The 662934-nt window shown below is 37.5% G+C and carries 585 protein-coding genes, 34 tRNA genes, 18 rRNA genes, 2 other RNA genes, 6 pseudogenes, 6 riboswitches and 4 other annotated features; of the genes and pseudogenes, 370 read left to right on the top strand and 275 right to left on the bottom strand.

The features are described 5' to 3' along the window. Positions 1 to 136 precede the first annotated feature (136 nt). Positions 137 to 793, top strand: a complete 657-nt coding sequence (locus ACMGGO_RS23785; protein WP_420282308.1) for a hypothetical protein — start codon at positions 137 to 139, stop codon at positions 791 to 793. A gap of 36 nt (positions 794 to 829) precedes the next feature. Here the strand turns inward: ACMGGO_RS23785 and ACMGGO_RS23780 are convergent, their stop codons facing one another. Beyond that, positions 830 to 1504 carry a KinB-signaling pathway activation protein gene (locus tag ACMGGO_RS23780; RefSeq protein WP_112116879.1) on the bottom strand — a complete coding sequence of 225 codons (675 nt, stop codon included), beginning with the start codon at positions 1502 to 1504 and terminating at the stop codon, positions 830 to 832. Positions 1505 to 1655: 151 nt separating this feature from the next. On the opposite strand from ACMGGO_RS23780, the gene gerD reads away from it, so the two are divergent. After that, complete coding sequence (gene gerD, locus ACMGGO_RS23775) at positions 1656 to 2264, top strand: spore germination lipoprotein GerD (RefSeq protein WP_004233763.1); 609 nt, start codon at positions 1656 to 1658, stop codon at positions 2262 to 2264. Between the two features lie 55 nt (positions 2265 to 2319). Here the strand turns inward: gerD and ACMGGO_RS23770 are convergent, their stop codons facing one another. From ACMGGO_RS23770 to ACMGGO_RS23760, 3 genes and pseudogenes are all read right to left on the bottom strand, one after another. After that, positions 2320 to 3375: a P-loop NTPase gene (locus tag ACMGGO_RS23770; protein ID WP_004233758.1), complete on the bottom strand. Its 1056-nt coding sequence runs from the start codon at positions 3373 to 3375 to the stop codon at positions 2320 to 2322. 72 nt (positions 3376 to 3447) lie between these two features. After that, a complete protein-coding gene (locus tag ACMGGO_RS23765) occupies positions 3448 to 4161 on the bottom strand; it encodes an N-acetylmuramoyl-L-alanine amidase (RefSeq protein ID WP_420282307.1) in 714 nt (237 codons plus the stop codon). 127 nt (positions 4162 to 4288) lie between these two features. After that, positions 4289 to 5116, bottom strand: a pseudogene (locus ACMGGO_RS23760) (DUF4822 domain-containing protein); the annotation flags it as partial. A gap of 585 nt (positions 5117 to 5701) precedes the next feature. On the opposite strand from ACMGGO_RS23760, the gene ACMGGO_RS23755 reads away from it, so the two are divergent. After that, on the top strand, positions 5702 to 6307 hold the full coding sequence (locus ACMGGO_RS23755) for an ankyrin repeat domain-containing protein (RefSeq protein WP_048395581.1): 606 nt from the start codon (positions 5702 to 5704) through the stop codon (positions 6305 to 6307). Between the two features lie 247 nt (positions 6308 to 6554). On the opposite strand, the gene ACMGGO_RS23750 is transcribed toward ACMGGO_RS23755, so the two are convergent. From ACMGGO_RS23750 to ACMGGO_RS23390, 73 genes and pseudogenes are all read right to left on the bottom strand, one after another. Further along, on the bottom strand, positions 6555 to 9611 hold the full coding sequence (locus tag ACMGGO_RS23750; protein ID WP_420282306.1) for an ATP-binding protein: 3057 nt from the start codon (positions 9609 to 9611) through the stop codon (positions 6555 to 6557). 238 nt (positions 9612 to 9849) lie between these two features. Beyond that, positions 9850 to 10242 carry a 30S ribosomal protein S9 gene (rpsI, locus tag ACMGGO_RS23745; protein WP_004233744.1) on the bottom strand — a complete coding sequence of 131 codons (393 nt, stop codon included), beginning with the start codon at positions 10240 to 10242 and terminating at the stop codon, positions 9850 to 9852. 25 nt (positions 10243 to 10267) lie between these two features. Then, complete coding sequence (gene rplM, locus ACMGGO_RS23740; RefSeq protein WP_004233742.1) at positions 10268 to 10705, bottom strand: 50S ribosomal protein L13; 438 nt, start codon at positions 10703 to 10705, stop codon at positions 10268 to 10270. A 178-nt stretch (positions 10706 to 10883) separates the two neighbouring features. Then, positions 10884 to 11624: a tRNA pseudouridine(38-40) synthase TruA gene (gene truA / locus ACMGGO_RS23735; protein ID WP_420282305.1), complete on the bottom strand. Its 741-nt coding sequence runs from the start codon at positions 11622 to 11624 to the stop codon at positions 10884 to 10886. A 13-nt stretch (positions 11625 to 11637) separates the two neighbouring features. Beyond that, on the bottom strand, positions 11638 to 12435 hold the full coding sequence (locus ACMGGO_RS23730) for an energy-coupling factor transporter transmembrane component T family protein (protein WP_420282304.1): 798 nt from the start codon (positions 12433 to 12435) through the stop codon (positions 11638 to 11640). Continuing rightward, entirely contained in the window at positions 12432 to 13304 is an 873-nt protein-coding gene (locus tag ACMGGO_RS23725) for an energy-coupling factor ABC transporter ATP-binding protein (RefSeq protein WP_420282303.1), read from the bottom strand. Before ACMGGO_RS23725 ends, ACMGGO_RS23730 begins: the two co-directional genes overlap by 4 nt. Further along, on the bottom strand, positions 13280 to 14125 hold the full coding sequence (locus ACMGGO_RS23720; RefSeq protein ID WP_115673256.1) for an energy-coupling factor ABC transporter ATP-binding protein: 846 nt from the start codon (positions 14123 to 14125) through the stop codon (positions 13280 to 13282). The genes ACMGGO_RS23725 and ACMGGO_RS23720 overlap by 25 nt, the downstream gene beginning before the upstream one ends. Before the next feature lie 426 nt (positions 14126 to 14551). Further along, positions 14552 to 14932: a 50S ribosomal protein L17 gene (gene rplQ / locus ACMGGO_RS23715; RefSeq protein WP_008181938.1), complete on the bottom strand. Its 381-nt coding sequence runs from the start codon at positions 14930 to 14932 to the stop codon at positions 14552 to 14554. A gap of 57 nt (positions 14933 to 14989) precedes the next feature. Next, positions 14990 to 15934, bottom strand: a complete 945-nt coding sequence (locus ACMGGO_RS23710; protein ID WP_004233733.1) for a DNA-directed RNA polymerase subunit alpha — start codon at positions 15932 to 15934, stop codon at positions 14990 to 14992. Between the two features lie 139 nt (positions 15935 to 16073). Beyond that, a complete protein-coding gene (gene rpsK / locus ACMGGO_RS23705; RefSeq protein WP_004233731.1) occupies positions 16074 to 16463 on the bottom strand; it encodes a 30S ribosomal protein S11 in 390 nt (129 codons plus the stop codon). Positions 16464 to 16488: 25 nt separating this feature from the next. Beyond that, complete coding sequence (gene rpsM, locus ACMGGO_RS23700; protein ID WP_004233729.1) at positions 16489 to 16854, bottom strand: 30S ribosomal protein S13; 366 nt, start codon at positions 16852 to 16854, stop codon at positions 16489 to 16491. Positions 16855 to 16878: 24 nt separating this feature from the next. Continuing rightward, positions 16879 to 16992 (bottom strand): 50S ribosomal protein L36, encoded by a 114-nt coding sequence (gene rpmJ / locus ACMGGO_RS23695; RefSeq protein ID WP_000868344.1) that lies wholly within the window; start codon positions 16990 to 16992, stop codon positions 16879 to 16881. A 37-nt stretch (positions 16993 to 17029) separates the two neighbouring features. Next, positions 17030 to 17248: a translation initiation factor IF-1 gene (gene infA / locus ACMGGO_RS23690; RefSeq protein WP_004233690.1), complete on the bottom strand. Its 219-nt coding sequence runs from the start codon at positions 17246 to 17248 to the stop codon at positions 17030 to 17032. An 86-nt stretch (positions 17249 to 17334) separates the two neighbouring features. Beyond that, positions 17335 to 17412: pseudogene (locus ACMGGO_RS23685) on the bottom strand (type I methionyl aminopeptidase); the annotation flags it as partial. Positions 17413 to 17661: 249 nt separating this feature from the next. Continuing rightward, positions 17662 to 18315, bottom strand: coding sequence for an adenylate kinase (locus tag ACMGGO_RS23680; protein WP_004233689.1), 654 nt, complete (start codon positions 18313 to 18315; stop codon positions 17662 to 17664). A gap of 70 nt (positions 18316 to 18385) precedes the next feature. Next, the gene (secY, locus tag ACMGGO_RS23675) at positions 18386 to 19681 is read right to left on the bottom strand and encodes a preprotein translocase subunit SecY (protein WP_004233672.1); all 1296 of its coding nucleotides are present in this window, start codon (positions 19679 to 19681) and stop codon (positions 18386 to 18388) included. Then, the gene (rplO, locus tag ACMGGO_RS23670; RefSeq protein ID WP_004233670.1) at positions 19681 to 20121 is read right to left on the bottom strand and encodes a 50S ribosomal protein L15; all 441 of its coding nucleotides are present in this window, start codon (positions 20119 to 20121) and stop codon (positions 19681 to 19683) included. The genes secY and rplO overlap by 1 nt, the downstream gene beginning before the upstream one ends. A 34-nt stretch (positions 20122 to 20155) precedes the next feature. Beyond that, positions 20156 to 20338, bottom strand: coding sequence for a 50S ribosomal protein L30 (gene rpmD, locus ACMGGO_RS23665; protein WP_004233668.1), 183 nt, complete (start codon positions 20336 to 20338; stop codon positions 20156 to 20158). A gap of 13 nt (positions 20339 to 20351) precedes the next feature. Continuing rightward, a complete protein-coding gene (rpsE, locus tag ACMGGO_RS23660) occupies positions 20352 to 20855 on the bottom strand; it encodes a 30S ribosomal protein S5 (RefSeq protein ID WP_004233664.1) in 504 nt (167 codons plus the stop codon). Positions 20856 to 20876: 21 nt separating this feature from the next. Next, positions 20877 to 21236, bottom strand: coding sequence for a 50S ribosomal protein L18 (rplR, locus tag ACMGGO_RS23655; protein ID WP_004233662.1), 360 nt, complete (start codon positions 21234 to 21236; stop codon positions 20877 to 20879). A 32-nt stretch (positions 21237 to 21268) separates the two neighbouring features. Further along, positions 21269 to 21808 carry a 50S ribosomal protein L6 gene (gene rplF / locus ACMGGO_RS23650; RefSeq protein ID WP_004233660.1) on the bottom strand — a complete coding sequence of 180 codons (540 nt, stop codon included), beginning with the start codon at positions 21806 to 21808 and terminating at the stop codon, positions 21269 to 21271. A gap of 30 nt (positions 21809 to 21838) precedes the next feature. Continuing rightward, entirely contained in the window at positions 21839 to 22237 is a 399-nt protein-coding gene (gene rpsH / locus ACMGGO_RS23645; RefSeq protein WP_004233658.1) for a 30S ribosomal protein S8, read from the bottom strand. A 29-nt stretch (positions 22238 to 22266) separates the two neighbouring features. Further along, positions 22267 to 22452: a type Z 30S ribosomal protein S14 gene (locus ACMGGO_RS23640; RefSeq protein WP_004233656.1), complete on the bottom strand. Its 186-nt coding sequence runs from the start codon at positions 22450 to 22452 to the stop codon at positions 22267 to 22269. A 21-nt stretch (positions 22453 to 22473) separates the two neighbouring features. Then, positions 22474 to 23013: a 50S ribosomal protein L5 gene (gene rplE / locus ACMGGO_RS23635; protein ID WP_004233654.1), complete on the bottom strand. Its 540-nt coding sequence runs from the start codon at positions 23011 to 23013 to the stop codon at positions 22474 to 22476. A gap of 28 nt (positions 23014 to 23041) precedes the next feature. Next, a complete protein-coding gene (gene rplX / locus ACMGGO_RS23630) occupies positions 23042 to 23350 on the bottom strand; it encodes a 50S ribosomal protein L24 (protein ID WP_004233652.1) in 309 nt (102 codons plus the stop codon). A 35-nt stretch (positions 23351 to 23385) separates the two neighbouring features. Beyond that, positions 23386 to 23754, bottom strand: a complete 369-nt coding sequence (gene rplN / locus ACMGGO_RS23625) for a 50S ribosomal protein L14 (protein ID WP_004233650.1) — start codon at positions 23752 to 23754, stop codon at positions 23386 to 23388. 43 nt (positions 23755 to 23797) lie between these two features. Further along, positions 23798 to 24061, bottom strand: coding sequence for a 30S ribosomal protein S17 (gene rpsQ, locus ACMGGO_RS23620; protein ID WP_004233648.1), 264 nt, complete (start codon positions 24059 to 24061; stop codon positions 23798 to 23800). 18 nt (positions 24062 to 24079) lie between these two features. Next, the gene (rpmC, locus tag ACMGGO_RS23615; RefSeq protein ID WP_004233646.1) at positions 24080 to 24280 is read right to left on the bottom strand and encodes a 50S ribosomal protein L29; all 201 of its coding nucleotides are present in this window, start codon (positions 24278 to 24280) and stop codon (positions 24080 to 24082) included. Beyond that, positions 24270 to 24704, bottom strand: coding sequence for a 50S ribosomal protein L16 (rplP, locus tag ACMGGO_RS23610; protein WP_004233644.1), 435 nt, complete (start codon positions 24702 to 24704; stop codon positions 24270 to 24272). The genes rpmC and rplP overlap by 11 nt, the downstream gene beginning before the upstream one ends. Before the next feature lies 1 nt (position 24705). After that, on the bottom strand, positions 24706 to 25359 hold the full coding sequence (gene rpsC, locus ACMGGO_RS23605; RefSeq protein WP_004233642.1) for a 30S ribosomal protein S3: 654 nt from the start codon (positions 25357 to 25359) through the stop codon (positions 24706 to 24708). A gap of 3 nt (positions 25360 to 25362) precedes the next feature. Next, on the bottom strand, positions 25363 to 25707 hold the full coding sequence (rplV, locus tag ACMGGO_RS23600) for a 50S ribosomal protein L22 (RefSeq protein WP_004233639.1): 345 nt from the start codon (positions 25705 to 25707) through the stop codon (positions 25363 to 25365). Positions 25708 to 25729: 22 nt separating this feature from the next. Further along, a complete protein-coding gene (gene rpsS, locus ACMGGO_RS23595) occupies positions 25730 to 26008 on the bottom strand; it encodes a 30S ribosomal protein S19 (RefSeq protein ID WP_004233637.1) in 279 nt (92 codons plus the stop codon). Positions 26009 to 26068: 60 nt separating this feature from the next. Then, positions 26069 to 26899, bottom strand: coding sequence for a 50S ribosomal protein L2 (gene rplB, locus ACMGGO_RS23590; RefSeq protein WP_009373990.1), 831 nt, complete (start codon positions 26897 to 26899; stop codon positions 26069 to 26071). A 47-nt stretch (positions 26900 to 26946) separates the two neighbouring features. After that, positions 26947 to 27231 carry a 50S ribosomal protein L23 gene (gene rplW, locus ACMGGO_RS23585; protein ID WP_004233628.1) on the bottom strand — a complete coding sequence of 95 codons (285 nt, stop codon included), beginning with the start codon at positions 27229 to 27231 and terminating at the stop codon, positions 26947 to 26949. Continuing rightward, the gene (gene rplD, locus ACMGGO_RS23580) at positions 27231 to 27854 is read right to left on the bottom strand and encodes a 50S ribosomal protein L4 (protein WP_004233626.1); all 624 of its coding nucleotides are present in this window, start codon (positions 27852 to 27854) and stop codon (positions 27231 to 27233) included. Before rplD ends, rplW begins: the two co-directional genes overlap by 1 nt. A 26-nt stretch (positions 27855 to 27880) precedes the next feature. Then, positions 27881 to 28510, bottom strand: coding sequence for a 50S ribosomal protein L3 (gene rplC / locus ACMGGO_RS23575; RefSeq protein WP_004233625.1), 630 nt, complete (start codon positions 28508 to 28510; stop codon positions 27881 to 27883). Between the two features lie 45 nt (positions 28511 to 28555). Beyond that, positions 28556 to 28864 (bottom strand): 30S ribosomal protein S10, encoded by a 309-nt coding sequence (gene rpsJ, locus ACMGGO_RS23570; RefSeq protein ID WP_004233624.1) that lies wholly within the window; start codon positions 28862 to 28864, stop codon positions 28556 to 28558. Between the two features lie 357 nt (positions 28865 to 29221). Further along, complete coding sequence (locus ACMGGO_RS23565) at positions 29222 to 30532, bottom strand: Na+/H+ antiporter family protein (protein ID WP_420282302.1); 1311 nt, start codon at positions 30530 to 30532, stop codon at positions 29222 to 29224. 160 nt (positions 30533 to 30692) lie between these two features. After that, complete coding sequence (locus tag ACMGGO_RS23560) at positions 30693 to 32672, bottom strand: FtsX-like permease family protein (RefSeq protein ID WP_066038309.1); 1980 nt, start codon at positions 32670 to 32672, stop codon at positions 30693 to 30695. Further along, positions 32662 to 33423: an ABC transporter ATP-binding protein gene (locus ACMGGO_RS23555; protein WP_048395566.1), complete on the bottom strand. Its 762-nt coding sequence runs from the start codon at positions 33421 to 33423 to the stop codon at positions 32662 to 32664. Before ACMGGO_RS23555 ends, ACMGGO_RS23560 begins: the two co-directional genes overlap by 11 nt. Before the next feature lie 96 nt (positions 33424 to 33519). Continuing rightward, positions 33520 to 34536, bottom strand: a complete 1017-nt coding sequence (locus ACMGGO_RS23550; RefSeq protein WP_420282301.1) for a sensor histidine kinase — start codon at positions 34534 to 34536, stop codon at positions 33520 to 33522. Positions 34537 to 34551: 15 nt separating this feature from the next. Next, positions 34552 to 35232 carry a response regulator transcription factor gene (locus tag ACMGGO_RS23545; RefSeq protein ID WP_081010943.1) on the bottom strand — a complete coding sequence of 227 codons (681 nt, stop codon included), beginning with the start codon at positions 35230 to 35232 and terminating at the stop codon, positions 34552 to 34554. 158 nt (positions 35233 to 35390) lie between these two features. Further along, positions 35391 to 36578: an elongation factor Tu gene (tuf, locus tag ACMGGO_RS23540; RefSeq protein WP_004233614.1), complete on the bottom strand. Its 1188-nt coding sequence runs from the start codon at positions 36576 to 36578 to the stop codon at positions 35391 to 35393. A gap of 136 nt (positions 36579 to 36714) precedes the next feature. After that, entirely contained in the window at positions 36715 to 38793 is a 2079-nt protein-coding gene (gene fusA, locus ACMGGO_RS23535) for an elongation factor G (protein WP_048395562.1), read from the bottom strand. Between the two features lie 42 nt (positions 38794 to 38835). Then, a complete protein-coding gene (rpsG, locus tag ACMGGO_RS23530; protein WP_004233610.1) occupies positions 38836 to 39306 on the bottom strand; it encodes a 30S ribosomal protein S7 in 471 nt (156 codons plus the stop codon). A 44-nt stretch (positions 39307 to 39350) separates the two neighbouring features. Further along, the gene (gene rpsL, locus ACMGGO_RS23525; RefSeq protein WP_004233609.1) at positions 39351 to 39770 is read right to left on the bottom strand and encodes a 30S ribosomal protein S12; all 420 of its coding nucleotides are present in this window, start codon (positions 39768 to 39770) and stop codon (positions 39351 to 39353) included. A 99-nt stretch (positions 39771 to 39869) separates the two neighbouring features. Next, entirely contained in the window at positions 39870 to 40118 is a 249-nt protein-coding gene (locus ACMGGO_RS23520) for a ribosomal L7Ae/L30e/S12e/Gadd45 family protein (protein WP_004233607.1), read from the bottom strand. A gap of 138 nt (positions 40119 to 40256) precedes the next feature. Next, a complete protein-coding gene (rpoC, locus tag ACMGGO_RS23515) occupies positions 40257 to 43940 on the bottom strand; it encodes a DNA-directed RNA polymerase subunit beta' (RefSeq protein WP_048395560.1) in 3684 nt (1227 codons plus the stop codon). A gap of 202 nt (positions 43941 to 44142) precedes the next feature. Beyond that, positions 44143 to 47718, bottom strand: a complete 3576-nt coding sequence (gene rpoB / locus ACMGGO_RS23510; RefSeq protein ID WP_175400790.1) for a DNA-directed RNA polymerase subunit beta — start codon at positions 47716 to 47718, stop codon at positions 44143 to 44145. Between the two features lie 242 nt (positions 47719 to 47960). Further along, on the bottom strand, positions 47961 to 48563 hold the full coding sequence (locus tag ACMGGO_RS23505; RefSeq protein WP_036077767.1) for a class I SAM-dependent methyltransferase: 603 nt from the start codon (positions 48561 to 48563) through the stop codon (positions 47961 to 47963). Positions 48564 to 48639: 76 nt separating this feature from the next. Beyond that, positions 48640 to 48999, bottom strand: coding sequence for a 50S ribosomal protein L7/L12 (gene rplL, locus ACMGGO_RS23500; RefSeq protein WP_004233598.1), 360 nt, complete (start codon positions 48997 to 48999; stop codon positions 48640 to 48642). 72 nt (positions 49000 to 49071) lie between these two features. Then, positions 49072 to 49572, bottom strand: coding sequence for a 50S ribosomal protein L10 (gene rplJ / locus ACMGGO_RS23495; RefSeq protein WP_004233596.1), 501 nt, complete (start codon positions 49570 to 49572; stop codon positions 49072 to 49074). 32 nt (positions 49573 to 49604) lie between these two features. Further along, positions 49605 to 49750 (bottom strand) — a sequence feature (ribosomal protein L10 leader region). Between the two features lie 53 nt (positions 49751 to 49803). Then, positions 49804 to 50502, bottom strand: coding sequence for a 50S ribosomal protein L1 (gene rplA / locus ACMGGO_RS23490; protein ID WP_004233594.1), 699 nt, complete (start codon positions 50500 to 50502; stop codon positions 49804 to 49806). A 116-nt stretch (positions 50503 to 50618) separates the two neighbouring features. After that, positions 50619 to 51044 (bottom strand): 50S ribosomal protein L11, encoded by a 426-nt coding sequence (rplK, locus tag ACMGGO_RS23485; RefSeq protein WP_004233593.1) that lies wholly within the window; start codon positions 51042 to 51044, stop codon positions 50619 to 50621. Positions 51045 to 51273: 229 nt separating this feature from the next. Then, positions 51274 to 51807 carry a transcription termination/antitermination protein NusG gene (nusG, locus tag ACMGGO_RS23480; protein WP_048395557.1) on the bottom strand — a complete coding sequence of 178 codons (534 nt, stop codon included), beginning with the start codon at positions 51805 to 51807 and terminating at the stop codon, positions 51274 to 51276. A 358-nt stretch (positions 51808 to 52165) separates the two neighbouring features. Beyond that, positions 52166 to 52351 (bottom strand): preprotein translocase subunit SecE, encoded by a 186-nt coding sequence (gene secE, locus ACMGGO_RS23475; RefSeq protein WP_004233589.1) that lies wholly within the window; start codon positions 52349 to 52351, stop codon positions 52166 to 52168. Positions 52352 to 52399: 48 nt separating this feature from the next. Further along, complete coding sequence (gene rpmG / locus ACMGGO_RS23470) at positions 52400 to 52546, bottom strand: 50S ribosomal protein L33 (RefSeq protein ID WP_004233588.1); 147 nt, start codon at positions 52544 to 52546, stop codon at positions 52400 to 52402. Positions 52547 to 52623: 77 nt separating this feature from the next. After that, positions 52624 to 53271 carry an RNA polymerase sporulation sigma factor SigH gene (gene sigH / locus ACMGGO_RS23465; protein WP_004233587.1) on the bottom strand — a complete coding sequence of 216 codons (648 nt, stop codon included), beginning with the start codon at positions 53269 to 53271 and terminating at the stop codon, positions 52624 to 52626. Positions 53272 to 53339: 68 nt separating this feature from the next. After that, complete coding sequence (locus tag ACMGGO_RS23460; protein ID WP_054548958.1) at positions 53340 to 53852, bottom strand: NYN domain-containing protein; 513 nt, start codon at positions 53850 to 53852, stop codon at positions 53340 to 53342. A gap of 2 nt (positions 53853 to 53854) precedes the next feature. Further along, a complete protein-coding gene (rlmB, locus tag ACMGGO_RS23455; protein WP_259950969.1) occupies positions 53855 to 54607 on the bottom strand; it encodes a 23S rRNA (guanosine(2251)-2'-O)-methyltransferase RlmB in 753 nt (250 codons plus the stop codon). After that, the gene (locus ACMGGO_RS23450) at positions 54607 to 55047 is read right to left on the bottom strand and encodes a Mini-ribonuclease 3 (protein WP_175400791.1); all 441 of its coding nucleotides are present in this window, start codon (positions 55045 to 55047) and stop codon (positions 54607 to 54609) included. The genes rlmB and ACMGGO_RS23450 overlap by 1 nt, the downstream gene beginning before the upstream one ends. After that, entirely contained in the window at positions 55032 to 56432 is a 1401-nt protein-coding gene (gene cysS / locus ACMGGO_RS23445) for a cysteine--tRNA ligase (protein WP_048395551.1), read from the bottom strand. Before cysS ends, ACMGGO_RS23450 begins: the two co-directional genes overlap by 16 nt. Before the next feature lie 61 nt (positions 56433 to 56493). Beyond that, positions 56494 to 56712 (bottom strand) — a binding site (T-box leader). 50 nt (positions 56713 to 56762) lie between these two features. Next, positions 56763 to 58223 (bottom strand): glutamate--tRNA ligase, encoded by a 1461-nt coding sequence (gltX, locus tag ACMGGO_RS23440; protein WP_066038313.1) that lies wholly within the window; start codon positions 58221 to 58223, stop codon positions 56763 to 56765. Positions 58224 to 58313: 90 nt separating this feature from the next. Next, the gene (gene ispF / locus ACMGGO_RS23435; RefSeq protein WP_048395542.1) at positions 58314 to 58790 is read right to left on the bottom strand and encodes a 2-C-methyl-D-erythritol 2,4-cyclodiphosphate synthase; all 477 of its coding nucleotides are present in this window, start codon (positions 58788 to 58790) and stop codon (positions 58314 to 58316) included. A gap of 141 nt (positions 58791 to 58931) precedes the next feature. Next, the gene (epsC, locus tag ACMGGO_RS23430) at positions 58932 to 59873 is read right to left on the bottom strand and encodes a serine O-acetyltransferase EpsC (RefSeq protein WP_004233580.1); all 942 of its coding nucleotides are present in this window, start codon (positions 59871 to 59873) and stop codon (positions 58932 to 58934) included. Positions 59874 to 60187: 314 nt separating this feature from the next. Then, complete coding sequence (gene ispD / locus ACMGGO_RS23425; protein WP_048395541.1) at positions 60188 to 60883, bottom strand: 2-C-methyl-D-erythritol 4-phosphate cytidylyltransferase; 696 nt, start codon at positions 60881 to 60883, stop codon at positions 60188 to 60190. Positions 60884 to 60894: 11 nt separating this feature from the next. After that, positions 60895 to 61980 carry a PIN/TRAM domain-containing protein gene (locus ACMGGO_RS23420; protein WP_066038315.1) on the bottom strand — a complete coding sequence of 362 codons (1086 nt, stop codon included), beginning with the start codon at positions 61978 to 61980 and terminating at the stop codon, positions 60895 to 60897. 282 nt (positions 61981 to 62262) lie between these two features. Continuing rightward, entirely contained in the window at positions 62263 to 63639 is a 1377-nt protein-coding gene (gene radA, locus ACMGGO_RS23415; RefSeq protein ID WP_004233577.1) for a DNA repair protein RadA, read from the bottom strand. A gap of 91 nt (positions 63640 to 63730) precedes the next feature. Further along, positions 63731 to 66175: an ATP-dependent Clp protease ATP-binding subunit gene (locus ACMGGO_RS23410; protein WP_048395540.1), complete on the bottom strand. Its 2445-nt coding sequence runs from the start codon at positions 66173 to 66175 to the stop codon at positions 63731 to 63733. Then, entirely contained in the window at positions 66165 to 67274 is a 1110-nt protein-coding gene (locus ACMGGO_RS23405) for a protein arginine kinase (RefSeq protein ID WP_048395539.1), read from the bottom strand. The genes ACMGGO_RS23410 and ACMGGO_RS23405 overlap by 11 nt, the downstream gene beginning before the upstream one ends. Continuing rightward, positions 67271 to 67813 (bottom strand): UvrB/UvrC motif-containing protein, encoded by a 543-nt coding sequence (locus tag ACMGGO_RS23400; RefSeq protein WP_004233574.1) that lies wholly within the window; start codon positions 67811 to 67813, stop codon positions 67271 to 67273. Before ACMGGO_RS23400 ends, ACMGGO_RS23405 begins: the two co-directional genes overlap by 4 nt. A 13-nt stretch (positions 67814 to 67826) precedes the next feature. Next, positions 67827 to 68297, bottom strand: a complete 471-nt coding sequence (locus tag ACMGGO_RS23395) for a CtsR family transcriptional regulator (RefSeq protein ID WP_004233573.1) — start codon at positions 68295 to 68297, stop codon at positions 67827 to 67829. 267 nt (positions 68298 to 68564) lie between these two features. Continuing rightward, complete coding sequence (locus ACMGGO_RS23390; protein WP_048395538.1) at positions 68565 to 68870, bottom strand: DUF4870 domain-containing protein; 306 nt, start codon at positions 68868 to 68870, stop codon at positions 68565 to 68567. Positions 68871 to 68995: 125 nt separating this feature from the next. On the opposite strand from ACMGGO_RS23390, the gene ACMGGO_RS23385 reads away from it, so the two are divergent. After that, positions 68996 to 69679, top strand: coding sequence for a class I SAM-dependent methyltransferase (locus ACMGGO_RS23385; RefSeq protein WP_054548954.1), 684 nt, complete (start codon positions 68996 to 68998; stop codon positions 69677 to 69679). A 33-nt stretch (positions 69680 to 69712) separates the two neighbouring features. Next, complete coding sequence (gene corA, locus ACMGGO_RS23380; protein ID WP_259420053.1) at positions 69713 to 70675, top strand: magnesium/cobalt transporter CorA; 963 nt, start codon at positions 69713 to 69715, stop codon at positions 70673 to 70675. Positions 70676 to 70719: 44 nt separating this feature from the next. On the opposite strand, the gene ACMGGO_RS23375 is transcribed toward corA, so the two are convergent. After that, positions 70720 to 70929 carry a hypothetical protein gene (locus tag ACMGGO_RS23375; protein ID WP_066038316.1) on the bottom strand — a complete coding sequence of 70 codons (210 nt, stop codon included), beginning with the start codon at positions 70927 to 70929 and terminating at the stop codon, positions 70720 to 70722. Between the two features lie 270 nt (positions 70930 to 71199). Between ACMGGO_RS23375 and ACMGGO_RS23370 the strand changes: the two are divergent. Beyond that, positions 71200 to 71760 (top strand): annotated as a pseudogene (locus tag ACMGGO_RS23370) (protoglobin domain-containing protein); the annotation flags it as partial. Continuing rightward, positions 71743 to 72525: a methyl-accepting chemotaxis protein gene (locus tag ACMGGO_RS23365; protein WP_231595752.1), complete on the top strand. Its 783-nt coding sequence runs from the start codon at positions 71743 to 71745 to the stop codon at positions 72523 to 72525. The pseudogene ACMGGO_RS23370 and the gene ACMGGO_RS23365, both read left to right, overlap by 18 nt. A gap of 37 nt (positions 72526 to 72562) precedes the next feature. Here the strand turns inward: ACMGGO_RS23365 and ACMGGO_RS23360 are convergent, their stop codons facing one another. The 3 genes from ACMGGO_RS23360 to ACMGGO_RS23350 all read right to left on the bottom strand — a co-directional run bounded on the left by ACMGGO_RS23360 (position 72563) and on the right by ACMGGO_RS23350 (position 75551). Beyond that, positions 72563 to 73042 (bottom strand): acyl-CoA thioesterase, encoded by a 480-nt coding sequence (locus ACMGGO_RS23360; RefSeq protein WP_004233566.1) that lies wholly within the window; start codon positions 73040 to 73042, stop codon positions 72563 to 72565. A 69-nt stretch (positions 73043 to 73111) separates the two neighbouring features. Further along, positions 73112 to 74539 carry an aldehyde dehydrogenase family protein gene (locus tag ACMGGO_RS23355; protein ID WP_259420052.1) on the bottom strand — a complete coding sequence of 476 codons (1428 nt, stop codon included), beginning with the start codon at positions 74537 to 74539 and terminating at the stop codon, positions 73112 to 73114. Positions 74540 to 74582: 43 nt separating this feature from the next. Further along, positions 74583 to 75551 carry a DUF4003 domain-containing protein gene (locus tag ACMGGO_RS23350; RefSeq protein WP_259420051.1) on the bottom strand — a complete coding sequence of 323 codons (969 nt, stop codon included), beginning with the start codon at positions 75549 to 75551 and terminating at the stop codon, positions 74583 to 74585. 159 nt (positions 75552 to 75710) lie between these two features. Between ACMGGO_RS23350 and ACMGGO_RS23345 the strand changes: the two genes are divergently transcribed. Then, entirely contained in the window at positions 75711 to 75836 is a 126-nt protein-coding gene (locus ACMGGO_RS23345) for a hypothetical protein (protein ID WP_255409636.1), read from the top strand. Between the two features lie 152 nt (positions 75837 to 75988). Here the strand turns inward: ACMGGO_RS23345 and ACMGGO_RS23340 are convergent, their stop codons facing one another. Both ACMGGO_RS23340 and adh read right to left on the bottom strand, forming a co-directional pair. After that, positions 75989 to 76348 (bottom strand): DUF779 domain-containing protein, encoded by a 360-nt coding sequence (locus ACMGGO_RS23340; protein ID WP_048395522.1) that lies wholly within the window; start codon positions 76346 to 76348, stop codon positions 75989 to 75991. Between the two features lie 21 nt (positions 76349 to 76369). Then, on the bottom strand, positions 76370 to 77890 hold the full coding sequence (gene adh / locus ACMGGO_RS23335) for an aldehyde dehydrogenase (RefSeq protein ID WP_004233561.1): 1521 nt from the start codon (positions 77888 to 77890) through the stop codon (positions 76370 to 76372). Positions 77891 to 78131: 241 nt separating this feature from the next. Between adh and rluF the strand changes: the two genes are divergently transcribed. Together rluF and ACMGGO_RS23325 are read left to right on the top strand one after the other, a co-directional pair. Further along, complete coding sequence (rluF, locus tag ACMGGO_RS23330; RefSeq protein ID WP_326141069.1) at positions 78132 to 78833, top strand: 23S rRNA pseudouridine(2604) synthase RluF; 702 nt, start codon at positions 78132 to 78134, stop codon at positions 78831 to 78833. 27 nt (positions 78834 to 78860) lie between these two features. Further along, positions 78861 to 79580, top strand: a complete 720-nt coding sequence (locus ACMGGO_RS23325; protein ID WP_054548949.1) for a DUF6904 family protein — start codon at positions 78861 to 78863, stop codon at positions 79578 to 79580. Positions 79581 to 79621: 41 nt separating this feature from the next. Here the strand turns inward: ACMGGO_RS23325 and ACMGGO_RS23320 are convergent, their stop codons facing one another. The 12 genes from ACMGGO_RS23320 to ACMGGO_RS23265 all read right to left on the bottom strand — a co-directional run bounded on the left by ACMGGO_RS23320 (position 79622) and on the right by ACMGGO_RS23265 (position 91531). After that, entirely contained in the window at positions 79622 to 80119 is a 498-nt protein-coding gene (locus ACMGGO_RS23320) for a cupin domain-containing protein (protein ID WP_054548948.1), read from the bottom strand. Between the two features lie 115 nt (positions 80120 to 80234). Further along, positions 80235 to 80942, bottom strand: coding sequence for an ABC transporter ATP-binding protein (locus ACMGGO_RS23315; protein WP_048395515.1), 708 nt, complete (start codon positions 80940 to 80942; stop codon positions 80235 to 80237). Continuing rightward, a complete protein-coding gene (locus ACMGGO_RS23310; protein WP_048395513.1) occupies positions 80942 to 81721 on the bottom strand; it encodes an ABC transporter ATP-binding protein in 780 nt (259 codons plus the stop codon). Before ACMGGO_RS23310 ends, ACMGGO_RS23315 begins: the two co-directional genes overlap by 1 nt. Continuing rightward, on the bottom strand, positions 81721 to 82656 hold the full coding sequence (locus ACMGGO_RS23305; protein WP_420282300.1) for a branched-chain amino acid ABC transporter permease: 936 nt from the start codon (positions 82654 to 82656) through the stop codon (positions 81721 to 81723). The genes ACMGGO_RS23310 and ACMGGO_RS23305 overlap by 1 nt, the downstream gene beginning before the upstream one ends. A gap of 12 nt (positions 82657 to 82668) precedes the next feature. After that, positions 82669 to 83544 (bottom strand): branched-chain amino acid ABC transporter permease, encoded by an 876-nt coding sequence (locus ACMGGO_RS23300; RefSeq protein ID WP_016992164.1) that lies wholly within the window; start codon positions 83542 to 83544, stop codon positions 82669 to 82671. Positions 83545 to 83690: 146 nt separating this feature from the next. Further along, entirely contained in the window at positions 83691 to 84911 is a 1221-nt protein-coding gene (locus ACMGGO_RS23295) for an ABC transporter substrate-binding protein (protein WP_016992165.1), read from the bottom strand. Positions 84912 to 85314: 403 nt separating this feature from the next. Beyond that, the gene (locus ACMGGO_RS23290) at positions 85315 to 85917 is read right to left on the bottom strand and encodes a hypothetical protein (protein ID WP_054548946.1); all 603 of its coding nucleotides are present in this window, start codon (positions 85915 to 85917) and stop codon (positions 85315 to 85317) included. 87 nt (positions 85918 to 86004) lie between these two features. Beyond that, positions 86005 to 87789: a CotH kinase family protein gene (locus ACMGGO_RS23285; RefSeq protein ID WP_420282299.1), complete on the bottom strand. Its 1785-nt coding sequence runs from the start codon at positions 87787 to 87789 to the stop codon at positions 86005 to 86007. A 42-nt stretch (positions 87790 to 87831) separates the two neighbouring features. Then, positions 87832 to 88515 carry a DUF4956 domain-containing protein gene (locus ACMGGO_RS23280; RefSeq protein WP_103119008.1) on the bottom strand — a complete coding sequence of 228 codons (684 nt, stop codon included), beginning with the start codon at positions 88513 to 88515 and terminating at the stop codon, positions 87832 to 87834. 19 nt (positions 88516 to 88534) lie between these two features. Continuing rightward, on the bottom strand, positions 88535 to 89236 hold the full coding sequence (locus tag ACMGGO_RS23275) for a polyphosphate polymerase domain-containing protein (protein WP_305193858.1): 702 nt from the start codon (positions 89234 to 89236) through the stop codon (positions 88535 to 88537). 209 nt (positions 89237 to 89445) lie between these two features. Further along, positions 89446 to 90861: an ATP-binding protein gene (locus ACMGGO_RS23270; protein ID WP_420282298.1), complete on the bottom strand. Its 1416-nt coding sequence runs from the start codon at positions 90859 to 90861 to the stop codon at positions 89446 to 89448. Next, positions 90845 to 91531 carry a response regulator transcription factor gene (locus tag ACMGGO_RS23265; protein WP_279493475.1) on the bottom strand — a complete coding sequence of 229 codons (687 nt, stop codon included), beginning with the start codon at positions 91529 to 91531 and terminating at the stop codon, positions 90845 to 90847. Before ACMGGO_RS23265 ends, ACMGGO_RS23270 begins: the two co-directional genes overlap by 17 nt. A 219-nt stretch (positions 91532 to 91750) precedes the next feature. On the opposite strand from ACMGGO_RS23265, the gene ACMGGO_RS23260 reads away from it, so the two are divergent. Continuing rightward, positions 91751 to 92083, top strand: coding sequence for a heme oxygenase (locus ACMGGO_RS23260; RefSeq protein ID WP_048395499.1), 333 nt, complete (start codon positions 91751 to 91753; stop codon positions 92081 to 92083). Between the two features lie 111 nt (positions 92084 to 92194). Here the strand turns inward: ACMGGO_RS23260 and ACMGGO_RS23255 are convergent, their stop codons facing one another. Continuing rightward, positions 92195 to 93214, bottom strand: a complete 1020-nt coding sequence (locus ACMGGO_RS23255) for a YeiH family protein (RefSeq protein WP_305193816.1) — start codon at positions 93212 to 93214, stop codon at positions 92195 to 92197. A gap of 113 nt (positions 93215 to 93327) precedes the next feature. Here ACMGGO_RS23255 and ACMGGO_RS23250 point away from each other — a divergent pair, with 113 nt between their 5' ends. Then, complete coding sequence (locus ACMGGO_RS23250; RefSeq protein ID WP_054548523.1) at positions 93328 to 94209, top strand: LysR family transcriptional regulator; 882 nt, start codon at positions 93328 to 93330, stop codon at positions 94207 to 94209. Between the two features lie 17 nt (positions 94210 to 94226). On the opposite strand, the gene ACMGGO_RS23245 is transcribed toward ACMGGO_RS23250, so the two are convergent. Next, positions 94227 to 95144, bottom strand: a complete 918-nt coding sequence (locus ACMGGO_RS23245) for a LysR family transcriptional regulator (protein ID WP_066038322.1) — start codon at positions 95142 to 95144, stop codon at positions 94227 to 94229. Between the two features lie 122 nt (positions 95145 to 95266). Between ACMGGO_RS23245 and ACMGGO_RS23240 the strand changes: the two genes are divergently transcribed. After that, the gene (locus ACMGGO_RS23240; protein WP_054548521.1) at positions 95267 to 96457 is read left to right on the top strand and encodes a coenzyme F420-0:L-glutamate ligase; all 1191 of its coding nucleotides are present in this window, start codon (positions 95267 to 95269) and stop codon (positions 96455 to 96457) included. 185 nt (positions 96458 to 96642) lie between these two features. Here the strand turns inward: ACMGGO_RS23240 and ACMGGO_RS23235 are convergent, their stop codons facing one another. Both ACMGGO_RS23235 and ACMGGO_RS23230 read right to left on the bottom strand, forming a co-directional pair. After that, complete coding sequence (locus ACMGGO_RS23235; protein WP_420282297.1) at positions 96643 to 97281, bottom strand: RNA ligase family protein; 639 nt, start codon at positions 97279 to 97281, stop codon at positions 96643 to 96645. A gap of 24 nt (positions 97282 to 97305) precedes the next feature. Beyond that, positions 97306 to 98262, bottom strand: coding sequence for an AAA family ATPase (locus ACMGGO_RS23230; protein ID WP_054548519.1), 957 nt, complete (start codon positions 98260 to 98262; stop codon positions 97306 to 97308). A 437-nt stretch (positions 98263 to 98699) separates the two neighbouring features. On the opposite strand from ACMGGO_RS23230, the gene helD (ACMGGO_RS23225) reads away from it, so the two are divergent. Next, a complete protein-coding gene (gene helD, locus ACMGGO_RS23225; RefSeq protein WP_259420045.1) occupies positions 98700 to 101003 on the top strand; it encodes an RNA polymerase recycling motor HelD in 2304 nt (767 codons plus the stop codon). Positions 101004 to 101054: 51 nt separating this feature from the next. On the opposite strand, the gene ACMGGO_RS23220 is transcribed toward helD (ACMGGO_RS23225), so the two are convergent. From ACMGGO_RS23220 to ACMGGO_RS23200, 5 genes are all read right to left on the bottom strand, one after another. Further along, a complete protein-coding gene (locus ACMGGO_RS23220; RefSeq protein ID WP_048395482.1) occupies positions 101055 to 101810 on the bottom strand; it encodes an amino acid ABC transporter ATP-binding protein in 756 nt (251 codons plus the stop codon). Between the two features lie 13 nt (positions 101811 to 101823). Continuing rightward, the gene (locus ACMGGO_RS23215; protein ID WP_004233514.1) at positions 101824 to 102525 is read right to left on the bottom strand and encodes an amino acid ABC transporter permease; all 702 of its coding nucleotides are present in this window, start codon (positions 102523 to 102525) and stop codon (positions 101824 to 101826) included. Positions 102526 to 102537: 12 nt separating this feature from the next. Next, entirely contained in the window at positions 102538 to 103245 is a 708-nt protein-coding gene (locus ACMGGO_RS23210) for an amino acid ABC transporter permease (RefSeq protein WP_259420044.1), read from the bottom strand. An 82-nt stretch (positions 103246 to 103327) separates the two neighbouring features. After that, the gene (locus ACMGGO_RS23205; RefSeq protein WP_048395478.1) at positions 103328 to 104191 is read right to left on the bottom strand and encodes a transporter substrate-binding domain-containing protein; all 864 of its coding nucleotides are present in this window, start codon (positions 104189 to 104191) and stop codon (positions 103328 to 103330) included. A gap of 3 nt (positions 104192 to 104194) precedes the next feature. Further along, positions 104195 to 105394, bottom strand: coding sequence for an acyl-CoA dehydrogenase family protein (locus ACMGGO_RS23200; RefSeq protein ID WP_420282296.1), 1200 nt, complete (start codon positions 105392 to 105394; stop codon positions 104195 to 104197). A gap of 282 nt (positions 105395 to 105676) precedes the next feature. On the opposite strand from ACMGGO_RS23200, the gene ACMGGO_RS23195 reads away from it, so the two are divergent. Then, positions 105677 to 106423 carry a hypothetical protein gene (locus ACMGGO_RS23195; RefSeq protein ID WP_048395475.1) on the top strand — a complete coding sequence of 249 codons (747 nt, stop codon included), beginning with the start codon at positions 105677 to 105679 and terminating at the stop codon, positions 106421 to 106423. Positions 106424 to 106509: 86 nt separating this feature from the next. On the opposite strand, the gene ACMGGO_RS23190 is transcribed toward ACMGGO_RS23195, so the two are convergent. Then, a complete protein-coding gene (locus ACMGGO_RS23190; RefSeq protein ID WP_048395473.1) occupies positions 106510 to 106890 on the bottom strand; it encodes a VOC family protein in 381 nt (126 codons plus the stop codon). 225 nt (positions 106891 to 107115) lie between these two features. Between ACMGGO_RS23190 and ACMGGO_RS23185 the strand changes: the two genes are divergently transcribed. Then, positions 107116 to 109065, top strand: a complete 1950-nt coding sequence (locus tag ACMGGO_RS23185) for a methyl-accepting chemotaxis protein (protein WP_420282295.1) — start codon at positions 107116 to 107118, stop codon at positions 109063 to 109065. A 279-nt stretch (positions 109066 to 109344) separates the two neighbouring features. After that, positions 109345 to 111294: a methyl-accepting chemotaxis protein gene (locus ACMGGO_RS23180; RefSeq protein WP_420282294.1), complete on the top strand. Its 1950-nt coding sequence runs from the start codon at positions 109345 to 109347 to the stop codon at positions 111292 to 111294. Between the two features lie 61 nt (positions 111295 to 111355). On the opposite strand, the gene ACMGGO_RS23175 is transcribed toward ACMGGO_RS23180, so the two are convergent. Continuing rightward, positions 111356 to 111775 (bottom strand): VOC family protein, encoded by a 420-nt coding sequence (locus tag ACMGGO_RS23175; protein WP_016992246.1) that lies wholly within the window; start codon positions 111773 to 111775, stop codon positions 111356 to 111358. 235 nt (positions 111776 to 112010) lie between these two features. Between ACMGGO_RS23175 and guaC the strand changes: the two genes are divergently transcribed. Both guaC and ACMGGO_RS23165 read left to right on the top strand, forming a co-directional pair. Beyond that, positions 112011 to 112994, top strand: a complete 984-nt coding sequence (guaC, locus tag ACMGGO_RS23170) for a GMP reductase (protein ID WP_103119016.1) — start codon at positions 112011 to 112013, stop codon at positions 112992 to 112994. A 195-nt stretch (positions 112995 to 113189) separates the two neighbouring features. Further along, positions 113190 to 114920 (top strand): methyl-accepting chemotaxis protein, encoded by a 1731-nt coding sequence (locus tag ACMGGO_RS23165; protein ID WP_420282293.1) that lies wholly within the window; start codon positions 113190 to 113192, stop codon positions 114918 to 114920. A 55-nt stretch (positions 114921 to 114975) separates the two neighbouring features. On the opposite strand, the gene ACMGGO_RS23160 is transcribed toward ACMGGO_RS23165, so the two are convergent. Further along, a complete protein-coding gene (locus ACMGGO_RS23160; protein ID WP_016992248.1) occupies positions 114976 to 115200 on the bottom strand; it encodes a hypothetical protein in 225 nt (74 codons plus the stop codon). 206 nt (positions 115201 to 115406) lie between these two features. Between ACMGGO_RS23160 and psiE the strand changes: the two genes are divergently transcribed. Continuing rightward, positions 115407 to 115859 (top strand): phosphate-starvation-inducible protein PsiE, encoded by a 453-nt coding sequence (psiE, locus tag ACMGGO_RS23155; RefSeq protein ID WP_420282292.1) that lies wholly within the window; start codon positions 115407 to 115409, stop codon positions 115857 to 115859. A 17-nt stretch (positions 115860 to 115876) separates the two neighbouring features. Here psiE and ACMGGO_RS23150 read toward each other — a convergent pair whose 3' ends face one another. After that, a complete protein-coding gene (locus ACMGGO_RS23150; protein WP_420282291.1) occupies positions 115877 to 117133 on the bottom strand; it encodes a GNAT family N-acetyltransferase in 1257 nt (418 codons plus the stop codon). Positions 117134 to 117263: 130 nt separating this feature from the next. Between ACMGGO_RS23150 and ACMGGO_RS23145 the strand changes: the two genes are divergently transcribed. Next, the gene (locus ACMGGO_RS23145) at positions 117264 to 118271 is read left to right on the top strand and encodes an HAAS signaling domain-containing protein (protein WP_374805792.1); all 1008 of its coding nucleotides are present in this window, start codon (positions 117264 to 117266) and stop codon (positions 118269 to 118271) included. A gap of 151 nt (positions 118272 to 118422) precedes the next feature. Continuing rightward, positions 118423 to 119571, top strand: coding sequence for a SpoIIE family protein phosphatase (locus tag ACMGGO_RS23140; protein WP_374805791.1), 1149 nt, complete (start codon positions 118423 to 118425; stop codon positions 119569 to 119571). Between the two features lie 39 nt (positions 119572 to 119610). Here ACMGGO_RS23140 and ACMGGO_RS23135 read toward each other — a convergent pair whose 3' ends face one another. Then, complete coding sequence (locus ACMGGO_RS23135; protein ID WP_420282290.1) at positions 119611 to 120468, bottom strand: CheR family methyltransferase; 858 nt, start codon at positions 120466 to 120468, stop codon at positions 119611 to 119613. Between the two features lie 5 nt (positions 120469 to 120473). Further along, positions 120474 to 123215 (bottom strand): ATP-binding protein, encoded by a 2742-nt coding sequence (locus ACMGGO_RS23130; RefSeq protein ID WP_403020801.1) that lies wholly within the window; start codon positions 123213 to 123215, stop codon positions 120474 to 120476. 184 nt (positions 123216 to 123399) lie between these two features. Here ACMGGO_RS23130 and ACMGGO_RS23125 point away from each other — a divergent pair, with 184 nt between their 5' ends. The 7 genes from ACMGGO_RS23125 (at position 123400) to ACMGGO_RS23095 (ending at position 128506) form a co-directional block, all read left to right on the top strand. Further along, the gene (locus tag ACMGGO_RS23125) at positions 123400 to 124590 is read left to right on the top strand and encodes a M14 family metallopeptidase (RefSeq protein WP_112116916.1); all 1191 of its coding nucleotides are present in this window, start codon (positions 123400 to 123402) and stop codon (positions 124588 to 124590) included. Between the two features lie 180 nt (positions 124591 to 124770). Beyond that, positions 124771 to 125100, top strand: a complete 330-nt coding sequence (locus tag ACMGGO_RS23120; RefSeq protein WP_004233468.1) for a PadR family transcriptional regulator — start codon at positions 124771 to 124773, stop codon at positions 125098 to 125100. Continuing rightward, complete coding sequence (locus ACMGGO_RS23115) at positions 125097 to 125504, top strand: permease prefix domain 1-containing protein (RefSeq protein ID WP_048395459.1); 408 nt, start codon at positions 125097 to 125099, stop codon at positions 125502 to 125504. Before ACMGGO_RS23120 ends, ACMGGO_RS23115 begins: the two co-directional genes overlap by 4 nt. Positions 125505 to 125506: 2 nt before the next feature. Next, positions 125507 to 126163 (top strand): hypothetical protein, encoded by a 657-nt coding sequence (locus ACMGGO_RS23110; protein WP_054548504.1) that lies wholly within the window; start codon positions 125507 to 125509, stop codon positions 126161 to 126163. 12 nt (positions 126164 to 126175) lie between these two features. Next, the gene (locus ACMGGO_RS23105; RefSeq protein WP_420282289.1) at positions 126176 to 127207 is read left to right on the top strand and encodes an alpha/beta fold hydrolase; all 1032 of its coding nucleotides are present in this window, start codon (positions 126176 to 126178) and stop codon (positions 127205 to 127207) included. A gap of 87 nt (positions 127208 to 127294) precedes the next feature. Further along, positions 127295 to 127702 carry a MarR family transcriptional regulator gene (locus ACMGGO_RS23100; protein WP_054548503.1) on the top strand — a complete coding sequence of 136 codons (408 nt, stop codon included), beginning with the start codon at positions 127295 to 127297 and terminating at the stop codon, positions 127700 to 127702. 144 nt (positions 127703 to 127846) lie between these two features. After that, complete coding sequence (locus ACMGGO_RS23095; RefSeq protein ID WP_048395305.1) at positions 127847 to 128506, top strand: hypothetical protein; 660 nt, start codon at positions 127847 to 127849, stop codon at positions 128504 to 128506. A gap of 402 nt (positions 128507 to 128908) precedes the next feature. On the opposite strand, the gene ACMGGO_RS23090 is transcribed toward ACMGGO_RS23095, so the two are convergent. The 6 genes from ACMGGO_RS23090 to ACMGGO_RS23065 all read right to left on the bottom strand — a co-directional run bounded on the left by ACMGGO_RS23090 (position 128909) and on the right by ACMGGO_RS23065 (position 134733). Then, positions 128909 to 129988, bottom strand: coding sequence for an ankyrin repeat domain-containing protein (locus ACMGGO_RS23090; RefSeq protein ID WP_420282288.1), 1080 nt, complete (start codon positions 129986 to 129988; stop codon positions 128909 to 128911). Positions 129989 to 130235: 247 nt separating this feature from the next. After that, a complete protein-coding gene (locus ACMGGO_RS23085) occupies positions 130236 to 131717 on the bottom strand; it encodes a malate:quinone oxidoreductase (protein ID WP_004233452.1) in 1482 nt (493 codons plus the stop codon). A gap of 389 nt (positions 131718 to 132106) precedes the next feature. Continuing rightward, entirely contained in the window at positions 132107 to 132874 is a 768-nt protein-coding gene (locus tag ACMGGO_RS23080) for a nucleotidyltransferase domain-containing protein (RefSeq protein WP_115673238.1), read from the bottom strand. A gap of 95 nt (positions 132875 to 132969) precedes the next feature. Beyond that, positions 132970 to 133905, bottom strand: a complete 936-nt coding sequence (locus ACMGGO_RS23075; RefSeq protein ID WP_048395297.1) for a hypothetical protein — start codon at positions 133903 to 133905, stop codon at positions 132970 to 132972. Then, the gene (locus tag ACMGGO_RS23070) at positions 133902 to 134459 is read right to left on the bottom strand and encodes an RNA polymerase sigma factor (protein WP_054548847.1); all 558 of its coding nucleotides are present in this window, start codon (positions 134457 to 134459) and stop codon (positions 133902 to 133904) included. Before ACMGGO_RS23070 ends, ACMGGO_RS23075 begins: the two co-directional genes overlap by 4 nt. A gap of 124 nt (positions 134460 to 134583) precedes the next feature. After that, on the bottom strand, positions 134584 to 134733 hold the full coding sequence (locus tag ACMGGO_RS23065) for a hypothetical protein (RefSeq protein ID WP_231595739.1): 150 nt from the start codon (positions 134731 to 134733) through the stop codon (positions 134584 to 134586). A gap of 155 nt (positions 134734 to 134888) precedes the next feature. Between ACMGGO_RS23065 and ACMGGO_RS23060 the strand changes: the two genes are divergently transcribed. Then, positions 134889 to 135380, top strand: coding sequence for a hypothetical protein (locus tag ACMGGO_RS23060; protein ID WP_103119024.1), 492 nt, complete (start codon positions 134889 to 134891; stop codon positions 135378 to 135380). Positions 135381 to 135448: 68 nt separating this feature from the next. Here the strand turns inward: ACMGGO_RS23060 and ACMGGO_RS23055 are convergent, their stop codons facing one another. Both ACMGGO_RS23055 and ACMGGO_RS23050 read right to left on the bottom strand, forming a co-directional pair. Beyond that, on the bottom strand, positions 135449 to 135721 hold the full coding sequence (locus ACMGGO_RS23055; RefSeq protein WP_004233441.1) for a hypothetical protein: 273 nt from the start codon (positions 135719 to 135721) through the stop codon (positions 135449 to 135451). A 175-nt stretch (positions 135722 to 135896) separates the two neighbouring features. Continuing rightward, positions 135897 to 136103 carry a hypothetical protein gene (locus ACMGGO_RS23050; protein WP_374805785.1) on the bottom strand — a complete coding sequence of 69 codons (207 nt, stop codon included), beginning with the start codon at positions 136101 to 136103 and terminating at the stop codon, positions 135897 to 135899. A gap of 237 nt (positions 136104 to 136340) precedes the next feature. Here ACMGGO_RS23050 and ACMGGO_RS23045 point away from each other — a divergent pair, with 237 nt between their 5' ends. The 4 genes from ACMGGO_RS23045 to gnd are packed head-to-tail and all read left to right on the top strand — an operon-like array spanning position 136341 to position 141395. Next, on the top strand, positions 136341 to 137072 hold the full coding sequence (locus ACMGGO_RS23045) for a GntR family transcriptional regulator (protein WP_048395289.1): 732 nt from the start codon (positions 136341 to 136343) through the stop codon (positions 137070 to 137072). After that, complete coding sequence (gene gntK, locus ACMGGO_RS23040) at positions 137065 to 138606, top strand: gluconokinase (RefSeq protein WP_374805784.1); 1542 nt, start codon at positions 137065 to 137067, stop codon at positions 138604 to 138606. The genes ACMGGO_RS23045 and gntK overlap by 8 nt, the downstream gene beginning before the upstream one ends. Before the next feature lie 15 nt (positions 138607 to 138621). After that, on the top strand, positions 138622 to 139968 hold the full coding sequence (locus tag ACMGGO_RS23035; protein WP_103119026.1) for a GntP family permease: 1347 nt from the start codon (positions 138622 to 138624) through the stop codon (positions 139966 to 139968). A gap of 26 nt (positions 139969 to 139994) precedes the next feature. After that, positions 139995 to 141395, top strand: a complete 1401-nt coding sequence (gnd, locus tag ACMGGO_RS23030; protein WP_103119027.1) for a decarboxylating NADP(+)-dependent phosphogluconate dehydrogenase — start codon at positions 139995 to 139997, stop codon at positions 141393 to 141395. Positions 141396 to 141448: 53 nt separating this feature from the next. Here gnd and ACMGGO_RS23025 read toward each other — a convergent pair whose 3' ends face one another. Then, the gene (locus tag ACMGGO_RS23025) at positions 141449 to 142993 is read right to left on the bottom strand and encodes a histidine kinase N-terminal 7TM domain-containing protein (RefSeq protein WP_103119028.1); all 1545 of its coding nucleotides are present in this window, start codon (positions 142991 to 142993) and stop codon (positions 141449 to 141451) included. 95 nt (positions 142994 to 143088) lie between these two features. On the opposite strand from ACMGGO_RS23025, the gene ACMGGO_RS23020 reads away from it, so the two are divergent. Further along, positions 143089 to 143421: a BRCT domain-containing protein gene (locus ACMGGO_RS23020; protein WP_103119029.1), complete on the top strand. Its 333-nt coding sequence runs from the start codon at positions 143089 to 143091 to the stop codon at positions 143419 to 143421. Between the two features lie 44 nt (positions 143422 to 143465). On the opposite strand, the gene ACMGGO_RS23015 is transcribed toward ACMGGO_RS23020, so the two are convergent. From ACMGGO_RS23015 to ACMGGO_RS22995, 5 genes are all read right to left on the bottom strand, one after another. Further along, entirely contained in the window at positions 143466 to 144554 is a 1089-nt protein-coding gene (locus ACMGGO_RS23015; protein WP_420282287.1) for a DUF4179 domain-containing protein, read from the bottom strand. Next, positions 144551 to 145105 carry a sigma-70 family RNA polymerase sigma factor gene (locus ACMGGO_RS23010; protein ID WP_103119031.1) on the bottom strand — a complete coding sequence of 185 codons (555 nt, stop codon included), beginning with the start codon at positions 145103 to 145105 and terminating at the stop codon, positions 144551 to 144553. Before ACMGGO_RS23010 ends, ACMGGO_RS23015 begins: the two co-directional genes overlap by 4 nt. Before the next feature lie 193 nt (positions 145106 to 145298). Further along, entirely contained in the window at positions 145299 to 145973 is a 675-nt protein-coding gene (locus ACMGGO_RS23005; protein WP_103119032.1) for a peptidylprolyl isomerase, read from the bottom strand. Positions 145974 to 146128: 155 nt separating this feature from the next. Next, complete coding sequence (locus ACMGGO_RS23000; protein ID WP_420282286.1) at positions 146129 to 147997, bottom strand: leucine-rich repeat domain-containing protein; 1869 nt, start codon at positions 147995 to 147997, stop codon at positions 146129 to 146131. A 160-nt stretch (positions 147998 to 148157) separates the two neighbouring features. Then, entirely contained in the window at positions 148158 to 149168 is a 1011-nt protein-coding gene (locus ACMGGO_RS22995; protein WP_420282285.1) for a GNAT family N-acetyltransferase, read from the bottom strand. A gap of 226 nt (positions 149169 to 149394) precedes the next feature. Here ACMGGO_RS22995 and ACMGGO_RS22990 point away from each other — a divergent pair, with 226 nt between their 5' ends. After that, complete coding sequence (locus ACMGGO_RS22990; RefSeq protein ID WP_257962082.1) at positions 149395 to 150378, top strand: tRNA dihydrouridine synthase; 984 nt, start codon at positions 149395 to 149397, stop codon at positions 150376 to 150378. Positions 150379 to 150416: 38 nt separating this feature from the next. On the opposite strand, the gene ACMGGO_RS22985 is transcribed toward ACMGGO_RS22990, so the two are convergent. Continuing rightward, positions 150417 to 151664: a TerD family protein gene (locus ACMGGO_RS22985; protein WP_103119035.1), complete on the bottom strand. Its 1248-nt coding sequence runs from the start codon at positions 151662 to 151664 to the stop codon at positions 150417 to 150419. Positions 151665 to 151908: 244 nt separating this feature from the next. On the opposite strand from ACMGGO_RS22985, the gene ACMGGO_RS22980 reads away from it, so the two are divergent. Beyond that, positions 151909 to 153099 carry an MFS transporter gene (locus tag ACMGGO_RS22980; RefSeq protein ID WP_420282284.1) on the top strand — a complete coding sequence of 397 codons (1191 nt, stop codon included), beginning with the start codon at positions 151909 to 151911 and terminating at the stop codon, positions 153097 to 153099. Between the two features lie 116 nt (positions 153100 to 153215). Here the strand turns inward: ACMGGO_RS22980 and ACMGGO_RS22975 are convergent, their stop codons facing one another. The 5 genes from ACMGGO_RS22975 to queF all read right to left on the bottom strand — a co-directional run bounded on the left by ACMGGO_RS22975 (position 153216) and on the right by queF (position 156256). After that, positions 153216 to 153755, bottom strand: a complete 540-nt coding sequence (locus tag ACMGGO_RS22975) for a VUT family protein (protein ID WP_112116933.1) — start codon at positions 153753 to 153755, stop codon at positions 153216 to 153218. Positions 153756 to 153796: 41 nt separating this feature from the next. Continuing rightward, the gene (queE, locus tag ACMGGO_RS22970) at positions 153797 to 154525 is read right to left on the bottom strand and encodes a 7-carboxy-7-deazaguanine synthase QueE (protein ID WP_420282283.1); all 729 of its coding nucleotides are present in this window, start codon (positions 154523 to 154525) and stop codon (positions 153797 to 153799) included. Continuing rightward, positions 154518 to 154988: a 6-carboxytetrahydropterin synthase QueD gene (gene queD / locus ACMGGO_RS22965; protein WP_374805778.1), complete on the bottom strand. Its 471-nt coding sequence runs from the start codon at positions 154986 to 154988 to the stop codon at positions 154518 to 154520. Before queD ends, queE begins: the two co-directional genes overlap by 8 nt. A gap of 3 nt (positions 154989 to 154991) precedes the next feature. Then, positions 154992 to 155651 (bottom strand): 7-cyano-7-deazaguanine synthase QueC, encoded by a 660-nt coding sequence (queC, locus tag ACMGGO_RS22960; RefSeq protein ID WP_054548829.1) that lies wholly within the window; start codon positions 155649 to 155651, stop codon positions 154992 to 154994. A gap of 104 nt (positions 155652 to 155755) precedes the next feature. Next, positions 155756 to 156256 (bottom strand): preQ(1) synthase, encoded by a 501-nt coding sequence (gene queF / locus ACMGGO_RS22955; RefSeq protein WP_004233404.1) that lies wholly within the window; start codon positions 156254 to 156256, stop codon positions 155756 to 155758. 125 nt (positions 156257 to 156381) lie between these two features. After that, positions 156382 to 156428: riboswitch (PreQ1 riboswitch) on the bottom strand. A gap of 309 nt (positions 156429 to 156737) precedes the next feature. On the opposite strand from queF, the gene ACMGGO_RS22950 reads away from it, so the two are divergent. After that, on the top strand, positions 156738 to 160487 hold the full coding sequence (locus ACMGGO_RS22950; protein ID WP_420282282.1) for a S8 family serine peptidase: 3750 nt from the start codon (positions 156738 to 156740) through the stop codon (positions 160485 to 160487). 199 nt (positions 160488 to 160686) lie between these two features. Here the strand turns inward: ACMGGO_RS22950 and ACMGGO_RS22945 are convergent, their stop codons facing one another. The 12 genes from ACMGGO_RS22945 to ACMGGO_RS22890 all read right to left on the bottom strand — a co-directional run bounded on the left by ACMGGO_RS22945 (position 160687) and on the right by ACMGGO_RS22890 (position 172777). After that, positions 160687 to 161415 (bottom strand): amino acid ABC transporter ATP-binding protein, encoded by a 729-nt coding sequence (locus tag ACMGGO_RS22945; protein WP_167444822.1) that lies wholly within the window; start codon positions 161413 to 161415, stop codon positions 160687 to 160689. A 27-nt stretch (positions 161416 to 161442) separates the two neighbouring features. Continuing rightward, positions 161443 to 162108, bottom strand: a complete 666-nt coding sequence (locus tag ACMGGO_RS22940; RefSeq protein WP_004233396.1) for an amino acid ABC transporter permease — start codon at positions 162106 to 162108, stop codon at positions 161443 to 161445. Positions 162109 to 162139: 31 nt separating this feature from the next. Further along, entirely contained in the window at positions 162140 to 162922 is a 783-nt protein-coding gene (locus tag ACMGGO_RS22935; RefSeq protein WP_004233393.1) for a transporter substrate-binding domain-containing protein, read from the bottom strand. A gap of 232 nt (positions 162923 to 163154) precedes the next feature. After that, complete coding sequence (gene rlmH, locus ACMGGO_RS22930) at positions 163155 to 163634, bottom strand: 23S rRNA (pseudouridine(1915)-N(3))-methyltransferase RlmH (RefSeq protein WP_279493514.1); 480 nt, start codon at positions 163632 to 163634, stop codon at positions 163155 to 163157. Positions 163635 to 163724: 90 nt separating this feature from the next. Further along, positions 163725 to 163889, bottom strand: coding sequence for a CxxH/CxxC protein (locus ACMGGO_RS22925; protein ID WP_004233391.1), 165 nt, complete (start codon positions 163887 to 163889; stop codon positions 163725 to 163727). Between the two features lie 245 nt (positions 163890 to 164134). Then, positions 164135 to 165430, bottom strand: coding sequence for a S1C family serine protease (locus tag ACMGGO_RS22920; RefSeq protein WP_288583357.1), 1296 nt, complete (start codon positions 165428 to 165430; stop codon positions 164135 to 164137). 166 nt (positions 165431 to 165596) lie between these two features. After that, the gene (locus tag ACMGGO_RS22915) at positions 165597 to 166385 is read right to left on the bottom strand and encodes an MBL fold metallo-hydrolase (protein WP_048395252.1); all 789 of its coding nucleotides are present in this window, start codon (positions 166383 to 166385) and stop codon (positions 165597 to 165599) included. Further along, positions 166385 to 167209 (bottom strand): two-component system regulatory protein YycI, encoded by an 825-nt coding sequence (locus ACMGGO_RS22910; RefSeq protein WP_112116937.1) that lies wholly within the window; start codon positions 167207 to 167209, stop codon positions 166385 to 166387. The genes ACMGGO_RS22915 and ACMGGO_RS22910 overlap by 1 nt, the downstream gene beginning before the upstream one ends. Further along, positions 167196 to 168521, bottom strand: a complete 1326-nt coding sequence (locus ACMGGO_RS22905; RefSeq protein WP_054548820.1) for a YycH family regulatory protein — start codon at positions 168519 to 168521, stop codon at positions 167196 to 167198. The genes ACMGGO_RS22910 and ACMGGO_RS22905 overlap by 14 nt, the downstream gene beginning before the upstream one ends. After that, positions 168518 to 170383: a cell wall metabolism sensor histidine kinase WalK gene (gene walK, locus ACMGGO_RS22900; RefSeq protein ID WP_048395245.1), complete on the bottom strand. Its 1866-nt coding sequence runs from the start codon at positions 170381 to 170383 to the stop codon at positions 168518 to 168520. Before walK ends, ACMGGO_RS22905 begins: the two co-directional genes overlap by 4 nt. A 5-nt stretch (positions 170384 to 170388) precedes the next feature. Further along, on the bottom strand, positions 170389 to 171102 hold the full coding sequence (yycF, locus tag ACMGGO_RS22895; RefSeq protein ID WP_036077923.1) for a response regulator YycF: 714 nt from the start codon (positions 171100 to 171102) through the stop codon (positions 170389 to 170391). A gap of 214 nt (positions 171103 to 171316) precedes the next feature. Next, positions 171317 to 172777 carry a peptidoglycan DD-metalloendopeptidase family protein gene (locus tag ACMGGO_RS22890; protein WP_048395242.1) on the bottom strand — a complete coding sequence of 487 codons (1461 nt, stop codon included), beginning with the start codon at positions 172775 to 172777 and terminating at the stop codon, positions 171317 to 171319. 323 nt (positions 172778 to 173100) lie between these two features. Between ACMGGO_RS22890 and ACMGGO_RS22885 the strand changes: the two genes are divergently transcribed. Then, positions 173101 to 174018, top strand: a complete 918-nt coding sequence (locus tag ACMGGO_RS22885; RefSeq protein ID WP_048395239.1) for a YitT family protein — start codon at positions 173101 to 173103, stop codon at positions 174016 to 174018. Between the two features lie 44 nt (positions 174019 to 174062). Here the strand turns inward: ACMGGO_RS22885 and ACMGGO_RS22880 are convergent, their stop codons facing one another. The 8 genes from ACMGGO_RS22880 to rpsF all read right to left on the bottom strand — a co-directional run bounded on the left by ACMGGO_RS22880 (position 174063) and on the right by rpsF (position 181957). Beyond that, positions 174063 to 175352 carry an adenylosuccinate synthase gene (locus ACMGGO_RS22880; RefSeq protein ID WP_004233375.1) on the bottom strand — a complete coding sequence of 430 codons (1290 nt, stop codon included), beginning with the start codon at positions 175350 to 175352 and terminating at the stop codon, positions 174063 to 174065. Between the two features lie 244 nt (positions 175353 to 175596). After that, positions 175597 to 176958: a replicative DNA helicase gene (gene dnaB, locus ACMGGO_RS22875; RefSeq protein WP_004233370.1), complete on the bottom strand. Its 1362-nt coding sequence runs from the start codon at positions 176956 to 176958 to the stop codon at positions 175597 to 175599. Positions 176959 to 176971: 13 nt separating this feature from the next. Then, positions 176972 to 177418, bottom strand: a complete 447-nt coding sequence (rplI, locus tag ACMGGO_RS22870; protein WP_004233368.1) for a 50S ribosomal protein L9 — start codon at positions 177416 to 177418, stop codon at positions 176972 to 176974. Next, complete coding sequence (locus ACMGGO_RS22865; RefSeq protein ID WP_374805755.1) at positions 177418 to 179388, bottom strand: DHH family phosphoesterase; 1971 nt, start codon at positions 179386 to 179388, stop codon at positions 177418 to 177420. Before ACMGGO_RS22865 ends, rplI begins: the two co-directional genes overlap by 1 nt. Positions 179389 to 179401: 13 nt before the next feature. Next, positions 179402 to 180343: a YybS family protein gene (locus ACMGGO_RS22860; protein ID WP_066038355.1), complete on the bottom strand. Its 942-nt coding sequence runs from the start codon at positions 180341 to 180343 to the stop codon at positions 179402 to 179404. Between the two features lie 250 nt (positions 180344 to 180593). Beyond that, positions 180594 to 180830 (bottom strand): 30S ribosomal protein S18, encoded by a 237-nt coding sequence (rpsR, locus tag ACMGGO_RS22855; protein ID WP_004233359.1) that lies wholly within the window; start codon positions 180828 to 180830, stop codon positions 180594 to 180596. A 229-nt stretch (positions 180831 to 181059) separates the two neighbouring features. Further along, positions 181060 to 181626 carry a single-stranded DNA-binding protein gene (gene ssb / locus ACMGGO_RS22850; RefSeq protein WP_048395233.1) on the bottom strand — a complete coding sequence of 189 codons (567 nt, stop codon included), beginning with the start codon at positions 181624 to 181626 and terminating at the stop codon, positions 181060 to 181062. Positions 181627 to 181669: 43 nt separating this feature from the next. Further along, a complete protein-coding gene (rpsF, locus tag ACMGGO_RS22845; protein ID WP_016992320.1) occupies positions 181670 to 181957 on the bottom strand; it encodes a 30S ribosomal protein S6 in 288 nt (95 codons plus the stop codon). Between the two features lie 176 nt (positions 181958 to 182133). On the opposite strand from rpsF, the gene ACMGGO_RS22840 reads away from it, so the two are divergent. Next, positions 182134 to 182703 carry a DUF3267 domain-containing protein gene (locus ACMGGO_RS22840; RefSeq protein ID WP_420282281.1) on the top strand — a complete coding sequence of 190 codons (570 nt, stop codon included), beginning with the start codon at positions 182134 to 182136 and terminating at the stop codon, positions 182701 to 182703. Positions 182704 to 182770: 67 nt separating this feature from the next. Here the strand turns inward: ACMGGO_RS22840 and ACMGGO_RS22835 are convergent, their stop codons facing one another. The 4 genes from ACMGGO_RS22835 to ACMGGO_RS22820 form a co-directional block, all read right to left on the bottom strand. Next, on the bottom strand, positions 182771 to 183811 hold the full coding sequence (locus ACMGGO_RS22835) for an acyl-CoA dehydrogenase (RefSeq protein WP_374805754.1): 1041 nt from the start codon (positions 183809 to 183811) through the stop codon (positions 182771 to 182773). Positions 183812 to 183896: 85 nt separating this feature from the next. Continuing rightward, on the bottom strand, positions 183897 to 184997 hold the full coding sequence (gene ychF, locus ACMGGO_RS22830) for a redox-regulated ATPase YchF (RefSeq protein WP_016994923.1): 1101 nt from the start codon (positions 184995 to 184997) through the stop codon (positions 183897 to 183899). Positions 184998 to 185094: 97 nt separating this feature from the next. Next, positions 185095 to 185295, bottom strand: coding sequence for a DUF951 domain-containing protein (locus ACMGGO_RS22825; RefSeq protein ID WP_048395226.1), 201 nt, complete (start codon positions 185293 to 185295; stop codon positions 185095 to 185097). Position 185296: 1 nt separating this feature from the next. Continuing rightward, positions 185297 to 186169, bottom strand: coding sequence for a mechanosensitive ion channel family protein (locus ACMGGO_RS22820; RefSeq protein WP_054548813.1), 873 nt, complete (start codon positions 186167 to 186169; stop codon positions 185297 to 185299). A gap of 91 nt (positions 186170 to 186260) precedes the next feature. On the opposite strand from ACMGGO_RS22820, the gene yyaC reads away from it, so the two are divergent. After that, complete coding sequence (yyaC, locus tag ACMGGO_RS22815) at positions 186261 to 186893, top strand: spore protease YyaC (RefSeq protein ID WP_048395222.1); 633 nt, start codon at positions 186261 to 186263, stop codon at positions 186891 to 186893. On the opposite strand, the gene ACMGGO_RS22810 is transcribed toward yyaC, so the two are convergent. From ACMGGO_RS22810 to rpmH, 11 genes are all read right to left on the bottom strand, one after another. Beyond that, complete coding sequence (locus ACMGGO_RS22810; RefSeq protein ID WP_048395220.1) at positions 186813 to 187526, bottom strand: DUF554 domain-containing protein; 714 nt, start codon at positions 187524 to 187526, stop codon at positions 186813 to 186815. The two genes, yyaC and ACMGGO_RS22810, sit on opposite strands and share 81 nt — an antisense overlap. A gap of 78 nt (positions 187527 to 187604) precedes the next feature. Then, positions 187605 to 188453: a ParB/RepB/Spo0J family partition protein gene (locus ACMGGO_RS22805; protein ID WP_048395218.1), complete on the bottom strand. Its 849-nt coding sequence runs from the start codon at positions 188451 to 188453 to the stop codon at positions 187605 to 187607. After that, positions 188446 to 189207, bottom strand: coding sequence for a ParA family protein (locus ACMGGO_RS22800; RefSeq protein WP_048395216.1), 762 nt, complete (start codon positions 189205 to 189207; stop codon positions 188446 to 188448). Before ACMGGO_RS22800 ends, ACMGGO_RS22805 begins: the two co-directional genes overlap by 8 nt. A 223-nt stretch (positions 189208 to 189430) precedes the next feature. Next, positions 189431 to 190330, bottom strand: coding sequence for a nucleoid occlusion protein (noc, locus tag ACMGGO_RS22795; protein ID WP_004233323.1), 900 nt, complete (start codon positions 190328 to 190330; stop codon positions 189431 to 189433). A 179-nt stretch (positions 190331 to 190509) separates the two neighbouring features. After that, positions 190510 to 191226, bottom strand: a complete 717-nt coding sequence (gene rsmG, locus ACMGGO_RS22790) for a 16S rRNA (guanine(527)-N(7))-methyltransferase RsmG (protein ID WP_066038358.1) — start codon at positions 191224 to 191226, stop codon at positions 190510 to 190512. A gap of 115 nt (positions 191227 to 191341) precedes the next feature. Next, the gene (mnmG, locus tag ACMGGO_RS22785; protein WP_048395211.1) at positions 191342 to 193234 is read right to left on the bottom strand and encodes a tRNA uridine-5-carboxymethylaminomethyl(34) synthesis enzyme MnmG; all 1893 of its coding nucleotides are present in this window, start codon (positions 193232 to 193234) and stop codon (positions 191342 to 191344) included. 27 nt (positions 193235 to 193261) lie between these two features. Beyond that, positions 193262 to 194647: a tRNA uridine-5-carboxymethylaminomethyl(34) synthesis GTPase MnmE gene (gene mnmE, locus ACMGGO_RS22780; RefSeq protein WP_374805753.1), complete on the bottom strand. Its 1386-nt coding sequence runs from the start codon at positions 194645 to 194647 to the stop codon at positions 193262 to 193264. A 249-nt stretch (positions 194648 to 194896) separates the two neighbouring features. Next, positions 194897 to 195694, bottom strand: coding sequence for an RNA-binding cell elongation regulator Jag/EloR (gene jag / locus ACMGGO_RS22775; RefSeq protein WP_048395207.1), 798 nt, complete (start codon positions 195692 to 195694; stop codon positions 194897 to 194899). After that, positions 195691 to 196461: a membrane protein insertase YidC gene (gene yidC, locus ACMGGO_RS22770; protein WP_025115704.1), complete on the bottom strand. Its 771-nt coding sequence runs from the start codon at positions 196459 to 196461 to the stop codon at positions 195691 to 195693. The genes jag and yidC overlap by 4 nt, the downstream gene beginning before the upstream one ends. A gap of 373 nt (positions 196462 to 196834) precedes the next feature. Next, positions 196835 to 197179, bottom strand: coding sequence for a ribonuclease P protein component (rnpA, locus tag ACMGGO_RS22765; protein WP_048395204.1), 345 nt, complete (start codon positions 197177 to 197179; stop codon positions 196835 to 196837). Positions 197180 to 197279: 100 nt separating this feature from the next. Further along, positions 197280 to 197414 carry a 50S ribosomal protein L34 gene (gene rpmH, locus ACMGGO_RS22760; protein ID WP_004233310.1) on the bottom strand — a complete coding sequence of 45 codons (135 nt, stop codon included), beginning with the start codon at positions 197412 to 197414 and terminating at the stop codon, positions 197280 to 197282. 591 nt (positions 197415 to 198005) lie between these two features. Between rpmH and dnaA the strand changes: the two genes are divergently transcribed. From dnaA to asnB, 20 genes and pseudogenes are all read left to right on the top strand, one after another. Then, on the top strand, positions 198006 to 199355 hold the full coding sequence (gene dnaA / locus ACMGGO_RS22755) for a chromosomal replication initiator protein DnaA (RefSeq protein ID WP_004233307.1): 1350 nt from the start codon (positions 198006 to 198008) through the stop codon (positions 199353 to 199355). Positions 199356 to 199524: 169 nt separating this feature from the next. Next, positions 199525 to 200661, top strand: coding sequence for a DNA polymerase III subunit beta (gene dnaN / locus ACMGGO_RS22750; RefSeq protein ID WP_004233305.1), 1137 nt, complete (start codon positions 199525 to 199527; stop codon positions 200659 to 200661). Positions 200662 to 200774: 113 nt separating this feature from the next. Beyond that, complete coding sequence (gene yaaA / locus ACMGGO_RS22745; RefSeq protein WP_004233303.1) at positions 200775 to 200999, top strand: S4 domain-containing protein YaaA; 225 nt, start codon at positions 200775 to 200777, stop codon at positions 200997 to 200999. 3 nt (positions 201000 to 201002) lie between these two features. Then, entirely contained in the window at positions 201003 to 202118 is a 1116-nt protein-coding gene (recF, locus tag ACMGGO_RS22740; protein WP_048395200.1) for a DNA replication/repair protein RecF, read from the top strand. Between the two features lie 93 nt (positions 202119 to 202211). Further along, positions 202212 to 204146, top strand: a complete 1935-nt coding sequence (gyrB, locus tag ACMGGO_RS22735; protein ID WP_048395198.1) for a DNA topoisomerase (ATP-hydrolyzing) subunit B — start codon at positions 202212 to 202214, stop codon at positions 204144 to 204146. Between the two features lie 25 nt (positions 204147 to 204171). Continuing rightward, positions 204172 to 206637, top strand: coding sequence for a DNA gyrase subunit A (gene gyrA, locus ACMGGO_RS22730; protein WP_420282280.1), 2466 nt, complete (start codon positions 204172 to 204174; stop codon positions 206635 to 206637). A 141-nt stretch (positions 206638 to 206778) separates the two neighbouring features. Beyond that, positions 206779 to 207861 carry an HD-GYP domain-containing protein gene (locus ACMGGO_RS22725; RefSeq protein WP_054548809.1) on the top strand — a complete coding sequence of 361 codons (1083 nt, stop codon included), beginning with the start codon at positions 206779 to 206781 and terminating at the stop codon, positions 207859 to 207861. A gap of 391 nt (positions 207862 to 208252) precedes the next feature. Continuing rightward, positions 208253 to 209804: ribosomal RNA gene (locus ACMGGO_RS22720) — 16S ribosomal RNA — on the top strand. Positions 209805 to 209898: 94 nt separating this feature from the next. Continuing rightward, positions 209899 to 209975, top strand: a tRNA-Ile gene (locus ACMGGO_RS22715). A 12-nt stretch (positions 209976 to 209987) separates the two neighbouring features. After that, positions 209988 to 210063, top strand: a tRNA-Ala gene (locus ACMGGO_RS22710). A gap of 90 nt (positions 210064 to 210153) precedes the next feature. Then, a 23S ribosomal RNA gene (locus ACMGGO_RS22705) occupies positions 210154 to 213081 on the top strand. A 192-nt stretch (positions 213082 to 213273) separates the two neighbouring features. Then, positions 213274 to 213389 (top strand): 5S ribosomal RNA (rrf, locus tag ACMGGO_RS22700). The 16S, 23S and 5S rRNA genes sit together here with 2 tRNA genes alongside, the layout of an rRNA operon. 124 nt (positions 213390 to 213513) lie before the next feature. Continuing rightward, positions 213514 to 213612 (top strand): annotated as a pseudogene (locus ACMGGO_RS22695) (IS200/IS605 family transposase); the annotation flags it as partial. Positions 213613 to 214210: 598 nt separating this feature from the next. After that, positions 214211 to 215104 (top strand): patatin-like phospholipase family protein, encoded by an 894-nt coding sequence (locus ACMGGO_RS22690; RefSeq protein WP_054548459.1) that lies wholly within the window; start codon positions 214211 to 214213, stop codon positions 215102 to 215104. 301 nt (positions 215105 to 215405) lie between these two features. Then, positions 215406 to 216957, top strand: a 16S ribosomal RNA gene (locus tag ACMGGO_RS22685). A gap of 181 nt (positions 216958 to 217138) precedes the next feature. Continuing rightward, positions 217139 to 220066, top strand: a 23S ribosomal RNA gene (locus tag ACMGGO_RS22680). A gap of 70 nt (positions 220067 to 220136) precedes the next feature. Beyond that, a 5S ribosomal RNA gene (rrf, locus tag ACMGGO_RS22675) occupies positions 220137 to 220252 on the top strand. Between the two features lie 272 nt (positions 220253 to 220524). Beyond that, positions 220525 to 221988: an IMP dehydrogenase gene (guaB, locus tag ACMGGO_RS22670; RefSeq protein WP_004233999.1), complete on the top strand. Its 1464-nt coding sequence runs from the start codon at positions 220525 to 220527 to the stop codon at positions 221986 to 221988. A gap of 141 nt (positions 221989 to 222129) precedes the next feature. Continuing rightward, positions 222130 to 223461, top strand: a complete 1332-nt coding sequence (locus tag ACMGGO_RS22665) for a D-alanyl-D-alanine carboxypeptidase family protein (RefSeq protein WP_281217521.1) — start codon at positions 222130 to 222132, stop codon at positions 223459 to 223461. 99 nt (positions 223462 to 223560) lie between these two features. Further along, positions 223561 to 225399, top strand: a complete 1839-nt coding sequence (asnB, locus tag ACMGGO_RS22660; protein WP_066037873.1) for an asparagine synthase (glutamine-hydrolyzing) — start codon at positions 223561 to 223563, stop codon at positions 225397 to 225399. 15 nt (positions 225400 to 225414) lie between these two features. Here asnB and ACMGGO_RS22655 read toward each other — a convergent pair whose 3' ends face one another. Next, positions 225415 to 226833: a PLP-dependent aminotransferase family protein gene (locus tag ACMGGO_RS22655; protein ID WP_083225388.1), complete on the bottom strand. Its 1419-nt coding sequence runs from the start codon at positions 226831 to 226833 to the stop codon at positions 225415 to 225417. A 102-nt stretch (positions 226834 to 226935) separates the two neighbouring features. On the opposite strand from ACMGGO_RS22655, the gene pdxS reads away from it, so the two are divergent. The 6 genes from pdxS (at position 226936) to ACMGGO_RS22625 (ending at position 234518) form a co-directional block, all read left to right on the top strand. After that, entirely contained in the window at positions 226936 to 227820 is an 885-nt protein-coding gene (gene pdxS / locus ACMGGO_RS22650) for a pyridoxal 5'-phosphate synthase lyase subunit PdxS (protein WP_420282279.1), read from the top strand. A 1-nt stretch (position 227821) separates the two neighbouring features. After that, positions 227822 to 228385 (top strand): pyridoxal 5'-phosphate synthase glutaminase subunit PdxT, encoded by a 564-nt coding sequence (gene pdxT / locus ACMGGO_RS22645; protein ID WP_420282278.1) that lies wholly within the window; start codon positions 227822 to 227824, stop codon positions 228383 to 228385. Positions 228386 to 228434: 49 nt separating this feature from the next. Beyond that, positions 228435 to 228654, top strand: a binding site (T-box leader). 75 nt (positions 228655 to 228729) lie between these two features. Then, on the top strand, positions 228730 to 230010 hold the full coding sequence (gene serS, locus ACMGGO_RS22640) for a serine--tRNA ligase (protein ID WP_066037876.1): 1281 nt from the start codon (positions 228730 to 228732) through the stop codon (positions 230008 to 230010). Positions 230011 to 230151: 141 nt separating this feature from the next. Next, positions 230152 to 231486, top strand: coding sequence for a sigma 54-interacting transcriptional regulator (locus ACMGGO_RS22635; protein WP_054548498.1), 1335 nt, complete (start codon positions 230152 to 230154; stop codon positions 231484 to 231486). Positions 231487 to 231594: 108 nt separating this feature from the next. Next, positions 231595 to 232926, top strand: coding sequence for a branched-chain amino acid transport system II carrier protein (gene brnQ, locus ACMGGO_RS22630; RefSeq protein ID WP_054548497.1), 1332 nt, complete (start codon positions 231595 to 231597; stop codon positions 232924 to 232926). Beyond that, the gene (locus ACMGGO_RS22625; protein ID WP_420282277.1) at positions 232923 to 234518 is read left to right on the top strand and encodes an amidohydrolase; all 1596 of its coding nucleotides are present in this window, start codon (positions 232923 to 232925) and stop codon (positions 234516 to 234518) included. Before brnQ ends, ACMGGO_RS22625 begins: the two co-directional genes overlap by 4 nt. 95 nt (positions 234519 to 234613) lie before the next feature. On the opposite strand, the gene tadA is transcribed toward ACMGGO_RS22625, so the two are convergent. Further along, the gene (tadA, locus tag ACMGGO_RS22620; RefSeq protein ID WP_081010911.1) at positions 234614 to 235129 is read right to left on the bottom strand and encodes a tRNA adenosine(34) deaminase TadA; all 516 of its coding nucleotides are present in this window, start codon (positions 235127 to 235129) and stop codon (positions 234614 to 234616) included. 223 nt (positions 235130 to 235352) lie between these two features. Here tadA and ACMGGO_RS22615 point away from each other — a divergent pair, with 223 nt between their 5' ends. The 10 genes from ACMGGO_RS22615 to ACMGGO_RS22570 all read left to right on the top strand — a co-directional run bounded on the left by ACMGGO_RS22615 (position 235353) and on the right by ACMGGO_RS22570 (position 243669). Then, entirely contained in the window at positions 235353 to 235688 is a 336-nt protein-coding gene (locus ACMGGO_RS22615) for an ArsR/SmtB family transcription factor (RefSeq protein WP_004233978.1), read from the top strand. Positions 235689 to 235708: 20 nt separating this feature from the next. Then, a complete protein-coding gene (locus ACMGGO_RS22610; protein ID WP_066037878.1) occupies positions 235709 to 236662 on the top strand; it encodes a cation diffusion facilitator family transporter in 954 nt (317 codons plus the stop codon). A gap of 66 nt (positions 236663 to 236728) precedes the next feature. Next, positions 236729 to 237061 carry a metal-sensing transcriptional repressor gene (locus ACMGGO_RS22605; RefSeq protein ID WP_048390994.1) on the top strand — a complete coding sequence of 111 codons (333 nt, stop codon included), beginning with the start codon at positions 236729 to 236731 and terminating at the stop codon, positions 237059 to 237061. Between the two features lie 31 nt (positions 237062 to 237092). Next, on the top strand, positions 237093 to 237299 hold the full coding sequence (copZ, locus tag ACMGGO_RS22600; protein ID WP_036121975.1) for a copper chaperone CopZ: 207 nt from the start codon (positions 237093 to 237095) through the stop codon (positions 237297 to 237299). A gap of 81 nt (positions 237300 to 237380) precedes the next feature. Continuing rightward, positions 237381 to 239792 (top strand): heavy metal translocating P-type ATPase, encoded by a 2412-nt coding sequence (locus ACMGGO_RS22595; protein WP_420282276.1) that lies wholly within the window; start codon positions 237381 to 237383, stop codon positions 239790 to 239792. A 198-nt stretch (positions 239793 to 239990) separates the two neighbouring features. Beyond that, complete coding sequence (locus ACMGGO_RS22590; RefSeq protein WP_004233969.1) at positions 239991 to 240626, top strand: deoxynucleoside kinase; 636 nt, start codon at positions 239991 to 239993, stop codon at positions 240624 to 240626. Beyond that, the gene (locus ACMGGO_RS22585) at positions 240626 to 241294 is read left to right on the top strand and encodes a deoxynucleoside kinase (RefSeq protein ID WP_004233968.1); all 669 of its coding nucleotides are present in this window, start codon (positions 240626 to 240628) and stop codon (positions 241292 to 241294) included. The genes ACMGGO_RS22590 and ACMGGO_RS22585 overlap by 1 nt, the downstream gene beginning before the upstream one ends. Positions 241295 to 241371: 77 nt before the next feature. Beyond that, the gene (locus tag ACMGGO_RS22580; protein ID WP_369580771.1) at positions 241372 to 241911 is read left to right on the top strand and encodes a TIGR00730 family Rossman fold protein; all 540 of its coding nucleotides are present in this window, start codon (positions 241372 to 241374) and stop codon (positions 241909 to 241911) included. Positions 241912 to 242040: 129 nt separating this feature from the next. Beyond that, positions 242041 to 242949, top strand: coding sequence for a PAS domain-containing methyl-accepting chemotaxis protein (locus ACMGGO_RS22575; protein ID WP_016995248.1), 909 nt, complete (start codon positions 242041 to 242043; stop codon positions 242947 to 242949). A gap of 99 nt (positions 242950 to 243048) precedes the next feature. Beyond that, positions 243049 to 243669, top strand: a complete 621-nt coding sequence (locus tag ACMGGO_RS22570; protein WP_328025348.1) for an RraA family protein — start codon at positions 243049 to 243051, stop codon at positions 243667 to 243669. 45 nt (positions 243670 to 243714) lie between these two features. Here the strand turns inward: ACMGGO_RS22570 and ACMGGO_RS22565 are convergent, their stop codons facing one another. The 4 genes from ACMGGO_RS22565 to ACMGGO_RS22550 all read right to left on the bottom strand — a co-directional run bounded on the left by ACMGGO_RS22565 (position 243715) and on the right by ACMGGO_RS22550 (position 247439). Continuing rightward, the gene (locus ACMGGO_RS22565; RefSeq protein WP_016995246.1) at positions 243715 to 244989 is read right to left on the bottom strand and encodes a cation:dicarboxylate symporter family transporter; all 1275 of its coding nucleotides are present in this window, start codon (positions 244987 to 244989) and stop codon (positions 243715 to 243717) included. 92 nt (positions 244990 to 245081) lie between these two features. Continuing rightward, entirely contained in the window at positions 245082 to 245960 is an 879-nt protein-coding gene (locus ACMGGO_RS22560) for a response regulator (protein WP_048391012.1), read from the bottom strand. Continuing rightward, complete coding sequence (locus ACMGGO_RS22555; protein ID WP_053075680.1) at positions 245961 to 247220, bottom strand: sensor histidine kinase; 1260 nt, start codon at positions 247218 to 247220, stop codon at positions 245961 to 245963. 126 nt (positions 247221 to 247346) lie between these two features. After that, a tRNA-Ser gene (locus ACMGGO_RS22550) sits at positions 247347 to 247439 on the bottom strand. 168 nt (positions 247440 to 247607) lie between these two features. Between ACMGGO_RS22550 and ffs the strand changes: the two genes are divergently transcribed. From ffs to rsmI, 20 genes are all read left to right on the top strand, one after another. Further along, positions 247608 to 247875: signal recognition particle sRNA large type (gene ffs / locus ACMGGO_RS22545), an RNA gene on the top strand. 141 nt (positions 247876 to 248016) lie between these two features. After that, positions 248017 to 249801, top strand: a complete 1785-nt coding sequence (gene dnaX, locus ACMGGO_RS22540; protein WP_259951279.1) for a DNA polymerase III subunit gamma/tau — start codon at positions 248017 to 248019, stop codon at positions 249799 to 249801. A gap of 20 nt (positions 249802 to 249821) precedes the next feature. Continuing rightward, complete coding sequence (locus tag ACMGGO_RS22535; RefSeq protein WP_004233957.1) at positions 249822 to 250136, top strand: YbaB/EbfC family nucleoid-associated protein; 315 nt, start codon at positions 249822 to 249824, stop codon at positions 250134 to 250136. 11 nt (positions 250137 to 250147) lie between these two features. Further along, entirely contained in the window at positions 250148 to 250744 is a 597-nt protein-coding gene (gene recR / locus ACMGGO_RS22530) for a recombination mediator RecR (RefSeq protein WP_048391017.1), read from the top strand. 13 nt (positions 250745 to 250757) lie between these two features. Continuing rightward, positions 250758 to 250973: a YaaL family protein gene (locus ACMGGO_RS22525; RefSeq protein WP_328025346.1), complete on the top strand. Its 216-nt coding sequence runs from the start codon at positions 250758 to 250760 to the stop codon at positions 250971 to 250973. A gap of 75 nt (positions 250974 to 251048) precedes the next feature. Continuing rightward, positions 251049 to 251321 carry a pro-sigmaK processing inhibitor BofA family protein gene (locus tag ACMGGO_RS22520; protein WP_048391019.1) on the top strand — a complete coding sequence of 91 codons (273 nt, stop codon included), beginning with the start codon at positions 251049 to 251051 and terminating at the stop codon, positions 251319 to 251321. A 278-nt stretch (positions 251322 to 251599) separates the two neighbouring features. Continuing rightward, positions 251600 to 253151 (top strand): 16S ribosomal RNA (locus ACMGGO_RS22515). Between the two features lie 182 nt (positions 253152 to 253333). After that, positions 253334 to 256261 (top strand): 23S ribosomal RNA (locus ACMGGO_RS22510). A 190-nt stretch (positions 256262 to 256451) separates the two neighbouring features. Then, positions 256452 to 256567 (top strand): 5S ribosomal RNA (gene rrf / locus ACMGGO_RS22505). Positions 256568 to 256671: 104 nt separating this feature from the next. Next, complete coding sequence (locus tag ACMGGO_RS22500) at positions 256672 to 257109, top strand: SRPBCC family protein (protein ID WP_054548601.1); 438 nt, start codon at positions 256672 to 256674, stop codon at positions 257107 to 257109. 269 nt (positions 257110 to 257378) lie between these two features. Beyond that, a complete protein-coding gene (locus ACMGGO_RS22495; protein WP_054548600.1) occupies positions 257379 to 258812 on the top strand; it encodes an aminotransferase class I/II-fold pyridoxal phosphate-dependent enzyme in 1434 nt (477 codons plus the stop codon). A 17-nt stretch (positions 258813 to 258829) separates the two neighbouring features. Beyond that, positions 258830 to 259459, top strand: a complete 630-nt coding sequence (gene tmk, locus ACMGGO_RS22490) for a dTMP kinase (protein ID WP_066038154.1) — start codon at positions 258830 to 258832, stop codon at positions 259457 to 259459. Between the two features lie 277 nt (positions 259460 to 259736). Then, complete coding sequence (locus ACMGGO_RS22485; protein WP_004229230.1) at positions 259737 to 260066, top strand: cyclic-di-AMP receptor; 330 nt, start codon at positions 259737 to 259739, stop codon at positions 260064 to 260066. Positions 260067 to 260175: 109 nt separating this feature from the next. Continuing rightward, positions 260176 to 260616 (top strand): YaaR family protein, encoded by a 441-nt coding sequence (locus tag ACMGGO_RS22480; RefSeq protein WP_004229228.1) that lies wholly within the window; start codon positions 260176 to 260178, stop codon positions 260614 to 260616. Between the two features lie 143 nt (positions 260617 to 260759). Continuing rightward, the gene (gene holB, locus ACMGGO_RS22475) at positions 260760 to 261764 is read left to right on the top strand and encodes a DNA polymerase III subunit delta' (protein ID WP_048395429.1); all 1005 of its coding nucleotides are present in this window, start codon (positions 260760 to 260762) and stop codon (positions 261762 to 261764) included. Then, a complete protein-coding gene (locus ACMGGO_RS22470; protein ID WP_048395431.1) occupies positions 261757 to 262572 on the top strand; it encodes a PSP1 domain-containing protein in 816 nt (271 codons plus the stop codon). Before holB ends, ACMGGO_RS22470 begins: the two co-directional genes overlap by 8 nt. Before the next feature lie 27 nt (positions 262573 to 262599). Continuing rightward, positions 262600 to 262956 (top strand): DNA replication initiation control protein YabA, encoded by a 357-nt coding sequence (yabA, locus tag ACMGGO_RS22465; protein ID WP_004229222.1) that lies wholly within the window; start codon positions 262600 to 262602, stop codon positions 262954 to 262956. A 63-nt stretch (positions 262957 to 263019) separates the two neighbouring features. Further along, on the top strand, positions 263020 to 263769 hold the full coding sequence (locus tag ACMGGO_RS22460) for a tRNA1(Val) (adenine(37)-N6)-methyltransferase (RefSeq protein ID WP_054548597.1): 750 nt from the start codon (positions 263020 to 263022) through the stop codon (positions 263767 to 263769). Continuing rightward, positions 263753 to 264016, top strand: coding sequence for a GIY-YIG nuclease family protein (locus ACMGGO_RS22455; protein ID WP_004229219.1), 264 nt, complete (start codon positions 263753 to 263755; stop codon positions 264014 to 264016). Before ACMGGO_RS22460 ends, ACMGGO_RS22455 begins: the two co-directional genes overlap by 17 nt. After that, complete coding sequence (gene rsmI, locus ACMGGO_RS22450; RefSeq protein ID WP_048395435.1) at positions 264013 to 264888, top strand: 16S rRNA (cytidine(1402)-2'-O)-methyltransferase; 876 nt, start codon at positions 264013 to 264015, stop codon at positions 264886 to 264888. Before ACMGGO_RS22455 ends, rsmI begins: the two co-directional genes overlap by 4 nt. Positions 264889 to 265121: 233 nt before the next feature. Here the strand turns inward: rsmI and ACMGGO_RS22445 are convergent, their stop codons facing one another. Further along, a complete protein-coding gene (locus ACMGGO_RS22445) occupies positions 265122 to 265400 on the bottom strand; it encodes an AbrB/MazE/SpoVT family DNA-binding domain-containing protein (protein WP_004229214.1) in 279 nt (92 codons plus the stop codon). Between the two features lie 334 nt (positions 265401 to 265734). On the opposite strand from ACMGGO_RS22445, the gene metG reads away from it, so the two are divergent. From metG to ACMGGO_RS22320, 25 genes are all read left to right on the top strand, one after another. After that, entirely contained in the window at positions 265735 to 267726 is a 1992-nt protein-coding gene (metG, locus tag ACMGGO_RS22440; protein WP_374806339.1) for a methionine--tRNA ligase, read from the top strand. 253 nt (positions 267727 to 267979) lie between these two features. Beyond that, positions 267980 to 268750 carry a TatD family hydrolase gene (locus ACMGGO_RS22435; protein ID WP_048395439.1) on the top strand — a complete coding sequence of 257 codons (771 nt, stop codon included), beginning with the start codon at positions 267980 to 267982 and terminating at the stop codon, positions 268748 to 268750. 135 nt (positions 268751 to 268885) lie between these two features. Further along, complete coding sequence (locus ACMGGO_RS22430; protein ID WP_048395441.1) at positions 268886 to 270097, top strand: G5 and 3D domain-containing protein; 1212 nt, start codon at positions 268886 to 268888, stop codon at positions 270095 to 270097. 220 nt (positions 270098 to 270317) lie between these two features. Beyond that, positions 270318 to 270884, top strand: a complete 567-nt coding sequence (gene rnmV, locus ACMGGO_RS22425) for a ribonuclease M5 (protein ID WP_048395443.1) — start codon at positions 270318 to 270320, stop codon at positions 270882 to 270884. After that, positions 270877 to 271758 carry a 16S rRNA (adenine(1518)-N(6)/adenine(1519)-N(6))-dimethyltransferase RsmA gene (gene rsmA / locus ACMGGO_RS22420; RefSeq protein WP_048395444.1) on the top strand — a complete coding sequence of 294 codons (882 nt, stop codon included), beginning with the start codon at positions 270877 to 270879 and terminating at the stop codon, positions 271756 to 271758. Before rnmV ends, rsmA begins: the two co-directional genes overlap by 8 nt. A 157-nt stretch (positions 271759 to 271915) precedes the next feature. After that, a complete protein-coding gene (gene veg, locus ACMGGO_RS22415) occupies positions 271916 to 272176 on the top strand; it encodes a biofilm formation stimulator Veg (protein ID WP_004229199.1) in 261 nt (86 codons plus the stop codon). Between the two features lie 113 nt (positions 272177 to 272289). Next, on the top strand, positions 272290 to 272469 hold the full coding sequence (locus ACMGGO_RS22410; protein WP_004229193.1) for a small, acid-soluble spore protein, alpha/beta type: 180 nt from the start codon (positions 272290 to 272292) through the stop codon (positions 272467 to 272469). Between the two features lie 220 nt (positions 272470 to 272689). Next, complete coding sequence (gene ispE / locus ACMGGO_RS22405) at positions 272690 to 273556, top strand: 4-(cytidine 5'-diphospho)-2-C-methyl-D-erythritol kinase (protein ID WP_048395447.1); 867 nt, start codon at positions 272690 to 272692, stop codon at positions 273554 to 273556. A 56-nt stretch (positions 273557 to 273612) separates the two neighbouring features. Further along, positions 273613 to 274446 carry a pur operon repressor gene (gene purR, locus ACMGGO_RS22400; protein ID WP_004229190.1) on the top strand — a complete coding sequence of 278 codons (834 nt, stop codon included), beginning with the start codon at positions 273613 to 273615 and terminating at the stop codon, positions 274444 to 274446. Then, entirely contained in the window at positions 274443 to 274817 is a 375-nt protein-coding gene (locus ACMGGO_RS22395) for a RidA family protein (RefSeq protein ID WP_004229189.1), read from the top strand. The genes purR and ACMGGO_RS22395 overlap by 4 nt, the downstream gene beginning before the upstream one ends. A gap of 220 nt (positions 274818 to 275037) precedes the next feature. After that, positions 275038 to 275340: a septation regulator SpoVG gene (spoVG, locus tag ACMGGO_RS22390; RefSeq protein WP_048395448.1), complete on the top strand. Its 303-nt coding sequence runs from the start codon at positions 275038 to 275040 to the stop codon at positions 275338 to 275340. A gap of 261 nt (positions 275341 to 275601) precedes the next feature. Further along, on the top strand, positions 275602 to 276972 hold the full coding sequence (gene glmU, locus ACMGGO_RS22385) for a bifunctional UDP-N-acetylglucosamine diphosphorylase/glucosamine-1-phosphate N-acetyltransferase GlmU (RefSeq protein ID WP_103117249.1): 1371 nt from the start codon (positions 275602 to 275604) through the stop codon (positions 276970 to 276972). A 24-nt stretch (positions 276973 to 276996) separates the two neighbouring features. Then, positions 276997 to 277956: a ribose-phosphate diphosphokinase gene (locus tag ACMGGO_RS22380; protein WP_004229183.1), complete on the top strand. Its 960-nt coding sequence runs from the start codon at positions 276997 to 276999 to the stop codon at positions 277954 to 277956. Between the two features lie 253 nt (positions 277957 to 278209). After that, the gene (locus tag ACMGGO_RS22375; RefSeq protein ID WP_066038161.1) at positions 278210 to 278806 is read left to right on the top strand and encodes a 50S ribosomal protein L25/general stress protein Ctc; all 597 of its coding nucleotides are present in this window, start codon (positions 278210 to 278212) and stop codon (positions 278804 to 278806) included. A 146-nt stretch (positions 278807 to 278952) separates the two neighbouring features. Further along, positions 278953 to 279519 (top strand): aminoacyl-tRNA hydrolase, encoded by a 567-nt coding sequence (pth, locus tag ACMGGO_RS22370; RefSeq protein WP_016993791.1) that lies wholly within the window; start codon positions 278953 to 278955, stop codon positions 279517 to 279519. A 241-nt stretch (positions 279520 to 279760) separates the two neighbouring features. Further along, complete coding sequence (locus ACMGGO_RS22365; RefSeq protein ID WP_016993788.1) at positions 279761 to 279988, top strand: anti-sigma-F factor Fin; 228 nt, start codon at positions 279761 to 279763, stop codon at positions 279986 to 279988. A gap of 140 nt (positions 279989 to 280128) precedes the next feature. Further along, positions 280129 to 283641, top strand: a complete 3513-nt coding sequence (gene mfd / locus ACMGGO_RS22360) for a transcription-repair coupling factor (RefSeq protein ID WP_420282275.1) — start codon at positions 280129 to 280131, stop codon at positions 283639 to 283641. A gap of 314 nt (positions 283642 to 283955) precedes the next feature. After that, entirely contained in the window at positions 283956 to 284492 is a 537-nt protein-coding gene (gene spoVT / locus ACMGGO_RS22355; protein ID WP_004229174.1) for a stage V sporulation protein T, read from the top strand. A 158-nt stretch (positions 284493 to 284650) separates the two neighbouring features. Next, positions 284651 to 286273, top strand: coding sequence for a putative polysaccharide biosynthesis protein (locus ACMGGO_RS22350; RefSeq protein WP_066038163.1), 1623 nt, complete (start codon positions 284651 to 284653; stop codon positions 286271 to 286273). Positions 286274 to 286281: 8 nt separating this feature from the next. Next, the gene (mazG, locus tag ACMGGO_RS22345; RefSeq protein ID WP_066038164.1) at positions 286282 to 287742 is read left to right on the top strand and encodes a nucleoside triphosphate pyrophosphohydrolase; all 1461 of its coding nucleotides are present in this window, start codon (positions 286282 to 286284) and stop codon (positions 287740 to 287742) included. Between the two features lie 4 nt (positions 287743 to 287746). Next, the gene (locus ACMGGO_RS22340) at positions 287747 to 288037 is read left to right on the top strand and encodes an RNA-binding S4 domain-containing protein (RefSeq protein ID WP_048395337.1); all 291 of its coding nucleotides are present in this window, start codon (positions 287747 to 287749) and stop codon (positions 288035 to 288037) included. 147 nt (positions 288038 to 288184) lie between these two features. After that, positions 288185 to 288484, top strand: coding sequence for a sporulation protein YabP (gene yabP, locus ACMGGO_RS22335; RefSeq protein WP_004229167.1), 300 nt, complete (start codon positions 288185 to 288187; stop codon positions 288482 to 288484). Next, on the top strand, positions 288481 to 288972 hold the full coding sequence (gene yabQ / locus ACMGGO_RS22330) for a spore cortex biosynthesis protein YabQ (RefSeq protein WP_048395335.1): 492 nt from the start codon (positions 288481 to 288483) through the stop codon (positions 288970 to 288972). Before yabP ends, yabQ begins: the two co-directional genes overlap by 4 nt. Positions 288973 to 288989: 17 nt before the next feature. Beyond that, positions 288990 to 289394: an FtsB family cell division protein gene (locus tag ACMGGO_RS22325; RefSeq protein ID WP_048395333.1), complete on the top strand. Its 405-nt coding sequence runs from the start codon at positions 288990 to 288992 to the stop codon at positions 289392 to 289394. Positions 289395 to 289528: 134 nt separating this feature from the next. Then, positions 289529 to 289966 (top strand): S1 domain-containing RNA-binding protein, encoded by a 438-nt coding sequence (locus tag ACMGGO_RS22320; protein WP_048395331.1) that lies wholly within the window; start codon positions 289529 to 289531, stop codon positions 289964 to 289966. Positions 289967 to 290052: 86 nt separating this feature from the next. Here ACMGGO_RS22320 and ACMGGO_RS22315 read toward each other — a convergent pair whose 3' ends face one another. The 4 genes from ACMGGO_RS22315 to ACMGGO_RS22300 all read right to left on the bottom strand — a co-directional run bounded on the left by ACMGGO_RS22315 (position 290053) and on the right by ACMGGO_RS22300 (position 290708). After that, the gene (locus ACMGGO_RS22315; RefSeq protein WP_048395329.1) at positions 290053 to 290304 is read right to left on the bottom strand and encodes a hypothetical protein; all 252 of its coding nucleotides are present in this window, start codon (positions 290302 to 290304) and stop codon (positions 290053 to 290055) included. A 165-nt stretch (positions 290305 to 290469) separates the two neighbouring features. After that, positions 290470 to 290541, bottom strand: a tRNA-Glu gene (locus ACMGGO_RS22310). 4 nt (positions 290542 to 290545) lie between these two features. Beyond that, a tRNA-Met gene (locus tag ACMGGO_RS22305) sits at positions 290546 to 290622 on the bottom strand. Between the two features lie 11 nt (positions 290623 to 290633). Next, positions 290634 to 290708 (bottom strand) — tRNA-Gly (locus tag ACMGGO_RS22300). A gap of 418 nt (positions 290709 to 291126) precedes the next feature. Between ACMGGO_RS22300 and ACMGGO_RS22295 the strand changes: the two genes are divergently transcribed. From ACMGGO_RS22295 to rrf (ACMGGO_RS22125), 35 genes are all read left to right on the top strand, one after another. Beyond that, positions 291127 to 293520, top strand: a complete 2394-nt coding sequence (locus tag ACMGGO_RS22295) for a SpoIIE family protein phosphatase (RefSeq protein ID WP_420282274.1) — start codon at positions 291127 to 291129, stop codon at positions 293518 to 293520. A 29-nt stretch (positions 293521 to 293549) separates the two neighbouring features. Beyond that, positions 293550 to 294956, top strand: a complete 1407-nt coding sequence (tilS, locus tag ACMGGO_RS22290; RefSeq protein ID WP_374806343.1) for a tRNA lysidine(34) synthetase TilS — start codon at positions 293550 to 293552, stop codon at positions 294954 to 294956. Positions 294957 to 295023: 67 nt separating this feature from the next. After that, the gene (gene hpt / locus ACMGGO_RS22285) at positions 295024 to 295566 is read left to right on the top strand and encodes a hypoxanthine phosphoribosyltransferase (RefSeq protein ID WP_004229145.1); all 543 of its coding nucleotides are present in this window, start codon (positions 295024 to 295026) and stop codon (positions 295564 to 295566) included. Positions 295567 to 295847: 281 nt separating this feature from the next. Then, complete coding sequence (ftsH, locus tag ACMGGO_RS22280; protein ID WP_048395325.1) at positions 295848 to 297875, top strand: ATP-dependent zinc metalloprotease FtsH; 2028 nt, start codon at positions 295848 to 295850, stop codon at positions 297873 to 297875. A 153-nt stretch (positions 297876 to 298028) separates the two neighbouring features. Then, positions 298029 to 298862, top strand: coding sequence for an aldo/keto reductase (locus ACMGGO_RS22275; RefSeq protein WP_311198651.1), 834 nt, complete (start codon positions 298029 to 298031; stop codon positions 298860 to 298862). 251 nt (positions 298863 to 299113) lie between these two features. After that, a complete protein-coding gene (locus ACMGGO_RS22270) occupies positions 299114 to 299881 on the top strand; it encodes a type III pantothenate kinase (RefSeq protein WP_048395343.1) in 768 nt (255 codons plus the stop codon). A gap of 21 nt (positions 299882 to 299902) precedes the next feature. Further along, positions 299903 to 300784, top strand: a complete 882-nt coding sequence (hslO, locus tag ACMGGO_RS22265) for an Hsp33 family molecular chaperone HslO (protein ID WP_009373570.1) — start codon at positions 299903 to 299905, stop codon at positions 300782 to 300784. Further along, on the top strand, positions 300768 to 301739 hold the full coding sequence (locus tag ACMGGO_RS22260; RefSeq protein WP_305193893.1) for a peptidyl-prolyl cis-trans isomerase: 972 nt from the start codon (positions 300768 to 300770) through the stop codon (positions 301737 to 301739). The genes hslO and ACMGGO_RS22260 overlap by 17 nt, the downstream gene beginning before the upstream one ends. Positions 301740 to 301985: 246 nt before the next feature. Then, positions 301986 to 302915, top strand: coding sequence for a cysteine synthase A (gene cysK, locus ACMGGO_RS22255; RefSeq protein WP_004229133.1), 930 nt, complete (start codon positions 301986 to 301988; stop codon positions 302913 to 302915). 149 nt (positions 302916 to 303064) lie between these two features. Further along, complete coding sequence (gene pabB, locus ACMGGO_RS22250) at positions 303065 to 304474, top strand: aminodeoxychorismate synthase, component I (protein WP_374806344.1); 1410 nt, start codon at positions 303065 to 303067, stop codon at positions 304472 to 304474. Continuing rightward, positions 304471 to 305052: an aminodeoxychorismate/anthranilate synthase component II gene (gene pabA / locus ACMGGO_RS22245; protein WP_048395320.1), complete on the top strand. Its 582-nt coding sequence runs from the start codon at positions 304471 to 304473 to the stop codon at positions 305050 to 305052. Before pabB ends, pabA begins: the two co-directional genes overlap by 4 nt. Beyond that, the gene (gene pabC, locus ACMGGO_RS22240; RefSeq protein WP_054548587.1) at positions 305053 to 305892 is read left to right on the top strand and encodes an aminodeoxychorismate lyase; all 840 of its coding nucleotides are present in this window, start codon (positions 305053 to 305055) and stop codon (positions 305890 to 305892) included. Between the two features lie 13 nt (positions 305893 to 305905). Further along, complete coding sequence (gene folP / locus ACMGGO_RS22235) at positions 305906 to 306760, top strand: dihydropteroate synthase (protein ID WP_004229126.1); 855 nt, start codon at positions 305906 to 305908, stop codon at positions 306758 to 306760. Beyond that, entirely contained in the window at positions 306760 to 307125 is a 366-nt protein-coding gene (gene folB, locus ACMGGO_RS22230) for a dihydroneopterin aldolase (protein ID WP_004229125.1), read from the top strand. Before folP ends, folB begins: the two co-directional genes overlap by 1 nt. After that, complete coding sequence (folK, locus tag ACMGGO_RS22225) at positions 307125 to 307637, top strand: 2-amino-4-hydroxy-6-hydroxymethyldihydropteridine diphosphokinase (RefSeq protein ID WP_054548584.1); 513 nt, start codon at positions 307125 to 307127, stop codon at positions 307635 to 307637. The genes folB and folK overlap by 1 nt, the downstream gene beginning before the upstream one ends. Before the next feature lie 87 nt (positions 307638 to 307724). Next, positions 307725 to 308765 carry a tRNA dihydrouridine synthase DusB gene (gene dusB / locus ACMGGO_RS22220; RefSeq protein WP_420282273.1) on the top strand — a complete coding sequence of 347 codons (1041 nt, stop codon included), beginning with the start codon at positions 307725 to 307727 and terminating at the stop codon, positions 308763 to 308765. A gap of 179 nt (positions 308766 to 308944) precedes the next feature. Then, the gene (gene lysS, locus ACMGGO_RS22215) at positions 308945 to 310447 is read left to right on the top strand and encodes a lysine--tRNA ligase (protein WP_175400778.1); all 1503 of its coding nucleotides are present in this window, start codon (positions 308945 to 308947) and stop codon (positions 310445 to 310447) included. 211 nt (positions 310448 to 310658) lie between these two features. Next, positions 310659 to 310940, top strand: a complete 282-nt coding sequence (locus ACMGGO_RS22210) for a hypothetical protein (protein WP_048395308.1) — start codon at positions 310659 to 310661, stop codon at positions 310938 to 310940. 692 nt (positions 310941 to 311632) lie between these two features. Beyond that, positions 311633 to 313184, top strand: a 16S ribosomal RNA gene (locus ACMGGO_RS22205). 181 nt (positions 313185 to 313365) lie between these two features. After that, positions 313366 to 316293: ribosomal RNA gene (locus ACMGGO_RS22200) — 23S ribosomal RNA — on the top strand. Between the two features lie 116 nt (positions 316294 to 316409). After that, positions 316410 to 316525 (top strand): 5S ribosomal RNA (gene rrf, locus ACMGGO_RS22195). A 10-nt stretch (positions 316526 to 316535) separates the two neighbouring features. Next, positions 316536 to 316611, top strand: a tRNA-Val gene (locus ACMGGO_RS22190). Positions 316612 to 316614: 3 nt separating this feature from the next. Further along, positions 316615 to 316690, top strand: a tRNA-Thr gene (locus ACMGGO_RS22185). A gap of 7 nt (positions 316691 to 316697) precedes the next feature. Further along, positions 316698 to 316773 (top strand) — tRNA-Lys (locus ACMGGO_RS22180). Positions 316774 to 316790: 17 nt separating this feature from the next. Next, positions 316791 to 316875, top strand: a tRNA-Leu gene (locus ACMGGO_RS22175). 37 nt (positions 316876 to 316912) lie between these two features. Further along, positions 316913 to 316987 (top strand) — tRNA-Gly (locus tag ACMGGO_RS22170). Between the two features lie 5 nt (positions 316988 to 316992). Further along, positions 316993 to 317081: transfer RNA gene (locus ACMGGO_RS22165), tRNA-Leu, on the top strand. Positions 317082 to 317089: 8 nt separating this feature from the next. After that, positions 317090 to 317166 (top strand) — tRNA-Arg (locus ACMGGO_RS22160). 9 nt (positions 317167 to 317175) lie between these two features. After that, positions 317176 to 317252, top strand: a tRNA-Pro gene (locus ACMGGO_RS22155). Positions 317253 to 317272: 20 nt separating this feature from the next. Next, positions 317273 to 317348: transfer RNA gene (locus ACMGGO_RS22150), tRNA-Ala, on the top strand. Between the two features lie 139 nt (positions 317349 to 317487). Continuing rightward, positions 317488 to 319039, top strand: a 16S ribosomal RNA gene (locus tag ACMGGO_RS22145). Between the two features lie 94 nt (positions 319040 to 319133). Next, positions 319134 to 319210 (top strand) — tRNA-Ile (locus ACMGGO_RS22140). A 12-nt stretch (positions 319211 to 319222) separates the two neighbouring features. After that, positions 319223 to 319298 (top strand) — tRNA-Ala (locus tag ACMGGO_RS22135). A 90-nt stretch (positions 319299 to 319388) separates the two neighbouring features. Next, positions 319389 to 322316: ribosomal RNA gene (locus ACMGGO_RS22130) — 23S ribosomal RNA — on the top strand. Positions 322317 to 322386: 70 nt separating this feature from the next. Continuing rightward, positions 322387 to 322502 (top strand): 5S ribosomal RNA (gene rrf, locus ACMGGO_RS22125). A gap of 101 nt (positions 322503 to 322603) precedes the next feature. Here the strand turns inward: rrf (ACMGGO_RS22125) and ACMGGO_RS22120 are convergent. Further along, on the bottom strand, positions 322604 to 323275 hold the full coding sequence (locus ACMGGO_RS22120) for a LytTR family DNA-binding domain-containing protein (RefSeq protein WP_420282272.1): 672 nt from the start codon (positions 323273 to 323275) through the stop codon (positions 322604 to 322606). A 214-nt stretch (positions 323276 to 323489) separates the two neighbouring features. Between ACMGGO_RS22120 and aceA the strand changes: the two genes are divergently transcribed. Beyond that, a complete protein-coding gene (gene aceA, locus ACMGGO_RS22115; RefSeq protein ID WP_420282271.1) occupies positions 323490 to 324773 on the top strand; it encodes an isocitrate lyase in 1284 nt (427 codons plus the stop codon). 112 nt (positions 324774 to 324885) lie between these two features. Then, the gene (gene aceB / locus ACMGGO_RS22110) at positions 324886 to 326484 is read left to right on the top strand and encodes a malate synthase A (RefSeq protein ID WP_420282334.1); all 1599 of its coding nucleotides are present in this window, start codon (positions 324886 to 324888) and stop codon (positions 326482 to 326484) included. Between the two features lie 274 nt (positions 326485 to 326758). Here the strand turns inward: aceB and ACMGGO_RS22105 are convergent. Beyond that, positions 326759 to 327422 (bottom strand): annotated as a pseudogene (locus ACMGGO_RS22105) (O-methyltransferase). Positions 327423 to 327551: 129 nt separating this feature from the next. Here ACMGGO_RS22105 and ACMGGO_RS22100 point away from each other — a divergent pair. The 6 genes from ACMGGO_RS22100 to ACMGGO_RS22075 all read left to right on the top strand — a co-directional run bounded on the left by ACMGGO_RS22100 (position 327552) and on the right by ACMGGO_RS22075 (position 332611). Continuing rightward, a complete protein-coding gene (locus ACMGGO_RS22100; protein WP_054548490.1) occupies positions 327552 to 328445 on the top strand; it encodes a LysR family transcriptional regulator in 894 nt (297 codons plus the stop codon). Between the two features lie 72 nt (positions 328446 to 328517). After that, a complete protein-coding gene (locus tag ACMGGO_RS22095) occupies positions 328518 to 328913 on the top strand; it encodes a GntR family transcriptional regulator (RefSeq protein WP_048395924.1) in 396 nt (131 codons plus the stop codon). Positions 328914 to 328917: 4 nt separating this feature from the next. Beyond that, on the top strand, positions 328918 to 330015 hold the full coding sequence (locus ACMGGO_RS22090) for a DUF1648 domain-containing protein (protein ID WP_066038442.1): 1098 nt from the start codon (positions 328918 to 328920) through the stop codon (positions 330013 to 330015). Positions 330016 to 330088: 73 nt separating this feature from the next. Further along, on the top strand, positions 330089 to 330760 hold the full coding sequence (locus ACMGGO_RS22085) for a response regulator transcription factor (RefSeq protein ID WP_048395929.1): 672 nt from the start codon (positions 330089 to 330091) through the stop codon (positions 330758 to 330760). Continuing rightward, complete coding sequence (locus tag ACMGGO_RS22080; protein ID WP_066038443.1) at positions 330757 to 332130, top strand: HAMP domain-containing sensor histidine kinase; 1374 nt, start codon at positions 330757 to 330759, stop codon at positions 332128 to 332130. The genes ACMGGO_RS22085 and ACMGGO_RS22080 overlap by 4 nt, the downstream gene beginning before the upstream one ends. Positions 332131 to 332203: 73 nt before the next feature. Beyond that, entirely contained in the window at positions 332204 to 332611 is a 408-nt protein-coding gene (locus ACMGGO_RS22075; protein ID WP_048395933.1) for a hypothetical protein, read from the top strand. Between the two features lie 44 nt (positions 332612 to 332655). Here ACMGGO_RS22075 and ACMGGO_RS22070 read toward each other — a convergent pair whose 3' ends face one another. Beyond that, positions 332656 to 334572, bottom strand: coding sequence for an SEL1-like repeat protein (locus ACMGGO_RS22070; RefSeq protein ID WP_066038444.1), 1917 nt, complete (start codon positions 334570 to 334572; stop codon positions 332656 to 332658). Between the two features lie 238 nt (positions 334573 to 334810). On the opposite strand from ACMGGO_RS22070, the gene ACMGGO_RS22065 reads away from it, so the two are divergent. From ACMGGO_RS22065 to ACMGGO_RS22050, 4 genes are all read left to right on the top strand, one after another. Continuing rightward, the gene (locus ACMGGO_RS22065; protein WP_257962181.1) at positions 334811 to 335524 is read left to right on the top strand and encodes a glycosyltransferase family 2 protein; all 714 of its coding nucleotides are present in this window, start codon (positions 334811 to 334813) and stop codon (positions 335522 to 335524) included. 84 nt (positions 335525 to 335608) lie between these two features. Further along, positions 335609 to 335869, top strand: a complete 261-nt coding sequence (locus tag ACMGGO_RS22060; protein ID WP_004233098.1) for a metal-sensitive transcriptional regulator — start codon at positions 335609 to 335611, stop codon at positions 335867 to 335869. A gap of 253 nt (positions 335870 to 336122) precedes the next feature. Then, positions 336123 to 337259, top strand: a complete 1137-nt coding sequence (locus tag ACMGGO_RS22055; protein ID WP_420282270.1) for a transglutaminase domain-containing protein — start codon at positions 336123 to 336125, stop codon at positions 337257 to 337259. 99 nt (positions 337260 to 337358) lie between these two features. Then, positions 337359 to 338654 (top strand): transglutaminase domain-containing protein, encoded by a 1296-nt coding sequence (locus ACMGGO_RS22050; RefSeq protein WP_054548559.1) that lies wholly within the window; start codon positions 337359 to 337361, stop codon positions 338652 to 338654. A gap of 21 nt (positions 338655 to 338675) precedes the next feature. Here ACMGGO_RS22050 and ACMGGO_RS22045 read toward each other — a convergent pair whose 3' ends face one another. The 7 genes from ACMGGO_RS22045 to ACMGGO_RS22015 all read right to left on the bottom strand — a co-directional run bounded on the left by ACMGGO_RS22045 (position 338676) and on the right by ACMGGO_RS22015 (position 346837). Next, positions 338676 to 339623: an N-acetylglucosamine kinase gene (locus ACMGGO_RS22045; protein WP_054548558.1), complete on the bottom strand. Its 948-nt coding sequence runs from the start codon at positions 339621 to 339623 to the stop codon at positions 338676 to 338678. Beyond that, a complete protein-coding gene (gene argH / locus ACMGGO_RS22040) occupies positions 339620 to 341134 on the bottom strand; it encodes an argininosuccinate lyase (protein ID WP_054548557.1) in 1515 nt (504 codons plus the stop codon). Before argH ends, ACMGGO_RS22045 begins: the two co-directional genes overlap by 4 nt. 27 nt (positions 341135 to 341161) lie before the next feature. After that, a complete protein-coding gene (locus ACMGGO_RS22035) occupies positions 341162 to 342868 on the bottom strand; it encodes an ABC transporter permease (protein ID WP_115673079.1) in 1707 nt (568 codons plus the stop codon). Between the two features lie 12 nt (positions 342869 to 342880). Then, a complete protein-coding gene (locus tag ACMGGO_RS22030; RefSeq protein ID WP_066038451.1) occupies positions 342881 to 343951 on the bottom strand; it encodes an ABC transporter ATP-binding protein in 1071 nt (356 codons plus the stop codon). 83 nt (positions 343952 to 344034) lie between these two features. Further along, positions 344035 to 345141, bottom strand: a complete 1107-nt coding sequence (locus ACMGGO_RS22025; protein WP_112117038.1) for an extracellular solute-binding protein — start codon at positions 345139 to 345141, stop codon at positions 344035 to 344037. Between the two features lie 199 nt (positions 345142 to 345340). Beyond that, complete coding sequence (locus ACMGGO_RS22020; protein ID WP_048395789.1) at positions 345341 to 346255, bottom strand: EamA family transporter; 915 nt, start codon at positions 346253 to 346255, stop codon at positions 345341 to 345343. Between the two features lie 18 nt (positions 346256 to 346273). After that, on the bottom strand, positions 346274 to 346837 hold the full coding sequence (locus tag ACMGGO_RS22015; RefSeq protein ID WP_066038452.1) for a GNAT family N-acetyltransferase: 564 nt from the start codon (positions 346835 to 346837) through the stop codon (positions 346274 to 346276). Positions 346838 to 346993: 156 nt separating this feature from the next. On the opposite strand from ACMGGO_RS22015, the gene ACMGGO_RS22010 reads away from it, so the two are divergent. From ACMGGO_RS22010 to ACMGGO_RS21990, 5 genes are all read left to right on the top strand, one after another. After that, positions 346994 to 347941, top strand: a complete 948-nt coding sequence (locus ACMGGO_RS22010; protein ID WP_054548551.1) for a carbohydrate kinase family protein — start codon at positions 346994 to 346996, stop codon at positions 347939 to 347941. A 21-nt stretch (positions 347942 to 347962) separates the two neighbouring features. Further along, positions 347963 to 348394, top strand: a complete 432-nt coding sequence (locus tag ACMGGO_RS22005) for a protein-tyrosine phosphatase family protein (protein WP_420282269.1) — start codon at positions 347963 to 347965, stop codon at positions 348392 to 348394. Positions 348395 to 348512: 118 nt separating this feature from the next. After that, entirely contained in the window at positions 348513 to 348716 is a 204-nt protein-coding gene (locus tag ACMGGO_RS22000; RefSeq protein ID WP_081010918.1) for a PLDc N-terminal domain-containing protein, read from the top strand. After that, positions 348713 to 349597: an ATP-binding cassette domain-containing protein gene (locus tag ACMGGO_RS21995; protein WP_420282268.1), complete on the top strand. Its 885-nt coding sequence runs from the start codon at positions 348713 to 348715 to the stop codon at positions 349595 to 349597. The genes ACMGGO_RS22000 and ACMGGO_RS21995 overlap by 4 nt, the downstream gene beginning before the upstream one ends. Then, positions 349594 to 350376: an ABC transporter permease gene (locus ACMGGO_RS21990; RefSeq protein ID WP_066038454.1), complete on the top strand. Its 783-nt coding sequence runs from the start codon at positions 349594 to 349596 to the stop codon at positions 350374 to 350376. Before ACMGGO_RS21995 ends, ACMGGO_RS21990 begins: the two co-directional genes overlap by 4 nt. A 39-nt stretch (positions 350377 to 350415) precedes the next feature. Here the strand turns inward: ACMGGO_RS21990 and ACMGGO_RS21985 are convergent, their stop codons facing one another. Beyond that, positions 350416 to 351069, bottom strand: a complete 654-nt coding sequence (locus ACMGGO_RS21985; RefSeq protein ID WP_374806309.1) for a GAP family protein — start codon at positions 351067 to 351069, stop codon at positions 350416 to 350418. Beyond that, positions 351066 to 351836: a MerR family transcriptional regulator gene (locus ACMGGO_RS21980; protein WP_420282267.1), complete on the bottom strand. Its 771-nt coding sequence runs from the start codon at positions 351834 to 351836 to the stop codon at positions 351066 to 351068. The genes ACMGGO_RS21985 and ACMGGO_RS21980 overlap by 4 nt, the downstream gene beginning before the upstream one ends. A 175-nt stretch (positions 351837 to 352011) precedes the next feature. Here ACMGGO_RS21980 and ACMGGO_RS21975 point away from each other — a divergent pair, with 175 nt between their 5' ends. Beyond that, positions 352012 to 352716: a CBS domain-containing protein gene (locus ACMGGO_RS21975; RefSeq protein ID WP_048395772.1), complete on the top strand. Its 705-nt coding sequence runs from the start codon at positions 352012 to 352014 to the stop codon at positions 352714 to 352716. A 25-nt stretch (positions 352717 to 352741) separates the two neighbouring features. Here the strand turns inward: ACMGGO_RS21975 and ACMGGO_RS21970 are convergent, their stop codons facing one another. Continuing rightward, positions 352742 to 353461, bottom strand: a complete 720-nt coding sequence (locus ACMGGO_RS21970) for a DUF421 domain-containing protein (protein WP_082148191.1) — start codon at positions 353459 to 353461, stop codon at positions 352742 to 352744. 102 nt (positions 353462 to 353563) lie between these two features. On the opposite strand from ACMGGO_RS21970, the gene ACMGGO_RS21965 reads away from it, so the two are divergent. Then, positions 353564 to 354769, top strand: a complete 1206-nt coding sequence (locus tag ACMGGO_RS21965) for an MFS transporter (protein WP_048395769.1) — start codon at positions 353564 to 353566, stop codon at positions 354767 to 354769. Between the two features lie 28 nt (positions 354770 to 354797). Here ACMGGO_RS21965 and ACMGGO_RS21960 read toward each other — a convergent pair whose 3' ends face one another. Next, positions 354798 to 355484: a histidine kinase gene (locus ACMGGO_RS21960; RefSeq protein ID WP_036075307.1), complete on the bottom strand. Its 687-nt coding sequence runs from the start codon at positions 355482 to 355484 to the stop codon at positions 354798 to 354800. A gap of 564 nt (positions 355485 to 356048) precedes the next feature. On the opposite strand from ACMGGO_RS21960, the gene ACMGGO_RS21955 reads away from it, so the two are divergent. Genes ACMGGO_RS21955 through ACMGGO_RS21925 form a run of 7 tightly spaced genes read left to right on the top strand, consistent with a single transcriptional unit; the run spans position 356049 to position 361824 of the window. Then, positions 356049 to 358460, top strand: coding sequence for a Na+/H+ antiporter subunit A (locus ACMGGO_RS21955; protein WP_257962172.1), 2412 nt, complete (start codon positions 356049 to 356051; stop codon positions 358458 to 358460). Next, a complete protein-coding gene (locus tag ACMGGO_RS21950) occupies positions 358450 to 358872 on the top strand; it encodes a Na(+)/H(+) antiporter subunit B (RefSeq protein ID WP_004233141.1) in 423 nt (140 codons plus the stop codon). Before ACMGGO_RS21955 ends, ACMGGO_RS21950 begins: the two co-directional genes overlap by 11 nt. Positions 358873 to 358875: 3 nt before the next feature. Further along, positions 358876 to 359214: a Na(+)/H(+) antiporter subunit C gene (locus ACMGGO_RS21945; protein WP_004233143.1), complete on the top strand. Its 339-nt coding sequence runs from the start codon at positions 358876 to 358878 to the stop codon at positions 359212 to 359214. Beyond that, positions 359207 to 360712 (top strand): Na+/H+ antiporter subunit D, encoded by a 1506-nt coding sequence (locus tag ACMGGO_RS21940; protein ID WP_048395766.1) that lies wholly within the window; start codon positions 359207 to 359209, stop codon positions 360710 to 360712. Before ACMGGO_RS21945 ends, ACMGGO_RS21940 begins: the two co-directional genes overlap by 8 nt. Beyond that, positions 360712 to 361194, top strand: coding sequence for a Na+/H+ antiporter subunit E (locus ACMGGO_RS21935; protein ID WP_048395764.1), 483 nt, complete (start codon positions 360712 to 360714; stop codon positions 361192 to 361194). The genes ACMGGO_RS21940 and ACMGGO_RS21935 overlap by 1 nt, the downstream gene beginning before the upstream one ends. Then, positions 361194 to 361478: a Na(+)/H(+) antiporter subunit F1 gene (locus tag ACMGGO_RS21930; RefSeq protein WP_004233151.1), complete on the top strand. Its 285-nt coding sequence runs from the start codon at positions 361194 to 361196 to the stop codon at positions 361476 to 361478. Before ACMGGO_RS21935 ends, ACMGGO_RS21930 begins: the two co-directional genes overlap by 1 nt. Continuing rightward, positions 361456 to 361824, top strand: coding sequence for a Na+/H+ antiporter subunit G (locus tag ACMGGO_RS21925; protein WP_048395761.1), 369 nt, complete (start codon positions 361456 to 361458; stop codon positions 361822 to 361824). Before ACMGGO_RS21930 ends, ACMGGO_RS21925 begins: the two co-directional genes overlap by 23 nt. Positions 361825 to 362053: 229 nt before the next feature. Here ACMGGO_RS21925 and ACMGGO_RS21920 read toward each other — a convergent pair whose 3' ends face one another. Further along, positions 362054 to 362776: a DNA-binding response regulator gene (locus ACMGGO_RS21920; RefSeq protein WP_231595762.1), complete on the bottom strand. Its 723-nt coding sequence runs from the start codon at positions 362774 to 362776 to the stop codon at positions 362054 to 362056. A 5-nt stretch (positions 362777 to 362781) separates the two neighbouring features. Then, the gene (locus ACMGGO_RS21915) at positions 362782 to 365790 is read right to left on the bottom strand and encodes an ATP-binding protein (RefSeq protein WP_420282266.1); all 3009 of its coding nucleotides are present in this window, start codon (positions 365788 to 365790) and stop codon (positions 362782 to 362784) included. Positions 365791 to 366212: 422 nt separating this feature from the next. Here ACMGGO_RS21915 and ACMGGO_RS21910 point away from each other — a divergent pair, with 422 nt between their 5' ends. From ACMGGO_RS21910 to ACMGGO_RS21900, 3 genes are all read left to right on the top strand, one after another. Beyond that, on the top strand, positions 366213 to 367007 hold the full coding sequence (locus tag ACMGGO_RS21910; protein ID WP_420282265.1) for a transporter substrate-binding domain-containing protein: 795 nt from the start codon (positions 366213 to 366215) through the stop codon (positions 367005 to 367007). A gap of 133 nt (positions 367008 to 367140) precedes the next feature. Continuing rightward, positions 367141 to 367800: an amino acid ABC transporter permease gene (locus ACMGGO_RS21905; protein ID WP_036075291.1), complete on the top strand. Its 660-nt coding sequence runs from the start codon at positions 367141 to 367143 to the stop codon at positions 367798 to 367800. Then, on the top strand, positions 367793 to 368515 hold the full coding sequence (locus ACMGGO_RS21900; RefSeq protein WP_054548544.1) for an amino acid ABC transporter ATP-binding protein: 723 nt from the start codon (positions 367793 to 367795) through the stop codon (positions 368513 to 368515). Before ACMGGO_RS21905 ends, ACMGGO_RS21900 begins: the two co-directional genes overlap by 8 nt. Positions 368516 to 368566: 51 nt before the next feature. On the opposite strand, the gene ACMGGO_RS21895 is transcribed toward ACMGGO_RS21900, so the two are convergent. Further along, positions 368567 to 369610: a saccharopine dehydrogenase NADP-binding domain-containing protein gene (locus ACMGGO_RS21895; RefSeq protein ID WP_416141264.1), complete on the bottom strand. Its 1044-nt coding sequence runs from the start codon at positions 369608 to 369610 to the stop codon at positions 368567 to 368569. Then, positions 369607 to 370311 carry a class I SAM-dependent methyltransferase gene (locus tag ACMGGO_RS21890; RefSeq protein ID WP_420282264.1) on the bottom strand — a complete coding sequence of 235 codons (705 nt, stop codon included), beginning with the start codon at positions 370309 to 370311 and terminating at the stop codon, positions 369607 to 369609. Before ACMGGO_RS21890 ends, ACMGGO_RS21895 begins: the two co-directional genes overlap by 4 nt. Positions 370312 to 370926: 615 nt before the next feature. Here ACMGGO_RS21890 and ACMGGO_RS21885 point away from each other — a divergent pair. From ACMGGO_RS21885 to ACMGGO_RS21850, 8 genes are all read left to right on the top strand, one after another. After that, positions 370927 to 371979 (top strand): helix-turn-helix transcriptional regulator, encoded by a 1053-nt coding sequence (locus ACMGGO_RS21885; RefSeq protein WP_420282263.1) that lies wholly within the window; start codon positions 370927 to 370929, stop codon positions 371977 to 371979. Between the two features lie 281 nt (positions 371980 to 372260). Continuing rightward, complete coding sequence (locus ACMGGO_RS21880) at positions 372261 to 373409, top strand: hypothetical protein (RefSeq protein WP_048390798.1); 1149 nt, start codon at positions 372261 to 372263, stop codon at positions 373407 to 373409. Position 373410: 1 nt separating this feature from the next. Continuing rightward, complete coding sequence (locus ACMGGO_RS21875; protein ID WP_048390796.1) at positions 373411 to 373806, top strand: hypothetical protein; 396 nt, start codon at positions 373411 to 373413, stop codon at positions 373804 to 373806. Between the two features lie 29 nt (positions 373807 to 373835). After that, complete coding sequence (locus ACMGGO_RS21870; RefSeq protein ID WP_048390794.1) at positions 373836 to 374342, top strand: GNAT family N-acetyltransferase; 507 nt, start codon at positions 373836 to 373838, stop codon at positions 374340 to 374342. 18 nt (positions 374343 to 374360) lie between these two features. Next, a complete protein-coding gene (locus ACMGGO_RS21865; protein WP_048390792.1) occupies positions 374361 to 374987 on the top strand; it encodes a phage tail protein in 627 nt (208 codons plus the stop codon). A gap of 20 nt (positions 374988 to 375007) precedes the next feature. After that, positions 375008 to 379432, top strand: coding sequence for an InlB B-repeat-containing protein (locus tag ACMGGO_RS21860; protein WP_420282262.1), 4425 nt, complete (start codon positions 375008 to 375010; stop codon positions 379430 to 379432). Between the two features lie 208 nt (positions 379433 to 379640). After that, positions 379641 to 381359 (top strand): RTX toxin, encoded by a 1719-nt coding sequence (locus ACMGGO_RS21855; protein ID WP_420282261.1) that lies wholly within the window; start codon positions 379641 to 379643, stop codon positions 381357 to 381359. A 22-nt stretch (positions 381360 to 381381) separates the two neighbouring features. Then, on the top strand, positions 381382 to 383853 hold the full coding sequence (locus ACMGGO_RS21850; protein WP_420282260.1) for an S-layer homology domain-containing protein: 2472 nt from the start codon (positions 381382 to 381384) through the stop codon (positions 383851 to 383853). A 49-nt stretch (positions 383854 to 383902) separates the two neighbouring features. On the opposite strand, the gene ACMGGO_RS21845 is transcribed toward ACMGGO_RS21850, so the two are convergent. Beyond that, entirely contained in the window at positions 383903 to 384610 is a 708-nt protein-coding gene (locus ACMGGO_RS21845) for a response regulator transcription factor (RefSeq protein WP_328025730.1), read from the bottom strand. 517 nt (positions 384611 to 385127) lie between these two features. Here ACMGGO_RS21845 and ACMGGO_RS21840 point away from each other — a divergent pair. After that, a complete protein-coding gene (locus ACMGGO_RS21840; RefSeq protein ID WP_048390788.1) occupies positions 385128 to 385943 on the top strand; it encodes a metallophosphoesterase in 816 nt (271 codons plus the stop codon). Between the two features lie 14 nt (positions 385944 to 385957). Here ACMGGO_RS21840 and tatC read toward each other — a convergent pair whose 3' ends face one another. Genes tatC through ACMGGO_RS21820 form a run of 4 tightly spaced genes read right to left on the bottom strand, consistent with a single transcriptional unit; the run spans position 385958 to position 389522 of the window. Further along, entirely contained in the window at positions 385958 to 386803 is an 846-nt protein-coding gene (gene tatC, locus ACMGGO_RS21835) for a twin-arginine translocase subunit TatC (protein WP_048390786.1), read from the bottom strand. 11 nt (positions 386804 to 386814) lie between these two features. Continuing rightward, positions 386815 to 387018: a twin-arginine translocase TatA/TatE family subunit gene (gene tatA / locus ACMGGO_RS21830; protein WP_048390784.1), complete on the bottom strand. Its 204-nt coding sequence runs from the start codon at positions 387016 to 387018 to the stop codon at positions 386815 to 386817. A 28-nt stretch (positions 387019 to 387046) separates the two neighbouring features. Further along, complete coding sequence (locus tag ACMGGO_RS21825) at positions 387047 to 388759, bottom strand: GMC family oxidoreductase (RefSeq protein ID WP_004233912.1); 1713 nt, start codon at positions 388757 to 388759, stop codon at positions 387047 to 387049. A gap of 13 nt (positions 388760 to 388772) precedes the next feature. Further along, positions 388773 to 389522, bottom strand: coding sequence for a gluconate 2-dehydrogenase subunit 3 family protein (locus tag ACMGGO_RS21820; protein ID WP_054548901.1), 750 nt, complete (start codon positions 389520 to 389522; stop codon positions 388773 to 388775). Between the two features lie 329 nt (positions 389523 to 389851). Between ACMGGO_RS21820 and ACMGGO_RS21815 the strand changes: the two genes are divergently transcribed. After that, positions 389852 to 391849, top strand: a complete 1998-nt coding sequence (locus ACMGGO_RS21815) for a methyl-accepting chemotaxis protein (protein ID WP_305210640.1) — start codon at positions 389852 to 389854, stop codon at positions 391847 to 391849. Between the two features lie 580 nt (positions 391850 to 392429). Here the strand turns inward: ACMGGO_RS21815 and ACMGGO_RS21810 are convergent. Then, positions 392430 to 393605, bottom strand: a complete 1176-nt coding sequence (locus ACMGGO_RS21810; protein ID WP_420282259.1) for an alanyl-tRNA editing protein — start codon at positions 393603 to 393605, stop codon at positions 392430 to 392432. 155 nt (positions 393606 to 393760) lie between these two features. On the opposite strand from ACMGGO_RS21810, the gene ACMGGO_RS21805 reads away from it, so the two are divergent. From ACMGGO_RS21805 to ACMGGO_RS21775, 7 genes are all read left to right on the top strand, one after another. Beyond that, complete coding sequence (locus tag ACMGGO_RS21805; protein WP_036075918.1) at positions 393761 to 394048, top strand: DUF6509 family protein; 288 nt, start codon at positions 393761 to 393763, stop codon at positions 394046 to 394048. 149 nt (positions 394049 to 394197) lie between these two features. Then, positions 394198 to 395343 carry a VanZ family protein gene (locus ACMGGO_RS21800; RefSeq protein WP_420282258.1) on the top strand — a complete coding sequence of 382 codons (1146 nt, stop codon included), beginning with the start codon at positions 394198 to 394200 and terminating at the stop codon, positions 395341 to 395343. Between the two features lie 13 nt (positions 395344 to 395356). Beyond that, entirely contained in the window at positions 395357 to 396691 is a 1335-nt protein-coding gene (locus tag ACMGGO_RS21795) for an FAD-dependent oxidoreductase (protein WP_066038051.1), read from the top strand. Between the two features lie 14 nt (positions 396692 to 396705). Then, positions 396706 to 397182 carry a glutathione peroxidase gene (locus ACMGGO_RS21790; RefSeq protein ID WP_048390772.1) on the top strand — a complete coding sequence of 159 codons (477 nt, stop codon included), beginning with the start codon at positions 396706 to 396708 and terminating at the stop codon, positions 397180 to 397182. A 151-nt stretch (positions 397183 to 397333) separates the two neighbouring features. Continuing rightward, positions 397334 to 398101 carry an ABC transporter ATP-binding protein gene (locus ACMGGO_RS21785; RefSeq protein WP_374806322.1) on the top strand — a complete coding sequence of 256 codons (768 nt, stop codon included), beginning with the start codon at positions 397334 to 397336 and terminating at the stop codon, positions 398099 to 398101. Next, positions 398088 to 399956 (top strand): FtsX-like permease family protein, encoded by a 1869-nt coding sequence (locus ACMGGO_RS21780; RefSeq protein WP_420282257.1) that lies wholly within the window; start codon positions 398088 to 398090, stop codon positions 399954 to 399956. Before ACMGGO_RS21785 ends, ACMGGO_RS21780 begins: the two co-directional genes overlap by 14 nt. Before the next feature lies 1 nt (position 399957). Continuing rightward, complete coding sequence (locus ACMGGO_RS21775; RefSeq protein ID WP_288584142.1) at positions 399958 to 400317, top strand: YxeA family protein; 360 nt, start codon at positions 399958 to 399960, stop codon at positions 400315 to 400317. 105 nt (positions 400318 to 400422) lie between these two features. Here the strand turns inward: ACMGGO_RS21775 and ACMGGO_RS21770 are convergent, their stop codons facing one another. Then, the gene (locus ACMGGO_RS21770) at positions 400423 to 401808 is read right to left on the bottom strand and encodes a sensor histidine kinase (protein ID WP_420282256.1); all 1386 of its coding nucleotides are present in this window, start codon (positions 401806 to 401808) and stop codon (positions 400423 to 400425) included. After that, positions 401805 to 402527 carry a response regulator transcription factor gene (locus ACMGGO_RS21765; RefSeq protein ID WP_259951273.1) on the bottom strand — a complete coding sequence of 241 codons (723 nt, stop codon included), beginning with the start codon at positions 402525 to 402527 and terminating at the stop codon, positions 401805 to 401807. Before ACMGGO_RS21765 ends, ACMGGO_RS21770 begins: the two co-directional genes overlap by 4 nt. A 215-nt stretch (positions 402528 to 402742) precedes the next feature. Here ACMGGO_RS21765 and ACMGGO_RS21760 point away from each other — a divergent pair, with 215 nt between their 5' ends. The 4 genes from ACMGGO_RS21760 (at position 402743) to ACMGGO_RS21745 (ending at position 407227) form a co-directional block, all read left to right on the top strand. After that, the gene (locus ACMGGO_RS21760) at positions 402743 to 403357 is read left to right on the top strand and encodes a PH domain-containing protein (protein WP_048390761.1); all 615 of its coding nucleotides are present in this window, start codon (positions 402743 to 402745) and stop codon (positions 403355 to 403357) included. An 84-nt stretch (positions 403358 to 403441) separates the two neighbouring features. Beyond that, positions 403442 to 404800, top strand: a complete 1359-nt coding sequence (locus tag ACMGGO_RS21755) for an acetamidase/formamidase family protein (RefSeq protein WP_054548908.1) — start codon at positions 403442 to 403444, stop codon at positions 404798 to 404800. A gap of 198 nt (positions 404801 to 404998) precedes the next feature. Then, positions 404999 to 405553, top strand: coding sequence for an HPP family protein (locus tag ACMGGO_RS21750; protein ID WP_048390759.1), 555 nt, complete (start codon positions 404999 to 405001; stop codon positions 405551 to 405553). Positions 405554 to 405751: 198 nt separating this feature from the next. Beyond that, the gene (locus tag ACMGGO_RS21745; RefSeq protein WP_288584141.1) at positions 405752 to 407227 is read left to right on the top strand and encodes a hypothetical protein; all 1476 of its coding nucleotides are present in this window, start codon (positions 405752 to 405754) and stop codon (positions 407225 to 407227) included. Between the two features lie 39 nt (positions 407228 to 407266). Here ACMGGO_RS21745 and ACMGGO_RS21740 read toward each other — a convergent pair whose 3' ends face one another. Beyond that, positions 407267 to 408451 carry a CaiB/BaiF CoA transferase family protein gene (locus tag ACMGGO_RS21740; RefSeq protein WP_048390754.1) on the bottom strand — a complete coding sequence of 395 codons (1185 nt, stop codon included), beginning with the start codon at positions 408449 to 408451 and terminating at the stop codon, positions 407267 to 407269. Positions 408452 to 408957: 506 nt separating this feature from the next. On the opposite strand from ACMGGO_RS21740, the gene ACMGGO_RS21735 reads away from it, so the two are divergent. After that, the gene (locus ACMGGO_RS21735; RefSeq protein WP_288584140.1) at positions 408958 to 410526 is read left to right on the top strand and encodes a sensor domain-containing diguanylate cyclase; all 1569 of its coding nucleotides are present in this window, start codon (positions 408958 to 408960) and stop codon (positions 410524 to 410526) included. Positions 410527 to 410880: 354 nt separating this feature from the next. Here the strand turns inward: ACMGGO_RS21735 and ACMGGO_RS21730 are convergent, their stop codons facing one another. Then, on the bottom strand, positions 410881 to 411237 hold the full coding sequence (locus ACMGGO_RS21730) for a winged helix-turn-helix transcriptional regulator (RefSeq protein WP_048390751.1): 357 nt from the start codon (positions 411235 to 411237) through the stop codon (positions 410881 to 410883). 125 nt (positions 411238 to 411362) lie between these two features. Here ACMGGO_RS21730 and ACMGGO_RS21725 point away from each other — a divergent pair, with 125 nt between their 5' ends. From ACMGGO_RS21725 to ACMGGO_RS21705, 5 genes are all read left to right on the top strand, one after another. Beyond that, positions 411363 to 411989 (top strand): nitroreductase family protein, encoded by a 627-nt coding sequence (locus ACMGGO_RS21725; RefSeq protein WP_048390749.1) that lies wholly within the window; start codon positions 411363 to 411365, stop codon positions 411987 to 411989. Positions 411990 to 412297: 308 nt separating this feature from the next. After that, positions 412298 to 416653 (top strand): S-layer homology domain-containing protein, encoded by a 4356-nt coding sequence (locus tag ACMGGO_RS21720; RefSeq protein ID WP_420282255.1) that lies wholly within the window; start codon positions 412298 to 412300, stop codon positions 416651 to 416653. Positions 416654 to 417985: 1332 nt separating this feature from the next. Next, positions 417986 to 418900 (top strand): ABC transporter ATP-binding protein, encoded by a 915-nt coding sequence (locus ACMGGO_RS21715; RefSeq protein WP_279493647.1) that lies wholly within the window; start codon positions 417986 to 417988, stop codon positions 418898 to 418900. Next, the gene (locus ACMGGO_RS21710) at positions 418893 to 419627 is read left to right on the top strand and encodes a hypothetical protein (RefSeq protein ID WP_279493649.1); all 735 of its coding nucleotides are present in this window, start codon (positions 418893 to 418895) and stop codon (positions 419625 to 419627) included. The genes ACMGGO_RS21715 and ACMGGO_RS21710 overlap by 8 nt, the downstream gene beginning before the upstream one ends. Positions 419628 to 419639: 12 nt before the next feature. Then, entirely contained in the window at positions 419640 to 420374 is a 735-nt protein-coding gene (locus ACMGGO_RS21705; protein ID WP_202342733.1) for a hypothetical protein, read from the top strand. Positions 420375 to 420381: 7 nt separating this feature from the next. Here ACMGGO_RS21705 and ACMGGO_RS21700 read toward each other — a convergent pair whose 3' ends face one another. Together ACMGGO_RS21700 and ACMGGO_RS21695 are read right to left on the bottom strand one after the other, a co-directional pair. Next, the gene (locus ACMGGO_RS21700; protein WP_279493652.1) at positions 420382 to 421407 is read right to left on the bottom strand and encodes a sensor histidine kinase; all 1026 of its coding nucleotides are present in this window, start codon (positions 421405 to 421407) and stop codon (positions 420382 to 420384) included. Next, entirely contained in the window at positions 421404 to 422066 is a 663-nt protein-coding gene (locus ACMGGO_RS21695) for a response regulator transcription factor (RefSeq protein ID WP_420282254.1), read from the bottom strand. Before ACMGGO_RS21695 ends, ACMGGO_RS21700 begins: the two co-directional genes overlap by 4 nt. A gap of 199 nt (positions 422067 to 422265) precedes the next feature. Between ACMGGO_RS21695 and ACMGGO_RS21690 the strand changes: the two genes are divergently transcribed. Both ACMGGO_RS21690 and ACMGGO_RS21685 read left to right on the top strand, forming a co-directional pair. Continuing rightward, positions 422266 to 423033, top strand: coding sequence for an ABC transporter ATP-binding protein (locus ACMGGO_RS21690; protein ID WP_009373595.1), 768 nt, complete (start codon positions 422266 to 422268; stop codon positions 423031 to 423033). After that, complete coding sequence (locus ACMGGO_RS21685; protein WP_279493654.1) at positions 423020 to 425020, top strand: ABC transporter permease; 2001 nt, start codon at positions 423020 to 423022, stop codon at positions 425018 to 425020. Before ACMGGO_RS21690 ends, ACMGGO_RS21685 begins: the two co-directional genes overlap by 14 nt. Positions 425021 to 425461: 441 nt before the next feature. On the opposite strand, the gene ACMGGO_RS21680 is transcribed toward ACMGGO_RS21685, so the two are convergent. The 5 genes from ACMGGO_RS21680 to ACMGGO_RS21660 all read right to left on the bottom strand — a co-directional run bounded on the left by ACMGGO_RS21680 (position 425462) and on the right by ACMGGO_RS21660 (position 431208). Next, on the bottom strand, positions 425462 to 426262 hold the full coding sequence (locus ACMGGO_RS21680; protein ID WP_420282253.1) for an alpha/beta hydrolase: 801 nt from the start codon (positions 426260 to 426262) through the stop codon (positions 425462 to 425464). Beyond that, the gene (locus tag ACMGGO_RS21675; RefSeq protein ID WP_279493659.1) at positions 426259 to 427257 is read right to left on the bottom strand and encodes an ABC transporter substrate-binding protein; all 999 of its coding nucleotides are present in this window, start codon (positions 427255 to 427257) and stop codon (positions 426259 to 426261) included. The genes ACMGGO_RS21680 and ACMGGO_RS21675 overlap by 4 nt, the downstream gene beginning before the upstream one ends. A 45-nt stretch (positions 427258 to 427302) precedes the next feature. Further along, positions 427303 to 428487 carry a helix-turn-helix domain-containing protein gene (locus ACMGGO_RS21670; protein ID WP_279493660.1) on the bottom strand — a complete coding sequence of 395 codons (1185 nt, stop codon included), beginning with the start codon at positions 428485 to 428487 and terminating at the stop codon, positions 427303 to 427305. A gap of 32 nt (positions 428488 to 428519) precedes the next feature. Further along, positions 428520 to 430154, bottom strand: coding sequence for an AraC family transcriptional regulator (locus ACMGGO_RS21665; protein WP_420282252.1), 1635 nt, complete (start codon positions 430152 to 430154; stop codon positions 428520 to 428522). A 97-nt stretch (positions 430155 to 430251) separates the two neighbouring features. Next, positions 430252 to 431208: an ABC transporter substrate-binding protein gene (locus ACMGGO_RS21660; RefSeq protein ID WP_279493663.1), complete on the bottom strand. Its 957-nt coding sequence runs from the start codon at positions 431206 to 431208 to the stop codon at positions 430252 to 430254. Positions 431209 to 431536: 328 nt separating this feature from the next. On the opposite strand from ACMGGO_RS21660, the gene ACMGGO_RS21655 reads away from it, so the two are divergent. Beyond that, positions 431537 to 431719, top strand: coding sequence for a hypothetical protein (locus ACMGGO_RS21655; RefSeq protein WP_279493664.1), 183 nt, complete (start codon positions 431537 to 431539; stop codon positions 431717 to 431719). Between the two features lie 190 nt (positions 431720 to 431909). Further along, entirely contained in the window at positions 431910 to 432155 is a 246-nt protein-coding gene (locus ACMGGO_RS21650; protein WP_279493665.1) for a helix-turn-helix domain-containing protein, read from the top strand. Between the two features lie 38 nt (positions 432156 to 432193). On the opposite strand, the gene ACMGGO_RS21645 is transcribed toward ACMGGO_RS21650, so the two are convergent. Beyond that, positions 432194 to 433150, bottom strand: coding sequence for an ABC transporter substrate-binding protein (locus tag ACMGGO_RS21645; protein ID WP_420282251.1), 957 nt, complete (start codon positions 433148 to 433150; stop codon positions 432194 to 432196). Between the two features lie 99 nt (positions 433151 to 433249). Between ACMGGO_RS21645 and ACMGGO_RS21640 the strand changes: the two genes are divergently transcribed. The 3 genes from ACMGGO_RS21640 (at position 433250) to ACMGGO_RS21630 (ending at position 437963) form a co-directional block, all read left to right on the top strand. Then, a complete protein-coding gene (locus ACMGGO_RS21640; RefSeq protein ID WP_420282250.1) occupies positions 433250 to 434815 on the top strand; it encodes an ABC transporter substrate-binding protein in 1566 nt (521 codons plus the stop codon). Between the two features lie 101 nt (positions 434816 to 434916). After that, positions 434917 to 435861: an ABC transporter substrate-binding protein gene (locus ACMGGO_RS21635; protein ID WP_066038067.1), complete on the top strand. Its 945-nt coding sequence runs from the start codon at positions 434917 to 434919 to the stop codon at positions 435859 to 435861. 179 nt (positions 435862 to 436040) lie between these two features. Beyond that, positions 436041 to 437963: an ABC transporter substrate-binding protein gene (locus ACMGGO_RS21630; RefSeq protein WP_420282249.1), complete on the top strand. Its 1923-nt coding sequence runs from the start codon at positions 436041 to 436043 to the stop codon at positions 437961 to 437963. A 185-nt stretch (positions 437964 to 438148) separates the two neighbouring features. Here the strand turns inward: ACMGGO_RS21630 and ACMGGO_RS21625 are convergent, their stop codons facing one another. Both ACMGGO_RS21625 and ACMGGO_RS21620 read right to left on the bottom strand, forming a co-directional pair. Then, positions 438149 to 439426, bottom strand: coding sequence for a hypothetical protein (locus ACMGGO_RS21625; protein WP_420282248.1), 1278 nt, complete (start codon positions 439424 to 439426; stop codon positions 438149 to 438151). A 589-nt stretch (positions 439427 to 440015) separates the two neighbouring features. Continuing rightward, positions 440016 to 441665, bottom strand: coding sequence for an S-layer protein (locus tag ACMGGO_RS21620; protein WP_420282247.1), 1650 nt, complete (start codon positions 441663 to 441665; stop codon positions 440016 to 440018). A 254-nt stretch (positions 441666 to 441919) separates the two neighbouring features. On the opposite strand from ACMGGO_RS21620, the gene ACMGGO_RS21615 reads away from it, so the two are divergent. The 3 genes from ACMGGO_RS21615 to thiC all read left to right on the top strand — a co-directional run bounded on the left by ACMGGO_RS21615 (position 441920) and on the right by thiC (position 447153). Further along, on the top strand, positions 441920 to 444019 hold the full coding sequence (locus ACMGGO_RS21615; RefSeq protein WP_416141287.1) for a methyl-accepting chemotaxis protein: 2100 nt from the start codon (positions 441920 to 441922) through the stop codon (positions 444017 to 444019). A 110-nt stretch (positions 444020 to 444129) separates the two neighbouring features. Beyond that, a complete protein-coding gene (locus ACMGGO_RS21610; protein ID WP_054548934.1) occupies positions 444130 to 445059 on the top strand; it encodes an AEC family transporter in 930 nt (309 codons plus the stop codon). Positions 445060 to 445119: 60 nt separating this feature from the next. Continuing rightward, a riboswitch (TPP riboswitch) is annotated at positions 445120 to 445234 on the top strand. Between the two features lie 140 nt (positions 445235 to 445374). After that, positions 445375 to 447153: a phosphomethylpyrimidine synthase ThiC gene (thiC, locus tag ACMGGO_RS21605; protein ID WP_420282246.1), complete on the top strand. Its 1779-nt coding sequence runs from the start codon at positions 445375 to 445377 to the stop codon at positions 447151 to 447153. 123 nt (positions 447154 to 447276) lie between these two features. On the opposite strand, the gene ACMGGO_RS21600 is transcribed toward thiC, so the two are convergent. Continuing rightward, positions 447277 to 448782, bottom strand: coding sequence for a catalase (locus tag ACMGGO_RS21600; RefSeq protein ID WP_048390717.1), 1506 nt, complete (start codon positions 448780 to 448782; stop codon positions 447277 to 447279). Positions 448783 to 449078: 296 nt separating this feature from the next. Then, entirely contained in the window at positions 449079 to 450533 is a 1455-nt protein-coding gene (locus ACMGGO_RS21595) for a helix-turn-helix transcriptional regulator (RefSeq protein WP_279493676.1), read from the bottom strand. Between the two features lie 281 nt (positions 450534 to 450814). Here ACMGGO_RS21595 and hutH point away from each other — a divergent pair, with 281 nt between their 5' ends. The 31 genes from hutH to ACMGGO_RS21440 all read left to right on the top strand — a co-directional run bounded on the left by hutH (position 450815) and on the right by ACMGGO_RS21440 (position 471850). Further along, positions 450815 to 452329, top strand: coding sequence for a histidine ammonia-lyase (gene hutH, locus ACMGGO_RS21590; RefSeq protein WP_048390715.1), 1515 nt, complete (start codon positions 450815 to 450817; stop codon positions 452327 to 452329). Between the two features lie 167 nt (positions 452330 to 452496). Then, entirely contained in the window at positions 452497 to 454167 is a 1671-nt protein-coding gene (gene hutU, locus ACMGGO_RS21585) for a urocanate hydratase (protein WP_004233805.1), read from the top strand. Then, positions 454164 to 455441, top strand: a complete 1278-nt coding sequence (hutI, locus tag ACMGGO_RS21580; protein ID WP_054548937.1) for an imidazolonepropionase — start codon at positions 454164 to 454166, stop codon at positions 455439 to 455441. Before hutU ends, hutI begins: the two co-directional genes overlap by 4 nt. A 152-nt stretch (positions 455442 to 455593) precedes the next feature. After that, positions 455594 to 456394: an NUDIX domain-containing protein gene (locus tag ACMGGO_RS21575; RefSeq protein ID WP_048390712.1), complete on the top strand. Its 801-nt coding sequence runs from the start codon at positions 455594 to 455596 to the stop codon at positions 456392 to 456394. An 80-nt stretch (positions 456395 to 456474) separates the two neighbouring features. Then, entirely contained in the window at positions 456475 to 457029 is a 555-nt protein-coding gene (locus ACMGGO_RS21570) for a cysteine hydrolase family protein (protein ID WP_054548938.1), read from the top strand. Between the two features lie 19 nt (positions 457030 to 457048). Beyond that, positions 457049 to 458506, top strand: coding sequence for a nicotinate phosphoribosyltransferase (locus tag ACMGGO_RS21565; RefSeq protein ID WP_054548939.1), 1458 nt, complete (start codon positions 457049 to 457051; stop codon positions 458504 to 458506). 25 nt (positions 458507 to 458531) lie between these two features. Beyond that, complete coding sequence (gene nadD, locus ACMGGO_RS21560) at positions 458532 to 459146, top strand: nicotinate-nucleotide adenylyltransferase (RefSeq protein ID WP_048390705.1); 615 nt, start codon at positions 458532 to 458534, stop codon at positions 459144 to 459146. A gap of 169 nt (positions 459147 to 459315) precedes the next feature. Further along, positions 459316 to 461169, top strand: a complete 1854-nt coding sequence (locus tag ACMGGO_RS21555) for an SLC13 family permease (protein ID WP_115673041.1) — start codon at positions 459316 to 459318, stop codon at positions 461167 to 461169. A gap of 277 nt (positions 461170 to 461446) precedes the next feature. Next, positions 461447 to 462796, top strand: coding sequence for an IS1182 family transposase (locus tag ACMGGO_RS21550; protein WP_420281576.1), 1350 nt, complete (start codon positions 461447 to 461449; stop codon positions 462794 to 462796). A gap of 518 nt (positions 462797 to 463314) precedes the next feature. Continuing rightward, positions 463315 to 464866, top strand: a 16S ribosomal RNA gene (locus ACMGGO_RS21545). A gap of 181 nt (positions 464867 to 465047) precedes the next feature. Further along, positions 465048 to 467975 (top strand): 23S ribosomal RNA (locus ACMGGO_RS21540). A gap of 67 nt (positions 467976 to 468042) precedes the next feature. Then, positions 468043 to 468158 (top strand): 5S ribosomal RNA (gene rrf, locus ACMGGO_RS21535). Positions 468159 to 468169: 11 nt separating this feature from the next. Beyond that, positions 468170 to 468245: transfer RNA gene (locus ACMGGO_RS21530), tRNA-Val, on the top strand. Positions 468246 to 468249: 4 nt separating this feature from the next. Beyond that, positions 468250 to 468325, top strand: a tRNA-Asp gene (locus ACMGGO_RS21525). 8 nt (positions 468326 to 468333) lie between these two features. After that, positions 468334 to 468409: transfer RNA gene (locus ACMGGO_RS21520), tRNA-Thr, on the top strand. A gap of 7 nt (positions 468410 to 468416) precedes the next feature. After that, positions 468417 to 468500, top strand: a tRNA-Tyr gene (locus ACMGGO_RS21515). Between the two features lie 4 nt (positions 468501 to 468504). After that, a tRNA-Trp gene (locus tag ACMGGO_RS21510) sits at positions 468505 to 468578 on the top strand. A gap of 48 nt (positions 468579 to 468626) precedes the next feature. After that, positions 468627 to 468702: transfer RNA gene (locus tag ACMGGO_RS21505), tRNA-His, on the top strand. 9 nt (positions 468703 to 468711) lie between these two features. Next, positions 468712 to 468786 (top strand) — tRNA-Gln (locus ACMGGO_RS21500). A 13-nt stretch (positions 468787 to 468799) separates the two neighbouring features. Beyond that, positions 468800 to 468872, top strand: a tRNA-Lys gene (locus tag ACMGGO_RS21495). 18 nt (positions 468873 to 468890) lie between these two features. After that, positions 468891 to 468967, top strand: a tRNA-Arg gene (locus tag ACMGGO_RS21490). A gap of 15 nt (positions 468968 to 468982) precedes the next feature. Continuing rightward, positions 468983 to 469059 (top strand) — tRNA-Pro (locus ACMGGO_RS21485). Positions 469060 to 469074: 15 nt separating this feature from the next. Further along, positions 469075 to 469150 (top strand) — tRNA-Ala (locus ACMGGO_RS21480). A gap of 13 nt (positions 469151 to 469163) precedes the next feature. Then, positions 469164 to 469256, top strand: a tRNA-Ser gene (locus tag ACMGGO_RS21475). A 6-nt stretch (positions 469257 to 469262) separates the two neighbouring features. Then, positions 469263 to 469338: transfer RNA gene (locus ACMGGO_RS21470), tRNA-Phe, on the top strand. A 5-nt stretch (positions 469339 to 469343) separates the two neighbouring features. Next, positions 469344 to 469417 (top strand) — tRNA-Gly (locus ACMGGO_RS21465). Positions 469418 to 469421: 4 nt separating this feature from the next. Further along, positions 469422 to 469495, top strand: a tRNA-Ile gene (locus ACMGGO_RS21460). A 6-nt stretch (positions 469496 to 469501) separates the two neighbouring features. Further along, positions 469502 to 469578: transfer RNA gene (locus tag ACMGGO_RS21455), tRNA-Asn, on the top strand. 1 nt (position 469579) lies between these two features. Next, positions 469580 to 469651 (top strand) — tRNA-Glu (locus ACMGGO_RS21450). Positions 469652 to 470221: 570 nt separating this feature from the next. Then, a complete protein-coding gene (locus ACMGGO_RS21445; protein ID WP_054548679.1) occupies positions 470222 to 471268 on the top strand; it encodes a nitric oxide synthase oxygenase in 1047 nt (348 codons plus the stop codon). Positions 471269 to 471319: 51 nt separating this feature from the next. After that, positions 471320 to 471850, top strand: coding sequence for a hypothetical protein (locus ACMGGO_RS21440; protein ID WP_054548680.1), 531 nt, complete (start codon positions 471320 to 471322; stop codon positions 471848 to 471850). 67 nt (positions 471851 to 471917) lie between these two features. On the opposite strand, the gene ACMGGO_RS21435 is transcribed toward ACMGGO_RS21440, so the two are convergent. Then, positions 471918 to 473126 (bottom strand): CynX/NimT family MFS transporter, encoded by a 1209-nt coding sequence (locus ACMGGO_RS21435; protein WP_048391934.1) that lies wholly within the window; start codon positions 473124 to 473126, stop codon positions 471918 to 471920. Between the two features lie 178 nt (positions 473127 to 473304). Then, positions 473305 to 473481: riboswitch (Lysine riboswitch) on the top strand. A gap of 81 nt (positions 473482 to 473562) precedes the next feature. On the opposite strand from ACMGGO_RS21435, the gene ACMGGO_RS21430 reads away from it, so the two are divergent. From ACMGGO_RS21430 to ACMGGO_RS21410, 5 genes are all read left to right on the top strand, one after another. Further along, complete coding sequence (locus ACMGGO_RS21430; RefSeq protein WP_420282245.1) at positions 473563 to 475026, top strand: amino acid permease; 1464 nt, start codon at positions 473563 to 473565, stop codon at positions 475024 to 475026. A 150-nt stretch (positions 475027 to 475176) separates the two neighbouring features. Then, the gene (locus ACMGGO_RS21425) at positions 475177 to 475869 is read left to right on the top strand and encodes a response regulator transcription factor (RefSeq protein WP_048391932.1); all 693 of its coding nucleotides are present in this window, start codon (positions 475177 to 475179) and stop codon (positions 475867 to 475869) included. Between the two features lie 6 nt (positions 475870 to 475875). Continuing rightward, positions 475876 to 476811, top strand: a complete 936-nt coding sequence (locus tag ACMGGO_RS21420; protein ID WP_420282244.1) for a sensor histidine kinase — start codon at positions 475876 to 475878, stop codon at positions 476809 to 476811. Between the two features lie 130 nt (positions 476812 to 476941). Further along, entirely contained in the window at positions 476942 to 477865 is a 924-nt protein-coding gene (locus tag ACMGGO_RS21415) for an ABC transporter ATP-binding protein (protein ID WP_103117310.1), read from the top strand. Further along, a complete protein-coding gene (locus tag ACMGGO_RS21410; protein ID WP_048391929.1) occupies positions 477858 to 478547 on the top strand; it encodes an ABC transporter permease in 690 nt (229 codons plus the stop codon). Before ACMGGO_RS21415 ends, ACMGGO_RS21410 begins: the two co-directional genes overlap by 8 nt. Positions 478548 to 478594: 47 nt before the next feature. Here ACMGGO_RS21410 and ACMGGO_RS21405 read toward each other — a convergent pair whose 3' ends face one another. After that, complete coding sequence (locus tag ACMGGO_RS21405; RefSeq protein WP_420282243.1) at positions 478595 to 479860, bottom strand: Nramp family divalent metal transporter; 1266 nt, start codon at positions 479858 to 479860, stop codon at positions 478595 to 478597. Between the two features lie 147 nt (positions 479861 to 480007). On the opposite strand from ACMGGO_RS21405, the gene ACMGGO_RS21400 reads away from it, so the two are divergent. The 13 genes from ACMGGO_RS21400 (at position 480008) to ACMGGO_RS21340 (ending at position 500752) form a co-directional block, all read left to right on the top strand. Continuing rightward, positions 480008 to 482626 carry a LuxR C-terminal-related transcriptional regulator gene (locus ACMGGO_RS21400; protein WP_420282242.1) on the top strand — a complete coding sequence of 873 codons (2619 nt, stop codon included), beginning with the start codon at positions 480008 to 480010 and terminating at the stop codon, positions 482624 to 482626. 28 nt (positions 482627 to 482654) lie between these two features. Beyond that, positions 482655 to 485168, top strand: a complete 2514-nt coding sequence (locus tag ACMGGO_RS21395) for a LuxR C-terminal-related transcriptional regulator (protein ID WP_420282241.1) — start codon at positions 482655 to 482657, stop codon at positions 485166 to 485168. A 194-nt stretch (positions 485169 to 485362) separates the two neighbouring features. Beyond that, complete coding sequence (locus ACMGGO_RS21390; protein WP_420282240.1) at positions 485363 to 488401, top strand: InlB B-repeat-containing protein; 3039 nt, start codon at positions 485363 to 485365, stop codon at positions 488399 to 488401. Between the two features lie 150 nt (positions 488402 to 488551). Beyond that, positions 488552 to 491569, top strand: a complete 3018-nt coding sequence (locus tag ACMGGO_RS21385; RefSeq protein ID WP_420282239.1) for a leucine-rich repeat protein — start codon at positions 488552 to 488554, stop codon at positions 491567 to 491569. Positions 491570 to 491694: 125 nt separating this feature from the next. Continuing rightward, the gene (locus ACMGGO_RS21380) at positions 491695 to 491928 is read left to right on the top strand and encodes a hypothetical protein (protein ID WP_420282238.1); all 234 of its coding nucleotides are present in this window, start codon (positions 491695 to 491697) and stop codon (positions 491926 to 491928) included. A 144-nt stretch (positions 491929 to 492072) separates the two neighbouring features. Beyond that, positions 492073 to 492768 (top strand): response regulator transcription factor, encoded by a 696-nt coding sequence (locus tag ACMGGO_RS21375; protein ID WP_420282237.1) that lies wholly within the window; start codon positions 492073 to 492075, stop codon positions 492766 to 492768. Continuing rightward, entirely contained in the window at positions 492758 to 494053 is a 1296-nt protein-coding gene (locus ACMGGO_RS21370) for a HAMP domain-containing sensor histidine kinase (protein ID WP_066038372.1), read from the top strand. Before ACMGGO_RS21375 ends, ACMGGO_RS21370 begins: the two co-directional genes overlap by 11 nt. Further along, positions 494050 to 494721, top strand: a complete 672-nt coding sequence (locus tag ACMGGO_RS21365; protein ID WP_066038373.1) for a PepSY domain-containing protein — start codon at positions 494050 to 494052, stop codon at positions 494719 to 494721. The genes ACMGGO_RS21370 and ACMGGO_RS21365 overlap by 4 nt, the downstream gene beginning before the upstream one ends. Positions 494722 to 494811: 90 nt before the next feature. Next, on the top strand, positions 494812 to 495336 hold the full coding sequence (locus ACMGGO_RS21360; protein ID WP_054548692.1) for a PepSY domain-containing protein: 525 nt from the start codon (positions 494812 to 494814) through the stop codon (positions 495334 to 495336). Between the two features lie 213 nt (positions 495337 to 495549). Next, positions 495550 to 495699: riboswitch (cyclic di-AMP (ydaO/yuaA leader) on the top strand. A 118-nt stretch (positions 495700 to 495817) separates the two neighbouring features. Further along, positions 495818 to 497641: an APC family permease gene (locus ACMGGO_RS21355; protein WP_066038374.1), complete on the top strand. Its 1824-nt coding sequence runs from the start codon at positions 495818 to 495820 to the stop codon at positions 497639 to 497641. A 164-nt stretch (positions 497642 to 497805) separates the two neighbouring features. Beyond that, a riboswitch (purine riboswitch) is annotated at positions 497806 to 497907 on the top strand. 134 nt (positions 497908 to 498041) lie between these two features. Continuing rightward, entirely contained in the window at positions 498042 to 498626 is a 585-nt protein-coding gene (locus tag ACMGGO_RS21350) for a xanthine phosphoribosyltransferase (RefSeq protein ID WP_048391917.1), read from the top strand. Continuing rightward, entirely contained in the window at positions 498626 to 499924 is a 1299-nt protein-coding gene (locus ACMGGO_RS21345; protein WP_315059169.1) for a nucleobase:cation symporter-2 family protein, read from the top strand. Before ACMGGO_RS21350 ends, ACMGGO_RS21345 begins: the two co-directional genes overlap by 1 nt. A gap of 306 nt (positions 499925 to 500230) precedes the next feature. Further along, complete coding sequence (locus ACMGGO_RS21340; RefSeq protein ID WP_048391915.1) at positions 500231 to 500752, top strand: DUF2179 domain-containing protein; 522 nt, start codon at positions 500231 to 500233, stop codon at positions 500750 to 500752. A 43-nt stretch (positions 500753 to 500795) separates the two neighbouring features. On the opposite strand, the gene ACMGGO_RS21335 is transcribed toward ACMGGO_RS21340, so the two are convergent. Further along, positions 500796 to 502082, bottom strand: coding sequence for a DUF2252 domain-containing protein (locus ACMGGO_RS21335; RefSeq protein WP_342557296.1), 1287 nt, complete (start codon positions 502080 to 502082; stop codon positions 500796 to 500798). A gap of 181 nt (positions 502083 to 502263) precedes the next feature. Between ACMGGO_RS21335 and ACMGGO_RS21330 the strand changes: the two genes are divergently transcribed. Then, positions 502264 to 502833, top strand: a complete 570-nt coding sequence (locus tag ACMGGO_RS21330; RefSeq protein WP_048391911.1) for a YitT family protein — start codon at positions 502264 to 502266, stop codon at positions 502831 to 502833. A 33-nt stretch (positions 502834 to 502866) separates the two neighbouring features. On the opposite strand, the gene ACMGGO_RS21325 is transcribed toward ACMGGO_RS21330, so the two are convergent. The 4 genes from ACMGGO_RS21325 to ACMGGO_RS21310 form a co-directional block, all read right to left on the bottom strand. Next, a complete protein-coding gene (locus tag ACMGGO_RS21325) occupies positions 502867 to 503763 on the bottom strand; it encodes a DMT family transporter (RefSeq protein ID WP_048391909.1) in 897 nt (298 codons plus the stop codon). A gap of 103 nt (positions 503764 to 503866) precedes the next feature. After that, positions 503867 to 505027, bottom strand: coding sequence for a PucR family transcriptional regulator ligand-binding domain-containing protein (locus ACMGGO_RS21320; protein WP_420282236.1), 1161 nt, complete (start codon positions 505025 to 505027; stop codon positions 503867 to 503869). 161 nt (positions 505028 to 505188) lie between these two features. Beyond that, positions 505189 to 506607, bottom strand: a complete 1419-nt coding sequence (locus ACMGGO_RS21315) for an amidase (protein WP_328023642.1) — start codon at positions 506605 to 506607, stop codon at positions 505189 to 505191. Further along, the gene (locus ACMGGO_RS21310) at positions 506597 to 506782 is read right to left on the bottom strand and encodes a hypothetical protein (protein ID WP_009373346.1); all 186 of its coding nucleotides are present in this window, start codon (positions 506780 to 506782) and stop codon (positions 506597 to 506599) included. The genes ACMGGO_RS21315 and ACMGGO_RS21310 overlap by 11 nt, the downstream gene beginning before the upstream one ends. A gap of 295 nt (positions 506783 to 507077) precedes the next feature. Between ACMGGO_RS21310 and ACMGGO_RS21305 the strand changes: the two genes are divergently transcribed. From ACMGGO_RS21305 to ACMGGO_RS21290, 4 genes are all read left to right on the top strand, one after another. Next, positions 507078 to 507959 carry an EAL domain-containing protein gene (locus ACMGGO_RS21305; protein ID WP_048391903.1) on the top strand — a complete coding sequence of 294 codons (882 nt, stop codon included), beginning with the start codon at positions 507078 to 507080 and terminating at the stop codon, positions 507957 to 507959. Next, a complete protein-coding gene (locus tag ACMGGO_RS21300; RefSeq protein ID WP_420282235.1) occupies positions 507937 to 508887 on the top strand; it encodes a GGDEF domain-containing protein in 951 nt (316 codons plus the stop codon). Before ACMGGO_RS21305 ends, ACMGGO_RS21300 begins: the two co-directional genes overlap by 23 nt. Before the next feature lie 88 nt (positions 508888 to 508975). Then, positions 508976 to 509419, top strand: a complete 444-nt coding sequence (locus ACMGGO_RS21295) for a hypothetical protein (RefSeq protein ID WP_036075393.1) — start codon at positions 508976 to 508978, stop codon at positions 509417 to 509419. 295 nt (positions 509420 to 509714) lie between these two features. Continuing rightward, positions 509715 to 511109, top strand: coding sequence for an L-cystine transporter (locus ACMGGO_RS21290; RefSeq protein WP_004227708.1), 1395 nt, complete (start codon positions 509715 to 509717; stop codon positions 511107 to 511109). Between the two features lie 47 nt (positions 511110 to 511156). Here the strand turns inward: ACMGGO_RS21290 and ACMGGO_RS21285 are convergent, their stop codons facing one another. The 3 genes from ACMGGO_RS21285 to ACMGGO_RS21275 all read right to left on the bottom strand — a co-directional run bounded on the left by ACMGGO_RS21285 (position 511157) and on the right by ACMGGO_RS21275 (position 513479). Continuing rightward, the gene (locus ACMGGO_RS21285; protein WP_112117099.1) at positions 511157 to 511471 is read right to left on the bottom strand and encodes a hypothetical protein; all 315 of its coding nucleotides are present in this window, start codon (positions 511469 to 511471) and stop codon (positions 511157 to 511159) included. A 100-nt stretch (positions 511472 to 511571) separates the two neighbouring features. Continuing rightward, positions 511572 to 512111, bottom strand: coding sequence for an SLOG family protein (locus tag ACMGGO_RS21280; protein ID WP_369700611.1), 540 nt, complete (start codon positions 512109 to 512111; stop codon positions 511572 to 511574). 222 nt (positions 512112 to 512333) lie between these two features. Then, positions 512334 to 513479: a DUF418 domain-containing protein gene (locus ACMGGO_RS21275; protein ID WP_103117325.1), complete on the bottom strand. Its 1146-nt coding sequence runs from the start codon at positions 513477 to 513479 to the stop codon at positions 512334 to 512336. Positions 513480 to 513582: 103 nt separating this feature from the next. On the opposite strand from ACMGGO_RS21275, the gene ACMGGO_RS21270 reads away from it, so the two are divergent. Together ACMGGO_RS21270 and ACMGGO_RS21265 are read left to right on the top strand one after the other, a co-directional pair. Next, a complete protein-coding gene (locus ACMGGO_RS21270) occupies positions 513583 to 514284 on the top strand; it encodes a response regulator transcription factor (protein WP_048391893.1) in 702 nt (233 codons plus the stop codon). Beyond that, positions 514281 to 515924, top strand: a complete 1644-nt coding sequence (locus ACMGGO_RS21265; RefSeq protein ID WP_048391891.1) for a sensor histidine kinase — start codon at positions 514281 to 514283, stop codon at positions 515922 to 515924. The genes ACMGGO_RS21270 and ACMGGO_RS21265 overlap by 4 nt, the downstream gene beginning before the upstream one ends. A 106-nt stretch (positions 515925 to 516030) precedes the next feature. Here ACMGGO_RS21265 and ACMGGO_RS21260 read toward each other — a convergent pair whose 3' ends face one another. Beyond that, a complete protein-coding gene (locus tag ACMGGO_RS21260; protein ID WP_048391889.1) occupies positions 516031 to 516942 on the bottom strand; it encodes a TetR/AcrR family transcriptional regulator in 912 nt (303 codons plus the stop codon). A 157-nt stretch (positions 516943 to 517099) separates the two neighbouring features. Here ACMGGO_RS21260 and ACMGGO_RS21255 point away from each other — a divergent pair, with 157 nt between their 5' ends. From ACMGGO_RS21255 to ACMGGO_RS21200, 12 genes are all read left to right on the top strand, one after another. Next, positions 517100 to 518614, top strand: coding sequence for a DHA2 family efflux MFS transporter permease subunit (locus tag ACMGGO_RS21255; protein ID WP_066038386.1), 1515 nt, complete (start codon positions 517100 to 517102; stop codon positions 518612 to 518614). Between the two features lie 159 nt (positions 518615 to 518773). Then, positions 518774 to 519793, top strand: coding sequence for a serine hydrolase domain-containing protein (locus tag ACMGGO_RS21250; protein WP_048391885.1), 1020 nt, complete (start codon positions 518774 to 518776; stop codon positions 519791 to 519793). Positions 519794 to 519810: 17 nt separating this feature from the next. Then, the gene (locus ACMGGO_RS21245; protein ID WP_257962285.1) at positions 519811 to 521103 is read left to right on the top strand and encodes an ABC transporter substrate-binding protein; all 1293 of its coding nucleotides are present in this window, start codon (positions 519811 to 519813) and stop codon (positions 521101 to 521103) included. Positions 521104 to 521179: 76 nt separating this feature from the next. After that, on the top strand, positions 521180 to 522127 hold the full coding sequence (locus ACMGGO_RS21240; protein ID WP_259951202.1) for a carbohydrate ABC transporter permease: 948 nt from the start codon (positions 521180 to 521182) through the stop codon (positions 522125 to 522127). A 12-nt stretch (positions 522128 to 522139) separates the two neighbouring features. Continuing rightward, complete coding sequence (locus ACMGGO_RS21235) at positions 522140 to 522967, top strand: carbohydrate ABC transporter permease (protein ID WP_066038438.1); 828 nt, start codon at positions 522140 to 522142, stop codon at positions 522965 to 522967. Then, positions 522954 to 523952, top strand: coding sequence for an N-acetylglucosamine kinase (locus ACMGGO_RS21230; RefSeq protein WP_259951203.1), 999 nt, complete (start codon positions 522954 to 522956; stop codon positions 523950 to 523952). Before ACMGGO_RS21235 ends, ACMGGO_RS21230 begins: the two co-directional genes overlap by 14 nt. A 20-nt stretch (positions 523953 to 523972) precedes the next feature. After that, entirely contained in the window at positions 523973 to 524878 is a 906-nt protein-coding gene (murQ, locus tag ACMGGO_RS21225; RefSeq protein WP_048391877.1) for an N-acetylmuramic acid 6-phosphate etherase, read from the top strand. Positions 524879 to 524929: 51 nt separating this feature from the next. After that, complete coding sequence (locus ACMGGO_RS21220; RefSeq protein WP_175400798.1) at positions 524930 to 525817, top strand: MurR/RpiR family transcriptional regulator; 888 nt, start codon at positions 524930 to 524932, stop codon at positions 525815 to 525817. 310 nt (positions 525818 to 526127) lie between these two features. Then, a complete protein-coding gene (locus ACMGGO_RS21215) occupies positions 526128 to 526634 on the top strand; it encodes a phage tail protein (protein WP_048391873.1) in 507 nt (168 codons plus the stop codon). A gap of 12 nt (positions 526635 to 526646) precedes the next feature. Beyond that, positions 526647 to 527147, top strand: coding sequence for a phage tail protein (locus ACMGGO_RS21210; RefSeq protein ID WP_066038389.1), 501 nt, complete (start codon positions 526647 to 526649; stop codon positions 527145 to 527147). Between the two features lie 19 nt (positions 527148 to 527166). After that, a complete protein-coding gene (locus ACMGGO_RS21205) occupies positions 527167 to 527691 on the top strand; it encodes a phage tail protein (protein WP_066038390.1) in 525 nt (174 codons plus the stop codon). Positions 527692 to 527736: 45 nt separating this feature from the next. Then, positions 527737 to 532683: an S-layer homology domain-containing protein gene (locus tag ACMGGO_RS21200; protein WP_279493724.1), complete on the top strand. Its 4947-nt coding sequence runs from the start codon at positions 527737 to 527739 to the stop codon at positions 532681 to 532683. A gap of 183 nt (positions 532684 to 532866) precedes the next feature. Here the strand turns inward: ACMGGO_RS21200 and ACMGGO_RS21195 are convergent, their stop codons facing one another. From ACMGGO_RS21195 to ACMGGO_RS21185, 3 genes are all read right to left on the bottom strand, one after another. Further along, a complete protein-coding gene (locus ACMGGO_RS21195) occupies positions 532867 to 533949 on the bottom strand; it encodes an ABC transporter ATP-binding protein (protein ID WP_066038392.1) in 1083 nt (360 codons plus the stop codon). Between the two features lie 106 nt (positions 533950 to 534055). Beyond that, positions 534056 to 534919: a PucR family transcriptional regulator gene (locus ACMGGO_RS21190; protein ID WP_313870995.1), complete on the bottom strand. Its 864-nt coding sequence runs from the start codon at positions 534917 to 534919 to the stop codon at positions 534056 to 534058. 136 nt (positions 534920 to 535055) lie between these two features. After that, positions 535056 to 537242, bottom strand: a complete 2187-nt coding sequence (locus tag ACMGGO_RS21185; protein ID WP_416141306.1) for an MMPL family transporter — start codon at positions 537240 to 537242, stop codon at positions 535056 to 535058. 124 nt (positions 537243 to 537366) lie between these two features. Here ACMGGO_RS21185 and ACMGGO_RS21180 point away from each other — a divergent pair, with 124 nt between their 5' ends. From ACMGGO_RS21180 to ACMGGO_RS21155, 6 genes are all read left to right on the top strand, one after another. Then, positions 537367 to 537987: a TetR/AcrR family transcriptional regulator gene (locus ACMGGO_RS21180; protein ID WP_048391860.1), complete on the top strand. Its 621-nt coding sequence runs from the start codon at positions 537367 to 537369 to the stop codon at positions 537985 to 537987. Between the two features lie 183 nt (positions 537988 to 538170). Next, the gene (locus ACMGGO_RS21175; protein WP_048391859.1) at positions 538171 to 538467 is read left to right on the top strand and encodes a cupin domain-containing protein; all 297 of its coding nucleotides are present in this window, start codon (positions 538171 to 538173) and stop codon (positions 538465 to 538467) included. 317 nt (positions 538468 to 538784) lie between these two features. Then, entirely contained in the window at positions 538785 to 538916 is a 132-nt protein-coding gene (locus ACMGGO_RS21170; protein WP_255349861.1) for a hypothetical protein, read from the top strand. A gap of 83 nt (positions 538917 to 538999) precedes the next feature. Then, the gene (locus tag ACMGGO_RS21165; protein WP_004227758.1) at positions 539000 to 539428 is read left to right on the top strand and encodes a DUF1641 domain-containing protein; all 429 of its coding nucleotides are present in this window, start codon (positions 539000 to 539002) and stop codon (positions 539426 to 539428) included. Positions 539429 to 539473: 45 nt separating this feature from the next. Continuing rightward, positions 539474 to 540658, top strand: a complete 1185-nt coding sequence (locus ACMGGO_RS21160; RefSeq protein ID WP_004227760.1) for an NAD(P)/FAD-dependent oxidoreductase — start codon at positions 539474 to 539476, stop codon at positions 540656 to 540658. A gap of 132 nt (positions 540659 to 540790) precedes the next feature. Next, positions 540791 to 541750, top strand: a complete 960-nt coding sequence (locus ACMGGO_RS21155) for a methyl-accepting chemotaxis protein (protein ID WP_387256041.1) — start codon at positions 540791 to 540793, stop codon at positions 541748 to 541750. Between the two features lie 95 nt (positions 541751 to 541845). Here the strand turns inward: ACMGGO_RS21155 and ACMGGO_RS21150 are convergent, their stop codons facing one another. Beyond that, positions 541846 to 543342, bottom strand: coding sequence for an alanine/glycine:cation symporter family protein (locus ACMGGO_RS21150; protein WP_387256039.1), 1497 nt, complete (start codon positions 543340 to 543342; stop codon positions 541846 to 541848). A 100-nt stretch (positions 543343 to 543442) separates the two neighbouring features. Further along, positions 543443 to 545047, bottom strand: coding sequence for a M20/M25/M40 family metallo-hydrolase (locus tag ACMGGO_RS21145; protein WP_279493733.1), 1605 nt, complete (start codon positions 545045 to 545047; stop codon positions 543443 to 543445). A 436-nt stretch (positions 545048 to 545483) separates the two neighbouring features. On the opposite strand from ACMGGO_RS21145, the gene ACMGGO_RS21140 reads away from it, so the two are divergent. Next, positions 545484 to 546212 (top strand): IclR family transcriptional regulator, encoded by a 729-nt coding sequence (locus ACMGGO_RS21140; protein WP_387256037.1) that lies wholly within the window; start codon positions 545484 to 545486, stop codon positions 546210 to 546212. Between the two features lie 80 nt (positions 546213 to 546292). Here the strand turns inward: ACMGGO_RS21140 and ACMGGO_RS21135 are convergent, their stop codons facing one another. Next, positions 546293 to 547537: an MFS transporter gene (locus tag ACMGGO_RS21135; RefSeq protein WP_387256035.1), complete on the bottom strand. Its 1245-nt coding sequence runs from the start codon at positions 547535 to 547537 to the stop codon at positions 546293 to 546295. Between the two features lie 66 nt (positions 547538 to 547603). Next, positions 547604 to 547868: a binding site (T-box leader), on the bottom strand. Between the two features lie 50 nt (positions 547869 to 547918). Next, the gene (locus ACMGGO_RS21130; RefSeq protein WP_387256033.1) at positions 547919 to 548461 is read right to left on the bottom strand and encodes a hypothetical protein; all 543 of its coding nucleotides are present in this window, start codon (positions 548459 to 548461) and stop codon (positions 547919 to 547921) included. 145 nt (positions 548462 to 548606) lie between these two features. Here ACMGGO_RS21130 and ACMGGO_RS21125 point away from each other — a divergent pair, with 145 nt between their 5' ends. Further along, a complete protein-coding gene (locus ACMGGO_RS21125) occupies positions 548607 to 549575 on the top strand; it encodes a quinone oxidoreductase family protein (RefSeq protein ID WP_387256031.1) in 969 nt (322 codons plus the stop codon). Between the two features lie 47 nt (positions 549576 to 549622). Here the strand turns inward: ACMGGO_RS21125 and ACMGGO_RS21120 are convergent, their stop codons facing one another. Together ACMGGO_RS21120 and ACMGGO_RS21115 are read right to left on the bottom strand one after the other, a co-directional pair. Continuing rightward, positions 549623 to 550429, bottom strand: a complete 807-nt coding sequence (locus ACMGGO_RS21120) for an EcsC family protein (RefSeq protein WP_009373716.1) — start codon at positions 550427 to 550429, stop codon at positions 549623 to 549625. Positions 550430 to 550534: 105 nt separating this feature from the next. Beyond that, positions 550535 to 551896 carry a PLP-dependent aminotransferase family protein gene (locus ACMGGO_RS21115; RefSeq protein WP_420282333.1) on the bottom strand — a complete coding sequence of 454 codons (1362 nt, stop codon included), beginning with the start codon at positions 551894 to 551896 and terminating at the stop codon, positions 550535 to 550537. 98 nt (positions 551897 to 551994) lie between these two features. On the opposite strand from ACMGGO_RS21115, the gene ACMGGO_RS21110 reads away from it, so the two are divergent. Both ACMGGO_RS21110 and ldmS read left to right on the top strand, forming a co-directional pair. Next, entirely contained in the window at positions 551995 to 552582 is a 588-nt protein-coding gene (locus tag ACMGGO_RS21110) for a GNAT family N-acetyltransferase (RefSeq protein ID WP_009373719.1), read from the top strand. A 115-nt stretch (positions 552583 to 552697) separates the two neighbouring features. Next, complete coding sequence (ldmS, locus tag ACMGGO_RS21105; RefSeq protein WP_048393186.1) at positions 552698 to 553870, top strand: L-aspartate--L-methionine ligase LdmS; 1173 nt, start codon at positions 552698 to 552700, stop codon at positions 553868 to 553870. Here ldmS and ACMGGO_RS21100 read toward each other — a convergent pair. The 4 genes from ACMGGO_RS21100 to ACMGGO_RS21085 all read right to left on the bottom strand — a co-directional run bounded on the left by ACMGGO_RS21100 (position 553867) and on the right by ACMGGO_RS21085 (position 557111). Further along, positions 553867 to 554574, bottom strand: coding sequence for an ABC transporter permease (locus ACMGGO_RS21100; protein WP_048393188.1), 708 nt, complete (start codon positions 554572 to 554574; stop codon positions 553867 to 553869). The two genes, ldmS and ACMGGO_RS21100, sit on opposite strands and share 4 nt — an antisense overlap. Then, the gene (locus tag ACMGGO_RS21095; RefSeq protein ID WP_269897440.1) at positions 554571 to 555419 is read right to left on the bottom strand and encodes an ABC transporter ATP-binding protein; all 849 of its coding nucleotides are present in this window, start codon (positions 555417 to 555419) and stop codon (positions 554571 to 554573) included. Before ACMGGO_RS21095 ends, ACMGGO_RS21100 begins: the two co-directional genes overlap by 4 nt. A 145-nt stretch (positions 555420 to 555564) precedes the next feature. Then, a complete protein-coding gene (locus ACMGGO_RS21090) occupies positions 555565 to 556521 on the bottom strand; it encodes a LytTR family transcriptional regulator DNA-binding domain-containing protein (protein ID WP_066038407.1) in 957 nt (318 codons plus the stop codon). Between the two features lie 11 nt (positions 556522 to 556532). Beyond that, positions 556533 to 557111, bottom strand: coding sequence for a dienelactone hydrolase family protein (locus ACMGGO_RS21085; protein WP_115673880.1), 579 nt, complete (start codon positions 557109 to 557111; stop codon positions 556533 to 556535). Between the two features lie 355 nt (positions 557112 to 557466). Between ACMGGO_RS21085 and ACMGGO_RS21080 the strand changes: the two genes are divergently transcribed. The 3 genes from ACMGGO_RS21080 (at position 557467) to ACMGGO_RS21070 (ending at position 561248) form a co-directional block, all read left to right on the top strand. Beyond that, a complete protein-coding gene (locus tag ACMGGO_RS21080; RefSeq protein ID WP_326141403.1) occupies positions 557467 to 558516 on the top strand; it encodes an NAD(P)/FAD-dependent oxidoreductase in 1050 nt (349 codons plus the stop codon). A 420-nt stretch (positions 558517 to 558936) separates the two neighbouring features. Further along, complete coding sequence (locus ACMGGO_RS21075) at positions 558937 to 560451, top strand: DEAD/DEAH box helicase (RefSeq protein ID WP_420282234.1); 1515 nt, start codon at positions 558937 to 558939, stop codon at positions 560449 to 560451. A gap of 17 nt (positions 560452 to 560468) precedes the next feature. Beyond that, on the top strand, positions 560469 to 561248 hold the full coding sequence (locus ACMGGO_RS21070; RefSeq protein WP_048393200.1) for a YqhG family protein: 780 nt from the start codon (positions 560469 to 560471) through the stop codon (positions 561246 to 561248). Positions 561249 to 561288: 40 nt separating this feature from the next. Here the strand turns inward: ACMGGO_RS21070 and ACMGGO_RS21065 are convergent, their stop codons facing one another. Further along, positions 561289 to 561609 carry an ArsR/SmtB family transcription factor gene (locus tag ACMGGO_RS21065; RefSeq protein WP_048393202.1) on the bottom strand — a complete coding sequence of 107 codons (321 nt, stop codon included), beginning with the start codon at positions 561607 to 561609 and terminating at the stop codon, positions 561289 to 561291. Beyond that, positions 561609 to 562031, bottom strand: a complete 423-nt coding sequence (locus tag ACMGGO_RS21060; protein ID WP_326141404.1) for an SRPBCC domain-containing protein — start codon at positions 562029 to 562031, stop codon at positions 561609 to 561611. Before ACMGGO_RS21060 ends, ACMGGO_RS21065 begins: the two co-directional genes overlap by 1 nt. Before the next feature lie 192 nt (positions 562032 to 562223). Here ACMGGO_RS21060 and ACMGGO_RS21055 point away from each other — a divergent pair, with 192 nt between their 5' ends. Further along, complete coding sequence (locus tag ACMGGO_RS21055; RefSeq protein ID WP_066038411.1) at positions 562224 to 562862, top strand: LysE family translocator; 639 nt, start codon at positions 562224 to 562226, stop codon at positions 562860 to 562862. A gap of 275 nt (positions 562863 to 563137) precedes the next feature. Here ACMGGO_RS21055 and ACMGGO_RS21050 read toward each other — a convergent pair whose 3' ends face one another. Continuing rightward, positions 563138 to 563821 carry a hypothetical protein gene (locus ACMGGO_RS21050; RefSeq protein WP_054549044.1) on the bottom strand — a complete coding sequence of 228 codons (684 nt, stop codon included), beginning with the start codon at positions 563819 to 563821 and terminating at the stop codon, positions 563138 to 563140. 241 nt (positions 563822 to 564062) lie between these two features. On the opposite strand from ACMGGO_RS21050, the gene ACMGGO_RS21045 reads away from it, so the two are divergent. From ACMGGO_RS21045 to ytxJ, 5 genes are all read left to right on the top strand, one after another. Then, the gene (locus ACMGGO_RS21045; RefSeq protein ID WP_416141313.1) at positions 564063 to 564971 is read left to right on the top strand and encodes a LysR family transcriptional regulator; all 909 of its coding nucleotides are present in this window, start codon (positions 564063 to 564065) and stop codon (positions 564969 to 564971) included. Between the two features lie 83 nt (positions 564972 to 565054). Further along, on the top strand, positions 565055 to 565762 hold the full coding sequence (locus tag ACMGGO_RS21040) for a CoA transferase subunit A (protein WP_004229828.1): 708 nt from the start codon (positions 565055 to 565057) through the stop codon (positions 565760 to 565762). Beyond that, positions 565759 to 566400, top strand: a complete 642-nt coding sequence (locus ACMGGO_RS21035; protein WP_269897438.1) for a 3-oxoacid CoA-transferase subunit B — start codon at positions 565759 to 565761, stop codon at positions 566398 to 566400. Before ACMGGO_RS21040 ends, ACMGGO_RS21035 begins: the two co-directional genes overlap by 4 nt. 70 nt (positions 566401 to 566470) lie before the next feature. Next, positions 566471 to 566884, top strand: coding sequence for a VOC family protein (locus tag ACMGGO_RS21030; protein WP_054549048.1), 414 nt, complete (start codon positions 566471 to 566473; stop codon positions 566882 to 566884). A gap of 96 nt (positions 566885 to 566980) precedes the next feature. Beyond that, entirely contained in the window at positions 566981 to 567325 is a 345-nt protein-coding gene (gene ytxJ, locus ACMGGO_RS21025) for a bacillithiol system redox-active protein YtxJ (protein WP_066038413.1), read from the top strand. 22 nt (positions 567326 to 567347) lie between these two features. Here the strand turns inward: ytxJ and ACMGGO_RS21020 are convergent, their stop codons facing one another. Next, a complete protein-coding gene (locus ACMGGO_RS21020; protein ID WP_232735603.1) occupies positions 567348 to 567812 on the bottom strand; it encodes a hypothetical protein in 465 nt (154 codons plus the stop codon). 178 nt (positions 567813 to 567990) lie between these two features. Then, positions 567991 to 568183, bottom strand: a non-coding RNA gene (ssrS, locus tag ACMGGO_RS21015) — 6S RNA. 247 nt (positions 568184 to 568430) lie between these two features. On the opposite strand from ssrS, the gene ACMGGO_RS21010 reads away from it, so the two are divergent. Continuing rightward, entirely contained in the window at positions 568431 to 568769 is a 339-nt protein-coding gene (locus tag ACMGGO_RS21010; protein ID WP_048393229.1) for a zinc ribbon domain-containing protein YjdM, read from the top strand. 52 nt (positions 568770 to 568821) lie between these two features. On the opposite strand, the gene ACMGGO_RS21005 is transcribed toward ACMGGO_RS21010, so the two are convergent. Then, positions 568822 to 569334 carry a zf-HC2 domain-containing protein gene (locus ACMGGO_RS21005; protein WP_420282233.1) on the bottom strand — a complete coding sequence of 171 codons (513 nt, stop codon included), beginning with the start codon at positions 569332 to 569334 and terminating at the stop codon, positions 568822 to 568824. A 103-nt stretch (positions 569335 to 569437) separates the two neighbouring features. Further along, positions 569438 to 570076, bottom strand: a complete 639-nt coding sequence (locus ACMGGO_RS21000; protein ID WP_081010946.1) for a YfbR-like 5'-deoxynucleotidase — start codon at positions 570074 to 570076, stop codon at positions 569438 to 569440. Positions 570077 to 570247: 171 nt separating this feature from the next. Here ACMGGO_RS21000 and ACMGGO_RS20995 point away from each other — a divergent pair, with 171 nt between their 5' ends. Beyond that, positions 570248 to 570688 carry a hypothetical protein gene (locus ACMGGO_RS20995; RefSeq protein ID WP_048393233.1) on the top strand — a complete coding sequence of 147 codons (441 nt, stop codon included), beginning with the start codon at positions 570248 to 570250 and terminating at the stop codon, positions 570686 to 570688. 377 nt (positions 570689 to 571065) lie between these two features. Here ACMGGO_RS20995 and ACMGGO_RS20990 read toward each other — a convergent pair whose 3' ends face one another. The 5 genes and pseudogenes from ACMGGO_RS20990 to ACMGGO_RS20970 all read right to left on the bottom strand — a co-directional run bounded on the left by ACMGGO_RS20990 (position 571066) and on the right by ACMGGO_RS20970 (position 578416). Further along, on the bottom strand, positions 571066 to 572907 hold the full coding sequence (locus ACMGGO_RS20990) for an FtsX-like permease family protein (protein ID WP_420282232.1): 1842 nt from the start codon (positions 572905 to 572907) through the stop codon (positions 571066 to 571068). After that, a pseudogene (locus ACMGGO_RS20985) lies at positions 572897 to 573658 on the bottom strand (ABC transporter ATP-binding protein). The gene ACMGGO_RS20990 and the pseudogene ACMGGO_RS20985 overlap by 11 nt, the downstream one beginning before the upstream one ends. 103 nt (positions 573659 to 573761) lie before the next feature. Beyond that, on the bottom strand, positions 573762 to 574748 hold the full coding sequence (locus tag ACMGGO_RS20980) for a sensor histidine kinase (RefSeq protein ID WP_103117355.1): 987 nt from the start codon (positions 574746 to 574748) through the stop codon (positions 573762 to 573764). Next, positions 574745 to 575434, bottom strand: coding sequence for a response regulator transcription factor (locus tag ACMGGO_RS20975; protein ID WP_066038418.1), 690 nt, complete (start codon positions 575432 to 575434; stop codon positions 574745 to 574747). Before ACMGGO_RS20975 ends, ACMGGO_RS20980 begins: the two co-directional genes overlap by 4 nt. Positions 575435 to 575554: 120 nt before the next feature. Next, positions 575555 to 578416 (bottom strand): ATP-binding protein, encoded by a 2862-nt coding sequence (locus tag ACMGGO_RS20970; RefSeq protein WP_420282231.1) that lies wholly within the window; start codon positions 578414 to 578416, stop codon positions 575555 to 575557. Between the two features lie 456 nt (positions 578417 to 578872). Here ACMGGO_RS20970 and ACMGGO_RS20965 point away from each other — a divergent pair, with 456 nt between their 5' ends. Continuing rightward, entirely contained in the window at positions 578873 to 579889 is a 1017-nt protein-coding gene (locus tag ACMGGO_RS20965) for a GGDEF domain-containing protein (protein WP_103117357.1), read from the top strand. A 44-nt stretch (positions 579890 to 579933) separates the two neighbouring features. Here the strand turns inward: ACMGGO_RS20965 and ACMGGO_RS20960 are convergent, their stop codons facing one another. Both ACMGGO_RS20960 and ACMGGO_RS20955 read right to left on the bottom strand, forming a co-directional pair. After that, positions 579934 to 581103 carry a response regulator gene (locus ACMGGO_RS20960; RefSeq protein ID WP_420282230.1) on the bottom strand — a complete coding sequence of 390 codons (1170 nt, stop codon included), beginning with the start codon at positions 581101 to 581103 and terminating at the stop codon, positions 579934 to 579936. A gap of 36 nt (positions 581104 to 581139) precedes the next feature. Next, positions 581140 to 581325, bottom strand: coding sequence for a putative motility protein (locus ACMGGO_RS20955; protein WP_004229797.1), 186 nt, complete (start codon positions 581323 to 581325; stop codon positions 581140 to 581142). A gap of 296 nt (positions 581326 to 581621) precedes the next feature. On the opposite strand from ACMGGO_RS20955, the gene ACMGGO_RS20950 reads away from it, so the two are divergent. The 8 genes from ACMGGO_RS20950 to nhaC all read left to right on the top strand — a co-directional run bounded on the left by ACMGGO_RS20950 (position 581622) and on the right by nhaC (position 590485). Beyond that, the gene (locus ACMGGO_RS20950) at positions 581622 to 582386 is read left to right on the top strand and encodes a 3D domain-containing protein (protein WP_103117358.1); all 765 of its coding nucleotides are present in this window, start codon (positions 581622 to 581624) and stop codon (positions 582384 to 582386) included. A 161-nt stretch (positions 582387 to 582547) separates the two neighbouring features. Continuing rightward, a complete protein-coding gene (locus ACMGGO_RS20945; protein WP_054549059.1) occupies positions 582548 to 583099 on the top strand; it encodes a superoxide dismutase family protein in 552 nt (183 codons plus the stop codon). Between the two features lie 290 nt (positions 583100 to 583389). Continuing rightward, a complete protein-coding gene (locus ACMGGO_RS20940; RefSeq protein WP_369579488.1) occupies positions 583390 to 584394 on the top strand; it encodes a TAXI family TRAP transporter solute-binding subunit in 1005 nt (334 codons plus the stop codon). A 125-nt stretch (positions 584395 to 584519) separates the two neighbouring features. Beyond that, entirely contained in the window at positions 584520 to 585035 is a 516-nt protein-coding gene (locus ACMGGO_RS20935) for a DUF1850 domain-containing protein (protein WP_420282229.1), read from the top strand. Beyond that, complete coding sequence (locus tag ACMGGO_RS20930; RefSeq protein WP_420282228.1) at positions 585032 to 587074, top strand: TRAP transporter permease; 2043 nt, start codon at positions 585032 to 585034, stop codon at positions 587072 to 587074. Before ACMGGO_RS20935 ends, ACMGGO_RS20930 begins: the two co-directional genes overlap by 4 nt. Before the next feature lie 227 nt (positions 587075 to 587301). Next, on the top strand, positions 587302 to 587445 hold the full coding sequence (locus tag ACMGGO_RS20925; protein ID WP_312124664.1) for a hypothetical protein: 144 nt from the start codon (positions 587302 to 587304) through the stop codon (positions 587443 to 587445). Between the two features lie 204 nt (positions 587446 to 587649). Continuing rightward, positions 587650 to 588759 (top strand): amidohydrolase, encoded by a 1110-nt coding sequence (locus ACMGGO_RS20920; protein WP_420282227.1) that lies wholly within the window; start codon positions 587650 to 587652, stop codon positions 588757 to 588759. A gap of 277 nt (positions 588760 to 589036) precedes the next feature. After that, complete coding sequence (gene nhaC, locus ACMGGO_RS20915) at positions 589037 to 590485, top strand: Na+/H+ antiporter NhaC (protein ID WP_048393453.1); 1449 nt, start codon at positions 589037 to 589039, stop codon at positions 590483 to 590485. A gap of 55 nt (positions 590486 to 590540) precedes the next feature. On the opposite strand, the gene ACMGGO_RS20910 is transcribed toward nhaC, so the two are convergent. Then, complete coding sequence (locus ACMGGO_RS20910; protein WP_048393260.1) at positions 590541 to 591782, bottom strand: hypothetical protein; 1242 nt, start codon at positions 591780 to 591782, stop codon at positions 590541 to 590543. An 80-nt stretch (positions 591783 to 591862) separates the two neighbouring features. Between ACMGGO_RS20910 and ACMGGO_RS20905 the strand changes: the two genes are divergently transcribed. Next, positions 591863 to 592975 (top strand): dipeptide epimerase, encoded by a 1113-nt coding sequence (locus tag ACMGGO_RS20905; RefSeq protein WP_312124662.1) that lies wholly within the window; start codon positions 591863 to 591865, stop codon positions 592973 to 592975. 11 nt (positions 592976 to 592986) lie between these two features. Further along, complete coding sequence (locus ACMGGO_RS20900) at positions 592987 to 593670, top strand: hypothetical protein (RefSeq protein ID WP_004229769.1); 684 nt, start codon at positions 592987 to 592989, stop codon at positions 593668 to 593670. 63 nt (positions 593671 to 593733) lie between these two features. Here ACMGGO_RS20900 and ACMGGO_RS20895 read toward each other — a convergent pair whose 3' ends face one another. Further along, entirely contained in the window at positions 593734 to 594444 is a 711-nt protein-coding gene (locus ACMGGO_RS20895; protein WP_066038427.1) for a Fe-S oxidoreductase, read from the bottom strand. A 119-nt stretch (positions 594445 to 594563) separates the two neighbouring features. Here ACMGGO_RS20895 and ACMGGO_RS20890 point away from each other — a divergent pair, with 119 nt between their 5' ends. After that, complete coding sequence (locus ACMGGO_RS20890; RefSeq protein ID WP_066038428.1) at positions 594564 to 594995, top strand: DUF4395 domain-containing protein; 432 nt, start codon at positions 594564 to 594566, stop codon at positions 594993 to 594995. Between the two features lie 260 nt (positions 594996 to 595255). Here ACMGGO_RS20890 and ACMGGO_RS20885 read toward each other — a convergent pair whose 3' ends face one another. The 3 genes from ACMGGO_RS20885 to ACMGGO_RS20875 form a co-directional block, all read right to left on the bottom strand. Then, positions 595256 to 596218 carry a multidrug resistance efflux transporter family protein gene (locus tag ACMGGO_RS20885; protein WP_048393266.1) on the bottom strand — a complete coding sequence of 321 codons (963 nt, stop codon included), beginning with the start codon at positions 596216 to 596218 and terminating at the stop codon, positions 595256 to 595258. 176 nt (positions 596219 to 596394) lie between these two features. Continuing rightward, positions 596395 to 597624 carry a peptidase T gene (gene pepT / locus ACMGGO_RS20880; RefSeq protein ID WP_420282226.1) on the bottom strand — a complete coding sequence of 410 codons (1230 nt, stop codon included), beginning with the start codon at positions 597622 to 597624 and terminating at the stop codon, positions 596395 to 596397. Positions 597625 to 597714: 90 nt separating this feature from the next. Next, the gene (locus ACMGGO_RS20875) at positions 597715 to 598365 is read right to left on the bottom strand and encodes a lysoplasmalogenase (protein ID WP_420282225.1); all 651 of its coding nucleotides are present in this window, start codon (positions 598363 to 598365) and stop codon (positions 597715 to 597717) included. Positions 598366 to 598497: 132 nt separating this feature from the next. On the opposite strand from ACMGGO_RS20875, the gene ACMGGO_RS20870 reads away from it, so the two are divergent. Then, complete coding sequence (locus ACMGGO_RS20870) at positions 598498 to 600177, top strand: tripartite tricarboxylate transporter TctB family protein (RefSeq protein ID WP_112117199.1); 1680 nt, start codon at positions 598498 to 598500, stop codon at positions 600175 to 600177. Between the two features lie 41 nt (positions 600178 to 600218). Here ACMGGO_RS20870 and ACMGGO_RS20865 read toward each other — a convergent pair whose 3' ends face one another. Together ACMGGO_RS20865 and chrR are read right to left on the bottom strand one after the other, a co-directional pair. Next, positions 600219 to 600644, bottom strand: coding sequence for a hypothetical protein (locus ACMGGO_RS20865; protein WP_054549068.1), 426 nt, complete (start codon positions 600642 to 600644; stop codon positions 600219 to 600221). Positions 600645 to 600848: 204 nt separating this feature from the next. Beyond that, positions 600849 to 601580, bottom strand: a complete 732-nt coding sequence (gene chrR, locus ACMGGO_RS20860) for a class II chromate reductase ChrR (protein WP_420282224.1) — start codon at positions 601578 to 601580, stop codon at positions 600849 to 600851. A 368-nt stretch (positions 601581 to 601948) separates the two neighbouring features. On the opposite strand from chrR, the gene ACMGGO_RS20855 reads away from it, so the two are divergent. After that, on the top strand, positions 601949 to 603472 hold the full coding sequence (locus ACMGGO_RS20855; RefSeq protein ID WP_048393275.1) for a succinate CoA transferase: 1524 nt from the start codon (positions 601949 to 601951) through the stop codon (positions 603470 to 603472). Positions 603473 to 603545: 73 nt separating this feature from the next. Here ACMGGO_RS20855 and ACMGGO_RS20850 read toward each other — a convergent pair whose 3' ends face one another. Then, complete coding sequence (locus tag ACMGGO_RS20850) at positions 603546 to 605027, bottom strand: DASS family sodium-coupled anion symporter (RefSeq protein ID WP_048393276.1); 1482 nt, start codon at positions 605025 to 605027, stop codon at positions 603546 to 603548. A 194-nt stretch (positions 605028 to 605221) separates the two neighbouring features. After that, positions 605222 to 605854: a glycerol-3-phosphate acyltransferase gene (locus ACMGGO_RS20845; protein WP_112117201.1), complete on the bottom strand. Its 633-nt coding sequence runs from the start codon at positions 605852 to 605854 to the stop codon at positions 605222 to 605224. Between the two features lie 155 nt (positions 605855 to 606009). Next, positions 606010 to 606123: riboswitch (SAM riboswitch) on the top strand. Between the two features lie 116 nt (positions 606124 to 606239). Between ACMGGO_RS20845 and ACMGGO_RS20840 the strand changes: the two genes are divergently transcribed. The 3 genes from ACMGGO_RS20840 (at position 606240) to ACMGGO_RS20830 (ending at position 609707) form a co-directional block, all read left to right on the top strand. Next, positions 606240 to 607541, top strand: a complete 1302-nt coding sequence (locus ACMGGO_RS20840) for an O-acetylhomoserine aminocarboxypropyltransferase/cysteine synthase family protein (protein WP_420282223.1) — start codon at positions 606240 to 606242, stop codon at positions 607539 to 607541. A 332-nt stretch (positions 607542 to 607873) separates the two neighbouring features. Further along, complete coding sequence (locus tag ACMGGO_RS20835; RefSeq protein ID WP_420282222.1) at positions 607874 to 608257, top strand: hypothetical protein; 384 nt, start codon at positions 607874 to 607876, stop codon at positions 608255 to 608257. A 463-nt stretch (positions 608258 to 608720) separates the two neighbouring features. Continuing rightward, entirely contained in the window at positions 608721 to 609707 is a 987-nt protein-coding gene (locus ACMGGO_RS20830; RefSeq protein WP_054549071.1) for a homoserine dehydrogenase, read from the top strand. 59 nt (positions 609708 to 609766) lie between these two features. On the opposite strand, the gene ACMGGO_RS20825 is transcribed toward ACMGGO_RS20830, so the two are convergent. Continuing rightward, positions 609767 to 609997, bottom strand: coding sequence for a hypothetical protein (locus ACMGGO_RS20825; protein WP_004229745.1), 231 nt, complete (start codon positions 609995 to 609997; stop codon positions 609767 to 609769). 155 nt (positions 609998 to 610152) lie between these two features. On the opposite strand from ACMGGO_RS20825, the gene ACMGGO_RS20820 reads away from it, so the two are divergent. The 4 genes from ACMGGO_RS20820 to ACMGGO_RS20805 all read left to right on the top strand — a co-directional run bounded on the left by ACMGGO_RS20820 (position 610153) and on the right by ACMGGO_RS20805 (position 614106). Continuing rightward, positions 610153 to 610977 (top strand): DMT family transporter, encoded by an 825-nt coding sequence (locus tag ACMGGO_RS20820; protein WP_420282221.1) that lies wholly within the window; start codon positions 610153 to 610155, stop codon positions 610975 to 610977. A 76-nt stretch (positions 610978 to 611053) separates the two neighbouring features. Next, the gene (locus ACMGGO_RS20815) at positions 611054 to 611746 is read left to right on the top strand and encodes a response regulator transcription factor (protein ID WP_048393287.1); all 693 of its coding nucleotides are present in this window, start codon (positions 611054 to 611056) and stop codon (positions 611744 to 611746) included. Beyond that, positions 611724 to 611879 carry a hypothetical protein gene (locus tag ACMGGO_RS20810; protein WP_155483369.1) on the top strand — a complete coding sequence of 52 codons (156 nt, stop codon included), beginning with the start codon at positions 611724 to 611726 and terminating at the stop codon, positions 611877 to 611879. Before ACMGGO_RS20815 ends, ACMGGO_RS20810 begins: the two co-directional genes overlap by 23 nt. 16 nt (positions 611880 to 611895) lie before the next feature. Continuing rightward, positions 611896 to 614106, top strand: a complete 2211-nt coding sequence (locus ACMGGO_RS20805) for a sensor histidine kinase (RefSeq protein WP_054549073.1) — start codon at positions 611896 to 611898, stop codon at positions 614104 to 614106. Between the two features lie 36 nt (positions 614107 to 614142). On the opposite strand, the gene ACMGGO_RS20800 is transcribed toward ACMGGO_RS20805, so the two are convergent. Then, on the bottom strand, positions 614143 to 615291 hold the full coding sequence (locus tag ACMGGO_RS20800) for an acyl-CoA dehydrogenase family protein (RefSeq protein WP_048393289.1): 1149 nt from the start codon (positions 615289 to 615291) through the stop codon (positions 614143 to 614145). A 508-nt stretch (positions 615292 to 615799) separates the two neighbouring features. Here ACMGGO_RS20800 and ACMGGO_RS20795 point away from each other — a divergent pair. From ACMGGO_RS20795 to ACMGGO_RS20780, 4 genes are all read left to right on the top strand, one after another. After that, positions 615800 to 616666, top strand: coding sequence for a metallophosphoesterase (locus tag ACMGGO_RS20795; RefSeq protein ID WP_420282332.1), 867 nt, complete (start codon positions 615800 to 615802; stop codon positions 616664 to 616666). A gap of 104 nt (positions 616667 to 616770) precedes the next feature. Next, entirely contained in the window at positions 616771 to 617607 is an 837-nt protein-coding gene (locus ACMGGO_RS20790; protein WP_175400802.1) for an undecaprenyl-diphosphate phosphatase, read from the top strand. A gap of 295 nt (positions 617608 to 617902) precedes the next feature. After that, positions 617903 to 619195: a globin-coupled sensor protein gene (locus tag ACMGGO_RS20785; RefSeq protein ID WP_048393294.1), complete on the top strand. Its 1293-nt coding sequence runs from the start codon at positions 617903 to 617905 to the stop codon at positions 619193 to 619195. A 215-nt stretch (positions 619196 to 619410) separates the two neighbouring features. Next, positions 619411 to 620373: a 2-hydroxyacid dehydrogenase gene (locus tag ACMGGO_RS20780; protein ID WP_004229713.1), complete on the top strand. Its 963-nt coding sequence runs from the start codon at positions 619411 to 619413 to the stop codon at positions 620371 to 620373. A 38-nt stretch (positions 620374 to 620411) separates the two neighbouring features. Here ACMGGO_RS20780 and ACMGGO_RS20775 read toward each other — a convergent pair whose 3' ends face one another. Next, positions 620412 to 621212: a TIGR00266 family protein gene (locus ACMGGO_RS20775; protein ID WP_004229711.1), complete on the bottom strand. Its 801-nt coding sequence runs from the start codon at positions 621210 to 621212 to the stop codon at positions 620412 to 620414. A 579-nt stretch (positions 621213 to 621791) separates the two neighbouring features. Between ACMGGO_RS20775 and ACMGGO_RS20770 the strand changes: the two genes are divergently transcribed. From ACMGGO_RS20770 to ACMGGO_RS20745, 6 genes are all read left to right on the top strand, one after another. Then, a complete protein-coding gene (locus ACMGGO_RS20770) occupies positions 621792 to 623270 on the top strand; it encodes an aldehyde dehydrogenase family protein (protein WP_004229708.1) in 1479 nt (492 codons plus the stop codon). Positions 623271 to 623296: 26 nt separating this feature from the next. After that, entirely contained in the window at positions 623297 to 624469 is a 1173-nt protein-coding gene (locus ACMGGO_RS20765) for a saccharopine dehydrogenase family protein (protein WP_048393296.1), read from the top strand. A gap of 9 nt (positions 624470 to 624478) precedes the next feature. Further along, complete coding sequence (locus ACMGGO_RS20760; protein WP_048393298.1) at positions 624479 to 625672, top strand: acyl-CoA dehydrogenase family protein; 1194 nt, start codon at positions 624479 to 624481, stop codon at positions 625670 to 625672. A gap of 127 nt (positions 625673 to 625799) precedes the next feature. Next, positions 625800 to 627899, top strand: coding sequence for a beta-propeller domain-containing protein (locus tag ACMGGO_RS20755; protein WP_420282220.1), 2100 nt, complete (start codon positions 625800 to 625802; stop codon positions 627897 to 627899). Positions 627900 to 628189: 290 nt separating this feature from the next. Beyond that, positions 628190 to 628696 carry a helix-turn-helix domain-containing protein gene (locus ACMGGO_RS20750; protein ID WP_066038258.1) on the top strand — a complete coding sequence of 169 codons (507 nt, stop codon included), beginning with the start codon at positions 628190 to 628192 and terminating at the stop codon, positions 628694 to 628696. Beyond that, on the top strand, positions 628693 to 629535 hold the full coding sequence (locus ACMGGO_RS20745; RefSeq protein WP_066038259.1) for an IS3 family transposase: 843 nt from the start codon (positions 628693 to 628695) through the stop codon (positions 629533 to 629535). The genes ACMGGO_RS20750 and ACMGGO_RS20745 overlap by 4 nt, the downstream gene beginning before the upstream one ends. A 223-nt stretch (positions 629536 to 629758) precedes the next feature. On the opposite strand, the gene ACMGGO_RS20740 is transcribed toward ACMGGO_RS20745, so the two are convergent. Next, entirely contained in the window at positions 629759 to 631168 is a 1410-nt protein-coding gene (locus ACMGGO_RS20740; RefSeq protein WP_420282219.1) for a polysaccharide deacetylase family protein, read from the bottom strand. 338 nt (positions 631169 to 631506) lie between these two features. Between ACMGGO_RS20740 and ACMGGO_RS20735 the strand changes: the two genes are divergently transcribed. Together ACMGGO_RS20735 and ACMGGO_RS20730 are read left to right on the top strand one after the other, a co-directional pair. Beyond that, the gene (locus ACMGGO_RS20735; RefSeq protein ID WP_288583040.1) at positions 631507 to 632259 is read left to right on the top strand and encodes a threonine/serine exporter family protein; all 753 of its coding nucleotides are present in this window, start codon (positions 631507 to 631509) and stop codon (positions 632257 to 632259) included. 12 nt (positions 632260 to 632271) lie between these two features. Continuing rightward, the gene (locus ACMGGO_RS20730) at positions 632272 to 632748 is read left to right on the top strand and encodes a threonine/serine exporter family protein (protein WP_081010948.1); all 477 of its coding nucleotides are present in this window, start codon (positions 632272 to 632274) and stop codon (positions 632746 to 632748) included. Positions 632749 to 632794: 46 nt separating this feature from the next. Here the strand turns inward: ACMGGO_RS20730 and ACMGGO_RS20725 are convergent, their stop codons facing one another. Continuing rightward, on the bottom strand, positions 632795 to 634816 hold the full coding sequence (locus ACMGGO_RS20725) for an EAL domain-containing protein (protein WP_054549078.1): 2022 nt from the start codon (positions 634814 to 634816) through the stop codon (positions 632795 to 632797). Positions 634817 to 635002: 186 nt separating this feature from the next. Between ACMGGO_RS20725 and ACMGGO_RS20720 the strand changes: the two genes are divergently transcribed. From ACMGGO_RS20720 to ACMGGO_RS20705, 4 genes are all read left to right on the top strand, one after another. After that, positions 635003 to 635899, top strand: a complete 897-nt coding sequence (locus ACMGGO_RS20720) for a DMT family transporter (protein WP_259949294.1) — start codon at positions 635003 to 635005, stop codon at positions 635897 to 635899. Between the two features lie 66 nt (positions 635900 to 635965). Then, entirely contained in the window at positions 635966 to 637687 is a 1722-nt protein-coding gene (locus tag ACMGGO_RS20715; protein ID WP_048393307.1) for an ABC transporter ATP-binding protein, read from the top strand. Continuing rightward, on the top strand, positions 637687 to 639519 hold the full coding sequence (locus ACMGGO_RS20710; protein ID WP_066038238.1) for an ABC transporter ATP-binding protein: 1833 nt from the start codon (positions 637687 to 637689) through the stop codon (positions 639517 to 639519). Before ACMGGO_RS20715 ends, ACMGGO_RS20710 begins: the two co-directional genes overlap by 1 nt. A gap of 346 nt (positions 639520 to 639865) precedes the next feature. Continuing rightward, positions 639866 to 640735, top strand: coding sequence for a GNAT family N-acetyltransferase (locus ACMGGO_RS20705; RefSeq protein WP_233436290.1), 870 nt, complete (start codon positions 639866 to 639868; stop codon positions 640733 to 640735). 266 nt (positions 640736 to 641001) lie between these two features. On the opposite strand, the gene helD (ACMGGO_RS20700) is transcribed toward ACMGGO_RS20705, so the two are convergent. Beyond that, entirely contained in the window at positions 641002 to 643227 is a 2226-nt protein-coding gene (gene helD, locus ACMGGO_RS20700) for an RNA polymerase recycling motor HelD (RefSeq protein WP_259949296.1), read from the bottom strand. A gap of 157 nt (positions 643228 to 643384) precedes the next feature. On the opposite strand from helD (ACMGGO_RS20700), the gene ACMGGO_RS20695 reads away from it, so the two are divergent. After that, positions 643385 to 644101, top strand: a complete 717-nt coding sequence (locus ACMGGO_RS20695) for a glycerophosphodiester phosphodiesterase (RefSeq protein ID WP_115674303.1) — start codon at positions 643385 to 643387, stop codon at positions 644099 to 644101. Between the two features lie 91 nt (positions 644102 to 644192). Here the strand turns inward: ACMGGO_RS20695 and ACMGGO_RS20690 are convergent, their stop codons facing one another. Further along, positions 644193 to 645215 (bottom strand): DUF2804 domain-containing protein, encoded by a 1023-nt coding sequence (locus tag ACMGGO_RS20690; protein WP_054549082.1) that lies wholly within the window; start codon positions 645213 to 645215, stop codon positions 644193 to 644195. 182 nt (positions 645216 to 645397) lie between these two features. Here ACMGGO_RS20690 and ACMGGO_RS20685 point away from each other — a divergent pair, with 182 nt between their 5' ends. Beyond that, the gene (locus ACMGGO_RS20685) at positions 645398 to 645892 is read left to right on the top strand and encodes an amidase domain-containing protein (RefSeq protein ID WP_004229655.1); all 495 of its coding nucleotides are present in this window, start codon (positions 645398 to 645400) and stop codon (positions 645890 to 645892) included. A 97-nt stretch (positions 645893 to 645989) separates the two neighbouring features. Next, positions 645990 to 646562 (top strand): nitroreductase family protein, encoded by a 573-nt coding sequence (locus ACMGGO_RS20680; RefSeq protein ID WP_048393315.1) that lies wholly within the window; start codon positions 645990 to 645992, stop codon positions 646560 to 646562. A gap of 57 nt (positions 646563 to 646619) precedes the next feature. Here ACMGGO_RS20680 and ACMGGO_RS20675 read toward each other — a convergent pair whose 3' ends face one another. The 3 genes from ACMGGO_RS20675 to ACMGGO_RS20665 form a co-directional block, all read right to left on the bottom strand. Beyond that, positions 646620 to 648002: a dipeptidase gene (locus tag ACMGGO_RS20675; RefSeq protein WP_420282218.1), complete on the bottom strand. Its 1383-nt coding sequence runs from the start codon at positions 648000 to 648002 to the stop codon at positions 646620 to 646622. Positions 648003 to 648096: 94 nt separating this feature from the next. Further along, positions 648097 to 649305, bottom strand: coding sequence for a tyrosine-type recombinase/integrase (locus tag ACMGGO_RS20670; RefSeq protein WP_420282217.1), 1209 nt, complete (start codon positions 649303 to 649305; stop codon positions 648097 to 648099). A gap of 48 nt (positions 649306 to 649353) precedes the next feature. Then, a complete protein-coding gene (locus ACMGGO_RS20665; protein ID WP_313150274.1) occupies positions 649354 to 649935 on the bottom strand; it encodes a helix-turn-helix transcriptional regulator in 582 nt (193 codons plus the stop codon). 168 nt (positions 649936 to 650103) lie between these two features. Here ACMGGO_RS20665 and ACMGGO_RS20660 point away from each other — a divergent pair, with 168 nt between their 5' ends. The 15 genes from ACMGGO_RS20660 (at position 650104) to ACMGGO_RS20590 (ending at position 658643) form a co-directional block, all read left to right on the top strand. Next, complete coding sequence (locus tag ACMGGO_RS20660; protein WP_236690786.1) at positions 650104 to 650328, top strand: helix-turn-helix transcriptional regulator; 225 nt, start codon at positions 650104 to 650106, stop codon at positions 650326 to 650328. Positions 650329 to 650330: 2 nt separating this feature from the next. Continuing rightward, the gene (locus ACMGGO_RS20655; RefSeq protein WP_313150273.1) at positions 650331 to 650600 is read left to right on the top strand and encodes a hypothetical protein; all 270 of its coding nucleotides are present in this window, start codon (positions 650331 to 650333) and stop codon (positions 650598 to 650600) included. A 77-nt stretch (positions 650601 to 650677) separates the two neighbouring features. After that, positions 650678 to 651076, top strand: coding sequence for a hypothetical protein (locus ACMGGO_RS20650; protein ID WP_420282216.1), 399 nt, complete (start codon positions 650678 to 650680; stop codon positions 651074 to 651076). 55 nt (positions 651077 to 651131) lie between these two features. Then, on the top strand, positions 651132 to 651524 hold the full coding sequence (locus ACMGGO_RS20645; protein WP_420282215.1) for a hypothetical protein: 393 nt from the start codon (positions 651132 to 651134) through the stop codon (positions 651522 to 651524). Next, a complete protein-coding gene (locus ACMGGO_RS20640; protein ID WP_420282214.1) occupies positions 651497 to 652036 on the top strand; it encodes a hypothetical protein in 540 nt (179 codons plus the stop codon). Before ACMGGO_RS20645 ends, ACMGGO_RS20640 begins: the two co-directional genes overlap by 28 nt. 39 nt (positions 652037 to 652075) lie before the next feature. Continuing rightward, on the top strand, positions 652076 to 652465 hold the full coding sequence (locus ACMGGO_RS20635; RefSeq protein WP_420282213.1) for a hypothetical protein: 390 nt from the start codon (positions 652076 to 652078) through the stop codon (positions 652463 to 652465). Positions 652466 to 652481: 16 nt separating this feature from the next. Beyond that, the gene (locus tag ACMGGO_RS20630; protein ID WP_420282212.1) at positions 652482 to 652997 is read left to right on the top strand and encodes a hypothetical protein; all 516 of its coding nucleotides are present in this window, start codon (positions 652482 to 652484) and stop codon (positions 652995 to 652997) included. Between the two features lie 49 nt (positions 652998 to 653046). Continuing rightward, positions 653047 to 653184 carry a Com family DNA-binding transcriptional regulator gene (locus ACMGGO_RS20625; protein WP_140423013.1) on the top strand — a complete coding sequence of 46 codons (138 nt, stop codon included), beginning with the start codon at positions 653047 to 653049 and terminating at the stop codon, positions 653182 to 653184. 306 nt (positions 653185 to 653490) lie between these two features. Further along, a complete protein-coding gene (locus ACMGGO_RS20620; protein WP_420282211.1) occupies positions 653491 to 654099 on the top strand; it encodes a hypothetical protein in 609 nt (202 codons plus the stop codon). A gap of 105 nt (positions 654100 to 654204) precedes the next feature. Beyond that, positions 654205 to 654519, top strand: a complete 315-nt coding sequence (locus ACMGGO_RS20615; RefSeq protein WP_420282210.1) for a hypothetical protein — start codon at positions 654205 to 654207, stop codon at positions 654517 to 654519. Positions 654520 to 654530: 11 nt separating this feature from the next. Then, on the top strand, positions 654531 to 655172 hold the full coding sequence (locus tag ACMGGO_RS20610) for a hypothetical protein (protein WP_420282209.1): 642 nt from the start codon (positions 654531 to 654533) through the stop codon (positions 655170 to 655172). A gap of 244 nt (positions 655173 to 655416) precedes the next feature. Continuing rightward, a complete protein-coding gene (locus ACMGGO_RS20605; protein ID WP_420282208.1) occupies positions 655417 to 655671 on the top strand; it encodes a hypothetical protein in 255 nt (84 codons plus the stop codon). Between the two features lie 113 nt (positions 655672 to 655784). Beyond that, positions 655785 to 656393 carry a DUF2971 domain-containing protein gene (locus ACMGGO_RS20600; RefSeq protein WP_420282207.1) on the top strand — a complete coding sequence of 203 codons (609 nt, stop codon included), beginning with the start codon at positions 655785 to 655787 and terminating at the stop codon, positions 656391 to 656393. Between the two features lie 144 nt (positions 656394 to 656537). Beyond that, positions 656538 to 657353, top strand: coding sequence for a hypothetical protein (locus tag ACMGGO_RS20595; protein ID WP_420282206.1), 816 nt, complete (start codon positions 656538 to 656540; stop codon positions 657351 to 657353). Positions 657354 to 657677: 324 nt separating this feature from the next. Continuing rightward, on the top strand, positions 657678 to 658643 hold the full coding sequence (locus tag ACMGGO_RS20590; protein ID WP_420282205.1) for a hypothetical protein: 966 nt from the start codon (positions 657678 to 657680) through the stop codon (positions 658641 to 658643). A gap of 295 nt (positions 658644 to 658938) precedes the next feature. Here ACMGGO_RS20590 and ACMGGO_RS20585 read toward each other — a convergent pair whose 3' ends face one another. Beyond that, positions 658939 to 659154: a helix-turn-helix domain-containing protein gene (locus ACMGGO_RS20585; protein ID WP_049664439.1), complete on the bottom strand. Its 216-nt coding sequence runs from the start codon at positions 659152 to 659154 to the stop codon at positions 658939 to 658941. A gap of 443 nt (positions 659155 to 659597) precedes the next feature. On the opposite strand from ACMGGO_RS20585, the gene ACMGGO_RS20580 reads away from it, so the two are divergent. The 3 genes from ACMGGO_RS20580 to ACMGGO_RS20570 all read left to right on the top strand — a co-directional run bounded on the left by ACMGGO_RS20580 (position 659598) and on the right by ACMGGO_RS20570 (position 661631). Beyond that, positions 659598 to 660386, top strand: coding sequence for a helix-turn-helix domain-containing protein (locus ACMGGO_RS20580; RefSeq protein ID WP_420282204.1), 789 nt, complete (start codon positions 659598 to 659600; stop codon positions 660384 to 660386). 123 nt (positions 660387 to 660509) lie between these two features. Continuing rightward, positions 660510 to 660827 carry a hypothetical protein gene (locus ACMGGO_RS20575; protein WP_420282203.1) on the top strand — a complete coding sequence of 106 codons (318 nt, stop codon included), beginning with the start codon at positions 660510 to 660512 and terminating at the stop codon, positions 660825 to 660827. Positions 660828 to 661055: 228 nt separating this feature from the next. After that, complete coding sequence (locus tag ACMGGO_RS20570; RefSeq protein WP_420282202.1) at positions 661056 to 661631, top strand: sce7726 family protein; 576 nt, start codon at positions 661056 to 661058, stop codon at positions 661629 to 661631. Here the strand turns inward: ACMGGO_RS20570 and ACMGGO_RS20565 are convergent. Further along, entirely contained in the window at positions 661606 to 662703 is a 1098-nt protein-coding gene (locus ACMGGO_RS20565; RefSeq protein WP_420282201.1) for a beta family protein, read from the bottom strand. The two genes, ACMGGO_RS20570 and ACMGGO_RS20565, sit on opposite strands and share 26 nt — an antisense overlap. Positions 662704 to 662934 lie beyond the last annotated feature (231 nt).

The raw sequence follows: 662934 nt of genomic DNA, 5'->3' as shown, positions 1-662934 counted from the left end.
GTTTCTTTATTTCGTTGTCACCTCTTGGCGACTTATACATAATAACATCGATTATTCATGAAAGTCAACACTAAATCATAAGTTTTTTTAAAGAGATTCATTTTTTATTTTAAATTTTAGAAACGAGGTTATCATTATGGTCCGTAAAACGTTGATTTCGCTGCTTTTAATTGTAATGCTCTTTGCCTTTTTAAAGCCTATAAATTCAACGATGATTTCTGTATTTAATATTGCGAATGCACCAGTAGTGGTCACAAAAGGACATTATGGCACATCTCTTATTGTAGAGATCTCTTTCTCTGATGACTCTCTATTAGAATGGCTCCAAACGTTGAAAGAGCCTTATCCACTTCTACTTTTAGATGCTGGTTGGATAAAACGGTCACCCGATCATTTAAAAATTATCCAACAACGAAAATTGCCTACAGGATTACTTGGGCCGGATGATTCAGTAGAAGAACCCGTTGACATTGCACTCATCCAAAAGGATATTGATACTTACGAAAAATATTTAAAAGAAAAACCTTTATGGTTTGCTACCCGAAATCATCAATATTCACAGGATTTACAGAAAGCCTTATTCCAACAACAAATGAATTTACTATCTCCTTCGCTTATTTGGCAAGGTGAAAAAACTCCGAAATTACAAAAAGGTGATTTTGTCTTTTTCCCGCTCCATCAAAATAATCAAATATCCTTTAAAGAGCTTAACACTCTCATACAACAGCATAAGTTTATGTCGATTGAAGAAAATATATTTGGTTATAAGGTTCAAACTAAAAAAGCGCCATAAAAAAATTGCCTCCAATACAGCGAGGCAATTTTTTCCTTATGCGTTTTTAGCCTGTTCACGACGAGCTTGGCGACGTGCTTCTAATTTTTGACGATCTTCATCAGATTTTGCATTATATTTAGGTAATACTAATAATTGATACGCATTAACCGCCAATAATGGGAATAATAAAAGCGCAACATACTCATTAATATTTTCATCGCGACCCATCAAGGCAATTGTCCATTCCAACGTTGTAATGACAATCATAAAGAATAGTGCCGAAATCATTACATGTTTTTTCCCTGTTAATTTTACTTTTTGAACAGCTGTTGCTATTGCCCCAAAAATGAGGACAATTAATAGTCCTACATAGAACAACCAGCTTTGCCCATCCTTCACACCAGGAATAAAGCGGAAGAAAATTATATCGAAAATCGTTATGGCAATTAATAATAGCTGTACCCAATTCCATAATGTCAGTGTTCTAAAAATATTAACACCTACCTGATGAAGTGTTAAATAAGCAAAAAAGCCAGCTTGCGCTATAACACTCATTGTAAACCCTAAGAAAACCATCCATAAAAGTCCAGCGAAAAACTCACCCCATTGACCGTTTGCTATGTATGGTTGGAAGAATTCCCAGCGAATAAATAAACTAAAAACTCCGTTGACTCCACCACCAACGAGCATTGCAAAGAAGAAAAACTTTGCCCAATTTCGTATCGTCACAACTAAAAGTCCCCCAATTTCTCAATATATCTGTCCTTATTTTATCAATGCCTTGTTAAAAAAGCTATTTCTCATCCTAACCAATACATAAAGTCCTGAGAAATGTGAACAATAATTGAAAGAGTCTATCTAGAGAAAGGACTGATTGTCGATGCGAAAATTCACCTTATTACTGATTCTAATGCTTTTTCTTTCTGCCTGTTCACAAGATAAAACCTCTACCATGTCCTATGATGAAATAAAAAAAATCATGATTGACTCTTTACAAACAGAGGATGGTAAAAAGGCATTGCGACAGCTTTTAGAAGAGCCGAGTTTCCGTGAGCTCTTGATTTTAGAGCATGATGAAGTGAAAAAAGCTACCGAGGAAACTTTACTTTCCAAGGAAGCAGAAGACTTTTGGAAAAAAACCTTTGAAGATCCAAAGTTTAAAGAAACTGTTGCGAAAAGTATGCAAAAACAGCAACAGGATATTATGAAGAACTTAATAAAAGATCCGACTTTCCAAAAGGATATGGAGGCATTTTTCGGGCAACCCGATATGCAAAAGCAGTTGGAGACTATCCTTAAATCATCCAATATGCGCAAGCAAATGGAGGAAGTTGTAAAGGAAACGATCGAAAGCCCTTTAATGCAATCTAAATGGCAGGAACTTATTAAGAAAAGTGGCGAAACAGGTTCATCAGGAAGTGGCGATAAGAAAGAAGCGAGTGGCGATAGTGGTGGCGGATCGGATAAGGGACAAAAAAGTACCGAGTAACCTTGGTAATGTAAAAACGGATTTCCCCATAAAACTGGTGGAAATCCGTTTTTTATTATTTATTTAATTTATCGATGATTTTCGTCGCGATGTCTAAATAAATTTGTCCTGTTGTATGTTTTTCAGCGTATACAGAAGGAGCAAAATCTTCATCTGTCCAATCTGGTTGCCCAAGCGGGATTTGTCCAAGCAACTCTGTACGTAGTTCGTCAGCTAGCTTTGGTCCTCCTCCTTGCCCAAAAACAAATTCTCGGTCACCTGATTTAGATTCAAACCAAGCCATGTTTTCGATAACTCCTAAAATTTCATGGTCTGTTTGAAGCGCCATTGCCCCTGCACGAGCTGCAACAAATGCTGCTGTTGGGTGTGGAGTTGTTACAACAATTTCTTTTGATGATGGCAACATTTGATGGATATCTAATGCAACGTCACCTGTGCCAGGAGGTAAATCTAATAATAGATAATCTAATTCACCCCACTCAACATCACGGAAGAATTGATCTAATACTTTACCAAGCATTGGTCCGCGCCATACGATCGGTGCGTTATTTTCTACAAAGAAGCCCATTGAAATCATTTTTACCCCAAAGCGATCTACTGGGAAAATACGATTATCGACTACCTTAGGCATATCCGTTACACCCATCATATCAGGTACACTAAATCCATAAATATCTGCGTCAATTAAGCCGACTTTCTTTCCTAGACGAGCTAAAGCAACAGCTAAGTTTACTGATACTGTCGATTTACCAACTCCACCTTTACCAGAAGCAATTGAAATTACTTGGACTGTGCTTAATGGAGATAAAATATCTTGTGCTTCCGACTCTGTTGCTGTACCACGGAAGCTTTGCAATTTTTCTGTTGATAGTTCTTCAAAACGAATACCAACAGTGTTTACACCTGCTTCTTTCAACACCTCAACAACTTTCATTTGTAGTTGTAATTGTTCCGGTGTATTCAGTTTAGCAATGGCAATTTTTACACTGACATGATTTTTTTCTTCTTTTATTGCTACGTTCGTAATACCATCTGTTTCTGCAAGCGATTTATGTAAAAATGGATCTTGTAGTTGTCCCAGTATTTCTCGTACTTGTTGTTCAGTAATCACGACGAACACTCCCCTTATATTGTCTCAATATTAGTATATCATAATGATTTGATTTACGTTGTAGATGTTGCTCTACTCAATTTTGGCTAATAAATAGTCTTCTATACCTTCAACTATGGCATCTGCCATTTTTTCTTGATAGTTTTTGTCCACTAATAATGCTCGTTCCTCATCATTACTAATAAAACCAGTCTCCACTAAAGCTGCAGGTACTTCCGCTTTCTTCAATAAATAGATTTGCTTAATAGACAATGCTTCACGTTCTGTATTTTTTAAATTAGTGCGAATGGATTGTTGAATACTCTTGGCAAGAATCTCTCCATCAGCATGTCCTTCCTTATGGTAAAATACCTGTGCGCCACGCCATTTTGTTTCAGGAATGGCATTTGCATGAATAGTTATAAATACATCAGGCTTTTCCTTTTCCACGATATCCTTTCTTAGGAAGATATCTTGCTTTTTCCGTTCTCTCATTGTTCCATATTTTTCTGATGGCGCATGCTCATCGATTACATCACCATTTTTTGTTCGTGTCATTATAACCGTTGCGCCTTTTTTCTTTAATTGCTTCTCTACATGCTGAGCAATTGCAAGTGTAATATCCTTTTCAATCACTTCGCCCTTTGAAGCTCCTCCGTCCTCACCACCATGCCCTGCATCAATGACAATTTTTATGCCACCAAGTGGGTCCGGTAAGAAGAAGTTACGGTCCGAAGCATTTGTTTCATATGCCACGACCACTATACTCATAAGCATAATTACTCCTAGTGCAAGCCAGCGCTTCACCCATATACACCACCCTTTTACATTTAGTGTACGAAATTAGTGGATGAACTATGCCAGAAAGTAAAAAAAACTCCCAAGTCACAAACTTGAGAGTTTTAATTTCTTCTATATTAAGGGAGGAAGAATTTTATTGGTTTGTAAAAGTAGGTTTGAATTCACCTGTATATGGCTCATGCTCTACAAATACAGTTATATCATTGCCATCTTTGTCTTTACCTGTTCGTTTATACGTGAACTTCTTATCGTTGATTTCTGTAATTTCAAGAGCTACACCATACTTATTATCACCGACAGAAACATGCGCTCTTATTTTATTATCATGAATGACATTAAAGTAACCATAGTCTCCACGACTTTCACCTGTTTCAGGATTAAAGAACTCATATTTATTTGTATTTGCATCATACTTTGCAATGCTAATGAAATTTGAATTGAATTCTGTTACATCATTACCCGCTTCATCTAACACAACTGTTCCATGCCATAGTGTATCAGCGAGAATTTTATCTCCGTCAACGTCTGTAACAATTTCACCTGTAGAAGCATCTAACGTTTTATCGGAATCAGTAAATGCCAGTTCTTTTTCTTTATATGGAATATGTTCCACGAATATTTCTACATCATTGCCCGCAGCATCTTTACCCATTCTCTTATAAGTAAAGATACTATCGTTTAGCTCAGTGATCTCGACAACTGCTTGGTAGTTTTTTGATTCGGAAATTAATATTCTTTGTTTCCCATCATTTGTGATAAAGAATGTCCCTTTATCCTCACGGCTTTTACCTGTAGCCGCGTCAAAGAATTCATAATGACCTGTCTGGGCATCATATTTTGCTAAGCCAATGAAGTTTGCGTTCTCCGCCGTTAAATCATTGTGATCTTGATCATAAACCTTTGTACCTTGCCAATTTGTACCACTTAGAACATTAGCCATTTCTTGTCCCTTTGTTAATTGCTCTTTGGCAGTATTTTCTGTTACAGTACTTTCTGTTTTAACTTCATCACTACTTGTCTTATTGCCTTTTGCAGGCTCCTTATCTTGACATGCTGCCAGTAATGCAATAGCAGCAACAGATACTATTAATATTTTTTTCATACCTACTTACCTCCATCGGTTAGTTTATATTTTGAGTTACATCAAACCCATAATGACAATTTTTAAAAATGAAAGGTTTGTTGTACCTTCTAAAAACTATATTAAAGTGGAATGTTAAACTCCCCCTAAATAATTTCTAAAAAAAACATAAACTTATACGAAAATATTTTTAATATATATTAAATCTGTACACTAATAGTGAGGTTTATGTAAAAAACTATTTATTTTTTTCTACATATACTTAATTTATGGGTGATCGACATTTCTCACAAACGAGTACTTCAACATTATTTATTATAGGAAAAAGCTAAGCCTAGCATATCTTTTTAATATTACTCGTATAATTCGCAACATGTTACCATATTTTTATAAACGGAAAAGTAGGCTACAGTGATATACCATTAGTCATTTGGCTGTTTTAACCAAAGAAAAGAGGGTGGAAAAATGAATGATCAATTAATACTTTCAGCAGCGAACGGTGATATTGATAAAGTATTAGCACTTCTGCAAAAAGGCATCAATATTAATACAACGGATCAGAATGGAAGAACCCCTGTCTTAGCTGCCACTTATAATAACCAGGTGGATACTGTGAAGGTGCTCATTCAACATGGTGCTGATATTAATATTAGAGATAATAACCTTGAGAACGTACTTTTACATGCAGGGGCATCAGGCTATTTAGAAATCGTTAAACTTGCCATATCTGCAGGGGCAGATACAAAGCTAACTAATCGCTTTGGTGGAATTGCCATCATCCCTGCATCCGAACGTGGACATGTTGAGGTGGTCCGAGAGCTACTTAATCACTCGGACATTCATGTCAATCACATTAATAATTTGCATTGGACAGCTCTATTGGAGGCAGTCATATTAGGCAATGGTGGGGAGAAACATCAAGAAATTGTGCAATTATTGGTGGATCATGGTGCTGATATAACTATTGGAGATCAAGATGGTGTCACACCATTGCAGCATGCAAAAAAACTAGGCTTTTATGAGATTGAGCAAATTTTAAAAGAAGCTGTACCCGAACGAAATAACAGTTAACACTATAGGAGATATGATCATATACTTTTCTAGATGGCCTCACTTCGGAATTAGCTTACCTGTTGCATCAATTTCACCTGCAATTTCAAAAGAAATAACGTTAAGCAATCTTTGGGTTACTTCACAGATTGCCTTTTATGATGGAATGACAAAAAGACTCTTTCCTCGAAAGTAGAAAGAGTCTTTTTGTCAGCCTCTGACTCAGTAAAGACCAAATCATCTTTAAACGGTACGCCATTTGTAAAGGTTACGAATTCTCTTCTGGCAATAGAATAATAACAGTAGTTCCTATACCTTCTTCACTATATATACGAAAACTGGCATTTCTCATAAGCTTAAATTTTTTCAAAGGATTCGTAAATCCAATACGTGAGTTTTCTTCATTTACTAATCGTTGCAACTTTTCTTCTGAGATACCGACCCCATTATCATAAATTTTAATACGTATCAATTGACCTTCTCGTTGCACACTCACCTCAATAGTACCACCTTCTTTTTTCTTCGAAATCCCGTGAAAAACTGCATTTTCAACTATAGGCTGAATTGATAATGCTGGAATCAAAGATTGAATGGACTCATCAATATCATACGCAACTATAAGACGATCACCAAAGCGCATTTTTTCAATATAGAGATATGCTTTTACAAGATCTATTTCATCTTCTATTGAAACCATGCTGTTACGATAATGGACATTTAGCTTGGCACGGAAATAGGTGGCTAAACTGTATAACGCCTCTCGTGTATTCTCTATATTTGTATAGCTTAAGCCGATAATAGTGTTAAGTGTATTGTAGACAAAATGAGGAGTTACTTGCGCATATAAATAATTCATTTCATCTTCAATCGCATCAATGGAAGATTGTCGAACTGCTAGTAATGATTGAATACGCACTAGTAATTCATCCATCGCAATCGGTTTTTGCAGATAATCATTTGCCCCAACTTGTAAAGATAACACTAAATCCGAATGCTGCATAATTGCTGTTAAAACTATAATCGGTAATTCCAACATATCGTATTGCTTTCGTACTTGTTTGCATAATTCATAGCCTGACATACCATTCATCATTAAATCTACTAACATACAATCTACTTTATGTTTCTTTATATAATCCATCGCATCAAACCCATTATCTACTCCAATAACGGTATAGCCTTTTTGAATTAATGCGTCCACTAGTACTTTTATATTCACATGATCATCATCAACAATGAGTATGGCTTTGTCATTACCTTTATGCAGTAATGGTAAATCTAGCTGTAGTATAGTATTATCTGCTCGATTGCCTATCTGTTGTTGTGTTTCAATATCTAGTTTTTCGAGTGTGGCAAGTGGCACCGTAAAAGTAAAAATTGTTCCAACACCTAATGTACTTGTTACATGAATTTCCCCATTTAACTGTTCTACTATATTTTTTGAGATACTTAATCCTAACCCAAGTCCCCCACTTTTTTTACCTTTCTTTACTTGATAAAAGGAATTAAAAATTCGATCTAAGTCTTGTGATGGTATACCAATTCCAGTATCGCTTACTTGTATTTCCATATAATCATTACGTACACTAGCTAAGACTGTAATTTGCCCATTTTTTGTATGTTGCAGAGCATTATAGAGTAAATTATAAAGCACTTGTTTCAATCGTAATTCATCTGTATACATATGGGGTAAATTAGAATCTACTGCACTCATTAACCTTATGGATGTATCACTCGACATTAAACTACGAATTTCCTCAATTACTTCATCAATTACGCTTATCGGAACAACACGAGGGATAACACGAACTTCTCCGGTCATATGATTCGAAGAAATCAATAAATCCTCTACTAAATAACCTAAACGTTGCGCGACATTATGTATTAAAATGACATTTTCTTGTTGCTCACGCTTTAAAGGTCCTTGTATACCTTCCATTAATGATTTGGATATATTTAAAATACCATTTAAAGGCGTACGTAATTCATGAGACGTTTTCAATAAAAACTCATCCTTCATTTGATTATGCATCAAAAGCTCTTCCGATAACGCTTGAACTTCCTTAAAAGAAGTATTTGCTCGGAAGCTAAGCAGAGATGCAAAACTATAGAGTGTAAAAATAAACAATAATTGTTCACTATAAACCATAGGTATATCAAAAATGTAATACATTACCATTAAAAAAGTATAACAAGTAAGAGATACTAAAAGAATTAGAATATAACGTGAGCCATCTACACCTTTCATAAGCACACGTAATAGCACAAACACATTATAAAGCCCAACTGGAATAAAAATTACTGCAAAGATTATTTGGGAAAGAACTAGATTTTCTATTGGTATAATCATACTATTTTTTGTCATCGGGTTGTAAATCCCATAGATAAAAAAAAGTAAACCTAACAAAATACTAATAATATAAATCGCTTTTTTCCTCATAAACTCCGGATACAAATAATAGAGAAATAATGCTAAACAAACATCAACAAGTGGTAAAATCCCTAATTGTAAACGTACTTGTTCATTTATAGTTAAATGTGGAAAAATAGGGAAAAATATTTTTTCATTTGTAAACGACATGTACAGTCCGAATAATATAGTGAATAACCCCAAAAACAATTCTTCTTTACGCTTCCGATTTTGACTATACGATATAATATAAATTGCACCGAATACAATATAACCAATACATACAAACGATTCTGCTAAAATTTTCATGCTAAAATCTCTTTGAATAGCTTCCTTTGTTCCAAACTCAATAGGAAAAGTAATACCAGCTTTTGGATAATTATAATTCCCCACATGAATTACTATATCAAGCATTAGATTCTCACTTGGTGCAAACACCGTATATTTATCATCATTTTCGAACTTAAAGTCCTTTAAGGTTTCACTCGGATTCCCCTTACTACCTACATCTTTTCCATTTATGAATACACGGTTAGATTGACGAATTGAACGAATGTATAATCCATATTCCCCTTCAACTGGTACATTTATCTTAACATGATACGTTCCTACAGTAGGCCCTTCCTCATTTGGTTCTACAAAGCTATTCCAAGTAGCTGGCACCTCAATTGGTATTTTCTCGCTCTCGTACGCGTCGAATGAATCGCTTGATGCTATTAAGATATTTGGATAGAAAGACCATTCTCCATCTAGTTTTAAAATAGTCTTTTCTTGTAGTTCTTTTTCTTCAATCGTAACGATCCCATTCAGCGCAATCGGCTGACTACTACTAACAAAATACTCTCCATTGCCAATAAAGTATACGATAATAAATAGCATGATAATGGCCAAAGTAATGCTAATATTTTTTTTCACTATCACCCCTCCCCTACTTGAACACAATTATATATAACATCAAACTATCAGTTAGTTAGAATGAAATCCATTATTCAATATGACTTTCACCTGTATTTCATTAGTCCTCTTAGGCATCCTATCATAGGGCTGTTAAACAAATTCTGAACAAATCATATTGTTTTTGTTATCGACGTAAAAAAAAGCTCCTCTCAGGTAAACCTGAGAAGAGCTTGAAATCGTTGATATAACAACGATATTAACGTTTTGAGAACTGAGGTGCACGACGAGCGCCGCGTAGACCTGGTTTTTTACGTTCTTTCATGCGTGAATCACGAGTAAGTAATCCAGCTGATTTTAATGCAGCACGGAAATCTGGGTCTACTTGAAGTAGAGCACGAGCGATACCGTGACGAACAGCACCAGCTTGACCAGTGTATCCACCACCGTTAACGTTTACGTGGATATCATAGCTTCCTGTAGTTTCAGTAGCTACTAATGGTTGTTTAATTACTTCGCGTAATGCAGCGAATGGTACGTATTCTTCGATTTCACGTTTGTTGATAACAATTTTACCTGTACCTGGTACTAAACGTACGCGAGCTACAGAGCTTTTACGGCGACCAGTGCCGATGTATTGAACTTGTGCCAAAGTAATATCCTCCTCTTAATTTATATTATCCGCGAAGCTCGTATGCTTCTGGTTTTTGTGCAGCATGTGGATGCTCTGTTCCAGTGTAAACATTAAGTTTAGTGAACATTTTGCGACCTAAAGAGTTTTTAGGAAGCATTCCTTTAACTGCTAATTCGATCATTCTTGTTGGGTACTTATCTAGCATTTCACCAGCAGTACGTGTTTTTAAACCACCCGCAAATTGAGTGTGGTGACGGTATAATTTACCCTCTAATTTGTTACCAGTTAAATGGATTTTGTCAGCGTTGATGATGATTACGTGATCACCTGTGTCAACGTTTGGTGTGAATGTTGGTTTATGTTTACCACGTAAGATTGCAGCTACTTCAGAAGCTAAACGTCCAAGAGTTTGGCCTTCTGCATCAACTACTAACCATTTACGGTCTACTTCGTGACCTTTAGCCATGAATGTTGTACGCATGTATATATCCTCCTAATCGATTCGATTACCGTTATTTTTCATTAGACTACACTATAAGTTTCGGGGCTTATTTGTGGTGGTAATGAAAATACCATCTGTTATCATATAATGAATGACTTTTAAAGTCAAGCAATTTCATTAAACACCTGGTGAAGTTGTTCAGAATTGTAGAACGCCACTAATAGAACACTTTTTCTAAGTATAGCCCTTGTGGTGGAGCGGTTTTCCCCGCCTTATCACGATTACCTGAAGCAACTACATGGGACACATTGTCAATCTTACGTCGACCTATCCCAACCTCCCAAAGAGTACCTGCAATAATACGTACCATATTATATAAGAAGCCATTCCCTTCAATCACCATATGTAGCTCTTCACCATGCCATTCAAATTGTAACAATGTTACTGTGCGTACTTTATCTTTCACGCTTGTATTCGCCGCGCAAAAACAAGAAAAGTCATGTGTACCAATAATAGCCTTAGCTGCCTCTTGCATCGCCTCTACGTTAGGTTTGACCCCATTTGTCTCCACAGTATAATATCTGCGGAATGGACTTTGGATAGGCTCACAAGACCAAATATAGCGATATCTTTTTCCAGCCACATCGTAACGCGCATGAAAGTCATGTGCCACTTCCTCAACCGATAATACACGAATATCTCTTGGCAGTTGCACATTCAAAGCCTTACTATATTTTTCTGCTGAAATGGCAAGTGGTGTGTCGAAATGCAATGTTTGCCCTGTCGCATGTACTTTAGCATCTGTACGACCACTTGCGGTTACCTTAACCTGTACTCCCTTATGCATAATAGCTAGAACACGCTCAAGCTCAGCCTGCACTGTGCGTTCACCTGGCTGCACCTGATAGCCCGAAAAAAGTGTGCCATCATAGCTTATAATTACTTTTAATCGTCGCATATAGCCTACTCCTTTAACTTCTATAGAAGAATAGCAATACGCCTATTGCTACTAATAACACAATCGCAAATGTGTCCCCCATATCCCATTTTAACCTACGGTACCTAGTGCGTCCTTCACCACCACGATAGCCTCTTACTTCCATCGCTGTTGCTAAATCCTCAGCCCGTTTAAATGCACTGACAAAGAGAGGCACAAGCAATGGTACTACTGCCTTTATACGGTCCTTAATTGGCCCAGATGATAAATCAGAGCCTCTTGCCATTTGTGCCTTCATAATTTTATCCGTCTCATCCATTAAGGTTGGAATAAAGCGTAATGAGATGGACATCATTAAAGCCAATTCATGTACGGGTACTTTTATTGCTTTTAAGGGATTCAGTAGAACCTCGATACCATCTGTAATGGAAATCGGTGATGTAGTTAACGTTAAGATTGACGTCATAAATACTAATACTAGAAAACGAGTTGAGATAAATATTCCCCGCCTAATCCCTTCGTCATAAATTGTAATGAATTTTGATTCAAACACAGGGACGCCTTCCTTCGTCATGAAAATATGGAGAAGGAATGTGAAGGCCATCAAAAAGAGTACTGGTTTGAGTCCATTTATTAAAAAATATAGACGAATGCGCGAAACTAATACAATCAGTAGCGTGAATGCGAGTAACAGAGCATATGTCACGGTATTATTGGCTAAAAACACAATTATAATAAAGGCGAACACAAAGATCAGCTTTGACCGCGGATCAAGCTTGTGTACAGGTGAATCACCAGGTAAGAAGCGACCAAAGATCATTTTTTCCATCATGACTCTGCACGCTCCTCTCTAAGTGCTTGAGCAATTTCAGCAGCAAGCTCTTCCTCTGTTAAGCAAACCTTAGACAAGGAATGCCCCATCATGTGCTCAATCTTTTGCTGAAAGCGGACAATACGTGGTGGCTCTAAACGGAATTTCTTTAATGTTGCAACATCTTTAAAAATATCTCGTGGTGATCCACTTAAGACATTCTTTCCTTCATGCATGATCACAATATTATCTGCATATCGAGCGGCATCCTCCATGCTATGGGTTACTAGAATGGTTGTAAGATGACGTTCTTGATGGAGCTGATAAAACATATCCATAATTTCCTTTTGACCTCGTGGATCAAGACCTGCTGTTGGCTCATCTAAGACAATAACCTCAGGGTCCATCGCCAAAACACCTGCAATCGCTACTCGACGCATTTGACCACCTGATAAATCAAACGGTGATTTATCCAAAACGTTATCTGGCAAACCGACTAAGCAGACAAGTTCTCTTGCACGAGCCTCAGCCTCCTCCTCCGATATACCAAAGTTCATTGGGCCAAACATAATGTCCTTCAACACGGTTTCTTCAAATAGTTGATGCTCTGGAAATTGAAAGACAATGCCGACCTTTTGTCTTACAGCTTTTAAATCCTTTGCTTTTTTCCCAGCTACAATAAGACGATCCCCTATATGTACTTCTCCTGAAGTAGGTCTTAGAAGCGCGTTAAAATGCTGCAAAATCGTTGATTTCCCAGAACCGGTATGGCCAATTATCGCTTGATAAGTATGAGATGGAATGTCAAAATCCACATCGAATAATGCCCGTTTTTCAAAGGGCGTTCCTTGTGCATAGGCATAGCTTACTTGTTGAAGTTTGATGTCCATAAATCATTCACCAACTCTTCTTCTGTCATATGTTGCCCCATTAATGGAACACCTTCCTTTTGCAATAGCTTTGATAACTTCAAGGCAAATGGCAAATCTAGCCCAAATTCAACTAGCTTGTCCCCAAGTGCAAAGATTTCAGCAGGTGTACCTTCTGCAAACTTCTTACCATCATTCATAAAAAGAACACGATCCGCTAACATTGCCTCTTCTAAATCATGGGTAATAGATAAAACTGTTAATCCTGTTTCTGCACGTAATGTTTGAACCGTTTGTAACACCTCTGCACGCCCCTGAGGATCTAACATGGATGTAGCCTCATCTAAAATTAAAAGCTTCGGCTTTAATGCAAGTGCCCCAGCAATGGCTACACGCTGTTTTTGTCCACCAGATAAATGATGTGGCTCATGGTCTAAAAACTGACTCATTTTTACCTGTTCGAGTGCCGCATGTACACGTTTTACCATTTCTTCAAAGGGGATACCGTTGTTTTCCAAGGCAAATGCTACATCATCCTGTACCGTTGCTCCAACGAATTGATTGTCAGGGTTTTGAAAGACCATTCCCATTAAAGAGCGAGATTCCCAAAGATTTTCTTCATTCAAGGGTTCTCGCAATATTCGTACATCTCCCTGTTGAGGAAACAATAAACCATTCATCAGCTTGGCAATAGTGGACTTACCAGAACCATTATGTCCTACTATAGCAATCCACTCACCTTCTTCCACAGCAAAGCTAACATTTTCAACAGCATTACGACTATTTGGATTTTCTGGTGTATATGAAAAAGTTACATTATTTAAAGATAAAATTTCAGGCATATCTAGAACTCCTCTCCCTACGCTCAGCTCTACTAATTAACTTACACTTTTTTATGTATGAATTCTACTACAATCCGTATGTCGATAAAAGAAAAATACTACAATAACAACTCAAATTGATATTGGTTTAATAAATAACAAAATAACACCCATATATTAAAAAAAGCACCACAAATTGGCGCCATCTAATCTAATAAAAAAGCGCGCACCTCATTCGATAGAAATGCGCTAGTCGTTACATTTACAAGAAATATGGGTGCTCAAGCCCTTATTTCTCCTGAATGAGGTGCGGAGAGCTAAACGAGACGCCACACTAATAAGTGTCCGCTCATCATAACGCTCAGCTTAATTATTTGTCGTATAAATCATTTATAAAGAAAGAGGGTGGTGATTCCCACCCTCTTCACCACAAGTTTTCTCTTATGATTAAACTAGTTCAATCACAACAACAGGTGCACCGTCGCCACGACGAGGACCTACTTTAAGAATACGAGTGTAACCACCTTGACGCTCAGCATAACGTGGTGCAACATCATCAAATAACTTTTGAAGTGCAAATGATGTTGATTCGTTACCTTCTGCATCAGTCGTTGTTACTAGTTCACGACGGATAAATGCAGCAGCTTGACGGCGTGCATGTAAATCTCCGCGTTTACCTAAAGTAATCATTTTTTCAACAGCTTTACGTACTTCTTTAGCGCGAGCCTCAGTAGTTTCGATACGCTCGTTGATGATTAAATCAGTAGCTAAGTCACGTAACATCGCTTTACGTTGAGAACTTGTACGACCAAGTTTTCTGTAACCCATGGATGTTTCCCTCCTTTATAGAAAAAAATCTGATCTTGTTAGTTGTGTTTAAATCGCTTAGTCTTCTTTGCGTAATCCTAAACCAAGCTCTTCTAACTTCGCTTTTACTTCTTCTAATGACTTGCGTCCAAGGTTACGAACTTTCATCATGTCGTCTTCTGATTTATTCGCAAGTTCTAGTACTGTATTAATACCAGCGCGTTTTAAACAGTTATAAGAACGAACAGAAAGATCAAGCTCTTCGATAGTCATCTCTAAAACTTTTTCTTTTTGATCTTCTTCTTTTTCGACCATGATTTCAGCAGTTTGTGCCTCATCTGTCATGCCAACGAAGATGTTAAGATGCTCGGTTAAAATTTTTGCTCCGAGCGAAATCGCCTCTTTCGGACCGATGCTGCCATCTGTCCACACATCAAGAGAAAGTTTGTCGTAGTCAGAAGACTGACCAACACGAGTATTTTCCACTTGGAAATTGACGCGTGATACTGGAGTGTAAATAGAGTCGATCGGGATCACGCCGATAGGAAGATCCTCACGTTTGTTTTGATCAGCAGGAGTGTAACCACGGCCGCGTTGTGCATACATACGCATACGTAAATGACCGTTTTTAGCGATTGTTGCAATATATAGATCTGGGTTTAAAATTTCTACGTCACTGTCATGTGTAATGTCAGCAGCCGTAACTGTACCATCGCCTTTAACATCAATCTCAATAACTTTTTCTTCGTCAGAGTAGATTTTAAGAGCTAGTTTTTTCACGTTCAAAATGATTGAAGCTACATCTTCTACTACGCCTTCTACAGTTGAGAATTCGTGAAGAACACCATCAATTTGAATTGAAGTGACAGCAGCTCCTGGTAATGAAGACAGAAGGATACGACGTAAAGAATTACCCAAAGTGTTTCCATATCCGCGTTCAAGCGGTTCTACAACAAACTTTCCATATTTGGAATCTTCGCTGATCTCCACCGTTTCAATCTTTGGTTTTTCAATTTCGATCATTTTATTTACCCTCCTTCAAAACATCGAATGTATAGGTTCTTTCCATCATAGATTCGATCGTCAATGACGTATCGTTTATTATCTGCACAAGACAGTCTGTACAAAAAATGATGTTCTCATACAATATGAGACGCACCCATTACACGCGACGACGTTTTGGCGGACGGCAACCATTATGAGGAACTGGAGTAACGTCTTTAATAGCAGTTACTTCTAAACCAGCAGCTTGAAGTGCACGAATAGCAGCTTCACGACCAGCACCAGGACCTTTAACAGTTACTTCCAACGTTTTCAGACCATGTTCAAGGGATGTTTTAGCAGCAGTTTCTGCAGCCATTTGAGCAGCGAATGGTGTAGATTTACGTGAACCACGGAAACCAAGAGCACCAGCACTTGACCAAGATACAGCGTTACCTTGCATATCTGTAATCGTTACGATTGTATTGTTAAATGTAGAACGAATGTGTGCGATACCAGATTCGATATTCTTTTTCACACGACGTTTACGAGTTTGTTGTTTACGAGCCATGTTAAGAAGGAACCTCCTTTACCAATTATTTTTTCTTGTTCGCAACTGTTTTACGAGGACCTTTACGCGTACGCGCATTGTTCTTCGTATTTTGACCACGAACAGGTAAGCCACGACGGTGACGGATACCACGGAATGAACCGATTTCCATCAGACGTTTAATATTTAATGAAGTTTCGCGACGTAAGTCACCTTCAAGTTTGTATGAATCTAATTGTTCACGGATTTTGTTTAACTCATCTTCAGTTAAGTCGCGTACGCGTGTATCTTCTGAAATACCTGCATCAGCTAGTACTTTCTGAGCTGTAGTTTTACCAATACCGAAAATGTACGTTAATGAAATTACCACGCGTTTGTCGCGAGGAATATCAACACCAGCAATACGTGCCATGTACGTTGTGCACCTCCTTTAGAATTAACCTTGTTTTTGTTTATGTTTAGGATTTTCACAGATTACCATTACTTTACCGCGTCGGCGAATTACTTTACATTTTTCGCAGATCGGTTTCACAGATGGTCTCACTTTCATCTAACCTAACCTCCTTAGTAGTCCGGAGCGCAAAAGATTATTTAAAACGGTATGTGATACGACCGCGAGTTAAATCATAAGGAGATAACTCAATAGTAACCTTATCTCCAGGTAGAATACGGATAAAGTGCATACGAATCTTACCAGATACGTGTGCTAGAATCACATGTCCATTTTCTAATTCTACCTTAAACATCGCGTTTGGCAAAGTCTCAACAACTGTCCCTTCGACTTCAATTACATCATCTTTCGCCATCTACTCTGTCTCCTCTCTATATGCAAATTAAAGTTCTCATCGTTACATCAAACGGATATCTGCTGCAACTTTAGAAGCAACCTCGTTTCAACATATGTTTGGATTGTATGAGAGATGTTTGAAAGACGCTCGTCTGGTTTCGCTTCACACAATCCACGGAATATACAGAACCAGTAAGGGCACTGAATCTCCCATGTTTACACGAATACCGGAATGTCTTGGATGAGATATTCATACCCGTTACACAGATGCTTCCACGAAACCCATTATACTCCTCCAAAAGGTATGTTGCACTTTTAAGAAGAAATATATACCGGGCACAATATGCTTTTGCAACTCTCAAAAAAATTATGTTTCGTTGTTGCTCCCGCATGCCTCCCGCGGAAGCAGTACTCTGCGCCCGGAGCCGGGTATCAGCTGCGGCTGCTCTGTAATAGAGCATCAAGATCAGCAAACACTTTGTTAATATCTTGCTGTCCATCTATATTAGTTAACACGCCTTTAGCTTGATAGAAATCAAGTAGAGGTTGTGCTTGTTTCATATTTACTTCCAGACGGTTCGCAACCGTTTCAGGATTATCATCTGCACGTGTATAAAGCTCGCCACCATCTTTATCACATTTCCCTTCCTCAGCAGGAGGATTGAAAATTAAATGATAGGATGTACCACAAGTTTTACAAATACGTCTACCTGAAAGACGAGCAATTAACTCATCCTTTTCAACTTGAATGTTTAATGTATGCTCAATAGCTTTACCTAGGTCAGCAAGAATGCTATCTAAGGCTTCAGCTTGAGGAACAGTACGTGGGAAACCATCTAATAAGAATCCTTTTTCACAATCAGGTTTAGCCAGTCGCTCACGAACAATACCAATCGTTACTTCATCAGGTACAAGTGCACCTTGATCCATAAACGACTTAGCTTGTAAGCCTAGTTCAGTACCTTCTTTAATTGCAGCACGGAACATATCGCCTGTAGAAATATGAGGAATTGCGTACTTCTCAACAATTTTATCTGCCTGCGTACCTTTACCAGCACCTGGCAGACCCATTAAAACGATATTCATTAGGAAATATTCCTCCCACAAAAGGTTTGCTGATTAAAGGAAACGATGGAACGTTCCCTAAAAACCAACATTATTTCATAAAGCCTTTGTAGTGACGTTTAACAAGTTGAGATTCTAGCTGCTTCATCGTTTCGAGCGCTACGCCGACTACGATAATAATACTAGTACCACCGATCTGCACTGAGGCAGGTAGATTCATAAAGTTTATGAATATAACCGGCATTACTGAAATAACAGTTAAGAAAATCGCGCCGACAAATGTCAGACGATATAACACGCTTGTTAAATACGTTTGAGTGTTTTCACCAGGACGAATACCTGGAATATAAGCACCTTGCTTTTTCAAGTTATCTGCCACATTTTCTGGATTCACTTGTACGAATGCATAGAAATATGTGAATGCGATGATTAATGCCACATAAATAATCATTCCAACAGGTTTTGTATGATCAAACGTGTTATTAATGAAAGTAGTAACATTATTTTCACCGAAGAACGGAACTAACGTACGAGGTGTCATCAGAAACGCTGAAGCAAAGATTACAGGAATAACCCCTGCAGCATTTACTTTTAACGGTAAATGAGTTTGTTGACCACCAGTTTGTTGATTTCGCCCAGTAACTCGTTTTGCATATTGAATTGGAATTTTACGTAGTGCTTGTTGCACGTAGATAACTCCAATAACAACCGCAAGCAAGATTAAAACAAGTAGACCAAGGATAATTAGGTTGATAAATAGCTTATCACCCGCACCCTCTATTTGTTGTGCATAGATTTGGTTGATACCTGTAGGTAATGCCGCAACGATACCTGCGAAGATTACAACAGAAATACCATTACCAACGCCATGCGCAGTAATTTGATCAGCAAGCCATACTAGGAATGCTGTACCCGCTGTTAATACAATAGAGATTATAACATATGTTAAAACTCCTTCTTCCTTAATCAATGACCCGCCATACATTCTATTAAAACCAAATGACATCGCGAATGATTGAATAAAAGCAAGAATAATAGTAAAGTAGCGTGTAAATTGCGCAAGTTTACGTCTTCCGACTTCACCTTGCTTTGCCCACTCAGCAAACTTCGGTACTACGTCCATTTGCAATAACTGAACAATAATTGAGGCTGTGATGTAAGGCATAATCCCCATTGCAAAGATGGAGAAGTTCTTTAAAGCACCACCGCCAAAAGTATTCAGGAAACCAACGAGGTTAAACTCATCAGTTGCCTTTAATACATTAGCGTCAACGTTAGGTACTGGAATGAAAGTTCCAATACGAAAAACGATTAACATTAAAAGTGTGAAAATGATTTTATTTCTTATATCTCGAACACGCATAAAGTTAGAGATTGTCTGAAACATTAAATCACCTCAGTAGTTCCGCCGGCATTCTCGATTGCTTCTTTCGCTGAAGCTGAGAATTTATGAGCTTTGACAGTAAGCTTTTTATTAAGAGTTCCGTTGCCTAGAACTTTAATTCCAGCTTTTTCATTGCTCACTAGACCAGTTTCAAGTAATAATGCAGCAGTTACCTCTGCACCGTCTTCGAAACGGTTTAAAGCATCAAGGTTAACGATCGCGTATTCTTTACGGTTAATGTTCGTAAAGCCACGTTTTGGTAAACGACGGAATAATGGGTTCTGACCGCCTTCAAAGCCTGGGCGTACACCGCCACCAGAACGAGCGTTTTGACCTTTATGACCTTTACCTGCTGTTTTACCGTTACCAGAACCGATACCACGACCAACGCGGTTGCGTTGCTTACGAGAACCTTCTGCTGGTTTTAACTCATGCAGTTTCATAGTGGGTGGCACCTCCTTGTTCAATAATTGGAAATTAAATTTCTTTTACAGTAACTAAGTGAGCTACTTTATCAAGCATACCGCGAGTAGCTGCGTTATCAGCTTTCTCTACAGTTTGGTGTAATTTACGTAAACCTAAAGCTTCAACAGTTTTGCGTTGTGCAGGTTTAGTACCAATCACAGATTTAGTAAGGGTGATTTCTAATTTGTTAGCCATTATCTTTCCCCCCTTATCCTAATAGTTCTTCCACTGATTTACCACGTAATTTAGCTACGTCCTCTACGCGTTTTAATTCAGTTAAACCTTGAATTGTTGCACGCACCATGTTGATTGGTGTGTTAGATCCAAGTGATTTTGAAAGAATATCAGTAATACCAGCAAGTTCTAGTACAGCACGTACTGGACCACCAGCGATAACCCCTGTACCAGGAGCAGCAGGTTTGATTAGGATTTCTCCTGCACCAAAGCGACCTTGCACTAAGTGTGGAGTTGTTCCACCTACGCGTGGCACTTCGATTAAGTTTTTCTTCGCATCTTCAACAGCTTTGCGGATAGCATCTGGCACCTCTTGAGCTTTACCAGTACCGAAACCTACATGACCGTTTCTATCGCCAACTACAACTAATGCTGTGAAGCGGAAGCGACGTCCACCTTTAACAACTTTAGCAACGCGGTTAATAGTAACTACGCGTTCTTCAAGTTCTCCAAGTTTGTTTGCGTCAATACGACTCATGAAATGTGTCCCTCCTTCTTATTAAAATTCTAAACCGTTCTCACGTGCAGCTTCAGCTAAAGCTTTAACACGTCCATGATATAAGTAACCACCACGGTCAAATACTACAGCAGTAATATTTTTTTCCGCAGCGCGTTTTGCGATTGTTTCACCGACTTTAGTTGCTGCGTCAACATTGCTACCAGCACCTTCGAAACCATTTTCTTGAGAAGATGCGCTAACAATTGTTACGCCTGCTACGTCATCGATAAGTTGCGCGTAAATGTTCTTGTTAGAACGGAATACGTTTAAGCGTGGACGCTGAGCAGTACCCGAAATTTTAGAACGAACGCGAGCATGACGTTTTTTACGAACCTGATTTTTATCTTGTTTCGTAATCACAAGGGTCACTCCTTTCTAATGCTTAAGCTGCATTATTTACCTGTTTTACCTTCTTTACGACGAACATATTCGCCTTCATAACGAATACCTTTACCTTTATAAGGCTCTGGTGGACGAACGTCACGGATGTTAGATGCAAGAGCACCAACGCGTTCTTTGCTGATACCTTTAACGATGATCTTTGTGTTTGAAGGAACTTCAATTTGTAGACCATCTTCAGGTGTGAACTCTACTGGATGAGAGTAACCTACGTTAAGTACAAGTTTATTACCTTGTAATTGCGCACGGTAACCAACACCGATAAGTTCTAAAGCTTTTTCGAAACCTGCAGAAACACCAGTAACCATGTTCGCAAGAAGCGCACGAGTAGTACCGTGGTTTGTGCGGTGTTCTTTTGAATCAGAAGGACGTACTACAGTGATTACGTTACCCTCTTGCTCAATTTTCATATCTTGGTGGAAAGAACGAACAAGTTCGCCTTTAGGACCTTTAACAGTAACAGTGTTGTTTGCATCAACAGTAACAGTTACGTTAGCAGGTACCTCGATAATTTTTTTACCTACACGAGACATTTAGCTGCACCTCCATTCATTTATTGCTAATTACCAAACGTATGCTAGAATTTCTCCGCCAACTTGTTTAGCGCGAGCTTCTTTATCTGTTAATAAACCTTGTGAAGTTGACACTAAAGCGATACCTAGACCGTTCAATACTTTAGGTACTTCATTTGTTTTAGCATATACACGTAAACCAGGTTTAGAAATACGTTTTAAGCCAGTGATAACGCGCTCGTTATCTTTTCCATATTTTAAGAAAATACGGATGATACCTTGTTTGTTGTCTTCCACGTATTCTACGTCACGTACGAAACCTTCACGCTTTAAAATTTCAGCGATTTCTTTTTTCACGTTGGAAGCTGGTACTTCTAACTTCTCGTGACGAACCATGTTCGCATTACGAATGCGAGTAAGCATATCTGCAATCGGATCAGTCATTGTCATTACATTTACCTCCTTCCCAAATTAGGGGATTACCAGCTGGCTTTTTTCACGCCAGGAATTTGTCCCTTATATGCAAGTTCTCGGAAACAAATACGGCAAAGTTTGAATTTGCGATATACTGAATGTGGACGACCACAGCGTTCACAACGTGTATACTCTTGCACTTTAAACTTTTGCTTACGTTGTTGTTTAACGATCATAGATTTTTTAGCCACGTTTTCGCCCTCCTTGTTTGATTACTTTTGGAACGGCATACCGAATTGTGTCAATAACTCGCGAGCTTCTTCGTCAGAGTTCGCTGTCGTTACGATCACGATGTCCATACCGCGTACTTTTGAAACTTTATCGTAATCGATTTCTGGGAAAATTAATTGTTCTTTAACACCTAGTGTGTAGTTACCGCGACCATCGAATGCTTTTTTAGAAACACCACGGAAGTCACGTACACGAGGTAGTGAGATAGAAATTAATTTGTCCAAGAATTCATACATACGCTCACCGCGTAATGTAACTTTAGCACCGATAGGCATACCTTCACGAAGACGGAAACCTGCGATCGATTTTTTAGCTTTAGTTACTACTGGTTTTTGACCAGTGATAATTGTTAATTCTTCAACAGCTGCATCTAACGCTTTAGAGTTTTGAACTGCATCACCAACACCCATGTTGATAACGATTTTCTCAACTTTCGGTAGTTGCATAACTGATTTATATCCAAATTTGCTCATAAGAGCTGGAGAAACTTCATTTAAATATTTTTCTTTTAGGCGGCTCATGTGTGTACCTCCCTTCTATTTATACTAATTAGTCGATTACTGCACCTGATTTTTTTGCTACACGAACTTTTTTACCGTTTTCGATTTTATAACCTACACGAGTCGGCTCGCCAGATTTAGGATCGATTAGCATTACGTTCGAAACGTGAATTGCAGCCTCTTGGCTAACAATACCACCTTGTGGATTCAATTGGTTAGGTTTAACGTGTTTTTTCACGATGTTCACACCTTCAACAAGAACGCGATCTTGTTTTGGGAAAGCAGCAAGGATTACGCCTTCTTTGCCTTTATCCTTACCAGTGATTACCTTAACCTTGTCACCTTTTTTTACATGCATGCTGTCGCACCTCCTTGATTGGCACTGTCATGAAATTAAAGAACTTCTGGAGCTAGAGAAACGATTTTCATGAAGTTGCTGTCACGTAGTTCACGTGCAACAGGTCCGAAAATACGAGTTCCGCGTGGTGATTTATCATCACGAATAATTACACAAGCATTTTCATCAAATTTGATGTACGTGCCGTCTTTACGACGAACGCCTGATTTAGTACGAACGATAACAGCTTTAACAACGTCACCCTTCTTGACAACGCCACCTGGTGTTGCTTTCTTAACTGTACAAACAACGATATCACCGATGTTAGCAGTTTTACGGCCAGAGCCACCAAGCACTTTAATTGTAAGAACTTCACGTGCACCTGAGTTGTCAGCAACTTTCATACGACTTTCTTGTTGGATCACTTAGGTTACCTCCCTTCGGAAATTGGTTGTTCCGAAATAGTTATTAAATAATAACCGCTTTTTCTACAACTTCTACTAGACGGAAACGTTTAGTAGCTGATAGCGGGCGAGTTTCCATGATACGTACGATATCACCGATTTTCGCTGTGTTTAACTCATCATGAGCTTTAAACTTTTTAGAGTATTTTACACGCTTACCATAAAGCTTGTGCTTTTTGTAAGTTTCAACTAAAACAGTAACAGTTTTGTCCATTTTATCTGAAACAACGCGGCCCGTGTAAACTTTGCGTTGATTGCGCTCAGTCATACTTGAAAACCTCCTTTATCAGTTATTTGCACTGATTTCTCTTTCACGAATAACAGTTTTCATACGCGCGATTGCTTTACGCACTTCACGAATACGAGCTGTGTTTTCTAATTGACCAGTCGCCAATTGGAAGCGAAGGTTGAAAAGCTCTTCTTTCAGTGATTTCACTTTTAATTCTATTTCAGAAGTAGCAAGGTCACGGATTTCATTAGCTTTCATTAGATTCACCACCAGTTTCTTGACGTTTTACGATCTTACATTTAACAGGAAGTTTGTGTGATGCTAAACGAAGTGCTTCACGTGCAACTTCTTCAGATACGCCAGCAATTTCGAACATTACTTTTCCTGGTTTAACTACTGCTACCCAACCTTCAGGAGAACCTTTACCAGAACCCATGCGGACTTCTAGAGGTTTTTTAGTGTAAGGTTTATGTGGGAAGATTTTAATCCAAACTTTACCGCCACGTTTCATGTAACGAGTCATCGCGATACGAGCAGATTCGATTTGACGGTTAGTAATCCAGCTAGCAGTTTGAGCTTGTAAGCCCCATTCGCCGAAAGTTACTTCTTTACCGCCTTTCGCTTCGCCACGCATGTTGCCGCGGTGTTCACGACGGTATTTAACGCGTTTAGGCAATAACATATTATTTGCCTCCTTCCACAGATTTCTTCGTAGGAAGAACTTCACCACGGTAGATCCATACTTTAACGCCTAATTTACCGTAAGTAGTATCAGCTTCTGCGTGTGCATAATCGATGTCAGCACGTAGAGTATGAAGTGGAACAGTTCCTTCACTATAGTGTTCAGCACGCGCGATATCAGCGCCACCTAAACGACCAGATACTTGTGTTTTAATTCCTTTTGCACCAGCGCGGATTGTGCGTTGGATCGCTTGCTTTTGCGCACGACGGAATGATACACGATTTTCTAATTGACGAGCGATGTTTTCAGCTACTAGACGAGCGTCAAGATCTGCACGTTTGATTTCAATGATGTTGATGTGTACACGTTTACCAGTTAAATCGCTAAGGTATTTACGAAGATTTTCAACTTCAGTACCACCTTTACCGATTACCATACCTGGTTTCGCAGTGTGAATTGTAATGTTTACACGGTTTGCAGCACGTTCGATTTCTACTTTAGAAACTGAAGCGTCTTTAAGAGCCGTTTCAATATATTTACGCACTTTGATGTCTTCGTGAAGTAGAGTTGCATAGTCTTTTTCAGCGTACCATTTTGACTCCCAGTCACGAATAATACCAACGCGTAGTCCTATTGGATGTACTTTTTGACCCACGGATTAACCCTCCTTCTTCTCAGATACCACTAGAGTAATGTGGCTTGTGCGTTTGTTAATTGCGCTTGCACGTCCTTGTGCACGTGGACGGAAACGTTTTAAAGTTGGACCTTCGTCAACGAATACTTCAGAAACTACTAAAGAGTTGATGTCAAGATCGTAGTTGTGCTCAGCGTTAGCAACTGCAGATTTTAATACTTTCTCAACGACTGGAGACGCCGCTTTTGGAGTATGACGTAAAATTGCAACTGCTTCACCAACTTGCTTACCTCGGATTAAGTCTACAACTAGACGTACTTTGCGAGGAGCAATGCGTACTGTACGAGCGATAGCTTTAGCTTGTGTCATTAGGATTTACCTCCTCTCAAAATTAGCGTCTTGTTTTCTTGTCGTCTGCACCGTGACCTTTATAAGTACGTGTCGGTGCGAACTCACCAAGTTTATGGCCTACCATATCTTCTGTTACGTATACAGGAACATGTTTACGTCCATCATATACAGCAATCGTTAAACCGATGAAGTTCGGGAAGATTGTAGAACGGCGTGACCAAGTTTTGATAACTTGTTTTTTCTCAGAAGCCTCTTGCGCTTCCACTTTTTTCATTAAGTGGTCATCGACAAAAGGTCCTTTTTTCAAGCTGCGACCCATGTAGGAACCTCCCTCCGTGATTCCACCACGGCTCTCACATAGAACCGTAGTTTAACCACTTTATTTTTTACGACTACGGATGATAAATTTATCCGATTTGTTTTTCTTCTTGCGAGTTTTGTAACCAAGTGCTGGTTTACCCCAAGGAGTCATTGGTGATTTACGTCCGATTGGAGAACGTCCTTCACCACCACCGTGTGGGTGATCGTTAGGGTTCATTACAGAACCACGAACTTCTGGGCGTTTACCTAACCAACGGCTACGACCTGCTTTACCGATGTGTACAAGTTCGTGTTGTTCGTTACCAACTTGACCGATTGTAGCGCGGCAAGTAGCTAAAACTAAACGTACTTCACCAGATTGTAAACGAACGATAACGTACTTATCTTCACGACCAAGTACTTGCGCAGAAGTACCAGCTGAACGTACTAATTGTCCGCCTTTACCAGGTTTTAACTCGATGTTATGGATTGTAGTACCCATTGGAATGTTTGCTAATGGTAAAGTGTTACCTACTTTAATATCAGCATCTGGACCAGAAACGATTGTTTGACCAACCTCTAGACCTTTTGGTGCTAAGATGTAAGCTTTTGCTCCATCAGCGTAGTTGATTAATGCGATATTCGCAGAACGGTTTGGATCATATTCAATAGTAGCAACTTTTGCCGGAATGCCATCTTTAACACGTTTGAAATCGATAACACGGTATTGCTTCTTATGACCACCACCATGATGACGAACAGTGATTTTACCTTGGTTGTTACGACCAGCTTTGCGTTTAGTTGGTTCAAGCAATGATTTCTCAGGCTTGTTAGTTGTAATTTCCGCAAAGTCTAATGACGTCATGTTACGACGACCATTAGAGGTAGGTTTATACTTTTTAATCGCCATTGTGTTTTCCCTCCTTCTTGAGTGTTCAAATCATAAATCCGTTAGGATTACATTTCGAATAATTCAATTTCTTTGCTATCAGCAGTTAGTTTAACGATCGCTTTACGACGTTTGTTAGTGTAACCACCGTAACGGCCTACGCGTTTGAATTTACCTTTGTAGTTAAGAACGTTTACTTTCTCAACTTTTACGCCAAAGATTTCTTCTACAGCGTCTTTTACTTGAGTTTTGTTAGCGCGAGTGTCTACTTCGAAAGTATACTTTTTCTCTGCCATAAGTTCTGAAGAACGCTCAGTAATGACCGGACGTTTTAAAATATCACGTGCTTCCATTATCCAAGCACCTCCTCAACTTTTTCTACTGCAGACTTAGTGAATACAACTTTATCATGACCTAATAGATCAAGAACGTTGATTCCGTTTGCAGTTAAAACTGTTACACCTGGGATGTTACGAGCAGATAATGCTACGTTTTCATCTAGGTCAGCAGTTACGAATAAAGATTTTTTCTCTAAAGAAAGATCTTTAAGGATTTTTGTGAATTCTTTTGTTTTTGGTGCTGCTAGAGTTAGAGCATCAAGAACTAAGAAGTTTTGTTCTACTACTTTAGCTGATAAAGCAGATTTAAGAGCTAAACGACGAACTTTTTTAGGTAATTTATAAGAATAGCTACGTGGAGTAGGACCGAATACGATACCACCGCCGCGCCATTGTGGAGAACGGATAGAACCTTGACGAGCACGACCAGTTCCTTTTTGACGCCATGGTTTACGACCACCACCAGCAACTTCAGAACGGTTTTTAACCTTGTGATTACCTTGACGAAGAGAAGCGCGTTGAGCAACTACTGCGTCGAATAATACTGCTTCATTTGGCTCGATTCCGAAGATCGCATCGTTTAATTCGATTTCACCAACTGAAGCACCTGTTTGACTAAGTACAGATACTTTTGTCATTCCTGTTTCCTCCTTTCCTTAAGTGATTACTTAGCTTTAATTGCAGTTTTTACTGTAACTAGAGCTTTTTTAGAACCAGGAACATTACCTTTAACAAGTAGTAAGTTACGATCTGTGTCAACTTTCACGATTTCTAAGTTTTGGATTGTAACTACATTGCCACCCATTTGACCAGGTAATTTCTTTTGTTTGAATACGCGGTTCGGAGCAACTGGACCCATTGAACCAGGACGACGGTGGTAACGAGAACCGTGGGCCATAGGACCACGAGATTGTCCGTGGCGTTTGATAACACCTTGGAAACCTTTACCTTTAGTAACTCCTGTTACATCGATTACATCGCCTTCTGCGAAAATTTCTACTTTGACTTCTTGACCAACTTCGTATTCTTCCACGTTCACGTTGCGGAATTCACGAATGAAGCGCTTAGGAGCAGTGTTCGCTTTTGCTACGTGACCTTGTTCTGGTTTGTTAGAAAGCTTAACGCGCTTGTCTTCGAAACCAACTTGAATTGCTTCGTAGCCGTCTGTTTCAACAGTTTTCTTTTGAAGAACTACGTTTGGAGTAGCTTCGATAACTGTTACCGGGATTAAATCGCCGTTTTCAGCGAAAACTTGTGTCATACCAATTTTTCTACCTAAGATTCCTTTAGCCATTTGTCACACCTCCTGTAAGTTTTAAAAGTTATATTGTTTTTACCATTAAAGTTTGATTTCGATATCAACGCCAGATGGTAAATCAAGTTTCATTAACGCGTCAACAGTTTGTGGTGTTGGGTTAACGATATCGATCAGACGTTTATGCGTACGCATTTCGAATTGTTCACGAGAATCTTTGTACTTGTGAACCGCACGAAGAATTGTGTACACAGACTTCTCAGTTGGAAGTGGAATCGGACCTGATACACTTGCACCTGAACGTTTTGCAGTTTCCACAATTTTCTCAGCAGATTGATCTAAAATACGGTGATCATACGCTTTTAAACGAATACGAATCTTTTGTTTTGCCATTATTTTCCCTCCTTCTCGCCTATTTTCTAGACATTCTCCACGAAAATTTTCCCACACACCGCCATGGCAAAGCGGCCGGGTGTGTCGGCAACCTCTCGCTTCATCGCAGTCAAAGACCAACATTCAACATTATATACAATAAAAAAAGAATAAGCAAGTCTTTTCGCTAAATTCTTTTAAATGTTGCAGATATTCTTAGTACTACTATTTCTTCGCTTTATTAAGCCGTTTATTAGTATATAAAATTTCTATACATATTGCAACACTTAAGGTTGTCATATCAACATTTTCGCACATTTCAAATAACTCAAAAAAGAAAAAAGTAGTTTCTATATAATTATAGAAACTACCTCCTTATTATAGAAAGAACACACAAGCAATCCAACCAAACAGGATTAGTGGTATGTTAATGAAAATAAACGTAGGAACACAGGTATCCCAAATATGATGATGCTGGCCATCAACATTAAGGCCTGCTGTTGGCCCTAATGTAGAATCGGATGCTGGAGAACCTGCGTCTCCTAAAGCACCAGCTGTACCGATTAAGCATAATATCGCTAAAGGACTCATATCTAAACCTTGTGCTAGCGGAACAAATAGTGTCGCGATTATAGGCACTGTAGCGAAGGACGAACCAATCCCCATCGTCACAACTAATCCTATGACTAACATGATGAAGACAGCAAGACTTCTATTTCCTTCTAATACAGTGAGTGAATCTGTAATTAAGCTGTCCACATCACCTGTTGCATTGATTACCGCCGCAAAACCATTTGCCGCAATCATAACAAAGCCAATAAAGGCCATCATCTTCATTCCTTCAGAAAGAATATCATCTGCTTCTCTCCATTTAAGAGCACCTGTAAAATACATAATCATAATACCTGCAAACGAGCCTACAATCATTGAGTCTGTTAACACTTGAGCGCATAGTGATATTACTAGTGCCAGAGCTGTAGAAAACATAATGAATTTGCTGACGTTTACATTTAAAGATTCCGTCTCCACTTCACTATGCTTATAATGTCTTGGTTTGCGGTATACAGCGAAGGCAATTATCAATCCGATTAGCATTCCTAATACGGGAATACCCATTGCTGCAGGGACATCACGTGAAGAAACAGCCATTCCTGCCTCTGACACTTGTGTAGCAACGATATCTTGAAAGATTGCTCCAAAACCAGCAGGTACAAAACTATAAGTACCAATTAAGCCTACTGCAATCAACGTTGCAATTATACGTCGATCGACTTCTAGCATATTTAAAATCTTTAAAATAGGAGGTATTAATAATGGAATGAAGGCAATATGAATAGGAATAACATTTTGAGATAAAATAGACATCACAAAAATAAGGAAGAAAATTAATACCTTCACAAGTCCTTTTCTATTACTTTCACCCTTTAATATTTTTAACATCCCGGCTATCATTAATTCGGGTATTCCTGTTTTGGCAATGGCGATTGCAAAACCACCAAGTAAGCCATAACTTAATGCAATGGTTGCTCCTGCTCCTAATCCCTCTGTAAATGATTGGACTGTTGACTCAATTCCCATCCCACTAGTTAGACCACCTACAAATGCTCCTAGAACTAACGAGAGAACTACATTGATGCGAAGCAAGCTTAATATTAACATAACGGCAACAGCCGCAATTACTGCATTCATTGTTACACTCTACTTTCATACACTAAATTACTAACATGTTAAACTTTATTATTCTGATAATTGAAAGTCAAGGTTTTTTGTAACTTCTATATTTTTTGCACTAAAAAAACAGTGTCAATGATAACCACCACACTGTTTCCGAGTTTCCCCTTATTTAATATTACAACGACTGACGTACAACCTTTTTATAGTAGCCTACCGATAGAATAGCAAAAATCGTATATAAAGCTATATAACAGCACATTGCAATCCACAAGGGAGCTGTTAACTCTGTCCCAAATAAAAACCATCCTGACTTAACAGCAAAGTAGCTATGCAATAACCCAATAACTAGTGGAACACCGAAATTAAAGGCCTGTTTCATATAAATACCCTTCATGATATCTTTTTCAGCAAAACCAATCTTTCGTAGGATTGTATAGGAATCACGTTCTTCCTCCGCCTCAGACATTTGTTTAAAGTATAGAATACTACCTGTGGTCATTAAAAACGCTAACCCTAAAAACGCTGTTGTAAAGATGGTAAGACCCAATGATTCAATATTGTCTTTACGTTTTCCTTCATAGGATGATTGTGTATATTGCTTTGTCTTCCCTTTATCATCTACAGCCGTAATAATACCTGCATTTGATTGAATATATAATTTTTCTGCTGTTGCAATATCTTCGTTAGATTTTAAAGTAATTGTTGTTTGATGATGCCAAGGATAAAGAGCTGCCTGTGTAGTTAAACTTTTAAACATATCATCTGTCACAACAAAGATAGGTCCACCACCCCCAGCCGTTACAATACCACTTATCACGCTTTTATCGTGGATATCAACGACATGAAAAGTTTCTTCAAGTTCTCCTGCAGATACTACTAAATCATGATCTTTCTCTAACGGGAACATTTCAGCCATATAACCACCATAGTTTGTCAAGATAACCTCATTCCCTGAAAGCTTAGCCTCAGGAACACTCTGCTGGTAATCTGAAAGCGGAATGGTATAAATTGTGCCTTCCATTGTATATAAAGGGTTATCCTGCTGTTTTTTAGACATCAATTGACCTACAGCAGCGGTTACTCCCTGAAGACGGTAGTCAATTTTATCATAAGCAATATTATTTTCCTCTAACTTCTCTAAAAATTCCTCCCCTTGCTCTTCAAGCAATATGAAATCACCAGGTACTTGGCTATATGCAGATGCTTCCGAGGAGTAGTAGGCGATATAGGAAAGAGTCGTCACGCCTAGAGAAACGCCTGTTAACACGGTGATTAGCGTTAATGACTTTGCATTGCTCTTCATGCGATGCATGATGGGCGTTAATGCTAATACATCCTTTATGGATAAATGCCCTTTTTTCTTTAGGCGAATAGTATTCATAATAAATGCTACAGAGAAACGAAAAACAAGGAATGTTCCACCAATTGTAGTAGCTAAAATAATTATCATATTGATAAATAAATTACCAGCAGATTCGATATCGAACAACTTTGTCGATGCATAGTAGCCATAAACAATCAGTATAAGACCCAAAAAGCCAATAACCATCTGGAACGCACTAAAGCGTCTCACACGCTCATCTGCTTGTTTTGCTGCACTAAATAATGATAACAATGACACATGATGAATCATCCAAGCCATCTGTATAAGAACGATGATCAATAAGATAGTAAATACAATCATCGACTGCAGTAAAGCTTGTGTACTAAAAGTCATGGTTACGAGAGCTTCTTTTTCAAGCACACGAAGCAAAATCATTGCAAACACACGAGAGCTAAAGAAGCCTGCCAACATACCTATAATAACGGCTCCAACAAATAAGAGAATGTTTTCAACCGCTAATAAACGCACGATTAGCCCCTTAGTCATGCCGATCAGTTGATACAAACCTATTTCCTTACTACGACGCTTCATAAATAAATGGTTTGCATACAGAACGAAGAATAAAACGATAAAATAAAGAATATAAGTTGCTGCCTTAAATCCGGCCGTAGCTGTTCCACTCATTTGAACAGCAGCCCACACCTCCGTATTATTTTGCAAGGTGACAAACGAAAAGTATAAGGTAACACTAAAAATAAGTGCAAAGAAATATAGATAGTAGTGCTTCATATTTTTCTTCATACTTCGAAGTACTAACTTACTAAGACTCATACCCGTCACCGCCTAGCACACTTTGTGTATGCATGATTTCTTTGAAAAAGGCCTGCCTTGTTTTATCGCCCTTATAAAGTTCACTATAGATAAGGCCATCCTTTAGAAATAACACACGTGTACAGAAACTTGCAGCTACAGCATCGTGTGTAACCATCATAATTGTCGCTTCTTTTGTTTCATTTATATTTTGTAGATTTTGAAGCAGGGCTGTAGCTGATTTAGAATCTAGTGCACCAGTGGGCTCGTCTGCAAATACCAATGACGGATTGGTAATAAGTGCACGTGCAGCAGAGGTACGCTGTTTTTGTCCACCTGATATTTCGTTGGGGTATTTATTTAAAATTTCCGTGATTCCCAACAAAGAAGTGAGTTCCTTCACTCGACTTTCGGCAACAGCTTTTGGTAACTTACTGATGGCTAACGGTAGAAGAATATTTTCTTTTACTGTCAAGGTATCTAATAAATTATAGTCTTGAAATATAAATCCCAGCTGCTCTCTTCGGAAGTTTGCTAAAGCCTTTTCTTTCATACCACGTAAACTATGACCGTTTATCTCAATAACACCTTCTGTCGCAAAGTCAATTGAGCATAAGACATTTAAAAGCGTTGTTTTACCAGAGCCAGAAGGTCCCATAATACCTACAAATTCTCCTCTATTCACTTCTACATCAATACCCTTTAATACTTCCTGAGCCGTTGATTTTTTTCCATACACTTTCTTTATTTTACGTCCTATTAAAACTGTCACTTCATAACGCCCCTTTCTATAGTTCAAGTGTACCCTGTCAAACCTAATCATTCGTGCGTTTTACATGACAATATAAAAAGGTAGGTGACATTTTCGTCATCTACCTGTTAGTTTCGCATATTCATTTTGTAAGGGGAAACGTAGTGTAAATAGCGAGCCTTCACCAACTTTAGATTGAACATTAATACGAATACCAATTTTATGGGCTACATTAGATGCTAAATAGAGACCCATACCTGTAGATTGAGAGGATTCCCTTCCCGCTGTTCCTGTATAAGATTTTTGAAAAATCCTAGGTAAATCGTCTAAAGGTATACCCCTACCTATATCTTTAATATGTAGTAATGTTGCACCTGTAGAATCATGTTCTGTAAAGATTGTTATCTCAGAATTTACTGGGCTATACTTGATGGCATTCGAAAGAATTTGTCGAATAATAAAAGTTAGCCACTTGCCATCTGTCATAACCATCTCTGTCAGTTCACCAATTTCAAAGCCAATGCCTTTTTCAAGACACCAAGCTTGCATAGCTCGGATTTCTTTATAAATAATGGGCTTCAGTTCAATCTCATTTAAATAATTATCTTTTTCAATAGCGTATAATCTTGTTTGATGCAGTTGTTGATCAACCAAAAGATGTAGTCTTAGCCATTCATTCTCTAATTTTCGACGTAGCTGTAAATCCTCAATATGTTCAAACATTAAATTAATGGCAGTTAAAGGTGCTTTTACTTCATGGACCCAAGCTAATAGTTCATCAGAATGTTCTTGTATCTGCACTTTGGCTTGATTTAACTCTAAATTCTTTTCAAAAAATGCATCCTCCATTTTTCGAAAGTATACTTCTTGAAAAGGAGATAAAGCTAAACTATTTCTATGTGCATCATCAAGGTGGCTATCCATATTTCCCAGGAAATCTTTTAATTTCCCAACTTCGATGACATAGCGACACCAAAAAAAGAGTATAAAACATACAAGTAAACTAACGTTTACATACCAAATAGAAACCCCATTTAAACCAACATCTAAAGAAAACAGCACATTTAGAATTATCAGAGTAAAAATAAAAAATCCTATCCAAGCAAAGCGTTCTCTAATAAATAATAATAACAATTCCCCTCACATCCCTCAGCATACTGCCATATAACCAAGTCCCTTTTTTGTTAGTATTACCTCATGTAAACCAATATCCTCTAGCTTTGTACGTAACCGATTAACGTTTACAGACAAAGTATTATCGTTTACGAAACGTTCGTCATCCCATAGTTTTCTCATTAGCTCGTCTCTTGAAACGATATGATTAGCCTGCTCCACTAATATTCTTAAAATAAAAAGTTCATTTTTTGTTAAAGAAGCAATGGTACCATTATACATAATTTCACTTCTCGCATAATCAATTATGGCATCGTTAAAACGTGTAACATCCATTTTTTCTTCAACGTAATCATAGGTTCTACGTAAAATAGCCTGTGCTTTTGCGAGTAAAACTTCCATATGAAAAGGCTTTTGAATAAAATCATCAGCCCCCATTTGCATAGCCATCACCATATCCATCGGGTGATCTCGGGAAGAAAGAAAAAGGATTGGCACTTTGGATAAATGACGAATTTCACGACACCAATGAAAGCCGTCATAGGCAGGCAATTGAATATCAATTAGCACGAGATGGGGCTTCTCCTCTATAAAGTCATCCATCACCTTCTGAAAATTTTTAGGTCCAACCACGTTTAGTGACCACTGCTCAAAACGTTCTTGAATCATGCTAAAAATAGAAGGATCATCTTCAATCAGCAAAATTTTCATGTCCATACTCAGTTCCCCTTTCCCTTTAATTATTTACGCTAGAGGACATGCTTGTGGTTATGTACACATACACTAATTAAAACTCTAATTTTTCTTTATTTTAACACAAAAAACCAATCTGTAGGCGTCCCTACAGATTGGTTTGGAATTAGCAAGAGCTAAAATTATTTTTGGATAGAAGCAACTACGCCAGCGCCTACAGTACGGCCACCCTCACGGATAGAGAATTTAGTACCTTCTTCAAGAGCGATTGGAGCGATAAGTTCAACTGTCATTTCGATGTTATCACCAGGCATTACCATTTCAACGCCTTCTGGTAAGTTACAGATACCTGTTACGTCAGTTGTACGGAAGTAGAACTGAGGACGGTAGTTAGAGAAGAATGGAGTATGACGGCCACCCTCTTCTTTTGATAAAACGTAAACTTCAGCTTTGAAGTTAGTGTGTGGAGTAATTGAACCTGGTTTAGCTAATACTTGACCACGTTGGATTTCTTCACGAGCAACACCACGTAGTAAAGCACCGATGTTGTCACCAGCTTCAGCATAGTCTAATAATTTACGGAACATTTCTACACCAGTTACAGTAGTAGATTTAGCTTCTTCAGCGATACCGATGATTTCAACTACGTCACCAACTTTAACTTGACCACGTTCAACACGGCCAGTTGCAACTGTACCACGACCAGTAATAGAGAATACGTCCTCTACTGGCATCATGAATGGTTTGTCAGTTTGACGTTCTGGAGTTGGGATGTAAGAATCTACAGCGTCCATTAATTCAACGATTTTTTCTTCCCATTCTGGTTCACCTTCAAGAGCTTTAAGAGCAGAACCTTTGATTACAGGAATATCGTCACCTGGGAAGTCATATTCAGATAGTAGGTCACGGATTTCCATTTCTACTAATTCTAATAATTCTTCGTCGTCAACCATATCACATTTGTTCATGAATACTACTAAGTATGGAACACCTACTTGACGAGATAAAAGGATGTGTTCACGAGTTTGTGGCATTGGGCCGTCAGCAGCAGATACTACTAAGATACCGCCGTCCATTTGAGCAGCACCAGTGATCATGTTTTTAACATAGTCAGCGTGTCCTGGGCAGTCAACGTGTGCATAGTGACGAGTTTCAGTTTCGTATTCTACGTGAGAAGTATTGATTGTGATACCACGTTCTTTTTCTTCTGGAGCGTTATCGATATCAGCGTAAGATTTAGCTGTACCACCCATTTTTTTAGAAAGAACTGTAGCGATTGCAGCAGTTAAAGTAGTTTTACCATGGTCAACGTGTCCGATTGTACCAATGTTAGCATGCGTTTTAGAACGGTCAAATTTTTCTTTAGCCATTAGAGATTGCCTCCTCAAAATTGTATGTTTTAGATTTAAAATTTATAGAATGAATGCTGATAGAGAACGGGCCCATCCCCTATCCTGCAATCATAGCTTACAAATTAGTTATACTTTATGCAAGATGAAATTTCAATTATTCACCTTTATTTTTTTTGATGATATCTTCAGAGATTGATTTTGGTACTTCTTCATAATGATCGAATACCATTGAGAATACACCACGACCTTGCGTTGCAGAACGTAAAGTTGTTGCATATCCAAACATTTCTGAAAGTGGAACCATCGCACGAACAACTTGAGCGTTACCGCGAGCTTCCATACCTTCTACGCGACCACGGCGAGAAGTGATGTTACCCATGATATCACCAAGATATTCTTCAGGAATTACAACTTCAACTTTCATCATAGGCTCTAAAAGAACTGGACTACATTTTGATGCAGCAGCTTTAAGTGCCATTGATGCAGCGATTTTAAATGCCATTTCGTTTGAGTCAACATCATGGTATGAACCATCGAATAATTTCGCTTTGATGTCGATTAATGGGTAACCAGCGATTACACCGCGGTCAAGCGAGTCACGAAGACCTGCTTCTACAGCTGGAATATATTCACGTGGTACTACACCACCAACGATAGCATTTTCGAATTCAAAGCCTTTACCCTCTTCATTTGGAGAGAACTCGATCCATACGTCACCGTATTGACCACGACCACCTGATTGACGAGTGAATTTACCTTGAACTTGAGCAGAGCCACGGAATGTTTCACGGTAAGATACCATTGGAGCACCTACGTTAGCTTCTACTTTAAATTCACGGCGCATACGATCAACTAAGATATCAAGGTGAAGCTCACCCATACCTGAGATAATTGTTTGACCAGTTTCTTGGTCTGTATGTGCACGGAATGTTGGATCTTCTTCTTGTAGTTTTTGTAAAGCTTGACCCATTTTATCTTGGTCAGCTTTTGATTTTGGTTCTACAGAAAGAGAGATAACTGGTTCTGGGAACTCCATAGACTCAAGGATAACAAGGTTTTTCTCTTCACAAAGAGTGTCACCAGTTGTTGTATCTTTAAGACCTACAGCAGCTGCGATATCACCAGCAAATACTTTTGAAATCTCTTCACGGCTGTTAGCGTGCATTTGTAGGATACGACCTACACGTTCACGTTTACCTTTTGAAGAGTTTTGTACGTATGAACCTGATTCAAGAACACCAGAGTACACACGGAAGAACGTTAATTTACCTACGAATGGGTCAGTCATAACTTTAAATGCTAAAGCTGAGAATGGCGCTTCGTCTGATGATGGACGTTCAGTTTCATCACCATCTGGAGTTGTACCTTTAATAGCTGGTACATCAACTGGTGATGGTAAGTAATCGATAACTGCGTCAAGCATTTTACGAACACCTTTGTGTTTGAATGCTGTACCACAGATTACTGGGTAGAATTCTACAGCGATTGTCGCTTTACGGATAGCCGCTTTAAGCTCTTCTTTTGTAATTTCTTCACCAGCAAAGTATTTTTCCATGATTTCTTCGTTAACTTCAGCGATTGCTTCGATTAACTTCTCACGGTATTCTTCAGCTTGCGCTTGGAATTCTTCAGGAATTGGTTGACCTTCACGTAATGCTGTACCTTCTTCGTTATCGTAGTAAGTTACATCCATTTCAACTAGGTCAATAATTGCTTTGAACTCATCTTCCGCACCAATTGGTAATTGGATTGGATGAGCATTTGCTTGTAAACGCTCGTGTAAAGTACCTACAGAATATAGGAAGTCTGCACCCATTTTATCCATTTTGTTAATGAATACGATACGTGGTACACCGTAAGTTGTAGCTTGACGCCATACAGTTTCTGTTTGAGGTTCAACACCAGATTGAGCATCAAGTACAGTTACTGCGCCGTCAAGTACACGTAAAGAACGTTCTACTTCTACAGTGAAGTCTACGTGTCCAGGAGTATCGATGATGTTTACGCGGTTGCCTTTCCATTGAGCTGTTGTCGCAGCAGAAGTGATTGTGATACCACGTTCTTGCTCTTGCTCCATCCAGTCCATTTGAGAAGCGCCTTCATGAGTTTCACCGATTTTGTGAATCTTACCTGTGTAATAAAGGATACGCTCAGTTGTTGTTGTTTTACCAGCATCAATGTGAGCCATGATCCCAATATTACGAGTATTCTCTAGTGAGAATTCGCGTTTCATTAGGTATTTCTCCTTCCATATTGGGCTTATGCTATGTTTAGATTACCAACGGTAGTGAGCGAATGCTTTGTTCGCTTCTGCCATTTTGTGCATATCTTCACGTTTCTTAACTGATGCACCAGTGTTGTTAGAAGCATCAAGGATTTCGTTAGCTAAACGCTCTTCCATAGTTTTTTCACCACGAAGACGAGAATAGTTAACTAGGTAACGAAGACCTAAAGTTGTACGACGTTCTGGGCGTACTTCAACTGGTACTTGGTAGTTAGAACCACCAACACGGCGAGCACGTACTTCAAGAACTGGCATTACGTTATTTAGAGCAGCTTCGAATACTTCGATTGGATCTTGACCAGAACGTTCTTTAACTAGTTCGAACGCACCGTATAAAATCTTTTGAGAAGTACCTCTTTTACCATCAATCATCATTTTATTGATTAAACGAGTTACTAGTTTTGAATTATAAATTGGATCTGGTAACACGTCACGTTTGGAAACAGGACCTTTACGAGGCATGTGTTTTCCTCCTTTCATTGAGTAAATATATAGTGGGATTTAAATTATTTTTTTTCTTTAGGGCGTTTTGTACCGTATAAAGAACGTGATTGCATACGACCGTTTACACCAGCAGTATCAAGAGCACCACGAACGATATGGTAACGAACACCCGGTAAGTCTTTTACACGACCGCCACGGATAAGAACAACACTGTGCTCTTGTAAGTTGTGGCCTTCACCAGGAATGTACGCTGTAACCTCGATTTGGTTAGTTAAACGTACACGAGCGTATTTACGTAACGCTGAGTTTGGTTTTTTAGGCGTCATTGTACCTACACGAGTACAAACACCACGTTTTTGTGGAGATTTAACATCAGTTAAAGATTTTTTAAATGAGTTATATCCTTTGTTTAACGCTGGTGAATTTGATTTCGTGATTTTAGATTTACGAGGCTTACGTACCAATTGGTTAATTGTAGGCATCGATTTTTCCTCCCTTCATTCCTTCTTTTTTTAATACCACACATCCAGGTGGTTCATTTTTTGGGTAAAAACAAAGTCTTTGTGCATTCTACACAAAAACTACTCTACAGTAATCGCAACTACCGCAGCTCCAACATGGATTCCACAGGCTTTGCCCAGTTCCTTTTTGGACTCAACAAGAATAACTGGTATACCGATTTCTCTCGCGAAAGATATGGCCGAATCGGTTACCCAATTGTCTGCATCAAGTGCCACAAAAAGTTCTTTCACTGAACCAGCTCGCATTGCTTTTACTGCTTGCTTTGTACCTATGATTGTTTGACTAGCCCTTACTTTATCATAAGACATTTACATATCCTCCGAAGTACAGACAGTTAACTATCAACCTTCAATATATTATCATTACTCATTTACACTGTCAACTAATATCTTGAAAAAGTCCGAAGAGATGATGAAAATATGCATCTCTTCGGCCTAATTTAATGTTTATTCAGCAGAAACGACTTCTGTGTCAAGCTCATCTTTTTCGATGCGGATTTGACGATAACGTTGCATACCAGTACCTGCAGGAACAAGTTTACCGATAATTACGTTCTCTTTTAATCCAAGAAGTTCGTCACGTTTACCCTTAATTGCTGCATCTGTTAACACACGTGTTGTTTCTTGGAACGATGCTGCAGATAAGAATGATTCTGTTTCAAGAGAAGCTTTTGTAATACCAAGGATAACAGGGCGACAAGTTGCAGGGTTTTTGCCATTCATAACAGCGTCTACGTTTGCCTCTGAGAATTGGTGGATATCTAGTAATGAGCCAGGTAGTAATTCTGTATCTCCAGCTTCAATTACACGCACTTTACGAAGCATTTGGCGAACCATTACCTCAATGTGTTTATCCCCAATTTCTACCCCTTGCATACGGTATACTTTTTGAACTTCTTTTAATAAATATTCTTGAACAGTTGAAACGTCTTTGACTTTTAGCAATTGTTTTGGATCGATAGAACCTTCTGTTAAAACTTGACCACGTTCTACATTATCACCTTCGATAACTTTCAAACGTGCGTTATAAGGTGCTTGATACTTACGAGTTTCTACGTCACCTTGAATTGTAATTTCTTTTAAGCCTTCACGAATTTCTGTGATATCTGAAACCGTACCAGCAATTTCTGAAATAACAGATTGACCTTTTGGATTACGTGCTTCAAAGATCTCTTGGATACGTGGAAGACCTTGTGTAATATCATCACCGGCAACCCCACCTGTATGGAATGTACGCATTGTTAACTGTGTACCTGGTTCACCGATTGATTGAGCCGCAATAATACCAACTGCTTCCCCAACTTCAACCTTCTCACCTGTCGCCAAGTTCATGCCGTAACATTTTTTACAAACGCCGTGTTTTGTATTACATGTAAATGCTGAACGGATTGTCACTTCTTCAATACCAGCCTCAATAATTGCACGAGCGATATCTTGGTCGATTAAACCGTCTTTTGCAAGAATTACTTCACCAGTTTCAGGGTGGAAGATTGTTTTCTTCGTATGACGACCAACAATACGTTCATCTAGAGCTTCAATTAACTCTGTGCCTTCCATTAGTGCACCAATCGTTAAGCCACGGTCAGTACCACAGTCATCTTCACGAACGATAACATCTTGTGCAACGTCAACAAGACGACGCGTTAAGTAACCTGAATCGGCAGTTTTTAGGGCTGTATCGGCAAGACCTTTACGAGCACCGTGAGTTGAGATGAAGTACTCTAATACTGTTAAACCTTCACGGAATGAAGATTTGATTGGAAGTTCGATAATACGACCAGCCGGGTTGGCCATCAGACCACGCATACCAGCTAGCTGAGTAAAGTTAGATGCATTACCACGGGCACCTGAATCAGACATCATGAAAATTGGGTTTGTTTTCTCAAGTGACTTCATCAGCTTCGCTTGAATTTCATCTTTTGCAGCACTCCAGCTTGAAATAACGCGATCATAACGCTCATCCTCAGTAATGAAACCACGACGGAATTGCGCTTGAACTTTATCTACTTTCTCTTGAGCTTCTGCTAAAATTTCACCTTTATCAGGTAATACCACGATATCAGATACACCTACAGTAATACCTGCACGTGTTGAATATTTGAAACCTAGGTTTTTCATACGGTCAAGCATTTTAGATGTTTCCGTAATGTGGAAACGTTTAAATACTTCAGCAATGATATTTCCTAAGAATTTCTTACGGAATGGGTTTACAACAGGTACTGATGCAAAGTATTTACGCAATACAGCTGTACGTTGTGCATCAATTTTCCCTTTTTCATCTAAATTATTATAAGCACTATCTGATTCAAGCTCTTTAAGTGTTTCTTCATCAATTGTTAACTTAGCAAAGTATTTTTCTGGTGTTACTTGCTCTAAGTTGAAATCAGTTGGCTCATTAATATAAGGGAATGATTCCGGTAAGATTTCATTAAAGATTACTTTACCGACAGTTGTTAATAAGAACATATTATTTTGTTCTTCAGTGAATGTCGGATTATTTAATGAACTTGCTTTAATTGCGATACGTGTATGCAAGTGTACATGACCTGTATCATAGGCAATTAAAACTTCATTTGGACCATAGAAAACAGTACCTTCACCACGTGCGCCTTCACGTTCAAGTGTTAAGTAGTAGTTTCCTAATACCATATCTTGAGAAGGTGTTACAACAGGTTTACCGTCTTTTGGATTCAGGATGTTTTGTGCAGCAAGCATTAGAAGACGAGCTTCAGCTTGAGCTTCAGCTGATAATGGTACGTGAACCGCCATTTGGTCACCATCGAAGTCAGCATTATAGGCTGTACATACTAATGGGTGAAGACGAATAGCACGACCTTCAACTAGTGTTGGTTCAAATGCTTGAATTCCAAGACGGTGAAGCGTTGGTGCACGGTTTAGTAATACTGGATGCTCACGGATAACATCTTCTAAAACGTCCCATACGTCGTTATTTAAACGTTCGATTTTACGTTTAGCAGATTTAATGTTATGAGCAAGACCACGCTCTACTAATTCTTTCATAACGAATGGCTTGAATAATTCGATAGCCATTTCTTTTGGTAAGCCACATTGGTACATTTTTAAGTTTGGACCTACTACGATAACCGAACGACCAGAGTAGTCAACACGTTTACCAAGTAGATTTTGACGGAAACGACCTTGTTTACCTTTCAACATATGTGAAAGTGATTTTAACGGGCGGTTACCAGGACCTGTTACAGGACGTCCACGACGACCATTATCGATTAATGCATCAACAGCTTCTTGTAACATTCGTTTTTCATTTTGTACGATGATGCTCGGAGCACCTAAATCTAATAAACGTTTTAAACGGTTATTACGATTAATTACACGACGGTATAAATCGTTTAAATCTGAAGTCGCGAAACGACCACCATCTAATTGCACCATTGGACGAAGCTCTGGTGGAATAACAGGTAGTACATCTAGAATCATCCATTCAGGTGAGTTTCCTGAGTTACGGAAAGATTCAACAACTTCTAGACGTTTAATGGCACGAGTACGTCTTTGACCTTGAGCAGATTTTAACTCCTCTTTTAAAGATTGCGTTTCATCTTCTAGGTCGATTTTACCTAATAATTTTTTGATTGCTTCTGCACCCATTGATGCTTCGAATGTATTACCGAATTTTTCACGGTATGCACGATACTCTTTTTCAGATAGTAATTGTTTACTTTCTAAATTAGTAGCACCTGCATCGATCACAACGTATGAAGCGAAATAGATAACTTCTTCAAGAGCACGAGGTGACATATCTAAAATTAGACCCATACGGCTAGGAATACCTTTGAAGTACCAGATATGAGAAACTGGTGCTGCTAATTCGATATGTCCCATACGTTCACGACGAACTTTAGCACGTGTTACTTCAACGCCACAACGATCACAAACTACACCTTTATAGCGTACACGTTTATATTTCCCACAGTGACACTCCCAGTCCTTAGTTGGACCAAAAATACGCTCACAGAATAAACCATCTTTTTCTGGTTTTAGTGTACGGTAGTTAATTGTTTCAGGTTTTTTAACCTCTCCATATGACCAAGAACGAATCTTGTCAGGTGATGCTAAACCAATTTTCATATATTCAAATTCATTAACGTCTATCAAGGAGCCTACCTCCCTCTAGTATAGGTCTTTATAAAGACTCTTTTACGCAGCTCGATAATCGTTTGCAAAGATTGCCTCTTTGGCAAAGGATTAGAAATAGAATGATTTATTAAAAGAAAAAGCCAGGCAGGGCGTTAAATCCTGCCCGGCTAATTTGAAAAATAAGTTTGACCATATTCACATTTGTGAATTTGGTTTTCCATTATTCAAAAGACTCTACTGGCTCTTCTTCTGTATCTGGCTGTGGTGCAATGTTAAGTGCATCAGCTGGCTGAAGATCGTCTTCTTCGTCTAAATCGCGAAGCTCTACTTCTTCATCATTAACTGTTAACATCTTAACATCCATACCAAGAGATTGAAGTTCTTTAATCAATACTTTGAATGACTCAGGAACACCTGGCTCTGGTACACTTTCACCTTTAACGATGGCTTCATATGTTTTCACACGACCAACAACGTCATCAGATTTAACCGTTAAGATTTCTTGAAGTGTATACGCAGCACCATAAGCTTCAAGTGCCCATACCTCCATTTCACCAAAACGTTGTCCACCAAATTGCGCTTTACCACCAAGTGGTTGTTGCGTAACAAGTGAGTAAGGACCAGTTGAACGTGCATGAAGTTTATCATCAACCATGTGAGCAAGTTTGATCATATACATGATACCTACTGATACACGGTTATCGAATGGTTCACCAGAACGTCCATCATACAGGATTGTTTTACCGTCACGGTTCATCCCAGCTTCTTCCATTGTTTCCCAAACGTCTTCTTCATTAGCACCATCAAATACTGGTGTTGCCATGTGAACGCCTAGATAACGAGAAGCCATACCTAAGTGTAACTCTAAAACTTGTCCGATATTCATACGGGAAGGTACACCAAGTGGATTTAACATGATATCAACAGGCGTGCCATCTGGCATGAATGGCATATCTTCTTCTGGTAAGATACGAGAGATAACCCCTTTGTTACCATGACGTCCGGCCATTTTGTCCCCAACACGAATTTTACGTTTTTGAACAATATAAGCACGAACTAATTGGTTAACACCTGGTGGTAATTCATCGCCATCTTCACGGTTAAATACTTTAACATCAAGAATGATACCGCCAGCACCGTGTGGTACACGTAATGAAGTATCACGAACCTCACGAGCCTTTTCACCGAAGATTGCATGTAATAAACGCTCTTCAGCAGTTAATTCTGTAACCCCTTTAGGCGTTACTTTCCCAACAAGAATATCACCGTCACGTACTTCCGCACCAATACGGATAATACCACGTTCGTCTAGGTTACGAAGTGCATCTTCTCCGACGTTTGGAATATCACGAGTGATTTCTTCTGGTCCAAGCTTTGTATCACGAGATTCTGATTCATATTCTTCGATATGAACAGATGTATAGACATCGTCTTTTACAAGACGCTCACTCATAATAACAGCATCCTCATAGTTAAAGCCGTTCCAAGTCATGAATGCAACCAGTACGTTACGTCCAAGAGCTAGTTCGCCTTTTTCCATTGATGGACCATCTGCTAAAATGTCACGAGGTTTCACACGTTCGCCTACTTTTACAAGTGGACGTTGGTTATATGAAGTACCTTGGTTAGAACGAATGAACTTCTGTAATTTATATTTTGTTAAATCGCCTTTAACCTCTTTGCCGTCTACAACTTCAATGCGGCGTACATGGATAGAGCGAGCTTCAACGTGCTCAACAATACCATCATACTTCGCTACTACAGCTGCACCTGAATCACGCGCATCAACATGTTCCATACCAGTACCAACGAATGGTGCTTCTGGGTTAAGTAGTGGAACTGCTTGACGTTGCATGTTGGCACCCATAAGTGCACGGTTCGAGTCATCGTTTTCTAAGAACGGTATACATGCAGTCGCTGCAGAGACAACTTGTTTAGGAGATACATCCATGTAGTCCATTTGCGCTTTATTGAATACCGTGTTATCACCACGGAAACGACCTACTACTTCATCATTTACAAAAGTACCATCTGGATTTAACGGTGAATTTGCTTGTGCTACATAGTAGTTATCTTCTTCATCAGCTGTTAAATAATCAATTTGCTCCGTTACTCGACCTGTTTCGTGGTCAATACGACGATAAGGTGTTTCAATGAAGCCAAATTTATTTACTTTGGCAAATGAAGATAATGAGTTGATTAACCCAATGTTTGGACCCTCTGGTGTTTCGATCGGACACATACGACCATAGTGAGAGTAGTGAACGTCACGTACTTCGAAGCCAGCACGCTCACGCGTTAAACCACCAGGACCTAATGCAGATAGACGACGTTTATGCGTTAACTCTGCTAATGGGTTTGTTTGGTCCATGAATTGTGATAATTGAGAGCTTCCGAAGAACTCTTTAATGGACGCAATCACTGGACGGATATTGATTAATTGTTGTGGTACGATCGCAGCTGTGTCATTAATTGACATACGCTCACGTACTACACGTTCCATACGAGACAAACCGATACGGAATTGGTTTTGTAGTAACTCACCAACAGAACGTAGGCGACGGTTACCTAAATGGTCAATATCATCTGTTGCACCTACTTGGTAAAGTAAGTTAAAGAAATAGCTTACTGAAGATAAAACATCAGCAGGTGTAATATTCTTCACTTCTTCATCAATGTACGCATTACCAATGATATTAATTTCTTTTTGAGCTTCATCCTTTGGAGCATAAATCTTAATAGATTGGATGGTTACATCATCTTCAAGCACTCCACCGACTTGTGATAAAGTGCGGTAACCAATACCTTTTGATGAATCTTCTAGGTAAGGTAGAATTTTATCTAAAGTACGACGATCTAGTACTGTACCTTTTTCTACTAAAATTTCGCCTGTTTCTGGATCTACAAGCGTTTCAGCAATCGTTTGGTTGAATAAACGATTTTTAATGTGAAGCTTTTTATTCATTTTGTAGCGACCAACATTCGCTAAATCATAACGTTTAGCATCGAAGAAACGAGAGTATAATAAACTCTTCGCACTTTCTACTGTTGGTGGCTCACCTGGACGTAAACGTTCGTAGATTTCTAAAAGCGCTTTTTCTGTACTTTCAGAGTTATCTTTTTCTAACGTATTACGTAGATACTCGTTATCACCGATAATATCGATAATTTCTTGATCTGAACCGAAACCTAATGCACGTAGTAACACTGTTACTGGTAGCTTACGAGTACGATCAATTCGCACATAAACTACGTCTTTCGCATCAGTTTCATACTCTAACCAAGCACCACGGTTTGGAATAACTGTAGCTCCAAAGCCTTTTTTACCGTTTTTATCAGTTTTATCATGGAAATACACACTTGGTGAACGAACTAATTGTGAAACGATAACACGTTCAGCACCGTTGATAATGAACGTACCTGTTTCTGTCATTAACGGGAAATCACCCATGAAGACATCTTGTTCTTTCACTTCGTCTGTTTCTTTGTTGTAAAGACGTACTTTCACACGTAATGGAGCTGCGTAAGTAACATCTCGCTCTTTACACTCATCAACATCATATTTAGGCTCACCTAATGAATAATCGATGAATTCTAATGAAAGATTACCTGTAAAGTCCTCGATCGGCGAAATGTCACGGAACATTTCACGTAAACCTTCTTCAAGGAACCACTCGTAAGACGCCGTTTGAATCTCAATCAGATTTGGAAGCTCAAGCACCTCTTTAATACGCGCAAAGCTTCTACGCTGGCGGTGTTGTCCGTACTGAACTAGTTGACCTGTCAACTCATTCACCCCTCAATAAAGCGATATTAGGTCTTTGCAAAATCATACAAATAGTGTATGATTTCGAAAGACAAAAAGAAAACGAGTCTTCAAAAAGATCTCATTTTCGGTTAACTAAACTTATCTTGGCAAGTATACCCATATTAAAACAATTCTATACAAAAAGGGCATACGACCTCAAAATAATATTTTTGCATTGTATCATATTATCATAGCCGATTTGTCAAGTCAATAAATTATACATATTTCATTTATTTTTTTGCGCGTACTATCCAGTACCCTTTTTTCTTTTCTACTACATCGACTTCTGAAAACTTTTCTTCTAAGTAACTTACTGTCGATGGCGCTCCTTGTTTCTTCTGAATGACTACCCAGAGTTCACCCGAAGACACTAGCCGATCGTAAGCTCCATCGTAAAAGCGGAAAATCGTTTCCTTCCCCGCACGAATTGGTGGATTCGTTAAGATAGCTGCTGCATCTACATCTTTATCAACCATCGATAGGCCGTCACTCACAAATATTCGCACATTTTGAACACCGTTCACTTGCGCATTTTTTTGCGAAAGCGCAACTGCACGTTCATTAATATCCATCATAAAAACGGTACGGTCTGGATTAGTTTTGGCAATCGATAACCCTATCGGCCCGTATCCACAACCTACATCAAAAATCGCACCATCAATATCAGGCATTTGAAAAGCGTCTATTAAAACACGGGATCCAAAATCTACTTCGCTTTTACTAAATACACCTGCATCCGTTTCGAATGAAAACGTATGCCCTAGTAACTTGAATGTCCAGTGACGTGGTTTACTTTCAGTTTGAGGCTTACTTGTATAATAGTGATCTGACATTTTCACGCCTCCTCAGAATGAAGAAAAAAGCTCGCCAAAATGACGAGCTTTCCTTTTGTTAAAAAGTAACGCGAGATTACTTAACTTCTACAGATGCGCCAACTTCTTCAAGTTTAGCTTTGATTTCTTCAGCTTCATCTTTAGAAACGCCTTCTTTAAGAGCTTTAGGAGCGTTATCTACTACTTCTTTAGCTTCTTTAAGACCTAAACCAGTGATTTCACGAACCACTTTGATTACTTTGATTTTTTCTGCACCAGCAGATGCTAATACTACGTCAAATTCTGTTTTTTCTTCAGCTGCAGCAGCACCACCAGCAACTACTGCTACTGGAGCAGCAGCTGTTACACCGAATTCTTCTTCGATAGCTTTTACTAAATCGTTTAATTCAAGAACTGTCATAGCTTTGATAGCTTCTAAGATTTGCTCTTTATTCATTATAATTTCCTCCTAATTGGATAATGTTTTATTTTTTGCGATCAGGCCGCAGAAGTATTAGTGCGTACTAAATTACGCGCCTTGTTCTTCTTTTTGTTCTGCAACAGCTTTTGTTGCAAGTGCGAAGTTACGCACTGGAGCTTGAAGTACAGATAAAAGCATAGAAAGTAGACCTTCGCGTGATGGAAGTTCTGCAAGTGCTTTAACATCTTCAACAGAAGAAATAGTACCTTCAATAATACCAGCTTTAATTTCTAAAGCTTCGTTTTTCTTAGCGAACTCGTTGATGATTTTAGCAGGCGCTACAACATCTTCATTTGAGAACGCAATTGCGTTAGGACCAACTAATACGTCGTTGATTCCTTCAAGGCCAGCAGCTTCAGCAGCACGACGAGTTAAAGTGTTTTTGTAAACTTTGAACTCAACGCCAGCTTCACGAAGTTGTTTACGAAGCTCTGTTACTTGTGCAACATTAAGACCACGGTAATCCACAACTACTACAGAAGCAGCGCCTTGGAATTTTTCAGTAATCTCTTGAACTTGTACTTGTTTGTTTTCGATTGCTTTGCTCACGATGACACCTCCTATTAGAATGGGTCATTTATACCGACAAAAGAAAAGCCTCCGAGTCAAATAGACACAGAGGCTGAAAGTCATCATCTTTAAATAAGAATCTGAATTCCGATGTCCTCGGTAGGAACATTAAGTGACAAGTCACTCCTACTGTCTACGGTACAAATGGATAATTCACAACAGCAACTATAGTATCACGTATAGCCACTATCGTCAATACATATATATAAATTATTTTACTACTACGTTAGAAGCGTCAATTTTAACCGCTGGACCCATTGTAGTTGTAACATTTACAGATTTCATGTAAGTACCTTTAGCTGCAGCAGGTTTTGCTTTTTGAACTACATCAAAAACAGCTAAGAAGTTTTCTACTAATTTTTCTGCTGAGAAAGAAACTTTACCGATAGGAGCGTGGATAATACCAGCTTTATCAGCACGGTATTCTACTTTACCAGCTTTGATTTCTTCGATAGCTTTTGTTACATCAAAAGTAACTGTACCAGTTTTAGGGTTTGGCATTAAACCTTTAGGCCCTAATACACGACCAAGTTTACCAACTTCACCCATCATGTCAGGAGTTGCTACGATTACATCGAAGTCAAACCAACCTTGTTGGATTTTTTGGATGTATTCTGCATCGCCTACATAGTCAGCACCAGCTGCTTCAGCTTCTTTAAGTTTTTCACCTTTTGCAAATACTAATACGCGTTGAGTTTTACCAGTACCGTTTGGTAGTACTACTGCACCACGGATTTGTTGGTCGTTCTTACGAGTATCAATACCTAAGCGGAAAGCAACTTCTACAGTAGCGTCGAAGTTTACTGTGCTAGTTTTTTGAGCAAGTTCGATTGCTTCTTGTGCAGTGTAAAGTGCGTTACGATCAATTAATTTTGCTGCATCTTGCAGTTTTTTACCTTTTTTAGCCATTATATATTTCCTCCTTGATTGTGGTTATAGCGGATTTTACCTCCCACGAATAAAGGTTGCGTGTTCACAAAGAAACTTCGCAACCTTCCAAAAAACAAAACATCAAGTAAATGGGATTAGTCTTCGATAACAATACCCATGCTTCGTGCAGTACCTTCAACCATTAACATAGCAGCTTCTACTGAAGCAGCGTTAAGGTCTGGCATTTTAGTTTCAGCGATTTCGCGAACTTTATCACGTTTAACCGTTGCCACTTTTTTACGGTTTGGTTCACCAGATCCAGATTGGATACCAGCTGCTACTTTAAGTAGAACTGCTGCAGGTGGAGTTTTTGTAATGAAAGTGAAAGAACGATCCTCGAATACTGAAATTTCAACTGGGATAATAAGACCAGCTTGATCAGCAGTACGCGCATTAAATTCTTTACAGAATCCCATGATGTTCACACCCGCTTGACCTAATGCAGGACCAACCGGTGGAGCTGGGTTAGCTTTACCAGCAGGGATTTGAAGTTTAACAACTTTAATAACTTTTTTAGCCACGAGACACACCTCCTTAAGTCCGTGATGTGGTAATTGGGTTGCCCCTCCCACTCAATATCTGTCTGTCAGCTAAGTGCCGATAACATTAAAATTATCATTACAGACGTCAAACAAAAGTATGACAGTCTGACCTATGAAATGATACCACTTTTAATTTTTTTAAGCAAGTAGTAATTAACAAAATCTGCGAAACATCTACCAATTAGCATGTAATGTTCTAATGTTAGAACTATAATTTTTGAACTTGTTCGAAATCTAGCTCCATAATCGTTTCGCGACCAAACATATCAACCGTCACTTTAATTTTACCTTTTTCTGTGTCAATTTCTTCAACACGTCCTTGGAAATGAGCAAACGGCCCTTCTAATACTTCTACTGCTTCACCAACAGAAATGTCCACTTCTACAACTTTATCAGTCATACCCATTTGTTGTAGTAAACGATCTGCTTCTTCAGGTAATAACGGTGTTGGTTTTGCTCCTCCACCAGATGAACCGATAAAGCCCGTAACACCAGGCGTATTTCGAACTACATACCAAGAATCATCTGTCATGATTAACTCTACTAACACATAACCAGGGAAAACTTTACGCATCATTGTACGTTTTTTTCCATCTTTCATTTCTGTTTCTTCATGCTCAGGAACAATCACACGGAAGATTTTATCTTGCATTCCCATTGTTTCTACACGTTTCTCTAGGTTTGCTTTTACACGGTTTTCATACCCTGAATACGTATGAACAACATACCAATTTTTCTCCATAACTACTAGGACTCCTCGTCCGTCCCTCCCTTACAAATAAAAGTGAAAATGAATCGCGATACGCTCAATGCATTTTTACTCTTTTCACAAACATCTCATTAGAAAAATATAGCTTTCGCTAATTACTTGCGAAAGCTCGATGATATATACCGAAACTAGCATAGTCATCTATCGCTACTATCATACTCTCCTAGTAGTATTTATCATAATGAGGAGATTTTACTGCTTTGCGCTTCACTTCACCCATCCCACCGATCCCATTAGATGGGGTTTTCTGCTGAATGAATGAAGATAAAACAAACGAAAAAACCCGTTATTGCAATGGACGGGCTATTTCAAAAATATGCTATTTACTAAATTATAAATCTAAGTACCAGCGGAATAATGATGAAATACCTAAGTCAACTAACACAAAAAATAAAGCCATAATGACAACAGTTGAAATTACAACGACTGTATATTTCGTCAGTTCTTTACTTTTCGGCCAGCTTGTTTTGCGCATTTCTGACATTACATCGCTGAAAAAGCTTTTGATCTTGCCCATTCTAGCTTAACCTCCGAATCAATCAAATCTGTCTATTTACATATCATTTTATAGCGTTTGTTTATGCATTGTATGTTCATTGCAATGCGAGCAAAATTTCTTTAATTCGAGACGTACAGTTGAACCTTCTTTAGCTGGGAACGTGTAATTTCTCGAACCACATTTCTCACAATTTAGCACGACTTTTTTTGCCATATAATCACCTTTTTCGGCACTTTGTCTTTTTAAGACTAACACCTATATTTGTCAATGTCAATAAAGGCCTAAATGGGCTAAGACATTTCCTCAAGGACTAAATGACGTTCTAATTTACGTTTTACCCGCTGCAATGCATTATCGATAGATTTCACATGACGATTTAATTTGGCGGAAATTTCATGATAAGACTGGCCGTCTAGATATAAGGCTAAAACTTGTAGCTCTAATTCACTTAAAATCTCACTCATCTTTTCTTCTAAATATCCAAACTCTTCTCTATGAATCATCAATTCTTCTGGATCATCCATAATAGCACCCGTTAGTACATCCATAAGCGTTCGGTCTGACTCTTCGTCGAATATAGGCTTGTCCAAAGAGATATAGGAATTTAGAGGTATATGCTTTTGCCTAGTTGCTGTTTTAATAGCTGTGATAATCTGTCTTGTAATACATAACTCTGCAAAAGCTCTGAATGATGCAAGCTTATCTCCTTTAAAATCACGAATCGCTTTATATAAGCCTATCATGCCCTCTTGTACAATGTCTTCCTTATCTGCTCCGATTAAAAAATAGGATCTTGCCTTCGCTCTTACTAACAAACGGTATTTTGTAATTAAATAATCCAACGCATCTGTATTACCTTGATGCACCATTTCAATAAGCTCTTCATCATTGAATCGTTCAAAATCTTGTGTCACTTGTACAATGCTATTTTTAAACATGGTATCACCTCAGCCACAACAGATAATTAGAAACAGTATAACGGAATTGGAAAATATGCGTCAATCAATCATTTCAAGCCTCGTCGCCATTTTTCAAAGGCGAGCGCAACATCTGGCTTTAATTCTATACGAGAAGGCGGCTTACTTTCTTGCTTCCGCTTCACATCATGAGTAATTTTATGTTGAATAATACTTGTATCAATTTCTAGCTCTCTAGCCGATTTCCTTAAGGCACCATTCCCAAATATAACACTTTGCTCTGCCATATCTGAAGTTGCTACATGAATTTGTACATTTCTAGCCTTTAATTCATGTGTCATTTTTTCAATACGTTCATCTGCTGTTTCATTTTTTCGTGTATAAATGACTTCTACATCATTTTCTATATAAGATTGCTCTACTCCTGGTACAAGATGGGCGTCAAAAACAATAATTACGCGCCAACCCATTGCTGCTTTATATTCAGCCATGAGTTCTATCAACCTTCTTCGCGCATCCTCAAAATTCGTATCACGCAATGGCCGCAGCTCTTTCCAAGATCCAATCATATTATAGCCATCAACAAGCAAAATGTTTTTCATTGTTATTCAATCGCTTCTTGACGTTTACGATACACTTCGTACATTAATAAAGCCGCTGCTACTGATGCGTTCAGTGATGTGACATGCCCAACCATCGGTAAGTGATATAAAAAATCGCATTTTTCTTTTAATAAACGCCCCATCCCTTTGCCCTCACTACCGATAATGATGGCTAATGGTAATGTTGCATCCATTTTTCGATAATCTGCAGATCCCTTTGCATCTGTCCCTGCAATCCATACACCGCGTTCTTTTAATTCATCTATAGTTTGAGCAAGATTGTTTACACGTACAACTGGAACGTGTTCAATCGCTCCTGTAGATGCCTTTGCCACTACTGCTGTTAGACTCACTGATCGGCGCTTAGGAATAATAATACCATGTGCTCCTATAGCATCAGCCGTTCTCATAATAGACCCTAGATTATGAGGATCCTCTAACTCATCTAAGATTAAGAAAAAAGGATCTTCCTGTTTATTAGCTGCGGCTGCAAATAAATCTTCTATTTCAGCATACTTATAAGCGGCAACAGAAGCAACGATACCTTGATGATTAGCACTTGATAATTGATCAACTTTCTTTTTTGGGACAAATTGAACTATGACACCACGTTCACGGGCTAAATCTAGCAGTTCATTGACGCCAGATTTTTTTACTCCTTCTGCAATCCATACTTTATTCATCTCGCGGCCTGAACGAAGTGCTTCTAACACTGGGTTTTTACCGGCAATAATTTCACCATTCTGTTCTGCCATTATTTAGACACTCCTTTTGATTCCTCGATTATTTGAATAGCATATGCAATGATTTCGTAGACGCGTTCTAGTTCATTCAATAAATATAAACTACCAAGCACCGCCTCAAAGCCTGAGCTATTACGATAGGTTTGGACATCCGTATTTTTTGGTACAGAGCCGGATTTGGCATTGCGTCCACGGCGGAACACAGCCAATTCCTCCTCTGTTAAATAATTTTCATCCATCATGCGATGAACGATCATCGATTGCGCTTTTGCTGAGACGTAGCGAGTTGCCTCTCGATGTAGTGTGTTTGGTTTAACACGACCAGAGCGTAGCAAATATTCTCGGACCTTTTGTTCCAATACGGCATCACCCATATAGGCTAACGCCAGCGCTTTTAATTGTTTAACATCTTCATTGCGAAGTTTATCCAACTTAATTACCCTCGTTTCCATCTAGTTCCTTGTCGTGTATCTTCTAAAATGATACCTTGGGCTTGCAAATGGTCACGGATCTCATCAGAGCGAGCAAAATCACGATTTTTACGTGCCTCGACGCGCTCTTGTAGTAATGCTTCAATTTCTTCGTCTAATAGTTCTTCTTCTTTTGCAAATTCAATACCTAAGACGTCACCTAGTACTTCAAAGGTTTCAATAAAGGTTTCTAATACCTTCTTGCAAGTATTGGCTTCATTTAAGTAAATATTAGCAATACGAGCTACTTCAAATAATACAGAAATAGCGTTGGCTGTATTAAAATCATCATCCATTGCCTCTTCAAAATGCGCTTTCTGTTCCGCAATTTTGTTCAGCCATTCTTCTGAATGATCACCTAAGCTTACAGTAGTCGTAAGGCGATGCTTCACATTGTTGTATGCTGTACGAATGCGCTCTAAACCTGACGCAGCAGCTTCTACTAGGTCCTTCGCAAAGTTAATTGGATGACGATAATGGACAGATAGCATGAAGAAACGCAATATCTGCGGGTCAATTTGTTTACGGATATCATTCACAAGAATAAAATTCCCAAGAGATTTGGACATCTTTTCATTATCAATATTAATATACCCGTTATGCATCCAATAACGCGCAAATGTTTTATCATTGTGTGCCTCTGATTGAGCAATTTCATTTTCGTGGTGAGGGAAAGTTAAATCCTGCCCACCAGCATGAATATCAATAGTATCTCCTAAATGTTCACGAGCCATTACAGAACACTCAATATGCCACCCTGGACGGCCATCTCCCCATGGGCTTTCCCAGAATATCTCACCTGGCTTAGCAGCTTTCCATAAAGCAAAATCTAGCGCATCATCTTTTTTCTCGCCCGCTTCAATACGAGCACCGATTTTTAAATCGTCAACTGATTGGTGTGATAATTTACCGTAGCCATCAAATTTACGAGTACGGTAATACACATCTCCTGCAGACTCATAAGCGTAGCCCTTTTCAATTAGCACTTGAATAAATTGAATGATATCGTCCATATGCTCTGTCACACGTGGATGAACATCTGCCTTTTTGCATCCCAGTGCTGTAACATCTTCAAAATAGGCTGCAATAAAACGCTCTGTTAATTCGTGTACTTCTTCACCAAGCTCATTTGCTGCTTTAATAATTTTATCGTCTACATCCGTAAAATTGGAAACAAACTTTACATCATAGCCTTTATACTGAAAATAACGACGTACTGTATCATAAACAATTACAGGACGTGAATTCCCAATATGGATATAGTTATAAACCGTAGGACCGCAGACATACATTTTTACCTTGCCCTCTTCTAGCGGTACAAAGGTTTCCTTTTGTCGTGTTAATGAGTTAAAAATTTGAATACCCATTGTATTTCACTCTCCTTTTCTGTTGAATAAAAAAAGCGCCTCTATCACTCCTAAAAGGAATGACAGAGACGCTCGATTTGCGTGGTTCCACTCTGATTGAAGACAAAAGGTCTTCCACTTTGGACATCCATTAACGGGGATGACTCGATAAAGCCTACTCTCGTTCAGCTTTATGCTCAAAGGTGCATTTCAGTTTTGCCTAGGCTCAGACCACTTTCAGCCGATGATGGTCCTCTCTTAAGAGCATGCGCCACTTACTTCTCCTTATCAACGCTTTTTCAATGTAAATACATTTTACAACGAAAGAATGAATTGTCAATAAATTTATCTTTATTGTGCAAATTTTTCTACACGGTCAATTGCTTTCTCTTTACCAATTAAACAAATGGCGTTCGGCAACTCTGGTCCATGTGTTTCACCTGTTGTCACAACACGGATTGGCATGAACAGATTTTTACCTTTATGACCAGTTGTCTTTTGTACAGCTTTAATCGCAGCTTTTACCGCATCTGGTGTAAACTCTTCTAGCTCTTCCAATTGTGCTTTAAATGCCGCCATTACTTCAGGTACTTGCTCTCCTGCTAAAACCTCTTTTGCTTCTTCATCATATTCAATATGGTCGTTAAAGAATAGGCTAGATAATTCGACAATTTCTGCACCAAAGCTCATTTGGTCATGATAAAGTGCGATTAAATCCGTCGCCCAAGCATGTTGCTCTGCAGTAAGCTCTTCAGGTAATAAGCCTGCTTTTTGTAGATGTGGTAAAGATAAAGCTACAACTTCTTCCAAAGACAACTTTTTAATATATTGATTATTCATCCATGTTAGCTTTTGTTTATCGAACATAGATGGTGATTTTGAAAGACGTTTTTCATCAAAAATTTTGATAAATTCTTCTTTTGAGAAAATCTCTTCTTCTCCCTCTGGAGACCAACCAAGTAGCGCAAAGAAGTTAAACATCGCTTCAGGAAGATAACCTAAATCTTTATATTGCGTAACAAATTGAATAATCGATTCATCACGCTTAGATAGTTTTTTACGGTTTTCGTTAATAATTAATGTCATATGTCCAAAGCGTGGATATTCCCAACCAAATGCATCAAAAATCATCATTTGCTTTGGTGTATTCGATAAATGCTCCTCACCGCGGAAAACGTGAGAGATTTCCATAAAGTGATCATCTAAAACAACTGCATAGTTATATGTTGGAATACCATTTGCTTTTACAAGTACCCAATCACCAATATCTTTAGACTCAAAGGTAACTTGTCCACGAACTAAATCTTCAAATTCGTATGTTACATTTTCAGGTACACGCATACGGATTGTGTATGGCTCACCTGCCGCTTCTTTAGCAGCGATTTCATCTGCTGATAAGTGGCGACATGTACCATCATAAGTAGGAGCAGCTACACCTCTTGCTTTTTGTTCTTCACGAGATGCTTCAAGCTTTTCAGAAGAACAGAAACACTTGTAGGCTACACCTTGTTCTAATAGTTTTTCAGCGTGCTCTTTATAAATATCAAGACGTTCCATTTGACGATAAGGCGCATAAGGTCCACCAATATCAATGGACTCATCATATTCAATACCTAACCATTTTAGGTTATCTAGCTGAGATGCTTCTCCGCCCTCTACATTACGTTCAATATCCGTATCTTCAATACGTACAATGAATTTACCGTTATGATGTTTTGCATATAAATAATTGAATAATGCTGTACGCGCTCCACCGATATGTAAATAACCTGTTGGAGATGGCGCGTAACGAACGCGAACTTCTTTCGTCATAATTAAAAGCCTCCTAAATTTTCGATCAAAAATTGACTTTGTTCATTTTACCACTCTGTTACAGGAAATAAAAGCGGGGTTCATCCACATTTATTTCTTGATCAATAGAATTGTTGCCATTGTCGCAATACCTTCCTCGCGACCTGTAAAACCTAATCGTTCAGTTGTAGTTGCTTTAACATTTACCTGTGAAGGCTCTGCGTGTAATAATTCAGCGATACGTTGTTGCATCTGTCCAATATAGGGGGCCATTTTAGGACGCTGTGCCATAATGGTACAATCGACATTACCTAGAGAATAACCCTTATCCTCAACAATCTTCCAAATGTACTCTAATAATTTTGCTGAGTCCGCGTCCTTAAATGCAGGGTCTGTATCTGGAAAATGACGGCCAATATCCCCTTCTCCAATTGCTCCTAGAGCCGCATCTGTGACAGTGTGTAAGAGAACATCCGCATCTGAATGTCCTACTAGTCCTTTTTCATGCGGAATGGTAATGCCACCAATAATTAATGGACGACCTTCTTCAAATGCATGTACGTCAAAACCTTGTCCAATTCGAAACATATTCATCTTCCTTTAATTAATATTTAACATTATCATATCAAAATTTGCCCTAGGTTGTTTGAAAAGCGCTTTAATAATTATCCTCCTATAGCAGTAATGGGCAGTTTAGAAAGCTACACTCTCTAGACTGCCCCACATTCTTTAAATATGATACTCTATATTTTTCATTTGACTGTTGCTAATATTCGGAGATGGCTGTGAATTATAAACACGTGAATAAGGGGGAACAGAGTGTGTTAGCCAAATATTACTTCCTAAAACGGAATCGTGCCCAATCGTCGTCTCGCCCCCTAAGATAGTAGCACCAGCATAAATGACAACATTGTCGGCAATATTCGGATGACGTTTAATGCCCTTAATTGGATTACCATTTTCATCTAATGGGAAGCTTAGTGCACCTAATGTTACACCTTGATAAATTTTTACATTCTTACCGATAGTACAAGTTTCACCGATAACTACACCTGTTCCGTGGTCAATAAAGAATGATTCTCCTATTGTAGCCCCTGGATGAATATCGATACCCGTTAATCGGTGCGCATATTCTGACATAATTCGAGGCACAATTTGTACACCCATTTCGTATAACTCATGTGCGATGCGGTGAATATAAACAGCCACAATAGATGGATAGCTTAGCAAAATTTCCTCTGTGGAAAGAGCTGCTGGGTCACCATTATATGCCGCTTGAATATCTGTTTGTAGCACTTGGCGAATGGCAGGAAATCGATTAATCAAATTCATAACAATTTTGTCTGCTTGTTCACGGCAATACTTCTCGCAATTGGCAGGATCACTATCCTCCATATTATAAAATAATACTTTTTCGATAATATCCCGCAAATCTAATGCTGTTTCACGCAGCTTATTACTGCAAACTACGTTCACCCTTGTTTCATCAATAGGTCTTGTCATATAAATGCCAGGAAACAGCACCTCATGGAAATTATCTATTATTTTTATAACCCGATCTCGTCCATCAAAGCCTATTGAGTTGTCAACGTCGATGTACTGTTTATTTATACTAGTTAATGAACCTGTAATTTCTGGAACCTTTTGATTTAACCAATCATTTAATGACACAATAAACACCCCTCACATCTTTTCATCTATTCTATTACCTTATTAATCATATATCCACTATTTCATTTTACACGTAAAACGATCACACATGGATAAAATCCACTTTATTTGAGCATTCCAACTTTTTATTCTCTTCTACGCCTTCGTTTCTAATTCGACTAGCAGTTATGTCATTATTATCATACATATATGGATGAACAGATTACGAAGCAATAAGGCATTCTGACCATATAATTTTTCCCAAACAAAACAAATAAAAAAGACTATCCATCCTTAACAAACTACGAATGAATAGCCTCTATATATAATATTTCTTAATGATTGAATGATCCACGCTTACGCAAAATTGCCTCACCAAATACTAAGTCTTCTTGTGTTGTCATTTTTACATTTTCATAACTACTTTCTACGATGTGTACCTGATGTCCGAGACGCTCCATTAGCATTGCCTCATCTGTCCCAAGAAAACCTACTTTTTCAGCTACGTCCTCCGCTTCCATAATTAATTCAAAACGGAATGCTTGTGGAGTTTGCACCATCCAAAGGCTTTCTCGATCAACCGTTTCCTCTATAATGCCATTCATTGATACTTTTTTCATCGTATCTTTCGCACGAACCCCTGCAATTGCTGCACCATGATGATGCGCGTTCTGTACAAGCTTTGCAATGATATCATGCGTAATAAACGGGCGTGCTGCGTCATGGACAAGCACAATATCTACCTGTTGCATCTCTTTCATGCAAGAATGAACCGAATGCTGTCGCTCAGCACCCCCATCAGGTAAACCCTTCACTTTGGTAATCCTATAGTCCTCTAGCATTTTTTGAATAAATCCACGCTCTTCTGGTTTTACAGCGAGCCAAATACCTGTGCAAGCGGGATCTTGTTGAAACACTTCTAGCGTGTGTACCAGAATAGGTTTCTCTAAAAGCTTTAAAAATAATTTATTTTGCCCTGCACCCATACGCTTCCCACTTCCGGCAGCAGGTAGAACCACTTCATATTGCATTTCCCCACATCCTAATCGTCCTTCGGCTTAGCAAATATCATACGACCTGCTGATGTTTGCAGCACACTAGTAACTGTAACTGTAATTGCCTGTCCGATGTAACTACGACCACCTTCAACCACTATCATCGTACCATCATCTAAATAGGCAACTCCTTGGTTATGCTCTTTGCCATCCTTTATAACCACAACCTGCATATCTTCACCTGGTATAACTACAGGTTTCACTGCATTCGCTAAATCATTGATATTTAACACTTTTACATGATGGAGCTCACAGACTTTATTCAGGTTAAAATCATTGGTAACGATGCATGTATCATTGCCCATTTTTTTTGCAAGACGGACAAGCTTTAAATCTACCTCTTGTACATCTTCAAAATCCTCGTCTGTAATTTCAACTTTTGTCTTACGTTCATCTTGTAATTTTTTTAAAATATCTAAACCACGCCGACCTCTTGTGCGCTTTAAGGTATCAGAAGAATCAGCTATATGCTGAAGCTCTGTGAGCACAAATTGAGGTACAACTAATATACCCTCAATGAAGCCTGTTTCAGAAATATCAGCAATACGACCATCAATAATTACACTTGTATCTAGCAGTTTGTAGCTTCCACGAACCTCTTGAGCTTCAGCACCTTCAGCAGCTTTTTTCTTCGTATTGGTACTACGTAATGTAAAAAGCTGTATGAGCTCATCTCTTTTTCTAAAACCTAGACGGAACCCTAAATACCCTAATACAAATGACAGGATAATTGGAAATACTTCCGAAATAATAGGGAATGGTACACTATCAATGGCAAAGCCTAAAAAGTAAGCGACAATCAACCCAATTATTAAACCAAACGTACCAAATAATAAATCTCCGATAGGAACCTTAAACAGAACTTCTTCCATCCAGCTAATGAGCCTTACAAAGTAATCGGAAAATGCAAAAGATAGTGTAAACAGTAAAAGTGCGCCTAGAGCTACTGATACATAAGGATTATCTAGCCAAGGATTAGATGATAAATGAAGCAATTCGTATAATGGCGGTAAGAAAACAAGGCCCAATGCTCCTCCAATCAGTAAAAACGCAATTTGAACAAATTTTTTCACAAGCTGTCACCTCCTAATTGTTAGTTAAGATTATACATAGTTTACGGTAGAAAATCTTTCATGAGCTCAGTCAAAATCTCATTATTTTTGATGTTGTGAAACAAGGATAAGATAGTTAGACAAAATTTTACAAACTTCTATTTTGTTCGTACTAGATGAAATCCTTTATTCATTCATCAGCTATTATTTAGGACGTTTATTCTTTTATATGAGTTTCCGATATTAGCATTAAAAGTGAAGGAAAATGCATGTCAGAATAATATCCAACATGCACAACCTCCTTTATAACTCTCTAAAGCATGCATTTAGTGCATCTTTTATCGTTTCTACACCAACAATTTCAATTCCCTGCGGAAATTCCCAACCACCAATATTTGAAGAAGGAATGAAAGCTCTTTTAAATCCAAGCTTCGCCGCTTCAATGACTCGCTGTTCTATACGTGATACCCGACGGACCTCACCTGTCAGTCCGACCTCACCAATAAAGCAATCCGTTGCACGCACTGCCTGATCCTTAAAACTAGATACAATGCTTGTCAACACCGCTAAATCTATTGCTGGCTCATCCAGCTTGACACCACCAGCAACTTTAATATATGCATCCTGAGCTTGTAGCATGAGACCCATACGCTTTTCTAGTACAGCCATTAGCAATTGTACTCGATTTTGATCGACACCTGTGGCCATACGTTTAGGATAGTTAAAGCTTGTAGGCGTAACTAAGGATTGAATTTCAACAAGAATTGGCCTTGTCCCCTCCATTGAGGCTACAATAGTTGACCCTGCCGCACCTTGTGAACGCTCCTGTAAAAATAACTCAGAAGGGTTTAGAACTTCCTTTAACCCACCTTGAAGCATTTCAAATATAGCAATTTCATTTGTAGATCCGAAGCGGTTTTTTTGGCTTCGTAAAATACGATGATTATGATGTCTTTCCCCTTCAAAGTATAGTACAGTATCCACCATATGCTCTAAAATACGTGGCCCAGCAATTTGCCCCTCTTTTGTGACATGCCCTACTAGAAAAATAGCAATGCCTTTTGTTTTAGCGATTCGCATCAGCTCGGCTGTACATTCACGAACCTGTGAGACACTACCTGGGGCGCTTGTTACTTCTGGATGAAAAACCGTTTGTATGGAATCGACAATGACAAATTTAGGTTGTACTTCATCAATGGTTTGGTTTAAAAACTCTAGGTTTGTTTCGGAGTATATGTAGAGCTCTTGAGAAATCACTCCTAAACGCTCTGCTCGTAATTTCGTTTGACGAATAGATTCCTCTCCAGAAATATAAAGTACGCGATGCCCTTTATTCGAGAGTAATGCGGAAACCTGTAATAGTAATGTTGATTTCCCTATTCCAGGATCACCCCCAATTAATACTAGAGAACCAGGTACAATGCCACCGCCTAATACACGATTGAGTTCGCCCATTTCTGTTGCTACGCGCGATTCTTCAGTAGCTTCCACTTGGATAATCGGGATTGCCTTTTGAGTAACTGTAGCAGAATGTTGAAATGCTCCACGTGGGCCTTTTGCAACCATTTCTACTTCTTCCACCATTTTATTCCATTCACCACACCCAGGGCATCTTCCCATCCATTTAGCAGATTCATAGCCACAGCCTGAACATACAAATTTCGTTTTTTTCTTTGCCAAATTGCTTTCACCTCGAATATTTGTTCTTATCCTTAATTGTACAGAAAAAAAGACAGCTTGGCACTTAAAGCCTTACTGTCTTTCCTTGAAATTATTTAGAGATGGATACTCCCTCTTTTTTCTTTACAACAAACTCATCGTTTACGTAATCAATGACAACCTGATTACCCTTTTCTACATTACCCTTTAGTAATTCTTCTGATAATCGATCCTCTACTTGTTTTTGTAATGCACGACGTAGTGGACGAGCACCATATTGAGGGTCATAGCCTTCTTCAGCAATTTTTTCAAGTGCTGCATCAGTCAGCTCTAACGAAATGTCTTGCTCTTGCAAGCGTTTTGTTAAAGCATTGCCCATCATCGCAATGATTTCTTTTAAGTGCTCTTTTTCTAATGCGTGGAAGACAATCATTTCATCGATACGGTTTAAGAATTCTGGACGGAATGCTTTTTTCAATTCTTCTAACATCGTACCCTTCATGTCTTTATGCTTAGACTCTGCACCACCTACATTGAAACCAAGGTTCTTTTGGTATTTTAATGCATCCGCACCAACGTTTGAAGTCATAATGACCACTGTATTGCGGAAGTCTACTACACGTCCCTTAGAGTCTGTTAAACGACCATCTTCAAGCACTTGCAATAGAATATTGAATACATCAGGGTGTGCCTTTTCAATTTCATCTAATAAAACGACTGAATATGGCTTACGGCGAACTTTCTCTGTCAGTTGGCCACCATCATCGAAGCCTACATAGCCCGGAGGTGAACCTACTAAACGAGAAGTCGAATGTTTCTCCATGTACTCGGACATGTCAACACGAATCATCGCATCCTCATCGCCAAACATTACCTCAGCAAGTGCTCTTGCAAGCTCTGTTTTACCAACGCCTGTAGGTCCTAAGAAGATAAATGAGCCAATTGGTCGTTTTGGATCTTTTAAGCCTGCTCTTGCACGACGTATGGCACGAGAAATCGCTTCTACTGCTTCTCCTTGCCCTACTACACGTTTGTGTAACTCTTCTTCAAGCTGTAATAACTTCGAAGATTCTTCAGAAGCAATTTTAGCTACTGGGATTCCTGTCCACATTGATACAACTGCTGCTACATCATCCACAGTCACTTTAGATTCGGCTTTACCTTGCTCTTCTTTCCAATTTTTTCGAGTAGCTTCAATTTCATCCTTCAGCTTTTGCTCTGTATCTCTTAGCGCTGCTGCCTTTTCAAATTCTTGACCTGATACGGCTGCATTTTTTTCAGAACGAACATTTTCAAGCTTATCCTCAAGCGCCTTTAAGTTTGGTGGTACTGCGAATGAGCGTAAGCGTACTTTAGAACCTGCTTCATCGATTAAGTCAATCGCTTTATCTGGTAAGAATCGATCAGAAATATATCTATCACTCATTTTTGCCGCTGCTTCAATGGCTTCATCTGTAATTTTCACACGGTGATGCGCTTCATAACGATCGCGTAAGCCTTGAATAATTAGAATAGCCTCTTCCACTGTCGGCTCATCCACTTGGATTGGTTGGAAACGACGCTCTAAGGCCGCATCCTTTTCAATGTACTTGCGGTACTCATCAAGTGTTGTGGCACCAATACATTGAAGCTCCCCACGTGCTAAAGATGGTTTTAAGATATTTGATGCATCAATCGCACCTTCAGCACCACCCGCACCAATTAATGTATGCAATTCGTCAATAAATAAAATGATGTTGCCTGCTTGGCGAATTTCATCCATCACTTTTTTCAAACGATCTTCAAATTCTCCACGATATTTTGTACCTGCAACAACTGTCCCCATATCTAGTGTCATTACACGTTTGTCACGAAGGATTTCTGGCACTTCGTTATTAATAATTTGCTGTGCCAATCCTTCAGCAATCGCTGTTTTACCAACACCTGGCTCACCAATCAATACAGGGTTATTTTTCGTACGACGCGATAAAACTTCAATAACTCGTGTAATTTCCTTGCTTCGGCCAATAACAGGGTCTAAAGTACCTTCACGTGCAATTTGTGTTAAATCACGTGCTAGACTATCTAATGTTGGTGTATTGGCAGCTTGAGCTGCTTGTTGACCAGATTGTGCATTATCATTATTACCTAATAGCAATAATACTTGCTGGCGAGCTTTATTTAAACCGACTCCCGCATTGTTTAAAACGCGAGCTGCCACGCCCTCACCCTCACGTATAAGCGCCAATAATAGATGCTCTGTACCGATATAGGAGTGACCTAGTTTACGTGACTCATCAACAGATAATTCAATTACTTTTTTAGCTCTTGGTGTATAATGAACGATTGGACCGACATCTTCTTTGCCCTTACCAACTAATTCTTCAATGCCAGCTTCAATCATTTGAGGACTAATATCAATGGCTTCTAACGCTTTCGCAGCAATACCGCCGCCTTCACGTATAAGCCCTAATAGAATATGCTCTGTACCGATAGATTCGTGCTTCCAACGAATAGCCTCTTCCTGAGCAAGCTGTAATACTTTTTGCGCGCGTTGTGTAAAACGATTAAACATCATATAAATCCTCTCCTTTTTCCCCATTTATAGGCTTATTCGCATGTTCTTGAGATAATGTCTCACGAAGCATCTCCGCTCGTACACGATCCCGCTCAGCAGGTGGTAATGCCTCACCTGCATAGTGCTGTAAAAAACCTGGTTGCATACTAACAACACATTCATTTAAGGTCGTTGTTTGTATACCATCAATCAATTGTAAATCTACTCCTAAACGAACATTAGATAGGCAAGTAGCAGCTTCCTCACTTGTTAAAATTCTTGCATGTGTAAGGGTACCTAAAGCTCGATATACGCGATCTTCTAGCGCAAGCTCTGCCTTTTCCATTAATTTACCTCTTGCATGCCGCTCTTTTTGAATAATCTTTTCAGCGACGCTTTGTATATCTGCTAAAATATCTTCCTCTGTCTTCCCAAGTGTAATTTGGTTAGACACTTGATAAACATTCCCTAAATTTTCGCTTCCTTCACCATATATACCTCTTACAGTCATTCCTAAGCGTGTCATGGCATTTATAATTTGATTCATTTGCCCAGTTAATGTAAGAGCGGGTAAATGCATCATGACGGATGCTCGTAGACCCGTACCAATATTCGTTGGACAGCTTGTTAAATAACCAAAAGTATCTCGAAAAGCATACGGTAATACTTTCTCTAGGATACGATCAATCTTATTTGCTTGTTCATAAGCACTTTGAAGTTGAAAACTTGCTGTCATACATTGAATGCGTAAATGATCCTCTTCATTCACCATAATGCTAACGGATTCGTCTTCAGAGAGTAGTATAGAGCCCACTTGCTCTTTTTTAGCCAGTTGCGGGCTAATCAAATGCTTTTCTACAAGAATTTGACGCTGTAAAGGGGTTAAATCCTTTATAGCAAAATAAGCATAATCATTTTGAAGAGTTGGGCTATCGCTGACAGCATGTGTAACGGCCTGTTCCACTTGCAGTGCCTCATTTTCTGAAAACGCTAATGGAAAACGATAGCCATCTAAATTTCGTGCAAGGCGGATCCGTGTACTAATGACGATATCTGAGTAATCATCTTTGATATGCATCCAAGTTGGTGTCGCACGCTCTAAAAATGATTCAATCATCATGTCACATCACCACCTTCAAATTGTAGATGCTTCTCTAGCTCTTTAACTTCATCACGTAGCTTCGCCGCTTCTTCAAACTGTTCTTCATCTACGGCGGATTTCATACGCTTGCGGATATCTTCTATTTGCTTTTTAATAACATACACATTACTGCGAGCACCAGGCATTTTTCCAATGTGTTGTGGACCTGCCTGAATACGATTAAAAAGCTTTGGCAAATGATCTCCAAATGTGTCATAACAGCTTGGGCACCCGAATTTTCCTTCTTTTAAAAATTGCTTATACGAAAATCCACATTGTGGGCATGTTTGCTGTTGTGGTTGTACCTGTTGTTTTTCCCCCACCTTTTGCCATGTAGGAGAGCCAAACCAGTTAGACAATAACTGTTGAATAGATACTGGCTCTTGTTTAAACTCTGCATGAAATGGATGGAATTGTGAGGCGCAGACGTCACAATAATGATGCTCTACTTTTTGCCCACTTTGAACTTGTGTTACTGTAACTGTCGCATTACGTTGTTTACAATGTTCGCATATCATTTCCATCACCTCACTATTTTTGTTGTTCATATTTTATTGTTGTCAGCATTGCTCGCAATATTTTTGATCGAATGACATCTCTTAATGGGAGATGCAAGTCGATCGTGGAGCGATCAATTGCTGCTAACATTAATTTCGCTTCTCGCTTGGAAATTACCTGCTCATCAATGAGTCGATAAACCAAATCTTCTGCCATTGTTTGTGATGCCCCACCTTCAATTTGCCTGAGAACATCGTCGATTAGATCAATCTGTGAATTCGCACGGACACGTAAAATTCGAATGTATCCACCACCACCACGTTTGCTCTCAACAAGGTAACCCCGCTCGGCAGTAAATCTTGTATTAATAACATAATTTATTTGTGATGGTACACATTGAAATTTATCAGCGATTTCACTACGTTTAATTTCAATATGCCCTTCCCCACCTAATTCAAGCACTTGCTTTAAGTAACCCTCTATGATGTCTGATATATTACGCATTTTAGGAACACACCTCGCTTGCTTCACTGACTTTGACTATCTTTGACTTTCTTTGAGTATATTATACAAAACGCTTGAAAAAAATTGCAATGATTTCGCCCATAGAAAAGTGGAAAGTCTAGAAAAAGGCTTTTTAAGAGCCGAAAAGAGCCCTTTTTCGATTATTTGTTTACGGTTTAATAATTTCCTTATACACCTAATGTACCCTTATTCGTCATAGAAAAAACGCAAGCATATGCAACTAGCATATACTTGCGTCTATGAAAATTATACCCAGCGACCAACAATTGGATAACGCCAAGGTTCATCAGACAATGCTTTTACGATACCGATGATCGGTACCACAAATACCATAATGCCGAAAATGATTAAAAATGGTAAGCCAATAAGGACAAAGCTTAAACCAACAGAGATAGCAATTAAAACACCCATGACAATTTGGAATAGCAGTGCTTGAATAGAAATTGCCTTTACTTCCTCATCCGAACTAATTAAAAAGAAAATAATGGGCACTAACCATGGCGCAAAAAATGCACTTGCGTGTATGATTACTTTAGACCATTTAGTCTCCATATATATCAACCCTTTCTTTGAACTTTATTCTATGTTTTATGTACTACTATTTACGGAACTATACCCGCAATAGTTTCACATTAAGAAAGATTTTTTAAAATTTTTTTGAAAGGCTGTGAGGAGCGTTGGAATTTAACAACACATTAGCAAATGAATATGAAAAGGGTATTCGCCGTACATTGCCTAGTTATGATGCCATGCTACGTTTAATACAAACTTTTTATCATTCTAGGCTATCAGAAAATGCTAACATGCTAGTCGTGGGAGCAGGAAGTGGCAATGAAATTATACAGCTTGCAGAAGGAAGACCTCACTGGTCATTCACTGGCATTGATCCATCAGAATCCATGCTTACTATAGCTAAAGAGCGTTTACTCACTCTTCCTAATGATATGTCATTCCATCAGGCTACAATACTTGATGCTTCGCTGCCCTCTACTCAGTATGATGCGGCAAGTTGTGTTCTCGTCTTGCATTTTATTCATGATTATAAAGAAAAGCTCGAAACAATAACAGAAATAGCAAGACATTTGAAACCTGGAGCACCATTTGTCCTTGTTTCAAAATATGGTCAGCTAGGCTCTTTAGAAACAGAACTACAATTTGATTTATGGCGTTCTTATTGGCTACAGCATACTAGACTTTCTTTATCCGATGTAGCAGAGATGGAAAAATCCATTCGTTCCCTTTCTTTTATGAGTGAAGAAGAAATTTTAATACTTTTACAAAGTGCGGGTTTTACTAAACCTTCTAGATTTTTTGCCACTACTTTGTTCGGTGGTTGGGTATGCTTTAAAGAGGAGCGCTAACTATTTTGTAGTAAATAATTTGAGGTGAAAACCGTGATAAGCACCATTGGCATTACAAAGCAACAACAATTGTTAAAGGATTTTCCATTAGAAGAGATACATCAGCAAGAATTTGAATGGTATTGGGTTGATTTTAATTGTCCTACAGCCGAGGAGGAATCATTGTTGGATACATTTTTCCACTTTCACCCTCTCGCTATTGAAGATTGCTTAATGAGGTTGCAGCGTCCTAAGCTCGATTTTTATGATGATTTTCATTTCTTTGTCATTCATCGGGTAAACGAAGAGACGTTAGCTGCGGAGGAGGTTAATATTTTTGCCTCCAATAAATTCATCATAACCTTCCATAAAAATTCTGTCCCTGAGATAGAGAAGGTGCAAAAGATGCTGGAAAACCAACCGAAGAATTGGGAGCGAGGTACTGTATACCTAACGTATCAAACTATCGATAAAATTGTTGACAGTTATTTTCCACTCGTTTATAAAATTGAAGATCATCTAAATGCTTTAGAAGGTGAACTTACATACCAAAGTAATGTAAATGCCATGAAAATTGTCTTCGAGTTCCGTAGTGACTTGCTTGACTTAAGACGTACTATTTTACCAATGCGTGATCTCTTATATCGCATTCTCAATTCTTACCGTTTCTCACTAAAAAAATCGGAGAGAGCTTATTTTGGAGATATCTACGACCATCTACTTAAGCTAACAGAGATGGTTGAATCTAATCGAGAGCTTACAGCAGACATGCGGGATAGTTATATGGCTATGAGTTCTAGCAGAATGAATGGCATTATGATGACTTTAACAATTGTATCAACTATCTTTATACCACTTACCTTCATTGCTGGTGTGTATGGGATGAATTTCGATAACATGCCTGAGCTACATGGGCAATACAGCTATTTTATTGTACTTGGGATTATGATAATTATCGTTATCTTTATGTTGGCTGTCTTTAAACATAAAGGCTGGTTTAAACTGTTTAAACCATAAAAAGACTGCTCGTTTTAATGAAAACGAGCAGTTTTTTTAATCTATTAATACGGTCCTCTGTCATCAATCTTATTATCACCCTGCTGTGGAAATAAAAAGTAGGCTAATACCCCTGATCCCAAAGCTGCACATATGGTAATTAATAATTGCTCAATATCTGGTACCTCAGCATGATAGTTTCGTAGCATATAAACAGAACCAATGGCAACAATCACCATGACAGGAATAACAAATTTAAAACGTTTTTTCTCCATACCACCCCTCCTTCCATTTTTTATTTTCGTACGATTTTTAGATTGCTAAACAGTTCGTATTTTACAGGTTTCCTATTTTAAATTCAAATTTACATCGCTTCACCATTTGGACTAACAATAAAGTAAAAAAATAAAGAAATATCCAATTTTTTAACCAAATATTCAGCAAATAATAGTAAAATAGATTTAATCCCATTTATTTATTAAATATACAAACCTAACAAATTTCAAAAGTGCTTATTTACTTACAATTTATTATGGATATTAAGAATGGAGCAAATAATAATGAGTTGGTTTTCAAAAAATAGTAGTTCTAGCTACGCAATTACATTAACACCTGAAAATTTTAAGAGCGGTGTACAGTTAGATGTATTGAACCACCCCAATCTTCAAAAACAATTACAACTTTTAAATTTAACACTTGAGGATTTAGCTATCATTAAGCAGCTACAGCCTTTAGCTAAAGACTTAATTCCTGAAATGGTGGAGAAATTTTATGCAGCCATTAGTTTGAGCCAAGATTTACTTGATATTATTAATAGAACATCACATATTGATCGTTTGAAAATCACGTTACATAAACATTTAAGTGACATTTTTGAAAGTCATATTAATGATGCCTACATTGCTGAGCGAAAAGCCATTGCTGAGGCTCACGTTCGAATTGGCTTGCAGTCAAAGTGGTATATTGCCTCATTCCAGTCACTCACTACTACTTTTGCAAACTTTGTGAACGAGGTGGATATTTCTAAAACAGATGCTATTCGTGCTATAAACGCTTTTTGTAAAATCATTAATTTTGAGCAACAACTCGTGATTGAGGCATATGAAAAAGAGGAAGAACGTATTCGCTCAGCAGCAGATGCAACAAAAAATTCCCTTGTAACGACGATCCAAAGTACTGCAGAAGAGCTTAATGCCATTAGTGAAGAAACAGCCGCATCATTATTAGTGATTTCCTCACAAACAGATGATATTGCTGTAGCAACCAAGCAAGGATTGAACTTCGTAGCAGATACACAAGAAAAATCAAGACGAGGCCAACAGCAATTGAAAGAACAAAATGATTTAATCCAAGTTATTTTGCAAAGTGTCAATGGTCTTGAGGTAACGATGAACCAACTACGTACCTCTTCTCAAAAAATTTCTGAAATCGTTGGGCTAGTTACAGGCATTGCTGATCAAACCAATTTATTAGCATTAAATGCTTCTATTGAGGCTGCACGAGCTGGAGAACATGGGAAAGGTTTTGCAGTAGTGGCTGAGGAAGTTCGTAAACTTGCGGAGGAAACAAAAAATGCCGTCCAAAATGTTTCTCACCTTATTAAGGAAACAGAAAGTAATATTACGACTATGGCTAATTCAGTTACTAATGTTGATCAAAAAATTCAACATAGTGTCAATACACAAGAAAGTTTATCCAAGTCATTTAATGATATTGCTGATGCAGTTTCTGGCATTCAGCAGCAATACGTAAATACATCGAGAGATATTTCAGCTATATCTAATTTAATCACTGAATTATCGCAAGGTGCTACACTAGTCTCTTCTTCTTCCGACTCGCTCATTAATGTTGTCAATGAACTAAATATGTAAAATAAAAAAGGGAACTCATTTGGAGTTCCCTTTTTCCTTAATGCGGCAATGCACGTTTTTGTTTACGGTGCTCTCGTCTTGCTGGCCCAGTTTCAAATAAACGCTTCTCTTCATCTGTTTCAGGATAGATTGAGGGAACTGGTACGGGTTTCCCTTCCTCATTTACTGCAACCATCGTGACAAATGATTCTGTCGTTAATTTTTCCTCGCCAGTCTCAATATTGCGAGAAACAACGCGAACATAAACCTCCATTGAAGAACGTCCTGTAGACGAAACAATACTCTCGATTTCAAGAATATCTCCTACATGTGCAGCGGATAAAAAATCAACCGAGTCAATAGAAGCTGTCACTACAAGGCCTTTCGCATGTTTCATTGCTGTAATAGCAGCAATTTCATCAATATAAGCTAACACTCTTCCACCGAAAATAGAATTGTGATTATTTGTGTCTGGGGGTAATACGAGACGCGATTGAACCGTACGTGATTGGCTCATGGGTACAGCGTTGTTTGGCATAATTCTTGCAACTTCCCTTCTCATGTTGTTCTTTCGTCATCGTATCGCAGAAAAAGAGCTGATGCAAATTTAGAACGATTTTTTCATCGAAATAAATTTCATATCAGTCATTTCTTCTATAGCCCACTTAATTCCTTCACGTCCATAACCACTCATCTTTACTCCACCATATGGCATGTTATCTACTCGGAATGTCGGAATATCATTAATAATGACAGCACCAGCCTGTAATTCATCTGCTGCATATAAAGCATCTGACAATATATTCGTGTAAATACCTGCATTTAGGCCAAGGTCCGACTCATTTACAAGTCGAATTGCGTCGTCTAATGTTTCATATGAAACAATTGAGACGATTGGTGCGAATGTTTCCTGACAAACAATTTTCATATCAGCTGACACATTCTTCATAACTGTTGGCGTTAAAGTACGTTCAGTAAATACGCCTCCAGTTGCAATCATAGCCCCCTGTTCTTGTGCCTCCTCAATCCATTCCCTAATACGTTCCACTTCATTTGGATTTATCATGGCACTAACATCTGTTGTCTTCTCTAATGGATCTCCTACTATAAGCTTTTCTGTTTCTGCAACAAATGCTTTAGTAAATTCATCAATAATGGAGGAATGCACATATATACGTTGTAACGAAATGCATACTTGTCCAGCAAAGTTAAAAGCCCCGCTTACACAACGACTGATAATTTTATTTATTGGCGTAGATGGTTCGACAATTACTGCAGCATTAGAACCCAGCTCTAAAGTTACTTTACGTAAGCCTACTTTTTCTTTAATCTTCAAACCAACCTTACCACTACCAGTAAAGGTTACTTTTTTGACATATGGATGTGTGACAAGCGTATCACTAAGCTCACCCCCACTTCCTGTCACAATTTGTAATGCCCCATCGGGTAATCCTGCATCTCGGAAAATTTCTGCCATAACGATAGCACTTAGTGGCGTTTGTGTTGCTGGCTTTAATACAACTGTATTGCCCACTGCAAACGCTGGGCCTAACTTGTGTGCCACTAAATTGAACGGAAAATTAAATGGCGTAATGGCTGATATTACACCTAAAGGTTCTCTTTTTGTCCAGCCAATTCGATCTCCTGCTCCAGGGGCTGCATCCATTGGAACAGTCTCACCTTTTGCCTGTTTAGCTCCTTCAGCTGCAAATTGATAGGTTGCGATTGTACGGTCAATTTCAGCTAAACCTGCAACAATAGGTTTTCCAGCCTCTAAGGCTAAAATCTCTGCAAGTTCTTCTTTTCTTTGTCGCATTATATCAACAACTTTATATAATATTTCGGCACGTTCGTAGGCTGTTGTCTTTTTAAACGATTGGAATGCCTGCTGCGCACCTTCGATAGCTTTTTCTACATCTTGAATAGATGCTTTAGCTACATGAGCAATAACCTCACCGCTATATGGAGAAGCTAGCTCATAGCTTTCCTCTGCATCATGCCACTGACCATTAATCCAAAGTTTTGTATCCTTCATCCTTCAAATGCACCTCCAAATAATCATGTTCTTCTTTATTCTATCACGAAGAACTTGAACTAGACGCAATGGCAGCTGCACTAACCGCTGCAATCATTGCTGCTTGCTGTGCTTGGATTAATAGCTCAATAGAAGACATAATGGTCATGGACAAAGACTTTTGTACCTTTGCCATATCATAAATAGCAAATTGTACAGCCATAAAGAGCACAAATTCACGATGCCATTTTAATAACTTCATGTCTTTTAATTCATGGTATAAATCAATCAACCCTTGAAGTTGTGCTTTATCCAGGTTAAGTATGGCTAAAAAGCCAAGTAAAGGATAATGCATAGCCTTGACTTTAACGTTTTGCTTTTTGAGCCCATCACGAAGGGTTACAACATCGGGTACTAGCTGACCATCAAATTTGGGTGATAAAAATGTTAATACCTGTGAAAGCCATTGGAGTTCATTGCCAGCATTAAAATTAGATGTTCTTAGTTCTTTATAGTATCGATTCATGGTATCCGCGCGCAATTCAACATCATCAGATGGACTGCTTAATAATATGACATAAGGAATGTCCTCATATGAGGTTAAAAATGGATGATGTTTACGAATAGCATCAAATAAGACTCTTGCCGCCTGTGCATGCGTCTTTTTATCCTGTTCATCTTCCGTCAAGAATTGTGCTCCAATATAGCTAAAATTGCCGCTTCTGAATTTCGCTTCCTTTAAGATGCTCACATTTGTAAGTAAATTCTTCACTGCCTTTTCTGCATCATCTTGCTCCATGAGGTTGGCAGCAATACTATATCCAACGGTTGTCCGTAAAGGAGACAGCCATGAAGATTGCTTCTTCATCTCTTGTAAAACATTTTTATACTTCGTTGCATCAAAAGTTTTTCCTGAGGCTACAAATGTACTAGCAATAGCTAATACAATTTTACGGTCCACCGTCCAGCCTGCAGCCTTTGATACCTCCTCTACTGTATTGGCAAATTCATTTTCAATCATCACATAATCCATATTTATCACACTCCTTTACCCGTTTTACGTAACATAATGTGAGAAAGATTCACCCTCTTTGTAACAATTAACATAAAAAGTAAACATAATTTAATGTATGTTACTTACTTTATTTGATTTAATAGAAAATATTAACAACCTATAAAGGAGGTATGGCCGATGTTAGCAAAAACCACAAAGAAACTATTATTTACCATGACCTTAAAGGATCGATTAAATCTATTCCTTTTCCTAAAAAATTCATCCAATAATATCGCTTTACATACTCTTTTCCATAAAAATTAATATCAAAACACTTGAACGACCAAAATCAATATTCATCATTCCTATAAGAAAAGAGTCATGTGTCCTAAAGCCTCCCTTTCCATACAATAACTTTTCTACTTCCAGATAAAAAAACAGCGGCAGAAAAACTTTGCCGCTGTACAGATAACTTGTTAAATTAACCCTAGCTCTTGCAGTTCTTCAGAGTTGAAGGCTCTTGACCTTGTTAGGAAACGTTTTCCTTCTACGCCCTCGAGTGAAAACATGCCGCCTCTGCCGTCCACCACATCCAATATGATTTGTGTATGCTTCCAGTAATCATATTGATTTTTGTGCATATAGAAAGGGGCACCACCCACTACACCAAGGCACACATCCTGATCTCCTATTAGCAAATCCCCTTCTGGATAACACATTGGTGAGGAGCCATCACAGCATCCGCCTGATTGATGAAACATAACGGGCCCATGTTTCTCTTTTAATAGATCGATTAGTGCTAGCGCTTCTTCCGTAGCTAATACACGTTCAACCACGCTAATGCACCTCCCTACGAATTAGAAGAAACCAAGTTTGTTTTCGCTATAGCTAACTAATAAGTTTTTCGTTTGTTGGTAATGCGCTAACATCATTTTATGATTTTCACGACCAACACCCGACATTTTGTAGCCACCGAATGCAGCATGTGCAGGATATGCGTGGTAACAGTTTGTCCAAACACGACCAGCTTGAATTTCACGACCGAAGCGATATGCCGTATTTATATCTCTCGTCCAAACACCTGATCCTAAACCATATAATGTATCATTCGCAATTTCCAATGCTTCCTCTTTCGTTTTAAATGTCGTGACAGCAACTACTGGTCCAAAAATTTCTTCTTGGAATATACGCATTTTATTATGTCCTTTGAAAACAGTTGGTTTAATGTAGTAGCCATTTTCGAAGCCTTCACCTACATTATTTTTGTCTCCTCCAATTAGACATTCTGCACCTTCTTGCTTACCAATATCTAAATAAGAAAGAATTTTTTCCATTTGCTCACTAGATGCCTGTGCACCCATCATTGTGTTTGGATCAAGTGGGTTGCCAACTTTAATGGCTTCTACTCGCTGTAATACGCGCTCCATAAATTTATCGTAAATTGATTCCTGAATCAGTGCACGGGAAGGACAAGTACATACTTCCCCTTGATTTAGAGCGAATAGCACAAAGCCTTCAACAGCTTTATCTAAAAAGGCATCATCTTTATCCATAATATCTTCAAAGAAAATGTTTGGCGACTTACCACCCAGTTCTAATGTTACTGGAATAAGGTTTTGAGAAGCATATTGCATAATTAAACGCCCTGTTGTTGTCTCACCTGTAAAGGCAATCTTACCAATGCGTGGATTTGATGCAAGCGGTTTCCCTGCTTCTAAGCCAAATCCATTCACAACATTAATGACACCTGGTGGTAGTAAATCTTCTATTAATTCTAAAAGCACCATAATAGATGCTGGTGTTTGTTCTGCAGGTTTTAATACGACACAGTTTCCAGCTGCAAGTGCTGGCGCAAGCTTCCATACAGCCATTAATAACGGGAAGTTCCAAGGTATAATTTGGCCAACTACGCCAATTGGCTCGTGGAAATGATAAGCAACTGTATCGTTATCTATTTGGCTTACTGAGCCCTCTTGAGCACGTAATACCCCAGCAAAATAACGAAAATGATCAATTGCAAGAGGGATGTCTGCATTTAATGTTTCGCGTACCGCTTTACCGTTATCCCATGTTTCAGCAACGGCTAGCTTTTCTAAATTTTGCTCGATACGGTCCGCAATTTTAAGTAAAATGTTTGCGCGTTCTGTTGGTGATGTTTTACCCCATGCATCCTTAGCAGCATGTGCCGCATCTAATGCATGTTCAATATCCTCAGCTGTGGAACGTGCTATTTGTGTAAAAACTTGTCCAGTAACAGGAGTAACGTTATCAAAGTATTGACCCTTCACTGGGGGTGTCCATTCGCCACCGATATAATTATCATATTTCTCTTTGAATTGAACTACCGATCCTTCAGTGTTTGGAAATGCATAAACCATTTTACTTCTCCCCTTTACACAATTTAATGAGAACTATCTACAAAAAACGTTATTTTATATCGGAATAACAATATTTTCATAGAAACCCTCTCACCTAATATATTGTCAGAAACATAAAATAATTTCAACTTTTTCAAAAACTTTTCCAACTAATTTATTTTTGCTAGAAAAGCTTCTAGCATTCACTGTATGTGCGACGTTAAGGTATACTTAAAAATAATATAAAATATAGGAGAACAATATGCGTATTAATAAATATTTAAGTGAAACAGGCATCATATCTCGTCGTGGTGCTGATAAATGGATAGCAGAAGGAAAGGTAACAATTAACGGAGAACTGGCAACAGTTGGTAGTCAAGTTGAAACAGGAGACATTGTTTGCGTGAATGGAAAAGAGGTAAAGAAAGAACAACAGCTTGTTTACATTGCTCTAAATAAACCTGTCGGCATTACAAGTACGACAGAGCGTCATATAAAAGGCAATGTTGTTGATTTTGTCAATCATCCTCTACGTATTTTTCATATCGGGCGTCTTGATAAGGAATCAGAGGGGCTATTATTATTAACGAATGATGGTGATATCGTCAATAAAATTCTACGTGCTGAAAATCATCATGAAAAAGAATACATTGTTCAAGTTGATAAGCCTATAACTGCGCAATTCATCCAAAAAATGGGTGCAGGTGTCGATATTTTAGATACAACAACCTTACCATGCCATGTGGAAAAGATTTCAGATAAAGTATTTAAAATCATTTTAGAGCAAGGCTTAAACCGCCAAATTCGCCGAATGTGCTCAGCACTAGGGTATTCCGTTAAGCGTCTACAACGCATTCGTATTATGAATATTAAGCTTGGTAATTTAAAGGTAGGGCAATGGCGTGATTTAACGGAGAAGGAACGAACAGAACTATTCAAACTACTCAATTACACACCAAAATAGATACATCCAAAGGGAGGGACGAGGACTATGATATCCATTCAAAGCACAGAACAACTAACAGGGGTACGAATTAGCGCGGATTATTGGGATTTAGATGAACTAATTAATGCTATTTATAAAGTAACTGGTGACGAAAATAAATACTATGATTATCAGGGTCCTCGACTACGTATTTTAAGCGTTTGCTATAAACTAAGACATGCTATGCTTGGTGAGCATCACCTAGAGTTTGTTAGTAATGGACTTAATAAGAGTGTTCTAACACAACATGAACTCATCTTTCCAAATAAGAATGTCTATTTTTCAACAGAAATTCTTTGGCCAGAAATTATCTTTAGTGCAATCGCATTAAATGATTTTATTGAACTGCACCAAAAATTAAACAATGCTTCTATATGGAATCATGAGATAGCTATTATTCGTAAATTTCAAGCGGCTATTGCTGAATGTTTAGAGCAGGAGGTAAGTGACGAAGATTATGTTGTGTTTTTAAGAATGTTACATGCTAAAAACCCCTTAACTTTCCGTTTTGCAACACAATACGTGGATGTTTTAAATCTAGAATATATTGAATTAAGTAAAGAGGAACGTCAGGCACATTTAGCTGCATTTGCTGTGCGATTAATGGTAGAGGACCATGAATATGTAGCATTAAAATCCCACCTGATGGAAGCAGCTATGGCAACGAAACAAGCATTACATGATATTCAAATTCAACTTAATTATCCTGAAGAAATACTGTGGTGAACGAATCATGCCGTCTCAAAATAATTGAGACGGCTGTTTTTCTATTCAATTGTTTTGTAGGCCATTTTATAAATAACTTCCTTGTGCTGAGGATAATCTACTAAAAGCTCTTCCTGTGTGAACAATTCAAAGTCCTCAAAGTCAAAGCCTGGCGCCACCATACATCCGACTAAACTAAACGTCTCAGATTCCTCCACCGACGAGCCGAAAATTGTATGCTTTGGCACTGCAAGCTGAGGGACTTCCCCCGCTTCTATATTCAAGCCAAGCTTCTTCGCTTCATATGTCCCATCTGGGAAAATCATATGAACTGTTAGTGGGCTTCCAGCGTGATAATACCATAGCTCGTCCGATTGTAGACGATGTAAATGTGAAATATCCTGTGAGCGCAGAAGGAAATATATACTAGTATAAATCGGTCTCTGTACATCTCTCACTGCTATATCGTCCGATGCACGGAACGATGAAATGTAATAGCCCCCTTCAGGATGTTCGGCTAACTTTAAATGTTCAATAAAATATTGTGCTGAATACTTCAAAAAGCATCACTCCTTTTTTCAACCTTACCAAAAAGTAAAGTGGAAATGCTACCTCTGATTTTCTTTCAACATACAAGCCAAAAAGGACATCTCAACGTGAGATGTCCTACCATTTTTATAATCCGCCTAAATAAGCTGCCTTTACTTGCTCACTCTCTTGTAGCTCTTTTGCTGAACCAGATAAAACAATACGCCCTGTTTCAAGTACATATGCACGGTTAGCGACAGATAATGCCATATTAGCATTTTGCTCTACAAGTAATACGGTTGTTCCTTCTTTATTAACCTGCTCAATAATATTGAAGATATTTTTCACCATCAACGGTGCAAGACCCATCGAAGGTTCATCCATTAATAACAGTTTTGGTTTTGCCATTAAGGCGCGCCCCATCGCCAGCATCTGCTGTTCCCCACCAGACAATGTACCTGACTGCTGTTTTCGGCGCTCTAATAATCGTGGAAATAACTCGAAAACATGATCCATATCTTTCTTAATACCTGCTTTATCATTACGCAGATACGCACCAAGCTCTAAGTTTTCCTCAACTGACATATTGGCAAAAACACGGCGTCCTTCTGGAACGTGAGAAATCCCTGATTTAACAATAGTCTGTGCCGCTTTCCCAGCTATCGAAAAGCCTTCGTATTCGATAATGCCACCTTTTGGCTTTAATAAACCTGACAATGTCTTTAAGAGCGTACTTTTTCCAGCACCATTTGCACCGATTAACGTTACAATTTCACCCTCGTTTACTTCTAAAGAGAGGCCCTTTAATGCTTGGATATTGCCATAAAAAACATCGATATTTTGTACTTTTAGCATTAGCCGATAACCTCCTCTCCAAGGTATGCTTCTATTACCTTTGGATTGTTGCGAATTTCTTCTGGTGTCCCGTCAGCGATTAATTGTCCGTGATCAAGTACGTAAATGCGCTCACAAATACCCATAACTAAGCTCATATCATGCTCAATCAGCAATATTGTTAAACCGAACTCTTTACGAATAAATGCAATTAGCTCCATTAAATCGTGAGTTTCTTGTGGGTTCATCCCTGCTGCTGGTTCATCCAATAGAAGCAGTTTGGGATTTGCTGCTAACGCACGAGCAATCTCTAAACGACGTTGCATCCCGTATGGCAAATTCTTAGCTAGCTCATCTTTATAGACATCTAAGCCAAAGATTTTTAAGAACTCAATGGACTGTTGCTCCATTTCGGCCTCACCTTTGAAATGCGTAGGTAAACGAAAAATAGAAGCCCACATAGAATGCTTTGCAAGTGAATGATTGGCTACCTTTACATTGTCAAGAACAGATAGCTCTTTAAATAATCGAATATTTTGGAACGTACGGCTGATCCCTTTCTGTGTAACCTGATAGGGAGCAAGTCCATTCAATTTCAGACCATTAAAAGTAATTGTACCTTCCGTAGGTGTATATACCCCTGTTAACATATTAAAGCTAGTTGTTTTTCCAGCTCCGTTTGGCCCAATAAGTCCTACCAACTCGCCTTGGTTAAGGTACATATTAACACCCTGTACTGCCTTTAAACCACCGAATTGAATACCCATATTTTCAACATTGATAAGAAGGTTTCCAGTCATTATTTCGTACCTCCCTTTTTACCAAACTTAAATAATTGTGTTATCTCTTTCGTTCCCATTAAGCCTGTTGGACGATAAAGCATCACGATAATTAATACTAAACTGTAAATAATCATACGCGTTTCTGGGAAGTTTGCTAGATAAGTAGACACGACTGTTAGGAAAATCGCAGCAATCACTGAACCAGAAAGACTTCCTAAACCACCAAGTACAACGTAAATTAAAATATCAAATGATTTTAAGAAACCGAATGTTGTCGGTTGAATAATGTAAAAGTTATGTGCAAAAATGGCTCCTGCTAGACCTGCGAAGAAAGACCCAATCGCAAATGCAACAACTTTATAGTAAGTTGTGTTAATACCCATCGCATCTGCTGCTATTTCATCTTCTCGAATGGAAATACACGCACGCCCATGACGAGAATTTGTAAAGTTTGAGATAACTAGAATCGTTAACACTACGCCAAAGAATGCGTATGTCCAGTTCGATAAATATTTAACCTGCATCCCTGCTGCGCCACCAACATAATCCGTATTTAAAAAGATAATACGAATGATCTCTGCAAATCCAAGTGTAGCAATCGCTAAGTAATCCCCTTTTAAACGAAGCGTTGGAATCCCTACGATTAAACCAGCAATTGCTGCTGCAGCAGCCCCTAATAAGATGGCCAATGGGAATGGTAACATTAACTTTGTTGTAATAATAGCGGATACATATGCTCCAACTGCAAGGAACCCAGCATGCCCAATTGAAAACTGTCCAGTAACACCAATAACAATATGCAAGCTGACAGCCAACATGATGTTAATACACATTGTGATCAACATATTTTTATAGTACAAATCAATTACTTCTGTTGTAATCAACAATTGTACAACTGCATAGATGACTAGCGCTATTACGGCATAGCCCCAGAAAACTTTAGACTTTTTCATAAAACCGCTCACCTACACTTTCTCACGGGCGTTTTTACCAAAGATACCCGATGGTCTGAAGATTAAGATTAAAATTAAAATAACGAATGCCGCTGCATCACGCCATAACGAGAAGCCAAGTGCACTTACTAAGGACTCTACAACACCTAGTAACATACCACCAACCATAGCGCCAGGGATGATACCAATACCACCAAGAACAGCTGCGATAAATGCTTTAACCCCAGGAATAACCCCCATTAACGGGTCAATTTTTGTATAATAAACCCCAAAGATAACACCTGCTGCACCAGCTAAAGCTGAACCAATCGCAAACGTTGCAGAGATTGTATTGTCAACGTTAATACCCATTAAGCGAGCTGCATCTGCATCGTGGGAAACGGCACGCATCGCTTTACCGATTTTTGTTTTATGTACGATGAATTGTAAAAGAATCATCAGTACAACTGCGACTGATAAAATTAAGATGGAAGTACTGCTGATTTGAACGCCAAAAATATCTAATGATTTGTTTTTGAAAACTTCAGGATATGCTGCTGGTTGTGCACCTCTGAAGAAAATTGTTGTATATTCAATTAATAGCGATACACCTATCGCTGTAATTAAAGCTGCGATACGTGTCGCATTTCGTAAACGTTTATAGGCAATACGTTCAATTAATACACCAAAAATTGCACAAACTAACATCGCCAATAATAATGCTGGGAAGAAACCAAGCTCCCATTTAGCAATAGCGTAAAAGCCAATAAATGACCCAATCATGAAGACATCACCATGAGCAAAGTTAATCAGCTTGATAATACCGTATACCATCGTATACCCTAACGCTATTAACGCGTAGATACTTCCAAGTGAAATACCGTTCACAAGTTGCTGTATCCATTCCATGCGCATTCACTCCTTTAAATTTTCTGAAAATTGAAAAATAAGTACATAGATCGATACTAAAAGTTATGTTTTGCTCTACGATTCTAGTTATCTAACACACAAAAAAGGAAGGCGTGTTTACCCGCCTCCCCCTTGCTTACAAAACATTAAGGATTAACTTTAGAGTTGAACACTTGTTTACCGTCTTTAAATTCAAGAACTGTTGCTGTTTTAATTGGGTTATGATTTTCGTCAACTGAGAAAGTACCTGTTACTAAAGAAAGATCTTTTGTTGCAGCTAATTCATTTTTAATTGCTTCCCCATCTGTAGAGCCTGCACGTTTAATTGCATCAGCAATGTAGTAAATTGTGTCATAACCAAGTGCGTTGAATGCGTCAGGCGCTTTGTCACCATTTGCCGCTTTAAATGCCTTTACGAAATCTTGAATTTTTTGATCTGGGTCTTCAGCAGAATAGTGGTTTGTGATGAATGTGTTATTCAATGCATCCGCGCCAGCTAATTCAATTAAAGTTGGAGAATCCCAACCATCAGCACCCATCAGAGGTACATCAATGCCCATTTCGCGTGCTTGTTTAACAATCAAACCTACTTCTTCATAATATCCAGGGATAAAGATAAAGTCTGGATTTGCCGCTTTAATATTTGTTAATTGTGTACGGAAATCTGTATCCTTCGCTACATAAGCTTCCTCTTTTACAACTTTTCCGCCACTCTTCGTAATCGTTTCTTTAAAGGATTTTGCTAAACCTTTTGCATAGTCTGATGCATTATCTGCAAAAATAGCTACATTTTTCGCATCTAGCTCACCTGAAGCAAAATTAGCTGCTACAATCCCCTGGAATGGGTCAATAAAGCATGTACGGAAAGCATATTCATTAACACTGCCATCCTCATTTACCGTGATATTCGGTGCTGTACCAGAACCCGTAACAATAGGAATTTTATTATCATTTGCAATTTGAACAGTAGCTACTGTATTACCTGAAGTTGCAGGTGCTAGCATTGCTACTACTTTATCCTGCGTTGCTAGTTTAATAGCAGCTGAAGTTGCTTCAGAGTTCTCTGATTTATTATCTACTTTAATAAGTTCAATTTTCTTACCATCAATACCGCCAGCATCATTAATTTCTTTTACAGCCAGTTCTGCACCTAGCCCAATAGAGGAACCATAAGATGCTACATTCCCTGAAAGCTCTAAGTTGGCACCGATTTTAATTGTATCGCCATCAGATGAACCTCCGCCTGATGATGAGCCTCCGCCAGAACTTGAATCGTCTCCGTTACCGCAACCAGCAAGAACACCAGCAAGTAATGAAGATGCTACTAAAAGTGAACCGAACTTCTTAAGCTTTTTGCTCTCTCTCATAATTAAATTCCCCCTGAAAATTTCTCAAATATTAGATATTTCTGATAATTATAAACAATTAAATTCATTTACTCAATAGCCAAAATAATTATTTATAACTATCTAAAAACAAAAGAAAATATTATTCATATAAGCCTTTTTCATTGTAAAACATTCTTTATATTTAGTCTAGAGTGATTTTTCAGTATAATTAGTTATTTATGAATTATCTTTTAATTCAAACTATAGACTAGTACAAAACTATCAGATGAAATTGTTTTTTCAACATAAAGTCTGCTTGATTTATAGAATATCTTCCTCTATTACAATTATTTCCCTGAAAATAATCAAAAGAATACGAATAACTAATTGCTAATATCTGTACTGCTAACAAGAAAAAGCTTAGAGTGGGTTTCCCCATACTCTAAGCTTTTTTTAATTCAAAGACACAAAGGCGCTCATTAATATTTGTTTCATTTTCTAAATGCACTTCATGAAGCAACTCAAATGGTGTTCCATGATGTAAAAATTGTAAATAATCGTAAGGCGGATAATATAAAATTATATGAATATCTCGCATTCGCTGCTCATAGGATTTCCAAATATTGTGAATGACTGTGCGGAAAATATGGATTGAAAAAGGATTAAAAAAGAAAAACACATTATCACGTGACTTTATTTCATATGATTCGGCTATTGTATGAATAAACTTAATAGGGGCATGTGCTCTCATTTTTTGAAGATAACTACGTTTATTTTCTTCAGCCTCCGTATAAAACCCTGCATCCATTTCTATCCCAATGGTTGGTATATGGAACTTATGGTGCACATAAATAGGAACTCGCCCTTTCCCGCACCCCATATCAATAAATACTGGATTGTCAGGCATCTGATACGCAGCGAATAATTGCTCCAATCCTCTGTAGGGTGTTGGCTCATAACGATGATAGTGTGCAAGCTTAGGAAAGCCATATTGCTCTCCCACCGTGTTTATATGCAAATGTTTATCAAATTGCTGTTCATTCATATGAAAGGACTCCTCAGAAAAGAATGCTTTATTTTAACACGATAAAAAGCAAAAACCATACCCAAAGATATTGGATATGGTTATTTTCTAACGACCTCTACGTTTAAATTTAACAACAAAGAGAAGTGCAAGAAGGAGTAGCACTAGGCATGTAATGGCTGTAAACATTGTATTTTTATCAATAACAGGCTCGTGATTCGCAGCTTCACTATTCGCACTAGGCATTCCCATTGGGGCTCCATTTCCATCAGGAGGTTGCATTTGTTCTCCATTTTGTCCATTTCTCGGACCCTCGCCCTCTCTATTAAAAGGTGGGCTCTTTGATGGATCAAAGTCCTCTGGTAGCTGACTTGGATCAAAATCATCTGGCATCCAATCCATTTCACCATTTTCACTTGGTATTGGCATACCCATATTGCCCTGAGAAGACGTAGATGCTTCCACAACAAGCTCCCCAGACAGTTGCTTTAATATAGATTCTGAGCGCTGTTTGGCAAATTCCGGCAAGCTATTTTCACCTTCAACTGCTTCTAAAAACTGCTCCGTAGTAGAGAATTTGGTTGGATCCGCCTCCACATAAGTAGTTAATAAGACAGCTAACTTTTTAGTAATGGATTGCACATACTCTTCTGTTAAATAAGTTGTCGCTAGTTCTTCTAAATAACCTTCATATTTGTCACGATATTCATCATTCGAAAGCAATGCCTTCAAGAGTGGCCGCTCCTCTAATGTTGTGCCAGAAACAGGTGTTGTCACACTAAAATTAATAGCACTATCATTTATTAGATTGCCCGACATGCCCATTCCCATGTCAACGCCGCCACCTCGTTGTTGCTGCATACCCCCATCGCCAGTTTGATCGGGTTGTCCATTGTTTTGTGCCACTGGTTTTTCCATATTAGTAGTAACGTCAGCTTGATTTTCACCGTTTCCTCCTGCTATTCTACCGCCTCCAGCCCCAAAGCCACCAAAGGACATGTTGTAATCCCAAGGAATAATAGAAAACACACCGTTCTGTTCATATAAATAATAGTTATGTTTCATATTCCCTTGATAACTATCTAAATTCACAAGTGCTGTGTTGACGGCAAAATAACGTAACATTTCATCCACATCGATATACTTTTCTATGTCTCCACCATTATTAATTGCGTCTAGCATTTCAACTAATTTGGATTGATTAATATTACCTTCATTTGTTTTTAATCCGATACCTGTATAGTCTTCGATATCGTCGCTTATATATTTTAAATCGCTGCCTGTCCCATCTGGCTTAAATAAAAAACCATCATTAGAGCCGTAATTATTAGCCAGGAATGTCTCATCCACAGCTTCTACCCCTAAGAACAAACCACGCTCCTCACCATTCACTGTGACATACATATAGGAGTGTGCTGGTGTTGGTAAACCCATTTGCTCCATCAGTTCATAGGAGATATACTCTCTCATTAATGTAGAGTCACTATAATTATTGTTTAAATTAAATTTTTTTAAGCCATACAAGCTTTGTGTATCATCATAATAATCAAAATCGATTTTTAAGCTATAGCGATCTGAGTCACTATTGACAACCGATCGTAATGATAGATTGCCCTTTGTACGAATAGCAACATTCTCAACTTTCTTGCCGTTTACTGTAATATCTGCTTGTTTTAATTCTTCAGCAGAAGCATTTTCGAGCATGTCAGCCCAATCTTCCTCAGCAATTTCAATATCAACTGTTGTTACTTTATTTTTATTAAATACTATATTCTCATAGGAGAACTCAGAATTTTTCGTTTCAATGCCTACATTCGGAAGTACAGCATATATCACGACAAAGAGAAGGAGTAAAATCACCATGCATAGATAGACAATTCGTGTTTTAATCATAGCCGTCACCTCTCATCGTAGTTCTATTTGTTAATGAGGTCATTACGCTGTGAAATTCCCATCATAGCTCAGCATAATGGCTGATTTTACACCAGCTACCTTTGTTAGTTCTTCCATCAATTTTGCATCATTTTGTTTTACACGAATTTCATAAGTTGTTTCGATTTCATTCTGTTGCATAATGGATTTCGATTTGAGAGCGAATTTTTTTGTTTGCGCAGCAATAATTCGCTCAATTTCAGCATTAGCCAATTCCTCTTCAAACTTTACAATTAGTAAATACGGATTTTCTACCGTTATTTTATTAACGAATATTAGCAATACAAGTCCGATTAAAATAGCACCAATAATCACTAATGGAATAAAGCCAGCACCACATAAAATACCTGAAACAATTGCCCAGAAAATATAGACTAAATCCATGGGATCCTTAATAGGTGTACGGAAACGTACAATAGATAAGGCACCAACCATACCAAGTGACAGCAGAACATTTGAACTGATTCCCATAATCACTAGTGCTGTTGCCATTGTCATTATAAGTAGTGAGATATTGAATGAATGTGAGTAAATGACTCCATTAAAGGTCTTCTTATAAACAGCATAAATGAAAAGCCCAATAAAAAACGCTACTACTAAACCAATAATTGAATCGATTAATGAAAACGAGGTTGTTTTTTCTAAAAAGTTGGATTTAAAAATATCACTAAATTTAATTGTATCCATTGTTCATTCTCCTTTATTATTAGCCGTACATACGACTAAGTTGATATTTTGAATAGGCCTCAGCACGAGTATCCACTGACTGTAGTAAATATTTGATGATGTCTGGTAGATATTCATCGTACTTTACCTCTAAAATAACAAGATTAGGCTCCAGCACATCGACCATAGGCAAGTTTTGATTAAACATATCCGTGTTGCGTAGACTCGATTGCACCTTACTATCAAATGTCACACGCACATTGCCAAACGGATAGATATAGGCTTCTCTCTCGTAATCCACTACCGTAGTAGGTCGCAACTGGTTGTAATTCATCTCATGATATAAATCTAGAATTAGCGCTCGGTCATCATTCTTCATCCAGGCTATCTCGCCAATACGTAGTTTTTCATACTCAGCTTGAGATATTGAACATTTTGTTTTAAAGGTCACATTGTTACGCTTACTCTTCCGCTCAAGATTAATAACATTATTAGACTTGCCGTATATGCGTACTCGATATTTATCTCGATTAATAAAGCCTTCTTTTTTCTCATTTAACACTTTATTGGCAAAATTATCGAAGTACGTACTACGAATTAAATATTTACCGTCTAAGCCAGCATGATGATCACGCTGCATAACATGCTGAAGCTTGGCTTTTAATAATGCATAATCTGGATAGGAGATCGCTTGCTTTATTTCTTGGCGACCATTTGGATTAAATGAAGTAACTATTGGCATTTCATCACTCTCCCTACTTGTATTAGTGTCAGACTGACTAACCTTTAATGCTGCTCGTCCCTTTGTTCATTTCCCGTCTACATCGTTTACTATAAAGGGCTTTTGTGTCAGGCAGATGTCAGCTTTACAAATTCTTCAACTCTCTTTTACAAAACAAAGCAGATTTCTGGGAGACGGATTAAACCAACACTAAGAAGGCTACTACGCTCTTATAGCGTAGTAGCCTTTTGCAATACTAATTCAAAATGTGTTCCAGAGGGATTGCTTTCAATTAATCGCAAATCGCCCCCAACAGATTGGGCCATCATTTTACTAAGTGGTAATCCTAAACCCAAGCCGCGAACAGTATATTTTTTATTTTCCCCTCTATAAAAGCGCTCAAAAATAAATGACTGATCCTCTAGAGGGATTCCATGTCCTGTGTCCTTCACCATCACTGACAGAGCCTCGCCATGATCTATCAACCTCAAGGTTATTGTTCCTTTGTCCATCGCCTGTTTAGCATTGGTTAATAGGTTTGTAATGATCTGTTGGATACGAACAATATCTATCTGTACAAGCACAGGTTTTTCCAACAAATGTAAATGAACTTTTACATGTTCATCTTCCTGCATGACTTCCCACTGTGCCACCGCCTCTCGCAGTAGCTGATTAACATCTACTGACTCTATCTGCACAGGAACAGCATCGACAGCAAAATGGTTAAAGGCAAGTAAGTCACCAACCATTGTTTTCATTTTTGTCGTTTCGACCATAGCCATTTCAATGAATTCCATAGCATCCTGTCCCGTTACAACACCATCTCTTACAGCCTGTAATAAACCACTTATAGAGGTGACAGGTGTTTTCAATTCATGGGTGACACCTGCTAGTAATTCCGTTCGAGTTTTCTCCAGCTGTTCTAATTTATTTGCCATATTTTTAAAGGAGGAAACAAGCTCATAGATTTCCTTTTCCTTACTATATTGAGGCAAATCAATTGCATAATTGCCTTCCTGTACATGCTTGGCAGCCTCAGCTACTTGTTTAATGGGATGGGCCAAACGCTTTGACAGAAAGTAAATAGCGATCCAGCCTAATAATGCTAATGCTCCAATTAATATGGCAAGCTGTCCATATGCTTGGTTAACTCTTGTTAAATTCCCCTTCTTCTCCATCACCAGGGCCCAGCCCAATAACTCATGATTATTTTCTATCTTTCTTTTCACTACATATTCAGGTTCAAGTCCATCCTTTATTTCCTTAGTACCTTCTTTTCCATCTAACAAGCCAGCAACATTTTTAGCACTACCAGGTGGTACAGGACGGTTGCTAGTCAGTATATTTCCCTCTGTATCTACAACATACAAAATCGGATCGATCTCTTTCATATTAAAACGCTGACGATCCCCTATGAAACCTGGAATACCATTTATAGGTCCATTATTAGGATTTGTTGTATCCGTTAAACGATAGACCGTCTCGTCTGCTAAAAACTCCATTAATTCTAATCGATTTTCAAATGTTGTATGTCGAATCCACACTGCTGAGATTAAAGATATAATAGCTAAGCCTATAAAAAGTGTCAGTAAATATCGGCTCGTCCAATATTGAAGTAAGGATATTCGCTTATTTTTTTTGAACACTTAGCTGATACCCCAATCCACGTAGTGTCTTTATTTCTCCTTCCGCTTCATCCCATTCTTTTAAAGCCTTCCTTAGCCTCTTTATAGCTAAATCTACAGCACGATCACTACCCTCATACTCCCATCCCCAAACTTGATCTATAAGCTGATCCCGGGTAAATGTTTGATTAGGGTGGTCAGCTAAAAACATGAGCACTGATAAATCTCTTGGCGTTAATACAATCTCTTCTCCACCCAAAAGCACTTTATGCGCTTTACAATCAATCACTAGAGACCCATACTGCTTACCAGTAGCTGAATCAGAACTACCTACAGCACGTCTTAAAACAGCCCTCACTCTTGCAACAACTTCATCTGCGATAAAAGGCTTGGCAATATAATCATCTGCCCCATGATCAAACCCCTCTAGACGGTAATTAACCTCACCTAATGCTGTTAACATGATAACTGGGCAAGTACTTCGTTCTCTTATTTCTTTTAAAATGGACCAACCATTTTTTTCTGGTAACATAATATCTAGCAACACTAGATCTGGCTGTGTTTCACGAAACATGACCAAGGCTTGACCACCATTGAAACATTGTGTCACACTATAACCGACTTTTTGTAAATACACCTTTAAAACCTGGCTTATTGGATATTCGTCCTCTATTACTAGAATGTTTGCCAAAGTCAATCACCTCGCTACTAGTTCACTCTTATATTCATTATAGCACTGGATTATGTCAGTTAAATGTCAGCCTATCCATTACCCATAAACTAATAGCACAGATTATATAGAGGACATCTATTGACAATGTCTTCCTCAGCCACTTATCATTGAGTGCGAATGATAATCAATGATAATTCATTCAAAAACCTAGTAAATGAAATTAAGGGGGGTAAAAGCATGATTATTGTAACTAATCGTATTCAAGTAAAACCCGGTTTTGCTGCGAGAATGGCACCAAATTTTACAAAGCCAGGTCCTCTGCAACAGTTTGAAGGCTTTCATAAAGTAGAGGTATTAATTTCAACTGATGATCCTACTTATGATGAAATGAGTGTTAATATGTATTGGGAATCTAAGGAGCATTTCCAAGCATGGCGTAATAGCGATGCATTTGCTGCAGCCCATCAACGCCCAAATTCGGGCTCTGAGGGAGAAAAGGCTGACAGTCCAATTATCGGCAGCAAAATAGTGGTGGCGGAATTAGCTTCTTCTATTGAAGCCTTAAATTAATAAACGACGATTAAATTACTTATACATTATCTTCTGATTCTATCTAAAAAGCCCTGCATGTTGAACGATCATGTAGGGTCTTTTTTCTTGGTATAAGAAACATTGATTAAATCAATATAAAAGAATGACTAGTATATAGCCCAGCACGGATAGACAAACCGAGCCAATTAAACCTGCAATAAATGCCTTTACACCTAGCTCCTTAAATGTTTTCATCTCAACATTTAGCCCTAAACCAGCCATTGCCATCGCAATTAAGATATAAGCAATATCTACTAATGCTTGCGATACATTCGCCGGTATAATCCCTAAAGAGTTGATAGCACTCATCGCTAAAAATCCTAAAATAAACCACGGTATGATGGATAAAGAAAAGGCTTTTTTCTCTTCACTTTTGTCCATTCTTCGATAGAAAATACCAATAACAATTGCTACAGGTACGAGTAGGGCCACTCGTGTTAATTTCACGATGACGGCTATATCAATTGCTTCATTTCCACCAGCAGATGCAGCTGCAATTACATGCGCAATTTCATGTAATGTCCCCCCTGCGAAAATACCATACGCAGTAGGTGTTAAATCGATGATGGAATAAAGTACCGTATAAATAAGTGTAAAAATAGTCCCCAATAACGCAACAATCGCTGCCCCTACCGCCGTTTCCTTTTCATTTGCTTTAATTTGAGGTGCAATTGCCACTACTGCAGCAGCTCCGCAAATGGCAGTCCCGCAAGCCGTTAATATCCCTAGCTTTTGATCGACTTTAAATATTTTTGTTAGGCCGTACACAACAATTAAGGCAAATAGCAGATTAATGACTGCAATTAAAAAAACGTTAGCACCCGCATGATAAATATCTGCCAAATTTAAGCGCATACCCAATAAAATAATACCAAAGCGTAATAGCTTCTTGCTGGAAAATGAAATACCTACTTGCCAAGAATCTTGTACTTTAAATGTTGCTCGCCAGGTCATCCCTAATATAATGGCAATAACCAACTGTCCCAATATTGAAAGGAAAGGAAATGTGGCAATATATTTCGCTACTAAAGCAATAAGAAGCGTTAACAATATCCCCTTCAAGAAATTTGGATTAAGAGTAGATTTTAATTTAAGCTGTCTATTAACCATGATGTTCACTTCTTTCTCCCTTGTTGATTATTACTTTAATAAAGAGTGCACTATTAGTAAAATACATATATATAATTATTATTATTAATATTTCTAATAATAGGGGTGAAGATATGCAATTGGATGCTTTAAAAACATTTATCACACTGGTTGAGGTCAATAATTTTACAAAGACCTCTGAAATACTTCATATTTCACAACCAAGTGTTAGCTTACACATTAAGAATCTAGAGCAAGAATTACAAACAACCTTATTTATTCGTTCCCCAAAATCGGTGCAAATTACACCAACTGGTGAAATTCTTTATAAACGAGCAAAGCAAATCATGGCGATAGCTGAAGCTGCAAAAGAAGATATCGCTGCCTATCATCAAGAGGTACAAGGTACGCTAGTCATTGGGGCAAGCTTTACAATTGGCGAATATATATTACCTCCAATTATTGCAAGCTTACAGCAACAATTCCCACAACTTGAACTTCAAATTATTATTGGCAATACAAAAGAAATCATTCAATATACAAAATTACTGCAAGTCGATATAGGTCTAATTGAAGGACAGGCTCATGATAATGAACTAGTCATTAAGCCATTTATGCAAGATGAGTTATTTATTGTTAGCGACAGTAAACATCCTCTTACAAAGCAACAACCTCTGACTGCTGATAAACTCCAGCAGCAAAGCTGGGTTGCGCGTGAAGAAGGCTCTGGAACACGTTATTATCTGGATCATTTATTCAGAGCAAATGGTTTACAGATTCATTCGCTTTTGACTATTAGCAGTAATCAGGGCGTGAAGGAGAGTGTAATGCAGGGACTTGGTCTTTCTTTATTGTCTGCCTGTGTGATAGAACGTGAATTAAAAAATGGAGATATGACTATTCTGCGCCTTGAAGGACAGCACTTTATGCGAACATTTTCTTATCTTTGCTCACCTACCATGAAAAATAAGCGCAATGTCGACATACTGATTGATATCTTAATAAAAAAAGCATAGCGATTCTTTTCTCGTCGCTAAGCTCTTTTTATGGTTCTTCTCGTATTAAAATGTTTACTTTCAATGATTTCAACAAATTTCATTGCTGCTCTAGAAAGAGGTACTGACTTCAAATAACACATACCAATACTTCTCGTAGGAATACTTTCCCTTAAAGTTAATTCATAAAGAAGTCCACGTTGAAGATAGTCCTTTGAAAATTCCTTTGTTACACATGCAATGCCAAGGTTACTACGCGCAAATTCGAGTACTAAATCATGTGAGCCTAGCTCAAACTCTGGCTCTATGTGAACGCCTCTTGCAAAAAGATAATCTTCCACATACTTCCTTGAATTCGATTTTTTCTCTAGAAAGATAAGTGGAAATTTTAAAAGGTCCTCATAGTTTAAACTTTTAGATGAAAGTGTTTTATATTTTTCCCCACAGACAAAAATATCCTGAATATCTGTACATACCGTTAACTGTAATGTTGAATCTTCAATTGGAAAATTACAAAACCCTATATCTACTTCACCCGATTTAATAAAATTACAAATTTCAGAGGTTGTGCCATTTAGCATTTGCAATTTAATATTCGGATACATTGTATGGAATGCTTCTAAATAAGGCATTAAAAAGAAGCGTGAGATCGTATCACCTACACCTATTTTTAATTGCCCTGTTGTTAAATTTTTGAATTCAAGTAACTTTTCTTCACCAGCATCTAAAAGCCCTAAAGCAGAATTAGTATATTCAAAAAGTAGGCTACCCTCTGTTGTTAATGTCACACCTTTAGGAGTTCGATTAAAAAGACGTGTGCCAAGTTCATTTTCTAATTGCATCATTGCCTGACTTACAGCTGGCTGTGTCATATATAAATCTTTTGCCGCACTAGAAAAGCTATTATTTTTTGCTACAACACTAAAAACACGATATAAATCTAATTTCCCTATCATATAAGCACCTCTTATAGCTATTATATGAACTATTAATTTTACTTATATCATTAACGAGCCTTATAGTAAAATCATATGGTTTTTATATCACTTTACGCTAGATAGAATGAGGAGAGATTAAATTGGAACGTGTAATCGGTACAGTTGTAAGAGGTCTTCGTGGTCCTATTATTAATGAAGGCGATAATATTGAACAAATTGTTGTAGATACAGTGTTAAATGCTGCACATATTGAAGGATATACAATAGAGGATCGTGATATTGTGACAGTAACTGAATCTGTCGTGGCACGTGCACAAGGAAACTATGCTACAATTGATGATATTGCCATAGATGTAGCGGCTAAGTTTGGAGATGATACGGTAGGCGTTATTTTCCCCATCTTAAGTCGAAACCGCTTCGCCAATTGTTTACGAGGCATCGCTAAAGGTGTAAAAAAGGTAGTATTAATGCTAAGCTACCCATCTGATGAAGTGGGTAATCACCTTGTAGATATTGATGAGCTCGATGTAAAAGGCATTAACCCATGGACGGATACACTCAATGAGGTTGAATTCCGCGAGCATTTTGGCTATAAAAAACACACATTTACTGGTGTAGATTATATTGAATACTATAAAGAGTTAATCGAAGCAGAAGGGGCTACGTGTGAGGTCATCTTCTCAAATAATCCAAAAACAATTTTAAATTACACAAAGAGTATCTTAACATGTGATATTCATTCACGCTTCCGCACAAAACGTATTCTAACAGCGAACGGTGCAGAAAAAGTTTACAGCCTTGATAATATTTTAGCTGAATCAATTAATGGCTCTGGTTTCAATGCTGAGTATGGTCTACTTGGCTCGAACAAAGCAACAGAGGATAGTGTTAAATTATTCCCACATACTTGCCAACCGATTGTTGATGGAATCCAAGCAAAAATTAAAGAAGCTACAGGAAAAACAGTAGAAGTTATGATTTATGGTGACGGCGCATTCAAAGATCCTGTGGGTAAAATTTGGGAGCTTGCAGATCCTGTTGTATCCCCAGCATTCACCGCTGGATTACATGGAACACCGAACGAGGTTAAATTAAAATATTTAGCGGACAATGATTTTGCAGACCTTCGAGGCGAAGAACTAAAGGCTGCTATTTCTGAATACATCCAAAATAAAGATGAAGATTTAACAGGTCAAATGGCTGCACAAGGAACAACACCGCGTCGTTTAACAGACCTTATCGGTTCCCTATCTGACCTTACATCTGGTTCGGGTGACAAAGGAACACCAATGATTTACATTCAAGGCTACTTCGATAATTACACTAAATAAACAAACAAAAATGAACTCTCGTCCTAATGAAGAGAGTTCATTTTTTTATGGCGAGGATAACAGGAATCGAACCCGTACTCCCATTGGAAAGGGATATGCACTCCTTGCACCTACCTCGTAATAGATGATTATTGAATGCTTGCTATAGTATTACATTGTGCTCAGTCCCTTCTCTTCTTAATTGGTTAGGATTTTAATTTATTTGGAATAATTTCTTCTTGTAGCCAATGCTCACTTGTTTGAACATGTTGCGGTCTCACAAATTTCCCTAAATTATAGCGGAAATCTTCGTAATGGAATGAGCTAGTATTTCTAATGACATACCCCTCTTGTTCCCCTTCAAAGAATGATTTTCCATTGAATGTACGTTTTATCTGTTCTTCGTCAAAAATCCCTCGGTATAAAACGGGCACTGTTTCTATACCTAACTCTGCTGCAAAGGCCACGGTTTCATCCCAGCTCAAACAAATATTTTCTTCATTCCAAATGCTAAACAAATAGAAATAGCTTGTTAATCCTTGATAATAAATAGAATGCTTGGCATAAACATTTTCACCACATAAGCGCCAGTCCTTTGGAATCCGATATGCAAAATTCGCGTGAAATGTTTTTACCCAATGTCTAGAAGGATGGTTGGCTGAATGAATACTTCTAGCATGCATATAGTCTCTGTAAAGCGTTGTACCTTCTCCATCTAACTTTTCAGTGACAACAACCTCCTTTCCAATAAAATGATTCACATTTCTAGCAACTTTATCATCATCGGTATAACCCCTGCTCCATGGTAAATGAAAACTTCTTGGGTACTTCATTAATTTCGTCATATTTTCACCTTCCTTTCCTAAAGTTTACTTGGCAAATTGATCTGCCTCACGGAAAAAATAAAGCCTTGTTAATAAATCACCATCTAATAAATGATAAATTTGGCTTCCACCTCTATCTCCCCCATACTGGATTAACATATGAAATTGCACTAAATGAACAACCTTTAATACAAATTCCTTTTCAAAGCCCAACTCTAATAGAAAATGGCAAACCAGTTGAGCCGAGACATTTTCATGCCCAAAATAACCATAACGCTGTTGCAAAGGTTTATATTTTTTACAAGCTGGTTTACCGACATCATGAAACAATGCAGCTATTTGTAGAGCTAGTTTATCGCTTTCTAAGTAGTACTCATTGATATACGCGTACACAAAATACGTATGCTGACATAGTAAAAATTGATGGAATGGGTTTTCTTGATCGAATTGATAAATTTCTTTGAAAAGTGGGACTGCTTGAAGTGTTTGAAAAAGCTCTTCATAGGTGGGGTGGCCTTGTATGAGTGAAACAAATTGTTGTCGAGAAAGATCATAGGGACTTGATTCATGAATAATATGCAATTCATTAAACCCTTCTCCTACTGTCGGGAACTCTAAATGCTTTCTCATTTTTTCCATCACGATTAATGGTACATGTCTTTTCCTTTGCTGGTTTCTAGCTACACAGATTGAATAAGGTGTATCAAAGTAATAACATACCTTCTGCACATTACTTGGTATTTTACGAAGTGCAAACATCCTGCGCTCTCGTTCAATATTGGTTGCATCCACAATGACAGAAAACCCTTTTGCCACTAAGTCATTAAGACGTTCATATAATGTACGAAAGACTATACGTGATTTTTGCCTTGTTGAATCCCCAAATAACTCCTGACGTATAGCGTCGCTTGATAGGACAATTGCATTTTCATTTTTAGCTAACTGTTTCACAAATGTACTTTTCCCACTACCAGGCAACCCCACTGTAAAGATTACCTTCATTCTTTTCACCTCCCTTCAAGTTTCTTTATCGTATGGCATGCCACATTCTTTAGTGTCTCAATAGCATTTCATCCATTATTTTTAATAACAATTTATGATAATCAGTCATAATATGAAGCAATATTACATATAAAAAAGACGGCTCCACCTTTTTGTAGAGCTGTCTCTGTTTATCAATATCTTATTACCTTACACATTTATTGTATCATAAATTTACAATAATTTCTAGACTATACTTCTTTCCGAAGTAGATGTATGATAAATTTCCTGCTTCAATCCCCCCATATCATCTGCATTTGGATACTTTCACTATATTCAAATTTGTGGTTGGACAAACAGTTAAAAAAGCAGCACAATTACCCTCTTCTCACCATCTATTGAGGTGAGGGTTACTGTCAAAGGAAGCAAATAACTATGGAGAGGAATGTGAGTAAACGTTGGAAAATCAAAAAGAATGGCTAGAAGAAAAGCATCACCTTGAGGATTCTTTAAACATTATTGTTCATAAAATAAAAGAGTTAGAGCATAAAGAAAAAGGTTTTAAAGAAAATGCTGTTGCCTTAAAGAAATCCTTTTGGAACGATGTGAGAGTCAATCTAGATACCGCTGAGGATGTAGACGAAACCTTTTTTGCAATTAAGCAGCAGGCAGAGCTTTTATCTGACTCAGAGCTAGCACAGGAACGTGCAATTCGTAATGTAAAGGTATATGAACGTTTACAACAGTCACCCTATTTTGCTCGTATTGACTTTGTACAAGATGGTCAACAAGACCCTTTAAAAATTTATATTGGTGTAGCCACATTATTGGATGAACAGGATGAAAATATCATCATTTTTGATTGGCGAGCGCCTATATCAAGTATGTATTATGATTACACACCTGGTGATGCATCCTACGAAACATTAGGTGAAGAAATTCATGGAGAAATGCTGTTAAAACGGCAATTTATTATTAAAAATGGTCAACTACAATCCATGTTTAATACGGGCCTTACAATTGGTGATGACCTACTGCTCGATATCCTTGCGCAAAATGCAAATGAGCATATTCGTAGTATTGTTGCGACAATCCAAGCAGAGCAAAATAAAATTATTCGCCATGTAAATTCACGCTATCTTATTGTTGAAGGTGTGGCAGGTAGTGGCAAAACAGCTGTAGCCTTACAGCGGGTAGCTTATCTACTTTATCGTTATCGTGATGAAATGACTGCCGATCAAATTCTGCTAATTACACCTAACCAACTTTTTAATCAATATGTTCATTCTGTCTTACCTGATTTAGGGGAAGACAATATGCAGCAGTTAACGTTTATAGAATATGCTGAAAAACGATTAGGTAAACAGTTTCAATTAGAGTATCCTTATGAGCAGCTTGAAGAACTGTTAACAGAAAAGGATGATGCTCAGTATCAAACAAAATTAAGCATCATTTCTTTTAAAGCGAGTCTCGCTTATAAACATTTAATCGATCAATATGCGAGTTATTTATCCGATAAAGGCTTGTTATTTAAAAATATCGTTTTTCGTGGAGAACGGATTATTACTGCACAGGAAATTACCGAATACTTCTATTCTTTCCCTTCTACTATGTCGATACCAGATCGCCTACAATTAGTAAAAGAATGGTTATTGCAGCAACTAACGAAATTGGAAAAGGCTGAGCGTACAAAGGAATGGGTAGAAGAAGCTACTGAGCTATTAGATAAAGAAGATTACTCCAAATCTTATAGTGAACTTTTATATGAGGGTCGCTATACTGAAAACTCATTTGACGATTTTGATCAAGAACGCTATAAATTAGCGAGACAAATTGTCAAAAAACACTTTAAACCATTACGTAACTCTGTGAACAAGTTAAAGTTTGTCCATATGTTGGGTACATATCGACAGCTCTTTGATTTGAATAGTTCTATTAACAGGGATTTACAACACCTTATGCCAGACAATTGGGAGGACATTTGTCTACAAACACTCCCTAATTTAGCAAAGCGTTTGATTGCCTATGAGGATACTGCACCATTTTTATATTTACAGGACAAAATTGAAGGACAACAGACCAATAGGATGATCCGTCATGTGTTAATAGATGAAGCACAGGATTATTCGCCATTTCAACTTACTGTATTACAGCAGTTATTTCCAAAAGCACGTATGACCATTTTAGGTGATGGCCACCAAACGATTCATCCACATACCTTTAATAATCCTTCTCTACTCGACACTCAATTATATGGTGAGCAGGCAGAAAAAATGATATTAACCAAAAGCTATCGTTCGACAAAGCAAATCATACAACTCACTGCCAAAATATTGAATGATGGTAGTGAAGTAGAAGCATTTAACCGAAATGGCCCTGAACCATCGATTACTATTGTGCCAAATGAATTGGAATTAATGGATCAAATTATTCAAAATATCGACCATTTATCTATTGAATTCGAAACAATTGCTGTCATCTGTAAAACCGCAGCCGAATGCTCTGCCGTTTATAAGCAATTAAACAATCGAGTAGATATTCAATTAATCAACCATAATTCAAAGCAGTTTAAGAAGGGTATTTTATTACTTCCAGCTTACATGGCGAAAGGGATCGAATTTGATGCGGTAATCATCTATAATGCATCTGCTGCTAATTACTCAAGAGAAAGCGAACGGTACTATTTCTATACGGCGTGTACAAGAGCTATGCATGAGCTGCACATTTATTCTATTAACAAATTAACGTATTTCCTTCAATAATAGGTAACAGGAGAATCTGTAAATAACAGATTCTCCTGTTCTCTTGCTGTTTTATATATAGAACGTATAGTCTTCTGGAATAACACGTTTTAAAAATTTCTTCGTTCGCTCCTCTTTTGGGCTGACGAAAATATCATGAGGGCTACCTTCCTCTACAACCACTCCTCCATCCATGAAAATTACGCGATTGGCAACATCTTTGGCAAAGCCCATTTCGTGTGTTACTACAAGCATTGTTGTACCCTCCGCCGCAATATTTTTCATGACCTGTAGAACCTCACCTACCAATTCAGGGTCAAGTGCGGACGTTGGTTCATCAAATAAAATAATATCAGGATTCAAAGCTACTGCTCGTGCAATACCAACACGTTGCTGTTGACCTCCTGACAACTGACTTGGATAGGCATCATATTTGTCTGATAAACCTACTTTATCAAGTGCCTTTTTACCAATTTCCACAGCCTGTGCTTTAGGAATTTTACGTCCAATGATTAATCCTTCCGTTACATTTTCTAATGCTGTTTTATTAGTAAATAGATTATAGTTTTGAAAGACAAATGCGACACGCTGGCGAATTGCATGCACGTCTTTTTTCTTTACATGTTGAAAATCAACCTGAATATCTCCAAATGTCGCATGGCCTTGATCAGCCTTCTCTAAAAAATTGATACAACGCAATAATGTTGTTTTTCCTGAACCACTGGGACCTAAAATAACAACAACGTCCCCTTTATCAATGGCTAAATCAACACCCTTTAAGATTTCATTGCCACCAAATGATTTATGAATATTTTTAATTTCTAACATGCTAATTCACCCCTTAGACATTTGCCATTTTGTATTTGCTTAAATATTTCTCATAACGCTTAAACAAGTATTCAACCGTACTACATAAAATTAAGTACACAATAAAGATATCCAAATAGGCCTCTACATAATTGTAGCCAACGTTTGCCGCTACTTTTGCCTTCAGTGTAATTTCAGGAAGCGACATTGCGTAGCCTAGCGATGTAGCTTTAATAAGATTAACTGTAGCTGTGCAAATATTCGGCAATGCCACTACTAATGCCTGTGGAATGATGATGCGAGTATATGCTTGGAATGTTGACAAACCTACTGAGTGTGCAGCCTCTAGTTGCCCCTTTTCAATGGTACTTAACGCCGATCGAAAGACCTCAATCAAAATGGCTGTTGAGCTGAATGCAAATACAATAAACGCATACCAAATTGGATTGATTTTATAAATATCATACGCAATATGATATTTTTCAAAAATAATTTTTAACATTAAAGGTATACTGCTATAGATAATAAAAATTTGTATAATAATCGGCGTTCCTCGAACAAAAGAAACATAAATCTTCGCGAGGTGATGAATAACTGGAATTTTATTGATCCTAGTTAGTGCTAACAAAAAACCTAGTGGCAAAGCTATCACCAAAGCAACAACTGTGACTAGGAGCGCTATAGGAACACCAGACAAAGCTACGAAAAATGTTTCAAGTAAAAATTGATAATTCACCCTCACGCCTCCTTAAGTTGTTTCTAGGGTCTTCTTACCCTTGCCAAATACCTTTTCTAATATAGTAAATATTTTCTCTATAATAATAGATAACACCCAATAGATAATAGCCAATGCAATATAAATTTCTAAGGCATGAGCATTGATGTTACTTGCAATAATTAGATTTGCCTTACCTACAATATCAATTAGACCAATTGTATAAGCGAGTGCACCTTCCTGTAATAGAGCAATCATGCCATTGCCAAAGTTCGGTAAAGCGACGACCAGCGCCTGCGGAAAAATAATTCGACGGTAGGCTTGGAATGGTGTTAACCCGACACTAACGGCTGCTTCAAACTGCCCTTTTGGAATGGCTAAGTAGGCAGACCGTATCACCTCAGACATTATTGCCGTGAATTGTAAGGTGAATGTTACGACAACAAATATGGCCGTTTCAATTGAATGGAGATTAAGACCAACATTTTCCGCTAATGCTGGGACACCATAGTAGACAAGAAATAACAAAACAATGGAGGGTGTACAACGCATAATCGTTGTATACAGATTGGCGAATTTAATTAGCCACTTGACTGAAGATAGCTTAGCAGCCGCCAGCAATAAGCCGAATAGGGTACCTAAGATAATGGAGGACCCTGCAACTAAGAACGTGATTTTTAAAAATGGCAATAACACTGGGATTGCGTTCCAAATGTAGGTTGCGTCAAAATATTTATCCATTTCCTCACCAACTTTTGTTTTTATGAATAAAGACTGCTGAGCATTACTGACTCAACAGCCTTACTATTCGTTCCGTTTTAAACTAACGATTTACGTTTTCCAGTACTTCAAATAAATCACGGCCATAGAATTTTGTACTTAATTCATTTGTTTTCTTTTGTTCTTTAACCTGTGCTATTGCTTTATCATAAGCGTCAGCAAATTCCTGCTCTTTTTTATTGAACAGTGGCCATGTTTTTATAACAGCAAATTCGTTATAGACAACGTCATCTTTTAGGTTATAATATGGTCCATCTTCTGCAAGTACTTGTTGTTTAAATGGGCCTTCAATCATGACACCACCATCAACACGGCCCTCATTTACCCACTGCACTACATCGACAGTAAAGGCGTCACCGGCCTCAAGTTTTACTTTATTATCTGGATTTGCCGTATTATACTCATCGATAATTGTATATTGAGCATTATTTGCAGCAATTGGTGCTAAAGAATAGCCCTTTTTCGCAAAATCTGCTAATGTTTTCACGCCTTCATCCTCTTTACGCAAAACTAAACCTGCGCTACTTAAACCTAAGAATTCCTTCGGGAAAATAAATTTCTCTGTTCGTTCCTGAGTAAAGAATGCGTTTTTAACCCCTACTTGATATTTCCCTTGCTCCACACCAATTAATAAATCATCACTTGTTGTACCTACATACTCAAATTGATAGTCAGGTAGCAATTCATCTACTAATTTCATTACTTCTACATCATAACCAGTTGGATTTCCATTATCGTCAATGTAACTAATAGGCTTTGACGCTTGATCGTAGGCTACTTTTACTGTACGTACCTTTTCACCATCACCAGAATCTTTATCTGCAGACTCTCCTGAATTACAACCTGCTAATAATGCTATAGAGGCCAAACCAATTGCAGCAAATTGAAAAATCTTATTCTTCTTCATATGTCATTTCTCCTTATTGTTCACATGATTTAATGATTGATTTTCATATAATTTCTGCTGTTCAATAGCGGCAGTCGCTAATTTAATTATCGTCATATCATCCATCGGTGGATTATGAAGCCCTGCACGAACATTGCGGTAAAAACGCTGTAATGGATTGGATAGTTGTAAGCTTTTCGCCCCTACTACACGCATCGCTTTATCGACTATATCTATTGCCATGTTTGTTACTGTGTGTTTAGCAACAGCCATTTCATTTGTTATTAGTCCACGTCTAGCAGGATCATCGTAAGCCTCAGCCACTCCGTATAAGACAAAACGTGCTTGATGGAGCTTTAATTCAATATCCCCTAAAAGCTGTTGTACGTTTGGCAACGTACTAATTGGCGCATTCAGGCTATTCGGTTGATGGTGATTAGCAAAATGAATAGCATAATCACGGGCTGCTTGTGCAATACCTAAGTAAGTTGCTGGGATATGGAGTATCCAGCCATTTATTTTGCCACCACTCGGATGACTTGGTAACTCTACTAAATACTCTGTTGCAACAAGCACATCCTTTAACACAAGGTCGTGGCTGCTTGTGCCTCGCATTGCAGACATCTCCCAATTCTCCTCAATGGATAGACCTGCTGCATCCTTATGAATGAGGAAGAAGCCAACTTGCTGCTTTTCTTCAATCCAAGCGGAGGTAAGGAAATAATCGAGCACTGGAGATGCAGTCGTAAAAATCTTGCGCCCATTTATTAGCCAGCCACCTTTAGTAGAAATGGCATTTGTCCCTGGCCGCCCTCCTCGCGTTGGGCTACCTGTTGCCGCCTCACTAACAGCTCTATTAATCATGGCCCCTTTCTTTATTTCTTCAGAAAAAGCTATTAATAGATCATCAGTCCATAGTTTAGTTTCATAAATTTCACCAACAACACCTAATGTCCATCCAAGGGAAAGAGAGGCATTTTCGTCATAGCTTGCTAGCGTCTCTTGTACAAGCACCATATCATAAACAGATAACCCTTCTCCGCCATATTGTTTCGGTAAAGTAAGTTGAGGATAGCCAATTTGTAAAAGTAATCGATGAGCTTCGAACGGAAAACGAGATTGCTCATCTACCTCAACAGCCTCTGCCTTGATTGGCTCAGCTATAGCAGCTAGTTGATCTAGCCAATATCGTTGTCGCTCTGTCTTTACAAATAAATTCTTCAAATGAATCTCCTTCTTCCTAATATATATAAATCGTATAAATTTACTAAGGATTGATAATGAAAAAAAATCTCTTGCTACATGAATGTAGTGAGATACTATTTGGTACTGAATTTTCTGATTCGTTGACACTTATAATACTTTTCGCATTAGAAAATGTCAATGGGTGAAATTCAAGTTTTTTTGTAAGTTTAATATGTATTACAAAGTTTCAACTTTTACCTTTGATTTATGCACCAAGCTTTTCTTACAACATATGCTAAGACTAATGAAAGAGGTGCATATATGACCAATAATTTAAATTCGCCACTAAACGGTGGAATCATAACCCATTCGGCTCCACAAGTTATTCAAACTAAGTTTGGAGATATTAACGGGGATGGTTTTTTTGAAACCATTTTTTTAATGGGCACTAAACAGCCTGATAGTCCTTTCTGGAGAAATCTAACACTGTCTATTTTTTATGGTCAAACAAGACAAATGGAGCAACTTCCATTGAAACAAAATATGGGCTATAATCCGACTATTTTCTTGGGCGATTTTACTGGTAATCATATTGAGGATATTCTGGTTGTGTCTGATACAGGAGGTAGCGGCGGAATTGTAAATGGTGAGATTTTTTCCTCCATCAACAATCAAGTTCGTTCCATCTTTGATGCAGAGTCTTTTAATAATAAACTTAAATATAAGGTCAATTATGTAGATCATTATAAGGCTGTTGTTCAGAGTTTTAATCCTGCTATTAAATACACAATTGATTTACAGTATAAAGGAACCGACTACTTAGCTGAAATTTATAATCCAGATGGCACCTTGAAGCAACCGATTGAAGGCTGGGTAGATCCTTTTGGAGGACTATATCCTGTTGATTACGACCGAGATGGAACGTATGAAATTTTAGGATATCAAGAAATTGCAGGTAGATATCATGCTGATGGATTAGGCTATGTAGAAAATATTTTAAAATGGAATGGCCATGAATTTGTAATAGATCGGCAAACGGTTGGTATTTTTGGTGAGGATTTATCATAGACGACAAATCTAGCTATTAAATAATCTAAAACAGGAATCTGCTCATTTTTACTTAACTCTAACAAAAAACAAGCAGATTCCGTTATTTATTTTTTCTTTTCAACCAAGGCAAAGTAGTTATTTTCAGGGTCAGCAAAGTTAAAAACCCTACCCATTGGCATCATGACTAGATCTCCTACTTTTACGCCCTTTGCCTGAAAATCTTGGTACATCTCTTCAATTTTATCAGCGTAAAACATAATAGAAGGTGTTCCTAAATTTAGATCAGGTTGCATTTTAGCAATAATTTCTTTGTTATGAAGCACAAAGGATGTTTGAGCTTCCTTAGTTGGTGCAATTTCAATCCAGCGCATGCCTGCTTCTTCCTGTTCAGAAATGACCACAAACCCCACTTTTTCTGTCCAAAACTTAACAATTGCATCTTGATCATTAACATATAACATTACTTGTCCTATTTGATGAATCATGACTTCATTCCCTCCTCTTTTGAGCATTAGTATACATCAAAAAGCAGCTTTATATAGCTTCTAACGCCATCAATTTAAGGAAATTTCAAACAATTGATAATGATATACATTACTAAGAAATAATTAATTCAAAGTACTTAACTTTTATTTTATTTCTGATAGAATGAGTATTATTTACCTTTAAGGGAAAAGTATAGAATAAAATATTATGTGAGGATAATACAATTGAAACAACTAAGTTTAAGAAAAAAGCTTATTTTTTCGTTTTTAGCCATGCTTCTCATCCCAACACTCTTGATTGGAATAGTATCTTACCAAAGTGCTGAACAGCAAATTTCAGAGGAGCAACGCGCAAGTGCGACTGAAAGTGTACGCATTCTAAATTCCAATATTACAAACATGATTGAACCTAAATTGAAAGATGTACAATATTTTTCACAGAAATTTAGTGAAACTTACTTTCAAGATGAGAGCATTTTAGAACTGAAGTCATTATTAAGTGAATATGTCAACATGCACCCTGAAGTAGATCTGATATATATTGGAACTGCTGAAGGCAAACTGTTTGATCAGCCTGTTCAAGAGTATCCTGATGGCTTCGACCCTCGGACAAGACCTTGGTATAAGCAGGCTTTAGCTAATAATGGAAAGACCTCAATTACTGCACCATATGTTACACAATCTACAGGTGACATTGTCATCACAATTACTCAGGCATTACCGGATGGTTCTGGCGTATTAGGATTAGATCTAAATATTTCTACATTAAGTGACATTACGAATAATATTCGTATTGGAGAAACGGGCTTCGCTTCTCTTTTAGATAACAATAAAATTTACATTGCTCAGCCAGATAAAGAAAGTGGTACAGAGGCAACGGAAAGCTACATAACAAAAATTTATGAGCAGGAAAGCGGTACTATCATTGAAAAAGACCGTCACTTACAATTTGTTACGAATGAGTTAACGGGTTGGAAAGTAATTGGTACAATGTTTACTGCGGAAGCTGCAAAAGCTGCAGCATCCACATTGAATATAAATTTAATTATCATTATTGTTTCCATTCTCGTTGGCGTTATTTTCATGCTCTTTATGATAAAGTCTATTGTTAACCCAATTAATCAATTGAAGCAAAGCGCATTAAAAATTAGTGACGGTAATTTAACGGAGTTTATTGAAATCCATTCTAAAGATGAAATAGGTCAGCTTGGAGAAGCCTTTATCTCTATGAAGGTGAGCTTAAAAAAATTAATTCGAAATGTTGATCAAAGCTCACAACATGTCCAAACAGCCGCTCAAAATTTATCTGCTAATGCAGAACAAAACATCGCTGCTTCAGAGCAAGTTGCCGATGCCATGCACCAAATGGCAATTAGTACAGAAAAACAAACAACAGGTATTGATCAGAATGCCATTTCAGTTGAAGAAATTGCTAAAGGCGTTGTTGAAGTGGCAGACAGTTCCATGCAGGTTTCTGACCTCTCTAGCCATGCTATCCAATTGGCAGAAGAAGGTGGACAATCTGTCAAACAAACTGTACATCAAATGAATTCTATCCATAATTCTGTAACACAATCAGATACAATGATTAAAGCACTCTATGACCGCACGAAAGAGATCGGCTCCATTTTAGAAATGATTAGTGCTATTTCAGATCAAACAAATTTACTAGCACTAAATGCTGCTATAGAAGCAGCTAGAGCAGGAGAACATGGCAAAGGCTTCGCAGTAGTGGCGGATGAAGTACGCAAATTAGCAGAGCAATCACATCAGTCAGCAGAGCAAATTTCCGCGCTCATTACTACTATTCAGCAGGATACGGCAAAATCTGTAGAGACAATGGTCAAAGCGTCGACAGATGTTCAAGAAGGCTTACAATTGACAGAAGAAACAAGTAGAAAATTCGAGAGCATTATTGAAAGTCTTCGGAACATCGCGCCGAAAATGGAGGATATTTCAGCATCTGCTCAAGAAATGTCTGCCGTTGTAGAAGAAGTGTCAGCGACCGCTATTGAACTTTCCGATCACGCAAAATTAAATGCTGCTGCTACAGAAGAAGTTGCCGCTTCCACGGAACAAACTTTATCTTCTATGCAAGATATGGCTTCGTCTGCCAAAACCCTACTTGATATGGCGGATGAATTGCAGGGTTATGTCAATCGTTTTAAATATTAATTATTTAACTGCTAGATCTGAGTTCAAGAAAGTATTGAACTCAGATTTTTTCTATTCCAAAAAGATAGGAAATTACAAAATAAGATATTTTTCTACAAATAGTAGCGTTACATAACTTTATTTTCCAGATTTTTCAGAAAATTGTGTTGATTATTATTCATTTTCCTCTTAGAATCAGATTAAACATTTGAACGACTTAGGAGACTACTAGTGTAATAAAACCAATCACGTAGTTAATTCTATTACACTTCAATAATGTCGTTTAAGGAGGAATACTATATGAAACGAATTAGTTTAAGAAAGAAACTCATCTTTGCATTTTTAGTCATACTTCTCATTCCCGCACTTTTAATCGGGTATACCTCCTTTAAAAGTACCAAAAATCAAATACTAGAAGAGCAGCAAGCAAGCGCCAAGGAAAGTGTGCGTATGCTTAATAGTAATATTACCAATACAATTGCTCCTAGAGTTCATGATATCGAATATTTTGCCAAGAAAATAAATCAGTCTTATTTACAAGATGATAAAAAAGCTGAATTAAAAGGTCTTTTTCAGGAATATGTAAATACACACCCTGAAGTAGAACTAGTATATATAGGGACTGCTGATGGGCGAATGATTGATGAACCTGTCCATGACTATGCAAGTGATTATGATCCTCGGAAACGTCCTTGGTATATAGAAGCCATTGATAATAAAGGACATGTATCCATCACTTCTCCATATATCTCGAAATCAACAAATAACATCGTTGTGACAGTTATGCAAGCTCTTCCTGATGATTCTGGCGTAATTGCCTTAGATTTAAATATCTCTCTTCTAAGTGCACTGACAGATCAAACACGTATTGGAGAAACGGGCTTTGCCTCTCTGTTAGATAATAATAAGTTATATATTGCTCAAAAAGATAAGGAAAGCGGCACAGAGGCAACGGAAGATTATGTTTCAAAAATTTACGAAAAGCAGGAAGGTATTATTACTGAAGGTGACCGTCATTTACGCTTTGAAACAAATGAAATCACAGGCTGGAAGATAATTGGTACAATGTTCATTGCAGAGGCTACTAACGCTGCTACCTCAACCTTTACTATTACATTACTTATTATTGGTATTTCTATTATTGTTGGTATTATCTTTATGCTCTCAATGATTAAATCTATTGTTAACCCAATTAAACAACTACAGCAAAGTGCTCTTAAAATTAGTGAAGGTGATTTGACAGAGTTTATTGATATTCATACCAAAGATGAAATAGGACAGCTTGCTGAAGCATTTGTCTCAATGAAAGTTAGCTTAAAAAGACTGATCCGCAATGTTGATCAAAGCTCACAACATGTTCAAACCTCGGCACAAGGTCTTTCAGCGAATGCTGAGCAAAATATCGCTGCATCTGAGCAAGTGACAGAGGCTATGCAACAGGTAGCGATTAGTACGGAAAAACAAACAACAGGAATCGATCAAAATGCTGTTTCTATTGAGGAAATTGCAAAAGGTGTTGTAGAGGTAGCAGATAGTGCCCTACAAGTTTCAGACCTATCCAGTCAGGCCATCCAATTAGCGGAAGAAGGTAGTCAATCTGTTGAGCACACTGTTAATCAAATGGTATCCATTCATGATTCAGTGGCTCAATCCGATACGATGATTAAATCCCTATTTGATCGTACAAAAGAAATTGGCTCCATTATAGAAATTATTAGCGCTATTTCAGACCAAACAAACCTTCTTGCTCTTAATGCTGCTATTGAAGCAGCACGAGCAGGTGAACACGGTAAAGGCTTTGCAGTTGTAGCAGATGAAGTACGTAAATTAGCGGAGCAATCTCATCAATCAGCAGAGCAAATTTCTACTCTGATTACTGGCATACAACAAGATACAGCTAAATCTGTACAAACGATGACGAAAGCTTCTGCAGACGTTCAAGAAGGTTTACAGCTATCCGAGGATACGAAAAAGAAATTTATAAGTATCGTTGGAAGTCTTCGAGAAATTGCTCCTAAAATGGAGGATATATCAGCTTCAGCACAAGAAATGTCTGCCGTTGTAGAGGAGGTATCCGCTACTGCTATTGAACTGTCAGATCATGCAAAACTAAACGCAGCTGCATCTGAAGAGGTTGCCGCTTCAACGGAACAAACATTATCTTCCATGCAGGAAATCGCCTCTTCTGCTAAAACATTGCTTGATATGGCAGATGAATTACAAGGCTATGTAGATCGTTTTAATTACTAAATAAGAAAGCACGATGATACTTGGTTTAGCCCTATCATCGTGCTTTTATCTTGTTATTTAATTATTCATTTACCTCATGGCTAAATTGCCATTCAACGCCAAATTTGTCTGTAAGTGAGCCGTAACATTTGCTCCAAAATGTTTCTTGAAGCTCCATTCTCACGTTACCACCTTCTTTAAGCTTATCAAATGCTTGACGCATTTGCTCTTCATCATCGGATACAACAGCTAATGTGACATTATTCCCTGTGGAAAATGGCATGCCTGGAAATGTATCTGAGAACATAATTCTACTACCGAATACAATAAGTCGTGTATGCATGACAAGATCTTTTGCTTCTTCTGGTAATGGATAGTCTGGATTTTGTGGTGTCTCTCCAAACGTCATAATTTCAGCCTTGTCCGTATTAAAAACGTCTTCGTAAAACGCAACTGCCTCTCGACAATTTCCATTAAAATTCAAATAAACCTCTACTGCCATTTTCAACACTCCTTTGTCATTTTTTAAAACAATTCTATTGTACATGGATTATAAAACATAACACAAATTATAACTAGAATATTTCATCTTCAAAGTAAGTTGTCTCCTTTCTTTTTAAATTTTTTATTTATTTTCACAAAAGCTTTGACATTTACTCAAAAATCATGTAAATTACCAAATGGCGAACAATTTAAATTAAATCTTAAAAAATATTCGTATTTTAGGAGTGTATATAATGGATAACGTATTTGACTATGAGGATATTCAACTAATTCCCGCAAAATGTATTGTAGAAAGTCGTTCAGAATGTGATACTTCTGTTACTTTAGGTGGTCACACTTTTAAACTTCCAGTAGTACCTGCAAATATGCAAACAATTATCGATGAAAATCTTGCAAAGAAACTTGCTGAAAACGGTTACTTTTACATCATGCACCGTTTCCAACCAGAAACTCGTCGAAACTTTATTCTAGAAATGCAAGGAAATGGCTTAATTGCTTCTATTAGCGTTGGTGTAAAAGAAGAGGAATATACATTTATTGAAGAATTAGCAGCTACTAATTTGGTACCTGATTTTATTACAATTGATATTGCACATGGTCATTCAAATGCTGTTATTCGTATGATTCAGCATATTAAAAAGCATTTACCAAAAAGCTTTGTTATCGCAGGTAATGTAGGAACACCTGAAGCGGTGCGTGAGCTTGAGAATGCTGGCGCAGATGCAACAAAAGTTGGGATTGGACCAGGTAAAGTATGTATTACTAAAATCAAAACAGGTTTTGGTACTGGCGGCTGGCAACTAGCTGCACTACGTTGGTGTGCAAAGGCTGCTACAAAACCAATTATTGCTGATGGTGGCATTCGTACACATGGAGATATCGCTAAATCTGTACGTTTTGGTGCTTCAATGGTAATGATCGGTTCATTATTCGCTGGTCACGAAGAGTCACCTGGTGAAACAATCGAAATCGAGGGTAGAACAGTGAAGGAATACTTCGGCTCTGCTTCTGAATTCCAAAAAGGTGAACGTAAAAACGTCGAAGGTAAGAAAATGTACGTTGAACATAAAGGTAGCATCAAAGATACATTAATCGAGATGCAACAAGATTTACAGTCATCTATTTCATATGCTGGTGGCACAAAGCTAGAGGCTATTCGCAATGTTGATTATGTAATTGTAAAGAACTCTATTTTCAATGGAGATAAAGTGTATTAATCGATGTAAACCTGCTATATTAAGCTTCAACATCACCCCAATTAAGAGCTGTTTTTTACTCTTGATTGGGGTGATTTTTTTGGACCTATTTCACTTAAAATACCGTATTTATTTTCAGAATTTTCTATTTTATTAAAAAATTATATATTATAATAGAACTATATTGAAGGAATGAAGGAACGGGGGTTGTATCTTATGAAGTCAGTACGTAATAAACTTGTTAGTCTTGCTATTATAGTTATTCTACTATCAACAGGACTAGTTGGAACCGTCAATTATATGGTGGTGAAAGGAGAACTCGATCAGGTAGGTCGAGATAGTCTTAAAAATGGCACACTTGGCATACTTGAACTAATTGCACAGTTAGATACTCAAGTTCAAAATGGGAAATTAACGCTAGAAGAAGCTCAGGAAAGTGCTAGAACACAGATCGTTGGTAATAAAATTGAAGATAACAAAAGATCCATTGATAATCCTGTTAAATATGGAGATAATTTTTATTTCTATGCTTTCCAAGATAGTGGTATGGTTGAAACTCATCCATCCCTAGAAGGACAAAATATTTCAGATTTACAAACAGAGGATGGGCGCTATTTTGTACGAGAAATGATTGAAGCAGCAAATGCTGGAGGAGGATATGTACGTTATGATTGGGCCCTTCCCTCAAATCCTGAAATCGTTGCGCCTAAGATAACTTATGTAGAAAAGGACAAGCATTGGGGCTGGATTATAGCAGCTGGTACATACGAAATGGACTTTAATGCAGGTACGAATAATGTTTTATACTACACACTAGGCATGACCATCCTTGCAACGATTATTGGTGTATCACTCTTCTGGTTCTTCTCTGGACGAATGACAACCTATATACGAAAAATTATGGTCATTACATCTGATATTGCTAAAGGCAAGCTAACTGGTGATGACATACCTGTTACTACAGAAGATGAACTAGGTATACTAGCTAGTAACGTGAATAATATGAAACATAGCTTACACGAAATGGTCAACAATACAAAGGATAGTGCGTCCCAAATGCGCGTTTCTTCAGAAATGCTGAGTGCTATTACTGAGGAGACGACTGCTTCTGCTGATGAAATTCATCAAGCCATCAATGATATATCTAAGGGAGCTGTAGTACAAGCTGAGGAAGCAGAAATGGCCATTAGTAAAGTAGAAACACTGTCCTCACTTATCTCAAATGCTACAGATAAATATAGTGAGATTACAGAAAATATGAATATCATTAATCAATCACAAGAAAACGGTAGACAAAAAGTAGATGTATTACTTCAAAATTCAAGTGAGTTTACGCAAGTGATTGAGGAATTAAGAACAACTTTCTCAAGTTTGACAAGCCAAATGAAAGAAATTCATCAAGTCGTACAAACAATTACATCCATTTCTGAACAAACAAATCTATTAGCGCTAAATGCAAGTATTGAAGCAGCCCGTGCAGGTGAACATGGCAAAGGGTTTGCTGTCGTAGCTGAGGAAGTCCGTCATTTATCTGAGGATACGAATGAAGCTACTAATCGGGTTAGAAACCTATTACAGCGTATTGAGGTCGATACCGCTAATTCAGATTCAAAAATGATACACACGCTCCAACTGTCACAAAATCAGGCCATGTCGATTACGGAAGTAAAGGGAGCCTTTACTTTTCTAGCAGACTCCATTCATGGCATTACAAAGCACCTTGTTTCTTTAGACAAAGGAATGAATGACATGGCGCAAAATCGAATAGTCGTGATGAACGCCATCAATGAAATAGCAAGTGTCGCTACACAATCTGCCGCAGCTACCGAACAAATTAACGCTTCTATTGACGAACAAAAGTCAGCAGTGACATCTATCATGCACTCCTCTATGGAGCTTCATACAGAGGCAGAGCGCATGTACGACTTGGTAGAACGCTTTACATGATAAAATACTATATAAAAAAGAATGCTACGCATATCCGTAGCATTCCTCTTTTACATTATAGTTTGTTAATTACTGCGTGGATTGTTTCCTTAAGCTCTGCATCGTGATCTGCAAGATCTACAAGGTTCCCTAGACGTTCACGTAATACAGGACGCTCAATTACTAGCTTTTCATCAAGTACTTGTACCAGTAGCTCGATAATAAGTCGATCACGAACATTTAACGCTTCTTCTAAACGTTCTGGTGTAATTTTCGCATCAGTTTTTGCAGATTTTGCCATTTCAAAAACCCCTTTTATATTTTATATTCATGCACATCTATTTTAGCATACCACTAAATTATTTTGAAAACTTTCTTTCATTAAAATATACCAAAACTTTACAAAATACTAAGAAAAGATTTACGACAAATTGTTATATTTATATCATAATACACTACTACTCGACCATATGATGATGTATTTACAAAACCGATTGGAGGAATTGGATGAATCAAAAAAATACGACTTATTTACAGCTCATTAAAGCTGTGCCAAAATCTCTACAGCTCTTTCTCAATGTTTGCCTTGTACTATTAGCACTGATTCTCTGTTTTTTATTATTTAAGGAGCTAATTGAATTTCTTAAAATATTACTATTCGCTAAGGAAGATGGTGATTATAAACTATTCCTTGCCAATATTCTTATTTTCTTTTTATATTTCGAATTCATCACAATGATCATTAAATATTTTAAGGAGGATTACCATTTTCCACTTCGCTATTTTATCTATATAGGTATCACAGCAATGATTCGACTAATTATTGTGGAGCATGATCATCCTCTAAATACGTTAATTTATTCATTAATTATCCTCATACTAATCATAAGCTACTTTATTATTAATATAACGCCACTTGAAAGGCCAACACGTTCTTCCATTCTCATCAAAAATGATTAAAAGCCCTCACGCCCATTCTAAAATGCAGATATACATGTGGGCTTTTCAAACACATAGAAGAATTGCTGTAAAGCCTGTGAATACTGATTATCACTAATCTGTATTCGACTCAGCATAAATAGCTCTTGGACCGTTACTACGCCCATTACTAGTGATGAAAGCTCAGCTACATCTATCGTTACTTCAACATCATAGCTATCACTTTCTAGCATTTTAATTGTACCGTTAACAGCCTCAACAATAAGTTGCTGATTATTTTTTGCCAGTAACGAATCCATAACATTCAATTTAAAGGTCAAAGTGACACCGTTAAAATTGCGTGTTAGTAGCTCATCAAAAAAGCCCTTCACATTAATTATACGGTACATTAGACCAATTCCTGACACGGCACTTGCGTGATAGACACTTGGAATTAAATGATTTGTGCCATTTCTAACATCCTCTAAAAAGAAATGGACATTTTCTTCTTGTGTATTCCATTCGATTCGGTTTACTTGATCTGCTTGACTGTTTAAAAATGTACTAAGCTCTAGCAAAGCCTCCGGAGTTTCATAGATCCACTCCTTAATGACCAAATTATTTAGCATAAAATTACTATCGCTTTGTTTATTAAAAGAAAAGGCAATATAGCCCTGAACTGTACCTTCCTGTTCCATTGCAATCACATAGTTATCTGGATTATTAAAAATAAAAGATAGTTCCGATTGTGTTTTAAGAAACATCCCATGTTTTTTTGCTACTACCCTGTTGTAGCAATCTACTAGCTGTTGTTGATCTTCAACTGTCAAATATTTAAGGTGCTTTTTGGTTGGTCCTTTCGGGAAGTTTGAAGGCTCTACCAAGTATTGATAGATTTTCGGTCCATAGCCAAAACCCATTTTTTTATAAAAATCTGGTCTAAACGGATACAAGGCCACAAAATGGATATTTTTTTCTAAAAAGATGTTAAAGAAATGTTGGATTAATTCTTTTGCAGCCTTCTCTTTTTTATGTAATAAATCAACTGCAACAAGTCCTACCCCACCAATTGGTAGCATTTTAGAGAACAGATTCATTTGAAAGTCATGTAGTCGCATACCACCAATGAGTTTGTCCTTTTCCCAAAGTCCGTAATAATGAAGAGATTCATCATTGCTCTGATTTTGCATAAAGAGCTTTTTCAGCTGTTCTTTTGTTATTTGTGTTCCATTCAATCTTCCTGGATACGCTCCTACAACGATATTCACAAAGGCTACAAAATCTTGCTCTTTTAATAATTTCTCTACAACCCTCATCATGTCCCCTCCATTTTCAAATTGTTGCATGTTGTTCACGAATTTTTCATATTAATTTTTATACCCCATAATAACATATATTACCACGACCAATTAATGAGTACTGAAAATGATTAAAGGAGGAAAATGTATGACTTTAATTGATTCATATATTCACGAAGTGACTAAAAGGCTACATAAAAATAAACGTGAGATAATCAAGGTTGAACTAAAGGCTACTATTGAGGATATGTTGCCAGAGCAATATACAGAATCTGAGGTGAAGGAAGTAATTAGGAAGCTTGGAAGCCCTTCAGAAGTTGCTGCACGCTATCAGGATACTCCCCACTTTTTAATTGGTCCAAAGAATTTTGAACAATATACAAGAACCATCAAGCTAATTATTCCTTGGGCAATTCTTATTACGATCATTGTTCAAATAACAGAGAAGATGGTTCTCTATTCTGGAGAAGAAGCACTTCTCACAACCATTATTACAGCATTTGTAGGGATGATTGTTGCAATTATTGCTGTGTTATTTCACGTTTTGTTTTGGGTTACGGTTATTTTTATCATTAAGGACCGTTCTAGGGCTGAAAGGTTTTCGATGCCTTTTCTGAGAGATACCAAGCCATGGTCACCTGATGATTTAGTACAGATTAAAAGGATTCCCAAAGATAAAATTATTCCTATAAGTGATACGATTTTTAGCCTTTTAGGAATACTTATTTTTTCTTTTGTTTACTGGAATGCCTATCGTCTTTTAGGTATTTATACAACAAATGACAACGGCAGCTTGAAATTTGTTATGCCTATCTTTAATCAAAATATTTTACAATCGTTTATTCCCATGGTCTTACTATGTATTATCCTAAGTCTCACTTTAACCTTATTAAAATGGCGTGCAGGACAGTGGACAATGCCTATTGCCATCACTAATGCACTACTTCAAAGTGTAGGAACGATTGTGTTTATTTTAATAGCGATACACCAAGATTTTATTCACAGCGCCTCTATCCCTTATATTGCGGCTATTACAGAAACAACCTCAGCTAAAGTTGCCTTCACTATTGATAAAATCCTACTTGTCAGTATGATTATTGCTGTTTTAGCAAATGTATTTGATATCTACCAAGGATTTAAAAAAGCGAAAATATAACGCCCTTCTTCTTCATATACCTAGTAAACCATACATTCAAATCGCCAAAATACCTTTATTCTCTGATGTTTTGTATAATGATAAAGTTGAAAGTATTTTATATATGTGAAAAATAATCTGCACAATTCAATCAGAGTAAGGGGAAAGTACTATGACCATTCTTCTAGTAGATGACAATCAAGTCAATTTATTTGTCATTGAGAAAATACTAAAAAATGCAGGTTATGATAACTGTGTTTCTCTTTCATCTGCTTATGAGCTATTTGATTATTTACAATTAGATTCACCCAATCCGACAGGAAATTCAGTAGATTTAATTTTGTTAGATATTATGATGCCGGAAGTAGATGGTATTGAGGCCTGCAAACGCATTAAGCAAAATGAGAGATTAAAAGATATTCAAATCATTTTTGTTACAGCACTCGAGGATAAAAACAAACTGGCAGAAGCCCTAGACATTGGTGGTGTAGATTATATTACTAAACCAATTAATAAAACAGAGTTGCTTGCCAGAATGCGTGTTGCCTTACGTTTAAAGGCAGAATTAGACTGGCACACACAGCATGAAAAGAAAATACAATATGAACTAGATTTAGCAACCCATGTACAAAGGAGTCTTCTTAGCCCACCGTTAAATGAGAAGGACATCCGTATTGAAGTTTCTTATTTACCATCCTCTAATTTGGCAGGAGATATGTATTATTGGTACAAAATAGACGATCATCGTTATGCCATTATATTATTGGATATGATGGGTCACGGTATATCGGCAGCGTTGGTTTGTATGTTCATCTCCTCTGTTCTAAGAGAGGCGGTTAAGCAATTGGTAGAACCTGAGCTTGTCATCCAAGAACTGAATCGTTATATGACGCTATTACAAGATGGGAAAGAGAATAATCTTTATTATTTTACAGCGATTTATTTAATCATTGATACAGAGCAAAAAACAGTCGAGTACATAAATGCTGGCCATCCTCCTGGATATGCACTAATCGATGAAAAAACATGTATTCCATTAGATCAGGGTAGCTGTGCAGTCGGTTTCTTCGATGAAATAAAAGTGAAAAAGCAATATATTCAATATGAGCATGACATTCAAATCGTGTTATTTACAGACGGTGTATTAGAGGCAATGGGACCCTGTGAATTAGAATCAGAAAAGCATTTGCAAACGCTAACATCCTCAAAGTGGGATTATTCACAATGCCTAATCGATAACCTTTTGCCTAAGGATAAACAAGAGAATCAGCCTGATGACATGTGTGTTTTAATGATTCAAGCTAGCACTAATACTATATAAAAAAGCAGAGGCTATCCGTTAAAGATAGCCTCTTACTCATTAATACATTTTTTGATAAATTCTTTCGTTTCCAGAAATCTCCTTATACTTTGAAATAACCTCTTCAAATCGCAATGTTTCTTTATCCCCTAAGCATAAAAAACCTTTGTCACTTAGACTTTCATAAAATAATTGATGTACCTGGCTCTGAAGCTTAGGTGAAAAATAAATAAGAACATTTCTGCACAGAACAACATGAAATTCATTAAATGAATGATCTGTTACTAAATTATGTTGAGCAAAAATAATATTTTTCAATAATGTTGGATGAAAGTAAGCATATTGATAATCTGTTTGATAGTATTCTGAAAAAGCATGGGCACCTCCAGCAAGCATATAGTTTTTTGTATATGCCTGCATTTTATGAATTGGAAAGGCCCCCTTCTTAGCTTTTTCTAATACTTGCTCGTTCATATCTGTTGCATAAATTACAGATCTCTCTATTAGCCCCTCTTCTTGAAGCAAGATAGCCATAGAATATACTTCTTCACCTGTTGCACAGCCTGCATGCCAAATACGGATTTCTGGATATTCTCGTAAAACAGGGATGACCGTTTCACGAAAGGCCTTAAAAAAGCTTGGGTTGCGGAACATCTCTGTTACATTTATCGAAAAATCGTTTAATATCTGCTCTAAAAATTCTTTATCATGAATGACCTTTTCTTGTACACGTGAAATCGTTGGGATGTTATTTATCGCCATCCTATTGTAGATTCTGCGTGAAATGGATGAACGATTATATTGCCGAAAATCATAACCCGATAAACGATAAATAGCTTCTAGTAACAAATCAATTTCTAAATTTGTATGCTTATTTAATTGTATATTTTGCTCCAAAGGCTGAAATTGTTGTTCCATGTTAATTAACTCCCCTTAGAAACTAACCATACTCTTAAAACTGATATTAATTGATCTAAATTTAATGGCTTACTAATATAATCAGATGCACCTGCCTGCAATGATTTATCACGGTCATTTTTCATCGCTTTAGCAGTCAATGCAATGATTGGCAAATCGATACGTTTCATTTGCTGACGAATAATAGTCATTGCTTCATAGCCATCCATATTAGGCATCATTATATCCATCAGAACAAGATCGATATCTGGATTAGCCTGCAAGACCTCTAAACATTCTAGTCCATCTTTGGCAACTAGAATATGCATGCCTCTTTTTTCTAATGCCGTTTTCAACGCATAAATATTACGGTTATCATCATCAACTATTAAAATATTTTTCCCTTGAAACACCTCAACCTCATGTTGAAGGGCTTCTTCCATTGCTACTGGCTGCTCTTTGATTTGTTCCTCTTCCACCGTCGTCACTGCCACTTCGTTCATGGCAAGCTTTTGGCAATGCTCCTCTTCAATTCCATTTGGTAGACTCGGAATCGTTAACGTAAAGCTACTACCTTGTCCTTCAGTACTTTGTAATGTAATCCATCCACCAAGTAATTTTGCAAATTCCTTACAAATAGAAAGACCAAGACCCGTTCCACCATATTTTCGGACCGTAGCTCCATCTGCTTGTTGGAATGATTCAAAAATCAGCTGGTGTTTGTCTTTTGGAATACCTATTCCTGTATCTGAAACAGTAATTTCTAACCAATCCGTACTTATATCCTGCATATTGTTTGTTAGTTGTTGTGGTGTAAGCTGGTTAATGTCTAATGTGACAGATCCCTGCTCAGTAAATTTAAAGGCATTCGATAATAAATTCTTTAAGATTTGCTGGAATCTCTTCTCATCCGTATAGAATACATCCACTACATGATCCGCCTTTGAAATATGGAATGCTAAGTTTTTCTTCCTCGCAACTGGTGCAAAGGTATGTTCAATTTGTACAGGTACTTCGCTCATATTCACTTCATTAAAAATAATATCAAGCTTCCCGGCCTCCACTTTAGATAAATCTAATATGTCATTGATTAGAGCTAGCAAGTCCTCTCCTGAAGAATGAATAACTTTAGCAAACTCTGCTTCCTCGTCTGTTAGGTTGTGTTGGCTATTTTCTGCTAGCATTTCAGATAATATTAATATGCTGTTTAAAGGTGTTCTTAATTCATGTGACATATTCGCTAAAAATTCGGATTTGTAATTAGAGTTAAGGATAAGCTGCTCTGCACTTTCTTCTAATTCCTTCTTCGCTTTCTCTAGCTCTCTTGATTTGGACTCTGCCTCTTTCGTGCGTTCCTCAAGCTGCTCATTAATCATAGTCAGCTCTTCTGTCTGCATTTGTAATTCCTCTGATTGTGTTTGAAGCTCCTCTGATTGGACCTGTAATTCCTCTGTCATTGCTCTAGATTCATTCAATAAACGTACAATTTCCATACGCCCTAAAACACTATTAACTGTTAGTCCAAAGGTTTCAGTAACCTGTCTCACTAATTCTTGCTGTAACTTACTGAATTTAGCCATTGTTGCTATTTCAACAACCGCTATAACTTCATTTTCAAAAATGACAGGAATCAATAAAATATTTTGTGGTCTAATTTCACCTAATCCCGTTTTGATTAAACGATAGTCTCTCGGAATATTATCATAGAATAGCACTCTCTTTTCTAATGCACATTGACCGATTAACCCTTGTCCTATTTTGAAACTCTCCATACCAACACAATCATCCGTGTCAGCAAAAGCAGCCTTTTTCACAAACTGTACTTGATTCTCTGTTACTTCTCGAACATAAAATGCGCCAAGGGATGCTTGGGTTTTCTGTGCTACTTCTGATAGGAAGGTCTCCGCTAATTTTGAAATTGCTGAAATACCTTGATAATTTGTCACGATTTCAGCTACATTGCTTTGTAGCCATTCCCTCTTTTCGACGGACTCTAAAAGCGTATTCGTTGCATTAGCAAGTTCATTCACTTCATCGTTTGTATTCACATGGATTCTTCTTGTAAAATCACCTTTTGTAGCTGCTATTTCTTGAATTGTTTGTGTAACTTCCGTTATCGTTTTTACAATTGAACGGGAAATGCCACTAGCGATAGCAATAGCTATTGTAGAAACTAAAATTAAGATCCCAAATAGAGCACTAGTTAATTTACTATTTTGCTTATCTAACTGACTTGCCTTTGCCTGTGTATAAGCATTTTCAGTGGCACGGAATGAATCGAATAATTTGCGCATTTTTTCCATATCCTGACGACCATTATCCACTTTAAAAAAATCATTTAATGCTTCTATATTATTATCCTTTTTATATTGAATAGTTGGTTCGCCTGACGTTGCAACCCAATGTTCAATTGTTTCCTCTATCTCTTTAAGTTTGTCCTGCTGAGCTGGTTTATCTTTCATTTGTTGATAGAGTTCATTAAAATCTATTTTCCAATTTTCAGCTGCATTATCATAGGGTTCCAGATAACTCTGCTTACCCGTAATGATGAAAGCCCGTTGACTTGATTCCATATCCAATATATATTTTTCAATTTCATTGGTTAAAGTTAGAACATTGGAATCGTACTTAATAATAAAATTTCTTTCCTTCTGCAAAGATGTAATTTGATTATTTAATATGACAACCGTCGCAAGTAGGCAAAGAATGATTACGATATAACCTAATGAAATCTTTGAGCGTATACCCAATTTTAATCTATTTAACATTTGGTTTTCCTACCTTTACCTTTCTTTTACTTTAGTATGATTACTAGTATACATGTAAAAACAACTCATTTTCTCCTATTTTAGATTCATCATAAAGAAATTTTGCTGATTTTGTATCAATAAGTCTCTGTATTTTTCATATACATTTTATATTGAACCATTTCTAATTAAGGAGAGAAAACATGTGGATATTATCGTAAGACCAGGAGATTCACTTTGGCATTTCAGTGAGGTATTTAAAATTCCTCTTCAACTCATTTTAGATTCTAATGAAAATATAAATCCCCAATTTTTAAGAGTTGGACAACGGGTTCGTATTCCTGGTTTTGTGACCAACAACTATCAAATTAAACAAGGAGACTCTTTTTGGCAGATTGCCCAGAGCCGAAACCTCCCCCTAGTCGCCCTATTGCTTGTTAATCCTGATCTCAATCCAAATCGATTACAAATCGGTCAAATGATCCGCATACCCCAACGTATCACATGGCGTTTAGTTGAAGGTAAGCAAACTTACACGTATACCCATATGATAAATGATCTCAGAAAGCTCCTTGATGCATATCCTTTTCTTCATAGCTCAAACATTGGCAGTTCCGTTTTAGGGAAGGAGCTACCTGAGCTGTCGATTGGCCATGGTGCAAAACGTGTACACTATAATGGCTCCTTCCATGCAAACGAATGGATTACTACACCTATTATTCTAACATTTTTAAATGACTATTTGCTCGCCCTCACCAATCAAAGTAGTATTCGTGGAATTTCTCCATTTTCTCTTTATCAGCAAACATTCCTTTCTATCGTTCCTATGGTAAATCCTGATGGCGTAGATTTAGTAATACAAGGCCCACCAAATGATGAAGCATTAAGAAATCAACTAATTGCATGGAATAATGATAACGCTGATTTTTCTGGCTGGAAAGCAAATATTCATGGGATTGATTTGAATGACCAATTCCCTGCCAAATGGGAGCTTGAAAGTGCCCGTAATCCAAAAACACCAGGGCCAAGAGATTATGGTGGTGAAAGACCACTATCTGAACCTGAAGCCATTGCAATGGCTGATTTGACCAAGCAACGTGATTTTTCAAGAGTATTAGCCTTTCATACACAGGGACGTGTCATATATTGGGGTTTTGAAAATCTAGAGCCCCCAGAATCAGAGGTGCTTGTAAATGAATTTAGTAGAGTAAGTGGCTATGAGCCCGTTCAATCTGCTGGAAGCTATGCTGGTTATAAAGATTGGTTTATTCAAGATTGGCGTAGACCAGGCTTCACTGTTGAATTAGGAAGTGGTACAAATCCTTTACCAATCAGCCAGTTTGATGACATTTACGAGGAGTCTTTAGGGATTTTCCTTGCTGCATTGTATATGTAAAAAGAGTACTCGAACTCCATTCGCTATGAAATAGTCCTTTTGGGCTTTTCAGCGAATGGGTTTTTTTATTGAAAATCTCATCATCATTGTAAAAAAAGGGGAATAAATTACTTTGACAGACAGAGTAATGTTTGCTACTATTACTCTGACAGATAGAGCAATAAAAAAAGTAGGTGACTTATGGTTCGCAGTGATATTATCCGAGGACATTTGGATTCGATTATTTTACGGTTAATTTCAGAAAAAGACCGTTATGGCTACGAAATTTCTCAGGAAATAAGTCTCCGTACAAACAATCGGTTTCAAATCAAGGAAGCAACTTTGTATGCAGTTTTTCAACGTCTCGAAAAAAAAGAAATTATTGAAGCCTATTATGGAGATGTCTCACATGGAGGCAAAAGAAAGTATTACCGTATTACATCATTAGGTAAGGCCTATTTAAATGAGCTAGTGAAAGAATGGTCGGAAGTAAAGGAAATAATCGATTTATTTATGGAGGGCTTAGAATGAAAAGAATAAAAAACCATATTGATGAGCTTTTTAAAGACATTCCTCGAACTAACGAAACGGAAATGGTTAAACAAGAAATCATTGAAAATCTTGAAGAAAAAGTATTTTATTTGATGGACCAAGGTAAAGAACAAGAGGATGCCATTAATAAAGCCATTGTAGAATTTGGAGATATCGAAGACTTAAAGCAAGAGTTAGGTGTTAAAGAACCAGCAAAGAAAAACATGGCTAAATTAAACTTAGAATTTTCAATTTGGGGTAGTGGCTTAATCATTGCATTTTTTATTTTTATTAATCTTTATTACACACCACATACTATTTGGGCAATCTATCCGATTTTCGCCATTCTTTGGTGGCCTTTATCGATGTACTTTGTGTGGTCTCGTAAGAAATGGGGTGAATAAACATGAGGAACTTTATTAACTTTTCTATAGCGGGGAGCTTGATGACAATGATTTTTTTAGGGGTTGTTAATTATACGACATCTCCTCAAACAATGTGGTTTGTATATCCATGCTTATTGCTACTGTTTTGGCCTATTACGTTATTCTTTATGGCTAAAAAATTGTATAAACAATACTCAATTGTTTGTAGTGCCTTAATTATTACATTTCTAATAGTTGAAAATTATATTTACGCACCAGATCATTTATGGTTTATCTATGCGATTTATCCAATTATCTGGTGGCCAATCCTCATGTACTTAGATGAAAAGGCAAAAACGTTAAAAACAGCTCTAATTGGATGTGCTTCTACCATCATCTATTACTCTATATTGAATATGATTGTATCTCCTCAATACCCTTGGGCAATTTATCCTGCTTTTTTAGTGATATGGTGGCCTCTAGCTTTATATCACGCGCAACGAAAAACCTTTGTAGCATTCTCCGTTACAGCTACGATACTAATTAGTATCTTTTTCATTACAGTAAATGTTGTTTCTTCACCAAGCGTTATATGGGCGATTTACCCTATTTTTGTGACACTTTGGTGGCCTCTGAGTATGTATTTTTATGTGTATAAAAGAAAAATGTATCATGCTAGCTTTATGAAACGCATGTAAAGTAGGTATTGTATGAAAAGGATTAAAAAGTTCATTAAATATCTTGTCTTGATTATGACCTCCTTACTATTATTAGCACTTGTATTTCCAACATGGACATCATCTATAGAGGACATGAACAGCATCAGTACGCTAGAACAGGTAGAAATTAACGGCAGTGACCATGAAATCATGATACGGGGCCATAACAAAAATAATCCTGTCATCATCTTTGTCCATGGCGGACCAGGTCGCTCTGAAATACCCTACGCTAAAAAATATCAAGATTTATTGGAAACCGAATTTACAGTGGTAAATTATGATCAAAGGGCTAGTGGGAAGTCTTATCATTTTTTTGAGGACTACTCAAATCTTTCATCTGATTTGCTTGTGGAGGATTTACTAGCACTGACTGACTATATTGCTAATCATCTAGATAAAGAAAAAATTATCTTAATTGGTCATTCCTACGGTACCTATATTGCCACACAAGCAGCTGCTAAAGCTCCTGATAAATATGAGGCCTATGTAGGGATTGGTCAAATGAGTAATACCGTTGAAAGTGAGATGGACAGTTTACACTTTACGATCAAACAGGCTCAGCTTAAGAGTAACACAGAGGAAGTTGCACATTTACAGAGGTTAATGGAGGAAATTAGTAGTGGTAAAACATTTACGCCTCGTCATTTAGTGAGCAAATACGGTGGCGCTACAAGACTTATTACTAACCCTGATGGAAATATGTTAGGGATGCTTTTTAGTACCGAATATAATTTGTTAGATATTATTCGCTATAGCAAGGGGATATCCCTATCGCAAGAAGTCTTAGTAAACGAAGTCTTGCAGTCCCCACTTCCTGCGAAAGTCAATTCACTGACTCTTCCCTTCTATTTTGTAATGGGGGATTATGATTATCAAACATCATCGAATAGCGCTAAAAAGTACTTCGACCAAATTATCGCGAAGAAAAAGGAATTCATAGCATATGAACAATCTGCTCACTACCCCCAGTTCGAAGAAAAAGAGAGATTTTTCGAATGGATGCGTACGACTTTTAAAAAATAAATATTTCTTAAAGTAATTCTACACTTGGTAGCATTTATTTAATTGCTATATAATTTAATTATTAAATATTTTAGCGGACGTGATTATATGCCAGAAAATCTAAACAATGTAGAAATTATTATGAAAGAAATGCTGGAAATACAGCAGAAGTCGAAAATGTTTGTAGATCTTTTATCTGAAGGAGAGGCGTTATCACAAAACCAATTAATATTACTCCTACAGCTAAAAATAAATAATGGGATGAAGGCAACAGAAATTGCTGAATTCTTTAGTGTAACACCCGGAGCTGTAACTTCCATGTGCGATAAACTGGAAAAACTCGAACTCATACAAAGAATTAGAGAAAATAATGATCGACGTGTGGTCAAAATGGCTTTAACCAATATTGGTGACATGAAGGTTCAAGAAATCTTTTTAAAGTTTTCTCAGGATAAACTCATAGACATGGCCAACATCTTACGCGAAGTAAACCAATTAATGAATAAAATTTTTTAGGATTTCAACAAATTGAAATCCTTTTTTTATTGTTTAATTTAAGCAGTGCTTTTGTTCTTGACAAATGGAAGTAGCATATAATTTAATTAATATATATTTTAATAATTAAAATATATATTAATTAAATTATAATGAGGTGACTTTATGTTTCAAAAACTCCGTACCCTTACACAAACGAATGGCACCGTTAAACATTTGGATGCTGATTATGAACAATTAAACATTCGAGGCGCTGTATCGTTACAACAAGAAGTACACTTAATAAAAGTGTCCACTCATGGTCATAGCTCCTTCTATTATCCAGTTACAGCGCAGATATTTAATAGTACTGGCTCGTGTAAGTTAAAGGATTATTGCCAAATCGGAGAACTTACAAATGCCGGGAATATTAAAATACGTAATGGTTTTATCCAAAAAATCAATAGTTCTGGAAAGCTAATGGTTGAAGAGAAATTACAGAGCGAGCAATTTGATGCCATTGGAATAGTCAAGGCTGCGGAAATAATCGCTCATCACTTTCATTTGAAGTTATCGGGAGAAAGCGGAATTGACAGGTTAAGGGCTGAAAATGTGGTAATAGAAAAGGATAGGATAACCCTTCTTCCGTTATTTAAAAAAATATTACGCTGTCACACAATTAGTGGAAAACACCTACAATTATCTAATACGAATGCAGAGTTTGTGGAAGGGGAAGTCGTCCATGTTGGGGAAAATAGTGTGATTGGGACACTTTACTATACGGATGATTATTCGATAGCTTCGAGTTCAAAGGTGCACCACATTATACGGAGGGAAAAAGAATGATCCTTCTAAAAATGCTAAAGACTTTTTTTTGCTCATTAGCTTTAGTAGTTTTATCTGTACTTTATGTTGGATTACTTTTAAGCGCTGGCTTATCCATCCTCGCTGGTTTTTTACGAACATTCGGAGTGGATCAAATTAAAATGGGCCTTTGGTATGGCGTAGAACTTCCTGTTATGTTCAGCATCCCCTTCGCCCTGTTAATAGCCCTACTGTTGTTCTTTTGTGCCATATATATTAAACGTTCTATTGTTTTTTGTTTGTCAACTCTTCGTATATAGAGCAATAAAAAGTAAGCATATTTCTTAGAAAGAATATGCTTACTCTCATCGACTTTTAAGTTGAATAGCAGGGAGGCTTATTTAATCAGTTGATTCACATTTTTATTGGTAGCTTAAAACATTGCTATAGTTCTCCTTCAAGGAAACGGATAAGGTATATTTCAGGTCTACCAATAAATTCTTTAAAACTACATAAATTAGCATACTCCTCATGCTCCACATCATAGCACCCTATACGGCCTTCTCCTTTTGGGTTCCAGACTATTTGCAAATCAGAATAATTGTCGATATTTGCGGAAAGAAGGAGGAGCTCTCTATGACCTAGTTTCATCTCAATTGTATCAGTTAGTTTGAAAAAATCGATAAAGTGAATGTCATAATCATTTGGTGCAAGCTCAAGATGCAGTCGATCTCCTGTCAGAAAATTAATCAATTCATCTGGTAACTTGTATTTTTTCAATGTCTCTTTTTTGTTTTCAATAGTATGGAGTTCTATTGGTTCTAGAGCCTTTAAGTAATTTGCTAGTTCCATATTTTTCATACGTACAGCAATTGTATAAGCTCTCTCACCATCTTTCTCCGCTAAAGTGATGTTTGCACCTCGTTCAATCAAATAGTTCACCATAGCTATATTTCCCATTCTTGTTGCAACTGTTAATGGTGTTGCTTCATAGGGATAGACCATATCAGGCTTTTGATAATTAATATCTACTCCTTGATCAAGTAAATAAGTGACTGTTTTTTTATCAAAATTCGACACAGCCTGACGCAATACAGGACCTCCATGCTGCTTTATATCAAGCCCAAGTTCATGAATAAGAGGGATATTTCTTTTATTGCCATAGTAGGCCTGAGAATAGGCTCCAGATCTCACTTGGTTATAGCCATCTAATTTTGCTCCTTGTTCAACAAGGTAACGTACTATATTTTCTTTACAATATCGAACAGCTCTTAAAAAAGAAGGATTTTTTTCCACATTTAAATTAACCCCATATCCAACTAATAATTTTACTACATCCAATCTTTGTGCAATCAACGCTAAATCCAATGGGCTTAATGATGTATGCTGACTTAAACATATCTCTTCTTCAATATTCCAGCCTTTATCCCTCGCAACTCGCAAAGCTGTAATATCGCCAGTATAGATATACATTGCAAGCTCTGGTAGTTCTGAAAATGTTCCAATATCCTGTAGCTTAATCATCTATAGATTGGCTCCCTTCTTATTGTATATACAAAGTATAGGAAACTACCATCTATATCACAATGGGACATAGAGCTATAGTGTCATAAAATACAGGGCAAGATTTATAGCAAATTTGATGGTTCTTTTATTAAAAAGAAGGCAATTGGATTTAAAATTTCCCAGGAAAGAATTTATTCAAATAAAAAAGAGCTCTCAATCAGAATAGATTGAGAGCTCTTTCTTAAACGCTTACCATGACTTATTTTTATTTTAAGCCAAGTGCTTTATCTGTTGTTGCATTTATTTCTTTTAAAAGCTCAGGGTTTTCTGCTAATGATAGACCATAAGATGGAATCATTTCTTTAATTTTTGGTTCCCACTCCTTGATATGTTGAGGGAAACATTTATTAAGAACTTCAAGCATAACATGTACAGCCGTAGATGCACCTGGTGAAGCTCCTAGTAAAGCTGCAATCGAGCCATCAGAAGCACTTACAACTTCTGTACCGAATTGAAGTGTTCCTTTACCGCCAGCTTCTGTATCTTTAATAACTTGTACACGTTGTCCAGCTACGATAATATCCCAATCATCACTTTTTGCATTTGGAATGAACTCACGTAACTCTTCCATACGTTGTTCTTTTGAAAGCATAAGCTGTTGGATTAAATACTTTGTTAAGCCCATCTCTTTCACGCCCGCAGCTAATAAAGTTGTGATATTATGCGGTTTTACAGAAGCAAATAAATCCATATTTGAACCTGTTTTTAAGAACTTAGGAGAGAAACCTGCGAATGGTCCAAATAGTAATGATTTCTTGTTATCAATATAACGTGTGTCAAGATGCGGAACCGACATTGGTGGAGCACCAACTTTTGCTTTTCCGTATACTTTTGCATGATGTTGTTCAGCTATTTCTGGATTATTACATGCTAAGAATAGACCGCTAATTGGGAATCCACCAATATGTTTCCCTTCAGGAATACCTGATTTTTGTAGTAATTCTAAGCTTCCTCCACCAGCTCCAAGGAAGACAAATTTTGCTGAATGATATTCCATTTTACAGCCATCTAAATCGTGCACACGTACTTCCCATGTACCATCACTAGCTTGTTTTAAACTTTCAACACTATGATTATAGTTAACATCTACATCTTTTGCTTTTAAGTGATCAATTAACATACGTGTTAAAGCACCAAAGTTAACATCTGTACCAGTGTCAATTTTTGTTGCAGCAATGTCTTCACCAGCAGGACGATTTTCCATAATAAGTGGAATCCATTTTTTTAGTGTTTCAGGGTCATTAGAAAATTCCATTCCTTCAAATAAAGGATTTTTTGTCATCGTTTCATGACGTTTCTTTAGAAACTCAACATTTTCTTTCCCTTGTACTAAACTCATATGTGGTAAAGGCATAATGAAGTCTTGTGGATTATTGATCAGCTTATTGTTTACAAGATACGACCAAAACTGTCTTGAAACATGGAACTGTTCATTAACATTAATCGCTTTTTTGATATCGATTGATCCGTCTTTTTTCTCTGATGTGTAGTTCAGCTCACATAATGCAGCATGTCCAGTTCCCGCATTGTTTAATTCGTGAGAACTTTCCTCGCCTGCTTTTTCAAGCTTTTCAAACACTGTAATTTTCCAATCTGGTGCTAATTCTTTGAGTAATGTTCCCAAAGTTGCACTCATGATTCCGGCACCAATTAAGATAACATCTGATTTAATTTGTCTGTTACTCATTTTTACCTTCCTTATATGTTAAGATTTGCAGAAAGGATGTAAGCACTCCCACTTTAGAAGTACTGTAGCCATGGAGCAACCTCGGAGCACACCATTTCTGTATCAATTATTACCTTATTGCAGTTTATCACAATTAGTTCAAGAATAAAATATCAACTATTTATATGAGAGTTATCAGCTTTTTTCGAGCCTTTCCAATCATAATTCAAGCAAAAAAATCACTTTTTGTTCTAGATAAAAATTGAATTATTTAAGCTTATTGGAATAATCGGCCTAAAAATGGTTGACATTTTCATAAAAAATAGGTTCTTTTTATTATTATATCTGTATAATAACATATAAATATGGAGCTCGTCTTGTATCTGAACTAACTTTCCTTTCCCCAAAGATTAACTTTCGATTGGGCTTTTTATATGCCAGCCATCTATATGAAAACCGCCCATTTGTATGAACACATACCTTACTACTGTTTCATATAACGCCATCATCTTTTCAACATTGTCCTCATGCATTGCTCTCATAAAAATTTCTCTAAAGTCCTCATCTGGAAATGCTGACTTACTATATTTTTGCAGGTAAATTGGATCTTCAAGATAGGAATAGATTTGATAAAAGGGTATCGTTTCTAGATTTAAAAATTGACAGTACACCAAAAATAAATTGGCTAATGAGTTATGGTAGGTAAAGGAAAAGTCCATTCTATCCTGCTCATAACAATCCTTTAAATTATCTAGTGCATCCCATAGTTCATATTTTTTTATTTCTAAGACCGTTTTATTCATTGTGTTATATTTTTCTTCGAGCCATTCCTCTGCCTCAAATTTCAAGTCTTTTATTATTCCAGTATAATCAAATAAAATTCTACCTGTTTTAAATTGGACCATCGACATGGTTCTTCTTTTTTTAAAATCATCTTGGAAATACCCACGAATTTGACTTGGTGGATTCGCAAAGTATTCAATTAAAAAACCATCAATAACACGATTCCCTCTTTCCCTCCACCCCACATTATCCGCCAAAATAATATGAACATCGATATCAGAGCGCTTAGAGGGATTTCCAGTAATATAGCTCCCACATATGAGCGCTCCTACAACTTCCTCTTTATCTTGCCATTCTTTCAGGAACGTTTCTAAGGCTATTTTCCATTTTGCCATTGATATCATTCACTCCCTTTTTAATTGATTTATTTCTACGATACTATTGAAAAAACAGAAAACCTTTAAATACGTTTTCTGTTTTTATCTGCTTCTTATTTAATTTCTTTAACAGTTAATTTCTTTTGGCTAACTTCATAAGTGACTACCACGTTTTTAATAATCGCCGTATCATCATAGGAGAGACTAGCTTCAAATTCTATTGTAGCATCTCCCTTCCATCTAAGATGATCCACATAGCTATAGTTTTCATGATCTGTTCGAATCCAAGTATCTAACCCTTGCTCAGCACCATATTTAACCCTTGAAGATTCTACTAACTCCGGGCTTACCATTCGCTCTTCCACATTGATGACTTCAACAAATTCACTTTTATTAGAGTTCGTGACAATAGCAATTAATTTCTGATCAGGTGAAGGAATTATCTCTTTAATATACATTGATGGACTGGAGAAGCTAGAATATGCCTCTAGCACATCATCTTTTATACGCCAAAGAACATTTTGGCTTCCGTAATCTGAATAATTATTGAATAAAGTAAAGAAGACGCTCCCATCTGCTAATTTATATACCTGCTGACTTTTAAAGCTTCCCGATAAAATATCGACAGCAAAAATAGCCGAATTTGCAATTTTTTTGTTATCACTTTGTATAAATGGCTGAATAGCCTTTAACGCCTTATTTCTCAACTTTTCATCATTATAGCTCTCTACTAGTCTATTTATTGCAATATAGATATACTCCTCTTTGTCACTATCTAGAGCTTTTAGAAATTTATCTGCATCATATTTTGTAGCTGGCATTAGTTCCATATCCTCTGCTGATAAATAACGAATATAAAGCTCATTATTTTGATGTTTATAGTAAGCTGCTGCTATTGTGGCAGTAGAAACTGAGCTTACGATCATCATACTTATTACCACTGCGAGCCATTTTTTAGAAAAACTTTTCTTCTTTACTTCATAGTTGGCGGCTTCAATTAATTCTTCCTCTATAAATCCAATTTCACGATATAACTCCTCTTTTTTCATATATATAATCCCTCGCTTTCCAAATAAAATCTTAGTTTATTACGTGTCCTAAATAAGTTGGACTTAACTTTACTACTACTCATTTGAAAGTGTAAGGAAATATCTTTTATAGAATAGGAGTACCAATATCGTTGAATAAATATATTTCTAGATTGTTCATCTAAGGTATATAAAAATTGGCTAATGTATTGAGCAAGTTCACCCGCTTCATAGGATGTTTCTACCGTATGAGAAGAAGCTAGACATTCTTCCAGCTCTGTGAGAATGACCTCAAACTCATTGTTTCTCTTTTTGGCTGTATTATAGCTATGCTTATCAAGTGCAATATTACGTATGATTCTCCCTAAAAAAATAGATAGTTTTCTTGGTATCTGTGGAGGGATTGTGTTCCATGCAGCTAGGTAGGCATCATTCTCACATTCTTCAACATCCCTCAAATTTGCCAAGATTCTTCTTGCTATTACTCTACAATATGCTCCATATTTTTTCCTTGTTTCCAAAATAGCCTGCTGTGAGCGTTGTATGTATAAAGCAACTATTTTTTCATCGTCCATTTGCATTTTCTCCTTTTATGTACTCTTACTTATAAAGTAGATAATCCAAACAATTGGTTGCATGTTGTGGCAAAAATTCTGGTAATGAAAAAACCGCACTCTTTTAGGTACGGTTCTCCACATTTCAAAATAAATTAGATAAAAATGTTTGTATTGATGTAGGTAATAGCTGAAAGAATAATCCCTCATATTTAATATCCAGTATACCAGCGACAACAATAACAACGAAAATTAACAATAGAAAGATTTTCTTATTTTTAGAAATCCAATTCAATAGATGCCACTCCTCTGTCCTAATAGTAAGCATGTTTAGTATAAGTTGATTGCTATCAAATAGCATCCTATTCATTGTCTGTCACCTAATTTTACAATGCTACATAAATTAAAATGATACGCTAAAAATGAGAAATATGTAAGAAGGGAATGGGTATGGTCAATTTTAAATCTTTTCGGGGTGTTATCACTCAAATCAGTGATTTTTCTGTTGGGCAAAACGGAGATAAGAACGGTTGTTATAAAATAATGACCTTAGAAGATGGTGCTGGTGGGGTCGTCAATTTTATTATTTCTCCCTCCACCTATTTTGTTAATCGTGAAATTGTCACTACTGGTGAATGGGTAACAGGATATTATGATGGAGATGCACCTGTACCGATGATTTACCCGCCACAATACCGTGCTTTAATTATTGTAAAAGAAAGCAATTATCATAATGTAAAGGTAGATTTCTTTAATCAACAATTACTGAGTAGTGATGGACAATTACAATTAAACCTTTCTTCTACTACGATTATTTCACTTAAAAATGGGCAGCCTTTTACCAATAGTCCTGCCAATCGAAACCTCATTGTTGTTTATGGTCCTACCACTAGGAGTATTCCTGCTCAAACCACTCCCTATGAAATCATTGTTTGGTGTTAATTTAATCACATTTAAACAACGGCTTAAACCTCACTACGTGAATTTAAGCCGTTGTATATTGTTATTTTTTATTCAGTATCATTTTTCATTTCATGTAATTGTTGTTTAATCTGCTCTAGATATTCTTTATTTTGCTGAACCGTATCCAAATGCTCACCATATTGTTCTGCATTGAAACGTGCATTTTCAGCATGCTTAATCTGATTAAATGCATGTTCTATTGCTATTTCCTCTGGATGTGATTTTGCATGCTTTAATAGACGATCCGCCTTTTGCACAGAGTTACTAAACAATGTGCTAGGATGATCCTGCTTCCAACTTGTATCGGAGTGCTTAGCCAATGTATATATCTTCCCTTCTTAAAAATGTTTTCATTGTTCTAGATGTAGTATTATGAAATGCTCTGATAATATGTATGGAAGAAAATAAACACAATATTTCCCAGGCTATACTCAAAGAACTAAGGCACATGCCTTAGTCCTCCTCTCAATGTCATGAATAGTTGTCAAATATAAATTAGTGCCATGCAGTCCTCTCACTGACTGGTTGCTTGATATCTGTTTTTCCTTGTGTTTCAGCAAAGTTATTGATTTGTGCTGAAGCTGAATCAAGCTCAAATTCAGCACCAAACTCCTCACGATGAAGTGTCTGACGCTGTTGATTTGTTTTATTTGCACTTTTCGTACCATTTGATTTGTTACAGTTTGTATCCATATTTGACATAACCATCCTTCATCGATTATTTGAAAAGCTTTAAAACCTTATATATGGTTTACGAACTTTTCATTCTAAAGTTTGTCCAAGGAGGAAAAAAGAATGTGCATTAATTATTTTTTTTAGCTAAGTATAGAGTTGAGGATTTTTCAATTTTTGATTGTTAGTAAGTCGCTTGCAATCTTATTTTCTTTCTGACTATAATACTTGTATACAAGTATACTCAAAATCAAAAAGGGTGATATTATGAGCGAATATAATGATTATTTATATCCACAAAAATGGCTTTCTAAGGCTTCTACAGGTGATCGTGTAGCATATGAACTTAGAATGCGTATTATTTCAGGTTTAATTGAAAGCGGTACCATTCTTTCAGAAAACAAACTGGCAGCTGATTTTGAAGTAAGCCGTTCACCCATTCGTGAAGCCTTAAGAATATTAGCTTCTGAAAATATCATTCGATTAGAGAAAATGGGTGCTGTTGTCATTGGTTTATCTGAAAAAGAGATTGAAGAAATTTATGATGTTCGATTGCTGATTGAAACATTTGTGTTTGAACGTCTCATAAAAATGGATACAACTAGCTTAGCACTAGAACTTAGCAAAACATTAGAAATGATGAAAGTTGCCATTAAGTATAACGATGCAGACGAATTTTCTTATCAGGATGTTATGTTCCATGAGACAATTATTCGTTCCATCGGACATTCCTATATCACCATGATTTGGAATAATTTAAAGCCAGTAATGGAAGGCTTGATTTTACTATCTATGCGCATGCGCTTTAAAGAGAAATATGAGGATTTTACTCGTATTGTGAAAAATCATGAGCTCTATATTGACGCTATTAGAGCCAAAGATCGAGAGCTTATGATTAAATCCTTACATGAAAATTTTGATGATGTTCAAGGCAAAGTAGAAGATTTATGGCGGTCACAGCAAATGCTATCTAAAGGGGTTGAGCCACAAAATGACTAACTATATGTTAGGTGTTGATATAGGGACTACTAGCACTAAGGCCGTATTATTTAGTCAACATGGGAAGGTTATTCAACAAGAAAATATTGGGTATCCATTATATACACCGGATATTTCGACAGCAGAACAAAATCCAGAAGAAATCTTTCAAGCTGTACTACAAGCCATTACCAACATTATGAAAGTCCATTCTGATAAACCATTACTATTTGTTTCCTTTAGTAGTGCTATGCATAGTGTGATCGCTATGGACGAAAATGATCAACCGTTAACACCTGTCATCACTTGGGCGGATAATCGTAGTGAAGCATGGGCACATAAAATTAAAACTGACTGGAATGGCCATGAAATTTATAAAAGAACAGGTACACCTATTCATCCAATGTCACCACTAAGCAAAATTACTTGGCTTGTGCATGAACATCCTGAAATCGCGCGCAAAACGAAGAAATATATCGGTATTAAAGAATACATTTTTAAAAAGTTTTTTGATCAATATGTCGTCGATTATTCATTAGCTTCGTGTATGGGTATGATGAATCTCCATACATTAGATTGGGACGAAGATGCTTTAGCTGTTGCAGGTATTGCGAAAGCACAATTATCCACACTCGTACCAACAACTCAACTATTTTTAAATTGCAATGACCTTTTAGCTAAACAAATTGGTATTGACCCACAAACACCTTTTGTCATTGGTGCAAGTGATGGCGTGCTCTCTAATCTAGGTGTAAACGCCATTCGAGAAGGCGAAATTGCTGTCACTATTGGGACAAGCGGTGCTATCCGTACCATAATTGATAGGCCCAAAACAGATGTAAAGGGTAGAATTTTTTGCTATGCACTAACAGAAAACCATTGGGTCATTGGTGGACCCGTAAACAATGGTGGTATGGTATTACGCTGGATTCGCGATGAGTTTGCCTCTTCTGAGATTGAAACAGCTAAAAGACTAGGTATTGATCCATATGAAGTGTTAACGAAAATTGCTGAACGTGTTAGACCTGGTGCTGATGGGCTGCTATTCCATCCCTATCTATCAGGTGAACGTGCGCCTTTATGGAATCCAGATGTCCGTGGTTCATTTTTTGGTTTAACTATGTCTCATAAAAAGGAACATATGATACGAGCTGCCCTCGAAGGGGTTATCTACAATTTATATACTGTCTATTTAGCATTACTGGAATGTATGGAAAGCCCTGTCACTCGTATTCAAGCAACAGGCGGGTTTTCACGCTCTGAGATTTGGAGACAAATGATGGCGGATATTTTTGAATCCGAAGTGGTAGTACCTGAAAGCTATGAAAGCTCCTGTCTAGGCGCTTGTATTTTAGGCTTATATGCTACAGGAAAAATTGATTCCTTTGACGTTGTCGCTGATATGGTTGGTGACACTTATAAACATACGCCAATCGAAGAAGCAGCCAAAGAATATAGACAGCTACTCCCAATTTTCATTCGTTTATCTAGAGTTTTAGCAGACGACTATACGTCAATTGCTCAGTATCAAAGGAGCTTAATTAAGCCCGACTAAAGAGGAGGAGAATACATGCCATTAGTTATTGTAGGTATTGGTATTATTGCGCTGTTAATTTTAATAATGGGCTTTAAATTAAATACGTTTATTTCATTAATCATTGTTTCATTCGGTGTTGCTTTAGCTCTTGGGATGCCTTTGGATATTATCGTAAAAACGATTGAAGCAGGGTTAGGTGGAACATTAGGTCACTTGGCACTAATATTTGGTCTTGGAGCGATGCTAGGAAAATTAATTGCCGATTCTGGCGGTGCACAGCGTATTGCCATGACCCTTGTGAATAAATTTGGAGAAAAGAACATTCAATGGGCAGTTGTAGCAGCATCCTTTATTATCGGTATCGCTCTTTTCTTTGAAGTAGGTCTTGTGCTATTAATCCCAATTGTCTTTGCTATTTCAAGACAATTAAAGGTTTCTATTTTATATTTAGGAATTCCAATGACCGCAGCCTTATCTGTCACACATGGATTTTTGCCACCACATCCTGGACCAACTGTTATTGCTGGCGAATTTGGGGCAAATATTGGTGAGGTGTTGCTTTATGGCTTTATCATCGCCATTCCGACTGTTATTTTAGCTGGACCATTATTTACAAAATTAGCGAAAAGGTTAGTGCCTGAATCATTCAACAAAACTGGAAATATTGCCTCTCTAGGTGAACAAAAAACATTTGAACTAGAGGACACACCGAGTTTTGGAATAAGTGTTTTTACTGCACTATTACCCGTTATTTTAATGTCCATTGCTACTATTATTACACTGTTACAAAAAACAATTGGCTTTGAAGATAATGGCTTCTTAGCAGGTATCCGCTTCATCGGTGAAGCTGGTACATCCATGTTAATTTCCTTATTAGTTGCCGTCTATACAATGGGTATCGCAAGGGAAATTCCTATTAAGCAAGTAATGGAGTCATGTACAACAGCAATATCCCATATCGGTATGATGCTCTTAATTATTGGGGGCGGTGGTGCCTTCAAACAAGTTTTAATTGATGGTGGTGTCGGTGATTATGTAGCTGAACTCTTCCATGGAACTACCTTATCGCCAATTTTACTAGCATGGATTATTGCGGCTATTTTACGCATTTCATTAGGGTCAGCTACGGTTGCTGCTTTAACAACAGCTGGTTTAGTCATTCCAATGTTAGGTCAAAGTGATGTAAACCTTGCCTTGGTCGTGTTGGCAACAGGTGCAGGAAGCTTAATTGCTTCACATGTTAATGATGCAGGTTTCTGGATGTTTAAAGAATATTTTGGATTGAGCATGAAGGAAACATTCGCTACTTGGACCTTGCTAGAAACAATTGTATCTGTAGCTGGTTTAGGGTTTATTTTATTACTTAGTTTATTTGTTTAAAAAATATTTAAAAAGGAGCAAGTACAATGTTAAATACAATTGGCGTTATTGGATTAGGTGTTATGGGCAGTAATATCGCTTTAAACATGGCTAATAAGGGCGAGCAAGTAGCCGTTTATAATTACACACGAGATTTAACCGACAAACTTCTACAAAAAGTTGAAGGACAAGCGCTTACTCCTTACTATGAAATAGAAGAGTTTGTACAAGCTTTAGAAAAACCAAGAAAGATTTTTTTGATGGTGACAGCTGGGAATGCTATTGATTCAGTTATTCAATCAGTAGTGCCTTTCCTTGAAAAGGGCGATGTCATTATGGATGGCGGCAACTCTCATTATAAAGATACAGAGCGTAGATACGATGAACTTAAAGCTTTAGAAATCGGGTATTTAGGGATTGGTATTTCTGGTGGTGAAGTAGGAGCATTGACAGGACCATCTATTATGCCTGGTGGTGATCAAGAGGTCTATAACAAAGTAGCACCTATACTGACAAAGATTGCAGCACAAGTGAATGATACACCATGCTGTACGTATATTGGTCCCAAGGGCGCAGGTCACTTCGTCAAAATGGTACACAATGGAATCGAGTATGCAGATATGCAACTCATTGCGGAGGCCTATACGTTTTTAAGAAAAAATATAGGATTATCCGTTGAGGAAATTGCTACTATCTTTGAAACATGGAATCAGGGCGAATTGAAAAGCTATTTAATCGAAATAACAGCTGAAATCTTAAGGAAAAAAGATGAGATAACAGGATTACCACTGATTGATATGATACTTGATAAAGCTGGTCAAAAAGGTACTGGGAAATGGACAAGCCTGCAATCTATAGACAATGGTATTCCTACATCAATTATTACGGAGGCCTTATTCGCTCGCTATATTTCATCATTAAAAGAGGAACGAATTCAAGCAGAGGCAATACTATCTGGACCAAATTATAAACAACAAAATCTAGATAAAGATGTCTGGATTGAATACGTCCGCCAAGCGCTATATATGGGGAAAATATGTGCTTATGCGCAAGGATTTACACAATATAAAATGACATCAGAGCTTTATGAATGGCGTTTACCATTAAAAGATATTGCATTAATTTTCCGTAGTGGTTGTATTATTCGAGCAGAATTTTTAAATGTTATTAGTGAAGCCTATCAAAAGCAACCTTCTCTAAATAATTTATTAATTGATCCGTACTTTGCAGAAAAGACGATGGACTATCAAAATGGATTAAGAAAAATAGTTTGTGAAGGCATCCAAGCAGGAAACGCGTTCCCTTGCTTGAGTGCTTCTCTCACATATTACGATAGTTATCGAACAGGTTCATCTAATGCTAATATGTTACAGGCACAACGTGATTATTTCGGTGCGCATACGTATGAACGAATTGATGCACAAGGTGTTTTCCATACAAATTGGTAAGTAAAAAGCTAAAATATACATCATTGCCTCAATGATTGTATATTTTAGCTTTTTTATTCTAGAAAAACATGTACTCGATTACGGCCTGCTTGTTTTGCCGCATACAGTGCTTTGTCCGCACTGTTTAAAAGCTGATACAGTGTCTCTTGTCCCTTTGTGCCTTCTGCTACACCACAGCTTATAGTAGCACGAATTGCTCCCTCAGTAGTCATAAGTGGCTGGGATTCTACGCTATTACAGAGCAAATTAGCTAATGCTTGCCCCTCTAATAATGTAGAGTCCTTGAGTGCAAGAACAAATTCCTCACCGCCATACCGTGCAAACAGTTCTCCTTTTTTCAACACACTCTGACAAACCTTTACGACATGAACTAGTAATTGATCACCGATAGCATGCCCATACGTATCATTGACGTTTTTAAAATGATCGATGTCCATTAAAATGACAGTAAAAGCTGAGGATGATTCTCTTGCCTCGCTGTAAGCCTGATTACATTGTTGAAAAAAAGCTCGACGATTATAAATTTGTGTAAGTTCATCGTAAAAAGCGAGTTGCTCTAACTGTCTTTGTAGCTCCTTCAACTCTGTTATATCAGTGAAAATAAGTAATAACCCCTTACCATGATTAACATGTTGCAGCTCTGTAACACGCACTTGATAAGTATGATCAGAAAGCACCATCTCGATGTCTTGCGTATTCACCACTGCCTCCAATGTAAATGGTATCGGTTGTCCAGTTACTTCAAGCCATGTTTTCCTAATATCCCTACCAATCATGGATCTGGTTAGCTGAGGAAATACCTTGCTGCAGGCTTGGTTAAACTCTATTAATCGAGCAGATTCATCTAAGACAATAACCCCATCATTGATACTATGAAATATTGCATCCTTGGCAACAGGCATCACCCTAAATAACCGTGAGGAATTAATAGACCATAAATATAAAAATGAAGAAGCCCATAATACCATAGGAACAGGATCAACTCCTTGAGGTGTTAAGCCCAATAAATAGATGAATGCTGTTATCATAGGAATAAGTTGACCACACATTAAGGCAATTAATTGTTGCCGGTAGGCCTTAGTAGTCTCTTTCCAATGGATTAATACTAATAAGAAGGATACGAACATACAGCCAAAAGTAAATATGCCATGAATGATATACCATATGCCAATTTCCTGATGAACATAAGGTGCCCCTAATATAGGATCTATTTCAAATACTCTATAATGAAAATGGTGTATATCATTTGTAGCAACCATGACTAAGCTAATAAATGGAATGGCAAGAAGAGCCATTATCTTTTTCCTTGTCAGATGAAAGCCTAGGTATTGCATGATAAACAATAATCCGAGAGGCGTTGAAAAAGCCATACCTACATATTGGATGGCCGTCCAAACCTTTATGGCACTTAATGTTGTAGCGATTAAACCAAAAGCAGAGGCAAAACAATATACCGCAATTAATGCGGTATAACTAATAAACAATTGAGCAATTTTTGTATAATTGTAGCGTTTTAGAAATACGTATAAACATAAATACAAATTTAGTACACCTGATGTGCAGCTAAGAGTAATGAAAGCAGTCAATTGCGAATTCATGTCTATGTACCTCTTTATATTTTTAATTTTAATGTAGCATACATATAAAATTTTGTGGATTTATTTATCGATTAATTTTTTAAGGAGTAACGAATATGATTAATAAGGATAACTCAGAAATCATTTTCTTTTCTGATCCAGTTGAAAATCTAACCCACCCCTTTTATAAGAAACAAATTGTATTCACAGGCGCCCTTTCTACCATGACACGATCCGAAGCCTTCAAACAAGTAAAAGCCTATGGAGGGTATTTACAGGGAGCTGTTACACAACATACTGATTTCGTTGTGCTTGGTAATAAACGTAGGGGTATAAGCGCCAAGCAGCATAAAGCTGAGCAACTAATCCGTGAGGGGCAAGACATTCAAATATTAATAGAAGATGATTTTTTATGGCTTATTTCAATCCCAAAGAAAGATGATAAGTAAAAAGAGTATGTAAGGTTGTTCTTCTTACATACTCTTTTAATTTTTTACTTTATCGGAACAGCAATAGGCTTTAATGTATATGGCTCTTTTATCGGTTCTAATGCCCCTGTACTATCCTTAATTTTGTATACACCTACTACAGGGGTGATCATAATCGAGGTAGCTTGTTCATCAAATTTATTTGCAACAATACGAGGGAAATTTCCACGCCCTTGAAAATCTGTACTATGACTAGTTCCTCTAAAATGAATGACATTATAATCATTCCCTAAATCATCTGTCACAATATAGTCAATGAGAACTCCTCGCCAAGCTTCATTTTCTTTTTCCACCAAGACTTCTTCGGAAAGATAAAATGTTGTAGCGATAGGTGTTTTGGTTATTTTAAAAGCTTCAATTTTTATACCTTCCCCTTCTGTTTTCATACTATCTTTTTCCACCTTTATTGTTTCACTTTCAAGCTTCTCTAAAGTAAATTCAAATGCCCAGTCTCCTGCTACTGACTTATTTACATTATTTAAATCAACAATTTGATTTCCTTGAAAATTAATGTGAACTTCCTCGGGCTTAGAGCCTCTAATGAGTTCAAAAATATACAATACTGCATACTCATTGCTGTTTATTTTTTGAACCAAATAATTTGTTGAATAGCCACCATATCGATACCTATTACCAAATTCCTCAGCAGTTAGTTCACGATTGTCACCATATAAAACTGGCCTTTCTCCTAAATCCTTTTCACTTTTTATAGTGTAAGCAATAGTAATATTTTCACCATCATATACAGCATCTGTAACAGTGACTTCAACTCCATTACTTTCTTGGCTCACTCCGACACTTGTAGAATACTGATCATAATTGTTAAATACATACCTTTCATCATCAATAAACAATCCGAATACACTTCCAATAAATGGTAAATTTGCAGCAAATGTAGGAAACGAATAACCAATTGTCATACTGGATGCAATAAAAAAAGTAGCTGCAACAATAAAATTTTTAATGAAATGCCTTTTCTTTTTAACTATCAAGACATTTCTTTTCACTCTCTCTTTTTCAAGTGAGCTCACTTCCATCGGCTCTATATTTATATCAAGATTTAAATCATTAAATTGTTTATATAGCTTTTTCATGTCATACTTCCCCCCAAACGAATTTGCTGTAATCGTTTTTTCCCACGATATAATCGATTATCAATAGCGGCTTTTGTTAAACCACAATGAGTAGCAATTTCTTCGTTTTTCATATTTAAAAAGTATTTCATCGTAAAAATATCCCGGTCTAACTGCTCTAATTGCGTCATCATGATGAGCACTTCCTCTGTTGTTGTCTTGATTAAGTATTCCTCTTCAGCCGATATTGCGGCTTCACCTGTTTCATTTAGCTCATAAAAATATGGCGTTTTAGACAACCTTCTTTGTTTCGATATGGCTTTAAACTTTGCTATCGTGCAAATCCATCTTCTAAAATCCTCTTTATCGCCTCTAAATTGTTTAGCATTTTCATAAGCCCCTAGAAATGTATCACTAATACATTCCTCTATTATTTGAGGATCATTATAGGATTTTAGAGCATTATAAATAATCGCTTTGATAATCCCCATATATTCCTCAATGACATATTGAAGTGCTTCTTCTCGTTTTTTCTTAAGATGTTTTATAAAATTTTCATCTGTTACCCTCATGCAAACACCCTTTCTTCCATAAACATAAAGGATCCTTTATATAAAACATCGCTCAATCTTAAATTTCTTCTCATATTACTCAAAAATATTTATAATTTCAATTTTTTAACAAATATAAAAGGCTAAATCTCAATTGATTTAGCCTTTTTAATATTTATAGTATAGATTTTAACCAATAGCATTGGGACGAAAACTATTTGTTTACCTTAGGTGCTGGATAATCAAAGCCCTTTGTATCCACCTCTACCTTTTTCATCTGCTGATCTTCTAGTGGTTTATTTGTAGCATCTCGCTCTGCTCCAACAATGGCATCAACTGTTTCCATACCTGCAATCACCTTGCCAAAAGCAGCATATTTTCCATCAAGATGTGATGCTTCCTTTACCATAATGAAAAATTGTGAGCCTGCTGAGTTTGGATCATCTGAACGAGCCATCGAAATAACACCACGTTCATGCTTCATATTATTTTCAAATCCATTTGAGGTAAACTCACCATCAATCGAATAATCAGATCCTCCAGTACCATTCCCTTTAGGATCTCCACCCTGAATCATAAAATCAGGAATAACCCGATGGAAAATAAGACCATCATAGAATCCATCTTTTACTAAAGCAATAAAGTTAGCTACTGTATTTGGTGCTACAGTAGGCTCCAATTCAATAACAATTTTTTCATCATTGCTCATCGTAATCGTCACAATTGGATTTTCCTTCACTTTTGACGCATAATCCATTGTTTCTTGTGTTTCTTTAGCTGTTTTTCCCTCAGTTTTCTCACTATCCTTAGCTGTACCACAGCCTGTCAAAACAACAATAATGGCTAGCAGAGATAGCATAAAGAACAAACCTTTATTACGTACGAACATATCCTTTTCAACTCCTCTTGTTAAGCATCAATTCATTATAAAACTATCCAAACTGTAGGACAAATCCAAGAGAGACAATGACAGAATATTCCTGTCATTGTCTCTTTTTATTTCTACTATATTAATTTCGTAGGTTGCTATTAATTCACATTATTTCAATAAATCATAATTCCCTTGTCTAATACAGATTGATTTTGTACCTGATTCCCTAAAATATATAGTTTTTTTAAGTTGGGCAAATTCACTAAGGGTTCTACATTCGAAATAGCATTATTTTCTAAATGAAGCACCTCTATTTGTTGCCAATTTCCCAAGAAATTTAACGATTGTAGTGAACTATCTTGTAAAGTGAATGAACGTAAATTTGTAAAGCCAGCAAAGTAAGGCATGATCTTATCTACTTCTTGCACCCATTCCCCATTACCAATTTGAATGGAAACATCATTTAAAGTTAAATGCTCCAGCACGTTGTTCGTAAATGGCTTGCTATTCACCTGAAAATTACATTCATTACAGATTAACATTTTTACATGCTGCAAATTGAATAAGTCATTGGTTTCATAAAAGAGGGTCTCATTTAAATTGATTGTTTGCAAATGAGGTAGGTCATTTAATGAACGAATACCTGTAAGAATTCCATACTCCATGACTGTAAGCTGTTCTAGCTGTGGGTATTTCAGTAGTTCTGCACCATTCAATTGCGAATCCGATCCACTTATAGAAACCGTCAAATCTCTTAAAGCGGGTGCTTCTAGCTGTGGTAAAAATGAACTCTTCAGCTCTGCTTTTTTCAAATGGGGCGCTACAATCGATGAAATATCACCATGATAGCCAGTTAACGATAACTCCGTCAATGACGTTAGACTGTTAACCATATCCAACAATTTCACTTGACCAGGAGAAGCTAAACGTAGCTTTGTTAAAGATGACATATTTCTAAGTCTATCTAAATTGATGATATTCATGTTTTCAAGATCTAAAGATTGTAGTTTAGGCATATTTTGTATAAAATCAAGTGTTTTTAAATTTCTTACTGAGGTAAGTTTTAATTCTTGTAATTGAGTCAATGAGTATAGTGGGCTAAAATCTGTAGCTTCACTAATGTCTATTGCTAACGATTCTAGATTAGTTAGTGTAGACAGCCACTTTAAATCATTAATTGATTTTAAGGAAAGTGATTTCAGCGATAATTTATTTAGAATCTGAAAATCTGTCACCTCTTCAGCCACATAAGATAGTTCTAGAGATTGAAGATTGGGGAACTCTAATAATAAAGCAAGTTCATCATTACTTCTAATTTGGATAGAGAGCTCTTTAACATTAGACTTATCACTAAAATATCCTGCGATTTTACTAAATGATTCATTAAAACTACCTGTATAACTTTTTAAGTTTTCAAGATGTTGGAAGCTTACTTTTTCACTTTGTGATATTTCATAATCATTCATGAGCTTTAAAACCGTTAATCCAGTAAAGGCCTCAAAGTCCTTTTGTTCAATTTTTTGCGTATTTAATAATTTATCCATAATGATATAAGTAGAAATTTTAGCTTCCTTATTTGTAAAAGGATCTTCTAGACTATAATCAAAATGCCATTGATCGTCAGAATAGTAGGCAGCCAAATATCGAATACTTGCAATCTCTTCTTTTGCTGGCATCGTCCCACCTTTATCAAAAATATCTTTTAAAAAGAACAGTAGAACTTCACTTTCAGGCATTGTTCGAACGGATAGTTCTTCACGGTTTCCATCCTCTGTTTGATTACTACTTAAAAGAAAATACCCAAGGAATACACACATCATGACAATTGGTATCATAAAGAGCAGCTTTAAATTTGTTTTTGGACGGGATGGTGTATGAGGAGAAGCTGTTCCATAATAATTATTAATCGTTTGATCAACATAATAAATTTTATTCTCTTTCAACATGATTTCCGTATCACAAAAAGGACATTTGAATGTTTGCTCTTCTTTATATTCAATTTTCCCATTACAATTTGGACAATTTAATTTAATAAATTCCACTGGCAGCCCCCCAGCACTATTTTTCCATTAAGCTTAGTTGTCTAAAAAATAAATGTCAATATTTACGAAGTATAGGCAAGCAATCTAAAACTAAATTTTAAGTGTCTAGCCAGCTGTTTGAATTCTTCATAACAGCAGAATTTAATAAATCTAACTAAATTTACAATAATCCTATACTTGGGTTATTAAAGTTTGCCCAGGCTATATCACTGTTAATGTACCTAACCATTCTATAGGCTACTGGCTTAAAACCGCACTTTGGCCAAAATGCCGATGCAGCAAGATTAGTTATTCTCCAATCTGTAATGATATTCTCATAGCCCGCCTCTTTCATCCTTCTACAGCCTTCATCCATCAACTTTTTTCCCACACCTCTTCCCATTTGTGAAGAGTAAGTACCTGCAATCGTTAGCTCTATTGCATGCTCAGGTGTCATCAAATCTGAATGTATAGGATAATATTTTTGAAATCCTAATTCCTGCCCATCCTTTACTGCAACGAAACATGTATCATCATTCTCCTCTACTATACTTTTATATGAGTCTTTTATGCTCATGACAACCTCAGGGAATACAGGCTCAAATGTAGGTGCGGAATTTTGATACGATTGAATGATCCTAGACATTTTCCCCATCATTTCACTATCCATTTTATTTGCAACCCTAATCTCTGCATTACATGTATTTTCAAATGGTTTATAATCCCCAATGTTCATGACCCCATGTACTTGTTGTATAGAAAAGCTTAATCGTTGGTAGGCATCATAGTAAGCCTGATTTCCAAGAGGGATGATCGTGTAATGCATAAAGCAACCTTGCTCTAGCCATACCACTGAAATCTCTGCATATAATTTTCTAATAAGCTCAGCGGATTGATCCTTTCTGATTGCCAACCCTTCATATGGTACCCATACATGTCTGCCTCTTAGAGAGTCATTCTTGATGACTCCGATTAAATATCCTACTAGGTCATCTTTAATAAATGCTCCAATCCCCTTAATAGTATTATGAGCAAATAAGTTTTCAAGCATATTTGTTATATGTTCAGCATGAAGACAGCTGTTGTTTAGAAATGGATATACTTCACCCTCAAGGCTCTGTCTATTTTCGAGTAATTCAGCCATTGTGGGTACATCATTCACATCGATTGTTTTATATTTATATTTTCCCACTTCAACTCTCCCCCCCTAAATTTCTACATTATATTACATATTATATCATTATAGATAATACAGGATTTTGCTGGATATTTTTAATTACTTTCTAATCTAAGAGAGCCAAAGTCTAATTACAATGATGCATTTCTATCCTTAAGCTAAGCCAATTAACTATGTAGAAATAAAATAAATATGATATCTTTTTGCAAGGTAGTATTTTGGAAAGAGAGGATTTTTAGCAATGAATCAAAAAAATTTCTGGCTTGATTTACCACGGCCATTCTTCATTTTAGCTCCAATGGAGGATGTGACAGATGTTGTATTTCGTCATGTCATTCAGGAAGCAGGGAGACCCGATGTATATTTTACGGAATTCACCAATACGACGAGCTATTGTCATCCAGATGGGTTAGATAATGTACGTAACCGCTTAGCTTTCACAGAAGATGAACAGCCTATTGTTGCACATATTTGGGGAGACAACCCTGAACATTTTCGTCAAATGAGTATTGGTATGAAGGAATTAGGCTTTAAGGGAATTGATATTAATATGGGTTGCCCAGTTGATAATGTAGCAGAAAGAGGTAAAGGAGCTGGATTAATTCTTCATCCTGACCTAGCCGCAGATATTATTCAAGCAGCCAAAGCAGGAGGCTTACCCGTCAGTGTCAAAACAAGACTTGGCTTTACGGATGTAGCAGAATGGCGTGAGTGGCTTACACATATTTTAAAACAGGATATCGCCAATCTTTCTATTCATCTCCGTACAAGGGAAGAGATGAGCAAGGTCGCTGCACATTGGGAATTAATTGGAGATATCAAAAAACTACGTGATGAAGTTGCTCCCCACACATTACTGACGATCAACGGTGATATTCCTGATCGTTTAACAGGTCTAAAACTAGTTGAGCAATACGGTATCGATGGTGTAATGATTGGGCGCGGGGTGTTTTCAAACCCATTTGCCTTTGAAAAGGAACCTAAAGAGCATAGTGCCAAAGAATACCTTAATTTACTATACTTACACCTTAACCTTCATGACCACTATTCCAAGGAATTCGAAACACGTTCATTTAAAGCATTACAACGTTTCTTTAAAATATATGTACGTGGCTTCAAAGGGGCTAGTCAATTGAGAGTTCAATTACTGGGTGCACATTCTACGGATGAAGTCCGTGAATTACTAGCTACGTATATTGCCCACGAACTAAAGGAGAAAAAATAAGAGGAGATTGGCTTCGCCACTCTCCTTTTTATTTGCTTTTACTTGTAATCATTTATTGGGCCTTTATCCATTAGAACTTCTACCATATTAGAAGAGCCCATCTTCAGCTTAGGTCTACGTTCAGAATTTGGTTCACTATAAAGCTCTAATGGGCTGATAATCACACCATCTGGAGTATTATGAAGTATTCCAGGCACACAGGAATAAATTCTATCATTATTATTAGCATTTTTAGCAAAAATAGTAACGGAGGTTCCATTATGATTATCTATACTCATAGACACCTTATATCTGTAGAATGAGCCTGTGCCATTTGATTGGGCGGAATAAACCACAGGAACAACAGCTAAAACATTATTATTTAATCTCAATTTGATTACTTCAGTTTTTGTTGAACCAGCATCTCTCCCAACATCCCCCATGTGTTCGACTACCCCGTTGTGAAAACTCCTAAGTGGGGGTGTATTTTTCGCCCCAAACATAGCTACATCGATCTGCTGACCATCCTTTGTATAGACTAAAGCATATATATCGTAGTCAGTACCAGTTTGCCATGATACCGTAGCAGTAATTTCAGGCGTTTTATCAATGATAACTGGCTTTTGACCTTTGGTGAGACTGACATTCCCCTTTACCTTTTCAAGATTTATCTGTGATAACATGTTTTGTCTATTTGTACTTTCTGGAACATTTAATGATTGATCAGGTTCTATCAGCATTTGTTTTTTTATAGTTGTTGATTCAGAAAGCTTGTTTTGTTCTTCAGGTTCAACCTCAACACCGTAATTTTCACATAACCCCTCTAACCCAGAATCAAATCCCTGCCAAATAGATCTCACCTTTGTCTGACTATTTCTTAGATATAATTCTAATACTACGATTCCATTTTCATTTGCAAAATTAGCTGGTGCTAAATTGATAATATTGTTATCAGTACGTATTTCTGCCTTTAAATTTTTCACATTTGAAAAACCTCGGCTATTATCTTCTGTAAGTGTTATAGCTATTTTAGTAATACCTTCAGGGATTTTACTCATGTCGAAATTCATTTTATGTATTTTTATATTCCCTACATTCTCAGGTGGTATCAGGGTAGCTGCACCAGATAAGCTAGTTGGTTGATTATAAAATATAATGCCGCTATCTCCTTGTACCTTGTTTACATCCGTTAAAAGGAATGCAGTTAACGAAATATCGATCGAATTAGACATTTCGTAGCTAATAGTAACACTACCTTTTTGGGAACTTATAACTGTATTTGCTCCCATCTGAAGGAATTGAATCATGTGAATCCCCCTTATCCCCTTATTATGTATAGATATCAAATTGATAAAATTGTAAAGTTAATCTTCCAATTAAAAAATTCGAGTAATATTTACAAAATCCTTCTTTAGAGGAAGAAAGTTGGAAACAAACACTGATATTTACAGGAAACCAATCTAATTTCTCACAAATGCATTTTATGATATGATGTTTAAATTGTGTGTCTACTAAGTAGCACAGTTACATTCTTCAAAGAAAGAGGTATTTATGCATCATACACAGTTATCCAAGCGACATTGGTTACTTATCTTAACACTTGCATTATTAACATTTGTTCTTGGGACAAGCGAATTTGTTATTGTCGGGATCTTAACTGATATTTCTTCAAGCCTTCATATGACAAATGCAAAAGCAGGCACACTCGTTTCTGCGTTCGCTATCACATTTGCCATCGCTACACCACTCGTGATGTCAGCAACAAGCCATTTTCCAAAGCGTAAATGGATGTTGTTTTTGATAGGTTCCTTCATTGCCTTAAATGCTCTGTGTGTAATTTCAACGAGCTATATTATGCTCCTTATACTTCGGGTTATGACCGCGATTGTAACAGGTGTATTGATCTCTCTAGCCATGATTGTTGCAAGCGAAACCATGCCGATTAATAAACGCGGCCTTGCTATATCATTTGTTTTCGGTGGTTTTACACTGGCCAATGTAGTTGGAGTACCCATTGGAATTGTAATCGCTGAATGGTACGGCTGGAATGCCACTTTTATGTTAACCACTCTTCTCGGAGGGTTGGCGTTTGCGGCATCTTTTTTTGTCTTACCTACTCGACTCAGCCAAGTACGAAGCTCAATACGGGATCAATTTTCTATAATGATTCAGCCTCGAATTTTAATTGCCTTTTTCATTCCTGCTCTCGGGTTTGGTGCAACCTATGCAGTCTTTACGTACCTTGTTCCTATTTTAAAGGGAATGGGTGCACCAAATAATTCTATAAGTTTAATCTTATTCGGCTACGGCTTTCTTTCGATTTTCAGCAACATTCTTGCCGGTAAAATTGCCACTCACAATGCCATCGGCCGACTTCGGTTTGTCTTTCTCGCACAAGCTATTGTATTGACAAGCTTATTTTGGACAACAAACCATTTTATTTTAGGATTAGCGAACATCGGACTAATGTCACTAATGGCCATCCTCTTAACAACATCTACTCAACTTTATTTAATAGATTTGGCCGAAATTTATAAACCAGATGCTAAAGGACTCGCTGCTTCTCTTATGCCCGTGGCAAGTAACGTAGGCATCGCTTTTGGGTCTGCATTAGGCGGCATTGTATATCATCAAGGAAATTTGATGAATGTCACATGGGTCGGTGGTATAGTTGCCGTCAGTGCAAGTCTACTAACTTTCTTTAGTTATCATTTAGACCTTAAACAAAAGAAAACAGCATAAAAAATGCAAGAGGTACCTTTGAAAGAATATAAATCAAACAGACCCATTCGAATAAAGCGAATGGGCCTGTTTTTAAAAAGCTTACTTGTGATCCGTATCTTCATAATAAGGAATAATTATTCTGGAATAATATATTTTTCTTTCATTGGCCCTACTTTATTTAAAATAATTGCGCCAATCATTTGTATAATCGTCTTCACAATAATTTGCCCCAAAATGGCGGCAGGTACCGCTTCCCATGGCAATATATTGGCACCAAGTGGACTTAAGCCGATTACTACGAAAATTGCAGAATCTAGAAATCCTCCAACAAGACCACTGTAGAACACACGCCAAGCCATTGGTAATTTTAATCGAGTATAAATTTCAGTATCAGCCGTTTCAGCGACAACAAATGATAGTGCTGAGGCTACCACAATTAAAAGTGTATCACCTAGTAGGAATGACACCACAGCTGATAAAATTAAAGCTGTAATAATAAATAAATACGTCTTTTTTCTACCATATTTATTTTGTACTAGATCCCGAAAAATAAAGGTTGCCCCAATTAAAAGCGTTCCCATTGGGACAATAAACATACCAAAATGGAAAGGTGCAAATGCTGCCGTTACCACATTAGCAATAACAATAGATAATAAATAAAATAATATTCTCAAACTATTACTCCTCAAGTAAATTTAATTTTTGTAAGAGCACCCTACACGCCTCTTTTATTTCCCCAAACAAGGGCATGTAACTGTGGTAGTACTTTAACATCTCTTAAATCCTCATCCTTCATTACTCTATCAATCAGTGCACGATATTTATCCAATAAATGCATCATTAATTGTGAATTATCAGTTGCCGTGAGATTATCATTACCGACTTGAAGATAAAAAGGAATCATGGGATATCGATGGTGAATTTGTTTAGCATAATCGTAATCCTCTTGATTAAAAACGACTATTTTGAGGGATACATGGTGATTGCTGTTCCGATCTTTAAGTTTTTCGAAGATATAAGAGAGCACCGAGTAGTCTGTGGTCATTCCAGAACTAGGTGGCTTTGGTGAAATTGTCAGTTCATCAATCTCATACATCCACTTTTGCCACCTACTCCCCTGTGTTTCTACACCGATTTTTATGTCATTTTCTTTTAAAATGGCAATAAGCTCTGCTAAATTCGGATTGAGTGCAGGATTGCCGCCTGAAATTGTGACAAATGAAAAACCATTGCCCCCTAAACGCTTCAACTCAGACCAAATCTCTTCCGCTGTCATTTGGACAATAAGGTGCTTTCCACTGCCATCCCACGTAAACGATGAATCGCACCAAGAACAGGAATAATCGCAGCCCGCAGTTCTTACAAACATTGTCTTCTGGCCAACGACCATACCCTCTCCTTGAATCGTTGGCCCAAAAATCTCGATAACAGGTACTTTACTCAACTTCCATCCACTCCCGTCTAGCTTCTGCATAGCTTGTTGGAGTCTCATAAAGCCTGATAAACTCTACACGCACACCGTTATATCCTTCATCAAGCAAAGCCTCAGTCAACTTTTCGTAAATCCAAACAACAATGTTCTCTGCCGTCGTATTCATGGATGGAAGCGTTTCATTTAAATAACGGTGATCCAAATGAATCTCTATTTTATGTTTCCATATTTCTTTTATATCGCCGAAATCAATCATCAAACCACGTTCATCTGTGTAGCCACTCAGTCCTAATATAGCTCGATAGGTATGCCCATGTAGATTTTTACATTTCCCTTCATAATGATGTAGATGGTGGGCAGCATCGAAGGTAAATTCTTTGCTTATGAGAACACGCTTTGCATGATATTTCAATTGATTTCTTTGAATATCCACATCAATTCTCTGGAGTCTCTCAACGATTTTAAAATCTGACATGCCTTAAGACTCCTTCCTATAACTTAAATACTCATCAAGCCCTTTATTTCGCAATTTACATGCTGGGCATTCACCACATCCATCTGCTATAACACCGTTATAGCAAGTCAACGTTCTTTGTCGTACAAACTCAAGTGCCCCAAGCTGATCAGCTAATTCCCATGTTTGTGCCTTATTCAGCCACATCAAGGGTGTATCAATCACAAAGGAATCATCCATCGATAAATTTAACGTTACATTTAAGGATTTAATAAAGACATCTCGGCAATCCGGATATCCACTAAAATCAGTTTCACAAACACCTGTTACAATATGCTTTGCCCCTACTTGGCTCGCTAAAACGCCCGCAAATGAAAGAAAAAGGAGATTGCGGCCAGGCACAAAAGTCGATGGGAGCTCACCATTTTCTCCGTCCTTCACCTTTATGTCTTGTCGTGTCAATGCATTCGGAGCAAGTTGATTCAGGAGAGACATATCAAGTATGTGATGCTTGATACCAAGCTCCTCTGTTATCACCTTCGCACAGTCAATTTCAAGACGGTGCCTTTGACCATAATCGAAAGTTACTGCCTCAATCTCTTCAAAGCGTTCTTTTGCCCAGAACAAACAAGTTGTACTGTCCTGACCTCCACTAAATACTACAATTGCTTTTTCCTTTTTCATCTATATAGACTCCCTTATATCGAAAAAACAGCACTCTAAGAAAAAGTGCTGCTTTCTTCTTAGTTTTTTTAAGAGGGTAGCTAAAAACCTCTGTCTTGCTTCATTTATCGATTATCAATTTTTTCTGGGTTAAGATCGTGGTTCATTAAACGATAATTGGCGATTTCTTCGTATTTAGTTCCTGGCTTCCCATAGTTACACCATGGATCAATCGAGATACCCCCACGTGGAGTAAATTTCCCCCAAACCTCTATATATCTTGGATCAAGTAATGCAATTAAATCATTCATAATGATATTAACGCAATCTTCATGGAAATCGCCGTGATTTCTAAAACTGAATAAATACAACTTTAGAGATTTACTTTCAACAATTTTTTTATCTGGGATATATGAAATGTACATCGTTGCAAAATCCGGCTGATTTGTAAGCGGACATAAACTAGTAAACTCTGGACAATTAAACTTAACAAAATAATCTCGATTAGCATGAAGATTATCCACTGCCTCTAATACCTCAGGTGCATAATCATAGGAATACTTTGTACCTTGATTACCTAATAGGGTCAAATCCTTTAATCCTTCTTCATGACTTCTGCCAGACATAAAAAAACCTCCTTGTAAAATGTTTCCCAACACTTTTCAAGAGAGGTATCACCAATCATTCTATTTAAAACATAAGTAAACAGATAAAAAAAGCCACGTCCGATATGGACATGGCATATTGTCATGTTTCCATAGTTTTTTATAGAGGGTATCAGCTATGAACCTCTCCCGTTCTAGTTCGGGCATTCTTTTCTTCAATATCGTACAAAAAATAATACAGGACGTCAAATAGATTTTTTATAAAACTCTTAAATGATAAAAAGTATGAATTACTGTAAGTCAATACTCATTTGAAAGTTCTACTTTTTTATTAAATTACTATGAAAATAGAATTAATTTATTTTTGACAAAGTAATACTAATTATCAATATTTTGAGATTTTTCAATATTACGATATTCGAATTATCTCACCTGTGATAAATTGGAAATATCACACTAAACTGAAAAGTGTGATAATTAAGAGTGGAGGGAGAAATGAGATTTGAAAAAGTTTAAGTTTACGAAGTTTTTAAGTAGTATGATAGCTTTCGTTATGGTGCTTTTTCTATTGGTTCCATTATCGAGTGCTAATGCTGAAGATTCGAAACCATTCAAGCAGGATAGCCAAAGTGAAAGTATACTTCAATTAAAGGCGGCTATCGCTGAACAGCTAAGCTTGTCTAAAGATGGTCCAACTCTTCACGAAAGCTTACAAAATGTATCAGGCAATCAAGAAGTTGCAGTCATCGTACATTTATCTGAAAAGCCTGTGGCACTAGAGCAAGGAATGAGCCAATTGAAAGGCCAAAAGTTCTCTAATGCGCGAGCAAATGAAGTTCGATCAAATGTAAAATCTCAACAAGCACAAGTTAAGAAAGAATTAGCTACTAAAAATGTTCAAATGACTCAAGGCTACACATTTGATACTGTTTTAAACGGTTTTGCAGCAACTGTGAAAGCAAATGATCTCCCAAAGCTGCTTTCAATAGAAGGAATAACATTAATTGAACCTGATGCAATTGTTTACGCATCTGAAGATAATACAATGAAATCATCAGAACTGATTAAGGAAGATCAATTAGAGGCTCAAATGAATACAAGTATTTCTTTCCTCGGCATCGAACAGCTTTGGAATGAAGGAATTGAAGGACAAGGTATAAAGGTAGCAGTATTAGATACTGGTATTGACACAGATCACCCTGAGTTCGCCGGAATTTACAAGGGTGGGAAAAACTTCATTCCAAATTCATCAACTTACACAAAGCCTCGGGCAGATGACGATGCATCGGAAACCTTGCCTTCTGAGCGTCCTGCTGGAACACCTGAATTTAATGAAAAGGGAAGCTCGTTCTATACTTCTCACGGTACCCATGTTGCTGGAACTATTGCAGCAATTGGAGCTAACAATTTCGGCATTAAAGGAATTGCTCCAAAAGTAGACCTTTATGCTTACCGTGTTCTTGGTGCATATGGAAGTGGGGCTACATCTGGTATTGTTAAAGCAATTGAAACGGCTGTAACAGAAAAAATGGACATAATCAACCTTTCTCTTGGTGGGGGGGCTAACTCTGAAACGGACGCAGGTTCATTTGCTATTAATAATGCAATGATGGCTGGAACAATCGGAGTAATTGCAACAGGGAACTCCGGCCCAAATCGAGGAACAATGGGCACGCCTGCAACCGCTCGTTTAGGAATTGCTGTGGGTAACACAACAAATCCAGAAACAATGTATAACGGTGAAGTGAATGTTACAGTTGGTGACTACAACTTAACAAAACAGCTCCCATTAATGGGAACAACTTTTGGAAGGGATTTAGCAACACAGCTTCAAGGAGAATTTGACCTAGTTGCTATTCCTGGAAACGGAGAAGTAAAAGACTATGAGGGAATCGATGTAGAAGGTAAAGTGGCATTAATCTCTCGTGGCAGTATCGCATTTGTTGATAAAATTGCGAATGCAAAGGCAAATGGAGCAGTCGCCACAATTATTCATAACTTTGCTGGTGGAACAAATGCACCTAATATTTCAGGTACATTCCTGGGTGATTCTTTTGCTTTTCTACCAACATTTGATATGTCCCAAACGGATGGCAATGCAATTCGTGCTGCATTAGCCGGTGGAACTGGAAAAGTTAGCTTTAGTCAATTTACTTCCACAAAGACACTGGGAGATGAAGTAAACGATTCAAGTTCCCGTGGCCCATCTACGCCAAACTTTGATATTAAACCAGATGTAAGTGCACCTGGAACAAACATTATGTCAACGATTCCAATGTATAAAAAGGACTTCCCTAATGCAGATTATGCAGAGGCATATGATCGTAAAACAGGAACTTCTATGGCAACACCGCATATTACAGGTATTGTTGCATTACTTAAACAAGCAAATCCTGATTGGAATGCGTTCGACATAAAAGTGGCGCTTTCTAATACAGCAAAGGTTTTAGATAAAACAAAATACGATGTATTCTCTCAAGGTGCAGGTCGTGTAAATGCTTATGCTGCAGCACATCCAGAAATTCTTGCCTATGCATTGGATAGTGCAATTTTAGATGGAACAGGAGCTGTTTCAGAAAACTTAAAAGGGACAGTTACTTTTGGTCCACAATCACTTAAAGACCAGGATATTTCCGTAACGAAACAAGTTTTAGTAAAAGATATAAAGGGGAACGGCGGTAATTATAATGTATCAATTGATGTGACAAAATCATTTGGTGATGCAACTGTTACAGTCGACCAGCCAACATTTAATTTAGTTGGTGAGCAAGTGTTAAATCTTACATTAACGGCTTCACAAGCTACAGCTCCAAACGGCTCGGAAATACTGGGGTATATTCACATCAGCGGTGGTGCTACAGAAATTTCATTGCCATTCGCAGCTGACTTTGGAAGCGAGGCAGTAACTGAAATTAAAGATTTAAAGATTACAGAAACAGACCTCTCCTTTAATGGAGATGGCGTGAAAGATTCAGCTGTACTTTCATTTACATTAACTGGCGATGTAACAACTAACTATATCGAGCTATGGGATATTATGAATCCTCAAGGTGGAGAATATGGTGATGGCTACATCGGTTATCTACATGCAGGTACTGCGCTAGGAAAAGGCTCTTATACGCTGAATATCGCTGGGCAATACAAACCATGGGGAACAGAACCTGCCACAGCAATTCCAGATGGTCTCTATACTATTGACTTTACTGGTCTTGCGGCATCAGGGGTAGTTTCCGATTATGTTGGACCAATTATCGTGAAAACGACTAAACCAGAAATTACTGGTTCAGTAGCTGAAGGTGTCGCTACAGGAAAGGTAACAGATAAGTATATCGACTACAATGAAGAGTTATATTTATATGGTTTAAACTACAATTTAAATGATAAATTAAAAGCTTCCTATATTGCGACTGTGAATGGCGAAATACAAGCGCCAGTTCCTTTTGAATTAAATCAAGACGGTAGCTTCACATTCCCAGTAACAACAGAAACTAATGCTGTATCAGTAAAAATTGAAGACGCTGCAGGGAATGTTGGTGAAGCACTAATATTTGAAAAAGATGTAGTTGAACCAAAAGTAACACTTTCTGTCAATCCAACTGAGCTAGACCTAACAGCTGGGGAATCTGCACAACTTACGGTAACAGAGACATCTACTCCTCCAGAAGGTGAAGCAACAGAGGAAGATGTAACTTCAAAAGCAACTTATGTTGTGGGAGATGAAAATGTTGCAACAATAGCAAATGGATTAGTAACTGCTGTAGGTGAGGGCACGACTACGATTACTATTTCATATGGTGATCATGAAGTTATGGTAAATGTTACAGTTAAAGCACCTGTTGTAGAAACACCAATCGTAACACTAGAAATTGATCAAGCTCAGGTTGAAACTAGAATAGGTAAAGAGGTTATGGTTAAGATTACTGAAGTAACTACTTTTGAGGGTAGAACAACAGAAAAAGATGTTACTACGCTTGCAACCTACGAAGTAGCAAATGATAAAATAGCTACTGTAAAAGCAGGAGCTGTAAAAGGTAAAGGTCAAGGTACTACGACAATTACAGCAACGTATGGTGACCACACATTAACATTTGATGTATTGGTTGAAAAGCCGGGCAATGGCAATGGCAATGGCAATGGCAATGGCAATGGTAATGGTAACGGCAATGGTAATGGTAATGGTAACGGCAATGGTAACGGCAATGGTAACGGCAATGGTAATGGTAATAATGAAGTTACCGAAGTTGAGTTATAATTAAATAAGTACAGTTCCAGCAAAAAGAGAAATTGCGCTTTGCAATTTCTCCTTTTGCTATTTAAATTTCACTTACTCATGATAAGGTTGGCTGTAACGAGTCTATGTGCAGTTTTTCTGTACATGCTTTATCTAGTAATCGAATATTTAATGCAAAACCATAAGAGATCCTAACATTACCGTTCAGAACCTTTTAGTTTTATTTAAGCATTGTTGCAGTTAAAAATTCTCGTGTTCTCTCCTCTTTTGGATGATTGAAAAATTGTTCAGGTGTGCCGCGTTCAATAATTCTCCCATCATGCATATAGACAATCCAATCAGCTACCTCTTTTGCGAATCCCATTTCATGGGTTACAACAACCATAGTCATTCCTTCTTCAGCCAAATCTTTCATGGTTGTTAAAACCTCTCCCACAAGCTCAGGATCGAGTGCCGATGTTGGCTCATCGAAAAGCATAATGTCTGGTTCCATCGCAAGTGCTCTAGCAATCGCCACCCGTTGCTTTTGCCCCCCTGATAGTTTACTAGGATAGACATCCGACTTATCCTCCAAACCTACTTTTTTCAGTAATTGTTTTGCTTTTATGATAGCTTTTTCTTTGTCTACACCCTTTACCATAACAGGTGCTTCAATAATATTTTCTAAAACCGTTTTATGTGGGAATAAGTTGAAATTTTGAAACACCATCCCAACCTTTTCTCTAATCTTGTTAAGATCATCTGTCCGTGGATTGACTTCATTTCCCTCAATTATAATATTGCCATTATCTTTTCTTTCTAAAAAGTTCAAGCAGCGAAGGAGGGTGCTTTTCCCTGACCCACTAGATCCTATTAGACAAACAACATCGCTCTCGTAGACTGTCATGTCGATATTTTTCAATACATGTAAGTCTCCAAACGATTTATTCAATTGACTTATTTTAATCATTTCCTTAGTGTCCAATTTTTTCAGCTCCTATCTGTCGCTTACTGCTAATTTTAATTCAGTTCGGTTCACTACAAATGTCATCAACGCTACCAGCAATAAATAGTAGACTGCTACAATGAGTAAGTAGGTCATTTCATCGAAATTATTCGACCCAAGTGTTGTCGCCACATTAAACAGCTCATTCATGGAGATAAATGCGGCTAACGAAGAATCTTTTAAACTGATGATAAATTGATTGCCTAAAGGCGGCAATGCTCTACGGAATGCCTGTGGGAGAATAATCCTTCTTAATGTCAGTGTCTTTGTCATTCCCAAAGAGCGTCCTGCTTCAAATTGGCCATTATCGACTGACTGAATTGCTCCACGAAGGATTTCAGAAATATAAGCTCCATTATGTAGCGCTAGAGCAAGGGAAGCAGCCCAAAAATCAGGAAGAAGGAAAATCCCGCTAATTCCGAAGTAGAGGATAAATATTTGAACAATCAGTGGTGTTCCTCGAACCAAATAGACATATATATCTGAAATAAGTTCTAAAATTTTTATATTAGAAATTTTTAATAAGGCAAAGACTAGTCCGATGATGATTCCCAGTAAGATAGAAACCACCGTCAGCTCTAATGTTAAAAGCATAGCTTTAAAGAATACACCTTTTGTTTCCATTAGTATTTGAAAAAAATGCGAAAAACTTGGCAAAGTACTACTTCCTTTCTTTTATAGCATTGGTTTATTCTGATTTTTTGGTAATGTCCTCACCAAAATATTTGATACTGATTTGAGTCAATGTTCCATTTTCCCGAAGTTGTTCCAAAGATTCATTTACTCGCTTCAATAGCTTTGGATTATCCTGAGGCAACACAATCGCTTGTTCACTGCGATTAATTAATTGCTGTCCTTTAATCTTAAAACCTTCCTTTTCAGCAGTTTTTCCTGTAACAAAATCTGTAATTACTGCATCATGACGCCCACTACTCAACGCCTTTAATGCCGTAATATCGCTGTCATATGTTTTGATGTTGTCTGTATACTTGGAAGCTGTATCGGCATATGTTGATCCTTTTGCAACAGCTACTTCCTTTCCCTCTAAATCTTCAACAGTCCTAATTTTACTATCCGGTCTGGTGAAAATTTTCGGCCCTGAATAATAATAGGGGGTAGAGAAAGAAACATGTTTACTCCGCTGCGGGTTAATCGTGTGACTTGCAACGGCTGCATCCGCTCTTCCCGTTTTCACCCCTTCAACAATCCCTTTGAACTTGATTCGTTTCTGAACCGGCTCAAGGCCCATTTCCTTTGCAATCGCTTCACCAACCTCAATATCAAAGCCCGACATTGTAAGATCGTCATTTATATAACTAAATGGCTTAAATTCACCAGAAGTAGCAAAAACAAATTGATTTTTATTGATCAGTTCAGATCCATCTTCAAGCTTCTGCTTCTCTCCACAACCAGACAACATGCAGGCTACGATTGTACTTAAGACCAATAAAAACTTTTTATTCAACAACATGTTGGCTATAACTCCTTTCTCTTTCGATTATTCCTACAATCCTTTCTTGCTATATAACTTGCTTATGATAGTTAATACCCAATCCACTCCCAATAAAACAAAAAAGTATCAGGCACTTTTAATAGTGCCTGATACTTTTTCTACAAATTTCGAATTATATAATTATCTTTCAAGTCTTCTCTTTCCTCTAAAAATGTAGCTTTTTAGATGTATAGAACTAAGAAAACCGCACTTACTTATGATACGGTTCACCCTTCATAATCCTAAAACTACGATAAATCTGTTCCACTAGCACAAGCTTCATGAGCTGGTGAGGAAGTGTCATCTTACCAAAAGATTGCTGCTCATCTGCACGCTTTAACACATCTTCATGTAGACCGAGGGAGCCGCCGATGACGAAGGCGATTTTGCTTTTGCCGTAGGTCATGAGGGATTCGATGTCGGCAGCCATTTGTTCGGAGGTTTTCATTTTGCCGTTGATGGCTAGAGCAATTACATAGGCATCCGGATTGATTTTCGTTAGGATGCGTTCGCCCTCTTTTTTCTTGACGATATCTATTTCAGCTTCACTTAGTTGTTCAGGTGCCTTTTCGTCTGGCACTTCAACCAAATCCATTTTTGCATAGCCGCCAAGACGTTTTACGTACTCATCGATCCCCATTTTTAAGTACTTTTCTTTTAGTTTGCCGACTGATACAATCGTTATATTCACACGTTATCCACCTTTACAATTCATTTACAAACAAATTATCCACAAAAGTTATCAACATATCCACAAGCACTCTCTATATATTGTGTAAAGTTATTTACTTGATACAATATATTCTGCTGCCTGTTCACAGTAGCTACACTTTGTGGATAACTTTTTATCCTCTTCGATTTTATCCATAATTGGGAACACTTTTTGCTCTGCTACAAACATGTCTAAAGCGTGATCTATATGGCTTTCACAGCTGTACTTTTCCATTTTTTGATGTCTCCTTATTTTCCGAAATTTCCACAAACTTATTCACAAATCAGTCTATGTTATCCACAATCTATTGTAACAAAGTAATAGCATGTATGGAAGAAGTGCCTTTTACTCCCGATTTACTGTGCGGAATTAGTATTCGCAATTTTCTAGTTATCCACAATATTTCATAAAAGTATTTTCTCCATCCTCATAAAAAAAGCGATGGAGATTGATTAGATCTCCATCGCTTTTCATATTCTTTACAATGTATTACCGTTTGTTAATGTTAGTGATAGCTCGACTAATTTACCTTGACGGTACACTTTTAATGTTAGCTTATCACCAATTTTTTTGTCATTATATAAATGTTTGCGTAAATCAATAGTTGTTTCAATTTTTTGACCATCCATCTCTACAATAACATCGTATTGTTGAACCCCTGCTTTTGAGGCTGGTGAGTTATTCATGACATCTGTTACAACAACGCCTGTTGTCACCTCTGCAGGTAATTTTAATGTTTGTTGTTGATAGAATGATGGCACATCTGTTAAATCTGCAAGTGAAACTCCCATTGTTGGACGTTTCATTTCTCCATTTTTCTCTAGTTCCTCGATAATTGGAATAGCTGAATTAATTGGAATAGAGAACCCTAAACCTTCAACTGAGGATTCAGCAATTTTCATGGAGTTAATTCCTACTAATTCTCCAGCTAAGTTCACAAGTGCTCCACCACTATTCCCTGGGTTAATCGCAGCATCTGTTTGCAATACTTCTTGTTGCCAATCTTCTGTGCCATCACCATTTAAGTCTACTGGTACAGAACGGTCTTTACCTGAAACAACACCAGTTGTCACAGAACCATAGAAGTCTAAACCAAGTGGGTTACCAATGGCAATCACTGTTTCACCTTGTTTTAATACATCCGAATTCCCGAATGTCGCAACTGTTTTAACATTTTTAGAGTTAATAGAAATAACTGCAAGGTCCGTCCAAACATCGTGACCCACTAATTGTGCAGGTTCTTTTGTTCCGTCTGGCATTGTGACCTCTAACTGCTTTGCCCCTTCAATAACATGGTTATTTGTGATGATAAAGGCTTTGTCACCTTCAATTTTATAAACGACACCTGAACCGCTTCCTGCTTCTTTTGTTGTCGTTGATGGTGGGCTCCAAAAACCTCCGCTTGTGACTTCTTGAATATTTGTGATACCAACAACTGCTTGTGAGGCTTTATCAACTGCAGTTGTCACATCTGTCGTTACTTCTGTAGCTACCTGATTAATTGTTGTGTTATTTTTTCCTGTATTACTTGTTGTTGTTCCAGGCATTTGATTGACAAGTCCCGGTAGCATAAGCCACACAAGTAAGGCACCTATAATGACACCGACCAGACCACTAAAGAAATAGCCGCCTTTACCTCCTCCACCTTTCTTTTTCATGCGCTTAGTCTGTATTTCTTGCTCCTCGCGCTCTAGTCTTTCTTGAAGAGGTGATTTCGGTACTTCATCATTTTTAAGGAAATCACTGTTTTTATCATCATCTTGGAAATAGCTCATGTTCGTCATCCTTTCCTTTGAGTGCTATCTAATTAGTTGTTACCCTAATCTTACGATTCAAACATTAAAATCAGATGAAAAACAAATAAAATAGGCATAAAAAAAGCTGCTCAATGCATTTTTTTATGCATTGAACAGCTTCAAATTTTATCTAAATAGCCTATGATTAAACCGTCACCAATTTTGTTGGTTCTTCTGCATCCGTATCAAATAGATGAACATGCTCACCAACAAGGATGCCACAAGATTGTAAGGTTTGTGCGACACTCATACGTGCTAGCTCTTTCATATTATTATCTTTACTTAAATGTGAAAGATAAATATTGGTCGTCTTATCAAATACAACCTCACTCATTGCAATTGCTGCATCCTCATTAGACACATGTCCTACATCACTTAAAATACGACGTTTAATAGACCAAGGATAGCGTCCCATTTGTAGCATATTGACATCATGATTACTTTCAAAGACAAAAGAATCAGCGCCTCGAATAATTCCTTTCATACGATCACTGACATAGCCTGTATCTGTAATAATAACAAGCTTGCGATCATTTTCATGAAAAGTATAGAACATTGGATCTGCTGCATCGTGTGAAACAGCAAAGGATTCAACAGCTAAAGAACCAAAATGCTTCACTGTATCCATTTCAAATTCAAAACGTTGCTCTACAGGAATGTCCCCAATAAGCCCATCCATTGCCTGCCACGTTTTGGCGTTTGCGTAAATTGGTACATTATATTTCCGTGCCAGTACACCAATTCCTTTAATATGATCACTATGCTCATGTGTAACAAAGATACCACTGAGCTGCTTCATATTACGGTCGATTTTTGTAAATAACTGCTCCATCTTTTTCCCACTAAGACCCGCATCAACGATAAAAGCATGATCGTCATTCTCTACATAAATCGAATTCCCTGTACTGCCACTTGCTAAAACACTAAATCGCATTATTCAACTCCCCAGTCTTCTTCTTCGCTCTCTTGCTTGTCCTCCTGGATTTCGATGACTTTACCTTCTACTGCATTCACAAAGTACTCTTCTTTTGTCCCATCAGATAATTTCACTTGAACTTCCCATGTTGGCACCAATACCTGAGTACGTGTTAATTTAACAAGCGTTGAGTAACCTAGTTTCATTTGTGTAATGCGAGAATCAGGCTTGAGCGGTCCCTTTGCATACAAAGTTTGAATAATTTGAAGTGGTGGAATAACTGTTTCCTGCTGTTCCATTTCTTCAATATTATCAATCATTGTTTGCTCATACATTGTTACTTCGTTATTAGCATTCCATTTTATTTTTAATGAACCACTATAATAGAACATTCGATTGTTTGTCTTTTGGAAAAAAATTGCGACTCGTTCTTCGCGGTCTATTTTCCATAAAGCATAAGATGCACCTTCAATGACGTTTGCTAGGACAAAATCTGTAAAGCTTGTGTCATCACTTACATTACGTAATTTAACAGGCCTCATAAAAATAACACGAGCCTTTGTATTATTATCATCCTTAAATTTAACTTGCTGGTTACTATTACTAAATTCGGCTGGTGTGAATTTATGCACTTGAGCTGTCATATACGAAGCAGATTCAATATTATTTGGTAATGTGCCATACGTAATATTATCATCCTTTAAACGAGCTTCTATTGTTCTTTCACCTGGTACCTCAATATCTTTTGCTTCATTATAGCGATTGACATAAAGTGAATACAAGAAGATGTTCAGTATTAAAAAAACGAATATAAAAATAGATTTTGTTCTATTCCAATCCATTTTTAACACCTCCTAATACTTCAGGAGTCAGTTTAGTCCATGTACCATTACGAATAACAAACCAACAAGGTTCAAATATAAATATATTCTGTTCTTGATTTTGTGTTAAATAATAGCCTAAGACGATTTCATCGATATCAGACAGAGGAATACTGTTAGCGCTTTTTAATCTCTCTGCGATCTCCGCACCTGATGCTAACTCTTTGATTTCTTTCTCCAATGATATATCCATATCCAATGAGAAGTATGGACGCTTATAATGGAAAATTCGACTATCTCCCCAAATCGTTGTCATTCGTGTAATGACATGATTGCTATAGACAGGGAAACCTTGCAAATACATTTGATAATCTATTTGATTTTTATTGGTATTGGATGAAGCATAGCGGAAATCTGCCGTAAATCCTCCATGCTCATTAATAAATTCAAAGCTATCCTTTAAAAGCTTGGATGGCTCGACTCTAATACTACTTTCTGCAGCAGGATAAACATAGTTTAATGATTTAAGATTTGTTTCTAAGGTCATTAACGACATACCATCTGTATATTTTTCAGAGGATGCACTTTCCACATTCCGCTGCACAATATTTGGATCTGGGAATAATACATTTTTAAATAGTTCTGGCGTAATATCCTCAATAAAATACGTATATTTTACAGATTCAATATTACTGTTCGCCAAATAAAGAGATGTATAGCCTTCTCTTTCTACTTCTTTAAAAACCTCATATTTTTTGGCAGGTTCTATGACTTCCTGTATAAATTGATTCATGTTTGGCACACTGACATGTGAGCGGAATAATGATTGGTTATTACCACTAATGTAATACAACATCAATTCTTTGCTATTGTAATTACTCCAATCTATAATCATACGATTGAACGTTGTTTCTGGTAATTCCTTATCAGTGAACTGAAAGGTTGTGTTAAAAGCGGAAAATGGAATCTCTCCTGTAAAAAATATTGTCATTCGATGATCTGCGCCAATAATTTGATTCACATAGTTTGCAGAAAGATTATTGTTTACAGGAACCAAATCTAAAACATTCCAGCCTTTAAATACTTTCATCATATCTTTCATAGCTGCATTAGAAACTGTGCCTGTAAACTCTTCTTCAGAACGGAAAATAGCCTTGTATGGTCGAATAATATCCTCCATATCCTTTTGCGGCTTAATTAAAATTTCCTCTCCCTCTGTTTTTTCAATATATTTATAATCAGGTGTATAGGTCCAAATTAAAAAAGTTAAAATCACACTCAGCATAACAAGTAGAAATAAAACAACAGATTTAACTGGCTCTATATATTTCATTCCCACTCACCTGCCTCACCAAATTCATCTGCATCATATGGTAATGTGAAGAAAATTGTTGTACCCTGTCCTTCTTCACTTTCAGCCCAAATCTTACCGCCGTGTGCTTCAATCATTTCCCGCGCAATAGCTAGTCCCAAGCCTGTTCCTCCCATAGAACGAGCGCGTGCACGATCCACACGATAGAAGCGATCAAAAATACGGCCAACATTTTCTTTAGGAATACCCATGCCATCATCTGAAATCATGACTTTCAACATGTCATCCTGTCCCGTAAAGCCAAAGCGAATATTTCCACCATCTGGAGAATATTTAATAGCATTGGAAATGATATTATCAATAACTTGTGTGATTTTATCCGTATCAATTTCTACATAAAAGGAGGTTTCAGGGAATAATCGTTCAAAATGTACCTTGTCAGACTTAGACATTTCAAATCGGTCTATAATGCGGTTAAAGAATGAATTAAATAAGACAATATCTTTATTCAACTCGTAATCTGAACTATCCATTCTTGATAACTGCAGTAAATCATTTACTAGACGAATCATACGCTCTGTTTCGGTTTGTGTCACATTTAAAAACGTAGGAGCAATATTTTCATCTTTCCATGCACCATCTGCAAGTGCCTCTAAATAACTACGCATTGTTGTTAATGGCGTTCTTAACTCATGTGATACATTCGATACGAATTCCCGACGATCCATTTCAATCTTTTCTTGCTCTGTTATATCGTGCAAAACAGTAATCAGACCATTAATAAAGCCTGTTTCTTTTTGAATAACAGAGAAATTAGCACGAAGTATATAGGGAGCATCTGCTGTACTGAAGTTTAAATTCACGGCATCATTCATATGAATTAAGTCTTCAAAACTATATTCCTGATCAATCCCCAATACAGAGGCGATAGGACGCCCTAATGTAATATCTCTTGAAATATGCAGTAATTCCAATGCAGGGTCATTGATGAGAATAATACGTCCCTTACGATCTGTTGCAATTACACCATCTGTCATATTACTCAGAACTGAATCTAGCTTTCGACGTTCAGCTTCTGTGGTCGATTGTGCTTCCTGCAAACGGTTGGTTAGATGATTAAAGGTGATGGCTAGTTGGCCGATTTCATCTGTACCATATACACGTACCTTTCGAGAATAGTTCCCCTTCGCCATTGCCTGAGCCTGCTTTCGCATATCAGCAATAGGCTGTGTAATCGTTCTTGCCACAAGAATACCTAAGAAGATGGTAATGACCAAGGACATTGCCGTACCACCAAGGAAAATCTGATTAATATCATTCATTTGTTCAAAAACTGATTCAATATTGGCTTCAATATAGAGTACACCAATGATTTCATCATCTGGTCCTGCACCCGCACGAATGGGATTCGCTAAAACCCACACACGATTTCTCGTCTTATTGTCCAGCTTAATAATATCAAACAGTGTTTCGGCAGAGATCGCTCGACGTACAAGATCAGTATTAGAGCGCTGACCTATTAAATTCTGGTTTTCAAGCTCAGATGTTGCAAGTATTCTTTGTCTATCGTCAATGACACGAATTTCTAAAATATCACCATTTGAAACATCCCTTAAACCAGTAGAAAACTCCATAACAATTGACTTTAGGCTCTCCTCTAGTTTAGGCATGCTTTCATCGCGTTCCTTTAAAATTTCCTCACGAAGACTATATTGCATCAAGTCAACTCGCTGAAAAATGGAATCTTGGAAGTTGCTCTTCAAATTTCTTTCTAATTCACGAGCGAAATAGATACCGATAATTTGTAAAGCAAGCAATATTAATAAAATATAAATCAGCACTAGTTTGACATGAATGGATTTAAAGAAGCTCACTTTCTGCATTCCTATTACTCCTGTTCAGGATTTCGTAAATAATAACCTACACCACGTCGTGTGACAATCCAAGCGGGATGACTAGGATTATCCTCAATTTTTTCACGTAAACGGCGAATTGTTACATCAACAGTTCGTACATCACCAAAGTAATCATAGCCCCATACTGTTTGTAGGAGGTGCTCCCGTGTCATTACTTGTCCAATATGTTTCCCTAAATAATGAAGTAACTCAAATTCTCGATGTGTCAATTCAATTGCTTCATCACGCTTCATTACTAAATAAGCATCTGGTTGAATAACAAGCGAACCTACGACAATCTCATTCGACTCCTCCTCAGCCTCTTCTGCTGCTGGAGCGACTACTTGTAAACGGCGCATATTGGCCTTTACACGTGCAATCAGCTCTCTTGTACTAAATGGCTTTGTGACATAATCATCTGCACCCATCTCTAATCCTAATACTTTATCAATTTCAGAGCCTTTAGCTGTTAGCATAATAATCGGAAAATCATATTTTTTACGTACTTCTCTACAAACTTCCATCCCATCACGCTTTGGCAGCATAATATCTAAAAGCATTAAATCTGGTTGCTCTTCCTCTACTTTCTTTAATGCCTCATCACCATCATAAGCACAAATAACTTTATAGCCTTCTTTTATTAAATTAAATTGCAAAATATCTGCGATTGGTTTCTCATCATCAACAACTAAAATTGTTTTATTCATACATACTCTCCCTTTCGCTTCTTATCTATTCTTAAACAATGTGTATTTGTAAATTCACTACTCTTAACTCTATCATGCTTTCGGATTCTATGCATTAATCGATATTCAATCCCTCTAATACTGTGACAAAAAGCGATGTAATTCAACAATTATTTCTCGGGAAATAATAGAAAAAGACAGTCCATTATTCGGACTGCCTTCTATTCAACATGTTTTATCGGCCTACATAAGATAACGGATTTTCTAATGAACCGTTCTTTTCAACTTCAAAGTGCAAATGTGTACCTGTCGAATTTCCAGTGGAACCCATAATACCAATCACAGAACCTTTTTCCACTACTTGTCCGACTTCAACATTAATTGAAGATAAATGTCCATAAAGTGTTGTAAAACCATTATTGTGATTAATAACAATACGATTACCATAGGTGCCAGAAGTGCCAGCAGCAACAACTACACCATTATCAGCAGCTAAAATATTATAGTTACTTGGTCGAGCGATATCAATACCACGATGGAAGGCTCCCCAACGTTCACCCATACCACTTGAAATATAGCCCCCGACTGCTGGCCATGCAAATTCTCCAGTTCCACGTGAAGAAATAACCTTTGTACCAACTACTTCAATTTCATCTACTGGCTGTTGAAGTATTTTTTCCTCTAAGGCAACTTTTGATGTCTGTGTACCATTTTCAGATGTTAATGCATAAGTTGTTTCTTTTTTTCCATTAACACCTTCTTGCTTGATGACCTTTTCACCTTTATACATTGTAGGATCTTCTTCAATTACTTTTTTAAACGGAATGACTTCCGCTACTTTCTTTTCCTTTTTTACTTCAAGTGTCACAAATGGCTTTGCCACAGTAACATTTAATTCTTGTCCAATTTGTAAAACTGTATCTACTGTGATATCCGGATTTAGAGCTAGTAGTTCACTTGTTGTTAAATTATGTTTTTTAGCAACTGACCCTAACACGTCTCCTGATTCAATTTTATATGTTTCTTGCTCAAGATAGCCTGTCATTAAAAACTTCACGGCTTGCTCAGGTGATAATATATCAGTGGGTGTCACTTTTTGTGATAACCCTGAAACTCCTTGTTTAAAGGAAACATTTAGAAGTCTAGCCTCACCATCTTTTAATTCTGGTAGATTATTGCTAGCTTGGCGTTTTGATAAGTTATCTAATTCTTGCTGAGAAACATATTGTAGCTTTAACATTTGAACAGTTTTCTCATAAGCTTCCGTATTCTTTAGTGATACTACTGGTTTATGATTTACTAATAATGTAAAGGCATCTGATTTGGCCACTAAAGATTGCTTAAGCTTTGATAATGTTTCTGTATCTTTTGTTTCATTTGTAAATACTTGTTCTGGGATTATTTTAACAGCTGAGCTAGCATCAATGGATAAACCTTTGAATTGCTGACTTGCCACTTTTTCTTTTGATGCAATTATTTCTTGAATTGCTTTCTCATCAGATACTGCACCAATATATTCATTCCCCACATAGACGTGGTAAATTTTATTTAAGTTTTCTTTGTTATATTCCTTAGCAAATCCCATGTTAATCGTTAGGCTTGTCATTAAAACTACAATGATTGAAGCCTTTTTAAAAGAAGAAAAATTGTAGGTGAATCTATTGTTTTCTTCTTTTCTTTTCCAAAACGAATTCATCAATAAAGCCCCTTCCAACTTTACCCTACTGTAGGATGATTTACCCACAAGGATTTTTTGCACCCCTATAATGTACCATAAAGAAAATGACGTTTGAACGATTTCACTCTTTTGTAATGTAAATGTATTATTTATCTACTTATTGTTACATAGAATATATTTTATATAGTTTATAAATACTGTAATTTTATTCATATATTGGTTCTTAAAATTCAATTTAACTATCTTTTGTATACTATTCTCAAATTTTTTCAAGTGAATTTTGACTTAATACTTTTTACTTTTTTAATATTCCGATAAAATATATATAGAAGGTACACTATTTGATTGGAGCGATTAAATTGAGTGATTCACAAACCTCTGAGATCACAACAAAAGTGTTGAGACCTCAGAAAAATAGCATGCGTAAAGTTTTTGCAAGAATTATTATGGTTTCGCTAGGCGCGATTATAATGGCATTGGGCTTGGAACTGTTTTTAGTACCCAACCACATTATGGATGGTGGCATCGTAGGTGTTTCCATTATCACATCTCATTTATTAAAATTACCCCTTGGTATTTTCATCTTCATTTTAAACTTACCTTTTATTTTTTTAGGCTATAAACAAATTGGTAAAACCTTTGCATTGTCCACAGGTCTAGGTATTACCGTACTCTCATTTTCAACACTCGCCTTACATAATATCCATCCATTTACGGAAGACACATTATTGGCAACAGTCTTTGGAGGAATGATTTTAGGAGTTGGTGTCGGAATTGTCATTCGTTATGGAGGTTCATTGGATGGAACTGAAATATTAGCTATTTTAGCTAATAGCAAAACACCTTTTTCAGTTGGAGAAATCATCATGTTCTTCAATATCATTATTTTTACGGTGGCAGGATTTATTTTTAATTGGGAGCAAGCCATGTACTCCATCATTGCATACTATATTGCTTATAAAATGATTGATATTGTTATTCAAGGATTGGAAGAATCTAAATCGGTTTATATCATAAGTGATGACATTGATGAAATTGGACAAACGATTATGGATCGACTTGGTCGTGGTGTTACTTTCCTTCACGGAGAGGGAGCTTATACGGGGAATGACAAGAAAGTCATATTTACCGTTATTACTCGTTTAGAAGAATCTAAATTGAAAACAATCGTCGCTGAAATAGATGACAATGCTTTTCTAGCCATCGGTAATATCGCTGAGGTAAAAGGTGGTCGCTTTAAGAAGAAAGATATTCACTAAAAGAGGGCATGCCACATTTGGCACGCCCTTTTCATTTTATTTTATTATGCTTCCCAAACGTCCACTAACACGTTTGTTTGCTCACGTGCAGGTCCAACAGAGAAAGTAGCAATTTGAATGCCCGTTAGTTCGCTGATACGCTCCACATAGCGGCGTGCATTTTCAGGTAGCTCTTCTAAAGTTCTGCAGCTTGTTACATCCTCTGACCAGCCTGGAAGCTCTTCATAAATCGGCTCACATTGTTCAATAATATGAAGGTTTGCTGGATACTCTGTGATTGTTTCACCTTTATAGTTATAGGCTGTACAAATTTTTACTGTTTCTAAGCCCGATAAAACATCGATAGAGTTAAGAGCAAGATGAGTAATGCCACTTACACGGCGTGAGTGACGAACAACGACTGTGTCGAACCAGCCTACACGACGTGGACGACCTGTTGTTGTACCATATTCGCGACCAACCTCACGAATTTGTTGACCTACTTCATCGAACAACTCCGTTGGGAATGGCCCATCTCCTACTCGAGATGTATAGGCCTTAGATACACCAATAACGCTTGTTACGCGTGATGGCCCAACACCTGCACCAATTGCTACTCCCCCAGCAACAGGATTTGAAGATGTTACATATGGATACGTACCTTGATCGACATCAAGTAAAATTCCTTGTGCACCTTCGAATAGCACTTTACCGCCCTCATCAAGGACATCGTTCAAAATTTTAGACGTGTCCGTAACATACTTAGCAATTTCTTGTCCGTAACCATAGTATTCCTCGAAAATTTCTTCGAATGTTACGCCTTCAACTTCATAGAATTTCTCAAATAACTTATTTTTAATGGCTAAATTATGACGTAGTTTTTCCTCAAAGATTTCCTTATCAAGTAAGTCAGCCATACGGATCCCAATACGTGCTACTTTATCTTGATAACAAGGTCCAATACCTTTACAAGTTGTGCCGATTTTATTGTCTCCACGACTTTCTTCATCCGCAATATCTTGTTTAATATGATAAGGCAAAATCACATGTGCACGATTAGAAATACGTAGATTATCTGTATTAATACCACGCTCTTGTAAACCTTTAAGCTCTGTTACTAATGATTTTGGATTCACAACTAATCCATTACCAATTACTGAAGTTTTATCTTTATAGAAGATCCCTGATGGAATTAAATGTAATTTATAAGTTTCACCATCAATTTTAATGGTATGTCCTGCATTATCTCCACCGGCAAAACGAGCGATGGCATCGGCTTTGTGCGAAAGGAAATCTGTAATTTTACCTTTTCCTTCGTCTCCCCACTGTGTTCCTACAACTACTACTGATGTCATAATCAGCACCTCCGTTAGATACCTTTGTATCTCAATTTTCAAGCCTCAATTATTGTAACAATGATAGAAACAACTCGTCAATAAAAAATAGCGAAAAAACACGAACATAAAATCAAAAAATCTGATTCAACGTTCGTGTTTAATAACAGAATGGTATGAATATTATCGAACATTCAGATTAATTTAATCTAAGGGTAATATTTCATTACTAATAGGCAACTTATCTGAATGACGAGTAACTTGACTAATCACGTGGCGGTGGAGGTGGCATTTGTGACCAATCCACATTAATGAATTTATTGAATTCTTTTTTAAAGGCCAATGTAACAGTTCCTGTTGGACCATTACGTTGTTTCGCAATGATAATTTCGATCATATTTTTATTCTCAGATTCTTTATCGTAATAATCATCACGGTATAAAAATGCAACAATATCAGCATCTTGCTCAATACTCCCCGATTCACGTAAGTCACTCATCATTGGCCGTTTATCTTGTCGTTGCTCAACACCACGAGATAACTGTGATAACGCAATAACAGGTACCTTTAATTCACGGGCTAATCCCTTTAAGGAACGGGAAATCTCTGATACCTCTTGCTGACGGTTTTCTCCTGGCTTGCCGCTCCCCTGAATCAACTGTAAATAATCAATTAAGATCATTCCTAGTCCATTCTCCTGAGCTAAACGACGACATTTTGCACGGATTTCATTGATACGTACACCTGGAGTATCATCAATAAAAATCCCTGAATTCGATAAACTACCCATTGCCATAGTTAGTTTACCCCAATCTTCTGTAGTTAAAGCACCTGTACGTAAAACTTGTGCATCTATATTTCCTTCTGCACAAAGCATACGCATGACCAGTTGCTCTGCACCCATCTCTAAAGAAAAGATTGCAACATTTTCACGAGCTTGTACAGCAACACTTTGCGCAACATTCAATGCAAAGGCTGTTTTCCCTACAGATGGACGTGCAGCAACAATGATTAAATCATTGCGTTGAAAGCCTGCAGTAATGTTATCTAAATCACGGAAACCAGTCGGGATACCTGTTACTTCTCCCTTTTGTGATTGCAGTTGCTCAATATTATCGAAAGTTTCCACTAGCACATCTTTAACATGCTTAAAGTCACCTGCATTCTTTCGATTGGCAACCTCCATCATTTTCTTCTCTGCCTCGCCTAATAATGCCTCTACTTCGTCTTCACGCGTATAGCCGTCCTCGACAATTTTCGTAGCCACTCGAATCAATCGACGTAAGAGGGCCTTTTCCTCAACGATTTTGGCATAATGAGCGACATTGGCAGCTGTAGGGACAGCATTGGCGAGCTCTAGTAAATAAGAAAGCCCGCCAACGTCCTCAATCTCTTTTTTAGCTGATAATTCTTCTGTAACTGTTACAACATCTATCGCTTTTCCTTGATCACTCAAGCGCAACATCGTTTCGAAAATTTTCTTATGGGCATTTAAATAAAAATCATCTGCCAATAAAATTTCTGATGCTGTTATTAATGCCTGTGGCTCAAGGAAAATAGCACCGATAACCGATTGTTCCGCCTCCCGGTTATGCGGTGGAACGCGGTCCATCATCGGTTCACTCATGGATTGTCGCTCCTTATTCTTCCGTTACATGGACTTTTAACGTTGCTGATACTTCATGATGTAGTTTTACAGGAACATTTGTAAAGCCAAGTGAACGAATCCCATCAGGTAAAGTCATTTTACGTTTGTCAATTTTAATGCCGTGCACTTTTTGTAATGCATCAGCAATTTGCTTTGTAGATACTGAGCCAAATAAGCGGCCACCATCTCCTGATTTTGCTTTTAGCTCAACTGTTAGTGCTTCTACTTTTTCCTTTAATGCTTGTGCTTCAGCTAATTCGGCAGCAGCATTTTTGGCCTCTAATTTCTTTTGCCCCTCTATTTGGCTTAAAGCTTGCGCATTTGCTTCCGCTGCATAGCCATTCTTGATTAAGAAATTTTGTGCATAGCCATCAGCTACGTTTTTAATTTCACCTTTTTTTCCTTTTCCTTTAACGTCTTTTAAAAATACTACTTTCATTAGTCAGAACTCCCTTCAAAGACCTCATTTATGGCCTCTTCTAAATGTTTTTTCACACCATCGATGGATTTAGCATCTATTTGGCAGGCAGCATTCGTTAAATGTCCACCGCCGCCAAGCCTCTCCATAATTAGCTGTACATTGACCTCGCCAAGTGATCGTGCACTTATACCAATTTTGCCATCTGCCCGATGTGCAATGACAAAGGATGCACTAACATCCTTCATCGTTAGTAAAATATCGGCTGTTTGCGCAATTAAGACAGAGTCATACACTTTTGATTCCTCACCTACAGCAACAGCTACTCCTGGTTTTACGAACCTAACTGTTTGCACAATTTTGGAGCGCTCTATATATGTGTCCACGTCCTCCTTCAAGAGACGTTGGACCAATACTGTATCGGCACCATTTGTTCGTAAGTAAGAAGCTGCTTCAAATGTACGTGCTCCTGTTCGAAGTGTAAAGCTTTTGGTATCAACGATAATACCCGCTAGTAATGCAGTAGCTTCTAGCATATTAATTTTTGCACGCTTCGGCTGATATTCTAGTAACTCTGTCACTAGCTCTGCTGTGGATGACGCATATGGCTCCATATAAACGAGTGTAGGATTTTCAATAAAGTCCTCACTTCGACGATGATGGTCGATTACAACCACCTTTTCAGCTAATTTCAATAGGTGTGCATCAATTACTAAATTCGGCTTATGTGTATCAACAATAACGAGCAACGATTTCTCAGTCATTTTACCAGCGGCTTCCTCTGGTGTAAGGAAATTTTCATAGAAATCTGATTTACTCTCTATTTCATTCATTAATCGTGTAACGCTACCATTTAATTCATCAAAATTGATAATGACATAGCCCTTTACATCATTCATTTGTGCCATTTTACGTACACCTACAGAAGCACCAATGGAGTCCATGTCAGGATTTTTATGTCCCATAACAAACACTTGGTCACTGTCTTGAATTAAATCGCGTAATGCATGTGAAATAACGCGCGCTCTAACACGTGTACGTTTTTCGACTGGATTTGTTTTTCCACCATAGAATTTAAGTTTTCCAGTAGGTTGCTTTATTGCCACTTGGTCTCCACCCCGTCCTAATACAAGATCAAGACTGGATTGTGCCAACTCACCAAGCTCCACTAATGAGGATGATCCAGCTCCTACACCAATACTTAATGTTAATGATAAATTCTTTTGAGCTGTTTTTTCTCGAATGGTATCTAATATAGCAAATTTTTTCTTTTCTAGCTCCGTTAAAATGGATTCATTTAAGACTGCTAAGAAACGATCTGATGATATTCGTTTGACAAATACACCATGCTCTGCAGCCCATTCATTGACAATTGAAGTAACCATTGTGTTGGTTAAACTACGTGGTTGATCGTCCATGGCTTGCGTGATTTCATCGTAATTATCGACAAACAATATAGCGATTACTGTACGGTCTGCATAGTATTGCTTTTCAATGGCAATCTGTTCAGTTATATCAAAGAAATACAGTAGTCGTTCCTCTTTTTTATAATAAACACGATATTTCCGATCACGTAGTGTAATCGTCGCCTCATTAGTCTCCTCGGTCTTCATTAATACATAGATGTCATCAGATATATTTACAATACCTTCTCCAACTAATGATTCCATATTTAAAATGCCTTGCATATATGGATTAGACCATTCGATTTCATACTGCTCATTAACCAGCAGTATCCCAATTGGCATTTCAAGCAGTGCCTCTTCCCCCACTTTTTTCATACGGAAGGAGATAGATTCAATGTGCTTTTCTGTTTCCTCAAAAGCTATCTTCTCTACTTTCCATGTGTAGGCCATCAGTAAAACAAAACCTACACCATAACCGATGCCTATCCCGATATTCCAAATACATAGAAGCACGAACGTCACAGTTCCAAATATGGAAAGAACAAAAAGCGGATAGCGAATTGGTCGTTTTCTAAATGTCCCCATTACAATCAGCCCCTTATTCTTTAGTCTTCCCCTTTACAAGTGAACGCACGTCAAAACCTAAATCAACAATACCGAGTAAGATCATAAAGGATGATAATGGAATTGCTAATAAAGTTGCTACCCATTTAACTCCATTTGGCATCCCCTTTTTAGAGATAAAATAATGGATAAAAGATATTCCTTGTAAAATCAGTAACAACCATAAAATATAAGAAACATTTAATACAATAATATCTAGCGTAGAGCCAGCCTCAGGACGCATGAATAAATTAATACATAAAACAATCATGTAATACCATAAAATAGAGCGTGGTAATCTCATATTTTGGAATGGAGCAAATTTTGGAACATCTACCCCTAGTCGTTTTAGAGCTGGTAAATTGACTGTAATGATAATAAATGCAGCAAAAAATGCTGAGATTGTTATCGTTGCAGGCATAGTCAGTTCAATTGTTTTAAACATTGCCTCAAGCTGCTCTGGATTAATGGCTACTTGGCCTGTTACATTCTTCGCAAATTCATTAGATTGCTCATAATTTTTACGTGCCATCTCTAAACTCATGCTTATGAAGTCAATCCCTGAAAGCTTTACATAAGCAACATAAACAATTGCCATCGAAAGGAGATTAGCAATCCCCGTTGACATAAATAAATAAAGCTTACTCTTCTTCAAATAAATGGCGTTACCCATAACGACACCTACTAGCCCTAAAATAAAGGCAAATGGCAGCATGGATATTCCACTCGTTATAGTGGTTAGGATACAGCCTACTATTGCTACGAGTATTGATGTGGAACGCTTGTAATTTGCGCTATACCAAGCAATCGGTAGTGGAGCGAATAATAAAGCTACTATAAAGATGAATGGTACATATGCAGAAATTAGCATTAAGATTGTAAAAAGTGCAACCATCATTGAGCCTTGTACAAGCGCTTTTGTTTGATTATTCGGCATTGAAAACCTTCCTTTTTTTCAGTCAAACTTACTACCCTTTATTGTACCATTTTTTCATAGTATTGAACAAAAATCACTTAGATCACTATGTACATTGTCATTATTTTTTCAATTTTAATTCGAACTTTTACCTAACTAGTTGATAATTTTCCTTTTAACCATAACAAAAAACCAGCATACCCGATACGAATATCGTAATATGCTGGTAGTTAAAATTGATGTAAGGTCAGTTACCTTAACGTCATCAATCTTATTTATCTTCTGCTACGAATGGAAGTAATCCCATGATACGAGATACTTTAATAGCTGAAGTTAATTTACGTTGGTACTTTGCACTTGTGCCAGTTACGCGACGTGGTAAAATTTTACCGCGCTCAGAGATGAATTTTTTTAATAAATCTACATCTTTGTAGTCGATGTGCGTAATATTGTTTGAAGTGAAGTAGCAAACTTTACGGCGTTTGCGGCCTCCGCGACGTGGTGCCATAGTATGTCCCCTCCTTATTAGATTATTGAATTTAAAGATTATACAGTTATTTTAAATATAAAGTAGTAATTCTACATATAGCAATAGATTATACACTATATTTAAACACTGCAAATAATCTTTAAATTTTGGATGAATACCATTTCCAAGATTACACAGTGTAAACATATCAAAAGCTATATTAAATAAGGGCTTTTGAAGTTTTTGCTGTTTACACACTATTCACTTTTTAAAATGGAAGATCATCCTCAGATACTTCTATTGGCCCTTTGCTATTCGCAAATGGATCCTCATCTACACGTGTATAATTTGGCTGATTCATAGGTGGTTGATTTTGCTGATACGAATCGCCGCCATAGGAACCCTGCCCTGGCATAGCGCCACCAAACTGTTGTTGTGGTTGACCACCGCCATATGACGGTTGGTTATTACCGTAAGTTTGTCCACCATATTGAGGAGCAGGAGCACCGCTACCATTACGGGGTTCTAAAAACTGTACGCTATCCGCCACGACATCTGTTGTGTATACTCGCTTACCATCTTGTCCTTCATAACTGCCTGTCTGGATACGACCTTCTACCCCAATTAAACTTCCTTTTCGCATGAAGTTCGCTAGGTTTTCAGCCTGTTTACGCCAAGCAACACAGCTAATGAAATCAGCTTCGCGTTCACCTTGTTGATTTGAGAATGCACGGTTTACAGCTACTGTAAATCTTGTAGACGCAACTCCATTCGGTGTATAACGTAGCTCAGGATCTTTTGTTAGTCTTCCAACTAATACGACACGGTTAATCATCAGAATACAACCTCCTTTTCAGCGTTTTGTAAAAAATTAATTATTAAGCTTCTTCGCGAACTGCAATGTGGCGAATGATGTCTTCGCTGATGTTAGCAAGACGTGTATACTCGTTGATTGCATCTGAAGTAGCGTTTACTTTTACGATTTGGTAGTAACCTTCGCGGAAGTCTTGAATTTCATAAGCTAAGCGGCGTTTGCCCCACTCTTTTGATTCGATGACTTCTGCACCGTTAGAAGTTAACATTTCGTTGAAACGTTCAACTAAAGCTTTCTTCGCTTCGTCTTCAATGTTCGGACGTACGATGTACATTAATTCGTATTTTCTCATCTGTTTACACCTCCTTATGGACTTAGGCTCTCCTAATTAAGGGAGCAAGGAGCAAGTAATTAATTATTACTCACATCAATGAATTGTAACATATAGGTACATGTCTTTCAAGTCACAAACTAATAATTCGTTATATAATGGCAGTATATTTCATTATCTATGAAAGGAGTGCCTTCATGTTAACCAACGATAAGGATCCTATCGTTATCGAATTAGATTTAAAGAAGTTAATGATCGACAATTTTGTGATTACAAGTGGTCTTGTCATATTATTTATTGCCATTCAATATATTTGCTTTAAAGATTTCCATTTTTCTTTTTGGAAGATGATTGGTGGCACAGCACTATTTGTTGTGCTGTATATAATTTTTATTATCCTACACGAGGCTTTTCATTTAATTGGCTTTATGATTTTTGGCAGAGTTCCCTTTAAAGCTTTAAAATATGGCATAAATTTAGAGCAAGGTATTGCCTATGCAACTACTGAGCAACCTCTCCCCAACCATGCTATGAAAAAAGCTTTATTACTGCCATTCTGGACGACTGGAGTACTTCCAACCATTGTTGGGTTTTATCTTAACAGTACTGTTTTAATATTGATAGGGGCGGTGTTAATAGCTGGAGCTGTAGGCGATTTTGCCATGTATAAAGAGCTACGCAAATATCCACGTAATGCTATCGTACAGGATGATCCTAAATTACCAAAGCTGTATGTTTATCTATTGCGGGAAAAGGATCATCATTAAAATAAGACTACATAATTAAATAGAATCTGTAGATTAGAAATGAACAACTACAGATTCTATTTATACTTTAAGGAGTTAAAAATCCATGCTGGGCTGCTGTATATAAATTTCTCCAAATACGGTTAATCGTAGATGTTTCTGTAATAGCATCCATACCGAGACAGCGTATTAAATTATTCGCTATCTCTAAGCAGGCAGCAGCTATATCCTTAGCCAATTGAGTAAATTGTGATAATTCCTCTTCCGTTAATTGTTCACCTTTTTGATGCTGTTGCCAAAAGACAGATAATGTTGCATAAAACTGTTCCTCGCATTGCTTGAAACGTTTATGCTGCTGCATCCATAAAAATTGGAAGGCTCCAATTCGCTCAGTTCTGCTTCCATCATGATTTCGTTGCTTCATTAAAGCAAAAGCTTCTTCTAAAAAATTCTCTGTCATCCCAAGACAAACGCCTAAAAAGGAAGCCTCTGCAAAAGTGGTAAATGGAAAGCTATGTACTGAATTGCCATAATCATTTCTGATGACCCCTAATTGAAAAGTAGCTTCCTGTGGTACCCAAACATTGTTTACACGGATTGTATGACTAGCTGTTGCCTTTAAACCCATTGCAGACCAATCATTCAAAATTTCTACATCATGTGGATTTACTGAGCAGCTAATAATTTTTTCGGTTTTGATACCATCTTCTTCAATTAAACAATTCATCGTAAATGTTGATGCATAATTAGAACCACTACAATACTTCCATTGCCCTGTTACATAATAGCCTCCAATTGTTTTTATAGCTATCCCTGTTGGATATCCACTACCTGCTATAACTGCTTCTTTAGGAGAATAGATTTTTTCACAAATTTCCTTACTGAATGTTGGAATAAATACGTTTCCACCTGTACCAATAGTAATGAGCCATCCAAAATTGCCATCAAGTGCAGACATCTGTTGAAATATCTTTACACCTTCTACTAAATTTAAATCCATACCACCTAATTCTCTTGGAGTGAACAATTTGAATAATCGTTGTTCATAAATATAATCTAAGACATCTTGTGGTAGCATCCCCAGTTGCTCAAACTCTAAACCACGTTCCTTAATTTGCACAGGATTCATTCATAAGTCGCCTCCATACATTAAAAATTCTGATAACTACGCAATCGAAAAAGGGCAACCATTTTAGATTGCCCTTGTAAGTTTTTTATACATTAAAGCGGAATAACATAATATCGCCATCTTGTACTTCATATTCTTTACCTTCAAGACGTACTTTACCAGCTTCCTTAGCCGCTGCTTGCGAACCTGCCTCAAGAAGATCATCATATGCCACTGTTTCTGCACGAATAAAGCCGCGTTCAAAGTCAGTATGAATAATACCTGCACATTGAGGTGCCTTCATTCCTTTACGGAACGTCCAGGCACGTACCTCTTGTACACCTGCAGTGAAGTAAGTAGCTAGTCCTAATAAGTCATAAGAAGTACGAATTAGTTGATCTAAACCAGATTCTTTAATTCCTAATTCTTCTAAGAACATAGCTTTTTCTTCATCATCTAACTCAGAAATTTCTTCTTCGATTTTTGCACAAATAGTAATGACCTGTGCACCTTCAGCGGATGCATACTCACGTACTTTTTTCACATACTCGTTGTTGTCTGCATCTGCTACTTCATCTTCTGAAACGTTTGCTACATAAAGCATTGGTTTAATTGTTAGCAGATGAAGACCTTTAATTACCTTTAATTCATCATCTGATAGCTCAGCTGCTCTAGCTGGTTTACCGTTTTCTAGTTGCTCTTTAATTTTTAGAAGCACTGGCTCTTCTATCATAGCCTCTTTATCTTTTTGTTTCGCCATTTTGCTAACTCGTTGTAAACGTTTATCCACAGATTCTAAGTCAGCTAGTGCAAGCTCTAGATTAATAACTTCAATATCGTCAATTGGATCTACTGCACCAGAAACGTGAGTAATGTTTTCGTCTACAAAACAACGTACTACCTGACAAATTGCGTCTACTTCACGAATATGAGCTAGGAACTTATTTCCTAATCCTTCACCCTTGGAAGCACCTTTAACAATTCCAGCGATATCTGTAAATTCAAATGCAGTTGGCACAGTTTTTTTCGGTACCACTAATTCTGTTAATTTATCTAAACGTGCATCAGGTACTTCAACTATACCAACGTTTGGATCGATCGTTGCGAATGGATAGTTTGCAGCCAATGCGCCCGCTTTTGTTATTGCGTTAAATAATGTTGATTTTCCAACGTTAGGTAAACCAACGATTCCAGCTGTTAATGCCATGGATGGACACAACCTTTCTATACTCAGTTCAAATTTTCTCTCATATAACCCTATCTATTATATTGATTCACCCAGAAAAAGTCTAATATGCCTGATGTTACGACTCCTCCGCAGAAAATAAAACCTTTTTCATTTTTTTCTCAAATTCACGACGTGGAATCATGACACTATGCTGACATCCTTCGCATTTGATACGTACATCCGCCCCCATACGAATAATTTTCCATTTATTAGTACCGCATGGATGTTGTTTTTTCATTTCAACAATATCGTTTAAACCAAATTTTTTTGCCTCCATCTTACACACTTCTCCCCTCATCTTTGCCATAGAACATCATTTTTGGATAGGCCATTGGTATATTATTTTCTTCAAAGAGTTTCGTAATATCGCGGCGTATGGTACGTGCTACTCCATATTGTTGCTGCGGTAATGTTTCAGCAGCTATACGAATGGTTACTTCTGTCCCTTTCACATTTTGCACACCTAGAAATACCGGAGCTGCAATTAATTCTTTATGCATCTTAGGCAATGTCTCTAAATACTTATTAATAACCCCTTCTGCTTTCTCAAAATCAGCATCCGTGGCCATTTGTAAATCTATAAAAATTTTGGAGTTGTTAACAGAATAATTGACGACTTCGCCTATGGCACCATTGGGAATGATGAACTGTTCACCAGTAGCACCATTAATTTTTGTTGTACGTAAGCCAATTTCTACAACTGTACCTTCTGCAGCATTTATTTTTATATAATCGCCTACACCAAACTGGTCTTCAAAAATAATAAAGAATCCAGTAATAACATCCTTTACTAAGCTTTGAGCACCAAAACCTATTGCTAAACCAACAATTCCTGCACCCGCTAATAAACCTGCTACCTTTATATTTAAGGAAGAAAGTATACCAATGATTGCAGAGAAATAAACGACATAGGAAATCACGCTTTGTAATAATCTTGAAATTGTTCGTTGGCGTCGCTCTGAGTGGCTCAATGGTGAACGCATACGGATTAAAAACACCTTTTTAATAAATTTTTTACCTAATCTTACAGCGATCCACGATACTAATAGAATGAGCAAAATTTCTATAGATGCATCAATAACCTTTTCCCAAAGATCCTCAGATGTGAGCTTGTCCCAGTATTTTTCCATTAACTTTTTATTCTTTTCCATCATTACCACCTCTTGAATAACTTGCTAAAAATTTGCGTATACTGCATAAAAATTGAGCACTTCTAAAAATAAAAAGAAAGTGAGTTTTTTTATGAATACTATACCAAATTTGTTACTACCTTATTCCCTTCATCATGAGAGTAAAAATGCTGTTTGGCAATTAAGTACATTATTTTTAGAACATATACCGTTTCATCATGAAAGACTAATTTTTTGTTGTATTGGCAGTGACCGATGTACGGGTGATACACTTGGTCCATTAACTGGTAGCTTTTTAAAAAAATCTGTTAGCTTTCCTTATGAAATTGTAGGTTCCTTAGAAGACCCTTTACATGCTCTAAACCTAGATTCTACAATGCAACAGCTACACAATCATACTACAAAACCATTCATTATTGCGATTGATGCCTGTCTCGGCAGTGAGCAAAATGTTGGTCATATTTCAGTTCAAAGTGGACCCATTTTCCCTGGAAAAGCTGTAAAAAAAGAATTACCCCCAATTGGAGACATTTCCGTGAAAGGAATCGTCAATATTGGAGGCTTTATGGAAATGCTTGTTTTACAAAATACCAGACTTCATATTTCTTATGCAATGGCTGAAAAGCTTTCAAGAGCATTATTACTGGCTGCTCATCGTTATTCACTAAAAAATGTAGAAGATAGCCACCATAATACCAACAATGACGATACCTGGAAGCAAGTTAGCAGCTTTGATCTTAGCTAAGCCTGCAATGTTTAACCCTATTGCCATAATCATAACCCCGCCAACAGCTGTCATTTCTGTAATGAACATTTGTAGTGCGGCATCAGGGATAAAGGAACTTATAACACCTGCAAAAAGAGCTATTAATCCTTGATAAACAAAGACAGGTACAGCGGATAGCATTACACCTATACCTAATGTCGAGGCTAGAATAATGGATGTAAATCCATCTATTAATCCTTTAGTAATGAGTACATTATGATCATTACGAAGACCACTATCAAGAGCACCTATAACAGCCATTGATCCTACAACAAAAATTAGTGAGGCAGTTACAAAGCCCTCTGCTATGCTAATTTGATTTTGGTCATCCCGTTTTGTACGAAATAAACTCTCTACCCATTTACCTAGACGATTCATTTGTTTATCTAAATCTAACCACTCACCTATTACTGTACCTACCACTAAACTTACTACCAATATAATAAAATTATCACTTTCAAAGCCCATTTTTATCCCTAATAATGTGACGGCTAAACCAATAATAGAAAGAACCGTAGATTTCATAGATTCAGGAAGATTTTTAAAAATGCGCCCTACTAATGCTCCTACTATAATTAACACAGCATTTATTAATGCCCCTAGTAATACCACACTTAAGCCTTCTTTCTCTCTAAAAAATAGAGAGCGCCTATTTGCTTGGCGCTCTGATTAAGTTATAGAAATATTATTTTATTCTTCCTGTATGTTTAATATTTCCAATATTCGTTCTAAATCATCTTCAGAATAAAATTCAATTTCTATTTTCCCTTTATTGCTTGTTTTCTTTATTTGAACATTTGTTCCAAAGTAGTCTCGTAATTGTGACTCCTTTGCAGTTACAAAGATATCTTTTTTCTTAGGAGGGATTGTTTCACGTGAAACTTCTTCATTTAAGTTTTGCACTAATAATTCAACTTGACGTACGTTCAATCCTAGATTTATTACCTTATTAGCCACTTCTGATATTCTTCTTTTATTTTTTAAGCCGAGTAATGCTCGTCCCTGCCCCATCGATAGAGTTCCATCATTCATCAATTTACGTACATCTTCTGGTAATGCCAGTAGCCGAACGTGATTGGCAATATGTGGTCTACTTTTTCCTAATCGCTTCGATAACTCTTCCTGAGTTAAATGTAAGTTTTCCATTAAACTCTGATAGGCTTCTGCTTCTTCAATAACAGTTAAATCCTCACGTTGGAGGTTTTCTAAAATAGCAAGCTCCATCATTTGTGCATCTGATAGCTCTTTTATAATGACAGGAATAACCTCGAGGCCAGCTAATAGACAAGCTCTATAACGACGCTCTCCCGCAACAATTTCAAACTTGCGTGCTTTTTTACGCACAGCAATTGGCTGTAAAATTCCATGTTCTTTAATAGAATCAGCTAATTCTTGTAAACTTTCTTCATCGAAAATTTTACGTGGCTGAAATGGGTTCGCAACAATTAAATCTAATTGGATTTCTTCCACTTGACCACTGTGTTCTAAAGACTCTCCTGGAAATAATGCCCCAATACCCTTTCCTAGACCTTTAGCCATTTTTAATCACTTCCCTCGCCATCTCTAAATAAACTTCTGCACCTCTAGATTTTGCATCATAAGTGATGATTGGTTGACCATGACTTGGTGCCTCACTTAATCGCACATTACGGGGGATTATTGTTTTATATACTTTATCTTGGAAATATTTTTTCACTTCCTCAATAACTTGTAAGCCTAAGTTTGTGCGTGCATCTAGCATTGTTAATAAAACGCCATCGATATAAAGCTGTTGATTCAAATGCTTTTGAACGAGGCGAACTGTTGATAGTAATTGACTTAACCCTTCCAATGCATAATATTCACATTGTACAGGAATAATAAGCGCATCTGAAGCTGTTAACGCATTGATTGTTAAAAGCCCTAAAGATGGTGGACAGTCAATAATTATATAATCGAAATCCTCTTTCACATTTTGTAAAGCATGTTTTAAACGTACTTCTCTGGAAATAGTCGAAACCAATTCAATTTCTGCACCTGCAAGTGAGATAGTTGCTGGCACGATAGATAAATTTTCAACATTTGTTTTTTGAATGACATTTTGAACATCTTCATCATCAATGAGCACATCATAAATACAACCCTGTATTTCTCCTTTATTAATACCAAGTCCACTTGTTGTATTCCCCTGCGGATCAGTATCAATTAAAAGTACTTTCTTACCTAAGTATGCTAGGCAAGCGCTCAAATTGACCGAAGTTGTTGTTTTACCTACGCCACCCTTTTGATTGGCGATTGCTATAATTCTACCCATTTAAAAGCACCTGCTTTCATCTATCAAAGTTTACTTTGACAAATCATTTGTAAAATCACTATTTAATCCGCTATCTAACTTTCATTCTATCAAAAAATTTGAAGAGAGTTGTATAAAATATTAAGAATAAATACAAAAAAGGAGATATCTCTATTAATCTTCTGAGATATCTCCCCTGTACAGTGATAAATTTGATCATAAATTATTTTTCTAAAATAATTTATTACACTTTTTTCTTTTTAGGAATCTTCACTGTAATTTGATAGTATTCTTCTGTATCTTCTTCTTCAGTTTTCACCGTAATCCCACTTTTCGTTACCATCGTTAAAGACTGTTTGATGGTATTCAAAGCAATACGTACATCTTTACTTATAGCTTTACGTTTCGGTTTAGCTTTCTTTGGAATTGATTCTTCCTGCTCATCAGCTACAGGATGTAATATAGCCTGGATTTGCTCCTCTAACTGTCGCACATTCCAATCATTTTCAATTGCTAGCTGCAAAATTTCTAGTTGCAATGGTTGATCTTTAATAGCAATTAATGCACGTGCATGTCGTTCAGATATTTTTCGCTTCAAAATAGCTTGCTGTACTTCATCTGGCAGCCTTAATAAACGTAATTTGTTGGCTACAGTGGATTGTCCTTTTCCAAGTCTTTGGGCAAGAGCTTCCTGTGTTAGCTCATGAAGCTCTAATAATTTTTGATAGGCTACCGCTTCTTCAATAGCAGTTAACTCCTCACGCTGCAAGTTCTCTATTAACGCAATAGATGCTGTTTCCTTATCAGTTAAATTACGTACAATAGCAGGGACTTCTGTCCATTGTAGCTTTTTCATCGCTCGATAACGACGCTCACCAGCGATAATTTCATATTGATTGTCTGATGTTTTACGTACAACAATTGGCTGAATCACACCATGTGTATGAATGGTTCTTGATAATTCTTCAATTTTTTCATCATCAAAAATAGTACGTGGCTGAAAACGGTTAGGTACAATTTGATCAATAGGCAACTTTATGACTTCTTCCGCTGCATGAACCGCCTCTGCTTGTTCTACTTCATTTTTCACAATAGGCTCTGTTTTACTTCCGCCTCCAAAAAAACGTGAAAAAGGACTTTTCATCCAAGTGGCACCACCTTTAAGTAACTATCTTGCTCTGTGTCATTCTATTATTATTTATTATATTTCTTTAAATGTATATAGTTCATAGATGTCTTTTGCGTGAACCATCCATAACTAGTATGTATGCTCAAAATAGAAAAAATATTTTCCACTTTGAGAAGTTTCACATGAAACACTAATTATTGAATCGGTGTTTTATTTGGTACACCTGGCTTACGCGGATATTTTTTCGGTGTTCCTTTTATTTTATCAAATATATATAAAATGCGTTCACTTTCTTCAACAGGTAGCTTGAAAGAAAATTCCTCTCTCAGTTTAACACCCAATGTTGTTAAAGCTTTTTTAGCATCCTTTAGTTCTTCTGCCCCAGCTGCGGCTTTTAAAGCAACAAAATATCCATCTTGTTTCGCTAAAGGTACACATAACTCTGCTAGAACGGATAAACGAGCTACAGCTCGTGCTGTTACCACATCAAATTGTTCGCGGTATTTTAAATTTTGGCCAAACTCTTCCGCTCGAGCATGTACAAAATGCATATTCTCTAATTGTAACTCATCACTTAAATGATTTAAAAAGGTAATTCTTTTATTTAAGGAGTCGACAATTGTAACTTGTAAATGTGGGAAACAGATTTTAATTGGGATACTTGGGAAACCAGCTCCTGCCCCAACATCACAAACAGTTATGACTTTTGAAAAATCAAAGTAAAATGAAGGACTAATCGAATCGAAGAAATGCTTTAAATACACGCCTTCTAAATCTGTAATGGCAGTTAAATTCATCTTTTCATTCCACTCAACAAGTAATTCAAAATACTTTTTAAATTGAGCAATCTGTATATCAGAAAGTTCGATACCTTTCTCTTTCAGAGCTTCAATAAATTGTTGTTCGTTCATGTAAAGTCTCCTTTGTTGATCTAGCTATACAACTCCAACTAATAGTATAGCTTTAAAAATAGGAAGCGGGCACAATGGTATGCCCGCCTCTTATTCACTTTACTGTTGTTGATGATCAGCTGCTTACTTTCGCAATTTTACCTTGTTCAATATAAACAAGCAGAATTGAAATATCAGCTGGATTAACACCAGAAATACGAGAGGCTTGCGCAATAGATAGAGGTGTAACTTGTTTTAATTTTTGACGCGCTTCTGTTGCTAAACCTGAAATAGCATCGTAATCAATATTCTCAGGAATTTTTTTATTTTCCATTTTGTGTAGTTTCTCTACCTGTTGCAATGCTTTTTCGATATAGCCTTCATATTTAAGCTGGATTTCAATTTGTTCTTTCACTTCATCCGCCAATTCGATTTCTGCCGGAATTAAAGAAGAGATTAACTCATAATGCATTTCAGGACGTTTTAATAAGTCTGCACCACGTATACCGTCTTTTAATTCACTACCACCAACAGAACGAATAACAGATTGTGTCGCTTCATTTGGCTTAATAATGACTTCACGAAGACGTGCAATTTCATTTTCAATCAGCTCTTTTTTCTCATTGAAACTAGCATATCTTTCTTGTGGAATCATCCCCATATTGTAAGCTAACTCTACTAATCGTAGATCTGCATTATCATGACGTAATAGTAAACGATATTCTGCACGAGATGTTAATAAACGATATGGCTCATTTGTTCCTTTTGTCACTAGGTCATCGATCAAAACGCCAATATAAGCATCCGAACGGCTCAAAATTAATTCGTCTTTACCTAGTACATTAGCAGCAGCATTCATGCCCGCCATTAAGCCTTGCGCGGCAGCTTCTTCATAGCCAGATGTGCCGTTGATTTGACCCGCTGTATATAAGCCTTTAATACGTTTTGTTTCTAAAGTTGGCCATAGTTGTGTTGGCACAATTGAATCGTATTCAATAGCATAACCAGCGCGCATCATTTCCGCATTCTCTAAGCCAGGTATAGATTTTAGTAAACGTGTTTGAACATGCTCTGGTAGGCTTGTTGACAAACCTTGAACATAAACCTCACGTGTATTGCGGCCTTCTGGCTCTAAGAAGATTTGGTGTCTTGGCTTATCATTAAAACGTACAACTTTATCTTCAATAGATGGGCAATAACGTGGACCTGTCCCTTTAATCATCCCTGAATACATCGGTGAAAGATGTAAATTTGCTTCAATAATTTCATGAGTTTCAGGGCTTGTATATGTTAACCAGCAAGGTAGCTGATCCATGATGAATTCAGTCGTTTCAAAACTAAATGCACGTGGAACATCATCACCTGGTTGAATCTCTGTTTTGTCATAATCTATTGTTCGATTATTCACACGTGGTGGTGTACCTGTTTTAAATCGAACTAGATCAAAACCTAGCTCTTTTAAATTATCAGCTAAGCGAATTGACGGTTGTTGGTTATTAGGACCACTTGAATACTTAATATCACCAATAATGATTTCACCACGTAGGAAAGTACCTGTTGTCACGACAACTGTTTTAGCACGATAAACGGCACCAATTTGTGTAATGACTCCTTTTACTTCCCCATCCTCAATAATCAACTCTTCAACCATCCCTTGATGGATTGTTAAGTTTGGTGTTTCTTCTAATACTCGTTTCATTTCTTGCTGATACAAAACTTTGTCCGCTTGTGCGCGCAATGCACGTACAGCTGGGCCTTTCCCTGTATTCAACATTCGCATTTGAATATGCGTTTTATCTATCACTTTCCCCATGACGCCTCCTAAAGCGTCAATCTCACGTACGACAATTCCTTTGGCAGGACCACCAATAGATGGATTACATGGCATAAATGCAATCATATCTAAATTGATTGTTAGCATTAATGTGTTAGCACCCATTTTAGCTGCGGCATGTGCAGCTTCTGAACCTGCATGACCAGCACCAATCACAATCACATCAAACGTGCCTGCCTCATATTTTGTTGGCATGCTCGTACCTTCCTTTCTTTCTGAAAATTATTTTCCTAAACAGAACTGAGAAAATAGTTGATTGATGAGGCTTTCTTGAACAGTATCACCAATGATTTCGCCAAGTATTTCCCATGTTCTTGTTACATCAATTTGTACCATATCAACTGGTACACCATCCTGTGCAGCTGCTATTGCATCTTCTACCGTTGCTTGTGCTTGGTGTAGAAGGGCAATATGTCTTGCGTTTGAAACATATGTTAAATCGCCCGCTTCGATTTGTCCCTCAAAGAATAGTGCAGCAATGGCTTCTTCTAGCTCTGTAATACCTTCCTCTTGTAGCAGAGAAGTTGTTACAATGCGATGCTCACCAGCTAATTCCTTGACACGAGCCAAATCAATTTTTTGCGGTAAATCTGTTTTATTGACAATAACGATGTAATCCATCTCTTCAATTGTTTCGAATAGACGCTCATCCTCAGCAGTTAATTCATCTGCATAGTTTAATACAAACAGAATTAAATCAGCTCCACGAAGAGCTTCCCGTGAGCGTTCTACTCCAATTCGTTCAACAATATCTTCTGTTTCCCGAATACCCGCTGTATCCACTAAACGAAGTGGAACACCTCGGACATTGACGTACTCCTCTATAATATCACGAGTAGTCCCTGCAATATCTGTCACTATGGCCTTATTTTCTTGTACTAAGCTATTTAATAGTGAAGATTTCCCTACATTCGGACGACCTAAAATAACTGTTGATAATCCCTCACGTAAAATTTTTCCTTGAGAAGATGTTTGCAAAAGTTTTATAATTTCATTTTTTACCCATGTACATTTCTCTACTAATACAGGTACAGTCATTTCTTCTACATCATCATACTCTGGATAATCTATATTAACCTCTACTTGGGCTAATGTCTCTAGTAAAGCTTGGCGCAAATCACCAATAAGTCTCGATAATTTTCCATCCATTTGACCCAGAGCCACATTCATCGCACGATCTGTTTTAGCTCTTATCAAATCCATTACTGCTTCAGCCTGTGATAAATCAATACGTCCGTTTAAAAAGGCACGTTTTGTGAATTCACCTGGCTCAGCTAACCTTGCTCCATTTGTTAAAGCAAGTTGCAACACGCGTTTGACTGAAACTAATCCACCATGACAGTTTATTTCAACTACATCCTCACGTGTGAATGTTTTTGGCCCACGCATCAGCGATAGCATTACTTCCTCTACTACCTCATTAGTTTTAGGATCGACTAAATGTCCATAATGAATAGTGTGCGAATCTTTGGTTGTTAAACTTTTTCCCCCGGGTGATTTGAATATTTTGTCTGCAATCGTCACAGCCTCGTCTCCACTTAAACGAACGATGGCTATGGCACCTTCACCCATCGGTGTGGATATCGCAGCAATTGTATCGAACTCCATTTAATGACCTCCTCAACGTTATCCACATGTGGATAATCAAAACCGACCAATACTTACTAACACCTTAGACTAACATATTTTCAGCAAAATCTAAAGTAAGGATCATTTCCAAATGTGGATAAAATCAATTTTTCGCTAATCATATTTTCGACAAAATTTGCTACGTTTCATTAAAAAAGGTCATTTTATCTAAAAGATAAAATGACCTTTCAAAATATATTGTCTGTATGATTATGTGAAACAGTCTAATTATTTTTTTACTGGTTCTATTACTAAATAACGATTAGGCTCCGTACCTTCTGAATACGTTTCAAGATCTAGGCGGTTTGCTAATTGATTATGAATTATCTTTCGTTCGTAAGACGGCATTGGTTCAAATGCCACACGTTGATTTAAGCGTAATGCCTTATCCGCCATTCGATCCGCAAGTAATTCTAAAGCTACTTGTCGACGCTCGCGATAGTTTTCTACATCTAGTTTCACCATTAAGAACTGCTTTGCGCTTTTATTTAATACGAGTTGTGTTAATTGCTGTAAGGAATTTAATGTTTGACCTCGTTTCCCTATAAGCAGGGCAGCTTTCTCACTTTTTAGTTGAAATAATACATATTTCCCTTCGCGTGTCGTAGCAATCTCAAGATCATGAATAGCCAATTGTTCAGCGATACTACTTAAATAAGCCTTTGCCTCTTCAATTGGATTTGCTGAGTCATCCTCATCTTGTTCTTTAACGACTTGTTGAACTTCTTCCATTTCACTTGGTTGTTCAGAAACTTGTGAACTTAGTGTTTCAACATCATCTACTTCTATTGGTTCATATAATTGAGTTACTACCTGCAATTGCGCATTGTCGCTTTCAATTGTCGGAACCTGAACTTCTTTTACTGTTACACGTACCTCTGCAGAACGTGCACCAAAACCTAAAAATCCTTTTTTACCTTCTTGTAAAACTTCAACATCTACTTGTTCACGGGTTTTGCCAAGTTTCTGTAACGCCAATGAGATCGCTTCTTGTGTTGTTGCGCCTATTTGCGTAAGTTGTTTCACTTTTTAGCCCCTCCATTTTGAGCAGGTTGTGTTTTATCTTTATTCCAAGGTTTATAAATGTACAAGTTTTGGAAAATCGAAATAATGTTTCCGATTACCCAGTATAATGATAATGCGGCTGGTAAGGCCATACCAAAACCAATAATCATGAATGGCATAATATACATCATAATTTTCATTTGAGGATTATCCATTGCTGGTCCTGTACGTAACACGATAAACTGCATTAAGCCAGCTGTAATAGCTAATGCAGGTGCAGGATCTGCTAGCGGGAAGATAAAGAAATTCCCTAAATCAAATGTTGATGTTGCATTCATACGGCTAATTGCATGATAGAAACCAATTAAGATTGGCATTTGAATGATTACTGGTAAGCATCCTGCAAGTGGATTTACTCCAGATTCACTCATTAACTTCATCATTTCTTGCTGATATTGTTGTTGTGTCTGAGCATCCTTAGAAGCATACTTCTTTTGCAGTTCCTTCAATTTTGGTTGAATTTCTTGCATCTTTTTAGAACTCTTTGTTTGTTTGATCATCAATGGTAAAATTGCTAAACGAATAATAATCGTTACGGCAATGATCCCCCATGCATACGTACCTAGCAGATCAGCAAAGTATTTTATTGCTGATACCAACGGCCAAACAATGAATTCATTCCAGAAGCCTGTGCTATCTTTGGAAATTGGTTCATTGAATTCTGTACAACCAGAAAGTAGTAAGGCTACCGATACTAGTGACAAAATTACCCAATGTTGTTTTTTCAACCTTCTTCCCCCTACAATTACTATTCACTTTTTCTTATTCTATATGGTTCTTTTTGTACCGACAGTTTCCTATCACATAATCGGTTTAACGTCAGTAGCCTTATCTTTATTTCAGTCCACTTTTGAGAGTCCTCGATGAAGATAAAGTTATCAGTTATTTTATCATGCCTATAACATTCACTCTACTAAATATTCTAACTACACATACTTATTCCTAGGATAAGTTGTGAATTTTACATATTTTTAAGCGAAAACTCTCGACACAAATACCCCCGTGTGTATAATTCTCTTACATATAATTTTATGCAAAATCACATATTATTTATTCTATTGCTAACAGTACAGGCGTAATTTCACCACTTGGTTGCATACATTACACTTTTTTCATTACCTTTGCGATTCGTAGTACATGCTGCAAACTTTGTTTCACTTCATGAAAATCCATAGTGGCCGCCGGATGTCTGGCGATAATAACATAATCCATATTCGGCTTTAGCTCATCTTTTAATTCATGAATACTTTGTCGAATATAGCGTTTTACTTGGTTGCGTGTTACCGCATTCCCAAGCTTCTTACTAACTGATAAACCTACACGAAATTCCGTTTGTCCCTCTTTTACTAAAAAATAAACAACAAACTGACGATTAGCGAAAGATTTACCTTTTTTAAACACCTTTTGAAAATCATCATTCTTCTTCACTCGTTGGCGTTTTTTCATTTCTTTCACCTGCTATTAGATAATATCTTTTGATCCTCATTTCTAGGTTTACCAAAAATAAAGAAAAAAAAGACCACTGATGTGGCTCAGTGGACTTATTTTATGCTGATAAAACTTTTCTTCCTTTACGACGACGAGCAGCAAGAACTTTGCGACCGTTTTTCGTGCTCATACGTGCGCGGAAACCGTGTACTTTGCTGTGCTTACGTTTTTTTGGTTGGTAAGTACGTTTCATTTATATAGACACCTCCTGATATGAGTTGAATTTTTCAACATACAGACTCGAATATTATATAAAGTATCTAGTTATTTTGTCAATGAATTTCACAAATTTCTTTTAATCCGTCGAACTATCTATTTATTCTATTCTCAATTTTCTAGTGTTTGGATCTCTACTAGAAATATTTTTTTCTACATAAACATAAAAATATTTATCCACAGAGTACTTGTTTTTTTTACACAGAGTTGTGTATAGTATTTTTTGCATTATTTTTTATCCACAACAATTATCTACAGGTTTCTCACATAAGCAGTGCTTGTGGACAACTATAAAGTGCATAACTGCAAGCTATGTGGATAAGTTTCACAAACTATTGAAATAGCTTTGTTTTTCTGATACGATTACTGTGCTTCACTTTGTTGAAAACTAAAACGAACATTTTAATTATCCACAACTGTTAATATGCTGTGGATAATTTTCATCACAGCCTTTGGTTAACTTTTATCCACAACTTGTGATTATGTGGACGAGTTATAAAATGAACGTATTTACAATTCTATAAATGCGATTTTTTTTGTATTGAACACTGTAAAGGAGATTAGTAGCTTGGAACATTTAGAAGAACTATGGAACAATGTCCTGGCTCAAGTTGAACAAAAAATTTCTAAACCAAGCTTCGAAACGTGGCTAAAGTCTACGAAGTTACTATCTTACAATGGTAGTGGGTCCACTGTGACAATTGCTGCGCCAAATTCGTTTGCTCGAGACTGGCTTGAAAATCATTATATTCATTTGATTACAGGTATATTAACGGAGCTAACAGGCGAAGACTTGCTTATTAAATTTGTTGTTCAAAAAAACCAGGATTCGGACGATTTTGATTTGCCAGCGCCGATTATCCAAGCAAAAAATAATGAACATCATGATATTTCACCAGGTATGTTAAACCCGAAATATACTTTTGACACGTTTGTTATTGGCTCTGGTAACCGCTTTGCACATGCAGCTTCGCTAGCTGTAGCTGAAGCACCTGCTAAAGCATACAATCCATTCTTTATTTATGGGGGAGTAGGGCTAGGTAAAACGCACTTAATGCACGCTATTGGTCATTATGTATTAGAGCATAATCCAAATGCTAAAGTAGTGTACTTATCATCCGAGAAATTTACAAATGAATTTATTAACTCAATTCGTGATAACAAAGCACTTGATTTTCGCAATAAGTACCGCAACGTGGATGTACTGCTAATTGATGATATTCAATTCCTTGCTGGAAAAGAATCAACTCAAGAAGAATTTTTCCACACTTTTAATACTTTACATGAAGAATCCAAACAAATTGTTATATCAAGTGACCGACCTCCTAAGGAGATCCCAACTTTAGAAGATCGGCTCCGTTCACGTTTCGAGTGGGGGTTAATAACAGATATTGCGCCACCCGATTTGGAAACTCGTATCGCTATTTTGCGTAAAAAAGCAAAAGCAGACGGTCTAGAGGTACCAAATGAAGTAATGCTTTATATTGCGAACCAGATTGACTCCAATATTAGGGAGCTTGAAGGTGCGCTTATTCGCGTCGTTGCCTACTCATCTCTTGTAAACAAAGATATTACAGCGACATTAGCTGCCGAGGCATTGAAGGATATCATTCCAAATTCAAAACCGCGAACAGTGACAATATTAGACATTCAAAATGCAGTAGGGGAACATTTTAGTATACGTTTGGAAGATTTCGCTGCTAAAAAACGTACTAAATTAATTGCTTTTCCACGTCAAATCGCTATGTACTTATCGCGCGAGTTGACAGATTTTTCGCTGCCCAAAATTGGCGAAGAATTTGGTGGCCGCGATCATACGACTGTCATCCATGCGCACGAAAAAATATCTTCTATGTTGAAAAATGACGTTCAACTTCAACAAGATGTTAAACAAATTCGTAGTATGCTAGGCAAGTAATTGCTGTGGACAAACTAACTATTTAAACACAAACTTATACACAGTCTATCTACATGTGGATAGACTGATTTTATTCATAAAAATATACTTATCCACAAATCCACAGGGCCTATTACTATATCTTTTTATTTTATATAAATAAATAATATAAATATGTGAGGGAAAACGAATGAAATTTGATATTTTACGTGACCGTTTATTAGAAGGTTTAAATGATGTCATGAAAGCAGTAAGTTCAAAAACAACTATTCCGATTTTAACTGGTATTAAAATTGACGTAACAGAGGAAGGGATCCGCTTAACTGGTAGTGATGCTGATATAACTATTCAAACATTTATTCCAGTAGAAGAAGATGGACAACAAATTATTCACATTACAGAAACAGGTTCAATTGTTGTACAAGCACGTATGTTTAATGAAATCGTACGTAAATTACCAACAAACGATGTTGAAATTCAAGTAACACCAGGTTTCCAAACGCATATTCGTTCAGGGAAATCGGAATTCCATTTAATTGGCTCAGATGCAGCAGAGTATCCTTTATTACCAGAGCTTACAGAAGATCAAAAATTTACTATTCCTGCTGATCTCTTAAAAACAATTATCCGTGAAACAGTATTCGCTGTTGCCACTTCAGAAAGTAGACCCGTGTTGACAGGTGTAAACTGGCAGATCAAAAATGAAACATTAATCTGTGTTGCAACAGATAGTCATCGTTTGGCAAGACGTAAAGTGCAACTCGAAAATTTACCAGAAGTTGAACATAGTGTAGTAATTCCAGGGAAAAGTTTGAATGAATTAAATAAAGTACTTGAAGATTCTACAAATCTTGTCCAAATCGTTATTACAAGTCAGCAAGTATTATTTAAAACTGGTGATGTATTATTCTTCTCTCGCTTACTGGAAGGAAATTATCCTGACACAACTCGTTTAATTCCTGAAGAGTATCAAACAAATGTAACAATTAATGGTAAATCTTTATTACAAGCTATTGACCGTGCATCACTTGTTGCACGAGGAGATCGTAATAATGTTGTCCGTTTTGAAATTTTAGATAACCAAGCAGTTGAGGTTTCTTCTAATTCTCCTGAAATCGGTAAAGTACAAGAAGAAATTCCTGTGGAAGCATTAGAAGGGGAAGGTTTGAAAATCTCATTCAGTGCAAAATATATGATGGAAGCATTAAAAGCAATAGATGGACAAGACGTAGTTATTCAATTTACTGGGGCAATGAGACCGTTTATTTTACGTTCCGTTCATGATGATGCTATTTTACAATTAATTTTACCTGTACGAACTTACTAAAGAATATAAGATCTGTTAAGATAGTCGCTCATTGTGACTATCTTTTTTTACTTATGGCGTAATTTTAGGTATGATAGAGAGATAGACAGTCTGTATTCGGAGGGGAACACACTATGCAGGACATTAAAATTGATGAGGAGTTCATCACGTTAGGGCAACTTTTAAAAATTACTGATGCCATTAGTTCAGGTGGAATGGCCAAGTGGTTTTTACAAGAACATGCTGTATATGTAAACGGAGAAGTAGACGATCGTCGAGGTCGTAAATTACGTAACGGAGATATTGTAAATATTCCTGGATGTGGTCGTTTTCAAATTATAGGACCAACTGGACAATAAATTATGTATATTGAGCAAATAAAACTTACAAATTACCGTAACTATGATGCCTTAGCTTTAAACTTCTCTCCAAAAATTAATGTTTTCATTGGTGAAAATGCACAAGGAAAAACAAATGTTATGGAGTCCATCTATGTTTTAGCAATGGCTAAGTCCCATCGAACAACGAACGATAAAGAATTGATACGTTGGGATTCAGACTATGGTAAAATAGAAGGGGCCGTTAAAAAAAGGCATGGTATTTTACCGATCGAACTTACGATTACAAAGAAAGGTAAAAAGGGCAAGATAAATCATATAGAGCAAAGTCGCCTTAGTCATTATATTGGTCAAATGAATGTCGTTATGTTTGCGCCAGAGGATTTGAACGTTGTAAAGGGAAGTCCGCAAATACGTCGGCGTTTTATTGATATGGAGATTGGGCAAATTTCGCCTGTCTATTTACATGATTTATTAACCTTTCAAAAAGTTTTAAAACAACGTAACCATTTTTTAAAAATGAACCAAGGCAAGTCCATGCCAAATGATGTGATGTATGAGGTCTACAATGAACAATATATTCACGCTGCTACCCAAATTATTCGTAAAAGATTTCAATTTATGGATTTATTGCAAGAGTGGGCGGAACCCATACACGCAGGTATATCGCAAGGTAAGGAAACACTGGTTATAAAATATCGTACGGTAGCTGGTATTGAAAAAGAACACTCTACTAGTGAAATTGAAAATACTTTACATCAAAAATTAATTGAAGCGAGAGAACGTGAATTTGATAGAGGCGTGACATTAGTTGGTCCACACCGAGATGATTTACAATTTTTAGTGAATGGCTATGATGTTCAAACTTATGGTTCACAAGGACAGCAGCGTACTACTGCATTGTCTTTAAAGCTTGCTGAAATTGAATTAATTAAACAAGAAACAAATGAAACACCCATACTACTTTTAGATGATGTTTTATCGGAACTCGATGATTATCGCCAATCGCATTTATTAAATACCATTCAGGGTGAAGTCCAAACCTTTGTTACAACCACAAGTGTGGAAGGAATTCATCATGAAACGATGGAACAGGCTCAACTGTTCCACGTGAAACAAGGTGCGATTGAAAGAAGTTAGCCAGGGTAGTTTTTTAGATTACAAAAAGAATGGTAATAGTCAGCTCGGTTGACTGTTCATTCATTTACACACAATGATGTTATGAAGGAGTAGATGAAAGCCGTGGCTATAGAGAACGAAGGTTTACAAAACCAAGCTTATGAGGCCGATCAGATACAGGTATTAGAAGGTTTAGAAGCAGTACGTAAAAGACCAGGGATGTATATCGGTTCAACTAGCTCTAAAGGGCTTCACCATTTAGTATGGGAAATTGTTGATAATAGTATCGATGAAGCACTTGCAGGATTTTGTACAGATATCAAAGTAACAATTGAAAAAGAAAACTGGATTCGTGTAGAAGATAACGGTCGTGGTATTCCAGTTAGTATTCAAGAAAAAATGGGTAAGCCTGCTGTTGAAGTTATTATGACTGTTTTACATGCTGGTGGTAAATTTGGCGGTGGAGGCTATAAAGTTTCTGGTGGTCTTCATGGAGTTGGAGCATCAGTAGTAAATGCACTTTCTGTTGAAACAATTGTTCAAGTACATCGTGAAGGTCATATCCATGAAATAAAATTTGAACGTGGAAAAACAGTTCAAGAGTTAATGGTTATCGGTGACACCGATCATAATGGTACAACAACGCGTTTTAAAGCTGACCCAGAAATATTTAAAGAAACTACTGTTTATGAATATGATATTTTAGCTCATCGTATTAGAGAATTGGCTTATTTAAATCGTGGTATTAAGATTACGATTGCTGATGAGCGTGAAGAAGAGATTCGCTCAACAACATACCACTATGAAGGTGGTATTCGCTCTTATGTTGAGCATTTAAATCAATCTAAAGAGCCAATCCATGATCCAATTGATGTTCTTGGAGAGAAGGATGGCATCACAGTAGAAATTGCTATGCAATATAATGCTGGATTCTCTTCTAATATTTTTTCATTTGCTAATAACATTAATACGTATGAGGGCGGTACACATGAGTCAGGGTTTAAAACAGCCCTTACACGCGTTATTAATGACTATGCACGAAAAAGTGGATTACTAAAAGAATCTGACGCTAATCTTACAGGTGAGGATGTACGAGAAGGGTTAACAGCTATAGTTTCAGTTAAACACCCAGATCCGCAATTTGAAGGACAAACAAAAACAAAGTTAGGGAATTCAGAAGTAAGTCAAATTACCAATTCTTTGTTCTCAGATGGCTTTGAGCGTTTTATGTTAGAAAATCCAACGGTTGCACGAAAGATTGTGGAAAAAGGATTAATGGCAGCCCGTGCTCGTGTAGCTGCGAAAAAAGCACGTGAGTTTACTCGTCGTAAAAATGCCCTCGAAGTATCTAGCTTACCGGGTAAATTAGCTGACTGTTCTTCTACTAACCCAGCTGATTGTGAAATTTATATTGTTGAGGGTGATTCTGCCGGCGGTTCGGCTAAATCTGGACGTGATCGACACTTCCAAGCAATTTTACCTTTACGTGGTAAAATCCTTAACGTTGAGAAAGCTCGTCTAGATAAAATTTTATCGAATGCGGAAATCCGTGCGATGATAACAGCATTCGGTACTGGTATTGGTGAGGAGTTTAATTTAGAGAAAGCTCGTTATCATAAAATCATTATCATGACAGATGCCGATGTCGATGGGGCACATATTCGTACATTACTTTTAACATTCTTCTTCCGTTTCCTTCGACCACTTATAGAAGCAGGCTATATTTATATTGCACAGCCACCACTTTATCAAGTGAAACAAGGTAAACATATTGAGTATTGCTATGATGAAGAGACATTAAAAGAAATTTTAGAACGGCTACCAAAAATGCCAAAGCCAAATGTGCAGCGTTATAAAGGTCTTGGAGAAATGAACGCTGAGCAGCTTTGGGAAACAACAATGGATCCTGAGTACCGCACATTATTACAAGTAGAATTAGATGATGCAATTAAAGCAAACCAAGCATTTGAACGTTTAATGGGCGATGAAGTTGAACCTCGTCGTCAATTTATCGAGGAAAATGCCGTATACGCTAATTTAGATATCTAATTTTTCTTGAGAGGAGGTCTACACTTTGTCAGAACAAGAACGCTCCGGTGTTAAAGGAGTTAATATAACAGAAGAAATTGAAACATCCTTTCTTGATTATGCAATGAGTGTAATTGTATCACGTGCATTACCTGATGTACGTGATGGATTAAAACCAGTTCATCGTCGTATTTTATATGGGATGCAAGAATTAGGTAATACAGCAGATAAAGCCTACAAAAAGTCAGCACGTATCGTTGGGGATGTAATGGGTAAGTACCATCCACATGGTGACTCTTCCATCTATGATGCAATGGTACGTATGGCACAAGATTTTAGCTATCGCTACATGCTTGTTGATGGTCACGGAAACTTCGGTTCTGTTGATGGTGATGGCGCAGCAGCCATGCGTTATACAGAATCACGTATGTCTAAAATAGCAATGGAAATGCTCCGTGATATTAATAAAGATACAATTGACTATACAGATAACTATGATGGATCAGAAAAAGAACCAATAGTTTTACCAAGTCGCTATCCAAATCTTTTAGTCAACGGTGCTGCAGGGATTGCTGTAGGTATGGCAACAAATATTCCTCCGCATCAATTGGGCGAAACAATTGATGCTGTTATAGCACTTTCTGAAAATCCGGCCATTACGACTGAAGAGCTGATGGAAATCATTCCTGGCCCTGATTTTCCTACTGGTGGATTAATTTTAGGACGTAGTGGTATTCGTAGAGCCTATGAAACTGGTCGAGGTTCCATTATCATCCGTGCGAAAGTGGAAATTGAGCAAAAGGCAAATGGTAAGGAAACTATTCTTATTCATGAATTGCCTTACCAAGTGAATAAGGCTAAGCTTATTGAAAAAATTGCAGAGCTTGTACGTGATAAAAAAATAGATGGAATCACAAATTTACGTGATGAATCAGACCGTCGTGGTATGCGTGTAGTGATTGAAGTTCGTAAAGATGCAAATGCTAATGTTGTACTAAATAATTTATATAAACAAACAGCTATGCAATCTAGCTTTGGTATCAATATGCTATCTTTAGTAAATGGTCAGCCTAAAGTATTAGGCTTAAAAGAAATGCTATACCATTATTTAGAACACCAAAAAGTAATTATTCGTCGTCGTACAGAGTTTGATCTTCGAAAAGCTGAAGACCGCGCTCACATTTTAGAGGGCTTACGAATCGCACTCGATCATATTGATGAAATAATCGCTATTATACGTGGTTCACGTAGTGGTGAAGAAGCAAAACCTCAATTAATGGAACGCTTTAGCTTATCGGAGCGTCAGGCTCAAGCTATTTTAGATATGCGCCTCGTTCGATTAAGTGGCTTAGAACGTGAAAAAATTGAAGCAGAATATCAAGAGCTTCAAGTTCTTATAGCTGAATTAAAGGCAATATTAGCAGATGAAGAGAAAATTGTAGATATTATTCGTAATGAAATCTTAGAGTTGAAAGAACGTTTTAATGATACGCGCCGTACTGAGATTACATCAGGTGGAATTGAAATGATTGAGGATGAGGATTTAATTCCTGTTGAAAACTCAGTTGTTACTTTAACACATAATGGCTATATCAAGCGTTTAGCTGCGAATACATATCGTAGTCAAAAGCGTGGTGGTCGTGGTGTACAAGGAATGGGTACAAATGAAGACGACTTTGTAGAGCATCTAATGAATACTTCTACCCACGATACAATTTTATTCTTCACGTCTAAAGGTAAAGTATTTAGAGCAAAAGGATATGAAATTCCTGAGTTCGGTCGTACTGCTAAAGGGTTACCAATCGTAAACTTGCTTAATATAGAAAAAGGCGAGAAAGTAACAGCTATGATTCGTGTTGCGTCGTTTGATGAAGATGCTTACTTTATCTTTACCACAAAAACAGGTATTACAAAACGTACCCCTGTATCACAATTTGCTAACATCCGAACAAATGGTTTAATCGCAATCAGCTTGAGAGAAGACGACGATCTTATTTCGGTACGTCTTACAGATGGAGAGAAACAAGTGATTATTGGTACTCGCGATGGTATGCTCGTTCGTTTCCAAGAAGACGACATTCGATCTATGGGCCGTACAGCTGGTGGTGTTCGAGGCATTAAGCTACGTGATGGTGATGAAGTAGTTGGCATGGAGATTGTTGAACCAGGGCAAGAAATATTAGTAGTAACTGAAAAAGGTTACGGTAAACGTACTTCTGAAGAGGACTATCGTTTACAAAGTCGTGGTGGAGTAGGACTGAAAACTATTCAGATTACAGATAAGAATGGTCCAATGGTGGCTGTAAAAACCGTCGATGGTTCTGAGGATTTAATGCTTATAACTATTAATGGTATGCTTATCCGTATGGATGTAAATGATATTTCATTAATTGGGCGCAGTACGCAAGGTGTACGTTTAATTCGACTAGGAGATGACGAATTGGTTGCAACTGTCGCTAAAGTGGAAAAAGCAGAAGAGTCTTTTGAAGACGAAGAGGAAGTCGAAGAATAATATAATCCGATGACGACATTATTGAATGTCGTCATCGGTTTTTTTACGTAAATAATGAAAAATAAGTAATTATTTTGAATTCCATGATAAAATGATAATACCTTATTTTGAAGCAAGAAATAGTGGAGAGGTGTTCATTCTGTGGAAACTATACATGTTCCAATTTCAGAGCTAGGTGTTGGCAAGGTAATTTCTGAAGATATATTTGCTAATACACAGTATCCGATTATTTTCAAAGATACAATGATTTCTTATGTACACTTGCAAGTTTTTCATGCATTTAATATTTTCACCGTCCCCGTTTATAAAAGTGAAAATGATATGCGTGTAGAAAAGAATGAAAGTGATGTCGAAGTTATAATAGAAGAACTTCCGACTTTTAGGAAAATCTATAATCATTCTGTTGAACAGTTTAAAAAAGAATTTAAAAACTGGGAAGCGGGCGCCAAGGTAGATATTGCAAAGGCCAGAACAATTATTTTACCTTTAGTAGAGATGGTACTAGAAGATCGTACTATTATTTTTGATTTAAATGAGTATTCAAATCCAAAAGACTACCTGTATCATCATTGTGTAGCAACTGGTCTGATTGCCTCAGTTATTGCTCAAAAACTTGGTTATGATAGAGGAACCACTATTCAAGTAGCCATCGGTGGTTTATTGGCTGATTGTGGTATGGCTAAAGTACATCCTCGTATAAGGGATAAGAAGACACCATTAACAGAGCAAGAATATGATGAGATTTATAAACACCCGATTTATAGCCATAATATGGTGAAAGATTTGACCATATTAAAAGAAACGATGAAAGAAGCAATCTTCCAACATCATGAACGTTTAAATGGTAGTGGATATCCGAAGAACGAAAAGATCGCCAATATTTCTATATTTGCACAAATCATTGCTGTTGCAGATGTTTTTCATGCTATGACATGTGAACGAGTATATAGAACGAAACAATCTTCATTTAAAGTAATTGAAATGATTAATGAATCTGAGTTTGGTAAATTTGATATTAAAGTAGTGCGTGCATTAATTGATATTGTTGCAGATCTTCCGATAGGTACAATTGTAGAGCTTTCTAATTTAGAACGTGGGGAAGTAATGTTTGTAAATAAATTTGCCCCAACACGACCACTTATTAAATTAATTCATTCAGGGGAAATTTTTGATTTAGGGAAAAATCGCAGTTTTTATATTTCACGTATCATAACTAATTTATAGATAGACGGGCAAACTATATTATGTGGTTTGCCTTTTTTTACTAGGTAAGAGATGTACTCTACGCAAGTGCTAATATAATTTTTTCTTAACAAACACTTCGCAATAATAGTAATCAATTAAATAGTGAGCATTTTAACCATAATTGTTTTTTGAAACATTTATATATTGTATTAAAATATTTTTGGAGAAACTGTTGACTTTGTTTTGGAATCTTGATATTATAAATGAGTCGCCAAGAGGTGACAACGAAATAAACAAAATGAACCTTGAAAACTGAACAAGCAAAACGTAATCAATAAAGTTTTAAATAGCTAGTTTTGCTAGTGAACGAAACACAATTTTGGACATCAAACATGATGCCAGCAAAACAATTTGAGCTAATCAAATTTCTTTTATGGAGAGTTTGATCCTGGCTCAGGACGAACGCTGGCGGCGTGCCTAATACATGCAAGTCGAGCGAACAGAAAAGGAGCTTGCTCCTTTGACGTTAGCGGCGGACGGGTGAGTAACACGTGGGCAACCTACCCTATAGTTTGGGATAACTCCGGGAAACCGGGGCTAATACCGAATAATCTCTTTTGCTTCATGGCAAGAGACTGAAAGACGGTTTCGGCTGTCGCTATAGGATGGGCCCGCGGCGCATTAGCTAGTTGGTGAGGTAACGGCTCACCAAGGCGACGATGCGTAGCCGACCTGAGAGGGTGATCGGCCACACTGGGACTGAGACACGGCCCAGACTCCTACGGGAGGCAGCAGTAGGGAATCTTCCACAATGGGCGAAAGCCTGATGGAGCAACGCCGCGTGAGTGAAGAAGGTTTTCGGATCGTAAAACTCTGTTGTAAGGGAAGAACAAGTACAGTAGTAACTGGCTGTACCTTGACGGTACCTTATTAGAAAGCCACGGCTAACTACGTGCCAGCAGCCGCGGTAATACGTAGGTGGCAAGCGTTGTCCGGAATTATTGGGCGTAAAGCGCGCGCAGGCGGTCCTTTAAGTCTGATGTGAAAGCCCACGGCTCAACCGTGGAGGGTCATTGGAAACTGGGGGACTTGAGTGCAGAAGAGGAAAGTGGAATTCCAAGTGTAGCGGTGAAATGCGTAGAGATTTGGAGGAACACCAGTGGCGAAGGCGACTTTCTGGTCTGTAACTGACGCTGAGGCGCGAAAGCGTGGGGAGCAAACAGGATTAGATACCCTGGTAGTCCACGCCGTAAACGATGAGTGCTAAGTGTTAGGGGGTTTCCGCCCCTTAGTGCTGCAGCTAACGCATTAAGCACTCCGCCTGGGGAGTACGGTCGCAAGACTGAAACTCAAAGGAATTGACGGGGGCCCGCACAAGCGGTGGAGCATGTGGTTTAATTCGAAGCAACGCGAAGAACCTTACCAGGTCTTGACATCCCGTTGACCACTGTAGAGATATAGTTTCCCCTTCGGGGGCAACGGTGACAGGTGGTGCATGGTTGTCGTCAGCTCGTGTCGTGAGATGTTGGGTTAAGTCCCGCAACGAGCGCAACCCTTGATCTTAGTTGCCATCATTTAGTTGGGCACTCTAAGGTGACTGCCGGTGACAAACCGGAGGAAGGTGGGGATGACGTCAAATCATCATGCCCCTTATGACCTGGGCTACACACGTGCTACAATGGACGATACAAACGGTTGCCAACTCGCGAGAGGGAGCTAATCCGATAAAGTCGTTCTCAGTTCGGATTGTAGGCTGCAACTCGCCTACATGAAGCCGGAATCGCTAGTAATCGCGGATCAGCATGCCGCGGTGAATACGTTCCCGGGCCTTGTACACACCGCCCGTCACACCACGAGAGTTTGTAACACCCGAAGTCGGTGAGGTAACCTTTTGGAGCCAGCCGCCGAAGGTGGGATAGATGATTGGGGTGAAGTCGTAACAAGGTAGCCGTATCGGAAGGTGCGGCTGGATCACCTCCTTTCTAAGGATTATTTCGGAATACAAACCTTGGGTTTGTAAGATTACGTTTTGCGTTCAGTTTTGAAGGTTTATGAAATTTAATAAAACTTCCAAGAGGGCCTATAGCTCAGCTGGTTAGAGCGCACGCCTGATAAGCGTGAGGTCGATGGTTCGAGTCCATTTAGGCCCACCATATATACCTCTTGGGGCCTTAGCTCAGCTGGGAGAGCGCCTGCCTTGCACGCAGGAGGTCAGCGGTTCGATCCCGCTAGGCTCCACCATTTTTTTGTTCTTTGAAAACTGGATAAAACGACATTGAAATTGTAACAAACACATTTATTTTTTTAAGTTTTTTATAGGCTTAATAACTTGGTTAAGTTATTAAGGGCGCACGGCGAATGCCTTGGCACTAGGAGCCGAAGAAGGACGGCACTAACACCGATATGCTTCGGGGAGCTGTAAGTGAGCTTTGATCCGGAGATTTCCGAATGGGGGAACCCACTACGTTTAATCGCGTAGTATCTTGACGTGAATACATAGCGTCTTGAAGGCAGACCCAGGGAACTGAAACATCTAAGTACCTGGAGGAAGAGAAAGAAAAATCGATTCCCTGAGTAGCGGCGAGCGAAACGGGAAGAGCCCAAACCAAGAGGCTTGCCTCTTGGGGTTGTAGGACACTCTATACGGAGTTACAAAAGAGCGAGTTAGATGAAGCGACTTGGAAAGGTCCGCCAGAGCAGGTAAAAGCCCTGTAGTCGAAAGTTCGTTCTCTCCTGAGTGGATCCTGAGTACGGCGGAACACGTGAAATTCCGTCGGAATCCGGGAGGACCATCTCCCAAGGCTAAATACTACCTAGTGACCGATAGTGAACCAGTACCGTGAGGGAAAGGTGAAAAGCACCCCGGAAGGGGAGTGAAAGAGATCCTGAAACCGTGTGCCTACAAGTAGTTAGAGCCCGTTAATGGGTGATAGCGTGCCTTTTGTAGAATGAACCGGCGAGTTACGATTACGTGCAAGGTTAAGCTTTAGAAGGCGGAGCCGCAGCGAAAGCGAGTCTGAATAGGGCGAAATAGTACGTGGTCGTAGACCCGAAACCAGGTGATCTACCCATGTCCAGGGTGAAGGTGAGGTAACACTTACTGGAGGCCCGAACCCACGCACGTTGAAAAGTGCGGGGATGAGGTGTGGGTAGCGGAGAAATTCCAATCGAACTTGGAGATAGCTGGTTCTCTCCGAAATAGCTTTAGGGCTAGCCTCGTGATGAGAATACTGGAGGTAGAGCACTGTTTGGACTAGGGGGCCATCCCGGTTTACCGAATTCAGACAAACTCCGAATGCCAGATATTTATACACGGGAGTCAGACTGCGAGTGATAAGATCCGTAGTCAAAAGGGAAACAGCCCAGACCACCAGCTAAGGTCCCAAAGTAATCGTTAAGTGGAAAAGGATGTGGCGTTGCACAGACAACCAGGATGTTGGCTTAGAAGCAGCCATCATTTAAAGAGTGCGTAATAGCTCACTGGTCGAGTGACGCTGCGCCGAAAATGTATCGGGGCTAAACGATTCACCGAAGCTGTGGATTGACATCTACGATGTCAGTGGTAGGAGAGCGTTCTAAGTGCGTTGAAGTCAGATCGGAAGGACTGGTGGAGCGCTTAGAAGTGAGAATGCCGGTATGAGTAGCGAAAGACGGGTGAGAATCCCGTCCACCGTATGACTAAGGTTTCCTGAGGAAGGCTCGTCCGCTCAGGGTTAGTCGGGACCTAAGCCGAGGCCGATAGGCGTAGGCGATGGACAACAGGTTGATATTCCTGTACCACCTCCTCACCGTTTGAGAAATGGGGGGACGCAGTAGGATAGGGTAAGCGCGCCGTTGGTTGTGCGCGTCCAAGCAGTAAGGCGTGTGTGTAGGCAAATCCGCACACTGTAACGTTGAGCTGTGATGGCGAGTCCGTATGGACGAAGTTCCTGATTTCACACTGCCAAGAAAAGCCTCTATCGAGGTGAGAGGTGCCCGTACCGCAAACCGACACAGGTAGTCGAGGAGAGAATCCTAAGGTGTGCGAGAGAACTCTCGTTAAGGAACTCGGCAAAATGACCCCGTAACTTCGGGAGAAGGGGTGCTCTTGAGCGTGCAAGCGCATGAGAGCCGCAGTGAATAGGCCCAGGCGACTGTTTAGCAAAAACACAGGTCTCTGCAAAACCGTAAGGTGACGTATAGGGGCTGACGCCTGCCCGGTGCTGGAAGGTTAAGAGGAGTGGTTAGCGCAAGCGAAGCTGCGAATTGAAGCCCCAGTAAACGGCGGCCGTAACTATAACGGTCCTAAGGTAGCGAAATTCCTTGTCGGGTAAGTTCCGACCCGCACGAAAGGCGTAACGATCTGGGCACTGTCTCAACGAGAGACTCGGTGAAATTATAGTACCTGTGAAGATGCAGGTTACCCGCGACAGGACGGAAAGACCCCGTGGAGCTTTACTGTAGCCTGATATTGAATTTTGGTACAACTTGTACAGGATAGGTAGGAGCCAGAGATCTCGGAGCGCCAGCTTCGAAGGAGGCGTCGGTGGGATACTACCCTGGTTGTATTGAAATTCTAACCCATGCCCCTTAGCGGGGCAGGAGACAGTGTCAGGCGGACAGTTTGACTGGGGCGGTCGCCTCCTAAAAGGTAACGGAGGCGCCCAAAGGTTCCCTCAGAATGGTTGGAAATCATTCGTAGAGTGTAAAGGCACAAGGGAGCTTGACTGCGAGACCTACAAGTCGAGCAGGGTCGAAAGACGGGCTTAGTGATCCGGTGGTTCCGCATGGAAGGGCCATCGCTCAACGGATAAAAGCTACCCCGGGGATAACAGGCTTATCTCCCCCAAGAGTCCACATCGACGGGGAGGTTTGGCACCTCGATGTCGGCTCATCGCATCCTGGGGCTGTAGTCGGTCCCAAGGGTTGGGCTGTTCGCCCATTAAAGCGGTACGCGAGCTGGGTTCAGAACGTCGTGAGACAGTTCGGTCCCTATCCGTCGTGGGCGTAGGAAATTTGAGAGGAGCTGTCCTTAGTACGAGAGGACCGGGATGGACACACCGCTGGTGTACCAGTTGTCTTGCCAAAGGCATCGCTGGGTAGCTATGTGTGGACGGGATAAGTGCTGAAAGCATCTAAGCATGAAGCCCCCCTCAAGATGAGATTTCCCATTACGCAAGTAAGTAAGATCCCTCAAAGACGATGAGGTAGATAGGTTCGAGGTGGAAGTGTGGTGACACATGGAGCTGACGAATACTAATCGATCGAGGACTTAACCAAAAAAGTTTGAAACATTCAATGCGCCGTTTATCCAGTTTTGAAAGAATAAATCTTTCAACAAAAAAAGAGAGCTTCAAGACACAAGTAGTACAAGGAAGCAAACGAGTGATTGAAGAAGCGTACTTCTGTACGTGACTGATTGAACGAGAGCAGCTGACGCAGTAATACGCCGTGTATTGGAGGTCGCATAAGTCTAGTGATGATGGCAAAGAGGTCACACCCGTTCCCATACCGAACACGGAAGTTAAGCTCTTTAGCGCCGATGGTAGTTGGGGGCTTCCCCCTGTGAGAGTAGGACGTCGCTAGGCAACAAAACAGTCAGTGCACAGCTGACTGTTTTTTTATTGTATATTTAAAAAACCCCTTGCTATGTGAGGGGTTCCAAAGAGCTTCTAGCTATGGACAAGAAAAAAAACAGCCGAGCAATCAGGTATGTTGGTGAGTATTCGAGCAAAAATAATTGTTTCATCTTTTGTGGTTTATTTGAAAGGGAAGAGTAGCTTAATGATATTCGATCGGCATGCCAACCTGAATACAAATATGGACCAGAACCCCAGTGTTTCACGCGAGAGCAAACCACCAGTCTAACTGGTGGTTCTGATTCATTGTAATCTTAGCGAGATATAGAAGGGGTTAGTAAGCTATTAACTAAGTCGGCTAAAATTTTCAAGCCTTCAGTGAAAGAATAAAATTAGAAGTTATGAAAACCTCAGCATTTGTGGATAGTTAAACATTCTGTAACTTTTTTTAAAATTAAATAATATCAATCACCATCAGTACGTTCTTATAAGACATAGTTAATATAGATAAGGGCTGTGATTTAAATTAAATATTGTTGGGGGCTTAGGCCCTTTATTTTTGTTGTTAAAAATATGTTCTACACTAAAAATTCCCGGAACTAAAATTATTGTTGAAACTACTTTAGCATTTAAGTAGCTCTTTACATTTCTTAGAATAACGATATTTCGCCGCATATTCTTATATGATACTGTAATCGAATTTTAGCTAGACACTTGGTTAAAGTTTGCTGCTATGTACATAAGTATCGTCAATAAAGTAGAAAATTTAGTTCTATTCGTCATTCTTCATCCTTATACTATAAAGATTACATCAAAAAGGAGAGGAAATTTTGTGGATTGATGGCGTGTTTTCTGGTGGCGGTTTGAAGGGCTTTGCATTAGTAGGGGCATATCAAGTACTAGAAGCTGAACATTTTCGATTTAAACGTGTAGCTGGTACAAGTGCGGGTGCCATTTTAGCCGCCTTTATTGCGGCAGGATATAGTGGAAAAGAGATAGAAATTATGCTAGAAGAGTTAGATGTTCCTTCATTACTTGATCCAAGAAGAACAATTTTACCTTTTCCTTTTATGAAATGGGTAAATGTTTATAATCATTTAGGTCTCTATAAAGGAAAGGCGTTAGAAAAATGGTTTTTCCAAAAGCTAGCTGCAAAAGGAGTATATACTTTTGGTGATCTGCCTAAAGATTCACTTAAATTAGTAGCTTCAGATTTAACGAATGGTAGAATGATTGTTTTACCAGACGATTTGCATAAATATCAAATTGAAGCAAAGAATTTTTCAGTAGCTTGTGCGTTACGCATGAGTTGTGGTATACCTTTTTTCTTTGAACCAGTTACATTAAAGACTGGGAAGGGTGAATCGGTTATAGTGGATGGTGGTGTTTTAAGTAATTTTCCACTATGGATATTCGATGATAAAGAAGGTCGGAAAGTACGTCCGATTTTAGGTCTGAAACTGAGTAGAAGAAGAGAAGAACAATGTCCTCAAGAAATTAAGAATGGTCTAAATTTATTTGAGGCACTATTTTCAACTATGAAAGATGCACATGATGAAAGGTATATATCAAGACGACACGAAAGAGACATTATTTTTATTCCTGTAGAAGATTATAGTGCAACCCAATTTGATTTAAATGAAGAAACAAAAGAAACTCTATTAGATATAGGAAGAAACCGTACAATTCAATTTTTACGAAATTGGCCAAGATTGAGGTTGTAATTTTTTAAAAAAATAATTATAAAACTATTGACCAATGACAAATAGGGTGTTATTATATAAAAGTTGCTGTTGAGATATGCAGCTACTAAAATATAAAATAAAATAACTGTTTGACATTAAATATAAAACATGTTATTATATAAAAGTTAACTCTTACAGAAGAGTAAACAAAATGAACCTTGAAAACTGAACAAGCAAAACGTAATCAATAAAGTTTTAAGTAGCTAGTTTTGCTAGTGAACGAAACACAATTTTGGACATCAAACATGATGCCAGCAAAATTTGAGCTAATCAAATTTCTTTTATGGAGAGTTTGATCCTGGCTCAGGACGAACGCTGGCGGCGTGCCTAATACATGCAAGTCGAGCGAACAGAAAAGGAGCTTGCTCCTTTGACGTTAGCGGCGGACGGGTGAGTAACACGTGGGCAACCTACCCTATAGTTTGGGATAACTCCGGGAAACCGGGGCTAATACCGAATAATCTCTTTTGCTTCATGGTAAAAGACTGAAAGACGGTTTCGGCTGTCGCTATAGGATGGGCCCGCGGCGCATTAGCTAGTTGGTGAGGTAACGGCTCACCAAGGCGACGATGCGTAGCCGACCTGAGAGGGTGATCGGCCACACTGGGACTGAGACACGGCCCAGACTCCTACGGGAGGCAGCAGTAGGGAATCTTCCACAATGGGCGAAAGCCTGATGGAGCAACGCCGCGTGAGTGAAGAAGGTTTTCGGATCGTAAAACTCTGTTGTAAGGGAAGAACAAGTACAGTAGTAACTGGCTGTACCTTGACGGTACCTTATTAGAAAGCCACGGCTAACTACGTGCCAGCAGCCGCGGTAATACGTAGGTGGCAAGCGTTGTCCGGAATTATTGGGCGTAAAGCGCGCGCAGGCGGTCCTTTAAGTCTGATGTGAAAGCCCACGGCTCAACCGTGGAGGGTCATTGGAAACTGGGGGACTTGAGTGCAGAAGAGGAAAGTGGAATTCCAAGTGTAGCGGTGAAATGCGTAGAGATTTGGAGGAACACCAGTGGCGAAGGCGACTTTCTGGTCTGTAACTGACGCTGAGGCGCGAAAGCGTGGGGAGCAAACAGGATTAGATACCCTGGTAGTCCACGCCGTAAACGATGAGTGCTAAGTGTTAGGGGGTTTCCGCCCCTTAGTGCTGCAGCTAACGCATTAAGCACTCCGCCTGGGGAGTACGGTCGCAAGACTGAAACTCAAAGGAATTGACGGGGGCCCGCACAAGCGGTGGAGCATGTGGTTTAATTCGAAGCAACGCGAAGAACCTTACCAGGTCTTGACATCCCGTTGACCACTGTAGAGATATAGTTTCCCCTTCGGGGGCAACGGTGACAGGTGGTGCATGGTTGTCGTCAGCTCGTGTCGTGAGATGTTGGGTTAAGTCCCGCAACGAGCGCAACCCTTGATCTTAGTTGCCATCATTTAGTTGGGCACTCTAAGGTGACTGCCGGTGACAAACCGGAGGAAGGTGGGGATGACGTCAAATCATCATGCCCCTTATGACCTGGGCTACACACGTGCTACAATGGACGATACAAACGGTTGCCAACTCGCGAGAGGGAGCTAATCCGATAAAGTCGTTCTCAGTTCGGATTGTAGGCTGCAACTCGCCTACATGAAGCCGGAATCGCTAGTAATCGCGGATCAGCATGCCGCGGTGAATACGTTCCCGGGCCTTGTACACACCGCCCGTCACACCACGAGAGTTTGTAACACCCGAAGTCGGTGAGGTAACCTTTTGGAGCCAGCCGCCGAAGGTGGGATAGATGATTGGGGTGAAGTCGTAACAAGGTAGCCGTATCGGAAGGTGCGGCTGGATCACCTCCTTTCTAAGGATTATTTCGGAATACAAACCTTGGGTTTGTAAGATTACGTTTTGCGTTCAGTTTTGAAGGTTCATTCTTCTGAATGAAACACTTCAAAACTTGTTCTTTGAAAACTGGATAAAACGACATTGAAATTGTAACAAACACATTTATTTTTTAAGTTTTTTTATAGGCTTAATAACTTGGTTAAGTTATTAAGGGCGCACGGCGAATGCCTTGGCACTAGGAGCCGAAGAAGGACGGCACTAACACCGATATGCTTCGGGGAGCTGTAAGTGAGCTTTGATCCGGAGATTTCCGAATGGGGGAACCCACTACGTTTAATCGCGTAGTATCTTGACGTGAATACATAGCGTCTTGAAGGCAGACCCAGGGAACTGAAACATCTAAGTACCTGGAGGAAGAGAAAGAAAAATCGATTCCCTGAGTAGCGGCGAGCGAAACGGGAAGAGCCCAAACCAAGAGGCTTGCCTCTTGGGGTTGTAGGACACTCTATACGGAGTTACAAAAGAGCGAGTTAGATGAAGCGACTTGGAAAGGTCCGCCAGAGCAGGTAAAAGCCCTGTAGTCGAAAGTTCGTTCTCTCCTGAGTGGATCCTGAGTACGGCGGAACACGTGAAATTCCGTCGGAATCCGGGAGGACCATCTCCCAAGGCTAAATACTACCTAGTGACCGATAGTGAACCAGTACCGTGAGGGAAAGGTGAAAAGCACCCCGGAAGGGGAGTGAAAGAGATCCTGAAACCGTGTGCCTACAAGTAGTTAGAGCCCGTTAATGGGTGATAGCGTGCCTTTTGTAGAATGAACCGGCGAGTTACGATTACGTGCGAGGTTAAGCTTTAGAAGGCGGAGCCGCAGCGAAAGCGAGTCTGAATAGGGCGAAATAGTACGTGGTCGTAGACCCGAAACCAGGTGATCTACCCATGTCCAGGGTGAAGGTGAGGTAACACTTACTGGAGGCCCGAACCCACGCACGTTGAAAAGTGCGGGGATGAGGTGTGGGTAGCGGAGAAATTCCAATCGAACTTGGAGATAGCTGGTTCTCTCCGAAATAGCTTTAGGGCTAGCCTCGTGATGAGAATACTGGAGGTAGAGCACTGTTTGGACTAGGGGGCCATCCCGGTTTACCGAATTTAGACAAACTCCGAATGCCAGATATTTATACACGGGAGTCAGACTGCGAGTGATAAGATCCGTAGTCAAAAGGGAAACAGCCCAGACCACCAGCTAAGGTCCCAAAGTAATCGTTAAGTGGAAAAGGATGTGGCGTTGCACAGACAACCAGGATGTTGGCTTAGAAGCAGCCATCATTTAAAGAGTGCGTAATAGCTCACTGGTCGAGTGACGCTGCGCCGAAAATGTATCGGGGCTAAACGATTCACCGAAGCTGTGGATTGACATCTACGATGTCAGTGGTAGGAGAGCGTTCTAAGTGCGTTGAAGTCAGATCGGAAGGACTGGTGGAGCGCTTAGAAGTGAGAATGCCGGTATGAGTAGCGAAAGACGGGTGAGAATCCCGTCCACCGTATGACTAAGGTTTCCTGAGGAAGGCTCGTCCGCTCAGGGTTAGTCGGGACCTAAGCCGAGGCCGATAGGCGTAGGCGATGGACAACAGGTTGATATTCCTGTACCACCTCCTCACCGTTTGAGAAATGGGGGGACGCAGTAGGATAGGGTAAGCGCGCCGTTGGTTGTGCGCGTCCAAGCAGTAAGGCGTGTGTGTAGGCAAATCCGCACACTGTAACGTTGAGCTGTGATGGCGAGTCCGTATGGACGAAGTTCCTGATTTCACACTGCCAAGAAAAGCCTCTATCGAGGTGAGAGGTGCCCGTACCGCAAACCGACACAGGTAGTCGAGGAGAGAATCCTAAGGTGTGCGAGAGAACTCTCGTTAAGGAACTCGGCAAAATGACCCCGTAACTTCGGGAGAAGGGGTGCTCTTGAGCGTGCAAGCGCATGAGAGCCGCAGTGAATAGGCCCAGGCGACTGTTTAGCAAAAACACAGGTCTCTGCAAAACCGTAAGGTGACGTATAGGGGCTGACGCCTGCCCGGTGCTGGAAGGTTAAGAGGAGTGGTTAGCGCAAGCGAAGCTGCGAATTGAAGCCCCAGTAAACGGCGGCCGTAACTATAACGGTCCTAAGGTAGCGAAATTCCTTGTCGGGTAAGTTCCGACCCGCACGAAAGGCGTAACGATCTGGGCACTGTCTCAACGAGAGACTCGGTGAAATTATAGTACCTGTGAAGATGCAGGTTACCCGCGACAGGACGGAAAGACCCCGTGGAGCTTTACTGTAGCCTGATATTGAATTTTGGTACAACTTGTACAGGATAGGTAGGAGCCAGAGATCTCGGAGCGCCAGCTTCGAAGGAGGCGTCGGTGGGATACTACCCTGGTTGTATTGAAATTCTAACCCATGCCCCTTAGCGGGGCAGGAGACAGTGTCAGGCGGACAGTTTGACTGGGGCGGTCGCCTCCTAAAAGGTAACGGAGGCGCCCAAAGGTTCCCTCAGAATGGTTGGAAATCATTCGTAGAGTGTAAAGGCACAAGGGAGCTTGACTGCGAGACCTACAAGTCGAGCAGGGTCGAAAGACGGGCTTAGTGATCCGGTGGTTCCGCATGGAAGGGCCATCGCTCAACGGATAAAAGCTACCCCGGGGATAACAGGCTTATCTCCCCCAAGAGTCCACATCGACGGGGAGGTTTGGCACCTCGATGTCGGCTCATCGCATCCTGGGGCTGTAGTCGGTCCCAAGGGTTGGGCTGTTCGCCCATTAAAGCGGTACGCGAGCTGGGTTCAGAACGTCGTGAGACAGTTCGGTCCCTATCCGTCGTGGGCGTAGGAAATTTGAGAGGAGCTGTCCTTAGTACGAGAGGACCGGGATGGACACACCGCTGGTGTACCAGTTGTCTTGCCAAAGGCATCGCTGGGTAGCTATGTGTGGACGGGATAAGTGCTGAAAGCATCTAAGCATGAAGCCCCCCTCAAGATGAGATTTCCCATTACGCAAGTAAGTAAGATCCCTCAAAGACGATGAGGTAGATAGGTTCGAGGTGGAAGTGTGGTGACACATGGAGCTGACGAATACTAATCGATCGAGGACTTAACCAAAAAAGTTTGAAACATTCAATGCGCCGTTTATCCAGTTTTGAAAGAGCAAATCTTTCAATTAAATACAAAGTCTAGTGATGATGGCAAAGAGGTCACACCCGTTCCCATACCGAACACGGAAGTTAAGCTCTTTAGCGCCGATGGTAGTTGGGGGCTTCCCCCTGTGAGAGTAGGACGTCGCTAGGCAAACAAAACAGTCAGCTGTATGCTGGCTGTTTTTTTACTTTCTTTTTTGATAACTTTTAACTCTACTAAAGAGATTGTTCAAATGTGTTTTTTGAATTTAAAAAATGCAAATAAATGCCTCGAAAATGTAGTTAATTATTTGTATTGTTTATCTTAATTGTTATTTGTTAAAAATCTGAATTGTCTTTCTTTTATAAGTTCCTTGACAGTAGCAGTCCACGTTGTTAATCTTACAATTAATATTCTTTTAACTATAGGAGGAAGTTACGAAAATGTGGGAGACTAAATTTGCCAAAGAAGGTTTAACTTTTGATGATGTATTATTAGTACCAGCTCATTCCGAAGTACTACCGAAAGATGTTGATTTATCTGTTCAATTAACACCAAAGATTAAATTAAACATCCCAATGGTCAGCGCAGGTATGGATACAGTTACAGAGTCTAAAATGGCGATTGCTATGGCACGTCAAGGCGGTATCGGTATTATCCATAAAAACATGGGGATTGATGAGCAAGCTGAACAAGTAGAAAAAGTAAAACGTTCTGAAAATGGTGTTATTACAAACCCATTCTTCTTAACTCCGACACATCAAGTTTTCGATGCTGAGCATCTAATGGGTAAATACCGAATCTCTGGTGTTCCTATTGTTGATAGTATGGAAAATCAAAAGCTAGTAGGGATTATTACAAACCGTGATTTACGTTTTATCTCTGACTACTCTTTAAAAATTGAAGATGTAATGACGAAAGAAGATTTGATTACAGCACCAGTGGGAACGACTTTAGAGGATGCTGAAAAAATTCTTCAACAATATAAAATCGAAAAGCTTCCAATTGTAGATGAAGAAGGTAGATTAACTGGACTTATTACAATTAAGGATATCGAGAAAGTGATTGAATTCCCGAATGCTGCGAAAGATACACATGGCCGTTTATTAGTAGGCGCGGCAGTTGGTGTATCAAAAGATACGATGGTACGTATTGAGAAGCTTGTTGAAGCACAAGTTGACATTGTTGTAATCGATACGGCCCATGGTCATTCAGAAGGCGTATTACAAACAATTCGCTCAATCCGTGAGACTTACCCTGAGCTAGAAATCATCGCTGGTAATGTTGCTACTGGAGAAGGCGCACGTGCATTATTTGAAGCAGGAGCAGATGTTGTTAAAGTAGGTATCGGTCCTGGTTCTATTTGTACTACACGTGTTGTAGCAGGTGTAGGTGTACCACAAATTACAGCAGTATATGATTGTGCTACAGTAGCTCGTGAGCTAGGTAAAACAATAATTGCTGATGGTGGTATTAAATACTCTGGTGATATCGTAAAAGCTTTAGCAGCTGGAGGCAACGTTGTAATGCTTGGTTCTCTTCTAGCAGGTACATCTGAATCTCCTGGAGAAACAGAAATTTTCCAAGGCCGTCGCTTTAAAGTTTATCGTGGTATGGGTTCTATCGGCGCAATGGAAAAAGGTTCTAAAGATCGTTACTTCCAAGAGGATGCAAAAAAATTAGTACCTGAAGGTATTGAAGGCCGTCTTCCTTATAAAGGACCTTTAGCTGATACAATCTACCAACTGATTGGTGGTATTCGCGCTGGTATGGGTTATTGTGGAGCTCCACATCTGGAGCACCTACGCGAGAATGCACAATTTGTTAGAATGACAGGTGCTGGTCTTCGTGAATCACATCCACATGATGTACAGATTACAAAAGAATCACCAAACTATTCCATGTAATATATTACTTGCAACTTTTATGCTTTCGCATCGTCTACAAAGATGGCGCGAGAGCATTTTTTTATGGTAGAGAGTCAACACGTTTGTTGTTATCTATGATAAAATGTCGAGGACAAGATTATTTTTTGGAGGGCTTTAAAGGTGAAAAAGAAAATGAACACCGTATTACGCTTACTCCTAATTCCTGTTTTATTATTTAGTATTTTTGCAGGTATTCCTGCAAAGGCAAATGCGGAAACAGATTTAGGATTAACAGTGGATGCTGCGATTTTAATTGATGCAGATTCAGGGAAAATTTTATTTGAACAAAATGCAGATACTTCACTAGGTATTGCAAGTATGACAAAGATGATGACTGAATACCTGTTATTGGACGCGATTGATGCAGGGAAAGTTAAATGGGATCAAGAATATCACGTAACAGATTATACGTATCGTATGTCTCAAAATCGTGCATTAAGTAATGTACCTTTACGTAGAGATGGCTCTTATACGATTCGTGAGTTATATGAGGCAATGGCAATCTATTCAGCAAATGCAGCAACCGTAGCTATTGCTGAAACGATCGCAGGTTCTGAAACTGAATTTTTAAAGTTAATGAATAAAAAAGCAGAAGAACTTGGTTTAGAGGGCTATAAATTTGTCAACTCTACTGGTCTTAATAATGCTGATTTATTTGGTATGCATCCATCAGGCACAGGCCCAGAAGATGAGAATGTGATGCCTGCAAAATCTGTAGCAAAATTAGCATATCATTTATTAAAAGATCACCCAAAGGTATTAGAAACATCTAAAATTGCAAAAAAGACATTCCGTGAAGGAACAGAAGATGCAATTAAAATGTCTAACTGGAACTTTATGTTACCGGGATTAGTGTATGAATATCAAGGTGTAGATGGATTAAAGACAGGTACAACAAACTTTGCAGGTCACTGCTTCACAGGTACTGCAGAGCGCAACGGTACTCGTTTGATTGCAGTTGTAATGAAAGCTGTTGATGCAAATGGACAAGGGTCCTATGAAGCTCGCTTTGATGCCACAGCGAAATTATTTAACTACGGCTTTTCACAATTCTCAAAGCAAGAAATTTTACCAGGGAACTATACATTCAAAGATCACAAAACAGTTAAAGTGACAAAAGGTAAAGAAGACAAAGTATCGATTGCAGTAAAAGAACCAATTTCATTTATGATTAAGTCTTCTGATAAAGACTTATATAAACCTACATTGGTTTTAGATAAAAAGAGTTTAGAGGCAGACGTTAAAAAAGACACTGTTGTAGGAAAGGTCGTTATTGAACGCACAGAAGGCACAGATTACGGCTTTATTGATGGCAAGGATATTTCATCCGATGTTGTCACAACAGAGGCTGTAGAGCGTGCTAGCGGTATCTCATTGTTCTTCCAAGGTGTAGGTAACTTCTTCGGTAATTTATGGGGAGGCATTACAGACTTTGTTGGTGGATTGTTTTAATATTTAAATACGAGCACATGAATGCACTTAAGCATTCATGTGCTTTTTCACATTTTTACACGCTATAGCATACGCTAATAGGCGAAAGGATGTGGCTAAATGTGTGGCATTACAGGCTGGGCTAGTTTTCAAAAGGACTTAAGAACAAGTGACACAATATTAAAATCGATGACGCAAACATTAAATAAGAGAGGGCCAGATGATGAAAATATTTGGTGTAGTGAGCATATTGCATTTGGCCATCGACGGTTGGCTGTTATTGATTTAATCGGTGGCAAACAGCCAATGAAAAAAATCCATGATGGTTTGAACTATGTCATTACATATAATGGCGAACTTTATAATACAGAGGAGCTACGTAAGGAACTTCAAAAAAGAGGGCACAGCTTTACAACACAATCGGATACTGAAGTACTATTAACTGCCTATATTGAATGGAAAGAGCAGTGTGTAGAATTTCTAAATGGTATTTTTGCCTTCGGTATTTGGGATGAGCAAACACAGTCTTTATTTTTGTGTCGAGACCGACTAGGCGTAAAACCCTTGTATTATACAGAGCAACAAGAAGGTGTACTTTTTGCATCTGAGGTGAAGGCTCTGCTAGCACACCCTACGGTTCAAGCATGTGTAAATGTTGAAGGGTTGGCAAGTATGATGGCTGTAGGACCTTCTAGAGCGCCAGGTAAAACCCTTTTTCAAAATATTGAAGAATTACGACCTGGCTATGCTATGCGATTCTCTAGAGAAGAAGGTTTAAGAAAGTGGCCGTATTGGCAACTACAAAGCCGTAGACATGAAGAAACATTAGGAGAAACAATTGAACATGTTGGTTTTTTGTTAACGGATGCTATAGAACGTCAGCTAGTTTCGGATGTACCCATTTGTACGTTTCTTTCAGGAGGACTAGATTCCAGTATTATTACAGGCATTGCAGCAAATAGATTCCAACAGCAAAACCATCAATTGCATACGTATTCTATTGATTATGAAGATAATGAGCGCTTCTTTAACCCACATTCTTTCCAGACCTCCACGGATACGTACTGGATTCAAAAAATGACAGAAACTTTCAAGACAGCTCACCACGCAGAGGAAATCACTCAGCAACAGTTAATTGATTTATTAGTGGAATCGGTCATTGTTCGTGATTCCCCAGGTATGGCAGATGTAGATTCTTCGTTATTATGGTTTTGTCGTGAAATAAAAAGGGAATTTACTGTAGCGCTATCAGGAGAGTGTGCAGATGAAATTTTTGGTGGTTATCCATGGTTTAAAGATAGGACTACTGGTTTCCCTTGGATCCGTTCATTGTCTGAAAGAAGTGCATTACTCCAAGAGAAGTGGAACAAAAAATTAAAAATTGAAGCCTATGCACAACAACTATATACACAAACAATAGCTGAAGTTCCTTTGCTAGATGGAGAAGGTCTAGCAGAGGCAAAGCATCGTGAAATGTCCTACTTAAATATGCTATGGTTTATGCAAACATTATTAGAGCGGAAGGATCGTATGAGTATGGGGGCAAGTTTAGAGGTACGTGTCCCTTTTGCAGATCATCGGCTTGTAGAATATGCCTGGAATATTCCGTGGGAAATGAAGAATTTAGATGGAATAGAAAAAGGATTACTTCGAAAATCAATGTCACATCTATTGCCGAATGAAGTGTTATATCGTAAAAAAAATCCTTATCCAAAAACATATCATCCTATCTATACAGCAGGAGTGCAAAAATGGTTGAAGGAAATTCTACATGATAAAAATTCAATTTTGCATGAACTATTTGAACGACAAAAGCTTGCGGAGTTAATTGAATCGGGAGGTAGCTCTTTTAAGGTTCCGTGGTATGGGCAATTAATGGCAGGTCCTCAGCTTTTAGCTTATCTAGGGCAAATTCATACTTGGTTTGAGCATTATCAAATTCAATTAATTGAGACTTAATTTAAAACGACCCATCTACGTAGATGGGTCATTTTTTTGTATACTCCAGCAATCCATCAACTGCTCAATGGATGATTCGATTGCTTGTACGGGAATCCCTCCAAAACCTAATAAAAATTGAGCTTGTGAAGATTCATAATGATCTAGTCTATAGGCTGATAATGGATAAATACCGATTTCTGCTTGAGAGGCGAGCTGTTGTAATTGTTTTTCTGAAAATGTGTGTTGAACCTCTAATAAAATATGCATACCCGCTTGTTCACCAGTAATGTTAATGGATGATGAATATTTTTCTAAAATAGAAGTTAGTTTATCATGTTTTTTACGATAAATTTTACGCATACGATTGAGATGCTTTGCAAAATGCCCATCACCCATAAAATTTGCTACAATATGCTGATCAAAACGAGGCACCGTTGATGAATAATAATTAAAGACATCGTTATAAGTAGCAAGTAGTTTAGGTGGAAGTACAAAATAAGCTACTCGCAAGGATGGCATTAAAGATTTAGTAAAAGTACTCATGTAAATAACTTTATCGTTTCGATCTAATGCATGTAGGGCAGGAATTGGTTTTCCAGCATAACGAAATTCCGAATCATAATCATCCTCAATAATATAACGAGAGGTGCTTTGTGCCGCCCAATTTAAAGCTTGTGCTCGTCTTGTAGCAGATAATACAGCCCCAGTTGGGAATTGATGTGAGGGTGTAATATACACAACATTAGCATTTGTTTCTTCAAGATCATGAATAATTATGCCCTCTTCATCAACTGCAATTGGATAAACTTTTCGTTTATGCTGCGAAAACATTCGATGGACGGCAGGGTATCCTGGGTTTTCTAATGCAAAGCTGGTGTCCTCACTAAAAAGACGGAGAATCATAGGGAGGAGCTGCTCCGTCCCTGAACCAATAACAATTTGTTCAGGGTGGCATACAACACCACGGGATTGATATAAATAATTAGCAATCTCTGTGCGTAAAGACAGTTCACCTTGTGGTTCCCCTGTTAATAATAGCTCCTTTGAGGTATCGTCAAAAAGCTCTTTTGCATACTTTCTCCATGTTTGAAATGGAAAAGCATCGATATCAATAGATCCTGGATTAAAATCGATTTTGTAAGACTTTTTCTTAGGATGTTCATTAATGGACGCCACAGTATCTTGTTGAATGTAGGGCAGTTCATCTATTTCTTCTACAAAATAGCCAATACGTGATTTGGACATAATATAGCCTTCAGCTAAAAGCTGAGCATAGGCAATTTCAATTGTTGTTTGGGAAATGTTTAAAAAATCAGCTAATTTTCTTTTTGAAGGCAGTTTTTCTCCTACAGTTATTTTTTTAGAAATAATAGCTTCTTTAATACCGTTATAAAGCTGATCATAAAGCGGTTTATCACTATCTCTTTCAAGCTGGAATAAAAGCATATCCATGATCTGGAACCTCCTGACCCTATAAATATTTTAAAAACTGGATATTTTGATATGGTCAATTTCTATTATACTAAACTTCATCATAAAGGTGGAGGTTAGAAAATGAAACAAACAGGTACAGAGCTAGTAAAGCGTGGAATGGCAGAAATGCAAAAAGGCGGCGTCATTATGGATGTCATTAATGCAGAGCAAGCAAAAATTGCAGAAGCTGCAGGTGCTGTAGCAGTTATGGCATTAGAAAGAGTACCTTCAGATATTCGGAAAGCAGGTGGCGTTGCACGCATGGCTGATCCTCGTATTGTTGAGGAAGTGATGGGGGCAGTAACTATTCCTGTGATGGCCAAAGCACGTATTGGTCATATTGTTGAAGCACGTGTCTTAGAAGCAATGGGTGTTGATTATATTGATGAAAGTGAAGTTTTAACACCAGCAGATGAAGAGTACCATTTATTAAAAAGTGAATACACAGTACCGTTTGTGTGTGGCTGTCGCGATTTAGGGGAAGCAGCCCGTCGTATCGGGGAAGGTGCCTCGATGTTACGAACTAAAGGTGAACCAGGTACAGGGAATATTGTGGAGGCCGTTCGCCATATTCGTAAAGTAAATGCACAGGTTCGTAAAGTCGTAGGAATGACAGAGGATGAATTAATGACAGAGGCGAAATTACTAGGAGCTCCTTTCGAGTTATTAAGAGAAATTAAACGTATTGGTCGTTTACCAGTAGTAAACTTCGCAGCAGGAGGAGTGGCAACGCCTGCTGATGTAGCCTTAATGATGGAACTTGGAGCTGATGGCGTTTTCGTTGGTTCAGGTATTTTTAAATCTGAGAACCCTGAAAAATTTGCACGTGCCATTGTAGAGGCGACTACTCATTATAAAGACTATAAGCTTATTGCGGAAATATCAAAAGAGCTCGGAGTGCCCATGAAGGGGATTGATATTGCACAGCTTGGACACAACGAGCGTATGCAAGAGCGAGGTTGGTAGCATGAAGCGAATTGGTGTATTAGCATTACAAGGAGCAGTTCGTGAGCATATACAAATGTTAGAAGCTCTTGGTTGTGAAGCAATTCAAGTAAAACAAAGAAAGGATTTAGGAAACCTAGATGGACTTGTGTTACCAGGTGGAGAAAGCACAACAATGAGAAAATTGCTGGATCGATTTGATCTGCTAGAGCCAATTCGTGGACTTGCACAGCAAGGATTACCGATGCTTGGTACATGTGCGGGATTAATTTTATTAGCCAAGGATCTAATTGAAGATGAACCACATTTGGCTGTGATGGACGTGACTGTAGCAAGAAACTCATATGGACGTCAGGTGGATAGCTTCGAAGTACAACTAGATATTCCTAAAGTAGGTGTAGGGATTCCAGCAGTATTTATTCGTGCACCTCATATTGAAGCGGTAGGTAAAGGTGTTGAAATTCTTGCACAACATGAAGGGAAAATAATCTTGGCACAAGATGGCCATTTATTGGGTTGTTCGTTTCATCCCGAATTAACAGAGGATACACGAATTCTTAAATATTTTGTAACCTCTATGGTATGACTTGCAAAATTTGTTTTCATATAGTACAGTATGGTTAAATTTTAAATAACTGAACACGATGATGGGAAGTAGTAGCAAGCACGTTTTTTTTAGAGAGTCAGCGGTTGGTGGAAGCTGATAAAAGCACTTGTGAATCCGTCCTGGAGTTGCACAGTCGAAGTGAATGAAGTAGGCTGTAGCCGGCTGAAATGCCGTTATGAAATAAGTGGATTAGGCAGAAATATGTCTAGTCAATTAGGGTGGCAACGCGGGTAGCTCTCGTCCCTTTTTAGGGATGAGGGCTTTTTTGTGTTCATTTCGCTGCAACGATTTTCCATCATGAAGAAACTATTGGAGGTATGAAGATGTTAGATATTAAACGCGTCCGTGAGAATTTCACGGAAATTAAAGAGATGTTATTAACACGTAATGAAGACTTGGGAAACTTAGATGACTTTGAAGACTTAGATGCAAAACGTCGTGAATTGATTGCCAAAACAGAAGAATTAAAAGCAGAACGCAATAAAGTGTCTGAACAAATCTCAGTTATGAAACGCAACAAAGAAAATGCTGATGAAGTCATTGCTCGTATGCGTCAGGTTGGCGATGAAATTAAAGAATTAGATGTACAATTAAATAATGTTGAAGAACGCTTTAAAGATATGATGATGCGTTTACCAAACATCCCACATGAATCTGTACCAGTAGGCACAACAGAGGACGACAATGTTGAAGAATATACGTGGGGTGAAATTCCGACATTTGATTTTGATATTAAAGCACACTGGGACCTTGCTACGGATTTAAAAATTGTAGACTTTGAACGTGGCGCGAAAGTAACAGGTAGCCGTTTCTTATTCTATCGTGGTCTTGGTGCTCGTTTAGAACGAGCATTAATGACATTCATGATGGATTTACATGCAGAGGAGCATGGTTACGAGGAAATGCTACCACCTGTCATTGTTAATCGAGATAGCCTAACAGGTACAGGGCAACTTCCGAAATTTGAGGAAGATGTATTCAAATTAGAGGAAACAGATTATTTTATGATTCCAACTGCAGAAGTACCAGTAACGAACTTCTATCGAGATGAGATTTTACCGGCTGAAGCTTTACCACAAGGCTTTGCAGCGTATAGTGCTTGCTTCCGTTCAGAAGCGGGATCTGCAGGTCGTGATACACGTGGTTTAATTCGTCAACACCAGTTCAATAAAGTAGAATTAGTACGTTTTGTAAAACCAGAGGAGTCATACGAACAATTAGAGCTATTAACAAGTCATGCAGAAAAAGTATTACAATTACTAGGCTTACCATATCGTAAGTTAAAAATGTGTACAGCTGATTTAGGTTTTACTGCAGCGAAAAAATATGATTTAGAAGTTTGGATTCCTGCACAAAACATGTACCGTGAAATTTCTTCTTGCTCTAACTTTGAGGATTTCCAGGCACGACGAGCAAATATCCGCTTCCGTCGTGAGCCAAATGCAAAACCAGAATATGTGCATACATTAAACGGCTCAGGTCTTGCCATTGGCCGTACAGTTGCTGCTCTTCTAGAAAACTACCAACAAGCTGATGGCAGCGTAGTAATTCCTGAAGTTTTAAGACCTTATATGGGCGGTAAAGAAATAATCGCACCAAAATAAACGACAGATAAAGCTATTTTAGACAATTCCTTTATGGATGTTCTAAAATAGCTTTTTTGTGTTGCTAAAATTGAAATCTCTCATAATTTTTGAAAATTCGTTATAATGGGTAATATTCATGGGGACAAGGGGGAGAAATTCATGGAATTGCAACAATTTGCACAGGCTTTCAGTGAATTTGATAATGTTTTAATTACAGATGATAAAGGCTGTGCAATCTTTTATGATTTAGCAGATTTAAATATATTATTGGAAATCGGCTTAACACCAGATGAATTTTTTCACAGCACAGTGACTGATAATTATCAAAATTTATCACCTGAGACAAGTACTGTTTTTCAAGTCATACAAACAGGGCAGCCAGTTTTATACTATGAACAACAACTGACAACATTGAACGGTTTTAGTTATTTATCACTGAGTTCGACCTATCCCATTATGGAGCATGGAAAAGCCATTGGTGCCATTGAATTTTCAAAACATTTTTATGAAACTAAGCAAATTAAATACTTAGACAATTTCCTGGGACATAAATTATATCGAGATAATCATACAACCTATCGTTTAGAGGATTACATTACAACAAACGCCGAAATGAAAACTCAACTTGAAAAGGCACGTCGTAGTGCTCAAAAAAGTGCACCAGTTTTACTAACTGGGGAAACTGGAACTGGGAAAGATATAATCGCACAAGGCATACACAATGAAAGTGAACGCTATACAAAGCCGTTTATTACTTTGAACTGCTCAACATTAACAGAGGATAATATATTTACTCAGCTATACGGCTCGGACAATGAAGCAAAAAGTGGAAAGTTACAGGAGGCTAATGGAGGGACGCTACTCATTGACCACCTTAATTTATTGGATATATCTTTGCAGGCGAAACTTTTACATGCGGTAGATATAAAAGTGTTAAATGGTGAGCCCTTGGATATACGGTATATTACTACTGTCAATGAAGATGTGGACAAACTATTAGCTGAAAAAAGGCTACGCGAGGACTTATTTTATCGCTTAAATGTTCTTCAAATTGATTTGCCACCGCTAAGATTAAGGAAGGAAGATATTCCACTTATCCTTGATTTTTATATACAATTTTACAATGAACATACACTACAGAAAAATGTAAGCTATTGTAATGAAGTAATTCAGTTATTTTATGCCTATCATTGGCCGGGGAATGTGCGTGAACTAAAAAATGCCCTTGAATCGGCATATAATAATTTGCTTGGGGATGAAATACTTGTTGAACATGTTCCAGAGAGGATTAAAAAAAATGTTCAACATTCAACTCAATCGATCATGCAAAACAACCAATCTGGACATTTACGAGATTTAACGGAAGCCTACGAGCGTCTAATTATAGCGGAAAAGTTGCGTGAAACTGATGGACGATTAGCGGAAACAGCTAGACGTTTAGGTATATCTCGTCAATTACTAAAATATAAGTGTTTAAAATATGAATTGTTGTAAAAAAAATTTTACAAAAAGGGGATAAAAATTTATCTCCTTTTTTCGTGTTATTAAATTTTTTATTATTTAGATAAATCTTCTGTAAACGATTATAAAGGGGTTGAGGATATGTCTAAAGTTGTGCAGCATACGATAATCGTGGGGCTAGCCTTATTTGCTATATTTTTTGGTGCTGGGAATTTAATATTTCCGCCTTCCATAGGAAATAGTGCAGGGGAATCATGGATCTCCGCTCTGATGGGCTTTAGCTTAACGGGTGTTATTTTACCTGTGCTTGCGGTGTATGCAATTTATAATACTGGGGGAACTGTGGAAGCGCTCACAAGACCAATCGGAAATTGGTTTTATAAAGCCTTTAATACGGTCATGATGGTTTGTATTGGGATGGTTGTCACAATACCGAGGATGTCAGCGACAACTCATGAATTAGGAGTATCACAAATTATTCCGAACGTACCTTTAATTGTGTCAGTATTAGCATTTTTCGCGATTTGCTTTTACTTTGCGATGGACCAATCAAATGTGATCGATAAGATTGGAAAATGGTTGACGCCTGTTCTTGTTCTTATACTTATTATCCTCATTGGTAAAGGGGTATTAGACCCAATAGGAGCGGCAATTAATACAGGAGCAGAAAGGGTTTTTGCCAACTCCATAATAGCAGCCTATCAAACAGGAGATGTGGGAACAGGTATTCTTTGTGCGCCAATCTTTTTAGCAGCAATAGTGGGCTATGGCTATAAAGGGAAACAATCTAAAAAGGTCGCGCTTGGTGGAATGGCTATTGCTGCAATAGGGTTAATTGCAGTATATGGTGGCCTGCTCTATTTAGGGGCTACAAGTAGTGGCATCATCACAAATCCTGGCAGTGATACAGAACTATTAGCGGGCATTGCCTTTAGTGTCATTGGTAATTTGGGTAAAGCGTTACTAGCTATATGTGTTGTTTTTGCCTGCTTAACATCAGCGATTGGTGTCATGGTCATATCCTCACAGTTTTTAAATGAACTAACAAAAGAGAAGCTTGGCTATAGAACGTGGGTCTTTATTATGTGTGTAGTAGGCGCAACTATTGGCTCCTTAGGTGTAGGTGCCATCGTCGAAATTACATTGCCGATTTTCTTGGTAATTTATCCAGTCATTATTGTACTTGTGCTACTGGGAGCCTTTGATCGTTTTGTCCCAAATGCAGGAGCCTATAAAGGAACTGTGCTATTTGCATTTCTAGTAAGCGTCGTTGAAACATTTGCTAGCTATGAAATTACGATACCTGGTGTGACACAGTTGGTCATGCATTTACCATTGCAGTCTAGTGGATTTGCTTGGATTATGCCATCTATTGTTGGCTTTATTATCGGTACTATTTTGCATAAGGTGCTGAAAGCAGAAGATCCTGAAAAATCTACTTTTGGTATAGAAGAAATAGGAGTTGAAAAATGATGCAAATTATTTGTAACGCAAAGATATATACAGCAGATACTATTCAGCCATCTGCAACTGCTATGGTAATCGAAGGAAGAAAGATACTTTGGATTGGACAACAGGAAGATTTACCCCCCTATCAGGGAGAAATAATAGATTTACAAGGAAAGGTCATTATTCCTGGGATTATTGACGCTCATATGCATCCGATTATGTTAGCGGATGTTATGGAACAAGTGGCTTGTTTACCTCCATATATTTATTCTATTGAGGATATAATTAATGCATTAGCAAACTATGATGCAAGTCAGCGGGGATGGCTATTAGGCTGGGGCTATGATGAAGGGAAACTAAAGGAAAAAAGAGCGCCTTTAAAAGAGGACTTAGACCGTGCCTCTACAGAGTTACCTGTCATTGTTATGCGTACATGTGGTCATATTATATCGGTTAATAGTAAAGCATTAGCAATCGCAGGTATTACGAAGGATACGCTTGATCCACAGGGTGGACAAATCGATCGGGATGAAAATGGAGAACCTACAGGCGTACTGCGTGAAAATGCACGTAATCTAGTACTACAGCATTTACCTACACCATCTGAAGAAGAGATTGTCAAAAGGCTTCTAAAGCTATCACAAACTTTGGCATCCTATGGTGTAACAAGTATTACAGAATTAATGGCCACGGTAGCACCAATTGATTATTTAGGCCTGTATCGTAAAGCCCGAGAAAAAGGTTTTAAGCAACGCGTAGCAGTTTATTATATCTGGGAAGATATTCAACGATATGAGCTGTTGACAGCAAATACTATTGATCGTTCTGCAGGAGCCTATATCGGAGGCATTAAGCTATTTTCGGATGGCAGTGTTTCAGGCCGTACAGCACTTGTTTCTGAGCCACTTTTGGGAAGTGATGAAAAAGGCATAGCGATGACTTCGAAAGAGGAGCTGCTAGCGGCTGCTGCGGTAGCAAAAGAATATGGTATTCAATTAGTGGTTCATGCAATGGGGGACAGAGCCATTGATCTAATTGTCGACACATTTTATGAGGAAAAGGCTTGGTTAACAGATGCACCGTCTGTTCGTATTGAGCATGCAGCCATGCCATCTAAAAGTGCCTTGCAAAAAGCTGCTGAATGGGGGATAGGCTTTGTGCCACAACCCATCTTCTTATTTTGTGAAATTGAGAGTTATTTAGAGAATCTAGGGCTAGAAAAAACACAGACATTATATGGTGTACAAACATTTCTCAAGAGGGGGATTGCGACAGCGCTCTCTTCAGATGCGCCTGCTACATCATGGGCAGAAGCGGCTAATCCCTTTGTTACGATACAAGCAGCTGTTACACGAACAGCCTATGATGGAACAGATTTAGGTACCGCAGAAAAAATCTCTGTAGAGGAGGCATTACAGCTATACACAGCTGATGCCAAGACGATGATTCGTATGGAGAACGTTGGTCAGTTAAAAGAGGGCTATGAAGCTAATTTTGTTGTACTAACAGACGATTTGCTGACGCTTTCACATAACCAGCTTATGCATGTAAAACCATTCGCTACATATATCGAAGGAGAATGTGTTTTTACACAATCCACTATTCAAGCTCAATAAATTAGTTATGAAGATGGTCGCTGCTACGACATATTTCATATATATCGCCATTCCCTTAAATATTAAAGAAGGTGTCTCATTAGGAGGCACCTTCTTTAAAGACCATTTACATCGTTGGAAGCTAATCGTGCTTTTTTCTCAGCTTTTTTACGGTCTCGTAATGCCTTAAAAAAGTCTGTTAAAATTTGACCACATTCCTCGGCTAAAATCCCTTCTGTTACATCACATTCATGATTAAAGCGTTCATCATTTAATAAATGGTAAAGAGAATCTACACAGCCAGCTTTTTGATCTCTTGCCCCATAAACAACTCGGGGTACACGTGATTGGAGAATGGCTCCTGCACACATTGGACAAGGCTCCAATGTAACATAAAGAGTAGTATCCTCCAGTCGCCAACTCCCTATTTTTTTGCAGGCTTCTTGAATCACTAACAGCTCCGCATGTGTTGTTGCATTTTGCGTTGTTTCTCTTAAATTATGCGCACGTGCAATGATTTTTCCTTCATAAACAAGTACTGCACCAATTGGTACTTCCCCAAGTAATGCAGCCTGTTGAGCTTCCTCTAATGCTTGTTTCATAAATAAACGATCTGCGTCAAAAATATCCACTCATATCTCTCCTTAACAGTAGTGTAGCGTGCTGAATTGGTAATTGCTACTTTTAACTTCTTTTCGGATGTTATATTCATCTAAAATCATTGCAGCCATGCGTAAGCGATTGATATGTAATATGTCGAAGCATAAATACTTGTTGACATTCCTTATATATCCATATATATTTATATATGAACACATGGTCATATATAAATATTGAAGAATGGGGTAAACTTCTATGGATGAAAAATTAAACAGTTCAGAAATGCAAAAAAATATTGATCAGCATTTAGATGAAGAGACATTATTTGTAGTATCTCAGACTTTTAAAGCCTTGAGTGATCCAACACGAATTCGTATTTTAAACTTACTTTGTTCAGATGAACATTCTGTTAATGATATTGCAGAAATTTTAGATTTAGGCCAATCAACCGTTTCCCACCAATTACGCTTTCTTAAAAATTTAAGATTGGTGAAATTTAGGAGAGAAGGAACAACCATATATTATTCTAAGGACGATGATCACATTATGAATTTATTGAAGCAGGCTATTGAGCATGCGGCTCATAACTAAAATGAAATGGGGGAATAACAATGGGACATCAACACGACCATGGCCATGATCATACACATGGTGCAAATAAAAAGGTATTATTACTGTCGTTTATTATTATTACAGGGTATATGGTAGTGGAAGCCATTGGTGGCTTTTTAACAAATAGTTTGGCTCTTTTATCAGATGCAGGGCATATGTTAAGCGACTCTATCTCTTTAGGCATAGCAATGTTAGCTTTTATGTTTGGGGAAAAAGCTGCAAGCTATAGTAAGACATACGGCTATAAACGATTTGAGATTCTAGCTGCAGTATTGAATGGCATTACATTAATAGGAATCGCATTATTTATTTTCTATGAAGCAATTGAACGATTTACAAACCCACCAGAAGTAGCTACAACTGGAATGCTTATAATTAGTATAATTGGTTTGTTCGTAAACATTTTAGTTGCCTGGATTATGATGCGTGGAAGTGATACAAAGGATAATTTAAATATGCGCGGAGCATTTTTACATGTACTAAGTGATATGCTAGGGTCTGTAGGAGCTATTGTTGCGGCACTATTAATTATGTTTTTTGGCTGGGGCTGGGCAGATCCTCTTGCAAGCGTTATTGTTGCATTATTGGTCGTACGAAGTGGCTACCATGTCACAAAAGCCTCCATTCATGTCTTAATGGAGGGGACACCTTCAAATGTAGATGTTCAGGAGATTATTCAGTTAATAGAGCAGACTGATGGAATAGAAAGTATCCACGATTTACACATCTGGACAATTACTAGTGGAACGAATGCATTATCCTGTCATGCGGTTGTAAATGATCAATTGAAAATAGCTGAGAGTGAGCATATCTTGCGGAAAATTGAACATAATCTTCAACATAAGGACATTAAGCATGTATCAATTCAATTAGAAACATCCTTACATCGACATGATAATTCTATTTTATGTAAATTAGAAAATGACCATGAACATCATCACGATGAAAAATAAAATTTTTTATGACTTGCATACCCTTCTTGGGTATAGTATGATAATTACAAATAGGAGGTGTAGTGAATGGAGGAGACAGTAAAAGAAGAAGCTTGTCATACAGAGGAAGCTACGTCTTGCCGAAAAAGTCATCACCCTGAGCGTGTGAAAAAGGATTTAACAACTCGCTTAAATCGAATTGAAGGTCAGATTCGAGGTATTAAGGGAATGATTGATAAAGACGTTTACTGTGATGATATTATTACGCAACTATCTGCTACACAATCTGCATTAAATAGTGTGGCAAAAATATTATTAGAAGGTCATTTAAAGGGCTGTGTTGTGGATCGTCTATCAGAGGGCGATGAAGCAGTATTAGATGAGTTAGTAATAACGATTCAAAAGTTAATGAAAAAATAGATTGAAAACATACAAAAGGAGAGATTTTATTATGCAAAACGTAACATTAAACGTACAAGGAATGTCATGTGGTCATTGTGTAAACGCGGTTGAAAAAAACGTTGGTGCTTTAGCTGGTGTTGAACAAGTAAAAGTAAATTTAGCAGAAGGTTTAGTTGATGTTGCATTTGACGATGCACAAGTATCACTTGATCAAATTAAAGAGACAATTGATGATCAAGGCTATGAAGTAAAATAAAATTTGTAGAGTGCTTCTGTGGCACTCTCTTATTTTCAAAAATATATACCCCTAGTTGGTATAAGGAGAGGTGAAAGGTAAATGAGTTCTGATCATAAGGAAGCTAATTTGCAAATTACAGGGATGACATGTGCGGCCTGTGCCACTCGAATAGAAAAAGGGTTAAATAAAATGGATGGTGTAGAACATGCAACAGTAAATTTAGCACTTGAAAAATCATCTATTAAATATGACCCAACTAAACTAAGTGAAGCAGATTTTGAAAAGAAAATAGAAGCACTTGGCTATGGTGTTGTTAAACAAAAAGCTGAACTTGATATTACAGGTATGACATGTGCAGCCTGTGCGACTCGCATTGAAAAAGGGTTAAATAAACTAAGTGGTATTTCCTCTGCTAATGTCAACTTAGCACTGGAAAAAGCGATGATTGAGTTTAATCCTTCGGAAGTATCCATCGCAGATATCATTACAAAAGTTGAGAAGCTAGGCTATGGGGCACATCAAAAGGCAGATGAGCGGGAAACAGTGGATCATCGTGAAAAAGCTATCAAACAGCAACAACATAAATTTATTTTATCGGCAATACTTTCTTTACCACTGCTTTGGACGATGGTTGGTCATTTTTCCTTTACGTCATTTTTATATGTTCCAGAATTTCTAATGAATCCATGGGTCCAAATGGTATTGGCTACGCCAGTGCAATTTATTATTGGTAAACAATTTTATGTAGGGGCATATAAAGCATTACGCAATGGTAGTGCAAATATGGATGTGCTTGTTGTGATGGGGACATCAGCGGCCTATTTCTATAGTGTCTATCAAGCGATTGTAACGATAGGATCACATCATGGTCCACATCTTTATTTTGAAACGAGTGCTGTATTAATTACACTTATTTTATTAGGTAAATTATTTGAGGCAAAGGCAAAAGGACGCTCATCTGAAGCCATAAAAAAACTAATGGGACTTCAGGCAAAGACAGCAATCGTTGTACGTGACGGTATAGAAAAGGAGGTCCCATTAGAAGAAGTTATCATTGGCGATGTTATTTTAGTGAAACCAGGTGAAAAAATTCCTGTAGATGGTGAGGTAATAGAGGGGACAACAGCTGTTGATGAATCGATGCTAACAGGAGAAAGTCTACCAGTTGATAAAAAGCAAGGTGATCTATTATTTGGCTCAACTATTAACAAAAATGGTTTTATTAAAATGACTGCAACAAAGGTTGGACGTGATACAGCATTAGCACAAATTATTAAAGTGGTCGAAGATGCTCAAGGATCGAAAGCACCTATTCAACGTTTAGCAGATCAGATTTCAGGGATTTTCGTACCTATTGTTGTTGGCATAGCCATTGTAACCTTTTTAATTTGGATTATTTGGGTCCGTCCAGGGGAATTTACACCTGCTTTAGAGGTATTAATCGCAGTTCTTGTCATTGCTTGTCCATGTGCACTTGGGTTAGCAACACCAACTTCAATAATGGCAGGCTCTGGACGTGCAGCTGAGTTTGGTATTTTATTTAAAGGTGGAGAACATTTAGAGCAAACACAAGGCATAGATACAGTTGTTGTAGATAAAACAGGAACAGTGACACATGGTAAACCTGAGCTTACAGATGTTCTGTTAGCGCCAGAGCAAGATGAAGCACGTTTTTTATCCTTAATCGGGGCAGCAGAGAAGCAGTCAGAGCATCCACTAGCAGAAGCCATTGTTCAAGGCATAGAAAAACGCGGCATAGCTTTAGGTGACGTTCAGTTCTTTGAAGCAATACCGGGTTATGGTGTGCAGGCAAATGTCTCAGGTCAAGGTGTTATCATTGGCACACGTAAATTAATGCAACAATATGATATTCGTATTAATGATATTTTACCAACAATGGAGCAACTAGAACGAAATGGTAAGACAGCCATGTTAGCAGCCATCAATGGGCAATATGCAGGTTTAGTAGCTGTGGCTGATACCGTGAAAGATACATCAAAAGAAGCTATTCGTCGTTTACAGGATATGGGTATTACGGTCATCATGATGACTGGTGATAACGAGCGTACTGCTCAAGCAATTGGAACAGAGGTAGGCGTGAATCATGTTATTGCAGAAGTCTTACCAGAAGGTAAAGCTGATGAAGTGAAAAAACTTCAAGCTCAAGGTAAAAAAGTAGCGATGGTTGGTGATGGTATTAATGACGCACCTGCCTTAGCAACAGCGAATATTGGGATGGCAATTGGTACAGGGACAGATGTGGCAATGGAAGCTGCAGATATTACGCTTATTCGTGGAGATTTAAATAGTATCGCGGATGCCATTCTAATGAGTAGAAAAACAATGCGTAATATTAAACAAAATCTATTTTGGGCATTTGCTTATAATACATTAGGTATTCCAATTGCTGCACTCGGTCTGCTTGCTCCATGGGTAGCAGGCGCAGCGATGGCCTTTAGTTCAGTTTCGGTCGTATTAAATGCACTTCGTTTACAACGAGTGAAATTATAAATAAGTATAAAGGCATCGGGAAGTAGATTCTCGATGTCTTTTTTCTATGTCATCATGAGAAGAATATCCCAGGTAAATTTACTAGAACAATAGGTTGATTCTGTTTTTCATTTTCCTACTATGATAAAATGAAAGGTACTGATTCATTTTATGTAGGACACAATGATCGAATCCATAGAACAAAAGGAGGAGCTTCTGGTGACGGTTCCATTTGTTACGGTAGAAGGTCCGATTGGTGTTGGTAAAACCTCTTTATCGAAAGAGATAGCAGCGACATTTAATTACCATCTATTAAAAGAAATTGTAGACGAAAACCCTTTTTTAAATAAGTTTTATGAAAACATTGAGGAGTGGAGTTTCCAAACGGAAATGTTCTTCCTCTGTAATCGCTATAAGCAACTAACCGATATTAAAAAATTTCGTTTAGCACATGCCAAACCTGTTGTAGCAGACTATCATATTTTTAAAAATTTAATATTTGCGAAGCGTACATTGGCACCAACTGAATACGAGAAGTATGAAGAGATCTATAGAATTTTAACGAAAGACATGCCTGTTCCAAATGTAGTGGTTTATTTACATGCCAGCGTTGAGACATTAATGAAGCGTATCGCCATGCGAGGGCGAGAGTTTGAAAAGATGATTTCACGTGATTACATGGAGCAGCTTGTGGCTGACTATCATTCTTTTATCGAGCATTTTGAGAGCATGCATCCCGAAATTCCAGTTATCCGATTTAATGGAGATCAACTTGATTTTGTAAAAAATCCCAATGATTTAAATCATGTTTTAAAAATAATTAAAGATACGTTACAACAAAGGAGTTTGCAATAATGAATTTAAGAGAGAAGTACGATATTCCACCACAAACGGTTATTACGATTGCAGGTACTGTTGGGGTAGGAAAATCGACGATGACAAAGGCTTTAGCAGAGGCACTGAACTTTCGTACCTCGTTCGAGAAAGTAGACACAAATCCATACCTTGATAAATTTTATGAGGACTTTGAAAAATGGAGCTTTCATTTACAGGTCTACTTTTTAGCAGAGCGTTTTAAAGAACAGAAGCGTATTTTTGAATATGGTGGAGGATTTGTACAAGATCGTTCTATTTATGAGGATACTGGCATTTTTGCTAAGATGCATTATGATAAAGGAACAATGAGCCCAACAGATTATGAGACTTATACAAATTTGTTTGATGCAATGGTGATGACACCTTATTTCCCACATCCAGATTTGCTTGTCTATCTTGAAGGACCTATTGATGCAGTTATTGGGCGTATTCAAGAGCGAGGACGTACAATGGAGCAACAAACACCGAATGATTATTGGATAGAAATGCATGAACGCTATGAAAATTGGATAAATAATTTTAATTCTTGTCCAGTTCTACGTTTAGATATTAATGATTATGATTTATTAAAAAATCCTGATGCCATTGAATCAATTGTAAGCCGTATCAGTCATATGCTAAAACAAACAAGCCATTTACGAAAATAAAAGTAAAATAAATGACCAAAAAACGTGAGACAATATATAGCCGATTGTTTCACGTTTTTTGAATAGGAGGGATTATTATAAGAATCGCAGTGTATTGCGGATCCGGTTTGGGTAAAAGTCCTATTTATGCAGAGAAAGCTGCTGAGCTTGGTACAGCACTGGCAAAAAACGGTCACGGGGTTGTCTATGGTGGTTCTAAAACAGGCCTAATGGGGAAGGTAGCCGATGCTGTTTTAGCAGCTGGAGGAGAAGTGATTGGTGTGATGCCAACACATTTACAAAAGCGTGAATTGGCCCATGCCTCATTAACAGAAATTCATATTGTAGACTCTATGCATATTCGTAAAGCTAAAATGGCCGAGTTAGCCGATGCTTTTATTGCTCTGCCAGGTGGCGCAGGGACTTTAGATGAATATTTTGAGGTATTTACTTGGGCTCAGATTGGCCTTCATACAAAACCTGTCATTTTATATAATGTCCATGGATTCTATGATGCACTTCTACAGCATTTTAAAACAATGCTAGAGGAAGGCTTTATACGTGCAGAGCAAAAGAAGTTCTTACGTGTAGCGGCTACCTCTGAAGGGATTTTACGTTTATTAAAAAAACATGGATGAACATTCTCCATGTTTTTTATCTTGATGCAGCAGGTACACTAACATCTGCTGCAATTACACTGAGGCATAATTAATGTAATATAAAATTAAATTTTAAGTAAAAAATTAGTAACGGATGGGGTGTTCTTTATGCATAGTGTAGAGGCTCAAGTAACCGATGATTTAGTAGTACAGGCTATTGAACGCAATATAGCTATTATCCGCTTCGATATGGATAGAAGAGTAGCGTATGTCAATGAACTATTTGCTCAAACATTAGGCTATACAGTGCAGGAAATGCTAGGAAAACATCATAAAGACTTTTGTTTGCCAGATTTCGTTAATAGTATGGAGTACGATAAATTTTGGCGTCACCTAACGGCAGGAAACAGCTATCAGGACAAAATAGAAAGAATTGATGCTAGAGGGAATATAATTTGGCTGGAAGCGACATATATGCCTGTCTTCGCAAATAATACAAGAAAAGTAATAGGTGTATCCAAAATAGCTACCAATATCACCGAACGCCAACATGAGATAGTTAGTGTTGCCGACAAGTTGAAGGGCATGTCTAATAAGCTTTACCAGCGTTCAGAGGCGGGCATTCAAAATAGCCAAGATCTACTAGAAACCATTAAAGTGGTTTCAAAGGAATCAAATGAAAATGTAAGTAATCTTGTACAGCTTCAGAAACAAGCAGATTCTATTAAAGGGATTGTCAAAACTATACAAGAAATTGCCTCACAAACTAATTTATTGGCATTAAATGCAGCTATTGAAGCAGCTAGGGCTGGAGAATATGGAAGAGGTTTTGATGTAGTGGCGAAAGAGGTACGTAAGCTTTCTGTAAGAGTTGAACAATCTATTTCAGAAGTGAAGGATAATGTGGAGGGCATTGAGCGAGAAATTGGTCAGGTGACTGATAGTATTACAAAAATAGCAGAAAAAATAGATAAAACAAATGAACAAATTACTGTCACAGCAAATGACTTTAGTGAAATAGCATCTGCTGCTGAAGCCTTAGACGAGCAATCAAAGCAATTTATTGAAATTATTTAATTCTAATAATGACTACTATTTTCGAGATATATTGAAATAGGATATATTTTTTATTTACAATACTAGTGTAAGTCATTAATCATAATAGGGGTGTTATGTATGACAAAAGTGGAAGTAAGCTTTCAGCATTTACCAACAACAGCTATTTCAGATGCAACTGGTGGGCATACCAATGTGCGAAGTGATATTAAGCCGTTAGCAGACCATTTTAAAGTTGCTGGGCGAGCTGTAACTGTACGTTTACCAGATGGTGAAAATGGGGCAGTTTTGGAAGCGATTAGGGCTGCAAATGAAGGGGATATTTTAGTAATTGATGCAAAAGGAAATACAAACCGAGCTGTTGCTGGAGATTTTGTGATCTCCTTAGCAAAAGGGATAGGTGTACAAGGTTTTGTTGTGGATGGTGTAATCCGTGATATTGCAGCAATTCGCGAATTAAATTTCCCTGTATTTTCGTTGGGCACTACTGTAGCAGCAGGCAATAAAAACGGCGGTGGTCAAGTAAATGTACCGATCGCCATTGGAGGAGTTACGGTTCATCCTGGTGATTATATTATTGGGGATGTGGATGGTGTAATTGTTGTGCCACAGCAAGATGCTGAAAAAATCGTTCTAGCGGCAGAGGCTAAGCTTGAAAAAGATGAAAAACGCGCTCAAGAAGCACATGCCAATGGAAAAGAATCAATTATCGCTTATTTAGATAAAGTGTTAGCAAAATAAAAAAACCCTCACGATGCCATCCAACATCGTGAGGATTTTTTTAAATTACGCTAGATTTTCATTATCATTAAAGTAATTTTTCATCTTTTCTCGATCGAAACGGCCTTCCCATTTAGCCATTACTAATGACGCTAATGAGTTACCAATTACGTTAACAACTGTACGTCCCATATCAAGAATACGGTCAATACCAGCAATGAAGGCTAGTCCCTCAAGTGGAATACCTACAGTACCTAAAGTTGCTAGAAGTACTACGAATGATACGCCTGGTACACCTGCAATACCTTTTGATGTAACCATTAATACAAGCATTAACGTAATTTGTTCACCAATGCTTAGGTGAATACCGTACATTTGTGCAATAAATAATGCTGCAATGGCTTGATATAGTGTTGACCCATCTAAGTTAAAGGAGTAACCGGTCGGTATAACAAAAGATACAATATCCTTTGGCGCCCCTAATTTCTCCATTTTCATCATAATACGTGGTAACACAGCTTCAGAACTTGCTGTTGAGAAGGCTAAAATTAGCTCATCTTTTAATACTTTAATCAAATAGAAGATGCTGATTCCTGCGAATTTTGCCACAAGTCCAAGAACGACAAAGATAAAGAATAGCATTGTTGCATAAACAAGAATTGCTAATTTGGCAAGTGGAACCAGTGAAGCAAACCCATATTTGGAAACGGTTACACCAATTAAACCAAATACCCCTAGTGGCGCGAATTTCATTACGAGGTTTGTTACCCAGAACATAGCATCTGCTACCCCTTGGAAGAAGTCTAAGACTGGTTTCCCTCGATCTCCTACTGCAGCAACCCCTAAACCGAAAATAACTGAGAAGAAGATAATTGCTAGCATATTACCTTCAGCCATTGACTGAATAATATTTGTTGGGACAATGCCTACAATGATATCAAATGGTCCCTCATGCTGAACTTCCTCAGTTGTTGATACATACTTCGAAATATCCCCTTGAGATAATTCATTCATGTTAAGACCTGCACCAGGTTGGAAAATGTTTGCGGAAAGTAATCCAACTACGATTGCAACTGTAGTAATAATCTCAAAGTAAATTATAGATTTCCCGCCTAATCGTCCAAGTTGCTTCATATCTCCAGTGCCAGCAACACCAACGATTAATGTCGAAATAATAATCGGTACAACAATCATCTTAATAAGATGTAAAAATATATCCCCTAATGGTTGTAGATATGTCTCAATTTTGGGATTTCCGTAAAAGATACCACCAACAATGATCCCTAAAATCAAACCGATTAAAATCTGAGCGGCTAAACTGACTTTAAATTTCTTTTTCAAATCCTTTGTACCTCCCCTAATATTAAATTTTTAGGACACGCCTTACTTTAATAATACGGAGGACTTATGGAATCCGACAAAATCCGAGAAAATTAATTTACTTTTGTTAAAATGTCTGAATATAACACTTGAATAAACTTCTTAATATTTACCTTTGCTTTACGATTATCGTGATCTTCAATCTGTGTCATGAGCTGACGAATTTCTTTAAAATCAAAGTAGCGAGGGGCATAGTACTCGAATTCTGAGTTTGTGTAATCAACAACCCCTAAATTAGCGAGATTAATCATGGCAGCTAATATTGTACGACGCACACGCTGCTCGATGGCTTTACTCTCTTTTAAAATTTCATCTGGCGTAGCCTTGGTCACAGCTGCAATTTCTTCATAAAGCTCTTTTAATGGAGGAAGGGGAGCAATCTTGTGCTGGTGAGCAAGTAATGTTTCTATAATGGCAATGATATCCTCACTACCAATTTCCCCGACAATCCCCATATCATTCAAAATAGATTGAATATGGTCTCGTGATGTAGCTTTATGAGTCTTTTGTTCACTTAACTCAATATTTGTAAGTGATTGACGTATCACTAATAGTGAATTTTTAAGTCGAAATTGTTCAGTTGTTTTTTTCAAAACATTTTCGACTTCAATACGATTGATTGGTTTATGAATGAAGAAATCAATTCCTTGCTCATATGCTTCGCCAACCATTTCCTTATTCACTACCTGTGAAATCATAATAAATTGTCCCTCGAAACGATTTTGCATAAGTTGTTCTACAGTTGCTATGCCATCAAGCTTAGGCATCAGTAAATCAATAAGCACAAACTCTGGCTGTGTCATTAAAATTTGTGGAATGGCATCCTCACCATTGCGAGCCTCACCAATAACCGTTCCTAACCCGCTATCTTCAATAATTTGCTTTAACATAACACGACTTGCACGATCATCATCTACAATAAAATACCTCATTTAAGTCTCTCCCGTTTGAATAGTTTGCGTAGGAATTATGATTTTAAACGTTGTGTATTGATTGTTTGATTCAACGGTTATTGAGCCTTTTAATTTTTCTACTAGTTCAGCAACATGTGAAAGCCCAATGCCAGTTGCTGCAACACCATCAACATTGAATTTAGTGGTGTATCCAGGTTCAAAAATAACAGAAATATCTGCTTGTGAAATCCCTTGTCCATTATCACATACGGTTATTACAGTATTATCCTCTTGGCGCTCAATAGCAATAGAAATGATCCCTTGCTTTTCAATAGCCTCAACAGCATTGGCTGATAAATTATTTAATAGAGCAAGGAGTGCAATATGATCTTTCGTTTGAAAATCGAAGTCTATACATGTATTAAATTGTATTTCCTTACCAAGTAATTCTGCATATTTCCTATTACCTTCTTCAATATAATGCAATAATTCAGATAATACAAAAGGGCCAAAGCTCTTTTCACCGACAATCTTTGAAATACCAGCATATATCCGTTGAGAATCCTTTTTCACTTCATGGATTTCCTGGGCAATATGAAGTGCTTGTAAACTTTCCGCTCGAAAACCTAGTGTCTTTAACTGACGATATAATTCATAACCACTACCTGTAATTGTTTCAATATGATTCATTGATTTTTTTAAATATAGTGTCTCCACATAGAGATCAGATCCAATATTCAGCATTTCTTGTACCCGTTTTTTTTGTTCAGCTATCAAAATAGAGCTGTAAATCCCTACTACAAAAAAGCTTCGTAATAATGCTACTGCTAATAGGATCAAGAGATCATGGAGAAATAAAAAAGTATATGTTTGGACAAAAAAGCGGAAAATCTGTTCAGCTAAATTACTGATAACTTCACTAAAAGCAACGAGTAAACCAAGTTTTAGTGGTTTTTCTCTGTATTGTTGAATATCTAAAATCTGCAGGCATACTGCAAACAATACATAAAATAAACCAGCTGGTAAATGGTTAAATATACTCTCGGCTATCGGAACATCATGTAATGTCGAATTAATAACCCGAAAAATAGTTGTCACAATACTGGTAGCTACACCGGCTAAAATAATTGGTGTAGGTTTAATTAATGTGCATAAAAAGAAGACAATGGTTCCTAAACCAAAACGGAAAGTTGTATTAGCAAAAGGCATAATTTTAATTTCACTACCTATTGCGGTCATAACAGCAATAATGAAAATCCAAGTAAGGGAAGCACGCGTCATAAGTAATTTCGATTGCAATTCAACAACCTCCCATCATTGATATAATAAAAAATACCACAACCGAGGCGGAAGTGGTATCTAACAAGTAATACATACAATTTGGGCAAAAAAAAACGGCTACATTCGTAGTCGGAAATTTAAAACTGGAGGAGGTAGAGGGATTCGAACCCCCGCGCGGTGTTACCCGCCTGTCGGTTTTCAAGACCGATCCCTTCAGCCAGACTTGGGTATACCTCCATGTTATATTGCTTTACTGTCTTATCGACAAAAATAAATTTATCATAACTAGAAACGAACGTCAAGATAATTTTTGAAAAAATACATAATGTTTAAATCGTCACTTAGAAATAAATAATTTGTGCATTAAGTTGCATTTTATACAAACAGTCAGTATACTAGTTATTGCCGTGCTAGGTGGGAAGGTAGCGGTGTCCTGTAACTCGCAATCCGCTCTAGCGAGACTGAATTCCTTTTTCGAGGCTGTCCGTATTGTTTGGTCTGCCTTTTGCACGTAGTGTTGACGATTGGGTCCTGCGCAATGGATACCCATGAACCATGTCAGGTCCGGAAGGAAGCAGCATTAAGTGGTCTTATTCATGTGCCGCGGGGTTGCCTAATCTGAGCTAACGACAAGAGTAACGCTTATGTGCGGCTGTCAAGGAAAGGTGCACGGCATTAAATTGCCAATTCAAAGCATCCGTCTATTATAGGCGGATGCTTTTTTATTTTAAATTTAGCATCTTCATTTTCTATATAATGCTGCAAATGCTATAATAAAACTATTCAATTAAATGGAGAAGGAGAGAGGAAATCAGTGACGTATCAAGCATTTTACCGTGTGTATCGACCACAATCTTTTCGAGAAATGTCTGGTCAAACACATGTCAAAAGAACGCTACAAAATGCTCTCCTAGCAAATAAAACAACACACGCTTACTTGTTTTCTGGGCCCCGTGGTACAGGGAAAACAAGTACTGCTAAAATCTTTGCGAAGGCCTTGAATTGTGAACATGCACCATCGAAAGAGCCTTGTAATGAATGTGATACATGCATGAGTATTACAGATGGTTCTCATCCAGATGTAATTGAATTTGATGCAGCCTCAAATTCACGTGTTGAAGAGATTAGGGATATCATAGAAAAGGTTCGTTTTGCTCCCGCAAGCAGTAGATATAAGGTGTACATCATAGACGAAGTGCATATGCTTTCTACAAGCGCTTTTAACGCTCTTTTAAAAACGTTGGAAGAACCACCTCCTCATGCTGTGTTTATTTTAGCAACTACAGAGCCTCATAAATTGCCTGCTACGATCATTTCTCGTTGTCAGCGTTTTGATTTTAAACGACTTTCTACTAATGATATTATTGAACGTATGAAGGTTGTTTTGGAAGATATTGACTTGCCATATGAAGAACAAGGTTTAAAGGTGATTGCACAATCAGCCGCAGGGGGAATGCGTGATGCTTTAAGCTTATTGGACCAAGTTGTGTCTTTTAGTGGCGAAAAATTAAAACTTGAGGATACGTTATTAGTTACAGGTTCTATTAGTCAGGATGTTTTTTATGATCTAGCGGAGGCACTTAAAGTAAAAGATGTTGCGCAAATGCTTGCCCTTTTAGAGCAACTTATAGCTGACGGTAAGGACCCTTTGCGGCTCTCAGAGGATTTAATTACATTTTTCCGCGATTTATTATTACTTCAAACAAGTGATGATTTAGCTGAACTTTTAGAGCTTGTATCTCCTGAGGAACGTGTATTCACTTTAGCACACGAATTTGCACCAAATATGCTTTATGGGTATATTGATATACTTGCAAAAACACAGCAAGAGATGCGTTTCTCTCACCATACAAAAATTTATTTAGAGACGGCTTTGCTTAAAATGGTACAGTTTTCAGGAGGTATAGCCCATCAAACGGTGACTACAAATGAAATGGGAGAAAACCCTGATCTCACTCAAAAAATTGTGGCTCTTGAACAGCTGGTTCAGCAACTATCCTTACAACTGCAAACGGGGACTCCTGTGCAAACGCCGACAGCACAAAAAGAGCAACGGCCCCGAGCTAAAAGTCCGAATGGTTATAAAGCACCTACAGGTCGTATTCAGGAAGTGCTGAAAGATGCCACAAAGCAAGATGTGCAACGCATTAAGTCCATTTGGGCGCAAGCCTTAAGTCAAATGCAAAAATCACAATCTGCTCTTTTAGCAGAAGCCGAACCTGTTGCGGCATCTTCAAGTGCTTTTGTGTTAAAATTCAAGTATGATATTCATTGTCAGATGGTTGCCGACAACCAGTCTTTAAAGGCTCACTTTACACAATTAATTGCAGGGCAAACTGGTACAATGTACGAGATGCTATGCATACCAGAAGAATCATGGTTAAAAATGCGTGAAGAGTTTATTCGTGATCATGGTCTGCAGCAAAAGAAATCACAGACTGAATCAGAGCATGGAGAAGAATTATTAGAGCCACCACCGGCAGAAATGCCAGAAGAACCATTTATCGATGATGCCCAACCTCTTGCTTCACAAGATCCACTTGTGACTGAGGCTGAAAAGCTCTTTGGTAAAGATTTTGTTGAAATTATTGAAGATTAAATTTTTAGGAGGAAACATTTATGCGTGGAATGGGAAATATGCAAGGTATGATGAAAAAAATGCAAAAAATGCAAAAGGAAATGATGGAGGCACAAGAAGCTTTAAATGCTGAGCAATTCGAAGGTGTTGCAGGCGGCGGTATGGTGAAAGTAACAGTTTCTGGTCAGCGTGAAGTAGTTTCAGTAAATCTGGATGAATCTGTAGTAGACCCAGAAGACATCGAAATGCTACAAGACCTAATTGTTATTGCAACAAATGAAGCTTTGAAAAAAGTAGAAGAAAAAACAAACTCAACTATGGGTAAATTCACGCAAGGCTTAAACCTTCCATTCTAGGAGGTATTCATATGTACTACCCAGAACCAATATCTAAATTGATCGATAGTTTTATGAAATTGCCAGGTATCGGGCCGAAAACTGCGGCTCGTCTGGCGTTTTTTGTGTTAACAATGAAGGAAGATGATGTATTATCTTTCTCTAAAGCACTGATTGATGCTAAACGAAACTTAAGCTACTGTTCTGTTTGTGGCAATATAACAGATGTAGATCCATGTCACATATGTACAGATAAGCAGCGAGATCATTCTATTATTTGTGTTGTACAAGATACAAAAGATGTGATTGCAATGGAAAAAATGCGTGACTACAACGGTATGTACCATGTACTTCAAGGAGCAATTTCACCAATGGATGGTATTGGTCCAGAAGACATTAATGTTGCTTCTTTGCTAGTGCGCTTGCAAGATGAAAGTGTCCAAGAACTTATTTTAGCTACAAATTCAACAATCGAGGGTGAGGCAACCGCTATGTACATTTCTCGCCTTGTCAAACCGTCTGGCATTCGTACAACCCGTATTGCTCATGGATTGCCAGTAGGTGGAGATCTAGAATATGCAGATGAGGTTACGCTATCAAAGGCAATGGAAGGCCGACGCGAGTTATGAGTGAGGGATTAGTATGTTCTTCCGTAGTAAAGGGAAATTAAAAAAAGAATTCGATGATAAGCTTGTGAATCTGATGAAAGAAACAAAAGAGGATTTACAACAGGCAAAGATAATAGAAGAATTAATGGATGATTATGACCTAGGTGTAATTGCTCAACGCAAAACAGCAGAAAGTATTCATTTCTATTTGTTTAAGGAAGCTAGAATTCGTAAGGTATTAATAAAATAGTTCTCTGTAAAATATTCATAGAAGCAAAACAGGAAACATAAACTTTCATAATTATTTAATTGAGGGGGCAACTATATGTCTGGGTTAGTAATTATGAGTATTTGTATTCCTGTCGGGCTTCTTTTTCTTTATGTAATAATAAGACATGCTAAATTGGGTAAGATCTTAGAAGGATTATCGGTGTTTTGGTTTAGATTTGCATTTGCTTTTCTACTATTATTCGTAATCCATTTAGGTATTGGTTATATAGGATATAATGTGCCAATCAATCTGTTTTCGGTCTTAACAATCGCTGTTTTAGGTATTCCTGGTGTCTTAGGAATAACAGCTTTAATATTTATTTTATAAAAGGCTTGCAATATAAAAAGATTATGGTATAGTTATAAAAGTCGCTAATACAACTGATTGAAACGGAAAATAATTTTAAAATTATTGTTGACACAGTTTGTGGCGCGTGGTATTATATAAGAGTTGCTGCTGAAACAGCGGTGAACGATATGAACCTTGAAAACTGAACAAGCAAAACGTAATCAATAAAGTTTTAAGTAGCTAGTTTTGCTAGTGAACGAAACACAATTTTGGACATCAAACATGATGCCAGCAAAATTTGAGCTAATCAAATTTCTTTTATGGAGAGTTTGATCCTGGCTCAGGACGAACGCTGGCGGCGTGCCTAATACATGCAAGTCGAGCGAACAGAAAAGGAGCTTGCTCCTTTGACGTTAGCGGCGGACGGGTGAGTAACACGTGGGCAACCTACCCTATAGTTTGGGATAACTCCGGGAAACCGGGGCTAATACCGAATAATCTCTTTTGCTTCATGGTAAAAGACTGAAAGACGGTTTCGGCTGTCGCTATAGGATGGGCCCGCGGCGCATTAGCTAGTTGGTGAGGTAACGGCTCACCAAGGCGACGATGCGTAGCCGACCTGAGAGGGTGATCGGCCACACTGGGACTGAGACACGGCCCAGACTCCTACGGGAGGCAGCAGTAGGGAATCTTCCACAATGGGCGAAAGCCTGATGGAGCAACGCCGCGTGAGTGAAGAAGGTTTTCGGATCGTAAAACTCTGTTGTAAGGGAAGAACAAGTACAGTAGTAACTGGCTGTACCTTGACGGTACCTTATTAGAAAGCCACGGCTAACTACGTGCCAGCAGCCGCGGTAATACGTAGGTGGCAAGCGTTGTCCGGAATTATTGGGCGTAAAGCGCGCGCAGGCGGTCCTTTAAGTCTGATGTGAAAGCCCACGGCTCAACCGTGGAGGGTCATTGGAAACTGGGGGACTTGAGTGCAGAAGAGGAAAGTGGAATTCCAAGTGTAGCGGTGAAATGCGTAGAGATTTGGAGGAACACCAGTGGCGAAGGCGACTTTCTGGTCTGTAACTGACGCTGAGGCGCGAAAGCGTGGGGAGCAAACAGGATTAGATACCCTGGTAGTCCACGCCGTAAACGATGAGTGCTAAGTGTTAGGGGGTTTCCGCCCCTTAGTGCTGCAGCTAACGCATTAAGCACTCCGCCTGGGGAGTACGGTCGCAAGACTGAAACTCAAAGGAATTGACGGGGGCCCGCACAAGCGGTGGAGCATGTGGTTTAATTCGAAGCAACGCGAAGAACCTTACCAGGTCTTGACATCCCGTTGACCACTGTAGAGATATAGTTTCCCCTTCGGGGGCAACGGTGACAGGTGGTGCATGGTTGTCGTCAGCTCGTGTCGTGAGATGTTGGGTTAAGTCCCGCAACGAGCGCAACCCTTGATCTTAGTTGCCATCATTTAGTTGGGCACTCTAAGGTGACTGCCGGTGACAAACCGGAGGAAGGTGGGGATGACGTCAAATCATCATGCCCCTTATGACCTGGGCTACACACGTGCTACAATGGACGATACAAACGGTTGCCAACTCGCGAGAGGGAGCTAATCCGATAAAGTCGTTCTCAGTTCGGATTGTAGGCTGCAACTCGCCTACATGAAGCCGGAATCGCTAGTAATCGCGGATCAGCATGCCGCGGTGAATACGTTCCCGGGCCTTGTACACACCGCCCGTCACACCACGAGAGTTTGTAACACCCGAAGTCGGTGAGGTAACCTTTTGGAGCCAGCCGCCGAAGGTGGGATAGATGATTGGGGTGAAGTCGTAACAAGGTAGCCGTATCGGAAGGTGCGGCTGGATCACCTCCTTTCTAAGGATTATTTCGGAATACAAACCTTGGGTTTGTAAGATTACGTTTTGCGTTCAGTTTTGAAGGTTCATTCTATCTGAATGAAACACTTCAAAACTTGTTCTTTGAAAACTGGATAAAACGACATTGAAATTGTAACAAACACATTTATTTTTTTAAGTTTTTTATAGGCTTAATAACTTGGTTAAGTTATTAAGGGCGCACGGCGAATGCCTTGGCACTAGGAGCCGAAGAAGGACGGCACTAACACCGATATGCTTCGGGGAGCTGTAAGTGAGCTTTGATCCGGAGATTTCCGAATGGGGGAACCCACTACGTTTAATCGCGTAGTATCTTGACGTGAATACATAGCGTCTTGAAGGCAGACCCAGGGAACTGAAACATCTAAGTACCTGGAGGAAGAGAAAGAAAAATCGATTCCCTGAGTAGCGGCGAGCGAAACGGGAAGAGCCCAAACCAAGAGGCTTGCCTCTTGGGGTTGTAGGACACTCTATACGGAGTTACAAAAGAGCGAGTTAGATGAAGCGACTTGGAAAGGTCCGCCAGAGCAGGTAAAAGCCCTGTAGTCGAAAGTTCGTTCTCTCCTGAGTGGATCCTGAGTACGGCGGAACACGTGAAATTCCGTCGGAATCCGGGAGGACCATCTCCCAAGGCTAAATACTACCTAGTGACCGATAGTGAACCAGTACCGTGAGGGAAAGGTGAAAAGCACCCCGGAAGGGGAGTGAAAGAGATCCTGAAACCGTGTGCCTACAAGTAGTTAGAGCCCGTTAATGGGTGATAGCGTGCCTTTTGTAGAATGAACCGGCGAGTTACGATTACGTGCAAGGTTAAGCTTTAGAAGGCGGAGCCGCAGCGAAAGCGAGTCTGAATAGGGCGAAATAGTACGTGGTCGTAGACCCGAAACCAGGTGATCTACCCATGTCCAGGGTGAAGGTGAGGTAACACTTACTGGAGGCCCGAACCCACGCACGTTGAAAAGTGCGGGGATGAGGTGTGGGTAGCGGAGAAATTCCAATCGAACTTGGAGATAGCTGGTTCTCTCCGAAATAGCTTTAGGGCTAGCCTCGTGATGAGAATACTGGAGGTAGAGCACTGTTTGGACTAGGGGGCCATCCCGGTTTACCGAATTCAGACAAACTCCGAATGCCAGATATTTATACACGGGAGTCAGACTGCGAGTGATAAGATCCGTAGTCAAAAGGGAAACAGCCCAGACCACCAGCTAAGGTCCCAAAGTAATCGTTAAGTGGAAAAGGATGTGGCGTTGCACAGACAACCAGGATGTTGGCTTAGAAGCAGCCATCATTTAAAGAGTGCGTAATAGCTCACTGGTCGAGTGACGCTGCGCCGAAAATGTATCGGGGCTAAACGATTCACCGAAGCTGTGGATTGACATCTACGATGTCAGTGGTAGGAGAGCGTTCTAAGTGCGTTGAAGTCAGATCGGAAGGACTGGTGGAGCGCTTAGAAGTGAGAATGCCGGTATGAGTAGCGAAAGACGGGTGAGAATCCCGTCCACCGTATGACTAAGGTTTCCTGAGGAAGGCTCGTCCGCTCAGGGTTAGTCGGGACCTAAGCCGAGGCCGATAGGCGTAGGCGATGGACAACAGGTTGATATTCCTGTACCACCTCCTCACCGTTTGAGAAATGGGGGGACGCAGTAGGATAGGGTAAGCGCGCCGTTGGTTGTGCGCGTCCAAGCAGTAAGGCGTGTGTGTAGGCAAATCCGCACACTGTAACGTTGAGCTGTGATGGCGAGTCCGTATGGACGAAGTTCCTGATTTCACACTGCCAAGAAAAGCCTCTATCGAGGTGAGAGGTGCCCGTACCGCAAACCGACACAGGTAGTCGAGGAGAGAATCCTAAGGTGTGCGAGAGAACTCTCGTTAAGGAACTCGGCAAAATGACCCCGTAACTTCGGGAGAAGGGGTGCTCTTGAGCGTGCAAGCGCATGAGAGCCGCAGTGAATAGGCCCAGGCGACTGTTTAGCAAAAACACAGGTCTCTGCAAAACCGTAAGGTGACGTATAGGGGCTGACGCCTGCCCGGTGCTGGAAGGTTAAGAGGAGTGGTTAGCGCAAGCGAAGCTGCGAATTGAAGCCCCAGTAAACGGCGGCCGTAACTATAACGGTCCTAAGGTAGCGAAATTCCTTGTCGGGTAAGTTCCGACCCGCACGAAAGGCGTAACGATCTGGGCACTGTCTCAACGAGAGACTCGGTGAAATTATAGTACCTGTGAAGATGCAGGTTACCCGCGACAGGACGGAAAGACCCCGTGGAGCTTTACTGTAGCCTGATATTGAATTTTGGTACAACTTGTACAGGATAGGTAGGAGCCAGAGATCTCGGAGCGCCAGCTTCGAAGGAGGCGTCGGTGGGATACTACCCTGGTTGTATTGAAATTCTAACCCATGCCCCTTAGCGGGGCAGGAGACAGTGTCAGGCGGACAGTTTGACTGGGGCGGTCGCCTCCTAAAAGGTAACGGAGGCGCCCAAAGGTTCCCTCAGAATGGTTGGAAATCATTCGTAGAGTGTAAAGGCACAAGGGAGCTTGACTGCGAGACCTACAAGTCGAGCAGGGTCGAAAGACGGGCTTAGTGATCCGGTGGTTCCGCATGGAAGGGCCATCGCTCAACGGATAAAAGCTACCCCGGGGATAACAGGCTTATCTCCCCCAAGAGTCCACATCGACGGGGAGGTTTGGCACCTCGATGTCGGCTCATCGCATCCTGGGGCTGTAGTCGGTCCCAAGGGTTGGGCTGTTCGCCCATTAAAGCGGTACGCGAGCTGGGTTCAGAACGTCGTGAGACAGTTCGGTCCCTATCCGTCGTGGGCGTAGGAAATTTGAGAGGAGCTGTCCTTAGTACGAGAGGACCGGGATGGACACACCGCTGGTGTACCAGTTGTCTTGCCAAAGGCATCGCTGGGTAGCTATGTGTGGACGGGATAAGTGCTGAAAGCATCTAAGCATGAAGCCCCCCTCAAGATGAGATTTCCCATTACGCAAGTAAGTAAGATCCCTCAAAGACGATGAGGTAGATAGGTTCGAGGTGGAAGTGTGGTGACACATGGAGCTGACGAATACTAATCGATCGAGGACTTAACCAAAACGTTTGAAACATTCAATATGCCGTTTATCCAGTTTTGAAAGAATAAATCTTTCAACAAAAAAGAGAGCTTCAAGACACAAGTAGTACAAGGAAGCAAACGAGTGATTGAAGGAGCGTACTTTTGTACGTGACTGATTGAACGAGAGCAGCTGACGCAGTAATACGCCGTGTATTGGAGGTCAAATAAGTCTAGTGATGATGGCAAAGAGGTCACACCCGTTCCCATACCGAACACGGAAGTTAAGCTCTTTAGCGCCGATGGTAGTTGGGGGCTTCCCCCTGTGAGAGTAGGACGTCGCTAGGCAAAAAGTAACCACTGAGAAATCAGTGGTTTTTTTGTATGTTTTGAAATCTAGAAAATGTTAAAGTTTAATAGAGTGATCAAAATATTCAAAGGGGTGCAATGGAATGGCAACAGGACAATATAGTAAGGTAATCAATGTACAGAAAAATAAATTAGAGGGTTTTATTCATAATAAAGAACAATGGGCTGTTTTAATACCAGGTTACTTACATCACGAATTACTAAATGAAGACGATATGATCTGGGTCTTCCAAGGAGACTTTGGTATAATTCAGAAAGCTGTTAAAGTAAAACTTAAAGTAAACAAATCAGATGCTCATCAAATACAGTTTGAATTAGAGGGTTTATCTGATCCTATAAATGGTAATGGTTCTTTTGAAATCATACAAAATCAAAATGAATCACCACAACTGACTGGTAATTTAACAATGAAAGCAAGTGGATTTTTAGCAGGAATGATGAATCCAGTATTAGATAATTTTGTACCTCGGCTGATTGAGCAATTAGTGGAAGCAATGGCCATTCAAGCATTACAAGACTAGTTATATGAAAATAAGTGGTGAACCGATTATTACAGATAACAGCAATAATCGGTTTTATTTTAATTAGCAATTCCTACTGCTACAAAAATGATGGTTTAGGTATAGATGACTCTTTTTTTGAGTGAGGCGTCAACGATAATGACATCAAGCTGTGATTAACTTTGATGAAAAGGTTTGTTACTAAATAAAAAGTGGATTACCATGCGGAGGGATAGCTTTTTTCTCTCCTTATAATTTCGTATAATTAAAGGAGAATCTAACGAAAATGGGTGTTTGTTTTGCATAAGAAAAAACCAATTATAGAAGGGTTAGAACGTTTTCGACAGCAACAAAATATTTCTTTTCATGTCCCAGGTCATAAGCATGGTGAACTGTCCCACCTTCCACAAGCATTTAAGGATGTAATGCGTTATGATGTAACTGAGTTATCAGGATTAGATGATCTACATTACCCTGAGGAAATGATATTAGAAGCCGAGAATTTATTGGCAGATACATATGGAGCAACGAAGAGTTTCTTTTTGGTAGGAGGGTCTACTGTTGGAAATTTAGCAATGATTTATGCTACTTGTAACAAAGACGATACCATTATTGTTCAGCGTAATGCACATAAATCAATTTTCCATGCTATTGAACTTGTTGGGGCTAAGCCAATTTTTGTGTCGCCGCTGTGGGATGAACGGACAATGTCGGCGACACATGTAACTTATAGAGATTTAAAAGAAGCCGTAGAAAATTATTCAGAGGCGAAAGCAGTAGTGTTAACATATCCTACTTATTATGGGATGACTTCGAATGAAATACAGCAACAAATTGCTTATTGTCATGAGAAGGGAATACCTGTATTGGTGGATGAAGCACATGGCGCTCATTTTAATGCATGTACGCTATTTCAGCCATCCGCATTGACACTTGGTGCAGACGTTGTTGTTCAATCAGCTCATAAAACTTTACCTGCTATGACGATGGCCTCTTTTATGCATGTTAAGTCGGAATTGATAGAGGCTGACAAAATACATCATTACTTACGCATGTTACAATCTAGTAGTCCATCTTACTTATTATTAGCATCATTAGATGATGCTCGCTATTATGTACAGACATATATGGAGAGTGATGGGGCATATATAATAGAAAAAAAGAATCAATGGGTAGATGCATTACGAGCAATTGGATCATTAGAAGTAATTGAAGTAGATGATCCACTTAAAGTATTGCTACGTGTTAATGGTTATAGTGGCTTTCAATTACAGGAGGCATTAGAGGCAAAGCATGTATATGGGGAACTTGCAGATGCCAATCAGGTTTTATTTGTGTTACCTTTGCTGAAGCAGGGACATACCTACCCATTTGCTGAAATCAGGGTTCGTATAAAAGAGGCCATAACAACGCTATTAAACACAGCTAAAACAGATAGCATAACGGCTTCTCAAACAGCCTATCATTTTGTCCCGATTACTGAGCCTATATATACCTTTAATGAGGTTGCATCATTAAAGAAAGAATGGTTACCATATATGCGTACAATGGGGCGAATTTCAGCGAATATGATCATTCCTTATCCACCTGGTATACCATTATTAGTACCAGGAGAAAGAATAACAGTAGCTAAGTTAAGTCAATTGGAAGAGCTACTAGCAGCAGGTGCAACATTCCAGGGGAATCATCGTTTAGCAGAAAAAAAGATTCAGGTTATTAAATAGTTGGAGGCAATAACAGCATGAATAGCAATTTATTTATTACATTTGAAGGACCAGAGGGAGCAGGAAAAACAACGGTCATTCAAATGATAGCAGAGCGATTAAAAAAAAATAATATTGAAGTTCTAGCAACAAGAGAACCAGGTGGAATTGAGATTGCAGAAAAAATAAGAACGATTATTTTGAATCCTGCACATACTGCTATGGATGAACGAACAGAAGCATTGTTATATGCTGCAGCAAGAAGCCAGCATTATTTTGAGAAAGTACGTCCTGCCTTAGATGCAGGGAAGTTAGTGATATGTGACCGTTTTATCGATTCCTCTTTAGCTTATCAAGGATATGCAAGAGGTATAGGTGTTAATGAGGTGCTTTCTATTAATGAATTTGCTATTGGGAAGAAATTACCTGACGTGACCATACTATTTGATCTTGCTCCAGAGGTTGGCTTAGCGCGTATTCATGCAACTGGCAATCGAGAAGTAAACCGCTTAGATGTTGAAAGCTTGCCGTTTCATCAGAAGGTACGTGAAGGATATTTACAATTAGTAGAGCAGTACCCAGAGCGAATACGTGTAGTCAATGCAGATCAAGATATTAAAAATGTTGTTGAAGATGTATGGTTATTATTATTGGAAGCAATGCAGTAAATGCATGAAGTTGTCTACAACAATGTGATATAATGATACTATCCATTAATTTATCTTCACTAGGAGGGCAACATTTGTCGAAGTACCTATTAGGTCAGACACACCTTCGTGTAAGATACATTATGTGTTTAGGGAACCTTGTAGATGTCTTTTTTAAAACTTTCTTATAGAGTTTTTGTATCAACATGATGATGTTCCTCTAGTTCAACAGATGAACTAAGATTAAGTATAGAATTGAAATCTATCTAGGCGAATTTTATAAAAGGGGTGAGTGCGAATGAAGTTAGTCGTAGCTGTAGTGCAAGATCAGGATAGCAGCCGCTTATCAAATGCTTTAACGAAAAATCAGTTTCGCGCAACTAAATTAGCGAGCACAGGAGGATTTTTACGTTCAGGAAATACGACATTTCTTATAGGAACTGAAGACTCTCTCATACCCAAACTTTTAGATATTATTCGGGATAATTGTCGGGCAAGAGAGCAAATGGTTGCACCCGTTTCTCCGTTAGGAGGAAATGCTGATTCCTATATACCTTACCCTGTGGAGGTAGAGGTGGGAGGAGCTACCGTATTTGTTTTACCGATTGAACAATTCCATCATTTTTAAAAAGTAGCCTCCGAAGCTAAATCATTGATTATTTGTTACTATTAAACATTTTATTTAAAATCGATTATGCGTAGGAGAAATAGATGAAAATTGTGGGGGCGAAACCAGCTTGAAGATTAATCAAGATATACGTGTCGGGTTAAATACAAATCGCAAAGAGCCACTACAAAATAATAATCAAAATAACCGATTTGGAGATATGGTCGTCAAGCAAGGTAATAAGCTGCAAACAGAACAACTCACGCGTTTGTTAGGAGATATATCTACTGCAGGGGACCGAGTAGCTAGATCACGTAATTTACGAGAACTTGCTAGGTTTAAAATGCTTGTTAAACGATTTCTACAAGAGACAGTAGAACATGGTATGGAGTTAAAACAATCACATACCTGGAATCGTTTTGGTGAAGGAAGACGTCTGAAAATCATTGAAACCATTGATACACGTCTTGTCGAGCTTGCACAGGATCTCTTAGACGAAGAAAAAGAAGCAATAGATCTTCTTGATAAAATCGGTGAAATTAAAGGCTTACTAATTAATTTATATATGTAAAACCCGTGTCTCGTTCTCATTTAGGCGCGGGCTTTTTTCAAATGTTGATGTGGCTACTCGCCATAAAGTAAACAACTGTAATCTTTACAAGAGTGCAAGAAAGTATCACCTTTTGTTGTAGAGACAGGAAGGAATTTAAATGTATGGCCAAGAATGTTGAAGAGCTACTCACACTGCAACCAGTCGTAATGAAGCAGCTTCAAACAATATTTGACAAGAATAGATTAGCACATGCATATATTTTTGATGGCGAAAAAGGGACAGGCAAGGCAGATATTATGCACTTTTTTGTCAAATTAATGTTATGTGAGCAACCAAGTGGAAATGTTCCATGTGAAACATGTCGAAATTGCAAACGTGTAGATTCGGGAAATCATCCAAATATTCATCAAATTTATCCAGATGGTCAATTCATAAAAATTGATCAGATGCGAGAACTCATCGGAGAAATGAAAATGGTGGGTGTAGAAGAAGGACGTAAGATTTATGTGCTTCATCATGCAGACCGTCTTAATACAGCCTCTGCAAATATGATACTTAAATTTTTAGAGGAGCCAGAAGGAGAAGTAACTGCCATATTACTAACTGAGCAAATGCAGTCAATTCTTCCAACTATCCGTTCTCGTTGTCAACATATCAAATTTCAAAAAATGCCACGTCATGTTTTGTTGAAGCATTTACAGGAAAATAATATTTCACATTCAATGGCCTCAACAGTAAGCATGATGACAAATGAGCTCGAAACAGCGATATTTTTAGCAAATGATGAGCAGTTTGCACTCGCTCGAAAAACAGTGTTAAAATTAGTAGAGGCCATTCGGCAAAATGTACATGAAGCATTGCTTATTGTGCATGAAGAGTGGTTGCCTCACTTTAAAGAAAAAAGCGAGATGGAGCAAGCATTGGATTTACTACTATTTGCTTACCGTGATATAGTGTCAATAAAAGCTAATCCCGAGGCAGCTTGTACTTATCCAGACATGTTACCACTATTTAAAGAAGTTGCGTTATATTCCACTTATGAAAGATTATCAAATCAGATGGAATCTATTTTACAAGCACGCGCCTCTTTACAGCGTAACATGAATAGGACGTTATTGATGGAGCAGTTAATGCTAAATCTGCAGGAGGGATATACATTTGTATAATGTAGTAGGAGTCCGCTTTAAAAAGGCGGGTAAAATATATTATTTTGATCCGGCATCATTTCTACTAGAGGATAGTCAATATGTTATTGTAGAGACAGCCCGCGGTGTAGAGTATGGAAAAGTAGTTGTCCCTCAAAAAGTTGTGGGTGATAATGATGTTGTATTACCACTAAAACAAGTACTTAGACCAGCAGATGATCGTGATCGTATACAAGTAGAGGAAAATGCAGCGGAATCAAAGCGTGCATTTGAGCTCGCTAGTACTAAAATTATAGAGCATAATTTAGAAATGAAACTTGTAGATGTTGAATATACATTTGATCGTAATAAAATTATTTTTTACTTTACAGCTGAAGGACGAGTTGATTTTAGGGATCTAGTAAAAGATTTAGCCTCGGTTTTTAGAACACGTATTGAACTTCGTCAAATTGGTGTGCGTGATGAAGCCAAGCTTTTAGGTGGTATCGGTCCATGTGGTAGAATGCTTTGTTGTTCCACATTTTTGGGTGATTTTGAGCCCGTTTCGATTAAAATGGCTAAAGATCAAAACCTATCATTAAATCCTTCAAAAATATCTGGCCTTTGTGGACGTTTAATGTGTTGCTTAAAGTATGAAAATGATGAATATGAAGAAGCAAAAGAGGGCATGCCAGATGTTGGTGAGATAACAATGACACCAGATGGCCGTGGGAAAGTAGTAGGGCTAAATGTGCTGGAAAGACTTATTCAAGTATATTTACATGAGCAGGAACGCACAGTTGAGTATACACTAGAAGAACTGCTAGCATGCGAAAAAAATCTTATTTAAGATAGAGAATTTAACGAGGTGGCTTGGGTGAAGGACCGTAATTTCTTAGATACCGTTATGGAGTTCGAACAACAGCTCGAAGCAATGCAGGAGCAATTTGGTGCATTGAAACAATTTGTAGCGTTAATGATGGAAGAGCATAAGGCGCTTGAAACAGAAAATCATCACCTACGTACACGTCTAGAAGAACTACTTTCTAATACAAACTCCGTACAAGCTGCTGAAGTAAAGAAAGAGAGTCCGCTAGATATTGGTGAGGGATATGATAACTTAGCTCGCCTCTACCAAGAGGGCTTCCATGTTTGCCATGTTCATTTTGGAAGTTCACGTAAGGGTGAGGATTGTCTGTTCTGTCTATCATTTTTAAATAAACAAAATGTGTAATAAAAGGCTGATTCCCGCTACGGTGGTGTCAGTCTTTTGTTTTGTAGCGTAGGAGGAGTAAGCATGGAAAAATGGCTAAAAGGTGACGAGCGGTTAGATTATTTGTTGGCTGAGAATTTACGTATTATTCAAAGTCCCTCTGTCTTTTCGTTCTCATTAGATGCAGTATTGCTTTCGAAATTTGTCAGTATTCCTTATCATAAGGGAAAAATCGTTGATTTATGCTCAGGAAATGGTGTGATTCCACTTTTTTTAAGCGCACGTACAAAGGGACAGATAACAGGCGTAGAAATTCAGCCACGTTTATTTGAGATGGCAGAGAGAAGTATCCGTTACAATCAGCTAGAACAGCAAATTCAAATGATTCTTGGAGATGTTAAAGAAATACCAAAACAACTTGGCATTGAAAAGTATGATGTGGTTACCTGTAATCCACCCTATTTTTTAGCACATGAAGCGAGTGATAAAAATCTTAGTGAGCATCATGCCATTGCACGCCATGAATTGTATTTAACATTGGAAGAAGCGATTCAATCCGCAAGTAAATTATTAAAGCAAGGGGGCAAGGCCGCATTTGTTCACCGACCTGGGCGATTATTAGATATTGTGACAGCTATGCGAGCAAATCGCTTAGAGCCTAAACGGATGCAGCTCATTTATCCGAAAGAAGGGAAAGAGGCTAATACATTATTAATAGAAGGAATAAAAGATGGAAAGCCTGATTTAAAAATTCTGCCGCCGTTGTATGTTTATGATGCCAATAATGAATACACGACAGAAGTGAGAGAAATTCTTTATGGAAAAGAGCAATAATCACTACTTTTATGTGTTAGAGTGTGCTGATCAAACTCTTTATGCAGGGTATACAAATAATATAGAAAAACGTGTTGCTGTACATAACGCTGGTAAAGGAGCAAAATATACAAGAGCTAGAGGTCCAGTGAAATGTATTTACAAAGAAATATTCGAGACAAAGCAAGAAGCAATGCGTGCTGAATATGCCTTTAAGCAATTAACAAGAACACAGAAAATTAATTATATAAGGAGGGGTGAATCGTGAAATCACAAAAAAGTACAATACACGATCAGACAGGTTGTTTATATCTGGTAGGAACACCTATTGGTAATTTAGAGGATATGAGTGTGCGTGCACTTCGCATTTTAAAAGAAGCAGATATTATCGCTGCAGAAGATACTAGAAACACCAAAAAGCTTTGTAACTACTTTGAGATTGACACACCACTAATCAGCTACCATGAGCATAATATAGCCGTAGGTGGAGAAAAATTATTAACATTACTACAAGAAGGAAAAACAATTGCATTAGTAAGTGATGCAGGTTTACCTTGTATTTCTGATCCAGGTGCAGATATAGTGGAAAAAGCAATTGCCCAAAACTTTTCTGTTGTACCAGTGCCAGGGCCTAATGCAGCAATTTCAGCATTAATTGCATCTGGGTTATCGCCACAGCCATTTTTCTTTTATGGATTTTTGAATCGCGGAAAAAAGGAACGTCGCCAGCAATTAGAACAATTAAAAAAACGCCAAGAAACGATTTTACTATATGAGGCACCACATCGCTTAAAGGATACATTAAAAGATATGGAAGCTATACTCGGGGAACGTCGTATTGTTTTAGCTCGAGAGCTGACAAAGAAGTTTGAAGAGTTTTTACGAGGTACTTTGTCTGAAGCTGTAGAATGGTCACAAACTGAAGAAATACGAGGAGAGTTTTGTATTGTTCTTGAAGGTAATAGCTGTGTAGAAGAGGAAGATCATGAAGAAGCCTATTGGCAAAACATGTCCATTGTTGAACATGTTGATTTCATTATCAATCAATCGAATGTATCTTCAAAAGAAGCCATTAAAGAAGTAGCTAAGTTAAGGCAAGTGGCAAAGCGAGATGTTTATAATGAATATCATAGTGAATAATAGTAAAGAGTTACCTTATTAGGGTAGCTCTTTATTTTTATTTAGTTAATGACTCGAAACTTAAAAGTTGAAAAGTAATAATTTTGAGACACAATTTTAAATTGATAATAATTGTAAATAATAGTAACCTTAAATAGAAAGGTCTGACATGGACATTATAAGGGGTTAAGAAATTGGTTATATTAATAAACAGAAACACCTAAATCACTGTTTTGATTTAGGTGAGAAACTAATTATTTTTTTAAGTTAGATTGAATTTCTTTAACTAACATTTCTGCGCCTTCTGGACTTAAAATTAATTTGCCTCCAACTAGACGGAAGTTATCATCTGAAACTTCACCAGTAACAGCACATGTCATATTAGGCATATATTTTTTTAAGATGATTTTATCATCATCCACATAGATTTCTAAAGCGTCCTTTTCAGCAATACCTAGCGTACGGCGTAACTCGATAGGAATTACTACACGACCTAACTCATCGACTTTACGAACAATCCCTGTTGATTTCATAATAGATTTCCTCCTAATTTATAAAAGTTATATTGGTATTTCGTCAAATTTCGACATTATTTCTTTGTCTGATAGTTATCATACCAAGTAATGCCATAAACGTCAATTAATTAATGCACTAATATTATGGTTTTTAAAAAAAATTTTTGAGAAGAATGCAGGTATTTTAATTTTTTTAAAAGGTTTTTAATAAATATTTTTGTTAATAGTAAAAAAGGTTCTTATTTAAGTCATTTAATGGATTAAATATATTATTCGACAATTTTCGCGTTTAATAAACTTTCATTGAAACGAATTTCGTACTTCGTTAGAATAGAAAGTATATTGTAAAACAATGGAGGCAGTTCTTGTGAGTGAACAACAAAAAACATTCTATATAACAACACCCATTTACTATCCAAGTGGGAAATTTCATATTGGTACGGCATATACAACAGTAGCATCTGATACTATTGCACGCTATAAACGTTTAAAAGGTTATGATGTACGCTTTTTAACAGGAATGGACGAACATGGCCAAAAAATTCAAGAAAAAGCAGCTGAAGCGGGTAAACATCCTCAAGATTATGTAAATGAAATTGCCGATGCTGCGAAAAAACTTTGGGGTTTAATGGATATTTCTTATGATGACTTTATTCAAACAACGCAGGATCGACATACGAAAGCTGTCGAAAAGATTTTCCAAAAGTTTTTAGATAATGGTGATATCTATAAAGGTGAATATGAAGGCTGGTACTGTACACCGTGTGAATCATTCTTTACTGAGACTCAACTAGTTGACGGGAACTGTCCTGATTGTGGTCGTCCGGTGCATAAGGTTAAAGAAGAATCGTACTTCTTTAATATGAAGAAATATGCAGATCGTTTATTAGCTTATTATGAAGAGAACCTTGAATTCATTGAGCCAGAATCACGAAAAAATGAAATGATTAACAACTTCATTAAACCAGGGCTAGAGGATTTATCGGTATCAAGAACATCCTTCGACTGGGGAATTAAAGTACCAGGAGATCCAAAGCATGTTATTTATGTATGGGTTGATGCATTAACGAATTATATTACAGCCTTAGGTTATCTATCAGAAGATGAATCATTATTCAATAAATATTGGCCAGCAGATGTACATGTAGTTGGCAAGGATATTGTTCGTTTCCACACGATTTATTGGCCAATCTTCTTAATGGCATTAGATTTGCCATTGCCGAAAAAGGTATTTGCTCATGGTTTTATTATGATGAAAGACGGTAAAATGTCTAAATCAAAAGGCAATGTAATTTATCCTGAAATGTTAATCGAGCGTTATGGTCTAGATGCGACACGTTATTTCCTATTACGAGAATTACCATTTGGCTCTGATGGGGTATTTTCACCAGAATCATTTATTGAACGTACAAACTTTGATCTGGCTAATGATTTAGGGAACTTATTAAATCGTACAATTTCAATGATTAATAAATATTTTGAAGGTATTATTCCGACAGAAAATCTTCAACCGACAGAATTTGATGCAGCTTTAAAAGAGCAAGCTGAGTCGGTACGTATTAAATATGAAGAAAGTATGGAAAAAATGCAATTTAGTGTCGTTCTTGCTGACTTATGGACGCTTGTTTCACGCACAAATAAGTATATAGATGAGACACAACCATGGGTGTTAGCAAAGGAAGAGTCAGACAAGCCAAAATTAGGTGCAGTTATGCGAAATTTGGCAGAAAGCTTACACCAAATCGCTGTCATGTTGCAACCATTTATGACAACAACTCCTAAACGTATGATCGATCAGTTAGGATTAGATGACAAATTCTTAGCATGGGATACAATTGCAACATTCGGCAATACTATTCCAGCAAACATTAAAGTGGTAGAAAAAGGGATACCGATTTTCCCACGCTTAGAAAATGAGGTTGAGATTACTTATATTCGTGAGGAAATGCGTGGGTCTGTGAAAACACCACAGGATGAAGAAATTAAAAAGGTAGCAAAAACTGAAGAAAATCCAGAAATTCCTGAAATTACTATTGATGATTTTATGAAAGTTGATTTGCGTGTAGCTACTGTGACTGCATGTGAAACTGTTCCGAAAGCAGATAAATTATTAAAGCTACAAGTTGATCTAGGATATGAGCAACGTCAAGTAGTTTCAGGTATAGCGAAATTTTATACACCAGATGATTTAATAGGTCAAAAAGTGATTGTCGTAGCAAATTTAAAACCAGTAAAATTACGTGGTGAAATATCACAAGGAATGATTTTAGCTGGTGAGAAAGATGGAAATTTAAAATTAGCATCAGTTGATCCTAAACTTGAAAATGGTGCAAAAGTAAAGTAATGAACTTAAGGAAGGCCTGCTGAATATGAATTATTCAGCAGGCTTTTCAAATCTGTTAGAGAAATCGGGATTAAATTATTTTGATATAATTTACGATGCGTGAAAAACTTGGTTTTATGGGCCCGAAGAACTACTTGTGGTAATGTCGATTAAGTGGAATGTCACAATGTCGAATAGTTTGTAATGAAATTGTAATGATCACGAAAAATATGAAATAATAAATTTTAATAAAATCAATGTTAGGAGAATGAAGATGTTTATAGATACACACGTACATTTAAACGCAGATCAGTATGAGGAAGATCTTCAAGAAGTGATTGATAGAGCTCTTGAAGCTAAAGTAGAACGAATGGTAGTTATTGGTTTCGACCGTAAAACCATTGAGAGAACAATGCAATTAATAGAGCAATATGATTTTGTTTACGGTGTCATTGGCTGGCATCCAGTAGACGCTATTGATTGTACTCAACAAGATTTAGAGTGGATTGAGCAATTAGCTTCACATCCAAAAATAGTTGGCATTGGTGAAACGGGATTGGACTACTATTGGGATAAGTCTCCAAAAGACGTTCAACAGGAACTTTTTCGCAAGCAAATTCAATTAGCTCAAAAGATCAATTTACCAATCGTTATTCATAATAGGGATGCAACAGGTGATGTTGTACAAATTTTACGTGAAGAAAATGCTGCATCCGTAGGGGGTGTTATGCACTGCTTTAGTGGAAGTGTAGAAACAGCGCGTGAATGTATAGCAATGAATTTTATGATTAGTCTTGGGGGACCAGTGACATTTAAAAATGCACGTCTACCAAAGGAAGTAGCTACAGAAATAGCTCTTGAGCATTTGATGATTGAAACAGACGCTCCTTATTTAGCTCCACATCCACATCGAGGTAAGCGCAATGAACCCGCTTTCGTGCCTTTAGTTGCTGAGGAAATCGCACGTTTGAAAGGGTTGACAATTGAGGAAATTGCACAAGCAACTACAGCCAATGCGAAAAATTTTTTTGGGATTGACAATTAACTAGCTTAGATGCCTCCAATACAGGGTTTGTGGTTGGCAAAAAACAAGAAGTCAATTTTCAGAGAAATACTTTCGGGTTGACAGTGCCAAAACTAGTCCGTATAATCCAACCTTGTATTAAGGAGGCGTTTTTTCATGTCAAATAATTCCATGAAAAACTTGTTCTTAGGATCATTGAGGAGTAAGCAAACAGTGATAAGAATTATCTCACTTGTCCTGTTTGTGTCTGTAATCTCTTTCGTGCTTTACCAAGGTACGAAAAAATCCGTTAAGCTTGAAGCAAATGGAGAAACAATCGAAGTATCAACACATGCCAAAACTGTAGAACAATTATTACAAAATCAAAATATAGATATAGCAGAGCATGACAAAATTTCACCCTCTCTGAACACCAAAATTGTTAATGGATTAGCAATTACATGGGAACAGGCAAAAGAAGTAACTATTTCAGTTGATGGAAATCAGTCAAAAGTTTGGACAACTGAAACACTTGTGAAGGACATTTTGAAGGAAGCAAATATTAAAGTATCTGAACATGACTCTTTAGCGCAAGGTCTAGATACTGAACTAGGAGCAGAAAACAAAATCGATATTCAAAAAGCGTTTCAAGTAGCGCTTGTCGATGGCGTAAATAAAAGACAAGTATGGTCCACTTCGACTACGGTCGCTAACTTTTTAAAACAACAAGGAATTCAGCTAAATGAATTCGATCGTGTCGAAAATAACCTGGAGAACGTTATTACTCCGGAGAGTAAAATCACAGTAGTTCGCGTAGAAAAGGTTATCGATGTAGTGGAAGACTCTTTAGATTTCGCAGTTGAAAAGAAGCAGGATGCTTCATTGCAAAAGGGGAAACAAAAAGTAGTAGCAACGGGCGAGAAGGGTTCGATTTCTCGTACGTATGAGGTTGTCAAAGAAAACGGTAAGGTTGTGGCAAAAAACCTACAATCTGAGAAAGTTTTAAAAGAGCCGAAGAAACAAGTGGTTGCTGTAGGCACAAAAACAATTGTTGCAAGTGCAGCAACTGTGTCACGTGGTTCAGCAGAGCCTACTAACGGAAAAGAATTTTATGTAACGGCAACAGCATATACACCATATTGCAACGGTTGTACTGGTACATCAGCAACTGGTATAAACCTACGTTCAAATTCTGGCTTGAAGGTGATCGCAGTTGACCCTTCTGTTATTAAGTTAGGATCAAAGGTTTGGGTAGAAGGCTATGGAACTGCTATAGCTGGGGATACTGGTGGGTCAATTAAGGGTAATAAGATTGACATACTTGTACAAACAGATGCCCAAGCACGTAACTGGGGACGTAAGAAAGTGCGCGTTAAAGTATTAAATTAAAAAAATTGTAAAATTAATCAAAATGTTTTTCACAAATGGAGCTTTCCTGTTTTGACTGGCGGGAAGGCTTCTTTATTATTTTTTTAGCAAATGATGTTGTAGGTATGTAGAGAGAAAGTTGAATAAGATAAGCTCATCTGAACCTTGTATTCCTGTACAAATCGTATAGAGCAGTTGTAAAATGGTCAGAAGATAAGGTAGATAGAAAAGAGGAGCCTTTTTGCAAATTAAAGAAATTATTGTTGTTGAAGGAAAAGATGATACGACAGCTATTAAACGTGCTGTACAAGCAGATACTATAGAAACGAATGGATCTGCAATTTCTGAAGAAACGTTAAAGCGAATTCAGCACGCCCAAGAAAAACGTGGAGTTATCGTATTTACTGATCCAGACTATCCAGGACGTCGAATACGCGCCATTATCGAGGAGCGTGTAAAAGGGGTGAAGCATGCCTTTTTACCAAAAGCGAAAACGATCGCTAAAAACGGTAAAGGGTTAGGGATTGAGCATGCTGCTGATGAGGATATACGTGAAGCACTACAACATGTCTATACCCCTACACATGAGTTGCTAAACGAAGCGGTAATTACACTGGAAGATTTAATGACTGCTCGTTTAATTGGACATCCACAATCAAAGCAGCGTCGTGATAGACTAGGGGAAATTTTAAATATAGGTGCTACAAATGGTAAACAACTTCATAAAAGATTGAAAATGTTTCAGATTACAGAGGAGCAATTTGGTGCGGCTATCGCACAGTTAGATCAGGAGGAAAATGATGCATAAGGATATTGCTACACCAATTCGAACACAAGAAATATTAAAAAAGTATGGTTTTTCATTTAAAAAAAGTTTAGGTCAAAACTTCTTAATTGACCCGAACATTTTAAGAAATATAGTGAGTCACGCCAATTTAACTGAGAATAGTGGCGCAATTGAAGTTGGTCCTGGGATTGGGGCATTAACTGAGCATTTGGCGAGAAGCGCTAAAAAGGTAGTTTCCTTTGAAATTGACCAACGTTTATTACCTGTACTAGAAGATACGCTTAGTCCATATAATAATGTGTCTATTATTCACTCTGACATACTTAAGGCAGATGTGGAGAAAGTAATTGCAGATGAGATGCCAGGTATTGATGATATTATGGTTGTAGCAAATTTACCGTATTATGTAACGACCCCAATTTTACTGAAGTTACTCAATGACCGATTACCGATCCGTGGTTTTGTTGTGATGATGCAGAAAGAGGTAGCAGACCGTATAACAGCTAAGCCAGGGACGAAAGAATATGGTTCTTTATCAATTGCAATACAATATTACGTGAAAGCAGATATTGCGATGACAGTGCCAAAAACCGTTTTCATGCCGCAACCTAACGTCGACTCTGCAGTAATTCGCCTTATTAAGCATGAGGAACCACCAGTAAAAGTAATAGATGAGGATTTTTTATTTGTTGTAACGCGTGCTTCATTCGTACAGCGAAGAAAAACAATCTATAATAACCTGCAATCTGGTTTACCTAATGGAAAGGCACAAAAGGATCAAATTTTACAGGCATTAGAGTTAGCAAATATTGAGCCAACTCGCCGTGGAGAAACACTTTCAATTCAAGAGTTTGGGAAATTAGCTGATGCACTGCATCCTGTATTTGCAAAGTAAAAATTTTTGTTAACAATTTTTCGGATATGTAAAAAAATATATATTTTTTTATAAAAAATAAGTTGACAAGATTTATAAGAGGCTGATAAAATATTATATTTTGTTGACATTTTTGGGCCATTAGCTTATACTTGTTATTAGTGAGGTGTAAGCGAAAATGCCAAAAACTTTAGCGGACATTAAAAAGTCGTTGGATTGTCATTTGGGTAAACGTTTGCAATTAAAAGCAAACGGTGGTCGCAAGAAAACGGTTGAGTGTGCAGGGATACTACGTGAGACATATCGCGCCATCTTTGTAGTAGAGCTCGATCAAGAAGACAATACGTGCAAGCGCGTATCGTATAGCTACACAGATATTTTAACTGAAGCAGTAGAGATTACATTTTTAGACGAAGCAAAGGCTGCTGTCGCAAAATAGTTTCTAGTACTTATTTCTATATTTTAGAAACACTCATGTATATTAAAAATACATGAGTGTTTTGCGTTTTCACGGGCATACTAAATTCGTCAGTTGTTAAAGGAGGAGTTTATATGCCTAGAAAAGGTATCATGTCACCTCGTTTAAAAGAAGAGATCGCAAAAGAACTTGGATTTTATGATGTTGTGCAAAAGGAAGGCTGGGGCGGCATAAAAGCTCGTGATGCTGGTAATATGGTCAAACGTGCCATAGAAATGGCAGAACGGGCAAGTAGTGAGCAAGAGCGTAAGTAGACTGTTTTTGCTAAAATAGTCATCTTATAAAGTTTCATTCAGCAGGGATGAAAATCCTTACTGACACAACAAATACAACTGACGAGAGAGAGCCGTTACTCCGAATAGGGTAAACGGTTCTTTTTTTCCATTTTCGTATTCTCAATATGGTAAAATAAAATGAATAATCTTGCGCGAAAAAAAGAACTGTTTATACGTGTAGCTATAAGGAGGAAGAAAGATGCTTTATGTAAAGGCGCCTGCAAAAATTAATTTAACATTAGATGTACTTTATAAAAGACCGGATAATTTTCACGAAGTGGAGATGGTTATGACAACAGTCGATTTAGCTGATCGTATCAGTCTTGAATCTCGAGAAGATGGTGTTATTCAAATAATTTCAACAGATAATTTTGTACCAAATGACCATCGTAATTTTGCTTATCAGGCAGCGCGTCTCATTAAAGATACATATGGCATTAGACAAGGTGTATCCATTACGATTGAAAAGGAAATCCCCATAGCAGCAGGACTCGCAGGAGGTAGTAGTGATGCAGCTGCAACATTAAAAGGGCTAAATGAACTGTGGGATTTAGGTTTATCAATAGATGAATTAGCGGAACTTGGTGCTAAAATTGGTTCGGATGTTTCGTTTTGTGTTTACGGAGGCACGGCACTCGCTACAGGACGAGGCGAAAAAATAAAGGAATTACCAGCTCCACCTAATTGTTGGGTTGTACTAGCTAAGCCTAAAATTGGTGTGTCGACAGCAGAAGTTTATGGGGGTCTTAAGGTTGAAGGACTGCAACACCCCAATACACAGCAGATGATACAAGCTATAGAGACAAAAGATTATGAGCTATTATGTTCTTCATTAGGAAATGTTTTGGAAACTGTAACATTTAAGCTACACCCAGAAGTTGTGATGTTAAAGGAACAAATGAAGCGCTTTGGGGCAGATGCCACGCTAATGAGTGGAAGCGGTCCAACTGTATTTGGGCTAGTGGATAGTGAAGCTCGTGTAAGTCGCATTTATAATGGTTTACGTGGTTTTTGTGAGGAAGTTTATGCAGTACGAATTTTGGGTGAGCGAAATACGCTTGCTTAGAAACGCAAATTTGTGTTAATTTTACCTATAAATATTCGTGTTTAGGAGAGGGTCGCATGAAATGGAAGCGTAGTGAACGACTAGTTGATATGACGTACTACTTACTAGAACATCCACATCAGCTGATCCCGCTAACTTATTTTTCAGAACTATATCAATCTGCTAAGTCATCCATTAGTGAAGATTTAACGATTGTAAAAGAAACATTCGAAGAAAAAGGAATCGGGTTATTGATGACAGTGCCGGGTGCTGCAGGAGGAGTAAAGTATATTCCGAAAATGTCCGAGGCTGAAGTACGTTTAGTGATTCAAGATTTAAAAGCAGAGCTAGAACATTCAGATCGATTGTTACCAGGTGGTTACTTATTTATGACGGACTTGCTTGGAAACCCAGATTTAATTAATCGTGTAGGAAAGGTCTTTGCTTCGGCCTTTGCAGATCAACAAATCGATGTCATAATGACAGTAGCAACTAAAGGGATATCCATCGCTCATGCCATTGCAAGACATTTAAATGTACCAGTGGTTGTTGTGAGAAGAGATAGTAAAGTAACAGAAGGTTCTACAGTAAGCATTAACTATGTATCTGGTTCTTCCAGAAGAATTCAGACAATGGTATTATCAAAAAGAAGCATGAAGAGTGGACAACGTGTATTAATTACTGACGACTTTATGAAGGTCGGCGGTACTATGAATGGCATGAAAAATCTCTTAGAGGAGTTTGACTGTCAGCTAGCAGGCATTGCAGTGCTTGTGGAGGCTGAGCATGCGGACGAAACATTAGTAGATGATTATTATTCACTTGTAAAGCTTCATGAAGTTAATGAAAAAGATCGAACAATTGCATTAAGTGAAGGTAACTATTTTTCTAAAAGGGGACATGACAAATGAAAGTAGTAGCAACAACAAATGCACCAGCAGCAATCGGACCATATTCACAAGGTATTATTGTTAACGGAATGTTTTATAGCTCTGGTCAAATTCCATTAACAGCTACAGGTGATTTAGTGGAAGGCGATATAACTGTACAAACAAATCAAGTATTTGCTAATTTAAAAGCTGTTTTAGCGGAAGCTGGAACTTCTTTAGATAATGTTGTAAAAACAACGGTCTTTATGAAAGATATGAATGACTTTGTAGCGATGAATGAAGTTTATGCAAATCATTTCGGTGATCATAAACCAGCTCGTTCAGCTGTAGAGGTAGCCCGTCTTCCGAAAGATGTAAAAGTAGAAATCGAAGTAATCGCAATCGTAAAATAAATAAAACTTATTAAGCTCACTAAAGAGAATCTTTATTCTTTTTAGTGGGTTTTTTTACGCCGACAAACAATTGTCAAAAATTACGTATATAAGAAAAAATATTATTCTAATAAGTATTCAAATTTTTTAGAAAATTTGATAGACTATGAAAAGGAAAATATTCGGTAATTGAGAATATAATATTTTCATTTAGGCATCCAAGAAGAGAGGTGGTGAGAAAATGGAAGTTACTGATGTGAGATTACGTCGGGTACAGACGGATGGTCGCATGCGTGCGATTGCTTCCATTACACTTGATAATGAGTTTGTTGTTCACGATATTCGTGTCATTGATGGAAATACTGGTTTATTTGTAGCTATGCCTAGTAAACGAACACCAGATGGGGAATTTAGAGATATTGCTCATCCAATTAATTCTGATACTCGAAATAAAATTCAGGAGATCATTTTAAACGAGTATCATAACTCTAGTGAAATAGAGGAAGCTGGTAAAGAAGAAGAATTAGAGGGAATCGGTGTGTAATAAATAGTAAATAACTTACTTTTTAAGGATATGTTACAAACTTACGGTAAAAAAGATAAGAAGAACTCTTCTAGTTGGAAGGGTTCTTTTTATTTTGATAAAAAGATAATATGAGCAATTTCAGGATATACTTCATGACATTCGAGCATAAGGTGCATTGGATTTAGGAATTCATGTTTTTGTCAACTCTACATGCCTTGAAAATAGATGAATTTTGCTATATAGTCATAAGAGAAAATGAGCGTATTGGAGGACTTACAGATGAGCAATATTTTTGCTGTCATTTTGGCTGCAGGTCAAGGTACACGTATGAAGTCCAAATTATATAAAGTGCTCCATCCAGTATGTGGGAAACCAATGGTACAACATGTGGTGGATCATATTCAGACGTTAGATGTGAATCGCATTGTAACGGTTGTCGGACATGGTGCTGAAAAAGTGCAACAACAGCTTGGTGATAAAAGTGAGTATGTGCTGCAGGCTGAACAACTAGGTACAGCGCACGCTGTGCAACAAGCAGAGGCCATTTTAGGTAATGAAGAAGGTACAACATTAGTTGTATGTGGAGATACACCACTAATTCGTCCTGAAACGATGCAAGCTCTATTCGAACATCATCAAGCAAAGAATGCTAAAGCAACTATTTTAACTGCAATTGCTGAAAATCCAACTGGCTATGGCCGTATATTACGTGGCAGTAACGGACAGGTGGAGCAAATTGTTGAACAAAAGGATGCTTCAGCAGAGCAGCAATTAGTAAAAGAAATAAACACAGGCACATATTGCTTTGATAACAAATTATTATTTGAAACATTGAAGCTTGTGAAAAATGATAATGCTCAAGGTGAATATTATTTACCAGATGTCATTGAAATTTTACAAAAGCAAGGTGATATTGTTGAAGCATATGTCACTGATGATTTTGAAGAAACACTAGGTGTTAACGATCGCGTGGCTTTATCACAAGCCGAGACATTAATGCGTACAAGAATCAACGAGAAGCATATGCGGAATGGTGTAACAATTATCCATCCTGAAACAACGCATATTAGTGCAGATGCAGTTATTGGGCGTGATACGGTGATTCAACCTGGCTCAATGATTGAAGGTGCTACTGTGATCGGTGAAGATTGCATTATCGGGCCAAACACTCAAATCATAGATAGCCGCGTTGGTGATCGTACAACTATACATTCTTCAGTTGTCCGTGAAAGCGCTATTGCAGAGGATACTGCTATTGGGCCATTTGCTCATATTCGACCACTTTCAGACATAGGTAGTCATGTCAAAATTGGTAACTTTGTAGAAGTGAAGAAAAGCAAGCTAGATAACGGCTCGAAAGTTTCACATTTAAGTTATATTGGCGATGCTGAGATCGGTAGTAACGTCAATATTGGTTGTGGTTCCATTACAGTAAACTATGATGGAAAAAACAAGTTCAAAACAATTATTGAAGATGATGTATTTGTAGGATGTAATACTAACTTAGTAGCGCCAGTGAAAGTTGGAAAAGGTTCATTTATTGCAGCAGGTTCTACAATTACAAAAGAAGTTCCTGAAGATGCACTTGCCATAGCTCGTGCAAGACAAGAAAACAAACCGAATTATGTAAGCAAATTAAATTCAAAATAATTATCAACTAAACAGGAGGCCATCATGCCGTATCATTATGCAAACTCACAATTAAAAATATTTTCACTTAACTCTAATAATCCATTAGCTCAAGAAATTGCGCAGGAAATGGGCGTAGAATTAGGTAAATCTTCTGTTAAGCACTTCAGTGATGGAGAGATTCAAATTAGCATTGAAGAAAGTATTCGAGGTTGTGATGTGTTTATCGTGCAGTCTACTTCTGCACCTGTAAACGAACATTTAATGGAGCTTTTAATTATGGTAGATGCAGTTAAACGTGCATCTGCTCGTACAGTAAACGTTGTAATGCCTTATTATGGTTATGCACGCCAAGATCGTAAAGCAAAAGCGCGCGAGCCAATTACAGCTAAATTAGTGGCAAACCTACTTGAAACTGCTGGTGCAACACGTGTTATCGTATTAGATTTACACGCACCTCAAATCCAAGGTTTCTTCGATATCCTAATCGACCACTTAATGGCAGTACCATTACTATCTGATTACTTCAAATCTAAAGGTATTCCAGGAGATGAGATCGTTATTGTTTCACCAGATCATGGTGGGGTAACACGTGCTCGTAAAATGGCTGAACGATTAAAAGCACCGATTGCAATTATTGACAAACGTCGTCCGAAACCAAACGTTGCGGAAGTGATGAACATTGTTGGTAATGTTGATGGTAAAGTGGCAATCTTGATTGATGATATTATTGATACAGCAGGTACAATTACAATTGGGGCAGATGCGTTACGTGCTGCTGGTGCAAAAGAAGTTTACGCTTGCTGTTCACACCCTGTATTATCTGGTCCAGCAATTGAACGTATTGAAAACTCTGCTATTAAAGAATTAGTGGTGACAAATACAATTCAGCTTTCAGACGAGAAAAAATCTCCAAAAATTACAGAGCTTTCTGTAGCTAAATTAATGGCGGATGCTATTTCTCGCGTTTATGAAAATAAATCTGTAAGTACTCTATTTGATTAATAAATATTGTAAGTATAAGACCAATCTACTCTTTGAGTAGATTGGTCTTTTTTATATAAATTGGACACTATTTCATCAAGACGAAGAAATAGATGAGTGTTTTATGTGTGAGCCTTCTCACAAAGGGGTATAATAATAATGTGTCTTAATAATATTTACTCTACCTTAAACAAATAGAGCTAAGTATTATCATAGCCTACAACGAATTATTGTTGAGGCGTAAATAATTTTCTTGGAAGGGGAATAAAGAAGTATGAGTACAGTATTAAGTGTTACAAAGCGCGAAACTGGGCATCGTTCAACATTAACCCAACTTAGAAAAGGGGGAGCCATTCCTGCAGTTATTTACGGCTACAAAGTAGATTCAACCCCAATTTCTATTGCTGCAAAAGATTTTAAAAAGTCCATTCAAAAAAATGGGCAAAATAGTGTGTTTTCGCTAGAGTTAGAGGGGAAAAAGGTGAATGCTGTTGTGTCAGAGATTCAGCAATGTTCATTGAAAGATGAAGTAAATCATATTGACTTTTTAGCCATTAATATGGCGGAAGAGCTAGAAGCTGATGTCCCGATTAAATTACTTGGACAGTCAGTTGGTGTGAGTGAGGGCGGTATTTTAATGCAGCCTAACTTAGAATTAAAAGTTAAAGTAAAGCCAACAGAGTTACCCGAATCAATTGATGTGGACATTTCATCGTTGAAAATTGGGGAATCCTTAACAGTAGCAGATATTCGCGATGCTACACCTGTTGAAATTATTAGTGAAGATGATTATATGTTAGTAACCATTGTGGCGCCTGTTTCTGTAGAGGAAGAGACTACAGAAAATGAAGAAGGGCAAGAGTCAGTATAAAAGTAAATACGCTTAAGGCTAATAAGAAGGCTATAGCTTTCTTGTTAGCCTTATTTTTTATGTCTTTTAACAATTGTACAAAATGCTTTCTAGGCATGCTATATGGTAAAATAATGACTATTAGATTTGAAAGAAGAGAGGTACTTATGAAAATTATCGTTGGTTTAGGAAACCCAGGTAAACCTTATGAGCATACAAGACATAATATTGGCTTTGATGTTATTGATGCGTTAGCAGAAAAATGGGGAACACCTTTAACAAATTCAAAATTTAACGGGATGTACACAACTGTACATCGACCAGAAGGAAAGGTTCTACTTGTTAAACCATTAACATATATGAATTTATCAGGGGAATGTGTTGGTCCCCTAATGGACTATTTTGACATAGAGGTAGAAGACTTAATTGTCATTTATGATGACTTGGATTTAGAGACAGGTAAATTACGTCTGCGACAAAAAGGGAGTGCAGGTGGTCATAACGGCATTAAATCATTAATTCAACATTTAGGCACTCAGGAATTTAATCGTATTCGAGTGGGCATTAATCGTCCACCAGCGGGCATGAAGGTAGCAGACTATGTGTTAGCTAAATTTTCGAAGGAAGACCAAGTTCTTATGCAAGACGCCATTGTAAATTCTGTAAACGCTGTTGAAGCATCTCTTTCAAAGCCGTTTCTTGATGTGATGAATCACTTTAACGCAAGCAAATAGATGGAAGTAATAAAATTTCTGTTAAAGTTTTTGGATAATTGGCATGGTGTAAGGTGAGTAATGAACTGTCTTACACTATTATTACAGCTAATATTTGTAGTGAATAGTCTTAGCTACAGGTAAAAATTAATTCTCTAATTTTCAAGTTATTGCAATGAGGATGACAGTGAAAAGTGCATAATCCTTTTTATAAATGTCTATACTTTAAGTAGAAAGTTGCTTAAAGGAGGATGATTTGGAGATGTCAGTTCGCTATCGATGTCGGCATTGTGAAGTAGAAATAGGGACACTACCATTTGATGCAGATGATACAATTCGAAAGCTGCATATTTTCGAATTGGGAGAAGCGGATGATTATGTTGAGAAAGATCAACATGGTCAAACGACTGTGCACTGCATTTGTGAGCAATGTGAGGATTCGCTGAGACAATATCCAGATTATCACGCACTCAATAAATGGATTCAATAATTGGAAGGATGCTTTGACACACTTATGTGTGTTCAAGGCTTTTTCCATTTCATAAAACAGCCATTAATAGAGAAATGTAAAATAACACTAGAATAATAGAAATAAAAATATAGAATTTATGCTGAAAGGAGCTTTTGACTGTGGAGGTTTTACGACAGCTTGTGTCGCAAGATAAACATATTACATCATTTTTAAAGGAAATTCAGAGCGGTCAAACTGCATCACAGCTTATTACAGGTTTAACAGGAAGCGCACGCCCCGTAATGGTCGATGTGTTATTTGAATATGTAAAGAAGCCAATCTATATTATCTCTCCTAATCTATTGCAGGCACAAAAAATGGTTGATGAGCTTGCTGGATTGTTAGGTGAAGAACATGTTCATTATTACCCAGCAGATGAATTTATTGCAGCCGATCTTTCTGTAGCTTCACCAGAACTTCGCGCGGAGCGAATTGCGACGCTTGATTGCTTAGCTAGAGGTGAGAAAGCCATATATGTAATACCTGTGGCTGGTTTACGTAAAATAATGCAGCCTAAGGAACACTGGCTACATTATTTTTTACAAACAGCCGTAGGCGAAGATATTGAAATTGAGATGTGGTTACAAACATTAGTAGAGATGGGCTATGTACGGAATTCAATGGTGACATCACCTGGAGAGTTTGCGTTGCGTGGGGGGATTTTAGATATTTATCCACCTTATTTGGAATCACCTATTCGTATTGAATTATTTGACACAGAGGTTGATTCCATACGAACATTTTCAGCAGATGACCAACGTTCTATTGATAAATTACAAAAAATTCGTATTCTTCCTGCTTCAGAGGTCATTCTTACTAAATCAGAAAGACAGGCATTAGCAGGCCGTTTAGAAGTGGCATTAGCAGCCAGTCTAAAGAAGGTAAAAAAGCAGGAGACAAAGGAACTTCTGTATCAGCATATTCAATATGATATTGAATTGCTACAGCAAGGAAATTTACCTGATTATGTAAACAAATATGGCTCATTATTATACGATAAAACAGCCTTTTTGGGAGATTACTTTGAACAAGATAGTATTGTACTTTTTGACGAGCTTGGACGTATTCAAGAGGTAATGGATGCATGGGAACGTGAAGAAGATGAATGGTTTTTATCTTTAATCGAAGAGGGAAAAATGGTTCATGATGTCAAACCCGCCTTCTCATTAAAAGAAATATTGGCGATGTTGTCACAACAAAAGCTTTCATTTTCATTATTTTCGCGAACATTTGCAGGGATTACGTTTACTAAAACAACTAACTTTTCTTGCAAACCAATGCAGCAATTTCATGGACAAATGTCCTTGCTTCAAAGTGAGGTTGAACGCTGGTTACTTGGCAAATTTACAGTTCTAATCATAGCAAGGGATAAAGAACGAGTAAAAAGGGTTCAGCAAATGCTTGAAGAGTACGATATTCATACGGCGATAGGTGAGCCGACAGAACCTGGTATTTATATTGTAGATGGTGGTTTGTCGAGTGGCTTTGAATTGCCTCTACAGCGTTTAGCAATTGTAACAGAAGACGAGCTCTTTAAACAGCAGGCAAAGAAAAAAGCACGTACACAAAAAATGACTAATGCTGAACGTATTAAAAGTTATACGGAAATTAAGCCAGGTGATTATGTTGTGCATGTTCATCATGGGATTGGTAAATACATCGGTGTAGAGACATTAGAGGTTAATGGTACACATAAGGATTACCTGCATATTCGATATCGTGCAGACGATAAATTATATGTCCCTGTAGAGCAAATAGACTTAATCCAAAAATATGTGGCGTCAGAGGATCGTGAACCAAAGCTACATAAATTAGGTGGAGCAGAGTGGAAAAAGGCGAAAGCGAAGGTATCCTCTGCTGTACAGGATATTGCAGATGATTTAATAAAGCTGTATGCAAAGCGTGAAGCAGAGAAAGGGCATGCTTTTACACCTGATAACGATGACCAACGTAATTTTGAAGCGATGTTCCCTTATGAGGAAACAGAGGATCAGCTACGTTCAATTGTTGAAGTAAAACGAGATATGGAACGTGAACGCCCTATGGATCGTTTAGTCTGTGGCGATGTAGGCTATGGTAAGACAGAGATAGCCATTCGTGCCGCATTTAAGGCTATTCAAGATGGAAAGCAAGTGGCATTCCTTGTCCCTACTACTATCTTGGCTCAGCAACACTATGAGACAATTCGTGAGCGCTTTCAGGATTTCGCCATTAATGTTGGATTGTTATCTCGCTTCCGTTCGAAAAAAGAGCAAACAGCCACATTAAAAGGCTTAAAAGAAGGCCGAGTCGATATAGTTATTGGAACACACCGTATTTTATCTAAAGATTTAATTTTCCAAGACCTTGGTCTGCTAATTGTGGATGAAGAGCAACGTTTTGGTGTGACGCATAAGGAAAAAATTAAGCAGTTAAAGACAAATGTCGATGTCTTAACTTTAACGGCTACACCAATCCCAAGGACTCTTCATATGTCCATGGTAGGGGTCCGAGATTTATCTGTTATTGAAACGCCTCCTGCTAATCGCTTCCCAGTTCAAACATATGTGATGGAGCACAGTGGTGCATTAGTACGAGAAGCTATTGAGAGGGAAATGGCACGTGGCGGACAAGTATTTTATTTATATAATCGGGTTGAGGATATGGCTCGAAGGGTTGAGGAGATTCAAGTACTCGTCCCTGAAGCACGTATAGGCTTTGCTCATGGAAAAATGACTGAGTCAGAGCTAGAATCAGTGATTTTAGCCTTTTTAGAGGGCGATTATGATGTGCTTGTCACGACAACAATTATCGAGACTGGTGTCGATATACCGAATGTAAATACATTAATAGTCCATGATGCTGATCGCATGGGCTTAGCACAGCTCTACCAATTACGCGGGCGCGTTGGACGTTCTAACAGAGTAGCTTATGCATATTTTATGTACCAACGCGACAAAGTTCTGACAGATGTAGCAGAGCAACGTTTACAAGCAATTAAAGAATTTACAGAGCTTGGCTCAGGCTTTAAAATTGCGATGCGAGATTTATCTATTCGAGGTGCAGGAAACTTACTTGGAGCGCAGCAACATGGCTTTATTGATTCAGTTGGCTTTGATTTATATTCACAAATGCTTCAGGATGCCATCGCGGAACGTCAAACAGGCGTGAAAAAAGAAGAAAAGCCAGATATAGAAATTTTGCTGAGTATTGATGCTTATATTCCAGACGCTTACATTCCAGATGGTTATCAAAAGATCCAAATGTATAAACGAATTAAAGCCATGGATCAGGTGGAGGAGTATGACGAAATCATGGAGGAATTAGAGGATCGATTTGGCGATCTTCCAATTGAAACAGAGCGTTTACTTCGAATAGCACGAATGAAAGTTTGGGGCTTAGGTGCGGGAGTAGTATCTGTAAAGGAGAAGCAAAAACTTATTACAATACTATTGTCAGAACAAGGGACGGCAAGTGTCGATGGCAGTAAGATTATTGAAGAATCGATGAAATTCGAGCGTGCTGTTGGTTTTGGTATGGATGGCATGCAGTTAAAATTAACAATAGATGAACGCAAGAGTGGGAAATATCAACCCTTTGATATGTTGGAAGAGCTAATGCAAATTATTGATAAAGCAAAAAAGCAGCCATAGTAGTTAAAAGGCTAATCTTATCTTTTACCATAAAAGATAAGATTAGCCTTTTTCATGTTGCTTCAGTAATCATCATCTCTAACATATTTGCTCACAGGAATAATTGATTTTTTCCAATATTTTTTATGAATTAATTATAGAAACTTATTCCTTGGGTAATCTAATAAAGAGTTGATTGATGTAATACCGTTTTTTGAAAAAAATTGATTGATGGTTGTGAAATCCTTTTTCTTCAGTTTTTGCATAGATTGCTCAAATAAAAACCATACTATCATTGAATTAAAATTTCATTGTAGCGAAAGCGAGGCATTAGAATGAAGGCAACAGGAATTGTTCGTCGTATTGATGATTTAGGGCGTGTAGTTATTCCAAAAGAAATTCGTAGGACGCTACGTATTCGTGAAGGCGACCCGCTTGAAATTTATACGGACCGTGAAGGCGAAGTCATTTTAAAGAAATATTCTCCCATCAATGATTTAGGGGAATTTGCAAGAGAATATGTTGAAACACTTTATGAAACGATGGGCACACCAGCATTTGTCACTGACCGTGATGAAGTAATCGCTGTTGCAGGGATAGGGAAAAAGGAATATATAAATCGTCGCATTACGTCCTTTGCGGAAAGCTTTATGGACGAACGCTCCACAAAAATAGAAAAAATGGAGACAACGATTGAAATTGTCCCTGGACAATATGAGCAAGTAAAATCATATTGTGCGACACCTATTATGGTGAATGGTGACCCAATAGGCTGTATTATCGTCTTGTCTAAAGTACACTTTGTTGGTGAGGTAGAAGTCAAAGTAGTGGAAACAGCTGCAAACTTCTTAGCAAAACAAATGAATAGTTAATGCATGGAAAAGTTATTGCGATGACCTTTAAGGCTGAACAATAACTTTTTTGCGTACATAAGGATGAATCATTATAGGAACAGTAGTGCCACCTTGCACGTCAAACTTTTGAGATATGCTATACTATTGGCATTGTTAAGAAGGAAAGAGGGCAATTTATGTCGCAACGTTTTGGTATGAAAAGCTACATGAAGGGTGCCGCCTTATTGACGATAGCAGCCCTTATTGTAAAAGTTCTTAGTGCCATTTACCGTGTGCCTTTTCAAAATCTAGTAGGTGATGAAGGCTTTTATATCTATCAACAGGTATATCCAGTTATTTCAATCTTCGTTGTTTGGACATCTAGTGGCTTTGCTATAGCCATTTCTAAAATGCTTGCAGACAATGATTGTATTGTTGATACAATAGAACGTGATGAAAGACGTCGCACTATAACACAGGTAGTTTTCAGGTATTTAACGGTATTATCACTACTGTTTTTTGCCATTTTATTTGGAGGTGCTGAAAAGATTGCCCATTTAATGGGAGACATTCAATTAGCACCACTTATTCGTACAGGCTCCTTAGTAGTATTGGTTATGCCGGCGCTGGCTATTTTAAAAGGTAGCTTTCAATCTAGAGCAATTATGGAGCCTATTGCTTATGCCCAAGTACTTGAACAAGCAGTGAGAGTAACTGTCATATTAGCAGGTACCTTTCTTATTATGACAACGACTAAATCTCTTTATGGTGCAGGAAAAATGGCTGTTATCGGTACAGTAATTGGAGAAATTACAGCCTTGCTATTACTTGCTTATATCTCATATAAACGATTTGGTCTACTGCAAGTTAAACAACATCTACAACGTAATCCAAGTTTACCTATCATTAAAGAGGTCACTTGGCTCAGCTTGAGTGTCAGTATGAGTGGTCTACTACTACTTGGCTATCAATTGGTCGATTCATTTACAATCTATTCTTCATTAATTGATAATGGCATGACTCCTACAATTGCAAAGGAAACGAAGGGTATTTATGATCGAGGACAACCGTTAGTTCAACTAGGTGTTGTCATTGCATCCTCATTGTCGTTGGCCATTGTGCCACTTGTCGCCCATTTGTCGAAAAAACAAGCGGGACGTAGTGCAGTACCATTCATACAATTAACATACAAAGCATCCGTCCTGTTCGGCTGGTCTGCTGCACTAGGCTTAATGCTAGTTATGCCTTATTTAAATGAAATGCTTTTTAAAACCAATTCCTTATCGGAAGTATTGATTGTCTATGTATTTCAAATTGTCCCTTTGTCGATTATCCTTACATTTACAGCGATCTTACAAGGCTATGGAAAATTAAAAAAACCAGCTTTATTTCTCATAATTGGTTTTCTAATAAAAATTATATTAAATGTACGTTTAATTGGTGGATTAGGTGTACTAGGAGCTGCCATCGCAAATGATATAGGATTATTATTAACAGCAACCTTGCTGATTATTTATTTAAAAACATTGACTGGCATTCAATTAGCTTCAGGCGCATTTTATAAAAAAGTAGGTATAGCCTCCTTCAGTATGACAATCGTCGTTCTTATATGGTTACAGCTAGTATCGTCCTTGTTAAACCATTTGATGTCTTCACGTATGATAGCCATGGTGGCGGGTTTGACAGCAGTATCTATTGGGGCGTTTGTTATGCTAACAATTATTGCAAAGAAAAGAGTACTAATAGAAAAAGAATGGTATTTACTGCCGTTTGGACGTAGAATGGCTGTTTACCAACTTTGGCTAAATTCAAGGAAGTAGGTGTAATATTGAATACATTAACAATTATTGGTTTAGGTGCAGGTGACTTTAATCAGCTGCAAATGGGTGTTTATAAAAAATTAAAGGCTGCTAAAAAATTATATGTACGAACAGTGGATCATCCGGTTTTAGAGGAATTAGCAGCAGAGGGTGTGGGATTTGAAAGTTTTGACGACGTTTATGAAAAACACGATACATTTCAACCTGTGTATGCAGAAATAGCTGATTCTCTTATAGAAGCTACCGCTGTTGAGGATGTTATGTATGCTGTGCCAGGGCATCCACTAGTTGCAGAGCAAACAGTGCAATTACTTATTGCAGCCGCAAATGAAGGGAAAATTGAGCTAGTCATTGAGGGTGGTCAGAGTTTCTTAGATCCCATTTTTGGTGCGTTAAAAATAGATCCAATTGAAGGCTTTCAATTACTTGATGGTACTAGCTTTTCAATGCATGACATTAACATGCGTCAGCATATCTTGATCGCTCAAGTATACGATACATTCAGTGCATCAGAAGTGAAGCTAACGTTGATGGAGAAATATGATGATGAGTATCCTGTGACAGTTGTGACAGCGGCTGGATCTTCACAGGAACAGATTGTCACAGTGCCACTCTATGAACTCGATCAAAGTGTAGAAGTAAATAATTTAACAACAGTCTATGTACCACCTGTAAAATCACAGGAGGAGTCATTAAGAGATTGGACAACATTCCGTCAAATCATTGCAACGCTGAGAGGTCCAAATGGCTGTCCTTGGGATCAAAAGCAAACACATGAGTCGTTGAAAAAATATTTACTTGAGGAAGCACATGAATACTTGGCTGCGGTCGATGCTGAGGATGATTTTGCTATGATTGAGGAACTTGGTGATGTGTTGTTACAAGTATTTTTGCATGCACAAATTGGAGAAGATCAAGGTTATTTTACACTTGAAGATGTGTTAGCTTCGATTAGTAAAAAAATGATTCGCCGCCATCCGCACGTTTTTGGGGATGTTGCAGTAGAAGATGCAGATGATGTCGTGACTAATTGGGAGGCTATTAAAGCTGAGGAAAAAGAAACTAGCGACAAACCTTTATTAGACGAAGAATATAGAGCATCTTCGGCATTACAGACAGCCTACAATTATCAAAAAAGAGCTGCAAAAGTGGGCTTTGATTGGCCAGATGTGGAGGGAGCATGGGATAAATTTACCGAGGAATGGCAGGAATTTCGCCATGAGGTGACGAAAGGCTCTAATGCGTCCCGTCTTGATGAATTTGGCGATGTATTGTTCACATTAGTAAACTTAGCACGTTTCTATAAATTATCACCAGAAGAAGCCATGCTACATGCAAATGAGAAATTTGCAAGACGTTTCGGCTATGTTGAGCAACAGGTAAAAGCAAGTGGAAAACCATTTTCCGATTTTACATTAGAACAATTAGATGCATTTTGGAATGAAGCAAAGCAACTAGAAAAGGAGTAAGATTATGAGATTAGATAAGTTTTTAAAAGTATCCCGTTTAATAAAACGCCGTACTTTAGCCAAAGAAGTGGCCGATCAAGGACGTATTACAATCAATGAAAAGATTGCAAAAGCAAGTAGTACAGTGAAAGCTGGTGATGAGCTTGCTATCCGTTTTGGTCAAAAAATAGTAACGGCACGTGTAGAAGAAATACGTGATACTGTGAAAAAAGAAGATGCAGCAAAAATGTTTACCATTTTGAAAGAAGAACGACTTGAAAAGATTGAGCCTGAATTTATTGATGATGAGGATTAAAGCTAAATTTATTTTCTAGCCCTCCTATTGTTGTCCCGCCTTTCTTTTTGTAGGTGAAAGTATGATACAACTTAAATAAAGTTGTCATGCTTTGAAGGTTGTCCGCATAAAGTGAACAGAAGCTAGGACGACTAAAGGAGGAAAAAAATGACGCTACATCAAGAAAGTAATCGTTACACAATTCCATCTGGAGAGCATATTTTAACGATTCGTAATCGTAAAAGAATGGACATGACTTCTGTAAAATCAATTGAACGCTTTGATCAGGAAGAGTTTTTCATTAAGACGTCCCAAGGGCACTTGTTAATCCGTGGAGAGGAACTGCATATCGTTCATTTAGATGTTGACAAAGGATTATTGACACTTGAAGGAACTGTAAAAACCTTACAGTACGACGAGGAGGAAAGTGGCTTCTCGAAAGGTTTCCTTCATAAGTTATTTGGATGATTGTCAGTGAACAATTTTATCAATTAATTGTCATGGTTTTGAGCGGTATAGCAGTTGGTTTCATAATTGATAGTATAAGGCTTATTGTTTTTTCAACTCCAAAAAGGTCAAGCCTTCGAAAGTGGATGATGGTTGTTGAGTTAATAACTTGGATTCTACTTGGAGGGTTGACATACTATTTATTATTTTGGCTAAAAGATGGCGCTTGGCGGGCTTACGACCCGCTAGCGCAAATAGCTGGAATTTTTTTGTATCAATCATTTTTTCAAACCTTTTTACGTTTCGTTGCTAGAATTTTGGTGAATATAACATGGAGACCCTTTTGGTTCATTGTGCGTTTCATAATTACGGTTATTCGACAAATTTTGCAATTATTAATAAATATTGTTATGTTTGTTATAAGACCTTTTGTCAAAATTTATTCGTATTTGTCCTACACTTTTTTTAAAAAATTACGATATTTGAAGTATAATAAAAAGCAACAATAATTATCGGAGGTGCGGACATGACTAGACGTCATTCATCAAATGATGAATCCCAAAACTTCACTAAGCTTGATAATGACTATGTCCGTAACACGGATAGAGCTATAAATCGCAAACAACAGGCTCGAAAACGTAAGATGCGTCGTATTGTCTTTTTTGCGATTGTACCAGTCATTATTATTGCTCTTCTCTTAAATGTGCTGTCACATCAGAATGAAACATTAGCAGCAAAAGAGAAATCCAAAGAAGAAGCGAATCGGCATCTCACTGAATTGAAAGAAGAACAAGATACATTAAATCTTAAAATCAAACAATTGCAGGATGATGAATATATCGCAAAGCTATTAAGAAAAGAGTACTACTTATCGGAAAAAGGTGAGATTATTTTCATCATTCCAGATAAGGAAGATAAAAAAGACGACTGAAAAGCTATGTATTGTTGACACTCTTTTATTGTTATATATAATGAAAAGAGAAGCTTATTGCAGTAAAAAGTTTGATTAAATTGATTACATGGCTCAAAAGAGTCGCTTAATTTTTAAGGAGGAGCATTTTTTTTATGTCAATTGAAGTAGGCAGCAAGGTACAAGGTAAAGTAACAGGAATCACAAATTTTGGAGCATTCGTTGAGCTGCCAGATGGCAAAACAGGCTTAGTTCACATTAGTGAAGTTGCTGACAATTATGTAAAAGATATCAATGAGCATCTAAAAGTTGGAGATGAAGTTGAAGTAAAAGTGATGAATGTTGAAGCGGACGGAAAGATTGGTCTTTCAATCCGTAAAGCAAAGCCTCAAGCTGAAAGACCAGAGCGACCAGAGCGTCCAGCACGTCCACGTCGTGATAATCGTTCCAATGATCGCAACGAACGCCACCAGCCAAAAGAAAATTTTGAGCAAAAAATGGCACGCTTCTTAAAAGATAGTGATGAACGTCTAGCAACACTTAAACGTGCTACAGAATCAAAACGCGGAGGTCGCGGAGCTAGAAGAGGGTAGTTTGCTGACTGTTTTAATCGTAGAAAAAGTGTATGAAATAGAGTTGGGAGTGGCTTTTTAAAAAGCTACTCCCTTTTTTAATATACCTATAAAGTAGAAGAAGGTCTCTTTTTCTTTTTTGTGGGTGTTATCGTTTTTTCATCGGTAAGACCAATGGATTCTTTCTTCACAGGATGGATAACCATTTTAACAAGTAAAGCAACACCATATACACTCACAGCTAGTCCACCAAGCAATAAGATTATTTGAACAAAAAACGGTAAGTTTATTAGAATTGAAATAAGAATAATCATTGAGCCACTTCCACAAATTAAAGCAGCTTTTGTTAATGCACTCAAGGGAATTAAACCTCCTAAAAACGTTGTTTTTACTAGTATGCCATACTTTTATATTCTGTCACATAGCTTTACTTGAGCGGACGGATAGAATTTGCAAAGAAGTAGATAGATGGATAAATTAAAAATAGGTATCTCAGAATCTAGTTCTGAGATACCTATTTGAGATGACCCGTACGGGATTCGAACCCGTGTTACCGCCGTGAAAGGGCGGTGTCTTAACCACTTGACCAACGGGCCTATATGGTGGCGGCCGAGGGGATCGAACCCCCGACCTTACGGGTATGAACCGTACGCTCTAGCCAGCTGAGCTAGGCCGCCAAATTTAGAAATGGAGCGGAAGACGAGGTTCGAACTCGCGACCCCCACCTTGGCAAGGTGGTGTTCTACCACTGAACTACTTCCGCATGTCGTTTAAGCAACAAGTTAAATAATACAAGCCAATCGTGCTAGTGTCAAGTAGGTTTGGAAAAATATTTAAAGATATTTTAGGACATTTAACTATAGAAGAATATTTTAGCGGATTTTTTGTTCTTACGTAGAAATATATCCTAGAGAATAGTTGAATCAAACCATTAATAGTACATAAAATCCCTTCAAATTAGGCTTTAAGATGAATAGTAAATAATTATTATATTGATTCAATAATTGAATTTTCCAATATTTCTATTGATCAAAAGCCTTTTACTATAGAAATTGTTGCCAATTCTCGTATTTATGAATAGCTATTAGTCGAAATATTTATATTTTTTTCTGTCAACGTCAGACAATCTTTCCACACATAATTTTTTATAATAACCAAAAGTGCGGAAAGGGGATAGTTAAATGACAAGTATTGAATGGTATAATACAACGAATGTAGATGACCAAAAAATAGGTTTGAAAAAGAAGCAGATCCTAATAGGCTCTCTCTTTTTTTTAACCGCCTTTTTCTTGGCTCAATCTGTTGTATTTGAAGCGGCTGTACCGTTCTCAGTTCCTTTTTGGGCCATTATTCGAACAAAATATAGGGAGTATGCCAAATTCGTATTATTTGGGAGTTTAGTGGGTTGCTTTTTCCTGGGCTTTGGACAAGTCCTAATTCTCGCTTTACAAATTATCCTGTATGAATGTATTATGCGTTTTCGTTACTGGCAACTGCCCCAAAGTATTGCGGTGTCTTTAGCTGTATTACTGGTACAAATAATGTGGCAAGGGGTGATGTATCAAGGCTTACCACCAGTGCTTGTACAATTTTATGTGGGCTGTGAAGCAGCTTTAGCTCTTATTATGACATTGTTTATGCAAGTATTATTTGTTAATTCGTATGAATGGTTTACGACGCATTGGACATATGAAAAGCTAGGTTCAGGATTAGTCGTCTTTGCAGCCATGCTTACTGGAATGCAAACGGTTGTAATAAGCTATTTTTCACTCCCTATTTTTTTACTGCAGCTCTTTATCTGTTTTGGCGCATTGGTTGGAAGTGTTCCTTTAGCAACTGTCATTGGAGCAGTGCTAGGGACGCTTATTGGTGTGGCCAAGCTTTCGTTTACCGGTATGCTTTCGGTGGCTACCTTAACTGGATTATGTGCGGGTATGGGAGCGAAAGGTGGTAGATTTGGCGTTGCTATTGGTAGTATTTTACCTAGTGTATTTTTTTTATTTTATGACGCCACATTGCCCTTGGATAGTGTTTATTTTACCTCAATTGCCATTGGTAGTATTTTATTTCTAACCATTCCAAAGAAATATTCAGATAAGGTAAGGGACAAGCTCTTTCCACAACGAGAAGAGGTTTTACTAGCCCGACAGAATTGGTTAACAGAACATGTAACGTATAAATTAGAGCACTTTCAGCATTTTGTGCAATTCATGAAGGAACTTGTGTTTGATCGCTTTATGACAGCACCAGTTGAAGCGGCAAAGGAAGTAGCACCAATGAATACTTGTTTAAGTTGTTTCCGTTATGATCATTGCTGGGGTGCGCAAAATAATGGTATGGACAAGCTGATGACAGATTGGTTTCATATGAAAGGAGTAGGCAAGGAATCAGCTATTCATCGTGTTGAAGAACAAATACGCTATAAATGTGTGAAATCCACGAAAATCTTTGAGGAATTAGATACAGAACTTTATAGAGAACGAATTAACGGGCAATATTTCCATGGTAAAAAAATGATTGCCCTTCAACTGCGAGATATGAGCAATCATTTAAATCAGTTAATTGCTGAGATGAAGGAAGATACAATTTCTTTTGTAAGTGTTGAGAAGGACATTGTTGAGCGCTTAAAGGAAGCCAATATTGAATGTTTTCAACTTGATGTCTTAAGTAATAAGCCTGGGGCAAGAAAGATTGTTTGTGCCTTAGCACCAGCACGTGTCAACTGGGAGAAAGATACGACATTAGCTGAACGTATGATTTTGCCGATTCTTTATGAAATTTTTGATGAACCTTTTGAAATTGAAAAAGTAGTAGCCTGCGAAATACCATTTCGTCATGTTCAAATTTGCTTTAGATCAGCTATTAGCTTTGAAGTAGAGTATGATATATATAGCATGTCTAAAGATGCAACATTATATTCCGGTGATTCTCATGCCCTTTTCCAATTGCATCCAGGATTATTTGCGATATTGCTGTCTGATGGTATGGGGCAAAGTAAAGAAGCACAACATGAAAGTAGAAAATTGATTCATTTAATGAGAGAGTGTCTAAATTACAATATGAATCCCGAAACTGCGATGCATACGCTCCATTATGTCATGGCATTAAAACAGCAAGATGATATGTATGCAACCCTTGATTTTGCACTTGTCGATTTACAGCATGGAGATTTGTGGTCGTGGAAAGCGGGTGGAATGTCAACCTACATTTTGCGTGGAAAAGAGGTACTGAAAGTAGAAAGTAATGCAGCACCTGTAGGATTCTTATCTATTTCAGCAGTCGAAGCTGAAAAAAGAAAACTGAAGGCAGGTGATGTTATTTTAATGCATTCAGATGGACTGTTCTCAAGTGTAGCTGATTGGGATGAACAGGAGGAAACATTTTTAGCTTTCGCACAGCAGGTAGCAAGTACAAATAAAACGATTCAAGAAAAGCTAACAACCATTATGCAATCATTCCAAGGATATTTTGAAATAGAGGATGATTGTACAGTATTAATGTTAGAGGTGACACATGTTGTACCGGCATGGGCTGTCTTTAGACCAGCTCAGTATTCAATGAGTAAATCATCTTAAACTAAAAACGAAAAGGGGAGGAGAAGCGTTTGTCATTTGAATTAAAGGTCAAAACATTTATAGAAGAAGAGCAATTATTACAGCAAGGCGACCATCTTCTCATCGCCGTTTCGGGTGGGATAGACTCTATGGCTTTACTTCATTACTTTATTCAAACACAGGAGCATTGGAACATTCAGGTGGAAGCCGTACATGTTGATCATATGTTGAGAGGAGAAGCTTCTGCTGAGGATAGGGCTTTTGTTCAAAAATATTGTGACGCTAATGATGTTTACTTACATGCCAAGGAAATTCCAATACCTACAATATTGGCACAGGAAAATGGTAATACACAGTTAATATGTCGTAGGGAAAGGTATCAATTTTTCAAAGAAGTTCTGCATAAAACAAATGCTAATAAGCTTGTAACTGCACATCATGCGGATGACCAACTGGAGTCAGTATTAATGGCCCTTACAAAAAATGCAACAATGAATAGCATGCAGGGCATACGTCCTCAAAGAATTTTTGGAGGAAAATCATTAATTCGTCCGTTTTTAACGGTTACAAAGTCTGAAATAGGGGAATATTTACTTAGAAAAGGTTTAGATTATCGAGAAGATGCTAGCAATTCTAAAGATACCTATGTACGTAATCGTTTTAGACATCATGTGGTGCCTTTATTGGAGGCAGAGAATCCGCGAGTGACTGAACAGGTGACCCATTTCACAAAGCAATTGCAAGAAGACGATACCTTTTTAATGACATTGGCCCAAGATGTATTTTCCCAAATCATCATAAGAAATAATGAAAATACATATCGCATGGAAATTGAGGCATTTCAATTGGTACCACTTGCTTTACAAAGGAGGCTCATTTTAATACTATTAAACTATCTTTACAAAGATTCAAATACGATACAAAGTTATGCCTTATTGACTTCAATTTTAAAGCTTTGTGATACAACAGCAGGGTATGCTGAAATTCACTTACCTGAAGATTTTCTAGCAGTTCGCCGTTATGGAAATTTAACGATTCAGAAAAAGGAGCCGTTAGAAGGCCTAGCTTCTCCTGAGAAACAGGTTATTTCGACTGCTAATGGCTGGACAACACTGACAAATGGTGAGCGCTTACGCGTAGTCAATTTGCATGATTTATCGTCTGAATTGCTGACGGATACTGCACAACTTTTTTATTTTAACGCTAGCAAACTCCACCTACCGTTTTATGTTCGGGCACGCAGGGATGGAGATAGAATGCTGTTAAAAGGAATGGATCAGCCAAAACGCTTATCTCGCCTTTTTATAGATGAAAAGATTCCTTTAAATGAGCGAAATAGCTGGCCGTTACTGATTTCTCAATCTGATGAGGTGGTAGCGGTAATTGGTGTGCGTATGGGAATATTTTTTTCAACCACTCCGCAACCAAACGATGATACAGTGCTCATCGTAGACTAAGGTCTTTGTAAAATATTTCACCGAAATAGGGTGAAGATTTTTTGATACATCACGAGGAGGAATCGATATGTTACAAAACGACATCGAAAAAATTATGATTACAGAAGAACAATTGCAAGAAAGAATTGCAGACTTAGGCGCGCAATTAACAGAGGAATACAAAGATGCATTTCCATTAGCTGTTGGCGTACTTAAAGGGGCAATGCCATTTATGACAGACCTAATGAAACGTTTCGATTCTTTCATCGAACTTGATTTTATGGATGTGTCTAGCTATGGTAATGCTACTGTGTCATCTGGTGAAGTGAAGATTTTAAAGGATTTGAATACAAGCGTTGAGGGACGTGACGTATTAATTATCGAGGACATTATTGATAGTGGTTTAACTTTAAGCTATCTAGTAGATTTATTTAAATATCGCAAAGCAAAGTCCATTAAAATTGTTACATTACTTGATAAACCATCAGGTCGAAAAGTAAATTTATCTGCTGACTATGTTGGTTTCGAAGTGCCAGATGGCTTTGTTGTAGGATATGGCTTAGATTACGCTGAAAAATATCGTAACTTACCTTATATTGGTATTTTAAAGCCTGAGGTATATTCTTTCTAAGAACAAAAGACCAGCTATAAAAAGTAAAGGTCTCCAGCGCAAGTCACGTATTTTTAGTTATGTTTAACATAATTCAAAATCTTGACACAATGTTTAGCTATATCGAGCCCGAGGAACAGGTACAATTACGCTGGGACATATAAAGATGGCCTAAAAACTGTTGTGATAACGGCAATAAGTGAACGAAACATTTTTTAAGTAGGGCTTTTCGTTGTATGATGAAATCATGATATGTTAAGATTTTACTTATAATTTTTCTGTTTGTAATGAGGAGGCTGGAGATGAATCGAATATTTCGATATACCATATTCTATCTACTGATTTTCCTAGTGATTATCGGTATTTTTGGTACTTTCAATGGTGGAAATTCACCAACGAAAGAATTAACTTATCATGAGTTTCAAGAAGCTCTAGATAAGAAAGAAATAACAAGTGCTACAATTCAACCTGATAAATCAGTTTACGTCGTTGAAGGAACACTGAAGGGGTATGAAAAAGGGGAAAGTTTTACTACAAACATCCCTCGTGAAAACCAATCTTTAATGGACCGCATCGATGAGGCTGCTAAGGATAAAAATAGTAATATTAGTTTTTTAGCAGCACCAGAAACAAGTGGATGGATTCAATTCTTTACAGGAATTATTCCTTTCATTATCATCATTTTCTTATTCTTCTTCCTAATGAGTCAATCTCAGGGTGGCGGTAATAAAGTGATGAGCTTTGGTAAAAGTAAAGCTAAACTGTATGATGATCAAAAGAAAAAAGTGCGTTTTACAGATGTAGCAGGTGCTGATGAAGAGAAAGCAGAACTTGTTGAAGTGGTAGAATTCTTAAAAGACCACCGCAAATTCACTGAAATTGGTGCCCGTATTCCAAAGGGTATCTTACTTGTAGGTCCTCCAGGTACAGGTAAAACATTACTTGCACGAGCAGTAGCAGGTGAAGCAGGTGTTCCATTCTTCTCTATCTCAGGTTCTGACTTCGTTGAAATGTTTGTCGGTGTTGGTGCTTCTCGTGTCCGAGATCTATTTGAAAATGCTAAGAAAAATGCTCCATGTATCATCTTTATCGATGAGATTGATGCAGTAGGTCGTCAACGTGGTGCTGGTCTCGGTGGAGGCCATGATGAGCGTGAACAAACATTAAACCAGTTATTAGTTGAAATGGATGGTTTTGGTGCCAATGAAGGGATTATTATCATTGCCGCAACAAACCGCCCGGATATTTTAGATAAAGCATTATTACGTCCAGGTCGTTTTGACCGTCAAATTACAGTAGGTCATCCTGATGTAAAAGGACGTGAGGCAATTCTTAAAGTACATGCACGTAATAAGCCTTTAGCAGATACAGTTGATTTAGCAGCTGTTGCTCAACGTACCCCAGGTTTCTCAGGTGCGGATTTAGAAAATCTACTAAACGAAGCAGCGCTTGTAGCGGCTCGAAAAAGTAAGCGCACTATAAATATGGCAGATATTGATGAAGCATCAGACCGAGTAATCGCTGGTCCTGCAAAAGCCAGTCGCGTATATTCTGCGAAAGAGAAGAAACTGGTATCCTTCCATGAAGCCGGCCACGTAGTCGTTGGTCTTGAGCTAGATGAGGCTGATACAGTACACAAAGTAACAATTGTTCCTCGTGGGCAAGCGGGTGGATATGCGATTATGTTACCGAAGGAAGAGCGCTTCTTTACGACAAAGCAAGAGCTTTTAGATCGTATTGCAGGTCTTCTGGGTGGTCGTGTAGCTGAAGAAATTGTTCTTGGTGAAGTTTCTACTGGAGCACATAACGATTTCCAAAAGGTTACAAGCATTGCCCGTGCTATGGTTACTGAATACGGAATGAGTGAGAATCTTGGAGCTATGCAATTTGGTTCAAGTCAAGGTGGTAATGTATTCCTTGGCCGCGACTTTAATTCTGACCAGAACTATTCTGATTCAATAGCCTATGAAATTGATAAAGAAATGCAAAAAATAATTGATACACAATATGAGCGTACTAAGCGTATCCTTACGGAAAAACGTCACCTGCTTGATTTAATTGCCAATACACTAATGGAAAAAGAAACATTAAATGCACAAGAAATTGAGCATTTACGTGATCACGGTGTGTTACCGGAACCAGAGGCTGCAGAAAAAATTGAGGAGAACACTCCAAAGATTGAAGCAAAGCCTACATTAGATACTATTGGCGAACCAGTTGTTGAAAAAGAGCTACTAAGTAAAGAGTCAAATCCAACAACTTTGGATTTAGCAAAAGAACGTAAAGAACCGAATGATGCACCTAAGGGTATCGATGAAAAACGTGATTAAAAATAGGGAAGACTGTTTACTAGTTCAGTAAGCAGTCTTTTTCTTTGCCTTTTCTTACTAATAAGCATTAGGATAGAGTAGTAAAAAGGACAAGCTGCATGCAACTCTGCCATTTAGAGAGATGTTAGCCAAAAAAGATAGGAGTGTATATGCGTGGGAAATGTTGTATTGAATAATGGTCTTAAAATGCCAATGGTTGGATATGGTGTCTTTCGAGTACCCGAAGGAGATGACCTAGCTGAAGCAGTCAAAACAGCTATAGCAAAAGGCTATCGTAGTATTGATACAGCACAAGTATATCGAAACGAAGAAAGTGTTGGACGAGGAATACGAGCAGCCATTGAAGAAGGCTTGGTAACTCGTGAAGAATTATTTATCACATCAAAAGTTTGGAACGATGGACTTTCCTATGAAGAAACACTTGCGGCATATGACAGCAGTCTAGAAAAAATAGGATTAGACTATTTAGATTTATATTTAGTACATTGGCCTGGAATAGACCAAAATTATATTGAAGTTTATAAAGCACTAGAAAAGATTTATCAAGATGGTCGAGTACGTTCAATTGGTGTTAGTAATTTCCATGTACACCATTTGGAAAGCCTTTTGAAGGAAACGACTGTCGTCCCTGTTATAAATCAAATTGAATTCCATCCGCATTTAATACAGGAGGAAGTACGTGCCTACTGTAAGGATAAGGGCATACAGGTAGAGGCATGGTCTCCGTTGATGAATGGTTCTCTACTGGAAGAGGCATTGATTCAAGAGCTAGCATCTAAATATGGCAAAACGCCTGCACAGATTGTATTACGCTATGATGTGCAACATGATGTTGTCACGATTCCAAAAACGATGACACCTGCACGTATGACTGAAAACCTAGCTGTTTTTGATTTTACGTTAACTGAGCAAGAAATGACACAGTTAGATGCAATGAACGATGGACTACGTTGTGGTCCAGATCCAGAAAAATTTAATTTCAAATGATTGTAAGAGAGGCTACCATATTTAGGGGGCCTCTTTTTAAAGAAGGATGATAACATGTATAGGTATTTATCTCCACCTGTAGTAGAAGGTGATGTACCTAAGACTATCCCTACAGTACAAACAACATCTGCTGAATCAAGATAAAAAGTATGGTATCATTTTCTAAAGTGTTTTATCCTCATTCCAGTTAGAGAGAATATTGTAATATGGGGATTGTGAAAGTTACAATGACGACATGGGAGGTGTCATTCTTGATTTTAGTTTTAGATGCAGGGAATTCCAATATTGTATTAGGTGTCTATGATGACAACGATCAATTAGCCTTCCATTGGCGTATGGTGACGGATCTTCATAAAACAGAAGATGAATATGCCATGCAAGTTCTTTCATTTTTTAATCATGCAGGCATTTCATTTGAACAAATAACAGGCATTATTATATCCTCAGTTGTGCCACCAATTATGTTTTCACTAGAGGCGATGTGCCAGAAGTATTTTCGAAAAAAGCCATTGATAGTAGGGCCAGGTGTGAAAACAGGTTTAAATATTAAATACGAAAATCCTCGTGAGGTTGGGTCTGATCGCATAGTGAATGCCATAGCAGCTCTAGATTTATATAAGGCCCCTTGTATCATAGTTGATTTTGGGACAGCAACAACCTATTGTTATTTGAACGAAAAGGGCGATTACATGGGTGGAGCTATTGCGCCAGGCATAACTATTTCTACAGAGGCTCTTTATACACAGGCTGCAAGATTGCCGCGTATTGAAATCGTTCGACCTACACATATCGTGGGGAAAACGACCGTTTCTGCCATGCAGGCGGGAATTTTTTATGGCTTTGTCGGGCAAGTTGAGGGCATTGTTAATCGTATAAAAGCACAAAGTAAAGAGGAGCCATTAGTTATTGCTACAGGTGGATTAGCAAATCTAATTGCAGGGGAGACACAAATTATAGATGTTGTAGATCCATTTTTAACGTTAAAGGGTTTATATAAGCTCTATAAACGTAACCAATAGGAAATGAGGGACATTCCATTTATGAGTGATTATTTAGTAAGAGGTTTAGGATTTAATGGACAAGTTCGTGTGTTTGCAGCACGTACAACAGCCACAGTAGGAGAAGTGCAACGCCGTCACGATACATGGCCAGTTGTATCAGCAGCTTTAGGTCGTTCAATGACAGCGGCAGTTATGATGGGAGCCATGCTAAAAGGTGAAGAGAAAATCACTATTAAAATTGAGGGCAACGGTCCAATTGGCCCAATGGTAATTGATAGTAATGCACATGGAGAAGTGCGTGGATTTGTGACAAACCCTCATGTACACTTTGATTTAAACGAGCAAGGTAAGCTAGATGTTCGAGCAGGTGTTGGAACAGAAGGTGCTCTTACAATTGTTAAAGACCTTGGTTTAAGAGATATGTTTTCAGGACAAACACCAATTGTTTCAGGCGAAATTGCTGAAGATTTTACTTATTATTTTGCTACATCTGAGCAAGTACCATCATCTGTAGGTTTAGGCGTATTAGTTAATCCAGACAACACTATTCTTGCAGCTGGCGGATTTATACTTCAATTAATGCCAGGTTGTGAGGAAGAAACGATAACTGAAATTGAGCAACACCTTGCTACAATAGAGCCTGTTTCCAAAATGATTGAAAAAGGCTTTACACCAGAGCAAATTTTAGAAGCTGTATTAGGAAATGGACATCTACAAATTTTAGATTCCATGCCAGTTGAATTTAAATGTCAATGTTCAAAAGAGCGGTTTGGTGCGGCAATTTTAGGTCTAGGAACAGCAGAGATTAGAGAAATGATTGATGAGGACGGCGGTGCAGAGGCACAATGTCACTTCTGCTTAGAGACATATAGCTTTTCTAAAGATGAGCTAGAAGGGTTTATCGATGAGCTCAACGCGTAATCGGCGACCTTCAACCAATGTAACACCAAACCAAACTCCTTTATTGCAACGTCGTTTAAAGACAAAGCCTGCTTTAGCTGTCATAGCCGTTTTGTTATTAGGAAATGTATTATGGTTCATTAGTTGGTTGATCCCTAACAAAGGTCAGGAAATTGGTAGCGACGAACAAGTCGCTGCCATTGACGGGGATGTTATCACACGCCAAGAGTGGATGATTGCTATGGAAGAACGATATGGTAAAGAAACACTCCAAAATTTAGTAAATGAAACGGTAATGGAAAAGGCCGCAAAAACATATAAAATTAAAGTTACTGATAAAGAAATTGATCTTGAATTAGCGTTAATGCGATCTGCTCAAGATAAGTATGATACAGCCATGCAAAATCTTTCGGCAGAGCAACTACGCCAAAAGATTCGATCACAGCTTATATTGGATAAGGTACTCACTAAAGATGTAGTGATAGAGGAAGAAAACGTTGAAAAGTATTATGAGGAAAATCAAGGCTTATATAATACAAAAACAAGCTATCGTACGAATTTTATTGAGGTCGATTCAAAAAAAGCTGCTGATGAGGCACTGGGTGAATTAAAAAATGGCTCTGATTTTACAGTGCTGGCACGAGAAATTTCTGTTGATAGTGCTTCAGCGAGTTTAGGAGGGGATATTGGTTTCCTTACAGAAAATCAGGAAAATGTAGACCCTGCAATTATTAATACTGTAAAATCACTAAAGGTAGATGAGGTAAGTAAAGCCTTTAAGTTAGATAATGGTCATTATGGCATTGTTCAAGTACAAGAGATATTAGAAGGACAATCCTTTACATATGACGATGTGAAAGAACATATTGAGCGAGAATTAGCTTTAGAGCAATTACCGCAATCTGTTACGCCAGAAGCATTTTGGTCGGAATTTAATGCTACTTGGTATTATGGAGAGACTAAAAAAGAAAAATAATACATGAAAAGAGTCTGCAGGTTTTGCGGGGTAAAATGAGTGATCAAACTTACAGGCATTCGTAGTGAATTACCCAATAAATGCAGGTTCTTTTTCTTTAGTGAGGATAAGATTTTTCCTTTTCATAGCAATGATAAATATTCTGAAAATATTAGTTTTATTTATTGACAATCGAATGGAAAAATTGATAAAATACAAAATAAGTAAAACCTATAAAAATAGTAGGGATTGGGAGTGGATTAGTAAATGAGTAGATTAGCAAACTCGGTAGCTGAATTAGTTGGTAAAACACCAATTGTAAAATTAAATCATGCAACAAGTGAAAATGAAGGTACTGTGTATGTAAAATTAGAATATTTTAATCCGGGAAGCTCGGTGAAAGACCGTCTAGCTTTAGCTATGATTGAAGCTGCGGAAAAAGACGGGACATTAAAACCTGGTGGTACGATTATTGAGCCGACATCTGGTAATACAGGTATTGGTCTTGCGATGATTGCAGCTGCTAAAGGTTATAAAGCCATTTTAGTTATGCCAGAAACTATGAGCTTAGAGCGTCGTAATTTATTACGTGCTTATGGTGCAGAGCTTGTATTAACACCTGGTCCAGCAGGTATGAAAGGTGCAATTGCTAAAGCAGAAGAACTATCTGAAGAACATGGCTACTTCCTACCACAACAATTTACAAATCCTGCGAACGCGGTAATTCACCGTTTAACAACAGGCCCAGAAATTGTAGAAGCATTTGATGGCCTGACACTCGATGCTTTTGTAGCTGGTGTCGGCACTGGTGGTACAATTACTGGTGCTGGTGCGGTCTTAAAAGAAAAGTATCCAAACATTGAAATCATTGCAGTTGAACCAAAGGATTCACCAGTTCTTTCTGGTGGTCAACCAGGGCCTCATAAAATTCAAGGAATTGGCGCTGGATTTGTACCAGCAGTTTTAGATACAGAAGTCTACTCTTCAGTATTCCCTGTTGAGAATGAGGTTGCTTTTGAAGTAGCACGTAAAGTAGCACGTGAAGAAGGAATCCTATGTGGTATTTCATCTGGTGCTGCAATCTATGCTGCAATTGAAGCGGCAAAACGTTTAGGTAAGGGTTCGAATGTCCTTGCTATTGTGCCTTCTAATGGTGAACGTTATCTATCAACACCTTTATATCAATTTGAAGACTAATTCAATTTTTTTATGTAAGGGCTCCTTTATAAAGGGGCCCTTTTTTAGTGTGAAAACTAGGGCACTATGAAAATTATAAAAACATTCGCTTCTATGTAATAATCAAGTTAAGATGGAATCACATCATATGTTTAAAGGGGAAAAATAACTTGAAAACAATACTTACAAAAACATTAACGATGGATGCAGATTCATTTTTTTATAGCTATAAAAGGCAGACAGAGACGCAGCGAGCGCATGTGTTTTTAGAGAGTGGACGTGGTGGACATTTTTCAATAGCTGCGTGGAATCCATTAGCTACCGCACGATCAGTAGAGGGTGGGCTTTTCGTAAATTGGAGAAATGGCAGACAGGAAGTTTTACAAGGGGAGTCCCTCGACTTACTGGAAGAGCTTGTGGCGGAATATCAGGTTTCTTATAATGCAGAGTTACCTGTTTTTCAGGGAGGGGCTATTGGATTTGTGTCGTATGATTATGCTCGTAAAATCGAGGAGCTTCCTAATACGGCAACAGATGATTTACAAGTGCCTGATATCTATTATTATATCTTTGATTGCTGGGCCGTACATGATGTGAAAACGAATACAGTGACACTTATGAAGTTAGAAGAGAATGAGGTTAACTTGGAAGAATGGGCTAACATCTGGCAGGTTGCTGCACAGGCTGGGTTAGACGCGCGCAAATTTGAGAAAACAACTGCTATAGAAGTTAAGAATGATGAAAATGAGTTGCTTGTTTCATTTGCAGGAGGCGATTTCGAGGCAGCAGTTAAAAAAATCCAAACGTATATCGCACAAGGCGATGTCTTTCAGGTGAATTTATCTGTTCGTCAGTCTAAGAAACTCAATGCAAATGCACTAGATGTCTATGAGGCACTACGAGCTTTTAATCCGTCGCCATATATGGCTTATATTGAAGCACCTGATTTTTCTGTTGTTTCTGGATCGCCAGAGTTACTAGTCAAGCGTCAAGGCAATGAGTTGTCGACGAGACCAATCGCTGGCACTCGACCAAGAGGGAAGTCTGAAGAGGAAGATTTAGCGTTGGCTCAAGAATTAATTGATAATGATAAAGAGCGTGCTGAGCATGTGATGTTAGTGGATTTAGAGCGCAATGATTTAGGTCGTGTATCCACCTATGGAACAGTGGAAGTGGATGAGTTTATGGTCATTGAGCGCTATTCACATGTTATGCATATCGTTTCGAATGTGCGTGGAGAAATAGCAGAAGGTAAAACGAATGCAGATGTTATTCGTGCGATGTTCCCAGGTGGGACAATTACAGGAGCGCCTAAAATCCGCACTATGGAAATTATTGAAGAATTGGAGCCTGTACGACGTGGTTTATATACAGGCTCAATCGGCTGGCTAGGCTTTACAGGTGATATGGAATTTAATATTGTAATCCGTACAGCGTTTGTAAAAGATGGGGTTGCGCATATTCAAGCTGGAGCAGGCATTGTCATTGACTCTGTTCCGGAAAGAGAGTATCAGGAATCATTAAATAAAGCGAAAGCAATGTGGCAGGCAAAGGCAATGGCAGAGGAGCGAGTAATATGATTTTGATGATCGATAACTATGATTCATTTATTTATAACATCGTCCAATATTTGGGTGAATTTGGTCATGACATAGTAGTAAAACGTAATGATGTTATTACAGTAGAAGAAATAGAACAACTTTCGCCAGATATGATTGTTATTTCTCCAGGGCCATGTAGTCCAAATGAGGCGGGGGAAAGCCTGAACATTATTAAATATTTCGCGGGAAATATTCCGATTTTAGGAGTTTGTCTTGGACATCAGGCGCTTGCACAAGTGTTTGGTGGTCATGTCATACAAGCGGAACGTTTAATGCATGGGAAGACATCACCCGTGCTGCATGCTGAAGTGGGTTTGCATAAAGGCATGCCAAATCCATTCCAAGCAACTCGCTATCATTCTCTTATTGTAGAAAAGGAGACATTACCAGCGTGTCTAGAAGTAACAGCTTGGACAGAAGAAGGAGAAATTATGGGTTTACGTCATAAGGAATATCCTATTGAGGGTGTACAATATCATCCGGAATCCATTATGACAGAGCAAGGGAAACAACTTCTTCGTCAATTTATAGAAATGTATATAGAAGGAGTGAAATAGATGCAGTGCTGGATGAACGGAAACTATATGGCGGCCCAGGATCTGAGAATTTCGCCATTTGATCATGGATTTTTATATGGATTAGGATTTTTTGAAACGTTCCGAACATATGGTGGTCAGGTATTTTACTGGGAAGCACATATGGAAAGATTACAGCATGCTTTATCACAATATCACATTCATTTAAACTATCCTGAAAGTGTATTACTTGAGGCTGTGCAACAACTAAATCAACTTGCTGGCGGTCAGGATGGTTACTTCCGTTTAAATGTATCTGCGGGTGAACATAATATTGGATTACAGCCAACAGAATATAGACAACCTAATATCATCATTTTTCGCAAGGAACTTCAAGACACACCGCGTGGTACTGAAAAGTTTGCACAATGGCTTACCATACCACGTAATACACCTGAACAAGCATTTCGTGTTAAATCGCACCATTACGGCAATAACGTGCTTGGTCGCTTTGAAATGCCATCACTGGCTCAACAAGAAGGTTTTTTTTTAACAGAATCAGGCTATGTAGCTGAAGGTGTGACATCAAATATATTTTGGATAAAAAATGATATACTATATACGCCTTCTTTGGAGACAGGTATTTTACCAGGAATTATTCGTGCATGGGTTATAGAAAAGGCTAGTGCGCTAAACCTTGACGTACAGGAAGGCTTTTATACAAAAGAGGATTTACTACAAAGTACGGAATGCTTCATTACCAATTCAGTACAAGAACTTGTGCCTATTAGTAGCTTGGCGAACCAGCGATTTTTAGGCAATAAAGGACCTATTTATTCCATTTTGCATAGCGCATTTGTTCAAGAAGTGGAACGAGGATAGAAGGAGCGTTTACATGCTAGAAAAATATACGAAACCATTAACGATTAATGGTATTACATTAGACTATAGACAAGAAACATTTGTTATGGGGATTCTAAATGTTACACCGGACTCCTTCTCTGATGGAGGAAAGTATAACAATGTGGAGGCTGCAGTTACTCAAGCAAAAAAAATGGTGGCTGAAGGAGCAAAAATTATCGATGTAGGTGGAGAATCTACACGTCCTGGGTACGAACGAATTTCAGATGAAGATGAAATTGCACGCATCGTGCCTGTTATTCGAGCGTTAGCACAAGAAGTAAAGGTCATTATTTCAGTTGATACGTATAAAGCAAGTGTGGCGCGTGCCGCAATTGAAGCCGGCGCACATATCATCAATGATATTTGGGGAGCAAAGGCAGAACCAGAAATTGCTCAGGTTGCTGCAGACTTACATGTTCCAATCATTTTAATGCATAACCGTGAAAATATGGATTATGGTGTTGATTTTTGGACGACTGCAAAGGCAGATTTAGAAAAAAGTATTGCCATTGCACAGCAAGCGGGAGTTCCCGATCATCATATCATCTTAGACCCAGGTATCGGCTTTGCTAAAAATACTGCACAAAATATAGCTATGATGCAACACTTATCGGATTTAGTGGCTATGGGCTATCCCGTATTATTAGCAACATCACGTAAATCAATGATTGGTAATGTCTTGAACTTACCTGTTGAGGAGCGTCTTGAAGGGACAAGCGCCACAGTGGTTTATGGAATTGAAAAGGGTTGTCATATGATAAGAGTTCATGATGTAAAGGAAATGGCGCGGGCAACATATATGACAGATGTATTAGTGGGTAAACGTTTGTTTAAGGAGGAAGCGTGATGGATTATATTCATTTAAAGGACATGCAGTTTTATGGTTATCATGGTGTATTAGCAGCTGAAACCACTCTAGGCCAACGCTTTCGAGCAAATGTTTCGCTTGCAGTAGACATGACAAAAGCCGGTGAAACGGATGATCTTTCTTATACCGTAAATTATGCAGAGGTATATGCGTTATGTCGGGATATTGTAGAGGGTGAACCGTTTAAGCTTATTGAGGCTCTTGTTGTGAAAATAGCAAATGTGATTTTAGCAACCTATCCTGATAAAGTAAAAGGAGTTCGTGTAGAGCTCATTAAACCAGACCCACCTATTCATGGTTATTATAAAGAAGTCTCTGTTGAGGTTACGAGGGGGGATTTCTAATGAAGGATGTCTATTTATCTATCGGAACAAATATGGGGGAGAGATATGAGAATCTTCAGCATGCAGTAGACCTTTTAAAAGAAAAGAAGGAACTAGAGTTGATTCGTGTTTCATCTGTTTTTGAAACAGCTGCTGTAGGTTATACGGATCAGGCCGATTTTTTAAATATAGCTGTTCATCTAAAAACAGCTATATCATCTGTTGAGATGTTAAATATTTGCCAAGAAATCGAACGGGAATTAGGGCGTGTAAGAGAATTCCGCTGGGGCCCAAGAGTTATTGATCTTGACATTTTACTTTACAATCAAGAGAATATTGAAACGGAGAACTTAATTGTTCCTCATCCAAGAATGTACGAGCGAGCGTTCGTCCTAGTACCACTTGTAGAGATCACACCATCACCTTTCGATGAACAGCTACAACAAGCGCATGATCTGTTACAGCAAATGGATTGTGAAAAGGAAGGCGTAATCTTCTGGAACCACTTTAATGAGCCGTCAGCGGTGAATTAAGTATTTGTATAGGAATGAATTATCAGCGTATAGCATTAACGATAGATAGAGAAAATAGGTAAAGCCTATAGAGGAGGAAGAAAAACGTTGAGTCAGTCAACAGAGAAGCCATTTCAAATTGGCGATATTGTCATGGACAACCGAGTAGTATTAGCGCCAATGGCTGGGATTTGTAACTCTGCTTTCCGATTAACGGTTAAGGAGTTTGGGGCAGGTCTCGTATATGCTGAAATGATTAGTGATAAGGGCATTGTCCAAAAAAATGAAAAAACATTAGGTATGCTTTATATCGATGAACGTGAAAATCCTCTTTCACTGCAAATCTTTGGTGGAGATAAAGAAACCTTAGTGGAAGCAGCGAAATATGTGGATGAAAATACGACTGCTGATATTATTGATATCAACATGGGGTGTCCTGTTAATAAAATTATAAAATGTGAAGCGGGAGCACGTTTACTACTTGATCCTAATAAAGTATATGAGATGGTAGCGGCTGTTGTGGATGCTGTTAAAAAGCCTGTTAGCGTAAAAATGCGTATTGGTTGGGATGAAGAACATATCTTTGCGATTGAAAACGCTCAAGCTGTTGAGCGGGCAGGTGCAGCTGCAGTAGCAGTTCATGGTCGTACACGTGTACAAATGTATGAGGGTAAAGCGAACTGGGATTATATTCGTCAAGTAAAGGAAAATGTCAGCATCCCTGTGCTGGGTAACGGTGACGTGGAAACACCCCAAGATGCTAAACGTATGCTGGAAACTACAGGTGTAGATGCAGTAATGATTGGACGTGCTGCTTTAGGTAATCCATGGATGATCTATCGTACGGTTCAATACCTAGCAACTGGTGAATTAAAAGAAGAGCCAAGTGTACGAGAAAAAATGGACGTATGTTTACTACACTTTGAACGACTTCTTCAATTAAAAGGAGAAGGAATTGCAGTACGGGAAATGCGTAAGCATGCATCATGGTATTTAAAAGGAATCCGAGGTAATGGTAAGGCCCGCAATGCTATTAACCAAACAGAAACTGCGGTAGAACTTCGGGTACTATTAAATAGTCTTGTACTGGAGTATGAAGAAAGCGAATCTAAATTGATTGTTCCCGAAGTTAAAGAATTAATGATATAGTTTTTATTATGGGCGTCTCTATAATTTGATAGAGGCGCCTTTTCAGCAGCACCTTTAATTTTTAGAATTATTAATTATTTTGTATTGGATTGAAAATAAATTGAAACAGATGATTACAGCACTAAAATTGTGTACAATAGAAATATTATGGACGTAAACGCGGACAATTTACTTAAGGAGTGAAACAAGTGTCAAATATAGAAGAATTAAATGATCAACTATTGGTGAGACGCCAAAAGATGACAACGATACTAGAAAATGGACAAGACCCATTTGGAAGCCGTTTTGAGCGTACACATTTATCAACAGAAGTACGTGATCAATTTGCAGATCAAACAAAAGAACAGCTTGAGGAAAACCTTCAAGAGGTAATTATTGCGGGCCGTATTATGACGAAACGTGGTAAAGGAAAAGCTGGCTTTGCACATATTCAAGATTTAAATGGTCAAATTCAAATTTATGTTCGTCAAGATCATGTAGGCGAAGAAGCGTATGAATTATTTAAACAAGCTGATTTAGGAGATATCGTGGGTGTGCGTGGTAACGTGTTCCGTACACAAGTAGGAGAACTTTCTGTAAAGGCTGAGGAATTCACATTCCTTACAAAAGCGCTACGTCCTATGCCAGAGAAATTCCACGGCTTACAGGATGTTGAGCAACGTTATCGCCAACGTTATCTAGATTTAATGACAAACGAAGATAGCAAAAAGACATTTATCACGCGTTCGAAAATTATTCGTGCAATCCGAAATTATTTAGATAATGCTGGATACTTAGAAGTAGAAACACCAATGCTTCACACAATTGCAGGTGGCGCAGCAGCTCGTCCATTTATTACGCATCACAATGCCCTTGATATGGAATTATATATGCGAATTGCCATCGAATTGCATTTAAAACGTTTAATAGTTGGTGGTTTAGAGAAAGTTTACGAGATCGGACGTGTGTTCCGTAATGAAGGGATTTCTACACGCCACAACCCTGAATTTACAATGATTGAACTATATGAAGCATATGCTGATTATCAAGATATCATGTCTCTAACTGAAAACCTTATTGCACATGTTGCTCAAGAAGTTCTCGGTACAACTTCTGTTCAATATGGTGAAGATGAAATCAACCTTGCTGTAGGCTGGAAACGAGTTCATATGGTTGACGCTGTAAAAGAGGCAACAGGTGTAGACTTCTGGCAGCCGATGACAAAAGAACAAGCACAAGCACTTGCTAAAGAGCATGGAGTTGAAGTGAAGGATGTTCACGAAGTAGGTCATATTATCAATGAATTCTTCGAACAGAAAGTAGAAGAGACGCTTGTACAGCCTACATTTGTATATGGTCACCCTGTAGAAATCTCACCTCTTGCGAAGAAAAATCCAGAGGACGAGCGTTTTACAGATCGCTTTGAGTTATTTATCGTTCGTCGTGAGCACGCCAATGCCTTCACAGAGTTAAATGACCCTATCGACCAACGCCAACGCTTTGAAGCACAATTAGCAGAAAAAGAAGCAGGTAATGATGAGGCACATGAAATGGACAATGATTTCATTGAAGCATTAGAATACGGTATGCCTCCAACAGGTGGTTTAGGTATAGGTATTGACCGTTTAATTATGCTACTAACAAATTCACCGTCAATTCGTGATGTATTATTGTTCCCAACAATGCGTCATATTACAAAATAAATTACTGCGTAGGCTCTTTATAGAGCTGCTAAAGAGCATTCAATGAATTAAGAGGAGAATTCACAGGATAGGTGAGTTCTCTTCTTTTTGCTCAATGAAAAAAATTAAGTTGTTTAAACGTAGATTATATTTAGGTTATACTTTTATAGTTCTATGTTTTTCAAATCAAATACAATAAGTATAAAAAGAAGTATTTTATTGGGGGCTTATAATGAATTACAAAATTATTAACAAACAAGTATTTGAACAGGCACAATTACGTTCTGTTTCTGATGTTCCATTTACGGAGGAAGAGCTCGAGCATGGTATGAAATTAGTCGTTGCTAAAAAAGACGAGAATCTTACTTTATATTTAGTAGAAATAGATGGCCATAAGAAATTTGATGTTCGTTGGGACGATTCTTCTGAAATCTTTAGTGGCTGGTATTCTGCATGGGATAACTTCTTGTGGTGCTTAAATATAGTTGACCCTCAAGGTAATGAAATAAAATAGGGACTATTAGAAATAAGCAGGCGCTAAAGTACTTCTACTTTAGCGCCTGCTTATTTTCATAATGCAATTTTTAAAAACCTTCTTTGACCTAAACAACTAATTAAATTTGTAGTTTTATTTAGGAAGTAATTTTACACTAAGTTTTATGAGCTATATTTAACTTGAAAAGTAAGTAGTATTTTAATTTAAAATATTGAGATTTAATAGAAAGAGATGTATAGTAAAACAAATAATAAATAAGGAAAGATACTATGATTTACGATTCTCGTAAATACACAAATTTGCTTATTAAAGCAAGTTTGTTAAATTAAATTAGATTTTGTATAAAAAACACTTGCGAAGTTTTTTCTAACGTGATATATTATTACTTGTCGTTAAGACGATGCAATCAACAACATTGAACTTCAAAAACAATTTGAAAAAAAGATGTTGACATGAATAATTGATTATAATATAATTTAAAAGTTGTCTCCGCTGATTTGAAAAAACATTTTAAAAAAGTGTTGACAACGAAGTGAAGAAATGTTATAATTTAAAAGTTGCTGTCGAGAGATGGTTGCTGAATGAACCTTGAAAACTGAACAAGCAAAACGTAATCAATAAAGTTTTAAGTAGCTAGTTTTGCTAGTGAACGAAACATAATTTTGGACATCAAACATGATGCCAGCAAAATTTGAGCTAATCAAATTTCTTTTATGGAGAGTTTGATCCTGGCTCAGGACGAACGCTGGCGGCGTGCCTAATACATGCAAGTCGAGCGAACAGAAAAGGAGCTTGCTCCTTTGACGTTAGCGGCGGACGGGTGAGTAACACGTGGGCAACCTACCCTATAGTTTGGGATAACTCCGGGAAACCGGGGCTAATACCGAATAATCTCTTTTGCTTCATGGTGAAAGACTGAAAGACGGTTTCGGCTGTCGCTATAGGATGGGCCCGCGGCGCATTAGCTAGTTGGTGAGGTAACGGCTCACCAAGGCGACGATGCGTAGCCGACCTGAGAGGGTGATCGGCCACACTGGGACTGAGACACGGCCCAGACTCCTACGGGAGGCAGCAGTAGGGAATCTTCCACAATGGGCGAAAGCCTGATGGAGCAACGCCGCGTGAGTGAAGAAGGTTTTCGGATCGTAAAACTCTGTTGTAAGGGAAGAACAAGTACAGTAGTAACTGGCTGTACCTTGACGGTACCTTATTAGAAAGCCACGGCTAACTACGTGCCAGCAGCCGCGGTAATACGTAGGTGGCAAGCGTTGTCCGGAATTATTGGGCGTAAAGCGCGCGCAGGCGGTCCTTTAAGTCTGATGTGAAAGCCCACGGCTCAACCGTGGAGGGTCATTGGAAACTGGGGGACTTGAGTGCAGAAGAGGAAAGTGGAATTCCAAGTGTAGCGGTGAAATGCGTAGAGATTTGGAGGAACACCAGTGGCGAAGGCGACTTTCTGGTCTGTAACTGACGCTGAGGCGCGAAAGCGTGGGGAGCAAACAGGATTAGATACCCTGGTAGTCCACGCCGTAAACGATGAGTGCTAAGTGTTAGGGGGTTTCCGCCCCTTAGTGCTGCAGCTAACGCATTAAGCACTCCGCCTGGGGAGTACGGTCGCAAGACTGAAACTCAAAGGAATTGACGGGGGCCCGCACAAGCGGTGGAGCATGTGGTTTAATTCGAAGCAACGCGAAGAACCTTACCAGGTCTTGACATCCCGTTGACCACTGTAGAGATATAGTTTCCCCTTCGGGGGCAACGGTGACAGGTGGTGCATGGTTGTCGTCAGCTCGTGTCGTGAGATGTTGGGTTAAGTCCCGCAACGAGCGCAACCCTTGATCTTAGTTGCCATCATTTAGTTGGGCACTCTAAGGTGACTGCCGGTGACAAACCGGAGGAAGGTGGGGATGACGTCAAATCATCATGCCCCTTATGACCTGGGCTACACACGTGCTACAATGGACGATACAAACGGTTGCCAACTCGCGAGAGGGAGCTAATCCGATAAAGTCGTTCTCAGTTCGGATTGTAGGCTGCAACTCGCCTACATGAAGCCGGAATCGCTAGTAATCGCGGATCAGCATGCCGCGGTGAATACGTTCCCGGGCCTTGTACACACCGCCCGTCACACCACGAGAGTTTGTAACACCCGAAGTCGGTGAGGTAACCTTTTGGAGCCAGCCGCCGAAGGTGGGATAGATGATTGGGGTGAAGTCGTAACAAGGTAGCCGTATCGGAAGGTGCGGCTGGATCACCTCCTTTCTAAGGATTATTTCGGAATACAAACCTTGGGTTTGTAAGATTACGTTTTGCGTTCAGTTTTGAAGGTTCATTCTATCTGAATGAAACACTTCAAAACTTGTTCTTTGAAAACTGGATAAAACGACATTGAAATTGTAACAAACACATTTATTTTTTAAGTTTTTTATAGGCTTAATAACTTGGTTAAGTTATTAAGGGCGCACGGCGAATGCCTTGGCACTAGGAGCCGAAGAAGGACGGCACTAACACCGATATGCTTCGGGGAGCTGTAAGTGAGCTTTGATCCGGAGATTTCCGAATGGGGGAACCCACTACGTTTAATCGCGTAGTATCTTGACGTGAATACATAGCGTCTTGAAGGCAGACCCAGGGAACTGAAACATCTAAGTACCTGGAGGAAGAGAAAGAAAAATCGATTCCCTGAGTAGCGGCGAGCGAAACGGGAAGAGCCCAAACCAAGAGGCTTGCCTCTTGGGGTTGTAGGACACTCTATACGGAGTTACAAAAGAGCGAGTTAGATGAAGCGACTTGGAAAGGTCCGCCAGAGCAGGTAAAAGCCCTGTAGTCGAAAGTTCGTTCTCTCCTGAGTGGATCCTGAGTACGGCGGAACACGTGAAATTCCGTCGGAATCCGGGAGGACCATCTCCCAAGGCTAAATACTACCTAGTGACCGATAGTGAACCAGTACCGTGAGGGAAAGGTGAAAAGCACCCCGGAAGGGGAGTGAAAGAGATCCTGAAACCGTGTGCCTACAAGTAGTTAGAGCCCGTTAATGGGTGATAGCGTGCCTTTTGTAGAATGAACCGGCGAGTTACGATTACGTGCAAGGTTAAGCTTTAGAAGGCGGAGCCGCAGCGAAAGCGAGTCTGAATAGGGCGAAATAGTACGTGGTCGTAGACCCGAAACCAGGTGATCTACCCATGTCCAGGGTGAAGGTGAGGTAACACTTACTGGAGGCCCGAACCCACGCACGTTGAAAAGTGCGGGGATGAGGTGTGGGTAGCGGAGAAATTCCAATCGAACTTGGAGATAGCTGGTTCTCTCCGAAATAGCTTTAGGGCTAGCCTCGTGATGAGAATACTGGAGGTAGAGCACTGTTTGGACTAGGGGGCCATCCCGGTTTACCGAATTCAGACAAACTCCGAATGCCAGATATTTATACACGGGAGTCAGACTGCGAGTGATAAGATCCGTAGTCAAAAGGGAAACAGCCCAGACCACCAGCTAAGGTCCCAAAGTAATCGTTAAGTGGAAAAGGATGTGGCGTTGCACAGACAACCAGGATGTTGGCTTAGAAGCAGCCATCATTTAAAGAGTGCGTAATAGCTCACTGGTCGAGTGACGCTGCGCCGAAAATGTATCGGGGCTAAACGATTCACCGAAGCTGTGGATTGACATCTACGATGTCAGTGGTAGGAGAGCGTTCTAAGTGCGTTGAAGTCAGATCGGAAGGACTGGTGGAGCGCTTAGAAGTGAGAATGCCGGTATGAGTAGCGAAAGACGGGTGAGAATCCCGTCCACCGTATGACTAAGGTTTCCTGAGGAAGGCTCGTCCGCTCAGGGTTAGTCGGGACCTAAGCCGAGGCCGATAGGCGTAGGCGATGGACAACAGGTTGATATTCCTGTACCACCTCCTCACCGTTTGAGAAATGGGGGGACGCAGTAGGATAGGGTAAGCGCGCCGTTGGTTGTGCGCGTCCAAGCAGTAAGGCGTGTGTGTAGGCAAATCCGCACACTGTAACGTTGAGCTGTGATGGCGAGTCCGTATGGACGAAGTTCCTGATTTCACACTGCCAAGAAAAGCCTCTATCGAGGTGAGAGGTGCCCGTACCGCAAACCGACACAGGTAGTCGAGGAGAGAATCCTAAGGTGTGCGAGAGAACTCTCGTTAAGGAACTCGGCAAAATGACCCCGTAACTTCGGGAGAAGGGGTGCTCTTGAGCGTGCAAGCGCATGAGAGCCGCAGTGAATAGGCCCAGGCGACTGTTTAGCAAAAACACAGGTCTCTGCAAAACCGTAAGGTGACGTATAGGGGCTGACGCCTGCCCGGTGCTGGAAGGTTAAGAGGAGTGGTTAGCGCAAGCGAAGCTGCGAATTGAAGCCCCAGTAAACGGCGGCCGTAACTATAACGGTCCTAAGGTAGCGAAATTCCTTGTCGGGTAAGTTCCGACCCGCACGAAAGGCGTAACGATCTGGGCACTGTCTCAACGAGAGACTCGGTGAAATTATAGTACCTGTGAAGATGCAGGTTACCCGCGACAGGACGGAAAGACCCCGTGGAGCTTTACTGTAGCCTGATATTGAATTTTGGTACAACTTGTACAGGATAGGTAGGAGCCAGAGATCTCGGAGCGCCAGCTTCGAAGGAGGCGTCGGTGGGATACTACCCTGGTTGTATTGAAATTCTAACCCATGCCCCTTAGCGGGGCAGGAGACAGTGTCAGGCGGACAGTTTGACTGGGGCGGTCGCCTCCTAAAAGGTAACGGAGGCGCCCAAAGGTTCCCTCAGAATGGTTGGAAATCATTCGTAGAGTGTAAAGGCACAAGGGAGCTTGACTGCGAGACCTACAAGTCGAGCAGGGTCGAAAGACGGGCTTAGTGATCCGGTGGTTCCGCATGGAAGGGCCATCGCTCAACGGATAAAAGCTACCCCGGGGATAACAGGCTTATCTCCCCCAAGAGTCCACATCGACGGGGAGGTTTGGCACCTCGATGTCGGCTCATCGCATCCTGGGGCTGTAGTCGGTCCCAAGGGTTGGGCTGTTCGCCCATTAAAGCGGTACGCGAGCTGGGTTCAGAACGTCGTGAGACAGTTCGGTCCCTATCCGTCGTGGGCGTAGGAAATTTGAGAGGAGCTGTCCTTAGTACGAGAGGACCGGGATGGACACACCGCTGGTGTACCAGTTGTCTTGCCAAAGGCATCGCTGGGTAGCTATGTGTGGACGGGATAAGTGCTGAAAGCATCTAAGCATGAAGCCCCCCTCAAGATGAGATTTCCCATTACGCAAGTAAGTAAGATCCCTCAAAGACGATGAGGTAGATAGGTTCGAGGTGGAAGTGTGGTGACACATGGAGCTGACGAATACTAATCGATCGAGGACTTAACCAAAAAAGTTTGAAACATTCAATGTGCCGTTTATCCAGTTTTGAAAGAACAAGTAAGCTTTTAAAAAAAGCTTGCATTTATACTGAAATATGGTATAATAAATCTTGTCTTTTAATAAGTCTAGTGATGATGGCAAAGAGGTCACACCCGTTCCCATACCGAACACGGAAGTTAAGCTCTTTAGCGCCGATGGTAGTTGGGGGCTTCCCCCTGTGAGAGTAGGACGTCGCTAGGCATAATACCCAGGAGGATTAGCTCAGCTGGGAGAGCATCTGCCTTACAAGCAGAGGGTCGGCGGTTCGAGCCCGTCATCCTCCACCATATGCCGGTTTAGCTCAGCAGGTAGAGCAACTGACTTGTAATCAGTAGGTCGTGGGTTCGATTCCTATAGCCGGCACCATTTTTTCGAGCCATTAGCTCAGTTGGTAGAGCATCTGACTTTTAATCAGAGGGTCGAAGGTTCGAGTCCTTCATGGCTCACCATTTATAAATAATAATAAGCGGGTGTGGCGGAATTGGCAGACGCACTAGACTTAGGATCTAGCGCCGCAAGGCGTGGGGGTTCGACTCCCTTCACCCGCACCATTATTTTAATTGCCAGATAAAAAAAGCTTATGCACATGCGGAAGTAGTTCAGTGGTAGAACACCACCTTGCCAAGGTGGGGGTCGCGAGTTCGAACCTCGTCTTCCGCTCCAAATGTGCCGGGGTGGCGGAACTGGCAGACGCACAGGACTTAAAATCCTGCGGTAGGTGACTACCGTACCGGTTCGATTCCGGTCCTCGGCACCATTTTAAATGCGCCCGTAGCTCAATTGGATAGAGCGTCTGACTACGGATCAGAAGGTTATGGGTTCGACTCCTGTCGGGCGCGCCATAAGAACAACGGGAAGTAGCTCAGCTTGGTAGAGCACTTGGTTTGGGACCAAGGGGTCGCAGGTTCGAATCCTGTCTTCCCGACCATTTCCTAAAAATAAAAATATGGGGCCTTAGCTCAGCTGGGAGAGCGCCTGCCTTGCACGCAGGAGGTCAGCGGTTCGATCCCGCTAGGCTCCACCAATTCAATCACATGAACCTTGAAAACTGAACAAGCAAAACGTAATCAATAAAGTTTTAAGTAGCTAGTTTTGCTAGTGAACGAAACATAATTTTGGACATCAAACATGATGCCAGCAAAATTTGAGCTAATCAAATTTCTTTTATGGAGAGTTTGATCCTGGCTCAGGACGAACGCTGGCGGCGTGCCTAATACATGCAAGTCGAGCGAACAGAAAAGGAGCTTGCTCCTTTGACGTTAGCGGCGGACGGGTGAGTAACACGTGGGCAACCTACCCTATAGTTTGGGATAACTCCGGGAAACCGGGGCTAATACCGAATAATCTCTTTTGCTTCATGGTGAAAGACTGAAAGACGGTTTCGGCTGTCGCTATAGGATGGGCCCGCGGCGCATTAGCTAGTTGGTGAGGTAACGGCTCACCAAGGCGACGATGCGTAGCCGACCTGAGAGGGTGATCGGCCACACTGGGACTGAGACACGGCCCAGACTCCTACGGGAGGCAGCAGTAGGGAATCTTCCACAATGGGCGAAAGCCTGATGGAGCAACGCCGCGTGAGTGAAGAAGGTTTTCGGATCGTAAAACTCTGTTGTAAGGGAAGAACAAGTACAGTAGTAACTGGCTGTACCTTGACGGTACCTTATTAGAAAGCCACGGCTAACTACGTGCCAGCAGCCGCGGTAATACGTAGGTGGCAAGCGTTGTCCGGAATTATTGGGCGTAAAGCGCGCGCAGGCGGTCCTTTAAGTCTGATGTGAAAGCCCACGGCTCAACCGTGGAGGGTCATTGGAAACTGGGGGACTTGAGTGCAGAAGAGGAAAGTGGAATTCCAAGTGTAGCGGTGAAATGCGTAGAGATTTGGAGGAACACCAGTGGCGAAGGCGACTTTCTGGTCTGTAACTGACGCTGAGGCGCGAAAGCGTGGGGAGCAAACAGGATTAGATACCCTGGTAGTCCACGCCGTAAACGATGAGTGCTAAGTGTTAGGGGGTTTCCGCCCCTTAGTGCTGCAGCTAACGCATTAAGCACTCCGCCTGGGGAGTACGGTCGCAAGACTGAAACTCAAAGGAATTGACGGGGGCCCGCACAAGCGGTGGAGCATGTGGTTTAATTCGAAGCAACGCGAAGAACCTTACCAGGTCTTGACATCCCGTTGACCACTGTAGAGATATAGTTTCCCCTTCGGGGGCAACGGTGACAGGTGGTGCATGGTTGTCGTCAGCTCGTGTCGTGAGATGTTGGGTTAAGTCCCGCAACGAGCGCAACCCTTGATCTTAGTTGCCATCATTTAGTTGGGCACTCTAAGGTGACTGCCGGTGACAAACCGGAGGAAGGTGGGGATGACGTCAAATCATCATGCCCCTTATGACCTGGGCTACACACGTGCTACAATGGACGATACAAACGGTTGCCAACTCGCGAGAGGGAGCTAATCCGATAAAGTCGTTCTCAGTTCGGATTGTAGGCTGCAACTCGCCTACATGAAGCCGGAATCGCTAGTAATCGCGGATCAGCATGCCGCGGTGAATACGTTCCCGGGCCTTGTACACACCGCCCGTCACACCACGAGAGTTTGTAACACCCGAAGTCGGTGAGGTAACCTTTTGGAGCCAGCCGCCGAAGGTGGGATAGATGATTGGGGTGAAGTCGTAACAAGGTAGCCGTATCGGAAGGTGCGGCTGGATCACCTCCTTTCTAAGGATTATTTCGGAATACAAACCTTGGGTTTGTAAGATTACGTTTTGCGTTCAGTTTTGAAGGTTTATGAAATTTAATAAAACTTCCAAGAGGGCCTATAGCTCAGCTGGTTAGAGCGCACGCCTGATAAGCGTGAGGTCGATGGTTCGAGTCCATTTAGGCCCACCATATATACCTCTTGGGGCCTTAGCTCAGCTGGGAGAGCGCCTGCCTTGCACGCAGGAGGTCAGCGGTTCGATCCCGCTAGGCTCCACCATTTTTTTGTTCTTTGAAAACTGGATAAAACGACATTGAAATTGTAACAAACACATTTATTTTTTAAGTTTTTTTATAGGCTTAATAACTTGGTTAAGTTATTAAGGGCGCACGGCGAATGCCTTGGCACTAGGAGCCGAAGAAGGACGGCACTAACACCGATATGCTTCGGGGAGCTGTAAGTGAGCTTTGATCCGGAGATTTCCGAATGGGGGAACCCACTACGTTTAATCGCGTAGTATCTTGACGTGAATACATAGCGTCTTGAAGGCAGACCCAGGGAACTGAAACATCTAAGTACCTGGAGGAAGAGAAAGAAAAATCGATTCCCTGAGTAGCGGCGAGCGAAACGGGAAGAGCCCAAACCAAGAGGCTTGCCTCTTGGGGTTGTAGGACACTCTATACGGAGTTACAAAAGAGCGAGTTAGATGAAGCGACTTGGAAAGGTCCGCCAGAGCAGGTAAAAGCCCTGTAGTCGAAAGTTCGTTCTCTCCTGAGTGGATCCTGAGTACGGCGGAACACGTGAAATTCCGTCGGAATCCGGGAGGACCATCTCCCAAGGCTAAATACTACCTAGTGACCGATAGTGAACCAGTACCGTGAGGGAAAGGTGAAAAGCACCCCGGAAGGGGAGTGAAAGAGATCCTGAAACCGTGTGCCTACAAGTAGTTAGAGCCCGTTAATGGGTGATAGCGTGCCTTTTGTAGAATGAACCGGCGAGTTACGATTACGTGCAAGGTTAAGCTTTAGAAGGCGGAGCCGCAGCGAAAGCGAGTCTGAATAGGGCGAAATAGTACGTGGTCGTAGACCCGAAACCAGGTGATCTACCCATGTCCAGGGTGAAGGTGAGGTAACACTTACTGGAGGCCCGAACCCACGCACGTTGAAAAGTGCGGGGATGAGGTGTGGGTAGCGGAGAAATTCCAATCGAACTTGGAGATAGCTGGTTCTCTCCGAAATAGCTTTAGGGCTAGCCTCGTGATGAGAATACTGGAGGTAGAGCACTGTTTGGACTAGGGGGCCATCCCGGTTTACCGAATTCAGACAAACTCCGAATGCCAGATATTTATACACGGGAGTCAGACTGCGAGTGATAAGATCCGTAGTCAAAAGGGAAACAGCCCAGACCACCAGCTAAGGTCCCAAAGTAATCGTTAAGTGGAAAAGGATGTGGCGTTGCACAGACAACCAGGATGTTGGCTTAGAAGCAGCCATCATTTAAAGAGTGCGTAATAGCTCACTGGTCGAGTGACGCTGCGCCGAAAATGTATCGGGGCTAAACGATTCACCGAAGCTGTGGATTGACATCTACGATGTCAGTGGTAGGAGAGCGTTCTAAGTGCGTTGAAGTCAGATCGGAAGGACTGGTGGAGCGCTTAGAAGTGAGAATGCCGGTATGAGTAGCGAAAGACGGGTGAGAATCCCGTCCACCGTATGACTAAGGTTTCCTGAGGAAGGCTCGTCCGCTCAGGGTTAGTCGGGACCTAAGCCGAGGCCGATAGGCGTAGGCGATGGACAACAGGTTGATATTCCTGTACCACCTCCTCACCGTTTGAGAAATGGGGGGACGCAGTAGGATAGGGTAAGCGCGCCGTTGGTTGTGCGCGTCCAAGCAGTAAGGCGTGTGTGTAGGCAAATCCGCACACTGTAACGTTGAGCTGTGATGGCGAGTCCGTATGGACGAAGTTCCTGATTTCACACTGCCAAGAAAAGCCTCTATCGAGGTGAGAGGTGCCCGTACCGCAAACCGACACAGGTAGTCGAGGAGAGAATCCTAAGGTGTGCGAGAGAACTCTCGTTAAGGAACTCGGCAAAATGACCCCGTAACTTCGGGAGAAGGGGTGCTCTTGAGCGTGCAAGCGCATGAGAGCCGCAGTGAATAGGCCCAGGCGACTGTTTAGCAAAAACACAGGTCTCTGCAAAACCGTAAGGTGACGTATAGGGGCTGACGCCTGCCCGGTGCTGGAAGGTTAAGAGGAGTGGTTAGCGCAAGCGAAGCTGCGAATTGAAGCCCCAGTAAACGGCGGCCGTAACTATAACGGTCCTAAGGTAGCGAAATTCCTTGTCGGGTAAGTTCCGACCCGCACGAAAGGCGTAACGATCTGGGCACTGTCTCAACGAGAGACTCGGTGAAATTATAGTACCTGTGAAGATGCAGGTTACCCGCGACAGGACGGAAAGACCCCGTGGAGCTTTACTGTAGCCTGATATTGAATTTTGGTACAACTTGTACAGGATAGGTAGGAGCCAGAGATCTCGGAGCGCCAGCTTCGAAGGAGGCGTCGGTGGGATACTACCCTGGTTGTATTGAAATTCTAACCCATGCCCCTTAGCGGGGCAGGAGACAGTGTCAGGCGGACAGTTTGACTGGGGCGGTCGCCTCCTAAAAGGTAACGGAGGCGCCCAAAGGTTCCCTCAGAATGGTTGGAAATCATTCGTAGAGTGTAAAGGCACAAGGGAGCTTGACTGCGAGACCTACAAGTCGAGCAGGGTCGAAAGACGGGCTTAGTGATCCGGTGGTTCCGCATGGAAGGGCCATCGCTCAACGGATAAAAGCTACCCCGGGGATAACAGGCTTATCTCCCCCAAGAGTCCACATCGACGGGGAGGTTTGGCACCTCGATGTCGGCTCATCGCATCCTGGGGCTGTAGTCGGTCCCAAGGGTTGGGCTGTTCGCCCATTAAAGCGGTACGCGAGCTGGGTTCAGAACGTCGTGAGACAGTTCGGTCCCTATCCGTCGTGGGCGTAGGAAATTTGAGAGGAGCTGTCCTTAGTACGAGAGGACCGGGATGGACACACCGCTGGTGTACCAGTTGTCTTGCCAAAGGCATCGCTGGGTAGCTATGTGTGGACGGGATAAGTGCTGAAAGCATCTAAGCATGAAGCCCCCCTCAAGATGAGATTTCCCATTACGCAAGTAAGTAAGATCCCTCAAAGACGATGAGGTAGATAGGTTCGAGGTGGAAGTGTGGTGACACATGGAGCTGACGAATACTAATCGATCGAGGACTTAACCAAAAAAGTTTGAAACATTCAATGAGCCGTTTATCCAGTTTTGAAAGAATAAATCTTTCAATTAAATAAAAAGTCTAGTGATGATGGCAAAGAGGTCACACCCGTTCCCATACCGAACACGGAAGTTAAGCTCTTTAGCGCCGATGGTAGTTGGGGGCTTCCCCCTGTGAGAGTAGGACGTCGCTAGGCAAAAGAAAGATCAGAGAATAAATTCTCTGGTCTTTTTTGTTGTATCAAATTAAGAAGATAGTTTAAAGTAGGCTGTCCCCGGAAAAGGACAGCCGTATATACTAAAACTCAAGAGCACTCCGAAGATCATTTAGATAAGATTGACTTACTGGTAACTCACTTCCATCAGTTAAAGTGACAATAAAATTTGACGTTAAATCACGTGCCATTTTTTTTATGAAATGTATATTTACAATGTAAGATCTATGGATACGAATAAAATATGATGGTAATCGTAATTGAAGTTCTTTAAGTGTAATACTTGTTTTATACTGATCACCCTCTACATAAAACCATGTTTTTTTCTGTAGGCTTTCAATATGAGATATTTTATTAATTGCTACAGGATTCCATTCCTCCTCTTGCTTTCCAGTTAAAAATTGAAATGGTTCTGCTCTTTTTGCTGTAAATGATGACGGTAGGACAATGACGAGAGCAGCATGCTTATTTTGAATGTATATGGGATAACCAATGCCATAATATGGCGTATCGAAAAGGGAATTATCTAAAATAGCATCTGTTTTTTTTTGAGTCTGTAACACTTGGTCGGCAATACTCCCAGGTAATACTTGTTGACCTATCTCTAAATGAATACTTTGGTGACCAGAGTGAAAATAAACATAAGCATTTTCAACAGCAATAGCAATGGATGAATCAGCAGGTATCCAGTCTTTCAACAGAAAAATATATTGTTGTGAAATATCTTTTACGAAAGAATTTAACTCATTGTTCATTGTGAATATCCCCCTTGTTTGTAAACAGTCTTCCAAATTTCATCGTCAAAAAAGGTAGTTTTATCCTTAAAATTGGATCTTTTATCGAAAAATAATGAAAATTCAAATAGTCTGTTATATATTAATTTACAACAAATAAACCTGTTATGGAACAGATAATTAAAAGTTTTTTAACAGAGTATATTGTACACAAAGGGGAAGGTGGAATTTCAATATGTCAACTCGTCAAGAAAGAATCGAAGCTTTAGAAAAACAATGGGCTGAAAACCCACGTTGGGCTGGTATTGAACGCACATATTCAGCAGAAGAAGTTGTTAAATTACAGGGGACAGTAGTAATTGAACAAACACTAGCACAAAAAGGTGCTACTCGACTTTGGAATTCATTACATGAGGAACCGTTTATCAATGCATTGGGGGCATTAACGGGGAATCAGGCAGTACAACAAGTAAAAGCTGGATTAAAGGCTATCTATCTATCAGGCTGGCAAGTAGCTGCTGATGCAAACCTGTCTGGTCAAATGTATCCTGACCAATCATTATATCCAGCTAACTCTGTACCAGCAGTAGTAAAACGAATTAATCAAGCGCTTCAACGTGCAGATCAAATTGATCATGCTGAAGGACGTGTTGATCAATTTGATTGGTTCGCGCCAATTGTAGCAGACGCAGAAGCAGGTTTTGGTGGGCCTCTAAACGTATTCGAGCTTGTAAAAGGTATGATTGAAGCAGGAGCAGCGGGTGTTCACTTAGAAGATCAATTAGCATCTGAAAAGAAATGTGGACACCTTGGAGGTAAAGTATTACTTCCAACACAAAATGCTGTTCGTAACTTAGTAGCTGCACGTTTAGCAACAGATGTAATGGGTGTAGATACAATTTTAATTGCACGTACAGATGCTGATGCTGCTGATATGGTTACATCAGATATTGATCCACGTGATGCAGAGTTCATCACTGGTGAACGCACACCTGAAGGCTTCTTCCGTACAAAAGCTGGAATCAAACAAGCAATTGCTCGTGGTTTAGCTTACGCTCCATATGCAGATTTAATTTGGTGTGAAACTTCTAAACCATCACTTGAAGAAGCTAGAGAATTTGCTGAAGCTATTCATGCTGAGTTCCCAGGTAAAATGCTTGCATACAACTGCTCACCTTCATTCAACTGGAAGGCAAATCTTTCAGAAGAAGAAATCGCAGAGTATCAACGTGAACTTGGTAAGTTGGGTTACAAATTCCAATTCGTTACTTTAGCAGGTTTCCATGCACTTAACCACTCTATGTTTGAGCTTGCTCATGACTATAAAGATAATGGTATGTCTGCATATTCTAAGCTACAGCAGGCAGAATTTGCTTCTGAGTCTAAAGGCTATACAGCTACACGTCACCAACGCGAAGTAGGTACTGGATACTTTGATGAAATCTCTCAAGTTATCTCTGGTGGTACTTCTTCTACAACAGCAATGGCAGGTTCTACTGAAACAGAACAGTTTGTATAAGTCGTAGTTTAAATACGTGTTTTCCTAAATTCATAATCATAGAATAGTCTCCTCCGCTCCTCCTAAAGCGGAGGATGACGAAACTAAAATGGCAAAGGTGGGTAAACAGCTAATGGAACAAGCAACGACAGGTAAGCTTAAAATTGTTGGAGAACAAAATGAGCAAACTAATGAAATTTTGACACCTGAAGCTCTTGAATTAGTTCTTGCTCTGCACGAAAAATTTGATGCTCGTCGCAAGGAGCTGTTGGAGGCTCGACAAGAACGCCAAAAACGACTTGATGCGGGAGAGAAGCTGGATTTCCTACCAGAGACAAAGCATATTCGGGAAGGTGATTGGGTAATCGCACCACTTCCAAACGACTTACAAGATCGCCGTGTTGAAATTACAGGGCCAGTTGATCGGAAAATGGTTATTAATGCGTTAAATTCTGGAGCAAAAATGTTCATGGCATGCTTTGAAGATGCATCTTCTCCGACATGGGAAAATATGATTGGCGGTCAAATTAATATGCGTGATGCTATTAATAAGACGATTGAGTTTACACAAGAATCCAATGGTAAAACATATAAATTAAATGATGAGACAGCAGTGCTGTTAGTTCGTCCACGAGGTCTACACTTGCTTGAGAAGCATGTCCTGGTGGATGGAGAGCCGATTTCTGGCAGTTTCTTTGACTTCGGTTTATATCTATTCCACAATGCCAAAAACGCACTTGCACAAGGTACAGGGCCATATTTCTATCTACCAAAACTTGAAAGTCATTTAGAGGCTCGACTATGGAATGATGTCTTTGTGTTTGCTCAAGATTATATTGGTATTCCACAGGGGACAATAAAAGCTACTGTATTAATCGAAACGATTTTAGCTGCGTTTGAGATGGATGAAATTTTATATGAGCTACGTGAACATTCAGCTGGTTTGAATTGCGGTCGTTGGGATTATATTTTCAGCTATATTAAGCGTCTACGCAATCAAGCTGATGTTATTTTGCCAGACCGTGGGCAAGTAACGATGACAGTACCTTTTATGAAAGCCTATACATCTTTATGTATTCAAACATGTCACAAGCGAAATGCACCAGCAATGGGCGGAATGGCAGCTCAAATTCCAGTTAAAAATGACGATGAGGCCAATGCAGTGGCATTTGCAAAGGTGGCAGAAGATAAACGTCGTGAGGCAACAGAGGGGCATGACGGTACATGGGTAGCACATCCTGGTATGGTTGCAACAGCGATGGAGCAATTTGATGCAATTATGACAACTCCTAACCAAATTCATAAAAAGCGTGAGGATGTACAAGTATCTGCCGAAGATTTAGTAGCTGTACCAGAAGGAACAATAACAATTGAAGGTCTACGTATTAACTGTAGTGTTGGTGTACAATATATTGCTTCATGGCTTCGAGGTAACGGAGCTGCACCAATTAATAACTTGATGGAGGATGCTGCAACAGCAGAAATCTCTCGTACACAAGTATGGCAATGGATCCGTCATCCGAAAGGAATCTTAGATGATGGACGTGGTATTACACTAGCATTTGTTTTAGAAATATTGGAAGAAGAACTTGTGAAAATTAAAGAGGCTGTTGGGGAACAAGCTTATAACAGTGGTCGCTATGAAGAAGCTGCTGAACTGTTTAAATCCTTAATTGAACAAGATGAATTTGCGGAATTCTTGACACTTCCAGGGTATGAAAAATTAGCGTAAAATACAAGTCTACTATCCAACATATCAAACTTTCCTAATAACTATCTAAGGATTGCACTCGAGTACAATCCAGCCTATTCCACTAACATAACGTGACGGGGTCTGTTCCCCCGTTTAGAGAGATGAGCACGATTGAATTAAAAGGGGTCTATAAATAAAAGTTAAGAGATTTTAAGGGGTAAAGATGTCTTACTAGCTTAGATGGGGAGCAGTAAGGCATCTTTTATATAGTACATCCGCGTAACTACTTTTTTAGTTACGCGGTTTTTCTATGCTAATTTACTACGGCTAGTACAAAGCCGTCATACCCTTTGACACCCACTGTTTGTATAGCCGTTGCTTCAATTCTTGGGTTTGCTTTTACTAAATCTATAAATTCTTGTACGCCTCTAACACGTTCATCCTCACTATTTTCATTAGTTACCTCACCATTACGTACAACATTATCTGCAATGATAAGAGCGCCAGATTTTGCTAATTTTAAAGCCCACTTCAAGTAAGCGGGGTTATTAGGTTTATCAGCATCAATAAAGATAAAGTCAAATAATAGTCCAGCGTTTTTTAAGTTTGGTAATGTATCTAGGGCATTTCCTAATGACCTCAACCTTTGGTCCATACCCTGCATTCGCTATATTTTGCTTGGCAACTTTGGCGTACTCTTCATTAATTTCTAATGTCACAACTTTTCCTGCCTGAGGAAGAGCTTGGGCTAAACAAATACTGCTATAGCCTCCAAGTGTGCCGATCTCTAAAATATTTACCGCACTTTTCATTTTTGCGAGTAAATATAATAGTCTCCCTTGAGTAGGAGATACATCAATCTCTGGAATACCTGCAGCTTTATTAGCCTGTAGTGCAGTATTAAGATGTTCGTTTTCTGAAAGGAGCTTAGTCATGAAATAGTCATCTACGTATTGCCAAACATTTAATTCTGTCATTATACAGTCCTCATTTCATTATGCTTTAAAGTGCAAGCTTGCCAATCAAGTGTATGATAGAATGAATCATAATAAAAATATATTATTATTATTAATACATAACTAAAGATTATGAATTGAGGTTAAATCATGAATAGTCATGGCTTAAAATTGTTTTATCAAGTTGCGGTTACAGGCAGTTTTACAAAAGCTGCAGAAATGCTATGCATAAGTCAACCTGCAGTTTCAAGTCAAATCAAACGTTTTGAACATGAAATTGGAGTCCAGCTATTTCAACAACAGGGACGTGGTGTAGTACTTACTGAATTCGGTGTGACACTAGCAGAAAAAGCTCAAAATCTTATTGCTCTTGAGCAACATATTGAAACATTTATAGAAGATTATCGACTTGCAAGAACTGGGAATTTACACATTGTTGCAACTTTCTTACCTGCTAATTTTTTAATTCCTAAATGGGCGGCTACTTTCAAGGCTGCTAATGAACAGGCGAATTTAATGATTACAACAACCAACACAAAGGATGCCTTTGAACAGTTAATAAACTATAAAGCGGATATGGCTATTTACGGTGGGGGAATGTCTGAAAGACCTAAGGAAATAGAGTGGGAGGAATTATATGAGGATGAATTATGGTTTGTAGTATCGCCAAATCATCGCTATGCACATCAATCTATTACATTAGTTGAAATGTTTCAGGAGCCTTTTATTATGAGAGAAGTAGGTAGTTCGATGAGGGAGCATCTTTTCTCATTATGTCAAACATACCAAGTGAGACCACCAAATATCGCACTCCAATTTAATGGTATTCATGAAACCATTCGCTCAGTCATGGCGGGCTATGGTGCAAATTTTATTTCTTCTCTTGCGGTTAGAGAGTATGTAGAGAGTGGGCAATTGGCGAGAGTTTATGTGAAGGATATACATGCCATTAAACATAAAATTGCAATTTGTACAAGGAATAATGAGAAGCAGAATTTACTTGTGCAAAGGTTTATTGAAACCATAAAAAATTCCCCCATTTAAACATTTGAATCTCATGCAAGGTGGAGAGAAATTTGTTATATTAGTTGTATAACAAATGTGGAGCTGATAAACATGTTTATTCAAATAGAATTTCAATCAGACGTACCTATTTATGAGCAGGTAACACGTCAAATTATTGAAGGAATTGCTAGAGGAGAAATGAAGCCAGGTGATACTTTGCCGTCTGTGCGGAGTTTAGCTGCCGATTTAGGTGTTAATATGCATACTGTTAATAAGAGTTATCATGAATTAGAGGCGAAAGGGATTATTACCATTCGGCCAAAATCTGGAGCTATTATAAGTTCAGCAGAGGAGAGAGCTTTATCACCTGAGCAACTACGACAAATCGAAAAGAATTTAAAACCTGTTGTGGCAGAAGGAATGGTGCTCGGTGCAACAGCTGAACAAATTGAGCACATGATGAAAAAAGTATTTGCTGATTTGCAAATTCCAGCAGAGGGAGTGTAGCAAAATGCTACTTGGCGTTTTTATAACCATTTACATCATGACATTAGCTTTGCAAATAGTCGTTCCCTATATTGTAAGAGAGACTATCGTTTTTGGAGTCACAGTGCCTGATCAAATTATTAAGCATCCCATCTTAGCTCAGTTGAAAAAACAGTATGTGCGGTTCGTAGGGGGAACAGGGATAGTTTTTCTAATCATCTTGATTATAAGTTACAATCAATTTGCTCCTTCTGAAGCTATTCAAAGTATTGTTTTATTAAGCTGTTTGTTTAGTATGCTTACAGTAAGTATGGCGTTGTATTGGATAAATCATCAAAAGGTATCGAAGTTGAAAAAACAAGAGCAGTGGGGTGCAAATATTAAACAAGTACGGGCAGTGGATTTAACTGCAAGAAGTCGTGATGAAATGCTTCCTTGGTCTTTTTTTGCTGTACCATTAGGAATATCCGTATTTTTGATCATTTACACATACCTTCATTACGATCTCATGCCAAATGATATAGCAGTACATTGGGGGCCGAGTGGTGAAGCGGATGCATGGAGAAACAAGACCTATTTTACGGCTATTTCACTGCCACTGGTAATGCTAATGATGCAATGTATGATGTGGGGAATTACCGACTCCATTAAACGTTCTGCAATTAAATTAGCTGTAAATCGCAAAGAGGAATCGTTGGAGGATCAGCTAAAAACACGAAAATACATGAGTTGGCAAATACTACTGATAAGTTCTGCATTAACAGCTTTATTAACAATTTTACAATTAAGCAACATCTATCCTTCTATGACAGTAGGCTATAAGCTATTACCAGTATTTATTTTGTTCTTAGTTGTTTTGCTGGGTTCATTACTGATATATGTGGTGAAAAAGTATAAACATAAAGTACGCTATGAAGCAAATATAGATTCCCAGGTAATGGACGTGGATGAGGATCGTTATTGGAAGGGCGGCTTAATTTATATGAATCGACAAGACCCATCCGTTTTTGTGGAGAAACGCTTCGGGGTAGGATGGACCATGAACCTTGCCAATCCTAGAGGCTATATTGTGATTGGTTTACCTTTTCTCTTATTGCTGTTGATTTCTATATTTTCGTTATAAAATAATAGTAATTTGTGATGAAAAAATTCGTTCTATATGATCGGATTTTTTCTTATTAACTGGAGGTGGGCAGATGAAGATCCTTGTTGTCGATGATGACGTTCATATTTTACAGCTAGTCAATATTTATCTTACTAAGGAAGGCTACCAAGTGCTACTTGCTGAAAATGCAAAGCAGGCACTAGCCTTACTCGAAGGGAATCTGCCTGATTTAGCTGTTGTTGATGTGATGATGCCAGGAATGGATGGTTTTACACTAACAGAGTATTTAACTCAAGATTATGATATTCCTGTTTTATTATTAACAGCAAAAGGTGAGCTAGAGGATAAAGAACGTGGCTTTTTAGCAGGATCTGACGATTATGTTGTAAAGCCCTTTGAACCAAAGGAATTATTATTTCGTATAGCTGCAATTTTGAGGAGATTTGATAAAAAAAATCAAGTAACCATTCAAGTAGGTAAACTAGTAATTGACCGACGAAGCTTTGAGGTTGTAATAGGGGAAAATACACTTATATTACCTTTAAAGGAATTTGAATTACTGGCTTTGTTAGCATCACGCCCCCATCAAGTATTTACTCGCAGCTATATTATGGAACAAGTATGGGGCTATGACTATGATGGAGATGAGCAAACGTTAAATACGCATGTGAAGCGGATTCGTGAAAGATTAAACCGATATGACACGGCTGTTGAAATTACAACAGTAAGAGGTGTTGGCTATAAGCTAGAGGAAACAACATGAAAACGTTATATAGTAAATTTGTTGTAACAACAATGCTAGTAATGATTGGAAGCTTATGTATGGGCTTTTTGGTAACGAATACCTATTACCATCAAGTTGTAAAAGAAAAAAATGATGCGAAAAACGTTAGCATAGCACAGGATATTGTGCATTATATTGAGACAGACGAACCAGAAGATTTAAATAGCTATCTGACAACCTTGGGTGAAATCGGCTATCAAATATATGTGACAACTGGTGAGGAGGGGCATTTTTTTGGCGGTCCATATCGTGATAAAACATTGTCAACATCTGTTGTGGAGCATGTTTTAAATGGGGAAACCTATCATGGTATGCGAGATTTTCCTAAAGAAACCTTTGTAACAGGATTTTTTGCTAACGAACTGAATAATACAATTGGTGTGCCATTTACCTATGAAAGCAAGTCCTATGCACTATTCATAAGACCAGATATTCGTTTATTGTTTTCTGAGGTGCATACAATACTCGCAGGATTAATGTTGGTTATGACAGTACTGAGTCTTCTTGCCATGCTACTATTTGCTAAAGCATTAATTCGCCCCATTACGAAGTTAACAGCAGCCACTCAACAGCTAGCACATGAAAAATTTGATACAGTTCTAGATATTGATCGTGCAGATGAAATTGGTCAATTAGCATCAAGCTTTAATAGGATGACCGAGAGATTACAGGAAAATGATCGTACACGGAAGGAATTTATTAGTAATGTATCACATGATTTTCAGTCGCCTTTATTAAATATTCAAGGGTATGTAGATTTACTGAAAAATCCTTCCCTTACTGAACAGGAAAGACAGGAATATGCAGCAATCATAGAGCTAGAAACAAAACGCCTATCTACATTAACCAAACAGTTATTATTATTAACTTCCCTTGACCAATCGACAAGAATTGTAAAACGAGAGTCTTATCGTTTAGATGAACAGTTAAAGGAAACCGTACGAAAGTATCGTTGGCAAATGGAAGAGTCACAGCTTCAAATATCATATAAGCTTGAGCAAATTATTTTTGATGGCGATGCAGGGCTTTTACAAAATGTATGGGATAATTTACTGACAAATGCCATTAAATATAATGTAGAGGGTGGGCAAATACATCTACATTTACAAAAAAGATCTGCCTCACTTGAAATTCTTGTTGAGGACAGTGGGATAGGAATGACTGAGGATCAATTAGCAAAAGCATATGACCGTTTTTATCGCGCCGATGCGTCTAGAACCAAGCAAGGGACAGGGCTAGGCTTAGCGATTGTCAAACAAATTGTTGAGCTACATGGAGGGACCATACAGATGCAAAGTACGATGCATGCGGGCACAAAGGTTTATATCCATCTACCAATTTTGTCATAAGGAGTTCATATAAAGTTCATGTTCACACGATAAACTGCTACTTAGTTGAAACACAACTAGGGGGAGTTATCGTATGGAACAAAAGTGGAGCATACGTCTTATTCGATTAGCGGCAATCTTTGCTTTAATCGGCACATATTTAGGTTCACATATGTCGGGATCAGGTAGCTATGAATATAGACCGATACATGCACATATTTTACTGGTCGGCTGGCTTAGTATGTTTGCCTGGGGTATTTTTTATAGAGCCTTCAAAGTGAAATCACAAAAATTAGTAACCATTCATGGTTGGACAGCTATTGTGGGTGTTCTGGGCTTAACGTTAGGCATGTGGTTTTACAATATAAATCCATTTAATTTTGGTAGCACTTTTACATTAGTCTTCTTTATTGTAGGAGGAACTACACTATTAATTAGCTTTGCTTTATTTATTGTTGTAACATTTATGATTCAACAACAAAAGGATAATAGCAGTCTTTAATAAAACCTACCGTGTCATTCGTGATGCGGTAGGTTTTAAAATATTTATTTAATTTCTTCAAGTGACTTTTTCAGCCATCTTGTCGCCTCTTGATAGTCTTGTGCAACACCATGCCCTTTTTTGTATAGCATACCAAGCTGGAATTGGGCTTTTTGATGTCCTTGATTAGCAGATAGTCGATAAAGCTGGGCTGCCTTTGCAAAGTCCTTTGGTACGCCCTGTCCATGAATGTGCATTTGGGCTAATTGGTATTGTGCTTTCATATGTCCTTGTGACGCAGCCTGTTCAATCCATTTAGCTGCCTCTGTGTAATCCTGCTCTACCCCTTTACCTTTATCAAATATATTGCCTAGTTGATACTGCGCACCTGCATGGCCTTGAATGGCTGCTAGGCGATAACATCTGCGCGCCTCTTCAAGATTTAAGGCTACCCCTAATCCCTGTTCATATAGTAGACCTAATTGATATTCAGCTTGAATATGTGATTGATCAGTTGCTGCTCGCCACCATATCACGGCCTCCTTATAATTTATAGGAACACCATTTCCAGATGTCAGTAATAGGCCAAGCTCATACTGAGCATCTGCATAGCCTTTTTCTGCCGCAGACCTAAAATATGACATTGCTTTGGCTGGATCTTGAAGCTGATATACATATAGACGTCCTAGCTCGAAGCCAGCGCTGATATGGCCATTGTCAGCAGCTAGCAGTAGCCACTTTTCTGCTGACACAAGATTCTGTTCTTTTTCATACAGCAGGCCAAGACAGTATTGAGCATTTAAATGTCCTTTATGTGCCGCTAGCTTGAACCATTTTAAAGCTTCTATATGATCTTCTATCATTCCTTGCCCAGTATTATAGAGCATGGCCAGTTGAAACTCTGCGTTAACATGGTCCTGTAAAGCAGCCATATGAAACCATTTTGCCGCTTCTTCTTGGTTTTGGGGAATACCACGCCCTTTTAGATGCATATAGCCGAGATTGTATTGAGCACTTGCATCTCCAGTTAAGGCAGCCATTTTGAAGTAGGCAACGGCTTTATCATAGCTTTGCTCCACACCCGTGCCATTATGATAAAGGAAGCCTAGATTGTTTTGGGCACTTGTATTACCTTGATTGGCTGCTAAGGTATACCACTTGGCAGCTTCGTTAAAATTTTGAGATAGGCCTAAGCCTTGATTATAGAGTACCCCTAAATTGTATTGAGCGTCAGCATTCCCTAAATCAGCCGCTATTTGGTAATGACGTGCAGCCTCTAGATAATCCTGTATAACGCCTTGGCCTAGATGATAAAGTACACCGAGGCTATAGTGAGCATTTGCGTCATTTTGTGCGGCAGCTCGTTCATACCATATTTTTGCAAGCCTATAGTCTCTTTCTACCCCTCGACCATGATTGTAAAGAGCACCTAAGTTATATTGAGCACTTGCATCTCCGTTCTGGGCAGCTACTTCAAACCATTTGACAGCATGTTCGTAAGCCTCTCGTGACTGCTCATGCTGAAGTATATTTTTATCAAATATAGAAGGAAGTTCTGTGACATGAGAAGACAGGCGGTTCGACTTGAAACTACGATCATAGCGCTTCATAAACCATTCGACAATATCGCTAAGATAGTCTAAAACAATTTTAGCTGCTTTGGCTTCTACAATGTCATTACTAGTATGGCTTGTCATTTTATGAATTAGATTCATCAATAAATAAATCCGACGAGGATGAATTTGAGCCACAAAACTTCGATTATTTAATAGCATTCGAACATTTTTGAGTTTGGGTTCGGTATGCATTTCCAATCGGTAAATCTCATATAAAATTTCCTCTAATACAAGAAGTGACTTCTGTAAGGATTCTGCTGGGGTTGAAATGGCGAGCAAACTAGCATCCTGTAAATTTTTAGCTAATATTGTGAAGGACAGCTGTCTTAATTTTTGACATTGTTCTTCAAGATTTTCATAATGCATGACGAAAGTACTCACCTCTTTCAGTTAATTACCTCGGCGTCGTTGCAAGCAATTTCCTATTCCACCTTTTTACAAAGCGCCTCTTCATCTCTTTGTTCATATATCGGAGAAAAATCGATATTATTGATATGTTTTAATGGGATTCATCAGTTGAATTGTTGCTGTTACATGATACTATTTGATATAAGGGAGATTCGTAGCTACGGAGAACCTGTCAGCCTTTAGGTGGGGGATCGAAATGAAAAATATTGCAGCTATTATACCAGCATATAATCCACAACAATCACTCATTACCTATGTACATCAATTGTTAGCAACAACTATTACACAAATCATCATTGTCAATGATGGGAGTGATCAAAAATATAAAGATATTTTTGAAAACCTAGATAAAATTGAACGCTGCCAAGTACTACAGCATGATTGCAATATCGGTAAGGGTGGCGCACTTAAGACCGCCTTTGCATATATACGAGAACAACAATCGAGGTGCCATGGTATCCTTACAGTTGGGGCCCATGGGCAACATACTTTACAAGATGTGAAGCTTGTTTTAACGATGACAAAGGTGTTTTCTGAAGGGATTGTGCTAGGTGTACGTAACTTTCGTTCAACTGATAGTACATTTCTTTCTTACTGGGGAAATCGTGCAACAAGCTTATTTTTCGAGATACTGTATCATAAGAAATTAATGGATACACAAACAGGTTTACGTTATATTTCCATCAATGAGTTGCCTTGGTTAATGAAAGTAAAAGGTGAACGCTATGATTATGATACAAACATGTTAGTTGCTGCACTTAAAAGAAAGTGTCCAGTTTTCGAAGTTGAAATTGGGCAATTACGTATAAAGAAGAATTCAATAATTCAGTACGATGAAATAACAAACGCTGGTACCATTATTACGAGAATGCTCATAAATTATCTAAAGCCAAGGAATAGTAATGGCTAGGTTTAAATTTAAAATAATGAGCTAGGATAAAGAATAACGATCACTCATTAGAGCGTAGCGAGTATAAGAGAAGGAGCAATGTATATGGAATATTCAGATCAAGTGAAAAATCGTGTGAAACGGATGGAAGGACAGCTACGTGGCATTTTGAAAATGATGGAGGAGGAAAAAGACTGTAAGGCAGTCATTACGCAATTATCAGCAGTACGCTCTGCTGTAGACCGTACAGTTGGGGTTATTGTTAGTACAAACCTATTGGAATGTGTACAGAATGCTGAAGGGGATGGCGAAAAAATGAACGAAGCCATTCAGGAAGCAGTTAATTTAGTGGTGAAAAGTAGATAATTTTCTAAACTCCTGAACAATTACAGAATCTAAATCGAAATAAAACTCACTATTAATTAGGTGAGTTTTATTATTTTGCAAAAAAATAGTTATATTCGCTAATTATATTTTATTATTAGGTATTTTATATTATATAAAATTTAATATATTTTTAGTTAAAAGTCTTAGTTAGTGAACTTGTATGATAGCTTAGTAGGTACATTCTTTGCTATGCTAAATAGTGAAGAAAGAATCAAAGGGAAGGTGATGAGTGATGAAAAAATTATTGTTATGTGGTGCGGCTTTATTGATATTAAGTCCAACTGCAGTCTATGCAAAACAAACAGAAAATACCTCCCAAATTTATCCTATGGTTGCTAACTCAACAGTAGCAAATTGGGATCAATTAACAGAAGAACTTGCAAAGCAAATACAAAACTTTGAGACCGATATAAAAATTACGTATACAGGCAAAATAGGCGACCTCAAAAAAGAAATGATGGACGCACTTGAAAAAGCTAAGCAACAAGCCGTTTATGCAAGTGGACATATAGAAAGTACCATGGTTTCCGCAGATTCTCTAGGGAATGTAACGTATAAAATGAAGTACCTGACAAATCAAACTCAAGAAGTAGCTGTACAAAAAAAGATTAATCTAATATTGAAAAATATTATCAAACCTTCTATGACAGATTTCCAAAAAGTAAAAGCTATTAACGATTATATTGTATCCAATACTATGTACGGGACTAAAACTAAGGCAAGTCCACATAGTGCTTATGCTTTGTTTTTTGAAGGACAGGCTGTATGCCAGGGTTATGCATTGGCAGCACATGCTATGTTAGAGCAGTCTGGGATAGAGACAAAATATGTTGTAGGTTTTGTAAATGGGAATGAGGCACATGCTTGGAATTTAGTAAAGGTTGATGGGAAATGGTATCATTTGGATACAACATGGAACGATCCTTTGCCAAATCGCGTTGGTGCGGCGTCCTATGACTATTTTTTAGTGTCGGACAATCAAATTAGCAAAGATCACACTTGGATTAAAGGAAATTATCCTACTGCTACAAGCACTAAATACAGTTATATGCTTAATGTTCATTTCGCACATCAGTTAAATAATATTGTTTATTTTAGTAATACTGCAGATAACGATAAACTGTATAAGCTTGATATGACTAGTGGTAGCAAGTCAAAGGTATTAGATAAACGTGCGTTGTATATTACAGGGACTAATCAAAACCTATATTATAGTGATTACAGTAACGGTGGGTATTTGACAAAGCTAGATTTAAAAACGTTAAAAGCTGAGGTGCTAGTGAAGCAGCCAGTAACAAATTTAAAGGTTAGTGACAATTATTTAATGTATAATGTCCAGACAAAAGAACATAAACTTAAAATTAATTAAGTCAACAAACAAATATTAACAGGCACAAATGGACCCTTAAGTGAGTTCTTTGTGCTTTTTTTGTATATAATGTAAGGAAGACGGTTGGAGGTGAGGAGTTTGTGGAAGAAATTGGCTATAATTGCCATTATTATTATTTTTATTGATCCTATTTATACGGCTGGTAAGGCTGTTGTTCAGCAGGTGGTCGATTGGACAAATAATGATGAAATAGAAACTATGCTACTTTCAACAAAAGAGAAGATCGTAGATGTTACTGCAAGACTTTCAGATAATGCCTCAATTGAAACAGCCCTACCTATAGAAGATGTCCATGAAGCGGAGGTAGCCCCTACAGCTCCACCTATTCAGAAACCTGAAACAAAGTTAGTCGTGACAAATGCCAAGGAACTGGCTGATGCGATGTATGCGTACTATAATAGCTTTTCACCAAAGTTTGAAATTCAATATAAAGGAAATACACAGCGAATTGAACAAATTGTAGAAGAGGCCTATAACAATGCTATCAAACGCGATGACTATGTTTACGGCCATGTAAGTAAACATTCAATTCGATATGAATATGGGCGAAATAAAGCAACTATTTTTGGAGAACAGAGCTATTTAATGACGCCAGAGCAGGCGGCATATGTAGAGATGAATGTTCAAGAAATTATTGCTAAGATTAGTAAAAAATCTATGACGGATGTAGAAAAGGTACGAGCTGTCAATGACTATATTGTTGCCAATACTTCCTATACAGAACAAACGAATTCTAGCCCACACAGCGCTTATACCGTTCTTGCCGAGCACGGGGGAGTATGTCAGGGCTATGCTTTACTTGCCCACTCTATGCTTCAAAAATTGGGTATTGAAACAAAATATATCGTAGGCTATGTAGGTCAAGAGGGACATGCGTGGAATCTAGTCAAGCTGGATGGACAATGGTATCATCTCGATACGACATGGAATGATCCAGTACCAGATCGTAAGGGCGCAATACGCTACCAATACTTTTTAGTAGATGACCGTACAATGGCGAAGGATCACACGTGGATTGCTGAAGACTATCCAAAAGCAACAAGCACACTGTATAGTTATTATCATGATATAGACTTCCCAGCACAGGTTGGAGACCAATTGTTTTATAGTAATATTGCAGATGACAATAAGTTATATGTACTAGATATGAAAACTGGTAAAACGAAGCGTGTCACAAATTCACGGGCACAATATATCGTTTATTCGGATGGTTGGCTCTACTTTAGTAATTATTCCCGAGGGGCGTATTTAACAAAGATTCGTCCAGATGGTAGTGGAGAAGAGATACTAAATAGGGAGGATTCGAAGGATTTATTTATAAAGGATGGGTATCTCTATTTTACGACGAATGAATTGAAGAGACTGGCACTTTAAAAGCAAGGAAAGGGCAATGACTTATAAACAGTCATATGCCCTTTTTGTTCGTTCAATTAAATAAGTAATAGGCTGATGCTGACAAAGGATAATGTCCACTTGAGGATACATGAAGGTTATTTCCTCTGTAAAGATCTTTAAAATGAGTGGATTATGTTTGATGGCACCACCATTACAATATAGAGTAAATGGTGTATTCTGATAGTTAATTTTTTTCAATACAGCGTTAGCTAGAATAGCTAGTTCGTGGGCAGCTTGTTGAGATATTTCGATGGCACAAGCATCTTCTTGCTCGACTGCCTTTGCCACAAAGGAACCCATCTTGGCCAGTTGTGCATTGGTATAGGAAGGGCGGAAGAGCCATTCAGCGAGCTCTGTAACATCTTGTATACCTAAAGATTGAAAGACGGCTTCCTTTAAGATTGTTGGTTTCCCACGACCATCCTCCATTTTAAATATAGCTCTTACGACTTCCTGCCCTAACCAATACCCACTTCCCTCATCGCCAGCCCGATGTCCCCAACCCCCTACACGTACAATTCGTTGCCCATCAAAGGCATAGGCAATAGCTCCTGTTCCAGCTATGAGTAGTGCACCTGCCTGTCCAGCAGTCACACCTAATAGTGTGGCCTCCGCATCATTTTCAATAATCAGTGTATCGATTTGTAGCTGTGTGGTCTGAAGAGCATTTTGAACAATGGCCACGACGATTGCATGATCCTTCGGAGAATCAATGCCAGCTAAAGCAAAGGTAGCTACAGCGATTTGAGAATTAGGATACTTTTGCAAAAATGTTTCAACATTTGCTAAAAGCTCTTGTAAAATTGCTGTAGCTGATTCAACACCAATGGCTTGATAATTAGAGCCTTTAGCGGATATAGAATATTCAATGTCACCAGATTCAGCATGAACAACTGCACATGCTGTTTTTGTCGCCCCACCATCAATAATTAATAACCATTGCTTCATTGATTCCATTCCTCTAGAAAGGCTGTTAGTTCTTTTTCTGCTTCAATAATGGAACTTTCCTTTAAGCGAATCCATTCATAAAAATCATGGGCATTCAGTTTGGAGCGTTCAAGGGCAGCTTTCATAGTGGCTGGAGCGGGTCCACCTAGTAATGTTCGTACACCAACAAAAGATTCTGGTTTTAATGTCTTATAGAAATCCTCTTCTGAAATAGTTAATTCCTTGCCCGTGATCAATTTCGATTGTGTATTTGCAAGTCCCCATGTAAGACTAGCTAATGATTCCTCTCCATGAGCAAGTAGAACCTTAATACATTTACTAACAATACTATGTGCTTGACGGAAGGAAATGCCCTCTGAACGGACTAATGTATCAGCGAGCTCAGTGACATTCGCAAAGCTATTTTCAGCGCGATTTTTTAACTTCTTCTTATTGACATCCATTGTAACAACAAGCGAACCAAACAACTTATAAATACCAATTAAGCGGTCAATGGCACGCCATAAATAAGGCTGCATATCATCCTCAGTGTCTACGATATCGCCAAAAGGTGTATTATGTACCATCTGTAATACTGTACTTGCATCTCCTACAACCGCAGATAGTAATGAGCGTGTATGTTCTATAGAAACAGGATTACGCTTTTGAGGCATAATAGAGCTTATTTGAACATATGGACTTGCGAGTGTAAACGCATTAAACTCCTGAGTAGCCCATAATAAAAAATCTTGAGAAGTACGGCCAAGATTGAGTGCTGCAAGCTGTACAATACTTGCAGCCTCAGCTATATAATCTGCTCCTGCAACCGCATCCCATGCATTTTCGATAATATCATCAAAGGCTAGTAGATCACGCATACGTTCTCTACTAATATTAAAGCCTGTCGTTGTTAAGGCAGCGGCTCCCATACTGCTACGATTGACGGTTTTATAGACATGCTGCATTCGTTCAAAATCACGCTCTAGCTGATCGATCACGGCCTTTAAATAATGGGCGAAGGTTGTAGGCTGGGCCTGCTGTGTATGTGTGTAGCCAATCATAATGGTATCGATATGTTCCTCTGCAGCAGCGATTAAATCATCACGTAATGTTAGTAACTCGCGCATTAATAGTAATAATTTTTTTCTTAATGTCATTCGATAGATGGCAATACCCATATCATTTCGGCTTCTGCCAATGTGAAGATTTCCAGCAACATCTCCAGCAAGCTCTATTAATTTATTTTCAATGCGGAAAAATAAATCCTCATATTGGGGACTGTAATCCTCTAAACGATAATAATTTAAGTCAATTTTTTTTAGAGCTATCCCAATTTGCTTTGCTTCATCTTTTTTTACAAGTCCTTGTTCTTCTAACATTTTTAAATGAGCAATATTGATTTGTAGCATAATTGTTAAAAAATTTTTCTTTGCCTCATCATAAGCTGGCTGTAAAACGATTTTTCGATAGATGTTAGAAGGGAATATCATCCCATCTTCCAGCTGTGTTTTATTGCGAAAATCTTCAAACATTGTCATGGCCCCCTAATAGATTGGCAGCTAAATGGCTGTACCAGCACTGCCTTTTGATAGTTTTTCAGAAATAATAAGGACAACTAAAATTAAACAAATTTGTAAGACACCATAAGCACAGGCGGTCCCAAATTTAAATGCATATAATTTTTGGAATATCGCTACAGACAATGGAATAGTGGATGTACTGTAAATTAGAATGGATGCAACAAATTCACCAAAGCTTTGCACGAGGGCTAAGAGTGTCCCTGCTAAAATCCCGGTGAATGTTAAAGGCACGACAATACGTCTAAATGTATACCACCAGTTGGCTCCTAAGCCACGTGATGCCTCTTCAATCGATTGATCTAGCTGTACAAGAGAGGCGGATGTTGATCGAAAAACAAGTGGTAAATGTCGAATAAAGTAGGCTAATGGCAAAATCCAAAATGTCCCGATCAATACTTGATTAAAACTAAAGATACTTTCTGTACTAAAAGCAGCAATTAAATTAACAGCAACAACTGTTCCTGGCAAAGCCCAAGGTACCATTATCAAAATATCGAGCAAGGTTTTCCCTTTAAAATTTAAGCGCACCATAGCATAAGCAGCCGCGACACCAAAGATGATATTGCCCAGTGTTGCAATGACACCCATTTGAATGGAGTTCCAAATAGGCCGCCATGTGCGCTCATCGGTAAAAAGGGCAATATAATGATCAATTGTATAGTCGGTCGGGAGAATTTGCGTTTTCCAAGCGCCATCCACAGAAAAAGAGATCAATATCAGCACTAAAATAGGCAGTATCAATATTAATGTGCCAACAAAAGAAGCAATTGTTGCTATAATTTTTACCTTTTTTGAGGATACCTCTGAACGATGAACACTAATTCCCTTACTTAGATTTTGATAATTTCTGCGATTTTGATACCAGCGCATAATGATTAAAAAAGTGATAGATACAAAAGATAATATCATCGACTGTGTTGCAGCCATCTCAAGATTCCCATTTGTACGTGATAAATAAATTTGCATCGTCATAGTACGCTCTACACCAAACATCAAAGGTGCAGTATAAGAAGCCATAGAAATCATAAACACCAATAAGGATGAGGCAACAATAGAAGGTGTGAGCATTGGTAAAATAACCTTTGTCCATACGCGAATACGCCCTGCACCCAGACTAGTAGCTGCCTCTTCAAGAGCAGGATCAAGCCCCTTAATGGCAGCAGAGGCAGTCAAATAGAAGTACGTATACATTGTGAATGTATGAACAACGATGACACCCCATATTCCCTTCAAGGCAAAAGGAACGTGATCCAAACCAAATAGATGCTGAAAAATTCGTGGGAAAATCCCGCTATCACCATATAAAAATGAAAAGGACAAAACACCTACTAGAGGAGGAAGTGCCATTGGAACCAAAACTAAAACAGACAATATCCGTCTCCCAGGGAAATTATAGCGTTCTAGTAAAAAGGCCATTGTTACCCCAACAAGTGCACAGCAAATAACACTGATGAATGAAATATAAATACTGGTCCACAAGGCCTCTAAATTTGCTGGACTAGCTATATCAAAAAATTTCTTATAGTGCAAGAATGCTTCATCGCCAGCAAAGCTTTGGATGAAAGTTTGATAGAAGGGGTAAACCACATAGGCGAATAACACTAAAAATAATGGCGATATTAAAACATAGACAAACCAATTAGCATGAAAAATTCGCGTCCACGTACTTTCAGACTGTTTCTCCATATTGGCTTCCTCCTATTCCCCTAAAAAGTATAGTGAATCTTGTGCCATATGGATTGTAATATCTTCACCGATCTTTTTGATTTGGTCATAAGAATTAATAAGCATTACTTTAAGTGAGAACGCAGTAAAATCTACAATGTAATTAACGCTAATGCCTGTGAATTCAACAAATGTAATTTTTCCTGTTAATGTGTTTTCACCAGTACCAAGTTGAATCGATTCTGGACGAATAGAAATAAATACTTTGTCTCCAATCATATGCGTTAAGGAGGGAGAGCTTTGTTGCTTTCGCCCAGTTAAATTATGTCCATTCACTGTTCGTACTTGTACATTTTCCCCATCAATAGCTTGGATTGAGCATTCAATTAAATTAGTTTCACCAATAAAATTTGCCACAAAACGATCCTTGGGTTGATGATAAATTTCCTGAGGAGTACCAATTTGTTTGATATAGCCATTTTCCATGACCATAATTCGATCCGACATAGACATGGCCTCCATTTGATCGTGAGTAACGTATATCGTTGTGACTCCAAGCTCAGATTGGATTCGTTTGATTTCAATACGTGTTTCCTCACGCAATTTTGCATCTAGATTGGATAGAGGTTCATCAAGCAATAAAATATCTGGCTCTATCACGAGTGCTCTAGCTAAAGCAACACGTTGCTGCTGTCCACCAGATAGCTCATTTATTTTTCTGTTGCCGTAAGCAGCAAGATGCACTTGGCCTCTAATTCGATCAACCTTGTGCTGAATCTCAGCTTTTGAAAATTTTCGAACTTGTAAACCAAATGCAATATTCTCATCAACTGTCATATGGGGGAAAAGGGCATAATTTTGAAATACCATGCCGATATTGCGCTTATTGGGCTGAAGTCGAGTGACATCTCGCTCATCAAAAAGAATTTTGCCTTTAGTAGGGTAATAAAAGCCTGCAAGCATCCTTAAAGTGGTTGTTTTGCCACAGCCGCTAGGACCGAGAAAGGTAAAAAATTCACCAGCTTTTATTTCAAGATTTAAGTCTTTCACGCCATACACTTGACCAAATTGCTTCGAGACATTTTCAATTCTGACACTTCTCAATCATTAGCTCCTCTCTAACAAAGAATCTAGATGATACAGGAAGGTAAAAATTCGCTGTATAAGCCGAATTTTTACCCGTTCTACTATTTACCGCGCCCTTTAATATTGTTATCCCAGTATTCCATCCATTCTGCTTCTTTGTCAGACATTAGCTGCCAATCAATATCAAATGTTTTTAAATCTAATTCCTGATACCATTCTGGCATGGAGGCTTTGTCGATATCAGAACGTGTAGGAATTTGATAGTAATCATTAGCTAATTGTGTTACCATCTCTTTTTCAAATAAAAACTCTACAAATAGTTTTGCATTTTCTAGGTTTTTCGCATTGTTTACAACTGCTACACCGTCTACTAAAATAGGTGCTCCACTTTTAGGATAAATATAATCAAAAGGATAATCTGTCGTATATTTTTTTAACAAAATATCTTGTAGATTCCATAGGGAGACACTGCCTTCTTGACGTGTTAGCTTTAAATACAAGGCATTAGGGTCTTGTGTGTACTCCTTTGTATTGGCATCTAATTGTAGTAACCATTCATAGCCTTTATCTGGTGAATCTGCATCTTGCCGTACAATCATGGAAGAATAAATCGTACGCATTGTGCCTGACGCCAGTACACCTCTGATTAAAATTTGATCCTTCCATTTAGGATCTAATAAGTCATCCCAGTCCTGTGGACCAGTTTCTTTTGTTAGTAAATCACTATTAATCATAATTACTTCTGGTAACAGCATCTCGCCGAACCATCGTCCTTCAACATCTTTGTGTGTGGTATCAATAGCGTCAATAAAGCTCGGCTGCCAAGCATGTAGTAAGTCTTCATTGGCGCCAACAATGAGCGCTGATTGGGTTCCGCCCCACCAAAAATCTGCTTGAGGATTGGCTTTCTCTCCACGAAGACGTTCTAAAATTTGTTGAGCACCCATCGTTAGAAATTCTACTTCAATGTCTGGATATTTTTCATTAAACTGATCGATCACATTTTGCACCATTTCTTCGTCACGTCCAGTGTAAATTACTAGCTTGCCTGAAGGCGACGTTGCTGCTACTTCTGTTTTTTTACCATCCGATGCCTCGTCATTATTTGCTGCATCATTTGTAGAATTTTGCTGATCTTTGCCATTACAAGCAGCTAAAACGAAAAGCATTAACATAAGGAAAAAACCAAGAATATAGGCTTTTTTCATCAACTTCCCCTTTCTTAAAGTAAGTTACTTGCATATTGCAGTATAATACCGAAGGGGGACATTAATGTTAGAATTATTAAAAAATTACATTTGCATTCATCATAACGAAGTGCATAATGGTAAGCAATGGCATTTCATTAAAGTTCAAAAAAACTCCTTAAAAAGGAATCATTCCATTTTTAAGGAGTTTTTTGTCGTTTTATGAATGTGCTTCTAATAAGCTATCCTTTTGTTGACGTTGTGCAACAATGGTTGGCAGCATCATACCAGCAATCACCAGTACAATCCCGATAATTTGTACAGCAGTTAAAGGTTCATGCAAAACAATAACGGAAACAGTAACAGCCACTGGTAATTCAATGGCACTTAAAATAGAAGCAAGCGCACCACCGATTTTAGGGATAGCAATTGAAAATAGATAAATCGGTAAAATGATACCGAAAAGACCTAATGCTAGTCCGTATTTCCACAGGCCTTGCATGAATAGTTTACCGTTCCAAATAACCTCGGGGCTTAGGAAAATACTGATCAAAATAAGGGCTACAGAGGAAACGATTAATACCCTTGATGTGGTAGTCACGCCCTCGACGGGTCGAGAATTAAATTGAATAAAACATGCAAAAGTAACGGCTGCTGTAAAACCGAATAGCCATCCTTGAATAGGAATGTCACTTAAATCTACATTTAATACACCTGCAGCTAGAATCGTTCCTATAAATAAGATAACGATTGAAATTACTTCAGGTCTACTTGGTAATCTTTTATGGAGGGCACAATCAATCAGTAGACCAATCCATGTAAATTGGAATAACATGACTACTGCAAGAGAAGCAGGAAGATACTTTAAAGATTCTCCGTACACGATACCTGTTGTCCCTGTAAAAATTCCCGCGCATATTAAAATAAGTAAGCCCTTCTTGGACGGTCTTGGTAATTTTCTGTCGGTAAAAATAAAGATGGATATTACGAGTAAAAAGCCAATAATATATTGGCTTGATACAGCCTCCGCTGATGTAAAGCCATGCTGCATAGCTACTTTGACAATAGTCGACAAGATCCCGTAACTACTAGATGCAATAACAATCAAAAGAGGGTAAATCAAATTGTTTTTCATATATTAGTTATTCACTTCCTAAAACTGTTTAACCATATGGTGAAAAGGCTCATCAATAATTGACCAAGGCTCCGTAATAACAAATCCTAGTCGTTCATAAAGACGGCGAGCTTCTTCTTTTTGGGTTTCAACATTTAATGATAATTTTGTATAGCCACGCTGCTTTGTCAGCTCTTCAGCAAATTGTAATAGCAATGTTCCGATTCCTTTACCACGTGCAGCTGGTGCAACACAAACTGTATCAATGTAAGCCTCATCTTCATGGGCTTCTTGGTCAATAACAATGGATGGCGCATTCTTTGCTTCAAGCCATTTAACAAGGTTAGCGTCCATGTGAACGGCTTGTTCGCCGTGATAATAAACGAGAATCCCCAAAATCTGTTCATTTTCAGTAGCGACAAAAGTATTTAAATAAGAATGTCGATTGTCTTCTTGGTGAAAAAGAACAGTCAGCTCTTGTATAACAGCCTCCGTTGATTGCTCACCAGTTAAGCGATTAGCAATATCGCCAATGGCGTCGATAATTAAAGGCACAACGGCATGGGCATCTTGTGGTTGCGCTTGTCGAATTGTAATACTCATTTTGATAATCCCTACCTTTCTATAGGCAAGTATAACAAAGATAGGGGATGACTCAAGTTATCCATCCTCTCATAAAGAAATGCCAAAAGTAAAAACCTTTATAGAATGACAATTTTCGTGTTAATCTATAATGACTAGACTTTCAGGAGGACTATCATGACAAAGCAAGAGAAGGATTTTATATTAGTCTATGGAGATGCTTTTATTGACTATATTGCTGATGATGTAACAAACACATCATTTACTAAATATATGGGTGGCGCAACGGTCAATGTTGCAGCGGGTATTAGCCGCATTGGTGCGCCTTCCGCATTAATTACAATTACGGGGGATGACGAGGGCTCGCAATTTGTGCGAGATGGGCTTGCCCAAGAGGGTGTGAAACTGGATTATGCCGTATTTGATCCAGCAAAACGAGTAAGTGGTGTATATGTGCATCTAACAGAAGCATGTGAGCGAATTTTTAAGGATTATGTTGATGAAACACCTGATTTACAAGTTGAACCATCACAGCTAAATGAAGCAGCTTTTAAGCATGCCTCTGCTTTAACGGTGTGTTCAGGCACAATGTTCCATCCAACAGCTCTTGCTACAACACGAGCAGCAGTAGAAATGGCTAAGGACAAGGGTGCGATTATTGCAATGGATGCAAATATTCGTCCTTTACGTTGGAGCAGTGAAGAAATTTGTCGAGATACGATTACATCATTTTTCGAGGATGTCGATATTTTAAAGGTGACGGATGATGAGCTATTCTTCCTGACAGAGACAAGTAGCTTAGAAGAAGGTATCGAGCAATTAAATAGCTATTTAGTGCCTATTATTTTAATTACCGTAGGAGAAAACGGGACTTATGCAGTCCTTAATGGTGAAGTTATCCATGTACCTACTGAGAAAGTAGTGCCTGTGGATACAACAGGTGCGGGAGATGCATTTATGGCAGGTGTCCTACGTGATGTCCATTACAATGGTTTACCTACAACAAAAGAAGAACTAGTGCGTTGTACAAGCTTTGGCAACAAATTAGGAGCTTTTGCCGCAACAAAAGCAGGTGCTTTAACGGCTCTACCATATTATGAGGATATTAAGCATTTACTAAAATAAAACATGTGAGGCGTGGAGAATATGGGGAAAGACTACGATGTTTTAGTAAAGGATCAACTGTTCTTTGGCGGTGCAAAAGATGCAGAGGCTGCATTTACACAAGAATCCGTTGATGTTGTGATAGATGTTCGTGTTCAAGGGCTATCCCCTCAAGACCAGGAGACAGTTTCTTATTCTTATAAACATATGCCTATAGCAGATGAAGATAGTGAGGTAGCATCATCCATCCAACAAGTCGCGCAAGAAGTTGCTATAGCCTTTGAGACAGGGCAGAAAGTATATGTCCACTGTGGAAGTGGTGGTGGACGTGCAGGTGTTGCAGCTACTGCTATATTAATGGAGTTGGGTATGGCTGATTCATTAGAAGCAGCACAGGCAGCTGTCAAAAAAGCTCGTCCAGTGGTGACGATACGCCCTAAAATGGAAGAAGCGCTGCAAAAACTTTATAAATAATTGAGAAGATGTACTAATTAAGGTACATCTTTTTTTATGATGTAAGAGATACTTTGTTCTATACATATTAGAACAAAGTTGTTATAGTTAATGTATAACAACTAATGAGGTGATCTGTATGATGGAGGAATTAGCAAAAGTTCCATGGGCAGTAATAGCACCGCTCATCATCGTTCAAATTATTTTGATGATTGTAGCACTTATTGATTTACGAAAAATTCATGCAACAAACGGCCCTAAAATTCTTTGGGTGTTTATTATTCTTTTTGCTAATCTATTTGGATCAATTGCGTACTTTATAGTGGGGAGAAAGCAGTCATGACAACTTTACTTCAAGTTATAGGTTTGACCAAGCAATTTGCAGAGCACAAAGTTGTAGATGCTATTCATTTTAACTTAGAGGAAAAAACTTCTACGGCTTTAATTGGTCCAAATGGAGCTGGCAAGACAACCACTTTATCTATGTTAACGGGGCTTTTAAGACCGACTGCTGGAAATGTAAAGATGCTAGGTAATGATTTACGTGCGAATATAGGTTTTTTACCCCAATATCCACAATTTCATCCTTGGTTAACTGCGTTAGAGTTTACAGAAATGGCTGCAAAATTGAATGGTGTAGCAGCCAAAAAGGCTAAATTAGAAGCACAAAAAACCTTAGAATTTGTAGGGTTAGGGGACGTCCAACATAAAAAAATAGCCTCTTTTTCAGGTGGAATGAAGCAGCGACTGGGTATTTCCCAAGCAATAGTGCATAAGCCTAAATTACTGCTATTAGACGAACCTGTTTCAGCTTTAGATCCAGTCGGCCGTAGAGAAGTACTTGATTTATTAAAAGGACTACAGCAAGAGACGACTATTTTATACTCAACGCATATTTTAAATGATGCTGAAGAAATGACAGATCAACTATTATTCTTGCAAAATGGAAAACTAGTAGAGCAGGGAACATTACGTGAAGTACGGCAACGTTTTGATGAGCAAAATTATGTCATTGAATTTGGCAGTGAAGAAGAGGCTAAGCTTTTTGCAAATTCCTCTAATCAAGTAATAGGTTGTAATGTGTATATTGAGATCGTGAATGAAGAGCCGACGATGAAAATGTTGCTTCAACGGTTAAGTGAATGTCCTTATACAATTAGAAAGGTAGAGCGACAGACAGCATCTTTGGAAGAAATTTTCATGAAGGTGGCGAAAAAGGCATGAGAGGATTCAATGTACTTCTGCAAAAGGAATTTAGAGAAGCATGGCGGAGTTGGAAGTTTCTATGGATTCCTCTAGTGTTTGCTCTGCTTGGAATGAGTGATCCACTAACAAACTATTATATGATGGATATTTTAAATGCTGTTGGAAATGTTCCAGAGGGCTTTGAAATGTTGATGCCAGAATTAATGCCACTGGATTTAATTCAAGCTTCTATCGGGCAATTTCAAACAATTGGCTTGTTGGTGATGATGGCTTCGTTTGTAGGAGCTGTCAGTAAGGAACGTGCTAATGGTATGGCAACATTACTATATGCTCGACCTATATCATTTGGCGCATATTTTTTGAGTAAATTTGTTGTTATGAGCACCATTTGTTTTGTTAGTATTTTAGCTGGGTTTGGTGCAAGTGTCTATTATACAACTATTCTATATGGAACGTTGGACGTGGGTGCACTGTTAGTAAGCTTTTCTACTTACTATATTTGGTTGCTATTTGTGATAGCTGTTACGTTAATGATGAGTGCCAGCTTTAAAACAGTTATTGCTACAACATGTGCATTTACAGTGATCTTTGTTGGGCAAATTATCGATATGATTATAGGAATCTTTTGGACAATATCACCGTGGAAACTAGCAAGCTACGGAATTGCAAAATTTCGAGGGACAATAGATATGTCAGATTACTGGTGGAGCTTAGTCATTACGCTAGCATTGACAATTATCTGCATCGGCATTGGTATCGTGATGATGAAAAGAAATGCGTCTATGACAAAAATCTGAAGAGAAAACGGTAAAAATGGATTTTTACCGTTTTTTATTTTAAATCATCCTACCATTTATAAGCAAAATCAATCCTACAAAGAACATAATCCAAGAAAGGGTCGAGCTTGTTCTTTGATCAAAAAGCGTTTGAATTTTTCTTAAAGGTTTATTCATAAATCGGCGGAATAATAGATGTAAGCATAGTAGGATGATCCCTGGTGCAATCATTACTAAATTGTATCCTGCCAATAAAGGTAACCATTCATAAAACACTATTTGATTACTCGTTAAAATACCTATTGCCGCGAAATAAGGAAGAGCGGTTGCAATTTCTAAAATAGAAGTTGTGAAACCTAAAGCTACCATAGAGCTGACATGTAAAGATTTTGGTTTAGGGGATCCATTTGCCTTTCTTTTTGGAACTAACCAACTGCCAATAAATAAAATTCCCCCTACCATGGTCATGATTAATCGAGCTGAGTAACTATCTAGCAAATTAGAAATAGGGTTGAATATGACACCTAGACCTAACATTAAAAAAATCCCAGTACTAAAGTAAAACAACCCAACAGTCATTAAATAGGTTAATAAAAGGCGGATCTGCTGTTTTTTAGCCACAAGCAATACATAGACGGATACGCCAATTATAGAAGGACTAAACATGTCTAACAAAGCTAAGGTACCAATCAGTAGCAACATTTCTATGTTCATGATTGTGATTTTCCTAACGCCTGTTTTTTTGTTTCATAAACATGAAAAGCCTGCTCTATAAAATGTAGAAATTCTTCCTCTAAAGGATATAATCCAATTTGTTCAGATTTATAAGTAGATTTTCTTATGGTCCACATCTTCTCTAAAAATTCATCATTTCCGTTATATTCTACCTCGGCTTTTTCCATCATTCGTTTAATAATAAACTGAACGGAATCGGCTTCAGGACTTTCCTTATGAAGCTGCTTTAATTGACCTAATAAACCAATCCACTCTAAAGAATTAGGATCATTTTTATTTAAATTGGGTAATTTTCTAAATAGTTCCATTTCTATGGCTGCAAAAATCTGCTGGCAGAAGGCTTGCTTATTATCTCGTTCTTGATTTGAAAGCTTAATGTACTTTTGGATAAGGGACTCTGTCAACCCACCTTCGATAGACGAAGCATTCTTTAATCCAAGAATAGTGTTCTTCATTTGCTGTAGTTTCTTTTGCTCTTCTGCTACAAAAGCTAACTGATGGTCTAAACTTGCTTCCCAGTTCCATGAATTATTGATAAGCGTCTGAATTTCTTTCAACTTGAAGCCCAATGCCTTTAAAAATACAATCTGTTGTAACGTTTTGAGTTCGTTCTCTCCGTATATCCTATGTCCCCCCTCAGTCTTTGCTATAGGAAGTAACAAGCCGATCTCCTCATAGTAACGTAACGTTCGAACAGAAATGCCAGTTTGTTTTGATACATTGTGAATCGTAATCAAGGTAATCACTCCTCCTCTCTGTTAATGACATTATATAAAATGACGTAACGTCACTTTCAAGAGGGATTGTAAAACTCCTTTCTTGGAATCTCTATAACTTAGGAATATAATGGGTGTGTAACTCGAAATTTGTCAAATAACTCGGAAAATATATAGACTACTATAGAAAGAAGGGACATGAAAAGTGGGAACTGAAAATTCCGATCGTTTCCTGACAGCGTTTAATCGAATAGATCATAGACTGAGAGATATTGTAGGTGCGAAGGATTTTATGCCTTTTTATCGGCTGATTGATCAAGCAAAGAAAAAGGATGTCTTGGTGAAGAAATATGAAGATGATCTCCGCTCATATGCGGACTTACGAAATGCGATTGTGCATCATCGTACATCATTACATTATGTGATTGCAGAGCCACATACTGATGTTGTAGAACGAATTGAATACATAGATGCTACCCTTGCTAAGCCAACGCTTGTGGGGCAAATGTTCCGTAAAAGAGTATTGATTTTTCAAGAAAATGATTCTTTAAAACATGTTTTAAAAGTGATACGTCAGCGCAAATATACACAATTTCCTGTTTATTATAATAAGCAGTTTAAGGGGCTCATCACAACAGTAGGAATCACAAATTGGCTTGCGTCAAAGATGGGTGGTGATCATTTACCGAAAAGAATACCAACACTGCATGATATCTTATTGCATGAGAAAAATAGAGTGAATTACAAATTTGTCAGTAGAACGATATCCATCTATGAGGCTGAGGAAATATTTAAACAAGGAGTCGAAAGAGGGAGACGCTTTGAGGCATTATTAATAACGGAGCATGGTCAACCACATCAAAGATTACTCGGTATTATTACGCCCTTAGATATTGTCAAAATTGATTAACAAAAAAACGAGACTAGACAAGCAATTAAGGGCTTGAATGTCTCGCTTTATCTTTTAAGCTGATGTACAAGGAACCATTTGTTTGGACTTGAGCAAAATAAACTTCTTCTACAGAATGCACATTTTGCTTTTTCAATTTCTTTATTACCCAGTCTTCTGTCAGCTCAAGTTCAACAATATTCTCGGTAATAAGTTGACCATCAGAAATAACTTCTGTAGGAAGGTAGGTAGGTGGTGATACATCGGCTTTAACATCCTGCTTTGTAGCCACTTGTTCAGAGGTTTTTTGTAGCACACTGAGCTTTCCATTCGTTTCTAGTAAAGCATACTCAACGTCCTGTACGGAGAAAATGGCTTGTTCACGTAACATCATTGTAAGCTCATCTAGATGAAGACGGTTTTTTTGTAGTGCTGATTCTAATATAAGACCCTTTTGAATAACAATTGTTGGTTTATCATCAATGAGAACGCGTGCTTTTTTAGATTTAATCGTAATAACGGTCATCAAATACGTTAAAGCACTCCACCAAACGAGAGAAATCAAACCATCTAAAAATGGTGTTTCTTCCTGAGAGGCAATTTCTGAAGCGATCGACCCAAATGTAATACCTGTAATGTAATGGAAAAACGTTAACTGGCCTAATTGTTTTTTACCAAGTAGACGTGCCAGAATTAGTAAGGCAAAAAACGAAAGTGTTGTTCGTAGAATCATTTCCCAAAAGTGAGCATGAATAAAGCTTTCCATGCATATATCAACTCCTTTTACAGCTGTCGAACTATAGCTTGTGCAAAATGGTCGATAGTATGCGACAATCATTTTTAAACAAAATAAGAGTGAGGTGGCAACATGAATAAACAATTAAATGTAACCAATCCAATCTATCCAATAATGATTGCAATCGGTGTTGCTCACCTAATCAATGATACGATGCAAGCTGTTATCCCAGCGATGTTTCCGATATTTAAGAGTGAATTAGGATTGACCTTTACACAAATTGGAATGATTTCTTTTGTATTAAACATATTTGCTTCTGCATTGCAGCCTGCGGTAGGCTTTATTAGTGATAAAAAACCAATGCCTTATGCTTTACCTATCGGTATGATTAGTTCATTTATAGGGATTGCTATTATAGCGTTCACAACGCAGTATTGGATTATTATTATTGCGGTATTATTTATAGGCTTCGGGTCAGCTATTTTTCACCCTGAGGGATCGAGAGTTTCCTTTATGGCAGCTGGATCTAAACGAGGACTTGCGCAGTCAATTTATCAAGTGGGGGGAAATTCAGGGCAAGCACTAGCACCATTAATTAGTGCTTATATCTTTGATATTTTAGGGCAACGTGGGGCTGCGATCATATTAGTAATTGCAACGTTTGGTATCATTTTATTAAGTAAAATTGCTACATGGTATAAAAAACAATTGGAGCAGGAGCGTGCAACTAAGAAAAAGCGTGTACTCGTCTCAACATTGCCTCCATTAACAAAGAAACAAGTAGGAATCGCATTAACATTATTATTTACAATTATTTTTGCACGATCATTTTATACAACAAATATAACAAGTTTTTATGTGTTTTATCTAATGGATCACTATGAGGTCAGCCTTCGACTAGGGCAAATATTAATATTCACCTTCATGGCATTTGGTGTAGTAGGTACCTTTTTCGGAGGTTCTTTATCAGACCGTATTGGTAGGAAAAATGTCATTATCCTTTCTGTAGTTGGCCCTATGCCATTTTGTTTAGCATTGCCATATGTACCATTATGGGCGGCTATGATATTTTTAGTTATTATTGGTACGTTGATTATGATTAGCTTCTCCGTAACGGTGGTCTATGCGCAAGAGTTAGTCCCAACAAAAATTGGCACCATGGCAGGTTTAACAACAGGATTTGCTTTTGGAATGGGCGCAATAGGGGCAATGGTTATCGGCGTTTTAATGGATCATAAAGGCATTGATTTTACAATGATTGTTGTTTCATTATTACCTTTATTATTACTAGTTGCCTTCTTCTTACCGAAAGATAAACCTGCTTCAGCTGCTGTCTAATAAAAAAAACGCGTATCTACGCGTTTTTTTATTGTCTTAATGGAGCTAAAAATTCTGCTGGCAATTTTTCCTGATCAATTACATAGCCCTCTGAAATATGAACTTCATGCATTTTATCGTTGTAAGTAAATTTAAAGATGCCATTGTCAAAATCTGTGCCAATTTCTTTGAAGAATATACCTTCAATCGATACATACTTAGGACATGTAAATGCTACTTTAAAGTTCTCCTGTTCTTTAATTAAGTAAGCACGTACTCCTTTTTCATATGTTTCATTTGCATCATCATCGGTTGGGCGTTGAACAGCTACGATATGAAAATCAACAAAAGGAACTTCCTTTAACAGTACGTTTAAGAACGAACCTTTAGTGATTTCCTCCCAACGGCTTTGTGCGCTTTGCCCTACGATAATTTGTGAAATACTATAATTCTTCGCGACCTCTGCAATAACCTTTTGTATGGGGCGTTTTTCATTATCTTGCAAAATAAATTTTTCAACCTCAAGTTCATCTGATAACTTTTTCCATTGCTCTATATAACTAGATTTCTCTGCGTCAAATGCATCAAGGGGTTGCGAATCGACTGAAAGAATATAGAGTGGGCAATCAAGCATTGTGGCCATCTTATGACCACGACGAATCAAACGTTCGCCATTTAAGCCGTAATAAACACAAACTAATATACTTTCATCCAAACGCCCTTTTACATGCTTCATAAAAAATGTACACCTCTTATCTGTTGGTATTTTGTTAATTTCACTGTTGATTTTGAAAAAATTATCCTAAAACAGCTAAAATCGATGCTGTTACAGTGCATTATGCTCATTTATATTGTATACTTAAAAATGTATAAAAGTTAACGAAAATGTATTGGAAAACCCTTGAAGGATTAAGCTTAAATCGATAATTAGAGATTATTTAATTTATGCATTCTGTGCATCTATGCTAATTTGCTTTCATATGCCACACTATTATGCAGTGAGTTAAATAGATAGTCAAGTGTCTTCATTATGCTGATATTAACTGAGTTGTAACTGTATAAATTATCTGATTTTCCACAAGTTATTTAGGCTTGCATCGGGTTAGAAGTGACTAAATAACTAAAATAACCGTTTTTATAAACAATTAGGCACTTTAATACCCCACCACATTCCATTAATAAATTTCAAGAATACATCTAATATGTTCCTTAGCTTGAACAAATTTCTAAAGTCTTAGCACTTTACATGCCCATCACCACAAAAATTTGCTAGATGATTTAGATAGTAGGAGGTTTTCATTTGGTCACAGTTCTCATTGCGATACTTTTGCCATTTGTTTGTGCTGCTCTAATTCCATTGCTTTACAGGCGACTAAGGCGTGTCACACATCTTGGCTGGTTTGTTTTATCTGTTCCATTCATCTTGTTTCTTTTACTCGCTCGCTATATTCCTCAATTAGCCGAGGGTAAAACCTTTATTCATACATATGAGTGGATTCCCTCTTTTAATATAAATTTCACAACTTACCTAGATGGACTCAGTATGATTTTTGGTCTGCTGATTACAGGTGTAGGTAGTTTAGTCATTTTATATTCTATTTTTTATTTATCAACGAAAGAATCTCTTCATCATTTTTACTGCTATTTATTACTATTCATGGGCGCTATGCTTGGCGTTGTTTTTTCAGATAACCTAATGGTATTATACACATTTTGGGAATTAACAAGTGTGTCATCATTCCTATTAATCGCATTTTGGCATCATAGAAAGGCTTCTCGGGCAGGTGCTAAAAAAGCGATGATGATTACCGTCTTTGGCGGACTCTCAATGCTTGCGGGTTTCTTAATGCTCTATGTAGCTTCTCATACATTTAGTATTCGTGAAATTGTAGCTAATGTAGAGGTTATACGAGATCATACCTTATTTACGCCAGCGCTTATTCTAATTTTACTAGGGGCTTTTACAAAATCTGCACAATTTCCATTCCACATTTGGTTGCCTGATGCTATGGAGGCCCCAACACCTGTTAGTGCTTACTTACATTCCGCAACAATGGTGAAGGCAGGCATTTATTTAGTTGCTCGTTTTTCACCGGTTTTTGGAGGAGAGGCAGTATGGTTCTGGCTAGTTAGTGTTATCGGCCTAGTTACATTATTCTGGGGCTCCTTTAATGCTGTCCGTCAGACGGATTTAAAAGCATTATTAGCCTTTTCAACAGTGAGTCAGCTTGGTTTAATTATGAGTCTCTTTGGTCTTGGGTCTGTTGGTCATTATTATGGCTATGAGGAAAACTCGATTTTTTACACCCAAGCAAGCTTTGCAGCGCTATTTCACCTTGTGAATCATTCGACCTTTAAAGGAGCTTTATTCATGATGGTTGGAATTGTCGATCATGAAGTAGGTACTCGTGATATTCGTCGTTTAGGTGGCTTAATGTCTTTCATGCCTATCACTTTTACAATTGCTGTGATTGGTAGCTTCTCAATGGCAGGACTGCCACCATTTAATGGCTTTTTAAGTAAGGAAATGTTTTTTGCAGCAGTATTGGCTATTCGTGATGTAGAAGCATTCTCTATTGCTGATATAGGGCTGTTTTTCCCTATAGTAGCATGGGTGGCAAGTATCTTTACCTTTGTCTATAGTTTGATTTTAATTAGTCGTACATTTTTGGGTAAACTACAGCCAGAGAAGATTGATAAAAAACCACACGAAGCTCCACTTGGCATGTTAATATCGCCAATTATTTTATGCTTGTTGGTAGTTGGTATCTTTTTCTTCCCTAATATATTAGGTCATTATATTTTAGAGCCTGCAATGGCTAGTATTTATCCAACATTCCCAACTACAAGTGAGTTAACACCACATATTCATGCATGGCATGGCATCAATGCAGAGTTATTGATGACAGTAGGTGTCATTATTATTGGAATTATCTTATTTAAAACATTAAAAAGCTGGAAGCCACTTTATCGTCTATTTTCACAAAAGTATACGTTTAATACGTATTACAATCGAATGATAGAGATGAGTGAAAATGGCTCACAGAAGCTTACAAATAAATATATGACAGGTAATTTAACACATTATTTTGTCTATATATATGTATTTTTTGTTGCACTTATCGCTGGTTATTTTGTTTGGTCAGATGCCATGACCTTTAATTTTGACAAAGATTCCGCTATAGAATCCTACGAGTTAATCCTTGTGTTTGTCATGATCTTTGCTGCTGTTTGGATGATTTTCGCAAAGGGTCGGGTGACAGCCATGTTGCTAAATGGTGTACTAGGCTATTCTATTGCCTTCTTCTTTGTTATTTTCCGTGCACCAGATCTAGCTTTAACACAATTAGTTGTTGAATCAGTCACAACAGCTTTATTCCTTTTATGTTTTAAATATTTGCCAGATTTAATGCCAGAGCTACCACGTAAAAGGGTTCAATGGTCAAAAGCATTGATTTCTATTTTTGTTGGTGCAACCGTAACAATTGTTGGCTTAGCCGTCGTACACTATGATCGCTTTGAACCAGTGGCTACTTACTTCAATGATGCCTATGAATTGGCTGGCGGTTCCAACATCGTTAATACCATACTAGGGGATTTCCGTGCTTTTGATACGATGCTAGAGGTTGTTGTTCTTCTGATTGCTGGCTTAGGGGTCTATGCTCTGACAAAGCTTAAGCCACGAAAGGAGGAAGCAGATCATGAAAATTAATGATGTGATTTTAAGGACCGTCACCAAAGCGGTTGTGTTCATTATTTTAACACTCGGCGTGTATTTATTTTTTGCTGGGCATCATGCTCCTGGTGGTGGCTTTATAGGTGGTCTGGTGTTAGCCTCAGGCATTGTTTTGTTATATCTAGCCTATGATATTGAAACTGTTCATAAAGGGATGCCTTTCGACTTCAAAAAAGTTGCAGCTCTTGGTGTATTGCTAGCAACTGGAACAGCAATAGGTTCGTTGTTTTTTGATGTCCCATTTTTAACACAAGCACATACGTATATAGATGTTCCTATCTTTGGGAAAATGGGCTTTTCAACTGTCACTATTTTTGAAGCAGGTGTGGCTTTAACAGTGGTGGGGGTTGTTGTAACAATTATTTTAAGTATAAGTGAGGATGAGTAGCCAATGGAGTCTTTAATACTTGTTTTAGTAGGTATATTAGTAGCTGTTGCGACGTACTTAATCCTCTCGAAGCAGTTATTGCGTGTTATTTTAGGCACCGCTGTTTTATCTCATGCTGCCCACTTACTGATTTTGACTATGGGAGGTTTAAAAAAAGGGGATGTCCCGTTATTAGGAGAATCAGAGGGACCATATACAGATGCATTACCTCAAGCATTAATATTAACAGCGATTGTGATTAGCTTTGCTGTCACTGCTTTTGTTCTCGTTTTAGGGTATCGCGCGTACAAAACAAATGGTTCAGGGAATTTTGATGAATTGAGAGGTACGCCTGATGAGTAATATGATTGTTTTACCATTAATTGTACCAGTAATTACGGCTATTTTACTGGTGTTTTTAAAAGAGCATGTGACGCTACAACGTATCATCAGCTTATTGACATTGAGCTTTATTATTATCATTAGCGTCATTTTATTAGTAGAGATTCAAGAACAGGGTGTGATGCGCATTGATTTTAGTGGATGGGCACCACCATTTGGAATCTCATTTGTAGCCGATTCATTTGCGACACTATTAGTGTTAGTTGCAAATATTGTAGCCCTCATTTGTATGCTATATGCAATTTTTACAATGGAGCTAAGATATGAAAAAATGTATTTTTATCCATTTACCTTGCTGATGATAGCAGGTGTCAATGGCTCATTTTTGACGGGCGATATTTTTAACTTATTTGTGTGTTTTGAAGTAATGTTGCTCGCTTCCTATGCATTGATTAGCTTAGGTGGCGAAAAAATTCAGCTACGTGAAGCATTGAAATATGTGCTCATCAACATTGTTGCCTCTTGGATTTTCTTAGTGGCACTAGCTTTTCTGTATGGAACGGTAGGCACATTAAATATGGCACATATTTCAGTTCGTGTAATGGAGGCAGGAGCTAATCCTCTTATTACAACAGTAGCGCTTATTTTCTTAATCGTCTTTAGCTTGAAGGCTGGACTTTTATTATTCTTCTGGTTGCCAGGATCTTATAGTGTACCACCAACTGCCATTGCTGCTTTATTTGCTGCTTTATTAACAAAGGTAGGGATGTATGCACTTGTACGTTCCTTTACATTGCTGTTCCCTAACAATCCTGAAGTCACACACACAGCTCTTGGCATCATGGCTGGACTCACAATTATAGCAGGCTGTATCGGTGCACTTTCAGGTCGTGATGTTAGAACAATAGCCTCTTACAATGTACTAATTGGCGTTGGTTTTATAATAATTGGGCTAGCTGTAGGCACAGAGTCAGCCTTACAAGGTGTTATCTACTATTTAATGCACGATATGATAGCTAAGGCTATGTTGTTCTTAGCTGTTGGCATGATGATATATCTCACTGGGGAAACAGTAATTGATAAGATGAGTGGACTTATTCGTAACTACCCCTTTTTTGGATGGTTGTTCTTTATAGCAATGTGTTCACTAGCTGGTATACCCCCACTGAGTGGTTTTTTAGGAAAGGTTTTAATTGGACAAGGTGCGATAGAAGGTGGCCATTTCGTTCTATTAGGTCTAGGGTTTTTCTCTAGTTTAATTGTTTTATATTCATTGTTAAGGATATTTCTTTCTTCCTTTTTCGGCGAAACCATTATTAGCTTAGAGGATGAAAAACCTTTACCTAAACGTATATTGTTGCCATTAACATTACTAGCTGTTTGCACATTTGGGTTAGGTATTGGGGCAGAAAAACTGGCACCATTTGTCACAGATGCAGCTGAAACACTTTATACACCATCTATCTATATCGATGCAGTTTTAGATGGCGAACAATGGCAAGGTGAGGTGAATAAATAATGGCGATGCAGTTTATTTTAAATTTATTTATCGCAACACTTTGGTTACTTCTACAGGATGAAGTGACACCACAATTTTCAACATTTTTAATGGGTTTTGTTGTAGGTATGGGTATTCTATATGCGATGCATCGCTTTTATGGTACTCAATTTTACATGAGGAGAGTCTTTTCCATTATCAAGTTATTATGGCTGTTTAACTGGGAGCTATTTTTATCAAGCTATAGTGTATTAAGACAAATCACTACACCTAAGCTAAATATTACACCGGGTATTTTCACATATAAAACTGTATTAGAGGGTGATTGGGAGATTACAGCTCTTGCCTTACTGTTAACGTTAACACCTGGCTCTGTCGTCATGGAGGTATCGGAAGAGGGAGATGTCTTTTATATTCATGCTATGGACATCGAACAGTCAAAGGATGCTGTTATACGATCAATTGGAAAATTCGAACAAGCAATAATGGAGGTGACACGCTAATGATTAACAATATATTACTTCTTGCACTTGCTTTCTTCAGTATTTCCATTGCGCTGTCGTTATATCGTGTTATCCGTGGTCCGTCAATGCCTGATCGAGCGATAGCTCTCGATACAATTGGTGTTAATTTATTATCGGCTATTGCGATTGTCTCTATTATATTGAAGACTAAAGCATATTTAGAAGCTATTCTTATTTTGGGGATTTTAGCGTTTATCGGAACGATTGCATTTACAAAATATATAGAAAGAGGTGTGATTGTTGAACGTAAATCAAATGATTGAATGGGCAGCAGTTATCCTTATTCTTATAGGTTCCATTGTGAGTGTTATTAGCGCATTTGGGATGATTCGCCTACCAGATGTCTATACACGATCACATGCTGCTACGAAAAGCTCTACATTATCGGTTTTAACCTGTTTGTTAGGAGCGTTTATCTATTTCTGGGTGCATGACGGTTTTGTTAGTGTACGGCTCATTTTAGGTATTCTTTTCGTCTTTGTGACAGCACCCGTTGCAGGGCATTTAATTTGTCGTGCTGCCTATCGTTCTCGCGTTCCATTAGCAAAGGACTCTGGTGAAGATGAATTAAAGTCAAAATTGTTCCCTGAAGAGCATACGATAAAATAGAAGGAGGACTGTTTGCCCTAAAGCAAACAGTCTTTTTAGTGCAAAATAATGAAAATAGTAGAACTGCAAAATTGATGAATAGATTCTTCAAAGAGAGTGGCGAAATCCCTGCACAAAAGATGAGAGAGCACTGGCTTAAGATAGCAAACATTGGACATTTCTTAACATTCAAGTGGATTCTAAATAAGTGAAAGGGAAGTTGATTGGTTAAATCAACTTCCCTTTCAAATTATTCTTGAAAAACTAATTGATACCCAGAGCCTCTTACCATAACGATTTTAGCTGTATGACCTGGAATCGTTTCAAGTTTTTTTCTTAAATTGCTGATATGAACTCGTAAGGCTTGTGTTTGTCCAAAGCTATCCTCGTCCCAAATAAGTCGGTACAGCTCAGCAGCTGGAAAAGCTTGATTGCAATGCTGTGCTAAAAAGAATAAAATTTGGAATTCCTTTGTTGATAAAGTTAATACAGTATCACCAATTGAAACTTTTCCTGAGTGTATATGGAAGTGTAATGTATGAATAATTTTGATTCCTTCATTTACGGAAGTATGTTCAATTGGTTGCATCAACTTTTTATGTTGCCTTCGTTCAAGTAGCCGCTCAATTGTTTTTAAGAGTCGGTTGTGGTCAATGGGCTTTAAAATATAATCTATAGCCTGTACATTAAAGGCCTCTAAAGCATAGTTTTCGTAAGCTGTAACAAAGACAATATCTATATAGCTTGAGACATCTTCTATTTTAGAAGCAAATTCAAGTCCAGTCATTTCAGTCATTTCAATGTCTAAAAACAAAATATCAGGTTTTAGCATATCAATATTTACTAAACCATCTTTTGGATTCTGGAAGGTTCCAATAATCTCAATAGAGCCACTTGCCTTTAGCATGGATTCTAATAAACGAATGGCTAAAATTTCATCATCTATAATAACTGCTTTTAACAAGCTGCTCACATCCTCTATAAAGTAATTATTGGAAATCTTATTTCAACAGTCGTTCCTTTGTTTTCGTGGCTATCAAAATGGATAATAGCGTTGTCGAATTTTTTTAATCTTTTGGAAATATTTAAAATACCAATGCCTTGACTAGCTGTTTTTTCACCATTTTGAATTTGCCTTAAAAGCTCTGAAGATATCCCAATGCCGTTGTCAATCAGTTGGAAAATCACCATATGCTCTTCCTGCCTTATAACTAATAGTAGCTCGCTAACCTCTTTTCTGACTTTCAAACCATGAAGAAGGGCATTCTCTACTAAAGGCTGAAGCAGTAAAGGAGGAATAAGACATTGGATAGGCTCATCCATGCAAATATTAAATTCTAATTGCTCAGGATATCTAGTACGATGAATATTTACATATGCCTCAATAAGACTAAGCTCCTTTTCCAAAGGGACAAGACTGTTGGCATTTTCAAAGGCAAAACTGTTACGTAAAAATGTAGCAAAATCTGTAATCATTGCCCGTGATTTATCTAAGTCTAAATAGCTTAGGGACAGAATGGAATTTAAGACATTATAAATAAAATGCGGTTTTATTTGTGCTTGTAAAAACGCAGTTTCCATTTTCACAGCTGTTTCTGCAGACTCCTTCAATAAAAGAAGATTGCGAACCCTTGTCATTAGCTCGGTAGCATCTAAAGGTTTATGTAAAAAATCATTTGCTCCAGATTGAAAGGCTGCAATCATATCCTCTGGGCGAACCGCCGCAGTCAACATTAGAATAGGTAGCTCTGTAGACGTGTAATGTTGCCTAACCTGTTGACAAATCTCATAGCCAGAAATTGTGGGCATCATTATATCTAAAATTAATAAATCAATACTAGGTTGTTGTGTAAGGTACTCAAAAACATGGTGTCCATTATCAATTGCTATAATGGAATAGTTTTCTTGTGTCAATATATCTATTAGTACCTTTAAATTAACAGCATCGTCATCTACAATAAGAATTTTTTTCTTTCCTGTTTTCTCAACAATATGTGGGAATGTTAGGAAAGGATGCTGGTATGTTTGGATTGGCATTGATGGTAATTCCTCATTTGTCGGCTGACCTTTTCGTAATTTGAATGAAAAGGTAGCGCCTTGTCCGACAATAGAATCAACAAATATTTTCCCACCCTGCCGTTCGACAAGCTCCTTTGTAATATGTAAACCTAATCCACTGCCACCAATTGAATAATTGAATTGTTGGAACGGGTTAAAAATGGTTTTTAAATTTTCTGGTGCTATCCCACACCCAGTATCCTTAACTTCAATCACAAGGAATGACTGTTTCTCATAACAAGTTATATCAATTTTTCCTTCATTTGTATACTTCACTGCGTTATGAATTAAATTATATAAAATTTGGCGAAGACGGTTTTCATCAGCTTGGACAAAGGTTCCCCGTTCTATATGATTATAAATTTTGACATTCTTACTAATCGTGTAGGAAAGCACTTCTACAGTCATATGTGTAATGGCATATAAATCAACAGATGCCATCCGCAATGTTAATTCATTCTCCTTCAGCTTTGAAAAATCAAGTAAATCATTGACTAAATAGGATAGACGTTCTGCAATATTGAAAATAAGTGATACTTTTTCTTTTTGTTCGTCCGCTGAGATAGGTAAACTATTATCCTTCAGCATAGATTGTGAAATGCCTATAATGCCATGTAAGGGCGTTTGGAATTCATGAGATGTTTTAGCGAGAAACTCATCCTTTAATTTATCTACACGTATCAGTGCCTCCGTTAGCTTGCCTTTTTCTAAATAAGAATCTGCAAAACGATGAGAAATATATAGGGAAAGCATTGTCAGGCAAATAAATGGCAACAATGGTGGTAGAGCACTCAGTTCAAGATTAATATTTGTATTTAAAGTAGCAACGATAAAATAAAGCAAAATGGCTAGAGAGCTTAACGTTAAATACATTACTCCAGTAGCACGTTTGTAAATTGCTATAATTTGTACATAGAAGATATAAACAATATTTGCGAATACATACAATGAGTTGATATTCTGAAATAGTGAATTAAAGGATGTTGGAAGCAATGCAACCAGCATTAGAAGGGTACCTATTGCGCAAAACACTTTCACAACTAAACGGTTCATATGTTTTATTAGAGCACGGTAAAAATACAACAATATAAAAAGGCCTACAGCTATACTAGAGATCATTTGCATTTTCTGAAATGGAGCATAGGAAATATTTATAAAGTCTAGTAATAACTTTTCGCCATGAGTAAGGGTGTAAACCCCACTTGCGAAACAAAATATAGAGAAGTAAAGCTGTTCTATACCAAATTTTGAATAAAGATATGAGCCAAAAAAGTAGATAAACATTGTTAAAAAACCTGCTAAGGTAATTAAATCGTAGAATATGGCACCCTCTCGAAGCTTTGCAATACTAGATTGATCCCCCAAAAAAATGGAGCTAATAATTCCTCCTCCTGGTGCATAATCAAAATTGGCTACATGAACAATCAATTCAAGTTCTTTTTTATCAGGCGAAAAATAAGCGGTATATGGGGTATTGTGGGGTATATAGCTGCTATCCTCAGCTGGTTCTCCACTATGTCCAACTCGCTTTCCGTTAATATACAATGCGTTCGACATTCGAATGTTACTCGTTTTAATTCCTAAAATATCTTCGGTATCATCGATTAAAACCTTGAGACGATAAGTCCCACTTTCAAATACAGGTATTTGTTGCCCATCAATTGTATATTTTGTCCAAGCTGAAGGGACATTAACAAGATAGCTTTGATAGGAATCAAAGGCTTCACCGTCCACTAAATGATTCGGGATAAATTCCCACTCCCCATCTAATTTGATAGGCGTATTATCGTGAAATGAATGATGACGTAAATCCATCACACCTTCAATCGCTTTCGGCCCATGCGACTTAGGTTGAGTTAAGAAAAAGGTAATGCCTGCTATCAGCACTGAGCCAATAATAATTGCGAACAATAACGATAATTTTTTCATCGTAAAAATCCCTTTCAAATGATTTATTTGGATTATACAAGATAACTTACGGCATTAATACAAAAATCCTACTAGCGATGAAATCTAAATATTGCGAGCTTAAAGGATGGCGATAATCTCTATCTCTGAACTGTTGAAATTAAGTTGTTTTTATGATGGAGGAATAAATAATGCTAAAACGGAAAATAGTAAAGTTACTTTGTAAAATGAATGAAAACAAAAATAAATTGACTTATCAGAAAATTATGCATATAATATTTAGCTAAAATTTTTTTAGTTTATCTTGATTATTATTTCAAAAGAGTATATCTTAATTAGCAGATAGATTTTTTATTCTTCAACATGAATAAATATCCAATCAACTATATTCGAGAAATGTATTCTCATACACAATAAATTATAAATAAAAGGAGTTACAATTTATGAAGAACAAGTTATTCATCATGATGCTGGTACTAGTAATAGGTGTACTTGCAGCATGTGGCACTAAAGACAATAATGCAAGCGATACAGGTTCTACTACGGATACAGAGGGTAAGCAAGTATTAAAAGTTGGTACATCAGCTGACTATGCGCCATTTGAATATGTGGATGCAGCAAAAGGCGAAGAAATTATTGGATTTGATATTGATCTAATCAAATTAGTTGGAGAAAAAATAGGCGTTGATATGCAAGTGCAAGATATGGACTTTAACAGTTTAGTGCCAGCACTTCAAGCAGGTAAAATTGATGTCGTTATTTCTGGTATGACACCGAATCCAGAGCGTGAAAAAGTGGTAGATTTCTCAGATAAATATAATGAAACAGAGCAAGTAATCCTTGTTAGAAAGGATAGCGGTATTAAAAAAGAAGCTGACTTAGCTGGTAAAAAAATAGGTGTACAAACTGCATCTATTCAGGAAAACTTAGGTAATGAAATTGCGAAAAAGGTTGATGTAACAGTAGAAGGACGTACGCGAATCCCTGAGATTGTGCAAGATATGATGTCTAAACGTTTAGACGCAGGTATTTTAGAGGGTGGCGTTGCGAAAGGCTATTTAAAAACGAATGATCAATTAGAGGCTTTCCCAGTGGAAGAACAGCCTGAAGATTTCAAAGCAATCGCTGTTCCAAAAGGGAGCGATTTAAAAGATAAAATTAATAAAGCTTTAAAAGAGCTAGCTGAAGAAGGCAAAATCAAAGAGTTAGAAGAAAAATGGTTAGAAAAAGTTGAATAATAATTGCGTGCGATAGCTCTACTTTTGGGCTATCGCTTGTGCTTTTCATTATTATCCTTTAAGCCTCTTCTAAATTTGTGTTTGGTACAAAAAACAAAGCTACATCATGATGAAAAAGAAAGGAGGGAGCGCTGTGAATTTAGATTTTACAGCTATCGTTCCCTCTATTCCTTATATTTTAAAAGGGATAGGTGTTACACTTCAAATTGCAATCGGTGCATCCATCATTGGTTTTATCGTAGGTATACTTTTAGCATTATGTAAAATTGGTAAAGTGAATTTTTTACGTTGGTTTGCTGATTTCTATACGTCGATTTTCCGCGGTACACCTCTTGTATTACAATTACTAATTATTTATTATGCAGTACCGCAATTACTAGATATCCAAATTGAGCCTATTCCAACAGCTATTATTGCTTTTGGTTTAAATTCAGGTGCATATATTTCGGAGATTATCCGTGCTGGTATCAATGCAGTTGATAAAGGACAAATGGAAGCTGCACAAGCATTGGGGATTCCATATGCAAAAATGATGAAGGATATTATTATTCCGCAAGCAGTAAAAAATATTTTACCATCCTTAGTAAATGAATTTATTACATTAAATAAAGAAACAGCAGTTGTGACAGTAATCAGTGCATTAGATATTATGCGTCGTGCCTACATTGTAGGAGGTTCGACATACCGTTATCTTGAGCCATTACTTTTTGCAGGGGTAATCTATTACATCATGACGCTTGTTTTAACGTTCCTTGGTAAACGAATCGAGAAAGGAATGAGAAAAAGTGATTAAAATTGAAGATTTACACAAATCTTATGGGCAGAATGAAGTATTAAAGGGTATATCAACTGAAGTTAAAGAAAAAGAAGTAATTGCTATTATTGGACCTTCAGGATCAGGTAAATCGACATTTCTTCGTTGCTTAAATTTATTAGAAACTCCGACAAGTGGGAAGGTAACGATTGCAGGGGATGTCCTGACAGATAAAGGGACAAATATAATGAAAATACGTGAAGAAGTAGGTATGGTATTTCAGCATTTTCATCTTTTCCCTCATAAAACTGTGCTTGAAAATTTAACATATGCGCCAATCAATGTGAAGGGTTTGGATAAGGCTACAGCTATCAACAAAGCAGAAGAGTTACTAAAGAAAGTAGGTCTGTTTGAGAAGCGTCTAGAATATCCAAATCGTTTATCGGGAGGACAAAAGCAACGTGTTGCTATTGCGCGAGCACTTGCCATGGACCCTAAAGTTATATTATTTGATGAGCCTACATCGGCACTTGACCCTGAAATGGTTAAAGAGGTATTGGCTGTTATGAAAAACCTCGCAGATTCTGGGATGACCATGTTGATTGTGACACATGAGATGGGCTTTGCTCGTGAGGTTGCTGATCGTATTCTTTTCCTTGATGGCGGCAAGCTCATTGAGGATGCTCCTCCAGAACAGTTTTTTTCAGCGCCATCAACACAGCGTGCAAAGGATTTTTTAGAGAAGGTTTTATAATAAAACAACAGGCATTTAGCTTCTCCGTTAGATGAGAGCTAAATGCCATTTTTATTGAAGGGACATATCAAATTGAGTCTGAAAGGTGTCTAATGTAAATAATTCCTCAATATGATAGGCTCCTGCTGGATGTTTATTGTTAAGAAACTCGTTAGCTATAAATGCTGCAACTTTCGCTGTTACAAGTGATTCATCGCGATCAAGAAAGTCTAATGTGAAGCTTACTTCTTTGTGATGTTTTGTCCCAATGGCTTCTATTTGTATGCCACACACATCAGAACCAATTTTAATTTTTTGAATAAGTGAAGCGAGCAAGATTTGTATACCGTTAAATTTTAATAGGCAAGCAATTCTACTCTTTTGTAAAAAGGATACAAATTTATTGAGTGGCTCAACATCAAAGCCTAATCTTGTGACGATAGGAATAGAAGGGAAATGCTTTGTTAATGTATGCTGGTCAGAGAAATTAAATTGATACACACTTCGTTTCCCAATCTTTTTAAATTTCACGGTTCTCTTATTAGTAAAATTAGCAACCTTATGATTGTTGTAGCTACTAAAGGGTTTATTTAATTGTTGCAATATCCAAAGAATTGCCGCGGTGCCATGTGTATCGCCTGCCCCAAGTAAGATGGAAATATGCATCTTCTCGAGGGAGGATAATTGCCTTGCAGCATGCATGGCCATTAAGTTGGTCAATCCTGGAGCCATACCAACACTAAAAATGGCTGTAGAATGTTTTTGTACAGCTAGTGAGTGGAGTGCCTCTAACTTTTTAAGGAAGGTATAGCTTGCAGTAATATCGATATAGATAATCCCTTCATTTAAGCAGAGCTGTGCAAATGCAGTATCCTTTTGCTCTAGACACATAATGACCAGTGCTACATTTTCTAATTGCTCTGGATGCACTTTTTCTGACACATCCAATTGAAGAGGTCTTACTAAATTTTTGTGCTGGACACAGAAATCCTTAGCCTTTTCTATATTTCTTCCGGCAATCCATATTCTGTTGGGATAGTTTTGCAACAATAATTTTGCAATTTTCCCTCCCACTTCACCATAGCCTCCGATGATTAAGATATTCCCATTTTTCATATAGTAGTTTCTCCTTTAATAGCGACTAAAGCGTCAATCATATGTGTTTTAAAATAGGGAAGGATTGTTGTAAAGCCAGCCTCTTTCAGTAAATTAATAAGCAATTCAAGATTAATCGGATGGGTTGTGACGCTAAAGGATTGCTCAAAGCGTTGCCAATGATCCTCACCTATTCCGTTATGAAGCATGGAGCTTCGCCAATAACAAAGCTCATGTTTGAACGTTTGTGAAGTTAAATCAGCATTTATCGATGAAATAAATAACACTCCATTTTCTTTTAAGCTATCCGCAATCTTTTGAAGCATTGTTCTCTTTTGATCAAGGCTTTTTATGAAATGCAAAACCAAATGACAACTAACTACATCGAAAACCTCATTTACTCTTAAGGATAGTAGATCCTTCTCAACCCACATAATAGTAGGTCGATGTGGGTGCGATTCAATTTGTTTAGCAGCCAGCTCCAGCATTTCCTTTGAGGAATCGACTGCTGTGAAATGGGCAGAAGGAAATGATTTGCCTAAAGTGAGTAATTCCTGTCCACCTCCAGCACCTACCACTAAAAATTTATTTGCAGGAGTGAAATTCTGAAGTATATTGACCATCATGTCATAAATAAGATCATAGCCTATGATTTTTTGTCGAATGGACTGTTGATAATTGTTGACAGAAGGACTGTCCCAGCTATGTATAGATCTATTCATTAAAATACCTCCAAAGCAATTTATTTTTATACGTTAAAATTTCGAGAGCAATTCCTTCATCTTTAAGCAATCATTCTGATGAAAGGCTGATGACTGTTTAGTGAAGTCACCTAGTATCTGTGTAGGACTATTCCCTAAAAATATCTGGTGGACCACCTTAACTAGGTATGAAAATAGTTTGATGTGCTAGACCTCCTATAAGTTGTAATGGCACTCTTTTTGCATATAGATTAGCTCCCATATTAAGAGGAAGTACCATAAATTGTGCTTGGATTTTTTGTATTTGAGCTAAAAGGGTATCTACTGTTTCCCAGGTAATAAGTTCAATATCCTCTTTTGTTCTGCCAACAGGATGCTTGGAAAAATAGCAGACGAGTTAGGGGCACTAATAGTAGCTTTAATCTGAATTCACACCACCCACAATTGCTTGAGACGATTTCTCTGAGCAGCCACTAATAACGGAAGTAGCTAGCAAGAAAATAAAAAGTAAAAATTTTCTTCAAAATAGTATTCCTACTTGTTGAATTTCTGTACAATTCAATTAAGAATTATTCTCAATTATAAACTTTCGGAAAAAAAGAACTATCCCATATTTCTGGGGGGAGGTAGGTGTTTATGAAGGAAGCACAATATTGGCAACGAAAATCTGACCAATGCTTAAAGCACAGCAAAAATTCGTTTGAATATCGTCAATTGATGATCGAAGCTCTACGAAGACATATAAATTTTGATGCGTATTGCTGTACATTAACGGATGTACATACTCTTTTTTCAGTAGGAGCAGTCACAGAAAAATCAATAGAGGCGATTCATCAGAAGATTATGGAGTTGGAATATACGACAGAAGATGTAAATAAATATGGATTCTTAGTTCAAAGTGGTCAAAACATAGGTAGGTTAAGCGATTCCTCTAGTCGGAGCTTTCGCTATAGAGAAGTTTTAATGCCCAATGGTTTTAGTGATGAAGTAAGAGCTGCATTAATTTATCAAGGACAATGCTATGGTTTTTTAACACTATTCAAAAGAGCTGAAAATGAAAAGCCTTTATTTAAAGAACAAGATGTGGTGCTTATAAAAAGACTGATGCCATTTATGGGTGAATCATTAAAGAAGTTCTATCATTATATTATTGAGGAGAGGATTCCAGCTGTAGAAGGAGAACAAGGCATTGTTATTTTTGATAAAGGGTTAAAAATTCTTTCAAGTAATACCAAAGCTTGTGAATTGCTATCTATTTTAAGAAAGTATGAAAGTTTAGCAGAAACTCAAGTTCCTAAGCCTATTCAAGCTATCTGTGCAAAATTACTTGCTGACAAGTACAATTCAAATACTTCTTTAATAGTACCTATCAAAGATACAGGCTATATTGCTATTCGGGCATCACTTTTGCTGACAAGCCAACAAGAACAGCAAATTGCTTTATTAATAAATGAAGCATCATCAAGAGAAATGCTCAATTTCTTAATAACAGCCTATAATCTTACCCTCAGAGAAAAGGAAGTAGTATTTGAAGTTATTAAAGGGATTCCTACAAAAGAGATTGCTTATAATCTTGATATTTCAATCTACACGGTACAAGATCATTTAAAGGTAATTTTTCAAAAAGTAAATGTCTCAAATCGAAATGAGCTAGTATGGAAGATCTTCTCCCGCTTCCAATTAGATTAAAGGTGGGCTAACAAAAGAAACTGCTATCTTTCTAGCAGTTTCTTTTGTTATTAGCATTTTAATCAGTAGATTTGTATTAGAAGTTAAAAGGTTAAGAAAAATTAACCTAAAAAAGGGAATGAACTCATAGCGGAATCTATGGACCTATAATATAATGAAAAAAAGTTATAAAGAACCAAAAAAATGTAACCTTTAGATTTTTTATTAGGTAATAAGAATTATTTGTTTTACATAAATTAATTTCTGAATATTAAAATATTTTAATTGGAGGTATCACACTTATGGCATGGACATTTAGTTTTAACGTTACAAATGACACAGATCGAGATTTAGAATTGGTGGAATCACAATTGCACTGGGGATACTGGAATACAAATGGTGAAGAGGATAAAGGACCCCAATCAATTAAAGCAGGACAAACAATACAGGCCGTTGGGGTCAAATCTGCCTTTGGTCCGAATGGTTACGAATTTTCTTGTTCATGGAAGGATAATAACAAGAATCATGAAGGAAATATGCAGGAACCATATGGTGTTGTAAGCCTTTATGTTAATGTGCCATATAACAATCCCAATGAAGCAACTTGCAGAGCGAATGGGTATTTTGAAGTGAATGAATGGAAGGGTATTACTCATGATGGACATAACTTTGTTCGAGATATACGGATTTCGAATAAGATGGACAGGATTAGAAAAAAGGAAGTACCTAATAGTTTATATACAGATTGGTCCAAAATAGACACATTAAAGGTTGTTGAGAATGTAGAAACTATTGATCTAAATCAGTATATTCCTAGTGGAGTTAACTTTGAAAAGAAAGCAATATTTAAAACGTCTATATTTAAAATTTCGAAAAAACTTTGGGATGGGGTTAATGATGTAGATTTTGATAGCCTTTATTTGAAAAAGCGTGAAGTGAATGATTATTTTTCTGTTGAGGTTACTTGCATAAGAGCAGATGCTTCAAAAGTTGAAACTGTCACTAGAAGAGGAAAAATAAAAGTAAAAGATGAACAGTTTATATCGACTACAAGTAAAAAAGTAGTAGAAAAGGTTAGCACGATTGAAACCGCACTGAAATTTTCGGAAAAAGCTTCAGTTTCTGAAGAAAAGATAGTGAAGGCGAGTGTTGAGCAAGAATTACAGACGGAATTAAGAGCGAAGTTTAATATATTAAATTCTGTGACCAAAGAACAACAACAAACAGAAAGAAAGTCAATTGATAGAGAATTTGAAGCACCAAACGATAAAGATATGGATGTTGTACCTTGGATTTTTAGTAAAATGATTCTTTTATATCGAACTGATAAAGATAATGTGACAACATTAATCGGAGCATCCGAATGGGATTACGCAATTTTGAACCGTACACATGAATTCGATGTTATGGATAATGCAAAGATAAAAGTAACAACAGGAGGGGAGAATTAAAATGGCAACTTGGACTTTTTCATTAATGATAACAAATGCAACAGATCGTGAATTAGAAGTTTTTCATAAGGAGAGAACTTGGGGTATTTGGAATACAGAGGATATTGAAGGCAAAGAGCCTATGAATGTTCCGCCTAATACAACTATTCAGGCTTTAGGAATTAAGGCTTCAACAGGGCCTAATGGCTATGAATGTTCTTGCTCTTGGCGAGATAAGGTACCGCCAGGTGAAAAATCCTATGGTACTATCTCGTTATCATTAGACGTACCGCAAAAAAGTCAAAATAGAGCTGAATGCTTGGCTGATCATCAATTTCATATAGATAGCTGGGAAAAACTACCGGAAAAAGGGCATAACTTTGTGCGTTCCATCATTGTTACAAACAAGAACTCCTAAGCGCAATTAATATTTGTATGGTGATAAATATGAAACGAATTACATGTGATTTTTCTGACGATTTGATAAATTTTGATGAAATAAGCTTACGTCTCGCTACAAAGGAAGACCAAGCGGTATTATATCGAATATTTGAAGAATCACGAATGGAGTTATCTTTTATAGAGGATGAAAATGTAAGGAAAAGTATTGTACAACAACAATATGAATTAGATAATGTGCAGACTAAGAAGATGTTCCCAAGGGCAGAAAAGATAATTGTTCAATATAAAGGGAAGCCAATCGGGAGATATACCATTGATAAAACAAATATAAACTATCGATTAATTTGGATAGGATTCCTTCATACGTGGAGAAGCAAAGGTATTGGGAAGTATATTATACAATCTATGATGAAGGAAGCAACCCATTATTTGAAGGGCATGGAACTTGAAGTGGCTAAATTTAATATAGCTGCCTATCAGTTATATAAAAAGCTAGGGTTTAAGATTGTAATGGATAAAGAAGCAACATTTGAGATGTACTGGAGAAAATAAACTTAAGGAGAGATATTTATGGAAGCATTTATAGGAGTAATTTTACCTTGGGCAGGAACATACGCTCCAAGAGGATGGTTGTTTTGTAATGGACAACAATTACAAATTAATCAATACCAAGCTTTGTATGCAGTGATTGGATTCCAATACGGAGGGGATGGAAAAACGGTTTTTAATTTGCCAAATCTTAATGGCCGCGTTCCAGTAGGTGCCGATATGGGGGGACAAAGAGATGCAGGAATATCATCTTATTCGAATGGTAGTAAGGGTGGTACAGAGCAGACGACTTTAAGTATAAATAATTTACCAAGACACAATCATCTTTTTAGTAGCGCAGGTGGTATCCTTAAAAACGCTAATGCTACTGTTGCTATTCCCGTTGTAAATAATGATGGTACGACTAATATTCCAGATGATAACAGTACCCTCGGAAAAGGCATTTCTAATGGCAGGGACGCTAATATTTATAGTAAGAATACTTCAAACGGCACTCTAAAGTCCTTTGATGCTCCAGTAACTGGTGATGTATCAATTAGTGGGATAATAGGAGAGACAGGTAGTGGTACTTCATTTGATAATCGCCAACCTTATTTAGCAGTGAACTATATTATTTGTATCGAAGGACTATATCCACCGAGACCTTAGTAATTGAGGGGCGTGTTATGATGAAAATATTTTCTAGGTTAAAGATAGGCATTCTGTGTATTTGTATGATAGTACTAAATCTTTCTTCGATGACAATTGTGGAGGTTCCAAGAGTTTCAGCAACTACCTTTCCATCAAGCGAGGATTTTGAATCTAGTGACGGCGTGGGTACAAATCCCCGTATTATAGGGGATTGGAAATTTGCATTATTAAAAATTGATGGTACTTTGGATGATTCAAATAATAGTAACAATGATATTGACGATTTTTATCCAACTGATAAAAGTTTAGGGATGTCGGGTTACCCTGGTATTGTTACTACAGCTTCTATTAAGTCCATTAAAGGAAATTTCAAGCTAAACTCATTACGATTAGAAAGTGCGGTTAATGAAATTGTAGAACTCAAAATAGAAGGATATAGAGATAATACATTTGTTACCGGAGCTGTAGTTATAAATCAGTACATGCCTTTTGAAAAAATTGATGTCCCATTAACGGGGGAACCATGGCAAAACATCGATGAAATTAGAATTAGTAGAACAGATGGAGTTGCAGATATATTTGTGAGGATTTATCATTTGGATGTAAGTGCATCAGTTACGAGTACAGAAGATTTAATACCTCCAGAAATAAGCAATCCATCTATTAATGTTATGAATATTAGTAATAATAGCGTGACATTAAACTGGCTAAAAGCAACAGATAATATTACTTCTACAGAAGATTTAGAATATCAAATCTATCAATCTACAAGTAACAATATTGATACAGTTAGTCATATAGAGACAAATGGCATTGCTTTAGGAAACTATTCAAAGGATATCGCAACATTTGATATACCTGATTTATTACAAAATACAACCTACTATTTTAACATCATAGTGAAGGATGCAGCAGGAAATAAAACAGCCTATACTATGGTGAATGTAACTACACTTAAAGCGTATTCTGTAAGTTTTAGTGTGGACGGAGGAAGTACAGTCCCAGCACAAACAATAGCTCATGGAGAAAAAGCAACGGAGCCACCTTCACCAACGAAAGCAGGACATACATTTGTCGGCTGGTACACAAGCAGTATGGGAAATACACCATTTAATTTTGATACTGCGATTACAGGAGCCACAACGATTTATGCAAAATGGAATCCTGTGACGCATACAGTGAGCTTTGATGTAGATGGAGGAAGTACAATCCCAGCACAAACAATAGCTCATGGAGAAAAAGCAACGGAGCCACCTTCACCAACGAAAGTAGGACATACATTTGTCGGTTGGTACACAAGCAGTACGGGAAATACACCATTTAATTTTGATACGGCGATTACAGGAGACACAATCGTTTATGCAAAATGGAATCCCTTGACGTATACAGTGAGCTTTGATGTAGACGGAGGAAATACAATCCCAGCACAAACAATAGCTCATGGAGAAAAAACAACGGAGCCACCTTCACCAACGAAAGCAGGACATACATTTGTCGGCTGGTACACAAGCAGTATGGGAAATACACCATTTAATTTTGATACTACGATTACAGGAGACATAACGATTTATGCGAAATGGAGTCCTGTGACGCATACAGTGAGCTTTGATGTAGATGGAGGAAGTACAATCTCAGCACAAACAATAGCTCATGGAGAAAAAGCAACGGAGCCACCTTCACCAACGAAAGCAGGACATACATTTATTGGCTGGTACACAAGCAGTAGTGGGAATACAGCATTTAATTTTGATACTGCAATTACAGGAGACACAATGATTTATGCGAAATGGAATCCCGTGACACATACAGTGAGCTTTGATGTAGATGGGGGAAGTACAGTCCCAGCACAAACAATAGCTCATGGAGAAAAAGCGACGGAGCCACCTCCACCAACGAAAGTGGGACATACATTTGTTGGCTGGTATACAAGCAGTACGGGAAATACACCATTTAATTTTGATACTGTGATTACAGGGGACACAACGATTTATGCAAAATGGAATCCCGTGACACATACAGTGAGCTTTGATGTAGATGGGGGAAGTACAGTCCCAGCACAAACAATAGCTCATGGAGAAAAAGCGACGGAGCCACCTCCACCAACGAAAGCAGGACATACATTTGTTGGCTGGTATACAAGCAGTACGGGAAATACACCATTTAATTTTGATACTGTGATTACAGGGGACACAACGATTTATGCAAAATGGAATCCCGTGACACATACAGTGAGCTTTGATGTAGACGGAGGAAGTATAGTCCCAGCACAAACAATAGCTCATGGAGAAAAAGCAACGGAGCCACCTTCACCAACGAAAGCAGGACATACATTTGTCGGCTGGTACACAAGCAGTAGTGGGAATACAGCGTTTAATTTTGATACTGCAATTACAGGAGACACAATGATTTATGCAAAATGGAATCCCGTGACACATACAGTGAGCTTTGATGTAGATGGGGGAAGTACAGTCCCAGCACAAACAATAGCTCATGGAGAAAAAGCGACGGAGCCACCTCCACCAACGAAAGTGGGACATACATTTATTGGCTGGTATACAAGCAGTACGGGAAATACACCGTTTAATTTTGATACTGTGATTACAGGGGACACAACGATTTATGCAAAATGGAATCCCGTGACACATACAGTGAGCTTTGATGTAGACGGAGGAAGTACAATCCCAGCACAAACAATAGCTCATGGAGAAAAAGCAACGGAGCCACCTCCACCAACGAAAGCAGGACATACATTTGTCGGCTGGTACACAAGCAGTATGGGAAATACAGCATTTAATTTTGATACTACGATTACAGGAGACACAATGATTTATGCGAAATGGAATCCTGTGACTGTGACACATACGGTAAGCTTTGATGTGGCTGGCGGTAGTGCTGTCTCCAATCAGATGGTGGTACATGAAGGAAAAGCAGGTCAGCCAACACCAGCGCCAACGAAAGCTGGCTATACATTTGGGGGCTGGTATACAAGTAATGCCTACACAACACCATATAATTTTAATACTCTTATTACAGCAAACACAGTGATCTATGCAAAATGGATTAGTAATAATACAGGTGGCGGTAATACTGATCCTTCACCAAATCCTGATTCAGGTTCATCAACACCTTCAACCAATGTAGAGGAAATTGTAGTAGATGTAGAATCTGGCAATGGTGATGTAGTTTCAAAAACAACGATAAAACGAGCAAAAAATGTAGATAACACGATGAATGATGATGTCACATTAACAGCAGCAAGCGCAACAGAGACAATTAGGAAATTAAAGGAACAAGGGAATGATAAAGCAAGGATTATCATCCCAGACGAGAAGGATCAAGTAAATCAAGTCAAAGTGTCCATTCCGAAAAATGTGCTGTCAATTTTGCAAATTGGAGCAGTCCATCTCGAAATTGTTACCGATAAGGTTAGAATTGAAGTGCCAAAAACTTCATTGGAAATGTTTAATGAGAATCTATACTTCCGACTCGTTCCTATAAAAGGGCATGATAAACAGCTAGAGATTGAAGAACAAGCCAAAAGGGAAACCGTTGTGCAGCAATTGGTAGAAGGTGGGGTTGTAAAGTTGCTTGGTCGTCCAATGACCATCGAAACCAATATGCAAAGCCTTCCTGTTAAATTAACATTGCCGTTGCCTACAGATTTAACAGATGGCCAACTTGCCAATTTGGCGATCTTTATCGAGCATAGTGATGGCACAAAAGAAGTTGTTCGTGGGAAGATTGTAGAATATCAAAAGGGAATAGGTTTACAGTTTGAGGTGAATAAATTCTCCACCTTCTCCATTCTCTACTTACCAGAGAAGGAAGAAGTGAAGGAGCCAATTACTGAGGGTGTTACCCATCTACCTTACATTCAAGGCTATCCAGATGATACCTTCCGTCCAAATGCTCCTGTTACAAGGGCACAGATGGCAAGTATGTTTGCTCGTCAATTAACAGGTAACGCCATACCGCAAGCAAAGGCAACCTATACAGATACATTCCAACATGATGCTAAAGATGCAATCGAATTTGCGAAGGAAAAGGGTCTGTTTAAAGGGGTTACAGCAACGAACTTTAATCCAAACGGCTTGATTACGCGTGCACAGATGGCTACAGTGGCTGCCCGCTGGATAGAACAGCAATGTGTAGAACGTCCTGATGCCGATTTCTGTCCACCAACCTCACAAAGTCCAGCATTCAAAGATGTGAGCGTCCATCATTGGGCAGTGAAAGCAATTGATACTGTCAATGCAGCGGAAATTATGACAGGAATAACAGCCGATACATTCAATCCAGATGGATTTTTAACACGTGCACAAGCAGTGAAGGTATTAAATCGACTGTTTGAACGTCAAGTTCTTATTGAAGATCAAACACCATTATTTAAAGATGTTCCAAAACACCATTGGGCATTTTATGAGATTCAAGAAGCCGCAGTAAAGCATATTCATGAAAAATAGATAAAAAAATAATATAAGGTTATTCAATATTGCTAGCAATATTGAATAACCTTTTTTTGATAAATAAAGGTTAAGAAAAATTAACTTTTATCATTAATGAATTTTGTAGTTAGGATTTTAGTTCTATTATATAATTTTATGTGAGTTGAAAGTCATAGCAAAAGGGAGAGTAATGTTAATTATTTTACATATATGGGAGGGAACGATTTTGCGTCAAAATACACGTATTAAAAAATGTACTAAGATAATCATTTTGCTAACATTAATCTTTAGTTTTTGTTTTCAAGCACAATTAACTTATGCAACTTCTATTAATCATCCACCTGTTGTGGTAGCTTCAGAAAGAATTCAGAAGCAAACAATGACACTAGATCAAGCAAATATCGTGATTGATGTAAGTAAGCTATTCTATGATGCTGATAATGATTCATTAATATTTAAAGCTATTCCTGATTCTGTGGGGGTAGTAACAGCCGAAGTTAACTCAAATCTATTAACACTAGAGGCCTTATCCCCAGGAAAAACAAGAATAAAAGTTAGTGCTGATGATGGGAAATTAGGGAGAGCTAGTAGTAGTTTTGAGGTAGAAGTCTTGCCCAAGTTGAATAACTTACCTACTGTTGTTCAAATAATAAATGACCAAATAGGACACGTAGGGGGAGCTCCAATATTAATTGATACAAGCAATGTTTTTACTGATGTAGATAACGATAACTTGACATTAGATGTAGATTCAAGTAACAAAACTGTAGCTACAGCACAATTGAATTCACAAATGATAACTATTGTACCGCTGGCTGTGGGGCAAAGTATAATTACTGTACAAGCGGATGATGGTAATGGAGGAATTGTCTCTACAACCTTTAAATTAACAGTTACAATCCCACCTAACCAGCCTCCTGTGGTCGAACAAACAATTACTAACAAAACAGGTACTGTGGGGGATGTACTAACAATAGATGTTAGTAATATTTTTTCAGATCCAAATAATGATGTTCTTACAATAGAAGTAAACTCAAGCAATGAAACTGTGGCTACAGCTCAAATAAGTGGGCAAGTAATAACTATTTTGCCGTTAGCAGTAGGGCTAAGTACAATTACAGTGCAAGCGGATGATGGCAAAGGAGGGAAAGTATCAACTAGCTTTTCAGTTACCATAAACAATCCTACAGTGAATAACTTGCCAGTTGTAGCTCAGACTGTTAGTAATCAACGAGCAACTATTGGTGGTATACCTTGGAGTATTGATGTAGGTAATGTATTTTCAGATGCTGATAACGATTCGTTAACATTAGCTGTAAGCTCTAGTAATAGTGGAGTAGCTACGGCTAGTTTAAATGGTACAACCCTTAACATGACACAAAAAGCAATAGGGACAAGTATTATTACTATCACAGCAGATGATGGCAAAGGAGGGCTAGAATCTACAAGTTTTATATTTACTGTTGATGCTCCAGGCATTTTTATATCTGATTTTGTACAAAGTGGAAACTATAATGATGTCCTAGAAATATATAATCCTACAACGTCTCCTCTATATGGTTATCAATTAGAGATACAGCAATATAATTTAATTTCAATGCAGCATAGTGTTGAAGAATTAGATATATCTTTAGTAAATCCAAATATGAATTTTGTAGTGATTCACCCCTATTTTTATGATTTTATGGATATTACCTTATCATTTTATTACAACGAAGAATTTATTTTTAGAGATGCCTCTAAAATAACGGTGTCAATTACTTTAAAAGACAGTAATGGGAATATTGTTGATATATTGGGAACAAAAGATTCGACAACCGCTATATTGCAAAGTAATGGAGGCTATATTAGAGATAAAAGACTGCAATCAGGTTCTCCAAATTTCAATATTTTAGAGTGGACAATATTACCTAAAGACGACTTTTCTACTATCGGACATTACTAAACTATATTCTAATGAGGAAAGGGTGATTTTTATTCAACAATCTAAAAGAAAAATACTAAACTTAATTATGATATTTACCTTAGTTGCTTGCTTGCTGCCTTTATCATCTGTAGCAGCAAAAAGTGATCTAACTTCATTTAATACTGCCACTAATACGGAAGAAATGAAGTTGGCAATGACTACTGACTGGAGTGTATTACATTATACTGCTAAAGCTAATGAATTATTTCAAAGCTTTAAATTAGCAGACCAAAACTATTTAGCTAATAAGTTAATAGATGAAAGACCACAAAGTGGATATACATCTACAACATTAAGACAAACATACTTAAATGCAGTCAATAATCGTTCTTATCTTATTAATGTTAACAGTACGACAGACTCATTAACACTATGGACAGTTTTCATTGATGATGATCATTTAAATTATAATAACTACAATCTTCTCACTGTTGAAGATCAAGATGAAGTTTGTAAGCAAATTCTACTTGGCCGTCCTAATCAAGGGTATGAGTCTATAGAAACTTTACAATCTGTGTTAGATAGCAAAGTATCCAGTCTGCTTATTCAAAAGGTACAACTGGATAAAGATGCACTTAATATTCAATATGCTCAAGGTGATACCTCAGCAAATGTCACTAAAAACCTTACTTTACCAATTATCGGGGATAATGGAACAACGATTAATTGGATATCTGACAAACCTGAAGTAGTGCAAAATAATGGAAGCATTGTTCGCCCTACTATCTCCACAGGAAATCAAAAGGTAACGTTGACAGCACAAATTTTCATCGGTAATTTTGTAGATACTAAAAGCTTCACCATTGATGTAATTGCATTATCTAAAAGCCATAATGCCTTTTTAAAGGATTTGACTATTTCACAGGGAGCCTTAAATATGGCATTTAATAAAAATACAATGTCATATTCCGCTATTGTTACTTCTAAAGTAGATAGTCTATTTGTAAATCCATTAGCTGAGGATAAAAAAGCTGAAATCACAATAAATGGGAGATCCGTTGCAGAGCCGATCAAGCTTGTAACAGGTGTCAATACAATAAAAATTTTGGTAACGGCTGAAGATGGCAGTCAAAAACTTTATACAATTGTAGTAACAAAGGAGAATTCTTCTACTAATAGTGAAAATACCTCTACCTCAGAATCTTCTCCACCTTCTCCTACAGAGAGTTTTACTGTAAATGTGGAGTCGAGTAATGGAAAAGCCGTTTCTAAAACAACTATTAAGCGATTAGTAGATGTGGATGGATTGGTGAAAGATGAAGTAATTCTTACAGAAGCAAGTGTATTAGAAACTATCAATAAATTAAAAGAAGAAAAATCGGATCAAGCACGTATTGTTATTCCTAATTCGCAGGATAATGTAAAGCAAGTGGACATATCTATACCTAATAATATTGTTACTCTACTAAAAGAAAGTCGTTTAAATTTAGAAATTTCAGCTTATGATGTAAGTGTCAATGTCTCAAATGAATCATTGGCAACATTTAGTGATAATTTATACTTTAGATTAATTCCTTTAAAGGGACAAGCTGAACAATCACAGGTTGAAGAACGTGCAAAAAAAGAGTCAATTGTGCAAGAAATAGCGAATAGTTCATTTAGTAAAGTATTAGGGCAACCCATGAAAATTGAGACTAATATGCAGAATCGACCTGTATTATTAACTCTTCCATTACCTACAGATATTACAGAGGAACAGCTCAATCATCTGGCTATTTATATCGAGCATAGTGATGGCACAAAAGAAGTTGTACGTGGGAAGATTGTAGAATATCAAAAGGGAATAACAGGTTTACAGTTTGAGGTGAATAAGTTCTCCACCTTCTCCATTCTCTACTTACCAGAGAAGGAAGAAGTGAAGGAACCAACTACTGAGGGGGTTACCCATCTACCTTACATTCAAGGCTATCCAGGTGGTACCTTCCGTCCAAATGCTCCTGTTACAAGGGCACAGATGGCAAGTATGTTTGCTCGTCAATTAACAGGTAACGCCATACCGCAAGCAAAGGCAACCTATACAGACACATTCCAACATGATGCTAAAGATGCAATCGAATTTGCGAAGGAAAAGGGTCTGTTTAAAGGGGTTACAGCAACGAACTTTAATCCAAACGGCTTGATTACGCGTGCACAGATGGCTACAGTGGCAGCCCGCTGGATAGAACAGCAATGTGTAGAACGTCCTGATGCAGATTTCTGTCCACCAACCTCACAAAGTGCAGTATTCAAAGATGTGAGTGTCCATCATTGGGCAGGGCAAGCAATTGATACTGTCAATGCAGCGGAAATTATGACAGGAATAACAGCAGATACATTCAATCCAGATGGATTATTAACACGTGCACAAGCCGTGAAGGTATTAAATCGACTGTTTGAACGCCAAGTTCTTATTGAAGATCAAACACCATTATTTAAAGATGTTCCAAAACACCATTGGGCATTTTATGAGATTCAAGAAGCCGCAAAAAAATAACCAAAAAGAGGGTACGCGATTCGTAATGTAATCGCAGTGCCCTTCTTTTTCATGGCTCGAAAAGGAATTTATATCCCGAACCCCTCACTGTTATAATCTTTGCTCTATGGCCAGTAACGGATTCTAGCTTTTTTCGTAAATTACTAATATGAACCTTCAATGCCTGTGTATGCCCGATACTTTCCTCTGCCCAAATAAGCTTATACAGCTCTGAGGGGGGAAAAATTTGTCCTGGTCGTTGTGCTAGAAAGAAAAAAATTTGAAATTCCTTTGTAGATAGGGCTAATGCTGTGTTACCGATATATACTCTTCCAGAATGAACATGAAAGTGAAAATCCTCTATTATATGAGCATCTTCCTCTATATGGTGTACAGTAGCTTTTACTTGAAATTGCTTTCTACGCATGGATATTCTCTTGATTGCCTTCATTAAACGCTCTTTCTCAATAGGCTTTAAAATATAGTCAACAGCCTGTACATTAAAAGCTTCTATTGCAAAACGTTCATATGCAGTGACAAATACAATGTCCATTAAAAAAGGAAGGTCTGCAATCTTACTAGCAAATTCAATACCATTCATTTCGGCCATATCTATATCTAAAAAAAGAATATCAGGTTTGAGTGTAGGGATGTTTGCAATAGCTTCTAGTGGATTTACGAATTTTCCGATAATAGTAACATCGCTATTATCATGTAACGTGGCTTCTAATAAATTGATTGCTAAAATTTCATCATCTACTATGATGGCTTTCAACATTTTTTCACCTCTTATCATCTAAATTTAGAATATTATGTAGCCCAACTGTACTAAATAAATTTTTCGTCATCAGTTTTATACTTGCCTGTAGCAATGGAAGCTGGATTCTGAAATTATTCGATTCTGTAAATTATGTAATTTATTAGTATGTAAAACACATTTATCGTCCAATCTAACTGGATCATTACTTACAATAAAGCAATTTTTTTCTCCTTTAACTGATTTAAGTTTATTAGTATTCTCGCACTTTAGTAAATGAGATGCATTTCCCATATCGTGATGTATTATGAGGGGATAATAAAATATGCCTTTCTACCCATAGTATAGCATGCCAATAGTTAACAAAAAATAGATTAAAGCGTGTATCATAATCTAATGATAAAAATTTTAAGCTAAGTGTATTTTGTGCATTTTGTGTATTTAAAGTGCATATACTTACAATCACTCTGTTTTTTGCTTATAATGAGAAAGTCAGAATTATTTCTGAAAAAAGTAGCCACAAAGTGAGCGATTGCGATTGAAAAAATTATTATATGGTATCTTCTTTGTTGTTTTTATAGTCATTTTTTTGTACGTAAACAATCACTGGCTAGTCGTAAGTAAACATGTGTTTGAATCAGATAGTGTGCCTGACAGCTTTGATGGGCTACGCATTGTACAAGTTTCGGATTTACATGACGCTGTCTTTGGTGACAAGCAACAAAAATTGATTGCTAAGGTAAAGGATACAAAGCCTGATTATATTTTTATCACAGGTGACGTGATCGATAGTAATCGCTATAATTTAAAACAAAGCCTACAAGCAGTGGAAGGACTAGTTAAAATAGCGGATGTTTATTATGTACTAGGAAACCATGAGGTAGCGACGAATAAGGTGAATGAAATTTATGAGGCGCTGTCATCGTTAGGGGTACATATTATGGCCAACGAATCGACCGTGTTAGAGCGCGACGGGGAGCGCTTGGCGATTGTTGGTATTGAGGATCCGTTAATGGGTAGAACAACAGAAGATATGCTGGACATTGCAACGGCCTATTTGCCAGACGATATGTTTAAGTTGTTACTAGCACATAGACCAGAATTATTTAATACGTATGTAAATTATCACATAAATTTAGTATTTTCGGGACATGCGCATGGTGGGCAAGTTCGTATTCCTGGGCTTGGAGGACTTGTGGCACCAGGACAGGGGCTGTTCCCAAAATATACAGCTGGTGTCTACGAAGCAGACGCGACGAAAATGGTAGTTAGTAGAGGGTTGGGTAATAGCACAGTACCATATCGTATTTTTAATCTACCAGAAATTATTGTGATGGATCTAAAGAAAAAATAAGCACTGCGTAAAATTTACGCAGTGCTTTCAATTTGTTTGCGTTCTATACGTTTAACGAGGTAAATACTTATTTCATATAAAATAATCATCGGTATTAATACGAGTAACTGACTTATAAAGTCTGGTGGCGTGATAACAGCGGAGCCTACGCCCATTGCGATATAAGACCAGCCTCGTATTTTTTTCATGGATTCAGCAGTCAGTACACCAATGGCTGATAAGAATAGGGCAACAATCGGTAACTCAAATAATAGACCAAGCGGTACAGTCGTCATGATTAAAAAGTGCATATATTCATTTGCTGATACCATGACATCGAAATTGGTAGCCCCAATGCTTACTAAGAATGTATAGCTAAGTGGGTTAACGACGAAATAGCCAAAAGCTACTCCTACTAAAAATAGAACTAACATGATTGGTGCATAGAGGCCTAAAAATCGACTTTCCTCTTCTTTTAAGCCTGGTTTAATAAAGCTCCAAAGAAAGTGGACGAGGAAAGGCATTGCAAGACCAAAAGCTAAAGTTGTTGAAATCGTCATGTAAAATTTAACTACTTCTAGTGGTCCTAAAATAACGAGTGAGTGACCTCGCGTTATGAATGGAAACCAAATATTAATAGTAGAAAAGACAACAATGAAAAATAAAATAAAAACCGTTAACCCTTTGATAATTTGCTTACGTAAATCACTAAGATGCTCCAATAATGAGGTAACAGGTATCAGGGGTTCATCTGACACATGATCCTCTTCAATTGCTACCGTAGGTATTTCAACTAAAGCCTCCACTGGCTTTGGAGGCTCGGCTTGTGGTTTATCTAGAGGGCTTAAATATTTTCTTTTTCCGTCTTCATATGGATCCATAGGAAACCCTCCTACGAAGCATCAGATTTTTTTTCGACCTTTTTTACGGTATCATCTTCATCATCCATAAGTCCCTTAGTAGACTTTTTAAATTCTGCAAACGTTTTGCCAACTGCTCCACCGATTTCTGGTAATTTTTTTGGGCCAAATACAATTAATACAATCACTAAAATAATGATTAATCCAGGTACTCCAATTGCTCCTAGACCTCCCATAAGTCTTGCCTCCTTTAGAATGATTTTTTTATACTAATGAACCACCTGATTGACTGTATTTGATGACTCCCTCAGCACAACGGTAGGCAAGTGCCCCTAATGTGCCTGTTGGATTATAACCACTATTGTGTGCAAAGTTGCCTGCACTTACTGCGAAAAGGTTATCAACATCCCAGTGCTGTAAGTAATTATTCACAACCCCTTGTTCTGGTGTTAAGCTCATCACCGTACCACCTGTATTATGCGTTGTTTGGTAAGGTACGATATTGTAATCGGTAATTTCCGCGTTAGGGACAATAGTTTTTGCACCCATTTCCTTCATAATGTCAGCTGCACGTGCAGAGATATATTTATGAAGAGCTCGATCCTGATCAGTAAAATTGTATGTTAACTGAGTTAATGGCAGCCCGTAAGCATCCTTATAGGTAGGGTCCAGTGATATATAGTTTTCCTTATGTGGCATAGATGCTCCTTGCGCACCAATCCCAAATGAACGTGTATAGTAATAAATAGATTGCTTTTTAAATTCTGGTCCCCAAGTAGGCGTATCAGGCGGAGTTGGATTTGAGCCGATTGGTCGCGTACCTGTCTGTGTAAGTGCAATATTACCTCCGTGAATAAAATCTAAATCACTATGGTCAAAATTATCCCCATTGTAATCGTCTATACACATGCCTAACGAACCTGCACCCATAAATGTATTGTATTGTTCCTCGAAGAACCCAGCAGCACCAGGCAAAATTTGATAGCAATAGTTTCTGCCAAGTGTTCCTTTGCCAGTAGTAGGGTCATATCTTTCACCAATGTCAGAGACCATTAATAGCTTGGCATTATTAAAGACATAACTAGTTAATACAACAGCATTAGCTGGCTGAATGAATTCTTCTCCCGAAACAGTATCGATATATCTTACACCTGTAGCCTTGTTACCCTGCTTTAAAATTTCAACAACATTGGAATTAAAGCGTAAATCAAAATTCCCTGTCTTCAGGGCTGTAGGGACAACAGTAATTTCTGCGGACGACTTTGCACCATATTCGCATCCAAAGCGTTCACAAAAACCACAATATTGGCAAGCGTTGATTGTTTCGCCATCTGGATTTTTATAAACCTCTGATACATTAGCTGATGGAACCATATAAGGTGTTAGCTTCAGGTTTGTTGCAGCTTTTTCGAATTGTGCAAGCATAGGCGTTTTTTTCATAGGCGGTGTTGGATAGGGATTCGAACGCTTTCCACTAAATTTATTTTTATCATCACCCGAAATACCAGCTGTTTTCTCGAACTTATCGAAATAGGGCTCAAGCTGATCATATGTTAATCCCCAATCCTGAATCAGATAATCTGGTCCAAGCTTATTTGGTCCATAACGTTTATCTGTTAATGTCTTGATTTGAAAATCATAGGGTAAAAATCGATAAGTCATTCCATTCCAATGTGTTCCTGATCCACCCAGACCCTCTCCAAGTAAGAAGGAGCCAAGCTGACGCATTGGTAATGCCTTCATATTTCGATCATTCCGAAAGCTTACGGTCTCTTTAGAAAGATTTTGCATTAAATCATATCGGATGGCATAACGGTATTCGTCATGAACATTTAAATAATCCTCGGTCCCACGCTTTTGACCTCGCTCTAAACCGACTACCTTTAAGCCAGCTTTAGCACATTCAGCAGCGACAATACCGCCAGTCCAACCTACACCAACTGTTACAACGTCTACACTCGGTAATGTTTTAGCCATTTTGTATCCCCCCTTAGTGGTTGCCTAATGGATTAGGCTCAATTTTTTGGAACTTGGCATCTTCTATTTGTGTAATATAAGCCATCTGGTGACCAGGGAAGCCCTTCATACGCCAGCCATCCATATTGCGATTTCCTCCATACATAGGGTCAGAATAAGCTCCCTCTAATGTAGCTGCTCGTAATAATGTAAAGAAGAACGCGGAAGTAACCCCAACCATTTCTATGTCACCTTTTTGGAAGGCAGTTAATATTTCATCCATTTGTTTGCCATCTAAATCGTTAAAGCTTTTCTTATAACGCTTTTGTGCTTCATCCTCCATTTTTTGAATACCCTGTCTAAAAATTTCCGCTCGCGTTAAACGGCTCTGATAGCCTTGAGTTGGGGCACCAACATCAAATGGACCTTGCATATATTCTTTAGAGTTACTTCCATAATTTCCTGCAAGTTGATGATCGATAAAATAGGGAACGTCTAAACCAATAGCTCCTGGTCCCAAATCGTCCTCTGGGAAGATACGTTCCGTGGCCTTTGATAAGATACTAAAATCTTTTTCATTTCTGAAGAACATCTTAGCTTTTGGTGAGCCTGTGGCCTCATTCGTTGTTTCATGACCACCATGCTCTAGGGTAGAAGTACCTTTACCATGGATGTTGTAACCAACTAATCCTCCAATTAAACCACCACCGACTAATGTACCAGCAGCAATACCTGTAGTTTTTAAAAAGTCTCGACGAGAAACATTATTTTTGTCTGAACTCATGGAAATCCTCCCCTCAAAATGTGTTAAACGGATCCTATCTTTAATAATCAGCAAAAAATGTGAATTATAATCAATTTTTGTTGGAAAATGTTTTAATTACCTCTATTAGCATGGTGTACTCTCCTTTTTAATGACAAGAGGGATCTATGAATTGAAAATTTTGTAGAAAATTGTTAGCACTATAAAGGTAGTGTAAATGGTATTATTATACATTTATTAATCATATTGGAAAACTTTTGTTGACTTCTACTTTTAGTGACTTTACTCTGAAGTTATGCAAAAATATGCGGATTGTATAGCTAAAAATGGAAGAAGTGAGAAAAAGAGAAATGTGGTTAAAAGGTATTGGTGGTAAATTAATTGTTGCAATTATAGCTCTTGTATTTGTAACATGTGGCACGCTTGGGCTATCTACTTGGATAAATAGTACAAAAGCTGTGAATGAGCAAGTGGAATCTAATTTGGTATCTAGAGCAGAGGATGTTTCCAAATACATAGAAGAACACTTCCAATTAACACTAGTGGAGGTGGAAGCCATTGCAGAGCAAGAGGCAGTTCGGAGCATGGACTTTGAAAAGCAGAAGCAGTATCTATCGAAACGTCTTGCCAGTAATGAAAATTACTTAGGTTTTGGCATTATCAATGCTAATGGAGTTGCCCATTATCTGGATGATACAACAGCTGATCTAGGGGATCGTGATTACGTAAAAGAAGGTTTTACTGGTAAGTCTGTCATGTCTGACATTACGATTAGTCGTGTAACAGGTGAACCAGTCATTTTAATCGTTTCTCCAATTGACACAGTGACAGGTGAAAAAGCTTTATTATTAGCACGTATTGACGGCTATTACCTATCTAAAATTGTAGAAGGCATTAAGGTTGGAGACAGTGGCTATGCATTTATGTTAGATGCTAACGGAACAATTATTGGACATAATAATCATTCGTATGTGAAGGAGCAATACAATCCAATTAAGGAAGCAGACGAAACAGGTATCAAGACAGGAAGAGCAATGGCTGCTAAAGAAATGATTGCTAATGATAACGGTTATTTTTCTTTTGAAACGGAAGATACAGGAACTAGTCTAATGGGCTATCATACCCTCGATAATGGTTGGAAAATGGGGGTTATCGCATTAGAAGATGAGATGTTTTCAGGGCTTTCTAAGCTTAAGACGAACTTCATTGTCACTACGATCATAGTTTCAATACTTGGGCTATGCATCTCATTTGCCATTTCTCGCTCTGTTAGTAGACCACTTCGACATGTACTTCGCATTAGTGAGGGCTTATCGGAAGGAGACTTTACACAGGAAATTCCAGAAAAATATTTGAAACGTATTGATGAAATGGGAACGATGGCACGTGCATTAGATCGTATGACTGATAATATGCGGGAAATGATAGCCAAAGTGAGTCAAGAAGCAACGGCAGTGAATGAAGCTGCGTGTGATTTAATGGGAGATGTAAATGGAGTAACAAAGCGTTCAAAGCAAATTGCTGGTGCAATAAGTGAAGTAGATCGAGGGGCACAAAGCCAAACTGTGATGGCAGAGGAAAGTGCCTCAGCAATGGAACAAATGGCGATAGGGATACAAAATGTAGCTGAAGTTGCCTCCACAATTGCTTGTAATACAGATTTTATTTCCCAGAAAATTAGTGAAAGCAATCATGCAGTTCAACAATCCGTTTTACGTATGAATGAGATTCAGCAAGGCACAACAGATGAACTATCAATTATACACAAGCTAGAAAAAGAGTCAGAAGAAATTAGCTTAATTTCAAAAATGATTACCGATATCTCCGATCAAACAAATTTATTGGCATTGAATGCCTCTATAGAAGCAGCACGGGCAGGAGATGCTGGTAAAGGCTTTGCCGTTGTAGCAGAAGAAGTTCGCAAGCTATCGGAGCAAACAGCAGAATCAGCTACTAAAATTAATGTGCTTATTGAAAGAGTTCAATCTTATACATTAGAAGTAGTAAAAGCAGCTGAATTTGGTGAAGATAATGTTGAGCGTGGTTTAGCTTCTATTGAGGCAGTGGGAGAACGCTTCGAGGAAATGGTTCAAGCAGTAGGAGAAATAGCAGGTCAAATTGAAGAAATGAATGCTTCAGCTGAACAAATGTCTGCCAATACGGAGGAAGTTTCCGCGTCTATGGAAGAAATGGCAGCTACTGCACATGCGGCAAGTGATTATGTGCATGAGGTAACAGATGCAACAGCGGAACAGTTGAAGACGGTGGCAGTAATGAACAATCAAACTGAAAAACTATCAGAAATGGCAAAACGTTTATATGAAGCCATTCAAAAATTTAAATATTAAATTAGAGAGGAGCTGTCTATTAATGACAGCTCCTCTCAGAGTGTTGAAAAACAAAACCATCCATACAATTTTTGTGAAAGGTCAAAATGGATTACCGCTCCATGCAGAGGATCGTCTGTCTCGCTATCCCACGAAAGTCAGGTATCCATCCACTCCACCTCATAAAAATGTTACCTTTTTAGCGAAGGCTGAATTGAAGGTGTTCACTACTCATTTTATGGAGAGGTGTGGTCAATCATCATTTCTCCCATTGAAAATAAGAGTCTATCCTTTCTCGAATTATACATTTGCTATTTTGTTCACAACGACTGTATGAAAGATAAGGAAAAGCCACTTTTACAGAATGGTTGATTGGAGAGGAGCCAGTGTCACTCCTAGGGGATTTAGCGTCACAGATGAGACCCTGGAGCGAACGTAAGTGAGTGAAGCGACTCATCGGACGCCCCCTGGAAAGGACGCTGGCGGAACGGAAATCAACCCCTCGCCTAGTCAAGAAGTCTTTTTCTGCTAGCGACATTTTCTTTTTTCAACAACATAGTAGGAGCCGTCTTTTAATAACAGCTCCTCTATTATAATGCAACTAAGCGTCTTGCATCACTGCTAGTAATTCTTCTTTCGAAACGGTGCAATCGCCACCGCCTTGTACCATTTGGTCACTTCCGCCACCCTTACCATTAATAAGAGGCAGTGCCTTTTGGGCAACATCCTTCATGCTTTTTGAAACATTATTACCTCTTGCTGCAACGAATTGTAGTTTGCCTTCATTTTCAGACACAAGTAGAGCTATTACATCTTTCTGTTCCGTAACAATCATACGGGCTATTTTTTGTAGCTCTTGCATTGTTCGCTGATTAAAAGCAGCCGTTACGACACCTTCGCTATTAACAAGTGCCTTTGCTTCATACGTGAGTAATTCCTCTTTCGCAGCAGCGAGTGCTTTTTCTGTAGTTTTTTGAGTAGATAAAACTTTTGTAAGTGCTGTGGCAGCATCAATTTCAGGGACACTTAATTGACGAGCAACGTCCGCTAATATTTTTTTTCGCATGCCAAGCTCAGTCAAAACGCGTTGACCACACACAAAAGAAACGCGCACATTGCCCTTCATTTTTTCGGTCCCTAATATTTTGATGGTACTAACTTGCCCTGTGGATGTAGGGTGAGTGCCACCACAACCGTTGTAATCAAAATTAGGGATAATCACAAGTCGAATGTCTCCCGTCACTGCGACCTCTTTACGAAGATTATAGTTGCCCAGCTCTTGCTCTGTAACCCAGATAGTTTGAATGGGGCGGTTCTCTAGAATAATGTCATTGGCTCTTGCTTCTGCCGCTGCAAGCTGTTGCTCAGAAATCGTTTCTATAGCAAGATCAATTGTTACTTGCTCACTGCCTAGATGAAAGCTTACAGTCTGCGCATTAAAAAGCTCTACAAAAGCAGCTGTTAAAATATGTTGCCCAGCATGCTGCTGCATATGATCGAATCGTCTTGGCCAATTTAACTTGCCATGTACCACACCATCTAAAGTCGATAGATCACCTTCAATATAGTGACGAATTTCATCATCCACTTTTTCAACATCTATGACCTCCAACGCATTCAATGTACCTGTATCGTGAGGTTGACCACCACCAGTTGGATAGAAAGCGGTGTTCGATAGTACAACATAATGACGGTCGGATTCGTCAGTTCCTTTACTAATAATAGTTGCATCAAACTCTTGTAACATAACGTCTTGATAATATAATAGCTCTTTCATGAAAAGCCTCCTCGTATGTAGGGAAATTTAGTTCTAAATTAATTCCATTTCATTGTGGCATAATTACTTACAGGTGTATACGAGTTTTCTAGTTGACCCATGCTGAAATTGATTTAATATAGAAAAGAACAGCTAAAGAAAAAGGAGCAAATATAATGGAAATTACACAATTCTCAATGGAAGAGATTTTAGACCCAACAAATATTATTGAAGGTAAGCGTTATGAATTTATTCTGGATGTAGAAATTGATGAAGAGGATGAGCTTTACCACGAAGCTGGCATTGAAATTCGTGTCCTAATTGGTGAAAAAGACGAAGAACCATTTATATTAAATTACTTCATCATGGAAAAGGCTGAAGGTGAATATTTAGACTTTGCATTAGAGGATGATGAACTAGAAGAAATTTTGACATTCTGTAAAGAAGAAATAGCGAAAGCATAGTAAGTAACAGGTAGAGAGTAGATTCTTTACCTGTTTTTTTATTGAATTAAGGATTATGTAAGCTTGATGAAATATACATGTAGTATTGAAGGATTAAACTTAGTTTTAGTGTTCAGAAAATAGGGCAATTTAAAGAGAGAGGTGTTTCTATGTCAACGTACACGCAATCCATTTTTATAGCATTTTTCATAACTATTATTTTATCCTTTGTACTATTTATACCATGGCTGATTTATACGTATCGTAAGTATGGATACTTATCGATGTCCAAAACAATTATCATGTTCTCATTTATTTTTTACTTTTTATCAGCGCTTTGTTTAGTATTACTACCATTTCCGTCTACAAGAGATACTTGCTCACTTCAATCCGCTGACACCGTTCATACTAATTTGCGACTTTTTCAATTTGTTGATGATGTTTTAAAGGATAGTGGCGTTGTTGTCACAAATCCATCTACATGGCTTGCTATCACAAAACAGCAGGCATTTTTTCAAGCCTTCTTTAATTTCTTACTACTAATGCCATTCGGCGTTTACTTGCGATATTTTCTTAAAGAAAGAAGGTACTGGAAACGTGCATTTTTAATTAGCTTTTTGCTAACATTGTTTTATGAGGTCACACAAAGAACAGGCATTTATGGCATCTTTAATTGCGCATACCGAATCTTTGATGTCGATGACTTATTACTAAACAGTGTAGGTGCGCTCCTAGGTTTCTTCTTAGCACCAATTGTTTGGGCATTATTCCCCTCTCATGAAGAGATTGAGGCTAAAGCTGCTGAAATGGAGAAAAATGATATTGTTAAGCCGATTTCTATTTTACTAGCATTGGCCATTGATTTATTTATCGTCCAATCAGTTTGGATGATTATTGGTGTTCTGACAGGGTATAGCGGTACTTTTGAATTCTTAGTGAAAATGGCTCTGTACGTGGTACTCTTTGGGGTGTTACCAAGTATGATGAATGGTGCAACACTCGGTATGAAGGTGATGCGTTTTACAATGTTCAACAAGAATGGCAAAAGTATTGTAAAGCAATCATGGCGTCGTTGTATTGCTATTATCGCTACCTTGTGTTTATCAGAAGCCATTACAACATTAGGTGACATCCAATTAGATATGGATTCACCATTTTATGTTCTACAAATTGTCATTTCTCTACTTGCCGCAATAGCAGGTTTTGCACTTACAATGATAATAGCTATTCATGTGGTACGGGTCATCGTAAGTGGTGGAAAACGACGTTTGTATATCGATCAATATGCAGATTTAATGGCAACAAGGAAAAAATAAGGGGGCTTGTAGAATGAAATACGTCATCATTGGTGGAGATGCTGCAGGTATGTCTGCAGCAATGGAAATCTATCGGAATGTTCCAGGAGCAGAAATAACTACTTTAGAACGTGGTTTTATTTATTCATATGGGCAATGTGGATTGCCTTATGTTGTAGATGGTCGTATTTCATCAACCAAACGTTTAATTGCAAGAGATGTCGAAACTTTTCGAGATAAGTATGGCATTGATGCAAGAGTTGGCTATGAGGTAGAGAATGTAAACATAGAGAAGAAGGTTATTACAGGTACACAAGCAAGTGGTGATAAATTTGAGATTACCTACGATAAACTTCTTATTGCAACGGGGGCTAGTCCAGTCATGCCTGTGAAAAGGGGGAATGAGCTAGATGGTATCCATACGGTAAAAACAATTCCTCAACTGGAAGATTTGATGGCAGATTTAACATCAGAGATTGAGCAGGTAACAATCATAGGTGGTGGCTATATTGGTTTAGAAATGGCTGAAACCATACATGCCTGTGGGAAAAAGGTAAGGCTTATTCAGCGCGGAAGTCATGTGGCCCGTATTTTAGATGAAGAACTTGCTCAGCATGTTCATGAGGAAGCGAAAAAGAACGATGTAGAGCTGTTATTAAATACGAGCGTTGAAGCTTTTGAAGGAAATAAACGAGTGGAACGTGTTATTACAGATAACGGCGTTCTAGAGACGGATTTAGTCATTGTCGCTTCAGGCATAAAACCAAATACACAGTTTTTAAAGAATACTGGGATTGCACTTGCAAAAAATGGAGCAATCATTGTAAATCGCCATTTAGAGACTTCCCTTGAAAATATTTATGCAGCTGGCGATTGTGCAACTCACTTTAATATTGTGAAAGAACGTTTAGATTATATACCTTTAGGAACGACTGCTAATAAGCAAGGTCGTTTAGCAGGTCTCAACATGTCAGGCAAATTTGCTCCGTTTAGAGGAATTGTGGGCACTTCTATTTTAAAATTTTTCAATTTAACTATTGCTACAACAGGTATTAATGAGCGCGATGCTAAAGAGCTTGGTTTTGACTATGAGGCATTTAAATTATCTGCACGCCATATAGCCGGCTATTATCCAGGTGCACAACGTATGTTTATAAAAGTGGTCGTTCGCAAGCGTGATCAATTGTTATTGGGTGCACAAATCGTGGGACCAGCGGGAGTTGATAAGCGTATCGATGTGTTTGCGACAGCATTATATAGTAAAATGACCTTACCTGATTTGCTAGATTTAGATTTGGCCTATGCACCACCATTCAACGGTGTTTGGGACCCTTTGCAGCAGGTGGCAAGAATGAATGGACGTTTATAATAGGAGGTAGAGAGATGAGCATTTATGATATTAATGTAACTTTAGAAGATGGTACTATCTATAGCCTTGAACGTTATAAAGGAAAGCCGATGCTAATTGTTAATACAGCTTCCAAATGTGGCTTTACACCACAATTTGAAGAATTAGAAGGTCTCTATGAAAAATATCAGGAGCAAGGTCTGGTTGTACTTGGTTTTCCATCAAATCAATTTAAACAAGAGCTAGCGTCAGCTGAAGAAGCGGCTTCCCAATGTCGACTAACATATGGAGTGACGTTCCCGATGCATGAGATCGTGAAGGTGAATGGTAAAGAAGCACATCCTATTTTCGATTATCTTACTTCCCATTCCAAAGGATTTTTAGGCAATAGTGTTAAATGGAACTTTACAAAATTCCTTGTAAACCGTAATGGAGAGGTTGTTGGACGATACGCCTCAGCAGATAAGCCAAGTAGCTTTGAGGAAGATATTCAAAAAGTATTAGCACAATAGATTAGAAAAGATTCATGCACAGTTTGTGTATGAATCTTTTTTTGTCTACAAATTTCAAAAAGCAGATGATTTAAGGTTGCTGTAAGCTTGCGACAAATTTGCTGTAAGTTTGAGGTCGTATACTAAAGTCAGAAAGAAGAGGTGAGCGTATATGACGCCATTATTAAAGGTACAAAACGTTGGGAAAAATTACGGCAAAGGCGCAAATACTTTTACAGCGCTATCGAATATATCATTTGAAGTAGAAAAGGGAGAGTTTGTTGGGGTAATGGGTCCTTCTGGGGCTGGAAAATCTACGCTTCTTAATGTATTAGCAACGATTGATACGCCAACAACTGGTGAAATTATTATTGAAGATACTAATTTGGCACGTATGAAGGATGCTGAATTAGCGGATTTTCGTCGAGATAATTTAGGGTTTATTTTCCAGGATTATAACTTGCTCGATTCTTTAACAGTGCGAGAAAATATTGTTTTACCACTAGCGATTGCAAAAATGCCGACAAAGGCTATTAATGCAAGAGTTGATCGAATTGCTGCATTGTTTGGAATTAGTGATTTATTAAACAAATATCCTTATCAAATTTCAGGTGGGCAAAAGCAGCGTACAGCCTCGTCGCGAGCATTAGTGACAGAACCAAAACTAATTTTTGCCGATGAGCCTACAGGTGCGCTAGATTCAAAATCTGCAACCGATTTATTAGAAAGCCTAAGTGATTTAAACCAATCTCAAGCCGCAACGATTATGATGGTTACACATGATGCCTTTGCAGCTAGCTTCTGCCAGCGCATTCTATTTATTCAGGATGGACAGCTATCTAAGGAAATTCAACGTAGGACTCTAACGAGGAAGCAATTTTTCCAAGAGATCTTGCAGGTGCTATCTAGCATCGGGGGTGGAGTAAATGACGTTATTTAGTTTAGCGCGTAAAAATATTCAACGCAATTTATCGAATTACTTTTTATATATTGCCTCAATGGTATTTAGTATCGTTATTTACTTTACGTTTGTGACGCTCAAATATAATGATGATCTTTCAGCCTTAAAGCAATCGTCACAACAAATTAAAGGATTGATGAGTGCCTCGTCAGTCGTACTTCTGTTCTTCATTGTCATCTTTATGGCCTATTCCAACTCGTTTTTTATGAAGAAGCGGAAAAAGGAAGTAGCCCTTTACTCGTTACTAGGTGTACGTAAGCAAAAAATTGGCTTAATGCTCTTTTTTGAAAATTTAGTCATAGGGCTTGTTTCTCTTGTGTTTGGTATCCTTCTAGGTTTCTTTATGTCCCAAGGGCTATTAATGATACTAGTACGCTTAATGGGCTATGAAGTGGTTGGTAGCCTGACATTTTCAATGGAGGCACTAATTAATACAACGGGCATTTTTACACTACTGTTTTTATTCACATCCTTACAAGGTTACCGTGTGATTTATCAATTTAAACTAATTGATTTATTCCATGCAGACAAACAGGGAGAGCAAATTCCACGTGCATCATTAGTAGCTGCTTTACTTGGCACTGTACTTATTGCATTTGGTTATTATACAGCTGCCTCTGATATGTTTACGAGTGAAATATGGAGATTCTTTACGGTATTAGGTACGCCATTAATGGTTATAGGGGTAACAATTGCAGGGACATACCTTCTATTCCATAGTGTGAGTGTCTTTGTATTAACAGCATTAAAGAAAGCAACATCATGGTCCTGGAAGGGTTTAAATTTAATCGGTGTTTCTCAATTATTGTATCGTATTCGAGCTAATGCCAAATCGTTGTCAATCATTGCAATTTTAAGTGCCACTACGATTACAGCAGGTGGCGGTGTCTTCGGTATGTATTATAATGCAGAAGCTTCTGTACGTCAGATGCTGCCAAACACATTTATGTGGAAAGGCGAGACAGTAGAATTTTCACAACAGGATGTCTTATATAATGAAGCACTGGCTGTGAAAAATTTACGTGTGGATAATGAATTCTCATTTTTCGAATATACATTACTTAAGGAATCGGACTATAATCGCTTAGTGAAATTACAAGGCAAGGATAAAGAGCTACACATTGCAGAGGGTTCTACGGTTTTACTGGATGCAGCCTACGATGAACGATTTTCACATAATTTTACAGGTGAGGACTTTAAGCTACAAAACGGAGACTCCTTCCATGTAGAAAAGATGTACACGGAAAGCGTGTTAAACTTTATAGCAGCTGGAACAGTTCTCGTTGTGAATGATCAAGAATATAAAGCTACTGATGCCGATGAGATTATGATGCAGGTTGTTGGATTGGACAATGATTTGAAACAACAGGACGTGTCGAAAGACATTTACCAACAGTTGTCTTCTGAACAACAAGAATCATTTTCTAGTGTACCGCAAAGCTATGAGGATAGTTTAGCAACAGTTGGTGCCCTATTGTTTGTGGGAAGCTTCCTAGGATTGGTCTTTCTAGCGGCAACAGGCAGTATTATCTACTTCAAAATTTTAACGGAAGCCGAAGAAGATCAGGAAAAATATGCTATTTTAAATAAAATTGGTGTAAATAGTAAGCAAATCTTAAAGACAGTAGCAGGACAGGTCGCTGTTATCTTTAGTGCGCCACTTATTGTGGGTATTGCACATAGTGTGTTTGCATTACTAGCATTTTCACAGCTATTTAACATGAATATTACAAAACCAGTCATCTTGTGGATGATTGCTTATTCAGCTATTTACTTTATTTATTATATCTTTACCGTTCGTTCGTTTTATAAAATAGTGAGACAGGGGAATTAATATGAAAAAAGTATTTTTCGGAATAGGTGCATTGTTTATCTTATTCGTAGCAGGGTTAATTGTATTGATGACTGTAGATTTTAACCGATTAAATAAAGATACCTACTATGTTCATATCACGGCTGATGGTGAGGTAGAGGAGTATAAAGCAGATAGTGGTGAAATCTTTAAAATGTATTGGTACGAGCTACCTACTTACGATAAAAATGGGGAAGAGAAAACATTAAAGTTTTCCGCTCATAAAAATTTACGCCAGGATGCTTATTTAAAGCTTTACGTGAAAAAGGAAACAGAAGTTACTTCATTTGATGAAGTGAAATTCCATGAATTACCTACTAAAGTACAGGATCAAATGAAATAGCACAAAGAAGGAGTCTCAAATTTTGAGACTCCTTCTTTTCCACACGAAAGTTCAGTGCAAAGTATTTAGCGTTTAAATTCAACTGGTTAAATTTAGTTTATTTATTTAGTATTCCTTTTGTAGATCAATAATAACGCATGTACCTTTTCCTTTTTCCGAGGTGATGGTCACTGTTCCTCCATGGGCCTCAATGATATCTCTAGCAATAGCTGTACCTAAACCAGTCCCAGCAGTATTGTCCGTATTTGTGCCTCGGTAATAGCGTTCAAAAATATGTTCTAGATCCTCTGGGTCTATCCCCTTGCCATTATCAGAAATTGTAAGAGTATGCTCATCAACAGACACATGGACAGATACATCGGGAGCATTATGAAGCAATGCATTGTGTAAAAAGTTCATGATAGCTCTGCGCATAAAATGTTCATCGATCTGATGCAGACTTTTCTCGGTTGTCGCCTCAAACATAAGATTAGCTTGTTCATATTGTGGTGTATTTAATGTTTCAATCACTATCTCTCGAATAAAAGGCACCATGTTCACTTCATTTAGTGTAAGTGGAAGCTGTTGATGTCTTAAACGCATCGTTAAATTTAAGTCATCCAGTAGATTTTGCATATGCAATGATTGTTTTTCTATAATTTGTGCATACTCCATTTGCTCATTATTTGTTATTTGTGCATCATTCAATAGTTCTGCATAACCTCGAATAGAGGCAAGTGGTGTTTTCATATCGTGTGAGACATTACTAATCCATTCTTCACGCATAATCTCTAGTCTCTTTCGCTCCTGTTCATGGGCTGCCAATTCTCGTGATACTTCATTTAAGTTTTCAAAAACCGGCTTGTAGACACCACCAGGAGACTTAATAGACGTATGATCATGATTCTTTAAATGATGAATGCGATCTATCATCGCATAAAGAGGTTTCGTTAATGTACGACCAAAAAGCCACCCTACTAATGTAGCTACTAACAAGTCCGCAATCACGATGAACAAGCCAAATTTCCCTATAAACTGTAACAGTGATGTGCCAGAAACATGCGTAACAAACCTTGTAACACCGCTACCTTTAATACCGATTAAATAACTAATGGAATCCTTACTGCCAATATACACCGTAGTATCAGAATCGAATTCTTTATATTTATATACTTGAATTAAGTCGATAGGTGCATAGTGCAATGGTGCTTTATCTGGTGCAAAATGAGCATCAATCACTTGACCATTTTCATCAAGCAATTGTATCCACGCATTTCTTTGATGCAATTGTTCGATTCCTTCTGCACGTATGGAAGTTGCTCCATTTTTTATCTCGATATATTTTTGAAATTCCCGCACAAAGTGTTCTTCTTCTGTGGCAGAAACGCCTTCAGAGTCAGTTGCTAGCCGATAAGTAAGGAGTCCCATGAAGATAGCTGTATTGACGAAAATAACAATGATGACGATAGAAAGTACGGAAAGGAGAAAGCGAGCAGTTAATTTCCACTTCATTCTTGTGCCTCTTTTGGCATGACAAACTTATAGCCAAGTCCTTTTACAGTTGTGATATATAGAGGATTAGAGGCATCCTCCTCAATTTTTTCACGCAACCGGCGAATATGCACCATAACAGTGTTATCAGAACCGAAGAAATCCTCTCCCCATACACGTTCAAATAATGTTTCTTTACTTAAGATTCGATTGGGATTGTGCATAAAGCACGCCATTAATCCAATTTCCTTAGCTGTTAACTCCAATAATACGCCATTTTTATGGACTTCAGTTTCATCGGCATTCAACTGAAATGGTCCAATTTGTAGTGCTTTTTCAACAATATTCGTTACGGTATCTTGTGTTTGATAGCCAGCTCTACGTAGTTGCGCCTTCACACGATAGGCTACTTCTTTCGGGCTAAAAGGTTTTGTAATATAATCGTCTCCGCCAATGGCTAGTCCTAAAATTTTATCAATTTCCTCATTTTTAGCAGACATAAAGAGCACAGGGACATGGGATACTTCACGGATACGTCTACATAAATCGTAGCCCTCACCATCGGGAAGCATGACATCTAGAAGTATAATATCGGGTGTTGTTTGTTGAAAGCTTGTCCATGCATCGTGAATGGTACCAGCTGTATAAATTTGTTTGTAGCCCTCTTTTTGTAAGCTTACTTTTAGTAGATTCGCTAAATCTGCCTCATCATCCACTACTAAAATGGTTGGTTCTTGCACTTGTTCACACGACCTTTCGATTTGGAAGAATCTTTACTGACAATTATTATAAATGAAATGTATAGAAAAGAGGAAATGTTGGGTTGTATAGCTTAACCAGTAAATGCTTTTATTCTACAAGAGAAGAAGAACATTTTTTATATAAATCAATACATGGTGAAACCTTTACAGATTCTAAAGCGTAAAAAGAGTATTACAAATTAGGAGGAATGACGATGTTTAAAAAAATAGCAGCAGATGCACTTGGACTTTCAGATATTGGTGTGGTTGTGCCAAGAGAGGACTATGATAAGACAGATGCAGATGATTTTATCTTACATGAAATTGATGAAAAAATTTACTTTTTAATTAAAACGAAGGCAGATGAGTATTGCTTTACAAATCGTGCGATTATTCATGTAGATGGCGAAAGTGCTATGAGCAAGAAACGATTACTGCGACGCTATGACTATTCAATGTATACTGTGACAGAAGTTTTTCTCGAAACAGCAGGAACAATCGACCTTGATGTCGAAATTAAGTTTACAATCGGCAATTCCCCACTATCCATCGACATTCATAAACGCTTTATTGATGACATTAAAGATTTATATAAAGCACTACATGCCATTAGCTATGAACAAAAGAACAATGCTTATAAGCTAGAAGTAGCGGAAAAAAGTTTAAACATAGCATCATCATCACTTGGTCGAATTGGCAATGACAATATATCTCCTGCGTCGTCATTCAAAGAAATTACAAGCTTTGCGAATACTTGGATGATCGATCATAAAGATAAGTATAAAAAAGAAGACTTCTCACATATTTTTGATTTATATATGAACAATTGATAAAAATAGCTCTCTGCAAGTGTAGAGAGCATTTTTAACATATAACGATATACATAAAAATTATTCTAGGAGCGTGATTAGAAAATGACAAACGACATGCATGTGCTAGAAAAAGAAGAGGTAGAAAGTGATGATTTTATACAGCAACCTCAAGCCGCTGAAACATTGTTCGTAAATGAGTTTATTGATGGTATTTTAGATCCATCACAGAAGATGTTAGGGCCGCTTAAGGATGGTGGAACGATTATTGCCAATACAACACCTGGATGTTGGGGACCCATGCTTACTCCTACTATTCGTGGAGGACATGAAGTAACGAAGCCCGTGTTTGTAGAAGGAGCAGAGGTGGGTGACGCCATTGTTATAAAAATTAAATCTATTCAGGTCACATCTCTTGCAACTTCGTCTGGCCATGATGAAGCAATTGTAGATCGATTCATTGGTGATCCGTTTGTTTCTGTAAAATGTCCAGGCTGTGGCAAGCTTCATCCAAGCACAGTTGTAAAAGGAATAGGCCCACATGCAATTCGATGTTCTACATGTGATACAGAAACGGCACCCTTTAAAATGACAAACGGCTATACGATGGCACTCGATCATAAAGGGCAAATGGGTGTAACTGTTGGACGAGAGGGTGCTAGACGAATTGCACTTGATGCTAAAAACTACATGAGAACACCTGAAAATTCTGTACAAAATCCTGTTGTTGCATTGGCTCCAAGCGACTTAGTAGGTGTATTGGCGAGAATGCGACCATTTTTAGGTCAGCTTGGGACAACCCCTTCTAAAGCGATGCCTGATTCACATAATGCAGGTGACTTTGGTTCATTTTTAATTGGAGCACCACATGAATATGCTTTTACTCAAGAAGAATTGGATTTACATCGTACCGATGGACATATGGATATCAGCCGAGTACGAGAAGGTGCGACTATTATTTGTCCAGTCAAGGTACCAGGCGGTGGTGTATATATTGGAGACATGCATGCTATGCAAGGGGACGGCGAGATTGCAGGACATACAACCGATGTAGCGGGTATTGTGCAGCTTCAAGTTAAGGTATTGAAGAAAGTAGCTTTGGAAGGCCCAATTTTACTACCAAATGTAGAAGACTTACCTTATACAGCAAAACCCTTTACCAAGGAAGAAAAACGTCGCGCACGTGAGCTAGCGGAGGAGTTTGGTGTTAAACAGGTAGAGGATGCATTCCCAGTGTCGGTGATTGGTTCTGGTAAAACGTTAAATGAGGCGACTGATAACGCGATTAGTCGAGCTGCGAAGCTATTTGAGATGAGCGAACCAGAGGTTTTAAATAGAGCAACTATCACAGGCTCCATTGAAATCGGACGCCATCCAGGGGTTGTCACAGCCACTTTCCAAGTACCTAAAACTGTATTGAAAAAGGTAAGAATATATAAAACTATTAAAAAACAATATGACTAATAATGATTTCTTGAAAAAGCAAACTTTTAAAAGTTTGCTTTTTTGTATGAGCTACAAGTCAGATAAGTAAATGTTTGTCTGAAATTTGAAGTTTGGATTGAAATCTATTGTTGTGTTGATATAATAGTTAAAGTTTAAAAATGAATAACAGGACCTTATATAAAACAGATGAGTATAGAAGAGAAAAGTTGGTGTCTAATGACAGAAATTATAGGTGTGGAAAACAAAATAGAGAAAAAGAATAGTATAAAACCTTTTATATTAAAAATGAGAGGAGGAGGTCATGCTCCATCTCGAACAAATTTTGCTGATGCCTTTACTGGAGCAATAGGAGGATTAATATGCATTTTTGTGTTGCTATGGTTAACTAACATTACCAATTCACCTTGGTTAATGGCATCATTAGGCGGTAGCTGCGTTCTTGTATTTGTCGTCTGGAATGCACCTTTGTCCCAGCCCCGAAATATAATTGGAGGTCATTTTATTTCGGCATTTATCGGGTTGGCCATGTATTCATTACTAGGCTCCAATATATTGTCTATTAGTCTTGGTGTCGGATTAACTATATTTTTTATGGCCTTTTTAGGTGTCATACATCCTCCAGCAGGCGCCAATCCTATAATTATTATTTTAGGAGGTTATGGTTGGAGTTATTTACTAACCCCTGTATTAATTGGAGCAGTCATAATTGTATTTTTCGGTTTGTTGATCAATAATTTACGAGAAAAAAGAAAATATCCGTTGTTTTGGTAAAGATGATATCCATCTATAAAGTGTGTTCACTTATATAGGTGGTTTTTTATATTGTTAACGTTTTTGCTATGCATACCCATATTTTTTTAGCATATGTTAGTTAAGATTTGTTATATTGAAGAAAGAGTGTAAAAATCATGTATTTGAATGATAGGGGAAGATCTTTGTTGGTAGAAATTGATGGGAGGATCCATTTTTATGCTGTTGGACTGTGATGAGCAATTATTCATGGCTTATAAACAAAAAAGTAAAAAGGGTGCTGAAAATATACTAGCAACTTGGTTGGAAGCAGAGTTAAATCTGCAAGAAGATCCAAAAATACTTGGTACTTCGCTTTCACCCAATCTATTTTTAGTAAACGAAGAAACGGCTAAGAATATTGCCTTTTCCACAGCACGTAAATATTGGGGTCATGTATCAACAGAAATGCAAATATATTTTGACAAATATGGTTTAGATTCAAAATTTGTGAATGAGCGTCTCAGTACTTTTTTCTATACTCAAAAAGGTAAAGATACTTTTTTTGAGCAGCTTTTTGCACAACATACAATAGACTTAGAACGATTAATTTGGTTAGTCTTTGGGAAACGAATGCAAATAGCTATGCCAGTTAATGAGCTACAATCAATTATTTTATATAAATTTCAAGATGAATATTTAGTGCATATGATGTATAAAGAGCATGCATCTTTTTGGCATTGGCTTTTCACAAAAAAAGTTTATTCACTGCTTATCCACAAACCTTTAGAGCAATTCACATTTCTTTATGAAATAATGGGACATTTCGAGCATTCTGTGAGAGAAAATTGTGAACATGTGGATAACTTTGTGAATAACTATAAAGCGATACTGGATAAGTGTATAACTCATGTGGATAAGCATAATGCTAGCTGTTTGGCAAAGAAACAGTTACGTCTTTATCAAATTGTTACTCATTATTGCTTATCAGAAGGTGATTTTAATAGTGTCAAATCGTTTATTACCTCATTTGAAGCGGAATGGCGCTACTCAATGTATGCACTATCAGAGAAGGAAAAAGTGTTGATTGCCTATATTTTATTTCATATAGCAAATAGAGAACAGCAGAGTGAAAAGGTTATACATTATGGTGAATATTTATTAGAGGATGAACGAATAAATAATTATGCCATTGAAATATTACTAGAGTATAAAGAGCTATTACCAAATCGTAAACCAACACCACCTGCCATTATTAAAAATTATCAGTTAAATTATTTAGAAAATTTATATGCCATTCTACTAGAGCATTATGTAAAAATGGCACGTTATGAGGATGGCTTACTTTTATTAAAAGAGCATGTTTTAGCATCGAATAAAAAAATTAATTCTTCATTAGTACAAAAAAACTTTAGTAGTGAACAGCTTATTGCAATTGAAGCATATGTTCAACAGGATATAGCACTTCATGTGAATAACTCTCTACAACATATTGGTTTGTCTGTGGAAGAGTGGCGACGCAATTATCGTCAACCAAATGCACCATACTATGTTGTAGCACAAAGTGCCTCCCTGCATATGTTAAATATTTTAAGAGTTTTGTTTGTAACAGAGCAGTACGAGCTTTTTGAAAAGTTAATGGAGATTTACAAAAAATATCTACTAATAGATGATCATTTTGAAAACCTACGTATGTTTATTAGTGCGTATGTATGAAAAAGGTGTCTAATACATCACAGTATTAGACACCTTTTTTTACTCTAAAACACCTTTTTCCTTCAAAGCCTTGATTTGTTCAGCATTAAAGCCCAGAGATAGTAAAACTTCCTCATTATGCTCGCCTAATTTAGCACCAACATGCTTGTATTCAGGCTGCGTACCATCAAATTTAAACGGAGAGGCAATTTGTTTTTGCATAGTGCCATCGCTTTTGGGTATAGTCACAATCATTTCTCGTGCCTTTAGCTGTGGATGTTCACATGCTTCAGGAAATGTTAGAACTGGCTCTACACAACCTTCAAAATCCTCGTTAAACACTTCAAGCCATTCTTCATATGTCTTGGACAAGAAGGCATCGTGAACAGCCTCTTTAAAACGAATTTGCGTATAGTAGGAGTCATTGAAGGTATTATCGATCAATTCGGGAATATCGAGTGCTTCACATAGCAATTTGCGAAATTGAGGCTCTAAACTACCGACAGAGAAAAAGCGCCCATCCTTTGTTTTGTAAAAATCATAGTAACTGCCTCCATTTAAAATTTCTTGCTCTGGCTGTGGTACACGTCCACCTCCAATAAATGCTGCACCATACATAGCATTAAGTGAAAAGACAGCATCTGTCATACTAATATCGATGAACTGTCCTTCTCCTGTTTTTTCACGATGAAGGGCAGCAGCCAGCACACCTATTGCTGCATGCATTGTCCCTCCAGCTATGTCAGCTAGTTGAACGCCCATGGAAACAGGCTTTTTATCCTTATGGCGGGAATAGTCGAGTAAGCCAGCTAAGGATAGATAGTTATTATCATGTCCTGGTCGATTACTATAAGGCCCTGTTTGTCCGTAGCCAGTAATCGCACAATAAATAACCTTAGGATTTATTTCTTTAAGCGCTTCATAGCCGATGCCAAGTCGCTGCATTACACCAGGTCGAAATCCTTCGATAATAACGTCATACTCCTGTACAAGTGATTTAACAATGTCGATAGCTTCTGGTGATTTTAAATTTAGCGTTATAGATTTTTTTGATCGATTTAAATGTTGATGGATATATGCCTCGTGATCATCGTCATAGGGAGGCATAATTCGCGTTAAATCAACCCGCTTTGAAGATTCAACATGGATGACATCTGCTCCTAAATCAGCAAATATCATTGTCGCCATTGGTCCTGGTAGTAATGCAGAAAAATCGAGAATTTTTAACCCCTTTAAAATACCCAAATCTTCCAACCCCTTTTTGTGTAGGCTACACAACCATCTGGATGATGATGGCGAGTAGCGCTTTTCTCATAATCCCCATTGTGTGAAAAGCGAATTCTATATACTGTATTATTACAGTTTATTATATTTTAATGAGTATTATAACAGATTAAATCTTAACTTGCCTATGCTAATTTTTATTATAAAATAAACGTTTCAACTTTTATATGTCAGAATAACAATAAAAGTAAAAAAATTTAGAATTTAGATTTTCTATCAAATTTCAGATAATTAGCGTCAGCTGTTGCAATTTTTAATCTAAATAACTAAAATGTTGGAATTTTGTTTGCCAGATTCTATATGATACAACCTCGTTTATTGATACAATCCTAGAGGTGTGTTGGATTCTTCTTACACAATTAATACATGTTACTTTTACCTATAGGAGTCTTTGCTTATAATAGGCACTAATTGTTTAAGAATCTCTCAAAATATACATATAAAAAATCATAAATAGGAGGGGAAAAATGAAATCGCACCGATTAAAATTAAAGCATCTTATAATGGGCGTAGCAATGGCAGCATTCTTTTTAACAAGCATAGGTAGTGTTTGGGGCGGCTATAGGATGAACATTGATTCCATTAAGGAAAATACGCTAGAAACGAATAGAGTTTATGCTCAAAAATTGGCCTCAACTGCTGATTCCTATCTACACGAAGCTTTCCAAATATTAGGTTATAGCGCGGATCAGGTGAGAACGAAAATGGATGATGAACAAGTATTGAATCAGGAAACAGAGCGTTTGAGATTGCAAAATCAAATGTTCAATTCGGTGGTTATAACAAATGCAAAGGGACTTGTTTTATCTGTCTCTCCGCCATCTATAGAAATTAAAGGAGAGATTTTAACATCAATTGGCGCTAAAGAGGCATTAGCCAAAAAGACACCAATTATTTCTAAGCCATATGAGGCGATGACAGGGCGGCTCATCATTTTTATATCGCATCCTATTTTCTCGGAGTCCAATGAATATCTAGGAATGATTGCTGGCACTATTTATTTAAAGGAACCTAATGCCTTTAAAACCTTGTTGGGAGAACATTATAGTAAGGATGGTTCTTACGTATATGTAGTTGATTCAGAAGGACGAGTTATCTATCATCAAGATCCAAGTCGTATTAATGACATTGTAACAAAAAATAAAGTCGTTCAAGCTGTTACATCTGGCAAGGATGGTGCCCAACTAATTGAGAATACAAAAGGAGTGAAAATGCTAGCTGGCTATAGTGCAGTGGCATCGACAGGGTGGGGAGTTGTTGCGCAGAAACCTTTAGAAGTAGCATTAGCCCCTTCATTTGATCGTGTACAGGAGGTCATTATAAAATCTGTGCCTCTTATGTTTGTTTCCATTATCATTGTACTTTGGGCTGCAACACGTATTGCGAATCCCTTACAACAATTAGCATCATTAACAGAAGAAAGTTTAGATAAGAAAAATGTAGAAGGTTTAAAATCTGTTAGTGGATGGTACTTTGAAGCCTATTCTTTGAAGAATGCATTGGTTCGAAGTTTATCGTTTCTACATGGACAGGTCTCCTTTTTCAAAGATCAATCTACTGTTGATCCACTGACTGGGATTACGAACCGACGTACAATGGATTCAATGCTTGCTGAATGGTTAGCAAGTAAGGTACCACATGTCATTATTTTGTTAGATTTAGACCACTTTAAAAGTGTGAATGATACATATGGACATGCAGTAGGCGATAAAGTTTTACAATTTTTGGCTAGACAAATGGAATCAGTAGCTCGTGAAGGCGATGTATGTTGCCGTTACGGTGGCGAGGAATTTGTCATACTTCTGCCGAACACGACGATAGAGGAAGCCACACTAGTCGCAGAACAATTACGAAAAACTTTGGCCGATACGGTCAGTCCATGTGGTAGACCAATAACATTATCTGCAGGAATAGCTGCCTATCCAGCAATGGCACATACAACTGAAGCGCTAATTGAAGCGGCTGATGACGCACTTTACCTTGCGAAACAAGAAGGGCGAAATCAGGTAAAAGTTGGAGTCTCAAAAAAGGAATAAAAAAATATAACAAAAGAGCTTACAACCCTAATTTTTGGGGTAATGATTAATGCAAACATCATTTGGGCAAGCTGTATATAAGTCATCAGCCACATGACTTTTAAATTATGTTCAAATGATATGTAACTCGGGCCACATCTCTTGATCGACTTGACAAGACGTAAGGTTATCCCCCTTTCCCTTATGACACCCCAAGTACGACTAGATGTATGCCTATATATCGTCAAAAGCCAAGCGAGCACCGATGCTCCTTGGCTTTTTTACATTTTATGGGATATTCTAACGAAGTGACAAGCTGTGGTTTTGATACGAATTATAGAAAGGTGATTAGTACAAGGAGCCATTAAGGAAAACTTAGCTTTCCTTTTGATGACAACAAATTTGTTGCTCCTTGGCAATTCCCTTTAAACGTGCATAATCATTTCCCCATGTACACATTGTATTTAAAACGGGTATAAATGACTCTCCTAAATCTGTTAAACTATATTCTACTTTTGGTGGTACTTCTTTAAATATTTCTCTCCGAACAAGTCCGTCTCTTTCTAACTGCTTCAATTGATCGGTTAGAACTTTTTGCGTAATTCCGGGTATTAATTCATAAAACTCTTTCGTCCTTACTGATTGTTGACTCAAGAAAAATAGTATTAATCCTTTCCATTTGCCACCTGCAATATCCATAAAAATATTGATTCCTGTATTATAGTTAACCATGTGCTTCCTCTCCTAAATAGGCACAAAAAAGTGGCTATACCACTTTTTTGTGCGTTATTTTCTTATTTATTATTGCTTACTATAATTAGAGGCGCAATACAATAAAAACTTAGGAGTTGTTCATAATGAGTGTAAAAGATATTTTAGAAAAAAGACGTTCAGTTAGACATTATGATTCAAATTATAAAATTAGTTCAGAAACATTGACTGCCTTAGTTGACAGTGCAAGTAAGTCGCCTAACGGAAATAATATTCAAGCAACGCGATACTTAATAATCGAGGATGCGAACTTAAGAAATTTATTACTACCTATAGCTTTTAATCAACAGCAAATAGTAGAAGCTTCAACGTTAATCGTCATGTTGGGCGACTATCAGGCATTTAACAAAGGTAATATTATTAAAATTCATGAGGAGGGGTACCAAGCAGGTTATTTTGATGAATCATTAAGAGACTATCTTGCGAATGCTGCAATAAATTATTATGAAAGTAAGACAAAAGAAGATCTAAAGTTAGAGTTAACTAGAGATGTAAGTCTTGCCTCAATGTCCTTAGTTTTGTTAGCGAATGAAGCTGGTTTTGACACAATTACGATGTCAGGCTACGATTCTAAGAAATTGAAAGAGATCTTAAATATTTCTGATAGGTATCTTGATGTTATGCTGATTGCTATTGGTAAAGGTATAAAAGCAGGTCATAAGACTGTTAGGCATAATGTAAACAAGGTAATTTATAAAAATGAAATAATTTAATGTTTTTAAACTAACCGAACTTTTAAAAGTCCAAAATTAATATCTAATAAAGAGAAGCCAGTTATGAATTTATCTTTAATGGCTTCTTTTTTATGTATTGCAAACTATGAATTTTTAAATATTCAGTGAATGGAAAGCTTATGGACTCGCATAGTAAAGAAATCGTATTTTAGTCTCTAACTCTAGAAGAAATTTACCCTACTATTTTAGATTTATCTATGAAGGTTCACTAGTCTTTGGTCGATATAAAGGATATGAGCAAATGATAGTTGTACGTATCAAAATACATAAACGAAAGGAAGAGTGGAATGGATAAATCTAAAATCCAAAAAGTAAATAAAGCCTTGATTGCAACAGTATTTGCTTCAAGTGGGATTGCTGCAGTAGTATCACCACCAAAAGCAGCAGCGGCTACTTCTCCCTTTACGGATATTAACCAATACTCGGATAATTATAATGAAATATTAAAACTATATTCTCAGGGCGTAATGAGCGGTTTTGCGGATAATACTTTCCGTCCTGATGTCAGTGTAACTCGTGGAGAGGCAGCGAAAATGCTGGCAACTGCGTTAAAATTGGATACAAAAAATATCCAAGATCCTTACTATAAGGATGTTCCAAAGGGCAATCAATATTATAAATACGTAGCGGCATTGCAAAATGCAGGTATTATGTCGGGCTATTCAAATGGCATGTTTATGCCGAATGAAGTGTTGACTAGAGGGGAACTAGCCAAAATGGTTGTAGTTGGATTCCATCTAGAGGTATCCCCTACGTACAATAATATTTTCAAAGATGTGAATAGCAAAACAAACAATGCCATCTATATTCAAACTTTAATCGATTTGAATATTACAAAGGGCACAACTCCTGTTACATTTTCTCCATTTGATCCTGTTACTCGCGGACAGTTTGCTTCGTTTGTAGTGGGTTCACAAGAGAAGAAAAATAATGAAACATCTTACAAAATCACAAATGTGGATGATGACGCAGTTTATATAAATGGCCAGTCATATACAATTCCAGAGAGTCTTGCTCATATTTTTAACGAATATAATGCTCCGGTGTTAAAAGGTGCATTCATTGAGGGGGATTTATCGAGTAAGGGAATTCGCTCCATTTCAAAATTGACCCTTAATGCAAGTGGGACAAGCACACGTTCTCTAGATTTTGATGGAAATTACGGTTCTTTTGGTGCAACGATTGTAGTAAATGGTAATTATATAGAATTCTCGAATATGACGCTGACAGGGACAATGTTTGTCAACGAAACCGTTCGCCCACCATTGCATTTAGGGGCTACTTACAATCAACCATTAGCTCTTGGTCGTGTGGCAAGTAACAATATTTCATTTATTAATTGGTCAAACCCAGATAACAATAAAGGCGATGATTCGTCAAATAACAATTCGAACGATCTTCAAAATTGGACAAAACCAAATACTGAAAATGATAAGCCATTTGTTAACTGGTCTAAAGAAAAAGAGGAAATGAAAAACGTTGAGAAGTACCTAGAATTTTATAACAGCAGTGTTGCTCGACTAGTAGTATCTCAAACAGGTACAAAAATTGAAACAAATACAAAACTACCACGTGTAGACATCATTGGAAATGTGCGTGAGTTTGAAATTCAAGGTGATATTGGTACGTTAAATTTAAATACAGAAACAAAACTTACAATTTATGGTTCAGGGAATATCGATTGGATCAATTACAATAGCTACACAGATCTAGAGCTGTATATTGATGGACGAATTGGCACATTATTTGTTGATAATTCATATGGCAAAATTGATATTGGAGATTATACGTATATTGATAAGGTCATCTTACCTAAGGATGGATCACCAAATAATATCTTCGACGATTTCCTCGATGATAAAGATAATATAGGCAATATTACTGATCCAGATGGCAAACCAATTGATAAAGAGGAAAATGAGAATCAAAATCCTGATGATAAAACAAAACCAATCATTAGTATTACGAATGTAAAAGTCCTAAATGGTAGCGAAATTCAAGCAGATTTCACTTCTGATGAAGTCGGTACGTACTATTATATTGTGCGTGAAAAGGGCGCAGAGGCACCAAATAAAAGTGAAATGGTTAACCGTCTCTCAAATAAGAACGTAGCACATGGAACTGCGGCAGCCATCAAAGGAACAAACTCAATTAAGGTTTCTAATTTAGGTGAGAAAAAAGAATATGTTATCTACATCATGGTTGTGGATGGCTCGAAAAATGCATCGGACATAGTTTCTCAAGAGTTCCAAATGAAAGATGCTTCACCACCAGTAGTGAAATCCCTACAAGTTACGCCATTACATGGAGGAACACGTGCTGAATTTACTTTTACAGCCAGTGAACCAGGAGACTATTACTACTATGTACGTAAGAAAACAACAGCAACTGATCCAACAACGGCTGACATCGTTGCAAAACCAATAGGTTCGGGTAAGGCTGTTGGAGGTAATCTAGGTATTAAGGGAGTTTTATCAGGCTTAGAGGCAGAAGAAATGTACCAGCTCTATGTGGTGATGAAGGATGCATCTGGTAACTATTCGATAGACCCTATCCCAAAAGAGGCCATCGAAGAGTTTACGACAAGTGCACTGGATAATATTCACCCTTATGTTGAACAGACGAAGTTAGAACCAGCGGGAAAATCAAATCAATTTTATTTATATTTAAACGAAGCATTAGATCCCGAAAGTGCACGGAATATAAATAACTATGATTTATCTGGGACCGTTATTGTAAATACAACAGGACAAAATAAAATTAAACCTTCGGCAGTAGATTATAAAGAAGGGGACAAAAGAGTGTTATTAACGATTCCTTCTGAAACAGGTTTTGTTTACGGTGATACATTACGCGTGACTGTTTTACCAAAAGTAAAAGACTTAGCGGATAATGACTTTGAAAATACCAGTACTGTAGATCCAGGCAAACCTGTACGAAATTATGCAGAATATATCCATCAAAAATTTGATATGCCCGTTATAACTATTGAAAATGTAATAAGTAAGCCAGATCAAAATGATAACTTTAGACGCTCTGAAGTTGAGTTTAAACCAAGTAAGGCCGGTACTTATTATTATATGGTGTTGCCTAATACTGTTGACGATAATGGGGAAGTAAAAACGTTTAGACAATATTTAACCGATAAGGGTATTACTGAACGTGATTTTGTTAATGAGTTCGCAAGTGAATCATCGTTAAAATCAGGTTACTTCCAATTAGGCGGAAAGGATATTTATATTGAACGTGGATCGGGTCCAGCTGATTTAGAGGAAGCTACAAAAAAATTCCCAATAACGTTAGCTAAAGATAAACTAAATCCATTTTTAAGCTATTCCGTGTATATGGTCTTAAAGGATCGTGGTGGGGAAATTTCGAAAATTACCTCTGGGGAAATGATTGGTGATACTAGAGCACCTTTAATTAAAAATTTAGTAGTAAAACCTAAAGAAAATGATGATACGACAGCCATGATTTCCTTTGATACTGATGAAACAACGGAGCTTCATTATTGGTTTGTACCGAAGAAAAATACAGATGGTACAACAAATGATTCAGCAAATCTAAAAATTGATACACCTGCTGAACGTAAATTTTTAGAGGATAAATTAAGAATTAGCCCAAGTGTTAAGAAAAGTGGAAAGGGATCATTTCCATTATCTGAAGCAACAGGTGTAACGTTAGAGCCTCATACGGAATACGTGGTATATTTTGGTGCGGAAGATACTTATGGAAATATGACAGTGTACAGATCCAATACCACTTCTGATGGATACGATGAATCAAGCGTAGGGTGGATGAAAGAAGATTTCTATTCCGATGGTACACCACCTAAAATAGCAGTTGGCACGCAACCATGGATTAAGAAAATATCAAAAAATGAGTTTGAGGCAATTGCGCAAAATCCGTTAACTTCAGATTCTATGACATTTAGTGAAGACAGAACATTTGTAGTAACGTTCTCAGAAGCTCTGAATATTACAGATGCTCAATTACTTTCAGCTTTAAATACTAAGCTAGATGGTACAACAGCAACAATTAGTAAGATCGAATGGGAAGACACAGTAAATATTAAAACATGGCAACCACGTAAACTATTAATTCAATTCAATCAAAGTGTTCTAAGTAGCTTTACTCTGGATATGAACAAAGGAACAGTCGTAGTCAAAGACTTTGCTGGATTGACATTCGATAAATCAATAGGAGAATTCAAATACCAAAATATGCCGGGATTTGGTATTGCTGGCGCAGGCTTGATTGGAAACCTAACTAAGAATACAAGCCTTCCTGCGACATCAAATAAAATTCAGGTTGTATATACAGTTAATTCTAGAGTGCATAATCCGAAATACTACTATGTCATGTCAAATACAAATTATGACCTTACATCATCAACAACTATTTTAACAAAGCAGCATATTATTGCAGGTATAGATCCAGAAAATAATCTAGCATTCGATGTTAAAGGTACTAACGTTATGTTAGGAGACTCGTTATTAAATATTAGTTTATGGCCAGACAGTCTAATTGGTACAGCTAATCAGCCAGAGAAGGTATTTATAGAAAATAAATATATCTACATGGTTTTAATGGATGATTACGGAAATATTTCAGATATTTCGAAAGCTACAATTATTAAATAAGTTACTAAACAGCGAGCTTTATTAATTTATTCATAATATCATCTGCTATCCCAAAAGAATTTTAGTCAAATCTACTGTGAATAATTGAAGGCAGAAATGTTGTTCAAAACAACGTTTCTGCTTTTAAATTGGCATAAATAAAGTAAAGTGATCTATTGTACCATCATATTATTTGGAAAAATAAAGGAGATTCTCACTAATTTTTATATATGAATTGAACTATTTATTTATATCTTTAAAGTCATTGGAGAACAGACAGCCTCTATAATTGGCAGTACTGACAAAGAGGTATACATATATGGTGATCATTATTCTAGAGGTGGAGAAATTATTTATAGGGAATTCCAATTAAATGTGCCAGCCTTGGTTCAAAAAGAGGCCCTTGATTCAAAATAATGGGAGTTTCAGTTTCATTTTCAATTGAACGATTGGCAGACTGTGCAGGAGATTTTATTTTTTTATAGAAGATACGGCGCTTGAATTCCCTAAATAAAGTACATTATGGAATGAGATGCCTGCTGTGAAAAATAATAAGGTTACTACTTTAGGTAGTACTACCTCCTACTTTAATGACCCTGTTTCATTAAATAAACACCTTAATTTAGTAGTAGAAGCCTTTAGTAATATAAAAAAATAAATAACATGAATAATTCATAAGCCAAACTACAATCTATCGTATTTTGGCTTTTATTTGAGAATAATTTTTAATTATAATAATAGTAGTAAAGAAGGTAGATAGGAGAAGTTAGGGCATTATGAATGTTGATGTCCATATTTACCTGTGGGATCTTTCTGCTACCGTGCCTGTCCTACAAATCAAGAAATAGCAAAACTCATGATGTAATCTCTTTCAGTTGCAATATAGTTATATACCAATTTATACGAAATTGTGGAACTCCTTACCTACTGTGAAGGAGAGGCAAGGTTAGACTTTAGTTTATCCTGCAAGCAGTAAAGTTATAACAAAGAGGCTGGGACATAACTAACTGGGACCTTCATAAAGCCGTATAATCTCTAAATTAACAAAATATGATAACTAGAAAAACCGAACTATTCCGAAATACTTCGTAAGCGTTTCAGTGGATAGTTCGGTATTTTTGTTGGTTGAAACATTTTTGTCCCACCCTCTTCTTAGCTAGGAATTTAAAATCGAGAAAGACTACTAAATTACAATTTGCTATATCTTTTTTAATGAAGAGTAACCCCTTATAAATGTCATTATTTTACAATAAATACTTATTTTAATAAAATGTAATTATAAACCATTTTTATGAGAGATCAGTAGAATTGTTGCGTGTAATTGATAAGATGCATTACAAGGAGGAAAAAGAAATGAGTAATATTTTAACATTGTCGAATATCACAAAGAGTTATCGAAATAATAAAGTAATTAATAATGTTTCTTTCTCAGTTCCAAAAGGTGAAGTAATAGGCTTAGTTGGACCAAATGGTGCAGGGAAAACAACCCTGATGCGAATAATTATGGGATTAATAACGAAGTTTGAGGGGGAGGTTCGGTTTGATATTGAAAAGCAGCCTTTAAAACATATAAAACGTATTGGAGGACTGATTGAATACCCTAGTTTTTATCCCCATATGAGTGGAATGGATAACCTTATTTATTTTGCAGAGATTTCAGGGGGATATGATAGAGATAATGTTTCATCTGTAATCCATTTATTGGGGATTGAAGGTTTTGTTCATAAGAAGGTAAAAAGGTATTCTTTAGGAATGAAACAGAGGTTAGGAATTGCACAGGCATTAGTTAATAATCCTAAACTATTGATTTTAGATGAACCCACAAATGGCTTAGATCCAGAAGGAGTTGCTGAAATAAGAGAAATATTGGGAAAAATTTCAAAAGAAAGAGGGATATCAATTCTTGTATCCAGCCATATTTTATCAGAAATTGAAGCTGTTTGTGATAAAGTTTTGTTTTTGAAGAAGGGAACAGTAGTAGATTATATTGATTTAAAAACAGAAAAACAGACTGATAGAGAGCTACATGAATTTATCATAGAAACTAAAAAAATAGAAATGGTAAAAAACTATTTAAATGATATACAAAACATACCTTTTATAGAAATAGATCAAGATAAAGTAAAATTTCAATATCTTTATAAAGATTCTGATTCTCTTATAGTAGATTTAGTAAAAAATAAAATTAGTATAAATGCTATTTATCCACTTCGCAAAGATTTAGAAAAGAGATTTTTTGAGTTAATGGGAGGAAATAAGATTGAATAGCACTTTAAGAATATCAATATTAGAGGTTAAACAATTATTCAAAAGATACGGCATTTGGTCAAGTTTATTTATTGCAGTTTTATACACTATTACAATTTATCTAAAAAGGCCCATGTATCCATCCCCTTCGGATTTGGATACATATTACAATTACTTTGGTGATATTTCGTACTATATTATTCTCATTCTGCCTTCTTTTATTATGTCCAGAGAGTTTTCATTAAAAACTTCTAGAATTATATTCACAGGATCTTTATCACGTATAAATATAGTCCTATCAAAATTACTTTCATTGATTTTAATTGGATGTATTGTTGGAACTATTCACCGATTACTAGCCAATTTATTGTGGGTATTGGAACATAATAAATTTACTCTGAATAATCTTACACACGATATTTTTACTAATCTAACAAATTATTTACTTATTTCCTTTTTTGTTTCAAGTTTATCTTTCATCATTGGTTTCATTACGTTCAGTCAAATTGCAACAATAGTTTCCATTATTTCTATGTTTTCATTTGAGAGTATGATTAGAGGTATTATTCTAATAAAATTAGATTATACAACAAAATTAGCTCTTTGGATTAAAGAGAATCCACTGGCTTTGGTTTATAAGGGAATGCAATATAATAATTTATCAATATCAAATAATATTTGTTTAGCATTAACAGGCTTAGTATTATTTTTAATATCTTTAATAATTATTAATAAAAGAGAAATTTAGGAGATTGATAATATGACTGGTATGTTTTCTATAAGCCGAATGGAAATAAAGAAAATATTTGATACATCAACATGCGTTTTTTTAATAATATTATTTATTGCTACAATTATTGATAATGTTCTTTATTATCAGATGAACTTAAGTAAAAGCGTAGAGTTAAGCGGAAATATTGGTATTTCCTTATTTATTATACAAATTTATTTTATTTACTTAGGTAGTAATATGATAGGATCCGAGTTTAGTTTTGGAACTTCGAAAATGGTATTCAGTAGTATGTTCAGTAGAAGTCAAATAATTCATATTAAAAGTGTTTCATTTTTATTTTATACTTCTTTATATGGCATTTTTAATATATTAATTGGATTAACTGTTCAACTTATCATAGGTAAACATTTCTCTAGTATGGAGATCCTAAGTACGCTATTCTCAGTTTGGATTGTATATATAGTTTATTTCGCTTCTATCTTATCAGTAGGAATATTTACAATTTCTATTACGTTTAATCGCGTTTACTCATTAATAACTGGATATGTTCTATATATTTTTTTATATAACATTGGTATACAAATTGTAGAAAGAGATGAAAGTTGGATGAAGACGATTATGGAGAATACACCATTTTACATTGCTTCTGATGGTTTTTCTACTCTATACTACAATATTAATGATATTATTTACTTAAGCTTCTTTTCAGTAGTAATTTATATAATAGGTCTCTATATTATCAAAAAAAGAGATTTGAAATAAATAAACTCTATATATTTTGTTTAGATTCTTGGAATAATCGTAGTTTATCAGGGAAATATATTTTAAATGTAGTGCCAGTATCTTCTTGAGAATCTACACTTATGCGTAACCCTAATTTTTTGCACAAGGTTTCACAAAGGTACAAACCCATACCAGTAGATTTAACATAGTTTCTACCATTGGTTCCCGTGAACCCACGTTTAAAAATTCTCTCAATATCAGATGAAGCTATACCTATACCATTGTCTGATATTAACAATAAAGTACCGTTTTCTACTTTTTTAGCAATAAAGGATAATTTAAGTGGATTATGACGATATTTGATAGCATTATCTATTAATTGCTTTAAAATAAAAATAATCCATTTTGAATCAGATGTGACTTTCAAATCAAGGTTATCCTTATATATACTACCATTGGCACGAATAATACTTAGAGATAATGATTTAATAGCTAAATTTACAGCCTTATCAAGTGTAAATGTTTCTATTCTATAATCTTGAGTTAAAGTACTACTTCTTGCATAGTATAGAGCTTGTTCAACATAACCTTCTATTTTTAATAGTTCTTCTTGAATAAGTATGTTTTCAGGTGTCTTATGGTTACTTAAAATTAACTTTAGTGCAGTGATTGGTGTTTTTATTTCATGCACCCAAAGTTCAATGTAGTCGGTATAATCACGTTGAGAGTTTTTCAAAGAGAACATACAATCATTCATGTATTTTGTTGCTTCATTTAAGATGTTGTAGAAGAATTTCCCTGAAAAAAAAGGGGGTTCCTCTACAATATCTGCGATGTATGTTTTTTCTTTGATTTGTTTTGAAATATTTTTTATTTCATTATAATATTTACTTAATTGATAGTATTTAACTATAATTGGTGTGAAAAAGAAGAATAGAAGAATTAAATCTATTACTATTACTAAACTTCCATTTTCATTATACAAGTAGAGGACACTAGAGATAATTAGCAAAGATAGTAAATGAAAAAGTATTGCTAACTGTTTTTCCTTAAAAAATTCAATTAAACTCATAACTGATAACCCTGTCCTCTCTTCGTTAATAAATATTTTTTTAAACCGATCGATTCCAATTTGCGCCTTAACCTCGATATATTAACATTTAAGGTATTTTCATCAACAAAATCTCCGTTTTGCCAAAGCTCATTCATTATTTCATCTCTAGAAACTACGTTTCCTTTATTCATCATCAATAATCTAAGAATGCATAATTCATTCTTTGTAAGTTCTATTTCTATATTATTATAAATAGCTTTGCTCTTTAATATTTCCAGTGTTAAATCTTTATAAGAAAGGATAGCACTTTTGGAAATTTCGTAAGTTCTCTTTAAAACGGATTGAATATGAGCTAAAAGGATTTGTAAATCATATGGTTTTGTAATAAAGTCATCTGCTCCTATTTGAAGACTTAATAGTTCGTCAAAGGAAGTGTCACGGCTAGTTACTATAATAATGGGCACAGAAGACACTTTCCGAATTTCACGACACACTTGAAAACCGTCTTGAAAAGGAAGGTTAAGATCTAAAATAATTAAATGCGGCATGCTTTGTATAGCATCTTCTACAATTTTTGTGAAATCGTCGCCACTTATGCATTCATACCCATATCTCTCTAGAAAATCAAAAAGTTCCTTTCTGATAATTGGATCATCCTCGATAATGAATATTTTCATTTTTAATCTCCCCTTAATCGAACCAATGAATGGTTTTATTTCCATAATTTATACCTTTTCATTATATTATAGTGCATAGTAAGTAAACTTACAAAACGGTAATATTATGATACAATAATCGATTTTTTGTTAATTCATTAAATGGTAATATTATGGTAGTAAAAGGATAAGTCATCCATAAAAGGAGTGAAATTGGGAAGTGAATACAATATTAAAAGTTGAAAATATTGAAAAGGTGTATGGTAATAAGGGTAATGTAACCCATGCATTAAAAAACATTTCATTTGAAGTGCAAAAAGGCGATTTTATAGCAATTATGGGACCAAGTGGAAGTGGTAAATCGACTTTACTTAATTGTATTTCAACCATTGATACTGCTACTGCTGGTCATGTATTTATAGATGGCGAAGATGTCACAAAATTAAAGGGCCATAAATTATCAAAATTTAGAAGTGAGAAGTTAGGTTTTATATTTCAAGAATATAATTTACTAGATACACTAACTGCTTTTGAAAATGTTTCTTTGGCATTATCTATAATTAATTATCCAGTGAATGAAATTGAACATGAAGTCGATAGAGTTGCAGCCGCTTTGGATATAAAGGAAGTATTGTACAAATACCCATATCAAATGTCAGGAGGACAACAGCAGAGAATTGCGGCAGCGAGAGCCATTGTTACAAGGCCTACATTATTATTAGCCGATGAGCCAACAGGGGCTCTTGATAGTAAATCTGCTAAAATGTTGCTGAAAAATTTAGAAATATTAAATCAGCAACAAGATGCCACAACTTTGATGGTTACTCATGATCCTTATAATGCTAGTTATTGCAGAAGGATTATTTTTCTAAAGGATGGAGAAATTTTTAATGAACTAATACGAGGAAAAGATGATCGTAAAACTTTCTTTAATCGAATAATGGAGGTTGTTGCACTACTAGGAGGAAATATCAATGATGAGTTTTAAATTGATATATAAAAATGTAGGCAGAAGTATTAAAGATTATGCTATTTATTTTCTAACTCTTGTTTTAGGTGTCAGCCTATTTTATGCATTTAATTCAGTATCATCACAACCAGCTTTAAATGATTTAAATTATTCTATGGAGATTTTTGGGGATGCATTAGTTACGTATATTGGACTTTTAACAAGGTTTATTGCAATTGTTTTTGCTTTTCTCATCATATATGCCAATCAATTCATAATGAAGCGAAGAAAAAAAGAAATGGGTATTTATATGACATTAGGGATGAGTAAATGGCGGATATCCTTTATTTTTGTAGGTGAGACCTTTTTGGTAGGGTTATTTGCTTTAATTATAGGCCTTGGGCTAGGATTTTTAATGTCACAAGTTATTTCGATATTAGCTTTAAAAATGTTTGTAGGTGATGCAGTAGGATATAAATTGTTGTTATCAAAAGAAGCTATAAAAGAAACTATTATAAGTTTTTCAATTATTTATATTATAGTAGCACTTTTTAATACTCGTAATATTATGAACATTAAACTTATCGATTTATTAACTGCGAATCGTAAAAATCAAGAGTTAAAGGTCTATAACAAATGGGCGACAAGTAGCCTTTTTTTATTAGCAATTACTTTAATAACTACTGGAATACTATTGTTAATGAAATTAGGACTTGATAAGAATTATTTAACTGTGATAGTCTCGCTTCTTGGTGTTGGTATTATTTTGTTTTATTATACCATTTCCAGTGTGATGGTGTTCTTGGCTAAAAGAAACAAAAAGCTGTATTTTAAAGAACTAAATTCATTTTTGTTTCGACAATTCGGAAGTAAAATGCAAATCAATTTTCTAGTAATAAGTATCTTAAGTGCATTACTGATAGCTTCACTAGTTGTTCTAGGTACAGGATTTAGTGTTACAAGTTCTATGAATAAACAAGTTACCACGGCAACCCCATTTGACTTAACAATTGTAAAACCATATGAGGATAACAAAAATCTTTTAGAAACAGCAAAACAAGATGGCATTCCACTTAAAGAAAATCTTAAAAGTTATGTAGAGATAATGTTGTTTAATGCAGATTTAACTTATGGAGAATTGTTTAAAGAGCAACAAGTAAAACTATCTGATTTAGAACAAGAGATACTTATGTCACAAGTTACTTTAATAACTGAAACAGATTACAATAAAATATTGGAACTATCTGGAGAAGAGGGAATTCAGTTAGGAGAAAATAAATTCATTATTAATGCAAACTATGAACCCTTTAATAAACATATTCAATATTTCTTAAATAAAGAAGGAAAAATAAGAATTGGTGATAAGGAGCTCACTCCTGCAAACAAAAAAATATTTGGCAATATTACTTACTTAACAAATTCAACCAGGGAAAATGATGTAGGAACAGTGGTTGTTCCAGACAATATGAAAAATTATATGAATCCTGATAGTTTCTTATTGAATGGTGTTTTTCCCTCTCAAGAAATAGAGGGCACGGTCTATAAAATAATGAATAATAAATGGGTTGAAAAATCTCTTGATGGAAAGATTTATTATGTAACTAAGAGTGTGATACAAGACACTTACTTTGGCGTATTTGGAGTAATAGCTTTTATTAGCAGTTACTTAGGAATAATTTTAATGATTGTCACGTTATCCATACTAGCATTACAGCAATTAACAGAAACCCAGGATAACAAAGAAAGATACCTGACATTATCGAAAATTGGTGCAGATAAAAAAATGATTAATAGGTTGTTATTTAGACAAATTGGATTTTATTTTATTTCACCTTTAATTATAGCTAGTTTCATATCAATCTTTACTACTAAGGTTGTATTAGAAAAATTAGAACCATTTTTTGAAGTCTCTATCAAACAGAATATGTTTTTAAGCTTTGGTATTATTTTGTTGCTATATGTAATATATTTCATTGCAACTTATCAGAGTGCAAAACAGGTAATTTTAGACAATAGACTTAAATAAAAGGAGTAGATAATATGACTGAATTTCTAATGGGTTTTGGATTATCGGAGGGAATAGTTGAAACTATTAAATGGTGGATCCCGTATTTAAGTTTTATAATGATCATAATAATCGTAACCATTTTATTCAAGGTTATCCGTAAAAAGAAAATAAAGAATGCGAAAAATTAATAAGGTATTTAGTTTAAAAAAGCATTATTCTTGGTTAAATGATCTTAGAACTAACATGACTTGTTCCTCACAATTTTACAATTGACAATTGAAGCAGTTAAAAATAATAGCGTATTCAACTTAAACCCAGAGCGTTTCTGGCCTTATGATCCAATTGCTGTAGAATCACAAGTTGAAGAAATCGCTAGCATGCTTAAGGAACTTTTGGAGAAAGAGAAGTAAATGTTATAAAAATGCCCAAGTGGAATGATTACCACTTGGGTTTTTTCTACTACGTATCCAAAAACCGGGGAAGCCGGCCGAGCAAACAAGGTAGGACACTCACATGGTCCTCCTCATCAAACTTCACATAATTAGTATGAATGTTTTGGTCGCTTAAATGCTTCAGTCGTTCAGCCGCTAGATCAGCTCCCTCTAACATATCTGGCAACTCGTTAGCACCGATTGTGAGTAAGAGATTAATAGCATGCTGACCGTTCCAATCATCAAAACATCTGTCTATTAATTTTAGTACTGCATTGTCAGCCCACCAAACAGAAGGACTGCCAGCTACAATGTGACTGAATAAGTGAGGTTTTGCACATAAAGCATATAGTGTGAAAAGACCGCCTAAGGAATGACCAACAATCGCTTGCTTCTTTTTATTGATAGGCCATTCCTGTGCTATAGCAGGCATAAGCTCATGTTCAATAAAATCTAAGAAATCATTAGCTTTGCCGTTTGGAGGCCAAGGCGTTCCATCTGGACGTGGTGGCAGATGTTCTTTGGTAACAGGTAGTGTAAAATTGAGACAGCGTCGCTCCATATCAAAAGGTTCCTTTGAGGGATAACCGATGCCAATAACAAGAATAGGATCATAGCCTTTTGGTTTACGTGTTTGTAATTTCACTGCCTCTGCAAGTGTTGGAAAAAGGGCGTCCCCATCTAAGGCGTAGATGACAGTATAACCATCTGCTGGTGGTTCATCTGTTGGGCTTGCAATTAAAATGCGATAATCTAGCTGTTGACGAGATGTCATGGCAACTTCAAAGTAGTTTTCTGATGTATAAGGTTTCTTTGTCATTGTTATCATGGCGCTAAAAACTCCAATACATCTTCTATCACTTTTCCTTGAGCATGAATACCGCCATTTAGCCAGTAATCCTCAGATGTCTCAAATACTTGATTGTTTTTGAAGGCTGCTGTACTTTGCCAAATTTTACTGTTCTTCAACTCATTTAAAAATTCATCCCCAAGATTACCATCATTGATTAGGAAAATATAATCGGCATCCAGTTCAGGTAGAATCTCCAATGATACTTCGAAGGCACCATTTTTCACGTAGCTGCTTTGTTCAAATCCTAATTCATGTGTTAAGACATACCCACTAAAATACTCATCCGTCATGAAAAACATACCTTTTGCATTAAAGCGAATTAAAGCAATTTTTTTACCCTCTGTTATAGAGGATAGCTTTGTTTTTGCTACATCTACTTTTTCTTGATAATCCTGTAAGGCTTGCTCAGCCTTGTCTGTTTCATCAAGTAGTTGCCCTAAAACTTTAATAGAGCCTTCTAAATCACTTGCAGCATTATTAAAAACATAGGTTGGTGCGATTTTTGCATATTTTTCATAGGTGCCATTTTCCATATAAAATGAATTGTGCAAAATAATTAAGTCTGGTTTATCTGCTATAATGGCTTCGGCTGATGGGGGACCGCTTGCAAAGCTAATTTCTGGTATACCCTGTAGCTGATCTTGTAAATAAAGCTGTGGCTTAACACCATTAGACCATTGCATAGTAGGCTTGATACCAAGAGCTAGTAATGAATCCTCCATGACAGGTGCAAAAATTTTAGTAGGCTTAGCTGGTAGTGTTACCTCATTACCAACCTCATCTTTTAGTGTTAACGGATAAATACTTTGCTCCTTTGTACTTTCTGAGGATGCCTGCGTTTCTACCTGTTCCACTTTATTGCTTGATTGGGTATTGCAGGCGGAAAGTATGCCGATAGTTAGCAAAAACATCGCTGATAAATAGGCAGATTTTATAATTGTATGACATTGAATAGGACAATTTTGTTTCATTGTTCATCAAAGTCTCCTTCCAGTGATAATCATTCTCAAATGGAATTATAAATCACTGTCTGATACGTTACCATGGACGGGGACAGGAAAAGGATTTGGATTTTTTCCGGTTAGCATAAGTAACATTTCATCTAGCATTCGGTTTATAGCAATAGCTGAGTATTCGAACCAAGGATTCGAAGGTAAAACATAGACATGTCCATTTTTTACAGCACGGAGCTCTTTCCAACGATCAAGGTATTGTAGAGTAAGCCAATAATTTCGGGTTGGTGAATCGGGACAAATGATAAATAGCAAACGGTCAGGGTCTATATTTACTAGCTGATCAAGTGTAATATGCTCATTATATGTTTGTTGGTGAGTATCGACAGAGCGAAGCTGTAAATCTGTATACAGTACATCCTGAATCCCTTTATTACAATACATAAATAATTGATCACCGCATAAACGAAGAACAGCAAACGTATCATTTTCAGCAACTTGATTAATTTCTAATCTCGCCTGTAATACCTTTTGTTCATATGTTTGAATGAAGTGCTCACCTACGCTTTGCTTTTTAACAGCTACAGCTATTTCTCTCAGCTGTGTTCGCCAATCCTTCGCTTGTATAAAGACACTTTTGATGCCAATAGTTTGAAGCCAATTAAGCATGGAGAGGGAGGGTTCCTCTTGAAAAATATGAATATCTGGCTTAGCGGAGGCTAATTTTTTGAAGTTATCCTCTGATTCTGTATCAAATATATTAACATGCACGGGAATTTTCTCTTGATAATGATTGTAATAATAAGGACTCCATTTAGCATTCAGCGGAGCCGCAACTGGTATGATACCAAGCGCTAATAAATTTCCAGTAGCGGAGACGGAAAAAGTAGAAATACGCTGGCGAGCCATCTCACTATAAGCAGAAGGTGAAATCCCAACTTCTTTTTTAAATTTTCGGCTAAAATAAAATTCGTCACTGTAACCTACTTTTCTAGCAATCTCACGAAGTAATAAATCGGTATCACGCAGTAATTGCTTGGCATGTCCGATACGTAGCGCCGTTAAATAATCTGTGGCACTTTGACCGAATGCCTTTTTAAATGCCTCTCCAAAGTAACTGGAACTCAGACCCGAAATGAGTGCTAGATGCTTAATCGTGAGAGGTTGATGATGGTTTTTAGCAATATAATCTCGAATATCCTTTAATGATATTTGAGTTGTCGTATCTGTTATACTTCCCTTTTCCATATAAATGTCACCCCTTATTATAAGTATGAGAATTACTTGGCAGTAACCAATAGTTTTGGTAATGCACCGAGTAACTTCTCTCTTGTAAAGGCATCTCCATAATTCCACTTTGTTGCATCCACTAAATAAGCATGGTTAGTTTGTACAGCAGGGAGTCCTTTCCAAATATCGCTATTAATCAATTCCATCGTAGCCATTTGCGATTCGGGTTTATCAGATAACAACATAAAGATACGGTCACCAGCATACTGAGGTAAGTGATCTATTGGTATTTCTCTATACCCTTCGCCTGCTTGAAGTAGCTTTTTGACTTGTGGGTGAGGTTGAAAACCATCTGGATGAAAAAGAGCAGGGGATAGACCTGTACAGCCCATAATAAAAAGACGTTTGCCATGATCAAAAGTCAAAACAGATGCTGTTTCACCAGGCTCTATCACTGTTTGTAGCTGCTGCCACATAGTATTTTCTTGGATTTTAAAATATTCTAGCCAATCTTCTGCACGCTGTTGTTGGCTAAGCCACTGCCCTAATAAAAGAACGCGTTCCTCCAATGAATCCCAGGAATTTAGGGTAACTGTTGGTGCAATAGAAGATAGTGCTTGATATTGCTGTTCGTCATTATTTGTAAAGATAATTAAATCAGGGTTCAGCTTCGAAGATTTTTCAAGATTGATTGGAAAGGCAACATCTTGAATATAAGGAACATGGTTTTTATAGAAGGATTTACTAATAGAGTTTTTGTTACCACCTATTGGCTGCACATCAAAAATCAACATATCCCCAAACGTTTCTCCATGATAAATAACACGATGCGGTGAACGAGGAATGGCTACCTCGTGTCCTGTCCAATCTTTTACAACAGTTTTTTGTTTATATTGTCGTGCAAACTCTTTTGGAGGTATTCCAATTACCTGTCGGAAGCGGCGATTAAAATAATATTCATCATCAAATCCCACTTGCTGCGAAATATCTTTTAATGGCTCATTTGTTTGTAGTAATAATTCCTTGGCATTTGTAAGACGTAAATCTGTAATATAATCAAGTGGTTTCTTCCCAGTTAAGGTTTGGAAGATCGTACTATATTGCCATTGAGCTATACGAGCGAGTTCCGCTAGCTTTTTCACTGTTAAAGGCTGTTGAAAATAGTTATGTATATAGTCGATAGTTTCTTCAACCGCCTTTGTCATTGTCAACTGGTAGTTCATATGAAGCTGATGTTCAAATAATAAATTTAAGAGTTCATACAAGACTCCTTGTTGTTTAAGAAAATCCAATTTAGGATTTAAATTATACAGATTTTCGCTAAGACGAATTAATCGTGTATACGGATAAATTGTATATTCCACTTCATCAGAAAAAATAGATCCTAGATGTGGGGAAGGGTGCTTATGTTTTAGCTGAAAGGCTGAAAAGGCAATTTTATAGAAACGGTAACCATGATTTATATCCGATAAATCAATCATAGAATGGGGCTGAACAAGAAAAATTTTTCCTTTCGTCACCAAATAGGGTATATCATCAATCGTTAATGTCCCACAGCCATTTGTAAAAAGTATCATCGTATGATGAGAAGTCGAGATAAACGGATAGCTCTGCGAAATACAGTCAATATCTTCTAAATGAAATAGTAAATCATTGTTAATAGAAGCTGATTTATTGTCTTCCATCTGTTCACTTCCTTAGTAAATGAAAATGATTATCAATTAACTGTATTGTATAAAAAGTAAAGAGACATTTCAACAAAGATGAAATGTCTCTTGTTAGTTATTTTTTTAACATAGTAGGTAATTGTGATAACAGCCATTCTCTTGTTGAGGCATCGCTATCACTTTTTTCAATATCAAATGTGTAGACATGACCGTTCTTCACTGCCGGTAGGTTCTTCCAAATTGGACTTTCCATCATTTCTTTTGTCGATTGTTTTGCTTCATCATCGACTGGTGTGAGGATGAAAATTCGATCACCAGCATATTCAGGAAGAAGTTCTGTGGAGATTTCAGCAAAGCCTGTTCCATCATCAAGAATTTTTTGTATGTTGTCGCCAGGCTTAAGCACATTTGAATCGTATAAAACTTGAGAAAGTCCAGCACGTGCCATGACAAATAATCGATCTCCTGGATAATATGTTAAAACCGATGCCGTTTCATCTGGTTTAATGATGTCATCAGCTACAAGCGACTCCCACATTTTATCCGCTTTTTCTGTATAAGCATCCATCCATTGAGTTGCTTCTTCTTTTTTATTAAGTATATCGCCCAGCTCTGTTAAACGTTGGTTTAAGGGCGCAAAAGTATCAAACACGATAGTAGGAGCGATTTTAGAAAGCTGTGAATATGTTTTTTCATCTGAAGTACCAATAATGATAAGATCAGGCTTTAATGACAATGTTTTTTCCACATTAATAGGAAAACCAACGTCCTCCACATCTTTTACGCGATCTTCCCAAGCGTAATTTGTAATCCAAGAGAAGCCAGCACCAACTGTTTTGATATTCAATGCAAGTAAATCACCGAATCCTTCTCCATGATAAACCACTCTCTCAGGATCTACAGGAATTTCAACCTCATGACCTAAATAATCCTTATAAACACGAGTGGTTGATGCTGATGTTGTTGTCTCTTCCTTCTTTGTTTCTTGATTGGTAGAACCACAAGCAGCTAGTATGATACTAACCAGTAATAATAAGCTATAAATGAGCATATGTCGCTTTAATTTTTTCATGTCTCTTCCTCCGTAAATGATAATCATTATCGATATAGGCTAGCATAAATTAGTCAGTGACCTAGAACAATGGATAAAATGAAAAAGGGCCATTAAGGTTTATCCAAAAATCTAACTGTAACCTTAAATTAAAATCCGTTTTACCGTATAAGTATCCTTCCATTGGTGGAGAATGGACTTTTCATTGGACTAAGATTCGTGTAATGAAAGGGGGTTAAAAATAAAAAATTATTGGATGTTTGTCATAACAGGAATGCTATTAATTGTTACAACTACGGGGTTTGGTCGCATGGCATAAGGAGTTATATTGCCGTTTATGCAGGAGGGAATGAATTTCACGACCACTCAATCTGGTTACTTAGGAACAATGCTGTTTTTAGATTATTTACTAATAGTGGGAATTTCTGGAATACTTACAACACACATTAGTGCAAAAAATGTTCTGTTAGCAGGGGGAGCCTGTGTCATTTTAGGGTTAATAGGACTGGTGTTTGTTGCAAATTTCTGGTAGGCTGCCATCACACTGTTCCTTGCAGGTGCTGGTCTATACGCCACTACTATCGATAGCTATTAACCTGTATCCTAAGAAACGAGGTACTGTCATGGGACTGTTAATGAGTGGAGCCGGGATAGGGATGTTTTTATCAGGTTTGATCGTACTTTCTTGCTTATCAACTTCCTGAGTTAGATTGGAGAGGAGCATGGCTAATTTTCGGAGTTTTGACACTAATCGTCGTATTGTTAGCGTTTTGTACAATAAAGCTCCCAAGTTCTATACAGAAAAACAACGTTTGGAGAAGGCATGTTATTTATTACAAAGCGGGACAATGAATGTTATGGAAATAGCGAATGCTGTTGGCTATTTTAATCCGAGTCATTTTGCTGCGGTTTTTAAGGAGAAATATGGGTTGAATCCTCGAGACTTTATCAGATACAGATCACAATAATACCCTTCAGCTTTTAAACAAAGCTGAAGGGATTTTTTTTATTTCACTATGCTATCCATTACATTTTCAATAATTTGGCGATTGGCTATAGCACCTGAATATAACCAGCTCGAACTTGATTCGAATTCATAAACATGATCATTTTTAATGGCAGGTATATTAGCTAGCAGAGGATCGCTTAGCAATTCAGAGCTACCTGCACTATCACTGTTAATAACAAAAAGATAGTCAGCATCTATTTGAACGAATTTTTCTAAAGAAACTTGCGACCAATCACCAGCAGCAGAAGCTGACATCTCTTTCACAAGGCTTGGCGTTTGTAACCCAAGATCCTCATAAAGAACAACACCGCTAGAAGCTGTTTCACTTACCATATAGATTGAATTTTTGATATTCCAGATCACAGTGGCTGAAGGCTTCCCGACTTTGTTGTGAATTTCTTCTTTTGCTTCTTTAGCGAATTGATCATAATCTGCTAGAACTTCCTTTGCCTTATCTGTTTGACCAAAAATTTCGCCCATTTTTAATAGTTTATTGCGCCAATTATTATCCTCCGTTCCCATCACATACGTAGGTGCAATTTTGCTATATTGCTTATATTTTTCACCTTCAGCAATTTCAGGAGAACCGATTACAATTAAATCTGGATTAAAGCTTGTCACAGCTTCATAGGGAAGATCGAATTCAATTGTTGGAATATCCTTTAATGAATCCTGGAGATAGTCTTGGATAGAAGTCCCACCCTTTACGGACCATTGTGCAACGGGCTTTAAACCTAATGCTACAAGGTGATCTTCTAGATAAGGAGCTATGATGCGTTGGGGATTCTTAGGAATGGTCACTTCATGTGCTATTGAATCTGTTAATACTTGATTGGAGTTTTCTTCCTTTGCCTTCTCTATTGTGAAAGAAGATTGAGTTCCGCATGCAGCCAAAAGGATGGAAATAATTAAAATGCCAGTTATAAAGGCATTCTTTTTTATAAATTTTTTCAAAGCTATAAGCCTCCTATTTCAATTGATTTCTATCATTCTATTTCATTATAATGAAAATGATAATCAATATCAATTTGATGTTTAGGAGATAGAACTAAAATGTACAAAGACAATCAGTTACTGTCCCATCTTTTTTATCAACCTATACAAATAGTGAAATTAAATGAAATGTTAAGTGACATAGAAACACAATTCACCTACCCATTTATGGTCATAGTATATGAGGGATATATAGAGTGTACGCTTCAAGGTAGGCACATTAGGCTTAGTTCAAATTCTGTTATGCTTTTAGATAATACTGACGATTTTCATCTTCTAGAAACATGTGAAAGCAGAGGGATCATCATTCAATATCGTGTTTATGGTTACAAAACTGATCGTTTATTGCAAGCTTCTATCTTAATTGAGCAATGCTCCTATCGACTGATGAACTTAGCTAAAGAAGTAGAAAAAGAAGCAAACACTGAGAGCAATAATCCGTTTCGTTTACAAAAATTATTTGGTGAAATGCTAGAAGTGCTATACAGCCTTTTACGTGAAAATAATCAAAAAAAAGAAGGACTATGGATTGATAAAGTACTTCATTATATTCATCTACATTTCCGTGAAGAATTAACAAGAGAGCAGATGGCCAAAAAAGCACAAGTAAGTCCAGAGCATTTTTCTCGTACGTTTCATAAGCACACAGGCTATACATATAGTGAATATATAACATGGCTAAGAATACGAGAATCACAGAAAAGGCTATTGTTTACAATGCCTAAATTAGATGAGCTTGCCGAGGAAGTTGGCTACAATGAAGGAACTTATTTAAGTCGGAAATTTAAAGAAAAAGTAGGTGTATCACCAACAGTCTATTATCAGAAATCGAAGCGTGTCCTTGCACTCAATACCAATCATACAGCATGCTTACTAGCTCTTGGTATTACGCCGGTGTTGGGTGTATACTCTCCATTTCTAGAGGGTATAAAGCCTGTCCCTAATACGCATAAACTGAAAGGCTATGAGTATGATATTGCTTCAAATTATCAGGCAATCACCGCAGCCTGTCCTGATATCATTATTAACTACAGTGGTGGTGACGAAAAACCATTATTACTTTCAGTAGCTCCTATATTCGAGCTACCATGTAGAGAATTAAGCTGGCGAGAGCAATTTGGGTTGATTGCCCATATCGTTGATAGACAAGAAGTATGTAAGAGCTGGCTCCAGCAATATGATGAACAGATAGCTCAGTGTAACGATATTCTTGACCAACAACATGGAGCAAGAGGGACTGCTATTGTTTGGGAAATAGGTAGTCATCAAGCATATTGTTTAAATAGTAGTCACGGAAGAGGGAGTCATATACTGTACGAAGATTTGGGCTTTAGTCGACCAGCTGCGATTGTCACACGAAATATTGAACAAACAGGTTACTTAACAGTAGATATTGAAGATATTGCTTATTTTCAAGCTGATTATATATTCGTCACTGCTCTTCCTACAAAAGATTTTGGAAAAGAGCATCTTTTGAGGGTATTACATTCGGAAAAATGGCAGTCACTTACAGCGGTTCAAAAGAAACAGGTGTACTTTTTGAATCAGTATGAATTATTTTATGGCTATGACCCATTATCTACAGCTATGCAATTACAAAAATTAATGGAAGTATTAACATCATAAATATACAGAGCAACAAATCACTTTCATACATAGACAGTTATTTTACAATCTTCTACAATTAGTGAGAATGATTATCAACTGGTATGTATGGAGGGAAAAAATTGCTGACACAAAATAGAAAATTCATAGCGCCACTATTTCTTTTAATATTACTTCTGTTAACGGCTTGTGGAGAAAAGGAGAAAAATTCTAGTCCGACTACAGTGCAAGATACAAAAGAAGCAGAGGCAAAAACTGTTCAGACGACAAATGGTGAAGTTGTTATTCCGACTAGTCCTCAGCGTATTGTAGCAGAGGAGTATATTGCAAGTTTGCTTGTATTAGATGTAAAACCTGTGGGGGCTCCTGGGTTGGCACTTGAAAACTATTATTTAAAGGATGCATTAAAAGATGTAGAAGAAATCGGTGACTATGGGAAACCGTCGATTGAGAAGATTATCGCGCTCAAACCTGATTTGATTATTACTGGCAATGGGGAAAATTATGATGCTTTAAGTAAAATTGCTCCTACAGTTGTCATTCCCTTTGGTGAATTAAAGGATGCGCACGAAGAACTTACTTATTTCGGTGAGTTGCTTGGCAAAGAGCAAGAAGCTAAGGATTGGCTTACGCAATATGATCAAAAGATTGCCGATGCCAAAGCACAGGTAGATGCGATTATTCCAAAGGATGCAAGCTTCTCTATTATGGAGGACGCAGGCAAAACGTATTATGCATATGGTGATAATTTTGGACGTGGTGGGCAACCAGTCTATCAGGCACTTGGTCGCAAACCACCTGCTAAAGTAGCAGATGAAATGATGGAAAAGCAGTGGGCTGAAATTTCCGAAGAGGTGCTGGCAGATTATGCAGGAGACTACATTATTTTGACTTCAGATGATCGTACAGTTGAAGATTTTAAGAAAGATCCAATATGGGGTAGCTTGCCAGCAGTAAAAAATGATCATCTTTATGTTTGGCCTGAGGAGCGTTCATGGTATTATGACCCAACAGCCGTGTTGGCTCAGGTAGAGGAATTAACAAACTGGCTCACGAATAAAAAATAAGCTAAATAATTGAAAATGCTAGTACAACATACTAAACAAAATTAAATGAAATTCTATAAAATCACTCAGGCATTGGATTGTTTGAGTGATTTTTCTATGCTTATACAGGTTTATATTGAGAATGATTATCAATTATAATAAACTTGTAGGTAGTGAAGAATTGGAAGGAATGATGTAGGATGCTACCAAAAGAGGAGTTTCTATTTCTTTGGAATCACGCAACGATCAAAGTGCTCGATATAAGATATGAGCTATTCAAACCTGAGGAAATCGGAAAATCATATAAATTGCCTGCAAATATGTTTCTTTATGCCACAGGTGGTGGTGCGGAAGTTCAAATCGATTTAATAAACTATACACTAGAGGGCTTTCACCTTATTCACGGTGGAAAGGGCACCACACTACAAATAATGGCTACAGACAAAGGCTTTGAATATTTTTTAATATTTTATCGAGCTTCCATTCCTTTAACCTCAAATAAAATGATAGCAAGGGCGTTACAAACAAATAATCCTTTCAACTATCAATACAGTCTTGTTCCTAACTCGCCTATTACAATGTTTGAAAAAATATATTTTATGTATAAGAAGTGGGAAAATGCCAATAGCCTCAGCAAATTTACTGTTAAATCGCTATTCTATCAATTATTAAATGAAATTTTCATGCAGCTAGATCAGGACAGTGTCGACATTCAAAAACTAAATGTCTCTAGTCAAATTAAAGCCTATCTAGAGCAAAATTATGCACAGCCATTGACCTTAGAATCCATTGCGAAGGCATTGCGCTATAGTCCATCTCATTTATCCATTCAATTCAAGCAACAGTTAGGTTGCAGCCCGATTGAATATTTAATTCAACTACGGATTGAAAAAGCTTCTATTTTGCTTGAGAAGACAAATGCTAGCTTACGCGATATCGCTATGGGTGTGGGCTATAGTGATGTCTATTATTTTAGTAGACTTTTCAAAAAGAGAGTAGGCGTTTCTCCTACAAAATTCCGTCAAAAGCAAAAAGTAAGTGATCTGATAAAAGATAGTCCTTCAATGTCTGAAAGATACTCCATTGTCGATTGGAGCTTCCAAGATTATATTGAGAATGGTTATCAATATAATGAAAGGAAGTATGAACCAATGAATAAAAGAGGATTATCAGCTTTTACAACACTCTTTCTATGTCTGATGCTTTTATTAAGTGCTTGCAGTAGTGGGGCATCAACCAGTACACAGGGCGGGGAAAAACAAGCCTCTACCACTCAAACAGTAAGCGAATCACAAACAAATACTGTCTCTACTATGAAAGGAGACGTAGAAATACCTGTTAACCCTGAGCGAGTAGTGGTGATGTATTATACAGGTGATGTACTAGCATTTGATGTGACACCAGTGGGTTCTTCTAAAATACAAGAGGGAGCAGCATTTGAGGAAGAATTAAAAACAGTTGAAAGTTTAGGTGAATGGTTTGAACCAAATGTCGAGGCAGTAATCCAATTAAAACCTGATGTCATCATTATCCCAAGTAAGAATGAACTTTACGATCAAATGGAGAAAATTGCACCTACTGTCATGATCGATTTCTCAACCTCTCTAGATGAACGTTTAACAAAGATTGGTGAAGTACTAGGGAAAGAGAAAGAAGCAAAAGAGCTTTTAGCTAATTTCTATACAAAAGTAGAGGATAGCCAAGAGAAGTTAGAAGAGGCAGGTATTTCAGATAGAACGGTTAGTATTATGGAAGGCGGCAAAGGAAAAATGTCTGTTGTAACAAGCTATACCTTTGGACGTGGTTCTCAAGCTATTTATGAGTATTTAGGAATAAAAGCACCAGATATTATTCAAAAGAAAATAGATGATAAAAACAACACCAATGAGGCAATCGATGTTTCTTTAGAAGTATTAACAGATTATGCAGGAGATTATGTGTTCCGCTCATCTTATGAAGGAATGGTAGATTTAACAGATCATCCAGTTTGGGCTAATATTCCTGCCATTAAAGAAGGAAGGCTTATCGAAATGGATTTTGGTTTTTGTTACTACAACGACATTTATTCATTGTCAAAACAGCTTGATTTCATTGTGGATCAACTAGTAGCGACAACTAAATAAGTTAAAAAATGGATGGTTTACCCCATAAATGTTTATTGATACATAACATTTATGGAGCGGTTATATTTTTATTTACGATGAGATAAATTTGATTATTTGACTTCGAAGTGCACTTGTAATAATAGAGATTATTTTTCAAAAAGAAAGCACTAAAGAAACCAACATTGTTTCTTTAGTGCTTTAATTTAATTTCTTACGATTTGGAACGTGCCAGGAGTAGTAGTTTGGATAATATGACGATTTCCACTGATGATAAAGTCAGCTGGAACTTGCTTGCCAAAGCCATTTGAGCGATTGAAGGTAGAATTAGCTGGTAAGCCTTCAATTATGATTTCCATATTTGCATCAAAGGTTACTGGTTTTTTATTCAATGTAGCTTGAAGAGTAATTCGGTTTGCCTTTTTTGTTACTTGAATATCCATAACCCCTTCATCTTCATCGATAAGTGTATAAAGTGGAGGAATAATGATGGTCATTTTATCTTCTGTTGTTAGAATATAACGTTCCGTGTCAATTTCTGATGAGGCTACATTAATTTTGGCTTTATAGATATTTTTATTTTTTGTCATAGCTGTAGTTTTCCCTGGGACAGCTGCTACATCAGATAAAACAGGTGTTTTAGGGATGTTATCTTTTGTAGGAAGTGTATGTGTTCCTTGTACAAAATCCACTAAAGTCCATACATTTGGGACGAGTTGCTGCTGAACAGGTGTTAATGCTTCAAAAGAAGTTTTGACTGCCTGCACATCCTGAGCTGTCGATGTTTTTGGTGATAAAGCTGCAATAGCGTTTTCAACTTCTTTAGCTACTGCCTTATCCTTTACAACCAACTGTTCTGCATCAAGTAATTGTTGCTCGATACCTGCAGGTAAAGAAATATTTGAAAACCTACGTAATGCATTAAGCTCTGCTCGAGCATTGGCTACATCTTTATGGAACGAGAGACGAGATGAATTAATCAATTGAATTTTATTGACCACCTTGTCAACAGATGTATTTGGCGTGATATAGGAAGTTAGAATTTTTTGCGCAGATGCACTTACAAAGGTTTTTTGCGCTGCATTCAGGGTATTATACCAATCTTTTGTTTCAGTAACATTTTGATAATAATTAGGGGACGTAGAATCCACAGAATACAATTTCTCTTCAATTTGTGTAGCAAGCTTACGATAAGCAATTCTTGTCTGCTGATGTGCTGACAATGTGGAGTAGTTCGTAACATACTGTTTTTCTGTTTCTGTTAAAGCATTGTAAGCCTTCAAAGCTGCCTCTAAATTTGTTTGGAAGGTAGCAGTTGTATTGTTAATGTTGTTAATTAGTTGTACAACATTTGCCACGTTAGCATTGTAGCTAGCAAGTATGTAGGCTGGCTTTGGTATCTCAGTAGCCGATGCTGGCGCGGTGTAAAGAAGCGAAGGAACCGCCACTAAAGATAGTAAGACAAGTTTCTTATTAGATTTCATAATGTAGAATCCTCCTGTGTTTAATGTTCTTGGTTAATTGAAGGGAATATATACAATATATGGTGTTGATTTAATCTTAACATAGTCTAGAATCTTTTTTGTATTTATTAGTTGAACTTGTGCTGTTTAAAATACCATATGCAAATGTGCTTAATATCTACCATGAAATAAGATTGAAGAGGTTTTTAGATGTATGGTATAGAAGATGTATATTTCTGAATGGTAGAATAATTTAAAATTGCCTATTGTTATAGAGATTTTTGTTATTTTGGAAAAATAATATAAGAAGTTAATAGATTAAAGATGCAGAGGTTGGTTATTTTACTTTAATGAAACTTTACGATCTACTTAATAATTCAGCCGCCGTTGAGGAGCAATATTGGCTGTTAAAAAAGATGCCTCAAGAGCATTTGGCAGTGGAACCGAGTGAGGAGGTGGAGGATTGGTATCGAAGGTGAAGCAAATGAATACAATGTTGCAAATGAATTCATTTAGTTAAAAAAGAATTATTAAATAGTGAAGGGCTCTACAATAGGTAGAGTCCTTCGTTATACTAAAAGAGATTTAGGTGTTGACAACATAGCAAAACCTAATTGCTAATAATTCCTACATTTTGTGCTTTTCTATAAGTTTCTATTGCTTGGTTTAAGGTGTTATACATGTCATTAATTTGATATTGGTACACATTAGGATCATTTAGTATATATTGTGCTTGTTGAACTACAGCCTCAAAGTTACTTCGATCAACAGCTTTTGTCCATCTTATTCCGTTAGTAACATCTACCCCAGTTCCGCTTGTAGAAACTGTTACATTTTGAAGTTCATAATACGCAGCAGTAACACTTGTTTGTAAATTAGCTTTATCCACATAATACCCATTATTTCCGTACTTATTAGCATTCTTATAAGTCCAAATAGCATTGTTTAAATTATTGATGGCATTGGCAATATCCGTTTGAGTGGCATAATAATTATTAACAACTGCTTGGGCAGATGAAACAGCAGATTCTATTGCGTTTCTTTCTGCTTGTGTAGTCCAAGGAGAATTATAAGGTACATTTGACCCGTCCCAAGAAACAGTAACATATTGAACAGAATTAATTAAAGACTGTAGTGAAGCTTTATCGCCATAACCATATTTTGTACCACTCTTCTGAGTAGCTTGGTAGACTGCTAGTGCATTTTTATACTGATTAATGGCATTTTTCACCTGTTCTTGTGAGGCATTTGAATTATTTGCTACAGCTCTCGCACTTGCTACAGCAGAATCAAACACTGTGCGGTCTGCTTGTGTTGTCCATTTGTCCGTATTTAAAATATCATAGCCGTTTACAGATACTTGTACATATGGTGGGGATGCGATTAATGTATTAAGTTCCTTTTTATCAATAACAGGTAGTGTCACGGAGACATTTTTATTGTCTACTTGTACATTGTTTACCAGATGTCCTGAATCTAAAGCTACTTTAGTACCGCCCTTTACAACGATTTGCTCAATTTTACCCTCACCATAAAGGTTGAAATTTTTCGCTACATCAATTGTAAGCTTTTCTATATTAGTCATTGCTTCAAAAGATTCCACTTTACCAACCACATCTACTTTGGCAAGAGTTTGGTCAGAAGATACATTGACTTTAGTACGTCCCAAATTGATGTTTGATGATTTCATATCGATTAAAGTAACATATAGCCAACTTACCTTTTTCGTGACAATTGGTTTTAGTGTAATTGTTTCATCTACTGCTACTTCATCGAGTGTAACGGCTTTTTTTACTCTGTTGGTAATGATAAGCTGACCATCCACACTAACGTTTTGAACTTTTACATAGTCCGCGTTAACAGTGAGGTCTCCAGAGATTTGTGCGTCACCTCCATCAAAATAGACAGATTTTTTGCTTGTACCTGCTTTGTTTAAAATTAATGAGGTAACGTCCGTAATTTGACCATTTTTCACTACAATTGTAGCTCGGGCATTGGTTAATGCTGTTTTATTTGAAGTATCAAATAGGGGCTTTAATGCCGATTGAATTCTAAATGTGCCGTTAGATGTTATTACAGTATCTTTTGTAATGTTTTTGATCGTTACGGATTCACCTATTACTTTTTTTGCTGCTGCTACATGTGTCTCATATGAATTTGATTGAATTTGAGATGATGCGGCATTCGCAGTAGACATTGGTAATACTAGTGTCGCTGTAATAGCCGTGGCCATTAATGTTGATAGCGCTTTATTTTTCATGTAAGTCACTCCAATCATTCTATTTAATAGTTAATATATCATATTCTTCTATAATTTAGAATTCGAAGAGGGTGTTTTACTATGAATCTCAATTCAAATAAGTCATTAGTCCTTTATATTGAAAAATAAATGTTTGGTGAAGTATCGGTATTTTTCTCTATAATTCTGTAAATTTTCTACTTTATTCGCTAAATATTTTATTGTGATACAATCATCCATCCATTATTATTAGTATAAAAGTGGGGGTGTTAGTTATGAAAAAATCAAGAGGAATTGCCTTAAAACTTTCTTCCCTTATAATAGGATTATTTCTCATTTTATTTTTATCCTATACTGTCATAACGGGAATTATTATAAAAAAGCAAAGTGTTGAAGACGCAGAGCATGGAACATTGCAAACTGCTGAATCCTCTGCAGCTATTATGAGTGAAAGATTTAAGAAAGCCAATACGACATTACAAACAACAAAGCGTATCATAGAAAGCATGGAGAAGAATAATACGTTGTCTACCAAGGGTGTCATAGACATAATGGAAAACAATTTAGCTAGCAATAATGACATTCTTGGAGTAGGAGCAATCTTTGAGCAAGATTCTATTATTTTAGAACCAACTGAGGCTGCTTTAGTAGATACTAAAAAACGTTTTATCCCTTATTTAAGTAAGAACGGAAATGATATCTCGACTGCTCTAATCGAAGGTATTGATGATAAGAGTATTTCTGAATGGTATTGGGTACCAAAAGAAGAGAGACGTGCAGTTTTGACAGAGCCCTATGATTATAATGTAAACGGACAATCTGTATTGATGACAACCATTTCGGTGCCATTAATCAATGCTTCCGGAACATTTTTCGGTGTATTGACTGCCGATGTATCAATAGATTTTTTAAATGATTTAACAAAATCGAATGCCCCAGAAGGCGGTTATGCGGCAATTATTACGAATAAAGGTGTGCTAACAGCTAACAGCTTTGGTGATGAGCTAGTTGGGCGCAATATGCAAGAGGATCCTACTTGGACAAGTATTAGTAAGACAATGGAAAATGGTGAACTAACAAGTATGTACGTTGACTCTAATCAACTGAAGGAAAAGGCCTATAATGTTTTTGCTCCAATGATTTTAGAGGGTATTGACGAAACATGGACTGTTCAAGTCGTGTTAGCTGAATCAAAGATTCTAGAAACATATAATCATGTATTTGTATTTACGATTATTGCTTCCATTATTATGGTGGTTTTGATGACAGCTGCAAGTGTGTTATTCATCTATAAACAATTAAAACCACTTAAATTTTTACGTGCATCGATTGAAACTGCAGCCGAAGGGGATTTAACACAAAAGGTAGAAGAGCGATATATTAAGCCTGATGAAATTGGTGCAGTTGCTGTGGCCTATAATAATATGTTAGATAAAACCAATAGTGCGATTCAAACTGTACTAAATTCCACGAGGTTATTGAACCAATCTTCTAATCAGGTAAATGAGGCATTTAATGAGGTAGTTGCTTCTAGTCAGGAGGTTTCCGTAGCTATCAACGAGATTGCACAAGGAGCTTCGAAGCAATCAGAGGATACAGAAGAAACAAATTATCGAATGATGGATTTATCAGATCAGATTGATGCTATTACGGCTCTTTCTAATGAAATGGATGAGCTATCTCATAAAACAGGTGTAACAACGGAAAAAGGATTGCATGAGGTTGAAAGTTTAAGAGAACGTAATATGGAGACCAATCAAATGAATGGGCGTATCCAGCAGCAAATGGAATCATTAGCTTCTAATATTGCCAATATTAATCAGATTATTGCTTCGATTCAAAGCATTACCGAGCAGACTAATCTGCTAGCTTTAAATGCAAGTATTGAGGCTGCACGTGCTGGTGAACATGGTAAAGGATTTGCTGTAGTTGCAGAGGAAGTTAGAAAGCTTGCAGAACAATCTAAGAATGAAACAGAAATTATTAAGAGTACAGTAGAAAGTATTCTTGAAAATTCTCAGCAGACGGTTGCTGTGATTGCATCTAATGCAGATTTAATGCAATCTCAAAATGAGTCCGTACAAAGCACGCAACTAGCATTTAAAGATAGCAGTGACTTGTCGGGTTCAATTGCAAATTCTATTAGTGAATTAATGAATAAACTATCTAGCATGTTAGAGCATAAAAATCAGGCAATCATGGCTATCCAAAGTATTTCGGCTATTTCTGAGCAAACAGCAGCCTCTGCGGAACAAGTAAGTGCTTCTGCAATGGATCAACAAGTAGAATTACAAAAAGTAGCAGAGTCTATTCAAAATATGAACGATATTTCAAACGAGCTACAAGAAGTTGTAAACCGATTTAAGCTTGCTTAAAAAGAAAGGCTGCCTTCAATATAGAGGCAGTCTTCTTTATGGTGAAAGCCGGAGAAATTGACCTAGAAGGAATTCAACACTACTATTAACACTGGAAGGGGGACATTGATATGATGTATCTCGGAATGATTTTCTTTCAAATTGTTGTACCTATTTTAGTGTTACTTTTAATAGGCGCTATACTACAAAAGAAATTTCGCTTTAATTTAAAAGCATTGTCTCAGCTTATTACATATTGCTTTATGCCAGCAGCTGTTTTTGTAAATTTATATGAAACACATGTGGAATTAACTGTACTGGGAGAGGTCGGATTATTTATTGTACTCTTTATCGGTAGTCAAATGATACTCAGTCACTTTATGGCAAAAGGGTTAGGTTTAGCTAGAACAGAGGCTGCTGTCTTTAAAAATAGTGTTGTGCTCATTAACTCGGGTAATTACGGTATTCCAGTGGCTCAAATGATATTTGCCACGCAACCTATTGGAGTAGCCATTCAGGTCATGCTCGTAATCTTTCAAAATATGACTACGTATACATATGGTTTATACAATTTAATTTCTTCTACAAAGTCAGGTATGACAATCATCAAGGATTTCTTTAAAATGCCTATTATTCATGCGCTGATTATAGGTGTCGCTATGAATTATTTTGATATCGGTATACCACAGTTTATCAAAATACCAGTAGAACATGTGGCAGATGGATTTATTGCTGTGGCTCTAATTACTTTAGGTGCGCAATTATCACAACTAGAGATGAAATCAATGTTTAATAAAACCGTCTTTATCAGCTGTTTTACGCGACTAATTATTGGACCATCTGTTGCATTGGCCATTATTTATATATTGGGATTAGATGGAGTCGTCGCACAATCACTCTTTATAGCTAGTGCCTTTCCAACATCCCGCAATAGTTCTAGTCTAGCATTGGAATATGATGTAGAATCAGCAACAGCCGCGCAAGCTGTTTTATTTTCAACCATTGTAAGCTGTATAACTGTAACCATTGTGATCTATTTTGCAGAAGTATTATTTACCTAGTAAGATAAAAAATAACTTCCATCTCTTAGTATTATCTGCTACACTAGCATCAAACTAAATAGTATTAACTAGGGGAGTCTGATGAGTCAGGCTGAGAGGGAAACGCTACGAAGTTTCTTGACCCTTTGGACCTGATCTGGCTCATACCAGCGTGGGAAAGTTAAGAAGCTATTGCAGAGTATGCAATCAATAGACCTTTACATTCGTGGCCGGATCCAAATAATTATTTTGGATTCGGCCTTTATTTTTTGGATTGTTGGGGTGAGCTAGAATCGGTCCTTATATCAAAATAAATTTAAGGGAGAGAAGTAGCTCATGTCAGCAATTAGTGAAAAGAATATTACCATTATTTCCGGCTTTGAAGGAAGCAAAAAAGTATATGTGGAAGGATCACGCCCAGATATTCTAGTACCTATGCGAGAAATTGCATTAAGTCCGACAACAGGCAGTTTTGGAAATGAAGAAAATGCTCCTATTCGAGTATATGATACAAGTGGGCCCTATACAGATCCAGCCTACCAAGTAGATATTACGAAAGGTTTACCTGCCTTACGAAATGCATGGATTCAAGAGCGAGGGGATGTAGAAGCATATGAGGGACGCTCCATTAAACCGGAAGATAATGGCTTTCGTCATGTTGATGACCCGCGTATTCAAGAAAATGTCTTCCCTGAGTTGGCGAGAAAGCCTTTGCGTGCTAAAAAAGGTAAAAATGTGACACAGCTTCACTATGCACGAAAGGGAATTATAACGCCTGAAATGGAGTTTGTAGCGATTCGTGAAAATATGGATCCTGAATTTGTACGTTCAGAAATTGCAGCTGGGCGTGCTATAATGCCTTCTAATATTAATCACCCTGAGGCAGAGCCAATGATTATTGGGCGTAATTTTCATGTAAAGATCAATGCGAATATCGGGAATTCTGCTGTATCTTCTTCCATTGCAGAAGAAGTTGAGAAAATGACCTGGGCAACTCGATGGGGCGCAGATAATATTATGGATTTATCGACTGGTAAACATATTCATACAACTAGAGAATGGATTATTCGAAATGCTGCAGTGCCAGTGGGAACAGTGCCAATTTATCAGGCTTTAGAAAAGGTAAATGGTGTAGCAGAGGATTTAACGTGGGAGGTTTATCGTGATACTCTCATAGAACAAGCCGAGCAGGGTGTAGATTACTTCACCATTCATGCAGGTGTCCTTTTACGCTATGTACCACTAACAGCAAATCGTGTGACAGGTATTGTATCTCGAGGTGGCTCTATAATGGCACAGTGGTGTTTATATCATCATCAAGAGAATTTCCTGTATACACACTTTGAGGAAATCTGTGAAATTATGAAAGCCTATGATGTTGCTTTTTCCTTAGGTGATGGTTTACGCCCAGGCTCAATTGCAGATGCCAATGATGAGGCACAATTTGCAGAGCTTGAAACACTAGGCGAGCTAACACAGATTGCTTGGCAGCATGATGTTCAGGTAATGGTTGAGGGACCAGGTCATGTACCAATGCATCTGATTAAAGAAAACATGGACAAGCAATTAGAGGTTTGTAAGGAAGCGCCCTTCTATACATTAGGACCACTCACAACAGATATTGCTCCAGGTTATGACCACATTACATCAGCCATTGGGGCAGCCATGATTGGCTGGTTTGGTACAGCGATGCTTTGTTATGTGACACCGAAAGAGCATCTTGGTTTACCGAATCGCGAGGACGTTCGTGTGGGCGTTATCACTTATAAAATTGCTGCACATGCTGCTGATTTAGCAAAAGGTCATCCAGGTGCACAACAACGAGACGATGCACTGTCTAAAGCGCGCTTTGAGTTCCGTTGGCGTGATCAATTCAATCTGTCACTAGATCCCGAGCGTGCAGTGGAATATCATGATGAGACACTGCCAGCAGAGGGAGCAAAAACAGCACACTTTTGTTCTATGTGTGGGCCTAAATTCTGTAGCATGAGAATTTCACAGGATATTCGTAATTATGCGAAAGATAAGGATTTGAATACGACTGAAGCGATCCATCAAGGTATGAAAGAAAAGGCTGAGGAGTTTAAAAAAGCAGGCAGTCAAATTTACCAATAATGAAAGAAAAGGCTTATGTCAAAAAAATAGACATAGGCCTTTTCTTAATAAAAAAACTCCATGTGAATAGTGGATTCACATGGAGTAAAAGTTGGATTTGGATATCAATAATAAAGTGGAATATTAAACGTTTGTTGGTTGTTTTACATATGGATTTGTAAGGTCCATACCTTCTAAGGAAAGACCCATCGCTTTAGCGACACCTTCACCATATGCTGGGTCAGCTAGATAGCAGTGAAGGATGTGACGGCGTTTGATGAACTCTTCAACAGAAGCCATATCGTTCGCGGTATTTTCAAATAAGCGTTGCTGCTCTTCCGAAGTCAATAGACGGAATAGTTTACCTGGTTGTTCAAAGTAATTATTATCGTCTTCACGGAAATCATGAATACCTGCATGACCATCAATACGTAATTCAGGCTCTTTATGGTCTAAATTATGCTCCCACTCACCATAGCTATTTGGTTCATAGCTTAATGTCGAACCAAGATTGCCATCAAAGCGCATTGCTCCATCGCGATGGAAAGTACGGAATGGACATTTTGGTGCGTTGACAGGAAGCATATAGTGGTTTACACCAAGACGATAGCGTTGGGCATCGGCATATGCAAAGATACGACCTTGTAACATTTTATCTGGTGAGAAGCTGATGCCAGGAACAATGTTAGATGGTGCGAATGCAGCTTGTTCAACTTCTGCAAAGTAGTTGTCTGGATTTTTGTTTAACTCGAATTCACCTACAGGAATTAATGGGAAGTCTTTTTTATACCATACCTTTGTTAAATCAAATGGGTTGTATGGTAGCTCACGAGCTTGTTCCTCTGTCATTACCTGAATGTACATTTTCCATTTAGGGAAATCGCCTTTTTCAATTGCTTCATATAAATCACGTTGTGAAGATTCGCGGTCTTGACCAATAATCTCATTAGCCTCGGCACCAGTTAAGTTCTTAATGCCTTGCTCTGTACGGAAGTGGAATTTAACCCAAACACGTTCATTATTAGCATTGATAAAGCTATACGTATGAGAACCAAATCCGTGCATATTACGGTAACCAGCTGGAATACCACGGTCAGACATAACAATTGTCACTTGGTGAAGTGCTTCAGGTAATGAAGTCCAGAAATCCCAGTTAGAGTTGGCATTTTTCATATTTGTACGTGGGTCACGTTTTACCACATGGTTTAAATCTGTAAAGTGTAACGGGTCACGGAAGAAGAATACAGGTGTATTGTTCCCTACTAAATCCCAGTTTCCATCTTCTGTATAGAATTTAAGGGCGAAGCCACGAATATCTCGCTCTGCATCTGCTGCACCACGCTCACCCGCTACTGTAGAGAAACGTGCGAACATTTCAGTTTTCTTGCCGATCTCTGAGAAGATTTTCGCTTTAGTATATTGTGAAATATCATGCGTTACAGTAAAAGTACCAAATGCACCTGAGCCCTTTGCGTGCATACGACGTTCTGGAATTACTTCACGGTTGAAATTTGCTAGTTTTTCAACTAACCATACATCCTGAAGTAAAAGAGGGCCACGTGGACCTGCTGACATAGAGTCATGGTTACTTACTACTGGAGCACCACCTGCTGTTGTAAAGCGACGGCTACGATCATTTGCGTTTGTCATATTAGTTTACCTCCTGAAAAAAATGTGAGTCAAACTCTTCGTCTATAACTATAACAAATATAAAATAGAATTGCTAGTACATTATAATAATTATCGTTAAAGAATTTTTATATTTAAGTATAAACTATAAATATATGCGCTAGACATAGGGTTTATACATAGTTTTTAACTTAAATTTATTTTATTTAATCTCAATTTTATAGATAATTGTCATATTAAGATCAAGATAATGACATCATGATAAAATCTTTATTGAAAATAAAATCAACTAATTGAAAATTATTTTAATCAATCTTTTAATTTTTTCTATATCGGTTAGGCGTAATACCAATTTGTTGCTTAAATAATTTTATGAAATAATTTGGGTCATCAAAACCGTTTAAATGAGCGATTTCGCTAATAGCAAAATCTGTTTCTCGCAGCATTTTTGTGGCATGATGAATTCTTACTTGCTGTAAATAGCGCTTAAATGGCAAGCCTTGTTTTCTTGAGAAAATTGTACTTAAATAATTGGGGCTTATTCCAAGCTTATGAGCGACAAAGGGAAGAGACAGTGCGCTATCTTTAAATTGTTGATCAATTATTTCTATAGCTAGTTCAACATAATCAGCTCGTTTCTCTATTCGAGCTTCCCTTGCTAACTCAATTAATGTCTGCGTGAAAGAAATAATCCCATTGAGTATCGTATAAAATATAGGATGCTCAATGATTAAATGAAATAGCTGACGGTAGTGTTGTTCGATAACCGCTTTTTCATGTAATTTATATTTCAGCATAAAGCGTCTAATTTGTGCTAAGACACTCGTCAAATGAATGCGTAAATCGTCTTGCTCATAATATATGCCTTCATTAGAAAGCCGATATAAAAATGTTTTAACGGCCTCTAGGTTTCCATCTTCCAAACTACTTATTAGTAATTGTTGCTCTTCTGGTGTCAGTAAGGGATCAAAGGGCTGAGTTTCATATTGTTTGCTCGCATAAAAAATATGGCCAAAGCCCTCATAAAAACTTTGATGTAGTGCACGCTTTGTTAATGTATACATAGTTTTAATGGTTGTAGGTGTTCCATCATATATGCCGATATTTAAAGAACTATTACTAATCAAACGCCATTCCTTCATAAGTGTACGTACATCTTTTTCCACAATCCTTATATCATTTGTTTGAAAAAGACATACGATTCTATTAGATAGAGGGTAGGTTTTCATATGAAAGTGAATCGGTGTTTGTTGAAGCCAATTGTAAAGCTTATTGAAGGTTTCAGTATGCTCGGGTTCAATCATTGTGAAATGTAATGTTGTCTCAATTGAACTTGATTTATTATCTAAAAATAATTGATTATAAAAGGAATCGTTTGTAGTCTCTTGAGCATCTTCTGTAATCTGTGGTGTGCGAAGAGAAATGGTTGTGAGTTTTTTCTTTAATAGCTCTAAATCAATAGGCTTCACAAAAAGATGAGCCACTTGTAAATCAATTGCCTTCAAAGCATTTTTAAATAATGGCTCAGTTGTCATTGCTAAAATGGCACCAGAAAGCTTTTGCATATCGCGATAAAGAGCTGCTAAGCGATTATTAGGAAATATATCGATATTTAACAGTATGGCATCAGGTTCAAATTGTCTAATGCTATGAGACACCTCTGAAATACTTGTACACATTTCAATAAAAACATCTCCAGGGAAATATGTATGTAAAAACCACTTTATTCCTGCTAGGTCGGTTGGATCGCGATCAATTAATAACAGCTTCATACCATCAGCCCTTCTTAAAATATTCTAGTTTCATATAAAAGTACGGTTATATTAATAAAAATAACATAGTAATCTGAAAAAAGTCTTGTTTTCTCTATTAAAATTCTCTATATTCTGAAAAAGGTAGTTAGTACAATGTAAATAGAGTAATTGATCATCAGCAGAAGCCAACTTTTGTTATGAAAACGCTTAAAAAGTTTGAGACTGATGTTTTCATATTACGAAAATATGAATGAAGATAATTTATTTACATAGCCATATAGGGAATAGGGGGATGTCATGTGAAGTCAATCATCGAGCTTGATGGCAATACATTATCAAGACAACAAATAGAGGAAATCGTGAAGGGGCAAGCAACAGTTGCGCTTGCTACAGAGAGTTTGGAACGTATTCGTTTAAGTAGAGAGCGTATCGAAAAGCGTTTAGCTGAAGGCCAAACAATTTATGGTGTGAATACAGGGTTTGGTAAACTCAGCAATATAAAAATTGAAGAAGAAGACATTGAGCTATTGCAGCTAAATTTATTACGATCAGATGCAACCGGTGTTGGTGAACCATTCCCAACAGATGTTGTACGTGCAATGATGGTGTTACGTGCCAATGCTTTGGCCAGAGGATTTTCTGGCATTCGTGAGGAAACTGTCCAACTATTGTTGAATCTTATTAATAAAGGTGTTCATCCAATTGTTCCGTCACAAGGTTCAGTAGGAGCAAGTGGTGATTTAGCGCCTTTATCACATTTGGCATTAGTGTTAGTGGGAGAAGGAAAGGCTGAGTTTAACGGAGAAATCATGAGTGGTAGTGACGCGCTAAAGCAAGCAGGATTAACCCCTGTTAGACTTCAAGCTAAAGAGGGGCTAGCATTAGTTAACGGTACACAAGCTATGACGGGTATAGGTGTATTAACGGTCAATGAAGCTGAACGAATCGGTCTTGCAGCGGATATGGCTGCTAGCTTAACACTGGAAGCTTTAAAGGGCATTACCTCGGCATTTGATCCAGCACTTTTAGCGGTAAGACCACATCCAGAGTTAGAACTAGTAGGCGGGCGTATTCGTAAGTGGCTCGATGGCAGTAAACGTGTGACAAAGCAGGGTGAAATTCGCATGCAGGATGCTTATTCACTACGTTGTATACCGCAAGTACATGGTGCTTCTTGGCAGTCATTTTTCTACGCACAGGACCGTGTTCAAACAGAAATGAATGCAACAACTGATAATCCAATCGTTTTAGAAAGCGGGGAGGTTTTATCGGGTGGGCATTTCCATGGACAGCCAATAGCTTTGGCAATGGACTTTTTGAAAATAGGTGTATGTGAGTGGGCCAATATTTCAGAACGACGTACAGAACGTATGGTAAACCCTCAACTTAATGAAGGGCTACCACCGTTTCTAGCAACAAACCCTGGGATTGAATGTGGGCTTATGATTGCTCAATATACAGCAGCCTCTATTGTCTCAGAAAATAAAGTTTTAGCACATCCTTCGAGTGTGGATTCTATTCCTACATCAGGTAACCAAGAGGATCATGTAAGTATGGGAACAACTTCGGCACGTCAAGTACGTCAGATTGTTCACAACGCTGCTCGCGTTATAGCTATCGAATTGATTTGTGCATCTCAGGCTATTCATTTAGACAAGGCAGAAGAGCAATTATCTCCTACTACAAGTAAATTCTTAAAGAAAGTGCGTGAATTTTGTCCACCATTACTAGCCGATCAACCAATTGGCGATGAAATTGAAGCATTGGCGAAATATTTACTATCAAGTAATGATTTAGTAAATGAGTATGTGTAAATTGGTTTAAGTTTTGATATGAAAGAGCAAAGGCGTCGCTCGGTTTATACACCGAGTAGCCTCTGCTTTGAAAATATTTATATGTATTTAAGTCTGAATATTCAGTTATTAATAGCTTTAGACAGCAAAATTCACATTTTTTTAATAGGAAAAGGAGCGTGTTTTTAATGGTATTTAAGACAGATATTCGTGCACCACGTGGAAATGAACTAACATGTAAGGGATGGACACAGGAAGCAGCAATGCGTATGTTAATGAACAATCTTGACCCAGAGGTAGCAGAGAATCCAGATGAACTGATTGTTTATGGGGGTATTGGTAAGGCTGCTCGTAACTGGGAAAGCTATGAACAAATCATTGCATCTTTGAAAGAATTAGAGAATGATGAGACTCTATTAATCCAATCTGGAAAGCCAGTAGCTGTATTCCGTACACATGAGCATTCCCCTCGAGTGTTGATTGCCAATTCAAACCTTGTACCAGCATGGGCAAATTGGGATCACTTTTATGAATTAGAAGAAAGAGATTTAATGATGTATGGTCAAATGACTGCTGGGAGTTGGATTTATATTGGTGCTCAAGGAATTTTACAAGGAACTTATCTGTCCTTTGTAGAAGCAGGCAAAAAGGTATTTGGCACTGCTGATTTACGTGGTAAATTCATCCTTACAGGTGGTATGGGCGGTATGAGTGGTGCACAGCCATTAGCAGGGAAAATGGCTGGTGCTGTAATCTTAGTTGTTGAAGTTGAACGTGCTCGCATTGAACGTAAAATCAAAGAAGGTTACTGTGATTATATTGTAGAAACTGTAGATGAAGCAATTGCATTAGTTAATAAATTACGTGACCAAAATGAGCCAGCATCCATTGGCCTTGTTGGTAACTGTGCTGATGTTAATCGTGAGTTGTTGAATCGTGGAATTATTCCAGATTTTGTGACAGACCAAACATCTGCGCATGATCCGATTAATGGTTATGTACCTAATGGCATGACCTTTGAAGAAGCGCTAAAACTTCGCAAAGAGGATGTAAAAACATATGAGCGTAAAGCAAAAGAAACAATGGCAGAGCATGTTCGTACAATGCTAGAGTTCCAAGAGGCAGGCGCAGAAGTATTTGATTATGGGAATAACATTCGTGCCTATGCCAAAGAAATGGGTGTGACAAATGCCTTTGATTTCCCAGGCTTTGTACCAGCGTATATTCGTCCGTTATTCTGTGAAGGAAAGGGCCCATTCCGTTGGGCGGCGCTTTCAGGAAACCCTGAGGATATATATAAAACAGATGCACTGGCAAAAGAGATGTTTGCTGAAGATGAGGGTCTAGTCAATTGGATTGATATGGCACAAAAAATGGTGAAATGGCAAGGGCTACCTGCACGCATTTGCTGGTTGGGTTATGGTGATCGTCATCGTTTTGCATTAAAGGTCAATGAAATGGTTGCAAATGGTGAATTATCAGCACCAATTGTCTTTGGTCGCGATCACTTAGATTCAGGTTCTGTAGCATCACCAAATCGTGAAACAGAAGGAATGCTAGATGGTTCGGATGCGGTATCGGATTGGCCAATTTTAAATGCTCTTGTTAATACTGCGAGTGGTGCAAGCTGGGTAAGCGTACACCATGGTGGTGGTGTAGGAATGGGTTATTCACAGCATGCAGGTCAAGTCTTAGTAGCAGATGGATCAGAGCTTGCCGCTGAAAAAATTGCACGTGTATTAGTTTCAGACCCTGGAATGGGCGTTGCTCGTCATGCTGATGCAGGCTACGATATTGCTATCAATACAGCAAAAAACAAAGGTGTCCATATACCAATGTTAAAGGGTGATGTGAAGTGACCATTCTAATAAAAAATGCAAATGAAGTAATTACCTTGAAAAGTAATGTACAAGGACCACGTACAAAAGAACAAATGCAGGAAATTGCAGTAATAGAATATGGCAGTGTTCTAATTGAAGAAGAGCGTATTGTAGCAGTAGGAGCGTATGAGCAACTAGAAGCTGACTTCCCAGAATTAATAAAGAAGGCAGAAACGATTGATGCTACTGGTAAGATTGTTATGCCTGGCTTAGTGGATTGTCATACACATTTGGTGCATGGTGGAACACGCGAGCAAGAGTTTAATATGAGATTAAATGGTTCTACCTATATGGAAATCATGAATGCAGGCGGTGGCATTCATGCTACAACAAAGCGTACACGAGAAACAAGCTTTGATGAATTATATGAAAAAACGATGCAGCATTTAGATGTATTTTTAAAGCATGGTGTAACAACAGTTGAAGCAAAATCAGGGTATGGCTTGGACTGGGAAACGGAAAAGAAACAGCTAGAGGTCGCAAAAGAATTACAAGCTGCACATCATATTGATGTCATTAGCACGTTTATGGGAGCCCATGCAGTTCCTCGTGATTATAAGGGGCGTGAGGATGAATTTGTGGATGTGGTGGTCAATGAGATGCTGCCAAAAGTAGCAGAACTAGAGTTGGCTGAATTTAATGATGTATTTTGTGAAAAAGGCGTCTTTACACCCGAACAATCCCGACGCATTTTAGAGGCTGGAAAAGCACTAGGCTTAACGCCAAAAATACATGCGGATGAAATCGAACCTTATCAAGGCGCCGAGCTGGCTGCGGAAGTAGAGGCCATTTCTGCGGAGCATTTGTTAGTTGCTTCTGATAAGGGAATTCGAAAAATGGCTGAAGCGGGTACAATTGCTGTATTGCTGCCAGGTACTGCATTCTTTTTACGTGCACCTTTTGCAAGAGGGCGTCTAATGATTGACGAGGGAGTACCTGTGGCGATATCCACAGACTTTAACCCTGGGTCATCCCCAACAATGAGCCTACCCTTCATTATGAATTTAGCTTGCATGCATATGGGTATGACATTGGAGGAAGTATTAACGGCAACAACAATTAATGCAGCATATGCCCTAAATCGAGGCGAGCAAATTGGTTCCCTTGAAGCACATAAAAAAGCTGACGTACTTATCCTTGATGTTGCTAATTACAAGCAACTGCAATATTTCTACGGCATGAATCATACACATACAGTAATCAAAAATGGGCAAGTTGTTGTACAAAACGGAATTCTGCTGAAAGATCAATAATAATAATGGGCATAAATAAGGCGGAGTAGCTTTATTTATGCTTTTTTTATAAATTAGTTGCAAATGCTTTGATGAAAGATTATAATTCTAATAAATAGTAATTAACGAATTACAAATTACATGAACCTTGTAATTATAGAAGGGGTTATACAATGACAAAATTTCGTACCGAAGAAGAAGTGCTTGCTCATTATGATTCTTCAAAATATCAAACACCCGATGGATATACCGCAGATATTGCTATTTTTACAATTACCTCAGAGAAAACAGAGGAAAAAGCACCGCCAAACATGACGCTAAAGATTATGTTAATTAAGCGTGCTACTAGGGATGCTGAAGGAAATCCCAATATTGAAGGAGGAAAATGGGCACTTCCTGGGGGCTTTGTAGATGCAAATCAAAAAGAAACTGCCTTTATCGCAGCAAAGAGAGAATTAAAAGAAGAAACAAATGTAGAAGGTTTACATGTTCAACATTTTGGTGTTTATGATGAGATCGATCGAGATCCACGTGGTTGGATGATTTCAAATGCATTTTATGCCATTGTTCCTGAGACATATATTGAGCAACGTCAAGCGAATGATGATGCAGACGATGTAGAACTGTTTGATATAGAAAGTGTATTTACGCTTCCATTAGCTTTCGATCACCGAAAAATCATTTCCGATGCGTTGCATTTTATTAAAAGGGATATGATTCAGACAACTGTTGCTAAAAACTTTTTACCACAAGAGTTTACATTATCAGAATTGCAACGAGTACTTCTAACAGTTGGAGAAGATCCACGAATCTCTAACGATTCCGTATTCTTTACAAAAGCACCTAAATTACCATTTATCGAAAAAGCATTGGATGAAGAAGGAAAACCGAAGAAAACAAAAAGAAATTCGTTCCGGCCTTCCCAGCTCTATACATTTAATGATTTCGAAATGGTAGAGTCTATCTATCATTAGGAAAGATCCGTCTTTCCTGTTTATTTTAAAGAAAGTAATTTGTAATTTAAGTATTACTAATTAAAGAGTGGAGTGATGAAATGATGAAAAAGCGTGCATTAATTAATATTGATTATACAGTGGATTTCGTTGCGACGGATGGGGCTCTTACTTGCGGAGAGCCTGGGCAATTGCTCGAACGTGCAAATGTTGATTTAACAAAGGAGTTTATTAAGAGGGGGGATTTTACAGTATTTGCGATAGATGTTCATGAAAAGGGAGATATTTATCATCCAGAAACAAAGCTATTCCCACCTCATAATATTCGTCATACAGAAGGTAGAGAGTTATATGGTGCATTAAACTCATTATATGAAGAAAATAAAGACCAAGATTTCGTCTATTACATTGATAAAACGCGTTATTCTGCTTTTGCAGGAACAGATTTAGAATTGAAATTGCGTGAAAGAGGAATTGCTGAGCTGCATTTAATCGGCGTTTGTACAGATATTTGTGTTCTTCATACAGCAGTAGATGCTTATAATAAAGGGTTCGATATCGTCATTCATAAAAATGCTGTCGCCTCCTTTAATGAAGCTGGACATGAGTGGGCGTTAAATCATTTCGAGCATACTCTAGGTGCCACTATTATTTGACATGAATGGAGGGGAAAATATGAAATATGTAGATGATAGTTTCATGTTACACACGGACCTATACCAAATTAATATGGTTCAAACTTATTGGCAAGATGGTGTTCATCAACGTAAAGCTGTTTTCGAATTATATTTTAGAAAGCTTCCATTTGGCAATGGCTATGGAGTTTTCGCTGGATTGAAAAAAGTGATTGAGTTTATTAATAACTTTGGTTTCTCTCAAAGCGATATTCAATATTTACGAGAAGAGGGGAAGTATCCCGAGGAATTTCTTGAATACCTAAAAGAACTTAAATTTACAGGGACAATTAAGGGGATGAGAGAGGGAGAATTGGTCTTTGCAAACGAGCCTATCCTGCGAATTGAAGCACCATTAGCAGAGGCTCAATTAATTGAAACGCCGTTGTTAAATATCGTTAATTACCAAACCCTGATTGCAACAAAAGCTTCACGTATCAAACAAGTGACGGGTGAGGATGTTGTAATGGAATTTGGAACCCGCCGCGCACACGAATTTGATGCTGCTATTTGGGGAACTCGTGCTGCTTATATAGGCGGATTCTCTGCAACAAGCAATGTAAGAGCAGGAAAATTATTCGGTATTCCTGTGTCAGGAACACATGCCCATGCGATGATTCAAACCTATCGAGATGAATATACTGCGTTTAAAAAATACGCAGCAGCCCATAAAGACTGTGTTTTCCTAGTAGATACTTATGACACACTACGTTCTGGTGTTCCGAATGCTATCCGCGTAGCGAAGGAGCTAGGGAATCAAATTAATTTTATTGGTATCCGTTTAGACAGTGGAGATTTAGCCTATCTCTCAAAACAGGCAAGGAAAATGCTAGATGATGCAGGATTTACTGCAACTAAAATTATGGCTTCGAATGATTTGGATGAATATACAATTATGCATTTAAAGTCACAAGGGGCGCAAATTGATGCTTGGGGAATCGGAACTAAGCTGATTACAGCCTATGATCAAGCAGCTCTTGGTGGAGTATACAAATTAGTTGCAATAGAAAACGAAAGTGGAGAACTAGTTGATACCATTAAAATTTCAGCAAATCCTGAGAAAGTGACTACACCTGGACGTAAACGTGTTTACCGTATTATTAATGCAGAGAATGGTCATGCTGAAGGAGATTATATTGCGTTAGATAATGAAAACATACAGCAAGAAGAAAGATTGAAAATGTTCCACCCTATTCATACGTATATTAGTAAATTTGTTACAAATTTTACGGCGAAAGAGTTACATGAAAGTATTATAGAAAATGGAAATATTGTTTATGAGGAGCCAACTATTCAAGAAATACAAAAATATGTACAGGAAAACTTACATTTATTGTGGTGTGAGTATAAACGAACAATGAATCCTGAAGAATATCCTGTCGATTTAAGTCAAGTATGTTGGGACAATAAAATGGCAAGCATACAGGCAATAAAAGAAAAGGTTTCACAACGTATTTAAAAGTAACTGCTAGGAGGTAGAGACGATGGCGAGAATAGGTATTTATGGTTCATCATTTGATCCTATTACCAATGTCCATCTTTGGACAGCAAGCACTGTAGCACATCGGTGTAAGTTAGATAAGGTTATTTTTTTGCCTTGTTCAAATAAACGCAAAGATAAAACCATCAAAACAGCTGATACACATCGTTGGAATATGCTTCAGTTAGCTATTGCTAAGGACGATCGTTTTATCGCAGATTCCTATGAAATGGATCAAGAAGGCTGGAATATCTACACATATGACACTATGAAATACTTTAGAGAGAAGAACCCAGAGGATGAGGTGCATTTTATTATGGGTGCTGATTTACTAGTGGATATTGGTGCGGGTTTATGGAAAAAGGGCGACGCATTAGTAGCGGAGAATAAATTTATTGTAATGGCACGACACGGCATTGATATGCTCTCAACCATTAGTCGTTCTCCGATTTTAAGAAATAATGATGATGGAAGATTTCATCTTATAGATAAAGGGCTAGCGATGGAAATTAGCTCTACCTATATTCGAGAAGAATTCGCAATGGGAGGAGAACCGAGATACCTCTTGCCTACTGCTTGTTACAACTATATTAAAGAACATCATCTTTACCAAAAATAAAATAGTGAAGCTATCATTATAAGTGTGGATGACTACCACACTTATTTTAATTTTGAAAAGATGGTGAATTTTATCATATAGAGCTCAGGGTAAGCTATAATAAAAATAGTAATGAAGTACAATTTTTTGCTGTCAATTTTTAATAATGATTAATGTTAGAAAGGAATTCATGAATGTGCAGCTTACATTAACATTTCTTATTTTAGGAGCAACAATTTTCGCATTTGTGACCAATAAAATACGAGCAGATCTTGTAGCAATTGTGTCACTATTAGCATTTGTCATTATGGATATTTTGACGCCCTCGGAGGCATTAGCTGGTTTTTCAAACTCTGTAGTTTTAATGATTGCAGGGTTATTTGTCGTGGGTGCAGGGATTTTACGTACGGGCCTGGCAGGCATGGCGGGGCAACTCTTACTAAAATGGTCAGGCAATAGTGAGCTGAAGTTATTTGTGCTACTGCTTATTATTGTAGGATCGGTTGGTGCATTTATGAGTAATACGGGTACTGTCGCCTTAATGATGCCAATCGTTGTAAGTATAGCAATAAGTATGAAAGTCAGCCCTTCTAAATTTCTACTACCACTCTCCTATGTAGCAAGTCTTTCTGGTCTGATGACACTGATTGCGTCCCCAACCAATTTAATTGTCAGTCAGTTATTGGTTGATCGAGGCTATAACAAACTTGGCTTTTTTGAAGTAACTCCTATTGGTATCGTGGGGATGATTGCTGGCATTTCCTATTTAGTACTTGTAAGAAATATTTTATTACCAAAGGATCAAAACCGTACACAGACTAATGAAGGCTATAAACTTTCACCGAAAAAAATTATTAAACAATATGATTTAAATAATCGTCTATTTAAAATCTCCGTCCCTGAGGAGTCACCTATTATTGAAACATCGTTAGCGGAATTAAAACTACCAGCTAAGTATATGCTTTGTATGATGAAAATTCATAGGAAATCACAGGAGGGCATTAATTTACTACCGATGACTTATCAAGAAATGGCAGGACCAACTAGTGTCATTCATGCCAAGGATGAGTTATATGTTCAAGGAGAAATAGAGGATATTCGGCGTTTTGTTGAGGATTATCATCTTGAGATGCAAGGATTAGTTGAAGGAGAAGCCGATGAATTGGTATCGAAGCATCTGGGTATTGCAGAGGTATTGCTTACCCCGAATTCGAGCTTTATCAATGAAACGGTTAGTTCCCTTGGGTTCCGGGAAAAATACAATCTAAATATCATTGGTATTAATCGTAAGGGTGGTTACAAGCTTCAGGATATGGTGTCTCACAAATTAAAATTTGGGGACGCAATATTAGTACAGGGAGCATGGGATGAAATTCTTTTGTTAGCAAGAGAAACGCAAGATGTCGTGGTTGTAGGACAGCCGAAAGAACACGCAAGTGTGGCAGCAGCTACAGGCAAAGCTGGAATTGCGGGGATTATTATGTTATTCATGATTATTTTGATGGCATTTGAAGTTTTTCCTGCTGTCATTTCTGTGATGATTGGTGCTGTACTTATGATTTTAACAGGCTGCTTGAGAAACATGGAAGATGCCTATAGCAATATGAATTTTGAAAGTATTGTATTAGTAGCTGCCATGTTACCAATGGCGACAGCGTTAGAAAAAACAGGAGGCATGACCATTTTATCTGATGGTATTATTAATGCTTTAGGTGGTTTCGGACCATACGGTGTACTCATAGGAGTTTATATTTTGACAGCTATTTTCGGTCAATTTATTAGTAATACGGCAACTGCTGTATTGTTTGCACCCATTGCCATGAGTGCAGCCATTGCAATGGAGGTTAGTCCCACAACATTTATGATTGCAGTCGCAGTTGCAGCAAGTATGGCATTTGCTACGCCAATTGCTTCCCCTACGAATGCACTGGTAATGACAGCGGGGGGCTATAAATTTATGGATTTCGTAAGAATAGGGGTTCCGTTACAGCTTGTTATGTTTATTGTGATGATGATAGCCATCCCGTTCTTTTTCCCATTTTAAAAACTCGGTTTCTTTACCGAGTTTCAGACTGTAGACAAACTCAATGAATTTTGAGTTTGCCTACAGTCTTTTTTCTTTTACAATAAAATAAAGTAAAGCCGTTGATTTCCACTACGGGCGGACGCTTTCCGCGGGCGGGGTCGAGCTGCTTCCCTCGCTTCGCTCAGTCCAGGATCTCGACTTTCCCGCTTTTCCCGCAGGAGTCGCCACCCTTCGTTCCAATCAACTTCTACATAAAGAATTATTGATAAAAAGTACACTTTCGAGGTGATCAACCATGATGACGAAAAATCAAATCAATGAACGTGAACAATTAGAAATGCTAACGATTGATCAATTAGTTCCCCAAGATCATTTAGTACGAAAACTAGAGGCGGCTATTGATTTTTCATTTATCTATCCTTTAGTAGAAAACCTCTACTCTGCTAAAGGACGCCCTAGTATTGATCCTGTTGTTCTCTTTAAAATGACGTTTATTCAGTACGTTTTTGGTATACGGTCCATGCGTCAAACCATCAAAGAAATTGAAACGAATATGGCGTATCGTTGGTTTTTAGGGTTTGGCTTCCATACAGAAGTCCCGCATTTCTCTACCTTCGGTAAAAATTATGTCCGTCGCTTTCAAGACACTGATATATTTGAGCAGATATTCTATCGTATATTAAAAGAGATTATGCATCAAGGACTCCTCCATGCAGACCATTTATTTATCGATTCTACGCATGTGAAAGCGAGTGCGAATAAACGAAAGTATGATAAAAAAGTTGTGCGAAAAGAAACACGGGCTTATGAAGAGAAACTTCAATTAGAGTTAAATATTGATCGTGAGGAACACGGAAAAAAGCCCTTTCCCCCGGAGAAGTTTGAAAAGGAAGAATGGAAAGAAATAAAGGAAAGCACGACAGATCCTGAAAGTGGCTATTACGTGAAGGATGAACGTACGAAGCAGTTTGCGTATTCTTTTCATGCAGCGACAGATGAAAAGGGCTTTGTCTTGGGTGCCATTGTAACTCCGGGAAATGTGCACGATAGTCATGTATTACAGCCACTTGTGGAAAAAGTCATTGAAAACGTTCAAAAACCATTAGCTGTTGCGGCAGATGCAGCCTATAAAACACCAGCGATTACGAATTTTTTATTAGAGAATCAAATGTTGCCTGTTCTTCCTTATACACGTCCTAAAACGAAAGATGGATTCTTCCGAAAGCATGAGTATATATATGATGAGCACTATAATTGTTATCTTTGCCCACAAGGGCAGATATTGAAGTATGCAACAACGACGAAAGAAGGATATCGGCAATATAAATCGAATCCTTTGATTTGTGCGAAGTGTCCAAGCCTTTCCCAATGTACAGAAAGTAAGCATCATCAAAAACTCATTCAACGCCATATTTGGGAGTCGTATGTGGAGGAAGCTGAACATTTACGCCATTCCTATGACATCAAACAGATTTATGCAAAGCGCAAAGAAACGATTGAGCGTGTATTTGCGGATGCAAAAGAAAAGCATGGTATGCGATGGACAACCTTAAGAGGTCTAAAAAAATTGTCCATGCAGGCGATGCTTACTTTTGCTGCCATGAATTTAAAGAAACTGGCTACTTGGACGTGGCAGGCAGCTTAAGAAGGTAGCTATGCTCGAAGAGTATGTTGAATTTGGTAGTATATTATCAAATGTTAAAGATAAAATAGGAAGAAAAATGACAAAAGCCCATCGAGAGTGAACCTCTCGATGGCTTTTGTCTACAGTCTGAAACTCGGTTTCTTTACCGAGTTTTTTGTTTTTTTAAAGATCTATTATTTTTTTGTAGGAAATTATGATAAAATTATTTTCTAGTTCATGGTCTAATATTGAACTAGCTTGTGAATAGATTTGTTAGTTATTAATATATGAAGTTTTACTTTGGTAATAAAAAAATAAAGTTTTTTATTAAAAAGTGTTGACCTTTTAAAAATAAGGGTGTAGTATTATACAAGTCGCCAGGGTGACACGCTAAAATAAAGCAAAACATGAACCTTGAAAACTGAACAAGCAAAACGTAATCAATAAAGTTTTAAGTAGCTAGTTTTGCTAGTGAACGAAACACAATTTTGGACATCAAACATGATGCCAGCAAAACAATTTGAGCTAATCAAATTTCTTTTATGGAGAGTTTGATCCTGGCTCAGGACGAACGCTGGCGGCGTGCCTAATACATGCAAGTCGAGCGAACAGAAAAGGAGCTTGCTCCTTTGACGTTAGCGGCGGACGGGTGAGTAACACGTGGGCAACCTACCCTATAGTTTGGGATAACTCCGGGAAACCGGGGCTAATACCGAATAATCTCTTTTGCTTCATGGTGAAAGACTGAAAGACGGTTTCGGCTGTCGCTATAGGATGGGCCCGCGGCGCATTAGCTAGTTGGTGAGGTAACGGCTCACCAAGGCGACGATGCGTAGCCGACCTGAGAGGGTGATCGGCCACACTGGGACTGAGACACGGCCCAGACTCCTACGGGAGGCAGCAGTAGGGAATCTTCCACAATGGGCGAAAGCCTGATGGAGCAACGCCGCGTGAGTGAAGAAGGTTTTCGGATCGTAAAACTCTGTTGTAAGGGAAGAACAAGTACAGTAGTAACTGGCTGTACCTTGACGGTACCTTATTAGAAAGCCACGGCTAACTACGTGCCAGCAGCCGCGGTAATACGTAGGTGGCAAGCGTTGTCCGGAATTATTGGGCGTAAAGCGCGCGCAGGCGGTCCTTTAAGTCTGATGTGAAAGCCCACGGCTCAACCGTGGAGGGTCATTGGAAACTGGGGGACTTGAGTGCAGAAGAGGAAAGTGGAATTCCAAGTGTAGCGGTGAAATGCGTAGAGATTTGGAGGAACACCAGTGGCGAAGGCGACTTTCTGGTCTGTAACTGACGCTGAGGCGCGAAAGCGTGGGGAGCAAACAGGATTAGATACCCTGGTAGTCCACGCCGTAAACGATGAGTGCTAAGTGTTAGGGGGTTTCCGCCCCTTAGTGCTGCAGCTAACGCATTAAGCACTCCGCCTGGGGAGTACGGTCGCAAGACTGAAACTCAAAGGAATTGACGGGGGCCCGCACAAGCGGTGGAGCATGTGGTTTAATTCGAAGCAACGCGAAGAACCTTACCAGGTCTTGACATCCCGTTGACCACTGTAGAGATATAGTTTCCCCTTCGGGGGCAACGGTGACAGGTGGTGCATGGTTGTCGTCAGCTCGTGTCGTGAGATGTTGGGTTAAGTCCCGCAACGAGCGCAACCCTTGATCTTAGTTGCCATCATTTAGTTGGGCACTCTAAGGTGACTGCCGGTGACAAACCGGAGGAAGGTGGGGATGACGTCAAATCATCATGCCCCTTATGACCTGGGCTACACACGTGCTACAATGGACGATACAAACGGTTGCCAACTCGCGAGAGGGAGCTAATCCGATAAAGTCGTTCTCAGTTCGGATTGTAGGCTGCAACTCGCCTACATGAAGCCGGAATCGCTAGTAATCGCGGATCAGCATGCCGCGGTGAATACGTTCCCGGGCCTTGTACACACCGCCCGTCACACCACGAGAGTTTGTAACACCCGAAGTCGGTGAGGTAACCTTTTGGAGCCAGCCGCCGAAGGTGGGATAGATGATTGGGGTGAAGTCGTAACAAGGTAGCCGTATCGGAAGGTGCGGCTGGATCACCTCCTTTCTAAGGATTATTTCGGAATACAAACCTTGGGTTTGTAAGATTACGTTTTGCGTTCAGTTTTGAAGGTTCATTCTATCTGAATGAAACACTTCAAAACTTGTTCTTTGAAAACTGGATAAAACGACATTGAAATTGTAACAAACACATTTATTTTTTAAGTTTTTTATAGGCTTAATAACTTGGTTAAGTTATTAAGGGCGCACGGCGAATGCCTTGGCACTAGGAGCCGAAGAAGGACGGCACTAACACCGATATGCTTCGGGGAGCTGTAAGTGAGCTTTGATCCGGAGATTTCCGAATGGGGGAACCCACTACGTTTAATCGCGTAGTATCTTGACGTGAATACATAGCGTCTTGAAGGCAGACCCAGGGAACTGAAACATCTAAGTACCTGGAGGAAGAGAAAGAAAAATCGATTCCCTGAGTAGCGGCGAGCGAAACGGGAAGAGCCCAAACCAAGAGGCTTGCCTCTTGGGGTTGTAGGACACTCTATACGGAGTTACAAAAGAGCGAGTTAGATGAAGCGACTTGGAAAGGTCCGCCAGAGCAGGTAAAAGCCCTGTAGTCGAAAGTTCGTTCTCTCCTGAGTGGATCCTGAGTACGGCGGAACACGTGAAATTCCGTCGGAATCCGGGAGGACCATCTCCCAAGGCTAAATACTACCTAGTGACCGATAGTGAACCAGTACCGTGAGGGAAAGGTGAAAAGCACCCCGGAAGGGGAGTGAAAGAGATCCTGAAACCGTGTGCCTACAAGTAGTTAGAGCCCGTTAATGGGTGATAGCGTGCCTTTTGTAGAATGAACCGGCGAGTTACGATTACGTGCAAGGTTAAGCTTTAGAAGGCGGAGCCGCAGCGAAAGCGAGTCTGAATAGGGCGAAGTAGTACGTGGTCGTAGACCCGAAACCAGGTGATCTACCCATGTCCAGGGTGAAGGTGAGGTAACACTTACTGGAGGCCCGAACCCACGCACGTTGAAAAGTGCGGGGATGAGGTGTGGGTAGCGGAGAAATTCCAATCGAACTTGGAGATAGCTGGTTCTCTCCGAAATAGCTTTAGGGCTAGCCTCGTGATGAGAATACTGGAGGTAGAGCACTGTTTGGACTAGGGGGCCATCCCGGTTTACCGAATTCAGACAAACTCCGAATGCCAGATATTTATACACGGGAGTCAGACTGCGAGTGATAAGATCCGTAGTCAAAAGGGAAACAGCCCAGACCACCAGCTAAGGTCCCAAAGTAATCGTTAAGTGGAAAAGGATGTGGCGTTGCACAGACAACCAGGATGTTGGCTTAGAAGCAGCCATCATTTAAAGAGTGCGTAATAGCTCACTGGTCGAGTGACGCTGCGCCGAAAATGTATCGGGGCTAAACGATTCACCGAAGCTGTGGATTGACATCTACGATGTCAGTGGTAGGAGAGCGTTCTAAGTGCGTTGAAGTCAGATCGGAAGGACTGGTGGAGCGCTTAGAAGTGAGAATGCCGGTATGAGTAGCGAAAGACGGGTGAGAATCCCGTCCACCGTATGACTAAGGTTTCCTGAGGAAGGCTCGTCCGCTCAGGGTTAGTCGGGACCTAAGCCGAGGCCGATAGGCGTAGGCGATGGACAACAGGTTGATATTCCTGTACCACCTCCTCACCGTTTGAGAAATGGGGGGACGCAGTAGGATAGGGTAAGCGCGCCGTTGGTTGTGCGCGTCCAAGCAGTAAGGCGTGTGTGTAGGCAAATCCGCACACTGTAACGTTGAGCTGTGATGGCGAGTCCGTATGGACGAAGTTCCTGATTTCACACTGCCAAGAAAAGCCTCTATCGAGGTGAGAGGTGCCCGTACCGCAAACCGACACAGGTAGTCGAGGAGAGAATCCTAAGGTGTGCGAGAGAACTCTCGTTAAGGAACTCGGCAAAATGACCCCGTAACTTCGGGAGAAGGGGTGCTCTTGAGCGTGCAAGCGCATGAGAGCCGCAGTGAATAGGCCCAGGCGACTGTTTAGCAAAAACACAGGTCTCTGCAAAACCGTAAGGTGACGTATAGGGGCTGACGCCTGCCCGGTGCTGGAAGGTTAAGAGGAGTGGTTAGCGCAAGCGAAGCTGCGAATTGAAGCCCCAGTAAACGGCGGCCGTAACTATAACGGTCCTAAGGTAGCGAAATTCCTTGTCGGGTAAGTTCCGACCCGCACGAAAGGCGTAACGATCTGGGCACTGTCTCAACGAGAGACTCGGTGAAATTATAGTACCTGTGAAGATGCAGGTTACCCGCGACAGGACGGAAAGACCCCGTGGAGCTTTACTGTAGCCTGATATTGAATTTTGGTACAACTTGTACAGGATAGGTAGGAGCCAGAGATCTCGGAGCGCCAGCTTCGAAGGAGGCGTCGGTGGGATACTACCCTGGTTGTATTGAAATTCTAACCCATGCCCCTTAGCGGGGCAGGAGACAGTGTCAGGCGGACAGTTTGACTGGGGCGGTCGCCTCCTAAAAGGTAACGGAGGCGCCCAAAGGTTCCCTCAGAATGGTTGGAAATCATTCGTAGAGTGTAAAGGCACAAGGGAGCTTGACTGCGAGACCTACAAGTCGAGCAGGGTCGAAAGACGGGCTTAGTGATCCGGTGGTTCCGCATGGAAGGGCCATCGCTCAACGGATAAAAGCTACCCCGGGGATAACAGGCTTATCTCCCCCAAGAGTCCACATCGACGGGGAGGTTTGGCACCTCGATGTCGGCTCATCGCATCCTGGGGCTGTAGTCGGTCCCAAGGGTTGGGCTGTTCGCCCATTAAAGCGGTACGCGAGCTGGGTTCAGAACGTCGTGAGACAGTTCGGTCCCTATCCGTCGTGGGCGTAGGAAATTTGAGAGGAGCTGTCCTTAGTACGAGAGGACCGGGATGGACACACCGCTGGTGTACCAGTTGTCTTGCCAAAGGCATCGCTGGGTAGCTATGTGTGGACGGGATAAGTGCTGAAAGCATCTAAGCATGAAGCCCCCCTCAAGATGAGATTTCCCATTACGCAAGTAAGTAAGATCCCTCAAAGACGATGAGGTAGATAGGTTCGAGGTGGAAGTGTGGTGACACATGGAGCTGACGAATACTAATCGATCGAGGACTTAACCAAAAAAGTTTGAAACTTTCAATGTATCGTTTATCTAGTTTTGAAAGAATAAGTCTTTCAGCTGAATAAGTGAAGTGATGATGGCAAAGAGGTCACACCCGTTCCCATACCGAACACGGAAGTTAAGCTCTTTAGCGCCGATGGTAGTTGGGGGCTTCCCCCTGTGAGAGTAGGACGTCGCTTCGCTTATTTTTTGTGGAGGATTAGCTCAGCTGGGAGAGCACCTGCCTTACAAGCAGGGGGTCGGCGGTTCGAGCCCGTCATCCTCCACCATTTTGGTCCCGTGGTGTAGCGGTTAACATGCCTGCCTGTCACGCAGGAGATCGCCGGTTCGATCCCGGTCGGGACCGCCATTATTATTGCCGGTGTAGCTCAGTTGGTAGAGCAACTGACTTGTAATCAGTAGGTCGTGGGTTCGACTCCTATCGCCGGCACCATTCCCTTGGAGGGGTAGCGAAGTGGCTAAACGCGGCGGACTGTAAATCCGCTCCTTAGGGTTCGGCGGTTCGAATCCGTCCCCCTCCACCATTTTAGGGGCATAGTTCAACGGTAGAATAGAGGTCTCCAAAACCTTTGGTGTGGGTTCGATTCCTACTGCCCCTGCCAGGTATTGAGGTACTCGTTCATAATACAGCTAATATAATCTATATAGTGGCGATTGTGGCGAAGTGGTTAACGCATCGGATTGTGGTTCCGACATTCGTGGGTTCGATTCCCATCAGTCGCCCCATTTTAAAATTGGGGTATAGCCAAGCGGTAAGGCAACGGATTTTGATTCCGTCATGCCTAGGTTCGAATCCTAGTACCCCAGCCATTTTTAATTTCACGAGCCATTAGCTCAGTTGGTAGAGCATCTGACTTTTAATCAGAGGGTCGAAGGTTCGAGTCCTTCATGGCTCATCATTTTTTAATTAACATGCGCCCGTAGCTCAATTGGATAGAGCGTCTGACTACGGATCAGAAGGTTATGGGTTCGACTCCTGTCGGGCGCGCCAATAAAATCATGTTTACGGAATGTAGCTCAGCTTGGTAGAGCACTTGGTTTGGGACCAAGGGGTCGTAGGTTCGAATCCTGTCATTCCGACCATCTTTCATGATAAATGGGGCCTTAGCTCAGCTGGGAGAGCGCCTGCCTTGCACGCAGGAGGTCAGCGGTTCGATCCCGCTAGGCTCCACCATTGTAATATTTTTGGAGGTATACCCAAGTCTGGCTGAAGGGATCGGTCTTGAAAACCGACAGGCGGGTAACACCGCGCGGGGGTTCGAATCCCTCTACCTCCTCCATTTTTCGGGTCAGTAGCTCAGTTGGTAGAGCATTAGATTGAAGCTCTAAGTGTCGGCGGTTCGATTCCGTCCTGACCCACCATTATTGCGGGTGTAGTTTAATGGTAAAACCTCAGCCTTCCAAGCTGATGTCGTGAGTTCGATTCTCATCACCCGCTCCAAAATGGGCCTATAGCTCAGCTGGTTAGAGCGCACGCCTGATAAGCGTGAGGTCGATGGTTCGAGTCCATTTAGGCCCATATTATTCCGAAGTAGCTCAGTTGGTAGTAGCACCTGACTGTTAATCAGGTTGTCGCAGGTTCGAGTCCTGCCTTCGGAGCCACGGCCCGTTGGTCAAGTGGTTAAGACACCGCCCTTTCACGGCGGTAACACGGGTTCGAATCCCGTACGGGTCATCAAGCATGTAGCACAGATGTGTGTTACATGCTTTTTTCTATTCTCCTGTTCTTTAAACGATAAAAGATAATGCAATAGCAGAAAAAGGCCTATTTGCAAGGTGAGGGACTGAATTTAATTCCCCTAGCATCTTACTATGGGCTCCTATAAGCCGTTTCACTTACCACGTACACTTCCATGGTCAATACTTTTGTGAAGGCTGCTTGACTTCTCTAGTATAGCGATACAGGCGAAATCCTGGCCAGAGAATTTGTGAAACTGGTTCTGCTCTATGCGAAAGCGAAGCAACAGCAGCAAGTAAGTAGCCCAGAACGTATAGCTTTTTCACCATTTACAAAAATTCTATTGATTTCTTTGTTCTACACCCCCCTGAAAAAGGCTACATGACTACTGTAGCCTTTTTATAATAATTAATATCTTTCTCCCTTACATTCTCTTACGAAAGAGAGTCTATAGAGTAAATATGAACAAACTATTTCATATATAAAATATGTATGTTTTTTCAATTACTATTTTCATGGTGCTTGTTGTTTTGTTCCTCTAATATGAGGATAAGTGGAGGAATCGATATGAATATACAGGAGATACAGCAATTTTTAAGTCTATATCAGACAGAACAAAATGAATCAGAACTTTGGTTAAAGAATAGATTACAGGCAGTTAAGGATGCAGGTGAATATCACCCAACAACAGAGGAGCTAGTTTTTGGCGCACGTGTGGCATGGCGAAATAGCAATAAGTGTATTGGACGTCTATTTTGGCAGTCACTGCATGTGGTAGATGCACGTGATGTTTTAGATGAAAAGGCTATTTTTCAAAAATTACTAGAACATATTGATTATGCGACAAATCATGGGAAAATCCGTCCAACTATAACAGTGTTTGCTTCAGATAGAGTACGGATTTGGAATCATCAACTAATTCGTTATGCAGGCTATGAAACAGATGCAGGCATTATTGGAGATTCACAGTCCGTTAAATTTACAAAAGTGTGTGAGTCGTTAGGATGGAGAGGTAAAGGAACTGATTTTGATGTACTACCACTCGTTATACAGGTGGATAATCGTGCTCCTCAAATGTTTGTAATTCCTGAAGAAAATATAGTAGAGGTCTCAATCCGTCATCCAGAGTCAAATGATATGGAAAAATTAGGAATGAAGTGGTATGCCGTACCTATTATTTCGAGTATGCGTTTTCAAATGGCTGGAATTGATTTTCAAGCAGCTCCATTTAACGGCTGGTATATGGGAACAGAGATTGGTGCACGAAATTTAGCAGATCATGATCGTTATAATATGTTACCTGCAATTGCAGAGATTTTTAATCTTGATACAACCAAACATGCGTCTCTTTGGCGTGATCGTGCTTTAGTAGAACTTAATATTGCTGTTCTTCACTCATTTAAAGAAGATGGTGTGAGCATTGTTGATCATCATACAGCAGCTCAGCAGTTTAAATTGTTTGAGGAGGCAGAAAAATCAACAGGAAGAGAAGTTACAGGCAACTGGACATGGTTAATCCCACCACTTTCCCCTGCCACAACTCATATATTCCATAAACCCTATGTAAATATTTATCATACACCAAATTATTTTTACCAAAAACCATGCTATTAGTGTAAAGGAATTGTTTACTTTCAATACTTTTGATGAGAGAGGGCGCTTACTATGTTAAATCAGCAAATTCCCAATATCCCATGGAGACAATTGACGACACCTTATGGTAGAGGTACAGCCATTCCTAAGCTGATAGAACAGGAGCAATACACACAACTAGCTGAATTAATTGAACATCAAGGTACACTGTGGCAGGTGACACCATGGGTTTTGCTTGTCCTGCTAAAAAAGCTTACTAGTAAAAAATTAGAGGTTGTCTCCTTACAAGAGGTACAGTTATATTTAGCTGTGGCACATGCTATTACCAAGGATTATCTCGAGCCAGTCAATACTGTTAAAAATATGCAGGAGCTATTAGACGTCAACTATTTGTGGATAGAAAATGAGGATAATGATGAGCAGGAGTGGGAGAAAGAAACGCCAAAGGGCTATGAGGAGCAAGCTTTTGTAGGCTATTACTATTATAGTTATATGCTTTTACAAGAGGCTGTTCCTATTTTTTCTACTATAACAGCTCGTAATAATGAAGCATCAGAATGCCTTGCTGAATTGCTAACATTACTCCAGCAACCCGACAATTAAGTAATGTGTAAACACTATATAGAAATAGAGCAGATGGAGGAATCTAATCCACCTGCTTTATTTAATTTTAATGCACATATTCATCCTTAGAGGCTCTCATTGAGCAAAAGAAGAGTAACATTGCTACAACGACAAAGAGCCATCCCGCAATATTCCAGCCGCCAAATAAATCATGCAAGTAGCCAAAAAGAATAGGACCAATTGCGGCAAATAAATAACCCAAAGATTGTGCAAAGCCTGATAAATCTGCTGCTTCAAATGCAGTACGAGTACGGAGAGTGAAGAACATCATTGCTAGGGCAAATGAAGAACCACCTGCTAACCCTAGAAGAACCATCCACAGTACCCCAAGACTTGTCCATTCCATGACAACCCCAACAAAGCCTACTAAATAGAAGGATGTAAACATCAATACAAGTGGGCGTTGAGAAGTCATTTTACCAGCAATAATAGGCACTGCTAAGGCCATTGGTACTTGTGAGAATTGCATGATTGAAAACATCCAGCCAGCTTTATCAGGTGCTAAACCTTGAGCAATATAGATCTCAGGTATCCAAGCTGCTGTTGTGTAGAATAATAAAGACTGTAAACCCATTGCCCCTGTGACAGCCCAAGTAACAGGTGATTTCCATAAAGGTGTACTGGTCTTCTTAGATGTAGTAACTGGTTCTGGTTTATTTGATTTTAGTTGAGGTATCCAAATTAAGATTGTAATTAGAACGAGTATGAGTGCAATGGAAAGTGCACCTTGCCAGCCTAACGATGAATTAGCTATCGGATAGCTAATACCAGCACCAAGGCCAGCAGTAAAATTCATGGACATGGTGAAAAAGGCCATTAATAAACCCACATGATAGGGAAATTTCAACTTCAATAATCCTGGAATTAGTACATTTCCAAAAGAAATGGCTACGCCAATTAACACAGTACCCAATAGAAGTAATTCTGTAGTACCAAGTGAACGTAGGACAATTCCTAAAGCCAAGAGAAAAGTTGATAAAAATAATGTTAGCTCAAGCCCTAGTTTGCGTGCTACAACGGGTGCAAATGGAGATATAACAGCAAAAGCCAGCAATGGTATCGTTGTTAGAAAGCCTGCCAATACATTAGATATTCCAAGATCTTCACGGATAAAGGATATAATTGGGCCAACAACAGTTAGTGGCATTCGTAATGTAGAGGCTATAAAGATAACTCCAAAGACTAAAAGTAAGGTTGTTCCTTTCCAGCTAATTTTTTTACTTGGAAAACTAGTGGAATGATCATTTGTAGTCAAAATAAAATCCCCCCTAATAATAACCATTCTAATTGAACTACTATAACACTTTATCACACTATTAAAAATAGTAGAAGATTCATAAAATACAGAACATTTATGGTTGTATTGAAATGTCTATGGTCTTATGTTAGTATAATAAACATCATAAATTTAATAATTATATGCCTCATGTTTGTATTGAGGTAGAGGTCGCGATATTTATAAGTATGCTAATTGAAATGACAAGCATTGATGAAATTAGTTGAAAGGAAATATTGCCGAAGTGTGAGGGGACTTGAAAACCTCATGCTGGGGCTGTCTCCGAAAGGAACAGAACTGTCACGTTTGCACAACGTGTTGAGCTATCATGTAGGAAAACTGAGGATTAACGTAGCCATCACAGTGTATATGTGATGGCATTTTTTTGCCTCATAAATAGGAAGGAAGCTATATCGTGAGTGAAATAAAAGTAAATCAGCTCGGACATAAAGCGCCGAAGCTGAAAAAAGAATTAAAAAGCCGTCATATTACAATGATTTCTTTAGGCGGTACAATTGGTACGGGGCTATTTTTAGCCAGTGGAGGTGCAATTGCTCAGGCAGGGCCTGGAGGAGCATTGCTTGCCTATGCTTTAATCGGTATTATGGTGTATTTTTTAATGACAAGCTTAGGGGAAATGGCTGCCTATATGCCATCCTCAGGTTCATTTAGTACGTATGCAACCAAATTTGTAGATCCTGCTTTGGGCTTTGCATTAGGCTGGAACTACTGGTATAACTGGGCAATCACCATTGCTGCCGAAATTGCTGCTGTGTCATTAATTATGAAATATTGGTTCCCAGATAGCTCATCAGCACTTTGGACAGTATTATTTATTGCTGTTGTATTGACATTTAATTTACTATCCGTAAAAAGTTATGGTGAAAGTGAATATTGGTTTGCCATGATTAAAGTAGCAACGGTTATTGTTTTTATTATCATTAGCTTACTAATGATTTTTGGTATTTTAGGTGGGCAGGCTCCTGTAGGTTTCACTAATTTCTTTGTTAGTGATGGGCCATTCCATGGTGGCTTCCTTGCTACATTTGGTATTTTCCTAGCTGCAGGATTTTCATTCCAAGGGACAGAATTACTAGGAATTACAGCTGGTGAAACAGATGATCCTGGTAAAAATATTCCGAAGGCTGTTAAATCTGTATTTTGGCGTATTCTTTTGTTCTATATTTTAGCGATTGGTGCAATTGGGATGTTAATTCCATTTACAGACGAACGTTTATTATCAGAAGATATCGCAGTATCACCGTTTACACTAGTGTTTGACCGCCTAGGTATTGCCTTTGCTGCTTCATTAATGAATGCCATTATTTTAACGGCTATGCTGTCAGCAGGAAATTCAGGACTATATGCATCTTCTCGTATGTTATGGCAATTAGCAGTGGATGGACATGCACCTAAATTTTTTGCAAAGCTAAGTCGTAGAGGTATTCCGATTTATGCACTTATGGCAACATTAGCTGTAGGCTGCTTAGCATTTTTGGCATCCTTCTTTGGCGATGGAGTGGTTTATATCTGGCTATTAAATGCTTCTGGAATGTCTGGCTTTATTGCATGGCTAGGGATTGCGTTTAGTCATTATCGTTTCCGCCGAGCGTTTGATGCACAAGGCTTAGATCCAAAGTTATTACCTTATAAAGCCAAATTATATCCGTTTGGACCATTATTTGCTTTTACAGTTTGTATGATCGTAGTCATTGGACAAAATTACTCAGCCTTTACAGGCGATAAGATTGATTGGTACGGTATCCTTGTTTCGTATATTGGGATTCCATTATTTTTAGCATTATGGTTTGGCTATAAATTAAAGCACAAAACAAAAATGCTTCCACTTGAAGATTGTGATTTAAAAGTTGAAGATTAAATAATAGAGCTGTTCTATAAACCAAAGAGTGATGGTTTATGGAGCAGCTCTTTTTTCAACACTCATAAACAAATCTCTAATGATACATCATAAATATGGTAATGTAATATACATATGGAAATTGGGTTTTGATAGGAGAGGTGCATCAAAGTGCAAAAGCATATTTTACTTGTAGAAGACGATGAAGCCATTCGTGAAATGGTTTCTAATTACTTAACGATGGAAGGTTTCCATGTCACAACAGTGACTAATGGCGAAGAGGCATTACAAAATTGTTTGCAAAAAACCTTTGATTTAGTCATCTTAGATATTATGATTCCTAAATTAAATGGATTGGAAGTATTAAAGATTATTAGAGAGCAGGCAGCACTTCCTATCATTATTATGTCTGCAAAAGACAGTGATGTTGATAAAGCATTGGGCTTAGGGTTAGGGGCAGATGATTATATTGCTAAACCCTTTTCTATGCTAGAATTTTCAGCACGTGTAAAGGCTGTTATCAGAAGAGCTACGAAATACTCTAGTCAAGCTGAACAAAAGCAAGAGGTACTCGAAATTGATAATTTAAAGATAGATATCGTTAATTTCTCAATAACAAAGAGCGGACAAGACATAAAGCTGACATCAAAGGAATTTTCCATTTTAAAATTGTTTGTGACAAATCGTCACAGAGTTTTTACCAAAGAGCAAATTTATCAGACGATATGGAAAGATGCCTATTATGGAGATGAAAATATTATAAATGTACATATCAGAAGACTCCGTGAAAAAATAGAAGATGATCCGTCACATCCTCACTATATTAAAACCCTATGGGGAATCGGCTATAAATTTGAAGGGTAAAAATATATGATATTTCTATTATTATTAATCATTGTATTGCTAATCGGCATTCTTATTTTTCAATGGAAAATCAAGAAGGAACAAGAACGTGCTATCCAATATATTCATCGAAAACTACACGTAATTGTGAATGAACAGACGTATGAAAAGATTCTAGTAACAACTACAAATTCAGAAATTCAACAGTTACTTATTACACTGAATACTTTGCTAGATCAACATCAAAAAATTCAGGCTACACATCGTAAAATGGAAAATTCCATGAAAAAGATGTTGGCCAATATTTCACATGATCTTAAAACGCCTTTAACCGTTGTACTTGGCTATATTGAAATGCTTCAACTTCAAAACGGGATTAGTGACGAGGAACAGCAACGTTTACTTACGGGTGTACATGCTAAAACATTAGAAGTATTAAAAATTATTCATACATTTTTTGACTTGGCAAAATTAGAGGCTGGGGACACAGATTATCCAATCTCTAAAATCAATGTCAGTGAAATATGCCGAAAAAATGTTTTGTCTTTTTACGATTTGGTTACTTCATTGGGATTAGATATTAAAATTGATATCCCTGAAAGCTCCATATATGCACTTGGTAATGAAGAAGCATTAAATAGAGTGCTAAACAATCTACTGTCTAATGCTATTGCATATGGAGCAGATGGCAATGTAATTGGAATTACTATAAGAAACGATGAAGCCAATATTGATATTGATGTGTGGGATTGTGGCAAGGGCATTGATGAATACCATATCGATCGCGTTTTTGAAAGGATGTATACACTTGAGGATTCTCGAAATAAATCTTTCCAAGGTAGCGGTCTGGGACTAACGATTACAAAGCGGCTTGTAGAAATAATGAATGGCTCGATCCGTTTATCGAGTATTCCCTATGAAAAAACTATTTTTACGATTTCGTTAAAGCGAATGATGTATTGAATCCATTATGCTTGTAGAGCTTTAATGCTTTGCAGGCTTTTTTACTTAAGAAATTTGTAAGAATGCAGTAATAAAATAGAGAGTTTCATTTTTTATAATGAAACTAGTCACAATTGAGGGAGAGAATTACATGACATACATTGTAAAAACAAATCAGCTTACGAAAGTGTACGATGGAAAGGAAGTTGTTTCTGCTGTCAATATGAACGTTAAGAAAGGTGAGATTTATGGATTTTTAGGTCCTAATGGTGCGGGTAAAACGACTGTTATGAAGATGCTAACTAATCTTACGAAACCTACAAGTGGGGATGTAGAAATTTTGGGGGCGAAATTGACGGACAAATCCTATGAAATACTAAAAAGAATGGGGACAATTATTGAATATCCTATTTTTTATGAAAAATTAACGGCTAGAGAGACCCTGGAATTACATTGTGAATACATGGGTTATTATGATAAGAAAGAAATTGCACATGTTCTTAATTTAGTAAAGTTATCGAATACAGAGAATAAGCAGGTTAAAGATTTTTCTCTGGGGATGAAGCAAAGATTAGGCATCGCAAGGGCCATTATTACAAAGCCAGAGTTACTTATATTAGACGAACCAATTAATGGATTGGACCCAGTAGGGATAAAGGAGTTAAGAGAGCTTTTCAAGATGCTTTGTAAGGAGTACGGCATAACTATTATTATCTCTAGTCATATTCTAGCTGAAATAGAACAATTGGTCGATACAATAGGTGTTATTAAGAATGGAAGGCTCATCACTGAGGTAGCAATGGATACTATTAATCGTGATCAGGTCAATTATACGGAAGTGATCGTAAGTGATGGGAAAAAGGCAGCGTTTATTATTGAAAGCGAATTAAACATTACGAATTTTAAGCTGATGGATGATAACTCTATACGTATATACGACTCAACAGTATCCCAACAAAGCCTATCGAGAGCATTAATTGAACATGACGTTGAGATTGAAGAGATTAGTAAAAAAACTAGTTCATTAGAGGATTATTTCTTAAAGCTAATCAATGGAGGTGTTGTCCATGCTTAATTTAATGCGTTTAGAAATGAAAAAATTTCATTTAGGTTCATATGTTAAAGGAGCCATTATCGCTAATTTTGTTATTCTTGGTTTTTTGTTTATGATTTTATTTATTTCTAAAGTGGAAGGAGACCCAGGGCTTGAAAATTATGAGGTTGCATTCAGTGTTATTGATTCATTTGTAAGAGCAGTTTTTATGATTTTTGCTTCTACGTTAATAGCTAAGTTAATCATCGGAGAATATAAATTTAAAACCATTACATTAGCCTTTATGTATCCTATAAGTAGAAAGAAATTAATGGTCGCAAAGCTTGCTATTGTCATGCTATTTACTTTCAGTATGATCATTATCTCCAATGCTCTTATTACAACCATTTTTTGTATCATAAGCGATCGATATGAATTAATTCCTGATGTACTATCTAGTTCTTTAATTATCCAGCAAATACCTTCTGTATTGATGAATGCGATTGCTGCCTCAGGTATAGCTTTAATCCCATTGTATTTCGGGATGAGAAAATACTCTATACCGACAACTATTATTTCATCTATTATAATTGTGTCTGTAACTTCGTCAAATTCAGGTAACTTTACTTTAAACGATATAATTATTATTCCAATTACTTTAGCAATCGTGGGTCTTGGTATTGCTTATTTAGCCATTAGAAATATCGAAAAGGTGGATGTTTAATCAAAAAGATACCAGGTGCTCATTACTATAGAGTACCTGGCTTTTTGTTATCCAAAAATTGTTTCCCACAGTAAGTAAATATTTAACGTAACAACAATGACTACGACAAACCAACCTAAAACAGTTGTAATACGGTGATTAACTAGGCTTCCCATAATGTCTCGTTTACTTGTAAACATAACAAGAGGGACAAGTGCAAAGGCAATACCAAATGATAAAACAACTTGACTAAGAACGAGAGCATAGGTAGCATTCACACCAGAGGCAATGATTGCAAGTGGTGGCACCATGGTAATCGCTCTACGTAAATAAAGAGGTATTTTTCTTTGAATGAAGCCCTGCATGACTACATCACCTGCTAAAGTCCCTACAGAGGAGCTAGCAAGCCCTGCAATAAGTAAACCAAGACCAAAGGAAATGGCAGCCATTGGGCCCAGAACATCTTTTAAGCCATTATAGGCAACATCTAAATCTTCAACTACAACGCCTTGGGTATGGAATACTGCTGCGGCAATTATGAGCATGCTCATATTGATGGCACCAGCAATAATCATAGCGATGATAATATCGATAAATTCAAAACGGAAAATACGTTTTTTTTCTGCCTCATTTCGACCAATAATACGACTTTGAGTTAAAGAAGAATGTAAGTAAATAGCATGAGGCATAACGGTTGCACCTAAAATACCTGTTGCTAATAATAGTGAATCTACACCTTCAAAGTGTGGTGTGAACATGCCAATCGCCACATCGCCCCATGCTGGCTGCGCTAAAAATGTTTGGAAGGCAAATGCCAATACAACAATTAAAACCATGCCAGAAATACCTGCTTCAAAGGCTCTAAATCCTCTTCTTTGCAACTCTAAAATAGCGAATGAACCTACTGCTGTAATCAATGCGGCGGGAAGCATTGGGATATTAAAAAGTAAATAAAGCCCTAATGCTGCTCCGATAAATTCCGCGAGGTCTGTGGCAATGATGACCAATTCCGCCTGTATCCATAAAAAGATAGATGTTTTTTTAGAAAAATGCTCGCGTGCTACTTCAGGTAAATTTTTTCCTGTCGCAATCCCAAGCTTGGCAGACAGGGACTGAATTAACACGGCCATTAAATTAGAAAAGGCTATAACCCAAAGTAGCAGGTAGCCGTATTGAGAGCCTGCTGTAATATTTGTAGCAAAATTGCCAGGATCAATATAGGCAACTGCTGCAATGAAAGCAGGTCCTAAAAATGGCAAGAATCTTCGCCAACCTTTTATATCTCCATCTAAAACTGCCTCTGCAGACGATTTTGTGACTCGTTTGTAAACCATATTGTTCCCTCGTTTCAAAAAGTATCGTCAGTGAAATAAAGTTTCCTATAGGAAAATAAGATATTAGTATTCTAACGCTAGGAATAAAAAAAGTGAAGTAGTTTGCTTTATCCTTCTAAAATAAGTATGCTCTTTTGGATGAAGTGAATGAGTAGAAAAATTAAATTGCAGGAAAAATTCGAAATTTATAGAACTAATGAAATGAAGAAGGGAGACAAGGTGATGGATATGGTATGGGTAAAATCAAAAGTAACAATTCCACGTACAGTGCCAAATGTATTAGAGAGGAAGAAATTATTTTCTATTTTATCTAACAATAGAATGAAGAAACTAACCATTATACGGTCAGCCGCAGGATACGGAAAGACGACTCTTTTAAGTCTGTGGTTGAAGCATATTGATGAATCGGTAGCATGGTTTACTATCGATCAGAATGACAATGATCCTGTGAGATTTTTAAAGTACTTAATACATACATTATCTTTTAGCATATTGAATGTAGAACAAAAGTTAAACAATATACTAGATGAAACACCACCTTTTGAAATAATTATAGATACACTGTTAAACGATTTAGATACATATAAAGAAAATATTCATATTGTTTTTGATAATTTTCAAGAAATCCACAACCCTCAAATTCATCAAATTATCAATCGACTTATTGAATATTTACCAGCCAATGTACGGATCTATATAACTACACGAACTAATTTAGAACTTCCACTAGCAAAATGGCGTGTAAAAGGTTGGATACTAGAAGTCGGGACGGGTCAATTATGTTTTGATTTAGAAGAGCTACAATCTTTCTTTAATTCTGTTACTAATGATGAACAGAAGGATGCGCTGAAGCCTTTATTAAAGACTACAGGGGGCTGGATAGCAGGTATCCAACTGATAAAGCTATCAACAGGTGGAATGATAGGTAATCTTAGTAGTGAAGAAATTTTAGCCAAAGCTAGTTCATATATACATGAGTACTTCATGCAAGAAATTCTTTTAATATTACCTCAAGAATTGCAAGATTTTCTAGTAAGAACTTCCATTTTAAACTACTTAGATCCGAGTGTTTGTGGATCCATCACGAACGGATTAGATAGTTTAACTACATTCTCAGAGCTGGAGAAAAATTGTTTGTTTATCGAACAAGTACAAGCTCATCCACCCGTTTATCGTTACCAAACTTTATTTAGGCATGCCCTACAGGTAGAATTTCAAAGGCAATATTCCTATGAAATGATTACCTCTATTTATTACGAAGCAGCCACTAATTTATGCCAAAGAGAAGACTATGTAGCGGCAATTGAGCTTGCTTTAAATGGCGAATTATACAAGCTTGCACATGAATGGATTCAAAAATATTTAGTCGAAATATTTGCCGAGGGACATACTCTATTATTCGGGCAGTGGATACAGAAATTAAGGAATGCTCAGTTTCCAGTAGATATTAATATGCTTGTCTTATATATTACTACTCTGTTTTCAACCCATGAAATTGATCAGGCGAATAAAATCATAGAGGAACTATTATTTAAACAAAATAAATGGAAATGGATGGAGGGTTTTCAGTTCATTGCTGTATCAAAAATCTTTGAAATTATACATGCTTATATAGGTTATATGGAAGATGGAGACATTGAAAAGGCAAAAGTAGGTTTACAAACACGCGTAAATGTAAGAAAGAATAAGTCATCTTTATATCATATTTCTTTAAAATATAATCAATTTGAGCCTAGAATTTTATGTACTTTTGTAGGTGCAAAAGGAAAATTCTTACCAGTAGAAAAAATGGATGAACTGATTCACGTGTTGAATGAAAGTGAAATAAGGGAGCGAAATATTACAGGCGTTACCTATGGATTACTAGCTGAAATTTTGTATGAAATAAATGATTTAGATAGAGCAAGTAAAGAGTTAGAAATCGGTTTACAATATGGTTTACATTTTCAAGATCCAGGATTATTTATACCAATGTACTTATTAAAGGCTCGTATTTATATGACTAAAAAACTATTCGAAGAAGCACATCTGTTATTGCTTGAAGCTATGAAGGAAACCGATAAACCTTATTGGATAGGTATGCTCTATATTATGAAAGCACAATCTTATTTATTGGAAGGAAATATTTCATATGCACAACAGGAATTTTTTAGAGTGACGGATTTTATCAATTATAGAATTGCATCAAAAAATCCATTTTATTTATTAGTTCAAGGTAAAATTCTATATGCTAAAAATCAACTGGAGGAAGCATTGCAAATTGCTATTCGTTTAAAAGAAGGAGCAACTCAGGAAAAGCAAATCGTTACGCTTATTGAAGCGGGCTTGCTAGAAGCCATTTGTCATTTTTCACTTGGTAAAGAGGATTTCGCTTTAACAGTATTACATGATGCTCTTGAACTTGGAGTGTCCTATGGGTATTACCGTACATTTATAGAGGAGGATTCTATCTGGCCATTACTTAATAAATACTGGCGCCTACGTCAGCATAATAAGGGAGATACATTTAAGTCAGTGCCGTTAGCCTATGTAAATAAACTATTACTGAATGACAGCACAGAAGATGAGTTTTTCACTAACTTTACTGCAAGAGAAAAAGATGTTCTGCAATTACTCGCAGAAGGTGCTTCTAATAAGGAGATTGCACAACAATTGCAGCTGACAGAGGGAACAATTCGTATATATTTAACAGGAATTTACAGTAAAATAAGCGTGAAATCTCGCACGAAGGCCATTTTATGGGCAAAAGAATGGCTAGGCTTTTAAAGTTGTTAAAGAGAAAGGAGGTCTACATGTGCCAAATATTTTAGTAGCCTCAAAAACAACAGTCCCTCAAACGGGCAAGCAAATTATTGAGCGAGAACGATTAAATGCCATTCTACTCCAGTCAACAGCAAAACTTATAGTAGTACAAGCGCCAGCAGGGTATGGTAAAACCACTTTGTTAAGTAGTTGGTTTCAGCAACTTGAAACGACAGTTGCATGGTATACGGTGGACCAAACAGACAATGATCCCATTCGTTATTGGAAGTATTTAATTCACGCTATTGGTCATTCCTTGCAGCCTGAAGCTGCCTCACGGATTGATTCTATACTCCATGCTCAACCACAGTTACCATTAGAGTTTTTAGTGGACTCTCTCTTATATGAATTATCGCTATCTACTAAAAAGATTCATATTATGATTGATGATTATCATCATATTCATAATATTGCTATCCATCAAGCGATGACTCGACTAATTGATTTCTTACCTGAAAATTGCTTTATTTATTTGACTAGTAGATCAACTATTTCATTACCTATTGCAAAGTGGAGATTAAACCATTGCTTGCTTGAAATTGGTTTAGAGCAACTTCTTTTTACGTATGAAGAGACAAAAGAATTTTATAAAAATTTAAATAAAAAGCTGGATGTAAAGGTATTTCAAAAGGTTTTTGAGATAACAGAGGGCTGGCCAACAGGGTTGCAATTAACTAATTTAGCGGATTTTCATAATGTAGAAAAAGAGTTAAAAGAAAGTAATTTATATGTGTTCCAATATTTAATGAGTGAGGTTTTTTCCAAACTAGCACCATCCCTCCAAATTTTTCTTCTTTATACTTCACTTTTGGAACAATTAACCGCTGATACCTGTAATGTCCTAACAAACCGTACTGATGCTCACCTAGTCTTATTAGAGCTTGATCAACAAGGATTATTTATTAGCAGAGTAGAAGCAAAAGAACAGGTTTTTCGATATCACAATTTATTTAGAGAAGCATTGCGCCAAGAGTTGAGCAATCGTTTTACTCAGCAGGATATTTTGTATTTATATGAAAAGGCAGCTGTGGCTTTATATAATAATGGAAATTTTTTATCTGCTATAGAGCTTGCTTTAAGCGGCAACGTATTTATGTATGCTGAACAATGGATTCAGGAGCATCTTGTAACATTTCTTTCCTGTGGACATTCAACATCTTATGTAAAATGGATTGATACATTTTTGTCTAATGGCTATGAGGTACACCCAGAGTTGATGGTAATGTATGCATATACACTCGCAGCATTACACAATTTAGAAGATGCTTATCGGACGATCTTAGACCTAGAACAAAAGCATAGGTCTAATCAATGGATGAATAAAAGTGAGTATGCATCTGCTGTCGATGATTTTCTAGGTGTGAAAGCCTATGTCTTTGTCATGAAAAACGGAGATCTTTCTCAAGCTGGGGAATATATTCGACAAAGACTGGAGAGAAATCCAGTCGGGTCCAAATGGGACGCAATATTTATACAATATAATCAATCAGAGCCTATGTTGTTTAGAACAAATATCGGGTCTCGAGGAAAGTTACTTTCAGATGAACAGGCTATGTCTTATTTTGCTAAGTTTAGAACAGGGAAATTTAAAAACTTAAGTATGACGGGCTATAGCTATGGCGTGCGTGCAGAAAAATTATATGAGTGGAACCAATTTGCTGAGCTATCAACAGAATTAGAGGAAGCTATACGTTCTGGACATCAATTTCAAGATGCAGGATTGTTAGTACCGATGTATATTCTTAAAAGTAAAATAGCCGTGTTAGAACAGCAATATATAGTTGCTCAAGGGGTTTTAGATCATGCAATTGAAGCTGTCAATGAACGCCAGTGGATTGATAGTATAAGAGTAATGAAGGCACTTTTATTTTTACGTGAAGACAATGTTGTCCAAGCAGAACAGGAGTTAGCTAAGGTCAAAGTAGGTAAGGATTTTCCATTTTATTTGCTAGTAAAAGCACGTTATTTACTCATGGAAGGACATCTACTAGCAGCGCAGCAATTGATTATAAAGGTGCAATCACAGGCGCAACAACAAGAACAGCTATCTACTCGTATAGAAGCGACAATTTTATTAGCCATATGTTTGGTTGAGCAAGGACAAGCAGATGAGGCGTTAGAAAAATTACACCAAGCCTTGAAATTAGCCGAACCATATCAATATATCAGAACCTTTATAGATGAGCCTCAAACATATGCTTTATTAAAAAAATATGCCGCTATTCGAAAGCAATCTTTTGAAATGGAGTGGAGGGAGGTTTCCATGAGCTACGTTGAGCACTTGCTCCAATGTGTTCAAAAGTATAAGCAAATTTCACCATTGGCGTCCCTTACAACTCGTGAACAGGAAATATTTTTATTATTATCAGAAGGTGCTTCAAATAAAGAAATAGCCGAGCAATTATTTTTATCTGAAGGTACCATACGTGTCTATCTATCGGGGATTTATAGTAAGTTAGGTGTTAAAAATCGAGCGCAGGCAATATTATCAAAACAATCCAAATAAAACAAACCGCTATCAATTTTTTGATAGCGGTTTGTTTATAGTTAGTGAAAAATTAACATTCCTCAATAGTAGAAGTAAATTGATTTTTTTATGATAAAGAAGAGTGTTTTCCTTATATAGAAGCATTATCGAAAGGATTCACAAAGGAAGGGGACTATGTTGAAGCTGAAAATTTACAGAAGGAGAGAGGATGAATGAAGAAAAACATTACCATTATACTTATGGTATTACTGCTCTTTTTCCAATGGGGGCAACCCCTGACCTATGCGAATGAACAAAATGACATAGAAGAAAAAGTTCAAGAAGCAGGTGGAAATGAAGTAGATAATAAGAGTGAAGTTGAAGATCATGAGGAAATAGATAGCAATCGTCATTTAACCAATTTCATTACAAGCGAATTTGAGATACAACCAAATAGCACCGGTGTAACGATTATAAAATATTTAGGCGCGGGGGGACCTGTGATTATTCCTGAAATTATTGGAGGGAAGCCCGTAACAATTATAGGAAATCTCGCGTTTTACGACTCTAAACTAACAGAAATAGTGATTCCTGAAAGTGTAATAACGATAGGTGATTGGGCTTTTGCAGATAATCTGCTGAGCACGGTGGTGATTCCCGATAGTGTGACGGATATAGGACGTTGGACATTCCACAACAATAAATTAACAAGCGTGGCCATTTCAAAAAGCATCACTACCATAGGATATCAAGCATTTTATGGTAATCAGCTAGTACATGTAGATATACCTGATGGTGTTACTGATATAGAGCATCAGGCGTTTTTTGGAAATCGAATAACAACTGTAAATATTCCTGATAGTGTAACAAAAATAGGTACCCGAGCTTTTACAAGCAATCGGATAACTAATATAAAGATTCCAAATAGCGTAACAAGTATAGGAGATGAGGCATTTGCCTATAATCAGTTAATTAATGTGGAACTTCCAAACAGTATATCAAGTATAGGAAATAATGTATTTGAAAGTAATAAGATAACAACTGTAAACATTCCAAATAGTGTTACAAGTATAGGGAAGGGAGCATTTCAAGCTAATTACTTAACAAATATAGAACTTCCAAATAGTCTTCTTAGTATAGGAAATCTGGCATTTTATAATAATCAGTTAAAAAGTATAGTCATTCCTAATAATGTTACAAGTATAGGGGATTGGGCATTTGGACAAAATCGTCTTACATCTATAGAGCTTCCAGATAGTCTTCTTAGTATAGGAAATCTGGCATTTAATGATAATCAATTATCGAATGTTTCTTTCCCAAACAGTTTAACGAGCATTGGGGATAGGGCATTTGAATTTAATCGGTTACAATGGGTTCAATTTAATAGCCCATTAATGATAGGAGCAAATACATTTATCAGCCAAGGTGTTACTTTTGAAGGTTGGTACCAGGATTTATCATGGGTAACACAATGGGATGGAAATGTAACACAGCCATTAAGAATTTATGCCAAGGGAAATGTACAACAGTACACAGTTACATTTGAAACAAATACTGATACCACCATAGAGGTACAGAAAGTACTGGCTGGAGAAAAGGCGGTAGTCCCAGATGCTCCAGTGAAAGCAGGTTTTACATTTGGTGGTTGGTATAAGGATGAAGAATTGAATATACCCTGGAGCTTTGATACAGATGTGATAACAGAGAATATAATCTTGTATGCCAAATGGGAAAAGGTAGCCACGCAATATACGGTGAATTTTGAAACAAATGGAGGAAGTACAGTAGTATCACAGAAGGTAACTGAAGATACCTTGGCAACAAAGCCAGCGGACCCAACAAAAGCTGGCTATGAGTTTGCAGGTTGGTATATGGATCCCGCATTCAGTACACCATGGAATTTTGCAACGGATAAGGTAACCGAAAATACAACCTTGTATGCCAAATGGGAAAAGATAGCCACACAATATACGGTGAATTTTGAAACAAATGGAGGAAGTACAGTAGTATCACAGAAGGTAACGGAAGACACCTTAGCAATAAAGCCAGCAAACCCAATAAAGGCAGGCTATGAATTTGCAGGTTGGTATATGGATCCCGCATTCAATACACCATGGAATTTTGCAACGGATAAGGTAACCGAAAATACAACCTTGTATGCCAAATGGGAAAAGGTAGCCACGCAATATACGTTGGATTTTGAAACAAATGGAGGAAGTACAGTAGTATCACAGAAGGTAACTGAAGACACCTTAGCAATAAAGCCAGCAAACCCAATAAAGGCAGGCTATGAATTTGCAGGTTGGTATATGGATCCCACATTCACCACACCATGGAATTTTACAACGGATAAGATAACCGAAAATACAACCTTGTATGCAAAATGGGAAAACGCCGTCGCACAGTATACGGTGGATTTCGAAACAAATGGAGGAAGTGCAGTAGCATCACAGACGGTAACTAAAGATACCTTAGCAACAAAGCCAGTAAATCCCACAAAGGCTGGCTATATATTTACAGGCTGGTATAAGGATATTAATCTCACAATACCATGGGATTTTTCCAAAGATGTAGTGAAGGCCAATCTTACATTATATGCCCATTGGGTAACAGGCGGTTCAACGGGTGGTGGAGGAAGTATATCTCCGAATCCAGCCCCAATACCGGAGCCTACCATACCTATAAAACCACAGCCTAAACCTGAAGAGCCAACTGATCCACAGCCAACAGAGTCAGCACCCCAACAAGAGTCAGATATCATCTTCTCAGATATTTCTCAAGAACATTGGGCATGGACGATGATTCAGGAGATGGCAAGGCAGGGCATTATTACAGGCTATCAAGACGGCACCTTCAAGCCAAATGCACCAATTCAGCGCCAGCATGTTGCCCTGATGTTAACCAGAGCATTAGAGCTAGAACCGAAAAAAGAGGCGTTTATATTTGAGGATATTCCTGAAAGTCATCTCTATTTTGAGGAAATTAAGCAAGTGCAACAAGCAGGACTGTTTGATGGCATAGATGGAAACTTCCAACCAAAATCTAATATGACACGTTCACAAATGGCCAAAGTATTGGTAGAGGCTTTAAACTTAACTGCCCATAAGAAAGAAACATTTAATGATGTATCTGCAGCTCATTGGGCATACAATTATATTGCTATTCTTGCGTCAAACGGTATCACAATAGGTGATCAAGGTAATTTTAGACCTAATGATGCTGTTACACGGGCAGAATTCGCAATCTTTTTATATAGAGCCCTCTCTCAATAAGAATAAATCCCATCACTGGTGTGATAAGACTACCAATGATGGGATTTTTGTATTTACCTAAAAATAATTAACATTCCTCAATAGTAGGAGTAAATAATTACCTTTAAGATGAAGAAGAATTATTTCATTTTTAAAGAAAGGAGAGACTATATGAAAGCAAAAAGTGTTAGATATGGAATATGGTTTACACTATTTATCTTCATGATGTTAGTGAAAATCCCTTTTACTTTTGCTAATGAAGCTGATTATGATGTGGAAGATAGCCCTGATGGATCGATAACTATAAAGACATACACAGGTACTGGCGGAGACATGGTAATTCCTCATCAAATACAAGGGAAAATCGTAACAGGGATAGACGCTTGGGTGTTTACTAATAAAAATCTGACAAGCCTCACGATACCAGAAACAATAACAACAATTGGTGCTTATGCTTTTTATCAAAATCAGTTAACAAGTGTGACACTGCCAAGTAATCTAACGAACATTAGTGATGGTGTATTTTCCTTAAACCAACTAACAAATGTGATACTTCCAAATAATCTAAGTAGTATCGGAAATTATGCATTTTCTGGAAATTTGCTAGAAAGCGTAGATATACCTAAAAGTGTTATTAGTATAGGAGATCATGCATTTTCAACAAATGATATTGTCAATGTGAAAATTCCAGAGGGTGTAAAAATAATAGGGTCAAATGCATTTGCAAGGAATGATATTGAAAGTTTAGAGATACCAGAAAGTGTGAAAACCATTGGAGATGAAGCCTTTTCAAATAATTACCTAAAGGAAATCATTATATATTCTAAAGATGTTGAAATAGGTGATGATGCTTTTATAGGGCATAGTCCTAACCTTGTTATTTATGCTCCAGAGAATTCTTCTGCAAAAGAGTATGCAGATAGGTTGAATATAAACTTTCAAGGTATAAATTCTCCAGATCCTGTCAATGAAGCGGATTATGAGTGGACAAAAAATAGGGATGGGTCAGTAACGATTAGAGATTACATAGGTACTGATATGGCAATAACCATTCCAAGTCAGCTAGATGGCAGGGTAGTAACAGCAATAGGTAGTGGAGCATTTGGTGAAAAAGGTCTTACGCAGGTAATTATACCAGACAGTGTAACAAGCATTGGAGATGTGGCATTTGCAGAAAATCAATTAACGTATGTGAAACTACCAAATAACCTTAAAAAGATAGGTGAAGGTGTATTCTTTACAAATAAACTTACTGCTATAGAAATACCAGATCAAGTTACTCAAATTGGCTCATATGCATTTTTAGATAATGCACTTGCTACAGTTAAGCTGCCAAATCAACTTAAGACAATTGGGGATTTCGCATTTATGGAGAACCAATTAACAAACATTGAGTTACCAGCAACTTTGGAGACTATAGGAGAATGGGCGTTTTCAGATAATCACATAACCTCTTTAATAATACCTACTAGTGTCGTAAGTATAGGAGCGTATGCATTTGCTACCAATGAACTTTCAAATGTAACGATTCCCTCAAGTATAACAAGTATAGCGGAAAGTGTATTTCTCGATAATCAGCTTACAAGTATAGAGATTCCTAGTAGTGTAACGAATATTGGTAGATGGGCCTTTGGGGAGAATAGACTTAGTAGCATCGAAATTCCTAAAAATGTAATGACTTTAGAGGATAATGCCTTTAATGACAATAATCTTAAACAAGTGAAAATATTATCGGATGCAACGATTCTTTTAGAAGATATTTTTAATGCAAATCCAAGTAATTTAATTATTTATGGTCATGATGCATCGACTGCTCAAGCCTATGCCAATCAAAATAATCACCAGTTCGAGTTACTTACTTATCAAATTATCTATCATGGAAATGGCTCTGAACATGGAAATCCACCAGTAGATATGAATATGTATCCAAGAAATACTCCAGCAACGATCTTAGATAATATAGGATCTTTAGAAAAAACTGGCTATACATTTGATGGTTGGAACAGCACTAACGTGGGAGATGGTATAGATTATACAGTCAATAGCATTGTTGATATTGAAGAATCCAATCTTGCCTTGTATGCGAAATGGAAAGCAAATTCATATGTTGTCACATTTAATACAAATGGGGGGACAGCAATCAATCCTATTACAGTAAATTATAAGGCACTAGTAAGTAAACCAGTAATTCCTATAAAACCAGGGTATACATTTTTAGGCTGGTATAAGGATGCTCAATTCACCACACCATGGAATTTTACAACGGATATGATAACCCAAAATACAACCTTGTATGCAAAATGGGAAAACGTCGTCGCACAGTATACGGTGGATTTCGAAACAAATGGAGGAAGTGCAGTAGCATCACAGAAGGTAACAAAAGATACCTTAGCAACAAATCCAGTAAATCCAACAAAGGCAGGCTATACATTTACAGGCTGGTATAAGGATATTGAACTGACGATACCATGGAATTTTTCTAAAGATGTAGTGAAGGCCAATATTACATTATATGCCCATTGGGTAACAGGCGGTTCAATGGGTGGTGGAGGAAGTATATCCCCGAATCCAGCCCCAATACCGGAGCCTACCATACCTATAAAACCAGAGCCTAAACCTGAAGAGCCAATTGATCCACAGCCTACAGAGTCAGTACCCCAACCAGAGCCAGATATTATCTTCACAGATATTTCTCAACGTCATTGGGCATGGAAGATGATACAGGAGATGGCAAGACAGGGCATTATTACAGGCTATCAAGATGGCACGTTCAAGCCAAATGCACCAATTCAGCGCCAGCATGCTGCTCTGATATTAACAAGAGCATTAGAGCTAGAACCGAAAAAAGATGCGCGAGAATTTAACGATATACCTAAAAGCCATCTCTATTTTGGGGTAATCGATCAGGTGCAACAAGCAGGTCTGTTTGAAGGCATAGATGGGAACTTCCAGCCAACTACTAATATGACACGCGCTCAAATGGCAAAAGTATTAGTTCTTGCCTTTAATTTAACTTCATCGAATAAAGATACGTTCAAGGATGTGCCAAAAACACACTGGGCCCACAACTTTATCGCAATACTTGCAGGAAATGGGATCACAATTGGAGATAATGGCAACTTTAGACCAAATGATCCTGTAACACGTGCGGAGTTTGTAGCATTTTTGTATAGAGCTTTGCATCAATAATTAAAAACCTCACCAATGGCTATCCATAAAGCTTTTGGTGAGATTTTTTTGTTCAAATTATTAACATTACTCAATAGTGCGTAAGGATGTAAATTATTATGCTAATAGAAAAGGAAGTGTTTCTATTGAAAATCGTTCGTCTTACCTTCTTCATATTATTCTTAAGTTTAGCTTTTGTATCGATTAAACTTTCAATTAAAACAGATGAAAGGAATTATGATTGGCGTAATAACTCTGATGGTACAGTGACAATTATTCATTACAATGGTCCTCATATAGAGTTTCCCTTTCCAAGCCGTTTAAATGGCAAAAAAGTTGCTAAAGTAAGTTCAGGAATTTTTGAGAGAAGGGATATTTAGAGCTTTTTACCGAAAGTTTATTAGTTAAAGTCATCCCCTTTGTCAAAAAAAGAAATGTGTGTTGTATTTCTCATCATTTTCTAATTAGACTTTCACCACTTGTATCGTATACGATGAAAAGAAAAGGCGAAGGACGGATTCGACATGACACATCGAATTTTAATTATAGAAGATGAAGAGAATATTGCGAGAGTGCTACAACTGGAGCTTCAATTTGAAGGATATGAGGCAGCGACGGCTCATACAGGAGCAGAAGGCTTACTACAATACCGTGAGCAGCAATGGGATTTAATTTTACTTGATATCATGCTACCTGAGATGAGCGGTATTGATGTGCTAAAGCGTATTCGTGCAACAGAATCTCAAACACCTGTTATCATGCTAACTGCCAAAAGCGAGGTAGAGGATAAGGTAAAGGGCTTGGATTTAGGAGCCAATGATTATGTGACAAAGCCTTTTGAAATTGAGGAGCTACTGGCACGAATTCGCAATGCATTACGGTTTTCACAGAAGGTAAGTCCAAAGCAAATAGCACTTACATTTGGCCATTTATCGATAAACGAGCAAACGAGGGAAGTTGTATATTTTGATAAGGAAATTCAGCTGACACCTCGTGAGTATGATTTGTTGTTCTATTTACTAAAGCATCCTAAACAAGTACTGACAAGGGAGCAAATATTAGAGGCTGTGTGGGGCTATGATTATTATGGGGATACAAATGTTGTGGACGTTTATATACGTTATGTACGACAAAAGCTTGAGGCTGCTAATCCAACACCTCTTATCCAGACAATTCGAGGTGTTGGATATGTGCTAAAGGAACACAGTTATGAGACTTAAAACAAAAATTCATCTACTAACAACATTGCTGATGCTAGTTATTGTAGTGGCAACAAATAGTGGAATTTATTTGTTGTATGAGAAATTTGCCTATGATACGGAATATAATCAGCTCCAGTCACGGGCAAATGATTTAAGCTCTACACTGAGTCAGTTAAATGCACAAACCAACCTACAGCAAGTATTAAGAGCTTATATGCCAACAGATGGTGCTGTTTATATTTATGATGGTGAACGTTTGAAAACAAAGGTTCAAGCTACCCTTGAAATGCAAGAAGTCCCTGCCATTACCTTCACTATGCCTGCCATTTGGATCGACGGAACGGTGGTGGACATAACATTACAGCAATCTATGGAAGAAGTAGAACGGACATTAGATTTGTTAAAGGTCATCTTAGTTGTTGTATCTGTCGTGGCAACGATTCCAATTTTCCTAGCGAGCTTGGTACTTGGGCGACTTATTTTATTACCGCTAGAACGTTTAAATGAGACCATGCGCAAAAGTGCATCTACTGGGAAATATGAAAAAATAGATACTACAGAAAAAGGTGGGGACGAGTTAATAAACATTAACCGCACTTTTAATATAATGATGGAGAAGCTTGAACAACATTATCAAAAGCAACAAGAATTTGTATCAAATGCCTCTCACGAGTTAAAAACTCCTATAACTGTCATTGAAAGTTATGCAAAACTACTCCTAAGAAGGGGTTTTGATAATCGTGAGGTTGCTCAGGAATCCTTACAGGCCATTGCCAATGAATCATCTCGTATGCATGAAATGGTGTTGCAATTGCTAGAGCTAGCTAAAAACAAAGAGCAATTGGACATTCATTTCGAACAACTAGAGCTTGCCCCTTTCTTAAATAAAGTAGCTTCACAAATGGAACAGGCTTATCATCGAACATTTAGAATTGATGCGCAGATACCAAAATTTATTTATAGTGATGAAAAAATATTGAAGCAACTACTTTTTATTTTGCTGGATAATGCTAGGAAATATAGTGAGGATGAAGTACGTATTCAAGCCACTGAAACAACCAACCATGTACGTATTACCATCCAAGATTTTGGTATTGGTATTCCAGTCGAGCATATTCCTCATTTGTTTGAGCGTTTCTATCGTGTAACAGAGGATCGTAATCGTAAAACAGGTGGTTCAGGGCTAGGGCTAGCAATAGCACACGAACTGGCACAACAATTAGGTATAACGATAGATGTGAAAAGTAAGCTAGGGGAAGGCTCAAGCTTTACTTTATGTATACCAAAGGAGGGACAGCAATGAAAAAGTGGATGTTAGTAATTGTTGTTATTATCCTTCTTTGTAGTGGAGTAATTTGGTTTGTTCAACATCGTTATTTTTACGTTCAACCTCTTAGTGAAGCGCAGGCTATTCGGCATATTGAGACTATCTACAATGGTCATGTTACACAGGTTGAAAAACAAGGAAATAACTTTGAAATGCTTTTTACGCGTGACGATGTCAAGTATGCAGCTATACTCGATGTTACGACACAACAGGTGACTGATCTAATCCTGAAAGAAGGACATAGTAAATTACTTTTAACAGAAAAGCAGATCAGACAAATGGTTAAAAAGGAATATGGAGATATAGAAAGCGTTATGCTTACAGACTCCATTTACACTGTACGTGTTGAAAATGAGGAAATTCAAAAGGATTTAACGTTTGATGGTTATACTGGCGAACTACTGGCTGAGAAAAAGGTTGAGCCACAAGAACAACCTATCGAAGAGCCTATTATTACTGAGCAACAGGCCATTCAAATAGCTCTTAAGCAATTAAAGGGTGAAGTGGATTCAGTTGATTTTGAAGAAACCCCAGAGGGTGGTTACTATTTAGTTGAGATTGAAACGCAGGAGGACGAAGCTACATTTCAAATTCATGCTGTTTCAGGAAAAGTACTGTCTGTAACATGGGATGACGATCATTAAATCATTCTCATGAAATTCTAATGTTTCTCTTATAGTTCTATCATCTTCACTTGGTAAGCTAAGTTTAGATAAAACAAAGGAGAGATGAACATGAAAAAAATGATCATGATTCCAGCACTAGTAATTACACTGGGAGTGGGTGCAGCGATTGGCTCGACGACTTTATTATCAGGAAATGCCCAAGAAAAAAAGGTCTTATCCATGCAGGAAATTGAGAAGAAAGCTCTAGCGGTAGTGGATGGTACAGTTGCCAATATCGAGTTTGACCAAAATCAGTTTAGCTCTATTTATGAAGTAGAGGTGTATACAGATACAGAAGAATATGATTTAAAATTTGATGCTTATAGTGGAAAATTGCTCAAGCAGAAAAAGGAACGTCTAGATGACGATGATTGGGATGATCATATTCCTGCTACGACTGCTACAACAAAAATAATTACAAAAGAGCAGGCTATCAAGACAGCCCAAACAAAAGCAAAGGGTAAAGTGACAAAAATTAAGCTTGATGATGGTGTATATGAAATTGAACTGAAAGACGGTCAATATGAATACGAAGTAGATGTGGATGCAGTCTCTGGGAACATTATCGACTTTGAACAAGGCTTTGATGACTAATATAATGAGCTGTCTTGAAGGTAGAATATACCTTTAAGGCAGTTTTTATTGTTTATATTGTGGGTATTGACTAGGTATTCAGGAAATTTTCTTTAAGAAGCGATTATTTATATGTTCAAAAAAAGCCTATGCTTTTACTCAAAAAAGAGAAAAATTTTCTTCTTTACTTTTTCAATTAGCAGGCGTAATATGACATCATTATAAAAGTTTCAAATTTCTAAATCGCTGAAGCAACTAAACGCGGGGGAACCAATTTTGATGGATGGCATAGCCATTCTTGGGGTGAATCTCTTCCTTGTGGAGGAGTAGGGCTACTCAGGCCCGAATCCGACAGCTAACCTCGTAAGCGTTAAGAGCAGAAAAGTGGAGCTTGGCAGACGGATGAGCGTCTACAGGTCTTATTTAGTGATGACTTGTAGGCGTTTTTTGATGTAATTTAGAAAGGCGAAACACATTCTATGAAACTAGAAGGTGTTTATCAATGAAATCCTCATTCAAACGTTATGTAATCGGCAAACCATTAAGATCCGATGCGTTAGGGGAACAAAAGCTCAGTAAAACAAAGGCACTGGCCATATTATCGTCAGATGCATTGTCATCAGTAGCCTATGGACCAGAACAAATTTTAATTGTCCTAATGACGGTAGGTACAATGGCGTTTTGGTATTCTTTACCTATTGCCGCTGGAGTGGTTATTCTACTCGTGGCACTGATTTTATCCTATCGTCAAGTTATCTTCGCCTATCCACATGGGGGAGGCGCCTATGTCGTATCACGAGAAAATTTAGGCGTGAATGCAGGTCTTGTTGCAGGGGGTTCTTTGCTTGTTGATTATATTTTAACGGTAGCAGTAAGTGTGTCGGCCGGGACAGATGCCATTACATCTGCATTTCCAAGTCTTCATGCTTATAATGTACCCATTGCTATTATATTTGTGATTTTCTTAACGATTTTAAACTTGCGAGGTGTAACAGAGTCAGCTTCTATCTTGGCGTACCCAGTTTATATATTTGTAGGCGTTATGCTGTTGCTAATCGGGATTGGGCTCTATAATGTGGCAACTGGACAGGTGCCTGCAGAGCTACATCCAAAGATTGGCACACCAGTGGCAGGGATTAGCCTATTTATTTTATTAAAGGCATTTGCTTCAGGAAGCTCAGCGTTAACAGGAGTAGAGGCTATTTCTAACGCTATACCTAATTTTAGAAATCCTGCCCCGAATAATGCTGCTAAAACGCTTTTAGCAATGGGCGCCATTTTAGCCGTTTTATTCATCGGGATTGTTAGTCTAGCTTATTTTTATGGCGTTGCACCAACAGCAGAAGCAACAGTCGTTTCCCAACTAGCAGAAGCTAGTGTTGGTCGGAATTTTCTTTATTATATTGTACAGGGGACAACGGCAATGATTTTAGTACTTGCCGCAAACACAGGATATTCAGCATTTCCCTTGCTTGCTGTGAATTTATCGAAGGATGGTTTTATTCCACGAATCTTCCAAATTCGTGGGGACCGTCTTGGCTATTCAAATGGTATTTTAATGCTAGGTATTGCAGCCAATTTTTTAATTATACTTTTTGACGGGGCCACAGAGCATTTAATTCCGCTCTATGCAGTAGGCGTATTTATTCCCTTTACATTAGCGCAAACGGGAATGATGAGAAAATGGTGGCGCGAAAAACCTAAAGGCTGGGTAGCAAAATTTACGATCAATACAATTGGGGCTGCTATCTCTTTCATCGTGGCAATGATGTTTTTTGTGACAAAAATGCCTCAAGTATGGCCAGTGTTTATCTTTTTACCAATTATTATTTTTGTATTCCATCGCATTAAGCAACATTATCAAGCTGTTGGAGAACAGTTAAGATTAAATCATGAAGAACTGGCTACTATTGAGGGGAATGTTTTCATTGTGCCAGTAGCTGGTATAACAAAGGTGGTTGAAAACTCCCTACATTATGCCAAATCACTTAAGGTTGATAAAGTGATAGCCTTTTACGTAGCTTTCGATCAAGCAGATGCAAAAGCTTTTGAAGAGAAGTGGAACGCCTGGCAACCTGATGTACGATTAGTTACCTACTATTCACCATATCGCAGCATTACACAGCCATTAATTAAATTTATTGATAAAGTAGAACATCAATGTACGAAGACAGGTCATAAAGTTACAGTTGTTATCCCTCAATTCTTACCGAAAAAAGGGTGGCATCATATGCTACACAACCAATCGAGTCTTCTCATTCGTACATCACTGTTATTTCACAGAAATGTCGTCATTATGACAGTACCGTTCCATTTATCAAAATAATGCTAGCAAGCTAGAAAATAGTCTGTTATAATCAGTACGTTGATTGAAAACACGAACGTTTACAATTAAAAAGTTCCAGAATACCATTAAATTCCGAAAAATCAAACTTTTTTTGGTGAGAGATAGTAGCCCTTACCGAATAAAGTGATAAATTGGTTATTCTGATAGTTTCATACAAATCCACTCATATAATAGCGAGAATAGGGCTCGCAAGTTTCTACCGATTTACCGTAAATGAATCGACTATGGGTAGCAATGCTTTTAGAGAACTTCAATTTAATGATGTTTTCTATTCATTTCGACGTTTTTGCGCTGAATGCTTTGCTCCACTCGTAGCAGAATGGAATCAAAGTATTCAGCGTTTTTTTATAATTTTTTACGAAAGAAGGATATGAAAGAAATGAAGTTATTACAAGACAAAATTATGCAAGAGGGTAAAGTATTATCTTCATCCGTATTAAAGGTTGATTCATTTTTAAACCATCAAATTGATCCGATGCTAATGAAGGAAATTGGTCATGAATTTGCAAATCGTTTCTCTGATCAAGTGATTACAAAGATTTTAACAATAGAATCTTCAGGTATTGCCCCATCCGTGATGTTAGGCTTAGAAATTGGCGCGCCTGTCGTGTTTGCTCGTAAACGTAAATCATTAACTCTTTCAGATAACCTTTATTCTTCAAAGGTACATTCATTCACAAAAAATGAAACAAATGAGATCTCTGTCTCACGTAATTTCTTAAGCGAAGATGACAATATTTTAATCGTAGATGATTTCTTAGCTAATGGTGAGGCTGTCAAAGGCTTACTTGATATTGCTGCACAAGCGGGTGCGAATGTTGTAGGAGTTGGAATTGTTATTGAAAAGGGCTTCCAAGATGGCGGAAAACTATTGCGTGAGCAAGGTGTTCGCGTTGAGTCATTAGCAATTGTAGATTCTCTTGAAGATGGCAAAGTAACATTTGCTACGGAGGCTCGCGCGTAATGAATACCTTTAAATCGACTGCGCTAGCGATTCAACATTTACTTGCAATGTATGCTGGAGCCATCTTAGTGCCACTGATTATCGGTGGGGCAATTGGCTTCGATTCAACACAAATGACATATTTAGTAGCAATTGATATTATGATGTGCGGGATCGCTACACTTTTACAGGTTTATTCAGGTAAATTCATTGGTATTGGCTTACCTGTAGTACTTGGCTGTACATTCACAGCGGTAAGTCCAATTATTGCGATTGGTACAAACCCAGAGCAGGGTATTACGGACATTTATGGTTCTATTATTGCCTCTGGTGTAATTGTAATGATAATTGCGGGCTTCTTCGGCAAGCTTGTGAAATTCTTCCCACCAGTCGTAACAGGGTCAGTTGTTTCAATTATCGGTATTTCCTTATTACCAGTAGCATTAAACAATATGGCAGGTGGACAAGGTGCTGAGGATTTTGCCTCTGCTTCTAATGTAGCCTTAGCCTTTATTACATTGGTTGTCATTTTAGTCGTTTATCGCTTTTCTACGGGCTTTGTTCGTGCCATTTCTATTTTAATAGGATTAGTAGTAGGTACTGTTTTAGGTGCCTTCATGGACAAGGTGGATTTCACCCCAGTTGCAGATGCTAATGTATTTCACATGGTACAACCTTTCTACTTTGGCATGCCAACATTTGATGTAACGGCGATTATTACCATGACACTTGTAGCAATGGTATCTTTAGTAGAATCATCTGGTGTCTATTTTGCGCTAAGTGATATTTGTAATAAAAAAATAGATTCAAAAGATTTGGCTCGTGGCTACCGTTCAGAAGGTCTAGCTTCAGTAATCGGTGGTATTTTCAATGCCTTCCCATACACAACATTCTCACAAAACGTGGGATTAACGCGTATGTCTGGCGTAAAAGACCGTAAAGTCATTTACATCACAGGTGGTTTACTAGTAGCACTTGGCTTCCTACCAAAAATCGCAGCATTAACAACGATTATTCCAACGTCTGTACTAGGTGCGGCAATGCTTGCGATGTTCGGTATGGTGATTACACAAGGTATGGGAATGCTTGTACCTGTTATGAATGAATCAGCGGAAAACGCAATGATTGCAGCGATTGCAGTAAGTTTAGGTGTCGGTGTATCCGTTGTTCCTGGCATTTTTGATGCACTGCCAACAAGCGTTTCAATCTTAACGTCAAATGGTATTGTTTGTGGTTCAGTCACAGCAATTATCCTAAATATTTTATTCAACATGATTGGGCCTAAGCATAAAAAAGACCCGATGCACGGGGAAGTATAAAATGATAATTAAATAATATTCATCTAAATATTTTACATATTTTGATGAAAAGAAAGTGTCACCTACTTTTATCTATTGATTTAGATTTGAGGAGGTGTCACTTTTTTGTTGTTATGGATTGTATGTTTTAAACTATAGATTATGATTTTAGTTAAAATTTGTTCCGTTAAAATAACTTTAGACTGTCATAAGGAATGTTTAAAATTAGACTAAAAGGGAATTTAAAATAGAGTTGTTGAAATCGCATGTAACTCTCTCTTTCAACATATACTTATATAAAACTACTCTCAGAAAGGTCTAGCACAAATGCAAAGTATTGTTTTAATTTTAATCCTACAATTAGTATATGTACCTTTTTTAACATTACGAACAATATTTTTGGTAAAGAATATCACATTCCTTGCAGCGATATTTGGTATGCTGGAGATGTTGGTGTATGTATTTGGCCTTTCACTCGTTTTCAGTGGGAAGCAAAGTATGTTATCTATGGTTGTCTATGCAGTTGGGTTTGGATTAGGTATATTTTTAGGAGCAAAAATAGAACGAAAGCTAGCGATAGGCTATGTTTATACAACCATTAATACGCAAAATAAGAATGAAGAGCTTGTGAAATTTCTTCGCCACGAAGGGTTTGCAGTCACGATTTATATAGGAGAAGGGCGAGATAGTAACCGCTATAAATATGAGATCTTAACGAAGAGGAATCGTGAAGGAGAGCTCTTTCAAATAGTAGAGCAATTTGAGCCGAATGCGTTTATTATCTCGTATGAGCCTAAATCATTTAAGGGCGGCTTTTTACTTGCTCGTATGAAGGCCAAGCAAAAATAATATTCAATATGAGAGGACCTTCGCTAAAAGCGAAGGTCCCTTTTTACATTTTTGTTTCAACCCAGTTTTTGAATAAGTCATAATCTGTATAGACGGTTTCTTTGTAACTCATTGCTTGTAAAATTGTATGTTCTATAAATACATTCCGTTCTTTACCGATTGCTTTTAAAATCTCCTCCTCGCTGTGATAGGTAAAAACATGAGAATAATCGATGTCAGCTCGTGCATGTATTTTAGCGGCAATTTTCCCCATAAGTGATGTTGTTGTAAAGTAATCCTCTACATCCTTATAGTTTTTAGGCTTAATCTTCTTTTTATAAGGAGAACGTTCTCGAATATAAAATTCCTGACCATTCATTGTAATAAAGGCTAAATGTGGATCCTCTAAGTGGTGCATGGCTTTTTGAGTTCCAACTACTCGTGCTCCTTGGTGCTCATAATGAGCCCAAAATAGATCCTGATAGGGAAGAAAGTAGGCAGGAATGGCTGTGCGTACTTCTTTCATTTCTAACACTAAATTTTCAACCCCTGATGCACCCTTTTCATCTTCCACTAAAATATAGTAACGTTTTAAACCGATTGAAGCTGTACCAGATCCATACTTATAAGCTATGTCCCTAATTTTATATGTAGAAAGTGCGTTTGAAATGGCACTGTATTCCTCAGCAGTGACTGGTTGAATTTCTTCATTCCATAAGAAAGCGCGCTCGCCGTCTTCATTGAGATACGTAATATCCTGTAAAAAATGGGATCGTTGGCGTTTCTCAAGCTTTTTCAATAACCTCTTTGCGGGTCCCTTGGTATTGTTCTTTGTGAAAATGAGTGTTAGAGGATCATCCTGTTTACGCTCAAATCGTTTTAGTTGATTGATATAACTATTAAGAAAATGTTGAATAGCCGTTTCTTGGGTTGTCTTATGTAAGCCTTGTTCTTCTAAATAAAGTGCAATACTAATACTCATACGAATAATATCGTATAAATATGAACCGACATAGCCCTCATCGAAATCATTGACATCAAAAACAATGGAGCCAGCTTCATTTTGAAAAGCACCGAAGTTATCCATATGCATGTCACCTTGAATCCAAGTCGGTTTTCTATCAGGAGTATGGAAGATTGAAGCGGATTTTGTCATATCAAAATAAAAGAGATAGGCACTTCCACGGAAAAAGCGAAAAGGACTTTCAAGCATTTTACGGTATTTCTCCAAGCGCTGTACCTCTGTTAAGCGCATTCGTTGACCATCAAACTCTTCAAAGATTGTTTCCAATTGTTCTTGTCTTAAAAAAGTTCTAGTATGTTTAACTTGTTCCAATAAAGCATGCTCCATATCATAATCCCCTTTGTTAATTTAAAATTTATCTGTATATACGGAAATAAATTGAATAAGTTTCGAAGAAATTTAGCAAATGCACTCGATAAAAATGGCTAATCATCTAAGGTTATTTCATAACATGTTCAATAACCTATTTTCATACTATAAGACATGCATAGACACGGAGGGGGGTTGTATGTATTTCTTTACAAAAAGTCTAGTCATTATAATAGGAAGTATTTCATTGTCGTTAGGAATAAACTTATTTTTAACGCCCTATGAAATTTTAGATGGGGGAGTAGTAGGGTTAGCGCTAATTTTACATTATTTATATAAGCTCCAAATTGGTTTAATGATTATTATCATTAGTATTCCAATTTTTATTATTGCGTGGTTTAAATATAAAACCTATTTTTACAATAGTATACATGGCTTACTAACGTCTTCCTTCATTATCGATTTTTTAAAGCCTGTCCGCAATCTTGTGCAAATTGATGCGCTCTATAGTGCCATTCTTGGAGGAATACTTGTAGGCTTTGGTATTGGTCTAATGCTGCGATTTCAGACAAGCACAGGGGGGACTGACTTGATAGCACAATTTATCTGTGATAAAACGGGTATCAATGTTGGGATATTAATATTTTTTATTGATTCCATCGTGATTGTTATAGGCGGCTTCCTCCTATCCACCTCGACCTTGCTATTATCTATAATTACAGTGCTAGTTGTGGGGATTACGACAAGCATTATTACTAGTCGAGTTTAATAAACATAAAAAAAGTTCCAGTATAAACTGAAACTATTTGGGGGTCTGATTATCGAGTGCTTTCATTAGCTTCTTTTTTGGATGTGCGGGTTTCACTTCGGCAATTAGTATAGCTAGTAAAATAAGGACGGCACCAACGACCATACGGCTTGTTAGCATTTCATGCAAAAAGATAACGGATAAAACCATGCCGAAAAAAGATTCCGTTGATAGTATAATCGCAGCCTTTGTGGCAGTTGTATATTGATTGGCCACATTCTGGAAAAGATAAGCTATTGTCGTAGAAAAAATCCCTAAATAAACAAGCGAGTAAATTGCCTCTTTTTCAAGCGACGTAGGAATTTCACCTTGACTAATGACAACGATAACACCTATAAAGGATGCTGTGAGAAACTGAATAATAGTTAGAGCAATGGCATCTTCTTTTTGAACAAAAAGGTTTGTACAAAAGATATCAAAGGCAAAAGCAACAGCACAAGCTAATGATAGGGCATCACCTATATTCATTGTCAATGAGCCTTGTAATGATAAAAAGCCAATGCCCACAATTGCCATTATCGAACCAATGATTTCGTAGCCATCAATACGCCGTTTATAAACGGCATATGCTATTAAAGGAACAATAATGACATTAACTGCGGTTAAAAAGGCATTTTTAGATGGTGTTGTATATTGCAGTCCGACTGTTTGAAGGGCAAACGCTATATACAAAATCGTACCTAATAAAGCTCCCTTCCAAATTACTGATCTCGAAGCCTTTTTTAAGCGGGCGCCAAATAAAACGGTTAATATGATTGAAGCTAATAAAAATCTGCCAGCCATTACTTGATATGCTGTTAAATATTCTAGAGCAATGGCCGTTACAACAAATCCACTACCCCACACGATTGCAGTAACTAATAACATGCCATCAGCTATGTAAGTTTTCATGTGTTCTTCCTCCTAACTTCAATAGAATAGCATAAGAGAGAAGAAAAGAATTTGATTTTATTTCTAAATATTCAGGCGTTTTTTTGTACTTATTCCAAAGCGATTAGTCACTGTTCATTTTGCTATGTAATAAGTACAATTTAACGGCTGCAGCTAGGCGTTCATAAAAAACATAATCATTATCTATGGGTGCTACTAGCTGACGTATTTTAGCCATACGATAGCGAATTGTATTTGGATGACAGAATTGTGCTACAGCAACTTCCTTAATATTTCCTTTTTTAATGATATAAGTTATGGCGGTCTCCATTAAGTCTGGATCAGCCTTATCATCAAGTAAAGGGGCTAAAAAGGAGGTAACATAGTCCATAGCGAATGTTGCATCTTTACGGTATAACTCGATTAATAAACAATCAGACGCGAGATTCTTATAATGACAGCTAGGGAGCATATCGATTTCAGCGAAAATATTGGCAAAAAAAGCTTCGCGTAATGCCATTGGGAATCCAGTCTGGGTATCATTACAACTGCTATAGCCGAAAGTGATTGTATCAGTGGGTATGGTATATAATGCTAGCCATTCATGTAAAACCCTTTCAAATTGGAATTGCTGAGATGGATGTGTCATGATGATAAAAAGACTTTTTTTATAAGAACAAATCATACCCGATTTTAATAGTGGCTCCAACGAGTAAAAGGGCTGCATCCAGTTCGGATGGATTGTGTCACCAGCTCGTAAATTTGCTATAAATACATATTTTTCAAAGGGCTTATTGAGCTGTTGTAAAATGGATTTGATTTGCTCCTGTGTTACATCTTCCTCCACTAACCTTCGTAAAATAGTTTCTATAAAATAGGAATAATCCTGTGTCTTAGCATAAGCCATCGTTTCTAAAATGATTTTTTCAAAAAACTCATCTCCACCAAAGCGCAATATAGGGAAATTATGCTGCTCTGCATACGACAAAACTTCTTCAGGTAATTCCTTAAAAATAACAGGCTTATAAGCTAAAGCACTAGCCCCAAGCTCAATTAGATTTTTAACAGCATTGAATAAATACTCAGGCTTTTGCTTAGCAAATAATAAACTACTTAACACAACACTGTTGGGTGTAAAGATAGTATCTCTGACATGGTGGATGTCAGGTGAAAATTCAAAGTCTAATATTTCTACATTTTGAACAGCTTTATTTAAGCCGTTGTGACCCGCTATAACAGTGAAGTCTTTGGTAATAGGTAGTTGTAAAAATTTCTCTACATTCATGAATGGATCATTGCCTTTCCTGTAGTAAGCTTCTAGCTTCTATTATAAAATTACTTGTTCATAAAAAACCATTACTATGAATGCTAGCAGGTTTCCCCCACAAAAAAATCTGCTCATTCAGTGGTATACCGTGAAGTGAGCAGATTTCTAGTGCTTATCGTTTAGATATTAGCAAAAATATTTGGTTTTCTATTTCTCTGTGGATTTGCTTGCTCAACAGCATAGCCTACATTTAAAATGCGTCCTTCTTTAAAGGCTGGGCCAATAATTTGTAGACCTATTGGTAAGTTTCCTTTAAAGCCACAAGGAACCGAGAGGGCAGGTAAGCCTGTTAAGTTACTAGGGCCTGTAAAGCGGATAATATTATCAATTAAATCTACTTTTTGTCCGTTTAACTCTGCAAAATCATCCCCAATTGTACTAGCTACAACAGGTAGGGTAGGGGAAATGAGCACATCTACCTTATTAAAAATCTCTGTAAACTCCTGCTTGATTTGACGACGTACCTGCTGAGCCTGCAAGTAATCGACTGCAGAAGGCAATTCACCAAGCTCAAATAGCAGACGAATATCGTCACCAAAATCTTGTGGTCTCTTTTGTAAATCTGAATGGTGTATAGCTGCTGCCTCTGAAAGAGACGTCACAAGCTCTGCCCATTCTGCATATTGTAGGGAAGGAATACGCACCACTTCTACTTTAGCGCCTGAATCCACTAAGCTTTGAATACTTGCTCTAACAGCCTTCTCTACATCAGCATCAACATTATTAAAGAAATATTCTTCATTGATACCAATCACTAGATCTTTGATATTGCCAGTAAGCTGCTTCTCATAGTTGTCTACTGGAACATTCACGCAAGTAGGGTCTCGATGATCAAAACCAGCAATGACTTCGAGCAAGCCCGCTGCATCTTTAACTGTCTTTGTCATCGGACCAATATGGTCTAAGCTCCATGCTAGCGGGTAGCAGCCGTATTTACTTACACGACCGTGTGTAGGTTTTAAACCTACAATGCCGCAAGCAGAAGATGGAATTCGAATAGAGCCTGCTGTATCTGTCCCTAGTGAAGCAACACTTGCTCCAGCTGCAACAGCCGCACCAGAGCCTCCACTTGAACCACCAGGAATTTTATCTAAGTCCCATGGGTTACGAACAGGGCCGTAATGAGGGTTGTTATTGGTAATTCCCCATGCATATTCATGCATACTTAATTTCCCAGTGAAAATAACACCAGCATCACGTAGCTTTTCAACCACTGTCGCATCATAATCAGAAACGAAGTCCTTATGAATTTTTGAGGACATCGTTGTTATTTTATCTTTAAAATACAAGTTGTCCTTTAAGGCCATAGGTATCCCATGATACATACCCTTATAATGACCTTGGAGAATCTCCTGTTCAACTTCTTTTGCCCTTGCTAAGGCTTCTTCCCGATAAAAAGCCATATAGGAATTAATTTTAGGCTGACTTTCCTCAGCAAAATCTAAAATAGCTTTCGTTAATTCCACGGGAGATAGCGACTTTGATGCAAGTAAAGGTGCCAACTCTTCAACAGATTTTAAATGTAAATCAGTTGTCAATGTGATCACCTCCAGGAATACTACGTACGGCGATGTCTGCATCATCGATCGCAATACCTTCTAAATTGCTGCGAAGTGACTGCATACCTTCCCAGCGCGTTTTTAATAGTTCAAGGTGTTCAGGTTTCGGTGTAATTCCTTTGTTCTCCAATAATTGTTGAATAGACAAGCTCATTAACAGGATCCTCCCTTGAATAATTTTTATCTAAATAGGTATCCCTATTAAGACCAATACAGTAAAAACACAAAAAAATATAATAGGTAATATAAACCTATTATTACAATCATACACTAATATCATTTTATATCAAATAAATTATTTGTAATAGTTTTAATATTGTGAAATATTAACTAGAAAAGAGTTTTGTTAAAACCTATTGCTGGAACTTGCTCTTTTTACATTCGATTCACAGTCTGTTTACAATCAAAGCGTACAATGAACCATAATAACCAATTGAAGAGGTGCAGGGATGGAGTCTGTAGTGGGACAAAGTATAAAAACAAGTAATATATTTTCTTTTTTTAAATATTTATATGGTCAGCATCAAAGTAGTTCGTTATATATGAAACGTTTAAAGGCATTGAAACAAATTATTCAACATAACGATTTACATACATACTTTCAACCTATTGTAGATTTACAGTCACAGCAAACAATAGGATTTGAAGCCTTAAATCGACCATTACCCTCAACATTATTTAACAGTGTGGACCAGTTTTACGAGTTTGTAGGACAAACAGATTGCGTTTTTTTATTTGAATGTTTTTGTAGAAATCTTTCCTTGAAACGTTTCAAGGAACGTTTACACAAAGACTTGGTGAATAAAAACTTTTTAGTGTTCCTTAATATACATCCGAATGTTTTATTAGATAAAAAATATCACAGTGGCGAAACACTACAATTATTGAAGGAGCTTGGAATCAAACCTCAGCAAGTGGTTTTTGAACTAACTGAGCGAAGTGCAGTAATAGATTTTGTGGAGTTTGAACGTGTATTATCGCATTATCGATCACAGGGCTATCGCATTGCCGTAGATGATGTAGGATCAGGTTATAATAGTTTAAAAACGCTCATCTATTTAAAGCCGGAATTTATTAAGCTAGACCGTTCATTAATTCAATTCATAGACCAAAATAGTGAACAACAGCAGCTCGTCACATTGTTAATGAAATATGCTGAACAAGCCAATACTAAAATCATCGCTGAAGGGATTGAAAGACAAGAAGAGCTTGATTATCTCCATCATATTGGCATTCATTATGCACAGGGATATGCGATAGGAAAGCCTGCAAAGGAAATATATATGGGGAAAATAAGGGTGGGTGACCATGAAGATAGGGGAAGTCATTGAGAAAGTTCCATGTATTGATGAATTTGTGAAAAACAAAGAAGTAGATGTACTTTTTACAAGTAATCCATCGTTGCGTAGCGTTGTTGTTGTGCGTGATGAAAAACCAATTGGACATATTACACGCACACATTTCTATCAAAAAATCGGTACTCGATATGGCTATCATTTATTAATGGAACGTCAAAATCAGCTGATGATAAAGAAAAATCCTTTAATCGTTGATCGTAATACACCAATCACAGAGGTTAGTACATTAGCTATGGCTAGACCTCCAGAGGATTTATATGATGATGTCATTGTCACGAAAAACAATCTTTATTATGGCATGGTTAGTATTCGAGAGTTATTGTTAAAGCTTGTTGATACACAAGTAGCCATTGCAAGTTTCCTGAATCCATTAAGTAGTCTTCCAGGCAATAAATTAATCGATGAAAAATTAGAAGAAGCATTACAGCTATCGCAATATAGTTTAATCTATTTTGATTTAGATCACTTTAAATCCTACAATGACACATATGGCTTTAATAAAGGCGATAAAATTTTACGGTATTTAACAGAAATACTAAAAAGACATATCTGCGGCGTAGAGGATTTTTTAGGACATATTGGTGGAGATGATTTTGTAGCCATTCTACCTTATTACGAGGTAGAAAAGATGTGTCAAAAAATTATTGATGACTTTGATGCCAACATACTTAGTTTTTATGAGTTGGAGGATTTAGCATATGTTCAGGTAGCTAATAGATCTGGAGAACTGGAGCCTTTAACATGTACATCTTTATCTATTGCCGTTATTACGAATGAATATCAGTATTTTGAATCTGTGGAACAATTATCCAATGCGGTAACACATGTAAAAAAGCAGTGTAAAAAAATAGCTGGTAGTTGTTACCTCATTAATAAACAACAAAATTATTTTGTTCATTAGCAAACTATGTTAGATTTGTGGAACTGATATGTAAAATATATGAAAATTTAAATAAAATTGATATATATTTTGGTTACAGGAGGTTTAGATGGATTCAAGAAGACTGCACATTTGGCAACCCGTCACTTGCTTAGAAAGAGCCCAAATCGTTAATGCCACATTGAATTATACAGATCGAGGGCTCTGCTTAACATTAATAGATCGAAACAATACAGAAGTTGATATTATCTATGATAAGATGTCTCCTATTCACGATTATGTTTGGTCTTTTCGCTATACTGGAGAAATCCCACGATCTGATTTAGTAGACATGGTCACTGAAGCCATGACCCAAGAACAATCTAAAAATTCTTCAGCAGAATGGTTTTATAAAATGAGCAATTCAGATTATATAGAATGGTTTGATCAACTCCCGTGGATTGGAAGCAAAGAAATTCCTACCGTAGAACATCATATCTACTGCTATAATGACGGTGTGTTTGACATCATTAGTGACTACGAACCAAGATTTGTAATTAGAAATAATGCTTAAAAGGCTGCCCCTGCACTGTTAAAAACTAACAGTATAGGGGCAGTTACTCATTTGTCACCAAATGTAGTGGCATTGATTAAACTAGCTATACATTTACAAACATTTTTTATGAACTTTTCCATGATTAATCCTTTGCCAGAGGATGATTGTTACGCCATTTTTCGGGGTATAATCCTTAGCAAGAAAGCATTTTGTTATAGGAATTTATTAATCTTAATAAAACATACTTGAATTATAGGGATTATGGGTATATAATTCGATTACATTATTATAAAACATCTTAGGAGGCATTCCATTGTCGAATTTACAAATCATTCTTAACGTAGCAGTGTTACTTGTGTTCGTTGGAATTTTATATGTTATGAATAAAAAGCACGTTAAGTTTTCTAATCGTGTTTTTGCCGGTTTAGGCTTAGGGATTGTACTTGGTCTTGGACTTCATTTTATTTATGGTCTCGATTCTGAAGTATTAGCCAAAACAACATCTTGGTACAATATTATCGGTACTGGGTATGTGAAACTGCTCCAAATGGTAGCAATGCCATTGGTATTTATCTCCATTTTAATTGCATTTACTAAAATGAAGATTGGTAAAAATTTCGGAAAGATGGCAGCACTTATTTTAGCCATTTTAATCGGTACAACAGCCGTTTCGGCAGCTGTAGGTATTCTTTCTGCAACAGTCTTTGATTTAGATGCAACACAAATTTTACAAGGTGACGCAGAAACTGCACGTGGTCAATACCTTGAAGAAAAAACAACGGGCTTAGCAGCTCCTGATTTACCAACACAAATTATTGAGTTATTCCCAGCAAATCCATTCCTTGATTTAACGGGTGCTCGTTCTACTTCAACGATTGCGGTTGTAATTTTCTCAGCATTCCTTGGTTTTGCTTATTTACGTGTGGCACGTAAGGATGAGGGAACAGCAGCTACAATTAAAAAAGGCTTGGATGCCATCTATGCCCTTGTTATGGGTGTTGTAACAATTGTATTACGCTTAACGCCATATGGAATTCTAGCGATTATGGCTCGTACGGTAGCAACATCTGATTTTGGAGCTATCTATAATTTAGGTAAGTTTGTTATTGCTTCTTATGTAGCTCTATTTATTGTTCTAATCGTACACTTATTAATCATTACATTAAGTGGTTTAAATCCATTTACGTATTTGAAAAAATCGGCAGAAACATTATTATTCGCCTTTACATCACGTTCTAGTGCTGGTACTTTACCGATGAATATTAAAACGCAAACAGGTCGTCTTGGAGTATCTGAGGGGATTGCAAACTTCTCAGGCTCATTCGGATTATCAATCGGTCAAAATGGTTGTGCAGGTGTATATCCTGCGATGTTAGCCATTATGATTGCACCGACAGTCGGCATTAATCCACTTGACCCTGTGTTCATTATTACAGTTATTGCAGTAGTAGCAGTTAGCTCATTTGGTGTAGCTGGTGTTGGTGGTGGTGCAACATTTGCAGCTATCCTTGTATTATCAGCACTTGATTTACCAATTGCTCTAGCAGGTGTATTAATCTCTGTTGAGCCTTTAATTGATATGGGTCGTACAGCGTTAAATGTAAGTGGTTCAATGACTGCTGGTGTTACAACAGCGCGTATTACTAAAGAATTAGATACAGAAATGTATAATAATAAAGAATTAGGTGCTCAAGTAGCAGACCTATAAGGTCAAAGAAGCCCCGTTAAAGTTTTAACTTTAACGGGGCTTCAGCTTTATACGATTTTTACATAAAAATCTTTACCGTTGATTAATTCGGATATCTCAATATTATAATTTTGTTTATAGTACTCATAAATATTGTAGGCTAAACCGGAGTGTCCATTCAAATAGGTTCCCTTTTTAATCTCTTTACGTGGATTATGGAAATCAAAATATAAGCGTGAATCATGACTCATTGTATTTAAAATAGCAAGAAATTCTTGTTCTTCAATATGAATTCCCCGTGTATACCGACATTCTCTACGATACGTATCATGTGACACATTTACGGGAGAAGCTTCAAGAATCATTTCAATATGTTTATTCAAATGATGACAGCTCCTTTCAAATTATAGGTAAAAACCATAAGAACAATCAGCTTTTATTACTTCTAGTATATAATTGTCAGAAAATTATATCAATATTTTTCTACCAGTTTTGCTGTTGAATTTCTTCAGCTATTAATTGTAAGTCATAGGCAGTTACTGTTAAAAGATTATAATCATGGGACTCCATATATTTTTCTGCAAGCCGTTTGATATATTTGGGTGAACCCTCATTTTCTTCATCATAAATTAATAAAAGTCCATCTGTATTTTGGATAATAAATTTGTCCTTCTCAATAAATTGCCAAGGAGCTTCATAGGGTTTTTTGGTCACGCTTGTGACAAAATCAGCTTGGGCAATTAATGCTTGATACTTTTCTTTTTTATGATCTTGCCAATTTTTCTCTTGCTCTAAAAAAGGTGTGATCACGGCGTATTTTAAAAGTGGGAATTCTTTTTTTAACATTAAAACAACTTCAGCACTCCAAGTTTCTACGCCCTGCTGACCGCTGATAATAACCCATTCGAGTCCTTCATCAAGCAGTGTACGTAGATGAGCTTCCAGTGCTTTCTTTATGATGACAATACCAGGATGTTTATCATTAAAGATACCAAGCTCATGTGGTTTATAGCCAGTAATCATAATACGCTGTAACAACAAAATACCTCCTAAGCTGTATAGTTGTAATACTAGTATACAGCAAGGAGGCAAATGAAATCGATATTGTCTATGAAAAGGCAAATAGTGTTAAAATTACTGCTACAGCTGCACAAATGCCTAAAAACCACCATGAGTCTGTAAAGTCTTCTTTTGTGTCACTATTCATAAAAAATATTCCTTTCTAATTTGCTTGTTTGAGGGGTTTTATTTTACTTGACCAGTCCAAGACCAATTTGTCCATATTCGTAAAATTGTTTCAAATGGACCACGTTTAAATTTCTTTAAATAGGCAAGGCTGAAAACACATTGCAGGCTATAAACAACAATTCCGAAAAGGATTCCGCCAAAGACCCCTAATTTGCCATATAAGCCAAGGCCATAGCCATAAAAAACAGTTGTACAAATGATGGTTTGTAGTAAATAATTGGTTAGTGATAGTTTGCCAACGCTCTCAAATGCAGGAGCCAGTAGTTGAACGGGACGGGTGTTATAAATGTATGCTGCGAGGCAAACATAGCCAATCGCTAATAACTGGGAGCCGCCCATTAATAAAATAGAAGAAAATGCACTTTTACTTTCTATAAAACTTACACTTTTACATACGAGTCCTATAGGTACAAGGAGAGCACCTAGCTTATACCATTTCATTTCCTTATGCATCTCCACGAAGGCTTGCTTCTTAGCAAGCGCCATCCCAAACAGGAATAGTGGTGCGTAGAACATAGGTGCAAAAATTAATATAATGAAAATAAATGAAGAATCATCCATTCCTGGTACTTCGGCATTAGCTCTAAAATCAAAAATTTCTAAGTAGCTGCCGTTAGCGTAAACATCATCCGCTTGCTCGATGTATGTGTCTATCTCTTTTTGTTCTTTTTTAGACGTTTCCATAGAGCCGTATGTTAACGCCGTAGTTAGTACAAATAGGATACCAGCCCAAATAAATAAAGTTTTTGGTTTACGATTAATAAATGGGATTAAAAATAACATCATACAGCCATAAGAAAATAGAATATCGCCTTCCCACAATAAAATAGAATGTAATAAGCCAAGGGCAATTAATCCTGTTGCACGACGTAAAATAGACCAACGGCTTTTATTCTTTTTTCTGCGGATGGATTCAATTAATTTAATAAGTGAGAAGCCGAATAAAATAGTGAAGATGGGCATAAACGAGCCTTCAATCACAACTTTTACAAAATATAAAGCCCCGTTATCTAAGGTAGAAAGATTTTTTAATTCATCTTTGCCATACATCCCGAATTGGAAGATTAGCAAATTTGCCATTAAGATGCCAAATAAACTAAATCCACGCATTGTATCAATGAAAGTAACACGATTAGTTGTCATTGCGTTTTATCTCCTTAATTGGTTATCTTATACATATAATAAATAGGGAAGCTTATGGTGAAATAATGACTACCTTAAAGTAATCTTAAAAGTAGGTGAGGAAATGCAGGAAGCATCAATTTTAGTGTTAGAGGATGAACGTGCCATTGCTGAAATGATTGAAATCATTTTAAGAAAAGAAGGAATTAACAATATTACCTTATGTAATACAATTGAAGAAGCAAAAGATGAAATGAATACTAAAACATTTGATTTTTATCTATTAGATATCATGCTACCAGATGGAAGTGGGCTGGATATTGCGAATAGTATTCGAGAAAAAAGTGATGCCCCTATTTTTTATTTAACCGCAAAAAGTAGTGATGCAGATAAGCTTCGTGGTTTTATGAATGGTGCAGATGATTATATTACAAAACCATTTAACCCCTTAGAGCTTGTAGCACGAGTAAAGGTGCAGCTAGTCCGTTATATGAAGAAAAAAGGTGTACCAGAAAATCACATATTTACTTGCAGCCGTTTTACATTTGACATTGATGCAGCAGAAATTGAGGTAGACGGTGTAAAGGAAATAATCAGTGGTCGCTTGTTTCATTTATTAAAATATTTATGTGACAATGCAGGGCAAGTGTTATCAAAAGAGCAAATATACGAACGTGTATGGGGTGATTGTTTATTTGATGATAATACAGTGATGGTACATATAAGAAAGCTGCGAGAAAAAATAGAAAAAAATCCTGGAAAGCCAACATGCATTATTACTGTCAGAGGCATTGGCTATAAGCTTGTTGGGGACATTTCTTCATGAAGCCTGCTGGAAAATTAACACTCCGCTTTGTTTCGTATTTCATCATATTCTATCTATTGATCATTTCAGGTTTTATTATGAGTTTGGTGTTTTTTGCTATTTTTATCAATGACCGTGTTGGTGACAACATTCATGTGATGAGCTCCTTTGAAATCGAAGATGATGCAGTTGTAGAGCAAGGGAAGACAGTTAAAATTGCTGATTATTTAGTGAAGAGAGCTGAAGAAAATGTTGGACAGCTTTATTTATTTGATCCAACCATGACGATTGTTGATTATACAGGAGATACATGTGGTCTATGTGGAAAGTCAGATAGTGAAATATTGGCATTGCAGCAACCAGGCATGCATACATGGGAATTGCCGAATTACTACTTATTATTTCTTCCAACTACTCCTGTGCAACCACTTTTTGAGGATGCGCTTGAAAACTGGACAGCGACAGGGGACATTTCAGCTGTAACACAGCAACGTCTAAAAGAAAATAAAGCTAGTGTTGAAATTTATGACGAGCAATGGAATCGAATTGAGGTCATAGGCGAACGTTATGAGAAGCTAAATAAGCCACAATTACTAGAGGAAAAATACGATATTTTCGAGCATGCGGAGCTGAAGCAAAGTACAGCCTTAGCCAACGATAAGACATTTGTTGTAAGAATGCCTAATCCATCGTATAAGCCATTTGAAGAGCCTTTTAATAAGGCAATGGTACTGTTTGTTTCTATCTTCTTTGGGGGACATATTATTTTGCTGTTGGGCGTTATTTTCTTATCTATTAGTATTTCACGTCAATTCGTGCGACCACTTGTCTATGTGATATCGCGCATTGAGCGACTTACCCAATTCGATTACAGTGAGATTAGTGACAAAAAAATCCATCATAAAAAGACAGGTAAGTTGAAAAGAAAATTTAAACTGTTTCAACCAGTAGAAGAGTCACTCAATCACTTATCAGAGCGACTTGATTCAAATGAAAGGCAAATCAAGCATGCAGAGCAATTACGGGAGGAGTGGATAACAGGTTTATCGCATGATTTAAAGACCCCGTTAAGCTCAATTTACGGTTATTCAACGATGCTGGCATCGGAGGATTATGAGTGGACAAAGGATGAGATGCGTATTTTTGCACAGACCATGCAGGAAAAGGCAACCTATATGGATGCACTTATTCAGGATTTGACGTATACGTATCAATTAAAAAATAAAGCCATACAGCTAGATAAAGTGGTACTGCCGCTAGCAACATGGCTACCACAATTTGCAGACGAACAGGTGTGTGTGAAGGTGTATGGTGATGTGTTGTTACAAGCAGATGAGCTTTTACTCAAGCGAATAATGGATAATTTAATTACCAATGCGAAAAAATATACCCCTGAAGGCACGAAGGTAATTGTGGAAGCACAACATACTGGTAAAGAAGTAATGCTTACCATTGCTGATCAAGGACCTGGTATTCCACAGGAGGAGCTCGATAATCTATTCGAACGCTATTATCGAGGTACGAATACAACAGACGATATAACAGGAACAGGGCTAGGACTAGCCATAACGAAGCAGCTCATTGATTTACACAATGGCACAATTAGTGTCCGTTCAGGTAAGGATGGGACAATCTTTGTGCTAAAATTTCAATGTCATTAAGGTGAATCTCTGAGCTTTCTTAAGACTGTACAAAGGTCTGTCATAGAACTTAATTTCATTCAACAGAGTAAAGAGGTATCAAAGTGTTCATTTGATACCTCTTTTTTTATTTATTTTTCGTACATCGTTCAGCGGGCTGTTCAATTTTTACGTAACGCCATAAGTTATTGGCGATGTCACGGGCCTCTGCGATATGTTCTGTGCCGACGAAAGCCTTACGGAAAGGTGTAAGAAGTGATTCGATGATAAAAAGCTTTGGTTTTTCTTTCTGCAATTCTTCTAATAAGAATTGTGCATACTCCAAACCTTCCATTGTTTCGTTACTCGATAATCCCTTTGTAAATCCTTGTAGTTGTTCAATAACCATTCCTTTTGTAACGGTTTTATAGTTCACGACATTTTGAATGGTATTGATCATTTCAACACTTACGATAATCTCTTTTGACTCAAGCATAGTGGGTATAATTACGCTAATATTGCGCAATGCTACACGTACAATAGCTTCTCGATTGATATATTTATAATCGGCAATAAAGACAGCACGTAGAGTGAGGTTAATCATTCCAAGTGTTTGAACAGCACATTCATAGCTAATAGGGCTAATCTCTTCTCCAAAGACTTGTACTAGACGATTGGCGAGCCATTCTAGTTCTTGTAAATGGTAATTAATAATAATTTTTTTTAGTTCTTTATCTCTTGATTGGAAGATGGATTCGAATATCTGTACTAAATTATGTTCACGATTGACATACATGAGAACAGCGACTTGCTGCGTCAATACCTCTAAATCTGTAGGGTCTTTGCCATAAATGAGCTCATGGCGACGATTACTAGCTTCTTCGCGACCTTCATCTAAGATGGCGATTAAGCATTCGTTTTTCGAAGTAAAATGATTATAAAATGTACCTTTAGAGATTTTAGCCGCATTGATGATGTCATTAATTGATGTATCTAGAAAGCCTTTTTCAATAAAAAGTTCACGTGCTGCTGTTATAATTTGTCTTTTTCTTTTGTTCATAACCTCACCTTTTTTATAATATTATACTCTTATTCTACACTTGGAATGCTTTTATATCAACGTTTATAAAAAATATAAACTTATTTGTTGAAAAAAGTAGACTACGAGTATAAAATAAGTTTTATCGTAAAACACAAGAAAGAATTGAGGGATATAAATGAATAGTGAGCAAACAATGAAAAAGCCCCCTTATGGCATGATAGCTATTCTATTTGTGGGTGCTTTTGTTGCTTTTCTAAATAACACATTGTTGAATGTGGCATTACCAACAATCATGAAAGATTTTGGGATCACCTATTCAAAAGTACAATGGTTAGCAACAGGGTATATGCTTGTGAGCGGTATTTTAGTGCCTGCTTCAGCATTCTTTGTGACACGCTTTAAAAATAGACATTTATTTATTACAGCGATGTCTATCTTTACAATTGGTACAATTATGGCAGGTTTCGCTCCTAATTTTGGCGTGCTGCTAGCAGGTCGGATGGTGCAAGCAGCCGGAGCTTCTAGTATGTCACCACTTTTAATGAACGTTATGCTAACAAGCTTCCCGAAAGAAAAGCGTGGGGCAGCAATGGGGATCTTTGGTTTAGTTATGATTATGGCGCCAGCAATTGGTCCTACATTATCAGGGTATATTGTGGAACATCATGATTGGCGTATGCTTTTCCAAATGATTATTCCATTTGCTTTAATTAGTTTATTATTTGGTGTTTGGAAACTAAGAAACGTGATGGAGACACGTGAAGTTCACTTAGATTTCCCTTCAGTACTTTTATCAACAGTTGCATTTGGTGGTATTTTATACGGCTTTAGTACAGCGGGCGACAAAGGTTGGTCAAGTCCATGGGTATATGGCACAATTACGATTGGCTTCATTGCTTTAATTATTTTCGTTGTTAAACAGCTGAAAATGGATGAGCCATTACTGGAACTACGTATCTATAAATATCCAATGTTTGCTTTAGGTTCTGTTATCTCAGTTATTGTCTCTATGGCAATGTTCTCAGGGATGATTTTAACACCAGCATATGTACAGTCTATCCGTGGTATCGAACCATTTGAAGCAGGCTTAATGATGCTTCCAGGAGCACTTGTCATGGGGATTATGTCACCAATCACTGGTAAGCTTTTCGATAAATTTGGTCCACGTGTGTTAGCCATTATTGGATTAACGATTACAACAATCGCAACTTTCGGTTTAACAAAGTTAGAAATTGATTCAAGCTACACATATATCGTATCGATGTATACAATTCGTATGTTCGGTATGTCGATGGTCATGATGCCTATTATGACAAACGGTTTAAATCAACTACCACAAATGATGAATCCACATGGTACAGCGATAAACAATACATTACAGCAGGTATCAGGAGCAATCGGTAGTGCGATCCTTGTAACATTTATGAATAATCGTACAAAAGTTAAAGCGGAAGAATTAATTGCAGAAGCCAAAGCGAATGCTGCACAATCAGGAGCAGCGCCTACAGCAGAGCAAATGCAACAAATGCAAGATCAGATTATGCAAACTGCCTTATTAGATGGTATTACGCATTCCTTCTTAATTGCAGCTGGGATAACAGTGATTGCAGTGGTACTTGCATTCTTCTTGAAACGCGTAAAAGTTGAAAGCGCAGCAGCGTCAATGGATTTAAAAAAACCAACTAAATAATCAAAGTAGCCCTAGCCAGTAAATATTTACTGGCTAGGGCTTTTTTTATTGAGTACACATGAAAAAAAATTTTAGGATTGGTGTTATTTTTCATCATTTTATTTTATATGATAATACTAATTTACAGAAAATTTAGATATTTAATAGTGGGGTGCTTCCTTGGTAGATGCATATATAACTGGCTTAGTGAAAGAACAGAAAATTCCAGGTGCTGTATTAATTGTTCAGCAGCAAGAAAGAAGGCTATTTTCATGCAATTATGGAGCCTATACTGCTGAGGATGGCAGCGAGCAAGCTATTTTAAGTAATACGTTGTTTGATTTAGCCTCCTTAACAAAAGTTGTCGCAACACTCCCAGCTATTTTACTCCTGATGAGTCGAAATCAAGTTTATATAACAGATCCAGTCCAAACCTATTTGCCTGATTTTAATTATCCTCTTATTACAATCCAGCATTTATTGCAGCATTGCTCAGGATTGCCAGCAGATTTAACACCTGTAGTTAAAAGACATCATAAGCGTGACATCCTGCAGGAGGTACTGGCAAGTGATGTAGTATGGCAGCCAAATGAACAAGTGCAATATAGTGATTTAGGTATGATTATTATAGGAAAGGTGATTGAGGAAGTTACTGGCATTTCATTAAAAAGTTTTGTAGAGCAAGAGGTTTTTAAGCCATGGGGCATGCATCATACATGTTTTCAACTGCCTGTGCATACAAGAAGGCTTGCAGCATCTACAGAAATGGTGGCAGGTCAATTTGTACAGGGAATAGTCCATGATGAGAAAGCTTTATTACTAGATGGTATTGCTGGTAGTGCAGGTTTATTTTCATGTGTAGAGGATTTAGCAAAGTATGCGGAAATTTGGTTGGGGATCAAGCAACAAAGTGTAATTCCATATGAATGGTTAGAGCTTGCCTATACGAAAACTTTTAAAACGAGGGGACTTGGGTTTGAAGTATGGGGAGGAGATGAAGCATCATTTTGTTTTGGTAGGAGGTGGAGCAAGGGCTCATTTGGTCATACAGGATTTACAGGCACGAGTATTTGGATGGACCCTGTAAAAAAGGCATTTGTCATTTTACTAACGAATGCTGTGCATTATGGGAGAAATACAAACATGGGAAGGATTAGAGAGAAGCTTCATACGATGATTTATGAAAAATTACTGATATGAAGGGTGGATCTGCTGGTATGAGACAAAAGAGTAAATGGTTATTGTTGCTTCTTTTATTACTCGTTGTGGGTTTAGTAGGCTGTAACACGAACGAGAAAATAACGACCTCAACAACACCTGATAATGAAGAGAAATCGAAAACTGAAGAGGTTTCGCTAACAATAGGGAGTTGGCGCACAGAAGATGTTGCCAAGTATGAAAAAGTGATTGCTTTATTCAATGAACAACATCCTGAAATACATGTTTCATTTAACCCAACTAAAAATACTGAATATAATACAGTCCTCAATACGGCATTACAGGCTGGAGAGGGTCCAGATATTTTTCACTTACGTCCTTATGCAGCTGGATTGAAGCTTGCGGAGGCAGGTTATGTTGAGAAAATAAACGGTTTAAATGGATTGAATGTATTTCCTGAAGAAGCATTACAGGCTTCTCGTGATGACCAAGGGAATCAGTACGGTGTACCAATTAACTTAAGCTCTACACAATTTTTCTATAATAAGAAGATTTTTAAAGATAATAATCTTGAAATTCCTACTACATGGGATGAATTCATAGCATTAAATGACCAATTATTAGAAAAGGGTATTACACCAATTGCAATGGGTACAAAAGAAGGTTGGCTATTATCGTTGCTACACGGTATTGTCGGTCCTGCTGTTTATGAGGGCAATGACTTTTACCAAGCAGTGCTCGCAGGAGAAAAGGATTTTACAGATCCGAAGTTTATTGAATCCATTCAAGTAATGAATGACTTGAAAAAGTATTTTCCTGTCAATTCAGAAGGCTTAGGAATGGATGATATCCGTACTTTGTTTGCACTAGAAGACGCGGCAATGTTTCCGTTAGGTAGCTGGGAAATTCCTGTTGTATTAGAAATGAATCCAGATTTAGATTTAGGTTATTTTCCTATTCCATCTAAAGAGAGTAATACAACAGTGACGACTTGGGTAGATGGCTCATTTGCGATCAATGCTAATTCGAAAAATAAAGAAGCAGCTAAAGTATTTTTAGAATTTTTAACAACTAAGGAGTTTGGCGATTTGTTTGTAAAAGAGTTTTCTATGATCAGCGCTATTCCAGGTATTACCTCTGACGATGCATTGTTAAACGCTATTAGTCATTCGACTGCAAATGAAGCAACGCCATATATGTGGGTAACTAATTTTACTGGTGGGGACCCAACAACAAAGAGCTTGCTTGAAAGTGAGCTACAAGGCATGTATTTAGGTCAAGTAACGCCTGAAGAGGTTGCCACAAAAGTACAGGAAAACGCTAAAACTTGGTTTACGCCATTTCAAAAATAATGAAAGCATCAAGTCAGTAGACCCCTGAAGTGCTATAAGGAGTTTAGGGGTCTTGTTGTTTAAAAGGAGGCTGCTCATGATAAGAGAATATACAGCTCCATCAGTAAGAAGGAGGAAATCGAGAGTAAGGTGGACTATCCATCTTTTCCCTATTCCTGCACTAATAATCTATGGGTTGTTTGTGCTTTATCCGATAATAGCGGCATTATCCTATAGTTTTTTTGAATGGAAAGGGATGGCTCGTGGTGATTTTATCGGTTTCCAAAATTTTGTGACGCTTTTTACGATAGAACCCTATGGCTCCATGTTTTGGAATGCCTTTAAACATAATGTCCTCTATTTTGTTGTGCAAATGATTGTTATGAATGGATTAGCCTTCTTTCTTGCCTTTATTATTTATCAAAAAATTAAAGGTGCAGAGTTTTTTAAGGCTGCTTTCTTTCTACCGCGATTATTATCAGTGATTGTTGTAGGTTTCTTATGGAAGCTCATTCTAAATCCAAATTTTGGTACTTTAAATGTCATTTTGGAGAAATTAGGTCTTGAAACTTTACAAAAGGCTTGGCTTGGTGATCCCAACACGGCGTTAATCGCCATTATTTTAGTCAATTGTTGGTTTGGATTAGGTTTTGGTGTCTTAATTTTTCTTGCTGGCTTTCAAGGGATCCCAAGTGAGTTAGTCGAAGCTGCAAAGTTAGATGGCGCTAAGGGTTTTACTTTATTGCGTACGATTTACTTGCCTTTAATGGTGCCATCAATTATGATCATGGGCATTTTAACATTTATCCAGTCATTTGAAGCATTTGAATTAGTATATGCAATGCAGGGCTCCATGGGAGAGCCGTACTATTCTACAGATACGTTAGCTGTGTTTTTCTATCGTTTAGCATTTGGTAGCTCTACCGCTTCTGGGGCAACAGCTATTGGGTTGGGTTCGGCGTTAGCTACAGTACTATTCTTATTTATATTAGTTTGTACCACGCTATTTTTACGCTTTGCCAATAAAAAGAATGTTCAAATGTAAGGGGTGATTATAGTGAAGCAAGGCGCTATTTGGGTTCGACCATTTTATTATCTTGTGGTGTTTACGGTGGCGACCATTAGTTTATATCCAATTTTGTTAATGATTTTATCTTCATTTAAAAAGAGCGTGGATATCTATAAAAATCCATTGGGTTTACCGACTAGCTTTAGCTTAGATACTTATCGTACATTATTAGCAAAAATTCCATTTACCACATACTTTCTAAACAGTCTAATTGTCAGTATTGTATCTGTGATACTAATAGTGGTTGTTTGTTCACTGGCTGCATTTTATATTGCTCGCTTTAAATTTTCTTGGAATCATGCATTGTTCTTTATTTTTTTATTAGGCATGATGATTCCTATAAAATTGGGGATTGTCCCGCTCTTTATATTAATGCGTGATTTAGGACTGATAAATTCCTTATGGTCTTTAATTTTGATGAACATGGCGACAGGTATTCCATTATCCATGCTGATCTTAACTGGCTTTTTTAAAACAATGCCTTATGAATTAGAGGAAGCAGCCCGTATAGATGGGGCGGGGAACTTAAGAGTTCTTTGGCATGTAATGTTACCGTTAATGAGACCTGCCCTTGGAACAGTGGTTATTATAAATTTTATTGCTTCATGGAATGATTTCTTCTTCCCGCTTATTTTTATTACAGAAAAAATGAAACGGACGATACCTGTTGGAATGATGTCACTTTTTGGTGAGCATTCGGCAGATTGGGGCTCTCTTTTTGCAGGTTTAACATTAGCTTCATTACCAATGATCCTATTATTTTTTATTGCCTCAAAGCAATTTATGGAGGGGCTGACGGCTGGTGCCATTAAATAGGGAATACATTATTGGGGTCGATGGTGGTGGGACGAGAACTCGTGCAGTGATTGGGACAAGAAAAGGGGAAGTGCTGGCTTTTGTTGAAGGAGCTGGAACGAATATAAAATCAACGCCACCTGACGAGGTAAGGCTACATATTATCAAGCTCCTTGCCACGTTACTACAAAAGATAGATGCAACAAATAATGATATTGCTGCGGTGTTCTTATGTGTGGCAGGGGGCGATCGCCAGTTAGATAAAGAACGCTGGGAGCAATGGATTAGCTTCCTTTTCCCTACTAGCTCCTGTAAGATAACCATCACCAATGATGCGGTAGCGGCACTTACTAGCGGCACATATACACAGCAAGGGCTCGTTGTGATAGCAGGAACGGGTTCAATCGTATATGCAGTTGGAAAAAATCATCAAGTTAGTCGTGTTGGAGGATGGGGTTATTTATTAGGAGATGAGGGCAGTGGCTACTATATTGGGCAAGAGGCATTGCGATTGATTACGCGACATTATGATGCTATTGGCGTGAATGAGGATCTGTTTACAGCGACTATTATGGAGCAGCTAGCATTAAAGAATCCTACTGAAATTATTACGCATGTTTATGAGCATCCACAGCCACGTGTACTTATAGCCTCCGTAGCTCGTGTGGTGTTGCGTTTAGCAGAGCAAAATAATGATAGGGCACAAAAAATTATTGAACACGCTGCTCATCATTTAACTCATTTCATCCAAATAATGTTGAAAAAAGAGCCTCAGCTAAAAGGTGACTCTATTGTCCTATGTGGAGGTTTATTCGAAAATTTTTATTTTGTTCAATGCTTTCGAGAAAAATTACAGCTTGCTAAAATACCTAATCGACTAATACAACCAGAGGTGCCACCTGTTATAGGAGCTTTCGTTAATGGACTTCTCAGTGAAGGAATTCCAATCACAGAGGCTTTACAACGAAAGGTAAAAGGAACTTGGATGAGTATCCATGAAAAATAGTGTGGAGGGATTTGATTTCAATGGAACGAATGACAAAACTGACGACTGAAGGCTATCATCCAGATACGACAAATCTAGATTTAATGTCCACTATTGAAATTGTAAAGCTGATGAATGAAGAGGATAAAAAAGTACCATTAGCCATAGCAAAGGTTTTACCTGAAATCGAGCAGGCTGTCACAGCTGTTGTGGATGCACTAAAGAATGGCGGTAGATTATTTTATGTTGGTGCAGGGACAAGTGGGCGAATTGGTTTGCTAGATGCCGTAGAATGTCCACCTACATTTAGTACATCACCAAAGCTTGTGCAGGCAATATTGGCTGGAGGAGCAGATGCAGTAATGATTGCCATAGAAGGTGCAGAAGATGATCTTTCATTAGGAGAGGTTGAACTACAGAAACAACAGCTAACAAACCGAGATGTAGTGATAGGGATTGCAGCAAGCGGTCGAACGCCTTTTGTCAAAGGAGCATTAAATTATGCTCAACAACTAGGGGCAAAAACAATCAGCTTAGTGAGCAACGCTCATTCTATTATTAGTAAGCATGCAGATATTGCAATAGAGGTGATTACAGGACCAGAAATTTTAACAGGTTCTACAAGACTAAAGGCTGCAACAGCTCATAAACAAATATTAAATATGATTACAACGACAACCATGATTAAGCTTGGAAAGGTCTATAAAAATTTAATGGTGGACGTTCATGCTAGTAATTTTAAATTGCGAGAGAGAGCCAAACAAATCGTCTGTGAGGTAACGGGAGTTTCTTATAATCAGGCTGAAAGTGTTCTGGAGCAAAACAATTATCAAGTAAAGCTCGCGATTGTGGTGCTACTGACGAATACAACGATTGAAGAGGCGACGGAATTACTTGCTCAATCAGAAGGGCATGTGCGGAGAGCGGTGTCTCTAAAGAAATATTGATGAAGGAGGTACATGGATAACTTCCTTTTATCTAGAGATGGAGCTGGAAAAATGGAAAAAATAAATGCGGGTTTAATTATGCTTGCTGAAATGTGCGAAAAGCTTCCACTCTCCGAAAAAAAGGTGGCAAGCTATATATTAGCACATCCTACACAGGCTATAAAAATGACAGCAGTTGAACTAGGAGAGGCTAGTCAAACAAGTAGTGCCGCAGTTATTCGGCTGTGTAAATCGTTAAATATTAGTGGTGTTCAAGAGCTGAAATTGCGCATTGCTGGTGATTTACAACATGCTAAAGTTGAAGATCGAGATATTGAGGCGAATGAAGCGCTGCCATCGATTGTAGAGAAGGTAACGACGCAAAGTAGTGAAATTTTGACACAAACAGCTAATTTAATAAATATTGCTGAATTAGAGCGTGCAATAACGGCCTTATCACAAGCTGATAAAATTATATTTTTTGGAGTGGGTGCATCAGGTATAGCAGCAATGGATGCAGATCAAAAATTTTTACGAATCAATAAAAATAGTAGGGCATTTGTGGATTTGCATTTAGGAGCTACAGCCGTTGTCAATACACAGAAGGGGGATGTGGTAGTAGGTATCTCCTTCTCCGGAGAAACGCATGAAGTGGCTAAAATCCTTGAAATAGCTAGCCAAACACCAGCCACTACAATCAGTTTAACGCGCTATGGTAGTTCACTAGTGTCTAGCCTAGCAGACATTTGTTTATATATCTCTCCCAATGTTGAAGCAACTTTTAGAAGTGGTGCCACTTCCTCACGTCTAGCGCAGTTACTTGTCATTGATATTTTATTTATGGGGATAGTGACGAGTGCCTATGAGCAGACAGTGGATTATTTAGATGAAACACGTTCTGTTATTCAGGGGTTGCATAAAAAAGTGGCTAAAAGAAAAAATAAAATAAAAACATATTAGTGTTAGTATGTTCAGACTGTAGACAAAAGCTATCGAGAAGTTTTCTCTCGATAGCTTTTGACATTTTTATTCTCGGAAATAAAAACGAATTCTGGTTTTAGGTATTTAGTTTAATATTTTTATAGATGTAATATCATTACCCACTTTTTTCTTTTAACTCTTTCTTATAAGCAACAATATTGTATTGATATTTTGGATTAAATGGTTGGTGAGTTAGTCCATTTTGGAAAAAACATATTTTTTAACCTAATTTTAACCTTGTTATTGTAATGTGCTAGGTAAAGCAATATTTTGTAAGGAGGTTTTAAGAATGGAACAATATGTCGGAGAAATTCGGTTATTTGCTGGTGATTATGCCCCAGACGGCTGGGCTCTTTGTAATGGTCAACTATTATCTATTTCCGAAAATGAAATACTTTTTTCTTTGATTGGCACAACCTACGGGGGAGATGGTCAATCAACCTTTGCATTACCAAATTTTCAAGGCAGGGTTGTAGTACATCAAGGACAGAATCCAACTACTGGTACTACCTTTGTCAATGGTCAAATGGGAGGGGCGGAAACCGTCACTTTAATCTCTTCACAGCTTCCTGCACATACACATCAGGTAAAAGCTTCTTCTCTTGATGGCACAACCCCTAGTCCAGAAAATGCTGTTTGGGCAAAAAATATACAATATTCGACACAACCACCAAATGGCACAATGAATGCCGCCATTGTTTCAAGTGTGGGAGGAAACGCTTCTCATAACAATGTAATGCCGTTTTTAACAATTAGTTACATTATTGCTCTTTACGGTATGTATCCAACAGAATAGGAGGTATGAAGGATGAGTGAACAATATGTAGGTGAAATACGATTATTTAGCTTTGGGACAGTTCCAAGCGGATGGGCGCGATGTGATGGACAAATATTACAAATTAATACAAACCAAGCGCTGTATTCAATTTTAGGAGCAACTTATGGTGGTAATGGCTCTACGACATTTGCATTACCTGACTTAAGGGGAAGAGTCCCAGTTCATGTAAGCAGTAGTATCACACGTGGACAAAAAGCAGGAGAAGAGGTACATGTATTAACAATTAATGAGATGCCAACTCATACACATATTGTTAATGGTAGTTCAGAAAGTGCTACGTTGAAAGTGGCTACTGGAAATGTATGGGGTACATCTGCTAATAATATTTATTCTGTCAATCAACCAAATACTATTATGAACATGCAAGCATTGTCAACATCAGGAAATTCGCAGTCACATCAAAATATGCAGCCATACAGTGTCGCTAATTACTGCATAGCTTTAGTAGGAATTTATCCATCAAGAAATTAGAAAAAAGGAGGTGGGCAAAGTGTCAGAAGCATATATTGGAGAAATTAGAATATTTGGCGGTAATTTTGCACCAAAAGACTGGGCTTTGTGTGATGGTCAGATAATAAACATTGCCTCGAATAGTGCATTATATGCTATTTTGGGTAACAGATATGGAGGAGATGGTAAAACAACCTTTGCATTACCAAATTTAAATGGTAGAGCAGCTATTCATCAAGGAACAGGTGTAGGTTTAACGCCTAGAATTATAGGGAGTAGTGGTGGTGCCCCCTCTGTAACGCTGTTGGAAAATGAGATGCCTAGTCATAATCATCTAGCAAATTGTAACAATCTTCAAACCACTAATAATGATCCAACGGGTGCAATATGGACAGATCAGCAAGGGAAAGGAACTGTCCCAGTTTATACGTCACAAGTAAATAAACAAATGAATCTAATGACGGTTAATGCTGTTGGAGGAAGTCAACCACATAACAATATGCAGCCATATTTAGGACTGAACTTTATTATTTGTTTATATGGGGAATGGCCTCCTAAGAGTTAACGATTCATTAAATGAAGGGTGTGAAACCAAGAAGGAGAATATAGAATGGGAAAAAAGATATTAACCATAACCCTGTGTTTGGTGTTGGTCGCTTATAGTCAATTGATGGGATTAGGGTTCGTTTCACCTTTAAAGGTGGAGGCGGCTGCTTGCGATTCGCCAGATTTTCCAAGTTGTATACAGGATTTAACTCAAGCTTCGTGGAAAGATGACACAAATAATGGCTTTGTAGTAAGCGGTATTCCTGGTGATAATGGTATTAATTTATTCACATATAGCAATGGATCACAATTTCCAGCTGGTTATTATTTTGATGCAGATGAATATTCACCACCAAAATCAATTAGAATTTCTGCTGGGGAAAGCTTTGCAGGTGGGATCTTCGATTTAAAATCATTAAAAATTAATACGATTAATAAACATCCTGAAAACGATGCATTATCCATAACAATTCAAGGGTATGATGGGGCAGGAAACCCAAAAGGAAATCCTGTAATTTTTAAGACAATTGCAAATCATGAGCCTATTTATGATATTCCTATTAATATAGAAGGAATCAACTCATTTGTCATTACTGCGAGTGTAAATTTTATACCTACTGTACAGGCGGGACTATGGGATTTAACGTTTACCCAATTTACGATTGATATCCCAAATAATAGTCCACCAACAATTACAAATGGTGCTATAACTTCTTCAAATATTACTACCTCAGGCGTACAGTTGGACTGGGCTAAAGCATCTGATGATATAACAGCTCAAGAGGATTTAGAATATCAAGTCTATCAATCTAGTAGTAACAATATTGATACGGTTAGTACCATAGAATTGAATGGGACACCGTTAGGCGGTTATACCAAAGATAGTAACTCCTTTAATGTTACAGGTCTTGCTGCCAATACTACCTATTATTTTAATATCATTGTCAAAGATACCAATGGCAATAAGAGTGCATATTTAATGCAGGAGGTAACAACCCTTGCCTTAAATAAACCACCGACATCCAGTAATGGAAGCATAGATGTAAACGAGGGTCAAGTGTATACATTTACTAGTACTTCTTTTGCTTTTTCAGATGAAGATGCTGGAGATACTTTGCAACAGATTCAAATCTCTACTATCCCAAATAGCGGACAGCTCTTTCTTGATAACAACAATAATCAGCAATTTGATGGTGGGGAAGCTATTACAAATGGTATGACAATTAGTAAGGCTAATTTAGATGCAGGTAATTTAAGATATATTACGGAAAATGGCACATCTTCATCTTTTACATTTAAGGTAAGTGATGGTATCGATTTTAGTACTGACTATACAATGGAGCTAGTCGTCAATGCACGTCCAGCAGTGATAATTATACCAAATGATTCTAGTCCAACAAATAGCAATTCAATTCTTATAACTTTGGTATTCAGTGAGTCAGTGACAGGCTTTATGATTGGGGATATCGAAGTTACAAATGGAAATGTGGCAATTCTGTCAGGGAGTGGTACCACATATACAGCTCTTATATCACCTATTGCTGATGGAGCTGTGAAAATCAAAATTCCTGAAAAGGTAGTTGCAAATAGTGGAGGTGCATTGAATAAAGCATCAAATGAATTACAAATATTCTATGATAGTACACCACCTACTGATATTGAGCTCAATAATACTACTGTACAAGAAAAGAAACCCATTGGTACAACAGTTGGAACATTGGCGGCAGTGGATACAGGAAGCTCACAAACATTCACGTATTCATTACAGTCTGGAGATACAAGCTTCTTTACGATTGATGGGAATGTATTAAAGACAAAGGCAATGTTTGAATTCGATACGAAAAATAGTTATAAGATTACGATAAGAGTAACTGATGAGGCTGGTAATACGTTGGATAAGGAGTTTACAATCCAGATTACTAAAAATCATGCACCATCAGGTTCCATCATTGTTAACGGTGGACAAATCTCGACAAGTTCTATAAATGTTACCTTAAATTTGACGGCAACAGATTTAGAAGGAGAAGCGATAGAAATGCGCTTTTCGAATGATGGTATTACTTGGTCCAGTTGGGAGTCAAAAATATCTACGAAAAGTTGGACTTTATCCCATGGAGAAGGTAGTAAAACAGTTTATATGCAACTAAGGGATACTGCTGGCAATATATCAAATACATTCTCAGATACAATTGTTCTAGATACAACTCCACCAGTCATAACAGGGGTTACAAATAACGGTGTTTATAACACTGATGTAACGATTAGTTTTAATGAAGGAACTGCTACCCTGAATGGAGCAACCTTTTCAAGTGGAACCACAGTAAGTACATCTGGAAATTATACTTTGGTAGCAACAGATAGTGCAGGGAATACCACAACCATTACATTTGTGATTGATAAAGCTCTGCCAAAAGCTGTAGAGGTAGAGATCAAATCGAATAATCTGGATCCTACAAAGGCTAAGGTAGGAGATACGATCACCTTAACAATGAAAACAGATAAAAATATACAAGCACCTATAATTACCATTTCGGGGAAAGCTGCTATTGTAACAGGAGCATCCACAAACTGGCAGGCAACATATGTTATAGATAATGGTGATTTAGAGGGAACAGCACCTTTTACAATTAACTTTAAAGATCTGTTAGGTAATTCGGCAATAGAGGTAACGGACGTAACTGATGGAAGCTATGTCATTGTCGATAGCGTAAAGCCAACAGTAAAAAAGGTGACAATGGCTTCAAATAATGCTAACCCAACAGTTGCTAAGGTAGACGATGTAATCACAATAGACTTTGAGACAAGTGAGGACATTCAATCACCGAATGTATCAATCCTAGGACAAACAGCAAATGTCAATGATAAAGGTGATGGGGATGCTAAAACATGGCAAGCAAGCTATACGTTAAAGTCCATAGACTCAGATGGACCTATCAGTTTTACAATTGATTTTCAAGATATAGCAGGGAATGAGGGCTTACAGGTAACAGAGATTTCATCAGGGACAATTGTGATATTTGATAAAATTTCTCCTGAAATAACAACCTATTTCCCAGCGCATCAGGCAATTAATGTACAGCCTGTAGATAATCTTGTATTAACATTTGATGAAAAGATCTTACCTGTAACTAGTAAAAATATTGTCATAAGAAATGCTACAGATAACCAAATTGTCGAAACAATTGCTGTTACACAAGCAAATGTTTCTATCACTAATGAAACTGTGACAGTAAATCCTACATTGGATTTAGCCCATAACACCACTTACAGCATTCAAATTGACGCAGGTGCATTTACTGATGTAGCAGGTAATGCGTATAAAGGTATTACTAATAATACTTCCTGGAATTTTACGACTAGTGCACTGCAAACATATACGGTTACGTATGACAGTAACGGGTCTGATGGGGGGATAGTACCAACAGATTCAAAGCAGTATAAAAACCAGGACACTATTACAGTACTAGGCAATACGGGTAATTTAATGAAAGCAGGCTATACATTTGTAGGATGGAATACGAAGGCTGATGGAAAAGGTGTTACTTATAAAATTGGGCAAACGATTCAAATGGGGAAAGGGAATTTGATATTGTATGCTTTGTGGTCTAAAAACAATGTACCAGGAGATGGAGGATCATCAACGCCTAGTCCTACACCAACACCTGATCCTGTTGCACCAAGTAATCAGCTAAAGATAAATGTTGTAGATCAAAGTATGCCAGATGATGTGCTCCTCCAAACCGTGTTAACACGTGTATTGAGTAACGGTAGCTTTCAAGATACAGTAAACTTTACAGTTGCAAATGCAAACGAGTTTCTTCGGATATTAGGGAATAAGGAAGATAAAAGATCTCGACTTGTGATCCCTAATATGGAACCTCCAGCAAGTGAAACAAAGGTGATACTTGATAGAGATGCTGCTAAGCGATTAATAGAGGGTAAATCACATTTTAGTATAGCTATGGGAATGGTCAAAATAGATGTTCCTTTTACTTCAATGAATGATTTCAATGAAGACATTTACTTCCGAATTGTACCGATTAAGGATGCATTGCGGCAAAAAGCTATTGAGGATCAGGCTAAACAAGCTGAAATAGTTTTACAACAGGGTAATGGCGCTAATGTAAAACTCGTTGGTCAGCCAATATCTATCGACACAAATCTACAAAACCGTCAAGTAACATTGCTACTACCATTACCAGCGAATCTCACATCAGCTCAACGAGAAGATATGATGGTCTATGTAGAGCATAGTAATGGAACAGTTGAAATAATACGTGGGCGTTTTGCAGAATTTACGAGAGGGCAAACAGGTATAGTCTTTGATGTAGAGCACTTTTCTACATTTTCTCTACTTTATGTAGAACAAGCGCAGGAAGAAGTGCCACCAGAGAAAGAACCAATAGAGGTAGACAGCACATTTGCTTCCTATATTCACGGCTATACAGATGGCACTTTCCGTCCGAATGTAAATGTCACTCGTGCCCAAATGGCAGCAATGTTGGCAAGAAACCTAAGTGACAATCATGTACCAGAAGCGTCTAACCTATTTTATGCAGATACAGCTACTTCATGGGCAAAAAACGATATTGAATATATTCGTACAGAAGGAATTATGCAAGGACGTCATGATCGTTCATTCGGGCCGAATGAAATGATTACTAGAGCCCAAATGGCGGTTATTGCTGTGAGATGGATTGATAAACAATGTGTAGAAGGGGCTACAGATACCTCGTATTGCGAAATAAATACAAGTGGAGAAACATATCGTGATGTGGCGGTCACACATTGGGCAGCAAAAGAAATCAATCGCATAAGTGCGATAGGTATAATGGTTGGCTCAGGCAATGGTGAATTTAGACCTGAAGAAAAACTAACACGTGCACAGGCAGTAAAGGTACTGAATCGAATCTTTAATCGTCCAATACCAACTGAGGACACAGAACAAATCTTCAAGGATATACCTAAAGAGCATTGGGCTTACTTTGAGATTCAAGCCGCGGCAAAATAAGATTAATAGAATAAGCACGCTAGGTGGATAATGCCTAGCGTGCTTTTAATTCGTTTGAAGAAATCAATTAATTTCTTATTTAAATTACCAGATGTAGAAGTTTGAATATAAATTCGATTGCCATCAATGGTATATACAGCTGGCTTTCTCTTCCCGAACTCATGGATTCGAAGCATGCATGCTTTAAAGACGTTCTTCTGTTTGAGGATCAAAGAAATGGATCTTTTCTTCTTTCATAAATAGGAAAACCTTGTCGGATGGATGAAAATTGTTATCAGCCTGTACTCGAGCAATAAAATTCTGATTTACTAAAGAACAATAGAGATAAGTTTCTGCTCCTAGTAATTCTGCAACATCAATCGTTGCAGTGAAAGTGTAAGGGGAAATAACATCTGTCATTTGTAAATCCTCAGGTCGTATACCCATAATAATCTCTTTCCCTAAATAATTTTTTTCCTTTAACAATGGTAAATGCATGGATGGGATAGGGAAGCTTTGCTCGCCTAAAAGGATCTCGGTATCTGTTAGACGACAGTGGAAGAGGTTCATGGATGGTGAACCAATAAAGCCTGCCACAAACATGTTAAGTGGTGTATTATATACTTCTTTAGGTGTCCCAATTTGTTGTATAAGGCCATCCTTCATCACTACCAGACGGGTAGCCATCGTCATAGCCTCTGTTTGGTCATGTGTGACATAGATCGTTGTCGTTTGAATTCGTTGATGGAGCTTCTGGATTTCTGCTCGCATTTGTACACGTAATTTGGCATCCAAATTAGAAAGAGGTTCATCCATTAAAAATACCTTAGCATCTCTGACAATTGCTCTTCCCAGTGCTACACGCTGACGTTGTCCACCAGATAGAGCTTTTGGTTTTCTTTTTAAATAATCCTCTAATCCTAAAATCTTAGCAGCTTCTTTAACACGACGATCTATTTCCTTTTTATCAACCTTTCGTAGCTTTAAGCTAAATGCCATATTATCATAGACTGTCATATGTGGATATAAAGCATAGCTTTGAAATACCATTGCAATGCTACGATCTTTTGATTCCACATCATTCATGAAAACATCGTCAATGTATAGTTCTCCCTTTGATATATCCTCTAAGCCAGCAATCATACGTAAAGTTGTGGTCTTACCACAGCCAGAAGGGCCTACAAACACAATGAATTCTTTATCATGGATATGCAAATTAAAATCAGTTACGGCCTGGATATTTTTATCGTAAATCTTATAGATATGCTCTAACCGTAATTCCGCCATACATACTGCACCCCTTTACAAGTCATATTTTCATTGTAAATGACTTTAGAATAGAGTGATATGGAAAGCTTGCACAGTGTTGAAGGCATAATTTGTGCAGTTGGTCTTAAAGTGATTCTAAGAAAATAATTGCGAGATAAACTTCTAGCCGATGGGAAAATTGCCGAATATCCTTTTGCGTCATTTGTTGAAATTTTTCTAGGCGATTTTGTAAGGTATTACGGTGCATATACATTTTTTTAGAGGCTAATGTAATGTTTCCATCACATTCAATCAATTTCTTAATTGTATGGAGTAATTCTGGCTGAGAAGTGGCTCTTTTTAGGATAGAGGAGATAAAAATTTCTTTCTCTTGATAGGCTAGATGCCGCGTTATATAAGGCACTAAAAGCTCTTGCTGTGTGAGTACATGCTTTGGTGTATAAGTCCAAATGGATGGTAGAAGGTGAACATACCAGTTAAATCGTTCCTTGGTCGTGGTGATGTTGTGTATAATATCAGAAACAAAAATTTTAAAATGAGTCTCTAAGTCTGCCATTATGGGATTAACATAATGAGTCAAATCTAAAAACTCCTCATTGTAGTCGATACATTCGATTATGACAAATAATTGTGGCTGAAGCGATAGCAGAATAATATCCTTCCCAAGTAAAGCTTCGAAGACTGAACGCAATAATGTAGGTGTTGTAAAGTCTTTATCAAAATGAAGAAATAACAAACGATGCATAGGAAGATTAGTTGGAGCAATATCTGTTTTATCTGTAAAATAATCAAGCCAAATCATATCATTGTTATCGTATAAGACAGTGGGGCCTGAGAATATTCGCAATAGCTCATATTCATTTTGTGTCATTGTGTGTATGGGAATTTCGTAAAGCTGATTGTCAAAATTAAATACATAATTTCCATCAGTTTTACCTGAGAAGGGGCTTAATAATGGGAAACGTTGCTTTAATTTTTGAAGATCCATACATGCCACTCCTTATTTAATGTAATAAGGTCAATTTACTATAATTATATGATGAAATGCTTATAGTATTAATATAAAAAAACACGGACATGAGCATGTATGACAATCATACCTAGCTAATGTCCGTGTTATCTATTTAGGCATCTTTTTTAAATAACTTACCTGGCCAGAAAGCATATTTACCTAGTACTGTTGTGATGGCTGGTACAAGTAATGGTCTTACAATAAATGTATCGAGCAATACACCAATGGCTGTCACAACACCAAATTGAACAAGCACTTGAATCGGTAATGTTGCCAGCACCGCAAATGTACCTGCTAGGATGAGTCCAGCAGATGTAATAACGCTTCCTGTTCGGACAACACCTTCTTCTACAGCTGTTAAATGGTCAGTGGTTTTGCGCTTTTTCCAAATCTCTGAAATCATAAAGATATTATAATCCTCTCCGAGAGCAACTAAGAACACAAAAGCATACAATGGAATAGCACCAGAAATTGCCTCGGCCCCCATGATATGATGTAAGATTAACCATCCAGCGCCTAATGCCCCAAAATAAGAAATAATAACAGTCGCTAATAGATAAACAGTTGCTGTAATAGAACGTAAATAGACAAATAATAATAATGCGATTAAGGCAATCATGGTTGGCATGATTACTGTTTCATCTCGCTTAGTTATTTGTTGTGTATCATATTGACTAGCTGTTTCTCCACCAAGCCAAACATGTTTTTCAGCGTTGTTGAGACCTTGTGCCTCTAGTATTTTAATAACCTCTTTTTGTAGTTCAGGAATATGAGCTAATGACTCCTGTGCATAAGGGTTGGCATTGAAATTGAGTTCATACAAGTGTATATTCTTATTTTTTTCGCCAATTTGTACATCTGCCACACTATCAATATAAGAGATAGCTTCAAGTTGTTGCTGGATATTAATATCAGTACCTTCTGTGTCTATTACTAATTGAACAGGTGCTAGTTCTCCAGGCGAAAAATTCTCTTCTATTAATGTAAACCCTTCTCTAGACGGCATATCTTTTGGGAAGGATGAAAGCAAATCAAATGTATATTGAATTCGCGGAACAAATGCCGCCAACCCTCCAAGTAAGATTACAGTTACAGCCATAACGACCCAAGGTTTATGGGTAACAAAATGACCAATTTTATGACTAACCTTATGTGAAGGCTTATGCTGTTTCTTGCCCTTTTTATTGGCCATTTCCTCCGTTCGAGGAGTGAAGGGGAAGAACGCTACTCGCCCAATAAGGACAAGAATTGCTGGTAGGACAACAAGTGCTGCGACTCCCATGACAAGCACACCAAAACTAAATGGTACGGCAAAGCGTTGAAATGCGCCATAATGGGCAAGACTAAGGGTCGCTAAACCTATAACTACTGTTAGGGCACTCATTAAAATAGCACCACCCGATTCTTTAACAGCTAGCTTCATTGCGACCGTCTTATCCTCAACATCAAAGAGTATTTCTCTATATTTTGAAATTAAAAATAAACAATAGTCAGTACCTGCACCAAATAGTAAAACAGTCATAATGGAGACTGCCTGTGAATCTTTATCTATCCATCCCTGTTCAGCAAAAAAACCAAGTGTCGGGCTAATCACACCATAGGCAAGCCCTACAACAATTAAAGGAATAATAGCTAGCAATGGAGAACGATAAATAATAATAAGTAATACTAAAACGAGTAATACAGTTGCGATCAATAGCTTCACATCTGCTTGTGAAAATAAACTGACAGCATCAGTGGCAATTCCCACTGGTCCAGAATAGCGCACATGGAGTGCATCGCTTGATAATTTATCATCTAATTGGACTTGATAGCCTTCCATTATTTTTGTCAGCTTATCTAAACTATCCTGTAGCATATCTGTTGCGACACCTTTTTCAAAAAACACAGGTGTAACAATTGTTGAACCATTTTCGGAAGCGGAAGCCATTAAAGCCTGAGGTGGCATTTGATCAAATGGTGGAACCATTGTTTGATGGGCTAAGGGCTTTGCTTGCAGCTCGTTGTATACACCTTGTATAGCCGAAAAATCATCAGGTGTTAAGCCGTTTTCACGATGCCACACCAACAATAGAGGTGTTCCAGCATCATTAGGAAATTGCTCTGCAATAATGGACGCAGCTTGCTCAGACATTTCGGTATTAGGTAAGTTTTTGCCTGACTCACTTTCTATACTATTGATTTGTGGCCAAGCAAATGAGAATACAACTACTAATAGCACCCAAAAAGCTAGTGCTAATAATCTTCCCTTTTTACTTGCAACCATTGAGCCCCATTGCTCAAGTGGATGTTTTTTCATCAAAAGACCTCCATTTCATGTAAGTGATTTAATTATATATACTAGAAGGTTAATTAATCAATCCATAAATATTAATATGTTATAATATGCGTAAAAAGAATGCTTAATTAAGGAGGCGAACTTGTTGAAACAATCACCGCGTGTTCTCGGGAGACCTCGCCATGATGAAAATGCGAAACCTACAAAAGATATTGTCCTTGAAACGGCCACAAGACTTTTTATTAAAGAGGGCTACAAAAATATTTCAATGGATGATGTAGCAAAGGCTTGTAACGTAACAAAGGCGACTGTCTATTACTACTACCCAACTAAAGGGGATTTATATACATCTGCTTTAATCGCTATGATGGATCGTATCAAGCTATCTATTCTACAAATTTTAGAGCAGCCTAAACCATTTAAAGAACGACTCGAACAGCTCGTTGAGGTTCATTTATCAGCCACTATCGATATTGATATGAAAAATTTTATGAAAGAGGCTACCATTAATTTATCGGAATCGCAGCTGAGACAAGTTCAAGCATCCGAAAATGGTATGTATCAAACAATAGAGCATGCTATGCAAAAAGAGATGGAAAAGGGCACAATTCGAAAAGGAAATGCAAAGTTTTTCGCTCATAACTTTATGGCATTGATGACTGTAGGGTATTTTAAAGATGGGGATGGTAAAACTTTGCTAGGCTCAGTAGATGTGACGGCAAAGGAAGTAACAAATTTCTTCTGGCTTTCTGTTGAAAAACGTTAACACAAAATAGGTTTGTAAAAGGAGTTATCTCATTCATTTGGGATACTTCTTTTTTAGTGATGTAAGTCACAGACAATCAGAGTGATTCTTCATTATAGTGGGGGTGTGGCCTAAAAAGTAGTGGAACATCGTAAATCAAAAGAACCTATAATAGCATAAAAACAGTGTAATGGAGGAATGACAATGACAATTATACCAATCCAAGCAATGCTAGAAGAAAAGACAAAACATATTGGTAAATTAGGGAGTATCGCTGGTGCAGATATTTTGAACATTCAATTGCGTGCAGGTGAAAAAATTCCTGAGCATCGTGCGGACAATGAAGTGCTAATTATTGTTCAATTTGGTGAAGTTCGCTTTATTGTTGAAGGTGTGGAAGAAATTTTAACACAAGATACAATTTTAACTTTAAAACCATCTGAAAAGCACAGCTTAGAAGCAGTTACAGACGTTCGTGTTATTGTCATTAAATTAAAATAAAAAAAGCTCCTATATTCTAAAATCTACTTTGTTAGCCAAGAGGGATACATTTCTATTGACACTAACAAAAAAGATATAGCGTCCTTATTGAATATTACTAGAGAAACCTAAAGCTGTCGTTTATCTGCTTTCCAAAGAGAAGGGGATATAGAGATGACAGGAAAAGGAATTATCAAAAAAAAATTATGATGCGTTGGAAAATTTATTATAGCAAGACAGTTAATAGTTGATGAAATCAATGAATTTTGAAAAGATTGTCGAAATTGTGATATAGCTCATTGAAATAATGTCCAAACAGTCTTATAATGAAGGTTGTAATGTCACCAAGACAAGATAAGGATGGTATTATGATGCGCTTTTTGCGATTTAAAGTAAACATTGTAATAACAAGTCATACGAATCGCTATCCAGCCCTTGTGACTGGTGATTGTGTAAGATATACGCTGTAACGACTGTTAAGTTTTACCTTAATGGTCTTTTTTACATGTAAGCAATAAAAAATAGTACTAGTGATGGCAAAGGAGAGTTCAAAATGTCAGAAACGAATAACCAAACACAGGCTGAACAAGTAACTGTGAGTAAAGAGCAATTAGATGTACTAGATCAATTATTAAAGCCTGAAGTTCAAGAATCACTAACAACTTTAGTTGAGCAATTACCAAAGTTAACTGAAATGATGACATTATTAACGAAATCATATGAGTTTGCTCAAGCTGTTGCAACAGACGAAGTGCTTAAAAACGATACTGTTGGAGCGGTAACAGAAATCGCTGGTCCTGTAGTGGGCTCTGCGAAAAACCTTGCAGCAACTGCAATTGAAGCGAAAGACCGTGCATCTGAAAGCCATGAAGTAATTGGTTTATTCGGTCTTGTGAAAATGTTAAAAGACCCTCAAGTTCAAAATGTTTTCCGTTTTGTTAATGCTTTCTTACAAGTAAGCTCAGAACGCAAAGCCAAATAAGACTCAAGGTAAATTCAATTCGTAAGGACGGAGGATTAATTAATCATGTCAAAAGAAATCGTCATCTTAGGTGCAGGTTACGCTGGCGTTTTAACTGCATTAACAGCACGTAAGTATCTATCAGCTGATGAAGCTAAAATTACTGTAGTAAACCAATTCCCAACACACCAAATTATCACTGAGCTTCACCGTTTAGCTGGTGGTACAATTGCAGAAGGTGCTGTTGCATTACCACTTAAAAAAATCTTTAAAGGTTTAGATATCGACCTACACATTGCGAAAGTATCAAAATTTAATGTAGATACTAAAAAAGTTGATTTAGATAATGGTTATACATTAACTTATGACACACTTGTAGTATCTTTAGGTAGCCAAACTGGATTCTTTGGTATCCCAGGATTAGAAGAAAACTCTATGGTTCTGAAATCAGTAAATGATGCCAATAAAATCAACAAACATATTGAAGACCGCATTAAAGCATATGCACAATCTAAAGATGAAGCAGATGCAACAATCGTTATTGGTGGTGGCGGTTTAACAGGTGTTGAGCTTGTTGGTGAAATCGTGGACAACTTCCCGAAAATCGCTGCAAAACATGGTGTTAATTTTGCTGATCTTAAAATTAAACTTGTTGAAGCTGGTCCGAAAATCTTGCCAGTTCTTCCAGATACACTTATCCAACGCGCTACTGAAAGCTTAACTAAACGTGGCGTAGAATTTATTACAGGTACACCAGTAACAGGTGTTGACGGCAACGTTATTTCTTTAAAAGACCGTGAACCAATTGTTGCAAATACACTTGTTTGGACAGGTGGGGTAGCTCCACTTCCAATCGTAGGCGAATCAGGTCTAGCTGCTGATCGTGGAAAAGCAACTATTAATGAATTCTTACAATCTACGTCTCACGAAGATGTCTTTGTTATTGGTGATGCATCTGTTGCACTACCAGCTGATGGAGGTCGTCCACTATACGCTCCAACAGCACAAGTTGCATGGCAAATGGGTGAATGTGCTGGTTATAATGTATTTGCACAATACAAAAACCAAGACATGAAAGCATTCTCAGCTGTAAACTCTGGCACACTTGCAAGCTTAGGTCGTAAAGATGCTGTTGCTACAATTGGTGCGAGCAACACAGAGCTTAAAGGCCTTCCTGCAACATTAATGAAAGAAGCTTCTAATATTCGTTACTTAACACATATTAAAGCTTTATTTGGTTTAGCCTATTAAAAAACAAAACACTCACTACTATCACGCTATGTCGTTGTTAGTAGTGAGTGTTTGTTTTTTTCTAAAGATGTATATTAATTACTTTAAATCCAGTAAAATAAATACATATTCAATATTCTATTTTCTGAGGTGATGGCTGTGTTAACAATGTTCCAATCAAAAAAAGTAGATATAGAGCAATTTAAGGCTAAAATTGATGAACTGAATGCAAAGCTGGATAAGAAAGATCATGAATTTCAAATTTTTTTAAATGAGTTACATAAGGAAATCATTGAAACTATTGAACAACATAACAAGGTAAATGACCAGCATACTATTTTAGGAGAAATGGTCGCAGATATTGTAGGAGAGTTTAATAAAGTTGAGGATAGCACAATTCACTCCAATAAAATTTCTGAAAATGCCCTAGATAAAGGCAATTTATTAATCTCTTCCTCGGATCAAATGATGACATTATCGGTTGAAAGCAAGCAGGCTGTTCAGGAAGTAGAGCATTTGATTGATGCGTTGGGAGAGCAGTCTCACAAAACGTCTTTAAGCATGAGTAATTTAAGTGAGCGCTCAAAGCAAATAGCTGAAATTGTAAATGTAATTGGAGAAATATCAAATCAAACCAATTTACTAGCTTTGAATGCATCTATTGAGGCAGCAAGAGCAGGGGAGCATGGTAAAGGCTTTTCGGTTGTTGCCGAGGAAGTTCGCAAATTAGCTGAAAATACGAAAACAAGCACAGAAGATATTGCTAATTTAACAAAGAAAATCGAAGAACAAATTGGACTTGCTTACGAGGATAATAAAAATAACATGCAGCTAGTAACGGAAGGCATTGATAAAAGTGCTAAAACATCAGTAAAAATTGATCAATTACTGCACATTATGACAAATGTTCAAACGGGAATAAATGAGCTATTAGCTTCAATTAAAGATCAGAAGCTATCAAACGAAGATGTTATACATAAATTTAATAGGACGACAGCTTTATTTGATGAAACAAATCGCGTTCTAACAAGCCATATTGATGAATCAGAAATTGTAACAAAAAAATTATTAGAGGCAGTTGATCAAGTAAAGCATTTCCCAACTGAAAGATAGAGATTTTAACTTCATTCTATGGAAATTTAAAAAGCAAGAACCCTGCATAGCAGCAACTTTTCAACTTCTTAGTGACTACTACAGGGTTCATTTAATTATTTCAAGTCGCCAACTTTTTCTTTTAATGCGGCTAATTGATCTGGATAGTTTTTTTCAGTTATTTCATTCCACAATTCTGCATCTTTAATACCACATCTTTCGGGAATAAAGACTGGGTCAAGCCCCAACTTCTTTTGCTCTTCATAATCTCTTAATGTAGCTATACCTGGCTTTGTTAATAAAATAATAGCAATTAGGTTTAACCATGCAAGTATACCTACACCAATATCAGCAAGATTCCAAGCAGTTGCTGAGGAACGAATCGTTCCAAAAAAGATAGAGATAACTAGTAGTACTTTTACGACAATAGCAATAGTAGCAAAGTTTTTATTGTTTCTAAATAAGTAAGCAACATTACTTTCCGTGTATACCCCAAAAGCAAGCATAGTAGTTATTGCAAAGAAAAATACTGCGATAGCAACAAAAGGACTTCCTAAACCAGGAATGAATGAGTTAATTGCTTCTTGTGCAAATGCAGTACCTGCTTCAACTCCTGGTAGATTCTCAACCAAAAATCCCCCATTAGGATGGGCAATATTGTAACTGCCTGTGGAGATGATCATAATGGCTGTAGCTGTACAAACAAGTAGTGTATCTACATAGACCGAGAATGCTTGGACAAGCCCTTGTTTAGCAGGATGAGATACTTCTGCGGTACCAGCTGCCTGTGCCCCAGTACCTTGACCTGCTTCATTTGAATAAGCCCCTCTTTTTACTCCCCACATAATTGCTTTTCCAAAAACAGCACCAAATGCAGCATTTAAATTAAAGGCAGAGCTGAAAATTAAAGCAAATATTGCAGGTACTTCTTTTATATTGATTAATAAAATAATGAATGCAAGAAGTATGTAAGCAGTTGCCATAAACGGTACAGCATATTCAGCAACTTTTCCAACCCTTTTAATACCACCAAAAATAGCAAATCCAAATATTGCAGAAACAATAATACCTGTAATTATTGGTGAAATCCCGAAGGCATTTTTTGTTGAATCAGCAATATTAAAGGCTTGAACACCTGAACCAGTGAAACCAGTTGCTATAATTGTAGCGATAGCAAATAATATAGCAAATGGCTTATTTTTTAACCCTTTCTCAATATAGTATGCTGGCCCTCCACGATACTCTCCTGCGATTTCTTGTTTCCAAACCTGGGCTAACGAGGACTCAATATAGGCAGCACCAGCTCCTAAAAAGGCTATGACCCACATCCAAAAGATAGCCCCTGGTCCTCCAAAATAAATTGCAGTAGCTACACCAGCTATATTCCCAATTCCGACACGTCCACCCAATGCCATTGCAAAGCTTTGAAAAGATGAAACGCCATTTGCCGAAGTTTTTCTATTAAATAATTGTTTAATCATATCTTTGAAGAGACGCAGCTGTGGAAACCTCATAATAAGCGAAAAGTAAACGCCAGCTCCTAAGCAAAGATAAACTAATGCGTTACTCCAGATAATCCCTGCTATTTTACCTGTTAAAGCGGCAAAATCCATATAACAACCTCTTTCTATTTTGTACTGTGTCATCTTAGATTATTAGGTAACAATTTAAATGAGAGGATATGAAAGCTATTTTGAATGAAGTTTCTTTTATTTAAAATAAACTTTTAATCAATGTATCAATCATAATAGGCATCTCTTTAAACGCACTATCCACATGCAATCGCTCTGTTTTTTGATGGGCATCCTTACCAAATGGACCGACATTTAAGACAGGACCTTGTAATGCCGCCATCTCTTTGAATGGAATATGATACGTATCGCCCCATACAGGTGTGTTCCGTTCAAATGCTAGCCACTCATTGGATGCATCTGAATAATTGACATAGCTTAAATCACAAATTCCGTTAAAGTAGTGGATCTGCTCCACCTCAATATCAAATGTTTGAGCTGTTTGCTTCATTAATTCAATCGACTGTTTCACTAATGGATGGTTGGATGAATTAATGGCTGGATAGTAAGGTGGTGCATATAACAGAACTGTGGCAGGTGCTAATTCCTGACAGCGAATCATGAGCTGATCCACAATACGAATGGATTTTTCACGATCATCCCATGCAGGATGCTGCTGAACCTGGTGCTTAATCGCTTGTACTTCCTCAGCTCCTAACTTATGGATCGCATGCTCCAATAATGCCTCGTAGCGTAAGACCTTTACCTTGCCCACACCCTGAACATTTTCGCGTGTACAAATGTCCTGATAGTGCGCATTGCAAGCAGCCATTGCCTGTAACGCAACTTCCTCAAAAATAGCCATCACCTCAGCCGCTGTACGTTTTAACAAAAAGACATTGTAAAGTGCCGCCGCACGGTATGGTGTTTGTGTAGAATACTCCATTTTTAAATCTTTTAATTGTAGAGAGACGGGTAATGGTGTGCTTTCGCCTAAATCTGTTTCACTGAAAAGGGGATTCCACTCCATATGCTGTGTCATATAGGAAGCGATAAAGGGAGCCGTCATCCCTTTTAATGGCTCACCAACATGTGTCTCTTTTCCGTAGAACAAAGCAGCAGGCATGATTTTACCAATTGTACCTGAATAAATATATTCATTCGTATCCGAAGGCCCTTGTGAAAACGATGGCTCACTATTTAAAAATAATTTATAGGTTAAGCCATGCTGTCCCCGCAGTCTCACCAGTTCCACAACAGCCGCTCTCATACCAGCAGAGTTGACTTCCTCATCAGGAACCGTAGTTAAAATTAAATTAATCGGCCATTGCTCAAAGCTTGCCTTTTCAATCAACTGCATGTGTAAGGCAAGACCCATTTTCATATCCATTGTGCCGCGTCCAAATAAATAATTCCCAGACGCCAAATCAATGCGAGCTGCCTCTGGTAAATCTTTTAGGTATTTAGGTTCCATTAGCTTTTTCGTTAGTTCTTCTGGAGAAAAGGCTAACGGCTCTAGTTCACCATATTCCTCTGTATGCACGGTATCGAAGTGACTGATTAACACAACGGTTTCAGTTGCGGTTGGATGCTTATAGAAGGCTGTCACTGCATTTCTGCCAAGTCCTGCATCATGTAATTCAATCAAGTCTGGGTGCTTCTCAAAATATGGAAGCGTTAACAATTTATCTTTTAGTCGAAAGGCAAATTTATTTTCACCCTCCGTTAATGTTCGGCTTTCCCAGCTCACAAGTTCACATAATAGGGCACGTAGTTTTTCGGGTGTATCCCACATAAAAGTATTCATGATTTTTTCTCCTTTTATAGAAAAGTTTTTTATTTTCAAGATGATATTAATAGATAATTAGTAGAGAAATACATATTTTTACCGTTATATATTTTTCACTATATGAAATTAAATCTACATAGTGGAATATAAATTCATCGTAAATGCAAAACAACAAATTGTCAATTTTAATTTTTGTGAATACTCGTAATTTTCTGCGCTAATTGAGTGGAACTATGTATATATTTCATGTAGCATCTATTTATATGCATAAAAATTAGTTAAAATAAAATGAAACTACATTTAAAAGCAGGGCTACATGTAAAAAATTGAAGGTACATAAAAATTTGATAATTTGCATGAATTTTAATTTCATAATGATCCTAGTTAAAGCTAAATGGATCTATAAAAACCTTAAGATAGTGATCATATGGGGAAATGAAAGGGAGTAATTGTAATGATTCAATCAATCGAAAGAGCAATGTTAGTTATAAATATACTGGCGAAGCATCCGAAGCGTTTTTTTACTGTGCAAGAAATTTTTAATGAAACAGACTTGCCTACTAGCACAATATACAGATTATTATATACATTAGAAAGTTTTGATTTAGTAGAGAGAAATGAGAATAAAAAAGAATTTCGATTGGGGTATACATGGCTGCAACTTGGCATGAAAATGTATCATGAGACGGATATTAGAGAAAAAGCGCATCCTCTATTAGAAAACCTTGCATATAATGTTCGAGAAACAATCTATTTAAGTATTGCTAAACAGTTTGCATCCATTATTATTGATCGAATTGATAGTCCTAAAAATGTCCGTATTATTGATATGATTGGTGAAAAAATTCCATATCCTATAGGAGCTCCAAATAAAGTATTACTTGCGTTTTCTAAAAGCGATGTACAGCAACAATTTTTCCAACAACTTGAGGAGCCTGAGAAAGAAAAATTGATAGAGAGCCTCAATGATGTAAGAGAAAAAGGCTTTGCCATAAGCGTTGGAGAAAAAACAAAGGGGACAGTATCCATAGCAGCACCTATATTTGATTCAAATAAACAAACAATTGCAGCCATTAGTGCAGAGTGCTTTGAATATGATACAGATGCTGAAAAATTAGAAAGTATAACACAGGAAGTCATTAAAACTGCACAGCAGCTATCCTTTGAATTAGGGTATATATAAGATTGCTTATTACGATAAAAACCATCTGATGTCAGTAATTAGTAGACATTAGATGGTTAATTTTTATATGAAAAGTGAGATTACTGTTGCTTGCTACTTATCAACCTTTTATAATAGTGGCTTTTCGAAGGTTTTATATTTAGCCATAGTAGAATGACAGCTACAAATGCCATCATAAAGGATGCACTAATGACAACTGAGCGTATAGTAATCCATTCAGCGAAAATCCCAAAAATAGTAGTAAAAATAATAATAAAAAGTGCTTCAAAAAATCCATAAATACTTCCTATACGACCCATGCTCTCAGAGGGAATATTATTTTGATAAAATGTATAAAATCCTGTATTCGCAAAGGCAGTTGCAAAGGATAATACAAAGCAACCTATAGCAGCTATAAGAAAGGAAAAGGATGAGGTAAATATTAAATAGCCCAGTGCTGTTACGAGAGACCCCATACCTATTAACCAAGAAGTTGGTATTTTTTCAACAATAACAGAGTTGGTTAACGAGCCAAATAAAACACCTACCCCTGCGATACTGACTAAAATCCCATATTCTCCTTCCGATAAAGCTAATATCTGTGTTGCAAAGGCAGCCTCCAAAGAATCAGTAGCTGTCATCAAGATGATGATAGCACTAAACAACAAATAGACTACCATAACATAGGAATTTTTTAAGCTAAAGCGTATGACCATTTGCCAATCCTGAAGCAATACTCGAAAAAGGGATGCTTTTTCTGTACGATTCATAAATTTTTCAAGGGCTTCAATGTTCGGCATTTTGAACGTTATACAGGCTGATAGAAATAAAGCAATCGCGTTTAAATATATGGCCATATAGGGTGTTCCGACTGTGAACAAGAAACCTGCGATTGCTGGCCCAGTTAGAAATGCACCAGAGTCGAGTAAGCTGCGTAATGCATTAAAACGTTTCCTTTGTTGGACAGGAATTAACTTAGTGATATAAGTCATAGATGTCGGCTGATACATAGAGCTAGCTACTGTAATGAGAAAAACAAGGACATACATCCACAAGAGGCTTGAAAAGCAGGGGAGTATGACAATGAGTATAGATTGAACCAAATTTAGAAAAATCATTAGCTTTTTCTTATTAAAACGATCGATTAGGCTTCCTGACCAAAAATTAGTGAACAAGGAAGAGATCGCTCTTACAATATACAATCCAGAGACAGCCAGAGCAGATTCTGTGAGGTTTAACACAATTAAATTTAAGGCGATAAAATAAATCCATTCGCCAACACTTGAAACACCAATACTACATAATAGGATGGCAGGATAACGCCAGCTTTCTAAAGCTTTTTTCATATAAATTCCTCCTTAAGCAAAGTGACGATTTGCAAAATAAAAAACCCCACCTCCAAGACGATTAGTCTTAGGGACGAGGTTGTAGAATTTATATACTCACGTGGTGCCACCCTAGTTCACTATTATGTCACCATAATAGCCTTTTCAGTACGGCATAGAGCCTATGCTTATACTGTAACTCTATAACGGGAGTTCCCGTCGCACCATCATTCAAACAAAATCCAATGCGCTACTCCGAGGCTTGTTTCAATAATTCGTTCTTACTCGTTTTCAGCAATCCGAGCTCTCTGGGAAGAACAGCCTTATTTACTCTTCTCTTCAATGTATTTTTGCTAGTGTAGCATAGTACACGATTTTGGTAAATAGTACTATAAAATATTACTAATTATTTTGTAGGAAGATTTTTAATTGTGTTATCAGCGATTGGCAGTGCTGTATGGATAAAACAGCATTCAAAGGAATTTCAAGTGAATGATTAAGGTCCTCAAAAACAGCAAGCTGAAGGGTAGCAAGTTGCGCTAGCTTCTGCTGTGAATAATGAGGGTCCGCTGTACCAATTGCCAAAAATGCATGTTTGTCTAATAGATTTGTCATTGTATGTTGAAGAGAAAGTAATGGGGTGAAAAGTACATAACGAGCAGGAATAGAAGGAGTCTGCTGCATATAATAATCGACAATAGGCATAGTACCTAAAGATTTTCCTAGATAAACGACTTCTCTATAAGGCTTTGATTGCAAGCTATTTTCTACAATAGGGTTGGCAACACGATAGACCATTTTTGATATGGCTTGGGAGTCCTGTTCGAATTGCTGTTGCTCAAATGTATAATTGATTTGGACGACATCATAGCCAAGTTCTAACAGTAATGCCGTAGAATAATAAAGTATAGGTTTATCATAGGTATAGCCCGTGCCAGAGAGCATAAAACATACCCTATCGCTATTTCCATCAAAAAAATTGTAGGATATACCATTGTACATGGCGTGCTTAGGTTAGATTTTCATGAATATTCCTCCATCATTTCTATATATAGTATATAATTTTACCATAGCAAGGAGGGAGAAATTTATGAAGGCTATTATTATCAATGAATTTGGTACATCGGATGTTTTAACTTTTATTGATTGTCCAAAACCGACTATTTCTGAGGGTGAAGTCTTAATAAGGACAACCTATACAAGCGTAAATTTTGCAGATATTAAAAATCGCACAGGTAATAAAGCTAAAGCAAATTTTCCGATGGTTCTTGGTTTAGATGTTGCAGGGGTAATTGAAGAAGTTTTTAATGATAGCAGTGGTTTTCAAAAGGGTGACCAAGTTATCGCATTCCCGAAAAACGGTGCTTATGCAGAATTTGTAGTAGCAAAGGAACAACTAGTTTTTAAAATTCCTAGTGGGGTACCAATCGAGAAGGTAGCAGCTGTACCGACTGTTTTATTTTTATCATATATGTTAACACATCAAATAGCGGCCATTGGTCAGCAGGATGCCGTCTTAATTCATGCTGCTTCTGGTGGGGTAGGGACAATGCTTGTCCAAATGGCCAAAAGGCTCGGAGCTAAACAGATTATAGGTACGGTGAGTAATTTAGAAAAAGCCCCAATTGTTTATCAGCTTGGTGCGGATCATGTACTTACATATGATCAATTTAGTACAAATGTCAATGAACTTACAAAGGGTCAGGGTGTTGATATTGTGTACGATTCTATTGCAGGAGCTATCACCGAGGAGAGTTTAACTTGTTTAGCGCCTTATGGCACTCTTGTCCAATTCGGGAATAGTGGAGGAAGAGCAGGAAATATAAAAACAGCAGATTTACACAATAGCTGCCGCAATATAAAAGGATTTAGCTTAGGTACGACAAGAGCTTTGAAGCCAGAACTGTTACAACAGGTGGCGCAGGATATTTTCTCTTTAGTAAACGAAGACAGTTTTCAGGTGCCAATTGCTAAAATATTTGCCTTAGAGGAAATGAAAAAGGCTCATGAATTTATGGAAAGTCGTCAGCATCAAGGAAAAATACTTATTAAAATATAAAGCACAAAAAAGATGACACCCATATTTGGAGTGTCATCTTTTGTCGATCAACAATCTAGTTCAGTAAGTTTTTCATAAATACGTCTTTTACGATAAAGCATAATACCAGTTTCGGCTACATCCTGAATCATGCCTTTATTAGCATAGGCTCCAAAAACCATCCCTGCGATAGGGATCATTTGAAACAACTTTTTCCAGCCTAGCTGATCACGGTATGTGTAAAATACCTCCTGCCATCCTTGAAGCTGAGAAATCATGTTATCTGAAGCCTTTTTTGAGCTATTCATAGTAGAAAGCTCCTGTAAGATTGCTTCTTTACCAACAATATCAGCAGAGGTAAATTGTAGACATTTTACAATAAAAATACGTTCCATTTTATCGTTCGGATCATAGCCATGAATAATTGCTATTTCTTGCAAAGTTTTTAGTGCAGTCCCTAAAATCATTGGAATATCAATAGCTAAAGTAAAGATGCCACCAAAGCCAGTAGAGGCTCCTTGTACAGTAGCAAATTTCACACGTTCATTTTGTAATTTGTCACTGAGGGAGATCATGTCCTCTAAAGGGATCTGACCAATATCAGATATAGTTATAATATGCTGAGTGGAAGAATGGTCACGAATTTTTTGTATCATGGCTTGTTCATTGATTAAATACTTTCCACCGGACTGAATATAATTGCCTAGTTCATCTACCAATAAAGCAATTTTATTTTGGAGAAAGGCAGGTGTCATTTTATCTAATAATTTAAATGGTATTCTCCCTAATTTCTCCCAAAACCATAAATCTTTTTGATCTTTTTCCCACACTTGAATCTCTTGTAAATGCTGCTCTAATAACTCTCGATTCTCCATTATTGTCTTATCCCCTTATGTGTCCATTTAACTTTAAATACGAAAAAAACTATATAAAGTTTCGCTTTATTTAAATGAGATTTCGACAAACTAATGAATCACATGCTATTGCCAAACGGACGCAAGGAGTGCAATTCCTTCATTTATTTGCTGAAGTGTCAGTCCACCATACCCTATAATGATCATGGTTTCATTTGTTCCATTCTGATAGGAGGTAGAGCATGGATAGACTTGAACCCCTACCTCTTGAGCAAGCTGGATCGCTCTACTCTCGGTGAGATGTTGTGGTAGCTTGATGACTATATGAAGTCCGGATTTTTCACCGATTACTTGAAATTCATTTGAAAAATGTGAAGAGATGGCGGTCAATAATGCTTGTTGTTTTTTACGATAGATTGTTCGCATTTTTGCCAAATGCTTATCGAATAGACCTTGTGCAAGAAAGTCTGCTAAGACAAGTTGGTCTACTTTGGAGACAACGGATTTTTGCTCAGAATGAAAAGTCATAAACGGCACTACTAAAGACTTTGGAAGGATCATATAACTAATGCGTAAGGATGGAAGCAATGTTTTCGAAAATGTTCCGAAATAAATGACACGCTGAAGCTGATCCATTTTTGCTAAAGACGGGATTGGTAGCCCCTTATAACGAAATTCGGAATCATAATCATCTTCAATAATAAGCCCCGCGTTCGAGTTAGCCCATTGTAACAATTTCACTCTTCTTTCTATGGTCATAATCATGCCTAATGGAAATTGATGAGCAGGTGTTGTGTATAACATGTGAATTGGTGTTGCAGGGAGTGTAACCCCTGAATAGTCCACAGGAATCGCCTCTGTGGACAATCCACATTGCTGTAAAACGGCACGCACTCTTTTAAATCCTGGCTCCTCTAACCCAACGCGTATCGCAGACCCAAGAAAATGACAAAGAGCCTGAAGCTGGCTTTGTGTACCACTGTATATAAATACCTGTGAAGCATCACAGCTAACCCCACGAGAACGCTCTACATAGCGGGCAATCTCTGTGCGTAAAGTTGTCTCTCCCTCCCAAGGGCTTGTTGATAAGTTGTTACTATTAAAATGCTTTTTTATAAGCTTGTGCCAAGCAGCATAGGGAAAAGCCTCGTTATCCACATGTCCATTTGTAAAATCAAATTGTATATTGTTAGGGATATTGTTACTTGGAACAGATACATGCCGGGGTACTTGCTGTAGCCAATCAAATTCAAAGGGCGCAATAAAATAACCAGAACGCTCTTTACTATAAATATAGCCTTCTGCAAGTAACTGCTCATAGGCTTCCTTTATGGTGTGTACACTCACATTCAATGTTAGGGCGAGAGCTCGTTTAGAAGGCAGTTGTTCATGAGCAAGTAATTTTTTAGTAATAATCTTATGCTTTATTTCTTCATAGATTTGAATGTATTTCGCTAGATTGCCTGTAAATATAATGGAGAGCTCCAGATAATTTCCTCCTCCTCTGGTATGGTTGATTTTTTAGTAATTGGTTATATATATCATATCAATTTTACCGTTAAATAAGTAAAAAGGAGTGAAGTGTAATGGAATTTATAACATTAGAAAATGAAGTGGTTAAACTAAAGCCTTTAGAATTGAGCGATTTACCAGGAATTTTAGAGACAGGAAGTTATCCAGAAATTTGGTCACATATGTCCACAACCATAGAAAAAAAGGAAGATGTGAATAAATTTGTGGAAAACGCATTAAAGGCAAAAAACGAAAAAACAGAATTTCCATTTGTGATTGTGGATAAACAATCAGGGGACATTATCGGGTCTACACGTTTTATGGATATTGATGACAAGCATCAGCGATTAGAAATTGGCTATACATGGCTAACACCCGCATACTGGCGTACAGCTATTAATACTAATTGTAAGTATTTGCTATTACGATACTCTTTTGAGCATCTTCATTTACAACGTGTACAAATAAAAACGGATCATGAAAATATTCGTTCTCAAAAGGCAATTGAGCGAATTGGTGCTACAAAAGAGGGAATATTGCGTAACCATATGATTCGCAAAGATGGGACAACTAGGCACACCGTTATGTATAGCATTACAATAGAAGAATGGCCACAGGTGAAAAAGCATTTAGAAAGTCTATTAGTGCAATTGGGATGTTAATAGGTATAAAAAGGGATTTATATAACCCGTAAAACCCTTTTTTCTTATAAAAAGTGTCAAAAAATAAAGGGGAGGGTAGAGTAGAGTACCGAAAAATTGAAAGAGGGTAATCTACTTGAAACCTAAATACACGTTAAGACAAATTTATGGTGATAATGCTGTGTATACACCAAGAACACCGTATAGCGATAATCCGTGGATGATGGATGATCCTCATAAGCTAGATGCTTTAACCTCAAGAGAAGTTGCTATTGCTGATATCCCCGTGCTAGTACATCGAGCAACACAAACAGAAAAGGCGCAAGAGCTTCATCAATTAGCAGGATTACCATGGGTAGAACAGCCTTATAGTTATGAGACTCAAGAGGAATATCTGGCACAGATCCAAACTTGGTGTAAGGAAGGGAAGACCATTGTATGTCAATATATACACGACCTGGAGCATATGGATCGTCAATGTTATTGGATGGATGCGGAGAAATTTAATGAGTTGAATACAAAAGCTTATATTGATCATTTAATCGATAGTAAATATGTGCCAAGTCGTCTAAATGTGGAGACGTATAGACTTTCAGATGCCATTAAAAATTGGCAGCCCCCTGTAGTATTAAAGCCTGGTGATGATTCGCCAACCTCGGGAGGATATGGCGTTACCATTTGTCATAATAAAGATGAATTGACGGAAGGTTTACGACAATTTCGCATGACAGGAACTGAAAGTATAATTATTGAGGAGCTTTTACAGACAAAGGACAACTATAGCTGTCAATTTGTTTACTCAGAGGAGCTAGGGATTCAATACTTAGGAGCTTCCCAGCAAATTACGGATGATAACGGCATTTACGAAGGGAATATCATTGTAGAGAAAGTACCCGAAAAAGTAATTGAAGTAGGAAAGCATATTATGGAACGTGGCGTTGAGGAAGGCTTTGTAGGTGTGGCAGGCTTTGATTTAATTGTCACGGAAGCTGGTGATGTTCAAGCAATAGACTTAAATTTCCGCCAAAATGGTTCAACCTCAATGCTGATGTTTCATGATGCTTTAGGAAAGCCCATCAATAAATTTAGCTCCTATTCATCACAAAGCCCACAACAGAATGATCATTTCTATCAAACAATTAAGAAATATATAGAAAAGGGTATGTTATTTCCTTTATCTTTCTATGATGGAGATTATTTTGAGGAGTCTGTCCCTTCTAGATTTGTGGGTGTATGGTATGCAGATACGTTAGAGGAAATTGAAAAACGGGAGAAGGAATTATTACCTGAAGAAAAGAATGGTCTTTAATCGACCATTCTTTTTTTATAGATAATTGCTGCGAAAATCCAAGAAAGAAGAGACCATACAATTATCGTAATCATAGGAATAAGAACATCTGCCATAGAATACTTACCTTCTAACGCCTCTGCTAAAAGTAATAACTGTGAGCTTGGTAGCCATTCAGCTAATTTTAAGATTGGGTATGCCGAAGATAGAGCTAAGGCCAGAGGACCAAATGAGAAGATAACCATTACAGGCAACACAATAATAGATGCTTCCATAATAGATTTAGCAAATAAACCACATATTGTACCTAGAGCAATATAAAACACAGCAGAAAGCAATAATGCAATTGCTAAGATAAAAAGGTTTGCAGGTTCGTAGCCAACTAGAAAAATAGCCATTGTTACAGATACAATTGTAACAATTAGAACAAACAGGCTTTTACCAATTAAAATATCTCCAAGTGAGGCAGGGGAGAGCATAAGACTGCGAAGAGTGTTTTTTTCCTTTTCTTCTGCAATTAAACTACATTGTACGTAAGTAGTCACTATGGAAAATGTCATGTTAATTGGTAGAAAATACATGCTAATAGTATTTGCACCTAATTGATTATATAAAAACGCCATTATAAGTGGTAGTAATACCATAGTTGATACGGCATAGTTACGTGAGAATTCCTTATAATCCTTCATCAATATAGCTTGAATACGTGTCATTGAAATATTCATACTAAATCACTCCCTGTTATTTGCATAAAAATGTCACCTAGTGTTGGCTCGTTTGTATAGATACGTGTAACTTGATCGGATTGCATCCATTGAAATAACTTCTCTGCATCTTGAGAACCATTTTCTATAATTTCCTGTTCACCATTTTTAAGCTCTACTGTAATAGTGTCAGAGCCAAATTCTTTTTTTAGATCTTTTGGAGCGCCGATTGCTCGGATTTTCCCTTTATGCAGGAAAGCAACACGATCACAAAGTATTTCTGCTTCGCTCATATCGTGTGTTGTTAAAAAAATTGTTGTACCCATAGCATTTAATTTTCGTAAGCCATTATATATATGTTGTGTATTTACTGGGTCCAAAGCAGAAGTAGGCTCATCTAAAAATAATAATTCGGGCTTGTGCATAATTGCACGAGCAAGTGTAACACGTTGAATCATTCCTTTGGAAAGCTGACTGATCTTTTTCTTACGTTCTGCATATAAATTGACAAAGTCCAAAGCTTCTTTTACAGCAGATTGAGATAGCTGATATAAATTACTATAAAGTATTAAATTTTCTTCAATTGATAGTCTCGTATACAAGCCACTATTATCTGTTAAAATACCAAAACGTTTACGATTTTGACTTTGCTTCATTTCAGATGCATGTTGCCCAAATAATAGAACATTACCTGCCGATTTATCTGTTTGTGCGGTTAATATTTTAATTGTAGTAGTTTTACCAGAACCACTTGGGCCAAGAAAGCCGAATATTTCCCCTTTTTTAATGGTAAAGGAAACATCCTGTAATGCTGTTTCATTATTAAAAATTTTTTTCAAATGTTGCACATCAATCACTGCGTTCATGTGTAACCTCCTGTTTGTTGTTGATGTCTACACTATAAACAACAAGGGTAAGGCTCACAGTAAAAATCATGCGAAAGGCAGAAAAAGAACCTTCAATGGAATTTTATTAAAGGTGACAGGAGTCGATTATTTCCTGGGAAATCTACTAAATTCCGAGTATTTCCTTTAAAGTTGCCAATTTATTTTTCGACAGTGGAACAACTGTCTTTTCTGTACTGTTGAGTGCTAAGCTATAGCTATTGCGTGTCCAAGTAATAATCTCTCGAACCTTTTGTAGGTTCACAATATAAGAACGATGGCTTCTAAAAAAGCCGAATGGTGTCAATTTTTGCTCTAACTCATTTAGCGATAGAGTACATGGATAAGCTTCACCTGCTACATAAATAGATACTTCTCCTTCAACACTTTCAATATAATCAATTTCGGGTGGATTAAATAAAATAATCTTTTCATTTTTCTTTGTTGGGATTTTATCTAGTCGAATTGGTGCATCTTCAAGAGGCTTTGGAGCTTGCTCAAGGCTACCCTCTTTTACGTCTAAAGGATGTAAGTCTGCACCATCTAATCGATGTATAGTTGTACTTGCAACCATTAAGTCTTCTAGATTATTTGATAACAAAATGATAATTTTATGCTCTTTTGCGAGATTTTTTAATAACTGTTGGATAGTTTGCTTTGAAAATTCATCTATATTTTGAAAGGGTTCTTCTAAAATTTGAATAGATGCCGGATGTAGGTACATATTCAATAGTTTTAATCGCTGTTTTTCACTATTAGAAAGCTTACTAATTCTATTGTTTTTTTGTTCAGTAAGTTTAAAAAGCTTCAATATGTTCTCTGTTTCATTAGTTGGGCGGTTAAAAAGCTTTAAAATGAACTGGATATACTCGCGCGCTGTGAGTCGCTCATATAACGAGCTTTCACGAAAAGAAGTATACGTATCATCTCGTTTCATAAACCATTGCATTAATGTATGTATTTTGGAAACATCTGTATAGATGCCTATAATCGTGCCAGGTTGTAGAGAAAGATGGAAGCTTGGATAAATAACATTGCCTGCTTCAATATATGGATCAACCTGAATATCAATATTTTGTTCCACGTTTATTCCTCCTATAGCTTGCTAGCTTGTAAAAAGTATTGAATGTCGTTGAGTGCTTGCGAGTGGCTCAACTGACAGTAGTTTGAGTTAGAGGCATCCATAAAGCCATGTAAGCCTTGAAATTGTTTGATTTGAACATTCGGTATGCTTACAAGAGTATCCTTCAAAGATTGAATATCAAAGCTATCTTCATGGCTAGGTAAAACAACCAAAGTTGGACAAGATGGAATGTTATCAAGGTATTGGCGGATCCGTGAGCCATATACACAAATGACACGGTGTAGGGGGAGTGTAGTTAATCTCCAGGCTAAAGTTGCACCTACACTATATCCAATTAATATTACCTCGTTGTAGTTTTCACAAGCCTCCAATATTTTTGGTGAAAGCAACTCAAGAGGAGCATCAAAGCCAACTGTCTGTAAGAAAAAGTCATAGGCTTGTTTTTCCTGGTCATATGGAAAGGAAAGCCCTTCTGGATAAAGTGAAATAAGGGAAACGGCAGTGTCCTCATCGCTGTATATTTGTATTTGTTCTTCAATAAAATGATTAACTCCATAGATTTCATGTAATATAAAAATTTTTCTTTTCATTGTGCCCTCGATCTTTTTTCCAATAGTGTATCAAAAAGTAAGTAAAACGTATAATCTGCTTTTAGAATGAATAGTGCAAAAGCATAATGATGAAAATTTTTATGGACAAATACATAAATTTATTTTTTTACTAATTACATAAATGAAAATATTAATAAAAGGTGACCACATCTGTTATTAATATCATGATTTGTTATAATTTTATTTGATAATGATTATCATTATCGTATAATGGAGTTAAGGAGGATTTTCCAAAGCAATATTTACATTTAGACATTTACGATTGAGCTGTTATGCAGTATGAGCTAGTCCAATTGTTGAGATAGTAATGACCAAATGAAAGGTGTGTTAGGAATTGTTAGAACAAGAACTGTATGATGTAACCATTATTGGTGGTGGGCCAGCGGGTTTATATTCAAGCTTTTATTGTGGTTTACGTGAAATGAAAACCAAGCTAATTGAATCACAACCACAGCTAGGCGGTAAAATTCATGTTTATCCAGAGAAAATGATTTGGGATGTGGGAGGTGTAACGCCTATATCAGGGGGGCAACTAATTAAACAATTAGTTGAGCAAGCCTTAACCTTTAATCCTTCTATTTATACAAATGAAAAAGTGCAGTCCATTGCTAAAAATGAAGATGGTATATTTGTCATCGCAGCAGAGTCAGGGAATATTCATTATTCCAAAACAGTTATCGTGGCTATTGGTGGTGGCATCCTAAATCCTCAAAAAATTGAAATTGAGGGGGCTGAACGCTTTGAAGTATCTAATTTAAATTACACAATTAAATCCTATGAAAAATTTAAAGATAAGGCAGTAATTATTTCTGGTGGTGGTAACACAGCGGTAGACTGGGCATTAGAATTAACGGAGGTAGCATCCAAGGTCTATTTAACTTATCGAAAAGATACATTGTCTGCACATGAGGCTCAAATTACAGAGCTTGCAAATAGTTCGATCGAATGCCATTTCAATTCTGAAATTACTAAGCTGATTGCAGACGATCAAGCAGGAATGATTAAAGCTATTGCTTTAACAAATCATGAGACTGGGACTGTAACAGAAATTCCTATTGATGAAGTTGTTATTAGTCATGGGTATGTGCGTGATAAAGAATTGTTAGATAATAGTCCATTAGCCATTGAGCGCAAAAATGATTATTTTATCGCTGGTACGATTAATAGTGAATCATCGATCCCAGGCCTTTATGCTGCGGGTGATATTTTGAGCCATGATGGTAAAATTCATTTAATTGCAGCAGCCTTTCATGATGCACTTCATGCAGTGAATAGTGCGAAGAAGTATATTCAACCTGATGCTTCTGAGGGAGGTATTGTTTCTTCACATAATGACATTTTCAAACAACGTAATCGTAAGCTATTACAGGAAAGTTTAAAATAATCAATTTTAGGAGCACTAATATATTGTTGGTGTTCCTTTCTTTTTGTCTTGATGTATATTTTAGAAGAAATACTTCTGATGGACTATCAATATAAAAAAGAAAACATAACGCTGATTATGGAGTATATATAAGAAAATTATACAGAGAATATGATTGTCATGGATATCGCGAAACATTTTAATAAAGAGTCTATCTATTAGAGAAAAAAATGTTCGTCAACTCAAAAAATCTAAAATGTACCTGAGAAACTCTCATTTATCATTAAAGAATTTGCTGAAAAATCTCCAAAACAATTCCGTAAATATATGAATTAACAAATACCTAATGAAAAAATAACTTTCATTAGGTGTTTTTCATCTAGAAATAACATAGCTTTTCCTTTTTTGGACACCCTAAACTAGAAAAAATGACATGGGGTGATGATCATGAAAATAGAAAGGTCGTCCGAGTGGGAAGAGGGCTTTATCGATCGATTAAATCATCTTGAAAAATGGGATAGCTGGACATTGTACAAGATGAACTATGATATTGTGAAAATGAAACTAATTCCTGATTTTACAGGATTGCAGGCTACAAAGTACTTACCTAATTTACAACCTTTGAAACACCAGTTAGAAGCAGCTGAAACAGTTATTGAACGTATGAATGGGAAAGCTATTTTAGCTGATGAGGTGGGGCTAGGTAAAACAATAGAAGCGGGCTTAATCTTAAAGGAATACCTTATTCGAGGTCTTGTGAAAAGAGCATTAATTTTAGCACCTGCTTCTTTAATTAATCAGTGGATTGAAGAGTTAAATATAAAATTTCATATTCCTGCCGTCGCATATAAAAAAAATTGCCCGATAGAGCGCTATGATGTCCTTATTATGAGTATGGATACGGCAAAAAAGAGTCCACATAGAGAGCGCATTTATGAGCAGGATTATGACATGATAATTATTGATGAGGCACATAAATTAAAAAATAATAAAACACAAATTTACGAGTTTGTACAAGGCTTAAAGAAAAAATTCTGCTTATTATTAACTGCCACACCTATTCAAAATGATATCTTTGAATTGTATTATTTAATCTCCTTATTAAAGCCTGGGCATCTTGGTAACTATGATGCCTTCCAATCGGCTTTCTCTGCTAGCAAGCATGATTTAGAACATGATGATTATTTAAAAGAGATGGTTAATCAGGTAATGGTAAGAAATCGTAGGGAAGATACGGGGATTGATTGGACAAATCGTCGTGTTCAAATTGTACCGATTACATTTACGGACGAAGAAAGAGAAGTTTACGAAATGCTTGGCAACCTTCAAAACACAGGGTCATTTTCATTAATTACGTTGCAAAAAGAAATGTGTAGTAGCAAGGAAGCTACGGCATTAACATTAACGAATATGCTAGATGACCATGTACAACCACAAGAAATAGAAGCAATTATTACTAAATTAATGACCTTGGAAGTGAATTCAAAGGCGGAAAAGACTTTGGAAATTGTTAAACAAGCAAATGACAAGGTTATTATTTTTACAGAATATCGTGCTACGCAAATTTATTTGCAATGGTACTTACATTCTAATGGCATATCAAGTGTGCTATTTAATGGCAAGTTTAATAAAAGTAAACGAGATTATATGAAGCACCTATTTAAAGAAAGAGCACAGGTGCTCATCGCTACCGAGGCAGGTGGAGAGGGGATAAATCTTCAATTTTGTCATCATGTAATCAACTATGATCTACCTTGGAATCCAATGAAGCTAGAGCAACGTATTGGTCGTGTCCATCGTTTGGGACAGGAGCATGATGTCCATATTTATAATCTTGCCATTGAACATACAATTGAAGAGAAAATCTTGGAATTGCTTCATACAAAAATTGATGTGTTCGAGAAGGTGGTTGGCGATTTAGATGCCATTTTAACAAACTTTAAAGAATCTGTATAAGGTAGGGAGGTGCAGCTATGTATCCACAGCAAGTTCACCACTATTTAAAGGAATTTTTTATGGAGAATGACTGTGCAATTTTAGGAGAAGAGAATCATTATCTAACCGTTCAATTAACGATAGACATAGATAAAAGAATTATGAATAGGCCATTTTATTGGCAATATGTTGAAGCAACGAATAGCGAACCAAATCCAGCGCAAGTAACCTTTATTACAAATCAAACAGCAATGGCTGGTAATTTATTTGGGGAAGCTATTCATTACGGCTCTCCACGTTTAAATCAGATATTTTTAGCTACAAGGGAACTAGGAGCTTATGTTCAGTTGTTTGAAAAAGTGGATCGTGATATGGGGCAGGTTATTTTAACACCCTGGTTAGGTGTTAACTTTAAAGTTTCGTATTGCTGTGATCGTACAAAAGAAATGCTTTACTCATTTGGCATTAATTTATTGACGGGCGTCATCAAGGAGGGTTTTCATGAAAGGATTTGTTCTTCGGACTTTAACATAGAACCTGAAGAAAATGTATTTCATGTGCAATATATTATTAAGCCTGCCAGAGCACTGGAAAGATTAAAAGCTACAATTGAGTCAATTATTGAGCAGGATGACCATTCCTGGGCAACGGAAGCACAAAAACGATGGCAACGTGATCAACGTGTATTGGATTATTTTTATGAGGATATAGAAGATAAACCAGAGTGTTATGAAATTGAAAGAAAAGCATTAGAGGAGCAATATGAAGCAAAAATTAAAATAGAAGTCATTAATGGGGGATTATTTTATCTCTTTTAAATGAGGAGCTGTCTAACAAAAGGACAGCTCTTTTTCTGCTTTAATGATCTTCAACCATGCTTTGAAGCTGAGCCAATTTATTATCCCAAAATAAATGAAAGTATTGGAGCCAATCTTCAATCTCCTTTAAACGCTCCCTATGCAACGTATAGATTTTTTCACGACCTTTTTTTTGAGCAGAGATTAGCTCCGCCTGTTCCAATATTTTTAAATGCTTTACAACAGCCGTTCGACTAATCGTAAAATGCTCGGAAATATTGGAAATAGGTCTGTCACTTGCTGCAAGGAGCTGTAAAACACTTCTTCTTGTGGGATCAGCAATTGCTTGAAAAACATCATACTTTATGGCTGCTTCAGTCATTAGAATTCAGCAGCCTCTTTTAATTTATGATTAATAATCATTGTCCATCCGTTATCCATATTAGTACGTACGGCTTCAGTAGCAGTGTTTGCTTTAGGAATAATATGTGAAGCTTCCTTCCAGCCACCATGTGTTAAAGTAAATTCAGTATTGCTGCCTACTTCTTTTAACTCAAAAGTTACGAACCAGCCATCTTGATCCCAAGCAAATCGTAGAAAGTGTGGTGCATCTACACGTTCTACTTTACAGGGTGATGGGCCGAACGGTGATTGAATAGTGAATTCGTATCCTTCGATAGGTTGAAAATCATTTGGCATAAACCAAGCAGCTATTTTGTCAGCTGTTGCGACAGTCTCCCAAACTTTTTCGATAGGGGCATTTAATGTAATTGTTTTGACAATATCCTGTAATTTTTCAGTCATGTTCTATTACTCCTTTTTCAACGTTATTTAGTCCACTAGCAGAGGAATCTGTATAAAATATAACCATAGGGTGTTATGAATATATAACACCCTATGGTTATATGTCAACGGAAAAATTTTGTATCTTTCTGTTGGACTTGGCGTATGTTACAATTACTTTTATAATTTTCTGACAGAAAGGGTGGGCGTAATATGGTCAATATATCTGTATTCTTAGTTATGTGCATTTTACTTATTATTTTACCTGGCCCTGATACAGCGATTGCAACAAAAAACACACTGACTGTAAGTAGAAAGGGCGGTTTACAAACAATCATAGGTTCTTGTTGCGGTTTATTAATTCATACTTGTGCGGCTGTTATTGGACTTTCGGCGATTATTGTAAAATCCGCCTATATATTTGCTGTTTTAAAATATGTTGGTGCGGTTTATTTATGTTATTTAGGAATCAAGACCTTGTGGACACTTCGAACAATTCGAACACAATCTCCAGTTGTAGACGATGTAGGAAGTATAGAACACAAATATTCCCACCAATCTTGCTTTAAACAAGGGTTTCTCACAAATGTGACAAATCCAAAGGTCGCCGTATTTTTCCTAACATTTCTCCCTCAATTTGTAGATGGAAATAGTGGAACATTTTTTCCTTTTTTAATAATGGGTCTAATTTACACAGCATTAACAATGCTATGGTTTATCTTCTACGTGTACCTTTTAGATCGAATTAGTGCATTTATGAAAAAGCCATCAACTAAGGCAGTAATTGAAGGATTAACAGGTGCAATATTAATTGCATTTGGCATTAAATTAGCATTAGAAAAAGCTCACTAAAAAATACACACCTTTATAGAGTTATTTTTTACTATAAAGGTGGTGTATTTTTTGTTGGCACTTAATAAGATAAGGTCATTTCTCTTTGAAAAATTTTTATTTAAGTTGGCTTATATTTGTCAGTAGAAGGTTTTTAAGTCTTTCTTGTAAAAATTTTTTCTTTTCTGCACGCTTTTTATAGAGAGAAAAAGATTTTATAACAAATAAAGCTACTAGTATGATGACAATCAATAAAATAAATGAAAATAACATCGTAAAATCCTCTATCCAATTAGTTACATAGAAAGTTCGTTAGTAACAAAAATCTTATTCGTAATAACAAACGTTAATAATATATTTAAAGCAATTAATTTTGGTATGCCTTGTTGCTGAATAATAATGTGAGAAAACTTTAAATTAGCTATACGGTTAGCTAATGTATACTCCTCGGCTCCTGTTACTTGTCTACCATCGGGTGTACACCCTAAAACAAAATGCCCAGCATAAGAATTCTTGAGCACATAGGGATGCATGGATTGATAATGAACTTCCATGATCGTATCTGCTTCAATCATATAATGATGAGTTACTAGGAATTTTTTTAATGCGCCTTTTAGGTCAATGGCAATGGCAGTATCAGCTAGAATTGTCCGGAAATAAACAGGCACGATGTTGGCATGTTTAATATAAGGTTTCACTTCAATGCAAATTTCACCAGAATGTTGTACAAATAGCTGAACAATTGCTTGATGAATTCCATCTGTTAAAGTGACCATGGTATTTCCGAAATGAGCACTTTTAAAGAAAATACTGTCATCAGCAATATAGCCAACAGCAATATGACGATTCTCAATATGTAGCGATTTAGCTTTCACTCCTAAAACTTCCTCACAGTTCTTTAATTCATAAACATGTTGCTGAAATGTAAGACCTAAATAATGCCTATTAACTATTCGATTTTCAAGCAATTGCTTCAACATCTGTTACATCTCCAATCTTTGATAAATTATGACAATATTTATAATTGATTGTAGGTCATATAACTCTCAAAAAACTCTCCAAAAGTCGAAAAGATACGTATAATGGCAGGGGTGAAAATATCTAAATTTTATAGTTCAACACATTGCAAAGGATTAAAAAGAAAGGATGGAGAATTTATTGCTAAAGGGTAGTACTTGTAGATGCTTTTATAACAAATACGAATAAATGGAGAAGATAGTGATGGAATTAAGAGATTTAAAAGCCTTTATGGCTGTTGTTGAGCATAGGAGTTTTACAAAGGCTGCACATGATTCATTTGTATCTCAGCCTTCATTAAGCAAAAGTATCAAAAAATTAGAAGCATCATTACAAGTTGAATTGTTGAACAGATCAACGCGTAATGTAGAACTTACTGATGCAGGTAGTATTGTTTATCATCAAGGACAAAAAATAATGCAGGCTGTCCAAGAACTACATATTTTGCTAGACGATTTATTAAATATTAAGACAGGTGCTATCAAATTAGGGATTCCACCTTTAATTGGAACTTTATTTTTCCCTGAAATCGCTAGGAGATTTCATCAGCTATATCCTGAAGTACATTTAGCGCTTATCGAACGTGGTGCAAAAATGGTAGAAATGCTAGTTGAAAATGGTGATGTTGATATGGGCATCGTTGTATTACCAGTAGACGAAAGGAAGTTTGCTGTTCAATCCTTTATAGAAGACCAGTTTTATGTCTTTATGAATGAATCTCACCCCTATGCACACCAGGAATCCATAGGTTTACAAGATTTAGAAAATGAAACGTTCATTATTTTTGCAGAGGAGTTCACGCTTCACGACTATATAATTAAATCATGTGAAAGTGTTGGCTTTACACCTACAATCGGCTATAAAAGTTCACAGTGGGACTTGATTGTAGAGTTAGTATCCTCCAATTTAGGGGTTACATTGTTACCCCACTCCATTGCAGCTAAGCAAACAAATACCAATGTGAAAATAATTCCATTAAATGATTTTGAAATGCCGTGGCGTTTAGGGATTATTACGAAGAAAAATACCTATCAATCTTATGCATTAAAACAGTTACTTGGAATGATAGGTAGGAATGGGGAAAAAAGATTTATTCCATATAAGAATAAGTAGTATTCTAATTAATTCCTTTACTTGTAAAATAGCAATGATGTAGAATTTTCCTTAATAAACGAGCAATTCAGGGAGGTTTCGAGATGGGGAATGGCAAGGTATGGAGTTCGTTTGAAGAGGCGATTGCGGATATTAAGGATGGAGATACATTAGCTGTAGGTGGCTTCGGGCTATGTGGTATACCCGAAAAATCAATCGCAGCATTAGTGCAACAGGGAACAAAGGATTTAACCGTTGTCAGTAACAACTGTGGTGTAGATGACTGGGGATTGGGTCTACTATTAGCAAACAAGCAAATAAAAAAAATGGTTGCTTCTTATGTAGGAGAAAATAAGATTTTTGAACAACAATTTTTAAGTGGTGAGCTAGAAGTAGAGTTGACACCGCAAGGAACTCTTGCAGAACGTTTGCGTGCAGGTGGAGCGGGAATTCCTGGTTTTTACACAGCTACAGGGGTTGGCACACCAATTGCTGAAGGAAAAGAAGTGAAGGTTTTTGATGGCAAAGAATATATATTGGAAGAAGGTATCGTTGCTGACTTTGCGCTGGTCAAAGCATGGAAAGCCGATAAGCTAGGAAATTTAGTTTACAGAAAAACATCACGCAATTTTAATCCATTAGCTGCTATGTCAGGGAAAATTACAATAGCTGAAGTGGAGGAAATTGTAGAAGTAGGCGAGCTAGATCCTGATCATATTCATACACCAGGGGTTTTTGTACAACGTGTATTATTAGGTGAAAATTATGAGAAGCGTATTGAGCGTTTAACGGTGAAGAAGGGGGAAGCATGATGGATACAAGACAAAAAATTGTTAACCGAGCAGTAAAAGAAATAGCCAACGGTATGAATGTCAATTTAGGCATAGGTATTCCAACACTTGTGGCGAATGCTATCCCAACCGATTATGACGTACTCTTACAATCCGAAAACGGTCTTCTCGGTATTGGTCCTTATCCAGTAGAAGATGCAATAGATCCTGATTTAATCAATGCAGGTAAAGAAACAGTTACGGCAGTTCCAGGGGCATCCTTCTTTGACAGTGCAGAATCATTTGCGATGATTCGAGGTGGACATATTGACCTTGCCATCTTAGGAGGTATGGAGGTATCTGAAACAGGAGACCTTGCTAACTGGATGATTCCGGGGAAAATGGTGAAGGGCATGGGTGGGGCAATGGACCTTGTCGTTGGTGCAAAGAGAGTGATTGTCGTCATGGAGCATGTGAATAAAAATGGTGAATCTAAAATAAAAAAACAATGTGAACTGCCACTAACGGGTAAAGGTGTGGTACATCGATTAATTACAGATTTGGCTGTATTTGATTTTACGAAAGAGGGCATGCAACTGATAGAATTAGCAGATGGTGTTTCTTTAGAGGAAGTAAAAGAGAAAACAGCTGCTTCTTTTAGCGTTGCTCTTATCCAATAACTTCAGACTTAGGAATGTTTCCAGCGTTATGGTCTCATTTTACAATAGTCTAAAAGGGGATTTCATAACAATGGAACAGCAATGGACAAATGAATTAGCAGTCGCACAGGTGCGTGTGGCAAGACCAACCGATCAGCTAAAGGAAGTAGAACGATTTTACTGTGAAGGTGTCGGATTAAAGAAAATTGGTTCGTTTACAGAACATCGTGGCTATAATGGTTTAATGATTGGTCTTCCAGATGCAGGTTATCACTTAGAATTTACTGAGCATAGTGACGGTAGCCCCTGTCCAGCACCAAGTAAGGACAATCTTCTCGTACTTTATATCCCAAACAGAGATACCATTCGTCATATTGCCGAACGTCTTGCGCTCATGGGATATCCCGAAGTTGAGCCTGAAAATCCATATTGGGCTGAGAAAGGGGTAACCATTGAAGACCCTGATGGCTGGCGTCTAGTATTCATGAATACGGAAGGCATTTAAATAGAAAATTTTAAGCACGAGCACGTATGTAGTCTCGTGTTTTTTTGTAACCTAAAATACCCCTTGTAGTATATAATCTGTTTAGGGGGTTACTAAATGCAACGAATAACGACATTAAACAAATGGTGCGAGGTTTTAGAGCAATCGAAGTTCAAACCTTGTCTTGTGTTAAAAATTAGCATGACATGTATAAGTAGTATTTCAGCATTAAAGGAATATAAAGAATTACAAACGGAATTGCCTAAATATCTTGTCATTGTACAAATGGATCGGGTAATTTCAAATGCTATTGCCTGTGATCTTCAAGTGAAGCACGAATCTCCTCAACTAATAATCCTGCAGGGTGGGAAAGGAATTTGGCAAGCAACTCACTACAAAATAAAGCACTCTCTTTTGGAAAACGCTATAGAACAATATGTAAAAAAAGATACTCCACAATAGGCTGTGGGGTATCTTTATGTGATTAATCTTCTAAAGCCTCATCTTCATGATAATTTGTAGCGCTAGATTCGATATCGACCTGTAGATAATTGGCCCAGTCTATTTTGTGAAAATCCTCTTCACTAAAATAAATATTCAAAACCTCAGTCATTGTTTTGTCCCCATCAGGTTCAGTGAGAGGAGCATACCAAGTAATAGCAGGTGTCTTCACATTTTTTAATTTGGACAAATCAGCGAAAATTTTAGTAGAATCCTTTAGCATCTGGCTTTTCGATCCTTCTGTTACATCTGTATCTTGAATGGAAATTGTGACAACACCGTCTTTTGATTCATCCACAGAGAATTCGTTTTTCACAATCGCGCCTACAATATCTTCAACATTCGTATTTTGATCGACTGCCACTTCCTTTGGTTCAGCGCTCTTTCCGCAAGCTACTAACAGTAGTGAAGTAAAAACCAATAGATAAATTATTTTCTTCAATGTCATAACCTCCCTTGTTACTCCATCTATGCGCAAAATGGGAGGGAATTATACAAAATACAAGAAGGTTGTCCTTACTTTTTATGAATGGTTAGGAAGTGATTGAATAAGGAGAAGAGGAGAGTAGGTTGAATATAAAAAAGCACCTTAACCTAAATAGCTAAGGTGCTGTATCAATCATGTATAAAAAGCCGCGTATGCCGTAGTTATTATAGAAAGTTTTAAACCACCACTCCTCAAAGTGGGTGTTCGCAGAAGTTTTCCTGCTTATCCTCATGCACCGTAGTGTGAGGCCCGTCATTCCAACTCCAATAATAAAACTCCCTTTTACAGCTTAAAGGTTAAAACTTAATATTATACGAACAATGCAGCCTTTATGGATATAATAAAGCATGATTGATAAACATGCAAGTAAGATGATAATGGCAAATTAGTCAATGGGCAAGTGTTCCAAATAGCGTTATAAATATCTTGTACTACCTTCAAAAAGGTGCTGATGTTTCATATTTTTTTCACAAATGCGAACGGAAAATACGAACAACCTTTGCTAAATAAGGTCGACTATGTAAAGATAGGAGCATAAAGAGGATTTTCCTAGTAAAAGTATAAAAGGAGGAAGCAAAAATGGCAGCTTATCCAAATTGTCCAAAATGTCATTCAGAATATACATATGAGGATGGAGCAAATTATGTATGTCCAGAATGTGCGCATGAATGGAGTATGGACGCAACTGAACAGGAATCAGATGCACTTATTGTAAAAGATGCAAATGGTAATCTGTTAGCTGACGGCGATTCAGTTACTGTTATTAAGGATTTAAAGGTGAAGGGCAGTTCTTCCACTTTAAAAATTGGGACAAAGGTAAAAAGTATTCGTCTAGTGGAAGGCGATCATAATATCGACTGTAAAATTGATGGCTTTGGTGCCATGAAATTAAAATCAGAATTTGTGAAAAAGGCCTAACAAACAAAATGCACCTCAACTTTGGTAAAAAAGTTCAAAGGTGCTTTTTTGTTTATTGAAAAACCCTACGTAATAGAATGGCAAAAGCTGCGCCAATTAAAGCGAAAATGGTATGTAAAAGTGCGATGTAGCCAGCTCCAATCACAAGCGCCCCTATTTCAGTTAAAGAAAAGATTGTAATATAGAGCTCATTATTAAGATTATTAATGATAGCCCAAACGAATACAGGCAAAGAGCTTATGATAAAAACAATCCAGATATTTTTATAGAAAAGGTAAGAAAGACAGCCGAAAAGAGCATATGAGATGACAAAGCCCTTTTGATTGCCAAGTAAGGACGAGTTAATGGCAAATATAAAGGATAATACAATAAATATGATATGAAAAAAGGATACTGTTCTTTTCATGGGTAAATATGCGTTCTGAGTTGATGAATTGGCTACAAGCTGCTGACATTGCTGACAAGTTGTTAGATGCTGTTCGACAAATTCTATTGTTGATGCTTGAAGCAGTTGTTTTTTATAAAGAGGTATTAAATCTTCTATAATCGAGCATTCCTGTGACAATACTTTCCCTCCATTCAATCTCTCCTCATTATACGACTTTTTACGGAAAATAAAAAAAGCCTTCCGTGAATTTTTCAATCGGAAAACTTGTACATGCACTCTATTAGTTTGATGTTAATACTTCATTTGTTAATGCTTGAATATCGATATGTGTTTTTTCCTTTACTGCGTCCTTTAAAATTTCTGTGCGGAAATAGTGGACGGTCGCTTCAAGTGGAATCGCCAACAGTTTTGAAAGGGCTGATTGATACATATAGACAAATTCTTTGTCAGTATTACCACGCTTTAATTCTGCGAAAGCCTCATAAAACTGGTCGAGTTTATCCGCAAATTCAAGTAGCCGACCCTCTAAAGTCTGATCCTTTCCTTCTTTCATCCGTTCAAAGAAAATAGCCTGAAATTCTTGAGGGATTTCATTGATAATGAACTTTTCCATCATCTTTTCTTCCACATGTGCGAGCATTTGCTTTAACTCTGGGCTAGCATGTTTTACTGGTGTCTTAATGTCACCAATAAACACTTCCGCAAAGTCATGATTGATTGTCTTTTCATATAAAGATTTCCAATCAACTGTTGCACCGTGCATTTCTTCTAACGTTGCGAAAAACATCGCATATTGGGACACTTTCCAAGAATGGGCTGCCACGTTGTGCTCTTCAAATTTGAAGCGACCAGGGCAACGAATAATACGCTCTAAATCATTAAGACTTGTGAAAAATTGATGAATTCCTATAAAAATCACTCCTTTTTGTTCTATAAGTGCATGTTACTATAAACAATACCCTCTTTATACGTTTTTCAAACAATTTAACAATGATTCAGGCTGTGTTTACAAAGGATTCACAATTGCTGATAAAGTAAATTCAGCTGAATGCTATAATGAAGGGGACTGATGAAAAGGGGAGTACACAGTATGTTTTCCATTTATACACTTCTTCTTTATATACATATTTTAAGTGCTATTCTTTCGATTGGGCCTTTGTTCGTTGTGCTAACCATTGTAAAAAAAATGCGCATAGCTTCCATGGATGACATGCCACCATATATAGAAGCCTTTAAGGGGGCCATTACGCTGGTCAAACATTCAGGGCATGTACTAGTAGCCTCTGGTATTTTGTTAATGTGGCATGCGGGCTATCATTGGAATACCTCGTGGATTGTATTAACCTTCCTCGTGATGTTTGCATCGATCGTATTTCTAGCAAGGGCGTTTAAACCGACGTTGCGTACTTTTAACACACCAGCATTTAATCATCTACAATTTGTTTCACTGTTGCATCGTAAAACATGGATGTATATAGTATTATTGCTTATTATGCTATGGCTGATGGTAGCAAAGCCCGTTCTTTGGTAAAAAAGATAATGTCATCTGCAGAAAAAGACCTTTTCACAAGGCGAGAGGTTGATTTGCGTTCCGCCAGCGTTCTTTCCAGGGGGCGTCCGATGAGCCGCTAAATCCCCTAGGAGTGACGCTGGTTCCTCTCCAATCAACCATTCTACAGAAGTGTTTTTTCCTAAGCAGCAGTAGCGATCCAATAGCCCATTATTTGAATAATGGCTTTTATTTTCAATGAGGAGAAGAGATGAATGACGACACTCCTCACTAAAATGAGTAGTTAACACCTTCACTTTATTTGAAAAACTTTGTTAAAAGCTTTTCATAAAGATTCTATTAATTGGTTTGTTTTTCAACACTATAAAAAAATCGCACCCCTTAAGGAGTGCGATTTTTTAGCTTACTAAGCGTTTAAAATAACTTTTTCGAATTAATACATAGCTAATGAGGAAAAGCACAAAGAAACAACAAGAGCTAGCTATGGAAACTTGTAAAAATGCTGTAGAAACCATTGTTTGTATAGCCAAAAGTGTAATTAGCAAGAGTGTAATAGCTATGGTGAATGGTACAAAAATAAGAATCGCCAATTCTTTAGTGATAATGGTAGCTAATTCATTTCTAGAAAGTCCTAACTTACGTATACCAATATACTTTTCCTTCTCTTGTTGTAATGTTGTTTGTAAATAGAAGTACAATATACTCATGGCTGCACTTAAGAAAATTAGACTTAACATGGAGCCGATAAAGAACATGACACTTTTAACAAACATCTCTGTGTTATATAAATCAATTTTGGATGTTACATAACGTTCTCCAGGTAAAGAGGGTAAGTCACTGGTAATAATTTTTGCCAAATCTGTGTGGGCTGTCCAATCTTCCAGTTCATAGATATACGTTTTATAAATAGGGTAGTCAATGGTTTTGTAAATGTCATCAGGTACAATGAAATAACTTTGTTGGAAGCCGGTAGATAGTAGATTTTGCTCATGGGTGCTGGCTAGTTTGAAAGATTTTATATACAGATCGCTGGTATTGTTTGTTGTAGGCGCTACATCTCGACTGCCAGCGACGGCAATAAATTCATCTTTACTTAGTTTGTTGTCCTGATGCTGGATCAGGTTATAATCCGATAACGCCATATAGCCAATGCGTTGATCTTCGTTTGATTTAAATTCAATAAAATACCTCTGAGCTTGAACAGTTGATAAAGTATCTTCAAGATAATCAAGATCAGCCTTTACCATGTTGTCATCAGCTCTTGGATCAGCAATATATTGAAAGCTATATGGATAATTTTCTTCACTAGCCTTTTTTACATTGTAATAAGAGCTAAATAAAATACTTGTACATAGAAAGACACCGCTTAATAGGATAGTAATTAGAAACAGCATATTTGCATGTGATTTCATTTTTGCATTTAAATTGGACGCCAAAAGCATATTTGTTTTTTGAAGATAGGCAGGAGACTTTTCATATATTTTTAAAAACAAACGAAATCCTTGTGTAATAACTAAATAAATCGTACTAAGAATGCTAATAAAAAATAACAGATAATAAAGGACACTTAAAGTGTCTACAATGGAATGCTCGATTTTTAGCAAGTAAGCTAAAGTGGCAGACATCAAAATACTTAGTATTAATAACCCATAATGAGGCTTAATAGATTTCTCGATAACTGTATCGCTTTTTAAAAGTTGGATAGACGCTTCTTTATTAATGAACCTCGTAACAACTATCGATATTACAACAAATAAAATCAGAAATAATCCTATGGTTATGCTGATTGCTTGAAGAGGGATGTACATACCAAATGTTTCTGCCTTTAAAATGACTTTTGCACCCATTAAGAAAAGAGGTGTAATAACAAGGCCGAGAACGATAGCCGCCAGAATAGCTAAAATGCCAATCAACAGATTTTCACGGAAGACCAGCTTACGAATCTGCTTCATGGAAGCCCCAGTAATCATAAATATTCCTAAGGTCTTGGTCTTCTTACGTAAAAATGCTGTGATTGAATAGGTAATGTAAATAAAAGAGAATAAATAAACGAGCATACTAGCTAGCATTAAAGAAATTCCAAGTGTAGAGTTTGGATCTAGGCTTTTCAGATTTGGATGAAAGACGATAACAGAAAATAGAAAGAAAATAATAATAGAAAACATACTACTCAAGAAGTAAGAAACATACGTCCATTTGTCACGTAAAATATTTTGAATCACAATATGATTAAAGCTCATGCTGTCCACCACCTAGAAAAGCAAGCGTGTCCATAATTTCCTGATAAAAATGCTTACGGTTGTTGCCTCGATGTATTTCGTTATATAATTTCCCATCTTTAATAAAAATAATGCGATTGGCAAAGCTTGCTACATAAGGATCATGTGTCACCATGAGAATAGCCGTATCAAGCTCTTGATTAATTGAGGAAAATAAGTTCATGACATCATTGACAGCCTTTGAATCCAAGTTTCCAGTAGGCTCGTCTGCTAACAATAAACTTGGCCCATGTATAACGGCACGAGCGATGGCTACTCGTTGTTTTTGTCCACCTGAAATTTCATAAATACGTTTCGACAATAGTTCCTCGATACCAAGAAATTGAGCGACATCCTTTAAACGTTGAAGCATTTTTGAAGCAGGTATGCTATCTAATGTTAATGGCAATAAAATATTTTCTTTCACTGTTAATGTATGCACAAGATTAAAATCCTGAAATACAAAACCTAGTTCAGAGCGTCTAAATTTGGCGAGCTCCTCATCATTTAATGCGTAAGGATTATGATTGTTTATGAAGATATCGCCAGCGGTAGGACGATCAATAGTGGATACACTATTTAAAAATGTTGTTTTCCCACTACCTGAAGGTCCCATGACAGCTACAAATTCCTGTTGTTATAGCTGAAAATCGATACCGTTTAACGCTTTATAGGTGATCTCACCGATGTATTCCTTGTGCAAATTGGTTACTTGTAGTATTGTGTTACCCAAATTAAAACAACTCCTTTATGCTCATTAGATAACTTTAGTATAGAAAAGGAGCGGCACATAACCTATTTCTCTTGATGACGTGAAGATGACAACTTTGTCATCTTCATTTTTTAAGACTATTTGAAAAATTAATGGAAAAAGTAGTGACATGCTCAGAAGATTGTAAAGTGAAGGGGTGCTCTAGTGTAGTTAAAATCTTTTTCACTAAATATAAGCCTATACCTGTTGCTTCACCACTCGTTCGCCCCTTCATACCTGTATAAAATAAATCAAAGACTCGTGCTATTTCACTAGTAGGGATCGTCTCACCATTATTTTTTATGTGCAAAGCCGTGTTGTCATAATGGATATGAATGGTGCTTGCCATTTCACTATATTTAATGGCGTTATTTAATACTTGATAAAGTACAATTTTTAACCACTTTCGATCTGAATAAATGATTTGGTCTTCAGCAAACGTCAGCTTTGGAAAAACTTCTCTTATGATAAAGAAATCCTTCAAATCATTGATGACTTCTTGCACGAGTCCTTTTAAAATAATAGGTTCAATTTTTAAATCAGCTACTAAATGAGATGTGCGCTCATACGTTAATAACTGATTGAGGGTAAATGTCAATTTATTGCACTCTTTATTGATGGTATACCATTGCTGCAATTCATCAGTGGTCTTGTTGGGTGTAGCTTGAACGATTAATTGAATAACAGATAAAGGTGTCTTCATTTGATGTGCAAAATGTGATAGAACTAGTTGCTTCTCATGTGCTTGTTCTTCCAATCTTTGCTGTTGGGTTAAAAATAAATACTGTATTTGCCTTAGTTTTTCACTATAGTATTGCTCAATAGCTGCACGTGGTTCAAATAAATGAAGATCATCCTGTGTGTTGATATTTTTTTGTAAATGATGATAAAACTTTCTTCTTCGATAATAACGACCAAGCAGCCACAGAATAAATAGAAAGCTGACAAGAAAAATAAAGTAGGCATAGTGTGAGGATAGGTCATCTAATACATGAATTATCCAAGGTAATAGGAGGAAGCTTATGCTATAGAGAATAATGATACTAAGATGATCTCGAAAGAATAGCTTCATTCACTTTCCTCCACTAATTGATATCCAAGACCACGGATCGTTTTAATCTCAAGTTTAGAGTGTACGGCTTCCAATTTTCTACGTAATCGACCAATATTCACAGACAAAGTATTTTCCTCAACAAAGGTTTCATCATCCCAAATAGCACTTAAAAGCTTTTGACGCGGCACTACATTAGGGTAAGCTTCGAATAATAACTTACTAAGCTGCATTTCTTTTAGCGTTAACAGGCTCTCTTTGGCTTTTGTTTGAAGACGAACTGTATCTGGATTTAATGTAGTATTGGCTATAGTTATGGTTGTTGTCTCGGTTAAAGCATATTCACCATAGGTACGCCGAAGTAGTCCATTTACTTTTGCCATGAGGACATCCAATGAAAAGGGCTTTGTGATAAAATCATCGGCACCATTTTCAATTCCATATACTTGATCAATATCATTTACTCTGGCAGAGACAATGATGATGGGACATGTTGAGAGTTGACGGATTTTCCGTGACCAAAAATAGCCATCGTAAGTCGGGAGATTGATATCCATAATGACCAGGTGTGGTTGTATAGTATTAAATTCTTCAATAATGTGTGGAAATTGTTGTACAGTAAAGCATTCAAACTGATACTTAGCTAAATGCTCGACAATCAGTGAAGCTATATTTGCATCGTCTTCTATTATGTATATTTTGTACATACCTATCGATCCTTCCTTTATTCTATATGTATACTGTACCCTCATTTCGAAAAATCTATATGTAATTGGAAACTTGAGAAAAGAGTCACTACAAAAATGGCGTTGTAATGACTCCGATTTTTAATCTTTAGGTATATGGAAAGTAACATTTGTACCTTGGTTTATAGTACTTTGAATTTGTAATTGTTGGCCATAAATTCTTTTAAGTCGTAGATTTGTATTTCTTATTCCTATACCAGAGCTTGTCCCTTTGTAATCTTCTTGCAATTCCTCTAATAGAGTGGGGCTAATTCCCACACCATCATCTATTACGCTAATAGATACATAAGTTGTGAAATCTTTAATACGAATACAAACAGTACCGCCTTCTTCTTTCTTTAATATACCGTGTCGAATGGCATTTTCAACTAACGTTTGTAAAGAAATTGGAGGAATTTCAATTTGTATCGTTTCATCAATATCCCATTCAATCTGAATTAATTCTCCAAATCGCTGCTGTTTAATGTAAAGATACGAACGAACTAAATCGAGCTCATGCTGTAGTGGTACTACTCTTTGAAGATTTCTGACATCGAAGCTGGCATGTAAATATTCACCAAAGTGATGCATTAAATCGATCATTCTATCTGTATCAATAGTACTAAGTGAGGCAATGGTATTAAGTGTATTAAATAAGAAGTGTGGTTGGATTTGAGATTGCAGCCAAGCACTTTCTAAATGTAGACGTTGTTGAATACTATATTTTAAATCAATTAAAGCTCGACTTCTTACTTTTAGCTCTAATGCATTAATAGGTTTTGTTACATAATCATTAGCACCATAGGCAAAGCCTGTATAAACATCTTCAGGGTGCTTTCTTATCGTCAATAATAAGATAGGTAATTCCAGCAATGAGTATTGTTTTCGTATTTTTTGAATTACAGCATAGCCTGAAATATACGGAAGCATTGCATCAACAATTACTAAATCCCATGATTCTTGCTGAATCAGAGCTAGAGCTTTCTCACTGGTTGTAACAGTAGTAATTTCGTATTCAGAGATCGAAAATATACTTTTCATCGTTGCTAAATTCATAGGGTCATCATCAATCATTAAGATCCTGAAATGCTTATCTGACACCATGGATAACTCTTGTTCATTTGTGGATAGCTGAGTTTTAGCTTGTGCATTAAAGGTTGCGTATTCCTTATTTTGTCTACTTTCATCTGCAAGAGGTAATGTAAAATAAACATTCGATCCTTTGTTAGGAATAGATTGTATATTTAACGTACCTCCATGTAATTCAATCAGTTTTTTTGAAATAAGTAGGCCAATACCAATGCCTTCATCATATTCTTGGCCCTGTTCATAGGGCGAATACAAAAGACTTTGTACAAAATTGTCCATGCCTTGTCCAGTATCACGAATGTGGATAATAGCCATATGCTGTTCTTCACGAGCAATAATTTCTATAGAGCCTTCACCTGTATACTTTAGGGCATTATGCAAAATGTTAAATAGGATTTGAATAAGGCGATTTTCGTCGGCTAATACATTTGGGAAACTTGGAGGTACTAAAGATACCATATGTATTTGTTTACCATTTGCAATAAAGCGGAGGATATCGAAAACTCCATAAACAGCACCTTGAAGATTTACACTTTGTGTATGGAGATGTAAATCTCCTTCTTTTAAACGAGTAAAATCCAGTATGTTGTTTAACGTAAAGGACATACTTCTACCTATATCGATAAGGTGTTTAAGATTTTTTTCATCTTCAGTAACAAGTTTGTTATGTGGGTTGTCATAAATGGATTGTCCTAGGGTAATCATCCTATTCATTGGACTCCAAAGTTTTTCTGCATTACTTGTAAGGAATTCATCTTTTAAAGCATCCTCGTGTTGTAGTTTAGTCACTAAGTTTTGAATTTGCTGAGAGTTCTCATGAAAACGTTTGAACCAATAGCTAGAAAAACCAAGCATGATAAATAAATAATCGAATGGATAAACGGGAATATCGAATACGTAAACAGATTTAATGAAACCCCATATAATACCATTTGTGGTGCCGATAGCTGTTAGTGCAATAAAAGCAGAGCTCCTTTTTTGGTTTTCTAAATACTCTCTAAGAGCCAGTACCACTACGTAAAGAAAGGATACTAGATAAAGTACGAAGAAAATATTCTTCGTAGGTATCAGCCATGTCATTGGTAAAACAATCGTGAGTATTGCACTTAAAACATAACAAGCAAAAATCCATTGAAATGTTTTAGTGTTGTGATATTTGACTAAGAGGACTCTCATAAACTGAACAAAGAAAAAGGAGGCTCCTAGAAAAATAATAGAAGAAAGCTTATAGGACCATACATAATTCAGATGCAACCAATCCAGTAGGGAGCGATCAAACGTAATTAATTCATCTGCTAAAGGCAAAAGAAAACCAAATGTGAAAAGTAAAACGATAGATTTTCGATAGATGAACAAATATACAAGTATGCTAAAAAGAGAGAATATGATTAGCATAACTACAATAGTTGAAAGAGATAGCCCTACAATTAATTGATGATGCGTCATCGCTGACGCAGTGCCAAATAAAATCCTTTTATTAATAATAGGACTTGTAGGTGTATCAAAATTAGATACATGAAGTATGAGATTAATTTCAGATTGTGTATTAGTAAAATAAACAGTATAAGGTGCAGCTTGACCTTCATGGTCTTCTGCATTATCTGCTACTTTGCCTGATTTTCCTACTAGCTTTGCATTTATATATAAGGTTGATGCAGTTGAGATAGCAGGTATACGAATGGCATATCGATCATTATCTAAATTGTTTGGTAGCAGAATTTTTAACTGATAAGTGCCATAGGGTTGAGTCGTTCGCTCATTTTTTAACGCAGGAATATTTTGGGTATTATACGTATTGCTATGACTCTCTTTGTTACCCCCCTTATTTTCAGAATTCACAAATTGTCCAGGATAATAGATCCATCCTCCATCCAAGGAAATAACTTCTTCTTCCGATGTAGTCAAATTGTTTATGTGGACCACACCATCTTTGGCACTAGGTTGATGTGTAGAGGGGAGGAAATAGTTTAACCATAATAACCTTAGAAAAGTAAGGACTATAAAAATGGCAATTATAATAAGTAGATGTTGGGTAGAAGCTTTTCTCAACACAGCAATTTTTCCCTCCTAATAATCTCTATCTACCATGCCACGAAATTGGAAAAAAGAAAATATAATGGATAATAAAAGAATGCTTTAAGCCTATATAAATAGAACAATTTGGAGTTAGTAGTACTATCGATTTTTTCCTTTTAAATTGAAGGAGGAAAAAATCATTAGTGTTTAAGTTTTCTTTAAGAGGTTTGACGTATGATGATTGAATAAGTATATCAAAATTTAAACATAGATAAGATTAACGAAAAAACATCTCAATGGGAGAAATGATCTATTGTGGGTAAATTCAAGTTAAAGTTATCGTTTCTTATTATTAGTATGACAACTATTGTTGTCCTCATAACATCTAGTATTAGTATTTGGAGTAGCTATCGTAATTTCAATGAAATTTTGAAGGAACATAAAACAAATATACAAGAAACTTATGTAATGGAAGTCTCGACAATTACGGAAAGCTATTTACAAGATGCTAAGACAGATGACCATTCATTAAAGCTGTATACGCAACAAATGGTTGATACTTTACTTGATGAAAGAATAGTGTCCTTCAATTTGTTTTTTAAAAAAGTCCTAGGCCCAATCATAATAGTTATAGCGACTATAATGGGATTTGCTATTTGGTTTGCTATTAAAATTACACAGCCTCTCAAAGAGCTATCGAAAAGAATTGAAGTAGATGAAGGAGCACAAGGGATTGAGGAAATTGCTGATTGGTATGATGAGGTAAATTTATTGAAAAAGAATATTCAAAATATGATGATCTGTTCGGAAAGTAAAATCAATGACTTAACAGAGCAGTTGAACTTAGATTCATTAACAGGGATTCTTAATCGCAGAAGAATGGATCAAATTTTACACAATTTAATTATTGATAAGGTTCCTCATGCCATTATCTTAATAGATCTAGATGATTTTAAAAGTATAAATGATACATATGGTCATACTGTAGGAGATGAAGTTTTAAAAGCCTTTGCGATTACTATGCAGAGCAGTGTCGGGGAGCAGGGGTTATGCTTTAGATTTGGCGGCGAAGAATTTATGGTCATCTTACCTTCGATGAATATAGAGGATGCAGTCCAATTAGCGGAAAGTCTCCGAATCAAACAAGCTTTACAAGAAACTGTGTGTGGAAGACCTGTGACAATGTCTGCTGGAATTACGGCTTTTACACCAAATGTCCAAAGTCCCAATCAACTGATAGAAATTGCAGATCATGCTTTGTATAAGGCTAAAAAATCTGGAAGAAACTGTTTATGTGTTGTAAGTAATATGAGACAAATGATTGTTAAATAATTAAACTATATAAGCATGCTAGCACTGGACGCTAGCATGTTTTTTCATGTCCTTAGGGGTAAACGCTTGTTTTCATGCTCTTTTTCATGTGCATGTAAGACGTTTTGAAAAAGTTCTGTGGTTTCCTGAGATGGTGACACATTTAATTCTGTTAATAGAAGGCTATTAAAAGAATGGTATATTTTTATAGCTTCTGCGCGATTTCCAATTTCAGTATAATGTTGGATTAATTGTTGCACGATTTTGTCGGAATACGGATTAAACTCTAAAGCAAATAACAATGAACGCTCTCTGTTTTTAAGGTTCTGATTTTTAGAGTAATAAAGTATCAATTCATCAAGTAGTTGACTAAATTGTTTATTCATCAAATTTGCTTTACTAGTAGTCCATGCATAGTCCATTGTTGCCATAAATTCACCATGGTAATTTTGGATGAGTTCCTCAACTCTTTCAATATTTAATCGTCCTGTTTCAGCTTTGGTATTTAAGATATCCTCCAAATCAAAGGCATCACATTGAAAATCGTTTAGTTTCAAAATATAGCAGCCATTTGCATATTCAATGACATCCGTGTAGCCATAAGATGAAAGTGTTGTACGTAAGTAGGAGACAGTAGTATGCAATTGTACTCTGGCTTTTTTTACATCCGTATCACTCCAAAGTGAATCTAAAATGTTATCACGAGGTACGGGCATATGAAGCTGTAAAAATAGAAAGGCAAACAATTCTTTGCTTTTAATTGTTCTCCAATGAATTACTTTTTCATCAAAAGAAACGACAAACTCTCCAAAGCATCTGATTTGAAGCATAGGCTTTTGATGCGTTCGAGTTTTCTCCGATGATAGATTTTTTTGTAATAGCTTTTGTATTCTGTTAATGGTTATCTCTAAACGAGATTTTGAAACTGGCTTTAATAAATAATCAAGTGATTGTACATCAAATGCCTGAACAGCATAGTCTCGATAGGCAGTTACAAAAATGATACAGATATTTTTATCCCATGTTTTTAACAGTTGTGCTACTTCTAATCCGCTCATACCTGGCATTTCAACGTCTAAAAATGCTACTTGAAAGTCTAAGGTAGGTCCTTCTTTCAATACATCCTTTGCAGTAGTAAAAGTTCGAATGACCTCTATGTTATCAAATTCATTTAAATGTTTTTTCATACTAACCAGAGCTAATGGCTCATCGTCCACGATAATTACCCGAATCACATAAGGAACCTCCTTTCGATAAATATGGCTGTATGATCAGATTGAGATATCTATTATGGATCCTTTATATGGGTGAGTAGGAGCTGTTTGTTGTTGAGGTAGTTCTTTCAGTAATTCAATTGCAGTAGTTGTGTTTAAATTAAGAGCATTTTGCATGACACTCATCTGTACTGTTTGTTGGAGTTCCATCAGCTGGGATGACATAAGTGAATTAACTTCCATTTTTATTCCCTCCTTTTCTTTTTTTATCGGCTAAATATAGCAAATATCTAATATAAAAAAGTCCTAAACAGACCTACTAAATTATAGTTTATACGCAATAAATTGATTAAATTACTAAAAAATTAATTGAAATTGTATATTTTTCCGTTTTTATAGTAATAATTCCTAATATCAGGTAGCTAGTCCTGAGTTATTAATTTGCAAACTTATGGTTGCTTACATAATAGAGCTTTTAACTCTAGTGTGCTAGCAACAGATTTGCAACAAATAATAAAATGATGGAGGTATTACTAAACATGAAGAAAAGAGCATTAGCTTTAGCGGTAGTATTGACATTTGGTGTGAGTCTCTATGCTAGTCCTTCCTTTGCTAAGGACAAATCGCCAGGCAATATACTATGGGCACTCCCGCAAATTTATAATTTAACAGTAGGTGAGTTCCAGCAATTAAATGAAAAGGATTCATTATGGTTTTACCCAGAGCAAGACTTAGTGAAAGACACGTCAAAAGCAGAAGAACCATTGGGGGATGAATATGTCATCAAAGGTGGGGATACTTTATTTTCAATAGCTCGTATTAATAATGTAACTGTAGATGATTTGAAGAAATGGAATCACCTTGCGTCAGATTTGATTTTAGCTGGTGAATCGATAGCTATTAAAGCTTCAGCTGCAAAACCAAAACCAAAAACTTCCGGGGGGATTGCAACAGCTACTAAGCCTGCTGCACCTGCCAAAACAAAACCAGCAAGTGCTCCAGCAACTGTCTCTGGTAAAACATTAACAATGCGTGCGACTGCGTATACAGCCTATTGTGAAGGCTGTTCAGGAATTACAGCAAATGGAACAGATATAAGGTCGAATCCTAATTTAAAGGTAATCGCTGTAGATCCACGGGTTATTCCACTCGGTACGAAGGTTTGGGTGGAAGGTTATGGTGAAGCAATCGCTGCTGATACAGGGGGAGCTATTAAAGGAAATAAAATCGATGTATTTATTCCTACTGAAGGACAAGCACTTCAGTGGGGTGTCAAAACAGTAACGGTAAAAATCTTAAATTAATTATGAAAGGGGTTTCTCGAACTTTGGGAAATCCCTTTTACTTTGGTTGAGTTTCCTATTCAAGCTCAAATGAAATAGGAGCCATTATAGAATCGTAAATGATTAATTTTGCATAAGTACTGAAGAAATTGGAAATCATCAGAAAGAGAGGAGGTATTTTTATGAAAAAAATAAGCTTAATGAGTCTTTCTTTACTAATTTTTGTTGCGGGTTGCAGTTTTTTTGATAAGAAAGAGGAGAAAGTAGCTGTCAATGCATCTACCCCTTTAACAGCTACTGCAAAAGTAATTGGTGCAAATAATGAAAGCTATGGCAATGCATATCTTCAAGAGGAAGATAATGGGGTTATGATGACGCTCGCATTAACAGGCTTACCACCAGGCACACATGGTATCCATATTCATGAAGTAGGAAAGTGTGAACCACCTAAATTTGAATCAGCTGGTGCCCACTTTAATCCAACAAACAAGGAACATGGTAAATTAAATCCTAATGGTTATCATTTAGGGGACTTACCAAATTTGGAAATTGGTGAAGATGGCAATGTGGATCTTAACTTTTTAGCTGAGGGGTTAACTTTACAAAAAGATCAACCAAATTCGCTATTAGATAGTGATGGAAGTGCTATTGTCATTCATGAATCAGCGGATGATTATAAAACAGATCCTGCTGGTAATTCAGGAGCTAGAATAGCCTGTGGAGCCATTCAATAGAATAAAATACATGACTGTATCTGTTAGTTTTCAGATGCAGTTTTTTATATTTTATTCATTATTTATACAGTTAGAATAGTTATTTTGTTTTATTAAAAAAAGAAAATATGAGTTTATTATAGATATAAAGGGGGTAATTAAATAAAGCTATAGCTCTGTAAATTAATGGGTGGTAAGTAGTTTTGTATAATTATAAAAGTCTGAATTTACTATAAATATATTGACATTATTATACTAAGTTTGTTAATTTTAAATAGATTCTTAAAAATAACCAAAGGGGGAAGGTTACTATGAAGAAGAAACAATTTAATCTAATAATGCTATTAAGTATCTTTGCGCTTATGATATTAGCTGCATGTGGAACAGGTAGCGGCAGTGGATCAAAGGAAACGAGTGGAGATGACTCTGCATCATCCGATAAACCAGCTTCGGATATTAAGTTTTTAAGCTTACTAACAGGTGGTACGCAAGGTACTTACTATGCACTTGGCGGAACTTTTGCTGATTTAATTACGACAGATACAGGTATTAAAACAACTGCAGAAGTATCTCAGGCATCTGCTGCCAATATGACTGCTTTACAAGAAGGAAAAGGTGAGATTGCATTTGTTCAAACGGATATTGCTTATTATGCTACTGAAGGTAAGATGATGTTTGATGGCAATAAAATTGATACAATTTCAGCTTTGGGTGCGCTTTATCCAGAAACAGTGCAACTTGTTACAACTGAAGCTTCAGGTATTAAAACGTATGCAGATTTAAAAGGTAAAAAAGTATCAGTGGGTGCGCCAGGCTCGGGTACTTACGCAAATGCTGAACAATTACTTGAAATCAATGGATTAACAATGGATGATATCAAGGCACAAAACCTTGATTTTGGTGAATCAACAGATGGTCTTCAATCAGGTCAAATAGATGCTGCATTTATTACAGCAGGTACACCAACAGGTGCTGTTGAAGCGTTAAATGCTACAACGAAAGTAAATATTATCGGTTTAGATGCGGGTAAAGCTGATGAAATAATTGCTAAATACCCTTACTATGCAAAAGACACAGTAAAAGCTGGTACTTATGGTATTGCAAACGATGTGGAGACAGTTTCAGTTCTGGCTATGCTAGCGGTGAAGAAGGATCTTCCGGAAGATGTTGTTTATTCAATGACAAAAGCTATTTATGATAATACAAATAAAATTTCTCACGATAAAGGAAGATTTATTAAGGCAGAAACAGGTTTAGATGGTATTAGTATTGACATTCATCCAGGCGCACAAAAATACTTTGATGAAAAGAAATAGTGTGAATAGTGCTTGAAACTTTCTAAAAAATACGAAGGGGCTCGTTGCATAAAGCTTCGAGTCTCTTTCTTACTTTTAGGATATAGGATTAGGCGAATAGCTTTTAAAGTGGGGGAATAGGTCGAATGCAACAGAGAAAATTCATCATAACAGTCCTATTAAGTATCTGTCTATGTATTATCATATTTCTTCCTCTTCAAAAGGTGTTCACCTTTACAGAGGCGCGTATAGCCCATCCTAAAGTGCACTACATACCCATTTTAGATGAGCAAACCTTTCAAATAAGATACACCCACTCCATACATAAGTCAGATGTATTGGAATCCTATCAATATATAAAAGGTAATCGTATTGAAATGCTTGAAATGGAATATGAAGACTTAGCTATTGGTATGCCAGGCTATGCAGAGGAAAATCAAACACTTATTCAACGGAACGGTAAATATGTTCTCCAATTTAACAATAGTGCCATACTTGATAATTTTACGATCTATATAGGTGATTTAGATTTAGATCTGGTATTCAATTATGCAGAAAGAGAATATGATTTAAAAAAAGATTTACATAGGGGTAAATCCTATTTATTTGAAATTAAGCGTTTGTCGCTTTATGAACAGTGGAAAGGAGTAAGGATGAAATGACAACACAAGAGAAATCAAAGAAAGAAAAAAAAGTAGAAGAATTTGAGCAAATTTCTGCTGAAGAGCAACAAGCCATACTTGAAAAATATGATATAGAATCCAATGTAAGAACTATCTCAGGTGTAATGAAGCATGTTATTTTCTTTGGCCTTTTAGCATTTTCGCTATTTCAACTTTACACAGCTATTTTTGGGCAATTTCCTGCTCAAATTCAACGTACCATCCATTTAGGCTTTGGTTTAACATTAATTTTCTTATTATTCCCCGCAAGAAAAAAAGCACCCAAGCATAAAATCGCCTGGTTCGATTATATTTTAGCATTACTAGCTATTGCAGTAGGTTCATATTGGTCTATGAACTATACAGAACTTGTGAATCGCAATGGCTCCATTACACAGGTAGACTTTATTGTTGGGCTAATAGCTGTTGTACTAGTACTTGAGGCTGCTCGACGTGCTGTAGGGTTGCCTATTACAATTATTGCAATCGCTTTCTTGATTTACGCTTACTATGGCCCGTATTTCCCGGCATTTATGGCACATAGAGGACAGGATTTGGAGAGTATCGTCAACCTTATGTACTTTACAACTGATGGGATATTCGGAACACCAATTAGTGTATCAGCCACATTTATTTTTGTATTTTTACTATTCGGGGCATTTCTTGTGAAAACAGGGGTTGGCCAGTATTTTAACGATCTAGCAGTTGCACTAGCTGGAAAATTAATTGGCGGTCCTGCGAAGGTAGCTGTATTCTCAAGTGCACTTCAAGGTACAATTTCTGGAAGCTCTGTAGCTAACGTAGTAACGTCAGGATCTTATACAATTCCAATGATGAAAAAACTAGGCTATCGAAAAGAGTTTGCTGGTGCAGTGGAAGCAGCTGCATCGACAGGTGGTCAACTTATGCCACCGATTATGGGTGCTGCTGCCTTCCTAATGGTTGAATTTATAGGCCGAGGGATTACGTATTGGGATATAGCAAAAGCGGCAGCTATACCTGCTCTTTTATATTTTACAGGTATTTGGATTATGACACATTTCGAAGCAAAAAGAGTTGGTCTAAAAGGTCTGAGAGACGATCAAATGCCAAATCGTCAAGAGGTATTTAAAAAGATTTACCTTCTATTACCGATTGTGGCGATTATCATATTAATGCTAACGGGTACAGCAGTTATGCATGCTGCATTATATGGAATTATTATTTCGATTGGTGTGGCTATGTTTAATAAAGAAACGCGTCTTAAACCAAAAGATGTGATTGATGCGTTGGTGGAAGGTGCTCGAACTGCATTAGGTGTCGTTGCAGCTACTGCTTGTGCTGGGATTATTGTGGGTGTCGTTGTAAAAACAGGACTAGGTTTAAGTTTAGCAAATAGCTTAGTAGCTTTAGCTGGTGGGAGTATTATTTTGACACTTATTTTTGTCATGATTGCATCGCTTATTCTTGGGATGGGTGCACCAACAACAGCAAACTATGTGATAACATCGACAATTGCTGCACCAGCAATAGTGGCATTACTATCTCCAAATACACCACAAGAATTAGTGCCAGTAGTTGTATTACTATCTGCTCATTTCTTTGTGTTCTATTTTGGTATTATTGCAGATATTACACCACCTGTAGCCCTGGCTGCGTTTGCGGCATCAGGTATTTCTGGTGGTGACCCTATCAAAACGGGTGTAAATTCAGCGAAACTTGCGATTGCGGCATTTATTATACCGTATATGATTGTTTTCTCCCCCGCATTATTAATGATTGATACAACCATTCCGCAAATTTTATGGGTAGTATTTACTGCTATCACGGGAATGGTGGCAATTGGTGCAGGGGTGATCGGCTACTGGTATCGTAAACTTTTCTGGTTTGAAAGAATTATTTTGATTGCGGCAGGACTATTACTAATCTATCCAGAAAAATTCTCGGATTGGGTAGGTTTAGGAATATTTATTGTGATGTTTGTAATTCAATTTCTATCCCATAAAAAAGGAAATCATCCCGATAATATGAATGGCAAAACGGGAGTTTCAGTCTCGTGAATTCTTGGTTTGCATAAAAATCTGCTCATTTAATAACTATTAATGAGCAGATTTTTTTAAAAAGGTAAAAATCGTTTTAGAAATCATAAGAATCAGTGGCATTTTTAATCTAATTTTGTGATAGGTTTTATAGTTATAATGCATAATGTATATAATTTATTGCAATTTACTAAAAATCTATTGTATAATCCTTTTATCAGAAAATTCAATAAATGAGGAGTGGTACGATGGGGAAGTTGTCAAATTCAAAGTTTGAGACGTATTTAATGGATCAAGAATTCGATTTGCGTGAAGAGGAAGAGAAAAATGAGGAGCAAATGGTGAATATTCAATATGAAGAGTATCCAGAAGGGTTTTTTACAAGTTTATAATGAAAATTTGATGGGCTATGTTGAAAGTATACTAACTTTTAGCATAGCTCATTGTATTTTATACCTCTATTGATAAATGGCTTTTTCAGTGCATATGAATGTAATATATGATTTAAATAAGTGAATTAGGTCTGAAGACATATGTACTTTTCTGAAAAAGATTCATGTATAATGGGAAACAAAAATGCGTATAGAGGTGTAGTTATGTCGAAAGCTTTAACAGTAGAAGAAACGATTTATCAATGGTTTGATCATTTTCATCAATATCCCGAAGTAAGTTGGAAAGAGTTTGAGACTACTAAAAAAATTGCTTCCATACTGGATGAATTGCATGTTAGTTATCGTTTATTAGGTGATATACCAGGATTAATAGCTGAAATTGGGACTGGTAATGAAATTGTTGCAGTACGTGCTGATATTGATGCTTTATGGCAGGAAGTTGATGGGAAATGGCAAGCAAATCATTCGTGTGGACATGATGCGAATATCTCAATGGTTCTTGGTGCATTATTACTACTGAAAGATCGCACCTTACAGCATCGTATTCGTTTCATTTTCCAACCTGCTGAAGAACTAGGAAATGGCGCGTGCGCAACGTTTGATAGAGGCGCAGTTGATGGAGTATCACATTTATTTGGTGTTCATTTAAGACCAATAGAAGAATTACCACTTGGCAAAGTTTCGCCAGCGATTCATCATGGTGCTGCTTATTTTTTAGAGGGATCTATTCAGGGTATAGATGCACATGGTGCTAGACCACATCAAGGTAAAAATGCCATAGATGTTATTATGGCCGTGCAACAAATGCTACACAGCATTCATTTATCACCATTTGAACCTCATTCTGCTAAATTAACAAAAATTATTGCAGATGGGGGTAGTACGAATATTATTCCTGGTAATGCTAGTTTCTCAATGGATGTTCGTGCACAACATAATCAACAACTTGAATTGCTGCGCAGTAAAATTGAATCTGGCTTGAAATCAATTCAGCAACAATTTGAAATAGATATGAGTTGGAAGTGGATAGATTTCACACCAGGTGCTGAAGTTTCCCCAACTGCTGCGAACATGGCGAAGAATGCCATCATTGAAGCTTTGGGGGAAGAGCATTTAGCAGATGAAATAACTACACCAGGTAGTGATGATTTCCATTTCTATACAGTTAAAAAACCTGAATTAAAAGCGGCAATGATTGGAATTGGTGCAAATTTAACACCAGGATTACACCACCCTAAAATGACATTTGATCGTAGTGCCTTAATTAATGCTGCGAAAGTACTGGCATGTGTATTGGAAAAAAAGCCTGAATAAAAAAATTTAAAAGCTATATGAAAAAATGTAACTATTTTTTCATATAGCTTTTTTGCATGAACATTTTTAATGATGCATGGATATTCAAGGGTTTGCATTGTTTTTTATTGCTACTTGAAAGCGTTTTATTACGCTAAAATAAAGGGATTTGCTAGGGAAGCATAAATTTTTTGCGTTGACTTTTAATTTTTTGAATATTAAGCTAAAAAACGTAAAAAATTATTTGCGTCTTGAAAAAACCGAAAAGGGATTTGGTGCAAAAAAAGGGGATGGAAAAATGAAAAAGGATATTAATGCGGGCTGGGCACTACTAACTTTTGCAATTATGATTATTACTATGTTGATTACAGTAGTTGTTTTAGAGCAAAGTCCTCACGTACCTCTTCTTGTTGGCACAACTGTAGCAGCAATTGTTGCCAAAATGCATGGATATAAATGGGCAGAAATTGAAGAGATGATGTATAAAGGGATACGTCTGGCATTACCTGCCATTGTTATTATTATTTTAGTAGGTTTGACAATTGGGGCATGGATTGGCGGCGGTGTCGTAGCAACAATGATTTTCTACGGTCTAAAGTTAATTTCTCCAGCGTGGTTCCTTGTGACAATCATGTTGTTATGTTCAATTGTGTCATTAGCTATTGGTAGTTCATGGTCTACAATGGCTACAATTGGTGTCGCGGGTATGGGTATTGGTTTAAGTATGGGTATTCCAGCGGCTATGATTGCTGGTGCTGTTATTTCGGGTTCATACTTTGGAGATAAGATGTCACCATTATCAGATACAACAAATCTAGCAGCAGGATTAACTGGTACAGATCTGTTTGCACATATTAAGCATATGCTTTATACAACGATTCCAGCGTTGATTATTTCACTTGTTGTTTTTGGATTCATGGGTAGAAAATTTGCAGAAGTTTCAATGCAATCTGAAGAAATATTAACAACTTTAAAAGTGATGGAAGAAAGCTTCGTTATTTCTCCTTTACTATTACTTGTTCCTGTGGGGGTTATTGTATTAGTAGCTAAGAAAGTACCAGCAATTCCAGCTTTAATTATAGGGATTGTTTCAGGTTTCTTACTACAGATTTTTGTACAAGGTGGTTCAGCTGCAAGTGCTGTACAAGCATTACAGGCAGGCTTTGAAATCTCAACAGGTAATCACATGGTGGATGATTTATTTAACCGTGGTGGTCTAGACTCGATGATGAATACAGTTTCAATGACGATTGTAGCGATGACATTTGGTGGTATTTTAGAGTATTCAGGAATGTTAAAGGCATTGATGAATGTAATTGTGAAGTTTGCTAAATCTACTGGAAGTCTTATTGCTTCAACGATTGCAGCTTGTGTAACAACCAACGCAACATGTTCTGAGCAATATATCTCAATTGTTGTTCCTTCACGTATGTTCGCGGGTGTCTATCAACAACGTGGTTTACATTCTAAAAACCTCTCTCGTGCATTAGAGGATGGGGGAACATTAACATCTGTTTTCTTCCCTTGGAATACTTGTGGTGTGTTTATTTTAGCTACTTTAGGTGTAAGTGCAATGGAATATGCACCATATGCAATTCTTAACTTTACTGTACCGATTATTTCTATTATCTATGGATATATTGGATTTGCTATTGTTAAATTAACGCCAGAAGAAATAGCAGAAGCTGAGAAGCGTAAAAAGGCGCAAGAAGCTGAAAATACGGATAATTTGGTAATGGTTGACTAAAATAAAAATTCTCGTAGATTCATGTGTATCTACGAGAATTCTTTTATGAGGCAGTTTAGTAAGTTGCAAAATTCAATTGATAAATTTTACGAGGACGTCCTTGTTGATGGGTCATTTCTTCACCAACAATATTTACATAGCCATTATCAACTAATTTTTTAATAATACGCTCTGTAGTACGTCGTGTTACTTGGAGGTATTCAGAAAGATTTTGAGATGTAAATTGAGCTGACTGTCGTTCGTTACTGAAATTGATTATTTTAGAAATATTTAATGGACTTAAACTTGTAAGCTTAGCCATTTGTAAAACATAAGGATCATCGGTTTTTAAAGAAATTTTACCTTCTGTATTAGGGAAAGGCCCTAATAAGTTTTTATGTTCATCAAGAATATAAATCTCAAAAGGTTTAGTAAACGTTAAAGCATGCTGAGCATTTTGTGTGGCCTCCAAAATGGAATAGCCATAGCCAAATGCTAGCTTAAAAGGTTGTTCAACTTGCTGTATGAGCTGCTCTAAGTTTTCCTTTTCGAGAGCATTTTGAAGATGTCCAGCAGTTGTGTATAGCTCAAAGGAATGCGTTGAAATTTGCTTAAAAGTTGAAAAGGTAGCTTTCGCAATTTGACTTAAAACAGTTGATTCAATGGAAGTATTTTTAGGGATTTCTAAGAGACCCACTACAGCCTTGAAAGCTTCTGACTTGGTTAATAGTGATTTTGATTTTGTTTCTTCAAGGCATTGAATAATAGATTTGGTAGCATCTAACATACGCATTGACGGTATTTGAAGTGCTTGTAATTCATCAAATACACTATGAATACTGGTAATGACAAAATCAATACTTTTTGAATTCCACAGGGCGATATGGCGTTTTAAAATATTCTCAGTTGGCTCAGTAATCGAAATATGCTGAACATGTGGCTTTTGACCATGAAATTCTATTTCTGCTAAAACATTATCAACGAATGCAGGATTCATTACATCAATGGATATCCTGTCGATAGCTACAGCATGTTTGGCTACTAATGATAATAATGTTGTAGAAATGGTTGTTTCATCTTGCTTAATATAATTCCAAGGTATTGGAACTTCTGAAAGTAATGATTGAGTGTGTAGATAAGGTAACGTTCCTCCGAATAATATTGCATCACACGGTTTTATTTGCTTCATTAAAGTAGGCGCTTCAGAGGGGTGGCTGTAAAGATAAAATTCTAATTGAATATCGGTTATGTTTTGTGCGATACTAATAATACGTTTCATAAATGCTTTTGAACATATAATCGCTATTTTGGTAGACATGGACATCACTCCTTTTCTATTTTTTTAAACATTTAGCGACGTATTAGCGACAACTTTAACGACAGAGGAGACTGATTACGATGAAAATTAAACAAGTAGAAATTTTTGCTATACATTTACCGCTAATTGATCCATTCATCATTAGTTATGCTACATATGATACAATGCCTTCCATTATTTTAAAAGTAACTACCGATACAGGTGTGGTAGGGTATGGTGAAGCTGTTCCTGATGAACATGTAACAGGTGAATCATGGGAAAGTACATATGCTGTACTAAAACATCAGCTTGTCCCAGCTATTATTGGGGAAAGTCCAATGGCCTTTGAAAAACTACACGATAAAATGAATAAAGTTGTGAAACATGTACCAGCAGCAAAAGCAGCGATCGATATTGCTTGCTTCGATATTGCTGGAAAAGCCTTAGGGGTGCCTGTATACCAACTTTTAGGTGGACGTTATCATGAAAAATTCCCAATTACACATGTACTAAGCATTGGAACACCTGAAGCAATGGCAGAAGAGGCAGCTAATCGAGTAGAAATGGGCTATCGCTCTTTTAAAATGAAGGTAGGTACAGAGGTACTTCGTGATGTAGCCCGTATAAAAGCGGTACGTGAGCGAGTAGGCGAAGACATTGCTATTCGAGTGGATGTAAATCAAGGTTGGGGTAATGCAGCCACTACTTTACAAGGTTTACGTGCTATGAAAGATTTAAATATCGATTGGCTAGAGCAACCTGTCGATAGCGAAGACATTGATGGAATGGTGGAAATTAAATCAAAGTCTGATGTGACATTAATGATTGATGAAGGACTACGAGGCGTACGTGAAATGCGTGAAATTATAGCCAAGCGTGCAGCAGATAAAGTAAATATTAAATTAATGAAGTGTGGTGGCATCTATCCTGCTATGAAGCTTGCTGTTATGGCGGAAATGGCAGGAATTGAATGTCAAGTTGGTTCCATGGTAGAGTCGTCAGTTGGTTCTGCTGCAGGCTTCCATGTAGCATTTTCTAAGAAGATTATGACGAGTGTAGAACTAACGGGTCCATTAAAATTCTCAAAGGATGTTGGGAACTTACATTATGATGTACCATTTATTTGCTTAAATGAAAAACCGGGATTAGGTGTAGATGTAGATGAAGCTGTAATCAAGGAATTATGTAAGTTTTCAACTGTTGTCACAGCCTAAGGAGGCGTAATATGGAAATTATCTATGATGGTATGCTTGGTGAGACACCGTTTTTTGTTATAAAATTAACACTCCAACATTTACAACAAATTGAAGAGCTACAAGTTGAGGTTTATGAAGCTTTAGCAGACCAAAGTATCCTACAACCCTTAAGCACAGAGGAATTTGAGTATATTTTAAATGGTCATGGAATGATGATAGGTGCTTATGTAGGGGAAGAATTAATCGCCTTTCGTGCACTGTTAAACCCGCCAATTGATGAAGAACACCTTGGCTATGATTGTGGGATTGCAGAAAACGAATTTCAACGTGTTTTATATCAGGAAATATCGAATGTTTCACCAAAATATCGAGGTTACGGATTACAGAAAACATTAGCTACAGTAGTGATGGAAAATATCGATTTAGAAAAATACGATTATGTTTGCTCCACTGTAAAGCCATATAATATTCCGAGCTTAAAGGATAAATTCTCGCAAGACCTCGTTATTAAAGGATTAAAAATTAAATATGTAGATAAGCTTCGTTATATTTTTTATAAAGACTTACGACAAGAGATGTCCCCGAATTTTACTGAAAAACAAGTGATATCGATGGGAGACACAACTGCGCAACAGCAACTTTTAAAACAAGGTTTCCTTGGCACGTCTATGTTTGAAGAAAACAACGATTGGTTTGTAGTATACGAAAAATAAAGCACAAAGCCTTACCTTTCACATGAATTTGTGGAGGGTAAGGCTTTTTTTAAAAAGGCTCTATTATTTTTTCATTGGGCAAAAACCACAAGCCATTAAACCAGGGATATCTTTAGAAAAACAGCATGATTTTCTTACAGGAACGTTGACTAAATTAGTCGGGCTAAGACCACCTGTATATTGTGCCCACCAAGATTTATTGGAGAAGCGTGCCCATGTTTTTGGGTCCTCTAAAGCCTCAACATCCTCCATGGCTTGATCGGCTAAGCCAGGATTAGATAATAATATATGATAATGCCATAGCAAATAGCCGAAGAAATTTTCCCAAATGGTAAGGGGGGAGATGGAGGTTACTTTACGAAGCTGTTGGACAATGACATGGCCATCGTAAAGAATTTTCTCAATAACAGCTTGGCGTTCATCTTCCTCAACGTAGCGCCAATCATTTGGATTGGCAAACATGGCAACAGTAAAGCTATTAAATTCCTTTGCAGCATCAAAACGCAATTCAAGTGGCTTACCATCCCATACTTCGTCATAAGCGGCAAGCATATAAAATTGCATAGCAAAAAACATCCCATAACGGCGTGCAAAGTGAGAAATAGCTGCTGTTTCTGTTGCTGCATCTGTTATACCCATCATAAGGTTTAAAAAATCAGGATGGTAAAAGTCTTTATGTATATCAGCTAAAGTAAATAAAGTCCGCTTAGGTTCAGTTGTATAAATACTGTACGAGTTTAATTGTTGAACTTGATCCATTGTTAAAGCTGGCATAGTTATCCTCTTTTCCTTTGAACATCTGTTAACTTCATTATAAAGTAATCATTTTTGCTTCACAAATGGAATATCATGTAGTAAAATACATTAAACATATCAGAAAGGTGGGTTTTAGGGTGTCGCAACTTCTTACAATTCCAAGACCACTTGTTAGACTGAACCAGTGGACTATTCTTCTGAGTGTCATTTTATCATGGTTAACAGGAATTACCTGGATATTAGTAATTCCACTAGCTGCAAATTTACTAGGTATTTTATGCAACTATAACCCGATACTTCGTGTAGGGAAGCTCTTTTTAACAAAGGCTCCATCTACATATATACCAGAGGATGCTCAGCAGCAAAAATTTAATTCAAGTATTGCTAGCCTTTGTTTAGCAGCTGGTTTATTAGGTTATCTGTTACATTGGCAGGTTGTTGGTCATATCTTTACTGGCCTGGTTGCAATTGCATCGGCCATCGCAATAGCAGGCTTTTGTATAGGCTGTTTTTTACATTTTCAGTTGAAGCAATGGCAGTACCGACGCTCATTAAAAAAATCTTTTTGAAAAAGTAAAAAAATTATAAGATTATGATTGACATTTTAATTGATAATGATTATCATTATCGTATAAAGATTATTCCTCGTCTACAATACAGTGTAGAGAGGATGAACTTTAGCTACTTTTCTCCAGAAGTTTGCTAGTTCATGATTACGCTCCTAAAACCCCCCTCATTTTTTGGGAACGTGAAAATCTCAGACGACTTATTCTAAATTTAGAATAGAGTCGTCTTTTTTTTGTAAAAAAACAGCCCATAAAATGGACTGCTAAGAAGTTGTGTTTTGTTGCACAGCATTCTTTTTCCCGATAATCATTGTATAGTAACTATGTAATAGCATACCAACAATGATAACTCCGAGACCTGCAAGTGCAATAGGGCTAGGGAAGGCAATTCCTAATAGTAATACCTCACCTATAATAACGAAAAGAATTTCTGTTGACTGAGTTGCTTCCACAGCAGCTAGCTTGCCTTGATGGTCTCTTACGCGATCCGTTGCTATGAAAAATAAAACTGTTGCTATAACGCCTGAGCTAATTCCAACAAGCAATGATTGAAACATTTGACTTGCTGAGGGAAGTCCTACTGTAAGAACGGCATAAATAGCTATGATGATCCATGCTGGCATTGAAGCAATGGTCATTCCTAACACCCGCTGAAAAGTATCGATTCGGCCCCCACAAACTTCCATCATTTTACGATTGCCGAGAGGATAAGCAAAAGCTGCAACGATGACAGGTAAAATACCAAGCATTAAACTTCTAAACGATACTGATTGTGCATGAGGTATTTGTATAAGCAAAATACCTACTAAAATGACGCATGAAATAAGCAAGGATATGAAAGGTATTTTTTGTCGCACTGTTTTACCAGCAATGATCGATACAAAAAGAGGAGCTAATAATACACCAGCAACGATTGTAAACTGCCATGTACCTGAAACCAACCAACCTGGACCAAAAGCAGCAGCAAATGTTAATGGCGCGTAAAATAAAACAAATCCAACAAAGCTCCAAAGTAGCCATGCTATAGGCTGTGCTTTTATTTCACCAGAAAGCTGTGAAAAGCCCTTACGATAAAAGACAATGATAAGCAAGAAAGGGAGCATAAAAAAATAGCGTAATGATGCACTCCATAGCCAACTACCACCTTGCATTTCCATTGCGTGATTTAAAATAAATGTCACGGCAAAGAAAAGGGAAGCTAAAATACCTAATGCAATTTCTTTCATAAACATCACCTCAATTTGAGTTTATAACCTCAAACCCTTTATGTAATTTGAAAATTCAGTAATTATGGCTGAAAAAATTACGAAGAGAGGAAAAACCCCTCTTCGTAGCTATGAAAATTTTTCATGATTCCTTAGGTAAATGCGTATAGAAATAAGCTCACTCAAAATTAAAACTATTATTTTGCTTGCTGTTCAAAAAGCTGAACGATTTCTATGATAACTTGAGTTGCTTTTTCCATTGTTTCAGCGGATACATATTCGAATTTGCCATGCATGTTTTCGCCACCAGCGAAAATATTTGGTGTCGGTAGGCCCATATAAGATAATTGTGAGCCATCTGTACCGCCACGAATTGGCAGGGTATTCGGTGTAATATCTAATTTTTCCATTGCAGTACGTGCAATGTCAACAATTTCTTTTACAGGCTCAATTTTTTCACCCATATTGTAGTATTGATCTTCAATGGTAATACTCAGTGCATGCTCACCAAATTGTGCTTGAATTTTAGCTGCAGCATCACGCATTAATTGTTTTTTCTCTTCAAACTTTTGGCGATCATGGTCACGCACGATATAAGATAGCTCAGAATGCTCAAGAGCCCCTTTAAAGCTCATTAAATGAATGAAACCTTCATAACCTTCTGTCTTTTCAGGAACTGCGTCAGCAGGCATTTCATTTTGGAAGGCAATAGCCATTGTAATAGCATTCACCATTTTATTTTTTGCTGAACCAGGATGGACGCTAGTGCCTTTTGTAATTACTTTTACGCCAGCGGCATTGAAGCTCTCGAATTGTAGTTCGCCAAGTGGTCCACCATCCATAGTATAGGCATAGTCTGCACCGAAAGCGGCGACATCAAATTTATGTGGTCCACGACCGATTTCTTCATCTGGCGTGAAGGCTACACGGATTTTACCATGCTTAATAGTAGGATTTTTAATGAGGTACTCCATTGCCGTCATAATTTCAGCAATCCCTGCCTTATCATCAGCGCCTAATAAAGTAGTACCATCTGTTGTAATAAGTGTTTGGCCTACATAGTTTTTAAGCTCTGGGAAGTCAGTCGGAGACATAACTAAGTTTTCGTTTAACTGAATATCTCCACCATCATAATTATCTACACGCTGTGGCTTCACATTTGCGCCTGTATAGTCAGTAGCTGTATCAACATGGGCTAAAAAGCCGATAGTTGGTACTTCTTTTTCTGTATTAGCTTCTAATGAGGCAAATAAATAGCCATTTTCATCTAATGTAATGTCTGTTAAACCAATTTCGGCAAGTTCGTCTTTTAAAACATGTAATAAGTCAAATTGCTTTTGTGTAGAAGGAGTTGTTTCGCTTGTGAAGTCTGATTGTGTATCAATTTTTGCATAGCGTATTAATCGCTCAATTACTTGTTCTTTCATAAGTATGGCCTCCTAATGTATATATGTTAAAATTCTTTGTGCTTTTACAAAGCCGATTCCAGGCGCAATTATGTCTTGGCATAATCGATATTATTGTAACACTTTACTTCGGATTTCGGAATATTGAAGGATACTTAAAGCAATAAGTAATTGGGCGCTATAATAAGTCAGCATGATAATTTCATGAGAAAATGCTAGTGGCATGACAAATTTGTTAATAGCTAAATAAGAATCAGATGCAATAAATAATATTGCACCACTTGTTGCCAGAGTAGATCCAGTTTTAATAGCTGTCCATCCCATTGTGAGTATCACAGAAATGTAGGCGATTACTGCAATACCAAGTATGGTTTCACCTGTTTTAAAGACAGATCCCGCAATCCATATAGCCATACTTGCTCCATAGAGTAATAATAGTATTTTAGCCCAAGTTGGTACATGCCGCTCATTTGCAGTAGAGAAAGCAAAAATATAAAAGATATGCCCGATAAGAAAGCTAGTTAGACCGATTAAAAACCACTGCAATGTATAGTCTCCAATCATGCAGAATACAAGCCCAACAATAATCAAAAGTTGGTATTTTTTAATATGTAATGGCTTCTGAATCGCAGCTAATATAATGATGAGCAACATAGGAATCACTTTAAAGATGAGTTTTAAACTTTCAGCAATATGGGAAAAGAGAAAAATATAATAAAGACCCAATAAAATAATGACACTGATTAATAATTTTTTTAACAAATTTTTCAGCTCCTTTCCTTTTGAAATTCAATATTTATGGTAGAATTCCTTTCTGTACAACGTATGTATGAAACTTTTTTAGTATGTAACCGTAAAGTAAGTAGTGAGAAAGAAGAAGAGAGGATGAACCAAATGACTAAGCTACTGATAGCTTCTGCAGTCATTGCATTGATCGCAAGTGTGCTAGTGACGCCGCTTATTACGAAGAAGCGAGAAGATGGACAATCGAAAAAGGTAATAGGATACTTTTTTATTGGAGTCTTTGTACTAGGGTTTTTAGCCACGGGGATTACGTTATATGTAACAAAAATTGATGTGAATTGGCTTGTTTTTTGGCCTGCTATTATTTTATTAACGTTAGTGGGTGCTCTGCTAGCAAGTGGTATCGAAAGGAAAATAAAAGGTGTTTTATTTTTAGCAAGTCTAGGTGTAGCTGTGTATGTTTTATCAGCACCTTTATGGAATGCTAATGAAAAATTTAAGTCATCCGAAATGAAGGAAGAAGTTGAAATAAAACCATTCGATGAGACACAAACACCTGCAAGTGTACCACCGAAATTTGCTCGCAATAAAATGAAAAAGGCTTTCGGTCAAGTGCCAAATACGAGCTACTATGAATTAGGACGCTTACAAATTCAAAAAGTGAAGGGCGAATATGTTTATATCGCACCAGTTGAATTTTCTGGATTCTTTAAATGGATGAACGGTGGTACAACACCTGGTTACTTCATAATGAGTGCTACAGATTCTGCGGATAATCCTAAATTTATAAAAGAGGAAATGAAATATGTACCTTCCGCATATTTAAATGCTAATTTAGAACGTCATATTCGTTTACAACACCCATTCCTTATTTTTTATGGTGACGTACAGCTGGAAGTAGATGATGAAGGAAAGCCATACTATATTCGCTCATATGGGGAATTTATTTCTGCGCGTAATGGCTTTGATGTAAAAGGAATTGTCTTGGTTGATGCGCTGACGGGGAAATCAGAGGTCATTAAACTGGATCAAATACCTGAATTTATTGATGGTGCTGTATCACCAGAGACAGTAAGTTTACAAAACAGTTATTTCGGTAATTATGTACATGGTTTTTGGAATAGTATGTTTGGTAAAAAGGATGTAAAGATTCCTTCTGATGAAGGAACAGAATCGAATGTTAGCCCGATTTTCGATGAGAAGGGTGATATGTATTACTTTACAGATTTTACAAGTCCTAAAGAAGGTGTAGATTCAATGTTAGGCTATTCACTAACAAACGCACGAACAGGGGATGCAACATACTATACAGGGAATCAAGACTCAAGTTATATGGATTCACAAGGTAATTTACAAATAATAGAGAAGAAATTTATTGAGAAAAAGTGGAGTGGCGAAATGCCAGTGTTGTATAACTTTTATGGAGAAGCGAGCTGGCTGACAGCGGTGCTAGATTCCAATGGTTTCTTACAAAACTATTTTATTGTTTCTGCAGCCAATCCTGAAATTTCCGTTTATGCTACTACTCCTAAGGAGGCATTGAAATTATATAAAACAGCCTTAAGTCGAGGAGGAAATACTGTAGATGGTAGCTCAAGTGCTGAGGAAAAACAAATAAGTGGTAAGGTATTACGTGTATATAAAGAACGTCTAGGCGATTTTACAACTGTATCTTTCTTATTAAACAATGGTGAAAATTATTTAGTGAGTGCCGAAACAGAACCTTTAGCAATTTATTTACAGGAGGGTGATGAGGTGATACTCACTTATGGAGATACAGGAGAGCAGTTCCTACCAGTTCGTTCTCTTATAATTAGAGGACTACAATAAAAGAACAAAAGACGATCTTGTTATTACGAAGATCGTCTTTTTTATGTAGCTTGCCCTTGAACATAGGTAAGCATCTTTTCTCTATGGTTCATAAATAGTCTTTTTGCATGATCATTTAGTGTAAAGATTTCTTGTATATACCCCTGTAACAATTTATCTTCATATTCAAAAGCATGGCTTTGAGTGTTTTCTAAAATATAGGATAATAAAAGAGCATGCAAGACAACTACTTCTAAATTCTGTGTATTCGTAACGAATTTTAAATTGAGTATAGTAGTGTGAGAAACGAACTGATTGACATAATCAATGGGTTTTTTATATACATTCAAATCAATATGTGGCTCGAGTCTTTTTCTTAATTGGGTGCATTCATTATTTAAGTCTTCAATTTTTAAGAATAAACCTCTTACACTTCTCTTATGCTGTTGTTCTAAGGTGCGAGCAAGATGTTTATTGATATTGGACATTGATTCTATAACTCCTTTCTTTAATAGGTATCATTTATTAATATGAATGGAATAGCTGGAAAAGGAAAGAGTCTTTTCGTTTAATTTAAGGTTAGATTTATAGAAGTAATTGTGGCAATATCCCTAGATTGAATATATATAGGTAATATTTTTATGTAAAAAATGGAATTATTATCATACGATAGTAACTCCATTCTCGTTAATTTATTTCCAATTAAACCCTTTAGTTGCTAAAAACTCTTTGATATGGGGACGTCGTTGTTCAATTAAAAAATCAGCCATCTGTTTTGTCCAGTTATCAATTTTTCTGTTAGACGAACGGCTGTTATAATATATTTCCATTTCCTCGTTGTAGGCTGGTAAAAGTTCTTCATATTTTTCAACATTGTATTCATTTTCATGTAATACAGCAGATACAGGTAAACGAGGTTTTACCTCATTGCGACGTGCAGGAACGCCGATTGTTAGCCCGAATAATGGGAAAACATGGTCAGGCAGATTAAATAATTCACTGATTTCAGAAGGTTTATTGCGTACACCTCCAATATAGCAAATGCCATAACCCATTGACTCTGCCGCAATAACAAAATTCTGTGCAAACAATGATACATCTGCTACCCCGACAAGGACATTTTCAGCTGAATCAGCTACAATATCCACTCCTTCTAGTTTCCCAGCCATTTGAAGTCGCTTGAAATCTACGCAAAAAACAAATGCCCCACCTGAAGTTTCATATTGACGTGGATTACCAGAGTGTAAGCCTAATTTTTCTTTTTTATCTGCATCTGTTACCCATATTACACTATAGGCTTGCACAAAATGTGATGTTGCAGCCATTTGTGCTGTTCCAATTAAATCTTCAATGATTTCTTTTGAAATCGGTTCTCCATCATAGATGCGTACCGAGGAATGGCTACGTAATAGTTCTTTAACCATTAAAAACTCTCTCCTTTGTGTCTGTTCTATACCTTGAGCATAGCACGCTTTTCTAGCAAAATCGAATAATGAGGAACAAAAAGTTATTTATAAATAATTTATAAATGACGAAATTATCTCGTAAAGTAAAATATTTTATTTGATATAGATTAAATATTCTAAATAGTATAAAATTATAGAAGCGACTGTTTATTTGGTTGTGCTACCAAAAAATTACATGATCTTTATTCACAAATGTTTAGACAGCATTAGCTATTAGGTAATGAAATCCTCCTGGAATAAAGATACATTCGCTGACGGATGTCACAGATTTACTGGAACCAAATATGCAAGTTGAACAAAAATAAAGTGGAATGGAGGAATAGGGAATGGAAGAAAAGTTAGCGAAAAAGCTTCGTCATGAACAATTACGAAGCAAGGTTGTAACAGCGGAAGAAGCAGCTTCTTGGATTAAGGATGGCATGGTATTAGGGATGAGTGGATTCACACGTGCTGGTGATGTAAAGGTTGTACCTCTTGCACTTGTAGAGAAAGCAAAAAAAGAGGATTTTCAAGTAGATGTCTTTACAGGTGCATCACTTGGACCTGAGGTAGACCAATATTTAGCAGAAGCAGGGGTCATACGTAAGCGCGGTCCTTTCCAAGCAGATGCTGGCATTCGTAATAAAATCAATAGCGGTGATATCACATTTGTCGATGCCCATCTTTCCCATAATGCTGAGCTTGTTCGTCAAGGCATTATTGGACCAATTGATTTTGCGATCATAGAAGCGGCTGCTATTACAGAAGAAGGCTTATTAATTCCTACAACTTCAGTTGGTAACTCTCCCATTTTTGTGCAAGAAGCAGACCAAGTCATCATTGAATTAAACGTAGCACAGCTTGATGCATTAGAAGGTATACATGATATTTATGTACCTGCACAACAAGGAAAACGTGATCCAATTCCTTTACAGAATGTCTCTGATCGTCTTGGTATAATTGGAATTCCACTAGATTTAGATAAAGTAAAAGGCATCGTCATTTCGGATATATTAGATGCGCCATCAACGATTGTCCCTGCAGATGAAGAGACAGATGTTATGGCTAATCACTTATTAAATTTCCTACGTGAAGAGATTAAAGTAGGTCGCTTAACAACAAGTTTGCGTCCAATTCAATCTGGGGTAGGTTCAGTAGCAAATGCTGTATTGCTAGGCTTTAAAGACTCTGAGTTTGAGAACTTAGAAGTTTATTCAGAAGTTCTCCAAGATGCAGTATTTGAATTAATGGATGCAGGGAAAGTGAATTTTGCATCTGCTACTTCTATTACCCTTTCTGAGCAAGTAGGAAACCGTGTTTATGGGAATTTTGAAAAATATGCTGATAAATTAGTGTTGCGCCCTCAAGAAATTTCAAATCAGCCTGAAATTATTCGTCGACTCGGATTAATTTCTGTGAATACGGCATTGGAATTAGATATTTACGGCAATGTGAATTCCACACATGTTTCTGGTACAAAGATGATGAATGGTATCGGAGGGTCTGGTGACTTTGCTCGTAATGCACGTTTAGGAATTTTTGTAACAAAGTCTTATGCTAAGGGTGGAGATATTTCGAGTATTGTCCCAATGGTCTCACATGTGGATCATACGGAGCATGATGTTGATGTCATTGTAACTGAACAGGGCGTAGCAGATTTACGAGGACTTGCTCCAAAAGAACGAGTGGGACTTATCATTGATAATTGTGCACATCCTGATTATAGGGAGCAGCTGTGGCAGTACTTTAATGATGCCAATGAGGCAACGGGTGGACATCATACACCACATGACCTAGAAAAAGCACTATCATGGCACGTTAACTATGCGAAAAACGGTACGATGAAGGACCCTGCTTTTACGAAACAATAGTCTTATCTTAAAAGCCTTGAAGAACAGATAGTCTGTTTCTTCAAGGCTTTTACGTTTTAATTTAATGAAAGTTCTATAATAATCCAATCCATTTCCAATAAGTTGCAGAGAACAAAAGTACGAGAAGGAAACCGATAATGGTTAATGGAATTCCAGATTTCAAGAAATCCTTTGTTGTAAAGGAGCCTGTACCATAGGCAAGCATGTTTTGTGGTGCACTAATTGGTAATAGGAAGCCAAAGCTTATGACGAATTGTTGCACAATAACAAAACCAACTTGATCAACATTAGCCGTTAATGTGGAGGCTAAAACGATAAACACAGGTATAAGTGCTGAGGCTAAGCTAGTTGCGCTTGCAAAACCTAAATGAATCAAAATGTTAAATAAAGTTACGAGTGCGATGGTTGCTAGTAAAGGCATAGTATCTAGCCCAAGTGAACCAAAAACTTTATCTGATAACCATGCAGCACCTTGCGTATTTAGTAAAATGGTTCCTAACATAATGCCTACCGCAAAGACGATAATTGTCCCCCATGGAATATGAGGCTCAACTTCCTTCCATGAATACACACCGATTTTAGGCATTAATAGAATCGCGATAGCAATAATTGTGACTGTTGTCGTATCAAATGGATGTAGCTTCCCTTCAGTTGCCCAGAAAAATAGTAAAACTACGGATGTAATGATTAAACGAATTTCAGGAGCCTTTAATGGGCCAAGCTCTGCAAGCTGTTTTTTGATGACCTCTTTACCACCTTCGATATTGCTAGTCTCAGGTTTAATTAAAGCAATCATAATGAAAAATAAAAAGATCGACATAATAATTGAGAAGGGGGCGGCATAAAGTAGCCAAGCACCCCATGAAATATCCACATTAAATTGTTCTTGGATAAAGTTTAAAGCCACCATATTTTGAGCTGCTGCAGTTTTAATACCAATATTCCAAATGGAAACGGCTTGTACCGAAGTAATAACTAATAAGGCAGCAAGCCGACTATCACGTGGTAAACCAAATGCTGCCACCATTCCAAGCAAAATCGGTACTACTGCGCCAGCTCGTGCTGTAGCAGAAGGTACAAAAAATGCGAGGACGATAGAGACTAAAATAGCGCCAAATACGATAGCTTTTGTTTTCGTTCCTACCAGTGAAAGAATCCAAAGTGCAAGTCGTTTATGTAGATTAGTAATTTGCATTGCTGCCGCTAGAAAAAGAGCTGCTGCTACTAAAGCAACGGCAGAATTACTAAAGCCACTTAAAGATAATTTTAATGCGCTAGCTGTTCCTAGCTCTGTAGTTGGATTATCCATTGACGGAGCGAGTCCTAGTAAAACAGTTACTAGTGCAATGATCATGGCCGAGCTCACAGGATATGAAACGGCCTCTGTAACCCAAAGGATGACTGCAAAAGCTAAAATGGCTAAAGCTCGTTGCCCAGCTATAGGTAAATCACCATTGTTAGGTAAAAAGGTAATAATGATTAGTAACGCGAATGCCAAGCCAATCCATAGTGGCTTTAAATTAAGTTTTGTAGCTGCTTGCTTTGGTGAAGACATATTTCTCATCCTTTCTACGATAAAAATGACGATTATTATCCATAACATCGGCCTGTATAATGTTTTATTGAGATAAGAATATGTCTATTTTATTGTAGAAAAAAATCTATGTGAAAATGGTGTTTTTTACAGCAATATGAGTAGATAAAGAGAAAAAATACGGTCACAAAAAATACAAAAATATCCATTAAATATTATTTCTTTTTCTTAAAGGCAGAAGTTACTTTAGGCTCTGTTCCATTGACTAATCGTTTAATATTTTCGAGGTGCAGGATGATGGCTATGCCAAAAAGAAGAAGAGCTATAATGGTTGGGCCAATGCCAGGAATCCATAAATAAGTTGCTGTACAAAACACGAGATAAAATTCTAGAACACCTACAATTAAATAATTTGTTGCAAAGGATAAAATAACAAATAAAATAAGTGCAAATAAACCAATCTTCCAATCAACAGCAAGTAAAATACCAATGATGGAGGCCGTTCCTTTCCCGCCGTTGAAGCCCATGTAGAAGGGGAAATTATGACCTAAAATAACCCCAGCAGCCATAATATAAGTAAGCAGCCAAATTTGTTCTTCTGTTAAATGAATGGCGTCCGCTAGATAAAAATGTGCACCTATAATAGCGACAACGCCTTTGCCTATATCGATGAGGGCTACTAAAACGCCATACTTCCAGCCAAGGGAAAGAGTAGCATTAGAGGCACCAGCATTACCGTGGCCAGCCTTTTTTAAATCAACCCCCGATAAAAATTGAGCCACTTTAGAGCCGTGAATACAGCCTATTAAATAGCCAATCATAAGAAAAATGATCACGGCCTTTACCATAAAAATACTCCTCTCAAAATTTTTTCTAAAATAGTGTATGCGTTCATATTACGTATAAGAGCAGACAGAAGTTTCGGAAAAAATAAAATTTACATGTTGACAGAAAAAAACTCTATGTTTATACTGTGTAACAACGATGGAAATTGAATCTCATACTCTTATCAAGAGCGGCGGAGGGATAGGCCCTATGATGCCCGGCAACCAGTAAGCAATGAGCTTACTAAGGTGCTAATTCCTACAGATTCTTACTTGGATCTGGCAGATAAGGGGAGGAAAACTTGCAACCGCAACCCTCTTCTTAGCTGAAGAGGGTTTTTGTTTTCTACAGAAAAATCCTCCTCATCTCCGGTACCATCGTAAAAAAATAACCATTTGGAGGTACACAATGACAAATTTTAAACCAGAAACATTGCTGTTGCATGGTGGTCAAGAGCCAGACCCAGTGACGGGTTCTCGCACAGTTCCAGTCTATCGCTCAACTGCTTTCGTATTTAAAGACACTGCTCATGCGCAACGTCTTTTTGCCTTAGAGGAAGCAGGGAACATTTACACACGAATTACCAATCCAACAGTTGATGTGTTTGAAAAACGTGTGGCTTTATTGGAAGGTGGAACAGCAGCAGTAGCACTTTCATCTGGTGCAGCAGCTATCGCATTTTCCATTTTAAATCTAGCTGGAGCTGGTGATGAGATAGTAGCAGCTAGTTCTTTATATGGTGGTACGTATAATTTATTTGCTAACACATTACCAAACTATGGTATTAAAACAATTTTTGTAGATGAAACAAACCCAGAGAATTTCAAAGCAGCGATTACTGATAAAACAAAAGCTGTCTTTGCAGAGGTTTATGGTAATCCAAGTTTAAAGGTTTTAGATATTGAAGCAGTAGCTAGAATTGCACATGATAATGGTCTACCATTAATTATTGACAGCACGTTCGCTTCTCCTTACGGTTCTACACCTATTGAATACGGCGCAGATGTTGTAGTTCATTCAGCAACTAAATGGATAGGAGGTCATGGTACAACTTTAGGGGGCGTTGTTGTAGACGCTGGTAAGTTTGATTGGACTAGCGGTCGATTCCCTGGTTTTACTGAACCAGATGCCTCTTACCATGGTCTACGTTATGGAATTGATACAGCTTCTGCTGCCTTTGCTACAAAGCTACGTGTACAACTATTACGTGATTTTGGTCCAACATTAAGTGCTGATGCTGCCTTTAATTTATTGCAAGGGTTAGAAACGCTTCATCTGCGTATCCCTAAACACAATGAAAATGCATTGGCAGTGGCTGAGTATTTACAAAACCACCCATCTGTGGAGTATGTAAATTATAATGGCCTAGAAGATTTTCCGACACATGAGTTAGCAAAAAAATATTTAAGAAATGGCTTCGGTTCAGTGCTTACATTTGGCATAAAGGGTGGACGAGAAGCTGGGCGAAAGCTTATTGATAGCGTGAAATTATTTTCACATGTAGCAAATGTAGGTGATGCAAAGTCATTAATTATTCATCCAGCTTCCACTACTCATCAGCAACTATCAGCAGACGAATTAGTTCAAGCTGGTGTAACCGAGTCGCTCATTCGCTTATCCATCGGTTTAGAGGCAGTAGAGGATATTATTGCTGATTTAGATCAAGCCATTACACAGGCTACAACAACTGAACAAACAGTAGAAGCTTAAAGTTTAAAGAAAATGGTAAGATGTTGTGACGTTAACGTATTTTCTCATTCGATTAGCCTCATTTGGTAATGCGTTAAACGTTGCTACATCAATCTATTACTGCTCCCGTTAATTATCAGAACCTTATAAAAAATAATACCAAGTAATTTTATATGTATTATTGACTTTGTTAAATCCATGTTATATACTAGGAAATAAGTTAACAGTACGAAAATTTTTTTAAAAAAGGTAAATGTTTTCATAAGTGCTCCCCCACTTTTGAATATATAGAAGAGTAGTTGCCTAGCCAGTGATTACTCTTCCCAAAAACTGATGATAAAGGAGTGTTTAAAATGGGTAACATCTATAGTGCGCAAAACATTGTATCCTATCTAATATATGAGCTAAATGAAGGGCATGTATTTGTCAACAATAAATCCATTCAACACCTTCTTACATCAGTCGAAAGAAAATGGCAGGAAGTATTTGGTCATACAGCAATTCAAGAACATGTTTTTACTGAAAAGGACTTTACTGTAAAGGAAGTATTTGAGGCATATGAACAGTACGGTGTGAGCCATATCTCACTTCCTGCGACAGAGTTTTACTTGAAGTATGGTACATTTCAATTAGTGGAACGTACGTATGCAATACCAAATTTTACAGAAGAAGAGATTAGTCTTGTTCAACAAGCTTTAGCACAATATCGTTATCAATTGCTTTCAAAAGCAAGTTAAAACCCCCTCATATTTTTAAGCTCATTCTCTGCTGCTACAGGGAATGAGTTTTTTCTTTAAAGGGATTGTTATGAGTGTCTGAGCATACATATATATAATAGAAGAAAGACATTCATATATTGAAATGTAAATAGTCAATATTTGTTCAAATCTTATAGATTGATTAATAAAACGTATAATAAAGGGAATGAAACCGATTTCTTTTGCACATCTAGAGAAAACAAATGTCCTTCCTAGAAAGATTTTTCTTGTGCAAAGCGTGTATTTGCGTTACAATTTTCTTTAAGTTAAATTTTGAATTATTTGAATTTGTATGTGTCCTAACACATATAGAAATAGCGAAACTCATACAAAGAGAGTTGTTGGCTAAAGACTGCGGTGGGTGTCAAATTGTCATGACACAACCCCATGGAAAATTAGCTTTAATGAAACTGCGGAATGTAAGTTGGAGGGAATAACGAGAATGGCAACTATAAAGGCAGCGATTTTAGGATTTGGAACGGTAGGTCAGGGGATTTACCATATTTTAAATGAAAAACGAGAAGAGCTAAAAAATAAATTAGGTATTGAATTAGAGGTAGCGAAGATTTTAGTGACAGATGCTAGTCGTGAACGTGTCCCAGGCACAGCACATTTAATGACAACAAGTATGGATGAAGTCTTAGCAGAGCCAGGTATGCAGGTAGTGTTTGAAGCAATTGTGAACGAAGAACCTGCATACAGTTATTTAAAGCGAGCGGTGGAACATAAATGTCATGTTATTACTGCCAATAAAGTGATGTTTGCCAAACGAGGTTTGGAGTTGCAGGATCTTGCAAAAGCTAATGGCGTTTTTGTAGGCTATGAGGCTACTACCGCTGGTGGCGTACCTGTTATAAAAACAATGAAAAATATCTTACTTGTAAATGATGTAAGTCGTATACAAGGTGTCTTAAATGGCACATGTAATTATATTTTAACAAAAATGCGTGCACAAGGCTGGTCGTTCGAAACAGCTTTAAAAGAGGCACAAGGCTTAGGTTATGCCGAAGCAGATCCATATAATGATATATCTGGGCAGGATGCATTTAAAAAATTAATGATATTAAGTGCCTTAGCTTTTGGTGAGCAGCCTGACTGGTCAGATGTAGAGGTAATTGGGATCGATAGTATCTCTGCTGAACAAGTTCATGAAGCATGTGAAAAGGGTCTTCGTTACCGCCATGTTGCTGAAGTGGAAAAACTAGCTGACGGTAAGATTATTGCAAAAGTAGGTCCTCAACTAGTTGATAATGAGCATCCACTTTATCCAGTCGATGATGTGTTCAATGCGGTGGCATTAGAGACTAACTATATTGGTACATTAACATTAATCGGTCCTGGAGCAGGGATGTATCCAACAGCAAGTGTCATGGTAGAAGATTATGCTGAAATCATTGGGAAAAGAGCAGGATTTGTTGTGACAATCTAATATAAGCTTTAAAAAAGGCCCGCCATTCAACAATGTTCAATTGTATGAATGGTGGGCTTTTAGTCTTCATCTTTGACGTCTATGTCCTCTGGAATAGGAGTAGCACGCCAAATTTCAATTTCCTCTTTTATACGTTCCAATTGTTTAAAATAAGTGCTGAATTGTCCACTATTGATTAAAATTTGTTGGCCATCGTAAACAGAACGGATGCGTCCTTCGTAAATTAGACGCATTACTTGATCCTCAGGCATACCAAGATCAATAGCTGTCTCTTCAATTGATTTGTACATACGATTCGCTCCTTTTACTGTTTTTATTATAACGTCCATTCATGAGAAAACATACTATTGGAATTAAAAGAAAAGTAAAAATGATAATTGTTTGATTTTGGATAAATATGTATGATTAGTATGGAGAAAGATGTGAAGCGGGGATGAGCTGAAAAATGTTAAATTCATTGTTTGTATTACTAGCAGCTATTCTATGGGGAATGACAGGTACTGCCCAGACATATTTGGATGAAGAGGTATCTCCAATAGCTGTAGCCACGATTCGTTCTGCAATTGGTGGCAGTTTTTTAAGGTGGTCATGGAAATGGACAATTTTAGCTGCGGCTAGTATTGCGTTTTTCCAAGGTCTTTTCTTCTCATCCATTCGTCTAACAGGTATAGCCATTGGAACTGTTGCTACTATTGGTAGTGCACCAGTGTTTTCTGGTGTATTAGAGTGGCTAGTATGGAAAACACGTCCCACAGCAGTATGGGGACTTGCTACATTGATGGCCATTATCGGATGTCTTTTATTGTTTATGAATAATGGAGAGGAGTCTGTTCACGTTGGCGGATTCACATTAGCGCTTTGTGCAGGTTTATCCTTTGCATTTTACACAAACATAAGTAAAAAATTAATGGCACAAGAAGAAGCGTTACCCGCAGTTGCTATGACATTCTCCATTTGCGCTTTGTTTTTACTGCCGTTTTCTATACAAGGTGGATTTTCCTGGTTAGTAAATGCGCACAACTTATGGACAATGTTATTTATGGGGATTATGTGTACAAGCGTAGCGTATTTCCTGTTTTTAAGAGGACTACAAAAAATTAGTTCATCCACAGCTGTAACACTTTCATTAGCAGAACCATTGACTGCTGCAATTCTTGGTGTGTTTTTAATTGGAGAACACTTAAGTATAGTTTCCTGGCTTGGAGTAGCGATGCTTTTAGGTGGCATTGTTGTTTTAACATTGGGTGGGAGAAAAAAGCTAAAACCTTAAGAAATTCTTCATTTTTATAATAGCTGGTTTTTAAGATTTAAAAGATACACTTATATTTGAGAGCGAGGTGTATATCATGACGAAATTAACAGTTCTTGTTACAGATGACGATCAAGATATTCGTGATGGTATTGAAATCTATTTAAAAAATGAAGGCTATCATGTCATTAAAGCAGCAGATGGCTTAGATGCATTAAAAAAGCTAGAGAACAATGAAGTACATTTAATAATTTTAGATATCATGATGCCAAATATGGATGGAATTACAGCAACCTTTAAAATTAGGGAAGAGCGCAATATTCCCATTATCATGCTGAGTGCAAAGGCGGAGGATGGCGATAAGATTCATGGATTATCGGTTGGAGCAGATGATTATGTAACAAAGCCATTTCATCCATTAGAGCTGTTGGCACGTGTAAAATCTCAGCTGCGCCGTTATGTTCAGCTAGGAACGTATAGTGAGGGAGCTACAAAAGTGGAAATAGACGGACTTATTCTTGATGAAGAGGCAAAAGAGGTTGTACTAGAAGGAGAACCAGTTCGACTAACCCCGATAGAATATAAAATTACAGAACTATTAATGAAAAATGCAGGGCGTGTGTTTTCGATTCGTGAAATTTATGAACGTGTTTGGAATGAGGAAGCTTATAATGCTGAAAATATTGTAGCTGTTCACATTCGGAAAATACGTGAGAAAATTGAAGCTGATCCGAAAAATCCACGCTATCTAAAGGTGGTATGGGGCGTTGGCTATAAAATGGAAAAATAAATTAGAGAAGTATATGACTATTGCTGGATTTATTGCAGGTGTTATTGGGCTTATCTATTTTGGAATTTATGCCTATCAAATCGTCGATTCTCGCTCCTCAGAGGTTTTACAATTGTTAGAAAGAATTTTTTAGAGGAGTGTAAAAAGGGATGATAAAAAAATGGAAATCTCTTCTCGTATTAATGTGTTTAATCTGGACAATTTTCGGAGTCTTTACTTTTTATAATGTGGGCTATCAGTATATTGGTAAATCATATTTTGATTCGGAAAATTTCCAACATGAAATCGATAATTTCACGGCAGAACTAGGACCGTTAGTAATTAATGTACCAAATGCAGAAGAATTGAAAAATAAAATTGAGATTACTCAAACTGAAATAGAAGATCATCGTAATTATTATGGTACATTAGGACAGCAAATCGATAATATTAAGGCACAATACGAACAACGTATTCAGGAAGCTATAGATGCCAATGCAACAGAATTAAAGACAAAGCTAGTGTCTGAACGTGATAATAAAATTAAAGATATTACAGCAAATTTTGAAGATGATGAGCATGTAAGAAAAAAGATTCTTGCTGAAAAGGAAGCCCTCATTGATAAATATATTAAAGCAGCAAAAGGTGAATCCAAAAACTTTGGAAAAAACTATGACTATTGGTCTTATGAGTTGACCAATACAGAAACTGGTAAAACGTACCGTGCAGGTGATGTTACCGAAAGTAGTGCCTATAAAATTAAGTATACTGATCGAAAACCGCTATATGCATGGAATATCAGTGAGAATTTAAGAGATATTTTTTACAATACCGAAACATACGTGAATGTAGATGATCTTTACGAAACAGCTGAATATACAGGTGTAATAGCTATTTCAAAAAAAGCAGCTATGTCAGAAGATGTTATACAGGGAGGGTATCAACAATTTCAACAGTTTCAACGCAATCAATATACTCACTACTTTATTTGGCTCACAAGTATTTTAATGGCCGTCTTTGTATGGAGGGGGCGTAAAGACTTATTACAGATAGTTACGAGTATGAAGGAAAAAGATCTTTTAACAAAGTATAAAATCGATGTACAAATTATTCTTTTGTTAATAACGAGCCTTATGTATTTCATTTCAGCCCAGGTTGTTTTTGAATCTATTGAATATAATTCTGTTTATAATTATAATTATGTCCGTTTTATACTCGATATTGGCTTTAAAATACTTGTTTTAATGGTAATTGGTAGTGCTTTCTTCGTGCAATTAATTTGGTTGTATACAAGAGTAAATACTTTGAATAAGCTAGAGGAAAATGTGAAATCGAGCTATTTATGGTCACTTGGGGATTCGTTGACTGACTTATTTATTAATCGTTCGATCGCATTACATTCAATTGTAATGCTAGCCGCAGCCTTCTTTGGAGGTGGTAGCCTTGTTGCTACCATGATAGGAGGCGGAGCTTTTCCAGTCCTTGTACTTGGCATTTGTATGTTTATAGGATTTCCTGCTATGATTGTTTTCCTATCAAGAATGGGTTATTTAAACCGTATTATGAAAGATACGAAGGATATGGCTGAAGGACGTTTAAATCGTGATGTAAAGGTAAAAGGTAAATCTCCGCTTTCAGGTCATGCAGAAAACCTCAATCATTTACGAGAAGGTGTGCGTACGTCCATGCATGAGCAGGCGAAAAGTGAGCGGTTAAAAACAGAGCTGATTACAAATGTGAGTCATGATTTACGTACTCCTTTAACCTCTATAATTACGTATACCGATTTACTGAAGAAGCCAAATATTACAGAGGAAGAACGGAAACAATACATTCATATACTAGATAAAAAGTCTGAACGTTTAAAAGTGCTGATTGAAGACCTTTTTGAAGTATCGAAAATGGCTAGTGGTAATATTGAACTTCACCGCAGTCGAGTAGATTTAACACAGCTTATCCAACAAGCTGTAGGGGAGCATAAAGAGGATTTAACACAGTCACAACTAGATTTACGAATGACCATGCCTCATGATCCAATCTTTGCATATGTGGATGGTCAAAAATGGTGGAGACTTATTGATAATTTAATTGTCAATGTTTTGAAGTATGCGCTAGAGGGAACGCGTGTTTATGTGACATTTAAGCGTACGGCAGATGGCGATGCTGAATTTACGGTGAAAAATGTAGCAAAGTATGAAATTAGTGAAGATGCTGAGGAATTATTTGAACGCTTTAAACGTGCCGATGCCTCACGTCATACAGAGGGCTCAGGGCTTGGATTAGCCATTGCACAATCCATTGTCGATTTACATGGAGCAAGAATGAGCATTGATGTAGATGGCGATTTATTTAAAGTAATCGTTCGAATTCCAGCAGTTTAATGGTAAAAAGGCGGCAAACTTCTGCCGCCTTTTTTATTATAGGCCTAAATTTTTGGCGATAATAACCTTCATGACTTCATTAGTACCAGCATAGATCGACATAACAGGTATATCTCTATATCTTCTAGCAATCTTATATTCCTCCATATAGCCATAGCCACCATGCAATTGCATACATTGCGTAGCAAGGTCACGTGCATTTTCGGTAATCCAGTATTTTGCCATAGAAACTTTTGTCACAACATCATTGCCTGCAATATGCTCTTCAATCAATGATTCTAAAAAGGATTTACCAAGCTCGATTTTAGTAGCCATTTCAGCTATTTTAAATTGTGTATTTTGGAAGTCACCAATTGTTTTGCCAAAAGCCTGACGTGATTTCACATAGTCCAGCGTTAGTGTAAGCATATCCTCAGCGGCTGTTTGTGCGGCAATCGCTACTGCTAATCGCTCTTGCTGCAGTTTTTCCATCATATAATGAAAGCCCTTGCCTTCTTCGCCAAGTAGATTTTGAACAGGCACTCGACAATCTTCAAAATAGAGTTCAGCTGTATCTTGGGCATGCATACCAACTTTTTCGAGCTGTCTTCCTTTTGTAAAGCCAGGTGTGCCCTCTTCAATAACAAGTAGGCTAATACCACGATGTTTTTTATCAGCCTGAGGATTTGTTTTTACTGCGACAACCGCTAAGTTTGTATGGATGCCATTTGTTATAAAGGTTTTTTGACCATTTACAATATAATGGTCCCCATCGCGAATGGCTGACGTTTTGATATTAGCCAAGTCTGAACCTGTGCCAGGCTCCGTCATTGCAATAGCTGTTATATAGTCGCCTGTGACACATTTTGGTAGCCAACGAGATTTTTGTTCGTGTGTCCCATATGCTTCGATATACGGGACAACAATATCATTATGCAGGCCAACCCCGATAAGACTTGAGCCTATACGTTCAAGTTCTTCTTGTATAATGACGCCAAAGCTGAAATCCAAGCCTAGCCCGCCATATTGTTCTTCTACTTGTGGACAAAGATAACCCATATCACCAAGCTTACGCCAAAAAGAAAGCGGAATAAGATGATCCTTTTCCCACTGGGCATAATGCGGTTCAGCTTCTTCAGCTAAAAACTTACGAAAGGTTTTGCGAAATAATTCATGCTCTGTTGTTTCAAATTTATAACGTGTCATTTGAAATAGCACCCCTTTTTCTTCGTAAATACGCGATTTTGCTCGTTCATCTACTATGTTACTGGAAGGAATGCGAAAATGAAAGTAGCGTTTAGTATGTAAATGACGAAAATGTCATCTATATACAGTGAAATGTCATGTAAAACGAGAGTAACGAATGAAATGAAAAGGTAAACTTAAATTTGGACAAGTTCCTACTTTCTTTAGAAGATTATTCAAGTGCTTTAAGCAATATGATTGATAAGTATAATGGTATAATCAATTAAATTATAGAAAGAAAGTAGAGGACTTGGTTATGCCAAAAGTAATCGGCGCTGTTCTTTTAATTAGTATTTATAGTGCTTTGACTTTCTATTTAGGGTGGGGAGTAAAGCAGTGGCTTGTAGCAATGGGGTGGTTTCGTTTTCCAGTATTATTTTGGGTCGTGCTGTATATGGTTGCTTTTAGTATTATAATCGGAAGATTACACGAGTCATTACGTGTGTTTTCTGTAATCAGTAATTATTGGATGTTTATCTTTGAATATGGCTTATTGCTATGTTTAGTTGCACAATTCATTATTTGGCTTACACCTTTTAAAAACGTGCAAATAATAGGTAGTATAGCAGTAGCTATCCTATTCTTGTTAAGTATCATTGGCTCCTATTTAGCCTACTCTCCAGTTGTTCGTCATTTAGAAATAACTGTTGATAAACAAGATAGTGACTTAAACACACTAAGAGCTGTTGTAGCATCTGATTTTCACTTAGGTGTTTTATCCCATAAACGACATTTACAACGTTTTGTCAGCTTAGCTAATGAAGCACAACCAGATATCGTGTTGTTAGCTGGGGATATTGTGGACGATGACCCTAAATGGTTTGTTCAAGAGGGTATGGCAGATGTCATGAAACAATTAACATCTACATATGGAACATATGGTATATTAGGTAACCATGAATATTATGGCAAAAAAATTCCTGAATTTATTAAGGAAATGGAAAATGCCAATGTGAAAATGCTCCTAGATGAAACAATTCTTATAGAAGATGCGTTTATATTAACAGGGCAAGAGGACAGAACGAATAAAGAAAGAAAACCACTTGAGGTGCTAAAGCCTTCTGCTAATTTACCATGGCTTGTAATGAATCATACACCTGACGATTTAAACACGCCTTCCCAAATGGGCGTTGATTTACATATGTCTGGTCATACACACAAGGGACAGCTGTGGCCGAATCAGTATATAACAGCTCGTGTATTTGAACTGGATTATGGTTATAAGTTGAAGGAACAGATGCATACACTTGTTTCATCAGGCTATGGCTTCTGGGGCCCACCGATGCGAATTGGCAGTAGATCAGAGCTTTGGGTAGTAGATATAACATTTAAATAGTATGTGATAATCTAACAATCGGCTTCTTAGGTGAAAAGGCAGTAGTATATAAAAACTTAGTATTTTATAATAAGTGGGTATTTGATTAAAAAAGGTAAGGTGACATGGTGGAAATTATAGAGTTATTAAAAGCATTAATATTAGGCTTTGTCGAGGGTATGACAGAATTTGCACCAGTATCTTCTACGGGACATATGATTATCGTGGATGATATGTGGTTAAAGACTGAGGAGTTTTTAGGGAAATATCCTGCCAACACATTTAAAATTGTTGTACAACTTGGTTCCATATTAGCGGTTATCGTAGTTATGTGGAAACGTATGCTAAGCTTAGTTGGTTTATATAAAATTGAAGGTCAAGCTAAGTCCATAAATGGCCGCTTTAACTTATTGCATGTTATTGTTGGTATGCTACCAGCAGTTGTCTTAGGTTTTGCATTCAAGGATTTTATTGACGACCATCTTTTTAAAGTAGAGCATGTTGTTTATGCACTAGTGGCAGGAGCAATTCTGATGATTGCTGCAGATAAGTTGGCACCGAGAAAACCAAAAGTTGATTCTTTAGATAAGATTTCTTATGGTTTAGCATTTAAGGTAGGACTTGTACAATGCCTATCACTATGGCCAGGTTTTTCTCGTTCAGGTGCAACGATTTCGGGTGGGGTACTATTTGGTATGAGTCACCGTGTTGCAGCCGATTTTACATTCATTATGGCTGTGCCAATCATGGCAGGAGCTAGCCTCGTATCCGTTTTGAAAAACTGGGATACTTTATCAATGGACTATTTTGGCTTTTATGCTGTAGGATTCATTAGTTCGTTCGTCTTTGCATTATTGTCCATTAAGTTTTTCTTAGCGCTTATTTCAAAGGTAAAATTAATGCCTTTTGCCATTTATCGTTTAGTTTTAGCAGCAGTTCTTTGCGTTATCATTTTCATGTAAACAATAAGTCACGCTTCTTCTTCAAGAAGCAGTGGCTTTTTTTGCGTTAAGATTATTGAATCATATATCCATTTTTTTCAATAAATTGATAGAAAATGAGTATAAAGAATCATGTTAAAGCATAAATTGATAGCGAATTATAATAATATTAGACAACATTTACCTACATATTGTTCATTTAGATGTTTTGAGATTATAATTGATACATAAAGTGTCTAATTATTTGTTGTTTTTTTATAAAAAGTAGGAATATAGACTTATTAAGATATATGATTAAATATATGAGGTGGAGAAAATGTTTCAACTTATCAATAGATCTAAGAAAAATACAATTGAAATAAGCAATGAAACAACAATCGGTATTTTTATAGAAGATCCAGACCGTTTACTACAATTAAATCTTGTAGGGTTAAGTGTGCATGATCTTCAGCTGATTAATAGTTTAAAACCATATGTAGAAAGAAATGTAGTAGAAGTGGTAGCGGCATTTTATCATGCAATAGAAAGTGTTCCTGCCTTACAAAAGGTTATTCAATCACATAGCTCCAGCGAACGTTTACGACAGACATTACGTCACCATATTATTGAAATGTTTGAGGGGAGAATAGATGAAGCCTTTTTAGAAAAGCGAAGACGTGTGGCCAAAATGCATGTAAAGATTAATTTATATCCGAAGTGGTATTTAGCTGCTTTTCAAATACTTGAGAAATCACTTCGCAAAATAGTCTATGAACTACGATTACCAAAGGGCGAAGAAGAGAAGTTTTGTGATGCTATCAGTAAAATATGTAATTTTGAACAACAAATCGTTTTAGAAGAATACGATAGTTATGCAAGTATACTAATTGAAACACAACGCAATAATGTTAGGGACCATGTAAAGGATGTTATCGGCGGAATTTCTACACAATTAGAGGTTCAATCACAAACTACAACTGAAACAGTAACAGAACTTGTATATAGCGCAAAGCGTGTCAACGCTTCTTTGAAGGAAAGTATGTATGAAGCAGAATCAATGCAAAAAGTGTCTAGTGAAGGCTATACTAAAATAATATCTATTAATGAGCAAACAGGGAAGATTCATCATAAGACCGTTGAAATGGCAAATATGGTGGAGCAATTAGATGCATCCTCTTCGAAAATAAATGCCGTTGTAGAAATTGTGAAAAGTATTTCTGGGCAAACAAATTTACTTGCGTTAAACTCTGCAATTGAGGCGGCACGTGCTGGTGAGCATGGTAAAGGCTTTGCAGTTGTTGCAAACGAAGTACGCAAGCTTGCGGATCAAACAAAAAGCTCTGTTGAACAGATTGCTGAGTTAATCATGACGTCAAATGGTATCACAACACAAGTTGTACAAGCAATTCAGAACATACAGGAGCTTGTAAATAGTAGTATCGAACGTAATGCTGAATCTCTAAAAGCTTTTGATGCGATTTCGGGTTCTGTAGAAGTTTCGATCTCAAATTTCCAAAAAGTCGATAATCAAGTATCTGAATTAGCTACTATAATTGAATCGATTGGTGAATCTTCGGAAGAATTAGCGAGGGTGGCTAATCGCTTAAATACAACAATAAGAGAGTTTTAAAAGAAATATAGCTATGCATACTATCTATGCATAGTTTTTTAGTATGTGAATTAGGATAAAAGGTCTTATTTTATGGATAAATCAACTAAGAGGCTGATGAATTAGCTAATAGCAAATTTTATAGAAAGAGGAAGATTACAAAACCCTAGAAAATGCTTGTTTTAAGTGTTACGCTATAGGCGAATTAGGGAATTGAGTAGAGGGGTGTTTGGAGCATGAAAAAGAAATTATTTATAACACGTAAGTTTCCTACACATATTGTTGAACTGCTACAGGAGTTTTATGAAATCTCACAATGGGATGAGGAAGAAATTGTGATTCCACGTGAAAAATTGCTCGCAGCTGTCGCTGACTGTGAGGTACTGTGGGTAACGATAGCTGACCAAGTAGATGAAGAATTACTTTCGCATGCACCCAACTTAAAATTAGTGACGAATTTAGCAGTTGGATATAATAATATCGATGTGAAGGCTTTAAAAAAACGAGGCATTATGGCGACAAATACGCCTGGAGTTTTAACTAATACAACTGCGGATTTAGTATTTGGCTTACTGCTTGCAACTGCTCGTAGAATTCCAGAAAGTGAAAGATATTTACGTGAGGGCAAATGGAAAAGCTGGTATCCAATGCAACTGGTTGGCAAGGATGTTTCAGGAGCCACAATTGGCATTATTGGCATGGGGAGAATTGGCCAAGCTGTTGCTAGAAGAGCAAAAGGGTTTGATATGAAAATCTTGTATAATAATCGCAGACGTCGTCATGAAGCAGAAGAAATGTATGGCTTCCAGTATGTTTCGCTGGAGGATCTATTAAAGCAATCTGATTTTGTTGTGATTATGACACCTTATAATAGTGATACGGAAGGACTCATTGGTGCAAAGGAACTTGCTTTGATGAAAGAAGATGCGGTATTAATTAATGCCTCACGTGGTGGAATTATTGATGAGGATGCGCTATACGATGTTCTTAAAAATGGGAAGCTTTGGGCTGCAGGACTAGATGTGTTTGAACAAGAGCCGATTGCGATGGATCATCCCTTATTAACACTTCCAAATGTAGTAGCTCTGCCACATATCGGTAGCGCGTCATTAGAAACGAGAACGGCTATGCTAATGTTAAATGTAAAAGCTTTGACTGCTTATGGACAAGGCAAGGCAATATCCAATCGAATTGATTAAAAAGAGGAGCATATCGGTGAAAGATATGCTCCATTTTTTTATCTATTGAATAAATCGAATAAGCCGCCGATACCGCCTTCACCTTTAGATTGACCGCCTCCACCTTGCGAAATAGGTGCAGCTGCAAAGACACGACTGGCTAAACGGCTAAATGGTAATGATTGTACCCACACTGTTCCAGGACCACGTAATGTAGCAAAGAAGATTCCTTCGCCTCCAAACAGGGCTGTTTTTACGCCTCCAACCATTTCAATATCGTAATCCACATTGGATGTCATTGCTACAAGACATCCTGTATCCACACGTAAAACTTCACCCGGTTGTAATGTTTTTTCATGAATGGCTCCTCCTGCATGAACAAATGCCATGCCGTCACCTTCTAGCTTTTGCATAATGAAGCCTTCACCACCGAAGAAGCCTACTCCAATTTTTTTCTGAAATTCAACGCCAACAGAGACCCCTTTAGCAGCAGCTAAGAATGCATCTTTTTGACAGATAATTTTACCGTTTAATTGGCTTAAATCCATCGGAATAATCTTCCCTGGGTATGGTGATGCGAAATAAACATGCTTCTTACCTGAGCCAACGTTTGTGAATGTTGTCATGAATAAACTCTCACCTGTTATTAGGCGTTTTCCGGCACCTAATAATTTACCCATTAGACCACTTTGTGAGCCACCTCGTGAGCCGTCACCAAAAATAGTTTCCATATGGATCGAATCATCCATCATCATTAACGCTCCTGCTTCTGCAACAACTGTTTCCTGAGGGTCAAGCTCAACTTGCACATATTGCATGTCGTCACCAAATAACTTGTAGTCAATTTCATGATTATTCATAAAGGGATTCCTCCAAAAATAAATTTAATGATATTGTATACGATTATAAGTTACATTGGTTTCAATAGAAAATTAAATATTTTAGAAAAAAAGGGAATTAGTTAGAAAATGTCGAATATAAAAAACTAGAATGTGTATTATTTATTTTCATTTAACTAAGGGTATTGTGAATATACATAACCTTAAGAGGCTTCTAAATTTAGAAGTCATCCTCTATATTGAGGTAAGGAAGTTAAGTGGAAATAAAGCCTCTGGCAGTTGTCACCGATTATTATTGAAATGCTAGTATTACAAGGTGTGGTGTATATTGAAAATTCGGAATTTTGACATATTTTATCTCCGCTCACTCCAAGATTCTTAATGAGACATTTTTTCTTTTGGTGGGGAGCAACTATTGATGTATGGAGATAAAGCCACTGGTAGCTGTCACGAATAGTGAAACGTGTAAGCACATTCCACTGCTCGGACGCAATTATTCCAAGGCGAAATGGATTCTGGTTAAATTCATAGACTTATACCTATGGAATACGACTGGTACAACAGCTGAGGCATCATAGAGTATTTCAGGGGGTGTATGTAGTGGAGATTAAAAACTATATCGGTGGTAAATGGATCACACATTCACATTTACAAAGTATAGCAGTGACGAACCCTGCAAACGGTGAGCAGCTTGCTACCATTCCACGCTCTACTTCGAATGAGGTAGGCGAGGCTGTAGCTGTTGCTAAACAAGCACAAAAGAGCTGGGCACTTATACCAGCACCAAAACGTGCAGATTATTTATATGCCATCGGTCAAAAAATGAAAGAGAAAAAAGAACATTTGGCGACCGTTTTAACAAAAGAAATGGGCAAGGTCATTGAAGAGGCTAGAGGAGAAGTCCAAGAAGGAATTGATATGGCATACTATATGGCTGGTGAAGGACGTAGATTGTTTGGTGAAACAACACCGTCTGAGCTTGCCAATAAATTTGCTATGAGTGTAAGGGCACCTATAGGCGTTGTAGCACTCATTACACCTTGGAATTTCCCTGTTGCTATCGCCACATGGAAGTCATTTCCTGCCATTGTTGCAGGGAATACATTCATTTGGAAACCGTCTAATGAGACTCCAATGATGGCCTATGAAATGGGTAAAATCTTTGAGGAAGTAGGCTTACCAGATGGTGTCGCTAATATCGTATTTGGTACAGGACCTACAGTAGGCACAGCATTAATTGAACATCCTGACGTCAAGGTTATTTCTTTTACAGGTTCTACAACAACGGGCAGTAAAGTAGCTGAGCTTGGCGGGAAGCATTTGAAAAAGGTTTCTTTAGAGATGGGTGGCAAAAATGCTGTTATTGTCATGAATGATGCTGATTTACAGCTAGCTACAGAAGGGATTTTATGGAGCGCATTTGGTACTGCTGGGCAAAGGTGTACAGCATGTAGTCGAGTCATTGTGCATAAAGATGTAAAAGAACAATTAGAGAAACGTCTCTTAGATGAAATGCAAAAGCTCACAATTGGGGATGGTCTAGATGAGGGAGTAAAAATCGGGCCAGTGATTAATAAAGCAGCATTGGAAAAAATTAATCACTATGTACAAATAGGTAAACAAGAGGGTGCTACATTATTAGCAGGTGGCAGGATACTAAATGAACCACCTTATGATAAAGGGTTCTATTATGAGCCAACATTGTTTACAAATGTGAAGCCTGACATGATTATTGCTCAAGAAGAAATCTTTGGTCCAGTCGTATCTCTAATTGAAGTGGCAAGTTTGGAAGAAGCAATTGAAGTAAATAATGGTGTGAAATTTGGCTTATCTAGCTCAATATTCTCCCAAGATGTCAATACAATTTTCCGCGCACAACGTGATTTAGATACAGGTATTGTTTATGTAAATGCTGGCACAACAGGTGCTGAAATCCATTTGCCATTCGGAGGTACTAAAGGGACAGGAAATGGACACCGTGATTCAGGTGTAGCAGCCCTAGATGTATACACAGAGTGGAAGAGTATTTATGTAGACTACAGCGGTAAATTACAAAGAGCACAAATCGATACAGAGTAACAGATCAACGAAAGGGGATGTTCTTGATGAAAGTTGTTGTATTAGGTGCAGGTTTAATGGGGAAAGAGGTAGCTCGTGATTTAATAAAAAACGATAAAGTGGAGCGTGTGTATTTAGGTGATATCGATGTAAAAGTTGCACAGGACTTTGTAGATACGCTAGATACAAATAAGGTAGAAGTGGTAGAGCTACACGCAGAACGTGACGATTCATTAATGAGTGTTATTTCGAAGGGGGATGTTGCCGTCAATGCATTGTTTTATTCGTTCAATGAACGAGTAGCAAGAGCAGCTATTGAGGCAGGCGTCCATTCCGTTGATTTAGGTGGTCATATCGGTGGCGTTACAGAGAAGATATTAGATTTACATGAGGAAGCAAAGGCAAAAGGTGTTACAATCATTCCTGACCTAGGTGTTGCTCCCGGCATGATCAATATTCTAGCGGGCTATGGTGCTTCAAAATTAGACGAAGTAGAATCTATTAAACTATTTGTTGGTGGTATTCCAACTGAGCCAAAGCCTCCGCTTCATTATACACGCGTATTTTCTTTAGATGGCGTTTTCGATCATTATACTGAGCCTTCAAAAACGATTCAGAAGGGCAAGCTTGAAGAAGTTCCATCCCTATCAGGCGTTGAACCTATTTATTTTGATGATTTCGGTGTGCTTGAGGCATTTTATACATCTGGTGGTATCTCCACATTGTATAAGACATTCCCGAATGTCCGCACATTAGAATATAAAACCATCCGTTATAAAGGCCATGCTGAGAAATTTAAACTTTTAGCAGACTTAGGCTTCCTTGATTCTGCGAATAAGGTAGAAGTGGATAATCAAGAAGTGCCTGTTCGTGCAGTCGTACGAGAGGCACTCAAAAAGAAGCTTGAATTGGGCTCAAAACCTGATGCTGTATTGTTACGTGTTATTGTAGCAGGTGAAAAGGCCCAACAGCAGGTGACATATGAATATGAAATGGTTGTACGAAAAGATATGACAATTAATGAAACAGCGATGGCCCGTGCTACGGCAAATACGATTTCAGTTGTTGCTCAGATGATTGGTGCCGGTGCTATTACAGAGCATGGTGTATTCCCGCCTGAAGCAATCGTGCCAGGTGATACGTATATTGAAGAGATGGCTAAACGAGGTGTGGTCATTAAAGAGACATCACATAAGTCTGCTATGATTGTGAAATGGTAGGTGCTGACCATGAACTTTGAAATGTCCACTGAGCAGGAAATGCTAAGAAAAACAGTAAGACAGTTTGTTGATGAAGAAATCATTCCCTATATTGCTAAATGGGATGCTGAAGGTGGCTTTGATGCTAAAATTTGGTCCAGACTTGCTGAGCTTGGCTTAATGGGTGTTTGTGTTCCTGAACAATACGGAGGTAGTGGCATGGATTATAATGCACTTGCTATCGTATGTGAGGAGCTTGAACGGGGAGATACGGCATTTCGCACAGCCGTATCTGTTCATACAGGTTTAAATAGCATGACCTTAATGCAGTGGGGGACTGAAGAGCAGAAGCAGCGATACCTTGTTCCGCAAGCTAAAGGTGTACGGATTGGAGCTTTTGGTCTCACAGAACCAGGGGCTGGGTCTGATGTAGCTGCCATGTCAACAACTGCCGTCCGTGATGGAGATCATTATATCCTCAATGGGCAAAAAACGTGGATCTCCTTATGTGATATTGCAGACCACTTTATCGTATTTGCCTATACAGACAAATCAAAAAAACATCATGGAATTAGTGCGTTTATTGTAGAACGTTCCATGGCTGGCTTTACATCTAAAGCGATAAAAGGAAAATATGGTATTCGTGCTGGTAATACAGGTGAGCTCTTTTTTGAAGATTTACGTGTGCCAATTGAAAACCGACTTGGTGAAGAGGGCGAGGGTTTCAAAATTGCCATGTCTGCGCTAGATAATGGTCGATTTACAGTAGCAGCAGGTGCTGTTGGTTTGATCCAAGCTTGCATAGAGGCTAGTGTGAAATACTGTCATGAACGAGAGACATTTGGTAAACCTATTGGTGAGCATCAGCTTGTCGGACGAATGATTGCTAATATGGAAGCAGGCTATCAAATGAGTCGTCTCCTTGTCTATCGTGTTGGAGAATTGAAAAATAAAGGTGTTCGAAATACTCGAGAGACATCATTGGCAAAATGGCAGTCTTGTGATTTTGCGAATAAGGCTGCGGATGATGCGGTCCAGATTCATGGAGCCTATGGCTATTCAGACGAGTATCCAGTTGCCCGTTATTTAAGAAACTCCAAAGCACCAGTCATTTATGAAGGGACTCGCGAAATTCATACTATTATGCAGGCAGATTATGTATTGGGAAGACGACAAGATAAGCCATTAAAAAATATGTTGCCTAAATGGCCATTTGAAGAATAGACGAGAGGGAAGTGTTTCCCTCTCGTTTTTTATTGTGCCTCAACTTACTTAGAAAATTTCAGAAAAATGTAACTTTCCTCTTTTTTACTAGTCTAATTAATAAACAAGTATATGAAGGAGAGGAAAAATGATGAAAAGTAAATGGTTCGCAATTATGCTGATTATCGTTCTAGCTATCGTGCCTGGAATTTTTACATTGATAGTGAATACAGATGTGACGGCAAAGGCGGCTAGCGCAAGTATGGCAACACAAAACTGGCAAGCATCTTTTTCAGTTGCTTTAAAGAAAAACAAAATAACTGAGGAATATGTCTATATCACTACGGAAAAAGGAAGCAAAGTACCTGCAACAATTGAATTGTTGGAAGATCAAAAAACGATAGTGGTGAAAAAGTTAGCACCAGGTAATTATCAATTGCATGTAAAAAAGGAGGCCTTTGCACAAGGCGGACTGAATGTAGCTTCACAGACAATTCCATTTACAATTATCGAGACATTAACAGCCGTTAAATCGGAGAAAGAGTTACAGCAGTATTTTAAAAAGTTGTTAACAACTCAAAGAGTAGAAATTAGAGAAGAAGAGAGCTTACAAAGTACAGCAAGTGAAGATAAAGCAACAGCTAATAATGAGTCTACAACTAATAATCAAGTAGAGGGGGTAGAAGAGGGTGACATTGTAGTGGTAAAAGATGACTTTATTTACACTGCAAAAGATCAGAGCATTACAGTGGTGAATGCTAAAGATCCTAAGAATTTAAAGATGGCTACAAGTATCAAATTAAAACATTCCCAATATATTTCTAAGCTTGCCCTATATGACAATCTATTAATTGCCATCGGGGATCAATATATTGAAAAAGCAGGCACAGCTATGGTAACAGCCTCAATTTATGATATTTCAAATCCAAGCAATCCAAAGCATGTACGTGATGTTGGGCAAGAAGGCTTCTTGCAGGATATTCGCATAACGAATGACACATTATATTTAATCGGTAATATGTATCCAAATTACTGGATGCTACAAGAAGACAATAAAACCGATTTAAAGCCTAAAACATTTGATAGTATGGCAGGAACAGAGTACCAAAGTCTGCCTTTAGAAAAAATCTCAATCTTACCAAATACGATGGATGGTACCTATAGTTTAATTACAGCTGTCGATTTAAAAAATGGAGCTAAGACAACTGCCAATACGAAAGGGTACTTAGGTGGAAGTAGTGGTCTTTATATGTCAGAGAATGCCCTGTATTTAACGACACCAATGTATGAAAGTAGTATTGATGTTTCATCAGAAAAGCGCGTTATGGATATGATTTGGTTACCGAGGTCAGCCGATACTCAAATTTTCAAGTGGAATGTAGATGGAACGACTTTGAACTTTGTCGGAAGTACGGAAGTAAAGGGAACTGTGTTAAATCAGTATTCAATGGATGAATATAAGGGGAACTTCCGAATCTTTACAACAGAAGGTAATACGTGGAATGAGAAAAGTACTTCCTATAACCATCTCTTTATTTTGGATGAACATTTAAAACCGCTTGGTGCAGTAAAAGATATGGCGCCTGGAGAAAAGATATATTCAGCTAGATTTATGGGAGAAAAAGCATATGTGGTGACATTTAAACAAGTGGATCCACTATTTGTCATTGATGTAGCGAATCCGAAAAAGCCTGCTGTACTAGGGGAATTGAAGATTCCTGGCTTCAGTAATTACCTACATCCATTAGATGATACGCATTTAATTGGTATTGGTTATGATACGGAGCAACGCTATGATTCGTATACGAAACGTAATTTTACTGTGACAACCAATATGAAGATGTCCCTATTCGATGTATCAGACTTCCGAAATCCGAAAGAACAATCAACCGTAAAAATTGGTGGGAAAGGTTCTTCCTCTGAAGTGCAATACAATCCTAAAGCGCTATTCCGCAATAAGGAATACAACTATTTTGGCTTCCCTGTAGTACTGTATGAGGCAGGTAAGGGAGACGAAGTTGTCTATCAAGGTCAAGGTGCTCAAATTTATGAAATTACTGCAGAGAAAGGGATAGTATTGAAAGGAAATATAATCAATCGTAATAATAATGAGTCCTATGAAAATTGGGAGCAAGTTGTACAACGTGTTGTCTATATAGATGATACGCTGTATACAATAGCGCGTAACGAGATAAAAAGCTATCAGTTAAATGACTTCAAGCCTTTAGATACATTAACAATAAAATAATAAGAAAAACAAAACAGTCAATTGAAAGGTATCAAGTAGCCTTCTACTCCAATCCTGTATCTTTAGCAACGGTTTTCAAATATAGTGAAGGTGTTCATTATTCTTTATGAAGAGGTGTTGTCACCCATCATCCTCTGATAATGGGCTATTTGATCGCTATGCTACTATGAAAAAGTAAAGACAATTTGCAGAATGGTTGATTGGAGTGGAGCCAGCGTCACTCCTAGGGAATTTAGTGAACTGCACCCAAAATATTGGACTTAAAAAATCTAATACAGGGGGTGCAGTTAGTGATTTCTGATGAACAAAAGTTAGCCGCAGTTCTAGCTTACATTGAAGAAAAGGAAAGTACGTATCAGATTGCCAATAGATTACAGAGGGATCGACAGTACGTTCGATTATGGATTGAATTATATCGATACCATGGCATTGAAGGAATTATTCGTCCTCAAGGGTTCACGAATTACGAAGATTCTTTTAAAATAAAAGTAATTCAACACCTGATAGAGACGGGCGATTCGCTCCTTCAGACTGCTGCGAAGTTTAATATTCCTTCTCGTGAAACCATTCGGAGATGGAAAAAACAGTGGATGTCCAAGGCTGGAAAGGTGCTCTATCAAATAGAAAAGGAGCACCAATCAATGCCAAAAAAACAACCACCTTCGTCCGATTTAAATGAAAAAACAACGGAAGAGTTAAAAGCGGAAATTGAGTATTTACGGATGGAAAATGCCTATTTAAAAAAGTTGAAAGCCTTAGTTCAAGAAAAGGAAGCATTCAAACCGAAGAAAAAATGAGAGCTGTGTATGAGCTAAGGCTGGAATTTCCACTTCAAGCTCTATTAAAAGTGGCAAAAATCAAGAAAAGTACGTATTATTATCATCTTCAAAAATGGGTAAAACCAGATAAATATCAGGCGATCAAAGAACGAATCCAGACACTTTTTCATCACCATAAGGGGCGTTATGGCTATCGTCGTATTTGTCTTGCCCTCCGAAATGAAGGTTTTTTCATCAACCATAAAACGGTACAACGATTGATGCAAGAATTGGGCTTAAAAGGGACGGTACGCCCTAAAAAATACCGTTCGTATAAAGGGACAGTCGGCTATGTCGCAGAGAATGTCATCCAACGTGATTTTGAAGCCACTGCATCCAATCAGAAATGGGTAACCGATGTCACAGAGTTTAAAATAAACGGTCAAAAAATCTATGTATCGGCTGTATTAGATTTATTCAATCGAGAAATCGTTGGATATGAGGTATCAAAATCACCTAATTTTGAGTTAGTTCAACAGTCTTTTAAAAAGGCGTTTACGTATACAAAGTTATCGAAAAAGAGTGGCTTAATCATTCATTCTGATCAAGGATGGTTATATCAAATACCCCGTTTTAAAGCGTTATTAACAACGCATGAAATCAAGCAAAGTATGTCACGGAAAGGAAATTGTTTAGATAATGCCGTAATAGAAAGCTTTTTTGGTATTCTGAAATCAGAATTTCTGTACACAACTACGTTTAAAAACTATGTAGAATTTACAAAAGCATTAGCAGATTATATTTACTATTACAATCATGAGCGGATTAAAAGAAAACTCAACGGAAAAAGTCCCGTTGAGTATCGAAAAGCTTCGTAAAAAAGTTTATATTTTTGGGGTCAGATCATTAGCGTCACAGATGAGACCCTGGATGAACGTAGGTGAGTGAAGCGGCTCATCGGACGCCCTGGAAAGGACGCTGGCGGAACAGAAGTCAACCTCTCGCCTTGCAAAGTTGCTTTTTCTGCCGTTGACATCATCTTTTTCAACCAAAAAGAAAGTCCAATGAATATGAGAAATTCATTGGACTTTTTGTTAATTACTATTGTCGATATGGCAGTATCTCGGATACAGTCACAAATTCATAGCCCTGCTCTTGTAAATAGGCAAGAACAGCGTCAAGTCCGTCTGCAGTGGATTGATGAATATCATGCATTAAGACAATGGCATTATTGTGTAAATTATTTTTTACGTGTGGCAATAGCTGCTGTGCATTTCGATGTTTCCAATCCAATGTATCAATTGTCCATAGCACAACAGGGATAGGAATCTCGGCATTAATTGTGTCATTAGTTGCACCGTATGGTGGTCTAAAAACTGTGGCATCTTGATTGATTGCCTTCTCAATTTCAGTGGCAGTCGTGTTATATTCTTTCATCACTTGTTCCTGCGTAAGCTTTGTTAAGACAGGGTGGTTCCACGAATGGTTTCCAATTTCATGACCGCGCGCAAGAACATCTTTTACGATGTCAGGATAGTATTGTACACGACTACCGAGCATGAAGAAAGTAGCCTTTGCGTGATACTTATCAAGAATATTTAAAATTTGCTCCGTCACTTTTGGATGTGGTCCATCATCAAATGTTAAAGCAATACGTTTTTTATTCGGATCACCAGTTGGTGGTGGATTAATTGGTTTTACATTTTCCATTGCGATTTGAAATTCGGAGGCTAACAAAGGGTTAATAAGCGAAAGGGGTAGTTTCACTATTGGGGTACCTGCTGCTCCACTAGCAATCTCATATTCATCGAAATAGATTTGTAATGAATCATCAACAATAGCAAAGCGATTGAAGTTAGACCATTTTGGTTCGGTAGCTTTTAATAGTTCATCGTTGAAAAGCTCATCCTTTAATTGGAGGTTTTTTTGCAAATCTTTTCGGACGTTTACAGCCAACGTAGATAAGTTATTCTCATCATTTTGTAAGAGCGTTTGGATTGTAATTTGTTCGCCCGTTTCGTTGTTAATGAAGAATGTTTTTGTGGAGACTTCGTGATTGGCTCCACCTACATATAGCATTTTTGTTAGCACAAAGGAATAGTAATGCTCTCGGTACGGAAAAGTTTCTAGACTAATATTTAATTCACCCATAGCATCTGTATCTTTATTTTTCTTCATCGATGTTAGATAGTTTTCTTTTGAATCCGATATGTATTGTAATACGGCATCATTAAAAACCTCGTTATCTGTTTGTGGGTAATGTATAGCAAATGGTGTTCGTTTGTCATTTGAAACGTCTGTAACAATACGTATGCCTGGAAACGCAGAACTTTCGGTCGATAAATGACTATTCACCGATTCCGTCTCGGATTCTTTTGAAGCACTAATCTTTTGAAACTTAAAGTCATCCTTTGAAAGGATGATAAAAAGTATAATAGTTGTTAAGGTCACAATAAGGCTAAGTAATAAGAAATCAATTATTGGACCGCGTCTTTTTCTGCGTTCCTGCATGGTTTTGGATACGCTCCCCTCTTTTTTTATTTTCTATACAATCAGACGTGCCAGTCATTAAAAAAGTTATACAAATCTAGAATCTTTTTATGTAATTATGTGGAAATTTATTAAGATCGCTTTTTCTTCAAGAATTAGCGAATTAATTGTAGTTGTACTTCTATTTAAGAGGTTGTAAAATACCTACTAAAATAGAAAAAACACATGCGTAATATTAGTGTAACTGTAAAAATAAATTGAAAGATAATCCATTGCTTAAGAAAAAATTTTCAGTTGAGTTTTTATTGGCAGTTCGTTAATATTGGCAAGGAACCTTTTGAAGGAGGCAGATAGCTGCAATGGTCTTACAAGATGCGGATAATGAACTTACGATTGACTGTTTATTGCTTGCAGGACGCATTATGATTGAAAGTGGTGCAGAAACATACCGCGTCGAGGATACGATGCTGCGTATGGCACATTCTCAAAATATGCCAAATGCTCAATGTTATGCCACGCCAACGGGCATCATTTTTTCGTTAGGCAAGACACAGCCAACAAGAATTACATCAATTCCCAGTAGGGTTACAGATTTGCAAAAAATCGCCTTGGTAAATTCAGTATCTCGTAGACTCACATCTCAAATCATAACATTAGAAGAAGCTTATGACGAGCTAAAGTCGATACAAAAAACAAATTATTTTTTACCAACTTATTTACAAGTTTTAGCAGCTGCGCTTGCTAGTGGTTGTTTCCTTATTATGTTTAAGGGTGGATGGTCGGATTTTCCGATAGCTTTTTTGGCAGGCGGGCTCGGTTTCCTAGTACTTGTATTCATTAATCATTTAACAAGGGTAAAGTTTTTTTCTGAATTTACTGCATCACTCGTCCTCGGCTTTGTTGCCTTCTTTGCAGTAAAGTATGGTTATGGTACTGAACTTGATAAAATTATTATTAGTTCCGTCATGCCACTAGTACCAGGTATTTTGATTACAAATGCTGTTCGTGATTTAATGGCAGGTCATTTTATGTCAGGGATGGCAAAGGGAGCAGAGGCCTTTTTAACAGCCTTTGCTATTGGTGCAGCAATCGCCGTCACACTAGGATTTTAGGAGGCGGATAATATGCAGATGATGGACATTATTATACAATTAATAGTTAGTTTTTTTGCGACAGCTGGGATTGCCATTATTTTTAATGTTCCTAGAAAAACACTACTTCATTGCGGACTCGTTGGGGTAATTGGCTGGATTATATACTATGTTCTAACAGAGCAAGGCATGGATGTTGTCAAAGCTTCTTTCTTTGGCTCATTTGTCATTGCCATCGTTGCTCATTTATATGCCCGACGCTTTAAAATACCCATGATTATTTTTATTGTTGGGGGAATTATACCATTAGTACCAGGGGGCATGGCTTATAATGCAATGAGAAATGTGGTAGAAGATGATTACTTACAAGGCTTGCAATATGGCTTAAAGGCATTTTTAATTACAGGTGCTATTGTTATTGGACTAGTTTTTGCAGAAGTAATTATCCAACTCATATTCCGCTCAGTTCGTTCCAGTAAAGTAAAATTACAAAAGGTTTATAAAAAATAGAAGGAGACTGCGTGCTAAATAAACGCAGCCTCCTTCTTCATTATTGTTATTTTGTCAGTAATAGTTCAATCTCTTCAGGTGTAACAGGTTTACTAATATAATAGCCCTGAATGGCATCGCAGCCGTAAGTGATTAATAGATCTGCTTGTTCAGCTGTTTCTACACCTTCAGCGACCACTTTCAATTCCATGGATTTACCTAGTTGTACCATACCATTCATAAGCTTTTGGCTCTTTTCGGATTTTAAGAGTGAATTTGTAAACGTTTGATCGATTTTTAATGTACTTATTGGTAAAATTTGCATATATCTAAATGAGCCGTAGCCAGTACCGAAATCATCTAATACAAAAGAAATGCCTTCGTTTTCAAGCTTACGCATTTGCTGTGCAATAGACGTTGCGGCTTCAGCTTCTAAAGCAAATTTTTCAGTAATCTCGATTTGTAATAGGTTCGCTGGACAACCTGTTTTTGTAATCATTTCAAGTATAGATTTTGCCATATTCTTATCACGGAATTCGCGTACAGAAGAGTTAATAGATACTTTTAAATCATAGCCAGCCTTTTTCCAAAGTAATGCTTGTTCACAAGCCTTTTCCAGCATGAAGGACCCAATATTATTAATTAGGCCTGTTTCTTCAGCGATAGGAATTAACTCATCAGGCGTTACGACACCTATGACCTCATCTTCCCAACGTACAAGTGCTTCAACAGCAGTAACTTTTCCAGAATACACATCGATTTGTGGCTGATAGAGTACCTTCAAGTTCTTTTGGTCAAGTGCTTGGAGTAAGCGCTTTTCAATTAATGCTTTACGATTTAAAGCTTTATGTGTTGCTGTTGATAAAGAAACAATTTTATCTCCGCCAGCCTCACGGACTGTTGAAATAGTAGCAATGGATGCCTTCATAAGCTGAGAGAATGTTGATTGATCCTCAGGATATCTAGTTATGCCACCACTAATAGAAATTGGTACAGCAATATTGCCGCTATAAATCGGATGTTGTTGTAAGTAAGATAAAAAGCCTTGAATAAACCATTCACTTAAAGGCGTAATGACAACAAAATCATTTTCATTTATACGAGCCATCGTGCTATCTTGGAAATACATTTTTATACGATTTGTAAATTCAACAATAAGGCTTTGATCGATTTGTTGATCATGTAATTCTTTAAGTGTATAAAATTTATCAATACTTAGATAAACAAATGAAAAGTGTCTCTCATCGTCAATCATATTGGTGATTACTTTTTCAAGTCGATGTGCATTCATCAAACCAGTTTCTGTATCGATGTAAGCAATTTTTTCAAGTTGGTGTTGAATCGTTTTTGATTTAGTTACATCCTTTTCAATTAGGATAAACTGTTGTTCATTTGTTTCAAGATTAACGAGGGGGATAGCCGTTAGTAGCACCCAATAGGATTGCCCCGTTTTTGTAATTTTTTCAACTTCTCCTTGCCATGTATGACCATTATTTAAATTACGCCAGATCGTATGTGTTATTTTTTCACTCATTTCATTATCAGGGAACAGTTGCCAAAAGGTTTTGCCGATAACACGCTTTGGGGTCCATTGGCTTGTTTTTAGAAATTCATTATTACATTCCAAGATAAATCCATCGTGATCGAGTGTAACAGTCATAAAGGTTGCATCTAAACCTTGCTTAAGGTTTACAAAGGTATTGCATTGAGAGATAGCCTGCGTCATTAATTCTGGGAGCATAAAAATCAATAGAATAAAACGTTCTCCCTCATCTGTAAAAGGTTTAGCTAGCAGAGCTGTTGTTATTTCTGCATTTGAAGTTGTGTGTACTTGAATTTTTTCTAGATACGTACTGTCCTCATTTTGTAAAATAGATTGAAGTGTTTCGACAGGAAGCTGACGCAGTAGATTTTCGTGTATAGATGGAGTAGTATTTCCTTTAATATCATTAGCTGATAAGCCAATCAGATGTTCAGCACTCTTTCCCCAGACTGTTGCTTGTCCATCTTGATTAATGATAATTGCAGGAAAAGGAAGTGAATTTAAATAATGTTCATCAATCGTAAATGATTTATGCATATGACTCATGATTATTCGATCTCCTTGGGTAATCAATATATACTAATATTATAGATAATAATCGGGAATTAGTCATTATGAATATATTTGTAAATATTTGATAGTAAAAATTAATAGGACTTTTCTAGTGAAATATAAGAAATGATTTGAAGAAAAGTAACAATTTTTAGTACGTATATAGGAAGCAGGATTGGTATGAAACGTTTAAAAGGAATAATATTTATCGTCTCGGGTGCTATGTTATGGGGAGCAACTGGCCCTTTAATGGAGTGGTTGCTTAATCATACACCTTTGACTGTATCCTTTATGTTAACAATCCGTTTATCGGTTGCAGGTATATTACTACTTACATATTTATTGTTAACAGGAAAAAATATTTTTGGAATTTGGCAGCACAAGCTATGGGGGAGGCAACTCATAGTTTTTGGTATTGCAGGTATGCTTGGTGTCCAATTTACATTTGTTGCTGCAATTAATGAAAGTAATGCTGTGCTTGCTACCTTACTACAGTTTTTAGCGCCAATATTTGTTGTCGCGTATGTCTCTCTTAGTTTAAAGAAATGGCCACCAAAATATCAAGTGTTAGGTATTATTGGTACCCTTATAGGGTTATTTCTGTTACTAACGAATGCATCATTTGAAAGTTTACTTATTAGTCCAAAAGCCTTGATATGGGGAATAGGAGTAGGCTTAACATTTGCATTTTACACCTTGTATCCTGCACGCTTAATGAAGGAATGGAGTGTGCTTTTAGTAGTGGGCTGGGGGATGCTGGTGGGTGGCTTCACTTTGGGCTTAGTAAGCCGTGTTTGGCAGCAGTCCACTCAATGGGTTGTTCTAGTAGATTTTAAAATTTTAATGTTATTAGTTGCTTTAATATTTTTTGGAACAGTAGCTTTTATATTGTTTTTAAGTAGTATGAAATACATTACGGCAGTTGAAACGAGCATTCTTTCTAGTATTGAACCATTAACAGCAATGGTGATCTCTGTTATTATTTTCGGTACTTCTTTAGGTTTTTGGCAATTAATAGGAGTATTCGTTATGCTTGTTTGTGTAACCTGGCTTTCTATAGCAGGAGAAAAAGCATAAATATACTATAGTGTTAGTAGTTTTTAACTATCATTAAATTTTATCTACCAACAAGGGGGAAAGAATATGAAAGAAGTTTTTTCCTATGTAAAGCCATATAAATGGACAGCTATTTTTGCTTTATGTTTAATGCTTTTAGAGTTATTTGTAGAGCTTGTGCAGCCACTCATTATGGCAAAAATAATCGACGAGGGAGTAAGGGCACAAAATCAAGGAATGGTTTTGCAATGGGGGGCTGTTTTACTTGGACTATCTTTTGTTGCCTTTCTGGCGGGCGTTATCAATTCTTATTTTTCTTCACATACAGCTCAAAGCTTTTCATATGATCTTCGAAATGCCCTGTTTGATAGGATTCAATCCTTTACGCTAGCAACCTATCAAAAATTCTCCACTGCATCGCTTATTACTCGATTAACAAATGATGTTACACAGGTACAAACGGTGCTGTTTATGAGCTTACGTATTATGCTTCGAGCGCCACTTGCTGTGATAGGAAGCATTATTATGGCTTTTGTCGTAAATCCGAAATTAGCTTTATTTTTAGTTATTGGTGCACCGATCATTTTTATTTTTCTTCTTTTTATGGTGGCAAAAGGTGTGACTTATTTTGGGCGTGTACAAAAGAGGGTCGATCGTTTAAACAGAGTTTTACAGGAGAATTTACAGGCGATACGATTAGTAAAGGCTTACTTAAGAGGGGCATATGAGGCTACACGCTTTGATGAAGTTGCATCACGGTTAAAGGTTGATACTGTGAAGGCCTTACGCATAATGGAATATATTATGCCGGTTCTTTTGTTCATTATGAATATGAGCCTGCTCGCAGTTTTATGGTTTGGTACAAAACAAATTGCTACAGGAACAACGCCACTTGGTGATATTGTGGCTATTGTGAATTATGCAATGCGTATGACAGGCTCATTTTCAATGTTCGCTTTTATTATTATCTTCTACGCACGTGCAAAGGCATCTGCAGAACGTATGGCAGAAATCCTTTCCGTTGAAAATGAGGTTGAAGATACATCTCTTTTAGAAGAAGTAGGTCATGCCACACAATATGGAGAATTAACCTTTGACCATGTTAGTTTTACTTATCCAGGAGGAGATGTTCCTGTTCTGTCAGATGTGAGCTTTCAAGTTAAGTCTGGCGAGAAACTAGCGATCATGGGGGCAACTGGTGCAGGAAAATCAACATTATTACAGCTCATTCCTCGGTTCTATGAAGTAACGCAAGGCAGAATACTTGTGGAAGGTCAGGATGTGCAACATTGGGATTTACAAGAGTTGCGGGAAGTGATTGGCTATGTCCCCCAGCAGTCATTGTTATTTACAGGAAGTATTGCAGATAATGTGCGTTGGGGAGATACACAGGCTGAAATGGATGCTGTATTACAGGCTACAATGCAGGCGCAAATTCATGCATCTGTTGAAGATTTTCCAAATGGTTATGATACCAAGGTTGGGCAAAAGGGTGTCAATTTATCTGGGGGGCAAAAACAGAGGTTATCTATAGCTAGAGCTCTTTTAAGAAAGGGACATATTTTAATGCTTGATGATAGTACTAGTGCTTTAGATGTGAAAACTGAACAGTCTTTGTGGGCGGCACTGAGTGAAGAAAAAGCAACGATGCTTGTTGTTACACAAAAAATACGTACAGCTAAAGGTGCAGATCGCATTTTACTGATTGATGCTGGAAAAGTAGTTGCTTATGGCACACATGAAGAGCTTTTAGAGACTTCCTCGCTTTATAAAAAAATAGCTATCTCTCAACAGGAGGTGGAGGATTAATGGGATTTTTCCAGAAACCTTTTGGCTATGAACCGCTTTTGACAAAAGATGATCTGAAACAGGGTGTGAAGAAAAAGAAGGGGCCACGTGCAGCTGATTGGAGAAGTACATTGCTGCGGTTATGGAAAATTGTCGACGAACAACGTGCACTGCTTATTGTGGTGCTCTTATTAGTGATGATTAGCTCCATATTAGCTTTAGTTGGTCCTTATGTAATCGGTCAAATGATTGATCACTATGTTATGCATGGCGAGCTTTCAGGCTTAGATAAAGGGATTGGCTTATTAATTGGTATTTATGTGTTATTAGCCGTTTCACTTTTCCTACAAAACTATTGGATGATTGGCATCGCCCAGCAAACGATCTATAGATTAAGGACAAGTGTATTCACTCATTTTCAAAGACTGCCAGTGGCATTCTTTGATCGTCGTCAGCATGGAGAATTGATGAGTAGAATGACGAATGATATTGAAGCTGTCAGCTCAACATTGAACAGTTCCTTTATTCAGGTATTTTCAAGTGTTCTTACGCTTGGTGGAACCGTCATTATTATGCTCAGTTTAAGCCCATTGCTGACAGTTCTGACGATGATCATTATTCCACTGATGTTTTGGGCGATGCGATGGATTACACGTCGTACAGCACCACTGTTTAAAGAACAGCAGGTAGCTATTGGCGCCTTAAACGGGATGATCGAAGAAACAATTTCAGGACAGCGGATTGTGAAGGCATTTTCACAAGAGGAGCGAATGAAAGCAGAATTTCGTGAAAAAAGTTTGCGCTTAAAAAGAACTGGTTTTTGGGCACAGACATACTCAGGTTATATTCCTAAAGTTATGAACTTCTTAAATAATATGAGCTTTACCATTGTAGCAGGTGTAGGAGGAGTTCTTGCGTTATATGGACATGTATCGATAGGGGTAATTGTTATATTCACTGAATATGCACGACAATTTACACGTCCTTTAAATGATTTAGCAAACCAGTTTAATACAGTACTGTCAGCCATTGCTGGTGCAGAACGTGTATTTTCCTTGCTTGATGAACAACCAGAGGCAGAAAATGTGTCAGCACAAAAGCATCAGCTATTGGGACATGTAACGTTTAAGCAGGTGTACTTCAAATATGAACTAGAAGAAGAGGGGTACACACTAAAAAATGTAGACTTTAAAGTGGAACCTGGTCAAACGGTAGCCCTTGTTGGTGCAACTGGGGCTGGTAAAACGACAATCCTTCAACTTATTGCAAGATTTTATGACGTCTCAAAGGGAGAGGTATTATTTGATGGTATAAATGTACAGCAAATTGATCGACAATCCCTTCGTTCACAAATGGCCTTTGTCTTACAGGATCCATTTTTGTTTGAGGCTTCTGTTCGCGAGAATATCCGATATGGTAGACTGGATGCGAGTGATGCAGAGATTGAGGAAGCGGCCAAGCAAGCTAATGCACATGAATTCATTATGAAACTAAAGGATGGGTATGATACTATTCTTGCAGCGGATGGACGCGAGATTTCCCAAGGCCAAAAGCAATTACTTTCTATAGCAAGGGCACTTATTGCTGATCCGAAAATTTTACTATTGGATGAAGCGACAAGCAGTATCGATACTGTGACAGAACTGGCGATACAAGAGGCACTCGATACGTTAATGCAAGGGCGCACGAGCTTTGTGATCGCGCATCGTTTAAATACTGTCCATAATGCCGATATGGTCTTAGTGATGCAAAAAGGGGAATTAGTGGAGGCTGGACCTCAGCAAAAGCTAATCGAATCAGGTGGTCTTTATGCACAAATGCTGCATTCATCCTCACACCATCTTGAGGAATAGATGGAAAAAGAGCAATTTCATTTGAAGTTGCTCTTTTTTATTGAATTAAAATGTTATTAATTTGAATAAATGGTATAATTATTATATAACATTATTAAAATATGAAACAGTAGATAGTTTAAAAGTAATGGGTTGTGAAAGAATAAATATCTCTATTTTAGAAAAATTAGTATATTATTTCTAGTAAATTTCAGTCATTTTACTGAATTTTTATAGTATAAATCCTTTTATTTTTCTAATATTTGAAGTAAAATTCTGATTAATAGCGGGTATTAATATATTTTGTTGCCAGCTTATTTTCATTCTTGCTACAATAGGGCAATAGTCTGTTACAGGAACGGAGTAAATGATGAATATTTCAGTGATGACAGTGTCTTTTCCATTAGATGGAGAAACATTGAAAGAAGTAAAGTTATTATGTGAAGAAGCAACAGTTCAAGATTATCGAGTCTATGAAACCATTATGAATGTACCAATGGCTAGCTCTTTCGAGAATAAAGGCTTCATGGTACTAGCGTATGAGGATGATAAGGATTTACTAGTTGGTGCTGCTAGTGCTATCGACTTAATGGGACTTCATACATATGAGTGGTCATTAGTGGTGACACCTGCATATCGACAAAAGGGTATTGGAACTGCGTTAGTTGAGGGTATACAAGTAGGGCTAAAAGAAAGAGGGGCAGAGGGGCAATTAGCTGTAGTAATTGATGGTTCCCCTTATGGGCACACATTTATTGAAAACAAAGGGTTTACCTATAGTTTTTCAGAAACGACCCTAGAAACAAAAGCAGAGCCTGTTACATTACGAAGTGATATAAATATTCAAGCCTATAACGGAGAGCAAGCTGAACTGATTACTATTTATTGTGAGGCTTTTGGAGATCTACCCGAAGAATCAGAAGAGCTTATTGCTTTTAATACATCAACAAATGGAAGAGAGCTTTGGGTTGCTTACAGAGATGGTGCAGTTGTTGGCACAGTGACTACAGCTAAGGAAAATGAAATCCAGTGGGTAACAGCACTTGCTGTACATCCAAATTGTGAAGGACAAGGTATTGGGACAGCCCTTCTTTCCTTTTCAAAGGATTATGCGAGTAAGGTTGGTGCAGCGTTTGTCATGCTAGATGTAGAAGTAGACAATAAAAAAGCACTTTCTGTCTATGAAAAAGCAGGCTTTATGAAAGCACAGCAAATTGATTATTATGTAAAACAATAGAAAAAAGGGCGATGAGAGGTATTTAATATCAACTCATCGCCCTTTTTTATCATAATCACGTACTATCTTCATATAATATTAATAAGCTTTAAGAAAGGAGTCGTGATCATGCGCATGCCAGCATTGCCAAAGAAGAAGTCTCCTCCGAAGGAAGCCCCTAATTCATGGTGGAAAGTTGTGAAAGCTTATTTATCCAAAGGGAAGTTTTATAAATTACCCCCAAGAAATTAATGATGCAAAGAAAAAAGTCGCCTTTTAGCGACTTTTTAATTTTCTAATAAAAATGTCTTTTTGGATGGACCGATTAAGTATAGCTCGTGCATGGCTCGTGTAAGAGCTACATAAAGTAGCTTTCGGTCAATGGGTGTATCGTAAAATGGTGTATCGTAGGCAGCTACAATGACAGCATCAAATTCAAGTCCCTTAGCTAAGTGACTTGGCACAACAAGTAACATTTCTTGATTAATAGATTCATTTTCCGTTAGTAGTTGTGAAGCAATATCATTGTCTTTTAATGCCTGTTGCATAGTAATGGCTTCTGCAGTAGTTTTGCAAATTAAAGCGATGGATCGATGGCCATTTTGACGAATAGCTTCAAAAATCTCTTTAACTTTGAAGGCATCGAATTGCTCTGCTTGAATAAAACTTGGTACTTTACCGTGACGCACAACGGGTTCTACTAAAGGTAGCTGTTCATTCATTTGCGCTAGAATTTGATTCGCGACTTCCATAATTTCAATTGTTGTTCGATAGCTTTTTTGCAAAGTGCGGAAGCTTGCACGAGGAAATAAGCTTTGGACAGGTTCCCAGGCTGTTAATGAGCGATAGCTATGGATACCTTGTGCTAAATCACCGACCATAGTAAACATATCTGTATCAAGACCTGCTTTTAAAGCAGCAAGCTGAAATAAACTGTAATCTTGGACCTCATCGATAAAGACAACACGCATCTTCCATTCATCTGCAATGCCTTTTAAACGTGCTTGTAAATAGTATAGTGCAGCTAAATCTTCGAGTGCCCATTGTTCTTTACGATGTGCCTGCAAAAATTGTTGCTGTTCAAGGTAATGCCATTCAGGGGCGAGTTCTGCTAATAATTCTGCATCGGTGAGAAGGGTACGATAGAGTGTTTTAATATTATGTTTAGGAAAGCGACGCATATAAGCTGATGCCGTTGTCTTCGTTTCTTTTTCAATGGCAGGAATTCGTTCATCACGCTCATCAATGAATTTTGTGACAACACGTCGCCGTTTTTCATCATCTCGAATTCCATTTAAGGCTTTACCCAATGCTTCATCATACTTTTTATGGAGTGTAGCTAAAACAGCCTGTTTTTTTTGACGTACATGGCTTGCTAAGACCTTTTTAATATGTTCAAGTCGCTTTTCGATAGGCATATATGAGAATTCATATAAAAACAGCTTCTTCAGGTGGGAAGCACGCATGATACAGTATTTTTCAATATAGACATCTTCGAATTGCTCTGCGATCTTTTGTTCCAGCTTTTGTACGTAGCGTTCGATGACATCACGATAGTAAAGTGAACCTTTCATTTCAGCAATCCAGGCAGTAGGATGACTGCCTCCAGCAACGAGCAATTCTAATTGTTCATTTGGATTTTGAAGCTTAAGCTTTAATTTAGTGGCAGAAAGAACGTAGTCTGTAAAAGTAGTTTGGCATATTTTATCGACGCCAAGCTCTGGTAAAACATCGCCTATATAATCAATAAATAACTTATTCGGTGCTAAAATCATGAGCTGCTCAGGATTAAAATGTTCACCCATTGTATAAAGGAAATAGGATATTCTGTGTAGAGCAATGGTTGTTTTTCCACTACCAGCAGCACCTTGCACAATAATTGGTTGACGAAGATGTGCTCGAATAATTTCATTTTGTTCCTTTTGAATGGTTGAAACAATTTCAGTTAGACGGACATCAGCTTTTCCAGCTAATGCTTCTTGTAGTAGTTCATCATTTGTTGTTAGATCAATATCTCGTATATCGAGTAATTCGCCATTTTCGATCTTGTATTGCCTTTTAGCAAAGAGATTTCCTTTATGAACTTCACCACGGACATCGTACTCCATGTCACCAAGACGTCCATCATAATAAACATTAGCTACGGGTGAGCGCCAGTCAACAATAATGGGCTCATGGGTTTCACGATGAAATAGTGATGTTTTCCCAATATAAAGGAATTCTTCTGGGTCACCGGTTTTTTGGAAATGGATTCTAGCGAAATAGGGCTTCTTGCGAACGGCCTCTAGACCTTCTTTTTGATTACGTGCCATTTCAAAAAATCTGGCATTTGTTAAGATATTTAAATAACTTAAACTCGAATCTAAGTAATCAAGATCGGCCATAGATTTGCGGATATTTTCTTGAGCAGATTTTAAATCTCGTTGTGATTCGTCTAATATTTGTTGCATATAGCCTTGGGTATACGCTAACCGCTCTACTTCAGCCTGAAAATCTGGATGTTGTACAGTCATTTTTTAGCACCTCCTAGGTACTTACAATTTCAAAGTAGATTATCATACTACTATATATAATATTTACCAGCAAGTGAAAGCTAAAATGTTAATTATGCTACTATTACATGGGGCTGGAAGGTTTTTCTTTGAATAATAATAGAGGAGGTTATTGAATTTGGACATATTTGCACATAGAGGTGTTTCGATAAACTATCCAGAAAATACGATGGCTGCCTTTCAAGCAGCATCAAAGCTTCCTATAGCAGGGATAGAGCTAGACGTTCATTTAACCGCAGATAAAGAGGTAGTGGTGATTCATGATGAGACCATTGATCGTACCTCCAATGGCTCAGGCTATGTAAAAGATTTTACATTACAACAATTACGTACATTTGATTTTGGCTCGTGGTTTTCACGGGAGTTCGGAGATGAAGTAATTCCTACCTTAGGGGAAGTGTTGGAGTTATTTGCAGGTACCAATCACCGTATCAATATTGAACTGAAAACAGACATTATTGCATATGAAGGAATCGAAGCGCTCGTGCTCAAAGAAGTAGCAGCACAGCAAATGACAGAGCGGGTGATCATTTCATCTTTCAATCATGAATCATTGCAAACAATATCAAAAATAGCGCCTTATATAGAAAGTGCAGCATTGTTTGCAGAGGTGCTGGTGGATTTCCCAACTTACATTGCTCTTATACCAGCTAAGGCGTTACATGTAAGTTTGCCAACTTCCTTCCGTAAATCAGTTAAACTAGCTCTCGCTGAAGGTGCAACTGTACGTGTGTATACCGTCAATGAACAACGCGATGCTCGAAGTTTACAACAGCTCGGTGTACAGGCGATATTTACAGATGATCCAGAAAAAATATTAAGAGCCCTTAGTTAGAGCAAAAGTGGACAGTTAGGAGACAAAAGCTTCCGTGGAATCATTTACATTTTCAAAATACCCACGGAAAGCAACGTCTTCTAGAGGTTTTTTACCATTTTGCACGATGTTCCTCAATACATCCGAGCATTTGTTGAATAACCAGTGTTTCACCATTGTCGAGTAAAATAGAACCGTCGTAATAGCCAAATAGTTGATGTACCTCTGATTTAACTAGTTTGGCATTCGTTTGGGCTATACGCTCAAAAAAGGGTGAAAAGGTTAAGGAGACCTGATTAGAAAATTTTGTTTTCACTTTCCAACGCTGCATGTAATCTTCAGAATCATATTGAAATAATAAATCCTCATGTATTTTTGTCATTTTACCATCAACAAAAACAGCATTTTCAGTCATGCCTGTGCCATCTGTCCATTTACCTCCTAAATTAAGTCCGATGCGTCGTCCACGTACTCGTTGAGAGGCCATTCCCCAATTCCATAATGCTTCACGTGGCCATACACCTCGTCCATAATCCAACACAGCAAAATTCTCCTCAGCTGAGAAATTAAAACGCCGAGTACCAATTGTGACAACACCTGATGTTGGCAATATGTGATGCTTGCCTGTGAACTGAAATGTTTTGCGATTCCAAGGAATGACTACATTTAAGGTTTCGTCCGCTGGTGGGTGCTGAATGATAAGCTTTGCTCGTAAAACATCTCCGTCAAAGTTTGGTATGGAAACAGATAGATGTGTTTCATTTTGTATATATAATAAATCAATCATCATTTCACTATTTTTAAATGAAACAGATTCTAAAACCTGTGTAGGCATTTTTAGTTTACCACCAAAGGGGATTGTGATCGTTTTTTCAAAATAGCGCTGTGTTTCATATTCAAGGAAATAAACGAAGCAGACTGCTGCGTAATCTAGATGACTAATCGTAGCTGAAAACAAGATTTCATCACCGTAGACACACCAATAGTTCCATTTCTTTTTGCGCATGAGATGGCCGCTTAAATTGCTATTAATAAGTGGTTTGCGTGCAAATCCGATGGCTGCTGGATTTAAATTACCTTTTTTATCGCATAAAAGAGTTGGCTGTAAAATCTCTTTTTCAGCATGCTGCCTCACATTCAACATCCCTTCTGGTCATAAAATAAAATTGACATATCTTTAATCCTTATTGTAGCAAAAATGTTCTTGAAATTGGAAAGGAACATGCTGAATATAATGGATTTCAATAAGAATTATGAGGAAGGACCTAACTAATAGAAATGCTTAAATAGACATATGATGGCATGAGGAGGTTATGTATGGCAAAAATGTATAATAGGCAGGCTGCAGTTCAATATGCTAATTTGTGGTGGAACAGACGCAATCCTGCTTTTCCAAATTTTGATGTAGATTGCACGAACTATATATCTCAGTGTTTACTTGCAGGAGGGGCACCGATGCGAGGTGCACCAAGTAGAGAGAAAGGCTGGTGGATTCAGCAAGGGAATTGGAGCTTTAGCTGGTCTGTTGCTCATTCATTACGATGGTATTTAGAAGGATCTACAACAGGATTGAAGGGTAGACGTGTTCAATATGCAGAGGAACTAGAGCTTGGAGATGTCATTTTTTATGATTTTCAAGGGAATGGTAGAATTGACCACTCCGTTATTGTTACAAGTATTCAAAATGGTATTCCTTATGTGAATGCCCACACCTCAGATAGTATTAATCGACCTTATTTTTACGAGGATTCCACCGCCTATACGCCAAGCATGACCTACTTTTTCTATCATATAGATGACAGCTTTGCTTAGGAACAGGTAGTTTTAAAGCATACAAATATATGATAATGTGAAAGATAGAAGAGATAAACTCTAATATGTTGTCTTATGGTAGAAGGAGAATTGATATATGAGCGAACAAATTTTATCTGTTAGAGATGCAATTATTCAACGTCGTTCCATTAAAAAGTTTAATGGCCAGCCTGTAGAGCGTGAGGATTTAATGGCTATTATTGACGATGCAGTATGGGCTCCCAATCATGGTAATCGTGAGCCGTGGCGATTAGTTGTTGCCTGTGGAAAGGAATTAACAAATCTTCACCAGCTATTACGTGACTTAACAATTCCTAAATGGCAGGAGCTTTCAAGCGAAGATTTAGCGAAGCAGATGTTGAAATTTACATTACCAGGTGGCTATGCCTTTGTTATCGTTCCAGAGGATGCGCGTCAAAAAGAACGTTTAGAAGATTATGCAGCAGCAAGTACATTTATTCAAAACATGCAGTTACTGGCATGGGATAGAGGCATAGGCTCTTGCTGGAAAACACCAGGCTTCCTAGATAATCCAAAATTCCGTGAAGCTTTAAAGGTACAGCCAGGTGAGCGTGTCATTGCTATGCTACAAGTTGGTTATTTTGATGAAGTGCCAAAAGGTAAAGAGCGCAAACAAGCAGCTGATATCGTTACGATTTTTGGTGAGTAATCAAATAAAAAAATCCCTTCACTTTGACAGTGAGGGGATTTTTTAATTAATCGATATTTACTTTTGTAATCCTGAAACCTCATATAAATAATCACTAAGAACACGTAAGCCTTTATCAAAGTTTTCTAAATGGAAGTGTTCATTTGGTGCATGGAAGTTTTCACTTGATAGACCGAAGCCCATTAGCACTACAGGTAAATCTAAAATTTCATCAAACGCAGCGACGATAGGGATGGATCCACCGCCACGTGTGTATGCTGTTGGTACATTATACACTTTTTCATAGGAGCGTCCAGCAGCCTGGATAAATGGATGATCGAAAGGCGTTAGGAATGGACGGCCTTTATCGAATTCAGAAATGTTGATTTCCACACCAGCAGGTTTGTGCTTTTCAACATGTGCTTTTAAAAGTGCTACAATTTCATCGGGCTCTTGATTTGGTACAAGACGGCATGTGACTTTAGCGCTAGCTTCAGCGGGCAGCACTGTTTTGATGCCTTCACCTGAGAAACCACCAAATACACCGTTAACCTCTAGGGTTGGGCGGGCCCAAGTACGTTCTAAATAAGAATACCCTTGTTCACCGAATAATTCTTTTACGCCAACTTCCTGTTTAACAGACTCTTCATCGAAGCCAAGCGCAAGATAAGCCTCACGTTCCTCTTCTGTTAATGGCAACACTTTGTCGTAGAAACCTTCAACTTGAATCGTACCATGCTCATCACGGAAGGATGCTAAAATTTCAGCTAATGCGTGAATAGCATTTTGTACGCCACCACCATAAAGACCGGAGTGTAAATCTCCCTTAGCTCCACGCACATCAATTTGAATGCCCGTTAAGCCCCGTAAACCATAGCATACCGCAGGCTTCCCAGGACCATAAAGACCTGTATCGGAAATTAAAATTAAATCTGCCGCTAGTTTTTCTTTATATTGTTCAACATAGGCAGGTAGATGTGGACTACCAATTTCTTCTTCACCTTCATAAATGAACTTAACATTGACAGGTAATGTCCCTGTTGTAGCAAACAATGCCTCAATCATTTTTAAGTGCATAAAGACTTGTCCTTTATCATCACTCGCACCACGAGCAAATAATTTATTGTCTCGAATTGTAGGATTAAAAGGCTCACTGTCCCATAAATTTAATGGATCAACAGGTTGAACATCATAATGACCATAAAATAAAATAGTTGGTTTACCCTCTGCATGTAGCCAGTCTGCATAAACAACAGGGTGCCCAGCTGTTTGTGTAATGGAGATATTTTCAAGATTTAGTTTTTCAAACGCACTGGCTAGCCATTCAGCTGCATGTTGAATATCCTCTTTATGCTCGGATAAAGAACTGATACTTGGAATTCGTAAAAATTCATTCAATTCATTTAAATGTGCCTCACGGTGTTCTGCAAAATAAGCATCAATTTGCTGTAAATTAGTCATTAAGCATCCCTCTTTCTAATATTTCGATAATAGAAATAGTATAGCATAATGTGGTTGGGGAATCTTGCTACATCAATGGTTTCTAACGTATTTATTATTGATTAGCCCCAGATTTAGCCCCACTTGTCTGTAAAGCATGGCTAAAGAGTGAGACAGATTCCGCCTCTAATTCCTTCAAAACATGCCCATATACATCCATAATCATTTTCGGTGTATTGCCAAGCCTTTCAGCGATTACCTTCACATTTAGACCGCGATTTAACAAAATGGTGCAATGTGTATGCCGTAATCCATGTATTGTTGTCTTGGGTAGATTAGTTCTTTCCAAAACTTTATTTATTGTATAAATAGGGCTTGTGGGTGCAATTGGATCCGCAGCATGTTCAAAGATAAATACAAAGGTATCATCCTTTGATAAATCTTCATGTAGTTTACGCCCATGCTTTAATAAAGCTTTTTTACACCACTTCAAATAGTTCTCTAGTTGCTTCATAACAATTTCATCCACTAAAATAGTTCTATAGCTGTTCATTGTTTTAGGCGTGTGGATGCCGATAACATCCCTGGTACGCTCAATGGTAATTGTGTTATTTTGAAAGTCTATATTTCGCCATTGTAAACCCAATGCTTCACCTCTACGGATGCCTGTATAAGCAATCGTAAGGAAAAAAGTATAGTGGGTAATATTTTCATTCTGCTTCACATCATCCAAAAAAATGACGAGTTCAGCAGGAGTAAGGAAGTTAGCCGCTTCCTTTTTCTTTTTGGCTACTGACGGAATCGTTACCTTTGTGAAGCGGTTCCGAGTAAGTATTTCATCTTCTACAGCCGCATTAATGGCAATTTTAAAAATAGTATGCCATGAACGAATTGTACTTGCTTCATATTTGCCAACAAGTACATTGATAAATACCCTTTGATATGTTTGTTTGTCTAATTTCTGTAACTTATAATGACCGAGTAGCGGCTTTAAATGGACACGTACGATGATTTCACGTTGAACCTGTGTCCCTTTTTTCCACTTGCCTTTATTCGTGTCATACCATATATCTAGCCATTCACCAACAATCATTTGGTCATTCTCTACATACTTTTTTTCACCGCGCAGCGTTTGAGCCTTAACTTCCAGGAGGGCTTTTAATGCTGCTTTTTCTGTTTTAAAACCACTTTTCTTCTTCTCTTTCCGCTTTCCAGACGAATCATAATACTTATGTCGAAACATCCATAATTTCTCTTCATTTGCATTGAAATAGTGATATATCTCAGGTTCTTTTGCTGATTTATATAACTTCACCTTGTCCATTCCTTTCATGCTTGGGCGAAGCGTGTGTACAGGAATGGGTGAGTGTGATTAATCTACATTGTCGAATATATTAATAAATCTATCATGGATACATTCAGATAAAAATTTATCAAACTGTTCTTCTATATAGTCAATTACATATACAGGAGCTTTTACATTGTCTAAATTCAAACGAAATTCGTCTGAAATTAGATTATTTGTAAAAATGATTTGTTTGAGTTCGTTAAAATGTACAGCAGTATCTACTTCAATATCAAAAACTGAAAGTTCACCTTCATACTTAAGCGTTAAGTTAATTAAAAATTTACTTTTAGCCCTATAAGCATAGTTCCCACCGTCCCACTTAGAGGGATCCTTAATGTGATTTTCTGACATCAAATCGACTTTACAATCTGTTGAAATGTCATTAAATGAAACCCTCACATTAACAAAGGTGAACAAGTCACCTATAGTACATTTTAAAAGTGTACATAACTGTATTAGTGTATCGAATTGAATACCTGAAACGTAATTATTATACAAGTTCGAAATAGTTGTCCTTGACAGCGTAGTTTGGTCTTTTACATTTTGTATATTTAGGCCTCGTTCAGCCATTAAAACCCTCAAATTGCAGTGGATAAAACCTGACATTTTCATACTCCCTTTCATAATGATTGTTTGAATTATATCATAAACGAATCAAAATAACCAATAAACTAATCAAATTTGATTGACTTTCAATTGAAAAAGACATATCATCAACATATGAATTGTTATAACCAATAAGTTGGTTAATTTAATTGTGAAGGAGGTTTTGTTTTGGCTATTCAATTGAAATCACAAAACGCTTTTAGACAAGAGTTAATTAAATTAGGCTTTTCAAAAAGAGGGTTTGCCCGTTCTATAGGTGTTTCAGAAGCAACTTTGATTCAAATTTCTAATGGAAAGCAATCACCTAGACCCGAAACAGCTAAAAAGATTTGCAGTGCTTTATATGTGGAATTTGATGAAATTTTTGAAATTACCAATGAAAGAGGTGATTAAAGATGCTACCAGCAAACATTGAGGTCAATCTTGATAAGCAAGCCATTCGGCAATACATAGAGAAACGGCTTGATGAAGAAATAAGAGAAGTATTGTGGTGGATTGATCTAAACAAAATGGCAGAACTGACGAATATGTCACCAAGATTTTTAGAAAGTGAACTTGTATGTGATGTACGTATGCGAGCTATTGAGGTCAAGAAAAATCGTAAACGTTGGTGGCCAGCGAGACAGGCTTTTGAAGTAATAAGTGAAATTACAAGTGAATGGTAATTAAAAATATGCTTGGGCGAGCGTGTGTACAGGAATAAGTGATTTTATCATATGTAAAACTCAAGGTGGTGAAATAGATGAATGAAGAATATTTAAATGGACGTATAACTGTGCATTTTGGTATTGATATTGTTTCTTTAGTGCACAAAGTCCATGGCCGTTTTTCGTACATGGATTTAGTAGAAGGTGATCTTATCGAAGTAAAAGAGGGTGACAAATACAAGACTATTACTATTAAAGATATATTAAATAAAATTGTTGAACACGATTCAAGTCAGGTATGGAATCGTGGTTCATCAATTTATGAAGGTGCTCAAGTTAGGGTGAAGCTAGACCCTCAAGGAAACAAACTAGCAGTTTTAACGGAAAAAAGCCTAAAAATAAGTAAAGTAATGCTTACCCTTAAACAAGGGTTCATAACTCAAGAACAAGCTACACAAGCATTTTTACAGCTTGAATTAGAAAACGATGAATAAAAGAGCACCTGCACAGTTTAAGCAACATAGGCACTGACAAGGTGGTGATATAACAATGCCTGATAGTTTCTATTTTCCGGTTTTCACTGGTTTACTAACAGAAGAACATGTCGAAAAAATTGGTCCAGCTTTATGGGAGTTCCTTTGGTTGATTGCGAAAACAACAAAAGAAACCACTGAGAACGGTGAAACTATTGGCATTGTTCTCGGTGGAAGACCCATTAAAAACGTGGAAATAGCCGAATCACTAGGAACAAGTTTGAGGAGTACAGAACGCAATATTTCCAGACTGAAAAAATATGGATACATTGATACGAAACGAACTCCCTACGGAAATATATTCAAGGTTAAAAATTCAAAAAATTCTATAAAGACAGAACCGTCAAAAATGGCGGAACTAAAAAAAGAGAACCGCCAAATATGGATAGAGAACCGCCACTTTTGGTAGAGAGAACCGCCAAAAATGGCGGGAACAAAGAAGATATAAAAGATATAAAAGATATAAAAGATATAAAAGATATAAAAGATATAAAAGATATAAATACTACTCGTCAAAAAAAATATGACGAGGACAGCACCTATTTCAAAATGGCAATATACTTCTATGAGAAAGTTTCTGCAGTTGCAAATGAAGCAGGAATATCTCATTTAATCAAAAAGTCCAATATGCAAACTTGGGCTGATGATATGCGTAAATTAATCGAGCTTGATGGAGTAGATAAACATCTAGCGAAGCAAGTAATGGATTGGGTAACAGAAGATTCATTTTGGAAAACAAATGTACTATCGGCCAAAAAGCTTCGTGAGAGATTTATGGAATTGGCTATAAAAATGAATGCTGATAAAAAACCTTCTCAACCAAAGCAAAAGCCGCAATATGATCCGAGAGATAAAGAAATAGCTTTCCAACGATGGATACAAGACGGAAATGATCCAGATAATTTTGATTGGAGTGATTGAAAAATAGGCTATCAAAAGTGAGAAGCGAGGATGATATCAATGGAACTATTAAAACACTTAACAAGAGTAGAGAAAGTAAAAATTCGTAAAGCTGTTGTAAAAGAATTGGCACGTTATCGACTTTCAAAATTTACTTTAGAGAATTCAGATAATGAAAATGTTGCCTTTCACCAAATGATTGAACGAGCTATTGAGAGATTACCCACACCTGAACGCTTTCTAATTGAAGCAAGGTATTTGTCAGCTAATAGTGAATACTTGACAGATTATCACGTCTACAATTTAAAGTTTGATCCACCAATAAGTTCAGTGACTTACACAAAGATTAGAGATACAGCTATGATAAAGATTTCATTGTTTTTAAATCTTGATACAGGTGTGGAAATTGAACATTTAATTCTAACAAACTATCCTGCTAGGTTTAGTTGAAAGGAGGTTGTGCTGCATGAATCAAACTACTATTTCGGAAGCTTTCGGTGAACAATTAGCGCTTATTACAGCTAACACACCTTATGCAATTGAAAGTGATTCAGATAATTTTGTTTCAGAACTAGAACATAAAGTTAGGGAGTATATGTATTCATTGTGGATGGATGCCCAGGCCAACAAACTAGCAAACTATTTGGAGAAAAGACAAGCAGCACACTTTGCTCAGCTGTATGAATTTAGTTATGGCGTGTCTATGTATGATAACGATCAATCTCTTTTGAGTAGGTCAGATATTCTAGCATTTATGATTATTGACGAGAAGGTAACGTATAAGAAACGTTTAGAATGCATACGGCTTCAATACAAGCGTTTCAAGGAGATATGCGAATTAATTAGTGTGGAAGATAGAAAGCTGTTTATACGCTATTTTGAACAGTCTAAGAAGGTGGATTATGAAACGTTAAGGAAAGCTGTCATAAACAATCTAACATTAATTGGTGAGCGTTATAGGCGTGATGAAAAAATGAAATAGTAACACACGCATGATTCTCTCAATACTTAAAAGATAGTGAGGTGATGTTATGAAAGAACTACGATGCACAAAATGCGGAAAGCTATTACTTAAAGCGAATAAAGAGTATGAAGTAAGTACAAGTGATTGTGATTTAGAAGTACAATGCACACGCTGTAAAGCAATCAATCATTACAAAGTTAAATAATATTAGAGACTCTCGAAGTCCAGTAGCTGCACAGTGGTGTGTATGTTATTGGATTTTTTATTTTCTATTAAAAAATATTATTTGTGAGAGTACCCCCGGGGTTTTTGATTAAAAATATCGAAATTACGGTACACCGACTGCCCCCATTTGCTCTAAAAAAATTCCCTAAATGAAAATTTTTAAGGAGGTGAGGAAATTGGCTAGACCGTCTAAAAGTGAATTTGCAGATTATCAAAATGTGTTTTTTTATTTCAGTGAATTTATACCGAAAACAATATAAATAAAAATTGAAGGGTGGAAGTTAACATGACAATAAACATTGAATCTACAGTTTTAGAGAAATTAGCAGAGTATAAAAAGAATCTAGAGGAGCGAGAAAATGAATGTTATGCAAATATTGGTTTTTTAGAGAACGAAATAGAACGATTAGAAAACGAATTAACGGCTACTGAAAATCGTTACTTAATTGAAGGGACAAAAGAATCAAAGAAAATCTATGAACAAGTATGTAATCTATTAGAAAAAACTGAAAAAGATTTACAGATGGAATATAGATTCCTAGCAAATAAACCGCGTCGGGATAAAGCAAAATTAGAATTAACGGAAGAAGAAAAGGCATCATTATTAACTGATTTGGCAGCATTTACAGATCCAATCAATCCATTAGTAGAAGATTTTAATGAGAAAGGTAAAGCATTTATAAAGGCGTATAATGACCTGATGGAAACATATGGACCAATTGAAGAAGTTTTCGATTTAGCAGTATCTTTAATTGGTAGCGTATGTGGCAAAAAAGAACAACGAAAAATTATTTTTAAAACATCATTTATGAACCCGAATGGATTAAGTCAAAATATCGAACGATACAAAAATGAAATATCTCGAATGAATGCCCCAAGAAATTATTTTTGGTAATTATAAAAGACTACTAATTTAGAAGATGTATTAGATAAAACACTTACTTCGGTAGGTGTTTTTGTGAAAGTAAGTTAAAAAAAGTGATTGAGAAGTGGTGGGAATATGGCATTTTGGTTGAAAGATTATGCTAGTTTGTTGGAAAAGCTAGAGTATTTACAGTTTAAACTGACGGATCCAGAAATGAATGAACAAGAAAAGCAAGATACAGAAAAACAATTACAATTTTGTGTAGAACGAAAAGCGCAGTTTGAGCAGCTGGTTTCTAAATTTGATTCATTGGAACAAAGAATTTTATTTCGTAAATATGTAGAAGGAAAGACATTGGAATCAATAGCAAGTGAATTAGAATATAGCGCAAATTATATTTATAACAAACATTCAGAAATTCTAAAAATATTACGGTTTTATGAAAAGTGAGGTGATCGTCTGTGAACCTAGCAAGAATCAGCGAAGAATTTGGAGAGCAAATAGCAGCCATTACAGCTGGAACAAGGTATGAAATAAGTAGTGAATCGGATAACGATGTTCCAGTGATGGAAGCGCGGATCCGTAACACCATGTATTGTTTGTGGAAGGATGCGACATCAAAAGAGTTGGCCAAGTATTTGAAGCGATCAGCAGAACAATACTTTCAGGAATTGTATGAGTTTTCATACGGTGTTACATCTTACGATGAAGATGTAACTGTAAGTAAAGGAACGGAACGACTCGCTTTAATGATTATTGCGGAAAAGGAGAACAGGAAGCGACAAACAGACCGTTTAGAGAGGGCATACGAGCCTTTTAATGCCATTTTGGATAGTCTTCCCTCAAAAGATGTGGAAGTGCTACAGCAGTACTTTATAGAGCGAAAAAAGGTTGATTATGAACTATTACGTGGAGTTGTGAAAAAGCATCTTAAATTCATTGAGGTATACTATGATGCAGACACAGAAGCAGCGGAGCAACGTTCAAAAGAGATTACTAAAGACATTGATGGCCCAGCACCAGAAGTTAAGAAAATTACGGTGCAACAACTGGAGAAAAATAAGAAAAGAGGATTAAAGCAATTAAATAAATTGTTTAAATAGACACTTACTTGTGTAGGTGTTCCAATAATTGTACGTGTATGTCGGAAACAATGATGAGGCTATTAAATTGGTAGTCTCTTTGTTTTTTTTATTTTCGCTAAACTACAATCGGATTTTATGTTGTACTATTTATATAAAGATGTTGATAAATTGATTATTTTCCAGATTATAGTTCAACTCTTTTTTTATAATAAACATAATTTTAATTGGAGGTATTTAAATTGAGGTAACTATTAACAGTGAATTGGAGTTAGTAAAGAATGGTGAAAAAGAACTTTTAGGAACATATAGTTCAGAAAAAACATCGGAAATCTTTAAACATTTAAAAGAAAAATTTTCAGGTATAAGAGAACATGATAAAGACGCATTAAGATTAGATATTAGTCCTTTAAGAAAGGCTGGAGAAAAAAGACCGTTGTCTCCTTCAGATTTTTGTTATTTCAAAGCCAGTGCATACGATGAGATAAAGAGTGAATTTGATAATTTAGTTTCTAAATAAAGTAATGTCACATCTAACTAGCAACTAGCTGTAAATTTTATATAACCTGAATTTATTTAAGTCATTAAACGTAAAAAATTCATTAAAAAAAATATATAAAGGGTATGGAATGTATGGGTATTAATATAGCTTATTGGAATAGCAGAATATTAGAAAGATCTGATATATCTACTTCATTAGTACATTTAACCAAAAGCACCTATGGCATGGACTGTTTACAAGTGTTATTAAAAATTTTAAACGATAAGAAGTTAATTGGTAGTACTCATAGCGGTTTTATACAAGGCAGTGAAAAAGCTGTTTGTTTTCAGGATGCGCCATTAACTGGTATAGCTCAAAATGTACGTTATGAAGAAAGATTATCAGAGGAGGGTAAAATAAATAAACGACGGTACTACGCATACGGTTTAACTTTTAATAAAACTCTGGCATATAGGAGAGGTGCTCGTCCTGTTATTTACGAGGCTAAAGAGGAAGCAAAACAAAAGTTTAAAAATGAACTGTGGAGAGTGGTGACCTTAGATCTCCATGACGATAACAATTTAATTGATTGGACACATGAACGTGAATGGAGAGTAAAAGGTGATTTTTATTTTGAATTAGAAGATGTAGTTGTCCTATTACCAAATCCAGACGAATATCGTAGATTTATAACAACCGTGGATCCTTATATGTTATCAAGAATCGCAGGAATAGTTATAACAGGTATGTTAGTTTTTTAATCCAAAGGTATAAAAAGTTCTTGTAAGTCGAAAGTTATATATAAAACTATTAAAAGTCATATTCGTTTTTCAATGGGTACCCTCTTTTTGTAAATACAATACTTTCCTTTTGCTTTATTATTGTATTAGAAGGAGAGATTAACTATGGTTAAATATGTTTGTGAGATTCATAAAATTAAACTAGATAGTGAAAGCTACAAAATTAATCAATTCATAAAATTGATTAATATGAACAATATGGAGTGTGTCAAAGTTGAGGCAATATACGAAGTTCCATTTGAATCAAATATATACATTTTTCAAAAAGCAATACAATTGGCAATCCCAAACGTTAACATGGAATTCAAAAAGAATGAAATAATGGAAAGTTTTAATACCTATTTAAATAATTATTATGGTGACTCTGGGAATGGGTATATTGAAGAAGATAGTTCCACAGTATTGATTGATAGTGACCGGATTGAAAAAATTAAAACTTGTTTTAAGATACTAATTGAATATAACAGGAACACTAAAGAAGCTCGAGAGAAAGATGACTGGACTGGAACAAGGTGGGGATACGCATTACAAACTTATTCCAGTGCTTGTTCTGCAACCACAGTAGACTTGAGTATTTTAAGTTTAATAACAGGTTTTGAATCGCTATTAGTCAAAGGAGAGGGTTCTCTCTCATATAAAGTTGCTCTATATGCAAGTTTATTAGTATCTAATGAAAAGGAGGAAAGACGTAAAGTATATAATCTAATTAAAAAAATGTATAATTTCAGAAGTAAAATAGTCCATGGTGAGATCGGAAGTATAGTTAAGCTATCTAAAAAAGAAGATATTTATCGTGATTATTTTGAATTGAGAAGTATACTTTCAAAATTGTTAATTAAAACTTACGGTATACCAGAGGAGGTACTGTTTACTAAAATTGAGGATATGATTTTCGAATGTCCTTCTTCAAATCTTAATTAAAATAATTAAGTCACATCCAAATTGGTGGTGGCTTTTTATTATATCTTGAAGCTATGGCGAACATTAAGAGCAGCATTTGTAGATGCTTTTAATAAGACTGTTAAGCGTTTAATAGCAAGTCGACTAAATCACTATCTATAAAAGAAACTCCATCTAAAGAACGTACAGTGCCTTTCTATAATTGATTAAATGAGCGTGATAGTCAGACACATATAAATAAGAGACCTGGTAATTTAGATAATTGGTTTTAATAATAAAAAATATAATAACTGGTGGTATAGTTGATGAGGAGTTTTGTTAAACAAAGAGAAAGGAGAGATAATTTTGATTGATATCAATAAATTATTCAATGATAAATATAAAAAAGAAGATATGAAAAAACCAATTAATCTAATTGCGTTTTTATCTCTAAAAAATGCCGTGGTATCATACTTTTCTACTTATAAAAGCATAAAAGATATAGCGGATAATATATTTGAATCTTCAACTGCGATTTTTATTCCAAATTATATAGAACAATATTATGAAACCATAATACATTTTCAACATTTTTTTGAGTTAATTATGAAAGATATTTTAAAGGAAAATAACAAAATTGATACAAAAGAATTAAATGAGCTGGGTTTTATAACAGCTTTAGAAAAAATCATTGATTTAGTAAAAAAGAATGAGCTAAAAAAAGATAAATATGAATTCTTTTATAAAAATGAAAAGGTGTTACGTAAATTAAATACCAAAAGGAACGATCTTTGGCATAGAGAAAGTGTTTTTTTGAAATATAAATCCTTTGATGTAATTATTGGAAAGTATATTTTTCCTATTGTGAATGAAATAGTTGAATTACCTGAATATAAGGGATTAGATAGATTATGGAGGGGGACAAATAGGAAACTACATTCAGGAATTGAACCTTTTAATGAGATTATTTTAATTTGTAAATCTAAAAATCCTCATTTAGACAAATTGGCTTTTTTTAAAGAACTAGGACGTGCCTCTTATAATTATGAACGTGGTTTTGGTGAACTTAAACCAGACTTCGTAAAACGTGCAGAAAATATTGCTAAAAATGAGGTGAAAGAATCGCCTACAAACGAGAATATAATGTTATGTCCAGTGTGTGGTGTAAAATCACTAGTGAGATATGAAGATGTTACTCGGGATATAGATTGTCAACCTTATATTAGAGACATTAAATGTTATTCATGTACTTTTGAACTTCATTATAAAGGAATGAGAAATCTAAAAGATTTTTATAAAGAATATGGTATTCTGGATTTTTGGTTAAATTAAGACAAAAGTTAACCCCAAAAAGACCACTTCGAAATGGGTGACAATAATAGTTAATATGCTATTATTGTCCCACCGCATTGTCCCATCGTTAAAATACTGAAATCCATTGGGAGAGTAAGCGTGAAGTTATGGAATTTAAATCTTAATCATTTATTCTTTTAATCTTTTAAAACATGCTATTAATAATTAATATATATATAATCAAGCAGCTGCAGAAATGTGGTTGCTTTTTATTATGGTCAAAAGAAAAACACTTTCAGCTGCACGATGAGCCGGAAGTGTTTTTTTACTGTGTTTAAATTTTTTCTCCATCTTTCATTAGAAAGCTGATTTCATAATCAATTTCTAATGCTTCAGAAATCTTCTCTAAATCACTTTCACTGAAATTATTGCGTGTCATTTTGTTATGTAAGTTTTGGCGTGTGGTTCCTAATTTTTCGGCCAAATCTTTCACAGTCATGTCCTTTCTACCAAGAATTATTTTTATTTTTTCACTGGTAGTTAATCTCATAAAACACACCTCCTATTAGTATTCAGTATACCATTTTATATACTTGTAAACCAATTAATAAATAAAGTAAATTATTTAGTTTACTAAAATGTTTACAAAGTACATTAATTAGTGTACTATTTGGTTATTAGCAAAATTGTAGCAGAAAAAAACCATCAAAGGTTGTCGGTGAATGGACCAGAAATAGCCGATACGCTGCAGAAAAGAGGGGATGACATTGTGTATTAAAGCTCAATCGAAAACCATCCAACAACGTAATGAGTACATTCAAATGAAGATGAAACAACACGATGCAATTAAGGATGTCTGTAAGTATCAGAATCGGTTGAAATGGATTATGAAATATCATCGGCTTTGACTGAATTGGAAGTAGAACAGATGCGTGAAAGTTTACGTAAGGCATTTAAGTAGTAGGAAACAGGAATGAAAGTGAGGTGAAAACGATGGCGTTTGAGTACTTAGCACAATATACAACATTTGATTCAGTAGCAGATATGGACACAGCTGTAGAAAATCACATGGCAGCACACTACTATAACCTAACGGAAAGTGAACGTGCCATCGTTTTCAAACTTGCTAGTCACGGTCTTGAATATCCAGGGGCTTGTCATTTGAAAGCTGCCACAATTGCTGCAGCATTGGAGATCAGCACAAAGACAGTTTATAGAGCTATTAATAAACTTGAATCACTAGGAATCATTAAGACACAGAAAACTACGAAGGTAAAAGGAGGTCGTGGTGCAAACATCTATATTATTTTGCCTTACCAATCTGAAACATGCGAAAGCTCTGTTAAGCCTTTTGAACAAGAGACGGTTGTTCCACTGCAAGAAGCCTATAAACGGGCTCATGCCGATAGAGAAGCATGCAAAGAGTTTATGAATGATTATCAGGTAATGCTATATGATTTTATGCATTCGTTACCTCTTCCAGATAACTTTAAGGACGAGCTACATAAAGTGGTACTGGCATCCAATGTAAATAACATTCAGGAATTCATAAAGGCAAAAAACATCATTTTTAAAATGGCTAATGATATTAAAGAAGGTGTGCTAACGGTTACTAATTCATTGAGTTCCATATTCGTAGGAGCTCATAAGATGGCCTTACAACGTAGAGATAAGCATCTCACAATAATTACATCACCTATGGAAGATATGCCTGTGAATGTGCACACAGTGCCTTTCTACAACTGGTTAACTGAACGAAATAGACCAACAGAAGTATTTTAATATGAAAGGAGGCGAGGATACATGAAAGTAACAGCTAAAGAATGGAGTGTCATGTCTGACCACAACAAACAATTACTATTACATGCAGTAGCAAACAAATAAACAGTGAAAGAAGGTATCGGAATGGAACAAGTAGTAGCAAAGGTAAAATCATTGGTGCATGAAAATAGTCACAATGCCTATAACTTATCAGCACAAATGATTCAATTAGAGGTTGTACAGGGTGCTGTAGCACGATTGATAGAAAGACTTGATGATATAGTTCACAAAGGCTGGGATAAAGATCGAGGGATGGCTTGCCTTGCGATTGATGAAATACGAGATACAGTACGGTTGATTGATATGGGCTTTTATCCATTGTTTAAAGAAATGTCAAAAGATATTGAAACCCTAAATATTCATGCTGAAGAATTATATAAAATGGTAATAAAAAGTGAATAAAAAAAGCCGATGCGCTAACATCGACTAATCAAAACACTTCAAATTGAATATACCAATTACGGTGAGCAGCTGCAACTAATAGTGTGGCCGCTTCTTACTTTTCATATTTTTCGGTAGCTAGTTCATAAAATAAAATAATTTAAAGGGATTTTGAATTTTTAATTGAAAAGTTAACTTTATAACGTATTGTGTTAATATATTACTGGATAACTGAAAGGTGATATTAATATGATAAAGCTAAAAGATAATGATATAAGAGACGTTTTATTAAACGATTTATATATAAAGCACTCCAATGATACTGATACTAAAATTGTTAATGAAATGGGCGTTTTACATGGTCAGTCAAGGGTAGATGTAGCTGTTATAAATGGAGTATTACATGGGTATGAAATTAAAAGTGAAAGTGACAACTTATCAAGACTTCCAAGCCAAATCAAAGATTATAATTTGGTTTTTGAAAGAATGACTATCGTTGTTCAAAGGAAATATTTAGAAGATGTTAGAAAGATGATTCCAAAATGGTGGGGCATTATCTTAGTCACTAGCCAAAGCAATAACATTAATTTAAGAGTTTTAAGGAAAGGTAAGAAAAATCCAACCTTAGATCCTTTTGCTTTAAGCAGCTTATTGTGGAAGGATGAGGCGTTGGAGATTTTAAAAAAACGAGACTTACAAAAAGGTTATTTAAGTAAGCCTCGAAAGGTTATATATCAAAAAATGTCAGAGTCGTTAAGCATTGGAGAAATAAAATACTTTGTCAATGAACAGTTAAAATCTAGGGCAGATTGGCGATGTCTTTAGCAACAAGAGTTAAATGATGATTAATCCCAGCTGTAACCCATGTTTCTAGATTACCATTAGTGGTACGAGTTTGATTCGCACAATCTTCAATTTCTTTATCACCAAATGAGAAAGTGCCTCCACGGTAGCATCGATGTTGAACAACATCTTGGCAAATTGATGTCATTTGTGCAAACCCATTTTTCTTCACACTAACGCCTCGGAAAATATAATATTTATTTGAATAAGTGTATCTAATTCCAGCAGCTACATTAATTAATCTAGGGTCCAAATCAACAAAATCTGGATGGGTAATATTGTAATCACTGAATGCTGGAAGACGTCCTAATGACAAGGTTAATAATTTTTGATAAACGCTCCACTCAGTTCTTGGGATGCTGCCATTTGATCCTGTAGCTATTTGTTGGAGTGTTTTAGGATAGGCTGTACTAGCAATCGTTAGTGTTCGCCACTCTGAAATTAGTGGGAATTGGGCTAATAAAAGGATCAGATTACCAACATGAGTTTGCTCTTGTGTTGGTAATATTTGTTTGTAATCTAAAATGAGATCAACATCCTTCGGAGAGATCTTATGAAAATCTAATAAGTCGTCAATAACCTTTGGTAGTGAAGCTAAATCTGATAACTCTTCTTCTTGCAAACGTATACAGATACCTCTATGATATTTAGTAGTTATTCTCTCAATTGCATCATGGAACGATTGATAACGATATATACCTGTAACAGGAATAACTTTTATCCCATTTGATTCTATAATGTCAATTATAAACTCAACAGGGTGCTGACCCGACTGTACAGTTTCCTCAGAAGATTCAATATTTTCATACAGTGTATCGATGTCTACAAATATTGGTCTATCTTGGTCCCATGCAGATTTAACCTGAGCTCCTATGTTTTCTAGATGTTGATCTAAAGTTTTACTGAATGTACCCTCTTTATGGTTGAAGGGTATAGGCTGAATTTCTAATAGTGGTGTCATGTTCGTTTTTAAAGCGGGATCAAGCTTTTCTAACGCGTTTCTTTCACCTCTTTTCCATTTGATTATGGGTACATAATGTTTGTGATTGAACATATCAACAATCCTCCTAGATAATCGTATTGTATCTAAGATGCTAATCTATGGTGATTATATAGTAATACGACTTTAATCCTTGAAGGTTTCAATATTTTGTAGATTATGTAGAAAATTGTCCTGATTTGTTATCTGCTAATACATAAATGAATGAATAAATATCATGTTGCCAATAAAAAAAGATTGAAGCGGTTAGCCCCAATCCTTTAGCACTCACACATTCCTATACAC

This window comes from Lysinibacillus sp. BNK-21 (assembly GCF_048684915.1).
GTDB classification, from domain to species: domain Bacteria; phylum Bacillota; class Bacilli; order Bacillales_A; family Planococcaceae; genus Lysinibacillus; species Lysinibacillus capsici.
The sequence above is the reverse complement of the archived record's forward strand: the minus strand, read 5'-3'. Positions and strand labels throughout refer to the sequence as shown.

Bases quoted from the DNA above. Each gene is read 5' to 3' on its own strand.
- ACMGGO_RS22825 (WP_048395226.1), bottom strand. From the start codon at position 185,295: ATGGAGGCAAAAAAATTTGGTTTAAACGATATTGTTGAAATGAAAAAA.
- pdxS (WP_420282279.1), top strand. From the start codon at position 226,936: ATGAAACAAACAGGTACAGAGCTAGTAAAGCGTGGAATGGCAGAAATG.
- ACMGGO_RS23160 (WP_016992248.1), bottom strand. From the start codon at position 115,200: ATGGCAAAATCTGCAAAAACTGATGCGAAAATTACACCAGAACGTTTA.
- ACMGGO_RS22990 (WP_257962082.1), top strand. From the start codon at position 149,395: ATGAATCAAAAAAATTTCTGGCTTGATTTACCACGGCCATTCTTCATT.
- rpsL (WP_004233609.1), bottom strand. From the start codon at position 39,770: ATGCCTACAATTAACCAATTGGTACGTAAGCCTCGTAAATCTAAAATC.
- ACMGGO_RS21355 (WP_066038374.1), top strand. From the start codon at position 495,818: ATGAAATCCTCATTCAAACGTTATGTAATCGGCAAACCATTAAGATCC.
- ACMGGO_RS21010 (WP_048393229.1), top strand. From the start codon at position 568,431: ATGGCAGCTTATCCAAATTGTCCAAAATGTCATTCAGAATATACATAT.
- ACMGGO_RS22410 (WP_004229193.1), top strand. From the start codon at position 272,290: ATGCCTAGAAAAGGTATCATGTCACCTCGTTTAAAAGAAGAGATCGCA.
- ACMGGO_RS21735 (WP_288584140.1), top strand. From the start codon at position 408,958: ATGAAATCGCACCGATTAAAATTAAAGCATCTTATAATGGGCGTAGCA.
- ACMGGO_RS21990 (WP_066038454.1), top strand. From the start codon at position 349,594: ATGAGAGGATTCAATGTACTTCTGCAAAAGGAATTTAGAGAAGCATGG.
- ACMGGO_RS21945 (WP_004233143.1), top strand. From the start codon at position 358,876: ATGGAGTCTTTAATACTTGTTTTAGTAGGTATATTAGTAGCTGTTGCG.
- ACMGGO_RS23730 (WP_420282304.1), bottom strand. From the start codon at position 12,435: ATGATGGAAAAAATGATCTTTGGTCGCTTCTTACCTGGTGATTCACCT.
- ACMGGO_RS21445 (WP_054548679.1), top strand. From the start codon at position 470,222: ATGAATATACAGGAGATACAGCAATTTTTAAGTCTATATCAGACAGAA.
- ACMGGO_RS20825 (WP_004229745.1), bottom strand. From the start codon at position 609,997: ATGTACAAATCAATTGAAGAGACAGCTATTGATCTTGGTATGCCTGAG.
- ACMGGO_RS20680 (WP_048393315.1), top strand. From the start codon at position 645,990: ATGAGCGAACAAATTTTATCTGTTAGAGATGCAATTATTCAACGTCGT.
- ACMGGO_RS21725 (WP_048390749.1), top strand. From the start codon at position 411,363: ATGAGTGTAAAAGATATTTTAGAAAAAAGACGTTCAGTTAGACATTAT.
- ACMGGO_RS21370 (WP_066038372.1), top strand. From the start codon at position 492,758: ATGAGACTTAAAACAAAAATTCATCTACTAACAACATTGCTGATGCTA.
- ACMGGO_RS20990 (WP_420282232.1), bottom strand. From the start codon at position 572,907: ATGAGCTTTAATCATATTGTGATTCAAAATATTTTACGTGACAAATGG.
- pdxT (WP_420282278.1), top strand. From the start codon at position 227,822: ATGAAGCGAATTGGTGTATTAGCATTACAAGGAGCAGTTCGTGAGCAT.
- ACMGGO_RS20570 (WP_420282202.1), top strand. From the start codon at position 661,056: ATGATAAAGCTAAAAGATAATGATATAAGAGACGTTTTATTAAACGAT.
- ACMGGO_RS21330 (WP_048391911.1), top strand. From the start codon at position 502,264: ATGTATTTCTTTACAAAAAGTCTAGTCATTATAATAGGAAGTATTTCA.
- ACMGGO_RS23260 (WP_048395499.1), top strand. From the start codon at position 91,751: ATGATTATTGTAACTAATCGTATTCAAGTAAAACCCGGTTTTGCTGCG.
- ACMGGO_RS23035 (WP_103119026.1), top strand. From the start codon at position 138,622: ATGCCATTAGTTATTGTAGGTATTGGTATTATTGCGCTGTTAATTTTA.
- ACMGGO_RS21160 (WP_004227760.1), top strand. From the start codon at position 539,474: ATGTCAAAAGAAATCGTCATCTTAGGTGCAGGTTACGCTGGCGTTTTA.
- ACMGGO_RS23180 (WP_420282294.1), top strand. From the start codon at position 109,345: ATGAAACGAATTAGTTTAAGAAAGAAACTCATCTTTGCATTTTTAGTC.
- ACMGGO_RS21420 (WP_420282244.1), top strand. From the start codon at position 475,876: ATGATATTTCTATTATTATTAATCATTGTATTGCTAATCGGCATTCTT.
- ACMGGO_RS21620 (WP_420282247.1), bottom strand. From the start codon at position 441,665: ATGAAAAATAAAGCGCTATCAACATTAATGGCCACGGCTATTACAGCG.
- ACMGGO_RS22070 (WP_066038444.1), bottom strand. From the start codon at position 334,572: ATGCATTATGAAAATCTTGAAGAACAATGTCAAAAATTAAGACAGCTG.
- rpmJ (WP_000868344.1), bottom strand. From the start codon at position 16,992: ATGAAAGTGAGACCATCTGTGAAACCGATCTGCGAAAAATGTAAAGTA.
- ACMGGO_RS21890 (WP_420282264.1), bottom strand. From the start codon at position 370,311: ATGAATAGATCTATACATAGCTGGGACAGTCCTTCTGTCAACAATTAT.
- ACMGGO_RS23100 (WP_054548503.1), top strand. From the start codon at position 127,295: ATGCCAGAAAATCTAAACAATGTAGAAATTATTATGAAAGAAATGCTG.
- ACMGGO_RS22925 (WP_004233391.1), bottom strand. From the start codon at position 163,889: ATGGAAAAGTACAGCTGTGAAAGCCATATAGATCACGCTTTAGACATG.
- rplO (WP_004233670.1), bottom strand. From the start codon at position 20,121: ATGAAACTGCATGAGTTAAAACCAGCAGAAGGTTCTCGTAAGCAACGC.
- ACMGGO_RS21950 (WP_004233141.1), top strand. From the start codon at position 358,450: ATGAAAATTAATGATGTGATTTTAAGGACCGTCACCAAAGCGGTTGTG.
- tatC (WP_048390786.1), bottom strand. From the start codon at position 386,803: ATGGATCCATATGAAGACGGAAAAAGAAAATATTTAAGCCCTCTAGAT.
- ACMGGO_RS23785 (WP_420282308.1), top strand. From the start codon at position 137: ATGGTCCGTAAAACGTTGATTTCGCTGCTTTTAATTGTAATGCTCTTT.
- ACMGGO_RS21625 (WP_420282248.1), bottom strand. From the start codon at position 439,426: ATGAAATCTAATAAGAAACTTGTCTTACTATCTTTAGTGGCGGTTCCT.
- ACMGGO_RS21185 (WP_416141306.1), bottom strand. From the start codon at position 537,242: ATGAAAAAACATCCACTTGAGCAATGGGGCTCAATGGTTGCAAGTAAA.
- ACMGGO_RS20755 (WP_420282220.1), top strand. From the start codon at position 625,800: ATGATGAAAAGTAAATGGTTCGCAATTATGCTGATTATCGTTCTAGCT.
- ACMGGO_RS22520 (WP_048391019.1), top strand. From the start codon at position 251,049: ATGTCTGGGTTAGTAATTATGAGTATTTGTATTCCTGTCGGGCTTCTT.
- ACMGGO_RS21550 (WP_420281576.1), top strand. From the start codon at position 461,447: ATGATGACGAAAAATCAAATCAATGAACGTGAACAATTAGAAATGCTA.
- pepT (WP_420282226.1), bottom strand. From the start codon at position 597,624: ATGAAAGAACAAGTAATTGAGCGATTAATACGCTATGCAAAAATTGAT.
- ACMGGO_RS21805 (WP_036075918.1), top strand. From the start codon at position 393,761: ATGGAAATTACACAATTCTCAATGGAAGAGATTTTAGACCCAACAAAT.
- nusG (WP_048395557.1), bottom strand. From the start codon at position 51,807: ATGGAGAAAAATTGGTATGTTGTTCATACGTATTCAGGGTATGAAAAC.
- ACMGGO_RS22095 (WP_048395924.1), top strand. From the start codon at position 328,518: ATGTTTATTCAAATAGAATTTCAATCAGACGTACCTATTTATGAGCAG.
- ACMGGO_RS21240 (WP_259951202.1), top strand. From the start codon at position 521,180: ATGATAAGAGAATATACAGCTCCATCAGTAAGAAGGAGGAAATCGAGA.
- fusA (WP_048395562.1), bottom strand. From the start codon at position 38,793: ATGAAACGCGAATTCTCACTAGAGAATACTCGTAATATTGGGATCATG.
- ACMGGO_RS23275 (WP_305193858.1), bottom strand. From the start codon at position 89,236: ATGCCAATAGTTACTTCATTTAATCCAAATGGTCGCCAAGAAATAAAG.
- ACMGGO_RS23025 (WP_103119028.1), bottom strand. From the start codon at position 142,993: ATGAATTCGCAATTGACTGCTTTCATTACTCTTAGCTGCACATCAGGT.
- ACMGGO_RS22365 (WP_016993788.1), top strand. From the start codon at position 279,761: ATGTCAGTTCGCTATCGATGTCGGCATTGTGAAGTAGAAATAGGGACA.
- ACMGGO_RS23345 (WP_255409636.1), top strand. From the start codon at position 75,711: ATGTTAGCAAAAACCACAAAGAAACTATTATTTACCATGACCTTAAAG.
- ACMGGO_RS23755 (WP_048395581.1), top strand. From the start codon at position 5,702: ATGAATGATCAATTAATACTTTCAGCAGCGAACGGTGATATTGATAAA.
- ACMGGO_RS21265 (WP_048391891.1), top strand. From the start codon at position 514,281: ATGAAGCCTGCTGGAAAATTAACACTCCGCTTTGTTTCGTATTTCATC.
- ACMGGO_RS20645 (WP_420282215.1), top strand. From the start codon at position 651,132: ATGCCTGATAGTTTCTATTTTCCGGTTTTCACTGGTTTACTAACAGAA.
- murQ (WP_048391877.1), top strand. From the start codon at position 523,973: ATGGAACGAATGACAAAACTGACGACTGAAGGCTATCATCCAGATACG.
- ACMGGO_RS22800 (WP_048395216.1), bottom strand. From the start codon at position 189,207: ATGGGTAGAATTATAGCAATCGCCAATCAAAAGGGTGGCGTAGGTAAA.
- ACMGGO_RS20740 (WP_420282219.1), bottom strand. From the start codon at position 631,168: ATGCAGGAACGCAGAAAAAGACGCGGTCCAATAATTGATTTCTTATTA.
- ACMGGO_RS21085 (WP_115673880.1), bottom strand. From the start codon at position 557,111: ATGAAAAGAAAAATTTTTATATTACATGAAATCTATGGAGTTAATCAT.
- ACMGGO_RS23520 (WP_004233607.1), bottom strand. From the start codon at position 40,118: ATGTCTTATGATAAAGTAAGGGCTAGTCAAACAATCATAGGTACAAAG.
- ACMGGO_RS21685 (WP_279493654.1), top strand. From the start codon at position 423,020: ATGATGAGTTTTAAATTGATATATAAAAATGTAGGCAGAAGTATTAAA.
- rpsG (WP_004233610.1), bottom strand. From the start codon at position 39,306: ATGCCTCGTAAAGGTCCTGTTTCCAAACGTGACGTGTTACCAGATCCA.
- ACMGGO_RS22445 (WP_004229214.1), bottom strand. From the start codon at position 265,400: ATGAAATCAACAGGGATTGTTCGTAAAGTCGATGAGTTAGGTCGTGTA.
- ACMGGO_RS21610 (WP_054548934.1), top strand. From the start codon at position 444,130: ATGATGTATCTCGGAATGATTTTCTTTCAAATTGTTGTACCTATTTTA.
- ACMGGO_RS22340 (WP_048395337.1), top strand. From the start codon at position 287,747: ATGAGATTAGATAAGTTTTTAAAAGTATCCCGTTTAATAAAACGCCGT.
- ACMGGO_RS21650 (WP_279493665.1), top strand. From the start codon at position 431,910: ATGGCTAATTTTCGGAGTTTTGACACTAATCGTCGTATTGTTAGCGTT.
- ACMGGO_RS20945 (WP_054549059.1), top strand. From the start codon at position 582,548: ATGAAAAAAATAAGCTTAATGAGTCTTTCTTTACTAATTTTTGTTGCG.
- chrR (WP_420282224.1), bottom strand. From the start codon at position 601,580: ATGGTTAAAGAACTATTACGTAGCCATTCCTCGGTACGCATCTATGAT.
- ACMGGO_RS21565 (WP_054548939.1), top strand. From the start codon at position 457,049: ATGAAATATGTAGATGATAGTTTCATGTTACACACGGACCTATACCAA.
- copZ (WP_036121975.1), top strand. From the start codon at position 237,093: ATGCAAAACGTAACATTAAACGTACAAGGAATGTCATGTGGTCATTGT.
- ACMGGO_RS21255 (WP_066038386.1), top strand. From the start codon at position 517,100: ATGAATAGTGAGCAAACAATGAAAAAGCCCCCTTATGGCATGATAGCT.
- ACMGGO_RS20730 (WP_081010948.1), top strand. From the start codon at position 632,272: ATGCAGATGATGGACATTATTATACAATTAATAGTTAGTTTTTTTGCG.
- ytxJ (WP_066038413.1), top strand. From the start codon at position 566,981: ATGCAACGAATAACGACATTAAACAAATGGTGCGAGGTTTTAGAGCAA.
- rpsF (WP_016992320.1), bottom strand. From the start codon at position 181,957: ATGAGAAAATACGAATTAATGTACATCGTACGTCCGAACATTGAAGAC.
- dnaB (WP_004233370.1), bottom strand. From the start codon at position 176,958: ATGAGTGAACCGATGATGGACCGCGTTCCACCGCATAACCGGGAGGCG.
- ACMGGO_RS21960 (WP_036075307.1), bottom strand. From the start codon at position 355,484: ATGAAGCATGTAAAAGGGCGTTTGGATGAAAGTATATTAGTTTGTGTT.
- ACMGGO_RS22935 (WP_004233393.1), bottom strand. From the start codon at position 162,922: ATGTTGTTGAATAAAAAGTTTTTATTGGTCTTAAGTACAATCGTAGCC.
- ACMGGO_RS21310 (WP_009373346.1), bottom strand. From the start codon at position 506,782: ATGAGCTTGTCTATTCAACAATTATTGGAGAACAAAGGAATTACACCG.
- rplC (WP_004233625.1), bottom strand. From the start codon at position 28,510: ATGGCTAAAGGAATCTTAGGTAGAAAAATTGGTATGACACAAGTTTTC.
- ACMGGO_RS22055 (WP_420282270.1), top strand. From the start codon at position 336,123: ATGAAAAAATTATTGTTATGTGGTGCGGCTTTATTGATATTAAGTCCA.
- dnaN (WP_004233305.1), top strand. From the start codon at position 199,525: ATGAAATTTGATATTTTACGTGACCGTTTATTAGAAGGTTTAAATGAT.
- ACMGGO_RS23405 (WP_048395539.1), bottom strand. From the start codon at position 67,274: ATGATGATTGAATCATTTTTAGAGCGTGCGACACCAACTTGGATGCAT.
- ACMGGO_RS21940 (WP_048395766.1), top strand. From the start codon at position 359,207: ATGAGTAATATGATTGTTTTACCATTAATTGTACCAGTAATTACGGCT.
- ACMGGO_RS20635 (WP_420282213.1), top strand. From the start codon at position 652,076: ATGGAACTATTAAAACACTTAACAAGAGTAGAGAAAGTAAAAATTCGT.
- ACMGGO_RS23105 (WP_420282289.1), top strand. From the start codon at position 126,176: ATGAAAAGGATTAAAAAGTTCATTAAATATCTTGTCTTGATTATGACC.
- ACMGGO_RS22560 (WP_048391012.1), bottom strand. From the start codon at position 245,960: ATGAGGTATTTTATTGTAGATGATGATCGTGCAAGTCGTGTTATGTTA.
- ACMGGO_RS22435 (WP_048395439.1), top strand. From the start codon at position 267,980: ATGTTTATAGATACACACGTACATTTAAACGCAGATCAGTATGAGGAA.
- rpmC (WP_004233646.1), bottom strand. From the start codon at position 24,280: ATGAAAGCTAATGAAATCCGTGACCTTGCTACTTCTGAAATAGAATTA.
- ACMGGO_RS20640 (WP_420282214.1), top strand. From the start codon at position 651,497: ATGGATAGAGAACCGCCACTTTTGGTAGAGAGAACCGCCAAAAATGGC.
- ACMGGO_RS23545 (WP_081010943.1), bottom strand. From the start codon at position 35,232: ATGGACATGAAAATTTTGCTGATTGAAGATGATCCTTCTATTTTTAGC.
- ACMGGO_RS22655 (WP_083225388.1), bottom strand. From the start codon at position 226,833: ATGGATATGCTTTTATTCCAGCTTGAAAGAGATAGTGATAAACCGCTT.
- ACMGGO_RS23190 (WP_048395473.1), bottom strand. From the start codon at position 106,890: ATGATTCATCAAATAGGACAAGTAATGTTATATGTTAATGATCAAGAT.
- serS (WP_066037876.1), top strand. From the start codon at position 228,730: ATGTTAGATATTAAACGCGTCCGTGAGAATTTCACGGAAATTAAAGAG.
- ACMGGO_RS23045 (WP_048395289.1), top strand. From the start codon at position 136,341: ATGAGCGAATATAATGATTATTTATATCCACAAAAATGGCTTTCTAAG.
- ACMGGO_RS23410 (WP_048395540.1), bottom strand. From the start codon at position 66,175: ATGATGTTTAATCGTTTTACACAACGCGCGCAAAAAGTATTACAGCTT.
- ACMGGO_RS23115 (WP_048395459.1), top strand. From the start codon at position 125,097: ATGAAAAGAATAAAAAACCATATTGATGAGCTTTTTAAAGACATTCCT.
- aceB (WP_420282334.1), top strand. From the start codon at position 324,886: ATGGAACAAGCAACGACAGGTAAGCTTAAAATTGTTGGAGAACAAAAT.
- truA (WP_420282305.1), bottom strand. From the start codon at position 11,624: ATGCGACGATTAAAAGTAATTATAAGCTATGATGGCACACTTTTTTCG.
- ACMGGO_RS21150 (WP_387256039.1), bottom strand. From the start codon at position 543,342: ATGGATTTTGCCGCTTTAACAGGTAAAATAGCAGGGATTATCTGGAGT.
- glmU (WP_103117249.1), top strand. From the start codon at position 275,602: ATGAGCAATATTTTTGCTGTCATTTTGGCTGCAGGTCAAGGTACACGT.
- ACMGGO_RS21100 (WP_048393188.1), bottom strand. From the start codon at position 554,574: ATGAATATTTCAATGACACGTATTCAAGCTATATTGATGAAGGATTAT.
- rpsH (WP_004233658.1), bottom strand. From the start codon at position 22,237: ATGACAATGACTGATCCGATTGCAGATATGCTTACTCGCATTCGTAAT.
- ACMGGO_RS21700 (WP_279493652.1), bottom strand. From the start codon at position 421,407: ATGAGTTTAATTGAATTTTTTAAGGAAAAACAGTTAGCAATACTTTTT.
- ACMGGO_RS22820 (WP_054548813.1), bottom strand. From the start codon at position 186,169: ATGGAAAAGAATAAAAAGTTAATGGAAAAATACTGGGACAAGCTCACA.
- ACMGGO_RS23305 (WP_420282300.1), bottom strand. From the start codon at position 82,656: ATGAAAAAGTCTAAAGTTTTCTGGGGCTATGCCGTAATAGCGCTAGTC.
- guaB (WP_004233999.1), top strand. From the start codon at position 220,525: ATGTGGGAGACTAAATTTGCCAAAGAAGGTTTAACTTTTGATGATGTA.
- pth (WP_016993791.1), top strand. From the start codon at position 278,953: ATGAAAATTATCGTTGGTTTAGGAAACCCAGGTAAACCTTATGAGCAT.
- ACMGGO_RS21335 (WP_342557296.1), bottom strand. From the start codon at position 502,082: ATGGAGCATGCTTTATTGGAACAAGTTAAACATACTAGAACTTTTTTA.
- ACMGGO_RS23300 (WP_016992164.1), bottom strand. From the start codon at position 83,544: ATGGAATGGATACAGCAACTTGTGAACGGTATTTCACTTGGAAGTATC.
- ACMGGO_RS21810 (WP_420282259.1), bottom strand. From the start codon at position 393,605: ATGAAAGAGCTATTATATTATCAAGACGTTATGTTACAAGAGTTTGAT.
- rplQ (WP_008181938.1), bottom strand. From the start codon at position 14,932: ATGGGTTACAGAAAACTTGGTCGTACAAGTTCTCAACGTAAAGCGATG.
- guaC (WP_103119016.1), top strand. From the start codon at position 112,011: ATGGATAACGTATTTGACTATGAGGATATTCAACTAATTCCCGCAAAA.
- ACMGGO_RS20595 (WP_420282206.1), top strand. From the start codon at position 656,538: ATGGTTAAATATGTTTGTGAGATTCATAAAATTAAACTAGATAGTGAA.
- ACMGGO_RS22380 (WP_004229183.1), top strand. From the start codon at position 276,997: ATGCCGTATCATTATGCAAACTCACAATTAAAAATATTTTCACTTAAC.
- rpsS (WP_004233637.1), bottom strand. From the start codon at position 26,008: ATGGGTCGCAGCTTGAAAAAAGGACCTTTTGTCGATGACCACTTAATG.
- ACMGGO_RS23310 (WP_048395513.1), bottom strand. From the start codon at position 81,721: ATGACTGGAAACCTTCTTATCAATGTTGAAAATATGGGTATTCAATTC.
- ACMGGO_RS23130 (WP_403020801.1), bottom strand. From the start codon at position 123,215: ATGTTAAATAGATTAAAATTGGGTATACGCTCAAAGATTTCATTAGGT.
- ACMGGO_RS23395 (WP_004233573.1), bottom strand. From the start codon at position 68,297: ATGCGTAATATATCAGACATCATAGAGGGTTACTTAAAGCAAGTGCTT.
- ACMGGO_RS23070 (WP_054548847.1), bottom strand. From the start codon at position 134,459: ATGGACGATGAAAAAATAGTTGCTTTATACATACAACGCTCACAGCAG.
- ACMGGO_RS22570 (WP_328025348.1), top strand. From the start codon at position 243,049: ATGACAAAAGTGGAAGTAAGCTTTCAGCATTTACCAACAACAGCTATT.
- ACMGGO_RS23255 (WP_305193816.1), bottom strand. From the start codon at position 93,214: ATGGTTAATAGACAGCTTAAATTAAAATCTACTCTTAATCCAAATTTC.
- ACMGGO_RS21820 (WP_054548901.1), bottom strand. From the start codon at position 389,522: ATGAGTTCAGACAAAAATAATGTTTCTCGTCGAGACTTTTTAAAAACT.
- ACMGGO_RS22460 (WP_054548597.1), top strand. From the start codon at position 263,020: ATGGAAAAATGGCTAAAAGGTGACGAGCGGTTAGATTATTTGTTGGCT.
- ACMGGO_RS21300 (WP_420282235.1), top strand. From the start codon at position 507,937: ATGAAGATAGGGGAAGTCATTGAGAAAGTTCCATGTATTGATGAATTT.
- ACMGGO_RS21270 (WP_048391893.1), top strand. From the start codon at position 513,583: ATGCAGGAAGCATCAATTTTAGTGTTAGAGGATGAACGTGCCATTGCT.
- ACMGGO_RS21870 (WP_048390794.1), top strand. From the start codon at position 373,836: ATGAAACGAATTACATGTGATTTTTCTGACGATTTGATAAATTTTGAT.
- ACMGGO_RS21075 (WP_420282234.1), top strand. From the start codon at position 558,937: ATGATCATGAAAATAGAAAGGTCGTCCGAGTGGGAAGAGGGCTTTATC.
- adh (WP_004233561.1), bottom strand. From the start codon at position 77,890: ATGGTTTATGCATTTCCAAACACTGAAGGATCGGTAGTTCAATTCAAA.
- ACMGGO_RS21275 (WP_103117325.1), bottom strand. From the start codon at position 513,479: ATGACAACTAATCGTGTTACTTTCATTGATACAATGCGTGGATTTAGT.
- ACMGGO_RS23450 (WP_175400791.1), bottom strand. From the start codon at position 55,047: ATGGAAACGAGGGTAATTAAGTTGGATAAACTTCGCAATGAAGATGTT.
- ACMGGO_RS23360 (WP_004233566.1), bottom strand. From the start codon at position 73,042: ATGCCAAACAACGCTGTACCCATGAGCCAATCACGTACGGTTCAATCG.
- ACMGGO_RS23050 (WP_374805785.1), bottom strand. From the start codon at position 136,103: ATGTCAAATATGGATACAAACTGTAACAAATCAAATGGTACGAAAAGT.
- ACMGGO_RS20805 (WP_054549073.1), top strand. From the start codon at position 611,896: ATGATAAAAAAATGGAAATCTCTTCTCGTATTAATGTGTTTAATCTGG.
- ACMGGO_RS21675 (WP_279493659.1), bottom strand. From the start codon at position 427,257: ATGAAACAAAATTGTCCTATTCAATGTCATACAATTATAAAATCTGCC.
- queD (WP_374805778.1), bottom strand. From the start codon at position 154,988: ATGTCAGATTTTAAAATCGTTGAGAGACTCCAGAGAATTGATGTGGAT.
- ACMGGO_RS22325 (WP_048395333.1), top strand. From the start codon at position 288,990: ATGACTAGACGTCATTCATCAAATGATGAATCCCAAAACTTCACTAAG.
- ACMGGO_RS22890 (WP_048395242.1), bottom strand. From the start codon at position 172,777: ATGAATTCGTTTTGGAAAAGAAAAGAAGAAAACAATAGATTCACCTAC.
- ACMGGO_RS20930 (WP_420282228.1), top strand. From the start codon at position 585,032: ATGACAACACAAGAGAAATCAAAGAAAGAAAAAAAAGTAGAAGAATTT.
- ispF (WP_048395542.1), bottom strand. From the start codon at position 58,790: ATGTTTCGAATTGGACAAGGTTTTGACGTACATGCATTTGAAGAAGGT.
- ACMGGO_RS20775 (WP_004229711.1), bottom strand. From the start codon at position 621,212: ATGAATAATCATGAAATTGACTACAAGTTATTTGGTGACGACATGCAA.
- ACMGGO_RS21040 (WP_004229828.1), top strand. From the start codon at position 565,055: ATGGGGAATGGCAAGGTATGGAGTTCGTTTGAAGAGGCGATTGCGGAT.
- yyaC (WP_048395222.1), top strand. From the start codon at position 186,261: ATGAATACTATACCAAATTTGTTACTACCTTATTCCCTTCATCATGAG.
- ACMGGO_RS21070 (WP_048393200.1), top strand. From the start codon at position 560,469: ATGTATCCACAGCAAGTTCACCACTATTTAAAGGAATTTTTTATGGAG.
- ACMGGO_RS21930 (WP_004233151.1), top strand. From the start codon at position 361,194: ATGATTAACAATATATTACTTCTTGCACTTGCTTTCTTCAGTATTTCC.
- ACMGGO_RS20845 (WP_112117201.1), bottom strand. From the start codon at position 605,854: ATGGTAAAGGCCGTGATCATTTTTCTTATGATTGGCTATTTAATAGGC.
- ACMGGO_RS21935 (WP_048395764.1), top strand. From the start codon at position 360,712: ATGGCGATGCAGTTTATTTTAAATTTATTTATCGCAACACTTTGGTTA.
- psiE (WP_420282292.1), top strand. From the start codon at position 115,407: ATGAATCAAAAAAATACGACTTATTTACAGCTCATTAAAGCTGTGCCA.
- ACMGGO_RS23120 (WP_004233468.1), top strand. From the start codon at position 124,771: ATGGTTCGCAGTGATATTATCCGAGGACATTTGGATTCGATTATTTTA.
- ACMGGO_RS21020 (WP_232735603.1), bottom strand. From the start codon at position 567,812: ATGACATTGAAGAAAATAATTTATCTATTGGTTTTTACTTCACTACTG.
- rplP (WP_004233644.1), bottom strand. From the start codon at position 24,704: ATGTTATTGCCTAAACGCGTTAAATACCGTCGTGAACACCGCGGCAAC.
- ACMGGO_RS22060 (WP_004233098.1), top strand. From the start codon at position 335,609: ATGGAATATTCAGATCAAGTGAAAAATCGTGTGAAACGGATGGAAGGA.
- ACMGGO_RS21985 (WP_374806309.1), bottom strand. From the start codon at position 351,069: ATGAACATAGAAATGTTGCTACTGATTGGTACCTTAGCTTTGTTAGAC.
- ACMGGO_RS23505 (WP_036077767.1), bottom strand. From the start codon at position 48,563: ATGTCAGATCACTATTATACAAGTAAGCCTCAAACTGAAAGTAAACCA.
- ACMGGO_RS23175 (WP_016992246.1), bottom strand. From the start codon at position 111,775: ATGGCAGTAGAGGTTTATTTGAATTTTAATGGAAATTGTCGAGAGGCA.
- ACMGGO_RS20840 (WP_420282223.1), top strand. From the start codon at position 606,240: ATGACAAATTTTAAACCAGAAACATTGCTGTTGCATGGTGGTCAAGAG.
- ACMGGO_RS20710 (WP_066038238.1), top strand. From the start codon at position 637,687: ATGGGATTTTTCCAGAAACCTTTTGGCTATGAACCGCTTTTGACAAAA.
- noc (WP_004233323.1), bottom strand. From the start codon at position 190,330: ATGAAAAGTCCTTTTTCACGTTTTTTTGGAGGCGGAAGTAAAACAGAG.
- rpmD (WP_004233668.1), bottom strand. From the start codon at position 20,338: ATGGCTAACAAATTAGAAATCACCCTTACTAAATCTGTGATTGGTACT.
- ACMGGO_RS20655 (WP_313150273.1), top strand. From the start codon at position 650,331: ATGCTACCAGCAAACATTGAGGTCAATCTTGATAAGCAAGCCATTCGG.
- ACMGGO_RS20565 (WP_420282201.1), bottom strand. From the start codon at position 662,703: ATGTTCAATCACAAACATTATGTACCCATAATCAAATGGAAAAGAGGT.
- hslO (WP_009373570.1), top strand. From the start codon at position 299,903: ATGAGTGATTATTTAGTAAGAGGTTTAGGATTTAATGGACAAGTTCGT.
- ACMGGO_RS21640 (WP_420282250.1), top strand. From the start codon at position 433,250: ATGTACAAAGACAATCAGTTACTGTCCCATCTTTTTTATCAACCTATA.
- brnQ (WP_054548497.1), top strand. From the start codon at position 231,595: ATGTCTAAAGTTGTGCAGCATACGATAATCGTGGGGCTAGCCTTATTT.
- purR (WP_004229190.1), top strand. From the start codon at position 273,613: ATGAAATGGAAGCGTAGTGAACGACTAGTTGATATGACGTACTACTTA.
- ACMGGO_RS20955 (WP_004229797.1), bottom strand. From the start codon at position 581,325: ATGGAAGTTAATTCACTTATGTCATCCCAGCTGATGGAACTCCAACAA.
- ACMGGO_RS20800 (WP_048393289.1), bottom strand. From the start codon at position 615,291: ATGACACGTTATAAATTTGAAACAACAGAGCATGAATTATTTCGCAAA.
- ACMGGO_RS23355 (WP_259420052.1), bottom strand. From the start codon at position 74,539: ATGAAGGATACAAAACTTTGGATTAATGGTCAGTGGCATGATGCAGAG.
- ACMGGO_RS22395 (WP_004229189.1), top strand. From the start codon at position 274,443: ATGAAAGTAGTAGCAACAACAAATGCACCAGCAGCAATCGGACCATAT.
- ACMGGO_RS20850 (WP_048393276.1), bottom strand. From the start codon at position 605,027: ATGTCTTCACCAAAGCAAGCAGCTACAAAACTTAATTTAAAGCCACTA.
- gnd (WP_103119027.1), top strand. From the start codon at position 139,995: ATGTTAAATACAATTGGCGTTATTGGATTAGGTGTTATGGGCAGTAAT.
- ACMGGO_RS20815 (WP_048393287.1), top strand. From the start codon at position 611,054: ATGACGAAATTAACAGTTCTTGTTACAGATGACGATCAAGATATTCGT.
- rpsM (WP_004233729.1), bottom strand. From the start codon at position 16,854: ATGGCACGTATTGCTGGTGTTGATATTCCTCGCGACAAACGCGTGGTA.
- ACMGGO_RS20785 (WP_048393294.1), top strand. From the start codon at position 617,903: ATGTTTCAACTTATCAATAGATCTAAGAAAAATACAATTGAAATAAGC.
- ACMGGO_RS22260 (WP_305193893.1), top strand. From the start codon at position 300,768: ATGAGCTCAACGCGTAATCGGCGACCTTCAACCAATGTAACACCAAAC.
- ACMGGO_RS23565 (WP_420282302.1), bottom strand. From the start codon at position 30,532: ATGAATGCAGTAATTGCGGCTGTTGCCGTTATGTTAATATTAAGCTTG.
- ACMGGO_RS21055 (WP_066038411.1), top strand. From the start codon at position 562,224: ATGGTCAATATATCTGTATTCTTAGTTATGTGCATTTTACTTATTATT.
- spoVG (WP_048395448.1), top strand. From the start codon at position 275,038: ATGGAAGTTACTGATGTGAGATTACGTCGGGTACAGACGGATGGTCGC.
- ACMGGO_RS20835 (WP_420282222.1), top strand. From the start codon at position 607,874: ATGGGTAACATCTATAGTGCGCAAAACATTGTATCCTATCTAATATAT.
- ACMGGO_RS23325 (WP_054548949.1), top strand. From the start codon at position 78,861: ATGATATCCATTCAAAGCACAGAACAACTAACAGGGGTACGAATTAGC.
- ACMGGO_RS22525 (WP_328025346.1), top strand. From the start codon at position 250,758: ATGTTCTTCCGTAGTAAAGGGAAATTAAAAAAAGAATTCGATGATAAG.
- ACMGGO_RS22910 (WP_112116937.1), bottom strand. From the start codon at position 167,209: ATGGATTGGAATAGAACAAAATCTATTTTTATATTCGTTTTTTTAATA.
- ACMGGO_RS21910 (WP_420282265.1), top strand. From the start codon at position 366,213: ATGAAGAACAAGTTATTCATCATGATGCTGGTACTAGTAATAGGTGTA.
- gerD (WP_004233763.1), top strand. From the start codon at position 1,656: ATGCGAAAATTCACCTTATTACTGATTCTAATGCTTTTTCTTTCTGCC.
- ACMGGO_RS23285 (WP_420282299.1), bottom strand. From the start codon at position 87,789: ATGATTAAAACACGAATTGTCTATCTATGCATGGTGATTTTACTCCTT.
- ACMGGO_RS21665 (WP_420282252.1), bottom strand. From the start codon at position 430,154: ATGGAAGACAATAAATCAGCTTCTATTAACAATGATTTACTATTTCAT.
- ACMGGO_RS23205 (WP_048395478.1), bottom strand. From the start codon at position 104,191: ATGAAGAAGAATAAGATTTTTCAATTTGCTGCAATTGGTTTGGCCTCT.
- tuf (WP_004233614.1), bottom strand. From the start codon at position 36,578: ATGGCTAAAGAAAAATTTGACCGTTCTAAAACGCATGCTAACATTGGT.
- ACMGGO_RS21750 (WP_048390759.1), top strand. From the start codon at position 404,999: ATGACAGAAATTATAGGTGTGGAAAACAAAATAGAGAAAAAGAATAGT.
- ACMGGO_RS20790 (WP_175400802.1), top strand. From the start codon at position 616,771: ATGGTGGAAATTATAGAGTTATTAAAAGCATTAATATTAGGCTTTGTC.
- ACMGGO_RS23085 (WP_004233452.1), bottom strand. From the start codon at position 131,717: ATGAGTAACAGACAAATTAAATCAGATGTTATCTTAATTGGTGCCGGA.
- secE (WP_004233589.1), bottom strand. From the start codon at position 52,351: ATGGGCAAGATCAAAAGCTTTTTCAGCGATGTAATGTCAGAAATGCGC.
- rplB (WP_009373990.1), bottom strand. From the start codon at position 26,899: ATGGCGATTAAAAAGTATAAACCTACCTCTAATGGTCGTCGTAACATG.
- folB (WP_004229125.1), top strand. From the start codon at position 306,760: ATGGATTATATTCATTTAAAGGACATGCAGTTTTATGGTTATCATGGT.
- ACMGGO_RS22535 (WP_004233957.1), top strand. From the start codon at position 249,822: ATGCGTGGAATGGGAAATATGCAAGGTATGATGAAAAAAATGCAAAAA.
- ACMGGO_RS22860 (WP_066038355.1), bottom strand. From the start codon at position 180,343: ATGCCGAATAATCAAACAAAAGCGCTTGTACAAGGCTCAATGATGGTT.
- folK (WP_054548584.1), top strand. From the start codon at position 307,125: ATGAAGGATGTCTATTTATCTATCGGAACAAATATGGGGGAGAGATAT.
- ACMGGO_RS20575 (WP_420282203.1), top strand. From the start codon at position 660,510: ATGGAACAAGTAGTAGCAAAGGTAAAATCATTGGTGCATGAAAATAGT.
- ACMGGO_RS21360 (WP_054548692.1), top strand. From the start codon at position 494,812: ATGAAAAAAATGATCATGATTCCAGCACTAGTAATTACACTGGGAGTG.
- rpsQ (WP_004233648.1), bottom strand. From the start codon at position 24,061: ATGACTGAGCGCAATCAACGCAAAGTTTACACGGGCCGCGTTGTTTCA.
- ACMGGO_RS20675 (WP_420282218.1), bottom strand. From the start codon at position 648,002: ATGACTAATTTACAGCAAATTGATGCTTATTTTGCAGAACACCGTGAG.
- ACMGGO_RS21705 (WP_202342733.1), top strand. From the start codon at position 419,640: ATGACTGGTATGTTTTCTATAAGCCGAATGGAAATAAAGAAAATATTT.
- rluF (WP_326141069.1), top strand. From the start codon at position 78,132: ATGCGTATTAATAAATATTTAAGTGAAACAGGCATCATATCTCGTCGT.
- mnmE (WP_374805753.1), bottom strand. From the start codon at position 194,647: ATGGAGTTCGATACAATTGCTGCGATATCCACACCGATGGGTGAAGGT.
- ACMGGO_RS22835 (WP_374805754.1), bottom strand. From the start codon at position 183,811: ATGAATCCTGTGCAAATTAAGGAACGTGGTTTAGAGTTTGAGCAACTG.
- rplE (WP_004233654.1), bottom strand. From the start codon at position 23,013: ATGAGCCGCCTAAAAGAAAAATATTTAAATGAAGTTTCTCCAGCTCTT.
- ACMGGO_RS21320 (WP_420282236.1), bottom strand. From the start codon at position 505,027: ATGAATGTAGAGAAATTTTTACAACTACCTATTACCAAAGACTTCACT.
- ACMGGO_RS22375 (WP_066038161.1), top strand. From the start codon at position 278,210: ATGAGTACAGTATTAAGTGTTACAAAGCGCGAAACTGGGCATCGTTCA.
- ispE (WP_048395447.1), top strand. From the start codon at position 272,690: ATGCTTTATGTAAAGGCGCCTGCAAAAATTAATTTAACATTAGATGTA.
- ACMGGO_RS20735 (WP_288583040.1), top strand. From the start codon at position 631,507: ATGGTCTTACAAGATGCGGATAATGAACTTACGATTGACTGTTTATTG.
- ACMGGO_RS22455 (WP_004229219.1), top strand. From the start codon at position 263,753: ATGGAAAAGAGCAATAATCACTACTTTTATGTGTTAGAGTGTGCTGAT.
- ACMGGO_RS20885 (WP_048393266.1), bottom strand. From the start codon at position 596,218: ATGAAAGAAATTGCATTAGGTATTTTAGCTTCCCTTTTCTTTGCCGTG.
- ACMGGO_RS22615 (WP_004233978.1), top strand. From the start codon at position 235,353: ATGGATGAAAAATTAAACAGTTCAGAAATGCAAAAAAATATTGATCAG.
- ACMGGO_RS21385 (WP_420282239.1), top strand. From the start codon at position 488,552: ATGAAAGCAAAAAGTGTTAGATATGGAATATGGTTTACACTATTTATC.
- ACMGGO_RS22805 (WP_048395218.1), bottom strand. From the start codon at position 188,453: ATGGCTAAAGGTCTAGGAAAGGGTATTGGGGCATTATTTCCAGGAGAG.
- ACMGGO_RS20910 (WP_048393260.1), bottom strand. From the start codon at position 591,782: ATGTCTACCAAAATAGCGATTATATGTTCAAAAGCATTTATGAAACGT.
- ACMGGO_RS20670 (WP_420282217.1), bottom strand. From the start codon at position 649,305: ATGGACAAGGTGAAGTTATATAAATCAGCAAAAGAACCTGAGATATAT.
- ACMGGO_RS20855 (WP_048393275.1), top strand. From the start codon at position 601,949: ATGGAAGAAAAGTTAGCGAAAAAGCTTCGTCATGAACAATTACGAAGC.
- ACMGGO_RS21845 (WP_328025730.1), bottom strand. From the start codon at position 384,610: ATGTTGAAAGCCATCATAGTAGATGATGAAATTTTAGCAATCAATTTA.
- ACMGGO_RS21350 (WP_048391917.1), top strand. From the start codon at position 498,042: ATGAAGTTATTACAAGACAAAATTATGCAAGAGGGTAAAGTATTATCT.
- ACMGGO_RS20615 (WP_420282210.1), top strand. From the start codon at position 654,205: ATGGCATTTTGGTTGAAAGATTATGCTAGTTTGTTGGAAAAGCTAGAG.
- ACMGGO_RS21860 (WP_420282262.1), top strand. From the start codon at position 375,008: ATGAAAATATTTTCTAGGTTAAAGATAGGCATTCTGTGTATTTGTATG.
- ACMGGO_RS21655 (WP_279493664.1), top strand. From the start codon at position 431,537: ATGAATTTCACGACCACTCAATCTGGTTACTTAGGAACAATGCTGTTT.
- ACMGGO_RS20630 (WP_420282212.1), top strand. From the start codon at position 652,482: ATGAATCAAACTACTATTTCGGAAGCTTTCGGTGAACAATTAGCGCTT.
- ACMGGO_RS22020 (WP_048395789.1), bottom strand. From the start codon at position 346,255: ATGAAAAACAATTTGATTTACCCTCTTTTGATTGTTATTGCATCTAGT.
- ACMGGO_RS21775 (WP_288584142.1), top strand. From the start codon at position 399,958: ATGAAAAAAGTATTTTTCGGAATAGGTGCATTGTTTATCTTATTCGTA.
- yycF (WP_036077923.1), bottom strand. From the start codon at position 171,102: ATGAATAAAACAATTTTAGTTGTTGATGATGAGAAACCAATCGCAGAT.
- ACMGGO_RS21415 (WP_103117310.1), top strand. From the start codon at position 476,942: ATGACATACATTGTAAAAACAAATCAGCTTACGAAAGTGTACGATGGA.
- ACMGGO_RS21575 (WP_048390712.1), top strand. From the start codon at position 455,594: ATGACAAAATTTCGTACCGAAGAAGAAGTGCTTGCTCATTATGATTCT.
- ACMGGO_RS21110 (WP_009373719.1), top strand. From the start codon at position 551,995: ATGGAATTTATAACATTAGAAAATGAAGTGGTTAAACTAAAGCCTTTA.
- ACMGGO_RS23315 (WP_048395515.1), bottom strand. From the start codon at position 80,942: ATGCTAAAAGTACAAAATATCGATGTTTTTTATGGCAATATCCAAGCA.
- rpsR (WP_004233359.1), bottom strand. From the start codon at position 180,830: ATGGCACCACGTCGCGGAGGCCGCAAACGCCGTAAAGTTTGCTACTTC.
- rplD (WP_004233626.1), bottom strand. From the start codon at position 27,854: ATGACAAAAGTATCTGTACTTAGTCAAACAGGTGCTTCAGTTGGTGAA.
- ACMGGO_RS20865 (WP_054549068.1), bottom strand. From the start codon at position 600,644: ATGTCCAATATCAATAAACATCTTGCTCGCACCTTAGAACAACAGCAT.
- ACMGGO_RS21060 (WP_326141404.1), bottom strand. From the start codon at position 562,031: ATGACTGAAAAATTACAGGATATTGTCAAAACAATTACATTAAATGCC.
- ACMGGO_RS23375 (WP_066038316.1), bottom strand. From the start codon at position 70,929: ATGGAGAAAAAACGTTTTAAATTTGTTATTCCTGTCATGGTGATTGTT.
- ACMGGO_RS21190 (WP_313870995.1), bottom strand. From the start codon at position 534,919: ATGGATCTTCAAAAATTAAAGCAACGTTTCCCATTATTAAGCCCCTTC.
- ACMGGO_RS20620 (WP_420282211.1), top strand. From the start codon at position 653,491: ATGACAATAAACATTGAATCTACAGTTTTAGAGAAATTAGCAGAGTAT.
- ACMGGO_RS23005 (WP_103119032.1), bottom strand. From the start codon at position 145,973: ATGTTCGTACGTAATAAAGGTTTGTTCTTTATGCTATCTCTGCTAGCC.
- ispD (WP_048395541.1), bottom strand. From the start codon at position 60,883: ATGCAATATGAAGTGGTTCTACCTGCTGCCGGAAGTGGGAAGCGTATG.
- ACMGGO_RS22610 (WP_066037878.1), top strand. From the start codon at position 235,709: ATGGGACATCAACACGACCATGGCCATGATCATACACATGGTGCAAAT.
- ACMGGO_RS22430 (WP_048395441.1), top strand. From the start codon at position 268,886: ATGTCAAATAATTCCATGAAAAACTTGTTCTTAGGATCATTGAGGAGT.
- ACMGGO_RS21280 (WP_369700611.1), bottom strand. From the start codon at position 512,111: ATGATTACTGGCTATAAACCACATGAGCTTGGTATCTTTAATGATAAA.
- ACMGGO_RS20895 (WP_066038427.1), bottom strand. From the start codon at position 594,444: ATGCCAGCTTTAACAATGGATCAAGTTCAACAATTAAACTCGTACAGT.
- ACMGGO_RS20585 (WP_049664439.1), bottom strand. From the start codon at position 659,154: ATGAGATTAACTACCAGTGAAAAAATAAAAATAATTCTTGGTAGAAAG.
- ACMGGO_RS21200 (WP_279493724.1), top strand. From the start codon at position 527,737: ATGGGAAAAAAGATATTAACCATAACCCTGTGTTTGGTGTTGGTCGCT.
- holB (WP_048395429.1), top strand. From the start codon at position 260,760: ATGGCCAAGAATGTTGAAGAGCTACTCACACTGCAACCAGTCGTAATG.
- yaaA (WP_004233303.1), top strand. From the start codon at position 200,775: ATGCAGGACATTAAAATTGATGAGGAGTTCATCACGTTAGGGCAACTT.
- ACMGGO_RS21140 (WP_387256037.1), top strand. From the start codon at position 545,484: ATGATTCAATCAATCGAAAGAGCAATGTTAGTTATAAATATACTGGCG.
- ACMGGO_RS21720 (WP_420282255.1), top strand. From the start codon at position 412,298: ATGGATAAATCTAAAATCCAAAAAGTAAATAAAGCCTTGATTGCAACA.
- ACMGGO_RS22840 (WP_420282281.1), top strand. From the start codon at position 182,134: ATGTTAACCAACGATAAGGATCCTATCGTTATCGAATTAGATTTAAAG.
- ACMGGO_RS22005 (WP_420282269.1), top strand. From the start codon at position 347,963: ATGGGGAAAGACTACGATGTTTTAGTAAAGGATCAACTGTTCTTTGGC.
- ACMGGO_RS21865 (WP_048390792.1), top strand. From the start codon at position 374,361: ATGGAAGCATTTATAGGAGTAATTTTACCTTGGGCAGGAACATACGCT.
- ACMGGO_RS22865 (WP_374805755.1), bottom strand. From the start codon at position 179,388: ATGGGGACATTTAGAAAACGACCAATTCGCTATCCGCTTTTTGTTCTT.
- recR (WP_048391017.1), top strand. From the start codon at position 250,148: ATGTACTACCCAGAACCAATATCTAAATTGATCGATAGTTTTATGAAA.
- ACMGGO_RS22635 (WP_054548498.1), top strand. From the start codon at position 230,152: ATGGAATTGCAACAATTTGCACAGGCTTTCAGTGAATTTGATAATGTT.
- pabC (WP_054548587.1), top strand. From the start codon at position 305,053: ATGCAGTGCTGGATGAACGGAAACTATATGGCGGCCCAGGATCTGAGA.
- ACMGGO_RS23235 (WP_420282297.1), bottom strand. From the start codon at position 97,281: ATGACGAAATTAATGAAGTACCCAAGAAGTTTTCATTTACCATGGAGC.
- ACMGGO_RS21880 (WP_048390798.1), top strand. From the start codon at position 372,261: ATGGCATGGACATTTAGTTTTAACGTTACAAATGACACAGATCGAGAT.
- ACMGGO_RS20705 (WP_233436290.1), top strand. From the start codon at position 639,866: ATGATGAATATTTCAGTGATGACAGTGTCTTTTCCATTAGATGGAGAA.
- ACMGGO_RS21670 (WP_279493660.1), bottom strand. From the start codon at position 428,487: ATGGAAAAGGGAAGTATAACAGATACGACAACTCAAATATCATTAAAG.
- helD (WP_259949296.1), bottom strand. From the start codon at position 643,227: ATGACTGTACAACATCCAGATTTTCAGGCTGAAGTAGAGCGGTTAGCG.
- ACMGGO_RS21095 (WP_269897440.1), bottom strand. From the start codon at position 555,419: ATGAACGCAGTGATTGATGTGCAACATTTGAAAAAAATTTTTAATAAT.
- ACMGGO_RS21770 (WP_420282256.1), bottom strand. From the start codon at position 401,808: ATGAAGTGGAAATTAACTGCTCGCTTTCTCCTTTCCGTACTTTCTATC.
- ACMGGO_RS23460 (WP_054548958.1), bottom strand. From the start codon at position 53,852: ATGAAAAACATTTTGCTTGTTGATGGCTATAATATGATTGGATCTTGG.
- ACMGGO_RS21295 (WP_036075393.1), top strand. From the start codon at position 508,976: ATGGATTCAAGAAGACTGCACATTTGGCAACCCGTCACTTGCTTAGAA.
- ACMGGO_RS21260 (WP_048391889.1), bottom strand. From the start codon at position 516,942: ATGAACAAAAGAAAAAGACAAATTATAACAGCAGCACGTGAACTTTTT.
- ACMGGO_RS22605 (WP_048390994.1), top strand. From the start codon at position 236,729: ATGGAGGAGACAGTAAAAGAAGAAGCTTGTCATACAGAGGAAGCTACG.
- ACMGGO_RS21400 (WP_420282242.1), top strand. From the start codon at position 480,008: ATGAGTAGAAAAATTAAATTGCAGGAAAAATTCGAAATTTATAGAACT.
- ACMGGO_RS23150 (WP_420282291.1), bottom strand. From the start codon at position 117,133: ATGAGGGTTGTAGAGAAATTATTAAAAGAGCAAGATTTTGTAGCCTTT.
- ACMGGO_RS20870 (WP_112117199.1), top strand. From the start codon at position 598,498: ATGACTAAGCTACTGATAGCTTCTGCAGTCATTGCATTGATCGCAAGT.
- tatA (WP_048390784.1), bottom strand. From the start codon at position 387,018: ATGGGAGGTCTAGGAGCAATTGGAGTACCTGGATTAATCATTATTTTA.
- ACMGGO_RS22905 (WP_054548820.1), bottom strand. From the start codon at position 168,521: ATGAAATATATAGAGCCAGTTAAATCTGTTGTTTTATTTCTACTTGTT.
- ACMGGO_RS21390 (WP_420282240.1), top strand. From the start codon at position 485,363: ATGAAGAAAAACATTACCATTATACTTATGGTATTACTGCTCTTTTTC.
- ACMGGO_RS21600 (WP_048390717.1), bottom strand. From the start codon at position 448,782: ATGACAAACGCAAATGATCGTAGCCGTCGCTTTACAACAGCAGGTGGT.
- ACMGGO_RS21175 (WP_048391859.1), top strand. From the start codon at position 538,171: ATGACAATTATACCAATCCAAGCAATGCTAGAAGAAAAGACAAAACAT.
- ACMGGO_RS21795 (WP_066038051.1), top strand. From the start codon at position 395,357: ATGAAATACGTCATCATTGGTGGAGATGCTGCAGGTATGTCTGCAGCA.
- ACMGGO_RS21970 (WP_082148191.1), bottom strand. From the start codon at position 353,461: ATGGAAAGCTTTATTCATGCTCACTTTTGGGAAATGATTCTACGAACA.
- ACMGGO_RS21965 (WP_048395769.1), top strand. From the start codon at position 353,564: ATGAATAAACAATTAAATGTAACCAATCCAATCTATCCAATAATGATT.
- ACMGGO_RS20725 (WP_054549078.1), bottom strand. From the start codon at position 634,816: ATGAGTCATATGCATAAATCATTTACGATTGATGAACATTATTTAAAT.
- gltX (WP_066038313.1), bottom strand. From the start codon at position 58,223: ATGACGAAAGAAGTTCGCGTTCGTTACGCGCCATCTCCAACAGGTTAT.
- ACMGGO_RS22595 (WP_420282276.1), top strand. From the start codon at position 237,381: ATGAGTTCTGATCATAAGGAAGCTAATTTGCAAATTACAGGGATGACA.
- ACMGGO_RS20935 (WP_420282229.1), top strand. From the start codon at position 584,520: ATGCAACAGAGAAAATTCATCATAACAGTCCTATTAAGTATCTGTCTA.
- ACMGGO_RS20685 (WP_004229655.1), top strand. From the start codon at position 645,398: ATGGCAAAAATGTATAATAGGCAGGCTGCAGTTCAATATGCTAATTTG.
- ACMGGO_RS20600 (WP_420282207.1), top strand. From the start codon at position 655,785: ATGGGTATTAATATAGCTTATTGGAATAGCAGAATATTAGAAAGATCT.
- ACMGGO_RS21410 (WP_048391929.1), top strand. From the start codon at position 477,858: ATGCTTAATTTAATGCGTTTAGAAATGAAAAAATTTCATTTAGGTTCA.
- ACMGGO_RS20715 (WP_048393307.1), top strand. From the start codon at position 635,966: ATGAAAGAAGTTTTTTCCTATGTAAAGCCATATAAATGGACAGCTATT.
- ACMGGO_RS20795 (WP_420282332.1), top strand. From the start codon at position 615,800: ATGTTTATCTTTGAATATGGCTTATTGCTATGTTTAGTTGCACAATTC.
- ACMGGO_RS21595 (WP_279493676.1), bottom strand. From the start codon at position 450,533: ATGAAGCTGTTATTAATTGATCGCGATCCAACCGACCTAGCAGGAATA.
- ACMGGO_RS20905 (WP_312124662.1), top strand. From the start codon at position 591,863: ATGAAAATTAAACAAGTAGAAATTTTTGCTATACATTTACCGCTAATT.
- ACMGGO_RS21375 (WP_420282237.1), top strand. From the start codon at position 492,073: ATGACACATCGAATTTTAATTATAGAAGATGAAGAGAATATTGCGAGA.
- ACMGGO_RS21895 (WP_416141264.1), bottom strand. From the start codon at position 369,610: ATGAAAAATGGGAATATCTTAATCATCGGAGGCTATGGTGAAGTGGGA.
- ACMGGO_RS23725 (WP_420282303.1), bottom strand. From the start codon at position 13,304: ATGGACATCAAACTTCAACAAGTAAGCTATGCCTATGCACAAGGAACG.
- rplW (WP_004233628.1), bottom strand. From the start codon at position 27,231: ATGGAAGCACGTGATATTTTAAAACGTCCGGTCATTACTGAGCGTTCT.
- ACMGGO_RS22575 (WP_016995248.1), top strand. From the start codon at position 242,041: ATGCATAGTGTAGAGGCTCAAGTAACCGATGATTTAGTAGTACAGGCT.
- rplM (WP_004233742.1), bottom strand. From the start codon at position 10,705: ATGCGTACAACATTCATGGCTAAAGGTCACGAAGTAGACCGTAAATGG.
- mnmG (WP_048395211.1), bottom strand. From the start codon at position 193,234: ATGCCAACAAAATATGAGGCAGGCACGTTTGATGTGATTGTGATTGGT.
- rpmH (WP_004233310.1), bottom strand. From the start codon at position 197,414: ATGAAACGTACTTACCAACCAAAAAAACGTAAGCACAGCAAAGTACAC.
- ssb (WP_048395233.1), bottom strand. From the start codon at position 181,626: ATGATTAACCGTGTCGTATTAGTTGGAAGACTAACAAAAGATCCTGAG.
- ychF (WP_016994923.1), bottom strand. From the start codon at position 184,997: ATGGCATTAACAGCTGGAATCGTTGGTTTACCTAACGTTGGAAAATCA.
- yabP (WP_004229167.1), top strand. From the start codon at position 288,185: ATGACGCTACATCAAGAAAGTAATCGTTACACAATTCCATCTGGAGAG.
- ACMGGO_RS21130 (WP_387256033.1), bottom strand. From the start codon at position 548,461: ATGCTCTCTGGCACGGGCTATACCTATGATAAACCTATACTTTATTAT.
- ACMGGO_RS21695 (WP_420282254.1), bottom strand. From the start codon at position 422,066: ATGAAAATATTCATTATCGAGGATGATCCAATTATCAGAAAGGAACTT.
- folP (WP_004229126.1), top strand. From the start codon at position 305,906: ATGCTAGAAAAATATACGAAACCATTAACGATTAATGGTATTACATTA.
- rplV (WP_004233639.1), bottom strand. From the start codon at position 25,707: ATGACACAAGCTAAAGCTATCGCTCGTACAGTACGCATTGCTCCTCGC.
- rsmA (WP_048395444.1), top strand. From the start codon at position 270,877: ATGCATAAGGATATTGCTACACCAATTCGAACACAAGAAATATTAAAA.
- ACMGGO_RS23720 (WP_115673256.1), bottom strand. From the start codon at position 14,125: ATGCCTGAAATTTTATCTTTAAATAATGTAACTTTTTCATATACACCA.
- ACMGGO_RS20980 (WP_103117355.1), bottom strand. From the start codon at position 574,748: ATGAAGCTATTCTTTCGAGATCATCTTAGTATCATTATTCTCTATAGC.
- ACMGGO_RS22100 (WP_054548490.1), top strand. From the start codon at position 327,552: ATGAATAGTCATGGCTTAAAATTGTTTTATCAAGTTGCGGTTACAGGC.
- ACMGGO_RS21405 (WP_420282243.1), bottom strand. From the start codon at position 479,860: ATGGTTTACAAACGAGTCACAAAATCGTCTGCAGAGGCAGTTTTAGAT.
- ACMGGO_RS20900 (WP_004229769.1), top strand. From the start codon at position 592,987: ATGGAAATTATCTATGATGGTATGCTTGGTGAGACACCGTTTTTTGTT.
- ACMGGO_RS22985 (WP_103119035.1), bottom strand. From the start codon at position 151,664: ATGATTCAATTCCTTCAGATGGGAGCAAATACAGTTATAAGTTCCCAA.
- ACMGGO_RS20830 (WP_054549071.1), top strand. From the start codon at position 608,721: ATGGCAACTATAAAGGCAGCGATTTTAGGATTTGGAACGGTAGGTCAG.
- ACMGGO_RS22045 (WP_054548558.1), bottom strand. From the start codon at position 339,623: ATGAAGCAATGGTTATTAATTATTGATGGTGGGGCGACAAAAACAGCA.
- nhaC (WP_048393453.1), top strand. From the start codon at position 589,037: ATGAAAAAGGATATTAATGCGGGCTGGGCACTACTAACTTTTGCAATT.
- asnB (WP_066037873.1), top strand. From the start codon at position 223,561: ATGTGTGGCATTACAGGCTGGGCTAGTTTTCAAAAGGACTTAAGAACA.
- ACMGGO_RS23095 (WP_048395305.1), top strand. From the start codon at position 127,847: ATGTTTCAAAAACTCCGTACCCTTACACAAACGAATGGCACCGTTAAA.
- rnpA (WP_048395204.1), bottom strand. From the start codon at position 197,179: ATGAAAAAACGCCAACGAGTGAAGAAGAATGATGATTTTCAAAAGGTG.
- ACMGGO_RS21760 (WP_048390761.1), top strand. From the start codon at position 402,743: ATGTTTAAAAAAATAGCAGCAGATGCACTTGGACTTTCAGATATTGGT.
- ACMGGO_RS23145 (WP_374805792.1), top strand. From the start codon at position 117,264: ATGACTTTAATTGATTCATATATTCACGAAGTGACTAAAAGGCTACAT.
- ACMGGO_RS23290 (WP_054548946.1), bottom strand. From the start codon at position 85,917: ATGAATGAACAGCAATTTGATAAACATTTGCATATAAACACGGTGGGA.
- ACMGGO_RS20650 (WP_420282216.1), top strand. From the start codon at position 650,678: ATGAATGAAGAATATTTAAATGGACGTATAACTGTGCATTTTGGTATT.
- ACMGGO_RS20665 (WP_313150274.1), bottom strand. From the start codon at position 649,935: ATGTCAGGTTTTATCCACTGCAATTTGAGGGTTTTAATGGCTGAACGA.
- aceA (WP_420282271.1), top strand. From the start codon at position 323,490: ATGTCAACTCGTCAAGAAAGAATCGAAGCTTTAGAAAAACAATGGGCT.
- ACMGGO_RS23295 (WP_016992165.1), bottom strand. From the start codon at position 84,911: ATGAGAGAGAGCAAAAAGCTTAAGAAGTTCGGTTCACTTTTAGTAGCA.
- rplX (WP_004233652.1), bottom strand. From the start codon at position 23,350: ATGCATGTAAAAAAAGGTGACAAGGTTAAGGTAATCACTGGTAAGGAT.
- argH (WP_054548557.1), bottom strand. From the start codon at position 341,134: ATGTTTGAAGATTTTCGCAATAAAACACAGCTGGAAGATGGGATGATA.
- ACMGGO_RS23710 (WP_004233733.1), bottom strand. From the start codon at position 15,934: ATGATCGAAATTGAAAAACCAAAGATTGAAACGGTGGAGATCAGCGAA.
- hpt (WP_004229145.1), top strand. From the start codon at position 295,024: ATGTTACAAAACGACATCGAAAAAATTATGATTACAGAAGAACAATTG.
- ACMGGO_RS21815 (WP_305210640.1), top strand. From the start codon at position 389,852: ATGTGGTTAAAAGGTATTGGTGGTAAATTAATTGTTGCAATTATAGCT.
- ACMGGO_RS21325 (WP_048391909.1), bottom strand. From the start codon at position 503,763: ATGAAAACTTACATAGCTGATGGCATGTTATTAGTTACTGCAATCGTG.
- ACMGGO_RS21915 (WP_420282266.1), bottom strand. From the start codon at position 365,790: ATGAAAAAATTATCGTTATTGTTCGCAATTATTATTGGCTCAGTGCTG.
- ACMGGO_RS22295 (WP_420282274.1), top strand. From the start codon at position 291,127: ATGACAAGTATTGAATGGTATAATACAACGAATGTAGATGACCAAAAA.
- ACMGGO_RS21165 (WP_004227758.1), top strand. From the start codon at position 539,000: ATGTCAGAAACGAATAACCAAACACAGGCTGAACAAGTAACTGTGAGT.
- ACMGGO_RS20760 (WP_048393298.1), top strand. From the start codon at position 624,479: ATGAACTTTGAAATGTCCACTGAGCAGGAAATGCTAAGAAAAACAGTA.
- ACMGGO_RS21245 (WP_257962285.1), top strand. From the start codon at position 519,811: ATGAGACAAAAGAGTAAATGGTTATTGTTGCTTCTTTTATTACTCGTT.
- ACMGGO_RS20950 (WP_103117358.1), top strand. From the start codon at position 581,622: ATGAAGAAAAGAGCATTAGCTTTAGCGGTAGTATTGACATTTGGTGTG.
- ACMGGO_RS21440 (WP_054548680.1), top strand. From the start codon at position 471,320: ATGTTAAATCAGCAAATTCCCAATATCCCATGGAGACAATTGACGACA.
- ACMGGO_RS23010 (WP_103119031.1), bottom strand. From the start codon at position 145,105: ATGAGGGTAACAGATGAAAATTTTATAAAACATCTTAAGAAAAAACGA.
- ACMGGO_RS21120 (WP_009373716.1), bottom strand. From the start codon at position 550,429: ATGGAGAATCGAGAGTTATTAGAGCAGCATTTACAAGAGATTCAAGTG.
- ACMGGO_RS23245 (WP_066038322.1), bottom strand. From the start codon at position 95,144: ATGATAGGGAAATTAGATTTATATCGTGTTTTTAGTGTTGTAGCAAAA.
- ACMGGO_RS22980 (WP_420282284.1), top strand. From the start codon at position 151,909: ATGCATCATACACAGTTATCCAAGCGACATTGGTTACTTATCTTAACA.
- ACMGGO_RS21170 (WP_255349861.1), top strand. From the start codon at position 538,785: ATGTCACCAAGACAAGATAAGGATGGTATTATGATGCGCTTTTTGCGA.
- rpsK (WP_004233731.1), bottom strand. From the start codon at position 16,463: ATGGCTCGTAAACAACAAACTCGTAAACGTCGTGTGAAAAAGAATATC.
- ACMGGO_RS21615 (WP_416141287.1), top strand. From the start codon at position 441,920: ATGAAAAAATCAAGAGGAATTGCCTTAAAACTTTCTTCCCTTATAATA.
- ACMGGO_RS21065 (WP_048393202.1), bottom strand. From the start codon at position 561,609: ATGACTGAAGCAGCCATAAAGTATGATGTTTTTCAAGCAATTGCTGAT.
- ACMGGO_RS21755 (WP_054548908.1), top strand. From the start codon at position 403,442: ATGACAAACGACATGCATGTGCTAGAAAAAGAAGAGGTAGAAAGTGAT.
- ACMGGO_RS22880 (WP_004233375.1), bottom strand. From the start codon at position 175,352: ATGACATCAGTAGTAGTTGTAGGAACACAGTGGGGAGACGAAGGAAAA.
- ACMGGO_RS22010 (WP_054548551.1), top strand. From the start codon at position 346,994: ATGACAAAGCAAGAGAAGGATTTTATATTAGTCTATGGAGATGCTTTT.
- ACMGGO_RS21195 (WP_066038392.1), bottom strand. From the start codon at position 533,949: ATGGCGGAATTACGGTTAGAGCATATCTATAAGATTTACGATAAAAAT.
- ACMGGO_RS22485 (WP_004229230.1), top strand. From the start codon at position 259,737: ATGAAGTTAGTCGTAGCTGTAGTGCAAGATCAGGATAGCAGCCGCTTA.
- sigH (WP_004233587.1), bottom strand. From the start codon at position 53,271: ATGTTTAAAAATAGCATTGTACAAGTGACACAAGATTTTGAACGATTC.
- rpsJ (WP_004233624.1), bottom strand. From the start codon at position 28,864: ATGGCAAAACAAAAGATTCGTATTCGTTTAAAAGCGTATGATCACCGT.
- pabA (WP_048395320.1), top strand. From the start codon at position 304,471: ATGATTTTGATGATCGATAACTATGATTCATTTATTTATAACATCGTC.
- ACMGGO_RS23400 (WP_004233574.1), bottom strand. From the start codon at position 67,813: ATGATATGCGAACATTGTAAACAACGTAATGCGACAGTTACAGTAACA.
- ACMGGO_RS21365 (WP_066038373.1), top strand. From the start codon at position 494,050: ATGAAAAAGTGGATGTTAGTAATTGTTGTTATTATCCTTCTTTGTAGT.
- ACMGGO_RS21745 (WP_288584141.1), top strand. From the start codon at position 405,752: ATGCTGTTGGACTGTGATGAGCAATTATTCATGGCTTATAAACAAAAA.
- ACMGGO_RS21715 (WP_279493647.1), top strand. From the start codon at position 417,986: ATGAGTAATATTTTAACATTGTCGAATATCACAAAGAGTTATCGAAAT.
- ACMGGO_RS21210 (WP_066038389.1), top strand. From the start codon at position 526,647: ATGAGTGAACAATATGTAGGTGAAATACGATTATTTAGCTTTGGGACA.
- ACMGGO_RS21630 (WP_420282249.1), top strand. From the start codon at position 436,041: ATGCTACCAAAAGAGGAGTTTCTATTTCTTTGGAATCACGCAACGATC.
- ACMGGO_RS21035 (WP_269897438.1), top strand. From the start codon at position 565,759: ATGATGGATACAAGACAAAAAATTGTTAACCGAGCAGTAAAAGAAATA.
- ACMGGO_RS21145 (WP_279493733.1), bottom strand. From the start codon at position 545,047: ATGAATACTTTTATGTGGGATACACCCGAAAAACTACGTGCCCTATTA.
- ACMGGO_RS22035 (WP_115673079.1), bottom strand. From the start codon at position 342,868: ATGGAGAAACAGTCTGAAAGTACGTGGACGCGAATTTTTCATGCTAAT.
- ACMGGO_RS21215 (WP_048391873.1), top strand. From the start codon at position 526,128: ATGGAACAATATGTCGGAGAAATTCGGTTATTTGCTGGTGATTATGCC.
- rlmB (WP_259950969.1), bottom strand. From the start codon at position 54,607: ATGGCAGAACAGAATGGTGAAATTATTGCCGGTAAAAACCCAGTGTTA.
- ACMGGO_RS20820 (WP_420282221.1), top strand. From the start codon at position 610,153: ATGTTAAATTCATTGTTTGTATTACTAGCAGCTATTCTATGGGGAATG.
- ACMGGO_RS21785 (WP_374806322.1), top strand. From the start codon at position 397,334: ATGACGCCATTATTAAAGGTACAAAACGTTGGGAAAAATTACGGCAAA.
- rplL (WP_004233598.1), bottom strand. From the start codon at position 48,999: ATGAATAAAGAGCAAATCTTAGAAGCTATCAAAGCTATGACAGTTCTT.
- ACMGGO_RS21135 (WP_387256035.1), bottom strand. From the start codon at position 547,537: ATGAAAAAAGCTTTAGAAAGCTGGCGTTATCCTGCCATCCTATTATGT.
- gntK (WP_374805784.1), top strand. From the start codon at position 137,065: ATGACTAACTATATGTTAGGTGTTGATATAGGGACTACTAGCACTAAG.
- secY (WP_004233672.1), bottom strand. From the start codon at position 19,681: ATGTTTCAGACAATCTCTAACTTTATGCGTGTTCGAGATATAAGAAAT.
- ACMGGO_RS22000 (WP_081010918.1), top strand. From the start codon at position 348,513: ATGATGGAGGAATTAGCAAAAGTTCCATGGGCAGTAATAGCACCGCTC.
- thiC (WP_420282246.1), top strand. From the start codon at position 445,375: ATGTCAGCAATTAGTGAAAAGAATATTACCATTATTTCCGGCTTTGAA.
- ACMGGO_RS22945 (WP_167444822.1), bottom strand. From the start codon at position 161,415: ATGATTAAAATAAGTCAATTGAATAAATCGTTTGGAGACTTACATGTA.
- ACMGGO_RS22015 (WP_066038452.1), bottom strand. From the start codon at position 346,837: ATGAGTATTACAATTCGACAAGCGCAACCACAAGATGCCCATGCCGTT.
- rplA (WP_004233594.1), bottom strand. From the start codon at position 50,502: ATGGCTAAAAAAGGTAAAAAACTGCAAGATGCAGCAAAATTAATTGAT.
- ACMGGO_RS22085 (WP_048395929.1), top strand. From the start codon at position 330,089: ATGAAGATCCTTGTTGTCGATGATGACGTTCATATTTTACAGCTAGTC.
- rpsE (WP_004233664.1), bottom strand. From the start codon at position 20,855: ATGAGTCGTATTGACGCAAACAAACTTGGAGAACTTGAAGAACGCGTA.
- cysS (WP_048395551.1), bottom strand. From the start codon at position 56,432: ATGGGTATTCAAATTTTTAACTCATTAACACGACAAAAGGAAACCTTT.
- ACMGGO_RS23280 (WP_103119008.1), bottom strand. From the start codon at position 88,515: ATGGATACAATTAAATTTAGTGATATTTTTAAATCCAACTTTTTAGAA.
- hutU (WP_004233805.1), top strand. From the start codon at position 452,497: ATGGTATTTAAGACAGATATTCGTGCACCACGTGGAAATGAACTAACA.
- ACMGGO_RS23210 (WP_259420044.1), bottom strand. From the start codon at position 103,245: ATGGATAAATATTTTGACGCAACCTACATTTGGAACGCAATCCCAGTG.
- ACMGGO_RS23075 (WP_048395297.1), bottom strand. From the start codon at position 133,905: ATGAAAAAAGAGGAGTTATATCGTGAAATTGGATTTATAGAGGAAGAA.
- tmk (WP_066038154.1), top strand. From the start codon at position 258,830: ATGAATAGCAATTTATTTATTACATTTGAAGGACCAGAGGGAGCAGGA.
- ACMGGO_RS20765 (WP_048393296.1), top strand. From the start codon at position 623,297: ATGAAAGTTGTTGTATTAGGTGCAGGTTTAATGGGGAAAGAGGTAGCT.
- ACMGGO_RS22080 (WP_066038443.1), top strand. From the start codon at position 330,757: ATGAAAACGTTATATAGTAAATTTGTTGTAACAACAATGCTAGTAATG.
- ACMGGO_RS22920 (WP_288583357.1), bottom strand. From the start codon at position 165,430: ATGAGCTATTTCCAAGATGATGATAAAAACAGTGATTTCCTTAAAAAT.
- ACMGGO_RS23080 (WP_115673238.1), bottom strand. From the start codon at position 132,874: ATGGCAAAATGGAAAATAGCCTTAGAAACGTTCCTGAAAGAATGGCAA.
- ACMGGO_RS23220 (WP_048395482.1), bottom strand. From the start codon at position 101,810: ATGTTAGAAATTAAAAATATTCATAAATCATTTGGTGGCAATGAAATC.
- rsmG (WP_066038358.1), bottom strand. From the start codon at position 191,226: ATGAACGAACAACAATTTATTGAAGCTCTGAAAGAGAAAGGTATCGAA.
- ACMGGO_RS22025 (WP_112117038.1), bottom strand. From the start codon at position 345,141: ATGAAAAAAGCCTATATTCTTGGTTTTTTCCTTATGTTAATGCTTTTC.
- cysK (WP_004229133.1), top strand. From the start codon at position 301,986: ATGAGTAGATTAGCAAACTCGGTAGCTGAATTAGTTGGTAAAACACCA.
- ACMGGO_RS23350 (WP_259420051.1), bottom strand. From the start codon at position 75,551: ATGGATTATGTGATGATTGAAAATGAATTTGCCAATACAGTAGAGGAG.
- gyrB (WP_048395198.1), top strand. From the start codon at position 202,212: ATGAAAGCCGTGGCTATAGAGAACGAAGGTTTACAAAACCAAGCTTAT.
- ACMGGO_RS21825 (WP_004233912.1), bottom strand. From the start codon at position 388,759: ATGGCTAAAACATTACCGAGTGTAGACGTTGTAACAGTTGGTGTAGGT.
- ACMGGO_RS22065 (WP_257962181.1), top strand. From the start codon at position 334,811: ATGAAAAATATTGCAGCTATTATACCAGCATATAATCCACAACAATCA.
- queC (WP_054548829.1), bottom strand. From the start codon at position 155,651: ATGAAAAAGGAAAAAGCAATTGTAGTATTTAGTGGAGGTCAGGACAGT.
- queF (WP_004233404.1), bottom strand. From the start codon at position 156,256: ATGTCTGGCAGAAGTCATGAAGAAGGATTAAAGGATTTGACCCTATTA.
- ACMGGO_RS20580 (WP_420282204.1), top strand. From the start codon at position 659,598: ATGGCGTTTGAGTACTTAGCACAATATACAACATTTGATTCAGTAGCA.
- veg (WP_004229199.1), top strand. From the start codon at position 271,916: ATGCCAAAAACTTTAGCGGACATTAAAAAGTCGTTGGATTGTCATTTG.
- walK (WP_048395245.1), bottom strand. From the start codon at position 170,383: ATGCAGAAAGTGAGCTTCTTTAAATCCATTCATGTCAAACTAGTGCTG.
- ACMGGO_RS23680 (WP_004233689.1), bottom strand. From the start codon at position 18,315: ATGAATATCGTTTTAATGGGTCTGCCAGGTGCTGGTAAAGGTACGCAG.
- ACMGGO_RS21790 (WP_048390772.1), top strand. From the start codon at position 396,706: ATGAGCATTTATGATATTAATGTAACTTTAGAAGATGGTACTATCTAT.
- ACMGGO_RS20625 (WP_140423013.1), top strand. From the start codon at position 653,047: ATGAAAGAACTACGATGCACAAAATGCGGAAAGCTATTACTTAAAGCG.
- ACMGGO_RS21050 (WP_054549044.1), bottom strand. From the start codon at position 563,821: ATGTTGAAGCAATTGCTTGAAAATCGAATAGTTAATAGGCATTATTTA.
- ACMGGO_RS23020 (WP_103119029.1), top strand. From the start codon at position 143,089: ATGATTAATAAGGATAACTCAGAAATCATTTTCTTTTCTGATCCAGTT.
- ACMGGO_RS22090 (WP_066038442.1), top strand. From the start codon at position 328,918: ATGCTACTTGGCGTTTTTATAACCATTTACATCATGACATTAGCTTTG.
- ACMGGO_RS22500 (WP_054548601.1), top strand. From the start codon at position 256,672: ATGGCAACAGGACAATATAGTAAGGTAATCAATGTACAGAAAAATAAA.
- ACMGGO_RS21220 (WP_175400798.1), top strand. From the start codon at position 524,930: ATGGAAAAAATAAATGCGGGTTTAATTATGCTTGCTGAAATGTGCGAA.
- spoVT (WP_004229174.1), top strand. From the start codon at position 283,956: ATGAAGGCAACAGGAATTGTTCGTCGTATTGATGATTTAGGGCGTGTA.
- ACMGGO_RS21305 (WP_048391903.1), top strand. From the start codon at position 507,078: ATGGAGTCTGTAGTGGGACAAAGTATAAAAACAAGTAATATATTTTCT.
- ACMGGO_RS22120 (WP_420282272.1), bottom strand. From the start codon at position 323,275: ATGAACAATGAGTTAAATTCTTTCGTAAAAGATATTTCACAACAATAT.
- ACMGGO_RS21730 (WP_048390751.1), bottom strand. From the start codon at position 411,237: ATGGTTAACTATAATACAGGAATCAATATTTTTATGGATATTGCAGGT.
- ACMGGO_RS23090 (WP_420282288.1), bottom strand. From the start codon at position 129,988: ATGATTAAGCTACAGGATATTGGAACATTTTCAGAACTACCAGAGCTT.
- ftsH (WP_048395325.1), top strand. From the start codon at position 295,848: ATGAATCGAATATTTCGATATACCATATTCTATCTACTGATTTTCCTA.
- ACMGGO_RS21995 (WP_420282268.1), top strand. From the start codon at position 348,713: ATGACAACTTTACTTCAAGTTATAGGTTTGACCAAGCAATTTGCAGAG.
- ACMGGO_RS22075 (WP_048395933.1), top strand. From the start codon at position 332,204: ATGGAACAAAAGTGGAGCATACGTCTTATTCGATTAGCGGCAATCTTT.
- infA (WP_004233690.1), bottom strand. From the start codon at position 17,248: ATGGCGAAAGATGATGTAATTGAAGTCGAAGGGACAGTTGTTGAGACT.
- nadD (WP_048390705.1), top strand. From the start codon at position 458,532: ATGGCGAGAATAGGTATTTATGGTTCATCATTTGATCCTATTACCAAT.
- ACMGGO_RS23390 (WP_048395538.1), bottom strand. From the start codon at position 68,870: ATGGAGACTAAATGGTCTAAAGTAATCATACACGCAAGTGCATTTTTT.
- ACMGGO_RS21570 (WP_054548938.1), top strand. From the start codon at position 456,475: ATGATGAAAAAGCGTGCATTAATTAATATTGATTATACAGTGGATTTC.
- ACMGGO_RS21030 (WP_054549048.1), top strand. From the start codon at position 566,471: ATGGAACAGCAATGGACAAATGAATTAGCAGTCGCACAGGTGCGTGTG.
- ACMGGO_RS23060 (WP_103119024.1), top strand. From the start codon at position 134,889: ATGGTCAATTTTAAATCTTTTCGGGGTGTTATCACTCAAATCAGTGAT.
- ACMGGO_RS21345 (WP_315059169.1), top strand. From the start codon at position 498,626: ATGAATACCTTTAAATCGACTGCGCTAGCGATTCAACATTTACTTGCA.
- ACMGGO_RS23230 (WP_054548519.1), bottom strand. From the start codon at position 98,262: ATGAAGGTAATCTTTACAGTGGGGTTGCCTGGTAGTGGGAAAAGTACA.
- ACMGGO_RS21340 (WP_048391915.1), top strand. From the start codon at position 500,231: ATGCAAAGTATTGTTTTAATTTTAATCCTACAATTAGTATATGTACCT.
- ACMGGO_RS22320 (WP_048395331.1), top strand. From the start codon at position 289,529: ATGTCAATTGAAGTAGGCAGCAAGGTACAAGGTAAAGTAACAGGAATC.
- ACMGGO_RS23110 (WP_054548504.1), top strand. From the start codon at position 125,507: ATGAGGAACTTTATTAACTTTTCTATAGCGGGGAGCTTGATGACAATG.
- metG (WP_374806339.1), top strand. From the start codon at position 265,735: ATGGAGGCAGTTCTTGTGAGTGAACAACAAAAAACATTCTATATAACA.
- ACMGGO_RS20975 (WP_066038418.1), bottom strand. From the start codon at position 575,434: ATGTACAAAATATACATAATAGAAGACGATGCAAATATAGCTTCACTG.
- ACMGGO_RS23140 (WP_374805791.1), top strand. From the start codon at position 118,423: ATGACCATTCTTCTAGTAGATGACAATCAAGTCAATTTATTTGTCATT.
- ACMGGO_RS22210 (WP_048395308.1), top strand. From the start codon at position 310,659: ATGAATTACAAAATTATTAACAAACAAGTATTTGAACAGGCACAATTA.
- ACMGGO_RS20920 (WP_420282227.1), top strand. From the start codon at position 587,650: ATGTCGAAAGCTTTAACAGTAGAAGAAACGATTTATCAATGGTTTGAT.
- ACMGGO_RS23560 (WP_066038309.1), bottom strand. From the start codon at position 32,672: ATGAGTCTTAGTAAGTTAGTACTTCGAAGTATGAAGAAAAATATGAAG.
- yabQ (WP_048395335.1), top strand. From the start codon at position 288,481: ATGATTGTCAGTGAACAATTTTATCAATTAATTGTCATGGTTTTGAGC.
- ACMGGO_RS22915 (WP_048395252.1), bottom strand. From the start codon at position 166,385: ATGCGATTTAGTGTTTTAGCAAGTGGCAGTACAGGGAATTCGATTTAT.
- rplF (WP_004233660.1), bottom strand. From the start codon at position 21,808: ATGTCTCGTGTAGGTAAAAAAATTATCGAGGTACCTGCTAACGTAACT.
- ACMGGO_RS22350 (WP_066038163.1), top strand. From the start codon at position 284,651: ATGTCGCAACGTTTTGGTATGAAAAGCTACATGAAGGGTGCCGCCTTA.
- ACMGGO_RS21780 (WP_420282257.1), top strand. From the start codon at position 398,088: ATGACGTTATTTAGTTTAGCGCGTAAAAATATTCAACGCAATTTATCG.
- ACMGGO_RS23165 (WP_420282293.1), top strand. From the start codon at position 113,190: ATGAAGTCAGTACGTAATAAACTTGTTAGTCTTGCTATTATAGTTATT.
- ACMGGO_RS23195 (WP_048395475.1), top strand. From the start codon at position 105,677: ATGACCAATAATTTAAATTCGCCACTAAACGGTGGAATCATAACCCAT.
- ACMGGO_RS23135 (WP_420282290.1), bottom strand. From the start codon at position 120,468: ATGGAACAACAATTTCAGCCTTTGGAGCAAAATATACAATTAAATAAG.
- ACMGGO_RS20995 (WP_048393233.1), top strand. From the start codon at position 570,248: ATGTTTTCCATTTATACACTTCTTCTTTATATACATATTTTAAGTGCT.
- ACMGGO_RS21660 (WP_279493663.1), bottom strand. From the start codon at position 431,208: ATGAAAAAATTAAAGCGACATATGCTCATTTATAGCTTATTATTACTG.
- ACMGGO_RS22585 (WP_004233968.1), top strand. From the start codon at position 240,626: ATGAATTTAAGAGAGAAGTACGATATTCCACCACAAACGGTTATTACG.
- ACMGGO_RS21125 (WP_387256031.1), top strand. From the start codon at position 548,607: ATGAAGGCTATTATTATCAATGAATTTGGTACATCGGATGTTTTAACT.
- ACMGGO_RS21155 (WP_387256041.1), top strand. From the start codon at position 540,791: ATGGCTGTGTTAACAATGTTCCAATCAAAAAAAGTAGATATAGAGCAA.
- ACMGGO_RS21885 (WP_420282263.1), top strand. From the start codon at position 370,927: ATGAAGGAAGCACAATATTGGCAACGAAAATCTGACCAATGCTTAAAG.
- ACMGGO_RS21555 (WP_115673041.1), top strand. From the start codon at position 459,316: ATGAATGTGCAGCTTACATTAACATTTCTTATTTTAGGAGCAACAATT.
- ACMGGO_RS21680 (WP_420282253.1), bottom strand. From the start codon at position 426,262: ATGATAACAATGACAAAGAAACCTTATACATCAGAAAACTACTTTGAA.
- ACMGGO_RS22625 (WP_420282277.1), top strand. From the start codon at position 232,923: ATGATGCAAATTATTTGTAACGCAAAGATATATACAGCAGATACTATT.
- ACMGGO_RS20745 (WP_066038259.1), top strand. From the start codon at position 628,693: ATGAGAGCTGTGTATGAGCTAAGGCTGGAATTTCCACTTCAAGCTCTA.
- rplI (WP_004233368.1), bottom strand. From the start codon at position 177,418: ATGAAAGTAGTATTTTTAAAAGACGTTAAAGGAAAAGGAAAAAAAGGT.
- ACMGGO_RS20940 (WP_369579488.1), top strand. From the start codon at position 583,390: ATGAAGAAGAAACAATTTAATCTAATAATGCTATTAAGTATCTTTGCG.
- ACMGGO_RS23015 (WP_420282287.1), bottom strand. From the start codon at position 144,554: ATGAAAAAGCTATATAAACAATTTAATGATTTAAATCTTGATATAAAT.
- ACMGGO_RS20720 (WP_259949294.1), top strand. From the start codon at position 635,003: ATGAAACGTTTAAAAGGAATAATATTTATCGTCTCGGGTGCTATGTTA.
- ACMGGO_RS21800 (WP_420282258.1), top strand. From the start codon at position 394,198: ATGTCAACGTACACGCAATCCATTTTTATAGCATTTTTCATAACTATT.
- ACMGGO_RS23250 (WP_054548523.1), top strand. From the start codon at position 93,328: ATGCAATTGGATGCTTTAAAAACATTTATCACACTGGTTGAGGTCAAT.
- ACMGGO_RS20780 (WP_004229713.1), top strand. From the start codon at position 619,411: ATGAAAAAGAAATTATTTATAACACGTAAGTTTCCTACACATATTGTT.
- ACMGGO_RS21045 (WP_416141313.1), top strand. From the start codon at position 564,063: ATGGAATTAAGAGATTTAAAAGCCTTTATGGCTGTTGTTGAGCATAGG.
- ACMGGO_RS21875 (WP_048390796.1), top strand. From the start codon at position 373,411: ATGGCAACTTGGACTTTTTCATTAATGATAACAAATGCAACAGATCGT.
- recF (WP_048395200.1), top strand. From the start codon at position 201,003: ATGTATATTGAGCAAATAAAACTTACAAATTACCGTAACTATGATGCC.
- ACMGGO_RS20925 (WP_312124664.1), top strand. From the start codon at position 587,302: ATGGGGAAGTTGTCAAATTCAAAGTTTGAGACGTATTTAATGGATCAA.
- rpmG (WP_004233588.1), bottom strand. From the start codon at position 52,546: ATGGCAAAAAAAGTCGTGCTAAATTGTGAGAAATGTGGTTCGAGAAAT.